A 922746-nucleotide genomic window follows, 5' to 3' on the forward strand; every position below is an offset into this window, starting at 1 on the left:
ATTTCTTCCGGGTAACGGACACGAAAATGAAAAATGACACCTTCCTCTTGCTCCTCAAATGCATCCATATAAAAATGAAGGACCTCCATAACTTTGTCAGCAATTTCAGGTTTTGTTCTGATTAATACTTGTTCGTTACGGTCATCAGGAGGTCTATAACTGTTTAGATCAAAATCCGGTGGCAAAAGGAATTGATCCTCCAGCACGGAAAGTTCAGTCATGCGTGACAAACGAAAATGACGAATGTCTTGTCGCATATCACAACGTGCAATTAACATCCAATTCTCCTGAACCAGTGAGAGTCCGTAGGGTGAAACCTCACGCATATTATACCGATTGCCATCCGTTCCTGGCATTTTTTTCAGGTACATAAAGCTGATCTTACGTTGATCCAGAATGGCATTACGTATCTGGTTAAGGTATGTTTTCACCCGCGCTCGGGTTAAAGATTCAACCGTATGAAGCAGTCGCATCGTTTCCCGAACACGTATTGATTCATTACGAACGGATTCTGGTAAGATTGCTTCAATTTTTCGTTGAGCCGACTTAGCCTCCATCGCGTATTCTGTATCCATTCTCTGTTCGATAAAATCAGCTCCCATGAGCAGGGATACGGCTTCTTCTGCGGTGAAGCTTACCGGGGGCAGAAAATATCCTTCCATGAGGGAATACCCATGACCCGGAGCACCCATAATCGGAACACCAGCCTCACTTAATGCCTGAATATCTCGATATATCGTACGTACACTTGTCTCAAATTGAGCAGCTAAATCTTCTGCTCTTAACATCTTTCTTCGCTGCAATTCAAGCGTAATCGCAAGCTGCCGCTCCGTTTTGTTCATTTTCTAGCCCCCACCGTTTCATCATCCAAACCTAACTCATTCTATCACAGTAACTTGCCCTTTCGTCTCGTGAATTACAGCAATGGACCTTCTTACATGCCACCCCCGAAGAGATGAGCAACTCTTAATCTCAAAAAAACTGATACCCCAAAAGGATATCAGTTTTTTATCTACATTATATCTGCTGTAAATACGGTTAATTCTCTTTGTTACTTCTTACACGTACATGGCCAGCAACAAGTTATAGATCATCGTCGCAGCTTCCGCTCGAGTCGTTTCACTTCCTGCACGAACCGTATGGTCCGTATACCCACTCACAATCTTGGCCTGCACCGCTGTATCCAGTGCTTCTTGTGCCCAAGATGGCGTCTGCGATGCATCGGTGAAGTTTGGTTTAACGGATGTATTACCAGACATTCCGGCTTGTGCATCTGAACTTACTTTCAGCGCATTCGCCATCATAACAGCCATCTCGGCACGGGTAATGGTCCGATCAGGCTTAAATGTGTTATCACCATAGCCTTTCACGATTCCGGCTTGCACGGCTGCGGCAATATCACCTTTTGCCCAGTCTGGCAGACTGCCTTGATCTGCAAATGTCAGATCCGACTCCACGGACTTCAATGCCAGCGCCTTACTGAGCAACGTAACAAACTCTGCCCGTGTGATCTTCTTCGATGGTTGGAACGTACCATCTGTGTAACCTTGAATCACGTTCATGCCCAACAAACGATCTGCGTAGCCGGAAGCCCAGTGTCCATTCAGATCAGACAGATTCACCGGTGTGTAACTGGACACAACGAATGTACCCAGATGATTAACATTGGCCGTTATGCTTCCTGCTGCATTCATCTTGCCACCGATAAATACCCAGCTCTGACGAGCTTCATTATAGTAATAGATTGCAGGTTGGGTACCGTTAGGCAGATCTGCCGAATCCACATTCAGGCTCAATGCCGCCTGATCATTCAATGTTCTTCCGCCACTGCGGCTGATCTGTACAGCTTGTCCAAGTACATTCAGGGAAGCTGTATTCTGCAACTTGTCCTTGGCAACCACAGACACTTGCAGTGTATCCTTGGAACCAATGGCTCCCGATGGAACATTGAATTGCACGATGTCTTTCAAACTCGTTTGGACCGGCTGATTCGCTTCCACCTCTACCTTCACTTCAGTGGATGAATCTGACCCCGTTTCCGGATTGGTTGGTGTGGTTGGAACGGTAGGCGTTGTTGGCACACTTGGTGTGTTTCCTCCAGAATTGCCACCAGAGTTGCCTCCAGTACCTCCACCTGAACCCCCGCCACCATTGCCTGAGCGTGCTTGTACAGTCACGGTACGGATAACTTCCTGTGCCGCATTACCAGCGATATCCTTCACGTTATACCGAAGGGTATAGATCCCTGCTGCTTGTGTGTTCACCGTGCCATCCACCTGCACGGAACCACGGATGCCGACATTATCAGAAGCCTGTGCTCCAGGCTCGTTGTACGTATCTCCTACGTTCAGCGTCATCTGGCTGCTACCTTGCAGGGTGATGACGGGAATCTCACGGTCTATTTTAATGACCAGAGGTAAAGTATACGTTTGTTCCAGATCGTCTGTTGCTCGGAATAAAAGGTTGTGCTCTCCCGGCTCCGTTACCTCCAAAGGTGTATTCTCTGTATAAAGTTCATACGTCTGCCCTCCATCACGGGACAACTCGATGATCGCGGAAGTAGCAGGCGCGTATAATGCGCTAGTTACACTAACCGTTACAGACTGGTTCGTCCATGTATCCGTGTGATACGGCTGGCCGTCAGCGGTAGTCATGTTGCTTTTTAACACCAGCGCCTGATTATTCTTGCCTTCCACAATGACAGTGAATGTTTTGGGTTGTGACTCTGTGCCACGTTGCACGGTTGCCGTCAGTTCCAGTCGCTCATTATTGTCCGGTTGCGTTAGCAGCTTGCCCTCGTTATTCATTAGTTCCGGCTTGGAGCTGGACCAACTAATGGTTGCCCCGTGTTTCCCTTCAACAGGAAGGATAAGATCGGAATGGACCGCGCTCAGATCGCCCAGATCGATTGCTTGAAGCGTATCGGTTACCGCCTGTGCATCACTGTAAGGTGTGGCACTCATAAAGATTGGGTTGGAGTAGAACCACAGATCGCGATAGTTGCTATCGTTAATTTGATTAAAACGGGTCGTTGCATCAGCTGTCGTATTTTTCGGATCAAGCTGTGGTTCACCATTTACAGTCTCACCTGTCACGTTCATGCCCAGATTCGTACCGCGCAGGCGGAAATACTTGTCCTGGTCTGTGGCTTTGATCTTGGTTGTGATGACATTATAGCCTTCGGCATCTGTCGTCCAATCGTTGGATGTGAAGGTAGCCAGTACTTTGGTAGAGTCGTTGGTGTCTTTGGTATATGCGGCTGTACCCTTCTGGGCCTTGGCTGTCACATCCCCAGCGATGAGATCAACGTGATCCACCACGGGTACTTGTCCAGCAGACGTGCCGCTGTTGATTGGATTTTCATAGTTATTGCTCGCCGTTGGACTCTTGAAGCGAATCTTCAGCTCTACTTCATCGCCTTGAGTCACATGAAGGTCTCCGCCCATCTCAACCTGAGCACCCGCTCCGGAAGCTGTAAAGTCCAGTGCGTTGATCAGGTCGCCGAATACGGAAAATGATTTCCCCGAACGCAGTCCATCCAGTACTGCCTGCATGCCTGTGCCCTCAACCCAGGAATACGTCTTGGCATATTCGCCCGGAAAATAACCACTGGAATTCGTGCCAATTGTCTTGAAGTGGTAATCCGAATTGCCATAGTTCCAGAAGTGACGTCCTTCTCCAAGCAATGCATCCCATAGTCCGCCAACCTTGGCGACCATATAGTCTACACCGCCGTATGTACGGTATTTGTATCCATCATCTGCGGTCGGATTAGCTACATTGTAGCTTGTGTTGTACCCTCCACGATCCGGTTCCATCTGGTTACCCAACATGCCTTCGATACCAAATACCACTTGTGGAGCCAGATCGTTGAACTCACGGAAGTCCGCGATAGTATATTTGTTTTTGCCGCGTGAAGGGTGGTTGATCATCGCATAACTTGTCATTGGATAGTTCGTTGCGAGCCAGTTGATAGCGGTTAGCGCATCCTGATGAGTCGTGTACGCACGCGCTCCGTTCTGATCCCATTTTGTTACGTCAGCCGCATTAAACAGGTTCGCTGCACGATTCGTGAAACGGTATTCGAATTCCTTGGCAGCGTTCAGCGCTTCGGTTGAGTTTGGCTCATCCGTAAGAATCCCCACCCCAACGTGTTCATGTGTCGGCATGTCCCATTCGAAACCGGAGAAGATCGTTTTACCTCCGTATTTGCCTGCATCCTGAAGTGCCTTGATCTGTGGTACCTGATATTCATTCATTCCTTGGGACATGGGTATTGGTCCACCCGAAATGTCGTTCCCGTTGTGATCTCGCTTGGATAACCGCAAATGATCCGTAAGCGCAATCCAGTCCAGCCCATATTTGGTTAAACCCGCGTCGAGCACGTTCTCCAGTGAAACCTGTGCATCATCAGACTCAAACGTATGTACATGCAAATCTCCCGTTTGCCAAGAACCTGTTGCCGAGCTGTTGATCGATGTGTTGTCCCCCGCATCTGCATACGTTATCGCAGCAGGGAAAGCTCCCATCACCATCCCTGTAGCCAAGGGTATAAGTGTAAGCATAGCGAGCACTTTCTTGCCTTTATTATTGAACAAAATCATCCCACCACCCGTTCTGAGTTGTTGTGTCGGGAGTAAATATAAGAGACTTTTGGGGGCAGGGTCAACGGCCTGGAAGTATGTATTTAAAATTTTACATATACCTGCATTCTTTCATATTCCGTTAAAGGTTTTTCTAACTTATCCTAACGAAGTTATACTCTATACTGCTCCATATTGGGGGAGTGAATCTAGGGATAACGCTGCAAATAGGAGGTGATACAAAATTCAGAGATTGTTCACGATTCAGGAAAGTTCCACCACTGCTGTGGATCATTAGGAGGAGAACTAGCGTAGGAGAAATGATGATAAGGAGAAAATAGTGGGTTTTGTAAAAAGATCAGGGTTACGTATACGCTGAGTATAGAAAAAAAGTACCCACGAATCATAGGCATAATATGCCCTGAAGCCGCAGGTACTTTGGGTTGAGCGGGATTTTGTTTCAGCCTTCACATCTTTACTTTTGTGAAATGGGGGCGAGTTGTTTGTGAAATCCGACCTATCTCCACTTTATATTTAAACTGGAAAAATACGATACATAAACCGATAATGTTGGAGATGGCTAACAACGTAAAGATCAAATTCATAGAAGGAGTTACACACTTTTGAAAAGATTCTATCTAGGTTTTGGATTAACGATCACTATTATCATTGGACTATTATCAAGCTCTACTCCAACAGAAGCAGCATCGAAGAAAGTAACCTTAAAATTGTCAGATGGAGCGACGTACTATGGTGAAATTTTAAACGGGAAACCTCATGGTAAAGGAACCGCAAGATGGGGAGAAACCGAAGTTTACTCTGGAGATTGGGTGAGTGGTAAGCGGCAAGGAAAAGGCAAGTATACATATACATTAGTTGAAGGTGGAGGTGTCCCCTTTGAGGATTACAATGAATCTAATATGGGCCATGGAACAGGTGAATTCACTACAAAAACCTACACAGGATCGTGGATTAATGATACATATCATGGTAAAGGAAAAGAAATTACGCAATGGTTAGAAGTACAGTATCTTACTTCTGATGGCAAGGTTTACCCTGTACATGACCGTTACAACAACACCATTAACGATGGAACATTCAATCAGGGCAAGATGTCTCAGGGATATTACGCAATCCACTCTTCAGATACTGTCTCACTAGGATATACTGATCATACAACTACGATTACTCTCAAAAATGATTATTTCAACGAAAAGTTAACCGGAGATAAGGACTTTTTTGACACGATTATCAATTATAAAAAGAAACACGGTTCTTCTGAAAAATATATTGGGATTAAACCATCCGAATTCTCCAAAGGTACATTAACTAGTGGCAAATTCACGGGGGTTAGGCATCTAATCGATTATAGTGATTCAGTTAGTTATTCTAAACAAGTCATAATGAACGATAACGTATTAAAAGAGAATCACATAACATCTGCCGTCTTTAATAAGGATCGCAAGAAAATCATTAATGAACTCCTGCAAGCTATTAAGCCCTATTCAGTCAAAATCAATACCATCTCTGACGAGATTATGTCATTAAAAGACATTAACTATGAGGGAATGATCCCTAGGTAGTGGAGATCACAAAATGAGAAAAAAGCGATGGATTGTGAGCATAGTCATTTTGATTATTATACTTTTCATGAGCGAATTGATGATGTTGTCCTCAGGAAAGGTTGGAGTTCTCAACATAACGCAGAGAGTTATTTCAGGTGCACCTCATGTTATCGTTCAAGGGCAGACACTGTCTTACCAAGGTAAGGTTCATTGGGAGGATATGCAAAATAGTATCGAAGAATATTCCGTAAGCGATGAAGGGAATGTCTTGTATAAAGCACTAGGCACCCCTGTCCCACCACCTTGGATATATGTGAGAAAAGGAAACCATCAGGGTTTCCGATATAAAATCCCGCAGCTTCTCTGGAAACTATAAAATGATCTGGGAACTTCACGAGCGGACATCACCGGATGTCCGCTTTTGCTATGAATTTGTAGTCTACCTCGCTCAATGGTGACATGTCCTATGGTTCGGGTATCAAATACAATCCACACTATAGAACCTCTCACTTTTCTTCCAATCCGTTAAACTGCCTGAGCATGGCGGTGAAACGCTCCAGTTCCTTATCATCCCATCTGGATATACGGTCATAAAAAGCGGACTCCTTCTCCTTGAGCGCACCAACCGTCGATTGTTGACCAAGTTCCGTAAGAGATAGTAACACCCCGCGCCGATCCTTGGGGTCTTGCTCTTTGCTAACATATCCCGACTTTTCGAGTTGTTTGATTAATCGGCTGACCGAGCTGCGGTCCATTGCATTCGCTTCTGCCAAAGCCGCGGCACTTGTTGGGCCATAGGAGTAGAGCCACCGTACCAGTTGAAAAGCGGCAGGTTGCAGGTTCGCATCAAAACGTTCGGCAGATCGAACGTTAAGCGCATGCGAAGCACTGATCAGTGCATGAATCTGCTCACCCAGCGCTAGCTCGAGGGTTGCTCTATCTTTGGTTTTGACTGGATTTTCACTCATTATTGTTAACTCCCTCTCCTCGATACATGAAAGTAGACTTCTAGAAATATAGTTGACAAATATCAATTAATATTTATAGTTGATTTATGTCCATTATATAATTCCGAATCTATTTGTGTCAAAAGGAGATCTTCTTATGAGAACTAAACATCCCATTATTGTAATTACCGGAGCAACAAGCGGTTTAGGGCAGCTTGCTGCCATGGAACTCACCAAACGCGGGGCACATCTTATACTCACAGCCCGAAGCAAGGAACGTGCCGAGGCTACCAAGTACAAAATCAAGGAAATCATGCCTTCTGCCAAAATCGAATTTTTCTATGGAGACTTGTCCTTACTAAGTGATGTAAAACGTGTTGGGCTTGAGATTGCAGCCGCTTATCCTTGTATAGACGTACTTTTGAATAATGCCGGACTTCATGCTTTTGAACAGAGAGTCACGTCCGAAGGATATGCTGAGATGATAGCCGTCAACTATTTGGCGCCTTGGCTATTAACGCACACCTTGCAATCTTCCCTGATTCAATCCGGCCATGCCCGAGTCGTCAATGTTGCATCTGAAGCTTCGCGGAATCACGGCACTCTGGTGTTGCCAGATGACTTAACGGATATCACTCCTTTTACTGCACGTGGTTCCTCTCCAATCTATGGCAAAACCAAACTGCTCAATATTATGTTTACTGGTGAACTAGCGAGACAATGGCGTGAAACCGGAATTCGCGTAAATGCCTTGAATCCTGGCTTTAATGTTACGGGTCTAGGACGAGAGCTATGGTTTGCAAGTGTGCTTGAACGCATGTTAACCTTTTTGCACATTGGCGACCCGCGCCGGGGTGCGGATATCATTACTCGGTTGGCTGTGGAACCGAAGTATGGCGAGGTTTCAGGAGGATATTTTAATGTGGGAACTGGAGCATCTATTGTTCCTATACATCCTGGTGGAGATGAGGCCATGCAAAACAGACTATGGATCGTTACGAAACAACTGATGAAAGATCACGGCGTGCTAGATTAATTGAACAAGAACAGGGGTGTTCCATAAGCCAGAAACATAGCTAGGAACACCCCCTCCTTTTTTCAGTAACTTAGATTGCCGCAAATACCTTGTCAAAACCTGCTTTCGACTTAGCCAATATTTCACTCAAACTTAGGGTCGGCGCTGGAGTTAGTACTTCCTGAGCCACCACACCATTGTAGCCAATCGCCTGCAGGTTTCTCAGAAATCCACTCAGATCAATAACCCCTTCGCCGGGGTATAAACGCTCATAATCCAGTAATTCCTCGATCGGCAAATCATAAGCATCGTTGATATGGACATGAACAATCTGCTCTTTCTTCAGCTTCAGCAGATCTTCCATCGGTAAACCATTCGTATGCCAGTGATAGGAATCTACCAGTAAACCTACGTTAGGCGCATGGATCGTCTCGATCCAGTCCAGCGTATCTTCCACACGCCAGATAAACGGATTCTTCCATTGCGTCCGCAAATGGTGGCAGCCAACAAACTCCAGCCCTAATCGAATGCCGTAAGTGTCCAAGATATCTGCGCAAAGTCTCAAGCGTTTCGTAGCCGCGGCCATATATTGCGCTGCCGGTTGATCCGTTGAGGGTAAAATATACGTGCAACAGCTGTAACAATCCAGCGAAGCAGAGGCTTCTGCCATAGAGACCAACGATTGCAATCCCTCACGAAACTGCTCATCTGTCGTCCGCCACTCTACCGCCAGGCCCGATGAACCGATGATCACCTGATTGCTTTCCAGCAGATGTTGCGCCTGTTCCTTGCCATACGTTTCAATCAATGAGAGCGGATTCAAATCTACAGATCCGAATCCGTGCTTGGCCGCATCTATGATATATTGTTCATCAGACTCGATATTGCCCAGTCCCGCATTCGTTAACCCTCTAATCATCCCAATCTCCTCCTGTGACTCGTCTGGAATTGCAGCTTGTGTATCATTTTCTTTATCATTTTATAATAGCAGTACTCTCCGAAAAAGAAACCATCAAAAAAGAGCCGCAACAACGTTATATTAACGTCATTACCGCTCTAACATCTCTATCTCACACTCTCCAGCGTATACCGATTACGTGGAATCTCAAGACCCAGATTCTCCCGAAGCGTCTCATGTTCATACTCCGTACGAAACAGCCCTCGTTCTTGCAGAACCGGAACAACTAGCTCCACGAAATCTTCCAATCCATTGGGCACCACGGTACGAACATTGAATCCGTCTGCCGCTTCGCCTTCAAACCATTCCTGAATCTGATCTGCGATCTGATCCGGTGTACCAATGAACGATGTACGTGGAGTGGATGCCAGCAATGCCACTTGACGCAAGGTCAGCCCTTGTTCTCGTGCCTGCTGCTTAATCTTATCTGTTGTACTGCGGAAGCTGTTGCTGCCAATCTCCCCAATCTCGGGGAAAGGTTCGTCCAGTGCGTATTGGGAGAAGTCATAATGATCGAAGTACCGCCCCAGATAATTCAACGCCTGATGAATATTCACCAGTTCGGCAATTTCCTGATATTTCTGCTCCGCCTCTTCCGCTGTTCTACCCACAATCGGGCCGATGCCCGGGAAGATCAGGATATCCTCTGCCTTGCGTCCATAAGCCACCGCTCTTGCTTTCACATCGCGGTAGAACTCCCTTGCTTCCTCCAGCGTCTCATGTCCTGTGTAGACGGCATCCGCCGATCGGGCGGCCAGATCTTTACCAGATTCAGATGAGCCCGCTTGGAAAATGACCGGATGCCCCTGCTTCGAACGCCCCACATTAAGCGGACCCTGTACCGAGAAGTGCGCTCCCTTGTGATTCAGTGTATGTAACTTGGCAGGATCGAAGAATACGCCCTGCTCTTTGTCTCCGATAAAGGCATCGTCCTCCCAGGAATCCCAAAGGCCTTTGACCACATTCAGATGTTCTTCCGCAATCTCGTAGCGCAGCGCATGGTTGGGATGTTCGCCTTTGCCAAAGTTAAGGGCCGATCCTTCCAGAGGTGAAGTAACCACATTCCATCCGGCTCTCCCACCGCTTAATTGATCCAACGAGGCAAATTGCCGCGCAACCGTGAAGGGTTCACTATAGGAAGTAGATAATGTAGCAACCAGCCCGATGTGGGAAGTTGCCCCGGTGAGTGCGGACAGAAGCGTCAAAGGTTCGAAGCGATTGAGAAAATGAGGATTGGACTTCTCGTTGATGAAGAGGCCATCTGCAATAAAGAGCAGATCAAACTTCCCTTTTTCCGCGATACGCACCTGCTTCTTGTAGAATTCCAGGCTAACGCTCGCGTTAATGGGAATATCCGGGTGACGCCAAAAGGAAATGCTGTTACCCACTCCGTTCAGATTAGCTCCCAACTTCAATTGTCGTTGCGACATATATATTCCTCCCTATGTTGTGGTGATGACACTGCCCACGCCGCTCCAAGCAATACAATTCCTGTGAAGAGAAAAATAAACGGAATGCCGATCCATCCACCGAGAAAACCACCGATTAACGGTCCAAGCACAATACCGAACTGACTCGCCGTCTGACTCAGACTGACAGCCCTCCCACGAAAGTCGTGATCAGCATATTTGATGATCAGCGCATTAAGCGCCGGATAAACTGCGGCAAAGAACAAACCATAAACAAATCGCAGGCTGCCAAAATAAATCAGATTCGTTGCTGTCATTTGAAGCAGACTGCCAATTCCACCGCCAATCAGACCAATAAACAGGGTTTTCTCGTATCCGATCCTTCCACCAATCTTGCCCCAGCGCGGCCCCATAATGACGGTTGCCACACCAATCGCCGAGAAGACAATCCCTGCACTGAGTGTTGCACTGCCAACATCTCCGCCAATCTGAACCACATAGAGCGTCAGCACCGGTTCGATGATGAGCACGGAGGTCGAGACTAGGAGAATCAAACCGTAGATTCGCATCAAACCCGGCGTGGAAGCCGCTCTTTTCAAATCCCCTATGATCCTTGTTGGAACGATCGTACGAGCTTGTCGTGACTCCTTAACACCGAGAACCATCAGAGCCGCGAGTAACGTAATCACGGCCGATGCAATGAAACATCCCCGCAGTCCGATCCAGTGACTCAACACACCACCGGCCAGAGGACCAAGAATCCCACCCGCAGCGCTGGCCGTGGAGATCACGCCAAGTGCATAACCCACCTGTTTCTCCGGAGTATTGGTGCCAATCAGTGTAATCGAGGCGGGATGAAAACCAGCCATGAGTCCCTGAAAGACCCTCACCGCGATAAACGTATACGGATCGTAAACAAAGAAGTTAGCCAAATGTGCAACGCCTAGCCCTACACCAGAACGGACCAGCATCAGTTTGCTGCCATATTTATCAGCCAGTGATCCCCAGAAGGGTGCGCATAATCCGCTGATCAGAAAGCTGATGGAGATCGAAATACCGGACCAAGCTTCCAGACCGCTCTGTATACCAAGATCATTTTGCAGAAATATAGGAAAGAACGGAACGGACAGCGAGTACGCCATATGATTAAAAAACAGGCCGAACCACAGAATATACAGATTTCGCTTCCATTGTGGCATCTTGGCATTCTCCATACTATATAATTCCTATATAAAAAGTAGGTTATCATCCATATTAGGGTACGACCAATGGAAAGTATAATAGAAAAGTTCAATAGACCCATTCAAGAATTAAATGAATGGGTCTACTACATATCGCAATCATACTATCCCGACAATTGGACCGACATAAACACATCAACCTCGTCTTCACTATCCAACACAAATCCAAATCGTTCATACAATCGACGAGCAGGGCTTCCCTGCAAAACATTTAAAATAACACGTTTCCCCTGAACTTCATCCTGTTCCAGCAGCATGTTCAGTACCTGAGTTCCTATTCTCTGGCCTTGATAATCGGGATGTATGTAGAAATGTTCCAATAGATATGCCTCAGCCTTGGGCTTTAACGCTACACAACCTACCATTGAACCCTCCACTTCAATAATCTGTGTCTGGGCAGGATTGAATGTATTCCGGAAACGTTCACGCACCTTCACATCATCGTACCTTCCCAGTCTGGTTAGATCATCGTATAATACCAAGGCTCGCAAATCAGCGAGTTGCTCTTGGTCCGCCTGTGCAGCTTGACGCATTGTTATTGGGTTCATTTGTTGAATTCCTTTCCATTAGAGACACGTTAATTTTTGAATGTCTTATCGCACTATAGAACACTAAAAATCATACCTTTGGCAGCTCACTTGAGCAACATCGGATTTTAGAACGCACTATATTTTTCAAACATACTGAACTCCTCAAAAAAATAAAAAAGCCCAAAAAGGACGGTGCAGTCTTGCTTATACCAATAAGCGAACCCGCAGCCATCCCTTCTGGGATGTAGATTATTATAGAAAACTATGAAACATGTGAAGCTTGTGCCGCATGTTGTAATGCTTCCAGACCCAATGCTAACGCACCACATAGGCCTGCATGCTGGCCCAATCCGGGCTGCACAATATATTGGTCGATATGTTGCGTGATTGGGGCTGCATTCACATAACCATTGAGATTCCGCACTACCTGCTCCCGGATCATAGGAAACAGATGATCTTGCTGCATCACACCACCACCCAAGATGATCTTTTGCGGCGAATGAAGCAAGATGGCCGTAGTAATCGACTCCGCAATGTAAAAGGATTCGATCTCCCACGCCGGATGATCTGCCGGCAGTTCATTGCCAGGGATCTGCCAACGAGCTTCAATGGCTGGACCTGCTGCCATTCCCTCCAAGCAATCGCCATGATATGGGCATAATCCGGCAAAGTGATCGTCTGGATGGCGTCTTGTCCGAATATGTCCACCCTCGGGATGTAACAATCCGTGTACTCGTTTGCCCCCTGCCACAAGTCCGACACCAACGCCTGTACCAATCGTGTAATATACACAGTTGTCCAGTCCTTGCGCCGCTCCCCACGTCACTTCACCGAGCGCGGCAGCATTCACATCCGTATCCCATCCAAAAGGAACCGGAAATTCATGCTTCAAGGTTCCAACCACATTACAGTTTTCCCACCCAGGCTTAGGTGTGGTCGTAATGTAACCATAGGTGGGACTATCCGGTTGCAGATCAATCGGACCAAAGGAGCCGATCCCCAGGGCTTCCACATCTTTATCCCTGAAATAGTCGATCACCTTGGCAAGGGTAGTCTCCGGATGTTCTGTTGGAAAGCTGATCCGATCTTCAATCTGTCCATGCTCATTACCTACACCACATACAAACTTTGTTCCGCCCGCTTCTATAGCTCCAATACGCATCATTCTGGGCTCCTTTCCTTCATTACAATTAACCTTTAGCCTTGGTTGATGATATCTCATAGATATGAAGTGAAGAGAAAACCAGATCTGTATTTTCGGCATGAGCAGAGATGCCTTGGCAATCCGCATCCGGATAGATCAGATCCGTGATAACCGCCTGACCATCATTTGCAAATACCTCCACAGATGAATGATCTACAAAGATACGCAAACTTTGATTTCCGTTCACTTCTTTTAACTCAGCTGTATGACGGCTCAGGAAAAGTTCATGAAAATTGCCGATGCCCGATCGACTACGATCAACGTACACTTCACTTCGGATCGAGTCTACACCAACGACCGTCTCGTGATCTGCGCCGCTTCTTAGTGCAAAATGGAACGTCTGATCCTGAACCCATTCTGCATGGATCTCATAGTTCACTAGTTGCAAAGTGTTCAACTGCTCACTCACTTGCTGAATCGAAACATCCTGTAGGGACAGTACTGGCGTACGGGCTTGGTCAAGTTCTCGTGCAGGACGTTGAATCAATATAACTTCTCCCGCTCTTGTCTCCAGTGTCAACTCCCGGGCAATGGTCATTGCTCCACGGTAATTATTGGTTGGCGTCTGGTTGGCATACATCCAGTTGCTCATCCAGCCGATAATGAGGCGTCTTCCATCTTCCTCAGGAACGTCAGACCAACTAACTCCTGCGTAGTTATCCCGACCATAATCAATCCAGCGAACCGTATGGGAGGCCTCGTCTGGGACAAATGTAGTTCCATCAAAATCTCCGGTAAAATATTGTGTTCTGGAGCCTTCAATAAAAGCAGGATCTGCACCGATGCTAACAAGCATCACCCATTTCTCCTGCCCTGAATCTCCATCCACTGCAAGCGGGAACAGGTCGGGGCATTCCCACACGCCATCGTGAGAACCAATCCCGGCGCCAAATTCACTTCCTAACGTCCAATCCTTCAGATTGGGAGAACGATACAGACATACCGTTTGACCACAAGCGATAATCATAACCCACTCCTTGGTCTGCTCATGCCAGAACACTTTGGGATCACGGAAATCAACAAAGGATTCATGCTTCAATACCGGATTACCCTCGTACTTAGTCCAGGTTCTGCCGCTGTCTTTGCTATACGCCAGACTCTGGGTTTGTATGGCATCTTGGTTTTTAACTTCAAGATGATGGGTGAAAATAGCAACCAATCCTGGCTCACCATCAAAGAATCCGGTCGTATTATTCCAATCCACTACGGCGCTTCCCGAGAATATAGTGCCATTCTCATCGGGGAGTAAAGCTATCGGAAGTTCCTCCCAGGAAATCAGGTCCCTGCTCACTGCATGGCCCCAATGCATGGGCCCCCATGTGGTTCCATGTGGGTGATGCTGATAGAACAAGTGATACTCCCCATTGAAAAACACCATGCCGTTTGGGTCGTTCATCCACTTTTCTTTCGGTGAAAAATGGTATTCATTTCTGTAATCTTGTTTAAGAATTGTCGACATTATGGTTTCTCCTCCGTACTTTTCTTTATTTGTTATTACGGTCATATCCCGCTTGTTTAATCTGTAGCCATTCTTGCAATCCAAGGCGATCCAACTCTTTCAAGTAAGCATCCCATTCCTGATCTATTTTCCCGTTCTGATACCACTCTGTACGCAGACGTAACACGTAGGCGAAGAGATCGGTCTCAATCGTGGACAAGCGATCCAGTTCATCAATGGAGAAGAACACACTTGGATATACGTTCTCCGCTTTCATATGCGGAACCATAACCTTGTCGAGAAGTTCCATCCGCCAAGCCGCATCTTCCGGTTTGGTTGTGTATTTGTCATAATAACTGTCGAGAATGGCCAATGGTCCGGCGATACTGGTTTTTTGTCTGAGTTCCACAGGTGCAGATCCTTCCAGCGGCAGATGCTTCAGCATCCCTTTGGCTTCATCGAATTCAAAAATATTTTGCTGACTCTCGTCTCCATAAGTACCCCAGTTGTTCTGCACAGATTGGAGCGGATCGTACAGTTGATCTACCCACTTCGCTGTGGATTCCAGGTTTTTATTGCTGCTGGTAATGACCATGCGACCACGATCAAGCCCAATCCCGTTTGTTCTTGTGACATTAACCTCTCCGTTAGGCCCGGCAACTGGAGGCAGAACATCATACGTATCATTCATGCCTGTAATGTTAGCCTTATCCCATGTGAAGTACATGCCGTACTTATTATCCTTGCCTTTCGCAAGATACGTGTTCCAATCCTGCTGGTACGATTCGACATCGATCAGCCCTTCCTTAACCAGCTCATGAATGTATTTAACCGCTTCCTTGTAGCCTTCATCAGCTGCCGTGAAGACCACTTTCCCATCATTGGTTACCACGGTATGATCCCAGTTCTCTCCGAGTCCAAATGCCGCAAAGAGAAATGTCAGATCTTCTCCGCCCGGTTTGTTAATGAAAGATAACGGAATTTCGTCGGCCTTACCGTTGCCGTTTGGATCTTGAGTTTTGAACGCGATCAATACTTCTTTCAGTTCTTCGGTTGTCGTTGGCATCTTCAGTCCAAGCTTGTTCAACCATTCCACATTAATCCAGGGCAAGTTATCCACTGCCTGAATCCGTTGTTTGCCACTTCCGAGTTCTTCAATCCATGGGAATGAGTAAATATGTCCGTCTGGAGCCGTGATCATGCTCTTGTATTCGGGAGCTTCCTCCAGCACCTTTTTCAGATTGGGCATGTGTTGTTCAATCATGTCCTCAAGTGGAATGATCGCCCCGTCCTTCGCCAGTTTCAGGAGATCATAATCCCCGTAACCTGCATCAAAAATGGCATCCGGCAAATCACCGCTGGCGACCGCCAGGTTTCTTTTTTCTGCAAACACATCACTCGTATAGTTCTTCCAGTTGATATGCACATTGGTTTTCTCTTCGAGTCGCTTGTTAATCAGCTTGTCGTTTGGATCAGCGGGAGCCAGCGGAGAGCTCTGTGTTATAAAATTCAATGTCACCTTGCCATCAGGGGATTGCGCCTCACTTGCCGCGCCGCCTCCACCTCCGCCACAGGCGGTTAGAAAGAGCATTGCAGATAACATGGAAATGGACGCCGTTGTAACGGCTTTTCTGGACTTGTTTACTTTTTTCATAATAATGACCTCCATGAGTTGGATTGGATCAACTTACTGTATCGCAGGCTGTTCACTATTTGAGGGAACCGACCATGACACCTTTTTCGAAATACTTCTGGAAAAACGGGTACATGATGATGAGTGGCAGACTCGAAATGACAATCGCTGAGTATTTAATCATCTCGGAGAGCCGTTTCAGTTCTGCCATCGCGAGCTGATCACTGATCATGCCCGGTGCAGCCTGATTCTGAATCAGAATGGAACGCAGAACGAGCTGTAACGGATGCAGGTTCGGATTATCGAGATAGATCATTGCATCAAAATAGGAATTCCATTGCCCAACGAACGCATAAAGTGCGAGTACAAAAATGATCGGTTTCGACAACGGAATGACGATCTGGAAGAAAATCTTCATCTCAGAGGCGCCATCCACGTTAGCAGCTTCTTTCAGTTCTCGAGGGACTCCTTTGAAAAAAGTTCTGGAGAGAATGATGTTCCAGACGTTAACGGCTCCAGGGATGATGATCGCCCACACCGTATCCAGCATGCCGAGATTACGTATGAGTAGATAAGTAGGGATTAATCCCCCGCCGAAGAACATGGTAATGATAAAGATAATCATGAAAAACCCACGTCCCGCGAGCCTATCATCCGACAATGCATAACCTGCAAATATGGATACAGTCACGGTGATCAGTGCAAAGGAAACCGAGTACAATACCGCATTTGCAAACCCCCGGATCATGGCTGGATTGGACAAAATCATCTGATATCCGTCCAGGCTCCAGTCCGATACATTAAAGGACAGTCCACGATTCAGTAACACCGTGGGGTCCATGAATGAGGCGATAACAATATAAATCAGGGGAACAACCACAACCAGTACAGCACAGGTGAGAAAGATGGCATTGAGTGTGAGGATCAACCGATCCATTCCCGTGTGTTTAACAACCATGGATAATACTCCTTTCCTAATAGAGGCCTTCGCCTTCATTCAATTTCTTCACAATCAGGTTCACCGTCACCAGCAAAATCACATTGATAACCGAGTTGAACAATCCAACTGCCGCAGAATAAGCGTAATCTCCAGACTGTAGTCCCACCTTGTAGACATACGTGGCAATAATCTCGGAGGAAGGCAGGTTCATGGACGTCTGCATCAGATAGGCCTTCTCAAATCCAATGGACATAATCCCGCCAGCTGCAAGGATAAAGACGATGGCCATAATCGGACGAATCGTTGGAAGGTCAATGTGGCGAATACGCTGAAGGAGATTCGCTCCATCCAGATTAGCCGCATTGTGAAGCTCCGGATCAACATTGGCCAAAGCCGCGACGTATATGATGGAAGCCCAGCCCGCTCCGGTCCAGATATCGGACAAAATGTAGATCCAGCGGAAATATTCCGGTTCAGACATGAACATGATCGGCTGACCTGTAATCCATGTGGCTAATTGATTAATTGGCCCTGTCGGTGAGAGGAAGATGAACAGCATACCCACAACCACAACAACCGAGATGAAATTGGGTGCGTACAGAAACAATTGAATATTTTTCTTGATCCCAGCTTTGCGTACCTGATTCAGCATGAGTGCCAGTAAAATAGGCACCGGGAAACTGAATATCAATCCCAAAAAGCTGAGTTTAAGCGTATTCATTAAAATGATATCGAAATTGGGTGAAGCTATAAATTTCTCGAAATGCTTCAGTCCTACCCAATCACTACCCATGATGCCTTTGATCGGACTGAAATCCTTAAACGCAATGATGGCTCCGTACATCGGAATGTACTTGAAGATAAGAGTCAAAATTAAGGCTGGTGCAAGCAACATATATAAAAAGTAATTTTTTTTGAGCTGCTGTAACCTATGACCGCTTGTCGTCCTCACTTTCAGTACCCTTCCTTCGCCCTTTTTGCTGTCGGCTATGTTATCCAACACGATACCCCCGTTCATTCTAGAAGTTGACAATTGTTTTCAGTAAGGGCTTTCAATATTTACAATTGCCTATTTGATAATTTACAATTTATCAGGTTTCAACGGATTTAGTCAATACGTTTTGTAAAAAAATATTTGTGCATTTGATCATTTCATCTTTGCATCAATGTAACTAAAGAGGATTAAATTTGCATATATACAGCACTGAATCGTTAATACCCGCATAGATATTTCTATATCATGACTGTAATAGATTATCATTGTTACACTAATTAACAAAACTTCTGGAACAATTATGAAAATAGAATTCAACTATCTAAATGTAAATGTAATTGTGCATTTGTAAAACAGAGATTGCTATTTGTCCCGTTCTATTATACATTTGACTTAGAGAAGAATATGGATGACTATTGATGATTAGAGGTGAAGCATTAGATGGCAAAGGAAAAAGTCACGATACAAGACATCGCTGATGCTTTGGGGATCTCCAGGAATACGGCTTCCAAAGCATTAAATGATAGCGGAAACATCCCGGATGAAACCCGAAATCGTGTAATTAAAAAAGCAATTGAACTTAAATATAAACAGTTTGCCTATATGGACAATGAGCATGTTCTAACCAAGGCTCCGGGCAATATCGCCCTGTTAACTGAAAACCTGCCTAATACATCTCACTTTGGTTCGTTATTAATCAGCGGTCTGGAGAAAAGAATCAGTGCGGAGGGATACAATCTCTCGATTCATATCGTGCGTGAAGACGATCAAGATACACTTACACTTCCCAACAATTTTGATATAGCCAAAGTGGACGGCATCATTTGCATTGAATTATTTGATCTGGAATATACACAGCTGATTACCGATCTGGGCATTCCCACCATCTTTATCGATTGCGCTTCCAACATATGTTATCCCGAATTCAAAGCAGATCTGCTACTCATGGAGAATGAACATAGCATCTATCAGTTAACCACAAAATTAATTGAGAGCGGCTACACAAGTATTGGATTCGTCGGAGATTACAATCACTGCAAGAGCTTTAATGAACGATGGGTTGGATATCAGCGTGCTATGCTGGAGGCGGGGTTGCAGGTCGACCTGTCCCATTGCATTGTAGATAATGATCGCCTGTGTTTCTCCAAGCCAGGATGGTTGAACCAGCGAGTGGAAGAGCTGGCCTCCCTACCTTCCGCTTACGTATGCGCTAATGACTTCATTGCAGTTGACCTGATCAGGGCGTTAAAAGACAGAAATGTCGCTGTCCCACAGGATATTGCGATATGCGGATTCGATAATGCACCCCAATCTCGAATTATTGAGCCAGCATTAACGACGGTTCATATTTATAGCAATGAGATGGGCATTAAGACTGCGGAGATGCTGTTATCCCGGATTAATAGTCCAACACAGCCGTATCAGGTCTCCCACATTGTGACCAAACCCATCATCAGGGAGTCCACACCAGCAATCATGGCCGATCATTCTCAGATGGTTCATAGTTCTGCAAAATAAAAAAAACGTATGTCTCACGAGTAACAACTCGTGAAGCATACGTTTTTTTGTGGTTTCGATTTGGTTGGATGAAAACTCTATCCTATCCATCGTGGCCTAGATAAAAAATCATCTCGCGATTAAATCTCTTTCAAGATGCCTTTTACAAGTCCGATAAAGGTTGTTTTCACTTGCGCAGCCACTTCAATAACTTCATCATGACTTAACGGCTGATCCAGAATACCACAGGCCATGTTGGTCAGACAGGAAATGCCTAGTACCTTCATACCGCCATGAATGGCAACAATGGCTTCAGGTACCGTGGACATACCCACTGCATCCGCACCCATCGTACGAATCATGCGAATCTCCGCTGGTGTCTCATATGCCGGGCCACTCCACCATGCATAGACACCTTGCTGCAGGCCAACATTCTGCTCTTCTGCAACCTTAAGGGCAATACTGCGCAGTTCACGATTGTATACCTGTGATACGTCTGGAAAACGAACACCCAGTTCAGCATTATTCGGTCCCATCAACGGGTTATTGCCTACCAGGTTAATATGATCTGTAATGAGCATCAGTTGACCCGGCTCAAAGCTTGTGTTGATGGCTCCGCAGGCATTGGTGATAAGCAATTGCTCGACACCCAGCGCCTTCATGATCCGAACGGGGAAAGTCACTTCATCCAATGTAAAACCTTCATAATAATGAAGGCGGCCTTTCATCGCTACAACCGTTTTGCCCATCAGTTCACCAATAACCAATTCATTGGCATGACCGATAGCCTCCGATTGAGCGAAATACGGAATATCTGTATACGGAATAACGGTCGCATTTTCAATCTCGTCCGCGAGCGCTCCCAGTCCAGATCCCAGAATCATGCCTACGGCAGGTTTGGTATGGATTCGGTTTAATATGTAATCTCTTGCTTCCTGAATATGTGCGGATTGATGCATAATGATATCCTCCTGATGATCTGAATTGAGTTAACGAAAACTGAGTTAATGAGGTGCTACTCATCAAGTGTAATGAACAATGGTCATGATGTAAATGGAAGCTGTTCTATATACAATAAAAAAACGACCCTATGCTCCAGAATCGTTTAAAAACATGGACATACCCTAATCCAATGTATATTTGTTTCTACTTTTCATGTAATCAATTGTCATGATCAGTAACAGCATCAATGTAGCAAACATCAGCGGTTTGGCAAAAGTACCTTCTTCAAAAATATAATAACTAAATATGAAATTTCCGGCAAAAGTAATTAAATAGTTTCGGATGCAATCCATCTTCTCATCTCATTTCAGGAAAGAATTTGGTTCACCATTTCTTCAACCCTATCACATAATCCCATTTAATACCATATTTTTATCATCCATACAAATCAACGCCTCTAATCATGCACGAGATAACCGCACCGTATAATCTATATTGACTACAGCAAAAAATCGGCCACATCGTGACCGATTCTCTCCACTTCCCTGATGTTCAGGACATAGGGTTAATGATACGCCAAAATGATTCCTTGGGCTGCAACTGCTGATCAAAAACAAAGGGCCAGTTTTTGCGTCCGCGTACCGGGAAATGGTCGAGCCAGGTATAATTGTCGGCCACTCCCCAGAATGTCACAGAGGTAATAGATGATTTGTATTCACGGAACAAATTAAAGATTTCTTCATATCGACGCTCCTGTAGCTCAGCCATCTCCGAAGTTGGCGCGGTGAGGTCCGTTCGACGATCCTCATGACGAAACACGGACATATCCAGCTCCGTAACATGCAACTGCACATCCAGTGAAGCATAACGCTCAATAGCCATTCGGATCTCCTCAATCGAAGGACCATGAATATTCCAATGCCCCTGCAACCCAATCCCGTGTACAGGCGCTCCCTTGTCCAGCAAAGACCGAACCAGATTGTAGATCTTCTCCCGTTTGACCGGATCCGTCTCATTGTAGTCATTATAGAAAAGAAGAGCATTTGGATCAGCTTCATGAGCCATACTGAACGCTTGCAGCAAATAATCTTCCCCCACCAGCTCTAACCACTTCGTGTCCCGCATGAACAGGTCGGTCTTATCTTCAACAGCTTCATTAACGACATCCCACGCATATATTTGCCCCTTATACCGACCTACTACCGTATCAATATGTTGCTTCAAGCGAGATAATAACAGCTCTCTGGAAGCGGGAGCACCTGAGGTATCCTCAAAGACCCATTTCGATGTTTGATTATGCCAGACCAAAGTATGTCCGCGGACCCCAATCCCTTGGGCAACAGCAAAATCAACAATTTTATCCGCCGCCTCAAATGTATAACGATCCTCTTCCGGGTGAATTTCTTCAAATTTCATCTGATTTTCAGCCGTGATACTATTGAAGTGTTTGGCAATGAAATCTCCTTCGGACTGCAACATTCTGGTATGTACAGCAGCACCTATTTTGAACGTATTAGCGTACGTAGCATGTAGTGATGGAATTTCGGTTGGCATTTACAATTCCTCCCTGCCAGTTTTTATCCATCATATCGTTTGTTGAATACGCTTACAATGAACAAATTATACTTCTTCCCCCTCATATTTAACTATTTATGATCATCGGCCCTGTTTGCACAACAAAAACACCTCCACGTATGTCCGACTGCTCATCTGAACAGAACATTTCTCGGAAGGTGTTTTGTGATCGGGCTGTTCAATTAAATTCAACTCATATACAAAGAGGATATGAAGCCTTACAGCTTGTCCACCTGTAACAAGGTCACCTGTTTCACTGTGCATGCCGGGTTAATTTGTTCCTCGGACAGAATGTTCAGCTTAATCAGGCTTTTCAGCTTATGGCTGTCTACCTTGGATAACAATCGCCAGATGTCCGGGTCTGGAAGAGAAGCATACAGCTTCTGATCATCGTATTCCTTCCGGTTCTGAAGCACTGTTTTCACGGTGTAACCACCAACCTGCGTCTCATAGACCCCTTGTTCTGCACAATACGCTACAATCTCATCTCGTAGTACAGACAACTGCTGCTCAATATGTTTTTGCTGCTGTTTCAGTTCAAAGTAAGTTTGCACTTTCTGCTCCATATCAATCACGCTCCTCTACTATCATAGGTATGCGAGGATCGCTAGTTTAGGACTGACTGTTTATTTTATTTAAAAAAAGTGGTCTTTCTATTACTTAATCGTATACTGTCGTCATTGTATATCCCCGTATTACGATTACAGCAGAGGTTCATTCAAATACGGATTATGGACAGCCATGCTGTGAACCTTTTCCATTACATCTGGCCCCATGGGGACATCCCCAACGCGCTTTAACAGAATCCAGCGAAGACAAGCTACAGCTTCAAAAACCTGCTCCTCTTCCAGCGTGTACGTATAACTTGCAGAACGTGCAAATTGAGCGCGATACATCTCGCCATAACTTTCCCCATTATAGACGGTGATCAGAAACACAGACCATGCCATATCGTACCTTGGATCACCATATTGCCCATTAGTCCAATCGATGATGGTGTAATGGTCGTCCATCTCAAGAATGTTTCCCAGATTATAATCGCCATGAATCAAGCGGTCCTGTCTGATCTGGACCTGCTGGATCAAGTTTGCCAGAAGATCATTTATATCGTCATGTAACTCAATTTGAGGAAAAAAGTATTGAACAAAATCGTACCTGAATATGTATTCTTCATCTTCTCCAGTACCCACTTCATTCACCGGATAACGATGGACCTCCATTAATCGCTCAGCCAAATGTGTCAGTTTGGTCTGTGTTAATTGGGTAATCCGCTCTCCATCATAGCTCGTTAACAGCACTTGATTCTCTTGCTCGTCTAATCCCCAACCGTAGGGTTTGGAAACACGAATTCCACTTTGATAAAGCTTGGACAATAGTCGATATTGTTTGGCGATATCCGGTTTAGAATCCTTGTCCCAGACTTTCAAGACGTACCGCTGATCTCCCATTTCGATTTTCATCACAGTTGCTTCTAGTCCAGGTGACAAGGGAATGATCTGATACTCCTGTTTAATCACCTGCTGAATACGTTCATCCAGTTCTACCCAATTCACCTGGCTAAGTTGAATCGTCATCGTTCTCCTCCTTCCATGATACACAAGATTAGATTATAATCGTTTATCAAATACCTTCTGCCATTTCTTCTCTTCATAACCGATAGCTATATAAAACCGATGTGCAGATTCCCTTTTTCCGTTACAACGTACCCGAATCTTATCAAAGCCGTTAACCCGAGCCCATTCCTCGCATTCGCTCATGATTATCTTACCAATCCCCATCCCTTGATGAATCCCATCCACAACTAGTCCACCAATCTCGGCAAAAGATGGACTCTCAATGGAATGTCTTCCCTGTACATGGCCCCAGCCTACGACCCTCGAATCAATCTCAGCTACACATACATAATGGTCTGGTAAGGAAGAGAGAAGAGTTAGTCTCTCCTTGATTTCTTCAGTTGTGCTGACATAACCCAGTTGATGGGATAATTGGCTCATCACTTCGCCATCCTGAATCGTAGCTCTCCTGCAATGAATCATAACCTCTCCTCCGTTCATTCATGTCATGCCGCTCTCTCCCTGTTAGTCAGGTATAATCAGGCCTTTGCCAATGACATTGGCGGATACTGGCTGTTTGCCCAATTCTCTGGCCCATACCGACAGCTGTCCCATATGGTGAATCTCATGGGCGATCACATGTCGCATAACTTCTCCCCATGAATCTGTACTGGCCTTGCCAGCTGAGCGATGATCAATATAAGCTCTTTTTTCCATACTCGAATCCCAGGCTCTAACAAATGCCTCCACATCAGGACGTAACTTGCGATCGAGTCGCCTTACCGCCTCAAGATTCTGGTAGTTTGCAAAATCTTCTGCATCATCCGGTTTGCCCTGTAGCAACTGAAGCCAGCTCCACTCTACATCAATGATATGAAATAATGTTTGTAATATGTTGCCTACTCCGCCCATGCGAGGCCGAAGCAATTCTTCAAGCGGCACATCTTCACACCACACATACCATTGCTCACGTACCATCCAGTTATAACGAAAGAATGTTTCCATTGGTATATTCCCCTTTATCGGCTATATTTTTCAGAGAGATTTGATCAATTCTGTATTGGCAACGGTATCCTCCGAATGTTCAAGATCACCATAAATTCTACTAATCTGATTGAATCCGGATTTGATCCAGAAGCGTAATGCAGTCCAATTTTTGAGCGCTACGTTGATTCGAATTTCCTTGTAACCAAGTTCGGAAAAGTGACGCGTCAACGCCTGAATTAATTCTTGTCCATATCCCTGCTTCTGGATCTCGCTCTGGATATATAAAAATTCGAGATAGATTGAATCCTCGGAGGGATACCCATGGTACACACTTAACAAACCAATATAGCGGTCATCCTCATTTGTGCGAATGGATTGAATTCGATAATTCTCCAGCCTGCCTTCCGGCGGAAGGTGGCCTTCTTCAAAACATTCTTTCACATAATTCCGATCATGCTCTTGTCCATCCCATTGATGCAAGTACCGACTGGTTTCATATAAGGACTCAAGTTCAGGAATATCGGATTCTTCCACATTCGAGATAATAAGTCGGTCTGACTTCCATTCTACTGGAAGTTGTTTCATCGTTATCACTCCATCTTTATATCTATATAAATTAAACTATTGAATATTTACACTTACCACTCCGATGACAGAACAACCTTCCGATCGCTGTTATCCCCAAATTTTTTTGATTCATTTTATAATGGGAAACTCCGGAGATGAGCCTATGCTTCCGATGCAGCTTTCTTTCAGAAAGCTTTTAGGCGAACACTTCGCTTCTTCAGGTTTTTTCTGTCCTCTCCGTTTCGTGTAAATATTCAGTTCAATTTATTTAGTTAATTTCTTTTTTATATACAAGATTACATGAATTCCTGCATAAATAAACAGGACATTGAACAAATATAGAAGTACATTTAAATAGATGCCAGATATAAACCAGATAGTTCCCTCAGAATTAGCATAATGATAATCCGTAAAAAATCGGAGCGGGAAACCATACTCTGTTCGGAGCGGTCCATCTTCAGTATGTAAAGTTCCAGGAATACATAGGATGGCTAATACAGCAAGCCAGGCTGATAGATTCATTATTCTTTTGTTAATCGTCAATACATCTCCCCCTTATTCAACACTAACGGTATCTTCACCAAAATACGTCCCTTCCAACTTTTGATCCAAAAAGTCTCTTAAGTCCTTTTGATCAAGTATATATTTCGAATCTCTATTAAATCTGCTTTTTGTGGATACAATAATCTGTTTCCGATTGTATTGAATCGTAACTTTAGCGTTATGCTTTAATTTCAAAGCAATTCCCGCACTAATACTTCCTGTGACATCATCTACTGGTATTTTGGCTGTTTCCGGGGCTGCATTCAGCCAGCCGACTATACGGCTAATGTCTTCTTTACTTAACGTAACATTGTCAATGCTAACGTGTGCTCCAGCGTCGCCTGTCCTGGTGTACACGACTATGCTCATCTCTGTGCTTATCACTTGATTTCTCGAAATCGGCTTATTTGGATCAGGGTTACTCGTGATTAGAAGATACAGAAACATGATTGCCACACCTATGAAAAACCAGAATCGCCTACGTTTTCCTAGCATTACAGCGCATTCTCCGTATCCAGCACGTTGGCAAACAGTCTCAGTACCGTATTGTGATGCTCAATAATCTGCTCCGCTTGAAGTGTCTTTGAATTCCATGTGCTGTGCGCATCTTGAACCAGATTGACCGTGTAACCCAGACTGAACGCTCTGCGGCAAGTCGTGTCCACACATACCTCAGTCTGCATACCCGCGAGAATCAACTCCGTCACGCCATCTTCTTGCAATTTCAGATGCAGATCGGTTTTGTGAAACGAATCCGGTGTCTCTTTTTCGATAACGAAGTCACCAGCTATAGGTGCAATGGACGGATGGATGTCCCACCCCGTTGTTCTTCGTTCCAGTGGACTGCCTGCCCCTTCGCAGTGTTGGATATATATGATGGAATGCCCTGCTTCACGGGCCCTGGCAATTAACACCTGGATCTTCTGAAGCAATCGTTTCCCTTGATATACGGGATCTGCTTCATCAAACATCGCTACCTGTACGTCAATGATTAGAAGTGCACAATGCGTTGTCATTTTGCTTTCCTCCTGACAAATCAATTTAATTCAACTCTTTTTTCTTCGTACCTTTAACAAAACTTCCAATCCCATATCAATCAGTACAAATAGGATAGCGGCAAGAACGCCAAATAAGGTCAGAACTAACGTCTCTTTGAAATCCAAGATTGCTTCTCCTGCGCCCATGACCAGATAATAGATGTACATGCCCAAAACTCCAGCACATGCATAGCCTAATATCCTCGTACTTAGATACAACACATGATTAGGGAATTGTATTCGGCTGAGCAGATAGTCTAACAATATCGATAAAGGTAGCCCGATCAACAGGATCAATGGAGTCGCGTATATCGGATAAATAAGAATGTAAAAATCAAAACTGTAGGTTTCATTCATCGATATGAGACTTGCAGCCAAAGTAAAACAAATGATGGTTAGAACGGTTGTCATCAGCTTTCTTCCCATGTTCATCTCATCACTCCAATACAGTTATCTCTATTCATTGGATGTGCTCATGCGTCAGATTTTGCCGGCTGCCATCCGATTTCTTGAGACCAACGATGTGCTCTCTGTAATATGCTCCACACCATTGGTCCTTTTCCTTCAACATATTTGGGACGCTGATCTTTATACAATGACATGAGTCTGTGCTTTTCTTCTGCATATTTCAAACAATCTTCTGGATGCTCCCTTAAATAGTCTCTGAACAGCAAGGTCATCTGCTCGGAGAAACTGCCTACTTGTCTAACGTGTATATGTATCCTTCTGTTTCCGGGTTCTTCACGAAAGTAACGTTTAGTCTTATCTGGATTTTCTGCTCTGAATACAAATCCGACTGTTTCAATCTCATGTTTGTAGTCCAACAGATTCTCATAATTAGAAACAGATATTTGTATATCTATGATGGGTTTGGCATCTATTCCAACAATTGAAGTGGACCCAACATGGTCAATCCGCACGGCCTTTTTTCCTAACGCTTCTCTTAATTTCGAACCCGTTTCGAGAAACAAATCACGCCATGCCGGATCATACTTTGCAATTCTCCATTGATCCTCCATACAACTCCTCCTTGGTTATTCAATCAAGCTATATAATTAAATAACACGTTCTTTTAACCTTTTGTTACATGTAGATTATTTAGTGATGCCATATAGAGATCATGCAAAATCATCATTGTTTATCCCTAGTTCTATTTGTTTTTGGGATTCAACCATATATTCGTACACATCATCAATTTCTGTTATACCTTTAATATTCTCTTTTAACAGTTCAATAATTAATTGATTATCACTCTCTCGCATCTTTATATCTTCCATATAGTTATCGTTATAGTCGTTCATAAAATCTAATTTGTTCTTATAAAATCGAAATCTCTCCAAAACATATACTTCCTTAAGAATAATAAATAATGCTACAAAATCCTTAAAGTTTCTGGCCACTAACGTTACTTGATTCCCAAATGCCGTAGGTTGAATAAAGATAATAGGCGCTTCTTCCAAATCACTAATGGATCTGTTGAACGTGAAAAAAGCAAAATGGTCACCATCTGCCCCTGTTCTTCCAAATATGATGGCATCATCTGGCGTACAGTAGTATCTATCATCATCATTGTTAAAACTAATATAAAAACCCATATAATCGTCGATGGTTCCAACATGTTGTTCACGTAATTTCTTATCTATTCGAACGATGTCTACTAAGGATTCTGGCATTTTATAATGTACTTGCAAGTTTAAATCCCTCTCTTCTATTGGCATTTATTAATATATCTATATTTTGACACAAATTAAAAAAAAGAGAAGGACCCTTAGGCCCTTCCCTTAACTTCTTAATGATAATCACACTTGAAATTTGTAAACTCAGCTGAAGCATCTTGCCCGCTCGTGTATAACCCAATAAGTACGCCTGTAAAACCTCCTGCCACCTCCGAGGATAGGTATCTCGTCTGTGCCGTGCCCAGCAGAATCTCTTCACCATCTACTTGAAACAGGAAGCTGTAGCGTTCCTGGCTTGAACGGATTACCAGCGTTGCATGCTGTTTATTTCCCAGATCCACTTCATGTTCTCTCGATTTGATATCACCGATGTTTAGACGCTCGATCACCTTATAGCCGTCCTGCTCCCCACGAATAGCCACTTCATAATGATGATTCTCATCCATGTAGATCGTGATCCCAGCTTCTCCAGTCGTCAGACTGACATCGACTGAAATTGTGGCATTAAAGTCTTTTTGACGTAACCCAATGAACGTCGGGGATGCCGGAACGTCCAGCGTTACATCGGTTCCTGTTAGCGTAAGCTTGTCTGATTCAAGCTGATAGTGCTCTGTATTTGGATGACGAAGGTAACACCAGTCGAGGTTCCAGTCTGTATTTTCAAACGTATAATGCTTCTTGTCCTGCTGGATCACCGTGTCCGGGATACGATTAGTCTCAAAACTCGTCAGCGTTGTACCTTCATGCCCGGCTGTAAACCATCCGTCTTCATCAAACGTAATCGGAGTCAGAAATACTTCTCGGCCCAAATGATGGTACGTAGCCCATCTGCCGATCTGTCGGAATCCCAAGTGAAAGAGCCACCAGTTCCCCAGATCATCCTGAACCAGATCACCATGCCCCACGCCCTGGAGCTCATACCCGCCCAGATTGCGATTCGTTAGAACCGGATTGTGCACGTAGGCTTCGAACGGTCCCGAAGAAGAAGTCCCCCGAGCATAGGTAACCATATGACCATATTCGGTGCCGCCTTCAGCTGCAAGCAGGTAATAATAACCGTTCATTTTATAGAGATGCGGACTTTCCAGATATCGTCCACCTGTTCCGTTCCATATCGAACGACTTGGGCTAAGTTTGCGACCAGTTTCAATCTCAAGCTCACACTGGACAATTCCGCCAACGCCTTCATCATCCACGCCATTACTCATAAATAAGGTTTTTCCATCTTCAAAATACAAATCGGGATCAATCCCACCTTGATCCACATAAATAGGCTCAGACCATTCTCCGTAAATATCGTCCGTCCAGACATAGAAGTTCTGATGCGTCGTATCATTCGTTGTGACCATATAAAAACGCCCGTCATTATGCCTGATGGTTGGGGCAAATACACCCCCGGAGCTGTTCACCGTCTCGAGCTGAATCTGGCTTTTACGAGTCAGGCAGTGACCAATCTGCTTCCAATTCAGCAGATCCTTGCTTTCAAAGAGCGGTACGCCCGGAAAATATTGAAAAGAACTGCACACCATATAGTATGTATCGTGCACCTTAATCACACTAGGGTCTGGATAAAAACCTTTTACAACAGGGTTATTGTATTTCATTACTCCACTCCATCTCTTATCATAAAATTCACAAATATAAGAATTCAACTTTGTAACAACTACAAAAATTAAACACCATTGGGTGTGAACTTGCAATGAATCTGGATTGCATCTTGGAGCTAATTTTATTAAATTAATATATGTGTGATTTTAGAAGAGTGAAGATAGGGAGTTGTACAGATGATCAAAGCAAATGGAGAGCCCCAGTTCCTTCCTTTATATGAGGCGCTGGCAAGTGAGGTCAGATGGAGAATCATGGATATGATTGCAGATCGCGAAATGAATGTGAAGGATATTGCCGCAGTATTAGAGCTTAGCCCCTCCATTGTCACGATGCATATTCGCAAACTGGAGGATGCGGGTCTAATTGGGAGCAGGCGAGTTCGGATCAACGGAGGGACGCACAAATTATGTTACCTCAAGCAAAATCAGATTGAGATCGAGTTGCCATCCGCAAGCCAAACTTCACGAACCAGAGAACAGACGATAGCCGTGGGACACTACACTGCTTTTGATATTCATCCTACTTGTGGGCTAGGGACACTTGAGAAAGAAATCGGCGTATGGGATGATCCCCGTTACTTCCTTGATCCCGAGCGGGTACACGCCGCTATCTTGTGGTTTGGGAAGGGCTATGTTGAATATAAAACACCGAACTTTGTCCCTCCTGACCAGACAACCGATGCTATTGAAATTTCGATGGAACTGGCGTCTGAAGCTCCGGGATTGCGAGATCATTGGCCTTCCGATATTCGTTTCACCTTCAATGGCATTTCTCTTGGAACGTGGACAAGCCCTGCCGACTTTGGCAGAGCAGCACGCGGAAAATATACACCAGAATGGTGGCATCGTAATGTGAATCAATACGGTTTATTGAAGACCATTCGCATTGATGGTTCCGGTACGTATATGGACGGTGAGTGGATGTCAGACGTTACTCTCGTGGATATTAAGCTTAGCGAACCGTTCTGGACGCTTCGCTTCACAGTTGACGAGGAAAGCCCCAATGTAGGGGGATTAACGATCTATGGTGCCGGTTTTGGTAACCATGATCAGGACATTGTTATACGTGTATTGGGTTAAAGTGGCTAGCTGCACAAGAATTCTCCCTTTCCTGACCTACAGGAGAGGGACGCATCGAAAATGCTGCTCCTCAGTTACTTTTGAAGCACAAGCCTAATCAATCTTTACCCTCGTTCTTTTAACAGTTCCTTAATTTCCCTTAACTCTGATAATATTTCTTTGGTGTGCTGGCTATTCTTGGAGTTATCTATTCCAACTTTCACAACATAAATACCGAGGAACAGATACACCACCAACATAATGATCATTCCCATGTATATCTCTCCTTTCCAAAGTAGCAGCACATTGCTACGAACGTTCACTATCCTCTCTCTCCAACTGATTCCCATGGAATGCCTTCAAAATAAATGGCAACCTTCATTGTGATTCCTCCTCAGGAATATACATCGTCTGAATCTCCTGCACACCCGGAATAAATCCCAGATTCAGATACACGGACTCCGCATCATTTCCTTGCATCACATACAATCGCAGCACGGGATATTGACCCTTAAGCGCATTCAAAGCTCTCTGTAACATCAGTGTAGCAAGCCCTCTTCCTCTATATGCCGGCCGAACCCCTATGCTATATACAGCAGCCTGATTATCTTGCAAGCACAAGCGACAATTTGCAATAAGCTGTCCCGTTTCCTTGTCGTATACAAGCGTGGACGCTTGGGTCAAAATCTCATTGGTATAATTAGGGTCATCGCTTGGTGTAAAATCTGCAAGCGTGGTATGTTTTCTTCGTGTAGCTTCAAGACTTCCTGCAAAACTCTCTAGGTCACATTGAGCAATCTCATCTTCATTCACATATTTTTTGGTGCCGGTTTCACTTTCAATAATCTCTGGACTCTTCACGGTTACCCTGTTGTCCCATTCGACTTCAAAATGATCTGTAGGCCGCTGCATCCAGCGACATCTGAACTCCACTGGCCAGAATCCAGCTCGTGCGTATAGATCGACTTGGTCTGGAAGAATCTCAAAGGTCAGAATGCGTTTGGTGCGATCCGACCACTGTAATAATTTATGCTTCAGAAGCTTCAATACATCAAAGCACTGCTGGAATGGCGGGACAAAAAACAAATGATACATCCGGTTAGGCTCCATTCTCACGCCACCTATTTTGCTTTCCCCTTTGTAAATCCAGTACGCACTGATCTTGGAAGAACTGAACTCTTCTTCCCTGAAAAATCCGACATAACGCATATCATAATAAACCGTGCAATATAATCCCCATTCGGCAAAATCTGCTTTGCGAATCGAATATTCATCCGACAGATCATATTGAAGAATATCTGTAGACCACTCAGTTAAAACCATACGTAATTCCTCCTCAGTTTTAATTAAATGCCAAGCAATCAAATCATTTTTCTATACGCCACCCCGTGAACATCAAAATACCAGTTTCCCGTTAATTCTTCTTCTCCATGGATCACATCCGTATTGGTCAGCATATCGTACGCACCTGCCAGGATCTCCATGCGATCAGGCTGATCCGTTTCCATTATCAGTTGGTCGATCAATTGCCGCGCGATTCTTTGGTACATATCCATCACAGCCAATAATTCTTCCGTGATTTCTTGGGTTATCGCCTTCACACCTTCATATCCTTATCCGGGTATCCAATTTCTGCAATTTCACCTTCGATATCACTTAATTTCAGTTCATCATTTAATTGCTGTAGTAAGACCTCATCGATCGGCTTCATATCAAATACCTGTTCAACCAGATTGATATCCAACGCTATCTCGTAGTAATCCTGTGCCCAAGCATGATAATATTTCGCGCCGCCTACCAAAATCTCTAACAGTTCGTATTCATGATCCCCAAGCTCCGTGCCCGCAGACCACCCTTCCTGATCCGCCACACTCCAGATACAGAACGTCGTCTGATCCATTACAAATGCCGGCTCTACCACAAAAGTATTAAATGCTTCTGGAACGCTTTTTACCACCTCACTCCTATCAACCTTATGCTGAAGTGTATACTCTTTATCAAAGCCTTTAATAATTAGCCCATTCGGACTGAATATTGCAAAATAATGATCTCCTTGCCCATTTCTCATGGATGCCATTTGCTCATTCGTGTCCCACTGGGAATTATACGAGTAATACCTGTACTCCCATTCCGGCATCAAAATGGCATCCAGCATAGCTGCTGCCTTTAGAATCTGTTTGCATTCACTAATGTGAGGAAGTTTATCAATAAAATTAAGATTACCCATCGTGTGATATTGCCTCCTTCACCCTTTCAAATGGAATAATTAGTTGCCCGACCTTGCGGTTAGCAAGGATATAATAACGTATCCAAAAAGTTGAACCGCAAATACAATGACAACAAACTCAACCATTATGCTGTTCGCTGCATTAAAATCATTCACAAGATCCACGAAGATCTTCCCAGGTCGGGATAATATATCCCACGAATTCCACCGATTAAATCTACCAATGTAAACCCCTATACTGCTCAATAGCAAAATAACACCGACAACCATCATGCTAATGTACTTATTTATTAATTTGTTTAACATGCCATGGATTTGAATGATTGAACAAGTTGAGAGCAGCAATCCGATGATCGCTACGGCAAACGTCAGGGTGAGTCCATACCAAAAATCAATATTAACCCAAAATCTAACCTCCCCTTGAGCATCAAAATATCTGAATGAATGCAGAATCTCCGTAAAAAGGTAGGCCGCATTGGGCAGAAAAAAGAGCCATACTCCACACATCAGCCCCATACATATCATGCTCGTTGTGGTTAATTTCTTATTGAATATGTATCTAATGCAGGATGAGATGATAAATGGTACCCATGCCAGGAACATATCCCAACTTAAAAATTGATACATATTCCTATCTGTTTGGGCACGTAAATACATCACAACACCTAGACAACATAAAGTAGCCACGAGCAAAGTAACGATGAGTCGGACATCTTGAACCGGATGTTTGTTATCTTTCATTTCTTTGCTTCTACTTCCTTTTCCTTGATGAATGTTATAAGTTATAAATACTTTTTAAATGCCTTGCTGGATCTTCCGTTGTACCCCAATTTCGTATAAAAGTGATGTGCTTCGTTTCTGGATGATCCGCTCGTAAGAAACACCTTCACACAATTTTTCTGCACACATACATGCTCTATATGTTTCATCAATTCAGATCCATATCCCTTGCTCTGCACATGTTCCGTAATGATAACCCGCTCAACTACGCCGAATGGTCTATTTTCCACCAAAGCATCCAGACAAATATGTAAATGAGCCGTGCCGATCACCTGATCATCCAGTTCATACACAAACAAGAAACTGTTTGGGTTATTCCGAACTTCTTCAATCCGTTCTGCCAGTACCTTCGTGTTTAAGTTGTTTGGCAATAATTCTGTATACAGTCTTTCGATAACCGCTGCATCTCTAGCTTCTGCCTCTCTTATCATCAAGCTTCTCCTCCCTGTTACCTCACTTGATAACTTAAAATGATATCACCGTTGTCCTCGAATTCACCCGTGTCCTGAAATCCGCAACGTTTATACAGCGCATTTGCCGCAATGTTATGTGGAACATGGGATACCCTGATCTGCTGGCAGTCACTTCTCTCTTGCAACATACAAACCACTTCTTGAATAGCAAGTTTGCCGTAACCCTTCCCCTGGTACTTCTCATCCATCATGAAGCGCAGAATCCAGTAATACCCGTCATTGTAGATCTCGTTATCAAATAAAATAAAACCGACCATCTGATCCTCTGCCAAAATACCGTATGGTTTGGACGTAATCTCCTTCGTTGCATGAATCAATGAATCCGCATTGCTAGCTACCAAATCTAGCTGATCTTCCCGTGGTTTAAGGTGGATGCACTCAAGTTCATTTTCTTTGGTTATAGGTCGTAACGTCACTTGCTCCATACCCACAATCCTCTCTCCTTGCAGCTTATTTACTAGATTTTCTTGATCAACATAATCTCCATAGGTTGTGTATCCAGCAATAGAGCCCCTGCATCAACATACCCCAGCTTTCGATAGAAATGTTGCGCATATTCGTCTGATTGCGTTGAAGTCATCACCGTATCAAAGCCTTGTTGCTTCATTAAATTTTCCCAGTGATGTACCACTTTTTTGCCATATCCGCCGTTTCGATAGGGTTCATCAATCCAGATCATATTCATGAAGGGAAGGTTATCCCAAAAGTAACCGTACCTCATCCATCCAACTCTTGATCCCTCGTCCTCGTCCCATAGGATGAATATTTCTTTCTCACTAATCTTCGTTTTCACAAGTGGCTGATGGATATGCCGATCTCTTTCAATGATGTAGTCGTAGTCAGCTTCCGTTGCATACTCAATCTTCATTTGTAATACTCCCTTCATTAACTACGTCCATCATAACCCAAAATGTGGTATATGCGAACAGTTCTTTCCTCTTTTTCTCCCATGCCAAAAAACCACGGTTTCCCGTGGCTGCACCCGCTCTATTTTCCTCAATCCGCTGTTGATCCGCTGACCAATTGCCCCTTGTACCATACGGCCTGCCGCGCAGATCGCCGCGCAACAGCTTCCGCCGAACAACTCGCATGCACCAATACAAAACTCGCGGTGTCGCCTACCTTCGGCCAGACTTGTTCCCCTTGTGAATCCAGCGGTGTAATACCGCCTGTTACCCATGCCAAAGATTGAGACAAGGACAGTTCGTCGCTATATCCGTACAGTTCTGCGAATCGTCCCGCTTTCTCAAGCATATCCCCATTGCCAAAAGGAGACCAGTGATCCGTCAGGCTGTCTGTGGCCAGCTTCACGTTCACACCCATACGGTGGAGCATGGGAAGAGGCATCATCGTTCTGCCAATGGGCACCGTGGAAGCAATGCTCATCCCAAGCGAGGCCATTCGCTGCGCCATATCTTCTGCTTCCTGCTGCTCTGCGCGGGCGAACCAGAACGCATGACTGACCGTAACTTTACCCTGAAGCCCTGCTGCTTCGGTCAGATTTGCGAGTTCCAACAACGTTTGTTTGCCAGCCTGCCCGCCATCATGCAGATGTATATCAATGCCCGCCTGGTGCTGAACAGCCAGTTCAACCATGGCGTTCAGTGATTTCTCGATCTGTTCGTCCACCGTATGAGGATCAAGTCCGCCCACATGCGTTGCACCTTCCTTCATCGCTTGGCCCATAAGCTCCACTGAATGGGAGCGAAGCAGTCCATGCTGCGGGAAAGCCACAATCTCCGAAGCGATTTTGCCCGAAAATGATTCCAGAGCCTGCCGCGTCGCTTCCAGTCTTTTCAAGCCACTGACGGGTTCAATATTGCAATGACTACGAACATGAGTGGAGCCGTACCCCTGGATCAAGGTCAGAATACTCTCCGCTTGACGCGTTGCATCTGGTAGCAACTTGGGCAACAGAACCTTTTCTTCTTCAATACGTTCGAAAATACTGGAGATACGCTTAACGGCTGTCCACGGCCCATCGTAGTAGGTTTTATCCAGATGAATATGTGCCTCCTCGAACGAAGGCAACAGCAGAAGTCCCTTGCCATCTACTTGTGGTAGATCGCTAGACAACGGGTTGTTTCCTTCCACAATCTCTGCGATCACTCCATCTTTAATCCGCAGATGAGCGGGGCTTGTCCGTGTCCCCGTCACCTGTTCTCCCTCCAGAGCATAACCCCGCTCCACAGTCACGTTTGTTAACCAATAAGCCTGCTTCATCATGTCATCCCTCTTTTCTTACCCGGCATTACGTCCCCCGGATACCGATTGATCTATGATCCATGGTACCATACGGTTTCACAGGGCAAAAATACGTAAAACGTTGGTGTTCCATATGCGGAACGTTTGTATTACTCTACCTTAATACATGTAAAAAAACAGGCACAATACGTGCCTGCCCCGTCCACTCACCTTAATCTTCTTGATTACGTGAGTCTATTAAAAATGAAACCGCGCATGCCCTCCATCGGTCACGCCTTCAATCTGTTCGATATCCAGCAGTCTGCGCTTCATCTCCAGGCCTCCACGGAACCCGGTCAGCTTGCGATTAGCCCCAATAATGCGGTGGCATGGTAGCAGAACCGGAATTGGATTGGCCCCATTGGCAGCCCCAACTGCTCGCACAGCTGAAGGTCTTCCAATCGCAGCAGCTATATCACCATAGGTCCGAATTTCACCATAAGGCACACGCCCTAGCTCTCTCCATACCTCCTGTTGGAAGTTCGTTCCGATCAAGTCCAGTGGGATTGCATCTGTATAAGCCATCAATTCTCCTGCAAAATAGGACTGCAACCAATCCATCATACCTGTTTGTTTTAGAGCATGTTCGTTCTCTTCCAGTTCCACACCAGGTGCAACTTTCTGTATCCAGCCGTTCCAATCTTCCAATGTTTCGTTTGGCATGACCACTCGGCACAATCCCTGTTCCGTAGCGAGCAGCACCCATGGACGACCGTCCAACTGTATCGTGGTGTACATCAACTTTTTTCTCATTCGTTTATCGCCCTCTCCCCGGTGGAATGCTTAATGCTAGAACTAGGAGGTAATCTGCTTCTTCACCTTACGTTTCATACTGCGGATCATTTGCTTGCTCTCTGGATCAACGCGATAAGATTCCGTGATTTTCTGAAGTGCCTTATTATACGTAAAATCGTCCAGGGTATTATGGTTCAGATAACGCATAGTCACCTCAGGTTGTTTCACATAAGCCATTGAGATGGCCCAAGCCACTGCCATTTTCACATAATACGCCTCGTGCCTAATCTGATCCAATGCGGATAGAACCTGATCGATATATCGCTCATTCAGATAAAAATTCAACAGCATTACCACACCAAACCGGATTTCATATTCCTGATCAGATCTCAGATACGGTTGCAAGAACGCCCACATGGGCTCCGAATGGACCTTCGTATATTTCAGTCCCGCACAGAAGCTGTCACACACCGACCAGTTGTCAATCTTCGGTACAAATGTTTCAATAGCCTTTAACAGCTCGTCCAGATCAGCCTGTACATGTCCAATGACCATCGCTTGCAACATCACTTCTTCAAAATATTCATCCTCTGCCGTTTCCAGATACGTGCGCCAGTCCCCGGAGGCAAGTTGCTTGGCAATTTTTCGTAAGGCTGGCAACCTTACACCAAGTACATTCGTGATGTTGGGAATAAGTGCGGCCGAGAATTTTTGATACTCCGGCTCAACCATGCTGAGCAATTGTGTTCTGATATCTACTTCCACTAGCGCATGTCCTCCTCGTCTGTTGCTGTACAACAAGTATATCCTTGAAACGGCTGTTTGTAAGCCCATATCGAATAGGTGAGCAAGATTACAATATTATTTTTGGCGCTCCCTTTTTCCCTTCGTTGTTTGACTTTCAACCCATTCCGTTTAAAAATATGAAGTTGACCGAATAGAAAGGAGTGTCGATATGAACGGACCTCATACCAAGAAAGATTTCTCCGTGGAGGAGATCACCGAACAACTCGTGCAACATGTACAATCCCGGAACCTTCCCGATTTCTATAAATTGGTGAAAGAACTGCATCCCTACGACCTCTCACTTGTATATAAAAAGTTCCCTGAAGAAGAAACCAATCGGTTTTTGCTCCTGTTCAAACCCGATGCTCTGGCGGATCTCGCCGAGACCTTGAAGCTGCACGAACAGATTCAACTGTTTGAACGACTTGGGCCGGAACGAACGCTTGAAGTCATGCAGCAGATGGACAAAAGTGATCTGATCCGATTCATGCACGATTTGCCTGCCAAACGCAGAGAAAAATTGCTTTCCAACATGAACCTGGATCACTCTGCCATTATCCGATCCGTGCTTAATTATCCGCCGGAAACGGCAGGACGCATCATGACAGATCAATATCGGACCCTGCTCGCTCATGAGACAGCCAAGGAAGCCTTACGACAATCGCAAGGTACCATGCATATCTCAGCCTCCAGTTATCTCTATGTAACCGATAATGAAGGCAAACTGGTCGGTGTCGTGAGTTATCGATCCCTTGCCCTGGCTGACGATAAGACCCAGGTTGAAGAACTGATGACCCGGCGGGTGATCCATGCAACGGTAGATATGGACCAGGAAGAAGCAGCACAGCTTCTACAGCGTTATGAGTTTATTGCACTTCCGGTCGTGGATGAAAATCACAGGTTATGCGGTATCATTCAGATGGATGATGTCATCGATATTATTATGGATGAAGCCAGTGAAGATTTGGCCAAGATGGGGGGCGGTAGCAAGGATATCGACTTTGATACCAAACCACTCGTGGCCGTCAGACGCAGGCTTCCCTGGCTCATCTTGCTTCTATTGATTGGTCTAATCTCGGGAAGTATTGTGGATTTCTTCGAGGATACACTCAATCAGGTTGTGGCACTGGCATTTTTCATGCCGATGATTGCAGGTATGACCGGTAACACAGGAACGCAGTCTCTGGCTGTTGTGGTACGCGGACTGATCGGACGCAAGCTCGACAAAGCCACCGTACTCGCACTGATTGGTCGGGAGATCAAGGTAGGCATAATGATCGGCTTGGTATGTGGATTACTGATCACTGTCATCGCTTATTTCTGGCAAGGAGACTGGTTGCTGGGCGCCATTATTGGGGTATCTCTGTTCCTCACTCTGGTCATTGGTACACTGACCGGTACATGCATCCCGCTTCTACTTAGTCGTTTCAAAGTCGACCCGGCTGTTGCCTCAGGCCCGTTAATCACCACATTGAATGATATCTTGTCCCTGTTTATCTATTTTGGCATCGCCACACGTTTCCTCGATGCCTTGATGTAAATAAGTTGTGCATACAGCAAAACAGACCTGATCCTGAGATCAAGGTCTGTTTTTTCATTTTACCAAGTGTTACGCCGATCTTTTATTTTTATTATAGATATCAAACGCTACAGCGAGCAGCAGTACCAATCCCTTAATCCCCTGTTGCCAGTCAATACCGAGACCAATCAGGGACATCCCGTTATTCAGCACACCCATAACCAAACCACCGATGATGGCACCAAATACCGTACCTATGCCCCCTGAAGCGGAAGCACCACCGATGAAACAGGCCGCAATGGCATCCAGCTCGAAGTTGGTACCCGCTCTTGGCGTAGCCGCATTCAGACGTGCGGCGAAGATCAACCCGGATACCGCGGCAAGTGTACCCATGTTCACGAAAACCCAGAAGGTTACCTTTTTTGTTTTGACCCCAGACAGACCTGCGGCCTTCTCATTACCTCCAAGCGCATACACATGCCGTCCCATGACAGTACGATTCATAACGAAGGAGTACACAACGATCAGGACAAACAGCAGGACCAGGATATTTGGAATACCTGCATAACTTGCGAGTACAAACGTAAACAGATTTGTCACAACAGCCACCACAATCAACTTGAGCAAAAATAGTCCCTTTGACACGACCTCGAATCCATATTTTCGCTGGGAACGGCGTTCCCGCAGTTCATTGACAATGTACCAAACGGTGAGCACAAGACCCACAATGATAGATACCAGACCAAAACCTGAGAATTGAATGTCCGCCAGAAAGCCCGAACTTATTTTCTGGAATCCACCCGGGAAAGGAGAGATCGATTGCCCCTCCAGCACGATCATCGTTAAGCCGCGGAAAAGCAGCATCCCTGCAAGCGTCACGATAAATGCCGGAATTCGCACATAGGCGATCCAGAAGCCTTGCCATGCACCGATCAAAGCCCCAACCAGCAAGGAAGCGATGACTGCAAGCCAAGCCGGAAGCTGCCAATCAACCATCATAATCGCGGCAACGGCACCAACAAAGGCTGCAATGGAACCAACAGACAGGTCAATATGCCCGGTAATGATGACCAGCACCATTCCGATCGCCAGCACCAAAATGTAACTGTTCTGCAAAATCAAATTGGTAATATTAATCGGCTTGAGCAACAGCCCGCCTGTCAGTACCTCGAACAAGAGCATAATCACTACCAAGGCAATAATCATGCCGTATTGACGGATATTATTTTTGAACAGCTTTGTTATCATTTCCATGCTTGCCGCCTCCAGACTTGGTCATATATCTCATCAACGTTTCCTGCGATGCTTGCTCCCGGCTGACTTCACCGGTGATTCGTCCGGCATTCATCACATAAATCCGGTCACACAGGCCAAGAACCTCCGGAAGCTCGGATGAGATTACCAGTACGCCCTTGCCTTCAGCAGCAAGCCGATGAATGATCGTATAGATTTCGAATTTTGCTCCCACATCAATACCGCGGGTAGGTTCATCCAGGATAAGAATATCTGGTCCGGCAAAAATCCATTTGCTGAGCACCACTTTTTGCTGGTTGCCTCCACTCAGATTACCAGTCTTCTGCAAAATGCTCGGTGCTTTGATGTTCATGCTTTTCTTCATCTTTTCCGCCACCAGTACTTCTTCACGCTCATTCACTACTGCGTTTCGCGTCAGCTTGCTCAGACCCGTTAAAGAAATATTGCGCTTGATGTCATCCATTAGAATGAGTCCGTATTCCTTGCGGTCTTCTGTCACATAAGCAAAGCCGTTCTGAATGGCCTCCGTGACGGTATTGTTGTGGATCGGTTTACCATTCTTAATGAGTTGCCCCGAAATATTCCGGCCATAGGATTTGCCAAAGATACTCATGGCAAGCTCGGTACGCCCAGCGCCCATCAGCCCGGCAATACCTACAATCTCACCACGTCTGATATTCATATCGATCTGATCCAGTACTTTTCGCTCGGCATGATGTTCGTGATATACCGTCCAGTCCTTTACCTCAAGGATAACTTCACCAATGGTGGCATGACGCTCCGGATAACGGCTGGTGAGATCACGTCCTACCATTCCGCTAATAATCCGGTCCTCCGTCACTTTTTCCTTCTTCATATCCAACGTCTCAATTGTCTTGCCATCCCGTAAAATAGTTACGGAATCGGATACCTTGGATACCTCATTCAGCTTGTGTGAGATCAGGATACAGGCGATGCCCTGTTTCTTGAATTCCAGCATCAATTGCAGCAGATTTTCACTGTCGTCCTCGTTCAGCGCAGCGGTTGGCTCATCCAGAATAAGCAGCCGCACCTTTTTGGAGAGCGCTTTCGCAATTTCGACCAGTTGCTGCTTGCCTACACCGATGCTGGATACCAGCGTGTTTGGATTTTCGCTCAGTCCCACCTTCGAGAGCAGTTCTCGTGTACCTACATAAGTTTCCTTCCAGTTGACAATTCCTCTGCTGGCACGCTCATTGCCCAAATATATATTTTCCGCGATTGAAAGGTAGGGAATCAGGGCCAACTCCTGATGGATAATGACAATTCCCAGATCCTCGCTCTGCTTAATATCCTTGAACTCACAATTTTTGCCCTGAAATAAAATGTCGCCTTCATACGTGCCATGTGGATATACACCACTCAGTACCTTCATCAACGTAGATTTACCTGCGCCATTTTCACCACATATGGAATGAATCTCGCCTTCACGGACTTTCAGATTGACATTTTCCAGTGCTTTGACGCCAGGAAAGGTTTTGGTGATGTTTTTCATTTCCAGAATGATTCCGGCCATGGGATGTGCTCCTTTCATTTATTATTTCAGTCCGATTTCTTCCTTCGTGTAATACTGTGTACCAACGATATCCTGCTCCACATTTGTACGGTCCACTGAGATTGGATCCAAGAGATACGCCGGAACAACCTCAATTCCGTTGTTATATGATGTTTCGTCATTAACTTCTGCCTGTTTTCCTTGCAAAATACTATTGGCCATCTCTACCGTCTTCTCCGCTAGCTTCCGTGTATCCTTGAACACCGTCTGCGTCTGTTCCCCGGCCACAATTGACTTAATTGAGGCAAGTTCGGCATCCTGTCCTGTAATAACGGGTAGCGGCTTGTTCGAAGTACCGTAACCAATCCCTTTCAAGGATGAAATGATACCAATACTGATTCCATCATAAGGAGATAATACTGCATCCAGATTATCACCCGAGTAATACGCACTCAGCAGGTTATCCATCCGTGACTGGGCCAGTGCACCGTCCCAGCGCAAGGTTGCAATCTGGGCCATCGTCATCTGCTTGCTGCGCACGACCAGCTTGCCGGAATCGATGTACGGCTTCAGGACAGACATCGCACCGTCGAAGAAGAAATAGGCGTTATTATCATCAGGAGAGCCACCAAACAGCTCAATGTTATACGGTCCTTTTCCATCCTTGAGCCCAAGCTTTTGTTCGATGTAGGAGGCTTGAAGCACACCCACCTTAAAATTGTCGAACGTGGCATAATAGGTTAAATATGGCGTATTACGAATGAGCCGATCATACGAGATCACTTGTATCCCTTCGTCATGTGCCTTCTTGATCACATCCGTTAATGTGTTGCCATCCACGGACGCGATGACCATCACATCCACACCTTTGGTGATCATGTTTTCAATCTGTGAAATCTGATTTTCAACCACGTCCTCAGCATACTGAAGATCGGTTTTGTACCCCTGCTCCTGAAACAGACGGACCATGTTCTCCCCGTCTCCCACCCATCGTTCTGATGATTTGGTTGGCATCGATATACCGACATATCCCTTTTCTTTGCTGCCTGGCCCACTCTCTGCCAGATTGCAGGCCGAGAGCATCAAGGTCATCACCAGAAGCCAGATGAGCATTGCTCCTTTTTTCATATGAAGTTCCCCTTTCCTCACATCATACGGTTCTGATTGAGTTATAAGATAACGCTTACAATGCATGTGGTACATTCTGTTGCTTGGTGTTCCTATCTGAGACCAATAGTAGCATTGGAGATACTGCAAGGTCTTTGCACGTTTTGAACCTTTTTTATAAAAATTTAACTTTTGATGGAAACGCTTAAAGTACAAGTGTGATCCATGAGATACCATTCCAGAGTCAAAAAAAAAAGGACATGCTCCACTTCGCTTCACACGAAGTAGAACACATCCATCTCATTTATCACACATCTGAATGAACCACTGTAATACGATATTTAATTCGCAGAAGGATGATAAGCCGTTCCCCCGTTCTTTCGATACTGCACTGGCGAAATGCCCATTGTTTTCTTAAATGCAGTGCTGAAATAATGCTGGGTATCATAACCTACACGCTCAGCTATGGTGTGAATCGGCAGTGTTGTTGAATCTAATAACTGTATAGCCTTGCGAATACGAGCATGCGTGACAAGTGTGACAAAGGAATCATTCAGCTCTTTCTTCAGCACACGACTAAGATACACGGCAGATACTTGTAGACGGGAAGCGAGCGATTCCAGAGTCAGTTCCCGCTCGGCATACTCCTCGTGAATAAGTTGTCTTGCCCGGCGAACCAGAGGCGACAACTGCACTTCCCCGTATACCCGTTCCCGGCAATGACGGTACGTATCCGGCGTTTCTTCCAGTGTCCCTGCATGTGTCTCCACATGAGCATGAATGGCAATATTCAGGCAAGAACTGATCTGCTGTTCCAGAAGGGACTCTATTTCTTCAGGGGCTTCCTGCCACAGACATATGCCGATCAACCCGCTTACGTCCCGAAACAGGACATGTGGCACGTCCCCCAGCAGTTCACTAATTATATTTTCCACTGCATACAGAAACAACTGACGATCATTCTCTCTCAGTATCGTCTGACGAGCTTCAGCGGCAGGCCAGCGTACGACCCCAATCTGCACAGGTGGGACGGCGGGTAACCGCAAAAACACAAGCTGCTCCGTCAGATCCCTCCCTTCAGCCTGCCCCTCCAGCCACTCCAGCATAAATCGCTGGCGAAGCAACGGGATATTACGTTCAATCTGATGAGCTGCCTGTTGTACATATGCCGTCCTCTGGTGCTCTTCAGTAAGTCGCTGATGTAATCGCTCAAGTGCAGCATATAATTGTTCTGCTTGCACAGGTTTTAAGATGTAATCCTCTACGCCAAGACGAACCGCCTCCTGCGCATATGCAAATTCATCATGTCCCGAGATGATCAGGTAACGACAGCCCGAGCACTTCTGCTGAAGGGCACGGATTAGTTCGATACCGTTCAGGAATGGCATATTCATATCAACGAGAACAATATCCACACCCAAGTCAGCCGCCCGTTCCAGCGCTTCCTCGCCATCTTCCGCTTCACCAACAACCTCCATCCCAAGAGTTGTCCAGTCAATGGCATCCCGAATCCCCTCACGAATGATCGGTTCATCATCAGCGATGAGCACGCGGTATTTCTTCGCCACATGGCTATCCGGCGTAATCTCCATTACTGTGGTCGATGCGGATGTCTCATCTGTTTCAGTGGAATTTGTCACGGTCGATTTTATGAATTTTCCCATTCATTCTCCTGCCTCTCTTCATTATTGATTTGCTAGATTGGTGGGAGCTCTCGCATCAACGGATGAATGATGGTCACACTCGTTCCTTCACCTTCCTGGCTCTCCAGTTCAATACCGTACTCATCGCCAAAGGACAGCCGGAGACGGGCCTGCACATTCAACATTCCATAACTTTTGCCTGTCATCCCAGGCGAAGACGCTTCCAAACTTGCTAGAGGAGCTTCGAGCAGCTGCTGCATCTCGGCCAGTCGTTCGTTGGACATGCCTGCTCCATTATCCTGAACGGTCAGCAGCAGTCTGTTATGTTCCAATCTGGCCTCCACCCGAATGTGTCCCGGCCCACGCCTGCCCTTGATTCCATGATAGATTGCATTCTCTATCAGGGGCTGAAGCAGCAGCTTTAACACAAAAAGGTCCCGCAGTTCCTCTGGAATATTCAATGTATACTGAAGACGATCGCGGTATCGTGTCTGCTGAATTTGCAGATAGCTGGTCATATGCTCAAGCTCGGAGTGCAGTGGAATGTAATCCTGTCCTTTACTGAGCCCTATGCGAAATAATCGAGATAACGCGCCAACCATGCCGGACACATCTTCTGCACCTTCTTTGCGTGCCATCCAATGAATCGTATCCAAGGTATTGTATAAAAAGTGTGGTTTGATATGCTCCTGCAAACTTCGCATTTCAGCGTCGCGCTTCTGCCGCTCCCTCAATTCATTTAGTGATATCAGTTGTCTAATCTGTGCCAGCATTCGGTTATAACTGTTGCCAAGCATGCCAATCTCGTCAGCGCGATCGCTCCAGCGACCTGGTCTGAGATTGCCAGTCTCCGCCCTGCGCATATAGGACATGAGCCGGAAAATAGGCTGAGCAATGGAACGGGAGAACCATAAAGAGGCACTCAGGCCAAACAAACACACCACAAATACAAAGCTAACCACGTAAAACTGGATTTGGCGTACTTCGGATATCGAGTCTCTTGTGGGAAATACCCCTACCGTTCTCCAACCCGTAAAGGTAGACGACTGATACATGAATAATAACGTTCCACCTTCTGTATCGGCGGTAAATGTTCCACTCTCACCGGAGGGGAACCAGTCTGTGGGAATGTGTTCTATTAGCGGGTGCTCCGGCTTGTATACACTTTGACCTTCTGCATCCGTCACCATCACATAACCGGATTTCCCCAAGGTTACATTACGGGCAGCCTGAGAGACGGACCTTAGTTTAAGATCAATCATAATAACACCCCGCACACGTCCTGACGCTTCATCTGTTATGGAACGTGCAACCGATACAATCTCATCATCCTTGTAGCGTACATGTGTCGTGAGATTACGCTCTTTCGGCTGACCCAACACCATGAAGATGCCCGGATTGGCCGAAGCTTTTTGGTACCAATTTTCCTGGATCAGGCTCTGTTCCGCTCGGGGATACATCTCGTTGCTAATATAGTCACCATTTGCATTGACGAGAACAATCCCGGCGATTTCAGGATACAATGTTGTGAACCCCTGCAAGGTTTGTTTGATGCCATATAACCGATTTTGCTCCGTTTCGGCATTGGTGTCCATGTTCATCGGTTCGATACCTGCTTCATCATTCAGTGGCATTTTGTCGTTCATAAAAGCATCAATATCCGGGTCAAATGCAATCAGATAGGTCATGTTTTGCAAATTCTCCATTTTGCTGTTCAGAGCTTCATTCACTTTGCCAATCAGTTGCATGGTATGCCCTTCAACCTGTCGTTCAACAACCCGCTCCACCGTCCAGTTCACAAGCAACCCAAGCCCTACGGAAGGCACAATGGCGAATAACAGAAAAAGCAGCATCAGCTGGTACCGAAGGGGCATATTACGCAAGCGTAAACGCCGAATCCCGTTCCTGAAAGTGGAGAGAATCGCTCTCCTGCTCCAAGGCCTTGGACTCTTGAAATCTCCTTTGTTATTTGGCATAGTAATCATCCACATCCAAGCGTGTCACCACAGATATCCCTGTGTCCACCATCACGGGAAGCGGTGCATTTTCACCGGATGAGGATGGGGCAGGGACCGTTAACTGGTGATGCAGATGGAACAGATATTGGAGTGACCAATATCCCATATTCCAGGTTCCCTGTGCAATTGTAGCTGAGATCGTACCATTCTTGATCATATCCAATGTAGCCTTATTTGTATCAAACGAAATAATCTGCAATGGATGTCTGTCCCCCGCAGTTTGAACGGCTTCACCCGCTCCTGCTCCTCCGGTAGCTTCAGTCACAAAAATACCCGCTAGCTCCGGATGTTCCTTCATCATTCTCAGTGTTTCGTCTCTGGATACCATCGCATCACCGTGTCCGTCTGCAACTTCAACAATCTGCATGGAAGGGTATCTCTCCTTGATCGTATCGCGGAAGCCCTTCGTCCGCTCTTCATGATTTTGTTGTCCGGGCAAGGTTAATACCGCGACCTCTCCCTCACGACCCAGCAGTTCAGCCATTTTATCGGCAGCCATTACACCCGACTTGTAATTATCTGTCCCAAGAAAAGAATAGGCCTGGCTACCAGGTGCATCCGCGTCAAATAATACAACAGGGATATCTGCGTCGATTGCCTTGTTAATCGCTGGAACTAACGATTGAGGATCGATTGCAGATATGGCAATGCCCGCAGGTTTACGAGCGATAGCCTGCTCGATCACCATGGTCTGCTCCTTCGCATCATACCGGGTAGCCCCACGATATTCTACGGTCACGCCAAGTGCATCCGCGGCATCCTCGAAACCTTTGAGCGGGCTCTTCCAATACTCCAGCCCGGACTGGAATGTAATCATGATATACGTCTCTCCGATATCGCCGCGCAGCCCCCGGTCCTCCCAAGAACTGTTTACCTGACTGGTGTATTCGAATCTCAATACATACAACGCAAATGCTGAGATTAGCAAAATGTAAACAAGTAGCATTTTTTTCATTCCGTTCACTTCCTCAAGTCGTCTGATCACCTTGTACATCGTCTAAATTGTAAACGCAATCATTCAAAAAGAAAACCACCCCTTATCTTTTAAAAGCAAGCTCCTGTTGCTAACCGTGTACCTGCTGCAATAATGTACTATATGGTTTCTCCCTTTGGACGTATGATCATGAAACTAAACTACAACCAGAGGAGAGCATCATCCTTATGAATCTTGCATCTTTTTTAATCTACTGCATCGTCGTAACATTTACCCCCGGCCCCAGCAATATCGTAATTCTTTCTTCTACACAGATCGTTGGCGCACGAAAAACAATGCGTTATGTCTGGGGAGCTACGTTGGCATTTGGTCTGCTGCTTACCGCTTCAGCTTTTCTTAATCAGCTTCTTGCGGGAGTGTTACCCGGAATTCTGAAGGTGATGCAGATTGTCGGCGGCCTGTACATGGTGTATCTGGCGTACCAGATCTACAAGATGGGTACCACCGAGGATGCACCGAAACAAGTTACCGGATTCTGGAACGGTTTCATCATGCAATTTGTGAACCCAAAGGTGGTCTTGTTTACTTTCACTGTCATTCCAAGTTATGTATTGCCCTTTTATCAAAGTTCATTCTCATCGTTTCTGTTCGTGGTGCTCATTACATTCATTGGATTTCTGGCCTATTCCAGTTGGGTTGTTTTTGGCACGGTTTTCAGAACGTTGCTGAATCGCCACCAAAAATTACTGAGTATTCTCATGGCACTTTTTTTGTTATACTCAGCCATTATAGTATCCGGATTGATCTAAAGCTTGGGAGGTGTGCTGCATGGAACGGTTTAACTATAAAAAGTCGCAAGACGTGCTGGCACTATCCGCCAGCTTTACTGATTTTGCATACAAAAAACATTGCCATGAAGAGTATGCGGTTGGCGTAACCCTGCGTGGCATTCAACAATATAACCTGGACGGACAATATCAGGCGTCTCACCAAAATGGTGTCATGTTGTTTAACCGTGAACAGTCCCATGATGGAAGCTCCTATGATAAGGCTGGCATTGACTATGTGATGCTGTATTTGAAGCCGGAATTGGTAGAGGAGATTATCGGCAAAAAGGAATTGCGTTTTGGAAGTCCCATCGTCTATGATCCCGAGCTTGCACGTAAGATCCTGATGCTGAACGATGCCGTTCAACTCAGACAGAACGAAGCCGAGTGCAGCGAACGGGTCTTCGATCTGGTTCACCTGCTGGCTCAGAAGGAAATGGACACCAAGCTCTGGTTGCCTCAGGACAACCTGGTCCGCAAAGCCAAGGAAATCATGTTTTGCAGCACTGAAGATGTGCTCAAGCTGGACAACCTGAGCTCCGAATTTGGCATGTCCAAGTTTCAATTTATCCGTGAATTCAAAGCACAAGCAGGCATATCCCCCTACCAGTTTTTCTTAAACTGCAAAGTAGAGCGTGCCCGTCAATCCATCGAAATGCAGAAGGACGTCTATGCTGCTGTTGCCGATTGCGGATTCGTCGATCTGACCCATCTGAATCGACATTTCAAACGGGTATTTGGTGTCACAGCTTATGAATACATGTTGCAGCTGAACTAGTTCCATCGGATCGATAATCTCGACCCCAAATGGATATAATTTTGACGCCACTCCTGAAAATCCCCGTATAGAACGTCAATGTTTCTTAACGTTCTGTACGGGGATTAGCTTTTTTTTCCGTTGGGCAATCAGATTCTTTTCTTTCGTTTCCATATCCACACGATTGCCAACGCTGCCAATAAAATGACTCCACCATATAATATGAGTTGGATATATTCACTTCTCCCATCGGTGGTTTCTCCAAAATCTTCTTTACTTACAAGCTTGCCCGCACCCAGCAATTTCAGATCGTCTCCGGCTTGTTCAATTGGAACATTGCGACTGCACAGATTCGTATGAAGCTTATGATCCACTTCATATTGATAAGCATAGATCAGGTAGGATTGATTCTTTTCAAATTGAATGCCACAGGAGTCAGACCCTCCGTCACTCGCGAGGATTTTCATCTTTTTGGCATTAACCCCCTTCCATGCAGTACCTACATCAAAGGTATACTCTCTTAATAAACCATCATGCTTCGACTGTTGAGAATTGCCTTTATTCACCACTTCTCCCGTAAATACTGCTGCGTAGGTCTTCAATCTCTCTTGAACATCATTCTCGACACAACTGCAAGCATACACTCTCTCTCCGGGAAATAGAGCTAACCCAGACGTAACCAACAGTAAGATCAACATGCACATCACCAAACGTCGTTTCATTCCGACCGCTCCCCTCCTACATTCTCTGCTTGAATAAGCGTTGTTAAGGTTACATATTTTTATTGCTGCTATATTTATTGTAAAATTATAGCACAATATAAATATCGTTATGTCCAACATACGCAAGGACACAACATACGAAATCAACCATCACGGAGGAACTCAACATTTGATACACAACTGGAAAAAGAATATCTCATTCTCGCTGCTCGTTGCAGCGTTATGCATGATCGCTTTTATAAGCATCGCCCTGTCCATCAGTGACAACCAGATTCATCGATTTGATGACACGCTGATCGGCTGGATTCAGGGGTTGGAATCCCCTGGTATGACACAATTCATGCACCTTTTTACCTGGATCGGCAGCGAAATGCCAGTGGTCTTCATTACCATCATCGCCATGATTGTGTTATACATTTTCCTGCGACACAAACGCGAACTGCTCTTCCTGGCTTGTGTGCTCGCAGGTTCAACCCTGTTAAATGCATTGCTCAAGCTGGTATTCCAGCGTGCCAGACCTACCATTAACCGGATCATTGAAGTGAGTGGTTACAGCTTCCCCAGTGGGCATTCTATGGCAGCATTTAGCCTGTACGGTGGACTGGCCTTTCTAATCTGGAAACATGTACCCACCGTTACCGGACGTGTGCTGATGATTGTTGCCAGCGCCGTATTTATACTGACCATTGGTATAAGTCGTATCTACTTGGGAGTGCATTATCCAAGTGATATCGTAGGCGGATACTTCTTAAGTGGTTGCTGGCTCTCCACATGTATATGGTTTTATCGGCGGCATTTGGAGCGCATGTCCCAACTGCAAAGCAGAAGGCTGGCCTAGGCGGCCCGCTATTGAACTACACAAAAAAATACCCGGCTTTCCTTAACTGAAGGATAACCGGGTTTCTTTTATATTCATATGTAGTAGTCCTGAACTCGTTCAGGACCACATGGACCGCTTGTCCCATTTAAGGGAACAGACCGATCTAATTTTTTTTACACCAAATTATAACTCTTCACCATTGGATTCAATGACTTTTTTGTACCAGTGGAAACTCTTCTTCGGTGTTCTGCTCAAGTCTCCGTTACCGTCGTTGTCCTTGTTGACATGAATGAAGCCATAACGCTTCTTCATCTCTCCAGTGGATGCACTAACCAGGTCGATACATCCCCACATGGTGTAGGCAATCAGATCTACGCCGTCAGCTACCGCTTCTTTCATCTGTTCAATGTGACCTTTCAAATAATCAATGCGATAGTCATCTTGAATGGAGCCGTCTTCCTCTACCACATCGACAGCACCCAGACCGTTTTCAACCACCATCAGTGGAATCTGATAACGATCATACAGATGATTCAGCGTGTAACGCAGTCCTTTTGGATCGATCTGCCAACCCCAGTCGGAAGCTTCGAGATATGGATTTTTGATACCGCCCAGCAGATTACCTTCTGCTCTCTCAAGGGACTCATCCGCACTTTCAACCAAAGACATATAATAACTGAAGGAGTAGAAGTCTACGCAGCCTTCACGCAAAGTCTGCTCGTCTCCCGGTTGCATCTCGATCTGGATACCTTCTTCGGCGAAGAAACGTTTGGCGAATCCAGGATACGCTCCACGAACTTGTACATCACCGCAGATCATATTGGAGATTTGGTCTTTCTTCTGTGCGAGCAACATGTCGTCCGGGTTACATGTGTTTGGATAGGTGGTCATGAACGCAACCATACAGCCGATCTGGAAATCAGGGTTAATCTCATGTCCCAGCTTCACCGCTTTGGCACTCGCAACGAATTGGTGATGTAATGCCTGGAAACGAGTCTGAGGATCATCCACTCCGTCGACCAGTGTTTCTTTACCTTCAAACAGAATACCTGCAGCCATATAAGCACCCATCGGCATCGTCAGACAGTTGATTTCGTTAAACGTAAGCCAGTATTTGACCTGATCCTTGTAACGGTTGAACAGGGTTGTACAATAACGGATATAACAATCGATAACTTCACGGGAAGCCCAGCCGTTATACTTCTGTGTCAGACCAAATGGCGTTTCATAATGGGAGATTGTTACGAGCGGCTCAATATTGTATTTTTTCAACTCGGCAAAAACATTATCGTAGAACTGCAATCCCTCTTCGTTTGGCTCCAGATCATAACCGTTCGGATAGATCCGGGACCAGTTGATGGACATGCGGAACATTTTGAAGCCCATCTCTGCCATCATGGCAATATCTTCTTTGTAATGTCCGTAAAAATCAACCGCTTCATGGCTCGGATAATACGTGCCCTCTTCCAGTACAGGCGTAATCCGGCGTGGAATCGTGTGGGTTCCCCCTGTCATCATGTCAGACGTGCTTGGCCCCTTACCACCCTGGTTCCATCCACCCTCGAATTGATTGGCAGCCGTAGCGCCACCCCAGTAAAATCCTTCTTTCATTGTCATGACCAGTTCCTCCTTAATAATTAACTCATTTCGGTATAAAGTGCTTGATATTATGCGAGTAGCCGTTCCGGTCACGAATCGTTCTTCTGATCGCTGTTATCCTCGGATTTCTTTTATTCCTATTTCTAAATGGAAAAATCCCATGATAAATGCGAACACTTCGTTTCTTCAGAATCGATATCGTCCCCTTCACTACTCCCCAATAAATGAAGAACAAATTATAAATCTGAGTCAAAATGTCTTGGTAAGACTTTTACACCAGTGTACCACCCATACCCTGACACCTATTGTCATGGTATAATTATGGCATGGAAAATAACCGACTATTTCGAATGTTGCTTTTGTTATTGGAGAAAAAGAAAACCACTGCACCAGAGCTCGCCCGTATGTTCGAGATTTCTGTACGTACAGTGTATCGCGATATCGACCGTCTGAGCGCTGCGGGTATTCCCGTCTATACAACGACCGGCAAGCACGGCGGTATCCATCTGATGGACAACTATGTCATGGACAAGTCCCTGTTGTCTGAAGAAGACCAGAATGAAATTTTGATGGGACTATACAGCATCAGTGCGATCCCCCATCTTAACAGTGCCCATATGCTACAACGGCTAACCGCCCTTTTTGATCACAAACTGGATTGGATCGAATTCAATTTCTCACCATGGGGCAGCATCCCTCTGCAGGAGAGAGAACTGTTCAATCAGGTGAAGCAGGCTATATTAACGAATCAACTGATTACGTTTCATTATGTTAATTCAGATGGTGAGAAGAGCATTCCAACCGTGGAGCCACAGAAACTTATATTCAAAAACAGTACGTGGTACTTCAAAGGATATATCCATGATGACCCTGATCGGGAAGAATTCGAGACATTTAAGATGAAACGGATCACCCAGTTGACTTTTCTGGCGAGAAAACACGATCACTCTGTTACTGCCGGATCAAACGACCCTGAATCAGAAGCAGCTCCTGTCCTGACTCCTCTTACACTCTCGTTCTCCAGCAACATTGCATACCGAGTGTATGATTTTTTCGAACCCACCCTCATTAAAAAAGAGCCTGATGGCAGGCTCCGTGTTTCTCTCGAACTGAATGTAGGGGAATGGCTCTACTCCTTCCTGCTGTCGTTTGGTTCCGAGCTGACCGTAATCGAGCCTGTTCATGTTGGACAGGAATTGCTCAGACGTCATATCAAAGCCGTTGAACATTTGCAGAACGTCATGAACAAACTTCCCAATAATGAATGATATAATATAGGCCTATACAACTTTTGATCACAGCTGACTCTCCGTCATCCATCTGCCCGAAGGAGGTTTATCCATGCAAGACATTAGACGCAACAATGTGGAACGTTTCAAAGGTTTTGGTACGTTATACGATCAGAACCGACCAGCTGCTCCCACTGAAGTGGTGGATATTCTAACGACATATCTTGGCAGCACACCGCGTATGGTCGCAGATATTGGCTGTGGCACCGGCTTATCCTCGTGGATCTGGCTTAATGAAGCTGAACGTATCATCGGCTTTGAACCCAGCGATGACATGAGGTCTGTAGCTGAATCCAAGTGGGAATCTGCCGGGAAGCCGGATAACCTGCGGTTTGTGTCCGGCTTGTCTCACGACCTCGGACTACCAGATGGCAGTGTGGATGTGCTGACCTGCTCCCAATCGTTTCACTGGATGGAGCCGCAACCCACACTACGCGAGTTTGCACGTGTACTTCGTACAGGGGGCATATTTGCAGCCTACGATTGCGACTGGCCGCCAATGTTAGACTGGCAGTTAGAACAAGCTTATCTGCAGCTGAATAAGGAAGCAGATCAACGAGCAGCCAGTCTGGCTCCCCAGGATAGTCAGGCACACAAATGGAGCAAGGATGGGCATTTGCAGCAGATTCAGCAGTCTGGGCTGTTCCGATATGTCCGGGAAATCGTATTTCATCACCACGAGACATTCACAGCCGATCGATATGTCAATCTCGCCCTGAGCCAAGGCGGCCTGCAAACGGCGTTGAAGCTCGGAGCGGATGATCTATTAACAGCTGCTGACGAGTTCAGAGCGCTGGCTAATCGTGTATTTGACGGAGAATCCAGAAAAGTACTCTTTTCTTATCGCATGCGCCTTGGTATTGTTTGAAAACCTTCCGTTGCTTGCATCTCTCGTACATACCAAAATGAAAAAGAAGGTCCTACACGTCATAAACATGATCTGTGGGACCTCCTTTTGTCTACATCCTCAGGAAGAGAATAAGTCACTTAATTGTCGCTCCTGTACATTCAATGCCAACACCAATTTTGTTGGGTCTTGTCTTGAATAAATGACGTTAATGATATGACCTTGCTGCACCTGGGGCAGCGCAGATGACAAAATTTCTTTTTGCGTTGTCACATTGAAGGTTTCACCGTTCGTCTTTGTTATACTGAGTTTGAGCTGAAGCTTGATCTTGTTACTGCCTCCACTCCCAAGTGGAGTGACATCAAGGATCTTGGCCATCGCTTTTTCCCCTGTTCTTGCAATATCCATCATTTCAGGTGATACCCCTTGCTGTACCATCTTTTCATCCAACAATTGCTGCATATCCTCCTGTGATAATTGCCCCTTCAGATCAATCCCTACCTTGCGCTCATCCTTCACGGAGACCACTAACGGAATGAAACTGCCCGGCTGAAACTGTGCCATGGAGGTCAGCGGAATGACGGCTTTCATCTCGGTATCGTATTTCTCGCGCCCCTTACGCGACACCGTCAGACCCAATCGAACCTCAGGCTGTTCATTAATATACGTCCCCGTCTGTTGTATAGTCTTAATGACCCCAACTGCTGGTAAACCTGTCTTCACTCGACCTACGCCAAAAATATTGCTCAAAATCACAGGAACAAAGATCAGTGCAAACCCGGCAAAAATCGCAGGAGTGTACCACCATGCCTGCATAATCATAAATGGATCATTCCACATCTTCTGTGCCAGAAATGGGGAGAACCCCACTCCGAACACAGTTAATACGCCAATGAATCTCAGGAAACCTACCATATGATCTACCCTCTCTTAATCCTTCTCTTACTATCTCTATCCATACCTTTAGTTTCATGTATCTATTAATCGTTGTTATACGTATTATACACATGGGATATCACTGTCTTATAAGCAAAGACCTTCTAAATGGACACTAGTCCCATATAGATCAGTTCGGACGGATTCGCTGGATTCTGACCCAATCCCACCCGATCTCCAACTCGTGGAATCTGCATTTTGGACACCAGTGTCTCCAAGGTTCGCTGATACTGGTTACCGTTGGTCTCTGTCACATCCAATACAAGCACAACAATCGGATCAAAATTGATCAGTTTGCCTGTATCGGTGATCGTCACCACCGTTGCTGTTGCCGTTAATGGAAGCGAACCACTCGCGGCCAATTGTGCCTGCTTTGCCGAATCCAGACTTTGGTTGATGGCCTCCCGATGTTCCTTTGATACAAAACCTTTCATCATCATGCCAGTGAGTCCTTTATTCATCATTTTATCCGCTTTAGCAATCGCATCTTCCTGTTTGTTCTTTTTACCGAACCATCCCATATCAAACACCTCATTTGTTTTATTTGTTTTTAGAAGTTGTTCAAAAAGTCCACTTTTGATTACGAATCATGCCTAGCGGCATCATCAGCATCGAATATGAAATTCAGCCGAATAAGCATATGCTTACGAAGTATGTTTCCTTCGGAAACATTGTAGTTGCTCACGTAGGTCTCCTACGCTCCGCTACTCCATTTCTAGCTTCATTCCATCTTCTCGGTACTGAAAACCAGACTTTTTGAACACGTATTTATAATTAAATTATAAACACCGCGGCTTGTCCTTGAATACCCTTCTGGCGGCATACAAAAAAAACGAAAAATCCGGCAAATGAATTACGGGATAATCGTTTCTTTGGTAAAGAATTATGCTAATTCCGCAAAAAAAGATCTGCTAATCCGATCTTCATTTCACAATTGGCGGCCATATTTTGTGCCAAGTGCTTTGGCAATGCACAAAATCATGTCATAATCAGGCTCTTCCAAGCCGATTTCCGCTCTATTTTTTGCGTAACAGATAGACCAGTTTCCGATAATACATCGCGGCTTCTTTGTATTTACGCTGATCCTCAGATACTACGGCCATCCCTTCATATAACGGTTCAAGCCGCATGACATGCTGCGCGGATTCAAAATAAGGCAGACACGCAAGTGCCCGCTCCATGAAAACTTCGCGATCTCCATGCGCAAGAGCCAGATGGCTCTGGTAGAAGGTTGCGCTCATCTGCTGGTCCTGTGTTGTTGCACATTTCAAAAGTTGATCTACACTCTGCGCGAGCACGCCCCAGTTCTTCCGTGCCAGAGCCACTTCGCATCGATACACACTGACGAGCGGCTGCATGGCCTGCTGTGTTTCTTCCGTTTCCTGCTGCAATAGCGATTCAAATCGTTCAATCTCCGTCTGTGCCTGATCCAGTTCACCTGTCATTGTTAACATGACAATGCGATTGTTGGCAATCGCCGTTACCAGATCTCCCTGGTTGCCCGCATACACGAGGTTTGCCTCCGCCATGGTTAATGCCGAGAGTGCCTCCTGAACCAGCCCCATTGCGAAGCAATACCCACTATATGCTACATATAATCCAGACAACCGATGAAACATCCGCTGATCATAGACATGACGCATCGTAAGCTCGAATACCTGTTTTGCCTCTTCATACTGTTTGACCTGGATGTAGGCTTCCATCTTGATATTTTGCACAGACAACCAGAATTCACTGCCAGGAAGCGCCAGCTCACTGAGCCTAGTTGCATGAGTTAGTACATCCACAAAAGCCATTTTGGAGCGATAATATTGTATTTTATAGAACAAGAGCGCCTTAACTAACGGACGCGGCAGATCAATATCGTCTGGACGACCGTATTTCTCCAGGTAAAAATTGAGGTAGGACGTATGTATATACTCATGAGCCGTTGCATCATTTAATTGCTGATAATAGACCGCCTTCATCAAGGCCGTTGTCAGCTCAACGGTCAGCGTGTCATCCCGATCTGCCAGTGCATGCACCGTATCTTCGGATATCGCCGACGCTGGAACAGACATTTGTTCGAAAATAACCTCTGCCCGTTCGAGTGTTTCCTCGTCCTGAGCCGCAGCCTGTAGAATATAGGAAGGGGATACCCCAAGACGCCCGGCGATGGCTTCTGCCAAGTCCTCAGGTAGCGGATAACGATCCGCCAGGATATTGGCAAAGTGGGCCTGCGTGACCAGACCTTCCACAAGGTCTTTACGGGAGATTTGTTTTCTTTTGCTTAGCAGTTCAATGCGTTCCTTCAGCATGGTATCCCTGTCCTTTCTATCCTAACAAGCGAGTACATTCTATTCACATCATCGCAAAATTAGTGATATAACGCCACCCTTCAAGTGAAATCAAACGAAACGGTTTCCGTTTCCGAGGTAATTGTTTTACAATAAGAAAGTATGTGTAAGAGCATTTTATCGAAATGCTGAAACATGAGCTGAATATGAAAGGATGCAAATAAATGATTATTAAACCAAGAACACGTGGTTTTATTTGTACCACTTCCCATCCTGTAGGTTGCGCTGCGCAAGTGCAGGAACAGATTGATTATGTAAAATCCCAGCCTAAGCTGAAAGGACCGCGTAATGTACTCGTGATCGGTGCTTCCACCGGATACGGTCTGGCGTCACGTGTAGTTTCTGCTTTTGGAGCTGGAGCGAATACAGTCGGCATTTATCGTCCAAGCAGTTCCACAGAGAAACGTACAGCTTCTGCAGGATGGTACAACTCCGCTGCATTCGAAAAAGCCGCGGAGGAAGCAGGCCTGAAATCGTACAGCGTTACAGGTGATGCATTTGCAAACGAAACACGAGACAAAGCCGTTGAACTGATTCGCAGTGAACTCGGTCAAGTCGATCTGGTCGTATACAGCGTAGCATCGGCACGCCGTACCGATCCGAACACGGGTGAAGTATTTAACTCTGTGCTGAAGCCAATCGGACAATCCTACACGAACAAAACGGTGAACTTCCACACAGGCGAAATTAGCTCCGTTACCCTTGAACCGGCAAACGAAGAGGAAATTCGTCAGACGGTAACTGTTATGGGCGGAGATGATTGGGAACTATGGATGGATGCCCTGCAACAAGGCGGCGTGCTTGCCGACGATGCAACAACGATCGCTTTCTCCTACATCGGTCCTGAACTTACCCATGCCATTTATCGTGATGGTTCCATCGGTCAGGCCAAGAATCATCTGGAAGCAACTGCACACAAGCTGAATGATCGTTTGAGTGCCAAAGGTGGACGTGCGTACTTAACTGTAGCCAAGGCGCTGGTGACTCAATCCAGTTCTGCGATTCCAGTCGTGCCGCTGTACATCTCAGCATTGTACAAAGTCATGAAAGAAAAAGGCTTGCATGAAGGATGTATCGAGCAATTGCAACGTCTGTTCGCTGATCGCTTGTATGCGGGAGGAGAAGTTCCAACCGATGCCGAAGGTCGCATTCGTATTGACGATTGGGAGATGAGAGCTGACGTTCAGGAAGAAGTGGCGAAGCTCTGGAATGAGTTGACCACAGAGAACATCTACGATCTGTCCGATCTGGAAGGTTACCGTCGCGAATTCTTCCAGCTGTTTGGTTTTGAAACCGATGGTGTGGATTATGAAGCAGATGTTGATCCCAACGTTGAAATGCCTCATCTGGTGAACTAAATAAGTTTTGGCGTGGACGTGAACCTAGGTTTTTGTTTTCGTTAGCACTTCTGATGTAATGCTAGAGATATGATATTAAAATCAAATGAAGAAGGAGGGGCCCTCTGGCTCAATGTCATTAAGTTAAGGCGCAGGACCAAAAATCAATAAAATGAGCAGGTTATCGAAAAGATAGCCTGCTTTTTTTATGTGTGAAAATAAGAAAAAAGACTTGACAAGCAGGTGAAAAGGTGTGGCGAAGCCCTTGGAAAACGAGGGGGTTACGCCAATGAATGAATATGCGAATTCGCTAAAAGAAAAACTCACTTCTCTCATACGAGAAATGTCAGTTGCACCAGCACCTTATGTCAAAAATCCTGAAAAAGATTTTACCCGTAAGAAGAAGTTACCGTTTGAAACGGTTATGCAACTACTGATCTCTATGGGCGGAAACAGTTTATACAAGGAACTCTTGGAATCACAGGGCTATGATGTAAATACGGCCACTTCTTCTGCTTTTGTCCAACAGAGAAATAAAATCTTGCCGTCTGCCATGGCATATTTGTTTCAAGAATTTACGCAATCGGTTACGGATCTCAAGAACTACCGAGGGTATCGGTTACTCGCCATTGACGGTTCGGATTTGCATTTCGCCACTGACCCTGCGGATACCGACACCTATTTTCAAAGTCAACCGGAAGCAAGAGGCTATAATCTGCTGCATTTAAACGCCACCTACGACCTTTGCAACAGACTTTACGTGGATGCGATTATTCAACCGCGAAGATTAAGTAATGAGAGAAAAGCGTTAGGGGATATGGTTGACCGTTCCTGCATCGAGGGAAAAACCATTGTCATTGCCGATCGAGGTTATGAAAGTTACAACAATTTCGCACATATTGAACGCAAAGGGTGGAGCTATGTCATTCGAGTAAAAGATCTGGCCTCCAGTGGTATTCTCTCGGGCTTGCGTTTACCCGATAGCGGTTCGTTTGATCAGGAGGTTCATCTAGTGCTTACTAAAAAACAAACCAAAGAGGTCAAAGCTCATCCCGAAATTTACAAGTTCATCCCTTCTAAGTCTACCTTTGATTTCTTAGATTTGAAGGAGCATCTGTACTACCCCATATCTTTTCGAGTCGTTCGGTTTGTCCTGTCGGATGGCGCTTATGAGACCGTTATTACGAATTTATCTGACGCAGATTTTCCACCCGATGAACTCAGGTCCATCTATAACATGCGGTGGGGAATTGAAACCTCGTTCAGGGCATTAAAATACACCGTCGGTCTGACCCATTTTCACGCAAAGAGACGAGAGTCCGTCATCCAAGAGATTTTTGCAAGAATGATCATGTACAATTTTGCAGAAATGATGACCTCGCACGTCGTCATTTCCCAAAAAGCTAAACAGTACCACTACCAAGTCAACTTCACGGTTGCCGTTCATGTTTGTAGACATTTCCTGCGCTCAAGAGACGATGACCCCCCGCCCGATGTTGAAGCACTGATTCGAAAAAACGTTTTGCCAATTCGACCCATTCGACCAGGGCAGCAGAATACGCGCAAAATACGTTATAAATCATCGGTTAGCTTCGTCTACAGAGTAGCATAAATTCGGTTCGTCTGAACACTTTTTTAAGCGGATCATCCATCCGTTTGTTTGCTGTACGCTTTTTTCCTTGCATACACAAAAAAACAAACGACACGGGACTTTTTCCCATGCCGTTTCAGATTTCATTTTATTCTCAGTTTTGTCTTTGAGCTAAACTTAATGACATTGCCCTCTGGCTCCTCCTTTTTTTGTCCTTTTTAGATCCTCCCCCCTTTAACAATTCCAATTTCCGTATCCGTACACTCCTTTGTATATCCCCTAATCAAATTGATTTAAGCAGCTTTTTCAACTCTTTTGGTACCGTCTTCTCGATAGTAATGGAACGTGCTCCATGCATGGACGCAAAGAATTGAAGCCCCTCCCGAAAATCCGTAATCCATTCTTCCACAGGTGGAGCAGTCTCCTCCATCGATAACAAACGAACGGTAAGTACTCCAGTTTTGCGATCAAGGCGTGGGTCCATACGTCCAATCAACCGATCACCGTGAAGAATAGGCATGGCATAATAACCGTAGGTTCTTTTCATCTCTGGCGTATAAATCTCCCATTTATAATGAAAATCAAATAAATCAACAATACGTTCTCTTCTCCATAACAGGTTGTCCAGCGGCGGCAGGAAACGTACCGGGCCAGACGGATCATAGTGTGGCTCTTCCCTTTCCATATGCAGCAGCAATTCCTCATCTTCAGCACGAATATAATAAGGCGTGGCCACGTCCTCCACCTTAAGCGGGATCATTCGCCCATCTGACACACGGGCAGCAATATCGGCGCGTCTTTCAGCCGCTGTAGATTTCAGCCAACCCAGACGGGGATCACGGGCATCTACGACACGATACGCATGAATGTATTTATCCAGCAGAGCCTGTCTCTGGGCCAACACATCGATGTCTTCTTTCATCGTAAGTCCCTGTTGCTGCAATCCGGATTCGGTAATATGAAAATAGCGTTCATTCCCCTGCCTCGCCACCACACGAATCACAGCGGAGTCCAACAGCAGATTCAGAGCAAGTGTGGTATCCTTTGTCTTTGGCACATCTGCACTGTCCCAATAACCACTTACCCGTTCAACAGCACGGAAGGCTCTGGAAGGTAAAGGACCCTCTTCCTTCAAACGCTGTAACACATGCTGCACTGTTTTCTCTAGACCTTGTAAGGACGGAGCCAGACGCTCCCTTAATCGGGCACGCACAGGTTCAAAGAGAGCATAATCCTCGATTGGAATGACACAGGCAGCATTTGCAAAATATTCAAACACCTTGTGATCACTCAGCAACGTATTTAAGCTGTCAGCATTATAACCAGGGTCACGAGCCCCCAGCACCAAATGCTGGTTTCCGGTTACAGCAGCCACAGGATCGATCTGTACGCAACCAAGGGAACGAATCAAACTCAAAACTTGGTCAGGTCCCGAAGGTAAGGAAACTGCGGGCCAACGTCCCAGTAAGGCTTGCGTTTGCAGCAAAAAACGCCGAACGATTTTTTTATTCAAGTGCAGCGCTGTTGTCATATGTATAGGTTCTTCCCTTCATTAAATATACAAGGATTTATAGTCCAATTTATCAAGATACCTTGATTTTAACAGTCCACATGATTACTTTCCAACCAAAGAAAGAATTCAATGTCTTACTTATCCAGCAATCCGTTCCTTATGGACAAAATAAAAAGAAGCACCACCATCTTGGATGATCTGCTTCTTGTGTTTGACCTTTTGCAATTTTTCCTGCTTCGTAGGCATGAGCCGTACATGCTGGGATAACGCACCATAATCTCCGTTAACTCTTCGGCTCTGTTCCGAGCACCATTGACCTGACCGCTCTGCTTTGCGTAATGCTTTTTGTGTTTGTGTACGTGCCATAATGGATCACACACTCCTTTGGTTGATATACACTCAATATATCATGTGCAGCTACGCAAGTGAAGGTGCTTCCTACTGGAATGAGATGTACATCATTAAAAAGGCTTCCACCCAAGTACTTAGCGGGATTGCCGCTTTCGCCGAGACTGCCACGTCTCGATTGGTTCATGATCATCTTCTTCGATCAGTTCCAATGCTTCTTCCACTCTTCTGGCTTTGAATAACAGAATTAATTCCATCAGGTCTTCCCTGTCCAGCAGCTTCACTCCATTAACCGCTGCAAGCGTCCGACAGGCTTCGGTGTAACGGGCGGACGTTAATACAATCGACCGGTCGGCTTCATAATAACGCATCGATGTATATATCTCCTGCACAGCACTCAACCCTACGGGATGGTTCGCACCATATCGCTTCGCTTGTATCACACTTCGTCTGCCGAGTCTATCAACAAACACCAGATCTGCCCCAAAATCCCGGCTACTCGTTGTCTTATGCACCTCATCGTACCCGAGCTCTTCGAATAAATGATAGAGATATAATTCAAATTCCGAACCATCCTCCATCTTGTCGATGTCCTTTATTGTGATCTTACGAGGATTGGCTTCACTTCGGATCCGCTGCCCGCGCCCGATAACACGCCGAATAATCCAGGCCAGCAGCAACAATATGATGATACATCCAATGACCCATAGGGTCACATTTTCGCTCCAGTTCATAGCTATTCTCCTTGTTTCATTTCCTATGTTCTATCCAACGTCTTACGCAGATACGGCTGTCACCGCACTAAATATATCAGACTTCCACCTTCATCGAAAGAAGATGAATTCCCTGTAACCGTTACACTTCTCCAAACATAGTCATTTCGACAAACCAATGATAAAAGGTTACAGTGCGTTCGGTTGAATTCAGCTTGACTTTAATGGTAAAATTCAACAATCGGTTCTATTTTGAACCGAAGAAGAAAGGTGGTTTATCACTTGCATACATTGACCAAACACAAGTCCAAAACATGGGCTGCCCTCATTCTCAGCGGCATGCTCCTCTTCACCATGAATACAACAGGTTACGCCGCTGCTTCAACCGAATCCATGCCCAAACCGGCGTGGACGTCATCGTCCCTGATGTTATCTGAGGCTAATACAGAGAAAGATGTCCTGATCAAGGGAATTCATGCCGTGCCATCCAAAAATCTTGTATATGTACATGCCTCCCAACCCGTGACCAAAACAAGTAGCAAAACAACACTCGACTGGCAACTGGACTCTCTCCAAGCATTCGATGTTACAACTGGACAATTGAAGTGGAATACGATATTCCATGAGAAAAGTGGTCCTTATACCACCTACTCCGATTCGGTATATGCCAGCAACGGTACAGCTTATGTGTATATGGAATATTCAGACAAAACCAAAAAATTGTACTCATTCAATACATCCGGTAAAACCAACTGGGTCAAAACGGTGAATTCACCTGCAAGCATATCCCTATTGGATAACGATACGCTGATGGTTGCTTCAAGTCAGGGCGTGCAATCGAATGGTTCGGTTCGCTCCGCCATCTCGTTATATGACAAAAAGGGCAAGCTGATTACTGAAAAGACCATCAACGGTAACGTGCTTAAAGCTGATCATGGTCGAATTGTAGTGGATGCCAGTAAACAAACGAAGGTAGGAAACTTCTGGCAGCAAGCAGCTAATCCCAAAGTAGAGATCTATGATCGTACGTTGAATCGTCTGTCCTTCTACCAATTCCCTGCCAATGCAAATACATTAGGAGATGGCGGCGGTGAATCGCTGGCCATTCTCGACGATGGTTCCATCATTATGCGCGCCAATTTTGAGAACACCGGTAACAGACTGATGGGCTTTGGCATCGATGGCAAGCTTGCTTGGGGACGTGCCATTGCTGGTGATGCCTACATTCAGACGGCTGGCAACGGTTATACAGTCTTTACAGGGCAGAAGCTGGAACTGTACACGATGAAAGGCAAAGTGACTGAGCGTACATTCAAGGACGCACAGCCTGCACTTATGCGTGTTGACCAGACACAGGATGGTCAGTATCAGCTTGATTTTGCCAAAACAGGATACATTCTTGATCCACAGACGCTGGAAGACGTGCATATCTACACGACCAGTGCCTCGGTTCCTTCATTAGAAGGTGTTTCAACTTATGTGGATGATGTCATCTATTCCATGAACGATGAGACATTGTCCAAATATGTATTAAAGGCTACTGCAAAATAATGAACGGAGCGCTTCTGTATGACCGTCTAAACGGTTGACAGGGCGCTCTTTTATTTCACATTCGCCTGGCTCCCCTTACTTGTCATTTCTTCTCATCCTGTTATACTGGTAACGTTCTCTTGCTTCACCCTAATCTTGATAGGCAAAAGGAGCTTAACCTTCCTATGATTATTCAGTTCATTCGATACAGATAACTTGGGGCATAGCCATAAACCTCTTTTTTGAATTTCGTGCAGAGGTTTATTTGTTATACCCTTTTCTTCAGTTATCCAAATCTGAATGAATGGGGTGTTATTCCATGTCAGTCCATCGCAGAGAACGCAGCGCTGCGCTTATTAATCCATACATCCATATGTTGAACTGTCCCATCTGTCATAGCCCTATGGCAACCATTAACTCAGGGAGCATTCAATGTGTGTCCAGGCATAGCTTTGATTTTGCAAAACAAGGCTATATCAATTTCATGACACGTTTTTTCAAGGGCAACTATGACAAACGTTTATTTACAGCCAAAAGGAATATCTTATCGGGAACCGGTATTTATGCTCCTTTGACCGAAGTACTACGCAGGTGGATCGCACGTTATTCCGTTGACATCAACTATCCCGTGCATATTCTGGATGCAGGCACAGGAGAGGGAACATTTCTGCAGCAGATTACGCAGAATACTCCAGCCGTTGGCTGGGGCATCGATATTGCCAAAGAAGGCATTGCCATGGCTTCCTCTGCCTACAACCAGCAAATCTGGTTTGTCGGCGATCTGGCATGCAGTCCGTTTGCAGAAGGTCAGCTGGACATCATCCTGAATATATTTTCTCCTTCCAACTATGAAGAGTTTGGACGAATTCTGAAGGATGGGGGATGGATCATCAAAGTCATCCCCCGTGAACGATATTTAATTGAACTGAGAGAAATGCTGTTCCTGAATCGACCTGATCGAGCAGACGGCCGGGAACTTACGCTGGACCGATTCCGCAAACATCATCATCTCATCGCCAGCATTCCGCTGACCTACACGCTGCCCGTCACCGAAAACATGCTGGATTCACTCGTTCATATGACACCACTTTCCTGGCATCAGTCGGGATCATCCCTGGTGAGCATTCAAGCTTCCTTGTCGAAGATTACCATTGACGTAGAAATACTGGTAGGAACAATCAGATAACCATTATGGCTGATTTCAGCCGCCATACAGCCAAAAAGCCGGGCGAGTTCCAACTGGAACTTTCCCGGCTTTTCATGTGATCTGATGCATTATTTCCAATTCTCGTCTATAAATTCGTCCCGTCCGGATAACGCACGGTCTTCCTTATAATGTTTTTCGTTTTTCTTGTGGTAATCCTGATGATAGTCTTCAGCCGGATAGAATATAGCTGCATCCCGAATTTCCGTAACAATGGGTTGAGTGAATCGTCCGCTGGCTGCCAGTTCCTGTTTGGACTGTTCAGCAAGCTCACGTTGACGTTCATTATGCACGAAGATCGCCGTACGATACTGTGCCCCCCGATCCTGGAACTGACCTCCGTCATCCGTCGGATCAATCTGCGGCCAGTATAGCTCCAGCAGTCGTTCATAAGGGAATACATTTGGATCAAATGTAATTTCAACCACTTCGACATGACCGGTCTCCCCGGTTTTGACCTGCTCATATGTTGGATTCTCGACGTGACCGCCGGCATAACCCGATATAATGCCATGAATGCCCGGTTGTTCTTCAAACGGTGTAACCATACACCAGAAACATCCGCCGGCGAATGTAGCTTTTTCCATTCCGTTCATCCCCTCTTATCTAAACTAGCTATAGAATACTGATGCTAAGTTACGCATACATTCTTATATTTTAAAACAACAAGAGGTTGATTGAAAGCCATGGTTATGGCTCTCAATCAACCTCTTCATTGGTAAAACATTTGGCTGACAACTAATTCAAGAAATTATCTTGATTAAGTTACCCGCGACTACGTCCCATCGAACGGAAGATCAAGCTTACGATGGCTACAAGAACGATCGCACCGATCAATGCAGGCACAATGTAGAATCCGCCCATCTCAGGACCCATATCGCCCAAGATTACTCCACCTAACCATCCACCGATAAAACCAGCAATGATGTTACCAATAACACCACCTGGAATGTCACGACCAACGATCAAACCTGCCAACCATCCAATGATACCACCGATAATTAATGACCATAACCAACCCATATCATTCACCTCTAATTAAAGTTTTTGTTGTTGTCTGTCTACTATTAACCGCTACAGAAGCATTTAAACAATTGGCATAAAAATTTTTGCATATTACCTTTTGTCCCCATGCATCTTCCTCTGCAAAACAAGCCTTAGTCAGGTATGGAACAGATCGCGTTACTTTCCGGCATCTCACCAGCTCAGGGCTGCGTTATGTACCTCCCGAAAGTCATTGTATGTTAGAGCAGACAAGGTTAGTATCACCAATTGAGGTAGGATTATTTATAAAATTGCGTCATATTATAGGATGGATGGGTCAGGTCTGATCAATAAAAGCCTGCACGGCCCTTACCTGGCTGCGCCAGCCAAGTATGTTTATGGCTCTTGTCCAGCTCGCCACGCATCGACTGAATGACTTTCACAATGTCTGTCTGTCCATTCTGATGCCATTCCAGAGCAGCGCTCACATATAACTCACCTAGCTGTGCAAGAGAAAACGTGTCGGTCAGACGAGCTGCTTCTACTGTGCCTTCTTCACCCGCAAATACAGTGAAGCCTCGTTGGCGCAAGTATTGCAAGCGCAGCGCTTCATCTGGCAGCGGAATTTCGTAAGCTCGGTCAAACCGCCCAGCACGGTTCATGAGGCCAGGATCTATTTTCTCCGGATAATTCGTTGTCCCGATCAGGAAAATGCCTTCTTTTGACGTAGCTCCATCCAGTGTATTCAGGAAAAAGGAACGGACTTCATCCGGCATCGAATCGATGTCCTCAATGATCAGTACCATCGGTGCCAACCGCTTGGCAGCCTCGAACACTTCACGCACAGATTCACTGTTGGTATACTCCGTAATCTGCCAATACGCAGCCGGACCCGGGATACTTCCCGCAATGGATTTTACCAACGTGGTCTTACCATTCCCCGGATGCCCATACAATAAAATGCCCCGTTTGTACGGGATATCATAATCTCTGTAAAAAGAACGATCCGCTTCAAAAAACTGATCCAGCGAGCGGAAAATATCCTGCTTGATCTGTGCCGAAAGAACAACATCCTCTCTTCCCACGGAGCGAGTGATGGATTCCACATGACGATCGCTGCCATTGCGGGCATCGATGTAGACCGTTACTTTTTTCATATTTTGCTGACGTTCCCGTTCCCGGACACTTCCCAGAAATTGCTTCATCTCCTCATCACCGATGGCAAAGACAAAGTCTTCACTGTAGATCCCGTTCTCTCGGAAAAATGGAACCCGCACAAGTGCTACGCCCCATTTCGGATAAGCAAATACGTTATTACGAATGGAGTAATGCACACCATAAGTGGGTACATCTCCATCATCGTCGTAATGCAACGTCTGAAGTTCCAGATCCTCGAATATGCGGGCTACCAGTTCCACTTCGTCACTTCCATTTTGCAGATCTTCCCGGAGTAACTCCCAGTATTCATTGTTCGGGTCAGAACTGGCATAAAGCTTGTACTCAACTCCATAGCGCTGAAGGAGCGCCTCACTGATTCCACGAATCAGCCTTGAATAGATGGCGTACCCTTCCACTCGAATTCGGGTATCATGTTGTTCGTCATAGGTATAGATCGCCTGGTTTGGATCTGTTTGTTTTTCGTTTATTGTCATTATTTCGCTCCCTTTACCGCTACAAGCGGTTTGCATTTGGCTACAACTTGAGCCAGGCCTGCGCCGGTAACACTGTCTATAATTTCATCTACATTTTTATAAGCCTGAGGTGATTCATCAATAATGGATTCAAGTGAGCGTTGGTTTACCACGATCTCATCTTCTGTACCCACACCCAGTGCCGTAGCAAAATCCTCCACGCTAATCAATCGTTTTGTTGCCGTCCGTGAGCGGATTCGACCCGCACCGTGACATATTGAATAATAATTATCAGCACCCTGCGGCTGACCTACCATGATATATGAAGCAGTTCCCATGGAACCCGGAATAAGTGCCGGATGTCCAGTTGCCAGATAAGGCTTTGGATTGTCCGGGTGACCTGCTGGCAACGCACGTGTCGCCCCTTTGCGATGCACAAAAATGGAACCTTGGTCTGCGTGAGATTCCTCCCAGGCATAGTTGTGCATCAGATCGTATAACGTACGAAATTCACATTTGGAGCCAAACACATCCCGGAATGCTTCGCGAATAGCATACGCAATCAGATGACGATTGACAACAGCGTAATTCAATGCAGAATACATCATGTTCACATAATGACGACCTTCCGCATGCTCAAGTGGAGCAAATACCAGTCTGGGATCGGATGTACCCAGGTTAAGCCGCTGCATAACTTTGGCAATCGCTGACGAACTCGTCTGGCTTACATACCCACCCCATGCACGAGAGCCGGAATGAATCATGACCACGACCTGTCCATCATACAATCCCCAAGCTTCGGCGATTTCACGATTCTCTTCAGCGATCTCAATCGCCTGGATCTCGGCAAAATGATTCCCCCCACCCAGTGTTCCGAGCTGACGATGCGAACGATGCCATGTCATATCAGGAACGTGGTTTAACACGTCCTCATCGTAACTGAACTTGCTGCTTTCCACATGTGTCATCGCAGTTGATTTTTTCGGTGTATAGCTGTCCGGAATATACTTTTTGGGTAAACCATGCAGTCCTTTACGAACAATATGCTCCAGTCTGATATCCGAGTAATGACCTCGCTGGTTCGCCTCCATCGGCAATACTTTCTCAATGGCCTTGACGAGTTTGCGGCGAAGCTTGATGTCTTTCAATTCGTCCTTGTGCAAGTTTGTCATATGCACTCGCATACCACAGCCGATGTCACTGCCCACGATGGAGGGAGAAACGTATCCGCTCTGCGCATCCCACACGGCTGTCGTTCCGATGCACGTACCTACACCGACGTGTACGTCTGGCGTGTAACTCATATAAGAAATTCCCGGAATCTGCAGATTATTGTTTGCCATCTCAAACACCTTGTAATCGAGCGAGGAGAAGAGTTGTTGCGCCGCATATACGGTTAAATTACCTGCAGGCAATTTTACTTCATGCCGGTAGGCACCTGTTAATTCGTTTGGATTGGTAAATAAATTAAATTCTGTATTCATAAAAGTGTATTATTCCTTCCTGTACGTTCAGCAAATTCGGTTTGCTGATTCATCTGTAAAATAAAACTAAAAAAAGCCATAGGCTAGTCGCCCATGACTTCTACTGAATGACAATAACGGAGAACAGAACAGCATAAACATGCTGTGTGTCTGTCATCCATCGCTATAATATAAGCGAAGAACGCATATCGATTATAAAACCTGCTAAACGATATGCCTATCCCCTATGTCGACCGTATGAGGCCAATGAAACGATGAGCCGGATATGCTATTGTGTCTACGTTGCGCCCTGTTTGAATCAAATCATAACCAAGCATCATGTCTCTCGGCCTCCCTTCGTTAATGTTAGTCTTATATTAAGGGGACTAGAATTCATGTGTCAACCCTTTTCTTGGAAATTGGTCCATGGTGTAGATTGCATATGTAAACAAAAACAGGAGATTGTCCTAGGACAATCTCCTGTTTCCCAAATAATAATGATGTTGTTAGCGTAACATGATTATTACAGTCCTGCTTGTTTTTCCAACTCTTCAACCGGATTTTCGTCTTCTTTTTCAGGAACTTTGGAAGACAGGAACCAACCACATACCGCAATGGTGATCAGTACAATATAGAATCCGAATTTCCAAATTTTATTTTCCGGGAAATGCTCATCCAGAACACCCAATGAAGGGTGAGCGAGTGTAATAACCGCCAGCTTAACCCCTACCCAACCTACGATGACAAAGGCTGCAACTTCAAGTCCTGGACGGGAATGAAGCAATTTCACAAAGTATGAGGCTGCAAAACGCATGATCACAAGCCCGATGAATCCACCGAGGAAGATAACGATAAACTGTCCACCGTCGAGTCCGCCAATTGGAGGCAATCCACTTGGTGGCAACGCCACGGCCAAAGCAACAGCAGCCAGAATGGAATCAACTGCAAATGCGATATCCGCTACTTCGACCTTGAAAACGGTCATCCAGAAACCGGATTGTTTTTTCGGTTTCTTAGGGGTTGAATCAGCTGCTTCATCTGTTTTATTGCGACTACCCAGTATCTTTTTAACGATGTGGTTAATCGAAATATACAGGAGATACAGGGCACCGATCGCTTGTACTTGCCATACATCGACGAGGAAAGAGATCAGGAACAATGAACCTAAACGGAAAACAAATGCACCCATCAGACCATAGAACAACGCTTTTTTGCGCTTATCTTCAGGCAAGTGTTTAACCATGATTGCGAGTACCAATGCATTATCTGCTGCGAGTAATCCTTCAAGGACCACTAAGACAGCAAGCACCCACCCATATTCTAATAATAATGAAACATCCAAAATTGACTCCTCCTTAATATTCTTATGATGTACAAAAAAAAAGGACCTTTACCATCACTGGTAAGGTCCTTTTATATCCACAAAAAGAGACCTTTACCGAGCATGAAAACTTGGTAAAGGTCTCGCTAACAACAAAATTGCTGCCAATAAAGCCGGGGATATAATCCCGAACTGACGACTTTACTGTAAAAGCTACTCCCCTTTAACAGGAATATGTAGTTTTAGTTGGAACGGGTTGTTTAACCTGTACTCATCATATTTCATAACGTTAAATAAAGTCAAGCTTTATTTAGCTGACGATACAACTTACGGAATACGACAACATCGTAGATCATATTCCCCAGTGGAATGAAAGAAACAAAGAACAGAGCAATTGGACGGCGCAGACGCCATTTCTGTGAGGTGTACATAGTCACCATAAATAACAAATACATTAAAAACAAAAAACCGTACAGATTCCCAAACCATGTGACAGCCTGCGGCATAACCCCGGCATCTCTCAACGGAAAAGCAACAAACAGTAACAACACGTACGAAATGCCCTGCAACCACAACATTAGCCGGAAGCGCCCCAGCGTAGAATGTAACATTATTTTCCTCCTGCTTTTATACATGTAACGAATTCAATTGTTCCCGTACAGTATATCACAAAAGCTGAATATCTCGCTTAATGCCATGTAGCAGATTATTCCTGCACGCTTATATGGTTGGCTCACCTACCATTTCGCAGGAGCCAAATGCTTCAACTTCTCATAAGATATATGACGAAGATTGTTAAAGATGTCGGACAAGGAGGAGCCAGATCATGAAAATAGCTATGGTTGCACCCGAGAAATTGCCTTTGCCCGGTAATGGTTCCGTGGAAATCTGTATCCTGGGCATCGCTCGTGAACTAGCCCAACGCCATCAGGTGACCATTATAAGTCGTCAAATGCAAGGTCTCGCCGCCACAGAACAGATCGATGGGATCACCATTCAACGCGTCCCTGCGTCGAGTCCTGTCATGTACACCAAAGCAGTCATACGTTTGTTATCCCAACAACCCTACGATGTAATTCAAGTGGATAACAGGCCACGAAGTATGGCTACCATCAAACGAGCTTTTCCACGCACTCCCGTTGTACTCTATCTTCACTCATTAACGTTTGCTCAGCCCGGGCCTTCCAAACTCACATTAATGAGAAAAGCTGATTGGATTGCCGTCAACAGTCATTCCCTGCGACAAAGGTTAGGCCGCAGATTTCCGTTGGTAAAACACCGGATGAGTGTTGTTCCATTGGGTGCAGATCTAAGCCGCTTCAGGCCTGTTGAATCCAGCGAAGAACGGATTCATCTGCGTACACAATTTGGAGTAACTAAACCATTCTCTATTCTGTATGTCGGCAGGCTGATCCCTGGAAAAGGTGTAGACGTATTAATTCGTGCGACTGCCCTCCTTCAGCAACAGATGCCTGTTCAACTGATTATTGCAGGCAAAGGACCTCCGTATTACATGCGTAAACTTCGCGAGCTTGCCCATAAACAAAAGGTCCATGTTTCCTTCCGTGGTCAGATAAACCATGAGCATATCGATCAGTTGTATCGGGCAGTGGATTGTCTGGTCTGTCCGTCTCAAGAACATGAAGCTTTTGGCCTGGTTAATGTTGAGGCGATGGCTTCAGGATTACCCGTTATTGCTTCGGATAACGGAGGTATCCGTGAGATTATTCAATCAGGAATCAATGGATACCTTGTCACCGCTTATAAGCGTCCTCAACGTTTCACCTCTTACCTGTACAAACTTGCAAGCAATCCCACTTTTACCGAGAAGTTAGGAAAGGCTGGCCGAGACAGCGCAAGGGCATATTTCAGTTGGGCAAGAACAGCCATGCATCTGGAAGCGACCTATACCAGGCTCATCCGTAAATGAGCCTTCTTTTGTTACGATGATCAAGCTTTTTCACGAAATTGCCATCCCTTAATCAAAGAATCCATCTGCGGAACAGGAATGTGACTCATCTCAATTAACTCCATAATCACCATATCTCTCATCATGAATCGTACTTTGGCACACGTGAGTTGATGAAATACATCGTAGAATGCCGTCCCGGCCCAACATCCATGAGGTACGATTAGGGGATCATTAACGATATAACCTACGGCTCCAATCGGGGGAATAACAACCTTAATTGCTTGATGATCCAAACGATTATCTGGATCTTTGACGAGATACACGGTATCCCCCACATGTAAAGCCTGTACTCCATGGTAGTGGTCCATCCCATACATAGCTGCGAATAATTTGGTGCTCATATTACCTGCTCCTTTTTCCTGTATTTCTCCATGATTAAAATTTTTACAAAGAAACATCGGTTTCATAATGTTCCAACCACTCGACAAGTTGCCTGCGTATCTCTCTACGAAACTCACGAGGTTCAAGTACCTCTGCCTCGGGCCCAAATTGATACAACCATTTCAAAAATTCTCTGCTGCTATTCAGTGTCACTTCAAATAACAATCCCCCATCCGACATATTCGTCATTCGCGGGCGAACAAACATCTCTTCTTCTTTTATGTAGGGGGCCACTTTCTCAGAGAATCTTACCTTGAAATGGATATTTTCGTCGCCACGGTCAATAGACCATGTGTTCTTCATGTACTGTGTTATGTTGAAATCACCCTTGTCGAAACCGGCATTTGTTCGTGTCACATCCAAAAAACGGCTGATCCGAAACAATCGAACTTTTTGCAGCAAATGGCAGTATCCAATCAAATAAAAACGTTGATCACGTGGAATGAGATAATAGGGATCGATATCCCGGACTGTGATCTCATTTCTTGTCAGCGTATGATATTGAGTACGAATGGTTTGCTGGCTTAGAATAGCTTCGATAATGGGAATCAGCAAATTAGGGTCTTTTCCTTCCTCACGATAAGCTGGCGTGCCCATCCGAATAATTCCCGCAATATTCTCTACAATGTCACTGTTTCTTGATTTTAATTTGGTATGAGCCGACATAACCTTGTCAAACGCTGAATCAAACTCAGCAGGTAACTTGGAGGTATCAACTACGGACGGGAGCAAGGAGAAAACCATTGCTTCCTGTTCAGTAAAATCTAATGGATACATCGCAAACTCACCAATAAATCGGTAACCTTTGCCGTATCCTTCATTCATAATCGGGGCGACCCTATCCAAAATCCGGAGATCACGATAAATCGTGCGTACAGTCGTACCGCATTTCAGCGCCAATTCCTTGGCCGAAATTCCAGGATTTGCTTGTATAGCCTGAAGTATACGCAGCAGACGAATTAATTTCTCTGTCATGTAGTTTCTCCCCTTCGATATTTTATCGGCAAGGAAAACTAGTTCCTTTAGTACAGAACTAAATCTTTAGTCCCAATATTGTTTTCGCAATTTCACCATTTTTGTATAGTCCAATTGCACTCTTACCCCCTTTTAATATACATTCTCTTACTCGCTTGCGTAAAACATTAACCCAAAAGACCTTAAACCTAAGCCTGAAAGCCTATACAATTTTCTAAAAATAATACAAAAAAAGCCCTGATCTCCACAAAGAGACAAGGCTTTTCTCGGAATTACTGGTTATGCAACTGTAATAATTGATTCATCACATTTGCCATATGCTCACAGAGTTCAGCAATGTCCCCCATCTGGTCTTCATTCACACTGCGGTCAAAATAAACATGAGCCGTGACGTTATACATGTTTGGCTGTTCATCAAAGATATACTGGATGTTCTGGCACATCCTCTGCTCAGGCAAGCTCTTCTGTAATATCAGACGAATGGCTGGGCACTGCTTCTCAGGCTCCTTCACAACCATACTAAACCGTAGTTCCAAGCGGCAACCCGGATTCGCACCAGGCGTCTCCAGGATCTCCGCTGCAAGCTCCTCGAGGGAACTGCTTAATACAACTTCCCCTGTTACTTCCGGGCGATCCCTGAGACAGAATTGTAATGTGAACTCTCTGGACATCACTGCCATCTCCAGCCGATCTTTACGCCCCGTAATCTGAATACGTTCGTCCAGGTTATCCATATCATAGAGATAATTCTCAAACCCGACTTTCAGATTGTCATACACCGTTGGATCAAACATTGAATTAAACCTACTTTCTTACCCTTTAACATGTATTGTAGTACATTCTCATTTTTCATGCGAACGATGTGCCTATTGAACTCTCTTGCTCGGAAAATCAGGACCACCCGTCCAACGGGTGGTTTGCTCTTGGGGTATAACCCCCTGTTGCCAAACTGCGCCTAAAGACGCTAGCCTGACAGCAGGGCTGTTCAGGCTCAGTGTTATTTGTCACTTTCACTCACCAGTTAAACTGGTTTTACTTCTTTTTGCTCCGATTACTGCTGAATGGATCTTCGTATTCTTTTACACTCAGCTTATCTAACGCTTGATCATGTGCTTCTTGTTCACGAATATACTTTCTTACCGTTGCTTCATTTAGACCCACTGTACTCACATAGTACCCTTCTGCCCAAAACTTTCGATTTCCATATTTATACTTGAGCTGGGCATGCTTCTCGAATATCATTAGTGAACTTTTCCCCTTTAGATATCCCATGAACGTGGAGACTGCCATTTTCGGTGGAATCGCTACCAACATGTGAACATGATCGGGCATCATGTGACCTTCTATAATTTCTACTCCCTTGTACTTACACAGACGTTTGAAAATTTCGATTAAATCTTTTCTCACTTGATTATAGATTTCTTTCCGTCTATACTTCGGGGTGAATACAATGTGGTATTTGCACATCCACTTTGTGTGAGCTAGGCTATAGCTCTTGTTTGCCATCGAAGACCATTCCTTTCTTTTGAGCCTGAACATCTCAATTTTATCGGAATGGTCTTGGTGGTCAAACCCTCGATCCCTCCACCCGCATAGCGGGTGGTTTTTTGTTTCGCGCGTTTCACGCACTCAACTGGCTAAAGCCATAATAAAAAAAGCCCAGTCACTAGGACTGGGCTTTGGTTAAGCATGAGATCTGGCAAGATCCCGTAGCTTGGCTTATTCTTCTGTAGCTTATTCTTCTGTAGCTTTTTCTTCAGCTGCCGGCTCAGCTTCCTCAGCAGAGGCCGTTGGCTCTTCCTCAGCGGCTTGTGGCGGCATGACGGAAGCGATGATGGATTCAGGTGATGTTACGAGTGTCAAACCTTTATCCAGCTTGATATCCGCAGCAGTCAAACGATCACCAATGTCCAATCCGCTCACATCCACTTCAATGGACGTTGGCAGATCCGCAGGCAATCCTTCTACTTCCAGCTGTGTCTCCTGTGTCTGGAATACACCGCCAGCTTTCGAGCCGGCCGCTGTACCTTGGAAGTCGATCGATACACTTACGCTGATTGGCTTGTTCTTGGAAATTTGCAAAAAGTCTACGTGCAGCAAACGTCCGTTACGCTCTTGCTGATCCTTGATCAGCACCGGAAGCGTTTTACCGCCCTCCACATTCAGGTTGAACATTTCGGAGCGGCCTGTGCGTGCCACTTTCAGCATTTCTTTTTCATCTACATGTATTGAAGCACCTTCAAGTCCCGGGCCGTAAACGACTGCGGGAACTCGTCCGCCTTGTCTTAACAGGCGCAGTGCTGCACCTTTCTTTTCCGTTCTTGGCGTTGCTGTAAGTTGAGCCATTTTTCCGTTGGATTTCATGATTGAACATCCTCCTTCAAGGGATCACTACATTATATTTGTTGGAAAGCGCTGAGGCTTATCTCATAGACCATGATGGTCTTTTTTCCTTTGGCCGAATCGTGGGCCATACCTATATTTACCCCAATGATAGAGGATCTCAAACACGAAACAGGACAAATAATTTTTTTTGGCAAGTTATGCGGCTTATAATCAGACCAAAAAAAGCAGTCGGAATCTCTTCCAACTGCTGATTTATCAAGGTTTTGACGAACTACATTCAAAGTTATAAATAAAGAAACTATGCGCTGTTACGATCCTCTGTTTTTTCACTTTCACGAATGATCTGCATCTCGTCTGATCCGCTACGAACAATAATGTGTACATCCCCGTCTTCAGGTACAATGTCCACGTAACGGTCTCCGCACGTATCTTTCTCTTCCCATTCGTTCAATCGAATGATTAATCCCAGGTGATGCAGACCCGGAGCAACCCGGAAGCGGGCTTCGGCGGCATTACCGACTTGTTCCAGCCGTACTGCTCCGTCCTCCATACCTGTGCCCCATACCCAGACATCCCAACCTTCATAATGCTGGTCTTCCCGTTCGTATCGAAGCGTGACAGTTCGCGAAATCTGTTTATGAATCGTTACGCCAAGCGTTGCCCGAATTCCTCCAGCCTCAGCAATAATATGGGTTACTCCAGGTGTCATCGCACGTACGATCCCTGCTGCACTCACCGCTGCAAGTTCTGGATGAGAAGAGCTCCAGCGTATATTCGAATCCTGAAGCGGCTGACCAAATTGATCCAGAACCAAGGCACGGAAGCGACTGATTCGAGTCATGTACATGACAGGTTCGCCCACAATTTCGATTCGTTCAGCATGACGATAATCCACTTGTAACATACAGCTTGCCGTTATGTCCCCACAGTGGACTGTAATCGAAGCTTCCCCTCGTTCCAGTGCATGGATTGTTCCATCAGGCTGGATCTGAATAATATTCGGATCAGAAGAAGTCCAGGTAACTGGAGCTTTTTCCACCACATTGCCAATACTGTCCCGTACGATCGCTCGTAGTTGAGTGGTCTCCTTCGGACTATATACCTGGCGAGGAAAACTAATCTCCACTGTTGATGGTTCAGCGCCTCCAGCATGCTCTGTGTCATACAGTACCATTAAAGACCATCGTTCTACCTGAACAGTACCACGAACAGTCTCGATCACGTCTGTGCCTGCCTGATGATCATTGACCACAACATGCCAGTCCCCTTCCCCCAGGTCGACATGCTGCTCATGTTCCGTTCCGTTATAGATGACCATAATCTGATTCCAGGTGTCCTGATTCGCACCATTCTGAAGTATAAAGGCAACTACATTGCCATCCGCACGAATCACACGTAGGTGATTTCGTACCTGTTCAGCATCAATCATCCGAAAAGCGGGATGGGTTCGCCGCAAATGAATAAGACCACGATAGTAGTCGAACACTGGTCTAAACCGTGATTTGTTGGCCCATGTGATGGCGTTCACCGCATCCCCGCTCCGATAACTGTTATGATCACCGGCTTTGGATCTGAGCATCTCATCCCCTGAATGCAGAAACGGAATTCCCTGAGAAGTAAGCAGAATGCCGGAGGACAGTAACGAGCGACGAACCATCTCATGATTCAAAACATCATCTGCATCCACATACCGATAAGGATCTGCTGCTTTTACCGCGGACTCAGCACTCCCTCCACCCACGGGCTGTCCGTCCTTCCATACGGGAAATCCTAATTCATGTCTAAGGTTCATTGTTGTCGCAATTTTATCCCACAGATTGAGATTGTCATGAGCAGTTACATAATTGACAACTTCAACAGGTGAAGATGTGAAATCATCCAATGCTCCCGCTAATCCCCTAATAAGCTCATATTCCTGTCCTCCGGCACCCGTGACAAACCCTCTGCCACTGCCATCACTATCACCCTTGATTGCACTGCGAAAATGATCATTAAATACAGCAAACCCCTGACCTCGCTGGGTTCCTTTTAATGTTTTGCGGTCCAAAGGTGAATCTCCACCCATCCAGGGTTCCCCATAGATCAGAAACGCCGGATCGATCTGTTCCTTCAATTCGCGTGTCAATTCATTCATCGTTTCCGTATCAATCAGGGCCATGAGGTCAAATCGAAATCCGTCCACATGATATTCTTCTGCCCAATATCGGAGAGAATCCAGAATATATTTTCGCACCATTGGACGTTCTGTCGCCAATTCATTACCTACACCAGAACCATTACTGAGGGTGCCATCCTCCCGATAACGGTAATAATAGCCTGGTACAATCCGTTCAAAAGGACCCTCTTCCACGCTATACGTGTGATTATAGACAACATCAAGTACAACGCGAATGCCTTGTCTGTGCAGCGATTGAACGAGTGATTTGAGCTCCCGAATTCGAACTGCAGGATCACGAGGGTCGGTAGCATACGAACCTTCGGGAACGTTATAATGCTGGGGATCATACCCCCAGTTGTATGGTGCTCTGACATTTGAACCCACTTCTGCAGTAGCAAGTTCATTCACCGTCTGATAATCCGCCACAGGCAGAAGATGTACATGAGTAACTCCCAGTTCGGCAAGATGGTCTACGCCAATACTATTGCCTGCTCTATCCGTCAGACCGGAAGCCGTGAATGCCAGATATTTTCCCTTATACGGAATATCTGCATGTGGGTCTGAGGAGAAATCACGGACATGCAACTCATATAACACGGCATCAACAGGACGCAGAAAAGCAGGTTTGACATCCAGGTCCCAATCGACCGGATTGGTGGTCTCCGGATCTATAATAGCCGTTCGTTGCCCATTAGCCGTTACCGCTCTGGCATAAGGATCAACAGCCACTTCAATCTGCTGATTATCATGAATAATTCGGTACATATAATAATATCCTGCCCAATCGCCGCTGAGCTTCAGACTCCATATTCCGTCCGCATCACGTGTCATGAAATGTTCCTGTCCACCTTCATGATCATGTACTTTGCCACTATCGTTGTAATGACCTTCATCGTCAAAAATCAATATATAAACCTGTTGTGCCGTAGGTGCCCACAATTTAAAAGTACTTGCAGCACGAGTATATGTTAAGCCAAGATCGTTGCCTTCGTAACAAAAAGAAGTCCATTCCGGCATCGTTCCCACCGCCTTTATATCCATTGATTTCGTGTTGTCCCGATGTTACGGAGCGGGACGTGTTTTGTCAACCCGGGGTTGTCTGTACTCATCATATCGGTTCAATTTGCGTATTCAATTAGCAATCGCTTTCAAAATATAGGATATGAAAACAAGCGCCATAGATTGACAGCATTTGTACCTGTCCTGACAAAAAAAGTTTGGAATATACAAGAATAAATTGCAGGATGTCATTTGGTTGAGATTAAAATGCACCAACAGGTGCACAGCATAAAAAGGCTCCGGACATGACGATGTATAGCCCTGCGACCAAGGCATTGGTTTCTGACGCATCAACAAATCCCCCTTTCTTACGGGAAAGGGGGATTTGTTTTATCTCAATTTATTTGATTAGATTTGATTGGATATCTAGAACGTGGCCTTGTTAGCGATTTTACTAATGGTTTGTTGGTACCCTTCAATTCTTGGCAAGCATTGCGTTCATTAGGAATTCGAATACATCACCGTTAGGGATATCGCATTCACATTTACCTTTCCGTCCTGTATGGTGCGTATCGTATCAACGCCTGCTTGTCCTTTTTCTACAATCACATTCCATGTCTCTGTGGGGACAGAGATGTCACGGTTTTCTTTTGCCGCGTTATAGATGACAACAATACGTTCCCAAGAATCGCTGGCTGCTGTACCGTTCAGTTCATAGGCTAACAGCCCATTGCCTTTTTCTATTAGACGAACATGCTTCTCGATCTCTTCCCGTGTACGAAGCCGAAAGGCTGGATGTTCTCGCCGAAGAAGGATCAGCCCACGATAATAGTCAAACACCAGCTTGAACAGCTGCTTTTGCTCCCAATGTATGGCATTGACCACGTCTCCACTCTGATGGCTGTTGGCATCCCCATATTTGCTGCGAAGCAGCTCATCTCCAGCCGCGATCAGGGGAACACCCTGGGAGGTTAGAACAATACCAATGGCAAGCAGACAACGCCTAACGGTCTCATTCTCCAGAATGTGTTCCGGATCGATCTGCAGGTACGGCTTAGCCTTCTCTACGGCCTCTTCCACACTCTGGCATCCACGAATACTTCCATCCTCGTCATAGGTGAGGAAATTCAAGGTATCGTGGAGTCCTTGTGTACGTGCGACTTTGTCCCACAGGTTGAGATTATCATGTACTGTTACATAGTTAATCGTCTCGGATGGACCATCCGTAAAATCCTGAATGGCTCCCCGGACGCCAGTCCACAATTCGTCTTCTTTTCCGTCCGCGCCCGTCGCAAATCCCGTACCCATGCCATCGCTGTCTCCCTTGATTACTCCGCGGAAATTATCGTTAAACACAGCAAAACCAGCTCCGCGCTGCGTTCCTTTTAGGGTCATATCATCTCCAAGCGGCGAATCCAGTGCGCCCCATGGTTCACCATATAACAATATGGATGGTGACACTTCGGTGTGCAGCTCCGCTGCAAGCTGTTTCATCGTAGTTGTGTCGATCAGACCCATCAGATCAAATCGAAAACCATCCACATGGTACTCCTCTGCCCAGTAACGGACCGAGTCGATGATAAACTTACGAACCATGGTGCGTTCAGTAGCTACCTCATTGCCCGTACCTGAGCCATTGCTATAGGTTCCATCGGCGTTTTGACGATAGTAGTACCCTGGTACAAGTTTTTCAAAAGAGCTGCCTGCTGTATTAAAGGTATGATTATATACCACATCCATAATGACACCTATTCCCTTGTTATGAAGGGCAAGCACCATTGATTTGAACTCATGAATTCGTGTCTCCGGATCATCTGCAAGTGATGCATAAGAACCTTCCGGGACATTGTAATGGAGCGGATCATATCCCCAGTTATAGTTGGAGGCATCAGACGTATCACCATTCACCCTGGATTCATCCACCGTCGCAAAATCAAATACTGGGAGAAGATGCACATGGGTAATCCCGAGTTCAACCAAATGATCGATCCCCAGTGTGTTGCCCTCCGAATCACGCAGACCCGTCTCGGTAAAAGCCATGTATTTGCCTTTATTCGTTATACCAGATGATGAGTGAATGGAAAAATCACGTACATGCAGTTCGTACAGGACTGCATCTACAGGGCTGGTCGACTCCGGGCGAATATCCTCACTCCATCCATTCGGATGTGTCTGCTCCAGTCTCACAATTACACCCATTTCTCCATTCATGGTCACTGCTCGGGCGTAGGGATCTACAGCAGTAGTTGAATGTCCATCTTCGAAAGTAGGCTTGTACATGTAACGGTAGCCACTTAAATTACCTTCCAGTTCCATAACCCAGATGCCTTGTTCTTTCTTTTGCATAGGTAGCGCCTGCTGCTTCCGTTGATTGGGCTCTTCCTCCGGGCTCCCCCCTGTCAAAGGTGGGTACAGAAGTAGTTCCATCTGAACAGCTAACGGTGACCAGACTTTGAAGTGACAGGTTTGTGCTTCTAATGTGACACCTAAATCTCTTCCTTTGTATGTATCTTCTGAAATCAATAGTTCCTGCTTATCCTCTTCAATCATATGTGTTGTTCCCCTCTCGTTGAAAAAATTAATGAATTGATGGTACGAGTGCTCCTTACCCTTTATACCCGTTCTGCTGCCCAACCATAATCCGAATTACACAAAAGAAGACAAACTTCATGTAGATTCACATGACGCCTGCCTTCTTTATGGGTAAAACGATATCTCCCTAATGCGGTACCTGGGATTGGAAATCATTCCGGCTGGACTGATCGGCGTGGTACACAACCACGTCCCCATCTTGCATCGGCCAGCTTTTTCCCTGACCATCTACCGGGCTGTTATCAAAACCTTCCATTTGCCATTGATTCATCAACGGTGCATGAATATATTGCAGATGCGGTGCACTCGTATTGCCACTGCGCAATGTTTCGATATTGAAGTTAACCACAATGTAACCGTCCCTCAGAAATACCGTTGCCTTCTCATCCAACTGGTTTTGTCTGGCAAGTGACTCGAGATCGGTTCCTTTGGGCACTGCATATACATCTGCTGGCAAGCTATATTCCCCATACCAGCGCTGAATCGCTGCATTCGCCCGATCCACATTAACACCAGATGGAATATCTGTTTTGGGACCAATGAGCGTGCGGATCTGTGAAGGAAGAATCATCCAGTCATAACGACCTACCCACGTTTTATGATGAGAGGTCTGATCCACGAAACGAACCATATGTTCCGCCATTGTACCCTGATTGCGTTCCTCCGCCGACAGTTCATAGGTATACTGATAACGCGCTGTATCACCTAACTCCGTACCGGGGACATTCCGCAACCGTGAGTTCAGGACAACAAAACGTTTTTCTAAATCTTGTGCAGATCCGATACGAATGAGTCGTTCCTGTCCTCGATGGTAGTATAAATCCACTTCTTGCCGGGTGGTGCCATCTTTACTCACAAAAGAGAACGTCGGCGTAATTCGGATACCATCCTGTTTCCCAAACATATTACCCTTGGTTTTCAGATCAAACTTGAAATGGTAACCCGTCTTCACTGCAGCATTTCGGAACCCCTGTACCGGATGACTGCCAGGACGAATAGGCAGGACATAGTGAGCCAAATTACCTCGGGGATCTCCGTCTATACTGTTTCCTCCGGTCCAGTAGCTTACACCCGTTGGTTCGGGGCTGCCTATCCGCTTACGGAACACATTCTCCCAGTTGTAGTCTGAAATATCGGTGATGTGAAAATCATATAATCGTCCGATAACGTCTACAGCAACGGTATCTGCTGCGACATGATGAGTCAGATTGGTGTTGGCATCCTGTTGTTCTGTGAAGTTTGCAGGTGCATTTTCGGCGATATTTCGAAACTCGACCTGGTAATTCCCTTCATCTACCCATACAGGGAGATAAAAAGGAGTGTCCAACTGATTTACCGGAATATCCACCCAAGTCATGGCCGGAATAAACTGATTTCTGGCACCGTTATAGACATCAAATGGGAAACGAACCTGTTTGATCCGGAAATATTTCGCATAATCATGGTTTCCATAACCAGGGTAACTTGCTACATCCAGATGCTGCCCTGAGGTCGGTATCCGCACAATGAATGGACGCTCTAAAATAAGTGCAGCTCTGGTCGGATCTGGCGTAGTCTTCTGATTATGAGGCTGATCATCTGACACCCAGGCATAGTTCACAACTGGAGTATGTACTGTCACCGAGTTAATGCCCAGAATGGGGAACTTCTGATCCTGCCCTCCGTTAACATTAAGAGGGAGCAATCCATACGCAATCTCACCCGTGGTTGGCTGGTTAGCTTTGTTCATCAACGTGTTTTTGATCGTAAGCCGGTTCTGGTACAGAACAATATCCCCAATCATGCCAGGCTGGGGGATCGTCCCAGGTCTTGGAGCTGTTTTTTCCACCGGGGCAGAATCCATAATTGTCGCTCCATTAAAGGTTACCTTGTCGTTATTAACGGTGTTCTCTCTAACCTCCGCTTCAGCTTTGGATTGAAACAATGATGTCTCATCTGGCGTAGGCGGTTCATCCGAACCACCAGGAACCCCTTTGATGCCAAGATCAATTTCTCGACATGGCGCAGGTTTCACATGATTGGTAACCGCAGTATCCATAGCCGATTGCAAAGTTGGTGGTGTATATGCATTGGGCATAAGGGTCACGGTGTCACCATAACCGCCTAGCGCATAGTTAGATACCTTTGCCTCATTTAACTTGTCTACCTCCAGGTTATCGATCTGCCAATAGCTATATGTCCGTGTTACTTGCATGTTTTTATCCCCAGGCACATCACGCTCTCTGGGCTGAGGAGGTGTCCCTGGATCCCCCTCACCACTAGACGCTCTTCCCGGGATCGTCCAGGTTTTATGATAAACCCTTTTCACTTTAACGGTGTAAGTGACCGTTCCTGTCATGTTAACCCAACGGTGCTGAAACAGATATTCCTTGGCCAAGACATTGGCATAGAGATCTTCCGAAGTTGGAATACCACGGGTAACATCGAACTTCTCAGATCCCCGCTCGTCTGCCTTCAACACACCCCGAACAGACGGGTCCATAACCGATGCTTCAATAACCGTGCCTCTACTCGGTGGGCTGATGGTCACAGGGCAAGCGTTCGCAGGGTCGCCCCCCGGATCGCCATCATTACCACCTTCTCCATTATCCGTGCAGTCCTTCACCTCAAGCACCTGAGTCCCTTGTTCATCCAGTTGCTGAGTAGAATCAAGAAAATGAGCTTTGATGGTAGTGCTACCCACGATCCCTTTTGTCGTGATTTTGCCATCAGCACCGATCGTTGCCACAGCCGGATTCGAGCTCTGCCACGTCAGTTTAGGATGAGCTGTCAGTTTATGAACAGAGCGATCCGGTTTGGTTAGAACTGCTTCCGCCTGTAGTGGTGTTGTATTGGCTTTACAAGCGTTCGGCAAATTCACCACGAGTCCTGGCTCAGACGTAACGGTTATGGTGGCTGTATCCGAGATCAGATATGTACCATTGTTCCAGATTGCACGCACAGTGACCGTGCCCGGACTTTCGGCCGTTAACATCCCCGTTTTCAACTCTATACTCGCAATTGTCTCGTCAGAAGAAAACCATTTGATCTCCGTTTCCCTGCGGGATACGTCTATGCCCCCATTAAAATCTGTTTCGCCATAATGTCTTGTGCTAACTTCGGCTTTCATCTGCTTTGTTTGTCCAATAGTCAAAACCGAATCCGGTGTTACATCGATTTCTTTTTCTTCAACCAGATCGCCTTCCCAGATGATATCCATGGGCGTATGGTATGCAACGATTTGCTTCACACAGTTTCGAATTGTTTTACCACCATTTTCATAGTCCCTTCGATTAGTAACTGTGTGTGAGCCTCCTGTTTTGGTAATAATTTTTACGATTGTATTTCCTTCTCTTATAATCGTATTACCCACACCAGTATAAGACGACTGTAGTGTAGTTGATTGGTAATCTACGTTTTTAATACGGATTTTATCTAGCATTCTCTGTGTAACAGTCTGTGATTGAAAATCTGGCCAAGATATTGCAGGCCATTCAGAAAAATCGACCTCATTAGGAATTTCCTTCTCATCTGGATATGGAATAGAACATGAATTAGGATTGAGGTTATTCGAAAAAGTTGGTCCAGTAGTGTGATCTGCTTTAAAATTACCATCGTCAAGTTGATACCAGTAAACACCTGGATTTGCTATCCTTTTTTCAGACTGTACCGTATTAGATATTTTTTGCTTCTTAGGTCCATATGGATCTGAACTTGCAGCTTCTATTGAGGATGTTAAATTCAAACATAGTATAGTAATAAGAAAAATTGAGATAAAAATTAAGGATTTCTTCTCAACATGAGCACACAAAGATATTCCACCACCATTAAGTTTGACTTACATATTCTGAATTTTTAGTATATTTCCACTTTTTTGATTAAAGGAATATGCTCCATTTTTACCTTCTAAAACAGATGTCACCCAAAATCTCTTCTTTATATCTTTCTTAATCAAATCACTCGATCTCTCAGGGATAGTCACTAGGCCATTCTTGAATGCTTGCTTAAGATCCAAACGATTAAATTGTAAAAAACCACTATATAGCCCTCCATTAAAAGTGATTGGATCGGATCTCTCAATTTTTGATGTGAAAGATATATCTGCAAAAGCCATATAGTTGCCTTTGAAAAGATGTGTCTCTGGACCAATGAATAATGTTGCATAGAGACCTTTTGCTTTACCTTGAGTAACATCTACAACAATATATCTATGCAGTGTAACTACACCGGAATTATTGGATAATTTAATTTCTTCTCTTGCTAAATCACTTACTTTAGCGGAGTTATTACTATACCTATAATTACTAATGGTCGTTAAATTCGTACCCGTCGTGCCGACCTCTCTCATCTCATTCAGATCACTGTACTTCCCCGCATCCGTGCCCTCCACATCCATATAACGCAGTAAAATGGCCGATACTTCTGCACGAGTGGTGGAATCTGCAGGTTTCAATGTGCCATCCTGGAATCCACCTACAATGCCTGTCCCACGGACAAGGGCAAGATACGGAATCTGCTCAGCACGAATGGTGCCACGGTTCACTTCCGGTGTGGGAAGCAGCGTGTTTTTTGTATCGTTAAAAGCATCCTGGAAGCTGGCTCCGGACTTGATCAGTCCATTGGCAATCCATTTCATCATCTCGTAACGCGTTAGCTCCGCATTCGGATTGAACCCTTTGGCATAATCGCCAGCGTTAATGAATCCTTGTCCAACAAGTTGGCTAACCGCCGCTTCAGACCAATGTCCCTTGAGATCAGCAAAGGGATTCTGCCCCTCTACCTTCTCCAGTCCAGTCGCACGGGCAAGTATGGTCGCATATTCCCCACGCGTGATTTTGCCATTGGGACGAAACGTACCGTCCTGGTAACCTGAGATCAGATTTTTTTCATAAGCTTTGGCAATTGTCGCTTGAGCCCAGTGGCCCTTGATATCCTTGAACTTGCTAAGGGCAGTGTCACTTGTTCCCGATGCAGCATTCGCTGTTGACGTCAAATGTACGGGGCCCATCGGTAATAGTGTTGCTGCCAATACTGCTGTTGTTACCAACCCGACGATCCAAACATGCCGTTTTTTCTTCTTCTCGTGACCTTCAATTCGTTTCTTCAATCTACTCACGCTCCTATGTACCTTAGTATGGGGATGCTTTACTTAGTCAACCTAGTCACTTCTCTTCACAAACAAAACCTAAATTTGTCATAATAATCAATATTCTACCATGTCGACCTAGGCTATTGGTATTATTTTTCGTCCATCCCCATCACGTCAAGGCGTGCGCCCCTCCTTCCATAGACCCACTTCATTCGCCTAAAACACAAAAAAAGGCCATGAATCCGCAGATTCATAGCCTTATGCTTTAAGGGTGTGGTCTTTCTTATGATATTGGAAAAATGAACTCACTCATAGAATAAACCATATCATTCCATTTGATCAACCTTTTTTTATTTCACCCAGCTTTATTTTCCGTTCAATTCCTTGTAGGATGCTTCCAATTCCGTGATCAATTGATCACCACCGGCTTTTCTCCAGCTTGCGATTTCCTGCTCCCAACCTGCATCATCAATTTTACCCATAATGTACTTGGTCTGCGCATCCCAGATCATCTGATCCAACTCCTGACCACGCTCGGTATAGATCGCCGAAGACAAGGTGAGTGCCGGATTGGCAATGGCATACTGCTCATTCTCACGCGCCATCTTTGTACCTTTCATACCAATTGGAACATCAACCAGTTCAGGTACATTATAACCTTCAATACTTAACAGATTATCCCGGTATGGCTTCACTTCACGCTGATAAGCGTCAAAATCCTTAAGTTCGGTTTTCCCATCCGCAGTCTTGGTGTAGTGCACATCGAGCAATCCACGGAGCTGCAACGCACTTAATTCCTCATCCATCAACTGATCCAGGAACGTGAGAACCTGCTTCAATTGCTCCTCATCCGTAACGGATGCCTTCGGGATGACCAGCATTCCGTAGTTCCCTGGTTCTCCGGCGATGCGAATACCATCGGTTCCCTGGAACGGAGCCACATCAATTTCTCCATCCGGAGCGTTAGGTGTAAGCCGCTGCTGAGAGGACTTTCCGTTCTGAGCCACACCATTCAGCTTCATGCCAACCAGGCCTGAATCCATTTTTTTGTCCGCATCAGAAGGGTCCAAGGCAGGGAAATCACTATTAATCAGTCCCTCGCTGAACAGTCGCTTGAAGAGTTTCATCGTATCCACATATTCCGGGGTCAAGAACTCCGGGGTCAGTTTCCCAGCATCATCCACACCCCATTTGTTGACACCGCCAATACTTACAGCGATCCGGGTCAGTGGGGAAGAGACACCCTCATTATACTTTTTGAAAAGCAGTGCACCGTACGTATCTTCCTTACCATTCCCATCAGGGTCATCCTTACGAATAGAGCGCATCACTTCATACCAGTCATCTAGCGTTTTGGGTATATCCAGCTTCAACGTATCAAACCAGTCCTTGCGATATACGATCGCAGTCCGTCCAATATCCCGGAAGTTCGGAATACCGTAGACCTTGCCTTCAATTTTGATATTGTTAAAATAAGCTTCGGATTGGGCAGACAGGTTCTTATAATCCTTCAAGTAAGGCCCCAGTTCCCAGAACAGTCCTGTTTTGGCGGCATTAAATGTGGTCGGTACATAATTCACACGCATAATGGTCGGCATCTCGCCTGAAGCAACCATAACATTCACCTTATCATCAAAAGCAGACTGCGGAATCCACTGTACATTGACATCCGTATTTGTATATTCCTCAATCTTCTTTTCAATCCCGTTCTCCTTGGCCGGTATATCTCCTACCTGCATTAAAGAGATGGAAATGGGAAGTTTACCTTCCCCTGCAGCAGGTGCTTTTTCTCCCCCGCAACCTGCAAGCAATCCAGCGGACATTGCACCAATTACAACGATTCCGCCTAAACGGGACATTGGACCTTTTGGACTCATGAACCATCTCTCCTTTTGGATAAGGTTATGTACATAGACCACTCCGATGACAGAACAACCTTCAGATCGCTGTTATCCCCAGATTTTTTGATTCCCTTTTAAAAAGGGGAAAATCCGGGGATAAGCCTATGCTTCCGATGCAGCTTTCTTTCAGAAAGCTTTTAGGCGAACGCTTCGCTTCCTCAGATTATTTCTGCCCTCTCCGTTCTCATGTACATGTTAGTTGGACTTGTAAAGTTCAATCTCCACTCCCGCCAAAATGAACGGAGCGACCGACTTCGGATCATTAATCCGAATGGACTCGGTCACATAATACTCATAGGACCCGTCACGATACGGGCTTCCTCCAAGACCGGCTCCGCCGTTACACTGCGTCAAGGACAGCACACCTTCACGGTCCGTTTGCAGCAGATGCTGTAGCAGACCCTGATACCCTTTTTCCGCAACCGCTTTGAACTTGCCACTCAGATATCCTTTACGCACACCTTTGGCCAATGCATAGACAAACATTGAGGTCCCGGAAGCCTCCAGATAGTTCCGCTCACGTCCCGGTTGATCCAACAAATGTGGCCATAGCCCGGTCTGCTGATCCTGCACATGCACTAGTGCGTTTGCTACCCGTTCGAAGATACCCACAATCTGCCCGCGTTGCGGATGATCTACCGGCAGATAATCCAAGGTATCCACAACCGCCATCACATACCAGCCCATCGCCCGACTCCAGACATGTGGTGAACATCCCGTTTCACCCGAACTCCAGCGCTGCTCTTTGCTCTCGTCCCAGGCATGGTACAAGAGACCACTACGCGGATCACGTGTACGTTGCTCCACCAGCAAGAGCTGCAGAGCCGCTTTGTCAAACCACTTCTCTTCACCCGTCACTGCCCCATACTGGGTCAGATACGGAGTAGCCATGTACAATCCATCCAGCCACATCTGGAAAGGGTAAATCTTTTTGTGCCAGAACCCGCCTTCACTCGTATGTGGCTGTCCCTTAAGCTGAGTCATCAGCAACTCCGCAGCTTTGCGATACTTCTCTTCTCCCGTTTTCTCGTGCAACAGAAATAGTGATTTCCCCTGATTGATCTGATCCAGATTATATTCCTCGATCGTATAGGAGCGAATGGAGCCATCTTCCTGAACAAAATGATCCATCAGCTCACGGATATAGTCAAAATATTTTTGCTCCCCCGTGTGCGTATACAGCTCCTCCAGCGCTTTCAGTAAGCAGCCGTTCTCATAATGCCAAGTGGCGTACAACTCATGGTTGCGATAACTTTCCATGAATTGCTGTGCCATGCGCACCGATGTGAGTTGAAGTGTTTCCTTCATGATCAAGCCTCCGCTTCCGTCTCTTTATTGAGCCTGTTTTTTGTAATCTTCGGCATATTCCTCACGAATCTTGTTTCCACCCGCATTGCCCCAATTCTCGATTTCCTTTTCCCAGCCACTTTGATCGATCTTGCCCATAATGTATTTGGTTTGTGCATCGGCAATCACCTGATCCAGATCCGCCCCACGGTCACCATACGTTGGAGAATATAACGTCAGCGCAGGGTTTGGCACAGCGTGCTCCGCCAGTTCCTTGGCAAGTGCCGTACCTTTTTCACCCAGTTCGGTATCCTTCAATTTTGGTACGTTATACCCTTCGACATAAGGAAGATTATCACGGTAAGGTTTCACTTCACGCTGGAATGCATCGAAGTCACTCATCTCCACCTGATCTTCGCCCACTTTGGTGTAATGTTTGTCTTCCATACCACGCATCAACAGGGTCGCCATCTCAGGGTCCATCAGTTTATCCAGGAAGGAGAGCAGGTTTTTGAGTTCTTCTTCCGATTTCACCGTTGACTTAGGGAATGCCAGAATGCCGGAGTTACCCGTCTGTCCTGCAACACGATCTCCGTTCGCTCCAAGCAACCCAGCGATATCTACCACACCATCCGGATTGTTTTTGGACAGACGTTCTTGCTGACTTTTTCCGTTCTGAGCAACACCAACACGGATCCCCACAACACCGGAATCATACTTTTTCTCCGCTTCCGTAGAGTCGAATACAGCAAAATCCTGGTTCAGCAGTTTCTCATCGTACAAACGTTTCAGCAGATCCAGCACCTGCATATATTCCGGTGTCATGAATTCCGGCGTGAAGCTGCCATCATCTTCGACCTTCCACTTGTTAGGTGCACCAAAACTTACGCCAAGGCGCGTCGTGAAGGAATATTGATCCTCATTATATTTTTTAAATAGCATTAGTCCAAACGTATTATCCTGACCATCTCCATCCGGATCGGAGGTTGCCAGTGTCTTGATCGTTTCATACCATTCATCCGGTGTGGCTGGCACCTTGAGATTCAGCTTCTCGAACCAATCCTTGCGATAGATTACCGTAGCCCGCGCAATATCAGAGAATACAGGAACCCCGTAGATTTTGCCCTCTACCTTGATGTTGTCAAAAAAACGCTCGTTCTGTGCCGACAGATTTTTGTAATCTTTCAGCAACGGGCCAACTTCCCAGAACACGTCATTACGCATCGCGCTGGTCACCGTTGGATTATATTGCACTTTCACAATTTTTGGCATATCGCTTGAAGCGATCATCACGTTAATTTTGTCATTGTAGGCCGAAGCCGGAATCCACTGGATATCCAGTTTGGTATTGGTATACGCTTCAATCTTTTGCTGAACTTCATTGCCTTTGCTTGGCACATCACCAACCTGTGCAATGGCTATGGACACATTTTGTACGCCGCCCTCGGCAGCCTGACCCTCGTCTGATCCGCATCCTGCCAGCAAACCTGTCACCAGTGCCAGTGTGCTCAAGACAGCTACGGCTTTCTTTTTTGTTGCTTTCATAACATGAAAACCTCCCTTTTTTTATGCAGTCATACTGAACTGACTTCGAACCATGTGCCGACTCAACCTTTCACCGAACCCAGCATCACGCCTTTTGCAAAGTGCTTTTGCAGGAATGGGTATACCAGCATAATCGGGATCGTGGAGAACACGATAACGGCCATGCGAATGGTAAGCGGCTGGATCTCGGTCTCTTCGATACTTGTGTCTCCGATTCGGCTCTGTGCCAGAATGACAATCTCACGCAGCCAGACTTGGACAGGCCACTTCTCACTATCATTGATATAGATAACAGCGCTGAAGAAACTGTTCCAGTGGGCCACCGCGTAAAAGAGTGAAAATGTCGCCATGGCTGGCATGGACAACGGCAGTACAATCCGGAACAATACGCTGACATCGTTACATCCATCAATTTTGGCTGCATCCTCCAGCTCGTCGGGAATGGCCTGGAAGAAGTTTTTGAGTACGATCAAGTTAAATGCACTAATAGCAGTAGGCAGCATCAGTGACCATAACGTATCCGTCAGGTGCAAGGATTTCACGACAAAGTATGTTGGAATCATTCCGCCACTGAAGAGCATCGTGAACAATACACCGAGCAATATGGGCTGGCGTCCACGCAGATATCTTCTGGAGAGCGGATATGCCATAAGTGACGTAAACAGCAGGTTAATAAAGGTACCGATCACGGTAATATAGACCGATACGCCCAGACTGCGAATCAAGGTATCTGTAGAGAAAATGTAACGGTACGCAGCCAGAGAGAACTCTTTTGGAAAAAGAATGAATCCTCCCTTAGCCACTTCATGCGGACTGGTAAATGAGACAGCCAAAATATAAATGAACGGGATGACCGTCACGATTCCAATCAACAGCAGCAAGCCGTGATTGAGAAAATCAAAGATCCGGTTGCCCCACGTTTTATCCTGTTGCATTTTAATGTTCACTCCTGTCTGGTGAAGAACGTCTACTCCCGAGGGTTAGTAGACGCCTTCCTCCCCGAATTTTTTGGCCAGCGTATTGGCACCAAGAACAAGCGCCAGCCCGACAACCGATTTGAACAACCCGACAGCAGCACTATAACTGTACTGTGCCTGGGTAAGACCCTTCGTGTACACGTAGGTATCAAATACCTCGCCCACATCCCGGTTTGTCGGAGTTAGCATCAGGAAGATCTGTTCAAAACCTGTATCCAGGAAATTGCCCAGACGCAGAATGAGCAAAATGACGATGGTACTGCGAATGGCCGGCAACGTAATGTGCCAGGTTTGGCGCCACCGATTGGCACCATCAATCCGTGCAGCTTCATAGAGCTGTGTATCAACACCGGAGAGCGCCGCCAGGAAGATAATTGTGCCCCAACCAACTTCTTTCCAGATGGATTGTCCGACAATCATCGTTCGGAACCATCCGGGTTCAAGCAGGAACGCCACTTTTTGGCCCGTCAGGTTATAGAGCAATTCATTAATCGCACCACCCTCAGTTGTGAACAGCATGTAGAACACACCGACAACAACAACCCAGGAAACAAAGTGTGGAACATAAACAAGAGTTTGTACAAATCGTTTGAAGCGTTCACGGCGAACTTCATTCATCATGAGTGCCAGTACAATCGGCAGTGGGAAAAAGAACACAATGTTATAAATGGCAAGTAAAAACGTATTTCGAAATAATGTCCAGAACTGCGGTTCTCCGAAGAAACGCTGGAAATGTTTGAACCCTACCCAGTCACTTCCCAAGATGCCCTTGTAAGGCGTGTAATCCTGAAAAGCCATCGTGATGCCATACATGGGTATGTATTTGAAAATAACAAAGTAAAGCACACCCGGTATTAACATGATATACAGCCACCGGTTTTTGATAATGTCCCTCCACAGCAGGTTTTTGTCACTGCGGGTAGCGGGCCGTGTTCGAGCCGCCGTTTCGGCTTTCATATTGTCTTCCTCCCCACATTGGAAACGATTACAAAATATCACTTCCTGAATTCATGTCTTCATTGTGGAGGATAAACGAATGACTGGCTATCGTCTCGTTTTAGCCTTTTGTTTTTCCTTATGTAGCAACGGTTTAGCTCATTTCCCTCACAGAGTTCAAAGGCGCAATGAACTGCTTTCAACCTCTATATTCCTGTCTTAACTTCATGGAGAAAAGTGGTCTTCTTCCTTCATCCAAATATAAAAAAGCCTGCCTGCCATGGCGGGCAGAGCAGGTTTGTTTTATCGCTGCTGCTCCCGGTACTTGCCGGGGGTGGTTCCTGTGATTTTGCGAAATGTACGGATAAATGCGGTTGGGTTGGTATAGTTTAATTTCTCGGCAATCTCCGATATTTTAAGATTTGTTGTTTGCAGCCATGTCTTTGCTTTTTCCATACGATACTCTGCGAGATATTCCGTAAAATTGACTCCTGCTTCCTTCTTGAATACCCGACTTAGGTAAACAGGGTGAAAATTAAGCTCAGCGGCACAGGCTTCCAGCGATAATTCACGATCATAACGTTCCTCAATCAAACGAATCATACGTCTCGCAATATTCATGTATTGGGACTCTTCCTGCTCTCGCCAGAAACGGATGACGGGCAAGAACAGCCGCTTGCGGAACCAATTGGTCATTTCGTCCAATGTGGACAACTTCAGCAAATGTGACATCGATGCTTTTTCACCCAGTACTTCAGCTACATCCCCGCCCTGCTCCTGCACAAGCTGATATACACGAGACAATAACTGAACCATAATGACGGGGTATTCACTGAAATGAAGCTTTTTGTCTGCAAGCAGCCTCAAATATTGCTTAAAGTAGGCGTCCGTCTTCTCCTCATCTCCTTGCTTGAGCGCAGACGCAAGCTGATCCTCGATCATACGTAACTGGGTATACAACGCGGCCTCCATCTGACCACGTGGCTGAATATCCTCGTAATGCAAAATAATACGGCTGCCCAGACTGACCCGGCCTTGCAGAGCCTCTCGGCTCTCTTGAACCGCTCTTGGCGTATCGCCGATACAAGCGTAGGAACGACTGATGCCGATACTTACGGGCAGATTCAGATAGGTCACGACACGTTCACGAATCCAGTCTGCCTGGGTATGCATCCATTCCTTCAGCTGCACCTCATCCGTCAGTTCGGAGGCAAGTACGGTGACCTGAGCATCATCCAGCATGACAGGGGTGAACCGAACTGCCGAAGGAAGGAGCTCACCTACCATATTGTTGACAGCAAACAGCAGCAGATCGCGATCCTGTTCCTCATATCGTGTCCCTTCCAAGGTATCAATCTGGAGCATGAGTACACCAAGACTCGCCCAGCCTGTCGGGAAATCGTACAATTCTCCCTGATATCTGAAATCTTCTTCCGAGATTTTACCTGTCAACAGTTTGGTCATAAAAAACTCCTGGAGGTGCACATGCTGCCCCTTCATCTGCTCACGCATCGTTTTCTCCGAACTGAACAAGGTTGACAATTGCTCCTCAATATAGATAAATTCATCTTGACGGCGTCCTGACGGGGCAACTGGGGAATCCAAACCCTTCGTAAATTGCAGCAGTCTGGAGATTGGTGAGTACATCCGCCGACTGCCGTATATGGCGAACAATCCCGTTACACATAACATGACCAGTGTAGCGATACCGGTAACCAATGCAATTTTCTGTGACTGGGCCGTGATCTGTCCAAGAGATACAACGGACACGTATAACCAGCCATTGAGCGGAGATTGCCTATAACTAACTGCCACTTGATTACCTTCCACCTCCGCACTGAAGAAACCCTCTGGCTGGCCCGTCGTTTGCACCATTTCCTGAATTTCCTTATTCAGCGCGTCATATTTCCCGCCTTGCTGCATATCGTTCAGAAAATACTTCTGCTCCCGATCCAGAACGTACATATCTCCAGAATTCGTATTCCGGCTCAAGTAGGTACTCAGTTCCGTATCGGCGATATCAATCACAAGAAATCCCTTTGGTTTCACATTGGTTGGTATCATCGGGATTTTGAATACCATACTGACCACATTATCCGATGATATAAGAGCAGGTGCCTGTTCGGGTGTTAGTTCACCCATACCTGCTGACACAGGTACACTTTCTTTGGCTGAACTGGCATTCTGAGTGACCCAGAACAAGCTGTTGGTATAACTTAGGTAGGAGCCAATTCGGTCTCGAATGCTGAAATCATCCAATTTGCCAAAAGAACGCATCGAAACGACCCAATCTTCATCCAGATTGACCAGATAGGCTTGGTCAATGTTCGTAACCGCTTGCAAGTTGTTAAAACCGGAGGTCAGATCACGAATCTCCTGAAACTCGCTGCTGTCTAGTGGTTTCTTCATCGCTTGTAGTACCAAGGGCGAATTAACATACTGGATGGATGATAATTGCAGGCTGCGCAGAACTTGTTCCACCCTCATTTGGGTCTGATGCAATATCTGAAGATTGCTCTCACGCACTTTCTGTTCAATGTCACGTGATGCAATCGTATACGAGACCGAACCAATAACAATGACCGGAAGGGCTCCGAGGATCAGGGTAAAACAGAGCAAACGCAGTAAATACTTCGGCAAGAAGAGCATCCTCCTTTATATGTATGTTTATTAAAATAAATCGCTTTCATTGGATTATTTTACTATTGTTATTTTAAAACCCATTCTTATTCAAGTCCACTCATTTATTCTAAAGGTTGACTTCAAACCAATTTCCAGTTTATATTGGTTGCATATTCCTCAATCAAAGGAGAGATTTTTAATGTCGGTGAATGTTCTTAACTAACCAAGTTTCATATTCAGGAGTTTGGCCTTTCATTGCGCTTGTGCCCATATGGCATACGTGTATTTCATGATGCGCCAGATCCCTGTACTTAGTTAAGAACAGCGGATATCATAAATCGCCTCCGGGATTGTAATTGTCCGGGTCTATTTCCGCGCTGAGTTCAGCGCGGATTTTTTAATATAGACCTGTAGTGGACTTTGCTTTCCCATACGTTTAGGGCGGAGAATGACGTTTGTTCATTCTCCGCCCTTTTTGCGTTTTCCAGGACTATGTTTCAGCGCGTCAACTGAAATCCCAATTCCAATTCAAGGAGAAATTACGCATGAATGAAAACACATTAAACAGTTTGGGCTATCCACAAATTCAAAAAAATGTTGCAGACTGCGCCCTGTCTTATCTGGGCAAACGTTATGCGAGAGAACTAAAACCGATGGTAGATGCTCACCTGATCGAGATTCGCCTGGAAGAAACAGCAGAAGCTGCTGCATTGATTCGCTTCGGGGCCAGTATCCCCCTCCCTTCACTCGACGGAATGGAAACCATTATGGATCTGCTTGGCACCGGTTATCTATTCAGTGAACGCGACTTCAGTCATCTCGCTCAGTTCTTGCGGAGCTGTGCACAACTTATGAAATACATGGAGGGCAAATCCGGGGCCGCTCCCACCGTCAGTCGTTATGCAGCATCCATGATTCTAATCGAACCTTTGCTGAGTGAGATCGAGCGTTGCATCCATAGTGGACGCATTCAGGATCAGGCGAGCAAGGAACTGATTCGTATTCGTAAAAAAATAACGGTGAATGCGGAACGCATGAAACGAAAACTTGATTCTCTGGTGAGTAAACATCGCTCCATTATGCAGGAACATGTCATCAGCCAACGGGGAGAAAGAACGGTGCTGCCCATTAAGAAAGAGTTTCGCAAACAGGTGAAAGGCAGTGTGCTGGATGAATCGGGGAGCGGGCAAACCGTGTATATTGAACCCGTTGAATTAGTAAGTCTACAGATGGAATTGGCCGCTCTACAAGCCGAGGAGTCCCGAGAGGAGATGAGAATTCTCGGTGATTTAACCTCTCTGGCCGAATCGTATAACCGTGAAATCGCCCTCAACACCGAAACGGTAGGTGTATTGGACTTCCTGTTTGCCAAAGCCAAATATGCGGCCACCATGGATGGGCGTACCGTTCGAGTCAATACTCAGGGCCACATCAGCCTTCAACGTGCACGTCATCCGTTCATGGGTTCTTCCATGGTTCCCCTTGATTTTGCAATCGGCAGAACATACTCGTCGCTCATTATTACGGGCCCGAATACCGGGGGTAAAACGGTCGCACTCAAAACACTTGGTTTGTTAACCCTGATGATGCAATCCGGTTTGCTTATTCCGGTGGAGGAAGGTGGTGAGATGGCTGTTTATAACGAGGTAGCGGTTGATATTGGTGATGGGCAGAGTTTGGAACAAGCACTCAGTACATTCTCTGCACATATTCGCAATATGATTGGCATACTGGAACAGGCGAATACATCAACTCTGGTGCTCATTGATGAGATGGCCTCCGGCACAGATCCCGGTGAAGGTGTTGGACTTTCTATCGCCATGCTGGAGGAACTTCACAGCCGCGGAGCAACCGTTGTAGCGACAACACATTTTGGTGAAATCAAACATTTTGCAGCTGCCACACCAGGATTCGAAAATGCCCGTATGGAATTTGATACCGTATCTCTCCAGCCACTTTATCGATTGCGTATCGGAGAAGCTGGTGAGAGCTATGCTTATTCCATCGCATTAAAGCTGGGCATGCCACAGCGAATTATCGAGCGATCCAAATCCCTGTCCGATCAAAGTATTTCGAGAGATCGTACATTCGTGTTCACGTCACCTCCTTTGGAAAAACCGATCCTGACGCCTGATCGTTCCGTTGCAGAAGCAGACGGCCCAGCAGAGTTATCCAAGCTGAATCAGCCGAAGCAGTCAAAGGATTCAATCGGTCTCCACAAAAAGACAACAACCAGAGAGTCGGATTCTCCTGCCAAAACTTTTCGCAAAGGGGATCGGGTGTATGCGGCCTATCTCAATCAGTCGGGCATCGTCTGTGATGTCGAGGATAGCCGTGGAAATATCGGGGTCATGCTGCGAGGACGCAAAGTCAAAATCCATAAGAAACGCCTGACCCTGCATATATCTGCCAATGAGCTTTATCCAGGTGAAGATTATGATTTGGACATTGTGCTAGAAACAAAGGAAAATCGTAAGAAACGTAAATTGATGGGACGCAAACATGTGGAAGGCCTACAGATCGAATTACCGCCTGAAGAATAGCCGATAGGAGAAACAGATGTGGTGAACTGGAAGTCATATATACAGAGTGAAATCCATAATCACCGGCGTATTTCTGTTATACTGGGACCAGTATGTTTAACTTCAGCTCGTAGCTATTCACAGGGAGGGAAGAACCCAATGTCTGCAGAACAAGACAACCAAGAGCGCAGCAATATCGATGTTCTTGTCTGCCCATTATGCGGGGAAGCTAATCGATGTTCCTATGCCGCAGGACATCCTCATTCGGAATGCTGGTGTAACCGGGCTACTTTCCCCGAAGGTGTATTTGACCGCATTCCCGCAGAGCAGCGCCGAAAATCGTGCATATGTCAACGCTGTTTGGACGACTATGCCAATAAAAGCCAACCAAAAGAAGAGCCACACAGTTAACAACTGTATGGCTCTTCTTCTATTATGCATTATCTAGACTGTTAGCCTCGCTACCACTGCTCTTACATTTGGTTATACTGGGCAACAGCCTGTTCAAGCACCGGATGATGCTCATCCATGGACGTATAATGGTGGAGTGCAGCTGTAATCCCCTTCTGGCGGATCATGTCCTGCAGTTCAACTGCTTCCGGATCATCGGAGACATCGAACTTGCAGGCTGCTGCCATGCCCATAGCCAGATAAGTTGTTTCGCTTCCATCCGCATAGGCCTGAAGGGCCGGACGAACCAGACGATCATTTGGAGACAACTTGCGCAGCGGGGAACGACCAACACGAGTAACCTCATCAGTAAGATACGGGTTTACGAATCGTCCCAATATTTTGACAATATACTGCTCATGTTCTTCCGGGTTGAATGCAAAACGCTTCACTAGAACTTTTCCAGTTTCCTGCAAAGCACCGTATACAATCGATTTCACCTTCTCGTCGGCAATAGCCTTCTGAATCGTGTCATACCCGTGCACATTACCGATATATGCTGCAACGCAGTGTCCTGTATTAACCGTGAACAGCTTCCGTTCGATATACGGCTCCAGATCATCGACATATACAATGCCTTCAACCGGTTTGAATGCAGGAGCCATCTGGGAACGATCCACCACCCACTCGTAAAAAGGCTCCACCTGTACATGCAACGGATCTTCATGATGCTGAATAGGCACAATTCGGTCTACGGCCGAGTCTGGAAAATAGACATACTGATCTGCAAGAGAACGTACCTCTTCATTAAGCAGAGCATATACATGCTCTTTCAATTGCCTACTGGCTCCAATGGCGTTCTCGCAAGCGATAATGTGAAGCGGGTTTTGTGCCGGACCCGAATTCAACCTTTTCTCAAGTCCCTTTGCAATACCTGGTGCAATATGTTTCAGCACGCCTACGCCCACCGCCGTTGTAATCAGATCAGCTTCCACCACGGTTTGGGCAACCGTCTCCAGCTGGGTTCCATTGATTGCATTTACACCTGTGACGGTCTCCTGATCCTTGCTCTCGTTGGCCAGTTCCACCGTATACTGCCCCCGTTGCTGGAGAGCTGTTACCAAGGTCTGATTCACGTCAGAGAAAATCACCTCATACCCTGCACGGGAGAGAATCAATCCGATAAACCCACGTCCTATGTTACCTGCGCCAAAGTGTAAGGCCTTCATAGCTCCATTTCACTTTCCAGAATAGCAATAACTTCTTCGGCTGTTTTCGCCAGACGCAGGGCCTCCATATTCTCATCCTCAGCACAGATCACCGCGATGCTAGTCAAGATCTCCATATGTTCCCCGCCTTGAGCCGCGATACCAATGACCATATAGGCTTTTTCTTCGCCAAAATCAACACCCTGTGGATACTGAATGACAGAGATACCTGTCGATAAAATGAAAGCTTTGGATTCCTTTGTACCGTGCGGAATAGCCAGACCGTTCCCTACATAGGTCGAGACAATCTCTTCACGTTCAATCATCTTCTCAATGTAATCAGCGGTAATATGTCCCGCATCCTTTAGAATCTGTCCTGCCATACGAATCGCTTCGTATTTGTCCTGAGCCGTCGCATTCATGATGACTTTATCTGTTGTTAACATACTCATAATGGTTGACCTCCAATTTCGGTTTTACTGCGATAAAATCCAACAAGTTCCTGGGACAGGTAATGAATGAGTTCATCCCTGATACCCTTTTCCAGCAATGTAATCATTTCCTCCTGTAATAACAGGGCGCTGATCTCACTGAGAACCTCCAGGCTTTCCTTGGATAATTCTCTGGGACCGAGCATCAAGAGGACATGGGTAACTCCTGCCGGATCATCCGGCGTACGAAGGAGTGGCTCAGTGAGCTGAAACAAGCTAATGGACGGCCTGTAGATCCCCTCACTGCGTGTATGAAACAGCGCAAGTCTTGTGCCGGGAATCTTCTGACTCCCCACTGCCTCACGTGCCTCCAACCGTTTTGCGATCTCCCCCGGTTCCTTCAACACACCAGATCCATGGAGTACGTTGCACATCGCATATACGGTTTTATAGAAACCGATATCTTGGTTATCCAACGGATACACCTGAAACTTGCCAATAATTCGGACGATTTCAACTAAAATAGCTTCCATTCCATCCGGGTCCGAGTAACGACTTGTCGTCTGAACCTCGGCTTCACGGGGTTTATTATGCTGTCGTTGTAATGTTGTTGTTCGGATAAAATGACGCAGACGTTCGCTCTCTTCTGCCGTAAGCAGTGGACTCACTTTGTAATACTGATGCTCATCCATCGGCAGATCAACAGTGGATAACACCAGATCATATTGATCTGTAGGCATCCGGGCAGCTTCATACCAGGACACGCTATCCATGATCCGAATCTCGGGAATCTCCTTGGACAGTCGGCTGGAGAGCATACGTGATGAGCCGATTCCGCTTGTACACACGATGATCGCCCTGATCTCCCGTTTCAATGCACGTAACCTCTCGATGGAAGCCCCAAAATGCATGACCAGGAAACCAATTTCTTCATCCGGAACGTCTGTACCTGGCCAAGCTTGATGCACGGATTGTTTGACCTCTTCGAAGAGGGAATCATAATCCTTGCGAATCTGCTGCAGTAGCGGGTTACGAATCATCTGTTGTCCTTCAATTCGCTCCATGACAGGTTGCATATGACCAAGCAGACCTTCACGAAGCAAACGATCCTCATGAAAGGCGTAATGCGTTCTCGCCTGCATCTGATCAATCAGTGAATGTACCCTGTCCAGTAAAATCAAATCGTCTATTGGCAACAGCCGCGAAGAATGAATCCGCTGCTCTGTCTCAACTAATAGTCTGTGAAAATAAGCTTGCTCATCTTGGGAGAATGTCAGCCCCAGCTGGGTCGATAACACACCACACAAGCGGGAAGCCATATAAGGTGGAACCTTCATCTCATCCTGCTCTGCGACTTCATCTCCATTGTTCTCCAGGGGAGGTATACGGCCAATGCCAGAGCCTTTACGAATACGTACAACCGCTACGGATAATTGAATCAGCAACTTCATGTATTGGCGTTCCGGGATGTTCTCCAGCCATTCGATGTCTGGTTGCCATAATGCATTTTCGACCGTAAGCACATCACCGTGTCCAATCATATCCAACAATTTTTGGTTTACGATGGAGCCTCCCTGTTCTGGCTGTCTTCCGAACAGGTCGGACTCATCCAGAAATTCCAGAGCAAGTGCAGCTATGGCTGTGCGATGAATCGTCTCACTTCCGTTAATCTTGACGCCATATCCTCGTCTGCGAACCAGCTTTAGTCCCGCCTGACGAATTCGTGACTCCAGATCGTCCAGATCAGTGGTTACGGTGGATACGGTCACTTTCAGATCCGAAGCCAAGGCGAGTAACTTTACAGGCTCCGGTTCATCCAGCAGGATGCAAAGCATGAAGAGCTTACGCTCTTCTGGCGTAAACTCTACATATTCTTTACCCTCTAGTTGCTGGCGCAATACAGCCAGATCATCGGAACCGGCATCGATTCGGATACCGGTTCCTGATTTTTTTTCCAGCTTCATACCCAAAGGTTCAAGCCATTGTTCAATCATTTGCAGCTCCCGGTGAACCGTTCGGGTACTGACCTTTACTTCAACGGCGATTTCGCCGGCTGTTACTTCATGTGGATGCTCTAGCAAGAACTCCACGATTTCACGTTGTCTTTTGGTAATACTCATATCTCAGCCTCCGGCTCAGGGAAAACAAATGCGTGCAATTACTTTAGACGTTCAACGAGCGCATCGTATTCCGGGCTTTTTAGGAAGTTGTCGATGGATATATGTTCTGCATTCGGTGCAACGGAGCGGGCACGATCGGTCAATACTTGTTGTGTGATCACCACGTCTGCATCCGGTGGGATATCACTGATAGCCGTATTGGTCACCGTAACGTCAATCCCCTCTGCCTTCATCTTCTTGCGTAGAATGGAAGCACCCATGGCACTTGACCCCATGCCTGCATCACAGGAGAAGACAATTTTCTTCACGTCTGTTTTGACTGTAGAAGAAGCCATATCTGCGGCTCTGTCTGCTTCACGTTGATTAGCCGTAATACCAGCGTTTGGCACGGTTCCTTGACTCTTCATGTCTTTCATCCGACTGGATGCGGACTCCAGATCTTCGTCCTTTTGTTTACCCGTTTTCAGCAACACTGCTGCAACCAGGAAAGAAACGACGGCTGCTACAAGCACCCCTGCGAACATCGGCAGGTATCCACCTTTTGGTGTTAAGAAGAAATACGCGATAATACTACCCGGTGATGGTGCTGAAACAAGTCCTGCTCCGGTGAGCATGAATGTTAATGTACCTGCGACGCCACCCGCAATTGCGGCAAGAATCAGAATCGGTCTCATCAGAATGTAAGGGAAGTAGATCTCATGAATGCCCCCGAAGAAATGAATGATTACGGCACCCGGTGCAGAAGATTTGGCCATTCCGCGTCCGAAGAAACAGTAAGCAAGTAAGATACCAAGTCCCGGACCCGGGTTTGATTCAAGCATGTATAATACGGATTTCCCTAATTCTCTCGCTTGATCTGTTGCAATTGGTGTAAGAATCCCGTGGTTGATTGCATTGTTCAGGAACAATACTTTACCTGGTTCAATGATTAGGTTGACCAGCGGCAGCAAACCAAGATTCATTAAGCCCTGTACACCGGCAGATAATACTTTGCTAATCGCTTCTACAGCAGGCCCGATGCCCAGTAGCGCAAAAATCCCCAAGATCCCGCCAATAATACCAGCTGAGAAGTTGTTAACCAGCATTTCAAATCCGGCTCTAATTTTACCTTCAATGGATTTATCGAACTTTTTGATAATCCATGCTGCCAGTGGTCCGGCAATCATGGCACCGAGGAACATCGGGATATCACTACCCACGATGACCCCGATGGTCATAATGGCACCCACGACACCACCACGCTGACCATGCACCATCGTACCCCCGGTGTAACCAATTAACAGTGGCAGCAAATATTTGATCATCGGATCGACTAGCTGCGCAAGCGTCTCGTTAGGGAACCAGCCTGTTGGAATGAACAGAGCCGTAATTAATCCCCAGGCGATGAACGCTCCCATATTCGGCATGACCATACCACTCAGGAATCGGCCAAAACGCTGAACACCTACCCGTAGCCCACCTTTGGAATTGGACGATTGGTCCAAATTACTCATTGTATTATCCTCCTTGGATCAAGTGATTATGATTTATGAAAGGGGTATCATTTCTCCCCTGCTGTAATCCTAAGCGAGAATGCTCTCCTGTTCAATGAAATGAAAGCGTACTTTCGTCATGAACAATGATGACAACATTAGGTTATGTAATCGTTTTACTTGATGCATAATGGCTGAACCCATTGGTACACAAGGATTTTCTTGCCTATGACTTTTGTCATTTCCAGAATCATTTTCTAAACTATAGCTTGGTCCAATCAGGTGATTTACATCCACAATCTGCTTCATTCCACATTCAAAACCATTCTTGGAAAGCACAAAAAACCTGTGCAAGCATCCGGCTCACACAGGTCGAAACAATATGAAGCTCATATCATTTAATTATAAAATATATGTTAATAAGTACAAGTTCGTTGATACTATTCTTCCGTATGTTTCCGATACGCGTCTGCATTCATCAATGTAGACAATGCTGCTGTCAGATCTCCCTCAACACGGATCTCAATCATCCAGCCTTCCTCGTAAGGAGAGCTGTTCACAAGTTCAGGGGAGTCCTGCAACGAATCATTCACCGCAATGATTGAACCAGTGACGGGAGAGAACAAGTCCGACACCGTTTTGACCGATTCGATCGTTCCAATGCTGTCCTCTGCTTTTACATTGGTTTCAAGGTCAGGCAATTCCACAAACACAATGTCACCCAGCTGATGCTGCGCGAACTCGGTAATGCCAATACGTACAGTATCCTCCCCTACGGTTTGCACCCATTCGTGCTCTTCACTGTACAGGAAATCACTTTTCAATTCGCTCATCGATATCCGCCTCGCTTTTCATTAATGAGTACATGCGTTCTTTGACCTTAACCTTTTTCCCAGAACATAGCGTATGACATTTTTGAATCAAATGTCAAGATACCTCACAATTTATTTGCTGAACACCTCTAAATCCTGTAACCGGATTACACTCTTTCTTCATATACTGGTGAATATTAGAATAGTAAGCGTAGTCTTTTTAAATACACGAACAATAAAATAAAAAATAAATTAAATATTCGGTTTTAAATCATTATCTATGATATCGTTCTTGACATCAGTAGTGGATTCACGTTTTAATGAGAGGAGTAAATGTGTTTATTGGACTATGTTATACCCGCGGATGAATGTAAAGGGAGAGATTACCCGTGACACCCGATTCGGGATGTACATGAGGTAACGCCGAAGGAGTAAACCACCGATAAGCGGGGGTGAATCTCTCAGGCAAAAGGACTTTTACGGGACGCAACTCTGGAGAGCATCTATTCGCCCTGTGCGGGCGTTATGATCACCCAAGGGGAAACCTGCTGCGCAACGCAGCGGGGTAACTCTCAGGTACAAGGGACAGAGCCTTAGAATACAGCGTGCTACTTGGCATGCCGATTCTTTGGCCTGTCCTTTTCCTTTTTCCCAAAAAACGAAAAACAGGATGTAGAACGGCGCTGCCATAGCTGCCCTTACCATACTTATGTGATGAAAATATCTAGCTGAAAATTTAAAAACACCCTGGTTCATTGATCCACGATTGTATATCCGGCCGGCTGACGGCCCATGACGAGGTGATTTGATGTCCGATTTGCTTAGAACACCACTCTTCCCACTGTATCAGCAATACGAAGGCGTACGGTGCATTGATTTTGGAGGCTGGGAGCTTCCGGTACAATTTAGCGGAATCCAGAAAGAACATGAAGCAGTACGCGAGCGCGCGGGACTGTTCGATGTATCCCATATGGGCGAATTCACAGTACAGGGTGAGCAGGCTGAAGTTTTTTTGCAACAAATGATGACCAATGATGTGACCACGCTGGTTCCCGGTCAAGCCCAGTACACCCTGATGTGTTATCCAAATGGCGGTGTGGTGGATGATCTGCTCGTGTATAAGCTGGAAGATCAGCATTATATGCTTGTGGTTAACGCCTCCAACATCGACAAGGATTGGGCGTGGCTGCAAGAGCACTTGATCCCTGGCGTGAGCATGACCAATGATTCGGAGCAGACAGCGCTGCTCGCCTTGCAAGGTCCACTGGCTGTAGACATTATCGGGAAAGTTACAGATACGGATCTATCCTCGATTGAACCGTTTCGTTTTGTGCAGGATGCTGAAGTATGTGGAGTAAAATTACTGTTGTCCCGTACCGGTTATACCGGTGAAGATGGCTTTGAACTATATGTTCCTGCGGACCAGGCTGCTGTGGTCTGGAATGGATTAATGCAAGCCGGTGAAGGTCACGGACTCGTACCAACCGGACTTGGTGCCCGGGATACACTGCGCTTTGAAGCAAAGCTCCCTCTGTATGGACAGGAATTGTCGGCAACTATCTCTCCACTCGAAGCTGGCGTAGGTATGTTTGTGAAGCTGAATGCCGGACCTTTTATCGGACACGAAGCCTTGTTACAGCAAAAAACTGACGGGCCCGCCCGCAAACTGGTCGGCATCGAAGTGTTGGAGCGCGGTATTCCCCGCCCCCACTATCCGATTTACGCCGAAGGCGTACGGATTGGTGAAGTGACAACAGGTACGCAATCACCTACATTGAAACGTAATCTGGGGCTTGCCCTCATCGACAGCAAATACGCTGCGCTGGGAACCCCGCTTGAGATTGAGATCCGCGGCAAGAAATTAAGAGCCGAGGTCGTGAAGACCCCTTTTCATAAACGGACACGTACGTCGAAGACACCTACTCAAGGAGCTGATCAAGCATGAGCAAGCACCGTTACATTCCCATGACTGAGCAAGATCAGAGCGCCATGCTCGCAACCATCGGTGTAGATACGCTGGAGGATCTGTTTCAGGACATTCCAAAAGAGATACGTTATCAGGGCGAGCTGCCCTTATCCTCCAAACTTGATGAATATGCGCTGACACGTCACATGTCCAAACAAGCCGGCGCCAACGCCAATTTCGAAACACACGCCAGCTTCCTCGGCGCTGGCATATATGATCATCATGTTCCTTCCGTCATCAATCATGTCATTTCCCGTTCCGAGTTTTACACTGCCTACACACCTTATCAGCCTGAGATCAGCCAAGGTGAACTACAGGCCATTTTCGAATTTCAATCCTACATCTGTGAATTAACCGGTATGGCTGTAGCCAATGCCAGCATGTATGACGGCGCAACAGCTTTTGCGGAAGCCGGTAATCTCGCCGCAGCAGCAACACGTCGCAAACAGCTTATCGTATCCCGTACCGTTCATCCGGAAGCCCGTCAGGTATTGCAGGCATATGCGCACGGACTCCGTCTGGAGATTGTCGAGATTGGTTATAAGGATGGCGTCACTGATTGGGATGCCCTGCAAGCAGCCATATCCGACGATACCGCTGCTGTCATGATCCAGAGTCCGAACTTCTTTGGTGCCGTGGAAAATGTGAAGCAGGCTGCCGACCTCGTGCATGCGCACAAGGGCCTGCTCGTTGTAAGTGCCAACCCGCTATCGCTGGGTCTGCTGGAAGCCCCAGGCAAGCTGGGTGCCGACATCGTTGTAGGTGATGCGCAGCCCCTCGGCATCGCCGCTTCACTCGGCGGTCCAACATGCGGATATTTCGCTGTATCCCAGCCTCATATGCGCCGAATTCCTGGCCGAATCGTAGGCCAGACCACGGATCGCAACGGCAAGCGTGGTTTTGTACTCACACTGCAAGCACGTGAACAGCATATCCGCCGCGAAAAGGCGACATCCAACATCTGTTCCAACCAAGCTTTGCTTGCACTCAGCGCATCTGTGTATATGTCTATCATGGGTAAACAGGGCATGATCGATGTCGCGGATCTGAATTTGCAAAAGAGTCATTACACCCTCAATACATTAACTGCGATTCCTAGAGTTAGCCTTACTTTTAATGCACCAACATTTAATGAGTTTGTTATTCAGCTTCCTGAGGGAACAGATGTGGATGCTCTTCAATTGAAACTGCTGGATGCAGGCTTTATTGGTGGCTACGAACTCGGACGTGATTATCCAGAGCTTGCCGGACATATGCTGCTTGCTGTTACCGAACGGCGCACTAAGGAAGAGATTGACGAATTCGCACGAGCATTGGAGGGATCGCTGTGACTCAGGAAACGACGACGACAACGACAACATCGGTACAAGGACAATCGGAAACAGGTACCTCTGTCTCCACTTCGGTTCAACCTGAGAAGGATACAACATTTAGTGCACAGACCTTATCTCCTGCTCCTGAACAATCATTGATTTTTGAACTCAGCAGCCCTGGACGTGTCGCTTATTCCTTGCCAGAATGTGACGTTCCTCGTCAGGCTGCCGATACGTTGATTCCCCGGGAAATGCTCCGTTCGGAAGCAGCGGCACTGCCGGAAGTGTTTGAGGTAGATGTTATTCGACACTATACTGCGTTGTCCCGCCGCAACTTCGGCGTAGATAACGGATTCTATCCACTTGGCTCTTGTACGATGAAATACAATCCGAAGATCAATGAGGATGTTGCCCGTTATAATGGATTCGCCAAAATCCATCCGTACCAGCATGAATCCAGCATTCAAGGTGCACTAGAACTGTTATATACGTTGCAAAACGACCTCGCAGGTCTGACAGGTATGGATGCTGTGACCTTGCAACCAGCCGCTGGTGCCCATGGAGAATGGACTGGACTTATGATGATTCGTGCCTACCACGAAGGTCGTGGCGAACAACGTACCAAAGTCATCGTGCCCGATTCTTCGCATGGTACCAACCCGGCAAGTGCAACCGTTGCAGGATTTGAAACGGTGACGATTCCATCCCGCGCAGACGGACTGGTCGATCTGGACGCACTCCGTGCAGCAGTCGGTTCGGATACGGCAGCATTGATGCTGACAAACCCGAATACACTTGGTCTGTTTGAGAAAGACATTCAGGAGATTGCATCCATCGTACATCAGGCTGGTGGCTTGTTGTACTACGATGGAGCCAACTCCAATGCCATTATGGGCATTACCCGTCCGGGTGATATGGGCTTTGACGTGGTGCATCTGAACTTGCACAAAACGATGAGTACACCTCATGGCGGTGGTGGACCAGGTTCCGGACCAGTTGGTGTGAAGAATCGCCTGGTTCCGTTCCTGCCTAAACCAATGGTGATCAAGAATGATGATGGTATGTATGCATTCGATCGTGAAGGCGATCAATCCATTGGCCGGGTGAAAGCCTACTACGGTAACTTCGGTATATTGGTACGTGCCTATGCCTACATTCGTACCTATGGACCGGAAGGATTGCGCCGTGTATCTGAATGTGCGGTACTCAATGCTAACTATATGATGGCCCGTCTCGCACCTTACTACGAGATTCCGTATCCGGGTGTATGCAAACATGAATTTGTCATGTCTGGTCGGGGGTTGAAGCAATATGGTGTGCGCACACTTGACGTTGCCAAGCGATTGCTTGATTTTGGATATCATCCGCCGACAGTGTACTTCCCGCTCAACGTGGAGGAATGCATCATGATCGAGCCGACAGAAACCGAAAGTAAAGAAACGTTGGATGGGTTCATTGATACGATGATACGGATTGCCAAAGAAGCGGAAGAGACACCTGAATTGGTACTCAACGCACCTTATGGCACACCGGTTACTCGACTCGATGAGACCACCGCTGCCCGCAAACCTGTACTGAACTGCGCCTGCAGTTAAGCACTACGTGTATTACTAATCATGCTCTTGCTGATGTTAACTACACCAGTAAGAGCATTTTTTTGGCTAGACATTACAGGACCTTTCTCCTCGTACTCCCCTTCTAATTCCTATACGTTCGAGCAACAAAAAAAGCCAGTACCCGCTGTAACAGCGGATACCGGCAAAATCGCTGCATCAATACAGCTCATTATCGGAAAAAGAAAAACCTCAAATCCGGAGGAAACCCCGGCAAAATTACGCTTGAATGCTTTGAACCAATTCAACAACTTGTTCAGCCGTTTGCATATCCAGAGCTTTAGCAGCCAGTTCCTGCATATCCGCACGGGACAGCTTGGTAATCTGACTACGAGCTGGCAGAATGGAGGTTGCGCTCATGCTGAACTCATCCAATCCAAGACCAAGCAGCAATGGAATTGCTGTTTCGTCTCCTGCCATCTCACCACACATGCCAACCCATTTGCCTTCACGATGCGCTGCATCGATAACCATTTTAACCAAACGCAAAATGGCTGGGTTGTAAGGCTGGTACAGATAAGCCACTCGTTCGTTCATGCGGTCAGCAGCCATCGTGTATTGAATCAGATCGTTCGTTCCGATACTGAAGAAATCCACTTCTTTGGCAAATTGATCCGCCAGAACTGCAGTCGAAGGAATTTCGACCATGATTCCGAGTTGAATGCTGTCAGAAACAGCAATACCTTCAGCAACCAGCTTTTCTTTCTCTTCGAGCAAGACAGCTTTTGCTTCACGGAATTCACCGAGTGTTGCGATCATTGGGAACATGACACGCAGGTTTCCATGTACGCTTGCACGCAGCAATGCACGTAATTGTGTACGGAAGATATCCAGACGGTCCAAACACAGACGAACTGCGCGGAAGCCGAGGAATGGATTCATTTCTTTTGGCAGATCCAGGTATGGAAGCTCTTTGTCTCCACCGATGTCGAGTGTACGAACAACGACAGGTTTGCCTTCCATTTTTTCCAGTACCGCTTTGTAAGCATTATACTGAATGTCTTCGGAAGGAAGCTTGTCTCTGCCCATGTACAAGAACTCGGTACGGTACAGGCCTACAGCCTCGCCGCCGTTTTCCAGAACACCCGTTACGTCATTTGGTGTACCAATGTTAGCTGCAAGTTCAACATGAACGTTGTCCACCGTTACCGTTGGCTCATCACGAAGTTTTCTCCACTCTGCACGTTGTGCATCATACTGTTCCTGTTTGGCACGGTATTCAGCAATAACTTCATCAGTAGGGTTAACCAGTACGTGACCATCCAGACCGTCAACAATAATCATATCGCCTTGTTTCGCTTGAGCCAAGATGTCCTTGGTTCCAACAACAGCCGGAATCTCAAGAGAGCGAGCCATAATTGCCGAGTGAGAAGTACGTCCACCAATGTTGGTTGCAAAACCTTTAACAAATTGGCGGTTCAATTGAGCCGTGTCGGAAGGTGTTAGATCCTCCGCAAGCACAATCACTTCTTCATTGATCTCAGCGGGACTCATGAAGTCGATACCAAGCAAGTGATTTAGCACACGTTTGGTAACGTCACGCATATCTGCAGCACGTTCCTGCAGGTAAGCACTCTTCATGTTCTCAAACATGGAGATAAATTGCGATGCCGTTTCGTTCAAAGCAAATTCTGCATTGATCATGTCATCCGCAATTCTAGCTTTAACCGGATCAATTAGTTCCGGGTCATTCAGAATGAGCAAATGCGAAGCAAAAATCTCTGCTTTTTTCTCGCCAAGCTCTTGTAAAGTACGCTCTTTGATCGCCTCAAGCTCAGCCTGGGATTTACCCAGAGCTGAGTCGAGTTTCGCGATCTCTGCGTCAACGTCGTTAATTTGGCGTTTTTCTACAGAGTAGTCAGGATGCTCCAAGATAAACGCCTTGGCGATAGCAATACCCGCCGAAGCCGCGATCCCGGAGACATTAAGCATTAATTTCGCCCAACCCTTCGTTAACCATAACGTCAGTCAAAGCTTGAAGAGCTTCAGCTTCGCCTTCGCCTTCAACGATGATGCTGATAGTGTCGCCTTGTTCCAATCCGAGGGAAAGAACACCCAGGATGGATTTCAAAGTTACTTTTTTACCGTTAGCTTCTGCAAAGGATTCTGCACCTTTGAATTTGTTTGCTGTATTAACCAGGGCTGTCGCCGGACGTGCGTGGATACCATCTTCGTCTGTAATTCTGAATGTTTGTTGCATTACAATCATCTCACTTTCAGTAGTTTGGTTTAGGCATTGCATATATTTACACTTGCTTGCCATCATCGTAACACTTCTTATTTTATCTCAATGATTGGCTGTTCGCCAACTTTCAGCACTCCACTCTTCTTCAGAGTTACCGTGGAGCCCTCTGGCAGGTTGGTGAAAATAACTGGAGAAATGATCGAAGGAGCGTTTGCTTTGACATACTCCAGATCCACTTCCATAATCGGCTGACCTGCCGATACCAGATCACCTTCCTGTACCAGTACGTTAAAGCCTTGACCTTTCAGCTTCACCGTATTAACGCCTATATGAACAAGCACTTCCTTGCCACCATCGGACATGATGCCCACGGCATGTTTGCTTGGAAATACATTAAACACTTTACCATACACAGGAGAAGTTATCGTACCATCATGTGGCAAAATTGCGAACCCATCACCTGTCATTTTCTCAGCAAAGACCGGATCAGGTACGTTTGTAATGTCCAGCAATTCACCATTGACTGGCATGACGATATCCTCAGCAACAATGCGCTCGCCTTGCTCACCTTGTGCCTTTTCCTCTTCAGGAGTTGGTTTGGCAGCTGCTGGCGTTGGTGCTGGTGTTCGTCCTGCGATAATATCCTGCATTTGAGATTTGATCGTGTCGGAACGTGTTCCGAAGATGGCTTGAACATTATTACCCACTTCAAGGACACCAGATGCACCCAATTGTTTCAAACGATCTTTTTTCACATTGGATTTCTCATTAACTTCGATCCGCAAACGAGTAATACAAGCGTCCAGATGTTTGATATTTTCCTTGCCACCGAAAGCTTCGAGAATGTTATGTGGCAGGTCATCCGTTGAACCAGAGCCTCCGCCAGATTCGGTTTCAGGCGTTGCATCTTCACGTCCTGGTGTTTTGAGATTGAATTTGCGAATGATAAACCGGAAACCGAAGTAATAGATCACCGCAAGAACCAATCCGACAATAATAACGTCCCACCAAGGTGTACGGTTCGGAATAATCCCGAAGATCAGGAAGTCAATGAACCCACCGGAGAAGGTCATACCGATCTTTACACCCAGAATTTGCATGGTCATGAAAGACAAACCTGCAAAGATACAGTGTACTGCAAACAGGATTGGTGCTACAAACAGGAACGAGAACTCAAGTGGCTCTGTAATCCCTGTCAGGAACGAGGTCAGCGCAGCTGAACCCATGATCCCTGCAACATACTTTTTGTGCTCCGGTCTTGCTTCATGGTACATCGCAAGTGCCGCTGCTGGCAAACCGAACATCATGAACGGGAATTTACCAACTTGGAATGTTCCTGCTGTGAGAGCAACGCCATCACGTAACTGGCTGAAGAAAATCTTCTGATCCCCACGAATAACATCTCCGGCTTTATTCACATACTCACCAAACTCAAACCAGAATGGGGAGTAGAAAATGTGATGCAAACCGAACGGAATCAATGACCGTTCCACAACTCCAAAGATGAACGCCGACAAGGTCGGACTTGTATCTACCATGAAGTGAGATACAGCATTCAGTCCATTTTGAATCGGAGGCCAGATAATCACCAGAAGCAACCCGATTACAAGGGATACTACCGATGTGATAATCGGAACGAAACGTTTACCTGCAAAGAAACCGAGGTAAGACGGCAGTTCGATTTTGAAAAACCGATTGTAACATAGCGCGGCGGCAATACCTATGATAATACCTCCGAACACGCCTGTACTTAATGTTGGGATACCCAAGATGCTGGCATAACCCGGTACTTCACCGATCATTGCTGGAGTAACACCTACCGCAGATCCTAATGTAACATTCATGACCAGGTAACCGATGATCGCTGCAAGACCTGCAACCCCTTCGCCACCAGCCAATCCGACAGCTACGCCGACGGCGAACAACAATGCCAGATTATCAAATACGATCTGACCTGCGTTCATCATAATTGTTGCGATCGAGTTCACCCAAGGGGTGTCGAGCGCCGTTACATACTGCAAGAAATCTGGATTAACCAGCATGTTACCGATTCCAAGCAGCAAACCTGCCGCAGGTAGAATGGCTACAGGCAACATGAGAGCTTTACCTACTCTTTGCAATACACCAAAAAGCTTTTTGAACATCGCGTCGTTTCTCCCTTTCGTCTAATTTATATGTTGTGATGCAAGCAAGGGAACACAAAAAAAGGCATGAATTAATAAAGTAAACTGTGCCAACCTTGGGGTATAGCATACCCTGTACAAGGAAAGAACAATCACACTTTAATTAACTCATGCCTGATCGAGTCAGTAACACGTCGCTTATGTTTATTCAGTTGCTTGATTACGGAAACCATTGTAGCACCAGTTCTAATCTATTGCAAGCCTTTACACCAAAAAAACAAATTCCGCATTCCATCACTGGAATGATCTCACTTATTCTCTTCTTCCTTCCGCTGATTCAGCCTTTGCAGATGAATGGTCAGATAACCTACTTCCGCAGGATAAACCGGCAGTTTCAGTCTTTTCTCCATTACTTTGGTCAGTTTCCATGCAAGCGAGTACATTTCGGGATACTCTAACTTAAGTAGGGAATCCAACTTATGAAGCTCTTCCACTTTGTCTCCACGGCGAACACGCTCAAGGGCGAACCGAAGATGAGTCAGCAAACGAGAGTAATCCAGCGATTCCGTTTCAAACGAATAATCGAGTTGATCAGACACCAGGTTCACCAAATCAGTGATCAATTGTGAATGCTCACGTACCTGGGATATATTTTGATTGGTCATTGCGCTATAGATATGGAGGGCAACAAAACCAATCTCGTCCATCCCCAGATCTACACCCATTTTCTCTTTGATCAGACGAACAGCGTATTCTCCCATTCGATATTCTTCAGGGTAAATCTCGCGGGTTTCATATAAAAATGGATTTTGTATGATAATGCCCTGCTCCTTGCGTTTTAACGCGAAAGAAATGTGATCGGTTAATGCAATATGGATATGTTCATTCAGAGGAACGTCCGTACGCTCTGCAATATACGTAATAACTTCGTTAATAATCTCGATCAGTGCTTCATCCACCTGTGGAAGAAGCTGTTTGTACTGCTCTTGCTCCTGCTGGTTTTTCAAAATGAACATTTTCTCCACAGCCATCAATGGAATGTGATCACTCGGTTTTCGGTTAAAGCCAATGCCTTTACCAATAACAACGACTTCCCCGTGTTCTGGATGCTGTGCAATGATTACATTATTATTTAGCGCTTTATCTACATGCAAGCTGCTCATTGTTTGCACCTCTTTTTCACACCATCTTAGGTGTGATTAAGTCACACCCTGTTACGAACGAAAAGACACCCGGAGCGGGCAAACCGCGCCGGACGTCTCGCTTAAAAAGTAACAAAAATTCGCCTTAAGGTCAATAGAGCAACCATGCAAGATTCGAAGTGCTTCTTACTCTTCAACTCCAGCTCTTTCCACAATCTTGTCGATTATCGAAGGAGTTGTAACAGCCTCGCTCTGTTGAATGGCATCTGGCGCAGGTGTTTTAGACTTCGTAAGGCCTTTAATCAGCTGCTCTACATCGATGCCGGATACACTTTTGAGCATCTCTGGAGCGGTCGCCATAAGTTCAGTAACATAGTTACTCACTCGTGCTGCACCTTCACCTTTACCTGTATCTACCACCGTCAGTTTATCAATGGATGCAATTGGCTCTGCAATTTTACCAGCCAGTTCAGGCAGCATTTTGACAATGATATCGAGTACAGCTGCTTCGCCAAACTTCTGGAACGCTTCGGCCAGTTTTTCTTTTGCTTCTGCTTCTGCAAGACCACGCAAACGAATAACTTCTGCATCTGCTGTACCTTTGGCAAGTTCCGCATCCGCCATGGCCTGACCTTCAAGTCGCTTCTGCTCAGCTGTTGCTTTGGCATGTGTTTCGATGGAATACTGTACTGCATCGGCTTCACGCATTCTTTTGGCTTTATCCGCTTCGGCAGCCTGCTCTACCGCATAACGATCCGCTTCTGCTTTTTTCTTCACTTCGGCATCGTATTGCTTCTCACGTACGACGATTTCTTTTTCCTGGAGATCAATCTCACGTTCTTTACGAACGAGTTCAACCTTCATTTCTTCTTCCACCACGGTCTGTCTCGCACGAGCTTCATGGATATGGTAAGCCTGGTCGGCTTCCGCTTTGGCTGTATCCTGATCCCGCTTAAACGTGGCTACTTTCAGTTCTTTCTCTTTGGCTGCCTCAGCGATATTGGTATCACGCAGCAACTCTGCTTTTTGACCCTGCTCTTCCGCATTGGCCTTCTGAATACGTGCATCACGCATCGCTTCCGCTTCAGCTATCTCGGCATCACGCTTCACAGCAGCAATTCTCGGTTTACCGAGAGCATCCAAGTAGCCCTGTTTATCACGAACATCCTTGATGGTAAATGAAACAATTTGAAGGCCCATTTTCTTCAAATCTCTAGCTGCTACACCTTGAACCTCTTGCGCAAACCGATCCCGGTTCCGATATACTTCTTCCACCGTCATTGTACCGAGGATGGCCCGCAAATGCCCCTCCAGTACCTCCTGTGCTTCGCTTCTCAGCGCTTCTACAGGTTTACCGATGAATTGCTCAGCTGCCGTAGCAACGTCTTCTACAGCGCCTCCAACCTTGATAATAGCTACACCGTCAGCAATAACCGGAACCCCTTGCTCCGTGTACACTTCAGGTGTGGAGACATCCAGCTTGTGGGACAATAAGGAGATAAATTCGGATTGCTGGAATATCGGCAGGATAAATGCACCGCCACCACGAACAATCTTAATTTTTCGGCCAGAATCATCATCGGAGATATTTTTGCTGCCCAGGAATGATCCCGTAACGATCATCGCCTCGTCTGGTCCAACCGTTTTGTATCTCGCCCAGAAAGCCAAACCTAAAATTAGAATGACACCGACTACAACTATAGGAATCAGCAATACATCCCAATTCAAATTCAAATTATCCATTCCACATCTCTCCCCTTATTCATTCATGATGAGTGCTTAAACTACTTAGGTGATAAGAATACTTTATAAATCTTTAAGTACATTTTCATCCCATTCCGACACACGCAGTACACCATCTACAACATCCACCACAACTACACGTGCTCCCGCCGCAATGGGGAGGTGTTCAAAGCTGGATGCCGTTTGAATCGTACTGCCGGAAGCAAAACGAATCATCACTTCGCCAAAACCTTTTTCCGGCACCGGAATGGTAATTTCCCCAATTTTCCCAGATAACTCTTTCATTGAAAATGCAATCGAGACATCGCTGTTACGCATCGGTTTGATATATGCGAAGAATACCAGCATGGCTGCAGCAATACCTATAAGCAGGGATAATATTAGACCCGACATGGCACTTAATGAACTATAACGTGTTAGCATAATGCCTGCCCCACCGAAGGTTGTAATGGAACCAGCTAGCACTACGGGTTTGAAAAAATCAAGACCTGGCATTTCGAAGGCTCCGTCCAGCAAGCCGTCAATCAAGTCACCCAGCACAAGGCTGACAACCGCAAATATTGCTCCTCCGATCAGACACCCCCAATAAATTGTCTCCATCCCCTGTTCCTCCTCTCTCTGCCGCAAATTCATCCTAACTGAGCATTCCACATGTAAATAAATACGTAACTAACATCAAAATGTTTCAAAATCTTTCCTCAAATGTATTCTGAACCCGATAATGGGTATTATCACGACATTCTGTTCTCCTTGCTTCATGTTTCTCCATTATTCACGTGTACAGCCCGAATACATGAAAAAACCGCAAGCCCCCATGAAGGAGACTTGCGGTTATTGGACAACTTGATGTGTCCTTTCACTTTGCAGTGATTATAGAATTACAGAGAAGCCTTGTAGATGGATACAACATCTTCCCGTTGCAGTTTCTTGAAATTACCGAATGGTCCAAACAGCATCGCTTTGTCTGCCATTACGTCGATCTGGCTATCATCGATATCGTAATCAGCCAAACGGTTAGGGGCACCAATGGATGTCCAGAATTTGCTGAGCGCATCGATACCTTCTTCGGCAATCTGTCTGTCCGACTTGCCTTCAGGGTTCACTTCGAATACATTAATTGCCAGACGTTTGAATCGATCCACATTCACGTCCAGGTTATGTTTCATCCAGTGTGGGAACAAGATTGCAAGTCCACCGCCGTGTGGGATATCATACACTGCGGATACCGCATGTTCAATATTATGTGTTGCCCAATCTCCTGCGAGACCCATATTCAGCACGCCATTCAGTGCCATTGTTCCGCAATACAGAATTGTTTCGCGCAGTTCATAGTTCTCCAGGTCTTCAACCAGACGAGGCGCTGCTTCCATGACAGTACGCAGAATCGTCTCACAGAAACCGAGTTGAACCGGTGTATTGGCATCCAGATGGAAGTAATGCTCCAATACGTGGGACATCATATCCACCATGCCGTATACCGTTTGGTCCAGTGGAACAGTGTATGTATTCACTGGATCCAGGATAGAGAATGCAGGGAATGAGTATGCGCTACCCCAGCCCAATTTTTCTTGTGTATCCTGATTCGTAATAACCGAACCGGAGTTCATTTCCGAACCAGTTGCCGCCATGGTCAATACGGTACCGAGTGGAAGAGCGTCCTGTGCCACGGCTTTGCGCTGAGCAAAATCCCACATATCGCCATCATATTTGGCACCTACAGCGATAGCTTTGGAGCAGTCCAGTACACTGCCGCCACCTACAGCGAGGATCAGGTCGATGTTATTTGTTTTACAGAGGTCTACCCCTTTATGCACCGTAGAAAGACGTGGGTTAGGTTCCACACCTGCCAGTTCAGTCACTTCTGCTCCAGCTTCCTTAAGCAAACCGATCACTTGATCGTACAGACCACTGCGTTTGATACTGCCGCCACCATATACAAGCAGAACCCGTTTACCGTATTTCGGCACTTCTGTCTTTAATGCTTCCAGTTGTCCTTTGCCGAAAATCAGCCGGGTTGGATTATAGAATTGGAAAGATCTCATATCTATTGTCGCCTCCAATGGAGTTTAGTATTTTTGTGCAACTCCAATTATAGTACCCTGTTTATAGAAAAACAAATCGATAGTCACTCACTTTATAACAACCCGTTAATCTCCAAATGAGCTCGAAACATCTCGCTAGATGAAGGCAAATTCTCAGCATCCACCCATGTTTCTGTGGCCCATAATCCAGCCTGTTTGAATGCCCGCGGACAATGGATAAAACACTCTTCCACATCTACAATGACAGCCGCACCTATGGTTTTACCACTCCAGCCCATACTGGCGATGAATTCCTCATCCTTAGTAATGGATGCTGTGCCATTAATACGCAGCACTTCATTCATACCCGGAATCAAAAAGAGCATACCAATACCAGGGTTCGACAACATGTTTAACAACGAGTCTATCCGCCGATTGCCTGGGCGTTCGGGATAAACGAGCCGATATGTATCATAGACTTTCACAAATCCTGCTCCATCACCCCGAGGTGACACATCACTTTTTCCATCACGATCGGAGGTGGAGAGGAAAAATAACGGTGACATGGATAGAAAGTTCTGAACATGTGAATCCACAAATGAAATTGCCTTGTTACGCACATGTTCATGCGGTTCACCCACCATGCCTTGCAGTTCCTCAGCATCTGTAATCAACGGAATATTCAATGCCTTCTTTTCCAATTATTCGTCCCCGTTTCTTCATTGAGTTATGTATTCAATGGCTTTCCACCATTATACATGCGGGAACTGACATCTTCCATTTCTGAGAACGAATATGAGTGCCGTCATTCAAATACCGCGCCCCCATGTCCCCTCGGGTCACCTATTGGAGATTCAGTATTGTTAATATCATCTAACAGTTGTACTGTAACCAAAAGAACTTCAAAATTCTTAATATAAATATAAGGAGGTTATTGGATTGAAAAAAGCAAGCATCTTCGTCTTTGCTCTGCTAATGTTCCTCGTACCCTGGGGACAGATGGCTATGTATGCTGAGCCGAATAAAGAAAAAGACTTCATAACGAGCGCTAATGCTCATGGAATCACAATAAACGACTATGTGGGCACTTCGAAAGATGTCATTATTCCCGAAACCATTGGCGGTCAACCAGTTACTTCTATTGGTGAAAAAGCATTTTACAGCGATCATTTGACTTCTGTAGTTATTCCGCATACCGTCTTCACTATTGGAGAAAGGGCATTTGAAATCAATCAACTGACTTCTATCGTCATTCCAGAGACTGTCACGACTATTGGAGACTTGGCATTTGCATACAACCGGCTAACCTCTGTCGTCATTCCGGACAGTGTATCCACAATTGGGAACTCCACATTCACTAACAACCAACTGGCCTCTGTCGTTATTCCCGAGACTGTTATGTCGATCGGAAATAGTGCATTTACAAACAATAAACTGACTACTGTCGTTATCCCAGAGAATGTCTCAACTATTGGATACTGGGCGTTTGCATCTAACCAGCTGACTTCCATTGTTATTCCAAATCGTGTCTCTTCCATTGGACATGCTACATTTATGGACAATCAACTGACTTCTGTCGTCATTCCGGATAGTGTCTCCTCTATCGGGGCGATGGCATTTGCGGACAATCGGTTGGCGACTATCTTCATTCCAGCTAGTGTCTTGTCAATTGGTTTCTTAGCGTTTGATGGTAACTCATCCCTTATTATTACGGGTTTTGATCCTTCAGAGGCTCAAAACTTCGCTAACTTTTATAGCATTCCCTTTCAAAAATTGAATATGGTCGTCTCCTTCGACTCCAATGGAGGGACCCCGGTTGCGGTCACTCAAGCCACTTATGGGCAAACCATTGTACCTCCCACTCAGCCTACCAAGGACGAGTTTTTGTTTGAAGGCTGGTACATGGATTCGATATACTCCCTTCCCTGGGATTTTGCCAGAGATACCGTGACTGGGGACATCACGCTGTACGCCAAGTGGACGAGTTCAGTGACAACTGCGTCCAAATATACGAATAAGGAAAATCCCATTTCCGCTTTGACCGTCTCTTTTGATTCTCAAGGCGGAAGCCCCGTTTCCTCTACTATTACTAGGAATAATCAAGCAATAGCGCCTCCCACTCAGCCCAGCAAGAGCGGGTTTTCATTTGATGGATGGTACATAGATTCGGCATTATCTCTTCCCTGGAATTTTGACCGAGATACTGTAAGTCGGGACATAACACTATATGCCAAATGGGTAAAGACTGATAGCTCTGAAAACCATGGTGGCAGTCCTTCTTTCTGGACCAGTAGCTCTATTACTGACGCATCATCCCAGGAACCTGATACAGGAACGGAACTTAAAACCGAACCTAAACTTAAAGTTGAACCTGAACCTAAAGTGCCAACAATATCATTGACCCCAGTTGTGTTCAGTGATATTTCAACCCATTGGGCACGCTTGATGATTGAAAGTATCGCTGCACGTGGTCTAATAACGGGCTATCCCGATGCCACATTCAGGCCTAATCAGCCAATCTTGCGTAAACACATGGCTGGTATAGTCAACGGAGCGTTTGAGCTACCGATAATCCGAAAGGCTACTCCCTTTGAAGATGTAGAGCCGACACATCCCTACTTTGAAGCTATATCCCAACTACAAGAGGTTGGCCTTATTGATGGATTCCATATTTCAAACGGCTTAAATGATTTCTTCCATCCGGATGCGGTGCTTACACGGGCCGAGGCAGCAAAAATTCTGGTGCTCGCGCTGGACCTGCCGCTGATCCAAACGAGTTCTTTTGAGGATGTGCCCTCCTCCCACTGGGCTCACGACTACATAGCCACACTGGCCGAGACTCGAATGGTTGTGGGATATCACGGACAGTTCAGGCCGGATGACTCCCTGACCCGAGCCGAGCTGGCTGCCCTGATCTATCGTTCAATTCCAACAGAACAAACCACTGGCTCACAACTCCGTTACTAATCATATTCAAAAAAACACCAGCCCTTGTATTATGGGCTGGTGTTCATCGTTATACATGTCTATTCAGTGTATCCCATGCTGTTTACAAAACGACGGAAAGCCTGGCGTCCTGCTTCATCATATTTGTAGACACCTGCATGTTCCAGAATCTCGGCAAATTTCAAGCCAACTTCCTGTTGTACAATGGCAACGGCTTGTTCTTTGTCCAGTTTAGGACCAAACCGTTCAATCAATTCTTCCGCCCAGCCCAGATGTTTGTTCAATACATGATCAGAGGCTTTGGCGGCTTCAGCAAGTTTAGCATCTCCAGCGAGAATATCCGCGATACTGTCGAGTTCTTCTTTCAAACGACCTGGCAGGATGGCAAGCCCCATCACTTCGATCAGACCAATGTTTTCTTTCTTCAGATGGTGCATTTCACGGTGCGGATGGAAAATCCCTTCAGGATGCACATCATTCGTGCGGTTGTTGCGCAATACGAGATCCATCTCATAACCACCGTCTGCACTACGACGAACGATTGGTGTTACCGTATTGTGTGGTACCTGTTCCCCGTCCACTTCACTAAACGCTTCGATATCCACAGTTGAATCACTGTAGACCTTCCACGCTTCATATACGGCGTTACCCGCTTCAAGCAGCTCTGCAGGATCTTGTGAAGCCAGACGCATTACGGACATTGGCCATTTCACAAGACTCAATGTAAGTCCAGGTGCATCCGCATGGCGGAAGACCGCCTCTGGCTGTGCATTTTGAATCGCGAATGTATGACGTCCACCCTGGAAATGGTCATGTGTCAGAATCGACCCACCTACGATCGGCAAATCTGCATTAGATCCGATAAAGTAATGCGGGTACTCCCCAACAAAGGCAAGCAGTCTGCGCAGTGTATCCTTCGTCAGCTTCATCGGCACATGATCATGATGGAAAATGATGCAGTGCTCGTTGTAGTACACATACGGCGAGTATTGGAACAACCAAGGTTCGCTGTTAAGTTCCAGCGGAATGACTCTCAGATTCTGGCGGGCCGGGTGATTCACCCGACCAGCGTAACCTACATTTTCACGACACAGCTGGCATTTAGGATATACCGGCGGCGGAAGCAATTTCGCCATGGCAATTTCCTTTGGACTTTTCTCCGGTTTTGACAGGTTGATAGTAATCTCCATGTCTCCATAGGCCGTGTCCTGTGTCCAGTAGACGTTCTTCGAGATCCGATCCATCCGAATGTAGTTGGAGTTAATCGACAAGTCATAGAATTGAGATGTGGCCGCCTCAATGCCTTCCGTCTGCTCCGTGTGGCGGAATGCGCGTACCACCTCGGATGGGCGTGCCATCAAATGACCCATGATTTTGGCATCCAGCAAATCACGGAACGTATCACTATTTTCAGGAATGAGTCCAATGGAAAATCCATAATCGATCAACGTATCCAGCATAGCCTGTGGGCCATCGGGCACAGTCGTGTCCAACTCACCGGCATAAGGCTCTGAGAATCCGAATTGTTCCAGCAAGAGGTTGCGGCTGTAATCCCAATCCGCCTCCTCGATTAATTGTTTCTGCAAGGCAAATGCAACCAGACGTTCAATGGCATGCAGTGCTTCCTGCTGCTCCGGTGTCCGCTCTGTGGCACCTGCTGCAATATGAGTCTGTGACATAAGGTGTTCGCCTCCTAGTTTTTTCCGTAGCCGTCAGGACGTGATTGGTGCCAGCTCCAAGCGCTTTGAATAACATCTTCCAGATTGGTCCATTTTGGATTCCAGCCCAGGACAGATCTCGCTTTTGCAGATGAAGCTACCAGCACAGCCGGGTCACCTGCACGACGTGGTTCCTGTACAACCGGAATATCCAGGCCAGTCACTTTTTTGGCTGTTTCGATCACTTGTTTTACCGAGAATCCTGTGCCGTTACCCAGGTTGAACACATTACTGTTCTCACCTTTGCGAAGATAATCTACTGCACGCAGATGTGCATCAGCCAAGTCGCTCACGTGGATATAGTCACGGATACATGTCCCATCTTCTGTTGCATAGTCGTCACCAAACACGGCGATGTGCGGGCGTTGTTTCAATGCTGTTTGCAATACAAGTGGAATCAAGTGACTCTCTGGTTGGTGATCTTCACCAATTTTGCCGCTGTCATGAGCACCGGCTGCATTGAAGTAACGTAGGGAAACGTATTTGATATCCTGAACTTTATCGAACCATGACATCATGCGCTCCATCATCAGCTTTGTTTCGCCGTATACGTTGGTTGGTTCTGTACGATCGCTCTCTTCGATTGGCACTTTCTCAGGCTCACCGTAGGTAGCTGCTGTAGAGGAGAAGACGATGCGGCGTACGTTCGCTGCATTCATCGCTTCCAACAGACAGAGTGTACCAAACACGTTGTTGTCATAATATTTAACCGGGTCTTTCATACTCTCGCCTACGAGTGAGTTGGCTGCAAAGTGAATGACTGCATCGATTGAATTCTCAGCGAACAGCTTCGCCAGAATTTCTTTGTCACGCAGATCCCCTTCATACAACTTACCGCCGAGCAACGCTTCACGATGCCCTGTCTGCAAGTTATCCAGTACAACAACCTCTTCTCCACGTTCCAACAATGCTGCTACCGTATGAGATCCAATATACCCTGCTCCACCTGTCACCAAAATTGCCATTTTACTTCGCCTCCTTCAATTCTTTAACACCGTCACCTACACCGCATACATAGAAATCACCTTTGAGACGGGTACGCGCTTCATATGCAGCGCCCACTTCACTTACAAAACGCTCGACATCATCTTCATGCACAAGTGATACGGTACAACCGCCAAATCCTGCGCCAGTCATCCGGGCACCAAGCGTGCCTGGAATCCGCTGAGCTTCTTCAACCATAACATCCAGCTCATCACAGCTTACTTCGTACAAGTCACGAAGTGATTCATGAGAAGCGTTCATCAGCTTGCCGAAGGTTTCCAGATCGTTACCCTGCAATGCTTCGACTGATGCGAGCACACGCGCGTTCTCTTCCACAACATGTTGTGCGCGCTGTCTTACTTTCTCATCCTTGATATGATCTTGTAGTGTTACGAACTGCTCTGGCGTCAATTGAGCCAGGTAATTCAGTGCAGGCAGCTGTTCCTTCAAGATGGCAAGTGCCTGCTCGCATTGGGAGCGACGTTCATTGTAAGCCGAATCCACCAGACCGCGGCGTTTGTTTGTGTTACCGATGACCAATTTGTAGGAGCCTGTACGGAAAGGAACCTTTTCGTATTCCAGTGTGTCACACATCAGCAGGATCGCATGATCCTGAGCACCGTTTGCGACAGCGAACTGATCCATGATTCCACAGTTGACGCCTACGAACTCATTTTCCGCTTTCTGGGACAAAAGTGCCAGTTGAACCGTATCAATATCCGATACACCCTCCAGAGACTGAATCGCAAATCCGGTGAGTACCTCCAGAGATGCAGATGATGAAAGTCCTGCCCCGTTCGGAATCTCCCCGTGGTACAGGAAGTCATACCCTTTTGTTACATTCACGCCCTTGCCTTGCAGTTCAACCATGACACCAACAGGATAGTCGGTCCATTCTCCGGATTTTTCCTTACCGATGGAGGAAGTGTCTAGTCCCCCTTCATAAGACATGTTCGTGGAAGCCAGTTGCAACTTGTTGTCCTCGCGCTCACGAATGATCAATGTTGTTCCGAATTCAAGTGCTGCCGGAAGCACGTATCCACCGTTATAGTCAATGTGCTCACCGATCAGATTCACACGCCCAGGGGCATGAAATACACGGATGTCCGCTCCACTCTCTCCGTACTTCTCAATAAACTTTTGTTTCAATTCAGTTACGTTCACTGCTGGTGCACCTCGCCTCGTTGTTGTGGTTTTCTTAATGTTATTATATAAGAAAGCGGTGCCTCTTGTAATGCAACCATGTGTGTTTCATATGGATAAATGTGACCTTAAGGCGTATAATGATCGGAGCATCCCGGAAAGAAGGAAACGACCATGTCAGATCAATCCAACCCCAAGAAAGAATCCCTTGCATCTTCTAACGAAAAAATACAGGAATCACCTTCCGGTAAAAGCGGAGCACTCAGTTATTCGGTTGCCTCCAATCCGGTCTATTATGAACAAGGCGCACTGCATGTCCTGTTTGCCGGGGCAAGCCAGACCCTTCCGGGTCACGCCCTCGGTCCTAAATTGTTTGATTATTATCTGCTGCATTATGTAGAAAAAGGAGCGGGTACGTTCCGTACCGAATTGCACACCTACGAGTTATCCGCAGGTGATTGTTTCCTCATTCATCCCGGGCAGCTGGTAAGCTACCAGTCACATGCCCGCAACCCATGGCAATATCGCTGGATTGCCTTCACAGGCAGCCAGGCTGGCCAACATGCCGAGGAGGCGGGATTCCGCCCCGAGAAGTCCGTTTTTCATGCCGGACCCTCTTGTGGAATATCCAATTGGCTATCCGTGATGCAGGATGCTTTTGCCGAGCGCAAAGAAAGCTCTCATTTCACATCACTGGGTACGTTATATATGATTCTAGCCGAAGCACAGAATCACCTTTCGCAGGGCCAAACCTTAATTCCAGGTGAATCCTCCATCCGACGTACGGTGAAACAGATGATTCAATATATGTCTACCCAGTATGCCTATCCTGTCTCCATTGAACAAATGTCTGCGAGTCTCGGGTACAACCGCGCGTATTTATCCCGTATTTTCAAACAGGAAACTGGACTTTCCCCAGTCACGTATCTGCTAAAACTGCGGATCGACAAGTCGCGCCAACTCCTGAGAGAACGCCCGGATCTGTCCATCGAACAGGTATCTGCATCAGTGGGACTGCCAGACGCGCTGTATTTCTCCAAACAGTTCAAACGATTTCACGGTGAAGCGCCTAGCTTGTATCGAGAGAAAATACTGTCCCGTCCACTACATCAGGGGTTACAGAAGAATGCTCAACAAAACAAACGATGAGCAACATAACGGACGGAGGAACCACATACGACAAAAAAAGGTGCATTCCGCCATTATGGCTAAGATGCACCTTTTGCACTTTATTTATTTGTCATCAGGCTCCGGAGACAGGATGGATTCAATCCGTTCCAATTCCTCTGTAGAGAAATCTAGCTGACTGAGCGCAGCCACATTCTCTTCAATCTGGGAAGGACGACTTGCGCCAATCAGCGCGGAAGTTACCCTGCCATTACGCAGCACCCATGAGAGTGAAAATTGGGCCAAACTCTGACCACGGGCTGCTGCAATCTGGTTTAGCGCACGCACTTTGCGGAGCGTCTCTGGAGAGATGTTGTTCTCATTCAGGAATACCGACGGTCCTTTGGCACGTGAGTCTTCCGGGATACCATTCAAGTATTTGTTCGTGAGCACGCCTTGTGCCAATGGACAGAATGCAATACTGCCTGTTCCATACTCATCCAGCACGTCCTGCAAACCATCTTCAATCCAGCGGTCCAGCAGCGAGTATTTCGGTTGATGAATTAACAGTGGCGTACCCAGACTTTTCAGAATTTCGGCAGCCTGTCTAGTCTGCTCTGCGGGATAGTTGGAGATCCCTACATACAGGGCTTTGCCCGAGCGAACAATATGATCCAGTGCCATCATCGTTTCTTCCAAAGGCGTTTCGGGATCATAACGATGTGAGTAGAAAATATCCACATAATCCAGGCCCATACGCTTCAAGCTCTGATTCAGACTGGATACCAGATTTTTGCGTGAACCCCACTCGCCATAAGGCCCCGGCCACATATAATAACCCGCTTTGGTGGAGATCACCAGTTCATCCCGATAAGGTTTCAGATCCTGGGCCAGTACCTGTCCAAATAACTGCTCTGCCGAACCTGCCGGTGGGCCATAATTGTTGGCAAGATCAAAATGTGTAATACCCAGATCAAATGATCGGGTAATCATATTACGGCCATTCTCAGCATTATTGATACCGCCAAAATTATGCCACAGCCCCAGTGAAATCGCTGGCAGTTTCAAACCTGAACGTCCAACGCGGTTATATTTCATCGTTTCATAGCGAGTATCGCTTGCTACGTAGACCATTATGAATCCCTTCTTTCCCCAGGTTCCGCCTCTTGTATCCGGTCTATGCCGGAGAATGCGGTTATTCAGTACGTACGTTTAACCAAGAAGCTGGTCCACAATATTCATTACCTCACCAATCGGCTCTGTAATCAGCAAATCAGCCCTGCTGTCGTAAGCGGTAGGTGTAGCGTTGAGCAGAACGGTATGTTTTCCCTGAAAATACGTAATTAACTGGGCCGCCGGATATACCGTCAGTGACGTGCCTCCCACGAGTAACAGATCTGCAGAAGACAGTGCATCAATGGAACGATACAATGTCGTCTGATCCAGCTCCTCTTCGTACAGCACCACATCCGGTTTGATCACACCACCACATGTGGTACAGCGAGGCACGGTATCTTTGGACTGTATAATATCATTTAGCGTATAAAACTGCTTGCAATCCATGCAGGCATTACGATGAATTGAACCGTGAAGTTCAAAAACATTGCTGCTACCTGCCTTCTGATGTAGTCCGTCGATATTTTGCGTGATCACTGCCTGAAGTTTTTCCGCCTGCTCCAGACGGGCCAATAGTCGATGACACCCATTCGGTTCAGCATCTGGATGAAGCATTTTGCCACGATAAAAATCATAAAAAATATCGGCATGTTGATCAAAAAAATGTCGGCTTAACAACTCTTCCGGTGGATAAGGCGAATGCTGCTCCGTCTGATACAGACCCGCAGCCGAGCGGAAGTCGGGAATCCCGCTTTCCGTTGAAGTCCCGGCCCCTCCGAAAAAAACAATCCGGGAGCTTTCCTGAATCCAGGCAGCCAGTTGTTCTGTTGCGTTCATCCTCTCTCCTCCTTTTATATCGTTCAATCAGGTCAGGGTGACTTATAAAATAATGCTTATCTCATTATAATGACGAATAATTGCATGGGCATCAACCAGGTGAGATCCTTGATCTAACTGCGGACAGTAACCGAGGGTATAGGATACCTCTGCGTGCCGCCCCATCTGCATATCCCCATTGCTGTCTCCAATTACAACGGCCTCCACAGGATCGATATGTAATTCACGGCAAGCCAAGAGTGCTGCTTCTCTATCCGGTTTGCCCTGGGTCACCTGATCACAGCCCACAATGGATGTGAAAAAGGAACGAATCCCCATCCAATCCAGATGTGTTTCTGCTGCCGCTGTACTATCTGAAGTGACGACCGCCAGTGGTATGTCTGCTGCCCTGCATTTCTGCAAGAAATCCAGCAATCCTGACATTGGTTCAGCGGATTTGCGCTCTCTTACCGATCTCATGGCTACACTTGAAAATTGGCGTATCGTTGTGATCGCTTCATTCCATGGTATGCCTGCTGCATATAGCTGCCCGGCAAGCAATCCCGTGCACTCATCCACAGTCGCAATGGCAAGTGGGCCTTGCGGATCATATCCAACAATATGACCTTGCGGATTATGGGTAGTGCCCAGAACATGCTCCCGTTCAACTGTAAATGAAGCTCCGAGTTCATTCATACGTGATTGCAACTGATCCAGTAATGCCTCTGCCCACGGCCCCCATAGCTGGAGGAATTCCAGCAGTGTTCCATCTTTATCGAACAGGATACCTTTACATGGGATCTGCACTCCATTCACTTGAAGCATGGTCATCCATATCACCTCCATTAAGTTATGCTATAAATGCATTCAACCCTTAATGCAGAATAATTAAATCAAAACCTACTTGATGGTACTTAACCAAGCCAGCACCGTCTTGACCGTCTGATTCAGCTGTTCTTCTCCACTCACTTCCGGATCGCCATCTCCTTTTTGATGACCATAATCACCAAACTGGGCGTGGTTACCACCTTCAATGGTGTAATATACCGTGTCTTCTGGAAGATACATCCGTCCACTCTGATACTTCGTAGCATTCACGACTTCATCTTTAGTACCTAGAATAGATAAAGCAGGTATTCCAAGTGACTTTACGCTCCCTTTTTCATCCGGGTAAGATGCCAAGAAGAAAATCCCGTGAAGTGCATCTGGATGTGCGGCTACATAACGTGCAGCCATGGACCCGCCGAGAGAGTGTCCACCCATAACAAATTGTTCGTCTGGATATGCGGCCAGAATCTCATCTGCCAAGTTTGGCTTAAGCACTGCCAGGTTAACTGGCATCTTGGCAATAATCGTGTGATGACCCGCAGCAGCCAGCTCATGCGCAAGTGGTGCATAACTTTCCGGTTTTACCAGTCCACCAGGATAGAAAAGTACACTTTTCCCAGACGGTTTGTCTGGCACAAAATCAATCCAGTTCTCTTGTTCACTCACTGTCACCGGATTGGCTGTTTCCATGGCCGCTTGGGCTGTTTCCTGTGGACCGTATGGTGTGAATAATTTCCACGCAACAAATCCACATCCAATGACAATGAGCGCCAGAAGTACGAGCAGGAATTTCCCGATGCCCCTCTTCTTGCGCCCTATATTATACCGATTTCTCAACGTTAATCACCTTTCTTCACTTCCGCAGGTGCCGCGGCTCACAGAATTGGGAGCCTTTGTTTATCAGGCTCCCCTTCTACGAATTGAAAAAATATTATTCAGCCTTGGCCTTGCGGTAAGCATCCATATATTGTTCCGCTTTGCGACGGACATGACTCAGGTCACCCGTCTTCACAGCTTCCGATGTCAAGTCGGAGCCGATCCCTACAGCGACTGCTCCACCCTTGATCCAATCCCCCAGATTAGACAAGGATACCCCGCCAGTTGGCATAAAATTCGCCTGCGGCATAGGGCCCTTCATCGTTTTGATAATCGAAGGATCATACAGGTTACCCGGGAACAACTTCACAATGTCCACGCCGAGTTCCAATGCGCGTTGAACGTCAGCAATCGTCATCACACCAGGCAGAATCGGAATTCGATACAGGTTGCAGATCTGAACGGTATCCGGGTTCAGGGAAGGTCCGACTACAAACTCGGCACCCGACATGATGGCCGCTCTTGCCGTTTGCGGTTCAAGCACCGTTCCCGCACCAATAATCGCGAATTTCTCTGGATCTTGTGTGTTCCAATGGTATACACGGCTTAATTTTTCAATGGCTTTGAGTGCACTGGGTACTGTCATCGTAATCTCGATAACTTTAATGCCACCCGCAATCGCTTGCTCGGCCATGGCAATGACTTGATCAGCAGAATCTGCACGCAGAACTGCCACAACCCCATTGTCCGTAATCTTTTGCAACAGCTGAAGCTTCTTCATTTCATTCTCTCCCTTGTCAATGTGGTGGTTGTGTATACAAGCCTTACATTTAAGAACGAAGATGAGCCATATATGATTTAGAGCGACTAACGCTCAACATGGGCAACGTTGTTCAGCTTGGCCTCGACCTGCCCCCACGTCGGGAGCGCCTCCCAATCGCCAACAGCCTGTATAACCATGGAACCGGTCAAATTGCCGAGACGGGTTGCTTCCTGCGGGGAGTATCCTTTTAATATACCCGATAAAAATCCCGCGCAGAATCCATCTCCTGCTCCTACCGTATCCAGAACATTATCCGCCTTAAAGTACGGAACTTCAGTTAGGGTACCATTCACCAATACGTAGGTCAAATCAGGGCCACCCTTCACGATGCACACAGCATTCATGGCAGATAAACGCTCAAGTACTTTTTGATCATTTTCTTCGTTATATAGAAGTTTCATCTCGTCCAGACCCGGTAAAAAGTAGTCCGCCAGTTCAGCTAAACGCAGTATAACCGGACGGGCCTCATCCGCAGACCATAGTTTGAGACGCAGATTTGGATCAAAGCTTACTTTCACACCTGCCTGTTTGGCAATATGTATGGCAGCCTCTACCGTAGCAAGTCCGGACGGGCTTATTGCTGCCGTTATACCCGTAACGTGCAATATCTTCGCCCCGGCAATATAATCAGGATCCAGATCATCAGGTGTGATCGCACTTGCAGCAGATAGCTTCCTATAATAATGCACCGAGGTTTTCCCGGAAGCGTTCTCACGAATCATTAAACCAGTGGGCTCGTCATCACTTAAACGTACTCGGGATACATCTACGCCTTCACCGCGAATGGCTTTCAGAATCATACTGCCCATCGGATCATTGCCCAAGCGTCCAAACCAACCACTGGTATGCCCCAGGCGGGATACGCCAATAGCCAGATTGCTCTCAGCACCCCCGAAAGACTTGTCCAGTGTGGCTGCATATTCCAGCCCTCTTGTATCCTTGGCAGTCAGCAAACCCATACTCTCCCCAAATGTAATAATTTCCGGGCTTGGATAGGGACTCGTTGACATGATTTCTTCCCTCCTTATAGTTACATTCCCTCATCTTCTTTTTCTATTGTCATCCTCTATGCAACCGTTGTCAATCCCGGAGCGTTCATTTTGTTGTCACAGCTTTGATAAAAGATAACGCTTACTAATGTGAATTAAATCACAATAGATAATGCACATCCATATTACCCTTATTACAGATGCAAATGACCTGGCAACCAGGGTCTACAAGGGGGCTACACCATGAAAAATCAGACACTGATCCGGGATGATCAGGAATCTTTCTTTTACAATCTGCGCTTTATGCTTATCGTCTGTGTCCTTGCTGGTAATGCACTTGAACCACTCATCACACGTTTTGCAGGAGCGGAAGCTCTGTTCCTGTGGATATATACGTTTCACATGCCACTCTTTGTATGGGTAACCGGGTATTTTGCGACACACTCACTCCAGGGTGAATCTGGGCGAAATGTCCTGAAGCAGATTGCACTACAGTATGTACTGTTTCAGTCCTTATACGCATTGATGGACTTTACCGTATTCCACACACCCCATATGCGGCTATCCTTCTTTGCACCTTACTTGCTGTTATGGTTTCTCGCGAGTCATTTCTGTTGGCGACTGTTGCTTCGTCTGACGATTTCCTGGAAACCGATATATCGGCTGATTGGATCGATTGCGCTTGGTGTAATTGCCGGGTATTTGCCCATCGACGGGTTCTGGCTCAGCTTCAGCCGTACGTTTGTATTTCTGCCGTTTTTTGTCATCGGTTATGACTATGGAGCAACCATCCGTTCACATTTATTATCCGGTTGGGGGCGAAAAACCGCAGCCATCCTCTCTGCTGCACTGTTGGTATGGATCGGGTATGGGGGTTTGAATATTTCATCCGGATGGTTACTCGGAAGCATGACGTACGCCGAATTGGGTCACCACGAATGGTATGCCGGCATCTTCCGGGTGGGTGTCTACTTGCTGGAAATCGCATCTGCAGCACTGTTCTTGGCTTGGGTACCTTCCTTGACTTCCAGACTGACGGACCTTGGACGACGCACACTCTATGTGTTCCTGCTGCATGGGTTTCTCGTTCGTCTCGCAATCTGGTCCGGAGTCTACAGTTATATGGGAAGCTCGGCGTATATTCCAGTCATACTTGTCATTGCCATACTCTTCGCAGTCACACTGGCTCTGCCGGCTGTACGTCACACGTTCAAACCCGTAATTGAACCGAATATATCCCGATTTTCTTTCAATCGACATGAAGTGTTTAAACGGTCGGCCTAATGCTCTGACGGATCTCTTCACCATCGATTCTATCCTAGTGAATTGTTTCAGGCTGGAAATAAGGTGGTAAATTAGGGATACGCGCTACAAAAAACAACTTATCGTTGTAAGGAGTGATTTGTAATGGCACGTCAACCGACGTCAGAACACAAGATGAGCCGTGAGGAAGCTGGCAGATTAGGTGGCAAAGCGACTTCCAAGAACCATGATCGAAGCTTCTACCAGATGATTGGAAAAAAAGGTGGAGAAGCGACTTCAGATGCCCATGATACTGACTTTTACAAGCAGATTGGTCGCAAGGGCGGAGAAGCAACCTCCGAAACTCATAATAAGGAATTCTATCGTGAGATTGGACGCAAAGGCGGAAGCAACTAATGAATTCCGCTCGCCACATCGAAACATGATCATAGCTTTCCCGCAAATCAAGAAGTCTAATTCCATGAAAATGGTTTGAGGCTTCTTTCTATTGTTTGTAGAAATATGACGACGGTTGTGATAGACTCAATAGAAAAACCGGGTGTTCACGGGTTTAAAGCAGCAAAGAATTTCACAAACTACGGGGAGCTCGACACCGGCATGCCGGTCCTTTTTTTTAGAGTACGGATGAAATTAAACGACAGATGCACTGCCATTTACTTTTCCATTCATGTTGCTCAATATTATATATTTGGGGGGAATACACCATGTCAGCCAAGAAGATGCGTTCCGATATGATCAAAAAAGGTTTTGACCGTGCACCACACCGGAGTTTGCTCCGCGCAGCGGGCGTTAAAGAAGAGGATTTCGGCAAGCCGTTTATTGCCGTATGTAACTCATACATCGATATCGTGCCCGGCCACGTCCACCTTCAGGAATTCGGTAAAATTGTAAAGGATGCTATTCGTGAAGCCGGTGGCGTTCCATTCGAATTCAACACCATCGGAGTAGATGATGGTATTGCCATGGGACACATTGGTATGCGTTACTCGCTGCCAAGCCGTGACATTATCGCGGATTCCGTGGAAACCGTTGTATCTGCACACTGGTTCGACGGCATGGTATGTATCCCGAACTGTGACAAAATTACACCAGGCATGATGATGGGTGCGCTTCGCGTAAACATCCCTACCCTGTTCGTAAGTGGTGGACCAATGAAAGCTGGTCGTGACAGCAATGGTAAGGCTCTTTCCCTGACTTCCGTATTTGAAGGTGTAGGGGCTTACCAAGCAGGTAAAATCGATGATAAGAGCTTGCTTGAACTTGAACAGTTCGGCTGTCCAACATGTGGATCATGTTCCGGTATGTTTACGGCAAACTCCATGAACTGTCTGGCTGAAGCGATGGGACTGGCTATGCCAGGTAACGGAACCATCCTTGCCGTTGCTCCTGAGCGTCGTGAGTTTGTTAAACAATCCGCTACCCAATTGATGGAACTCATCAAAATGGACTTGAAACCACGTGATATCGTAACTGTAGAAGCGATCGATAATGCGTTTGCACTGGATATGGCGATGGGTGGATCTACGAATACAGTACTGCACACGCTGGCACTGGCTCATGAAGCAGGTATCGAGTATCCAATCGAACGTATTAATGAAGTAGCGAACCGCGTTCCGCATCTAGCGAAACTTGCACCTGCTTCCGATCTTCACATCGAAGACGTTCACAATGCAGGCGGCGTAAGCGCAGTGCTGAACGAATTGCTCAAGAAACCAGGCGCAATTCATGGAGACTGCATTACGGTAACAGGTAAAACTATCCGTGAGAACGTTGAAGGAAAAGAAATTCAGGATACAAATGTCATTCACCACCTGGATAACCCGCATTCCGAAAAAGGCGGCCTGGCTGTATTGTTTGGTAACCTTGCACCACAAGGCGCTATCATCAAAGTTGGTGCAGTTGATGCTTCGGTTGGCGGATATCACAAAGGTCCTGCCATCTGCTTTGACTCCCAGGAGCAAGCGCTCGAAGGTATTGCTAACGGCAAAGTAAAAGAAGGACATGTTGTTGTTATCCGTTATGAAGGACCAAAAGGCGGACCAGGTATGCCTGAGATGCTGGCTCCTACTTCCCAGATCGTAGGTATGGGATTGGGTGCCAAAGTTGGTCTGATCACCGATGGACGCTTCTCTGGCGCATCCCGCGGAATCAGTATCGGACATATCTCTCCGGAAGCAGCTGAGGGTGGTCCAATCGCCTTTGTTGAAGAAGGAGACATCATCGAGCTGGATCTGAACAACCGTATCATCGAATTGCACATCAGTGACGAAGAGTTTGAACGTCGTCGCGCAGGTTGGAAAGGCTTTGAACCAAAAGTAAAAACCGGTTATCTGGCTCGTTATTCCAAACTGGTTACCAATGCAAGCAACGGTGGCGTACTGAGTATCTAATTCACTAATAAATAAAGGGTTGCTCTTCTGCCAAATCTGGCGAAGGGCAACCCTTTTCTTTTGCTGGTTGGTGTGATCAGTCCGTTTAGTTCCGCTCTGGCAGTATATCTTGTTCAATTAACAACGATTCATCTCTGGATTCTTCTACCGTTGCTGCTACCTGCATCGTATGTTGACCGTAACGTTCCAATAATAGATCCAGCGGCATGGCAATCATCTTGGGTACCAGTTGTTCAGTACGCTGTTTCAAACGTTTGGTTCCTGCCGGGTGGATTACACTTAACAGCAGCTTCAAGTATACTTTGGATGCAGCACTGAACGGTCCAGGAGGCAATTCTTGTATGGTAAATCCGAATTTTTCTGGGCCTCTGTTAATCATACTCACACCGTATATGGCCTTGGCAGAGCGTAACTCAGGTTCGAGTGCCACCATGCGTGCCAAATCCGGCAATTGCTGTTCCATCGTCCGAATCATGCGAATAGCCAAATGCATACTGGAACGTGATGTCACTCCAAGTTCAAACAATTTCTGATTGTCAAAATGTAGTTCTATTACCGGATCTCCATTTTGAATGACATGGCCATCATTCATCTCCACTCGTGCTCCGTGATATACACGTGATCTGAAGTGCAGCATGGGGTCCTCTGGCGAAGCCGTCCGTAGATGATATACCCAGTGGAACAAGTTCTCCCAGCCCAGCCATAGGGCAACAACGATTCGTTTCCATAGCTTCAATGGTGTCTGTAATTGCGTTTTGTTCTGAGATTCGCTCACTATGATACCTCCCATCAACGTATCAACGCGTACGCTTTGCAGGCCTAGCCGTTCAGCTTCCTGTAATACGACTTCCAGCGCCTGAAGCATCTGCTCCGGCGCGTGTGCATCAGCACCAAGGGTCGTTCCTCGATCATGCAGCAACATGACCTCTCCGCCTCTCAGTTCCTTCAGCATCCGTTCAGTCAATCTCTGGGCACCTACTCGGCTTCTCCAGTCTTCAAACATGGAGGACCACAGTACAATTTTTCGTTCTTTCTTGCTGAAAAAATCAAACAAATTCATAATCCCCCACGGTGGACGATAATAACAAGTCTTCACGCCGGTTACTTCATGAATAATCTGACCTGTTCGCTGAATCTGATCTCGAACGGTACGTGGCCGCATGAGCCAGTTCGTCTTGTGAATATAATTATGAATGCCAATAAGATGACCTTCCTCATGTATGCGCTGTATGAGTTCAGGATGACTCGCTGCATGTTCTCCAACGACAAAAAATGTGGCTTTTGCTTGATGCTGACGAAGCAGATCGAGCAGTCTTGGCGTATAATGTGGATCTGGTCCATCGTCAAACGTTAATGCAAATTGTGTATCACTTCTTCCCCGTCGAAATACACGAAAACCAAAAATCCTGCTGATCAAACTTGGAATAAAGGCGTAAAAAGATGAAAGATACAATAACCACAGTAAAATACTATGAAGTATCGTTGTCATGTTGCGAGCTCCCCACTTCTCCTGCTGAATTACGGTGCACTATGGCACTATCTAAAATAAACCGCCTTTAATTTTATCATAGTTCAGACTTTTCTTGAATCCTGTTTTCCCAAAAAGATAGCTATCGTGTACAATAAATACAATCTAATTATTGCCATCAAAGGAGCCATGTCCATGCTACCGCTTTACAAAAAATACGGGCGAACTGTCTTTGACATCGCATTGCTCGTATTAACCGTGTATGTGATCATGTACGGTTTCAGTCAATTATACCATGTGGCTGCACCGGTCTTTCTATCATTCATTGTGTATTGGATGATTGAACCGCTGGCCAAATTTTTACATCGCAAAGGATTGCCCAAGACACTTGGAGCCGCCATCTCCGTCTTGTTGTTTCTTGCATTAATTGTCGCTGCCTTTTTTGGGGTAGGCTTGATTATCATTTCACAAATTTCCAATCTTCAAGATAATTTCCCCGTATACATTGAAATGATACAACGTGAATTCACCAATCTTGTTTTATTCATTCAGGACAAGTCAGACGCTCTCCCTGATGGAGTTATGGAAAAAGCGAATGATTATTTTGCAACACTGACCGGGTTCCTGTCCAAATGGGTAACTAGCGGAGCGCAATTCGTAGTAGGTTTCCTCAGTTCATTCTCTTCGTTTATTACGAACTTCGGAATTGCGATTATTCTGGCATTTTTCCTCAGTATCGAGATTGAATCCTGGCGCAAGTTCGCCCGTGCGAAAACGCCCAAAACATTAAAGTTAGCTATTGAATTCATGCGTAATCACGTGTTCAAAACAATCCGCTCGTATCTGAAGGCACAGATGATCATGATGCTCATTACGTTTGTATTGATTTATGCAGGTTTGTTGATTTTGGGAACCTCTAACGCCTTTACCATTGCAGCAGTCTGTGCGGTTTTTGATCTGGTACCCTTGCTTGGCGTTCCTGTTGTATTTATTCCATGGATCGTCTACTTATTCATTATTGGCAATAGTAGCCTGGCGATTGGCCTGATTGTGATTCTGGCAGTAACGATGCTGACACGGCAGTTGCTGGAACCGAAAATATCGGGTAACTCGATTGGTGTATCTTCGGCGTACTTGATGCTTTCGTTTATGCTGATCTCCCTTTCGATCTTTGGCCTGGCTGGCGTAGTGTTATCTCCAGTGCTCCTGATCCTTCTGAAAGAACTGTTACAACAAGGATACCTGCAAAAGTGGATTCACCTGCCAAAAGATGAATTTGAGTCCTCTCCATTAGTCATGGACCCACCCGTTAGTAAGGCCTCAGCGAATTCTGCCGAGTCTACTGTACACCGTCCCATTCCTGCGAAGGATCATGAGGACTCCGCCAAATAGTCCATCACCTTCCTGAAGAGAGCCGTCGCCTGATGTTGGCTGTCAGGAGAGACATTTTGAACAAGAACAGCTACAGCATATTGGGGTTGTTCTACCGGTCCATAACCAATGAACCATTGATTGTTGCGCTTCTCTCCATGTTTCTGTACCTGAGCTGTACCTGACTTCCCTGCAACATGCCACCGCGCACGCTGCAGGGATTTTCCTGTTCCCTCACGGACTACCTTATTCATCCAGGATAACAGTTTATGCGCTGTTACGGGAGCAATCTGTCCTGATGCTGAAGGTGAATCATGCAAGGGCATCTCCAGCATGGTGCCACCATCCGCATATCGGATGCGCTTAACGAGACGTGGGGCACTAACCTTTCCATCATGTAACAGTGTAACGATCAGATTGGCAGCTTGCAGCGGTGTGACCAAGACATCGCGCTGACCAATTGCTGTCTGTATTTTCGCACCTTCATCAGCAGAAGAAACAGCCTCTGTTCTCACACGCCCGTGATCCTCATGATCAAAGTGTCGTAACACAGGCATTCCTGCCATCTGCTTCCCTTCCCAGCCAATCGGACGCGCGAGTCCCAGACGATCAGCCGTGTTCTCCAGTTGTTCCATACTCAGCCTGCGCGCCGTTTCTGCGAATACGATGTTGCAAGACTCAGCGAATCCTTGCTCCAGATTCAGGTCTCCATGACCATGCTCCTTCCAGCAAGACAACCCATATCTTCCGTACTCACCACCACAATGGAATTCTTCTCCGTTAGAAACCGCATGATACTCCAAAGCAGCAACCGCAGTGACAATTTTGAAAATGGAACCCGGTACGGCTCCCTGTACTGCACGATTCCCCCAGGCCGATTCTTTAGGGTCCACATGTTGTGGCTGATAGAAAGGACGGGAGATCATGGCGCGAACATCTGCGTTAGCGGCATCTAACACAACAATGGCCCCTTCTTGTAATCCAGATTCTTGCGTCAACCCCTCCAACCCACGCTGTAACTCAGCATCCACTGTGGTTTCTACACGTAAAGGATAATGGCTATTGGCCGGTGCAATGACGTGCGGCTGAATATCAGGGATAATCTCCCCACCACCCGAAACCATGCGTGATACAAGCGTAGGACCAATTCCCCTTAACAGGGGTTCAAGTGTCCTCTCCAGTCCAGCTGCTCCTGCTTTCATGGCAAATGGCTGTTTCACTTCATCCTGATGCCCAGTCAGAATTTTGGAGGACTCAGGCTGTTCAGCCAGATAACCCATCCACTGCATTCCTGTATGCCCCTGAAGGTACCTTGTCATCATCGGATAGATGCCCGCTCCTTGCAGGTGCAAACTACGTAGGCGCTCCACCTGAGCAGCGGTCAAATGAACAGGCTGATGTGTACCTGCTGTCCAGAAATGAGGTATACTTTCCTGATTCCATTCCTTCTTCAATTGATCCGGATCGGTATGTAATATAGCTGCCAACTGTACCATCTCGGAGCCTTCTAATGCCCCTTGCTTGCGTAATTTCTCTAACGGACTTGCCTGTGGAAAAAGAACCAGTCCCCATTGCAGCTTACCGGTCAACGCCTCACCCTTGTAATCCGTAAATTGTCCCCGCCCCGGGTCAAGCATCACCCCGCGTTCACGCTGCAATACAGACATTTCACGTACCGTTCGGTGAAATCCAGGCATCGTCTGATTCACCTGAACGATCTGAACCCATCCCAATCGTAATATAAGCAATCCAAAGACAAGAGTTAGAAGAATACAAGTTATATAGATTCGCCGTTTCGCAAGGAGATGCATCCCAATCTCACCTTTTGTCGTTTTGACATATTATTGCTGATATGGCTTGGAATTATCCGGTAAACAAAAAGAAAACCTGTCCCATGTGCGGGACAGGTTCTCCTCATTTCAACCTTGGCTTGTTAAACCGTAAAGCGTGACAAGGTTTCTTTCAGTTCAGTAGACACATTCTCCAGTTTGCCAGACAGATTGACCAGCTGGTTACTGATATTTTGCTGTTCACTGCTCAAGGAAGCTACTTCTTGGGACGTTGCAGAAGATTCTTCAGCTACAGCGCTGACATTGCTCATGGCTTCAGACAACGTACCTTGAGATTTGTTCAAATCTCCAATAGAACCTGTCACCATACCCAGACGTTCCACAAAGGCACCCATCTGTTCCTGCACGGAAGCAAAGATGACGTTGGTGTCTTTAACCGCATCCATCTGTTCTTTGAATAAAGGATAAGCTGCCGACAAAGCATCCACGGTCTCATTCATTTCGGTCATGATTTTGTCTGTAATCTCTCCAACCATCTCAATGGATTGTCTGGATTGAGCCGCGAGCTGACGAACCTCATCAGCCACCACCATGAATCCGCGTCCGGCTGCACCGGCACGTGCTGCTTCAATGGTTGCATTCAGGGAAAGGATATTTGTCTGTTTCGTTATGTTTTGCAGCACTTCAAGCACTTTCAGAACAGAAGACGTACTCTCTTTCAGTGAATCAACCTTATTCACCAGTGCACCAATCATTTCTTCTGTCTTCTGCGTTTTGGTCATCAACTGATTCAGATGTTGTGTTCCTGTCTGACTGGACTTCTCTACATGACGAGCAGAATCACCCATCTGTTCATTAGCAGCGATTACACTCTGCATCTGACGAGAGATATTGTCAGTTAATTCATTGCCACGTTCCGCTTCGGTTGCCAAACTGCCCGCACCGCCTGCGATCTCTTCTGTAGCTACGGCAATCTCCGAAGCAGACACAGCCGTTTTCTTGGATGCACTGCTCAGCTCAGAGGCCGTATCCAATACTTCCTGCGCAGAACGATTGGTTTGTTCAACCAGCTTAGTGATCTGCTCCATCATCAGATTGAAGGCGGTCGAGAGCTGACCAATTTCATCCTGGGAGCTATATGGTGTACGAACTTTAAGATTACCTTTTGCACCTTCCTGCATCAGGTCTTTCAATTTGCCAAGTGGACGAGCGATCATACGCACCATCCAGATCCCGATCAATACTGCAATCCCCGCATCAATCAGCGCCATCCACAGGGTCAGAGTCAGAATGCCTTTTGCGTCCTGAACCAAAACAGAGGTAGGTATCATACCAACCAGTTTCCAATTGGATGTATCCATCGTACTGTATACAGCCAGCATTTCCGTAGATTTGCCATCTACCGTATACTCCGTATTCGTACTACCTGCTGGTTCGGTCAACTCTTTGACAAATGCAAGCTCTGTTTCTTGTCCTGTACGATCCGAGATGGAGGATGCAACCACTTTATTATCCGGAGCAATTAGTTGAAGAATAGCTCCTGGCCCAAGATCAAGCGATTTCAATTGTTCCTCCAAAACTTCCAGTTTCAGTTCAATAACCAGAACATACGACTGAGTAGTCCCCTGCAAGTTTTTCATGGAACGTGCAATTTTAAACGTTGGCGTTGAGCCATCTTCTTTGACCTCTGTTGGAAGCCAGCGATAACCGCCCGCCTCAATTAACTCACTGTACCATGCTTCCTGGCGAATGCTGCCCATGGATGAACTGTTGCTGCCGGTACCCATAATGGACTTTGTATCGTCCGTAGGTACCAAATAAATCGCTTCCATAGATTTATTTGTAAATGCAACATTGGACAGTTGCTTGTTGATTGAACTTGAGTTCACGAATGTATCATACGCAGTCAAATTCGTATCTGACATTTTTTGTAGCAAGGACTGCATTTCCGGATCAAAGAAAATCTGTGTGGATGTATCGACAAATCTCTCCAGAATAATGTCCATTTTTTGTTTGGTCTGATCAATGGTCTCCTGATTGGCACGCGAGGCATTTTTCTCTATCGTACCTTTGGCCTTCGAATAGGATAATAGACCTAAACTTACTACAAAAATCATAATACCGGCAAAAAAGATCAAGAACAGTTTAACCCCTACGGATTTAACCGGATTTGCCTTCTTAATCTGTTGGAAAGAAGACCCTCCAAGGTTTTTCCAATCCCGGTTTTTAAATTGTTTCTTCACCCAATCAGTCTTGATCCAGCCCAGCTTGAGCTTGCTGCGGTCAATCTTAAACAATCTTTTGCCATTACCTGTCGTTTTGCTTTTAACTACTTTTTCTTTCTTCACTTTCTGAACCTTCTCAGGATTAACCTGCTCGGCTTTTGTCACTTGCTCCCCACTGTCTTCCTGCTTCTTTTGAACCAATCCCATTCACCTGCCAGTAATTTACTTGTTAGATTTTTCTTTCTCTCCCCTATAAATATGTAGTATTCGACAGCTTTCTTCGTTCCCCTTTCACTTCCCAGAAATATTTTACAACTTTATTCCTATTTTTCTATAAAAAAAAGACCCCCATCTGCCGATAAACGGAGGTCCCCATGTAAATTTCATAACACTATTTTGTTAAATCATAATACAATATTGACACATTGTAGGTATTTGAGCCTACTTCTTTTTTCTCATCATATCGAAGTACGAAACCGGTTGATCTACCTTCATTTTAATCAGTTGCAACGGGTGACGAGCAGCATCTAGAACATTTCCTTCTTCATCCTGTATTTCACCGACGACCTGTTTGAAAAAGTGACCTCCCGGGCCGAAAAATTCAATTTCCTGTCCTGGTTTGAAATGATTGCGCTGTTGAATGGTTGCCATTCCTGTTTCAGCATCATACCCCATGACCAATCCAGCGAAATCAAAAGGTACAGCCTTTTCTTCCGGTTCATAGATATGATCTTCATGGTCTGGTGTATCATAGAAAAATCCGGTATTCAGCGGGCGATTCGCCGCTTTGTTCATTTCTTCAACCCATTCAGGTTTCAGAACATAATTTTCCGGGTCTGCCATATAGGCGTCAATGGCTTGACGGTATACGTTAACCACGGTTGCCACGTAGTGGATCGATTTCATACGTCCTTCGATCTTGAAACTGTCCACACCCACATCAATCAACTCGGGAATATGGCCAATCATGCACAGATCCTTAGATCCCATGGAGAATGAATTATCCTGTTCCTCGAACAGGGGAAGCTGGTTCTCACCTAGTTTGAATGGCGCAGGGGCCTTCATCTGCATGTCCTCTTCGCTGACCCACACCGTATCTTCTCTCGCATCCTCGAACAAATCATACTTCCAGCGGCAAGACTGGCAACAGCCGCCCCGGTTGGAGTCCCGATCCGTAAAGTGATTGGAGAGCACACAACGTCCGGAATACGAGGAACACATCGCCCCGTGAATAAAGGCTTCAATTTCGATATCCACATTGGCCTTGATCTCTTCAATCTCTTCAAAGCTGGTCTCACGTCCGAGAACAACACGTGGAAGTCCTTCATCTTTCCAGAACTTCACCGCTTGCCAGTTGAGTGTGGATTGTTGAGTACTTAGATGTACCTCAAGGCCTGGCACAGCACGAAGCGCTACTTCAATAATAGCTGGATCAGCTACTATGATTGCAGAGATTCCCGCATTATAGAGATTTTGCAGGTACGTTTCGATACCTTCAACATCCTCATTATGTGCATAGATGTTTGTCGCTACGAACACTTTGGCTCCATACTTTTTGGCAAACTCCACACCTTCACGCATCTCTTCAAAGCTGAAGTTATCCGCGTTGGAACGCAGTCCATAGGCTTGTCCACCGATATATACGGCATCTGCACCGTAATGGATCGCAAATTTTAGTTTTTCCAGATTACCCGCCGGAGCTAGCAGCTCCGGTTTGTCCAGACGGTTACGTTTCCCCGAGAACTTCCGCTGTACCGCCACTGTTTCCATTCTGTTCACCTCGTCTATTAATACACTTGTTCTTTATAGAAAAATCCAAAAGACAATTCACGTTCAGGGTCCTGTAACTTGCGCACCTCAGCGAGCCACTCTTCAGAGAACGCATATGCATCAGCATCGGCTATATAACTGTCAATCGCTGTCCGATATGCACGTACAACAGCTTCATTGTAGGTGAGTGATTTTAACATACCTTCAATTTTGAAACTGTGCACACCCGCCTCCATCAACAGATGAAGATCTTCGAGGATACATATATCCTCTGAGCTCATAATGTGTGTACCGTTAATGTCCTCGTAGATCGGGAATTTCTCATCCCGACGTTCAGCCTCGATCAGGAACAATCCCCGTTCTTTGCCCAGATGTCCCTCAACCGGCCGCCCTTGATGAGCCATGTAACTTTGTACCAGACTGCGCTTGGAATGATAAATATTCGTCATACCATGCACCTGAACCTGAGCTTCCACTTTCAGAAAAGGGACCATTTCCGTCAACTCGTCCATATTCAACTCACGGGCAAGCACAACACGACTAGCTCCCTTGGTTCCCCAATAGTTGGCCGTCGCATAGTTCGTTGAAGTCATCTCCGCATTCCAGTGCAACTTCACATGTGGCGCGTATTCCTTCATGGTAGCCAGCACGGATGGATCATTAAACTCCACACCATCAATACCGATTCTGCCAAGTGCTTGAACATATTCAGGCAATTCTTTCAACAGTTCGTTGGACATCAGATTAGTCATGGATACATACACACGCGCCTGATGTTTGGCTGCAATGGCAACCACCTCTGCTGTCTCTTCCACGCTAAAGCTGCCTGGAAGACGCATGCCGAATCGATCATCTCCAATGACCAGAGCATCTGCTCCAGCCTGGAGAAGCACTTCTGCCTCTTTCACATTCGCTGCTGTAACGAGCAGTTCATGTTTCTTACTCATATAATCCCCTCCGCTTATTGCGCAGCCTTACTTTTGGCTATATTTTGCTGGTGTTCCTTATACGTTTTGGCAAATAGATGTCCAGACGAGCCATCCTTTTTTGTCACATAGAACAGATACTCCGAAGCTTCCGGATTTAGCGCTGCCTCAATGGACGGAAGACTTGGACTGGCAATTGGACCTGGTGGCAAGCCTTTGTTCAGATACGTATTATAGGGACTTTTCACCTTTAGATCCTTGAAAAACAATCGTTCCTTCGGTCTGTCGAGCAGATATTGCACGGTAGCATCAATCTCCAGCTTCATATCCTGATTGATCCGATTGTAGATTACACCTGCAACCAGAGCACGTTCCTCGTCCACTACAACTTCTTTCTCCACGAGTGACGCGATCGTCAGCAGTTCATGCAGGGAAAGGTTCTTTTCCTGGAGCTTGGCTTCCAAATCAGGAATGGAATTAATCTTGGTCTGGAATTCTTCCAGCATCCGTTGCATCACATCATGCGTGGAACTTCCCTTTTTCATCTCATACGTCTCCGGGAATAGATACCCTTCCAATACGTAGCGAAGTTCTTCATCCACTGGAATATCTTTGATGATATCTACATCAAAGGCCGATGGATCATTGGCCAGCTTGATGAATTCATCCCGATCTACAACATGCTCATAAGAAAGCTTACCCGCCATTTGCAGAACGTTATAACCCTCCGGAATCGTAAATTTCACCATTTCTTCCGGTACAACTTCGCCACTACTCAGCTTGCTAACAATCTCATCATATGTCACGCCAGGATTCATTGAATATGTACCCGCCATGAAATTAGAACCTAGTTTCTTCCACTTTAAATACCCTTTAAAGGTTAGCCCACTTCGAATGAGGCCTTCTTCTTGAAGCTGATCCGCGATTTTCGAAGTTCCCGATCCGCTCTTAATCTCGAATACGACCGGTTCTGTAGAAGCTTCCACAGGACGCATCATACTCCACACGTAACCGCCTGCGCCTCCGACAAGAACTACAATGATAAGCAGTATGACTACAATTGCTTTCCCTTTCAAAAAAGAAACAACTCCTTTACACAACCAAAAAGAGCGGACTTCTCCGCCCTCCCGGTTTCTTCAATTTGAAGCTGATTTAATCTTCGTCAATGGGGAGTGTACACTCATCATACAGTTCCGAGATGTTCTCCCACTCATCGTCATCGTCGATCGTAACTAACTCTGGCATGATCTGGTCTTCACTTCCAGGTGATACCCGCAGAAGCTCAACCTCGTCATAAGGTCGCAACGAACTGCGGAGCACCGCGTACTGCTGACCGTTCACTTCGAACTCAGCCAACAAGTCATACGGTTGTGATTTACCGTTCTCTTCTTCGAGCTCAACATGAGCACCGAATGCCAGACGCAGTGAATCTGTCCATTTCAGGTCTTTGCGGCTATATTCCGTCATTTAGTTCGCTTCCTCTTCATCTTCAGCAAGAAATGTATTAAACGTCTCCTCGACGATATCCCATTCGGCATCATCTTGGATGACGAAAAGTTTAATATCGTCGCCCTCTTCTTCATAACGGAATGCATATACATCCGTTTCGCCATCTTCAGGTTCAACCGGAGCAACCATCATGTACTTGGCCTCCGAACCATCTACTTCAAACTTCATGATGACTTCAAATTCCTCTTCATTACCCTCGTCATCCGCAATGTAAATAATTTCCGCTTCTTCTTCCATACCCAGTTGATCTTCAGCCATTGTTGATCCCCCTCACCTTCTACTATTGGCATCCAAATAATTTTGCAAAATCAAGCTTGCGGCCATTTTGTCCACAACCTGCTTGCGTTTTTTCCGACTGACATCCGCTTCGATCAGCGTACGTTCTGCTGCCATGGTTGTCAGCCGTTCATCCCAAAGGTGAACAGGTAAATTCAGTTCATCCCGCAGGCGATCGGCAAAAGCAATGCATATCTCACCGCGCGGTCCTACGGTGCCGTTCATGTTTTTGGGAAGTCCGACTACGATCTCACTAATCTCATGCTCACGCACAAGTTCGGCAATCCGAGCGAACTCGCCTTCATCACGGCGGCGTTCTAGCACTTCCAATCCCTGGGCAGTCCAACCGAAGGCGTCACTCGCGGCAACTCCGATTCTTCGGTCCCCATAGTCCAAACCTAATATTTTCATCCATGCTCTCCCATCCTGGGGCCTGCTCAGGTCGATTACAAATAATCGCCTTCTCAAGCTTCAGGCTGTCTTCTGTCGGTTCATTTCCCGCTGCCTGCAAGGCTGCAACACAGCGGAAGCGGCGTACATTACCGGTGATTGGCCAGATAGGAACGTACAAGCTCTTCAATCAGCTCATCGCGCTCCTTTTTACGGACCAGACTACGTGCGTTGTTGTGACGAGGAATGTATGCCGGGTCTCCGGAAATCAGATACCCAACAATCTGGTTGATCGGATTATACTCCTTATCGACCAATGCATCATATACCGTGAGAAGAATCTCTTTGGATGATGCTTCCTGTTCGTCACCTTTCACATTAAATTTAACCGTCTTATCCATGGAGTCCATTGATGACACCTCGCTCCTGCATGAACATGGGGACCATGTCCTGCCGAATTGATTTCTGTTTATATAATAACATATTCTGACTGCCACAAGTAAACAAAGGATAAGGCAATTGTGTTTTTTGCTTGTCCTTTACTGGCTTCAGCATATTGCATCATTCGATTCCACACGCTCTCGGGTACAAAAAATAAACGAACAGAACCATTTCGATTTATTTTTTGACGATTGAAAGCCACTCAATGGATTTATGCATTATGCCCGCTAACCAGCGAAACTGCCAGTTTCAGCGCTTCATCCAGCTTGGTCGCATCCTTACCTCCGGCTTGCGCCATATCTGGACGTCCGCCGCCACCGCCGCCGCATATTGCTGCGACTTCTTTGACGATTTTGCCTGCGTGTAATCCTTGTTTTACTTGTTCAGCAGGTACTGCTACAACAAAATTCACTTTGCCGTCCGCTGGAGCACCCAATACGAGTACCGCGTTAGGCAATTTTAATTTCAACTCATCTGCCACTGTACGCAGCGCATCCATGTTCGGAGCATCTACGCGTGCTGCCAGCAATTGTGTATTTCCTGCTTGTACCACTTGATCGGTCAATTGACCCGCTTCCATGGCACTCAGCTTGCTTTGCAGGGATTCAGTCTCTCTGGCTGCTTCTTTCAATTGTTGGTTCAGACCTTCAATCCGTTTAGGTACATCAGCCACATTTGCTTTGAGCAGTGCTGCTGATTGTTTAAGCAGTTCCAACTGGCTTTCCACATACAGATATGCACCGCGGCCAGTTACAGCTTCGATCCGGCGTACGCCGGAGCCAATTCCGCTCTCGCTCACCAGTTTGAAGATTCCAATCTCTGAAGTATTATTTACGTGACAGCCGCCACAAAGTTCCAAACTGTAGTCTCCGACTTGAACAACACGTACAATATCTCCATATTTTTCACCAAACAGGGCCATCGCACCCATTTCTTTGGCTTCATCAATAGCTTTCAGCTCGATGTTCACGTTCAGACGATTCCAGATCTGTTCGTTCACTTGACGCTCAATTTCTGTCAACTCTTCCGGCGTAATGCTGCCGAAGTGAGAGAAGTCAAACCGCAGACGTTGTGGCTCTACGAGCGATCCTGCCTGGTTTACGTGTGTGCCGAGCACATCTTTGAGTGCCTTGTGCAGCAAGTGGGTAGCCGTATGGTTTTTGATAATGTCGCCACGTTTCGCTGAGTCTACTTCGGCGTTGATCACATCACCTACACGCAGTTCACCAGACTCCACAGTCACCAGATGTACATGTTGTCCGAGTGGAGCTTTGAACAAACCTTGTACTTTTGCTGTTACACCAGCACCTCGCAGCAAGCCCTGATCACTCACTTGACCGCCACTTTCCGCGTAGAACGGAGTCTTGTCCAGAACAACCTGACACGTCTGTCCTTCGCCTACAGATTCAACAAGGGCGTCACCAGCTACGATGGCTACCACTTTTGCTTCCGTCAACAGGTCAGTATAACCAACAAACTCGCTTTTAACCTCCAGATCAGCAAGTGGTCCGCCTTGGACTTTCATGCTCTCGTTCTCTTGACGCCCAGCACGTCCAAGCTCACGTTGTTTCTGCATGGAAGCATCAAAACCTTCACGGTCCACAGTCAGACCATGCTCTGCAGCATAATCTTCTGTCAGGTCAAACGGGAAACCGTACGTATCATACAGTTTGAAAGCTTCAGGTCCGCTAATAACGGTGCGTCCTTCGGATTTGGCTGTGCCGCTGATATCAGCCAGAATAGCCAGACCATCTGTGAGTGTTTCGTGGAAACGCTCTTCCTCGGTTTTGATTACTTTGGCGATGAACTCCTGTTTGTCTACTACCTCAGGGTAGTACATGCCCATCACTTCACCAACGGTTGTTGTCAATTCATACAGGAATGGACGGTCAAGCCCAAGCACTTTTCCATAACGAACTGCACGGCGAAGCAAGCGACGGATGACATATCCACGTCCTTCATTACTTGGCAGAACGCCATCACCTACTGCAAAAGCAACCGTACGGATATGATCGGCAATGACTTTCAATGCAACATCAATCTCTACGCTGTCGTTATATTTCACACCTGCAAGAGCAGCTGTTCTTTGAATCATCGGTTGGAACAGGTCTGTGTCAAAGTTGGAATCCACATTTTGCAGAATGGAAGCAAAACGCTCCAAACCTGCACCTGTATCAATGTTTTTGTTAGGAAGCGGTGTGTAGCTACCATCTTTGTTATGGTTGAACTGGGAGAATACCAGATTCCATACTTCCAGATAACGTTCGTTTTCCCCACCTGGATACATTTCAGGATCACTCATGTCGTTTCCATAATCTTCGCCGCGGTCATAGAAGATCTCGGTACAAGGACCACATGGGCCTTCGCCGATATCCCAGAAGTTTTCATCCAATTTAATGATACGCTCAGCAGGCAGTCCTACTTTTTCGTTCCATAGTTTGAAAGCTTCTTCATCTTCCGGATATACCGTTACGGAAAGACGTTCCGGATCGAATCCGATCCACTCTTTGCTGGTCAAGAATTCCCAAGCCCATGTTACGGTCTCTTCCTTGAAGTAATCTCCAATAGAGAAGTTGCCGAGCATTTCGAAGAACGTATGGTGACGACGCGTTTTACCAACATTCTCGATATCATTGGTACGGATACATTTTTGGGAGTTCGCAAGACGCGGGTTCTCCGGCTTCTCACGTCCGTCAAAATATGGTTTGAGCGGTGCCATACCTGCATTGATCCACAAAAGAGAAGGATCGTTGTGAGGCACGAGCGATGCGCTCGGCTCGATTTTGTGACCTTTACTTGCAAAAAACTCTATCCATTTGGACCGGATTTCACTGGCTTTCATACTGGATGCCCCCATTAAATTATAATAGTCCGTTGCGTATTCGCTCCGGTTGGTCAACATTGTTTTTGTAAAAATAAACACAAAAAACGCCCCTGAATAATCAGGGACGATGTTATCGCGGTACCACCCTGGTTATTGCTGTTCATCCCTTGCTGCCCGGACAAACAAACAATCTCCTCGTTCATGCGAAATAACGGTCGCTCCCGGCAGGGTTGTCCTGCACTCCGAAATTAGCTTTCCGCCGCTTCATCTTTCAAGACTCTTCCAGCCATCAGTTCAGGCTCACCCTGATCCGATGAAGTCTATTCTCTGAGGAAAGGAACCCTCGGCGTACTTTATTTCATCATCGATTTCATGTTCTCAACATACACACTCATTATATCGGTAGCACAAGCGGGTGTCAACGCGGCCTCGTTGATGTTTTAACCCTGCTATTTAGTCGGTCCTTCGTTTGATGTAATAGGCGAAAAAGTGTTGCACAATCACCTTCAGCACGGCAAAAACGGGTACTGCCAAAATTAAACCTACAATGCCTGCCAGTTCACCTCCGACGAGCAGTGCAAATATAATCGACAGAGGATGCAGATGCAACGTACGTCCCACCACCTGAGGAGAAATAACATTACTCTCCAACACTTGGCACAGTGTGTTCACAATGACAACAAGTAGTACCATTTTAAACGATACGGTTGATGCCATGACCACAGCAGGAGCAGCTCCAAGGAAAGGCCCCAAGTAGGGCACAATGTTAAACACAGCTACAATGCTTGCAAGTAGCAGGGCATACGGCATATCAATGACGATATAACCAATGTAGGCAAAGATACCAACAATGACACAGACAATAAACTGTCCCCGAATGTAGTTCCCCAGTGCAGTATCGATCTCTTTCATCACCGAGACAATCGCTTTCCGACGTGAACGCGGAAGATACGCCACAATAGTGCGCTCAAACACCTCAAAGTCTTTTAACATATAAAAGATCAGAAATGGCACGATAAACACATTGAATAACACATTAATGGTCGCCCCGATATTGTCCATAAGCACAGTAATTCCCTGAGTTAGTCGATCCTCCATCTGAAAAAACCAACTGTTCATGCCTGTTCGCACACTTGGCGGCATTAATTTGTGATCCATATTGTTCATCAGGCTCTGGGCACGCATGGACAGTTCCGGCATATGCTCGTTGAGTTCTCCCAGCTGTTCAATCAATACCGGAATGACATTCATCAGAATGACACCGAGGCAGGTCAGGAAAAAGGCATATATGAGTAGAACCGCAATTGTACGCGGCACCTTGCGCCCTCCCAGCATGCTGACAATCGGATTAAGTACATAGGATATGATAAGGGCTACGATAAAGGGTGCCAGCACTGTTTTCAGGAACGCATATATGTGAAGCAGTAAAGGCCGCAGCAGCCAAATAAAATATAAAATGATCAATCCGAGCAGCAGCCAGATCGCGTAACGGAACAGCTTGTTTTTGGTTAATTGCTCCACTTGCATCTCTCCTTTTGGACTGGCTCTGAGAGTCAGTATATGTAGGAAAGGTAATATTTATTAACACAGCGCAAAAGTGGAAAGGAGTAATCCGAACATTTTTTCTTAAACTCAAAAAAACGCCTCCTTCATTAGAGAAGGAAGCGCATTTTGCAGTACGGGTTAGCATATAATCAACCATGCACCAGCCCAACCATTATGTAACCGCATCTATATACATCTGCCAACAATTAACGACAGCCTCCCATGACAGACATTGTCATGAAACCGCATATAGAGGAAGTTATTCTGCTTATTAAGAAGAAGCGTGAAGATGAGGGAAGTCTTGTGGCAGCTCGTCCCCGAAAAACAGATCATCCAGGGAACTCAGCGTACCGTCTTCTTCCACCTGATATACAGACATTTTCTCACCGTTCACCGTTAATTCGATAAAGCATCCCCAGCAATAAAACTGGTGGGAACCAATTTTCCCGATATCTTTGGAACTACAGTTTGGACATTTCATATTCATTCACCTATCCATTAACAGAATGAATGGCATTTTCCAAGCGTTGTTCACTCAGAGACGGCACCATAATGGCACTTTCCCCGATGGACATATCGCTTGTACATGGCAGCCATTTGCGGCCCTCGATCAGATCGGACACAAAACCGTCCGTAATTTCAATCCCTATTATTGTATTTCCCAACTCTTGGTCAAAATAAACATCGGAGACACGCCCGAGCAGCAAACCTTCTTCGGTGAGCACGGACATCTCCTTCAATTTAGACCGACCGAGGAGGTACGTGTATTTTATGTCGTCGGCTCCCGTCTTGCGGACAGCCTGTTGATTACGGATCATGACGGCATCTTCGCCGTAGGCAACGATATCTTGCCACTGCACGATTTTGACATGATTGGTAAACAGACCTTTGTTCTCAAGCTCAATGCCTTCGATCTCCCAATCATCATTCACAATGAAATCCTGGATTTTACCGACCTGCTTCCCGTCCTCAACATCAAAAACGGCAAGTCCGATCATTTCCTGAAGCTTCATCGCTGGGTCCCCCTCATCTTCTTATCATTAAATAGGCGCGGCGCTATTGCTAGGTATGCCCAAAGTTGATGAGTGGCAATCAGACGCCGATCATCAAAACCGCTTCTATCCAACCGATGAAATGGAACTTCTTCCCTCCTTCTGTTCCATGTGTAAAGTTCCCCTTAGGGTCTATTACGCAGTCGTCCAAGAATGGTTCCAATTTTTTCGGCGGTTATCATGATTTCTTCCGTAGTATTACCCAATCCCCAGCTAAATCGAATCGCAGAGTGTAAAAATGTTTCAGGCAATTTCATCGCTTTGAGCACATGAGAGACTTCGAGTGAACCGGAAGTGCAGGCAGAACCGCTTGCAACAGCAATCCCTTCCATATCCAGATTCATTAACATCGTCTCTGTGGACACTTCCGGAAAGCTGATATTCAGGATGTTTGGCAGCGTATGCTCCAGGTGTCCATTCACGTGAAAGTGCTCCGTACCCACATGAATTTCAAGCTGTTCCAACAAAAGTTTGCGCAATTCCAAATCATGCTGACGATGCACCTCCGTCTGTGCTGATGCAATCTTGAGAGCCTCTGCAAATCCGGTAATACCTGCGATATTTTCCGTACCAGCCCGACGCTGACGCTCTTGCAACCCACCGTGAGCTCTTGCTTCCAGCACAATTCCTCGCCGTACATAGAGTGCACCCACGCCCTGAGGTCCGTTGATTTTATGCGCAGAGAAGCTGATCAGATCCACAGGAAGTTCCTTACAGGAAATATTCTGGCTGCCCAGAGCCTGAACCGCATCGGTATGGAAAAGGATATTATGCTGACGGGCAAGCTCACCTACCTCGCGAATCGGCTGAATGGTGCCCACTTCATTGTTGGCATACATCATGGTAATCAGCACCGTATCCGGCCGAATGGCCTCTTGCAACTCTTCCAGATTTATTCGTCCATGACGATCCACAGATAGATAGGTTACTTCATAACCTTGCCGCTCCAATTCCTGACACGTATGCAAGACAGCGTGGTGCTCAATTGCGGTTGTAATGACGTGTTTCCCCTTATCCTGCCTGGATGAGACTGCTCCAAAGATTGCCAGATTGTCGCTCTCCGTTCCACCTCCGGTGAATACCAATTCGTCCGGGAAACAGCCCAAAGACGCCGCAATGACATCCCTTGCTCCGCTGACAGTCCGTTTGGCCTCACGCCCAAAGGCATGGATACTTGATGCATTGCCAAATTGTCCTGTCATGACGTTCATCATCGCTTCTGCGACTTGTGGATGCATAGGTGTCGATGCGGCGTGATCCAAATAAATTCGTTTCATTTATCTTCACCCCGTTATATGTTAAATTATCTTATTTTTCTGATATGGAATATGTTTCGTAGCCTTATATGCTCACCAACCGCAAGCCATTGTAAAACATATGTTATGGCATGGATAAAGCCCCCAAATGGGGGCTCAAGTATGTTACCATGTCATGCTCATCGCAGTCATTGTTAAATGTAGAACATATAGCTATCTTTTTTGTCCTGATCCTGGAAGGTAATCAGGTCTTTCAGTGTTGTGGAATCCAACACTTCCGCAATGCCATCACGAATACGCAACCACAGATCACGTTTCGCCGGATCATCTTCCTCTGTGAAGTCTACTGGAGAGATTGGCCCTTCCAGTACACGGATTACATCGCCTGCAGTTACGGTTGCAGGATCACCCGCAAGGATATAACCGCCGTAAGCACCTCTAATGCTTTTCACCAGTCCTGCATTACGCAGTGGAGCAATCAGTTGCTCCAAGTAATGCTCCGAGAGCTGGTTGCGCTCAGCAATGCTTTTCAGTGATGTAGGGCCTTCGCCTATTCTGGCAGCAAGCTCCATCATGATTGTGAGGCCGTAACGGCCTTTTGTCGATATTTTCAAAGGAGTCACCTCTTTCAATTTTCAGAAACGATTGGAAACTTTATATTTAATCCTATGGTCCATGACCGTCTGTTTCACGATCTGTCCACAGCGGAGATGCATTGAGATTAGTATAAACCTTCTAATCCTCCGTATTCCGATCATAACCCTCAGCTAATGTTAACATATCTGCATGCTTTATGGAAAAGAAAGATTGACGATATTCCAAAATGTGCGTCTGTGGTGGACACTATCCAAAATTGGCCGGGTGTATCGTATCTTGAGTCCGGTTATGCTAGAATAAGAAACGAAACACATTTATATATAGAAATGGTGATAACGATGTCCAAAACAATTGAAAATACACGGGTCGTCGTTGGCATGTCCGGAGGTGTCGATTCTTCCGTTACCGCACTGCTGCTGAAAGAGCAAGGGTACGATGTCATCGGCATTTTCATGAAAAACTGGGATGACACCGACGAGTTCGGCCACTGTACCGCTGAAGAAGATTCAGAGGATGTACGCCGCGTATGTGAACAGATCGGCATTCCTTACTACACTGTCAACTTCGAGAAAGAATATTTTGATAAAGTATTTACCTATTTCCTTGATGAATATAAGTCGGGCCGCACGCCAAATCCGGATGTCATGTGTAATCGTGAGATCAAATTTGGTGAATTCCTGAACAAAGCTCTGGATCTCGGCGCAGATTATGTAGCTACAGGACACTATGCTCGCCTGATTGAAGAAGATGGCACACTCAAGTTGCTTCGTGGTGTGGACAACAATAAGGATCAAACGTATTTCCTTAACGCACTCAATCAGAACCAGCTGTCCAAAGCCATGTTCCCGATTGGTCATCTGCCCAAACCGGAAGTACGCAAAATCGCAGAAGCCGCTGGTTTGTATACTGCCAAGAAAAAAGACAGCACAGGTGTCTGCTTCATCGGTGAGCGTAATTTCAAAGAGTTCCTGAGTAACTATCTGCCTGCCAAAGGTGGAGACATGGTTGATATCGCAACCGGTGAAGTCAAAGGTCGCCACGACGGTCTGATGTACTACACACTTGGACAGCGCCAAGGTCTTGGCATTGGTGGTTCCGGCAATGGTGAACCCTGGTTTGTTGCAGACAAGAACCTGGAGAAGAATCAACTGCTTGTTGTTCAGGGCGATGCCCATGCAAGCCTGTACTCCACTGGTCTTACCGCAACGGGTGTGAACTGGATTGCTGGTGCAGAGCACATGCCTAATGTGCCATACCGTTGTACTGCCAAATTCCGCTATCGTCAGCCGGATCAAGGTGTAACATTGACCTGGCAGGAAGATGGAAGTGTGGATGTACAATTTGACCAGCAGCAAAAAGCCATCACGCCAGGACAAGCCGTTGTTTTCTACGACGGAGAGGTCTGCCTGGGTGGGGGTACGATCGATCAGGTGCAAAAAGTACCTGTACCCGCAATGCAATAATAGAGCTTGTCCATTAAAATGCGGATTATACACAATACCGTGTATCCCTATAAAAAAAGCCGTCTTTCATGTATACAATGAAGGATGGCTTTTTTCCTGCTTATTTTTGCAAAAAAATAAAAAATAGTTCGTTATGCAGTCAACGAGACTCCTGCCCAGGCGGCCAACACCCCAACTACAACCGAACTGATGACGTAGAGCGCCGCGCTTGCATATCGTTGTCGACCCATAAGTCCTAAGGTTTCATAACCAAAGGTAGAGAACGTCGTGTATGCACCGCAAAATCCGGTTCCCCACATCACCCAGATTCCATCTGAGATCATTGCAGATTCATGCCACCCATATAACAACCCAAGCAACAATGAACCACTGATGTTGATGATCCATGTTCCCCATGGAAAAGCCGTTCCCAGCAAGCCTGAGACCCATTTTCCCAGACTGTAACGCAGTACCGCACCCAGCACACCTGCAAAACCAATCCACAGGATCATGAGGCATCACCCTCTTGTTTTTGTGCTCCCAACATACGATGTCCAAGGCTCATTCCCAGCGCATAGAGCAACAATCCTGCCAACAGACTCACGATCATATAAATAGCGGCACTGATCCATTCGCCCCCTTCGGATAAACGAACAATATCCAGTGTAAACGTGGAGAATGTCGTAAATGCGCCAGTAAAACCTGTACCAATCGCCAGTCGAAGTTGTGGTGTTATTTTGCCTGGAACAGCTATGGTAAAGAACCAACCCAAAAAAAGGCTGCCCATCGCATTGATTAACAGCACTGCCCATGGGAACCCCCCATGGACAGTTGGTATCGCTAACTGTATAGCATATCGGGTTAATGTGCCGAGAAATCCACCCGTCCCTATATACAAAAGCTCTTTCATGTTGTGTGCATCTCCCGAGTAATCTGACTGATCTTATAGATCTCTGCGCCGCTGTTGGTTCAGCCTGATCTTCGATTCGTTACCCTGCTCCGTTGCCTCATAGAATACTCTCCGTGAGAGCTGCTTTGGCAAATATTCTTGTTTCACGTAATGCCCCGGATAGTTGTGTGGATATTGATAACCCTCATGTCCAAGCTTCACGGCACCCGAGTAATGCGTATCTCGCAAGTGAAGCGGAACTTCTGCCGATTTTACCTCATCAATCGCGTTCATGGCTTTGGAAATGGCGGTGTACACCGCATTGGATTTTGGACTTTCGACCGCGAACAAAATCGCTTGTGCAATGTTCAGCTTGGCTTCGGGCCAGCCGTTATTCCGGTACGCATCAAGTGCTCCAATCGCCTGAGTCATGGCTTGCGGGTTCGCAAGTCCAATATCTTCACTGCTTGCTGCAATCAGGCGCCGAATGAAGGTCATCGGGTCCATGCCGAGCTTCTCCACCGCGTATAGAAACCAGAACAGCGCCGCATCACTGGAACCCCGAATACTCTTGTGAAATGCAGACAGCACATCATACTGGGTGGATTCATCCGCCTTCACAATGGGGCGTCGAATAGACTCTTCAGCCACACCAAGCGTAATATGAATGGACCCATCCTTCTCCGGTGGCGTGGTCAACGCAGCCAGTTCAAGCGCATTAAGCGCACGCCGAATATCCCCGTTGGCCATCGTAGCAATATGTTCAAGCGCCTCATCGTCCGCCTGCAGCTCCATGAACCCCAGACCTTTGTCCGCATCACTCAATGCTCTGCGCATTGCAATTAGGGAATGATCCTTATTTAGCGATTCTAGCTGGAACAGGGTGGAACGGCTCATCAAGGCTCCATTGACATAATGAAAGGGATTCTCTGTTGTTGCGCCGATAAAAATAATCGTGCCCTTCTCTACCGCTGGCAATAGCGCATCCTGACGTGAACTGTTAAATCGATGTACCTCGTCGAGGAACAAAATGGTTTTGGTTCCATACAGCTGTTTGTTCGTTTGGGCCTGTTCGATGACTTCACGCACATCCTTGACGGAAGCTTCCACTGCATTCAGACGTACGAACTGTCCTTGCGTTTGCTGGGAAATAATATGTGCCAAGGTTGTCTTGCCACATCCCGGAGGGCCGTATAACAAGATGGACGAAATCTGATCAGCCTCGATGGCGCGCCGGAGTAATTTCCCCGGTCCAATAATATGTTCCTGTCCAATATATTCATCCAGATGCTCTGGCCGCAAGCGGTCCGCGAGCAGTCTAGCTTGTGGTTTTGAGTCCTGTTGAAACGAAAATAAATCCATTGCTCATCACTTCCTTAACGGATTGCCTTGCCTTGCATACAATTATACTTCTGATGGTTCTCCACTCTCTATCATATCATACTCTCGCGGTAACATAGCCATAAATGCATGAAGCGCACTGCTGACAAAGGCATCCTTGCGAGTAATAAAATGAGTCATCATGCGATTCATACCTACGGGGAGTGTATGCGTGCGCAATAATCCATTTTTGATCTGATGCCTAATCACAATCTCTGGTAATAAGGAAATTCCCATACCGGACGTAACTCCACTAATAATCGCTTCAAGGGTTCCGAATTCCATAATTACTGGACGGGTAACACCACCCACCTCTAACCATTCCTCCAAAACCTGACGATAGGAACACCCCATGCTGTAGACAAGAATAGGTTTACTCTTTAGATCTTCATCCGTAGGACCCATACCAGAATAGACAACAAATAGTTCCTCATCAAATACGGGAATAGAAACGATATCAGGATGATCACAGGGACAGCCTATAAATGCTCCCTCCAATTCATACCCAATAACCTGATCCATAAGCATCTGCGAATTGCCAGTAACCAGTGACAAGGAGACATCTGGATACTGTTTATAATATCTGACGAAAAGTTCAGGTAGTCGCACGGCCGCTGCAGTTTGTGTAGACCCTATTCGCATTGGACCCGATGGTGTGCTCGTCGCCCGAAGTGCCTTGGAAGCATCATTCAGCAAACCAATAATTTTATCTGCGTAGGTCAGCAACATTTCTCCGGCTGGAGATAACGTCATACCTCGGTTATGACGAATGAACAACGTTGTACCTACTTCTGCTTCCAGATGCCGGATTCGTGCCGTTACGTTGGATTGAACATACCCCAGTTTAGAAGCAGCTTTGGTCAGATTCCCTTCCTGTGCAACACACTGAAATATTCTAAGATCCCCGCTCTCCATGGTCCCCCCACTCTGACATCATTCAAAATGATATCCGCTTCATTACCAATCATTATACTTCATGTGTAAACCGGACTACAATTCATGTAGATCCCAAACCAGTCATCTGACTGGATGATGATAAGGAGTGTTCAGCATGACATACTGGAAAAATAGAGTTGCTCTGATCACAGGTGGTGGAACAGGTATAGGACGTGCTGTAAGTGAGTTGCTCGCTGAACGCGGAGCCTTGGTCGCTGTCAACTATTCCCGCTCACAAGATGCAGCAAACGAGACTGTTCAACACATTTTGGATACGGGAGGCCATGCATTCGCCGTTCAAGCTAATGTTGCCAATGATCTTGATGTCCGGCGAATGGTCACTACAATAACTGAAACCTATGGCCCGATCACTTCACTTGTAAATAACGCTGGAATTACGCACCATATCCCCATGCACGATCTGGAGTCTGTTACAGATGACATCTGGAATGAGCTGCTTGATGTGAATGTGAAAGGCATGTTTCATTGCGCTCGTGCAGTGACGGAAGGCATGAGACAGGCTGGCGGTGGTTCTATCGTAAATCTGGGCAGCATCGCAGGCAGTACGGGCTCGGGCTCCTGCCTCCCTTACGCCGTCTCCAAAGCGGCAGTTCATGGGCTGACCTTATCACTTGCGCACGCACTCTCACCACACATTCGGGTGAATGCTATCGTCCCTGGCGCAGTTGCTACAAGGTGGTGGGCTGGAAACGAGGAGCGAATGTATCGTCTCGGCGGAGAAGTGTTATTACAGCATATTGCCTCACCTGAAGATATCGCACACATGATCTGTGCTGCGCTGGAACAGCAATCCATGACCGGGCAACTAATTACTGTAGATAGCGGACAGACGTTATGAGCTCCAGTCATGATAAAGATACCCGGATCATCAAACCATTGAAATATACACTATTGATCATTTTGACAACGTTAATCATGGGCACTTCTTTTCCAGTTGGCAAGATCGGCATGTTATATGCCCCACCTTTCCTGCTCATGGGCATACGTTATATACTGGCAGGTGGCTTGATGGCCTTGTTCCTTCGTAAACGTCCTTTGCCTACTGGATGGCATTCTTGGTTGAAAATAATCCTTATTGGCCTGTTCCAATCCGCAGGAGTGATGGGCTGCGCCTACTACAGCATGAACTGGATTACATCCGGTGAATCCGCTATTATTACGTTTACCAATCCGCTACTGGTCATTATCCTCAGTGCTCTTTTATATAGAGTGACCTACCGTTTCAGTCAGTGGATCGGTGTTATACTCGGTTTCATCGGGATTATGTTAACTTTTGGATGGCAGATGAGCTTTAGCCCCGGAACCTGGATTGGATTTGGTGGTGCGATCTCCTTTGCCGTGTCCACATTGCTCATCAAACGCTGGGGTGATGGCTACGATACTTTTGTCTTAACAGCCTATCAGATGCTTGCTGGAGGTGCTGCGTTGCTTCTGCTGAGCGTATGGACTGAACAGCCTCACTTTACGATCAATACCACCTCGGTTATGGCGCTGCTCTGGTTAACGCTTGTTTGCTCCATCATTCAGTTCTCACTCTGGTTTTATCTGCTTCAGAATAGTGACCCAGCCCAAACCAGTTCGTATCTGTTTCTGGCGCCGTTCTTTGGTGTACTATCGAGTTGGATTTTACTAGGAGAGCACGTTCAGTGGTTTGCATTAGCAGGCGGTTTATTTATTGGTGTTGGCATATTCCTGGTGAACCGTCGCTCATCCAGAATGAGAAATAGCGTAACATAAACTTGAACTCCCCCATCGTTCTTCCTTGGAAGATTAATCATTTCTCGCACAAAAGCAAAAAAGGCATGCGCTTATGGGACTCTCCATAAACGTCATGCCTTTTTCTGTATAAATAAACTTTATCTAGCCAAGCTCTGGCCAACCCTGAATGGTTACGGGTTCGCCATCGGGATTATGTGTTGCAGCCGCATAGATCGGCAGTACACCGTCATGGAACAACCACAACTCGTGCAAGGCCCGTGTACAACCAACGTACAACAGCTTTGCATCACCCGCATTTGGCAAATAATGCTTCTGGTCTACGTCTGCCACAATAACGGCATCAAACTCCAACCCTTTGGACAGATAGACCGGCAAAACGGAGTGTCCACCCGTGTACTGCTTTTTGCCACCATCGATCAGGTTCAGATCCCATCCTGCGGCCTGTAGGTCACGGTGAAGTACCTCTGCTTCATGCAGTGTACGGGTCAGGATGGAGACGGTTCGGTAGTCTTTGACTGTTAACAACTTCAAAGCCTGCTCCAGACTCGCCGTCCGCCCTTCGCCTCCATAAGCCAACGTCCGAACCGGATCACCACTACGGAAAACAGGAATCGCCGTAATTCCGCTCTTGACGCCACGTTCCAGAATCGTATTGGCATAATCGATAATTTCCATCGTCGAACGATAACTTCGGGTCAATGCAAAGTATGCATTCTGTTCCTCAGGAAATAGAGAACTCATCTCTTCCCACGCATGAACACCACGGTACTCATGAATCCCTTGGGACAAGTCACCCAGTATGGTGAAGGAATGCCCTTTGACGAAACGATCCAATAACGCCACATGGAAAGGTGAAAAGTCCTGGGCTTCATCGATCACAATATGGTCGAATCGCTCCGAACCCTCAATATCATGGACCAATGTATGAATGTAAACCAATGCAGGCAGATCCTCTTCACGGACGATATCCTGTTTCAGATCTGCTGCCGTTTGTTTCATTACGCCTTTGGGGATAAGCCCGCTGAGCGAAGCTGGCACAGAACCACCCTTTGTAGCTTTGAACAACTGTTTATATAACGTAAGCGGCTCGTATTGAGGCCATTTTTTGGCATAAGCTTTCTCACGAGTAGACGCTTTTTTCTTGCGTTCTTTGCGCACAGCTTCTGGCATCGGTTTCTTAAGTTCCATCTCAATCCAGCGGTGAACTCTCGCCATGACCCGTTCTTTGCGTTTGGCCAGCGGATAATGTTTATATTCCTCACCGAACCAGTTCTCGATCTCCGTCTTGCTGAGCACCCTACCGTCCCATGGACTGAAGTCCATATCCGGTACGGAATCCGCTTCCATGCCCGAGAGCCACTCTCGAATAAGCTCCATGAAACGGATGGATCCTTTGTAACGTCCAGGTACATCATCATTCAATTCAGGTCGTGCATCTGGAGTTTCGAACCAGGTGTTCAATGTATCCGACGTATTCGCTAAAGGCATATCCAACCCCAGCAGGTTCATCGCCCAATCCGGGAATGTCCGTTGCTGGATATCACCTACTCCGAGTTCCGGGAGCACATCCGAGATGTAATCCAGGAACATGTGGTTGGGTGCAAAAATAACCATTTTCTCTGCAGATACCTGCTCCTTATACTGATATAGCAAAAAGGCAAGCCGATGCAGGGCAACCGTTGTTTTCCCTGATCCCGCCACACCTTGAATGATTAATGCGGTATTTCGCGCCGCACGAATGATTAGATCCTGCTCCGCCTGAATCGTAGATACGATATCACGCAGTTTGTTATCCTTGTTCTCTCCCAGACGATAAACGAGGAATTCATCAGATACCGCTGGCTGGTCGCTGTCACGGTTATATGTATCCGCCACACGTTCCAATATCCGCTGCCGAATGACAACGTTTCGTTTCAGATATACGAGACCTTCAATAAGCCCTTCCGGGGCTTCATACGTAGCGGAGGCTTCCCCTCCCGTAAATGAGTAAAACAGGCTTGCGACAGGAGCACGCCAGTCGATGACGAGCGGATGCTCTCCCACCTCTTCGCGGTCTACGCCAATTTTGCCAATATACAGCGGTTTCCGTGCACCACTGCCCTGTTCTTCGAAATCCAAGCGTCCGAAATAGGGTTGCTGCGCGCTCTTGGACAAGGCGGTGCGGCGCTCTTCGCGTCCAGCTTCCAGCACTTGTTCTGTGAAGTCGTGGCCGGTGTATACCGGAATGTTCTGCAGTCGTTCCAGCTGACTATCCACTTCCTCCATCGTTCGCTCTAACCTGTACTCTTCTTCTTGATAGGCACTTTGAAAGCTGTCTGACATGTTTCAGTTACCTCCTAAGAATATGTTTTGCTCTGCATCGCCAATCACTGACGACGCAAAAGGATACCCACTATATCATATTGATGTGTAAAAAGCTACAGCAGCCTGGTGATCTCATAAAAGAAAACCGTTGCTCACGCTCGTACTGAACGAATGAACAACGGTCTTAAGTTGAACTATATTTGAATCTTATCTTTTGAAATAGTAGTCAATTTGTTTCTGATTTCAACCTTGTCCTTCCTGTGCCACAAACTGTTTTTGAGCTAACTCACGGTATACCGGATGATTGCTAATTAATTCCGTATGCGTTCCTGTTCCGGTAACATGCCCATGCTCCAATACAACAATCTGATCGGAATCCACCACTGTGGACAATCGGTGCGCGATCACGATCGTAGTTCTTCCTTCCATCAGATTAGACAATGCTTGCTGTACTTCATACTCCGAGGTGCTGTCCAGACTGGATGTCGCTTCATCCAACATAAGAATATCCGGACTGCGCAGTAAGGCACGAGCAATAGCAATCCGCTGACGTTGGCCCCCGGATAACTTGATTCCCCTCTCGCCCACTTCCGTATCATAGCCCTGTGGAAGCTTGTTGATAAAGTCGGCAGAATAGGCCATCTCAGCAGCTCGTCGGATCTCATCCATCGTGGCCTCACGACCTAATCCGTACGTGATGTTGTCTTTGATCGTACCCGCCATAAGTGGACTTTCCTGAGATACATACCCAATCTTGCTGCGCCAGGAGGCTAAAGAATAATCCGTTATGGCTTGTCCTCCATATGAAATATGGCCTGAATCGGGCATATAAAACTGCTCCATCAAAGAGAACAGTGTTGATTTGCCGCTACCGCTTGGACCGACAATGGCTGTCACTTTTTGTGTAGGTACCGTCAAATTGATTCCGTGCAACACTTCCTCACCTGTAACATAGGAAAAATGTACATCATGGAATGCAATCGTCTCATTTCCTTTTGGCGCTACCTTAGTGCTGTCATGTGGCTCTTCCTCATCGGCAAGGATCGCTTGTATGCGCTCCGTTGCACCTACGACTTTTTGCAAACGAGAGTATAACGTCGTGAATTGTCCCATTGGCATAATGACCTGGAACAACAGTAAAATGAACGCAACCAGTTCACCAGGCGACAACAGTCCAGACGCTACGCGCATTCCCCCCACACCCAGAATAACGACTAGAACGGCTGTCATGACAAATGTAAACAAAGGACCGATCAGAGCAAGAATGCGCGCTTCCTGCAAGCCAAAAGCAAACATTTTACGGATCCGGGAATCTCCTGCTTCCACTTCCTGTTTCTCCGTTCCGTAAGCTTTCACCAAGCGGATCTCGCCAATAACCTGACTGAGCACGGACGTAAGACCTGCCATCTCATCCTGCTGCTTCTTGGAGATCTTGTACATTTTCTTCCCGACCGGCAACAGAATCAACAGCGTAAGCGGCACCAGACTCAGAATAATGAGCGACATCACCCAATCCAAGTAAAATAGTAATGCCACGCCACCCACAACAGCGACGATGTTGGATACAAAGGAAACCAGATAATCCGCGATCAACGTCATGATCTGGCTAGTATCATTCGTAATCCGGCTCATCGTATCGCCTGTACGATTGCGGTCGAAATACGGCATTCGTAGCGACAATACCTTGTTCCACAGCTTGGTGCGAAGTGTTGCGACGACGCGTTGTCCGGCGTAATTTAACATATAAATGCTAATACCCGAGGCAATCGCCTGAATTACAAATGCCCCAAGCAATAACAAAATAACAGATTTGTTCAATGCCGAAGTGGTTAATCCATCAATCAGACCTTTGGTCATCAATGGCACGATCAGTCCGGCTGTAGTTTGAATCAGGGTTAAGATGAGGGCCAGAATCAAGATCAGTTTTGGCGGGTTCGTGGAGGCGATAAGCTTGACGAAATCCTTAAATCCCTTTTTTCCTACCTTCGGTTCATTCTGCCCTGCTTGTTGCTGCTCTTCCATTCCCGTTCCTCCCGTTCTCCATCTGCTCACCAGAGATCATACGTATGAACTTACATGACGTTGCCTTTTGTTATTACAAAACTCCATGCAACACAAAGTTGGCTAAAAAGAGGATGGAAATGCCATACATGACCACAGGCACCTGTTTACCTTGACCTGCTGCCAGCTTCGCTAATGGATAGGCAATAAATCCAAACGCCATACCGTCCACGATGCTATATGTAAATGGAATCATGACCATGATCAGAAATGCCGGGAATGCCTCTGTGAAGTCACCAAAATCCATATCTTTCACACCTTGTACCATCAGGCCACCAATAATGATCAAAATGGGCGCAATTGCACTGTCCGGAATGTAACCGAGGAGCGGGATGAAGAAAAAAGTAGCTCCGAATAACACGGCTGTAACGAGCGGAGTCAAACCTGTGCGACCGCCTGCTGCAATTCCGGCTGTAGTCTCGGCTGCAGCAACTGGGGGGCTACTTCCGAATACGCCTGCCAATACGGTACTAATGGATAGTGCGCGTAGACTTCCTTTGAACCGCTCTGGACGACCAATCATCTGTGTCTGAGCCGTAATTAATCCGATATTTTCGAACACCACAATTAGCAGTAGCAAAAATACCGCGATCCAGAATGCGACATCAGCCAGTTTCATCAAGGATAATTCGCCAAACAAGCCGCCGTATTGACGCAGCGCATCCATAGCTGATACGGACTCACCCGGGTTCACTGCACCAAGTACATAGGCAAGGCCTGTCCCGACCAGAATACTGATCAGAAGTCCACCCTGTACGTTACGTATAAATAAAATCAAGGCAAGCACCAGCGTAACGCAGGCTGTAATGACATTGGGATCATTGAAATGCCCAATCGCAACAAACGTGGTCTGATGTGCGATAACGATTCCACTTTTTTGCAAACCGATAAATGTCAGAAACAAACCAATCCCGACCGTAATGCCATGCTGCAGATTTTTCGGGATTGCTTCGCTGATCATTTTGTATAGTGACGTAAACGCAACAATGGCAAACAGTACACCTGTAACGGTTACAACGGCCAGCGCTTCTTGCCAGCTTAATTTCATGGAATGTACAAGTGTATACGTAAAAAATGCATTAATCCCCATTCCGGGTACTACGATAATCGGTGATTTTCCGCCAAATGCCATGAGCAAACATCCTGCAATGGACGTCAGCAGTGTTCCAACCATAGCTGCCTGCAAAGGCATCCCGGCATCGGAAAGAATTGTAGCATTGACCATAACGATATAGACCACGGCAAAATAGGAAATGGCTCCCGCCACAACTTCCTTCTTCCACTGGTCTCCTGGCTCCATGCCAAGACGTCTGGTCATCCATCCGTGTTTCATTTCGTTCTATTCCCCTCTCTGTAGCCGCAAATTCATTATGTATGTATCATCATTTCGCGCAGCAGTGAATATCATACACGGTTTTGACTTTGAAGTACATGACGTAACTCTGACATTAATCAGGAATACAGTTCGGCTATCATAGACGATTGACGTCCCATCCACTCCGGTCTTGCGAAGTATGATCACAAAAAAAGCGCAGATGCCTTATCAGCATCCACGCTTCTTCAGTTGGCAGCAAGTTACTGCTGCTTGTTCTCTGCAATTTCTAACAAATCCTTGATCGCAACACTGACCATAATCAGTCCGGCTACCGGAGGCACAAATGAGTTACTCGCAGGTGGCTGTTTAGCCTTACGAATTTCCGGAGCATTCTCGGGAACGATTTTCTGTGTTACGTCCTCGCGCGGTTTCATCGGCTTTTCAGTCGAGAAGACCACTTTCACGCCTTTTTTAATGCCGTCTTTACGAAGTGTCGTACGCACAACACGGGCAATCGGGTCCATGGTCGTTTTCGAAATATCCGCAACCTGGAATTTCGTAGGGTCCATTTTATTCGCCGCACCCATGCTGGAAATCATCGGAATTTTACGTTTGAGGCACTCTTTAATGAGATGGATTTTATAGATAATCGTGTCGGATGCATCCAGCACATAATCCAGTTCATATTTGAACAATTCCTCATACGTTTCTTCCGTGTAAAACATATTCAGGGCAATCGCATCACATTCCGGATTGATCAGTTTCACACGTTCCACCATCAGGTCCGCTTTTTTCTGCCCTACTGTCGTGGTCAGCGCATGAATCTGGCGGTTAATGTTGGTGATGTCCACGACGTCTTTATCAATCAGGATGATACGCCCAACGCCGCTACGGGCAAGAGCTTCTACAGCAATACCACCTACGCCGCCAATACCAAGCACAGCGACTGTACTATTCTTCAACGTATCCAGACCTTCAGGTCCGATCGCAAGTTCTGTTCTTGAAAATTGATGGAGCATTGAGAATCGATGCCTCCTTTATTTCTTTTCCGCTACCGGTTTACGGGCTACGCGGATATGCAGTTGTTCCAATTGTGAGTCATCCACTTCGGATGGTGCATTCATGAGCAGATCCGTTGCACTTGCCGTTTTCGGGAAGGCAATCGTTTCACGCAGATTCGTGCGGCCCGCCAGCAACATCACGAGGCGGTCCAGACCAAAGGCAATACCACCATGCGGTGGAGTTCCATATTCGAAAGCTTCCAACAGATAGCCGAATTTCTCATTCGCTACTTCTGTAGAGAGTCCAAGGGCAGCAAACATTTTCTCCTGAACATCACGTTTGTAGATACGCATCGAACCGCCACCTACTTCATAACCATTGAGAACAAGGTCATAGGCTTGAGCGCGGATTGCACCTGGATCTGTGTCAAACAGATGTACATCTTCGTCTTTTGGACGTGTGAACGGATGGTGTTCTGCCACATAACGTTTCGCATCTTCATCATATCCGAGGAGTGGGAAGTCCACAACCCAAGCAAATTTGAATTTGCTGTCATCGATCAGTCCAAGTTGACGGCCGATTTTCAGACGCAGTGCGCCCAGAACGTCAGCAACCACTTTTTTCGTGTCTGCGGAGAAGAGCAACAAGTCGCCATCTTCAGCACCAGTGCGCTCTTTGACAGCTTCGATTTCTTCAGGCGTGAAGAACTTCACGATTGGCCCTTTGAACTCGCCGTCTTTCACTTGAATCCAAGCCAGTCCCTTCGCACCGTAACGTGCAGCAAATGGTCCGAGATCATCGATCTCTTTACGACTCCATGTGCCACAGCCTTTAGCGTTCAGCACTTTCACTTCTCCACCTTTTTCGATGACAGAAGCAAATACTTTTACACCACTGTTCGCTACGATATCGTTCATTTCAACCAGTTCCATACCGAAGCGCAGATCTGGTTTGTCTGAACCGTATTTGCCCATTGCATCTGCATACGTAATCCGTTGGAAAGGTAGTTCCAGCTCAATTCCTTTGGTTTCACGCAGCAATTTGGCCATCAGTTCTTCCATCATTGGCAGCAGGTCATCCTGTTGCAAGAAAGAAGTCTCGATGTCGACTTGAGTGAATTCTGGTTGACGGTCTGCACGCAGATCCTCATCCCGGAAACAACGAGCGATCTGATAATAACGCTCAACGCCACCCACCATTAGCAACTGTTTGTAGATTTGTGGGGATTGTGGCAAGGCGAAGAATTCACCTTCATGCACACGGCTCGGTACGAGATAATCACGCGCACCTTCCGGGGAGCTCTTAGTCAGGATTGGTGTTTCCACTTCAACGAACTCTTCTCCATCCAGGTAGTCACGGAACACTTTGGATGCTTTGGAACGCAGTTTCAATGTTTCGAACATTTCCGGACGACGCAGGTCCAGGTAACGATATTTCAAACGAAGGGATTCATCAACTTCAACACCATCTTCAATGAAGAATGGAGGTGTTTTAGCTGCGTTCAGCACTTCGATTTCTGTAATTTGAACTTCAATTTCGCCAGTAGGCAGGTTTTTATTAACTGTTTCAGCATCACGTTTAACAACTTTACCCGTTACAGCGATAACATACTCGCTACGTACGCGATCTGCGATTTGCAGAGCTTCACCGGAGTAAGCCGGGTTAAAGACAACTTGTACAATCCCGCTGCGATCACGCAGGTCGATGAAGAGTACGCCCCCCAAGTCACGACGGGTCTGAACCCAACCGTTCAATGTTACTGTTTCACCGATGTGTGCGGGTGTTAATGCGCCGCAATGATGACTTCTTTTCATAACCAAACTCCTCATTATGTGAATTTCCGTTCTGTATGGGCAGTTAGTGCCTGCTCTTCAACAGTCCGTTTACGTGTAGACCATGTATTCGAAAAGGCATGTTACCTCTGGCTCGCCAACTTCCGCTTAATTTGGAAACGTCGGTGAACCTCAGTACTTTTGCCGGATCAATTGTTTTACTTGAATGTTTAAGACTTAATGCAACACCTCATGCTTATTTACCTTCGCGAATTGCCGATACCAGATCATCAAGCTTCACGTTTTGTTGCTCACCCGTATCCATCGATTTGAGGGAGATCTCACCACGCTCCAGCTCGTCATCACCAAGGATGGCGGTATAGCGGGATTTGAAACGGTCAGCTGATTTCATCTGTGCTTTCATCTTGCGGCCCAGATAATCACGTTCCCCAGACAGTCCAGACTGACGAAGTTTGAACAACAGACGGTTCACTTCACGATCAGCAGCCTCTCCCAGAGCAACAAAGTACACATCCAGTGGAGCCAGCGTACTAACCTCAATATTTTGGTGCTCCAGAATCAGTTGAATACGCTCCAGACCAATACCGAAGCCGATGCCCGGCTGATCAGGTCCGCCGATATCTCCAACCAGACCATTGTACCGACCACCGCCGCCAACCGTATCTATTGCTCCAATACCTTGGGCTTTTAATTCAAAAGCAGTTAGCGTGTAATAATCCAAGCCCCGTACCAGACGATTGTTCACAGCATAATCCACTCCGAAATCATCCAGGTATGCCTGCAGCTTGGCAAAGTGATTCAAAGACTCTTCATCCAGACTATCCAGTATCGACGGTGCCCCAACGAATTTGTCTTGATCGACTTTGCAGTCGAGCACACGCAGCGGATTACGCTCCATGCGGGACTGGCAGTCCTTGCACAGGCTGTCTTTCATCGGTCTGAGGAACCCAAGTAACGTCTCGCGGTATTCTGCACGGCTGGTTGAGTTACCAACGGAGTTGATCTCCACTTTTACATCCTTCAAGCCGAGCTCGACGCACAACTGGTAACCTAGTGCGATTACTTCGGCATCAATTGCCGGGTCCAGCGCACCGATGGCTTCTACACCAAACTGGTGGAACTGACGCTGACGGCCTGCCTGCGGACGCTCATACCGGAACATCGGACCGATGTAATAGAGCTTGCTCACATCCGGTTCACCATAGATTTTATTCTCTACATACGCACGGACAACACCTGCTGTTCCCTCTGGACGAAGAGTCATGCTGCGATTGCCTTTGTCATCAAAGGTATACATTTCTTTCTCAACGATATCGGTAGTCTCTCCTACACCGCGTACAAATAAAGAAGTCTGTTCGAAGATCGGTGTGCGAATCTCACGGTAATTAAACCGTCGACACAGATCTCGTGCTTTTTCTTCTACGTACTGCCATTTCTCGACAACTCCAGGCAGTAAGTCCTGCGTTCCAGTCGGTTTTTGAAAAGCCATCTTGATCCCTCCAGCATTGATTTTTTTCTCTAAAAGTTAAAAAATTCTACACGTGATCACTGCGCGGGCAGAACAACCTTACAATCGCTGTTATCCCCAGATTTTTCGAATTAATTTTATAATGTGGAAATCCGGGGATAGCATATGCTTCCGATGCAGCTTTCTTTCAGAAAGCTTTTAGGCGAACGCTTCGCTTCTACAGCTTGGTTCTACAATCTCCGTTTTCGTGTATTTCTTTTAAATCAACTTATATAACAAAAAAATCCCTCGCCCTGTCGCTGTGTATACAGCAAACAAAGGGACGAGAGATTGTGTAATATACATTCACCCGTGGTACCACCCACATTCCGGAAACCTGACACTTTAGCCGTTCAGGTGATCTCTGATGATTCAACATTGCATAAGGCACTGTGATCAGCAGATATTCCGCTCTACGTGTAACGCACGTCCTGCGCAGGCCGGCTACTGGTCAACAGATCATCTCTGCTGTGTTCGCCGTCTGTTCTCGGGGAAGTCATTCGTCCGCTCATCAAGAGAATCCTTACAGCCTTGGGATTCCTCTCTGGTCATGTGGGCACGGAGTACTTGGTCCCGTCATCAAATCAGTAATATAGTTCAAAAATCGACTTGTATTGACTGTAGTCAACGTATTATTTTCTGATTGTAATGAACCGCAGTGCTAAAGTCAAGGGTTAACACGAAAAGATAGCTCTAAAAAATTTTACTCACACGCTGCACCGGATGGGGGAGTGACAGAAATCACGGATAATAGAAGCTGGATTCATCATATGAATTCCAACTTCTATTCGCTTCTTATTCCTCTATTGTTGCAGCATCCACTTCAACAGATCCGGCGCGCTCGCCCATAAACGGGAATGCATAATGACATATTCAATCGCTTCGTCGGAGTCGCCCATGCCGACAAAATCAGGGAGGTTATGCGGCAACCGCTTTAAACCCAACAGGTAATCAGGCACATGTTTGTTCACACCCCGCGCCACTCGGTACAGCATTTTGAGCTGGGAGGTGATTCCGTTTTTCTTATACTCCAGAATGATCTTGTCATAGGCAAAGGCCGTTGCGGCGTCACCTCTTCCATACTCCTCCAGCAATTGCTCTGCCTGATCCAATTGGTTACTGTACAAATACACAGCAGCGAGCAGGTAACGTGCTCCGGTATTGTCTTCCGTATTAAGCTCTAGCATATGCTCCAGAATCTGTGCTGCTTCTTTGGTATCTCCGCCAAACCAGCAGGATTCCGCATAACTTTTGCATATCCGGATATAGGGACGAGTCTCGTGAAGCCCGCAGAAGTCACCTTTGTTCTCCTCAAAGATCAGTTCGCCCAGTTCACGTTTGCCAGCAGCGATTCCTTCCTTGAGGTAAGATCGTGCATCATTCTCATTGTCCGATTCCTCAGCTAGAATAAGATATGCATCAGAGCTGTCAGGATACATCTCCAGCGCTGTTTCCGCCAGATGTACTCTCCGTTTGGAAGAGCTCGCTTCCCTCGCCTTAGACAGCAGAGCCTGTGCTTTGTCTTTCGATGTGCCTGGACCGTTCAGCATCAATAGCTCGTCCGTTTCACCGCCCATGCCGTATTCTTCGATGTAACTATTCATCTCCTTAACCTTCCGGGAGATCGTGCCTGTCGTTACCTCATATTTATCAGCCAGCTCAGCCTTTGAGACATGGAAGCCGTATTCCTCGGACAGCAAATACTCAATTGCAGCAGAGAACGAGCCTGTCTTCTTCACAGTAGGGCGGTTCTGACGGGAGTAGCCGTTCCATAACACCAGAGCTTCCAAAATTACCTCTGGCTCGTATTGGTTCCTCATGTTCTCAATAGTCTGCAGGGCCAGCTGTTCGTGAGCCGGATGCTCCCATTTCAAATCGCTTGCCACCATCTTTTTCAGCTTGGTCAAGGTCAGTTTGCTCTCAGGCTGAATGGAGGCTTCCCGAACCGGTTGCTCCTTTGATATTATCCCCAGTATGGATTCTACTGCAGAGGACTCCTTGTTCAGACAACATTTCTTATATTTTTTCCCACTACCGCATGGGCATACATCATTTCTTCCAACCTTACTCAAAACTAATTCCCCCTTAAATCTGTCTCTAGCCATTCGCATGAGAACTCTGTTGCTTTAGCATTGTAGGTGTCATTTCTCAAACGAGGCATTCTATATAACTTTCAAATTCCATCGATCAAGCAGAAACGGATGCCCCTTACTTATATAAAAAAGGCGGGGCCGTTTCAGCGAGTATATGTTCATCTGGAATATGACGGATCACTCTGGCGATGAGTTCCTCATACTCTCTGTCATAGAATTGGATTCGCCTGAACCCAATCACTGGAGCTAGATTTACCGTCCAATGTAGCCCAACTATGAAAACAATTCGCTGTAGAATATATAAACCCATCTCTCTATTCTAGCAAAAATTGAATAAAGGGGTAAGCTCTACCCAAAACATACACATTCTCAGCTCAAAAAAAATAGCCTGCACACGGTGTGCAGGCTCAAAGGATATATAAAAAAAGGGGGTCATGTGTGTTATTATAAGCCCAATATGTTAAAGGCTTATGTATCTAATATTACAGTAATATTACAAAAATGATAGCGCTCTATAAATTAGTTTTTTAATATCCTCCTGATTAAAAAGCCCTTGCACATCACTCGACTGTGGTCGAGCAGTGCAAGGGCCAAGAAGTATCTACACGTTAATTCAAATCTTCCACATAGGCATGGTTGGAACGAAGCTTATGAACAATCTCATCATAATCCTCATCCCTTACTTTGGCAGACAGAACATAATGCAGATCATCATAATCGGTCGAAGACACATCTGCAGCATTCAGCAGGTCTCCATCCTCATTCACTCTGTCACGAGTATCCCGTTCTGCATCACGGTCCACATTGGCTACCACAGGGATCACATTTTCGCTGGCTGGAACACCAGGGGCTGCACCTACACCCATTGCTCCGTTGGTGCCTACGCCACCTGCTGTATTATAAGGCACCAGTGGCACCATAACACGCGTGTCTCTACCTATCGCACTATCCAGTTGACCTACTTCCAAATGCTCTGTACGGAACGTCTGAAGTGAAGTTCTTGCTCCCTCTGCCTCGTCCTCGGTTCGAAAATACGCCTGAATATGTTTTGTCATGTCAAACCCTCCTTTTTCGGAATAAAATGCAACGTGAAGTTTGTAAACGTCACGATGTAACGTACTTAAGATACATCAATGTATGTCAGTTGTACTGGCTGAAGTTATATAACTTTTAGCAGTTCACGTACAAACGCTGGCTCATCTTCAGGTGTTCGGGATGTAATATAGTTTCCATCCACAACGGCCTCATGATCCTTGAACTCTGCTCCTGCGTTTACCATATCATCCTTAAGTGGTGGATAGGATGTAATTGTACGGCCTTTCAACAGACCGGCACTAGCCAAAATTTGCGGACCATGACAGATCGCAGCAATTGGTTTCTTCGCACTGTTGATCTCAGTGACAAACTTCAAAATGTGCGCATCACTTCGCAAATTCTCAGGGGATGATCCACCAGGAATCACGACTGCATCATAATCTGAAGCGGATGCATCACCAATCGCCTTATCTGTGGTATAGGAGGCCTTTCCTCCTTTACCTTTAAGAGTCTCACCGGCTTTTAATCCGATAATCTCCACTTCATGTCCAGCTTTTTTTACTTCGTCATACGGGACCTGCATCTCCGAATCTTCAAAGTCATTCGCCAATAAAAAAGCAACTTTACTCATAACGTATGTTCTCCTTTCCGTGTTCGAACTTTCTTTATAAAATCGGGTCTTGCAGTACATTGGCACTTCGTTGTGCCTCGTTTTGTTATTACCCTCACCAGAGCAATTTATAACAATTCAATGTAATTTCATTTTGTAACCAAGTCGTCAAACGAATACTTAAAAAGTTCTACTCACGACAAAAAGTCCTGATTCGGGAAGGAATCAGGACTTTTTCAAAATCTGTATAATCCAAATATCGGATGTTTATATCCCTGTGTAAACATTCAAGATCGCGGAAGATGACTCTGCTTCCCTTTGTCCGAATCCTGAAGTGCCCAGATCGTTGCAACATACTCAGCAGCCGAACGGGCAAGGTGCAATGATTCATACAGGTTGCCAGGGAGTAACAAAGGTTCTGTACGGGCACGTGTTTCTTTCGCAGATTGGCGCATAATTGGATGGATACTCCTTTGATCATGAAATAGTCATCAACGAATTTATCCCTTATTATGGCCTGAACCCCATGGAATTATGCACTTGGTTCCTGACGAACCGGACTTTCAAGCATCAAAGTCACGGGTCCCCAGTTGGTAAATGTTACATCCATCATCGCTCCGAAACGCCCGGTTTCAACCTGAATACCTTTATCCCGTAGCAGTTGATTAAACGTTTCATATAACAGTTCTGCCGCTTCAGGTCGGGCCGCAGCCGCAAAGCTCGGACGCTTTCCTTTGCGACAATCTCCGTACAGGGTGAACTGGGAAACAGACAATACAGCACCGCCTACATCAAGCAGACTGAGATTCATCTTCTCCTGATCATCCTCAAATATCCGCAACCCACTAACTTTGTCAGCCAGATACTGGGCATCCTTCTCGGTGTCCTCATGGGTAATGCCTACGAGCAGCATTAATCCGGACTCGATCTTACCTGTCAGCTCGTCTCCCACGGTCACCTGAGCCTCTTTACAGCGTTGTACAAGCACCCTCATCTTACAGGCTCCTTACTGCATAATCCGATGCACCGAATAGACATCTTTCACACGTTTGATCCGTTCTACAACGGATTGCAGATGATCCGTATTACGAATCAGAATTGTGACGTGCACCAATGCTAATTTATTTTTATCTGTCCGTCCTGTAACGGCAGATATGTTGGTTTTACTTTCAGATACAGCCTGAAGTACCTCGTTGAGCAAGCCATTCCGATCATGGCCTGTAATCTCAATATCCACACTGTAACTTGCTTCGATATTCTCTTCCCACTCGACCTCAATAACACGTGCTGCTTCTTCTCCGTCTGCACTTGTCGGAATATTCGGACAGTCACTACGGTGTACGGAAACGCCGCGTCCGCGTGTAACATATCCGATAATGTCATCCCCAGGTACAGGATTACAGCATCGTGCGAATCGAACAAGCAGATTATCGATGCCTTTAACACGAATACCGTTGGTTGGACGATTTCTGCGCTCAGGCGCAGGTTTCAGCTCGCGCATCTCGGAATTTAATTCCAGCAAACTGGACTCTTCCTGCTCTTTACGCAGTTTTTCGGTTGCTTTTGTTACAATCTGTGCAGCAGTAATCCCACCGAATCCAACAGCCGCAAGCATGTCATCAATATCGTTAAACGCATATTTTTTGGCAGCTTCCATCAACTTGTCATCCGTCATCCACGCAGAAGGATCAAGCCCCATACGTTTCAGTTCACGCTCACAGCTCTCCCGACCTTTTTCAACGTTTTCTTCACGGCGTTCCTTCTTGAACCATTGCTTGATCTTCGCTCGTGCATGAGAAGATTTCGCAATTTTCATCCAGTCCTGGCTCGGTCCATAAGAATGTTTGGACGTCAAAATTTCGATAATATCACCTGTCTTCAGATGATAATCGAGCGGAACAATCCGACCGTTTACTTTGGCACCAATGGTCCGATTACCAACCTCCGTATGGATTCGATAAGCAAAATCCAAAGGAACAGAGCCGATTGGCAATTCGATGACTTCTCCTTTTGGCGTAAATACAAATACCAGATCCGAGAAGAAATCCATTTTGAGTGACTCTACGAATTCTGATGCATCCTGTGCTTCGTTTTGAAGTTCAAGAATTTCACGGAAGAACGTAATCTTGTCTTCAAAATGATTTCCGTTCGCAGCGCCTTCTTTGTAGGCCCAGTGGGCAGCAATACCAAATTCAGCAGTCCGGTGCATATCCCATGTCCGGATCTGTACTTCCGTTGGTTCGCCATTGGGACCAACTACCGTTGTATGCAGCGATTGATACATGTTCGCCTTTGGCATCGCAATGTAGTCTTTAAAGCGTCCAGGCATCGGTTTCCATAGCGTGTGTATAATTCCCAAGGTAGCATAACAATCCTTGATATTATCCACAATAATACGAATGGCAAGCAGATCATAAATTTCGTTAAACTGCTTGTTCTTGGTGGTCATTTTCTTGAACACGCTGTAGATATGTTTCGGGCGGCCTGAAAGGTCTGCCTGAATTCCCATCTCATCGAGCTTGTTCGTAATTCCATCCATAACCGTATCAATATATTGCTCCCGTTCTGCACGTTTTTTGTGCATCAGGTTTGCAATTCGGTAATACTGCTGCGGATTCAAATAACGGAGGGCGATGTCCTCCATTTCCCATTTGATTGCAGAGATACCCAAACGGTTTGCAATCGGACAGAAAATTTCCAGCGTCTCATATGAAATCCGGCGCTGGCTTTCTTCCGACTGAAACTTGAGTGTCCGCATATTATGCAGACGGTCAGCCAATTTAATCACGATGACACGGATGTCCTGCGCCATGGCGATGAACATTTTGCGGTAGTTCTCGTTCTGCTGTTCTTCCTTGGAGCGAAACTGAATACGTTCCAGCTTCGTCAAGCCGTCAACAAGCATGGCACACGTATTGCCGAAATGATTGCGGATCTCTTCAAGTGAGACCGTAGTATCCTCTACTACATCATGAAGAAGCGCTGCTATTATGGAGATGGTGTCCATCTGCATGTTCACAACAATGTCGGCAACCGCAAGCGGATGCAGAATATACGGTTCTCCCGATTTTCGCGTCTGTCCATGGTGGGCCTGATCAGCAAATTCGTAAGCTTCTCGTATGCGCACCAGATCGGGTTCTTTGATATATGCCCCGGCCTTCTCGAGTAATTGCTCTATGCCCATTCTGATCTGTTCCGTGTCCTTTCTATACCAAATGGAACCCGTGACAGTGCTGCAACACAGGTTCCCCGTAAAAGTAATTTCCTATAATTATGACGCTTCGCCCGTTTCCCGTCAACTGCTGACGAATAAGAGCGCTTATCCAATTTTTATATTGGTGATCTGAATTACTTCTATCCCGTTTCCCTATGACTCACAGGGGATTGGATGTATTTCTTATTTCTTATGTATTATTGCCGTTATTTACTGAAATAGAAGGAAAATTCATGAAAATATAAATTCCATCGCTTTGCTACGTCAAAAATGTTATTGATTAATTAAGAGAAACTCTGTAATCTATTGAAAGTTTGTGTTTCGGAAAAGGAGATGAAATTCATTGCAACGCGAAATTCAGGTTAATCAAAAGATGCCACTTGGCTCAGGTTCACTGCTTAGCCTTCAGCATTTGTTCGCCATGTTTGGCAGTACAGTACTTGTACCCAACCTGTTCGGTGTTGATCCAAGTATGATCCTGCTGATGAACGGGATTGGAACACTGTTGTACATACTGATGTGTAAAGGAAAGATTCCAGCATATCTCGGATCAAGCTTTGCCTTTATTGCACCTGTCACAATGGTATTAAAACAACATCCTGAGAATGGCTACTCCATGGCACTTGGAGCTTTTATCATAACAGGACTTGTTTTCTGTTTCGTGGCCCTCATTATTAAATTTGCGGGTACCGGATGGATCAATGTTGTCTTCCCACCAGCGGTTATGGGTGCCATCGTTGCTCTGATCGGACTGGAGCTTGTACCCGTGGCTGCCGGAATGGCAGGTCTGATTAATCCCGATATCCTTAAATATCCCAACTGGGCACCTCAAGCCAAACCAATCATTTTATCCATGGCCACGCTTGGTATCACTGTCATTGGTGCCGTAACGTTCCGTGGATTCCCCAAAATCATTCATATTCTAATCGGTATTGTAGTCGGTTATATCCTTGGCTATTCTATGGGTCTGGTTGATAAACAGGCTATTGGAAACGCTGATTTCATCTCACTACCAACCGTAACAACGCCTACATTTGACTGGTCCGTTATTTTCACCATTTTACCTGTAGCGCTTGTGGTTATCGTTGAACATATTGGACATTTGCTTGTAACGAGCAGCATTGTAGGCAAAGATCTTTCGAAAGACCCTGGGCTTCATCGTTCCCTGCTTGGTAATGGGGTCTCCACCATTCTGTCCGGGTTTGTAGGATCTACTCCCAATACAACCTATGGTGAGAACATCGGTGTAATGGCCCTGACTCGCGTATACTCCACATATGTCATTGGTGGCGCAGCAGTCATTGCAATCGTACTCTCCTTCTCAGGAACATTCTCGGCGCTTGTAGCCAATATTCCTGTGCCAGTTATGGGTGGCGTATCCTTGCTTCTGTTCGGGGTTATTGCAGCATCTGGTCTGCGTATTTTGGTTGAACAGAAAGTCGATTTTGCCAAACCGACCAATCTGCTGCTTACTACACTTGTATTGGTCATTGGACTGAGTGGTACAGAAGTTACCTTCTATGGCGTTCATCTGAAAGGGATGGCATTGGCAACCATTGTCGGAATCCTGATGAGCTTGTTGTTCAAACTGTTTGAAGTGCTGGGTTGGTTGAATGACGATTCACGTAAACAGCCTATCACTGAAAAAACGCCCGATTAACTTCCATCGTATACACATCAAAAAGCCTGTTCTCCCTAACCTTACGGTTGGAAGAACAGGCTTTTTGATAATCATTAATGCTGTATATTATTTCCCGGGAAACGGAAAAAACAATTCATGTTTCGTCACAGCGGTACATGTGGAGATTGCAGCTTAATAATTCATCAATGTGAATACATCGATTTCTGGCAATTTAGCACGACCATTCAGATCAGACAGCTCAATCAGGAAGGCAGCTCCGACAACTTTCCCACCCAATTGTTCAATCAAGTTGATGGAAGTTGCAATCGTTCCACCCGTTGCGAGCAGATCATCTGCGATCAGGACATTTTGACCTTTTTCAATCGCATCTGTGTGCATCGCGAGTGTATCCTTGCCATACTCGAGATCATAACCAACTTCAATCGTCTCTCCAGGCAGTTTTCCACTTTTGCGAATCGGAGCAAAACCGACACCAAGAGCGTATGCCAGAGGGGCGCCCACAACGAAACCACGTGCTTCAGGTCCAGCAATAACGTCAATTTTGAGATCAGAAACCATCACTTTCAGTTCATTGATCGCATTGCGGTACATTTCTCCATCCTTCAACAATGTTGTAATGTCCTTAAAGCTGATTCCCGGTTGTGGAAAGTCAGGAATGACACGAATATAATCTTTAAAATCCAAAATAATCTCCTCCTAAAATAAATACACAAACTTCCATCTAAGATACGCCCTTCATCCGGGATATCATCCATTGTGTCAGTTGCGGTGTGGCTGCATCCAGCATCACCTGTTCTATCTCGGCCATATTTTCGAGCGCCTGATAGTGACGTGAAGCGGTTAGTTCACGCTTAGGCGGGTTATCCACAAACGCAATTTTGCCGTTATCACGGGTAATGAAGGATAACTCTTCGAATACATCCAACATCATCGTAATCATGCGCGGCGAACAACCACACTGACGACTGAGCACAGGAGTAATCTCTTGTTCCTCCACGGGTTCAGCTTTCCATTTCAACACCTGCATATAAATACGCTTAAAGAGTTCTCTGGAAGGCATCTGAAGGCGATCTCGGCGGTTGCCTGATCCGTGCAGAAGGATGATATTCTCAGCTCCACTGAACAAAGCCAGCATGGCATTAAGTTGTTCCGGGGTTTCCGGCGTATCAAACACAAATAACGTCCGGACTTGTTCCTGTCCATAATGCTGTGCAGCAGCATTACACGGAAATAACCCGACCTTTCTATCATATACCCAAAGGCAAGGTTCATACAATGAATTTCCCTCGGAAACATCTGTTTCTTTCCGAACAATAGCACCAACAGAACCAGATTTATATCGCAGATGCACCTCAAGTGAGCTCAAGAAATGTTTCATCGCATTTAATGGCTCGGCATTACCGCGCAAATCAAACACTTGGACCTGAGGAACATGAATGTCCTGAAGCATCAATTGAGGTTTTCTCATCCCATTCCATTCATTGATGGACAGTTCTCCCATCACATCAATAACGGAACCTGGGAGAAGAAACTCTGCTAACGCTCCCTTGCCAAAAGCGACAGTTTCCAGTTGCTGACCATCCTGTTCCAGAACCAGTTTCAGATGGCGTTTCTCTCGTCCCATCGTTCTGGTTTCCTTCACAGTCACACTTCTCAATACAAACCGTGGCGAAGGATTGCTCATTCCAAAAGGCTGCAATCTGTCGATCTCCTGGATCACTTTCAGCGGAACATCACTGATTCTGCATTCATCATCCGCAAGACGTTGAGGTACAAAGTCCTCTTCAGTTAATACAGATGCAGCAAACTCATTCAAACCAGCCTCAAGTTCTTCCAACTGTTCCCGATGCAAGGTCATACCTGCTGCAGCAGGGTGTCCCCCGTAATGGTCCATAGTGTGTTTATTGACTGTGAGTGCCTGATAGATATCCAAGCCCTCAATGGAGCGCGCAGAGCCCTTGCAGACACCGCTCTCTGGATCGATCCCAAGGATAAGTGTAGGTCGGTAATATCGCTCCAGCAATTTGGAAGCCACAATACCAACCACTCCAACGTTCCAGCCCTCACCAGCCAATACGATTACATCTGGAACGGATCCTGAACGAAGCTGTATCTTTTGTTCCAACTGTGCAGTTGCTTCTTGTAATATGCCCTCTACGACTTGCTGCCGCTCCCGATTCAATAGATCAAGCTGGCCCGCAAGCGTATGAGCTTCATCCAGATTCTCGGTGGTGAGAAGCGATACCGCTCTCCCGGCATGATCCAAACGTCCACTGGCATTAATACGAGGTGCCATGGCAAAGGCAATATTAATTGAAGTCACCTGACTCTGATCCACCCCACTGATTTCCAGCAATGCACTTACACCGGGAAGACGTGAACCACGCATCGATTCTATTCCATAACTAACGATAACCCGGTTCTCCCCTTCCAAAGGCATCAGATCGGCAACGGTGCCGATGGCGGCAATCTCCATCCATTCACCGGGCACTTCCCCGATTAATGCCTGAGCGAGCTTCAAGGCTACTCCCGCTCCTGCCAAACCTTTAAAAGGATACGGGCATCCTGGAAGTTTCGGATTAATAAGTGTAAAGGCTTCGGGCAAAATTTCAGGCGGCTCGTGGTGATCTGTCACAATGACTTCGATGCCCAGCGTGGCCGCATAGGCAATCTGTTCAACAGCACTGATTCCGGTGTCCACGGTAATAATCAATGAAACGCCTTGTTGATGGGCCCAATCCAATGCATGGTTGTGCAATCCATACCCTTCATTCGAGCGATGAGGGATATATATATCGTACGAAGCCCCAAGATGACGCATCAAATGGATCATGAGCGATGTGCTGGATACGCCATCAGCGTCATAATCCCCGTAGATCAAAATATGTTCTTCCCGCTCCAATGCCAGCTTGATACGTGGCACAGCTTCATTCATGCCGAGGAGCAGATAGGGATCATGCATCTGATTCAGGTCAGGATGCAAAAAACGTTCGGCCTCCTTCTCATTGTGCACTCCTCGACTCACAAGCAAACGTCCAACAAGGGGTGAAACGGAAAGCGCCTGCGAGAGTCCCGCAGCCGCCTCCAAATCGATATTCGGTGTATTCCACCGGTATTGCGAATAAAGCAATGATAACGCTCCTTTCCTGATCTACTGGACCCGCGCTTCACTACTGAATTAATGTCGCTTCGTGATCGGGCAGTTCATGATTGGATTTATAGGGATAACCTGGATCATAAGGTATCGCTTGAATCTGTACTTCTTTCACATGACTGAAACGGGTGAGCAGTAATGTCTTGGCACGATTTGCAATCTCCTGTGCTTCCAGTATCGAGATCCTCGGATTCACACTAATGACCAGCTCAATCGTAACGTCATGTTCCTGTTCACGTGCAACCAAATGCTCAATGGTAATGATGCCATATACCCGCTGTACGGTCTCTTTAAAATCTGAGGCTTCTTCCTGCTCCAGCTCCTGAACGAGTGAACCATAGACTGTGTCCACAATCATTCGGTAACCCTTGTGAAGCACAAAACAGGAAGCAATCAACGCAGTCGTGGGGTCTAGGTAGAGCAGCATGCTCAATCCCGTCTCTTCACCAGCCATCGATCCTATAATGCCGATTAACACGGTGAGCGAACAATAGAGTGCACGGCGATGTTGCTGTGCATAGGCCAGCGCCTGAGACTGGTTCCGTTTACGGAAATATCTGTACTGAAATTGAAAAATCGCTTCTTTCACAGCCAAAGCTGCAACAGCCACCAAAAGTACCGACTTGCCGGGTGCTTCCGGTTCACTTCCGGAGAGACTACCCAATGCGGAGATGGCAAGCTGTAATCCACCCATGAGAATCAGCACAGATAACAATACTGAGATTCCGGGTCTAGCAACACTTGAATGTTCTTTAAACCGTCCCCTGCGAGCCTTCCTCTTATCGCGTACAGACTTGGAGGGAAAGAGACCAGCCAGGGCAGAACCAGCTTCAGAAGCAGAATACAAGCCGTCAGCGAGCAATGATTTGCTGTTTGCCATATAACCGACTCCCGCTTTGATCACCGCAAGTCCCATATTACCGGCAATACCGCTCCATGTGGCAGCCTGAGCAGATGGGATATGTTCTCTGGTCATGAATATTCCCCCTTAATTCTGTACATAAAGTTGCAAAACCGCGCCTGGCAGACGCGGCTTCACAATAAGATGTTTAGTTAGATTCTTTAGCTACTGTTTTTGGCTTATCCACTTGTTTACCTTTGAGCATCAGCCATAGTGGGGCAGCGATATAGATTGAAGAATATGCGCCGAACAGTGTTCCGATAACCATCGCAAGCGAGAACATGCGAATGGATTCTCCACCAAATATGAACAAACAGATTGAAGCTGCAAACACGGTGAATGTTGTATTCAGGGAACGTGTCATCGTTTGAGCCAAACTGCGATTGACTACCTCGCGTAGGTCGGCTTTGGTTGTCTTTTTGGCAAAACGCAGATTCTCACGAATCCGGTCAAAGATAACGATCGTATCGTTGATCGAGAACCCGACAATGGTCAATACTGCGGTAATAAAGGTCAGATCGACTTCCAAACGGAAGATAGAGAACACACTTATTACAACAAATGCATCATGGAAGAGTGCGATAACCGCAGCCAAACCAAAGCGCCACTCAAACCGGATCGCAACATAGATCATGATCCCGATACTTGCAATGAGTACTGCGTAGATCGCGTTGCGCTCCAATTCTTTGGCCATCTCCGGATCAACGGTATTTACTTCATACGAAGCTGATGCATCCAGTTTGGCAAATTCTTCTTTGAACTTACTTTCTTGATTTTCATCCAATACGTTCGAGAAACGAACATTTACACGGTCAGCCCCCGATGTAATGGTAACATCACCCTCATCAACACCGATGTCCTTAACGATAGGTTTAATCTGCTCCGCTGTGATTGCTTTGGATACCGAGATATCCACATTCGATCCAGCACGGAAATCAACTGCATAATTCAAACCCAAAGCCAGAATGCTGATGATCCCCGTAATCGTCAGAATAATCGAGAAGATATAGGCAATCTTACTACCTTTAACATAATCAAAATTCCAATTAAAGCGCACGAATTTCACTCTCCTTCACTCCGAAGTACTTAGGCTTCTTCAACACGTTACCCCGTACAAGCAGGGTCAACAGGAAGCGGGAGAAGAAAATATTCGTGATAATACTGGTGACAATATCAAAAATCAGCACGAGTGCAAAACCTTTTACCGCACCTGTTCCCAAGAAGAACATAACAGCCGCAGCAATAATGGTTGTGATGTTGGAGTCAATGATTGTTCGGAAGGAATGCTTACCACCCGCTTTAACCGAAGACAAGATCGACTTACCACTGCGCATCTCTTCTTTAATCCGTTCGTACGTGATGATATTGGCATCCACCGCCATCCCTATACCCAGGATAAACGCCGCAATACCTGGAAGGGTAAGCACGAATTCTCCTAAATAGAAGATTGCAAGTACCAGCCACGTATGTGTGATCAAGGCAAAACTCGCGATTATACCAGGAATGCGATAAAGCCCAATCATGAACACTAGAATAATAACGGAACCAATCAATCCTGCTTTAATGGTCTGATCCAGAGAAAGCTTACCAAGTGTTGCACCAACACTTTGTGAATACTTCTCTGTAAGTTTCAGTGGCAATGCACCCAAGTTAATGGTGTCACGAAGCTGGTTTGCTTCGTCACGTGTGTAAGCACCCGAAATCTGAGCGGAACCATCTGTCAACTGTTGTCTAACGGTTGGAGCAGATAGAAGCTCATCGTCCAAATAAATCGCGAGAGGTTGTCCGATCAAACGTTTGGTAATCTCGGAAAATTTGGCTTTATCTTTCACTTGAATGTCAATCATCGGCTCATTCAATTGAGTGAACACAACTTTGGCTGCATTCTCAACAAATTCATTTCCGCGAAGCTCAATTTTGGTGTATTCGCCTTCCTTGTCGTTCTCAGCTTTACTACGGAAGGTCAAAACAGCCGGCTCTTTCATTTTGGCTCTAACTTCAGCCTCATCCGTAACCCCTGCCAACTTCAATCGAATCCGGTTGCTTCCTTCAGTGGTTACCTCCGGTTCGCTTGTTCCGAGCGCATTGGCGCGGCTTTCAAGACTTTTGGCCGTTTGCACCAAAGATGCTTTGGTGACTTGTTGACCTGCTTCGAGCGGCTCTGCTTCATATAAGATCTCGTAGCCTCCCTTTAAATCAAGGCCCAAGCGTATATTTTTGAGCAGTTCCGGGCTTGTTCCCACCATTACCCCTGTGGTGACAAGCACGACCAGAATGAAACTGATAATTCTTTTCATGCCGTTCCTAGATCCCCTTTCGTTCTCAATATTCCTATTATAGCGATGCCGTAAAAAGCAGTCAATTTTCAACAAAAAAGATCCCTTTCGTCTAGAAAGAGGACCCCCGGTATGCAGACACGGTCATAAAGTTCATAAAGCTTGTTGCTTTCAGTGACAAAATGTCGTTCACCAGCTGGTGAAGCGGTGGAATGCCCTGTTTTTCATATTTATGACTGACGCAATTCCAGACATCTTTGCTGGTGACATATTCGTAACCGACAAGCCTTAATTCCTCCGCTTTGCTACGGCAGAGCATCTCTATTGACTGTTCCAACTCCACATCATTCATTTCTTCCAACGGGGAGCCTCCCTTCGTACATCCAAGCCTTTATCCTTTATGCGGCATCAATATTACATGATTCGACTTCGCCTGATCATATTCCTTCTTGCTGAATATGGTTCTTTTTGTTAATCGTGTCCAAGTTGTCATGAGAAGATAAAGGACTGGCATAGGATGAAGAACAACGGCTTTGTCCCGTTTATGTTGATAGCCTGTACTTTCAACCGGGAAAGAGGGGTAGTCTTGAAGAAACAGACATTTATTCAGGGGGCCATGATCCTGCTCGCGGCAGGCATAATTAATCGAATACTTGGTTTCATCCCGCGCATTGCGCTGCCACGAGTCATTGGTGCAGAAGGTGTTGGCATCTACCAATTGAGCTATCCCTTTTTTATCGTACTGGTGACATTAATTACGGGTGGTATTCCGCTCGCCGTAGCCAAGCTCGTAGCCGAAGCTGATACCGGTGCCAATCGTTATTCCCCCCAGCGAATCCTGCAAGTAAGCTTAAGCTTTACATTGACCCTGGGTGTTGTATTCATGTTTTTGTGCATCCTGTTTGCACCCTGGGTTACCAAGTACGTGCTCACAGATGAGCGGGTATACCATACGTTTGTTAGTATGAGCCCCATGATTGCCATTATCGCCGTATCTGCTGTCTACAGAGGGTATTTCCAAGGTAAGCAAAACATGATGCCTACTGCCATTTCATCCATTGTTGAAACCATCATTCGTATCGTCTGTGTCATTTGGTTTGCCTGGCTTCTCCTCCCCCACGGTATTGCCCAAGCTGCTGCTGGTGCCATGCTGGGAGCGCTCGTTGGAGAATTCGGCGGTATGCTTGTACTCTTGTGGAAGTATAACAGGCAGAAGAAAGAGTTACCGCTCGCTAACCAACAGAACATGTCCAATCTCACAGCCAAACCTTTAAACCCAATACCTTCAGTTCTGAAAGAAACGGGTACTCCACAGCCCGGATTAATCCGGCGTTTGCTTGCAATCTCTATTCCTGTTACAGCAGGCCGATTGGTTGGCTCCTTATCCTATCTGGCCGAAACCATCGTTACTGCCCAGAGTCTGGCTCTGGCAGGCATATCCAAAGGACTCGCTACAGCGCAATATGGTGCATTACAAGGTATGATTATTCCTCTGCTGCTGCTGCCGGGGGCACTAACCTCATCGCTCGCGACATCACTTGTGCCTTCACTGTCTGAAGCTTCTGCTCAGGGAGATCGCGCACTGATTCACAAAAGAATGCATCAGGCATTACGCTTGGCACTTGTGACAGGTGCTCCGTTTTCCGTGTTTATGTATGTGCTTGCCGAACCGATGTGTCTTGTTCTGTATAATGATGCATCGATCGGAAGCATGCTGAAACTAATGGCTCCCTTTGCTTTGTTCATTTATATTCAAGCTCCTCTTCAAGCTGCATTACAAGCTCTTGACCGTCCGGGTAAAGCATTGCTAAATACGTTTATCGGTGCTGTTATCAAAATCACGTTGATTTTAACGCTTGCTTCCCGGCCTGAATATGGCATCTTCGGTGCAGTCATCGCCATCTGTGTGAATTCTACTGTAGTTACCCTGTTGCATGCCCAAAGTGTACGTAGCCTGCTACAGTTCCGCTTTAAAATGATGGATTGGGTCAAGACGGGTGCAGGAATGTTTATCATGGGAGCAGCGACCCTACTCGTATACGAAGAGACTGCCATGATACTGCCATTTTGGGTGAGGATGCTTCTCGCTCCATTTGTCGGGCTTATCGTGTATTTCATCGTTATGGGCTGGACCAAAATGATTGATTTTCATGATCTATCTCGTGCTCCTTTGATAGGTTCATGGTTCAAACGTCGGTCAGGCAAATGATTTTCATTTTTTATCATCTTTTGGACTGACATATATCTTCCCATTGTGGTCAATGGAGCATATAAATACATCTTTGAAATCCATAATTCCGTTCTGTTGAATTTGATTTTTCAGCCAAAATCTCGTTTTCTGGATGATCTCCAGATTCTGATCCTGGACCTTTCCGTCCATAATTAAGGGGAGTGGGAGACCTTCATATTTGATATTTGGAAATCCGTCAATCTGGTTTTTTCCCGTTTTGGACTTACTGGAAGAAGAATCTTCTGAGTCAGAACCGGAAGAATTGCTTTCGTTAGAAGTATTCTCATCCTTGGGAAAAACGGTCAGCTTGCCTGTGGTCTCCAAAATAGCGAAATCAACCTCACCGATACTGTCTACATTCTGTTCACGGAGTTGTTGTAATAGATCATCCAGATTATATCGTTGCTTCCGCATCTCATCCCGGTGAAGAACGCCTTTGGAGATCAAAACAGTAGGTTTCCCATCAATCATCAGGCGAAGACGCCGACTTTTAAGGCCTATAAAGGCCATTCCGATCTGTACAATGATCAAGGTAAGCATGGGGGCAATCCCGTGAGAGAGCGGTTTATCAATATCTTCAATGACAAAAGCAGCCATTTCAGCAAGCATAATGGAGACAACAAGATCAAACATGGATAGCTTACCAATCTCACGTTTACCCATAACCCTCATTGCACAGTACACCAGAAAGTACATGAGAATGGTTCGAAAGATATGTGATCCGACATCTGGGAAGTTCACAACAGGGGTCCTCCTTCGAAACTGAGTTTTTAACAGTTAGCTGGGTAGTGCAATCCCTATTTTGACCTGAACCTTACATGCTCATGCAGAAATAATCCGTTCATTTAATGGAAAACAGTTCATAAGTCCGAAGGCTTGACCATACACTGTATTAACTTATAACTTGTACAAGGGGGTTGCTTCATGCAATTGATCCGCCGCTTGGTTTCGTTTCGAGTGTCCAATCCGATTCTGTCAGGCCTCTGTCAGGCTTTTGTATGGATGTTTATCGGGGCATTTATTCTCTCCTTGTTTCTCTGGATGAGCGGAATGCGGGAACAGGACCTCTCATTGTATACCTATGTTGTTCATGGCTTGTCATTATTGGTTGGTGGTTTTGTCGCAGGCAAACGTTCTGGTGAAAAAGGATGGTACTACGGAGGGATTACCGGAATCGTATATGGACTGCTTGTGCTGTTGATCGGATTTCTCGCGCTGGATGCTTCGTTTAATTGGAAGGATAGTTTACAACTGCTTAGCGCGTTCTTCATTTCAGCTCTCGGTGGCATGTTCGGTGTTAATACGCATCGCTCCTAACTGACTGGTAAAGAACATCGACCTTCCCTCATAAATCAAAAAAGAGAACCGGGTCTCCAAGGAGATCCGGTTCTCTACTAGGGAATACGCCACAAACGCACCCTCGTTATTCTATGTTACAGTAACTATTCAACAGCCGTATCACGAGCTACAGCCGTGCTGATTGCATTACGGTCAAATGTAAGCTTAGTTACATCGTTTACACGCAATACAACCACATCGTCCGTAATCTCAGCGATCGTACCGTGAAGGCCACCAATCGTTACAATTTTATCGCCTTTTTTCAATTGGCTTAGCATGGAATTCCGTTGCTTTTGCTTTTTGTTCTGTGGACGAATCATTAAGAAGTAGAAAATCGCAACCATGAGTACTAAAGGTACAATCAAAGATACGATCCCACCGCCTTGCGCTCCTGCTAGAGGCATTCCTTGAAACATTCAAACTCCCCCTTATCGACTATACATACAGATATTGCTTGTTACGCCGGTTTCCTCAAAAACTCAATCAGAAACCTTTGTCATTGTCATGAAGACCATATTGATCGAAAAATTCATCCCGGAAATCAAGCAAACGATCTTCCATAATGGCTTTACGTACATTACGCATCAGATTCTGCAAGAAATGAAGATTATGGATCGTTGTCAAACGCAGGCCAAATGTTTCATCTGCTTTGATCAAATGACGCAGATAAGCTCTGGAATAGTTGCGACAAGTGTAGCAATCACATTCAGGGTCAAGTGGCCCAAAATCAGTTGCAAACTTGGCATTGCGAACTACCAGACGTCCTTGGCTGGTCATCGTTGTTCCGTTACGGGCAATCCGAGTTGGCAGAACACAGTCGAACATGTCCACTCCACGAATTGATCCCTCAATCAACGCATCGGGCGAACCTACCCCCATCAAATAACGTGGTTTATTGGATGGCAACAAAGGTAACGTATAATCCAATACACCATACATCAAATGTTTCGGTTCTCCAACACTCAGTCCACCAATAGCATACCCCGGGAAATCCATGGAAGTCAAATCTGCGGCGCTTTGACGGCGAAGATCTTCATGCATGCCTCCCTGTACGATGGCAAACAGACCTTGGTCATGCGGACGAGCGTGACTTTCGAGACAACGTTCTGCCCAGCGGCTCGTTCTTTCGAGTGATTTTTTTACATATTCATATTCAGCCGGATACGGTGGGCATTCGTCAAACGCCATCATAATATCGGAGCCAAGTGCATTCTGGATTTCCATCGCCACTTCAGGAGAAAGGAACTTCTTGTCTCCATTCAGATGAGAACGGAAGTTAACGCCTTCTTCCGTGATTTTGCGCATCTCGCTGAGAGAAAACACTTGGAATCCTCCGCTGTCCGTCAGGATTGGACGATCCCAGTTCATGAATTTGTGCAATCCGCCAGCTTCACGGATAATTTCATGTCCTGGTCTCAGAAACAGGTGATAGGTATTACTCAAAATAATCTGAGCATCCATTTCTTTCAACTCTTCAGGGCTCATTGTTTTGACAGTCGCCTGTGTACCTACAGGCATAAAGGTTGGTGTCTCAATAATACCGTGAGGTGTATGTACACGTCCCAGACGTGCACCGGATTGTTTGCAAGTTTTGATATGTTCATACGTAATTGCTGCCATTGGTTTTAATCATCCTCTAAAAGTTAATCGTTATACTAATATATCAACATGGCATCGCCGAAGCTGAAGAACCGGTATTTCTCTTGGATGGCTTTCTCATATGCCTGCATAATATGTTCCCTGCCTGCTAGTGCACTAACCAACATAACCAACGTGGATTTCGGGAGATGAAAATTTGTAAGCATCCCATCGATCACTTTGAAGGAATAGCCCGGATAGATGAAAATGCTGGTCCATCCGCTGCTCGCTTGCAGTATTCCATTTTCAAATTTGCTGCCTACCGTTTCCAAAGTCCGACAGCTCGTTGTCCCAACCGCAAAAACACGGTGTCCATTCGCTTTAGTCTGGTTAATCAGATCTGCCGTTTCTTGTGACAAGGAGTAATACTCCTCATGCATAACATGATCTTCAACAACGTCAACCGACATTGGTCTGAATGTTCCCAGTCCCACATGAAGCGTGATGAAGGCCACATTAACACCTTTGGCACGAATCTGATCCAACAATTCATCCGTAAAGTGCAGTCCCGCTGTAGGTGCAGCCGCCGATCCTTCATGCTTGGCGTACACGGTCTGATACCGTTCGCGGTCATCCAATGTCTCCTTGATATAAGGTGGCAACGGCATCTCACCCAGACGGTCCAAAATCTCTTGGAAGATTCCATCATACGTAAACGTAAGTGTACGTGCCCCCATCTCGCCCTCTTCTTCAATGATTGCCTTCAATTCATCACTAAATACGATGACTGAACCGGCTTTCAGCTTTTTACCCGGCTTAACCAGTGCTTCCCACTTATCGCCTTCCACATTTTTGAGCAATAACACTTCCGCTTTTGCTCCGGTATCTTCTTTTGTACCGAACAGACGGGCTGGTAGAACACGTGTATCATTCAGAATCAATGTATCACCGGGATTCAGAAAATCGATAATATCAGGAAACGTTTGATGATTAATCTCACCACTATCTTTGTTCAAGGTAAGCAAACGGGATGCCGTGCGATCAAGCAACGGCGTCTGTGCTATCAATTGCTCCGGTAATTCAAAATCATATAAGTTCACATTCATTTAGTTTCATTCCTTAACAATAGTCGCATTTTGATAATAGTGTTTCAATATTGCCTGGTAATCATACCCTTCATCTGCCATGCCTTTGGCTCCCCATTGGGACAAGCCCAATCCGTGGCCATTGCCCTGACCGATGAACATGAAGGTCTGACCCTGCGTCACCGCTCTCGCTTGAGCATCACCACTCATAACCACAAGTGCATTACCGGATGATGTTCCTGCGCCAGAAGAAGACAATACAGAGGCACCATTTGAGCCGGTTTTACTGGCTGTTTTGCCGTCAGCGCCTAATACAGTATAACTTCCGGTCCCTGCAATATCAAATAAAGTGCTCGGTAATCCACCGAGCGCAGAGCGGTATGTATCGGCATATTTCACCGTCATAGCCTGTCCGTTGGCAGTGACTTCAAGTGCTCTTCCGGAAGGTCCACGCTTGGTCACTTCCAAGGTTGAGATTGAAGCAGGAATAGACGCTGTTGTTTTACCCTGAAGGGATTTAACCAACTGGGCAGACGTGAAAGGTCCTCTCACCCAAGCATAATCGTTGGATTGAGCTACTTTTGCCAGTACAACAGCTTCGTTGCCTGGATTCATTTTGGCTACAGGTTCAACGGTGGATTGAACTAACGGAACGGCACGCACATTTGTATTCTGAGCCGTTACCGTCACTTTTGCCAGTCCCGCATTGGTCTTGGTCGTTAATTCTTTGATGTTATCCTCACGAATGTACCCGCTAACGCCTGTACCCAGCAGCACATGGTACCACGTATGTAATCCTGCCTGGGCTGATGTATCTCCTGAACTAACCACATTGGTGAACACACCTGCTCCGCCGTTCCATACCTCAGAAGGATGAGCCGTCTGGCCACCAGCATTGGAGGAGAATACAGCTTCGATGATTTCCCCACCGCTCTTGACCACTTCTCCAGCAGTTGCATCCACTGCACTGGTTACTTTATCGTTCTCCGAACCAATCCCGTTGTAGGCTTGGCTGAGCGTTGTATCCACAACATTCGCAATTTTGAAACGTTCACCCTGTTGAAGCGCGTAGGATCGAGCAGCTACGGCTTGAACTTTCAGAGCTTCAGCAGGCCAGGAGGAATACACCTCTGCCCCTACGACAGAGTACAGGTATTGCTCCAGTGGAACAACGTTGACCAACGCCAGATCACCACTGACGATGCTAATTTCCATATCTCCACGATACGTTCGCTGAGAACGTTCCACTACCTTGATACCATTGCCATTCCCTTGTACCAATGCTTTGGATTCAGTACCTGCAATGGTGTAATGCGGAGCTGTTTTGAGTGCATCCGTACTTAATCCTGCGTCCTGGCGGATGATGAGTCCTGCACTATTGTTGACAGGTGAAAGGCTTACCCCCAGAGCTTTGGTTTCCACACTGTTCTTCAATGCGGTTAATTCCGCATCCGTTGAAGCTTCACCCACCCATACCGCGTATGCTTGGCTTCCCCCGCTCAGTTGAAGGACTGGATAGACACTACTAACTCCTGCTGATAAAAGATTGGCTTGTGCTGCCTCTGCTTCCTGAATCGAACCATAGGTTCCAGCAGACAGGCGTTTACTTCCCGTTACAGCTGGCTTTTGACCAGCCAATTGAGCTGCTGCTACCTTTTGTACTCGTGTAACAGCTTGTCCTGCCAGTGCCTCCGTTGCATAGTTGCCTGTGTAGAGCTGGTAAATGGCATTTCCATTCACAGACGTTGTGAACAGCAACGGTTTATCTGCGGTTGCCTGCAACAATTTTGCTGCTGCAGATGCTGCCTTGAAATCCGCTGTTTCCAACACCTTTACTCGGAATCCATCTGCACTGAAACGGACCTGCCCTGCCGGAAGGTTTACATTTGCGCCACTCTCCGATTGGATGCTCCATTGTCCGGCCGACTCAAGCGTAATGAGTGGTGTAGTTGATTTATACGTACTGCCCAGATTTGCAAACATGGCAACCCGGATCGTCTGTCCATCATTTCCTGCTGCGTATGCAGGCACTTGCAGACAACCCACTGTCAAAAGAGCTGCCGCCAGTACCTTCAATCGACGACTCCACTTTTTCGTTCGTATTGCTTTTCCCACAATCAGACTCCTCTCCATGCATTTCTTTCACTTTATATCGGGTTAACACGTGATTATTTCAATGTTTATGGTGAACCTTCAAATGAGCTTGTTCAACAGATTTGATTATTTCCCGTCTCTTGGTGGAACAGGTAGACCCAAATGATGATAGGCGAGATCTGTTACGATCCTGCCCCTTGGTGTACGCTGAATCATACCAATCTGAAGCAGATACGGTTCATAAACATCCTCGATCGTCTGACTTTCTTCACCGATTGTAGCAGCAATGGTATCCAATCCTACGGGACCTCCCCGGAAGCTGTTGATCATAGATTTGAGCATCTTATGGTCAATGTCATCCAGGCCACGCGGATCAATCTGGAGACGTTGCAGCGCTTCTTCCGCCAGTGTCTGCGTTATAATCCCATCACCACGCACCTGTGCAAAGTCGCGTACTCGTTTTAACAAACGGTTCGCGATCCTCGGTGTCCCACGTGAGCGCAATGCAATCTCTTGCGCAGCATCTCCCACAATCTCCACACCTAAAATTTCGGTAGAGCGTGAGACGATATAAGCCAGCTCATCAACCGTATAGAATTCCAATCGACTGATAACACCAAATCGATCTCGAAGTGGAGCAGACAGCAAGCCAGCACGCGTTGTAGCCCCAATCAGAGTGAATGGTGGCAGATCCAGCCGAACGGAACGTGCACTTGGACCTTTACCAATCATAATATCCAATGCCGAATCTTCCATAGCGGGGTACATAACTTCTTCAACCGTACGATGCAAACGATGAATCTCATCAATAAACAAGACATCGCCTTCCTGCAGATTGGTTAACAATGCTGCAAGATCACCCGGGCGTTCAATGGCCGGGCCTGACGTAGTTCGTAAATTAACGCCCAATTCGTTGGCAATAATGTTGGCAAGTGTTGTTTTACCAAGCCCAGGTGGGCCATATAACAAAACGTGATCCAATGCCTCATTACGAAATTTGGCAGCTTCAATATATATCTTTAAATTTTCCTTCACCTGATTCTGCCCGATATACTCATTCAGATACCGGGGACGAAGACTCAACTCAACATTTTGGTCCTCCATCATCAGGTTCGCGGAAATAATCCGGTCATCCATGTTCATCCCTACCTTTTTTTGCAGGCTACAGCTATATTATAATATGCAATTTGTATTATCCCGTAAACAGCATTTGCAGCGCCTTTTTCATCAACACATCAACGGAATCTGCTGTAGTAACATCCTTTTTCAATTTGAGCCATACTTTATCAAGCTCACTGTCAGTATACCCAAGTGCCTTGAGACCTTCACGTGCCTCATCCCAGGCTGAACCACTTCCCGACTCTTCCGATGGAGGAGCGAACAACCCTGTTGCATACGCTGCCGCGCCAAAACTATCCAGCTTATCCTTGAGATCCAGAATCATGCGTTGTGCAGTCTTCTTACCGATGCCTGGCAATTTGGTCAAGAACGTAAGATTCTCCTGGTAAATCGCCGTAACCACATGTTCTGGTGTACCTCCAGCGAGTATGCCCAGAGCTACTTTTGGACCAATACCGGATACTTCAATCAGTTTACGGAACAAACGCTGCTCATCCCGTGTAACAAATCCAAACAGCAACATCGCATCCTCACGCACATGATGGTGAGTGTACACGGTAATTTCGCCTTCTTGCTTCGCAAACGCAAATGGATTCGGACAGAAAACGCGATACCCCACGCCATGAACATCCAGCACAATATAATCATTCTCTACATGAATGAACTGTCCTCTTAGAAAATCAATCATTTTCGCAATACCTCATTCAACTTGGAATTTAATGTATAAGAGTGTGCATGGCACACGGCTACAGCCAATGCATCCGCTACGTCATCCGGCTTAGGAACGACCTGAAGACGCAAGAACATTTTGACCATCTCCTGTACTTGCTTCTTCTCCGCTTTACCGTACCCCACAACAGCCTGCTTGATCTGCATTGGCGTATACTCTGCAATAGGCAAACCCTTCTGTGCGGCAGCGAGTACCATAACGCCTCTCGCCTGACTGACAGACATCGCTGTTGTAACGTTCCGATTGAAAAAAAGTTTCTCCAGCGCTACTGCGTCCGGTTTGTATTTATCAATCAATTGCACCATACCTTCATATACGTGAAGCAACCGTTCCTCTTCAGGGGTATGAGCTTCCGTCTGAATACATCCATATTGTACGGGTACCACCTTACTGCCGATTTTATCCACAAAACCAAAACCAACAATCGCAATCCCCGGGTCAATTCCCAAAAAACGCAAAACCATCTCTCCCTCACAAAAGCGAACATATGTATCGTTCATTTCATTATAACAAAAGATAGACCCTGCGGCAGGAAAAACTTTGTCTAACTGATTACTCGTCTTTATTCGTGAATTTTTTACATGTTTATATTTATTTTCATGTATTTCAGTTCAAACGACAAAAAGGACATCTCTTCGATGTCCTTCACCACATTCCACGTTTTTAGATTCTATCGCTTGGTTACGTAAACCACCAATGTTATTGCTATTGCCACCATCGTTTCAGTACTTCACAATTTTAATACTGTAGGTGAGGACGTTTGGATTACCCGTCATTACGGATTAAATGATGGTCTTCATCCACGGCATAGTCACTGAACGTAGAGATTACGCTATCATATTCATCCTTGTCCTGAATCCGAATACCCTGCTGCAATTGCTCCAGTACCCCTTCTGGCAAAGAACTCTCCAATGTCCCAACATCCAATTGAAAGAACGTACGAATAACCTTCTCTTCTCCAGGCTTACCTTCGTACAAATTAAGGTTCCCTACAGCATCTATGCTGATATAAGCCTGTTGTTTACAAAGCGGTGAAAGGTCATCTACACGTTGCTTCAAATGCAACTCATCTGATGTTCCAACGGTAGCATCCCATTCCGGATGTTGAGCCAGCAGCATCTTCAACTGTGGTCTAGCCATCTTGCCTAACTGCTCTGTTTCCACTCCGCAGATGTACTTTGTCTCCAAAACCACACTTGTTAAATGATCCGGATCAGAATCAAGTTGCTCTACTAACGCCTGAATCTCCTGTTCTGATCTTGTTTCCTGCGTAACAGGGCCCATCACACTGGTTGCCTCACTAAAATTAGTTGTCAGCAAACGCTCTATCGCCGATGAGATAGACAACCCGCTGTAAGCCAATATCGTAACTGCAAGCAGAGCCGCCGTCATCCATACTGTTCGTTTCCACCGTCTCCAGCGTCTCTTGAATTGTTTTCTGAAGTTAAACGTGTTCACATGAACCCCTTCTATCACTTTTTAAACCTATTGTGACCTAAAGATTGAGGCTTTATGCACAATTAACTTGTTGTCTGAAGAAGGAACACACATGTGTTAGGTTAGAGAATTTGTCATAGTGAATACCGGAACCTGCATTTATAGAATCTTATATAGATAAATATAAAAAAACACTATCTATAATTAGATAGTGTTTTTAGAGATCGGGATGACACGATTTGAACATGCGACCCCCTGGTCCCAAACCAGGTGCTCTACCAAGCTGAGCTACATCCCGTTATATATACCGGCGAGAGGACTCGAACCTCCACGGTTTCCCACTCGATTTTGAGTCGAGCGCGTCTGCCATTCCGCCACGCCGGCAAATTTGAAGTTATAATGGCGCGCCCTGAGAGATTCGAACTCCCGGCCTTTTGATTCGTAGTCAAACGCTCTATCCAGCTGAGCTAAGGGCGCAAATATTGGAGCGGAAGACGGGAATCGAACCCGCGACCCTCGCCTTGGCAAGGCGATGCTCTACCGCTGAGCCACTTCCGCACACGGTATTATTAATATAAAAATGGCGGAACCGACGGGATTCGAACCCGCGATCTCCTGCGTGACAGGCAGGCATGTTAGGCCAACTACACCACGGTTCCAGATCACTTTCTCAAAGGAAAGTATAATTGCGGGGGCAGGATTTGAACCTGCGGCCTTCGGGTTATGAGCCCGACGAGCTACCGGGCTGCTCCACCCCGCGTCGTTATAAAGTTATATGGTGGAGGCTGAGGGGATCGAACCCCCGACCCTCTGCTTGTAAGGCAGATGCTCTCCCAGCTGAGCTAAGCCTCCATCTATATGACCCGTAGGGGATTCGAACCCCTGTTACCTCCGTGAAAGGGAGGTGTCTTAACCCCTTGACCAACGGGCCTTAATGGCTCCCCGAACAGGGCTCGAACCTGTGACAACTCGATTAACAGTCGAGTGCTCTACCAACTGAGCTATCAGGGAATATATGCATTTGCAGTGCAAATGCAATTCATCGTACAACATCAACATGCAGAGCCCGTTTTCTATGTATGATGAAAGAGTTCGCTTGGCGACGTCCTACTCTCCCAGGACCCTGCGGTCCAAGTACCATCGGCGCTAGAGGGCTTAACGGTCGTGTTCGGAATGGGTACGTGTGGAACCCCTCCGCCATCGCCACCAAACGCGATTTATCGAAGCATAGCTTCTTAAAATCAGATATGGAACTGAAAATCATACACACGTTATGTGATGTACCAATTTTCATTTCAGAGATCATTCTCTGAAAACTAGATTCGAAACGAAACATGCGATTTAGAACTTGCTATTGGATAAGCCCTCGACCGATTAGTACTGGTCAGCTCCATGCATTGCTGCACTTCCACCCCCAGCCTATCTACCTCGTCGTCTTCAAGGGGTCTTACATACTGGGAAATCTCATCTTGAGGGGGGCTTCACGCTTAGATGCTTTCAGCGTTTATCCCGTCCGTACATAGCTACCCAGCGGTGCTCCTGGCGGAACAACTGGTACACCAGCGGTACGTCCATCCCGGTCCTCTCGTACTAAGGACAGCTCCTCTCAAATTTCCTACGCCCACGACAGATAGGGACCGAACTGTCTCACGACGTTCTGAACCCAGCTCGCGTACCGCTTTAATGGGCGAACAGCCCAACCCTTGGGACCTACTTCAGCCCCAGGATGCGATGAGCCGACATCGAGGTGCCAAACCTCCCCGTCGATGTGGACTCTTGGGGGAGATAAGCCTGTTATCCCCAGGGTAGCTTTTATCCGTTGAGCGATGGCCCTTCCATGCGGTACCACCGGATCACTAAGCCCGACTTTCGTCCCTGCTCGACTTGTAGGTCTCGCAGTCAAGCTCCCTTATGCCTTTGCACTCTTCGAATGATTTCCAACCATTCTGAGGGAACCTTTGGGCGCCTCCGTTACTCTTTAGGAGGCGACCGCCCCAGTCAAACTGCCCACCTGACACTGTCCCCGCACCGGATTACGGTACCAGGTTAGAACCTAGATACGATCAGGGTGGTATCCCAACGTTGCCTCCACGCAAGCTGGCGCTCACGTTTCAAAGGCTCCCACCTATCCTGTACAGATCGTACCCAAATTCAATATCAAGCTGCAGTAAAGCTCCATGGGGTCTTTCCGTCTTGTCGCGGGTAACCTGCATCTTCACAGGTATTAAAATTTCACCGGATCTCTCGTTGAGACAGCGCCCAAGTCGTTACGCCATTCGTGCGGGTCAGAATTTACCTGACAAGGAATTTCGCTACCTTAGGACCGTTATAGTTACGGCCGCCGTTTACTGGGGCTTCGGTTCACAGCTTCGGATTGCTCCTAACCACTCCCCTTAACCTTCCAGCACCGGGCAGGCGTCAGCCCGTATACTTCGCCTTACGGCTTCGCACAGACCTGTGTTTTTGCTAAACAGTCGCTTGGGCCTTTTCACTGCGGCCCCCTCGTGCTATTCACACTACCGGGGCACCCCTTCTCCCGAAGTTACGGGGTCATTTTGCCGAGTTCCTTAACGAGAGTTCTTCCGCGCGCCTTAGAATACTCTTCTCGCCTACCTGTGTCGGTTTGCGGTACGGGCACCATCACCTGGCTAGAGGCTTTTCTTGGCAGTGTGAGATCATGACCTTCGCTACTATAATTTTCGCTCCCCATCACAGCTCAGCCTTACAATGTGCGGATTTGCCTACACATCAGCCTTACTGCTTAGACGGACATCCATCAGTCCGCGTCACTACCCTACTGCGTCCCCCCATTGCTCATAACGGCTTACGGTGGTACAGGAATTTCGACCTGTTGTCCTTCGACTACGCCTTTCGGCCTCGCCTTAGGTCCCGACTTACCCTGAGCGGACGAGCCTTCCTCAGGAACCCTTAGGCTTTCGGCGGATCAGATTCTCACTGATCTTTTCGTTACTCATACCGGCATTCTCACTTGTATAATGTCCAGCGCTCCTTACGGTACACCTTCAACCCTTATACAACGCTCCCCTACCCCTGATGCAAAGCATCAAGCCATAGCTTCGGTGGTGTGTTTAGCCCCGTTACATTTTCGGCGCAGAGTCACTCGACCAGTGAGCTATTACGCACTCTTTCAATGATGGCTGCTTCTAAGCCAACATCCTGGTTGTCTGTGCAACTCCACATCCTTTCCCACTTAACACACACTTGGGGACCTTAGCTGATGGTCTGGGCTGTTTCCCTTTTGACAATGGATCTTAGCACTCACTGTCTGACTCCCGGAAGTAAGTCTATGGCATTCGGAGTTTGACTGAGCTTGGTAACCCTTGCGGGCCCCGCACCCAATCAGTGCTCTACCTCCACGACTCTGTTTTCCGAGGCTAGCCCTAAAGCTATTTCGGGGAGAACCAGCTATCTCCGAGTTCGATTGGAATTTCTCCGCTACCCCCACCTCATCCCCGCATTTTTCAACATGCGTGGGTTCGGGCCTCCAGTGCGTGTTACCGCACCTTCACCCTGGACAGGGGTAGATCACCCGGTTTCGGGTCTACGTCCACGTACTAAGTCGCCCTATTCAGACTCGCTTTCGCTGCGGCTCCGGCTCTTCACCTTAACCTTGCACGGGAACGTAACTCGCCGGTTCATTCTACAAAAGGCACGCCATCACCCCTAAAACGGGCTCTGACTTTTTGTAAGCACACGGTTTCAGGTTCTATTTCACTCCCCTTCCGGGGTGCTTTTCACCTTTCCCTCACGGTACTGCTTCACTATCGGTCGCTAGGAAGTATTTAGCCTTGGCAGATGGTCCTGCCGGATTCATACGGGGTTTCACGTGCCCCGCACTACTCGGGATCCGTCTCGGAGGGAACAGACTTTCAACTACAGGGCTTTTACCTTCTTTGGCGGGCCTTTCCAGACCTCTTCGCTTAACCGGTTCCTTTGTAACTCCATGTGAGACGTCCCACAACCCCAAAGAGCAAGCTCTCTGGTTTGGGCTTCTCCGCGTTCGCTCGCCGCTACTGACGGAATCACTATTGTTTTCTCTTCCTCAGGGTACTTAGATGTTTCAGTTCCCCTGGTATGCCTCACACTAACCTATGTATTCAGTTAGGTGTAACTGGAAATTACCCCAGCTGGGTTTCCCCATTCGGACACCCCCGGATCAAAGCTTGCTTACAGCTCCCCGAGGCAGTTTCGTTGTTCGCCACGTCCTTCATCGGCTCCTAGCGCCTAGGCATCCTCCGTGTGCTCTTAGTAGCTTAACCATTTTGTTCCGGTTTCGGTCGCTCGCTTCCCTTGTTTTGCTTGCGCAAAGCCAAAAGTCGCTCTCACCCGATACCCTCACAAAAGCAATTTAACTACCTTTATACACTTGACTTGTTTACACAAGATCAGCTTAAAGGAATGTTCTAATTCGCGTTTGTTTCGTTTCGATATCTAGTTTTCAAAGAACAAGCTCCATGCAAAAGCAAGCTGTTTTGAGAGTTTGAGCTCTCAAAACCGAACAACGAGTGAGTGTTTTGCAGCTAAGCTGCGTATTTGAATGTTTCCGTTGCAGGAAACGATTCTCCATAGAAAGGAGGTGATCCAGCCGCACCTTCCGATACGGCTACCTTGTTACGACTTCACCCCAATCATCTATCCCACCTTCGGCGGCTGGCTCCTTGCGGTTACCCCACCGACTTCGGGTGTTATAAACTCTCGTGGTGTGACGGGCGGTGTGTACAAGACCCGGGAACGTATTCACCGCGGCATGCTGATCCGCGATTACTAGCAATTCCGACTTCATGCAGGCGAGTTGCAGCCTGCAATCCGAACTGAGACCGGCTTTGTTGGGATTGGCTCCATCTCGCGATTTCGCAGCCCGTTGTACCGGCCATTGTAGTACGTGTGTAGCCCAGGTCATAAGGGGCATGATGATTTGACGTCATCCCCACCTTCCTCCGGTTTGTCACCGGCAGTCTATCTAGAGTGCCCATCCGAAATGCTGGCAACTAAATATAAGGGTTGCGCTCGTTGCGGGACTTAACCCAACATCTCACGACACGAGCTGACGACAACCATGCACCACCTGTCTTGAATGTTCCGAAGAAAAGGTACATCTCTGCACCGGTCATTCAGATGTCAAGACCTGGTAAGGTTCTTCGCGTTGCTTCGAATTAAACCACATACTCCACTGCTTGTGCGGGTCCCCGTCAATTCCTTTGAGTTTCAGTCTTGCGACCGTACTCCCCAGGCGGAGTGCTTAATGTGTTAACTTCGGCACCAAGGGTATCGAAACCCCTAACACCTAGCACTCATCGTTTACGGCGTGGACTACCAGGGTATCTAATCCTGTTTGCTCCCCACGCTTTCGCGCCTCAGCGTCAGTTACAGCCCAGAGAGTCGCCTTCGCCACTGGTGTTCCTCCACATATCTACGCATTTCACCGCTACACGTGGAATTCCACTCTCCTCTTCTGCACTCAAGTCACCCAGTTTCCAGTGCGATCCGGGGTTGAGCCCCGGGATTAAACACCAGACTTAAATGACCGCCTGCGCGCGCTTTACGCCCAATAATTCCGGACAACGCTTGCCCCCTACGTATTACCGCGGCTGCTGGCACGTAGTTAGCCGGGGCTTTCTTCTCAGGTACCGTCACCTTGAGAGCAGTTACTCTCCCAAGCGTTCTTCCCTGGCAACAGAGCTTTACGATCCGAAAACCTTCATCACTCACGCGGCATTGCTCCGTCAGGCTTTCGCCCATTGCGGAAGATTCCCTACTGCTGCCTCCCGTAGGAGTCTGGGCCGTGTCTCAGTCCCAGTGTGGCCGATCACCCTCTCAGGTCGGCTACGCATCGTCGCCTTGGTGAGCCGTTACCTCACCAACTAGCTAATGCGCCGCAGGCCCATCCCCAAGTGACAGATTGCTCCGTCTTTCCAGTTTCCTTCAGGCGAAGAAAACAATTATTCGGTATTAGCTACCGTTTCCGGTAGTTGTCCCAAACTTGAGGGCAGGTTGCCTACGTGTTACTCACCCGTCCGCCGCTAACCATCCGAGAAGCAAGCTTCTCTTCAAGTCCGCTCGACTTGCATGTATTAGGCATGCCGCCAGCGTTCGTCCTGAGCCAGGATCAAACTCTCCAATAAAGTATTGAAAAGAGCGATAAGCTCATTTTGAATCTGACGAGATTAAAAATCTCATTTGTGCTCCAGTCGATCCAAGCCAAGGCTTGTCTCCAACTTTCGCGTTCATTCTGCAAGCAGAATGTTTACTCACTCGTTGTTCAGTTTTCAAAGATCAAACTTGTTTTGTTATCTCTTGTGTTTCCCATGTCAGCACTGCGTTTCAGCGGCGACTTAAATAATATATCATACGGCTGAATGTAATGCAACAGTTTTTTCATTTCTTTTCTTTAGTAGTTTTACAACAGCTAAAGCTATCAATATCCGTACCCTATCTTGTCCTATCATATTAGGTCATGCTCATAGGGTACAAATATTTTAACATATTCATGAAAGGGTTTACAATAACTTCTTAATAAAATACTTTCTATTATTTCCTGAGCAACTATATCTCCGTTATGCGCAACTCAATGTTCACTCAGGTAAGCGGGAAGCCAGCTCTCTATTACAGAGCTGGCTTCCCGCTTATATAACAGGTACCTCACTTATTCATCAATCGCAATCCCCAGGTTAGTTTTGTATCCATGGATTACGACGCTTTTTATCGGATTTCCGTTGGTTGGAAGTAGCTGCACCCTCTCTGGATGTTTTCCCGGACACGGATACCTTGGATTTATTCTTCAGAGGAGCCTTGCTTGTTCTGCGTTTTGCAGCGGCCGGCTTATTCCCTGCTTGCTTAGACTTCCCTTCCGAATCTGATCCAACCTCTTCAATTGCTACCTGACTTAAGTTAGCGTCTTCACGCCCCCCTTTTTTGCCACCCTTCCCTTGCCCCTGAGGAGGATACATTTCACCAAATGCTCCAAGCGGGGACGGGGGAACCATGTTCTGAGTAGGGTACGGATTCTGATAAGCATACTCAATAGGCTGGTTTGGCATCGTTGATGTGGACATTTCAGGCGGCATACCGTACGAAGGACCATACATATTCCATGCCGGATCCTGATAACCATGAGAAGGATAAGTATACTGAGGCATAGGTGTATGTGAGCCACATCCGCATGGAGGGTACGGAAGCATTGAGTATGGAGATATGAAAGGCGGCTGATGATTCATATGACTAGGTGCTGCATACGTTGGGAATGGACTATTCACTTCGCCAGCTGGCGCAATCGGAAATGAGTTGTTTTGCATTTCTGCGGACAGATTCGGCATAACGTTATTGTGGTTATAACCCTGCTCCGCGCCAGTCCACAGACTGTTAGGCAGATCACTGCCACCATAGGGACTAACTTCCGGAATCCCTGGAAACGACGCATTGTTACTCGCTCCTGCCGTGTACATGTCTTGCTGAGCACCGTACACCTCTTGTACAGGAACGGGGATTTGAACATAAGGGTGCTCGGCTGGCGCATGATGCAACTTATTACCACAACCACAAGGCTTTTTCGTTGCTGGTGCAACCTCAGTTGGAGACTTTGTGTTAGGCATTACAGGCAAAGGCATAATTTCAGGCGAAAGATTAGGCATTGTATATTTCTTGGATTCTGCTACCGGTTTTACATAAACTTCGGGTTTAACCTCTTCTTTTTTATGCGTTTCCTTTTCAGGCTTCACTTCAGGAAGCTCCGGTAACTGGGGCAATACCTCCAGTTCAGGCTTCACATTCGGCTTCTCCATATTGGCTGGTGGTGGAGCAGGCACCGGAACAGGAACCTCTGCTACCGGAGCAGGGGGAGTTGGCGCTACTGGAGCCGGTGGTTCCGGTTCTTTGACTCCCGTGTATTCCTTACCTTCAGGTGACAACTTTTCATGAGCAGCAATATTGCTGGCACCCGAATTAGATGTGCTGTTTCCTTGTGCGTGCATAGATGGAATATAAACTGTCTCCCCCACCAGCAGAGCGTTCGGATTTTTCAACTGTGGATTGGCATTGACCATATCTTTTAAAGGAACTCCCCAGGCTTGTGCCAACTTCCATAACGAATCTCCTTGCTGCACCTTGTGACTGTGGAGCACACCCTCCGGTTTCGGTGTTACTGGCTCTGCAGGGATTTTAACCTTCATGCCAATATCCAACTTGTCGGGATTTGTGATTTGCGGATTAGCCGCGATCAATTTGTCCAGCGCTACATTGTATTTTTGGGACAGCAGATATAATGTGTCGCCTTTTTTCACCATGTGTATTTTCACAGGGAACTAACCTCCTAGACGTCATACTTGGGCAGTACATTCGCCCATACCGTTACTACATCCTATGCAGAAACCGGGCTAATGACATCAACTAAACAAAAAAAATCCTCCTGTCTCTAAAATCCCCATACACCAGGTATGCAGAATTTTATCGGACAAGGAGGATTCCTGTTCCCTATGTTATGCAATTCTAACTTAAGATTCCCACACTTTATATCCATCTTTGTCAACAATCTGACGGAATGCTTCCAGCAGTCTCAGCGTTACCGGACCTGCTACTCCCGTGCCAATTGTTCTTCCATCGACTTCATATGCAGCGATAACTTCTGCAGCTGTCCCGGTGAAAAAGACTTCGTCTGCGATATACACATCATGCAGGGTGAATGGCACTTCTTTTAATTCAAGCTCCAGTTCGCCACATAGATCGATAATCGCTTGACGTGTAATCCCTTCAAGTGCTCCGAGATAACAAGGCGGCGTGTACACTACACCATTTTTGATGATGAAGATGTTATCACTTGAACCCTCAGTAACGTAACCTTGGGAGTTCAGCATAATCGCTTCACCAGCACCTGAATAGTTAGACTGGATTTTAACCAGGATGTTATTCAGATAGTTCAATGATTTAATTTTTGGATTCAATGCGTCCGGAATGTTCCGGCGTTGAGATACAGACACTGCTTTCAATCCAGTAAGATAAGCTTCCTCCGGATAGATCGCCAATTGCTCCACGATGATGATTACGGATGCCTTAGGGCAACGTAACGGGTCCAATCCCAGATTACCAGGGCCACGCGATACAATAAGACGAATATAACCATTACGCATATCATTGCGGCGCACCGTTTCAGCCATGACTTCCAGCATCTCATCAATGGACAGCGGAATGTTCAAACTAATGGATTTTGCCGAATCATACAAACGATCCAAGTGGGCCTTACATCTGAAAATATTTCCGTTATAGATCCGAATACCTTCGAAAATCCCGTCTCCATACAAAAATCCATGATCATACACTGAAACGGTTGCGTTCTCCTTGGTCACATACTGACCATCCAAATAGATCCATTGTTCTGCCACTGATGACTGCACCTCCATAAAATATCCATTCCCTGTACTCCGAAACGTTATTAACCCGTCCATTGTACACCAAATGACAAGCCATTACTCGCTCATTCTACCCCGACTTATGACAACCTTCTAACATTCCCAAACACCATCAGGTCAATTATCTCGAAGGATATGTATAACAAGGATAGCTACCCAGAACGCGCACCTGACAATTCAATGCTTCAATCTCTGCCATGGCTGCGGTAAGCAATACCGAATCGACCGTTTCCACAACATCAATGTAAAAATAGTAACTGCCCAATCGTTTCTTCGTTGGACGAGATTCGAGACGGGTCAAGTTCAGCTTCCGCCATGCAAAAGCTGACAATACCTGATGCAACGCACCCGGTGCATCTTCTGGCAACGTCACCAGCAAGCTGGTTTTTACATGATCCGGTTCACGTGGAATGTTCACAGGTTCATGGCCAATGAGCACAAAACGGGTGTAGTTGTTGTCATGATCTGTAACCCGTTCAGCCATAATGTCCAAGCCATGCTTCTGAGCAGCAAGCTTTGTACCGATCGCCACCCAGCCCTTACCTGGATTTTTTTTCACAATTTCTACAGCTTCGGCTGTACTGTTCACACCTTCAAGCTCCGCCCCAGGCGAATGCAGCCGAATAAAATTCTGACACTGCGGAATAGCCACAGGATGAGACATGATCTTGGTAATTTTACTAAAATCATACTCGCCGCTCTCCGTCTTAAATTCCGAGCCATGTCCAATGACATTCTGGATGGATGGGTATACCCACTCCGCTTGCATCGGAATGTCCACTTCATTCACAAGCCAGTCCATATGAAGACTAACGGAACCCTCAATGGTATTCTCGATCGGAATAACACTGTATTGTGCATTTCCGCTATCCGTTGCTCTAAACACATCCGAAATCAGCTTGGAATGAAGCAAATCTAATGGTTCTCCGTTGAAAAGGAAATCAATTGCCTCATGAGAGACTGAGCCTTCAGGTAATACTGCAATTCGTTTCATGCATTAACTTCCCCTTTGATTCGGTCCAGAAAAGGACGTTCGTCTTGATCAGGCAGCACGGTTACACCATCCAAATCCGGATCGAGCCACAGTGCAGAAGCAGATATGCCCTCCCGCTCCATAGTGTCCAGCAAATATTGTTCCAATCCCGCTTTCCGGGTGTCATGACGATCTACCAAAGTCAATACGGTCGGTCCAGCTCCGCTCAGGGCAGCTCCCAACGCTCCATGATCAACAGCATGTTCCAATATCTCAGCCATGCCTGGCACCAATGATGCCCGATATGGTTGGTGAATTCGATCTGACATCGCCTTCTGAATCATATCCAGTCGTCCACTCGCCAAAGCGGCAACGAGCAGTGAGGATCTGCTAATGTTATGCACCACATCAGACATGCCAAATTGCTCTGGAATTACATTCCTTGCTTTTGAAGTAGACAGCTGGAATTCAGGTACAATAACCAAAGCCTGCAGATCCTGGTGTGGTTCAATACGTATATGATCTACCTGTTGACCATTCCATGCAGCCGTAATAATACCGCCATACAGAGATGCTCCAACATTATCAGGATGCTTCTCGAGGGATGTGGCCATATCCAGAAGCTTCGCATCGGATAAAGGAGCACCAATTAATGCATTCGCTGCTGCCAATGCACCAACGATGGCTGATGCACTGCTCCCGAGTCCCCGCGTAAGCGGAATATCGGAATACATGGAAATCTCCAATTCAGGGATGGATACCCCAGCTTCATTGAATACCATCTGTGCCACTTCGTAAATCAAATTCGATTTATCTGTTGGCAGGCCTGTCAAATGATTGCCGTGAAGATGAAATGACGTCTGCTCGGCAGGTTTCATTTCCAACCAGGCATACAAAGACAATGCCATGCCCAGGGTATCAAACCCCGGACCGAGATTGGCTGTGCTTGCAGGTATTTTTACGGTTAGCTTTTCACGCAAACTCATACAGATTGCTGCTCCAGTTGTGCAATGGCCGCCATTACTGCTTCTTCCGTATCTTCAACAACAAGTGGCTCAGTCGCTACTGTTTTGATCGCAATATTAGGATCTTTCAGGCCATTACCTGTCAGTACACAAACTACAGTCTCTCCGCCTTTAAAGTACCCTTCACTCTTCAGTTTGTATACACCGGCAAGGGAAGCCGCAGAAGCAGGTTCAGCAAAAATTCCTTCCCGAGAAGCAAGTGTACGATACGCTGTCAGGATTTGTTCATCCGTTACATAGTTGATCTGTCCACCAGATTCCTCAGCTGCAGCTACTGCCGTTTTCCAGCTCGCCGGATTACCGATTCGAATTGCTGTTGCTACCGTTTCAGGTTCAAGAATCGGCTCACCTTTGACAATGGCCATCGCACCTTCTGCTTCGAAACCAACCATACGTGGAAGCGTGTTGGATTTACCTGCCTCTTTATATTCTTTGAAGCCTTTCCAATAAGCCGAGATATTACCCGCATTACCGACTGGGATAGCCAGAACGTCAGGCGCTTCGCCAAGTTGTTCAATAACTTCAAACGCCGCTGTCTTCTGTCCTTCAATCCGGAATGGATTCACAGAGTTTACAAGCGTGATTGGATGTTTGGCTGTGATCTCACGCACAATCTCCAGTGCACGGTCAAAGTTACCATTAATCGCGATCACTTTAGCTCCATAGATCATGGCTTGGGCCAGTTTACCCAATGCAATGTTGTTATTCGGGATTAGTACGATACAATTGAGGCCACCACGTGCGGCGTAGGCCGCTGCAGCTGCTGACGTATTACCTGTGGATGCACACATGATCGTACGGCTGCCCTCTTCCATAGCTTTGGCAACAGCCATAACCATACCGCGGTCTTTGAAAGATCCCGTAGGGTTCAAACCTTCGTATTTGAAATAGACATTCAAACCGAGTTCCTCAGACAGATTCTCTGCATGAATCAACGGTGTATTTCCTTCCTGAAGTGTAAGCAGGGGTGTATTTTCATTAACTGGAAGGTGCTCTCTGTATGTTTGCAAAAGTCCTTGATATCTCATTGTGGGTAAACTCCTTTATGTTTTAATAATCTGAAATGATGACCTGTTGAAACGGATATGATTAACTTGTACGTTATAACTGAAATAATTTTGAGGTGCCGTATGGAATAAGGACAATTATCCTTCGACCCGGTAAACACTCTTAATGCGGCGAATGACGCTGAGTGATTCAAAATGTTTTAACACTTTATCCATGCTTGCCTTACTTGCATTATGTGTAACGATAATGATCTCGGCATCCGGGTTGTGCTCATTCGGCTGTTGAACAACCGACGCCAGACTGACATCATATTCTGCGAAAATTTGTGTGATTTGTGCCAATACACCGGCTTTGTCGTCTACGTGTAGTAAAATAAAGTTTTTCGACACGATTTGCTCGTCGCTTTGTAGTCGCTTAATCTTATAAGGCACAATTGCTTTGAGACCGTTCACGCCAAGTTTAAGGTTTTTGGTAACCGCCACAATGTCAGCTACAACCGAAGTTGCCGTTGGGAGTTCTCCCGCACCCGCACCGTAGAACATCGTCTCACCTACAGCTTCACCGTGTACATATACTGCGTTGAACACACCGTTGACTGAAGCAATCGGGTGATTCTGTCTAACCATTGTCGGCTGAACGCTGATCGTGATCTCATCGCCAATACGGTCCGCAATACCAAGTAACTTCATCTCATAGCCCAGTCTTTTGGCATACATAATGTCTTCACGAGTTACGGAGGATATTCCTTTAACGGTTACATCCTTCAACTCCACATTGGTACGGAAACCGAGTGTACTCAAGATCGCCATTTTGCGAGCTGCGTCAAGTCCCTCCACATCGGATGTTGGATCCGATTCGGCATATCCCAGAGCCTGTGCTTCAGCCAGTACTTCTTCATAGGATGCACCTTCCTGACTCATTTTGGTCAGAATAAAGTTCGTTGTTCCGTTCACAATCCCCATAATGCGGGTAATCCGATCAGAAGAGAAACCTTCAATCAGCGTACGAATGATCGGAATCCCTCCAGCAACACTCGCCTCATAGAACACGTCACATTGTTTTTCCTGTGCCTTCGCCAAAATCTCTGTACCATGCAGTGCCATGAGATCTTTGTTTGCTGTTACGATATGTTTCCCACGTTCCAACGCTTCAAGAATATACTCCTTCGTCTGATCAATGCCGCCCATGACTTCAACGATGACATCAATATCCGGATGACGAATGACTTCCCAAGGATCTTCCGTAAGCTTGGCACGGTCTACAGCAATAACACGTTCTTTCTCTGTATTTTTCACTGCGATCTTCTCGATGATAATCGGCGACCCAACCTGACTGCTCAGATCCTCCTGATTCCCTTCCACAATGCGAACGACTCCCGTTCCGACAGTTCCCAGACCCAACAATCCGACTTTTACCGGTTTCACTAACGATCTACCCCCTAATGTCTATTCTTGTCCGTCAGTCCTGTATGTTAAAGCCTAATTACCCTTGGCCTACAATACGTGTACGTCTTACGCCAGGCATATCTTGCATTCGATCCAGCATTTCACCAATTTCGCCATGAAGATGTGTCGTTTCCACCGAAATGACAACATTGGCTCTTCCTTGAAGCGGGATACTCTGATTAATCGTGAGTACGTTAGCTCCATAACCAGCTACATGTCCAAGCACACGAGACAAGATCCCCGACTGATGCTCCAGATCAATGGAGATCGTTACAATTCTCTCGCGCTCAAGCTGGTTGATCAGATGAATTCCATCTTTGTACTTGTAAAAGGCACTCCGGCTTAATCCGACCTGTTCAACCGCCTCATGCACTGTTTTAACATCCCCAGAAGCCAGTAGTTCTTTTACCTGCATGGTCTTCACCACTGCCTCTGGTAAAATATCTTCCCGTACTAAGTAATAGCGTTCGTTCACAGAACGTCCTCTCCTCAAAGACTCATGTATTCATATAGTGGACATTATATAGGATCTATGACAAAAGGGCAATACATGACACGCCTATTTTTTGAAATACGTTCCTCACAGTATACAAGTTTATTCCTCTCCCATGTCAGGAAAAAACAAAAAAACGCAGAGTTGCGGGTCAACTTCCCACTTCTCTGCGTTCCTATATCAATCTGTCTCTCCACGGAAGACGGCTACTTAGTAGTAACTGCTACCTTCCACGAATTCGAATTCAAAGTCTCCAATACGAACGATGGTACCTTCTACAGCTCCGCGCTTACGCAACTCAGCGTCCACACCCATATAACGCAATGTACGTGCGAGCTTCAGTATAGCTTCATGCGAGTTCAGTTGCATCCGTTTCATCATGCGGTCAATCTTGGCACTTTCGACAACGAACATTTCGTTCTCACGCACAATTTTGAAACCATCGTCTTCTTTTTTGTCCAGACTATATACTTTACGTTCAGATACATCTGCTACCTCTTCAACCACTCGCTCGTCTGGAGCCTGATCCAGCAGATCAGCTGCACGATACAGAAGTTCTTGAATCCCTTTACGAGTCAAGGATGAAATTGGCATCACTTCAATATCAGGTTGAACTTCACGAACTTGCTGTAAAAATTGCTCCAGGTTCGCTTCAGAGTCTGGCATATCCATCTTGTTAGCTGCTACAACTTGCGTTCTCTCGGCGAGAAGCGGATTGTACAACTTCAATTCGTCATTGATTTTCTGCCAGTCTTCAAAAGGATCGCGTCCTTCCGAACCCGACATATCTACGACATGAACAATAATCCGAGTACGCTCGACATGACGTAGGAACTCATGTCCCAGTCCGACACCTTCATGCGCACCTTCAATCAGTCCAGGCAAATCGGCCATAACGAAGCTTCGGCCTTCTCCTACACCGACTACACCCAGATTCGGTGTAATGGTTGTGAAATGGTATGCACCGATCTTTGGCTTGGCTGACGAAACGACAGAAAGCAATGTAGATTTCCCGACACTCGGGAAACCAACCAGACCAACATCTGCCATCACTTTCAGTTCGAGTACGATGTAACGCTCTTGTCCTTCTTCACCATTCTCGGCAAGTTCAGGTGCAGGATTGTTCGGTGTAGCAAATCGGATGTTCCCTCGTCCGCCCCGACCACCACGAGCAATAACAACCTGTTGACCGTGACGTGTCATATCCGCCAGTACTTCTCCACTGTCTTCATCCAAGATGATAGTTCCTGGTGGAATGCGTACAATCATGTTCTCCGCGTTTGCACCATGCTGACTTTTGTTACGTCCCTTCTCACCACGTGGGGCCTTGAAGTGACGCTGGTAACGAAAATCCATCAACGTCCGCAAACCTTCATCCACCCGGAAAATGATGTCAGCTCCTCTGCCTCCATCGCCCCCGGCAGGTCCGCCGTTTGGTACATACTTCTCACGACGGAACGAAATAATTCCGTCCCCTCCGTCTCCGGCTTTTACATAAATCTTCGCTTTATCTACAAACATTGGTTAACCCCTTCTTCCTATATTCCACACGGCATTCTGAATTGTATAAACGTATCCTCAGACGGAAACTGCTCCGTTCTGACTTTTTTTCCTTTGAGTACGGCAGTAAGCTGCCGCAGTGTTTCCGGATCGGGTGTTTGATCCCCGTCCAGTCGGACAACCACATCTCCATGATCCTGTCCGAAGTTTAAGGTCAGTTTGCGAACCTCTCCCCAAGAAGACCGGCCGCCGCCATATTGATAGGCCCTGATTGCATCCGCAATCGCCCCGGTAAGTGACTCGCCATCCTCGGGAGAGACCAGAGCACTAAGCTGCAACTCATCTTCTATTTCCACATGCAATTCCAGCGCAATTCCACTGGCGCGAAAAGACTGAAGATAAAATACGAGGGAAGGAATACCTAATCTGGAGATTCGGCTTTCTTCTGTAACCCGCTCTTTTATTCTTTCCACACATTGCAAGGATTTATCAAGTTTGCCCAGCCGAAGATATCCATATAACACCTGAAGGTCGTTCATCCAGTCGTGTCGATGATGATTTAATGAAGCAATTGCTGTTTTTTCCATGGATTGTATGATGGCTCTGCGTTCCGCCTCCGCCTGTTTCTTCATCGCATTCACAGAAATGAGCAATACTGCGACGGACCACAATGCGCACACGACGCTTGAGATCATCGCCGGATACAACATAACGAAAACCAAAGGAATCAGAAGTGAACATGCCGCAATCCACGGCACTCTTTTCCAAGATTTCATGGCTTCTCCCCGTTCTACAAAACTCGGTTGGTCTACACCCACCGTAACCAAGTATAACATGTCTTTTCTGCCAGTTCATTATCGAATAACCGTTGAATACAAAAAACCTTCGGCAAAAATGCCGAAGGCTCCTTAGGCGGAATGCCGATATTACGCTTCTACTGCTGCTGCTACAGGAGCAACATTAACAGGATAGATGCTTACTTTTTTGCGATCGCGTCCCCAACGTTCGAATTTTACAACGCCGTCGATTTTCGCGAACAAAGTGTCATCTTTACCGATGCCAACGTTAGTTCCTGGGTGAATTTTCGTTCCGCGTTGGCGAACGAGAATGCTACCACCAGTTACAGTTTGACCATCAGCACGTTTAACACCCAGACGTTGAGCATTACTGTCACGTCCGTTCTTCGTGGAACCTACACCTTTTTTCGATGCGAATAACTGAAGATTTAATTTCAACATGATTGGTTGTCCTCCTTCTTTGCTTATTTGAATTGCTGTATTTTAATATACTTCCCGTATGACTCTGCAATATTAGAGAGCATAACCACCATGGATTCGAGTAACAATTGTACCTGGGACCAAGTTTCCCCTCTCTCTAACAAAGGTAAAGAACCGCTTAAAAAGCCATTCTTCATCTTGGCATCCATTTCGACACCGGTCAATGTTTCAATCGAGTTCACCGTACCCACTGTAACAGCGGATACCCCGGCACATACGATGTCTTCTCCCCGCTTGGCAAAATTAGCATGCCCTTCAATGGAAAAACGTTCGATGTTCCCGTCCTCATCACGAAAGATTTGAACGATAATCACTTATCGCACCTTCTTTACGCTTTGATTGTTTCGATAGTTACTTTAGTGTACGGTTGACGGTGACCTTGCTTCACATGGTAGTTCTTTTTAGGTTTGTATTTGTATACGATAACCTTTTGTCCTTTGCCATGTTTCTCCACTTTAGCCGTTACAGTAGCTCCGGAAATCAATGGTGTACCTGCTGTCAAACCTTGATCGTTAGATACAGCCAGGACACGGTCGAACGTTACGCTTTCGCCATCGTTCGCAGTCAATTTCTCGATGAACAGAACATCGCCCTCTTGGACTTTGTACTGTTTGCCGCCTGTTTCAATAATTGCGTACATTTGCCTTGCACCTCCTCATGTCTCAGACTCGCCCGTTCTCAGGTGACAGTGTCCTTGCGGAACTGTTCTTATACCCGGCCAGTGCGGTTACAGCATGTGCAAGACCATTAGGCTAAACACATACTTGAAGATTATATCACGCAATATATCAAAAATCAATGCAAAGGTGAAATATATCTTTTTCCCGTTCCATGGCAGGAAGAACACGGCTCCACATAGGGTAACGTACTTTCTTCCCGCACTTTCTTACGGGTAAGTTCGAGCAAACCCAGCTTGGTCCAACCCATTACAAACGCTTTGGTCCGATCCTTCTTGAGCTCACCCTCCAAGGTTGCTGCGACTTCATGCCGATTCGAAGTTTCCTCCATATCAATGAAGTCGACAATAATCATGCCACCGATATCTCGCAGGCGCATCAGACGAGCAATCTCCACTGCTGCTTGTATGTTGGTCTCTGTCACGGTCTCTTCCAGACTGTCACCGCCAGCTCCCGTATATTTACCCGTGTTCACATCCACTACAGTCAGAGCTTCGGTATGATCAATAACAATGTATCCGCCTCCGGGCAACCACACTTTCCGAGCAAAATCCTTATTCAACTGTTCCTGCACACCATAGGCAGCAAAGATGGATTCTGTTCCTCGATACACCTGTACTTTGGGTTGATGACCAGGACTAATCTCTTCGAGCAATGCTTTTACCTCACGGGCTTGTCCTTCACTATCAGTGATGACTTCGTCACTCCCTGGCGTATACACATCTCTGATGATTCGCTGTACCATGCTATGATCCCGATGCAAGAGGCTTGGTGAAGGCAAACTGTCCGCTTTTTCACGAATCAGATACCACTGCGCGCGTAATGTTTCCAAGTCCGACTTAATGGCTTCATGCTGCTCTTCTCCAGATACGGTCCGAATAATAAGTCCTTCTTCATCCCGCCTCAGTTGCTCCCCAAGTGCCTTAAGACGGGAACGATCCCCTTCACGGGCAATTTTCTTGGATACCGCTACATAGTCAGCAACAGGCATGTAGACAAGCCAACGGCCCGGGAGTGAATAATGAGTCGTCACCCGGGCTCCCTTGCCTCCTACCGGTTCTTTCAGAACCTGAACAATGACTTCCTGACCCGGACGAAGCAACTCCGAGATGGAAGGCTTCACCTTGGGCTGTTTCTCCAGATGGGGATGCAACACATCGTCCACATAGAGAAACGCATTCTTTTTCTGACCAATATCCACAAAAGCAGCTTGCATACCTGGTAACACATTCACGACCCGTCCCTTGAAAAAGGAACCCAGCAGTCCACGATCACGTGTACGCTCTGCCGTAAATTCCACAGCTTTGCCTTCTTCCAGAAGCGCCATTTGCATGAGGTTATGTTCATTATGTACTATCATTTGTTTCATGGCTTCACCTCTAGAAGACAATTCAAATCATCCACATCCATTTCAGTATCTTTTCAATTCTCATTGTACATATATTAACCCATTTCAGAACAGGTCCACCAGAACACTACAATTTATTACCATTTTGTTGAAAATAGGAACCGATAATCCGTTGCTCAGGCAATACGGCCATAATTCGACCCTGTCTGTTCATCACGTATACCATATGGTATCTTTCTCTCTTTAATAGACGCAAAATAGTGTCCAAAGGTTTCGCCGGGAATGAGATTATTGGCTGCGCCAAACTGCCAGTAGCCGCGTGACGAGCAAACGCACCCTCTCGATTCATCAGAAAACGAATAAAGCGATAGGGCACATTTCGGTAATCCGTTACGTTGGAATAGAACAAAAAAAGGCCGATTAACAGAATGTTGAGCGGTAGGCCGTAGTCTCCAGTAAACCATCGGCTGATAGCATATAAAATAACCCCTACGCTACACAGAATGCTAATTCTGTAAGTCCACATTAATGTTGTATAGTAAGGTGCCCACAGACTGACAAGTGCCTGAACAACTTTACCTCCGTCCAGAGGAAGTACAGGCAGCAGATTAAATAGGGCAATGAGCAGGTTCCCCTGAATGATATAGTTGAGAAATACCGGATCGCCCAGATTGCCATACTGCAACAGCATAACCACGCCAACCATCAGGATGTTTTGTAATGGACCAGCCAGAGCAATCATGATTTCCCGGTAGGCCGTGATCGTACCTCCATCTTCGATAACCGCAACTCCTCCAAAAGGAAGCATCTGGATCGACAAGACACGATAGCCCAGAAGTGCTGCCGCCGCAGCATGTCCACATTCATGAATGAATACGATGGCAAACAACGTAATAAGCTCAATAAAATGTCCAGTCAGAAGGGAGGCCATCATGATAATTACAAAAAACGGATGAAACGTAATATGGACTCCCCACACCCTAATCAAGGGCAACAACTTCCGCCGGGTCTACGTACTCCTCCCCCTCTTTGACTGCAAAATAGAGCGTGGCCGGTTGTTCACCACCCGTAGCCTTGAGACTCCCCACTGGATTCCCCGCTTCCACCCAATCATTCACGCTCACTTCACTTTCGTTCAGCCGACCGTATATTGCCGTGACATTGCCTGTATGTTGGATGACAACTGTGAATCCACTTGCTGCATCTCCGATAACCTCCATGACACGCCCAGCATCAGAACTTGCGACCTGTATAAGTTCTGCACCTGCGGCATCCGGAACGATCTCAATTCCCTTCATGCTCAGCGCGAATGGCTGAACCACTGTGCCTGAGATCGGTTTGCCCAGTAACTGCCTTACTTTCAATCCGTTCACGGCATCCGTCGTATGTCCGAGGACCGGAAGAAACGAAGGCGTTCCTCCAAAATGCCGTTCATACCAAGCCGCTGCTGAGGCAAAATCCATATCCCGATGGAGTGCATCCGCAATTACTGTTTTGGGTGATGTCGTCCACGATGTATCCAACTGAAATAGACCCCATACTCCGCCAAATATCAAAGCGCTAATAACCGTCCGTTTGAGAAGTGACTTGAACAGGTTGAATCTCGAATGCCCTCCTGGAACGAAATGACCATTCTCTTTTTTCCACAACCATTCCGGATCTCTTTCCTGTGTCCCCTCACTAGGCGGCGTAAATGGTTTTGGGTGTATGATCTCATTCTTGTCCAACAGTGAACCTAATTTCTGCTCCTGTAAGACCTCCACAGTGGCACCATCCATCAGTCGCCGGATACGTTCTTCTCGTCTCTGCTTGATTCTGAGTTTCGTGTTCATGGAATGTCCTCCCGCCGAGGCTTGTTTACTACATCCTATGAAGAGGTGGTTGATAATATGAACAAGCCTGCCCGCAGGTAACAAAAAAAGCCGGGCTATAAGCCACGGCTGTCATGTAATCAGATAATGAATAAGTCCATTTAAATGAGTTAACCCATTCCCAAGAACTTTTTGAAACGAGTAAAAGCACCCTTTTTCTGCTCCAGCTGCATCAATGGGACCGTATCTCCCAGAATGCGTCGTGCGATATTCCGATACGCAATTGCCGCAAGTGAATCCGGATTCATGACCGTAGGTTCTCCTGAATTGGCCGCTTTGATGACCAGTTCATCATCAGGCACGATGCCAATCAGGTCAATATTAAGTACTTGTAAAATACCATCGATATCTAACATGTCACCCGATTTAACCATATTATTGCGAATTCGATTCACCACCAGTTTTGGTGATTGAATGTGCGAACTCTCCAGCAGGCCGATGACACGATCCGCATCACGTACTGCAGCATTTTCCGGTGTAGTGACCACGATGGCCTGATCTGCTCCTGCTACCGCATTTTTGAAACCCTGCTCTATGCCGGCTGGGCAATCAATAATGACGTATTCAAAATCTTTTTTCAATTCAAGGATAATATCCTTGACCTGTTCTGGCGATACTGAGTTTTTGTCTCTCGTCTGCGCCGCAGGCAACATATATAATTCTTCGAAACGCTTGTCTTTGACCAAAGCCTGATTCAGACGGCAGCGGCCGTCCGCAACGTCGCACAGATCGTAAATAATACGGTTTTCGAGTCCCATCACGACATCCAAATTACGAAGGCCGATATCGGTATCTACCAGACAAACCTTTTTGCCGAGCAGCGCCAGCGCTGTCCCGATGTTTGCCGAGGTGGTTGTTTTACCCACGCCGCCTTTACCCGAAGTGATCACGATCGCCTCTCCCATGAGCTACACTCCTTTAAACACATTAAAATCTCGGCGTAACCGAACGATATTGCTCATTTTGTCTATCTGCATCTGATTGTCCTGTAAGTAAGCAAATTCCATTCCGGTCTCTCGGCTCTCCCATTCATCGGGAGGACGACTGATGATATCCGCAATCCGCAGCTGCGTCGGTGCAAATACCGAAGCGGCAATGATCGCTTCCTCGTCCCCGCCAATTCCGGCATGAGCCATACCTCTGAGTGAACCCAACACATATATATCTCCGGTACACGTCACTGTGCCCCCCGGATTGATATCCCCAAGAAACAGGAGATTTCCTTCATGATGAAGCACCTGACCTGAACGCACCATACCACACATGGTTACAATCGGCGGTGGTCCTTTAACCTCCGGTTGGAGTGCAGGTGAGTCGATGGATCGAATAAGCAGATTCCCTTTTTGCTTCAATATATCGAGGATTGCTTCTTTCTGGTCCTCTGTCACTTCGCGGGCACCCAACTTGATATCCACATGAACAATCGGTCCGGTCAAAATATTTTGATGGCTGTGTTCCAGCTTATAGCGGAGCTCATAGAGCAATTCCTCGAATTCACATTGATCGTCCAACAGGAAAACCAGGCCGTCTCGGATGCCTTTAATCGTTACGTGATTCGATTTTACCGTCATAAGCCTGTCCCTCCCATCTCATTACATTTCGTGCCCGGGGCCCCAAGTTCCTGCTTTGCGCTCCATAAATGTATTTAGGAAGCTTCTTCTGTCTTGCTCCGTCTCTTGCCGATCCGCTCCAGTTGTTTCCGAAGCGGGACATAAATGATCAAGGCAAACACAAAATGAATGAACAAATTAGGAATCATGTATTCAATCAACGCCCAGTCAAAGGTCACGTGGTTAAGTTGGAAGAGCTTGTACAGGAAAAATAGCATGGTGTCATTAAGCAGACTTCCCAAAATGACAACCGATACCATAACCGGCAGTGGTGCACGTGGTGCTTGAAAAATGAGTCCCATCATATATGCCGATAATCCCATCGAGAATCCATAAGGTCCAATCATCTCGCCGTAGAATACAACGTCATGCAATAGTCCAAAAAATATACCGAGTACTAGTGCCGTGTGACGATGATGATATACAGCGATAAACAAAATTACGATATAGACCAGATTGGCAGAAATACGCATCTGCCAGCCAGAAGGGATGAGCAGTGGCAAAATTGTGCCTTCCGCAATGAACAAAAGGAATAGTAACAGGAACAAAACTTGCTTACGTGTTACCATTATTCTTTTACCTCAGGCGGGATAATGACAATCAGCTCTTTCCAATCAAGGAAGCTTGCGTATGGTTTGATAATCGCAGTTCGCGTTAAACCGTACTCCCCAACTTCAACCTTTTCCACTTCACCAATCCGCATGTACTTCGGAAAATTGTTAATAATTCCGGAGGAGATAATCTCATCATCCTCTTTGATATTAGAATCCTCCGAGATTTTGGTCATCTTGAGCATGCCCGTCTTCGGATCGTAGCTCTCAATCATACCAAACACTTTCTCTTTACCTACCGCCGTTGCTGCAATGGCATTGGATGTCGGATCATTGGCGTCCATGGACGTTAACAGATTAACCGTTGATGTATATGAGCTGACATGACTGATCACGCCGACCAGCCCTTCCTGGGAGGTAACGGCCATCCCCGGCTTGATTCCCGCATTTTCACCGATATCAATGTTAATGGTTCTGCTATTTGGATCCGAATTGGCACTGATAACCTGAGCAATTCGTGAACCGTAATTATAGCGATTCTTCTGTTCTTCTGTGAAATTGAGCGCTTTCTGAAGCTGCTCATTCACTTGCTCCATATCATTGTACTTCAGTCGATCCCGGGTATAGTGACCCATCGCGATGCGGAGCTCTTCATTCTCTTCATATACCGTACGCATGTTCGCTACATCTTTGAAAAAGCCCGCTACATAGGAAGCGGGCTTGTAAAATACGTATTGTACAAATCCAACTGAATCCTTCAGGAATTTCTCCGGCCAGGATAGAGTGGTTCGCGGACTGAGCGTAAAGCCCATTAACGCGATAAATGTAACAAGGCCCACCAGCAAAACAAAAAGTCTTTTGTTGCCTAGCAGTTTAAACAGTTCGAACACCCTCTAACATCCATATTCTCTTCCGAGCCATGCCCGGCGGGGAGACTGTCAGACCTGTAGTCCCTGCGAGAATATCAGCCGATCCTCCCCTGTTAAGCGGGTAATAGCTCATCCCCGGGGTTAACCGGGTCCTCTATAAAGATATCTTGCCACTTGGTCGCTATGCCAAGTTAGGCAAATACCAATTAACGTTTGGAACGAACTGCCGAACTGCTTCTGCTTTTGAACAAATGAATATTCTCTAGCGCTTTACCTGTTCCGATTGCTACACAATCCAGCGGGTTCTCAGCCACAATGACAGGCATTCCTGTCTCACCAGCGAGAAGCTTGTCCAGGTTGCGAAGCAACGCCCCACCACCTGTAAGAACGATACCCCGATCCATGATATCGGCTGCAAGTTCAGGCGGGCATTTTTCCAGTGTTACTTTTACCGCTTCAACAATTGCATTCACGGTATCAGCCAGCGCTTCACTGATCTCGTCCGAAGTAATCGTAATTGTCTTCGGCAGACCTGTTACAAGGTCACGTCCACGAATTTCCATCGTTTCTACTTGTTCCAATGGCATAGCTGATCCGATGTCCATCTTCAATTGCTCCGATGTACGCTCACCGATCATCAGATTGTATTGGCGTTTGATGTACTGGATAACGGATTCATCCATCTCGTCACCTGCTACACGAACCGAACGGCTCGTTACAATACCACCAAGAGAGATAACTGCCACTTCCGTTGTACCGCCACCAATATCGACAACCATACTACCCGTTGGTTCCCATACAGGCAGATCTGCACCGATTGCAGCAGCAAAAGGCTCTTCAATTGTATAGGCTTCACGTGCTCCAGCCTGTTTGGTTGCATCTTCAACCGCACGTTGTTCTACTGCCGTGATCCCGGATGGTACACATACCATCACGTTTGGATGACGCTGGAACATGGAGCGTTGTTTTTGCGCCTCACGGATGAAATATTTGATCATCGTTGCCGTTGTATCGAAATCGGCAATAACGCCATCTTTCATTGGACGGATGGCACGAATGTTACCTGGTGTACGTCCAATCATTTTTTTGGCGGCTTCACCTACTGCCTCGATGCTATTTGTATCTGTCCGTATAGCGACAACCGAAGGTTCTCGCACCACAATTCCTTTTCCTCGTACATAAACCAACGTATTTGCTGTCCCCAAGTCAATACCCAAATCTTTCGTAAAACCACCAAACATAACATAATCTCCTTTTCTGCCTCATATAGCCGCTCCATTCTGATCCAGAGCGTAATAATTATATTCCCACGCAATACGTGGAGCTAATATTCGCATTTGTTTTTTTGCATTTGTAAAGTGAACCTATCTTTTACGGACAACGCCGTTAACATTCATAGGAAAACATCAACGCCAACCATTATATTATACTAAGCCCTTCTCCTTCAAACTTACGTACGTTCCATCTCCGATAATAATATGATCAAGCACGTCAATGCCAACAATAGCGCCTGCTTCAATTAGTCTCTTGGTTATTTGGATATCCTCCGGACTGGGCGTAGGATCACCACTCGGATGGTTGTGTGCGCACACAATCGATGCGCTGCTACATTTGATGGCAGCCCGGAACACTTCACGTGGATGTACAATCGAAGCGTTAAGGCTGCCCATGGAGAGTGTTTCCTGGGCAATAATATGATTTTTGCTATTCAGAAAGAGACACACAAAATGTTCTTTTTGCAAGTAACGCAATTGTTCGGTCAGGATATCAGCTGCATCACGCGGTGTACGAATTGAAGTCGACTGTGTGAGTCTGCTCTTGGCAATCCGATGACCCAGCTCAATGCCAGCTTTCAATTGCACAGCCTTGGCATTGCCGATCCCTTTCATCGCGGTCAGTTCTTCCAGACTCAAATCCATCAACGAGCGAATGCCACCCGCTTCGGCCAGAATCCGCTGTGCCATATGCACCGCGGATTCCTGTCTTGTGCCTGTTCGAAGTAAAATTGCCAGCAATTCAGCATGGCTTAAGGCGCCCGCCCCGTATTCCATCATGCGTTCTCTCGGGCGTTCTTCCTGGGGGATGTCGCGCATCATGTAGTGAGGCGACTCCATATGTTCCCTCTTTTCATTTCACAACATTTGGCTTCATTCATGTTCGTGGCAACACATGTACGCCGAACTCGTCCAACATATCACTTAGCAAAGATAGCGGCAAGCCAACCACATTAAAATAACATCCTTCAATGCGGTCGATCAGTGAAGCACCAATGCCCTGAATGGCATATGATCCTGCCTTATCTGAAGGCTCACCTGTCTGCACATAAGCACGGATGGTCGCATCCGACAGCTCTTTCATCGTTACATCGGTCTGGCGGTAATGAACTAACGACTGTCCATTGCCCGCATCAATACAAGCGACACCCGTGAACACCCGATGTACGCGCCCCTGCAGTCGGGATAACATACGTTCAGCATCCGCTTCGTCTAAGGGTTTGCCTAGAATCTCACCATCCAGAACAACAACGGTGTCACTACCAACAATAATGGCTTCCTGCTCGCGGCCTTCAAGCCCGCAATACACGGCAAGCGCCTTGCGCAAAGCAAGTTCCTGTACCGTCTGTTCAGGTGTCCACTCTGGTGGTGTATCTTCATTGGCATGACTTGGTATTACATCAAACGCTAGGTGGAGTGATGCGATCAGTTCTTTGCGCCGAGGCGATGTGGAGGCCAGAATAATAGGGCGCTGTTGTGTGTTATCCAAAATGAACGGCTCCTTATGCCACGGCAACATCCTGTCCGGATCACGATAATAGATGTCACTGGTTTAATTTTTTTCGTCATAACTCGTCATTCTCCTACAGTCTGCGATACAGCCACACAGCGGCAATCATACCGATCAGACTCAGAAGGCTCATTTGAAATTGAAGTGAAATATTATAACTGATAATATCCAGATCAGCCTGTGGCGACCAACGTATGGTCGTGGCTTTCGTAAGAAAGGCTACTGCCTTTACAGGCTGCAGTGCCTTGGCGATCCACGCTCCGGCCATCCAGCCGAGCAGCAGAAACAGCAATAACATGCCGAAGTTTTTTTTCATCGGTAATCTTCCCTCGCCATTTTTTGACACCCACATTATTATACGGGGTTTTGTACGTCAATACAAACACAAATCCGGCAAGGGGAACTATTTCCAGTTCCTTGCCGGATGGGTATTTCCAAGCGTTGTTATGGGAAAGAGCATGTTACTGCTTTATCGCTTCGAGCCATTTTTTCTGCTGCAGTACATAATCCATCAGATCGGACTGCACGGACCACATGTGTACATCATCCGGGTTTTTGTTGTACTCCGCGATAGCCGTAATTGCACTGTTCATTGATTTCTCCATTCCACCAATAATAGGTTGTACATCTGCGGTCAGGCCAGGTGTAAGACTATTCAATCCCGTCAGCCATGACTCGTGCTTATTTTGAATCGCGGTCATCGTTTCTGTAGAAACTGCTGCCGGAGCAGACTGTCCCAGCTGCTGAATGGACAAGGTAGATAATTGTTCCACCAGTGCAGAACTGTTTGTGAAGAACAGCTGCACATCCTCTTGTTTGCCACCGAATATAGCCGGGTTGATCTCAGGGTTCACAATCTCCTTGACATACAGTTCAACTCCCTGGGCTTTTAACCTGGAGCTAAGTAGCTTGGCCTCTTCACGATCAGCCGAAATGCCTGCATATACTCGATTGCCATCTTCAGGATCAGAACCTGCGGCTATACCTGCCTGAGCCAGTTCAAGCTTAGCCTGCTCAGCTCGTTCAGGAGAACTGAACACGCCGTATTGAAGTGCATAATACGTACTGCCAGTCGCCGCTGTCTGAAGTTGCTGCTCTGTACCTGCAGTCCCCTCCTGACCCGTCACAGTGGAAACTGCCTGATTGACGGGCAGAAGATCGCCTGGCTTCGCGGCTCCTTCTTTATTAAAAAATGAAAGAATAACCATACCAAAAAGTGCTCCGGTAACAAGTGCACCAGTGACAGAACCAATCATTTTCCAGCCTCTTGGAGGGCGATTGCGTTTATAGGAATAGTTCTCCGAATCTGCAAGCCAGTCGTGGCCCTGATCATCATGGGCATTGGACAGATCACGACGCTCTTCCTCCGGATTATCGGTGTGATTAACATAACCGTAACCGGAACGGTTCCCAAAATAATGGGCCTCATCCAAGTTCAAGTTCGAATCATGACTCACCCGTTCGTCAGGTTCAGGTACAGTAGAGCTTGTCAGCACCGTCTCTCCCCAGTCTCCGGGGATATCCTCAGGCGTCCATGATGGGGTTGTATCCATCTTAGGCGTTAGCGGTTGATTATGCGGTAATTCTTCACTTAACGTCACCAATGGACTGGACGCAGATATCCTCTTGTTTTCAGGCTTGTCCGACTCATGATCCCCGAAGCGAAACGTCATTCTAGCATTGCTCACCCGTACCCTCTCCTTTGTCCCATTTATATAAGCTATATGCAGAGACTGGAGAATACATTCCATATAACGCAAAAAACGCCTGCTTCGTATCGAAGACAGGCGATTTCTCAATTGATCTATTTCAAACCTTTGGCAAGTGTATCGCCGACTTTCCAAATATCACCTGCGCCCATCGTAATCACAAGATCTCCTGGCTGCAGACGATGTTGCAGATCAGCTACCACTTCTTCTTTTGTAGGAAGGTAACGTGCAGAAGCATTACTGTTTTGAACGATCAGTTCAACCAGTCGGGCTGAGGTTACCCCTTCGATCTGTTTTTCGCCCGCAGGAGAATAGATGTCCGTAATAAGCACCTCATCCGCTTCCGCGAAAGCACGACTGAACGCATCCAGCAGGAAGAATGTCCGCGTATAACGCTGTGGCTGGAATACCGCAATAATGCGTTTGCCCGTTGCTTTGGCCGCACTAATGGTAGCTTCAATCTCAGTCGGGTGATGAGCATAATCATCGATGATCAGCATATCGCGCGCCTCGCCCAATACCTGGAATCTGCGTTTGGCTCCGTGGAACTGGATGATAGCTGCCACAATCTTCTCAAATGGAATGCCTGCTTCCAAACAGGTAATCACAGTAGCCATTGCATTATAAACGTTATGCTTACCCGGCACTGATAATTCCACCGTGCCCATAGCAGCACCCTGATGATTCATCGTAAAGGAGATACGGCGATCGCCCAGTACAATATCCGTTGCCGTATAATCCGCAGCACGATCAATACCATAGGTTGTAATCCGTGACTTGAGTTCTGGCAAAATCGCTTGAACATTCTCGTCGTCAGAACACACAATCGCTGTTCCTTCCGGACGAATCTGGCTCAGGAACTGCACATAAGCCCTTTTGAGCTCCTCAAAATCACTGTTGTAATTCTCCAGATGATCTGCCTCAATATTGGTTACAATACCGAGCCATGGATGGTACTGCAAAAACGAACCATCGCTCTCGTCCGCTTCAGCGACTACCCAGTCTCCTTGACCGGCCTTCGCGTTGGTACCCACATTCATGATTTCTCCGCCAATAATGTATGTCGGATCTGTATCACATTTATCCATAACAAGTGCAATCATGGATGAAGTGGTTGTTTTACCATGAGCCCCAGCTACAGCCACACCTTTACGTTCGTTCAACAAACGTGCAAGCATCTGGGAACGATGCAGAATCGGAATGTTCAGCTCTGCAGCTGCTACCCGTTCCACATTATCAGCAGGCGCTGCCGTAGAGTAGACAACAAGATCTGCTCCAGTGACGTGCTCTGCCGTATGTCCGATATATATTTTCGCTCCCTTGGCTGCCAACTTCTCGGTCAACTCCTGTGAAGCGACATCCGATCCGGTAACGGTGTATCCCATTTCCAACATAACTCTTGCGATGGCACTCATGCCATATCCGCCAATCCCTATAAAATGAACGTGTTCCGATGTATTTAACAAAACTTTCACCAACCTTTTTCAGAATCGGTTTGATGCAAAAGGGCTGCCCGCACATCCGCAATCAGGTACAGTGTGCCGGAGACCACCCCCAGATCTTCCGCTTCCGTCCGTGACTTCAATAGATCAAGTGCCTTTGCCCATTCGGGCTCGACGATGATTTCCAGTTCCTGCTTCGCAATGGCGGGACGTACCCGTTCGACAATCTGCAGCAATTCGGCTGCATCCATTTTGCGTCGGAAATCTGGCTCGGTCAGGATCAGCGTATCCACTAGTGGCAGTATATGCTGCAAATACGCTTCGTGATGCTTATTTGCCAACATACCCATCATCAAAATTAACTTGTTGTGCGGATAGACATCCATAATGCTCTTGGCCAGTGACTCTGCCCCTTCCGGATTATGTGCTCCATCAAGCACAATTCGGGGTTCATCGACGACTTTTTCGAATCTTCCTGCCCAGAAAGCATTCTCCAGTCCAAGTGCAATATCGTTGTCATCCAGCATAAATGCCATGTATTGTCTAAGCAATTCAAGCACCATAAGTGCGGCCGCTGCATTGTCACATTGATGTGAGCCCTGCATGCGTATGCGAACGTCCAGATCACGGAACGGGCCTGTAAAATGAAAAGATTGTCCGTTCTCATTGCTGTCCAGTCTATGATAAGAGAATTGATCTCCAGCCAAATACACGCTTGATTGAAGCTGCTGTGCTTTCTCCTGAATCACCTTCACAGCTTCGGGTTGAGTCGCGCAAGTCACAACGGGTACTCCCGGCTTGATAATACCTGCCTTTTCTCCAGCAATCTGCTCAATCGTATCTCCAAGCACATCCGTATGATCCATACCAATGTTGGTGATGACGGACACAACAGGTGCGACAATATTCGTTACGTCCATCCTTCCCCCTAGCCCCGTCTCCCATACCACAACGTCAGGGTAACACTCCTCTGCATAGTATAGAAGCGCCAGAGCCGTGGACACCTCAAACATCGTGGGTGATCCAAGCGGAGTGGAGGCCATTTCCATGACCAGTGGATGTAATCGGTTCGAGAGCTTAAGCAGGATTTCTTCAGGAATATCCTCACCGTTGTATTGAAAACGGTTTGTAAACTTGGTGATATAAGGCGACGTAAAGGTACCCACATCATATCCAGCCTGAAGAAGCACTGACGTCAAAAAAGCGCAAGTCGAACCTTTGCCGTTCGTTCCCGCGACATGAATAAATTTGAGACGTTGGTGTGGATTGCCTAACATGGACATCAGACTCTCGATTCGTTCCAATCCAGGTCGGATGCCAAAAGGAATAAGGCCATTGATCCAGTCCACGGCCTCGTTGTACGTAAGTAAAGGAGCTGCTGCATCTGTCCCGTCTAATTCCGTCATCTGATTCACCTTCGGTCCCGAGTTTGAGTGAAAAAAGCGGCCGGATGGCATAATGGCTCTCCATCCGACCCACATATATTAACCTTTAAGTTCCTTGATTCGTGCAATCACTTTATCCCGTTTATCGGAATAATCTGCTTGTTTGGCGCGCTCTTCCTCAATAACTTTGGCAGGAGCTTTGGCTACAAAGCCTTCGTTCGCCAGCTTTTTCTCTACACGGAGAACTTCGCCCTCAAGGTTCTCCAACTCTTTCTCCAAACGAGCCACTTCCTGCTCGATATCAATAAGACCTGCGAGCGGCAAGTATAGTTCTGCCCCCGTAATGATCGCAGTCATTGCCTTATCCGGTGAGTTTAAATCCAGCCCACTATCGAACTCGGACGTATTACAGAAACGTTTGATGTAGTGACTGTTACGCGCAATGATGCTGGACGTCTCCGCACTATTTGCTTTGACCATCAGCTCGATCTTTTTGCTCATCGGCACGTTCACTTCTGCACGAATGTTTCGCACTGCACGAATGGTATCCATAAGCAGGTTCATCTCGGCAACAGCCTCTGGGTTCTCAAGAGCAGGATCATATACCGGCCATGATGCCAGCGTAATGGTCTCACCTTCATGCGGCAGATGCTGCCAGATTTCTTCGGAGATGTATGGCATAAACGGATGAATCAGGCGCATGGTTTGATCCAGCACATAAGCAAGCACGGATTGTGTTTTCTTCTTGGCAACCGGATCTTCCCCATAGAAGGACAGCTTAGCAAACTCGATGTACCAGTCACACAGGTCATCCCAGATAAAGTTATACAACACACGACCCGTTTCCCCAAATTCATACGCTTCGATTAGACGCGTAATATCGCGGGAAGTTTCGTTCAGACGGTGCAAAATCCAATAATCGGCTGTACCAAGCTCTCCGCTAATGTCACGTTCCTCATAGGTGAATCCTTCCAGATTCATCAATGCAAAGCGCGAAGCATTCCAGATCTTGTTGGCAAAGTTACGAGCCTGCTCCACTCGTTCCCAACGGAAACGCAGATCCTGACCTGGCGTGCTGCTGGTTGAGATCATGTAACGCATTGCATCTGCGCCGTATTTCTCAATCACATCCAGCGGATCTACACCGTTGCCCAGTGATTTGGACATTTTGCGTCCATCTGCATCACGAACAAGACCATGCATCAGCACATCCTTGAACGGAATCTCATCGGTGAATTCCAGTGCAGTGAAAATCATACGTGCAACCCAGAAATATATGATGTCATACCCTGTCACAAGTACACTTGTCGGATAATAACGTTTCAGGTCTTCCGTATCTTCCGGCCAGCCTAGTGTGGAGAATGGCCATAAGCCGGAGCTAAACCAAGTATCGAGTACGTCTTCGTCCTGTCTGAGCTTGCGTCCAGCATTCTCTGGCAGCGTTGTTGGATCTTCAGCAGATACGATGATTTCACCTGTTTCTTCATCATACCAAGCAGGTATACGATGTCCCCACCACAGTTGACGGGAAATACACCAGTCACGAACGTTCTCGATCCAGTTCAGATAGGTTTTCTCAAAACGATCTGGAACAAAATTAACCCCTTCGCCGCTCTGTTGTTTCTTAATCGCTCTCTCTGCAAGTGGCTTCATCTCAACGAACCACTGTGTAGACAGATATGGCTCAACAACAGCTCCGGTACGTTCACTGTGTCCAACCTGATGCGTGTGATCCTCAATGTTGATCAATACGCCCTGCTCTTTCAAGTCAGCAACAATCTGCTTGCGGCAGTCACTGCGATCCAGTCCCTGATACTTGCCTGCCTCAGCATTCATTGTGCCGCTCTCATCCATTACCGTAATCTGAGGCAGATCATGACGAAGACCTACTTCAAAGTCATTTGGATCATGCGCAGGTGTGATTTTAACTGCACCACTTCCAAACTCTTTATCCACATAATCATCAGCGATAATTGGAATTTCGCGTCCAATGATAGGCAGTACAAGTACTTTACCAATCATATCTGCATAACGCTCATCCTTCGGATGAACAGCAACCGCTGTATCACCCAGCATCGTTTCAGGACGCGTTGTTGCCACTGTAACGTAGCCACTTCCGTCTTTGAGCGGGTACCGCAGATGGTACAGGTGACCCTGAACCTCTTTATATTCAACCTCAATGTCGGACAGAGCTGTCCGGTTCACCGGGTCCCAGTTAATGATGCGTTTGCCTCGGTAAATAAGGCCTTTTTCATACAGTTGAACAAATACTTTACGAACCGCTTGGGACAGACCTTCATCCAGCGTAAAACGTTCACGTGAGTAATCAAGCGACAATCCCATTTTGCCCCATTGCTGACGAATGGTAGTGGCATATTGATCTTTCCAGTCCCATACCTTCTCCAGAAACTTCTCACGTCCCAGATCATAACGAGTCAGACCTTCTTCACGCAGCTTCTGCTCCACTTTGGTTTGGGTAGCAATACCTGCATGGTCGGAACCCGGAAGCCACAGTGCGTCATAACCTTGCATCCGTTTGGTGCGGATCAGAATATCCTGCAGTGTAAAATCAAGCGCATGCCCAATGTGCAGCATCCCGGTCACATTTGGGGGTGGAATTACAATCGTATACGGCTCGGCATCTTTACGTTGACCGGCTTTGAAATATCCACGTTCCATCCAGGTGGAGTACCATTTATCCTCTGCCGCCTTAGGATCGTAAGTGGTCGGCATTTCTGTTGTAGCTGATTTTTTTTCCTCAGACATGTGTCATTCCTCCGTTACTTCATCATCTTCGCCAAAAAAAACAAAAAAACCTTTCATCCATCAAAGGACGAAAGGTTAGCTTTCGCGGTACCACCTTTGTTTCACGCCTACAGCAAGATAGACTTCACCCTCTGTACATGACGTGACACTTCAAGCAGATAACGGCTGCTACCGGCCCATCCTACCTCAGAAATAAATGACGATAGATCTCATTCATCCCTTGTATTCAAACAGGCAACTCCCGGGCGACTTCGATCAGTTGGTTCCTGCGGAATCTCACAGCGTTGCAATTCCACTCTCTGAAAGGTCATACTGTCTACTACTCCCGTTCCACGTTGTTCTTCAAAAAACCTACACACATCATACCTTGCTCGTGCGCGATAGTCAACCTGACAACAGCGGATAAAGAGCGCTGGAATGCAGGTTTAGGACGAATCATGCAAAAACCCGCAATCCTCAAGGGGATCACGGGTCGTAACGAAGGCTTTAACTGAGGCTTAAGGGATGTACAATATCTGACCTTCTTCCACAACCTGCTCAGATAATCGGTTATACAACTGAAGTTCCCTCGTGCTCAATTGATATCGATCTGCAATAGCATCCAGTGTATCTTCTCGCTGAACAATGCAAAGTTTCACCTTGCGGAACGGGGTCTGGTCCACGATCGTTCCCAGGAACAGGTTCTTCCATTCCACATCATCAGCTGGATACGTTTCTTCCTGTACCACACCCGCAGGAACCTCATCGCCTCGCTCCACTTCAGCATCGCGTGCCGCTCTACCGGAGGATAACAAGGAAGAGATACCTACGCCCTCTTCTTGCCGTGGTGCGGATTCTTTTTTGCTGCCAAAAGCAACCTTCAGCTCCGGCTTGTCTTCCGTCTCAGCCACAGGTTCAGGAACAAATGCTTCGTTCTGTACGAACTCGTCTACCCCAGTCGCTTCAAAAGACGGTCGGTCTTCCTCAGGGTTGCCTGGTTCGGACGAAGCAAATACACCTTGCCAGTTCTCCGCCTGTGATTCGCCCGGGACATCGGCAACTGCCTGATTCTCCTGCTGAGGTACAGATCTCGCGGATTCGAAGTGCCATACCTCTGGTGCGTCCGGTACATCCGGTGATGCCAACTCATTAGATGATTGAGCAGTAGGCTCTGAGACTGCTTGATCTGCACTTCTCGAGTTCGCAGGCAATGCATCCACGGAAGGCTCGGACCAACCCGAAGACTCATCTTCCAGAGGCAACAATGGTTCCGACTCAGGGTAAGAAGCTAATCGATCTGCGGTCTCAGCCATAAATGACGAGATCGGAGAAGGTTCGCTGTATTGCTCATGAGATGCCAATTCATCTCCATTCGCTGTCAGAGATGCGGGATCTTCATTTGCATCAGGTTGTCTGTTTTCGTTAACGTACTCCGCACTTAGCTCCTCAGATTGAAGTGGCTCTGCGGATGACGCATTCGCATAATCCTGCTGCCATTCTTCGCTATTCCTTAATGTCTCTTCCCGTGTGGACAGGTCAGCGAATTCCGGAGCACCATATGCAAGTTCTGCTGCATTCGTAAGTCTCTCTTCCTCACTCCGCTGGAGCAGGTACTCTTGTGCAAATGTGTTGGGATCGCTACCTGCCTGTGCTGCTTCATCGGAACGGTTGGATTGCTGAGCATCAGGTGAATGAACAACTGTAAACTCATCTGCTGACCACACTTGTGGCTCTTCAACAGGAAAACCTTCGATACCTCGTAGCGACAACACGCCTGTAATGTTCAGACTGCGATTGGATAACAGATCCACGTCAAAATTTTCGATCTCGATGGAAATATCTTCAATCGATCTGACCCGGTTCAGCGGCACTGTGATCTCCACGGGAATGAAATGTTTGAGCTCCTCTGAAGCCTCATTTTCTCCTCTGTACGCACCTGTAAGTAAAAGATGCCCTCTTAATGTGGCATGATCATCCTGCCCTATGACTTGAATGCGTGGGTATAGTTCAATCTCCTCCAATTCCTCAATCGCAGGAACTCCCTCAGACAAATGAACGCGCTCATAAATATCGAACCGCAAACCATAAGGTTGATTCAACAAAGGTGGCGTCCTCCTTTCGGCATATGTTCACCATGATCCTTCTCATGGGACTGATCCATGGTCCAAATCCTTCGTTACCCCATCTATATGCCTTGAATGAGAGGAGCATGCCACCTTTTGAAAAACCTTGCTATATATGTTCAACTTATGGTTATTTACACTGTCACTCCAATGACAGAACAACCTTCTGATCGCTTTTATCCCCAGATTTTTTTCATTCCTTTTTATAAAGGGAAAACCCGGGGATAGCTTATGCTTCCGAAGCAGCTTTCTTTCAGAAAGCTTTTAGGCGAACGCTTTGCTTCTTCTGGTTGTTTCTGTCCTCTCTGTTTTCGTGTAAATAGTTAGTCGAACTTATATAGTGTATTAATAATTTTGACGCTCTCGCTCTGCCAATTGTGTGAAGTCGGATGGCCAAGGGTCGTTCACTTCAATCATCGCTCCGGTTAACGGATGACTAAACTTAAGCATCTCTCCGTGAAGTGCTTGTCGTCCAATGGCATCCGCTCTACCTCCATACAACGCATCACCAATAAGCGGATGTCCCGCGTAACTCAGGTGTACACGAATTTGGTGTGTGCGTCCTGTATCCAGCTTTAATCGTACAAGGGTTGCTCGTTCCCACACTTCGACGATCTCCACATGAGTAACAGCTTCCTGTCCACCTTCCGAGACACGCCTGCGCTGTTTGTGATGTCTATCCTTGCCAATCGGAGCATCAATTTTGTGGAGTTCAAGGGGGATTTGTCCACCTGCAATGGCTACATAATGGCGACCAATCTCTTTGCGACGCATCGCTTCATTCAGTTTGGCGAGGGCAAAAGCATTTTTGGCATACAGGACAGGTCCGGTTGTATCCTCGTCCAGTCGATGAACATGGCGTACGCTCGCCTGGATTCCGTTCATTTCATAATAAGAGGCAACCACATGATCCAGCGTGATGGCCTGATCGGCACGGCTTCCATCTGGATGCAGTTTCATACCTGCCGGTTTGTGCATAACCAGACAGAAATCGTCCTCATACAATACATCCACATCAGCCCAGCGTGGCTCGACATCGATTGGCTGGGACGCAAAAAGGGCCAGCCGAAGCCGGTCCCCTGCAAGTTGTATTCCTCGGTTTGCTTTCAACTGACGTAGCAATTTCTCCGGAAACTGAAGTTCAGACAATAGCCATTGCTCTGCAGCCATCGGTTTGTCCGAACTGCCTGTTACGGCTTTCCCTGGCATCAGCTCAAGCCATTCCCCGCGGCGTTTCCAACTTTTGATGGTCATAGCGATTGAAGAGCTTTACGATTCGCCTCAATCGTATCGTCAATATCCTGCTCTGTGTGCACACCAGAGACAAACATGCCTTCATATTGCGAAGGTGCAACACTTACACCTTGATCAATCATGGCCGCAAAATAACGACGGAATTGATCCAGATTGCTTTCTTTGGCAATATCATAATTGGTTACTGGAACGGCACTGAAGAATGGACAAACCATGGAACCCACACGGTTAATGGTTATCGCAATACCCGTCTCAGCTGCATTTTTCTCGAATCCGGCTTGCAAACGTGCAGACAATGTCTCCAGACGGTCATAGACCTCTGGTGTTAACAATTTGAGCGTGGTATATCCTGCTGCCATAGCCAACGGGTTCCCACTAAGTGTACCTGCCTGATAGATCGGTCCTGTTGGAGCAATCTGTTCCATCAGATCCCGACGACCACCATAAGCACCAACCGGGAGTCCGCCACCGATAACTTTACCCAGACAAGTCAGGTCAGGTGTAACCCCATATCGTCCCTGAGCACAGTTCAACCCTACGCGGAAACCGGTCATGACTTCGTCAAAAATAAGCAGGCTGCCATATTGGGTCGTCAAACTCCGCAGGCCTTCAAGGAAACCGGAAGCCGGAGGAACAACCCCCATGTTACCTGCCACAGGCTCCACAATAACAGCGGCCAGTTCTCCACCATAACGTTCAAAAGCAAGTCTCACGGACTCCAGATCGTTATAAGGCACCGTAATGGTATTCACAGCTACGCCTTCAGGCACGCCTGGACTATCTGGCAGACCCAGCGTTGCAACACCTGAGCCAGCCTTGATCAGCAAGCTGTCTGCATGTCCATGATATGATCCTTCAAACTTCAAAATTTTACTGCGTCCGGTTACCCCGCGTGCCAGTCGAATGGCACTCATCGTTGCTTCCGTGCCAGAATTAACCATCCGCACGATATCGATAGAAGGTACACGCTCACAGACCAGTTTTGCCATCTCGGTCTCCAGCAAGGTAGGCGCACCAAAGCTTGTTCCTTTGAGGGCTGTCTCACGCAAAGCTTCTACAACGTCAGGGTGTGCATGTCCCATAATGAGTGGGCCCCACGATCCCACATAGTCAATAAAAACATTGCCATCAATATCGTAGATTTTGGACCCTTCACCACGTTCTGCATAGATCGGAGTAAGTCCCACCGATTTGAATGCGCGTACAGGGCTGTTCACACCCCCGGGTATGTACTGCTTCGCTTCCTCAAACGCGCTGCGTGAGCGCTCATCATTGCGACGATTACCTTGTTGTGCAGTCATGAATATCCTCCTCAATGTAATTTATTTTATTTCTCAGCCAACCAGCGTGAAGCGTCTTTTCCGTAGTAGGTAATAATCATATCTGCACCTGCGCGTTTCATGCTGAGCAGGATTTCCATGGCAACTTTTTTCTCATCGATCCAGCCTTGAATCGCCGCTGCCTTCACCATGGCATACTCGCCACTTACATTATAGGCAACAAGCGGAAGATCAAATTGATCCTTAATCGTACGCATGACATCAAGATAGGACAGCGAAGGTTTAACCATTAGCATATCCGCTCCTTCGAGCACATCCGTCTCTGCTTCACGCAAGGCTTCACGCGCGTTCGCCGGGTCCATCTGATATGACTTGCGGTCTCCGAATTGTGGTGTGGAATCCGCAGCTTCACGGAATGGACCATAGAATGCGGATGCATATTTAACAGAGTAAGACATGATCGGAATGTGACTGAATCCATTCTCATCCAGTCCCGCGCGGATCGCTTGTACAAATCCATCCATCATGTTGGATGGTGCAATAATGTCCGCTCCTGCTTTGGCTTGAGACACTGCCGTTTGCACGAGCAGATCAAGTGATTCGTCATTTAACACATCTCCGCAGATGTGACCGTCAATCTCCACGGTGTGTACCATACCGCAGTGACCGTGATCCGTGAATTCACACAGACAAGTATCCGCAACAACCAGCAGTTCCGGGTACCAGGATTTGATCAATCTCGTCGCTTCCTGCACAATGCCATCTTCAGCGAAGCCAGATGAACCCACACTGTCCTTCGTCTCGGGAATACCAAACAATAACACGGCTGGAATTCCCAGCTCGGCAATTTCCGTTACTTCCTCCTGAAGACGATCCAGCGAGAAACGGAATACGCCAGGCATGGATTTAATTTCAGATTTCACATTTTCTCCATACGTCACATAGATCGGTTGAATAAAGTCGTCCACGGTTAGATGGGTCTCTCTAACCATATTGCGAATACCTGTGGATTGACGTAAACGGCGATGCCGTACAATTGGAAAACTCATACGAGTAAAACCTCCCTGAAAGTTAAATAGAGCAAAAAGGGAAGCGCGCTGGTATCCTATCGAATTCAGCACGCTTCATATGTTGACATGATTACATGTGTATTAATTTCGAAGAGCGCCTTCTTTGGTGCCTGTCCGTTTCCAGTCGCATAGCACTGTGATCAAGCTATCCATCGTTGCTTCCTCTGCCATCAGTGTAACCTTCAGTCCAGCGGCTTCTGCCGTTTTCGCTGTAACAGGTCCGATACACGCAACCTCCACATCTTTCAATAAAGGCAGTGGATCTTGTAATCCCATACGTTTCAACATACTCATGAAATTGGTAACCGTCGATGAACTTGTAAAGGTCACCGCATGAATACCACCTTCTTCAAGTAGCTTGAGTAGTTCGTCATCATCCTCACCAGCGAGGATCGTATCGTAGGTGATGGCTTCGGTGACCTGAAGTCCTCGTTCTCTCAACTGATCACGTAACCACGTACGTGCCAGATCACCGTGCGGAAGCAATACTCTCTGACCTTCCTTCAATTCGCTTTCAAAAGCCTCAAGCATGCCTTCGGCCTGGAAAGGACCTTTGACAACCTCTGCAACGATGCCATGTTTGCGCAAAGCGTCCGCTGTGGAAGGTCCTACGGCAGTAATTCTCGCTTGATGAATCGAGCGAATATCCTTGCCTTCCTGTTCCAGATGGCGGAAGAAAAACTCCACGCCGTTCACACTTGTGAAAAACACCCAGTCATAGGTATTTAAAGCACTGAAGGCGTCTTTGACACTTTGCTTGGCAGATTCACTGGATGGCATGACCGTCTCAATAACCGGAAACTCATACGGTTCGCCGCCGAGTTCCTCAATGCGATTCACCAGTTCACTCGCCTGACTGCGAGCACGGGTTACCAGAATTCGTTTGCCAAACAGCGGCAGCGCTTCTGCCCATTTCAACTGTTCCCGCTGATTGACGACATCTCCCACCACAATAACAGCTGGTGGTTGGAAATTGGCTTCGATCACTTTCGCTTCTATATCCTCAAGGGTACCTGTAAGGGTATCCTGTTCCGCTCGTGTTCCCCAACGAATTAGAGCTACCGGTGTTTGCGCTGGACGACCATGACGAATCAATTGTTCGCTGATATATCCAATTTTGGCAACCCCCATCATAAATACAAGTGTGCCCGTTGCATTCGTCACTTTATCCCAATGGATACTGCGATCAAGCTTGTCCGGACTCTCGTGCCCCGTAATAATAGAGATGGAAGATGCATAGTCACGGTGAGTCACAGGAATTCCGGCATACGCAGGTACACTTATTGCAGCGGTAACCCCAGGTACAATCTCAAACGGAATTCCGTTTTTGTGCAGCAAACCCGCCTCTTCGCCCACGCGTCCAAAGATAGTTGGATCGCCGCCCTTAAGCCGAACCACAACCTTGCCTTCAAGAGCCAAATCAACCAACAGTTGATTGATCTCTTCCTGTTTCATCGTATGCCGATCCGGGCGCTTGCCCACGTAAATCTTGACTGCGCCGGGTTTCATTTGTTTCAACAATCTCGGACTTGCCAAACGATCATAGACTACCGCATCGGCTTTCCCGATGGATTCCCACCCTTTTACCGTAATCAGCTTTGCATCCCCAGGACCTGCCCCTACCAAAAAGACCTTTCCCACCATGTCTTCATCCCCTAACTTCTGCCAGTATCTGCTCTGCTCCCCGTTCGATCAATCTCCAAGCCACTTCTTCTCCCAGACGAACCGGGTCCTTGCCGATCATAGCTTCCTTAAGAATCAGTCCACCATCCGGCGTGCCGACCATACCTGTTAATTGTAACGTGTTTTCACCATTCAGGGAATCTGCATCTTGCTGAGGCACCCACACCGCATGAGCACCGATCGGAACCTGGCAGCCCCCATTCAATACACTAAGAAAACGGCGTTCCGCCTGTACAGGAAATGCTGTCTCGGGGTCGTTATACAGCTGCAGCAAGTGCAACAGTTCCTCATCGTCTTCACGACATTCGATACCAAGCGCGCCTTGACCCACTGCCGGAAGGCAAGCTGTTTCCGTCAAGTACTCTGTGATCCGGTCTTCCCAGCCCATACGGTACAATCCTGCAGCTGCCAGAATAATCGCATCGAATCCTTCGGTCTCCAGCTTCCGCAAACGGGAATCAATATTGCCGCGAATCGATTCCAATTGCAAATCTGGACGATAGGCCTTTAATTGACTCGACCGGCGCAGACTGCTTGTTCCGACTCTAGCTCCTTCTGGCAGTTGATCCAGAGTAAGTCCACCATTGGAGATCAGCGCATCCCGTGGATCTGCACGACGAGGAATAGCACCATTGATTAATCCTTCGGGTAACTCGGAAGGCATATCTTTCATGCTATGCACAGCCATATCAATCGTACGATCAAGCATCGCCTGTTCAATCTCTTTGACAAACAGACCTTTGCCGCCCACTTTTGACAACGTTACATCCAGAATGAGATCTCCCTTGGTAACAATCTTATGTACTTCAAAGTCAAAAGCTAATCCTTCCCGCTCACAAATATCGCGTAAATCCTGAATGACATGGCCTGTCTGGGTTAGCGCAAGCGCGCTCTGTCTACTTCCAACTTTAATTGTACGCATATCTACACTTCCTCCTCATTACGGGATATCCAGTCCCCGATTTCTTCTTCGGTCCACCACCGAAAATGGCCTGTAAGAATATCTTCTAATATGTGCATTTCAGTTAATTGCCGAAGCAACGTACTTCTGAGACTTGAAGAAGATACGCGTGACTTCACCTCAGTCCTCATCTGGTGCAAAAACTCAAGGTACGTCTCATACTCATCACCGAACTGTCGTTCGAGTGTGGCACGTATCTCCGCAGCTGCTGCCGGTCCCGCTCCTGCTGTGGATATCGCTATGCTTAATCTTCCACGCCTTACCACGCTTGGCGTAATAAAGCTGCTGTGCTCCGAAGACATTGCGTTATTCACCAATATGCCCGCAGCCTCCGCATCCCGAACCACAGTTGAATTGACCTCTGAATGGTCAGTCGCTGCATATACGAGAAAGGCCCCCCGCAAATCTCCATTGCGGTAGGACCGGTCTATCCATTGAATTCGGGATTCATGATGCAGTTGTTTTAATATGGGAGTAAGCTCCGGACTAATGACCGTAATCTGTGCCTCAGCATGCAGCAACCCCTTAATTTTACGTTCGGCAACACGTCCACCACCAACCACGCAGCATTTCTTGCCTGAAGTATTCACAAATATCGGCGTGTAACGGTCCATCCCCTTCACTCTCCCGTCCAACGATGAAACGCTGAATACGCATTGGATAAAAAACTTATAATGACAAATCCGTACCCAATCAGTGTCCATCTTGCCATGATAATTGTAGAGAACTGTTTCCTTCTCTTGGATACGAAGTACCCCACATAGATGGCTATAGCAAGACCTGTCGCAATAACTTTGAGATCCAAGAGTAGAATCCAGCGTCTTTCAGCCACAATGGATAATACGGCAAGCATCACAGAAACGCCAAGGAGCGGTGTACCTATGAAATTAGCACCATCCATGTATTTGCCGATCACTTCCAGGCTTGGCATCCGTCGCATCGTATCATTCCACTTTTTTTTCTTCAACTTACGGTGCAGGAACAGATATAACATGGCAAATACCGTAGCAACGGTTAACGCCGCAAAACCAAGATTCGCCAAGGTAATATGCATAATGAGTAATCCATGTACCGTTTGCCAGTTATGCAGTGATATCTCTCCGGCCGTAAACCACAGTCGGTTTAATACCGTAACGGAAAAACCTACAACATTCAGCAACAAAATCACAAATTCGGAACGCTGGATGCGAGTCATGACGAGAGACATCAGCACAATACTGAATGAAAATATAAACAAAAAATCAAAGGTGGTATAGATGGGGAAATGGCCTTCAGTCCACATGCGCAATATGACATGCGTTACCTGCAGTCCCCAAACAACGACAAGAAACCCTGTGCCTGTCCGCTTCGCCCCCGCATTGCGTCGAATGCAGTCCGAGAAATAGAACAGTAGGCTCAGGGCATACATATAGATTAGAGCTTCATAAACTTGTTCAGCAAGGGTCAAGCTGCCCACCCGCCTTATACGCCTGCCGGAGCATAAGCCGGCACGGGGTCTTGCCGGTTTTCGTTAAGGTGAGCGGCTGGTTTCGCCAGAGCTGTAGCATCACTCTGACTCACTTTTTCAGCGGCCATCTCTACTGCATCTTCCAGAGCGAAAATCTGAGTAAACATGCGCAGAGCTTCATCACCTTGCTTCGTGCCTGCCATTTCCTTAATCCGATTAATCGGATCTGTCGTCATTTGGTTCACAATACTCTTGGTCAAACGACGAATGACTTTACGTTGATGTTCATCGAGCTCAGGCAGTTTATTAAACAGGCTATCCATCGTTTCTTCATGAATGGAGACACCTTTTTCCTGCAAAGCGCGAATAACGGGACGAACACCCAACGTTTTGAGCCAATGGTAATAATCCTCCATCTCAAGCTCAATCATTCTCTCAATCTTGGCAGCTTCAACCTTACGCATCTCCAGGTTGCTCTCCACGATTCCTTCCAGATCATCAATGTCATAGAGAAATACGTTGGATAATTCACCAATCGCCGGATCAATATCGCGTGGAACCGCAATATCAATCAGGAACAATGGACGAGATTGACGACGCTTCATGCTCTCTCGTACCACTGCTGCATCCATGACATAACGTTCAGCTCCAGTGGAACTAATCACAATATCAACTTCATTCAGTCGATCTAGTGCCTGTTCCATGGTACAAGGTGTCCCCCGGAACTTGGCTGCCAATTCTTCAGCTCTTGCGAGCGTACGATTCGCCACGATGACCTCTGATGCCCCGTTGGCATAGAGATGTTTCACGGTTAGTTCACTCATCTTGCCGGCACCCAAAATGAGCACCTTCTTGTCTGTGAACATGCCAAAAATCCTCTTACCGAGTTCAACAGCAGCATAACTGACAGATACGGCACTCTCCCCGATGGAAGTCTCCGAATGTGCCCGTTTGCCCAGCGTAACTGCCTGTTTGAACAGCATATTAAACCAGGTACCTGTTGATTTCTCTTCCTGCGCTTTAAGAAAAGCCTGTTTCACCTGTCCAAGAATCTGAGTCTCACCAATGACCATGGAATCTAGTCCGCAGATGACGCGGAACAAATGGCGCATGGCTTGATCATCTTCATATATATATAAGTGTTGCGTAAATTCTTCCCGTGGTACGTTAAACCATTGTTCCATGAATGTTCGAATAAAATAACCACACATGTGAAGACGGTCCACCACAACATACAACTCGGTACGGTTACATGTGGCTACGATTACACCTTCCAATACACTCTTGGTCAGCTTGAGCTGCTGCAGCGCTTCAGACAAATCCTTTTCTGCAAATGTGAATCGTTCCCTAACCTCTACAGGCGCCGTGCGATAATTCAAACCAACGACAACGATGTGCATTGCAAGTTCACCTGCCTAATAAATTTCCAATCAAAGTGCTTACTGCATATGTCTATCCATTTATGATTGACAAGGTTAATTATATCACACATCATAGCCATGACCGGGTCATTTTTATGAAATGTTTATGAAATCACCATGTTCATCATCATATGCACTGTCATTTATTGTAGTGTCTCACCAAAGTTCACCGTTATGCGTTAAAAAGTGTCGATTATGAATATTCATAACGATACGCATATTAAAACAAATAGCCATGGAATTATTCCATGACTATTAGAGTTTGGGAGGTTATGTGTCCATCCCGATATGTGAACATTTGTGTGTATGCAATATACTTTTTATTTAAACCCGTTCAATCTGGTTGTTCATGTCTGGTGTTTCAACTTGCAATTCGCCCAAACCACGTACCAACTTCTTTGCATACGTTTTTTCAGGCTTTAATACGGATACCAGATAGTCAATAGCAAGCTGTGGGTCTACAGTCTCCCCACAAGTGTAACAATCAATCGCTGCAAAACCTCTCTCAGGATACGTATGAATGGAGAGATGGCTCTCAGACAATAGTACAAGTACGGTCGCTCCCTGTGGATCAAACTGCTTGGACTGTACGGACATCACTGTCGCACCACATGCCTCCGCTGCTTCAACCATTTGGGCTTCCAGATACTCTGCATTGTTCAGTAGATTAAAGTCGACACCCCAAGTATCAACAGCAACGTGTCTTCCGAAAGTTGAATATTCCATCCTTCGGTTCCCCCTTCCTAGGAATAAAATGTTTGAAAAATTTCATCCGCTAGGACCTACGTCATTCACTTCCCGAGGGAAAAATCTCTCGCAACATATAATGTCCTGAGTGAATCCTGGTTCCTATATTGTTTTCAACGAGATTAAAAATAACATTGAATCAGAGTGAAATCAACCCTTTTCCAGAAGATTGTAAAATAAATATTTCCAATTCGGAATATTCGATCTCACATCAAAAAATTCCCCTGAAACCTCCACATTGGCGAGTGCCACTGCCCGGAAGATACAAGGGAATTCATTACGTTTATAAACATACAATTTTAAGTTAATAAGCTTCAAGCTCAAACAACCGTTTTTGATGACGAGCAAGGGTCTCATCAATCTGATGGAGTTGATCAGCAGTCGCATCTTTTCTAGTATCCAGCAGTGAATCAATCTCGGCATACACACGGTTGATTTCGCGTTCTACATCTCTGGCCTGGAACAGATGTTGCAATTCAAGCAACGTGTTTTTGTATTCATAGATCACTCGGGTGTTCTCCCCGGTCTTCTCCACAATTTTGCGGACAGTGCCTTGAGCATAAACATACGTCATGGTGAACCCTTTATAGATCCGATGAACGACCCCGTCACCCTTAAAAGTCACAAAGAGCTTCCGGACAACGTTGGTCAGATGCAGATTCACCAGGCGGCAAGATAATTCACAGATATAAAACCCTTCTATGCGGTCAAAGGGGAAATGCACTTCTTCTCCACTTACATCCCCCAGCACAACCTCCTGACAACCATTGTCCAACACCTTAACCCGGTGATGAAGCCTGCCGTCTTCTGTCATGCGCAAAAACTGATGCATCTGGGGTTCTGACAATTTCATAGTGGCCTTAACGTACTCTGTGGCTAACCGCTGAGCCATACAAATCCCTCAATTCTTTCCCGATTGTTTTGTCTTCCTGCACATGTAGCAGTCATCTCAAAATTCTTCAGGCCGGCATGGCCGGTAATTTTGGTACTGTTGGCAATATGCACCTATGCTCATTATACACTACCATAACGTTATTTTTCTCCAGACCCAGATGATGAATTCTCACGAAATCCCTTAAAAAACCGAATTAATCTGGATCTCATCAAAGATTCATTTAGCATGCTCACTTTCCTGCACTAAAACGGTATACTATCTCGGTTATCCGTTATTTACCGTTGGTTTCTTCCTCATCAGAAGCACCCTCTGCATCCAGCACTGGTGCATACTTATCTATGCGGGCATGGCGGGTAATGATGTCCCATAACTCTTCTTTCCCCAATCCCTCTTCGGATGAAAACGGCACAAACAAATCTCCTGAACGAAGACCCAGTGATTCCTTAATGACTTTGATATATTTGGCTCTGCGTGTTTTTGGAATCTTGTCCATCTTGGTTGCTACAACAACCAAAGGCAGTCCATTATGACGAAGCCATTCGTTCATCATCTTGTCCTCCTTGGACGGTTCATGTCTCATATCCACCATCTGCATAACCAGTTTCAATTCTTCGCGTCCCAACAAGTATTTCTCCATCATTTTGCCCCAGGCAAAGCGTTGCTCTTTGGAAACTTTAGCGTACCCATATCCCGGGAAATCGACGAAGTAGAGATCCTGATTAATTTTATAATAGTTGAGTTGCTGTGTCTTACCCGGTGTTGAGCTCGTCCGAGCCAAATTTTTACGATTGATCAATCGGTTGATCAGGGAAGATTTCCCCACATTGGAGCGTCCCGCCAAAGCAATCTCTGGCAGACCGTCCTCGGGGTATTGTTCAGGCCGAACGGCACTGATAATAAATTCAGATTGATTTACTTTCATATTGTATCTTTCCTCTCTTGAAAACCTGTGCTATGCATCACCTGTTGAAGGTATTATGCCATGGATTGTTCTATCATACCAAAAAAACCGTTCCAGCGGACGCCGAAGCCTCCGCAGAACGGTCTAATCTTCATACGAACCTTTCGGATACGTGGATTACAGGTGAATTCCTGTCTGCTCAACAAGTGCATGCTGCAATACCTGATCCATATGGGCTACAGGGACAAACTCCACATCTTCCTTGATGCTGTCTGGAATGTCACGCAGGTCCCGTTCGTTATCCTTAGGCAATAATATTTTTTTATAGCCGGCACGATGGGCTGCCAGTGATTTCTCTTTCAGACCACCAATCGGCAACACACGTCCACGCAGTGTTATTTCACCAGTCATCGCGATATCCTTGGACACATGTTTGTTCGTCAAGGCTGAGATTAACGCTGTTGCCATCGTAATCCCGGCAGATGGACCATCCTTCGGAATCGCGCCTTCCGGAACGTGGATATGGATATCGTTCTTCTCATGGAAGTCAGGCGAAATTCCAAGCTGTGTAGCTTTGGAACGGGTGTAACTGAATGCGGCTTGTGCCGATTCCTTCATGACATCCCCCAGTTTACCTGTGAGAGTCAATTTACCTGTTCCAGGCACAACAGTCACTTCAATGATAAGGGTATCTCCACCCACTTCAGTCCACGCCAGACCCGTTACGGTACCAATCTGATCTTCCAGTTCGGCCATACCATAACGGAACTTGCCAGGTCCAAGGTAGTCTTTGATCTCATCGGATGAGATGTTAATCTGACCTTCCACACCCGATACGATGTTCTTGGCAGCTTTCCGGCACAACGAAGCCATCTGCTGTTCCAGATTACGCACACCTGACTCCCGTGTATATTCGCGAATTACACGCAACAACGCGTCATCCGGGATTTCCAATTGCTCTTCTTCCAAACCATGGTCCTGCTTCTGTTTGGGCAACAAATAGTTTTTCGCAATTTGTTGCTTCTCCAGTTCCGTATAACCAGGGATGTTGAGCATTTCCATCCGATCCAGCAATGGACGCGGAATATTGTGTACCGTGTTGGCAGTTGTTATAAACATAACGTTGGATAAGTCAAACGGCAATTCTACAAAATGATCACTAAACGTATTATTTTGTTCCGGATCAAGTACCTCAAGTAACGCTGCGGAAGGATCTCCGCGGAAGTCTGAAGCCATCTTATCAATCTCGTCCAGCAGGAATACCGGATTAAGTGACCCTGCCGTTTTCATCCCCTGGATGATACGTCCAGGCATGGCGCCGACATAGGTACGTCGGTGACCACGAATCTCAGCTTCATCCCGCACGCCGCCAAGAGATATTCTTACAAACTCCCGACCCAGCGATCTGGCGATCGAACGCGCAAGTGATGTTTTACCGACCCCTGGAGGTCCAACCAGACAGAGAATTGGCCCTTTGAGCTTCTTGACGAGCTTCTGGACAGCCAAATACTCCAGCACACGTTCTTTGGGCTTTTCCAGTCCGTAATGATCTGCATTGAGCACATCTTCGGCTTTTTGGATATCCAAATCATCCGCTGTCATCTGACTCCAAGGAAGGCCAAGCAGCCAATCCACGTAGTTGCGAATGACTCCGCCCTCGGCTGAACTTGCAGGCATTTTCTCCAGTCGATCAATTTCTTTCTCGACCTTTTCTTTCACCTTGTCCGGCAAGCCGAGTTCTTCCATCTGAGTGCGAAGTTCCTCGACCTCACCCGCACGGCCTTCTTTTTCACCCAGTTCTTTCTGGATCGCTTTCATCTGCTCGCGCAAATAATATTCCTTCTGCGTTTTCTCCATCTGTTTCTTCACACGTTGGCTGATCTTGCGTTCAAGCTCCAGCACTTCGCGCTCATTGTTCAGGATATCCAGCAATTTCTCCAGACGTTCCCGAACGTCGATGGTCTCCAGAATTTCCTGTTTATCCTTGATCTTCAAGGACAGGTGACTCGTGATGACATCGGCCAGACGCCCTGGTTCTTCGATGTCAGACACCGCTGCGAGTGTCTCTGGTGTCACTTTTTTGGACAGATTAATATAATTCTCGAACTGGTTCAGAACGGTACGCATCAAGGCATCCGTCTCCGGATGGGTATTCTCCTCTTCAGGCAGCTCTTTAGCCAGTACTTCATAATATTCCTCGTTGTCCGTATATTCAATAATTTCAGCCCGTTCCAAGCCTTCAACGAGTACACGAATCGTACCGTTCGGAAGCTTCAGCATCTGTCTGACCTTGGCCACGGTTCCGATTCTGAAAATGTCCTCTTGTGTTGGTTCTTCAATATTTACTTCGGCTTGGGAACATAGGAGAATCAGATGTTCTTCTACCATCGCTTTTTCTAAAGCCTTGACCGATTTCTCCCGGCCCACATCGAGATGCAGTACCATACTCGGGTAGACGAGAAGTCCTCTTAAAGGCAGTAAAGGAAAACGACGACCTTTCGCTTTGCTCGGTCCCATCGCTTTCGCACCTCCAATGGCTCTCAGGTTGTAGTCATTCATTATTCTATCAAATGTTCACATAAAAAACCAATGAAGGGAAGCGCTTAGCAGCTTCCCGAATCTGTAACCTGTCCTGGACGAGGCACGTCCGCACGCAAATAGGAAGCGGATGCCGGTGGAAAAATCTCCGGTGCAGGCGCAACTGTCTCCTCTGCAAGCTTCGTTTGTTCCATTTGTTGTGATTCCGGAACCCAGGCGAACACTTCACGGAATACGTCCTGTACCGTATCTACCGGGATAACGCGCAAGCCATCCAGATTCTCAAAAATGGACTGCCAGTTCTCCGCAGGAATAATAACGGTCTTCGCTCCTGCCTGAAAGGCAGCCTCCACCTTGGCTAACACGCCACCGATAGGCTTAACCCGACCATGAATACTGATCTCGCCAGTCATCGCTGTCTCATGATCCACAGGACGCCTCTGAATGGCTGATGTAATGGCAGTCGCCATGGCGATCCCGGCGGATGGACCGTCAATAGGCGTCCCACCTGGGAAATTCACGTGTAAATCGTAATCATTCGGACGAATACCCATGGCTTTTAATACGGTTAACACATTTTCAACCGAGCCTTTGGCCATACTTTTTCGCCGGAGTGTACGCGAACCGCCTCCAATCTCTTCTTCATCCACAACGCCTGTAATGTTGATTCGGCCTTGATCTTTAAGAGCCGGAACAGCAGACACTTCGATCTCCAAAATGGTTCCCATATTCGGTCCATATACCGCCAAGCCGTTAACAAAACCCACCTGTGGCTCTGAAGGGACCTTCCGGTCAGGCCGTGGCTGGATCTGGCTGCTACCCGCCACCCACTCCACATCGGATGCCTGAAGCGTCTCACGCTTCTCTGTCAGCGCAAGTCCAGCAGCCAGCTGGATGATATTGACCGCTTCACGTCCATTGGTTGCATATCGCTTGACCACATCAACGGCATCCGGACATGGACTGAACCCTATTTTCTGAACAGCATCCTCTGCAATTCGCCCAATCTCCTCAGGCAACAAAGGTCGGAAATAAACTTCCATGCAGCGGGAACGCAAAGCTGGTGGCAGTTCATGAGGCGAACGTGTCGTTGCTCCAACCAGGCGGAAATCGGCCGGCAGGCCATTTTGAAAAATATCGTGGATATAAGCAGGAGTATGCGTGTCTTCCGAGTTATAGTACGCACTCTCCAAAAACACCTTGCGATCCTCCAATACTTTCAACAGCTTATTCATCTGAATCGAATGCAATTCACCAATTTCATCAATAAAAAGCATTCCCCCATGCGCTTTTGTCACAGCGCCCGGTTTTGGTTGGGGAATACCTGCAACGCCCATGGCTCCTGCTCCCTGATATATCGGATCATGAACCGAACCAATTAAGGGGTCCGCAATACCACGTTCATCAAAACGGGCTGTTGTTGCATCCAGCTCGGTGAATTTGGCGTCTGGCTTGAAAGGAGAAGATGGATTCTTCTTGGCCTCTTCCAACACAACCCTTGCGGCAGCTGTTTTCCCGACTCCGGGAGGGCCATAAATGATAACATGTTGCGGATTAGCACTGCACAAAGCAGCTTTAAGGGCACGCAGCCCGTCTTTTTGCCCAACAATATCGTTAATGGTAGCTGGACGCGTCTTCTCCGACAACGGCTTGGTGAGTGAGATTGAACGCAACTTACGCAGCTTCTCCATTTCCTTGCGAGATTCTCGCTCAACGGCACTGCGGTTCGTTTTCTGACCACGCAGTAGGTTCCAGAAATACAAACCAATCACCACTCCAAAAAATAACTGAATCAACATGATGACCATACCAAATTCCATGTCTTCACATCCTCCTATTTTGTCGCTATTCTCATATGAGATCATGCTAATACTTGGTAGTATAGCCTTTTCAACGCGACGTAAACGGGCGATACGGAATTTGTATGCGAGAAAATAAAAAGCCCGCCATCGCTGGCGAGCTTTTGTTGTAACAAGATATGAATCAATCAGTGCGAACGACCAGGAATAACACCTGTCTCTTCGTAGGCTTCGACGATTTTGTCGATCTCTTTTTTTAATTCCTCAACCATGATTTCTTCAGGCACTTTACGAATCATCTTACCATGACGGAACAAAAGACCTTCTCCACGAGCACCGGCTATGCCGATATCCGCTTCTTTGGCCTCACCTGGACCATTAACCGCACAACCCAACACCGATACTTTAATCGGCACCTTCAGTTTGGAGATATACTCTTCCACTTCGTTGGCAATGGAGAACAGGTCGATATCCAAACGTCCACACGTTGGGCAGGAGATCAATGTAGCTGCATTTGTAATCAGTCCAAATGTTTTGAGCAGATCACGAGCGACCTTGATTTCTTCTACCGGGTCCGCACTCAGTGAGATCCGCATCGTAGAACCAATACCCATGGACAATAAGGCTCCCATACCTGCGGAGCTTTTGATCGTACCGGAGAACAATGTACCCGCTTCGGTAATCCCGAGATGCAACGGATACGGAATGATTTGAGCTGCTTTGGTATACGCCTCAATTGCCATCGGCACATCCGATGCTTTGAGAGACACGATGATATCATGGAAATCAAGCTCTTCCAAAATACCAATGTGATACAATGCACTTTCTACCATAGCATCTGCCGTAGGATACCCATACTTCTCAAGGAGATGGTTTTCCAAAGACCCCGCATTTACTCCAATCCGAATCGGAATACCGCGGTCTTTACAAGCCTTAACCACTTCTTCCACTTTAGCACGTTTACCGATGTTACCTGGATTAATCCGAACTTTATCAATGCCGTTCTCAATCGCAAGTAAAGCCAGCTTATAGTTGAAATGAATGTCCGCTACGAGCGGTATATTAATGCGTTTTTTGATTTCCTTGATGGCTGCGGCAGCTTCCTCATTATTCACCGTTACACGTACCACTTGACAACCCGCTTCTTCCAGCCGCAGAATCTCTGCAACCGTTGCTTCAACGTCTGCTGTTTTGGTTGTACACATACTTTGGATAATGACTTCGTTACTGCCACCGATCGTTACGTTTCCCACTTTCACGGGACGTGTATCCTGTCTTAAATACATGAGTGATTTCTCTCCCCACAACGTCAAAGCTCCACCCTGACAGAGACATGAATTCGCCTTCTGCCAAAGTGGAGAACTGACAAGTCTATATTTCAGAGTTCAACGGGATTGAGGCCTATATCAGGCGCTCTCTTCCTGCTTATCGTCCTTCGATTGGCTTAGTTCAGGCACGACTCTTTTCTCAACAACTTCCTCGGTAATGACACAGTTCGTAACATCTTCACGTGAAGGCACTTCATACATGATTTCCAGCATGATACCTTCAATGATGGCACGCAATCCACGTGCACCTGTGTTACGTTTAATTGCTTCTTTTGCAATCGCAAGCAATGCAGCTGGTTCAAAGACCAGATTCACATTATCCAGTTCAAGCAGTTTTTGGTACTGTTTGGTAAGCGCGTTTTTTGGTTCGGAAAGAATCCGTACCAGCGTATCTTCATCCAACGGCTCCAAAGTGGAGATGACTGGCAGACGGCCTACAAATTCCGGAATCAGACCAAATTTCAGCAAATCTTCCGGCAATACCATACCCAGGTATTCACCTGGTTTCAGATCTTTTTGCTCAGAAACGGTATTAAAGCCAATGACTTTTTTACCGATCCGGCGTTTGATCATTTGCTCCAGACCATCAAAGGCACCGCCGCAAATGAACAGGATGTTTGTTGTATCGATCTGAATGAATTCTTGATGAGGGTGTTTACGGCCACCTTGTGGTGGTACAGAAGCCACAGTTCCTTCAAGAATTTTCAAGAGAGCCTGTTGCACACCTTCGCCCGATACATCACGAGTAATGGATGGGTTTTCGGATTTACGCGCTACTTTATCAATCTCATCGATATAAATAATGCCACGCTCTGCTTTTTCCACATCATAATCAGCAGCTTGAATCAGTTTGAGCAGGATGTTCTCTACATCCTCACCTACATAACCCGCTTCTGTTAATGACGTAGCATCCGCAATAGCAAAAGGAACATTCAAAATTTTTGCCATCGTTTGCGCAAGCAACGTTTTACCAGAACCTGTTGGTCCTAACAGCAAAATGTTACTCTTTGACAATTCAACGTCTTCGATCTTGCTTTGCGTGTTGATCCGTTTGTAGTGATTATACACCGCAACAGACAATGATTTTTTCGCTTGTTCCTGTCCAATAACATATTGATCCAGAATATTACGAATTTCTTTTGGTTTCGGAATATCTTTCAGGTCTACTTCTTCATCATGACCAAGTTCTTCCTCAACGATTTCGGTGCAAAGTTCGATACATTCATCACAGATGTACACGCCTGGTCCAGCGACCAACTTGCGTACCTGCTCCTGAGATTTACCGCAAAAAGAGCATTTCAACTGCCCTTTCTCATCGTTAAATTTAAACATGAAACCACCCCTTTAGGAATTGATCGGTCTACTGAGCACCTGGTCAATAATGCCGTACGTCTTAGCTTCTTCAGCGCTCATGAAGAAGTCACGGTCGGTATCCCGCTCAATTTTCTCAAGAGGCTGACCCGTACGATCGACGTATATTTGATTCAGTTTCTGACGTGTTTTAATAATCCATTCTGCGTGTATCTTAATATCCGCAGCCTGTCCTTGAATGCCGCCAAGCGGCTGATGAATCATTACTTCGCTATTTGTCAGCGCATATCTCTTGCCAGGTGCACCGGCTGTCAGCAATAACGAGCCCATGCTTGCTGCCATCCCTACGCAAATGGTAGATACATCCGGCTTGATAAATTGCATCGTATCGTATATACCCATCCCTGCGGTGACAGAACCACCAGGTGAGTTAATGTACAAGCTGATATCCTTCTCAGGATCGTCGGCTGCCAAAAACAAAAGCTGTGCTATGACAAGATTGGCTACATCGTCATCAATCGCACTGGTTAGAAAGATAATGCGATCTTTCAGCAAACGTGAATATATATCGTAAGACCGCTCGCCTCGATTGGTTTGTTCTATAACCATTGGCACCAGACTCATGAGACCAACCTCTTTTCTACATGTAATTAGACATAGGCCACCTGTAAAGCAAACCCAAATTCATTCTAACACTTTCCTGTGACAATGTCATTTTTCACAAGAGGGGTGAGACATCAATTTGTTTACTTTTTTAGCCTGATCATATTTAACCATGTTTTCTATGTATGTGCAAATTGAAGCCATCCTATGCCGTCTTGCCGTTTTTTATTTGCATGAAGTACATAGGTATGTAAAAAGTGTACGCGGATCAATAAAATTAGTGTCCATCCATATAATTACTTCATTTTCTATAAAATGGATGTCATAATTTAAAAATAAGGCACGCAATAATTCACGTGCCTTATCGTTTATTCAACTGACAAGTTGATAACAGCTTGTCTTATTTTTCGTCAGCTTCTGCAACAACTTCTTCAGCTGGAGCTTCAACCGGTTCAACAACTGTGCTGTTCTCAAGGAGAACGTCAATCGTTTTACGCAGTTTAACTTCATCGCGAAGGCTGTCCAAGGAACCATTACCTTCGAGGATGCCACGGATCTCATCAGCAGGACGCTTGTAAGATTCAGCCATTTTCTCGAGTTCTTGATTCACTTCTTCGTCAGATACTTCAATGTTTTCCGCTTTACCTACAGCTTCAAGCACCAGGTTGTTGCGAACACGTTTGGAAGCATCTTCTTGCATTTGCCCTCTCAGGTCAGCTTGAGTCTGGCCAGAGAAGCTCAGGAACATTTCAAGGTTCATACCTTGGTTACGCAGACGGTTGTCGAAATCACGCATCATGTTTTGTACTTCGCTCTCAACCATTGCAGCAGGAATGTCCACTTCAGCGTTTTCAGCCACTTTTTCTACAACTGCATTTTCTTGTGCAGCTTTGGCTTCGTCAGCTTTGCGGGATTCCAATTGTGTTTTCAGGTCAGCTTTGTACTCTTCAAGTGTGTCGAATTCGCTAACATCTTTAGCAAACTCATCATCCAATGCAGGAAGTTGTTTGCGTTTGATTTCGTGAATTTTCACTTTGAATACCGCTTGTTTGCCAGCAAGTTCTGCTGCATGGTAGCTCTCTGGGAAAGTCACTTCTACGTCTTTGAAGTCACCTGTGGACAGACCCACAACTTGCTCTTCAAATCCAGGAATGAATGTGTTGGAACCCAGTTCCAGGGAATAACGCTCAGCTTGTCCACCTTCGAAAGGTACACCATCAACGGAACCGTCGAAGTCGATTACTGCAACGTCGCCGTTAGCAGCGGAACCTTCGTCGATTACAACGAGTTCAGCGTGACGTTGTTGAAGACGCTCAAGTTCTTCAGTCACTTCTGCTTCAGTTACTTCACCTTTTGCTACAGCAACTTCGATTCCTTTGTACTCACCAAGAGTAACTTCAGGTTTCACAGTTACTTTTGCTTTGAACTTGAATGTTTGTCCTTTAGCAAATTGTTCAACATCTACGTCAGGACGATCAACCGGGAAGATATCCGTTTGGTCGATTGCTTCTGTATAAGCTTCAGGAAGCAAAATGTCGATTGCTTCTTGATAAAGGCTCTCTACACCAAAACGTGCTTCGAAAATGGAACGTGGTACTTTACCTTTACGGAATCCAGGTACGTTTGCTTGTTTAACCACTTTATTAAAAGCTTTGTCGAGTGCTGCAGTTACACGATCTGCATCCACTTCAACCTCAAGAACCCCAAGGTTCTTCTCTATCTTTTCCCAAGTTGCTTTCATTGTATACTTTCCCCTCCAAAATTCACATGTTCACGTAGGCAATCACGTACAAAATAACCATTTTAGTATAAACAAGATTAGATTCTTTTTCAAGGGGAATCCCTTGATACAGTTTAAGGAAAACGTTTCCGGCCTCGATTAACCATCCAAACCGGCAGATACAAACTGTTTCATGGAACGATAAGCCTGCTCCAGTCGAAAGCGCATCGCGCCTGTCACAGCATACATTGAGCGGGTATTTTCCTCATCATGCGAACCACCCAGACTGTCTGCAACGGTCATATGTAGAGCTGCTGCCCATATATCTGTCATGGAATCATTTTCTTCCAGCATCGATACATAATCACGGGTTCCATACACCGCCATGACATATTGTATCCACAGTTCCTGGGCAAAATAAAAGAGCGTAGGTTCATGAACCTCCGTCTGATCTGCCACTCGTTCCAGAATCTGAACGATTTGGAGCGGGAATTCCTCTGGTCTAAGAGGCACGGTGTCGATCTCGACTTCAACCTGCTCTTCGCCTCTCGTAAACAGGATCATACCTTGAACACCTCGTCGACGCAAGGTTTGCAACACCCGAAATTGAAGCAGAGGGTGAAGCGACTTATCTTTTAACCAACTGGTAAGTGCCTCGTCAATCTTCGGTAGATCAAGATAGGCCAGCTGCTCCAAAGCCAGCATCGTCTGTTCAGACAGCGGCTCCTCCATTACTGTGCGAAGCATCTTATCTGCATAACCATCATCCTGTTCAAGCTTCATTCGGGCATGCTGCCGTGCCATGTCTTCCTCACTAATCTCTTCTTCCTCTTCTCGTTCTTCAAGAATGGCAGGCGAGGTTTCTTCATATTGAGGAAACGCAGCCTGAAGCCATTCGAGCAGAGCCCGCCATTCATCATAATGGCGCTCTTCCTGGCCCTGACATTGCAGCAAAAAGTGAAGCAATTTCATCGCTTCACCATACCGTTCATTTTCAAGCATAACTGTCAATTGAATCTGGTAATAGTCCAGCGTCTTAGGAAACAGCACAATATTGTTGTTATGCTCGGTTTCCGGGGTCGTGGATTCCTTAATGGGAGCACCTCCTCTATATCCTGAATCTCCAGTCGGAATCAACATAAATAGATGTATATATTAAAACGATTGTTGATCTATTTTCTGAGTTCTCCTGATATTCTAACATAACCTTAAATATAATGAAAAAAACGTTACTGCCGCTAAATATCATATACGAAAAATAATTCAAAATAAAACGCTTGATATTCCTGTATGCATATGATAAAATCAATTTTGCTTGAAAAAATTCATGTCTCAGTAGCTCAGCTGGATAGAGCAACGCCCTTCTAAGGCGTCGGTCGGGGGTTCGAATCCCTCCTGGGACGTATTAAAAAGAAGCTTCCTTCGGAAGCTTTTTTTGCGTTCTGGGGATAAGAACCCCAACAGTTCGTCGGAGCATCCGCTTCGTTAGCACCACTTCGCAGTCTCGACTGCAAGGAGAGTATCCCTCCTGGGACGTATTAAAAGAAGCTTCCTTCGGGAAGTTTTTTTTGCGTTCTGGGGATGAGAACCCCAACAGTTCGTCGGAGCATTCGCTTCGTTAGCACCACTTCGCAGTCTCGACTGCAAGGAGTATCCCTCCTGGGACGTATTAAAAGAAGCTTCCTTCGGGAAGTTTTTTTGCGTCTGGGGATGAGAACCCCAATGGTTCGTCGGAGCATTCGCTTCGTTACATGCTCTATGTCGCTGCATTGGAGCGTCCGCATTTGCTCATTCTATAAGCAACACGTTGAAGTATCGATGTTCTAACGAACACAGGACACTTTATTTGCTCCCAATTCAGCATTGTGGAACTCTAACGAATCTTAGAGAGCTTATTTCACCATTCTGGGGTATTAACCCAGTTATTCGCACTTCATAGCCTGCTTAACGTCGCTGAGGTTCGTTAGAATTTGAAAATAGCGATTTTCCCATTATAAGACCACGTGGATTCGTTAGAGTTCACAGGGTAGTCAAGGCACCCATTGTCGATTGGGTGTTTTTTCATTTCATTGCTCAATATTGACATAGAATGTTATGCTTACCGAGTGGATAATGTAACAATCCATACATATTAACTTCTTAGGAAACAGGAGATTTTATCAATGTCATCTTCAATACAGCAACACTCATCTATCCATACTGAGGAAGAACATTCTTCGACATCCAAAAGATTCGGCCTGTTATTAGCAGGCATTATCGTCATAGCAGCTACCATGAGGTCACCAATTACCGCAACCGGACCTGTAGTGGAGATGATTCGCTCAGATACAGGTATCGGCCATACAATGGTCGGGCTTCTGACCTCACTTCCTTTGCTCGCCTTTGCAGCAGTCTCTCCTTTTGCACCACGTCTTGCCAAGCGGTTAGGACTCGAATCTGCTCTGCTATTGGCTGTTATGATTGTAACCATTGGGGTGGCATTACGCTTGTTGCCTTCCGTTCTCTCTTTATATGCAGGAACCGCAATTTTGGGGTGCGGCATTGCATTAAGCAACGTGCTTTTGCCAAGTTTGATCAAACGTGATTTCCCATTGCGGGTAGGTATCGTCACCGGATTATACTCTGTATCCATGAATATATTTGGCGCCATCGCCTCAGGTGTGAGTGTGCCCGTAGCAGGAGCCACATCTATGGGTTGGCGTGCTTCGTTAGGCATGTGGGCCTTGTTGTCCATATTGGCGCTTCTCTTGTGGCTCCCCCAGATCGCCGCAGGACGTCAGCGAATGTTATTCATAGCCACACAGAGTGAAGGGACACCTGTACGTCTACGGACCTCTTCCCTGGCCTGGTTCATTACTTTATTTATGGGTCTTCAATCTCTAATATTCTATACAACGATTACCTGGCTTCCCGAGATTCTCGCTGAGCAAGGATTCAGCCCCACCTCAGCAGGGTGGATGCTCTCCCTGATGCAGATGGTTAGTGTACCGGCTACCTTTATCGTTCCAATCCTCGCCGGCCGAACGCGAGATCAGCGTGTTCTAACCGCGATAACGTGCTCTTCTTTAATTGTCGGGTATGCTTTATTGTTAAGTGGCATTGCTTCGCTCGTTACCATTGGTGTCACGTTGGCAGGAATAGGTGCTGGAGCTTCATTTGGCATGGTAACGATGTTCTTCGTCCTTCGCACAAAAGATGCCAGACAAGCTGCCAGCCTGTCCGGTATGGCCCAATCCTTCGGATATATGCTGGCCGCAGTTGGACCTCTACTGTTCGGTATGCTTCATGACTGGACAAAAGGATGGACCCTGCCGTTGCTAATACAGGTCATTCTGGCCATCGCTTTGTTAATCGCAGGGATTCAAGCCAGCAAAAATAGGATGATCGGTTAGTCATATAATTCATTAATAAAAAAAACAAAACGGCCTCCATCCTGCAAATCAGGATGGAGGCCGTTTATGCATAAAACAATTCCTTCATTAATTTAATCAATTATAATCAATTTCAATGAGGAATGAACTCACTTCACTTTTACCTTAATTGTGTCTGTGCTGGTAACTCCGGCTGCGTTAATCAACTCTGCCCGGTACGTATATGTGCCCGATGCTTTCCCGGACAGTGTAGTCACAGCACTTTGCGCATAAGGTGTAGCCGAACGGAGTTCTTGCGTATCGATCAACTTATCATTTTCATAGAGACGATACTCTGTAGCGTTGGTTCCCCACCACAGGTTCATAGACACCTTATAATTGCCATCGCCATCCCAGTTATCGTGAGAAAGAACCGCTTTGCCTGGCGTTGCGTTGGTAACCCGAACAGTCAACGTCTGACTACGCGTTGTTCCCTTGTCGTTAGTCAGCTCAGCCACGTACGTATACGTGCCGTTGGCTTTGCCCGTGATCTTCGTCTGAGCAAACTGCGCCCAAGGTGCGTTGTAAGTCAGCTTCTGCGTATCAACCAAAACCCCGTCCTCATATAACTTGTAGCTAGTTGCGTTCTCGCCCCACCACAGGTTCATTGTAACGATATACGCGCCCTCTGGTAAGCCGTTGCCTACCCAGTTATTGTGAGACAATACAGGCGTACCTGGGGCCTTGGTTGCCGGAGTTTCAGGTTCGGTCTCCACGGCTTCCAATTTCAGTGCCGTATTGGCTGTGCCCGAAAGCCCCTGTTGGTCTTTTACGGTAAGTTCAACAGCATACTCGCCTGCTTCAATTCCCTCCAAAGGAAGGTTGAAGGTACCATCAGCTTGTACTTCAAAGACTCCTTCTTTATAAACCGATCCATCCTCTTTTTTCACAACATACGTTGCTTCCAGAGAAGCGGCCGGATCAAACGTGATGTCCCATCCGCTGGCAAGCGCAGGAGCTACACGGAAGTACAAGTCTTCCACGCTACCGTTAAGGACAGCAGACTCATCCTCTTTGAACTCCAACGCTTCTGGTGCAGTTACAGCCGGAGCTGTCTTTTTCACCAAAAATGGCGAAGTGTCTTCCTTATAGGTTTTGCCGTCCGTACCAATAGTAGTGATGTCTACGGTATATAAACCATCCGGAATCTCAGTCACTTCATCGGTTGTGTAATCTGCATATGAGCCGTCCCAAGCAAGGTTGTATCTTGCATTGGCATTGAAGTTAAAATAGTTACCAAAGATGGAGCCGATATAACCATCTTGATAATATCCACCTTCCGGATTAAGACCATCATAGATCTCAATCAGGGCAAATGTCATCGGATTATAGAATTCCATCGCAACATTCAGCGTATCCAACGTACCATCAGCCTTCAATGGATAGTGGAATGGATTTTTCTCAGTCCCTTTTACGGTTTCAATATACTTAACTCCACTCAACGTAACGTTGAAATGAGCAACATATGGCACAGTAAAAGTATTGGTTCCATTCGAGAACTCAATGTATCCTTGTGCTTCTGTAGTCGTAGTAACCCCACGCGGAACGGAGATTGTTACTGCAAGTTCTTCCTCACCATTCAGTGTGAAGGAACTCTTGTCTACGGCAACGGATACACCAGCTACATTACGAGTTGGATTCACATTTACGGTGTAATCCCCGCCACTACCATTCAGCGCTTCAACTTTAACCGTTTTGGTAATCGTCTTTTCATCTGTACTCAGGAAATTACCGTAGTTGATACTTCCGGTGATATTCTCCTTTTCAACAACAGATCCACTTTCTGTGTATTGAGTTACATCAAGCACTTTGACAAAAGCCGCAGGATCAATGGTATTAACAGCCTGAATACGGCCAGCACCTTGATCAAATACATCAAACTTGGTTGTATCCAGCACCTTACTATTGTTCATCAGTGCAACTTTGATATCAAATGGTGTCCATTCCGGATGCTTCTCGATCAGAAGCGCAATCAAACCTGCTACATGAGGTGTAGCCATACTTGTACCTGATTTACGATCATAAGCTTGTGCGTAATCTGCGTCTGGCTCATCCTTGCCGTAGGCAGGAATCGTAGACAAAATGCTTGTACCTGGTGCAACAATATCCGGTTTGATGTCCAGTGTTACCTTTGCAGGTCCACGTGAACTGGATGAACTCATTTCATCGCCCGGAGTTTGGGAACGTTCAAAATCACTAAAGCTCACTTCAACGGCTTGCCCTGCGTCCAGCTCAGCCTTGATCACATCTCCATCTTCCTTGGACATGCTCAGTGTTGGAATAAGTTCAAAGTTATCGCCCAGACTTACACCGATTGGACCGGGAATGTTGTTATATACAATAACAGCCAAGGCTCCGGCTGCTTTAGCATTGGCGATTTTCTCTACAAATGCGATTTCACCACGCTGTATTAATGCCACTTTACCTGTAAAATCCTTACCTTCAAAATCAGTTGGCTTACCCAGTGCTGCATATTCAAGCTCATATTTCCCTGTCAAAACAGTTTCAGGGTCTGCCGACAGGCTCCATCCCATCAGATCCAGACGGTAAACCGACTCTGTAATAGCCAGTGGAGCTTCAGTCGGAGCAATTACAGACTCTTTTTCCACAGGAGCAGCTTCAGGAGAAGCTTCAACGGGTGCAGAAGGTGATGCAGATGGAGTATTTTCTTCTGTTGTAGCTTCTTCTACATTCAGATCTTCAGCTTCGTTAAAAACTGTGTCCTCCACAGCCGCTGCACTTTCCTCATCAGCAGTTGCAGGTACACCTTGCTCTGAAACTTCTGGTGCTTCTGTTCCAGGTGCCGTACCCAGTTCAGGAGATTGTTCAACCTCTGGCACCGGTTGTTGTTCAGGTTGTGCCTCTTCGCCTTCCTCACCAATCCAGAAGTGAGTATCGGCTGTAATCAGCTGGCTAGGTCCTGTAGAGTTACCTACCGTAATGGCCATTGCAGACGCACCCGGAGAACCGAGTGTATAACGGTTAGGTCCACTGTTACCACTTGCTACAACCGCTGTCACACCAGACAACATCGCATTGTTCAGGGCAACCGAAGTGATATAACTCGGGTCGTTGGCGGCGTTACCTAACGAGAGATTGATTACGTCCATGCCATCTTGAACAGAACGATCAATTCCGCCGAGTACCCATGAGGTTTGACCACTACCATACGGTCCAAGTACACGGTAAGCATAGATATCTGCTTCAGGAGCCACACCAACAATACCGTAGTCCCCTGCTTCGCGAGCAGCAACGGTACCCGCTACGTGCGTACCGTGAGATGTGTAATAGGGGCTTCCAAGCTCGTTAAGCTCAGGCTCGCCAGATCCTTTCCATTCTTGATATGTTGTTTCATACGGATCATTGTCGTTTCCAACAAAGTCCCATCCGCCTTTGTAAGCTTCCTGCAAATTAGGATGTTCATAGTCAATCCCTGTATCGATGACACCCACTTTGATGCCATTTCCTTTGTAACCCAGATCCCATACTTCAGGTGCACCAATAAAAGGCGCTGTGTCTTTCATGTACGGGTTCACTTCATCTGTCTCTGGCGCTATTGTAACTTCAAGGTCAGGATATACGCTGACCACGCCAGGTATTTGAAGCAATTGTCCCACCTGGTTTCCTTTAAGCTCAATCGCTACACCATTCAGGGCATATGCATATTCTTCCAATACTTCATGTTTGATTTTCTTCTGAGTGAGGCTATGTACAAATGACTGTTGTTGTTGCTCAACTTGAGTCACAGCCTTTGTTTCCATAGAGGAGGTAAAAGATTTTCCGGAGAGGGTTGATTCACCTTGCGCTACTGCAACAGGTTTATTGGAAAGCTCAACGATCACTCGGGTGTTCTCTCCACCCAGACCTTCCAAGCTTTTATCCAAAAATGGATCTGCGGCAAGTTTTGCTTCCCGTCCTGCAAGAATCTCTCTCCATTGTTTGGCTTCGGCTGTACTGGGTAAGTTGTCAAGCTGAATAACTGAATCTGCGGGAGCGGCTCCAGCCGCGGGGAGAATAATGGAAAAGACCATCAGAACACTTAATAACGTGGATATCAATCGTTTACTCAAGGCTTTGCCCCTCCTTTTAAATGTGAATACGTCACCAAATGATGGGTTCCTGCTGTTTGTGCGTACTGCAATACACACTCTAATTTCACCGCCTATCTGCAAGAAGATTGACCCTTGGTAAATTATTCTATCAAAATACCACATTTTCCTTCTAAATACTTACAAATATGATATAGAAATTACTTATATGGGTCTTGAGTATGATAAAAATATCCATTTGTAATTATTTGTCGTTTGAATATTTCATTTTTAAAATAATGCATCAAAAAAAGACCAAGAGCCTCTTTATCCGAAAGAGATTCCTGGTATATAGGGGAAGCGTGGTTAGTATACAAAGTATCGCTATAGTTCGTTTAACATCGATAAAATTGCTACATATCGCGAAATTTTACTTTATTCTGGCTTCACGGCTTCAATACGCAGGCGCTTGTAATCGGCATACATCGCATCATCTTTCCAAAGGTGAGGCATCACGATTTGACTGGTTTCATGGCATATTTGTTGTATCTCTTCATGACTGAGACCTGCAAAATAGTCGCCTCCAAAATGAGCCAACCAGCCTACTATACCCTGCTCACCATCTGCCAGTCTGGTAGGACGGTCATAGTGATAGGCATGACGCACCATAAATCCACTTTGCTCTAAAATATGGCTATATTCTCCGATCGAAGGAAAATACCAAGGATTGCGTTCCGATGCACGTATGCCCGTGTTTCGCTCCATAACCTGCTCTAATGCATTCACAATGGTCTGCACGTTCCCTTTACCACCAAATTCTGCTACAAAACGCCCTCCGGGCTTCAAAGATTTCCATATACTATCCACTACTAATCGCGGGCTTCGCATCCAGTGCAGGGCTGCATTGGAGAAGACGGCATCATATAGTCTATTCGTCTCAAACTGATGACCGTCTCCTTCCACGAACTCAAGTTCAGGGAATTTCTTCCTCGCACGGCGAATCATGTCCGTCGATGCATCCATACCAATAGCTTCAGCTTCGGCCAGAGAAATTTCATGCGTCAAATCCCCCGTCCCGCAACCCAGATCAAGAATGTATTCCCCTTTTTGGGGTTGAAGCCAAGAGATCAGATTTTTGCCGTATCCGGACACAAAAGCCAGTTTGTTGTCATACTCATCTGCTTGCCATTGATTTAATGATTTCATGGATACCACCGTCGCTTTCGTTATTGATATCCTCATTGTGACACAGAATTGTTTATTCTTTAAATATATAAATTCTATATTATTTATAGGTATAACCAATAAAAGACTTCCTCTGAACGCAAAACACTTCCCGAAGGAAGTTTCTTTTTAATACGTCCCAGGAGGGATACTCTCCTTCCAGTCGAGACTGCGATGTAGCGCTAACGAAGCGGATGCTCCGACGAACCATTGGGGTTCTCTTCCCCTGAACGAAAAACAAGAAGCTTCCCGAAGGAAGCTTCTTGTTTTTTACGTCCCAGGAGGGATTCGAACCCCCGACCGACGCCTTAGAAGGGCGTTGCTCTATCCAGCTGAGCTACTGAGACAAATATGTATAATAAATTTTCGGCGCGGTTCTTATTATACTCTGATTTCTATATTTTTCAATAGTTTTATAAAAAAATTAATAATTATACTTAAATACAGGTTCAAAAAGTCCGGTTTTCAGTACCGAGAAGATGGAATGAAGCTAGAAATGGAGTAGCGGAGCGTAGGCAAACTACGTGAGCAACTACATTGTTTCCAAAGGAAACAACCTTCGTAAGCATCCGCTTATTTCGGCTGAATTCCATATTCGATGTTGATGATGCCACTAGGCATCATTCGTAATCAAAGGCGATAAATGTACTTTTCGGTGTTATTCTCATACTTCAGCCCCTTTGAGAATATGATAGCTTGAACCAGGTTATATTGAGGAGATTAGGACATTTAGAGTAAGATGAACATCAGACATTTTCAATGTCAGAATTGCTGGGTAATCTTTTGCATACATACATTTCAATGATCCATTGAAGGAGAGAATCGTCATGAGACAGCTTTTATCAGCCCTATCCTATTTCAGTATTTTCTTTGCCCCGTTCCTGTTTCCGATCATTATATGGATTGTTGCCAAGGATGATTACATTGAGGGACATGCAAAACGCGCCTTATTCTCACATGTATTCCCCTTTCTCGCTGCCATTCCGTTATTTTATTTCTTCGTGACTGCGCATAGTCTGGGTTCCGCCGTTGGGTTTGTCATTCTATTCTTTGTGATTTACGGATTAAGCTTTGTGTACAATGTGGTTAAAGGGATTCAAGTGCTGCGCGAGTATGCTTGATCACATCTCCACCTGATCTGACCATCGCATAATAAAACCCGCCGTTCAACAACGGCGGGTTTTTCCAGTTACAGATACAGTCAGAGCAACCAGCAACAGCAACAGGTCACATCTACATATAGCTCAACATCGAACTCTATCCCACTATCGCCACATGTGTTGCTGGAGCGTTACCTGTTAAGCCTGCCCGATCAGATAACGCTGAAGTGTTGGACCAAGCAAACCAAAGGCAAACAATTCACTTTGAAACCGAGCCTTATCTTCTTCGACTGTCATACCTTCGCTGTTCTCAAATGCGGTATTTGTCGCCTCTTCAAACGCTGTATGCATATTATTGTTATACCAGTCGATCGCCGAATCGGAGTGATTGCGTACAATCCGAACAACTTCCAGCGAATTTCCGGGCTGTGTTGAGGCCACGTATACAAGTAACGACGGATCTCCGGCATTTCCAGGCTGCACTTCAACCTCTGCACAAGACAATCCATCCACCTCGGTTAATCTGCGTATTTTGGCATCTTGAATGGCATACATTCGTCATCGCGCTCCTTTTCCTTTGTGCTTATCATGTACTTTGTTCAATCTGGTATCGTGTCTCTGGTGTGCCCAATCGGTAAATCTCTCGATACACCTGTTGTAATACCGTTTCATAAGCTCGGTTTACGGACTCCTCCGGTGTATCTGGCCATGGGAATACCATGCCAGGAAAGGCCTCTTCCTCCTTTTCCTGCATGAGGCTCAGCAGTCCCAGTAATTGCTCCGCTTCCTGCGGCGTTGCCTGAATGATCCATTCATATGATGTTACCGACGGATCCGGAATAACGGAGCGGCCCATGACAGACACATAATACTTCATACTGTCCATTGCATGTTCTCTCCTTCACAGGCATGTTGAGGCCGTTGTCCCTAGAACTAGTTTCCGAAGAGGACAGACATTTTATGCCTGCTTTCGGCATATATTTGTTACGACCTCTGACGAAAAGACAACATTTGCTGGTTGCCAGTAACTAAGCAGCCATACGGATGAATGACTCGACCAAGAAAGGATGAACAAACCATGTGCGGTATTACCGGCTTCATACAGTGGAATCGGGATTTGACCCAGGAATCAGAGCTGCTGGTCCGTATGACGGATAGCTTGTCGAACCGGGGGCCCGACGCTTCAGGTACATGGATCTCCAATCCTTGTGCCTTTGGACATCGGCGTCTTAGTGTAATGGACCCCGAGAACGGCGCACAGCCCATGCATGCGTTACAGGGAGATACCTCCTATACCGTCGTGTATAACGGAGAACTATACAATGCACCCGAGTTGAAAAAGGAATTGCTCCAGCGGGGGCATCAGTTCCGCACGCAATGTGATACGGAAGTGTTGCTCGCCTCTTATATTGAGTGGGGACCGGCATGTGTTGACCGGTTTAACGGTATTTTTGCTTTTGCCATATGGGATGGGGGACGCGAACAGGTTTTTATCGCACGAGATCGCCTTGGCGTGAAACCTCTGTTCTACAGTAATAACAAAGACACTCTCGTATTTGGTTCAGAGCCCAAAGCTCTGCTTATTCACCCTGATGTGGAAGCCGCTGTTGGCCCGGAAGGATTGGCCGAAGTGTTTATCGTAGGGCCTGCACGGACACCAGGACACGGCGTATACTCTTCACTAAGCGAACTCAAGCCTGCGCACGCGCTGATCTATAACCGAAACGGTATCCGAACCTATGCCTACTGGAAACTGGAAAGCCAGAACCACGAACATAACCTGGAAGAGACGGCAGCAGAGGTACGCTCTCTCTTGCAAGATACACTGGAGCGCCAGTTGGCTTCGGATGTTCCAGTATGCTCTCTTTTATCAGGAGGACTGGACTCCAGCGCCTTGTCTGCATTAGCCGTTGATTATTACAAGCGAACCGGGCAAGGCCAAATCAGTACGTATTCTGTCGATTATGTGGATAACGCCAAGCATTTCCAGGCGCATTCCTTTCAGCCGGGTGCAGATGGACCCTGGATTAAGCGAATGGTGGATGAACTCAAGACCGACCATCACTGGATTGAAATTGAGAACGGAGAACTGATTCATGCACTGACACAGGCCATGTTAGTCAGGGATCTGCCAGGTATGGCAGATGTAGACTCCTCGCTCTATTTGTTCTGTAAAGAAATCAAAAAAGGGGCCACCGTTGCCATTTCAGGCGAAGCAGCGGATGAAGTGTTTGGCGGTTACCCCTGGTTCCATCGAGAAGATATGCTGAACTCCGGTACGTTTCCGTGGTCTGTAGCACCTGATATGCGAGCAGCGTTGTTATCCCCGGATATTCGGGAATGGATTCGGCCACTCGATTATTTGGCAGACCGCTATTCGGATGCAGTGGCTGAAGTGCCTCTGTTGGATGGGGAAACAGGTAAAGCTGCACAAATGCGGGTGATGTCCTACCTGAATATTACACGTTTCATGCCTACACTTCTGGATCGCAAAGACCGGATGAGCATGGGGGCAGGACTGGAAGTGCGGGTACCTTACTGTGACCATCGTCTGATCCAATATGTGTTTAACATCCCTTGGGAAATGAAAATAACGGGCGGACGGGAAAAAGGTATTCTGCGTAAAGCACTCGAAGGTGTCCTGCCTGACGATGTGTTATATCGCAAAAAGAGTCCGTATCCGAAAACACATAATCCGCAATATCTGGCCGCGGTCAAACAGCAGGTACTTGATATCCTGGATGATCCCACTTCGCCGATTTTGCCTTTGATCGACAAAACTCAGATCCGCAATCTTGCGTCTTCACCAGATGCAGCTTCCAATCTTCCCTGGTTCGGACAGTTAATGTCTGGGCCACAGTTATTTGCATATCTGACTCAGATCAATACCTGGTTGCGGACATATAAAGTCGCTATTCGTTAAGATCATGTTATGCATTGATTCAACATGATGAATTATTTAAGGGTGCCCAAACAGTAACTACTGTGTTTGGACACCCTTTTATTACTTTTTTATAAAAATCTCTGTACGGATGCACTCGTTCTTCATCCACATTCCACTCAGTTCAATTTATTGCACTTTGAAACGACTGACGGTCTGTTGCAACTGTTCTGCCATCAAGGAGAGATCATTGGCTGCGGAAGCAATCTCCTGCATCGCAGACAACTGCTCCTCAGAAGATGCACTCACTTCTTCTGTTCCGGCGGCCCCCGTTTCGGTCACTTCCATGATTGTTTTCATAGACCTATTAATCTGTTCTACCCCTGTTGACATTTGCTCAATTGAAGCAGAGACTTCCTGTGTTTGCCCCGCTACGCCCCCAACCGCCTCACGAATTTCATCAAATGTGGCTCCCGCCTGGTGAACAAGTGTAATCCCCTCTTGAACCTCTGCGGATACAACCACCATAGATTCAGCAGCATTTCGCATTCCCTTCTCAATCGATGCCACCAATGGAACAATTTGATTAGCAGAAAGCGCAGACTGCTCAGACAGCTTCCGAACCTCTGTAGCAACAACCTGAAACCCTCTTCCCTGTTCGCCAGCTCGTGCAGCCTCAATAGCAGCATTAAGGGATAGGAGATTCGTCTGTGCTGATATTTCCGAGATGCTGTCCACCATTTTCACAATATCCTGAGAGTGTCTACTCAGTTCCTGGATCACGACCGACAGATTCGACACCGTCCCTTGTATAGAATTCATTTGACCTATCGCAGACTGAACTGACTCGCTACCCGATATTGTTTTTACGGAGACTTTGGTAGCTTCTTCAGACATATGGAGTGTGTTCTCCGTAACTTGTTGAAAGCCTGTCGTTAACTCATTCATCGTCTGGAATCCATCACTCGCCATTCGAACCTGTGTATCCATACCTGTTGCAATCTCACCCATTGTGATGGCCACTTGCTCTGTGGCGGTTGCTGTCTGTTCGGTGCTTGCCGTCAACTCCTCTGAAGAGGCAGCTACCCGTTCTGCACTGTCTCCTACCTGATGAATGAGTGTACGCAAATTTGCAGACATGATGTTAAAGGCTTGGGCGAGATCACCAATCTCATCCTTGTTACGGACCACAATAGGCTCACCAGTCAGATCTCCGTCTGCAATCCGGCTCGCGGATTGGGCAATAGCAGCAACAGGCAAGGATATCATTCTGCCAATGACATACGCCACAAGTGCCCCGATTAGAAGAGAAGCCACTCCAATAATTGCAATCCACCTAAGGACCTGCACAATCTGAAGATTAGCGTCCACAACGCCTGAGTTCATGGCATCTTGTTGATGCGTTTCCATACCTTCCACAATGCCTTCAAATTCAGAGATCAGACTTGGGGCTGTGTCCTTCAGTAATCTTGAGATTTCACTGTTATTCCCCTGTCTTGTCAATGTCATAATCTGCTGCGCAAGTTCATAATATTGGCTCATCGCTTCATCCGATCGTGAAAGGTAATCTTTCATCTTTGAACTTGAAACTGATGATTTTAATTCTTCATTTAATGCTATGTAATCTTCATAAGCTTTATTAAATGCCTGTTCGTTATTCGCACTGTCTTCCAGAATATAATTTCTCAAAGCAATCTGCTGTGATTTAAGATCAATCGACATATTTTTAATGAGTAATAGTTTGCTTGTTCTATCATTAATTAATTCTGTATACGTTTTCTCAACGGCTATAAACTGCGTATATGTTATAACCGTTATAGCCACCAATAATAACAGCACAGATGAGAAACCCATAAGTAATTTACGGCTAATTGAGATTTTTTTCATGTGTACTCCCCCGAAAGTTCAGATAACGTGCATGATACTTCCTACATCCACCCTCCTTTTAATTAAATTGAGACTTTAGACCCAATAAAAAAATATAATTCGAGATTATATGTACAAATACTATTCATAACAGGGTCTTTTTTCCTATTCATACTAACCCATAAAATATAAAATTTGAATCATAAACATAAAAATAATTTTTTTTAAAATTGTCAAGGCCCTTTTAATAAAGAACACAAACACTAACTCTAGTCCGGTAAAACAAAAAAACACCTTCCAGAAGGCAAGTCCAAACCAAAGGTCTGATCCTGCCTATACTAAAAGATGCGTTTGAAGTATAGCTAAATATGAAATGCCGGTCAACGAATCAATACCGGATTACGTTCAAGCAGCCCGCTGCCAAACGTTTCTCTGAACGGGGAATCCTCCATATGGATATAACCGATGTAACAGCCACATTTTTTCATGCGACAGGGCCGATCCTCAGACAAAGCCTGCAAACCATCGCGATATAGATGTCCAATGATTCGACGATCCTTGTAACACCTCTTCACATGCCCGGACCCCTGTACATAAAATACTTCCGAACCGGCAGCACATCGTTTGCCCAAGCTCTCATAATCCTGCAGATTACCTTCAAAAAGCGGATCAAGCCCACGTAAAAACTGAATTTCCTCTGGAGTGTAATACTTGGGCCGATCTTTGAAGGCATTAACCCACATATACACATCATCCGGCAAAGCCTGTCTCATGGACTCAATTGAGGGGAAAGCACTACGGAGTCCGACAGTACCGACACTAAAAGCAAGTCCCATCTGACGCAAGGTCAGACATTGTTTAACAAAAGAAGCCTCTTTTGTCTCACGAGGATGATACGTCGCCCAAAAGGCCGCTTTATTCGCATCCAACTCCCTCGCCCAATCCAGCTTGACGGACAGGTTGGTTTGAATTGCAACTTTATCCACATGTGGCATATGTGACAGCTCAACCATCGCTTCCCGGTACCAACGACGCACCAAAGCTTCACCGTAGGGATTGAAGAAAATCGAAAATTGATGCCCGGCACTCTCTTGCTCCCTGACCCAATTCACAAATTGACGCAATTGTTGTTCATCCACTTCCAACGTCTCTTTGGAATCCACGGTTTTGCTAAAAGGACAGTAGGGACAGTCGTAATTACAGGAAGACAACTTCCCCCGATAATACAAAGTCGCTCTCATGAGAAAACAAACCCTTCCATCTGTTCACGAATTTCGGCAGATATAAGCCAATCTCCAATCGCATCGGAGTAACCTAGTCCTTCTTCTGTCAGACGCAACACCCGCTTGCCCTCATCACTTTCCAACTCCGCCATGCCCTCTGTCAACAGTTCAGCCAACCAGGCATAGTCGGACATCACATCGGTACCAAAGCGCTGTTGGTAGTCAGACAACGTCAATCCCTCGCGATGCAGCAAGGCTTTCAGAATAAAGCGACGTCTCTGTTCCTCACGGCTTAACACGATGCCATAATCCGCCACATCGTAGCGCTCAGTTGCCACATAATCGGCAATGATGCTCTGTGTAGCCTTGTAACTCACGCCATACTTGGAAGCATAATGTACTTCACTCGTATAAGATCGTGCGCCACATCCCAGTCCAACCATGCCCTCCTCCTGACAACTATAAGGCAGAAGTGCTTTCGAGGACGACTGTTCTTTGGCAAATCTGCGCATGGAATATTGCACATAACCTTTACTTTTTAAAGTCTCACGTGCAGCTTTATACAGTTCCATCCGAATATCAGGTCCCTGACGGCGAATGTCATCAGGCTTCACGATTGTATTTTCCCGTGTATACAAGGGATAGATAAAGATTTCGCCCGGTTCGTAAGCCAGAACTCTTTCCAATGAATAGATCCACGATTCCACCGTTTGACCCGGCAAACCATAGATCAGATCCAGATTTAACAATGGGAAATCATACCGAGTAAGCTTCTCAAGCGCTCGTTCAACTTCCTGCGGTTTTTGTGGACGATAGATGGCAGATGCTTCAGCTTCAATAAAACTCTGGATACCCATACTGACACGATCCACACTTCGTTCCTTCATGATGGCCAGCTTGGCTTCCGTAACGGTATCCGGCGACGTTTCCACTGAAATCGATGCTTGCGCAGGGTCCAGCCCCATCACATGTTCAGCAATATCAAACAGACGATTCAACTGAACCTCATTTAATAATGTAGGCGTTCCTCCACCAATCGCGAACCGCGAATACGGTCTTCGAGATGTAATAGGTGCCCACTGCTTCGCCTGACGTTCCAGCGCATCTACATAGCGTTCATGCGTATCATCCCGTCGATCCGGCAGTGTGAACAGATTACAAAATCCGCAACGAGCAGCACAAAAGGGAATATGCATATATAAAAAATACGTATCGGTATTTTCTCGTTCCCACAGTGGCCCTAACGGCAGTGGTGGGTCAAGCTCCCGATAGGCGGTCTTGTGTGGGTACGAGTACAAGTAAGAACGATAAGGGAATGCCAGTACTTCACTGAGACTTGTAGCTATATTGGATCCGGACTGTGTGGAATGGCCTGTTGTTGTATGTTGTATATGTTTCTCCATCGGTTTCCTCCTGTCTCCGGTTGTTGTCCTCATAAGATCAATACATTCTATACTAAAAATTCACGGTAAGGCACCGTCCAGACGACATCATGTGCAAGCCGGTGTCCTTGATACCCGTCTTCACCGTAAGCTGTACCATGATCGGAAAAAGCCAGGCAATACGCAGGCCGGGCGCGTTTTCGCATCGCCTCGAACAATGGTCCAAGAGCCTCATCTACATATCGAAGTGCGGCTCTCTGAGTCTCCACCGAATCCTCCTTCGCTCCTTCCACGAAGTAACGATTGGGTCCATGAATGGCAGACACGTTCAAAAACATAAATATCTTTTCATCCGGCGCTGTCTGTTCAAGCAACTTTAATGCATGCTGTACCTGATGCTCTGTTGATTTGGGGTTGGTTACCCCAAAGTTCATTCGCCAGTAGCTGTGTTGGAAATAGCCAGGCAATACTTTTGCAAGCGGATTTTTTTTCGTAAAAAAGATGACGCCGCCAATACAGATGGTACGGTAACCTTCAGCTGCGAACCCGGATACGATATCCGGTGTATCAAACAGCCAGGTGTGCGGATGTGTTTTGAGTCCGGTATTCCGGGAATGAAATAGCCTTACATGAGATGCCTTATCTGTATTGGCAGGAGTCGGCATAAAACCACCAAAAAAAGCATGGTGTGCCGCATATGTAAAACTGCCTGGGGTATGACGCTTCTCCCACGGACCCGAACCACACAGATTAGGACAATTCTCCTCTTCCAGCTTGGCTACGTCATAGCGTAACGTATCCAGCGTAATCATTAACAGATCATGGGAGCCCACAATGGTGTTCATATCAGGCATGTTGAATAGGCTCCTCCTTTCGTAAAAGTTCCATTTCCCACTCATAGGTTCCGAGGCCATGATGCTCGACCCTGTATAACAGATCTCCAAATGGATTCACATCCAGCACATAGGCACGCGGATTCGAACCACTAGTAAGCATCACATCAATCCCAGCTGACCACGAGTTGGGAAATGCAGACATGGCTGCTTGCGCTGCCAACCGTACCAGCGACATCCGCTGTTCATCCAGGCCTGCTTCAGCAGGCAGCATACGCTCATTGCGCAGATGCAGATTGGTAATCGGGGTACGGCTCAGCCGCATAATCGCGTGACCTGCCTGTCCACCTGCAACCAATTGGCGAATATCATAGGCCCGCTGATCAAGCGTGGCTTTTGGCATCCACCGTTCAATCTGTGCACCTTCTGCACATAACCAGTTCATCAGCGTAGCAATCTCTTCACTGCGGGTATACTTGCGTAGACGTCCTTCATTGAAGAAAATCGTCTTGCCCTGTCTCTGTTCCATCCCCATTGTTGTTACAGCGATTTCATCACCCGTTCGGGGATTGACTTGATAGGCAACAACTCCTGAAGCCCCGGAGCCGCACGCAAGCTTCACAAACACACGATGCATCTCAGCAGACTTCATTGAGCTACGCAGGTCCATATAATTACGGATTGGCCGCGAAAATTGCAGCGCCGGAGGTACATCAACTCCATGTGAAGATAGATGTTGCTGACAAGTTCTCTTGTCAAACATCAATTGGATATCGGCGGGATCATTCATGAATCGAACTTCAGACCATATCTCCCGAGACTCACGGCCGATTCGATCCAAGCATGCTTTCCAGCCACGAAACCACTGGGCGGGAGCGTAGATTCTTCCCCACTCCTGTTCCAGCGCAAGTGCCTGTTCTGCGGAAAATGCTTCTGTACCCATCCCAGCCGTTAATGTTGACGAATCGTCCATATCCCCAAGGAACAGTAGTTCACGTTCCACTTCCCAATCCTCTCCAGGAGCATCTATTCGAATCAGGGGTACGGGCAGATTAGAATCTACTGTATCAGCGATGGTTCGTCCGTGTCTCCAATTCTGGAGCAATTGAGCATATGGCAGTACAACCGCAGGTTTCAAACCCAATCTATGCCTAGCCTCTTGCAGCCCTTGTGTTCGTCGGTTATCAGGGTTTCCGATCAATAAAAAGGGCTGATCTTGCGTTAGATCAGGTACATCTATCGGTTGATGCAGGCTTTCATTCATTTCCTTTACACCTGACATCGACTATTCCGTTAACGATGGATAGCGCCAGTCATCCTCATCACTCTGTTGCTGGTCGCTAACATCTACAGATATACCCGATTGGTTCCAGCGACTGATCATTTCATTGGTCATGTAATGGTAACTTAGATCAAGATGTTTCAGTTTCTTGATCTTGTCACTGGCAAGCAACGCTTCAGCCCCTTCATCGGACAACGTTCCTTGCGATAGATCCAGTACTTCAAGTTGATCCAGAATAGATGCTTCAGCTGCTGCTTTGGCAATCTCATCCTGAATTTCACTGTCTTTCAGACCCAAGTAAACCAGCTTTGGAAATAATCCTTTTTCTAGCAAAGGGAGTACATCTTCAAGTGATCCATTGAAACCATAATTATCCACACCCAGATACAGTTCCAGTTTACGCAATTCAGGCAACTCGGCATGGGTGATTGAAGATAACACTTCTTTCGGGAGACCACCACATATAATAATCAATTCTTCAAGCTTGGCATGCTGGAGTGGTTCCAGACTGAGGCCGCTACTGCCCATTACAGAGAATGATTTTAATTCTGGAAAGGCACCTAACAGTGGTGTGAGATTTGTCTGGATAATCCACGATACTTCACATTCTTCGAATCCCATATCTCCAATAAACAGTTTCTTCAATGACGGAAAACTTGGAGCCGACTCGACAAGCGTTCCTATGAACTCATCAGGCGAATTTTCATAAGCCTGTCCCCAATCTCCGATGACCAGACTTTCCAATGAGCTAGCCTCCGGTTTAGCTGCCAGTTCCTTAATTAATTTTTCCATACGAATGCCGTCCTCATAATCATCGTAAGATACAACAAGCTTCACTTCTTGCATGAGTAGATCCCTCCGTTTAAGGTTCATATGTGATTCGTTAGTTTGAATGTTAACCCATACCACACAAGGCTTGCAACTTCTTCCAACTCCAGTCCCAATGAGATTCCCAATCGTGCAATGTAAACCATTTCTCATGTAGGTACAAGAACATACGTTCTTGTATGTGGTCGCAGAAATAACCCTCACCATTAGGTATATGGATGGACCTCACCTAACCCGATCAAATACTTCATTTCATACAAAAAGCGTTAATGGCGGATGAACCATCCCTTCGGAATGCTTCTGTCCTTCCATTAACGCTTTGATGTTCACATATCATGAAGTTAAATCAAAATGTTTCGTTTAGTCTCAGCCTTCAAGTCTGGATACAAGCGCTCTCAGCGCGTGACCACGGTGGCTAATCGCCTGCTTTTGCTCAAGCGTCAGCTCTGCCATCGTCATCTCGTATTCAGGTACATAGAAGAGTGGGTCATATCCAAAACCGCCAGCACCTGCAGCTTGAGCCGTAATCCAGCCTTCCGCAGTGCCTTCTGATTCATACTTATCACCTGTTGTCGGATCGTACAGGACCAGCGCACAGACGAAACGAGCCGGACTTAGTAGCGGCTGCTCGGTGTCCTCACCGGATTTCAACGATTCCAGCGTCTCCAGCAACTTCGCATTATTCTGTGCATCCGTTGCTCCTTCGCCTGCATATCTCGCTGAATATACCCCTGGCTCACCATCCAACAGGTCTACACATAAACCTGAATCGTCTGCCAGAACGGGCAAACCAAGCGCATCACCAACCGCCTTGGCTTTCTTCCAGGCATTCTCCGCAAACGTTACGCCATCTTCTACCACATCCGGCAGCTCCGGATAGTCAAACATGCTCTTAACCTCTTTGCCAAGCGGTGCGAAAGCATGAGCGAATTCACGGACTTTACCCGCATTGCGGGTAGCAACAATGAGGATTGGGCTGTCCAAACTCATCTTAGGCTTCCCCTAATCCACGCGCGCCGATCTTGAGCGCAATCGGTCCAAGCACTTCTTTTTGACGCTCGATCATTTCCAGAATTCCCTGTTCGCCCAGTTCCAACATGGCGTTCAGCTCACGGCGATCAAATGGTGCTTCCTCACCTGTTCCCTGAAGCTCGACGTATTTACCGCCACCTGTCATCACCAGGTTCATGTCTACCTTGGCTTTGGAATCTTCATCATAGTTCAGATCCAGTACAGGCTGTTCACCCACAACACCCACACTTACTGCGGCAATGAAATCCGTAATCGGGAACACTTGCAGTTTGTGCTGTTGGGAGATCTTGTTCACGGCAAGCGCCAGCGCTACAAACGCACCGGTTATGGACGTTGTGCGTGTGCCTCCGTCAGCTTGAATAACATCACAGTCCAAGGTAATGGTACGCTCACCAAGAGCCTGCAGATTAACTACTGAGCGCAGTGCCCGACCAATCAGACGCTGGATTTCCATGGTGCGTCCAGTTAATTTGCCACGATTGGCTTCACGTTGGTTCCGGGTATGTGTTGCACGTGGCAACATGGAATATTCAGCTGTTACCCAGCCTTTACCCTGCCCTTTCATAAAGGGAGGTACACGTTCCTCTACTGTAGCTGTACAGATCACCTTTGTATCTCCAACTTCAATCAGTACAGAGCCCTCGGCGTATTTATTCGTGTTCACTGTTAAATTCAGCGGGCGCAGCTGTTCGCTGGTTCGTCCGTTTGATCTCATATTTTCTGCCTCCTACGACTTAAGCATCCTGTAATGTTGAACTTATTCACACTTTTAGAGATTGTTCAAAAAGCTCGCTTTTGATTACAAAAAATGCCTTAAGGCATCATCAGCATCGAATATGGAATTCAGCCGAAATGTCCGTTGCTCACGTAGTTTGCCTACGCTCCGCTACTCCATTTCTAGCTTCATCCCATCTTCTCGGTACTGAAAACCGATCTTTTTGAACACGTATTTTACGAATCCCTTATATTTTACCAAAGAGTTCGGTTAAAAGCATCCTTAAGCATTCCTTGCTCATTAAATCGGAATTTCGTTGATATATTCAGGCTTGGAAACCGGCGCACTGTAATCCCTGTTGTCGTCACCCATGACCGTTTTTTGGCCGTTCCACTCGATCTGTACTTTGGCATCCTTGCTGGCTGTGTTCTCCGCAGTGGTTAATACGACAGATTGTAACAGCTCGCTTGGCACGATATCCCCTTCGGCAAACATATCATCTTTCAAGGCAACCGTGACCGTGCCATCTTCTGCCGTTTTGACCGATTGTAGCTCCGTTCCGCCTGTCATGACCTCTTCCAGTTCTCCACCTTTGTCAGGTCCTTTGATCAGTTCGTTCAATGCTGCCTGCACCCGATCTTCACCAGGTGTAACCAGACGTGTCACTGGAACATAATATTGGATGCCCGCTGGCGAAGCAGCGGAGAAATAGACCGTTACCGGGCTGCTGTTGGTCACAAACGTATCACCCAGATCCAGATTGATTCCCACAGCCCGATTCAGCGGTTCAGGCAGCGGCGTGCTATTTACCGGCATTTGCGTTAACTTTTTGCCATCCACCCAGATCTGCACATTCTCCACATCAGGTGTTCCCGTCAATGTCCACGTGACAGCTTCTAGCATTTTCCGTTCTTCCTTCGCATCATACTTGGCAAAATTACCCGAGAACTCAACAACCGCCAGCTTGTCATCCGCGTGAATCGTTACATTCTGCACAACCGTTCCCTGTGGGAGAACGCCTTGGAATCCTTCAGGCAGCATACCCGCATAGGCCCCACCTGTGACAAGTGTATCCAGTGCTGTCTTTGGACTGCTTGCGTCTGTCCCAGAAGGAAGTGTCAGGGATACCGGAGCGAGCAGCCCCTGCTGGTCTTGCAGATATACCGTCGTTAACGGGAGCATTGCGAGTGCTCCATTCCCTTCGGCCGCTTGAATCATAGCTGCTTCCTGGATGGGCGGTGGTGGATCAACAGCTTCGGAAGACTGTGCTCCAAACATGCCGCAGCCTGACAATACCATAGGAATACTCAGCAGCGCTGCTGCCGATACCGTACGCAAAGAATGGATCTTTCTCATGATCACGTTCCCCCTCATCATTTTTACAGTTTGTACTACCATGTATACGAGCCTTTGTCCAAAAAATAACTAAAAGATAATAAGAAAAATGTCTATCAACGCACTTTCACGGAAGGCAGACCGTTTTTAGCTGAAATTTTTCATGTGTTAATCGAATTGTTCCACTTCACTGAAACTTATAATTTTATTATCTTAAAGAAACGTAAACCAGGTTAATAACGTATTAGGAAGCAAGAGTAGGGACATTGCTAACTTCAGAGGAGGAATCGCCCATGGAACATCCTGAGCAAGAAAAAATCCCTTACAGCCTGAATAGCCGCAAGGTGGCGGAGGCAACAAGGGAATGGCTGCATAAGCGGGGCGTCACGATCCCTGAGATCGCAGAGCTGGTCATGTTATTGCAACAAAAATATTATCCAGGTCTTACGATGGAAGAATGTATCGAAAATGTGGAGATGGTTCTCCGTAAACGTGAGGTACAGAACGCTGTTTTGACCGGAATTCAGCTTGATATTCTGGCAGAACAGGGGCAGCTCATATCTCCTTTGCAGGAGATGATTGAGAACGATGAAGGATTGTATGGCGTGGATGAGATTTTGGCATTCTCCATCGTCAATGTATATGGCAGCATTGGATTTACGAATTATGGTTATGTGGACAAGCTGAAACCAGGGGTGCTTGAACGACTGAATGACAAGAGCCTGGGCCCTGTCCACACGTTCTTCGATGATATTGTCGGTGCGATTGCATCAGCAGCGAGCAGTCGGATCGCCCATCGCAAACAATCCGAGCTTGAAGAAGCACTGGGAGAAAAACCTGTTAGTGATGACGCCGTATAATGCGTAAATCGTTTCATAAATGAAGCCATGTGGAACATTGGACATGTGTATGGATGCTTCGTGAAATGACTGTTCAATAAAATAACTGTTCATGGAAAAAGCGGCCTGATGGCCGCTTTTTTGCATGTGTAACGATACATATTGGATAATCCACATTTTATTATTTCAGATGTTTAGGTCGTACCGTTCCCACCAAACCAAAACCTTCAACCCAATTCTGCTCGGAAGGTGAACCAGATGTTGCACGTTTCGGTCCAATCGTGATTTCCGGGCCTTTACGCTCTCGCAACATGCCACGTAGCACGGTGATACCGAGAATGCTGAGTCCGGTAAATACATATATCATCCGCATGATGATGTTGCCAGAATCCGTTCCGGTAACCATGCCGTGAACCAGCAGACCAATGAACACCGGATAGGACAACATGTGGAACATGAACCACCATTTACGGCCCAGCTTGTTCCGCAGATCACTGGATAACAGGACAATCACTAATCCGTAGAAGGCTAACGTTCCCAGACCACTGCCGATCGGATGTACGGAGGCGGTAAAAGGAATCAGAAGTTCTCCCCAGGTAAATGGGCTGTAATGATCAATATATAACGTTAATGCGTGCACGAGTCCAAGTCCGAAGGCGAGCCAGGTCGTTCGGGTATGCCATTTGAACATGGCTGCTTTTGGTTTGCCTTTGGCCATAGGCATCCCTTGCGCAATACCCAGAAACACACCGGCAAAGAGCAACACATAAGCAGCAATTCCACTAATTCGAATGATATTCCACGTTGGCAGGTAATCTACAATCCATTGTGCCATAACCGGCTCCCCCATATCTGTTAGACTTGTCCTCGTTTATAATAGACTGAAGCGATGATCCGGATCAAAACCGGGCCAGTGCTCAGCAAGCGTATCCGTATTCCCTCTAAAATAATTACTCCCATCCCGTGTCATCCACAGGACGTCATGCCGATCGTAATGTCGGTTTAACCAGCCCACCGCCTCGGCACTCCCCAGAATGCATACCGTCTTGGCAATGATCTCGCATTGCGAAGCATGCTGTCCCAGAACGGTACACTGCAATACGTCCGTATCTGCCGGCTCCATCGTCCGGGGGTCAATGAGGTGGTGTGCAAAGCTTCCATCCGTATTCTGCCATTGTCTGCGGGAAATACCCGAAGTGGCAACAGCTCCTCGCTGTAAACGGATCGCTCCCGACATAGCACCCTGATTCTGCAAAGGATCTGCTACTTGCAAGGTCCATTGGGAATGGTCTGGTGAACCCCATACTTGAATATCTCCACCCGCGTTAATCAAACCCGCTGGAATATGCAATGTTCGCTGCAACCAGTCTGCGATACGCTCTACTGCCCAGCCCTTAACAATGCCTCCTAAGTCCAACTCAGCTCCGGGGTCCAGATGAACCATCCGGCTACCTTCCCGCTGAATCCAGCTCGGACGGCTGTGGTCATATCGATCTTCCATCCAGCCTGATGATTCAGGTGTTCTCGTTCGCAATACACGTTCAATTAATGGACGTTTCAATTGTCGTTGCTGCACCTTCTCGAAGCTTAGATCATATCCCGAAGCCTGAAGAGCCTGCGAGATACCCGGTTGAAAAATCCCTTCGGTCAGGCCAATATATCCATAGGCCAAACTCAAAACTTCATCCATCGCAGCGGAGATGGGCATCCATCCGGTTGAAGCATTCAAACGATTCAGTTCACTGTCTGCAACAAATCGGCTGAAGCGCTGCTCCTGCGTCTCAAACCAATTCTTCACCACGGTTGCTGCATGTTCAGCTTCTTCCCGCCCAGCTGACAGTTGCACTTCAACATCCGTGTTCATCGCACGGAATTGAAATCGGAGCGGACGAGCAACTTGCTCCGTGCGGCTCATGATGCACCTGTACGTGACTGATAGTTGCCACTGCTGTATCCGGAGTCTGTACCCTGGTTATTTTGCCCGATACGCTGAGAATCTGAATAATTCCCCTCGTTACTCGAGCTCTGATCTGGCCGAGCTGCTTGTGTGCTATCGGATGTTCCATTATATTGACTATCATTATTGTCATTGTCCTGCGTGTTCCAGTTGTTGCTGTCCGTTGTACTGTTGATCCATTCATCCATCACATCATCATGCGTATCCACTTGGCTTGAAGCAGTAACGCTTGTATCTGTGCCATTTGCTGCTGCATAGGCCACATCAAAGGCATCCGAAGTTCTTACATATTGAAAAAGTGCAGCCACAGTCAACGTTGCTGCCGCTGAAGCTTGCCATTTTCTCCATTGATTCCGTTTTCTTCTGGTCATCGCTCTTCCCTGCTTTCTTTAGCGAAGTTCATAGATGTATCATAGGCGCGCTGGCTTAAAAATAGATGAATGAACCGTTAAGAGAGGCTAAAAAGGCCCAGAACAGGTGAATTTCCTGTCCCGAGCCTCTATATAAGATCGTATTATCATTCCATATCGATATCATCATTCCGTTTAGATTTGAAAATAGAACGTCCCATCCGGTTGCTGCTCTTGCTTCACTAGTTCGCGTCGAATTAACTCCTGCAAATGGGCTAACGTCTCACTCATGGCAAACCGCAGTTGATGGGTACCCAGCCGATTGCCAAACATGTGCACACAGATGTCATAAGCATTCGCCGGTGACTCCTGAATTCGTTCCGTCATCTTCTGAAGACGTTCCTCGTGATGAGCCAGCAATTGAACTGTCCGTTCGTTGAACTGGGCAAAAGGATTCCGATGCCCTGGATACGCCTGTTTGACATTTAGCCCCCCGAGACGTTGCAATCCTTCCATATAAGACAATAATGGCTGAGGGTCACTGCCGGGTTGCAGACTAATATTCGGTGAAATCTGTGGCATAACTGCATCTCCGCACAGAATCTCCATGGACTCCGGCGCATAAAAGGATAAATGGCCTGGGGCATGTCCCCCCGTCTCCACAGCAACCCAACGTTTCCCGCCCATATTAAGCCACTCGCCATCTTCAATGGGTGTCACCTTCGGAAGTGGTGTGATCTGCGAAGTAAATGCCTTCATATGTTCATGTATCTGCTCAGTATTGTCTTCCGGCATACCATGACGACCATAATAATCAGGTAATATTGTATTGATGCGTGAATCAGATCCCCACATATAATCGGCCTCTTGGCGGGAGCGTGTGGACATTCGAACGGGTGCCCCCGTCATCTGTTGCATCCAACCCGACAACCCAAGATGATCGGGGTGATGGTGGGTGAGTACAATTTGACGAATATCGCTAAAGGTCAGGCCGAGATCTGCCAGCGCTTCACTCCACTCCTGTTCTGTTTCCGAATTACGCGGTCCCGGATCTATAATAGTTATCTTCCCATCCGATTCTGATAAGACATAACTGTTCACCCATCGTAAGGGAAACGTCATGCTGATTTTGACCCGGTGTATGCCCTCTGTCATGGACATCTCTTCTGTGCGCTTCATGTTATCCCCCTTCCAAACTGTCTCTGTTCACTCCACAGGACGACGACCAACAAAAATCATGCGCGGAGAAGCCTGCTCGTCATATTTCTCTTCGTCATAGCCGCCATGTACCTGATCTACCCGGAGTCCGGCGGCACTTAACATCTGACTCAGTTGTTCCCGTGTGTACAACTTCACACGTTCCTGATATACCCGCGGTTCATGTCCGGATGTGGTATCCGTAATGCGAATTTCCTTTTGCACAAACCCTTCCTCAATCTTGCGATACTCCTCAATACGCTGTCCTTCATCCTCTCGAACGGAGTGTTGCACCAGATGACGAGTTACATAAGCCGTATTCATAAAATCAATAATATAGCTGCCACCCGGGCGAAGCATGCGATGAATGGCACGTAATACTTTCAGTTGTTCTCCGTCCTCCAGGAAGTAACCAAACGATGTGAACAGATTAACTACAGCGTCAAAGCCACCTTTCAGCGGGAGTTCACGCATGTCCGCATGACACCAAGATACTCGGTGTTCAGTGTCCATTAGGCGCGCTTCACGTAGAAGCACATCGGACAGATCAACTCCGGTCACTCGCAATCCTGCGTCAGCAAGTGCCATGGAGTGCCGTCCCATACCGCAGCATAGATCCAATACTTCAGAATTGGGCTCAAGCTTCAACCAATTAATCATTTTATGTACTTCCTGATGGGCACCCTGCACATCCCGGTGCTTGTATACGAGAAGATAATCTTCTCCAAAACTCTTTTTATACCATTCCGTCATCCATTCTCGCCCTCCACTTGGTCACTGGCTCTCTATCTGTAGTACGCTATGTACAGGCCTGATCATTTCCACTAGCTTTAATGTATTGTAACGTCTTTATTCTGCAAACTCAAAAAATTCCAGTAATTTTCCAACATTGAAGAGCCAAAATGCACACGATATAATATTAGACATATGCCTGCAAATCGGTTAATTATAAGAGGTTGTTCAAAAAGCAACAGGAGGTGTTCTTATGATTCACATCGGACTTACCGGATGGGGGGATCAGGAAGATCTCTATCCAAACCGTACCAAAGCCAAAGACAAGCTCAGTCTATACGGACAATACTTCTCCACCGTGGAGGTGGATAGTTCCTTCTACGCCGTTCAGCCGCGGGATCGAATGGCACGATGGGCTGCCGAGACACCCGAATCCTTTGCTTTTATCATCAAAGCCTATCAGGGAATGACCGGACATCTACGGGGCAAGCCCTACTTCACCAGCACGTCGGAGATGTATAAGGCTTTTCGGGAATCACTGGAACCGGTCATTGAAGCCGGCAAGATGCAGGCAGCCTTGTTTCAATATCCGCCTTGGTTTGAGTGCAATAAAGACAACGTGAAAGAGCTTCGTGAAGTGAAACTTCGAATGGAAGGTATTCCGTGTGCCCTCGAATTCCGTCATCGTAGCTGGTATGAAGGTGACATGCGCGAGCGGACGCTTTCGTTCCTGAAAGAGCAAGGCTGGATTCACAGTGTCTGTGACGAACCTCAGGCAGGTCTAGGTTCTATCCCCATCGTGCCACAGGCGACGGATTCCGAGATGACGCTGGTGCGCATGCACGGACGCAATGTGTCCGGGTGGCATCAGAATGGTGCGCCCAATTGGCGCGAGACCCGTTATTTATACCGTTACAACAAGGAAGAGCTGTTGGAGTGGAAAGGATATCTGGAGCAATTGCAGGAGCAGAGCAAGGATGTCTATGTTATTTTCAACAACAACTCAGGTGGCGATGCAGCGGCGAATGCCCAGATGATGATGGACCTGCTGGATCAGCCGGTGAAGCCTTTCCCTGACCGTACTGAACCGGAGAAGGAAGAAGGACCGGAGCAGCTGGAGCTATTTTAATACGTGCTATAAACGGAGTTATTCATATTATTGGGTGAAGGTAAGTGTATTTATCATTGCTATTATGCAGAGCGGATTCGATATTGGAAACAAACTAAAAGCGGCAAGCCCGGGGGCTTTGCCGCTTTCTTTAGCTGGTAATCTACCTATAGAAGGCTATCCACAAATATCCGTTCAGTTGCGTCAAACATCAGCGCTGCGTGGCTGTAACCGAAGAATCGATATGCGCCTCACGGAGCTGCTGGTTCATTTTATACACTTCATTGCCTGCCAAGAGCACAATGCCGATCCCATGGGTATCATTCAGATTCCAGCCTAGATCATCGCGATAATACAAGGCGGTAAACGAGTACCCGGAACCCCGGCATACCCCGTATATATTGCCTTTATAGTCAATCGACAAACGTGTCATGCCGTGCCATCCTTTGCGTACGGCCTCCAGATAAGGCTCTGGCTGTTCCAGCCAGCCTTCCCGAATACCACGGGCATAAGCGTAGATGAACATGGATGTGCAGGAGGTTTCTTCATACGAATCCGGGCGGTTCAGCACCTGATGCCATAGTCCATTTTCCCCTTGCAGCGCCAAATAACCTTCACTTAAATCACGATAGAACTGTAATAGTTCCGACCGTTTCACATGATCATGTGGCAGGATGGATAACAATTCGGTTAAGGAAAATAGCACCCAGCCGTTACCCCGTCCCCACGGAATACCTGTCGCCCGACCACGTACAAAATCATACACATGGGACATGATCTGTTGTTCGGGAAGGTAGAGGTATTTACGGAACATCAGGAACTGATTGACCGCATCATCCCAATATGTCGCATCTCCTGTCAACTGACCGTAACGCATCAGAAATGGTGTACTCATGTACAAGTCATCACACCACATCGTCTCCTGACGCATCTCCCCACTGCCGCGAACCCGGTAAAAGGCACCGTCCTCCAGACGTTCCTGCTCATGCGTAATGTAGCCTGCAATCCGATCCGCGGTATCTCTTCCCCCACGAATATCGCCCAATTCCATCGCAGCAAGCAGCGTGGAACCAAACGAACCGCAATCATCCAGACTGTCGATGGCAGACAGTTGATTATTGATTCCTGCCGCACCGTACCCTTCCCGATCCCACAGACCGTAGCGGTCAAATGAAGTGCTCAGTTCAATATGTTGCCGTACATACTGAATGTAATCATCCCGTCCCAATTCCTGTCCCGTCTGGAGAAGTCCAAGCAGGGTAACGCCGAGCGGATAATTCCACTTCCCGTAATGTGTATTTTCCAGGTAAGGACGAACATGCGTATCGGGAATATCTACCCGCCAATACACACCTTGTGCATCATCATCAAACACGATATCTGTTCGCACGATGTCGGCGTGGGATGGTTCAGCACCGGGAGTAAACACACCTGTGTACAGCCATGGGTCAGAGCATCCTGCAACCGGATGCGGAGGTTTCAGTCTCCAGCCTGTGGAACCCGAACGCTCGGCATCTTCCAACGTGAATCCCCATGAACCGCCAACTGCCTGGATTTCACCCTTCGCGACCAGATCTGAAAAACCGTAACGGCGCGGGAGTTCAACGTGAAAGTTAGCACTGCCTCCAGCAGAGTATACTTCCGTGCCATCCACATACAGAGTCAAAGCTCCATCATGACGGCCTTTTAAAATAACTGGCGTTGATCCTGGCAAGGTTACATCCAATTTGGACCAGGCGTAAGCAACAGCTAGTTGCTCCGCTCCAAAGATGCGGGCAAAAGAACCCATACTCTGCTCCTCATCTGTCCACGCCTTGCGCGGATACCAGGTAAGACCTGTTTCTTCTTCCGTCATGCCGTCACGAGGAAGAGATAGTACAGGTTCATCGACGGGTTCCGAATATAACCAGCCCTCCTGTCCCTGACGATCTGCCCCAGGAGTGAGGAAGTGGAGCGGGAAATTTTTGAATGAAGCTGTTCCGTAGATACCGCCGAATCCTACTTCTGTTTTGACAAAACACAGCAACACATCATTCCAGCCATAGTTCACGGAAATTGGAATCTGGGTTCTTCGCTCGGGAAATAATTCCTGCAACAACTCAGACTTAAACACCTCTTCACCGTTCACATAGATTGTCACCGGACTATAACAGTTCAGGCCCGTATTTAACGTTGCATTCTGCTCGCTCCATAACTTGCCCCATACATACACGTACTGCCCTGCACGCACCTCTGCGCATTTCTCATGCAGATTCAGGTCGTAGCGATAGTCCCCTAACCTGCGGAAACCTCCCTGATGACAGGCTCTGAACAAAAATGAATGTTTCGGATGATCACCAATATAACGCTGAGCCACCGTAGTCAATATATCCGGAATTGAATCGTACACCTTACCTGCAATCGCCTCGTTCTCATGAAAATAACGAATGATCGTCAGCTCCCTTCCTTATACCTTGATTCGTTCGCTTAGCCGCAATGTCTCTCCGCCCTGCACTTCAACAACCTGCTGATCTGCCGTGAACCATACCGGGATGGCAGACGGATTATGGATGATGGATCGATCGGCCGAACACTCCAATCGTTGTACGGCTTTCCAATAGGCGATCACTTCGATGTTCGTGGCGTACCAGATGTCGTTCCTGCCGCCAATCTGCTCACCGAACTGTTCGATGATCTCCCAGTTGTCGTTGTCATTGAACTCATAGCTGTGACCCCAGACGTAGAGCAATAGTGGCGTACCTGTTTTGGAATGTTGGATAAAACGTTCGGCATGCGCCGCCAAATCATGGTTATGATGGCAGGTCGGATGCCATTCAAGGGGTCGGTCTGGCAATGTGTATCTGCCATGTGATTCAACGGTACGGGCATAATCGATGCCAAGCCACTCCAGCTTTGTACTTAACGCACGGTCGTACCCTCCGTTGGGATAAGCCATGCCTCGTACCGGATAACCGACGAGCTGCTCCAATGCTTTTCGGTCTTGGATAATCTCTTCGGTCAATAGTTCATTCGGAACATAAGGTAGCGTAGGGTGAGTAACCGTGTGAACGGCTACTTCATGCCCCGTATACAGTTCAGCGACTTCCCCAGCCTCAATGCGGCCTGGACTGCCTAGCGTACCGGAGTTCAGATTAAAGGTTCCCCGCAGACCATACCGATTACAGATTTCCACCAGTCTGCGATCATGTACCACTCCATCGTCATAACTGAGCGTTAACGCTTTCATCACACCACCTGGATAGCGGTCAAACTGAATACGATGTCCCATCCCTTACTTCCACTCCTTTATCCCAATTCTTCAACAGGTATATGACCTGCATCCTGTAATCGATGATGTTCCGAATCAAAATACGTACCTTCCAGCAGGCCAATCAATGTGTTGGTAATCTGCACTTCAATGTCGTTATCCCCAGGTCGAAGCCATGATGTATCTCCCTTCCAGCGATACGGAGACCAGCATCTTACACCCAGGCTATGTCCGTTTACCCGCACTTCCACCACATCCTGTACCCGCCAATCGCTGAATTCCAGTTCAAACGTGGTCATATCTTCCCCTGGCTCATCTAACCAGAACGTGCGTTTATAACTCATTTCCCCGGCAAAATGGGAATACAGTGGCTGCGGTTCAGGTCCGATACGAAGGGCCGTATCCGACTCCCGTACAAGCGAAGCCATGCCTTCATGATGAAACTCTACGCCGAATCTACCTTGTAGATACAAGGGATCAACGATGCCATCCTCATCTTTCGTCACCTGCACAATCACCGTCATTTCATTGAGACCGCTGTGCAGCAGCTCCGTAATGTCACAAGCGATGTTATTGTGGTCGGTTATTTCGATTGGATCGAACTGTTCTTTTCCAAGTGGTTGCCCATTAATCTCCATGGACCAAGTGCCCGAGATCGCCGCTCTGTCCATGAATAACAGGCATGCAGGCAATGCCGTTCTCAGCTCAAATGTGGTCGTATAACGGCACTCGATCGGGTAAGCAACGGATGCCTTTTTCGGTGTGCCAAACACCTGTTTAAACTGGACTGGCAGATGCTGCTCCGATAATTCTGCCGCTTGATCAATAAACGGTTTTACAGCTACATGCTGGCTTTCCAGAATCAAACCATTAGCATTGGAAGCCTGAAGATGGAATTGTCCCATTCGCAAAATGTTAGGCTGCACCGTTTCCAGTCGCCATGGCCCTTCCGAAGGGACCATGATCTTACGGGCTTGATTAGCTCCTGCCGATACATCCGCTCCGAACGTCGAGCCCGTTTTGTCTGTTACATCCACCTTCGTTGTTAATTCCTCTTCCTTCGCAGGTTGTAAAGTAAGACGAACAGCATGTGCTTCATAAGGCGCCAGCGTTAGTGAAATGCACCATTCCCCGCCACTGCTCGTATACGGTAATGTCTGAAGCTGTCCTGTCTCCAGATCAAGTCGTTCTGCCACAAGACAAGCACCCTCTGTCAACTCCGTTCCATCCCACAGCTGTCTGGCGACCAGCTTCAATTGACCTTTCAGGTCCTGACCCTCCTGATTAGTCAAGAAAACCATGTGCTCTCCAGCCGACAATTGACGGGTGTGCATCAGCAGAGATGCACTTTCCTCCTCCATGATCCAACAGATGGGTTCGGGCAATACCTGATCGAGCAGGAGAGAGATCAGCTCCAGCGAAAAGTCATCTCCTTGGCCCGTTCCTGCGGGTAGAAAATAGGCATTCTCCTCACCCTGATGCCACATGGTTTCACGTTTATCGTGATCTGTTGTCACGTTACGGCCCCAGTACACCTCTTGCGGCTGCTCGCCCGCACCAAAGAACTGGGCAGCTTCCTCTCCCTCCGGACTTCCCGGCTGAATCGCAATATACGGAGGCATCCCAACAGAGATGACAGTTCCTCCCTGCCGAACAAATCGCTTCACCTGTTCCCAGGCCGCGGCCTCCAGATTCAGCATCGGTGGCAGAATCAGTACGTCATAACGGGCAACGCCGATCTGAATGATGCCATCCGTTAAGTCAGCTTCAGCCAACAATTCGGGGTCAAGGTGATCATAGTCCCGTCTGTTTTCGAGCAGATGTGTCGTGATCCGCATCCAGTCCTTCGTTAGACGATCCAGTTGTACTCGCTCGGTTTCGTCCTCGCCGCTATACTCAAATCCATGGAGCGGATTACCCATCAGACTCCAGAATGTCGTCGTTGGGTCAAGCACGGCAATACGAATGTCTGCTGTTCCGGTGCTCATGAGATAGCTCAAACGTCCGGTGTAATCCCCCAACTGCCGGAAATGCTTCCAGTAGGGATTCTGTAAAAATTGAGATGGCGGTGCATCATGCTTTGCCAGCCCACCAATCGTATAGAAAAAGGCGTGAAAGTTATAAAAATTGGTGCCCATGGCGGCCATTCGATCAATCATCCACTTGGCATCCTGTAGCGTCATGGACCAGCCTACACTGTGAAAACATTCAATCAGATTGCGGCTTCGGCCCAATTGCCGGGCAAGCGAACTGACCATCTTGGGATTGTCACGCATCTTTTGGCCATATCGTTCCAGAATCCACGATAAGGATCGTCCGATTTTCTCATGTGCCGAATCACCACCTGGCATATGGCTGAACAACTGGGTGGTCATCCGTACGCCAGGCACTTCAGCCGCATACTGGATTCCTGCTTCCTCACACCAATCATGCACCTGTTTGTGATAGGACTCCCGGAGAAGCAGGTGCAGCGACTGGTAATAGTCATACCGAATTCGATGCGCGTCCGGAACATCACCATATATCAGGGCCGGTAGCGAATCGATCAGACTATAACCACAACGCTCACTGAAATAACGGGGAAGTTGTGGCGACCAGGGGATACGACCCAGTGGTGCGATCTCATCCGAGAACATGCCTTTGATTACGCTTTCAAATTGATCTCCAACCGCTGACTTATAACGCTCATGTGTCAGTTCAATAAAACGACTCATCGCTTCCTTGTGGCAAGGATCAACAAAGTTGCCGTAATATTTGAAATCATCGATCTCTTTTTCCTGAAATATAATCAACTCCCAATCACCTGCCGGAACTTCCCACAACATGCGGAATGCTGTTCGGTAGGTGAAGAACCGCTTACGGTTATACGATGTGAGTCCGGTCTCCTGATAGACCTGATCGGTCTGGATATTGCCGATTTTGCTGCGCAGATCGATGGCCCCATGCCACAGACGCTTGCCCTGTTCATTCTTGGGAATCGCCTTGGCAACCAAGACTCGTCCCCACGGTAACTCCAGCTCCACAGCTTCTCCGCCCTGAACCACCAGTTGGTGATGCACGAGCTGTCGCTGCTTCGCTTCAGGGAAATCAAGGGTCACTTCCCCACCAGCCATCCCGCTTGGATATGGATATTCGTCATATAACCATACCTGCATGCCATGGTCGGCAGCTGCCCGCACTGCAACCCGCACCTTATCGAACCACGCTTCAGAGAGATAGGGAATCTGTAGTCCCTGACGCGGACAGATGAAGAATCCGCCTACACCTTGCGTGGCCATCTCAGCCACCTGCCGCTTAACCTGCTCTTCTTCCATATCCCCGTTCCAGAACCAAAAGGGATGGACCCTGTACTGCGCCTCGGGATTTTCAAAAGCATCCCCGTTCCACATGTTGCCTTCCTCCCTGCATGTTCAAGAGTAGTCGTTAAACTTTACCAATAACGTTCATTTAAGTTCATATAGGTTTGTTTCGCTTTGATTATACATCAAAAACCATATTCAGGAAGTCGTGTTTTCCAGAAATTTGGATGAAATTTTGTTCATGGATCAAGCCATCACAGCGATAAGAAAAGCCCGGCTGTTTCCGTTACGCTGAAAGTACGGCTACCGGGCTTTGGCTTATACGACTACTTCAGTGCAGCGTATAGTTCATTAACTTCTTTTACATAATCGTCTCCGCCGTTATTCTTCCACAGGGCAACAGCATCTTCGAATCCTTTCTCATCAATCTGACCTACGATATATTTGATCCGCGCATCGTTGATGATATTGTCCAGCTGTGGTCCTTTCTGAGCGTAAACATCAGAGATCAGCGGTTCGCCAGGATTGGCGATGACAATCTCTTCGTTGGCTTTCTGCACCTGTGCAACCTTTTCACGGACAGGTGTCTGTTGTACACGAAGCGTTCTGTCTTCCGGCACAAACATCAAAATCTGATTTAAACCCTGCAGGTCGCGGAGCGCAAGCTTGTCAGTGCTCGGTATGATGTAGTCTTCTTTTTTCTCATACTGCTTGCCTTCCAGTCCGTTGTACAACAATGCCTGCAACTCCGGTTCATTCAGCTGATCCAGAAAGCTCAGTACCTTCTTCAGGTCTTCTTCCGTTTTGACACTGCTTTTGGAGATCGCAATCAGGCCGGAGTAACCGGACGTTGGCATATCACGTAATCCCTTTGGACCTTCCATCGCTTGCAGCACATCCACACGTCCTGTCGCATTAGGGTCTTTATCGAGTATTTTCTGATCCATCCGCTGCGCATTATCTGCTACATCCACCATGACACCGGCTTGCCCATTCACAAATGGATCAGGAAGTTTCGTTGCATCCATCACGGCAAAGTCCTTGTTCACCAGACCTTCGCTATAGATTTGCCGGAAAAATTTCAGGGCTTCCATGTATTCTGCTGTCTCATGCGCCGGGATCAGGCCTCCGCTGCCATCATCTCCCCATTTGTTGGGCGCACCGAACCATACCTGCATGTTATCCCACGGGCCCGTGAATTTGCTGGCAACCAGACCGTACGTATCATCCTTGCCGTTACCGTCCGGATCATCCTTCGTGAAAGCTTTTAATACATTGTAAAATTCATCAATCGTCTTCGGCTCTTCGAGCCCCAGATTCTCCAGCCAATCTTTGCGGATTGTAACCCCGTTACGTCCCAGGGCCCGTGCCCGGTAGATCCCATAGGTTTTGCCATCGATTGATGCATTGTTGGTGATGACTTCATTCAGTTGACTCAGATTCGGATAATCTTTCAGATAAGGACCAAGCTCCCAGAATGCTCCGGTTCGTGCCGCATTAATAAAACTTGGAGACTTCCCTAACACCACCATAATCTGAGGCAGCTTTCCCGAGGCCAGTGTAATGTTGAATTTGTCTTCATACGAGCTGCTTGGCACCCACTGCAGGTTCACATCCACCTTGGTCAGTTCTTCAAGCTTCTGGATGACAGGGCTGTTCTCCGGCGGATTCTCCGCTTCGAAGTTCGGAAGCATAATGGTAATTTCGTCGGTTCCACCCGCAGCGGTTCCTGAACTTTCTTTGTCCGTGGAGCATGCTCCTAAAATCGTACTCAATACCAGTGACGCAGAGAGTAGCAGTGCACCTTTTTTGAATCCCGTTTTTTGTCCCATACGTTCTCCCCCTTGGCTTTAGCCTTTGATTGAACCTAACATGACACCTTTGGCAAAATGCTTCTGCAAAAACGGATACACCAGCAAAATCGGAATGGTACCTACAACGATCACCGCCATTTTGATTGACTGCTCTGGTGGCTGCACAAAATTGGGGTCCATGTTAGCCATATCTCCCACACTGGCTTGCGAAAGTAACACGATCTGTCTCAGCATGACTTGTAACGGCCATTTGTCACTGTCGGAAATGTACAGCAGTGCCGAGAAAAAATTGTTCCAGTGGCCTACGGCGTAGAACAAGGCAAACGTGGCAATGACTGGCTTTGATAAAGGCAGAACAATTCGCCACAGCACCCCGAGATCCGAACAGCCGTCGATGCGGGCCGCTTCCTCCAGCCCGGGCGGCATTTGCTGAAAAAAGTTTTTGACAACGATTAAGTTAAAAGCGCTGATCGCGCCAGGAAGCATAAGGGCCCAGTAAGAATCGAGCAGTCCCAGTCCACGAATGACGAGATACGTTGGAATCATGCCACCACCGAATAACATCGAGAAAATCACCATGTTCATCATGACGTTACGGCCCCAGAAATCACTTCTGGATAGTGGATAGGCCATCGTTAGTGTGAAGAACAGATTGACCAGTGTACCTGCCACCGTGATGAAAATGGAAACACCAATGCTACGAAAGATCGTGGACGAGGAGAAAATATACTCATACGCGCTGAAGGAAAACACCTTCGGAATGAGGAAAAAACTGCGTTCGGTGATCTCGGCTTCCGTTGCGAAAGAATTCCCTATAATATACAGGAACGGAAGGACGGTTAATATGCCCAGAATCCCCAGCATGACGTAATTGAAGATATCAAATACCTTGCCGGCAGGGCTGTTGTATAGACGGCTGTTCATGGGCGCTCCTCCTTAATAAATTCCGGGATGGCCGAATTTTTTCGCAAGTTTATTACTGCCGAGCACCAGGATGATCCCCACCACAGACTTGAATAGTCCCACAGCGGTACTGTAACTGAATGCACCTTGCGTAATCCCCACCGTGTACACATACGTATCAAATACATCTGCCACATCCCGGTTGAGGGAGTTGGTCATTAGATAGATCTGTTCAAATCCGGTATCGAGGAAGTTCCCCAGTCTGAGAATGAGCAAAATGACTATGGTCGTACGAATGGCTGGAAGCGTGATATGCCACATCCGCCGTAATCGTCCGGCGCCATCCACAATGGAGGCTTCATATTGTTCCGTATCGACACCTGCGAGGGCTGCCAAGAAAATGATTGTGCCCCAACCCATCTCCTTCCACATCATCTGAACAATAATGAGCGGACGGAACGAACCGGGACTGGAGAGTACATCAATAGGCTTGCCTGTAATCCAGGCGATCAGGTCGTATAACACTCCGCCCTGCGGGGTCAGGAACACGTACGTGATACTGGCGATAATAACCATCGATACAAAATGGGGTACATAGACCAGCGTTTGAATCGTTCTTTTGAAGAAAGCGACCCGAATTTCATTTAATAACAAAGCGATAATGATTGGTGCCGGGAAAAAGAAGATGAGATCATACAGGGCAAGGACCAGCGTATTGCGTAATAGTCGGAAGAAGTCCGGATTGGAGAAAAAGTTCGTAAAGTTCTCTAGCCCTACCCAGTTACTCTCCCGGATGCCCAGGAAAGGCTGGTAGTCCTGAAAGGCAATGATGATCCCCCACATGGGCAAGTATTTAAAGATGACAAAGTACAAAAAGCCGGGAAGCACAAGCACATATAACCACTTGTTTCGTTTGATCTGCCTTTTCCAATTAGACTCTCGTCTCATGGGCCTTGTGGCCCTATCCGCTTGGGTGGTTGCAGTGCCGTTGGTATTCCAGTCCGTCTTCCCGTTCATCATGTCTCCCCTCCCTCAACGATGTAAGCGTTATCAATTAACCTGTTATTCAGACTATACAGACGCCTGGTTTCCGGCAACCTTCATTTTTTGCATTGCTACGACATGATGGCCGAAAAGCCCGCTATAACGCCATTTTCACAAGAAATTGCACATAACGTAGCGGGTAGAATTGCACATTTTTGCGGGTTTATCCTTCTTTGTATCACGGTAAAAAAAAGAAAAACCCGGCATCCGCTAAAGCCAAATGCCGGTCTGAAATGACAAAGATATAAACGGTTATTGCCCAAACCATTGATCGCGATACTGACTCGGGGTAACTCCCTCCTGTTTCTTGAAGATCCGATTAAAATAACTGTGCTGATATCCCACAGCCGCTGCAACATCATTGATTTTCATCGTTGTCTCCCGCAACAATTGCTTCGCCGCATCCATTCTCACACGTGTCAAATAATCAATAAAGTTGATGCCCGATACCTGTTTGAAAGCCTTACTCAGTGCATAAGGTGTCATCTGCTCCTCGTCAGCACAATTCTCCAGCGAAATGTCGCTGCGGTAATGTGTATCGATATACAACATCGTTCGTTCCACCACCAGTTTCAGCGGTTCCTGCGATCGTACCTCAACCTCTTGTATATAAGGTATGAGTACCTCATTCATCATCCATTGCTTCATCTGTACAGGTTCACGAATACCGGATAGTTGCTCATACATGTTGTAACCACCAAACAGCTTATAAGGTGTGACACCCGTTTGCAGCATCATGTGCTGAATGCTGCCAAGCAATTGAAGCATCATCTGTTGCACCTGAAATTCGGTACTGCCCGTCCGCGTAATCTCACTCATGAATTGTTCCAGCACACGTTCCGCTTCGGCTTGTTTGCCCAGCCTGACCGCCTGTAACAATTCCCGTTCCAGCCCAAGCGGATAGGAAGCTGCTTCATTTCTGCGGAAACACGCCTCATCCTCCAGATCGAGAATCTGACTTCCTTCCTCCACACTGCGATAAGCCACGGCCTGTTCCATCTCGACGAATCGTCCGGGCAGTTCCTGAAGTGAAGCTGCCGGGCGACTGACCATCAAGGTCACCTTCATTTTGAGCGTACGTCCAATGACCTCCACCAGTTCCCGTCCCCATAACAGCGCTTGTGACTTCACAGGTTCGTCCTGGGGAGCGATCACAAGCATGGCGGAAGACAGGTCATGAAAGTTCATGACACTGATCTGCCTGAAATAATTTTTCGCAACTTCCTGTGTAATATTCACTGCTGCAAAGGTGACTAATCCCGTGTCCTGACTTCCAAATCTGCCTTGCAGCTGCTCGTACCCCGTAAAATACATCTGCACCAACAAAAACTGCTGGCCCTCCAACTCAAATCCCAGATGACGCATCCGCTGCTGAAGATCCTGCTCGTTATAGGCATATAGATGCCCCTGCACAAGTTGTAAGACAAAACTGTCGCGCAGATGGGGAAGTTGCTCCTGCAATTGGCGATGTGCCGTGACACTGCGAGAGGTCAGCTCGTTCCACTGTTGCTCCAGCAGCTCAAACTCGTCCAGTTTGGCATCCGTTGGTGTTGTTTCGTTTCTGCCAGGCGTAAGCAGATGCAGCATCCGTGCTATAGGCGAATAGATGCGGTGGGAAGCAAACCAGGATAACAATAATCCCAGGATGAGACTACCTGCACTGGCAATGACGATGATTTTGGATACCAGTTTGACTGGCGAAGTGACTGAGGTCAAAGGTGCTGCGGAGACGTAAGTCCAGTCTGAATCGATCCGGCTCAATGAACCGTATGAGACAGAATAGGTCTGATCCTCATATCGGAACAGGAATGAGCGGCTGCCCGCATGTAGGGCTACTTCTTCTTTTAGCTGCTGCTCAAAAGCAGAAGTCTCTCCCGCCGTTCCCGGATTCCCGGTAACCAGTGTGTTTCCTTCCTGATCCATAAGGAACGTTAAACCTTCGTCATACGGAGTAAGCGTTTTCAATAAACTGGCGACTTTCTCGTTATCCAGCGTGATGATCAGTGCACCAAACGGATTAATGCTCTCCCCTGGTATCTTATGTACTAGAACAAGTGCATTGCCTGCATCCGTATGCAGTGGACTATCGTTGGTCGAAAGTTCGGTATCTCTGTTGGTGCTGGAAACCCAGTCTGTCCAGTACACGTGGTTCCCCATGGAAAGGTATCGATCATAGGCTTGTACTTTCGCTTCATCGTTCAATTCGGTATAATCCCGATTAAACAAGATTGGCTTCGGTTCCTGCAAATACAGCTGTGCTGACTTGATCAGTGGATGGGAACCTTGTAATACGTATAAGGTAGTCACAATCTCCTGCGTCTCATTAAAATAATACACAAAATCCAGCGTTCGCAGTGCATTGCCAAACCTCGGTTCAAAAGCCCAATGGGATAAGTTCATCTCCAGATAAGCCAGCTGGTCATCCACATTACGTGCCCGGTTCTCAATCTGGTTCTGGTGCATCTGATTGAACTCAGTTTCCATCCGGCCAACAACCTGTTGATACATGACGATACCTGTGATTAGTCCGGGAATGCTAGCAATGAGTAAAATAAGCATGAGGCTGTTTCGATAAAATCGTCCTTTATGCCTTCCAGCCTTCAAATCGGATAACCGCTTGAATCTGCCAAATATTCGATCGCTCCTAGTCGGTTCCATCGCTGCTCACCTGCCTGCTTGCATCGGGTCTGACTGTCATGGAAACTTCCTCAACTCCCCTGAGAATATATGGATGAAATCCTTTTCTTGTATTATACGCACAATCCTCAGGTGAATGAAACGATCTGTAACCGATCATTTTTTTAACCAATGTTTTATTAACATGACAAAATGGATTACAATGAGATATAGCAAACATGAAGGAGGCCTTTTTAATGAAAGAACAGACTTATTTTGAACAAAATAGAGAAAAACACCTGGCAGAACTGAATGAATGGTTGTCCATTCCAAGTATCTCTGCCATTTCAGAGCATAAAGAGGATATTAATCGTGCAGCACAATGGGCAGCAGATGCGCTCACACGTGCAGGTATGGAAAACGTAGAGGTCATTCAAACGGCTGGACATCCGATTGTCTATGCAGATCACCTGCATGCACCCGGCAAACCGACGGCTCTGATCTATGGACACTATGATGTACAACCTGTTGATCCGCTTAACCTGTGGGAGACACCTCCTTTTGAACCTACCGTTCGTGATGGCAAGCTGTATGCCCGTGGTGCAACGGATGACAAAGGACAGATTTTCCTACATATCAAGGCAGTTGAAGCCATTCTCGCCGAAAACAAAGAACTGCCAGTTAACATTAAGTTCTGCATTGAAGGCGAAGAGGAAATCTCCAGCCCGAACTTGCCCATCTATCTGAATGAACATACAGACAAGCTGCGTGCAGACATGATACTAATCTCGGATACGTCCTTGCTTGAAAAAGGTAAACCGGCGATCTCTACAGGCCTGCGCGGCCTTTGCTCGCTTCACGTAGATCTGAACACAGCCAATACCGACTTGCACTCCGGTTCATTTGGTGGTGGTGTACCTAACGCACTGCACGCACTCGTATCCCTGCTCGCTTCGTTGCATGATGAGCAAGGCCGTGTAAGTGTAGATGGTTTCTACGACGGCGTACTGCCACTGTCTCCTGAGATGAGAGAAGAATTTGTGAAACAAGGCTTCAATGAAGAACAGCTTCGTCAAGACCTTGGGCTGGAGCAATTGTACGGCGAAGAAGGTTACTCGTTCGTGGAACGTGTAGGCGCTCGTCCAACATTGGAACTCAACGGCGTATGGGGTGGTTTCCAGGGCGAAGGCAGCAAAACGGTTATTCCGAAGGAAGCTCATGCCAAAATTACGTGCCGTCTCGTGGCGGATCAAGATCCACAACATGTATTGGATCGTATCGAAGCACATCTGCGTGCTCACGTTCAACCAGGTGCAACGCTGCATGTGAAACAGATCGAGAAAGCTTTTGCTTTCAATACCGATCCTTCGAATCCAATTCTGCAAAAAGCAGCAGATGCGTATGAGCACGTGTATGGCGTTCGTGCCCTCTTTACCAAAGATGGCGGCTCCATTCCGATTGTTGAGAAACTCTCACGTGTACTCGAAATCCCTGCTGTTATGATGGGCTTTGGTTTGCCGGATGAGAACCTGCATGCACCAAACGAGCACTTCAACCTGGAGAACTTTGATAAAGGGTTGTTGACGATTGTTCAGTTTTTGAAGAGTTTGTAAACATCGTGTTTAAAACCAGATCATGAGAGCGTGCTGAGTGGACGTTCCGGGGCCGAATCGTTCTTTAGATCGCTGTTATCCCCGGATTTCCTTGATTCCCTTTCTAAAGGGTGAAATCCGGGGATAAAGGCGAACGCTCCGCTTCTTCAGAATCGATTTCGTCCCCTTCACTACGTTGCAGCTTCTCGCATGACTGATTTTAGGATTGAGCTAACTATTGAATGGTTAGTGTAATTAAGAGAACAAAAGGACGGCCTTCGGGTCGTCTTTTTTGTTATTTATTTTGTTTCTTTGTTCTTTTTTTTGATTCTTTTTTTTGGTTCTTTGTTCTTTGTTCTTTGGTTCTTTGGTTCTTGTTTCTTGTTTCTTGTTTCTTGTTTCTTGTTTCTTGTTTCTTTGGTGAAATTGTAGTTTTTTTGATGGCTGCTTTTTATGATGGAGACGATGAAGACTTACTTTTAAATGGGTTAGTGTTTTAGTAATAACAACATGGCAGCCCTATAGGCTTTCTTTGGATTTTGTCGCGATCGTTACGTTGGAGCCTTATCGCGGCTGCTTCGAAGGATTGGGTCTCACTTTGATGGGTTAGTGTGATAGATTACCTTAACGATGGGCTACTGAACACTTTTTCGATTTTTTTCTCGATAACTTCGTTATCATTGTTCCTATGACTGATTTTATAGACGAGGTCTCGGTTTTAATGGTTTAGTGTATGGGAGATAACACACGCGACCTTATAGTCTTTTTTGATTCGGTCTCCTTCACTAGGTTTCAGCTTTTACAGCGGTTGCTTTATTGTGACTGGTTTTAGACGACGGCTAACTTTTAAGGGTTTTGATAGAGATAACTCAAGCGTTGGCCTTTGGAGTTTTGTTTGAATCGATTGATATTCAGTACTTAGAATGAACCTTATGGAGTATGATGTGGATCGGGTAACGAAGATGTTGATAGTTAAAGGGGTTTTGTGGATGGGAGGGTCTTTCGGGATTCCTGCGTTTTGACTTGCTTATGTTCAGCGACTTCGCTGCGGGGCTTTTGCCATGAGGTGTTTACCTACCTTTACACCCCAGCAAGCTAATCCAAAATGATGAGGTGAATGTTGTGTCTACTTCTCACCTGACCAAAAATGCGCTGGCTCACTCGCTTAAATCACTGATGGAGCATACTCCATTGAACAAGATTACGGTCAAACATCTGGTGGAGAATTGCGGCGTGAACAGGCAAACCTTTTATTATCATTTTCAGGATATTTACGCGCTGCTTGGGTGGATCTATCAGACTGAAGCGGTGGAGAGTCTTACGGAGTACCGAAGCTACAGCACATGGACGGACGGATTCTATAAAATCTTTTGTTACATCGAGAACAACAAAACGTTCTGCTGCAACACACTCGACTCGCTCGGACGTACCCATCTGGATGTATACCTCTATGAAGTAACCCATGATCTGATCATGGGTGTTATTGATGAACTCGCCTGCGGGATTAAGGTCCGCGGAGAAGACAAAGAGTTCGTTGCCAACTTCTATACTCTGGCCTTCACTGGGCTGATCATTCAATGGATGAGAGGCGATATGCAAGAACCGCCAAAACAGATTATTGAGAAGCTTAGTGAGCTAATCGAAGGCAATGTCCTGAGGGCACTGCACAGGTATGAGAACAAGCTGCCATCCACTTAAGGATGCGCGGCTTTTTTTCACATGTGATCTAAGCCTAGGTTTTAGACACTTTTCCAAAAGTGACCAAAAATTGGACACTCCCTTTCTTTTGATCATACCTTACGGAACCTGCAAGGTTTACATTAGGGATGTGATTACAGTAACTTTTGGAGGCGAATGATCGTGAAGAAAGAACATGGTAATAAACAGGTCTATTTTGTAGGCGGCGGCATTGCATCTTTGGCGGGTGCAGCTTATCTGGTTAGAGATTGTGACTTTCCCGGAGAACATATTCACATTATCGAAGAAATGTCGATTCTCGGCGGCAGCAATGACGGTGCTGGTAATCCCGATCAAGGATATATCATCCGCGGCGGACGGATGCTCAATGACGAGGCCTATGAGAATCTGTGGGAGTTGCTGGCTTCCATCCCTTCCATCGACCGTCCGGGCATATCTGTCCGACAGGAAATCACCGAATTTGACGATGCCAATCCCACACATTCCAATGCGCGGCTCATCAACCGTGACGGCAAGGTCGAAGATGTGCTCTCCATGGGTTTTGATATGGCGGACCGGTTGGCGATGGGCAAACTGATTATTACTCCTGAAGACACGCTGGGTAAATTGCGAATCAACGACTGGTTTGGCCCTCACTTTTTCAAAACAAACTTCTGGTATATGTGGGCGACCACCTTCGCTTTCCAGCCTTGGCATAGCGCCGTGGAATTCAAAAGATACATGCTTCGCTTTTTTCACGAATTCCCAAGAATTCAAACGCTGGAAGGTGTCACCCGCACACCGTTCAACCAATATGACTCGATTATCCTGCCATTGCATAACTACCTGGAGCCGTTTGGCGTAGATTTCACCCTGAAATGTACGGTTACCGATCTGGATTTCAAAGACGGAGACGGCATTACGGTAAGTCGGATGCATGTGCTCAGGGAAGGTGAAGAGGAAGTCATTGACATCCTCGAAGGTGATCTCGTCATTGTCACAAACGGTTCGATGACCGAAGGGGCCGATATCGGCTCCATGACTTCCGCACCGAAACTGAACGGCAAGGGCAGCTCATGGAAGCTGTGGGAGAACATTGCCGCCAAGAAACCGTTGCTGGGCAATCCTTCTTCATTTAATGATCATGTGGATGAGTCCAAATGGGAATCGTTCACGGTCACCTTCCAGGATTCGGTCTTCTTTGATCTGATGGAGAAATTCACACGCAACCGGGCAGGTACCGGTGCTCTGGTTACTTTCAAGGATTCCAGCTGGTTCATGTCTGTCGTTCTCGCCTTCCAGCCGCACTTCCGTGGTCAGCCGGAGCATGTCAACGTATTCTGGGGATACGGATTATCCCCGGATAACGTGGGCGATTACGTGAAGAAAAGAATGTGCGACTGTACAGGGGAAGAGATTATGCAGGAGTTGATCGGCCATCTTCATTTTCAGGAACATCAAGAGGACATCATGGCTACCGCCAACTGCATTCCTTGCATGATGCCATACATTACAGCGCAATTCATGCCTAGACTAAACAGCGACAGACCGAAGGTTGTACCTGAAGGCTCCACCAACCTGGCCTTTATCAGCCAATTCTGCGAGATTCCCGATGACGTGGTATTCACGGAAGAATATTCGGTCCGGGCAGCACGGATCGCCGTCTACACTCTTCTCGGAGAGAACCGGCCAATTGAGCCGATCAATAAGTATCAGTATGATGTTCGGACGCTGTTCAGTAGTTTTGTGACTTCGTTTAGATAACTAGTTATATAGAGGATTCAGACATTAGATGAATGAAGGAATGTTGGATGGATCTGTCGATGGGGATAGATCTTTGGAGATATCTATAGAATTCGGTGAGTAACTTTGTGATCTTTAGAAGCTTTGTTATTTTAATTCTATGGATTGTGCCAAGTTAGTAAGATATGAGTTACTACATGAGTTAGCTTCAGAAGCTTACATCCCCGTTGAACGAGTTAATGAGTGAATATGGTTGTTGCTGAACTGAAGAGTCGTTGTATAAGGAAAATAGAGAGAGTTCCGTCAGCTATGACAGGACTCTCTCTTTCGTTTACTCGTGTACTATCTAAGTCCAACCCATAGCTTTCATCGAGATTGCCAACTGTCGTCTAAAGAACCTCACAAACCTTATTACTTGAAATTTCGCAGGTTTGAAAATCTAACGAATCGTAGACATCTTATTTGCGCTTTAGACATGTTTAAGTAACGAAATATCGTTAAATTGCATTAAATAGCGTGTCTGAGATTCGTTACATTTTCTATGACTGCCAAATCATTGAAATAAGGCTTCACAGATTCGTTAGCGCTACGCGGCCTACGGAGAAAACTACTTATGAGAATGGAATCGTAGTGAAATGTTGTTTTCGAGATCCTAGTCCATTCTTTCTTGAAGCCTAACTTATTACTCTTCCATGTTACTCACGTATACTCTTGTAGTTTTCTTATTATTCTTGGTGTTTATTTTAATTTTTTCGTTGATACTCATCGCTTATGAGACACATATTATACTCTACTCTTCTTACTCACGCCGCTTATTACAGCCTACATATCACACTTCGCTTATGTGCGGAATGTTGTGAACTTCAGCATGTGCACTAGCTTGGATAAATGTGCGATCTCCTGCTGGACTCCAGAGGTGTGCGTACCTGTCATTGCCTGATTTGCTCGCAGCGTTCTACGTGTATTCAGCATACCCTCGATCAGTTTCATGACTGTGTTACGTCCACGATGATCCACAATCATATACTTTTTGCGTGCATCCAGCTCTACCCATACGATGTTGCTGAATGATGTGAACAGATGCCTGCGGTACAGCTCCATATCGGTCTCATTGTAATGCTCGCCATAAAAGGCATAATATCCGTGTATGTGCAACTTCTCCGCCAACACTGTGATGAACGGATCATGTTCGAGCATAGCGTTACGTTCCATGTTTCACGCCTCCGTTATGCGTGATCCGCAGATCCCGTCTTTTTGAGATCTATTTTAACATATTGTGCAAGGTGTTGCCTCTACACAGATAAAAGCCAAGTTTTAACTCCGAAGACTAAAGCATCACAAATGAGAGTTATTAGCACGATACTAATTTTCTAAATCTAATATGACTCACCGATCCGTCTGCCCTTCACCCACACACCCTCAATATCCAGCTCCGCATTCAGCAAAACGATATCTGCCTGCTTGCCTTGAGCCAGGGAACCTGTCCGATGATCAATGCCCAGCAGGCGTGCCGGGGTCAGACTTGCTGCACGTGATGCAGCGTTCAGACTCAAGCCCACTTCCTCTACCAGGTAACGGAAACCGCGAATCATCGTCAGCGTGCTTCCCGCCAGTGCGCCGTCGTCCTTCAATCTGGCCTCCCCATGCTTCACGATTACGGGCAGGTCGCCGATTTTGTACTCCCCATCATCCAATCCCGCAGCAGACATGGCATCTGTAATCAAAACGAGTTGATCATCATGTTGCTTCAGCTGAGCCAAGACCGATATCGCCGCAGGGTGAACATGAATGCCGTCAGCAATTACCTCAGCACTGATGCGCGGATCACTCAGCACGGCTCCGGCAGCCCCGGGTAGCCGATGATGCAACGGTGTCATGGCATTGAATGTATGAACCGCATGATGCAGTCCGGCTTCCACTGCCCGCTCCACCTCTTCATAGGTCGCATCCGTGTGACCGAGTGCCGCTGTAATCCGTTGTTCTCGCAGCCATGAAATGACTTCCAGCGCGCCTTCACGTTCCGGTGCCAACGTAACTTGACGGATCAGGCCAGGATATTGCTTCTCCCATGCTTCGAGCCAGGATACATCAGGCAGTATGATATGTTCCGGATTTTGCGCACCAGGCCATTTCGGACTGAAAAATGGACCTTCCAGGTGCACGCCCTCAAGCTGTGCATATGGCATTCCACTCGAACGGTAGCGGTCCACTTCAGCAAGTACGTTATCCAGTCGCTCTTTTGGAGCCGTCATGGAAGTCGCAAGCATCGCTGTTGTCCCCTGCGTACTATGGAAAGAAGTGATCTTGTCCAACACCTCCGGGCTTGCGTCCATAAAGTCTTCTCCATTCCCACCATGCACATGGATATCAATGAATCCAGGCACAATGAGACCACATTCCGGTACTGACAGCGGCAAAGCCTCTCTTCGAATCTGTTCGGGCAGACCTTCAGGTAACCCAGCATAGAGGATTTTCTCATCCCTCCAAGCTAATACACCGTCTTCCAATATCTCATTTGAAAGGAGCAGCTTGCCCCGAAGAAGAGAAATATTTTCATCACGCTGGCTCCCAGGTTCATGGCTATTCGCTCCGGTCATCTCACCAGCCTCCCTGCTGCACGGTCCAGCAGTACCACCACATTTGGATGACATTGCAAAAGCGATGCAGGACAGGCCGTTGTGATTGGACCCATAAAAGCTTCGCGAATAATCTCGGATTTTTCCTCGCCACGGGCAATGAGCAGAATCTGTTTGGCTTTCAAAATGGTACCGACACCCATTGTAATCGCCTGAGCCGGAACTTCATCAATGATGTCAAAAAAGCGTGCGTTTGCCTTTCTCGTCTCGTCTTTCAGATCCACGACATGCGTTCGTCCTGTAAGTTCAGTTCCCGGTTCATTGAAGCCAATATGACCATTATGTCCAATACCCAACAGTTGAAGATCTACAGGTCCACGATCGTCCAGCCGTTGTTCATAGGAATTACATTCCTGTTCCAGATCTGCAGCCTGACCATCAGGCACTTGCGTTCTAGCAATATCTACATCGATATGATTGAATAATTGTTCATTCATAAAACTGCGGTAACTTTCACGATGTTCTGTTGGAAGTCCGACATACTCATCGAGATTAAAAGAAGAAGCCTGTGAGAAGCTGACAAGCCCTTTCTGATATAACGTGATAAGCTGTTTATATATGCCTACAGGAGAACTTCCTGTCGCAAGCCCCAATACAGCCCGTGGTTTGGTTTGCAACAAGCTGGCAATGAGGCCAGCACCTGTGGCGTTCAAATCTTCTTCATTTTCAAAAATTCGTATATTCATCTTCATCTGTCAGGCACCTCCGTTGTGTTGGACTCGATAAGATTGCACATTGTGATAGGATTGTTCCAGTCTGGGGATAAAACGGTCGAAGTCGGCACTTACCATGCCTGTGAACAAAATATCGACCACATGCAGCAGTGCAATACGTGAAGCCATATCTCCACGCCTCATGCCTTCTTCCAGAGAAGAGGTGAATAGTGGGATATCCGATACCGTTGCAAGCGTGTTGCTGCCATAGGAAGTCAGTGAAATCGTAGAAGCTCCGGCTTTTTTGGCACAATGCAGGGCATCGATGGTCTCTGGTGTTTCGCCTGAATAGGATACGGCCATCGCCACATCTCCCTCTGCGAGCGAAGATGCCGATGTAATTTGCATGTGTGAGTCGGAGAAAGCCGTACAGCTTTTACCAATCCGCACCAGTTTCTGATAGAAATCCTGTGTAACAATCGACGAGGTAGCCACACCGTACAGGTCGATGCGGCGAGCCTGGCACAATAATTGAACGGCTTGCTCCAATCTGCCCAAATCCAGCAAACGGGTGGTATCTGCAATAGACGCGAGGTGGTTGGCTTCAATAGCTTCAACAATTTTGGATAGGGAATTGCCCGCTACAATATCCTGATACGCTGTTTCATCAGATGCGTGGGACAATTCTGCGGCGAGTTTCATTTTGAAATCGGGAAAACCTTTGAAATGAAACGACTTGCAAAAGCGGGTTACCGTCGCCGCACTTGTGCCACTCTGCTCTGCCAGATGACTAATCGTCCAGCCTGGAATGTCCGATGGAGATTGCATAATGACTTCGGCAATACGTCGCTCCTGAGACGGAAGGTTATTCAGTTCTTGCTGCAACGCACGTAATATGGCTGCCATGAGGACCTCACTTTATGAAAATTATTTTTATTTATTTTTAATGAATTAAGAAAATCATTTTTATAACTTCATTTTAATCAAGACGATCCTGCAAATCAAGAGGAATTTAACATGACTTTTGCAATGATCTGAGCGTGTATAGACCCTCACCTGCTTGATACGCATAGTTGATGTCCTTTATATTGAGAATCGAGAGGGGTGCAATTCTAATGAATCGAAGACAACGGGAAAAGCTCATTCCTTCCATCTGGATTATGGCTTCCAAACAAACAGAAGGACACGCCTATTATGCCCTCTATGCTATCGACTGGAAACGCGGAGGTCGGTTGAGTTGGGAAGGTTGGAATCACCTTGAAGATCTGCTGCAATTTCATATTCCGATCAAACGAAAAGCCGGAGGAAGGAAATCCGCTTCCCAGCCTGCCGCAAAAATTGCGAAAAGAGCACTCCATCTTCATCTGAACGAAGCACAATTTGAGGAATTGGAGCAGCTCTTTTATCAGCCATTTTCGAAGAAAAAATGGAGGACGTTCCTTCAAATGAATAGGAATCAATAAGTGTATGGATTCGGTTGTTTCATTTTTTCACGCTAAAACAAAAAAGCCTCTTCCTTCTTTAGTTTAGTTAAAGAATAGGAAAGACTTTCGCGGTACTAAGATTCAATTCGTTTTAATGCAATTTCCATTCAACTAAACGCTCAACTCAAGGTAACTCGGTCTAATTCATGTCATCATATCGTTTTAAGAATTTGCTGGCTAAGCCGGGTACAGTCATTTGATGGACCGATTGATTCTCAATCTCCTCCGCCAAATCGTCATCTGTGAGAGAAACGAAGAACGTAATGTCTGCTTTGGTTTGACCATATCGGGCAAAAACTTCATCTGCTGTCTCATTCACAACTTTGGCAATGATTCGAATGATCTCATCTTTATACTTCTGGACATCCTCTGTTGCATACAACAATCGACTGATATGGTTAAAGTGCGTCTCCTCGCCATATTGATATTCGGAGCAGCCCCATCTGTAATAGATCTCGTCCTGCTCGCTATCACACAGCCCTTGCTCATTCATACTCGAAATATGCCCAGCCAGGGATTCCTCTGTATTTACCGCCAAAAACAGGGTAACCCAATCACTGTCTGTTCCAAAGGCACAAGCATATACTTTCTCATCCTGCACTTTAGACAGCGTTTGTTCCAGATCGGGTAGAAACCCCGCTCGAAATTGGTTTTCAAATTCATTTAAAAAACGGTCCACTCAGCTCATCCTTTCATGCTAATACAGTTTAAGATTCAATTGTCTGTTCAAACCATAAATTAATTGGGCCCAAAAACTTTAACGAGATATTCATATCCCCGCCCTGTTGCTATATAGGTCTCTCAATAACTACAAGGTACCACATAATTACAAATAACGTGCTTACTTCCTACACCCTTAAACAACTATGCTATAATAAAAATACGACTATCCAAGCGAGGTGACGCCGATTAAATGGGGAGAGATTACTGAATTACACCCAGATCGTTTTGTGCTTGTGGAAGCAATCAAGGCAAGTTCCAGCAACCGTGTCCGTCAACTAGAGGATATAGCGGTTATTCAAAACTATGATAATCCTCAAGAAGCCTGGAGCGGTTATAAAGAACTGCACAAGCTCCATCCGACACGCGAGTTATATGTATTTCATACGAGCAGAAGCGATGTTGAGGTTGTAGAGGAATTTTTCTCAGGAGCCTCATGCAAAAATGACTTTGAATTAATGAATGTCCAATTTTCAACATAAGCCATGTAATGATAACCTTTGATGGTTGTCGTTGTGTGGCTTATTTTTGTACACCATGGTTGGGTGACTCAATCCCGGAACAGCGGATCATCTGATGTAATAAACTATAAATCAGCAGCAAAAAAGCCTTGCCCCATTCTTCATGACAAAGAATAGAGAAAGGCTTTCATGCTGCTACTTAATCCTAACTGTAATTCGCAACTAAATCTTCAGTTCTCCAAGCTTAATCAGCTCGACAACTGCCTGCGAACGACCCTTAACATTGAGTTTCTGCATCACATTCGAAATATGGTTACGCACCGTTTTCTCGCTGATGAATAACTGCCCTGCGATGTCACGCGTTGTTTTGTCTTGAACCAGTAATTCGAATACTTCGCGTTCACGGTGGGTCAACAAAAATTTGCTTTTATGATCGATACCCTTCAATGTTCACCCCTCCTTGCTCGGGTTGTGTTGGTGTAACAAGGTTAAGGGGATACAGTCAACTCATCTTATGTCAGGTCAAGGGCGTTGGTTCAGTTTTATAAGAAAAATGGGCAGTAAACATGTGATTCATTGTCCAAAGAGAACGTGAGCAGTTGTCTATATATTTGAGATTATGTAAGACAAACATGCCCCTGCAGCAGATGTTACCATCTGCGCAAAGGCACACTTGTTCATGTCAAAAAACTACCGATTCATTCGATTCATGACACCACCGTTGTGATTACGGTTCATCAGGCCATCGTCAAGGATGCCATCACGGTTATTCGTATCTGTTCCGTTTGTTGGGAAAATGCGCTCCACCATCGATTGGAACGTATCGATCATGCCACTAACGGGCTTACCGTTACGAATATCTGTGGCATAGTTCTCGACATGCTCCACAAAATCCGGATTGGCTGATACATATACATTCTCGATGTTCGGTGCAAACTGTTTGATTTTGGCTGAAATCTTACCCTTAATCTCAGCTGATGTGTTATCGTCCGTGCTATCTACACGTTGTCCTTCACTTTTCATACCATAATGCCCATCGTCCGTCCCACGTGCTTTGCCGCTGTTTGTCAGACCACGCATCATACCAACGGCGCCTGTGCCCATGGTTCCATAGATGCTGCGGTCATTCCCCATATGGCTGCGATCCGTTGCCGAATTTGTGTTCAGTCCTGGAGCAATTCCACTAGTGCTGTACGGAGACATTGTGCCCGTACCACCATTCACACGCATACCACCCATATCGTGATTCATGTTGCCTCCACGCATGGTATCACTGGCATGATTACGCATCGTTCCATTCAGCATGCTCGTACGACCATTGGACTTGCTTTCCAACTTGCCTGCATGACCATCTGCCAAACGAACAGCCACATAAGCATTACGATCCGTTAACATGACACGGGCGGATTTTACTTCCTTCATCTCCGTGATGCGTTTTGCCAGCTCTTCACTGGATTTCAGGTCAGTGACATTATGCATGCGATAACTTTTCGCACGGATGCCATCCATTCCATTTGTTTCCACACCATAACGGTTAATGCCGTTGGCTTGCTGACGAACACTTTGCGTATGCATATTGTTGGTATCCCGATTCGTGCCACAACCTGTCAAACCGGCCATTACAAAGATTGCAGTAGATAATGATAACGTAATAGCTGTTGCCTTTTTGACTGCTGGCATGTACTCATCCTCCAATGTTTGTTGGTTTTGGTCACAAAGATAGGATGCGCTTCTGTACGTGCCGATATGCTGAAAGGATATGGTACCTTACCCTGTAGATTCAGGTATTCTGGTTTTGGTCTTTATTTATTGATCTTTGGGTTTTGATCTCTGGACAGTGAGGGCTTCAAGGGCTTCACCAATAAAAAAAAAAACAGTGCTGCTTGTTCGCAGCACTGCCTCGAAATAATATCTGCATTTCAACACAACAATATCACTTATCCTCCGCCCCGCTCATTTCCCGTCTGTTGATGAGGAAGTCGTTTCGTCCTTTGGAGAATTCGATGACTCTTCTGAAGAAGTTGTGGATGCTTTAATTGTATCCGGGAATTTCTCGGCTTCCGTTAGACTTGTCGCATCCATGCCATATGCCCATTGACCATCCGGTGTAATGACCCAGATCTGATCAGGTTCGGATGGCACCGTAATTCCCCGATATACATCTCGAACTTGTTGCCCATTGACCGTCTGTTCAACAGACAGGGTGAATCGGGGAACCGAATTCTTCAGCTCGGACGCTTTGCGCACATCATCTGCTGTCGACAAGTTTTTGATTTTGCCGATAAGAGATATGGCATCTGTGGCTTCAATCGTTTTTCCATTCAGTGTCCAGGTCTGTTCTGCCGCATCGTTCTCCGATGTCGATGTTAACATCCAGGTAGCTGCTTCACCTTCCCACTCCAGAGACTCAACATTAGTCTCATCCATGTTAAAAGGTGTAGTGTCTAATAAGTCACGACGAGACAAAGCTATGCTGGTAATCGCCTCTGTCTGCACGGCAACCACAGGGCCCGAATCAACACGCACATAACGTGCATCATCTGCTGGAAGCTGGCCGCCAATAGCCAGTTTGATCTCCCGATTACCTTTGAGTTTGATATCCATACGTGTAGCATCTGTTCCTAATCCGTACTTATCCAGATCCGTCGGCGCTTCTTCCACCACCAGTTCCTGATTTGCACCACTCAGAGCATCCAGCCAGCTGCTTACACTGTAACCGTTCAGAGGATAGGCTTTTGGCTCAACCATCTGCCATACGCCATTATCAAGCGTCAGGGTCGAAGTTGCTGCTGTACCGGATGTCTCCTCCGTTGTGTCATGTATCGTGATGGATTGGATATCCCCGGATTGAATACCAAGCAACTTGGCTTGCATCGCTTCTTCTTCCCGAAAATAATTTTGACTGGCCGCGTACACCCAGCCCACAATTAGTACGATGACCACCAGAATTGTTGGAACCCATTTTCTCATACTCGTCTGCGCCTCCACCATAAGAGTACACCAATGATAACAAAGATGAGTGGGAATGCTACAATAGCCACGAAGAAAATCGTTCTGGCTTGTTCGCCATTCAGGTATGCCATCTCATACCCAGCTTGTACCCTTGGACGAATCGTCAATCCATTTTCTTTCTCACTCAAATAGTTTACCGTATTCAAAATAAAGTCCCGATTGCCACCATTCGCAATTTCCGAATCCTGCATGAAAATGGACGAACCCAGAATAACTGCCTTCGGTTTACCCTCCGTCGTATCGGCTGCATATCCTAATTCAACGGGTCCCTGAATATCCTCTTCGGCATCATTGGTTGTTTCATTCTGCAATAAACCGCCGATATTTGTCTCCCCATAACTGTCATTCGAAGAATGAATTAACGGTGAAAGGGTATATTTATCCTGTTCTTTGCTGGTCAGCGCAATCGACAACGACAACATCGGATACAATTGGCTTGCAGCAAGTTTGTCCGTAATTGCATGTGTACCATACTCCGGCACCACCCAGAGTGGCCCCATCGTACTGGCTTGCTGATTATCCACCATGACCGCATGCTCATCAACGACGCCATAGTCAGCCATCAGAGCATCGATGTTTTTCCAACTGGATTTCATATCTTCTACAAATCCGAGGGATAATAACAGCTTGCCTCCATTACTCAGATACGTGCGAATGGCTTTCATTTCGGTATCACTGAGATCACGTTGTGGGCCAATAATGGCGAGCACATCTGCATCTTCCGGAACCTTTCCGGCTTGATTCAGCTGCAACTCTTCCGTCTGCACATTATTTTGTTCCAAGGAGGATTGCAGCGTAGTCATCTGAGCGAGACTCAGCTCTTCATGCCCAGTCAAAAAGACCATTTTGTGCATCTCCGTGGATGACATATTCATGAGCGCCTGCGTAAGTTTTTCCTCACCTGTGAACTGATATGATCCGTCACTTCCGTCACCTGTCGCGGTGAACAGACTGGCGATATCAATCACTTTGTGTTGATCTCCCTGCTCCAGCACAATGGAGCTGCCTGTTATGCCGTATTTGGATGCAAGCGCAGGTTCCTGCGTCAGATTATATTGTTTTATTTTCAACTTGCTGTTACGTTTCGTGTATTCCTCGACCATATCCGTGACCTCACGGTTCAGGACGGTGTTGTTGGCATTTTCGACCGTTAACACCAGAATGTTGACGTCATCCTTCACATTTTTGATCGCAGTAAGAGACTGGTCAGACAATGTGTATTGTTTGTTCGAGGTCAGATCCAGCTGGAAGCCGCCAAGTGAATTCAGGAACAGTGTTAGCAAAATAAAGATGCCAATCACCGCTACGGACAGCACGGTACTGTTGGTATGACTTAACCATTTTTTCATCTTCTCACCTCCACCGCTTCCGTTCCACAATTTGAATGCTTAACAGCAGAAACACACCCGAAAGGGTGACATAATACAAGATATCCGGCCCACTAAGCACACCTTTCATGAAGCTGTCGAACCGGTTGGTCAGAGCAAACGGGTCCAGCCACTGTTGCAAAGCAGAACCTGTATTTCCTGCGAATGAATCAAGCATCCACAAAACGAGCAAAATAATAAAACCCGCCACCGCAGACACCATCTGATGCTGGGATAATGTAGAAGCGAACAGTCCAATCGCCATCATGCTTCCGCCCAGGAAAAATAACCCCAGCGCAGACATCCATACCGTCGTCATATCCAATGTCCCGTAGAACGACATAATGAATGGGTACACCAGACTGCACAGGATGAGCACGACCAGAATGGCCAGAGAAGCAAGATATTTGCCAAAAATAATTTCTGTTACACGTGCCGGAGAAGTCAGCAACAATTCATCCGTTCCCTGTCTAAATTCCTCTGCAACCAGTCGCATCGTTAACAATGGCACGACAAACAGCAGCATGGACAACGTATCGCCCAACACGAGACGATAATCGACAATACTCGGCTGGTAATATACAAAGCTTGAATAAAACAGCAAACTAGTCATCAGTACATACACGGCAAAAGCAAAATAGGACGTTGGTGACAGAAAATAAGCTTGCAGCTCTTTATTGCATACCGCCATCATTCGTCTCATTTGGAGTCCTCCCCTTTGTGAGCTTGGGGCGAAGTATCGGCTGATGTACTAACTGATGTTCCCGATATACTCGACGAGTCGATGTCCGAAGTTACGTCCTGATCCATCTCTGCCCCAGCAACCTTATCCACATCTGCCGAATTTGCGTCTGTGTCTGTTGCCTCGGTTGTGGTCAGCTTCAGGAAGATTTGCTCCAGACTCAGGTTCTCCTTCTTCATCTCCAGTATCGGTAATCCTGCACCTGACAAAAGGTAGAATAGCTCCTCCCGGAAATCTTCCGAGTTTTCTCCAGTAAGCAACATTTTAACCGTATTCGCCGAATCTGAATTAAGTGAAGTATCTTTGGCGGTATTCGCATCCGATGCTTGAATGACTTCACTCCGCACCTTCTCCCATGGTGTCAGCACATTATGTAATTGCTCCGCAGTGGCCTTCACTTCAATCGATACCTTGAACTGATCCCCCATTGCTGATCCGAAATGCTGAGGTGAACCATCCAACACGAGCTGTCCCTGATTGATGATCAACATTCGATTACAGAGCGTGCTCACTTCAGGCAAAATATGCGTACTGAGCAGCACCGTATGGTTCTCGCCCAATTCTCGAATCAGATCTCTGATCTCAATAATCTGATTTGGATCAAGGCCCGATGTTGGCTCATCCAGAACCAGCAGATCCGGCTTGTGAATAATGGCTCCTGCTAGCCCGAGGCGTTGTTTGTATCCTTTGGATAACCCACGTACCATTTGCCTTTCCCGACCCTGAAGTCCAAGTCTGCTAACCATCTCACTGACCCGTAGCTTAAGCTCACGTGCCGGGACATCTCGCAAATTGGCTACGAATTTAAGATAGGACTGCACGGTCATATCCGGATAGAGTGGCGGCGTTTCAGGCAGATACCCAATCTTGGAACGAACACGCTGACCCTGCTCATGCACCGATACCCCATCCACCATAATGGAACCCGCGGTTGGATGCACATAACCCGTAATCATACGCATCGTTGTTGTTTTTCCGGCACCATTGGGCCCGAGAAAGCCAACAATCTCACCACGTTCCATGGTGAAATCCAGTTGATGTACGCCGCGTTGCCCTTCGTAGACTTTGCTGACCTGTTTCACTTCGAGCACATCATTCATCCTTTCCCGTTAAAATACCCGTGCAGCATCGTTCGTTATATAAATTCAACTGAAAATATTTACACTTGCACTCCGATGGCAGAATAACCTTCCGATCACTGTTATCCCCAGATTTTTTTGATTCCTTCATTCAGAAGGAAAAATCCGCTGATAAAGGTGACCGCTTCGCTTCTTCAAGTTATTTCTGCCCTCTCCGTTATCGTGTAAATGTTACGTTGAACTTATGTAATAGATGATGGGCACGGGAAGTTCCTTGTATATTACGGGAGCTATCCTAGCCTCAGCTTAATGACACTTAAAAGACAGCTTAAAAATATATGTCCAAAATGTGAACATTCTGACCAACACCCACACCCTGCGCTTAAAGCCAACGTAACATAGAGTACAGGAGAATGTGCTCCTGACCAAAAGTCAGAGGGTGAATCGTGTGAAAGTATTATTCACGTTTTATGTTCCGAGCGGTGGCGTGGATACGTTAAATCGACTGCGCACCGCTGTTCTGAAACGCCATGGCATTGAAGCGCACCTATTGTATCTCAGCACAGGCTCGGGATTGCAGAACAACAGTGATACACCTATTTTCACCGCGTCCAGTGACGAGGATATCCATCATATCATCCATACTCATCATTATGATGCCATCATTGCCACTTCAGACATCGCTATGCCCGGCCGCTTGAGAGGACTTGGTTATACCGGACGAATTATTTTTGAAGCGCAGGGACTCGGAGCACGCGATCAAGCTCTGGAAACGATACAGATGGGTGTCCCATACCTCCAAGCTCATTGTGATGCTGCCGTTATACCTCCCACAGACCACCTGCTGGATATGTTCATTCATATCTGTCCCTGGCTTCATCGGTTTGTTATTCCCAATATGCTGGATACAGACACCTTCGCACCAATCTTGGTGGATACCCCACCCTATCCGGTGCTGGCTTGGGTAGGACGACTTGAACACAACAAAAACTGGCGTGAATATCTAATCATATCGAGTGAAATCGTCAAAAAAAATCCGGAAGCCAGACTATGGTTGTTCCACGATCCAACTTTGGCTAATCCAGAAGATGAAGTCATGTTCCGGCACATGCTGGCAGAATACGGGCTTGAGGATCGGATTGGGATCTTCATCAATGTTCCTCACTCTCAGATGCCTGCATATTATTCCATGATTGCCGCTTCAGGGGGCATCATGTTATCCACTTCCCTGCTGGAAGGATTCGGTTATGCCGTCGCTGAAGCCATCAGTTGTGGCTGCCCGGTGCTCAGCACGGATTCGGATGGTGTGCGTTCATTTATCACACATAATAAGACTGGTAAGTTTTATCCAATTGGAAATGTAGAGGCCGCTGTAGCCGAAGCAAGGGACCTCATGAATAACAAGAAATTGCGTGAGTATATTCGCATTCAGGGCAGACAGCATATGAGCTTGTCTTTTTCACCAGATCGATATGCCATCTCCTTCCGTGAAATGATGACAGCACTGCGAATTTTCCATTGAGCATAGCAAAAAAGGCAGTTCAGCAAAATTTCTCTGAACTGCCTTAGTATGGTTTTTATGATTTTTATGGTTTTTATAAAATCTTAGTGTCCCATCATCATCGCGGGATCAGGCTTGTCGCCATTTTGAAGTTCTTCTTCCGGCATCGGTTTTGGTTTCCGCAGAATCAGACTGAGCAAACATCCGAACAATGCAATACAAGCGGCTAGGAAGAACGTATCATTGAAACCAGTCACCAAACCATGCACGATAGCGGTCGGCTCTGTACTCGTTGTATTGTCTGCGATTCTTGAAGTCAGGAAGCCTGTAAGCCCTGCAACCGCAAAGGACACGACTACTTGCTGTGCAGCAGCCGTGAGCGGTGTAACCCGTCCAACCAACTTGCGCGGTGCAGCATTTAATACATGCGTATTGAGTGGCATCATGGACAAGCCCATACCCAGACCCATCATGACCAGAGCCGTTATAATCAGGCCAAGACCTGTCTCTGCCGTAATGGAGGACAGAATAAACAATGCTCCTGAGATAATACCCAGACCCACAAAGGCCAGAGGTCTAGCACCGATTTTATCAAACAACCGACCACCAAGCGGCATACCCACTCCGGAAGCCAACGCCTGTGGCAGTAGAATCAATCCTGTTTCCAGTGCAGTGTACCCTTTGATCTGCTGCAAATAAAGCGGGATCAGGATCATCGCACCGAACAGCGCCACTTGTGACACCCATGCGAGAATAATTCCCCGTGAGAAATCAGATGATTTGAATACCCGGAGTTCGAGCAATGGATTTTGATGACGAAGCTCCACAATAATGAACAAAATGAGTGCTACACCACCCACAATGACACCCGTCAAAGTTGTTGTAGACGTCCAGCTCGTTCCACCCTCACTCACACCGTAAGCCAGCATCGAGAACGCAATTGGCGCCAGAATCATGCCGAGCAGATCCAGTGCAGGTGTGCGTCCACGATCTGTATCCGGCAAAAACTTGATACATAGAATGAAAGCTGCAATACCAATGGGCAAGTTAATCAGGAAGATCCAGTGCCAGCTCAGTGATTCAATAAACCACCCGGACAACACCGGACCTAACGCAGGGGCAAGCAGCATGGGAATTCCCAGCATCCCCATGATGGAACCTCTTCGCTCAGGCGGAGCCAGACGAAAGACCATCGCCATACCAATAGGAGCAACCATGCCTCCACCGAGACCCTGAATGATACGGTAAATGATTAATTGCTCAGGTGATTGAGCGATCGAGCATAACACTGAACCCAAGGTAAACATAGCAATGGTGAACAGGAATACTCTTTTGGCACCAAAACGGTCCGTTAACCAGCCTGCCAGTGGAATAACTGCAGACAAAGCCAAGGTGTAACCCGTAACCGTCCATTGGATCGTTTTAAGATCCGTCTCAAAATATTGAACCAGATTTGGAATGGCCACGTTCACCACCGTGCTATCCAGAATAACCATAATCATTCCGACGATAATTGCCAGGAGTGGCAGTATAATGGCTTTAAGCGAAAACTCTGCCGGCTCCTGGGGTACTGCTGTTTGTTCTTTCACGTTCTCCACACTCTTTTCCAGCCAGTAGATCGCAGCCTTATCCATGCGTCTCACTCAGCCTATATTGACGACCAATTTCAAACTATCGTTTTAAATCGTCGTTTTAAACTTTCGTTTAATACTGATCTAATTCTAATGAAAATACCTTTGCTGTCAAGCTATTTTTTCAGACAATTCTACTATGGATACACCACAAAAAAATGGAACAGGCACCTTCCCTGCTCCACACGTTGATTAATCATGACTATTTAATTATAACCATATCAATCTGCAAGCTTCATCATCTGATATTCTGACAGTATGCCCAATGTCTGACCGTGAATACTCCGGAAATACATTCGAATAACCAGATGATTCGGAGAAGAGCTGTTGCTGATGATCCTCAGCTCATAAGGCTCGGATGACACATCCAGATTATGAATGACCTGATTACCGCCCGCTCCCCCCGAATTTGACGTTAGGTGAAAAAGGTGTCGGTACAGTTCTCCGTGCATACTGGCTCCACCAACAAATACATCCGTCCCTTCCTCGCCGCCCACATAGGCCAACTCCACATCCATGTACTTGATGGGAACAAATGTCTGTAACAGATTCTCATGAATCTCAAGTAAATATACCGCCACTGTAGATCCCTCCTTCGGAGCACATGAACCTTCCTGTACATAGGATATGCTTCCTCTCGTCCATTGCCATTTGCATTCACCCATTTTCGACCAATTACACGGAAATGCCCGACCTTCCGGTCCTCTTTTTTCATAGAATAAAAGGATAGAAGCTCGGCCGGTGCAGGCCGTGACAAGGAGGTAGCTATGAAAGTTCTGCTCGTTACGTATTGGGAGCTTACACATATGGGAGGCATATGGACATATGTTAAACAACTGGCCGACAGGTTAATCGCACTTGGTGTAGAGGTTGATATCATGGGCACAAATGGTGCCAATAACGAAGTATATGTTCGTAATCTGAACCGCGCTTTCTCCAAGGATAAGGTGTGGCCCATGCTGCAAGCCAAACTCAATCCGACTGATCTGCCACAATTCACTGCCGATCCTCTTCTCGCTTATTATGAACTGAATAGATATGCCTTCGAGATGGCGGCCGCTTATCTGGGGGTGGACCACTATGATGTTATTCATGCGCAAGATCCGGTAGCTGCCGTAGCCATAAAACGCATCTTAAACCGCAATATCCCACTGGTTACAAGCTATCATGGCGCTCTTGCACGCGAAGCCTTTTACGATGCTCAAAATTCCAACCCACAGCTTACTCTCCCTTCATATTTGCAATCCAAGCGTGGACGTTATTTTCTCTCATTGGAAGAGCGAAGTGCAGCACAGTCCGAGCTCATTCTCGTGTCAAGCCACTGGATCAAGAGTACGCTTACAGAGCTTGCCGTTCCTGAATCAAAGTTCAGACAGATTCCCTATGCTGTAGATCTCCCAGCCTACCGTGCCTCAGCAGCTGTGAAGTTCCGCCAGCGACCACCTGCGGGCAAGAAAGTCATTGCCTTTACCGGACGACTTGAATACATCAAGGGCGTTCATGTGTTAATCAAGGCCTTAGCCAGTCTGAAAAATAAACGTTCCGATTGGGTCTGCTGGATCGCAGGAGAAGGCAATCTAACCGATGAATTGCGGTCACAGGCCGCGTCAACGGGTATTGGAGCCGATGTTGTGTTCTGGGGCAAGCTGGACAATATTCCTTCCTTCCTGCGCCATGCAGACATCTATGTTCAGCCCAGCCTGCAGGACACCCAGCCGTTCTCCGTTACCGAAGCACAACTGGCGGGTGTACCTGTTATCGTCAGTGGTACAGCCGGCATGCCTGAGATGGTTGACCCTGGACGCACAGGATGGGTTGTTCCTCCGCAGGATGTCGACTCGCTCCGTGAACTGTTGGATGCACTACTTGAGGATGATGTTACCCGGAGAACAGTGGGTGCGGCGGCGAAAGCCTGGGCTGAACAACATCGTTCACTGGAAGTGATGGGATTGCGTACATTTCAAGTCTACCAAGAAGCCATCTACAGAGGAGGACATACAATATGACGTTACTTGTACCAAGTGATCTATACAATCGCTGGTTTTCGACTCCAGTTTCCACACCTCACATCAACGTGGATTACGCTGTAATGAATGAATTGATGAAGAAGCTGCCTAAAGGATATGTATTTCCCGATCCTGCATCCATGGTGATCATGAATTCAAAAGATTGAGTTGTCCAATGATATGCCGTCTTTATATAACATGCCGAAATATCAAACAAGGGGTGTCCCATCTGTCATATGAATGACTGAGGACACCCCCTTCTCGTTTCAAATGTTTTCTAACGGACCGAGAACACGCTATTCCAGATCTCTCTAATCTGTCGCCAACTTGGAATACATATTCAGATCACTGAACGTTTCGCCTGCCCTCTCGTATGCTCTGAGGGTGCCTTCGTATGTGAAATTGAGCTTTTGTAATAGCTTGATAGAATTCACATTATCGGGGTCAACCTTTGCTTCCATTCGATTCAGCCTCATGGTCGAGAATGCATGAACTAACAAAGAAGAGATCGCTTCCGTAGCATATCCTTTCCCCCAGTGTGATCTGGCAATGTCATACCCAATTTCTGCTTTGAGATTGTCAAAATCCAGTGCATTATAACCACATGAACCTATGATTTCGTTGGACTCTTGCACAAGGATAGAGAACCGAATGGCCTTGTTTTCCTGAGCAAGATCATTCAGAAGATTAATCATGGCTATAGCTTGATTTTCATCCGTAAAATGAGTGATATTCATAAATCTAGTTACATCCGGATCAGACCAAATTTTAAACAAGCTGGCCGCATCCGATACGTTCATTTTTCGCAAATATAACCGTTCTGTGTATAACTCTGTAATCAATACTCTTACCTCCATTAGTTTATTAATAGTTAGGTTTAAGATATTGATATCTGTGCATAGTCCAGTCCCTTCCGTGTATGAATCATTTCATTATACAGAGACTTCAGCAATCGATCACCCTTTGTGTCCACGTATCTGTCCATAAAGCAAAAAAAGAGCTTCCACTTATAACACTTAAAAAGTGCTTCATAAGGGTGCTCTCCTGTCCATTTAACACCTATTCCATTTCAGCCATCGTTGCCAAATCCATCTACTTCCAGTACCCGCCAACCTGAAGCAAGTTAAACAGAATAGGCCGATGCTTCGCCTGAACCTGTTCCATCTCGGCAACCAGTGCCTTGAAATGGCGTTTGGTCCCCATCGATTCATGCAATCGGTAACACATCAGAGGTTCATTGTAGTAGAACAGCTCATACATTGGAAACAGCCTCATCCACATCTCATAGTCATGGGTGTAGCGAAAATCAGTGTCGAACAGTCCGAAGCGCTCAAATGCTTCCATCTCTAACATGACAGTACAGCCGTTGATCGGACAACCTTCCAGCAGTACCTGCAACATTTCCAGACGACTTCCCACTTCCGGATGCACCGTATCCAACCATTCACTCTTCTCATTCACATAATGGTAGGCACCATGACAGAATGAAGCCTTGACTTCTCGCATAAACTTCAGTTGTTTCTCCACCCGGTCCAGTAGCATCACATCATCTGAGCTGAGCCAAACAAAGTAATCCCCTGTTGCATGTTTGATGCCCTCATTTAATGCTGTCGCGGTTCCACCGTTTTCTTTGCGAATATAGCGGATGGAATCCATGAATGGCTGTAGCCGCTCCACGTGCTCGGTTGACCCATCATCCACTACGATGACCTCGATATGCGGATACGTCTGGTGAATGGCACTGTGAACAGCCTGCTCGATATAAGCACAATTGTAAAAAGGAATGACGATCGATACTTTTGGCTCCATTCGGGCCTTCCCCTCCTCTTACTGTCTTAGGTAAAATGCTGCGCAAAGAGGGCGTTAATCAGCCATCTTTTGGCTTTCTTAACTGCCCTCCCTACGCTACCCGCCAAGCGTCGCTATTAGCTGCAACAGCGGTTCCCGATATCTGGACCATACCATGGATGCCTCTCTGCCGATGACATCCGCATGACGTACCGATCCCATTCCACCATGCCACCGATAGGCAGTAAGCGGTTCATTCAGGTATGGGAACCGATGACCGTTCAGTACAATACGCATCCAGAGATCCAGATCATGGGTGTAGGGAAGAAGTTCATCGAACAGCCCCACTCCGCTAAAGAGATCCTTGCGAATCATGACCGTGCAGCCATTCACTGGATTGCCGTTAACAAACCGTCGTAGTAAATCCATATCCGACATCGGTTCAGGCCCACCATGCATTCTGGTAACTGCCGAATGCTCGTTGATATAATGAAAGTTCGTATGGGAGACGAGCACATTCTCACGCTGCATAAACTCCAGCTGATAACGAATTTTATCCGGGTACAGATAATCATCCGAACTGAGCCAGGCTACATAATCACCTGAGGCATGGCGGATGCCATGATTAAGTGCCGAAGCCGTCCCGCCATTGCTTTTGCCAAGCACATTAATATAAGGAAGATAGGGTTGAAGCAACTCTGCATGCCGGTTTGAACCGTCATTCACAACAACGATCTCCACATCGGGATACGTTTGGTTCAGCGCACTCTGAATCGCCTGAGGCACATAAGGGCAGTTATAGAATGGAATGACAATGGATACTCTCGGATTCAACTTGTCGTCCTCCCTTGCTGGACACGAACATCACTCAGGATATCCTGAAGTGATGTGGCAAATGGAATCATCGGCTGCCAGCCAAGCTTGCGCAGCAGTGATAATTCCTCCTGTTTCCCCGAACCATCCGGACCAGAAGATGCCCCATCCCAGCGAACAGGAACTTCCGCTTCTGTCATGGACAACAGCAGATCTGCAATTTCTCCAAGACTGCGCTCAACTCCAGACACCACCGGATATACTGTACCGCTGGACCCGTGTACCAGGAGGGTCGCATACGCTCTGACGGCATCCCGCACATCCAGAAAGTCACGGGTATTGTCCCGTCCGGACAGACGGAATGCCTCGGTTTTGCCCGCCTGCTCACAGGCAACAACATGGCGTGCAAGCAGTGAACAGATGCCTGTGGAAGGACCCGCACCTATCAGATTGCCTGGCTCCGCCAGCATGATCTGTTGTCCGAAGAGCGACATCCACGACAAGGACACCATCTCTTCCAGCGCTTTACTGAGACTGTATGGATGCGGAGGCTGGGGAATCCGGCCAGGTTCCGGCGTATATTTTAACCTCGATCCTACAATAACGGTTCGTGCTGTCGGACAACTGCGAAGCGCATCCAGCAGATACAGCACGGCCATCACATTGGTCTCCAGGACCAGTAGCGGATCAGACCACGAATCAGGCACTGAATTTTTGCCAGCGAGATGCAGCACATAGTCGGGCTGCACCTCGCCGATCAGATGACGTACTTGCTGTTTATCGTTTAGATCACAGACATGGACTTGTGCACCTTTTCCGAATGAATACACATCCGGCCTCCGGACTACCGCCGCAACCACTGCACCAACTTCCCGAAAATAAGATACGGCATGTCGCCCGGTAAAACCGGAGGCGCCTGTAATCAGCACTTTCTTGCCTCTCAGCTCTGCTCCATCCATAATGCCAACTCCTTCAGCATTGTAGAATAATCCGGCAGGTCTGTCTTCACATCCTCGCGAGTGGACACCAGTGTACGATCCTGCACTACACTGTCATCACGCACAATCGTCACATCCTGCTTATCCCAGGTCTGCTTGAACAATACAAGCAGGTCATGCTTGCTGACAGGTACCGGATGAGCTAAGTGGATCAGACCACTAACCGATGAGGACAGGTAATGGTTTACCCATTTGGCCAGCTCAAGTGTGGTCACACCGTTCCAGAATACGCGGGTATACCCCCCGACTTCACCTGTGCTGGACATAAACCATTGCATCAGACCAATGCCGCCCTGCCGAATCTCGGGTCCAATAATGGACGTACGGATCGTCAGATGACCTTCATCCTGAACTTCACCAAGTGCTTTGGTGATGGCGTAAGCTGAAGTCCCATCCGTAACATCATCTTCCCGGTATGCTCCCCGTTCCCCGCTGAACACACAGTCCGTGCTGATATGAATCAGGCGTGCACCAATCGTATCTGCAACCCGCCGCAGACGATGTGGCAGGAAACCGTTAATATGATATGCAGTAATTTTGTCCTCATCTGCAAAGTTGTTCAACACACCTACAGCATTAATAATCACATCCGGGTGCACAGCTTCTACCAATCGATCAACCATGAAGCTGTCGTTCACATCCAGGAGCAGACCATTGGGGTCCGTTACATCCCGAGATGTGTAGAAGACGCTGTGTACACCTTGACGGCGGAAATAGTCGACCAGAATATGGCCGGCCATTCCGTTTCCACCAAGTATCAGCAGTTTCATGACAAGAATCCTCCGCGTTTCAGAATTTCACGAATCTCCTCTTTGGTCATGAGTTGATGCTCAGAACTGAAACTGTTAAAGGAGACCGGGGGGCAATTGGTATAATGTTCACGCAGGCCCGGTATACCCAGGGTAGGAAGAATAACCAGGTACTGCTCATCGTAGACAACGGTGGTCATGCTCTCGAATTCACTCATCAATATTTCATGGATTTTCTCCCCTGGACGAATGCCACGTTCCACAATACTCACATTCTCCACACCGGAATCCTCAATCAGCACTTCCGCAAGATCAACGATTTTGCAGGTAGGCATCGTCATGACAAAGATCTCTCCGCCTACACTTTCCACCGAAGCTTTGAACAGCAAGGTAATTGCGTCCTTCAGCGTAAGAAAGAATCGAGTCATACTCATATCCGTGATGGAGACCTGCCCTTTCTGGCGGATCTGATTCTTGAACAGATGTACCACACTTCCGTTTGTTCCCAGTACATTCCCGCCCCGTACCGTAACAAACTTGGTATCGCTGTGTAACAAGTTTGCATATACAATTAATTTCTCGCCGATCGCTTTTGTCATGCCATAGAAGTTGGACGGATTGGCCGCTTTGTCAGTCGAGATATAGATTACTTTTTCCACCTTGTTCTCAATAGCAGCCTCAATTACGTTCTGTGTACCAATCACGTTGGTTTTGAGTGCTTCGTACGGTTGGTCTTCACACACCGGAACATGCTTGAGCGCAGCCAGATGAAATACATAGTCCACATGCTGGCAAGCCGCCGTCAAGGCGTCCTTGTCACGAATATCTCCAATCCGGAAATGAAGACGCGGGTCTTCAAATTCACGACTCATAGCTACTTGGCTAGACTCGTTCCGGGAATATACAATAATTTCTTTGGGCTGCTGGGGCAGTAGTTGAGCCACAAGTTCATAACCCCATGATCCCGTACCGCCAGTCACGAGTATACGCTTATTTTCAAACATGCATTTTCCCTCCAAGCAGAAATTTAACCACTTTACTGGATACATCTGTGGCTTTGTAACCTTGCGGGCAATCCCAGTCGCTAGACATCTTTGTCATGACTTTCACGCAATCAGCGATGCGCGCGGCATCCAGACCGGAGACGACATTGCTGCCGCAATCGACCGTTTCCGGCCGCTCGGTAGTTCGACGCATCGTTACGGTCGGCACGCCCATAATGCAACACTCCTCCTGCACGGTACCGCTATCCGTAAGTGCACAGCGTGCATGACGTTCAAGCATTACAAAGTCGAAGAATCCAAACGGCTCATGAAACTCCACCAGCGGGTTCATTTCCAGATGCAGATGCTCCGCAATCCGGATCGCTGTACGCGGATGAATACTGCAGATCACACGCAACCCGTGTTCCTCTGCGACCTGGTTCAGTCCTTTCATAATCTCCAGCAAATGAGGGGCATGATCCACATTCTCAGCTCGATGGGTAGTAACCAGGAAGTATTGCCCAGACTTCAGCTTGAGCTTCTTCAGTATTTTGCTGGAACTTACTTGCGCGTCGTAGTGCTGCATGACTTCATAGATGGGATTGCCCGTTAGCACGATGCGCCTGCTTGGTACCCCTTCGCTGACCAAATGTTTCTTGCTCTGTTCCGTGTAAGGCATATTAACGGTGGAGATGGCATCAATAACCTTACGATTTTTCTCCTCAGGCACATCCAGGTCGAAGCAACGATTGCCTGCTTCCATATGAATAACAGGAACACCCATGCGCTCAGCCAATATTGCACATAATGCGCTATTGGTATCGCCGAGCAGCAGCAATTTATCGGGTTTCTCCTGCAAAATCAGATCTTCCATCTGCGTAAACATCGAGGATAGCTGTCGTCCCAGAGTGGCCGCTTCATCCTGAAGAACGTAATCCGGTGCGCGCAGGCCCATTTCCTTGAAAAAGAGACCGCTGAGACTTTCCGTGAAGTTCTGTCCCGTATGCACCAGAATATGTTTGGACGCGTACTGGTCCAGCTTGGAGATGATCAGGCTGAGCCGTATGATCTCAGGTCTCGTACCCAGCACCGTCATGATCTTCATCGTAATCCCTGCCTTCATCTTGTATTGGAACCCTTGCGCCCTGCTCGGCTACGTCCCGCTTTGGCAGATTTGCGTCTGCGACTAGCCGATTTCCCCATATGCGGACGCGGTCCCTTCGTTGTACGGGTTCTCCCCTTACGTCTGCCAGTTCCGGAAGTACGTTTCAGCCCCTCACGGTCTCGGCGTGAATGAGGTGCAAGTGGCTTGCGGCGACGTTTCCGCGTTTTGCCCCTCTGTTGAATCGGCTTTACAGCCGGGACAGTACCTGAAGCAACAGGAGCATCGTGACCCAATGCGATTGGAGGTAATGAGGAATGTGGCAACACCTGTATAACGGTCAGTGGGAATAATAGTGCCCGAACCGTAGTCGGCTCCAGAACCAGTACAGTGCGTAGTCCTCCCTCCCCATGGGTATACACAGGTCCATTCGGAGGTTGGATATAAGCAAACCATCCGGGAAAACGCAATAACCACTGTGTCACCATCGTATGCAGTTTCGTTCGGTAGGTTTCAACGCCGTAGAGCCTTTCCGCTTCTGTCCGATTACGCCACCCCGTATTCGAGGCCAGCTCTGCATCATTCAGCAAGGTTGTTGCCAAGGTGACAAGCGCTTCGGTATCACCCGGAGGGGCCAGAAATGCATCACTGCCTACAGATTCCATTAACTCCTTCAGTCCACCCTGAGCAAAAGCGATGACCGGTTTGGCAAAATAGAGACCCTCCAGTGCGGTCATGCCAAACCCTTCTTTGACCATGCTTGGGATGACCAGGATATCCATCGCGGTATACGCCAGAGATACGTTCTCTTCAAATGTGGTGAAGGTAAACCGGCGTGAATACCCGGATTTTTTCACCCGTGATACACACTCGTCGTAATACTTTTTATCCGATGCTGCCCCGATGATCCAGAAGCGACAGCGCGAATGTGTTTCACAGATCCTCAAGGCCATATCCACAAAAGGTTTCAACCCTTTGGCATCATATATAAATGAAGAAATATAACCGATACAGGTCTGCGATGATTTGAAACCGAGCTCCTTACGCTTGCGTTCGCGCAGATGAACCCAGCGGTCCGGTGCTGGTAGCGCGGGTTCCCAAGTTGGGGAGATAATGGTCACTTTGTCACCTATGCCGGCTTCGTGGAATGGGGCTACCGCTGTCTCGGATATACCGATAATCCAATCCGCGTAACGCCCAATCATCTGGATTGCCTCGTTTGTATGTTCATTCGTATGAATGATCTCGGTAATCTTCCAGATGACCGGAATCTGAAGGGACTTTGCTGCTATAGCCGGCATCACATTAACGCAGGTGTTCGTTAACACCATATCGGGAGCAGTCTCCCGTATTAGGGAGACTGCTTCCTGATACGCTGGTGTATGACGAAGCTGCTCCGCATCATCTGCAATGCCCAGGTAAGGTGTGTACACACCGTGAAGCATCGGCAGAGTGCATATTTTGACCTGAATGCCGAATCTCCGCGCAAGCCCCGCAAGCTTCCCCTCCTGAGGGGCTACGAGCACACATTCAAATATCGTGCCGATCTCTCTCATAAAATGAAGCAGTAGCTTCTCGGCACCTGTAATGCTGCGAGTATTGCACACATGTGAAAATAACATCATCTTTGGTTTCGTTGCCATGGCCGCACGGACCCTGTACACGATTATCCGATACAGGGTACTGTGCACACCTCCTCCCGGCCAGAATTAAGGGAATATGATGGTTAACATTTCATTAATTCTTTTGCCATACGTGTGGTCTTTCAGTGTACGTTCAAGTCCACGAAGTGCAATCTCACGGCGTTCCTTTTCATGAGTAAGATAATATTCCACTTTGTCGAGTAACTCCTGCGGCGAGGAATATGTCTCAATCTCCACACCCGGTTTGTAGAAACGCGCAATGTCATCCCGGGCGTCGGTCAGCTGTAGCGTCGTGGACGCGGCAATTTCAAACGTTCTCGGGTTAGGTGAAGCTGGCGCGATTTTGAGGTGATTATTATTGACGGAATCATCTTCGTGGGATCGATGCAGGTTGATGACAATTTTGGTGCCATTGTACACATCATTGGTCTCCGGCGGACTCATCCAGCGCCCGAGCTCAATCTTCTCGCCATAGGCAGTATAGTCAGGCAGACGGTCCCACCAGATTCCGTTAAATACCGTATTGTGTGACATCAACTGAGGCATGATCGGATTGAAGAAGTATACCCGGTTCCAGTAGGCCGAGCCGATAAAGCTGACATCCCGTTTTAACGGGGAAGGAGTTGTAATCGGAAAGTAATGATTAGTAAATGCGGCAAAAGGGAGGTAGTGAACGGACGCGCAGCCGATTTGTCGATATAGATCGATACAGTTCAGTTCCAACGTGAAGACATGGTCAAAATGTGTCACAATATCCAGCGTCATATCTGTATAGTACGGGTCATCCGTGAGCCAGATCGCCGTCTGAATGCCCGCTTGGCGAATCGCATCGATATGCTCGATGGGGATATCCATTCCATCCAGCACAAGCACAAGATCAGGACGCGTCTGCAGCGCAATTTCAGAAATCGGTTGACGCGGATCAGAGAGGGTTACTTGAGCTACCATACCCTGTAGCGTGGCCATAATGGCCTCATCCAACGGGGAGTAAGGGAAGCCTTTACCCGAGGATACATACAGCACGTGAAGCTGTCGGAAAGGCAACGGTTCCTGTGCACAATTCACAATATAGTTGGCGCGACCGCGCAGATATCCTTCTTCCTTACCTGCGTCATATCCGGCATGTTGCCCATTTTTGCGTGCTTGATCAGCCAGGCTTAGTACGGGTGCATGAATCTTTTTAGTTTTACGGTGTTTGAGAGACATACCGCCACTCCTTTATTTTTTGGGATAGTGTTCATGTTGGTGCTGCACTTCAGACGGGGATTACAAATGTTCCAGCAACTGACCGATCCGGCGAGTGAATGTATGCTGGTTCATCGTGGTGAGAAGTCCACGCCACGCCATCGCCTGTCGTTCTTCTTCATGCTTCAGATAATAGTGGATTTTGCGCTGAAGTTCTGCTGCGTTGGTGAACGTCTCGATGTCATATCCCGGCTTATAATAACGGGGTAAATCTGCACGTGCATCCGTAATCTGCATTGTGCCGCAGGCGCTGATCTCATACGTTCGTGGATTAATCGAGTGACCTTTAAGATGATGTGTATTGCGATTGTCTTCCCCATTCTCGCAAGTCCGGTGAATGTTAATGACAATCTTGGCGCCATTGTAATAATCTACTGTCTCTCCAGGAGCAATCCATCCTTCGTGGATGAAACGACCTAGTACATCATAGCGTGTCAACCGATTCCACTGGCTACCCGCAATGAATACCTTTTTGTCCGCTAGAAAAGGGGCCAGCTCATCAAACAAGGCAATCCGGTTCCAGAATCCGGTACCGATAAAACAAATGTCGTGCTGATGCTGCGGTGCGGCGCGCCGCGGTTGAAACATGCCTGGATTCACCGCGAGTGGCATATAGATGACCTGGTTCGCTCCATGTCCCAGATAGAAGGGTACGGCGGCCTCTTCATGCGTGAACACGACATCATAATGCTGGCAAAGGGACGTTGTATCTTCGGTGAAATACGGATCATCCACAAACCACACGGCAGTTCGGATACCGAGTGCACGTATGCCATTCACCTGCTCTACATGATCTGCGGGGAATACATGCAGACCATTCATAACGAGCACAACATCGGGCCGATGGTGACTGGCTTCCTGCAACATCGCTGCTGGCGATCCAACAACGCATTCACGTACAGATTGCTGCAGAGCCAAGGTGACACCTTCATCGATGGCATCGAATCCTTGCGGGATATATAACACCTTCATGTCCCGCAGGGTCGGTTCAAACATCTGCACCCGCTCCATCATGGCTTGACAGCCGCCAAATCTGCGGCCTTCTGCATATCCGCCGCGGTAAGCCGTTTCCGCTTCGGTCAGCGGACGGTGCCTTCGTTTTGCCACATTATTCACCCTGTCTTCCTTCAGGAGATCTCACTTCCAGACTCTCCCCGAGATTGGTCTTCCCTCTAAAGGATATGCCTCGGGGTCAGATGCATCATGGACGGGTGTCCTGCAAGGCGCAAAATTGGCGTATGCCCTCCACATCCGCCTGTACGGGCATGTCCGCTTTTGCGGCGATGCAAATAGCCCGGAGGATCTGTCCCCCCGGGCTAACTGTATACAGGTATGATTCCATGCAGGAATAATCCGGTCTAATCGGTTACTGTGCTTTGTAAGCCAGCTGATGTCCGTCCTCGAATCCCTTGGCGAAACCCGCGTTGAATCCCTCGTTGTACGCCTCGTTGTATCCCTGGCTGTACGCACCGTCCGGGTTCGGATCGGTAGGGGTAGCCGGGACGACTGGTTGTACGGGCTTTGGACTCCGGTGCCGCCGTACCGCACGTTTCTTTTTTTTGAGCCACGCACTGCGTCCTTTAAGTGGACGTTTGTGAAGAACACGTTTGGCTCTGAGCGCACGCAGTTTGCGAATTTTGCGCAGACGGGCTCCACGGATTAACAAAGCTCTTTTGGTTCTCAGTCGTATTTTCTTTTTCTTTAACATGTCAACATTCCTCCTGTATGTCCCGAACGATACGAATTGCACACCCGGGGTCTTTGAGCCACGGCAAGCCAGGCTCCCCATGCTGGATTCGGGCCAGCCTGATTCCCGTAACCATACGAGACATTTCTGCCTGATAGCGACTCAGCAAACGAATGTTTTCGGCCAGACTGCGGGCGGATACTTCCGAATGAGCGGTTACACTGGCTACACTGTCCAGAATGCGTGCCAGCGCCTGCTGACTGTGTGCAATGGATTCAATGAGCGCCAGTTTGGCTTCCTGCTCACGCCGCATCAGACTCATTTTCCCATGTCTCCCAGATCCATGCCGCCAAACATGCCGCCGTCCATACCGCCGCCATCTTCGCTATCGTTCTGCACCATCACCGCTTTGAGATTGTTGCATAGTCCGGTCTCCATCCGGGTTAATCCTTCCAGCAATTCCACCAGCTGATCATGCATTTTGAGCGGCTCTCCTACCTGATCCCCATGCGTCAGAAAGGTATCCCCATTCAAATGATTCAGCGTCCAGTTCCGTACCTTCTCGGCCTCAATCGCTTTTGCCTCCAGGATCAGGGCAATATTCCACTGCATTTTGGCTGCTGCGTCCAGCATCAGAATGAGGCTCTGTTCTCTACTCATGTTCCTTCACCCGCCTTCCGGGCTTATTCTTCCTCTTGAACCGCGATCTCCCGCATGACTTGGGTCAGCGTTTCGGCTACAGCCTCTTCCAGATCTGCAAGGCCCCCCAAGTAAGAGATAATGCTTTTGTTGATTTGCCCAGAGCTATCCAGCAGACCGTCAACGCCATCCAACTCCGGTTCGATATCTGGCAAATGATTGATGATTTCAGACATGCGTACAGCGACTTGGCGTTTAGCATCCAGCACACGTGCGATCTGCTGGTGAGAGTGTGCAATATGTGTGATGATTTCATCGATTTTGCTCTGCATGGTCCTCCTCCTTACCGTCACGGCCTGCTTCACCCATAGAAAAACCCGGCCTATCAGCATTTGCCTGTTACAGCATATGCCGGGCCGGGATCGTCAGTTACTACAGCTTGCGCCTATATCGTCAGATGACATAACTCCAGTCGGAAGAATATCGACTGAGGAATTGGCGAGTACGTTCCTGCTTGGGACGTACAAACACCTCCTCCGGGGTTCCTTCCTCCACAACGGAACCTCCATCCATGAAAACAACCCGATTTGCCACCTCACGGGCAAACCCCATTTCATGGGTGACTACAATCATGGTAATCCCTTCTTGAGCAATGGAGCGGATGACAGACAACACTTCTCCCACAAGCTCGGGGTCCAGCGCCGAGGTCGGTTCATCAAACAAAATCACTTCGGGATTCAGTGCCAATGCTCTGGCGATGCCCACCCGTTGCTGTTGTCCACCTGACAACATACTTGGATACTCATTGATTTTGGCAGACAGTCCGACTTGTTCAAGCACGCGCAAGGCACGTGTACGGGCATCGGCTTTGGACATTTTCTGGGCAATAATTAAACCTTCCGTTACGTTATCCAGCACCGTCTTGTGTTTGAACAGATTATAATGCTGGAACACCATCGCCGTTTTTCGTCTCAACTGCACAATGTCATGTTTGCGTGCATGCTTGCAATCGACGGTTAATCCACTGATCTGAACCTCGCCCTCATCGGCACGTTCCAGAAAATTGACGCAGCGCAGCAGCGTTGTTTTACCTGATCCGCTCGGTCCAAGGATCGCTACGACATCGCCCTGTTCCACGGTCAGATCAATTCCCTTCAATACTTCCTGCTTGCCAAAAGTTTTGTGTATGTTGGTTAGTGTAATCATGACACGCCTCCTTTGCTGTACACGGCAACCCGACGCTCAAGCAGAGCAGTGATCCGCTCGGCAATGATGGTCAGCCCCCAATAGATGAACGCTGCGGCGATAAAGGCCTCCAGAAACTTCAGACTGACGGATGCCACCACATCCGCTTTACCAAGTATATCCATCTGAGACACGGTAAAAGCGAGTGTTGATCCATGCAGGAACCCAACAAACATACTGCACAGGTTAGGCAATACAGCCCCAATCGCTTGAGGGATGATGATACGTCTTAAAGCCTGGAATGTGCTCATGCCTACAGCGTGAGCCGCCTCCATCTGGCCGATATCCACAGCAAGAATGCCTGAACGGATAATCTCGGACATATAGGCGCCCGCTGTGAGCGAGAAAGCAATCAGTACAAATACGAGAATTGGAATCGACGAGGATTGGAAAGCCCAACCGTAACGTTCCGCCAGCTTATCGATAATCATCGGAATGCCGTAATAGATGAGGAATAGATGCATCAGCATCGGTGTTCCACGCAGGAACGAAACGTAGAAGTCAGCAATGCGGTGAATCCACCGCACGCGATAAATACGGATCAGAGCCGTAGCCAGACCGATTCCGAAGCCTGCAATCAACGGAACAATCGTAATGACAAGTGTCAGTGGCAATGCCTTCAGGATTTGAAAAAAAGATGTATAGATAAACTGGAGATCAATCGACATATGCTCACCCCGCTATTCGTTTCAGGCGTTTGGCTCGAATTGCCGGTTTGTGTACAACTCTCTTGCGTTCATGACGCTGGAGTCTGCGTTCTGCAAAGGCAAATCCTTTTTCAAGCACAATAACAATGACATAATAGACCACAGACAGACTGATATACACTTCAAGTGCATGCGATGTAGCCGAAATTAACGTCTGCCCTCTGCCCACCATATCCATAACTCCAATGGAGAAGGCCAAAGACGTATCCTTTAATGAACCGATTAACGTGTTAGCCATGTTCGGAAAAGCAACAATCAGTGCCTGCGGAACAACAATCCGCCGAAAAGACTGGAATGTGGTCATACCCGCAGCATAGGCTGCTTCCGTCTGACCTTTATCCACACTGCGCACCGCTCCGCGAAAGATCTCGGCAAAGGATGCCGCGTCACTAAGCGCATAGGTCACTATGACAAATAACAACGGGTCGGTTCTCGACAGGTCGATGCCAATGGGTTTGAGCAACTCTGGAAGTCCGTAATACACCAGGAACAATTTGATCAGGATCGGTGTGCCCCGCATGAATGAGACGTACAGGGTAGCCAACTGGCTTAGTACCGGAATCCGATATAGCCGGGGAACGGCCAGAAGCACGCCGCCCACCAGTCCGAGCACGATGGAACCACCCAGTACAATCAGTGTTATATGCAAATATCGTAGCAGTTCCGGGATGAAATCCAGAACCAATGACAGATCAAATGATTTTCCCATTACCGCTGCACACCTTTCTCAGACTACTCTTCAACCGTATAGTCAGCTCCAAGCCACTCAGTGCTCAGTTTGCCTAACGTTCCATCTTCTTTGATCGCTTTGAGCGCTTCGTCCACTTTGGTTTTGAGCTCCTGCTCATCTTTGTTCAGAATAAAGTACACTTTGGAGTTGGAGAGGGCATCTCCTACCGTTTTCAACTGAGCATCAACCGCCTTATTCTGATAATCAATGGCAAACTGCGTGCTGATGGTGGCATCCACCCGGCCTGTTTTAATCTGAGTAATGGTATCCTCACCCGCTCCGGAATAAACGATATCAATCCCGTTGCCGTTCGCTGCATTCCATTTCTCAGCGAGTACAGCCGCATTACTTGTGGCACCAACAATCAGTTTTTTCCCTTTGAGATCCTCAATCGATTTTACTTCCTCATTTTTCTGACTTACGACAATTTTATTTGGAAAAATATTATAGGCTTCATCATTAAACAGGAACTTGGCCTGTCTCTCATCATTCACTTCCATCTGGTGAGCGATCAGGTCAATTTTTTTTGTTTCCAGACTCAGCAGCAGGTTTTTGAAATCCATCGTGCTGAATTCGAATTCATACTCAGGCAAACGTTTGTCGATCTCCCGGATCAGTTCCACATCATAACCTGTTAACTTGCCATTCTCATCAATGAAGCAGACATTTGGGAACTGTGTACCTGTTCCTACAATGATCTTTTTCACTTTGGTGTCGCCTGCTGCCAAAGCAGATTCTGAATCATTACTTGCAGTTCCTGTGCTGCATCCAGCCAGTACCGCCAGCATTGTAATGAACAGCAGTGCTGTCCGGAATTTTTGAATCCCCCGTTTTTTAACCATTCCCAATCTCCTCCACAGGCTGTTATCACAGCAAATATGATGTGTACTCCCATTCCTCTTCCTATTAACAAACCATTCTTACTTGTATAGTCGGAATTAGGTTGAACAAAGAATATCATTACAAGTCATCTTAGGGCAATAACTAAACTAATAGGACATCCTGATATGGTTATAGGATTTCTCTATAGTATAAGAAAAAGCCATCCCCCATATCGATTGGCGGATGGCTTCTTCTTGTATGACTCTCATTGATTATACCATTTTGGCGGTGCATCACTTGGTGTGTACACTACTCATCTATCTGCGACTCGCCCATTTAATTTTACGTGCAACTTCCACTCGCTGTAATTGTAAGAGACCGATCCGTTCCTCGAACTTCTTGCGTTCGTCCATGGAATGAGCGGCATGAATCTGGTGGCACAGACCTGTCAGTTTGCTGTTGATGTAATCAAACCGTGTCCATAGTTCCTCTTCAGGTGTGCGTTGCTGCTCCGTCGCCGTCTGAAATATTTTGAGTTGGCGGATAAGGGATTGTTGCCATTCCTGATCCTGAATTTGGATGGCAAAATGCAAAAGATCCAGATAGTCATCAATTTGCAACGAAACGCCGCAATCAGATTTAGTGTTCATCGTCGTCTCTCCTTATTTCAGTACTTGGCTGGAATCCATTACTTCTATCTTACAGGAACAAGCCCACTGAAAGCGAGTACTGAACGATTAAATTTCGGGAAAATTTTTATTTTTTTATGTTAAAACAGCTTTACATTTCCATTAAGACCAATTTGGCAGGATATTGATATTGGTACATATGAAATTGGTAATAAAAATCCGCGTTAAGGAAAAAAGTTCTTTCCTCAAAACGGATTTTTCATCATTTTATATATAATATTAACACATATCAAATTAGTCATTTTTTCCATCTCGCTGCTGTCTGGTCATCAGTAACATGAGAAACGAGATGATAATAATGGAAACAGTCCATGCCCAGGCCATGGTCTGATTGCCCGAATCCACAGCGACATAGATTGCCGTGGGTACCGTTTGTGTTTTGCCCGGAATATTGCCTGCAATCATCAGTGTCGCACCGAATTCGCCGAGTGCCCGGGCAAAGCCCAGGATGAAGGCGGTCATCAATGCTCTGCCTGCGAGCGGCAAGGAAATGTAACGAAAGACCTGCCACTCATTCGCCCCAATCGAACGACCCGCATCCTCCAGATCACGATCCACACCACTGAATCCCGATTTCATCGTCTGATACACCAGTGGAAAAGCAACCACCACCGAAGCAATCACCGCAGCCCACCAGGTGAAAATAACCGGTGCGGAGAATATGGCTTCAATCCATTGTCCAAACAGACTTTTACGCCCCAATATGACAAGTAACAGAAATCCAACCACCGTCGGAGGAAGGACTAGCGGCAGCATAAATGCCGTTTCCAGCAGAATTTTTCCCCGAAATGAAGAACGTGACATCTTCCAGGCTATCGCAATTCCGAGCACAGTGGCCACTACGCTGGATAATAACGCTACCTGAAGCGATAGGCGCACCGGTGACCAGAATACGGACCAGTCTATGGCGTTCACATTCATTCCGGAATTGTGAATCCGTATTTCGCGAAGATATCGAGCACTTCAGGGGTTTGTAAATACGCATAAAATTGTTCGGCCTCTGTACGGTGTTTGGTTCCTTCAATAATGCCTATTGGATAGTTGGCTGGTGTGTAGCTGTTCTTGTCCACCTCAAACGCAATTTTCACCTGATCCGAAGTAAGAGCATCCGTTTTATATACAAATCCTGCATCTGCATTACCCGTCTCTACATATTGAAGAACCTGTCTAACGTCTTTCCCCTGCACAAGTTTACTTTCCAGTTCATCCCACAGCTTGGCATTGGTCAGAGCTTCCTTGGCATAGGTTCCCGCAGGAACACTTTCCGGAATCCCAATGGCTACCGTCTTGATGGAGTCGCTGGTGAGATCCGTTTCACTGGTTACTGTGTGGGTCCCATCTGCTGGCACTATGGCCACCAGTGAATTCTGTAGCAGATTCTTCTGATCGCCCGATGCAATCAGGTTTTCATCCACTAGCGCATTCATATTTTTTGTTGCCGCCGATACAAAGATATCAGCCGGGGCACCCTGTTCAATCTGCTGTTGCAAGGCACCCGAGGCGCCAAAGTTAAAATTAAGTTCTATATAAGGATTAGCTAGCTCATAATTGGTTTCAATCTCTTTCATTGCATCGGTCAGACTGGCCGCCGCAGAGATTGTCAGATCTACCGTTTCCTGCGGATCGGTATTTCCTGCTGATGAACTTTCACCTGATGCCGCTGGCGTTGAGGTCGTTTGTTCTGCACCCGTGGATGTATCCGTAGTGCCCGTGTTTGCGCCGCAACCAGCCAATACAAGAGCCAGTCCCAGTGACATACTTCCCAACACATATCCGATTCTCTTTCTCATTCATTTCTCCCCCAACGTTATCTTTAGATATAACTAGTTATAATTGATTATATCTAATTATACACAAGACAAAAAAAATGGGAAGGTGATTAAGATCACATTTGATTTTTGTTATCTGTCCTATGCGTTTATTGCGTGTTCTCAGGTTTATGGCATCCCTCAATTAATGATATAGTACAAGAAACATTCATAATAAAACCATAATTGCTCTATACCTTTGAAGGAGGATCTTCACTTATGACGGAGGAGCAATCCTACACAACCGAAGAAATATCCAAGCTGCTCAAAATATCGAAACTGACGGTCTATGACCTAATCAAAAAAGGAGACCTCGTCGCATACCGTGTGGGTAAACAAATGCGAATTGATGCAACCGATCTGGAGGCATATAAACGTCGCTCCAAGCAACTTCAGTCCTCAGGTCAGCGTATCCCGACTCCTCATCAGACCTCGGAATCAGGGACTCAGCCAAGTCCGGGTGATTTTCAGGGAACTTCCTTACAATCGACTACACCCGTTGGGTCTGCGCATGCGATTACTCCAGCGAGTTCTGCTCATGCAATGACTGCTGTACCACGGCATCTGGTCATAACAGGTCAGGATGTCAGTCTGGATATTCTAATGCGCCATATGGAAAAACAAACTCGGGACATTCGTCCGCTACGTTCGTTCATGGGTAGTCTGGATGGGCTTATCTCGATGTATCGCGGTGAGTCCGATCTGGTCAGCACCCATCTGCTCGACGGAGATACCGGTGAGTATAATCTGCCGTATATTCGCAAAATTCTGACAGGACGATCTTATGTGGTGGTGAACCTGCTGTCACGTCCTGCCGGACTATATGTACAGCGTGGCAATCCACAGAACTTGCAGAATTGGACCGATCTGAGCAAGCCTGAACTGAGACTAGCTAATCGGGAGATAGGTTCTGGCGCGAGAGTATTGCTGGATGAGCAACTTCGACTGCATGGAATTCCTGCAGCAGGTCTGATCGGATATGAAACCGAAGAAACCAGCCACATGGGTGTGGCGGCCAAAGTCAGTTCAGGAGAAGCTGATGTCGGAGTTGGCATTGAGAAGGCTGCGCGACTTGTGGGACAGGTTGATTTTATCCCGCTCATTCAGGAACGTTATGATCTGGTCATGCTGAGGAAGCAAGGTAATGAAGCTTGGACAGAATCTGTACTGCGAATTCTCCAATCGCCGGAGTTCAGGCAGGAACTGCAATCATTCGAGGGATATGATGTATCCCGGACAGGTGAGATTTTGTACGAAGCATAGGTATACCAAATGTAGACAATAACAGCCCATGCTCAACGTGTATTACACATTACATCATGCATATACAAAACGCCTTGCAATGGCTGCAAGGCGCTTTTGGTGTTTCTTTCTATATATAACGCATGATATGGATGAATGGATTGCTTAATGTGGCAAATCGATCTCAAAAATGAACACACCATACGCGGGCATGTTGATCTCATTCTGAAGTGTTGTACCTGACAGTAACTCTTTTACTTGCTTCTTAAGCTTAATGGGTACTTGTTGATCCGAGTAGTTGAGTAAAAATACATAAGCTTTATCCTTACCGGAACGGATACCAAGCTCAACTTCGGACGGTACCTCTACCAGGTCACCCACAGGTGAAGATAGCTCTATTTCATCCAGGAGAGCATCTACGACCGGTTCATTGTAAGCCGCTCCATAATACCATACTTGCCCCTGACCTACCGTACGTTTGGTCAATGCAGGACTACCTGCATAATATTCAGATGTATACTCAGCCATGACCTGCACGTCAGCATGCTCCACATGAAGAACTTCGTTAAACCCGGCCGTTGGCGTTCCCTCCTGAAGTCGCTCACTCGCCCCATTCCATTGCAGTTTGGCTGCTGGAATGGTTCCTTTGATTAAGGTAAAGTCCTCTACGGTTACACCACACAACTCAGCGACAGCCCCAGGGAACGGTCTCATATAACAATGCCCCCTGAGATCCTTATATCCAGTGCGCGCACCGAAAAACAGAGTGCCTCCTTGACTGACATAGGCTTGCAGAAGTTCTGCTGTCTCGTCTGTCATGATGGCCGGATGAGCATAGATGATCACCTTATAATCGGATAACTCTTCCAGTGTTGTCGTTGGTTGCAGTGTAACCATGTCCGTCGGAATATGACGATACTGGAGCTGTTTATACCAGGAGCGTACACTCTGTTGCTGAAGCGGGCCGTGCCACTCATCCAACTCTCCATCCCAGATGTTATCGTAATCCTGTAGGATCGCAAAATCGGCTTGATATGTAGTGCCCGCAATAACACGCCCGATCTTGGCAAACTCTTCCCCTACTTGTGCAACCTCGCGTACTCTTCTGTTGGGTTGATTATGGTAATCATTGATGCCATGCCAGTACATCTCCGTGCCAAATGTTGCCGTCCGCCAGCGGAAGTAGACGAGTAGATCTGTTCCGTGAAGAACAGATTGATACGACCATAATCGGATCTGTCCCGGTCTTGGCGTACCCATGCCTATACTGTCGACCCAGCCTCCTGGCCCAGACTGTTGTTCCATGACGCAGAAGTTCGGTGACATGTTACGTACGTTCGACAGTTTCATGCTCCAGGCCCGATCTTGTAATGAGTTATCGTCTGTCCCTGGGAAGATCGTGGCAAACTGCGGATACGAATCATAGGAGAAGAAATCCAACAGGTCTTCTGTCATTTCATGATTATCCAAATGTCCAAACGTACCATTTGTTGTGATCCAATGTTTCGGATCCAGTTCCCGAATGATGTCCACCTGAAGCTTGGCAAATGAAATGGTATTGGCGGAGATGAATCTCTTTTCATCTAGTGCCAGGTGAGGATTGGGCGATGAACTGACCATATTTCGGGTAAGGTGAACTTGCTCCCAGTCAGTATAGGTCTGACTCCAGAAAACGGTTCCCCATGCTTGGTTCAGATTCTCTAACGATTCATAACGATCCTTTAACCATTCACGGAAGGCGACATGGTCCGCCTCAGCATAGAAAACATCCATATGACAATTGAATTCATTATCGATCTGCCATCCAATAAGAGCCGGATGATCTTTATAGGCAATCACCATATTGCGCACGATTTTTTCACATTGCTGTCTGAAGATTGGGCTGCTGTAGTTGGTATGACGCCGCATGCCGTGTTGATACAACACCCCGTCCTTATTTGCGTTTAATACTTCAGGATATTTGGATGTTAACCACGCTGGTGGAGTTGCAGTAGGTGTTCCCAAAATAACACTTAATCCGTATTGATGCGCCAGATCCAGTGCCTTCTGGAAAAAACTAAAATCGAACTGGTCTTCTTCCGGTTCAAAGATGGACCATGCAAATTCAGCCATCCGAATAACTGTGATATTCATCTCTTTCATTCTACGGAAATCGTCCTCCCACAACGCTTCCGACCAGTGCTCAGGGTAATAACAGACCCCCATTTTTAATTCATCCATTTGGATTGATTTTGCCACCTTTAATTGCCCCCTTAACCTGCCATATTGCCTCCATTCTATTGGAACCTTCACATATAATAAATGACAAGATTATGCGACTTATAATAAAATATTGTCATTGTCCAAGATTCAAATGACAGTAGGCTGAATCTATTTCAGTTCACTACATAAAAATATTGCGTTTAAATGGAGGATGCACGTGAAAGAACACATCTTTCTCCCCAAGCCGGTTTTCCCCAGACATGTATGCTTTCCCGATTTTATTGGAGGGTACAGTGACTTTCCGAAACATTATGTGAATCGGGAATATCGAACGAAAGATATCAACTTGGATCATTGCTATAATTTGCACCTTGTACTTGAAGGTAAAGGATTCCTGGACACGGGAACCACTCGTTATGAGCTAACACGAGGGCAGGGATTCCTCTACGGTCCCGGTCTCAGACAAACCTACTATTCAGATTTGGATGACCCTTGGAGTATTCGTTGGATTCACTTCTACGGTATTCGTCTCGAAGAACTGTTAAATGGAAAAGGCGTTGACGAGCCCTGGCTGTTTCAATGTTCCAACTTTCCGGTGGTTACCGCGCTCATGGATCGATTGCTGGAGCTCGGAAGAGGCTATCAGGTGGAGGATGAGCACAGTGTGGCAGCTACTCTATATGAACTTCTGACCCGATTGCAATCCGCAGCGAGTCAAATCAATGTTTCTTTAAATCACACTTCCGAGCGAATTCGTGAAGCAGGGAATTATATTCGTTCCCATAGTAACGAGCACATTACACTAGACCACGCTGCCGGGATTGCCGGATACAGTACAACATACTTTAGCCGCAAGTTCAGTCAGACGTTTGGAATCTCCTTCCCTGAATTCCTGATGGAATCCAGGCTACTACATGCGAAACAGCTGCTCGCAACAACCAATCTTTCCATTAAACAAATTACGCTGGAAACAGGGTTCTCTCAATCAAGCTACTTCATCCGATGTTTTAAAACCCAAGAAAACGTAACGCCTATGCAATTTCGAATGATGCACAATCATTCGTTATAGGGCACGGGACGTATTCCTTGAACAAGCTGATGCAAAAAAAGACTCTGCATATAACATGCAGAGTCTTTTTCGTTCATTTTTTATATAAGTTCATTTGTATCTTCGTCCTCATCAGCCTTATATTCCAATATATCTCCAGGCTGACAATCCAGTGCTTTACAGATCGCATCCAGAGTGGATAAACGGATCGCTTTTGCTTTTCCTGTTTTTAATATGGAAATATTGGCGATTGTGATCTCAACTCTCTCTGCAAGCTCGGTAACCGTCATTTTCCTCTTTGCCAACATCACATCAATATTAATTATAATGGCCATATATTCACCTCAGACCACTAGGTCATTTTCTGATTTGATATCAATCGCTTCCTGTAACAATCTTTGGAGCACAGCGGAGAACACTGCAATGACCAATGAAGCAAAAACAGGAACCATTCCCATAAGAATGAGGCCTGGGGCATCATCTTTCTCTGCTACAACATAAACAAATGGCAACATCACAAAATAGAAACTACTGATTACAATAGCACAATATTTTATTGTTTTAAGGATTTCACTGACATTAGAGAGAACGCTTCATTTTTGTCGATGTAGCTCAGCAGACGGAATGCCTGGTACAGTGCAACAATAAACGGAATAACGGACACATACATAATAATCACTATGGGGTATAGCGCACCTGCATAATTCGGATTCACCGGGTTGTTCGCTAACCAAGGTATGCCGAATATACATAAGGCAAGAATGGGAACACCAATAAGCAACACAGCCAATTTTAAAAAGATGGTTGTACCTCGCTTCACAAAAAGCACCTCACTTGTTTTAAGTGATATGAATTTATCATAGTATTTATCGTTTTACAATAAATTTTTATTGCAAAACAGATTTTATTTATTCTTTTGCACATTAAGGAAGAGAGACCAAAAGATCGCCCCCCTCTTTGCTTCAATGATTTTTGGACACAAAAAAAGCCCAAAGATAGCTACTGAATGTAGTTATCTTTGAACTCGCTCACATACGCCAGAACAGTCCAGCCTCATCCCTTTCCACCTGTTCAAGCACATTCTCAAAATCGGAACAAGGTGTAATAACATCTACCGGATTCCAGCTGCTCTGTTCATCTCTGGCATACACTTTCCACTGATTTTCTTCCCAGTAAAATCGGGCAATATGCATCTTATCCCATTGATACCGTTCAGTGGCGCAGGTACCTTCTCGTGAATATATCCGTTCATTACGGACTGAATTCTTCGTAACGTAAACAAGTCCAACATGAAGATGCACATCCTTTCAGCAAAATACCACCTCTGTTCTACGCACCACATGCAGCTCCAAGCACACAACAACCTGCCTCCATGCAAAGGTGGTCAGCCACATCCCTTGATCATTTTACCAGCTGGATTTTGTTACACCAGGAATCTGTCCTTGATGAGCCAGTTCTCTGAACTTAATTCGAGACACCTTGAACTTGCGTAGATAACCCCGCGGGCGACCTGTCACTTCGCAACGGTTCTTTAGTCTGGTCGGAGATGCATTTCGCGGCAATTTTTGCAATGCCTCGTAATCCCCTTTCTCCTTCAATTCCCGGCGCAGGTCCGCATATTTTGCCACGATCGCCTGACGTTGCTTCTCACGTACCACTTTTGATTTTTTAGCCATGAAATACAGCTCCTTTATCCATTAAATTTATGTTTAGAACATCAACTTCCGAGTTATACGGCTTCCACAGGCCATGGCAGTGGATTGTCAAAATGGCCCCAGTCTCCCAGCATTTCTTCATCACTGAGCAGGCACTGGTCCAGCTCATCTTCAATGCTCGCACGCTCCATTTCGATCCCAATCATGACAAGCTCCGTCTGACGATCTCCCCACTGGGCATCCCATTTCTCCAGAACATCCGGCTCGTTACGTAAAATTTCCTCTTTGTCCGCTTCCGGCAACGCCGCGACCCAATGTCCCGCAGGACCGAACTGAATGGATGGCCCTGCCTGACTGAGGCTTGCAGCAACATCCCCTTCAGCCGCAAGCCATACCAAACCTTTGGCACGTACCACTTCTTCCGGCCAGTAACTCATGAATTCAGCCAGACGGGAAGGATGGAACGGCTTTCTGCGGCGATATACAAAGGAACCAATACCATATTCCTCGGTTTCCGGTGTATGCGACTCCTTCTCCAGCTCCTGAATCCACCCAGCGGACATGCTCACTTTCTCAAAATCAAAGCGGCCTGTATTTAGAATCTCGGACGGATTCACCTGTCCATTCTCGGTCCGAATGATCTTGGCGTTAGGCTGTAGCTTCCGGATGATACCTTCGAGCTTGTTCAGCTCGGTGTCATCGACCAGATCACATTTGTTCAGCAGCAGCACATCACAGGTTTCGATCTGATCAATCAACAAGTCTACAACGTCACGGGTGTCTTCATCTCCGGTCGCCTGATTACGATCCAGAAGACTCTGTCCTGATCCAAAATCATGCCAGAATCGATTGGCATCTACTACCGTTACCAAACAATCCAATCGGGCCAGACTAGTCAGGTCAATACCCGACTCTTCATCGGCATATGTAAAGGTCTGTGCAACTGGAACAGGTTCACTGATGCCGGTGGATTCGATCAAAATATAGTCATACTTGCCTTCGTTCACCAGGTTCTCAATCTCTTGCATCAGATCATCCCGCAAGGTGCAGCAGATACAGCCGTTGGACAGCTCCACCAACTTCTCTTCGGTTCGAGACAAGGTTGCCTCCCCCTTAACCAGCGCTGCATCAATATTGACCTCACTCATGTCGTTAACGATTACGGCAACCTTAAGCCCTTGTCTGTTGTTCAACACGTGATTCAAAACCGTCGTTTTCCCTGAACCGAGGTAACCACTCAGTACGGTTACCGGAACTTGCTTTTGTGTCATAGAAATCTACTCCTTATATGTGCAGTCTGTGTAATTCAGACTTTAATAGTAATTATTACGATTAACAACAATGACTATAATCCTGTTGCACGGTCGTTGTCAAACTATTTTTGATTTCAACCTGCAAAAAAACAAAAAAAGGCTGATGGCCGACCCTTGCACTTTCGCATCCTGAGGATACGTTTTGGCAAGAAGTGAGTCATAAACCTCCTCTGTAAATGTTCTTTAGTTCAATTTATATAGCCACCCCAGATCTGGCCTTATTGCCCGCTTCCATCCGTTGCCTGAACACCAACACCAGTACCATCGCTGCAATAGACAGCAACGTGCAGATCATAAACATGGTCGAATACGAACTCATTTGCACAATGAGCCCCATTGCCAGTCCACCCAGAGAGAATCCGAGGTCATACGAGGACATGAAAATCCCCATGAGTACATATCTGGAATCCGCAGGCAGCACAAAGGACAGATATGTGGTTAACGTCGGGTACAACAGTGCCAGGGCAAAACCGCTAAACACCGCGGATAAATACACTAGCGGCCCGATGGTCTCCATTAGACTGAGCAACTGGGTTCCCAGTGCAGCACATAGCATTAACCCTGCCATCAGCCAGGTATTCCAGCTACCATCGGACGGAATTTTTTTACGCAAAATAAACCTGCACAGGATTACAACTAATCCCTGAATCATCAGAAATACGCCTGCACTCGCCATTCCGGTGGATACCATATACAGTGGAAGAAAGGTCGCTGTTGCCCCAAAAACGCAGGACGCAAACAACATCACCACACTGCTAATCAGCAGTGGCGTACTGCGCCAGATGCCGCCGAATGAACGAAACATGTCACCCAAGGTGTACGATTTGTTCTGTACGGTACTCCGCGGCAGATCCACATTATACCCAATCAGAAGTGGCAAAGCCGCCAGTCCGATCATAAGCAACGTAAACGCCAGATCACTGGCATTTTCCCAGATTTGTATAGCAAGGATCGGAATGACCAGAGAAGGAACCATCGTAAAAAGGGTGTACATGGACAGCCCTTGTGCCCGGTCTTTGTCCTCCAACTTTTCCACAATACCCGCCTGCATCGTCATGGAGAAAAAGGCCGTAGCCACCCCTTGCAGGGCTCGCAACCACAGATACGTCTCCACACCAAAAACAACAAACAGCAACAGCGTACCCGCATGCAAAAGCAATAACCATTGCATCACACGAAGTGGCCCATGCTTACCCAGCAGTTGTGCTGCAAAAGGTCTCAAGAGCATACAGGTGAACATATATGCCCCCATCATCAGACCAATCTCAGCCTGATTCAATCCGGCGGCTTCGCTTCTCAAAGGCAGAATAATCGTCAAAGCTGAATTCGCCGCAAAAAATAAAAAAGCCAGCATATAAAACCGGATAAACGAAAAGGATACCGGATTTAATTTCCCATTGGATGTTGCATTCATCGAAGACTTCAAACGTTCGTCACCACTTTCTCTTCTGGCAGTCAACTCACAGATGTACCTGTCATGGGTCTACGCCGTTCATAGGCAAAAACGATCATTACCGCTCCTAGGATAGCACAGATCATGTACATAAATGAATAGGAAGAGAAGTCAGCAACGGGTCCCATAATCACACCACCCAGAGAAATCCCCAGATCCGCCATCGCGATAAATAACCCGATCAGGACGTTCCGGTTCAGCTTAGGCAAGACAAAAGATAAATAGGTCGTGAGTGTCGGATACAGGATCGCCTGACCGATTCCCATGAATACAGCGCCCACATAGAAAAAGACCACCCCGCCTGTCACGGCAAAACTGACACATTGCGCAGCAACGGCGAGCAGACACATCGTACCCATGATGAAAGGAGAATGCCAACTGCCATCGGACGGAATCCTTTTTCGAAGCATAATTCGAGCCAACACCACTGTTCCTGCCTGAAGCATGAGATACACACCCGCATTCCCGTCTGGTACTTGACTCGCATACAGCGGAATAAAGGTGGTACTCGCGCCAAATACAACCGAAGCGGCGAGCATTAACACACTGCAACGAAATAAATGTGGATTCTTCACCAACTGACCAAAGGATTCCCACATGCTCACGTTCTGCTCCGAAAGATTCTCAGCAGGTTGCTCCTTGTTTGGTTCCATTTTGGCGGTATATCCGAAGACGCCCGTACAGACGGCAATGCCGATCAGAACCACTGTAAAATAATCCATACCACCCGTCTGCCAGATTCCTAACGCGATAACAGGCCCCACGATCCCCGGTATATAACTGAATAGCGAATAATACGAAATTCCCTGTGACCGATCTTTCTCCGGAAGTGCATCAATAATGCCAATCTGCAAGGCCATGGAGAAGAACGCTGTCGATACACCTTGTAAAATACGAGCAACCAAATAACCTCCGAGTCCCGTAAAGGTATATAAAATCAGCGCAAATCCATTGATGATCAGAATCAAACGCAATATTTTGATCGGACCGTGCTTTTGAATAATCCGACCTGCCCATGGTCTGAAAAACATGGTTGTGAACATATAAGCGCCCATGATCAGTCCAATCGTTGTACCGCTCGCACCCAAAGACTCCCCTTGTAATGGGATGATCACGTTAAGAATGGCATTGGCACTGAAATATAGAAGAACCAGTATGTACAAGCGCAGAAAAGGCCAAGACATCGCTCCACTCACAATGGGTGTTCCCCCTAAAATGGTATTAAATGCTTCAATAATCGCTTCGCATAGTCGGACTGTACGTCCTTGAGTTGCTTGGTCGGAACGATCTCTACAACCTGTCCCTCTCTGAAAATGATTACCCTGTCACAGATATAGGCTGCCGCCTGTATATCATGTGTGATAAAGACATAGCTCAGCTTATAGATTTCTTTCAACTCTTTCAGTAATTGCAACACCTGGATCTGAACAGACACGTCCAGTGAACTGATCGCTTCATCGAACACAATAAGTTTTGGGGCTGTCGAGATGGCCCTGGCAATGCACACTCTCTGAGCCTCCCCGCCGGATAGTTCATGCGGATATTTGGATCTATAAGAAGGGTCCAGACCAACTTGGTTCAGCAACAGATCTACCTTCTCTGAGTTTCCCTGATACTTTCGCAGCTTTTGCTGCGCTTGCATCGGTTCCATAATGGCAGTTTCCACGGTAAGAAATGGATTGATGGAGGATGTATAGTTTTGAAAAACAGCGCTGAGATTTCCCATCCGTACACGCCGATCCTGTACGTCTTTACCATCGAGCGAGATCATTCCACGATCCGGGCGTTCAATGCCCAGAATCAGACGGCCCAACGTCGATTTGCCACTTCCGCTTTCACCGATGATACCGAGACACTCGCCATGCCGGCATTCAAAGGTAACCTGTTTCAAAACTTGTTGTTTGTGCTTGGAGAACAGTCCGCCTTGATTATATGATTTTTCGATACCTTCCACCTTTAGCATCTATGACTCCCCCTGCATCAACGCCTTGAAATGATTGCTTAGCTCCAGCCGGGTAGAGACCAGATACTGCGTATAGGCATGCTTCGGCTCTGTCAAAACAGAATGCATGCTGCCACGCTCAACGATCTTGCCGTCTTTCATAACCATCACTTCATCTGCAATCTTCTGGACGACGCCGAGATCATGGGAGATGAACATCATGGAACAGCCCATGCGTTCACGTAATTGAATCAATTGCTCCACCACTTCATATTGAGAGATCGTATCCAGTGCCGTTGTCGGCTCATCCGCAATAATCAGATCGGGCTCCAGCACCAACGCCAGTGCAATCATGATTCGTTGCAGCATCCCACCAGACAGTTGATGTGGATATTGATTCAGAATCTCGCGTGGGTTTCTGAGCATGACGCTTTCCATGGCATGGATGATTTTCTGTTCAATCACGCGGGTGTTCCAGCCAAAATGCTGCTGAAGCGTCTCCCGGATATGCACACCAATGACACAGGAGGGATCAAATGCACTCATGCCATTCTGCAAAATCATACATAGATGCTTGCCCCGCTTACGCCGCATCTCCGGTTCCGAAAGCTGGTTCAGGTCTTCGCCCTGAAATAACATCCTGCCCGATTGACGAATCCATGGCTTGTTCAGTCGCATGATGGCTCTGCACGTGACGGACTTGCCGCTACCGCTTTCCCCCACAATGGCCATACAGCTTCCCTGCTTAACTTCAAATGAACTGTTATGAATGATCACTTTGTCTGTGTTGGTGTCCCATACTTTCAAATGTTTAACCTCGACTATATTCATAAGCCGTCTTTCTCACCTCACTTTCGTAAGACTTGTCAGACTTACCTTGAGAGGTCATCAATTTGGGGTCCAGAGCCACTTGAAGGGCATCCGATAGAAAATTAAAAGCAGACACCACCACCACAATAGCCAGGCCTGGTGCCAACATCAATTCAGGTCTGGAGAACATAACTTCCCTCGCCTCATTGAGCATCATGCCCCACTCCGCATGCGGAGCCTGAATGCCAAGCCCCAGAAAGGAAAGGCCAGAGATCTGCAACATCATTGAACACATGGAGCCACTGGCAATGACGGCAATATCGGCAAAGGTAACCGGAACAATATGTTTGGTTATAATTCTCAGATTGGGTGTGCCGGAGGCTTTAGCGAATTTTACATAATCCATATCAGAGAATTGCATCACAGATGTGCGAATAACGCGGGCAAACCAGGCCCATTTCATCCACACAAAGGCAATCAAAATGTTCTCCAGTCCTGCACCCAAAATGCCAACCACCGCTAGTGTCATCACGTATCCGGGAAAAGACAGCATAATATCACAGACCCTCATGATCCATGCATCCACTTTCCCCTTGAAGTAACCTGCGATGAATCCAACAATGGCCCCAATCACAACAGATAGACTGAGCGCAACCAGAACCCATAACACACTTGGACGGATGCCATAGATAAGCCGGGATAATACACATCTGCCCAGATGATCATTGCCTAATAGATACTCCCAGGACGAGGAGGCATATCGAAGCTTCATGTTCACTTGTCCAGGATCATGCGGCGCAATAAGCGGAGCCAATATGCCCGCCATAAGCGTGAACATAATCACTACCAAAGAGGTCAACGCAAGCTTGTCTTTGCTCAGATTTTTCAGTATACGCATCAGAATTCCTTTCTCAAACGGGGATTCATCGCCGCATTAATGATGTCGGATAACGTATTAAACAACACAAAGGTGACAGCCAACATCAGAACATACGCCTGAATAATCGGAAAATCCCTGCTTAAAATGGATTTCACGCTGAGCCTACCGAGCCCCGGCCAGGCAAATACATTTTCAATGACTACCGTACTGCCCAACACGATCGGGATCGCCATACAAAAGATGGACACGGCCACCTGTAATGAATTTCTTAGAATATGCAGGGTGACTTTCTTCTCGCTCAGGCCACTTGCCCGTGCATATAACACATAGTCCTCATTCATATTGCTCAGCATGGAACTTCGAACCGTTCGGAAGTAAATGCCCGTATAACTCACCGTGATTACAATCACCGGTAGAATGTAGCTTCGATACGAGTCCATGCCACTGGTAGGTAACAGGTCCAGCTTGACGGAAAAATACCAGATCATCATGGCTGCAAGCCAGTAGGATGGCATGGCGGTAAGGAAAAAGGATACGCCTCTGACCGATCGATCCAGTAGCTTGCCTTCTCTCATGGCACAGATCACACCCAGTAGGATGGACAGCGCAATAATGAATACCGATGAGACAAGTGTTAACTTCAATGTGTTCATAAAAGCAGGCCCCATCAAAGACCACACGGGTTCACCCGATACATAAGAGTTACCGAAATCCAACTGCACAACAGCCATGATCCAGTTCGCATACTGGATCATGAACGGCTGATCGAATCCCAATGCCTTGTTGGTCTGGGCAATTAATTCCTCTGTGATCTGCGGAACTTCCTGTGCCTGTAAGACAACAACCGCCGGGTCCAAGGGAGATAGATTAATCAGGACAAACGTTATAAATGAAATGATAATCAGTAAAGGGATGGTTAACAGAATCCTTTTGATGATATAACTTCCCATATCCATCTCCGCTCTATTTAAAATTCATTTTTTCAAAAGGTAGTTCATATTGGGTCTGCTTGAATGAGATTCCATCGAGATTCTCAGGAGCGACTATGGTAACACGCCCGTTGGTAATCGGGATGAAGACCGCTTCATCATGAACGATCTTCATAATGTCGGCATACAGAGATTGGCGTGAAGCCTCATCTGTGGAAACCATGACCTCATCGATTTTTTTGTACAGTTCATCTGCTTCGGCAATTCCGCTTGTCGTATGCTTGTATGCCGAATCAGACGTAAATGCAGCAATGGTACTCTGTGGATCATAAGCCAGTCCCCAGGTTTGATTAAAGAGCAGATCATATTCCCCGGTGGCTCTCCGATTCGCAATGGAAGTGGATTCTTCGCCCACGATTTCAAGCTGAACACCCAATTCTTTCATGGAATACTGGATCAATTCGGCCTGTATTTTCTGTGAAGACGAGTTGCTGTCATAGTAGAGATTCGTGGCTAAAGGCTGACCGTTCTTCGTTCTCACCACTTTACCGTCTGCCAATGTCCAGCCTGCTTGGTCCAGAAGATTTTTAGCTAATTCCGGATCATACTCCCGTTTCTTAAGATCCACCTTGGCGTAATTGACATTGGCTGAAAATAGCGTGTCCGCTACAGTCTGCGTTCCGTTGAAAATATCTTTACTGATCGTTTCCCGATCAATGCCAACCCATAACGCTTCCCGCACTGCCGTTTCCTGAACTGGACTATTCTCGCGACTGCTATTGGCTACGATCATATTGGTATTCATCGCTTCACTTCGAACCACTTGATAACCACCGGATTCAGCCAATTGGTCCATGGCTTCGACATCGATACTATCTGCTCCCCGGTCATCGGTGAACACAAAGTTGATCTCTCCTTTTTGCAATGCCAGGAATGTCGTTTCACCTGCGGGAAGAACCTTGGATGTGATTTTCTTGATTGCAGGTGCACCACCCCAATAGTCTTCATTGGCTTCAAACGTGGCATTCTCTTCGACTTTATGAGCTGTAAGCTTGTAAGGTCCTGTGCCGTGGAAACCACTTACTCCGTCTTTGGTTCCCCCATCCTTGAAATCCTTGGGTGATATGAAGACGTAAGGTCTTGTCATGGACAATTCCACCAGTGCCGGATAATAGGCTTCCGACAGCACCAACTCCACCGTATACTCATCGATAACTTTTACACTTATGATTTTGGTAGACAGCTTGATCCAGGCATGTTTTTCGGCATTCGCCTGTACTGCATCGATATTTTGTTTAACCGCCTCTGCGTTGAATGGCTCTCCATCATGGAATTTCACATCTTGTCGCAGATGAAAGGTATAGGTCTTGCCACCCTCCGAAATATCCCATGATTCAGCTAGCAATGGCTTGATTCCGTCAGGTGTGTTTTCCACCAGAGACTCATATATCATCCCTTGCGCAGGCATGGAGCCTGTATACAGATGGGGGTTCATATCATTAATATCTTTGGCAGAAGCATAGATAAGTTCCGTTTGTACTTGGCTATTGGCAGGCTCCGTTTGGGCGCTCTCTTTCTCTTTTGTGTTCTGAGCGCATCCGGCGAACAGCGCAATGGCAGACACCAGCAATAGTATGGATGTAAAAGTAAGACCCTTTTTCACAACATTTCCTCCTGATAAGCAAATCAAATTCAGACTTTACACAAGACCACTACGTGGTCAGAACAACCTTCTGATCCCTGTTATCCCCAGATTTTTTTTGATTCTCTTTTCTAAAGAGAAAATCCGGGGATAAAGGGGAACGCTTCGCTTCTTCAGGTTCTTTCTGCCCCCTCCGTTACTGTGTAAAACAAAATTTAATTTGCATTATTTAAATGTAACTAGACCCTATTACTCAAAGTCCGGTGCAGATCATGCGGATATCCTCGTCAAAGGATTGGATCACAAAGGCGTCGGACAAGTGCTGATCCGGGTTTGCGTCAGCCACTTCCTGAAGCTTCGCTTCATATCTGGTGATAAATTGATTAATGGTTGGACAGTTCACATCGAGATGTCTGGCAATGCCCTGAATGATTTTGATGCGGTAGTAATCTTCCTTGGGCATACGGGGGATGTCCAGTTCCCCTTCGCGGTTCATGAACGTTTTGCGGAATGGGACTGCTGAAAAGTCGAAATATTTCCCTTCCGAATCGGGTTCCGAGAATGGATCAATCAATAATGAAGTGTACCGTATGTATAATAAATACTCCTGATGAATGACCTGCAGCTGATTGAAATTCTCGATATCCTGGCGTGATATACTCTCTAATCGAACCGGATAGTTGTCATCCGTCATGAATTGAAGCAGGTTCACTCCCTGGATATGGAGTCGGTCCGTAATATTCATAATCTCCTGCCACTGTGCCCGCATTTCCCGTATTAAAACTTGTGTAATCGGACCTTCAGGATACATCTTGTATATGTATTTCTGAATATTCGATGCTCCGAAGATAGCTTCTAATGAGAAGTCATTCATGAACAAGGGTGGATGTACGTACAACGAGATATTTCTCGTTTCCGCCTCCAGTGGGGATCGCATCACTTCCAGCGCAACACCCAAACGCTCATAACCTTGGCGTAGCTTACTAACCTGTTCAGACGGGTAACGAGTGGAACCGACATAGACCTTTTTCTTGACCCCTGTAGTAATCACATGATTCGACGGATGCTCGTGCATCCAACGAGTATCTCCGAGGTAGGTAGAGAAACTGATCACTTCCGGCGCCGCATTCCGCTCTCTCATATAATGGGTTACCAGTCGATTGGACCCGAACGTTGGAGAAATCAAAATGGTACATTTCAGTTGTTTGATGAATTCATCATTCATTTGTTCCAGTACATCGATATACGCATCGGTGGTAACCGCCAAAATGAGTGTATCCCATTTACCATCAATGGTGTCATATCCCTTGAACACATGATCAACGTAACACTCACCTGCGAGCGATTGATGTTTCTCATTTTGAATGCTGACCTGAATACGCCCATTGCTCTGTTCGAGGGCTGAGAATACGGACGCTGAACGAACCGATTGTCTCCCCGTAATGCCTATACAGCAGTTGAGATGATCTTTGAGCGTTACCGCAAGCTGAATGGATGCAGGTCCGGTTCCGAGTATCAGAATTCGCTGAAGATTGCTCATATAGGCCTCCTTAATTCAATGTTCAATCTGTAATCCATTTGGACACACTTGGATGCACTTGCATACCTATGCTTTTTGATACAACGCAATATCAAACACATCATCCGGGCGCAGGATCGTATCCACCAGCTTCCATTTGCTGCTGTCCGTCTCTATCATGGGATAATTGAACAAGGACTTCAACTGATCACCGTATCTCATGGCTACAACCACCTGTGCATTCGTCAGGGCATGCAGTTGATCAAGCAGCTCATATTTAGGAGCCACCGTAGAGCTGAAAATGATATGGGTTGCTTCCCTGGTATAATCCAGATCCTCAAGCAATGTTGACTCCAAACGAATCTTCAAGTCCGTTCCCAGTGTCTCCACTACTTTTCGCCCGAGTGTAATGGACTCTTCGTCAATATCGATCCCGACAACCTGTGCACCTGTTCGCTTGGCGATGAGTAATGGTGTCATGGGGAAGGAACCGGAGCCTACCAACAATACGTTGGAATCGGAGGTGACATGGAAGCTGCCGAATTCTTTATCGATACACTCTTCTATGTTTTTGAAATAATCGGCAATCTGCACATCCCCGTTTTCTAACTTTAATGCACGATATTTCTCCATGATCGCCACACACTGGGCGGATTTATTTCTTAACGCCCACACAAGCGAATCAAGCTCTTCCAGCTCGGAATGCTCCAACTGTTCCCATGCTGCCTTATTCTCCTGATCGGTCACAAAGAGGGAGTAGTCATTGATCACAGCTTCCAGCTCCGAACTATGCTGAATTGTATGATCATACTTGCTCACGAGCTTATCGAATTTCTCTGCAAATTCACTCAAACATGTCTGAAAATGAACCAATGTGATCATCTCTTTTCCCCCTATACGTTGTCTCGTTCATGTCATGTACCTCATGCGTTTATAACGCTCCATTCTGCTGGAGCATCTATGAAGGCTTTGCCTTGAGCCACGATGCCAACCGATCCCTCAATCGTAATGCCCCCAAGTTCTGCGCCATTCCACTGGGCAGTTACTTTGATCGCACCACCAGGCTGCTTGATGTACTGCGTAATCTGCCTCTGCTGGCTCCATGCGAGATACGCTCCCACGGAGGCCGTACCCGAACCGCACCCTCTCTCCCAGATCAGACTATCCAGCTCCGGAACATAGATGAGTGGGGCCATTTCTTCCAAGTGTGATTGATATAACAAGATACCGATCAGCTTATCTCCCAGGGTTAATCCCAGTAATCTTGCAAGGGTCTGTGCCCTCTTCTTCATCGTATCGTCGAAGTCATCGACTTCAATCACGATATGGATGAACTCAGCGTACCGGATGATCACCATATCGAGTTCGATGCCTTCGTACCGGATTGTTCGCTGCTCAATCTGCTTTGGTATCGGCATGGTTACCTGACAGTCATATTCGTTCTGCTGCTTCTTCACATGGCACATGATCAATTGATCGGTTCCGGAAACCTCCAGCATGATGTCCATAGACTCCTGATGTGCCAGTCCTGCTTCAGATGCGTGGTGTGCTGCAAGTGCCATACAGGCATTGCCACAGAACTCTCCTCCGGCCATTTCCAGACGGACAGCAGCTTCCGGTCTCCTCGTTGGTTCAATGAATCCCACTTGTTCAGCGTAAACGTTATCATACGACATTAGACGAGTTGCAATATGATTGTATTTCTCGGCTGCATGATCCGTTTTAACCAGAATCGTCATGTTTTGGGTGGGACTGAACTTGATAAAATCGATCTCCTGTTTCATCGCAGCGACTACTCCTGTTCTTCTTTTTTATCTAATAGTAATTATTACGATTAAATGTCGAGAAAAATATAGCACATCTTTTTGGGGAGCGTCAACAAATATTTCCATTTAAAAAAATAAAATTTCATAATACCTTTAGCTGCACCTCCTGTAAGAAAACCCAAACAGAGCTGACGCTTCTGCGCCAACCCTAGCCATAACTACACCATCTGATAAGATTCAACGAATCGTCGTTCCTACCTCGCTCTCACTTAAAAAGGGAATACGAAAAACGGTTACCGCAGAACGGAACCGTTTCGATCTGGATATGATCCCGTGATTCACTGTACTCATCACTCTTGATGTGCTTGCACATTGTACAGTGCTTTCTCAGCCAGTGCAGCCAGAAGATGTGCTCCCAGCGACAGAGCCCGTTCATCCACATCAAAGCCAGGGTGATGCCACTCATGCGGACCAGAGGTGCCCAGGAAGAGGAACAGGCCGGGAACTTCTTTTTGATAAAAAGAGAAGTCCTCACCTGCCGGAGAAGGCAGCGGTCTGATGCTATTCAGCCCAATCTGACTTGCAACTTGCTCCGCCGCAGATGCCAGAGCTTCATCGTTGACCACGGCAGGTGGTCCCTGAATCCAGCGAACCGTAGCCCGTGTGCCATAGGCTGCGGCCACACCGGCGACTACCTGATTGAAACGCTCGCGAATCCGTGCACGCACTTTCTCATCAAAGGTACGCACTGTGCCATCAAGGATCGCTTCATCCGGAATAACGTTCCAGGCTGTGCCGCTGTGGAGCTTGGTGACACTGATTACAGCGCTCTCCTGTGCCCCCACATTGCGGCTCACAATGGCCTGTAGTGCCGTAACAATATGTGCGGCAACCACAATTGGATCAATGCCGGCTTCAGGCACAGCTGCATGGGTGCCTACACCTTCCACTTTGACAACAAAACCGTCTGCTGCTGCCATCAATGCGCCTTTCCGAATGCCCACCGTACCTACCTGGAGATCAGGCTTGTTATGCAATCCGAATACCGCCCGAACATCGGATAATGCGCCGCTCTGGATCACTTGCCGTGCACCCGTTGCTTTCTCCTCCGATGGCTGGAATATCAACCTTACTTTCCCTGGTAGACTGGACTCGCGCTGTTTCAGTAATCGTGCAGCACCAATCAGAATTGCCGTGTGTGCGTCATGTCCGCATGCGTGCATCTTTCCATCTGCCTGGGAGGCAAATTCCAGCTTTGTCTCTTCCTGAATGGGCAGCGCATCAATATCTGCTCTTAGGGCGACAACAGGTCCGTCCCCTTGACCCACTTCAGCGACAAGCCCTGTCCGCAGCACATATTCGTCTGCAATACGGACGCCTTCCTCTTCCAGCCAACTGCGAATGGCAGCTGTCGTCTCCTTTTCCTCGCCGGACAATTCCGGGTTACGATGCAGATGTCGCCGAATGGTGATTAAACGTTCCGCAAATTCTTCCGCCCGTTCACCATGAAGTTCATGCTCGGGGCCCTGTACTTGTTGCTCAGAATGCTGCTTGGGCTGTTCCAGATCACTTTTCATCACATGGCCTCCCATTCGTATATATTCACTGCTATATTAACTGCCTAATTCTATCCGATTGCAGCTTCCTGTTCCTTGGATTCCAGTGCAAACTCACTGAGTCCCTGCTCTGCCAGAATCTCACGCAACAATTCGAATGAACGAATTCGCTTGGTAAAGTCCCGTGTAGCTGTAGTCACAATGAACTCTTCCACAGCAAACTCCTGCTGGAACTTCAGCAGTGCCTGACCTACGCTTTCCTTCGTCCCCCGGGTCACACTTGGCTCCAAAATTTCGATCCGATAGGTTTCGTTTGATTGACGCCCGAATTCTTCCGCCTGTTCCACAGAACCAACCGTCAGCACCTTACCACTCTCCAGATGAATCTTCACCAGCATATGCTCGCTCGCAAGTCCTTCCGCTTCCTCCTCACTCTCGGCCACAATTAACGATATGGCTAGTGCAGCGTAGGGCTCTCGTCCCTGGGAACGATCAAATTGTTCACGATATACACGGATCGCTTCAAGCGCTACCTCTATATTACTGTTAATGAACAGTGAAAAGACATATGGGAGTCCCAGTTCCGCAGCCATACCTGCACTATCGACACTTGCTCCAAGTACGTACAGCTCCGCTGGAATATCCGACACAGGCGAAGCGCTGAGACCTGCAAGTGGATGTGATGGATCTTCAAGCGACTCATTGTGGATGTATCGTTTCACCTGAACAATTTTCTCTTGAAGAGATGCGGCTTCCTGAATACCTTCCTGCAACGCCTGTGTCGAACGTGGTAACCCGCCTGGTGCACGACCGATTCCCAGGTCAACTCTTCCTGGTCCGAGCGCGGCGAGGATATTGAAATTCTCGGCGACTTTGTATGGACTATAATGCTGGAGCATTACTCCGCCAGACCCCAGCCGAATCCGCTTTGTATGCGCAAGCAAGTGGGAAATGAGTACTTCCGGGGAGGAACCTGCAACATGCCCTGAATCATGGTGCTCCGACACCCAGAATCGATGGAATCCAAGTTGCTCTGCACGCTGTGCCAGCTCAATCGTATGGCGAAAAGCATCCACCGCCGTTTCCCCTTCATAGATGGGAGTCTGATCCAAAATGCCAACACGAATACTCATATCCTTCTCCTCCTTGATTGTGCTGAACCGCTGTTCTTGAATCATTATTAAGTTGAACTGGAGATGCTTCTTCAGATTGGTTCTGCACTCTCCGTTTTGGTGTAAAAGTCAGATTCAACGTTAGACGCTTTATAGTTGCCGCAGCAGTTCCCCGAAGGGCTCTGCCAATGGCGAATATTCTTCCTTTAAAGTAACGACGCTGATCTGCAACGATACACCTGCTACCTCATGTACCTGAATGGGGAACAGCTCCTGATTTTGCACTTCCTTCTTCACCGTAAGTCCTGGGAGAAAGGCAATGCCTGCCCCTTGCATAACCAGTTTCTTCGCCGTCTCCGAATTATCAACATGGTATGTAATATTCGGCGGATGTTCCAGCGAGTCGAAAGCCCGGTGAATGCGAAGCCAGTCCAGTGAACCACATTCAAAAAAGACCAGTTGCTCATTCCGGATGGCTTCCATGCTGACATGCCCGCTCTCAATGAATGGATGTCCTTTGTACACATAGAGCTGGATCGGATCTTCATAAAAAGCAACCGTACGGATCGCAGGATGCATGACCTTGCGCACAAAAGCAAGATCGATCTCCTGACCAAGCAGTTTGGCAATCAGCTGATCCGTCGTTGCTGTCGTCAATTTGATATTAATTTCGGGGTAAGCTTCCTTGATCTTGGGTAAAAAATCGGGAATGACATAGTTGGATACCGATACTGTACTACCAAGTCGAAGAGCATCCGGTGTTGATCGCCGTTGCTGAATCTTCTGCTTGCCCTTCTGAATCACTTGCAGCACTTGCTGCGCATATGGCAGGAATTTACGGCCTTCCTCTGTCAGCACAATTTGTTTGCCAAGCCGATCAAACAACTTGCAGCCCAGCTCCCTTTCCAGTGACTGAATGCGAGCTGTGACCGAAGGTTGGGACAAGAAGAGTACTTCGGCAGCCTTATTGAAGCTTCCATAATGATTGATATATACAAATGCTTCAATATTCTCGATATTCATGAGCGCCTCCGTATCCACGTCCGCAGACGTTTGATCTTATATTGATTTATCCAATACACTTACTTGGTTTTATGATATCGTAATCCCATCCTTTTCCAGTGTCAATAACAATTCATCCAGCGAGCGATCCAAACGTGTAGTAACATCCGCCGAGAGTACAAATTTCCCATCATCCAGTCGTTCAATTCCCTGATCCACTGCATACACGCCACCCAAGATATGTCTTCCACCAAGGGCTGCCAGAACAGGTTTCAATGCATAATCAATGGCGAGCAGATGAGCTATAGAGCCACCAATAACGAGCGGAAGTGTCAACTTGCCCCGTAACCCTTCTTGCGGAATCAGATCCAGGAACAGCTTGAGTACTCCCGAGTACGATGCCTTGTATACCGGTGTAGCCACAATAACTGCATCCGCCGCTTCCACGACAGCAAGTGCATCACGAATGAATGAGCTGTCAAACCGGGCTTGCACCAGATCCTCAGCAGGCAGATCCACAACATGAATGACTTCAACGGTGATGCCTGCCTCCGTTAATTTCTGGCTGCTGTAATCCGTCAGACCTGTCAAACGCGAACGTTTGGAAGGTGATCCTGCAATAATGACAACATGTGACATGAATTTCTCCTCCTCAAGCGTAAACGGCTGTCGCCGTCCTCTGGTGGCACAGCTACCGTTTCGCAGTGAAATATAAAAATGGAAAGGGTGAAACTTATAAATTCTTATATTTTGGAATAGCGGTCAAGCCGCTCCTTTTACTTTAGGGTCCAGCCGATCGCGAATATCGTCTCCAATCAGATTAACCGCCAGTACAAACAACGTGATCGCCAGACCCGGGAACGTACATATCCACCAGGCAACCGTCAGATAACCTCTACCTTGCGAGAGCAATGCGCCCCAATCCGGAATTTCCTTCAACACCCCAAGTCCCAGAAAACTGAGTCCGGAGCCCGTCAGGATTGCTGTCCCTACGCCCAGCGTAGCCATGACCAGCAAGGGGGACAACGAATGTGGCAGTACATGTTTCCAAAAAATACGGGTATTGGAACCGCCCAGTGAACGTGTTGCTGTAATGAAAGGGAGACCTTTGACTGATATGACCTGCCCACGCATCACCCGTGCGTAGCCCGGAATGGAGGAAACCGCAACAGCCAGTGCAATGTTCATCAGTCCTGGCCCAAGAGCAGCTGCAACAGACAATGCAAGGAGCACGCCGGGTACAGCCATCAGAATATCGACAGCCCGCATCGTGACGGTATCAACAATTCCTCCGGCATAACCGGAGATAATACCAAGAGCACTACCAACAATACCGCCCACAAGAACGGAAGCAAATCCAATGAGCAACGAATCCCTGCTTCCATGCACAACCACACTGAAGATATCCCTGCCAAAATAGTCCGTCCCGAACAGATGCGCAGCAGAAGGAGCCTGCAGAATGGCATCCGTCATCATCTGAGTTGGATCATAGGGCGCAATCCAGCCCGGTACAATCGCACATGCCACGGTAAACACCACCACCAGCAATGCTGCATAAAAGAATAATCGGGATACCGCGAATGAGACGCGATAACGCCAAGGGCGGCGATTCCACAGATGGATACGTCCTACACTGCCGGCCCATGCTTTTTTGTCACCAACCAAAGGTTTCATGCTCATGATCAACAACTCCTCCTTTCATACTCCGTGTCAGGACACTTCTGACTGTTCTATCCGATATCATGTTCGGACTGCACGCCGAACCCGGGGATCAATGTACGAATACGAGATATCCACCAGCAGGTTCAAGACCACATAGATAATGGATGTAAAGAAAACAACCCCTTGCACCACTGGCAGATCCTTGGCCATTAGCGCATCCGCAATAATTCGGCCGATCCCCTGTCTGGAGAAGACGGTCTCCACCACAACGGTTCCCGCAAGCAGATCACCGATCAGCATGCCGATTACCGTTACTGCAGGAATAAGCGCATTACGCAGTGCATGACCATACATGATGGCACGTTCCGAAAGTCCTTTGGCCCGTAACGCCACGATAAACGGTTCATTGATCACTTCCAGCATGCTGTTCCGCACCATCCGTACGATAAACCCTGCACCCACGAGACCCAGCGTAGATGCCGGAAGAACCAGTGAGCTGAACCCGTCGGAACCCATCGCCGGGAACCAGCCAAGCTGTACCGAGAATAACAGGATGAGTAGTATCCCCGTCCAGAAGGTTGGCATGGAGATGCCAAACAGTCCAACGAGCCTTGCAACGAAATCAATCACGCCATTGCGATGAATCGCAGACAGTACACCAAGTGTAATTCCAATCGTGATGGCAATGATTGAACTGAGTGCGGTCAAAGCCAGTGTGGCTGGGAAATGTTCCAATATTTTGGGCAAAACCGGATCGGAATTGATCATTGATTTACCGAAATCCCCACGCAGCATATCACCAAAATAGTTCGCAAACTGGATATAAAACGGTTGATCCAGTCCAAGCTGGACCCGCAGATTCTCGATCATCTCCGGGGTAGCCGAGGATGGGTCCAGCATGAGCAGAACCGGATCACCCGGCAGAAGATACATGATGCAGTACACCAGCACCGAAGCTCCGAAAATAACCAGAAGCGATGTTGCGAGTCGTGACAGTATCGTTTGAACCATACCGGGATATCTCCTTCCTCAATCTGGATTGGCCGTTCCTATAGTGCGTGTTCAAAAAGACCAGTTTTCAGTACCGAGAAGATGGAATGAAGCTAGAAATGGAGTAGCGGAGCGTAGGAAACTACGTGAGCAACTACAATGTTTCCAAAGGAAACATACTTCGTAAGCCTCCCGCTTATTTCGGCTGAATTTCATATTCGATGCTGATCATGCCATTAGGCATGACTCGTAATCAAAAGTGGACTTTTTGAACAACCTCTGTTAGGGCTGAATGCGGACGTCGTTAAAGAGTGGATACCCCAGTGAATCAAACTTGATGCCTTCGACCTTTTTGGATGCAGCGACGGTATACGGGAATACATAGATCGGCAGAATTACCGCTTGCTCAATCAGGTATTGCTGGATTTGATTGTAGATCTGAACACGTTTATCAGGATCCGTCTCGACCGCTCCCTGCTCTAACAGTTCATCGATCTTTGGATCAGACAAACCGGACAATGTGGGACGCTCGCCCTCTGCACTCGTATGGTAGAAAGCGTACAAGGCATTGGGATCAGAATTGACCTGACTGTTGCCATAGAGATCATAATCCCAGTTCTGATAGATGACTGTTGCGATATCTTTTGTAATCTCGACTTCAACGGCAATGCCAACCTGTTTCAACTGTTGCTGGATAATGGCAGCAATGTCATTGCGTTTCTCCCGATTGGGCGAACCATCGACATAACGCAGGGTCAGTTTCTGGCCGTCTTTGGCACGAATACCGTCAGCGCCTTTCACCCAGCCTTGTTCATCGAGCAGCTGATTGGCTTTGTTGATGTCCGGGTTGATGCTTCCTTCCAGCGATGCATTATAACCCAGGATTCCAGGAGACAGTGCGGACCACGCTCGTTCGTAGTTGCCCAGATACAATGTTTTGACAATCGATTCTACATCTACGGCGGATTGTACTGCCTGCCTTACTTTCACATCATCCCAAGGCGCTTTGCGCAGATTGAAAAAGAGTGTGTACGGCAGTCCAACCGTATTGGCCTGTAACAATTGCTGGTTCGGATCGTTTTTTAATGCAGCGATATTTTGCGGTGGAACCGTCTCGGCAGCGAGTACCTGACTACTCTGTACACTTCCGATACGCGTTGCTTCTTCCGGTACAATCTTGAATGTGATCGTATCCACATGTGGTGCGGCTTTATTTTCAACCGTCTCAGGTCCCCAATTGTAATCCTTGTTTTTGGCAACGACGATATCCGCATTTTCATCCCATTTCACAAAGGTATACGGACCTGTGCCCACCGGATTTTTACCTAGCTGGTCACCATATTTTTGGGCAGCTGTAGGGGATACGATCCCCAGAAGTGCCTGGCTCAAGTTACCGAGAAAGGCTTGCGATGGTGATTCCAGATTTACCTTGATGGTATATTCATCAATGACTTCGGAGGAGCTATACGGTCTAATCAGGGCCAGAGAATTGGCAGCTTTGGTGGCCGGATCAATCACCCGGTCCAGATTGTATTTCACGGCTTCCGCATTAAACGGTGTGCCATCGTGGAATTTCACGCCTTCACGCAGCTTGAACGTATAACTCTTGCCATCCTCGGATACGCTCCATTCCGTGGCGAGCCAAGGTTTGATAGAACCATCAGGCAGCTGCACGACCAGATTGTCGTAGATCGTTCGGATGGCGCGTACCGTTACAGCAAGCCCACTGCGATGAGGGTCCAGTGTATCCGGTGAAGTGGCGAGTGCAAAAGTCAGGTTGCCTCCTTCGGCTTGCCCGGCCTGCCCCCCGCCTGATGCCTGTGCCATACTGTTCGTGCTGCCTCCCGCCGCTCCGCAACCGGATAATACCATCACCAATACTGCTGCCAATGCCATATATTTCATCCATGAGATAGACCTGTTCATATCGCTTCCCCCTCTGTGTATACAGGTGTCATTAAATTGATGTTTATACCAATACTCTATATATCCTATGAGTTAAGTCGGTTTTAAAGTAGTACGAAACGTAGTAATTGATTTCATTACCGGTTGGAGAAAACAGCCAGACAACATCAGATGCTCGTTCGCTCCCTATCCGTTATGCCAAATCAGATACAACTTGCTTCTTCGCAGCCGTATAACGGTTAACCGGAATCTGTACCCCAAGGTTACCTCGCAATGTATCGTGTTCATAGTCCGTACGATACAGACCGCGTTCTTGCAGAATCGGAACAACCAGTTCCACAAAATCAGACAATCCACTCGGCAGTTCCGAAGCAATAATGAAGCCATCCGCTGCTTCCGTCTCGAACCATTCCTGAATCTTGTCAGCAACCTGCTCCGGTGTGCCCAGGAATTTGCTACGCGGTGTTGCTGCCCGCAGAGCCACTTCACGCAAGGTCAATCCCTGCTCTTTGGCATCCTTCTTGATCTTGTCGGTTCCACTGCGGAAACTGTTGCTTCCAATGCCATTCAGCTCCGGGAACGGTTCATCCAGCGGATATTGGGAGAAATCATGGTGTTCGAAGAAACGTCCAAGGTAATCCAGCGCTTTATCAATGGTAACCAGACTTGCGATCTCCTGATATTTCTGTTCAGCTTCCTCTTCCGTCCGTCCAACAATAGGATTGATGCCTGGCAGAATAACAATATCCTGTGAAGAACGTCCATAGGAAGCCGCCCGTGTTTTCACATCCTTATAAAATGCCTGTGCATCTTCAATCGTATCGTGTCCGGTAAAGACAGCATCCGCTTCTTGCGCCGCCAGCGTTTTGCCATCTTCCGATGAACCTGCCTGGAAAATCACCGGCTGTCCTTGCCGTGAACGGGCAATATTGAGCGGACCTTGTACGGAGAAAAACTCTCCTTCATGATTAAGCGTGTGCAGCTTGGATGGATCGAAGAAGACACCGCTCTCTTTGTCTCTCACAAAGGCATCATCTTCCCAAGAGTCCCACAACCCTTTGGTTACCTGTAAATATTCCGCGGCAATGCGATAACGTTCTGGATGCGAAGGGTGACTGCTCTTGCTATAGTTCTTCGCTGTACCTTCCAGCGGAGAAGTCACGACGTTCCAGCCTGCACGGCCATCACTGATCTGATCGAGGGAACCGAACTGTCTGGCTACGGTGAACGGATCACTATAGGATGTCGAGAGGGTGCCTACCAGTCCAATATGTGAAGTAACGGCAGCCAAAGCGGAGAGGATACTGATTGGTTCGAAGCGATTGAGGAAATGCGGAATGGATTTCTCGGTAATATACAGACCGTCTGCGATAAAGACCAGATCGAACTTGCCTTCCTCCGCTTTCAGTGCCTGACGTTTGTAGAATCCAAAGTTAACGCTGGCATCCGACAGAACCTCCGGGTGTCTCCATGTGGTGTTGCTTCCTCCAACCCCATGAATAATGGCTCCAAATTTCAAACTGCGTTTCGCTGTCATATGCACTCCGCCTTCCTTGGATTAGAATCTTCAAAAGAATGATCAAGGGCCAACTGAACTGATTACGTATGCGAAATAACTTAAAAGTTAACTATTCCTATGAGTTTGGTTTGTTTTAATTTCACAAATCTTATCACTGCCCCGTAAAAGGGTCAACAGCGTGACTAATAGATTTTTTCTATATGAACATTGAAGATGTAAATAAGACCATTTACATCCCAAGAGAGCTATAACTTATTGAACGTTCCGGCTGCTGTACAAATGCGATCTTGCATCATGCAGCAACCGGAACGGCTTGCTCCAAAGGTATATATCCACTCCCGTTAGACTGCTGCCGCTTCGTCCGCTCGTGCCAGAAGTTCCGCCAGCTTCTCCAGATCAGGTTCCAGCAAGGCTTCAAACTTGCCGTCCCCTCCCACTTCAATAACGGGTACATGCCGAATGCCATATTTTGCTTCAAGCACATCACGCAGCACGTCATTGCCCTGCACTTCAATGTTCTCAAAAGGCTGGTTTCGCTCTGTCAGAAATGCTTTCACTTCCCCGCAGAAATGACAGCCTGTTTTGCTCCACAGCACGACTTTTTTGGTTGATGATGACATCGACATACCTCCTGATTAGTTTTAAGATCAAGATCTGGGCGATTGAATATGAACGCCCTAGACCTTCAATTCCCATCTGTTAAATAAGAATTATGGCTCTAAATGTACTCCTGTGCCCTTCCTGCGTCAATGGATCTGCTAATAGAATAAACCTATAACCAAATAGAAAGATTAAATTATAAATTTGAAAGATGGCTTATTTTACAGGAATGAATCGTTATTGACCCCTCCTAACCTGGTTAAAAGCTTGTTTTGCTAAATCAGTGTAGAACTCGATCTGATCCGGACTCCGATCTATAGCCCACCTCAGGGTATCAAAAGCTTTCAATAACAACACATGGCTCGCTTGATTCAGTTCGCGCTCTTGCTCTTGTTTACTTGTCCCATATCCTTCTAAAAACGCTTTCAATTCTTCCTTGTCAGGACCCTCTCCCCGTAGCTGGCATTGCATGAGTTGAATGATATCCCCATACGGCGTGACGGTGACCTCCGCATTTCCCCAGTCCAGAAGGGTAATTTCTCCTGTCAAACTTACGATTGTATTCTTCAAAGAGAGATCGCCATGGCATAAACCAAAGCGGAACTTTTGCAATTTCAATTGTTCGAACCATTGCCTTACAAGCTGTGATTCCTCCATCGTAATGACACCAAGCTCAATCAATGGATCTTGCTCCGTGAGACTATTGATATTGTATTGCACATATCCTTGCCAGCTGCCATCTGATCCTGCATGAGGGGGAGAGTAGAAGCGATCCTGTACAGAATTGTGCAGATCCCTTCCGAAACCTGTAACGGGGATGGATTGCAAACATTGAGTATACTCACCAAGTTTCCTCCAGATCATGGACGGGGGCACTGTCGTATCCAATCCGTTATCCCCTTCCACAACCGTTTGAATCATATAGGCATGTTCAGCATTGACCCCAACGGATAATGTCTGTGGCCCAGGAATACCGGCACTTGTTGCTCGTTCGATGCACCATTTTTCTTTCAAAAAGGTGGGATATGTATCTGGATTATTCATCCGTACAATCACTTTATGACTTGCCGTTTCCACCAGGCAGACCTGATTAACAAAACCTTTACCCACGATATGATGTGAGCATGTTACCTTTTCCAGCAAAAAATCACTGGCAATCTGTTCGGCTTGGTTAACTATAGAATTCTTCACCGTGCATCCTCCCTCAATCGCTATACTTTAAGTGGTCTATATAAGTTGAACTAATCATTTATACGATAACGGAGAGGACAGAAAAAACCTGAAAAAGCGAAGCGTTCGCCTTTATCCCCGGATTTTCCCTTAAGAAAAGGGAATCGAAAAAATCTGGGGATAACAGCGATTGGAAGGTTATTCTGTCATCGTAGTGTCAGTATAAATAATCTTTAGTTCAACTTATATAGCTACCAACTCATATGTAATATTCGGATGCGGAATGAATCAGAGCGATTACACAGGGTACCGCTACATTTTCCATTCCGCATCATGCTGCTGATTCGCATAAACAGATCGCCTGACATTACAGATCGGGGTTCAAGAGCTGAGGTGGGGCGATAATGGGCCAGCCTTCTTCCATCGCATTCAGTTGGTCCGCAGACACGCTGATAATATGCCCAGAATGTACACCCCAACGTTCTGCCGCATAGACCGATACAAATCGTCTCCGCTTGTCTCCGCTGATCTGATATCGAATCTCGGGTGCATCCACTGCGGCAATAATACTTCCTTCTGCCCATCCATGGGGAGAACCATGAACCGCTGTCGTATGCACCTGTTGTGATTCCCTCGGCCATCTTTGCACGTCCCCCGCTGATATCAGTGCTTCTCCGGCAGGAATGGCGAGCAGGTCCGGTTTGGCAACCTGAACAGGAGATATTCCACGCGGTACAGGGATGTTCAACTTACGCCGCCGACCGCCAGTTAAAGTATAGACCTCTCCTTTGGCATCGGACAGGAACGAACCTTCCGGGTAGAAGTCATAACTGTGTCTGAACTGTAATGCTGGATCTTGGCTGCCCTGCGTTGAGATTCGCTGACGCGGATCCATTGGGTTTGTGTCACCCTCCTCTTGTTGACCGGATGGGGTACCAGAGGTTTGTTGTCTAGCCAAGCGGGAGGTTTCGGCAACCAGCGCATGGGGATCTCCCCACTTTTGGCTATAAAACTGCTCGTTATCCTTATTCACTACAGCAAAGTCTTGCTCACCCAAGGCTTTCATACTGACACTTCCGAAGTGGTGGATAAAAGCATCCCCGGCTACCGCAAGCTGGTATCCTGCCAGCTTCACCCGAATGATCCAGTCATCATCTTCGAAATTGCCCACCGCGTACCCTTCGTCCAGATAACCTACCCGTTCCAGCAGCTCCCGTGAGAACAGCCAGCAGAATCCGACCAGGCGATCGGTTATTCGATGTTTGTCTGCATCCGGACGATTATGTGTGGCGGCAAAAGGCCACATCTCTTCTACCTCACGGTACGGAACCTGAATCTGCTGATCCCCGCCAATATAGTTGGTCACCGGACCCACTACACCAATCTTCGGATCACTGGCAAGACAAGTCATCATGTTATCCAGCCAGCCTGGAGTAACGAGCGTATCGTTGTTCAACACGATGATATGTCGTCCTCTCGCCATCATCAGCCCATGATTGACACCTCCGGCAAACCCCCGGTTCTTATCCAGGGATGCCACCCTCACCATGCCGCCTTTGCGGAGCATGGCCTCGGCAGTTCCATCCTTGGAGGCATTATCCACAACAATGATTTCGAAAGGGGCAGGGGTATGTTTCTCGATACTGGACACACATTGCAGCACATACTCCCGCTGATTGTACGTGGGGATAATGATGCTAACTCCTTCAAAAACAAGACCAAACGAGCTCTGTCCCTGGCGGACACCTTCGTTGTATCCTCTGGTATACCCCTGTTTGTAGAGCCTGGCGCCTTTGGGTGTGCGCCTGCTTTTGCCTTTACGTCTGGATTTCCGTATTGAGCGACGACCTGCTGCATGCAGGACTGCCATGTCAGATCGCGAGACATCGTGTTGTGTGGCACGGCAGGCCGCTTTTTTTTCGCTGCTTATGCTGCCATTCCTGTTGTTTTCACTGCGGCTGTTGTCACTGTGAGTGCTGATATTTGGAGTGATGTTGTGATGACTGTGACCTTTTCGACGGACAACATTTCGAGCATTAACCTTGTTGTTACGACCATGACGTCCTTCCCCGCGCTGTTGATCGGGTGTGTTCATGTTGCTCCCTCCATTTCCACTTGTCCGTGAGGCCAACACGCACATAACCAGCCCCCGGACGGTCCACTAGAGTTGAAGCTCTCCTGTTACCAGTTTGTCAGCCAAATGTCCAAAATCCAGAGCGACCTTGCCGAGTTCACCTGCAATTCGCCGACACAGAATGACCGCCGGAATTCCCGCCGCCACCAAAGCGATATCAAAAGCATGTTCTGCGGTTTGCTGCATCACCCTCGGAATATCCATGACTCCCGCCACAGAACCAATGATGCCTGTGACATGAATCCCCCGGTTATGCAGCAGTGCCGCAAGCTCTGGTGCCTGGCTGCCTATGAGCAGAACCCGCCGTCCTTGCAGCAAGGGTAACACCAGGCCGGACTGATGCAGACTGTAATTGATCGTGGAACTGGTCAATTTCAGCCGGGACCAGTCAATCCCGAAGTGGCGCAACACCGGGAATAACAGCCCCTGGAAAGTCGGTGCCCGCGAGATCGGCACGCCAACCCAGTCGGCGGCCTGTATGGCTTCCGCAAGCATCGCGCGGATGTCGGGGGTTGAGCAGGGCACCCCTGCATAGGGCAGAAACGGTGCCAGCTCCTGCACTTCCTGGCCTGGCAGCACCGTATCGGCTGCCAGCGTGAGCAGTTCGCCATCTCCGAGGCGAACGACAGACAAGGGGCGCTGCGCATCCAGCGCCGCCGTGATGTGTCCAGCCATCTCATGCGGGCTGGACAGCCGGGCCAGGCTGGGCGCATATTGGCGGAATCCCGCCGCGATCAGATCTGCCGCCGCCACGGCAGGCAGAATGTGATCCGGCGGGATGTGCTGCGCCACCAGCGCCTCCCCGCCGGCGAATACGCCGTCGCGGTAGCCTTCGGCGTAGCCGCCGGGCACGGCCTCCGCCTGCACTGCGTGCTCCGCGGGCGGAGGCGGCAAGCCCTTCGCGCTGCCCGCCTTCGCGCCGGCAGCGCCTCCCCGCCCCGCGGGGGCGACACCCTTCGGGTGTGTCGCCTGGCGCGGGGCGGGGCCAGCACCACTGGCAGGCATCGCCTGTGGCGTGCTGGCTTGCGGTGCTGGCAAGGGCGCACGGCGCATCGCCGTGCGCTGCTTGGCGCGGGCAGCGGCACGCCGGCCCCGCGCGGATGCCGGCCTGCGCCCAGCAGTGGCCTGGCGCAGGCCGGCTTTGCCTTTGCCGGTGCGGCTGGCTCTTGCCGCTCTGCTCGCACTCGCAGAGCCAGCTTTGCCTGCTCTGCCAACAACACTGCCTGTGCTGCTCGCTTTCCTTGCAGCAGCCTTATGCGCTGCGCCTGCAGATGTACCCGCTTTGGTCAGGGTACTACGTTTCCCTGACTTCACACCTCTGACTCCAGCAGACCCTGTACCTGCTGCTGTCGGAGTGCCACTGCCCATAAATACGGCCGGGTGGATGCCCCGGGGCTTACCCGACACGGAGGCCCTAGCGGGCCCGGTGCGTGTCACTACTCTCACGCCATTCCCTCCTTTGGCATGCACGAGGATTGTCGCTGCGCAAAGCGCCGGAGCATCCTTCCAGCTCCGGCGCAGAGTGTTCTGCTCCCATGGGGCACCGCACAGCGGCAGCATCAGTCGCATATATTTTAGGGCAATTGTCCTTTCATACGGACAGCTGCTTCCTGGAGCGATTCAAATGTACCTGCATCACTCCAGTATTTCTGCAAAATGTCGTATTCCAGTCCGCCAGCAGACGCGTAGTGATTATTCACATCCGTAATTTCAAGTTCTCCGCGCGCAGACGGCGCAATGTTGCGAATCAGGTTAAATACATGATCGTCATACATGTATATGCCCGTCACACAATAAGAGGTTTTCGGCTGGCTTGGCTTCTCCTCAATGTACGAGATTCGCTCTGGATGCTTTGGATCAAAAACAGGCACCCCGTAACGTCTTGCATCATCCACCTCTTTGAGCAGAACTCGCGCTGTACCAGCAGCTTGCTGCATGTAACGGTCCACATAAGGCTTCAGATCATCGCTGAAGAGATTATCACCGAGAAGCACTACAAATTTTTCGCCAGGAAGAATAAAGGAAGTCGCCAGATCCAATGCTTCCGCAATCCCGCCTGCCTTTTCCTGAATGCGATAAGTCAACTTCACACCATGATCTGCTCCGCCACCAAGATACTCTGTATATAACCCGGCGGAATGTTTGTTGATCACAATCAATAGTTCATCAATGCCTGCCTGGCGGAGCCTGTCGATGCCATACATAATCATCGGATGTTTACCGACTGGAAGCAGATGTTTGTTAATGAGCCGGGTCAGCGGATACAGTCTAGTTCCTGTTCCGCCGGCAAGAATTACACCTTTCATTCCACGTTCCCTCCTTCATCGGATATGTCCATATATTCAAGCGGATCGACATGCCATTTGTTCATAAAAATCGAACGATTACGCTCAAGCAGCTGTTTCCACGCTACCGGATCTGTCTTCTGGAAGCTGGCACTTCCCTGATGATGCACGAGAACATCTCCACATACCAGCAGGCGATATCCCTGCAATCTTGCTCTATAACAATAATCGTCATCCTCATAGTGTCCCGGAGAATATGCCTCGTCAAGCAGTCCAACCGATTCCACCACATCTCGTTTCATCAGCATGCACAGACCGACGATCCGGCGTACTTCCTTCCACCTTGAAGAATCCACAACATTATTGGAATTGGCCAACTCCTGAAAATGTTCCATATCCCGAAACGCCAGTTCAATCTGCTGGATGCCGCTTGCATAATTCGTAACAGGACCCGTGATCCCAATACTTGCGTCACTGTACAGAGCCGTTCGCAGGTTCTCCAGCCAACGGGGCGTGACCGTAACATCATTGTTCAACAGCAACAGCTCATCCCCGCAAGCTGCACGAAGTCCAGCGTTACACGCTGCCGGAAACCCCCGATTGTCCGGGAACCTTACAAATCGAATTCGCTCCAGCGCACAATATTCAGCCGTTCCATCCGTCGAACCGTTATCTACCACGATAATTTCATATGACGCAGGATCGCCCGAGTATTGACGTATGGCATCGATGCACGGCCTGATCAGATCCAGCCCATTGTAAGTTGGGATAATCATACTCGTCAGTGTCATTAGACGTTCCTCCTGTAAGCCACTTCTACACGGGAGAGTGTATGTGCCTGGGCTGGATTCCAACCTGTACCCAGCAATGTAGCCAGTGCCTCCAGATGATCTCCGATGATCAATCTGGCGACATCATTCCCACTTCCCGTGTTACCAGGACGCAACCGATTGGAACGAATAACATCCACCTGACTTGGTGCCGAGACGTTCATTCCATGCTGAATAGCTAGACTTTGTGCCTTAGGTGGAACGGCCAGTGATGCTGGCTTCACCGTCTGAATCATACGACGAGATAATGCATGAGGCACGGCTGTCATGGAATTGGAACCAAGATCTGCCCTGCCTAATGTTCGGTTCAGATATGCTTTGATCCGGCTTACCTCATCCTGCCCTGCAAACGCAGGAAGCAAAGACGTCAGATTATTCAACGCCACATCCTGTCCCCGATCAACCGCGAACAGAAAGGGTGCAAGCTGTTCAGCCGAGACGACCATATCTCCATCCACAAAAAGTACCGTCTCCGCATCCGTCATCTTGGCTCCAAGTGCCCGGCCCACATCATGTCCTGCCCGATCCGGTTCATAGATTACTGTAAGTCCCGGCTGCCTTAGTACCTGCTTCAAACTGTCATCTGTCGTTCCATTCAGTACCACAATAATATCCGTCAGAGGCAACCGCTTTAGTTGCAATAACACCTGCCCCAGTGTGTGTTCTTCATTACAGGCACAGACAATGGCAGCAGCCGAATGACGAAGAGGTAGTGGTACGATCTGGAATGAATGTCCCGAGGCCTGAGCATAACCCTGCATAAATGCCTTACCTGCTTTCAGGGCTAGCTCGAAATTGCTTAGCTCCGCAACGTTCGCCGCGTGTGCATTCCATACGAGACGTGCATGTTCTTCTGATACTGTGTTGTTCGCCTTTGCCTCGCTTCCTGCAACTTGCCCCGCTTTCCACATCAAGTGCAGATTTACTTGGCCAGACTTTGATCGGCTTTTTCTTTTTTTTTGAATATCTACATGTTTCTTGTTCCTATGACGCTTATTCATTACTGTTCTTCCTGCTGTCGTTTGTCTACTTGTTGTCCGCCTGCGGCGGACAACCCCTGAACGTCCCTTCATTTCCTCACCTCCAGCATGCTGCATCATCCGATGCGACATGCTTACCTCACCAGGATGCGAACACGTTGCAGATCGGTATAACCTCCGCGGGGACCGAGCGTATCCGTAATCCACTTGATCGCTGCCATATGATCATTCAGTACCACTTGACTTAGCGGATCAGGTCCGCTTCGCTTCTTGATTCGTACTGCATTCATTCTACCCACAGGTACGTGATGAACAGCGCGTACCCGAAGTCCGCCGATCACTGCCTTGGCTTGTGCGAGTGGCGGAACTTCAAGTGAGGATATTCCCATGACCTCAAGTCCTTTTCGGCTTATTGCATGTGGAATAGCTGTCATGGATGCCCCCCGGAGATCGGATCTTGCGAGTATGCTGTTCAACATGTGTTTGGCCTCCACTACCGGATGAACGGGATGATGAGTGACCGGCCCATGGTAGTCGTTAAGCGCCACATCCGTTCCCTTCAGCACAGCCTTCACGTAAGGTGCAAGGTGCTCTGCGGGAATTGCGATATCTGCATCAGTAAATAGCAACACCTGACCGCGCGCCTCCGCTGCGCCTACTTTTCGTCCTCCATCATGCCCCAGCGCTTCGGCATACGTGAGCACTCGTGCTCCAGCCCGTTTGGCTGCGTTAGCCGTACCGTCTGTTGAACCATTCACAACGACAAGCACTTCAGCATCACGGCATATCCGCAGCGCTTCACGTACAACTGCACCAATCCTTTTCTCCTCATTCATAGCAGGGATAATGACCGAGAGCATCGGTCGCTGAGAAACATCCCTGTGTGAAGGAGCATCACTCATGCCATTTTCCGCTCCATTCTCTACTCCATCCTTAGCCTGTGACATCAGCTGTTTAGATGAAATAACGAACGTATAGGCCTTTGTACCCTTTTTGTGTCCAGACTTCCATCTTCGTTTCTTCAGCACTGTTTTTCTTCGTGTCACATTGGATCGGGTTGCATAACGTGCTGTGGTACGGGTTTTGCGCAACAGTTTCACCTCCCGCATTCGATCATCGGCATGCCAAGGGAGTACACGTTATTCTATGTATTCGTGGAGCAGTGGAAACGGCGTTTGTCCTTGCACGAAGCAGGTTCTCCCTGTGAACACGAGGGTACGGGCCTTGCTTTTAGACAAAATACGTCAAATTATGTGAAAAACGCTACCTCTCCCCTACTTCAGACACAATTTTAACAAAATTCTAAATTTGTATCTTTTCCAAAGTTTTACATTGTGATAATATACGTTCCAAGCAGTTTTGTTTACAAAAATAACCTTGTTGTGAACACAGGTTCCCCTATATTTTTTTAATCAATTTATTGACCTTAGGTTGATTAGATTATGACCTCATTCACAGAACCTGTTAAGCAGATACATTTTACTCTTGAGAGGAGTGATGCCGTTCAGAACACACTGCTTTTGTCATTTACGCAAACCCGGATTGAACACCCCAGTTTTCCGTGAACGTATCTTCTACCTGCGCAATTGGACAACCCCCGGCTTTCTGAAAGAGGAACACAATAGACGATTAAACCTTCGGGTTGAACTGAATAAACGGTTATCCTTTTTGTTTGGTGTCGTGCTTAACACTTCCCGAGCTAAAGGCCAAGCCGATTTTGTTCCAATCGTTTCTTGTCTCATTCCACGCTTCAGGTTCAGCCCCACGCTCCGCGCTGCCCAAGTTGCAGACGGAATTCCAACCGAGATTGGCATGATAATTTCCAACAAAAAAATAATTTAAGAATGGGAGAGTTTACTATGAAATTCGCCAAAGTTATGCCAACAATTCTTGGAGGAGCTCTTTTGCTCGCTTCCGTATCCTCTGCTACTGCAGCTCCAGTGTCTGATCAATCCATTCCACTTCAGGCCCCTTATGCCTCTGAGGAGGGTATTCCATTGAACAGTGGAACAGATGACACCATCTTTAATTATCTTGGACAGCAGGAACAATTCCTGAATTCCGATGTGAAATCCCAGCTCAAAATTGTCAAAAGAAACACAGATACATCTGGCGTAAGACACTTCCGCCTGAAACAGTATATTAAAGGTATCCCGGTTTATGGTGCAGAACAGACGGTCCACCTGGACAAAACCGGAGCCGTGAGCTCCGCACTTGGCGATCTTCCACCGATTGAAGAGCAGGCCATTCCGAATGATGGTGTAGCCGAGATCAGCGGAGAAGACGCGATCCGGATTGCAACCGAAGAAGCAACCTCCCGGATTGGAGAGCTTGGTGCCGCGGAAATCACACCTCAAGCTGAATTGAACATCTATCATCATGAAGAAGATGGTCAGACGTATCTGGTTTACATTACGGAAGTAAACGTACTGGAACCTGCCCCTCTACGGACCAAATATTTCATTAACGCAGTGGATGGCAGTATCGTATCCCAGTTTGACCTCATTAACTTTGCCACCGGAACAGGTACAGGTGTACTTGGAGATACCAAAACCCTGACAACCACCCAATCCGGCAGCACCTTCCAACTGAAAGACACCACTCGCGGCAATGGCATCCAAACGTACACGGCGAACAATGGCTCCTCACTGCCTGGTAGCTTGCTCACGGATTCGGATAATGTATGGACCGATCGTGCAGGTGTAGATGCTCACGCTCATGCGGCTGCTACGTATGATTTCTACAAAAACAAATTCAACCGTAACGGTATTAATGGTAACGGATTGTTGATCAGATCAACCGTGCACTACGGCTCCAATTACAATAACGCCTTCTGGAACGGGGCACAGATTGTCTTTGGTGACGGAGATGGAACGACTTTCCGATCCCTTTCTGGTGATCTGGATGTTGTGGGTCATGAATTGACGCATGGTGTTATTGAATATACAGCCAATCTGGAATATCGCAATGAACCAGGTGCACTCAATGAAGCCTTTGCCGATATTTTCGGTAATACGATCCAAAGCAAAAACTGGCTGCTTGGTGATGATATCTACACACCTAACGTTCCAGGAGATGCGCTGCGCTCCCTCTCCAACCCTACATTGTATGGTCAACCTGACAAATACAGCGATCGCTACACAGGCTCACAGGACAACGGCGGTGTCCATATCAACAGTGGTATCATCAATAAAGCCTATTTCCTTGCTGCTCAAGGCGGAACACATAATGGTGTGACTGTTACCGGAATCGGTCGGGATAAAGCGATCCAGATTTTCTACAGCACACTGGTGAACTACCTGACACCAACGTCCAAATTTGCCGCTGCCAAAACAGCTACCATTCAAGCAGCCAAAGATCTGTACGGAGCAACTTCCGCTGAAGCTACTGCTATTACCAAAGCGTATCAAGCTGTAGGCCTGTAAAATCTTATTTTATTGTAGTTGAACTTATAATGTACTTATCATAATGGTAACAAAACGTTCAGACACCCCTCACCGTCCGAACGGATCAAGCTGATATCAATCAAAAGCGGTGTCCCGGACAACTCTGGACACCGCTTTTGTCATTTGTGTATTACGGATACAATCCTGCACTATCCTTGCGAAGGTCCCGCAGCAATCCATGACAACAACCCGTACGTATGCTTGCAATCTGCCGTACGTGACACTTCAAGTACCGCTTCATCCTCACTCTGCGAGAGCAGGGAAATCTGGAATCCCCGATCATTACTCATGCCCACAATCACATAATGTTCTGAAGCAAATGATTCTTCAAAAACAACAGTTACCTCTGTGCATACTTCACTCTCTGGCAGTACAAAAGCTTCCATCCCGAATTGTTGTACAACCGGTTGTTTGCTTACGCTGCGAACGGGTTGGAAGGCCAGATGTTTGGCTTGAACTGCCCCCAATTGCAACTGGCTGCTGCCCACGGCATCATCACACAGGTGCTCCTGTTTAATGGATTGTTCACTTAACATAAACTCCGTAGTTCCAGCGATCTCCTGTGACTGTTCAAGCTGTGGTTGCTGAGCCTGATCTTCCTGATCTGCCTGCACTGCCTGCTCAGTTGTGAACAAAGCTTCCGGTAGTTCGCCAAGCTGATCTGTTTGGGATACCAGCTCTTGTTGTTGCTCCAGACCAGCACTCGGTATTGCCTCGACGATTACCTGCTGTGATTGCTGTACACCTTCATTTTCTGGTTGAAGCAATCCCTCTTGTCTTTTGATAGCTGCCAGTTGCTCCAGCGTTTCTCCACTGAACTGACGGATCGCATTCCATATCTCTTCGCTCAGATGCGCTGGACCTACAATCCCCGCATTCAAATGATTAGAGGTAATACTCTGCTCACTCAGTTTGCTGCCGTTCACGCTGCCATCGGCCAATTTGGCACTTGTGACGGAACCATTTTGCAGATGAACCCCGCTTACTGCTTCCTCTTCCAGATGAGTTGTGCGAATACTGCGTTCTTGAATATGATCAGCAAGAATGGTTCCATCCTGGATATGACGAGTTTGCACACTTTTGTCTGCTATGTGGATAGCCGATACCGCACCTTCAAGCAATTTATTACCGTTTACACTGCCGTCAGCCATTTTGGCACTTGTTATGGAACCATTGTGCAGGTGAATCGCACTTACCGATTCCGCTTTGAGGTGGGAGATCCCAATGCTTCGCTCTTGAATATGGTCAGCATGTATGGCTTTCTCTTGGATATGACGGGATTGTACACTTCCATTGGCAATATGGACATCCGACACCGCATCTTCAAGCAGTTTGTCGCTGCTCACACTGCCATCCGCCAGTTTGGCACTCGTTACAGATTCATTTTGCAGATGAACTGCACTTATTGCTTCCTCCTCCAGATGAGACGCACCAATGCTATGCTCCTGAATATGATCAGCAAGGATCGCTCCCGCCTGGATATGGCGAGTTTGCACACTTTCCGATGCGATATGGCTCCCCAATACAGTATCTTCGAGCAATTTGCTGCCGCTAATGCTACTGTCAGCCAATTTGGCACTTGTGACGGACCCATTTTGCAGATGAACCGCACTTACGGCTTCCTCTTCCAGATGGGCTGTGCCTATGCTTCGCTCCTGTATATGACCAGCATGAATAGCTCCTGCCTGAATATGCCCGGTTTGCACACTTTCCGATGCGATATGAATTCCGGATACCGTACCTTCGAGTAACTTGCTGCCAGTTATACTGCCATCCGCCAGTTTGGCACTCGTTACAGATCCATTTTGCAAATGAATGGCACTTACAGACTCCTCTTCCAAATGTGCTGTGCCGATGCTCCGCTCTTGAATATGATCAGCATGAATGGCTCCTGCCTGAATCTTACTGGATTGCACACTATCGTCTGCAATGTGGATATCCGATACGGCTCCTTCAAGCAACTTGCTGCCGGTTACACTGCCGTCGGCCAACTTGGTACTTGTTACAGATCCATTTTGCAGATGAATGGCACTTACTGCTTCCTGTTCCAAGTGAAGCATGCCGATGCTGTGCTCCTGAATATGGTCACCAAGGATTACTCCTGCCTGGATATGGCGGGATTGCACACTTTCAGACGCGATATGGATTCCTGACACCGCATCTTCAATCAACTTGCTGCCGGTTACACTGCCGTCGGCCAGTTTGGTACTGATGACAGACCCATTTTGCAGGTGAATCGCACTTACTGCTTCCTCCTCCAGATGGGTTGTGCCGATGCTCCGCTCCTGAATATGGTCAGCATGAATAGCCCCAGCCTGGATATGCCCGGGTTGCACACTTTCGGACGCAATATGAACCCCCGATACGGTTCCTTCAAGCAATTTGCTGCCGTTGATACTGCCATCCGCCAGTTTGGCACTAGTTACAGATCCATTTTGCAAATGAACCGCACTTACAGACTCCTCATCCAGATGAACTGAGCCAATACTGCACTCTTGAATATGATCAGCAAGAATTGCTCCTTCTTGGATATGACGGGTTTGCACACTTTCATTGGCAATGTGAGTAGCCGATACGCTTCCTGCAGCTAATTTGCTGCCATCCACACTACCAGTCGCTAGTTTGGAGCGTGTCACAGATTCATCCTGCAAAATAATCGTACTTACCGCTTCTTCTTCCAGATGAGACGTTCCGATGCTGCGTTCATGAATATGATGAGGAAGAATTTCACCATCTTGAATATGACGGGAATGCACAGCTCCTTGCTGCAGGTGAACAGCACTTGTCGACTCTGCCTGAAGATGCAAACCACTGATCAAACCTGGCTGAAGGTGAGCCGCTGTAATGGATAAAGGAGCCAGATGGTCTGTTTCGACAGATCCGGGTGCCAAGTGATGCGATGTGACCACCTGTTCAGCAATATGCTCCTCATGAATGATGTCTGGCTTCAGATGCTGTGAGCTCACTACTTGAGTCCCCAAATGGTCAGATTTCACGCTGCCGTCTGCCAGATGGACGGATTGTACAACGGATGGTTGCAAGTGCTCGCTACCTACAGCAGCCTGTTGCAGTTCTGTTCCGGATACCGAGTCTGCTGTCAAATGGTCCGCACTTATGGAGCCATGCTGAAGTTTGTTACCGGTAATACTGCCATCAGCAAATAATTCCGGCGAGCGTATTTCTTCCGACAAATGTTCCAGTGAAACGGCATGCTGCTTCAGGTGATATCCGCGAATGGTTCCTGCTGGAATATGTTTGGCGTTAATACTCTCTGCCATAATCTTGGACGAAGTCACGCTGCCGTCTGCCAGTTTAGCTGATGTGACAGCAAAATCCGCCAGTTTATCTGTTGCAACACTCTCTGGTGAAAGCTTGGGGGAGGTAACCGCATGATCTGTTAGATGAGGCGGAAAAATGGACCCGCCAGCCAGCTGGGCTGAAGTTACACTATCAATAGCCAATTTGTCTGTTGTGACCGCGGCCCGTGCAATCGCATCCGTTTCAACACTACCCGGCTGAAGATGAGGTACACCTACGGCATGTTCTGTCAGATGTTCCGATTTCACTGCATAAGGTCTCAGGGCCTCGGAACCCACGCTGCCTGGAGCCAGATGTGTCCCTGTGACTCCACCACTCGCAAGATGCGAGGATATAACACTTCCCGGGGCAAGCGCTCTGCTACTCACCGATGCCGTTCCAAGCTTTTCTGTTGTCACACTTCCATCTGCAAGTTTAACGTCTGTAACGGCACCATCCTGCAATTCATACGTACCCACGGCCGACTCTGCAAGATGCCGCTCACACACCACGTCGTCTGCAAGAGCGTCTCCGGACACACTTCCGGCAGATAGGTGAGCTGCCTCGATGCTTCCACTTGCAATGTGAATAGAGTGAATTGCGGAATTGTCCACATGTACCGGCGTAATTCCCCGATTTGCAATGTGTTCCGCACGAATGGACCCTTTGGCAAGATGTTTACCCTGTACGGCTTCATCCGCAATTTTGGAAGAAATGACGCTCTGATCAGAGATCTTGGATGCCGTAATGGACTGTTCCAGCAATTTTGCTGTTCCAACAGACTGGTCTGCCAGTTTGCTACTGGTTACTGCACCTTCTGTCAAATGCTCACTGCCCACTTCTCCATTACCAATCTGCTCCTTGCCAACGGAATGAGCTCGAATCTGACTTGATCCGATTGAACCGTCCAGCAGATGTCTTCCAGTTAGTGAACCCTCAGCTAAATGTCTTGTTTGTATGGATCCATCCTCTATCTGGTCACTTCCAATACTGCCATTTAATAGTTGTGAACGACCGACAGACCCTTCTGCCAGATGTGTCTGTTTAACAGCACCTGCCTGAATATGGTGAGACTCGATGGAGTGTTCTTCGATTTTGCTGCCTGTGACAGCAGCTTCCCGAATTTTGGATGTAGTCACTGCATCGTCAGCCAGTTTGGAGGTATTCACAGCTCCCCCCGTGAGATGTCTTGTATCCACCCCGCTAATCGCGATCTTGTCTCCAGTTACGGCATGATTCTTGATTAATTCTTCCGTTACCAGCATGCGGCTGAGATGTCTTGTGCTGATGGAGCCGTCGGCAATTTTGGCCGAATCGATGGCCTGGTTGCCAAGCTTCTGAGAAGTAATACTGCCATCTCTGATTTTCTCACCGGCAATAGAAGCATTTCGTATTTTGTGACCAGACACAGAACCGTCAATCAGGTGCTCCTCAGATACAGACGCTTCCGCAAGTTTCGCTGAAACAATGGCCCCGTCGGCAATGTGTATGCTGGTCACCGCATAATCCTGCAATGCTTCACTGCCGACCGCATCCGGTTTCAGCTTGGAGGCATCTACAGAGAAAGGAGCCAATTTGCTCTCCGTAACAGCAAATTCACTCAAGTCGTCCGTGTAGATGTAATGTCCGGTATGACCCGGCATCTGGTTCTGGTTCAGGATCTGCAGCCGGTCCTTGTTTGTTGTTTCTTGCTTGATGATACCCACCTCTTCTTCCAGAACAAGCGGAGCCACACTGCTAACCTGAATCTGCTTATCCGAGCTATCTTCTGTCTCGATTTCCTTGCTATCAGACTCTACGGGTTCCAGCTTGATTTCGGCTTCGATCTCCAACTCTTCCAGCTCATTTGTTGAAGAAGGTAGCTCCATTGAGTCGAATAGGAATTCTTCCGACTCCTGAACAGCCCTTGAATCCCTTTTATTCGTATTCAAACGTTCTTCCCTATTCACAGTGAAACCTGAGTTCATCTTGTCTGCCCGGCGATCAGTCAGTTCCAATTCTTTGTATTTCGGGCTCACATGCCGCAGTTTCGGCGTCGGAACCTTCTTTTTGCCATTTTTACTCATGCAGCTTGCTCCTTCCTCTAACGTTCGTCTCCGGCATCATATGCTTCCATCTGGGCATCTGCCACTTCATTTATGACTTTTGCGGATTCCAGAGCACGAATGTACGGGCGTCAAGACAGGAAGTTTCGATGATCTTCGTGGAAATAGGCGTGTCAGGGCAGCAGAGGAAAGGCGGCTGTCCACGCCCCCGTCCCAGTCATGTCATAGGATATTATATCTAGGTCGTGTCTGAAAATTCGCTGAAGTGCATCTTTCAACGTCTTTTCGCCCCCTGCTACGTCACTTTCCCTTGACGTGCCCCGGCACGCCTGCGGAAAACTTCCTTGCTTGGAACGAAAATTCGGCAAAACCTGCTTCCTTGAGAGTTTTAGACACGCCCTGAGCAAGCACTAGTGCTTGGCGATGCATCTTACACACCGGTCTGCGTTATCGCGATGTCTGAGCCATGCGGTGACAGGCCGGCATTCCATGAATGGACGATCCATGGTCGCGATAACATCGAAGGAGGAACGGTCATGCTCCAAGAAACGATCGGCATTATGTTCGATTCACGCATGTACCGGGGGATACCGGCCGGAAGGACCGGTCAGGAATCACTCGCGAATTATGAACAGGCAGCGGCCAGTTATGGATTAACTCCCTGCTTTTTGCGGCTGGAAGATATCGATTCGGATCAAAAAACATGTCTTGCCTATGTTAAAAAAGAAGGCAGATATGTTCGCGAGCGCATGCCACTGCCCTCCGTCATTCATAACCGCTCACTACAGCTTCGCCGGACGGAACAGCATCAGATTACCAAGCTGATGTTGCAGGGTATTCAGGTATTCAACGTTCGCAACCGGTACCGTAAAGATCACATTCATGACATGCTTCAGCAGGACCCCGCCTTGCGAGAACACTTGCCCCATGCAGTTAAAGCTACGCCAGAGTCTCTGGCCTATATGATGGAACAATATGATGACCTCATCATCAAACCATGCAGCGGTAGCATCGGTCATGGGATTATGCGAGTCTTCGAGCGAGATGGACAGTGGAAACTAACCTGTGAGACGAAGGCGGCACGCAAAGGGTGGGCCACCTTCCGATTGAGCAAAGGACAGCTTCCTTCCGCCACCCTAAGGCGGATCTTTCGCCATGCCTACCTCATTGAAGAGCGTATCCCACTGGTACGTTATGAGGGCAGGCCAGTAGATTTGCGGGTATCTGTACAACGTGGCGGCGATGGTCTCTGGGGAATAACAGGCATGTTTGCCAAAGCGGCTCCTGCCCATACGTTTGTCAGCAATATCGCCCAGGGCGGTAAAGTCATGAAGCTCGCAGAGGCCCTTGGATTAGGGGAATCTGGCTTCGACTTGGCTCGACTGGAATACAGAATCGGACTCGTTGCACTTCGGATTGCTCAGAACCTGGCGGCCAGTCTGCCACATCTGGCTGATCTGGGTCTTGATCTCGGGATAACGCGCAGCGGCCAGATCTATTTTATTGAATGCAATGGACGGGATCAGCGTTACGGTTTTCGCAAGGCGGGAATGTCGGAACACTGGAAGGCAACGTACAGCAAACCGATGGCTTATGGGCGTCTGCTGCTGGAACAGAATTCAAGAATTCCGAGACAACCGCAGACATACGATAGGAGACTATATTGATTTCGTGTGCATTCTGTGTCAATATTATGCAGAACGGCCGGTCTTGCCGGCCTTGAAGTTCGCATTAACCCTAAGGGGGATATTCATGGCAAAAACGCTGTTGCGATTAATGACCGAGCTTTCTTCGCGCAAATGGATCTCCCGGACCGTGGGAGCCTTCTCCAAAAGCCGGGGAAGTAAGGCATTTATCCCTTATTTTGTCCGGACCTACGACATCCCTGTTCAGGAGGCCGAGAAAGACTGGAAGGAATACCGTTCACTGAACGATTTCTTTACCCGCAAATTAAAGCCGGGCATGCGCCCGTTGGAACTTTCAGAGCATGCACTGATCAGCCCGGTAGATGCCAAGATTACGGCAGCCGGTCCAATATCTGCAGGGACACTCCTGAATGTTAAGGGACAAAATTATACACTTGCTGAATTATTAAACCATTCTCCCCATCTGGAGAAGTACAAGCACGGGTACGGGTTCGTCCTCTATCTCAGCCCTCGCGACTATCACCGCATTCATGCACCTGTCAGCGGCCGCAAGATAGAGAGCGAACACATCAAAGGCAAAGTTTATCCCGTGAATGACTTTGGCCTGACCCATATGAGATCCGTGCTTAGTCGAAACGAACGACTCATTACGTATATCGCACATGATTACGGTGAAGTGGCGGTTGTCAAAGTAGGTGCGATGAACGTGAGTAGCATACAATATGCTGATACGGACACAAGTACCTGGGCACAAGGCGATGATCTGGCCTATTTTGAATTCGGTTCCACCGTTGTTCTGCTGACGCAGAGTGGCACATTCGAACCAAACCCGGGCTTACAGCCAGGCGATTCTGTCAAAATGGGCGCATTGCTTGGTCGTTTGAAACCGAAGAACTAATGAGTCCATACGCAAATAAAGAGGATGGCGCAGCACCTGTAACCAGGTATTGCGCCATCCTCTTTATGAATTCATATTCATCCATATATACATGCAATACGAAGCTTCGCTCCGTCGTTATTGGTCTGCTGAGTTCTCCTCAAAACCACACATCTTGCAAGTCCTCTGCCGGTTTGAAGCGACGCAGACGGTTCCGGAAAATATTGCATCCCTTCGTAGAGCATCCCCGGTTGCGGACCCGACGTTTTCCGTTCATCACAAGTTCCCCCTTTTGGTCATCTGGAATGCTAGATAATTACCCTTGCATTCCAGACTTGAAACGGTTTCCTGTTTTTCTCATCAGATTTTTAACGAATCTCGGACGGGCTTTTGCCGGTATACTGCTTGAACTGACGACTGAAGAAGAAAATATCCCGGTAGCCCAGAGCATCCGCCACTTCGGTCACATTCATGCCGGTATGCACCAGCAGATGTTCCGCCCGTTCAATACGCATGCGGATAATATAAGATTGCACCGATGATCCCACCAGTTCCTTGAACTTGATCGAGAAGTATCGGGGCGATAAGCCAGCCCGCGCAGCCAGATCTTCCACCCGATGCGTAATCCCGGGATGCTGACGCACATAATTGGCGACCTCCTGGATCACATCGGACAACTGGTTGCTCACCTTTTTCTCCACAGGTTCTTCCGTATCGGCGCGCAGCAGATGAATCATCAATTGTTTCAGAATCAATCGGCTCTCTTCATCACGTCCGTACACATCCGATAAGAACAGTCTTACATAACGTGCCAGCAAGTGCTCAAACTCCACCGTTTCCTGTACCTCGCGATAGGACTGGGGAACGTCAGCAACAGGCACGTCCACATCAAAGTGAATATACGTAAGTACCAACGGTTTTTGCTTATTATGTGTTGCAGTAGGATGATCTCCTGGCCTGAACAAAAAACAACTACCCTTGCCAACTTCATACGACTGGTCATTCAGTACAAGCGTTCCTTCACCACTCCATACATAAAATAAATCATAGTTTTGCATCGGTTTTTCCCGTTTCTGCCACTTCCAGCCCGGTTCACAGACAATTTTGGCGACAGCGGGCAAAATAACAAATGATGACGGCGATGCCTGCAGCATGTCGCCACTCCCCCTTGATAGTTAATCTCTCTGCATATGGCATCATTCTGATCTGAATCTCACTTCTTCAATCCAGGCCATATGTATTTCAGTATCTATAGAAATTGAACTAAAGAACATTTACACTTGCCACTTCGATGACAGAACAACCTTCCGATCGCTGTTATCCCCAGATTTTTTGATTCACTTTTACAAAGGTGAAAATCTGACGATAGCGTATGCTTCCGATGTAGCTTTCCTTCAGAAAGCTTTTAGGCGAACGCTCCGCTTCTTCAGGTTATTTCTGCCCTCTACGTTTTCGTGTAAATAATTTGTTCAACTTGTATAGCATGATTAAATACAACTTGCTCATATATGATCTCTGCTCCTACAGGAGCGAAATGTCTTATCCCATTATACAGCGGAATTCACTGAAACGAAAATGTGCACTTCTCCCAAGCTAGCCGCATTCGCCGGATTCCCTCTGTCATCTCTTCTTTCTCCAGATGTGCAAAAGCAAAGCAGGCCGCCGGATGATCTGAAGTCAGCCGATATCGCTCTGCATCACGGAACAATATGCCATCCTCCTGAGCAAGCTTTTTAAATCGCTGATAACTGTCCACATCGCCATTCCAGGTAGCGTAGATATGCAGTCCTGCATCACCAAGCTGCATCTTGAATGCTTCCGGCAACTGTAGTTCCATCTCTCGGACAAAAAAATCATGCCGTTCCCCATATAACCGGGTTAACCGCCGTAAGTGTCTCAGGTAACCTCCTCTGGTCATAAACTTTGCCAGTGCGCGTTGCTCCAGCAGTGCCGGAGGTACCGGTTCATACAACGCCTTGGCGGCAAGCAGAGGTTCTACCAGACCAGGTGGCAGGACGGCGTAGCCAAGTCGAAACGAAGCCACCATCGTTTGTGAGAATGAACCAACGTAGATGACGCGCTGTTCACGATCAAGCACTTTGAGGGGTTCAATTGGTCTTCCACCCCATCGGAATTCACTGTCATAATCATCTTCAATGATGACCGCATTCCGCTTTGAGGCCCAAGCAAGCAAGGCACGTCTTCTGTCCAATCCCAGCACGGCCCCTGTTGGAAACTGCCGGGTAGGGGTGACAAATAACGTCTGTGCCTCCCAAGGCTGAGGTATAATGCCTGCGGTATCCACCTCTGCCGAGATGATATGCCCACCACAGGACTTGACGGCATGGGCGATGCCTGGATAACCCGGATTCTCCAATACAACTGCTGTATTCTCCGTAATCAGCAGTTGAGATAGCAGGGTGATGCCTTGCATTGAACCACTGAACAATACAATCTGAGATGGTTCAGCCTGAATACCACGTGTCCATCTGAGATGGGAGGCGATGGCCTCACGCAGCTCCGGATCACCGGCTACACCGCTTGATTCTCGCCAACCACTGCGATGAACCGCAGCGAGTGCACTCTTCCACTCCCCTAACGGGAAATGTTCTGCAGGCATGCGCTGCATTTGAAAATTAATGACGGACGCCTTCGGTGAAGACATCTGAGTCCGCAGGATTTCATGTTGCGTATTCAACCTCTGTACTCGTTCGCCCCAGGGAGACAACTTGAGAACGGCTTCCTGTTTTTCATTTTCCTGAGTGGATAATGTTTCGGTGACAAATGTACCTCTTCCCCGATGTGCATGGACATAACCATCCGCAAGCAACATGTCGTATACCTGAGCTACCGAACCACGTGACATCTCATATTGCCTTGCCAACTCACGGGTGGAAGGAAGCCGCGTGCCTCCCACCAATGTGCCTGCATGAATGGCATCACGTAACGCATGGTACAATGCCTCATACTTGTATCGATGCTGGAGTTCATAGGTATCCATGGGCAGCCACAATTCCATCTTGCACCTCTCTTCATTTGTCTTCATCTGTGATTCCCGACTAATTGGCCTACTAAAGTGAATGTAAATTGGATCTATTTCATTGTCAATGTATGAACTATGGTTATCCATAAGATATGGCGTTCTATTATACATTCAATGATGGGGGAATACACATGAGACGGAAAGAATTCACAGTAGATGAAGAACAGGAAATTACCGCATTTCTGGATCAGTGCTCCTTCGGGTTTCTGGGAACGGTCAGTCCGGACGGACAACCACGGGTTACACCGCTGAACTTCGTATATATGGACGGTTGCTTTTATTTTCACGGCAGTCTGGCTGGCGAGAAGATGAAACAGATCAAACAGGATTCGTCGGTCAGTTTCACAGTAGCTGAAGAGTTCTCCCTGATTCCATCTTATTTCAGTGATCCTGAGCTTGCTTGTCCAGCGACTTCTTTCTTCAAAAGTGTTATGGCCTTTGGTCAGGCTGAACCGGTTAAAGATCTGGACATCAAAGGTAAGGTACTGCAACGATTCATGGAGAAACTCCAGCCGCAAGGCGGATATGTACCCATTGACGCTACTGACTCGCGTTACACAGGAAACCTCAAAGCTGTAGCCGTAGTCCGAATTAGTCCTGAACGGATCAGCGCCAAGTTTAAATTTGGACAAAACCTCTCGAGTGAACGATTCGATCATATCAGTGGTGAACTGGAACAGCGCAATGAAGGAAGAGATGCCGAAACTGCTGAAATGATGCGGAAATACTGTCCATTTCATCAGCAATAAGTTTCATTTCTTGAGGATTACTCCAAGGTCGAATACAACGATAACCCACCCGAAAACCCTCTGCAACAACGCGGTAAAGTGATATAACTGTCATATTGCGTAATTTCCGTGACGGGGGCATGTCAAGGTGATATAATGTTAGGCAGTTGAATCACAAAGACTTGGAAGGATGAAAAGAATGAATCCACTGGCTGAACAGTTGAACGAAAGTATTCAGACAGGCAGCAGTCACGTCTACTCCATGCTGTCACAGCTTGGCAAAGAAATTTATTTTCCTAAAGAGGGGATTTTGAGTCAATCTGCTGAAGCAGCAAGCTTGGCCAAGACCCATAATGCCACGATTGGTATCGCCCTGGAGGGTGGTGTGCCGATGCATCTTCAGGTTATTCAGGAGAAGCTGTCTGCATTCCAGCCAAAGGACCTGTATCCTTACGCTCCACCTGCAGGCAAACCTGAATTGCGGACCGTTTGGAGAGACAAGATGCTGAAGGAAACACCTTCTCTGGAAGGCAAAACGTTTGGCAATCCAATTGTAACCAATGCATTAACCCATGGACTAAGTATCGTAGCCGACCTGTTCGCCGATGAAGGGGACGCTGTCATATATCCGGATAAAAACTGGGAAAATTACGAGCTGACCTTCGGAATTCGTCGTCATGGCCAGTTGGTTCATTATCCCCTGTTCGATGATCAGTTGAACTTCAACAGTGAGGGTCTGCTTCAGGCTTTGCTTGATCAAAAGGACAAAGGTAAAGCGATCGTTCTGCTCAACTTCCCGAATAACCCAACAGGTTATACGCCTGGAGCCGAAGAAGCAGATGCCATTGTGAACACGATTCTTCAGGCAGCTGAAGCCGGTGTTAACGTGGTTGCTGTAACAGATGATGCCTACTTCGGACTGTTCTTCGAAGATTCCATTCATGAATCCCTGTTTGGCAAACTTGCCAACATTCATCCACGTGTGTTGACCGTAAAAGTGGATGGTGCAACCAAGGAAGAATTCGTATGGGGCTTCCGCGTTGGATTCATTACGTATGCCCATGAAGATGCAGCTGTTCTGCATGCATTGGAGCAAAAAACACTCGGTATTATCCGGGCAACGATCTCCAGTGGCCCGCATCCTTCCCAGACTTTTGTACTGGATGCGCTCAAAGCACCGGAGTTTGAAGCACAGAAACAGGAGAAGTTCGAGATTATGAAAGGCCGTGCCAATAAGGTAAAAGCCATTCTCGATAGCGGCAAGTATGGAGATGCATGGGACTATTATCCGTTCAACTCCGGTTACTTCATGTGCCTGAAGCTGAAAGAAGTTGGCGCTGAAGAACTTCGAAGCCATTTGCTGCACAAATATGGTGTGGGTACAATCGCGCTGGGTGAATCGGATCTTCGAATCGCCTTCTCCTGTATTGAAGAATCCGGGTTGGAAGATCTGTATGAAACCATCTATCGTGGAGTTCAGGATCTGCGGACGACTTAATTAACAGACCTGTACCCTAAATAATATAAGAACCCTTTGTATAACGGCGACGCTTCATGTCACTGAATATACGAAGGGTTCTTTTGTGTTTTATCAGCCCAAAAGCTTTAATTTCTGGCTTTACCGGGCATCGGCCCAATCAGCCTACCCCCATGGCACATAATATACGATGTACGCAAGGGCGTGCCAAACAACCACTTGAAAGGGGAATGACCATGTCTGGAGTTGAAGATACAAGAGGCGGTTATGGATGCGGCGGTTACGGCGGAGGATTTACAAACACAGGTGCTATTCTCGTTCTGTTCATCTTGCTCGTAATCATCACTAAATCGTTCCTCTGTTAGTACCAATACACACTTGCGCAGAACCAAGTGATCTGATTGCATGATTCCATTACAGCACAAAGAAGGGTATACCGGGATACAGCCCGGCATACCCTTCTTTTGTTATCTTTTGTACCTCTCACTGATGAACCCAATGTAATAATCCGAGTTGGTCAGGTGTCCGATCGTTTACTCGTCCTCTTCTTCCTTCAACCACTTGTTACCTTGCGAACGCCGCATGATCACAATCACCAGTATACCCAAAATAAGCGCTACTCCGGTGACAGTCAGTCCGCTTGCTCCGGCAGCCAGCATAGGCAACCACATGAGCAATGCAGCCAGTGCATGTAGATGGAATATGAATCCCAACACCTGAGAACGACGACTCTCACCCGAGATTGGATAGATCATAATCCAGAACGATTCACTATGACTGCGACGCAGCGCACCTAACTGAACACCTGCAAGCAACAGGAAGAACAGATACACCCCGACACCAAAGTAGCTGCCTGCTGTCCACCAGGATAGTAACATGCCCAGTACAACTAGGCGTAACACGATTGAGAACACTTCGGTTCGAACAAACGTTTTGGTTATCAAGTAACGGTAAGCTTTCCCTGCATTCCAGGGAAGACCACTCCCCAATTTGCTAAGCCAGCGACGCGAACTTACTTTCTGTCCGGATGAAGGTACATCCACAAACCAGCCAAGCGTCCGCATAACCCTGCCAGCCTGACCCTGCTCTACCTGAATCAGTCGTTCCCACGCTACACGATGTTTCACCGGTATACGCAAGGCGACGATGTAGACAACAGCCAGCAACAGCAGGAACCAGACGCTGCGCTGCGGTGGCTGCCACAGCCAAGCGCCAACCGCCAGCACTGCCAGAGCCCATCGCAAGAGACGATATCCTCTTGCCGCACCGACCTGAACCATTCTTAGCTCTTGCCATGCTCCATAACTGGACAACCCTTTCCACAGCAGCAGGAACACAATGAACCAGCCAAATGGCCGTGCATCCAGATCTGCTCTGACATAGAGCGGCCACAGTGTAACAAATACAAGCAGCAAGCCCAGAGTTTTATAGATGATGCCCCGGGCAAAGCTGTTCTTCAAATACTCCTGCATCCGGTATTCCTGTGGTCGCAGGAACACAATATCTGCCGGAAGCAGATATGTACGATAACTGCTAAACAGCACTAGTGGTGCCAGCAGCAGCAATGCAACCCAGCGAATCGGAAATTCCGCCGGAATGTTCTGGACAAACGATGTATACCAGGCGGAGAACGCAATGACAAGAAATAAAAAGACCATAGCTACACCGCTCTGGATCACATAACCCAGATAAGGAAGAATTCCGTTCCAGAATCCTGTGCGTCTTTGCTTCCATAGCAGCTTGAGATCCATGCTCAATCCCTGCCTTGTACGAGGGAATAGAACATGTGCTCCAGCGTGGCATCCGATTCCCCGAATTGGGAGCGCAGTTCATTCAGCGTCCCTTGAGCAATAACCTGCCCACGGTGCAGAACGATAAAACGATCACAGTAATTTTCAATCGTGGACAGAATGTGTGAACTGAGCAGGATGGATGATCCCGAAGCTTTCATCTCCAGCATAAAATCAAGCAAAGAGCGAATACCCAGCGGGTCCAGGCCCAGGAAAGGCTCATCAATAATGTACAGTGGTGGTCCTGCCACAAAAGCACACATGATCATGACCTTTTGCCGCATCCCCTTGGACAGGTGAGTCGATAAACTTGTACTTTTCTCATTCATACGGAACAGTTCCAGCAGTTTCTCCGTACGTTGTTTGAAATCAGCCTCTGACACATTGTACGCTCTTGCCGTAAACTCCAGGTGCTCCATCACTGTCATCTCATCATACAGTTCGGGTGATTCCGGTACAAATGCCATAGCCGATTGGTAGATCTGCGCATCCTCGTCCCGCTTCTTGCCCATCACTCGCACTTCGCCCTGTTGAGGGGTCATCAAGCCGAGGATATGTTTCATGGTTGTGCTTTTGCCAGCACCGTTTAAGCCGATTAGTCCGACCATCTCTCCACGTCCAACTTCCAGATCGATTCCGTGAAGGACTGGCCGTTTGGCACTATAACCTCCGCTTAACCCGCTGATTTGCAGAACAGGCGATTGAACGTTTTCCATCTATCCCTGCACCCCTTTCGTCAGATTCTATTCTTCGGAGCGTGGCGTTTTATCTTTACTCCACTTGGGTGCTCCTTTGTTTTTACGATCCTGGTCGCGCTCCGTGCGGCCTGTATTACCCGTTGGTTTGCTACCTGCCGGACGCGAATTGGAGATTGTAGCTTTGGTTCCCCCATTACGATTGCCCTGACCTGGTTTGCGATCTCTGGATTGTCCTGGTTTTCTGGAGAACGAATGTCCCTCAGGCCGCGTGTCCGGACGCGGGTCAGCCTCCAGTACTTTACCGCCAAAGAGTACACGTTCTGACAGTTCGATTCCGAGTTCGCGTGCGAATTTACGCATAATAAAGATCTGTGTTTCATCCACAATGGACAAAACGATACCCGAGCGTCCCATACGGCCTGTACGACCTGCACGGTGAACATAGTGCTCCGAGTCAAAGGCAGGGTCATAGTTAATGACCATTGGCAAGCCTTCAATATCCAGTCCTCTGGCAGCCACTTCGCTGGCAATCAGCAACTGAAGTTTGCCATTACGGAAGGCAGACAATACGTTACTGCGGGTCACTTTATCAGCATCCCCATACAGCGCAGCAGCGGACAAGCCCAGATGATTCATTTTTGCTTCAACTTCACCAATATCTTCGGTTGCATTCACAAATACGATCGCCCGATCCGGATTGTACTGTCTAACCAGACGACGCAGCATGTCAATTTTGTTACGGTTTTCTTCTACAAAATAATAATGCTCAAGGCCCGCAGCCGTAGCTCGATCCGGTTCAATTCCGATCTGAACAGGCTCTTTCATCTCACGCTTTGCGAGTCCAGCCGTATGCTCATCAATGGTTGCTGACAGGAAGATCAGCTGACGGTCCCGCAATGCGCTCTTGAGTACAAAGTTCACGTCACTTACGCCGCCAAGTTGGAACACTTGGTCCGCTTCATCGATAACAATGGTGGAAACGTTGTGCATTTTCAGTTTTTTGAGTGTAATCAATTCCTTCAGTCGTCCCGGTGTACCCACAACCAATTGTGGATGCTCACGTAGCTTCTCGATCTGACGTTTAGCCGCTGCACCTCCAATTAGACCCAATACGCCAATCTTACGTTCTTCCGCATAACGCTGCGCTTCACGTACAATTTGCATCGCCAGCTCTTGCGTAGGTGCAATAATGAGTTTCTGCGTACCTTTGATATCCATTTTGATGGATTGTAACAGTGGCAACAGATATGCCAGCGTTTTTCCTGTTCCCGTCTGGGATTTGGATACGACATCTCGGCCTTCCAAAATAACCGGGATCGTCTGAGCCTGTACAGGTGAAGGTTCGTTAATGCCATGTTTGGCCAAAACGGCCTCCAGATCCTGTTCCACGCCAATTGAAGCAAATGTTTGATTCGTCATGTATGTCCATCCTTTTAATTTATTCATTTTGATGTTAGCCTTGCTTGTACGGATATAAAACCGAAGCCTGTCATCACATTACCTTTCATTATATGCGAAAAAAGCCTGTGTACCAAATCTTATTCCAGAATTGTATGTATACACGCAAAAAAAAGAAAAGCCCCTCGGCGGAGCCTTTCTTTCATTCCGTATATGATGCCTCGTATCACATTTACTTCTGATTCATTACACCGTGCGACAATCGATCTGCAAGACGAGGAAATAGCTGGTACAGCCATATGCCAGCAGAAGCAAGTCTTGGCAGATTCACTTCTTCCTTGCGCTTTTTCATCGCCCGAATCATATGACCCGCAACGTCTTCCGGTTTCAACATCATCCAGCGTACATTATTCACATAATTGCCAGAAGGGTCAGCCCGATGGAAAAATGGTGTATCAATCGGACCCGGATTAATCGTTGTCACCATGACGCCAGTCTTGCGAAGCTCTTGACGCAGCGCATTACTAAATCCGAGGACAGCATGTTTCGTAGCCGTATAGGAAGCGGATTTGGCTGTACCGATTTTGCCAGCCATGGAGGCCACGTTCACAATCTGACCTTTGCCACGTTCTAGCATTTGTGGAAGCACTGCTTTGGTGCAACGTACAATGCCCATGTAATTAACGTCCATCATCTCATCGAATTCCTGTACAGACATCTCTGTCATCGCTGCGAATTTCCCGTAACCTGCATTGTTCAGCAAAATGTCGATTCGTCCGTATTTATGCAATATCGCATCCACAGCTGCCTGAACCTGCTCACTATCCGTAACATCAAGTGTGAGTAATTCATGCGGCCCTTTCAGCGAGGCACCAATCTCTTCCAGCTTGTCCCGTGAACGGGCAGCCAGAATTGGGATGGCTCCTTCTTCTATCAGCATCTGCGCACACAGCGCACCGATACCACTCGATGCACCTGTGATAAACACTACCTGATCTTTCAGCATCCGTGATGTCCTCCCGTATTGAACACATATTGCCTTTTGAGGCGTATGGTTCTATTCTACGAGATCATGACCTGAATATCCATCTCACCAATGCCGTCCATCAGCAAAGGAATACTCAGTGCTTTCGTTGCACTAAATGTAGTCAGATGTTCGGACTTCATCACTTGTGGAGGTGTAATATCGACCACAACACCCTGGTTTGACAGGATCGTGCTGGCGTTACCACTGATCATATTCCCCAGTTCAGAAATCGCACTTTTGCTCATTTCATCCATTTCTGTAATGACAAAACCACCCATCATCGCAGATACAATTTTCAATGCAACTTGTTCATTAATTCCAAATACAATGTTTCCGCTAAGTTGTCCGGTCATTCCGATCACGATCCAGACATGGTCTGCAATATACTCTACATTTTTCACGCCAAGACTCCCGGTGGAAGGCGAAACCTGGATGAGCTGTTCGAATACGTTCCGTGCCGATTCCAGGAAAGGATTAATCACTTCCGCTTTCACTGTCTATGTCCCCCTCGCACTGGGTTATTGGTCACACACCAAAAGTCCCATATTCATTAAATTTATTATACTTTATCACGTACAAGAATTCATTAAGAATTCGTTAAACCATGTGTACTATAATTTATCGTCATCCGTGGGGCAAATGTTTATAGCTGATTCTAGCGAATAAACAGCGCTTTTCACTTCTTTTGAAGAAAGCTTTTCGCTCGTTGTGCGTGGCATAAGGCATTTAGGACTTTATTACTGCTTTCTCACAACTGTAAAAAAAATCAAATTCTTGTATTCGCGTTTTTTTCACAGTCTCTTGAACTACTTTTGATCCTGATCATTACCTTCATTGCTCTGCTGTCCTGAATCACCTATAATTTAAGATAACGGAACAATAACCAGTTACGGGATTACATCACACCAAACACTACATAATCAAGAAATTTTGCCTGCAAGGAGGTCACCTATGAACATAAGCCAACTGGAGACACTAATTACCATTTCCAAAACGATGAGCTTCCGCAAAGCGGGAGAACTTCTGAACCTGACCCAGCCTGCCGTCTCGGCCCAGATCAAAAGTCTGGAGGACGAATTCAGCACCGTTCTTGTGGATCGAAACCAACCCGTTACCCTGACAGACCGTGGACAGGTATTTCTGGAGCACGCTGAACGGATGCTAGACATCGTTGATGAGTTAAAACAAAAATTGTCCGATCTTGATGAAACGCCTCAGGGACGTATCGTATTAGGCACAACAACTTCCATTGCTATTCAGATCTTGCCAAGGGTGTTATCCTATTTCCAAGATCAATTCCCGCTGATCAAAACTAGTATCCAGTCCCTTCCTTCATCACAGATCTATACCCAGGTCGAAAATGGTCTGGTTGATATTGGTATCGGTTATCTCACGGAGCGTAATCCCAACCTGAATACATCTGTGCTCTACTATGACACATTTGAACTCGTGGTATCTCCTTCCCATCCGCTGGCAAAGAAAAAACATGCTGCAGTGGATGTGCTCCGGAGTACACCATTGATTCTGCTGTCCCCTGATACCGTAGGACGAAGGTTTACGGAAACTATCTTCAAGAAACATAATATTGAACCTAATATTGTAATGGAGTTGTCGAGCAGCGAAGAAGTGAAACGGATGGTCGAGATTGATCTCGGGGCAGCTGTCATCTCCAAACAATCTGTTGCGCATGAGTTGCGTCAAGGTACATTGCGAATGATACCCTTAAGTGAGCTGGAGGTCAGTCACCCTGTTGGTGTCATCTATAAGTCCAGTCGATACCTTAACTCAGCAATGCAGCAATTCATAAGTGACCTCAAAGGTATGCCGGAAACCCAATTCATCAGTTCAGAATGACAATGAGCCATGAGAAAGGAAGGATTCCATATGAAATTTGATCTTCATACACATCATTTTCGTTGTGGTCACGCAGACGGCAACATCCGCGATTATATAGAGGCAGGTATTAAGGCAGGACTTCAGGCCATCGGTATCTCGGATCATACGCCATACTTTGGCAGTGAGCTTGAGCAGGCATTTCCCCGGATCGCAATGGGCAAGTCGGAATTGCAGCATTATGTGGAAGAAGTCCTTGCTTTGAAAGAAGAGTACGCTGGTAAAATCGATGTGCTGCTCGGCATTGAATCCGACTACTTCCCTGTTCATGCAGAATTGTACCGTACCACACTGGGACAGTATCCTTTTGACTATATTATTGGTTCAGTTCATCATACCGAGGATGTGAGTATCTTCAACAAAACCCGGTGGAATGGCCTAAGCAATGCTCGCAAAGTTGAAGTGAAAGAAAGCTATTATTCATTAATTCGGGAATCGGCTCGCAGCGGTATGTTCCAGATTCTTGGACATATTGATGCGATGAAAGGAAACTATCCACCTTTCTCCGATATTATCGCTGATCAGGCCATTGATGAAACGTTGCAGGTCATTGCAGAATCCAACGTAGCGATCGAAATTAACACATCTGGCAAAACCAAACTCAGCGGTGGCTGGTATCCCTCGGATGCCATTCTGGAACGCGCCCATCATTATGGAGTGAAGGTGACATTTGGATCGGACGCTCATAAACCACAGCGGGTTGCAGACGAGCTGGATGACGTTCGTACACGTCTCAAGGAGATCGGATTCACCGACTGGGTATACTTCAAGCAGAAACAGATGCAGGTTGTTCCACTGTAAAAAATAGCAAACACAAAGGCCCCCACAGCGCGCTTGTTCACGCCGTGGGGGCCTTTTATTGCCCTATATAAGGAAATATAATTATATTTTACACGATAACGGAGAGGACAGAAATAACGTGAAGAAGCGAAGCGGTCGCCTAAAAGCTTTCTGAAAGAAAGCTGCATCGGAAGCATACGCTATCCCCGGATTTCCCCTTCAAAAATATGGAAATCAAAATAATCCGGGTATAACAGCGATCGGAAAGTTATTCTGTCATCGGAGTGGCCAGTGTAAATATTCCACAGTTAACTTATATGGACAAAAAAAATGAACCCGCTCGCGCGGGTCCCAACAGCATTATCTATTATCAAAAAGGGGGTCATGAGATAAGTTTACCCCCTGTCTGTTAGAGTTCAATTGCAGCTATATTTCAATTGTGTAACAAATGATTGAAGTTCGATTCATTCACGTTTGGCTACTCTTACTCTATGTCATTGCGGCTTGTCAGATACCAGGGTTTGCAGGTCTTTTTCCTGAAGCGGTCTGACGTATTGTTCCCGATACATGCTATACACTTTAACATCCATCAGGGATTCTGATCCCTCGTCATCCTCATCATTCAGTCCGAACGAGGGAAGACTCCGCTCATAGGACATCCCTATTTTGCTTAGCACCCGTTGTGAAGATACATTGGCCTCATAACAACGTGCTTCCACCCTCCCCAGATGAAGATCGTCAAATCCAAACTGCAACAGCCGCTGTACCGCCTCGGTAGCCACACCCCTGCCCCAACAGGACCTGTTCAGGATATAACCAATCTGTGCGGTACCATTCTGATCATTCCAGTGCTGGAATGAGGTGATCCCAATAACTTGTTCCTTGCCTCTCCAGCAGATCCCATAATGTAACGAATCCAGCTTGGCGCTGCTGCTCCGTATCTGGTTCAATAACCGTCTCGCTCGGATTGGCGTGGGCTGGCTTCCCCTATTCACATATCTTATGACTTGAGGATCGGAAAAGAGTTCCGATAATGTGCTGTAATCACTTTGACGTAATGATCGCAGGACAAGACGCTCTGTCCACAAAGCCGGCAGACCTTGAACCAGCATTTTTCGGGTAAGCATGACAATCGCTCCTTTTGCCTAAACGGGCTCTAGTCCGGTAAGACAAGCATGCTCTGATGATGATCCGGCGTAATACCATTTGAACTGATCCACGAACTTTAGTATTCGCATTTTAGTATTAATATATTGCATCATTCAATTCCTCACGCTAAAAGGTCCAGATGCTGACTACTCCTGCAGCCCGCGATAGATACCCGTACGAATCTCACGAATATAGAAATCCAATGCAGGAACATTCGCCGACTGTGCAATCTGTACTTCTCGCTCAATATCATAAGGCACCCGCACGAATTGAACATTGAACGGGGTATTGTTATCGTTGCTGTCTTCACCCTCCAGAATACAGTAGGAAGCTTGGGGAAGATCGAGTGGATTACCAACACTGCCTGCATTAAACAGTAACTTGCCGTTCATATACTGCAAGTATGCGTTATGCACATCCCCATAACCTACAACATCTGCAACACCTTGCTCAGGCTCATCAGCCGGAGGATCAAACATTGCCAACCTCTTTTCCATCGCGTCCCACGGCTGTACACGATGGTATACACTTTGAGGTGAAGCATGGACCAGACGGATGGTGCGACCGCTCAGTTGAAATTGATGACTGAAGGGTAGGCCCGCCAAGTACGCCAATCGTTCCTCACCCAGCCGCTCTGCTTGCCACGTAAAGTTCTCGTTGTCTTGGTTAACCGCGACCAGTTCATCCCAATTGCCACGGATAACAAGTTCGCACGTCGCTCTCACCTGATCCACAACCTGTACCGGTTCTGGCCCCTTGCCCACGAGGTCACCAAGACAAAAGATTCGCTCCACGCCACGACTTCGGATATCTTTTAACACTGCTTCCCAGGCAGTCATGTTGCCATGAATGTCGGATACAATCGCAATTCTTTCCATCTGGATAACCTCCATTCATGTTCAATCCTTTATGTTTTAAATTCATCTTATATTCTTTTATGTGGTTGATCCTTTAAGCTCAAACACCGTTAATTCTGGTCTGCACAGAAAACGAATGGGCAGTTGAGTCATGCCAAAACCACGATTCACATACACCGGCATCTGTGTCTGGGTGGTGTAATATACCCCCTGGACATCCGTGTAATACAACCCTTGAACATACTTGTGTGAACCTCGCGGAGTTGTCAGTGCCCCGATCCAAGGAAAACGTACCTGTCCACCATGGCTATGACCGGAAAGTTGTAATCCGAAACCATAGGGAGTGGCAATATCGGCATAATCCGGTTCATGCATAAGTAACAATTTCCACACATCATGATCCAATCCCTTGATAGCTTGGGCAGGATCAGGCCTGCCTGTAAGTGCGTCATCCAGTCCAGCTATGGCCAGACGTTCGCCCCCTTGTTCAATCACCACATGTTCGTTCCGTAACAAAGTGAATCCAGCTTCACGGAACATGGTTGTCACTTCATTCTGCTGTCCGCCCCGATAATCATGATTCCCCAAAACTGCAAATTTGCCATACTTCGCTTGCATGGAGGCGAGTACCGGAATACATTCACGCATCGGCTCTGCTTCCCTCTCAACTATGTCTCCGGTAAAACAAATCAAGTCCGGTTGCTGCTCCTCAATCGTTGCTGCCAGCTTTTTCAGCTCTTTCACCCCGGTATGAAAACCAAGATGGGCATCGCTGAACTGAACGACACGCAAACCGTCAAATGCCTTTGGAAACTTCGGAAGTTTCAGCGCCACTTGCTTGATCTCCAGACGACGCGGTTCCCATAACCAGGCATAACCTCCTGTAAGCAAACTGGCACCCGCTGTCATCAAAACCATACGCAATAAGAAACTTCGGCGAGAGGGATCATGATCCTTTTCTTCTCCAGGAAACACAGACTCTTCTGCACCTGATGCTTTGTGCGAGCGCTGGGACGGCGAGTTGTTGCTGCCCTGACGCGGTGTCTCTGCCATATCTCCCCCTCCTTCTACGCTCTTAATCCATCCCCTTAGTATATCATATTCTGCATGGGTAGCCCGGTTCCTCTGCTTCATTACAAAAAGAAGCCGGGATCTCCGGCATGTTGCTGCACGGGATCACGACTTCTTCTAAGTTGCAGATTACACTTCTGCACATGTTATGACGAGATTATACACCCAACCAGCGTTTGAACATATGCTTGGTCGTTTGTTTGTTCATTTCGGCAATGGAGGTTGTCAGTGGAATGCCTTTTGGACAGGATTGCACACAGTTCTGTGAGTTACCACAGCCCTCGATGCCTCCGTCTTCCATCAACGCTTCCAGACGATCGTCGGCGTTCATCTCCCCTGTTGGGTGAGCGTTGAACAAACGCACTTGAGACAGTGCTGCTGGACCGATAAAGTCTGTTTTCTCATTGACGTTCGGGCATGCCTCCAGACATACACCACATGTCATACATTTGGACAGCTCATATGCCCACTGACGCTTCTTCTCAGGCATCCGTGGACCTGGACCGAGGTCATAGGTACCATCGATCGGAATCCATGCTTTTACGCGTTTCAGGGCGCTAAACATCCGGCTACGGTCGATGACCAAGTCACGAACCACTGGGAATGTCTTCATCGGTTCGATACGAACAGGCTGTTCGAGCTTGTCGATCAGGGCTGCACATGCTTGACGTGGCTTGCCGTTGATGACCATGGAGCAGGCACCGCAGACTTCTTCGAGACAGTTGGAATCCCAGCACACGGGAGCAATGGATTTGCCATCTGTATTGACCGGGTTCCGCTGAATCTCCATCAGGGCGCTGATCACATTCATGTTGGGACGGTACGGAAGCTCAAATTCTTCGTTGTACGAAGATGACTCCGGGCTATCCTGACGGGTGATGATAAACTTGACGGTTTTGTTGGCTGTAGCTTGTTCCGCCATATCGTAGTCCCCTCCTCTGGTGACGATGATTGGTGTTGCTGATACGCAAAGTTACTGGTTTGGTGCACGGGAGACGCTTCGTCAGCGGAATGCCCCTCTGATCGCTGTTATCCCCGGATTTTTTTGATCAACCCTTCCCAGGGTTAAAATCCGGTGATAAAGGCGAGCGCTTCGCTTCTTCTGGGCATTTCCGCTTCCTCCGCTACGTCGTGCACACAGGGTCACTTTGCTGGAAACTGCTCTCCAATTCATGCTGGATGGGCAGTATTGAAGTTCTGAAGCATCGCTAAGGCGCTTTGCTTCTTCTGGGTATTTCCGCTTCTTCCGCTATGTTGTGCACTGGGTAACTTTGCTGGAAAACTGCACTCCATTCATGCTGGAGGCAGTATTGAAGTTCTGAAGCATCGCTAGGGCTTTGCTTCTTCTGGGTCTTTCCATCACTTTGATGGCAGTAACTTTGAAGAAGCTTTGCTTCTCCAAAGTTCTCCTGCCTCTCCGTTCAGGTGTTTAACTATTCATTGCATGAATAGTGTGATACTTCTTAATCCTTGGAGTAGTCCCGGATACGTGGTGGGATCAGGGATACGTCTACTGGCTCGTACGAGATTTTCGGGCCTTCTTTCGACCAGCTTGCGATAGTCGTTTTCAGGAACTCTTCATCATTACGTTCCGTGAAATCCGGTTTGTAATGCGCGCCGCGGCTTTCGTTACGCAGCAGTGCGCCCAGTGTCATTGCTTCTGCCAATTCAATCATGTTCCACAGTTGGCGAGTGAATGCTGCGCTCGGGTTATTCCAACCAGAGCTATCATACATGTTGATTTTGCCATAACGCTCTTTCAATTCCTTGATCTTGCCAATCGTGGCTTCAAGCTTGTCGTTGTAGCGCACAACCGTCATATTGGCTGTCATCCACTCGCCAAGCTCTTTATGAATGACATAGGCATTTTCCGTGCCCTGCATTTTCAAGATGCCTTCGTACTTGTCGCTTTGTTGTTTGGTGTGTTTCTCAAATACGGAAGATGGGATATCAGCGGACGACTTTTTGAGTCCTTTGATATATTCAGCCGCTTTTGGTCCAGCCACCATACCACCATAGATCGCAGATACCAATGAGTTTGCACCCAGACGGTTCGCACCATGGTATTGATATTCACATTCACCAGCTGCGAACAGCCCCGGAATGTTAGTCATTTGGTTGTAATCTACCCACATGCCGCCCATGGAATAATGGACTGCCGGGAAGATTTTCATTGGGATTTTACGCGGGTCATCACCCATGAACTTCTCATAGATCTCAATGATTCCGCCCAGTTTAACGTCCAGTTCCTTCGGATCTTTGTGCGACAGATCGAGATAAACCATGTTCTCGCCGTTCACACCCAGACCCATATCAACGCAGACGCTGAAGATTTCACGAGTCGCGATATCACGTGGAACCAGGTTACCGTAGGATGGATATTTTTCTTCAAGGAAGTACCAAGGTTTTCCGTCTTTGTACGTCCAGATCCGTCCACCTTCACCACGCGCGGATTCAGACATGAGACGCAGCTTGTCATCCCCTGGAATGGCTGTTGGGTGAATCTGAATGAACTCCCCGTTTGCGTAATTTACACCTTGCTGATACACCGCACTTGCTGCTGTACCTGTGTTAATTACAGAGTTGGTCGTTTTACCGAAGATGATCCCCGGACCACCACTCGCCAGAATAACCGCTTCTGCCGGGAAGGTCTGTACCTTCATCGTTTTCAGATCTTGGGCTACGATTCCGCGACAAACGCCTTCATCATCCAAAACCGCCTGCAGGAACTCCCAGTTCTCATATTTCGTTACAAGACCCGCTGCTTCCCAGCGACGTACCTGCTCGTCTAATGCATAGAGCAATTGTTGTCCTGTTGTCGCTCCTGCAAATGCCGTACGGTGATGCTTCGTTCCCCCGAAACGACGGAAATCAAGCAAACCTTCCGGTGTCCGGTTGAACATTACGCCCATACGGTCCATCAAGTGAATGATGCCAGGTGCTGCTTCGCACATCGCTTTAACAGGAGGTTGGTTCGCAAGGAAGTCACCGCCGTATACCGTATCATCAAAGTGTACCCATGGGGAGTCACCCTCACCCTTGGTATTTACCGCTCCGTTAATGCCGCCTTGTGCGCATACAGAGTGGGATCGTTTAACAGGAACCAGTGAAAATAAATGAACATGGACTCCGGCTTCAGCCGATTTGATCGCCGCCATCAATCCCGCGAGACCGCCGCCCACAATAATTACATTCGTTGATGCCATTGCTGTTCACTCCCTTATAAGTCAGCATTTATACGCTAAATGCTTAAATTAGAACTGTTTTTACTGCGTCAATCATCGAAGTAGCTGTCTGGAAATCAATGCTCCGGAAAGCAAATAGTGAAGCAATAAACATGATGGAAACAATAGCGAACAAGCTCATACATACGTAAGAGGATACACGCTGCGCACGCGGACCAACTGTAATTCCCCAGCTAACGAGGAACGACCACAGACCATTGGCAAAGTGATATGACGCCGCAACCACACTGATCATATATATCGCAAAGGTTATCGGATTCGTCACCGCATCATGTATGACGCCGCCAATCTCTTCATGGGATACATTACCCAGCGCAATCTGTACTCGCGTCTCCCATACGTGCCAGATGACGAATACAAACGTAATAATACCGCTTACCCTCTGTAACGTGTATCGCCAGTTGCGCTCATTACCGTAGCGCCCAACGTTAGGCTTGGCCTGATAGGCAATGTAAAGACCATAAACACCGTGATAGAACAACGGCAACCAGATAAGTAATGCCTCAATTACAATAACAAGAGGCAAACCGTTCAGAAATGCAACGGCACCGTAAAAAGCTTCTTTGCCGCCTTCAACTGCCGTGAAGTTCGTCACCAAATGCTCAACAAAAAACAAACTGAGCGGAATGACGCCAAGCAAGGAGTGCAGCTTTCTGGAGTAAAACCCTTTCATAAAATGTCGATCCCCTTTCGCTAAATACAACGTTTTCATAAATGATTTCACTTATCATGACACGAATCCTTTTCCATGAAAAGGTTCGACAAATTGTTCCGTTTTCCCCAGGTGTGAACAACTTGTGTCACGGTTCATGTTACTCCTTTTTTTCTTATAAGGGAATTGCAATATAATTATTAAATGTTATAACCTATAGGTATAAGCAGTGAAACATTGGGTTTACAGGCTATACAACATGGAAAACGATTGAGCAAGGGCAAGAATCACATTCATGGAAAAGAGGTTATTGTTCATGTTTGAGGAGTTAAATGCATTTGCAGCGGTCGTGGAGCAGTCCAGCCTGAACCGTGCATCCAAGTTACTGAACTTGTCCCAACCCGCACTCTCACGCAAAATCGCCAAATTGGAGGATGAACTCGGAGTTGCCCTGTTCCACCGCCGTGGCAAACGGCTGGAGTTAACCAGTGTGGGCCAGTTCACCTATACCTATGCTGTAGAACAGAAGCAGCAACAACAGAAGTTCCTCACTATGCTGGCCCAGTATAAAGACGAAGAACAGAGCACCATTACACTCGGAGCCAGTCTGACGACGCTTCAAACTACGTTACCACCTCTCGTCAATGCCTTTATGGAGAAACATCCAAATGCCGAACTGAAACTGTTGACGGGTAAAACACATGAGATTGTCTCGTTTGTGCGTGACAAAAAAGCCGATGTAGGCATTGTCGCCTCCTCCATCAGTGAAGTGGGACTTAACTGTGTGCCGCTCTTTGACGATCACCTGGAACTGGTTGTGCCGCTTACACACCCCTTGTCCGGTAAGGAAGCCGGGATGGAGCATTTGCAGGATCTGCCGATGATCACGTTCTCCAAAGGCACCTGGTATCGCAAATTAACGGATGATCTCTTCCAGCGCTGTGCCGTGATGCCGGATATTCGCATGGAGATTGATTCCTTCGAAGCGATCATCCGACTTCTGCCTTCCGCCAAAGCTGCTGCTCTATTGCCCAAGTCATATCTTCGTCCACAATTGCTCGCGGACAATGATCTTGTTTCTGTTCATTTGCCTCAATTACAGCAGACCCGCAGAACAACTTGTATGATCTATGGGGAAAAAGAGGACCTCAGCGAGACCTCCAGACAATGGGTCAAGGAGACAGCTGCACTCTTTACAGCAAAGGCGCTATTGCCCTCACGGAGGGCTACGACGCCTTTGCCTTGATCTGAATCAGCCAGGTTCTAACGTCTGGCTTCCATATTTAACTCATGATAATTATCAGCTCTCTTGGCTGATAACCTCTTCTTCAAATCGGTCGATATCTGCATTATTACCAATAATGACCATGATATCCCCCATTTGAAGCGAATCCAGTGCCGTCGGAGCGATAATGACCCCAGCTTCTTTCTGTAACGCCACAATGCTGCAACCAAAACGTACACGTGCATTCAGGGTCGAAAGGGTTTTGTTGTGCAGACAGGCGGGAACCTTCATCTCGACAATACTGTAATCATTGGATAATTCAATGTAATCCAGCAAGTTCGGGGTAACCAGCTGGTGGGCAACCCGAATGCCCATATCCCGCTCAGGATAAACGACACGATCAATCCCCAGTTTATCCAATGCGCGTCCGTGAAGGACGGATATGGCCTTGGCCACGACCGTCTTGACGCCCAGCTCTTTTAACAGAATCGCGGTGAGAATGCTCGTCTGAATATCATCCCCGATAGCAACGACACAGCAGTCAAAATTTCGAATACCCAGGGAGCGTAGCACTTCCTCGTCTGTGGCATCGGCTACAACGGCATGGGTGACCAATTCACTAATGTCTTCGACGACTTCTTCATTTTTATCGATCCCGAGCACCTCGTAGCCGAGTTCCATTAATTCCTGTGCCAGACTGGAGCCAAACCGCCCAAGCCCAATCACCGCAAACTGCTGTGTTTTCATTGTTCTTCACGAACCCCTTATCCAAATCAATTTCAAAACTCACTAAAAATAGATTTATCCAATAATCATTTTGCCTTCCGGATACCTGTATAACTCTTTACCCTTTTTCTGCCCAAGTGCATACGCTAATGTAATCGGTCCAAGCCTTCCTGCAAACATCGTAAAACAGATCAGGAGTTTGCCCAATGTAGTCAGTTTCAGCGTCAGTCCGAGCGATAATCCAACGGTACCAAAGGCCGATGTCGTTTCAAATAAGATCATCATAAAACTGGCGTCTTCTGTGGTACTTAATGCCATCGTTACAGCTATGATGAACAAAAGCGCCAGCAATGTAATGGTAAGCGCCTTGAAGATCCGTTCCTGTACGAGCCGGTAGCGGAAAAACACGATATCTTCACGTCCACGCATCATGGCGATGACCGCTCCAGCCATAATCATAAATGTCGTTGTTTTGATCCCGCCTCCGGTAGAACCCGGCGAAGCACCAATAAACATCAGGATGATCATAAAGAACTGTGTTGCCTGCCTGAGTCCGGCAATATCTACCGTATTGGCTCCTGCTGTTCGCGGCGTAACGGACTGGAAGAATGAACCGAGAATTTTGCCACCCCAGTTCAGGCCACCCAGTGTCCGTGGATTGCTAAATTCAAATACGAAAATGACAAGTGCACCAAACACAATCAACAATCCAGTCATTAACAGTACAACTTTGGAGTGCAGAGACAACTTCCGCGTTTTGCGGTAATCCACCAGGTCTGACAACACCACAAAACCGATACCGCCAGAGACAATCAGGAACATTGCTGTAAAATTAACCAACGGGTCATACACATAACCGGTCAGACTGCGGAAATCCCCAAACATATCAAAGCCCGCATTGTTAAACATCGAGATCGCATGCCAATAGCCATAATAGATCGCCTGCCCAACCGGCATGTCGAACGACCAGCGGATGGCAAACAGTGTGCCACATATGCCTTCGATAATGAGTGAGTAGATCACAACTTTACGAATGAGCCGGACGATGCCCTCCATCGTGCTCTGGTTCATCGCTTCCTGTAGAATCAACCTCTCCCTGAGCGAGATCCGCCGTTTGAACGCAATAGCAACCAATGTGGACATTGTCATGAAGCCCAGTCCGCCAATCTGAATCAGAATCGCGATCACAACCTGACCCAGCACCGAGAAATGAGTCCCTGTATCGACCACAACCAAACCAGTGACACAAACAGCCGAAGTTGCTGTAAAGAGCGCATCAATAAATGCAAGACTGTCACCGTTACGGTTGGATGCCGGAAGCATTAACAGCAGTGTGCCTACCAATATGATGCCAGCAAACCCTAACACAAGAATACGGGGTGGCGATAATCGCATCCATTGCACATTCAGTTTCACTTGAGTATCTTCCACCTCTTCTGAAATGAAAATAACTCCACACCCGTGGAGCCTTCTTCATTTGAAATGCTGTTCCCAAACGTTAAACAAGTATGATTCAGATTAAAACGACATATATAATGAAGTTGGAATATATCCTATTCGTTCCCTTGTTGGGCGAAAGACATGCGAATCATTGCACATTTGTTTCAAAATTATAAGCGCTGCGACGTTTGTAGACAAAACGTTTTTTGTGTAAATCGGATCGAATTCAGCCAAAAAGGGAAGAACTCAGATATGGCGACGGATGGATCAGATTCTTTCGGTCCTTTTCATTCATTTTCAAGGATTTACACCTGTTTTCGTTACATCATTGGCATTCGGTGCTTGGCCTGTGCTATGTTAACTTTAATATCCATATTAGTGCGTGTTCAAAAAGGGCGGTTTTCAGTACCAAGAAGATGGGATGAAGATAGAAATGGAGTAGCGGAGCGTAGATCGAGCTACGTGAGCAACGGACATTTCGGCTGAATTCCATATTCGATGCTGATGATGCCGTTAGGCAAACTTCGTAATCAAAAGCGGACTTTTTGAACTACCTCTATCAATAAAGGAGGAACACCATTACATGAATCCCTTAGGGCAGCCTTTGCAACTCAAGGCTAACTTCAAGCGGCTGGGGTTGCTTGCGGCGATTGGCCTGATTCTATTTTTTGTATTTCAGATCTTTCCTGCTACCTCATCACAAACGACAGAAATTTCGTCTACGTCCTTCATAACCAAGGAGCAGGCGAAGCAATCCGCACGATCATTCGCAGCTTCTGTGAATGACTATACACTGCCAAATGATGATGCAAAAAACCTGGTAACCTACCAGACACATTCAGATATCTACGGGTATATGGCCAAAACCAAACAACTTGATACCTATAACCAGAAATGGGAAACAAGCTATCCTTACGATGTATTCCGCGTTCGTTTGCCTGATCAAGACAAGGGCGGTTATCTTAATGTTGACGTACATATGAAAACAGGAAAAGTCGTCGGCTTCAAACGGGAACTTCCTTCTTCACTCTATACCGCCATTGAGGCAGAACAAAGCACTGGGAAAGTGACCACATCGCAAGTGCTTGCCGAAGGCAATATGTCTCTGGACGAGAAACAACAGCTCGCGGCTGGCGTTCTGACCGAATTCGGTTATGAAGTGCCGACTCTTCAACTGGATACTCGCGATGGTGAAGCGGGACTGAAGTATACAGATTCTGCAAAAGCCATTGGAGACTCCAAGCTGGAACTGAACTTTACGTTTGAAGAGGGTTCAGTACGATCGTTCGATCCTGGCTTCTCGGTCCCTGAATCCCATACCGATTATGTGAAAGCTCAGACGCGTCAAGCCAACTGGATGACCTATGGCGGCTATGCGTTCCTGACCCTTGTTCTGGGCGTGCTGGCAATCATCTATAGCATTCTGACCCGAACACATACGTCTTTCAAACGCGGGATCATTCTCTCGGTGGTGTATTTCGCAGCTTCGGTGATTGGCACGCTGAACATGATTCCTCTGCTCCAGGCACAGGGATTCTCCAACTTCATGTTAGCGTTCCTGATGTTATTTCAGATAGGCATTACACTGGTCATGAGTGCAACCATCTATCTATCCCTCGTTGCCGGTGACGGCATGTGGCGTAAAATCGGTCTGAACCCTTGGCCTCGTGCCAAAGAACCGGGATACGGAAAATATGTACTTCACAGTATGTATGCTGGTTACCTGTGGGCATTCATTCTACTGGGTGTGCAATCCATCCTGTTCTTCATACTAGAGCGAAGCATTGGCACATGGTCAACGACGTCAGCAGATCAATCTACATTTAATATGAGCTACGCATGGATCTTCCCGATTATGGCCTGGATGGCCGGTATTGGTGAAGAAACTGTTTATCGACTGTTCGGCATTCGTATGATGCAGAAGATTGTGCGTAATACGTTTATCGCATGTCTGATCCCAACCATCATTTGGGCACTTGGACACACATTGTATCCGATCTATCCAGTAATCACCCGTCCCATTGAGCTGATGGTGATTGGATTGCTGTTCAGTCTGATCATGCTGCGTCACGGCTTCATTGCCGTTGTATTCGCTCATGTGATCTTCGACAGCTTACTGATGGGACTCAGCCTGATCTTTATGGGCGATGCCCTCAATATGGCTGCTGGACTCTTCTGGATTGTACTCCCGGCCATTGTTGGATATGTGGTCTACAAATTCAATCCAAAACAAAAAGAGAAGCCGTATGTTACGACTCCTCATCCCGAAGTGCTGCAATAATCTGATTTGCCAATTTGTCACCAATAGATAGAGGCCGGAAGTCTTCGACGCTGGCCTCTTTTATTTTGCGTAAAGAGCCAAAATGCTTCAACAGCAGCTTACGCCGCTTCTCTCCGATCCCCGGAATGGCATCCAAACGGGACGTCACCATCGATTTACCCCGCTGCTCGCGGTGGAACGAGATCGCAAAACGGTGGACCTCTTCTTGTATCCGCTGCAACAGGTAGAATTCCTGACTATCCCGTGGCAGGGAGATGACTTCCGGTGGATTACCGATCATCAACTGCGAAGTCTTATGCTTGGCATCCTTCACCAGACCGCATACCGGAATAAACAGCCCCAGCTCATTTTCCAAAATATCGACCGCAGCCGATATCTGTCCTTTACCACCATCAACCACAATCAGGTCAGGCTGGGTCAGGTTTTCTTTTAATACCCGCTCGTAACGGCGACGGATGACCTCTCTCATCGTTTCATAATCATCCGGCCCTTCAACCGAACGGACCTTGTACTTCCGATATTCCTTCTTATCCGGTTTACCATCGGTAAATACGATCATGGCAGATACCGGGTTCGTACCCTGAATGTTCGAGTTATCAAACGCTTCAATACGGTGAAGCTGGTCCAATCCAATAAAGCGTCCCAGTCCTTCGGCAGCTTTGGATGTCCGTTCTTCATTTCGCTCAATCAAACGGAACTTCTCTTCCAATGCCACACGTGCGTTGTCCACGGCCATGGTGATCATCTGGCGTTTCAATCCACGTTGCGGAATGAGCACTTTAATCTCCAACCACTCCTGTAAAGCAGCAGCAACCTGAGTTGGGTCTTCCAGTCCTGATAGAAGCTTTTCAGTTGAATCAGTTGTATCCGTTATTGGAGCATCCTCTTGCATACTGTCAGGTTGTTCACCTTCTGCCTCAGTGGAACCTCCGTAAGCTGCACGAGTCTCAGCAACCAGTGGTTGGGAAGCGTTACTGTGCTCCACTTGTCCCGTCTGCTCGAATTCTACCGTAACTGCGGCAGATGCTGTTCCGTCTGCATCAGATACCGTATCTGTACTTTCGTCTCCGGTTGACATATCCTTGGGCATTTCCGGCAGCAAAATCTCTTGTGGCAATGCCGGATTATCGCTGTAATACTGTGTTACATAGGACATGAAATCACTGTACGCCTCACCGTAAAACGGGAAGGTTGATACGTGACGTTCAATCATTTTACCCTGACGCATATATAGAATCTGGACACACATCCAGCCTTTATCAATGGCAAAACCAAATACATCACGGTCTCTGGCATCGGCCATCGTAATTTTCTGTTTTTCCATCATCGCATCAATGGCGATTACCTGGTCGCGCAGTTCCTTGGCACGTTCAAAATAAAGATCCTCCGCAGCCTCTTGCATCTTACGCTGCAAATCCTTCTTAATCTCTTCGTGACCACCGCTCAGAAATGAACCAATCTCTTGGGAAATCTGGTCGTACTGCTCCTTCTCCACTTCCTTCACACAAGGGGCAAGACACTGTCCCATGTGATAATAGAGGCACACTTCTTTGGGCATTACACCACATTTGCGCAGTGGATACATGCGGTCGAGCAGTTTTTTCGTTTGGTGTGCCGCATACGAGTTCGGATAAGGTCCGAAGTATTTGGCTTTATCTTTCAGCACACGCCGGGTTACTTCCAGCCGGGGGTGCTTTTCATTTGTAATTTTAAGATATGGGAATGTCTTGTCATCCTTAAGCAACACGTTGTACCGCGGCATATGTTTCTTGATCAGGTTACACTCCAGAATGAGTGCTTCCATGTTACTGCCCGTCACGATATATTCGAAATCACGGATTTCGGACACCAGACGCTGAGTCTTTCCGTTATGACTGCCGATAAAATAAGAGCGTACGCGGTTCTTCAGCACTTTAGCCTTACCTACATAGATAATGGTGCCTTCACTGTTCTTCATCAGGTAACATCCCGACATGTCTGGCAGCAAAGCGAGCTTGTGGCGAATCTGCTCCAATGCTTTCTCCTGATCCTGCAAATCATTGATGAATTGATCCATAATTCGGTGAATCCTCCTTCCCGAAAAAGCTGAAATTCTCACCTTACATGAGTTACTCCGATGACAGAATGACCTTTCGATCGCTGTTATCCCCAAATTTTTTCGATTCCCTTTTTTAAAAGGGAAAATCCGGTGATAAAGGCGAACGCTTCGCTTCTACAGCTCATTTCTGTCCTCTCCGTTAACATGTAAATTTCCAGTTTCATTTTATATAAATAGTATACTTTATATTGTCCTATATAAAGGTATTCGACGCAAAACGCCCCCGGCATGTAAACCGGAGGCGTATGTGTAAGCCTGTAAATTATTGGTGTTTTGCGATAATTCCTTTGAGCGCATCTTTCGAGTTCAGACCAACCACTTTATCTACCGGTTGACCGTCTTTGAAGAAGATCAAAGTTGGAATGCTCATTACGCCAAAGCGGGAAGCTGATTCCGGATTTTCATCCACGTTAACTTTAGCAATTTTCACTGCATCGCCAACTTCTGTGGACAGCTCTTCCAGGATTGGAGCGAGCATTTTACAAGGACCACACCAAGGCGCCCAGAAATCAACAAGAACCGTTCCTTCGCCTTCTACTTCAGCGTTGAAGGATTGATCGGATACGTTAACAATAGCCATGAAATTGTCCTCCTTATATATACTTACGGTTTTATTTTAACCTGTAACGTCGTGAACGACACTTCCAGTATAACACAGGTACGTCAAACTTGTGAATTGAACGCTGCAATGTTCATCTTCCCAACATCAAATCTTCACAATTACAGGATGTAGCATACTAACTGCAAAATCTTTACAAACGCTTTCTTTTCCAAGTATACTAAAATTACTCCGGGTTTCAGCCCCTCCCATACGGGCAAGCTGTTTCCCCATAAGGAGGCAATAACATGGATGCAAATGTGCGGATCAGCGACCCGCGTGAACATGTGAACGAGGAACCCCGCAACGATCTATTTGATCTGATCGCGGGTGTTGCCGGCATGGCTGGCCTGATGACAGTGATCTTTTTCGGTATGGTTATCTTCAAATTCCTCACCGAATAGGACACTCACAGGTCTCACGCAGGACCAGAAAAGCCCGGTTTTCGCGACAATGCGAAAGCCAGGCTTTTTTTGGGACTACTTTAGCTTTTGATTACAATCAGCTCAGCTTCTAAATCGTAAGCTCCACCGATAATTTGAAGATTAACCTTGTCCAGAACCTTTTGGTTCAATTAGATCGGTTTAACGTTTACCGCGCTGATTCTCACCCCGAACGGAGATAACATCCACAAATGGACGAATCCGGTCCATGAGACGCTGGCCTTTATTCATTTCCTCGCCGTCCCGATTGGTGAAACTAAGATGTTTCTCTAGCCCATCCAGATTGTAATTGGACGTATAGAACGTTGGTTTGCGATTCATCCGATAGTTCAAAATGGACCCCATCACATGATCCCGAACCCAAGGGTTCAGATTCTCTGCCCCGATATCATCAAAGATGAGCAGATCACAACTTTTCAAAATATCCGTCATTTCCTTCAGCTTCTGCCCTTCACTGATCATGGATTTCAGATCCTCCACAAAGTCAGGCATATAAATAATGACACCCGTGTGGCCTGCAACCGCCAGTTCATGCAACAGGTAACACATCAGAAACGTCTTGCCCGTCCCGAATGTTCCTTCCAGAAACAGTCCTTGCGGAGATAATCCGTTCTCCTTGGTCTCGCTAATATACCGAAGCACCTGATTCACTGCCGGAGCACGCATCCGATCCTTACCCATAATCTCCACATCGTTGTATCCGGCACTGAGCGCACGCTCGTCCACATAGAAACTGCGAATGCGTTGCTTAATAATATGTTCATTTTGCCGGGCGATATGTTTGGAACAAGGTGCTTTTATATCTATGATTTCGGGTTTACCGTTAAAATGTTCTACTTCCAGTTTGCAAAAGTGGCCCTGAAAATCGTTAGGGCAGTTGTCGAGTCCTGGGCAATTCGCACAGTTCTTAGAGTCTTTGGCGTACTGAAACAGCTTGCTCAGATCGGTCATGAGCTGTGCATCTTGCAGTTCAGGATGACCTGCGCGGAATTCACGTACATACGGATTTTCCATCAATTCCGCCGCAATCCGCCGCGATTGCTCACGAAAGGCAGGGTTCAGCTGCTGAAGCAGTCCTCCCAAGGATTCCATGGCTTCAAGCCCCCTTAATGTTTCAATATAGAATGAACAATGAAGTGTACCCCTGACCATCTTGATGGCATAGGAACTTTCGATCATTTGCAATTCTACTGTTCATTCTATAGAAAAACAACCAATAACTCAACTCATAGATCTGGTAAATAGCGTAACCCTTCTGCCACCGTACGTAATGCCTAGTTTATAGTACACTTGCAGTCCTGTACCTTTTAGTGTGTGTTCAAAAGTCTGTTTTTCGACTCTTTAAACAACTTTGATCAGCGGCGCAAGCCGACAGTAACGATCTCGCATGAATCTGTCTGTATGTTCCATTCCTTGGTGGCAAATGATAATGTTGATGCCTCTTCTATGCTGTTGAGATGAAGTATTTCGCCCTCTTCCTCCAGGATGTTGCTTTTGTATGCCGTTTCGAATGGCTGCGGATTCGCTTGTGATGTTGCAAGCTTCAACGTGGCAGAGTCGGTGGTCATATTGAACCAGCGTAACATGACATCGCCGGAATCTTCATTGACCTTGAGTGAAGAAAAAGCCAAGCCGTCTCCTTGCCATGCAAACGGTGTGTTGTTAGGTGTCAGATAACCCGTGTGTACTTCGGTTTGTGCCAGCGTCCAAGGAACCTGGAACTGATAGGCCTCGATATATGCACCTGACGCTGCACCATTGCCATCGTGGGGAATGATCTCGATCTGAAATGTATGTTCACCAAGGCATTGTGCTTCCGGTGTCGGGAACAAACCCCAGTCTCCGAGTTCGCCCACAGCACGAAGCAGCGTTACGGCGATGGTGTTACGTCCATCTTGAAGGACTTCATATTCATTCAGACCCAGATTGGCTACGACCAATCCCGCCTCTTTTTCACTCACATCCACAAAATTCTGTTGATGCTGTGTATTGCTTGGATTTTGCCACTCCGGTGCAGGCTTGTTATCACGCGTTGCAATTTCGAACATGGAATCCACATGATGAACAGCAGATACAAGATCCGTTGGGAAAAGAGCACGCACCCGATGATCCTTCGCCTGATTGTTGAAGGTTGTTTCCATTTGTACTCCTTTTCCATTACGACTCAGTGATATCACTGTACGAATTTGGAGCGGAATCATTTTAGTTGAACGCTGGGCTTTACGGTATGGATAATAAATCAGCTCCCGTTGTTCCTGATCCAGCATCTCATCCGCAGACTCCGGTATTTCCCAATGATGAATCACTTCAAACGAGGCCAAGTATGATATATCCTCAAGGACCCGAATCTCGGCCTGAAGCTCGTGTGTTGTTCGCGCCACTTCATTCTCTGGTTGCTTGAACATGTATTCATTACCGATATCACCCACATTTTCGTACACCCCAAGGTCCTTATAAGTCCGACCTGTTCGTTTATCCGTGATTGTGAATGAACCGTTGTCTGCAATCGTGACGATCAAATATTGATTCTCCATGCCACGTTCACCACGCAACAGCGTAGTTGTTCTCGACGGAGCACCACTCTTAGCATCATCCGCAAAGTTGACCAAAGCATAAGTCTTCAAGCCCAACGCAGCTACATGCTCTACTTCAAAACGAATACGAACGCGCCGACAGCTATACGGCTGGCGGAAGCGATCATCCGGCAGATCATAGCCAAATTGCAGACCCAGATCCTCCACCGTACATGGAATGTGGTTACCATTTTCATCTACAAGTACGCGGTCTGACAGGTCAACGGCTTTCATCTGCGTCGCCATCTCTTCCAACGTATGTCCATCCCGGAAATACAACCGAGCCGCGTCCAGTTCCATCTGAACTACACCGCTGCGTTCCCAACCCGTTGTATTAAATACCACAACAGGTCGAGCCTGCTCGCCGTAACGCTCAAATATGGAGGTATCGACAGCTGTAGTAATCTGGCTGGTGCTCTCTTCAATTAAAGCCTCTGCTACATGACGGCTCTTATCAAACCGTGTCACCATCTCGCGATGCACCTCATCCACACTGCATCCACAGATGCTGTCATGCGGATGATTTTGCATCAGCGTTTTCCAGGCATACGTCAGTTGATCATGTGGATAGGCATGTCCAAGCAGATAGGCGTAGGATGCCAGGGGTTCAGCCACTTTTTCCAGCATAGTCTGGCCCAGCTGGTTCATCTGTTTCAGATACACACGAGCCGAGGCGGTGTTCACCAGAGTTCCCCAGCCATCGGTACGCTGGCTGCGCAGTTCTCCTTTGACCGTGGACAGTTCATGTTCAGACGATGCTCTCAAAGCTTCCAGATAATCCGGAAAGTTGGAGTGAATGAACTCGATATCGGGATGTAATTGTTCAGCCATGCGAATCGCTTCTGGCAGATCTCGCTGAATCGGCTGGTGATCACATCCGTTCATGTACAACAACTCATTGGTCGATGCATATTTCTCGGCATCTGCAAGCTTGGTTTCCCAGAACTTGCGGGCCGATTCCTCGTCTACTGGAACTTCATTTCCGTTGGAGTACCAGTTGGCAAACAATACGCCGAGCACTTTTGATCCGTCTGGTCCTTCCCACATCAGCTCCGAGAAGCTTGATTCATATCCGGCATCCGATACCGTATTGTTAAATCCCGTCGGCTTCACACCACGTCCAAAAAACACATTATCAATGCCTGATTGCTGCATCAGCTGTGGAGTCTGCCCGACCAATCCAAATGTATCGGGAAAGTAACCAATTTTCGAAGGGGTGCCGTAACGTTTGGCGTCCTTATGTCCAACCTGCATGTTGCGCACATTGGCTTCTCCGCTCGTCAGAAACGCATCCTGCAAAATGTACCATGGTCCAATCACAATCCGCCCATTGCGGATATGCTTCTCCAGTCTTTCCTTCTGCTCCGGTCGAACCTGAAGATAGTCATCGATAATAATCGTTTGTCCATCCAAATAAAAGCTTTTATAGTCCGATCCCTCATCAAGCTGATCCAACAGTGAATCGACGAGCTGAATAAGACGCATATGATGCTTCTCATACGGCAAGTACCATTCCCGATCCCAGTGGGTATGCGAAATAATATGTGCTCTCTTTTTCTTGGTCATCGTGTTATCCCACCTCTTTCATCTTGTTGTACAATCTCAACCTCATCAGGGCGATACACCGTAGTCAGCTTTCCGGAAGCATCCGTGGCAAACAGCACCGAACGATTTTTTTCCAGTTGGAACGCATACGATACACCTGTACGTTGATCTCTCACGTGAACTTCATGGTTCAAGGCAAACTCCGATACAAATACATACAGATTTCCTTTTGGAAAACTCAACTTCCGGCCGTAGATCCCAGCGATATCCCCGCCAGATATCCATTCCAACTCCTGTTCGATGCCCGAAATCTCGGTTGCATAACGATACAATTCAGCAAGTGGCTCGTCCCGTCCATTTAACTCGAGCGGCAGTGGAGTCCAGATTAATTTCCCTTTGCCCAAAGGCAGAACGTGTACTTCATCTGCTGTACCTTTATCCCCGTGAAGCAACGTCTCCTTTACCACCTCGGCGATACGACGCCGTCCATAGGTCACCCGGTGATTCACGCCATTAATATTCAGCAGTTCTTCCCGCTGTACGTTACCCAGACTGCGTTTACCTACGATATGATCGGCCCGGTCAGTTGCCTTCCAGTATGCGTCCAGTCCCAGCGGCCCTGTAATGAGCAGGCTCGTGCCTTCCTTCTCCGCAAACGTGAGCAATTGTTGAAGTGCATCGCTCTCCATATTGTGCGGACTCGGTACGATAATCAGTTTCGGTGGCTGCTGCTCCAACGCTTCCAGATGATATTCGGATAACGCACGGAATGGCAATTTCAGATCATAAGACATCACGCGAGTAAGCTTTGTTGTGGCATCATAGGCGAGGGCACGGTTGGAGAAGTCATTGGAATACGGGAACACCACTGCAATATCCTCCAGATCGCGGTCTTCAAAGAGATCACGAATGCCATCCATGAATCGGCCAAAATCATAAGACACATCCGCCTCGGGTTTCTCCGTACCATCTGCACGAAGGGCCCCAATATGGGACTCATTGGCATTATCCATATAAAAGTTGGTGTTCCAGATCCATTGCACGGCGCCAGCGCCGCCTGTCGAGAAAGCATAGGCGTACTTTCGTTCGAGAATACCACGAAGCTCCTCTTCCGTACGCTTAGCTCGCCCATCGGGGGTTTCCACATACATGATGCCCGTCTCCTGAATGAGATTTGGCTTATGTGGCGTTTTAGCGAAAATGCCATCCCAGATCAGATCATCGTTTAACCACCAGGAGTGCACGGTTGTATAATCCACTTCACGTTCATAGAAGAAAGGCGAAGGACGCTGTGCACCAAGGGCTTCGTCCTGTCCCACAGTGACCAGATGATTCGGTACCAGATCCTTGATCGTACCTACAAGCTCTCTTGCCCAAACATTGTGCATCTCCATAGAGAAGAGACAGTAATCGAGCCAGCGTGTTCCCTTTTTGGCCTTGTGCATGTCCTGTACATCAAAATTAATCTCTTCCGCCTCGGGGATAGCCGCGGCTGCAAAGTTCGGAAGCTGCTTCGGTGACATGTTCCATGCCTCCTGCAACGCTTCAATTGTCTGATGCCGCTGCTCAAGCCAAGTGATATAAGCCTGCTGTTCATATGAATCCCTTGCCGAGCGTGGGCCAGCCGAGAAGATGCGCACCGGATCAAACATCGATGGCTCATTAATCAGATCCCAGTCCACATGGGTTGTATGCGTGTGACGACTGACGATGCTGCGGATAAAACGTTTCTGAGCCTCGACACTCTGCGGGTCCAAATACGGATTCGTGCCTTCCCATGTCTCCGGTGTAAAGGAGAAGAAGGTGAATGTGACCTGTAAGCCGTGGCGTTTTGCCGTTAAAATAAATGCATCAATGGCACGAAGCACATCCTCTGCCATATGTCCGTCCACCTGCATCATGTTGCGATAGGCGGTCCAGATTCCCGTCCGAATCCAGTTGATGCCGGCTTTTGCCATCTGAGCCATGTCTCGATCCCAAACATCCGCATTCGGCAGAAACAGAAATTTCCGTGCCACATCGGAGGTCATGTAGGTCATGCCCACAACTGGGAGAGGACGTCCGTCTTTTACAAAATAGTCCCTGCTGCGGGTAATCACTTCCCCTTCTGCCAGCAGTGCAGCATCCTGTCCCCAGAAGCCTTGACGCAAGGTCCGAACTTCACCGTCAGGAGCCTGCGCCTGGCATACGATCCGATACAGCCCACTTTCAATGGATACCGGGAGAAGTATACGTTCGAAACGCTGCTCACCGGAAAGTTCCATCTCCAGTCGATGGCTCCATACCTTCTCCGTCGTGCCACTTGTGCGATCTTCATGCTCGACTGTTATGTCGAATGCCCACAGCTCGGACTCGGTAAGTCTGTTCCCTGCTCGCTGTAAAATCTGGCCTTGAAGTGTGAGTATAGCCCGCTCATCTGGCTCATACGAAGCATAATTCGTTTTGAGGGATAACTCAGTTACACCTTGCGCACAGAATTGCGCCCATTTCACAATCTCGGCAGCGCCATCCTGCGTCCAGAATGAGGTGGTCAGCGGCAGATGTACAAACATCCAGCGTGAACCTACGAAAGTCCCGCGCGAGTTTTCCCACAGAACGACCGGAGCGGCGACACTGCGCCCGTCTTTACTCATGCCACGAAGCAATGGATAAATCTGCGTACTCATCGGTCCTGATGACCCCATCTGGTGGGGCAGATCACTTGTTTTGGTTGTATGTGGAACCAAATTCCATGTATCTGCCTTCTCGAACAGCCCCTCTTTCCCAGTGAGAAGCGGGATCTGTTCGGATGAAGTGTACGATTGCACATTGGCAGAAGATACGTTCAGTGCCTCATGAATATAGAGTTCCTGATGATACGCGGTCTGCTCGGACTCTACAACCCATGCCCCATTTTCATATCGAACCGGACGTTTGAAGGGTGCGCCCCCCACACTGATCAGGCTTCCGCCCTGATGCAAGTAAGCGGCAATCTCCGTCCAGGCGAACTTGGGAAAATAGGGTGCATGCATATTGACCAGACATCCTTCACCTGCTGTGGTCTTCAAAGCCTCTGCGAGTTCTTCGGCGTTTACAACGGTGATCTCTTCAACTGCTTTCCATGTATTCAGAGCCTCATGAGTTGGAGAAGCACCTTCCATCGGAAACGCAGGATCAGCGAAGATAATCAGCTTTTTATCATTAGGTTGGATACTCATAACAGGCCATCCTTCATCGATCTGTAGACCAACTGGGAGAACAGGCTGTTGGACCATGCAAACCATTTTCGTGTAAAAATCGTTGGATCATCGGCGTGGAAGCCTTCATGCATATAACCTGTATCTGCATCTGTCGCTTCGAGCATGCGAATAATCTCCAGTTTCTCCTCGGCAGACTGCGCAGTCAGTCCTTGCATGGACAATCCCATATGCCAGATGTAATCTGGTGGGGTGTGCGGACTTCCGATCCCTTTGGCAACCTTACCCTCATAATAGAACGGGTTCTCTTTGCTCAGGGCAAAACGGCGCGTATTCTGGTAGATCAGATCATCCGCTGTGACGTAACCCAGATATGGAATGGACATAAGTCCCGGTGTACCCGCATCGTCCATGAGACAGTGGTTGCCATAACCGTCCGTCTCGTACGCATAGATCGGTCCAAATTCCGGATGACGATAAATACCATACAACTGAATGCCGTGATCCACGTCCTGCTCCAGATCCTTCAATTCCTGCAAAAGTTCCATATCCCGGAACACCCACTCGGCAAACTCCTGCATTTGGCGCAGAGCGACAACCGCGAACATGTTGCCAGGGATATTGTAGTGGAAGTCACACGCATCATCACTGGAACGGAAACCGGACCAGATCATACCCGTGTAGTTGACTGGCATACCCTTTCCGTGATTGCGCAGGGAATCTGTTGGGATACCGTTATTGCGAGTGAAGCGATATGGAGATTGTTCCATGTGATGCTGTTCGACTTTGAACAGGTCCACGATTTTACGCATCGCTGCTTTGAAGCTTGAATCAAAAATGTCGGTCAGCTCGGTTTCCTTCCAATATAAATAGGCCAAACGTACAACAAAACATAATGAGTCAATCTCGAATTTGCGTTCCCACACCCAAGGTGACATCTCGGTCTCGTCCGTCGTGTTCCAATGCCAGTCGTTAGCAGTCTCATTGAAGGCATTGGCATATGGATCGATGTGAACATATTGGATATGACGTTTGATCAGCCCGCCAATAATGCGTTGCAGGTCCTCGTCTTCTTTTGCAAACGGAATGTAATGTACCACCTGCTCCACGGAATCACGCAGCCAGGAAGCCGGAATATCTCCTGTGATAACAAAAGTCGTACCGTCCTCCATCAACTTAGTTGTTGTTTCTATAGTGTTGGGGAAGCAGTTTTTGAATAATTGAAGCAGTTTTGGTCGGTGTGCCAGTTTCTGTTCTGCTTCTTTGAGCACAGCCTGAATAGATTGTGGCAAGCCAACAGGCGGCATTGGTATTTTGGGTAATCTGAACTGTTCCATGGATGAGTGCAACTCCTTAAACAAATTGAATGGTATAGCTATACAGGATGAAACAAAAAATTTACACGGGATCACTGCGCGGTCAGAAAGATCCTCCGATCGCTGTTATCCCCAGATTTTTTTGATTCCCTTTTCTAAAGGGTAAAATCTGGGGATAAAGGCGAACGCTTCGCTTCTTCGAATTCTTTCTGTCCTCTCCGTTATCGTGTAAATTTTTAGTTGAACATGTATAGCTCAAAAATATTTCAAAAAGGTTTACCGCAGTAGCACGGTTTGTATTTGGTAAGGTTTAAAAGATAATGTAATCTGGCCATTGGTATGGGCCAGTGGTTTGATCGGTTCTTCCAGTGCGTTGGAGTGATACGCCTGTTCAAAGGCATGTGGCCATTGCAATGTGATGTTTTCGCGTTTTCCTGATGATTCATAGAAACGAAGGACTGTTCCGTGCCCATCCTCTGCCATTTTGACCGTATCGAGAATGACGTGATTACTATTAAAGTTAATCCATGAGCCTGTTGCTGGACGAGAATGTGCGGCAGTTGCCGTTGGAGATACTTGAGCACCTGCGCTTTGTTGTACTTGATCCCTCTGCTGCACTTGTTGTACCTGCTCCGTCTGTTGCCCTTGGTTCACCTGCTGTACCGTCACTTCATGATTCAACTCGGCGGCCTGACGTACGGTGTGTGCTGTTCTCCAGTCTCCGTCGTGTGGATACAGGGAATAGGTGAATTCATGTTCTCCCAGATCAGCCGTGCGATCCGGCCATTTGGGTGCACGCAGCAAAGACAAGCGAATCGTGCTTCCCTGCACGTCGTACCCGTACTTGCAGTCATTGAGCAGGCTCACGCCGTATCCATATTCGGATACATCTGCAAAGCGATGTCCACAGACTTCATACTGCGCTTGTTCCCAGCTTGTGTTGCGATGTGTTGGGCGTTCCAGTGAGCCAAATGGAATTTCAAATGTTGCCTTGGAGGTCACCACATCAATCGGGAAACCAACTTTCAGAAGTTTGTGATTTTCGTTCCAGTTCACCTGTGTCTGGAAGTCGATACGTCGTGAATCATGATAAAAGACGATATCTTGTGTGATTTCCGATTGATGTAGCTTCCAATGGAAACGCAGGATATCCTTCGTTGTACCCGCCAGCACCAGCTTTTTCTCCAACAGTTCCACTTCGCCAGCAATCTGTTCTTCATAACGACTGTCGATATCCCATGCATCCCAAAGCGTTGGACGATCGTGGAAGAAGTGAAGTTGATTGCCTCGTTCACCCGGCTTCAACATCTCACGCTCTGCGGTTTTATCCCACAGGCGGGTGATCTCCCCACGTTCATTGAACTGCACATGATAAAAGGCGGTATCCCATGTATCATTAAAGGTTGGTTGTGCGGCAAGGGCGGTCATTTCCCGTACATTCGTTTCCCTTGTATTTTCCGGTACAAGCCAAATCGTTTTATATCCAAACGCCGGAATGTCTGTCACGAGAATAGACATGCTGCCATCCTCCCAATCCATCCGCAAGCGCTGGCCTTTTTCATCGATGCCGTAGCGATCCAAGCCATCCTGCACAGGAAGTTGAACGACTGCACTCCGTTTCCAGCCCAGGCTGTTGAATACAACATAGGCTACTGAACCTTCCGGTCCCTCTGTGTTGATACCCGTTGTCAATGCAGCAATGCCTTGATCCAGTCCGGTTCTGCCCAATTCAAATACCTGAACATATTCCTCATTCGAAGTGACGTAGGACTCCGTAATTGCCGAGCCCGGTATAATATCGTGGAATTGATTCAGCAAAATTAATTTCCAGCCTTCATGCAGTGCTGAACGCACTTCAGCTTCTGCATCTGCCTCCATATCTGGCAGAGCGAGTGTATTCCACAGCTCAGCTTCTCGATACAGAACCTCCGCTTTCCGGTTGTTACGCTTATTGCGCGCATGGGTCGTATAGGTTCCCCGATGTAACTCCAGATACAGATCGCCATGCCACTTCGGAAGTACAGGTTGCTCCTTTTCAATTCCGGCAAAGAAAGCTCCAGCTGTGCTATATCGGCTCGCAGGCTGACCTACCATCAGGTCTGCGCGATCCACATACTCCAGCATCTCGCGTGTTACACCACCGCCGCCATCACCGTGTCCGTATAGAAGCATATGCTCCGGATGAGTTGCTTTCTCACGGTAGGACTGCCAGTGATCATGAATGTCCTTCGGCAGGGTGTGTTCGTTAACCCCATGATTGAGGTAGGACAGGATCGGTGTGCCGTCAATACCCACCCAGTGGAAGAGATCGTATGGAAACACATTTGTGTCGTTCCATCCGAGCTTTGTTGTCATGAAATATTCCACATTGCCATGCTTCAAAATCTGTGGCAGGGAGGCACAATACCCAAACGTATCCGGCAACCATTCAATCTGTGATGTCTTGCCAAACTCCTCCATATAGAAACGCTGACCATATAACATCTGGCGAATCAGGGACTCCCCGCTCGGGATGTTCAGATCTGGCTCAACCCACATGCCGCCAACCAGTTCCCAGCGGCCTTCTACAATCCGCTGCTTCACCCGCGCGTAAAGCTCGGGATCATGCTCCTTCAGAAACGCATATAGTAAGGGTTGGCTCTGGGAATAAACATAGTCCGGATATTCATTCATGAGTGCATCCACGGTGGAGAAAGTACGGCTCGTTTTGCGTACCGTCTCACGTACAGGCCACAGCCAGGCAATATCAATATGGGACTGTCCCACCATATGCTCCAGACCTTCCGCGTTTCCGCCAATCTCACGCACATGATGCTTCAGATTATTCTCAATCTGACGAATACCCTCTCCCTGCTCAATCTCTTCTGCTGACATGCCTACAAATTGATCCATCGCACGATACACCAGTTCTAACAGGCGAACCCGCCGAAAGTCACTTTCCGGTAGCAACACAGCCGAATCACGGACAATAATGACGGTATACATCAGACTACGAACCGCTTCATTGGGTCTCACCAGCAAGCTCGTAATTGATGTGATTGGCGGCTGAATAACCGCCTGTTGATTCAACGGGTCTACAGGTTCAGGTACCGGATCAAACATCTCGATCTCCAGTTCTGGAGCGTTTCCGACTTTGGATGGATCAAGCGTGACGTAGGTATGATTGCGATCAAGGCCCTGATAAGAGTTCCCATTTACCCGAAGCAAGCCTTCTCCGCCTGTCTCAAATACAAGCCCATAAGGTGTTTGCTGCCATGTAGCAGGAATCTCCAAACGTGTTCTGAAAAAATAAGTCGTTCCCTGTTTGCTCGGAAAACGCTCAAAATCTTGCCCTTCGGGGTACTCACCCTGATCCTCATACTGTCCTGGCACATTATAATAAGCGCGGGTAATGTCCCAGTTGCGCAGCTGTAATTGCTCCAGCCACTGATGTTCGGACAACTCGCGAATAAATCGTCTGATACGTTCCAACGTCTTACGCCTCCCTTACGGTCAGTTCGGCTATTTGCGTATCGTTTACGCTGCTGCCGATATGAATATGGAATTGTCCCGGTTCAACGACAGGCTTCAAATCACGACCAATATACTGCAGCTGCTCGGCCCCGATGTGGAATTCCACGGTCTGTGTCTCTCCCGGCTCCAGGTTCACTTTTGCAAACCCCTTCAGTTCCTTGGCCGGACGAGTTAGTGAGCTGACCACGTCAGAGATGTACATCTGTACAACTTCTGCACCTGCATAACGGCCGGTGTTGGTCACGTTCACCGATACCGTAACTGAATCATCAGTTGTCATAGATGCAGCACTCAGCTGCGGTTCACTGTACTCATATGTGGTATAGCTAAGTCCGTATCCAAATGCATAACGTGGCTCCAGATCCTCTTCGAGGTAACGTTTGCCTCGGGAACGTTTGCCGTTATAATAGATCGGTAATTGGCCGACATGCTTCGGAATGGAGATCGTCAATTTGCCTGACGGATTCACATCACCGAATAAAATATCTGCAATGGCACGACCGCCCTCTTGACCCGGATACCACGCCTCCAGAATCGCATCGGCATGTTCATCCACCCAAGGTTCAGTGATGGGACGACCATTAATGTAAACAACGACAAGTTTCTTGCCGAGCTTGTGAATCTCCTGAATCAGTTCCAACTGTACTCCGGCAAGACCCAATGTCATCCGGTCGATCCCTTCGCCACACTCCATATCATTCCAGGAGTTATCCGAGACATTGGAAGCGCCCGTCTTCAGATCAATTGTTCCTTCTCCAAAGTCACGCGCACTGGAGCCACCAACCACCATAATGACTGTATCTGCCTGGCTGGCAACTTCAAGGGCACGCTCGAATCCTTCTTTTGAATCACCTTTGATCCGGCAGCCTGGTGCATAAAGAAGCTGATCTGTACTGCTGTCACCAGTCAAAGGGCCAACAGGACTCTTCTCCGTTTGCCCATCCACATGATTAGCCAGCTTACTGCGAATCCCATCCAGTACCGTCGCCACTTTCGACTTCGGTTGCGGAGATGTGTAATCGCCCAGTTGATTGTAGGCCTGATCCGCATTTGGACCAATCACGGCAATCCGGCCCACATCTGCTAACGAGAGGGGTAACGTGTCAGCCTCATTTTTGAGAAGTACAACCCCTTCCGCAGCCAACTGGCGTGCCAGTTGAATATGCGCTTCACTTCCAATTACTTCTGCTGCCCGATCGGCATCCACATAAGGCTGTTCGAATAAGCCCAGTCTGAACTTCAACGCCAGCACGCGAGAGGTAGCCTGATCCAGAACCTGCATATCAAGCTTGCCTTCTGCCACCGCCTGCACCAGATATTGCCCAAACATCTCACCGGACATTTCCATATCGATGCCTGCCTCAATCGCCTGTACGGAAGCTTCCATTCCATCTGCCGCGACATCATGCCCACTTGCCAGCATGTTGATCGCACCACAATCCGTAATGACCAGACCGTCAAAGCCCCAATCCTTACGCAAAACATCTTCCAGCAATTCCGTATTCACGGTGCAAGGCGTGCCATCAATTTCGTTATATGCTGGCATGATTGACGCAGCGCCCGCTTCCACCGCTTTACGGAATGGATAGAGATCCACTTCCAGCAGCTCGCGCCAGCCCATATGTACAGGCCCTGCATTACGTCCGCCTTCTGAGCTGCCATAACCAACAAAATGTTTCAGCGTTGCCGCTACTGTATCTCCACGGTCAAGACTTTCACCCTGAAGCCCTTCTACGGAAGCAACTGCCAGCTCTCCAATGAGAAACGGATCTTCACCGAAACATTCCTCCGTACGTCCCCAGCGCGGATCACGCACAACATCCAGTACCGGAGAATAGGTGACCGCACCACCTTGAGCACGTGTCTCCCGTGCTACTGCCCGGCACATCTCCCGATACAGATCCACATTCCAGGTGCTCCCCAGTAAAAGAGGGACAGGATAGACCGTTCCGTCAATAGCCATATGACCATGCGAGCACTCTTCCCCGATCAGAATGGGAATCCCCAGTCTGGAATGTTCTATTGCATAACGTTGAATCAAATTGACCGCCTCAGCGCCTTCTCTGGCGGATAGTCCATTTTCCAGCGTAACGCCCGTCCACGGATCTGCGCGAAGTGCACCATAGAGGGAGCCGACGCCCCCATTTTCCACTTGCTGTTTAAAGGATTGGTTTAACGTGATGTTCCCTTGATCATTCGTATAGGTCTGCCAGCCAAATGGCTGCGTAAGTTGACCTACCTTTTCTTCCGTAGTCATCAGGCTAAGCAGGTGTTGTACCCGTTCCTCTACGGATTTGCTTTGGTCCTTATAAGTCATCAATCTGCATCTCTCCAATCCTATAACGTGATCCGGCTATTCTTTGACCGCGCCCACCGTCAGACCCTGTACAAAATAACGCTGGAAGAACGGATAAGCGAATATAATCGGCAACGTAGCAAGCACAACCATCGCCATTCGGGACGTATCCTGCGGAATGGACTGCATGGCTGCCAGACTCATCGAACTGTTAGCAGAGTTCTGCTGGATAAATTGAATACTCGACTCAATCCGCATTAACATGGATTGCAGTGGTACCAGATTCGGATTATCGATGTATAACAGCGCATTGAACCAATCATTCCAGTAACCGAGTGTACTGAACAACCCGATGGTTGCCAGTCCCGGCAAGGAGAGTGGAACCACGATTTTCATAAAGGTATAGAACTCACCGGCGCCATCAATCTTCGCCGATTCAATGACTGCATCCGGTACACTGGTGGAGTAGAATGTACGCAGGATCATAATATAGAAGGCATTCATCGCCAGCGGCAGAATCAGTGCCCATAACGTATCTTTCAACCCAAGCAGCTGGGATACGACCATATAGGTTGGAATCATCCCGCCGTTGAACAGCATGGTAAGAATTGCAAAGATGGAGAAAAATCTCCGATATCTGAAGCTCTTGCGGGAAACCGCATACGCATACAGCGACATGAGAATCAGACTGATGATGGTACCAAGTACCGTCACCAGGATGGTAACTCCATACGCCCGAAGCAGCGTGTCTCCACTCTGCCAGACAAACTGATATGCCGCGAGACTCCATTCTGCCGGAATCAGACGATACCCATCACGGGCCAGTGCTTTCTCGTCCGTAAACGAAATGATGACTACAAATATAAAAGGAAATACACAGATCAGAGCGAATAGACCTGCGATGATGTTCATGATCACGTTCCAGCCGTTGGATACGTGGTGGAAGTCGCGTTTTTTAACAAGCCCTGCTTGAGCCATAGTGGTTCACTCCTTTCCCTGTCCTAGAATAGGCTGCTGTCTTTATCTACTTTGCGAACAACATAGTTGGAGATAATAACAAGCACAAAGCCCACCACGGATTGATACAATCCCGCTGCTGTACTCATGCCGATCTCACCACTAGTTTTCAAACCTCGATATACATACGTATCAATAACATTTGTCACGGAATAAAGCGTACCCGAATCCCTTGGCACCTGATAGAAGAGTCCAAAGTCGGCATAGAAAATGCGGCCTACGGCCAGCAAGGTCATAATCGTGATGATGGGCGACAGCAACGGAATCGTAATATTGCGAATCTGCTGCCATTTGCTTGCTCCATCAATCATGGCTGCTTCATACAGTGATTTATCAATCCCCAGTATGGAAGCCAGATAGACAACGCTGCTATAACCTATGGTTTTCCATAGCGCTACGAATACCAGAATATACGGCCAATATTTCGCCTCGGAGTACCATTGAATTGGTTCCATCCCAAACCAGCCGATAATCTGATTCAACATCCCGCGATCCATGCTCAAGAAGCTGAATGCGAAGTAACCAACGATAACCCAGGATAGAAAATACGGCAGAAACATGCCGGTTTGATACAGTTTGGCGAGTCGTTTATTGACTAGTTCCGAGAGCAGGATTGCCAATGCCACAGCAAACACCAGTCCCAGGAAGATAATGGCGATGTTATAAAAGAGGGTGTTGCGTGTAATGAGCCATGCGTCACTTGTGCTGAACAGGAATTTGAAATTGTCCCAGCCAACCCATTCACTCTTCATCAGACTTGCCCAGAACCCTTCACGGCTGAATCGATATTCTTTGAAAGCAGCCACTGTACCCACGAGTGGCAAGTAGGAGAAAAAGAAGAACCAGATGGCGCCTGGTAGCACCATGAGCAACATGACTCGGTTTCTAATCAGGTTTTTCAAAAATGTAGTCATTGTGGAGATCCTCCTTCAGGCTTGAATGAAAAAGGACCGGACGCGATAAGCAGCCGCCCGATCCTTACGATGTACTGTTACTTGTTTTCCGCTCTCCAGGCATCCAGCTGGCTTTGGGCTTCAGCCATTACTTTCTCCAGTCCGGCTTGATTGAACTTCTCAATCACTTGATCCAGATTGGCTGCCGGGTCCAGTGTACCTGTCATCAGTGCTGCCCAATATTGCTCTTTCACGTTCTGTACCGCCGTCAGTTCGGACGATACATTGCTTGCATCAAAGTTAAAGCTGAGGATCGGGGAATTGACACCTTCAGCGTTAAACTTCTTGAACTCATCCCATTTGTTATCCGGGTCATTGCTGTTCAGATAGAGCAGCATGTTGTTCCCAAGGGAGTATGAAGGCATATCGTAGTTTTTCGATTCAGGCAGATTTTCCATATGTGTGTCATCCACTTTTTTGTAGTGTGTGCCCTCAATACCGGAGTCCACCATATTACGCAGCACAGGATCTGTATTGAGCAGGTTCAGGAATTCCATCGCTTTCTCCGGATATTCCGAGTTCGCCGAGATGGCCATAATGGAGCCTTGTACAGATGTATTTGTTATAATTGCTTCACTTGCAGGTGTTGAAACGACTTGATAACCGTAACTTGCAGACCATTGATTGTCCGCGAGCGGCTGCGTCTGTGCACGATCCAGGAACCAGTTACCCGATGTTGTCAGGTCGTTCGTGGAACCTGTTGTTGCCGCTTCTGCCGATACATAACCAGCCTTGTAGTATTTGTGCATCGTAGTAAGTGCTTCTTTCATTTCAGGTGTTTCCAGTATGTTTACAAGCTTATAGTCTGTTGTATCCAGCTTGATTGCCATTGGCAGATTCTGAATGACATAGTCATAAGGCACGTAAGGAACATAGTTTTTATCCATGGCAAATGGTGTTACACTCGCCTCGTTTTCCTTAATTGTTTTGAGCAGAGGCTCCAGACTGTCTAACGTACGAACGCCAGAGATGTCCAGCTTATATTTATCAACCAGCATTTGGTTAAAGCGCCATACCTCTTGTTGTGGCAGCTCTTTGTTAGCTGGAATTCCGTAATTGTGTCCGTCTACCTTGGAACCGCTTAGGAATGCAGGATCAATGGTCTTGGTAAGATCCTGACCGTATTCAGCAAGCAGGTCATCCAGTTCAAGGAATGCACCTTTTCTGGCATTTTGTACATAATCGAATCCACCAGAAGAAGTGAATAGAATGTCCATTGGCTCACCGGATGCTACGTTAACCTGCATTTTCTGCGGGTAGTCACCCCAGTCAACCATCTTCATCGTTACCGTGGCATTAATTTTCTCTTTGGTATACTTGCTCACTTCTTCCATCACTTTGTTGACGTCTTTCTGAGGGGTACCGATGGTATACCAGATCAACTCTACCGCGTCATCTCCAGCTCCCCCGGATTCTGAAGCATCTTTGCTTCCTCCACAGGCACTAAGAACAAGTGTAACGGCCATTAACAATGCAAGAACGAGTGAGAAGCGTTTTCTTTGTTTACTCATTTCTTTGATCCTCCCTTTTCGTGTTCCCTTAGGCTCTACTTACTAACTGCTTTAACCTTATCGAATGAAAGCATTTACAAAAAGAAGATAAACTTAAGTTTTCGAGGTACAAATTAAAGAGAAATCGTCCTTGGGCATCTATTTTGTACCTATTTAAATAAATCGCTTACATGAAAGAGACATGCCGGGTAACGTATGCCATGATTTTCATCCATGCCATTCCTGTTCCCGATATGTCTCTTGGCTCTCTGTCCGCATGGTTGGATCTACCCGTCACCGAATTAACCAAACACCTTGAAATCAGTCGGTGAAATTCCTACATATTTGCGGAACTGTTTATAGAAATACCCCGTCTCCCAATACCCTACATTTCGGGCGATCTCATGTACCTTCAGATTGGAATTGCGTAGTTGCTCCTTCGCACGTTCAATCCGGTATTTGTTGATATATTCGGCAAACGTCTCCCCGGTCTCCTTATGGAACAATTGTCCCAAATACACCGGATGCAGATGATAGTGGGCACCCAGCAGCTTCAGGGAAAGTTCTTCTGCGTAGTGTTTGTCGATATGCTGAAGCACCTGGTTTACAATTGGATTTTTCAGATCCTGCAATAGGGATTGGATCGTCTGCGACCCAACCTGCTGAAGCGCCCGCACGAGTTCATCAAAAGTACCACTGTCCAGTACAAGTTGAAGCCCTTGTTGGTATATGGCAGACTCATCCGAGTGTTTGATGCTCTCCAGTTCCATTTTGAAGCGAATCACAACTTCCAGTGCGGTATTCTGTAACTCCCCAGGTGTAAGCCCATCGCGATGCTGTTCAAAATCCATGCGAATCCGGTCGGCAAGTTGTTCTGTATTGCGGGATAGAATGAGTTTGGCATACTCCCTCCATTCAATGAAAAAGGTCGCCGTTGAACTTCCGCACCTTTCCAGCATGGCATGGTCGATGACTTTAAGGTCGGGATAAATCATCACATACTGGAGTGCTTTTTTGGCCTCGGCATAACTGGTCGGCGCATGGTATAACCCTTTCATCAATCTGCCTGCTCCAATGCGTGCCGCCGGATGGGTTACGGTTATCTCATCAGATAATGCCTGCAAGCCATCCATCAACTTCTGTTCCTCGTCACTCGTACCCTGAATATTGGCAATAATGACGATGTCTCCATCGATATCATGAAATACGTTCAGATGGCGTCTGTCTCTCAGCATCTCTTCTACACGTTCAAACATGCCAGGTACTTGCCCTTTGTCACGCAGAATGGCCACAGCAACGTCCGGTGCATCCAGCGAAAGGTTCATGAACTGGGCACGTTCTTCAAATTCGGTAGCTGCAATCTGTCCCGTAAGCCATCGATGAAGAATGTTATCTTTCAGAATCTGGATGCCATACGCATCATCGGCTTGAGGTGATACCGTATGATCCAGCTTGGAGGCGGTGTTGCTCAGCGTGGATTCCAGTTCCTCTACATTAATCGGTTTGAGCAGATAGTTTTCAATCCCCAGCTGCATGCCTTCCTTCAGATATTCGAACTCATTGAAACCACTGAGGATAATGACCTTAATCTCAGGTTTCACTCGCCTTGCTTCCCGAATCAGGTCAAGACCATTCATGAGTGGCATGGATATATCCGTGATCAGAATGTCCACAGGCTGAGAAGAGAGCGCTTGTAACGCCGCTTGTCCATTGCCCGCATGACTAACAATTTCCATTCCAAACGAAGACCAGTCCACAATATCGTATAAACCTTCAATGATGAATGGCTCATCGTCCACAATAAACACCTTGTACATATTACACACCTGTCCCTTCTGTATGTGGATAACGCACCCTGATTCGTGTTCCTTCTCCGAGGGTGCTCTCTATGGTGATACCGAACTCTGGCCCATACAGGAAGCGCAATCGACTATGGACACTGCGTAGCCCGAACATCTGACCAGACTCTTCAGGACGTTCCAGTTCTTCAAGGATTTCCGTCAGGCGTGCCGGATCAATGCCTTTGCCATTATCTTTGACTTCCACTTGCACCACATTATCCGTCTCTTCCACAACAATGGATAATCGGTTATCCGAACGTTCTGTTTGAATGCCGTGTACGACATAATTCTCAATAATGGGTTGCAGCGAAAGTTTGACCACAGGGTGTTGATAATATGCAGCATCGATCTGGATCGTATATATGAAAATATCCTTGTAGCGGATTCGGAATAACTCCAGATACAAGCGGCAAGCTTCCATCTCATCCTTCAGCGTATAATTTTTCTTTTGCTGTACCAGGCTCTTGAACAATACGGATAAACTATAGATCATCTCGCCAACATCTCTCGCCCCTTGGGATATCGCCCTCATCCGAATCACTTCAAGCGTATTGTAGAGAAAATGAGGGTTGATACGCGCCTGTAACGCGACCAGTTCGGTCTCCTTCTGTTTGATTTCGGCTTTGTAGACCCGTTCAATGTACAGATTCAGCTCGTCCAGCATATCGTTGAAGCTATGTGAGATCTGCCCCAGTTCATCATCTCGCGGATCGTCGATTCGAGCCGTCAAATTGCCATATTTCACTTTTTGGGTGAAGCGGATAATTCGACGGGTTCGTTTGGCAAAGTTAATAATGAAAAATGCCGGAACCAGCACGGCAAACAAAATACATACGATACTGATCGAGATGATGGTATTGCGAATACCCGCATAGGTTTCAGCCATCTCTTCTACCGGAACGGTGCCAATGACCACATACCCCTGATCAGCGGAGACAAACTTGTTCACATACATGTTCTGCTCCTTTTTCATTGAATCCATATCCGTCTGATCAAACAGGGAATCGGCTACATTCACGTAGGGATACTTCTTCCCGTAATAATGATTGTTGGAGTCAAATAACACTGTCCCTTTCGCCGATAACACCACGATGTCTCCCTTGAGATTACTCTCGTAGTTATCCAGCGCATTACCGATTCCCTCCGAGTCAAAGAAGACAAGAAATTGGCCCAGATTCCGAAGAGTCTGTGTATTGTTAATTGGTACGCGGATGGAGTAGATCGCAGGGTCCCATTGATTAACCTCTTTGCGAATCCAGTAGTTGGGTGCACTGATATTGGGCGTTTCCATCGCCATTACGTCCGGAATATAGGAATGAGCTACATTGGCGTCCAGCTTGCGGAACTGCTTGTGTTGATTAAAGGTAGACAGATCCTGCTGCTCAGCGCTATACAACATGAGTTGGTTAATCTGCGAATTGCGATCCATAATATTTTGAAAATGTTTCAACACATCGGCCGAATAGTCATCCTGATTGGCGTAATATCCATTGGTCATGTGCTGAACATATTCAGCGTACGAATGATTCATCAGATAAGTAATGTTGGCGGAAAGCGCCTCATTCTGATGCATATCCCTCACCATGTTTTGCACCGATTCATACTGCTGATGAATGTACCGATCCACATGTTCCATCGCCGCTTTCTGGATCGCCAGTTCCCGGCGAATCGTGGAGTCGGACACCGACAGGAAGATGATATAAGACAATGTAATGATCGTGACAATCGATATCATCGAGAAAATCAGGAGCATTTTCATAAACATATTATTTTTGAAGAAATTATTGTAAACGCTAACAATTTTCAATTCGCATGTTCCCTCCGATGCTGTTTTCCTGACTTGAATTATACCATCAGGCTTCTGACATTAACTTGTCACCTGCAACTTTTCTTTAGTTTATATCTGTGTTTCTTTAATTTCACCCTATTTAAAAACGCTTTCATCCACTATCGTTAACCATAAGTTTAGCTTTGTGTAAAAGAATACCTTACATTCATTCCACTTGAAGGAGGAACAGCATGACACGCAAACTCAAAGCAAAAGGCATCATTCCCAAGGTCACTGCCATGGTCCTGACTACGGCTCTGCTTGGACAAGTTGTTGCATCATCCGTTTATGCCGGAGACACGCTCCCTTACACCGGTGAAAGCGCCAAAGGGATGAATCAGCCCTATCAACACGGGTACACCTCGGCCCAGATTCTGAACTGGACACCAGAAAGTGATATCCATGGTGATCTCCTTCGTGCCCATGTTCCCTTGCAGCCCCGTAATGAAGCGTTCGCTGCCACACAGGCTTATCCTGAGCTTAGCCCGGACACCCAACTGTTCACAATGAGTGGTGATTATGGCAATGCATTCTTCGATAGCACACCTTATACCAATGAATTCAGCCAGTACCTCTTCAATTATTGGCAATATACAGACTACTACAGCTATTGGCACGGCATGGCCTCTGCGGGAGTACCTGAGGAGCTATACGATCCGAGTAAAGAGTGGACGGAGAAATACTTCGAGTTTGGCATTTTGAACATTCCGAATCCGGCCTACACCAATGCAGCCCACAAAAATGGCGTTAAGTCCATTGCTAACATCTTTTTCTCGGACAATGACCGCGGGCCACAAACCTATAAACAAATGCTGATCCAAGATGAAAACGGTAATTTCCCTGTGGCCGAGAAACTGGCCGAGATGGCAGAATACTACAACTACGATGGATATTTCTTTAATCAGGAAGAAGTTGCCCGGGGTGTAGCCCCTGAAGATATCGCTTCCTACAAGAAATTCATGAAATATCTAAGAGATAAAGGCCTGTACGTTCAGTGGTATGATTCCACCATCAATACAACAGGCAAAATTCAATACCAGAACCAATTCAATGGGCTCAACAGCCCCTTTGTACAAGATTCCGTTCTCGGCAGAGTCTCGGATTCCATCTTCCTGAACTATGTGTGGAACCACAAGATGCTCCGCGATTCCCGTGATCATGCCCTTAGCCTGGGACTGGATCCACTGGAAACCGTATTTGCTGGTGTCGAAGGTGGACATGACAAATTCGGCCGCTGGAAGCAATCCTATGACCTGCGCCATAACCTGGATGAGAACGGTCAACCGATGAACAGCATCGCGACATTAGGTGCCGACTTCACCCACAACGCTCTGGATGAAGAGATGGGCGATGGCAGCACCAATCATCGTGCGGAAGATGAGTACCAGTGGATGACCTTTGTACGTGATCGTGCCTGGTGGTCTGGTCCAAATCAAGACCCGACAGATGCACGTCGTAATGCGTCTGCCGATCTGTCGGATGTGTATGCTTCCGGTGCAAATTGGGATGGGATTGCCGCTTATCTGACCGAGCGTTCCGTCATCAACGGCTCCAATTTTGCAACCAACTTCAATACGGGCCACGGCCTGAAATATTATGAAGACGGTGCTGTCTCGAACGATAAAGAATGGTCGAATATCAACATTCAGGATATCCCTGTCACTTGGCAATGGTGGATGGATAGTAACGGTGACAAGCTCAGTGTTGATTTTGACTATGGTCCCTCTTATGAGAAAGGCGCAAGGTACAACTATGACTCCATTGGCGCGTTTAATGGCGGCAGCTCTCTCGTGGTGAACGGTACACTGAACGCGGAGAACTTCCTTCGCCTCTACAAAACCGACCTGTCCGTCAACGGACAATCGAAACTGGAACTGACGTATAACAAACCGTCGACTAGTGACGCTTCCTCCCTGCATGTTGGGTTGATCTTCGAAGATGATCCATCCAACGTGGTCAACGTAAATGTGCCTAATGCAGGCCAGCATACAGAAGGCTGGAAGACCGCTTCACTGGACTTGAGCGCCTATCAAGGCAAAACCATTGCCGCTATGGGATTATCTTTTGACCCGAATGGCAAAGCGATTGAGAATTACCAGATGAATATTGGCGAGATCCGCATTTCCGACGGTTCAGCGGCTGTACCGGATGCACCGACCGGATTCCATATTGCCAAAGCACTGACCAATACCGACGAACTGGTTGTCGCATGGGACATGAAAGACTATTCTGAGGTCAAACAATACAATTTATATGAAAATGGCGCCTATGTAGGCGGCGTGTATGATTCCACTTTTTATATCAAATCACTAAAACAGCCATCTGGTGAACTGTCTATCCGTGCGGTTGGTGCAGATGGTACCGAAAGTGAAGCAACCGTCCTGCCTTACGATCTGAATGCATCTGTTCAGAATATAGATGTGAAATTCAAAAAGAATGGCGATGCTATTGTAAGCTGGAAAAACCCGAAAAAGGCAAAAGAATCAGGCAAAGACAAAGATAAGAATACGGATAAGGACAAGGATAAAAATAAAGACAACGGTAAAGGCAAAGAGTCAATTCAGCTCACACTAGAAACAGAATACACGAAAGAACCTTTCACCAAGTCACTTCAGGTCAAAAAAGGAAAACAGTCTGCCGTCTTGACCGGACTTCCGACCAATGGTGAACATTACGTGCTGAATATCGCCATTGGCGGGCAGAACCCGGTTACCCATACCGGACAGCTCGCAGATCTTCAGATTACACCATACGCCAAGGAAAAGGTCACGGTAAAAGATGGAAAGTACACATTAGCCCTCCCGGATCTGGAGGACTGGTATAAGATCTATGTATATGAAAATGGGGTACCACGCGAGTTCGGAGTCACTTACGTTTCGCAGAAATTCCCGTATATCATTCGGGGAAGAACAAAGCTGAGCGAACTGACTTTCACGCCAGCGTCCAGCAACAGCTCTTTGAAGCTGGTCATTGAGGATTATGCAGGCAATCAGGCCGCTACGATTTTGAGATAATACTGCAAAGTATTTTTTTGTTCTCGTCTGCATAACAGTTGAGATAAAAACGTACAGCCCTTCACTTCCAAAAGGAAGTTGAAGGGCTGTTTTTGTTGATCTAACAATAAATATTCAACCCAACAGCTATTAAACAGCATTCCCGTTAGCATAGTCCTTCGGATGAAATTGAGGATAGATGCTTGCGCAACTGCTTTTTATCTATTTTATCCACGGCTGTTCTCGGCAAAGTATCCACAATGAACAGTTGAGTCGGCCATTTGTACGGAGCAAGGTGTGGCTCACAAAACGCCCGCACCTGCGTCAGATCCATACTTTCACCATCCTGTAACACGATGAAAGCGACAAGTTCCTCGCCTTCGTCAGGAAGAGGATGTCCGATTATGGCCGCCTCGCTTACCGACTCATGGCTCACAATAACATGCTCCACTTCGGCACAGAACACATTGGAACCGTCCACAATAATCATATCCTTCAAGCGATCAAACACATAAAGGTAACCTTCGGCATCCAGACAACCGACATCCCCAGTTCGAATCCAACCATCGGACATGGTCTCGGCAGTAGCCTCCAACTGGCGCCAATACCCCAGCATGGTCTGTTGACCTCGAACAACGATTTCTCCAGCCTCGCCCGTAACTGTCTCACTTCCGTCCGTATCTAATATCCGAACTTCGAAGGCCTGCTCACCTTGGGCAGCCAAGTCAGCAGGACGACCTACGGATCGAAGGCGATGGGGATCGCCCATATGCTGAGCAGGAAAAAGGCGGCTTATGGACATTCCACATTCCGCTTGTGAGTAGTTGTTCACAATGATAACTTCAGGAAATTGCGATACAACCTCCTGTAGTGTATCCGGGGAAATAATGGACCCTCCGCAGCCAATAAGCGATAGACTCTTCAAGTTTCTACCTCCTACGGATGCCTCGCGGGTAAGATCACGAAGCAGTTGGCCTACTGTGCTGAGTTGTGTAATCTGATCACGTTCAATAGCTTCCATAATGCGGTGTACATCCGCCGGGTATTCGTCTAGAAATACAAGACAGCCTCCGGCAGCCATGGTCGCCCACAGCTGGAACTGACCTACCAGATGGGATAAGTTGAGCACTAACACACGACGCTTGAGATCATGACCGAAGCCTGCAGAAGGCGTAAGTTGATTCCAAGCAGCCATACCACGATGCGAATGCATGACCCCTTTTGGCCGACCAGTTGTCCCACCCGTATAAATCAGGACTGCCGTATCGTCTAAACTTCGTTTGGAATGGTCTTTTGGAGAGAACGCAGGTTCCTGCTGTAAAAGAGCAGCGAGCGAACTGCTATTCGTCCCTTCTTCGTCTATCGTGAACAGTTTTGGACAATACCCAAGAAGCTTTACCGTGGCAATAGCTACTTTAGCATGTTGGTCATCATGAATAACCATATGTGGTTCTGCATCCTGAAATATGGCAGCGAGATCAGGTACTGTTAGCATAGGAGAAGGAACGAGTGGTATAGCGCCGATCCCAACTGCTGCATAAAACGCAACAACGAGCTGGGGATCTGGATCACCTAAAAGGGCAATACGATCACCGGCCCGGAGTCCTTCAACATACAGGGTATGACTGAATCTTTCAACCAGACCGTAAAGCTCCCCATAACTCATCGTTTGCCCATGTCTCATTAACGCAGGTTCCTCAGGGTACAGACTTGCTGCAATTGGCAATCGTTCGGATAGAAGCAAGCAATTACCCCCAACATTTAAATTTCCATTTCTCCGTTAAGAAAACTATGGAATAAAAAGAGAGTAGCATATATCTGGAATAATAAGTAATCATTATCCTCTATTAAAACCATAAATTCTCCTGATATTACAGTTCTGCTCACAGACGATCCTTGCCGTTAACCTACTTGCTAGCTTAATTAGGCAGATCAAATTTGGCTTCTTTCTAAACTGAAATACAACATTTCTGTTTATCATTACGTTTATTTAGGAAACGAGTACCCAGGAGGGGATTGTCATAAAAGTACAGACAATGCATTTTATTTTCAGTGTTGTAGCGTTATTTTTACTATCAGCTTGCGCAGGTGGTGTTACTGGCTCTAGCCAGCAGAATGAACCAGGTGAACCTTATCGTATGGCGTTGGAGGAGTTAATTTCAACAGATACGGCTCTTAATGAAAACATGGAGTATATCTCATTGGATTTTGATAAAGGAATTTCATTAAAGGATTCTGATAAGAAAAGCATTGACGATTACCTTCACAGCAAATATAACGTAAAAATTTATAACCTAACCTATGAAGAATTGATTGAAGAAGGACTGTCTGAACGGTCTGATAATACGCTAAAAGGGATTTTACTGAAAATTGAAAAGCAGGAGAAGCAATCAGATAATAACATTGCCATAGAGGTCAGTAAGTATCGTGCCAATGAGGGGTCGCTCTCTGCAAAAATAACTTTAACCTATGAGGAAGGTAAATGGAAAGTTGCTACTCATACTCCTACAAGGGAAAGTTAAGGATATAATTTTTTTCCAGTGAGAGTACTAGGAAAAGTTTACTATGACAATTATCGAAGTAGCCCTTTTGGGCTTTTTTTTGTCCGTATTTTCTGGAGTACATCCCCCCTAAAGGTATACCAATAAGGATTGTTAGCATTTTTGCACGATCCCTATTGTCATCCGTTAGTTCTAAACCGCAGTTGATTACGTCGATTCTTTGAGCATTAAGCTAACGTTTCTCGTTAGTATAATGAATTTCAATTATGCGTTTGAATAATTAATCGAGACCACTCCTGGTTAACTACGGAACGAAGGAGTACCCCAAGTACCCGAAGAAGAACTTCGGCTCGTGCTCCTAGTTTGTATCCTCCCATAGTTGAACGGAAAAGAAGTATCTTTATATACTAAAAGTGAGACCTTTACATCTAAAGTAATCTTCATCTCGTTTAACAAAAAGTTCATAACGTCTCTTTAACCATTTAAATAACCTACTCATGATGTTGATGTTTGTAATTATACATGTATGAGCGATCCGTTAGGACGTCCAAATTTTAAAAAAATAATCCCAACCTTTATTTCGCCTGGCACACTATATAATTGTCAGGAATTACAGATGCAACTATGGAGGCAAAAGATGGATTCAATTGGTAAAAACGGAAAAGAAGCAGCGGAAGCAATTCGGAGCTATGTCAAACCGATTTTCGGTTTTGCATTAAACCGGGTCAAGCAGCGGGCCGAGGCGGAGGATCTGGCTCAGGAGATTATGCTGCAGTTGTTGAAATCCTTCTCTGGGGTGCGGGACATTAGAAGCCTTGACGCTTACGTCTGGACGGTTGCTCGATACACTTGGGTGAATTGGTTGAAAAAGCGTGCACACGCTCCCCAAGCGATCGAAATCAACGGCATGTCCGAACTGTCGGCCGCCCCTTCTCGGGAACCGCTTGACCGGTTGCTGGTAACCGAAGCTTACCGCGAGCTCCGCCGAGAAGTCGCGTTTCTGTCCGACATCCATCGCCGGATCGTGGTCATGCATTACTACGACGAGCTTAAAATCGGCGATATCGCGATTGCTCTGAACATTCCTGTCAACACGGTGAAGTGGCATTTGAGCGAGGCCAAAAAGAAGTTACGGAAAGGGATGAAACGTATGCGTGCAACAGGAACTTTAAGTGTCAATCCGGTCAGCATGGGGGAAATGGGCCATTCCGGTTCGGCCGGCAGCCTGGGCGAAACCAACGATTTTCTTGGACGCGCCTTGGCGCAAAATATCGTTTACGCGGCTTATCATAAGGCGCGTACCGTACATCAAATCGCGGAGGAGCTCGGAATGCCGCCGTCTTTGCTGGAAGGCGAAGTCCGGCACCTGGCCGATTACAATTTTCTCATCCAAACCTCTCCCGGCAAATATCAAAGCAATACCATCGTCTGGGACCTCTTCGAGTTAGCCGTAGCTGGTCATCAATTCTGGCAAGATTGCGCCGCCGAAGTGGCCGATGTTCATTTCGACGCAATAATGGAAGTTCGCCGGCAAGTCGAGGATAGCGGAGTTTACGTTCCGGACGGCGACTATAATTTCCTGCTCTGGACCTTGCTGCCCAAGAACATCGAGGAGCAATCTTGGCGGAGCATGCCGGCTGGCGAAAACTTCGATGCGGTCGCACCAATGCGAAAGGACGGAGGTCAATATATTGCCTATGCGGCGTTAAATCGGAGCCACTATGCCGATCCGGGTTTTGATATGAGTAGTTACGTCACCTTCGGTCCGTCGCTCCGCTACGTCGAAGACTCTCCTTTATACTTGTGGCAATTCAATACGTACTGGAGCGACCGCCAGATGGATTGGCGTTTGCTGGAATATCGGAATGTCGAGATTTGTCATGCGTTCCAACAAGGGGAACTGCCCGACAACGAAGAGAACGCTGAGCAATATTCGTTCCTGCTGGAGAAGGGGTACATCCGCAAGACGAAGGAGGGGTACAAGTTCAATGCGGTCTGGATGGACTCTCCGCAAACGTTGGATCGGTTGAACAAAGCAATGCCGGATTTGTCCGCTCTGTATGCGCCTGCTGTCGGCAAGCTCTACGACAAAATGCTCAACCTGTTCCTGCAAAATCAGCCGAAGCATTTGGAGCCGCAGCTTGCTTACATGGTGAGAGGCAACACCGGCGGAGGCCGGCTTGTCGCTTATATTTTGAAGCATTTGATCGATAACGGGAAGTTAAAACCGCCGTTGCCGCACCAGCAGAAGACGATTTCAACCTGGATGGGGCCGGTCAAGTAAGTCAGTTCGGAAATGTATACGAAGAATAGCCGTTCCCGGATGGTGGCCGTTTTTACACAAAACTCTGTCTGTCCAACGAAGTGATTAGGACATCGCTATTTCACACGGCCCCCTCCTGAACGTATGGAAATGATTAAACGTAAAATACGTTTCTTCAGTTCAACTTATATAGCAAAAAGGCGAGTCTCCATTAATCGGAGGACTCGTCTTTTTGGCTTTATTAAAAATATTTAAGAAGTGCCTTTTTGCTTACTCGCCTGCATCTGCTGGGCAAATCGCATCATCTCTTCGAACTCTTCCTCGGATACGGCGTCTCCATCGGTGCTTATGTCTTGTACAATCGGAATTTCGGGCTTGGCTTTGGTTCCTTTGCCGTATGTACGGGTACGGGTTCCAGCTGCACCAGCAGCCTGTTTGCCTTTGACCTTGGCCTGATCACGAATATATTGAACAGCTTTCTCGTAAGAGTTCACCTGCTTGAGCAACATGTTGGAGGCGATCGCCTCAACGAAGTTACGGTTAATCCGCTGCTCGCCGCCGGATACAAGCAATGCCATCAAATAATGAATCAATACATTAATGACTTCACCCGGCAACTTGTAACTCAGATCAATTTTCTCAAATATATCGATGAGATTGTCCGGTACTGCACCTGGGAAGAACGTCTGCAGCAGACGTGTGTATGGCTCATTACGCAACATCATATTATATTGATGAATATCACACTTGGTCATAAATTGCGGAGGTACTTCGACGTAGTATTCCATCTGTACCCCATGCTCAACAGGTGGTTCACCGGAGTCCTCTTTCCGTTCAGGCTCCTCCATATGCTGTCTCAGTGCCACGACCTTGGCTGCCTGTACAGTCTGTTGTTCATGACGCTTCTTCGTCTGTCTGAACTGCATGCTCGCCTTATGCTGAAGATCATCCAGAATCAGCTGGCCCTGTGGACTGAAGATATCATCTTCGTCCAGGAGTCGGCATACATCCTGCACACTGAGGTTGAACTTATTCACTACATAATTTACAATGCCCAGTTGTTCGTGATCGAACCGCAATTGTTCTACATGGCGGCGATTGACGGACTCCCGCGGGAAACGCAAAATAATGTCGGCATAGTTCAAACTGTTTTCTTCCGCTGCATCGTTCGTGCCTGTCCGCTGAGCCGTAGTCGATACTTCCGACAATGCTTGCTCCAACTCGTAATCAATCACATGGGTATTCAATTCAAATATATCGTAAAAGGGAACGGAAATATTCTCTTTATTGGCTGCCGGATAAGGTGCGTCCCCATTTTCCACCGCCGAGAAACCGGAACGCAGGGAAAGGACAGCGAATTTGCCAATCTTGTCACGAAGCAACAGTGTCAAATGCTGTGTCCGGAAAAATTCTACCGGAGAGAGCGGCGGTTGCAGCTCATATTCGTAGATGTAATCATCATTTTCCGGTATATATAGCCGTGAAGTCTGAAGTAGCCCCACTGCCTCAAGCTTGGATGTCTGCTCTAACAAATATTTGCGCCCTTTCTCACTTGGCTCCAAGCCAAGCGTCATGAACAGCCTCCGTTGCTGTTCAAGCGGCGAATAACCGACCTGTTCACCGGGAAGATGCTGAAACAACAGCCGATACAAGCCAACCGCAAAAGCACCTACCATGGGCTGATATGCTCCTGTAAGCATACGGTCATCCAGGGCGCTAAGTCCAAACTCCCTGTATACGCAGTAGCGATGATGTTCAGTATAATGGTGCAGATTCTTCATGCGCATAGCCTGATCTCCTTCTCCCCAAAAGTATGTTTATCTATTCTATCATAAATGTCTGATCCTCAAATGCTCAAAAACAGGTAAAAAGATGGCCTGTTCTCGCTCCGTTTCGTCCTAGGTCGACATCATTCACGTTTTCGCCGAATTCAGTAAATTTCTAAATAAAAATGTCGAGAGCCGCTAGAATACTATAAAAGCTGTAGCCGCAGAATACAAGGGAATATCTAAAGAGAATGTTCTCCAGATGTATATGAAGTACAAGTGTACAATAATCCTTCTAATATAAATGAATAGCAAAAAAGCCTTCCCTTTGTAATCGTAAGCGTTTACGACAAAGACAAGACTTTCACGCGTTTACAGTGGCATGTGTTACCTCTTTCCAACAATCTAAAACATTCTGTACCCACCCAAACGCAACTTCTGGATCGTCCAGCCACTGATTATCGCACCAGCCAGTCCAGCGATGCCCGTCATATAGTCTACAAGCTGGAAAGAACCCAGATGTGACATCAGAGATGACGACTGATCCCATAGAGAGTACACAACAATAGGCAGAATTACAATAATGAACAGATAGGAAGGAAACCAGGTTGTCTTCATCAGCATGTTCAGAATGAAACCGATACCAAACATCATAACGAAGAATAATACCATCAATACCAACACAGGTATAAATTGCATCGGGCGACATTCACCTCTTCTTTCACACATTCAGGTTTCACTTCTGGATAGTAGTTAGTGTACCGCAAAAAATGTGGCGAAGCAACGAACTTTCTGGACAAATTTCCCTATATTTATACTCTGTTCATTTGCCCTTCTGCTTCATGTTGGGATACAATGTAAACGATAAAGCACTCACCCGTCCCTTATAGGGGATTTGGAAATATACCTTGCAGGAGGAACACAACCAATGAACGAAGCCGCATCAACACTGGAGGGCTGGTATGCCCTGCATGATTTTCGCTCGATTAACTGGGCCGCCTGGAAAGCAGCAGATGATGAGGAACGTGCTGTAGCACTGGACGAGCTGGAAGAATTCTGGAAGGAATGGAAAGAAGTCGAGAATTCATCCCAAGGAAGCACGGTCGTTTATACCGTAGTGGGACAGAAGGCTGACCTTTGCATGATGCATCTGCGTGAAACGCTGGAAGATCTGAAGGCTGTTGAGAACGCGTTTAACAAAACGATGTTTGCTCAGTACACGACCAAATCTTATTCTTACGTCAGTGTAGTGGAACTTAGTAACTACCTTGGCAAAGAAGGCGAAGACCCGATGCAGAATCCGGAGATTATTGCCCGTCTGAAACCAGTTCTGCCACAACGGCAATACATCTGCTTCTATCCGATGAACAAAAAACGTGAGCTGAATGACAACTGGTACATGCTGTCTATGGACGAGCGTCGCACCATGATGCGTAGTCACGGCATGATTGGCCGCAGCTATGCGGGTAAAGTAAAACAGATTATTACCGGCTCCGTCGGTTTCGACGATTGGGAATGGGGCGTTACGCTATTTGCGGATGACGCACTTCAGTTCAAAAAACTCGTCTATGAGATGCGTTTCGATGAAGTTAGTGCCCGTTATGGCGAATTCGGTTCGTTCTATGTGGGAAGTCTGTTGAACGAAGGAACACTGGAAGACATGCTTAAGCTGTAGAAACAGCACAAAGCACAATAAAGCACCGCGACATCTCCTGTAAAGGATATTGTCAGCGGTGCTTTATTATCTATCTATATTCTACTACCTCAAGCTTGATTTAGATCTATATTGTTTGAACTATTTATTTACACAAAAACGGAAAGGACAGAAAAAACCTGAAAAAGCGAAGCTACAAGCTTTCTGAAAGAAAGCTTCATCGGAAGCATACGCTATCACCGGATTTTCCCTTTAACAAAAGGGAATCAAAAAAATCTGGGGATAACAGCGATTGGAAGGTTATTCTGTCATTGAAGTGTATGTGTAAACATCTTTAGTTCAACTTATATCGTCTCTAATCCTCGTCCTCATCATCTACCGCTTTCAGCGATTCGAGGAATTCGGCTGTGGCCCGGTCACGGTCACGCCCCTTCTCTTTAAGCCGCTCAATCGCAGGCATAATGAGAATATCCACTTCTTTCTGTACGATGTAGGCCAGATCATATTGATCCTGTTCCTCGAGATAACCACCGACCTGCATCAGGGCGTTGTATCGATCCAGCTCTTCACGTGTTAATAGTCCCCGGACCTGAACACTGCAATGTCTCATCCAAAAAACCGCCCTTTCTTCAGGACTAACGGAATACCACCAATGATGAACAGATAACGCAGATCAACCAGCTTCTTCAACTGAGCCGCTTTCCAGCCCTTGTATTTCTTGCCGCCTACAACAGCAATAGCTTCACCTTTACCCAGTGATGCAACCGTGCCTTTGCTCGTAAATACAAAAGTTTGTGGCTGTTTCTTGCGAATGGATGCCACAACGTTCTTGGCGCAGTTCACACCCTGCTGCATCGCAATCTGGGCTGTTGGCGGATAAGGCCGTCCTTCAGCGTTGAAGACAAGTGAATTATCACCAATGACATAGACATGCTCATGCCCTGGAGCACGCAAGTAGTCATCTACTTTCACACGTCCTCGCATCACTTCAAGACCTGCCTGTTCCAGCAGTGAGTTACCGCGAATGCCGCCGGTCCATACGACTGTAGCCGCATCGAGCTTTTCACCTTCACCCACAATAACCCCGTCCGGGAGACATTGCTTGATTGGAACACCAATTTTGAAAGTAACGCCCTTCTTCTTGAGCACATTCATCGCATGTTCTACCAGTTCCGGGTCAAATCCAGGCAAGGCCGAAGGCGCTGCCTCTACATTATAGATATGCACATGTTTCGGATTCACGTCGAACTCCTTGCACAGCTGTGGAATACGATCTGCAAGTTCAGCTACGAATTCAACACCACTGAAACCCGCTCCACCTACGACAAACCGAATACGATTTCGTTTGTTATCGTTTTTGTACATCGCAAATTGATATTCGATGTGTTCTCGAATCAGTCTGACCGAGTTAATGCTGCGGATTGTCATGGCGTGATCGAGCATCCCTGGAATACCGAAAGTCTCAGGCTCACCGCCTAGTCCAATAATCAGATAATCATAGGATAACGTGCCGTCCTCCAGAATAATCTTCCGATCCTGCAGACGAATCTCCTTCACGGAAGACTTGACCAGATCAATCTTGAACTCATCAATCAGCTTCGAAATGGGTACTCTTGCATGCTCAATGGTATCCGTGCCGGCTGCCGGCATATGTAGATGTGTAGTAATATAATGATAATCATGCCGATTCACCAGTGTGACGTCGGCCTCGTTATAGTTCAATTCCTTCTGCAGCCGCTGGGCTGTCAGAATCCCGCCATAGCCCGCGCCGAGGATGACGATTTTGGGAATACTGCTCATGTCTATACCCCTTCCGGTTTCACTTGCATCAGCCCGATCTTGGGTGAAATGCAAAATGCACATACTTACAAATATTGATGAGGTCTTGCCCATTATGACGACAAATGTTAACTTCGCGAATTTATTTAAACGTTTGCATCAATTTCATAACTCACTAAAAATGGATTTTATGAAACTAGATATCGACGTATCGAACCGTTTTGATCTATATCTAGACTTGATTGAAGCAACTAAAGGGTTTATGAAATTGATACGTTTGCACGCAAGTTATCGTTTCAAGTTGTGAAATTAACCACAAGATTCTACAAAACACGGGATCTGTCTTCATATTACATATTGACTCTAAATTAGACAAAAAAACACATAGTACAGGTCAAGGATATCTGTATTTCTAGTAAAGATCAAGGTTTTTTTTGTTATTTTTCATAACCTTTCATTTCCAATTTCATCCTATTCTCATCTGATCTTCATCAATTGTTCCCAGTTTCGTGACGCCGCTAACTTTGCAACCCTGAATACACCGTTTATAATAGGAAAGACAGTTCAGCACCCATGCCGGTTACGATACGTAGCCTGCACATTCTTTCTGTTAACTACCTATTATAATATGAAAGGTGTTGTTGATTCTTGACTGCACAAAATTCCAGTCATGATATGACTGATTTACTTATTATCGGTGGAGGCCCTGCGGGTCTGTTCGCCGCGTTTTATGGTGGGATGCGTCAGGCATCCGTTACACTGGTTGAAAGTATGCCACAGCTTGGTGGACAACTTGCCGCTCTTTACCCGGAGAAATACATCTATGATGTAGCCGGATTCCCGAAAGTAACAGCTCAGGAACTGGTGAATAACCTCGTTGAGCAAATGAATCATTTTAACCCGAACATCCGGCTTGAAGAAAAGGTTGTATCGGTGGAGAAAAAGGATGAGCAACATTTCGTCGTGAAGACGGATGAGAATGAATATCATGCCAAAGCCGTCATTATTACAGCTGGTGTAGGTGCATTCGAACCACGTCGCCTGGAGCTTGAAGATGCTGCCAAGTTCGAGAAGAGCAACCTGCACTACTTCATCAGTGATCTGAATGCCTTCGCTGGCAAAAAAGTACTGATCAGTGGCGGCGGTGACTCCGCGGTAGACTGGGCACTCATGCTGGAGCCTATCGCTGAGCAAGTAACGCTGATCCATCGCCGGGACAAGTTCCGTGCACATGAGCACAGTGTCGAAAACCTGATGAATTCCAAGGTGAATGTTGTTACACCGACCGAAATCACGGAACTTCATGGGGATGACACGATTACCAAAGTAACCCTTTCTCATGTGAAAACCAAAGAAATTCAGGAAATCGAAGTAGATGACGTGATCGTTAACTTCGGATTTGTCTCTTCTCTCGGACCGATTGCCGAGTGGGGTATCGAAATTGACAGTAACTCCATCGTTGTTGATTCCCGCATGGAAACATCTATTCCAGGAATCTTCGCTGCCGGAGATATCACAACATATCCGGGTAAACTGAAGCTGATCGCTGTCGGATTCGGCGAAGCTCCAACAGCCGTCAACAATGCGAAGGTGTACTTCGATCCGGATGCCAAGTTGTCCCCAGGACACAGCAGTAACATGAAACGCTAGTTTTGCTGAAATAACATATATTGATACAAAAAAGGGTATCTTACTCCTGAGTGAATCCATATCAGGAGGGATACCCTTGTCTTATATATGCCCGCTGTGTAACGGTCTGGTTGTACCGGAGCAGGCTTGCCCCCACTGCCTTCAGGGACTGTTAGAATGCGGCAAATTGGATGATTACACCGGACCATACAGCCCCTACGTATTCCAACCTTCCTCTGACACGGCAGACGAAGTCGAGAACGTTTGCAATCATGTGATGTACTGTCACCATTGTCAGACGAGCACGCCATGGCCAGTCTCACTATGGGACTTGTCCGGAAACCTGTAACATTGCCTGCAATGAGGATCTCTAGTGAAGAATGGCAGATACGTCGGTACCCAGTTTGCGCTTATGGATTTCTGCCAACAGCAGTGCGATGAAATCTCGTTCGAGATTCAACTCAATCGCTTTATGGTAGGAATCCAACAACATCTCATCGGATAACATAGCCATTTCCCGCCACAACCTTTCCTTTTTTTTCCTCAAAACTATCATATCAGAGATTCATATAGAGAACAAGCGTTCTTGTTATCCACAACGATATGTGGAAATCCTGTGCATAGTTTGTTGATAAATGGAAAAAATATAGAGTAGTCAACGTGTATAGTGTGGACAATATTTATGCACAGGGAGTTTGTACTACTGTCAGAACGTTTATCAGCGTATTTTTTTCGGAATAAATTCATAGTTTCAAGACTTGTTGCGAGTAAATTACCCGGTAATGTAAAATTTCAAACGGTTTTCATACCGTTTTCTTTTATATATTATCGGTTTTTCTTGAATTTTCTTGAGTTTTCCCATTCATTTTCTATTGGGGTCTGGTATTCACTTCCAGAATCCAGATCTTGCCTGAATAATCCAGTCCATAATCAAATCCCAGCTGACCTACACCAGGGAACTGACTTTCCATAATGTACGTACATGTCAGTGTAAGGGAACGCATCTCCCGGCGTTTGTGCCGACCGGATATATGTGGCAGGGATAAACCAAGAGCTCGCCTTCCTGATAACATGGTGCCACCCTTGCTCAGATTCGTCACACAGAGTCCGGGACGAGCGAGTCGTCCTACTAATGAACGGAATACCCAGCCTCGTTGGGTTTTTACAACTTTGACTCTGTAATCAACAGGTCTCCCTTGAATTGTTGCCAGATGAATGCCTTGCTGGATCAAGTACTTGCGTCTAGCCTTTACACGCACCAGAGAGCGATACATCTGGCTGAAACTGGCGAAAGAACGGGTCGTTTTCATATGGGTGTATCGATAAGCCCCACCGCTGGCCGATACCCGGATGACACCGTAACCTCCGCCTCCTACAATAGGTTTGACATACACCATTCCATAACGACTGAGCATTTGCAGCAGATTACCCGAGTTGAATGCCTTGGTCTGTGGGATATGGACAGCAGCTACCGGATATTTCATCAGAGCCGCTGTCTTCCGCCATTTGCTTGCAAGTTGTCTCGACATGGGTTGATCTCCTTCCTTGAAACAATAGTCCTTCCTTATACATACTCAACAGAAGCCTTGCTTTCTTGGATGTCTGTCCACGGCAAAGGCCCCTTTTCCATGTAACCTGTCCCAGGGTGATGGCGGAAACGGGAACACGCGCCCGGTTTGCTTTTCAAACAAGTCAATCTGTCGTATGCTACTAAGGAATGGCTTGGAAGGGCTTAAATATGAGGATCTAAGGAGCGTTAAGAACAAATGGAAGCATTTTTCAAATCACTTTATGGCGTAGCCTATTTTGCAATGTCGATCGTTCTGGTAGCTGTTACGGTACTTCTCTTTGTCACAGGTATTCGACTGTTTATGCAAAAGCGTAATCGCGGCTTTGCCGTGAGTTGTCTTATATTTGCCTGTTTCATCGTCTTTATCATTGTTGTTATGTTAACTACGCCCTTCTCTGCCACACCGCCGGGTTCACCGGAAGCCATGGCTGCCCTTCTTCACTTCGGGTAGTTGAACCTCTGTAGAAGGAGATGCTTATGACACGTACTAATGAAACCTTAGGAATTATTGATATCGGCTCGAACTCCATTCGTCTGGTTATCTATGAACTGGACCAAGACGAAGCCTATCGCATCATTCATGAAGACAAATACGCCGCTCGTCTGAGCAGCGTTGTTGAGTCCGATGGAACCATTCTGCGCCATTCTCTGGATAAAGCCATCACCATCTTGAGTCAATTCAAAGCGACCTGTGAAGCGTACCAGACCAAACTGATTCGCGCAGCAGCTACCGCAGCTATTCGTAATGCAAGCAATGTCCTGGAGATTATTGAATGGCTGGAGACAGAGACGGGGCTTACCATTGAATGTGTATCGGGAGATCGGGAGGCCTATTATGGGTTCCTTGGTGTCACTCAATCCATTGATCTGGCAGACGGTTACGTCGTGGATATTGGAGGCGGCAGCACAGAGATCACGGTCTTTCGGGATCGGAAAAGGTTACATAGCATCTCCCTCCCTATTGGTGCAGTGAATTCACATGCCCGTTACGGGGGCGAAGATCAGTGGACTGAGGAGAATGCAAATGCATTATGCAACGAAGTCACTGCGGCTCTCCGTGGACAGGATTGGATTCGTGAGCATCCTGGTCTGCCACTCATCGGACTTGGCGGCACAATGCGTACACTCGCCAAAGTGGAACAGAAGCGTACCCAGTATTCTTTGCCTGTCAGCCATCATTATGAGATCAGTGAGGAAGCGATGGAGAACATCGCTCGCTCCTTACCACATCTCACCTCGGCACAGCGCAAAAAGGTACCAGGGCTCGCCAAAGATCGCGCTGACATCATTGTGCCCGGCGTACTGATCCTACGAACTGTCTTCCAGATAATACAGGGAGATCGTTATGTGGTTAGTGGCGCGGGTCTACGAGACGGGTTGTTGCGTGATTACATGGCTGGAGGTCAGCCGGTCGTTCCGGACGCGCTGAAAGACAGTATCCGCAACTTCATCCATTTTGGTCCGCCTATTCCAGAGAAACGTCTGCAACGGATTCATCAGGATACGGTTACCCTGTATACGGCATTACAAGGTACCCCTCCTGATCAAGCAGATGCCCGAATCCTGTATGCAGCCTCCATGCTGCACATGGCAGGTAAACAGATTAACTATTTCCGTTATACACAGCACTCGGCCTATTGGATTATGAATTCGAGCATTTATGGACTTTCTCATCGGGAGACCATTCTAAGTGCCAGTGCAGCTGATTATCATCCCAAAAAAAGAACGCCCCAGCTGCTGAATAAGCACCGGGACATTCTGAAAAACTCGGATGAGCGGCATGCTCATCGTTTAGGCTCTCTGCTGCGCGTAGCCGAAGCCATCAATCGATCCGAAAGCATCGCTGCGATTGAAGCAACAAAAGAAAACGACTCGCTGCAGGTGCAATTCACCTGTACAGCTGAGCCGTTACTGGAACTTGATGGCCTGGAAGAGGCCGTCAAGGATCTGAAGGAAGCCTGGGGAGTTACGTTAATGCACTCCATTCAGCAGGCTTCCAAGGGATAATACCCATGGCCTCCGTCTGACTTCTCAGCGGGGGCTTTTCATTTTCTACAAATACATAATTGCCACCAGGCATAAGTTGTCTCGCTTTGACATTATCCATAAGGGACAGATTAAGGATATCCACCAGCATCTTTTTCAGCTCTGGATCAAATACGGGACACATCAGTTCAATTCTTCGATTCAGGTTACGTGTCATCCAGTCTGCACTGGAGATGAATACATCCGGGTTGCCGCTATTTTCAAAATAAAACAACCGTGAATGCTCCAGAAAACGATCCACAATGCTAATGACCCGAATATTCTCACTGAGCCCCTCTACCCCCGGACGCAGACAACATACACCACGCACAATCAGATCGATCTGCACGCCGGCTTGAGAAGCCTCGTACAATTCATCAATCATTTCCTGATGGGATAAGGAGTTGATCTTGGCAATGATTCTGGAAGGTTTGCCTTTCAGCGCGTGCTCTGTTTCTCTACGAATCAGTGCAAACAACTCATCCTTCATACCATCCGGAGCTACACGGAACGCCTGCAATGCCTTCGGACCGGAGTATCCGGTAATCTCATTGAACAATTCGGATGCATCTTCCCCAATAATTGGATTAGAGGTGAACAGTCCCACGTCCGTATAAACTTTGGCTGTACTCTCATTATAGTTACCGGTTCCTACATGAACATAACGTCTCAGACCCTGTTGTTCCCTGCGTACAACAAGAATGATTTTGGCATGGGTCTTCAGTCCAACCAGTCCATATACCACGTGACAACCGGCTTTCTCCAGCTTACGCGCCCAAGCAATGTTGCGCTCTTCATCAAACCGGGCTTTCAGTTCCACCACCACCGTGACCTGCTTACCACTCTCAGCTGCAAGTGCAAGTGCCGGAATAAGGCGTGAATCGCCATTGACCCGATATAAGGTCATCTTGATGGCCAGAACTCTTGGATCTTCCGAAGCCTCCAATATAAAATCAGTGACTGGTTCAAACGATTCGTACGGATGATGCACCAGTACATCGCGTTTGCGCAGTAGCTCAAAATGACTTTCTCTTGGCAGAAACTCAAGTGGGTAGACTGGCTTCACCGGACTGTATTTCAGATGTGAGAAACTTTCCAGACTGTCTACGAATCCCGCCAGAAAACTCAGATCAAGTGGTCCATCAATTTCATATACCGGGTCCTGAATATCAAATTCATCCTGCAATTCCAATAAGGCATCCGGACGAAAATCCTTGCAGACTTCCAGTCGTACAGGAGCCCCGCGGCGTCTGCGTCGCAATTCTTTTTCAATAGCCTCAAGCAGATCTTCCGCTTCTTCTTCATTAATAAACAGATCCGCATTGCGGGTCACTCGAAATTCCTGTGCAGCAAGTGAGATATATCCGCTGAAGAGCGTATGGATATGATGTTTGATAAGATCTTCAATCAGTATGAATGTTTTCTTTTTGCTATTCGCCCGAATGGGAGCCTGAACTACCCGCGGCAGATTGGAAGGCACCTGAACAATAGCCATAAACGGCTCGCCCTCTTGCTCCCCTTCCTTCTGTAACATCACGGACAGATAGACAGACTTGTTGTGTACCAGTGGGAACGGACGACTCTGGTCAATCGCCATCGGTGTGAGTACCGGAAAAATAATTTCATGAAAGTACTGGTCCATTGCGCGCTGCTGTGTCACATTAAGATCTGTATATTCCTGAATGTTCACGCCTTTCTTGGCGAGTAGACGAATGAGTTCACGATACGTTTTATACTGTTCGGCGACCATGGTCCCGGTTCGTTTGATCAATCTGCGGTACAATCCCGAAGGCGTGTATCCTGTAAAATCTTTTTGCGTGAATCCGGCCTTGATCTTCTCTTTTGTCTCCGCCACCCTTACACTGACGAACTCGTCCAAATTACTAGCGACAATGCCGAGAAATCTCATGCGTTCCAGCAGAGGCGTTGTTGGATCCTGGGCCTCCTGAAGTACGCGCCGATTAAATTCAACCCAACTCAAATCACGATTAACGTAGTTGCCTGTTTTGACGTCTCTATGCATGTATGGCCTCCGAATGTGTTGCATATCTATTCTTGGTTAGAAGTTCTCATATAATTGTACTATTCGTAATCAACATCAAGCGTCAGCGCAGTGTAAACGCTACGTAAAATTTATGTAAATGATACCTCATGGCCGCAACTTTTTCCATCCCTTTACAAAGGTCAATAGACAGAGTAAAGTGAAGTACAGTGTGATTTGGTCCGGTTGCTTGTTCTCATTCCAAATATAGTTGATCAAAGGAGTATATAATGAAATCCAACAAACCTAGAACATTACAAAAAAATATAGAGTTTTTCACGGCTGCACTATCCCAATGTATGGTAAGCGCATGGCAGGAAGACCCGGCTGGCGTCTATTGCGAGGTCGGTTGTGGCATTGTGGAGCGGATCAGTGAAGACAGCGTGCGCATCCGAAACAATGACGGAACAAAGAGCCATTATGCACGAGATATCACGATGTTCCAGACTGAAAAATAATTTTGCTTAAATACGTAAAAAAGACTAGCTTTCCCAAACAAGGTGTTGTATACTCTTGCCACAAGGAAAGGAGGTGCGTCAACATTTCTAATGTCATGTTGAACGTGTCCCTTACCCGATCCACTAGCTCAAAATAAAAGAGTCTGGTGGAGGCGCGGGATACGGATCAATGTTTCAAAAAGCGCCACGGGTAGAAAAGCCGTCTTCGGACGGCTTTTTGTTTTCTCTTTTTCTGTAGAGAGGTTGAGAAAACACCCAAAATATTGGAAATGGACCCTTTAGTAGAGCAAACCAGGATGGCTATAATTAGGATGCAACTCAACCTAAATCCGAGGAGGCATCTTGTAATGTTCAAAAATGTAAGGGGTTTCAAGACATCCATCATGTTGGCTTTTGTTTTGTTATTCACCTCTATCATGTTGCCCGCAGGTCAGCATGCCAGCGCAGCACCAAGTTTCGCCAAAGGAGCCGACATCAGTTGGGTTCCCGGAATGGAAGCCCAAGGCTACAAATGGAAAGATAAAAACGGCGTACAGCGCGACATCATTGATATTTTGAAAAAAGACTATCAAATCAACTCCGTTCGCATTCGGGTATTCGTTAATCCTTCGAATGATTATGGGAACGGTTACATGAATAAGGATCGTGCGGCTGCACTCGCACAACGTGCCAAGAATGCTGGCATGAGTGTAATGCTTACCCTGCACTATAGCGATTCATGGGCAGACCCTGGTCAACAAACCAAACCAGCTGCCTGGAAAAACTACACGTTTCAACAGCTCATGGATGCGGTGTGGAACCACACACGTGATGTCATGACGGCGATGCAAAGCAAAGGCGTTACCCCTGACTGGGTACAGATCGGTAATGAAACAAGCAATGGTATGTTATGGGAAGATGGCAAAGCATCCACCAACATGAAAAACTATGCGTGGCTGGTGAACACAGGCCATAATGCAGTGAAATCCCTGAGTAGCGGCACCAAAACCATTGTACATCTGGCAGGTGGAGATGATAATGCCCTCTATGTATGGAATATTGGTGGTTTGATCAATAACGGAGCTAACTTTGACATGATCGCCATGTCCCTCTATCCTTCAGCTTCCGGCTGGAATACCGCTGTTACAAATACAGTAAACAACGCCAAGGATATGATCAACCGTTATGGCAAAGAGATCATCATCTCCGAAATTGGCATGGACAATAACCAGGCTGCAGCTGGCAAAAGTTTTGTTGCCGCGATGAAAAACCAAATTCGCAATCTGCCAAATGGCAAAGGTAAAGGTGTATTCTACTGGGAGCCTCAGGCTACACCAGGTTATAACAGTGGATATGGTAAGGGCGCTTGGCAGTCGAATATGATGCCAACTGTTGTCATGGAAGGATTTATTGACTAGGTACGGTGGGTAGAAGTGCGGGCTTTGGGGGGCAGCGTGGTGGGCGTTCCGGGGGCGGATCGTTCTTATGATCGCTGTTATCCCCAGATTTTATGAATTCCCCTTATTGGGGAAAATCCGGGGATAAAGGCGACCGCTCCGCTTCTTCAGAATCGATTCCGCCCCCTCCACTACATTGCTGCTCCTTGAGACACTTCTAAAACCGTGGGTAGTCAAATATTAGGTAGTAAGGTAAACAAGGGCTTGAGGCGCTGTTCCCGGTGGGATTAGCGCCTTTTGGCGATGAAGTGCATTGAGGGGGCAACGTGGTGGGCGTTCCGGTGGCGGATCGTTCTTATGATCGCTGTTATCCCCAGATTTTATGAATTCCCCTGTTAAGGGGAAAATCCGGGGATAAAGGCGACCGCTCCGCTTCTTCAGAATCGATTCCGCCCCCTCCACTACGTTGCTGCTCCTTGAGACACTTCTAAAACCGTGGGTAGTCAAATAGACTAGGTAGCAAGGTAAAACAAGGGCTTGAGGCGCTGTTCCCGGGGGGATTAGCGCCTTTTGGCGATGAAGTGTGTTGAGGGCGCAGCGTGGTGGGTGTTCCGGTGGCGGATCGTTCTTATGATCGCTGTTATCCCCAGATTTTTATGAATTCCCCTTATTGGGGGAAAATCCGGGGATAAAGGCGAACGCTTCGCTTCTTCAGAATCGATTCCGCCCCCTCCACTACGTTGCTGCTCCTTGAGACACTTCTAAAACCGTGGGTAGTCAAATGGATGAAGTAGTAAGGTAAACAAGAGCTTGAGGCGCTGTTCCCGGTGGGATTAGCGCCTTTTGGCGATGAAGTGTGTTGAGGGGGCTGCCAGTTTCTGTTCCAGGGCGGATGGTTCTTATGAGCAGGCTAAATGCAGAATGGTTTTTTCGCTTACATATGAATATAATAAATAAATCATGCAGAACATCGGTTAGCTATTTTAAGAGCGGGGGAAAATGGATGAGTTTTTTAAAAGGGCTCGGTCAGTTAGCTGGGGAAGTTACCGGGAAAGTGTTGGGCGGCAGCGTGAGGGTTGTTGGTGAAATTGCGGGAAGCCCCTTTATCAAAGAAATTGGGAACGGCGTAGAGAAAGCCACAATTAATACAGGCAAAACCGTTGGACAACTGGCTAGCGGGACATATGATCTTGCCAGTGGTGCAATTCGAAAAGATGATACCGCCATAGACGCGGGGCTTGCCGATATTGGAGGTGCTGTAACCAATACTGCAAAAGGTGTAGCGATATCAGCCAAGTACGTATATAACAGCGGTAAAGATGTTGTTGTGGGCATGCAAGAGGAAGATAAGGACAGAGTCAAGCTTGGTGCCAAGAATCTTTTAGCTGCTGCTGCGGTAACAACACTCGCTGTCGGTGTCATTGATGCAGTTGATGGGGCTGAAGGTGTAGATACGTAGGATTTGGATTAGATCACCAATAACACAACAACTGAAGAAATACAGCCTAGCAGGGCAACAAAAATATGGAGAAAACTAAATGAGATTTTTTCAAGAAAAATCCGTTGTTTCTTCTGAATAAAACACGAGTAGATGAACACCGTAACCACAACGGGCAGATATAAATGAAGATCCGGACCATCCGTGCTCGGTAATAGTTTATTAATATATCCACCTATCGTCTCGTTGACCATCATGAACCCATATATAATACCGATTATCGCTGAAACTGCAAACTGAAATAGTATCTGAACTACAGCCTTCTTTATAAAGAATGGATCACGTTTGCGGTAAGGGTTATTAACCATCATATATCTGTCGCCTCCTCGTTTTTCTATTACTCTTTTTGGTTACTATTTTTGATTACTACTCCTGTATTTTACCATAACGTTGATCAGCCTTCCTTTTTAGTTTTTATCGACCTATCGCTCCCCCACAAACAAAGAATTGCCCTCTCCACCTCATTGGCAGAAAGGGCAATTATGTCGATACCAGATACCTCTGTTCAGCTTACCTTAGCGAGTCTCGTAGCACGTATCGATGCGGCTGCGTATACGATAAGCGCTGTCCAGATGAGTGCGAAACCAACAAGCAGAACTGGCGAGACCGTTTCCTTGAACACAAACACACTCAGGATCAGCATGATTGTCGGCCCAATATACTGTACAAAGCCGAGTGTGGACAACGACATTCGAGCAGCCGCCCGTGCAAAGAACAGCAGCGGCAACGCCGTCACCACACCGGAAAGCAGCAGTTCGAAGAACATCGGTGCAGGCAACGTCCATGCCGTTGCTTTTCCTACTATGGCTAAGTAGATCCAGTAGCCCAGTGCGACGGGCAGAACTACAGCTGTCTCCGAAAATAAACCCACAGAAGCGTCTTGCTTAATCTTCTTCTTCGCCAGACCGTACAAGCCAAATGACACGGCCAATGAGATCGCAACCCATGGGAAACGTCCGTAGTCGATAGCGATGATAAGCACCGCGACACCAGCGATGGCAATCGCGAGCCACTGTCCACGATTTGGCTTTTCATGAAGGAAGACAACTGCCAGTAACACGTTCAGCAACGGGTTCAAATAATAGCCCAGACTTGTCTCAACGACATGACCGTTATTAACCGCCCAGATGAAGATAAGCCAGTTAATAGCAATTAGCAGCCCACTCGCGGTAAGGGACAGCAGGGTCGAACGACTGGTCAGAATGCGCTTCATGTCACTCCAACGACGTTGGACGGCAACGAAAATCCCCATAAAGACAAATGACCAGACAACCCGATGCGATAAAATCTCACCTGCCGGTAGATTTTCAAACAACTTCCAATACAGCGGGAGAACTCCCCACATGATATACGCAATGATCGCGTTGATTAATCCACTATTCATAACTGTATCCCCTCTTATTGCTCTGATATCTCAACGGATTATACGCCTCGATCCTCGTTTAAGTAAAGGGGGTAATAGGTCATACAGGAAACCATTCCTAGTTCAAATGACTCTTTCTTTGAGCAAAATTCCCCGTTTAGCGCTACCAAATTATACTTTGTGCTTTTTCTTTCTTACTCTCATGATGAAGGTAAAGATCGCCGCAAATACGACCACACCTACGATAAACAAATCAATATCTTGCTCAAACATAAACCACATTTTGTGTTCTAAGTTTACTTGTTGTTTTGGTGGAAAGCCTTCCCCGAATAGTTCAGTTGCTTGATTAATATTGTTCATTTCGATGGTTGAACTGCATGGACTACTACTTAATTCACCATCCACTTCGCTAAAGTATATTAAGTATTTGTTACCTTCCTTGAAATCAAATCCCCATGTGAAGTTGGTTGCGATAATTAGTTGAGAGTCAACTTCAGTATTCCAACTCCTCTCAACTTCCACTAAAATATATCTAATTTTCTCTTTGGTTCCCGTAAACCCCTCTTGCTTCAAGTCGACCTTTACTTGCTTTACTTCACCATAAACAGCTCCATCATATATTTCTAACTGTTCTTGAGGGCCTCCCGATTCAACACATGACAAAGCGTTAACATCTTGTGCATTTGAGATAAAGAACACGCTAGATATAAAAAAAATTAACGTGATTATACGAAGCTTCAGTTTTTCCACCTTCTTCTCATAATGTTAATTGGTACATCTTTATTGACCTGTTTAACAGGAAAAATGTTGCATTTTCCCTAGCCGTTAGGTGAATGAACAAAGAAGCAACCAATCGGACACAATTGTTTGCTCCTGTCTTTATTAAGTTATTATTCAAGACTAATCTAAAAGAAATAAAACTAAGATATTTTTCTTACAGCAAACCATAACTCAACAAAATTCAGTCCATCTTTAACTCCAGTAATTTCAAATTCCATTCCGTCGACCTGTTCATATCCTGTAGTAGGAAGCCATTCAGAAAAAAATCGTCTATACAGGGTTTCAATGGTTTCATCGAATTTATCCCATGTAAAGGGATCAGAGGAAAAGATCGCCCACGTGTGTGCTGGTATCGTTATACTTGTGTAACCATCGGGTTTACTTGCTTCACCTTTAAATGCACACAATATGTATGGGAAAGTATCCTCCCCAGTTTTTTTGTAGCTACACACAGCATGCACTTTATGATAATTCGAATTCAAAGAGTTTGGTAGATCACCAGCATTTGCAGCAAGTCTTTCAACCTCGCCATTTTCGTGGCTTTGCTTCCATAATTCTGCTGGTGTCTCTACCCCGTTTAATTGAAACACTTTCTCAATTCCAAATATTTCGAAAGATTCTTTTGTTTCGATACGATAGTTCATAGGCTCTTCCCCTTTAATTGAAATAAGGAAGGAAAGCCGAGGATAGGCTTTGAGGGCAGTCCCTTCTTCACGAGCCATCGCTGGATTAACACCATGCAATGATTGAAAAGCTCTTGCGAATGATACCGGTGATTCATACCCATACTTTATGGCAATATCAACAACTCTCCTATCACTATTCTGCAATTCAATTGCAGCGAGAGTCAGCCGTCTTCTTCGTATATATTCCGCAAGTGAAACATTGGTAATGAACGAGAACATTCTCTGAAACTGATATGAAGAACAATAAGCACATTGAGCAATTTCCTTCAACTCGATCTCGCCGACCAAGTTCATTTCAATATAATCCAATGCCCGATTCATCCTCATAAGCCAATCCATCTCATCCCTCCTCTCAACAAAAGTATAGTTTCGTTAGGTTTTCGTATCGCAACTATTTGTGCGCAATTAAGTTTCGTACCCGTCTAAAGATATATATTGTAAATATCCGTTCGTTCGCTTTGACTTTTTAAGTACCGTATTTCCTTTTCCATTCTTCACTCCATTTTTGAAAACTTTTTCCCGTTACTTCTTCCAATGTTTTTCCATCCAACGAATATGGTGCCCCATCCATTGCTGTATTCGGGAAGGATGTTCCCCCTATAACTTTGCCTTCACAAAGTAATATTGAAACTTTGGATTTACTATCGTCAAACGTTCCCAGAGGATGGTTTGTTACTGTAAAGCTATATACCGATATTTCCATTCCGAAATACTGTTCGGGTTCTACTTTTTGAACCCCCCAGGTCTGTCTATATGGTATCGTTTCCGTTATCCCGTAGAGTAGTTTATCTTTGTTTAGAGTGTATTTCTGAACTTGACCATCGTACGAAGAAATTTTATAACCTTTTGCCTTAACATATTCTGTGGCAGTCTTTTGATCACCTGTAATCGTGAGTTCATCTGTACCCATCATCGTGACCTCGTTATTGCACCCAGCAATGATAAAAAAAACTAGCCCCATTACAATACGGATAGGTTTAAAATACATCAAGTTCCCTCCAATGTGCAGAAGTATATTCATCATTTTGACGATTCGTTCATTAACTAGTTGCGTTATTCTGCCATTACATAAACAAGGAAACAGCCAATTCCTTTGATCAGGAGTTTCCTTGTTTTATTGTCCTGTTATTTGAATCACTTCTCTTTTTCAGTTCCCAATTGGATGTCTTCAAATGGTACGTATTTATTCAGTTCAACTTCTTTATATACGTGTACATAATTGACAGCAAAGGTTGGAAAAGGAGCCAATTCCTTAATTGTTAAGAGCTTCATTTCTTCTATCTCAGTCTCGTTCATACCCCAATAGGTTTGCCCCAAGGTTAAATGAGGATGATATTTATCCATTTCAAAGTAACGGTCTAAAAGTTCTTGTGATGGAGAAATCGCTTTTACCAAATTTCGATGTAACTCAATGATATTGCTCGTTTCAACACTAAGAAATGTAACAGCACTTCCAAACGATCCCGGTTCTGATAATGATAATTGAAAACTTGGCATTAAAGAGCATGTCTGTCTCACACTTTCTAACCAATGAAGATCAACGGTAAGACCACCCTACGCTTTTACAGTGATATGAGGCTCGACTACATCATTAAGACGATTACTTGCCCAACGATCACGAAATGCCACAATCTTTTCTTTATAATCATCTGGAGGGGTAATTCCAATGAAGTATTTCATATTACCGCGTCATATCCTTTAGCAAACTAAATAAATCTTAAAATCAAAAAGCAGCCGACCCTTTTGATCAACTGCCGAATGGTGTTCATTTCAGTAACGTTTCACTTTCCTCCAACATGAAGCACACCAATTACGGTTTCACCATCCTTGTCATACAGTGGAATATCACGACCATCTGGTGATCTGCTGTTCTGTATCGCAATAGCTTCTTCAGGTGTTTTGGGTTGCTCGCCATCCATGTCTTTTTTCAGCAGATATCCGTCTGTACCATCCACACCAGTAGCCAAGATTAAATCAGGTTCCGTTTCTGGAGAAGTCGCATATGCGGCAGAACCATATGTCTGTCCATTCTTATTTTTCGGATAAAGAGAAGTGATGTGAAATTGATTCATCTTATTTTTAACGTTTGTATATTGAGATAACCCTGAACCACTCGATACACTAATCATAAAAACCGCAAAGATCAATAGTATAACTCCTTTGGAATACATCTTCACAACTGTTCACTCCCTTATACTTTTGAACTCGCAGCAATTCCAATGAAAAGATGATGGTTCTCACATAATCACATTTCCTTCCCATCTTTAGAATAATATAACATAGATTCAAAGGAGTAGTTGGAAGTTGAACGATAATCATCTAACCTGTCTAACGTTATTGCAGAACATCCCTCTTTGATAACATAAAAAAACGGACACCGATTCTGTGGAGATCAGCGTCCGTTTGTATGTTCCATATTATCATTTAAAAGTGTTACTTCACTTCACCAACAACGGTAAAGCGCTCGTTTTTGTGTTGTGGATTTTCGATCTCATCAACCAAAGCAATCGCATAGTCTGCATAGCTGATGTAGCTGTTGCCTTCGCTATTCACGAGAATAACGTCGTTGCCTGCTTGATATTTGCCGGTGCGTACACCTTCTGGATTAAAGAATCCAGCCGGGCTCAAGAATGTCCATTGAATACCCGAAGATGCTTGCAGATCCTGCAAGTTTTGGCCTTGGTTCGTTGCAGTTGCTTTGTAAGCATCCGGGAATCCTGGGGATTCAAAGACACGCAATGTTTTGGACTCATCTGTGAACAGGCTTCCTGCTCCACCCACCACGATCAGACGAGTGTTTGGTGCATCTTTCAGGATGTTGATCAACGCTTGTCCTACTTCCACATGCAGGTTTTCTTTACCAGCTGGAGCACCAAATGCATTTACAACCACATCGAATGCTTTAAGATCTTCAGCTGTAAGATCAAATACATCTTTCTCCAGCGTATTCAGGCTTTTATCTTCCAATTTGGATGCATTACGAACGATTGCCGTTACTTTATGCCCTCTGTCTGCTGCTTCTTTCAAAATTACACTTCCTGCTTTGCCTGTTGCACCAATGATTGCAATGTTCATCATGATCTCTCCTTTAAATTATCGATATTGTTTATGTTTGAACTTTATATTGTAACTATAGTTGTTACAACTAAGCTTGTCAACCATGCACAATCAGTACACGCAAAAAAGCCCCTGATATCATGCCCGTGCAAAACGGATACAATTCAGAGGCTATCTATTAAAGGAACTACATACTGCTTATTTAAAACAAGATTAGGAAACCGCTGTACAACTCAGTTTCTTAACAATCCTTATCAGGCACACCCGCATCTTCCTTCGTACGGAAAGAAGATCCACATCCACAAGTGGCTACCGCGTTAGGATTATGGATGGTGAACCCACCCGTCATACCGGACTCTTCAAAATCAATTTCGAGACCATCCAGATACTTCAGGTTTTCCTTCTCGACTACAACCTTCATACTCTGAATATCCATATACAGGTCCTCATCGGACTCTTTATCGTCAAAGCCCATGGCGTACGAAAATCCGGTGCAACCGCCCGGTGCTACGCCAAGACGCAGGAACATACCAGGTGTCTCTTGCTGTGCAAGCATCTCTTTCAATCTGTCAGCAGCCGTTTCGCTGATGTTAATCATGCCAGGTCACTCTCCTTTTCATTAACTCTTCTTTAAATTATACTCCACCCCGTCAAGGGTCTCAAGTCATGTTTGCCTCTTTCCGCGTTCCCCCTCTACTCCTTTTTCTTCCCAGTGTATTGAACCCCCGCGACACGAGGTTTATAATGAATAGGTGGTCGCACTGAAATGTCGATATTTTGCCATGACTTATTCAGGTGACGATCATATATAGAGTTGTAATTTTTTTCACATTTCGAGACTGTCCGCAGTCCCCAATGCATATAGAGTCACAAGACTCACTTTAATGAAAAAATTAGCTTTACGTACGCAGCACAGGCTGCACCGGGTAAATAAGAGTTAGTTCATATAAGAAGGCGGCAGTTGACCGCATCTTTGCTATGTAGTTCTGTATACAGATCCTACACACAACTCAAATCCGGTTAAGAACAGGAGGAAACAGTATGTCTACATTGGTAACACCGTTCACAGACAAAAGAATGGCTGAAATCGTTGAGAAAGTGCAGAACGGCGTAAGGCTGAACGTAGAAGACGGCGTATATCTGTATGAAACAGATGATCTGCTGACTTTGGGCCAGCTGGCCAATGAGGCCAACTTGCGGAAAAATGGTAAGAAAGTATATTTCATCGAAAACATGAGTCTTTATTTTACAAACGTATGTGAAGCTCACTGCGCTTTTTGTAATTTCCGTAAAGACCAGGGTGAAGAAGGCTCCTATACATTATCCGGTCAGGAAATGATCGATTATGTAGAACAGCATATTCATCCGGGCGTACGTGAGTTCCATATCGTAGGCGGACATAACAACCATGTTCCTTTTCAATATTATGTCGATTCCCTGCGAGCTTTAAACGAGAAATATCCGGATGTTACACTGAAAGCTTACACGGCAGCCGAGATTGATTTCTTCACTCGGATTAGCGGACTGAGTATCAGAGAAGTTCTGCAGGAGCTGCAAAAAGCAGGTCTGAAAACATTGACTGGTGGCGGCGCTGAGATTCTGTCGGATGAATATCGCAAAAAAATGCGTGTAGACAAAGCGAACGTAGATCGTTATCTTGAGGTGCACCGTACTGCTCATAACCTGGGCATGCGTACCCATACAACGATGCTGTATGGATCGATTGAATCCTATGAGGACCGCGTCAACCATATGGTGCAGATCCGTGAATTGCAAGACGAGACCAACGGATTCATGGTCTTTATCCCACTTTCCATGCAGCCAAAAAGTAAAAACGCGAGCATTATGCGTCGTAACTCGGCTTATGAGGATCTCAAAACAATTGCGATCAGCCGTCTGATGCTGGATAACATCGATCATATCAAAGCATACTTCATTAACATCGGTCCACAGCTGGCTCAAGTTGCCCTTGGATTCGGTGCTTCGGATGCACACGGCACAATCGTTCGCGAACGGATTAGTCATGCGGCAGGTGCACTCACACCTGAAGGCCTTACACGTAAAGAGCTCATATGGCTCATTAAAGGTGCAGGACGTATTCCGGTAGAACGTGATACGTTCTACAATGAAATTCAAGTGTACGAATAGGATATACCTTCATCCACAACCAATATTGCACCAGCACCACTCCAGAACGCAGCTTTCATTATAGGGAGACGTTTGAATTCGAGTGGTGCAAACTGCTGAATAATATCTTCAATTTTCAATGTCTACTTTTCAATTATTCAAATCATAACAAAAGGAGCAGCTATGTTATTGCATAGCTGCTCCACAGTTTACAGCCCCATTTCAGTGGGACTGATGCAGAAAGGAAGCCGAGTCATGAAAAATTTCGTCATTCTTGGAGGCGGTTATGGCGGCCTCACCATCATCAAGGAACTTCTGGAGGGTAAAATTCCATCCGATACACAAATTATTTTGGTGGACCGCAGCCCCTTTCAGGGATTAAAGACAGAATATTACGCACTCGCAGCAGGAACCGTATCTGATTATGACCTGCGTATCCAATTTCCAGTGAGCGATAAAGTCACTTACCGTTATGGAGAAGTTACTTCGATTGACCTGGAACAGCGTCAGATTGAATTTGAAGGCCAAGACCCGCTCGTGTACGACAAACTTGTCATTGGACTTGGTTGTACAGACCGTTTCCACAACACGCCAGGCGCCGAAGATTATAGCTGTACCATTCAGAGCTTTAGCAAAACACGCGAGACCTACCTGCGCCTCAATGAAGTCAAAGCCTATGGCAATGTGCATATCGTAGGCGGCGGATTAAGTGGTGTCGAGATGGCAGCCGAACTTCGTGAGAGCAGACCCGATCTAAACATCAGCATTCTGGATCGTGGTGAACGTGTATTATCCGCTTTCCCGCAACGTCTATCCGTGTATGTGCATGAATGGTTTAACGAACATCAGGTAGAGACACGCGGGCATATCGCCATTTCACGTGTTGAACCTAATGCTATCTATAACCGGGATGAACAGATTCTAACAGATGCTGTCGTATGGACTGCAGGCATTCAGCCAGTAAAAGTGGTACAGGATCTGGACGTAACCAAAGACCCTCAAGGACGTGTCGTCTTGAATGAATACTACCAAATCCCGGAATATACCGATGTGTATGTCGTTGGTGACTGTGCCAGTGTACCTTATGCACCTAGCGGTCAAGCTGCGGAAGTACAGGGTGAGCAGATCGCCCATATTCAGCATGCCCTCTGGAAAGGCGAAAAGCCCAATCCACATCCACTCAAGCTTCGTGGCACACTGGGTGCACTCGGCAAGAAGTCTGGGTTTGGGCTGATGGGCAAAACGTCCATGATGGGACGTGTACCTCGTATTTTGAAAAGTGGTGTGCTCTGGATGTCCAAGCGCCATCTCGGTTAGTCGAGATCGAGCTCGTCCCAGGCATCGGCTTCGCCAATTTTGGCCAGAATGGCGTTATATAGATCTTCCACTTTGTCCGTGATGACAACTTCACCATTCACCAGTGCAAAAGGAGTCATAGAACATTGGCCGCAGTTGGTGAGGCAGCCGTATTCAATCACGTCATAGTCTGGATTTTCTTCCAGTTGATCCATGACTTCATCTGTGCCAAAATGCATATTATTGGCACAAAATTCAATAATCGGTCTCATATAGGTTCACCTGCTTTGTTTGACCATTTTAATTTGTGGCCATTTGTAATATAATATAGGGGAAAGGAGTTGAAAAAAATGAGCGAAAACGCACAAAGCACCATGTATGATGAAGTAATTGATGTGCTTGACAAACTTCGTCCGTTTCTGCAACGCGATGGCGGTGACGTGGAACTGGTCGACGTGGAAGACGGCATTATTAAGCTGAAACTGGTCGGTGCCTGCGGCAGTTGCCCAAGCTCCACCATTACCTTAAAAGCCGGGATTGAACGTGCCCTTCTCGAAGAAGTTGAGGGTGTACAAGAAGTCGTACAAGTATTCTAATCAATCCTTCACGAAATAAACCTCAAGAGCCTTTCGCTTCGCATGAAGCGGAGGGCTCTTTTTTTGTGTGCATATGCAGAGAGTCCATTTCATCTGTCCCTTTTACCAGATTCCACGTACAATCCTTCAATTCACCTTTTAAGTATCCTCACGCTGTATGGTCGGACGAATCGGATCAAGTCCTCCAGATACATCCATAATGTTGCCTGTTATAAAATCGGAATGATCAAGGCACAGATACGTAATCACTCGTGCAATATCTTCACCGCTGCCTGGACGCCCTCTTGGTGTTTCCTCGTCGATGATGCCTGCCATTTCATCAATCGTTTTCTCTTTGTTCGCACCACGAATGTCACCTGGACATACCATGTTAACCGTAATTCCATACGGGGCTTCTTCAACCGCGAGTGTCTTTGTGAACGAAACCAGACCCACCTTGGCAGCCGCATATACGGCGCGATGAGGCCAAGATCTCGCTTCTCCAGCATGACTGAAGCCAAAATGGATAATGCGTCCCCATTGCTTGCGTCTCATCTCTGGCAATACACGCTGATCCAGTAACATCGGTCCCAACAGATTTCCCTGCACAAGCATCTGGACCTCAGCTTCAGAATAATCCGCAAATAATCGTCGTTCACGGACAAATGGACCTGCGTTATTCACCAAAATATCAATACTGCCCAGGTTGCCTTCCACCTGCTCGACCAATGAAGAGATATCTTCCACCTTGGATATATCAGCCTGGATGGCAATGCACCGCACACCCTTGGCTATAATCTGAGCCTTTAAAGCCTCAGCTTCTGTTCTGCTGTGTACATAGTTGAGGGCAATATGGCACCCTTGATCTGCCAGACTGAGGGCCGTCATTTTACCAAGACCTTTGGCACTTCCCGTTATGAGGGCAATCTTTCCCTTCACGTTCATCCCCCTCTTCAAAGAGCAGTCACTATCCAGTATAAAAGATTTATCGTCCTCCTACAACTCGCTTATCCACAAGGGATTATCCACCTTTAATTCCAAATATATTTTGACTGAGCAAGCACCTGATGAGTACGATTGGATTATTGGACCAGCATCTGTCTCTCTGGATGGTAAGGCCACCCTGGAAGTCCCTGAAAGCCATTCCTATCTGGATAAGCCCAATACCCAACGCTCGATACTTAACAGTGATGGAAAGCCTAATGGGAACGAAATCGGAAGCCTAACCAGCAATAGCGAATTCGGCTCGTGGTATGTAGTTTTCGAGTACGTGAAGACAGGTCATATTCATGATGACGATCAAAATTTGAATGCCGAAGAGCTGTTAAGCAGTTATATCCGAGGCACAGAAGAAGATAACAGAGAACTTGATCCTGAATATAGAACGTACATAACGGGGTGGGAAATCGAACCGGCATATGACATTACCAAACATCAGTTGGTTTACTCCCTTGGTTTTAAGAATGCTGATCAGCAAGCCATGGTCAATTACAATGTAAAACTCCTGACACGCGAAGGATACATCACAGCCATTCTGGTTACAGATACGGCCAACTTTCAACAGAGCCGTCAGGCATTCGAGGAAACCGTACTTCATAAGCTTAGCATCAATGCAGGATACACCTATGAGGAGTACAATGCTTCGACTGACAAAACATCCACTATAGGGCTCAACAGTCTTCTGATGGGCGGATCGGGTACACAGCTTCCCAGAAATTCAGTGCTCTTCTTTTGCTCAAAAAAGGATGGGCTTTGATCCTCGTTGTCGTCCTTGGGTTAATCGGTTGGATCAGATACAAGATCAAAAGCTCACACGGAGAAGAAGAAACACTCTCTCCCTCCGAGAGAACGTACCTGCAAGAAGCAGATGAGCAGCAGTATGCTGATCAGAATGAATTATCCTACTACCGCCAATCTGGGCATCCATCCAACGCGGATAAACCGGAAAAACTCTGACTTATGTTGATCCCCACGTCAGCACAGACTTAGGAAACATAAAATAAGCCGTATATCTCTTCAGAAGAGATATACGGCTTATTCTTAATAGCTTCACATCATAACATACATATCGTGAATTATTCAGTTGCAGGTTCAACTGCACCTTTATAACGTTCTTTGATGAATGTTTTCACTTCTTCGGAGTGCAAAGCAGCAGCCAGTTTTTGGATTGCATCTGCATCCTTGTTGTCCTCACGGGAAACGAGGATGTTTGCGTATGGGTTACCTTGCAGATCTTCGATCAGCAAAGCATCATTCGCCGGATTCAGGTTCGCTTCGAGCGCATAGTTAGCGTTGATAAATACCAGATCCGCTTCATCCAATTGACGAGGCATCATGGCTGCATCCAGCTCAATGATATCCAGGTTCTTCGGATTGGCTGTGATATCTTGAATCGTAGATGTAATATTTGTGTTGTCTTTCAGCGTAATAATACCTTCCTTCGCGAGCAACAACAGTGCACGTCCACCATTGGATGGGTCATTTGGAATTGCTACTTTTGCGCCGTCAGCCAATTCATCCAAAGACTTAATCTTCTTGGAGTATCCGCCAAAAGGTTCAACATGAACAGGTGTTACAGAAACGAGGTTGAATCCACGTTCTTTATTCTCTGTGTCCAGATATGGTTGGTGTTGGAAGAAGTTTGCATCCAATTTTTTGTCAGCAAGTTGCTGATTGGGTTGAACATAGTCGTTGAATGTAACGACTTGCAGACGGATACCTTGTGCTTCCAGTTCAGGCTTGATGCTTTCCAGAATCTCTGCGTGTGGTGTAGGTGAAGCTCCAACTTTCAATTCAACTGTACGAGGTGCACCTGCTGAATTGTCTGCGCCGCTATCGGCGTCCTTGTTGTTTCCGCAAGCTGCGAGAACCGCAATCAACATAAGACTAAGTAGAGCAAAAGACCATTTTTTCATGTGTAAAACCCCTTCTCTAATCATTTTTGTCATGTGGCATCCGCATTATTGCATATCCATCATGTTATCTATGTGTTATTTCCTGGTGAAAAATGTAACCAAGCGATCTCCAGCCATCTGGAGAATTTGCACTAGAATGACCATAAATACAACGGAAATTATCATAACTTCATACTGATAACGGAAGTATCCATAATTGATTGCCAGCGTTCCCAGTCCTCCCCCACCAACCATGCCGGCCATCGCCGTATAAGAGACAAGCGTAACGATGGTGATTGTTATACCAGCAAGGAGACCAGGCAGTGCCTCAGGCAGTAATACCCGTCTTACAATCTGTCCGGTTGATGCACCCATCGCCTGTGCCGCTTCAATTACACCACGATCAACTTCTCGCAAAGTAGTTTCCACTAAACGAGCGAAGTATGGAGCTGCTCCAATAACGAGAGGCGGTATCACACCCAGTACCCCTGTGGCCGTACCAACGAGTGCACGTGTGAACGGAATAATGGCTATAATCAGTATGATAAAAGGAACTGACCGCAGAATATTCACAATAAACGATATTATCGTATACACCACACGTGACTGTATTGAGGCGGATCTCGCCGTCATGAATAGCAATACGCCAAGCGGCAAACCAATGATAATGGTGAACAAGCCAGAAGCGCCCAGGATTTGTAGTGTCTCTATTGAAGCTTTACCAATCTCTTCCCAACGTACGGTTGAAAAATCCATCTAACGAAGCACCTCCACATCAAGTCCCTCAGCGGTTAATTCTGATATCGTCCGATCAATCGCATTTGAATCACCCTCGAACCGAACGGTCAGCTGCCCATAAGGAACCTGTTTGATCGTAGAGATTGTACCTTGCAGGATGGCAAAATCCACGCCTGTCTTACGTACCGTTCTAGACAAAATCGCTTCATACGTTTTGTTACCCAGAAAGGATATCTTCACAAGTTTGGAAGCAGCACCTGCCTGCAATTCAACGCCTGCATTTGCCAGAGCGGTCTCTTCCAGAGCAAGTCCAGCTTCATGGTCACGCATCATGAAGTCCCGCGTAATCGCATGCTGCGGCTTCAGGAACACGTCTGTTACAGGTCCTTGTTCCACAATGCCGCCCTGATGAATGACAGCCACCTTGTCACAGATGTTCTGAATGACATGCATCTCATGTGTGATCAGCACAATCGTAAGGTTGTACTTTTCATTAATGTCGAGCAATAACTTCAGGATTGAATTTGTCGTCTGCGGATCAAGTGCCGAAGTAGCCTCATCACAGAGAAGAACATTTGGGTCACTTGCAAGTGCTCTCGCAATCCCTACACGTTGTTTCTGGCCACCCGATAATTGAGCCGGATATTTGCTGCTGTGGTGCTCCAGACCAACCAGTGCAAGCATTTCCTTCACTTTGCGATCAATGGCTTCCTTGGGTGTATTCACAAGCTTTAGTGGAAAAGCTACATTGTCATATACCGTTGCCGAAGATAACAGATTAAAGTGTTGAAAAATCATCCCGATCTTGCGTCTCTGTTGCTGCAATTCGGTTTTGCTTAGTTCAGTAAGGTTGATTCCGTCGACCCATACCTCACCCTCCGTAGGCCGTTCCAGCAAATTAATGCAGCGAATCAATGTGCTTTTTCCAGCTCCGGAATGGCCAATCACACCGTAGATTTCACCCTTTTGGATGCTCAAATTCAGCTCGGATAACGCTGTTGTAGATTTTGCCCCTTTGCCGTACGTTTTCGTTAAACCTTTTAATTCAATCAATCGCACTTGCCCCTTTCCAACCACCTACATGTATCTTTACCCGATCTAAAGGAAAACTCCCCTTAAAGTACAAAAAAAGAGCCCTTTGCAGATACAAAGAGGGCTCTTCACGTGAAAGAATATACCTTCTCATCTGCCAAAATCGTGTCTTGCACCATTTTGTAGGAATTAGCACCTAACATCTATAACGAATGATACATGTATCATGTCGTTACAAATCGGTTGCCGGGCTTCATCGGGCCTGTCCCTCCGCCGCTCTCGATAAGAAATATGTTGTTGTAGGATTTTATAAGTTCATGTAGTTTATGCTTTATAATGTGAACGTAACTTCCAAAATATCAGTTATATCCGTGTAACATTCGATTGAAACTCAGTATATTCCAAGTATTCCGATTTGTCAAAGGGAATTATTTCTTTTCCATATTTTGTTGATATAACTATAAGAGGCTGTTAACGTTTCACAGACCATATCGACGCCCTGACGCATTTCCTGCACATGCTGATTCAGATCCTCCAATTTCACTTTACCTTGCAAGGTCTGGTGTAACTGCCACAGGTCATCGTGCATTTCTGAGTTCATGTAGTGAATTTCCATATTACGTCGTTTGCGCAGCTTGCTCATCGGTTCACGATAAGAGTCCTTGATCTGTATTAATTGCAACGCAAGATCATGATGCTCCCTTGCATAGTCGAACTGCCTTAACACCGTAAAATAAGAAAAATGCGCTTTGGTATTTGAAGTATTCAACTGGAATATTTCATTTAATACCGTGCCCACTTTATCCAGAATGGCAAAGCAGCGGATAAAGCCATCTTTGTAGAAATACACATACCGGGCATACTCGGCTTTTTCAGTCGGCGTCATATCATCCGTTGAACCTGCAACGACCTTTTTGCGAAAATGAGCAGCAGCGAAACAGCTTTGCTCCAGTTCATCCAGTGAGGAGATGAGTCCCTGAGTCCACACATACAGTTTCCGATAGTCATGCGTGGGATCATGGTCCACATGCATTTGTCGTTGAAATAGCTCAAGCGTATGCGCCATTGCGTCCATCGCTGCCTTCAATTTACCTTCGTTTATACGTGGCTTTTCCCCCAACAACGTTCGCAGCATATCTAACCTCCTCTTTTCCAAATCAACAAGAATTCATCACCGTGAACGAAACATCATTCATTCCGTGTAATTGCTGCTTGCCATAGGTTGCCCTGATCCCTCTGACATCAAACAAAGTCCACCTGTCCAATGATGTACATCACTGGATGGTGGACTTTCATATTTAAAAACGATTAGCCGGGCGATGTAGCTTGTACACCAGGAAACTCATATACGTTAAGACTCCGAACAATATGGCGATATCCAGCATATGAGCAAGAGCTACGAACATGTATACTTCCGGACGGTTCATTGTCACCATCATGAAAATACCAATGACTACTTGCATCAGAATAAGAACAACGGATACCACACCCAGAGTACGCATTTCCTTGTTGTCCGGATGATTACGGTAAGCGAAATGACCCAGGATTGCGATAACAATCACGAGCGACGCAGCTGCTGCACGGTGAGCAAAAGCAACCGCTACCCCACCCGAAAGCTCAGGAATAATCTGCCCGTTACAGAGCGGAAATCCAGAACATCCGCCGGCAGAATCCGTGTGACTCACAAATGCACCTGTGTATACCACGAGATATGTGTAAATGGTGGAGAACCAGACCAGATTCCTGAATTTTTTGCTAACCCGAGGGTATTTATTCAGGCGCTCCAATCCGCCATCTTTGGCCTCCTGCCTTATGCCCAGCGCCATCATTAGAGAACTGGCAAAAGCAATCAGTGCAAAACCAAAATGCAGTGCCATGACTGCTGAAGATTGGGAGAAGACAACGGCAAAAGCCCCCATGATTCCCTGGACGATAACAAATACCAGAGTTAAGAAAGAAAACAATTGCAGGTCACGGCGTGACTTGCCAAACCGCAGAAAAGCAACAAACGAGGCAATGGACAACAGTCCAGCCAGTGCACTTACAGCGCGATGGGAATATTCAATGAGTGAAGCCACAGTATGTGCGGGAACGAGTTTTCCGTTACATAAAGGCCATTCTGTTCCGCAGCCAAGGCCCGATTCCGTTTTGGTTACGATGCCTCCACCAAAAGTGGCCAGAAACATGACAAGACAGGTTAATACGGTTAACCATTTAAACAAAGTTAAGTGTTTCAATTTTTTCTCACCCGCTGTTGGTTTAAGATGGCGAAGAATTATTCTCCGCTTGTTTCGGTACTTTGACACTTATTTCACAACTAAATTCATTATACCGGATAAAATGTTCATTGACGTCGCGCTTTGTGACAAAATGTTAACGTCTGGTGAAATAATGACCCACAGGTCATTGAGGATATGTACAGAAACGTTTCTTACATAGAACGTGTCGAACACACAAACGCCATTTCCCTATTTCAAGAGAAATGGCGTTCTTTTTATTATACCCTTTTACAACATGAACCTGTCATACTTTTATATAAGTTCAATGAAACATTTACACAATAACGGAGAGGACAGAAATAGCCTGAAGAAGCGGAGCTAAAAGCTTTCTGAAAGAAAGCTGCATCGGAAGCATATGCTTCGCCTTTATCCCCGGATTTCTCCCCTTTATAAAAGGGATCAAAGAAATCTGGGGATAACAGCGATCGGAAGGTTATTCTGTCATCGGAGTGCCTGTGTAAAAGTTGAGCTTGTATAACATTATTTATGAATCGTGTTGTACACCTCAACTGCTCGATCTAAGAACTGCTCAATCTCTTCTCTCGACTTGCGTAGCTTGTTCACATACCGTACGAGTTCGCGGCCATCTGTATACGCCACAAAGCTCGGAATGCCAAGAATATTCTGTTCTTCACTAACCGTCCCAACCTGATCCACGTCGACCTCAATCAAGGTCAGTTCACGTGCATATTTCTCTTCAACCTCAGGCATAAACGGATCGATGTATTTGCAGTCACCACACCAGTCTGCCTTGAATACGGCAATCGTCAAACGTGGGGATTGGATGGCTACATCAAAAGCCGGTTTGGAAGTAATCTGTTCCATTCGGTTCATCTCCCTTTCTGTACCTTGTCTTACCCTAAGTGAAGCAAATTGGCGAGTGGAAGTCAAATAATCAGCGCATACTTAGAATAAACCACATGGTCTGTGAAATTAAACCCAGAACATCATGAAAGGATGTCACATCATGACTTCCACCAGAACCGATTCTTCCAGCGAACAACATCACGGGTCCCTCCTGCAGATGGTCCTTTCCATTCCGGGTGCTGCCCGGGAAATCTGGCGTGGCAAACAGGCTGCATGGCAAGCTTCTGCACAGCTTCGTCACCCTTTGCGTGACATCGAGTGGGATACAGATACGGCAGCTGCCTTACAGTCTGAGGTGGAGCGTTTGTTACCTGCCAGCAACAAATCTTTTGCACGCACGGACCAGGTTCAAAGCGCACTCGTCTGCGAAGAAGATTGCATCATTCTGGAAGAGATTAAGACACTGACTCAGGAGCACAATCGGAGTAATATCACTCGCACGGCAGCCTATCTGGAATGTTATGAGCAATATCCCGAACTGCATTGGGCACTACTGGCCCATATGGTCTCTCGCAACGGCGGATATCACATGACAGATCTTCAGAGTGACTTAATGCATAATCTACAGAATCAAAGCGATCGCGAGCATATGTATCGGCTGCTGGAGCGGTGCAATGCACTCATTTTCCAGGATGCATATCCACAGCTTCTACTGTATATGAACAGTCGCCGGATCGGACGTAGCTGTTTCCATCTCTTGTCGCACTTTCACGTATCGGCGTTTATGACGCCGTTTTGGGAACGCTTTTGGCTGGAACGATGCAGTTCACTGCTAAGTGTGGCATTAATTATTAATGAGCAGAACTATATCGAGAGCCGGGTGGTGCAGCATCCTTATTTTCAAAAAGAAGTACTTTCCAAACCCGCATTCCATCTGCATAATCTGGCCGGTCTGAATCATATCGTCTTTCCTCTTGGACAGGGAGCAGGACTCGCAGGACGCGTCATTGAACATTTTGGCAAACTGGATGAGCGAATCATGTTTGGCAAAGGGCTATATGCCCTGTTGTTTGGCGTGGAGCAAGTACACACACAAGTGTTGGAGTTCGCACGCTTGGTTCCCCATCGTGGCTCGCGCGCTGAATATTGGCCTGGGCTGTTTACCAATCGTGAAGACGAGGCAGGGGAACATACACTTTATGCTCAGGAGCTAATGGATGAAGAATGGCTTCCAGAAGGGCAACGATTATATAGTCCGGAACTGCTCTCCGTATGGGTGGACACGCCTTATGAACCGATCACCAGACAGGACTGGCTTCAGACTCGGGATTGTCTCGGTTATCTGACGGCACCGCGTCGACCATGGCTGTTTGAGATGAGTCACGAACACCGGTATGGCATGCTGAAAACAGCACTGGCTCATGATGCTAAAGCCATCACACACTAATGCTAAAGGACACATAGAGTCGGCAAAGACGGATGATGTGATACCCGATGTACCGCTAATCCTCACTTGCGGGGCTAATGTCGAGTTCAGTCGCTTAGCATTCCCTAACTATACAAAAAGCCCTGTCCGCTTAACAGCAGACAGAGCTTGTATCCTATTTTCACAAAATATTGGAGCATGAATGATGCTCCTTGCATGTTTAACCTCTTTGCCCAGCTCCACGTTGAAGACGCATAAGTGGACGAAGAATTTTTTGCAGAATACGGGGGTAACTGCCCAGCTCGTCCTTGCGCAGTACACGCAGCACAACCATGAGAACCAGATACACCACCACAACAAGCAAACCAACCACAAGGCAGGTAAGCAAGAAGGATACACGCGCTGGCAGGAACAGTCCAAAGATCGTATTGCCAATCCAGTTCGTTGCAAATCCTACACCTGCTGCAAGCAACACTGTAATGATAAATCCTTTCCAACGATCTCCCATGATGGAGAAATCAACGATTTTGCGAAGGACCCGCAGATTCAGGTACGTGATGACCAAGAAGCAGAGGGCCGTTGCAATAATGATGCCGTAAATGCCGAAGATCGGCGCCAGAATCAGACTTGCGATCAGTTTGATCACAACACCTGCTGCGACACTGATCATCGTAATCCGCGGTTTCCCTACCCCTAGTAAAATAGAGTTGGTGGTCATCATCGTAATCTGGAAAATGGTACCGAATGTTAACAAGGCAATGATCGGCGTTCCATCCAGATTGGTAAACAGCAATCCGTTGACCGAATACGCTGCCGCACAAAGTGCAATGACAATCGGCATACCTGTCAGAATCGAAATGCGCAACGCAAGTGTAACCTGACTCTTTAGATGCGCTTCATCCTTGCGGGCAAATGCTGCCGATATGACAGGCACCAACGATTGACTCAAAGCGATAGCCAGAATCGGAGGAATACCCGCAATACTTTGGGCTTTCGCACCCAGGATCGCAAGTACACCTGTCGCTTCTTCGAGTCCGATCTGGCCACTTAGCAGTGGTACCACAAGGGATGAATCGATGAAGTTAATGGCTGGAACCGCAAGTGAAGACAGCACAATTGGAATAGACAGCTTAAAGATATCACTGTAGATACCTCGCATCGGCAACTGCTCTGCACGCTCGTAATTCAATTGGGCCGCACGGTCGCTACGACGCAGCTTCAAGGTGAAGTACAGCATGACACCGAAGGCACCCACACTTCCTAATACCCCACCAAATGAAGCACCTGCAGCAATCGTCTGGTCATCATAATTCCATTGCAGCATGACATAAGCCACGATAATGGCTGTACCTACACGGGCGAACTGTTCAACAATCTGTGAAATACCACCCGCTGTCATGTTGCCGCGTCCTTGGAAATATCCACGCATCATCGCAATAGCCGGGAAAAGTAGTAACGCTGGAGCCAAGGCGCGAATGGCGCTGACCGACTCCGGTACTTTGGACACATACGTAGCATAATAAGGTGCCGCGAACCACAACAAAGCAGACATGACTACCCCGGCCACAGCGGCAAAGATCAGGGCTGCACGGTAGATCTGTTGGGCTTCACTCGCTCGTCCGAGCGCATAACGTTCCGATACCATTTTACTAAGTGTACTCGGTATGCCCGCCGTTGCTACAGTTAACAGCATTAAATATACCGTATTGGAGATGGTAAACGATGCGTTACCGATATCGCCGAGGATATGCTCCAGCGGCACCCGTTGAACCAATCCGAGTACTCTTGCGATCAGTGCAGCGGCCGCCAGAATGAGCGTACCCCTAATGAATGTTTCTTTCTTAGACAAACGAATTCCCCTTCTTTCCTCCACACCGGACGTGCATCCCGTTGAAGCTAATCCTGAACGTTTAGGCGAATCTTACCACCCAGATAATAAAGAGAACAATCATGACGATTTGCAAAATAATTTTCATCACAGTACTCGTAAATAGCCCCACGACGGAACCAAATCCAACTTTCGACGCTTTGGAAGGTGAAGACCCTCCGATCAGTTCCCCGATAAAAGCACCGATAAATGGTCCCAGCACCAATCCGAATGCCGGAATGACAAATGGGCCAATGATAACACCAATGGTACTCAGCGTTGTTGATAACTTGGAGCCACCGAACTTCTTCACGCCCCATGCACTGACGACATAATCAGCCACAAACAACACAACAACAATCAGAATCTGAATGATCCAGAACCACACACCAAACGGATCAAAGCTGAAGAACCAGCCGTAGACCAGAAACGCGAAGAAAATCGCTACAGCACCAGGCAGTATGGGATATACCGTTCCAGCCATCCCCACTGCAAACAGCAGCACAATTAAAATCCAGGCAACGGTTGCGAGCAAAGGTTACTCCCCCTTCAAAATATGTTCACGGATCACTTCGACGATGCCGTCTTCATTGTTACTCGCTACGATCAGATCAGCCGCTTCCTTCACCTGCTCCTGCGCATTACCCATCGCTACACCAAGACCCACGGCCTCAATGACAGCCAGATCATTCAAACTGTCTCCGACAGCAACAACTTCGGACATCTCGATGCCCAGCAGCTTGCAGACTTCAGCTACACCACTGGCTTTGGATACGCCGGCAGGGTTGATCTCAATATTAACGGGTGAGGAGTTGGTCATTTGCAGACCGCCCATTTGTTGCAGTTCCATCATGATCTGGTGACGCACTTCATCCACTTCCGTATTGAAGCCGAATTTCAACCATTCCAGACCTTCAATGTTGTCCGTCCAGCGGTCCCGATTGAACAGTTCTTCCACGGAGTATGCCCAGTACCAGCTATTATATTTTTCACCGATTTCCTGCATTCTGCGAATCAATGCCGGGTCCATCAGATGACGCATATGCAGGTCATGCGGGGCTTTCCAGACCTCACTACCATTAACAGTAACCATCGGTGTCTCCAGCCCAAGCTGGACCGCATAAGGCATGGCGTGGAATACCGCTCTTCCCGTAGAAAGGCACACATGTACACCCCGACGAATGGCAATTTGAATCCACTTGGCGGTCTCCTGTGTAATTTCATGATTATCGTTAAGTAATGTTCCATCCATATCCAATGCAAGCAATTTGTATTTCAGTTCACTCATACAGTATTTCCTCCTAGGTTGTCTCTCTCCAAGTTGAACTCATGGATATCCATTCAGGCACTACGCGGGCAGAAAACCTTTCGAGTCATAGTATCTTTGTTTTAGAATTACCTTTTTCTTTAGTGTGTTGAGATTATACGAGGTAACCGTTACGTGTACGGATCGTCTTCCGATCGCTGTTGTCTCCAAATTTTCTAGATTCTCTCTTCTTAAAGGTTAGAAATTCGGAGACAGCGTATGCTTTCGAAGCAGCTTTCTTGCAGAAAGCTTTTAGGCGAACGCTATCGCTTCTTCAGATCGATTCCGCCCCCTTCACTACATCACCTGTGTATTTAGACCTCATAACACCTATCTTCAAGAAAGAAAATTCATAAACAAATTTCCCTTCTCTAGATCCTTTCTGCCCTCTCCGTTCCACAATGGTTCTCCAGTTCAACTTAAAGGTTCTCTTTATCTATTTTAAACATTCTTTCACAACAAGATCGCCCGGCACCCGTAACAACGGACGCTCCGGACGTCACAGCTAACGACATTTTACCACAGATCATCTGTATGCAACAAAATAACCCGTAATCGGCAAGATGACGCTACATTATCAATTTATATTGTATATCTTATATCCGGTTGCCCTTGTAAAAGTAATACGACCAGACACGCAAAAACCGCCTGCGATGCAGACGGCTTCTTAAAATTTTGTTTATTCACCTGTTATCTACTTAAACTTCCATTACCTTGCCGCGAATTTGCGACGAGCGTAACGGAATACGATGCCATGTTTCGGTGACAGCAGCAGTGCAAGAACAAACAAAATTCCAGCAACAGCTACCATGCAGCCCGCGATGGAAGCATCCAGAGCGTAAGCCATGATGTAACCTCCAACCGAAGATGCTGCTCCGATCAGAACGGCATACAGAATCATTTTGCCCAGACGATCTGTGAGCAGGTAAGCCGTTGCTGCAGGTACAATCAGCATGCCCACAACGAGAATCGAACCAACACTTTCAAATGAAGCTACGGACGTCATCGAAACGAGTCCCATGAGCAGATAGTGGAACAGCACTACTGGAATGCCGCAGGCCGCAGCCAGCGCCGGATCGAAGGCACATAACTTGAACTGTTTGTAGAACAGCCCAATAACGACGAGGATGACTAGCAAAGTGATACCCAGCATCCAGACCGCCCTCGGCCCGACATCCGTACCTCCAAGGGTTAGCGTATCCCACTGAACATAAGCGATCTCACCGAACAAAACACAATCCAGATCCAGATCAATATGCTGGGCGTTCAGACTAATCAGAATGACACCTACTGCGAAGAGTGCTGTGAACACAATTCCGATCGAGGCATCAGACGACAGTCCACCCGCCTGCAAACTCTGTATGAAGAACACCGTCAGTAGTCCAAACACCGTTGCACCAAGTAGCATCCACAATGAATCTCTGGAACCACTCCACAGGAAAGCAATCGCAATACCGGGGAGAACTGCATGGCTGATCGCATCACCGACCAGAGCCATTCGCCGCAGAATCAGAAAACAACCGAGGATGGCGCAGGCGGAAGAAACCAATACGGCCGTTAAGATAATCCAAAACGTTGCCATTACATCTCCCCCCGTTCCTGCTGATTTCGCTGTGTGGCGAGAGTCTGGAGTGTAGCCCGCTCTTCACGCATATACGCCGATTTTGCCTGAATACTACGCAAACGTCGAGCTAATAATCCACGACGCGGAGCCAGCAAGGCTGACCCGGCAAACAACACCGTAGCCGCAAGAACGGTTACAGGTCCTGTCGGCAGATTAGGTACAAGCGTACTGAAGATCGTGCCTGTTGCACCACTCAATGCACCAAATATGCCTGCCAATACCACCATCAGTGCAAGTGAGTCGGTCCAGCACCGTGCCGCTGCTGCTGGAGTTACCAGCAAGGCTGCAACAAGCACCACACCAACGGCCTGAATTCCTGCAACCACCGCGATCACTGTCAAGAGCAGAATGAGCTGCTCTAACATGGCAACTGGCAGACCCATACCACGTGCAAATCCCGGGTCAAAACTCACCAGTTTGAATTCCTTGAACCAGGCAAGACAGGCAATCAGTAATACTAAACATACGCCACCCATGACATACACATCCGTCATGACCATGGATGCCGCCTGCCCAAACAAATATTTATCGAGTCCGCTTTGACTTCCGCTCGCCCCATGCTGGATGCGCGTCAGCATCACTACACCAACCCCGAAAAAGACGGTCAGCACAATTCCCATCGCCGCATCCTGCTTGATCCGGGAGTAGCGTGTAATCCACGAGATTCCGAAGGTAGCGACAATGCCAGCCACCAGAGCACCGAACAGAAACAAGCCTACGGACTTCGTTTCCGTCAACATAAATGCAATACAGATCCCAGGCAGAGCAGCATGAGCAAGGGTGTCCCCCATCAGGCTCTGTTTACGAAGAAAGGTGAAGGAGCCAATAATCCCGCTACTGAATCCTAACAACAGACAGCCAAGCAATATCCAACGTGTATTGGGGTCAGATAAGATGGCAACGATCCAGTTCCACATGCACTACACCTGGCCTTTCTCCGTCCGGCTTCCGATCATCGCAATCCGGCCTCCGTACGTCTCTTGCAGTGTATCCGGTACAAATACTTCACTTGTCGGTCCACCTGCCACCAGTCGTCCATTGAGTAGCAGCACATGGTCGAAGTATTCCTCGACTGTCGCCAGATCATGGTGAACGACCAGTACCGTCTTGCCTTGTTTCTTCAACTGTTCCAAAAGCGAAATGATCGCTTTCTCTGTGGTGGCATCCACACCTGCAAACGGCTCATCCATGAAATACAGATCTGCGTCTTGCACGAGTGCCCGCGCCAGAAAGACACGTTGCTGCTGTCCACCGGACAGCTGACTGATCTGGCGGTACATGTAATCACCCATGCCGACTTGCTCCAGGCAGTGTGCCGCCAGGTCTCGCTCCTTTTTCCCCGGACGACGGAACCAGCCTAGATGACCATACCGTCCCATCATCACTACATCGAGTGCATGCGTTGGAAAATCCCAGTCCACCGATTCCCGTTGGGGCACATAACCGATGCGGCGACGTTGTTCCCTGTACGATTGTCCGAAGATCCGTACCTCTCCATGCATCTTCGGTACTAGTCCCAGAACGGCTTTGATCAGGGTCGATTTCCCTGCACCATTCGGTCCGAGTATTCCGATGAGTTGTCCTTCAGGGATGTCGAAGGATACGCTGCTAAGCACCGGCTTTTTGTGATACGCAACAGCCAGATCCCTCACACTAAGAGGAGCCGATGTTGGCTGCGTTCCCTGCAAGTGACTGTTGTTCAGTTTCGTAGGAGTTTGTTCCAATAAAGTTGTATCTTCCATAATCCTGTAACTCCTCTCTTCATGTGATTCATTATTTCAGGGCTTCTACAATCGTCTCAACATTATGGCGAATCATACCGATGTATGTGCCTTCTTCCGTTCCCTCAGCCCCCATGGCATCCGAGAACAGTTCTCCACCAATGCTGACTGTATGTCCTTTTTGAGCTGCTCCGGCAATGATGGCTTCCATCGCTTTTGCGGGTACACTCGATTCAACAAATACTGCTTTGATATGGTTATCTACGAGATAATCCCGCAGTTCGCTAACATCTTTTGCTCCGTATTCGGCTGCAGTACTGATGCCCTGAAGCCCCATCACTTTCATGCCATAAGCCTGACCGAAATATCCAAATGCATCATGCGCCGTAACCAATACCCGGCTTGCTTCCGGAATCTCCAGAATCTTCTCACGCACCTCTGCATCCAGTGCTTCGAGCTTCGCCAGATACGCCTCTGCCTGAGCCTTGTACTCTTCTGCATGGTCCGGGTCCGCCTCCACGAGCGTATCGCGTACGGCTTCTGCCGCATGCATCCAGTGGCTGACGTTAAACCAGACGTGTGGATCATATTCGGTGCCGCCTGTATCTTTGCCTGAGTGTAACTCCTCGACTGGAATAGTCTCTGTAACAGCAGTAACCAGCTTGCTTGAGGACATTTTCTCCAAAATGTCTGTCATTTTTCCTTCAAGATGCAGTCCATTATAGAAAATGACTTTTGCTTGTTCCAGCTTGCGAATATCACCTTGGGATGCCTTGTACAAGTGGGGATCAACGCCCGGGCCCATTAGCCCGGTAACATCAACATATGCCCCGCCTACCTCACGTGCTACGTCAGCGATCATTCCTGTTGTAGCGGTTACTTGTAGCTTGCCATCACTGCTTGTCTCTGCATCACTGGAGCATGCCGTAAGTACAACAATCAGAACCAGAGCGGCTAGCGTAATGAACCCCCTCTGAATACTCCTCATTTTCACCATTAACAATTCAACCGTCCCCTTTCCCTCTCCTAAAATACTTGTCTACATCTAATTTTGTTGTACAAGGTATTAAGTTTTAATCAAGACTAATAATGTTTCCCTTGTGCAAATTTTATCCGAAGCCAAAAAAAAAGGCAAGGGATTATTTCCCCTGCCTGTCCAAATTCATATATTGTTCACTTCATTAACCTGTTAGATATGATGGTAAAAGGGCTACATCTGCCGCGTTTCTTTTGCATTACTCTTTGTCTTTCCCTTCGTCTTTCTTACCTTTCGGCGTTCCATCGAGACCATACACTTCATCATATGCATCGAAAATTTTTCGTGCTATTGGTGAAGCACTGACTGACCCGAATCCACCTTCTGGTACAACAACAGCTACAGCAAGCTTCGGATTATCTCGTGGTGCAAAGGCAATAAACACACCATTCTCTTTTTTGTTCGGTCCGGTCCCCTGCTCTGATGTTCCTGTTTTCCGTGCATAATCGTATGGGAAACCGTCAAATGAACTTACTTTGGTAACCATTCCTTTGTGCACTTCATTCCAGTGCGCCTCGGCAAAATCAACTTCATTAAGCACCTTAGGTTTGATCTCTTTCACCACATTGCCGTCCGCGTCACGGATTTCCTTCACCAGATGTGGTTCCATCCGTTTGCCCTTATTAGCAAGCATGGTCGTGTATTGGGCGAGTTGCATGGTGGTGTACTTGGCTTGTTGTCCAAAGGAGGCAAATGCCAAACGTGTTAGAGCTGATTCGTCTTCATTAGTATATTCTAGCCTACCTAGAAATTCATTAGGCAGATCTACACCAGTGGACACACCCAAGCCAAATTCCTGCATGTGTTTATGCCAGACATCGATACCTTTCTCTGAGCCATATTTACTTAACAAACGTTTCCCCACCATATCAATCATGAAGGCATTGGAGGATTTCTCAATCGCTCTTCTCGCCGTAATAGAACCATTATACGCAGAATGCGAGTTCTTCACTTGTCGGCCATCTTTCCCCAAAACCGCATATCCCTGATCATGATAGGTCTGTCCTGCTGTAAATAATCCCTCTTTCAATCCAATTAGGACACTTAACGGCTTGATTACTGATCCAAGAAGTATAACGGATTCCGCCCGACTAGGCTTGGCATCATTCGGTGGGAACGACTCGGTGGTTCCGTTCCGGAATACATATTTGATTTTGTCATAATCCCAATCGTTCGGATCATAATCCGGCATACTCGCCATAGCCACCACATTCCCCGTATCCACTTCCATGGCTACTGCGTATCCTGTAATTGCCTTGGGAAGTCTGCGCAATTCGTCCGTTATCGCCTCTTGTGCAGCCATCTGAATTTCCTTGTTAATGGTGGAAACCAGACTGTAGCCTTTCTCCGGTGGTGTTTGTAACATCGTCCCATCTGGGAGATTACGTGCGTCAATATCAATGGACTGATATCCACTTCGTCCACGGAGTTCTTCCTGGTATTGAAGCTCCAGCCCATCGAAGCCAACCTTCTCTTCTTCATGGTAAACAAGACCAGGATCACGCTGGGTACTTGCCCCCTCACGGATGGCCTTATATTTGGCAATGGAATCTGGTGCTCGCTTGAACTCTCTTGTGTAACCCACAACCTGAACGGCTACACCATCCGGGTCATATTTTCTTATGTTTTCTTCCAGCACCATAACGCCCGGATATTCCGCTTTTTTCTCCATGAAAAAGGCAATTTCTTTGGTCGATAGATCCGACTTCACAAGCCTCGGCACATACCCAAACGTTTTCTGGTAATCCAGATCCAATCGTTTGATGATCTCTTCCCCGTTCGGCTGCTCTTTATCCCCTGGATTAAACTGCTTAAACACAGCCGCCAGATCATGAGCCAGTTCCTCCGCTTCCTGCCTGCGTTCATCGTTCCGATAATCCTCATATAACAGCACATAGAGGGACTGTACAGGTTCAGAATAAGCCAGGGCGACTTCCCCTGTCGCATCATAGATGGGACCACGAACAGGTGCGAGTGGAATGTCTTTGGTATTACGACTCGTTTCCATATACGTCAGTTCAGGACCCTCCACAAATTGCACAAAGGCTAATCTGAAAATAAGGATACTGAATATGACAAATGCCGCGAAAAAAAACAGATTCAGCCTTGCGGTGGAAGGCTTGTTGACGGGTGTATCTTCCTCAGTCATGGGTTTCTTCCTCAATCGGTTAAACATGTTTTAAGCCTCTCCCGTTCCTCTATAAAAATAAAATATTTAATCCGTCTTGTGAACGCGTTCAATCCGATATTTAATCCTTTCTCAACCAAGTCTACCAAAGGTTAGCTGTCACGTCTTTCAATATTTAGTTACATTTTCGTAAACAGAACTTTTACACTACCCCATCTACCAATTTCAATGTAAACACTGACATATCAACGTTGTCCCGCTCTCCAGATAGCGTTTACCCTTCCCTTATATAAACGTGGTACAGCTCATATGGTTACATATTAATGCAACTAATTAGTTCACTCTTACGATCCATTCTCCACGTAAAAACAAAAAAGAGGACCCACGAAGGGTCCCCTCTGTAACCAATGCCTCACATTACTGTGTGCCTGATTCCGAATCTGAATCTTTATTTTTGTCCTTTTTCGGTACACCGTCGAGACCGAATTCCTCGTCATAGGCATCGAAGATCGCACGTGCAACCGGAGCCGCACTGCTCGATCCAAAGCCCCCTTCGGGGATAACCACAGCGACAGCAAGCTTTGGATTATTACGTGGTGCATAGGCGATAAATACACCGTTATCCACCAGTTTACCGCCTACTACCTGTGTCGATGTTCCTGTTTTTCTAGCAAAGTCATAAGGGAATCCGCTAAATGCAGATACCTCGGTTGCCATGCCTCGTTGTACTTCATTCCAGTAGGCATCGTTAAACTCCACCGTGCTGAGTACCTTCGGTTTTACTTTCTCGACCACGTTGCCTTCAGAATCCCGGAACTCTCTAACCAGTTGTGGCTCCATCCGCTTTCCTTTGTTCGCCAGCATTGTCGTGTACTGTGCTAACTGCATGGTTGTGTATTTTCCCTGCTGTCCAAAGGAACCATACACGAGACGAGTCAGCGAGCTTTCCGTGTCGTTCATGTAATCCCGTATGCCCAGGAATTCATTCGGCAGATCAACCCCTGTAGATACCCCAAGGCCGAACTGCTTCATGTATTCATCCCATTTGTCAATTCCGGTCGCACCGTATTTTGAGTACATCTTCTTCCCAATCTCATCAATCATGAATACGTTCGAGGAATGACGAATCGCATCACGAGGATACATTGCACCATACACATGCCCTGATGAGTTCTGCACTCTGCGATTGTCCCCACCAAAGGTCGTTGAACCTCTATCCGAATAAACCGTATTGGTAGTGAAGAAACCTTCTTTCAAACCGATTAAGACACTAAGTGGTTTGATGGTGGAACCGAGTAGCACGATCGATTCAGCTCGCTTTTTAGAGTCATCCGGAGGGAATGAACGAATCGTACCATTTTGATACACATATTTGATATCATCATACTGATCATTTGTGATACTGCCTGTTCTCCAGATGTTGGTATCATAATCTGGCATACTGGCAGCAGATACGATTTTCCCCGTATCCACTTCCATCGCAACTGCAAATCCGGTCTTGGCATTCGGATGTAATCGACCGGAAACCTGATTCCGATGAAGCCAACTCAACTGATCCAGAATGGCCTGTTCTGTTTTCACCTGAACGTTTTTGTTAATGCTGGAAATCAGGTCGTACCCTTTCTGCGGCGGGGTAGAACCTGCTACACCTTCAGGCAAGTTACGCAAATCAACATCAACGGATGTATATCCGCTTTTGCCGCGGAGAGCATCCTGATATTGCAGTTCCAGTCCATCAAAGCCTACAAATTCATTCTCCGTATACACCAGGCCCGGATCCGTTTGCGTTTTATTGGCCTCGTCCACCTCTTTGTATTTGTTCAAGGACTTCGAACTTCTGAACTTCTTCAGATAACCGATGGTCTGAACCGCTACCGTATCCGGATCGTAGAATCGCACACTCTCTTCGACGATCTGAATACCTTTGAACTCGTCCTTATGTTGCAGGAAATAAGCTACCTCTTCCTCGGACAGATCACTCTTGATCAGACGCGGCATAAAACCGTTCGCTTTGCGGGAGTTCAAGTCCATCTCTTCTATAATTTTCTCCACTGTAAGTGACTCTGAATCCTTCAGCTTGTACTGTTCAAACACATCATGCAACCGGGTTGCAATATCTTGCACTTCCCCTATATTAGGACTCGGTTTCCCATCAACATCCCCATAGTTTTTATACAGCGTCAAGTATAGCGACTGAATGGGCTTGGAATAAGCCAGCTTCACTTCACCTGTAGAATCATAGATCGTGCCTCTCACAGGAGGAAGTGGTACATCCTTGGTAATGTTACTTGCTTCTTCCTGACTAAGCTCAGGCCCTTCGACAAATTGTAAAAAGGCCAAGCGTACAATAATAACGCTAAAAATAACAAAGGAAGCGAAGAAAAATACGTTCATTCGGTAACTGAAGCGCCGTTTGTCCGTAAGTTCATCCTTCTCATTGGAATGTTTTTTCATCCATCCTACCTCTTTCATGACTTGATGCATACCGCTCAAACTGATTCTCCGCGGCATGATAACCTGGCAACGTCGTCATATTCCGGACCCATGTCCGTTGTATTGCTAAGCTGATTGATCCTTTAGATGGGTGTCGGCAAAATTCGGAGGATTAAACCAGTCTCCACTGATCGCCCATGTCGGGTCAAGCGGAACCCAGCTCTCGGAACCACTCAAATACACCTCATTCCACGCATGCGGACCGTACCCTCCCTGGCCGTTATAACCAAGTCCTGTAACAACTTTGACTTCAAGTCCTTGTGAACGGGCCATCACGGCATAAAGACGGGCATAATCAATACATACGCCTTTGCGTGTATCAAATGTATTCTGTGGATTTTGTTCATGCCATATGCCCTTTTGCTCATAGTCATCCACTTTACCATAGTCATACTGAATACGTGAACCTACCCAGTCGTAAAGCGCTCTTGCTTTGGCTTCATCTGTCGATTGGCCTTTGACAATCTCACTCGCTGCAGATTCAATATCCGTCGGAATATTGTGGTCGATGACTTCATATTTGCGTTGCAGGATGCCGCCCAGTTCCTTCTGCACAGCCTGCGTAAATACGGGTAGCTTGTCCTTGATAAACGTGCCGGACAACGGTTCGATAACCGATTTGGCCCCTTGCATATAGATCGGAGATGCTTCCACATATCGGCTGAACATGCTCCCAGGGTAAAGACTGACAATCATGAACAAAACTGCGATGACAATCATTCCGCGGACGGAGCCTATGATCGTGCCAATGAATGCACCCGTCAACCGACTAAACATACCTTTTGGCGCACTTTCCTCGGCTGACCTCTGCCTGCTGCTAAAAATAAATGAAGAGAGAAACCCGAGAATCAGTCGGATGAGTCCATAGCTAAGTACAAATAATACAGCGAACCGCATCAGCGGAAAATCTGCAATCGCCGTAACCAACGTATAATACATCTGTTCCCACCGGTTCAACTCACGGTTAGGCATGGCTGAAGCATACTCAGACAGCCACTGCTGTACATATGGCGCAAGCCACAACGTTAAACCGATAGACAACAGAATACCAATGACCGCCATAATGCCATCCATCAGGAACCCAAAGAGTCTGCCTGCTGAACGCGAAGCCCCTCTGGACCAACCCTGCAATAATGAAGCAGCCACAATCAGCAACAGCATAATCGTGATGCCATTCAATTCCTTCAGGCTGTCCAGCCAATTCTGCAGCACGTACCGATTCCCCCTTTACTACGATGCTGGTGCTGTTTTGTTCTCCTGTGCCTGTTCGACAAACGTACGTATAGTTTCATTGTCGAGTTTCCATTCGCCAAGTGAAATTCCGCGGAAGGTCACATCAACTTTATCCGATTGAGTTCTGCCCTTAATCTCCACATTGGGACTTGTGATGGTGAACGCTCCATCCTGTCCTTTGACGTATTTCGCTTTGGAAGCCTCCTTCAGCATCATACTGGTTGCTTCCTTCTTCAATGTGTCCATCGTGCTGGATTGTACGTCTGTCACTGTCTGTTTGATCTGATCAATGGAGATGCCGCTGTATATCAGTAGAGCCGCAATAATGATGATGGCAATCGCCCATTTTAATACGGTTTTGACCACATTCAGAACAAAGAACAATATGATCAATGCAACCACGATCACCAGCCAGTTCTGCATCACAAACTCTTTGATTACTTCTATGTTCATGACTACACCTTCCGTATTAGAATTCATTCGTAACACTCCCGAATATTATACATGATTTCCGAAGCTGCTGTCAGCTAAGCCCACTCCCTTAAAAATAAACGGTCTAAGTTCGTCCCGCCGGGCGTACAAGTAGTACCATGAGGTTCTGCCGGGCGAACGGGGAACACGTTCAAGACCTGTAGTTTGAACATGCATCGCTTAACAAGGAGGGGCTTATGTGAAAACGGCCATCTGGCTATACCTGTTTTTGTTCCTTGCCGTATTTGATTTGCACGCCCAGTATCCCATTCTAACTCCTTTTGCCATCTCGCTGGGAGCCGCCCCTACTTTCATTGGCTGGATGATGGGCATCTATTCCTTAACACATCTTCCTGGCAATCTGATTGCTGGAACACAAATCGATAAACATGGCAGTCGCCGCTACATTGTATTCAGTCTGCTCGGTGCAGGATTCATCCTGCTCTTACAAGCCTATGTCCAAACACCATGGCAACTGCTGGCGCTGCGTTCCATCAGCGGGTTTGTGCTGGCCTTCCTGTCTCCTGCATGTCTCGCTCTTCTTGCACAGTTATCCAGCGATCCGGTGAAACAGGGGAAGTATATGTCGGGTCACGGGGTAGTGCATACCCTTGCATCTGTCGTATCACCAGCAGCCGGTGCGATCATTGTGGGTTCCATGGGATTCTCTGCTACATTCTCAGGTTTGGGCTATCTGCTTATTCTCACAGGTGTCATTGCTTTCATGACCATGCCCCGTGGTATCGTCAAACAGCAGGAGAGAGTAACGGTACCTGCTAAACCTGACGCTTCACCAGCAGATGCCACAAGTGCATTCCTGCCGGTGTCCTGGCGATACTTCGCCTTGCCTCTGGTGATTGCCTGTGCCCAAGGGATTCTCTTCTTCGAATTACCCCTGCGGGGCGGAGGACAATCGTCCATCATGTCTACCGGACTGCTGTTCTCTATAATCAGTATTGGGGCACTCTTCACACTCAGCATGTTATTCCTCAACCGGTATTCCCCCAAGCTGCGTCTGGTTGCGGGCGTGCTGTTAATGTCCTTGTGTTTTTTTGTGATGGCAGCCATTCCGCAAGTTCCGTTGTCTACTGTATTATTTGTACTTGGGATGTCCAAAGGCATCATCTTTCCAGCTATGGCAACCCTATTTATCCGTCTGAGCGGAGGAAGCAAGTTGGGCCGCATTTTCTCGCTGCAATCCATAGCCACCTCCATCGGCTCTTTCATCGGCCCCATCACAGCCGGGCAACTTCGTGTCGGGTTATCACCCTATTTCATCGCGTTTCTTTTGTTAATGATTGGTATGCTACTGCTTCCATACTATACATCCAGACGCGAAGCTTCCCTGTCCGATCCGAAAAGTATATTGAATTAAATTCCGATCAGACTCTGTGTCCTTACCGTAATGGCATCAATTAGGCCAGTATTTTCATTAGCTTTGCATCATTCCCCCATTTACAGCTAAACTATATAAAATGGACTAACGTTTTACACTCGAACAGAACGACCTAGGGATCATCAGCACCGTCTTTAAGATTTCATCTTTTTCTTGAATACCATCATTGGGTATGGATGATCATTGGAAGTAGTGAAGGGGACGGAATCGATTTTGAAGAAGCGATAGCGTTCGCCTTTGTCTCCATATTTCAACCTTTAAAAAATAAAATCAATCAGAAATTTGGAGACAACAGCGATCGAAGGAACGATCCGTAACCGTAACGGCCACTACTGATCAGAATTAATTCCTGATGTATGTGAAAAAGAATTTAGAAATCAGAGGTGCTCCTGTCCGCGTGGTGAACAGCGTAAAGAAAGGAGTCCATTTTATATAATCAGTCGATTTTCGCTGCAACATTTCCCGGGGAATGTCGACATAAGCTCTTGAACAAGAGGTGAATATCATGCCTATTCATGTCATTGTGGAAGGTAAGAATGACCGAAGCAAACTGAAACGTCTGGTTGGACCCGAAATCAACATTCTATGTACGTTTGGAACACTTAATTCCCTCAAGTTGGAGACCCTGCGCAAGCAAGTCGGTTACGACGAAGTCTTTTTATTTATGGATAATGACAGTTCCGGCAAAAAAATTAGAGGTGTACTTCGGGATGCTTTCCCGGATGCAGTACAGATGTATACACGACGAGGATATGCGGGTGTAGAAGGAACACCTGATGAGTATATCATTGCCCAGCTGGAAAAGGCCGGGTTAGAGACATACATCCAATACCCTGAACATCCTTCCTATTAAAATGAAATACCAAAAGGCTGCCTTTAGATTGATATCCAACTTGAAGGCAGCCTTTACAGTATGATGATCAGATGATTATTCCTTAATCAGATTGCGAATATCCTCGGCAATGACAGCAGGCACAACGTCCTCTGTATTAAATGCATTATATACCTTGCGCAGCTGGTTGTTCTCATCCACCAGACCAATCATATTCATATGGGCAAAATCGTCCTTACTCTCCCCATCGATCAGGATCTGGAATGATTCCCTGGCAAACTGTTTGGTTTTGTCCATATCGCCTCGCAAGAAGTACCATCCGGAATAATCCGCGTGGAAGCGGTCCGCAAACGTCTTAATCTTCTCTCTTGTATCGACTTTCGGGTCGAATGAAATAGATACAAATGAGACATCTTTACCAAAGGTGTCGTCCTCTTTCAACAGATCCTGCACCTGGGATAACGTAAAGGTCGTAATAGGGCAGACATCCGGACAACTGGTGAAATAAAAGTAGAACAAGCGGACTTTCCCTTGAGTATCCTCCAGCGATACTGTACTGCCATCTACATTTTCCATAGAAAAGGATTGGATTTCACGAATCTCGGGTAATTTTTCCTTACTGGCAAATACGGTGCCCCACATCAGATACACAGCCATAATCAGTGCGAGCCCGAGTAGCATCCATGTCCATTTGTACTTTTTCAGCATCTTCCTCGTCCCTTCTGCATCTTTTCTTATGAATACGCATACATATGTGAATCCAAAATCACGTTCGTTTCGCTTTATCCATCTACTGTGACATATGTATTCAAAGAAACCTACTTTTTATGAGATTCTATATTATTGTAACGGTTTAAAGGAACAATGCCCATAAATTATTTTAGCATTGTATATCATTCGAATAGTATCGTACGTTCTCTGGCGATTTTCTCACTGTATCCGATATAAAGTTTATCATAGGAAATGCCAAAATAGTTTGACAAACTACGTACATTTATTGGGTATGGCACAGGAAATTGTCATAACTTTGAAATTAGGGATGTTTTGCATCCTGACAAACGGATATTATACACTATATATGGGTATCACCTAGATAGAGAAGTAATATGCCTTAGAACGATATACCACACAAAGGAGACGTTTATGGATACCTCTACACATTTTGTCATGGGGATTGGTCTAGCCGGTCTGGCTTATGTCGATCCTGTCGTCGCGGCGAGTCCCATGCTTGCAGCTGCGGTAATGGTTGGCACGATCGCCGGTTCCCAGGCCCCTGACATTGATACTGCGTTACGTCTCAAAAGCAATTCGCTTTACATTCGGAATCATCGGGGCTTGTCACACTCTCTGCCATTTCTCCTGTTATGGGTTTTGCTCATCACCGGCGTCATTGCACTGATATTCCCTGGTGTCCCTATTGGACACGTTGCCACCTGGACCGCTGTGGCCGTAGGCTTTCACGTATTCACCGATCTGTTCAACACCTATGGAACCCAAGCCGCCCGGCCTTTTACGGAACGCTGGATCGCCTGGAACATCATTCATATTTTTGATCCGTTTCTATTCACTACACATGTCATAGCTATCCTGTTATGGGCCTTTGATCTGATCGCCCCTGCACCACTCTTCGTTACGTTGTATAGTTTGACCGGTTTATATTATATATGGCGAACGATTGCTCGTGCACAAGCAGTCAGAAAAGTTAGACGTCTCGACAACAGCCCAGAGCAGGCAAGATACATCGTCATTCCAACGATATCCTGGAACCGCTGGCATGTGGTCAAACGAGTTGAGGACGGCAGTTATGTGATCGGTAAAATGGATGGTTCTAATCTGGTATGGAGTCTGCACGCCTCGTCTTCTACTCACGCGGCCGTTGCTGCTTCACGCAAATCGCCGGAAGTCAGTGCCTTCCTCTATTTCACCTCCTATGCGGTGGCAGAGGTTGAAGAACTGCCTGCCGGTTACAAGGTCCGCTGGGCAGATGTACGTTATCGACACCGGAAACAATATCCATTTGTCGCTGTGATTGTGATGGATCGGAATTTTGAGACGATTGATACGTATGTAGGCTGGTTAAGCGATGAGAAAATGGATAAAAAACTTTTATCTGCACGCCCTTGACGAAGTGAGCATGGCAAGGCACAATCAGACATAGGAACTGATACGCGAGAAAGCCCGGAGCGTTTCCGCTCCGGGCTTTCCGTTTATCCTGTTTTGTTGCTGTTGGTTAAAATAAATTATTTGCCAGACCCAGCCAGAGACTGCTCAGCGATTTGTACCAGACGTTTGGTGATATATCCACCCAAAGATCCTGTTTCACGGGAAGTGTAGTTACCATAGTAACCGTCTTGTGGGATAGTTACACCCAGTTCCTGTGCAGCCTCGATTTTCAATTGTTGCAGTGCTGAATTTGCCTGAGGTACCACCAAGTTGTTAGAACGAGATCCTTGAGCCATATTTATAATCTCCCTTCAATCTGTGTCTGTAATGTAATTGCAAGCTTGCAAGATTATTATGGCTCGTAGGCTACAGGTTATACGGAGTTTTACTAAATTTGTAGATGGAGGTTTTTCCCAATGAGTAAAGGCTTGTCTTTATGGTTCGCATTCTCTTCGATTATCTTGTTAACGGTTTCAGCAATTATGATCTCCTACTCCGGTTGGTTTGCTGCACTACTGTTTGTCCTGTCCATTGCCAACATTGGCTGGGGATTTGTGATTCGCGCCAAAAAAGAACGTCAGGAAGTTCGCTCGGCTGCTTCAGAGCCCACTTCTTGAGCAGGTCATTTGATAGTTCAATAATGAACGCATGAATAAAGAGGAGTCCTTCAATAGGGCTCCTCTTTATTTATGTTAACTATTCATTGCATGAAATGAAGATCTTTGTTCACGACTACTGTTTACGTCTCGGAACAAATCCCATACGCTCTTTCACTGCATCCAACGTTTGAGCAGCAACTTCTTCTGCACGACGGGCTGACGTATCCAGAACATCCGCCAATTCGCCAGACTCACGAATCTCATTATATCGTTGTTGCAGCGGTTCAATCACAGATACAACCACTTCAGCCAGTTCCTTTTTGAATGGACCGTACATCTTGCCTTCATAACGCTCAGCTACTTCCTTAAGCGTCATACCTGCACATTCAGCATAGATACTCATCAGATTGCTGACTTCCGGTTTGTTTGCCGGATCATATACGACTTCACGTCCCGAATCTGTAGTGGCACGGCTGATTTTTTTGCGAATCACATCCGGCGGATCCAGCAGGGCAATATAGCTGCCAGCGTTAGGGTTACTTTTGCTCATTTTCGAAGAGGCATCATCAAGTGACATTACCCGTGCACCCACCTGCGGAATATACGGATCTGGAATGGTGAAGTACTCCCCATAACGGTGGTTAAAACGTCCTGCCAGATCACGTGTCAGTTCCAGATGCTGCTTCTGGTCCTCACCTACTGGTACAAGGTCAGCATTGTATAACAAAATATCAGCCGCCATTAATGATGGATACACAAACAGTCCGGCACCAACCGAATCTTTACCGGATGATTTATCCTTAAACTGAGTCATGCGTTCAAGCTCACCCATGGAGGTCAGCGTTGTCATCAACCATCCCAATTCCGCGTGCTGCGGTACATGGGATTGCAGAAATACGTTAGATTTCGAAGGATCAATACCTGCTGCAATAAACAGTGCAGCTACCGCTTCCGACTGTTCACGCAATGCTGCTGGCTCCTGAGCCACGGTGATGGCATGAAGATCAACCACCATGAAATGACATTGATAGTCATGCTGGAGTTTTACAAAATTTTTGATTGCACCAATATAGTTGCCCAATGTGAGCTTACCGCTTGGCTGAATACCTGAAAGTACTGTTTTCATTACACATAACGCCTCCCTGATTGTATATAAAAAAAACTCCTGCCATTCTCTGCGAACGCAAAAAGGCCCCACATCCGCAAGGGACGTGAGACCGTGGTGCCACCCTTATTCGCTTTTCTTCGATTGCTCCTGACCCTGAATCAAGTCAAGCCGAAGAAATGCCTTCATTGTTCCGTAACGTGGATTATACGGCAGACTCTAGTGGGGGCAAGCCCATCTCTGGCTTAACCTGTTCAAACCTACACTCAAGGGTCCATTCGGTAAAGAGCTCACACCGGTTCACATCAACCACCGGCTTTCTGGAGAGGATTCTCTTGGCCTACTTATCCCTGTCATCGATTTCATGTCATTTAATTCTAATAAATGCTTTTAGAGTTCCATCTTAATGCGCACAGGCGTGAATGTCAAAATGAGTTGAACTTTTTTACCCGAGACATCAAAATCTGTTATGATGGAATTGCTTATCCTGTTGCCTGCTTCACACGAAATAGCGCAGGAAATCGCTGGCATGTACACAACGACACGCCTGCAGCAGTAGCTTCATCACAACTGCTTGCAGACAGATTTCAAGTGGGAAAAGGAGCATCGATATGAAACAAGTGACCAAAGGCCAATGGAATGGTTACGACACGTATATCCTACATAGCCGTGAATTGGAAATCACCCTGCTGCCGCGTCTTGGAAATAATATTATTTCTATTCGCGATTTAGTGCAGGACAGAGATGTCGTCCGCCGTCCGGATGAAGACGATCTTGCCTTTTATCTGCAGAAGCCGTACCATTTTGGCGTTCCTCTCCTGATTCCACCAGGGCGCATTCATCGTGGACAATTCGAATATGAAGGCGTTCGTTACCAGTTCGATCAGAACACGGCGAATGACAACCATATTCACGGTCTCCACCGTACCCAATCCTGGTGTGTCAGTGACATTGAGGAAGATGAAGAAGGCTGTGCAATTACGACTGAATTACTAACCGAAAATGAAGAGCATTGGATGGCCCAATTCCCGATTCCCCTAAAACTTGAGATGACGTTCAGTCTGCAAAACGCTGTATTTAGCCAGCGTCTGAGAGTCACCAATCTGAGCTCAACACCTGCTCCTTTTGGGATGGGATATCATACATGGTTTTTGTTAGACGGCAAACCTGCCGACTGGACACTGCAACTGCCTGTTTCCGGAATATACGGACAGAATGAAGAACAACTACCGACAGGTGAACTGGAATCCCTGGGTGAATGGTCTGCTCTGAACGAAGGTATCAATTTGCAGGGACGTAACTGGGATACCCTGTTGAAAGCTACCGAAGGTGAACCGGCTACGGCTTACTTACGCAGGCAAGATGGGTATACATTGAAATATTCAGCAGATGAAACATTTTTCAAACATTGGGTTCTCTTTACCAAAGGTGAATCCGATCAGTTCTTGTGCATTGAACCGTACACTTGGCTCCCGGATGCACCTAATTTGGCTTTATCAGATGAACAAACCGGGTTGATTCGCTTGGAACCGGAACAGCCTGTTGAGTTATTTACACGTATTGAGGTTATACCTCCTACAGACTAAGCGAGCTGATCATGCTCTATTTTGCTTTTACGCATATCACCCTATATTTTGATATCCAAATACAACTTGCCGACCCGCATTGGGTCGGCTTTTTTATGTGTCCTGTGCACTGATAGTTATCCATATTTTCCCTTACGCCATATCATGTATATTTCCGTATTCTCTAACCATACTAACATCACCAACCCATAAGGAGGTGACACATATGTACGGAAGTCAAAACCAAGGTAGCGGTAGCCGCTCCAACAACCTGGTCGTTCCCCAAGCAACAGCAGCATTGCAACAATTGAAAATTGAAGCTGCTCAAGAGCTGGGTGTAACTATTCCACAAGATGGTTACTACGGTAACTATACTTCCCGTGAGACAGGTTCTCTGGGTGGATACATCACTAAACGTCTGGTGCAAATCGCTGAGCAGCAATTATCGGGTCGTTCGTAAGCTCGTAATTATTGCTTGAGCCTAAGCAGAATCCAAAAGTAAAAGCGGCCTTCTTCGGAAGTGCCGCTTTCTCTTGTGCAACGAATTATGAGCTCGACTCCATATCTGAATCCTTGTATGTATTGGTTCTAGGGTAACGAATCATCAGGCTCGCCATATTGTAATTAGACTCCATTGTTGCATCTACCAAAATCATACCTTGTCTTACTGTGAAGTCGTACGATATTTCGCCATGTGTCCAATTACGTTTGAATTTCAACGTCTCCAGTGCCATTGCCCGGAAAGAAGTTCTCTGGGTTTCGTTTAGCCCCCCTTCCTCCATATCCATCTGCCCATCTCGTCCAGCTATCGGATTATGTCGAATACCGAATTTCCCAATTACGTTGTTTCGTATTTGCACAAAAACTACCCCTGAATCTAACCCTGACAACTCATGATCAAGTTCTTTGAATACCAGATCCAACTGTCTCGCTAATGAAAGCTCATCAATTTTCATATTAACACTCTCCTTATATGCTTATAGTCCTATACAGCAAGGACTTACGACTCATTATATGACATCATATGTGCTCATTCAACAAAGAACGGCAAAGTTGGGTATTTCTAACTATGATTTGCACAATTAATTGCCATTCCGCTCCCTTAAACTGAGCTTTTTCAATTAATTACGACAAAATCTTCGATAATCAAAAATGAGGATTCTGTACAAAAAAAAGGCTGCAATCCTGTGTCTGTTAACACGGATTTGCAGCCTTTTCATATATATTCAACCTATTATATTCAACCTATTTTTCGGTTGCTGTCATCTGCAGAAACTGCTCAATATCGGCAATAACCAAGTCCGCAGCATTTTGCCAGAATTCCGGTTGTGTCAGGTCCGTACCCAGATGTTTCTGAGCAAGTTCTTCGACCGTCATACGCCCTGTATCCCGCAACAAATCATCATATTTATCTGCAAATGCTGTACCTTCCTGCTGCGCTCTTGCATAGATTCCCGCACTGAACATATAACCGAACGTGTATGGGAAATTATAGAATGGCACACCCGTCAGATAGAAATGCAGTTTGGATGCCCAGAAATGAGGATGATCTGATGCAAGCACACCGCAGAACGCTTCCTGCTGCGCCTCCACCATTAATTTGGATAATTCATCCGCGTTGACCAAGCCTTTTTTGCGTTGTTCGTAGAAACGATTCTCAAACAGGAACCGGGCATGGATGTTCATAAAGAAAGCCACACTTCGCTGTATCTTGTCTTCCAGCAAAGCCAGCTTCTCTTGCTCATCTGTTGCCGCCTGCACCAGGGCATCTGCTACAATCAGTTCAGCAAATGTGGACGCTGTCTCAGCCACATTCATCGCATAACGTTGATTCAATGCAGGCAACTCTTCCATAATGTGTTGATGATATCCATGCCCAAGTTCATGCGCAAGAGTCGACACATTAGATGGTGTCCCGGAGAAGGTCATGAAAATCCGGGTTGCTTTGCTAAGTGGCAAAGACGTACAGAATCCGCCTGGACGTTTGCCAGGACGGTCTTCTGCTTCGATCCAGCGTTTCTCAAAAGCCATCTCTGCAAACGTGGAAAGTTTAGGACTGAACTTGGCAAACTGTTCAACAATATTGATGGCTGCCTCATCGTAAGTGATTTTGCCACTTGATTTACCTACAGGTGCATCTACGTCGCTCCAGCTGAGCTTGTCTACCCCCAGCAGTTCTGCCTTGCGCTCCAGATATTGAACAAGCGCAGGTTTGGCACCGTTAATCACATCCCACATCGTATCCAGTGTCTGACGTGACATCCGGTTGATGGCCAGAGGTTCTTTGAGGATATCATCCCAGCCACGTTTCTCATATAACTTTAGACGGAATCCCGCGAGGTGATTCAGCGTGTCAGCACAGAAATCTTCCACATCGGTCCAAGCCTGCTCCCAGTTTGCGAATACCGTCTCGCGTACATTCCGATCACTATCGCTCAGCTTGTTGGCAGCCTGTCCTGCGGAGAGCATCACCGTTTCCCCATCTTGCTCAAATGGAATGTTCACCTTGCTGACAATCGTGTTGTAGAATTTGCCCCAACCATGGTAACCATCCACACCCAGATCCAGAGCAAGACCTTCCAGTTCAGGCGACAGCTTCTCACGAGCCAGCGTACGACTCTCGTTCAATACAAATGCCAGCGGCTGGATATCTTCCCGAGCAATCCAAGCGTCCCACACCAAATCCGATGTCTGACTGAGTGTATTATCAAACTTCGATTTGCTGCCGTTCAGCATCGCTGCAATAGAACTGATGGCGCCTTGAAGCTGCGTTGCCTTTTTGTCCTTCTGGTTTTGCGATGAGAGGCAGGATACAAACGCAGATCCTTCCGATATGCGGATATAACAGCTTTGCAGCAGTTCCAAAATCGGATCAAATTCAGCCGTCTCTTCTAATGAAGTCGGTGCATCTGTTTCGTTCAGCAGATGTTGCAGTTTACGTACATCCTCTTCCAGTTCAATCAGATACGCAGCAAATGTCTCGGAGGAAGAACCTCCACTAAAAATGGACTCCAGGTCCCATATGGGGTGTAATGGCGTTTTCATTTAATAAGGCACCTCTCTCTATAAATTGGATGGTTAGGATTGAATTAAAAACTGGTTTTCTGTCAGCCATATCTCTATACTAGAGAAATACTTATAGCAACCTTCAGGAGGTAAACGTATGAAACCTTTACAAGTATCGGCTGATACAGCCGTCAAATTAGCAGAATCCCTGGGCGTACCTTTGGAGCACCTGATGCACATGCCCCAACATATCCTGATGCAGAAGATTGCGGAACTCGCCAAACAAGAAACCTCCAAACCTTCCGCACCAGAAGGCGAACAAGAATGATTCCGTTTGAGAACAGCTGGCCTTACGATATTGTGATGGGAGACATCTATGTACAGCAATGTCCCTACTGTCACGCAAGCAACGTGCTGCTCCCCCTCAAACCCAAAGAGCTTGTGCTCATTCGCGAAGGCAAAAAGAAATTACTGGTCTTTCCCTGCTGTAATACAAGCATGACCGTGATCGACAACGACAGTGACTATTTGTTATCCAGCCGTCCTGTCCGTAACTAATGTAAGATCAACTTAGAGGGGGCTGCGCTTTGCAGCCTCTTTGTCTGTTTCCAGCATCTCTTCAGGGAGTTCCAACTTACTTGAAATCATCTGCTCACGCAGCACGGCCCACTGTTCCCTTGAAGCACGAATCATGGCCGCATCTGTGATCCGCTTGTCATGAATGACCTTGCTGAACCATTGCACTGCTTCATTAAACCGTCCTACCCTGCGGTTCAATTCCCCGAGCAAATACAACAGTTTGGCTTCATTGCCACCCGTTCCTTCACGTTCGAACACCTTCACATAGGCTTCCAGGCTAAATTCAAGAAAACGATGTTCCTGTGCATGGTCCTCCATATAACGATACAACCAAGCTATATGATGCAACAGACCAGCGACGACACGATCTTTCTCCCGGATAACCTGTGCGCACAGCAAGGCAAGCTTGTACGTTGCCAGCGCCTGTTCCAGTGTTCGTGCTCCGCTATAATCACGTTTAACCCAGCGGTTACCGATCTGTTCCTTAAAAGCCTTGCGCTGAGCATCATTTAGATGCTCCGTTGCGTTCTCCGTCGTGGCAAACCCGCACTGCGGACAGATGCGAACCACATAAAAATCTGGATTTTCCAGCTTGTAGTAAGCACAAAAATCCGAATCCGTCCGGTAGGGCCTTTTCAAACTCGGTCTTACCCGTGAGGTTTCATACTCGGTTTCGCAATAATGGCAGGTCACTTTCACCTTATACAGCGGCTCTAATTCCAATCTATTCCATCCCTCTCCCGTACGCTTGTAATCATATTCGGATCTACGGTGTATTCACAAAATGATGTGCAGGCCCGGATAAACGCTGCAGGATAAACGAATGCAAGGGCTCCTCCACACCAATCTGTGTTAAGGCTTGATCCATACATGCAAGCCAAGCCTCAGCCCGTTCAACCGTCACTTCAAAATGCATATGACGGGCACGCATCATCGGATGTCCAAACGCCTCGGAAAACAGCCCTGGTCCTCCAAAAAACTGAGACAAAAACATATACTGCTTGTCGATGACCGGCTGAATATCTTCCGGGAAAAGCGGAGCCAGCTGCTCATTCTGCTGAACGATCGGATAGAAAGCCTCGACCAATGCGCGAACACCTTTCTCACCGCCAAGATTGTCATAAATACTCAAACTGGGATTCATTCGTCTGATTCCCCTTTCTGATGTCGAATTTTGCCATATATTACACGTTCCGTGAACATTGTGAAAACAGTAACAATATCCAGGCCACAAAAGCCTTTATCTCCATTCTATCAAAAAAAACCAAAAAGTCCTATATAACATGAAATCATCAGGACATGTAACCTGCCATCTGTGTATAGGACCTTATTCAAAATGTAACACAAAAAAAGCGCCAACCGCTTGGGTTGGCGCACTAGATATTTCATTAATAACTCCGCCAGTCCTCTTCCTCAGAGCGTACCAGCGAGGCACGTATCACATATACAAAAGCACAGACCAGGATTCCGGTGACAAGACTCATGATCATCACTCCATCCGAATTGAATTCCACCTTGGAGACAATTAGGTGACGTTCAGGCGTTTTTCTCATTTTAGCACACATCACTCAAAAACACAGCCACTTTTGCAAGCGCTTTCTACGTATAATTTTGTACTGTTTGTCCACTTTTTTTCATATATTGATGGCAATAACATCACAGACTTCCGCACACCGACCATTCCAAATATAAAGGAGAAGAATTCATGGCTGCTTCACAACGACTCACCCATGTCCTGGTCACAATCGCTCTCCTGATCCTTTGTGTGTTAATGGTCTTGTATCCAGCGGAAACCTGGCATGCAGGTGTACGTGGACTGTCCATCTGGTGGGACGTATTGTTTCCCTCCCTTTTTCCTTTTTTGGTGCTGTCCGAGCTGCTGCTCGGCTTTGGCATTGTTCATTTTCTAGGCACCTTGCTGAATCCACTGATGCGTCCATTGTTTCGTGTTCCCGGAAGCGGTGGTTTTGTATTTGCCGTGAGTTGTGCATCCGGTTATCCTACAGGGGCGAAACTGACCGCTCAGTTATGGGAACAAAAGCTGGTTACCCGGGAAGAAGGAGAACGGCTCGTTGCCTTCACTACATCATCCGATCCGATCTTCATGATTGGAGCGGTATCGGTTGGGTTCTTCCATAATGTCGCCATTGCTCCAGTATTGGTTGCGAGCCATTACGCTGCAGCTTTTCTGGTGGGTATGCTCATGCGTTTTCACGGGGGTACAGCAAAAGGCTCACACCCAGACAGTTCTTCTGGATCTCCAACGGAGGGGATACCTAGAAACAGACTGGTCCGGGCCATCTATGCGATGCATGAAGCAAGAAAAGCTGACGGGCGGGCATTTGGTGAACTGCTGCGCCAGGCAGTCTCCTCATCCCTTCGCCTTATTATTATCGTAGGAGGGCTGGTTGTATTCTTCTCGGTCATGATGGAGCTACTTGTCCAGACCGGTTGGCTTGGCGGATTATACGGGATAACCGAGCAATTGTTACGACATAGCGGACTGCCTCCATCCTTATCTCCTAGCTTGGTCGGTGGGCTGTTTGAAGTAACGCTGGGGAACAAAGAGGCTGGGAGTGCCGGGGCATCCATCCCACTCGTCTATAAAGTAGCAGCAGCAGCCTTTGTTCTCTCCTGGGGTGGATTATCCGTCCATGCACAGATTATGAGTGTTCTTAGCAACACACCCATGAGATACGGTCCATTTCTATTTGCCAGAGCAATCCATGCGCTAATCGCACCTATGCTGGTCCTGCTGTTGTGGACACCCATGATGGGACGTTCCTCTTCACCCGTTCTCATGGAGCCCGGTTTCATCCCATCGTTATCAACGTATACACCGGACTGGGGACTGATTTTTTTATCCGGAATGATTGTTTTTGTAAGCCTCATCGTGTTGTTGTTATTCCTTGCGATATTAAGTTCCATTCTCAAACCTAGACGACATGCCAAAAAATAAGTGAACGATTCATCTATATTTAACTGAATATGCGCCCAAACGTTGTGTTCTTCAGCGGAATTGATTATCATCGGTAGTATAATGACCACAAAGGAGCTTTCATCTTGAGATACTATGTTCAAGACCGCGGAGACCAGTTATCGATTGATCTCAGTCAGCAGTTTCATGCGCTGGCGAAGGAAGAAGGGTTCAAGCTGGATGCAGAATCGCCGGAGATTGTTATCTCCATCGGGGGCGATGGTACGATGCTACAGGCATTTCACAATTTCATCGACCGTATTCCGGATATTGCTTTTGTTGGGGTTCATACAGGCCATCTCGGCTTTTACGCCGATTGGAAGAAGGAAGAATTACCGGAGTTAGTCAGGCTGATGAGTGGCAAGGGAGATCCCGAGCGTCTCAAACCACGCATTGTACAATACCCACTCTTGGAGCTTGAGATTCGTAAAAAGTCAGGGAATTCCTCTTACATCGCCCTTAATGAATTTACGTTAAAAGGTGTAGACGGTACCGTCGTAGCCCAGGTCGATATTAACGATGTGACATTTGAGATGTTCCGTGGGGATGGCATCTGTGTATCCACGCCATCAGGCAGCACGGCATACAACAAGGCCCTTGGCGGTGCCATGGTTCATCCAACCATCGAGGCGATTCAGATTGCGGAGATTGCATCGATTAATAACCGGGTCTATCGTACACTTGGTTCACCGGTTATTTTGCCCAAGCATCATCATTGTGATATTTTCTCCCGCAAGGATCAGCGGTTATTGATGACGATTGATCATGTGAATGTGATGGTGGAGGATCTGATCTCCGTCCGTTGTCAGGTATCCAGTCACAAGGTCAGTTTTGCACGTTTCCGCCCTTATCCATTCTGGAACCGGGTTCGCACGGCATTTCTTGACTAAAATAAACACACCAAAAAAGCGGTCCTTCTCAGGAACCGCTTTTTGCTTTGGCTTGAGGTTGATCCTTGCTCTTCTGAAGTACAAAGTACGCACAGCCAAAGTTACAATATTCATTGATATAATCCACCATACTGGCAATCGTGGAATCCTTCGTTGCTTTTGGATGGTTATCACGGTAAAAACCTTTTAACCTCAACTGGCTATAACCCCAGTCTCCGATAATATAATCATAACGCTCCAGCACTTCACTGTAACGATCACGGAAGACCTCTGGATTCCAGCCCTCTTTGTGGTTCTGGACGATTTCATAATTTTTGCCGCCGATCTGTACAATGACCGGTTCTTTGGGCTTTTCCTCAACTGATTCAACAACTGATTCCTGAACCGGCTCCTGGATCTGCTCCTGAAGTTGGTCCTGAATCTGTTCTGTGATTTTTTCTTCTTCCAATCCGGTATCCTCCATCACGCGTGTGTTGCCGCCTGTTCAGCATGTTTGGTAGCCGATTTCACCTGTTCATGCGCATGGTAGGAGCTGCGTACCATCGGGCCGGATTCGACGTGGCTGAACCCACGTTTTAATCCTTCCTGTTTCAATGCAGCAAACTCCTCTGGCGGATAATACTTTTCAACATACAGATGTTTCTCCGATGGCTGCAAATATTGACCAATCGTCATAATATCACAGTTCACCGCACGAAGATCATCCATTGTTGATAAAATTTCATTATATTCCTCACCTACACCAAGCATAATGCTTGATTTCGTAGGGATGTTAGGTTGCATCTCTTTGGCACGAGCAAGCAATTCCAGTGAACGTTTATATTTCGCCTTGGCACGCACTTTGTCTGACAACCGCTCAACCGTCTCAATATTGTGATTCAGAATGTCCGGTTTGGCATCCATTACAATCTGCAAAGATTCCCGATCGCCCAGAAAGTCTGGAATGAGTACTTCAACGCTGCACAATGGCAACCGTCGTCTTACGGCCTTCACGGTCTCTGCAAAAATCGTAGCTCCACCATCTTTCAGGTCATCACGGGCTACACTTGTAATTACGCAGTGTTGCAGATTCATCTGCTCTGCTGCTTCCGCCACACGTTCTGGTTCCTGCAAATCAAGCTCCGTTGGCAAGCCTGTATTCACCGCGCAAAAACGGCATGCCCTTGTGCAAATGTCGCCCAAAATCATAAAAGTGGCCGTTCGATTGGCCCAGCATTCATAAATATTCGGACACCGTGCTTCCTCACATACCGTATGCAGCGTTTTGGAACGCATCATCGATTTCATTTCCTGATAGTTATCGCCGGTTGTCAATTTGATCCGAATCCAATCCGGCTTCGGTTCTTTAACACGTTTAGCCAATGCATAAACCTTCTTTCTACTGAAGTTAGGCTGTTGCTCGGAACATATTATACCATGAAAGCGCTGGAAAAACCCCCATTTGTCACATCTTGTGCATTCATGCTCGATATGGACAATTTGTATAATTGGATTCCCCCCCAAGAGCTTACATGGATAAAATGAGAACTTTTGAAGAACGCTAACCTTTAGCTTGGTTCATCGGGTACCTTGTATCATTCTAATGGAAAGGGGCTGCATCCCAGTGCAACAACGCTTGACCTTCAGGCACACGTGCCGCTTTTGGATCAAAACATTACTTGCAGGTACTCTGCTTCTCCCATTCTTGCCTGTTGAAGTTTACGGTGAACCCGCCCAGGCCGCTCCCAAACCACAGGTTGCCGAGTTAAAACCCGCAGAAATTTTCGCTGCACGTCGCCATTTATATGAAACCATCGGTCAGATGACTCAGATTCCCTGGTACAGGCTTGCCGCCATTGATCAGTATGAACGAACGATTACTCGTGCACACCCAAAGGATCGCAAGCATCCGGAGCGGCTTACGGGTATCTTCATGACCCCTCCGGCCTGGAGAGGATGGCTAAATCCCGATGAGACGGATCAACATCCGGAATCCATTCTTTTTTTCAAAGGATATGGACGTGATGGTTCAGGAGACGGTATAGCGGATGCCAACAATGATCAGGATGTGCTGTACAGCATGGCTTCTGTTATTCAAGGTTACGGGAACAAACAAGAGGACTTCAACATTGCCTTGTGGGAATATTATCACAACTCCCGTGCTGTGCAACGGATACAGCAATTCGCGAAGTTATATGAGCATTTTAACAATCTGGATCTATTCGGACATGCCTTTCCGGTCCCGCTCGGAACCAACTACTCCTATCGCAGTACCTGGGGGACAAAAAGAAGCTGGGGCGGTTATCGCATTCATGAGGGAACAGATATTTTCGCTCCGCATGGCCTGCCTGTGCGCAGTACCTGTTACGGGGTCGTGGAAATCAAAGGCTGGAATCCGTTTGGTGGCTGGCGCATCGGAATCCGTGATTTGAACAATCATTATCACTATTACGCCCACCTTTCGGGTTTTGACAAAAGTGCACGCATCGGTGAAGTTGTGATCCCCGGTCAGGTCGTAGGTTGGGTTGGCAGTTCGGGTTACGGGAAACCTGGGACACAGGGCAAATTCCCTCCACATCTGCACTATGGGATCTATCGCGACAGCGGACTGCACGAATGGTCGTTCGATCCTTATCCACAGCTGAAACATTGGGAACAGGATGAACGCAAACAAAAGAACAAGAAAAGTAAGTGAGACGAGGATATGCACGATAAGCATTCGAAAAAGGGACCTCTTTAATAGAGGCCCCTTTCTTTGCTTTGCAATTCAAATTTGTGTGTATCATGGGTGCGCGTCCTTATTGAGCTGCAATCCCCCATTCACATCAGGCAGATCATCCGGCTCAATTTCAAGTTCATTCCCTTGCAAATGGTCTGACGGCGTCTGTTGCTGGTTCTCGCTTGGGGGATTCGTAGTTACTCCATTACCGCTTGATACACCCGTATGACCTGATGGCAGCGCAATAGCAGGGGCATTACTACCGTTACTGCCCACTGGCTTGCCCTGATTATCGTAATAATACATTGGCACATCCCCGACAACCAAAAGGTAGGAAATCGGGATTTCCGTATCGACCGTTTCGGGTTCCATGTCGAAGGGCACCACGACCGCGACCTCAGCAATGATGTGAATGTACACTTCCACCAAAATCATGTTAATACCCGCATTCTGTTGACGGGTGTTCAGATCCACTTTGACAGCGCCTTGGGGCTCAATACGAACCGGTATACTCGGGCCAAATGAAGCCAACACCGGACTGCCCAGCGCCTGCCCCAGCGGGATTTTTTCTTTTAACATGTGTACATTCTGCAGCGTGGATTGCACAATATTCATCGTACTTGCGGTGATTCGCATATGCTCATTGTAGTTCAGCATGAAACCGGACACTTTCCCGGCGGTATCCGTCTTCCAGTCAATCAGTCCTTCGTTGGTTTTGCCATCTGCAACCTGTGCTGTAATCGCCTTGTTGATCGCTTCAGTCGCAATCTGTTTCACTCTGATCTTGGCCAAGTGCATGATGGGGGGCTTCATCTTTTTATCCACATAAGCAAAGCCCTGCATCAAACAAAATGCGGTGACCAATAAAATGATCAACCACATTTTGCGTTTGCCGCTTGGCGGCTTACGGCGTCTCCGGCTTCGCCATTTTCTTCTCATCATCGAAGTGTCCCTCCCCTACGGGATGAGCTATAGGCTATATGTTAACCTTATGCACCGTTGTCCCGAAAAAGAAGGACAGTACGTGGACACTGGACAGAAAGTAACAACAACATGAAAGGGACAAGTACTCCTCATTGGTTAAACTAACCTCGAATCGGAAACTACATAAACAGAGATAAAAAAACCTTTCACCCGCAAATTACTCTGCAAGGCAAAAGGTTTTATGTTCAGACCACCCAAAGATTCAGGCCAGGTCTATCCTTTTATTTCGGAACAGATTCCCAGTCTTTCAGGAAACGTTCAATCCCGCTGTCTGTCAGTGGGTGTTTCCAAAGTGTCGGCAGAAGCGAACCCGGAATGGTGGCAATATGCGCACCGGAAAGGGCTGCATCCTCTACATGTTTGATATTGCGAATGCTTGCTGCGATAATCTCGGAAGGCAGATCATACATGTCCAGAATAAGACGCAGATCACGAATCAATTTCATACCATCCACCGCAATATCATCCAAGCGACCAACGAATGGACTGATGTAGGTTGCACCGGCTTTCGCCGCCATCAGGCCCTGTGCTGCGGAGAAAATCAGCGTTACATTGGTTTTAATCCCTTTTTGCGTCAACTCATGACAAGCGTACAGCCCATCTTCGGTCATCGGCAATTTAATGACTACATTCGGTGCCCATTCTGCAATTTCATAAGCTTCCTTCAACATATCCTCGGCTTTGAGACCGATGACTTCAGCACTGACCGGGCCTTTAACAACGCCACAGATCTCCTGAATGACTTCTTTAAATACGCGACCTTCTTTGGCAATCAAAGACGGGTTAGTCGTGACTCCATCCACCAGACCCAGACGTTCGATCCGTTTGATTTCTTCCACATTCCCTGTATCCAAGAAAAATTTCATGATATGTTACCTCCACTTGATGAATTCGTAAACACGATATAAGTCATTACCCGATTCTCATCATATGTTAACAATTATATATAAAATTAATTTTTCTCTACAGCGTGACCGCCAAATTCATTACGCAATGCTGCTACCACTTTACCTGTGAATGTGTCTGTCTCCAGGGAACGGTAACGCATCAGCAAGGACAACGCGATAACCGGTGTAGCGGTTTGAAGGTCAAATGCCGTTTCTACCGTCCAACGTCCTTCACCGGAAGAGTGCATTACGCCTTTAATTTCGTCGAGGTTTGCATCTTTGGAGAAGGCACGTTCTGTCAGCTCCATCAACCAAGAGCGGATAACGGAACCGTTGTTCCATACGCGAGCCACTTGTTCGAAGTCGAAATCAAATCCACTTTTCTCCAATACGTCAAAACCTTCACCAATGGATGCCATCATACCGTACTCGATACCATTGTGAACCATTTTAAGGAAGTGACCGCTGCCCGCTTTACCTGCATACAGGTAGCCGTTCTCTACGGAAGTATCTTTAAATGCCGGTTCAACGATTGCCCAAGCTTCCGGGTCTCCACCGATCATATAACATGCTCCATTACGTGCGCCTTCCATACCGCCAGATGTACCTGCATCCATGTAGTGAATGCCTTTAGGTTTCATCTCTTCGTAGCGACGGATGGATTCTTTGTAGTGGGAGTTACCCGCTTCAATAATGATGTCACCTTTGGACAACAATGGGCTAACTTCTGCCAATACAGCGTCTACAACATTGTGGGGAACCATGATCCACAATACACGTGGGGATTCGAGTGAAGCCACCATCTCTGCATAAGAAGATACGCCTTCAGCGCCGTATTCTTTCATTTCATTTACTGCTTCAGCGTTCAGGTCAAAAGCAACCACTTCGTGTTTGTGATCAATCAGGTTTCTACCCAGGTTCAATCCCATTTTTCCTAATCCGACAAGTCCAAGTTTCATTTCAAAATCCTCCTGTTATGAACAATGTTTAATTTTTATTTGCGTTCAAAATTAAAAATAAGTGCTTAACGTTTGGCGAAGTAACCGTTCCAGTCACGAATCGTTCTATTGATCGCTGTTATCCCCAGATTTTTTGAATCTCCTATATAGGAGAAAATCCGGGGATAAAGGCGAAGTGTATGCTTACGAAGTAGCTTTCTTCCAGAAAGCTTTTAGCTTTGCTTCTACAGAATCGATTTCGTCCCCTACACTACATTCTCAGCGTTCAAGCCAACCCATTTTAAAACTGAACCGCTAATCTATATTCAAAAATTTTCACGGCCTTCCGGCAAACATAACCGGAAGGACTTATGCAAAATTGGAACGGTATAATTCGTAAAAGATACTGTGTTATTTCAGTAATTTGCACCTTCGATCCAACTTGCTCCTGAGTACAAGCTCTAGGGGAATAAAACATTTCGTTCTATATCCTGTTGACTTGAAAAGGTTTGTTTGGATTTGTGCAAATGATTATTTGTGAGCAGAACGGATTGTAAAGTTGTAAGTTGTTTTTACTATTGTGTTCTCTTATGCTCACTCTTTCGTTTCACTTACCACCAACGGTAGCCGTCTGCTGCTGTCAGGCGATCTGCTGACTCTGGTCCATGCGAACCTGCACTGTACGTATCCAGTGGCACGCTGCCAGCTTCGAATGCTTCCTGAATCGGTTGCACCCATTGCCATGCCAGCTCCACTTCGTTCCAGTGTGCAAAGAAGGTGGAATCTCCACGCATCGCATCAAAGATCAGATTCTCGTAAGCTTCAGGGATGTTACGTTTACCTGAGTTGAAGGTCATATGCATTGGTTCCACTTCACCATGGTTCAATGGATTCTTCGCATTTAATTGAAGCGAGATGCTTTCTCCCGGACCAATTTCAATCGTCAGCAGGTTAGGTTCCGTTGTATTTTCGGATTCATGACCGGTCTTCAGTGGTGCCTTGAACTCAACAACGATTCGGGTGGATTTCTCAGCCAGGCGTTTACCTGTACGGATATAAAATGGAACCTCACTCCAGAACGGATCATCGATCCACAGTCTTGCGGCAACATACGTCTCGTTCTGAGATCCGGCTGGAATGCCAGGCTCGTCCAAATATCCAACAACCGAGGAACCTTGCAGCTCACCTGCTGCATATTGCGCACGAACAACTTCAGAAGCGATATTTTCTTTTGTCAACGGACGAAGTGCTTCAGCAATTTTTTGCTTTTTGAATTGAATTTCTTCCGGTGTGCAGCGTTTTGGCAAATGCAAACCAATCATCATCAGCAACTGAAGCATATGGTTTTGGAACATGTCACGAAGGGCACCACTCTGGTCGTAATACGCGGCACGTTCTTCAACACCCACCGTCTCACTTGCCGTAATCTGTACATTGGCAATATAACGGTTAGACCACAACGCCTGAATCACCGGATTTGCATAGGTGAGCGTCTCAATATTTTGAACCATCGGTTTACCGAGGAAATGGTCAATGCGATAGATTTCTTCTTCCGCAAAGGTATTGCTCAGTTTTTCGTTCAAATCACGAGCTGATTGCAGGTCGTGTCCAAATGGTTTTTCGATAATCAGTTTCTTCCAGCCTTTGGTGTTACCCAGGCCACTTTCTTGAATGTTCAGTGCGATTGGCTCAAAGAATTCCGGTGCCACCGACATGTAGAACATGCGGTTTTCAGGAATGTTAAGCTCTTGTTCACGCTGTTGAACCAGTTCCAACAGTTTGGTGTAATCTTCAAGCTTCGTATTATTTAAAGAACAATAACGGAAAGCTCCAATGAAATCACGAACTTGTGATTCTTCTTCCGGCGTCTGACGTGAGAATTCATGCAGTGACTTTTCAACATTCGCCTGGAAGTCCGTATCCGACAATTCACGTCGTCCCAACCCGATAACGGAGAAGGATTTCGGCATTTTCTGATCCATGTACAAGTTATATAATGCAGGGTAAATCTTGCGTTTGGCTAAATCGCCTGTTGCCCCGAACAGGACAAATGTCATTGCATCCATTGGAGTGCCTCCTGTGATCTGTGCAGTATAGTATATGATGTTGCAAAATGTTCAAATCCAAGCATGACAAAAGACGGAATAAGTGGGTGCGTTCCCCGCCTTGCCTCCGTTTATATAACGCACTTGAATTCAACCATGGAACATTCCTTCTCTCCACAACCTGTGTTTAGGTTATAAATTGTAACCATTTGAATTAACGTTACCCATATTACACCTGTCGTCACAATTCGTCAATAATCGTGTCGAACCTGTGAACTCCAGTGTTTATAGGGTTTTTATTTGATGATAACGCTTTATGTGGTAACATTAAGAACAATTGGTATGTGACATTTTACACATATGGCTTGTGGACAAGTAGGTTACAATAAGTATACTAATGATATTACAAGCAATATTAAATCAAAGGAGTACAATCATGAGCGATGATGAGAATGCCAAGCAAATATGCACAAAAGTGGAACAATCTTATCAGATCATTGGCCGAAAATGGGTAGCCCTCATTATCCATGCGTTGATGGAGGAACCCAAACGCTTCAGTGAGATTCACGCTTATATCCCTGACTTGAGCAAACGTGTGTTAAATGAGCGAATGAAGGAATTGGAGGAAGAAGGACTTGTGGTGCGCCATGTGGTCACGGAACGTCCAGTTCGGACTGAATATATGTTGTCACGAAAAGGAACGGAACTGGGGAGAGCGCTAAGCGCCGTGGAACGTTGGGCTGATAAGTGGCTGTAACAGCTTGAGGAATCCTTAATGTTTATTTAGCTTGAAGATTACCGATGTGTAATCCCGGAGGTGAGTATCGCATTTAGCAACTGGCTAGTGCAATCCGCATCCGGGATTTATTTAATTCAAACGGTAAATACTAATTGTTGTATATATAGAGACGTAATAACGCTATTATTTTGCAAACTAAAATAATGCTTGCTGCACCGTTCAAACTGTTGCCGATAATACAACGGGCTCGTTCCGGCAGATTTGCGAAATAACTGGATGAAATACATCCGTTCGGAAATCTGGCACGTCTGCCAATCTCCTCCACCGAAATGTTATTATATATCAAGGCGTAAGTAGTCCTGCTTTAACCTTTGAGCTGTGACGTAATCCGTAATGTTGCTACCTGTCTCTTGATGAAAAATGCGGGAAGCATACGATTTGGACAGGTGAACATCTGCCGCCATCTTGCCCAATCTGATCTCATAATCCAAATGCTTTTCAATCCACCACATCATCTTCTCCAAGTGTCTAAAATGACGTGAATCCGCTACTGTGAGAGCGCTACATTTGCACCCTCTTTCTGTTGAACCAACACGCTCAAAAGCTGAAGCTAAACAGCACTGATTCTGCCTATTCTCCCTCACACGACTACGAGACTGATTGTAGCTCTCATTGATCCAATCCCTGACTATCGAGATTATGATCTTGAAGCGAATACGAGTTACATGGATGGAAAAACCAAGTGTATTGATTTTTTATGGTGATGTAGGTGTAATCGACCTAGTACAAAAAAAGATGCCCATCCTCACTTATGTGAGGGGCATCCTTTTCACGGAAAACACTACGAATCCAACTTGCTCCCGAGTGTAATACTCGAATCCTCGAAGTTGTCCACCGTCGTCTTTTTTTCATAAAAGTGTACGGCATGTTGCATAATTCCTTCTCTTGTGTAAAACTCATCTTCCGCCCCTAGTGGAAAAACAACCTTCTCTCCCGTACTTGCCGACTTATAGATACCCACAATCAGTTCAAGCGTATTCCGACCACTTTGGCCATCCACCAGAAGGGGAGATCCTGTCTCAATAGCATTTAACACATTCTCAACTTGCCCAGCGTGACCGACATGAGTAACATCCGGTAATTCGTCAGCGAGCTTCTGAATCTGGTGTTCCAACTCTCGATTCGGTTCCGGAAATCCGTTATTCTGGGCGGTAGAAGCAACCACTTTCCAAGGTGCAGATACCCGGGCTTCTTTGCCCTGAAAAATTAACTGTTGATCCTCTCCGTGATGTACGACGGAACTGGTAATTATGCCAAGCGCCCCTTCCTGGAAGCGAAGCATCGCCATGGATATATCCTCAACTTCGGCATTATCATGTGCCGTATTTGCCATCATGGCCTGTAATTCCACTGGAGGTCCCATCATCCAAAGCAAGGCATCAATATGATGCACCGCATGATTAAGGGTACAGCCTCCGCCTTCTTTTTCCCATGTCCCGCGCCACCACAGATCATAATAATTGTGACCCCGCCACCAGAACGAATCAACCTGCACATGGACGATGGGACCCATCCTTTTACTGTCCAGCACACCTTTCAGCTTCATCATCGGTGTCGTAAACCGATTCTGTGCTACTACGGATAGTAGCTTGCCACTTTCTTGCGCTGCTCTCAACATCAGATCCGCTTCCTCCAGGGATGAGGCCATCGGTTTTTCAACCAACACATGCGCACCTGCTTGCATGAAATCACACGCAATTGAAGCATGTGTATACGGCGGCGTACAGACTGATACCAGATCAATATTTTGAGCAAGTAACTCTGTATAATCCGTAACGGCTTGTGCACCTTCCAGTCCATATTCGTTAATTCGCTTCTCTGCCTTATCCACGTACATATCGACCACAGCAACAATCTGACATCGCTCAGGGAACGCCAAATATGCTGAGATATGTGCTCCACTAATTGCACCTGCTCCGATAATCGCTACTTTTAACATCGTTGCATACCTCCCTTATTCCCTTCACAATACACAATAATAAAGCGCTTTTATGCGTTCATCTTGTGCTAAAATAAAACTATCTTGCGCATGATAAGGGAGGCATTCATGAAGTCCATCTTTCTGGGAGAACAATTTAATCTGGTCTGTCGTCGTACATCCAACACTACGTCTCGCGAAGTGTTCCATGCTCATTCGCAGCTGGAGATAACCTATATTCACGAAGGATATGGGCAGTTGATAACCGAAGGTCAGGTTTTCTCCCTTGAACCCGGTATGCTCATGATTTTTCGACCTTTTCAATTGCACCACATCCAGATTCAAGTATCCAGAGAGCAGCCTTTCATTCGAAATGTACTCATGGTTGAACTTGATCTACTGAAGGCACATTGGCCCCAATTTATCGTTACTCACGACTTCATACAGGATCTGCTGGAAGAGCAATCCCCCATTCAGCCCATCCGGCTTGCTGCCACATCCCCACTCGTTCAACGAATGGAACAATATGCAGATACGTCTCCAGGTCTGCTTCCTCATGAAATAGAGGAGGATACACGCCTTTTTTTATTGGATCTGCTCGCACAACTTCGCTATCTGTGGCAGGACGGGCAGCAACACCGCTCCCAAGATGTACTCTCGTCCAGTGCAAACGTTCTTCCCCCTCATGCCGAAGCCATCATGCAATGGATTGAGCAGCATTACCAGGAGCCTTTTCGTTTGGAGCATATCGCAGATACACTTCATTTATCTCCCTATCATCTATCTCATGTATTTAAAAAAGCGACTGGCACCACCATCGTTGCTTATGCTCAAGCTACCCGTATTCGTCATGCCTGTGTGCTGCTCAGTCGGTCCTCCCTTTCCGTTCCCGAAATCGGTCACCGTGTTGGTATGACCAGCCCCTCCTACTTTTGCAAAGTATTCCGTACTGCCACAGGCTCTACACCACATCAATATCGGCTGAAGGTGCAGGGGAGGAAGTAATGGATCACAACAACAAGAAAGAAGCGAAAGAATTCACTTCTCCGCTTCTTCTCGTACAAACCGATTTCACTTGCTTCACCGCACATCAAGCCCCAACTTCTCCAAATACGGAATAAGTCGCTCTCTTAATTGCCTCAAATCATCCTTCTGTTCCACTGACAAGCGCTCATCATGAATGCTTCCATCCTTGTCTACCACCATCACTTCATACGCCTTCATTTGTTCATACACAGATTTGAACTCGGTAAACTCCTCTTTAGTTAACATCTCCTCCGCCCGCGCCAACTGCTCCGTCCAGAATTGTTGCTCATTCATAGGATCCTTTTGTGAAGCAGTACTCACAGCTTCCAGCTTCTCGAAAAACGGTTCCAGCTCGGCTACAAGAAGGTTATATCGTTCCTGCTCCACTGTACTCCACTGCTCTGGATGCATATTGCCCTGAGAATCGGCATACTTCACGGCCATTTGCCCTAATTGCTTCAGCAAGTCCATATATTGAACAAATTCTTCTTCGCTGAAATGGGCCTTGGCCGTCTGCAGCTTTGCTTCCAACCTCATATAATCTTCAGCTGTTCCCCCCATAGCTTTGATATTCTCCTGTGAACCATATATTCCGTCTGCGAGATAGGTGTATCCTGCGTAGGCTCCGGTGGGTATAATGAGCACAACAGCTAATAGTCCAGTGACCAGCCATTTTTTTCGATTTCTTCTGAAGTGTGAATCATTTCGAATACCATCCATCATTTTATTTTTAATCCTCGTAGGAACGGACCAGTCTTTGGTCTCTTCCTGGTAGGCTGTTCGCAACTGTTCATCGAGTTTCATGCAGATCCTCCACCTTTCCCCGCAACCTTGGATTCATCTTTTCTTTCTGTCTTAATTTCGCCAGCGCCGCATGTATACGCGATTTTACGGTTCCAATCGGAATCTCCAATATGCCAGCAATCTCCTCTTGCGTGTATTCATTCAAATAATGAAGTGTAACCACCTGCTGCAGCTTGTACGGCAAACGACGCACCTGTTCCAGGAGAGGACGATTTGCCAGTTTGTTGACCAGATCAGTGGAAAAATCATATTCTAGTCCAACGTCAGATTTCTCGATCCGCTTACCAAACCGAAACTGCATCAATCTTTTGCGTCGATAACTCTGAACCTGTCGCATCGTCACCCCCATCAACCAGGGACGAAAAGCACGCTCCGCATCATATCGCGCCAATGATCGATACGCCTGAATGTAAATCTCCTGTACTACATCCTCCGCATCAGACTTGTCCTTGATGAGAAATCGCACAGTTTGATATATCCTCGTCACTGTTTTCTCATATAATTCTCCATATGCTTCTTCATGCCCCGCCCGTATTAACGTTACAAGTTCTATGTACTCATCTTGTTCACTCATTATCCATTCCCCTCCTCCTTACACTATATATTGGCATGCCAGCATCATATCGTTCGATTTATTTATTGAATGAGTAGGTATGGCTGAATCTGATACAAAAAGGTACTTTGGTGTTTATCATGATATAATATACCTAATTTTGTTATAATTGGAGTTTCTGCATCTGAGTTATAAGATTCCCTTTGGTCTTTTGCTATTATCTTATTTCGATCATCGGATTGGTAATCGCCAGAAGCTACTTCGAGGCCTACGCCACGGTATACAGACTTATTGGGATATTGGTTATCTTATCGTCTCTTTTTCTTTCGAAAGCGGATATAAGGGAGTAACTTAGCAGGGGTGGTCACTACTGTAATGAAACTTTTCAGCAAATTGTACTCAGAATATCTCCTGATTCCACGACCTTTACGTTTGTTGTTTCTATGGGGATGGATTGTTTTGTTTTTTGTTGCTGGTAAAAAATTTAACTGGTTCTACTTCCTACAATAAGCTGATTCAAAGAAGTCTGATCCCCTGGGACATCAAAACAGAGCTGAGTCGTCATTATGACGTCTCGGCTCTTCTTTGATCATCCTCTTCCTTGCAGATAAAGATATAGGTAATCAACTCGAGCTCGCCTATACGTTACTTTTTGAGGCAAACTTTATTTGATATTCAGAAATTCATATCACTTGATCACCGCTTCTGAATAGTTCTACCTGTTCAAGTCTTGCTAGTAAGTTGGCAAGGCTTTTTCTCTTGAACGCAGTTTGGTTTTGCTTATGTATTCTTTAGATTTTCTTTAGATTTATGCTCATTAATTCCTTAGTTTTTTTAATTAAGATTGCTATATCAACAAGAGAGGAGGCAAAACAATGATCAGTAATACGATCTTAGAGCTACTTCATCAGTATGGTTATCTGATTTTTTATTTTGCCTTCTCATTAGGGCCTTTCGGTATTCCAATCCCAAATGAAATCACGATTATCAGCGGTGCCATTTTGAGTCATACAGGAGTTATCAATTCATGGATCACATACTTCTGTATTTTATCAGGACTATTAACGGCCATTACCTTTGCTTATTTTGCAGGGAAGTTATTTGGAACCAAGATAAAACACAGATTTCAACATCATAGACACTTCGTTAAGGCTGAACTGATTCTGAATAAAAGTGGCAATTGGGCGATGTGCGTCGGTTTGTTCATTCCAATCGTGCGGTATGTTCTCCCTTTGGTGATGGGACTCAGTGGCGTGCAGTATAGAAAATTTGCTCTTATCTCCTATTCCAGTGCTTTGTTATGGACCATAACGTATTTTACAGCGGGAATTCACTTCGGTGGCCCCATTCTATCTACGCTTCATTTATTACATTTCTAACTGGTTTGGATAACATACCATCACATTATGGAGGAACCCTATGAATTCCAATGAACCTGTTTTATTTTTGAAAAGCTTTCTGCAAAGCCCTAAACATGTCGGCAGTATCATACCCAGTTCCCGGTTTCTCGCCAGCAAAATGGTGAAGCAAGCCTCTTGGCTAGAGGCAAAAGCTGTCGCCGAGCTTGGATCGGGTACAGGTCCGATCACTCGTTATATTCATCAACAAGTACACGATTCCACCAAAGTCCTATTGTTTGAGATGAACGAAACGATGAGGAATACTCTTCAGACGGCATACCCGGAGTTCTCCTGTTATCCAGACGCTGCTCGATTGGTAGAATCCATGAATCAAGAGGGCGTTCAGCAACTGGATTACATTTTTAGCGGACTGCCCTTCTTCAACTTTGAGCCTGAATTAAGAAATACGTTGGTAGACCAGATCTATAAGGCACTCAAACCTGGAGGGTTATTCATCGCCTTTCAATATTCACTTCAAATGAAAAAAACATTATCCGAACACTTTATCATCGAAAAAATAGAATTAGTGCCTTTGAATATCCCACCTGCGTTCGTTTATGTCTGTCGCAAAAAGGAAACAATTTAAACATTCCAGACGATCGTTTACACTGATGTTATCCTAATTTTTAAGGAGTGTTGAATTATGAATACCGTTCTCGTTGTTGATGATGAACCCGATATCCGGGATGTCATTCATGTCTATTTACGTAACGAAGGATATCATGTCATTGAAGCAGCCAATGGTGAGGAAGCGCTAAATATTATCAAAACAACATCGGTTCAACTCGTTATTCTGGATGTTATGATGCCCATTATGGATGGAATTAAAGCCTGCTTCAAAATAAGAGAAGTATCAGCCACTCCGATTATAATGCTATCCGCCAAGGAAGAAGACATTGATAAAATCACGGGCCTGACTACCGGGGCTGATGATTATATGGTCAAACCGTTTAATCCATTAGAGTTACTGGCTCGCGTTAAAGCTCAGTTACGACGTCAAACCCTGATTGGCAAAGCCGAATTCAATTCACTTATCCTGATCAAGGACCTTGTCATTGATACAAGTAAACATTCTGTGAAGCTCAAAGATAATGACATTTCGCTTACACCATTAGAGTTTTCCATTCTGGTGCTGCTTGCCAGCCATCCTGGACAAGTATTTAGCTCCGAGAAAATTTACGAAACTGTATGGAAAGAACCTTACGGGTATTCGGATAATACGGTGATGGTCCACATTCGTAATCTGCGAGAGAAATTGGAAGTAAATCCGCGGGAACCTCAGTACATTAAAACGGTATGGGGAGTGGGATATAAAATTGATTAAACGATTACCACAGTTTAAAAAAAAGATACAGATTAACATCCTATATCAAATGTTGATCAGTTTATTGATTTCGTTTGTTGGCTCTGTGGGTGTAAATAATATGTTAATCATAGCTGCCGCAAAAATTAGTGAAAGATTTAATTGGCCTTCGCTTCTCTACATCTTTCCTTACGTTCTAACACCAATCTTCATCGTAATTTTCACATTAATTTTTTTGTTTTCCACACGAAAAATTGTGAGAGATCTCATTACATTAGAACAAGGGCTTCAAATCATATCTGAAGGAAATTTGAATTACAGGGTGCCCGTTAATCGACAAGATGAACTTGGGCGCGTCGCTTCCAACATTAATCACATGACAGAACAGTTAAAGCAACAGATTGCTAAAGAACGTGAATTGGAGCAATCCAAGATGGACCTAATCACTGGCATCTCACATGACCTGCGTACACCGCTTACCAGCATAATTGGCTATATTGAGCTTCTCAAATCAGAATCATTTCAAGACAAAGCGGAGTATGACCGTTTCATACAAAACACCTATAACAAAGCAACGCATTTGAAGAAGTTACTCGATGATTTATTTGAATATACGCGTCTTAACGAAGTGAACACCCGATTGGATTTGAAAAATGTTGACCTCTGTCAGCTATTGGACCAATTGTTGTTTGAATTCGAACCTTTAGCTCAGGAGCATGGGATTCGTATTGAAAAAAAACTCGGTAATGCTCCAATCATGGTTTCCCTGGATAGTGATAAGATCGCTCGAGCTATCGACAATCTCCTCATGAATGCACTAAAGTATTCCTTTAAACCGGGCACGATTCATGTTCGAATGAGTGTGCAGCATAATCACGTTACCATTGAAGTAGAGAATAAAGGCATACCACTAACGATAGAACAAAAAAACAGACTGTTTGATCGCTTTTATAAGGTGGATTATTCGAGGAATAGCGAAGGTATTCAATCAGGATCTGGTCTGGGACTTTCTATTGCGAGAAACATTGCGGATTTACATCAGGGGACTTTAACACTAAAACATACGCGTAACGTATTTATATTCCAACTAAGCTTGCCTTCTAACATTCAGTGAAACATCAATAGCATTGATAATGGAGGATACCGCGATGAAAACATCCGAACCACTTCTTTTCCTGCAAGGATTTCTGAGGAACCCCAAACGAGTAGGCAGTCTCCTGCCCAGCTCCAAATTTTTGGCTAAGAAAATTGTCCAGTCTGTACGATGGGATGAGGTAAGAACCATTGCTGAGCTGGGGCCAGGAACAGGGGCCGTCACACGTCTCATGAGAGCACATTTACCGAAATCTGCAACCGTGTTTTTATTTGAAAGAGACCCCAAAATGAGAAGTAATCTGAAGAAAACATATTCTGAATTCATGTTCCATTCCAATGCATCCTATCTATTAAAAAGGATCAATCAAGAATATATCCATCAGTTGGATAGCATCGTTTGCGGACTGCCCTTTTTTAATTTTTCCAGAGAAATGAGACAAAATATCCTGTCACAGATCCATACAGCGCTCCGACCTGGAGGCACGTTAGTTTTATACCAGTACTCCCTTCATATGAGGAAACAATTAGCTGAGTTATTTGAGATGGAGAAAATTCAATTTGTGCCCTTCAGCTTCCCTCCTGTTTTTGTATATGTTTGTCGTAAAAGACAAGATGAAGGACAACGTGTAACGATCGACTTGAGGAAGACTTGATTTATCCTCTTTATATGTTTAATGTCCTGTCTTGTCCTGTGAGAATCTAATTATGCGAGTCATCATCTTACGCGGCAACAACCGCGGCATAAACGCGATGAATCGGTTCCGAGCACCAGGCATAATTAATGTCTTGCCACGCAAGAAGCCTTGATACCCTTCTTGCGCCACCTGTCCAGCTTCCATGATTGGGCCTTGCAACATCTTCGAGACACCCATACCCGAACGATCCACAAATCCGGTAGATGTCAGGCCTGGGCACAGTGCTGTCACCGTAACCCCAGTTCCGCTTACTTCATTCTCCAAAGCCTCAGTGAACGATAGCACGTATGCCTTGGTCGCATAATACACTGACATCATCGGTCCAGGGAAAAAGCCTACCAACGAAGCCACATTCATCACGCCGCCGTGCCCACGTTCGATCATCCCCGGCAAGAACAGTTTTGTCATGACGGTTAAAGCCGTTATATTCACATCGATCATATTGACTTCTTGTTCCATATCCGTTTCCATAAACGTCCCGAACAGACCGAAGCCTGCATTATTGACAAGATAGTCAACAACAATGCCCTTTTCTTTCAGCTCACTATAAATCTCCTGTGGTACCCCAGGCGCCGCTACATCTTTGGCAATAACCGTCGCCTGAATGCCATACTTTTTCCGATACTCCTGAGCTAGACCCTGTATTTTACCCTCACTTCGTGCTACCAGCACAATATGATGTCCACCTTTGGCAAACCGATCAGCTAACTCTTTACCGATCCCACCCGATACCCCTGTGATTAGAACTGTCTTTCTCATATCGTGACCTGCCTCTCTTTTCTATAAAATATGTTTCATCTGGAACATCAATTAGAATGAACATTCTATAATAGTAACAAATAGACTACCTTCGTATGAGATCTATGGATAGTATCGCTATACGAAGCAGTTTTTCCTTGGTCATCGAAGTCTTGGCCATCCCCCTTAAACCAATGCTTATGTTATGCAGATATTCCGCCAATACCTCGGCGTTGTACTCCGTTGTGAATTCACCTTCTTGCTGTCCCCACACCATAATGTCCTTGATTAGTTTCTCCGTATTTGCAAACATCTCCGTCGATCGGTGGTTCATGTCTTTATCACGTGCCGCCAATTCTACCGTCGAATTAACAATGAAGCAGCCTGATGCTGGAGATTCCTCTCCATGAATTAAAGAAAGAAATATAAACTGAAGTGCTTCCGTTGCCGTTTTAGAACGCTTTACGCCTGCTGCAAGAGCGGAGCTGATTTTGTGATCATACAGATCTACTGACTTTAGAAACAAGGTATGTTTATCACCAAATGTGTCATACAAGCTTTTACGATGAATTCCCATATGATTAACCAGATCCGTCATAGACGTCTTCTCATAGCCCTGTTTCCAAAAAAGTCTCATCGCTTTATCCAGTACAACAGACTCTTCGAACTCTTTGCTTCTCGCCATTGGCTTCCCTCCTGTTCAGAAAACAAACATTGAATAGCATAAGGATGATCTTAACGAGCCCTTAAAAGGTAACAATGACTTTGCCCTGGGAGTGACCCGTGGACACTTTAATCAATGCCTTTTCAATGTCATCAAACGTATACGTAGAATCGATCGAAGGTTTAATGTCTTCTTTTTCTACAAGAGAAGTGATTTCTTGCAATTGGATCCCACTGGAATGCACAAATAAAAAACGATATTCATTTTGATTCTTACGCGCTAAAGAATCCAGGCGTGCACCTACGAGACCAAACAATGCTCTTTTCCACAACGGGAATTGACTGTCCACTGCAAAGCGATAATTGGGTCCTGCCTTCAAAGAGACTAATTTCCCCTGTGGTTTCAAAATGCTCAGTTCAGCTTTGATCTCGTCCGCACCCAAGGTGTCGATCACATAATCAATATTGGACAGAATATCAGCATAGTGCTCGGTCTTATAATCAATGAATTGATCTGCTCCAATAGATAAACTACGTGCTCTGCCCCTTTCACTGCCACTTGTAATCACCGTTAATCCCATAGACTTGGCAATCGGGATAGCCATCGCACCGAATCCCCCGGTTCCGCCAGGAATAAACAACTTTTTATTCGATTCCGCTCGGAGCACATCATGCAATGCTTGATACGCGGTCAAGGCAGTAAGGGGTACTGCAGCAGCTTCGATAAAAGACAGATTTTCAGGCATCATGGATAAAGCATCCTCATGTACAGCCGCATATTCAGCAAAAGCACCAATTTTATTCAGAGGTAACCTTGTATAAACCTTATCACCCACTTTAAAATTCAAAACATCATCACCGACAGCTTCAATGACACCCGATAATTCATTCCCTAAAGTTAAAGGTAACGTATAGTCGGCAATCATCCGAACACTGCCATTCATATTCAAGATATCCAGTGGATTTACACCCGCTGCTTTTACTCTGACAAGAACCTCATGGCTCTGGATCTGAGGTGTCGCAATATCATTAATTTCCACCTGGATTTTTTTAGAGTATTTCTGTATTTGAGCTGCTCTCATCATTTATCCTCTTCCTTTGCTTATAGACTACATAAGTTGAACTAAAGATTATTTACACTGATACTACGATGACAGAACAACCTTCCATTCGCTGTTATCGTGTAAAATGATTAGTTCAACTTATGTAGTAACATGGTGCGCAGTATTCAGTTGTACGCCATGCTCCATGCTTTGTGCTAGTGTAGCCCCTCTTGCGACTTTAATTCTTCCAACGTAGGGTAATCCGTGTAGCCCTTACTTCCCAATCCAAAGAATGTTGTCGTATCTGCTTCATTCAGTGGCGCACCTTGTCGAAGTCGTTCCACCAAATCTGGATTAGCTAAGGACCATACACCAACCGGTACCACATCAGCGAGACCACGATCTAAATCGACACTGAGATCCTCCAACGTTCTTCCAGCCCGATTGACCAACAATGGATTTTGCCAGATCGAACGAATGTCTTGGAGCAGTTGTTCATCTCCAAGATGCATAACATGAAGGTAAGCCAAATCCAATTGAGCCAATTCTTCTACAAGATAGCGATACAGTTCAGGACCTTGTTCGCCATCTTGAATTCCACCCAGTGGTGTGCCTGGTGAGATACGGAAGCCTGTCCGTTCTGCACCTATTTCCTTCACAATGGCTTTGGTTACTTCAATCGCAAAGCGAGCACGATTTTCAATAGATCCGCCATACTCATCTGTGCGTGTATTCGAATTTTCTCCTAAAAATTGATTGATCAAGTATCCGTTGGCCCCATGAATTTCAACGCCATCCGCCCCTGCTTCGATCGCTGCGGCTGCTGCTTTTCGGAAATCGGCAATGGTCGTTTGAATATCCTCCTGACTCAATTCCCGGGGAACGGGGATATCCTGCATCCCTGTAGCCGTAAACATTTCTACACCCGGTGCGATTGCTGATGGAGCAACCGGTTGACGATGATGCGGGGTATTGTCCGGATGTGACATGCGACCCGCATGCATTAATTGGATGTATACATATCCGCCAGCTTCATGCACCGCATCCGTTACCTTTTTCCATCCATCAATATGCTTATCGGTGTAGATGCCAGGTGACCACAAGTATCCCTGTCCATCATCGGAAGGTTGCGTTCCTTCCGTAATCAGAAGTCCCATCGTTGCGCGCTGAGCATAATAAAGTGCCGCCAACTCTCCAGGTGTACCATCTTCTTGTGCTCTACTGCGTGTCATAGGTGCCATTGCTAGTCGATGAGACAATTCCATGTTACCAATCTTTGTTTTACTCCATATCTTTTCCATTTGGATGTACTCCTCTTCTTATTTGAGATTTTGTAGATGTATCCTCTGGATTCTGCTGTATTAATTCAATTCTGAAATCACCGGGTAGATTGCACCTGTCAGCTGAAAATCATAGTTCTGATCTACAATCCCTACAACCACTTCATTGTGATCATACAGATCGATCATGAAGCCTGCCATTTCTTTAGCTGTGTGATATTTGGGCATATTCGCTTTGTAATCAAATCCTTCAGCATCTATTGATTTTTGCACAAATTCTGTTTCCGTGATCGCTGGTGCCAGGATCTTCGCTTTTAGTTTTGCACCTTTCAGTTCCAGTTCTTTGGCAAGACCTTCTGTGAAGGCACTAACGTAGTATTTCGATGCAGAATAAGCAACACTGCCTACAGCAATGGCATATCCGAGTGCGGATGAGACGTTGATCAATTGAGTGCCTTCCACATTCGCATAATCTCGCACATACAGTGTAGATAGAATGGTCAAAGATTCGATGTTAACACGCAGCATCGTCTCCACTTTATCCAAATTCTGTTCAGCAATGAACGAGCCTTCTCCGAGCCCTGCATTATTGATCCAAGTCTCAATCTGATATTCCTTCAAATCGTTATATAGCGTGTACGCCTCTGCGGTAACAGACAGGTCGCTTGTGTGTACGACAACATTCACTTTAGGATCGATACCCTGAATAGTCGATTTAAGTTCTTCAAGCTTATCCAATCTTCTAGCTACCAAAATCAAGTTTTTACCCCGTGCTGCAAATGCCAATGCTGTTTCATATCCAATTCCTGAACTTGCTCCTGTGATTACGGTGTATTTCATCTTATTCTCTCCCTTATATTCTTCAGATTAGTGTAATTTCAGTTTTTAGAACGATCGTTCTTTATTGTGCAAAAAAAAGTAGTTAGATCTAACTTGCTGTTAGCATATCATTTCTAGAACGAACAGTAAACAATTATTTTATATATAGAAAATATGCTTGGAACACACTTAAATGAGACTAAAATCACGCTATATATACCATTTTTTATATCATAAATTAAGAATTCCTATATCGTTTCATAAGTTCTTTAATTTAATAATCTAATGTCAGGCCGCTGGCCACAAGTATAACCATCAACCTTTCCTAGCTACGCTAATCTGAATTCGACATCATCCATGCCAGAAATTCTCCAAACGAATCGGATACCTTTTCAACCTCTTCAAATTCCGGCTCACATCCACGTACAATAGCCCCATTGTCGGTTGTTAAGTCAATGGCATAGAAGGAATATCCATCCTCCACAGACATTACGATCGGTAAGTGATGATCCCACCAGGCCGTTATCTCTGACTGCCAAATAGAATCACCCTCTGCTGCCTCCAAACTAAGCATTTCAAATTCATTCCATTGGAATGCGGTCTCCGTGCTATTGTTGAACTCAGCCTCACAAATAAACCAGGTTTGCTCATCCGGTGCAACGCATTTTTCAACTACATTTAGAAATTCTAAATATTCATCTGGAAGTCCTTTATATCTTGAAGTAATGCTGCTGTTTAAATGTGACTGCGAACCGGATTTACTCATTATGTCCCAGCCTTTTTCCCCGGCCCAAGTCATAAATTCCCTAAAGTGAGTGTTTCCTTTTCCATTATTCACTTCCAATTCATACACCTGCCCATCAGCTTAAGAAATAGAAACTATATCACCTATTCGGGATTTGAATGGAAAATCCCTGCTGTGGTGCTTCAAAAAGAAAGACAAAAAGACTGGGAACATGGCCCGAGAAAAGCGGCAACCAGGTTCCAGCCTTTGGTGAGTTGCGGAAAGTTAATTTTAGTTAGGGACAGTTAATTGGGAAATGGACAGGAATTATTAGTTAGTTAAATATCCGCTGTCTCATCGCCTCAAACAACAAAATCGTTGCCGCCATTGCCGCATTAAGTGACTCAGCCTGTCCTTGCATCGGAATCGTAATCGCATCATCCACCAAACGTGCCGTAGAATCCGAGATACCCTTGCCTTCGTTACCAATGACAAGCCATACCGACTGCGTAAAATCATAACTATAACATGAATGCTCTGCCTGCAAAGAAGTACTTACCAGCTTCACGCCCGCAGCCTTCGCTTCGGGAAGCAAGGATTCCAACTGGCCCTCCACAATGGGCAAATGAAACAATGACCCCATCGTCGAACGAATCGTCTTTGGGTTATACACATCAGCACAGCCCGCGCCAAGTACGACCCCAGCGGCTCCAGCTGCGTCCGCACTACGGATGATCGTCCCCACATTACCCGGGTCTTGAACTCCGTCCAGCACAACGACAAGCCCACGTGCTCCTGCGATCAGGCTTTCCAGTGGCTCACTGCCTTTACGCACAATCGCGAATACAGGCTGTGGCGTCATCGTATCCGTACATTTGGCGATAACCGCAGGAGATACACTAACCCACTCCACACGCTGAAGCGGGTTTTCAAGCCCGGCAAGCTCATTCGGTACGCCTTGCTCTCCATCGTACACAATACACTCCAGATCTGCTCCGGCGCGCAATGCTTCCTGTACCAGATGAATGCCCTCAATGATATATTTATGTTGACGGGTACGATGCTTTTTCTCCAGCAACTGCGCCCATTCTTTTACACGTGTATTTTGCGGTGATACAATATCCATCTTTCCATCCTTCCCATCTGCATCCATCACTTCGGATACGCAAGCTCCATTTTCGTCAAATGATCCTTGTGACCCACAATGATCAGCATATCTCCAGCTTCGATCCGATCCTCAGCGTACGGCGAGATGTTCATCGAGTTCCCACTGCGGATCGCCATCACGTTACAACCAAAACGTGCACGGATGTTTAATTCCATCAGGTTTTTACCGATCATTTGCTCGGAGGCTCTCATCTCCAAAATGCTGTAATCCTCAGATAACTCGATGTAATCCAGTATATTAGGCGAGGTCAGATGATGGGCTACGCGCAGTCCCATATCCCGCTCAGGATAGATGACTTTATCCGCCCCAATCTTCTGCAATACCTTACCATGAAGCTCATTTTGGGCTTTTACGATCAGAACGGGTACACCCATATCTTTCAATATCAGGGTTGTCAGAATACTCGCCTGTATATCTTCACCAATCGCCACAACGACAACGTCGAAATTCCGTATGCCCAGCGCACGCAGCGCTTCTTCATCTGTTGAATCTGCCGATACCGCATGGGTCACCACATTGGACATTTCCTGAGTCCGCTGCTCGTCCGCATCAATTGCCAGCACGTCGAATCCCATGCCACTCAGTGCATTGGCAACACTTGATCCGAATCGTCCCATACCAATTACGGCATACTGTTTCTTGGCCATTAGGGTCTTAACCTCCCGCTGCTCTTCAGCATGACGCATCATTACGGATACCCATGCTAACGTAAATAATCCTTCGTAGTATACCACAAAGCCCGATAAACTTGAATGCGCTCGCGCTTCCCAGGGAACAGTATTAGAGCAGCCGAATATACGAGGAGGGAATTGCGATGCCCATTACATTAAGCCTGCGTGAAGCGATTGTTCATAAAGTTCATGACAAGAGTGATGATCAGCTCCGGGAGATGATTGAAGGTTCAGTAGATGGACCGGAAGCTGCATTACCTGGACTTGGCGCCATTTTCGAGATGATCTGGAAGAACACAGAACCTGCCAAGCAGGAAGAACTCATTCAAATCGCGCAGGAGCATCTGCACACCATTCCCGTTCAACCGCTTCGCTAAGTGAAGCATTGGAGGGTAAGGTAACCATCATTACGTTTGTTCTGTCTGCAAAAGAAAGCTTTCCCTTATTCGGCTGGATCATACCCGCCTCCAGGTAAGGTGTATAGCAATAGATCCCTCCGCCAATTGGCGGAGGGATCTTATTTTTAACAAGCTATCTCATCACATGAGCTTGTCACGTTTAACTAATTTTTTAACAATTCCCACGAAATACTTTTGTCTTCACTTAAGGCGCAGTCTCCAGGAATTGAGCTGTAGGATTTTTATCCATAGCCGTTCTCATTGCGTACTCATTTTCGAAGAGCACTACATAATTTCCTTTTTTATCTTTTACAAGCGCAGAGTTAATCCGGAATTTGCTTGGGTCCAGATTCTCGTCCACGATCCAGCGAGCGAACTGATAAGGCATGCGTTGTAATAGTACGTCTACCCCATACTCGCCTTTCATCCGGTATTCAAATACCTCGAACTGAAGTTGACCAATTACGCCGAGGATAGTCTCGTCGAAACTTGCCGTCTGGAACACCTGAATGGTTCCTTCCTCCGTCAACTGATCAATTCCCTTTTGGTACTGTTTATGTTTCAATGCATTTTTCACAGTAACTTTGGCGAAAATCTCTGGGGAGAACGTTGGCAATTCCTCAAAAATAACTTCGCTGCCTTGGCTCAGTGAATCGCCAATCCGGAAAATACCCGGATCGAACAAACCGATAATATCGCCAGCATATGCCTCTTCGACAATATCCCGGTCTTGTGCCAGGAATTGCTGTGGCTGTGACAGCTTGATTTCTTTGCCCACACGAGTATGCTTCACACTCATTCCACGTTGGAACTTGCCTGACACAATACGAAGGAACGCAATACGATCCCGGTGTGCCGGGTTCATGTTTGCCTGAATCTTGAACACATAACCGCTGAATTTTTCATTCGTTGGCTGAATCTCTCCTGCCGTACTGCGACGTGGTTCAGGCTTCGGTGCCAGTTCCAGGAAGTTCTCCAGGAAAGTCTGTACGCCGAAATTGTTAATCGCACTACCGAAGAAAATAGGTGTCAATTCGCCGTGTTGAACTTTCTCCATGTCGAATTGGTCGCCCGCGATATCCAGCAACTCCAGATCCTGACACAATTGATCATGCAGGTATTCTCCTGCCATCTCACGGATAATCGGATCTTTGTAGCCATCTACCTTTTGTACTTTGATCGTTGAGTGATCGTCCCCTTGGAACAACTCCACCTGATTTTTCATCCGGTCATAGACACCACACAGCTCGCGACCTGTACCAATAGGCCAGTTCATCGGAACCGAACGAATACCCAGTACATTTTCAAGTTCTTCCATCAGGTCAAATGGGCTTTTACCCTCACGGTCGAGTTTGTTGATAAACGTAAAGATTGGAATGCCGCGCTTCGCACATACCTGGAACAACTTGATCGTTTGTGCCTCGACACCTTTTGCCACGTCAATCAACATCACCGCGCTATCGGCAGCCGTCAGTGTACGATACGTATCTTCACTGAAATCCTGGTGACCCGGTGTATCCAAAATGTTGACGCGATGATCCAGATAATCAAATTGCATTACGGAAGAGGTAACCGAGATCCCCCGTTGTTTCTCAATTTCCATCCAGTCACTTGTTGCGTGTTTGCTGGCTTTCCGAGCTTTTACCGTTCCCGCAAGGCGAATCGCGCCCCCGAACAGCAACAGTTTCTCGGTCAATGTAGTTTTACCCGCATCCGGGTGAGAGATAATGGCAAACGTCCGGCGTTTGTCCACTTCCTGTTGAAGAATATCATTTGCAGCTTTGCTCATAGGTTTAATCCCTTTCGTCCGTTCATTCACGTTAATCCGGCATGGCCGGTCCATCATTCAATCTTTATGCAATCCGGCGAGGCCGGTTGATTGTACACGAGTTTTTACGTACTAGGTTTTTACACACTAGATTAATTTTACACATTTACAATGGAGTTCATCCTCCTCAAATCTGTGCTTTCATGTATACCGTGAACTGCTTCTTAACCCAACTCTCCTATTGTACCATAATCTGTACCGAAAATAACCGATTACTACCGCAGATTCTTCTCTTTTCACTTGCAAAAAAAGCACCCTTCAGCCATTTCCATGGCATCCAGGCACTCCTCATTCATTTTTATTTATCGGTTTTAGAAAATCAATGCATCCAGCGCGTATTGTCCGCCACCTGTCAATGCCAGCGCTACACCAATCACCAGAATCGCGAGATTATATTCGAATCCGTTCTGTGTGGACCAGTATCCGTTCGCTCCATGGACTTTCACAATGGCAATGACCATCGTCAATGCAATCAGAATGCCACCTACTGGTGTAAGCAGACCCAGAGCCAACAGCAATCCGCCACCGAATTCCGCGAGTCCAGCCAGCAACGCCACCAATGCACCGGGCTTCATGCCCATCGACTCAAACCAGCCACCTGTACCCTTGATCCCGTAACCTCCGAACCAACCAAACAGCTTTTGAGCCCCGTGCGCCATGAACGACAATCCAATCACCAAACGAATCAACAACAATCCTACATCCAACATCATTTTCTTTTTCCTCCATTCGATATATACAAAATAGTATTCTTAGATTAAAGATATTATGCACATTTTTTCTTCATGATTCTCTGTGACGTAAACCCCTTCAACTGGTTTACATTTTATCTCATGAATGATAACTTATCCGAAACGTTTGCCCGAATGAAGTTTGTCATTTGCGTAACTCTTTAACTCATGTGTTGAGTATAAGTTACATACTTACTTTTTGTCAACAACTTAATTTAAATTACTTATTTCCTTATGATGGATACCTACCTTTTCCCCCACTAAAAAGCCTGGGTACACCGCAAAATTTGCGATTTCCCCAGGCTCAGTCATGTTGTGTATGTTGTTAATACTGTTGTTAATGCCCTTACCCTACCCTAACCATTCACTTGCCAGATCACGCTGTCCTCATCCTGACCATTCACCGGCCACCAGTGGAATCCGTCCTGCTCCAGCAGCTTATCTGTCGCTTCTGGCCCCCATGTTCCAGCAGGGTACGTATGAAGCTCTCCTTGATTCTGCCCCCAGGCTGCTGCAATCCGATCCACAAAAGACCAGGCTGTTGCCACTTCATCCCAACGGGTGAAGTACGTAGAATCCCCTTCTGCCGCATCGTGCAGCAGACGTTCATATGCTTCAGGCGAGTTAATTCCAATCATGCAGCTCTGACAGAAATCCATCGCGAGTGGCTGAATCTCGGAATCCGAGCCTGGTTTCTTGGCATTGATTTTGATATATATGCCTTCCATCGGATTCACCCGAATGACCAGCAGGTTAGGTTCGAGCTTATACTTTTTCCCAAGGTACACGTTGTTTGGCATCGACTTGAACTCAACTACGATCTCGGTCGTTTTCACCGGAAGTCGCTTGCCTGTCCGAATGTAGAATGGCACACCCGCCCAGCGGAAATTATCCACGAATACACGTGCTGCAAAATACGTCTCCGTATTCGACTGCGGATCAACCTTGTCTTCCTGGCGATACCCCGGAAGCTGCTTGCCACGGTACTCCCCTTCGGCATACTGCCCCCGCACAACGTTGTTGCTCACTTCCTCATCCGAGGTGAACGCCCGTAGAGAGCGTAATACCTTCACCTTTTCATCCCGAATGTCTTCCGGGAATAGGCGACTCGGCGGTTCCATCGCAATCATCGTCAGCATCTGGAGCATATGATTCTGCCCCATATCACGCAGTGCACCGGAGTGATCATAATAACCACCACGTTCTTCCACGCCTACCGTTTCACCAAGCGTAATCTGAACGTTGGCAATATGTTTGTTATTCCAGAGCGGTTCAAAAAAAGCATTTCCAAACCGAATCACTTCAATATTTTGCACCATTTCCTTGCCCAGATAATGATCAATACGATAGATTTCCTCTTCACGGAATACCTCACGAATCTGCTCATTCAGATGTTCGGCGGATTGCAGATCATAACCAAATGGTTTTTCGATCACCAAACGGTTCCAACCCTTACTTTCTAACATACCACCGTCCCGCAAACTGTACGAGACACTGCCAAACAGCTCAGGTGCCAGTGCCAGATAGAACAGCCGGTTCCCCGGCGTGTTAAACTTTGATTCCAGATGCTCCGTCTGCGCACGCAGCTCTTTGAATCCTTCCACATTATTGATATCCAGTGCTTTGTATTCAAAATGATCGACAAAAGCGTTCCACTCATCAGGTTCCCCCGCTGGATAACGGCAGAACTCTTTAATGGATTCATAGATGTCTTCCCGGAATTCTTCTGGGGACCTCGGACGACGTGCTACGCCAATAACCGCAAAGTCTTCGGCAAGCTTGCCTTCACGGTAAAGACTGTAGATAGCCGGAAACAGCTTCCGGCGGGCCAAATCACCCGTTGCTCCAAAAATGAAAAATACTGCGCCTGGTGTCTGTACTTCATCTTGCAATTGTTTTTCAACCATGGGCTCCTCTTTCTTCCGGGAAGATAACCTTCATGCTCTCCCCGAGCTATGTAATGGTGTTATATATGCACGACATACAACTGTCAATTACCAGCAAGTTCCTTCTTGGATGTGATGCCATTTTAGCATATCAACTGAATGGATGCACTATTTCAAACTCATTTTTCTGATAAAGATTCTCAATATTGGGTCCTAATTCATGAAAAAACCATTCCTTAATATTCAATCGTAATCACCGGAAACCCCACTGTAATTCGATTGTCGGCCTCGTCTCCAACCTGGTGAACTGCGAGTTGCATATTCAACATGTGCGAGCCACTCTTGATCGATAGGGGCAGCTCAGCCGCCTTATAAGAGACACTTGCAGTACCTGCATCTGTATAACGTTCGACGGAGGCGATATCCACCTTTGTGGACAGCTGTTCTTCGATCAGTTCCAGTTGCTGACTCGCATCATGTTCAGTAGCAGTAACTGCTGTACCTTGCACAGACATATTCCAGCTTGCCTTCATCCCTGAGTCTATAAGCAGTTGATCGACCTCTTCATGTAATGTCATTAATGCCTTCCGATCCGTGTGTGCATCCCCTGAGAGTTGTACGATGGCATAGTAACCATTGTCTCCTGTATCGACGACATTGACCAACATGCCTACACCTCCAGTAGCCGTATCGACTATCTCTTCACTACGGTAAACATCATGACCCGTCTGGCGTACCCGCACAGGTGGTTCAAGTCCCAAGTGACTTGCCAGTAACACGGCCTGCGCTTGTGCATCTCCCTTGCCTTCTCCTTGCCATTTAATAACTAGACGATCCACATTATCAATCACACTGTCAGCAGTATAGATTAACTGTTCCAGTTGGGCAGCTTTGGATTCGTTCTTCTCTGCGTATACCTGTGTCACACCAATAAGAATTATGATAGCTATTGCCAAGATTCCTGCTGTCATCCATCGATTTAACATTTGAATCCCCCGCTTCATTCTTGCATTCTATGAATCTATCAACAGCATACCCCTTTACCGCATTAGCTATACTTCTTCTGCACACAGCAAAAAAGCCCCACCCGCCACATCCATGGCAGATCGGAGCTTTCATTTATAATTTTCTATATAAATTGAACTACACAATATTTACACTCGCCACTCCGCTGACAGAACAACCTTCCGATCGCTGTTATCCCCAGATTTTTTTGATTCTTTTTATAAAGGGTAAATCCGGGGATAAAGGCGAAGTGCATGCTTCCGAAGTAGCTTTCTTTCAGAAAGCTTTTAGCTTCGCTTCTTCAGGTTCTTTCTGTCCTCTTATCTATAACTTCCGCACATGAAAGCACGGTTCTTTGGCTTAATTATGTTATTGCATATGATCCTGCTTACTCTGCAAGTCCGTTTTTATAAGCATAGATCGCGGCCTGTGTACGGTCGTCTACGCCCAATTTTGCCAGTAAGTTTGTAACATGGAACTTGACTGTCTTAATGCCGATGATCAGATCATCAGCGATGTCCTGATTCGATTTGCCTTTAGCCAGCAATCGGAGCACATCCATTTCCCGGTCCGTCAATTCATCATGCAAAGGAGCTGCTGCCTGTGGCTGCCGGAATCGATTCATCATTTTCGAAGCCACCTGTGACTCCAGAACGGATTGCCCGCGAGCTGCTGCGCGAATCGCATCTGCCACTTCATTGGCTCTTGATGTTTTCAACAGATAACTGAATGCGCCTGCTTCAATGACAGGATACATTTTTTCATCATCCAAGTAACTGGTCAATACAATGACTTTGCACTCTGGATACATTTTAAGTACCTGACGAGTAGCCTCAATACCATCCATTCCTTCCATAACCAGGTCCATCAGAACAACATCAGGCTTATATTCCTGTGCGAGCCGAATGCCTTCCTCTCCACTACCTGCTTCACCAACAACTTCAATTCCATCTTCGGTATCCAGTACCGCTGCAAGACCAATACGTACCATCTCATGATCATCCACGAGCAATACTTTGATCGACGTTTCCGTCTCCGTTTCGACTTCCGGTTCCATTGACATGTTCTTCCTCGCTTTCATCGTTCATCAAAGGTATCGTAATCTCAATCCGCGTTCCCTTACCAGGCGCTGTTACAAAATGTATGGCCCCGCCAATCTCCGTAACACGTTCACGCATGTTAGCCAGACCGTAAGAAGCTTGTTTATTCTCATCCAGATCAAAGCCTTGCCCATCATCACGAATCAATACCCGGATCGCATCAGTACGGCGCTGGATCCGTATCTCCATTTTTTCCGCTTTTGCATGCCGTAACGTATTGGACATAGCCTCCTGAACGATCCGGAACAGATGATTCTCGATGCCTTTGATCAGATCAATGTCTTCGTCCATTTCGAGCACAATGTCCATGGGTACTTTTGTTTTCAGTTCCATCACCAGATCACGCAGACCTTGTTCGAGATGTTTACCCTCCAGATAGACTGGACGCAGATGTAACAGTAACGCACGCATCTCGGACTGGGCTACCGAAGCCATCTCCTCAATCAGAGCCACCTGCCTCTGAGCACGTTCAAAATCCTTCTCCATCTTCCGTCCAACGGCCGTTGCTGTCATGGATATCGCAAACAATTGCTGCGATACCGCATCATGCAGTTCCCGTGCCAAACGTTGCCGCTCTTCCACAATAGCCGTAATTCTGGCTTGTTCAGCAAGCTGTGCATTATGAGTAGACAATCGCTGGAGCGTAGATATCTGATCTTCCCACTTTTTGCCGATTCGTCCGAGTTGCTCACTTAAACGGCCCACATCATCATCGCCCAGATCAGGTACAGTGCGTGATAGAGAGCCCTTCTCCCACAGTAGAAGTGTTTCCCGCAGCAGTTCGAGCCGGCGTTTAACCCGGTAACTCTGATAGAACCCAAAGACCGCACCGATTCCAATCAGAAGCAGCAATAAGGCCAGACCCGATTGAATCAGATGACGCCAACCTGTAAACGGAGCAAGATAACCATATGTATACAATACATACAAAATAACAGCGAGCACAATGAAAACCAGGAGGATCCCTTCACCCATACTTCGGGTTACCATGTCGGTATGTCGTTTTGTCTTCATCGGGGTCTCCTCCTTCTCTTCATCTATTTTACTACGGATTACTGATGTTTAGGTCGCCAACAATATAAGAAATTACAAATTTTGCTTTATGTTCACTGGATTCATATCCAGGCGTTCTCCATACTAATTTGTTCATCATGCCGCTATCTTGTTCTCCAAGAAGATTAATCCGGCCGAAAAGAACCGATGCTTCAATCTCCACACCATAATCTTCTGGTAGTGTAAGGCGAACATTACCCATAACTCCTTGCAGCAGCACAATTGTTTGTTTCTCCTCCGGAATCGAAAGAGATAGATCCGCGTTAACCTCACCTATGGCATGCCACAGACTCATACTACGTAACGTCCAGGATGATTGATCCCAGTAGTACCGAGCCATGAAATTCTGTTTCTTCATAACTCCTTCGTCCAGATGAATCTTTTTGTTTTTTGAATAAAAGTAAGCTAAAGAAGCCAGTACAATCAAAAATACAATCATTAAATTATCCAGCAATAACAGTGCCGCACCAATGCCGAGATACCGATGACCTTTGCGGGTATCCCCATTGCGGACTTGAAGCATTCCAACCGTTAACAGAATCAGTGCGGCAGCGGTCAGGAAGTTAATATTGTCATTCAATAACATCATTGTGCCAATAATCATAATGACAACTGCAAGCCATTTACTCTTTTGATTCATCCCAGCCGCACCTCCTCTGTAAGTTAATCTCTCTTTATTCAACGGAAAAGCCATACCAGGCAATGAAGTCCTGTATGGCTTAACTTTTGTTCTACCAACCGTACATTATACACGATTTATAGAATATCATATTGTCCACTAAGCGAACAGTTATTCTTTTGAAGTTCCGTTCGCTTCATTCTTGGAACCATTGCCCATTTTATTTTTGAGGGCTTGTAATTGCTGATCCACTTTGAACTGTTTTTCCACATCTACAGGATTCGTGTACGTGGATGATGTGTTGCGATAAGGTGCACGAGCTACGTCAGCTTCAGCTTCCAGCTGCATGATTTTCTCTTCCATGCGGTGGAATCCAAGTGATGCGCCGCCACTTTCGATCGAATGCAAGCTGTTGATGGAAGACATTTGTTTTTTAGCTTTTGCCATTTGTGCACGGGATACAAGTTCATTACGTTTGTTACGCATTTTGTAGAACTCATCTTTCATATCATGCAACTGTTGCAACAGATCTTTCGCTTGTGCTTCGGACTGTGCATGCAGTTCGCTGTACTCCGTAATTTTTTGATCAAAGTAGATTTTCTCTTCCAACAATTTGCGTGCCACTTCTTCCTGACCGTTAGACAGAGCAGCTTCTGCTTGGGACTCACGTTGTACCGAAGTACGCTCCGCTTCATCCAAACGTTGTTTCATGCGGCGCTCATTTGCCATTTGTTTAGCAACAGTTACCTCTGCCTCATGAATCTCAGCCTCCATATCACGCAAGTACTGGTTCAACATTACAATCGGGTCCTCTACTTTATCCAACATATCATTTACCGATGCTTTCGTCATATCCTTAATCCGTTTAAATACTCCCATTTTACTTTTCTCCCTTCTCGTAACGAGATAATTTTTGGCGAAGCTCTTCAACTTCTTTTTTCAGTGCTTTTTTCTCGATATCTTTCATCATGGAATCAAGTTCACTTTCTTGCGGTGCTCCTGCTCCGTAGGCGTTGTTGTCATAAGAACGGGGACCAGATTGAGGTCTGCCGTTGAATCCAGGGCCGGGACCGAAGTTACCAGGACCTTGTTGGTTGTGATTATTTTGAAAAGGACCTCTTGGTGGCTGATGATCATAGTTGTCGTATCCTCTGCCAGGACCAGGGCCTTGGCCCGGACCGTAGCCATATGGATCATAAGGCGGATACGGTTCTTTTGGTACCACCAGTGCTGCAATAAAGTATATTAACAACGACGTGCCGCCAGTTACGAAGATACTGATAACAAAGATGATACGCAGCAGGGTGGAATCCATTCCGATGGTTTCGGAAATTCCGCCGCACAAGCCGGTTAACATCCGGTCACGCGTTGAGCGGTATAATTTGCTCATGTGCTTGCTCCTTTCGTTTACTTGTATCCTCTTACGTTGGAATCATAAGCATATGGATCAACGTGATTGGATTCCTTTGGTACCACCAATGCAGCGATGAAGTAGATCAACAATGATGTACCTCCCGTAGCGAAAATACTGATGAAGAAAATGATACGTAGCAACGTGGTACTCAATCCGAGATTTTCAGAAATGCCACCGATCAAACCTGTTAGCCTTCGATTACGCGCCGAGCGGTATAATTTATTCATTGTGACTACTCCTTTCTGTCATTGTTCAATTTCTGTCTTAAGCGTTCCAGTTCCTTATCCAGCGTAGAGGATGACATGCTGCCAGTCACTCCTGAACCATCTTGATTCATCCGCCGGATATCGCGGAGACTTTGTGCTTCATATTCGAGATCAGAGACTTGGTCATCCAGTCGGTTAAACATACGGGGTACATTCTGACCGTTGTGATTGCCTCTCTGGTTCATACGTTGCTGTAACTGAATCGTCTGCATACGAGCGTAGTAATATTGGCGTTTGCTGTATACATTCTGATATTCAACCTTCAGCTGGTCGATCTGTTCATCCAACTCCTGTAATGCCGCATAACTTTGTGCATACAATTCATTGTACTGTTCCATTTTTTCCTCGTGGAGGATTTTCTCCTGCAAGGCCAGCTTAGCGAGATGTTCTTCCCCTGCTTTCAGAGCCATGGAAGCCTGTTCTTCCCGTTTGTTCACCATACCTGCTGCCTGATCGGCTTGTTGTTTCATTTGTCTGGTATGGCTTGCATATTGATGACGAAGTTTCTCGGCTTCACCGATGTCTTGGCGGGTCGAGACCAGGAACTGATCAATCAGTTTGACTGGGTCCTGACTTTGCTCCAAATGTTCGTTCAGATTAGCTACGGTAATATCCCGCATTCGACGAAATACACTCATTATGTTCTGTCCCTCCTTTTCATAATCGTGAAAGCTTAGTACCGACCACGACGACTGCGGTTATTGCTTAGCATTGAGATACCAAAGATGATTAACCCGATCGCGATGATCGGTCCGATCAACCATGCCAGTTTACCCATCAGTGAGATGATACCGATGATGAGAACAATCCAGCCAAGCATCACATTCCCTCGTTTAACTCCGTAGTATCCCAGTGCAATCATCAGGACCGGAATCAGATAACCCATTAAGTGTCCAAGAAGTGGAGTTAACTTTCCGAAGAGGAGTAGTGCACCCAGCGCAATCAATACAATCGCCCAGCCATTTCCCTTATTCAATCTCATAATTGTTGTTCACCGCCCTTTCCATTCGTTCCTTTTAATGTGTTGAGTCATTTGTTCGTTTGTTTCTTGTTTTTTGTTTCCGTGTTTCTTGTTTAACCTTATGTCCTTATTCTAGGGGATTCCGCGACTTTTCAAAACAGACCGTGGACGGTTTTTCATCCTAGACTCAGGTCGGGGATCTAGTTGGACCTTTGTCTGTCCCTATATAAGACCAACGTTCCACCTAAGCTGAATAGCACTCCAGATACCTTCTATTACCCGTATTCAGGCTACCCTTTAGCAGATATCGACCTGTAGAGAGAATGTTGTCCATGTCTCTATTTACGTTCACACTGCAATTTCGTTTCTCATGATTCCGTATTGGATAGTCAGTCCAAGCCATTTCTCTAGCCTTTTCTGCAAAATCATCTATCAGCAATCCCTTATCTCTACTTCTATACACTTTTGTAAAATTACTTATTTATCCAAATAAACAAAATTTAGATTGTTCTATATGTAAGCGTTTACTAAAATAGAAAGTGTTACTATTTCTAATGTCAGGGGTGGAACTGAAACTGTGCGACCAATCAGCTATCTCCATAAAATGATCATCTTCGGAATCCTGTTAAGCACCCTGCCCATTTTGTTAACGGGAATTGCCGCATTTATCTATTCATCAAACCAAACAGAGCTGCATCGTACGCAGGCTAACAGACAGTTGCTGGAACAAATGCAATCCAACGTAGAACACAAACTCGCTACAGTTAGTTATATGCTTGATCAGGCCGTTCGCTCTCCAGTAACCCTTCGCTCCCTGTCTGCTTCTTCTTCACTAGAGGGGAAAGGGCCTTTGCTTGCCGACAAGCTACAGAGCGAATTTCAGAATATGAGGTCATGGGAACCTTTGCTGGATATTACTCTGGTGAATCAATCTCAGAATTGGCTTATTGATCATGCCGGATTATATCGTAATACGGATTTTCCACTGGCTCTTCCCATGAAAGAATTGATATCGGATACGTTAACTTCTGGATGGCAGCTCTCCCCTTCATCGGTGTTCAGTAATGATGAGCGTTCACCCGGTACAGGCTGTATTTATCATATTGCCCTTGCGAGATCTATTCCGAATCTGAATACGTCTTCCGATGCTGCCCTGATTGCCGGAATCCCTGCCTGTTCTTTGCAAAACACACTAGGAGAAGCCTCCATAGGCAATGCTGCCTCAGGACTGATCATTTTGAATCGGGAACAACGTATCTTGGTCCATCCCGATCCTGTATACATTGGACAACCGTTGTCTGCCATTGGATTACAGGATCGGGATACGGAAGCCAACATAACCAAACTATCACCCATCACATTTTCAACAGGCTTTGAAAAACGGGAAGTTAAGATCGCCGATACACATTATTCTCTAACGTATAGCCCTTCTACCTTAAAAGGATGGACTTATGTTCTAATCTCACCTACGAATATTCTGACACAAGAATATATCGATATCGGATTACACACCTTGTATATCAGTATCTTCTTACTTTTACTTTCATTATTACTCGCCTGGCTCGGCTCCAAGCGAATGCATGTCCCGATTCGTAAACTTTTAACCCAACTTGGTGACAACCACCTGTCCAAAGAAGGAAACACGGTAGCTCAGCAATCACCACCATTTTCTGATGAGTTCGAACAGATCAGAGCAGGGGTCTCACAATTATCTGCTTCTCGCTCCCAATTAGAGAACACACTTAATGTGCATCTATTGCAGATTCGCAATCATTTTATGATCAGTCTGTTCCAGGGTAAGATCCCTGTTCATACTCTTCATGACGCCCTGAATGAATATGGCTACACGCATCAGGTTCGGGAATGGCAACAAATTGCTGTTATTACACTACAGGCCGATCTTGTTAATCATACAAAATATAGAGCTAGTGATCGTGATCTCTTATTATTCGCTATTCAAAATATATTGGAGGAAACGGTTGTGCATAACCAACAATTGCTTCCCATTGTGCTGGAACATACGGTAGTCACGGTGATTGGGACCGTTGAACAGGATCAGTTTATTTTTTCACAGCAGCTATATGTATTAACAGACCAGTTACAACAACAGATGGATAAGATTCTAGCTCTTCAAGTCAGTATAGGATTCAGCCAGTCGCACAGCTCTCTACATCACATCCCTCAAGCTTACACAGAAGCCTTGGAAGCACTGAGGCATCGGATGAAGCTGGGAACAGGCATTATTTTTCAATATGAGAACATAGATCATTACACTCCCACTTGGTCCATGACCTACCCGGAATCATTGGAATATTCGTTGATCCAAGCTATTCAAAGTGCGGATGAAGTCCAGGCCTCTGCTCTTCTGAAACAACTGCTTGAAGTAATCTTTGGTATGGAGGTTACACCCGAGGAGTATGAGGTGGCTCTTACGAGGTTGCTCACGCATATTTTGCAAATGACTCAGGAATCCGGCATACGACTCGGACAGATCTCCCAAGGTCGTGGTTCGATGTTTCATGAACTTCATGGTTTGCAGTACGCTGCTGAAGTTGAGGATTGGTTTAACCATCAAGTCATCTTGCCCGTCATCCAGGTTTTTAAAGCAAGACAGTATGCCCAGTATCAGCATATATCTGAGAAAATGATTGCCATGATTCATCAAGATTATGATAAGGATCTGACGCTTGAGGAATGTGCTGTTAAGCTTCACTACAATGCCAACTACTTAAGTAGTGTTTTCCGCAAAGAGACAGGCTGTGCATTTAGTGAATATCTGACCAAGTACCGATTTAATATCGCTAAAAAATGGCTGGACGAAAGTGATCTAACCGTTAAAGATATCGCAGCACGACTTCGGTACAACAATCCGCAAAACTTTATCCGATCATTCCGTAAATGGGAAGGAATCACCCCCGGCCAGTATCGGGAGCGTAAGCAGAAAGCAGAAGTGTCGAACAGAAATTAGACAAGGAGCACGACTGTAGGTCGCACTCCTTCGGCCAGCTCGGATACCTCTCCATATGGCCCCCCGAACAGGGCGAGGGCTCGGACCTGTGACAACTCGATTAACCGTGGAGTGCTCTACCAACTGAAATATCAGGGAATATGCTTCAGAGATCATTCTCTGAAAACTAGGTCTGTGTTTTGTTTCGTTGTCTCGAACATCTCTAAATAAACGAGGGTCTGGTTCAAAGCGGTCGATGAATTAGTGGCTTCAAAAAAGAGGGAGCACATAACCTGCTCCCTTCACTTACAACTTTACTTCTGCAATCTTAACTTCATATGTTTCACACGTGTATCTTCTTGTTTTGCAGTATGATGCTTCCTAGTGTCATCTTAGACGTTAGACTATATTGTCTCTGTCTCAATTCCTGATTATCATTACACGTGCCACGCTTATGCGATTTATCGCTTATCCTTAGTGCGAACTGTTTTCATATTGGGCTGTTCAAGTTGAATTAGAATTTTACCAAATCTTCCTCCACGTGAGAAGGTCACAGTACTATCCTTGTACGTATCGCTAATGTAATCCTCAGCCAATCTGAGGGAATCTTCATCCGATGGTAACTCATACGTATTAAGCCATTCTGGCAGCTTCTCGATAATCTCTTCCACCGGTACTTCAAATGAGTTAACTTCTCTCGTAATGATCATCGTATAAGAATAACCCTGCAAATACAGCAACTGTTGGATATACCCCATATCACCGGCCTTGTGTGAAGAAGTTACACCCAGTACATCCTTAAGTTCATTCATTAGTGTGTGTTCCTTCTGTCCCGCCATAGTACTTATATACACATACTTCCGGGCACAATTGATCGCCTGCTCAATCGTTTCCCAATCCGACATCGCCGGACACATGGATGCAAATGCAAAGTCATATTTCTTCTCCCAGCCTTTATCCTTAATGGAGATTTCTTCATATCGTTCGTTTACGATTTCGATTTTGGATTCCAGAGCTGGAGGTATCGTCTCTTTCATAAGGGAGACAAGCAACTCAGAAGGCTCAACTGCGGTCACACTTGCCCCCTTTTCTGCAAAAGGAATGGTAAATATGCCTGAAGCGGCACCAATGTCCAAAATGGATAACCCTGCGAATTCCACACCCTGGTTTTCAATCCAGCCCATAATGCGTTCAGAACGCTGCTTTCCTTCTTCAGTGAACGACTGTGCATGATAATCCCTGGCCCATCGCTCAAAAGCTTCTTCTATATTAGAGGGGACGCTTTTCTTCTTATATTTTGAACTTCTCGGACGATTCTTCCATGCCTCTTCCCATACAGAAAGATCAAATAACAGATCGGTATCCGATACATTTTTTCCATTAGTCACTCTACTTCACTCCTCCATATTAAAGACTTTACTTATCTACAATATACTCAATATAATCATACGTCAATCTTTATTAACGTCCATCTTCTCTTACTCTAGATTTTCTTACTGCACATAAATCGTTTCATATAAAATAAAAATAGCCCTACACATTGCATAAGCAACATGTAGGGCTATTCAATATACCGGCGAGAGGACTCGAACCTCCACGGTTTCCCACTCGATTTTGAGTCGAGCGCGTCTGCCATTCCGCCACGCCGGCATATGCTGGAGGCGCCACCCAGATTCGAACTGGGGATAAAGCTTTTGCAGAGCTGTGCCTTACCACTTGGCTATGGCGCCATATTTTGGAGCGGACGACGGGAATCGAACCCGCGACCCTCGCCTTGGCAAGGCGATGCTCTACCGCTGAGCCACGTCCGCATAATGGCTGGGGATATAGGATTTGAACCTATGCATGACGGAGTCAAAGTCCGTTGCCTTACCGCTTGGCTAATCCCCAATAAAAAATGAAAAAACAAAGGGGCGATCGAGGGGAATTGAACCCCCGAATGCCGGATCCACAAACCGGTGCGTTAACCACTTCGCCACGACCGCCATAAAAGGTTATTTTCTAAAAATTTAATTGGCAGGGGCAGCAGGAATTGAACCCACACCAACGGTTTTGGAGACCGTTGTTCTACCTTTAAACTATGCCCCTAAAAACTGGTGGAGGATGATGGATTCGAACCACCGAACCCGTACGGGAGCAGATTTACAGTCTGATGCGTTTGGCCACTTCGCTAATCCTCCAGGATTACATGGTGCCGGCGAGAGGACTTGAACCCCCAACCTACTGATTACAAGTCAGTTGCTCTACCAGTTGAGCTACACCGGCATATTAAATTATTTTAAAAATGGTGGCTCGGGACGGAATCGAACCGCCGACACGAGGATTTTCAGTCCTCTGCTCTACCGACTGAGCTACCGAGCCATAATAAAGTCTAATCTTAATTCCTTACACTTTATATAGGGCATCAGTGCCATACAGCAGATGTAGTGAACAGTTTGCCTCATGTAAAGATTAAATGGCGGAACCGACGGGATTCGAACCCGCGATCTCCTGCGTGACAGGCAGGCATGTTAGGCCAACTACACCACGGTTCCAGATCACTTTCTCAAAGGAAAGTATAATTGCGGGGGCAGGATTTGAACCTGCGGCCTTCGGGTTATGAGCCCGACGAGCTACCGGGCTGCTCCACCCCGCGTCGTTATAAAGTTTATATGGTGGAGGCTGAGGGGATCGAACCCCCGACCCTCTGCTTGTAAGGCAGATGCTCTCCCAGCTGAGCTAAGCCTCCGAACAACACATTTATGATCATACCATAATCTTGTTGTAAAAATCAACTTCTTTTTTTAAATTTATTATGACCCGTAGGGGATTCGAACCCCTGTTACCTCCGTGAAAGGGAGGTGTCTTAACCCCTTGACCAACGGGCCTTAATATTATGGCGGAGAGAGAGGGATTCGAACCCTCGAGACGCTTGTGACGCCTACACGATTTCCAATCGTGCTCCTTCGGCCAGCTCGGACACCTCTCCATATGGCTCCCCGAACAGGGCTCGAACCTGTGACAACTCGATTAACAGTCGAGTGCTCTACCAACTGAGCTATCAGGGAATAGGCTTCAGAGATCGTTCTCTGAAAACTAGATTCGAAACGAAACATGCGATTTAGAACTTGCTATTGGATAAGCCCTCGACCGATTAGTACTGGTCAGCTCCATGCATTGCTGCACTTCCACCCCCAGCCTATCTACCTCGTCGTCTTCAAGGGGTCTTACATACTGGGAAATCTCATCTTGAGGGGGGCTTCACGCTTAGATGCTTTCAGCGTTTATCCCGTCCGTACATAGCTACCCAGCGGTGCTCCTGGCGGAACAACTGGTACACCAGCGGTACGTCCATCCCGGTCCTCTCGTACTAAGGACAGCTCCTCTCAAATTTCCTACGCCCACGACAGATAGGGACCGAACTGTCTCACGACGTTCTGAACCCAGCTCGCGTACCGCTTTAATGGGCGAACAGCCCAACCCTTGGGACCTACTTCAGCCCCAGGATGCGATGAGCCGACATCGAGGTGCCAAACCTCCCCGTCGATGTGGACTCTTGGGGGAGATAAGCCTGTTATCCCCAGGGTAGCTTTTATCCGTTGAGCGATGGCCCTTCCATGCGGTACCACCGGATCACTAAGCCCGACTTTCGTCCCTGCTCGACTTGTAGGTCTCGCAGTCAAGCTCCCTTATGCCTTTGCACTCTTCGAATGATTTCCAACCATTCTGAGGGAACCTTTGGGCGCCTCCGTTACTCTTTAGGAGGCGACCGCCCCAGTCAAACTGCCCACCTGACACTGTCCCCGCACCGGATTACGGTACCAGGTTAGAACCTAGATACGATCAGGGTGGTATCCCAACGTTGCCTCCACGCAAGCTGGCGCTCACGTTTCAAAGGCTCCCACCTATCCTGTACAGATCGTACCCAAATTCAATATCAAGCTGCAGTAAAGCTCCATGGGGTCTTTCCGTCTTGTCGCGGGTAACCTGCATCTTCACAGGTATTAAAATTTCACCGGATCTCTCGTTGAGACAGCGCCCAAGTCGTTACGCCATTCGTGCGGGTCAGAATTTACCTGACAAGGAATTTCGCTACCTTAGGACCGTTATAGTTACGGCCGCCGTTTACTGGGGCTTCGGTTCACAGCTTCGGATTGCTCCTAACCACTCCCCTTAACCTTCCAGCACCGGGCAGGCGTCAGCCCGTATACTTCGCCTTACGGCTTCGCACAGACCTGTGTTTTTGCTAAACAGTCGCTTGGGCCTTTTCACTGCGGCCCCCTCGTGCTATTCACACTACCGGGGCACCCCTTCTCCCGAAGTTACGGGGTCATTTTGCCGAGTTCCTTAACGAGAGTTCTTCCGCGCGCCTTAGAATACTCTTCTCGCCTACCTGTGTCGGTTTGCGGTACGGGCACCATCACCTGGCTAGAGGCTTTTCTTGGCAGTGTGAGATCATGACCTTCGCTACTATAATTTTCGCTCCCCATCACAGCTCAGCCTTACAATGTGCGGATTTGCCTACACATCAGCCTTACTGCTTAGACGGACATCCATCAGTCCGCGTCACTACCCTACTGCGTCCCCCCATTGCTCATAACGGCTTACGGTGGTACAGGAATTTCGACCTGTTGTCCTTCGACTACGCCTTTCGGCCTCGCCTTAGGTCCCGACTTACCCTGAGCGGACGAGCCTTCCTCAGGAACCCTTAGGCTTTCGGCGGATCAGATTCTCACTGATCTTTTCGTTACTCATACCGGCATTCTCACTTGTATAATGTCCAGCGCTCCTTACGGTACACCTTCAACCCTTATACAACGCTCCCCTACCCCTGATGCAAAGCATCAAGCCATAGCTTCGGTGGTGTGTTTAGCCCCGTTACATTTTCGGCGCAGAGTCACTCGACCAGTGAGCTATTACGCACTCTTTCAATGATGGCTGCTTCTAAGCCAACATCCTGGTTGTCTGTGCAACTCCACATCCTTTCCCACTTAACACACACTTGGGGACCTTAGCTGATGGTCTGGGCTGTTTCCCTTTTGACAATGGATCTTAGCACTCACTGTCTGACTCCCGGAAGTAAGTCTATGGCATTCGGAGTTTGACTGAGCTTGGTAACCCTTGCGGGCCCCGCACCCAATCAGTGCTCTACCTCCACGACTCTGTTTTCCGAGGCTAGCCCTAAAGCTATTTCGGGGAGAACCAGCTATCTCCGAGTTCGATTGGAATTTCTCCGCTACCCCCACCTCATCCCCGCATTTTTCAACATGCGTGGGTTCGGGCCTCCAGTGCGTGTTACCGCACCTTCACCCTGGACAGGGGTAGATCACCCGGTTTCGGGTCTACGTCCACGTACTACATCGCCCTATTCAGACTCGCTTTCGCTGCGGCTCCGGCTCTTCACCTTAACCTTGCACGGGAACGTAACTCGCCGGTTCATTCTACAAAAGGCACGCCATCACCCCTAAAACGGGCTCTGACTTTTTGTAAGCACACGGTTTCAGGTTCTATTTCACTCCCCTTCCGGGGTGCTTTTCACCTTTCCCTCACGGTACTGCTTCACTATCGGTCGCTAGGAAGTATTTAGCCTTGGCAGATGGTCCTGCCGGATTCATACGGGGTTTCACGTGCCCCGCACTACTCGGGATCCGTCTCGGAGGGAACAGACTTTCAACTACAGGGCTTTTACCTTCTTTGGCGGGCCTTTCCAGACCTCTTCGCTTAACCGGTTCCTTTGTAACTCCATGTGAGACGTCCCACAACCCCAAAGAGCAAGCTCTCTGGTTTGGGCTTCTCCGCGTTCGCTCGCCGCTACTGACGGAATCACTATTGTTTTCTCTTCCTCAGGGTACTTAGATGTTTCAGTTCCCCTGGTATGCCTCTACACAACCTATGTATTCAGTTATGAGTAACTGGAAATTACCCCAGCTGGGTTTCCCCATTCGGACACCCCCGGATCAAAGCTTGCTTACAGCTCCCCGAGGCAGTTTCGTTGTTCGCCACGTCCTTCATCGGCTCCTAGCGCCTAGGCATCCTCCGTGTGCTCTTAGTAGCTTAACCATTTTGTTCCGGTTTCGGTCGCTCGCTTCCCTTGTTTTGCTTGCGCAAAGCCAAAAGTCGCTCTCACCCGATACCCTCACAAAAGCAATTTAACTACCTTTATACACTTGACTTGTTTGCACAAGTTCAGCTTAAAGGAATGTTCTAATTCGCGTTTGTTTCGTTTCGATATCTAGTTTTCAAAGAACAAGCTCCATGCAAAAGCAAGCTGTTTTGAGAGTTTGAGCTCTCAAAACTGAGCAACGAGTGAGTAACTAGCCGACCTGGCTAGATTTTGTATTTGAATGTTTCCGTTGCAGGAAACGATTCTCCATAGAAAGGAGGTGATCCAGCCGCACCTTCCGATACGGCTACCTTGTTACGACTTCACCCCAATCATCTATCCCACCTTCGGCGGCTGGCTCCTTGCGGTTACCCCACCGACTTCGGGTGTTATAAACTCTCGTGGTGTGACGGGCGGTGTGTACAAGACCCGGGAACGTATTCACCGCGGCATGCTGATCCGCGATTACTAGCAATTCCGACTTCATGCAGGCGAGTTGCAGCCTGCAATCCGAACTGAGACCGGCTTTGTTGGGATTGGCTCCATCTCGCGATTTCGCAGCCCGTTGTACCGGCCATTGTAGTACGTGTGTAGCCCAGGTCATAAGGGGCATGATGATTTGACGTCATCCCCACCTTCCTCCGGTTTGTCACCGGCAGTCTATCTAGAGTGCCCACCCGAAGTGCTGGCAACTAAATATAAGGGTTGCGCTCGTTGCGGGACTTAACCCAACATCTCACGACACGAGCTGACGACAACCATGCACCACCTGTCTCCTCTGTCCCGAAGGAAAGATACATCTCTGCATCGATCAGAGGGATGTCAAGACCTGGTAAGGTTCTTCGCGTTGCTTCGAATTAAACCACATACTCCACTGCTTGTGCGGGTCCCCGTCAATTCCTTTGAGTTTCAGTCTTGCGACCGTACTCCCCAGGCGGAGTGCTTAATGTGTTAACTTCGGCACCAAGGGTATCGAAACCCCTAACACCTAGCACTCATCGTTTACGGCGTGGACTACCAGGGTATCTAATCCTGTTTGCTCCCCACGCTTTCGCGCCTCAGCGTCAGTTACAGCCCAGAGAGTCGCCTTCGCCACTGGTGTTCCTCCACATATCTACGCATTTCACCGCTACACGTGGAATTCCACTCTCCTCTTCTGCACTCAAGTCACCCAGTTTCCAGTGCGATCCGGGGTTGAGCCCCGGGATTAAACACCAGACTTAAATGACCGCCTGCGCGCGCTTTACGCCCAATAATTCCGGACAACGCTTGCCCCCTACGTATTACCGCGGCTGCTGGCACGTAGTTAGCCGGGGCTTTCTTCTCAGGTACCGTCACCTTGAGAGCAGTTACTCTCCCAAGCGTTCTTCCCTGGCAACAGAGCTTTACGATCCGAAAACCTTCATCACTCACGCGGCATTGCTCCGTCAGGCTTTCGCCCATTGCGGAAGATTCCCTACTGCTGCCTCCCGTAGGAGTCTGGGCCGTGTCTCAGTCCCAGTGTGGCCGATCACCCTCTCAGGTCGGCTACGCATCGTCGCCTTGGTGAGCCGTTACCTCACCAACTAGCTAATGCGCCGCAGGCCCATCCCCAAGTGACAGATTGCTCCGTCTTTCCAGTTCTCTTCAGGCGAAGAAAACAATTATTCGGTATTAGCTACCGTTTCCGGTAGTTGTCCCAAACTTGAGGGCAGGTTGCCTACGTGTTACTCACCCGTCCGCCGCTAACCATCAGAGAAGCAAGCTTCTCTTCAAGTCCGCTCGACTTGCATGTATTAGGCATGCCGCCAGCGTTCGTCCTGAGCCAGGATCAAACTCTCCAATAAAGTATTGAAAAGAGCGATAAGCTCATTTTGAATCTGACGAGATTAAAAATCTCATTTGTGCTCCAGTCGATTCAAGCCAAGGCTTGTCTCAAACTTTCGCGTTCATTCTGCAAGCAGAATGTTTACTCACTCGTTGTTCAGTTTTCAAAGATCAAACACGATTTGTTTCACTTCTTTTTTCGTCTCAACCAAGTTTCGGCGGCGACTTAAATAATGTAACACATTTCGTTTGTTTTCGTCAAGAACTTTTTTTAATTTCTTTTTTGAAGCTTTAGTTCTTCACTTTTCCTCTGAAGAATTTATCGTTTGTTGGCGATAATCTCGTTTGAGGAACGAAATATAATGTATCATATATCGTGAATGAGAGTCAACATCTTTTTATAAATTATTAAACAAACAAAAAAGGAAGGTTTCCCCTCCCTTATGTTATCAATATAATGTCAGGCCTCTGGAGAAGGTTATGCCTCAATCCAATACCGAATCTCCCGGCCCTCTCCTCCGATTGATGGCCATCCTGCCGATTCTTTTACAATAGAACGAAAGACCAGCTTACGTATTACCAAAGGCAGATCTTCTCGAACAAATCTTAACTGTGGATGATGAACAAGTTCATTCATGCTCCACGGCTCCTTGCGACTTCTTAACACACGCAGCAGCAGTTCTGAGCATTCACTCATTTTGGACATTACGGAAAACTCACAGGCAAGCAGGACAAGCTCTACTCGCTGCTCCAGCGTCTCCGAGCTTACGGTAAGCTCTTGATATAGTTTCCATAAAGCGCGATCCAGATTCTGCACATGTGTCCAGACGGCATGATCCGGGTATATCCCCTGTTCAATCAATACAATTCTTGCCCAGTTCCCCAGAGCCTCTAATACATTGTAGTAGGCATCTACAACATGACCTTCCTGAATATGACGTTTGGCCTCCACATACATTCTCAAGAAACTGGTGAATTCATGAAGCAGCTTCTGCTCACGCAATTCTGCCCCAAAGGTAGACAGTTCTTCTCGCAAATCACTTAAGGCGCTGTCCGCTTCCCAAATAATCTCACCTTCAATCAGACACTGGGTGAGATTATTATGATTCCCGGTTACTACACTACTCTTTAATTCATGACGGCTCGCATAGATCATCTGATAACGAAGATCACCATATCTGTAATGTCCCACCGTCGACTTCAATTGATCATCATTATGAACAACAAGTACTAATAATTCGAAATCTTGAATTAGGGAGCCGTGGAATCGCTCTCCCGGGTGGGAATAAGCGATAGCCCCAACTGCCCCTGTCTCTTCCGACTGTTCGGACAAAAAAGCAAGGTTCTTTAATTCCACGATTCCCTCCATACATTTCATGGCAGATAAGCGCCAAGTCAGTTATAATGTAATTCTACATCCAGACTGAAGTTTCCTTCTTTTCCAGGTCCAATACTACTCATACGATAGGAGCATTTTTCATGATTTTTAAATCAGCAAAAATTAATGCTTTTCGCACTTGGGGATTACTACTGACCATGCTAGGTATGGGCCTAATGATACTGGGAACAGCCGGGATTGTTTTCTGGGGACATGCAGGCAAGGTATTCGCAGCTGTAGGACTCGTCATCGGACTGATTGCCATGATGGCCAGTCTAGCCATTTATTTCTGGGCGGGTATGCTCTCCACCAGCGCAGTACAAGTCGACTGTCCGGAATGCGGGAAGTTAACCAAAATGCTCGGCAAAACGGATCGGTGTATGTTCTGTCATACCATCCTCACCCTGGACCCTAATAAGGCCAACATGACCAGTCAACAACTGAAAGCGCCTTCTACAACAGTTCCCCCCACCGATGGTTAGCACGATATGATCTCCAACCGCTAAATGTCTTTTACCTTAATTTCATTGAAGAACAAAAAAAAGGCCCGGTATGTTTACCGGACCTTTTTGCACTTGGCTTATAAGTGAGCTCTTGTTGCTGTTATCAATAGCTAAGATATAAAGTTAAGTTATAAGTTCTACGACCAATAAAACGGTAGACTGCACGTATGATGGTACCTAAGGAGAAAATTTGAACTTAGTGAAAATAAATTGGAGCACGCAGACACTCTGAGTTCGAGTAAATTATTTCTGGTAACCAGCCTGCTTTAATACCTCCCATGCAGAAGCATTAGCAAAACTCCGATTCCACGCAGCTACTCCGCCCAGCTTCAGCGAAGCAATCAAATCCACACGCGCCTGAAGGGACACGGCATCTTCGATCCATATTTTCTTGGTAGCTCCGTCTTCCTTATATTCTACATAGTTCTGTCCACTTGCCTGATCCAGTTCAGGTTTGAGTTTCTTCTCTTGGATCAGCTCCACAATGGCATTCATGCCCACCGCTTTGGAAGACACTTTAACCTCACCCTGATCATTCGTCTCTTCCGTCCATATCCGGGTATAGAGCGGAACCGCCATGATCAACTTGTTAGAAGGGACTTCATCCTCCTCAAGTATGCGTCTCATGGAAGCCTCGGTCCAAGGCAGAGATGCTACCGAACCTGCCTTGGGACTGGCCGCCCAATGTTCATCATAAGCCATCACAATAACATAGTCTGCAAAAGAACCTAATGCACGGCGATCCAGAAAGGCAGACCACATCTCACTGTTTGATTTTGGTGTTACATCAATTGATAACATCAATCCATGTATACGAGCCATCGCCTTGATCTCGCGCACAAACTGCGTAATATTCGGCCCGTCATCGGTATACACGTTCTCAAAATCGATGTTGATACCATCCAGTTGATACGTCTGTGCATACTCTAACATCTGCTCAATAATATGAGTGCGTGTCTCGTAAGAAGCTACAGCTTCTTTTGTAACGTCCGGATCAAAGCTGTTATCCATGAGTCCCCATACTTCCATACCCGAACGGTGAGCCCAGTTCACATAAGCTTGGTTTCCCTTGCTTTTCACAGTGCCCTGTCCATCCGTAATATGAAACCATGTGGGGCTGACCACATTCACACCTGGCATTTTACCGATAGAGCCCACATCAGGCTGACGATTGTACACGGCTTCCCAAACCAAATTTACCGGTTTATTCTGCCACTTCTTCTCTGCTGCAGTCAGCGTATACTTGGGCAAGTCCACCTTCTTTTTCTCGGTGAGGACAATATAATCATTATCTACATATCCGGCATATCCATTATCGAGTTGAACAAAACTCTGTTTATCACCCGTCTGCCATACACGTACCCGTGCATCCTTTTCCATGTCGGCAATGATTGGTGAGGATTCTCCACCACGTTTATATAACGGCACCGTTTTGTCGGCTTTGGATGATAACGTATCAATCTCTGCATACTGTATCATGTCTCCACCACGCATCAGCAGCACAGCACCTGTTACTGAATCTTCCTGTACGGTTATGCCATATACTTCTTTCAAAGGTTTGAGCGGAATATAGGCTTCTCCGTCCTTAACCTCAGGCTTAACTGTCATAGGATAATCTTTGTGATTAAGTTCTGCTTGTGTGCTTCCATCTTTCATATGAAGGACTCGCTGAGGAGAGGCAATAATGATATCTCCCGATTCTGATTCATAACGTATGCCTGCATCAATCGCTTCTTGCAGCACATCTACAGGCAACTTGAGTTGATCTCCTGTACCCAGAGCGTCTCCATCCATCAGTTGCCCATCTACAAAAATAGGCTGGCTTCTTCCTACCCAGTCGGGGTCTTCATGGATCTGGTTCAACCATACATTTGTTATAAGCCAGTAAGCCCCCCCGGCGATCAGACAAGCCCCGAGAAAACCGGGCCAAAATGAACGTCGCTTCTGACGTGTATATCTGCTTTTTCTACCCAAACGTCTACCTCCGTTAATTATGCTGATCATAAGGATGTGCGCATAAGTTGTTATAAAGATGAGCATTTTGCATAAATGCTAAAAAAAAACGTGAAGAATCCATACTGAATTCTGCACGTTAATATTGTAATTCAACTCTCTTAATCCCTGCAACTTTTGCAAACGCCATATACTTCCAATCGGTGACCGTGTACTTCGAATCCTGTACTAGACTCCGCCTGAAGCTCTACACTTTTGAGTGAAGGATAGCTGAAGTCTTCAATCTTGCCGCATTGATCACAGATAACATGATAATGATCCGTCACATTGGCATCGAAGCGACTTGAATTATCTCCGTATGTCAATTCCCGGACCATGCCAGCTTCCAGAAACATCTTCAAATTATTATATACCGTTGCCACGCTCATACTGGGAAATTGGGGTTCAAGGGCTCGGTAAATTTCATCGGCTGTCGGATGCCCCATGGATTCCATCAGATAGTTCAATATGGCATGACGCTGGGGTGTAATACGGACACCGGTCGTTTTCAGATGCTCCAACGCATGTTGGACACGTGTTGCCATAAAACCCACCGCCTTACCTTTCATTCTCTGGTGAAGAGTAAGTTACTGTCTCCTCGCTCAGAGTTGATTCCCGGCCATTAAGAACGACAATCCATCTTTCATGCCGTGTAATCTTGCCAGTGTACATTTATTGTACGGCGATTACAAGTTTATTGTCAACGCGGCAGTCAAGGAACCTCTGTAGAATCCTCCTGGGAATTTGGTCCGTCCTCGGTAGTCTGTTCCAGATTCTCAGCCGTATCTTCAGAATCAGGTGTAACTGTTTCAGGCGTAGATACAGCCGGGTTACTCTGAATGGTGAGATCACTGTTGCCTTCAATTTTCACCCTGTACTCGCCCTCACCGAGCTGGCCTTCTATGGTTTTATTCTGTACTTTGAACGGCAGATCCGTACTTAGATCTCCATAACTGCTGGAACCCGCAAGACTGTAGTCTCCACGATCAGGAAGTAATACGTTAATGGCTCCCACCGCACTGTACACATCCCAGTCCCCTCCGACTTTGGTAGATACGATGTTAATACTGCCATTAAGTGATTGGGCTTTGATTCCCAGATTGGCTCCATCCAGCGTAATATTGCCGTTGCGTGTCTCTGCGATGAATTCACCAACGGAGTCCGCAATACTGATACTTCCCACTTGTGTAGCAAGATCTACATCGCCGGAAATACCGCGAGCCTTCATATCTCCACGGTTACTGTCCAGATCGACATTACCTATGGCGTTGGCTACAATGACATCTCCGTTCAACGTTTTCCCGGAGATATCTCCAACAGCATTGGTAATCCGGATACGTCCGTTACCTGTTTCGGCCAGTATGGTACTAATGGCTTCCGGACGATTTAATAATATGGCTCCATTGGAAGTTCGAATATCCAGATTAAAACGACGATCATCCGGGATCGTTATGGTAAGATTCATACGCGGCTGCGTTTTTTCATTGTCTCCATACGTCTTGCCTGTAGCTTTGATATAAATTACTTTTGTACCATCGGCCTCTACAAAAGAGGCTGCTGCAACGGCCTTTGCCTGTACTTCCGTCGTCTGATCTACCCAGATCACCGTCCGTACTTCAATCTCATCCGTATCTCCGCGTTGTACCGAGATATCTCCGTTGACACCTTCGACCACCAGATCTGACGTATCCATGCGAACAGGTACACGAATCGTGCCCTTATCCTCCATATACCCTGCCGCTTGACTGTAGTCCATGGATGCCGCTCCGAGATTTAGACTCACTCTATTCCATAAGTGCATGTAGTGATCCTGCTCGGTGACGATAAATACGGAAGCTGCCAAAATCAGTGAGGTTAGAATGCCTTTGGCATCGGGTCTGAAACGTACTTTGATTTGCTCATCAGGATTGCTCGGGTTATCCGATTGCACCTTGTTTCTTCTGCGTGTCCACAGGAACAGCACAATATATTCAACACCCAAAACAACGAGCAAAAATGGCCACCAGTCCACCATCTCATATACGTAGTCAGTTCCCCACCGTTTATCCAAAATCAACAGCACACCGACCGCTATGATTAAGGCGGCAGCCGTATAGCGGCCAACCCGGACTTTACGGTTCATCACGTTCCCTCCTTGTATCGTTTCCACTACATTTTTTTCTTGTTCAACATCACCCAGAACTCACGACCAAACAGAAGCAAACCGCCTACGATCATGAGAACCGCAAATGAATATCCGCCGTACATGGCGAGAAGCTCTTGAAACCAACGTGGTTTGCGGAAAAAAAGTACCATTAAAGATCCTCCCACAATCAGAAGTAATCCAAACGATATGCCTCTCTCCCAGACCATCATTGCATCTCGTGTAGAACGTTCATTGGTTATCGGCTTGTCCGAAGTTGCCTGGGTTACTGCTCTACGTCTGCGCATCATGACCCAATCCGCAGATTGCAACACATCATATACATTGTAAAAGTAAATAACCGGAATACACAAAGCCAGTAAGATGAGCAATGGCACATTAATCTGTATACCAATAGATGAGAAGTACAACACCGCTGACAGATCAAGCAAAACAAGCAGCATAAAGGTCAAACCCCTCATGTACAATCTCAGATAAATATGACCCAGGCCAGGAATAATGGCACTCAGTAATCCCGCAATAAACTTGTGAGTCCGATTTCTGACCGGTTTGGTCTGAACTGTACGAGTCTTTTGGTTCAATTGACGTCTCCGTTTCATAACATACTCCTCTCTTCTGATCTGACCTTCCGCTCTTCATGCATTTGGTTAGATAGTACCCTAAAGAGCAAGGAGAGTAACTGGAAGAAATATGGATATGACCAAAAACCCTCCGGCACTACTGGCCTGGGGAGGGTTGTAATTCATTATTCGATCGACACCTTGGTAACGTGTTCCCATTGTCTTAACTTGGATACCAAGCCTACCGTTTGGAAATCATGCGGTACCTGAACATGTAACACAATCTCAATTTTACGTTCAACCGACACCATCTCTGCGTAGGCCAAGTCTTGTTCATTCACGGTAATTTTACGAATTTTGATCTTCTCCTGCTCCATACATGAAGACAGTTGTTCGAGAAAACCGGGTTCTGACAAGGTATGAAGTGTAACAACATGCAGTTTGTTCCCTCGTAGATACCTTAGCTCTAATTTGTTAAATACCCAGAGATTAAGCAATACCAGAACGGTGGATACGATAGAGGCAAAAAAGAATCCCGCACCTGCTGCGAGCCCAATGGCTGCAACAACCCAGATTGAAGCAGCTGTAGTCAGTCCGGTAATGGATTTTCCCGTGAAGAGAATTGTCCCTGCTCCCAGGAATCCGACACCAGTAATTACAGCAGTAGCCAAACGCGCTGGATCGATCCTTACATTTAATTCATTAGCAAAATCTTTAAAGCCATAAACAGATAACATCATGATCAGTGCAGAGCCAAGACATACCAGGATATGGGTACGCAAACCAGCAGCATGATTGGACCGTTCCCGCTCCAGGCCTACGAGCCCTCCAAGCAGCATAGCCAGCAATAATCGTAATAAAATGTGCCACTCATCAATGAACCAGGGATCGCCCAAAGTCGGTATTCCTCCTCAAGTTGTTAATATTATTAAAGTTTATTCTTGTGAAAAGTCGTTAATTCCACTCCAGGTGCAATCTGTGTGACCTCCACGGGATTAAAACCAAATTTGGTGTACAGATTCACTGCGGGTTGATTCAACGTTCCTGTGGAGACGATATAACGCGGAAGATCCGCATGCTGTTCCAACACATACGTCATCAAAGATGCCGCAATTCCCTTGCGAAAGTGATCCGGGTGCACCATCATTCGTGTAATGGTCAGTGTATTCTCCTCTTCCTCCGCTACAGCGACAGCCCCGATAAGCTCTCCGTCATTATGGATACAACCATAAAAACTCTCTCCACAATCCCGAAGTGTCTCCATCGTATCCATCAAAGGAGGAATCTCCTGAAATCCGATGATTTCGGCTTCCAATCGATAAGCTACATGTTGTAGTCTCCATAACTGTCCCAACGTCTCCAGATCACTCAGTGACAATGGTTGAATGTTCATATCCGTTCCCCCGTCCGAAATACATTTGTATCTATCAATACCAAAAAGAGGCTGTCACAGGGACGAGCCTCTTTCTGTCCGGCCTCACCGGAAGGATTAGCGGTTCAGTACATCTGCAAGCAGTTGGTTGGCTAGAGCGGGATTCGCCTTGCCTTTACTTTCTTTCATAACCTGACCAACAAGGAAGCCAATGGCTTTTTGTTTACCAGCTTTATAGTCTTCCACGGATTGAGGATTATTCGCTACAACCTGCTCAACGATGGCAAGAATGGCGCCTTCATCACTAATCTGCACAAGACCCTTCTCTTCAACGATCTGCTGTGGAAGCTTGCCGCTCTCCAGCATTTCCTTGAATACCGTTTTGGCGATTTTGCTGTTAATAGTGCCCTTCTCCAGCAGTCCGATCATTTCACCCAAACCTTGACCTGTCAGTGGAACTTGAGTCACTTCAAGGTTGCTCGTATTCAAGTAACCCAGCAAGTCGCCCATGATCCAGTTGGATACGGACTTCGCATCCTGAGTGTATTTCAGACTATCTTCAAAAAGATCTGCCACAGCTTTGGAGGAAGTAATAACCTCTGCATCATAACTAGGCAATCCATAATCAGCCGTGTAACGCGCCTTACGCTCGTCTGGAAGCTCAGGTATGGTAGCTCTGATCCGCTCTTTCCAGGCTTCGTCAATATGCAAATTCACCAGATCCGGGTCCGGGAAATAACGATAGTCATGCGCCTGTTCCTTACCACGCATCGACAGTGTTTTCCCTTGAGCTTCGTCCCAGCGACGCGTCTCCTGAACCACTTCGCCGCCATCATCCAGAATCTCAGCCTGACGATATTGTTCATACTCCAGACCACGTTGAACACCACGGAAGGAGTTCATGTTCTTCAGTTCAGCTCTTGTTCCCAGCTTCTCCTGTCCATGTGGACGCAAACTGATGTTAGCGTCACAACGCAGTGAACCTTCCTCCATCTTCACGTCCGATACATCACAGTACTGCATGATTGCACGCATTTTTTCAAGATACGCACGTGCCTCTTCCGGAGAAGAAATCTCAGGTTCGGATACAATCTCCACCAGTGGAGTACCGACACGGTTAAAGTCCACTAAAGACGCGTAGCCGCCATCGATATGCGTAAGCTTCCCTGCATCTTCTTCCAAGTGAAGACGCGTGATGCCGATTCGTTTCGTTTCACCATTCACTTCGATATCAATCCAGCCATTCTCACCGATCGGTTGATCGAATTGAGAGATCTGATAGGCTTTGGGTGAATCAGGGTAAAAGTAGTTTTTACGGTCAAACTTGCTGACATCAGCAATCGTACAATTCAGGGCCATCGCTGCCTTCATGGCGTAGTCTACCGCCTGACGATTCAATACAGGCAGTACACCCGGATGTCCGAGACAGACCGGGCAGGTATGCGTATTCGGCGGAGCTCCAAAAGCTGTGGAGCAGCCACAGAAAATTTTGGAGTTGGTATGCAACTCCACGTGGACTTCAAGTCCAACGACCGTTTCATATTTAGATGCGGACATTTCTATATTCCTCCGTTCCGGGCAGTCTACAGCTGCGGACGCTGCTTGTGGAATTCTGTATTTTGTTCAAACGCATGCGCTACACGCAATACGGTTGTTTCATCAAAGGCTTTACCGATAATCTGCAGACCAACAGGCAATCCATCCGAGAATCCACATGGAATGCTAACAGCAGGTACACCAGCAAGGTTAACCGGAATAGTCAAAATATCGTTCAGATACATCGTAAGTGGATCATCCACCTGTGAACCCAGTTTGAACGCCGTAGTTGGCGCAGTTGGTCCGATAATCACATCATATTTGGCAAATACATTGTCGAAATCCTGTTTGATCAATGTACGTACCTTCTGTGCTTTCAGATAATAGGCATCATAGTAACCCGAGCTGAGTGCATACGTTCCGAGCATGATACGTCGTTTCACTTCCGGACCAAAGCCTTGACTGCGGGACTGATGGTACAGATCCAGCAAGTTATCCGGATTGTCAGCACGCACGCCATAACGTACACCATCAAATCGAGCCAAGTTGGAAGAAGCCTCTGAAGATGCCAGCAGGTAATACGTAGCCACCGCATATTCGGTATGCGGAAGGGATACTTCTTCCCATGTTGCCCCGAGCCCTTCAAGAACTTTCAATGCAGACAAAACTGTCTCTTTCACTTGTGGATCTACGCCTTCACCGATGTATTCTTTCGGAACGGCAATGCGAAGCCCTTTAACATCACCTGTCAGTCCACTCAAATAATCCGGGATCTCTACTTTTGCAGATGTCGAATCTTTGGCGTCATAACCAGCAATGGCCTGCAATACATAAGCAGAATCTTCAACATTTTTCGTCAAAGGACCAATCTGATCCAGGGATGATGCAAATGCAACCAATCCAAAGCGGGAAACAAGTCCGTACGTCGGCTTCAATCCAACAACACCGCAATACGAAGCAGGCTGTCTGATGGAGCCACCTGTATCTGATCCAAGCGTGAAGTATGCTTCTCCCGCAGCTACAGCTGCTGCCGAACCACCGCTGGAACCTCCTGGAACACGATCAAGTGCCCATGGATTACGTACAGGGGAGAAACTTGAATTCTCATTGGAGCCGCCCATGGCGAATTCGTCCATGTTGAGTTTACCAATAGTTACGGTGTCCGCAGCTTTCAATTTCTCGACAACTGTCGCGTCATACACCGGGTCGAAATTACGAAGGAATTGGCTACCACACGTCGTGCGCAGTCCGTTCGTAACGATGTTATCCTTAATACCTACAGGCAGACCAAAAAGCAAACCTTTCTCCTCGCCGCTAACCAGACGGTCATCCAGTTGACGTGCACGAGCGCGTGCTTTTTCTTCATCCAGTGCCAAATATGCCTTAACTTTATCATCATGCGCGCCAATGTTCTGATACGCCTGATCCACCAAATCGCTGACCGACAGCTCTTTGGCATGCAGCTTGTTATGTAAATCAGGCAACGATTGTTCAAATAAACTCACAGTTTTTGTCCTCCTTCCGGTTATCCGTTATTCCATTACTGCAGGCACTTTAAACTGCCCGTCTTCTTCTTCCGGTGCATTGCGCATCACCTGTTCAATCGACAGGCTTTCTTTGGTCTCATCTTCACGCATAACATTGCTTACGTGCAGAACGTGAGTGGTGGGCTCGATGTCTTCTGTATCCAGCTCATTCAGCTTTTCTGCATATTTTAAAATCGCGTTCAGCTGACCTGTCAGGGTCTGTTCTTCTTCAGCAGTCAAGTTGAGCCGGGCCAGCTTGGCCACATGCTGAACGTCATTATTCGAAATACTCATTAGCGGATGCCTCCTTCATTCGTTCTGATTCCCGAAACGACCTGAAACGAATCGCTCGTTTAACGGGCTAAAGTCTCAAGATAACTTTTTTCATTATAGGTGAGATAGTTCGACAATTCAATGCAAATGACCTGACAGGCTTCCCGGAAGCTAAAATCAAACTTATAAAATAAAAAAGAGCCGGCATCAGCCGACTCTTAAAATTCTAAATCCATGCACGCAGATTAACCTGCTTTATAAAATCCGCCTGTGACATAACATCGTTCGCGGTTTCCTCTTCCTCTTCCACAGCTTGAAAATCTCCGTTCATCAGATGATGAAACAGCTTCTCATTGTGTGTCGCAAGGGCGTAATCTATCAACGCTTCTCGCTCGACCCGCTCAGCTTCCTGCTTCAGCAGAACCTCTTCCAGATCGACGTCGCCGGATGGAACAAAAAAGTTCCGGTTCACCTGCGGCACTCGAAGCACGTAATCGAACGCATTGTCCGGATTCCGGTCATAAGCGATGATGAAACCATATTCCCCCACAGGAAGATTCTGCTCAAACGCATCCGCGACGATGACAACCTTCTCTCCTAATCGCAGCATCGTCTAACCTCCTGGTAGTCTATCATTAATATTTATTTGTATAGTCTACTAGAAAAGAATAACGATGTCTAGGAATACTAGAATTAAACAACATATTTGTGCAAAATCTTTTTTCCATTTTTAAAATGATGTTATTTCTGATTCCGTACACCTGGCTTGCGCTGTGATCGAATCACGACAAACCAATATATGATGAGCGGCGTGGGAAATCCTGTGATGCCCCATAATCCCCATAACCAAGGGAAACGTCCACGTCTGCGTGCGTCCTGAAAAATCCATGTGCCCTGAACCAGAAGAAAAATGCCAAGCAATGTAAGCCACAGTGGAGAAATCTCATCCAATGAATAATGCATTTTATTCATGATGAACCTCCTTCCGGCGCCGTCCGGCCCAGATTACAACCAAAATCACCGCAACAGCTGTACCAAGAGCCTGAATTCCCAGATATAGAGCTGGAGCAGATACGAAAAATAATGCACTAAAGGTAATCGCAAGCAATCCAACCAACCAAAAACATATCATCTCGCTCCAATTGGCTCGACGTCTAATCTGTCTCCGTTCCCTGACTTGGGCTTCAAGTGCACCCAAAGAAGGAATACTTGTCGGCTCAAATGCATCATCCAGCACTTTCATGTGTTGCTGCAATCGTTCTACAACTTCTTGTTCTTGTGCATCATCTGATCTGCTCATCCTTATTCCAGCTCCTTTCTTAACTGACGGAGACCATAAGCTGTACGTGACTTCACCGTTCCCGCAGGAATACTCAGCATTTCCCCGATCTCGTCATACCCGTATCCATAATAATGCTTCAGTAACACTGCAACACGATGTTCGGGTGTCAGTCTTGTCATTGCATCCATGACATCTGTCCATTCTTCATTCCGAGTCTCAAGCTGCCAGCGGAATCGACGTACAGCCTGATCCCGGATGAGAGTAAGCCAGTTCTGTTCTCTCTTCTTACGTCTTGTCTTATCGATATAGATGCGAGTCGCAATGGTGATCATCCATGATGAAAAGGCAGACGTGCCATCATATCGATGGATATTTTCCATACAACGAATCATCGTATCCTGCACCGTCTCTTCTGCGAGGTTAGCGTCCATCGCCACTTTGACAAGATACTTATACACAAACGTGTAGTGACGTTGCAACAACGCTGCGAGTGCGCTATCGTCTCCCGATACTGCTCTGCGTACCTCTTCCAGCTCAGCTGCCTTTATCATGAAATCACCTGCTTCCCGTTCAATCTGGAGTTAATACGACAGGCTCTGCAAAAACGTTCAATGGAATCAAAAAAAAATTAAACCCGACAATTTCCCGGGCAATCAGACTTGATTCCGGTAATCTTGCAGCTTGTCGAACCACGGTTGGTTGCGGGCTCCGTTTCTTAAAACACGGCTTGCCCATATATTCTGCTGAGACTTCACCACTTCATTGGTCACGCTAGGGTTATGTATTAAAGCTCGCTCAGTACCTGTTTCTCTTTTCCCACTTTCCAATATGCGACGGTTTTCTTCAATGATCGGATAATCGACACGCTGATTCAACGGAATAACTCTTGTTTTCTCCACTTTGATATCCCCCACTCTCATGATCTATATAAGTTGAACTAAAGATTATTTACACTGACACTACGATGACAGAATAACCTTCCAATCGCTGTTATCCCCAGATTTTTTGATTCCCTTTTCTTAAAGTGAAAATCCGGTGATAGCGTATGCTTCCGATGCAGCTTTCTTTCAGAAAGCTTTTAGGCGAAGTGTATGCTTTCGGAGTAGCTTTCTTTCAGAAAGCTTGTAGCTTCGCTTTTTCAGGTTTTTTCTGTCCTCTCCGTTATCCTGTAAATGATTAGTTCAACTTATATACTATTTTTCTTAAACTCATCATTTCTAAATCAACCTGTACTTGCTGCTAACTTGCTATTGGTCTAAAACTGGCTTGTGATGAAGCGCATCTTGCATCTCTATGTAGCGTAATAAAGGCTGATTTTGCGATAAAAAGGGGCTGAAAACAAAAAAAAGAACGCAAACCGGGTATAGACCACAGTCTGCGTGCTTCGCGAGGTTGGGTGTTTCTTGGTAATGCTTCAGTTAGATGATGCCTTAACGCTTGTAACAACTAATTGCTATTCTAATGAAAAAGTTGTCACTTGTCCAGACTTTCTTCACATATCATGTCGGATTATCTTGCGGACACGTAAGGATTGTTCTGTTTCTCATAACCAATGGTCGTTTTGGGACCATGACCTGGATATACTTTAACCTCATCAGCAAAGGTGTAAAGCTTGTTCTGGATTGAATCAATCAGATCCCGTTCACGGCCTCCTGTCAGGTCCGTTCTGCCCACACCCATGCGGAACAGCACATCACCTGCAAACAGGTCATTATCACAAAGCAAACTTACACTGCCTGGAGAATGTCCAGGTGTATGGAACACTTTAAACGTATGACCAATCAGATTCAGCTTCTGCCCTTCGTCCATGGCATATTCAGCAGGATCTGTCGAAAGCGGTGGTGTCGCCTGCGGCCAATTCAAAGATCCATTTAATTTCGGGGTGGTGAGCCAGTCACTCTCCAAGTCATGAAGATAAACGGGACATCCCTTCAATTTACGGATCTCATCTACCCCGCCCATATGATCAAAGTGAGCATGAGTGAGGAGAATCGCTTCAATCTCCAAGTCTTGGATCGCCTTAAGCAGCGGCCCTGGATTCATGCCTGGATCGATAATGACGGCTTTACCCGGATCATCTCCTTGTAAGAGATACGCATTGGTCTGAAGCGGGCCTAGTGTAAACGTACGAATGTTAAGCATATCGGCTTAGTAACCCGAAATCAGTTCACGCAGCTCACGGATAATGGCTGCATGTGACTCCGTTCCTTCCCCATAACGTTTACCAATCTCTTGACGCGCTACAGCCAAATTTTCTTGATAATCTGCTGCTTCACGATCCGGATTAAGGCGTTTGAATTCAATCATGACTTCCTGTACATGCTGCGGACGAGGTCCCCACTGACCTAACACATGACCACCTGTATCTGCAAAAATAACGACTGGCACGGAGCGGCCACCCATGGTCAGGAATTCATCCATCACTTCCGGATGGTTCTCCATAATCAGAACTTCTGTTGGAATTCCTGAGATTTCAAGCGCCTGGAACACAACCGGAATATTACGGACAACATCCCCGCACCAGTCAGCAGCCAGAATTAACACACGCAGATCATCGCGATGGTTCAGGCTCTCAAAGAACTCACGATCCTCTTCGTTCGACCAAGTAAAGCTATCATAGTTGGCCTGGAATTCACTTTGGTTCTTGGTCATACTCTCGATAAACTCTTTTGGTGGAAGACCTTTACCGAATTTGTGAGACAAGTTGGGTTTACCCATGACTAGACACTTCCTTTCTTTTTACGAACATTCATCCATTTAATAAGTACATAAACGATCATAAGGGCGAGAGCGACAAGCAAAATAGGCATAACATATGGTGCCGCTTTCTCATCAATATGCTTCCATTGATCTCCAAGAATCATCCCTAAATATATAAACAATGCAGTCCAAGGTATAACAGCGAGTGTAGTAAGCAAGATGAATTTGCCTGTGTGCATTTTCGTGATGCCAGCCGGGATGGAGATTGCATGTCTTACCACCGGAACAAAACGAGCCGTGAAAATGACACCTGTACCATACTTGCGGAACCACTCCTCGGAATGGTCGATGTGTTTTTTCTGGATGAGTATGTATTTACCGTAGCGTTCAAGTACAGGTCTGCCGCCATAACGGCCAATCCAGTAAATAAATAACTGGGCAATCACACCGCCCACCGTACCAAAAATCATAGCACCGAAGAAGTTGATATTACCTTGTGAAACGAGAAAACCTCCATACGCCAGCACAATTTCGCTTGGGATAACTTCCAACATTAATCCAAGCATGATTCCAAAGTACCCAAGACTTTGAATCCAATCGAACAATTGGCCAACAAGGTTATGAATAAAGTCCATCTCAACCCTCTTTCTCCATCCTGATTGGCGGTGCCCCTCCGCACCATGGATGTTCGTCCCTATTTTATCACAGGGCTGTGGACGTTGCTACTTCACGAGGTTGGGATAGTGTCCCGTTCGCAGCAGTCCGCATATGATATGGGGAGAGGAGCGTGAGAAGATGTCACACAAGTCAATACCCGGTTCTCCGCCGGTCAAACATACGCAATCCGGTCAAAACCTTCCTTCCGCCAGAGGAATTCGCAGAGCATGCAGCAAGGAATTGTACCGGACAGCCAAAAGGCTAAAAGTATATGTCTCTCCCGAACGGATGAAACAGGCGGAAGAATATTATTACGGTAAGGTGATCACAAATCTGCTCTGGATTGGGGAGAATCGCGACAACCGCAAGAAATTATGTGAGTGGTGGAACAAGGATGTCAGTGCAGAGATCGCCGCGATGTGGGAAGTAGACGTTGAACCATTAAAAGATGCGTTTCAGCACGCATTTGGCGGTTATCGTCTGTAGATTATGGAGGAATGAGGCAGATAGCTGTGTCTTCAAACCTACTGAAAGACGCAGCAAAGCTGAAGCGAATCTGAACATGTTAGGAACAGGCACGGGCACTGTGTCCTTAAACGTGTGATGTTAGTGCCTCCCTTCACGTACGAGCAAGCGATAGAGACAACATAAATGCGAATTGCTCACTTATGATGTAAAGCTTCGCTCTGGGCGGAGTTCAGGGTCGTCCTCTGGCTTGCGGATCGAGCAGAGCATGGAGCCGACCACCACGGGGAGCATGAACATAAGCTGGAGTATATTTGCATGCTCATTCTCATGCTCAAGCCCAAGTCCATGAGCGGTAACGAATCTGAGGCGTCTTATTCAAGGATTTGAAGCACTCTTAGAAATCTAAGGAATCCGAGACACGTTATATCGGAATTTTTGGACTTTTATAGGGTTTTTGTTAGTGAATTTCCGGAAATAACGTGTCTGATGTTCCTTACAATTTAAAATGAGGAGCTAAATGTCAAATAAGACGTCCTGTGTTCCTTAGAAAATCGCATACCTATCAGCCAGGAGCAGCCAGCTTGGACTCCCAGAATTTTTAGACGCTGACATCCATCATCATTTCGCTTGGGTTAGCGTCAAGATCCAGCAGCGATTCAAGGACTCCGCTTGGTCAACTCTGAAGTAAATGGAGGAGAAAAAGCTGAAGCAAGCCTGCGCAGGTTCTCTCCATAGCCTGGAGCATGTTCTTCCAGTACAAAACGACGATCATTGCGAACGTTTCCTGCCTCCACTTCCTCAGCCAACAGTTGATACCGTTCATACATCTGGACACCAGCGGCGGCAGTCTGTTGGGCACGATCCGTGAACCCTGCCTTCCATTCCCTCCGCGCTGCCTGCTCCATCCAATACAAAGCCGTGGACTGGCCAATGCCATCATACCGATTCAATGCGATTGCTTGTTCAAAATATTCTCCAGCCTGCTGTCCTTCGCCGAATTGGGCTGCCAATCGTCCGAGTTCGATGTAAATCTGAGGGTGCATCGGGGAATGGGACAGGCTGTTCAAAAGGAGTGATTCTGCTTCTCGTCCCGGAAGAGATCGTGCAAGGGATATCACGATATCCGGTCGATTCGGGTTAGACTGAAGGGCAGCCATAAGATGCACCTTCTGTGCTGGAGTGCCATCCGGTTCAGACATCGCCTGACGGTACTGCACTTCTGCTACGGCATATCGGGAGGTCAGCCAGACTATTCCACCAATCCAGAAAAGGATGATCATCACTGTGGATCCCCTTATTAGCCGAGCAGTTACTCGCTGAAGAATATGAAAGAAGGAACGCAACGGCACAGCTGATGAGTGGGATTGGGTTGGTAAATATCGCAAGAAAAGGGATCTGGATTTAGATCTCGATTTAGATCCCGATTTGGATCTGACAGGAGTATATTTCACAGTTACGCCGGATCGCTGGACCCCCTCTGTTTCCGTCTTCAATGCAGTTGCCCAAGCACCGAGCCAGATGAAGAGCATCCAAAATAGTGTAAAGCTCCAGTCAAAGTCCATCGCCCCATGCAGGCCAAAAACAAGCACGGATGGCATGAGCTGCGGTGCAAAATGAAAGATGCTTCGCAGGGTGAGGAGAAACCACCCTGTGACAAGCAGGATGCCGATCATGCCCATATCCAGGGCGAGATCGAGCAGGCCGTTGTGGACCTCGCCTCCGACATAAGGCGAGGATTGAATGGCGCGGAACATGTTGCGCCATGTATCCCCCCCGTGGCCGAGCCATGCGGCCTCGGTCCACAGCTGGAGGGCGTCCCGCCACATCTGTAGGCGGGACACCCCAGTGCCGACACCCGCCGCGAGGCGATCGGCGGTGGAGGCCACGGCCATCAGGGCAGCGGCGGCTCCTGCCAGCACAATGGCCGTCAGGGCAGCGGCGCGCGGAGCCTTGGCGGCGCCGCTGTGCCATAGACGGCACAGCAGCAGCGTGCCGAGCAGCGCAGCTGCCCATGACCCGGCCAGTGCCAGCAGGCCGGGCACGGGTGCAGGCGCCAGCTGGGCAGCAGCCAGCTGGCGGTACAGCCAGGCCGCGCACGCCAGTGGCGCGGCCATGGCCAGTAGCAGCGGCAGGCGGGCACCGCGCCGCTGCAAAGCAAAGGCGGCGACCGCGGCACAGCCGGTCGCCAGCCAAGCGCCGCGCGACTCGCTCAGCAGGAGCGCGGCTTGCGCGGGCATGAGCGGCAGCACTGCCGCGATGAGTCGCCCGGCCGGCACAGGCCGGGCTATGACTCGCGCGGCGGCTATCAGCCGCTCCAATGCGTACATGCCAACAACGGCACCGTACGCATTCGGGTACTGCAATAGTCCGCCGAGCCTTGCTCCGGCGGAACTGATCTCGGGGTCAGCAGTCCGCATCACCCCGAAGGGCAGCGGCAATATCCCGCACACGGCAAAGATGCCGCTTAGCACAAGCAAGCCGCCTGCCATCTGCCAACCGCAAGCTAACCAACGTGCACCATTCGTGCGCGCAGCCAGTATTGCAGTGAGCAGAGTAAACATCGCAAGCAGGCTCCATCGCAGCATCTCATCCATGCTGCCCTGTTTACTCACCGAACCTGCCCACGCATGTACCCCAAAACATGTCATCATCCCCAGCGGCCACAACACCCGCAATATTCCCGGGATTCGAATCATTCTCCAAACCATTCGTTCATTGTTCCCTAGCCAATGTACCGGTGACAGAGGTACTTGTTTTCTTCCTTGCTCCTGCTCTTGCTCTTTCTCTAGTCGAATACCGACGAAAAAAAGAAAAAACAGGATCAATATGCTTCCTCCTGCGATCAAAAGGACAGGATATAGATCGGCCGAATAATACAATCCCCGACTCAGACACCCTGCGAGTAGCAAGACAATAGAGAGTATGCCCAACCCAACAGTCCACCCAGATCCTGAATAACGTTTACACCTCAAACTTTGAGAGAAACTCCCTGACGCATCGGTCTGAATAGCTCCATTTGGATCATTTTTATCATCTTTTTTATACGTATCATGTTTGTTGTATGTATGTTCCCTATTATATGTACTGTCTTTACTGCCCTTATTGTCCCCATTACATAAGTCCTTGTTATCTACAGATTCTGTACCATTTGCATGGTGAGACCCTTCAAACACCTGTTCCATCATTTCCTCATTCGCCGCATACCCTCGTCTATACCTTACAACTCCCTTATGCATTGTCCTATTCTTCATCCTTATACACCCTCCTTCCTTCAACCGCTCCATATGCATAACAAAAAGACAGAAGATCCCGATAACGGGTCCTTCTGCCTGATATACATCTGACAGTTATGATGTTACTTGCTACGAAGTATGTGCATTGAATATCATTTTACATTCAGGTACCCTAGCTGCAGTATGCCCCTGAATTGTCATTGGCACACTCAGCAAAGGTCGCAATTTGCGGAATCTTGATCGGTTTCTTTGCTCGATTTTAATTTCCCATTGGCCTGCTTGCCATCGCCAGGAAGCAAATCAGCACAAGCTCGCTCCAAATATGGATCGGCATGAATGAAATCACGGAAAGCCGTATATTCATTCCACATCTCCGTCACTTCGCCGGCCTGACCACGAACAGCACGAATCAATATGTTTTTAGGCGTATTCTCCATATCGATGAATTCAAGCAATTGTGTCTTGTATCCCATCAGATCAAGCAACTTGGCACGAATCCCATCCGTAGCCAGTGCGGAAAAACGTTCCTTGAGAATACCATGGGACAACAATGGATTCATCACGGAAGCCTCTACTTGGTCAAACAGTTCATGCTGACAGCAAGGAACTGACAGAATAACAGAAGCTCCCCAACGAACTGCCTTCTCCAAAGCAGCATCGGTAGCTGTATCACAGGCATGAAGCGTGACAACCATATCCACTTCATTCAATTCATCGTAGTCCGCGATGTCTCCAACCAGAAACTTCAGATCGCCATAATGCAATCGATTAGCCAGGTCATTACAATGTTCAATTACATCTGCCTTCAAGTCCAACCCAATAATCTTGAGTGAACGACGTTGTTGTACAGACAGATAATGATATAACGCAAATGTCAGATAAGACTTGCCGCAACCAAAATCAACGATGGTCAGTGGACGTCCTTCCGGCAGATGTGGAATGACATCCTGCACCATTTCGAGGAAACGGTTGATCTGTCTGAACTTGTCATACTTGCGGGCAAGCACACGACCTTCTTCGTTCATAATACCAAGTTCAACGAGGAACGATACGGGTACTCCCTCTTCCAATACATATTGCTTCTTGCGATTATGCGACAGATCCACCGCAGTTTTGGAAGCAGATTTGGTCAGAATAGATACTTTATATTTTTTGCTGATCAAAATTTGATAGTCTGCCTCGGTCGTACAGAGCAGCCCTTGACGAAACGTCTCTTCGCATAGCAAAGTCATGCGCTCAGCCGCTTCAGCCGGAGTCAAATTCTCGTGCAGCACTTTGTTGTTATAATGGAATGCAAATTGATAATGCAGCTGATTCTTCAGTGTCACCGGCTTAACTTGCACTTTGGTATACGAGACATTGTCCCGTCTGCGCAGCTGGCTCCAGGTCGCTGTAATCAGCGAATTCTGTTCAAAGATGTCTTGTATAAGCTTTCGCAATGAATCCACGGGGTACATCTCACTTTCGGTTTGGTTTGGTCAACCGTTACCATACCACAATTCCGTTCCCTCTCCAAGTAAAGGCATGTAACAGGCCTTGATCCAATCCATATTTAGGAGTTCATCTCTTGACGACTTAGTTCTGCTAACCCCTCTTCAACTTCGGTACGTGGCAAACCGCCATGCTCCAGCTGTTCATCCGTGAGTTGGCTCAACCTTTCATAGAACTCCTGTACATCATCTCGGTAGCTCACGGGGAACTCATCACCAAGCTGGAGCAATCTGTACCAACTGTTCTCTGCTTGGTCGTAACGTCCTTGTTGTTCACGATAGAGGGCAAGCTGTCTTTCAGTTCGAGCAGGAAGTTCATATTCTTTCGTAAGCCCCAACACACCCTCCACCCGTTCCGGTGCGTCCAACAACTTGGGATTAGCGCCATGATTCAATGCATACAGGTAAAAATGAAGTGATCTCATCAATCGAATGACAGCCTCATCCTCTGCGTCCATTCTCTCCTGATCATCAATGCCTTCCACTTTGGCCTTCTCATGATAAATGTAAGCCTCTTCTTCAATCAGCCTCGCGGCTTGCTGCAGATTGTCTACCTCAATCATTCCGCGAAAACGGAACATTTCAATAACATCCTCTGCTGGCAATGAGTTCAGTAGAGATAAGTTCAACCCAAACTGCCTGCGCATCAACTCATCCAGTTCAGACAATGCCTCGGTGTGCTTACGCTGCTGTTTGAGCGTGAACACTTTGCCTATTGCTTCAGTCATTTCCTCCATCATGCGGAGCAGATAATCTTTTCTGAACATGCTGTATGCCCCCTCATCATTCGACCCTATACATTCAATCGTTCTCATATCGTTCCTTTATATTTATTTTAATTCATGCCATGACAAAAAGCCAAAAACAAGACACACGTGTCTTTGCTCTGGTCATGAACACACTAAACCCCTGCCTATCCCAAAGGGACGTGGCAGGGGTTCAGTTGGAATGGAACTGGGTACTGCTCCTCCACAAGAGGTTGAATCATCCAGAAACCAAACTATATTTTATATGATATCAACATAAATCACTTCATCAATTACTTCGATAATCCAGCCATAAATTGTTTAATGACCTGAATTAACTCTTCAGGGGCTTCATACATGCTCATATGACCTGCACCCGCAATCACGGCTTGCACGATATGTGGCTTGTCACTTGTAAATGTACGTTCTGGCGGGATAACAGCATCCTTCTCTCCCGCAACCAGCAATACAGGTAAAGGTGTAGCCGATAACACATCGCGGCGATCCGGGCGTTCTCGCATAGCAAGTGCAGCACCAACAGCACCTTGAGGAGCGGTCTGGTAACCAATTTCCTTCACACGTGTTACATGCTTAGATAACGATTCCACATGTTCCGGTGCAAACAGTCCGGGAACCAGTCCATCTACAAAATTCACGATACCTTCGGTCTGAATGGTGGATACAGCACGAAGGCGTTTTTCCTTGGCTTCTTCACTGTCCGGATAGGCTGTCGAATGAATCAGACCAAATGCATTCAAACGCTCCGGGTGACGTTGTGCAATCGAGAGCGCAATGTATCCCCCCATCGAGTGTCCCAGAAGGACCGCTTTTTCCACATTCAACTCATCCATCAACTGTAATACATCGTTGCCCATCTGTTCGATGGTATAACTTCCTACAGGTGCATCTGTTTTTCCGTGTCCACGCAGATCAGGTACGATACAGCGATAGCTGCGTGCCAGTTCAGGTACGACCTCATCCCAATACGATGAACTGCCACAGTATCCGTGGAGCAAAATGAGTGCTTCTCCCTTACCTTGTTCGGCATAACAAATCGTCGTTCCATCACACATCACTTTTTCCATATGAATCCCTCTCTCTGCGCGAATTAAATAATTCAGGTTGTATATTATTAAGCCTACATATCATGAATGAAACGTTTGTCTCCATTTCCATGCTTCAATTGCGGCATCTGCAATCGTTCGGGACATCCCCATAACCAAGTGAAGCGAGGTCATCTGCAAAATGGAATAGGGTCTTGGTCCATTCGCATTAACCACAGCTGCTACACTGTATTGTCCAACAGGGGGTAGCTTGCCTCCGACCGATTGGGCCGGAATGAGCGGGTTATTCGAGAGATAGTATGTACCTACCGCCTGCTTTGGACCCAGACATGCATCAATCGCTATGATGGCATGGTGTGCAGGAATAAGTGCCAATTTCTTTTCCAGCGTATCTGCATCACAAGGGGAAGACAGCGTGCCAATCACGTTCTCCATTCCGCTCTCTTGCAGTAAACTTCCTGTCAGTGGACCCAGAGCATCCCCGGTGGAACGATCAGTACCGATGCAGACAAACGTGATTTCAGCTGGAGAATGAAGTTGAACGATGTTTTTGAAAAATAAGACCAGATTCTCTGCAGGCACGCCTTTGCGGACTTCCCTTCCTTGATGGCGAACCATTTCTCGCTTATACGCTGCCAAGCTGTATTCCCTCCAGTACACTCAGGTTCCGTTAAATCCTGTTGTTGTATCCATCATTGTAACCGATGCTTGGTTTCCTCGCAAAAGCATTAGCCTGAGCGCTTCCAATCATGATACAATAACAAGAGTTTCCGATACGGAAGGGATGAACTTAACGATGGATTTAACACAAGCAACAGCAGCCAATATGGAATATATGATTGAAGCGATCAAAACCAAACTTCGTATGGCAAGCGGTGCCGCCATGCAAGCTTCTTCATTCCCACTTGAGAAATATGAAGATCTGTTTGACCTGTATGAAATGATTTTGAGCAAGGAACATCTCAGTATCTCTGAAGTGGAAGCTGTCGCTTCGGAACTGGGTAATCTTCGTAAATCTTAGCAAAAAGAAGGACCTGTTTTCCACATCACCGTGGGAACAGGTCCTTTTTCGCATGTTTATATCCTTAAGGCAGGTCAACCAAAACAAATTCGGCAGGTTCACTGTCTGTGCTCGTGATTTGCAGATCACAACTTTTGCGAATTCGTGCGGCATCACCCGGCTTGAGGTTGAAGTTGCCATCCGAACAATGAATCTCTACATGTCCACTGATCAGGAAAAGATGTGTCCGTCGGTCTTCATGTTGCGGGTACATCAACTTCTTCCCCGACTCCAAATGGGAGAGGTAACAGGTTACATCTTGGGAAATAGGCAATGCGCCTTCGCTTCCCTCTCCCCCTTGCCCGGATACAATCGGACATAGACGATTCAAATGCTCCTGCGGCTCTATTCTCCGATTCGTATAGGAAGGTTTCAGCATACGCTCCGATGGCAAAAACCACATCTGGAGGAAACGTACCGGTTCATCCGCTGACGGATTGGTCTCGGAGTGTTCCACTCCCGTACCCGCACTCATCACCTGGACCGTACCCGGTTCAAGCAATTGTTCTGTTCCCATACTATCCGTATGTTTGAGTGTACCCGATATGACATAACTGACAAGTTCAAGATCATGATGTGGATGTTTCTTAAAGCCTTCTTGCGGCATCAGCGTGTTTTCATTATGAGCCAACAGACAGCCAAAATGGGCGTTGCTTGGATCATCATAATCCGCAAAGGAAAAGCTGAATTCACTGTGTATCCAACCTCGATCCGACGTGTGCCTTTCTTCAGATGTCACCACTTTAATCATGTTCATCCACCTCCAAGGGTTTAGAGCTGCCACATTACCGCGGCAGTCCATGCGTGTATATGAATTGTATAGATGAATACCAGTTGGTATGTCATCTTTACCCGGGGTCCGGCAACTCTAATCACGCCCCTTCTTAAGGTTATACGCTATCTTGAAGTGAGTGAAGAATGAACTCACTATCTGCATGACCTACAAGGGTACCCGCATCATTTCGGATGTCCGAAGGGAACACTTCAGCCAATCGTGCAATGGTTCTCTCATTCGAATAACCAATCTGTCTCAGGATGGATTGGGTAATGAAGGCCCACTCTTCCTCGGAACCATCAAGCACCTTGAAGGTGATTCCCAGTCTTTCTTTTTTCAGGCCAAAACCGAATACCCCCTTGAATCCACCCTTCGCTACAATGTTATTGTCTTCCAGCAGCACTGAATCTACACGCTCCGTGCCACCTACCATCAACGGATGTTCATTCATAGCTGATGTTATGGTCTCTACAGCTGTTCTTGTGGAAGGATCAGCGATAAGATCCGGACAAGCGAGCTTCAGATAAGCGTTCGACAATGCCGACAACGGCAAAGAAAATACCGGAAAGCCGCAGCCATCCGTCCCAAGCTTAATCTCTTTTTCCTCAATACCTGCCAGGTCGGCAAAGGTTTCAAGAATTTCTCGTTGTACCGGATGTTCCGGTTCAGCGTAACTGCCCAGATCAACCTGCTTCATCTGACTGTACCCCAGAATTCCCAGATGTTTTCCGGAGCAGTTGTGCAAGATGCGCCGTTTCTCTCCTTGTGCACGTAACCATTGATTACGGCTTTCTTCATTAAGCGGATAGCTTGGTGCACAGATCAGGCATTCTTCTCCCAATCCAATTTTACCGGATAAATGCTCCAGCACCCGAATGTGTTCCGGTTCCGAACGATGCGAAGAGGACATGATGGCAATCTCCTGTGCTGATAGGCCATAGTGACTGGCAATTCCTGCCCGAATACCTGGAATGGCTTGAAAAGGTTTGGCAGATGAGCGAGTGAACGCTCTAAAATGAGGGTCACCAGCCGAGTATACGATTCGGCCATACTCATCCGTAATACTTATGTGTCCGTAATGGGCGCATTCCATAACGCCTGCACGGTATTCTTTAATTAACAAGGCACTCTCCATGCGAGTTCTCTCCTTTGTGCTCCCGATTTCATCTCTGCTTTGCGTCACGACGCCGCATGGGATATCTTAAATAGTATAGTACAAAATCGACGTTTTTACAGTTTTTTCGACAGGCGTTTCGGGTATAGCTTTATCATCTATGTTCATCTACTACAATAACTGAAGGAGAAACTCATTATGCCGCGCAAAACGTATTCACCAGCCTCATTCAGTTCAAATTCCGGTACGTTATTACGTCCACTCTTCAACTGGGGGTTGGCTGGTCTGGCCCTCAGCGCATCGGTCGTATTTATCCTGGCAGGTCTGGGTGCCTGGTTGGGTGCTGATGTTATTATTCGTCTGGATGATCAAATTCAGCAATTATTTTATCTGAATTCAGATTCACGTCTTCATCTATTCCCTTACACTGCATTCATAACCGCACTGGGCTCATTCAAAATCTCTGCTGTGGCTGCAGGAGGTTTTGCTCTTCTTTTCTTCATTCAACGCAGTCCAAGGTTTGTTGTATATGGATATGCGCTCACGGGAAGTTTTGCCATGATGTGGATTCTGAACACCTTATTGAAGGAATTTTTCAGACGAAGCAGACCTGAACTGGATCATCTGCTGGTCGTTCACGGGTACAGCTTTCCAAGCGGACATGCCATGATCTCCATGGGCTTTTACGGCATGCTCTTTGTAATCTGGGCCATTGAACGACAGCGACATAACTCTTCCGGTGTGTGGCTTCCTGTTCTATGTGGTATTAGTTTTATTTTCTTGATTGGCCTCAGCCGGATCATGTTGGGCGTTCATTATCCTACAGATGTATTTACTGGATTTACTGCTGGATTGGCATGGATCTTCTGCATGGTTAAAGGCATTAAACAAAGCCACTAAAGAATCAATTCCTCTGATTTCCAGTTCATTCATCCTCATCTTTATTGTTTCACAGGGTTGCACGGGGTTTATATACGAAGTAAGCAAACGCGAACAGACAACATCCTACATCAAGTTTAAAGGAGGCGGTTGTTATGTGGGGCATCATTATCAGCATTGTGATGGCTGTCATCATCGGTTTGATCGGAGATGCACTTGCCGGTCACAACATGCCTGGAGGCATAATCGGTGCACTGATTGCCGGATTTGCCGGAGCCTGGCTGGGAGCACTTTTGCTTGGTAACTGGGGACCAGTTATCGGTAACTTTGCCATTATCCCTGCCATCATTGGTACAGCGCTCTTTGTTTTCTTGCTGGGGCTTGTGTCCAGACTGCTAAGACAGGCTGCCTGATTCGGGCAACAAGGTGTTCGTTGTTTCGTATTTGTTTCTTAAATTGAAGAAGGAGTGATTAGACATGAATAAAGCAGAAGAGCAATATCCTGTACAGACGGGTTCGACTTTCGCAAAAGGTATTTTCATCGGGGGTTTGCTGGGAGCTGCTGCAGCACTACTCTTTGCGCCTAAACCGGGACGTGAATTGCGTGGTGACCTTTCCGAGAAAGTGGGCATCGTTACTGACCGCACCAAAGAAGTGGCAACTGTTGTAAGTGACAAAGCCACTGAACTGGCTAAAACGGTCTCTTCCAAAACTTCCGACATTGCAAAAACGGTAAATCAAGGCCGCAATGATGTAATGGACTCTGTGAGAAAAGCGTCCGCTGATGTGGCTAACGAAGCATCCCGTGCATCTGATGAAGTGGCTGCCGCTTCCGTTGAAGCGAAGGAAGATGCACGTAAAGAACTTAACTCGACTAGCCTGTAAGGCGATACAGATCGAGTGACTAATAGCCAGCTGCACTCCAGCTGGCTATTTTTTATCCAATGAGAGTTGAGGAGGACAAATAATATGAGTAAAGTTACAATCAACGGTAATACTCCAATTACGGGAGGAACACCGGCACAGCAGTATGATACAAGCGAGCATCCTTTTGAATTGCGTCATGAGGTAAAGCGATTGAACACCCGTCTGGACCAGATTGCGGACAGTCTGGAGAGAGCACAGATCAAGGATATTATTGAGAATTACAGCAGTCCCAAAAAGCGGATTATTACCAATTTTACAGCGGGCATGGCACGAGGTCTCGGTCTGACTGTGGGTACCTTTGTTGTTCTCGGTTTGCTGGCATTCATTCTCAGCCAATTCGTGAATATGCCGATTGTGGGCCAATATATCGCTGACTTGCTTGGTTATATTGAAGATTACAAAAACTAAGAGGACTAACCAACAGTAGGCTATCCCTTACGTTTTTCCGTTGCTCCTTTTTTCTCTGTCTCTTCAGCTGAAGGCTGTGAGGATTTCACTTTGAGCAGATCTCCTGTCCAGCCTTTCATCATCAGCCATACATACATGCTGATCATGCTTAAGATAATGACAACAAGGACCAGTACAACTCCCCATGATTTGTCGATAAAGGGCAGGTTCTCAAAGTTCATCCCCCATATCGCGCCAGCTGCCGTGGCAGGTATGAACACAGCAGTAACAATGGTCAGCGTCTTCATGATCTCATTGCCACGTACACCGGAGATCGCATTATCAATGGAGATTAACGTATCGATCTCTTTCTCGTAGTGACTAAACAAACGTTCCATTCGCTCTACTCGATGTTGGAGCTGCTGGAAATATCGATTTTCGTTGATTTCACTGAGATAAGCCTCATGGGCAGCAGCCATCAGTTCCGAGTAGGGGATAAACAGATTGCTCCAGTATAACAGTTCAAATCGGGCGGCCAAAATCTGGTCCATTAAAGTTCGGGCATTGCGGGATTCCATCTTCCGTTCCAGTTCACGCAGGTTCATCTCAAAATGATCCATCCCTACATGGTAGTAATGCAGTATAGCTCGAAAAAGTACAAACATCCCGTCCCTGGCTTCACTACATTGCTGTAACATATGGGCACGTTCATCCGTCTTCATAATGCCTCGTGTATTGTCATCCATATTCAAGGTAACCAGGTTATTGCGATCGACATAGAAAAACATCTGATTATCTTGACGTTTGTCATCTCTCTCATTTTTGACCGCATACAACAATGAACCAAATATGACTGGTTCAGTACCATTCACGAAACGGACGGACAAATAATTCGATTCCACTTCCGGAATCTTATGAAGCCAATACCGCATATCCGGAAACGCCTCTGTCAGCTCCCCCAACGCATCGTTCATGCTATCGGTGTCAGGTGCAACCCAATCCCACCATTGCCAATGGTCCGAGCAAGATAACTTGTCACGGCGAGCTTCCAACTTGATTTGGTTCACAATCACTTTATCCACTCCTGCACTCATGTTCTTCATTGCATACCCATCTTTTTGATCCCAAAAAGGACACGTATGCATTTCAGCGCATTGACGTGTCCTTCTTTATGCCGTACTCAACAACATTAGGGTTCCATTTGTCATAACATTGAAGCATTAGACATGATCTGTTTCAATTTCTCTGTAGCTCGCTTCTGAATCCGAGATACACTCATCTGTGAAACACCAAGCTTCTGGGCAATTGCCCGCTGAGATTGGCCATCCTGGAATGCTAGAATAAGTACCTGCTGTTCTTGTTCCTTCAATTGTCCCAATGCCTGTTGCAAGTCCATCCGTTTTTCGACCGAATCATAGTCATTCACATCTGCACTGATCAGTTCTCCCAATGTTGCTGCACTGTCATCCTGAGATAAAGGAGAATCCAGTGATACATAGTGGTAACATTCCCGACCAGCCAGAACTTCAATTGTCTCTTCTGCAGTCAGATCAAGGTATTCAGCAATTTCGTTCACACCGGGTGAGCGCTCCAGCTTAACGGTTAACTCATCAATGGCATGTTGCACGAGGGCTCCCTTTTCCTTAATCCTCCGGGGCACCTGAATATACCAGGATTTATCACGCAAGTAGTTCTTCATATGACCGATCATGCTCTTCATGGCATAAGGTTCAAACGGAATACCCAGGTTGATATCGTATTGCTTAAGCAAACGAATCAAAGCCATCTGCCCGGTCTGATACAAGTCTTCGTATAGATCGGGGCGATTCCGAGCGATTTTACCTGCTGCCATCTTGACCATTGGTTCATATTTACGGATGAGAACTGTTGCAATTTCATTATCTAGGGTCTGCTGGTATTCCCAGATCAAACCTATAGCTTCAGACATGGACTCTGGGGGAGTCACTTTTTCATTCATACTTTCTCCTCACTTCTTGCAAGACGTTTTACGAGTACTACTTTCGTACCTTTGCCCGTCTCACTTTCCACACTGACATCATCCATCAAGGCTTGCATCAGGTAGAACCCAAGTCCGCCAATCTGTGCTTCCGTCAGTTCTTTGTCGTGTAGACCGGCACGTGACACAGCAGGGTTCATGTTCTCGAAGCTGGCACCTTCGTCCTTGACAATAATTGACAATGTTTCGCCATCCACTTCGAATACAACTTCAACCATGCCGCCTTCGTGTGAGTAGGCATACAATACAGAGTTGTTACAGGCCTCGGATACAGCAACTTTCATATCCTCAATGTCTTCGTAGGAAAATCCCATTTTGGATGCTACTCCATAGAGATTGAGTCTTACAATATCAACGTAATCAGCTGTCGCAGGTAAATTAAGGGTGACTCTTTGAACTTCTGCATTCATTCCTTTTTCGATCCTTTCCTATTGGGAATTCTTCTGTGTGACAAAGAATTTGGCGATGCCCGTCATGTCAAAAAGTTTCTGAATCTGCGCAGGAACTTCCTGTACTTCAAAGCGAGCTTCCATTCCATGTCTGGCCTTCAGAACAGATAACAGGATACCAATCCCTGTACTATCGATATACTTCAATTCTTTCATGTTAATCACAAGATCCTGTTCCTTGTTATCCACGAGCGGCTCCATCACCAAGCGGAAGTCAGGAGCAACCGACAAATCCAGTTCGCCAGTCAGATACACCGTGCACACGCCGTCCTGAGTTTCAGTTCTTGCATTGAATTTTTCATTTTTATTTGTATTCATTAGACATCTCTCTCCTGATCAATGGTTTCCTTACCTAATAACCCAACTTCAGCACGAGTGAATCAGAAAGAAGTTTGGAAAATGTTTCAATTGGCATGATTCATGGCTGAAGGGCCTGGGTCTAACATTTGTTGTTGTTTCTGAAACTGGGCTATTTTCTGTTTTACATTGCCCATTTTCACCGGTTTACTAATATAATCATCCATGCCGGCAGCAATACAGCGTTGCTGAATACCTTCCATCACGTTAGCAGTCATGGCTATAATGATTGGCTGATTAGACTGGGTCAGACTCTCTCGAATCCGCCGTGTACATTCCAAACCGTCCATCACAGGCATCTGCAGATCCATAAACACATAGTCATAGGGATAACGGCTGCCGTTTACCATATCGAGTGCGCTCTGTCCATCTTCAGCAATGTCTGAGAGCAACCCCAGCTTACCAAGCATAATCGCCATCAACTTCTGGTTGATCGGATGATCATCCACAATTAATACCGTAGGATATTTATTCTCATTTTTCACATCCGTTGGTTTCTCTTCCCCGTTCCTCTGGACCAGTTCAGTTTCTACATAACGTTTCGCCTGAATTGTAAATACAAACGTCGCTCCCCGTTGCTCTGTTGTATCCAGATAGATCTGTCCACCCATCATTTCCACCAGAGTCTTGCATATTGCCAGTCCTAAGCCAGTTCCACCGTATTTACGTGTCATGGATGTATCCAACTGGGAAAAAGGCTGGAACAGGCGATCCACTTTGTCTGAAGCAATACCTATCCCGGTGTCTTTAACAGCAAACTCCAATGCCATTTGTCCGTCTTTTTCTTCATTCACTGACACAATCAAATATACGCCACCCTGGTCTGTAAATTTGATTGCATTGGCAATAAGATTCAAGAGAACCTGACGTAGCCTTGCCATATCCCCATAGATTAATTCAGGGACAGAATCTTCCAGGAAATAATCCAGTTCCAGATTCTTTTTGCCTGCTTCTGCAGCAAACAATCCCAGCACTTCCCGAATACAGGAGACAAGTTCAAAAGGATGCTCTTCAAGTTCCATTTTGCCGGATTCCATCTTGGTAAAATCAAGAATGTCGTTGATAACCGTGACGAGTGCATCTGCACTGCGACGAACGATGTCTGCATATTCCTTCTGATCTTCCCTCAGTTCCGTCTCCATCAGCAGATCAACCATACCGATAACTCCGTTCATCGGTGTACGAATCTCATGACTCATCATTGCCAGGAACTCGGTCTTTGCATTGGCTGCAATTTCTGCTTCTTCCTTGGCCTGAATGAGTTGTTGATTCATCTTCTCCAGTTCCTGTGTCTTCTGGTGAAGAAGCATGGTCTGTGTCTTCAAACGTTTATTGGTGATAAACATCTCCACAAAGCCCTCGATTTTGGATTTCAAAATCTGAGGAATAAATGGCTTAACCATGTAATCAATGGCCCCGGCTGAATACCCGGCAAACAAGTGCTCCGCTTCTCTGCTATTGGCAGAGATAAATATAATCGGCACATCCTTGGACTTGTCCCGTGCCTTAATTAACTTCGCTGTCTCAATTCCGTCCATTCCAGGCATCTGCACATCGAGAACGATAACCGCAAATTCGTCTTTTAGCAGACAGCGGAGTGCCTCTTCTCCGGAAGTTGCCTTAACGAGTTTATATTGTTCCGATTCCAGAACTGCTTCAAGAGCAAGCAAGTTCTCAGGGCGGTCATCTACCAATAATATGTGGATTGGTTCATTGAGCCCCATGGCTAACCCTAACCCCCTATTTGATCTTCCGGTATATTTTTTCGGTCCGGTCTAACGGCTCATAGGTATCACTGAACTCTGTAAAATGTATCGATTCTTTCGACCCCAGAACCAGAATACCAAAGTGGCTCAAGCTCTCATGAAACAGCCCATGCACATGGTTCCGCAGTTCATCATTAAAATAAATCATGACATTACGGCAAAAGATAACATTAAACTCGTTAAATGACCGGTCTGTTGCCAGGTTGTGCTCGGCGAAAATGATGTTCTTCCTCAGAAAAGGATGAAATATCACCGAATTGTATTTCGCTGTATAGTACTCGGAGAAGGCTCTGGTACCCCCTGCCTCCAAATAATTTGTAGTAAATAGTTTCATTTTCTCAATACCATATACGCCTTCTTTGGCCTGTTGCAAAGAGCGATCATTCATATCCGTTGCGTAGATTCTTGCCTTGTCATACAGTCCTTCCTCATGCAACATGATGGCCATGGAATAAACTTCCTCTCCCGTAGAGCATCCCGCATGCCATATTCGGATATACGGGTAGGTTCTCAGGATAGGAATAATCTGTTCCCGAAACATTCGGAAAAGCGAAGGATCTCGAAACATTTCCGTTACAGGGATGGATAAGTTCTGTACAAAACGTTCAAACGCGGAACGGTCATGAAGAACACGCTCCTGCAAGCCGGATATGCTCTTAACACCCTCAGCATGTGCATGATGCCAGATTCTTCGTTTCAGGGATGGCAGTGCATAGTTTCTAAAATCATATCCATATAAACGGTGCATGCCTTCCAACAGCAACTCAATCTCGATCAGCTCGCGTTCTTCATCTTGCGGCATACGGACCAAATCTGCCCCCGTCTCGGTAGGTTCCCACGGTGTCATAAGTTCTCTCCACTTCTTCATTTGTTACTTGCGTATTCGTCGTATTGTCTTTCATTACCCAAACAATGAACATACGAATAATGAACTTACGAATACAGCCATACACGCATTAAGGATAACAATTGATCTGTCTGGATCGGTTTTTTCACGTAATCAGATGCTCCGGCCTCAATACATTTGCCGCGATCCTCTTTCATGGCTTTGGCCGTAAGCGCAATAATCGGTAACTTTTCAAACTGCGGGATCTGTCTGATTCGTGTCATCGCTTCATAACCGTCCATCTCTGGCATCATCATATCCATCAGTACCAGATCAAATTCCGGATTTTTGTCCAAAATCTCCAAAGCCTCTCGGCCGTTCTCAGCAAACGTCACATCCATCCGATAGCCTTCAAGAACACTTGAAAGGGCAAATACGTTACGAATATCGTCATCTACAAGCAATATTTTCTTGCCTTCAAACAACGTTTCTTTGTTGTGTAGTTTCTGTAAGATTCGACGCTTGTCTTCCGGCAAATTGGCTTCTACCCGATGCAGGAACAAAGTCGTCTCATCCAGCAGACGTTCCGGTGACTTCACATCTTTGATAATGATGGATTCCGCATATTTGCGCAGCTTCATTTCTTCCTTGGAATCCAGTTCTTTGCCTGTATAAATTATAATCGGCAGATCGTTCAGATATTCATCATCGCGAATCTGGTCGAGCAACTCAAACCCGGTCATATCCGTTAACATCAGATCCAGTACCATACAGTCATAACGCTGGCTGTGTAATTCATTCAATGCCTCACTACCTGTGGATACAGCGGTGATTGCCACATCATCATGACCAATCAATTCAATAATGGCTTTACGCTGAATTTCATCATCTTCGACGATCAACAGTCGTTTCAATTGATTCTCAGTATATGATTTGATATGCGAGAATGCTTTATCCAGTGAATCCTTGCTCGAAGGTTTTTTCAGATACGCAATGGCGCCCATCATCAGACCTTGTTTCATATCATCAATGACTGAAATCACATGAACCGGAATGTGGCGTGTTGCCGAACTGCTCTTCAGCTCGCCCAGAATGGTCCAACCATCCATCACCGGCAATTGAATATCCAGGATAATGGCATCCGGCAGATATTGACGTGCCATTTCTAGTCCTTTATCACCTTGAAGGGCAACAAGTGCTTTGAATCCTCTTCCTCTCGCCATATCCGTCAAAATATGTGCAAAGTTCACGTCATCCTCAATGATGAGCAGGATTTTGTCACCTTCCATCAGATTCTCCCGATCATCTTCGATCTGCGTGACATCTGGAGTATGGGTAGGAGACAGATCTGTACCCACGCTCCGCTCCGGATCAGGAGAGAGAATCGACTGATGACTTGAAAGCATGGTCCGTGCTTCGATGGACTTTTCATAAAGATCCTCTGAGGATACAGCCGCTTCTCTTGAAGCACCTTCCTCTGCCAAGGCTTCCTCTTCATGATTATCAGGCAGGTATAAGGTAAAGCAGCTACCTTCTCCCTCGGATGATTCCACCTGTATTGCACCACCAAGCAAACGTGCCAGTTCCCTGCTAATGGACAATCCCAGACCAGTTCCACCGTATTTCCGACTTGTGGTCCCGTCTACTTGCTGGAACGCTTCAAAGATCAGATCCGTTTTATCCGATGGAATACCGATGCCGGTGTCTTTTACACTGAATCCGAGATATTCCTGATTGGTGTTCATATAACCCGGTAACTCTTCCGGTTTCATCCGTCGTCCAATCAGACTAACCGAACCTCGATTGGTGAACTTAAATGCGTTCGACAACAAATTCCGTAAAATCTGTTTGACGCGATGACTGTCGGTGTACACCCATTCCGGTAGATCGCTGTCGAAATCGATATTCAAGTTCAGTTCCTTTTTATTCGCCATCGGTCCAAAGTTCTGCTGAACAAAGCTGGTCAGCTCTTCCATTCGAACTGTCTCATAATTGATATCCATCTTACCTGCGTCCACCTTGGACAGATCCAGAATCTCATCAATCATTTTCAGCAGATCCGCACCCGACATGTAGATGGTTTGCGCATATTCCTGCTGTTTGTCAGTCAGATTCCCACCCTTGTTCTCCGACAATAACTGGGACAAAATGAGCAGACTGTTCAATGGTGTACGGAGTTCATGTGACATATTCGCTAAAAATTCGGACTTGTACTTGCTTGTCATCGACAGCTGTGTAGCTTGCTGTTCCAACTGTGTCTTCGTTTTCTCAATTTCGTCATTTTTCTCTTCAACTTCACGCACCTGCTCTTCAAGCGCCCGCGTCTTGGCAATGAGTTCCGTATTGAAATGCTCCAGTTCTTCCTGCTGACGCTGCAGCAATTCCTCGGAACGTTTAAGCGCTTCTGTCTGCTCCTCCAGATTCTCATTGGAACGACGAAGTTCTTCTTGCTGTGTCTGCAATTCTTCCGATTGAACCTGCAGTTCCTCTGTCAGTGCCTGGGATTCACGCAGCAGCTCCTCCACACGCAAACGACGTCGAACGTTATTCAAAATTACGCCCAGGTTCATAATCAGTTGTGTGAATAACTGCTTGTGCAGTTCATTGAAACCTTCAAAGGAAGCCACTTCAACCACACCAATCAGTTCATCTTCAAACACGACAGGATAGATCATGATACCCGCAGCACGTGTTGAGCCTGAAGCTGAACCAATATGCACGTAATCTTCGGGCGTATTTTCCAGAATAATCGGTGTCATATCCAGCGCGGCTTGACCAATCAGGCCTTCCCCGATGCGATACATTTCCTTACCAACATCTTCGTTCTCTTCAAATGCGTATGCACCGTAACGTCTCAGTTCGTCGGGATGTTTCTCCTCATCGATCAGATAGACGACACCCAACTGAGCACCAAGCACAGGTGTGAACTCACTGATAAACATCTGTGAAATTTGGCGAATGGAGCCAATCCCCCGAAGCAGCTCCGGGACTCTTGCGATGTTCGAACTCATCCAGTTTTGATCCTGCTGAGCCTGCACATAAGCCCTCTCGATCTCCAGTTTTTCTTCCAGATCACTGGATACATCTTTGAACACACTGGCAATCTGACCAATCTCATCGGTTGATTTGACCTGTATGCGCCGAATGGTTCGGTAACGCCCTTTACCAAAGCTGGTAATCATCATAGATACAGTGTTCAGACCCCGTGTAATACTCGGCAGCACCCACAGAATGACACCCAATGCAAGCAACAACCCGGCAATCATGATACTTATCGTGATCTGTACTGCTCTCGTATACGCTTCGTTAGCGTTCTTGATCTCAGCATCAATCTCTTGGTCCTGATAACGTGAAAGAGCATTCAAACTATCCACAGTTTCTTTTTGCACCGCGAGTCCTGTTGAATTGCGGTAGTTATTCGCATCTTCTACCCGGTTTTGGGACATCAGGTTGATCTGTCTCGTTGCATAAGATGTATAAGCGGTCCACGCCGTATTCACACGATCCACCAGTTGATGTTCAGGTGCACTGTCTGCCCGGTTTCTCACTTCTGCGAGGTAACCATCCCCCCGATCCTTCATCTCCTTCAGGTCACCCTCAGCAGCATTAATCGAATTGTTCGGATTCAATAACAAGTTAGCCAGCACTTTGGCTATATCATTGACCTCTCCACGTGCAGCAGAAGTGAACCTTACTTTGAGATAACGTTCCTGATACATCTGATCAATCTGTTGATTACTGCTGTTTAACCGTTCATAACTCACAAACGTGAGCACGATCAAAATGGCCATCAGAGCGGTAAAACCAATCAGCAGTTTATTCCTGATCTTCATTCATCCCCCGCCCCTTTATTCAAAGTAATCCAGACCAGACATTTATCATCATCCCGCTCTTGGGGAATTTCGTCGTCAAAAAACATGGCCTGCATAGCAGCTTCATTCCACTGATGTGAGCCGGTCAGTTTTTCGATCAGGAATTCATGTTGTTCTTCCTGCCCGCCCTGAACAGCTTCCAATAATCCATCCGTATAGAGTGCAATATGCCCGTCACCCTCATAATGGATCGTTTGTGGTTCAATATCCATCTTGTCAAATAAACCAACAGGACAGCAGACGCTGTCAAATGTGGTGACACTGCCGTCGTTTCGGAAAAATAAAGCAGGTGGATGCCCTGCATTAACATAATCAATACGTTTCATCCGTGTATCAACGACCAGATAAATTGCCGTGAAATAATACTGCACCAATTGTTTTTCCAGATGGAGCTGGTTAAAACGACGGTTCAACTCCTGAATGACCTTCTCTGGATCCACATAAGTGGTAACCGTATCTTTCAACACAGAAGCGATAAACATGGTAAACAGGGATGAAGATATCCCGTGTCCCATCATGTCGAGCAGCAGTACTCCGTAACGGCCTTCCCCAAGGGGGTACCAAGAATACAGATCACCCGCAAGCTCAAAGGATGGTTTATAGATGGCATGCACTTGGAACAACGGGTCCCTAATTGCCGGACTTAATACAGCATTTTGGACCATCGCTGCCAACTTGAGCTCATCCTGAATACGTTGATCACGCTCTTTATGCCAATCCTTCTCCTGTTTCAAACGAAGTGCGAGTCGAATTCTGGCCATCAGTTCGACTTTATTAATCGGCTTGGTCACATAATCAGATGCACCAGCATCCAATGCTTCGGCAAGTTTCTTGGAGTCTCCGATGGCAGTCACCATAATAATCGGTATATCCTTCAGATTCTCAAATTTCTGCACAATACTGCAGGCTTCGATACCGTCCATCTCAGGCATCATCATATCTAGCAAAATCAGGTCAATATCCGACGGTCTTGGACGAAGTTCGTTGCTTTCCTCCCCAATTCCTAACACTTCAAACATTTCCATGGCGGAACTCGCCGTTACAATGTCACGATAGTTTTCTTTTTTCAGAATTTCTCGAATGATGATGACATTCGTCGGATTGTCGTCAACAATAAGTATTCTCATTGATATCTCCTTATCTGTGGCGTCCGGGTTTGTCGATTCTTATTAGGTTAAAACAAACGTTGATTATACAAATTTTGCATACAAAACGGCAGTAGACATAATAATTCCTAGTATAACTATAATCGTAAAAACAAAAAACTTCTATCAGTAAATGGCACCATCGTAGGGGAATATCCCCGCGACTCACCCTGTTTTTGCAGCGTCCTGATCCCGCTTCCAAACTTGCAAAAACATAGATAAGGAATGGGGAAAGCCCCATTCCTTATCTATGTTTTTGATTAAGCATTTTACATAAATGATTCAGAAGCTTGTCCATGTTCAGCAAACTTCAACTTATCGAGTTAATCTTTCTTTTTAGCAATAACGAGTACTTTACCCTTGTCGAGTTCACTCTCGTAGAAGTCCGCTTCGGCTTCGGTAAAGCCCATCGAAACAATTTTGGCCCGGAGTTCATCACCACGTGAGCGGAACAGATTCGCCAAGGAATCAAATACGCCTTCTTCCTTTATGCCAATTTCTTTGGCATCTGCTGTATCGGCAATTCGATCTGTACGATCCTTCTCATGGGCGAGAACAAAGATTTGATCAGCAAGGTATCCGGTAATCTGCAATTCTTTCACCGCTTCTACCGCCTGGACTCCGTTTTCTACCACTTTTGCATAAGCTTGCTCATTGGTTGAATTCATCGTTTCCACTCTCCTCTGATTTAATCTTCTGTATCGAGCTACTTAGTATATAACCATACTATATGGGTTTGAAACGATTTATTAATAACCAATCCTAGGAAACTGTGTCATCAAAAAGATCAATGCCTTCAATCTGATGAGATCCTGACTTCATATATACCTTCAGAGCCTGGTCTCCACGGAGAAACACTTCTCCATCCTCTGCCACATAATAAGGTTTCCCTAGAGCATGATGGATCGCTTCAATATTCATCTCAATTCTCTTTCCGTTTAACATGATGTGATTCTCAGATGCATCGATATGCACATATTGAATGACATCCGTATCTTCACACAAGCCAACCTTCACATCATGAAAGTGATATTCAGGACATCCCAGATAAGGATCTTCCTGCTTATGCCCCGGCTGGCCCTTATTGGCCAACAAATCATCCATGGTGTCATCCAGAGAAATGCCATTCAGAGTCCGAAAATGCTGGAAAGTCTCGGATCGATCAACAGCCAGAGTTACCTCTGACGCCTTCTCTTCCATTGCCGTCCATTGCATATCGTGAGCAGCGGGTACCGCTGCCGGTTGAACGGAAAAGGGAGAAATTACGCTAAACATCACAAGCAGTAGTTTCATCATGATTCTCACCCTTTCATCAGGTTCATCACCGCTCTGAAGGCTTCTTCATGGGTTACAAAGCGGTCATGTTACTTGCGCATCCGTTGCCATACGTTCGCTGCAACATCAACATACTTCATCCAGTTTTTCCCGCCCTTAGCTTCACCATTATATGTAGCTTCATAGGATTGCAGGGTACGATCCGTTGATGTAGCAGGCGGTGCAGTTACATGAACCGCTTCAGCATGCTTGGTCTGTTCAGCGTTGTTACGTTTGGTCTGAAATTTCGCCATCAGCGTTGTGGAAACTTGTTTGGCTGCTGCCGTCACTTCATTTAACACTTCTCCCAGATTCTCAACAGATTCCATAACAGGATCAATTTTTTTCATTTTGTGTTGTACATCCACCGTAATATCATTGGCATGTCTTACCGTCTGCTTCACTTCATAACTAAGTTCGTCAATGGTTTTCTGTACCTCCTGCAATGTCTGTGAGACATTGTCCAAAGAACCCTGAGCGGATTTCAAGGTACGAATTAAAAAGAATACCAGTACTGCAAATGCCACTGCAATCAGGGCCACGCTAATTTGATAGATCATAGAAGAACCTCTCTTTCCATATGTGCATCAGTTTGTTATTGCTATAGTTACCCGGCGATTTCCCGGACGAAACAATATTATATATCCCTTCATATATGCCTTCGCTTGGAAAAAAAACCAATGTTTCAAGCGGTTAGCACTCGGTTAAAGTTAGACTACACAAGGCGGTGAGGTGAACACAACTCACTCCACAATCAATTATACGAAAGGATGAATACTTATGTTGAAATGGTCTGTATTATTTCTAATTATTGCACTGGTAGCAGGTATTTTTGGATTCTTCGGTATTGTTGAAGCAGCTGCTTCAATCGCGAAAGTACTCTTCTTCATCTTTGTTGTACTGTTCGTAATCTCCCTGATTACGGGACGTAGCCGAATGCGATAACCTCAGGCTCTGATATGACTGAGTGTTTACTAAACGATTACATACAAAAGCCGATCGTGCTCCCAAGCCGATTGGCTTTTGTGCGTTCAGGCATAGGTCAACTTTTCTATATTATGTATTGCACTCCCTTCTGCTTTATTCCAATCCGCTCTCGTATGAATCCCAAAAAAAACAGGACCTTTTTGAGATAGCCAACCCGGTTTTATCCCACTGAAGTATGATATTTACAGGCTTGCTATATACCCACATATGAGCCAGTTGACACTGGAGAATGCAAGAAAATATTGTTATAATTTGTGATTCATAAGGGTGCTTGCTTGGTTACTTGTAATCAGGACAACATTTTACATACCTACCGAGGAGGAAAAACAAAATGAAAAAAATCGTAAGTTTTGCCGCTGCTTTAACGTTGATGGGTTCGATGGCTGCCGCTGCGGGTGCTGAGGAAGCGGTTACTGGAACGGTAAATCCGGAAACAGGAACTGAGGCTACAACAACGACAACGACCACAACAACTCCAGCTGTTGAAGTGAACAAACCTGCTGTAGAAACAGTAGAAGGTACTGCTGAGACTGTAACAGGTACAACAGTAGACACTACAGGTGCAGAAGGTACTTCAACTACAACTGAAACGCCAGCTACGACTACAGATGAGAAAATGTTTGAAGAGCCACTCGTAAAACCAGGTGATGAAGTACTGGCACCAACGATGTTGCTGAACCTTCTGGAGCGCACTTGGTTCTATGATGCACCTAACGGTAAACCAATCGGTGCATTAGGTTCCCAAGTCATCGATACAACAGGTGAAGTGGTTGATGGATTCGATGGCGGCGAGTGGGTACAAGTATACACTTGGAAAGGCAAAGCGTGGATCCACGTTGCCATTCAATAACATCGTATAATCGTTCTAATGATAAGTAAAGAGGACAGCACGCACAATTGCGGCTGTCCTCTTTTCATTTTCCAAGATGTTCACTCCCTGTTCAAGGGTTCCTTGTGACTTCTTCCGTCTTTGGTTCCACATGTACATGTACATGCATGATGTTATGCGATCGCTTCAACCGCTCTTCAACACGGTCACAGATCTGATGGCCTTCAATCAAGCTTAGGCCTCCGTCCACTTCAATGACTACATCCACAAGTACATGACTGCCGTGCACACGTGCCTTCACGTCCTTGATCATCTCAACACCGGGAACGCGTGCTACGGAGGATCTGAGATCCGTCAGTTCCTTCTGGTCAAATCCGTCGGTAAGACGATGTGTAGAATCCCGAAAAATCTCCCAAGCCGTTTTGCAGATCAACAGACCTACAGCAATGGCAGCTACTTTATCCAGCCATGGAAGTCCAAACTGCGCACCTATAATTCCAATTGCAGCGCCTATGCTGACCCAGGCATCGGAACGATTATCTTTCGCCGCGGCCATCAGAGCCTGACTATTAATTTGTTTTGCCAGACGGTGATTGTAACGGTACACGCCTAACATCACCACAGCACAGACTACAGCCACCGCTGCCGCCCACAGGTTTGGAGCAACAAAGGCTCCTTCATACCAGGAGCGAACGGCTTCAACCAATACTTGCAGCCCAACCATAGCCATAATAAATGAAGCTACCAAAGCAGCAACCGTCTCCGCTCTAAAATGACCATAGGCATGATCCGAATCAGGTGGTTTCTGGGAGATCCGAAGCCCAATCAGTACAGCAATGGATGCTACAATATCTGTAAGGTTATTAAAACCATCGGCCAGCAAGGCGCTGGAAGCAAATAAATATCCACAGATCAGCTTAAAAGCGGACAAGACGAGATAGGCTACGATACTAACCCAAGCCCCTCGCTCCCCTTTTCGAATTTCTTCATAAGCGTTCAAACCGGGCGACACCCCTTTAACGTTTCGTATTACGGTTTTTCCATGTTACCAAATGCGGAGCGTGTGGGTCTACAGAAACAGTGTTGCCAGGTTGCATTGCTGTAGGCAAGCCGAAACAAAGTTGCCAGACGGCAGGGCTGTAGTTATTGAGAAAAAATGTTGGCCTGGGTAAAACCAAAGGTTTTGAGCATTTTATCAGGTTGCCCTTGTGGGGCTTTTATAAAACGTATAAAATAGGTACATCCCGTCCAATCTGGACGGCTCACTGTAAGACCGGGAGGGAAATAACGATGAGCGAAAATAACGAACCGAAAAAGGTCAGTTTGCAGGATGCTATACGCCAAAAACTGGCGCAAAAGAAAGAACAAGCAAATTCTGGTAACCAATCCAGCGCCTACTTTGAAGGCGGACCTAAAGCGATGAAGAGTCAAAACAACAAAAAGCCTAACAACCAACGTCGCCGTACTGGTGGATCTTAGGTCTTAAAGCCGCCGAGAAACCATTGAATTACAAAAAGAACCGCAAGCCCTCTTCACAGAGGCTTGCGGTTCTTTGGTGTTCCTATAATCATGTGCCGCAGATGATGCTTAGATTAAGCTTCTACCGGATACATTTTATTGCGCAGTTCTTTGATTTCATCACTTTCCAGATATTCGTCATAGCTCATTTGGCGATCGATGATGCCTGTTGGCGTAATTTCGATAATCCGGTTAGCAATCGTTTGGATGAACTGATGGTCATGGGATGTAAACAGCATTGTGCCGTCAAAGTCAATCATACCGTTATTCAGTGCTGTGATGGATTCAAGATCCAAGTGGTTCGTTGGCTCATCCAGAATCAGTGCGTTTGCACCTGTCTGCATCATTTTTGCCAGCATACAACGAACCTTCTCCCCCCCGGAGAGTACGCTAGCCTTCTTCTGGGACTCCTCACCGGAGAACAGCATACGGCCCAAGAATCCACGCAGATACGTTTCATCCTGATCTTTCGAATACTGACGGAGCCAATCCACGAGAGTCATGTCTACACCGTCAAAATACTGAGAGTTATCTTTCGGGAAATAAGCCTGAGTCGTCGTTATACCCCAAGTATATTCGCCGCTATCTGCTTCGGTTTCACCCATGAGAATATCAAATAACAGTGATTTGGCATTTCCGTTCGGGCCAACAAATGCAATTTTGTCACCTTTGTTCACCACAAAGCTCACATCATTCAACATTTTCACACCATCGATGGATTTGTCAATACGATCTACCGTCAGCAATTGTTTACCTGCTTCACGTTCAGGCTTGAAGTTGATGAACGGGTATTTACGGTTGGATGGACGAAGGTCATCCAATGTGATTTTGTCGAGTGTTTTCTTCCGGGAAGTCGCCTGTTTGGACTTCGAAGCGTTCGCAGAGAAACGTTGAATAAAGGCTTGTAGCTCTTTAATCTTCTCTTCTTTTTTCTTGTTGGCATCCCGCTGCAGAGCAAGTGCCAATTGGCTGGACTCATACCAGAAGTCATAGTTACCTACGTACATCTGGATTTTACCGAAGTCAATATCTGCGATATGCGTACATACCTTGTTCAGGAAGTGACGGTCATGGGATACCACAATAACGGTACCTTCATAATCCATCAGGAAGTTCTCCAGCCATTGAATGGATTCGAGATCCAAGTGGTTGGTAGGCTCATCGAGCAACAGGTTGTTTGGACGGCCAAACAACGCTTGTGCCAGCAATACACGGACTTTTTCGTTTCCGCTCAGCTCTATCATTTTTTTGTCATGCATGTCACGAACAATGCCAAGACCGATCAGGAGCGCCGCTGCATCTGGTTCAGCATCCCAGCCGTTTTGCTCAGCGAATTCCCCTTCAAGCTCACCTGCACGCAAACCGTCTTCTTCTGTGAAGTCTGCCTTCGCATACAAAGCATCCTTCTCTTTCATGATGGAATACAGACGACTATGACCCATAATTACCGTTTCGAGAACCGGATACTCATCATATTCAAAGTGGTTTTGCTTCAAAACGGCCATACGTTCGCCCGGGGTGATGTGCACCTCTCCCGAGTTGGCTTCAATCTCACCAGACAAAATTTTCAAGAATGTTGATTTGCCGGCTCCGTTGGCGCCGATCAGGCCGTAACAGTTCCCTGGCGTGAATTTGATATTTACATCTTCAAAAAGTGCACGTTTTCCGTAGCGGAGCGTGATGCCGCTTGTACTGATCATTAAGCATACCATCCTTTATTGGTTAATCTGCATACTGCATGAATAGCAAGTTGCGTAAATCATGGATTCAATATCCCGATGCCTATTCTGGCACCATATTATAACACAAAAAAGCGGCAAATTCGAAAATTGGCCGCTTTTTACTTATTAAAGATTTGGTAAATGTACTGTTCATGCAGGCATACCCCTACATTAACATATTTGGCTCACTTTTGTTAGCCCTGTTTACCTTCCTCGTGGTGAATGCGGAGTGTTTCGCCATGACCAAGCACCCGAATCCGCTCTTTACCAATGCCTAAACGTTCACGTTCAACTTCCAGCCGATCCAGCGCTTCCTTGGGCGTATCATCCGCCAGCTTGAATGTGCCGTAATGCATTGGAACCATGAGCTGTGAACCGGATTCAACGAACCCCTGCAGCGCTTCTTCGGGTGTCACATGCTGAGAAGTCATGAACCATTCCGGATCGTAGGCACCGATGGGCATCAGGGTAACCCCAATGTCAAAGCGTTCTCCAATCGTTTTGAAACCCTGGAAGTAACCTGTGTCACCCACAAAATACAACACAGGCGGACCGCCGGATGTTTTGGATGTTTCGTCCTTCCCTGATTCCGTGGATGATTCATCCTGATTGTTCGTTGTTGCAGCACTTTCCGCTGCTGAATTCGTTGCCGAATGATTCGATTCCAATACATAACCGCCCCAATGAGACGTATTGGTATCAAACAACGTTCGGCGCGTCCAGTGCTGTGCAGGAACAAAAGTTATTTTGACTCCGCCAAGTGTCATATGATCCCACCATTTCATCTCCTGGCATCGATGAAATCCTTTGCGAATCATCTTGCGCTTCAGACCATCGGGTACGATGAGCAACGTCTTGGCTGTAATCAGCTTACGCAAGGAAGCCAGATGCAGATGATCATAGTGGGAATGGGATATCAGAATCACATCCAACGGTGGAATATCCTGAATCGGAATGCCGGGGGCACCGAGCCTTCGTTGAAATCCCATTTTTTCGGCCCAAACCGGGTCAGTCACGATGTTCAATCCATAATATTGAATGAAAAACGTGGAGTGTCCAATCCAGGTAATACTTGTGTCATCCCTGTTGGCATGCAGATAATCCAGTTCAGGCGGGTGTTTGGGCACGGTGTAGGAGTAGTCCTTCACTTTGCTCCGCCGTTGCTCCCTCCATTGTTTGAATTCCTTCAGCGTTTTGTCCGTACTTACATTATCGATATTGTTATAACGGATTTTCGGCATGAAAGGGCCCTCCTCCCTTCCTCATTTCTTAACAACAGATTACCCCAAACGGGAATGGACGTACCAACCAATCAATCCTTTGGGTTCTTATATACGGCCAGATATATAAACAGAAAAACAATAGCAGCCGCAATGATCAGTGGAGGAGCGTACATAATGGTGAATGTCTCAAAAAAGCTCAATCCGGTTATACCGGGTATCCCCGTGACTCCCTCAGTAGTGACCATGAACAGACTCATCCTTTCTTTTTACCAGAATTACCCCGCACATAATTGGCATCAAACAGGAACAGCTTCATAATCAGCACAAGCGAAGGAATGAGCACGAGTAACCCCAGACTAAACGCTGTAATGAGCGCAATCCCCATCGTGCGATTCGTAAAGCCGTCGTAAATATTGATGTACGGATACAATATGTACGGAAGGTGAGATCGCCCGTAACCATACCAGGCAAAGGCAAACTGAAGCATGACAGCAACAAAACACCAACCCAGATATTTACTTTTCCACACCAGCGACACAGCAATGACAAAACAAATAAACGAAGCGATGAACATCCACGAAATATTTACCATCTGCTCAAAGTGTGCGGGATTCTGTTTGTTAATCTGCAGAAAAGCCAGAAAGCTTGCAAAAATGGTAGGCAAACTCCAGAGCAGCGCGTACTCTCGAAGCACCTCATATGCCGGCTCATCCCCCGCCCGTTTTGCATAATAGGAAAGAAACATCGCCGAGATGTACAGCACACTAACCAGTGCAAGCAAAACAACCGACCAGGTATAGGGATTCGTCAAAAATTCACGCCAGCGAAAAAACACCTGATCGCCCACCTCTTCAATGATCCCGCCTTCGGATATCGCCAAAATGGTAGAGAACACGGCTGGAATCAGCAATCCCGTCGCTCCATACAATGCCATGTAGATCCGGCTGTTCTGCCCATGGTTGCCATAGGTATTGTAGGCGTAATACACGCCCCGGATCGCAAGCAGTACAATGGCCAGGGAACCCGGAACCAGCAAAGCAGTCCCGTAATAAAAGGCGCTATCCGGATAAAACCCGACCAGTCCGACCACAAAAAAGATCAAAAACACATTCGTCACTTCCCACACGGGAGACAGGTAGCGCTGAATGATGTTATGAATTTTGTTCTCATGCCCGGTCAAAATGCTATAAAAGCTGAAGAACCCGGCGCCAAAATCAATCGAAGCAACGATCAGGTAACCGAACAAAAACGTCCACAATATTGCGATGCCTGCAATTTCGAAACTCAATGCACGATCCCTCCTTCAAGCCCCAGAGACTCTAGTTCCTTCTCTGCTTCCTTGTTGCGGAACAGCTTGCTGAGTACCCGAATGCACGAGAAACACAGGATCAGATACAGCAAGATGAACAACACTAACATCCATCCTACCGAAGTTGACGTCGTGGCTGCTTCCGCCACCTTCATATATCCGCGTAAGATCCAAGGCTGCCTGCCAACTTCAGCGAACATCCACCCCAGCTCGATTGCAATCATGGCCAGTGGCCCCAGCAAAACAATGCCAAGCAGCAGCCACTTGGGATAGGGCTTGCGCCCTGGCAACCAGCGCCGCAGTACATATAACACAGGAATCATCAGGATGATCACTCCGGTGGTGACCTTCAGGTCGAACATATAGTGTATGGATAGTGGTGGTCTCAGATCCGCCGGAAATTCTTCGAGACCCTTCACTTCCGTATCTGGACGATTACCCGCCAAAATGCTAAGCGCATAGGGAATCTCAATGGCGTATTTCACCTCATTGTTCTCATCCAAAATACCCCCATAAACGAGCGGTGCCTCCTTCATCGTCTTGAAATGCCATTCTGCGGCAGCCAGCTTCTCCGGCTGATATTTCGCCAGGAATTTACCGGAGGAATCGCCGATCATGACGGTACTAATGGCAAATACGAGCGCAGATACCGTCGTGAGTTTCAGTGCTTTTTTGTAATACACATGATCCCGTCCCCGAAGTAAACTGAAAGCGGCTATCCCCGCCAGAATACCTGCACTCAAGGTGTAGGATGAAGCGAGTACATGGGACACTTTGGTTGGCGTTGCCGGATTCAACATGGCAGCAATCGGATGAATGTCCTTCATGATGCCATTAATCAGGGTGAATCCCTGAGGCTGGTTCATGAAGGAGTTGACCGTTGTAATGAAAATCGCAGATGCAGATGAGCCGAGAGCTACCGGAATCAAAAGCAGCATATGCGTATATTTCTTTTTGAAACGATCCCACGTATAGAGGTAAATTCCAAGAAAGATCGCCTCTATAAAAAAGGCAAACGTCTCCATGAACAGCGGCAGGGCGATTGCCTGACCCGCTACTCGCATAAACATCGGCCACAGCAGACTGAGTTGTAATCCGATCGAGGTGCCTGTAACAACGCCAACGGCAACGGTGATAACAAAACCTCGCGCCCACCGGCGTGCCAGCAAGGTGTAATGCATATCATTGGTTCGTAGTCCTCGCCACTCGGCCAAGGCAATCATAAGCGGCACGCCTACACCGATAGAGGCAAAAATAATGTGTACAAACAGGGTAAGGCCGGTTAGTATCCGGCTGAGCAAAACAGGGTCCAGGGATGACATGGTTACACTCCTCTTTCACATAATCGTTATGTACGACAGCAGTTACTCTGCTTGAACATGTATCTCAATAACTCATGATTCGGATGATGCTCTTCACAACGGCATACAGCACAACCACAGCTGCAACCAGACAGACGATGATGAGTGTTTTCTCTTGTTTACGGAACATATACCTGCCGTCCTCCTTTTGCATGGGATGCAAATTATGGCTCTATAGACAGTTTGCAAAAGAAGTTGTTTTTTTATCCGGGGAAATTGAAAAACAAAAAAAGCCTTTCCCCTTATCACGCTCACGCGCTGAAGGGCAAAGGCTCTATTCGTAGGTCTCGTACATAAACTTGGTTCATAAAAAAAGTGAAATACATTTCTTCATCCAATCTTAAATTCACACCAATACGTCCTGCTTGGGCAGTCGGACCTTGAACGTACTTCCTTTGTCCGGTGCAGATATAAAAGTCAGCGTACCCTTGTGATCTTCTACAATTTTACGGGAAATGTACAACCCAATTCCTGTTCCACCAATCTGCCGATGATCCGAATTATCGACCCGATAGAATTTATTAAACAGCATGTCCTTCTCTTGCTCCGCAATACCTATTCCGTAATCACGCACATCAAGACATAACCATTCCTCTTCTTCCCATAACGTAATATCAATACGATCGGCTCCCGGAGAATACTTAACTGCATTGCCCACCAGATTATGCAGAACCTGAACCATCCTGTTCTGGTCAGCATAAGCAAAAAAGTCTCCATTAAACGTATGCACGTAGATACGTTGGGCAGACTTCATATTCCACTGTTCGGCAACCCCTTCTACCAACTCAACCAGCGGTACATACGTCATGTGGTAAGTCATACCTTCGTTGTCGAGGCGCTGAATATCCAGTACATCATCAAGCAAACTGCTCAGCCGCTTGCCCTCCGAAGAGATGGTCTGCATGAATTCCCGCTGCTGAGCTGCCGGAAGGTCATACATCATCATGAGTTCCACATACCCCATAATGGTGGCTACAGGCGTTCGAAGCTCATGAGATACCACACTGATGAGCTCATTTTTCATCCGATCCAGCCGTTCTTCTCCTGTCCGGTCACGAAACACCAGCAGAAACCCATGGTTTTTACCCGGGACATCCATCTGCTTCATGTACAAGGAAAAAACACTTTTATCCACATTATTGAATATAAATTCGGTCTCGATAAAAGCCGTTTCTCCATTCAGGAATGCTCTCGTCTGTTCCATCAGATTGAAGTTGTCCGTTAATACCATCGTATCAATCGCCTGCGCCAAATCCTCAATGGATCTTCCCATAAAATCACCCAAACCAAACATCTCTTCTATCCTTCGGTTGACGATGGTTATGGTCCCTGATCGATCAGACATCACGAGCCCTTCTCGTACGGATTCAATAAATTGCTCACTGATATCTCGCTGTTCCTGGATCGCAATCTTCTCATTGAACAACTCCGAGTTCAGCTTCTCCAGCGCAAGGGCATGACGTACACGATCTTCTTCTGCTCTGGTCCGCTCCGTAATATCCTTAATAAACAGGTTATATAATGTCTCATTTTTGCCCAACTGGATCTCAACAATTTTGTACTCAATCGGAAATACGGAACCATCCCGGCGGATACCTGAAATTTCTTCAACGATGGTGTATCTTTTACCTTCAATATATTCAAATCGCTCCAGCAAATTCTTGATCTCACTGCAGCTGGCCCCTTGAAAAAGAGATGGTGCTTCCTTGTGCAGGATCACTTCTTCCCGAAGCAATCCAAACATTCTTTCGGCCTCCGGATTAAACTCAACGATGGTTCCATTCGAGTCTACAGCGATAATCGCATCTATTGACGATTCAATAATTGCACGTTTGACTTCTTCACTATTCTTGAGTTCCTTGGTCCGCTCTATGACCCTGTCCTCCAGCGTTAACTTATCGTGACGAATCTGTTCGAATTGTTCCAGCAGTACATCAGCCATTTTACGCAAATTACCAATAAGAATCTGCACTTCAGTTACATGGCTCGTTGGCCACTCCATCTTCCCATTTCGAAACAGCAACCTCGGAAGAGAACCTGTCATTCTGGTTAGTCTTAAGAGTGGACTAACGACCTTACTGCTCAGAGGAGCCGCTACAATCATGGAAGCCACGATGATCAGGAACAGGTATTGCAATGTGGTAAGATAGATCGATTCTATTCGAGGATAATACTTGGTTGAGCTGGTCTCAATGAATACCCGATAAGGTGTTACAGCTGTCATCTCCGCTTCATAGATGAAAGATGCCTGTTTCCAGTGATTCAATACAGCACTGTAATGAATATTCTCAGAGCTTAATAGCATAAGGTTATCTTTCGACTTAAGGAGACTGTATCTATCCATGTCCAGATACTCACCAGCCTGTAGTGTATTCAAACCAGAAGTAACGACTGTATCATTCCGATTCAGCAGAATCACATTCACACCCAATAAATGATGATACCGTGCCATGTTCTGATCCATATTCTCCGAGGTAACATACTGTTCGTCCAGATCCTGAACAACAGCACTTGCTGCATGTTTCATATCAAGTATAATGGCATCATTCATTTGACTTAATTGTCTGCGGCTATCTGCGGATAACAATAGGAGAGAAACAAACACCACAAAGGCGACTACGTATTTAAATGCGATTCTGGTGATAGGAATAGTTCCTGTACGTTTTGATTTGTGCTCACCCGTAGTAATCCAGAAGTCCACCACAATACCCGCGATCAACGCATTCACCATACCAATCACGGCAATATACATATACTCATACTTCAAATCTTCTATATTCAGTCCCAATAAATAATGTCCGCAATAGATGACGGGAAGCAGCATCACTACCCAGAAGACAGCATTAGCCTTGATTAGGCTGCCATTCTTCCAACGCAATTGCCAACCGATCATCCAGATCAGCTCAATGAAATGCGCAATCATTACCGTTAAGTTCCGCGGCTCGAAGCCGACAACGGTGGTATTTAACAGATAGATGACTGTAAGGGTGGCAAAACCATAGATGGCCCCATGCAAACGAAGAGCTATGAGTGCTGCTGCGCTGCCAACCATAAACTGCACGCCATAGAATAAGGTAAGTGGAAAAATAGTACTTAGTGAGCCAAGAATGATCAGTATGCTGGTTCCAAACCAGGGTATCCTTAGCTTCAGCACGACCCACTCCAGCAGCTGTTTTGCCTTTATAAGATCCATAAGCAATTGCCCTCATGGATCATTTTTTCTTCTGTTTTCAACAACAACGTTGGTTCCCCCTATAAACTTAAGCGGATACAATCTTACTTTTTTCCCCTCAAATCGTTCTGATCCATTATACTGTAATTAGTACTTGGTGTAGCTTTGGGAAATTTTGATTGATCGGCAACCAAACTGCATTCATGCTAGAATATTGAAGTTCACTCAAAAAGCTTATTTCTTCTCTACATATACATCCTATATTTTGGGATAGAAACATTAAAAAATTTGCGGCATTTATTCGCAATTCACCTTGTTTTTTTAGCATTTTCTTAACATATTATTTTCACCAGGAGTGTGACCCTATGACTATCAAAGTACTTCTTATAGAAGATGAGAAAAATCTGGCCGACATGATTGCTTTCTTTCTTGAGGAGGAAGGATACATCACTGAACGGGTTCATCATGCCCGCGAGGCACTTCAACTGTTTCCACAATTCCAGCCGGATATTGTTGTAACGGATCTCATGCTTCCTGAAATGGATGGAAATGATCTCGTAGAAGCCTTTCGCCAGCACTCCACTGTGCCCATTCTGATGATCTCGGCAAGCACCATGCTGAATGATCGACTTCGCGCATTGCATAATGGTGCGGATGACTTTCTGTGCAAACCATTTAGTTTGAAAGAGTTGGATGCCCGGATTAAAGCACTGCTGCGAAGATCAATTATTTCCTATAAGGATAAACCGGTAAAAGAAGACAAGCAGGCAGAGGTTACTGGACATGTGAATGTGAATGAATACAGGAGAACTCTGTTTGTGGATGGCGTTGAAATCGAGGTCACTCATATTGAGTTTGAGATTATGAAGGAATTGTACCGCAATCCAGGCAAAGTGTTCACGCGCAATGAACTGATGGATCGGATCAAAGGCTCCGAACGTGCCTATCTGGATCGTACCATTGATGTTCATATCTCAAGTCTGCGTAAAAAAATTGAGCCTGACCCCAAGAACCCACGTTATATTAAGACGGTTTGGGGAACAGGCTATAAATATGTGATCTAATATGATCGTAACGCTTGAAGGTTAAACACCTTTGGCCATATCTCTCTTTTATCTCATGGATAAGATGGGTGGTATGGCTATTTTTGAGTTATGGATAGACGACGAATGAAACCAATTTTCCATATCCTTGATTAGTTGATTCGGGTCTTGCTCGTTCCAGAGAATCATCTTCATCTCACCCGTACCTGTAATTTCTTGAAGGTGACGCTTACGAATAAGGGATTTGAAATCCGTAATGACTAGTAACGGAAGTTGTGGCATAAAAGCCCGAATGGCATTTGCTGCTGACACTGCTTCTTCGGCAACCTGATAATCAACAATACAATAACGGGCTTTCCCCCAACTTCCCCGATGTGTTTCTATCGCAGAACCAGATGTTGAGTCCTCAATCCAGTTCCTGAACAATTGAATAATATTCTCATATGCAATACGACGTTTTCCATCCGAGAGCACGGTAATGGGTTCCATAGGTATACCTCCAGTTGATTCTTATCTTTATTGTGCCAATTTTCGTTTAAAAATGTTTGTGCGTGAACATGAAAGAAGTGTTAACAAATTTCGTACTTCTTCACATTAAGTGTTAGACACGTCCACTTCACTTCTGGATGATTTCGCAGATTCCACACATTGATGTAAAATAGAGAAATACCCGTGTGATTTAATTTACGGGAAGTTAAAGATGAATCTGGTACTATAGGAGGTTACATTGATGAATATTGTTTCCATTGAACCAACACCGAGTCCAAATACGATGATGTTACATCTCGATGAACGTCTGGAGGACGGAATTCGCAAAACATATACACTGGACAACGAACGATCTGCTCCGGCGTTCATTCGCCAGATGCTTCATATTCCCGGTGTAAAGAGTGTGTTCCACACAACAGACTTTGTGGCACTTGATCGTAAAGGGAATGCCGACTGGTCCGTTATCTTGGGCGAAGTCCAAAATCGCCTTGGACAGCACGGCATCGATCTGGACTGGATTGAATCCGAAGATGGTTCAGGCGAGCACTTCGGAGAAGCACAGGTATTTGTACAATTCTTCCGAGGTGTACCGATGCAAATTAGGGTCAAGGCCGGGGTCAAGGAAGAACGAATTTCGTTGTCAGACCGCTTTGTCAAAGCCGTAACAGAAGTCGCCAGTGCAACGATGATCAAAGAACGTAAACTGAGTGATTACGGTGTTCGATATGGTGAATTGCCTGATATTGCACGTGAAGTCGAGCAGGAATTGGAAGCCGCTTACCCGCCGGAACGGCTGGAGCAAGTCATTAAACAGGCCATTGAACATGGTACCAAATCCGAAGAGTTCGTCGAGCGCCGCCGTGAATTGGATGGAGCCGAACTTGAAGAGGCTCTGCGAAACGAGGACTGGAATGTTCGCTATGCGGCATTTGACAGCATGGAGCCTACGGCAGAAAGACTGTCTCTCGTAGCCCATGCCTTGCATGACAACAAAATGCAGATACGTCGCTTGGCTGTCGTATACCTGGGTGACATTCGCACACCGGAAGCGATGGAATTGCTGTATGAAGCACTTCAGGACAGTTCTCCTGCGGTACGCCGGACTGCCGGGGATACCTTGTCGGATATCGGTGATCCTGCCGCCACTCCAGCCATGACAGCTACGTTATCCGATAAAAGTAAACTTGTACGCTGGCGTGCAGCTCGTTTTCTATATGAGGTCGGAACAGAAGAAGCAGAACAAGCCTTGCGCGTTGCAGCTGATGATCCCGAATTCGAAGTCAGTCTGCAGGCCAAGATGGCTCTGGAGCGGATCGAATCGGGCGAACAGGCTGCTGGAACGGTATGGCAGCAGATGGCTGGCCGTAACAAAAAAGAGGAATAGTCGTCTCTAGACCTCACATCCAACAATTGTTATTGCACTGGAAAACCATGCGCGTTATACTGATTGTCTGTTTACTAAACAGAACACACGGTGTTAAGTTGTGTTGTTCATAATTTCATAGACAATAGATACACCTCATCCATTGATGGTGAGGTAGAGGTCGCGGGTGCGATCAGTACGCTGATGGAGGCGCTAAGGAGCCGCTTATGAGATCAGCCGAAAGGTGTACCCGCCGAAGCTCGCTGGACGTTCCTTATACGGTCCAGTGAGCTGGGGCTGCTGTCGAAAGGCGCAGAACTGTCACGGAAGTACATTTCCTTTATATAAAGGTATGAATTCTTCTGTGTTGAGCTATCTTAATCATCTGGGACATGGTGCGGACATTGAAATATTAAAGACCGCAGGCTGATGCCTGTGGTCTTTTTGTTTTTATGAATTCAGGTATCGCAAACATCAGTATATCGAATGAAGGAGTGTTTCCATGCAAGACCGCAGTAACCCAACAACAACTGGACCTTCCCTGAAAAAAGGATTACGCGCACGCCATATGACGATGATCGCCCTCGGTGGCTCAATTGGTACCGGGCTGTTTCTCGCAAGTGGTACCGCCATCTCAACCGCAGGCCCTGGTGGAGCATTAATTGCCTATGTGGCCGTTGGCATCATGGTTTATTTCCTAATGACCAGCCTTGGTGAGCTTGCTACCTTTATGCCGGACTCCGGTTCATTTAATACGTATGCCGCACGTTTTGTCGATCCTGCTCTCGGGTTCGCTATGGGCTGGAACTTCTGGTACAACTGGGCGGTAACTATTGCAGCAGAGCTTGCTGCCGCTACTGTACTCATTAAATACTGGTTCCCCGACAGTTCATCCATGTTATGGAGCTTATTGTTCCTCGTGCTGATCTTTTCCTTGAACGTGTTGTCTGTTAAAGGCTATGGAGAGTCCGAGTACTGGTTCGCCATTATCAAAGTCGCTACTGTTATCATCTTCCTGGCCGTTGGTGTGCTCATGATCTTTGGTATTATGGGCGGAGAAGCGGTTGGTTTCAGTAACTTCACCATCGGTGATGCGCCCATCCATGGCGGATTCTTCGCTGTGCTTGGTGTGTTCATGGCTGCGGGATTCTCATTCCAAGGTACCGAGCTTATCGGGGTAGCCGCCGGTGAAAGTGAAAACCCGCGCGAGAATGTCCCTCGTGCAATTCGTCAGGTATTTTGGCGCATTCTGATTTTTTACATCTTGGCGATTACCGTGATCAGTCTGATCATCCCGTATACGCATCCGAATCTGCTCAAAGGTGACCTGGAGAATATCGGTGTCAGCCCGTTTACACTGGTGTTTGAGAAAGCTGGCCTCGCCATTGCGGCTTCCGTGATGAATGCCGTTATTTTAACCTCTGTACTCTCTGCCGGTAACTCAGGCATGTACGCTTCGAGCCGTGTTCTCTATGCCCTTGCCCGTGACGGTAAAGCCCCTCGTTTCCTCGGCAAGTTGAACAAAAAGGGTATTCCAATGAATGCACTTTTGCTTACAACAGCCGTTGGTATGTTGGCATTCCTTGCCTCGCTGTTCGGTGATGGGATTGTGTACACGTGGTTGCTGAATGCATCCGGTATGTGTGGTTTTATCACTTGGCTGGGTATCGCTATCAGTCATTATCGCTTCCGTCGTGCATACGTTGCACAAGGCAGGGATCTGAGCGATCTGCCTTATCGGGCACGCTGGTTCCCGTTTGGGCCGATCTTTGCCTTTGTCCTGTGTATTATCGTGATCATCGGACAGAACTATCAGGCATTCACGGGTGATCAGATCGACTGGAGTGGAGCCATCGTTGCCTACTTGAGCGTACCCCTGTTCCTGGTATTGTGGCTCGGTTACAAATGGATCAAAAAGACCAAAGTGGTACCGTTACAGGAATGTGATTTCACACCTACGGATTCACCAGCTGATAAGCACTAACGAAGAATCAGGTTGTTTCTGTCCTCTACGTTCTCATGTAAATGGATAGTTTAACTTATACAGTTACTACGATTTAACTTCATATTAAAAAAACCTCCCCGTAGCGTTGCAGTCTTCCTACTGTAGCGAAACGGGGAGGTTTTGTTTTGGTTCGACTCTCCCCCTTCGAACATTTCTGTACGTCCTTTCGTCCCTGTCCATATTTTGTATAGGTCGGTAAGTAGAATAGAGAAAGGTATACTATTTTTCTTGGACAACGGGAGTTGATGTATAATGAAAAAATTCTCTATTCTGCTCGTTCTATTGGGCATCCTGATCATCAGCTTTCCTTTCCTGCGGGAAACGTATTATGACTGGCAGCAAACCCGTGTCATGAACGATCTGGAGCAATTGCAAAACGGCTTGTCTAAGCTTAATCACTCCTTCGAACAAGGCATGCAGGACGCAGCTTCCGCCGAGCCGACTACTGACAATACAGCTACAGTGCAAGAGCTCTCTTCGGATACGTTAGGGATACTATCAATTGACAAGATTGATGTCCGCTTACCGATTCTGGAGGGTGCAACGGAAGCCAACATGAAGGTAGCTGCAACCCATCTTGTTGAAACCACCCGTATCGGGAACAAAGGTAATGCTGCCATAGCGGCTCATCGCGCCCACAAAAAAGGACGGCTGTTCAATCGTCTGGGAGAACTCCAGATTGGTGATTCAATGGAAGTCACCCTGGCAGATCGAACGATTATCCAATACAAGGTAGATCAGATATCCGTTGTGGAGCCAACTGACTTATCTGTGCTGGAGGATCCCGGGCTTGGACAGGTCCTTACCTTGATTACCTGTGATCCACTCGTCAATCCAACACATCGCCTAATTGTAAGAGCTATTGCAGTGAAACCAAATGTTACGGGGACCTGATTCTCCCTAAATATCACCAAAAAATACCCTCTAGCATATTCACACGTCGACGCTAAGTCTTCGTAGTGATTGCTAGAGGGTATTTCTATCTCACACGATGAATTTTAGATACTGCGTGTTTCGATCTAGCGATGAAGCTGTTGTCTGCGGCGGAAGTACATGAATCCCGCGCTACCTAGCGCCATCAGCATCATGCCCACAGCAGTGTAAGCCATTGTGCTCTCTTCACCTGTTTGTGGCAGCATTCCCTGAGATCCAGAATTTCCGTTTGGCTGTGATGCGGAATTTCCATTGCCCTGTGATCCATCTGTATCCGTTCCAGCAGGAGGTGCAAGTGCACCATCCCCATCAGGTGCATCTGTATCCCCAACTGGAGGTGCAGTGTCGTCACCGTTCGAATCGCCTGGTGTCGGTGTCACTCCCCCGGAATCTTCATCTGTCGGACTTTCGGTTCCTCCCCCAGACTCTGTAGGTTCAGTTACAACCGTGCCTGGAACCGACGGAATTGGTTTTCCTGGTTCCGGAGTTACTGGTTTCTCTGGATCTGGTGTTACACCCGTAGTAGGTGTTCCCGGATTATAAGGTCCACTAGACCCACCACCCGATACCGGGATAGCCTGATTTGTTTTTTCCACAACTACAGCTTCGGTTTGTATGTTCGTAATTTCAAATGGTACTGGTGTTGTTTCCAACATGTATCCGTTAGGCGCTTTTATTTCAACCAACTGATATTTATTGATATCCAAGCCTTCAAGTACAATTTCACCTTGTTGATTGGTTGTCAATGTAGCTTCATCTAGACCTGTTACCTTGTGGAACTCCCAATTCCCATTTGCATCCATCAATGCAGTTTGAGCCCGTAATTCAAATACAGCTCCTTGAAGGTGCTGAGTTCGGCCCGCATTGGTTTTAATCAATTTAACAGAACGATCATTTTTTTTATTTTCAATGGTTATTTGAGTTTCCGGTTTGATAATAGATACAAGGGTCTCCGGCTGTTCAATAACAAAGCCTTCTGCCTTGGTCTCTACCAATGTATATGAACCATAGTCCAAACCATCGAATTCAATGACCCCATTTAGGTCGGTTACTTTTGTATCGATGACAATGTTGGAACGATCACGCAATTCGAATTCAATTCCGCTTAGTACGGACTTATCCTTAGCATTTACTTTGGTAACGACAAGTTTACCACCTGCACCCATTGCATTAGACTTCGTCAATGTAATACTCTCCGTCTGATTCTCTACAATCGTAAACGGAATTGGTGTAGCATCCAATTGATAAAACTCAGGTGCCACGACTTCTACCAGCTCATAATCCCCTGGCAACAGTCCACCTTTGGCGATCTTTCCATCTTCCCCTGTCGTTAACTCATCGATTTTCTCTCGCGTTGCGCCGTCCTTGGAGTACAATTCGAAAGTTGCACCCTTAAGTGTCTTCGAGGAGTCCACCGCATCTACCTTGGTTAATTCAAAGCCTTGACGAATCTTTTTATTTTCAATTTCAAAAGCGATATCCGCATCCTTGAATTCAATCGTTTTACCTGATGCAGAGCCATATTCAGGATCAACCAAGTATCCTGCCGGTGCAGATAATTCTTTTAACTTATAAGGTACACCGTTGGTTAGATTGTTTAATCGATAGTTTCTGGAGCTTTCAACCACACCATTCTCGTCCGTTAATTTCAATGTTTCCAGAAGCGTAGTTCCAGACGCATTATAGATTGCAAATATTGCCCCCTCCAGCGGAACTCCTGTATCACTGACTTTGTGAATTCTGATTTTGCCCAGACCTGTAGAGGCTCCTCCACCAGCTCCAGCCAAGGAAACTTTGATTCCCGACTGATTACCTTCTCCGATTACCGAGGAAGATTGGCCTGCAAATTCAACCTTATTCTCAATTCGGGCGCCATGATCGGCATTAATATAAGACTGATATTCCAAAATGAATGCAGTATGGATATCTTTCTTGAAGGTGAAGGTAAATGTATTGCCCTCCACGTCCAATTCATAATCAGCCGGATCAACAAGTCCAGCTTTGGTGGATACATTGCCTGAATTGTTGGCAGGTAAATTGGTTGCATATAATTTCAATGAATCAGCCAATAAAATCTGGTTCTCTGACAAGGTATCTGTTAATTGGTTACCCGCAGGAATGAAAGATTGACTTGGATTGATATTTACCGTCCATGATGCTTTATCCGTTGTACCTTCTTGCTTCCCTGTTTTGCGGACGTATACACCACCGTTGGCAGGTGTAACACTGGCTGATCTATTAAATCGTATTGCACCACCCTCACCATCCGTCAGAACAGCCTGGTTGGCATATGCGCCTGCGACAGAATATGGTCCATCCAGACTTGTTTGGTACTGAATGCGATAAGCCATTTTGCCCATGTTACCCAGATCCAACGCAAAACCTTTACCGTCCGGGTTCAACTGGAATTGACCAGGTGTGAGCAGAACCTCGCTACCCACAGCAGTAACATTATTGGCTCCCTGCAACTCTAACTCATGAACTTTCAATGAGCCGTCTACAAAAGATTGGTCTCCAGTGTAAGCATCCTTAAGAATTGCATCCTGAATATCAAACAAATTGTAGTTTACATCGATTGTCCAGGTGATCTTTTTATCTTTGGCGCTATATTCACCCTTTTTGTTACCATTTTGAATCGTGTAGTCTTGCGGTTTGACCGCAGCAGATTTGGTAATCGCAGTCTGTTTTACATCAGACTCTTCCCAATCGATCTTGGCTGAGTTGCGATATTCATCATTCGTTGGCATACCCGCTGTGGGATCGAAGCTTGTCTTATAAGTAATAACATGCTCCGTACTGAGCGTTACGCCGTCTTTCAAGCGAAGTGAGAATCCTTTTTCATACGTTGGATCAGCCGGGTCTGGAGTCAGTTCAAAGTCCTCTTTGTTAACACCACTTACTTGAAGACTACCCGGAATCAGTTTCATATGTCTGCCTTCGTAATTGTCGGTGATGACGATATCCGTCATGTCCTGCAAATCACGGTTCAAAACAATCTGCCATTCGATTTCTTTTGTGTTGAAGTTTTCACTTTTTACACTCTTTGCAAAAATGACTTCCTGAACGTCTCTTCGGCCTGTTTTGGAAGTACCATCATACATGTTCACTGTGTTCGTAATGGTGTCGTTTGTATAAACACGATGAATCGATTGTGTATCATATTCGATCTCATAGGCCTTTGTAATATCGTTCTTAAAATGTAATCTGAAGCCATTATCGAACCCTGTACCCATCGCTTCGAGTGTGTATTCATTCGGATTGATCAGTGTTCTGTTGGAAGCCGCTCCACTTGCATTAATGTCCACTTGATACACTTTGACGGAATTGTTGATCAGTTGCTGTTTTGCCGTATCAAAGCGGTCTTCAATCCATGCATTCGTTTGCATAATTTCTTGCTGATTGTAGTTATATTGTACTTTCCATGTGATCGTCTGTGTCACCGGATCATACGCACTATCTTGCCCTGATTTGTTCAAAGGCTCATTAAAACTCACACGAACTCGGCCAATATCTGTTTCGTTGTGCTCGCTCTGATCTGTTGTAAGCGCAACCTGGTTTTGATACTCCACGTTGGTGAACGGAGCAGTGGTTGGTGCTTTAACACTTGTCGTATAGGTTACACGATAGGCCTTATCTGTATCTCCCAATTGAATTGGAAAATGTGGTTCCGTTTGAACTACTGGGCCTTCTTTTACAGATCCATTCAATTGCACTTCCAATTCGCGAATTTCGATATCGCCCTTGAGCTCCAGCTCTGCTGGGAACGTGTCTGCAAGAACAGCATTTTTCATAGCCTTCTCGCCTTGGTTAAAATCTACAGTCCATTTAATTTCATCCGAGTTGAAGTTCTCTTTGTTTGCGCTTCCCGATTTCTTCAACTTATCTACGGCTGTGTTGGCAAAATGTACATCAATGATGCCCTGCCCCACGGAACTAAAGTCTATCTGTTGTTTCAAGCCATCTTCCATCTTGCTCTCATCGAACTTAATCCACACGTAGAAGTTACCTTCCAGCTTCGCATGCTCGATCAGTTCATTAAAGGTAAAGATGATTGTGCCATCTGGATTCACCACATACTCCCCAACACCGCCATCCAGATTACCCTTAAGCTGCGATCCGATGATGAATTTATCGGGCAAGTTAAAGGTGAACGTAGAGCCATCACTGTAATTGTGGTTGTCATCTGCAAGTCCCCATGTAAAGACTACAGCCACCTCATCCTGGATTCGTGGTCGAATATCCTCGATTTTATCTCCTTTGACTTCAATCGTGCCATTCCCGTTGTCTTCTGGTGCCTGATTGTACATCTGCACACTGGTAATCAATTGATCTGTAATTACCGGGCCTGCAGCTGCGATTGCTAAACTGCTCTGGTTGAGGTTTCCCTCCCCCTCTTCTTCCGGAGTGGCAGCAACGTCAACGTTGTTGACCTCTTCCGAACCTGCCAAACCTTCTTCTGATGCTGTATCGCTGATTGCACTGGCTGGCAAATTAGTTAATTCATCCTGAGCATGCATTGTTGGTGTAAATATCCAACCCTGCATCATTTGCGTGACCAGTAACAGAGCAATGATCACTATGCTCACTTTTTTCCTCATTGTTTGCATATCCTCCTCGTACGTAGTGTTGGCATACGCCGAAGATTAGAATAGCAAAGCGACATATACAAAAAATAGACAACACTAAAATCCTCGTTTTTGAACACAAAATTGAACACAAAAAAGGATACTCCTCAAGCGGAGCATCCTGTTCAAACGGTTGTTATAGTGTCCAGTTAATTTTGACGCGCAGATCCGTAGTACCTTCCATTTTGGATACATAATAAGATATCGATTTCATGCCAAGTTGGTACAAATCCTGCAAATCTTCAATCAGTCCAGCCTCCGTACCCTTGTACCTGAATGTCAGCGAGGTTCCGCCTTCCTTCAGCTTACTCTGAACTTTGGTCTTCAGCGCAGCATGGCCTTTAACCGCATCCTGTTCATCATACAGGGAATAGTCCAGAGCATGGTACAGCTTCTGATAAGCGGCTTTTTTGCTATCTCCGGCCTTCACCAGCTTTAATAAAGCTTCTCGATATGGGGCGGGCGCAGCGGGGTACTTGCTTTTGCCTGTCCAGATATGGTCACGTGCCATCTCATCATCACTCAGCAAATAGTAGCTGTGGCTAACCTTACCTTTGCGGTCAGGGGTAGGATCATCCCAGGTGGTGTCCATGTGATACCACTTGCCGTCCAGGTTCACGATATTCCAGGCATGAAGCTGCCCGCCCGCTGTACCTTCCACAATCCGGTTATCGATACCTACTCGCTCCAGCATCCGATATGCCAACAGTGAATATCCCTGACAGACGGTACTGCCTGTAACAAGCCCGTCGTAGGCCGTATATTTCTTCAACGAAGTATCGTAGGAAAGGTTAAGCACAATCCAGTCGTGGATGACCTTGACCTTCTCATGATCCGTCATGCCTGGTTTGATGATTTCTTTCAACACGTTTGTGACTTTACGATTCACATAATCGGTCTGCTCCTTGGTCTCCCGATAGGAGAGAGTCACATGCACCTCGGCCGACACATTGGAGCCTTTATAATTAAATGCATAACTTTTAACGGTATATTGGATATAGGGGTCACTCTTCATTGCCTCATCGATGGAGGTTTGTAATTGTTTTTTGAGGCCCTTCACATTGCCTTTGTATGTAAAAACAAGTTCCTCCGTTCGCTGTGACATTGCGGTAAGCAAGGTCTGGCGCAAATCTGTTGCCGTGGATATATCTGATGTTCCTGATGCAGCATACAGTTGATCCAGATCAACCGTACGTGGTAACGCTACAGCAATCAGACAGCCTGCCAGCAGTATGGTGATAATTCGTTTCCCGTTCTTACCCATGAAAGGAACCCACCCTTCTTTGCAAAGTTCTCACGCCCTATTGTATCACAAAAGGCTCTGTCGTCATTCTTCTAGTTTTGTAAAAATTAAATCAAAAGAGACCTTCTATGGAAGGTCCCTTTGATCTTTAGTTCATTGAATCACGATTACCCGTTATCTTCATCCTATGTTTCGTTTGGTCACGATATGAGTGATTCCTCGTCTAATACAGGCGATTACCACTCATAAACGTATCTGTTTTACCTTGAAGCTTCGCCAGCCGTTCCAATACCTGTGACGCTTCAGCTACCGTCACTTTACGTGCAGGCATGAATCGTCCTTCAATCGAAGGAAGCAATCCCAGCTTCAGACTCAGGGAGACCGCTCCCTTACTCGTAATGGCACTAGCATCCGCAATGTTGGGAAGATCCGATGGCAACGTATAGAATCCGGCCAGCTTCTCATAGCGTAAAATACGTACAAGCAGCACTGCCAATTCTTCACGTGTCATCTCTTCCTGCGGATTCAAATTCTGTTCAGGGTCCGCTCCGGCAAGCCAGCGCTGATCGATTAATGCCCGAACTGCCTTATAATACGGGCTGTCAGGTGTCACATCAGCGTATAACTTGTCATCTCCGTCCCCACTGTAGTACAGATCCATATTTGGATTAATCGCTCTTGCCAGATAGTTAAACCAATCTCCTCGGGTGATCACACGATCCGGGAATACGCGTCCCTGTTCATCAGCAAGCAATACGCCATGCTGTGTCATATTGCGTAGAGCTGCTTCGGCCACATGACCCAAGATATCCGTAGGTTCAGCCTTGGTTGCAGAGCTTGTGTCCCCGTATAAAAGCTTCCACTCCCCTGTGTTCGCATCCAGCGCTTCATAGTTGCCATAGATCGAATTCTCATCACGTGTAGGCATATAAGCAAGGTTCACCCCCGCTGGGATGACTTGACCACCGTTCATACCATATCCGCCATAACGGGAATATGCGAGGATCAGCTTGAATTCCTTCAGATAGAGTGCCTTGGCCTCTTCATAACTGATGGCTGGCTTAACATCTGCTGGCAGTTGTTCAGGCGTTGCCGCAATACGTGTATAGAACTCGTTAATCGTCCCGTTGTTTAACACCTGTACTTGTGCCGTATCTTCCTTAACCGGAATTCCGTTCAGATAACGCTGGAACAAAAATGTGCGAGCATCATCCACCTCAATCACGTTAGCCAGTCGGAACTGCTCCGTTGCGTCTGGAACTAGCGCAATCACCGTGTCCATCGCCAGTTTCTCAGCCTGCTTCCGGGTTACCAATTTGCCTGCCTTCTCCTCAGCCGGCTTCTCCTGTTCCATCTCCGGTCCCATTCGTTGCATCATCGTATAACTGTAGATCTGCCCGGTAACTGCATCTACCTGTGCTGAGATATCCCGCATGAACATATAGGACATATTGGCACTTCGATCGCTCCAGCTCAGACTCCACACCTGATTGTTCGGACTTGAGTAATATCCCTTGCCCAACTGGTTATGCTCCAGCTTATATCCCTTGGGAATATCAAAGTTTGTTGCGACCCGATTGGCGGCCTGCTGAACATTTAACCTCGTACCATTGGCCGGGACAAAAGGCGTTACATCACCTTTTAACTTCGTATCCTGCTGCAAAGAATCTTCATCTACAGCTTTACCTGTTAATGTATTAATCCGTTCCAACGTATTGGCTTCAATCGGAATGATACTGATATTTTTGGGTGTATATGCAAGGTAATACTGCTGACCCTGTTTGGAAGATAGACGGTCTTTGGCGATATAAGCCAGCTCCACATCGAACTGTTCTTCAAACTGCTGTCTGGCCTTCTCTTCTGAAGCTGCCGGTTTCGATGAGGGATACTTGGCTTCAATAGTACCCCGTGAGTAACCTGTCACCAAACCACTTTCATCCACATTAATGTAGACTGTCTCTGCGTCAGATAACAATCCATCATGTTTTAACTGGTACCCGTATCGATACTCTGTTCTGCCAAACAATGACTCTTGTTCGATGGAAGAATACAGATCTCCAAGCGGAGCATATTCATTGTCCTTAAGACCTGGAATCGCTTGGTACAACAGTGCCACGGCCTTTTCTTCAGCTTGAGCTTTGGTTAACTTCACATCTGATTCCGAGACATGTTTATCCAGGATATCCGACGGCAAATGTACACTTAACACTTCCCCTGTGCCTGCATGTACAGTTCCACTGAATCCCGACGTATGATTGCCTTGTGTAATCTGGAACCCGATCTCCCACGCCTTGTATTCTGGCGGTGGATAGGAATTAGGTGAATCGAATCGTGCAGATGAGATCGTTGCTTTTTTTAATAATGGAAATAATTTCAGTATATTTTCACTGGCTTGCCTGGATGAGATTTTCGCTCCCTCAGGCACGTCATTGCTCGTTGCGTCTAGTTGTTCATTTTCCCCCGTTGTCGCTGCGGTCAACTGCTCTGCTTGCGCGGCTGATGCACTGCCTGCAAAACCTGGTGTTTGCGAAGCAAGCAGCAGTGTTGCCATCGCTGCGGTTGTTGCTTTGGTTGCGAACATTTTCAATCGTAAATTAAACTTCCAATTCAAACTCAAATCTGGACCTCTCCCTTCAATTTCATACAAAGAAGCATAACAAATAACCTCGCATGAATATTGCCAGTCTATTCTATGATACCATAAGCTTCCTTTTTAATCGTCGTTTTCCGGGCAATTTTACAAATGTGAATTTCTGCATATTGCTAGTAACAGCAAAAAAAACGCCAATTACGTTGGCGTTTTCTCTGTTAGCCTGCACTCTTATGTAGGCTGAATCTACCTTGTCAACTACTCGCTTTAGACGAATCGTTCAACTTCGCCTGACCTTGGACATGGGTTTTCAAAAATGGAATAACGGTGTCCCAGAAGGTGGGATCTTCCTCAGAACAACTGTGTCCTCCGCTGTTGACCCATAGATGTTCAACAGGTGGATCGGCTTTGGACATAAAATATTCAAGCTCACTCGGGGGAATGAAATTATCTCCCTTGGAGTGCACCATAAGCATCGGCAGTTGCATCCCTCTGCGCCGTTCATTCAGCATGATCACCGGATCACGCTGACGATAAGATTTCAGAGATTCACCCAGTCGCCAGAACCAGATTCTCGGAATTAACTGGGCCAGTGGAAACAAGGGCAGACGCCGGCGTCTCAGCTCTGAACTGACGATTACCTCAAATTGCGATGGCATCGAGTCCGTAATCACTGCTGATACAGGAATTCCCTCCGTCACTGCAAGAATCGTACCCAATCCCCCCAAAGAATGACCAAGCACTCCGATGGCATCCGCATCAATCTCTGGTCGTGCAGTCGTATACTGCAACGCTGCGAGCAGATCATCCCGGAACAGGTAGGCAGATGCAGCACGAACCGGATCACTGGCCCCATGACTACGCACATCATACATAAATAAGGCATATCCTGCTTCCCAGATCGGACGTGCGTATCGAAGAACACGGGAGCGATTGGAGCCCCAGCCATGTGCAATAATAACGAGCGGCCATGGTTTCGGAATGTCGGCTCTGGCCGGGATGAACCAGCCATGCACCCGACCTCCCCCACTGTCAAAGGTCACATCCTCAAATGGCATTGGGGGTGTGAGTGTGATTGGAATCTTCTTGGGGGTCTGGCTCTTTACCGCTGCCTTCCATAATCCACCTGCCGTTACTGCGGCCACGGCGAGCATGCCGCCTATCATTGTTTTAGCTTTCACAGGGCATCTCTCCTCTCCGAATTCTGGCATACATCCATCATAAAACAATAGAATGAACGGCACGTTAAGCGACATGGGTTTTTATGATAAAGATTTATCTAACAATTAATCTAAAGGCACCTTCATATATATACCCAAGTATACATATCCCTCATCTGATGCTGGAATCCTAGGCTTCAGCTGCTTCCACAAATCTCCGTGCACATGCTGCAATCTGCTCATGATCTCCTGCCACAAGAGCTTCTCGTGGTAAAAGTGCACTTCCTAGACCCACTGCAGCAGCGCCTGCTGCGTAATAATCAGCAATATTCTCCAGTGTGGCACCACCTGTTGCCAGCAGTGGAATATGATTCAGTGGCGCTTTGATCTCCCGCAGATACGGTATACCCAGACTCGCCATCGGAAACAACTTCACAACTCGTGCTCCCGCTTCATGGGCAGCGACAATCTCCGTAGGTGTCATGGCTCCAGGCCAGATCTCGACACCATGTTCTACAGCATATTCAATGACAGACAGATCGACATTGGGAGATACCAGAAATTGTGCTCCTGCAGCGACGGCTTCCTTCGCCATCTGCACATTCAGTACCGTACCCGCTCCAACATAAGCCTTTCCTTCATGCCGCTCACGCCAGTCTGCAATAATATCATGTGCTCCAGGTGTGTTCAGTGTGACTTCCATTAGTCGGATGCCGCCACCTGTCATACCTTGTCCAGCTGTTACTGCCGCTTCGCGGCTTATACCGCGCACAATCGCAACTAGCCTTGACTCCAATAGTACTTCCGTCAAATTCATATCCAGTTCCCCTTGCTTCATCAATTCGGCAGCCGAAGACAGGCAATCATGGTCACCGCTTTTCCGTTATTCATTATTGTAAGGCATATCCTCTCCTGGATGAAATCATTTGATCCAATATTCACTTCTTCCTTTTAAAAAGACATTGAATTCAACTTGGTTTTGTAGTCAACCTGAAGGAAACAAGGGCAATCGCCAAAGCCAACAGCAGGACCATACCACCAATCCACCCCAAATTTTGAACGGAATTGTATTTCACAACTACACCTCCCAATCCGGCACCGAAAGTCATACCTATGTTCATTACTGCCGTATTGTAACTCAGGACTGTTTCAGAAGACTGTGGTCTCAATGTTATCAAATAGAACTGATTCGCGGGCGTTGTTATCCAGGCAGCTGTGCCCCAAATCATGATGGTCAGAAGAATACCTATTGTGGAACCTGCTGTGATGGGCAAAATAAAGAGGGCACCAGCATGAATAATCAAACTGATTGGAATCGTGCGAACAGGTCCCCATCGATCTACCGCATAGCCACCAAGACGGGAACCTATGAATGCAAATACACCCAATACAAGTAACGCCGTACTAATCATTTCTATTGAAAAATCGGCTACTGAACTTAAAAGTGGAGCGATATAAGCAAATACCATGGTGTAACCCAGAATCCAGAAAACAGTCGTTAATAATCCGGTGATAACCTTTTTATCTTTGATAATCAATAATTGTTGCTTCAGGGAGAGAGACGGGTTACCCTCCATTCGAGGAATAAATCTGTACAACAGCATGAAATTAATAAATGCGATAATTGCAATCATGATATAAACGTAGTGCCAATCCATGTAGGCAGCAATGAAGGTACCAATCGGCACTCCTAATACCAATGAAACGGTGAATCCTGTGATGACAGTTGCAATGGCACTACCCTGTTTGCCAGAAGGAGCTAGTCTTGCAGCATAGTTCGTGGCTAGGACAAAATATAGACCACCACTCATGGCCAATACGATGCGTGAGAACATAAGCATGCCAAAGTTCAAACTGAAGAATGCAATGATATTTCCCAAGATAAAAATAAGCATGGAATACAGAAGTACTTTTTTACGTTGTAACTTGGAAGTCAGCATGACCAGAGCCCAGGCTCCCAATGCATGAGATAGTGCATATACGGTGACCAATTGTCCCGCTAATGAGATCGAAACCTGTAAATCGCGGGCAATGATATCTAAAACACCAGATACGACAAATTCGGCTGTTCCCACAACAAAGGCTCCTAAAGCCAATAAATAGATAATAAATGAATTCATTTCAGTCTCCTTTATTCAAAAGAATAGTGTGTGAAATCTTCTGGATATATTCGTTTGTTGAGTTTTTTTTAATAGATATAAAAGACAAATTATATCTATTAAAAAAACAAAAAAATACTTAATGCATCATTGATATTTTACCGGCAATCGAAGATAATTTTCGATTTTTAAACACTTCTTCCATCTGTCCTTCGGCAGTGATCATGGTTTCTTGAATTAAGCATCCCTGTTTATGATGACAACAATCAAACAGAGAGGTTGTACCCTCAATGGCCTGGATGATGTCCAAAAACGTAAGATCCTCCCACTTCTCCTGAAGTGTATACCCGCCATGGGCACCAGATGAAGAATGAATCATCCCCTCTTTCGTCAATTTGGTTAAAATCTTGGACAGATATGTGGGTGAAACATTCTGCCACTTTGAAAGTTGCTGCACACCCACAGGTTTATCTGAATTGGATGCCGCAAGAAAAAGCATCGTGTGCAGGGCGTAATTGGTAGCTTTGGAATACTTCATCATCTCATTCCTCCCTAATAAAAGACTTAATATATCTACAATAACTCCTTTAATACAATTACGTCAATAACCCCCTCTCATAAAAGTGGCACATTGCGTCCACTCTTTTATCAGAGGAGGCTCTTGTTACAAACAACTGTTCCAGCAATATCTATACCTACAGTTCCAATCTATATGCATGCTTTAGGCATTTTCCAATACGTTATCCTTCTCCAAATCTTTAAAGTATCGATCGTTATATAACATGCTTGGATGTGTTGGATGATAGGCGAGTGCGATATCATTATGTTCCCGGGCCTTGGCACGGTTACCCATCCGGTCATAACACACACATAGTTGCAGATGCGGCATCCAGGTCCAAGCTGCTTCATTCAGCACTACCATAGGGTCATCAGGACGTACAGCACGAGTCGCCTGTTCGTACCAGAACAGGGCCTTGCGATAATCTTCACGGTCGGCAAAATAACCACCCAATCGACAGCAAATCTCGGCTCTTGGCAAATCATAGGCAAATGATCGGAACAACGCCGTGACTTCCTGTTCCGGATGTTCAAGTGCAGCTTCACAATCCGCAATTTTCTGGCAAGCAGCGATCTGATCTTCCACCCAGCCCAATCCGGTATCCAGAAACTTCTCATAGTACTTCACCGCATCCTCATGCTGTCCATGGTCCTTCAGCTCATTACCGAAATAGTACAAGTCACGCGGCCCGAATTCCTCTCCGGCCTGTTCCCTTTTGCGATAGATCCGCAGATTACGATCGGTATACACCTTATCTTTCTTGTGGGTAACCGCTATATCACTATGCAGCAGATTGCCCGCTACAGCCAGATATTCATGGACCGCGCCAATCCAGCGAAATTGCCGATCCCGACGCACCAGACGATTCCGGCGCAGGCTGTAGGCTACCTTGCCATCTGCTGTGAATGACAGATTATAATCCATTGTAACACTATCAACATCCGGGTCCAGCGAACGTTTCAAGGCGATCAGTTTCGCCCGATCTTCCGGTTCGAACACATCGTCTGCATCCAGCCACAGAATATATTCACTCTTTGCCTGATCGAAGGCATAGTTGCGTGCTGCTGCAAAGTCATCCACCCATTCAAAATCAACGATACGATCCGTATATCTGGAAGCAATCTGACGGGTACGATCCGTTGATCCGGTATCCACGATTACAATCTCATCGGCGATACCGTTGACCGAGTCCAGACATCTCGCAAGGGAAGCTTCTTCATTTTTCACAATCATACACAGGGTAATACTGATCGTCTCCTCCCCTCGTCTCGCCCTGCGGTTAAAGGCGGAAACCCCCGGAAGTTCGGACAATCGATAGATGTGGTATGCGGGGAGATGAGTATCAACGAACAAACGAAAACCCAGTGCTTGAGCACGGATGCAGAAATGACGATCTTCGCCCCAGAAGGATACATTGGGAATCTGGTCATATGAAGCTCCTGCTGCCAGAACATTTTTGCGAATAAGAGTACATGCCCCTAGCCCTCCAACTTCATAACAACCCGGGATCCGTAGCTGATTTAGAAAAGCAGTCGTTTGCGTGCCCTCGTCCTCCGTCTCGGTTCCGTCTACTGTTTTGCCACCGCGGCGAAACAAAGCATACTCATCTTGCAGCCATACCTGCGGCATTTCCCTGGCATCCGGCTGCCAGCGGGTCCAAAAAATATTGGATACAATGTCTTTGCCACTCGATACAAGTTGCTCCAGCGTCCGTGGATGCAGCACCAAGTCAGAATCAATCAGGAACACCGCATCGTAGTGATTGTCGCGTGCATATTGCAATATGCGATTTTTCAAACGGGCTACACGCCAAATCTGCTCATCCTGCCAATAGTGTCCTCCCTCATCCTTGCTGTACACCCCTTTGTTGTCAGGACTACCGCTACCATGTTCATCTGCTTGAATAACCGTCCCTTCATGCTGAAGCACAAATTCATGCAATATATTCGATGCGGCTTCTTCCACGTTATCGTCAACAAACAGATAATCCGTCTTCACTGTTGTTCGTTCCAGTGCATGCAGAGAATCCAGAAATTCACGGAGCACCGGAGTTGTCTGGCGAACCGGGCTGGCGATCAGTATTCTTTCCTGGCCAGGCGCTTCAAGCGTTTCCGATTGGCGGGTTTCCAGCGAATTATCAGAACGTCTGGACGGTCGATGTTTACTCTGGCTCTCATGTTGCTCCTCTTTTTGATGTTCTTTCTCATTCTCTTTTTCTTGTGAATTCAGCTCTATTTGAGGTTGGGATTCTTCTTGCGATTTGCGTAACGGTTCTTTCTTCAACGTGCTCACTCCCCCTCTCCTTATTCGAACCATGCCAACAGTCGTGGCTCCTGATCCAATATCGATTCGTACTGTTCCTTCCAACCGTATCTTGCTTCAGGGTCCAGTGCTTGATAGCGTTCATATTTGCGGATACGGTCTTCTTCCCGCGCCCAACCATAGTGCTTCACCCGGGGAGCATGACATCCATAGGACCAATGTTGGATCGTTAACGGAAAACGACCACAATGCTGAGGTGTCTCCTTCCATTCATAGTTCATCCCCAGGTGATAACGAATCAGAAATGGCCGATAATAGGCATGCGCCTGCCAGAACTCATCTTCCCGGTAATGCGTCTCACTCCACATATCAAACAATCTGAAATAGATCGCATCTTCATTGCCACTGAGCAACAGATCCCGTACCAACCCAAAGTCACTGGTTAGAATCTCATCCGCATCCAGATTCAAAATCCACTCCGGATTGGTCGCCACCGTCTCTTCCCATTGTTGTTTTCTCAGGCTTACCTCGTCTGCAAAACGTGAAGCAGCGTTCTCCACTAATACGAGTGGAATACCGTCCAGAAGTTCCCTGCACAGCCCGACCGTTCCATCCGTGCTTCCGTCATCAATGATTACTGCGCGATCAATCCAGGGACGATGTCTCTCCAGTGCCTGCCTGAGATAACGATTCTCTTCATTACGAACGATCATCGACAAGGTAATATGTGGTCTTCCATGTTCCTCATGTCCATCCAAAGCTTCACCCCCTTGCTCAAACTTCTACCTATTAAAATTTCGGGCACACGATGCCTGGACGAATCACAATCCTCTATTTCCAATCTATGCAGAGCCTGAATGCGGATATGCAGGCCGAGTAAACCTTTCATGGGGTTAATCTTGATGAACGACAAAAAAGCACCCGCCTTCGCGGATGCTTTTAAATGTAATCATAAGATTAATGTAGTGAAATAAATGAATTAACGGTATTCAGCCAAACGATCATTGAGACTACGCGTCTGTCCATAGACTTCCTGATACAGTGCGAACAGTCCATCATAGACGGCAACCGTTTCCGGGTTCGGCTCATAGGACTTCGCTGGACGAATAAACGCTGTTGCACATTCTTGCAAAGACGGGAACCAGCCACAGCCATAGGCAGCCAGCATCGCTGCACCCATCGCTGGACCCTGTTCGCTCTCCAGCTTCACAATCGTGGCGTTAAAGACATCAGCCTGCATTTGCAACCAAGCTTCGTTCTTGGCGCCGCCACCAATGGAGATGACTTCATTGACGGTTTTGCCTGCACCACGCAGAATATCAATGGACTCGCGTAGCGAGAAGGTAATGCCCTCCATCACCGCACGTCCAAAGTGCTCCAGCTTGTGCCCTGCATCCATACCGATGAAGCTGCCACGGATATTCGCATCCGGATGAGGTGTACGCTCCCCAACGATATATGGTGTGAACAACAATCCGTTGCTGCCCGCCGGAATCTGATCAATGCCCTGCAAGAGCACATCAAACGATTTATCCGCTGCAAACGTATCCTTGAACCAGGACAGGCTATATCCTGCGGCAAGCGTTACACCCATAATATAGAAGGCATCTTTCTCTCCGTGGTTAAAAAAGTGTACTTTGCCTTCGAAGTCGAGATCTTTACGCTCTTCGTAGGAAAGCACAACCCCGGACGTTCCGATGCTGCACATCGTCTGTCCTTCACTCAGAATGCCTGCGCCAATGGCACCACACGCATTATCCGCACCACCTGCAAATACTTTTGTCGCAGCCGCCAGACCCGTTTGATCCGCAATCTCAGGCAGCAACGTGCCCACTTCCTCAAACGATTCCACAAGACGTGGACAAAGAGAGATTGGCAGTTCGAAAGCTTCTGCAATCTCGTCGCTCCACTGTTTGCCTGCAACGTCCAGCAGCAAAGTTCCCGCTGCATCAGAATAATCCATAGCGTAATCCCCGGTCAGGCGATAACGCACATAGTCTTTAGGCAACAGGAACAAGGATGCTTGCTGTAACAATTCCGGCTCGTTCTCCTGAACCCACAGAATTTTTGGCAAGGTAAAGCCTTCCAGTGCACGGTTCCGGGCAATACTTAACAGCTTGCCATCCAGCACTTTTTCGATGCGACGGCACTGAGCCGTTGTGCGTGTATCGTTCCACAGGATTGCGTTACGCAGCGGTTTACCTTCTGCATCCACCAAGACCAGTCCATGCATCTGGCCCGAGAAGCTCAATCCTTCGATTTCCGAAGGTTGCACGCCAGACACTTCAAGCAATTTACGCAAGGAAACAATCGTCTGCTCTACCCAATCTTCGGGATTTTGTTCACTGTATCCAGCCTTGGGCTGGTACAACGGGTATGCCTCGGATGCTTCAAATGCCACTTTTCCTTCACGATTGACCAACACGGTTTTGACCGCACTGGTTCCCAGATCGACGCCAATTACGTAACTCATAGGTTAACTCCTCTCGTTTATCACAGGATTGTATAAATGAAACCCTAATGCTCATGTGGTCACTTCGTAATCAGAAAACCCTTGGATCGCCGTTACCCCCGGATTTCCTTTAATCCCTTTGACAAGGGAGAAATCCGGGGATAAATGCGCACGCTCCGCTTCCTCGGGTCCTTTCTGCTCACTCCGTTTTGCATGCACCATCTTAGACAACCATTTATATCAAAACAGTAAAAACATACTCGTTTTTGTAGCAGAAAGATTGATCCAATAACCTTGATTCGTCATTGGTTATAAATGAAACCTTGATGCTCATGTGGTCACTCCGTGATCAGAAAACCCTCGGATCGCCGTTACCTCGGGTCCTTTCTGCTCACTTCGTTCTGCATGCACCATCTTAAAGAAACATTTATACCAAAAATCTAAAAAATAGCGTTATTTGTTTAATCAAAAAACCGCCCCCGTCTTCCCAAGGGAAAGTCGGGGACGGTCCGAATGTCATGCTTGTTCAGGCGTTCCATGGTACAAGCTAATCTTGTGCATAGGCAAGCTTGGATACTAATGTCCAACACATATGAGTTGAGTAGCCATTGGTGGTCGACGTGCGCCAACCCTGCCTAATCCGCTATTAGTCAGCCAAGATGTACTGGTTGAGTTGTGCTCTCAGCAATTCCTGACGTCCGGATTGGTTTTTGCGTGGGCTTTCGTTGTTGAGTGCATACTCAGCAAGGGAAGCCAGTGTTGCTTTACCTGCAACCACATCTGCACCGATACCTTCGCTGAAGCTGCTGTAACGTTTTTCGATGAAGTCATCGAATACGCGATCTTCAATCAACTTCGCTGCTACTTTCAGACCTTTTGCATACGTGTCCATACCTGCGATGTGTGCCAGGAACAGATCATCAGCTTCGAAGGAACCACGACGTACTTTCGCGTCAAAGTTCACACCACCACGGCCGATACCGCCGTTTTTCAATACTTCATACATTGTCAATGTAGCATCGTACATATCAACCGGGAACTCGTCCGTATCCCAACCGATCAACATGTCGCCTTGGTTCGCATCGAGGGAACCGAGCATACCGTTTGTACGAGCAACGCGGATTTCGTGATCAAATGTATGACCAGCCAGTGTAGCATGGTTCGCTTCCAGGTTGAGTTTGAAGTGTTTGTCCAAATCGTATTTTTGCAAGAAAGCAATCGAAGTTGCTGCATCATAATCATATTGGTGTTTCGTTGGCTCTTTTGGTTTAGGCTCGATCAGGAATTGTGCATCAAAGCCAATTTCCTTCGCGTAGTCTACAGCCATGTGGAACATGCGAGCAATGTTGTCTTGCTCCAGTTGCATGTCTGTGTTCAACAACGTGTCGTAACCTTCACGACCGCCCCAGAATACATAGTTTTCAGCGCCCAGACGTTTACCAACTTCCAGACCTTTCTTGATCTGCGCTGCAGCGTGAGCGTACACGTCTGCGTTGCAAGTAGAAGCCGCACCAAACATGAAGCGTGGGTTCGAGAACATGTTCGCCGTGTTCCAGAGCAGTTTTTTGCCGCTGGATTTCATATGATCTTCAATCAGATCAACAATCGTATCAATGTTGCTGTAGAACTCACGCAGGTTGTTGCCTTCTGGTGCAATGTCCACATCGTGGAAACAGAAGAACGGGAGATTCATTTTTTCCAAAAATTCAAATGCCGCTTCCACGCGTACTTTCGCGAGGTCCAGACCCGAGTATTTATCCCACGAACGAACAGCTGTCTCCGCACCGAACGGGTCACTGCCGCCTGCAGTTAATGTATGCCAGTAAGCCATGCCAAAACGGAAATGTTCTTCCATCGATTTGCCGGCTACCACTTCTTCCGGATTATAATGTTTAAAAGCAAAAGGATTCTTGGAATCTTTACCTTCAAATGCAATTTTATTAACGGATTCAAAATAGGCCATGTGTAAAATGCCTCCTCAATAGTTTTAAGAAATCGTTTACACCGTTATCCTATCACATCGAATTTACTTTGTCTATTGGTTAAACAAAGTAAAATAAAATTGTTTTTTACATGGTTGTTTACGCTATAATAGTCGAATAACTTGTTTCGGATGTGGGTCAGAACCCTTTTATCAGAAGAATAGGAGTGCCTTAACCATATGAAAATTACCGGAGACCAGATGCTGGTCAAAAAAATAAACAAGTCGATCGTTCTGGATACGATCCGGCGCCATGCCCCTCTTTCTCGCGCACGAGTGTCCGAGGTTACGGGGCTGAACAAAGCAACGGTATCCAACCTGGTTGCTGATCTGATCAGTGATGACCTGGTGCAGGAGATTGGCCCTGGGGAATCCAGCGGCGGACGTAAACCACTCATGCTGCTGTTTCGAGGGACATCAGGCTATGCAGTCGGTCTGGAACTCAGTGTGACCCATTTGAAAGGCGTGCTTACAGATCTGGAAGGACACATCATTACAGAGTACGCAGTGACCTTGGAACATCATGACGTGTCCTCTGTACTGGAGCAATTGAAATTGGCAGCAAAACAGCTCATTGAAGCAGCTCCTGCTTCCCCTCATGGAGTCATTGGGATTGGCATCGGGGTGCCCGGCATGGTGGATGAGGCAGGAACGGTCCTGTTTGCACCCAACTTGGGGTGGGAGAAGGTAGCTCTGCGCTCGATGCTTGAAGAAGAATTTCAACTGCCTGTAACGATCGATAATGAAGCCAATGCTGGTGCCCATGGAGAGTTGAATTTTGGGGCAGGTATCGGTGTACGTCACATGATCTACATCAGTGCAGGCATGGGGATTGGTTCAGGCATCATGGTAGATGGTGAATTATACAAAGGCGCGTGGGGCTACGCAGGAGAAACAGGCCATATGTCCATTGAAGCGGAAGGTCTGCCCTGCTCCTGTGGTAATCGTGGTTGCTGGGAGTTGTACGCCTCGGAAAAAGCCTACGAGCACCCGGATCACCAGCTAAAATTACCTGCTCATACCACACGAGAGCTTATTCATCATGCGGAGCAAGGCCACGATGCTGTTCAAGAATTATACAACACGATTGGACGCAAACTGGGGATTGGCATTACCAATATCGTTAACAGTTTCAACCCGGAACGTATTATCATTGGCGGTCCGCTCTCTGAAGCAGGTCCCTGGATTGAAACAGCGTTAAAACAAGTTGTGGAGGAACGTACATTACCTTATCACCGCCGCAGTTTGCAGATTGAATGGGCAGCTCTGGGCAGCCGTTCCACCCGCGTTGGTGCCGCTTACTCTGCGATATCCCAGTTTTTAGGTAAAATTAGGGTGTCTGTCTAATAACAGATGAAAATTGACATCATTTCGCCCCATTTCCTCCCTTTTTGTTAAAGAAATCCAGATGTATAATGGGGTTATGTGATTTTTGTCATGGCTGTGTGAATCAAGCTGTGTTAATTCCGATAACGAAACGGAGTGAAAAAAAGCGTGACCTACGTGGATACTTCAGATATCTCGGCGCAAATGTTTGTCACCGTCCTCCTGTTCCTGATTGTGCTTGCGCCCCTGTTCAGCCTTGGCATACTCCGATTGTTCCAGAGCAAAAAGAAGGCTGGTTTCATGTACATGCTGTCAGGATTGCTGGTGTATGTTGTATTTCAGACTTTCATGAGTATTTTTTTCTAGATCATATTCTGCGTTTGCACAAAAAACCGTACCCTTCCGGGTACGGTTCTTTCTATATCCTAACGGCTCGCGAAAACCGGAATTGCATATGAATCGAAAATTTCTTTCAACACATGATGATTCAGATAATCAGCCTGATTTAAGCGTCCAATGCTTTGGCAAATTGGGTTTTGTTCATACCCAGAATGCGGTGTTCACCAATGACAGTCAATGGCACGGCACGTACACCCATGTCCCATACTTGTTGTGCAAATTCATCGCTAGTTTCGATGTTGCGCTCTTCATAAGAGATACCTTTGTCAGCCAGGAACGTTTTTACGGATTTGCAGTTCGGGCAGTTCGTTGATGTATATACAATTACGTTTTCCATGTTTAATTCACCTCATATGGTTTTATATTAATCTATAGTTTGGTTGGAATCAGCTCATTCTATTACAGAACAACTGCGCTGTGCTCCAAGCTTTCAATGTATTTCTCTGTGTCCATAGCAGCCATACATCCGCTACCTGCAGCTGTGATCGCTTGTTTGTAACGAGTATCTTGAACGTCACCACATGCAAATACGCCTGGGATGTTTGTCTCGGATGTGCCTGGTGTAGTCAGGATATAACCATGTTCGTCCGTAGTGATTTGTCCGCCAAGGAAACCAGTGTTTGGTGTGTGACCGATCGCTACGAATACGCCGCTTGCTGGAATCACTTCTTCTTCACCTGTTTCGTTGTTCAACACTTTCAATCCGGTTACGCCGTTGTCGCCAGCAAGTACTTCGAGTGGTGTACGGTTCAAAGCCATTTCTACTTTTTCGTTGCTACGTGCACGATCCTGCATGATTTTGGAGCCACGCAGTTCTTCACGACGGTGTACCAGCGTTACTTTGGAACCGAAACGGGACAGGAAGCTTGCTTCCTCAAGAGCAGAGTCACCACCGCCGATGACGATGATTTCTTTGTTACGGAAGAAGAATCCATCACATGTTGCACATGTGCTGACACCGCGGCCTATATTCGTTTCTTCGCCAGGGATACCCAGGTATTTAGCAGTTGCGCCTGTGGACAGGATCAATGTTTCCGATACGAGTTCACCCATACCTTCAACTTGAATCTTGAATGGACGCTCGCTCATGTCGATGTTGTTCACCCAGCCTGTGCGGAATTCAGCACCGAAGCGCTCCGCTTGTTTACGCATGTTGTCCATCAGTTCAGGACCCATAATACCATCAGGGAAACCTGGGAAGTTCTCCACTTCAGTCGTTGTTGTCAGTTGGCCACCAGGTTGTGGTCCTTCAATAACGAGTGGGTTCATGTTGGCACGTGCCAGATAGATTGCTGCTGTCAGCCCTGCAGGGCCTGTTCCAATAATAATTGATTTATACATGTATAGTTCCTCCCCCGGGTTCTGCAAAAAGGTTAGACCCTCCGGCATCAAAAGCTTAGGCTTTTGCATACACTAGAACGAAAAGCCTACATCATGTCCACAAGTCCTGCCTGTGATATGACAATGGCCCTATGCAGAAACGGAATTCTAATTTATAATCATTCTAATCTGTTGTTCATTATGATCTCTTTTATGTACGGTGTCAATGCTCGGCAGCGATTATGAAGAAGTCTTCATCAGGAGGGAAAATGGAAGCATGAACGATGCACTCATTGGCAGTTTTATATCAGCCATGTCTACCGGCCTAGGGGCCGTACCGATTCTATTTATGCGTAAAATATCGCACCGTCTGCGTGATATCTTGCTGGCATACGCCGCAGGTATTATGACCTCAGCCTCGGTGTATAATCTCATTCCGGAAGCGCTTGGCCAATCGAATCTCTTTGTACTTGCATTTGGTATTATGCTTGGTAGCCTGGTTCTACTTGTGCTGGAGATGAAGATTCCACACGTCGATCTGGAGAATCCCGAGAAAATGCCTTTTAAAATTGAAACCAAAGCCTTCATGATTATTGCAGCCATCACCATGCATAACCTGCCAGAAGGGTTATCCGTTGGCGTTAGCTATGCAAGCTCGGATGAGAACCTGGGCAATCTCATTGCCTTTTCCATCGGATTGCAGAATGCACCGGAAGGATTCCTGGTAGCCCTCTTTCTTGTGAACCAGAACATTGGCCGCTTCAAAGCACTGGGTATTGCCACCCTGACCGGAGCGGTAGAGATTATTACAGCTATGATTGGTTACACCTTAAGCAGTCTCGTAGCTGGTCTTGTGCCTTATGGTCTGGCCTTTGCAGCCGGTGCGATGATGTTCATTGTTTATAAGGAACTTATTCCCGAAAGTCACGGCGATGGCAATGCACGTGTGGCCACGATGTCCTTTTTACTCGGGCTCATCACGATGATTGGTCTGACCGAACTGTTTTAATTGAAGACTAAAGAACCCGGCGAACAGTCCAAGACTGTCGACCGGGTTCTTTGTTTAGCCACAAATGAAGATTCCATGAAATTACTGGGACCGTCTGTCAGAGGTATTGCGCCCTCTCCTGATCAGGATTGGATGAAACGAATCAGTTCCGAATTGAATTTTTCCAATTCATCATAGAATGCACCATGACCACTCTCTTCAAAAGCAATCAGTTGAGAGGAAGCGATGCCCTTGTGCATCTGCTCCGCGAATTCGAACGGACAGATCTCATCCTTTTTCCCGTGCAAAATGGCTGTTGGCACCTGAATCGAACTCAGTTCACCTCGCAAGTCCTCATCCCGCAATGCAATTGCACTGCGAATGGTACCATAAGATGAAGCTTCCATGCCGAGGGCGTGGAACCAATCCATGAATGGCTGGCTGTGTTTCTTCGCGAAGAACATGCCGCCAAACGTCTCCAACAACTTCGGACGATCTGCAAAGATCGGCTCAATGATCTGCTCGTTCAGCTGCTCTGGAGTCAATCCATACGGATAACCTTCACGCTGTGTGAACACAGGTGCTGCCGCAGATAACAAGGCCAGCTTGGAGACACCATGTCCCTTATGGCGAGCCATGTAATGTACTGCGATCGCTCCACCCATGGAGAATCCTGCGAGTACGGCGTCTTTCAGCTCCAGATCATCAATAACGGCACGAACATCATCTGCCATGCGATCATAATCATATCCTGTGGAAGGCTTATCCGATAAGCCATATCCTCTAAAATCTATCGCAATGGCACGAATGCCATGGTTCGGCAGTACGTTCAATTGGTATTCAAACATTTTATAATTAACAGGCCAGCCGTGCAAAAAGACAACCGGGGTTCCTTCGCCAATATCTTCAACATATACTTTTACATTTGGTTCCACTTGTACATAACGTCCCATATTTCACAGCTCCCTTATTATCGAATCGTCTCTTCGAATCATTACCCGCTGACCCAAGGTTCAAACGTAAGCTGTTCAATCAGCCGCATACTACTAGCGAAACCAATTAGCCATTTTCATCTCCAAATCTGATTACCGTAGTAGCCTAAGCCCATTCAGAATAACCAGAATTGTACTTCCTTCATGACCTACCACACCCAGAGGCAATGCTACGTCTTGGAGGAAGTTACCAGCAATCAAAGCCAGAATAACGGTAATGGCAAAAAACATATTCTGTTTCACCGTGCGCTGTGCTCGACGAGCCTGCCCAATCACCCAAGCGATCTCTTCAATGTTATCGTTCATCAGTACCGCATCAGCGACCTCCAGTGCAGTCCCGCTGCCGGACAATCCCATCCCCATACCCACAGTAGCTGCTGCAAGTGCCGGTGCATCATTGACACCATCCCCTACCATCAGCACAGGACCATACTGTTTGCGGAGTGCTTGTACCTGCTTCACCTTATCTCCAGGCAGCAAGTCTGCATAGACCATGTTTACTCCAGTTTCACACGCAATTACAGAAGCTGATCTGGCTCGATCACCTGTTAACATCGCAACTTTTACACCCATCGCTTCAAGCTTTTTCACTGCAGCTGCTGCCTGTGGCCGTGCCGTGTCCCGCATCGCGATCAGTCCGACTAATTCACCATCAGCCATAACAACGGATACAGTTTTCCCCTCCCCCTCAAGACGGGAGCATACATCACCCCACTCAGAAGATACTTTCACAGGGTTAACATCATGTTCATCTGAATCATCAACGTTAGCGTCCTTTATCTTCTCTGACTGCAACGATTCCATTACATTTGTTTTGCCAATGCTCCAGACCACATCGGTTACCGTTCCTTCGATGCCCCAGCCTGTTAGAGCCTGTACGTGCTCTGCTTCCTGAAGTGTAATGTTTTCCTTGTTCGCCTGATCTACGATGGCACGAGCTAAAGGATGCATGGACAGGTTCTCAATCGCCGCTACTGCAGCTAACAGCTGGGCACGATCTACATGTTCAGCCGTAATAATATCGGTCACTTGCGGGGTGCCCATGGTCAATGTACCTGTTTTGTCAAAAGCCACGACCCGCGTGCGAGCCATATTCTCCATATGGGCACCACCCTTGAAGAGAATACCACGGCGCGCACTGCTGGACATCGCGGACAGCATAACAGGCATGATGGAAGACACCAATGCACAAGGTGAAGCAACAACCAGAAACACCATCGCTTTATAAAATGCCTCATTCCATGTCCAGCCAAGCAGTAGTGGAGTTCCTGCAATCACAAGTAAAGTTACCCCTACAACAATACGTGCGTAAATTCCTTCAAACCGCTCCATAAAACGCTGGGAATCCGGCACTTCTGCCTGCGCTTCTTCCACCATTTTAATGATTTTGCCAAACAGTGACCCTTCAGCCGATTTTGTAACCTCTACGTATAATGCACCCTCCCCATTTACCGTACCTGCATAGACTTCATCCCCCGCAACTTTGTCCACAGGCTGGGATTCTCCAGTGATGGACGACTGATTGATAAAAGAACTCCCACGGTACACCACGCCATCCGCAGGAATCAGTTCTCCCGGTTTGACCAACAGGAGATCACCAGGTTCCAGATCATCAATAGCCACGAGGTTCATCTGTCCATCCTCAATACGCAGTGCCGTCTCTGGCTTGAGCGCCAGTAAAGATGAGATATCCTTATGACTGCGCTCTGTCGCATAACTTTCCAACGCACCACTGAGTGCAAAAATAAAGATCAGCATCGCACCTTCATTCCAGTAACCAATGGCTGCTGCCCCGAGGGATGCTGCAATCATCAGCAGGTTTACATCCAGATCACGTTCCTTGACCAGTGTCTCGATGCCTTCCTTCGCTTTGGTCCAACCGCCTACGGTATACGCCACAATGTAGAGCATGATGGATAAGGTACCAAAATAAGGTGCAGTTCCCCAGGCAATCAGCATCAACAGCCCGCTGCCCAATGCAGATTGCATCTCTTTATTCTGCACCATGGCTCGAAAATCAGGCTTACGTCCCCGGTTTGGGCCTGGTGTTTGGGATAAGCGCTGTTCCGCTTGCTTCTGTCTGTGTAGTGGTTGATGTATCGCTTGCATATGAATCACGTTCCTTTCGAATGGTAGGTTTGCGGATGACGAGTCTGCTAAATTCCGCTCCCAAAAATGAAGTTGTATTGAGAATGAGAGCCATTGTTAATGCCCTAAAAATGACACATGCTGCTGCGGGAATCCCGCAGCAGCATGGTTTTGTGAATGATTTTGAAATAATCTCGAATGAGAATGATAATCATTTTTGCACTTATGCAATTGTGTTTACTCAATACAACTTTTAATCAGTATATGCCTGTGATCCACATTTGTAAATGGGCTTTTTTCGATTGTTAATCATAAATGCGTGTTCAAAAAGACAAAAAGCCGCTGTCCCGGAGGACAACGGCTTTAACCATCTATTGATATTTATATGACCTGTTTATGGCATATCACTTAAGTGATTGTTTACACATCCACCCAAATGCCATTTACGCGCCTACGCTTGCTCCCTGACTTGCTTTGATGGCTTGCTCCAGATCATAGATAATGTCCTGAATGTTCTCCGTACCCACAGACAGACGAATCAACTCCGGATTAACCCCTGCTGCAGTTTGTTCATCTTCGGTCAACTGCGCGTGAGTTGTACTTGCCGGGTGAATAATCAGTGACTTGGAATCGCCCACGTTTGCAAGGTGAGAGAACAGTTTGACACTTTCAATCAACTTGCGACCCGCGTCCGCACCACCTTTGATTCCAAAGGTTAGAATCGCACCCTGCCCTCTTGGCAGATACTTCTGTGCAAGCTCATAAGAACCGTGGCTCGGCAGACCTGCATAACTTACCCAAGACACATCCTCATGTTTCTCAAGGAATTCTGCAACCGCAAGGGCGTTGCTACTATGACGCTCTACGCGCAGATGTAATGTCTCGAGTCCTTGCAGCAACAACCAGGAGTTGAATGGAGAGATCGTTGCACCCAAGTCACGCAGAAGTTGTACACGAGCTTTGATAATATAAGCAATCGGTCCAACCGCTTCCGTATATACCACACCGTTATAACTGGAGTCCGGCTCCGTCAATCCAGGGAACTTGCCACTTGCTTTCCAGTCAAATTTCCCGCTGTCCACTATAACGCCACCAATGGATGTACCATGACCGCCAATAAATTTCGTTGCAGAGTGAACGACAATATCTGCGCCATGTTCGATTGGACGAAGCAGGTACGGACTTGGGAATGTGTTATCCACGATCAAAGGAATTCCATGTTCATGAGCGATGGCTGCCACCGCTTCAATATCCAGTACATTCCCCTTTGGATTACCGATCGTTTCGGCATACAATGCTTTCGTTTTCTCCGTAATCGCTGCCCGGAAATTCTCAGGATCACTGGAATCCACAAATTTTACGTCCAGACCCAGTTTCGGCAAAGTCGTCGAGAACAGATTGTATGTACCTCCATACAAACTCGCCGAAGACACAATCTCATCACCTGCACCAGCAATATTCAGAAGTGAAAACGTAATGGCTGCCTGACCAGAAGCTGTAGCCAGCGCTCCAGCTCCGCCTTCCAACGCCGCAATCCGTTGCTCAAACACGTCGGTTGTTGGATTCATCAGACGGGTATAAATGTTGCCAAACTCTTTCAAACCAAACAAGTTAGCTGCATGCTCGGTGTCCTTGAATCCATAGGATGTTGTCTGATACAAGGGCACAGCTCGTGCGTTGGTGGTTGGATCAATCTCCTGGCCTGCATGAATTGCCAATGTTTCAAATGAAAGCTCACGTTCGTTTGACATAAATATGAATCCTCCCTCAATATATAGGTTCTTTAAGTTACTGATGTCTTCGCATGGTGGCGTATGTTTTCCATATTCTCTCACAAGATGTCGCATTTGAAAAGAATTATTTCCGATTGTTCCGATAAGAAAAATTAAATATGTACATTATCGATTTCTGTACCAAAAAAACCTTTGCACTCGCAAAGGTTTTTCAGCTACTTTGGCTTCGGTATGCAATACCTCATCCTGGGTTTGGTTAGACCCGAACTGCACTCCATACTTCACGCAAATGTTTAGCCGCAGGTACAGCTTCCTCCGCAGTTACGCCTTCAAGTGAAATATCGATATGTGGCTTATACGTTTTTAACAATTCAAAAAATAACGGGTAATCCAGTATCCCTGCCCCAGGTACCGGATTGTACTTCTCTCCCTGTGCATCAAAGGCTACATCTTTGGCATGGATCACAATCATGCGCTGATACAGCGATTCCATTACCTCGCGCAAGAAAGCCCCTTGATCTGCTGCATGTGGTTGTTTGATCAGATTACACGGATCGAACAGCATCCCCAGATTCGATGAAGGAATCTCTTCAAACAAACGCGTCATATGTTCATGGGTATGAAGAGTATGTGTGGACACAGGCTCAATCGCCGCATGCACCCCCCATTTCTCCGCTTCCTCAGCCAACTCCTCAACCGTTTCTTTCAGCACACTCCACGCCTTCTCTTCATATCCATCCGGATGTGTATCCTGATAGGTGTCCAAGCCCCCGGTCTCCGTTGCTACCATGCTGCAACCAAAATCCCGGGCATAACGCAGATGCTCCTTGAATCGATCAATGTCCGCACGTCGTCTTACCGGATCAGGGTCAATCGGATTAATATAACAGCCGAGTACTGCAATCTTCACCCCGCGCTGTGCAAATTGATCTCCGATCTCATTCGCTAGCCCTGGGCTCAGCTTGCCATTCGATGAGTCCACATCGGATAATGCTTTGGCCAGCGCCAGCTGTACGGAATTAAATCCGTTATCCGCAATCGTCTGCGCAAGCTGTGCTGTAGGCTGTTTGCCAAATGTATGTGCCAGAATACCAAGTTTCATCTCACTGCCTCCCTATGCTAATCCGATTATCAAACGATTAACGTGCCATCCAGCCGCCATCGACATTCAGCACATGACCATTCAGATAATCCGAAGCGGCAGATGCCAGAAAGACAACCGGGCCTTTCAGATCTTCAGGTGTTCCCCAACGCCCAGCAGGAATACGAGCTGTAATATCCCGGTACCGATTCTCGTCCGCACGGATCTGGGTAGTATTATCGGTTTCCATATAACCAGGTGCGATACCGTTAATCTGGATTCCTTTACCTGCCCATTCATTGGCGAGTGCTTTGGTTAATCCGGCAACGCCATGTTTACTGGCTGTATATCCTGGCACATTGATCCCACCTTGATAGGACAACATGGATGCAATATTAATGATTTTGCCACTTCCGCGTTCAATCATATGTCTGCCTGCCAATTGGCTTAGGAAAAATACAGTGTTCAGGTTCAGACCAATTACATCATGCCAGTCCTGCACTGCATGATCAGCCGCAGGTGTGCGACGAATGATTCCGGCATTGTTGACGAGAATGTCAATTCTGCCCTGGAACGCAAGCGCCTGTTCGAACACAGCCGACAACTCATCTTCACGACTTAAATCCGCTTCAATCACATAAGCTTTGCGTCCGAGTGCTTCAATGGCACTTGCCGTTGCCGCAGGCTTGGAATACGAGACCAGCACCACATCAGCACCTGCTTCTGCCAAACCAATGGCCATCCCTTGTCCAAGTCCTCCCGAGGTACCTGTCACCAGTGCAACTTGTCCGCTTAAATCAAATGGGTTCATGAATGATTCCTCCGCATGGTTTTGATATGCAATCCTAAGATCCGTCCGTTCTTTAATGCCATGAATAATGAATGAGGTTAACTTTGATAATCCACTGTGACACCGCTCTGCTCGTATAAGGCAGCCGTCTCTTCATCCAAACGACTATCGCTGATAATATAGTCCAGTTCCGAACACTGGGCGAAAGTTCGCAGTGCAAATTGTCCGAATTTATAATGATCCACAACGCCGTATACTTGCTGCGAGGCAGATATCATTGCTTTTTTTAGAGAAACCAGATCTCCCGTGTATATGGATAATCCAAATTCCGGATGAAGGGCTGTCGTGGATATAAAGGCTTTATGAATGTTAAGACTGGATATAAACGCAGCCGTATCATCCCCAACCAACATATTCCGTACACGAGCCCCGCCCGGCACAACCAGTCGCACTTGCTCCTTTTTGGTCAACTCCGCAATGATGAATAGATCATTAGTCACCACCGTCAGCGGTTGATTATCGAGACGTTTGGCCATCTCTAGCGTAGTGCTGCCACCATCGAGGGCAACGATATCTCCAGGTCGAATGTAAGCAAGGGCACGTTCAGCAATCTCCGTCTTCTCCGTATGATGCTTCTCGGTAACTCCGCGGCTATTCAAGATGCCGTACTGGTCATTCTGAGCCAGCATAGCACCACCATGGACACGTACGAGCAGTCCCATACTCTCCAACTTGTCGAGATCCTCTCGCACAGTCTTCCCAGTCACCTGCAACAACTCACTCAGATCACTGACGGTTACTTCCTGGCGTTCCAGCAGAGCCTCCATAATTTTTTCATGTCTTTTCAATGGATTCATCATAATCAACTTCCTATACTACCTGAGTCAAATGAATGAGTTTTTAGCGTCTACCCTGTCAATTTAACTCAGGCATCTGTAATTTATTATTTCAGGTCTTTCATCGCTACGCCGTCCATATCTTCGAACGTCTGGTTCTCACCAGCCATCGCCCAACAGAAGGTGTAATTGCTTGTACCCACACCACTGTGAATGGACCAGCTTGGGGAAATGATCGCCTGACGGTCGCGTACAACCAGATGACGTGTTTCGTTTGGCTCACCCATCATATGGAATACAACACCGTCTTCAGGCAAGTTCCAGTACAAGTATACTTCGGAACGGCGGTTATGGGTATGTGCAGGCATCGTGTTCCACATGTTACCCTTGTCGAGTTCGGTAATGCCCATCACCAACTGACAACTCTGAATTCCACCTTCTCCTTGGTGAATGTAACGATAGATCGTACGCTCATTGGATGTTTCGATGCTGCCCAGATGATTTGGCTGAGCTTGTTCTTGCGTTGCTTTAACTGTTGGATAGGTGTGATGAGCCGGTGTGGATACAAAATAGAATTGGGCAGGTTGAGCCTTGTCACTGCTTGTGAACACAACTTCCTTCACACCTCTACCGATGTAGAGACATTCCTTCGCTCCAATCTCATAACCTTGTCCGTCCGCTGTCACTGTTCCGTGACCACCGACATTAATGATACCGATTTCACGACGCTCCAGGAAAAAGTTCGTTCCGATATCTTTCAGGTTCACTTCAAGGGTAATGTCCTTGCTCTCAGGTACAGCCGTTCCCACAATATAACGATCCACATGAGAATAAACCGTTACCAATTCATCGGTTGCAAACAGTTGCTCCATCAAAAATTCCTCACGCAGGCGAGATGTATCATACGTTTTCACTTCATTGGGATGTGCAGCATAACGATTTTCCATTATTAATCCATTCCTTTCGTCATTTAAATTAGTTGGGATTGAGTTTGATAATGTTCATATAAGTTCATTTTAGTTCATTATGTATCTTTTGTGTACCTTTATTTTTGAAAAAGTAATTTATGTGATAATGAGATTAAGACTTTTTTCCAAGTCTTATGTACTACTGTATTAAGAGAACCTTCCCCTCGATACCCGATTCAGCCGTTGCAATAGCCTGTTGTACATTCGTTAGTTCATACGTCGCCCCAATGTTTGTCATGACAAGCCTCCCTGCTCTGACCAACTCCATTACCTCATGAAATACCTGTTCCCAGCGTTCTTGCGTACAGCGTTCCACCCAATGTTTTAACCAGAAAAGTTTCACATGAACTTGTGTTCCCCGGGTAACTTCATGCCATAACGGTGTGATCCCCGAAAGCAGTCCTACACTGATGACCGTGCCATTTGGCTTAAGGCAACTCACCAACTGTTCCCCATCTGTCCCTCCAATACAATCCACGGCTGCATCTGCACCGTAGCCCTCTGTTAATTCCGTGATTCTAGCCTGTAGCAACTCTTTCGTTGTACTGATAACAGAAGCTGCTCCAAGACGATACAGTTCAGCAGTATGACGATCATCTCTCGTAAGCGCAATCAATTTAAATCCATAGATTTTTGAGATCTGTGCAAAGATTCGCCCGATTGCAGATCCCCCTGCATTCACAATCAGGGTATCACCATACGTAAGCTTAAGCACCTCTGTACAGATCAACCAAGCCGTAACCGGATTAATATAGAGCTGACTTGCTGAGTGATCATCGATATCATTCGGCACAATGATTGTATGTCGCTCCAAAGTCTTCACGACGTCCTGCCAAGTATTCTCGCCTTTTAGTGGCAAGACACGGCGACCCAACATTTGATTGGAAACTCCCGGCCCTACTGCTTCTACCACCCCCACACCCTCAAACCCGGGAACAGCTGGTAATCGGGTACGATGCGGGTAAGCTCCTCGAACAGGAATAATATCGGAGGGATTAATAGGTCGAGCATACATCCTCACTGCTAATTCACCGGGGCCAGGGGGTATCACATCTTTTTCTTCCATACATAATACTTCACTTGGTTCGCCAAAACGATAATAACGGATTACCCTTGCTTTCATTAGTACATCTCCTAAAATAATTTTGCTAAAATTGCTCTAACTAAAATATTGAATATATTTCCAGAGTGTATAACAATAGTATCACTGGTAAATTATTTCATCAACGACTTATTATGATATAATACAACTTTTTTTTCATTAAAATATGCGATAACTTCTGCTTAGAAAAAAAAGAGCCCCACAACCTTGAATTCCAAGGTCGTGAAGCTCTTTCATCATATCAATTAATGTGCAACAGCATTGTTAAGCATAATCCAGATCGAACCAATTACGATGGTCATCATAATCAGCAAACCGAAGATAAGAGCCATCACATTCCAGCGTGGTTTCTCTGTTTCACGGATATGCATGAAGAAGAAGAGTTGAACCACAAACTGAAGTGCTGCCGTGCCAAGAACAACAATGAGTGTTCCTGTTCTTTCCATCATATCATTGAGAACCACCACAAGTGGAATGATTGTCAGAACGACGGACAGAATGAAGCCGATGACATAAGACTTCAGTGAACCATGTTGCTCATGACCGTGGGAATCATGTGAGTTGTGCTCTGACATCTACATCACCCCCATGAGATAGACGATCGACAGGAGGAAAATCCATACGACGTCCAAGAAGTGCCAGTACAAGCTGATGACGTTAATTTTACCGCGAGTAACATCGGTAATACCACGTTTTTTCAGTTGTAACATAAGTCCAATCATCCAGATCAGACCAAGCGATACGTGAAGTCCGTGAGTTCCCACAAGGGTGAAGAATGCGCCAGAAGCAGCACTCGTTGTAAAGCTGAACCCTTCGTGAATCAACTCAATAAACTCATATACTTCCAGTGCGATAAAGCTTGCACCCAGAACGGCTGTAACTGCCAGCCAACTGATTAATTGTTTTACTTTGCCTTGATTCATCGCCAGTACGGCTAGTCCGCTCGTAAATGAACTTGTGAGCAAGATAAACGTTTCGGCAATAACACCAGGCATTTTGATCAATTCAGACAAAATCGGTCCGCCCGCCGTATTGTCACGCAACACAATGAAGGTTGCGAACAATACGGAGAACAGGATAACGTCGGAAATCAGGAAGAACCAGAAACCGAGAATTTTCATTTCCTGTGGATCATGATGTCCATGGTCGTGACCATGTGCATGATTCTCACCGTGCTTAGCGGCTGCTTGAGCCATCTATACCGACCCCCTTAACGACGCTTCGGTACGTTTAATTTCGTCAACCGGAATGTAATAATCCGTATCATATGAGAATGAACGGGCGATCATACAGATCCCTACGCCAGCGAGTCCGAGAATTGCCATCCACAACCATCCGAAGACAAAGCCGAAACCGGCGATGAACCAGAAGACAGACATGATGAACGGAATTCCAGAGTTCTTCGGCATATGAATCGGCTCAAGCGGTTGCTCTGGCGGATAGATGCCTTTGGCACGACGTTCTTTCTCTTCCCACCACTCATCAATATCATCTCCGCGCGGTGTAACGGCGAAGTTGTATTCAGGAGCTGGTGAAGGAATTGACCACTCCAGCGTACGGCCATCCCATGGATCGGCGGAAGCTTTGAGTGATTTGTATTTGCGAATACCGTCTGCGATTTGTGCAACTTGGAACAGGAATCCGACACCCATCAGGAATGCCCCGATTGTGGATACGAAGTTCAGTTCCCACCAGCCAGTATCCCAGCCGTATGTGCTCAGACGACGTGTCATACCCATTAGACCGACAGCGTACTGCGGCATGAAGCAGACATAGAAACCAATATTCCAAGTCCAGAATGCCCATTTGCCCAGTTTCTCTTCGAGTTGGAAACCGAACATTTTAGGCCACCAGTAGTACAGACCTGCGAAGTATCCGAAGACAACTCCACCGATCAATACTTGGTGGAAGTGGGCAATCAGGAAGTAACTGTTGTGGAACTGGAAGTCAGCAGGAGCAACGGATAACAGAACGCCTGTCATACCCCCGACAATAAAGCACGGGATAAAGGCAAGTGTCCACATCATCGGAGTCGCCATGCGAATCCTTCCTCGATACATGGTAAACAGCCAGTTGAATATCTTAACCCCTGTTGGAATAGCAATCAACATCGTAGTTACGGCGAAGAATGCATTCACGTCTGCTCCGGAACCCATCGTGAAGAAGTGATGCGCCCATGTGAAGAAGGACAGGAAGCTGATGATCAACATCGCGAATACCATCGATTTGTAGCCAAACAGTTTTTTCCGTGAGAAGGTACTCACAATCTCGGAGAAAACACCGAATGCCGGCAAGACGACAATGTATACCTCAGGGTGACCCCACATCCAGATCAAGTTTATATACATCATTGGGTTACCGCCCAGATCAAGTGTGAAGAAATGCGCCCCGGCAAACCTGTCGAGGAATAACAATGCAAGTGTCACGGTCAAGATCGGGAAAGCAAACAAGATAATGATACAAGTGGAGAATACCGACCATGTGAACATCGGCATTTTCATCCATCTCATGCCTGGCGCACGCATTTTAATGATGGTAACCAGGAAGTTGATACCGGTAGCCAAGGAACCGATACCCGATATCTGTATACCCCATATATAGAAGTTCTGTCCTACCCCCGGACTGTGTGACAGCTCCGATAGAGGCGGATAACTCAGCCATCCTGCATCCGGTGAACCACCGATAACGAATGACAGGTTAAACAGCATTGCTCCCAGGAAGAATAACCAGAAGCTCAGTGCATTCAGGAACGGGAACGCAACGTCCCTTGCTCCGATCTGTAATGGCACGATAACGTTAAATAGACCAAACATAAATGGCATCGCCATGAACAAGATCATGATCGTACCGTGAGTTGTGAAGACCTGATTATAATGCTCAGGATTCAGAAATTCATTGTTAGGCATAGCTAGCTGAAGGCGCATCATTAGCGCATCCACACCACCACGGAACAACATGATAATGGAAGCAATGATATACATGATACCGATCTTTTTGTGATCGACAGTCGTTAACCAGTTACGCCAGAGCCAGCCCCATTTTTTGAAATAAGTTAGCACCGCTACAATAGTAATCATGGTAATTCCGATAGCTACCATCGCACCATAAATGAGCGGATCACCGGTTACGAAAAACTCCGATGCAAACTCTTTAAGTCCCTCTAACATTGGGGGCCTCCTTTCGAATCTTTAGTTAGCACTCTTGTCCTCGTCTTGATTGGACGTATCAGTTGCATTTTGAATGGCTCCAGAAGCTTCTTTTGAAGTTCCATGCTTACTGTGAGCACTTTGACCATCTACTACATACTTGGTCACAATATTTTGGAACAATCCTTCTGGGAAGGCAGAATAATAAGCAACGTTGCTTGTGCCTGGCTCAGCCAGTGCTTTGTAACCTTCTGTAGTCAACGCCTGAGAACTCTGTTTCACTTCAGCTACCCAATTGTCAAAATCTTCGTCCGATGTAGCATTCACATCAAAACGCATTTCTCCAAAATGCTCACCTGTGAAGTTAGCGCCTGAACCCCAGTACTTGCCTTCATGATCTGCCTGCAGATACAAGGTCATCGCCATACCCGACATCGTATAAATCTGTCCTCCAAGTTGCGGAATCCAGAATGAGTTCATCGGTGAATCCGCAGTGAGTTCAAATTTCACGGGCCGGTCTGCCGGAATATTCAACGTATTAACCGTTGCAATTCCTTGTTCTGGATACATAAACAGCCATTTCCAGTCCAGTGAAGACACTTGGATGGTAATTGGTGCTTTCTCGTGAGCCAACGGCTTCGAAGGTTCCAAAACATACGTGTAACGAATCGTTACAATTGCAAGTATTCCAATAATAATAATTGGAATGGTCCACCATACAACCTCCGCTTTGGTGCTATGAGCCCAGTTAGGTTCATATGCTGCTTTGTTGTCCGGTTTCTCACGGTAACGCCATACGATTACGGCAGCCAAAATGAGTACTGGCACAATAATGACAGCACACAAAATTGTCGAGATGACAATCAAATCTCTCTGCGAAGCGCCAATTGGCCCCTTCGGATCCAGAACAACGTACTGTCCGCCTGCCAGCATTGGCCAGACAATCAATGCAATTGTAACCAACGTCAGGACAACCGGAATGATAATCCGGATTAGCGACCTAGGTTTCTTGTTCATTTTGATCCCCTCTCCTTAAATTCGCTCATACTGAAAAATCAGTATACTACTCTCTTCCTACTAAAGATATCAGAAATGAACAACTTTTTTGTTCTTGTTAACAAATTTGTCGATTTTACACCTTAAATGTGTGAATTTTTTCTCACAAATCGCTTGCATGCTTGATATTTGTACTTCGTAATCTTTACACATCAAGTCACAAAATAAAACCCTTTGCAGTCCCGTTGAACAGTGTCAACGAATCCGCAAAGGGCTTTATTGACTGGATTCCGGGAACTTATCCAGTCTTATTATGAACGAATTAACGCAGGATTATAATCAATCGGCGCCTTCGTCTTCCCGGCGTGTATGAACAAGGCCAATCGCTTTGGCAATAACGTAAATAAACACACTACCTACAAGGAATCCAATACCAACCATCAAGCCAAGATTACGATCATTAAATTCGTTCAGATTGATCAGACACATGATCACTCCCGTAATGAGTGCGACCCATGCCAGAACTGTCATCGTCAAGACGGCGCGCCGCATATTTTTGTCTTTGCGCTCCAATTGGCTGACCATTGCTGTCTTCGATGCCATAGTAAACACTTCCTTTTCCCTTTTTGTAAGTGCTTTCCTTATACCAATATACCACATCAGTATGATTTTTAGTCAACAAATGTTCAAATTTTATTCGCAATTTGGACACTTTATTTTCATTTCGACCATTGACAAAACATTATTAAATTCTTTCATACTTCTTATAACCCAAAAAACGTCTCTTCATAACAGGAACTGCACTTGACCTTATGAAACCTTTATGAACTACTCATTTCCAACGGTAAAAACAAAAAAAAAAGACGGCACATTGGAATACTCCAATGTTACCGTCGTTCTCAGCTTTAATAAGGGAACCATATATAATGTGGACCTGCTCTACCCTTAAAACCTGCCACCCAAACTATTGGGGATTATGTTCGTTCCGTGTCTCCAACCAATTATTCTTGATGACGCTCTGATACCAGTAATAACTCTCCTTCGGTGTTCTCACGAGTGAACGATAGTCCATATGAACAAGACCAAAACGCATTCGGTAGCCTTCTGCCCACTCGAAATTATCCATCAGTGACCATGCCATGTACCCTTTCAGGTTAATCCCGTCATTAATGATGCGGTGAATTTGGGCCAAATGCTGCTCATAATATGAAATCCGGCGATCATCGTTAATCTTCCCGTTCTCCAGGTCATCATTGATGCAGGCACCATTCTCTGTGATATATACATCCACATTGCCGTACTTTTGCAAGTAATGCATAAATTCATACAAACCACGTGATTCCACAGGCCAGCCAATATCAGTTTTGGTGAGGCCCATATCAACTTCTTCCGATTGCAGAGCACCTGCCTCCGGATTGAAGCGATTGATGCCCATCGTGTAATAGTTAATGCCGAGCAGATCGATTGGTTGCGAGATAATCTCCATATCGCCTTCCTGAATTGGCACAGTAGCCCCCGCTTCTGCGAACCAATCCACCATAAACTGCGGATATGAACCTTTGTAGATTGGATCAAGGAACCAATCGGTATTAAGCGCAATTGATCGGTCACACGCAGCTTGGTCCTCGGGGGATTTGCTGTACGGCTCAGCCCAGCACACGTTCGGAGCAATACCAATCTGACCGGTTGTTCCCAAGCGACGGAAAGATTGAACAGCTTTACCATGAGCAACCAGCAATCCATGAGCAACATTGATTGAAGTTTGCAGGTCTTTGTTTCCTGGCGCATGAATCCCGAGAAGGTTCGACAGGAACGCGATACACCATGGTTCGTTGAATGTCAGCCAGAAGTTGATTTTGCCAGAGAATTCTTTGAAGATCACTTCGGCATATTTCACAAAAGCATCCACAGTTCTGCGGTTACCCCAGCCCCCGTCATCCTCCAGCGTTTGCGGAAGATCCCAGTGATACAGTGTGAGGAACGGTTCAATTCCAGCCTCGATCAATGCATCCACGAAGCGGTGGTAGAAGTCCAGTCCTTCCCGATTGATCTCTCCATCTCCGTCAGGAATAATGCGCGGCCACGCAATGGAGAACCGGTACGTATTAATCCCGAGTTTCTTCATCAGTTCGATGTCTTCCTCGTAACGGTGGTAACTGTCACATGCGACATCCCCATTGTCTCCGTTATATACCTTGCCAGGTGTGCGCGCAAACGTATCCCAGATGGATACCCCGCGTCCACCTTCCTGTGCCGCTCCTTCTATTTGATAGGAAGCTGTTGCTGTACCCCAGCGAAAATCTTGCGGAAATTTAAAAATCGTCATGGTTTACTCCTCCGTCTCATGATGACACGCGGATCGTCTGTCCTGCGGTCATGGTTAAAATAATTACATAATCGCCCTGAGGCGTAAGCTCTGCCTTGGCTTGTTCATGTCCTTCCACTCGCAGCGGATAAGCACTGCGAAGGGTCAACGACTCATTTCGATCTGCCTTAATAACCGCTGACACAAGCTTGTTGTCCGTCCACGTTATTGCTACCGTATAACCACCTCTTGCACGAAGCCCTTCAACACGACCTTGAGTCCAGAGGTCAGGCAATGCCGGAAGTAAATGTAACTCGTTCAAGTGGCTCTGCAACAACATCTCGGCCATGCCAGCCGTGCCTCCAAAGTTACCATCGATCTGGAACGGCGGATGGTCATCAAACAGATTCGGATGTGTGGACCGGGCCAGCAACGTGCGCACAAACTGATGTGCCTGGCTGCTATCCAGTAGTCGTGCATACAGATTGATCAACCATGCACAGCTCCATCCTGTATGCCCGCCACCTTGTGAGATACGACGTTCAAGTGATACCCGTGCTGCTTCTACCAATTCCGGTGTGTGTACTCGATTGATCTGCTCTCCCGGATACAGTCCATACAGATGGGAGACGTGACGATGCCCTGGCTCGGATTCGGCAAAATCCTTAAACCACTCCAGCAATTGTCCTTCGATTCCAATTCGGAATGGATAGAGTTTCTCCAGAGCCTCACTCCACTCGCTTGCCAACGACTCATCTATATTTAGTTGCTTCGAGGCCTCAATACAGCGGCTGAACAGTTCACGAATTAACGTCATATCCATCGTTGAAGCCATGGATATACTGCGTGCCTCCCCAGCATCTGTGAGAAACTTGTTCTCTGGTGAAGTGGATGGAATCGTAACCAGATAACCATCGGGCCCTTCCACCAGCCAATCGAGACAGAACAGCGCCGCCTCTTTCATGATGGGATACGCACGTTCCTCAAGAAAACGCTGATCCCCGGTAAATTGGTAATGCTCCCATAGATGCGAGGTCAGCCACACACCACCCATCGGCCAAAAAGCCCAGCTTGCATCTCCGCCTGTCGGTGTAGAGGTTCTCCAGATATCCACGTTATGATGGGCAGTCCATCCACGGGCTCCATACAGAATCCGCGCCGTTCTTCGTCCTGTATCACTGAGATCGGTCAGCATATCAAACAGCGGCTCATGACACTCACTAAGATTGCAGACTTCTGCCGGCCAGTAATTCATCTCCGTGTTGATATTGATTGTGTAATCACTATGCCATGGCGGCTCTACCTGATGGTTCCAGATTCCCTGCAGGTTGGCAGGCTGGCTGCCCGGACGCGAACTAGCCATTAACAGATATCTTCCATATTGAAAATAAAGTGCCTCCAGTCCAGGGTCTTGTTGCCCTGTCTGATAAGCCTGCAGCCGCTCATCTGTAGATAATTCGGCGTTAGCCGATACCCCTAAATCAATAGAGACTCTGTTAAACAACGCGCTATGATCCTGAATATGTCGGTCACCAAGCGCTTCCGCGCCATGTGTGGTCGCTTTGGAGATCATCTCCTTGCATTCCTCTTCCAATACAAGATGGTCCTTCACAGGCAAAACATCATAACTTTCAAAGGACGTAGCTGCTGCCAGATAAAACACAACCTGATCAGCACCCTGAATATGTAACTTGCCTTCCAGATTGGAGACCTTCACCTGATCACCAGATGCCGTAAACGCTACACGGACAGCATAAGCCGTCCCCCGATCCTCTTCATAGAGGACGGATTCCGGGTGATCCCTGAAGTAATTGGACTCCACATGACTTGGGCACCGACTAAACATGGTTAGAGCATCTCCCGAAGTCTCAACGCGATAAGGATGGAGACTGTCTAGCGTAATACTTACACTCACAGCGTCCTTCTGATCAGCAGTTAATGTGCAGACCATTAGATCATCCGAAGCACTGGAATACACTTCACGTACGTATTGAGTTCCTTCCAATGAGTAGGTTGTGGTTGCAATACCCGATTCCAGATCAAGCTCCCGTTCAAATGCATCATATGAAGGATCATCCAGACCCTCATGGTGCAATAAAAAATGACCCATCGGCTGGTAGGCCTCTACATCACGACCAAGCATTTCACGGTTCAACAAATCCTCAGCTTCACCATACTGCCCAGACATGATCAACTCTCGCGTCTGCTTCAAATACCGCTGACTGCTGTATTGAATCGTATCCCGTGGAAACCCTGACCATAATGTATCTTCATTGAGCTGAATTCGTTCATCTGCTGCGCCACCGTACACCATGCCTCCAAGACGGCCGTTTCCGATGGGCAATGCTTCTTCCCAGCGTTTTGCCGGTTGTTGATACCAAAGACGATTGATTTTAGTTTGTTTATTGTGTTGGGACATGATTAGCTCCTGTTCCTGAATCAGCTGTATATTCCTCATGACGTAAAACGTTTTCGGTAAGTGCTTACAATAATAAAATTATATGTGATTTCAAAATTTGCGTCAATGCAAATCATCACATCATTCCACAAAAAAAGGCCCCATATAGGGCCCCTTCCTTGTGTAACCATGGATCACAGACAATCCATATTATTTTACGTCTTTTCCTGTCCACAGAGAGACACGTTCCTTAACCCAAACCGTAAATTGTTTCTCCATTTCAACTGCACCCGCTTTGTCCAAATCAGCCAGTAAAGCATCATAGGTTGCATCAAAGTTGGCTGGTGTAGTCAGAACAGCTTCCGGAATCCGTTTACGGATGATATCCTGCGTTTTCTGGAACGTTACCTCATAGTCTGTACCGGAAGGTACGGACATGTTATACGCTGCGCCCCAATCCTTAACTGGCAGATCTTCTTCAGCCGGATAGAACTCTTTCCAAGTCGTGATACCATAAGCTTTCAGCGTTTCTTTCTCTGCAGCCGTGTAACCAGCTACAATCTGCTCAGGGAAGTTTGTTGTGTAGTAGTTATCCGTAGAATCTTTTACACCATCACCGTATCTTGCGCTAAATATGTTATACATCCCAATTCCTGTTTCCTTACTGAAATTGGAGTTGTCATTCGTTTTGCGGTCTTGAACGTCTTCTGGAATCACTCGTTTACCATCTTCTACGTTGTAATGTTCACCTTCGATACCCCAGTTTCTCAGAACTTGTCCTTCATCGGAAGCAAGCCAATCCATGAATTTGATGATACGCACTGGATCTTTGGCCGAAGTTGTAATCCCGATGCCATAACCGTCAAATCCGGCTGGTTGGAACGTATGATCCACAATCTCATCGTTAAGTGATACAGAGAAGTGAGCGTATGTGGCATCATCCTTACCTGATGATTTAAGCGCGTTCTCCGCTTCTTGATAGTTCCACTCTTGGTCAATCAGACCGAGGACACGGCCACTGGCAATTTTGGACTTGTATTGGTCATCCTTTTGAACAAAGGCATCTTTGTCCAGTAGGCCTTCATTGTACATTTTATTCAACCAGCGGAAATATTCTCTTTCCTCTGGACGTTTGTAGTGCAATTTGGCTTCATACGTTTCAGGGTCAATGTAATATTCACCATCATCCGGTGCACCTGTTGCCTGGAAAGCCGGGTTCGTTACCGTGATCATGATTTTCCAATCATCTGCATTCAATGTTAATGGAATGGTTGGTTGACCATCAATGGTTGGATGTTTTTCATAATAGGCTCTAAGTACATTCTCGTAATCCTCAAGTGTCTTCACTTCAGGGTATCCAAGCTCTTTCAATACTCTTTGCTGAATTTCAAATCCACCTGTAGCGTCAAACGTAACATTATCAACACCCATATTGGTTGGAATGGTATAGATCGCTTGATCTTCCAAACTGTATTTCAAACGGTTCATCTGTTCTCCATAGATTTTTTTCAGATTGGGAGCATGCTCCTCAATCAGATCCGTGAGATCCAGCATCGCGCCTGCATCCACAAGCTTAGATAAGTTACCTTTAGGGTAGATCATATCAGGAAAGTCACCACTGGCAGCCATTAGTGCAATCTTCTGGTTACCACCATCGTTTACATCATACTCTGCTTCAATGGTAACGCCTGTTTGCTCCGTAATCTTTTTACCAACAGCATCTTGCATCTTGTTCCAGGTCGGACTAGCATCCGCCCCGAAGAATGTAACTGTGATCGGTTCGGTTCCGCTGGACTCCGAAGTCTCTTTGGTTCCCGAATTCCCACAACCAGCTGTAACCAACATTGCACTTGCGAGCATCAACATTGCAAACGTCTTGGGTGTATTGCCTTTCATTTTGCCTCTCATTGTCTAGTTCCCCCTATTATTTATGAAGGTTTTATCTGTATAACAGGCTTTATGCCTGAGGATACCACTTTTTTGAATGCGCTTTCGGTATCGTTCATTCCGACGTATTTACTGAAGCTGACGTTTCGATTCTGCCAAAAGAAAGATTCTTCTTCTAACGGACGTAAAACGTTTTCGTAAATGGAATAAACCGCTTACTGAAAGTGCTTACATGATAGATTATAGGCTATCCATCTCCTCACGTCAACAATAAAAAAAGCCCTTTCTCAAGGGCTTTTTTTGCTATGAAAATCCTTAACTTTAATGCTTGGTTTTCAAGCTTATTTCACATCTTTTCCAGTCCAAAGAGCTACACGTTCTTTGATCCAAACCGTGTATTGTTTCTCCATCTCCACTGCACCCGCTTTATCGAGTTCAGCCAGAAGACTATCATATACGCTGTCGAAGTTCTCAGGTTTGGCAAGGATCGCTTCTGGAATACGTTTACGTACAATATCCTGTGTTTTCTGGAACGTTACGTTGTAATCCGTGTCAGATGGTACAGGCATGTTGTATGCTGCACCCCAATCTTTCAGCTTCAGATCATCGTCGGAAGGATAGAAATCTTTCCATGTTGTAATACCATAGGCTTTCAACGTTTCCTTCTCAGCGGCAGTGTAACCAGCTTGAATCTGTTCAGGGAAGTTCGTTGTATAGTAGTTATCCGTGGCATCTTTCACACCATCACCGTATCTGGCGCTAAATATGTTATACATGCCTACGCCTGATTCTTTGGTAAAAGCAGAGTTATCATTGGTTTTGCGATCCTGTACGTCAGCCGGAATGATGCGTTTCCCATTCTCGACTTGGTAATGTTGGCCTTCAACGCCCCAGTTTCTCAGGACCTGACCTTCATCGGAAGCAAGCCAATCCATGAATTTGATAATACGTACCGGATCTTTGGCCGAAGTTGTGATTCCGATACCATAACCGTCAAATCCTGTCGGTTGGAACGTATGATCCACAATATCCTTGTTCAGGGATACGGAGAAGTGGGCATATGTTTTGTCTCCACCGTTAGATGATTTCAAAGCATTCTCCGCCTCACCATAGTTCCACTCTTGGTCAATTAGACCAAGTACACGGCCACTGGCAATTTTGGATTTGTATTGGTCATCCTTTTGAACAAATGTATCTTTGTCAAGCAGACCCTCATTGTACATTTTGTTCAACCAACGGAAATATTCCTTTTCTTCAGGGCGTTTGTAGTGTAGAACGGCTTCATAGGTCTCAGGATTAATATAATACTCACCATCATCCGGTCCACCCGTAGCTTGGAATGCAGGGTTCGTTACCGTAATCATAATTTTCCAGTCATCTGCATTCAATGTTAACGGAATCGTCGGTTGACCATCAATCGTTGGATGTTTTTCATAATACGTTCTCAGTACGTTCTCGTAGTCCTCAAGCGTTTTTACTTCAGGGTAGCCAAGCTCTTTCAATACTCTTTGTTGAATTTCGAATCCGCCCCTAGCGTCAAACTCAACGTTATCTACACCCATATTCGTCGGGATCGTGTAAATGGCTTGATCTTCCAAACTGTATTTCAGACGGTTCATCTGATCACCATAGATTTTTTTCAAGTTGGGAGCATGCTCCTCAATTAGATCGGTCAGGTCCAGCATCGCGCCTGCATCCACAAGCTTAGACAAGTTGCCTTTAGGATAGATAATATCAGGGTAATCACCACTGGCAGCCATCAAAGGAATCTTTTGGTCACCGCCATTATTCACATCATACTCAGCTTCAATTGTAACTCCCGTTGCCTTAGTAATTTCTTGACCGACAGCATCCTTCATGTTATTCCAGTTCGGACTCGCGTCTGCACCAAAGAATGTAAAGGTCACTGGACTGGTTGTATCTCCGGAATCAACCGGTTTCTCTGAAGCGTTAGTTCCTCCTCCACTGCCGCTGCATCCTGCTGTAATTGCAAGAGCACTGGCTAACAGAAGCATTGCGAATGTTTTTGGTGTTTTGCCCTTCATGTGTAATCCCCCTTATGGATATTAATGAAGCTGTATATTTGTATAACAGGTTGACCTGCAAATACCGTAACCAGATGAAACAAATGTAATTTTCTTGTTTTTATAACATTAGAAGCGTTTTCTTAAAAATAAAAAAATGTTCTTCTTGCCTTATTTCCTCTTCATTCTGCAAATGTTTACTTTGAGATTCAGGTGTATGCCACGTGTTGTACAAGCAAATGTAAGTGCTTTCATAATTGAATAATAATCGCTCCTATATCCCTTGTCAATAGTGAATTTATAAAATTGAAAACGTTTTTTAGAAAACGTTTTAGATAAAAAAAGAACCCAAATATTCTGGGTTCTTTTTCGTTTTAGATCTGAATTGCTAATCGTTTATTTAGCCTCTTCACCGCTCCACAATTGAACACGGTTTTGAACGAGTTCTGTATATTGTTTCTCCATATCCTCTGCTCCTGCTTGGTTCACTTCTGCAATCATGCCGTCATAGATCGCATCGAACTGTTCAGGAGTACTCAGAATGGCTTCCGGGATACGTTTCCGAATGATATCCTGTGTTTTCTTGAAGATGACGTTGTAGTTGGAATCACCTGGTGTTGGCAGATTGTATGCTGCTCCCCATGGTTTGATTGGGAACTCATCTTCACTCGGGAACAGATCTTTCCACGTCGTAGCACCGTAAGCTTTGAGTGTTTCTTTCTCTGCATCGGAATATGCTGCCACGATCTGTTCAGGGAAATTCGTAGTGTAGTAGTTATCCGTTGAATCCTTCACACCGTCTCCATAGTGACCAGACATATTGGTGTACAGACCGATACCCGTTTCTTTCTGGAATACAGCTGCATTATTGGTTTTCTGATCCAGAATGTCGGCAGGAATGACACGTTTGCCGTCCTTCACTTCATACTGTTTGCCCTCAATTCCCCAGTTCATCAGCACTTGCCCTTCTTCAGAAGCCAGGTAATCGAAAAATTTGATCGTACGAACCGGGTCAGGATTCGATGTTGTAATCCCTACACCCCAACCGGATACAAAACCAGGGTCTTGGTAGGCATGATCCTTGATATCCTCGGACAGGGTTACCGGGAAGTGTGAATACGTTGCTTCAGTCTTACCAGCGGATTTCAATGCATTTTCTGCATCGGAATAACCCCAATCCTGGTCAATGACACCCAGAACACGTCCACTTGCAATTTTGGATTTGTATTGGTCTGTTTTCTGGATAAAGCTGTCCTGATCCAGCAATCCAGTGTTGTACATATGGTTCAACCAGCGGAAGTACTCTTTTTCCTCTGGACGTTTGTAATGCAGACTTGCTTCATACGTCTCTGGATCGATATAGTATTCACCATCATCCGGAGCTCCTGTTGCCTGGAAGGCAGGGTTCGTTACAGTAATCATGATTCTCCAATCATCCGCGTCCAGTGTTAACGGGATCGTTGGCTGACCATCAATCGTTGGGTGTTTCTCTTTGTACGCCTTCAATACATTCTCGTAATCCTGAAGTGTACGTACTTCCGGGTATCCGAGTTCTTTCAGTACACGGTGCTGAATGCCAAATCCACCACCTGCATCAAAGTACTTTTGGTCTACCGCATAATACGTTGGCAGCACATAAATAGCCTGATCTTCATTACTGTATTTCAACCGGTCCATGTAATTACCATACAGCTTCTTCAGATTGGGAGCATATTGGTCGATCAGATCTGTCAGATCGAGCATTGCTCCGGCATCCACCAGTTTGCTGAGTTCTCCTTTGGGGGAGACAATATCCGGATAGTCTCCGCTCGCCGCCATTAAGGATATTTTATCTTGACCACCACTAACGGCAAATTCACCGTTAAGGGTTATCCCTGTTTTTTCCGTAAGGACTTTACCTACTTCATCCTTCATGCCATTCCAGTTCGGACTGGGGTCAACGCTGAAGAAATCAAAAGTAAGTGGAGTTGTCTCTGCGCTTGTATCCTTGAACGACGTATCACTGCCGCTTCCTCCACCGCAACCTGCGAGTAAAGACATTGCAAGCACTGGTGCCAGTGCAATCTTCATTTTGGAACTTGCCATAATGGTAATCCTCCCTGTTTCATATGTCTGTCTTATCCGGGACTTTTTTGTCCCTGTCTATAGCTTCATGAATACCACACCGCAGCCCTATACGGTGAAGCGCAGACCACATGGCTGCGCTTCGGGTATCCTGATGCTTCATTTGTAGATGTACGGCCGCTCTATGTGGCAGCCTGTACCCAATTGTTTAACCTTTTACTGCGCCCAGTGTCATACCACCAACAAAGTACTTCTGAAGGAATGGATATACAATGAGGATTGGAACCGTTACAACGATCGTAATCGCCATTTTGATCGATTCCGGTGAAATCTGTGTCATTTGCTGCGCCATATCATTGGCATTTCGTCCAGCACCTGAGCCCTGCTGTGTACTTTGCAATACTTTCATCAGCTCATATTGGAGCGTGGTCAAATGTGCCTTTGAACCATTATACAGGTACGTATCGAACCACGCATTCCATTGACCTACAGCCAGGAACAATGCGATGGTAGCAAGCACTGGTTTACACAGTGGCAAGATGATTCTGTAATAGATTGTAAAGTCATTCGCTCCGTCCAGCTTCGCGGATTCCTGCAATGAGTATGGCAGGCCATCAATGAATGAACGGATAATGAACACGTTAAATGCACTGATCATGCCAGGCAATACATATACCCAGAATGTACCGATCAGGTTCAAGTCACGCATCAGAATGTACACCGGAATCAGACCACCGGAGAAATACATCGTGAGCGCGAGCGTTGTGGAAACAAATTTTCTAAGTCCAAAATCAGGTCTGCTCAGTGTAAAGGCGATCATGGATGAACTGATCAATCCGAGCACGGTACCTACAAGTGTACGCAGAATGGAGATCTGCAAACCTTGTAACAATCCATCATATTGGAAAATCGTTTTGTAGTTCTGTAATGTGAATTCGCGAGGCCACAAGTAAATTCCGCCACGTACTGTATCTGTCGAGTTATTGAGTGAGATGGCTAGTACGTTAAGGAATGGATAAAGTGTTACAACCAGCACCATGGTCATCGCGAGGATGTTGAATATATCGAACAGTTTATCGCCCCGAGTAGCATTGAATGCTTTGTTCGCCATAATGTCGTCCCCTCCCTACATGATGCTTTCTTTTGTGAATTTTTTGAACAAGCCGTTCGCAGTAAACAGAAGGATGATACTGACAACGGAGTTGAATATACCTATGGCTGTACCATACGAGAATCGTCCCATATTCAAACCATAATTGAGCGCGTATAGATCAAGTACTTCCGAGTAGTCTGTGACCAGACTGTTGCCAAGCAAGAACTGCTTCTCGAAACCGATACTGATAAGATGTCCAATCGACATGATGAAAAGTACAGAAATCGTGGTCCGTATGCCAGGCAGCGTAATATGCCACATCTGTCTCCAGCGGTTGGCTCCATCTACACGGGAAGCTTCATACAACTCATTGTCGATACCTGTAATCGCCGCCAGATAGATGATGGCATTCCAACCGGTTTCCTTCCACATATCTGAAGCGGTTACAATGTACCAGAACAAGTTCCCCTTGGCCATGAATTGGATTGGCTGATCGATAATGTTCAGTCCTACCAATAGATCATTGATAATCCCTCCATCGGTGGAGAGCATCTTCGTAATGATCCCGGCTACAACAACCCAGGATACAAAGTGAGGCAGATATGATACCGTTTGCACGGCACGTTTGAAGAACATGCCTCTCATTTCATTCAGGAGAATAGCGAAGAATATCGGTACGATAAAACCGACAACTAGTCCCATCAAGCTCATTGCAAGCGTATTACGAAGTACCAGATAGAAACGATCATCACTGAACAGCTCTACAAAGTGTTTAAAACCAACCCACTCTTGATCACCAAATGATCTGGCAGGTTTATAATTTTGGAAAGCCATCGTCCATCCCCATAGTGGCAGATAGTTAAATACGAAAACCCAAGCTACGAATGGCAATGACATGAGATAGAGATATTTCTGCTGTTTCATTCTGTCCCAAATTCCGTTCCGCCGATTCTTTAAAGGCGGTTTGGGGTCACTGCTTCTGTTCGCGGAAGCGGATTTTTTTGTTAGCGTTTCCATCTCCGTTCCCCCTCCTCTGTTTTATAAAATAATCATACTCGATAGAGCGTTTTCAAAATACCATCTGGATTTTAGAGAAAATCATATAAAAATTAGATATAGACATATATAATCAGACATTAATTCGTTAAAATCAGTGATAAATTATACTTTTAAATGATATAAAAGTAATATTAAGGTAAAATACTATTGGAAGTGGTAAATATCGAAAACGTTTTATAGTAATCGTTTACTTCAACTACATGTCATGCAAAAAGGACCCTTTCGGGTCCCTATGATTACAATGTAAATTGAATGGTTTGCAGTTTAACGATGCCGAGTAGTTGCGCTACGGATATGGAGGTTGCTGGACGGAATTGATCTCCATTCAGATAGGCAAGTATCTCCTTAAATAAGTAGGCGGCTTCCGGACGCTTCATTACAGCCAGATTGGCAAACGGAAGTGAGGATACCAAAATCTTGCCCTTCCCTACTTTTGCCTCAAAGGCATAAGCGAGTCGTTTGGCCCGATGGAAATGGTCCAGCACTTCGATCAGCGGCTCAACCCCGGGCAACGTATCCAAACATATCGCTGGTGTACCGTTCACCAAGTGATACCAATGCCAGTCCGAAGCCCCATCATGCGGGAAGGTGCCTAGTAGTGCTAGCCGATCTCTCAGATACATGCCCATCGTTGCACCAGGCTGCGTAGCAAACATCAGGTAATTCCAGAATACAGGCAGATACTTGGTCTCCACTGAATCATATAACCCTTCTGCGGTTGGCTGTAGCCAAACACTTCCCCCGTTGACCACATAATCAACGACATTGGGTGTTAACGACTGAACGATAACCAAGTCAATCTCCCGATTTTTCAACAACTGGAATCCATCGATGCGATCTACGCAATCATCATGCGCTTCACCTAGGAATGGCTTCAACTCTGCCACGGTATTCCAGAACCGATTCGAACTCGGATGAGACTGATAAAAAGGAAACGACCAGCCATGCCATACATTCGCTACAGTTCTTTCCAAATCGCCTGATATCAGCTCCGCCTCGATCCGAAAAGCTGCTGCCCCTTCATGAGGAGCGGTAGCGACGATACTTCCCAGTGATATGACAGACCCACATTGGATATTTCCGGTCTTCCATTCCCCTTCATTAAGTATCACATCATTGCTTATTAACCTCCACTGAATGACCGCGTCCTCAAGCGGCTCCTTACCGTAGTGAGAGATGCGTACATCGACATGAATGGATTCTCCGGCGTAAAATGTACGCTCTTTGCAGCTTAACAACAGCACCACATCTGCGTTGAAACACATGAATTCTTCTGGTGTTGTAATGCCTTTGTCATCCCAAAACACATCCAGAATGCCCGTCGTAGCATGTCCCTGTCCTGGAAAATCGCGAATGTCCAGAAGTTGTACGCCCGCAGCGTCCGGTGTTCGCCGAATCCGCTCCATGGCTTCTTTTAAGGAACGTACCAGATGGGTACCACTGACCTGTTGAAAATGCTCCAGATCCTCGATCATGCCTTTGTTTGTTAACGATTCTTCGATCGGTCGTAACCAGCTAGGACGCAATACGCCAGTATACTTCGCTCGCTCTTGGGGCCGCACATACATGGTGTACTGTGCATGTTCGTGCCCAATGACGGGATGCTCCGCGAGCCGAGTGACTGCATGATAGTCCAGCGTGGTATCCGGCACAGCAGAATATGCGGATTCCAACGGGGGATGCCAGTTCAACGACTGAATATAATAATCACCTTCCCGCCCTTGCGCCGGAAGCTGTCCAAAACCTGTATTGTCCGTATATAACCGGGTCGGGTCCATATCCCTTGCCCTTGAGACCAATGCATTGAGTTCTGGGTGGCCATTCGGACCAATAAGTTCATTCCCCATGGAGAACATGACGAATGAAGGATGTCTATGCAGCGACTGAAGCAACCCGTCCAGTTCTTGTGTCAGATAGGACAATACTTCAACTGGCGCAGACTGATCCGATTGCTCAAAGAAACGAGACCAATGGGGAAGTTCAGCCTGCACCAGCATGCCCGCTTCATCAGCAGCATCCCAGAAAGGCTCCGGCGCGCTCCACCCATGCAGTCGGACATGATTGAAGCCATACGATCTGGCGATTCGAAATTGCTGAAGATAATGCTCCTTGTCCCAGACGGGATAACCCGTCAGTGGAAAGATACAGCAATCGACGTATCCACGCAAATATACTGGTATCCCATTCAGTTCAAGCTGCTTCCCGTTTGTTGCAAAGGAACGTACACCAAACGATTGCTCCAGCCGATCCAGTTCCCGTTCACCGTCATAGAGACGGATCATAGCCTTGTATAATTCAGGAGATTCATCCGACCATCTTGCGATAGACTTTTCTGTTCCAAGTTCCAATCGCCACTGAGTTATTACAGCGTTACTTTCAGTTAAACCTGGTGAGCTTATATCCACATGTGATGGATCACTCAGATTCACATTACAACTATATCGATCAAGCCAGGTGCCGTCCGGTTGCTGGATATCCACATGTAATTGCATCGATCTAGCGGAATCATCTGCGGGAGCGCTTACAGTACAATCAATCAGAAGAGTTCCAGTTTCAGCATCTGGTTGAATACGTAACGTCTGTAATCGGCATGGGGGCAGACTGTCCAGATAAACACCACCCGTGATGCCACCCCAGGCTGTGGCCGTATGCAATGAATGAATATGGCTACCCGCCAGCGGAAGTTTCATCGTATTGTCCACGCGGATCTCCACACGATTCACTTCTCCCTGCTTCACCAGAGAGGTAACATCCCACTTCTGTTGATTCACCAGACTATCCTGCTGCCCGGCATACTGTCCATTGATCCAGAGATACGTTGTCCATCGGACACCTTCCAATCTGAATACATAGTGGCATCCAGGATCGTCTGATGGAACATGAACATCCTGAGCATACCAGGCTGAGCCTTCAAATTCGCGTACCTTGGTCCAAGTATCGAGCCTTTCGTATTCAGGCTCATCTCCGTATCCTTGCTCTTCCCATGAACCGGGAATCTGAATGGTCTCCCATGATGTATTTTTACACTGTGAAGGCGGTAATATCTCTTGTTCAACGAGTATATCGGACTCCAGATCCAAACAAAACTGCCATGTTCCATTTAAGTTCAATGTATGACGTACAGCGCCTATATCAGACAAATTCATATCGTATAGCCATCCCTTCATCTGGATTCTTGTAAATCCAGTCTAAAATGTGAAACATTCGGTGACCATTGCTTATCATGGGAAGTGCATGGACAATATGATGAATCTGGAAATTTCTCAGGAGTATCGAAAACGTTTTACACAATAGGCAGGGGCAAAGCCCAGCACTCCGTACTTATTCCTCGTTTATATCTGTAGCCGTTCCTTTAATTGATGATTGGGTTCTGGCCTGTTTGTAAGCGGAAGGGCTCTCCCCTACATACTTCTTGAATTTGCCGTGGAAGTAGTCCACATTAGCATATCCCACTCTCGCCGCGACCTGATGAACCTTCAGTCCTTCGTCCAGCAATTCCTTGGCCTTTTCCATACGAACCTTGTCCAGAAATGCATTGAAATACTCTCCAGTATGATTCTTGAACAACTTACCCAAGTAACTGCTGTTATAGTTAAACACTTCTGCTAGTACTTCAAGCTTGAGATTCTCGCCAGGGTTACGCTGGATAAATTCAATCATCTGTTTCAATACAGTATCCTTGCTTCCCCCACCCATACGTTGAATAAGTCGATTCAAATGTTCCGATGCCATGACTTTGAGATCAGACATCGTAAATTGATGATAGACTTCATTAATCAGAACCGAATGTTCCTGCATAATGGAGTGCATATGTTGATTCGTCGCCGCAAGCTTGTTGAACGCCAGGGAAAATACCTGTGAGAACGCCGTCTTGATCGCTTGCTCTGTTCGGTGATATGGAACAAGGCGCTCTTCCATCTCACCCAGCACCCGCATAACGGACTCACTACTGCGGATGTCTAACGCATAATACAGTTTGTCCGCGAGTTCGTCCTCAACTGGCTCATGTGCTCCGTCCACAGCTTCAACTTCTGGTCTAACAACGCCTTCGCTACCTTCAGTCCACAGAATGATGCGTTGCTCCGTGAACAAGAAGCGTTCCCCGAGTAAACGATTCGCCTGCGTGTATGACCGCGCAATTTCAGAAGTGGAATGTACAGGTTCTCCCGCAGCACCGTACATGTGAACCTCCCATTCTCCTAGCAGTCCTTCCAGCTCATCATACAGATTTCTTGCTGATGACTCGGATGTGATTATTTCCTTACTTAACAGCCCCAGACCAGAATGGAACGAGAATACAATGCCTCGGTCTTTATGGTCAAATGCTTCAATCAGTTTGCGTTTCATAACACTTCCCCGTTGCAGATCAGGGGTTACATGCATCTCAAGCAGCACAATCTGATAGTGAGGCCAGTGCAGCCCCAGGCTATCTTCTTCCATGCTACCCGCACCCTCCAGACTGTCAAAGAGCAAAGCCTCGATCTGATGCTCCCTAAAGACGGTATCTTCACCAGCATGACGTGCCATTGTCTCCCGTTCACGGGTCAGGATTGTAGCAATACGCTCCAGTTCACCAATAATCTCTTCTTCATCCACCGGTTTGAGCAGATAACCATCCACACCAAAACTGATGGCTTTTTTGGCATAATCAAAATCTGCATAACCACTTAATATCAAAAAGTGCGAATCCGGATGATTCCGGCGCACTTCTTCAATCACATCCAGCCCGGTCATACCGGGCATGCGAATATCAATAATCGTCAGATCAGGCTCCAATTCCTCAAACCGGGAGATGGCCTCACGCCCGCTGGCAGCTGTAGCGATGACCTGGAATCCGTATTTTTCCCACTCAATAATGGTTGTCAGTCCCTCACGTATGCTCGGTTCGTCATCCACCAAAAACACTTTATACATGTTGGTCCCCTCCTGCTGGCAAAGTGAAAGAAACCTCTGTTCCTTCCCCATATACACTCTTAATCTGTATTCCATATGGCTCGCCGTACGTCAATGTTAAGCGTTGATGTACATTACGCATGCCGATCCGACTCTTCTCCTGTTCCTCCGGTCCACAGATAAACTGCATCACCTCAGCCAGTCGTTCTGGCGTTATACCTGCACCATTGTCATCCACACGGATCTGCACGATGTTCTCTACTAAACGAATACTTATATGAACACGGACTGTGCCCTCTTTGTTCTCCAGACCATGGACAATCGCATTCTCAACCAAAGGTTGAATAATCAAAGGCGGAATGTACATCTTCTCCACCTCGGGATCGATATGGATCTGGAATGCAAGGCGGTCGCCGTAACGAAATTTCTGAATTTCCAAATAAGAACGTACCATTTCAAGTTCAGCCCGGAAGGTTGTTTTTCCACTGCCAATCTCCAGACTCTTGCGCATCAGCTTGCCCAACAGCCTGACGATGTTAGCAATCTCTGCTTCTCCCTTAATATGCGCTTTCATCCGAATGGACTCCAGTGCATTAAACAAGAAATGTGGATTGATCTGGCTCGCCATCATTTTCAGTTTAATCTCTTTTTGGGCGATTTCCAATTGATTGTTCTGTTCGGTCGCTTCTACCACCTGCGTCATGAGTTCATTGATACTTTTCACCATATAGTTGAACTGTCGTGATAGTTGCCCAATCTCATCGTTTCCATCAATTCGTGAAGTCACGTTCAGGTCTCCTAATGCAAGCTTGTTGAGGTGTTTACTCAGCCGGAGCAATCGATTGGAAGTGAGGAACGAGATGATATATACGAATAGTAGGGCGATCACCAGCACCAGTATAATAAAAATCATGCCGATCAAGCTGACCGTGTTGGCGTCTTTGACGATATTTTTGGTGGCAAAAACCGAAATCACCTTCAGGTTGTTCATACTCGATCCAGGGCCCAGCTCATCAATAACAATATTAGATGGTTCCCCCCGGAAATCACCCTCTATGGTGCCTTTCGCCTGATTCTGCAGATCAACGCCAAAATCAAGCTCGTCCAGCGTTTTTCCTACCAGTTCGGTATTCTTGGCTGCAACCACATACCCCTGCTCGTCCGTAATCATCGTCTCAAACTGTTCCTGACGCAATAATCCATTCAGCTCATCCTGATTGATCACAATCATCAACACGCCCTCGGTCCGATACTCGGCAAAAGGTACTTTGCGCACCAGGCTGAGCTTGTGTACAGGATTATCTTCCTTGTCTGGGATGTAGAACCACCCGATGCTGGTTGTTTTCAGTGCCTGTTGGTACCAGTAGCTCTCTTCCGTCTGCTTGTCTACCGGGATGAATTCGAGGTTGTTGATCAATGTTGGGTTAGTCGAGTAAAAACGAATGCCTGCTATCTCACGGTACAAACGCCTGTACTCCTGAAAGTCTTTGTATGCAAGATACGCTGAGGTTAACTCCACAACGCTCTTGTACCGTTTATTTACGATCTCCTTAAGATCCGCATTAAACATTAAAAGATTGGATATATCGGTTGGTACACGAAGCATGGTTGCCGTCTGGCTCTTGATCTTGTCCACATTGATGATCGTCTGTCCTATCGCATTGTCCAGGGCTTGCTGGCGAAAATAACTGGTCACAGCAAGACCAACAATCAGGACCGGAATCATGACAACCAGTACATAGGAAATGAGCAATTTATGCTTTAATTTGAGATTATTAGTGGTTCGTATCAACCTTTTCAACATGTCTGCACCTTCCGTCATCTGTATAAGCGCTTACATATAAACAGCAGGATCAGGATGTTCTGTCCTCAGAATTAATCATACCACAGAACCGTCAGAATTCGGATTGTCATTGCAATGGGTACTATATTGCCAGGCTGCAAGCCAACCTACCTCTAGTAGAAGAAGCCGCCATTAACATGGCGACCGGGCTTACCGAATTATTTTCTACTGACAGAAGTTTAGTGACTCCTAGATGGGCGAAATCCCTGTTGAAGTGTTGGAAAAGCAAAAAAAGGCACTCCCACGATTGGAAGTGCCTCTCAGTATCAGATTTACTCATATGTTATTAAGGACGAGGTGTACTTACCCCATTGAGGATCAGTTTAGGATGAATATCGGCGCTCAGCGAAGCGGAAACTGCACAATATTTTTCCTCAGCCATCTGGATGGCTTTCCAGATGCGATAATCCGGGATATCGCCATCGACTTTGAAGATCAGATCAATGGATGTGAAGCCTTTGGGCATCTCTTCACTGCGTGTGCCTTGCGCTTCAATCTCAATCGACTCAATTTTGTCCAGGAAAGCGTCCAGAATCATCGTAATATCGATTCCCATACAGCCCCCGAGACCCGCCAGCAACAATTCCATCGGGGTCGCACCCTTGCTGTCACCACCATAAGCAGCAGTGGCATCCATGCCAACGGCGTAGCCAGAGGGTCCTTCGGAAGTAAACGCGCGTTTGCCTTTCCATACGGTTGTTACATTCATGATGTTATCCTTCTTTCTTACAATAGTTTACGATTTGCAGAAATCCGTTCCGGGTACGGCTCGTTCTTCCGATCGCTGTTGTCTCCAAATATTTTTGATTTTTATTCACAAAGGACAATATTCGGAGACAAAGGCGAGCGCTACGCTTCTTCAGAATCGATTCCGTCCCCTTCACTCAGCAGCTTATCGCTATAATCGATCGTATCAATCAGTAAATTGTAGTAATGTAATTAGAATTCAGTAATCTGTTGCAAGAAACGACGGGTGCGTTCTTGCGTTGGATGTTCAAAAAAGGCTTGTGGACTTGCCTCTTCCACAATTGACCCGTCCGCCATAAAGACGATTTTGTTCGCCACATTACGGGCAAACTTCAATTCATGTGTCACAACCAGCATCGTCATGCCTTCCTCTGCCAGTTCCTTCATAACGGAAAGCACTTCTCCGACCAATTCAGGATCAAGAGCTGAAGTTGGCTCATCAAACAGCATCACTTCCGGCTCCATCGCGAGTGCACGCGCAATGGCGACCCGCTGCTGTTGTCCACCGGACAATCGGGATGGATACGCATCCTGCTTGTCCGACAAGCCGACCCGATCCAGAAGAATCCGGCCGCGTTCAGCCGCCTCGTCCCTTTTGATTTTTTTCACCGTAACAAGGCCTTCTATCACATTACCCAGCACTGTCTTGTGCGGATACAGATTAAATTGCTGGAATACCATGCCGGTCTGGCGACGAATCTCCAGTACCCGGGCACGTTGGACTCGCAGCGGATCTGCGCTGTTGACCACAATGCCGTTCACTTCGATCTGTCCTCCGGACAGCTCTTCCAGCCCATTCAGACAGCGCAGCAAGGTACTTTTGCCTGAACCACTTGGGCCAAGCAATACAACAATATCTTTGGCATCGACATGCAGATCGATGTTCGTAAGTACTTCATTTTTCTGAAAACGTTTGGTAAGTCCAGTTGTTGTAATCATCGGTTCTCTCCTCCCATCAGTAAGCCCGGGCCAACCGGCGCTCCACTTGTTCCAGAATGGCCGAGAAGCCGATACTCATAATCCAGTAGATCACACCGATGGCCAGATAAAAAGGCATATTCAATGCATATTGGGATACCAGCAGTTGTGCTGAACGCAACAACTCGGTAACACCAATCGCCGCCACAAGTGATGTTTCCTTCAACATGCCAATAAACGTGTTCCCCATCGGCGGAATCGCAATGCGCACAGCCTGCGGGAAGATAATCCGTCTCATCGCTTGAGCCGGGGTCATTCCCGTTGCATATGCAGCTTCAGTCTGTCCTTTAGGCACAGCCTGAATGGCTCCACGGAACGTCTCCGATAGAAACGCACCTGCATTCAGACTCAGTCCCAGACATGCTGCGGTGAGTGATCCCAAGGTCACTCCATAATCGACCAATCCGTAATAAATAACGAATAATTGCACCAGCAGCGGGGTTCCCCGCATGATGGATACATAAAACCTTGCGATCAACCTAAGCCACATCGGTCCCTTCAGACGAGCAATCGCAACAAGCACCCCGATGATGAACGCAAAAAACATGGAGATCACAGTTACATACAGCGTATAATAAGCCCCCTTCAGAAAGAAGGGGATATTCTCAAATACCAGTTCCATGGGTCAAATCTTCCCTTCGCCTTGCAGGTTCATTATTGCGCAGGCTCTTCACCAAACCATTTTTTGAAAATGGTATTGTACGTGCCATCATCTTTCATGCCTTTGAGAGCATCATTTAATGCTGCTACAAGTTCCGGATTGTCTTTGCGAACAGCAATACCTGCCTGGTCACTCTTAATAGCTTCACCTACAGCTTTGATTTTCAATCCGTTGGCATCCACAATCGGTTTCAGAGCGTACATATTGTTGATTGTTGCATCAATCCGCCCAGCATTCAGATCTTTGAGTGAAGAGATGACATCGTCATAGGTTTTAATCGTGAAGTCTCCCACTTTTGGCAACACTTCATTACGCAGATATGATTCATCATTTGTACCCAGACCTACGCCAATCGTCTTACCTTTGAAGTCTTCCAGCTTGGTAATATCGTTATTGTCTTCTTTTACAATAATTTTAACTTGGTTCGTAATATACGGATCACTGAAATCCAGTACTTTCTTACGATCATCGGTAATCGTCATCTGGCTGATAATGGCATCAAGCTTCTTCGCTTGCAGACTTGGTGTCAGACCGGAGAACTCTTGGGATACAAATTCAACCTCTACACCCAGACGCTTCGCAACTTCACGTGCGATATCGGCATCATAGCCGTCCATTTCTTTCTTATCGTTCAGGAAGTTGTACGGTGCGTATGTGCCCATCATGCCCACTTTGATAACGCCAGCAGACTTGATTTGCTCCAGTTCATTGCTTGCCTGTGCACCATTTGTACTTCCATTGTCTGCTGCTTTACTTCCACAAGCACTAAGTACCAGCACGGTCATCAGCAGAATTGCTGTCAAAGACCAGCCTTTACGAGTTTTCGATCCATATGTGTTGTTCATTACGTTAACTTCCTCTCAGTCGTGTATTAATCTGGATGTACATTGGGTTACTTTATTGTGACTAAACCGCAGTTGTACCCATTATTCCCTGCTATTTGTTTAATCATGTGAATCTTATGTGCCTAGCAGTCCGTAAAACTCAAAGCTTGCTGCTTCAGTTGCCAGCGATGAAGCTGTCATGGCTGAAAATTTGCTGTGTAACTCATCGGAACCGAACAACCAGCGTGATATCATGCCTTCAATCATGCTTACCAATAGGGCTGCTCGAAGTGGAACATCCATGCCCTTAGGCAACATGCCGAGTTCGATGGCACGTTCCATATTGTGACGAAACGCAGTTTCCACGGCATTACGTGTCTCCTCGACCAGGCGTTGTACGGACTCTTCCGTCACGATGCCTTTGAGCAACAGTTCCATAAAATAACGATTCTGCGCGGCAAACAAAAACAAGTCAGTGAACAGCCTTTCTGATGCTTTCACCATATCCTCTACTGATCCGGCATCCTTGCGGTACCCTTGTCCAATCGACTCAAGTAACTTCTCCTTGCCCGTTAAGACAATCTCCGAAGCAATGGCTTCTTTACTCTTGAAGTGCCAGTAGAATGTCCCTTGCGCCACACCAGCCTCGCGGACGATATCGGAAATTTTCGTCTGATGGTAACCTTGGGTTGCAAAACGTTCCATCGCTATGCGTATTATTTGGTCCCGGCGTTCTTCACCGGGTTCCAAACCGTTAATTTTGGTCATTCATGTAACCCTCCCGATTGATCAGTCAGTCAGTTAAGTTATATCCTATGGGATAACTAGGTTTTTGTCAATATAGTTTTAAACAAATGGTTACAAGCATAAGTTGAAGTTGAGTGCATTTGTGATCATAATAGGTGATAGCCTTGTTCAAATGAACAGGCATGGTCAAGCAGGACAGCCTGTGCTGTCACCTGCATTTCAAGGAGGAAGAGAATTGGACATTATATCATCCATTATTATGGGCATCATCGAAGGTTTGACTGAGTTTTTGCCCGTGTCCTCTACTGGACACATGATTCTGACTGCCCATTTGCTGGGTTTATCGGAGGACAACGAGTCAGTCAAAACGTTTGAGGTGGTTGTTCAACTCGGAGCTGTACTTGCTGTTGTTGTACTGTATTGGAACAAATTCATTGATATGTTCCGCTTCACCGGAGGGAGCAGGCCTTACTCCCGCCGCCTCAATCTGGGACATATTTTCCTGGCGATGGTTCCTGCCGTAGTCATCGGACTTGTATTCCGCGACTGGATCAAAGCACATTTGTTTGGTCCGGAAACAGTGCTGTACAGCCTCGTTATAGGTGGTATATTGATGATCGTAGCCGAACGCTGGAGCCGGAAGAGTGGGCGGATTACTACCCATGATGTCGATGATATTTCCTACAAACAGGCATTCGCGGTGGGTATATTTCAGATCTTGGCGTTGTGGCCAGGCTTCTCCCGTTCCGGGTCAACGATCTCAGGCGGTCTCTTTGCAGGGGTAAGCCGTGTAGCCGCTGCGGAGTTCACATTCCTCGTGTCTGTGCCAATTATGATTGGTGCTACGGGATATGACCTGTACAAAAGTATCGATCACCTGAACGGCAGTGATTTCCCAATCTTCGCGATTGGATTCATCGCTGCTTTCATCGTCGCCATGCTTGCGATCAAGACGTTCCTGTCCATTTTGAAAAAATTGAGCCTGACCGTCTTTGCTGTGTATCGCTTTGTCTTGGCAGCCGTGTTCTTTATTATTTTGATGTAAGCATTACAATTCAAGTAATTAGACAGGCAAAATCAATGGCGGCCTCACGTTCCCTTGGGAAGCGAGGCCGCCATATTTTATATTGCTATACTTCCTTTACTTCATGTTTCTGTTGCTTCACGATTCTGTTACTGCTCCAGAGACAGGAACATCCGTAATTAGAAGAAGTCTGATTCTTCATTACTTCCTTCTTTAGTGGGTTGGATCATTGGTGATGCCGACTAGGTTTACTATGTATCATGGACAACCATATTTATGTTCACTTCTGAAAAGCAGTCTGGCTAGTACCACTCTTTTACTTGAAAGTTCCGGTGTTTCTTTCGACTCTTCAATCTCTCACGCAGATTATATCTATTCTCCTTTTGTTCCTGCAGCAATTGCTTCACCCCGATCATCAACAATCGGTATCTTCGGTCATCATTGTGACTTAATTGGTGCATTTCTTCAAAAATTTCATTCTTCATACGGATCTTGTTCACTCCAAATATTCAGTTTGTTCTCACAGTATACATGGGAGCACTGAACAAATTCTAAACAAGCGCTGTTTCTCAACTTCAGTTATTCAAATGCACATTTGAATGCACATCATGCGGGCTGGAATGAAACAGAAAAACCCCTTCCTGTCGCAGGACAAGAAGAGGTCTCCTTAGCTAAATTAATTAGACAAGCTGCTGAGTCTCGTACACTTAAACTTTGGATTCAAGCGTCTCCAGATACTCGGAGATTTGAGCAGGTGTTTTAGCCCATTTGCTATGCAGATGTGCGATTTTCTTGCCGTTCTGGAAGACGAGCAGGCTTGGAATGCCGCGTACACCATTCTCTTCGGCAAACGGCTGGAACTTTTCTGCATCCAGGGCATAGAAGGTTTTGTCCGTATGTTGGTCGATAACATCCCCGATAAAACGATCCAGGTTTTTGCAATCCGGACACCAGGTTGTATCAAATTTAATGACGGTAAAACCATCAGAGTTAATTGTATCCAAATATTGCTGTTCACTTTGAATTCTTTCCATATGTCTTCTCTCCCTTATATGTTCCTTTTTTGGCTGATCTTCATTGTACCTCGTATAGTTACAATTGAAAATAGGCTTAATGGAGTTAACGATGCTGCTTGTACAGATTAGCGGGACTGAGTTCTCGTATTTCCTGAATTTCCGCAGGGGTGAGTTCAGGCGAATTCGAAGCAGCAATATTATGCAACAACTGTTCTCTTGAACTGGCACCAGGGACAACAGCTGCTACGGCAGGATGGGATAACGCGTAGCGAATAGCCGTCTGAGCCATACTGCGTTGGTCTGTAACAAGACGACTTAGCCCTTGCCGAATGGTATATAGTTGCTCTGGCGTATAGTCCAGATAACCTTTGTCTGCCTTGGCAGATCCGGAATCGGCAAGCACACCGCTAGCTACTGGTCCACGGGCAATTACGCTGATCCCCTTTTGTTCCAATAAAGGCAGCACTTCTTCTTCCGCTCTGCGGTCAGCAATGCTGTACTGGTTCATCACACTGACGATGGCTGCCCTCTTTACATACTCCCGAATCACATTGGGACGAATGGAGGAAATTCCGTAATATCGGATAAGTCCTTCCTTCTTCAGTTCCTCAAACGCTTCGATCGTCTCTTCGATGGGGTCGTCCAAGGTCCCGCCATGTAGCTGATACAGATCGATGTAATCGGTCTGCAGACGCTTCAGACTTTCATGTACAGCCTGCTTAATGTAGGCTTTGGACGGGTCCCATGACCAGCCCTCTTTGCCAGGCAGACGACGATTACCTACTTTGGTCGCCACAATGACTTGGTCCCGACGCCCTTTAATAGCTTGTCCTACAATCTCTTCATTACGCCCTTCGTCATACAGATCGGCTGTATCCAACAGATTGACCCCATGATCCAGAGCCTCATGAACCAGGCCCACAGCGTGCTCCATTTCAGTTCCAAGTGACATACATCCCAGCCCAATCTCAGACACCATCAGTTCGGATGTACCCAGACGATTTTTCTTCATATGTGCATCTCCCTCCATACGTTCTGCAAGTATCCATTGTATCATTCTTGCTGGCAAAAATCGCATGCCTCACCGAAACAAAGGGTAGTTTTCAACTGCACAAAAAAACCTGGAACGACTTCATCTCCAGGTTTCTCGTGATCATCATTTAAATTCAATCGATAAACGAACTATCGCAATCTATTTCACTTCCACACGTGGTCTGGTTTTACTTGTTCCATTGGACGAATTGGGGTTTTTCATCATACCCGAGACAGTGCTAAACAGCTTATCTCTTGCTTGTTTGTTCCTCATCAGATAAGTCACACCTGCGCCGATAGCCGTCATGAGTATTCCTCTTCTTTTAGACATGTGCTTCTCCTCCTTCAGGATAAATGTACATCGTGTCTTGTTTGACAATTACCCTGTGGGAGCAAAACGAAACGAAGTACAGGCTTGATCGCAGAAAAAAAGATGACCTCCGAATTCAATTCAGCGGTCATCTTTCAATCGTCCTGTTGAAACATCAACCGAACGAGATAAATCATACAAGCTTTCGTACAATCAAGACATACGTCCATGTCCAATTAATCAGATGGCGTTGCCACATGGGTCATTTCTTCATGTTTGTAGGTCGAACCATCGGCGGTCAGATAAAAGTGTCCGATGGGATGCAGATCTTCATCCAATTCGTAGACAAGCGGAATGCCCGTTGGGATATTGAGCGCCATCACGTCTGCTTCGGACAATTGGTCCAGATGCATGACGAGTGAACGGAGCGTGTTCCCATGCGCAGAGATCAGCACTCTTTTGCCAGCAGACACCATCGGTTTAATCTCCGCATTCCAGTACTCCAGTACACGCTTCGAGGTATCCATCAGGTTCTCCGTAAACGGGACGGTGCATCCGAGTCGCTTGTACTTGTCCAGATCCTGCACATATCGGTCATCGGTTTCGTCCAGTGCCGGGGGAGATACGTTCACGGATCGTCTCCATTCCTTTACTTGTTCTTCCCCATACTTCAGAGCAGTCTGCTGTTTATTCAGTCCTTGCAGCGCACCATAATGGCGTTCATTCAGCTTCCAAGTCTTCGTAATGGGAATCCACATGAGGTCCATTTCATCCAGCGCAATATCGAGTGTTCGGATAGAACGTTTCAGCACGGATGCATAGGCGCAATCAAAATCAAATCCCTGTTCCTTCATGATCTTCCCTGCTTTACGTGCTTCTGCGTAACCATCCGTTGTCAGATCCACATCAGTCCATCCGGTAAAACGATTCTCTACATTCCACATGCTCTGTCCATGGCGAATCAAAACAACTCTGTACATAAACGTGAACCCTCCTTCCATGGAAACATTACCAGCAAGTCAAACTAATTAGCACAGTGAAACGTTCATCACATTAATAATATGGTGCCATCATCAAGTATACTACGACACCTGTAGAACTGACGTACAGCCAGATTGGCATCGTCCAACGTGCAATTTTGCGGTGTTTCTTCAATTGATTCGTCCAACCCCACACAAGTGTGAACAACGCCAATGGAACAATCAGGGCTGCCAGTATACTATGGGTAATCAGAATGAAGAAATAAATGGAACGAATGATGCCCTCGCCGCCGTATTTGGACGTCTCTGGTGAGAGGTAATGAAACGTCAGATAGGTCACGAGGAATAACAGTGTTGTTGAGAATGCAGCAAGAATAAATCGTTTGTGCAGCTTCACATTTCGCTTGATAATCGCAATAAGCGCTGCGAGCAGGAAGATAAAGGTAAAGCTGTTAAACACGGCATTAAACCGCGGCAACACCGTGATATCAAAGGTTACATCACCTTTGTAACCAATCGACGGTGCGAAGAACAATAATAAAATAATGACATTAGCGAGAATGGAAATCGTGATAATGATGCCTGCGAAATTTTTATTACTCGTCGGGGACTGAATGTTCGGCTCCCCTTTGTTATTTTTGCCCAATGCAAAATCCTCCTCATATCCTAACTTCTATGTTCTATATCATTATATCTCGCCAATTCCGGGCTGTTAAGTGACAACACTCTGAACAAAAACCGCTTCACTCCCCTATAAAATGCCCCTTTGCGGCTATTTTCACTCAAATCCAATCCGGCTCCCATTTACCGAATCCTTCATTTGTGGTATAATTAACGCAATTAATCACATACGCGTTGAAACTGGAGGAGCCTGTCACCAAGGGCCCCTCTTTGTCTTTTTCAGGCACAGAACGGCACTCTGCTAATGCCGTTCTGTGCCTTTTTGTCTGTTTGAAGCGGAGGATGGATCGCCCTTGGGTTGGTTAACCTATAGACGCTACTACTGGAGGGAAGAACACCTATGGAATTTATTTTGGTTCTTGCACTTATTTTAATCTTTACCAAACTCGCTGGTGATCTATCCGTAAGATTGGGTCAGCCATCCGTTTTGGGGAAACTGATTGTGGGTGTCATCCTTGGGCCTGCAATTCTCGGTTGGGTTCAGCAAAGTGATTTCGTACATTATATGGCTGAGATCGGGGTATTGCTGTTAATGTTCATTGCGGGACTGGAAACCGATCTGGAACAGTTAAAGAAAAACTGGAAGGCGGCCTTTGCGGTAGCGGTCGGCGGTATTATTTTGCCTTTTATCGGAGGATACGGTTCAGCCATAGCATTTGGTATGTCACAGACACACGCGCTGTTCTTTGGACTTTTATTCTGTGCTACTTCCGTCAGTATATCGGTTCAGACGTTGAAGGATATGGATCAACTCAGCTCTCGTGAGGGTACAACCATCCTTGGAGCAGCTGTCGTTGATGATGTCCTGGTCGTTGTCATTCTTGCCGTTATGATGAGCTTGCTGGGTACTGGTGGAGGAGACACTTCGATTTCTCTGCTTATCGGCAAGAAGCTGTTATTCTTTGTGATCATCATCGCTGCCAGCTGGTTCCTTGTTCCACGCATCATGAAGTGGATGGCACCACTGAAAGTTACCGAGACCGTCATTACTGCGGGATTGATTATTTGTTTTGGCTTCTCGTACTTTGCAGAGTGGATGGGTGTTGCTGGAATCATTGGTGCATTTGCCGCTGGTATCGCGATCTCCCAAACCAAATTCAAACATGAGGTTGAAACTAAAATCGAGCCGATTGCTTACGGAATATTTGTCCCGGTTTTCTTTGTCAGTATCGGCTTAAATGTCACTTTTGATGGTGTGGGTTCACAGATTTGGTTTATTGTTGTTATAAGCCTTATCGCTATTGTTACCAAACTTATCGGTGGTGGAGCTGGTGCCCGGCTGACCGGGTTCGACCGTTCCTCTTCTATTGCTATTGGTGCAGGCATGATCTCCAGAGGGGAAGTTGCTCTAATTATTGCTTCGACCGGACTTGCTTCGGGCTTGCTTGATTCGGAGTACTTTACCAGCGTTGTGATCATGGTTATTGTGACTACACTGGTTACTCCGCCACTCCTCAAAATCACCTTTGCACGTAAAAAAGGGGAGCAGCGGGTTGAAAAAGGAATTGAAGACTCTCATTTGAACGGGTGAGGTATGTCTCAGTTCAAAACTTAACAATAAAGATTCCATTGTGGCACTCTGAACTCTAGACTTCAGTTGTGTCCCTAGAATTACTATGAGTGTCTTGCGACTCAGGTAAGCTGTGTCTTGATGATATGCTGCACTTTTAGCTTTTCGCATTTGGCACACCCAAGGCATCCAGTCGTCACACATACTAACACGGTCTTGAAGCATCAACGGGCGTAAAATTCCTGAAATGTAGGCCGGCTGCGCCTTAAGAATAACCCTTCATTTTTTCTAAGGAACCCATCTTATTTGGTCCTCTGGCTCTCTTTTTCAATTGTAAGAAACATCAGACACCTTATTTCCCAAATTTTCATAACAAAACGCTGAAAATGGCTGTACATTCCGAAATAACGTTTCTCAGGTTCCTTACATTTCTGCGAGTGCTTCAACGCCCTGAATAAGACGTCTCAGATTCCTTAGCTCTTATTGCCCGCTCTACGCTTCTTTCCAAGCATGAGCAAGAGAAGACGCATACCCCGCGGTACGAAGAACTTAATTTAAATGTAAACAGCCTTGAAGGCGAGAATAATCTACTTTTACAGCGTCTATATCGCTTACTCGCACATTAAGGGACCCGTTCTCACACATTTAAAGTGTAGCACCTACTAGCTCGGAATACGTCCAGTCTCGTTCTGGCATTCAGACCTTGGCTTGAGATATCCTCTATTGGAAAAGGTATTGAAATCATTCCATATTTAAAGCTATACTTGATCTAGAAATGTAACATATTGGTCGTGAAGCACACGCCGCTTTGATCCATTCTCCCCTTCAACGCGAAGGTTGGAAATGGTCAGAGCGGCTTTTTGTATTTTGACATGACGAACTGAAGCCTGTTCACGTTCGTTTATTTTATTTTTAGAGGAGATGAAGACGATGAGCATTGATTTTGAGGAGGCTTACGAAGTTTGGATGCACTCCCTTCTGGAGAAGGAAACGAACCCCAGAGTGCTGTCCAGACTAGAAAATGGACTTGAACATGGCACATTTGAATTTTTGCGTTCAGTCTGGTTTCCGGTGATGAAAAACTTTAATCATTTGCAACCGGAATGGGAGGTACGGGACTTTCATAACGGCTATCGGTATCTGGATCTTGCATATATGCCAGGTAACGGCGTTAAAGGAGGTATTGAAATCCAAGGATACGGGCCACATGCCCGTGATCTGGATGTACGGCGTTTTAAAGATTTATGCTGGCGGCATTGTCTGCTAACGCTTGATGATTGGATTTTTCTGCCGATCGCGTATCTCTCCATTAAAGACGAACCAAAACGGTGCCAACAGCTTGTGCTCTCTTTTATGGGAAAATTCATTGCTACGGACGTTCCCACATCCTTAAATTGGCTAGAAGCCGAGACTGTTCGTTATGCCAGACGCATCATCCGTCCATTTGCCCCCTCGGAACTAGCAACACACCTGCGAATCACGGATCAACATGCTCGAAGAGTTCTTCACAGCTTGATCGATCAACAAGTATTACATGTCGCTAGTGGCGCTCAACGATATCGAACGTATATCTTACGAACATGAGACACTCTATTTCGCCGATATCGTACATATCCATTTTTTAACGAACTCAGGACACCTTATTGTGATGATATGGAGTAAATCAGGGCACTTTTTCGGGCTTTTTCGAGAAATAAGATTGCTGGGATTCGTTAGAATTCCAACATGCCTCTTATCTCGATAATAAGCTCACCTGAGTTCGTTAGAATTTTAGAAATGACTCCGAAACTTTTGGAGTTACTACTATTAAACCTAATTGCGAACCACTTTAGCTACTGGAGTGTCAGATACTTGCGTCACTAACGAGTTACATGGAGAGTTACATCGAGAGTTACATGGAGATTTAAACGGAGGAATAGCTCTGAGCTTGAGTTTACTTTAAATAGCTTGCGGGCTAGCCTACAACTCCAAGAATAAATTACTTGTAGTCGATTAAATCACTTAAAATGAGGTCCCCGACCATATATAGAAAAACAAAAAAAGACCACCTTACACTCAAGAGGTCTTCGATCTTTTCCTGTTGTTACAACAGGCTGTCCCATTTTAAGTTAACACGCCAACATAAAAACCAATCGAGATAAAGACAACACACCAGACGAATGCACCAATGCCCGATACAACTACGTACCTGCCAATTGCCATCTTGCTAATTCCGGAGAAACAACACATCAGATGACGAATGCCTGGAATGAAGTAACCCAGGATGATGGACCAATACCCATATTTGAGGAACCACGACTCCACCCTGCTGAATCGTTTGGCATTAACGCCAACCCACTTGCCGTATTTTTCAACCAGCGGCCTGCCCGCTTTTTTGCCAATCATGTAGCTAAGCAGCCCTCCGGTAAATGCGCCACCGAAACTGACGGCGATGGATACGGAGTAATTCAATACCGAGATGGAGGCGAGATAACCGACAAAAGTCATCATCACCTCATCCGGAATCGGCATGCCAATAACGCCGAGAGCCAGTAGTCCGTATATTGCGAAATAACCATATTGACCAATAAATTCTTTTGCAAATTCCATACTGACTCGCTCCTTATTTCGGTTCCACAATATCCTTCTCATGTGAGGCTAACACTTGTTTTAGAGACGGGAATCGGATTTGGCTCACCATGAGACCGGATAATACAATAATGACAAGATAGGCTACACCATGTGTGAAATAAGGACTCCAGAGTGCGAAAAAGGACATCAGACCTCCCGCAAATGTAATCGGCATTCCGACAAAACCACTGCTTGCTGTCTTCTGACAGTTATAACGGGCCAGACGCAAAGCACCGCAAATCGGAAACAATGCAGTCAGTGCCATCCCCAGCACACTCACTTCAATCATGGAATTCAGGTACAGAATCAGCACGGGTGCTGTTCCGAATGAAACTACATCCGCAAGCGAGTCCAAGGACTTGCCGAACTCACCCTCACAATGCAATTTACGAGCCGCATACCCGTCAAACAGATCAAAGAACATCGCTACCCATATCATCATCACAGCCAGGGCAAATTCACCATGAATAGCCATAATGACTGCCAGCATGCCTGAACTCAGATTCCCCAAGGTTAAAATCGATGGTAAAGACTTCATAATATTTGACTCCCTTTCGTACTAGGCTTTAGGAAAAATAATATAAAAACGGACTCCATCCGGTGTATTCTCCACTCCATAACTGCACCCATGCAGATCAAGAATCTGCTTCGCAATGGCCAGACCAAGCCCGGTCCCCCCCATTTTACGATTACGTGAGCGCTCTACCCGATAGAACCTCTCCCATATATACTGCCGCTCAGTTTCAGCTATCTGCTCGCCCTTGTTCTCAATGGAAATATGGACAAAACCTTCACGCCTGCTGATCTCAATAGTTATATCGGTATGTGGTATCGCATGACGTATAGCATTCATCATGATATTGAAAATAACTTGCTCCAGCTTGCTTCGGTCACCCTCAACCGTCTGTTCTGTTGTGGATACAAGCACCACATCCAATCCTTTGTCCTTCAGTTGCGGGCCCAGACGGCCGGCGATATCTTCAATCATGTCTGCCAGAGCAACAGCATCCGTATTCAATTGAACCGCTGAGGATTCCAGTCGCACCAGATCCAGCATCTCTTCAACCATCGTTTCCATTTTGATCGCCTCATCGGCAATGATCTCAATGTAACGCTCCCGTTTGCTCTCACTCACGCCATCTTTCAGCCCTTCAGAATATCCCTTAATAATGCTGATTGGAGTCTTAAGTTCATGTGATGCATCGGCAAAAAACTTGCGCTGACGCTGTTCAATCTCCTGCTTCATTTCCATATCTGTACGCATCTGCGAGTTGGCCTGCCTCAGCTCTTCCAGTGTCTGACCCAAGGTTCCCGATAAGGCATTGAGGCTGTTAGACAGACTCCCGATCTCATCATTACGCCGGATGGGTGATTTCACCGTGAAATCCAGCGTAGACATTTTCTTGGCGACATGGTTCAAGGCCAAAAGCGGCTTCGTTATAATTCGGGACAGGAGCAACGCCAGCAACAGAATCAATATAAATGCCCCTATGCCAAAATACGCATAGAACAAACGTGTTGCCTCATTCGCTTCCCTCATCTCCTGTAGAGAGGTGAGCGAAAAGATCAGTTGTTGCTCGGGTCCGGAACGATGCACTGGAGCAATGGTGATGACATTGCGAACACCGCTCCAGCTATCCATCCATTCTTCATTGAGCATTTTGCCATTCGCCAACGCAAGTTGGTCTTCGGTGGACAACGGGAACCGGCTATCCAGTGCTTGCACCAGCAGTCCCTGCCTTTGACTCCACGTTGCCAGATTGGGAAGAACGACCTCGGTTAATACGCCTGACCATTCCTTTACCGGTTCAATCGATTCCTGAAAACTTTCTGTTCCCCATGCGGCAGAAGTGGCATCCTGGATTTTGAATGGATAGACCATGGATTCGCTGGCCGGACCTTTCACCGTCAATTCTTGCCCATATTTCAGATGGGATGTGATCCAGCCAGCATTCTCACTATTGATAAACAAGGACAAGGACACTTTCACGTGACTTCCATCCTCTTGAAGCAACGTAATGTGGAACGGGTCATTAACCAATCTTCCGGTATTCGTCAAAATGACCAGATGTGATTGATTCTGACGCATGAACTTCCCGGTCTCCTTGGCTAGCTGTAAATCACTCCAATGCCCATTGGAGTATTGCTGTTCGAACTTGGACAGCTTTTTCTTCATACTGCTGACCTTTTGATGCTGATAGAAGTCGGGGAACCAGACCAACTGAGCAAAAACCGTCGTCCCATATAGAAGTACCAGACATCCTGCCATGACCAGGAAAAGCTTCATCGTTACGCCATTTCTTCTCATGCTTCTGCCTCGAAACGATATCCAGTACCAATCACCGTCCGGATACACTTGGCTTCATCACCCAATTTGCTGCGCAACTTCTTGATGTGGGTATCTACAACACGTGAGTCCCCTTCAAAATCAAATCCCCAGATCCGATTCAAAATGGCATCCCGGGACAACACAATGCCTGCATTACGTACCAAATAAAGCAACAGATCATATTCCTTTGGTGCAAGTTCCACTTCAATTCCGTCCTTCTCCAGACGTCTGGCCCATGGATCAAGGGTTACCTGTCCGAAGCGAATCACACCCTGCTCTCGTCCAAATGCACCTTCAACACGCTTCATTAATGTCTCTGCACGTGCAACCAGCACACGTGGACTAAACGGCTTGGTAACGTAATCGTCTACGCCCAGCTGAAATCCATGAATTTTATCGTCATCCTCGGACCGTGCAGTCAGCATGATAATAGGTACGGTGGATTGGGATCGAATATGCCCACATAACGTCCATCCATCCATTTCAGGCATCAAAACATCCAGAATAACCAGATCTACCTCATGCAGAGCCAACAGTTCCAGTGCCTGTACTCCATGTTCAGCTTCTATGACGTTCCATTGTTCTTTTATGAAATAATCGGCCACAATCTCACGAATGCGGCTTTCATCTTCCACCAGAAGCACTGTTCTGATCATGGCCGACTCTCCTTTTAGATTTCTGATGATAACATACCTATTCCATGTGTCGTTCATGTGTCCACACATGTTTTGGAATGCTCCCATGATATATACGATTAATATAAGCCAAAAGTTACTAATTTTTATAAAAATTCGCATAAAAAAGAAGCCATCAACGAGCAAGCTCCTGCTCATTGACAGCCACTTGAATGAAATCGAAGTGTGTTATCCAGAATTGATGCGCTACTGTGCGCTCCCTGGCAACACTTAACGTTGTTGCTCCAGACGGTGTGCCACATGCAGTGTCGGACCAACAAAACGGTTCAGCGGGAATCCGCCGGCAATCGCTTTGGTCACGAAGGCTTTACCTTCACGAACAGCCTCTTTCACTGAAAGACCACGAGCCAATCCTGCGGTAATCGCCGCAGACGTTGTGCAGCCCGCACCATGAGTATACCCGGAGCCGACAACATCGGCTTCAAACCATTCGTAGTTGGTTCCATCATAGAGTAGATCCATTGCTTTACCCGGGCTAATGACACCTCTGTCCTTGATCAGAACATGTTTCGAGCCATGGGCATGAATTGCTGCTGCCGCTGCTTCCATTTGTTCCTTGGAGCGAATAGGTCCGCTCTTCGCCAGTTGGGATGCTTCGAACAGATTAGGTGTAACCAGATCAGCACCTGGCAACAGGAATTCGATCATCGCTTCCGTATTTTCCGGTTGCAGTACTTCGTCTGTACCTTTGCAGACCATTACCGGATCGATAACGATCTGTGGCAGACCGCTGCGGCGAATATGTTTTGCTACCAGTTCAATAATATCTACAGAACCGAGCATACCTGTCTTCATTGCATCGAAACCGATGCCGTCCAGAACCGTGCGAAGCTGCGCTTCAACCACATTTAATTCAACAGGAAAGACTTGGTGATCCCATGTTTCGGGCTCCATTGCCACAACCGTAGTCAGTACGGTCATGCCATACACACCCAGCTCCTGAAAAGTTTTCAAATCAGCTTGAATACCTGCACCGCCGCTCGTGTCCGAACCAGCTATTGTTAATGTTTTTGGAATCGTCATGGTAGTTGCATTCTCCTTCGTGTCTCAGTTGACATTATCCTATCCCTTGTACGAGCGGATGTCAATGGCATCTGAAGCCATACAGAGCATGGTTTTCCGAATGATTCAGTTCACATCTTTTGTCTCCAGACGAACCATGGACATCGAAGCAATCCATATCCCTATTGCTCCAAGGGTCAGAGGGATAATAATAAGCGAATGAATGGAAACTTCCGACCCGTTGAATCCGGAGCAGACAATCGAAACCAGCAAAATGGACGAGACCATTGTAGTTGTAACAGAATGCTTACGCATACCGAAGAATAGGGGAATGAGTGCCATACACGCAGCCGATAAAGAACTTATACTGTACTTCACCAGAAGTCCCAATATATCCCGATTCGTCAGTGATTCAGGAATGAAGGAGTATAATTGATTAACAATCAACAATAGTGAGCCCATGAACAGATCGTTAACCATAATCATCACAAATGTAAAACCAAACACGATAATCAATTTGGCAGCGATGATTTTATGACGCTGGATGGGATAGGTGAACATGACGTTCATCGTTTTATTTCTATACTCACTGATCACCAGCTTGGATAATAAAGCTCCTGCAAATATGATAAAGGTCGCTCTCACAAACGTATCAATAATCATAAAGGCGGTCTGGTAATCGGCATAGGCATAATCTTCTGCTCCCACATCCACGAATCCAATCATGATCAGGAAAAGAAGAATGGCTATGCTGGCAATACCTGCACCTGCAAAATTACGTGCAAAACGGTGCTTCCGCATCTCAAGTCTGATTAGTTTAAGCAACGTCTTCATCCCCTTTCACAAGCTTCATGAAGTGTTCTTCCAGGGAATGAGCCCGTTTGGATATCGATTCGATCTCAATGCCGTGTTGGATCAGCTTGGTGTTCAGTTCTGATGGAATAATTCCCGGATCATAGATGCGTAACGTTTGGTCATCAACCAGTTTATAATTACTCAAACCAAGCTGGTGTTCAATGACATAGGTCGCTTTGCGGATATCCACCGCCTGTAACTCGATGTACTCATTTTGACTTCCACGAATGCTCTCCATCGATACTTCCTCCACCAAACGACCGCCGCGAATGACACCAACTGTGTCCGCAATCTGCTCTATCTCGCCAAGAATGTGACTGGAGACCAACAGGGTAATGCGATACTCATTACTAAGGCGCTTGAACAAATCTCGCATCTCCCGGATCCCTACAGGGTCCAATCCGTTGATCGGTTCATCCAGAATGAGCAGTTCAGGTGTGGTTATAAGTGCACGAGCCAGTCCCAGCCTCTGCTTCATGCCCAAGGAGAAGTCTTTGACCGGTTTCTTGCCCGTATCCTTCAGCCCTACCATTTCCATCGTGTTGTCGATGATCTTTTTGTTGTAAAATCCCATGTATTCACAGTGAAGTTCCAGATTCTCGCGAGCAGACAGCCTATCGTAAAAAAAAGGGTATTCAATAATACTGCCCATTCGCTTCAGCACTTCATAGGAGGTCGGCGTAAGCTTCTCCCCAAACAGTTCAATCTCCCCTGTGGTTGGTTTGACGAGATTGGTGAGCATCTTCATGATGGTTGTTTTACCAGCACCATTCGGACCGAGGAATCCATAGATCTCACCTTGCTTAATATTCATATTGACGTTGGATACAACCTCCACCCCTTCATATACTTTGGTCACATCTATTGTTCGTGCGATATAATTCATCGTCCTTGTTCTCCTTTACGTCCCCTGTCCGGGTTCCTATATCTATATTGTAAAGAGAAAAGTCTTCTTTTTTATTAATCAAATCTTACAAAAACCTTAAGTCTGACCGGACACGCCAACGCAGGGTCTACCAAGCCTTTAAGGTAACCGAGAATACAGTCCGTTGATGTGGCACACTATGCAAGTGAATACTTCCACCCATCCGCTCAACTAGCCGTTTCGTAATGGTCAGACCCAGGCCGCTGCCTTGATAGAGTCGATTGCGGGAATCCTCCAGTGTATACATGCGTTCAAACACACGACTATGCTCGCTCTCAGGAATCCCTTTTCCTTGGTCCCAGATCTGTAACGTCACAGGTGCACCTATCGCATGATCAAGTGAAAGCCCCAGTACCTTACCATCTGCCCCGTATTTCATTCCATTGGTAATGAGATTATCCAGCACACGGTCCAATGCTTCTTCATTCGCTTGCACGAAGATATCACCCGCAGGTATCTCCAGCTCCACGTACAATCCCAGATTCGTCAACATCTCATAAAAGGAAAGCATCTTCAACCGGCATAGTTCACTTAAATTCACCCGACTAAGCACTAGCTCCGTGTCTCCAGATTCCAGCTTTGCCAGATCAAAAAAGGAATGGATCAAACGCAGCACTTCCTGCGCCTTATCTTGTATTTTCTCCGTCATAATCTTACGTTCCTGATCGGTCAGTGATGAACTGTGCAGCAAGGTCTCACTATAACCCATCACAACCGTGAGTGGCGTTTTCAGATCATGAGAAATGTTGGAGAGCATATTACGCATCTCCTTCTCCTGGTTCGTATAACCAGCCTTCGCGCGGTGCGCATAGTCCAGCAGCTGGTTCATATCTTTCAGAAGCTGGCTAACTTGATCATCACTGTTGAATACGAGTAAGCGCTCAAAGGTGCCTTGATCCAGGATATCGGATATTTTGTGATGAATATAGGACAGGTGTTGACTGCGTTTCCGCAATCTCATCCACAACCCAATGACTACAATGGCCAGAATAGCTGTTGTACTGGCAAAAATCAGTGTCATCCCTGCTCCGCCTCCAGCTTATATCCGATGCCCCAGAGTGTCTTGATATACTGGGGAGCCGAAGGGTCTGCCTCCAGTTTCTCACGCAGACGACGCATATGTACGTTAATGATATTTTCGTCTCCATAATAATGATCGTTCCAGACGGAAGCGTAGATCTGGGCCTTGGTGAACACTTTGCCAGGATGGGTAACCAACAGCTTCAGAATTCCAAATTCCTTGGATGTCAGTTTGACGGGTGTCCCTTCACGCTCCACCTCGTACGTCTCCATGTCAACTACAAGTCCTCCAATGTGAATACGCTGATCCTTAGCCACTTCAGCCACAGGCGGAGTGGTATAATTGGCGCGGCGAATCGCAGCTTTGATGCGGGCAGTCAGTTCTATTAACGAGAAAGGTTTGCTCAAGTAATCATCTGCACCGAACCCCAGACCTAATGCTTTGTCCACCTCCCCATCCTTCGCAGACAGAATGAGCACAGGTACCAGACTGACTGCCCGAATGGTTTGCAGCACATCCATCCCACTTTTGCGGGGCAGCATCAGATCCAGAATAACCAGATCATACCCGGGTTGTGACTGGCTGAACTGACGTTCTGCCTCTAAGCCATCATATGCATAAGTGACGTCGTAGCCCTCTTTTTCCAAGTACGGCCCGACCATCTCACTAATTGAACGATCATCTTCAACAAGCAACAAGCGGTGACTTAACACATGTTTCCCTCCAACATGAACAGTTTTCTTTATTACCTCACAGTTTGTTTGAATTGGCAATGACATACGAAAAAACCTGACAGGAGCACCACTTTGGTATAAGTGTGTTTCCTGCCAGGTCTATGAGTGTCTGTAGATCAATGCTGGTGCTTCTAGTCTCTATATCCGTTCTCGCTGTGTATCCAGCACAGCCCAATGGTTCCTGCACCTGCATGAATACTCACCACAGGAATAAACGGCATGATTTCGGTCTTTAATTTAGGGAGCAGATTGGCAATCTGCTTCTTGATCGTGACGGCTTCTTCCTGATTGTTCGCATGCATAATGCACACATGTTTTACTTTCTCCACATCCAGCTTGAGCATATCCAGCATGCGCTCTTTTGTCCGCTTGAACGTGCGAATTTTCTCATTCACAACCACTTTGCCCTCTTCAAATCGAAGCAGCAGATGGATCTTGAGCAGTTGACTGATGATCAGCTGTGTGCCCGACACCCGGCCACTGCGGTGAAGATGTTGAAGACTGGCCGGTATGAGGTAAAAGGACATGTTATCAATCATTTGTTCAATGTTTACTTTGATCTCGGCAGCTGAACATCCCTGCTTCTGCCATTCCAGTCCTTGCATAATCATCTCACGGTGAGGATAGGCACCTGCCTTCGAATCAATTGCGGTCACCGTCACTCCTGCAATCTCTGCAGCCTGCATGGACGTATGCAGCGTTCCGCTAAGCTCTGTAGAGCAATGAATCGTAATAATCTCATCGTACTTGTCTTTGAGCGACTCATACAGTTCAATGAATTCGCCAATGGGTGGCTGCGAACTGCTCGCACGTGAAGCCTCCGCAAGTTTCTCATAGAACATTTCAGATGTAATGTCATCGGTTTCCCGGTAACATTCCTCTCCAAATACGATGCGCAGCGGTACGATGTAGATATGATTTTGCTCCGCAAAAACGGGATCCAGTGTACTGGTACTATCAGTGACCCATGCAATTTTCTTCATGACATCCTTCTCTCTTGCCGGATTGTTCGTTCTGTATCTTCAATCGTCAAGCACAAGCCCGGCGGTTTATTTAAAATTTGAATATTTCACATTGTAAACGTTTGCGATACTACCTCTCAATTATAAATGAACGGACAGACCGTTGTCTTGTGGCGCAATCATGAACACCCCTGTTAATACCATTATTAGCTAAAAAAATGTCTTGCCTGTGAAGGAATAAATTGGTATGCTGTTGTCCTTCTCTCTTTTTCGCCTTGACTGAAGTGAACGGAAACGCCGTTCAATCCACTTATCGGAGGTGTCACATGCTTTATTTCACTCTGGCTTCCAAAGCCTACTCCCGGAATCTGCAATACCGCGGGGCACACATGGTACATAACTTGGCAAGCGCCATGTTTGGTTACATGTATGCCTGCCTCTGGATCGGCATCGGGGCCGACCATACTCTCGGAGAATACGGGACACAGGGGATGATCAGTTACATTGCGTTCACGCAATCCTCTCTCTGGATCTCGGGTTTTCTCACGAACGGATTGGGTATTCCCTTATCCGTCAGGACAGGGCAGATCGCACTGGATCTGATGAGGCCTGTTCATCTGTTCACCCACCTGATGGCACGCGAATGGGGGCAGATTGCCTACCAGTTCGTGTACAAAAGTATTCCGATCTACCTGCTCTTCTCCATTGTCTTTTCCCTACATTGGCCCTCAGACGTTTCAACACTATTCTATGCCGCACTTGGTCTTGCTGGCGCCGCATACTTGTCCATCTGCATGAACTACATCATTGGTGCCACGTCGATGTGGACCACGGAGTCCTCTTGGCTTCACTGGGGCAATCACGCGATGATGAATCTGCTGGCTGGTTTTTTCATTCCGCTGGAATGGCTACCGAACTGGCTTGAACAACTTGCCTGGATATCACCCTACCCTTTCCTGCTCTATGTACCTACCCGAATCTATCTTGGTTTCGAAGATGGCTCCTTGTTATGGGGAACCTTGCTTTGGTGTGTCTTTATGACGTTGATCTGTCTTGCCATCACCCAAGTGTTACGTCGTAAAGTGGAGGTACAAGGAGGATGAAACGGACTTCCTGGTTCAATTTATATAAAATGCTCATTCGAACAAGCATCCGCAGTCGGATGCAATACAAGTTCAATTTCATCATGGCGTCCGTACTGGCCGCTTTAATTCAGATCTCCGAGTTTCTGATGGTTGCTCTCGTGCTGCACAAATTCGGAGCAATTAAAGGCTGGTCCCTCCATGAGATCGGTTATCTCTTCGCCATCATGACGTTATCCAAAACACTGTATCGCACATTTGGCAATGAGGTTCACCATCTGGAAAAATACCTGGTTAATGGTGAGCTTGATCAACTGTTAACTCGTCCCATGCCCGTATTGCTGGCACTGCTGCCGCAAAACTTCCGCATCATGGCTGGGGAAGTCCTGCAAGGCGGGTTCATTCTCTGCTGGTCATTGGCAGGCATGATGCATAGCGGACAGATTGGCTGGATAGCCATTCCCTTCTCCCTGTTCATTATCCTGACCGGTGCAGTCATTCTCTTTTCCATCGGACTTGCTACCGCCACATTGGGATTCTGGACCACACGTATCGAGGAATTACAGACGATCACTGAAGATGCCGCTCGAACGGCTGCCCAATATCCGCTAACGTTATATCCCAAATGGATGTCTGGCATTCTGTTAACGGTGATTCCGGTGGGATTCGTCAACTACATTCCGTCACTGTACCTGCTACGGGGTGAAGGAGGAGCGTGGATTCTTGTTGCTGTTGCGGCGGTTGCCGTACTGAGTTTGGCTGCAAGTCTGCGTTTCTGGCAATTCGGCATGACCAAATATCAAAGTACAGGTAGCTAAGGAGGCGTAACGAATCATGAACATGATCACAGCAAGGCATCTGCAAAAGGAATTCAAAACTCCTGTTATTCGCGAAGGACGTTTCTCCGGTCTACGTACGTTATTTTCACGTGAATATGTGTCCAAGGAAGCGGTACGCGATATCAGTTTTGATATCGGCCCAGGGGAATTTGTGGGTTACATCGGTCCGAACGGGGCTGGCAAGTCTACCACGATCAAAATGCTGACAGGTATCCTGCACCCAACCTCGGGTGAGGTAAGGCTTGACGGTATGAACCCGCATCAGGACAGGCGCAGGACCGTTGGTCGACTAGGCGTTGTGTTTGGACAGCGCAGTCAGCTCTGGTGGGATCTGCCCGTGAAAGATTCATATGATATTCTGGCCGAGATGTACGGCGTTCGTGCCGAGGATAAAAAGAAACGACTGTCCCAGTTCGCCGAGCTGCTGGACCTTGAATCGTTCTGGGCCACGCCTGTCCGCAAGCTCTCGCTTGGACAACGCATGCGTGCCGATCTCGCAGCTTCCATGCTGCATGATCCCGAACTGCTTTTTCTCGATGAACCAACGATCGGACTGGATGTGAATGCAAAGCGGAACATTCGTCAATTTCTACGTACATTAAATGAAACGTTTGGCAAAACGATTTTGCTGACCACACATGACATGGACGACATTGAGCAGTTATGCAGCCGGGTCATGGTGATTAACAATGGTCAACTGACCTATGACGGTACGATTTCGTCACTTCGCGAAACCATCGGACTACCTACGCTGATTCGGGTAACGTTCCGAGGAGCGTTTCATATCCCGGATGTTGTGTCGTCCGCGATACATATTACTGGAGTGGAAGGACAGATTGTCACCGTCGAAGTGAACCGGAAGGAATGGAGCACAATGGACATTCTGAAACAGTTGGAGCACTGGGGTGAGATTGAAGATGTAGAGATGAAAGAACCCGATTTTGAAGATATCATTCATCGGGTGTATTAGTCGGCCCATTTTGTGAGGAAATAGGATGAAGACCTGTTCTTACGCCGTTACATGAAAGAGGGACATGGCGTACTGTAATAACGGAGGTGAAGCGTCATGCTTGTGACCAAACATGTCCTTCTAGCATCCACCGTACACGCTACTCCCTACTTCATTGTACGTGGCATGATGCCGGGACCCGTGATGTTCATTACATCCGGGGTTCACGGGAATGAAACGGCGAGTATGGCCGCTGCGCAAAAACTCGCAGATGATATTGCGACAGGTCGTCACGCCATTCAGCGAGGGCTGTTAATTATCGTGCCACGCGTGAACCAGCAAGCCTACGCTAAGAAAATCAGAGGCAAGCCAGATTTGAATCGTACGTTTCCACGTCGTATGTCAGGCAAGGCCAAGCATCCGCTCGCTGCGGCAGTTTTTCAGCTGGCGCGTGAACATCGGGCCGACTGGTGGCTCGATCTGCATGAAGCCAATGGCCTGTCACAGCTTAGTTCACGGGTGCTTGGACAGACGTTGATCACCAATCCCGGCAGTCGGACGATTCCAGCTTGCAGAAGAGTTATCGAACAGATGAATCGGTCGATTGCCATTCGTGATCGTCATTTTAACCTCAAGCAGCATGAATTGCCGGGATCTGCACGTACAGCGGCTTCAAGAGTATTACAAGCCCGTTCCGTCACGGTGGAGACCTGTTGGAGTCTGAAACGCTCGACCCGTATCAAGTATCAGACGAAGATTGTGCACCATTTTCTGCGTGAAGCGGGTATGTCATGATCAAGACTATTAAGATAGAACGAAAAAAACCTCCAACAGAGAGCGCCGAAGTACATCCTCAGGCGATCTCTATTGGAGGTGTTAAATTTTGTTCCTCATTTCCCATTACTCTAATGGCACTTCTGCGTTTATCTCTGCATCATGGCTTCCAGTATTTTATTACCCACAGGGTCTAGCGGCATGAGTGGATAAAGGTCTTTTTTAGTTATAAACTTGAATATCGCATCCAGATACTCATCCACAATAGAGGCTGATCCAAAACAATAATTGGACAATAATACGATGCCTATACCCTGTTCCTTATTTATAGCCAAATAACTGGAGAAACCAAATGTGCCACCGTTATGCCAGAGTATATTCTGATCCGAGATGTTATCACTAAACCAGGCGTAATGATGAGTTGAATCTCCAATCATCACAGGCATATGACTTTGTTGTATTGCAGAGGCTGGCGGATGATCTTCATTCAGATTGGCCTGTACAAATAAACTCATATCGTGAAGAGATGACTTGATCGCCCCTGCGCCTTCATGTACACCCGTATCCCAGTGAGGCATCTTTTTCCCCGTTGACGTATGTCCATCTACAAATCTGCCATTCTGTTCTGGATTCAGCATAGCTGCTGTCTCCGTCATCTTTAATGGACCTGTGATATATTTTTTCAGCAAATCATCATATGTACTGCCTGATACTTTACATAGGATATAGCCCAGTAAGCCCACGCCGGTATTGGAATACTCGAATGAACCCATCTGATCCGCAAAGTCAGCATCCGATAAAAAAGCAAGTAAATCATCCTCCGTATAATTTGAATACGGATTGTATCGATTTTTCTTCGAGGACAGGTTTGTGGCAACTCCGGGTAATCCAGACGTATGCGTCGCAAGACTTTTTAAGGTAACCTTATTCAAATAATCGTTTTTACCGTTGGATATGTACTTGCCAACCGTGTCATCCGTGGAAAGCTGCTGTTGACGCTCCAATTCTAATAGGAGGATCGATGTAAAAAGTTTGGTTACAGAGCCGATTTCGAACAACCTGTGTTCAGGAGCAGCCACACTCTTCTTTTTGGGATTGCCCAATGAATGATATTCGATATCTCCCTTTGTAATGATGCCAATCTCAAGATGCAGATGTTTCTTTCCTTTGATGTAATCGGATACAAAACCTTGTAAATCCCTCATAGAAAATGTTACTCCTTTTGTGGTGTGAATTTCATTATTGAAATTATTGAAATCACGTTAACCACCATTATGTATTGGCAAACTAAACTATGTATTCTTTCTAAATCTCCGATTCCCTGCTCAATAGTCCACGCCTGTTTTCTGCTAAACAGGAAAAGAGCCGCGATTACGGCTCTTTCTTCTGCACCCTGAACGATTGAATATAATTGTCGATATCGTCCTCCGGTGTATGCAACAGTCGTGCCAGATTAATCTGCAGCTGTTCCAGATGGTCAATATGCTTCTGAATGTCAGTAATGCGTTCGCGTACAAGGGTTTTTAACGTTTCCTTTTCCATGTCTTCCTGACTGAGTAACTGTAACGTATCCTGTATTTCCTTTAGAGAGTAACCCAGCGACTGGGCATCCTTAATAAATTTAATCTTCACCAAATAATCCTCAGTATACACCCGGTATCCGTTGGAGGAACGACCGGGAGCGGGCAGAATCCCGCTGTCCTCATAATAACGGAGGGTTGCCATACTTACACCGGTACGCTTAGCCAGCTCTCCTCTTGTCATGGTTTCCATAGATACTCTCCATCCTTCTGCTGGGTTATTCCGCTTTTTGGTGACGTAGCTTGGTATACTTGGTATCATAAGTGGCCTCAGGGAATTTAGATGAAGGGCCTTGCAACAACGGCTGCTCCTCCCCCTTCAAATAACGGTCAAAGAATGCCAGCGCATAGGATCTGGTTATATCCACATTATGTTCTGGCGTCATGCCTCTGGCAAACATTTTCGGTGAAATTAACGAAATATCCGTAAAGCTTTGATGAAATAAATTCTCCACTGTCAGATAATAGGTATCATTAAGACTGTTTGACATCACCCGATCCAAATCAGGCTCAAACTCGGGATAAAATACTTTATCCTTGGCAGTGGCGTCCGGGTCCAGACTTTTGGCTGTCCCACCCGACATGATATACATAAACGGCTGTTTCAAGTCTGTTGTGGATACTTTACCCCAGAAACCGCCTTCCAAACTAAGTCCTGCTTTGAAACGGTCATCCTGAGCCAGCGCTTCCGCCGTGGTTGCACCGCCGTAGGAGTGACCCAAGATACCGACAGAATCCAGATCAAGCCTGCCTTCGAGCAATTGATTCGGATCATGTGAATTCCACTGTGTGAGAGTGTCCAGTACAAAGCTAGCATCCTCTGCACGAATACCTATACCTTTTATATTATATTGATATAGTTCCCCTGACGTTGCAAATTCAGGGTCAGCCTGATAGGAGACTGCACGTCCATCGGGGAATGTCACTTGTGCTGACGTATAAGGGTGATCTATCCCCACCACAATGTAACCGTGGCTAACCAGCTCCTCAATCATCGTCATGCTCTGAAAACGGGCTGAGCGGATACCCGGCGAGAATAGCAAAACCGGATACTTGCTTTGGACGGCGGACATCTCAGCTCCTTGCACCACATGTGTTGGAATGGTATCCAGATAACTGAACACCTGAGACGGAATGCCAAACACCAGACTGATCGCTTCTCCCAGTTCACTAGGGTAATGCTCCAGCGGCAGCCCTTGGGCGGTTTTTTGATCCACCGGATACCACACATTAATCATAAGTTCGCGCTTATCTCCTGTCTCGGGTGTTTTGGTCTCTTCGCGAGATTCATCCACCAGGTGTTGAGAGAACGTGCCAATGGTATATGTGCCGGTTGGTTCAGGCATCGTAAAAGCAGGTAAGAGCCAGGTCAGTATGATTGAACCTGCACTGAAGGCCAGAACCAGGATCGATACCAGCGTCATTTTTATTCTTGAAAGACGGTTGGGTCTCCGCACGCTCTGAACATAACGATCACCGCGGTATGATTTCATGACTTGAATGATTAATGTAATGAATAATACAAGTGTGACGATATAGGTTGGTATCATCTGCACGCGAAATGAATTGATTAAGCCATGCAGAAGCACTGTCAGAACCAGAGCTGTGAGCGTCCCCATTGTCATTGCCCGGCGCTTCGGAAACACCAGTATGAGTACCGTAGCAGCTATGGTTACCAATACCAAAATCCATTCTAAAATTCTCATTATTCAGCCTCCAATATTTCTTGATAAAAAAAGAATAAACCTTGAAGTATACTTCAAGGTCAAGGCTGAATTTTAGATAGAATTTTATCGTGGAATTCGTAAATCCCATTTGCGAAGTTCGGTCAACGTACACGTTCCAGATGAGAAAGCCTTGATACCTGTTGAGTTCGGTCCAGGATAGATCCGCCCTGTCATCACTTGCTCCCCCTGCTGAATGAACACCTCAATGGAGCTGACATCCATAAAGATATGAAGTTCCAGTTTCCCGTCAAGCAGTTCCACTGTTGCAGCTCGTTCTCCGCCCGGCCCTTGTCCGGCCTGCTCGCGATTCAAGCATAAACGACGCTGCTCTACATCATAGGAAATCACGGTTTCTTCATCCTCACCCGTGCGCAGCTTTAACCCAAAGTGTTGTGCCTGTTCCGCTTCGAATACAGCATACAGTTCGTAACGGTCTCCACTGATTCCAAGATCAAAATCATGTTCATCACCATTTAAATGTATACCATACTGCTCGGTGCCTTCCGACCTGTACTGTATAAGTTCGGAAAGAGGCTGGAATATCAATCGTTCTCCCCTACGAATCAATTGTCTTGGCAACGTCATCGCTCCAGCCCAGGCATGGGACTGTTGTGTCGGGATTTCCGTTTCCCACGTATCCATCCAAGCCACCATGATTCGTCGTCCCTGTGCATCCTCCATCGTCTGAGGTGCGTAAAAGTCGAAGCCACAGTCCAACGGAACGTACTGCTCGTACTTCAACACACCCTGGTCTTCATCCAGCGTTCCCATCATATAAACGGTCGAATGCAAGTTGCGATAGTTATCTCCCTGAGCAGGCATGCGTTGCGGAGACATGATCAGAATATCTCGGCCATCCAATGTGAACAGATCGGGACATTCCCAATTGTCGCCAAGCGTCCCGTCACTCTGGGCCATAATGTTGACATAACTCCAATCCAGCAAGTCCGTTGAGCGGTATAACAGAATGACACCTTTGCCCGCAGCATCATTCGATCCAAGGACGCAATAGTACACACTGTTTCGTTCAAACACTTTCGGATCACGGAAGTCCTTCGTACTCGTATGCTCCGGAATCTGATCCAGCCGAATGACCGGATTCATCGTGCTTTTGACAAAATCAATCCCATTGTCCGAGACAGCGATATTCTGTGTCTGCAAGTAATCGTTATCCTTGTCAGGTCCAGTCACGACATGTCCCGTGTACATCAGCACCAACTTGCCATCCTGCACGATTGCACTTCCGGAGAAACAGCCTCCACTGTCGTAGCTCTGATCGGGCGCCAGTGCAACAGGCAGGTAAGACCACGTAACCAAATCACGGCTCACCGCATGGCCCCAGTGCATCGGCCCCCATACCGGTTCATAGGGATAATGCTGATAGAACAAATGATACATCCCACCGAAGTATATGAAGCCGTTGGGATCATTCATCCAGCCCACCTCTGGCATCAAATGATAGGCCATTCGATAGGTTGGATCAACCTGATGTCGATGCTCCTTGATATATGCGTTGGCCCGGGCGAGTGTATACCTCTCCTTTGTTTGAGCCGAAGAACTCGTCAGTCCAAGGTCTGTCTCTTGCCTTGTGTCTATTTCCTGCTTCTCGTGTCGTTCCTGGTTCATATGTCCTTCACTCCTGTCTCTCTCTATATCACCCGACTGAACTTATTTGATTGCCCCTTGCATGACCCCCTGAATAATGTACTTCTGCGCAAACAGATAAACGATCAGGACAGGTAGCAGGGTCAACACCAGACCAGCCATCAATGGACCGTAATCCACTGTATATGTCCCATAAAAATAAAACGTGGACAACGGCAGCGTACGCTGCTCGGATGAAGTCAGTACTAGAGAAGGCAGCAAAAAATCATTCCATATCCACAATACATTCAGCACGCTAATCGTTACGGTTGTTGGCAGTAACACTGGCAGTACGATACGGAAAAAGGTCTGCACTCTGCCGCAGCCATCCATTAGAGCCGCTTCTTCAAGCTCCAGGGGAATACTTTTGATAAAGCCATGGTAGATAAATACGGCGAGCGGACTGCCAAAGCCAATATACATGTAGATCAGCGACCACTTGTTATCCAGCAGGCTGAGCGAGCCGTATATTTTAACCAATGGAATCATAATGGCCTGGAACGGAATAATCATCGCAGCTACCATCAGGAAAAAGAGATACTGATTCAGCTTGCTTTTGTGACGAACAAAGTAATGGGCTGTCATCGCTGCAAAAAGAGCAATCAGTAATACACCTGCAATGGTAATAAGCAATGAATTGCTGAAGGCGGATACATATCCCATTTTGTCAAACGCATTGACGTAATTATCGAATTGAAAGGAGCTCGGCAAGCCCAGCGGATCAGAGGTAATGGCCTGGTTAGCCTTGAACGAATTGACGATTAGAAGCACAAACGGAAATACAAACAAAATCATCACAATGATTAATGCAATAAACTTCATCCAGTTGAGAATGCGCGATTGTCCAGCCATCATGCCTCGACCTCCAGTTTTTTGCTGAAATAGACCTGGAGCAATGTAATGGCGGCTACAAGGATAAACAGAACAAAGGCTTCTGCCTGACCCAATCCGTAGTCACGAGCAAGAAAGGCCTGCTCATAAACATGCATGGATACCATCTCTGTGCTCTTGAAGGGCCCGCCACTGGTCAAAGAGACGTTCAGATCATACACCATGAATCCCCGTTGCAGTGACAAAAAGATGCATACAATAAACGAAGGAACCATCAGTGGCAATACAATGCGCGCCAGCATTTTGCGATTACTTGCCCCATCAATACTGGCTGCCTCCATAACATCCTTCGGCACATTCATCAGTCCTGCAATGTAGATAACCATCATATAACCGGCATACTGCCAAACGGTCACCACAACGAGAGCCCAGAACGCTTTATCCGGATCAGCCAACCAAGAGGTGGAGAACAGCGTGAGATTCATTTTTTGTCCTGCAAAGACGAGTACCTGATTAAAAATAAACTGCCAGATGAAACCAAGCACGATTCCGCCCACCAGATTTGGCAGGAAAAATCCAGCCCGAAACCAGCCCTGTGCCTTCATTCCCCGAGTTACAACGTAAGCGAGCAGGAAGGCAACCGCATTGGTCAGCACAACGGTAATAAATACGTACTCCAGCGTCATCCCAAATGATTTCCAGAACACGGTGTCCTTGAACACACCGATGTAATTATCCCAGCCAACAAAGTTTTGATCGATGGCAATGCCATCCCAGTTCGTAAACGTCAAATAAATACCATACAAAAATGGAATAATCATCACCGTAGCAAACGCAAATAATGTCGGGCCAGTAAAGATCAGGCGGGTGCGCAGACGTGTCCATAATCCTTTTTCGGTCAGCATTGTCAACCTCCACTCTATCCAAATGATTAGCCTGGCGGTTATACCGGAAACAAGTCGAACAGACCTCGTGTGGAAGCTGTATGTTCACCATCTCCGGCGTACCGCAAGTCTCTCTCTATGTGCTGCACAGGGCTATGATTAATTCCTTTATTTCACGTTGCTCCAGTATGCCTGAATTTCACTGGCAAGTCCGGCACGGTCAATGACGTCAGCCAAATATTTCTGCATGGATGCACCCAGTTTGGACCAGTGATCCGCAGGAAGTGTGCTCATTGATTCCTCGATTTTGCCTGCCTTGATGTATTCACTAATGGATTTACCAAGTGGATCGGTTGGCTCCAATGTAATGTTGCTGAATGCCGGAATAATACTGGCTTGATTCACCAGGAAATCCTGACCTTTTTCGTTATAAACGATCCAGTCCAAAAATTTCTTCGCTGCTTCCTGCTGCGCTGGTGTGCTCTTTTCCTTATCCAGCAATATTCGTTTGGATACGGCAGCAGAGATTTGCGTATTACCGAAATCATCTGGATTATTGCTCACAGGTACCGGGAGGAAGCCATATTTTCCATCTGCTGTATCAAAGCTTGAAATTTGTGGCCATGCCCAGTTGCCCTGGAACCAGATACCTACCTCACCCTTGCCAAGCACTTCAGGTCCACGCTCATAGGTTCCGGACAGTGGAGAAGCCTTGTCAATATTGTAGGTTTTCATCAGATCAAATGTATCTAACAAGCCATTAAACACGGCATTGGAAGCAAGGTCCACTTGACCTGCCTTCAGATCAGTAATGAATTGATCCACCTTCGCACGGTCTGAAGACTGCCCACCATATGCAAGCCCCAGATAATGCGCACCAAGCGACCAATCCATCGGAGATACAATCAAAGGTGATTTTCCAGTAGCAGCGATCTTTTGGAACAACTCATCAAGCTGTGCAGTGGTCTGTACAGACTTTGGATCGAATGTCCCACCTACCGCCTGATCCAAGACATTCTGGTTATAGATGAATCCATATCCTTCAATAGAGAACGGGAAGGCATAATTTTTGCCATCAAACGTTGTAGCCGCTGTGCTATTCTCCACAGCATCCTTCATCCAAGACTCGGATGTGAGGTCCAGAACACGATCTTTGAATTTCTCGACATCCCCTGTATCCAGCATCATCATCGTTGTAGGGCTGCCAGAGGCATACAAAGCAGACGCTTTTTCAAACGGAGACTGTCCACTGCCTACAGGTACAATTTCAAGTGTTATATTTGGATTTTCGGCATGGAAGTCTTTAGCTGCTTGTTCCAACTGACTGTTAATTTCCGACTTGGAATTAAGCAAGGTGATTTTAACACTCTCACTGCTGCTACCCTCTGAGGAGGAGTTGGACTCCGTCGCTGCTTTACTTCCACATGCCGACAATACAAGCATCATAATCAATGACAATACCGATAATTTCATCCATCTCTGTTCTCTTTTCATCTTGTTATGGCCCCCGATCAATAGTTTAAAAGGAAACGCTTACAAATCGAATTATAATGTCAAAGGTTTGACATGTCAATCGTTTGACATACCATTCAAAAAAAATTTTCTCGACTTCATTTCTTCATGGCAAAAGGACGAATAGGAAAAAACGACCTGTATCAGGTCGTCTCTCTCTCAACGATGTTAACTGGCAAAATATGCTCCATTCCGATCTTCTCTTCCGCGAGCTGGCGCCGAATCAGATCAATCGCCAGCTTAGCCATGGCCTCCACCGGCTGCCTGATCGTTGTAATGCCAGGCACCGTATACGCTGCCGCACGACTGTCATCATAACCTATAATAGCAATATCGTCGGGTACCTTGCGCCCACCTAACCCGATCTGCTTCAGCGCATGCACCGCCATCAGATCACTCGTTACAAAGAGCCCATCCACCTCGGGGTGTTGTGCAAGCAGCTTATCCACCAATTTCGTATACTGATGCTGATCAAACACATTCAGATCGGTTTCATGAATCATGACCGGTTTGACTCCATGAGCCTGCAATGTATCAACGAAACCTGTCGTCCGGCGATTGGACAGCATTTGCAATTCCAAATTACCGCAGATATGTGCCAAATGTCGTCTGTTCTTCGAGAGCAACAATTCAGCAGCCATAACCCCTCCCTGATAGTTATCAGATGAGATAAACGGGATGTCTTCACCGATCTTACGATCAAAGGTCACGATTGGGGAATGCAGATTCATATACTCATCAACTTCCAGTGTATGACTTCCCATAATAATGCCATCCACGCGATTACCCTTGAGCATTTCCACATATTCACGCTCTTTGGAAGGGTCCATGTGGGAATTGCATAACATAATTTTAAATCCATTCTGGTAAGCATGATACTCAACATAGCTAGCCAGTTCTCCAAAAAACGGATGGGATACATCGGGGATAATCAAGCCTATCACATTGGATTGCTTACGCAAAAGAGAACGGGCAATTTCGTTGGGTCGATAGTTCAGTTCGTCCATGGTTTGATACACTTTGTCACGAGTCTTCTGACTGATATATCCCCGGTTGTTTAATACACGCGAGACGGTAGTTACAGAAACTCCTGCCCTGAGTGCAACATCATGAATAGTTGCCATAACAGCCTCTTTTCCTACAACATTCTTCATACCTTTAACATTATAAACCTATTGTTAAACCTGAACCAAAGCCTTGGTACCCGCCTGCTGCTTCATTCCGCTACAATTCTCGCTCTCGGCATGCTATGCATAGCTCCGTGCGTAACATGGACCTGTACCACATACGTACCTGGTTCTTCAAAGGTATGCTGGATTTCATAATGCCCTTCCTCTGCCTCCTTGGCAGTTATAGCCCCCTGATTCTCCAGTTCGTCCGCTGTCATCATACCTTGTTCCGGAGATACAGAAGGCGGATCATCAAGCTCATTCCAGATCTGGAATTGCACATGGTCAGCATGACTTAACGGTGCATCTCCCTGTGTAAGCTTCACCTGCAACCGTGTTGGTTCATGAAGAGAAGCTTTCTCTGGAACGTCAAGTTTCACTTTGATCATCTCCGGCATCTCGCCCGATTGTGACTGTTCTTCATAAGAGCATCCCACCGTCAGGAGGAGCAGAATAACGAAGGGCATGAACCAACGAGCTTGTCCGCTCATCACCATCTATCCTTTCTTATTAAGAAGATTTTGGTGTTTTGCCGATACCCCACAACATCACGATGATGATAATAAAGGCGATCAGTGCCAGTAATGGAATCGTGATGAAACCAAACCAGTTCAAATAGTCGGTATAACATGGAACCTTACCGCACGCGACGGCATTACCTGTAGCCGAAAAAATACGCTGGATCGTTACATGATATAACGAAATGCCGCCACCGACGAAACTAAGCGGGAGTACGTATTTGGTGATGCCCACGTCATCCTTAAAGTAGGCAATGCCCAGCAAAATCGTTAGTGGATACATGAATATGCGCTGGTACCAGCACAGATCACATGGAAGAAAGCCCTTGATCTCACTGAAATAGAGACTCCCCCCTGTTGCGATAACGGAAACGGCCCAAGCGACAAATAACCGGGTATCCACATTTCTCGCTGGACGCTCCGATTTTGATGATGTACTCATTCCTCTGTCCCCCTCTTCATTTTGCTTATACCAAATTATCATACAGCATTCTAGACTCCATCGGCTATTCAAGCTGTTATGTAGGTCATTACTCGATGATTATACCAAATATTTGGAACTTTTGGGTGAATACAAAAAAGCTGCCGTATGGGGCAGCTCTTTTGTTTGATTCATATGAAAACTTTATATTACATCGATTTAGTCAGCGTAATGGAACCATCTTTTTGTGCCCATTTCACGTCCCAGTTCAGAAGTTCAGCAATGAAGCGCAGAGGAACTTGCGTACGTCCATCTTTGTTTACAAATACAGTCGCACCCACATTTTTCTTCACGCCGTTTACTTCCATAACGTTGTTGTTCACCCAGAATTCAAGGGTATCATCGCCAGCCATCACCGTTACTTGTTGTGCTTTTTTGTCCCATTTCACCGTTGCACCGATACCTTCACTCAGGAAACGCAATGGAATGTATGTTGTGTTTTTCCAAAGCACTGGTGTGGTATCCATGTTGGTTGTTTTATCGTTAATTTTCAGCATTTTGCTGTTCAGTTGCATCCACACCGTTGTCATATCTGGCGCTGGTGCTGGTGTTGCTGGCTCTTGGAATTTGTCGTTGAATTGAGTCACGATGGCGTTACCCAGGGCTTGACCTACACCAAACATCACTTTGAAGCCTTCACGATTTGTTGTGTAAGAAGCATCATAGTTACCTGCTGCATATTGATTCAATACGTTTTGTACTTGATTTTCATGTGTTGTCAGCGCTTGTTGTCCTGCTACTTTTGGCAGATTGCCAGCTGTTGCTGAATCCAGGAATGTAGCAAATTCTGTTGTAAATCCATCAATACGTTTCTCTACTGCTGCACGAGCCGCAGCATCGTTGTTTTTAACAGCTTTTACATAGTCGCTTTGTGCGTTAACGTGGTTCGTTACCCAAATTTTCTCGAAAGCATTGGCACCATCGTTACCGTAAATGGAAGCAATCGCTGCTTTGAAGTCAGCTGTGTTTCCAGCTTCAGCTGTAACCAGTGCGTTGGAAGCTGCTGTGCGTCCATCAAACTCCTCTTGCATTTGCAGAGCCGAAAGTGCAAAGTGTTCGGAAGCCAAGTGGTTGAGTGCAGATCTCAGATCAGCTGCTTTTGTATCCGCTTTGGTATTTTCGAATTTCTCAGGCATTTGTGTCGTAATTGCTGTGGAGAGTGCTTTACTTACGTCGAACATTTCTTTGAAACCTTCACGGTAAGCCTTGTATGCATCAGCGTAATCTCCAGCTACATACTCATCAAATACTTTTTGCACGAGATCTTCATGTACTTTCAGCGCCTGTTTGGCTGCTGCTTTTGGCAACTTGCCTTCGGTAGCTGTGCTCAGGAATGTGGAGAACTCATCCACGAAACCGTTGATGTTTGCTTGTGCTTGTTTGATTCCAGCCTGGTTGCCCATTTTGGTTGCTTTCACCAGATCATCTGTGTATTTGTTATGAGCGCGGAAGATGCGTTCGAATTCTTTGGCACCTGCGTCACCGTATAGGGAAGCGATTGCTGGTTGCATATCCAGTGCATTCTGGTCGAGTGCTTTGTAGGCTGCATCTGCATCTTTTGCTCCGTCATAGGCTTTCGCCATTGCCGTTACGGCGAGTGCAAAGTGCTCGGACAACAGGTGGTCCAGGTTTGCTCTCAGGTCAGCCGCAGGTGTGTTCACGGATGCTTTCATCATGGTCATTGGTGTCTGTGGTGCGGCAGCTGCTCCAGCGATCCCCGGCATCAACAGTGTCAAGCTAAGTACAGGTGCGATAAACTTCTTCATCTTCATTTTCATTACGTGTTCACTCCTCGATTATGTTGTGTGTATAATTTCTTTCCTCGTCGTCGTCTTCATAGGGTGTAACGCAGGGTTCTCTATTCTGGATCACTCTGTGGGTAAAAAAAAATCGCAACCTTCAGTGAAGAAAGCTGCGAACGCCTGTTGTATCAAGGTTTTTCAATATTAAAAAATAATAAAATTATAGTGATCTTTCCGATCCAAGACTACATACATACTGTAAGACAGATACTTCATTTCCCTTATTTTCTCAAATGAATCTTACATCAAAGGTTAACTTGAAGTACAATAAAGACATATCATATTATTCGCAAAGGAGGTCCATTCATGACCTGGTTGCCTTATGTTTTAATTGTGGGTATCGCCTTATTTGGAGGTATTGCTACCATGATCATCGGAAATTCCAAAGCCAATCAGACCAGCAACCCCGAATATGACCGCCGCACAAAGCAAAACCTAAGCAAACTTTCCTATGTATACGTTGGTGCGATTGTCCTTGGTTTTGGCGGACTAATCCTCTATCTTTTTAACTAAAATGTTTCGATTCGGCAAAGAATACGTTCAAACACACCAAGCAGCTTCAGTTTTTGTTCTACATTCTCCGTATATATGCACATGTTTACAAGTTGGAGATAATTCAGAATTATTCTGGATATGTTCGGGGTTTAATATAAAGCCATAAGGGACAGCGAGCCCATTAAACAAAACTAACCCCCAACTTGAAGGAGAGATATATGATGAAAAAAAACATGAAGAAATCCGTAGCAACGATGATGGTACTGGGCATGACATTAACAGGAGCAACGGGTGTATTTGCCGGAACGCAACTGGAGAAAATCTCTGCATACCTTAACCATGGAATCAGCTTTAATGTTGATGGCGCGGCTTACTCGCCAACGGATGGCAATGGCAACAAACTTGCGCCAATTACTTATAACAACTCTACTTATCTGCCCGTACGAGCGCTTGCCGATGCACTGCATGTGCCTGTATCCTATGACGGCAAAAAAGGACAGGTCATTATCGGCCAAGCAACAAGCAATCCATCAGCTTTGACAAATGTAACGTATAGCGCAGCACAAAAAGAGGCGATTCAAAAAGCTTTTGCACAATTCGATGGGTTCGAGACCGCTTATGCCCCTCAGCAGATGATCGCAGGTGACACGTTCAAAAGTGTAGGTGCGGGTGGCGACGGCGTCAGTTTTGTTTTCAACCATATGAAAGTGGATGTGTCTCCAAGAGATTATTCGGACGGTTATACGAGCAAAGACGTGAAACTGTCCAATGGTGTTATTGCCAAATGGTACACACCAGATCAAACGGGCATGCTCACATTCCAACTGGATGATCGCTACGTTACCCTTAGCTCCCCGGATCATAAGCTGAGCCAAGCTCAGTTGCAACAAGTCGCTGTCTCTGTTCAAAAAGCCAACAGCAACAATGATCAAGGGATCACTGCATTTGCAGATGTGAACTATAGCAAACAACAATTGGATAACATTCGCAAAGCATTTGCGAAGTTTGACGGGTTCACAACAGCCTATGCCCCACAACATATGGTTGCTGGAGATACGTTCAAAAGCGTAGGTGCGGGTGGTGATGGTGTAAACTTTGTTTTTAATCGTATGAATGTAACGGTATCCCCTAAAGATTACTCGTTCAGCTATGATGGCAAAACGGTAAAACTGCCTAATGCCGTATCAGCCAAATGGTATACACCAGACCAAACGGATATGCTCACATTCAAGCTGGATGATCGTTATGTAACCATCAGCTCGCCGAATAACCAATTGACTCACACTCAACTGGAGCAAATGGCGGTATCCGTACAAAAAGTGAAATAAACAAAAAAAGAAACACACATCATTTCGGTCCCGCTCTATGAGCTGGGGCTGATTTGATGTGTGTTTTGTATGCTCAAGCTCTGCTACAAAGATCTCTTCCTGTTCTTCTGTCCCTAATCTGCAATTAACTCTCTGCCTTATTAATGACCTGGCGAAGCCAGTAATACCGATGCAAGTCCATGATAAAATGAAATACCACAAAAGCCAGCATAATGTATACACACATTAGCACAACAGCCACAGTCTGCTGTGTAACAAAGGCCAGTGAAATATTGGCCAGAAGATATGCTCCGCCCGTAATCATCGTAATTGTGGCAACAGGCACACCCGTGCTTTTATCCCCTTTTTTACGCTGAGGGGGCTGCTTAAGCTTACGCAAATGAAACTTCACGTACTGGAACAAGGCAAAACCATATACCACAAATGATCCAATGGCGTACCAAGGTGTCGACAGACCAAGTATCCCGTAGGCAAACTTCTGTATAATCACCATAAATCCCACAGAACAAACAATGCCAAATACGCCTCGGAACAATACATAATTCAGTTGGAGTCTGCGTGGGGCAGCAATCAGGGCAAACGCCCATATATTCATAAAGGCTAGCGGTGGCAAGAGAATATACGCATACAGCGATTGGAACGGGACACTGAACACGGGAATAAGCAGAAATACGTTAAGAAAAAACAGGACAAGTATGCCTGCACTCAGCCGAATACCATCTACTGCATAGATGACATAAGGTGAATCCTCATACGGATTTGAACGTTTATTGTTCGCCATTATAACTCTTCCTTGATAGATACGTTTCGTCATGACTACAATGCCAGTTCAGCCAAACGAACAACCCTGCGATAGACCATCGCATCCATCAAATCCTCCCAGTCAAGTTCACTGGCATTAACGTCTCGATAATAGACCGCAGCAGCAGGCAAGAAACCAACTAGCGGCCCTGTACCACCACATATCAGGCTCCCACCGTCTCCACCTTTGGGCATCACATCCCCAGCCGAATCCAGTGTAAGCTCATACTTGTAGGGATCACCGGCAAATTGCATTCCGAAGAAATTTGGCATTTCCAGATCATAAGGACGATCATCCTTTTCTTCAACCCGTGAAGAGGCCGTCTCTGCTGATCCATCCACAATTTCATCCACGCCTTCAAGACTTCCAAAGTGCTTCAATCTCATCGTATAGTCGAAGCTGTCACCCCAGGGAAATAACGTGCGACAACCGCCGCCATAGATATACTCCCATTCGTCTTCGGTTAGTAAACCAAAACCCGCCGCAGCTTCCTCCCTCACAACGTCTTCCAACTCTATTCCTTCGTTGAACCACAGAACTCGGACTTCATCCTCACTTTGGCGAATCAATCGAAATTGTTGATGCAATTCATATTCACGTATTTCCGACTGCTTAAACTGCTCCAGCGCTGACGGGAAATCAGGATTTTCCTGTGCAAATGCTTCCTCCTTGGACACTTCAATCCAGCCAAGTGAGATCAGTTCACATTCAACAAGCATCGGCGCAATGTTGACCGTTCTTACAGGTGACATTTGACTCGCCAGAAAAGAATCCACGTCCTCCACACCATACTCACTGACCGTTTCATGCAGGTCGGCTGATGTCTCTTCGTTCATACCATGCTGCCAACGATCCCAGCCGAGTGTTACTTGATCCCCAGGCACAAACACAAATCTCAGCCCATCCTCCGTAAATACACCTATCTCTATTCGCTGACCAAACCGTTCAAATGTCTCGAGACCCTCATATACCATACCATCTGGTAACTGACGAACAAGCTTACGCATCCATGCCTCTTTGTCCTGAGCATTCAACCTCTGCCAGATGTCTCGTCTCAATGCTTCCACAACTTCCCCCACCTTTCCTTATGCACTTTCACTTCTCTAAAATATTTTACTAGCTGGCACAGCACAATCTTACTTGTGTTGTTTACATTTCACTTCCCTGCGGCCTGCAACAGTTCCAGCAATAATTCCTTCCGTCTTCCTTCCGCTTTGCGAGCGAGTGTCGTTAGCTTCTCCACCTTGCCAAAGATCGGATAGACTACACGTTCCACTTCATAATGCTCAAGTTTTTGAATCTGTCTAACCAGCAGTTCGAGTATTTCCTCATTCTCCAGCTCGGGCTGAATCTTCAGCTTCAGACTATCGGTCGAACGACGCAAGCTGGCGACTAACGCAGGTATGGATTGAGCCGTTACACCCTGTTTTTCCACAAATGCCGCAATGAACTTATCCTGAATCAACTGATGCTCATCATCCACTTCACCCATGTAATATTCAACCAACGGGAAATACTGCTCATCCACAAGCCCCAGTCCAAAGGTTGCATAACTGCCCGGCATACAGCTTTTCTCTCCCTCGGTATCCTCGTAGAACTCAAACTCTTGGATAGCCTCACGCGCATACTCTTCCAGGAGTGGATGCAGCTCCGGGTACTCCAGTGCATTGGCAAAGAATCGGTGGGTATCCGACTTCGCGAGCCCTTTGATCGGCAAATACTGCTTTACGCTGGACTTGAGCTTGATCTTATAACTTTTCGGAAAGCCCTGTTTCAATAAATGAGTGATAAAGGTAAGTGCCTGTTGATAGGCACCAGCCCCTTCCTTACGAATGTGAATGGTCATCAGAGCAAATACATCATTTGCTTTGCATTCCACTTCTTCCGTTCTCACATGAATATCGTCCTTCGCATACGTTCCGCTACCTTCTGTCATCATACGTGCCGCACGTTTGCTACCGAGTTGCTTCGCGATTTCCAGAAAAGTCACACCTTTGGATTTGCTATAACTGGGCTCAAAACGTAGAATCATGACCGCTGCGTATAACAGCAGATCGATTGGTTGAGCCTCGGATGTTTGCTGCTTCCCGTGTTCGTCCAAATGTTGGCCAGTCTGTGTTTCAGTGTTCAATTGAAGCGTTGCTCCGGGCTTAAGCGAATATTCATTGGTACGATAAGCCGAAGATTGTACATCATAATACTGTGGCAAAAACTGATTCTCCGCCCATGCCGTCACTGCACGAGTAATCTCACCACGATGTTCCGCAAGAGCATCCGGACGCCCCTGATTCAACTCTTGAATCCGGTCATACAGCCTGATGGTCCATGCTACATCCAACTCCGGGAACAGCTTTGGATCGAGCAGATGACTCGTCAAAAAGAAGGATTCCAATGGCTTCGTTGGATATGTACTGTTCTCCAGATTCTTGTCTACATAGGTATGAATACGATCAAGGAGCAGCTTTCTTTTCTCTTCGTTGATCCATTCCAATAAAGTCAGTTGCAGCTTACCTTCGGTTGTTGGGAATTTCCCTCGCAAGGTGAAGCGGTAGTCAATCAACGGAGTATCTGCCAGCTTGTCCAATCTTCCCTGAACAACCTCAACAAGCTTAGGCCCGATCTCGTTCCGTACCTGTTCCTCGGTAAAGACTCTTCCCTGCTTTGATATCACATCATCATCATCCAAATCCAGATCCAGGCTGTCTACCGTGGTCCGTCCAGGTCTGTAATCCAGCACAATATCAATAAAAATACCCATTTGCAGCGTGGTTCGCTTCACAACACTTTCCAAGTCATCCCGCTTTTCCTGTTCATCAAACCATTCATGGATCGTCGTCATCATCTCTTCCATCGCCTGATCATAAAGTGTACTCATCTAATCTCCTGCCTTCCCATGCATCTAAAGTTCACCAACTACACTTGAACCTCTATTCATCCCGGATTAGTCCGAGGTATCTATGTTATAAATACGTATTGATGTTCGTATATTACCTATTATTTTACTCTCTCAAGTACAATCGGAACAATAAGGCTTACGCACGGTTGTTCGCTAGTCAAAGAGATCTACGGATTCCTTTTTTTTCATAACTTTGTACGCTCTCGGTATGCCCTCGCTATCGTCATCCCCACGTTGTATAATCATTGTATTCCTTTTCAGGAGGTCTGACTAAATGAGCTACAGCAAATACTTCCCCTTGGAAAACTATTTGAATCAAGTTTCAATCACCCTTACATATGCAGAGCTTGAGGAGATTCTCGGATTTACGTTACCCCCTACAGCGTATAATCGCGAACAATGGTGGGTGAATAATTCCAATAATCATACACAGGCACTATCCTGGTTAAATGCCGGATGGAAGGTGGAGAATGTGATTCTAGGAAAACAAGTAACTTTTGTCCGCTGCGAGTCATAATCGATCTGTACGATATAGATTAATAGTTATAACTCCAAAGGTTCTATTTTCCATAAATGTTATTCGAGACAAAAAAAGCAGGGTAGACTGATGAATTCATCAGTTCTCCCCTGCTTTGTAAATTAATTGACTGTCTTATACCACTCGTTTACTTCGGCGGTAATATCATCCCCGCCCATGGACTTCCACTTCGTCACAAACGCATCAAATTCCTCAATGCCTACCTGACCATAGATGATCTTGCTGAACGTATCTTTCTCCAACTTGTCGATTGCGTCCTTCTTCATTTTCATCGTCTCGGTTGGTGCCCCGGTGAACTTGTTCTTGATCGCGTTATCTTTATTTGCAACGACCACCTCAGCGGCTACAAATACTTCCGTTTTGTTGGCAATCTTCGTATTTTTCTCAAAAGGAGTCTCCGGTTCCTTGCCCTTCGCAAGTTCCGCCAGCGTATCCATCATGAGATTCGGAATCCGTGCACCATCATACGTAATTGTATATTTGAGTGGTGATACGCCGTCCTTCACTTCAGCTTCACCAACGACTTTGCCATCCACGATGTCATAATCATATCCTTGTGCGAAGCCATGTTCGAACTCGCTTCCCACTTCCGGATTAGCAAAGTTGTCGAACAGATAATTTTGGTACGTGAAGAAAATCTCCGGGTTCGCCATGTCTTTGTTAATCAGTACAACGCCGTTACTTGCACCAGAACCATGCTGGTGGCTCTCACCTGTTGGTCCTGTAGGTAAAGCAATGGCCTTGTACGTGGCACCGTCCACATTTTTCTTCACATCATCAATCGGCCAGTTTGGCATCCAATGTGGTCCCACAATAATGCCTGCTTTACCTGCGGTGAACAATTCTGCTGCCTTGATCTCGTCATAGACACCCGCTTCTTTGGGCAGGTAACCTTTGGACAACCAATCTTTCATCGTTGCAAGGCCTTCCTTCACACCTGGCTGAATGGAGCCATATTGCAGTGTTCCGTCTCCGGCATCATTCCACTGTCCAGGCATCGTGTTGTACATGCCGAAGATCCAGCCGGATTCCGTCATCCAGGTATTGAGCGCATTTTTCATGCCCACGGTCAGACCATACGTATCTTTCTTACCGTTCCCATCCGGGTCCTGATTTGTAAAAGCATCCATGACCGTAACCAGTTCATCCATGGTTTTTGGTTCTTCCAGTCCCAGCTTCTTCAGCCAGTCTTCCCGAATGAACATGACCGAATCGCCGTTGTACGCATAATCGAAGATCGGAATACCGTAACGCTCGCCCTCATACATGTATGGATACCATTCCTCGGGTGCCGATTCAGATGCCTGTTTCCATGTGTCCGAAGCATACTTGTCAAACAACTCGCCTGCATTGGCAAATTTGCCGGACTCAATTAATTCCCGGACCAGATTGTAGTCTCCCCGAATGGAGACAATATCCGGCAGTTCTTCGTTAGCGGACAGGGACAAGCGCAATTTCGTGTAAAATGCATCATTTGTCACCGATACAGCCCATGGCGTAGTCAGATCGATGCCAAGCCGTTCCTTGGCCCATTTGGTATGCACATTGTTCTGGGCTGTTTCCCCGTTCTTGAATTTCGTATCATCATTCCAGGCCCGCAAATAACTCATCTGTACCGCCGGTTCATACTTCCCATCTTGCAGAGCAAGTGGTGCAGCGGCTTCCTTCGCCGGTTCTTCCTTGGCCCCCGAACTACATGCCGTTACAGCAACCATCGTGATTGCGAGCAATGCCGTCATCATTTTTCTATACATGAACTAACCCCTCCTCAGGTAACTTGGATACCCTTATGTGCCAAATGCACCTTACATGAAAAGGATAGTGCAGCCGGGGAGGCAAACATATATCACAATTTCAATGTTCATATTGATTTGTTAACCGTTCCGAAAATCCTGCGGGGTCAGTCCATAATGTTTGCGGAACACCTGAATGAAATAAGGCGTGTTATTGTACCCCACTTCCTGACCGACTTCATAGATCTTCATCGCCGTATGCTTCAGCAAATGAACCGCACGTTCCATTCTGGAACGGATAATATAATCACTAATGCCTTCACCTGTGGATTGTTTGTACATTTTCGACAGATATACGGGGTGCAAATGCACCTCTCCGGCAATGACTTGCAACGATAAATCCTCACCCAGATGATGGTCAATCCATTGCTGCACCTGCCGAATCAGCGTTGATCCGGCATCCTGTCCCGCATCGCTTGTGCTCTCTTCCCACTGCTGCATCACACTTCTGGTCCACGTTTCCAGACTACGCAGCGAGATACCATAACCATCCTTGAGCAACTGCTGGTACTGCTCGCCGAGTACTTCAGCTAACTGTCTTCCTTCCCGATGAGCCATATATGAGAATGCCGCCGCCAGATAATGAAAGGCCACATACACATGTTCCGGGAACACACTGTTCGACAGTTCGGCAAAGATCTGATTAATCTTACGGTGTGCATCCTCCATGCGCCCGGCTTCCAGTAACGTCGTCAGACCCGGTGGTTCATACAGCGCTGCAAGAGACTTCAACGTGGCCCCATTGGTTCCCGCCGCCGCATTCAGATGTAATCCTTTGCCCGCCTCGGCTTGCTTGCGAAGCGCACTGACGGCTTGATGATATAACTGTGGCACCTGATCTGGAAAACGTCCCATACGACTAACGGACAAGGAAATGGTCGCGTTCAGATACTGCCTCACACTGTGGATTAACCGTTCTCCAAGCCTTCCCATTAACATTTCAGGTTCGGCCTGAGTTTGTTTGGGACTGGCCATGAAGACCAGATCATCATAGGCGTCATCCGTATGACAGAGGTGATAGGTACTGCCGTAGATCTCTTCCACCACATTTGAGATGGCGTACTTCATCAATCGAAACGCTTTATGTGTAGGTTGATGGTCATCATACCGGATGAGCAGCAGTTGCATTTTATCCTGTGGACGGAACCCGATCTCCAATTGCTCCAGCTTGCCTTCGAGTTCAGCATCCGCAAATTTATGCCCTAACAGTACATCCTTCATCAGTTCCGCCCGCTTCTCAGGCAGATGTTCCCTTACCGAATACATGGCCCGTTGATGCAGCAATTGTTTCTCACCCTCTAGGCGAATCTGCACTGCGGCCTGCTGCACGGATTCGATCAGTTCCTCATCTCGGACCGGCTTGAGCAGATAACTGACTGTCCCATGTTTGAGCGCCTGCTTCGCATAATCGAAGGAAGCATGCCCCGATAAAATAATACATTTGGTCTGTTCCCACTTTTGGCGGATGTGACTGACCAGATCCAGACCGGACATACCCGGCATACGGATATCCGTGATAATAATATGGACCTGATGTGATGCCATATGTTCCAAGGCTTCTTTGACTGAATAGGCTTTGAATACCTGACCAATCCCGTGTTCTCTCCACGGTATCGAGACAGCGATCGACTCTACTGCCGAATGTTCATCATCCACGACCATCAGATTCATCATGCGGTTGTTCCTCCTCAAACCATCGAATTTCTACACTAAGTCCACCATAAGGAATCGCTCCAAAATGAAGCCCGGACGACAGCCCATATCGCGTAACGAGACGCTGGTGCACATTCCATGTGCCTGTTCCAATCTCCTCACCCATCGGTTCATTGATCTCCCGTTCCAATTCGGCAATCTCTTCCGCTGTCAGCGTGACACCATCATTGTCAACAAACAGGCTATATCTTGTATATTTCCGACCCTCAATATGTTCGGGTACCGCCATCCCCGTTACGACGACATGCCCACTGCCCTCCATCGGCTCAATGCCATGGATCACCGCATTCTCTACGATGGGTTGAATGAGCAGTCGCGGAATGTGAAGCAACATCAGTTGCTGCGGTACGGCAATCTCGTAGGTCAGCCGGTTGGTCCGCATCTGTTGAATGGACAAATAATGGTCCAGCAGCCGGATTTCTTCCTCTACTGTCGTCATATCATTCTCGCCCCGCGTAATGTAGCGATAGTAGTCTCCCAGACTTAGCGACATGGCAATAACGGCTTCACGGTTGCCGAGCTGGGTCATATTTTTGATATAAAACAGGCAATTGTACAGGAAATGCGGATTGATCTGTGATTGCAGATGTTTCAATGTGGCTTCCCGTGAACGGATACGTTCCTCGTATACCTTCTCGATCAGTTCCTGAATCTGCTCTGCCATATGGTTGAAGCTCTGGGTGAGATACGCGAATTCATCACGGGAGTGATCGACTGGAATCCGAGTGGACAACTGGCCTTTGCGAATCTGTTGCAGCCCTCTCATCAAACGATGGATGGGCACCTGAACTTTTCGATACAAAAGCAGTGCAGCCCCGATACTCAGCACGAGCAGTAACAATATGGAGGTAATAAACATATTTCGGCTCTTGTCCATCGGGGTTAACAAATCATCCAATACCACCGGGTTCACGTATACCGCTTGCAGTTGTTTGGAGTGCACGTAACTGACCAGATATTGTTTGCCGCCCACCTCCAATTGATGATTGCCTTCTCTCTCCGGCCCGTTAAAAGGCATATCACGCATAATCGCTTCGACCAGTTCGGGGTCCGCCGTACGATTCAGCAACGGATCATTACCTGGTACCAGCAAGAAAGGATCTCCTCCCTGCGTTTCTTTAAAATCATCCAACATGGCAACCACGTTCATCGGGTCAAAATTAATCTCCATCACCGTTCGCACGCCTGTATTCACCGGTTTTTCATTCCACTCGTAGTTATCCGTGAAAAAGTAGGTGAAACTCCCCTTCTCCAGCTGCCATTGGCCAGGTTGCGGGAACGTCAACATCTTCTCATCGTAGACCGTCCGGCTGGACATGGTGGATAACACAAGTTCCGCTTGTGGCAGGACAATGGTAATATCGTTCTTCCAGCGGCTGGTGGACTGGTACAACGATAATTTGTCGAGAATATCCAGATAGATACTGTTCTTCTCATATTGGCTGGTGGAGTCCGTCATGTAACGGTAATGCAGGATACTCGGATCTCGCAGCAATGTCAGGCCATACAGCGAGAGCTGCTCGATATTTTTATCCACCTGGGAACTGAAATAATTGAACTGGTTCAGACTCGACTGCTGTTTCTCTTCAACGACCATATCCACATTTGCCTGATTCGCGTATGTATAGAGTAGCAGAATGGGTACGAGCAGGCAGATTAAGAGAATGACCGTCTTCGCAAATACTGTGAATTTCATCGTTTCACCCTATCTCTGAATTTGAAGTCGTTCTACACCGAAGTCCTATTTTATATTGAAAACCCTTACATTTCTATATGATTTTATGTTCTCCCGTTTTCCTGTGACTTGAAAACCTCTGTTTCCATCAACAAGTTAATATTTCAACACCCGCATTGAAATGTTGTTCTATAGTCCTCCCTTTTCCGTTGCTATAATTCAGATGCTCCACTCTGTGCAGAGGCTTACTCGCCTCATTATGCTAGGGCTGGACGAGATAAAGGAGGGACCCTGATGGCTATAGAACAACCGTTAACAACCAATACGCCGGTGCGAAAAATGACACCCCATCCACGCAAACGTACCCGCTGGAATTTCAAACGCACATGGCCGCTGCATCTAATGCTGTTGCCTGCTGTACTGCTCACTTTACTGTTCGCCTATGTGCCTATGGGCGGCATTATTATTGCTTTTCAAGACTTCAAACCGTGGCTGGGGTTCACTGGCTCCAAATGGGTGGGCTGGGACAACTTCCGGTTCATGTTCGAATATCCCGACAGCGTTCAGGTCATCTGGAACACGGTGCTGATTGCTTCGATGAAAATTGTGGCCGGACTTGTGGCCCCGGTGGTGTTCGCCATTTTGCTGAATGAGGTCCGGAACTCTACGTTCAAACGTTTCTCACAGACCTTGGTGTATCTGCCCCATTTCCTGTCCTGGGTTGTCCTTGGTGGAATTCTGCTCGACATGTTATCACCGGAAGGTGGGCTGGTAAACCAGGTGTTAGCGGCGGCTGGCGTTGAACCGATCTTTTTTTTGGGGGATGGCGACTGGTTCCGTGTAACGGTAGTTGTCAGTGATGTGTGGAAGGAGTTTGGATTCGGAACGATTGTATTTCTGGCAGCACTTGCGGGTATTAACCCGCCATTGTATGAGGCTTCGGAGGTGGATGGGGCAACACGACTTAGACAGACATTACATATTACCCTACCTGCACTCGTGCCGATGATTATCGTGGTAGGTACGTTATCGCTGGGCAATATCCTGAATGCAGGCTTTGACCAGATCTTTAACCTGTACAATCCGCTGGTATATGAGAAGGGCGATATTATCGATACCTTTGTCTACCGGATGGGGATTTTGAATGGCAAAATGAGCTTTGCGACCGCCGTTGGACTATTCAAATCATTTGTCGCGATGTTTCTGGTCATCTCTGCGTACCGGATGGCGTACAAAATCGCCAATTACCGTATTTTCTGAGGAGGAATCAAGGTGTATCACAAAACAACCGGGTACCGTATATTCAATGGTTTCAACCTGATATTCATCGCGGCCGTCTCAATTCTGTGCATCCTGCCGCTGGTCCATATTCTGGCGGTTTCCTTCAGTGGTAAAGCGGCAGCATCCGCCAATCTGGTGACACTTTGGCCCATTGATTTTACGGTGGACGCCTACACCAAAACATTTGGTAACAGTAACTTTCTCAGTGCACTCTGGATTTCAGTCCAGCGTACTGTTCTGGGAACACTGCTCAGTATGACACTTGTCTTCCTGACGGCTTATCCGTTATCTAAGGAAAGTCTGCATTTCAAGGGACGTTCATTATATGCGTGGTTTTTCATCTTCACGATGCTTTTTAGCGGGGGATTGATTCCATCCTATATTTTGATCCAGAAGCTTGGGCTGATGAATACGATGTGGGCTCTCATTTTGCCGGGAGCGGTGGCTGTCTGGAACCTGATTCTCATGATGAACTTTTTCCGCAACGTGCCAAAAGAGCTGGAAGAAGCCGCATTTATCGATGGAGCCAACCATATCACAACTCTGTTCAAAATCTATCTGCCTGTTTCCATGCCCGCCATTGCGACGATTTCTTTATTCACGATGGTAGGTCAGTGGAATTCCTGGTTCGACGGGCTGATCTATATGAATGATGCTTCCAAATATCCACTCGCCACGTTAATGCAGACCATAATCGTACAGCAAGATTTCTCCAACATGAACGTGGATGCAACTCAGCTCCAGAACATGTCTCAACGTACGGTGAACGCGGCTCAGATCTTTATTGGCGCTCTGCCGATTCTGCTCGTATATCCGTTCTTGCAGCGTTTCTTCGTCAAGGGGATTGTGCTCGGGGCGGTAAAAGAGTAAGGCAAACACACGGAATCCCCTCTTGGAATTCTTTGTTCAGAAAGATCATGATTTCAGTTAATTCGAGATCTTTCTCCCGCGAGTTGCGTTGTTATATTCATTAATTAACTCATCCAGCACCATGGATTGGCGAATAACCTCCGGATGCCATAGTTCCGGGTATTGAGCTGCAATCTGGTAGAGCCTTTGCCGTGCATGTTCGATACATTCCTGAATGGTTTCCGGATTATGTACCATACTCCCGCCCCCTGTTGTCCTTGAATATCATCATCCAAAAAAGACCATCTAATATAATATTCGGAACAAGAGGGGATTTGGATTACCCCAAAATTAAAATTTTGGTTATTTTTTCTTGTGAAAGTTATGATTAGCGTGGATCACATGAGTTAATGTGCATATATGTTCAATACAAATAAACCGGATCGGCTGTAGCCTGTCCGGTTTTATTCCTGCTGAGTTTTTCAATATTCTCTATCATGCTCCATTTATCTTAATCCAACATCCTTAAAACGATTACCTATCGTCTCTGGAAAGGCACGTTTAATGGCATCAATAGCACGTTGTTCCGTAGCCCCTGCCTTCCGGATAAGCTCAATCACGCTTTGCACACATTCCGGTTCTCCCGAATCCCAGGAGATGGAGTTGTCTATTTCCTCAATGATCATTGTGTACAGGTTTGCGAGTAGCTCATACTCGTCTATGACCTGGTCCATTTGAATGGACAGATGCTTAAGTCCTGCAACATAAGAGGCAATATCCAATCTTGATTTGGCATAATAGCGAAGTACAGTTGCCGCTTGTTCTGCGTCATATGTTCCTGACTGCAAAGCAGCAGCAATAGCGGCATACGCAGCCGCCCCACAGGCATAATCTTGGGGCGGCAGCATATAGTCATGAGTTTCCCATTTGTACACGGCCTGGATTAACGATTCCTTGCAGACTTCCCATAAATCGATAGATGCACAGGCTTCCAGAATCTGATAATACCAGTAGGGTGTACTGTTCCTCCCAAACGAATCATAGGGCAGACGAATGATTTCATCACCTTGACTTTCACAGATGAATAAGACCCGTTCCACATCATCATATCCAGTAACAATGACAAATTGATCGTGCCAGAGAATCGCACCTACGCCCCGGTCAATGGAAGCTTTGATATCCAGCAGAGCCTGCTTCTGATAGAGCGGAAAAGTCGGTTCAAATGAAAATCCACCATGTTGTCCCGTTGTCACACCAATGAAGTCTGCTGCGACAAAGTTCTCTGCCATCCAATTGTATGCGGAGATTGACTCTGACGTCAGACGCCGATCCACCACTAATCGGAATGCACTTGCTGTCATACCTGCAATCATGTGGTGTGGGAAAACCGTCCACTGTTTATGTAATAAAATGCGAAACAACGCATCTGTATATGCGCTCACACCGCTCCATGATCTATATTCATCAGCAAAACTCGCAGCTTGCGGGGATTGAATCCAGTCCTGCAATACTACTTTTGTCGCCATCATCCTTCACTCCCTTCCCCTCTCATCCTATCGTGCGGAATGCGCTCCCCACCGTGGTATAGTGGACCTTTTACGGTCAGGATACTTCCTGGATATCACTCGAAAATAATCAATGGCCTGCTCTTCCAGTGCTTTCGCCTTCACGAGTACCTGTGCTAGATCTTCTGTGGTGTCTGGTCGCAAGACACGTCTATTCTCCTGCTGAACCATATATCCTTTCATTTGGTCAATTAACGTCCCAAGCTGTTCATAACATGCACAAGCCTGATCCAGTTCGTTCCATATCCCTCGAACACCCTGCAAATACATCCTTATTTCGGTTCGCGAATGGCAGAAGGATTCCAAAATATAACCTGCACCGGTTTCATCGAAATCCCCACTCCGCAGGGCCTCCACCCACACATCATATGCCTTTCTACCTGAAGCAATATTCTGATCAGGTAACAGACGATAGGGAATATCCCAATCCTCAATTGCCAGTCGCAGGGATTCCAGCAGCATCTGCTGTTCAGGGATGCGGACCTGATCACCAAACACCTGACAATACCAAAATCCGGAAAAGTTCAAGCCGAAATTATCATATAGCAAAATCTGCGGTTCCTTGCTCCATCCGTCTTGCACATAAAAGATGCGGTCACTGTCATCATATCCATGAATAACACCGAACTCAGGAATCCAGTAAATCACACCAGTGCCTTCATCAATACTCCGTCTCACCCAATTCACTGCATCCTGCTGATAATAACCGAACGTGGAATGACGTGTACGTCCCCCATCCCAGATCGTGAATATCCCCAGGTTATCAACTCCGGGACGATGTGCTTCCCCCCATTGTCCATACGCTGTAACCGACATGGGAAGTAGTCTGCGATGTACCGACAGCTTGAAAGCCATGCCCGTATATCCGGCAAGTACAACCTTGGAACCTTGAAACTGGCCTGTATGGGTTAGTATCGCATGCAGACTATCCACGTACGATTTGGACTCCCGCTTCATGATGAGGTTATCTAAAATGTTCTCAGCCAAGGATGGATCTTCTCCTCTCTACACTGGTTTATTCCACGTTTTTCTTACCTTGTATCGCGAGCCTGGCAATTAATCCTTCTGCGCTTTGCTGAAGCTTGCGTCTAAGCCACCCAGGAGACAAAAGTTCCTCCCATTCACTAACAAACAAATGCTGTAAGAAAGCGTCCATGTCATAAAATTCAATTGAATAAATCTGATCTTGCCTAGCCCGAATACGATACCCTTCCCATAGGTCCATTTGCTGCAATTCCTTCAAGCGAATCTCAGCTACAAACGGTTTACGCACAGGCAGTGTTTCTTCCCATCCACCTAGGAGAGCATCTGACTTGTACTCAAATCTCTCATTCAAGATCGATACATGAACAATGCCCTCCAAGCGAATGGCCACTTGCTGTACAGGGTCTGCTTCATAACCCACCACGTAATCGGCGTTAAACTGGGATATCATCTTTAATGGACACAAGGAAAACTGCCGTTCTCCATCGTGATCCCTGTAATGAATATGTACTCTGCGCAAGTCAGTTATGGCATGGGACAACAATTCAAAGAATTGCAGTTGCTTCGGTTGCGCCGAAAACACTGGGAGCTCACTACTTCCCATCTGTTGTTCCTCCAACGTAAAACGCTCCAGCAAATGCGCTACACGTTTCACCGCGTCCGATTGATCATAATCGTAATGCCGGTAACGATGCGCCAGATATTTCAGCACACGCTGCTCTTCTTCGGTCATATACAAATGGGGCAATCGAAAAGTCTGATCCTCATAACAATAGCCCCGATATTTCGCCATATACACCAAAGGGGCTCTCAAGGAACTTGCCATATATTCAATATCACGCTGAGCCTGACGACGGGAGATTTCAAATTCACGGGCAAGCCAGCTGCTATTCGGAAAACGTCCACCCCGAATCTGTTCGTCAAACCAGTGAATCCGATGCATGTTACTCATCTTCCCGCCCCCATCTCATCCATTCTTAATATATTCGATTATATCAAAAGACATGGCCCGTTCCGAAGAACAGGCCAGTTATGTTATACATGTGCCTTATCCACTCTGGATTGCACGGCTTTGAAGCATTTCTTGCATACTTTCAGACTTGTACCGTCTGTTTTTGTTTGCGTATACAACAATTTAATTCGGGTACTGCTGCACACCGGGCATGTTCCCCGGCCCCTGGAAGGAAGACTCCACAAAACGCGTCCTCTTTTGGTTTTTGCCAATGGTTGTGAACCTCTTTTCGATATGGTTTGTGTGTTCACCGTTATTATATAGGGCATGGTACGACACAGAATGTCGCATCAGTATTAGAAGTATTTCAAAAAATAAAAATGTCCCCTCTTCGACCTGAAGAAAGGACAACATTTAGGAAGGATCTGTGCTCGACTGAGCTGCGGCCTGCAATAACGGTTGCAGGAGTCCTGGAAAGCGCGTTTCCAAATCATCGGATCGCAGGGTGAGAAAATGCTGTGTACCCTGCACTCTGACCCGAATGACTCCAGCTTCTCGCAGGGTACGAATGTGATGCGACATCGTTGACTTCACAACAGGTGCATGAAAATGACTGCACGGCTGTTCTCCGCTTCTCGCTGCTTCCGCAACAATCCCAAGACGGGTCGGGTCGCTTAACGCATACAATACGGAGGAAAGTTCAATATCTGACACCTGTGGATGATGTAAAATCTTCATACTGTAGTCCCCTTTTCTCAGACTATCCATTGTATTTTAACACAGATCCATGATATATTTCTAATGTTCGACACCAATCGAACTTTAATGATTTCGTTATGTAACCCCTGCTGTCAGGCACGGGATTGACATCATACTACATTTTGCAAATGTTACACACCGTTTCTGAAATGTTGCGAAATACACATCACTCCAGGAGGTTTTTTATGAACAACACCGCAACCGCATCATCAGGGGAACGGACCGGAATACAGGAAGGATTAATTGTAAGCTTGCTTGGCTTCACCGTTGTACTCGTTGTTATGAATACAATGATGTTTAATCTAGCCCTGCCCAAAATTGCAGCCGAATTTATGCTTACATCCGTCGCTTCCTCATGGATTGTTACAGGGTATTCCATTGTATTTGCCATTTCCTCGATTACGTTCTCACGTCTATCGGATTTCATACCTATTCGTACATTATTCACAACCGGGCTTACGTTACTTGGCGCGGCATCCGTTCTCGGGTTCTTCAGTAATCATTTCATCATTTTGCTCATTGCACGTCTGATCCAGGCTGCGGGTGCTGCATCGGTTCCGGGGCTTGCCATTGTACTGATTACCCGGTACATTCCACATGATCGCCGGGGTAAATCGATGGCTGTCATCATGTCCGCCAGTTCACTGGGTCTTGGACTCGGTCCCGTCATCGGCGGAAGTATTACACAATTTTTGGGATGGCATGATCTGTTTATCGTTACAGGATTAACGTTATTCTTGATTCCTGTATTTTTCAAACTGCTTCCGCGGGAAACACCGCAAAAAGGTTCATTTGACCTGCTGGGTGCCGTGCTTCTCGCCATCGGTACTACGGGTGTGCTGTTATTCCTGACTTCCCGTCAGTGGTTCACGCTTGTCATCGGTGCTGCGGCACTGCTTCTGTTCTGGCTCCGAATTCGGCGCGCGGCAGATCCGTTTGTTCAACCTGCTTTGTTTAAAGACAAAAAATATATGATGCTCAGCTCGCTGGGGATTGTATCGTACATTAATAACTTCTCAACGTTGTTCCTGTTACCTCAAATTTTGGCGCATCTATATGGACTGACCCCTGCTCAATCGGGACTCGTCATCTTCCCTGGTGCAGTCGTGTCCATGCTGCTGTCCAACCGGATCGGCCGTATGATTGACCGACATGGCAATACGTTGCTGCTGAAGTTTGCACCATGGCTACTACTGGCAGCTGCCGGGTTATTCGCCTTATTTGCAGACAATAACATCTACGCCATTATGGCCGTGTATGTCTTGCTCAGCGTAGGCTTCTCTTCCCTAACCACCAGCGTGTCCAATGAATTGTCTGGCAATCTGACTATGGATCAGGTGGGCGCAGGTATGGGGCTGTTCCAACTTAGTCAGTTCTTCAGCGGTGCTTTCAGTGTTGCTGTTACCGGCGTAGCATTAACGGCGATGCAAAACATGCCACTGTCCTCAGCGTATACCAATATTTTCTGGGGCATGACTGTGGTCGCACTGGCATCCGTTATTTTCTCTCAGGTGTATCTGAGAATGCAGTCACGGAAACAAGCTGCTGCTTAATATGAAGCAAGTCATAAAAAAGGCCCATAAAGCGATGTTCGCTTTATGGGCCTTTTTGCAAATTCCGTAAGGTTTCCTAGACTCCTAACTCGCAACCAAAATCTTTACCATGTTATGCGCTTCTTGTTCTATACCTATAATTTCTCCAATTTTACTCAACACTCGGTTCAACATGTGATAACGACTATCCATATCCAGGTACTGACTTTTCAATGTCATATTAGCGGCGAGATTCCATCGTTGCGCAGCATATTCGTATGCTTCCACCAGTTGATGAATATCCGGATTATATGGCATTCCCTCTCTTAGGAAGTGGCCATACAAATATCTGTTATTACTTATGCCAGCCAAGTCGCCATACATATTGTCCAGATATTCTTCGGTCAACACTGATGAATCTTGCATATGCTGACGTGTAGAGTCTATATATCGTTCAATTGCAGGCAGGCCTACATGCGGATTAACTAATTCATACCACTCAACCTGATTAACCAGTTGCCCGGATTTTCCATCCATTATTTCATGATTTTGATGAAGCATATCGTAGAATTCTCTCTCTTTTACCTGTTGGACGGCACTCCCAACATCTAATATAGCATAACGATAACGCGTGCCCTCACGAATCAACGATGTCTGACCTAGATCAAGAGCTTCAAATAACGTCTGTTCATCCATATTGCCTTTCAAATGATAAAAATCATCAATAAACTCAAACTGTCCATCTGTATAGTCGGACAATACAATACAATGCGACGAATGAAGTAATTGATAGAGTGAATTATACTGCATATAAAATACATCAACCCATACAATAACTGCTTCTTTTTGCTGAAGCAACGTCATGATTTCCTTTATAACCTCGGCCCGATCATTTTTTCTGACGATATTCAAATCAATATGATGAATATGTTGAAACTCATTTTCAACCGACATATACGTGGGAACAAGCTTCGGGGTGCCCCTCTCCGGGTCTTCATGGTACATCATCCCGCATTGTTTCCACACTGCAAGAAAATTCGTAATTTGTTTATAGTTGAGAATGCTGCTTACACATAAGGTAAAGCAATCTTCACCTTCTTCATGTGCTTCTCTGGGCTGAATATTCATATACTCCACTCCTTCCCCAAGGTTAGTGCAAAGATATGCATGCATGGATTGTCCGGCAATAGGATCTTGTCAAATGAAATGGGTTCTTCGAGTGTAATCTTCTGAAACCAGATAATAGGCTGTTTGGATGTCAGTAAGGCCCCCTTTTGGGTACACACCCCACTACATTGAAACATCATTTCCTCATTATAATGTGGAACCGTCTCGGTCCAGTTGGTCAGGTCCAATGATGCTCTCCCCATCCGCTCTCCATTTCGTTCAAAATAAATGAATTCATGGTATGAACCATTATCTGCTGCACCCAGAATGTATAGTGTCGAATATAGATCGATAGGTACCGGAATGTGCTGGCTATCCAGTTCTATATTATTAAACGCCTGTCTGTGTAGAGGAAAATGAAACGGAACATCCTGCCATTGTACCTTCTCCTGATCAGGCAGTTCGTCTCCAGGGTACGAGGAACCAAAGGTCGTGAAATTACCAATTTGGTTTGCAGCAAGATAACTGAATCCATTGTTGTTATAGTGTTCTTCCAAATGTAGTGGACAATAGATGGTCATGTCATAAACCTCCTAGGATCGTTCTACTTATTTCAGGTGACCACTGACCCGATACCTTGACGCTGATCCTTGAATAACGTGTCATACACCTCATGTCGTCCAGCCAGCTCCAGATGAGTGCCCGTAGCAACGATCTCTCCCTGATCGAGCACAATAACTTGCTCGGCATCCTGAATAGCTGAATAACGGTGTGCGATTACAAGCACGGTCATATCTTCTGCGATCCCGCGGATCACCTCATTTATTTTCCGTTCCGAGTCATTATCCAGTGCAGATGTTGCTTCATCCAGAATCAGCATTCGGGGTCTTGTTAACAGCACCCTGGCAAGAGCCAAGCGTTGCTTCTGCCCTCCCGATAGCTTAATACTTGACTCACCCAGGATGGTATTATACTGGTCGGGCAACCCTTCAATGAAATCATCCAGTAAAGCCATACGACATACCTCTCGTACCTCTTCTTCTGTTGCCAGAGGCTGTACGAGTCTGAGATTATCCATGATGGACATACTGAACAAGGCATTCTCCTGCATAACGACCCCAATATGTTGATAAAGATATTCTGATCCCAAGTCACCAATGGGCTGTCCGTCAACAAGAATGGCCCCTTGCTGTGTTTCGTTCTGCCCCAGAATAAGTTTGATTAACGTGCTCTTCCCCGAACCACTTCTGCCTACGATAGCCGTATAATCACCGGGCTGGATGTTCAGATTAATCTCATGCAAGACATTACTTTGATTCTCCTGATAATGAAAGGAGACATCCCTGAATTCGAGATGCCCTTGGAACTCTGGCTGTAATGCGAGCTTTCTCTGTGGTGTAACCGGAAGTTCCAGCAATTCAACGATCCGTTCAATGGAAGGTGTCACATCATGGAGTTGAACATTGGAGGCATTAATTTCATTAATGTTGTTAATCATCTGTTGATAGTAGGTCAGAAAGACAAGCAATCCCCCGATCGTTAATTCCCCCTGAAAAATTAGCAAACCACCGATAAAATAAAGATTCATCTTATTAATAAAGTCATCCTGGAAGGTATAATACAGCTCATTGGCGTAGGTGTACGCCAGATGCCGGAACTTGATTTTTCCAAATCTCTTCCAATATCCCACAAACTTAATGGATTCTTTGCGCTGCATATTCAGTGCCTTGATTTCCTTCCAGTGTCTGAAGCTGTTCGATATCCATGTCTCATATTCTCCGGTAGTCTGACGGAATTCGGAGACCAGCGCCTTGGCCTTTTTGCCCAATCGGGAACTGATGACGAAGGAAATAGGTAGCATGATAAAACCCAGCAAAGCCATCTTCCAATTCAGCGACAACAGAATAACCGCATATGCCCCTACGCTGATCCATTTGAACGTATAATCAATCAAATGCAAAAAGATAAAGTCTTTGACCAGTGTGACGTCTCCATCCAGCCTGTTCTTCAGATCTCCCGCACTATAGCGCTCATATAAAGTCGGCTTCATGCGCACTAATCTTTTCCACATATTCAGTTGTAAATCCAACTTGGTCCGACCTAATAACCGGTTACTGAACAGGGTTTGCAGCCCCAGAGCGGTTGTCTCCAACGCAAATAAGCCCAAGTATCCGGAAAGGATATAGGGCAACATTCCAAGCTCCCGTCCAACCATGACATGATCAATGAGCAGCTTGTACAGATAAGGAATCATGAGGGCAATAGCGGTCAGGGCCAATTTCAGTGCACCCAGAATAAAGATTTGACGGTTCGCATTTTTGATAAACGGCTTAATCTGTTTAAACAGTGCATACCGGGAAGTTGACGGTGCCTTGGTCACGACATCAGTCCCTCCTTCCGGATGAAATCTTCTGCAAATAACTCACGGTAGTGCTCACTATTCTCCAGCAGATATCCATGTGTGCCTGTAGCTACAATGCGTCCCTCATGCACAACAGCAACCCGATCAGCATTCAGGATAGAGGATAAGCGATGGGCGATGACAATCGAAGCCCGATCCTTGCTCAATTGCTGCCAGGAACGCTGGACCGCTTGTTCAGCTTCATAGTCCAAAGCGGAAGTGGCTTCGTCGAATATAATCAATTTGGGTTGCTTTAGAAAAATTCGTGCAATAGACAGACGTTGCTTTTGTCCTCCAGAGAACTCCATTCCCCCTGCGCCAATAACGGTGTCCAGACCCTGAGGAAGCGAACGGATAAAGTCTCCAATAAAGGCCTGATCACATGCCTCCAACAAGTGGTCGTCATCCGCATGAGCGCTGCCAAGCATCAGGTTGTAACGAATGGTTTCGTTGAACAGTATGGCTTCCTGCTGCACGATCCCTACTCTCTTACGCAGTCGAGACAGAGCATAGTCATCTATATGCCTGCCGCCAATGCGAATCTGCCCTTCTTCCGGGGCATAGAAACCGAGCAGCATGTTCACAATCGTTGTTTTGCCCGAGCCACTTTTTCCTACAAGCGCAACGGATTCATGGGCACCGATCTCCAAGGTGAGACCGTTCAGCACATAGGGACCCTGTTCCTCATACCGAAACCTTACTTGCTCGAATGACGTCTCCCCATCTTCCATATCCACTTCCGAGTGACCACCGCTTCTTTCCGTCTCTTCATCCAGAAGTTCAAAGACTTTGCGTGACTGTACCGTCAGCTTGGGCAGATTCACAACCGCCTCGTAGATCATCATCATGGATTGATTATTCTTGGTCAGATACGACATAATGGCAACAAAGGCTCCTGCCGTAAGCTGTCCCTGAACAATAAGCACACCAGCAATGGCGTAGATAGACAGATCCGATAGCAAAAAAATAAATGCATTAGAGCGGGTCGACATCCATTTCATGACTTCTGTCTGATTGTCGAGACGAATCACATCTGCACTCTGTCCCGTAAACAGTGTAGTGACCCGTTTACCACTCCCCAACAAACGAATATCTCTCATGCCTTGAAGCATCTCCAGCATCCAGCTGACAAAATGCCCGTATTTCTCACGCAAAATCGTCTGCTGCTTGGTCATCTTACGATTAAAATACTGTGATACCCAGACCGAAACCGGAACTAACACCATCATGGCTAAGGCGATATACGGATTTAGATAAAACAAAAAAACAAACGATACCAGCAATTTCGTGAACGGAGCAGCCATCTGAAAAATGATTAACTCTATTAACTGCATGACAGAATCCGTGTCTCTTGTTAGACGTGTGACCAGATCACCGGTCTGGACTTTTTGAAAATAAGACGCTTTAAAATGAAGAATGCGATCAAATAAACTTTTTCGAATATCAAACAGAAATTTAACATTCAAATAAATCCAGATGGATTTAATGATCCAACTCAGAGCCCTTACACCTACATACAAAGCAATATAAGTCAAAATAACATAGCCGAAGAAATGAAGATTACGGTGATAGAACACTTCGTCGATCAAAATGGCAAAAATAAGCGGTCCAATCAGATCCACCACCACCATGATCAGCTCGCAAAACAGCATGGTAATCAAGCTGATCCGGTAAGGTTTGGCGAATGTACGGATTCGTTTGCTCAGTGTAATATTCTCCATGCCATCCTCCTCTAGGATATCCAGCTCTCAAGTACAGTCTGGCTCTGGGACTGTACCTCCGTAACAATCGAGATCTCGGTTGTATGGGAGGACTTCATCCGCTCCCCCAGCTCTTCATTCCATACACCTTCGGCTGTAATACGAGTGGTAGCTGATGTGGGGTCTTGATTAACCTCAAGAATCTGCGCAGCATAACGTTTACCCTGTTCTTCTGTGTACCAGATCAAGGAGTCGCCTTTCTTAAATCCCGAATCAGGCTTTTCTGTAAATTCAGCTATAATGTGTACTTTGGTGTTCTCCCCTTGCAGAGATTCAGCCACTGCACTTGCACTGGCGGTCTCACTGCGCAGATAGGAGGTCGTATGGAATTGCATGGCTAGTGTCACTAATGCGGTTACGGTTAATCCAATAATAACAAGTGCCGCCACGGGTAATTGAATAGAAAGCCTGAACCAGATCTGTCCTATTCGTCTAGTCCGGCTCATGTTCCGAATCTCCTTCAATGAGACTGACCAGATAATCCCTGAAATCGGCAATCGTATCGGTTTGCACAAAGGTCAATCGGTCGTCGTCTATTTCAATGTCGAATTCTTTCTCCATCTCAACCACAATTTTAATGTAATCGAGCGAATTCGTCCCCAGTTCGCCCCAGGCTTGATCCATCTGAGTATCCGTTCCACACGCCATAACCTTGTCGATGACCTGTATTATTCGGGTCTCCAATGTCATGATTTCACTCATTCAGATCCTCCCCATCATGTGAGATTTAGCCAACTCATCGTAATACTCCCGTTCAAGCAAGCTTATATTCCTGTATATCTCCGGGAGTTTATGAAACGATGTTGGTTTATATGAAGAAGTAAGCACGTACTTGGCCAGAACTGCGCGAATATCACTCCACTCCATGACAATACGCTCACGAATATGTGTCAATCTGGAATCCGCACCCGTTAGATTGGCACAACGATACACCTCTGCCTTTTTGGCACTAATCAATTTATGAAGCGAAATGACCCAATCCTCAGCCATTGAAGACACCAGTTGTTGATCATGAACAACGGCCTCGAACTGCGGCACACTCTCCACCAGCCTTGCCAAACTGCTCTCCACCCGCTCCTGTTGCTCTTCCATGTGACTCACATAGATCTGCCAGTATGCCTCCAACTGCTCCTGACTGGAATCTCTTCGATGTATCACCGGATTATGCTTGTTGTAGAACGTATAGAAGGTGTTTACTTCCATATTAAAATGATCGATATAACCATGATAACTGTCCATCAGATCCTGGTAACTGACGGTTCGTTCTTCATATGACAAGTTATCATGATGCTTATGCTCCATCACGGTAAACGTCTGGTTGATCGGATCAACACCGTATACAAGCCAGGTATGTGGAATATGCTTTTTGAGATAGGTATCATTGCGTATGGATGTGTAATAGACGTCAACCCAGACAATAACCGGTCTGGCATTCAGTACAGCTCGACTGACATCCTGTATAATGTCCTCGCTGATTTTCACCATTTCATAGCCAATGCCCAGATCGTCCAGAATGTCCGTATCTTTGCGGCAGGAGAAGAAACCATTCACAAGAAATTGCTCATTGTCAGACCATAGATACTCGTCCACATGATGGATGAAGAACGGATGTATGCTTTTTTTCTGCTGCAATACAATCGGGAATAAAGAGTTATAGAAACATAATTTGAAGAAGACATCGTTAAAAGGATGGTATCCATCGGAATGGGCTCCCCATGAATGCTCCATGCCTATAGATGATGATAACGTCTTGTTAACCTGTACAACGTCAGATGCCTGCCCGTTATTTTCACTTTCATCTGAATCTGCAAGCCCGGGATTATCTTTCAGAACCGTTGCAAGCATCCTTATGGTCGGATTGTCATACAAAATGGAAGGCAGTACCCGAATACCGAGATTCTCCAGTTCGACCTCCATTCGAATCACAAGCAGGGAGTGCCCTCCAAGCTGAAAGAAGTCGTCGTCGATACCGATCCGTTCCATTTCCAGTAATGTACACCAGACATGTACCAGTTGGTGCTCCAGCTCACTCTCAGGCGGTGCATAGTTCATTCCAAAATGTAAAGACTGCTTCTGGTTCAATAACTCTCGTGTATCTATCTTCCCGTGGATCGTCCGCGGCATATGTGATATTTGAATGTATTTTGAAGGCAGCATATATTCGGGCAACAATGACATCAGATATTGGCGAACATCCATGACATACAGCTCCGTATCTGCCACGATATAAGCGGTTAGCACCTTTTCACCTTCGACTCCGATCGTCAGTACAACACATTCGCCAATCGGACCGTAACGGTTCAGATGTCGCTCAACTTCTGCCAATTCAATCCGATGACCTCTGATTTTAACCTGCTTGTCCATCCTTCCCAGAAACAACACGCGGCCTTCCGCTGTCCACATCCCCGTATCGCCTGTGCGGAACATCCGCTCTCCTTCAACAAACGGTGACTCGGCAAACTTCTGATCCGTCAATTCCGGCAATCCTACATATCCTCGGGATACCCCTTTGCCTGAAATACATATTTCTCCGGGTACGCCCACGGGTAACATTCGTCCATGCCAATCTCCAATATGTACGAAATAACCCTGAATGGGGCGACCTACCGGAATCGGATCAACAGTCTCTGATGACAGCTTCTCATAGAGCGCACATACCGTCGTCTCCGTGGGACCATACGTATTGTATACATTGGTATAGGTGAGCAGATGTCCAATGTCCGCCATCTTCAACACATCCCCACCGCTGATAAAGGTGCGAACACTCGCAAGATTGGGCATCCGGTTAAGCTCCCTCAGAATATGAGGTGTAGTACTGACAAGGGTGACCTTGTGTCGGTCCAGTAACTGCACCAGTCCGTGAATATCTAACAGTTGTTCCCGCTGAACCACAACAAGTGTTGCCCCCGCAGTTAATGCAGGAAACACTTCCTCCATATAAGTATCAAAGGTACTGGCGGCTTGTTGAAGCACCTTGTCTGTTGAATTTAGTTGAAACTCGGCTTGAAAAGCGTTCACGTATGCACTCAGATTTCGTTGCTCTACTCCGACCCCTTTGGGCTGACCCGTTGATCCGGAGGTGTATAGAATGTATGCTAGACCACTCATATCAGGTAAGGTACTTAAACCACTTCCATCTTCTGCTCTCCATGGGGCATCATCCAGCTTAATCATTTCTATGCCTGAGCCTGAGGGCATAGCCAATGTCATCTCCTCTAGAGCCTGTTGTACCTCCGTTTCCAACTTTCCCGTCAGGAAAATACGTGCATCCGATTCCATTAAAATATGACGTATACGCTCCAGGGGATATTCAGGATGAAGAGGAATATAGGTTCCGCCTGCCTTGAACACTGCCAGGATCGTAATGATTAATTCCACGGAACCTGCCATCATGACAAGCACTGGACTTTCGGCAGTCACTCCAGAGGCAAGCAAAAGACGGGCCAGTTGATTGGATTGCTCCTCCAGGGACTGATACGAAATTTGGCGATCTCCCTCTATAACCGCAGTCTGGTTGGGTATTCTGTTCACTTGTTCAAGAAATAAAGTACAGACAGAACGTTCCTCTGGCAGGGAAGAACGTGGACTTTTGTTCCAGCTTTCCATGATTTCATTCTCCTCTTCCGAAGAAAGGAGCCAACTTATGGATAAGGGTTGGTCTGGTAAGGCTGTTGTCTGTTCCAGCAATCGTATGTAGTGGGAACATAAACGCTCGGGTTGACTGGGTTCAAGAGGTATTGCACCATAACGGAGGGTCATGTGAAGTCGTTGGTCTACGCGATCAAACTCCAGTGAACAATGGGTTCCTTCATCCAGAACAGGCTCCTCATGAATTCCTTTCATATACAAAACCGTCTTCAACTCGCACTCCTCGGGAAGTCGTCCCAGCTTCTCTGCCATCTTATCGTAAGGAAAATGCCAGTACGTTCGGGCCGACATGACTTCAGCCTTGGTATCCAATACCAGTTGTCTGAACGATGCTGCCTCGTCTACTTTTCCACGAATCGCAAGCAAGTGAGAACTGCGAAAATCCTCGACTTGTTCTGGAGTTAGAGGCATACCCAACAACACATTCTGGTGTCCGTAATAACGATACAACAGATGTTGAAATCCCGATAAAAGCAATATATACAACGCCAGATTCGATCCCCCGCTCATGCGGATCAATCTTGCGGACAGTTCATCTGGAAAGGAAAAGGAAAGAACCTGTACGTTTGGTTCCCCAGTCTGGATCGAAGGTTGTAGAATTCCGTCAAACAAAGTTCCTATATGAATATCGCCATCTAGTTGTTCCTGCCAGTACGTTCGTTCTTCCTTAAATTTATCACTCGACATCATAACATTGAGTAGATGGATATCCATGATCTCACCCCGAATACATAGTAAACCGGCACAACAAGTGTTGATCTCACCTGTCATGCCGGTTGATTGGTGTACACGTACTTGTTATGCCGTAGGAACTTTATCGTCACTCCACAAATAATACTGTCCCGTCTCGTCCAGGATCTGGTGGAACCAGTCATCCCGCTCTTCCTGCTCTACTTGTTTGGTTTCGAATATGGTACCCAGCCATTCCAGAGACAATTTCATCTGCTCCGTAGTCGGTGCCCGATCCGCTGCCTCAAGTTCTTCTTGAAGCTGCTGGATTCGTTTATAAGGCTCAACGACTCCTTTTTGATATTGCTCCTGATCCCAATTCCGGTTCGGTGTGGCTACCGCCGCGGCCATACATTTGGTCACTACCGTTGGTCTCGGTCTGGATACAACAGCCTGATCCAGCAACTCCTTCAATGCTTTGCGGTCCTCTTTCTGTCCATAGGCAAAAGACTTCATGCCCAGCTTGTCCAGCTCCACCAGTCCGCTCAGGACATTCTTTGGTCCAAGTTCAATCGTCAGCGTGACACCATGCTTTTTGAGATATTGCATCGTCTGTGTCCACTTCACCGGCTGGGATAATTGCCTTTGGAGCAGTCCCTTAATTCGCTCAGCTTCGGTATACGGAGTAGCGGTCACATTAGATACGACGGGCCACTTGAATGGGTGGAAACGATAATTGGCAAGTTCTACCGCAAGCTGTTGACCGGCCGGCTCCATCAAACGGCTATGAAACGGCGCACTCATCATCAACGGGGTCGTCTGGGCATCTTGATCCAGCAAGAGGGATTCAACTTGTTCAATCGAATCCTGATGACCGGATATGGCATACTGACCTGAAGCATTGTAACAGGAGATCGCAGACCAGGCCGTATCGGTTGACACTTGCTCACAGGCTCTGCGGATCATACCCTCATCTGCACCATCAATGATGGTCATTCCCCCATCTGCTTCATCTGCGATGAGTTCGGTCAATTCGCCACGCCGCTTGGTGATCCGCACAGCATCACCAAATGTCATGGCACCGGAGCATGTTAGTGCTGCATATTCACCCAGGCTGTGACCCGCGCAGAACTGCGGGTTGATCCCGATCTCCTCCATGTAGACACGATAGGCAACAACACTTGCTGTCAGCAATGCCGGCTGCATATTGGAAGGTTTGTTCAGATCAAACAGGCTGCCTTCAAAACTCATTTTGGCCAGATCAAAGCCCAGAATATGATTAGCTTCTTCATACGTTTGTCTTGCAATCTCGTACTGATCATAGAAGTTTTTCATCATACCTATATATTGGGAACCTTGCCCTGGAAACAGAAATGCTATTTTTTCCATTGATTGAACACCTCGCCTCTTAGATTGGGTTTACGCGATAACTTCCATGGACACATACGCAGGCTGATCCTGAATCATGCTTAGATCACTCTCAAACAAATAAAAATCTCCGTTCTGCTCAATCTCACGGAATCCAGCAAATTTGTAAGTGATCATCATCGTACGATTGCGATCTGTTGATACAAACTCGGCCTGCAAACGGACGTTCGCTTCCTTAGCCATACGCATCACATGATGCAGCAGCAACGTACCTGCTCCTCTAGACATAACGCGACAGGAGACCAGTAGTAGTTTAAGCGTCCAAACTTCGTCATTTAATTCGAGCAGAGCCAGTCCGATTTTTCCATATGTGCCGTACTTGTCCTCCAATCCTGCAATCAGCAGTTTGTGACGTGGAGAGTACCGGAATTGATCGAGTTCCTCGTAAGAGTAGGTATAACCTGTGGCATTCAGTTGATGTGTTCTCACCGTCAGTTCTTCTGCACGCTGTAGATCCCCTTCCTTCACCTCGGAGATCGTGAAGATCATGCCAAGAGAGGCCAGGAATTCATCTTGAGTACCTTCAAATTCCTCCTCCTTCTCATTGCGGGCAATATCATTCATGTACATCTTTCTGCGTAAGGCAGAATCCTCGGTAATGAAACGTGGGTTCATCTCATCCATATCCGTTAATTCAAGGTAGGCCAGCGCATCGATACAGAGCACGTCGGGGTGAGTGAATAATACTTCCTCCCGTTCGAAAGGCTGATCATCGATAAAGGCAATCGTGTCCATTCCGATATTGATGGACTCCACAATCGTTTTTACCGATCGGGATTTGGCATTCCAATTGATTTGTGGATAGATGAAATATTCACGCAATCCGAATTCTTCCAATTTGGCCATTGCCAGTTCATGATCGTTACGGCTGGCAACCGATTGTAGAATGCCCCGTTCATCCAGTGTACGGATGACTTCTACAATATTTTCTTTCAGCGTGACCTCTTCATCCTCCAGCAAAATTCCGTTCCAAATGGTATGGTCCAAATCCCAGATCACACATTTAATTTTTTTCATGACAAAACAGCCTCCTCTTGTACGGATTCATGGGTACTCGCAGCGTATGAAGCAATAACCATCTCATGCATTTGTGTGGTGCCCTCAATAATCTCATTCACGCGGGCATCCCGATAGAAGCGCTCCACTGGATACTCCGCACTACAGCCCTTGGCTCCATGAATCTGTACCGCGCGGTGCGCTACCTTGTTGACCATATCAGCTGCATAATATTTAGCCGTCCAGGTCTCCATAATGGAATCCGGGTCCATTACTTCTTTCAGATAACCGGATTGATAACATAAGAGCCGCGCTGCTCTCACATCCACAATGATTTCTGTCAGCATTTTCTGAATTAACTGATTTTCCTGCAAAAGAGTTCCGAACTGACGGCGGCTGCCTGCATAACTCAGTGAAGCATCCAGACAGGCTTGTCCCAGTCCAATACAGCCCCAAGCTACGGTGTAGCGACCATAATCCAAACAATGCAAGGCTACCATGGAAACACCGATACCTGGGCTCCCTACCATACGATCCGGGCCAACATAACAATGCTCCAGATGCAGTTCCGCGAGCATCGAGCCTTTAACCCCCAGCATTCCGTTGATCGGCTGCGTCTTCAATCCCGAATTATTCCGTTCCACCAAGAATGCGGTTGGTTTATCATTCACTTGGGCAAAGATGAGAAACAGGTCAGCAAGCTGACCCATCGTGATCCACTTTTTCTTCCCGTTCAGCTGATACCCATCTCCATCCAATTCGGCAATAGTCTCGATGCTTTTGGCATCACTGCCCACTCCCGGTTCGCTCAGTCCAAAGGCTCCAATGACTTCACCCGAGGCCAGTCGTGGCAACCAATAGGACCGCATATCTTCGGAACCAAACTTCTGAATGGCTATGGCTACCATACCGTGAACAGTAAGCAGACTCCGGACGGATGAACATCCTCTTCCGATCTCCTCATTCAGCACCCCAACCGATATCGGATCAAGCCCCATGCCTCCATACTCCCTAGGAATCATGGAACCCAGATAACCGGAGGATTTCAGCGAATCGATAACCTCTGGATGAAGCCGTTCCTCTCTATCGTGCAAGCCTGCGTATGGGACGATATATTGATTGGTAAATGATGCAGCATCCTGCTTGCATTGGAGCTGCTGTTCGCTCAATTCCATTTTCAACACGTTAACCTCCTTAGAATGGGACTGGATGAATGCAAACGGTACACTGGACTGTGGACCGAATCGGCTTCCTAAGAACTGACCATCTTGCTCTCAATAAGCTCAACGATGGCGTTAATGGACTTGAAGTTCTGCAAATCCAGATCTTTATTGTCGACACGAATGGAGAATTCCTTCTCCAGAAACATAACTAGTTGCATCGCAAACAACGAATTCACAAAACCAAGGGCAAAGATATCCTCGTCGTCCTGAAGCTCGTGCTTTTTGAAAAAACGACCCAGAAACTTGCGAACTCTACCTTTAACTTCTTCCATGTGTATTACTCCCTTTCCCTCATTAAAATGGTGTTTTGAATACGCAATAAAGCTTTTCATGCCATGAACGATTCATGCAGTTGATTAGTAACTATAGAAACCTTCCCCCGACTTTCTTCCAGTCTGTCCGGCGTGCACCATCTTTCTCAGTAAAGGACAGCAACGGAATTTCGGGTCCTGATAGCTCTCATACAGCACATCGAGCGAATCCACAACAGTATCCAAGCCGATTAAATCTGCTGTCTCCAGCGGTCCCATCGTGTGTCCATAACATTTCACAAAAATATCATCCACCTCACGTGCTGTAGCCACCTGATCCTGTAGAACAAAAGCAGCTTCATTCATAAACAGATGGGAAATCCGGTTCGAGACAAATCCGGGAAAGTCGTTAACCAGAATCGTCTCTTTACCGATGGATGACAATAGTTCAGTTACTTCTTCAATGGTACGATCCGAGGTGTGCATACCCTTGATCACTTCAACTGCTGATTTCAGGGGAACCGGATTCATAAAATGAGTACCAATGACCCGATCAGGCCGCTTGGTTAGTGCTGCAATTTTGGTAATGGAGATACACGAAGTGTTCACCAGAAATATGCATGCCTCATGACAGATCGGATCGATCAGGCTGTACACTTCCTTTTTGATGTCCCACTGTTCATTCACATTTTCAACGATAATATCAGCTTCACGAAGCATCTCCAGTTCCGTCGTCATATGGATGCGCTCCATGATGATCTCCGGGTCTTCCAGTCCCTCTACTTTCTTGAATAACCTCAGCATCCGGATATTGTTATAGATCTCTTCTCCAGCGCTCTCCAGCACTTCATCCTTGATATCCACCAAGACAACCTCATGACCTGTCTGTGCAAAACTCTGGGCTACACCGCGGCCCATCACACCTGCTCCAATTACCCCGATCTTCTTCATTGTCCCTGTTCCTCCTGTTTGTGGGGGAGAGGCTATGCTCTCCCTGATCAGAAATTAAAATCAAGATCTTCTGAGGCCGTATCGTAAGAAACCAGCATATGCTTGCTGCTTTCCAGTTCAATCTCGCCAAGTTTTTGTTCCGGATGAAGCAATAACTGTTGCAGCAGCTCTACATAATCGTGAAGCATTTTCTCCGCCGTTTCCCGCTTGAAGAGCTTGGTACGATACTCCAGATTAAATCGCAGCTTGTCATGCTTCTCGATGATTTCGAGATACACGTCATAACGGCTTTCCGCAGCTCCAAACTCATATGGAGTCGTAGTGAATTTGCCCACAGTAACGTCCACTGTACCTACATTCTGAAGGGCAAACATCGCATCGAATAAAGGATTACGGTGTCTGTCTCTGTTCAAGTTAAGCTTCCGCACCAGGTCTTCAAACTGAAATTGTTGATTCTCATAAGACCTCAAGGCGCCTTCCCTAACTTCAGCCAGCAGCTCCAGGAACGTTTTCCCGGATTGTGGCTTGGTACGAATCGTGATGATGTTAATAAAAACACCAACGACATCCTCCAGATCGGCGTGAGATCTGCCCGCAATGGGAGAGCCCACAACGATATCCTCCTGATCTGCATATTTGGCCAGTAAAACGTTATATGCTGCAAGCAGCAGCATAAACAAGGTTGTTCCTGTCTTCGCAGCCATACGTTCCAGATCCATAGTCAAGGTTTCATTGCCGATAAACACGACCTGATCTCCTTCGAATTCATTAGCCAAAGGACGAGGATAATCGGTAGGCAATTTGAGCTGTGGAATGGAATCCTGATACAGGTTCAACCAATACTCTTCCTGTTTGAGCAGAGCACCAGAGGAGAGCAAGGCATTATGCCACACGGCATAATCTTTGTACTGAATGGTGAGTGGTTGCAGTTCACGCCCTTCGTACAGATCAATGATTTCCTGCATAATGATGTCCATGGACATGCCATCTGTGATGATATGATGCATATCAAAAAATACGGCGTGTACACGATCTGCAAGCTTAACCACTTCAAAACGGAATAATGGTGCCTGATCCAACTCAAAAGGTTTCACAAAACCAAGGAGCTTCTCGGTCAGTTGTTCCCGGGTACACTCTGAATAACCCACGTTGAAATCGACCTGATCCCATACCTTCTGATAAGGAATACCGTCCAGAATCTCAAACGAAGTCCGGAAGGATTCATGACGTTGAATCAGCTTGCGAATGATCTGTTCAAATGCCCCATGCTCAAAGTCCCCCTCCATGATGGAGGCTCTTGGTATGTTTGCATTGGTGTTTTGACCCTCCAGCCGGTCCAGAACGACGAATCTCTTCTGTGCAGAAGAGACTGGGTAATACGGTTGGGTCTCCACGCGAGTCAGAGCAGGCAGCGCTCCCACGGAATCTTCACCTATGGAAAGACCGTAAGACTCCTCCAGATAGGCAGCCGATTCCGCAATGGTTGGATACATCAGGATCTCTGCTGTGTTCACAAGAATCGACAACTCTTTTGTGAGACCATTGGCGATCTTGAGACCCAGAATGGAGTCTCCACCCAATTCATAGAAATCATCATAAATACTGAGTTCATTGACCCCAAGCGATTTACTCCATAGTCGGCCTAAGGCGTTCTCAATGACGGAATAAACTTCATCCATCCTGCCCAGCAACTTCATCTCGCCTGATGATTCATGTGAACGACTTGAATCTCCCTTACGTCCTGTCTCAATGGCCTCGCTAATATCGGAAGAAAACAGCATGAGCGGCATATCATCAGAAACATGCTGATAAATCCCTTCCCGGTTGAGTTCCCCGATCAGAACCTGGGTTATATCCTTGCGCATGGCTTCTTGCAGCCCTTGGATGCCCCGGGCTGTTGTGATCGCCTTGAATCCTCCATCTGAATTGGCATGAAAATCCCGGGCCATGCCGGTCTCTTTCCATGCTGTCCAGTTCACGGCAAGAGTGGACAAACCTGATTGCCTGCGATGAGCCGCGAACGAATCCATATAGGCATTAGCAGCGGTATAATCCCCCTGTCCAGGTTCACTAAAGAACGTGGTAGCCGTGGAGAACATGACAAAGAAGTCTGGCTGATCCGCACGTGTCAGCTGATCCAGACTCCATGTCCCCAGCACCTTAGGCCGCATAACGCGTTCAAAGGCTTCACGGTCTTTATTCATCAGGAAACCTTCGCCAGCCACACCAGCGCCGTGGATAATACCAGACACCAGACCATGTTGCTGTCTGATTTTGCTGAGCACCGAAGCAAGCTGAATGGGGTCAGCAATATCTACGCTGTATAGATGTACTTCTGTGCCCTGAGCTTCCATCTCTTTGATCCGTTGAATCTGAGCGGTTAACTTCGTTTCCTCACCTGAGGACAGCACCTCTTCCCATGTTGCCCGTTCTGGAAACGGTGAGCGGTTCATCAATACAAGTTTGATTTTCTCCGGCGCTAAAGATAGTGCACTCGCCGTCTCCATTCCAATTCCGCCTGTCCCTCCAGTAATGAGATACACACCGCCTTCACGCATGTGTATCGGTCGTTCCGGCAGCAAGGACATCGGGATTTCGCCCAACTCCTGAACATATCGCCGCCCCTTCCGGTACGCAGCAAGATATAACGTGTCCGGGTCGCGAATTTCCTGTAGCCATTGCTCCATCGGTGTCTCGGCATCAATATCAATGCTTCGGCAACGGAATTGATTCATCTCATGACAGATGGTCTTGCCAAGCCCAACCATGGGTGCGTGTTCTGGACGAATGTACAGCTCACTGCCCGTAACGCTTTGTGTACAAGATGTCACCAGTACCAAGTCGACCGGGCGTTTGAAATGAACCCTGGACATCGCTTTGGACAAATAAAACAGACTGTACACGCCACGATCAAGCGATTCTTCCAATTCCCCTACAGTACCTTCATCCGCATCCTGATCCAGTGCAAAGAAATGAAGAAGCTGCGAGATTTTATAAGGCTCTACCGCTCGGATTAACCGTTCATAATCTTCTTCACATGATCGAATGGTAAATTCGGCATTGGCTTGATTGGTGTAGGACTCTCCGCGGTAAACCTTGATCACAAGCCGGCCTTCCGCTTCCAGTTTCCCAGCTACGGATGTGGCTGTGCCATTTCTATCCATTAACATTACAACCGGTTCTGTACTGCCACCCTGTTGACCAATCGATATTCGATTCATTTCTTTCCACATAGCGGCATAGTGCAGAGGAGCCGGGACCTCTTCTATCGAGACCTCACGCAGCTGTGGACGTTCGGGAATGTTAATCCAGCAGCGCTTCCGTTCCAGCGGATACGCGGGCAAGCTGACTTTACGAGGGTGTTCACCTGCGTACAGTTCTTCCCAGTCCGCATCTGCTCCCTGTACATACAGATGGGCGATCTGCTTTAACAAATACTCCGACTCGCGTCCATCCTGTACAAAGCTCTGGATCGCTGAACGCATTAATTGGCTCAGACCCATTTTTTCCGATTCGGTCATTTCACCAGCAGCCTTATCCTTCTTGCTCTTGGGAACAGTCCGATGTTCACCGAACTCTACACCTAGTTGTGCAATGGATTGAAACGGTTTGTTCTCCAACTGTCTAAGCGTGTTCAGCAGCCCTTCCGTATCCCGCCCCATAAGTGACAACCGGAACGGGTAATGCCCTCGTCCCGTGCTGGCTGTACTGCAAATATCTGCGAGTGCATATTGCTCGTTCCGTTCAAGCAGGCGAACATAGTCGGCAACCAGCCGCTGAAGTGCCTCTTCGGATCGGGCAGACAATACCAGCAAATGAGGACGTGCTGTTACTGGTGCAGATACGGGTATTGTCACCGGGGGTTCTTCCAGAATGACATGGCAATTCGTACCACTAATACCGAACGCACTGACACCACAGCGACGCGGTCCGTCCTTCACTTTCCACGGTCGTAATCGTGTATTCACATATACAGGCGATGCATGAAAATCAATATTCCGGTTCGGACGATTGAAATGAAGATTCGGCGGAATCACACCATGTCTGACAGCCAGTGCAGCTTTGATCAGACTGATCATGCCTGCTGCCTCAGAGGTATGACCCAGATTGGTTTTAATGGAACCGACCGCGCAGAATTGGCGTCTGTCCGTGAATTGTCGGAACGCATTTTGGATGCCTTTGATTTCAATCGGGTCACCCAGTGCGGTTCCCGTGCCATGCGTTTCCATGTAAGTAATGGTCTCGGGATGAATACCCGCCTGTTTCCAGGCCTTGGTGATGACTTCCTGTTGAGCCGCTGGATTGGGAGCCGTAATACCGGCTGAACTGCCATCCTGATTCATCGCAGTGCCTTTGAGAACGGCGTATACCTGATCCCCATCCCTCAAGGCATGATCCAGCCTTTTTAGCATCACTACCCCGATGCCCTCACCAAGTCCAGCACCATCGGAATCATCATCGAATGCCCGGGTCTTTCCATCACCGGACTCCAGTCCCTGGAGCATGTTTTCATTCTTTTTGGTGATCGGCATGGTTGAGATTTTGATTCCACCGACTGCGGCCATGCTACACTCTCCACTTAACAGGGCACGCGAAGCAATGTGCACCGCTGTGAGAGACGAAGAACAGGCCGTATCTACCAACATGCTTGGCCCTTTCAAATTCAACAAATACGATATGCGGGCCGGAATGATCGATGGTGTGTTACCCACCACAGCATCCGGCAGAGCACCCAAATCCGTCTCATATATGAATCGTGAATACATATCGACTGTGTTGGTTGAATAACCCAAATAGACACCGGTATCTGACCCGGCCAATTTCCCGCCGCCATAACCCGAATCTTCAATGGCCCTCCACACCGTCTCCAGGAAGAGACGTTGATTCGGATCTGTCAGACTGGCTTCCTTAGGTGATAATTTGAAAAATGAATAATCGAATAAGTCAATGTCTTCAATAAAAGCTCCCGCTTTGGAATCCAGTTCCGGGAGATCCAGCCTTGTATTTTGCAAATACCAGTCCAGATCCTGTTGTCTTCGTTCCGGGAGAGGACGGATATGATCTACCTTGCCTTGAATATGCTCCCAGAATTCGGATACATCAGTTGTGGAAGCTACATTCAGAGCCATCCCTACGATGGCTAAATCTCCTGACAAAGGTCCAGGCACAGTTTGTCCTGGACGCTGCTGATCTTGGGAACCTGCCTCTGCTTGCTCCGCAACATGCGTGGATTCCTGTTTTTCGCTGGTCGCATATGCATCATCTATATCACTCAATACAGGATTAGCGTCTTCTTCCGATTCACCATGTTCTTTGAAAATATATTCAGCCAGCTTATGGATCGTAGAAAATTCAAACAAATCCGTCACGGCAAGAACACCAGAGTACCTCTTGGAGAGCCCCGCGTGAATTTTCAGCAGCAGAATGGAATCCGCACCCAACTCAAAGAAATTCTCATAGATATCGATTTCATCAAATCCAAGAACTTCTTTGCATACGCTGGCGACATGGCGTTCGGTAGCCGTATATCCGCCCCCGCTCTTGCCTGATAATTTCACTTCACCATTTGAAGTGCTGCCAGCCTTCTTGGTCGACCTCGTTTTGGAAGCAGCGCTTTGCAGATATTCGGCCACTTTGCCGCTGAGTTCTGTTGACAACCGAACCTGCATTTTATCCAGCAAGCGAACGCCGCCTCCACTGAAGTTCAGTTGCCCGATCAGCACCCTGCGGATCGAAGAGTTCATCGCCTGTGCCAAACCCTGTATTGCCTCTGCCGTAAGGACCGTTTTGAAGATGGTGTCTGCGGTAAAACCGGCATCCACCGACATGCCCGTCTCTTTCCATGTGGTCCAATTCACGGTGAGCGTGCGTTTTCCTCTTAAGGTACGCTCATCAGCAAAGGCATCCAGGTAGGCATTGGCTGCCACATAGTCTGCTTGCGTTACACCACTGAACATCGTGGCTACAGAAGAGTACATCACAAAGAAATCCAGATCATCACTGCGGGTCAGTTCATCCAGATTCCAGGTACCATATATTTTGGATGCCAGCACTTCGCTGAATCGTTCTTCACTCCGATCCAACAGAAGTTGATCTCCTCCGACACCCGCCCCATGAATAATTCCATGAATGGCCCCATAACGTGTACGCATATCCCGAATCACCATATCCATGGCTTCCCAGTCAGCTACATCCGCACTGTACCAAGACACTTCTGAACCTTTAGCCTCCAGCTCCGTAACGGCTGTAATGAATCGCCGAAGCTTGGCTTGACCGGGCTGGTTCATCAAGTTCTCCCAATGTATACGATCCGGTATCGGGGTCCGATTGATCAGAGCCAGGCGCACAGGTGCTTTGGAAGCCAGAAAACGCGCAGTTTCCAGACCAATACCACCGCCACCCCCAGTAATCAGATATACGCCCTGATGGCGTACAGATAATGGGGTATCCTCAGCAACCTGCACACGCGTAAATTCTTCAACGTAACGTTGTCCACCACGGTACGCGACCAGATAATCCCCCTGACCTTCTGTATCCAGCGCTTCCTCCATCCAGTCATCTGTGGCGGTGTCTGCATCTACGTCTATGGAGCGGAAAGAGATGGATGGATGCTCACGGCTCAATACCTTGCTTAGACTCAGGAATGGCGCATGTTCCGGCCGCTGAGCGGATTCGTCTCCCGTAATATTGTGGGCGTTCAATGCAATCAGTGTAATACCAGCAATCTCGGCAAAATCACTTCTCATCAGAGCACGCACTAAATAATACACACTGTACACACCTTGGCGCTGGCTGTTCTGCAATTCATTCAGACTGTGAATACCCGATTGCGGGGTATCCAAAGAACAGCCAACATGAATGATGTGATACACCGACTTGTCCCGAAGGCTTGCGAAGAGACGGTCGTAATCCGCTTCCTCGTCACCAAGCGTATACCGATTGTCGCTCACATGTGCATAAGCAGAGCCCACTACAGCCCGGATTATATTCACGCCCGTGCGCTCAAGCACACGAGCTACAGAATCATCTGCACCAGGCTTGCCTTCAATCAGTAATACCGTTCCCGGTAAAACGGAGATCCCGCTGCCTGAACGTTTCCGTTCAGCAACTCTCCATTGCATCGTATAATGAAAATCTTCTGTCTGTTGAACAGGCACTGCTGCACCTCTATCGATACGACTCGAAACCAGATCCTCGGGCAGATCAATCCAGCAGCGATGGGATTCAAAAGGGTATACGGGCAGGCTGACCCGATGCACACCGGTACCTTTGTACAGTTCCACCCAGTTCACGTCTGCACCTTGTACGTATAACGAACCAAGTTCGGACACGCCAGCCTCATCAGTCCACTCGGAGAGGGTAACCTCTTGCGTAAGCTCCTGTACCCGTCGATCAAGCTTCTTCCGTGACGCTTCCGTCATATCACCTGGCTCAAGCTGTGATTTACTGGCAGGAACGATTTTATGCTCCCCGAAGCTAAACCAGGACTCAGGCTCATTCCACGTTTCCGCCAAAGATAGGACTTGCAGCTTCAGTCCCAGATCCGCGATACTTTCTGCTACTACAGCCAATCGGAAGTTGTAGTGTCCTCTGCCAACACTCGCGGTATAACACAGATCCTGCAGATGACATGCAGGCGGTTTTTCCTGCATTAATCGGCTATATGTGGCGACCAGTTCCCGCAGAGCTGGCTCAGACTTGGCGGACAACACGACCAGCCCTTCCTTCGCATAAGAAGAGTCAACATCTGTAGCAACCGGGGCTTCTTCCAGCACCAGATGACAGTTCGTTCCGCTAAAACCGAAACTGCTTACTGCACAGCGCATCGGAGATCCTTTTGCTTCCCATTTGCGAAGTCTTGTGTTTACATACACGGGTGATGTCTTGAAGTCGATCTGTGCATTGGGTCTGTCAAAATGAAGAGATGGCGGGATTTCACGGTTTTTGATAACCAGTGCCGCCTTGATCAGACTGACCAGACCTGCCGCTTCATAGGGGTGACCAATATTCGATTTCACGGTACCGATCGGACAAAATTGCTTTTTATCCGTATACTTCTGGAAAGCAAGCTCTAAGCCTTCAAGTTCCAACGGATCTCCCAGCTTCGTACCCGTTCCGTGTGTCTCAATGTAAGACAGGGTCTCCGGGTGAATTCCGGCCTGATCCCACGCTCTTGATATCACATCGGCCTGGGCCTCCGGGTTGGGAGCGGTGATCCCAATAGAAGCTCCGTCCTGATTGATGGCGCTGCCTTTAATAACCGCATAGATCTGGTCCTTGTCCCTGAGCGCTTTGCTCAACGGTTTCAGTAATACCGTAGCAACCCCTTCGCTGATTCCAGCCCCATCCGATGAATGGTCAAAGGCTCTTGTTCGTCCATCCGATGCTTCAAGCCCCCCACGGTAATATTCCGTATCCAGTGGCATCAGGTTCACACGTAATCCACCGGCAAGTGCCATATCACAATCGCCATTCCGAATGGATTGGCAGGCGAGATGCACGGCAACCAATGAGGATGAACAGGCCGTGTCCACCACCATTGAAGGCCCCTTCAGATCCAGAAGGTACGAAATTCGTGCAGGCATCATGGCGGCAATATTGCCGACGGCTGCATCGGAAGTTAATTGAATATCGATGTCCTGAATCATTCGCAGATAGCTGTCCTTAATGTTGCTGGCGAATCCCAGATATACGCCTGTACGGCTGCCAGCCAGACTTTTCCCACCATATCCTGCATCTTCGAGGGCACTCCAGGCTGTTCGTAGAAACAGTCTTTGAAAAGGGTCCATCAGCGCCGCATCCCGCGGCGGAATCCGAAATAATTTGTAATCAAATTGGTCAATGTCTTTCAGATAAGAACCATCACTGTATTTGATGTCCTCTCCATATCCTGCATATTGGAGATATGCATCAATATTTTGACGACGAGAGTCCGGAAAATTAGCAATGGAATCACAGCGATCACGGATGTTGTCCCAAAACTCGCCAATATTGTCCGCGGACGGAAGCATGGCCGATATGCCAACAATGGCGATTCCCTCAGAGTCGTTCCGCCTACCCTCCGATTTCAATCCTTTGAGCAGCTGGCCAGCAACCTGCTTGTCAATTTTGCCCGCGGCTGCATTCTCAATAATCATTCTCAGCATTTGGCTTGTTTGGTTCATCGGGTTCTCCTTCCTCAACGATCCTCGACGCTCTTGACTGCATCGTCAATGCTCAGACTACCGGCTTCAATATCTTTAAACAGCTGTTCAAAATCATCCACCGGTTGGACTGGCTCAGCAGCCGGTTTTATTTCCAGCTTGGTCATTACAAATTGGGATAGCGCATGTACACTGGTGTACGAAAATAGATGGATCAGTTTCATCTTGCCTGGATAGGCATCTTCGAGCAAAGAAAATAAACGGTTTAACAGGATGGAATCTCCGCCCAGATCAAAAAAGCTGTCGTGGATATCCAGTTCTTCAAAACCAAGTACTTCGTTATACATGCCTGCAATCTGCCGTTCGATGCTGTTGTAATCCTCGCCGTCTTTCCCTTTGAGCTCAACATGTGCATTCGTCGATTTGTTTCGTTTGGCTGCAACAGGAGCCACCTGCCGCGACTCTTCCAACTTCTCGGCTTCCTTCAGCCTGTTCGTCATCTCTTCCGAGAATCGGAATGGAAACTTGGTCAATAGCGCTTTGGCAAACCGTGGATGGTATGTAAATTCCCCGATTAACACACGCGGCACCTCTTTGTTCAATGCTGCCAAGAATCCGGCCGTTGCCTGTTCGGTCGGAAGGGCTTTCGTAATGGCGTCCACATTAAAACCGTAATCAACAGACATACCCGCTTCTTTCCAAGAAGACCAGTTGATAGACAAGGTCTTCAGACCACTTTTGCTGCGTGAGTAAGACAAAGCATCCAGATAGGCATTTGCCGCTGAATAATCCCCTTGTCCAACTTCACTTGACAGAGACAGACCGGAAGAGAAAAAGACCATAAAATCAAGCTCATCCTGCCGAGTCAGTTGGTCCAGTATCCAGGCCCCTTGCACTTTTGGATGAAGGACTTCGTCAAACGTTTCCTGGGTTTTGCGGATCAAATATCCAACCGCCGGTACCCCTGCACCGTGAATCACACCCGTGATGGACCCGTGCTTCTCCCTGACATCGGCCAGTACATCCTGCATCGCTGCATAATCCGACACATCGGCTGCATAACAGGATACTTCCGAGCCCTGTTGTTCAATCGCCAGGAAATTATGGAGACGAGCCGCCATCTTGGGTTCAAGTTCGGGGTCCTTAAGAAGAGTCTCCCATTCCGATCTTACTGGAACTGGGGTGCGACCAATCAGTACAAGCTTAACGTCTGCTTGGGCAGCAAAGAATTTTGCCATTTCCTGACCAATCCCGCCTGTACCTCCAGTAATGACGTACACGCCATCTCTTTGGATATGGACAGGAGAATCCTTTAACTCATTGGCTGGGACTTCACCCAATTCCTCGATATATCGAACCCCATTGCGGTATGCAGAGGTATAACTCTGATTTTGGGAACCCATTTCCTGAAGCAGTTCAGCTACTCCTGTACTCTCGTCCAAATCAATGCTTCGACACGTAATATGCGGATATTCCAGGGCGAGTACTTTGCCCAGACCGTATAACGAGGCCGCTTCGGGAGAAAGCCGACTCTCTCCGGTTGTGACTTCGTAGACCTGTTCGGAGACCAGCATCATATTCAGCGCGCTGTCACTTCCGTGCTCAATCAAGGCACGAATCAGATAAAACAGGCTATATACCCCTTTTTGCTGACTTTGTTCCAAAGCCTGAAGTGTACGAATTTCCGTGGAAGCCGGGACTGCAAAGAGATGCACAATGTCACTGATGGACGTTTCTCCCAACGCTACAAACAACTCCCCAAAGTTGCCTTCCGAACCATTTACCGTAAATGATCCATCCGGTTCCTGATTGAAAGATTCTCCATAACAGACCTCAATCACTTGGCGCCCTGACTGCTTAAGGCGTTCAATCAATTCACTTCCCCGGTTACCCTCATCCTTCAAAACCAGCACTGCACCTGTTCCTTGAATCGGCTCCGGCTCTGTTAGATCTGCTCTCCTCCAGTTCATCCGATAGAATCGGGCTGGCGTCGGTTCTTCCGAGTCCGCATTGCTGTAATTCGCGATAGCGGCGGTACGAGCTGCCTCAGGAACTCCAAACCAGCAGCGAGTCCGGGTAAATGGATAGGTCGGCAGACTTGTTTTGCGTAGCCCGTCCCCTGTATATAGAAGCTCCCAGTTCAGTTCTGCACCCTTCACATAATGCAGGCCAATCCGGTCCAGAATATCCTGTTCGACCTGCTGACCTTTGCCTATCTTCGCCAGTTCCGGATTCAGACTCATAGACCGATGGCCCGTATGCCCTTCTTCTCCACCTATGGCTGGTGAATCTGGACGGTTTTGATCGTTGCTGACCTTGTGATAACCGTAATAAATCCCTGGACTTCGATGTACATTGGGTCCTACACTTTTGCTTAAATTCTCATCCGCCGATCCGATCATTCGTCCAGCCTCAATTAAGCGAAGCTGAAGCTCCTCCGCATCCTGCCCGGTGACCAGTAAACGGTATGAATAGTGGCCCCTTCCCGTGTTGGCGGTATAACATACAGAAGGTACATGCTGAGATTCAACTTGAGAGAGCACGTTAGCATATTCCGTAATCAGGGTCTGGAGAGCTGCCTCCGTTTTGGCCGATACGGTTAGAAGATGTCCTCCCTGCACTTCCTGCACTTTAACCGTAGTGGTCGGTGCCTCTTCCAGAACGATGTGGCAATTGGTTCCACTGATACCAAATGCACTAACACCGCTACGTCGTGGTGTTGCATCGGTATCCCATTCCCGCAACCGGGCATTCACATAGACCGGGGAAGCCGCAAAGTCGATGGCCCGATTCGGTCTGTGAAAATGTTTGGAGGCAGGAATCTGTTTGTGTTGCAGTGACAGAGCAGATTTGATCAAACCCACGACCCCAGCCGCCTCCGACAGGTGGCCGATATTGGTTTTGACCGAGCCGATCCCGCAAAATTGACTTTTACCGGTGTGACGCCGGAATGCCTGCTCAATCCCTTGTACCTCTAGGGGATCACCCAGCATGGTGCCACTGCCATGCGTCTCAATATAAGAGACCGTCTCGGGATCGATACCCGCATCTGCCCAGGCTTGAAGAATCGCTTCGGTCTGCGCCTCTGGGTTCGGGGCGGCGATACTAATGGATTTACCATCCTGGTTTACGCCATAACCTTTAATGACAGCGTAGATCTGGTCACGATCTTCCAACGCTTTATCCAGCGGTTTGAGCATCACTACTCCTGCGCCTTCACCAATGCCCGATCCGTCCGAATCGTCATCAAAAGCTTTGGTTCTCCAATCTGTCGACTCAATCCCGATTTTGATATGATCACTCTTTAAAGGAACCAGATTAATCTTGATTCCCCCAACGAGTGCCTGATCACATTGCCCCTCCTTGATCGCCTGACAGGCCAGTGTAATGGCCACCAGAGAGGATGAACAAGAGGTATCCACCACCATGCTCGGCCCTTTCAAATCCAGTAAGAAGGATAACCGACCAGCCGCTACAGAAGCCAGATTACCCACAAGCGAGTACGCAAAGGATTCCGGTTCCGCATCGTAGATAAAACGTGAGTACAAATCCCGAATATTGTTGGACAGGCCCAGATATACACCGGTACGACTGCCCGTCAGTTTTCCGCCTCCATACCCTGCATCCTCGATCGCCTTCCATGCCGTTTCCAGAAACAGTCTGTGGTTGGGGTCTGTAAGACTAGCTTCTTTGGGTGACATTTTAAAATAGGCGTAATCAAATTTATCAATCTCATCCAGATAGGCATTTTCATTAAATTGAATTTCGTCTGGCGACATGCCCAAATATTGCAGATACGACTGGATGTCCGGCACTCTGGATTCGGGAAAGGAACGAATGCTGTCCGTGCCACTGACGATGTTATCCCAGAATTCGACAGGAGATTCAGCCTGCGGCAGCTTCAAAGCCATGCCCACAATGGCAATATCTTTGGCAGCATTGGTTGACCCGGACGCCGTATAAGCGTCCTCTTCCGCTTTGAGCTTTTTGAGTAGCTGCACGGCCACGGTTTTATCCAAGCTTCCGTCTTGCAGATGTTCCATGACAAACTTGTATACACTCTCCACCACAGTTCCTCCTTTACAGGTTAATCAGGTTATTCAATGCCTGCTGCAGCGTAACGTCGCCGCTTTCCATCTGGTCGATTACACGCTTCAAATCCTGCTCCATGTCTTGTGGCTTCGAAGTAGACTTCTCATCCATAAAACGAGCCAACCTAGTAATATTGGAGTTCGCAAACAAATCCGTGACTTTGGTCAGACCAGGAAACTGCTGATCGATCCGGGACTGTACCTGTATAAGGACGATGGAATCGGCACCCATTTCGAAGAAACTATCCCCTACATTAATTTCATGAAAACCAAGCATCGTTTTACAGATGGTGGCGAGTGCCTTTTCAGTCGGTGTATAGGATGCATCTGATTTACCTGTCAAAACGACTTCTCCGTCACGATTCTCTGACGAGGATGCTGGAAGACGCTTGCTTGCCAGCTGCTTCATCCGTTGGTCCAGTTGAACGCGAATAGAGGAAGAGAGATCAAACGGACTTTTGGCCAGTGCGGATATCAATTGACCCTCATAATGAATCTGGCCAATAAGTACTCGGCGAACCGAGGATTTCCGCATCACCAGAGACAATTGATTCATCGCCTGCTCTGTCGGCATGGCTTTGAACAACGTATCTACAGCAAACCCGTGCTCGGCTGACATGCCGGTCTCCTTCCAGGTAGACCATTGCACAGTCAGTGTGCGCTTGCCCATCATCGATCTGTAGTCAGCATACGCATCCAAGTAGGCATTCGCCGCAATGTAATCCGCCTGTCCCGGGGCGCTGAAGACCGAAGCAATCGATGAATAGAGCACCATGAAATCGAGATGATCCTGTTCAGTAAGTCGATCCAATACCCAGGTGCCATGCACTTTGGGAGAGAAGACCTCGGTGAATCCTGCCTGAGAACGGCTTGTGATCATTTCAGAGCTTCCGACCCCTGCACCATGGACAATCCCTTTGATTTTCCCGAACGTAACCCGAAGCTGATCCAGAAGTACACGCATGGCATCTAGATCCGACACATCTGCAGCATGGCAACTAACCTGATGTCCCCGGCTCTCCAGTTCACGAATAACTGTGATTTGATGAATCACTTTGAGTTTGGATTGTTCTGCAACAATGGCATCCCAATGCTCACGTGCAGGCATCGGTGTACGGCTGATTAATGCAAGATTTACTGGAGCATCGGAAGCCAAATACCGCGCGGTTTCCAGTCCAATTCCACCTGTACCGCCTGTAATGATGTATACACCATCGTTGTCAAAAACAAGTTCGTCTTCAGGAGGTGCTGATTCATTCAACGCTCTGAACTCCTGAACATACCGAGTTCCATTTCGATAGGCTACCTCATAATAGGAAGATGAAGTGCCGATCTCTTTCAGCAACAGATCCAGAGACGAACCTTCATCGATATCAATACAACGGCAATGAATCTGTATGTTTTCCTTGCCTACCACTCTGCCCATTCCAAAGGCAGAAGCCAGATGAGGTTTCATCCGCTCCGTACCCGTAATGGAATTGACCTCACGGGAAATCAGAACTAACTCGATGGGTTGACTCAGAGAACTGGACAACAACGCTCGAATAAACCGGAAGAACCCATACACACGTTCATTTAGAACAGACTCTAATGATTCCATGTCACTGGATTTACTTGCTGAATGTTCCTCACTACCAACACCGTTCAGATACACAATTCTTGAAAGTTGGTCTAGGCCCACCTGTTGCAGCACACGCTCATAGGCTTCCACTTGTTCCACATTTCGACTGTCCGGGTCAGATCGCAGAACATCCGTCTGAAGTACGGAATATACCTGCATCCCCGACTGCTCCATACGTGCCGCTATCTCAGCTGCATAATCGGACCCATCCAGAAGTACCAGTGTTGTGCCGTCGCTCACTTCGATCTGCTGATCGGAATCCCCTTTCGCTATCCCCTTCTGTTGCCATACCAGCTCGTAGGCTTCCGGTACCGCTCTGGTGCTCACTTGCGTGTATACCGAAGACTGCTCGGGAAGATCCACCCAGCAGCGTGTATTATCGTATGGATACAATGGAAGACTGATTTTACGAATTTCTTCTTCCCTGTACATCAGGCTCCAATCCACGTCACTGCCTGTGGTGTACAATTTGCATAATTCATGTAGTACTCCCGGATCTGAAGATTCCATGTATCGGGATAGGCACTCTCTACCCTCCTGCTTCAAAATGGACTTCTCCTGGCCCGTCAATTCGTAGTTCTTCCCTTCGTTCTTCTCTGTTACGACCTTATGCATTCCGTAATAGAGCTGATGCTCACCTACGGATTCGAGATCTGATGTAGCGAGTCGTCTCAGCTTCACGAGCAGATCGGACGTGTCCGTCACGCCAAAGGCGACACGATAAACATGATGCCAGCGCCCCGTATTCGCGGTATAACAGATGTTTTTGAGCGGAAGTTCCTGGTGACGTTCCGAGATAAAACGAATATAGTTATCAACCAGCGCAAGTAACGACTTGCAGCTCTTGGCACTTAGCGTGAATACTTCCACTTCTCTCGAAATCTTCCGCTCCTGAATAATAGGCGGCTCTTCCAGTACCAGATGGCAGTTGGTTCCGCTAAACCCAAAGGCACTGACTCCGCAGCGAAGCGGCTCGCCGTTTCCATCCCATGGTCTCGATTTCGTATTGACATACAACGGTGAATCCTGAAACGAAATGGATGAGTTGGGCTTATCAAAATGAAGCGTGGGTGGCAATATCCGATGTTTCAAGGCCATAGCCGCTTTAACCAGACTGCCCACACCAGCTGCTTCAAACAAATGGCCTATATTGGACTTGACCGAACCTATAGCAACAAACTGATTCTTGTCTGTATATCGGCGCAGGGCCGTAGTAAGTCCATCCATTTCAATTGGATCACCAAGTTTCGTCGCTGTACCATGCGTTTCCACGTAACCAATGGTAGATGGATCAATACCGGCATCCTGCCATGCCTTCACAATAACATCCGTTTGCGCTTCAGGATTCGGAGCCGTAATGCCAATCGAAGCTCCATCCTGATTAATGGCACTTCCTTTGATGACTGCATAAATATTGTCTTTATCTGCAATCGCTTTGCTTAGTGACTTCAATACCACGGCGGCTCCGCCTTCACCAAGCCCCGAACCATCTGCTTCCTGATCAAATGGCTTGGTTAATCCATCCGAAGACTCAATGCCGACTTTCAAATAATCATGATCCAACGGACTGAGGCTGATCCGTGCACCAGCAACAATCGCCATCTCGCAATCACCATTACGAATGGCCCGGCAGGCCAGATGGGTAGCGACAAGTGATGCAGAACATGCCGTGTCGATGACCATCGTAGGCCCCTTGAGATCCAGTGGATAGGCAATACGGGTCGGCATCATGGCTGTGATATTCCCTACAATGGACATCGGATATTGATAAGGATCAAGATCACAGATCATTTTGAGATAAGAATCGTTCAGGCTACTGGCAAAACCCATATAGACACCCGTATTTGTTCCTTCGATGCGTCCCCCGTAACCTGCATCCTCTACCGCATGCCATGACGTCTTCATGAATAACCGCTGAATCGGGTCCGTTAATCCGGCCTCCTTCGGAGACAAGCGGAAATATTTATAATCGAATTGATCAATATCATCCAGAAATGCACCCTGAAGGTACTGTACTTCTTTGTCCGAACCCAGTCTTGCATTCATCCATTGATGATAGGCATCCATGTCTTTTTTGCGTCCCTCTGGAAAATCCGTTGTACAGTCCACACCGTTCAGGATGTTGTCCCAATACTGCTCTGCCGTATCTGCCATTGGCATTTCAGCAGCAATCCCAATAATGGCGATGGCCTCATCCTCTTCAACAGTTGGTTTCTTTTGCTCCAGAGGAGCAGCAGCTTTTGCTTTTACAGCGGCGCCGTTACCCTGATTCACATGTAGTGCCAGCTTATGAATGGATGTATGTGCAAATAAATGAGCTATCTTCACTTTCCCGGGAAACTCCTCGTTAAGCCTCTCATGCATACGGATCAGCATGATGGAGTTGCCCCCGAGATCGAAGAAATTATCGTAGATATTGATCTCCTGATAGCCCAGTATCTCACTGTATATGCGCGCAACCTGCTGCTCGGTTTCCGAATAGCGACCTTCCTCATTCCCGGAAAGATCTACGGGCCCCGTATGTTTCTCCTGTGGTATGGTTCGGTTCGGACGATGTTGCGCTCCTTGGTCAGCGATTTCCTTGCTGCGCTTCACTCCGGCTTCCAGCTTATCAGACAACCGGAACGGGAACTGCCCAAGTGCAGCAAGATGTTTGCTTCCATAATTCATTGCACCGATAAACACTCGGGAGAGCCGTCTGCTCATGGCCGCTTCCATCGCTGCAATCCCATCCGTTGTCGGAATGGTCTTGAACATGCCATCCACATTGATCCCAAATTCCACGGACATTCCAGTTTCCTTCCACGATACCCAATCAATGGAAAGTGTTCTACGTCCCTGTCCCGTCCTCCATGCCGCGAAGGAGTCCAAATAACAATTGGCAGCCGTATAATCGCCTTGTCCAATTTCACCGATGACAGATATACCGGAGGAGAACAATACCATAAAGTCCATGTCTTGATCTCGCGTCAGTTTCTCCAGAATCCAGGTTCCCTTCACCTTGGGTCCAAGAATGGTCTGGAACTCATCATCGCTTTTGCGATATAAAAATCCGTCTCCGGGAATACCTGCTCCATGAATAACACCATTTATATTTCCATAGCGGTGAGTGATATCCTGAATCACTTCCATCATGCCCACAACATCGGCCAGATCCGCACTGTAATAATGAACGGTTGCACCCAATGCTTCCAGTTCAAGGATGCCTTGCATTTTGGTACAGCGGGAGTCTTGGCCTGTTTGCAGTATGCCTTCCCATTCTTCCTTTGCTGGAAGAAGTGTCCGACCAACAAGCGCCAGCTTCACTGGCTTCGAAGAAGCCAGAAACCGTGCTGCTTCCAGACCAATACCGCTTGTACCACCCGTCACAAGATATACACCATCTGGACGCACCTCGAAAGGCACGCTCTCACTTTCATTAAGGTCTATCTCTGTGAACGTCTCCGTATAACGCTGTCCTTCACGATACGAAACAGCATAAGCTTCACCGTTTATATGTCTTTCCCTGAGGATGTCCTCCGCACATATGGACTGATCCACATCTACAAATTTGCTCCGAATATGTCCATACTCCTGCTGGATCACCTTACCCAGTCCCATCAAGAGTGCATTATGAGGGGTGATCCTCTCTTCTCTGCCTGTGACGTGTCCGGCGTATTCAGCAATCAGGTTCAGATGAATCTCTTCGGCGAAGCCTTTGCTCATCAGTGCCTGAACCAGATAGACAGGTGAGTAGAAAGCCTCCTTTTGCCTGGCTTCAATAGATGCCAAATCTTCGGGATAGAATGAACTCCCCATCATGGACATATAGATGATTTCAGTAATTTCACCGTCTGTGTACATGTTTAATAGCTGCGAATAAGCTCCCGGCATATCTCCGCCAACTTCGTATTGGTCCTCCGATATTTGCTGGAACTGGTCACCCGGTCTCACATGGACTACCCGGCTGCCTTCGCCTTTCAGCCCAGCCGACAATTCCTGTTCCAGTTCGGTTCCGTTACCGATAATCATTACTGTGCCTGAAGAGGAAGGTGCCGAGGTATCCGAAGTCGCATCCCCACGATCCTCTACCCAGCGAACGGTATGAAAGTAGTCTTTTAACGAAACAGCTGACGGGTCCTGAATATCAATCCAGCATCTGCTGGGCTCAAACGGATACGTAGGTAAACTCAGCTTCTGGACCTGTCGCCCTTGATATAGCTGTCCCCAATCCATCGTTGCACCCTCAGCATAGAGTACAGCCAAATCCCCGAGTGCTGTTTCATCCCACGAAAGTAGACTGGCAGCCAGTTCTTTGATCCTCTCTTGTGCCTGAGATGATTGACGTCTGGTGCGCTCACGTTCTTCCGAATCCATTCGCTCGGCTCCCGTAGGCTTAGGAGCAGGAGCACCGGCATAGACTCCTTCTTGTGTCTTCAATTGTGCCCAAGGTTGTTCCAACAAGTGGATCAGTTGAGTTGTATCCTCCACAAGCAGGGACAAGCGATGTTCATAATGTCCACGTCCTGTAGCTGCCGTATAACACACACTCGCAACAGGAGCTTCACGATTCTCCTTCAAGAAACGTTCATACCGCTGGAGCAATCGAACCAGTGCTTCTTCCGTCTGAGCCGAACACACAAACAGATGCTTGCCTGAACCCAGATCATCTCCCGGGTCTTGTACAGTAACAGCCGGAGCTTCCTCAAGCACGACATGGCAATTGGTTCCGCTGAATCCAAAAGCACTGACACCACATCTGCGCGGAATTCCTTCTTCCGCCTCCCAGGGTCTGAGTTGTGTATTCACATACACTGGCGTTTGTTCAAATCGGATGTTGCGGTTGGGTTTGGCAAAATGAAGGGACGGCGGCAGCTTCTGATGTTTCAAGGCCATCACTGCTTTGAGCAGCCCTGTTACGCCTGCACATTCATATAAGTGACCGATATTGGATTTCACAGAGCCAATCGCGCAAAATTGTTTTTTGGATGTAAACTGTTCGAAAGCGTTGGTAATCCCTTTAATCTCAATCGGATCTCCCAATTCTGTTGCTGTACCATGGGCCTCAATATAACGGATCGTCTCGGGGTCAATCCCCGCTTCTTCCCAAGCCTTCACAATCGCTTCAGATTGGGCCCGTGGATTCGGTGCGGTCAGCCCAATGGAGGTTCCGTCCTGATTGGCAGCAGTACCCTTAATGATGGCATAGATATGATCCCCATCTTCAATGGCCCGACTTAACGGTTTTAGAAGAATGGCGGCCACACCTTCACCAACACCTGCCCCATCTGAGGCATCATCAAATGTCCGCGTCTCCCCGTCCGAGGACTCAATGCCAAATTGCTCATATTTATTAAAAACAGGGAGCGTATTCACCTTCACCCCACCCGCTATCGCTGCATCACATTCACCACTTCGGATCGACTGACAGGCCATATGGACGGCAACAAGGGATGAGGAGCATGCGGTATCCACCACCATGCTGGGGCCTTTCAAATTCAGCAAATAGGATATTCTTCCTGCCAGTACCGCCGTCACATTGCCCGTTACCGAGATGGAGATGGATTCCGGTTCTACATCGGCGATAATATTGGCATAATTATCTCGGGTGCTGCTGTAATATCCTACATACAATCCGGTATTGCTGCCGGATAACCTCGCACCTCCATAACCTGCATCTTCCACAGCTTCCCATGCTGTCTGGAGAAAAATTCTCTGGTCAGGACTCATCAGGGCTGCTTCTTTGGGTGTCAGCTTAAAATAGCGATAATCAAACTTGTCCACTTCATCCAGATAAGAGCCTTTAATAAAGCTCAACCCGTCTTCATCCTGCTGTTTGAAACGTACATATTTCAGAACATCCTCTTGTCTCGCTTCAGGGAACTCCACAATGGAATTCACTTTGTTCTCGATATTGCTCCAGAACTCCTCCACATGATCAGCCATGGGCATATGCGCAGAGATACCGATGATGGCAATATCTTCACGAGTGTTCTTTTTCTGCTGTTTCAACAGTGTGATCATATCAATCGCCGTTTTTTTGTCGATTTTGCCACCAGACGTATTCTCAATAATATATTTAAGCAACTGTTCCAATGTATCGTCCCCTTACATATCAGATATGTTTTAATCCTTTGAGCATATCCTCCATGCTGATCTTGCCATCTTCCAACTGATCAAAAAGAGAATGGACTTCCTCATCCAGTGCAATTGCACCACTTGAGGACACCTCTACCTGCTTGCTCTCCCGTTTATTGCCTGTTTTATCAGCCAGATATCCACCCAGTCTGTGCACAGACGGATGTTCGAACAGATCTGCAACGACGAGTACACCCGGGTACTGTCGGTCAAGTTGTGCATACATTTGTTTCACCAGAATGGAGTCAGCTCCAAGTTCGAAGAAACTGTCATGAATATGAATTTCATTAAAGCCCAGTACGGCTTGGCACACATCCGCAACCTGCTTCTCCCATGGAGTGTATTCTCCGTCATCCGCACCATTCAGTACGGCATCCTGTCGGGCTACACTTTGCGGGGTAACTGGAGCCTTCGGTGATGATGCCCGCTGTAAACGTGAATCAATCCAGCTCTCCAGTTCAGGAGAAAGTCTGAATGGATAGTTTCGGATCATCTTCAACATGCCACGGTCTGTTGACATCTGTCCTATCAATACACGTTCAATCTGACGCCCTTCCACCTGATCCAGCCACGCCAGAGCCTCTTTATTGGTCATGGCTTTGAATAAGGTGTCCACTCCGTACCCGGTTGCAGCAGCTGCGCCTGTTTCTTTCCAGGTAGACCAGTTGACGGTCATCGTTCCGTCCAACTCCCGGTTGCGGTAGGCTGCGTAGGCATCCTGATACGCATTGGCAGCGACATAATCCGCCTGTCCCGGCCCGCTGAATAACGTTGCAATGGATGAGAACATCACAAAAAAGTCTGGATTGTCCTCTCTGGTGAGTTGATCCACAACCTGGGTTCCTTGCACTTTAGGGCGTAATACGCATTCAGCTTCTTCTATCGTTCTGTCCTTAAGCGGATGATCTCCACCTACAGCGACCCCAGCCCCATGAATGACACCTGCAATGCGGCCGTATTGCTGACGCAGTTCACTCAGAATGACTCGCATGGATGCTTCATCTGAAATATCTGCTTGGTAAGAGAGAACCGTGGCCCCAGCAGCCTCCATTTGTTGCACAGATCGGATTTTCTGAACTAACGCATCGTTGGAATCTGCTGCTACAATGCTGTCCCACTCCCCTCGAGTAGGAAGCGCAGTTCTATTCACCAGCGCAAGTGTGATTCCCGGGTATCGCTCCGCAAGTTGTAATCCAATCTCCAGCCCAATACCGCCCAGTCCGCCAGTAATGAGATACAATCCGTCATTGCGAATCTTGTAGTCCCGCTTAGGATATTGACTAGGGTCCATCGCTTCAAACTGCTGAATGTAACGAGTGCCCGCACGATAAGCTACACCATAATCATCACTTTCATGATCCAGTTCGGCCAGAATATCCTGGAGCGAAGTTTCCGCATCCACTTGGATGGAACGGCATTGCAGACGTGAGTCTTCTTTGCGCCCAGCCAAACCCAGACCAAACATCAGGGCAGCCTGAGGAAATACATTTTCTTCGGTTCCGGTAATGGAATGGATTGGATTCGTCAACAACACCACATCAACAGGCTCCGACGATTTCGTACGGATCATTTCCTGAAGAAGATAGAAAAATGGATGAAAGGACTGTTGCTGTTGAATATAGATGATCTGGGTGATCATCAATTCTCCCAAGTGAGCCCATAATTGCTCCATGCTCTCACGCTGGTGTGAAATGACGTACTCCCCGGAAGATACTTGAAGGAATGAAGGTCCATCAAACACTTCAATGAGCTGACGACCCTGCTTCTGTAGTGCCTTACGCAGAGAGCGGTCCTCTCTTTTTTCATCCATAAAAATAACGACATGACCTTCCGATAACTTCCGATCTGAATTGCGTTCCGGTTCACAGACCCAGCCCAACTCATAATGGTGTATGTTCTCCATAGTGATGGCACTTGTCTTGGTTTGGGTATAAGGAGCAGATAGCTCAATCCAGCACCGATGAGCTTCAAATGGATACGTTGGAATGCTGATTCGGCGAACATCCTCACCCGAATACAGACTTGGCCAACTTACCTCCCCACCACCAAGATAGGTTTCACAATGATCCGTTAAATGCAGTTGATTCGACTCCGGGACTGGCTGCTCTCGAATGGAGTGCAACCCGTCTTCTTCAAGTGCAACCAGTTGGGCGAGCAACTCCTCTTTGCTTGAAGCAATCCGTACCAGACGGTGTTCATAATGGGTTCGGGATGTGCCTGCCGTGTAACATATATCTGCTAACGTGTGATCGGTTGTTTTCAGATACTTCGTATATTTGGATATATATTGTTGCAGTGATTGAAGCGTCTTCGCTGAAAGGGGGAACAGATACTCCCGCATCTCAGTTTCGCTGGTGGTTTCCACTGCACCCGCCTGCTCCAGTATGAGATGACAATTGGTTCCGCTGAAACCAAATGCACTGACACCCATACGCGCAGGTGCACCCTCAGCAGGCCAGATCCGGTTACGTGTATTCACATACACAGGCGTTCCACTAAAATCAATATTGCGATTGGGGCGATCAAAATGCTGAACCGCTGGTAAAATCCCTTTTTTTAAGGACAATACAGATTTAACAAGCCCTGTAATGCCAGCGCTTTCATACAAATGTCCGATATTGGACTTTACTGAACCGATAGCACAAAATTGCCTCTTATCGGTGTATTGCTCAAACGCCCCCTTAATGCCGTCGATTTCAATCGGATCCCCCAAGACAGTCCCTGTTCCATGGGTTTCAATATACGAAATACTTTCAGGGTCGACCCCCGCAGCTTTCCACGCCTTCACAATGACCTCACTCTGGGCTCTGGCATTCGGCGCTGTAATCCCCATGGAGTTCCCGTCCTGATTAATGGCACTGCCCTTAATGACCGCATATACCTGATCCTTGTCCTTGATGGCATCCTGAAGTGGTTTTAGCATAATAACCGCCGCACCTTCACCTATTCCGGAACCATCTGAGCTATCATCAAAGGGACGTGTCATGCCATTGGACGATTCGATGCCCATTCGGTAGTAATCCTTGTCCAGAGGAAGCACATTCAGTTTTACGCCTCCTGCCAGCGCCATGTCACACTCACCCAAACGAATGGCATTACAGGCATGATGGACTGCAACCAGAGATGAAGAACAGGCCGTGTCCACCACCATACTCGGTCCTCTCAAATCAAGAAGGTATGATAGACGGCTGGGTAAAATGCAAGACAAATTGCCTGTGACCGAGATCGGCAAAGACTGTGGTTCCACATCATGAATCATTTCTTTATACCGATAACCTTCCAGATCCGAGACCAATCCCACATATACTCCTGTGTTGCTGCCCGCCAGCTTCTCACTGGTATATCCTCCATCTTCAAAAGCGGCCCAAGCCGTCTCCATAAAGATACGTTGGGCCGGATTCATCAAACTGGCTTCTTTCGGTGTAAATCGAAAAAAAGGATAATCAAAGGTATCGATATGTTCCAGATAAGAACCGTCCAAGTATTGGGCATCTTCACCAGTGTTCATTTTACGAGAGATATAATTATCGGCATCCTGGCGTCGCTGCTCCGGCAGATCCCTCGTACAATCCAGACCATGTAACAAGTTATCCCAGAATTGTTCCGCATCATCTGCCAAGGGCATACGAACACTGAGTCCAACGATGGCGATATCACCCGGACGGATGGCAGTTGTAGTTGGGGCTGGAGGCGTCTGACCAGACGACTCCGTCTGATTGGTGTCACGAATACCCAGTTCACTGAAATCCATCAGTTTGTTTTTCATTATTTATCCCCTTTCAGCCGCTGGGCGGAGACTTTCAAACACTTTGGCAAGCATTTGATCATAGGTTCTGAAAAAAAGATTCCATTGAATGGTGTTCATTCGGGGTTTGCAATACATCGTTACCAGCATATTTCGTTTTTCATTTTGAATTTCACAGATGACATCAAACAGCTCCTCCAGCGCCACCCTGCCTCCACTGACATAATCAGCCTCATAGAATAGCGGACGAATGGCGACATGTTGTGATTTCATACCTGTTCTAACCAGATCCTGGATATGGTGACCAGGCTGTTCGTCTGCTGTATGTAAAGCTTGTTTCGCTATAACAAACAACTCATTAAAATCCTGTACCTCTTGCACATCCAGCGAAATGGAACTGATATGGTTCATTCGATAAATCAGTGTATAGACCGTAAGTTGTGGCTGATTGCCAATCTCCGTCAACAGATATGCGAACAAAGACCACAACCATTCCACAGGCGTGCAACCTGCAATTCTGGATAAGTCTCTGATTTCATTAAAGCGATCCTTCTCGATCCTGAATTCATATCGATGGTCTTGAAGGACCTGTCCTGTATTCTGCATGTAATCCAACGGAACAGGATAGGCTTCCAGTTCCATGCCTTCCTGATCTGCGATGAATTTCGCAAGTCTGGAGATCGTAGGATAGGCAAACATATTGGTTAACGTAATTTGAGCTGGATATAATTTTTCAAGTTGATTATAGATCTGAGCAAGAAGCAGCGAATCACTCCCCAAGTCAAAAAAGTTAATCGTGGTGGTGACTCCCGCATCGGCTCCCAGCACCACATGAAATACGTCCAGAATGGTTGCCTCCAGCTGTTCTATTGGTGTAATTTGCCGTTGATTCATTGGACACCTCACCTCCGTATAGGATCTACTCCATATAACTTGTTAATGTCTGATTGATCATGCTGGTAACCCGATGCATACTGCCTTCGAATAAATAAAAATGCCCCCCTTTGTATATCCGGGCGGCACTTCCTTGTTCCGTATAACCTCTCCAATGTTCTGCACAATCCAGAATGTAGCCCTCATCCTCTGCTCCGTTCAGTATCGTGATATCACATTGCAGTTTATAAGGCTTCTCTTCGTAAGTATACGTCTCATTCATCTCCAAATCCTTACGTAATATGGGGATGAACATATCCATAAGTTGCTGGTTCTCAAAGAACTCATCCGGGGTACCGCCCATTTCCTTAATGCGGTCTATGAACTGTCCTTCGGGCAAATGGTAATAGACCTGGTCTTTTTTATAATCCGGTGTCTCTCGCCCCGAGAAAAACATGTGTATGGGTTTCCTGAACTGCTCTTCATGCATTTTGTTATACAGTTCATAGATAATCAGACTTCCGAGACTATGTCCAAATAGAGCATATGGCTCCTCATCTGGCAAATCGCGATATATATAATCAAATACATCATCTACACTTTGCTGAATACTCTCATAGAGCGGCTTAGAGAATTTCAATCCACGTCCTGCAAGTTCAACAGGGTTCAGCACAATGGACTCGGATAACCCCTTTTTCCATTTGTTATATATTGATGCTGACCCTCCTGCATAAGGGACACAATATAATCGCATCTTGGCCATATAATCTCCTCTCCACTTACACGACTTCTCCCCATCTGATTGCTGTAGCGCAATAATACGTTCCAGCCCCAGCCCCAACCAACACGACACGGTCACCCGTTTTCAGTGCCCCTTGATTCACAGCCTCGGTCACCGCAATTGGCAAGCAAGCATTAGAGGTATACCCGTATTTTTCCATCGTCATATAGGCCTTTTCTTGTGGGATACCCAAGGCAACGGCCAGTTCTCTAATCAGATTACTGTTTGTTTGTGGGAAAATAAACAAATCTACTTCCCCCATATTCCATTTTACTTTGCGCAAAAGACGGTTCACGAGCCGCGGAATACCTCTGACCAATTGTTCATATAAATATCGACCATTGGACGTATAGACGGAAGCAGATCCATCAGAAATGTGTCCATAATGAACAGGCAGTGTTCCATAACTGATATCTTCCATATTCTCGTGATGCATAATTCCGTTCAGAAAAACGCTGTGATAGGAATCATTCTCATCTAATTCCTGTAAGACAAATGCCCCTGCTCCGTCTCCTACACTGGAACACGCTGCTCGATCCTGCCAATCAGTTACTTTCGAGTAGGTATCTGCGCCGATGACTAGAATATTGCTTATATCTTCTTCAGCCTGGAACGTATAATACGCATTCAATAATCCATAGCTGAACCCGGCACAACCCGCGCGGAGATCCAGACAAATGGCTTGGTCCGCTCCGAGCTTTTCCTTCACGAGAGCCGACGGATGAGGTATTAAACGATCCGGTGTGAACGTCGCCATAATGATCATATCAATATCCTCGACATCAATCGAAGCCTGTTCTATAGCTTGTCTCGCAGCTTCCAATGCCAAATCGCTGGTGTACTCATGCTCATGCGAAATTCTTCGTTCACGGATTCCGAGATTATGGTAAATCCAGTCCGCATTTGCGTTAATGTTCATAGCCTCCAGCCCCTGATTCGTTAACACGGATTCCGGCACATACATGCCAATACCCCGAATGGTCATTTTTCTCATGCATCACGTCTTCCTTTCCTGAATCTAAGGTGAGTAGCCCTCTCTGAAAACTATAAAAAATTTTTGAAGACAACAAAAAAACAGTTCAGCAGCTTACTCGCGCTGTACTGTCTCAGGAATACCTTTTTCAACAAAATGTAGTCAGGACCACTCCTAACTACACAGCTTCGCCCTGTTGATACACGTTGTGTATTTCAGAGTTTATGCATATGACTCCTTTGGTTGCATAATGTGCCTAAGCTTCATTCTGCTCCTCCGGTTTTGGTTGTCGTATGTGACCATAGCATATCTGAGTACATTATCATTTTTCTTGTTTTGCATATAAAATTTCAACACCCAAATCAACTAATCTGGGTTTATCATTACCTGTTAGGTGAAGCCATATCTTTGCTCTGCGCGTATGTCTGTCAATCTTCTTAATGATGCCTTCGTGTCCCATCAACGGGCCATCTAACACCACAACTTTGGTATTTTCCATATATACGGTTGAATAATCGATAATATCTTCCGGATTGATGAGGTTTAGCAATGTGGTCATTTCATGATCCGGGATTGGCGTGCAGCTTGCGTTAGTTCCCAGCATTTTAATGATATGAGGAATAGAACAGATTAAGTGGTAAGTTTCGGCGGTCATGTTGACTTGAATTAATACATAGCCAGGAAAGACCTTTTTGGTGCAGGCTTCAAAAATACCTGATTTCTTCTCCGGAACTTTTCTCTTGGGGACTAAAACTCGAATGGAGGTTCCTAGATACATATGTAGGTATTTCCTAATGACTTCTTCGCTTCCTGTGTGTACAAACAATGCGTACCAGTTCATGGCATCATCCTCTGATTAACAAATTAGCCAAGCGGAAATATACATATACATAAGAAAGAACAAAGACCCCAATTTTCAATTTGTGTAATAAAATGTATTTTATTTGTTGTAAGTATCTTAACTCATGACTTTTGGAACGTCAATGCTATTAATTCAATTTTATGTAAAATAACCTTACAATTCACATAAAACACTCACATTTTGTCTGATATCCAACTCCGGGACGTTACTCGTCTCCATTGTAACCAAAAAATCACTTACAGCATCAAGCATCTGTAAGTGATTATTATTCCATCCTTATACTATTCAAACAGGTCCAAACGAAGACGTTTCAAACTTGTATGTTTGATGTACCACTGGCCGTCGATTTTGACAAAAGTTTCGTGGTAATGCCCAAATCCGTGGAATGATTTGTTCTCATTGCCCTCCGGGAACGTGACCCAATCTTCCATTGGGGAGATGACCTTTGCTTCGTTCTCAGATACAAATTCAACTTCGGCGCTATGAACATGGTGCACGGTTACGGCAACATCCACCAGATCACGGAATACTTGTACGATCGTATCACGGCCTGTTAATACCGGAATTGGATTGCCTTCTGTGCTGAAATCGGCCACTGCATCCGGAGCAAACACATCACTCAAGGTATCCCACTGTTTCGTATCAATATAGCGGCAATAACGTGCCTTGGTATTCCGAATGTTTTCAAGCGCGAGCAATTGTTCCAGTCCTGTGATCGTTGATTGGCCCATGTGTTGTCCCTCCAGAGATGTAAAATGTGATGTAAGATTAGGATCATGTATGTATGCATACTATACCTTCCTTATTGTACCATTCGCCTTCTATTAGGTACAACGATACAAAAAAATCTTTCCTTACCTCTCACGAGGTTGAGGAAAGATCTGGATATACCTATGTGGCAGACGAGTTAACCACGTCGATTGAAGCTTCACTTCTATCTGCAAGTTACAGGGAATGTGCACCCTTCATCTGGGAAGCCAGTTCTGACATTTTTTTATTGTTCAAAAAACTTTCCATCTCTTCTTCCGCCTGCACCATCACCTGCTGGATCAAACAGCCTGCGTTATGATTCTGGGAACATTCGAACAGGGACGCCTGACCTTCAATCGCATGAATGATCTCCAGGAAAGAAGGATCCGGATTTTTACGACTAAGCCGGTAGCCACCATTGGCGCCAGAAGTTGATTCGATCATGCCCGCCTTAACCAATTTGGTCAATATTTTGGACAGATAGGTTGGGGATACCTTCTGCAATTCTGCAAGTTGGTGTACACTAACCAGCTGTTCGGGGGCAGTACTTACAAGATGAAGCATCGTATGCAAAGCATAATTTGTCGCTTTTGAATATTTCATGAGGGCACCTCATTATACACGGATTTAATTTATCCATAATAGACTTGATTGAGCTCTGTGTCAAACCACTATACCTCAAGCACTGGCAACATCGAAAAGATACGGGTTAATTGTGATACAATCCGCGATAATCCGTAGGTGTCATCCCCTCATGGACCATGAACTGGCGGTTAAAATAACTGGCATTGGGATACCCGGCTTCCTCCGCGATTTGTCCAATGTTGGCCGTAGGCCGTTCGAGTAACCATTGCTTCGCCATCTGTAGTCGTGAACGAGTGATAAATTCCATGGGCGTCATCTCCACAGCACTCTTGAACATTTTGCAAAAGTAATACGAACTCACACCTGCGAGATCCGCCCAATCCTGTAACAGGAAAGGTTGACAGGCCTCCTGCTGCATCTGTGGAAGAAGTGCAAGAACCCGACTCTCCGCCTTACTTGTGGTACGTGTGCTCTTTAAAGGTACTGCATGCTGCACGAACTCGGCAAGTACGGCATAGGTCAGTGTGGATAGCTGGGCCGGACGCAGCATGGTGTTCTGTTCCGCTTCAGTGAGCAAGGCCAGATGAGCTTCTTCCCAAGAGCTGCGTTGCCGCAGTGTCCACAATAGATTGCGATGTAACCCCCGCTCGATCATATAATCATGCAGACGTTCACCATAAAAATGAACCCATCGTACATCCCATGGATCATCTTCACTACTATAATAATGCTGCCGTTGCTGCGGGAAATAGAGAAACGCCTGACCTGCGCGAAGCTCATGTACCACCCCGTCCACTTCCACATATCCCTTGCCCGAAGCGACGTAGTGAATATTAAAGTTGTTCAGTGCGCCGGCCTCACGCAACACGGCATGCTGGACGTGGTCCATATAATGTCCAACGGACTCGGGATAACAAAAATATGGAATATCCTGCAGGGTAAGCAATACGGTTTGTCTCATCATAGCCGGTTCTCCTTGATCAACAATATTGTGTTAACTAACTTCAATATATTATCATTTTAATTCATTGGTCTATTCTTTATAATCACAATATACATTTATGCACAGGAGGATACAACACATGAATTCAGTTCAAAAATTGCGTTGGGGCATTCTTGGTAGCGCTAGCATTGCTGTGGAATCCGTCATTCCAGGCCTGCAGCAATCCGAGTTAAATGAAGTAACCGCGATTGCCAGTCGAGACGAAGATAAAGCCAAACAGACGGCCGAACAACTTGGCATCGACAAGGCTTATGGCAGTTATGAAGCTTTGCTCGCTGATGATTCCATTGATGCCGTATATATCCCACTGCCGAATCATCTTCATCGGGAATGGACGATTCGGGCTGCTGAAGCAGGCAAACATATTTTGTGCGAAAAACCACTGGCTCTGACAGAACAGGAAGCTCAGGAGATGGTTCAAGCTTGTGCAGATGCAGGTGTGCATCTGGCTGAAGCATTCATGTACCGCCATCATCCAAGATATGAGCAGATCCGAGATATCATTGCCAGCGGTGAGATTGGTGAGATTCGTGGTATGCACAGCGCATTTTCATTTAATAACTCCAATGCATCCGGCAATGTCCGCTTTCGGCGGGATTGGGGCGGAGGTGCACTGTATGATATCGGATGTTATTCCATCAGTGTAGCACGTCTGCTGCTTGGTCAAGAACCAAGTGCAGCCACTGTTATTGGCATGTTCTCCCCACAGCATGATCAAGTCGATATGATGGCTTCCGGACTGCTGGAATTCGATAATCACATCGGCGTGACGTTTGACAGCAGCATGTGGGCAGCCTTCCGCAACACATTGGAGGTATTGGGATCCGACGGTATTATTGAAGTCCCTTCGGCATTTATCAGCGGACAGGACCGCAGTTCCAACTTCTATGTAACGGCTGGTGGTGAACGCAGAGAGATTGAAGTCCCGCAAGTGAACCACTACTCTCTACAGGGAGATGATATGGCACGTGCTGTACTTCAGGGCAAGGATCTGCGCTTCGCCCCTTCCGATGCGGTAGCTAATATGAAAGTACTGGAAGCTTGCCTTCGTTCAGCGGAAGAACGTACACGAATTACACTATAATTGAGAGGATGAACTGACTTATGGAATATATCGAAATTGCTGGTACAGGTAAACGTGTCTCCCGATTGATTAAAGGAACCGATTATTTCGTGCATAATGCCTACGATAAAGCAGCTACGAACATGGATGCTTTTCTGTCGATTGGCGGTAACACTGTAGATACAGCACATATTTATTGTGGTGGACAGAGTGAAGAAGTCCTTGGTCGTTATATGAAAGAACGTGGTAACCGTGACCAGATCGTCATTCTCACCAAAGGCGCACATCATGACCAGAATGGGCCACGTGTGAACGCTGATGCCATCCGCAGTGACTTGATGGAAAGTCTGGAGCGTCTTCAGACAGATCACGTAGAGATGTATGCCTTGCACCGCGATGATCCCAATACCCCTGTCAGTGTTATTCTTGAAGCACTGAACGAACATATAGAATCCGGTAAAATCGGCGCAATTGGCGCCTCCAACTGGACTTGGCAGCGGCTCGAGGAAGCCAATGCGTACGCTGCGGCAAATGGCCTGAAGGGCTTCACCTTCAGTAGTCCAAATCTCAGTCTCGCCAAAGCAAACGAACCGTTCTGGGAAGGCTGTGTGTCAGCAGATGCAGAAACGCTGGCATGGCATGAGCAAACCAAACTACCATTGCTATCCTGGTCCTCTCAAGCGCGTGGTTTCTTCACTGGAAGATTCACACCTGAAGTTCGGGATAACGAAGATCTGGTGCGTGTATTCTACAGTGATGACAACTGGGAACGGTTGCATCGGGCTGAACAATTGGCTAATTCGAAGAAAACATCACCCATTCAGATTGCACTCGCTTATGTATTGAATCAAACGTTCCCAACCTGCGCCCTGATCGGTGCCCAGAATCAGGCAGAACTGCTCTCCTGTGACGAAGGGTCACGCATCACGCTAACCCGCGAAGAACTAGATTGGCTGGATCTGGGTAGTGAAGTGAAGCCATTCGTTTAGACTTCATGTCTAGCACTGGAAGGCTGGCCCGACTATTACTGAAATAAATTTACACCGATATCAGGTAAAGGACTGGCTCTCCCGCATTTTAGCGGAGTGGTCAGTCCTTTTCTAGATGACACTTAACCATTTAACTACTCTATCCAGCTATGACATCATAGAACCTATAATCAAAGACCTTATACATACACATTTAATGGAATTATTTTACATCAAAATAAAAAATATGGTATAGTTGGTATAAAATTGAACAAAGAAAAGAGGCCATTATGAAAAAAACCATTATACTAGCCGTTGCGTTCTTCATGTTCCTGCTCTCCGTTGCCCCTTCAACGTTTGCTGCTGGAGATCGTTTAACGACGCGCGAAACCTTTAACATTGCTGTAAGTCCGCTGGTATCCAGCAATCTTGCGTATGCCTTGTATTTTACTCCAAGTGGAGACATTCAACTGCGGAACGTTCGCTCACACAAAATTTTATGGAACACCAACACCAAAAATCTGAACATATTCCAGTTCAGAATTGATCAATACAGTGGCAAGCTCACTCTAACGGATGTTAATAAGACTCCCTATTGGACGTCAGATAATAAAGCATGGGCAACGGCATGGTATGGACAAGGTAATGAACCCGCAAACCTGAAGGGTGACCTTCTAATCGTTCAAGAGGATGGAAACCTGGTCCTTTATAACACCGTGAATCTGGATAGAGGTTGGTATCCTGTCTGGGCTTCAAATACAACTGGACAATAGATTGCGATCTTTAGAGCCGCATTAAGATGCGGTTCTTTTGGTTTGATAAGATAATACCAAAAAAAAAATTAAAACAAGGGGCTGATTCCTGAGATACGAACAGGAATCAGCCCTTTGTTGAGCATTATCGATATCATAGATATAGAACGCTATCTCATCATCACGATTACAGTTTAACGATCTGACCTGTTTTCTCGGATTCGAATGCTGCCAAGATCACTTGCAGAGAACGCAAGCCCTCTTCCCCGGAAATCGCTGGAGGTGTTTGAGTGGCAATCGACTCTACAAATGCGTCAATCACACCACTCGGCACTTGTTTCTCGTTGGTAGCCATGGCACCAACTTTGTACGTCTCAACTGTACCATTGGTCAGCTCAACGATAACTTCATCGCCTTCCACTGTTCCGATCTTCATAACACCATTCTCGCACCACAGCACTGTACTGTTGTCTCCAGCTCTGTATTGTGTCCAGCTCGCTACGAGCGTTCCGATCGCTCCGCTCTTCATACGCAGCAAACAAGTTGCGTTATCGTCAACTTTAGTGCCTTCCTTGTGCAGTGTGCTGATGAAACCAGCTACTTCAGATACTTCATCATTGAGCAAGTAACGGATGAAGTCTGATTTGTGCACGCCCAGGTCGCCCATAGCGCCCATAATCGCTTCTTCTTTACGGAAGAACCAGCTTTCAGCTCCGTCCACACTCCATCCTTCCGGACCCGGGTGACCAAATGATGTACGGAAATTCAGGACTTTACCGAGTTTGCCGGATTCGAGAATTTCTTTTGCTTTTACGTGAGGAGGCATCAAACGCTGGTTGTGTCCAACCATCAAATACACGCCATTTTTCTTGGCAGCTTCGATCATTTGCTCGCCTTCTTCAGTGGATACTGCCATTGGTTTCTCAACTAATACATGCTTGCCTGCATTTGCAGCAGCAATCGCCATTGGCGCATGCAGATAGTTTGGTGTACACACACTAACGGCATCCACCGTCTCGTTTGCAAGCAATTCTTCGTAACTGGAATACGCTTTACCGCCGTAAGTCTCGGCCATCTTCTCCGCACGCTCCACAATCGGATCGGCAAAAGCGACAAGTTCTACGTTCTCATTGGCAGCGTACTCTGGAATATGTCTGCGCTCGGCAATGGCTCCACAGCCGAATACAGCAACTTTAATTTTACTCATGTACATAAGTCTCCTTTGACAAATAGATTAGCATTTTTCATGGTCCGATGGTCCATTAGAATTGATTCAGGTAGTTTTCTTTCAACCAGTTGTAGCTGTTGGATACGCTCTCAAGCGGAGGGTTCTGACATACGTCTTGCTCCACGATCAGCCATTCCACGCCTGCATTCGTAGCGCCTTCAATAACAGCTGGCAGGTCAACCGAACCTTGTCCCAATTCCAGTGTTTTCATCTGGCCCTGTTCGTCTTTGCTGAAGTCCTTCAGATGAAGCAGCGGCAAGCGGCCCGCATATTGTTTAATATACTCGATCGGATTTTGTCCCGCAAATTGTACCCAACATACGTCCATTTCCACTTTTACCGCTTCCGGTGATGTTTGAGCGAACATGGCATCAAAGGCATTGGCATCGCCAACCTGGCCATGGAATTCAAAGTCATGGTTATGGTATCCGAAGATCAAACCTTGTTTCGCTGCTTCAGCTCCATATTGTTGTAACTCAGCGAATAGCTTGGTCCAACCTTCTGCATTCTCAGGACGATCTTCTGGCATCAGGTAAGGACAAATGATATATTGTGCACCAATTGTTTTCAGGTAATCGATTTGTTTTTGCAAGTCTTCGCGCATCGCATGTAATGAAACGTGGCTGCTGAATCCTTTCAGTCCAAGTTCATCTAGTAGCGCTTTCATTTCCTCAGCTGGAATATCGCCATATCCGGCAAACTCCACACCTTCATATCCAAGGGCCGCTACCTTACGCAACGTACCACGAAAATCTGCTGCAGTTTCATCACGGAGTGTAAACAATTGCAAACCAATATTAAGTTTTTTCATGTAGGATACACCTCTGTTCTCAAATTTGCTTTCATTGCTCTATCTGGTATCATCCTAACGCAAAACAGGCTAGAATGAACATATACAATATAGTCAGAACATGAACTATCTGATCAAATTTTATTTCCATCATTTTGCATCAATTGAATGTAGCCCATTTGAATGCATGCAGGATGTACATATTGGGGGATTTTATCTTTGGATACGTTAGAGACATCTGTACTGATCTGTGACTACTCATACCACTATAAAGCGTTCACTCATAATATGAAGGGCGAGCTGCAAACCTATCTGTTCCGTCTGCAGACCGAAGGCTCGTGCAAAGTGTATGTACAGGATGAAGAATTCAGGATGACTAGCGGGGATTTGCTGCTCTTAAAGCCTGGTGACGACTATCATCTCGTTGTCGATGAACCACATAAGGAAGGACGTTTGTCCAGCGGAGATTATTATCTGTTCTGCGAGGGCAGCTGGATCGAGAACTGGTGGAAACGGCAGCATCGATCTACCGTGAGCCGAATTGGACTGGATGACAAGCTCATCAGCCTGTGGAGAAATATGTTACTTGAGAAACGTCGCGGACCTCTTGAGGAAAATGCGGAGCTAAAGGATGCGTTACTACGCGGATTATGTCTTTATATCGACCGGGCAATTAAAGAAAATATTCAGACCGATCGGGCAGTTTCCTCTGCGCTGAAGTTAAAACGTTTTATTGAGGAGCATGCCACGGTTACGTTCAAGCTTGATGAAGCGGCTCGTTATGCGGGTCTCAGCCTGTCACGTGCAGTCCGTTTATTTAAGGAGCACTACAATCAGACCATGATTCAATATGCGATTGAGATCCGTTTGAATGCGGCATTGGAACGAATGAAATACAGTGAAATGACACTGGAGCATATTGCCGAATCCTGCGGTTTTGCAAGTTACTCCTATTTCCACCGGGTATTCCGGGCACACTTTGGTGTGTCTCCGGCGGAATATCTCAAATCCAAGCAGCATGAGCCTATCGATGATCTGGAGCATGTATGATGTTCAGTATCAGAAACCCATGACCTTAAAGAGGTTCATGGGTTATTTTGATACATTGAACTGTAATCAACTTTCAGTACGACTGGAAGTCAGAATGTTTTTTTATAAGAATGAAGTTCACTTCAATATTTTTTCATGTGACTCCCACAGAACAAGACTGTACAATTATAGAGACAGTTTTTTTACAAATTCATACATATCCATTAAATCCATATCTATCATACTGGAGCGATACATATGCTAACCCACCCGCGCAAAGTCCTCATCATTGAGGATGAATCAGATATTTCGCGCATTCTGCGAGATTATTTAACCAAAAATCAATATGAAGCCGCCGTGGCAGCCACTGGACAAGATGGACTTCAGATTATGGAGCTTATTCAACCAGACTATATCATTCTGGACATTATGCTTCCGGACATGGACGGGATCGAGATCTGTCGAGAGATCAGAAGGCGCAACAATATCCCCATCCTCATTCTAAGTGCCAGAGGCAGTGATACCGATAAGGTACTTGGTCTTGGCTTTGGAGCAGACGACTATATGACCAAGCCCTTCTCGCTGAGCGAATTGTTAGCACGAATTAATGCCCACTTCAGGCGTTATGACAGTATGACATCCGTTGGAGACAGAACAGATCTGTTGCATCTTGGAAACCTGGTGATTGATAAAAAAGCCTATAAAGTTACATTAAACGGATCGGAAGTTTCTCTGTCTGCCAAGGAATTCGAATTACTTCATTACTTGGCAAGCCATAAGAATCAGGTATTCTCCAAAGCCCAGTTGCTCGACGCCATCTGGGGATATGCAACCTACGGTGATGAAAATACCGTAACCGTATACATTCGCAGACTACGTGAAAAGATTGAGGCAGATGCCTCGCATCCGACCGTTCTGAAGACGGTATGGGGTGTCGGTTACAAATTCAATTACGAATAAGTGAGATTGGAGGCACCCACATGTCATTGAACAGCTGGTCCAAACGCTGGTTGTTAACAACACTTGGGCTTCTCATTATTATCGTTTTAAGTATCCTTGCACTGTCGATGATGCTGTTACAAGATCGAAATTCAGGCGAATCCAATCTGTCCCTGAATCAGGTTCGACTCAAGGTCAATCCAATCTTACTCGCTTTGGAGCAAAATTATCAGCATCTTAATGAACAAAATATTCGTGAAGACATACGTTCCACCGCAAGAGAGACCGGGGTTCTGCTTACCTATCTAAACTTGGATGGAAAAGCCATTCTGTCCTCCGACCCCACCTCTGAAGGGACGCAAGTTAATCTGCGTACAGCTCTTCATTATGATCTGCATCATGCCACTCAGGCCGCGGATGGTAACGATTGGCTTGATATGGCGTTTCCTGTGATGGACGGACCCACGGGAAGTCAGATCGGCAATGCCATCTTTTCCATCCCCCAAGCCATGGTTACGGTTCAGCAATCGATGACTTTTCCGGTTATATTGATTAGCGCACTCCTGCTCCTGTCACTGATTCTGAGCTTATTTCTATTCTGGATGAAACGAAAACTGGACAAACACCTGCTCTCTCCCATCCATCAATTGAAGCAACATGCGGAATCCATGCTTAAAGGCAATTATGAAGAAAAAATCCAGTACAACCGGAACGATGAATTGCTCGAAGTATATGCCATGTTTGATCTCATGCGCACGGAGATTAAACATATGAGCGAGCAGCGTATTCAGCAGGAACAAGCACAAAAAGAACTCATCACCAATATATCTCATGACATTAAAACACCAATTACCACGATAAAAGCATACATAGAAGCTATTGAGGAAGGACTATGCAACGATCAGGAGACGCTGATGGAATATATGGGAGTGATGCGAACCCATACGGATAAAACAGCCCGCCTTGTGGAGGATCTGCTAGTTCATGCACTTCAGGAATTGGGGCAAATTTCGGTGGAAACCCGTGAGTTGTACAGTGGGCCTATACTGGAGACGATGTTGAAACCTATTGAACATGTTGTCCTAACAAAGGGGCTTATCTATAAAGGACCCAACTACATCCCCAATGTGTTAATCGCTATCGACCCCACTCGAATTGAACAGGTGATCTCCAATCTTGCCGCCAATGCCCTCAAGCATACAGCTCCAGGAGACACGATACGTATAGATATGGAACTGGAATCTGAGCATTTGAATGTGACGATTGCCGATTCGGGTCAGGGAATACGTGTACAGGACATGCCGTTTGTTTTTCAGCGTTACTTCAGAGGCCAGGCGAGTCATGCAGAACAACGTGTTCAGGAAGGTACAGGGCTGGGCCTTTCTATCTGCCAAAGCATTATTGAAGCACATGGAGGCCATATTTCCTTTACTAGTAAAGAAGGACAAGGTACAACCTTCCGGTTCTATCTGCCGATCTGCTGAGCCCACACTCAACAGCTGTAATACTTTATTCATAATTTGATAAGGCTTCCTCAACATCCCTCCTCTAGAATAAATCCTATATTGCACTCGGGAGTGATTCGAATTGTCCAAAAAGGTGATTATCCGTGCACAGAATCTGTGCAAAACGTACAACAGCGGAAGTGAACAACATCATGCCATCCGTAATGTTGATCTTGATATCTATGAAGGGGAATTCACGGTCATCATGGGTAACTCTGGCTCTGGCAAATCAACCCTCTTATATCTGCTAAGCGGACTGGATCAGATTACAGCAGGTGAGGTCTATTTTCGCGACCAGCGGATTGACGCTTACAGTGAACGTCAAATGTCCGATTTCCGCACCCGCCGGATCGGTTATATCTATCAAAGTATCAATCTGGTCCCAGACCTTTCCATCAAAGAGAACATTGCTTTACCGGGATATATTGCAGGAAACAAAAAGAAGGACATCCTATCCCGCGCTGCTGAGCTGATGAATGCCATGGATATTGATGGACAGCGTAACCGCCTCCCATCCCAAACTTCCGGAGGACAGCAGCAACGAGCTGCGATTGCACGGGCTTTGATCAATTCGCCGGATATCATTTTTGCGGATGAACCGACCGGAAGCTTAAATATGGAACATGGCACAGCCGTTCTCGATATCCTTACAGATATTCATCGAAAAGGACAGTCTGTTGTTATGGTGACGCATGATATCAAGGCCGCCTGTCGGGCAGATCGCCTGATCTATATTCAAGACGGCAAGATTGGCGGAATCCTTGAGTTTGACACCTATGACGAACATCAAATTCAGGATCGTGAAGCGATTATCTTCGCTTTGGTTACGGGGAAGGAATAACGATGGCAGTCATGTTTAAACTTAGCTTGTCGTATCTGAGTAGGAACAAAATACAAAATGCGCTGATTGCGCTGCTCCTGCTACTCTCGACAGTTCTTGTATCTACAGCTATTGTCATTCTGGCGAACACAGGCAATCAGTTTTATGAAATGCATACCCGAACCCATGGATCTCATCAGATCCTGACGTTTGAAAAAGGACTGAATGACCCTGACGCTGTGCACAACTGGTGGGCTTCTCAGGATGGAGTTCAGGTGTCTCCTTTGCTAACGTATCGTACATTGTCAGGCATCATTTTGAATGAAACTCACATCCCTAACATCTACCTGTATATGTTTAATACGCCTCCGCCGCCATGGGGTGTGGATGAACTAATTTTCTCAAGCGGGACGCCCGACACAGTTCCCGAACAAGGCTCAGTCTGGATTCCAACGTCCATGGCGAATGCTTATCATATTTCGGTAGGTGATACCATTGGCTTCAAAACCGGCTCAAGCACACTCGAATTGAATGTATCGGGCATTGTCATCGATGTACCATATGGGGCACCCTTCTCCAATACAGCACGGGTCTGGATGAATCCTACCGATTATCAACATGATCTCGCTACACTTGCTGGCAACGAGAATCGTATGATGGGCATCCATTTTAACGATTACAGCATGAATTCGGTGTATTGGGAACGGTACAATCGTGAGACAGGTATTCCGTTTCTGGAATCCAAAATGGAGTTCGAGGCCATTGCCTCTTTTTATCTGATCATCAATCAGGTTATTGGATTCATCATGATATTCATGGGTGTTGTCATGCTCTCTATCGCCCTGATGACCATCGGATTTACGATTGCGGATGCCATCCTGGCCAATTACAGAACGATAGGAATCCTCAAATCACTAGGTCTGACTTCCCGAAAAACGATAGGCACCTATGTTATTCAATATGCATTGATATCCATCGTAGCCATTATCCCAGGACTTGCACTCAGTATATGGATATCCAAATGGATCATTAATATTTCTGTATCCTCTCTTCGAGTGGGGAATCAGAACATTCCAGTCCAAGGATTGGATGCGGCCATACTGGCCGGCGTACTACTATTTACTCTAGTGATTCTGTTCACTGTGTTATATGCCAAAAAGGCACGCAGCATACAGCCCGTGCAGGCTATTCGGTATGGTATGTCGGAGACAGATCACAGCCGGATGGCTGGCAAAATGAATTCGCCATTGGCGCACTGGATCGGGTTCACACGACTGCCTGTGACCGCCGTGCTTGGATTCCGACATGTGTTCAAAAACACCAAAAGCTCTGTTCTAACAATCCTGCTGACTACCATGGCTTCCTCCGTACTAGTTTTGGGGTATGTTCTGCTGACCAGTATAAACGGAATTGAACAGACCGCAGCTAAATGGGGGTATGACAATGCCAATATCGCAACAGTCGTAGTGAACAAAAGTAACTTCCCCAAGGCTGAACTAAAGCACGTGTTAGCGCAGGATTCGAGGATCAGCAATGTAGGCTGGCAAGGGAACACAACGGGTGTAATTAGCCCGGAGTCTTTGGCAGCAGTAGAGGGCCAATCCATCAGTCTCAACTTGAGTGTACTGGACGGGAGTTATCAGGAACTTGGATTCGAAACGTTAAAAGGGGTTAACCCACAACATGCGAATGAAATTGCCATTGGTGTAAGTGTAGCCAAAACATCAAATAAAGATCTCGGTGATCTTATCGATATCTATATTGAAGGAGAAAAGCGTACATTCCTCATCACAGGCATCTATCAGGCGTTCGCCAACATGTCTGTTTCAGGCAGAATCACCATTGATGCCATGAGAAGTGTGAACCCGGATTATAGTGAATTTGATGTTATCTTCATCAATGTGAACGATATGGCACAAGCGGGTAAGGTTGCCTCGGAATTAAATGAGCAATTTAAAGATTTTGCTTCGGTAGTCACTCAAAAGACTTTGCTTGATTCGGTTTACGCGGAAGCCGCTAACATCCTGATCTATCCGATGAGCCTGATCGGATTGCTGTTTATCATTGTGACGTTCATCATTATTTTCAGTACCTGTAGAATCAATATCCGTAAAGAAAGCAGAACGTACGGGATATACAAATCGCTGGGAATGACATCTCGCCAAATCCGGTTGTCGCTCACCATGGGAATGTTCATACTGTCCTCCGTGGGAGCCATACTGGGTATTTTCGTCGGCGTATACCTGCTGCCTCTTCTACTCGAAATGGTCCTTTCCGGTTATGGTATCGTACAGCTTCCACTGATCCTGCATTGGGGTGGAATGGTACTGTTCACCTGTCTAAGCATCATTGCAGCCAGTCTTGGCTCGTGGTTCTCTTCGAGAATCATTCGGGAAGCATCGCCACGTATACTGGTTATCGAATAATGTAATCAGAATGCCTTAACACAATAAAACAAGCCCTTCCATACCTCTATAGGATGTGGAAGGGCTTGTTATCATGATATGAACTAATTCCGCCATTTCTTCGCAAGTGCACCAATCTGATGTGGCGTAGTACGGCAGCAGCCGCCAATAATTTGCGCGCCCGCAACAACCCACTGTTTCGAAGCATCACTCATGCTGCCACAGGTACCCTGTCCGCTCCACGTCTTCGTCACTGCATCATACGTCTCACCTGAGTTCGGATACACAATAACAGGTTTGTCGCTAGCACTGCTGAGAATACCCACTGCTTCCGTCACCACTTCCATCGGAGCACAGTTCAGGCCAATCGCCGCAATCTGCGGCTCGGAGCCAAACGTCTGTGCACATACCTCAAGCGGTGTGCCCTCGCTGATGCTTGTCCCGTCTTTTAAAGAAAATGATAACCAGGCATACGCATGAGGGAACTCCTTCAGTACATCAACCAGCACCTGTGCTTCCTGCAGGGAAGGAATCGTCTCAAACGCCAGAATATCAGCACCCGCTTCAAGCAGCGCCGCCATACGTGGACGGTGAAATGCGGCCAGCGTCTCATCCGACACGCCGTAATGTCCCACATACTCTGAACCATCCGCCAGATAGGCGCCGTACGGACCAACGGACCCGGCAATAATTGGACGTGGACGAAAACTGTCTCCTTCGCGATCTACTGTACGATCTGTTATATGCTCCTCATTCTCTACGTTCTCGGAACGTACCGAAGGAGCTTCTACAAGCTGACCTGTCGAGCTTTCTCTCCCTACTAAACTACTCTGCACTTCTGCCCACACGTCATCTCTCGCCTGTACAGCCAGTTCCACCGTCTTCCGGATCAGCTCCAGTGCTGACTGTTCATCGATCCCTCTCTTACGGAAACCATCCACCGTCGCCTGATAACTGGATGTAATCGCACAGTCGGCTCCTGCTCGAAAATAATCTGCATGGACCTGAACAATAACATCCGGATTCTCAAGCAACACACGAGCAGACCATAGTGGATCATCGAGATCACATCCATGCTGTTCGAGTTCCGTAGCCAACGCTCCATCCAGAATCATGACCGGATGTTCACGAAGGATCTGTTCTATGGGGTTAGTCTGTTGTGCTTGCGTCATGTACTTGTCCTCTTTTCTTATTCACACGTTCTGTCAGATAATAAGCAGCGTAACATACTGCGATAAACGGAACCCCACAATACAGCGCAATTCGCTGTGTCGGGTCAAAGGCAATACCTATGCATGAAGCCAGGCATAATATAAATGAAACAATTGGTACCACCGGATACAGTGGTGTGCGGTAGACCAGATCTTTGACCGCATGTCCTTCCCGGATATATTGTCTGCGGAACATGTATTGGGAGGCACTGATACTCATCCATACTGCAACGACAGCCAGACCTGAAATGGAAACCAGTGTAATATACACGGTACCTGGCGCAATGATGCTGGACAGCAAAGCCAGCGCACCACCCACCATACTAATCAGAAGTGCATTCAGCGGTACTCCGCTTTTGGTCAATTTGGCAAACCACGGAGAGATCGTTCTTTTGTCAGCCAGAGACCAGAGCATACGTGAAGATGCATACAGGCCTGAATTGGCAGCAGAGAGAATCGCCGTCAGAATAACAAAGTTCATAATGTCTGCTGCATAGGGTACACCCACCCGCTCCATTACCGCTACAAACGGACTTTCCAGTACACTGGCATCCGACATGGGCAGCAAGGCCGACAAGATAATAATCGTTCCGATGAAGAAAATAACCAAACGCCACAGCGTTGTATGAATAGCCTTTGGTATCGTCTTTTCCGGGTTCTCCGTCTCACCGGCGGCAATGCCGATTAACTCGGTGCCTGAGAAGGCAAAGTTTACAGCAAGCATGGTCATCAATATCGCTGTAGCCCCATGAGGGAACCACCCGGATGCGGTAATATTCGATAGAAATGGAGCCGGTTCAGAATCCGCCATGGGAATGAACCCAAACATGGCTGCGCCACCGATAATAATGAAGATTACGATAGTCACTACTTTTACAGATGAGAACCAGAACTCGGATTCCGCAAAAAATTTCACCGTTAGAGCGTTAAACAGAAAGATCATCAGTGCAAAAACCGCGCTCCATATCCATACGTTTACCGATGGGAACCAGCGCTGCATAAGCAATCCGGCGGCTGTGAATTCGGAGCCAAGCGCAACAGTCCAGGTTAACCAGTATAACCAAGCCACCGTGTAACCTGTTGCCGGTCCGATATATTTGGCTGCATAACTATGAAATGCTCCCGTCTCTGGCATATGAACAGACAGTTCACCAAGACAGAGCATCACCAGATATACAACGATGGCTCCAATCAGATAGGACAGAATGGTTCCCAGTGGTCCCGCCTGCTGAATCGTGTAACCTGAGCTGAGGAATAATCCCGTTCCAATGACTCCTCCGAGAGAGAGCATGACCACATGCCGTGCCTGCATTTTCCGCTGAAAATGCCCTTTGTCGTTGTTGTTCTCCATACCTGCTGCTCCCCTACTTCTTCATCCAGAAAAAACAAAAAAGACCCACTCTGCCTAAAGAGTGCGCCGTTACTGACAAATAAAAACAAACGCTCCTATCTATCAGGCTTTCACCCGCTGGAATTAGCACAGTATCCTTCAGATCTGTTGCTGAGGTTTCTAAGGGCCAGTCCCTCCACCTCTCTGGATAAGAAAATGATTTTTTACTAATATAGCGATCTATCATGAATGTGTCAACAATTAAATAATATATGGCACACCTCGCTATTCGGTGGAAGACCCCGGATTCGTGATGGTGGTCTTTACCTCATAGGTGATCGGCACGGTGCTAAAAATTTTATCCCAATCGTCTTTGACTTTTTTCCATGTTTTAGGTTCTTTAATACGCAAGCTATCCCGAAAATCCGCAACATCTACTTTATAGGTATGCTGAAGTTTGTATAACAACTGTCGAATCTGTTGTTTGGCAAGTTCAGCAAATTCTTTTTCCAATTCACTGAGATACGCACCTTTTTCCTCTTCCTCGGGAGCACGCCAATCCTCCATCAACCAGCCTTCGGATTCAGTTTTCACATGGAATGAAATATCATCGCCAACCACTTTTGGAATTATTGTTGTTTTTTTCTTCTTCATTTCATATACAACAGTGAACCCCTCTTTATTGTATGTCTTCAAGATACCTCCTTTTTCTTTAGGTCTGAGCCAAGATAGCCCTTCTAGATCCGTTTGGCTGAGTTCCCCGATGAATTTGGTTGTTTTCCCATCAAAGATACTGGCACCGGAGAACTTGTCCTCTCCATTGAAGTTCAGTACATTCTGGAGCAAAAAGCTGGAACCGGATTGCATTTGTGCATCTAATTTGGAGAGTAGAACGGGGTCCAGGATTTTATTGGACAAGTATGAATTACCGGTAATACCTGTAAGATAAAATGCTGGAATCCGGGAAGGATCATCTGAAGTCAGTACATCAACAGCGCGATGATGGCTAATCAACACCAGACAGTTAGGACGAATATCGTTATCCCGAAGTACAAAATCCAGCAGCTGGTCCAGACCATACTTTTTGGCGATATCCTTGGACACAACGATAACCTTCAGATGATGTCCGATGAGCGGATGATCTCGTCTCAGTGCAAACTGACGAAAGATTTGCAGCAATGAATCTCCGGTAAGCTGTTCATTGGAATAGGACGTTTTACCAGAAGCAGGCGAACCGGATTGTTGGCTCTTTTGACTGCTGGAATTACCGGGAGCAATCTGTACCGTGGCCGTCAAATTGTTCTGCTTGGAGTACCCTCCTCCCTGATTGGCGATGTTCTCCTCAAATTCCGTCTCTTTGCCGATATCGATCCCGAGACCAACGTAGACACTTAGATCCTCTATCTCTCGACTGCTCCAACATCCGGATATCGTTAAGAGAATGCATAATACAGTGGCTAAGCGTAACAACATGCGGAATGTAATCATGCATGCTTGCCTCCTTTTTTGCGAATCAGACTTAACAACAGTAGTACCAGAGGTAAAATGCCAAACAAAAATACGGACACATTGCCTAGCATATCTCCTAGTACGAAGGTATCATCCACTGTTTTGGGTATCATTGCTGTCAGATAAATGAACGGCAGCAGGCCGTACATGATGCCTTTGATTTTTTTGGAACGAAACAAATCACGAATACCCACCGAAGCGCAGTAATGTGTAATTGCTGTAGTCGAAAAGATTTGCATAATCCAGATGACCAGCAATAAGGATTCAAAACGCTCGAATATCAGACCCTGGATTTCGAAGCTTCTTACCAAATCCAGTGTTGGCCAGGTTCGAGTTTTGATGCCATCGAGCGATAAACTGCCTATAACCATCACCACCGTGATCAAGTAGATAATAGTGGATATGAGTATCCCCCAGGTCATCGCTTTATTGCTCTTCTTCGGATTTTTCATATAGGCAGTCATGATTAACATCACCTCATAGCCCGTATAAGATAATAGTGAAGGCTTCAACCCTTGGAAAACGGGCATAATCCCATCACCGAGGACGGGTCTCAGATTGCCAATCTCGAATAGCTGATTACTAAGCAAAATTTCAATCACAAATATAATAATCGTAATCGGAAGGATGATCTCAAACACGCGTACGATAACGCCAAGCCCGCCTGAAATCATATATACACCGATCCACATGAAGACCATCACAATCACCCAGGTGGGGGTGCGTTCGAGCAGATACATCCCTGTTACTTCAGCCATAACTCTGATTTCGAATGCGGCAATAACTATGAAATACATAATCATAGACAATCCCAGTATGTAAGCAATCCAGCTGCCCGTAATCTCACGGGTGAACTGGAAGACGGTTTTCTCCGGGAATCTGCGACACAGCGTAACCAGAATAATTCCGACGCCTAAGATAATGAATCCAGATAGGATAATGGAAATCCAGACATCCGGTGTTCCGACAGCTTTGCTGGTCGTTCGAGGTAGTGTCAATATCCCGGCACCAAGCATGTAATTGACAATAATTACAACGGCCTGTGTCGTGGTTAGCTTTCCTTGGGAGCCATTCACTTTAGTTCACCTCCAGACCTTCAGTAGATGGAATTCCGTTTATTTTTTCCGATCATCATCGATCGGATTAGTCATCTTGGGACGCATTCTCATCATGTTTAGCGGAGCACGGATAACAAAATCCTTCCATTCATTCATGTGATAAGGAACGGCTGGTGCAACATAAGGTACGCCAAAGCTTGAGAGTCGTGCCAGATGTGTACACACAAGCAGAAAGAACATAACCACGCCAAACAATCCAAGTACGGCTGCGCTGAACATAGCGGCAAATCGTAGAATCCTTAGCGTTAATCCCGCACTATAGACAGGAATCGTAAAGGAAGATATGGCTGTTACCGCAACGACAATGACCAGAAATTGGCTTATTATTCCCGCTTGCACCGCTGCTTGGCCAATAATCAGACCTCCTACGATACCCATCGCTGGCGCAATCGGTTTGGGCAAGCGTATCCCGGCCTCCCTCAAGATTTCAATTGAAAGCTCCATGATGAGTACCTCAATAATTGAGGGGAATGGCACTCCGGTACGCGTTTCAATAATCGTCAATACCAGCTTGGTTGGAATAAGACCCGGATGGAACGAGATAAACGAGATATAGAGCGCAGGAGCAAGCAATGCCAGCATCGCGGCCATAAAACGCAGCACTCGCAAAAATGTTCCAGGAATCCAGCGTTCATAATAGTCCTCTGGAGACTGAAGCAACATGCTAAAGGTCACCGGTACAATTAATACAAATGGCGTTCCATCCAACAAAATTGCCACTCGGCCTTCCAGAAGGGCACCCATCACTCGGTCAGGTCTTTCCGTATTCAGTACCTGCTGAAAAGGACTCAGCGTATTATCTTCGATGAGTTGTTCCACATAACCTGATTCGAGCATTGAATCCATATCCATCTCTTCGATTCGCTTGCATACTTCTGCAACGAGATTTGGATCGGCAATATCCTGAATATAGGCTATCGCCAAATCTTTTTTGATCCGTGAACCCACTTCATACTTCTTAATAAACAGGCTCTGATCACTTCCATAACGACGTAAAATGCCTGTATTATCGCTTAATTGCTCTGTAAAACCAATACGAGGCCCACGAAGCAGTCCCTCTGACAAGGGTTCATTCATACCTCTTGTTTTGATCTTATGAGCTCCAATTAATAAAGCACCTGGCAAACCATCAACCAGCAGTGCATTTTTCCCAAACAACACACCAACTGCGAGTTCTTGGAGGGACTTCGTCTCCTCAACCAGACTGACAGGAAGTAATTGATCTTGCAGATATGCCGACAGTAAGTGTGCGTTGTCTGGATGGAGAAAACCCTCCTGCTTAAGTAGAGGAACACCTTCGAACATCAACGGTGTAATCAAGTGATCATCAACTAAGTCCTGATCTACCAGGCCTTCGGTATAGATGACCGCAGCCCGTGTATTCGTTCCCTTAATAATAAATTCTCGAATATGCACGTCTGCATTGAGTCCAAAGCTTTCTTTCACACTCGTCAGATTTATGCTGTACTTTTCGGTTATTTTAATATTGGCATAGTGGCCTGTTTCGGTCCCTTCACCCTGCCCTTTGGCTGCTGGCGAGATATCCTTCGAGGATATGGACGATGGCTTGGAACGAGAGAAGCTTCCGCGCTTAATGGCAGCATTGATCCAGCGCATGCTCAATGTAATACCAATTGGAATGATGAAGACCAAGAATGCCTGAATCCATATGGACCAATCCGGCACGTAGGATACAATTGTTGACCACATGTTCCCACCCCAACATTTCTCTGCATGACATAGCTGCAGGTATTCCCAAGTATTGTGTCCCCGTTTGATCACAATAATTCCCGTTTTTTTGAGTACTGAACGACAAAAAAACGGTTCCTGTGCAAGGAACCGCTATTACTATATATTGTTATACGATTCTGGTCACATGCTCCGCTTTGGCATCCAACAAGTGAGCTGAAGCAGCAATTGCTGTAAAATCATTCAATGCGATCTCAATCTGCTTCTGGCTCTGCTCCACATATTCTTCTACTTTTTTGGTACCACCCGTGATATTACCAATCTCCTTGGTTATTCCAGTCACGCTATCACGAATCTCATTAATCGAACTCTCCACCATTGCGGATAGTTTCTTAACTTCCTTGGCCACGATATCAAATCCTCGTCCGTATTCTCCTGCATGTGCAGCCTCAATGGCAGCATTCAACGCGAGCAGTTGCGTCTGAGACGAAATCTCGCGTATCGTTCGTACCACGCCCTGAATCGATCCGGCCTGTTCCTGCAGATGGGTCAACGTTGCACGGTTAGAAGTTGACACCTCTGAGATATAGGAGATACTGGACATTAATTCCTGGCTCCGTTCAATGCCTACATCTGCCTGCCCATTCAGTTCATGGGACATCGTTTTCAGCTCATTCACTACGACCGAAATGTTGTTCTGACGGTTGGTAATGTTGGTGGCGATTTTGGATACACCCAGTATCTTCTGATTTGTCTCATCGTACACCGGCATATATGTCGCCTCAAGCCATACGGAATTCCCCTTTGCATCCTTGCGTTCAACCTTGTCCTGGAAGCTGACACCATTAAATATGCTATTCCAAAAAGCATCATATTCCGGAGTATTTGCAAATTGACCGAAGCACAGTTGCTGATGCTTCATGCCGTACATCTCATCTACCGTATATCCCATCGTCTGGGCAAAGACTTCATTCACGTAGGTTACCCGGCGATCCAGATCAAATCGAATGATAGCAAGACTTTTCTCCATCGCCTTGATGACCATTGCATCGGTGACAACATCTTTCTTTTCCATATCTAATATAGACACTTGATAACCCCCACAGTTCATTCCATAATAGACAGCCTTTAACTAGCAAAAAACAATCATAACAACATATGTATCCATCAGGTTCTAGATGGCTCTACTATGGATACCCGATTTGCAGCATTTTGGATCACCTGTTGTTATTTATTTTTATTGCAACCCTGTGAAGTCAAAATATATAGTTGTTCCTTCGTTTCAATGCTTCTCCAATATCCTGGATAAAAGGGTTCCATCAACATACTTTCGGAGCATATTCATCGTCCAGAAAAGAGACGTTATAACTTATCTTATCCGTAAAATATCTCTGTATCTACTAGTACGTATCGTAACATAAGGCAAAGAGGTATACACTTCTGTATTTGTAACGTATTTGTAACATAATTTCTGATTTTTAGTAACCGTTTAACCCCTATATACAAGAAAAACAGAACGATTTGTCATGCGTCGTTCTGTTTCTTATCCAGTCTCATCTTTATTATTTTTTTCGTGGTGTCCAGCGCTTTGTTTCACTGTGATTCGGATACTGAATGCCCGCAGGATAGGAGATCAGCTCGATCAGCATCCCCCAAGGTGCTCTTCCATACACAAACTGATTGCCTTCTCCACCTTCAATATGACCGGTCAATGCCCCAGGCTCTGTTAGCAACACCCCGCCCGCTTCCTTGAAGTGTCGTGCAGCTTCTTGCATATCGTCCACATACAACGCCATATGCTGCAATCCGTAATCTGATGCCCTAACTGGCTCCGATTGCGCTGTATTCGTGTACTGAAATAACTCTATACTAGCGCTCTCCCCGAGCGATAACATCCGAATATGAATAACCTTTGCTCCTGAACGCAGTCCTAATTTAAGCTCTGCCTCGGGTCCTTCCTGTGGGGGATCATCCGGCGTTATATGGTCATAGGCAAGTTGAGCTCCAAACGCCTGTTGTAGAAATAGTGTCGCCTGCTCCATATCCGTACAGTTATTCCAATATGGTCGATTCCTCTCGTAATCATGTTATCCCTTCTTTCCTTTATCCATTGAACTTGCTTGTACACAGCGACATCCGTACCTATATGATTTACACGAAAAGGGGTCCGCTATAACCATCGGTTGCTCGAACAACCTTGTATTGAAACCGAAGAAAGAAGAGCGCATGATATCCATGGCTCTTCTTTTTTTGATGTTTTTAAGTTAGTTACAGGTTTACATACCGAGTGCTTAACCGGGGGCCTGAACTCATTTTAAAAATCGTGTACAGTTACACATAGCTGAATCGCAATGCCAAATGGGTCCCGTACAATCCCATAACCTGGGCTGAATTCATTTTGTTCATAAGGTACTAGTACCTTCACACCCTCATGTTGCATCAGAGAATGATACAGTTGATCGATTGTATCTTTATCTTTGGACTGAATACATAGTGACGTGCTGTTCCCCAGCTGCCATGCTCTCTCCGTGTCCATTGCTTCTTCCGCAATCATGACTTTGTTAACCCCAATCTCCAGCACCGAATGTGTAATATACTCATCTTGACCGGCAGGGTACTCGAAACCCGGGTTCATTTCCTTCATCTCTTTATAACTTTTCTTGAATATCACCTTGGCGCCCAGAAACTCTTCATAAAAAGCAATGGCTGCCGCCGCATCCCCGTTCATCGACAAAAATGGTATCACTTCAAAATTCATTATATTGCCTCCTTGTTCCTATTGGATTACACTTATCACTATAACAACGAAAGGTGCCAATCTATGGCACCATTAAGAGGGTTTGATATGAAAAAATCAGAACGTATGAACCAGATGCTGCGCTTTATTAACCAAAAACAACAGTTCACCCTGCAAGATCTCATGCAGGAGTTCCAGATCTCCAAACGAACCGCGTTAAGAGATATCACTTCATTGGAAGAGTTAGGTGCGCCCATCTATGTCGAATATGGACGCTACGGCGGATATCGACTGTTGCAACAGATGCAGCTGCCTCCCATTTCGTTTAATACGGGGGAGCTTCATGCCCTATATTTTGCGATGCAGGCTCTTCGCAGCTTCTCCAGCCTACCCTTTCAAATCTCTTTCCGTACCATTCATGAGAAATTTATGAACGCGTTATCCGACAAGCAACGACAGGATATTGAGAACATCCAACACCGGGTTTACTTCCAACATACCGAGCAGATCCGCGATAGTGCACATTTGGAATTTCTGTTGATGGCTGCTGTGCAGAATATAGTGATTCAGATTACGTACGCTAATCAGCGTAGATCCTCTGATCAAAGGCCATCTTCTACAAACACCAATATCCGCACCATTCAACCCATCGCGCTCTATACCAGGAAAGGTTATTGGTATTGCCAGGCCTATGATCTGCATAAACAAGCGTATCGTGTATTTCGCTGCGACCGCATCATTTCAGCCGAAACAACGGAGATTGAACCTTTAACTCATGTAAAGGAACTCTATTCACAGGATGCCCAATCTCTATGGAAACCATCGGAACAAGCAATTCCATTCAAATGCCTGATTGATGAAGCCGGGATGGAGCTATTCCAGCAAGAACATTTCCCATCTATGCAGATCAGCGAGAAGAGGGGACACATGTATCTTGTCGGTTCGTATGAACCTCACGAGCTTGATTTCATAGTGAGATATCTTGCGGGCTATGGTAAATCGATTAAGATTATGGAGCCCGTCATCTTACAGAAAGCATTAAGGCAGTACTACCTGGACTTATTGGATCATGTATAAAGATCATCATATTTCTATATCCATTTTACTTTACATGCCTTTTAGCTCTGCTCCTGGCTAACTTTTAAACTTTTTTTATTACCAATAGCCAATTGAACGATAATCTGCAACACGATGATGATAGCCAAACCATAAAATGCTTGCACGAAGCTGCCTGTTAGATCGCGGAGCCAGCCAATCGCCAGCGGTCCAAGTGCTCCAAGAATGTAGCCACCAGATTGAGTCATAGCCGACCAGCTACTTGCTTCCTGAGCATTGTTTGTCTCATCAATCGGCAACATAAGTGCAATCGGGAACAGTCCACCTGCACCAATCCCGAGCGGAATCGCAACGAGCCACGGACTGACAGAGAGATTCAGCATCAGGACACCTATTAACTCCAACATCGCACATCCAACAAGCCAGAAGACACGTTTTTGGTACCGATGTACAAGCATGGGAATGAATAACGTTGAGGGCAGTGATATCAATGTAAATAACGTTTGGATGTTGCCAGCAGTCTCTTGGCTATATCCATGGCTCTGAATGGCTGGCGCAAGCCAGGCGGTTAATGAATAGAAGATCGCGGCCATCAATCCGAAGAACAGTGTCAGCACCCATGCACGCCTGTTCTTCACCGGAAGTGGTGCATGGACTACAGCCGAAGTTTGTCCGGATTGCCGCTCTGTACGCGCAGACCAAGCTAATTTTAACCAGATTGGCAATGCAATGGCAGCGAGTAATGCCCATGTAGCCAAAGAACCTCTCCAAGATCCACCCAACGTATGCTGAAGCGGAACCGATAATCCCACACTAATGCTGGCCCCCATCACCATTGCTGTTGAATAGATGCCGACCATGGCTGCCACTCGGTTAGGAAAATACTGCTTAATGAAGCTTGACAACAGTGGCCCTGCCAATGCAATCCCTACACCTGATAGAAAAGAAGTGAACATCATCAACGGAGTTGCGCCTACGAACAATCGTAATCCCGTACCTATCCCGATAAGGATTAAAGCCAGCACAATGGCACCTTCGTTCCCCCACCTCCTACTTAGTCTTACAGAGAATGGAGCGAATATGCCCATACATAATACCGGTAGTGTAGTTAACAGACTGGCGGTCATGCCGCTCAAACCCAGATCATTCTGTATGGTACTCATCAGAGGAGAAATGGAAGTAATCGGTGGTCTTAAGTTCAGTGAAGCCAGAATAAGCGCCAATACAATATAAAAAAGTTTCATTATGAATCACCTCATGGGAGTAGTCTCGTTGCCTTCACCAAAGATCCTATTCTTTAATGACAAGATCTTCGGGTGGTGCACGAATTAAGTATAGGATCATTATAATGATTGAACAATACTATTGTTTCTATTAAAATGATTACTAAAACCAATGATTAGAGGTGAATTTATGGAGATTCGTCAAATGGAAAACTTTATTACGGTGTGTGAGGAGCTTCATTTTACACGGGCAGCGGAGAAACTTGGCATATCTCAACCTACGTTGAGTCAACAAATACGTGGGTTGGAAGATGAACTTGGTGTTCCTTTGTTTGACCGCGTCGGCAAAAAGATTGTGATGACCCAGGCAGGCACTCTGTTTCTGGAGCACTGTGTACAGATGATCCGGCATTTACAGAATACCCAGGATGCTCTAGCTGAATTTCGGAATGATCAGCGGGGACGATTGGTTATTGGTGTTCTTCCGTCGGATTTGGATTACCGTATCACTCCATTGCTCGTTGATTTTCATGCCCGATTCCCCAAGGTACAATTGAAGGTTATCTCTTCGATCTATGTCGTAAATCAAGTGTTGGAAAATGAAGTCGACATTGGCATCGAGATCACGTCTGCCCCGGATAGGCGGCTTGTACGCATTCCTTTGTGCAGTGAAGAATATGTACTCGTCGTTTCCGAGAATCATGATTGGGCTGAACGAAGCACAATTGAAATTCAGGAGTTACGTGATATCCAAACGGTGATGTTTCCCGAAGGATTTACAGGCAGAGAATTGGTCGACGGCTATTGCCGTAAATATGGATTTAGCCTAAATACCATTATGGAGACCAGTTCAGCAACCTCCATCATTAGCCTGGTCAAAGCCAACGTCGGAGGAACACTGCTGCCTTACCCTCTGATCAAAGCCATGAATGAGCCCACGCTACGTTGCATCCGAATTACAGACGATCCGCCATACCGGCACTTTGAGATCATCCATCGGTCCGACCGTTACCTGACGCAATCGGCCAAGGCATTTATTGAGAAAACAATTGAGTATTTCAATCAAAGGTGAGATTAAAGGAGGATAATGAAATGATAATAAGAGAAGTTGGTTTGTTGACACATCAGGTCGAGGCCATAAAAGAGTTTTACGGTACACTACTGGAACTGGATCTTGTGGAGGATAATGCAACATGCGTTTCATTCCGTGCGGGGAACTCGGTCCTCTCTTTCAAGAAGGCGCCAGAACAAGAAAAGCCCTACTATCATGTAGCATTTACGATTCCAACGAATAAACTTGCTGATGCAAAAAGATGGGCTCAAGACCGTAACATTTCATTGCTATCCAAAGATGGACAAGATGAATTCTATTTCCCCTACTGGGATGCAACAGCCTTCTATTTTTATGATCCAAGCGGCAACTTGATGGAATTTATCGCTCACCATTCACTAGATAATGGAGTTGATGAAGCTTTCGAAGCGAAGCATCTGTTATGTATTAGTGAAATCGGTCTGCCTGTCGATGATGTTCCTGAGACGATGAACACATTGAATGAGCATTATCAACTTGAACCATTTGCCGGAGACGGAAAACAATTCTCCCCCACGGGTGATGCAGAAGGCATGTTTATTGTCATTGACAAACAGATGCCCTGGTTCCCAGACGGACGTATGCCTGGTGTATTTGTTACAGAGGTGAAGGTAGAAACTGGGCAGCCCGGTAATCTGCGTATACAGGACGGCCTATACTCCATTGTATCTAATTAAAGGAGAACAACTAAAAAAGCCGAATGAACTCAGGAATATGATCCTGACTTCACTCGGCTTCTATGACTTGACTTTAAACTCGTCTGCAACGATTGGCAATTACTTCTAGGAATTAGAAAATAATATCAATAGCCTCTAGCTCATCTTGCTCCTGTTCGGATTGCCCGTTCAGGGAAATATCCTTGAGCAGCACCGAAGGCTGTTCGCCAATTTGGGTGATAATCACGAGCAGGTCCTGAGCGAAATTGTCGATCAGATTGCGCGTAAACAACTTCGTCGCATATTCAAACTGCCCGTTCATTCCCTCATCCAGCAACGAAATGACCAAGGTAAGGTCAAATTGGGAAACCGCATGCGTTTCCGGATAAGATTCGATCTGGATATCCCCGAAGTTTTGAACGTTATCTTCCTTCGTTTCCAGCGTAAACATGACATCAAATACAGGATTGCGGCTTTGATCTCGCGGCACCTGCAGCTTTTTCACAAGCTCTTCAAACGGATAATCCTGATGGTCGTAGGCCCCCAGCATCGTTTCTTTGACTTCGTTCAAGTAAGCAAGGAACGTCTTCTCCCCGGATGGATAATGACGAATCGCCAACGTGTTGACAAACATTCCGATGAGCGGCTCCAGGTCGGCATGTGTGCGGCCTGAAACCGGTGTGCCTACAATGAAGTCTTCTTGTCCCGAGTACTTGCTGAGCAGGATTGAATAGGCCGCCGATAACACCATATATAGGGTAGCACCGTTCTCATCGGCAATGCGCTGCAAGTTGTCAGTCATCTGCTTGTCGATACTGAAAGGCAGCACATCTCCCTCAAAGCTGCGAGCGGCAGATCTGACAAAGTCCGTAGGCAGCTCAAGCGTTGGCAGTTCACCTTCCAGCATGTCCAGCCAGTAGGCTTCCTGGGATTTCAGCCGTTCTTTTACAGGTTCGGACTGCTGCCAAGCGGCGAATTCCTTGTATTGAATCCGAAGCGGTTCCAGCGTCTCACCGTTATACAGGCGCAGCAGCTCTTCGATGAAGATACCCATCGACATGCCATCCGTGACGATATGATGAATGTCCAGCATAAGCAGATGACGTTCCGCTTCCCATTCAACTAAGCCCACACGCAGCAGCGGCGGCCGCTCCAAATCAAAGACACGTACAAAGGCATCTGCAATGCTTTTCGTTTCACTTTCCGTCGCCTTTGTATACTCGACGGCAAACTCCAAGTCCGAATAAATCCGTTGTACCGGTTCGCCGTCGACCATTTCGAAGCCGGTTCGCAAAACTTCGTGACGAGCGATTAATCCTTTGAGCGCCGCCTCGAATTGATTCCGCTCCAAGTGCCCGACGAGAACCGTCATGCCGGACATGTTGTAGCTAAGCTCGGCCCCTTCCATCTGCTGCTGGATGTACAGCCGCTTTTGCACAGAGGAAAGCGGATAATACTCCCTTTTATCCAGAACCGGAATGGAAAGGAACTCCTGCTGCTCCAATCGGCTAATCACTTCAGCCATCGCTTCAATAGTCGAGTACCGGAATACATCGCGCAGTGGCAGGTCCACGTGCAGCTCCTTGTGCACCTTGCTGACCAGCGTCGTCGCCCGCAGCGAGTGACCGCCGAGGTCGAAGAAGTTGTCCGTCACACCAATCGTAACTGACCCAAGCACGTCCTGCCAGATGGAGACCAGTTTCGTCTCCAGATCGGTGCGCGGCGCCACGTATTCGCGCCCTGCACTTGCTCCCTCTTCCGGCGCCGGCAGCGCTTTCCGGTCGATTTTCCCGTTTGGTGTCAGAGGTAAATGCTCCAGCTCCACAAAGTACGACGGGATCATATAACCTGGCAGCTCGCTGGAGATCGCTCGTTTCAGGTCGGCCGCCGTCAGTTCGATATCCGTTGTGTAGTATGCGCACAGTGCCTTTTGCCCGTTCGCATCACTTCGAACCAGCACCACCGCTTCGCGTATACCTACCACCCGCAGCAGCTGCGACTCAATCTCACCCGTTTCGATCCGGTAGCCCCGGATTTTCGCTTGATTGTCGATCCGGCCGATGAAATCCACGTTTCCGTCCTCCATCCACCTCGCCAAATCTCCCGTGCGATATAACCGCTCACCCGCGGTGAAAGGGCTGTCTACAAACTTCTCTTCCGTCAGCTCTGGACGGTTCAAGTACCCACGTGCTACGCCAACGCCGCCGATGACCAGCTCGCCCAGCACACCGACGGGTACGGGATTCAGATGTGCATCCACGATGTAAAACTTCGCATTCAACCACGCTTTGCCAATCGGCACATGGCCTGTCTGCGGCAGTTTCGCCAATTCTTCGTCATAGAAACTGGAGTCGATTGCCGCTTCCGTCACACCATAGGCGTTAATGATGCGGAACGACGAGCCAAACCGCTCCTGCAAGGTACGGTAATCCGCTACACTGCAGCTGTCCGAGCTTGTGATCAACAGCTCCATACCGCTTAACTTTAGCCCCTGCTCATGCACGTATTCCATAAACGGCACGATCAGTGCTGGTGTTGATTCAAAGATCGTCACTTGCTCCTGCTCTATCCAGTGGTGCAGACGAGACGGATCAATCCGGTCGTCCTTCGGTACAATGACCATGGTGCCTCCGTTATACAACGTGCGTGCGATATCGCCCACGAAAACATCAAACGAGAAGCTTGCGAGCTGCAGCAGTCGCACCGGGAACTGATCCAACCGGTATTCCCGTCGGTAGCCCGCTGCCGTGTTCACCAGGCTGCGATGCTCGATCATTACACCCTTGGGCTTACCTGTTGTTCCCGACGTGTAGATAACGTACGCCAGATCCTCCGGACGGGCTTCATGGAAGCTGTCCATACCGACAACATCAACATCATTCGGATGACTCTCGCCACCACCGTTCACAGCCCCCGTTAGCTTGCCGTTGACTCGATCGGGAGCACTGTTGGAGCCTTGGCCAAAGTCCATTGGCACATTGCTTCGTTCCTCGCTGTATGACGTTTCGTCGTCGAGATACAGCACCGTCCCCAGTGCCAGTTCTTCTTCACCGAGCCAGGCTTCGGCACGCTCTCGCAGCGGCGTTTGCGTCAGCAGCACCTTCGCTCCGCTGTCTTCGAGCATGAACCGCACACGGTCTGCCGGATAATCCGGGTCAAGCGGCACATACGCCCCTCCCGCTTTCCAGACGGCCAGCACGGCCACCAGCAGGTCCACCGAACGCTCGGCGAGAATGCCAACGATTGTCTCCCGACCGATGCCGCTTGCACGCAACGTTGCCGACAGGCGGTTCGCCCGCTCGTTCAGCTCCGCGTACGTCAGCTGATCGTTCTCGTATACGATGGCCTCCGCTTCCGGCGTGCGTTCCGCCTGTTCCTCGAACAGTCGATGGAATGCTGCCACAGGAGCCACTTCCAGCTGCGCCGGGTTAAACGCGCCGACAATCTGCTCTTTTTCCTCTGCCGTTAACAAGTTCAGCTCGGCAATAGTCGCCGACGGGTTGCAGAGAATGGATTCAAGTAGCTGCATGTAGTGAACAGCCAATTTCTCCACCGTTTCGGTTTTATATAGAGCCGTGGCGTATTCAAACAAATATTCCAAGCCGTCCTCAATCTCGGTGACGTCCAAGCTGAGATCGAATTTGGAAACAATTTCTTCGCTGGCATACGTCGACAGATGCAGTCCCGGAAGCTGAATTTCCACATTTTCTGTATTCTGCAAAGCAAACATCGTATCAAACAGTGGATGACGGCGTAGATCACGAGCCACGTTTACCTTATCCACCAGTTCCTCAAACGGATAATTCTGATGTTCAAAAGCACCAAGCGTTGTCTCCTTGATTTCCTTCAAGTAGTCAAGGAACGTTTTACCGGCAGCCGGGTAACTTCGGATGGCCAAAGTATTAACGAACATCCCAATCAGCGGTTGAACGTCGCTATGATTTCTGCCCGCAATCGGCGTACCTACCACCACGTCTTCCTGACCTGAATATTTATGCAGAAGCACGTTATATGCCGCAAGCAGAACCATGTAAAGCGTTGCGCCGTTTTCAGCTGCAAGCCGTTTCAGACCTTCGCTTTTCTCAATATTCATAAACAATTGCAGCGTGCAGCCCTCATAGCTCTGCATAGCCGGGCGCGGATAGTCCGTTGGCATTTCCAGAACTGGCAGTTCTCCGCGGAACATGTCAATCCAGTAGGCTTCCTGCTTGGCAAGTTGCGTTTTCTGCTCGTCCGATTGCTGCCATACTGCATAATCTTTGTACTGAATGCGGAGTGGCTTGAGCGGCTCCCCGCTGTACAAGTGCACAAACTCTTCGATCAGTACGTCCATTGAAACGCCGTCCGATACGATATGATGTGTATCGAACATCAGGATGTGCCGGTCCGGCCCGAGTTCGGCAATGCCCACCCGCAGAAGTGGCGGCTTCGCTAGATCAAACGCACGAACAAATTGGCGCACCGTTTCTTCCGCCTGCTCCCCGCTGATCTGCACATATTCCACCTGGAAGGTGACTTCTTCGTAAATCCGCTGAACCGCTTCGCCTTCAACCATCTCAAAGCTGGTACGCAGCGTTTCATGACGAGCTACAAGCTCGCGGAACGCTTCTTCAAACCGCTGCCGGTTGAGCTGCCCTTCGAGCAGCATAGCTCCCGGTATATTGTAGCTCAGCTCGCCTCCTTCCAGCTGGTTCAAGATATAGAGACGTTTCTGCGCAGAAGAGAGCGGATAATACTCGCTAGGTTCCGCAGCCGGAATAGCCATAAACGAGCCGATCTCCAAATGCTCCATAGCCACAGCCATTTCCTCAACTGTCGAGTAGCGGAATACGTCGCGAAGCGGGAATTGGGCGCCCAGCTCCTTATGCATTTTGCTGACAAGTGTTGTCGCCCGCAGGGAGTGTCCTCCGAGGTCGAAGAAGTTGTCCGTTACGCCTACCGCCTTATCCCGAACAAGTACCTCCTGCCAAATGGCGGCCAGCTTTGCCTCCAGTTCGGTGCGCGGTGCCACGTATTCGCGGCCTCCTCCTGCTCCCCCTTCCGGCGCTGGCAGCGCCTTCCGGTCAATTTTCCCATTTGGCGTTAGAGGCAATTGCTCCAGTTCAACGAAATACGATGGAATCATGTATCCCGGTAGCTCGCTGGAGATCGCCCGTTTCAAATCTGCCGCCGTCAAGCCTTCTTCCACTGTATAATAAGCGCACAACGCTTTCTGCCCTTCTTGATCTTCCCTGACAACAACGACCGCTTCCTTCACGCCACCTACACTCAGCAGCTTTGCTTCGACTTCGCCCGTCTCGATCCGGTAACCCCGGATTTTCGCCTGGTTATCGATCCGGCCGATGAAGTCCACGTTGCCATCCTCCATCCACCTCGCCAAGTCTCCCGTGCGATACAGTCGCTCACCCGCGGTGAAAGGACTGTCTACAAACTTCTCTTCCGTCAGCTCTGGACGGTTCAAGTACCCGCGCGCCACACTGACTCCGCCGATAACCAATTCGCCCAGCACGCCGACTGGCACCGGGTTCAGATGTGCATCCACGATGTAAAACTTCGCATTCAACCACGCTTTGCCAATCGGCACATGGCCTGTCTGCGGCAGTTTCGCCAACTGCTCGTCATAGAAACTGGAGTCAATTGCCGCTTCCGTCACACCGTAGGCGTTGATGATGCGGAACAACGAGCCAAACCGTTCCTGTAAGGTTCGGTATTCCGCCACACTGCAACTGTCTGAGCTTGTAATCAACAGCTCCATACTGCTTAACTCTAGCCCCTGCTCATGCACGTATTCCATGAACGGCACGATCAGTGCTGGTGTTGATTCAAAGATCGTCACTTGCTCCCGCTCTAACCAGTAGTGCAGACGAGACGGATCAATCCGATCGTCCTTCGGTACAATGACCATCGTGCCGCCGTTGTACAACGTCCGCGCGATATCGCCCACGAATACGTCGAACGAGAAGCTGGCGAGCTGCAACAGCCTTACCGGAAACTGATCCATCCGGTATTCCCGTCGGTAACCCGCTGCCGTGTTCACTAGACTGCGGTGCTCGATCATCACGCCTTTTGGCTTGCCCGTCGTTCCCGACGTGTAGATGACATACGCCAAGTCCTCAGGACGGGCTTCATGGAAGCTGCCCATACCGACAACATCAACATCATTTGGATGGCTCTCATTACGGTCGTTCACAGCACCCGTCAGCTCGCTGGAGATCAGACCTGAAACCATGCTGGAGCCTTGGCCGAAGTCCATTGGTGCATTCGCTCGGTCTTCGCTGTATGACGTTTCGTCATCGAGATACATCACCTTCTCCAGTGCTAGTTCCTCTTCGCCGAGCCAGGATTCGGCACGCTCTCGCAGCAGCGTTTGTGTCAGCAGTACCTTCGCTCCGCTGTCTTCCAGCATGAACCGCACGCGGTCCGCCGGATAATCCGGGTCAAGCGGTACATACGCCCCGCCCGCTTTCCAGACGGCCATCACGGCCACCAGCAAATCGACCGAACGCTCGGCGAGAATGCCAACGATGGTCTCCCGGCCTATTCCGCTTGCACGTAGCGTGGTCGACAGGCGGTTCGCCCGCTCGTTCAGCTCCGCATACGTCAGCCGATCCTTCTCGTATACGATGGCCTCCGCTTCCGGCGTGCGTTCCGCCTGTTCCTCGAACAGTCGATGGAACGCTGCCACAGGAGCCACTTCCGGCTGCACCGGATTAAACACGCCGATAATTTCTTCTTTTTCCGCCGCCGTCAAAAGCTCTAACTCATGTACACGAACATTCGGATTAGCCGCAACCTGCTCCAATGCACGGGCAAAATGACCGTGGATCTGCCTGATGTCTTGCTCTCTGAATGTCAGTGCATTGTACGTAAACCGCAGCAAAATATGCTCTTCCGGAATGACGGTAATGTCCAGATCGTAGTTCGTTTGTTCCGGCGATTGGATATTAGCGATTTTCAGCGCTTCTTGTCCTCCGCCGACAACCTGCTCAATCTGTTCTTCCATCGGATAATTTTCAAAGACCATAATATGGTTGATCAAGTCGCGCTTTTGCTCGCTCAGCGACTGAATTTCGAAGAGCGGGAACGTTTCGTAAGCTCCCGATGTCAGCGCTTGATCCTGGGTTTTTCTCAAAATATCGGCTACCGTCTCCTCGGCTTTGCCTTGAATACGGACGGGGATCGTATTAATAAACAGACCGATCATGCTTTCGATACCCGGAATCTCCGCTGGACGCCCGGATACGACGGAGCCAAATACAACATCATCGCTGTTGTTGTATACCTGCAGAACCAGTCCCCATACGGTCTGCATGAATGTATTAAGCGTCACCTGATGCTGGCGCGCCACCCGCTCGATTTGCCCAGTCAGTTCCTTGCTGAGTTCCACATCGATTTCAGCCATTTCAAAAGTATGCTGTTTCAGCTGCGTTCTCTCCTGCGGCAGCTTGGTCTGCTGATCGTAACCCGCCAAATACTCCGACCAGTAACCCGAAGCTTTCGCTACATCTTGAGCTTCCAGCCATTCGATATATCGGGAGTACGAGGTAACCGGAGGAAGCTCCAGCGTCCGCTGCTCCTGGAACGCGAAGTAGGTGTCGAACACTTCCTTGATCATTAAGGACATGCACCAGCCGTCCAACAAAATGTGATGGTGACTCCAGATCACTTGGTAGGACTCGTCGCCCGTACGCAAAACTGTAACGCGCATCAGAGAGCCTTGAGCCAAATCGAACTTGTTCGCTTTATCCGCGCTGACAAAATCGGCTATCGTCTTCTCCGGGTCTTCATCGCTTACTAAGCGAATATCTTCGAAGTATACTTCACATTTCCGCTCGCGGAATACCACTTGAATCGGCTCGTCTCTCCAGCCGGTAATAAAGTTCGTCCGCAGCGCCTCATTTCGCTGTACCAGCGTATCCAATCCGCGGGTGAAGGCTTCCACATTCAGGCTTCCATACAGATCGAAGGTCACCTGTTCGAAGTAGGCTTCCGAATCGGCATCCAGCAAGCTGTGGAACAACATCCCTTTTTGCAGCGGGGTCAGGGTGTATACATTCTCCAGTTCGCCGAGTGCCGCCGTATGTTCGGACAGTCGCTCCAGTTCCTCCACCGTCACATCTGGAAGCAGTACGTCACTAGGCGTAAGTTCCGGCCGCTCTTTCGATACGCAATGGCTGATGACTTCACGCAAACTCGATTGAAGCAGGGTGCCCAAGTGTTCAACCGTCTCCCGTTGATACTGGGTTTCCCCATAACGGATCGTGAGTTCCAACATGCCTTCCGACACCATACCGTTGATATCGAGGACATAATTCATCACAGCATTCGGGCTTGAATCGGAGCCCGAACTGAACGGAGACGGCTGCGAGCCGCTGCTTTCGTAATCCTGGTCAAACTGACCCAGATAGTTAAAACTGATCTCCGGCTCCAAAACGAAGCGCTCTCCGTCACGCGGCGCCGACAAATAACGCTGAATGCCGTAGCCGATTCCTTTGTTCGGAATGCGGCGCAAGTTTTCTTTCACCTGTTTCACCTGATGACCGAGTGCCTGAGCGTGACCCGGCTCCAGAACAACAGGGAATTGGCTTGTGAACCAGCCTACCGTGCGTGTAATGTCCACATCTGGCAAAAGTTCTTCCCGGCCGTGGCCTTCAAGATTCACCAGCACGCGTTCTTGACCGCTCCAAGCTTGTACTGAGAGGCCCAGCGCAGCAAGCAGCAAATCGTTCATTTCTGTATGGTAAGCACGGTGTGCCTGCTTCAGCAGCTGTTCGGTTTCCTCCGCCGTCCAGCGGACAGTCACTATCCCGCTGTCCTTCAGCTTGGATCTGCCTTGTTCAAAATCTTTCGGAAGCGGCTCATAGGTCAATTGCTCGATATGCTGCCAATACGCTCTCTCACTTTCCATCGCCGGACCGTTCGCATAATCAGCGAGCTGTTTCGCCCACGTTTGGAATGAATCCGTTTTGAGCGGCAGACGGATCAGCTGCCCTTGTAGCGCCTGCTCATAGCCGGCAGCAAAATCCTCAAGCAGAATCCGCCAGGATACGCCGTCTACGACCAAGTGGTGGATCGCGATCAGCAGATGATCTCCATCCGCACAGCGGAACAAGCCGAGCTTCAGCAAAGGCCCTACCTGCAGGTCAATGCTGCGCTGAAGCTCGTTCGCCTTGGCTTCGATCGCCTGCGCGCAGTCCGTCATTCCGCGGAAATCGATCACTTCTAGGCTGTAGAGCTCGCCGTCACTTTCCTCGATGGCCCGGTTCCATGCCGCATACCCGCTCTCGGTCCGGCTGAAGACGAGGCGCAGCGCATCGTGATGCTCGGCCAGCTTCCGCACGGCCTGACGAAGCGCCGCTTCGTCATAGCCTTCCTCCCGGTACAGCATCACCGCCTGGTTAAAGTGGTGCAGCTCGGCGAACGACTGCTCGAAGAACCAGCGCTGAATCGGCGTCAGCCCCGTCTCTCCCGTAGCTGCCCCCTGATCGGCGCGTCTTAAGACCGACTGGAGATACGGGCTTAATTCCGCTACGGTCGGATATTTGAACAAATGCTTAATTTCCAGCTTGTACCCGGCCTGATGTAGCCTGGACGACACCTGGATCGATTTAATTGAATCCCCGCCGAGTTCGAAGAAATTGTCCATCACGCCGATCGGACGACCCGTTCCCAGCACCTTTTGCCACACCGCAACCAACGTCTGCTCCGCCGCCGTCCGGGGCGCCACGTATTCCGTTCCAACGAGCATACTGCTTTCCGGTGCGGGCAGCGCCTTGCGGTCAAGCTTCCCGCTGTGTGTGAGGGGCATCCGCTCCAGCTGCACGAAGTAGGACGGAATCATGTACGCAGGCAGATCCTCCGCCAGCGCGCTTCGCAGCTCGCTCGCCGCAAGCGGCTTGTCCGCCACGAAGTACGCGCAGAGCTGCTTCTGACCGGCTTCGTCCTCTCTGGCGATGACAACCCCCTCTTGTACGGACGCCGCTTTCAGGACCTGCGCCTCCACCTCGCCGAGTTCGATCCGGTACCCGCGGATTTTCACCTGATGGTCGATCCGGCCCATATACTCGATGTTGCCGTCCGGCAGCCATCTGGCCAGATCGCCCGTCCGGTACATCCGCCCGCCCGGCGCGAACGGACACTCTACGAATTTCTCCGCGGTCAGCTCGGGACGGTTCAAGTAGCCTCTAGCCAGACCTTCGCCCGCGATGCACAACTCGCCCGGCACGCCGATCGGCTGCAGCGCTGTCGTCCCTTCCTTGACAATATGCAGCCGGATGTTCGAGATCGGCTTGCCGATCGGCACCGATACATACGCCTCTTCCGGTCCGCAATCGTAGTACGAGACATCAACCGTCGCTTCCGTAGGCCCATAAAGGTTGATCAGCTGCGCTTGATTCACGGATGACGAAATCCACTGCCAGAACCGACTCACATGCGATGTCGCCAGCGCTTCCCCGCTTGCAAACACCCGTTTCAGCGAAGACAGCTTGTTACCCAGATCTTCGCTCGGCTGACGCTCGACATATTCGAGGAAGGCGTGCAGCATCGACGGCACAAAGTGCATCGTCGTGACGGCTTGCCGTTCGATCGTGTCCAGAATCGTCTCGGGATTCTTCTCTCCGCCCGGCGGCAGCAAGCAAACTTTGGCCCCCGTCCAAGCCCACCAAAACAGCTCCCACACGGAAACGTCGAAGGTAATCGCCGTCTTTTGCAGAATCGTATCCCTGGAGTCAATCGGATAAGCATTCTGCATCCACAGCAGCCGGTTGATCACCGGACGGTGCTCCACCATGACACCTTTGGGCTTGCCTGTCGAGCCCGATGTGTAAATGACGTAGGCCAAGTGCTCCGGTCCGCTCGCCGGCTCCAAGTTCGAGCCGTCTTCATCATACGCGGATGGATCGTTCAGATCGACGAGCGATAGACCGCCAAGTGGCTCTGTCCCGGCAAATGACGCGCTTTCCCGCAAATGGCTCTGAATCAGCAGCAGCCTAGCGCCCGAATCTTCGAGCATGTAGCGGATGCGCTCCTGCGGGAATTGCGGGTCAATCGGCACGTAGGCGCCCCCGGCCTTCAAGATTGCATAGATGCCGACAATCATCTCTAGCGAGCGCTCGGCAATGATCGCGATCGGCTGATCGGCCTGCGCGCCAGAGGCACGCAAGGATCGCGCCAGCCGGTTCGCCCGCTCGTTCAACTCCCGGTAAGTCAGGCTGCTGTCCTCATAGACAACGGCCACTTGCTCCGGCGTTCGCTCTGCTTGCTCCTCGAACAGCTCGTGGATCGTTCTCTCTCTCCACGACTCATCCGCTTCCAAGCCTGGACCCTCTGAGGCGGATTGTTTCGCCAGAGCCGAAGACGACACGGCAAACCCAACCAGCAAATCATGCTTTTCGCTGTCCTTCAAAATATTCAAATCCGAGATCCTCGCACCCGGCTGAGTCAGGATCGATGCCAAAAGCTGCTCGTAATGACCCGCCAGCCGTACCATCGTTTCCTGTCTAAACAACGAGGTAGCGTACTCGATCTTGCAAACCAGCTCGTTACCCTCTTCCACGATATCCAGGCTAAGATCAAACTTTGCTCTCTTTTCCTCGATGTCAAACAGCGACCATTGCAAGCCTTCCAGGGCTAAATCCAGGCTTTCGTGCTTTTGCAAAGAAAACATGGTGTCAAACAGCGGATTCCGGCTTAAATTCCGGCTCACCTGAAGAGCTTCTACCAGCTCCTCGAACGGATAGTCCTGGTGCTCGTAGGCTCCAAGCGTCGTTTCCTTCACATCCTGCAAGTAATCCAGGAACGTCTGCTCTGCCGTCGGACCCAAGCGAAGGGCCAGCGTATTTACAAACATGCCGATAATCGGTTGCAGGTCGGCGTGAGAACGAGCGGCAATCGGAGTGCCGACTACGATATCTTCCTGTCCCGCGTATTTATGAAGCAATACGGAGTAAGCAGCCAGCAGAAGCATGTACAGCGTCGCCCCCGAATCTCCGGCAAGCCGTTTTAGAGCTTCGCTTTTCTCCGCATCCAGCGCAAACGTGAGCGTTTGACCGTCAAACTGCCGGACGGCTGGACGGGAGTAGTCAAGAGGCAGCTCAAGAACCGGAAGCTCGGAGCTGAATACCCCGTGCCAGTATTCCTCCTGCCGTTTGATACGCTGACATTGCTCGTCGGACTGCTGCCAAACGGCGTAATCCTTGTATTGAATCCGTAGCTCCGGCAATTCTTCCCCATTGTAAAGCCCCACAAATTCGCGTAGCAGCACGTCCATGGAAAGACCGTCGGAACCAATATGATGCATATCCAGCGCAAGCAGGAATTTCTCTTTCTCAAGTATGATCAGCAGGGCGCGCAGCAAAGGCGGCTGGGTCAAGTCAAAAGGCTGAATGAAACCTTCCAGAATGGCCGCGACCTGATCTTTGCTTGCTTGAAGCTTCTCGACCTTGAAACCTACGACCGGATGAATACGCTGAACTGGCTCTCCATTCACGATTTCAAAACCGGTGCGCAGCATATCGTGCCGGGCCACCAAAGTAGTCAGCGCCTTTTCCACTTTGGCCTCGTTCAAAGTCCCTTTCAATTGCAAGGCGCTCGGAATGTTGTAATTCAGCTCCGAGCTATCTAGCTGGTGCAGGACATACAGCCTTTTTTGCGCAGAGGAAACTGGATAATATGCTTTCTCTTCCGCTTTTGGAATGGAGCTGTGCTCTGATTCTTCCAAGCTGGCAATAGCCCCGGCCATCGATTCTACCGTCATATAGCGGAACACATCGCGCAGCGGAAGTTCAACGTTCATTTCCTTCCGAATCTTGCTGACAAGGTTTGTCGCCCGCAAGGAATGCCCTCCGAGCTCAAAGAAATTGTCCAGGACTCCAATGCCGGAGTAACCCAGCACTTCCTCCCAGATCTTCACAAGCTGGGACTCCGTAAGGTTACGCGAGGCTACGTATTCGACGCCCGTTTGCAAGCCTCCTTGCGGCTCCGGCAGCGCTTTGCGGTCCACTTTGCCGTTAGACGTCAGCGGCATGCGCTCCAGCTGCACGAAATATGACGGGATCATGTATCCCGGCATTCCCTGTGCCAGCGAGGTTCTCATTTCGCTGACTGTCAGCGTCCGGTCTGCAACAAAGTAGGCAACAAGTGCCTTCTCTCCCTCGTTGTCCTGACGGGCGAGCACCACCGCTTCTTCCACGCCCTCCACGTTCAGAAGTTGCGTCTCGATTTCGTCCAGCTCGATCCGGTACCCGCGGATTTTGACCTGATGGTCGATCCGGCCGAGGTATTCAATATTGCCGTCCGGTAGCCATGCCGCCAAGTCGCCTGAGCGATACAGTTTTTCCCCCTCCGCAAACGGGGAATCAACGAACTTTTCCGCCGTCAAATCCGGTCGATTCAGGTATCCTCTTGCCAGGCCTTCACCGGCCACGTACATTTCGCCTGCTACGCCGATCGAAACAGGACGACGGTTTTCATCCAGAACATACACGCTCAGTGTCGGGATCGGCTTGCCGATATTACTCTTTGCCGCCTCCATCTCGATCCATGTAATTTCCTTATACGTCACGTGAACCGTCGTCTCGGTAATACCGTACATATTGATCAGCTTTGTCTCCGGGTACTTCGTCTTGAAACCCTTGAGCAACAGCGGGCTGAGTGCTTCGCCGCCGAAGATGACGTTGCGAATCCGCAGATTGTGCGGATGTTCTGCTAAAACCTCACGCAGCAGTTGGTAGAAATATGTTGGCGTCTGGTTCAAAATCGTGACCCGTTCGCGGCTCAGCAGTGCCAAGAACTCGGCTGGATTTTTCGCCGTAAGTGGTGGTACGATAACCAGCTTTCCTCCATTCAGAAGTGCTCCGTACATCTCCCAGACGGAGAAATCGAAGCAGAACGAGTGGAATAACGTCCACGTGTCGGACGGCCCAAAGTCGAACAGGTTCTTGTCGTTGAACAAAAGGCGCACGACGTTTTTATGCTCAATCAACGTGCCTTTGGGTTTGCCGGTCGTTCCCGATGTGTAGATGACATAAGCCAGGTTACCCGGCCCGGAAATCGGTTCTAGATTCGAAGCGTCCAGCGCACCAGCGGAGTCCGCCCCTTTGTCGCCCCAAACGAAATCGTCCAATTCAAGGCGCGTTCCTGCGAAGTCGGTCTTCTCATGCAAATGCCTTTGAATCAGCAATAACGGTGCGCCCGAATCCTCAATCATGAAGCGTATGCGTTCCTCCGGGTAGTCGGGATCGACAGGCACGTAGGCTCCACCCGCTTTGAGAATCGCCAGAATGCCGACGACCATATCAAGCGAACGTTCGGCCAGAATCGCTACCAACTGATCCGCTTCGACTCCTGTCTCCCGCAGCTTACGCGCAAGGCGGTTGGATCGCTCGTTCAGTTCGTGGTAGCTCAGCTGCCGCTCATTCATGACGGCGGCCACGTTATCCGGGTAAAGCTTCGCCTGCTCTTCGAACAAGCCATGAATCGTCTGCTGACGCGGGTAGTCTGCCTCCGAATCATTAAAACCGCGCACCAGTTCACGGATTTCCTGCTCGGTTAGCATTTCCAGCGAAGCAATATCCCCTTCCGGCGCTGTTGCGATAGTTTCGAGTAGCTTGTCATAATGTCTGGCGAACCGCTCCGCGGTCTCCTGTTTATACAAAGCCGTAGCGTACTCCAACCGGCATTCGAGCTGGCCATCCAGTTCCGAAATATCCAGAAGCAGCTCGAACTTGGACGTTCGGTTTTCCAACGGATAAAACGATTGCTCCAGCCCCTCGATGACAATTTGCTCATTCTCCGTATTTTGCAGGGAGAAGAACGTATCAAAGAGCGGATTCCGGCCGGTCGCGCGTGGTATATGAAGACTTTCCACCAAATCTTCGAACAAATAATTTTGGTGTTCAAAAGCCCCGAGTGTGATTTCCTTCATTTCTTCCAGGTACTTAAGGTACGGCTTGGAACGCTCCGGATGGCTGCGAATGGCAAGCGTGTTGATAAACATACCTACGATTGGCTGCACTTCTTCCTGCGTTCTTCCGGCAATCGGCGTTCCCACGATCAGATCTTCCTGACCCGAATATTTATGCATAAGGATCGAGTAAGCAGACAACAGCACCATGTACAGGGTCGTGCCCGTCCGTGCGGCCAGTTCTTTCAGCTTTTCCGTCCGTTCTTTCCCAATATCAAACTTCACGGTCCGGCCGTCAAAACTTTGCACCGCAGGCCGCGGGAAGTCCGTCGGAAGTTCCAATACAGGCAGCTCGCCCGACAGCTGTTCCAGCCAGTACTCCTTCTGCGGCTGGATCAACTGCCCGTAGGCTTCGGAATGCTGCCAAACGGCATAATCTTTGTATTGAATACGCAACGGAGCCAGCTCCTCACCACGATACAGGCGGCTGAACTCGTCGAAAAGCAATGCTGTCGAGATGCCATCCGAGACGATGTGATGCATATCGAACAACAGGATGTGGCGATCCTCGGCGACTTCGATCAGGCCGATGCGAAGAAGTGGCGGCTTAGTCAGGTCAAACGGGTGATAGTATGCTTCCACCACATGGTCCACTTCTAGCTCGCTCGCCTGGAAATAATCTACAGCAAACTCCACCTCGTCATAGATGCGCTGCACAAGCTCGCCTTGAACCTGCTCGATCCCAGTACGCAGCGTCTCATGGCGCTGAATCAACGCCCGGAATGCGTACTCTACGCGCGTGCGGTCCAGCTTGCCTTCGAGAAGAAGCGCCGCCGACATATTGTAGCTACGCTCGGCCGCGTCAAGCTGGCGCAGGACGTACAGACGCTTTTGCTCGGATGAAACCGGATAGTACTCGATCTCTGCCGCCTTTGTAATCTCATAGGTTTCCTGCTGCTTTAAACCGCTAATTGTTTGGGCAAGCTGTTCGATCGTGGTGTAGCGGAAAACGTCCCGCAGCGGAACCTCGACTTGTAGCTCTTTTCGAATCTTGGAAACAAGCGCGGAGGCCCGCAAGGAATGACCACCCAGGTCAAAGAAATCGTCTTGGACTCCAACTCGCGCAATACCCAGCACCTGCTGCCAAATAAGAGCAAGTCTTGTTTCCAGCGTTGTGCGAGGAGCCACATACTCACGGCCGGCTTCTATCTCTCCGGTCGGCTCAGGTAGCGCTTTACGGTCAATCTTGCCGTTCGGTGTGAGCGGAAGCTGATCAAGAGACACCAACCGGGCCGGAACCATATGCGCAGGCAGCTCTTGTTTCAATTGGGACAGCAGATCGCTCAGTTGCAAGGAAACATCCCCCGCCACGTAACCGCACAAATACTTTTGCCCCTGCTCATCCGTACGGTCAGTCACCACAGCCTGCTTGACCCCCGGGAAACTGAGCAGGGCCGTTTCAATTTCGCCGAGTTCGATCCGGAACCCGCGAATTTTCACCTGATAGTCGATCCGGCCGATGAAGTCAACGTTGCCGTCTTCCAGCCAGCGGGCCAAATCTCCTGTCCGATACAGACGTTCTCCAGGCACAAACGGGCTGTCTGCAAACTTCTCGGTGGTCAGGTCCGGACGGTTCCAATACCCGCGCGCCACCCCGGCGCCGCCGATGACAAGCTCCCCCGGAATCCCTACAGGAACCGGCTTTAACCCGGCATCTACAATGTAAAACCGGGCGTTCAGCCAGGCTTTGCCGATCGGCACATGACCCAATGATGGCAGCTTGTCCAGCGGCTCATCGTAAAAGCTGCTGTCAATGGCCGCTTCGGTAACGCCGTAGCTGTTGATGATGCGGAATTGTCCGCCGAATCTTTCCTGCAGCAATCGGTAATCGGTGACACTGCAAGCATCCGAGCTGGTAATCAGCAAATGCATGGAGCTGACGTCCAGCCCTTCTTCATAAATATGCTGCATGAACGGCAGGATAAGCGCAGGCGTCGATTCAAATACCGTAATGTTTTGCTCCCGAATCCAGCCGTATAAGCGGTTCGGATCAATCCGGTCATCCTTTGGCACAATTACCATCGTTCCTCCGTTATACAGCGTCCGCGCGATGTCTCCAACGAACACGTCAAACGAGAAGCTCGCCAGTTGCAGCAACCGCACCGGGAACTGATCCAACCGGTACTCACGGCGGTACGCATCCGCCGTATTCACGAGACTACCATGCTCGATCATGACGCCTTTTGGGCGTCCCGTCGTACCGGAGGTGTAAATCACATAAGCCAAGTCATGTGGGGCACTGTCAGCGGATTCAAATTCCACGGCTGAGGTATCCCCGTTATACATCTGTTCATCGTCCATCGCATAGACAGCTTGAAGCTTCAGCCGGTCATCAGCCAGCCAACCTCCGGCCCCCTCCAACAGATGACGCTGCGTAAGCAGCACCGATGCTTCGCTATCACTGAGCATGTACTCAATCCGCTCCGCCGGATAATCGGGGTCCAGCGGTACATAAGCTCCGCCGGCTTTCCATACGGCGAGCACACCGACCAGAAGTTCCACCGAACGCTCTGCCCAGATCCCCGTAATCGTCTCCCTGCCCACTCCCTGTTCACGAAGGAGCGCAGCCAGCCGCTCAGCGCGTTTGTTCAATTCGCCGTAAGTCAGCTTTTTGTCCATGTAAACAACTGCCGGGTGATCCGGAATGTCTCGGGCAAACTTTTCGACATACCGATGAAACGCTATTCCCTCGCTCAGTGCTGCCACCGGCGGGTTAAACACGTCCAGAATACGGTGTCTCTCCTCATCGCTCAACAGAGAAATCTCGCGCACCCGCAGTTCGGGAGTCTCAAGAAACTGGTCCAAAACGGTTACATACTGTTCCATAATGCGATCAATCTCGGTCGTCTCGAACAGGCCGGTACGATAGGAAGCATGGAGAATGACATGGCCTTCATTCAGCATATGGTCGAAGCGCAGCAGTAGATCGTCCATCTCGTGTCTAGCAAAGTGAGCCTCCAGACGTACCTTGATTTCTTCGTACTCCACGATTTTCAAAGGTAGATATTCCAGAGACGTGCGGAACAACTCCGAAAGATCGTTGCGGCCGTGTTGTTCGCGTAAATCCTGAATCAATTGGTTATAAGGATATTTCTGATGCCGCAGATCCGCCGTATTTTCCTTTGAAACGGTTTGGATCAAGGAAAGCACGGACCCAACTGGATTAAGACTAATCCGCGTAGCCACGGTGCTGACGAACATACCGATCGTTTCTTTTTCCTTCTTGCTCGTGCGATTGGCAAAAACCGTGCCGACTGGAACATCGGTGCTGTCGGTCAGCTTATACAATAAGACGTACATGGCGGACAAAAATAACGTATATAAACTAACCTGATATTGTTCGCTAAAAGCCAGAATGCGGTCATAGCGGGAACCATCCAAAGTGATGGAACGTTTATTCGATTCGCTACCAATCGAGAATGGCGGAACTGATTTAATGCCGCTCGTTTCAGGCAAAGTCTTGTACTTGGTTAGCCAATATTCCTTGCCTTTTTGATAACGCTGCGATTGCTCATATTCATGCTCAGTTGAAATATAATCCAGATAGGATGGGGCCTGGTAACTGCTGAAGATGCCATTGCGCAGTTCCAGGTATTTTTCCATCACCGCATGCAGCAAAGCAGTGACGGACAAGCCATCGGCGATGATATGATTTATAGTCAAATTAAGCCATACTTGGCCGTTCGCAAAATGGATCATCGTAAATTGATAGAGGTGTTCGTCGAACACACTCGCCGGTTTTTCGGTTACTTCTTTCACCCAAGCATAGAATTGTTCGGTTGTGCCTATTTCGAGGTGGCTTATCCTGGTTTGGACATTCTCCAGCTCTTCGAACCACTGCGTTGGATTTTGCATATCCCCGCTAATGCGGATTCGGAAAGCGTCATAGGTTTTTACAATCTCTGCCGCCGCTTGCTCAAGCAGCTTGGTGTCGATCTCGCCCGTAATCTGGTAGGTCGCGGAAAGCATCGTGATGGATGTGCCCGGATTCATAATTTCCATGAACCATATCCGGCGCTGGGCTTGCGTTAATCCATATTGCTTGTTCGTATTCTCTCTCACATCGACACACTCCCGTATTAGAGATTGTTTGTAGATAGGCTTTATACCTGAATATCAGCAGGAAGCCGCCCGCCGAAAAGCGAGTCTAGCCGTACAGCCGCGCGTAGTAACCTCCGAGCGCCAGCAGTTCCTGATGGCGGCCCCGTTCCACGACCGTTCCTTGATTCATGACCGTAATCAAATCCGCATGTTCCACAGTGCTGAGACGGTGGGCAATCAGAATGGTGGTGCGCCCCTTCATCAATACGTTCAGAGCTTGCTGTACCCAATGCTGGGATTCGTTATCCAATGCAGAAGTCGCTTCGTCCAGCAGTAGAATCGGGGCGTTTTTGAGAATCGCCCGGGCGATCGCAATTCGCTGCCTTTGTCCACCTGACAATGACGCTCCCCTCTCTCCCACCGGCGTTTTATACTGTTCAGGAAGTTCCTGAATAAAATGGTGAGCGTACGCCGCTTTGGCCGCTTCCACCACTTCTTCATCCGTTGCATCCGGGTTGCCATAGCGGATATTTTCCTCAATCGTGCCGGTAAACAAAAACGGTTCCTGCGGAACGTATGCAATCTGCCTGCGGATTTCTTCCAGCGTGTAATGGCCGAAAGGTTTACCCTGAAGCAGGATATCTCCGCTGTCCACAGGATAAAAGCCGAGCAGCAGCTTGATCAGCGTACTTTTACCGCTGCCGCTGGCTCCTACAATCGCAGCGACCTGACCAGGAAACACTTGCATGGACATGTCGACAAGTACCTTTTTATCCGACTGATAGGAAAATTCCACATCGCGAAACTCCACCGCAGCCTCCGATACAAGCTCGCTATGAGAAGATCCCAGACGCTCCGGTTCCTCTTCCTCGCTTAGTACCTCTTGAATCCGGTGAGCACCCGCGAGCGAATTTTGGGTCATCGACAGAACCATCCCCAAGTTCAACAAGGCGTGCGTCAGATTCACTTGCAAAACTGCCAGAGCGGCGACGCTTCCCATTCCCATCAATCCGTAGGCATATAGAAGACTGCCGATGACGATGATGCCGCAAAACGTGACGTAGCTGATAAAATGGTTCACCGCAGCCTGCATACCATTCTTTTTCGCCGTTTGCCGAAGCGTTTGCGTCATTTGTTCGTTCAACGCCTCGTACTGGCCGTAAATCGTGCGGATGCGGAACAACTTCACAATTTGAATGCCGCCCATAAAATCTTTGAATTTTTCGGTCATTTTACCGAGCGTACGCAAGCCTTGTTCGGACAAAGCGCGGATATCCCGTGCAAATTTCAGGCTGACCAGAGAGGACAGCAGCAGAATGACGAAGGATACGCCAGCAAACCGCCAATCGATCACCGCCATAGAGACAATGGAGCCGATGCAGAAGACAACTTGAAGCAGCAAAACGAAGTAAACCTGCGAGAATGTAAACTCAACGGTCGTTACGTCGTTGTTCACTCGCGACAGCAAGTCCCCATGGTGGTTCTGCTCCAGGAATCTCGGCCGCACCCGGCACAGCTTGTCATAAAGACGTTTGCGGATATTCAGCACAGTCAGCTCGACACTGCGCTGGTATAAGTAAATGAACCAGGGAGAAATTATATTTTCCAGAAACAGGGCCACGCCCAAAATAACAAAAGCTTCCACCATCAGGGACGTATCTCGGGACACGGCGAAATCAACCAAGTTATGTACGACCAAGCTGAAGGCAATCAGAAACAATGTCTGGGTGAGCGCCGTTACAGCAAGGCCAATCGCGTACTGGGTTTTGCGCTTGCGGTTCATAAACGTGAGCAAGTAGCCGAGTTCTTTCACTTGTGATAGCCTTCCGCCCTTTTTCATGTGTACGACACCTCCCTGCGTTCGGCAGACTCGGTAAACTCCTGGTAATACGACTGGGCGTACAGTCCCTTCCTCTCGAGCAATTGTTCATGAGTGCCCTTTTCGACAATACTTCCTTGTTCCATAACCCAAATTTCATCGGCGTTTTGTACCGTAGAAAGCCGGTGGGCAATAACCATGGTCGTTCTCTGCTTCATCAATACGCCCAACGCTTCCTGAACCGCGCTTTCCGACTCCGGATCAAGTGCCGATGTGGGCTCGTCCAACAGCAGAACGGGAGCATCCTTCAGAAACGCCCGAGCCATTGCAATGCGCTGCCGTTGCCCACCGGACAAAAAACCGCCGCGCTCTCCGACATACGTCTGGTAACCGTCCTCAAGCTGCATAATGAAAGAATGAGCCTGAGCGGCTTTGGCGGCTTCGATAATCTCGTCCATCGACGCTTCTTGCCGCCCATAGCCGATATTTTCGGCGATCGTACCGCTAAACAAATATGAATCTTGGGTTACCACGGAAAAATGCGACCGAAGCTGCTCCGGATCTGCACCGTGGATCAGGCTTCCGAACACGCGAATCTCGCCCTGATCCTCCCGAAGTGGATAAAAGCCGCATACCAGCTTAAACACCGTACTCTTCCCTCCGCCGCTCGCTCCGACAAGCGCAATCGTCTTGCCTTCCGGCACCGAGAAGCTAACATTCCGCAGAATCGGGGAGCTCTCTTCATACCCGAAGGTTACGTTCTGAAACTGGATGGGGGCGGCGCTCGCTTTTGGAAGCAAACGGCCATTTTCCGCTTCGGTCGGCTGCTCGACGATTTCGGAGACCCTTCTCAGGGCACCGGTCATTTCGAACGTGCGCGTGATGAGCTCGGGAATATGCTCCAGCGGCTCCAGACACAGATTAAGCAAGTACAGGAAGGCGATCAGTTCTCCCGCGCCTAGCTGCCCGTTGTAGATCAAATAGCTTCCGTAACTGACGGCGAAAATGATCGGGCTAATCATCAGCGTAGAAAGCAGCGGGTTGACCCAGGCTTCCCGCTTTTTCACGGCCAGCTTTTTTTGAGCCGTCAATTGTAGCAGCACTTGGTAGGAGCGAGATAACATACCGGATAGCAGGTAGCTTTTTACAATAGGCATCCCCCCAAGCGTATCCTGGAGGTTGACGTTCATTCGGCCCATGTTCGCCTGGGCTTCCTCCGTCAACTGTTCCAACTGCTTGCCGATCCATTGGGAAACCAGCAGTGCTACGGGAAATAACAGCAGGCTGTATAGCATCAGCTCCCATTGGAGATACATCAAATAAGCGAAACAGCCGATAAATAATAGCGGATGATAAAACCACTGGGCGAGGTCCCGAATCATAAATTGCTGGATGAGCTGCAGATCGTTGTTGATCCGCGACAACACGTCGCCGGAGTGCTGCTTTTCCAAATAGGGGACCGGGAGTTTGCCGATATGACGCATGACATGGTTGCGGATATCCTGCACCGCAGAGGCACTGCTTCGCTCCACACCAAAGCTCATGAAAAACTTCGCCGGCACACCGATCAAGATGACCACAAAGACCGTGTACACGATCTGCAGAACGATTGGCCCCGCCCCATTCTCGGCCTGGGTGGTCAACTGCTCGACCAAACGTCCCGTCCATATCTCAATAACCGCGGCGGCAATTGCGGACAGGATACCGACGATCATCCAGCCTTTGTGACGGCTTACATAGGACATCAGCCAGCGGAACGCTTTCCAGGTGGCATAAGCGGTTCGGCGCTTGGAAGGCGCCGCTGTGCCTTGTCCTTGAACAGACGTCTGCCGGTCAGCTCCCATGCAGGACCCCTGCCTCCGCTTCGATCTGCTGCTTGATTTGCACTAAGATGTCACGGATGACAACGGCCGTTTCGTCCACGCGCGCGAGTTCCAGTAACTCCTCGTGTGCGCCCTCCAGCCGGTAATCGGCGTAAGCTTGCGTCGTTGCCCTCTGCCAAGACGGCAACTGGTGCTCCAGGCGGAACTCTTCACTGTCCTTCGCAATCAGTTCGTAAATCCGGGCAGTTATCGTTCCTGAATTAATAAGCTGCGCTTCGTACGTCAATGTGGCTTTGATCTTCCGATGAACACGCTCCCGCACGAGCGGATTACTCATTAATTCCTTCTCTTCTTCGTCGAAATCCGCAAGCATCTCTTCAAGCTCTTTCTCAGACGTTTCATAAGGTGTGAGTGTGTCCTTAATCCACGAGTCCACCATGAGCATGTCCGTTACGGAGTACCCTCTTCTTTCCATCGATTTGGCTACCTCGAACGTCAGGTTGCCTCCGAAGCAGTAACCGAGCAACACGTAAGGTCCTTCAGGCTGGATACGAACAATCTCATCCACATAACGGTTCAGCATGGCCTCGTAATCGATGACATCGTCGATAAAATCAATGCCGTAAAGCACGAATCGGCCGTCTAGTCTGCTTGCAAGCTCTCGGTAACCGATACCGAAGCCGCTGCCTGGAGGGAAGCAGAACACGTTCAGATCCCCTGTTTTATTTAGCTTAATGAAGGAGTCTCCCCCTTTATCCAGACCCAGATCCTCCTCTCCAAAAGCCATGGCTTCAACGGTTACATGATGGAATTGGCGATTCAGCGGTATCTCGATGCCCGTTTCATCGTAAACAGCTTGAACGAGCCTAATCAGACTTAAGGAATTGCCTCCCAGCTCAAAAAAGTTATCCTTTACGCCAACCTGTGGAATGCCAAGTGTATCCTGCCAGACACGGACGATCTTCATCTCGAGCAGCGTTCTCGGCGCGACATATTCCGTTCTTCCAGTGGCGGCTTCCTCTGGCGCGGGTAGCGCTTTGCGGTCGATTTTCCCGTTCGGGGTCAGCGGCATCCGCGAAAGCTGCACGAGGTACGAAGGAATCATATATCCCGGAAGCTGCTTGGCGAGCTGCTCCTTGAGTTCATGCGCCGCCAGCCTCGTTTCCGCAACGTAGTAAGCGACAAGCTGCTTATGGCCGTTCGCGTCGTCGCGGGCGAGCACCACCGTTTCTTGCATGGCGGCGATCTTCAGCAGCTGCTCTTCAATCTCGCCGATTTCGATCCGGTAGCCGCGGATTTTCACCTGATGATCGATCCGCCCCCGGTATTCGATGTTGCCGTCCGGCAGCCAGCGGGCGAGATCTCCCGTCCGGTAAAGGCGTTCTCCCGGCACAAACGGATGTTCCACAAACTTCTCTGCCGTTAGCTCCAGATGGTTCAGGTAACCTCTCGCAAGCCCTACGCCTGCCACGCATAACTCGCCGTCCACTCCCGGAGGCACAAGCTGCAGGTGGGCATCCAAAATGAAAATCCGGTGATTGGACAGCGGGCGCCCGATCGGAATAACTCTGCGCTCCGGCTGCTGCTCATCCGCATCCCAAAGCGTCGTAACAATCGAAGCTTCGGTAGGCCCGTAAGCATTGAAATAGTGGACCTTCTCCTTCCACTGCTGCACAAATTCGGCCGATACCGCCGAACCTCCCGTTACAAGCTTCGTTAAGCTGGGAAGGCGGTCCGGGTTCAAATATGCGCTGTACGTCGGAGGCAAAATCGCCGCGGTAATCGCATGCTCGTTCATATAATTCTCGAACAGGCGGTTGTCGAGAATCGTCTCGGCTGTCGGGATGTACAAAGTCGCGCCAAAATAGAGTGCTTTGAACACTTCCCAGCAGGACGCGTCGAATGACAGGCTGGCGAATTGAACGATCCGGTCATGCTCCGTGATGCCCAGCCTGTCCGCGAACATCAGCTTCAAGCTGACCAAACCACGATGCTCCAGCATGACCCCTTTGGGTTTGCCAGTCGTACCTGATGTATAGATGACATAAGCCAGATCATTCGGACCACTGGCCGGCTCCAGATTCGAAGCATCCAGCACACCAGTGGATTCCGCCCCGCTATCGCCCCAAACAAAATCGTCTAATTCAAGGCGTGTTCCTTCAAAGTCGGTCTTCTCGTGCAGATGTTTTTGAATCAGCAATAACGGTGCGCCTGAATCCTCGATCATGAAGCGGATGCGCTCCTCCGGGTAGTCGGGATCGACAGGCACGAAGGCTCCGCCCGCTTTAAGAATTGCCAGAATGCCGACGACCATATCAAGCGAGCGTTCGACCAGAATCGCTACCAGCTGGTCTGCTTCTACTCCTTTTTCCCGCAGCTTCCGCGCAAGGCGGTTGGATCGCTCGTTCAGCTCGCGGTAGGTCAATTGCCGCTCGTTCATGACGACGGCCACGTTATCCGGGTGATGCTCCACCTGTTCTTCGAACAAGCCATGGATCGTTTTCCCCCGCTCGAACTCGGTTTCGGTGTCATTAAATCCCTTGAGCAGCATCTCCCTCTCGACTGGGAACAGCATATCGACTTGTCCAAGCTCCAGATCTGGCTGAAATAAAAGCATGGACAGCAAACGAACAAGATGGTCGGCCGCCTGCTCCATAAATGCCCGCTCGTACCGCTGTCCGTCAAAGCTTATTTCCAGCTCGATGGAGTGGTTTTGGCGGTCGAAGCGAAAAACGGTGTCAGCCGCCACACGGTTACCCAGCGGTCCCGGATGAATCGGGGCGAAGGATGCGATGGTGTTGACGACCGGGAGGCCATGCCCCGTATAGTCCAGATGGAGCGGCTCCACCATTTTTCGAAAAGGCAGGTGCTGATGCTCCAACGCCTCGCCGATGGAGCCTTTGATGCCTCCAAGCAGCGTTTTCAGCGTAGTCTGGCTGCTTACCGATGTCTTGATCACCAAGATGTCATGCGGCGGCGTCTCGCCCTGGTCTGCGCTATACGAAGGCATGCCGACAAGCACTTGGTCCCGCCCGGTATATTTGAACAGCAGGCTTTTGACTCCTGCCAAAACAATCATGTACAGAGCCAAATCCGAACCGCTGGCGAGGCCAATGATTCTCTCCGAGAGTTCGCTCGGCAGAGTACGGTGAAGCAAGTCCGGCTCTGCCGCAGATTCCCCGCCCTCGAATAATTTGGAGGATTGACTGTATGGAAGGAAGCTCAGGCTATCATCTGCGTCAAACTTGCCGCTCCAGTACCGTTCTTCCTTTTCAAATAAAGATTTCATTCGTACCTCCCCTAAAAATGAAGTGACCGCATACCCCGACGCAGGTCTGGAAAGGCTTGCTTTCGACCTGCGCGTTTACGGGCTTGCATGTTGTTCGCGTCTTCCTTGGGATACACGCGCTGCGCTTGATGACGGAAGCGCGCTTGTAACATTAGAATGCGAATTCGATCGTATCAACAGCACTCTTTGCGCCTGCCGCCGGTTTATGACATTCAATTCGGCTTAGCTCGAGTTGTGGATTTTCCGCAATTTGAGACAGTACCCGCAGGTAATCCTCAGTCAAGGTGCGGATCATCGTTTCTTTGAACAGCTTGGTGGCGTAGAAGAAGCCCCCGCTCAACGCCCCTTCGTTTTCATACATAAACAGCGTCAGATCAAACTTCGCTTCTTCCAATGGGTCAAGCTCGTAATTCTTCAGGCTGACCCCTTCCAGTTCGGCGTCTCGTTCTTCAATATTTTGCAAGTCGAAAACGGCATCGAACAACGGGAAGCGGCCCGGCTCCCGCTTCACATTCAAACGCTCCACGAGATCCTCGAATGGATAATCCTGGTTCTCAAAAGCACCCAAAGCCGTTTCCTTCACTTCTTCCAGGTAGGACAAGAACGTTTTGTCGCCAGACGGACGATTGCGAAGCGCCAGCGTATTAACAAACATGCCGATGACCCGCTCCAAATCGGCGTTAGTTCTTCCAGCCACCGGGGTGCCCACGATCAAGTCCTCCTGACCGCTGTACTTGGACAGCAACACAGTATAGGCCGCAAGCAGCACCATGAACAGTGTGCTTTCACACTCGGCCGCCAATTCACGCAGCCGCGCAGAGAGAGAAGCTTCGACATCGAACTCCACATGCGCGCCTTCGTAGCTACGAACGGCAGACCGTTCGTAGTCCATCGGCAGGTCCGCCGTGGGCAGTTCGCCTTCGAAGGTTTGCAGCCAGTACGCTTCCTGCCGCCCGATTCGCTCTCGGTGGGCCTTCGACTGCTGCCAAACGGCATAATCCTTGTAATGAATGCGCAGGGGTGGCAGCTGTTCTCCGGCGTAGAAACTCGAGAACTCCTCCATCACAATCGCCATCGATACACCGTCAGACACGATATGGTGCATATCGAAAAGGAGAATACGCAGGTGCGGCTCCAGCTCGATGACCCCGGCGCGCAGCAGCGGCGGTTGGCCGAGATCAAACGGACGAACGAAGTTGCGGACGATCTGCTCGATTTGATCTGAATCCTCTGTATCCGCTTGATGATGCTCGATAGCAAAATCGACCTGTGGGTATATCCGCTGAACCACTTCGCCCTTCATCATTTCAAAACCGGTGCGCAGCGATTCATGCCGTGTTATCAATTTTCGCAAGGCGGCTTCCAACCGGTCTAAATCAAACTCACCTTCCACCTGCACCAGTTCCGGCATGTTGTAAAGCTGATCTGCTCCATCCAGCGTGTGCTGAATGAACAGCCGTTTCTGCGCGGAGGACAGAGGGTAGTACTCTCTCTCTTCCGCTTGAGGAATGGCCTCATGCTCCCGCCGTTCCATCCCGGTGATCGCCTCGGCCATCGCCGCAATCGTTGAGTGACGGAATACGTCGCGCAGCGGCAGGTTGACGTTTAATTCCTTAAATATTTTGCCTGCCAGCGTCGTCGCCCGCAGGGAGTGACCGCCGATGTCGAAGAAGTTGTCGTGAACGCCAATCTGCTTCGCAAGCCCCAGCACCTCCTGCCAAATCACCGCTAGCTCCGTTTCCAGCTCATTGCGCGGTGCAACATACTCCGTTCCGCTTCCCGCTTCCCCTTCCGGTGCTGGCAGCGACTTTCGGTCCATCTTCCCGTTTGGTGTCAAAGGCAGGCGCTCCAGCTCCACAAAGTACGACGGGATCATATACCCCGGCAACTCCTGTGCCAGCGCGCTGCGCAGATCGTTCACTGCCAGCTTCGCTCCGGTATCCGGCGTGTAATACGCACATAACGCCTTCTGCCCGTTCGCGTCATTTCGAACCAGCACCACCGCTTCGCGCACACCTTCCACCCGCAACAGCTGCGACTCGATCTCACCCGTCTCGATCCGGTAGCCCCGGATTTTTGCCTGGTTATCGATCCGCCCGATGAAGTCCACGTTGCCGTCTTCCATCCACCGCGCCAAATCTCCCGTGCGGTACAACCGCTCGCCCACAGCGAACGGACTGTCTACGAACTTCTCTTCCGTCAGCTCCGGTTGGTTCAAGTACCCACGCGCCACGCCGACGCCGCCGATGACCAGTTCGCCCAGCACGCCGACTGGTACGGGATTCAGATGTGCGTCCACGATGTGAAATTTCGCATTCAGCCACGCTTTGCCGATCGGCACATGGCCTGTCTGCGGCAGCTTCGTCAGCGGTTCGTCATAGAAACTGGAGTCGATCGCCGCTTCCGTCACACCGTAAGCGTTAATGATGCGGAACAACGAGCCAAAGCGTTCCTGCAAGGTTCGGTAATCCGCCACACTGCAACTGTCCGAGCTTGTGATCAACAGCTCCATACTGCTTAACTCTAGTCCCTGCTCATGCACGTATTCCATGAACGGCACGATCAGTGCCGGCGTTGATTCAAAGATCGTCACTTGCTCCCGCTCTATCCAGTAGTGCAGACGAGACGGATCGATCCGATCGTCCTTCGGTACAATGACCATGCTGCCGCCGTTGTACAACGTCCGCGCGATATCTCCCACAAACACGTCGAACGAGAAGCTCGCGAGCTGCAACAGCCTTACCGGAAACTGATCCAACCGGTATTCCCGCCGATAACCCGCTGCCGTGTTCACCAGGCTGCGGTGCTCGATCATCACACCTTTCGGCTTGCCCGTCGTTCCGGACGTGTAGATCACGTACGCCAGATCCTCTGGGCGGGCTTCATGGAAGCTGTCCATGCCAACATCATCAACATCATCCACAACATCCAGATGGTTCCGATCCGCACCGTTCACAGCCCCCGTTAGTTTGCCAGAGACCCGGCTGGAAGCCATGTTGGAGCCTTGATCAAAGCACATCGGAGCATTTGCCCGATCTTCGCTGTACGACACTTCGTCGTCAAGGTACAGCACCGACATCAGCGCCAGCTCCTCTTCGCGGAGCCAGGCCTCGGCACGTTCTCGCAGCGGCGTTTGTGTCAGTAGTACCTTCGCTCCGCTGTCTTCGAGCATAAACCGCACGCGGTCCGCCGGATAATCCGGGTCGAGGGGTACATACGCCCCGCCGGCTTTCCAGACGGCCATCACGGCCACCAGCAAGTCCACCGACCGCTCGGCGAGAATGCCAACGATTGACTCCCGGCCGATGCCACTTGCACGCAGCGTGACCGCTAAGCGGTTCGCTCGCTCGTTCAGCTCCACATACGTTAGGCGGTTATTTTCATACACAACGGCCTCCGCTTCCGGCGTACACTCTGCCTGTTTCTCAAACAGACGGTGGAACGTAGCCGCAGGAGCCGCTTCTAGCTGCGCTGGATTAAACGCATTGAGAACTTGTTCTTTTTCCTCTGCTGTCAGCAAGTTCAGCTCGGCAATCTTCGCATCTGGACGGTTTACAATTGTCAGGAGCAACTGCTCGTAATGTTTTGCCAGCTGTTCAATCGTCTCCCTTTTGTAAAGAGCTGTCGCATATTCAAAGCTGTAATCCAAGCCGCCGTTCTCCTCGCCCACATCCAAGCTGATATCAAACTTCGCAGTATCAAGTACGCTCGGATAAGGAATCAGGCGAAGCCCTTCCAGCTCAAATTGCTCGTTCTCCGTATTCTGCATCGTAAACATCGTGTCGAAGAGCGGATTGCGGCTTAAATCACGGGTGACTTGCACCTTGTCCACCAATTGTTCAAACGGATAGTTCTGATGCTCAAAGGCACGCAGAGTTGTTTCTTTGACTTCGTTCAGATATGACAGGAATGTTTTCTCCGAAGACGGATAACTGCGAATCGCCAGCGTGTTTAGAAAAATCCCGATCAACGGCTGCACATCTCCATGATTCCTTCCGGCAATCGGCGTACCAACGATTACGTCTTCCTGACCTGAATATTTATGCAAAAGCACGTTATACGCCGCAAGCAGCACCATAAACAGCGTCGTGCCCGTTTCCGAAGCCAGCTGTTTCAGGCCGCCGGTTTTTGAAGCGTCGAAGGAAAACTCCAGCGTTTGACCTTCGTAGCTCTGTACAGCCGGACGTGGATAGTCGGTCGGCATTTCCAGCACCGGAAGCTCGCCCTTGAACATGTCCAGCCAATACGCCCCCTGATGCTGAAGCCGTTCCTGCTGCTCCTGCGAATGCTGCCAAACGGTGTAGTCTTTGTACTGAATGCGCAGCGGCTCCAATTGCTCTCCACCATACAAACGCACGAATTCTTCAACAAAGATTTCCATTGAAACGCCGTCAGAAATAATATGATGCATGTCGTACATCAGAATATGGCGTTCCGGAGCCAGCTCAACAAGGCCTACCCTCAACAACGGTGGCTTAGCCAAGTCAAACGGACGGACGAAACCGTGAACCACCGCTTCGACCTCTTGCTCATCCGCTTGATAGAACTCCACCGCAAAATTCACGTCCTGGTAAACCCGCTGTGATGCTTCTCCATCCACCATTTCAAACCCGGTGCGCAACATTTCATGCCGCGCCACGAGCTTACGGAATGTTTCTTCGAACCTTGCCCGGTCCAAAGCACCCTCCAGCAGCATCGCTTCCGGCATGTTGTAGCTAAGCTCCGCAACTTCCAGCTGATTCAGGATAAAGAGACGTTTTTGAGCAAAAGATTGCGGGTACACCTCTCGGTCATCCGCCACCGGAATGGCAACGAATGTCTGCTCATCCAGCCGAGAAATGGCGGTAGCCATGCTCTCGATCGTGGAATGGCGGAACACGTCGCGCAGTGGCAGATCCACGTTCAACTCTTTATGAATCTTGCTGACCAACGTTGTCGCGCGCAGGGAGTGGCCACCGATGTCGAAGAAGTTGTCGTGAACACCAATCTCCTTTGCAAGCCCCAGCACCTCCTGCCAAATCACCGCCAGCTTCGTTTCCAGCTCATTGCGCGGTGCGACGTACTCCGTTCCGCTTCCCGCTTCCCCTTCCGGCGCTGGCAGCACCTTCCGGTCTATCTTTCCGTTCAGTGTCAGAGGTAGACGCTCCAGCTCCACAAAGTACGACGGAATCATGTACCCAGGCAACTGCTGTGCCAGCGCCCTGCGCAGATCGTTCACTACCAGCTCAACTCCGGTATCCGGCGTGTAATACGCGCATAGCGCCTTCTGTCCGTTCGCGTCACTTCGAACCAGCACCACCGCTTCGCGCACACCTTCCACCCGCAACAGCTGCGACTCGATCTCCCCCGTCTCGATCCGGTAGCCCCGGATTTTTGCCTGGTTGTCGATCCGGCCGATGAAGTCCACGTTGCCGTCTTCCATCCACCGTGCCAAGTCTCCCGTGCGATACAACCACTCACCAGCGGTGAAAGGACTGTCTACAAACTTCTCTTCCGTCAGCTCTGGACGGTTCAAGTACCCACGTGCTACCCCAACTCCGCCGATAACCAATTCGCCTAGCACGCCGACTGGAACAGGGTTCAGATGTGCATCCACGATGTAAAACTTCGCATTCAACCACGCTTTGCCAATCGGCACATGGCCTGTCTGCGGCAGCTTCTTCAATTCTTCGTCATAGAAACTGGAGTCAATTGCCGCTTCCGTCACGCCGTAGGCGTTAATAATGCGGAACGATGAGCCAAACCGCTCCTGCAAGGTCCGGTAATCCGCCACACTGCAGCTGTCCGAGCTTGTGATCAACAGCTCCATCCCGCTCAACTCCAGCCCTTGCTCGTGCACGTATTCCATAAACGGTACGATCAGTGCTGGTGTTGATTCAAAGATCGTCACTTGCTCCCTCTCTATCCAGTGGTGCAGACGAGACGGATCGAGACGGTCGTCTTTCGGTACAATCACCATCGTGCCTCCGTTGTACAACGTGCGTGCGATATCACCCACGAACACGTCAAACGAGAAGCTGGCGAGTTGCAGTAGCCGGACTGGGAACTGATCCAACCGGTATTCCCGCCGGTAGCCTGCTGCCGTGTTCACCAAGCTGCGGTGCTCAATCATTACGCCTTTCGGCTTGCCCGTCGTTCCGGACGTGTAGATGACATACGCCAAGTCCTCAGGACGAGCTTCATGGAAGCTGTCCAAGCCAGCAACCTTCAGATGACTCGGATCATCGCTGTTCACAGCACCCGTCAGCTCGCCGGAGACTTTACCGGAAACCATGCTGGAGCCAAGCGGTGCATTCTCCCGGTCTTCGCTGTATGACGTTTCGTCGTCGAGGTACAACACCTTTGCAAGTGCCAGTTCCTCTTCGCTGAGCCAAGCCTCAGCCCGCTCTCTCAGCAGCGTTTGTGTCAGCAGCACCTTCGCTCCGCTGTCTTCAAGCATAAACCGCACGCGGTCCGCCGGATAATCCGGGTCAAGCGGTACATATGCCCCGCCTGCTTTCCAGACGGCCAGCACGGCCACCAGCAGGTCCACCGAGCGCTCGGCGAGAATGCCAACAATCTCCTCCCGGCCGATTCCACTTGCGCGCAGCGTGGCCGCTAAGCCGTTCGCCCGTACGTTCAGCTCCGCATACGTCAGCCGATCGTTCTCGTATACAACGGCTTCCGCTTCCGGAGTGCTCTCCGCCTGTTCCTCAAACAGTCGGTGGAACGCGGCCACAGGAGCCACTTCCGATTGCATCGGGTGAAACGCGCCGAGAATCTTCTCTTTTTCATCTGCCGTCAACAAGTTCAGCTCAGCGATCTTTGCATTCGGATGGCTTACAATCGCCGCAAGCAAATGTCCAAAATGAATCGATAGCCGCCGGATCGTGCTTTCTTTATAAAGAGCCGTTGCGAATTCAAAACTGCACTCCAGTCCGCCATTTTCTTCCGTTACATCCACACTCAGGTCGAACTTGGCCATACCATATTCGCTAGGGTACGGGGACAATTTCAGCCCTTCCAGCTCAAACTCTGACTCCTCCAGGTTTTGCAGGGAGAACATCGTGTCAAACAGCGGGTTGCGGCTCAAATCCCGGCTAACCTGCACTTTATCAACGAGTTCTTCGAACGGATAATTCTGATGCTCGTAAGCGCCTAAAGTCGTTTCTTTCACTTCTTCCAAATACGACAGGAAGGTCTTCTCCGAAGCCGGATAATTGCGTATCGCCAGCGTGTTGACAAACATTCCGATCAAAGGCTGCGTGTCGCCGTGCGTTCTGCCCGCAATCGACGTTCCGACGATCAAATCGTCCTGACCTGTGTATTTATGCAAAAGCACGGTATATGCGGCAAGCAACACCATATATAGCGTCGTTCCTCTTTGAGCGGCCAGCTGTTTCAAGCCTTCGTTCGTTGCCTCGTCCACGAAGGACGTTAGCGTATGTCCCTCATAGCTCTGTACAGCAGGACGCGGATAGTCCGTTGGCATTTCCAGAACCGGCAGCTCGCCCCGGTAACGGTCCAGCCAGTAAGCTTCCTCGCGTTTCAATTGAATTTTTTGCTCGTCCGATTGCTGCCATACCGCATAGTCCTTGTACTGAATGTGCAAAGGCTCTAATGACTCACCGCCATACAGACGAACGAGTTCCTCAACGAACACGTCCATCGAAACCCCGTCGGAGATAATATGGTGCATGTCAAACATCAGTAAATAACGATCGGCGGCCAGCTCTACGAGCTCGGCACGCAGCAGCGGTGGCTTCGCCAAGTCGAAAGGTCGGATAAAAGCCTGCACGACTGCAGACGCTTCTTCCTCGTTCGCATGTCGACACACGACGGAAAAATCAACGCTCTCGTAAATACGCTGTACCGCTTCGCCTTGCACGACCTCAAATCCGGTTCTCAACGTTTCATGACGTTGGATCAGTCCGCGGAAAGCTTTCTCCAGCAGGCTATGATCAATCGATCCTTCGAGCAGCAGCACACCCGGCATGTTGTAGCTCTGATCGGCTCCTTCCAGCTGATTCAGGATAAACAGCCGCTTCTGAGCTGAGGAAAGTGGATAATACGCTCTTGCGCCTACCAGCGGAATCGACGAGAACGAATGTTCTTCGATCCGGGAGAGGGCGAGAGCCATCTGTTCGATCGTTGAGTAGCGGAATACGTCGCGCAGAGGCAACTCGACGTTCAACTCCTGATGCACCTTGCTCACCAGTGTCGTTGCCCGCAGGGAATGGCCGCCCAAGTCAAAGAAGTTGTCATGAACCCCGATGTGCTCCAATCCAAGCACGCTTTTCCATATTTCAGCCAAGTTGGCTTCGAGCGGAGTCCGAGGCGGAGTATGTCCTTCGCCTGGCTGCAAGCTCTCCTCAGGTGCCGGGAGGGAGCGGCGGTCAACCTTGCCATTCGTCGTCAGCGGGAGACGCTCCAACTGGATCAGGTACGCCGGGATCATATAGGTCGGCAGTTCCTGAGACAGCATGCTCTTCAGCTCGGCCGCCGGAAGCTCACAGTCCGCTTCATAATAGGCGCAAAGCTGCTTTTCGCCGGACACGTTTTCCCGCGCGAATACTGTCGTTTTCCGAATTCCCTCCACTTTCTGAAGCTGAGCTTCGATCTCGCCCAGCTCTATGCGGAAGCCACGGATTTTCACTTGGTCGTCCGTTCGTCCCACATATTCAATCGTGCCGTCCGGTAGCCATTTCGCCAAATCCCCCGTCCGGTACATGCGCTCTCCTGACGTAAAAGGATTGTGCACAAATTTCTCCGCCGTCAGTTCCGGCCGGTTATTGTAGCCCCGTACCAAACCTTCTCCACCGACACATAGCTCCCCGACCACGCCGATCGGCAGCAGCTTATTCCGGCTGTCGACGATATACACCGTCGTATTGCTGATTGGTCGTCCGATAGGAACGGTAAGCGCCGACTCATCAACGAAGTCGACCGGAAGGTACGTGGTAAATATCGTGCTTTCCGTCGGTCCGTACACATGGTTGAGCCTACCCGCTCCAAGATGGGCGAGTGCTTTACGTACATGACCAACCGAGACACGCTCTCCTCCAAACAAAATCGCCCGGACATCCCGAAAACAATGGACGTTCACATCTACAAGCACGTTGAAGAAAGCCGTCGTAATAAACATGACCGATATGCGCTGGCGCTGGATGAGATCCGCCAGTAGACCAATTTCCAGCAACGTCTCGCGGGGAACCAGCACCAGCCGCGCCCCGTTGGTCAAAGCACCAAAAATATCGAAAATCGCTCCGTCGAACGAATAGCTCGAAAGCTGGAGGACATGATCGCGATTGGTGATGTCGATATAATTTGTATTTTGCACAACGCGCACGATGTTGCGGTGCGAAACAAGGTTGCCTTTTGGCTTGCCCGTCGTGCCTGACGTATAGATCACGCAGGCCAGATCTGTCGCTTCAATCCCTTGATTTAGGTTTGTTCCGTCCTCGTGATAGAAGGACTCGTCATCCAGTAAAATCAACGAGTCCACACCCGCCAGGCGCTCGCGCAAGCGGCTTTCTGTCAGCATAACCTGCGCTCCTGAATCCTCTATCAAGAAACGGATACGCTCCTCTGGATATTCCGGGTCAATCGGTACGTAAGCGGCTCCGGCTTTGTGTGCTGCCAGTATACCTACAACCATTTCGATGGAACGCTCAGCCATAATGGCGACCAGACGTCCTTGAGATATCCCGTGGCTGCGCAAGGTACGGGCAAGGCGGTTGACGCGTTCATTCAGCTCGCGGTAAGTCATCTCTTGCTCATTAAAGGAAATGGCAGCTGCATCCGGGATGTACTCCGCCTGCTCTTCGAACAATTGAATGAGTGTCTTCCCGCGCGGAAATTCCGTTGTGGTGTCGTTAAAATGTCCGAGAAGGTCGGCCTTTTCTGCCTCGGTCACAAGTTCCAGCTCGCCCACGGTAATTTCCGGGTTATCCGTTACCTGTTCCAGCAGATGCACGAGATGCCCCTTGAGCCGCTCGATGCTGTCTTTATCGAACACTTCGGCGTTAAAGTCGAATCGAATTTCGATCTCGGCTCCCGGCACCACAGTCACGTTGAAGTTATAGTTCGTCTGCTCCTCCATCTGAACGTCAGCAATTGTCAGGCCGCCGTGCTGCTGCTCCCCCGCCTGCTCCATCTGCTCGTCCACCGGATAGTTCTCGAAAGCGATGATATGGTTGATCAGATTCTGCTTTTGCACGCTGCGAGCTTGAATTTCATACAGCGGATAGTAATCATAACGCCCGGAATCCAGCGCCCGCTCTTGGAGCTTCGCCATAAGGTCGGCGAACACGGTGTCCACTTCGCTATTGACGCGGACCGGCACCGTATTGATGAACAGCCCGATCATAGACTCAATGCCCGGGATTTCCGCCGGTCTTCCGGCCACGACACTACCGAATACGGCATCGTTTGTTCCGTTATATTTTTGCAGCATCACGCCCCAAACGGCTTGCAGCAGCGTATTGACTGTAACCAGGTGCTGTTTCGCCACCCGGTCCATCCGTTTGCTCAAGTCCTTGCCTAGTTCGGCGGTGACGTGATCAGCCGTAAATCTGCCGCTCGGCGCTGGTTCCTTTTGCCCCGGAAGTACGGTTTGCCCTTCGTAGCCTGCCAGGAACGCCGTCCAATAGCCGGATGCCGCCTGATCGTCCTGTTTCTCCAACCATTCGATATAATCGCCATAATCCGATCCTTTACCTCCCGCTGGCTGCTTCCCAGAGGTCAGGGCCGAGTATATCTCAAACAACTCCTGCGTCAGCTGAGCCAGGCACCAGCCGTCCATCAAAATATGCTGGAAACTCCACAGAACGTGATAACTTTGCTCTTCGGTGCGCAGAATCGTAAACCGAACGAGCGCATCATGTTCCATGTCGAAGCCACGAAGCTTGTCCTCCTCGGCCTTTTCATCCAAGTAAGCTTGTTTCTCGTGTACCTGCAAATGAAGCAGCTCTTCATATTCAAAGCCGACTGGCTTATCGCGGTATATGATTTGCAGCGGCTCGCCTGCTGGTCCATTCACAAAATTCGCCCGCAGCACCAGATGACGTTTTGCAAGCTCCATCCAGCTCCTCTCAAAAAGCTGGACGTCGAGCGCTCCCCGCATCGTAAACCGCGTCTGCTCAAAGTAAGCTGCCGTTTGCCGGTCAAGCGCGCTGTGGAACCACATACCCTTTTGCATCGGCGTCAGCGAGTAAATATTTTCGATTTCCCCGAGATGACTCGAGCGCTGGGCGATTTGCTCCAATTCTGTGATGGTCAAGCCTTTAAATTGCACGTCGCTTGGCGTCAATTCGGTGTTCTCTTTGCCTGCGCAGTGGGTAATGAGCTCTCGGAGACTTTGCTCAAGCCGCTGAGCGAAGGCTTCCATCGTTTCCTTGTGATACTGCTTCCGGCTGTAGCTGAGATCGAGCGATAAAGCACCGTCCAGCACCATACCGTTGATATCCAGCACAAAGCTGCGGGCCTGCCGGTCGCTAGCCGGGCTGCCACTGGAATAAGAAGATATGCCGATCTCGCCCTGGTTGACATCATCGTCGAACTGGCCGAGGTAGTTAAAATTAATTTCCGGTTCTGCGCCCCAAACCAAGCCATCCTCCGATTTCGAAAGATAGCGGCATATGCCGTACCCAAGCCCCTTGTTCGGAATGCGGCGCAAGTTTTCCTTGACCTGTTTAACCTGATAGGTCAAATCCCGGTCGGTTTCCGGCTCCAGGACGACCGGAAACTTGGTCGTAAACCAGCCGACTGTGCGCGTGATGTCGATATCCGTTCCGATCGATTCACGTCCGTGTCCTTCGAGATTGATCCGCACCCGTTCGTGCCCCGTCCATTTGCGTAAGGCTATGCCGAGCGCCGTTACCAAAATATCATTCATTTCGGTGTTGAAGGCACGGTGAACCCGCTTCAGTAGCAGCTCCGTTTCTTCGCGAGCCAAACGGACAAACAGCGATTCGCTGTCCTGCTGCGTCGTAACATCCGCCTCCATATCCTTCGGCACGGCCGGAACCTCCATTTGATCCACGGCCTGCCAATAGGCCCGTTCCTTCGCCATCTCCGGGCTTTGCGCGTAAGCAGCCAACTGCTCGGACCAAGTGCGGTACGCATCTGTTTTCGAAGGGAAACGAATTTCTTCGCTTTTGCCAGTCTGCTCGTAACCTAGAGCGAAATCCTCCATCAAAATTCGCCAAGACACGCCGTCTACCACGGCATGATGAACCGCGAGCAGCAAATGATCTCCATCCTCGCACTGGAACAGTCCCGCCTTCATGAGAGGCCCGTTCTCCAGATCGATGCCTGCTTGAATGTCCGTTGCCTTCGCTTCCACAGCCTGCGTGGGATTCTCCGCATCCTTGAAGTCGAACACGTCCAGCGTGAACATCACGTCTTCCTGAATCGCGCGGTTCCGTGCGCTAAACCCTTGTTCCGTTTTGCGGAACACCATCCGTAAGGCGTCATGATGCTCGGCCAGCTTTTGCAGCACCTGACGTACCATCTCTTCGTCGAAGCGTTCCTTCCGGTACAGCATCACCGACTGGTTGAAATGATGCGGGTCCGCAAAGGAGCTCTCGAAAAACCAATGCTGAATCGGCGTCAGCGCCGTTTCACCCGTAATTTCGCCTTGATCGATGGTACGTCCGATCGGTATCACATGCAGGCTAAGCTGTGAGATTGTCGGATATTTGAACAAATCCCGAATTTCCAGCTTGTACCCGGCTTGATGAAGCCGCGAAGATACTTGAATGGACTTGATCGAATCTCCGCCCAGCTCGAAGAAATGATCCGTTACCCCAACGCGATCGGCGTTCAATACCGCCTGCCACACATCGGCAAGTGTCCGCTCGGCTTCATTGCGTGGAGCTACGTACTCGCCGCCGGTCAGTGCGTTTCCTTCCGGGGCAGGCAAAGCCTTGCGGTCGATTTTGTCGTTCGGGGTGAGCGGCATCTGCGGAAGCTGAACAAAATGTGCCGGAATCATGTAATTCGGCAATTTTTGCGCCAGCGCGCTTCTCAGCTCGCCGAGCGTAAGAGGGAGACTAGCGACCAGGTAAGCGCACAGTTCTTGCCCACTTTTGCCTTCCCGCGCAATCACAATCGTCTCCTGTACCGAGTCGATCTTCAGAAGCTGCTCTTCAATCTCACCGACCTCGATTCGGAATCCACGGATTTTCACCTGATGGTCGATCCGGCCCAAATACTCCATATTACCGTCCGGCAGCCAGCGGGCGAGATCTCCTGTCCGGTAAAGGCGTTCTCCCGGCGCAAACGGATGTTCCACAAATTTCTCTGCCGTCAGCTCCGGCTGGTTCAGGTAACCTCTCGCAAGCCCCACGCCTGCAACGCACAGCTCGCCGTCCACTCCTGGAGGCACAAGTTGCAGGTGGGCATCCAAAATAAAAATCTGATGATTAGACAGCGGGCGCCCAATCGGAATGACTCTACGCTCCGGCTGCTGCTCATCCGCATCCCAAAGCGTCGTAACAATCGAAGCTTCGGTAGGGCCGTAAGCATTGAAATAGTGAACCTTCGCTTTCCACTGCTGCACGAATTCGGCCGATACCGCCGAACCTCCCGTTACAAGCTTTGTTAAGCTGGGAAGACGGTCCGGGTTCAAATGAGCGCTGTACGTCGGGGGCAGAATCGCCGCCGTAATCGCATGCTCGTTCATATAACTCTCGAACAGACGAGTGTCGAGAATTGTCTCGGCCGTCGGGATGTACAAAGCCGCGCCAAAATAGAGTGCTTTGAAAACTTCCCAGCAGGATGCGTCGAAGGACAAGCTCGCAAATTGAACGATCCGGTCATGCTCCGTAATGCCCAGCCTGTCTGCGAACATCAACTTCAAGCTGACCAAACCACGATGCTCCAGCATGACCCCTTTGGGTTTGCCCGTTGTACCTGACGTATAAATGACATAAGCAAGATCATGTGGACCATTGGCCGCCTCCAGGTTCGAGCCATCGTCGCTATAGGCCTGCTTGTCATCTAGCGCCAATACGGTCCCTTCGAACGGGACTTGCTGTAAAAGCTCTCTTTGAGTCAGCAGCAGCTGCGCGTTCGAGTTCTCCAGAATGTAGCGAATACGTTCTTCCGGGTACTCCGGGTCGATCGGCACGTAGGCACCGCCAGCTTTCAGAACCGCCAAAATGCCAATGACCGTCTCCAGCGATCTCCTAACCATCAAGCCTACCAACTGATTGGGCAGCACACCGACCGATCGTAGCGTACGCGCCAGCTGGTTCGCCCGTTCGTTCAACTCTGCGTATGAAAGCCGCTGCCCCTCAAAAACAACCGCCGTCGCCTCGGGCACACGCTTCGCTTGCTCCTCCACAAGCTGATGAATCGTCCGATCACGAGGATAGTCCTTCTCGGTATCGTTGAAGCTTTGTATTAATTGAAATTTTTCGTCCTCCGACAGCATGTCCGCTCGCACGATGTCCAGCTCCAACTCATGAAGCCCCACGGACAGTAGGCGATTCAGATGGCCGACGACCCGATTCATGAACTCGGAGTCATATAAGTGCTCGTTATAACACAGTCCTAGCTGTATCGTCCCGCCGGCTAAACTGAATTCAAAGGAACAGTCTGTGACCACGTTTTGCCCAATTTCGTCCAGATGCAGCTCCTTAAGGGATACTAGCGTATGGACGAAGGGTATCCCTTCTGCATATTGCAGATCCAGCTTCTCCGTCATTTTCAAGAACGGAATATGTTGATGCTGAATGGCTTCCGGCAAGGAAGTCCTCATTTCGCTCAGAAGCGTCTTAAAAGTTGCCCCCACCGAAAGCGAGTTTTTCAAAATGACCGTATGATTAACGGATCGACGCGTCTCCCCCTTTTTCGGCACAACCGGCATACCGACCAGAATGTCTGAAGCACCTGTATATTTATGCAAGAGTGCCTGAACACCTGCGAGCAAAATCATAAAAGCAGCCAGCGGAGCACCCTTGCTCATTTGAAGGACCCGCTGCGCCGCTTCCTCCGAAAGCGAACCGCCAACGGTTTTCACATTGGGCACCAGGGAGTTTGGAGCTTTGCTGTAAGGCAACCGCGTCAAGGTATAATCGTCACTACCGAATTTTTCGTTCCAAAACAACGTTTCTTTTTCAAAAGCCATCTGGATCGTTCCCCTCTCTTCATCGGTAAAAGCAATCCGGCGGAGCATATGCCGAAGCAACGCTCCAGCCTCGCTCCTCTCTTTTTCAAACATCTGACAACAATATCAATGGCTTGCGCAACGTCACGCTTCGATTGCCCGGTTGATCGCATGCGGTAATCCTCTGCCTAGCAGCTGTACCGCTCGGCTCCCATGCGTAAAGGACAACAAACATCGTTCTACGCAAGAGATGCGGCTGCTTCGGACTCCTCTGCTTCAATATGATTGCCGCGGACGAGCCACCCGAAGACGGGATTTGGTTTAACATGGGTTTCGGAATTGGATTTGGGGATAGACGACAAGGAATGTTCCTCCTGTCGATGTAAGGCTTGCCGCAGGGTTCCGGCCGACCAGCAGGAAGTCGACCGTACCTCCTGATTTGGCACCCGAACTGCCTTTGACGAAGCCTATGTTTAAGGGGTATTGATACACTCTATGTACGATTTGATTATTCCCCCACAGCCCTGGTGTGGATAAGTAAAGATTCGGCTGCGGGGTAGTGAGCTTTTCCTGACGATTAAATTTAACGAGGGTACTGCATGAGGCTCAAAGAATGCTCCGTATGGCACGAACGGGACTGCGCTTGGATTGCCGGAGAATTCCATGCTGATTGACGTTACCGCAGGTAGCATGAGGTGAAAGCGCTACCTTAACATCAAGTCCGCACGCCCTCCGGAAGGCACTTTCGTGCCTCTTGCCGGGGCGACCATCGGCTTGGCCAAGCTTAGGTCGTTACTAGTAAATCCTTGGTCTCCTGAGAGATCACCTGCTGCATACTGGACTTGATAATGTCGCAGCCGGCGGCCAGATGCTCCATCGAGACGGTCAGCGGAGGCATGATCTTCAGCACACAATCTCCTCTGCCGGCTCTTTCAATGATGAGCCCGTTCTCGAAGCTGATATCCGCCACCCGCTTCGCCCCGGCTTCATCCATGAACCCCGAGACGTCAATGCCCCAGATCAGGCCGAGTCCGCGGATGGCGATGGACGGATGCAGAGGCTTAATTTCTTGATCAAGGAACGAGCGCACATATTCTTCCTTCTGCTTCACCTGAGCTTCCAGTTCGGTTCTGTCCCGGAACTCAAGAGCAGCCTTCGCGGCCACAAAAGCCAGCTGGTTGCCGCGGAAGGTGCCGTTGTGCTCGCCCGGCGTCCAGATATCCAGTTCGGGCTTCAGCAGCAGGAGGGACATTGGCAGGCCGTACCCGCTGATCGACTTCGACAGGGTAATGAGATCCGGCTCGATCCCCGCACGTTCGAAGGAGAAGAATTCGCCTGTCCGGCCGCATCCTACTTGAATCTCGTCTGTAATGAGCAGAATATCGTGCCTGCGGCAAATCTGCTGCAGCTCACGTAGCCACTGCGCGTCGACAACGTGAATTCCGCCTTCGGCTTGTACCGTTTCAAGCAGAATCGCGGCCGGCTTGTCGATTCCGGAGTGCGAATCAGTCAGGATATTCTCGATATAACCGAGCGTATCCATTTCTGCGAAAGCCCCGCTCGGGTGCGGCATGAACGTAACTCCGTCCAGAGGAAGCCCCGCCCCTTCTCTCATGGACTTGGAGCTTGTCGCCGACAGACTGCCGAGCGACATGCCGTGGAAGCCACCCATGAATGCGAATATTCCACTTCTCTTCTTCGCCTTGCGTGCGAGCTTCAGGGCCGCTTCCACCGCATTCGTCCCTGTTGGACCGCAGAATTGAAGCTTGTAATTCAGCTTCTTCGGCTCCAGGATCCGCTCGGAGAAGCTCTGGATGAATTCACGCTTGGCCATTGTATACATATCCAGACCGTGCATAATCCGGTCGGAGGTCAAGTAATCGAGAACCCGGTCTTTAATATAATCGTTGTTATGGCCGTAATTGAGTGCCCCGGCACCTGCAAAGAAATCAATATATGCTCTTCCGTCCTCAGAATATAAAAGGTCTCCCTTGGCCCGGTCGAATACCACCGGAAAGCTTCTGCAGTAAGATCTTACGTTGGATTCCAGCTTTTCAAAAATGCTCACTCGCTTCATCCTCCATCGGAATTGGGATAAGGTTGGCTCCATCTTTCTGAACCTTCCTTTCTAAACCTTCTGACGTCATGGAGCAACATATTCTAGGCTGTCATTTTCCACAATTGTTGGTCCCCACATGCCGGCTTGTTGGTAAGCCAGTATACTGGTCTCTCGCACACAGCTTGGATGGGTATAAAAAACCCTACAATTCCATTTATTAGAATAATAGGGAATAAGACCTAGGTTGAATTATATCAAAATTTACAAGAATGTATAGTGAAATTTTTGTTAAATATAGTCATTATATTGTTAAATTTGGTTCATAAAACATTATGTGTTAACATTTTTCGTTAAAAATAGTGAATGGAGAAGAAACGTTGGGCATGATTTGACATCAATCAAGGAATTCGACGAGTGTTGACATTCAGTCATTTAACAGGTAAATTTGGTATATATTCCCTTTAAATATTCTTTGCCGGTGTTCCGATTCCTTGCACTTTGTAATTTTCAACATGATTACCTGACCAATTTCTGAAAGCCTGGCTGGAAACTGGTCACAGCGTCCGCACGGATGGTAGCCGACATCGTTTTGTATCACGCCTTCTTCTCTACGCCTCTGTTAGAGTAAAGGGTAAATATATTCTGCTTCTCCTCGTCAAACCGTAGGTGAGGTTTTCCCTTATACGCTTTCCGATGTCCTTCACTCATTTACATGCAGATTACAATCGCGTTCTGAGTCTGAATTGAACGGTCAATAATTTTACTTCGCGTAATAAGCTTCTTCATCGAGCGCATTGTTGCTTCTTGGTATACCATTTTGTGAGTTGCTGAAAGATGTACCCGTCACGTTCAGTCATCTTCCTTTACCATTCAAATGATCTTTTATGCCCGATCCGCATCCTTCTTGGGGATATATTTGCACTTACGAGTTGCGAAGGTTAATGATTCTCTTTAAGAAATTGATTACATTCGTGCACGAAGAATATTTCAAATGTGAGAATTACAAAAGGTACTCTTCCTAAGGTGCTCTATAATTTGATGGATTTTCATCCAATGAATGACCGCAATTTACAATGAAAAAACACAAATAAGGTGGTTCTAATATTTAGAACCACCCTCCTGAAACATCAAAAAAGTCCTGATGACTTAGAGTCATCAGGACCATTATTTTGTTTATACTTGTTCGGTGACATTATAGTTGGTAAATGAAAAATCGCGTAATATCGCACTTTTTCAGCACTTTGACTTCAATTACAATGACATTATAGTTGGTAAATGAAATTATTCCATATTGAAAAGTTACATTATAGTTGGTAAACCCATAATAATACAATTTTTCAATTAAATAATTACCCTATATTAGGTGCTTCATTGAGAATCGACATACTCATCACTCATTTAACGAAAACAACATTTTAATCCGATTCTGCAGTAACTGATACTTATATACATCATTATTCGTTACCGATGTGAAATATTTTACAGAGCTTTTAATCAACAGATAAGGTTACTGATATTACTTACTCGTTGTATCCTTACTCATTCTCTCAAGTTCATGCCTATACTCACCCAATAGCAATTCGTTCAACTCTGAAAAAGACTCTAGTTTCCTAATCCTGGATTCTATAATTTTTCGCTTCCTTTCATTTTCTTTTTGCCCTTCTCCCCAAATATCCTCAGCATCACTATACAATTCTTCAAAGATTACAGAGAAGCTGTCTTCTTCCTGAAGTGCTGCTGAGTTTTCTAACCATTCAATTGTAGAATCATCAGTTGCAGCTACGGCAGATTGTTCAAAAACATATTTTAGCCACACGCGCGTTGCTTCATCAATTCCATCGGCAATATCCAGCCACTTCTGAACTTCTTCCGGTATGTTGTCTGTTGTATCCCTTCTATTTTCAAAGAAGAAATGACGATCATTTTCAGGATCAAGTCGTGCTAGTGTTCGAAGTATAGGCTCAAAACTTTCAAACGGCCTTGAGCCCCTAGGGAAAGCTGATCTATGGTTCCACAATTTTAAAATCGTTTCAAAGCAACGTTCTTCTGCCTCTTGCTTCTGAATACCTGAACTGTGTTCGGTGATTTCAATTTGTTCCGCGATATAGTGCGCCATCCAACGAGCAGTGGTGTCTACACCAGGGTCCAAATCAAGCTCTTTGACTAGAGCTTTGCCTAAGTTCATAGTACGTTTCTGTATCTCTGAGTCTTCCATCGGCTGAGAAGATAAATAATTTGCTAAACGGTGGCTTATACTCATTCGACTCACTCCCTCTCATGTATGATTTCTGTCTAAATCTTCTTCTAATTTGAACTTCAATAATCAATTCACTTTGGAATTCAGTACAAAGCCTTTTTAGAAATGAGAGCGATGCAGATAGTCGATTACCACGGGGTATTTCCTCTTCTTCATGACTATCATAAATAGGCACCCAAATTTCACAAATGATTGATGCTTTACTCTCATCAGCCAAAGTCCATTCCCTCTTCTCATAATCAGAGGAAATCTTCATTTTCTCAGTGATTGAGTTCCCTATTATATATGGTGGGTAATCTACTTTAGCAGAATGTGGATCAAATTCATCTAAATACTTATATGCTTCTTCTTGATATACCCAACCTTTAAGTTTAAATGTATCCAAGTCTATTTCCATTTCATCTTCTTCGTAAAAAGGTAACTTAAAATCATGAGGATTTGAACATGTGCTCAGTGCATGCAACAGAGATTGAGCAGTGGCCGATGATACTAATGAACTTGTAATATAGAAACTTTCTGCTCTTTCACTATCTCCATCCTCCCATGATCCGAACACGTTCAGCCATAGTTCTCCGTTTCTTTCTACCATTAAGCCATCAAGAAAATCATCATTCGATATTTCTTCACGCCATTCAGGCTTTCTCGATTCATTAATCCATTCCCTTCTAGACAAAGGAATAGGATCTCTACGGTCATATAGCCAATAACCATCACTTCGAGTTAATAAGTGTCTGTGTAACCACTCATACCACTCATCTTCATACCAATCCGAGATGTGAACAACGGGCATCTTCACCAGCAGCTTTGAAGCTACAACAAGCATGGCATGATATGATAGATAAAAGTCATAATTGTCTATTCTCGGGTAACTTCCATGACTATGATAAGTTTGTTGTTGTTCGCTCGACGATCTCCATAATGAGTTGCGCGGATCATTTTTTATACCCGCCACATGTTCTATTTTCCATTCATTAATAACAACATCGGTAACAAGATCCTCCACTTGCTCACTAGAAATACCGAATACTCTCCCTAATGGTTCAAACCAGTAGCTATCAAAATCATAACCATGATGAAGATTCAAACTATTATCAATCGTCTTGTTAGCATGCCAATAACTATCTCTTGTGTCCCGACTGTCCTCTAATTCAACTCGAGCAAATTGACTTTCCCCTACTCTCTTAAGTGATTCAATTATTCTTCTCGTGTAAGTCCCTGAATGAGCCTTCTCGATATTGAGAGCAATATCAGCTGAATATTTTTGAATAAGCATATGAGGTGAATATTCTAAGGCAAATTTATAGAAAACATCACTATGACGTAGTAAAATTTGCGGGTTATCAATGGATACTCTAGCAAGTGAAATGAACAAATATAGTCTAGCATGTAAGTTATAGAAAGGAAATTTAGTCGCCCCAAATAAATCAACATTATCCCTTTCTAACCACTCTATTAATGCATCGATTTCTTCAGTACATTGAGCTTCTGCAAGTCTCCGAACACAATGAACAGCACACCAGCGAGTTGAAGATTTTGGAGAACCTAGAGCCGACCAAACAAAACCTGCAAATGCACTATCCATTTGAACTGACGGTAAAAGTGATTGTGGCCACGGTCCATCAGCGTAATCAGGATCAATATGTAGTTCAAATCTTGATAATGCGAAGTCCAGTAAATCAGTTGATTCCTGTGTTGAGATATGTTTCGAAGCAATAGTTACAAAGCCAAAAAATGTAGATGCATGAACCAACTCTCCATGGGTTGCTAATCCTTCGATTATTCCTTTTTGAATAAAAGGTATATTTTCCGCCCCTAAATGAAGTCGCCTAGTGAAAAAAGAGATTGATCCCCTTTCCAGCAGAGACGTAGCAAATCGTTTCCCTACGAATTGCATGATTTGGGGCCACTCAATTTTAATGCTCATTTTGCGATGCCACTCTTCCGGCACTAACAAAAGCGCATTTTTTATATCATAAAAATCGGCTTCATCTACGTTAATAAGCTCATACAAAAATTTCCTCGCTTCACTATCGGAAATTCGATTGTATACTTCACGCCATAAGGACTCGCTGTTTCGCACAGTCTGAGGAAATCTATCATAGCGTTGGATAGCTTGTCTTAATCCATTAGATGAAACCAAGTCCAAACCATGCAGCAGGTCGTTCCAATCAATCGCACTCTCTTCCGACTGTACATGAAGCGAGAAAGTACTTTCTTGGTTAAGAATATTCGCTTCTTCATCAATAATATGGTGATTATAAGCAATAACCTCATCTAATAGATTACTTTGTAAAGAGTACTTCTTAGCCGTTTCAACAATTTTTTCCCAAACTCCCCCTCCAACTCCGTTTATCCTAAGTTCTCTAATGGCTGATTCAAAAATACACTTCCGATTATCATGCGATGTTTCCTTCTCTATACATAGTCTTGAGAAATCCCCTATTTCAAACTCCGTCATAAACGCAGAAAGAGCCCATGCTACCGTTGGCGCAACGTAGCCTCTTTTTACAACTTCCTCAGAAAATGCAATTAGTTGAAGATTAAATCGACCAATTTCCCGGTCCCGCCATCTGCTTAGTGCAGCGATTCCAGCTACCGGAGACAATCGAGTGCAAGTCCTAACAGCCTCATCCCTGTCCCAATACTTTTCGCGAGCTACATTTTCTCCAATCAGCTCAGCACAACGTATAAATCTGTAAGCTAAGTCGGAAGGTGCAAATTCATCTACTTCTCTTTGATTAGCTAGGGAAACAACTGCTTCCCATCTCTCGACAATTTCATCGCCAAATTTTGAAACAGCATCGATGGCAAAATTGAAGTAAACCGCGGCATCATCACGATTGACATTAATCAATGATCGTGCAAGATCAATGTAACAGTTTGCCCTTTCTTCTGAGCCAATGTCAGTAGCAGAACAGATCAAGTCATAAGCATATTGTTCAAAATCTCGCTTATGTTCTGCTAAGTGGCTTAATCGGAAAGCAGAACGAACTAATTTCAGATGATCAGAAAGAAACATTCCGTTACTCTTTATATAATTTTCATAAAAAGTCTTAATTGACATTTGTCCGAAAAATTCATGAAACATTAAGATGTCACAACATATTCTAGCTATTTCCGTTGGTAAACTATCATACTCTCTATATCGAAGTAATGTTGCTGATACTGACTTCTTTTTCACTTCTGCTACTTCATTATCAAAATCAAGAATGTCCCCTGCTAAACAGCGTATCCGCAGTACATACCAAGGTACTAATCCTCCAATCACCTCTTCTATTTCCCGTATCTCTTGTTCATCCTTATATTTTCTATTCTGTTGTAGATCCTTTGGATGCAATTCATTAATATCAAATTCGAGATCTGAAAGTAATACTTTTTTTAATGCCAAGGCACGCATAAAAGTTGCACGATCTTTATTATTGTAATCGCTTGTAATAGACCTTGAGGCACCTTGAGGGAAATAATGATTCAGAACCCTGATGATTTTCCCCTTAGGTAATTTGTTTGCTGCGCAAGATTCAAGAAATGAAATAAGAGATTGAAGTCTCGTGTCTTGAAAGGTATTTTGTATTTTTGAAATTCTAGCCCGTTTTGTAGTGAGTAAATCAAGGCAAGAGCAGAGTACATCAGAATTGGGAATATGTCCGATATCTAAGGACTCATGTACAAAAGCAATTATTAAATACTGATTACGTGAACCAAGTTTTGCAAACTGTATTGCAGCAGACAGTTCCCCTAGGTCCATAAGCCGTTTAAATAGTTGCCTAGAAACATGATAGATAATCTTCTTCGGTCGCCAACTCATAAGAAATTTGAAGGCCCTCTCTACCCCATGTAAATTAAAATGTGCGTATACGAGTTCCATAATTTCTTCATTTTTTAGTTGTTCATGATGAAATGGAATATCTTCTTTTTTCTTATCTCTATCCTGGAAGTATAGACTTAACCAGTTCTCAGCAGCCCTAAGAAAGCTTCTGGCTTCCCCTCTAAAATTCTTGACTGTTGATAACAACGCTGCTGAGTAAACATTCTCTGATCCTTTCCAAGAACCACTAAACAAACGACGAAAAGCAAATTCCTGTACACGTTGTTCATCTTGTAAAGGCGCAATCAGATCAATATTGCTTACAAGAAGTTCGAACTGTCGTTTATCACCGGCTGCTTCTTCACCTGCTCGTAAAGCTAATTTTATTGCCTCAACAAAACTTTCTTGTTTCAACGAAGCCTTAAACGCAAATTGAAGACGAAATACTCGAATATTTCGCTTATCAATGGGATTATCGGGAAGATAATTATCGGATAAAGCTAATTTAACAAGATCGGTGTTCTTCCCTGCTTGTAATAACAAAGAAGGCATAGCAGAAGCGACATATGAATACTCGTTAGCAAATGGTTTAATTTGTTCAATTAAAAACTCTATTTGTTCCTTCGATGCTGCATAAGTTTCCCTAAACCACGTTTCCGAAGGCTCATCTCTAAACTGAACTGAGGAATCAGAAAGCCATAAGGGACGTCCTATATCTGCAACAAAACTTCTTATAGTAGATTCCTCAACATCAGCTGCACTAGATAGCACCTTCAGAGGAATAAAGGGAGGTAATGTCGCAAGACCAATACATATGGAATCGATTTGTTTTCTGTAGTTATCATGAAGTTTATCTCTTATTGAATCGATTGCTGACATTAATTGTCCTTCAATTTGTTCATCGACAGTTGATCCCATTTTTCCAAGACTGGTGAATACTTCAGTAAGCGTACTGCCATTTAAACTTAAGGCATTTGACTGTACACGTGGATTGCCACTAGTAAGCCTATGAAATTCCAATCCATCCTCTATAGATGCTTGGGGGTGATAGGATCTTAAATAATTAAAAGACTCTTTCTCCGAAAATGGCTTCAACTCAAGCCTTATGATGTTACTAGGCGGCTGGAGTAAATGTATGCGCTCAGTTCTACAAAGGGCAACTACTTTAACTCCTTCTATTATACGTTCACGGAGAAGCTCATGAGCAAAGCAGTTATCATTAAATTCTGCCGCAGCCATTTCAGCATTATCGGCTGCATCTAATAGGAACACCAGTACTGCCTTGCTATCTGATTTCTTCATAGCAATAACTGCAGTTTCAATTCTATCGAGGAACTTCCTCAATATATCTGTTTCAGATGCACCGGAATTCACTATAAGTGGGTCGCAAAGACCTTGTACAGCCAATTCATTAACAATTTGAACAAATGCTTGGCGATGATGATGCCTAAATTCGCTTCGGTTACGATACCGTCCACCACCAAAGCAATCATATACTATACCCAAAGATCCAACAGGTAATGATTTAGCTAGCTGACGAGAAAATGTCGTTTTTCCTACTCCTCCAGGAGCGTGTATGATTATGGGGCCAGATGATTTTAAGATGGTTTTCAACAACTCTTCATGTTGTTCTCTATGTACGAAGGTTTCAAGTTCCTCAAACTCAGCTGGAGCAGGAAAAAGATCACGTTCGGAGGTTATGTTAAATTTCTCTAGTATTTCTTCACGGATAATGTCACCGTTGGTACCAGGTAATGCCTTATCTCGAACTAGCCCTGTTATACTCTCTATTTCTGGGTTATCAATTATTCCTGCAACTAACTGAGAGATTTCTACATGAAGTTTATACTTCTGTGTATTGTAGTCCCCTTCACCGTCAACGAATTTTATACAAGAACAGAATCTTTTGAGATCTTCACCGGTTAACTGAGTATATTTTGCTAATGTCTTTATATAATTCAAACTGGATTTTTCACCAGCAGATATTTTCTCAATATTATTTTTAAGATTGCTATTAATCGGTCTGTTTGTAACAATAGCAAAAATGACACCATCAATTTTTGCTGTGGAACCACTCATATCTTGGAATCTCTGTGCGAATCCTTCAAATGTTCCCTTAAGTCCACTAAGATCAAATGGATTATTTTTATGAACCGTAGTGTGTTTTAACTGATAGTATGCTACATCTTGAAATCCATCTTTCGTTAAAGAGCCAGAGTACTCAGCAACATCAATAACATACTCTCCTGCAAGTTTATTCTCCTTAGAACCCTCAATCACAATTCTATTGATTCGAGATTGGGGTGAGATTAATTGCAGACAACGGCGGGCAGCCCATCGATAGTGAAAAACATCACCAGCCCTTGAATATCTAACAAGTTCGTTCTCCATAAACTATCCACCCAACTCTTCAGTATTTTTAATTATCTATGCGTCCGAAACTTATGCGGGATCCCCTTCTGCCGTTTCACCTTCCAAAGAAAGTCACCGATTGCAAAAATTTTCGCATTTTTGATATTTACAGAATATTTTTTCTCTCGTGCATTCACTAATAGAAGCTCAAATACGTATTCCTCAGCACATATTCCGTGTTCATCAATATTCAGTCTAAATAGATCTGATGATTCAAAGCCAACCATTAAGTGTCCAACTTTTTCGGTTTTTGGTGGTAACACTAATTTGAAGTCTGCACCTATGAATTTATCCAATCCATATACATGATGCCTTGAGAGTTCTATTCCTTGATTATTGCGGACATATAAGGTGCCACCAATTATCGTAATAGGCAATTCTGTTGTATTTGTTAATACTACTTCTATAGAAGCACAACCTTCTGTATCGTGTACGGCATGTAGTGTCTGTTCAAGAAATCTTATTTCAAATTGTCCTTTGTTTAAATACATATAGTCGAAGTCATTTCGTTTAGCTATTGTATTCATACTTCCTTTACGAATTAAGCAAAGTCCCTCTTTCAATCCACTGAAATTCTTTCTCATCATATATGGTTTATTGTCAGTTTCGTAAATCTTAAGAATACCTAACACTAAACCCTTATATTCATATTTGAAATAATCAAATTGTATTTCGGGTTCGATATTATTTAAGACCAACTGCCCATAATTAGATGAGTCTATAAATTCTTTTGGATCAATTCCTTTTATCTCCTTGCCTTCTGGTCGATCCTTGATTCCAATAATAATGAATTTATCCCCATTATGGCGAGAGTTGGCCATTGCCATTATATCCATGAGCAAATCCATACTTTTGTCTTTATGGTATTGTCTCTCTTTAAAGTCCAGGAATTCGCACTCATACCCTGATTCAATTAACTCAACAATCTTATCCATAGGCACCTCACTATACCTCTATGTACAACAAACTATATATTTACATCTTTACTGTAAAAATTCGACATCATGCAAGAAAATCCTACTTTATTCACAAAAGTTCTCATGTAGTAAGAACTATAAAGTATTTTGAAAAATTGAGAATTGATTTGCTAGTGTACTTATTCCTCTTCTCATTCACTAAGTAGTAGTTAATAATTAATTTTCATTATTGTTCCCCCTGAAGAAAGAAATGTTCTAAAGCTTTCTGGAATGTTCATTTCGATACTTAAATCTCTCTATGAATCATCACTTTATAACTCAATAAGACGTACAATGTTTTTCAAAATTTAAAAAAGGGAGCCCAACTTAATGTCTCGGACTCCCTGTTTGAATATGTTGAAATTTTTAATATAAATCTGGCTGTGCAACTTTTATCTTTAATCACCATTTACCGTCGAATTTATTGAATTAACTATACAAGTGATGAACATAGAAAACAAATGGATGGAACCACTAATTATTATCCTCAAGAAAGTAGGAATTTGAATATGAATTAGAATCCATATGTATGTCTCACCGGTTCAACTTCTTATCGTGGCATCAAAGACATATGAACTAACATGCTTGTTAAATTTAAAAGACAAACTCTCAGCCTGCTGATTAAAAAACTGTTTGGCGTCGTTTATTTGCATATCTGGAGTCGTCTTGAGTCGGATATCAGTAGGATCCTTCCATCCCTCACATAAAAACCACCCTATCAAGTATATGCCGTAGTCACAATGTTGGTTCTCCATGTAACGGCTGACCAATTGTTTCTCCATTGCAGTCATCAGTGTCCGGTTCCAGCAACCTTTTACTTCTATCAGTAGCGAAATCGTTTCTTTCTGGGTCGTACACAAATCCACTTTAATATCGATCCGCTCTCCCTTTCTCCCTCCTTCGTAATCAGATCGACTTTGTTCCACTTCCCGACTGACGATGATTCCGTATTCAAGCAGTTTATCTGCTAGACGCGCTTTGATTAAATCAGAAAACTCGTTTTCCGTCTTCGGAACTTGCTTGTCACCGTTTTTATTCCACATCGTGAAGATAATTGGATTGTCTGAATGGAGTTCTTTCTCGTAGTCTTCTAAGATCTCTTTGATGACTTCAATAAGCTGTCTTGCATTAAATATCGGCATTTTCTTTTGGCTATCGATCATCTTCACAATTGCTTCAGGTAACGGAGCATTCCACGTCGTTTGCAAATAGTCGTTACGGATTGAAAACCACAACCATTGCACACGTTCCGAATCCGGAAACTGCTCGCTTAGAAACTTGATCTGCCGATAAGATTCCTCCGTTTTACGATCCCGTAACTCCTCAAGAAGCATGGCCTCTAACTCATCGCTAGCAAAAGAGTGAATGTTTCCTTTGGCTTTCAACCACTCGAACAACTCAGCAATCGCTTGAGGCGGCCATATTTTCAGAAAAGAATAGTTTCGGAAAGTTGCCATATAACGTTTGATAATGCTTTGGCCGAATGCCGTATCCTCAATCAAAATCGGTTGCAGTATCGCCCAACCTGCATCTTCCGAGAAATCCAGCAGAATAGCCACCACTTCCGATGAACGTTCCCTTACGTTGGCATTCGAAGGATTTCGTCCCTTCTCCACAAGAGAGGAAATGATTTGTTTGATTGTCGGATGGCGCTGCTCTAGCAAAATACTGATGATAAGCCCGAAGGCATCAAGTTTGAGCGTTTCGTCCTTCATCAGCGTCAATAATCGGGATGCCGTATGTTCATCCCAGCAGTTGACTAGTTGATTGGTTACCGTATAACGTGCCCCCCACCCCCAAGATAGATGACGCACATAACGAAAAATACCATCTAACGTTACCTCTCGATAGAGCCGGTGAAACAGTTTGACGATTTCTACTCCGTCCACGTAATTGCTGATTTGTGGATCAGTGACGGCGTCTGAACATCGATTTGCAACCTCTGGAGATAACGTATCCAAAAAAGCCTTATCCTTCATAAAAACAAGTTGAATCGCATCAAGCATATTCAGCATGTATCCAAAACGGTCCATGTTTTCTATTACAGGAGGAGGTGTTACAATGAACTGCTTTGCCGCCTGTATAATTCGTACCCTCGTATCATCGTTAACTTTTTTCCAACCTAAGTATTGCAAAAAATCACTCGGTTTATTATGGAACCAATTACCCCAATCACGCGGATTTAATAGTTTTGTTAAAGAGCCCCATACATTCGTCTGTTCGTTTTTCATTTGATCCAATAGCTCCAAAACTACCTCGTGCTGAAAAACTGGACGAGAAGGTAACCACTTTTTAGCGGAGGACTTTTCCTTCGTGACAGGCGCCACCTCAAGTTTGCTGTTGGACGTCAGAAAATTTTGTTTCATGCACTCCTCAAGCCTCACGAATCGATGTAACAGCTCCGCTTCACTTTCATTCATTCGATTGGCGAGATCCGCATACACCTCCCGATAGACAAAGGAAGAGTTCCGCCGCTTGGCATACTTAGGGGTATCTAACAATGTATCGCTAAGCATTCCGAGATCCCCCAAGGACAACGCTTGGACAATTGAGCGAATATAGCTGGAAGCAGAATCTTTATCAACTAATAGATCCAGCATGTATTCCAACAATTCCATCAATGTCAGATAATCCGGGTACAATCTTTGTAATAGAAGGAAGCACAAATGATCACTGTTACTGGTATGGTGGTCGAGAAAATACTTCATTGCTTGCAACTGCTCATCTGGACATAACTTGTACAGAACGTGAAATGCGTCGTCTAGCAAATCTCCTTCCCATCTTTGTAAACAATCCAATATCGTACTTACTGACTCAACCATGTCGCAGTAGTATGCGATGTTCAGCGCACGTCTTTTGGCTAAATCCGACGTTGACGAATCACTCAAACAACGATTGACTATATCGAGGGTTTCTGGATTCTTGAGATCTTTTATAAACTCTAAATCCCAGTATTGTTCGGAGTAAGTCTGGTCCGATTTGTATAAAATAGATGAAACAAACTTTTTCTTAGTGTCGACAGTCACCTGAAACCGATCGCAAAGAAACAAAAGATTTGGTTGCCTTCTGACGAGCTCGTCTAGAAATGGCGTGGAATACTCGCCTAACCAGGCGGCCGTTTGATGAAGCTGAGGAATAAAGCGGCCTTCAGAATCACCGGGGTGTATAAAAAGGTTCAGCAGTTGCTTAGTCTTCAATCTGCGTTTATTCAGATAATACCCGGCCAAAAACTCTTCATAAGATTTGTGAGCCCACGTCAACTGCTCGGGTCCATTATCGACGAATAGCCCTGTAGTCAGTACTTCATTCCAATCGGCTTCAGTAATCACTCTCGTGTCATATTCGCTCTGCATGTCCCGTAATTGGATGGTGCCGATCTGGTGCGCTCCTCCTTCCAAGCCAGTGTGAATGATATGTCGGTTCGTCAACATACAAACCGCTGCCAGCTTCGCCGCGTATTCCAGTTTTTGCGCCACGGATAGACGCCCAGCAATAAACCTCTTTGCTCTTCGATCCGGGTTCACTTCCTCGCAAAGCTTATAACAACCTCGATCGTATAGCTCCTTCTTGACTATCGGCTGATCGTTCCAGGTATTCAGAAGCATATGCAGCGTAACTGGTCGGCTAGCTAACGCTTCAATTCGATGCTTTTTCACTTGAGAAACAAATGTTTGAGACGCATGCTCGTGATTAATGCTAGCTTCTTTCACGTCTTTCTCCCTGAGCGGCGCAAGTCTATAAAAATGGACGTTGCCTTTTGAGAACTTACACTCCAGATTATATTCCAAGCCACTCGGAAACGCCCCAGTTCTGCAAGCGATTCGGAGGTATAGTCTGGAAACGTCCAGTTGATCCAAAATGTCTTCCAACAAATTGCATAGAACTTGTAGTTGCATGAATCCTTCATCAAAGCTGTCAAACACCAAATATAATTTACTGTTCTGCTCTTGCTTCCAATCCGCATACTTTTCGTTGTTCATGATGCTGTTGTTTAAGAATTGGTCGGTGGTAATCTTTTTTAGATCTACGAAAATTACATATGAATTTGTATTTTCTAACTGATCTTTCATTTCAGCGAAAACGGTGCTTTTACCGCTGCCTGGCTCACCCAGCAAAATTAGACATTGCTGGTCCTGCAGTTCTGATAACGTCACCAGTTCAGGATGTTGCTGTGCCGTAAAGCTCTCATCTGGGTCAACTAGAAAACCGTCATGCAAAAAAGAGTTGGGATCTTTTCCTCTTGGATAACAATAACGGGTCCAATTATATTGAGTCGTGCTCATAGTAACTCCTTTTTCATATCCATATTCTCAATCATCATGCTGAGTTTGTATTTCGACAAAAAAATGCTATCTACCTTCAAAAGACAACAAAAAGAAAACCTTGTTCCGCAAGGTTTCTTTTCGTTTAGTATGGTGAATCAAAAAGGAGCAAATGTGGGTGTATCTATAGGACTAATCCAAGTATTGAATTGAAATTGAAATCAATGAAAGACATCGCTTATAAATATAATCATGGTGTCGAATTCTAAAAGTTATTCTTGGTTTGAGTAATTTCGAGATATTCATTATCAAATAGATCCTTATAATGAGCTTTTTGACCACTCATATCTCTAATGATCTTACTTACCGGATGACTTGTCGTCATTAGGACCATTATTTTGTTTTGACATTATTTATTTACTGATTCTTTTGATCTAACAGTTACCAATGTCACATATAAGTTATATTATAATCAAACCACTTTATTGCGCATCCATGTATGCTACACAACCATCACAAAGTCCGTCCTTTTCTTGGTTTAGAGTTTTATCGCATCTCATACAAAAACCTAGTGTATTTACTCTTCCACAATTCAGGCATTCCCCGGTCTTATATCTTAACGTACTCTCTGCGTCTGAATCTTCCTCACTAAAATAAACCGAACGGGATTCACAATAACGACAAGGTACACTAGCGATCTGATCTTCTGTGATTTCTGGAAAATCTGAAGATACCAAAGATGAGATGAACTTTTCCATTTTAGATAATCCAGATGTGACCTCCCAGTGATCATAAACTAAAGGCATATAATTGGTTTGCTCGTCGTTATACTCTGCTTCTCCATTTGTATAATATATATCAAACATTTCCTCTTTATCATTTGTTATCACTTGTAAAGTTATTGTACTTAGTTCCCCTGCAGATGAATTGATATCCGGCAGAACACTCACTTTTATATCATCTCTTGTTATATTATGCTCAATGATGAAGATAATAGCTTCCTCTTTAAGAGTAGTCTCAAAATATGAGATCTCCAAATCGGATCGATAATAAAACATGTCTCTCAGGTGATCAAAAATGGTGCTTAAATGCTCATCGAATTCATAAATAATCTCACTCTCATCAAGAATACGAATACCAGTTGCTTCTTCTATAGTATCTCTCCAATCATCAGCTTGTTGCCTTTCCATAACTTCTGCTTCAAATCTTATTTCTTCCACGTAACTTGCTGCCTCAGTCTCCGTATATGCATCAAACTTCTCCTCGGCATCTGCGATCAATTTTTGGAGCTCATTCATGCTTTTATTGAACTTATCCCTTAATCTTAAATCTATAAGTTTATTATGAGCTACATGATTACGATCTGTCTTAAACTCGCTCCAAAGACCATCAAATTTTCTGAAATCACATGAAAACCATGGAAGAAAATAATCTTCCCAAAAATTTTTATCTACTTCCATTTGTTCTTTTAATTCCCTTATTAAGGTAGGGTGTAATTTCTCAATTGATTTAGTGTTAAAAAAGATACTGTTCATTAAGTTCTGGAAAATAAAAAGCCTTTCTTTTTCGTCTCGAGAAAAAACATTTATCGGTTCAGCAAAATCTTCAAATGGATTCAAACCATCAGGATCGCGAAAAAAACTATTTCTCTTGATCTTATATGTCTTAAAATTCAAAATTCGAGTTAAATCACCTGTATCAATAGACATCAGGTTTGTATGTATATTGTCAAAACTAGGAGTTCGACGTCTGTATTTGTCACTTCTTTCGTTATATTTATTGATCAAGTCAGCTGGCATATACTTCTCCCACCAGTCCCCCCCGAGCTCAAAGAACATTATACTGTTGATAAGTCTTCTCAGAGAATTCTCTACATTATGTACTTTCTTATATAATTCTTCGGCAAAAAGTTCAGATTGAGTATCCTCCAACCAAACACATTGCTCCCAGTCATCAATCATCAAATCTTTAATTTTTATCTTTAAATCATGTAATTCAAGATTCGATGGATCTTTAGATGGAAGAATAACATCTACTTTAAGTTGGATGGTTTCATAAGTAGCAAGGACAGTAAAGTTAACAAAAAAATCCGTTTGCTTGTATTCAAAGGTCGCTTTACGTATTGCCTCTTTATTTGAATAGAACTCTAAACTATTTGAATTCAAATCTAATTTCACTTTTTCCATAATTTGTTCTGTATAGGAGTAAAAATCAAAGTTACTGCTGTCTTTCTTATTAATCATTACAAACTTTATCATCAGCCAATTCTCCTTTTGAAAATATCCAAAATGATTATTTTAATCATCATCACAAAACTTTAATTTTCTCTTACAAACATCGCATTCTACTTGAATCACAAGACCAATGGCTGTGGGAATAAAAATGTACGAGAACTTCGCCCCTGAAACATCAATAGGTTTACATGAATCCCAATTTTTAATTTGTTCTATCATATCATCAGTTATTTCGAATATCACCTAATTCACTCCTAATATTGTTATTATCATCTGAGTTTCATTAAAAAACAGATCTAGACAATACATACATTGCTCATTTAGATTGTTGTAGACTCATATTATCCCATCAAACGCTTACGCTCATGATACTGTTCCGTTGTTTCAATTACCTGCTCAAGCTTCGCACGGCTAAGAGGTAATTTTTCTCGTTTAGTGTGAATCATCGTCGTACAATGAAGCTTTTGTACGATTATTGAACGCGATATGCGACGATTGTATTTTGATTTCAATGTAGTAGCTGCTTTTTCAATATTCTGCGCTAAAATTTCATCTCTTTTTTTCCAATCTACACGTTGGTATGGCACTCTCTTGTCACCATAATTTTTCCTTTGACGCTTAGGTTTGTGACGAATACTTCGATTAATACTTGAACAATCCTTAGCTGACTCTGAATAATTCAAGTATTTTTTGACGGTTCCGGGATCAACCCCCAACCTTCTGGCCTTTTCTCGTAAGCTCAAAGCAGGATTCAGAGATAATTCATTTAATTTCTCCATCCATTCGGCACCTAGCTGCTTAATTCTGCCAACTCGAAAAATATCCGTTTCAGATTGATCCGGCCCTCTACGTGAATATATAAAGCCACAGCTACACTGGAACGTGCCAACAGGTTTTGAGGTATCCGAACACCTTGTCACACGGACAGATTCAATTACTTTGCTCCCAAAGTGGGATGCTGCTTTGTTTAAGCAGGGCCATGGACCATTACCAAAAGCATTAGCCTTACTGTACTGTTTCTTCTCCACTAGGTCCCTAGTATTCATATCTAAAAAATACTGCATTAGAATATGCCTTAAAGGATGTGTTGCATGCCGAGGTTTCCTCAACATTTTGTGTAGCCATGTACACTGGCTACCTATATCTAGAGGGCTGCCTAGATTTCTAAGATAAGCTGAACCATAGAAGGAATTCAACTGGGGAATAAGATCCATAAATCTGATGTTTCCTCCAGCAGTTAGAAATCCCATCTCTTGAAGCTTGTATAAGTAGTGTTTTCTGACTGCTTCAAGCCCCAGTGGCTCATAAGTCATTGTTAAAAGATCAATAGATCTTTGAGCAATATCAACTTCCTTATTACTTCCTTCGAGAGCGAGCGGAATATTTTCTGGAAGTATAGATTCTAGTGGTATAAACTCATGTTTCTTTCCTTTTTGTGCATAGTGAATCGAAGAATCTAAAAGGTAACACTGATGTTCAACACATACCGAAACACCAGTTAGTTGATGAGAACGATGCCAGTAAGCAACACCAACCTTTAAACGATCCGCTGAAACACACTGACCACAGTACCTAAGAAAAAGAGGCCTTTCTACTCCGCTTGGAGGTAGTCCTAACCACATATAAATAGGTTGACAATTGGAGTGTACCAACGTGTAAAATATTCGATTAAATCGAGCTTCTTGAATAAAGGGACGATAATATGGAATTAGCGTGTGATGCTCCAATAAATACACAATAGGTATTGCCCTCCCTGGTATGTGAGTGTTTAACGTATGAAGATAACCAGAGTAAGCAGTTGTAGCAGAAACATTTGAATTAGAAAATAGATCTAATAATGTTTTTCTATTATTTTCATTTCCAGAATTAACATGGTACCTAGCAAAAATGCTGTATAATAATTCATCCGGTAAAGGAGTAGGAAAGTTGATCATGGTCTCTTTTTTCCTTCCTATGTTTGTTTGCATTGCTTAAAGGATAAAAACTCATCTCATATGAGAATTCCTTACTTTATACATTTCATCTGTTTCGATATTTGATTCAAGAAGGGCTCTACTACGCGGCAGTAAGGACAAGTTTCGATTGTACTGGATTCTTCTGATTCTTGGGAGGAGTTCAAGAATGGAATCTCTATCGATCCATCTAACCGGATTAGCATTATAAATTGTAACAATTGCTCGCTCTAGTTCAACATAAATTTCACTGTCTAAGATTTCAGTGTTAATCTCTTTAGCAGATGCTTCTTTTGAAGGAAGATGCATCTCCATCCAATCACTTTCATACTTCATTAGCCAGGAAAATTGAGTTTGTGTATATACAGAAATTTGAGATCGAGTTGTGCCAGGACCAAGTGCCCCTATGGTTTCCATGACAACCTCTTTGTATTTTTCTGCTTTATCTGCTTTTTCAAGATTTGCTTCAGCATAAGCTACTTCTAATCTGACATCCTTTTCATTATCTAAAAGTGCATTTCTTTTTAAATCAACAAAAGGCCTCATGTATTTGTATAATATACTCTTTTTAATTCCTAGCTCTTCACTAATTTCTGTGTAATTTAATCCTTTATCCCAGTATTCAATTACTTTCTGTACAAATAAAGATCCCCATGTTTCAATAACATATTCAGATGTCTCCATTTCATTAAATTTCATCTTTTTAATATAGATACAACCGCAATATGAACATTTAAATTTCCCAGTGACTAATTCATGTACTTGGCGTTTTATACTGGTAATTACAGGTTTATTATAATAAGTACATACTGGATTGAAACATTGCCAAGGACCCGTGCCAAAAGGGATTTTATTTGAATAAATTTCGGTTTGACTTAGAAATGATTGTACTGATCCGGAAAAGAATCGCATCAATAGAATGTATATAACAATAAAATTCCCCATGTGACTTTTGTTAAATAAACGTTTTTCCCTAAACTCCCGAATTAATTTTTCTTCTGATAGACCAAATTTAGATAAACAATTTTCACCGTAGAACTCAGTTAAATTGGATATTATGTCTTTGTCTGAATTAAACTCTCCTCTAAAATCGATATAATTTCGAGCCCCGAGACACATCATAAATTTAAAGTATAACAAGTTTATTCCTGTCTCTTTTTCATTCATTAATGTTTCAATATCGTCTCGTATTCCTTGATCTATATTTTCAACTCTTACATCCCTATCTATCGGGATATAATGATTACAATAGTTACAATTAAGACTTATTAACATTTCTTTTCCATCTTTTTGAACCAAACGTTCTCCGCAATGAGTACATACAGAAATGAGTTCTCCACCATGTTTTAAACAGTGGCTTAGAAAAACAAATTGATGCATTCTATGAAGATAAACTATCTGATACTGAGTAAAATCTCCCAACATGCATTCAGGACAATATCTTTCCACTTTACTGATTTGAGAATTGAATTTTTTGTTCAGTAGTTTTTTTCTTAATGAATATATTTTCATTCCTTGTAATAAATTTTCTTGTTGTATCTTTGTGAGAAAAATCTTAACTACGGGGAAGAAAGTGTGATTTTCAATGATCTTATCTGTAAAATCTTCTGATACCCCTAATTCTAGTGATATTTGTGTGAGATTTATGGGATACACCACCTTTTGTGGTGAATTTCCGCCTAAAAGTTCCATTTTACACTTAGTGAATGTTTTTGCAGATCTCAAATAATACCTATGAAGAATACTACGGAAGTCCTCATCTGGATATGTTGGTGGGAAATAAATAATCTTCCCCATCTATTGTTCCTCCTCAATAGCAAATTCAACAAACTCGTCAAATGCTGCGACAAGTCCAGCTAGCTTGAGAGCTTCATCAATGGTTCTCTCTTGTCTATTAGCCCCATAGGAAATGAAACGTATATCATCTGCATCTAAGGTTCCTTTAGTTTTCATTTTGGCTTTTCGAGGTTTACTTTCTGTGATCGGATCTACTTTATTTTCTGTTTCTGAGTCTTTATATGCAAGAACCTTCTGCGCGATCAGGGAATACAGAAGTTCTACATCGACTTTTTCATTTCTATTCTCTAATTCAATCTGCTCTGAAAAAGCCATCGCTTTCTCAGACGTAGTTCCCATCTTCATTGCAAAGGCACATAATTGGTCAATTAATACTTTGCGGTTATTTTGGATTAAAATTAACTTGTGTTCTTCAGATAGTTGACCGTCAATCGTTATTCGATGCTGAGCATCCATGATATATTTTTTGAAAACAATCCAATCGGGCTTCAAATCTTCATATTCATCAGGATCAACTTCCTCCTCTCCCCGTATACGTTCAAATATAGGTTGAACCAGTCGGAAAGTCTTACTTGCTACCGACTCTAGCATCTCTATAGTGATTGATTCTGTTTCCTCATACAATATTGCATGACACTGAATATGCATAAACAGTTTCACTGCAAAATCGGGAATTCCTAAGGTATGATAATACAACGCTGCCTTTAATTCAGGTGTAAGAGGAGTGAATTTTTTGGTATACTGCAGATCCCAAAGACCTTGTACAAACAAATCCCATTCAACGCCATCCTTCATTCGATCTGTTATATTTTCTGCATAACCATCTGGTATCCCCCTCCTTGTGTTTGCCAAAGATGTCTTAAACAGATACAACGCTTTAAATGTCCCAATCATAATAATCGGTATCCCAATAGAATTGGTAAGTTCGGTGATGAAATCAATCATTTTTGCTTCTCCACCAGAATGTCCTTTATGAATTCGTTGGATTTCGTCAATAACAAGCACACCTAAATTAATTTGACCAGCTACTTTTGACATTCTTTTCGCCAGCACCTCAGCTCGACCATCCTTCTCCGCAAGATCATCATAATAAGAAGTGCCTAAGAGTTTATCAACGGCAAAATAGAAATTACGACAAAGTGCACCCACAGATTTATTACTTGGGCACTCGATATGAAGCCATAGTACCTGCTTGCAAGCTAAATAGTCTGATTTGTATCTGGTATGGTGAATAACTTGAGGTATTAGACTCAGAACTCTCTCGTAGGATTTAGATTTCCCCATTCCACTCAACCCTATATCAGCCATCTGTTGAGCTGTTTGAACATTGCCCATTAAATTTTCTCCATATTCATTGGTTCCAGCGGACAATATTTTATCTAAGCCAATGGAAAGTTGTCTTTGGTACATGGGACTAATGGGATTTCTAGATTGATATCCAATTTTAATCATTGTGTATAGATTTCTGTATTTTTCGAAATGGGATACTAGGGGTTGCCAATACATCGGTTTAATTTGTTGGACAAGTTCTAGTCGTTCTTCATCATCAAGTTGAGATAGATCACCTGTAAATCGGGGTACCGAATATAAAAGTTGATAAAGTTGCTCTTGAGTTAATCTAGGAGGAATAGCTTCTATGAGTGGATTATTTTGATATGCATCTATGATTTGTGGATAATACATTGCCTCTATTTGTCTTCCTTTAAGATATACATATCGATCCGAATTATTGTTCATTCGGTAACCGCCTCTCTTTACTTTTACTTAAGAGAAAAAGTTGCATTTTACTCAAAGGGGGATTGGAAGTATAAGCTTCCTGTAACGTTGATTTAGATTCAGTACATGTGAAAACCTTCTCATCCGTTTGACGTCGGGCAGTCCAAGAAGTCTCACTTCCAGTAATACGAGACTCTAGTTTTCTTTTAGCCCGCTTATTTTTATATCTATTAGACTTTGGCATTCCCTTTTGTTTCTCATTCATTTTTTCTCTTTCCAACTTAGTCAAATATTTAGCAGCAGCATCTAATTCGGACTCAATTTGGTAACGCTCGTTTTTTGCCAATTGTAATTTTTTCTTTTTGAAATTTAGTATAGATTTCACATCATCAATATGCATACCTTCATATTCCTTAAATTTTGCCGTTAGACTGCATTGCACAATAGAGCCATTTTTGAGTCGAATGAAAATACTACTGGAATTTCTAGGATCGTAGCTAACTTCAATTTGATGTTTACCCTCTATTTGTTCATCTTCGAACCAACCTTCCTTAACCCCAAGCTCACATGCATAATTTAGTTGATTTACATTAATCCCTCGTCTTGTTACAACTCCCTCTTCTTTAGGTAAGAGAACATATCGAATCAGCTCTCGAGGTTCTTCATGGAGTAAGCTTCGCTTAGCTCCCCAATTCCACATGGATATAGGTGTTAAATCCACATTATCTCTAGCCATTTCACTGGTTACTAGAAAATCATCACTAAGCGCTTTGCGATTATACTCCAGTACAAATAAAATAACGATCTTGGTAAATACCTCGAAGGTATAGACACTCTTTTTGGAAGGATCAAGTTCCCCTCTTTCACGATGTTCCTTATGGACCGCTCCGGGTATCAGTTCTTTTACACGTCCACAAAAGTTTCTAAATTGCTGTTCGATATATGGTTTCAGATCTGCTCGGTACGAAGGAGGATTAGCTAAGCGAACATTTAAATTCACTAAATTATTCGAATTCTTGCTCTTCATCTCTCCACGATCCCCAACGATCTTTTGAGGAAGATGTTTAGATGGCCAATCCTCTTCATTAATGCTCACTCCATATTTAGCACAAAACTCCACCTTATCCGTAGAAGCATTTTCTAACGCCATCATACTTTCTACCCAGGAATTCGTTTTAGATATATGAATGCCCGCAATTAAACGACTCATTACATCTTTGACAAAATAAACATGAGGTCTCCCAATGACTGTAAGATAATCAGAAGAAAGTAAAAGTACATCAGCAGGTGTAGAATCCGTTTCATACAGTGCTCCCGGATTATGAATCTCCTCAATAGGTGAACCCAGTAAAGCTCTCGCTTTTATCTCTGCTTTTCGGTTGCCTGCTTTAGCGGCCAAACGACTTTTTTTGTTATACTCTTTTTGATACCAATATCTGAATTGCTTTATAGATGGACAGTTAGTCATATTTATAATAGGGACCTTAACCTCATGCTTTCTATAGAATCCTTCATTATAATGCTCTTCACACATATGTTTGTGCGTAGCAGTTAAATTCATTTTCAATGCCGAATGATATTTTTGTATAGCAGACTTAAATATTTCTTTATCTTTAGCTGTCACAATAAAGTTGTGGTCTTCTGTTTTTGGCCCTGTTTTTATGTTTATTTTTCTCTTGTCCCCCGTGACCCCTACATCGTTATAGTCATGTAATAAACCATTAATTGATTTCCCATAGAACCAATACCTTTTCAGTAGTCGATATATCGTTTTCTGTGGTTTTCCTGTTCGATCTGATTCACTTCTAATTAGCTTCCCCCTTGATTCGCTCCAGAAAATTTCTGGTTCTTTATTCGCAATAGATTTTATTAATTCAAATTTCTGGTCTCTCTCAGCTCCATATTTGTTTAAATACTCATCAGTAGGATTTAAAAACAATAGATCCGGTTCATAAGAGGAAATACTCACTTCCTCCATCTCAAGTAAACGAAGCAGTTCTCCATAATCTCGAAAATAGGGTAATTGTAATTTATGCTTATCGTCTATGTTTACTAATACCACGTATGATTGATCAGGAGAAATCCAGAGAACCCGTTCAAGCGAGATCTCCTCATGGTCATCCGAAATACACTTTTGAAAAGCAACAACAGAGTTAATATAAATCACGATTTACACCACCTATTTACTTTTTGAACGTTCAATTTGAAGAGGAGCACTCTCTCGTATAGGTTTCATGATTGAAGTTGTCCATTGCTTATTAGCTAACATGTGTTTTATCATAAACATCGATGTTCCAGGTTCTACACCCAGTTGATTATCACAGTTAAGACACTTTTTGCTTATCGACATTGTCCGACTGAGAGATTGAAGTTTGTACAGTAGAGGTTCTGCTAACATGTTAACCATTTCAAGATCCATACCTGGCCTACCTTCCAATCGTTTCGCGTCATATAACCAATCAATGTTTCGTATGAATGAAATAGGCCTCCCAACATCAAAAACAACTTTCCACTCTAAATTCAATTCTTTATAGTACTGACGCTCAATCTCGAATAGTTCTAGGGTTCGTTTATTCAATTTATGAATAGGTTTGATGGTACGTGGGTGCTCCTGAAGCTCACCATGTACACTCATCGTAGTAAGCATAAAGTCAGTGGACATAACTACATCCTCTCCTTTATGTTGAGGATGTTTGATATTCAGCCTAGCTGCAATTTTCTGAGTAGCTTCAATAGGTGTTAGAGGGTATTGCTCCCTGATGTCTACAACTTGATCAGACCAATCCTGAACAAGTAAATACTGATATTCATAATTTGAGAGTGTGTGATGTATCCGATTAGAGTGCCACCCTAAAGTACGGGTAAGCCATCCCTCTGAAGCTACTTTATTGTCATTCGCTTTGATGAAAGGAACATACTGTTCACCTCTACCTTGCCCTCGTCCATCCTTCAATCGATTAACGTGAGTCTTATTAACTGACATGTCTCACACTCTCCTTAAAAAAAGACACATAACTTTGATGTTATGTGTCCCTCTAATGGTGTATATTTTCCTCATCATATCACAGATAAATAGAATTTTTAACTCTTTTTGTAAAAACTTGTCTAATGAGCAAGTTAGATATATTCTCCTCACATCTACAGCTTGTTACGATCCTTTCTCTGCCTTTTTCTTCGTGGCATCCTCTTGAGTTGTTGCATTTGTGTAAAGTATGCATCCCTATTCTTTGTATTGATTTCTACATCGTGGATACGACTACAAATAATATCTGGTTTGTTTTGATTAGGTCTTAGAATCAGTTTGTCTTCATGTACATTGTATTTAGAAATAGTTATCATCCAGCCCCTAATCATCGCTTTCTCGTACCAGCGTTCCCTCAAGGCTTCTCTACAAGAGTAGTATTGATCTCGGAAACAAATCCCTTGTATTGTGACTAATGCGAACTGTTCCTGGTCCACAACTCTATCATCCATCCTTCATCCTCCCCTATCCTTTATTACTATCTTTATATCCGTATTCGGATAATATATACAAAATTATCGCCACATCGATTAAATTGTTTTTATTTCGCTTTCATCCCAACAGTAATTTTTATATTATCTTCCTCCGATAAGGTATATAAAGGAGAGTTGATAGAGATGTATAGACACTCAGTTCAAGATCAAAAATTAAAAAATGAATTGTACAAGATTTGCTTCGAAGATGTTACATTGCAAAATAAGCTACTCAATAAGCGTGGAGTGCACCCCTTAGAATAGACATTGGAAAAACCCCTGGGTTTAGCCGATGAAATTCTAGGGGGTGCATTTTTTATGGCGATTAAAGGACAAAAGTATAAAACGTATTCGGAGAAGATAAAAAAAGAGGCTATTCGTCTGCATACGGTTGAGGGCTGGACTTACCGAAAGATCAATGAACATTTGGGAATTCATGACCCGGGACGAATGAAGCGATGGATGCGAAAACACCGGGAACAAGGCGAGTTTGGACTGATGGATCAGCGAGGTCGACGGAAAGAATACTTGGATCAAGAACGCTATGTGCAAAAACTGAAACGGGAGAATGCGTTGCTAAAAAAGTGCTTGGTAATCTGGAAGGAGGAAGCAAACAAGAGAGATTTCAGATCATGGAAAAAGTAGCGGCATACGGTGATATCCAGAAACTCTGCCATGTGTTTGGCGTGTCCCGGAGTGGGTTTTATGCCTATGTAAAACGTAAACGATTCGATCGCGATGCCAAGGCGAAGAAACAGGTGCTTCAAACGTATCATCGCTATGAAGGCAAATACGGCTATCGACAACTCCAGTTATTCCTTTGGCAAGATCAAGGGATTTGGATGAATCACAAAAAGGTACTCCGCCTGATGCAAATGCTCGGTATTCAATCTCGAATCCGTCGTAAACGGCGCTCCAACAGCTCGTATTCACCTGCGCAGCGTGTAGCAGAGAACCGCTTGAAGCGAGATTTCAGTGCAGAAAAACCGAATCAGAAATGGGTAACGGACATTACCCAGTATCGTGTGGGAGAGCGCTGGATATATCTTTCGGCCATAAAGGATCTGTTTAATAACGAAATTGTGGCCTACGAAATAGGCGAACGCAACGACAATGAACTGGTGCTCCGCACATTCAGCAAGGCGTTTGCGAAGCAAAAAGACGTGACCGGACTAGTCGTTCACAGCGACCAGGGATTCCAGTACACGTCTCATGCTTACCACGACATGCTGCCAAAGGTTGGCGCCCAAATCAGCATGTCTCGCCGAGGAAATTGTTATGACAATGCCTCGATGGAGAGTTTCTTCTCGCATCTCAAAACGGAAGGACTCTATCCTTATCATATCCGAACGCTTACCGAAGCACAAAGCAAAATCGAAAAGTATATCCGTTTTTACAACCGAAAACGACCACAACGGAAACTAAAAAAACTGACGCCGGTAGAGTACCGACGCCAGTTTGCAGCCTAGGGTCTTTTTATAATGTCTATTAAATGGGGTCTTGACCAAGCGTGCAAAATGGTTTGAAGGTATTTTTCTACTCTCACTAACAGCTAGTATTATTTTACTCATCGTTTCTGGGGTTTTAATAGCTTTTTGGAACACAGATCTAAGCCCTATGTACGGAATAACTATGGTTGCTTTATTGGTCATTTCTCTTTGTTGTATGTTAGCTACAATTTCGTCTTCTCGTATACATATCAAATCGCAGTACAAGGATTTAGCTTTTATGATTGGTAAGAGTAAATTTAAGCTGGATCGAGAGGTACTCTTCTCTATTCGATGTGATCAAGTTTACTATTATCTGAAGAACAATGATTACGATTATAATGCACTAGATGATCTCATTGCTTATTATTCCATTGAAGGGGAAACAATTAAAAAAAATGGATGGGTTCCTTTTGCTATTTTTACAGCTTTCATCTTTCCTTTCTGGAATGAAACAGTTAGCAAATACCTAAATTGGACAGAAATTGATCAAATTGTTCCTTTAGTTTTGTTTGCTATTCTCCTTCCTATAGGGATTTGGGTGTGGAGACAAAATGTTGAATTGTTCATCTTCTCTAAACCCAACAACTATCTCGAAATTGCTAGAATTTTACGCACAGTAAAATCCTTCCCTAAGTTTTAAAGTCAGTTATACAATTGAACTTTTAGAACTTAACATGAAAATCAACTTACCATTGTACGGATATCAAAAGACGCTGTCATTCACAATGACAACGTCTTTTGATAAGGTATTAACTTATCTACGCTCCAAACATATTCTTGAGCACATTACGCATTTCAGGCTTGATTGAAATTTCCGGACGTCTCTCCATGGCTAGTTTCTCAGCTTCTTCAACTGTAGTAGCTTCACCCAAGTTCATCAAAAGAGCTGTAGCTACTGTACCCGTACGGTTCCGGCCACCAGCACAGTGAAAGAATACTTTTTTACCTTCCTGAACAGCTTCAGTCACGGCTTGAATGGCGGACTTGATGGATTCTTCCTGATCATTCCGATTTTCAACAATTGGATAATGATGTCGGTGTGCTGAATCAGGAAATCCTTCTTGTGCCTTACCATCATCTCGGAGATCAAATACCTCAGTTACACCTTGCTCCTTGATCGCACTTAGAGCGGCATCTGCTCCCCCAATATATACTTTACCTTTAACCAGTTCATGATAATTAGACATCGTTATTTTCCCCTTCTCTAGTTGTTCCTAACAGTAGCTTTGGCCTCCGCTAACGACGAGTTCAAGTCCAGCAGCATATGGAAAAGCCGGGAAAGAACTCTCCCGGCAGGTTTATATTATTTGCCGGTTTCAGCGAACGTTTTAATGCGCTCCCCAATCTGGTCACGAACCCTTTGGAATACAGCCCATTTCTCTTCATCTGTACCTTGCGCTTTGGCAGGATCATCAAATCCCCAGTGTTCCCGCTTGACATGTGGTGGTGTCATTGGACATTTATCCGCGGCGTCTCCACACAATGTGACTACAAAATCAGCATTGTTCAACAACTCTGAATCAATGATATCGGAAGTTTGAGTAGAAATATCCAGGTCAACTTCTTTCATGGCTTCCACTGCTTTTGGATTCAGACCGTGTGCCTCAATTCCCGCACTATAAATGTTCCAGTCCTCACTTAGATATTTCTTAGCCCAGCCTTCGGCCATTTGGCTCCGGCAAGAGTTGCCTGTGCACAGAAAGTACAGTGTTTTTTTACTCATGTTCATCGTCTCCTCGTTGTTTGAATTATAGAATGCTTAACCACAGATACAGACCCACTAGCGTAATAAGCAGAGTTGGAACCGTGATAATGATACCTGTCTTGAAGTAAGTGCCCCATGAGATCTTGACGCCTTTCGTGCTAAGCACATGAAGCCAGAGCAGCGTCGCCAGTGAACCGATCGGGGTGATCTTGGGACCAAGGTCTGATCCAATAATATTGGCGTAAATGAGCGCCTCCCGAACCGTTCCTGTAGCCGTTGTTGCATCAATGGCAAGCGCATCAATTAGCACGGTAGGCATATTGTTCATCAAGGATGAAATGATTGCCGCGATAAAGCCCATACCTATCGTTGCAGCAAACAATCCTTGATCAGCCACAGCCTGAATGACCACGGCTAGGAGATCCGTTAAACCCACGTTACGTAGACCATAGACCACGACATACATGCCGATGGAGAAAAATACGATGGCCCACGGCGCTTCTTTGACAACCAATGTAGTCGGTACAGCAGAACTGCGGGAAGCCATGATCAGGAAGAATATCGCGACAACACCTGCTACAAGAGATACGGGAATACCGACGAATTCACTGGTGAAGTATCCAATGAGAAGAACCCCCAACACCACCCATGACAGCCGAAACATTTTCATATCCTTAATGGCAGTTGCTGGTGGTTTCAGTTCGCTCGCATCAAAGCGTTTTGGAATACTTTTTCGGAAGAAGAGATACAGCACGCCGATACTTGCAACCAGTGAGAACAGATTCGGAACAAACATCCTTCCTGCGTACTCCATGAAGGTAATGCCAAAGAAGTCAGCAGATACGATGTTTACCAGGTTACTTACAACCAGTGGCAAAGAGGTCGTATCCGCAATAAATCCGCTGGCCATAATAAATGGAAACACTTTTTTCTCATCGAAATTCAGTGCGCGTACCATGGCTAGAACAATCGGTGTCAGAATCAGTGCGCCTCCGTCATTGGCAAAGAAGGCAGAAACCACAGCACCCAAGATCGAGACGTAAACAAACATCCGGACACCATTGCCGTGAGCAGCCTTGGCCATATGTAAGGCAGCCCACTCGAAAAATCCGATACGATCCAGAATTAACGAAATCAGAATGATCGCGACAAACGCAAGCGTGGCATTCCAAACGATTTGCGTCACATCCCAGACGTCTTGGAGATTGACTACACCCACAAGTAAAGCAAGAATTGCTCCGCCGCAAGCAGACCAACCAATAGACAGGTTTTTAGGCTGCCAGATGACGAGGACTAACGTAATTAAAAAGATCATGCAGGCTAACAGCGTGGAAAACAAAACCCTCCCCCTCTTTCGGTTCCTCTAAATTTATATTTGTATATAACAATATACTTATATAATGAATAAAAATTAATTACAAACGGATGTAAAGTTCTCTTTATTTAAGGACTTAAGAATCGTTGCCGTGTCCGGCATTAGTTCCAAGACAGATTTAATATAGGGTGTATTCTCTACATTTAAAGAGTAGTATACCCATTGACCACGTTTATTCTCTCTAACCAAGCCTTGATCCTTCAGCTTGCGCAAATGCTGACTAATTCCAGGTTGTGACATGTCTAAAATCTCTACAAATTCACACACGCACCATTCACGTTCTTTGAGGAGTGTAAGTATAGTAAGACGTGTTTTATCGCCCAGCAATTTAATCTTATCGGCTGCTTCTTGAATAGAATCCATATCACTTCCTCCTTCTGTTAATATAAGTGCATGCTTATATTATAATATAAAAAACATGAAGTCAATCTTAAATTACGTCAACTCTTACTGATCTTGGCTCCCTATCGGCAAACTATAAGAAGCTCACTTTCTGTAAGCTCGAAAAAAAAGGAGTAGTTTGCCTTGCTTTTCACACTAACTTTCCCAGTTCTTTTAATGACTACACATCTCCCTCTTAAAATGTTTGTGAGTCTAAAGTTTTGGATTTTGAAGTATTTTTCGATACTCTTTAGGACTAATTCCCATGATTTCTTTGAATTTTGTTGAGAAATGCCCACTATTACTGTAACCCAAGTTGAGCCCAATCTCTGTAATGGATAATGCCTTATCTTCCATTAGAGACTTAGCTTTTGCGATGCGCAGTTGATGAACGTATTGCAGAGGTGTAAATCCGGTCACAATCTTAAATGTTCGTTGAATATAAAAGGGATCTTTGTTGACATGAAGGCTTATAGACTGCAAAGTAACATTTTCATGATAGACCTGAGCAATAAAATGTCTTATTTCATCGACGAGCTCTTCCTTGTATCCCTTCCAAGCATTTTCGTCCGGCTTACATCGTTGACATGGTCGAAACCCTTTAAGCAAGGCTGAACCCACATTGCTAAAGATGACTACATTCTTAGGATTTGGTGTGCGTGAGGTGCAAGAAGGCTTGCATACCGTTTTGGTTGTGCGAAGTGCATAAAAAAACATGCCATCAAAGTGTGGATCATTATCTTGAATAGCTTTCCACTGTTTTTCGTTCATATGAAGCCTCGTTTCGAATTGAAAGTCAATAATATAGATGAAATGAATTCATCGATAGGGTACGCTTGACCCTAAGAGTTTCGTGCACGTTCTCTTTGTTTTTCAATAGATTATAAATTAAAGGAGACGTCGTTCAACATGGTATCTCGTGAAAAATTGGAGCATAACCAAATTTGGATATACGTAGTTGCCCTTGTCATTGCAGCTATTGCAGGTTTAATAATGCCCGAGACAATGTCGCTGTTCGATAATCATGTTCTGATTTCACTCATTATTGCCGGCTTGATGTTCGGGATGTTCACGCAAATTCCGTTCCTTTCGATTAAGGAATCTATGGGAAACCCACGTTTTATTTACGCCCTTTTAGTCGCAAATTATATCGCCGTACCTCTGGTTGTATGGCTACTCTCACAATTCTTACCTCAAGAACAGTCACCTATATTACTTGGCGTGTATCTAGTGCTTCTTACGCCTTGTATTGATTATGTGATTGTATTTACCTTCCTGGGCAAAGGGAATGAACGAGCCATGCTTTTATCTACGCCTATTCTTTTTGTGACACAAATGATTTTTTTACCAGCCTACCTATGGCTCTTTATGGGAGAACAAACAGCTGAGTTGGTTAAGCCAGGCCCTTTTATTGAAGCTTTTGTGATCATAATTCTGTTACCGTTGTTTTTGGCCATACTTACTCAAATATTCACTAAAAAAGGGTTTAATTCTGTATTAGAGGCTTCTGCTTGGCTTCCTGTACCACTCATGGCACTCACATTATTTGTCATCGTAGCATCACAAATGAGCAAGCTGTCATCTTATGCAGATACAATCGTGAAAGTCATTCCTGTATATATTGCATTTATGATCATTATGCCACTCATTACTCGCTTGATTGTAAAATGTTTCTCGTTGGACATACGCTCAGGACGAGCTGTTGTGTTTAGTGCAGGAACCCGAAATTCTTTAGTCGTTCTTCCTCTTGCTCTCTCCTTACCTGATCAATGGAGTTCGCTCGTTGCGGCTATTATCGTCACGCAAACTATTGTCGAACTAATCGGAGAGCTGATCTATATCCGTCTAGTTCCCAGATTTATTTTACCTGATAAATCCATGGAACAAAACACCGGCTGAATGATAATTATATTCAGGAGTGTAGTAGCTAAACAATAAAGAATCAGGGTCTTGTCTCTACTAAGAACAAGACCCTGATTCTTTATTTTTACTTTTCTTAGGTGTAGTTACAGTGGCAAATGAAGCAAGTTGCTTGCCACTGTTTAAGGTTATGTTGATATAAAGATTAGCAAACTGTGTCTATTTTAGAAAAAGGAATATCCAAAATTAACTTTTAAATTGGTGTGTTAACCTGCGCGTTAGCTTTAGAAAAATGACAGCCGACTAATTAATCAGCTGTCATTTTGAATTACCATTAAGTCTTCTAATGTAGACTTACGACAAATTTATGCTTTATTTTAATTAGAACAAGAAGAACTACAACCACTTGTTTTCTCGACTATTTGCACTTGAGGACGATGCACACTGCATACACCAGTCTCTGGTAGATCCAGCTCTACTTTTAAAGCTGCCTCTAGGTCACCCGCCAGAAAAGCAACCACCGAACGAACCTGTTCATATCCAGTAGCCATCAGGAAAGTAGGTGCACGTCCATAACTCTTCATACCTACAATATACAACCCTTGTTCCATATGACGAAGTTCTTTCTCACCATGTGGACGAACGGTGCCGCAGCTATGAACATTCGGATCAATTAATGGTGCCAGGGTTTCGACACTTTCGGTAATCTGGTCAATGCTAAGCCTCAACTCTCTTAAGAAGGTAAAGTCGGGTCTGCTACCTGTATTCACAATGATCTCATCCACTTGAGCTACTTCCTGAATTACACCACGTTGCTCTCCAATGATAGTGACTTGATCGCCTTTCTGCTGAAGTTCCTGAATATGAAATGGCGTTATCACGTTGACCTTTCCAGTATCAACGAGTTGATGAATTCGACTTCCTAGTTCACCTCTGGCTTCCAGTTGATCATTCGCTTCTCCACCATAAGCTTCCTCTACTTGATCTCTTCTCATCAACCAGGTCAGTTTTGTACTTGAATCCATTTCTTGCAGACTGGATAGATCAAGTAACGTATTCAAGGCCGAATGTCCACCTCCTACAACGGCAACATGTTTATTGGTGTAACGCTCCCGCGCTTCCCCTAGTACATTCGGAATGCCATAGAATATACGGTCATGAAAAGCTTTCTCTTCAGGAGTGAGTACACCACTAGAAAGCACAGGGTTAGCGTGTTCCCACGTTCCTGAAGCATCGATCACAGCTCTAGCTTCATACCGCCTATTCTTCCCCTCCTCTTCAACATAGATCATAAAGGGTTGTTTCTCGCGGCCTACGGTTTTCATTTTATCTGTATTTTTGCGACTAATCCCCACAACACGTGTATTTAAATGAAGATCATTTTGAATTTTCGGAAGTTTTGCGAGCGGAAGTAAATACAGATCACGTAGCTCATGCCCCGTCGGTAATTCGTCTGGAGATGGGGCAGTCCACCCATTCTTAGTCAACAACCTCTCTGCTGCTTTATCTACGTTATACTGCCATGGAGAAAATAGACGAACATGGCCCCACTTTGAGATATTCTCACCTACTTTACAACCCGCCTCAAAAATGATAAATGATTGGCCAGCTTCAATCAGATGTGCTGCTGCTGCCAGACCAATAGGCCCAGCACCAATGATGGCTACAGGTAAATGAGATAGCTCTCCTTGGTGTATAGGATCTTGAAGAGAGATCTGCTTTTCCATGAGCGTAGGTTCACAACAGGACTCGACTTGTTTAAATTCAATGTTTTTCATTTCAAATGACCTCCAGTCGTTAGTTGAATATATTTGCAAATTACAAGTATTAGACAAATGTAACGGGGTAATACCGCTCATTACCCCACTGGCGTACAGCACATTTTCGATTTTAACATACTCTCATTAAGCAGATTAATAGATTGCATAACGATTGCTTTTTCTGTATCGGTCATGAAAGAAAAAACCTCTTCCAGATGTGTATTCATCCGATGATCTATAGCTGTCGCTACAAACTTCCCCTCTACCGTCAATCTCAGAATGTATACTCTACGATCTTCAGGATGGGGTGTTTTTAAGACCAGGTTTTTCTTAATCAACGTCTGTATTTGACGACTAAAGGTTGTAATATCCATGGCTAGCGTTTCGGCAATTTGTTGCATGGATGGCTCATGTTGATGGTCAATTTCATATAGGATATGACTTTGGATTAAAGATATTTCCTGCTCTCCAACCGTGCAACAATTTTTATCCAGCAAGCCGAAGCGACGTACCATGATCTGTAATAACTCTCTTGGGTTTTGGTTATCCGGCAAGATGATCACCTCTTGGTGTCTATTATAATCATATTATTTGTATATTGCAACTAATGTAAATTATTCTGCTTTTCTAAATTGTTTTGGATATGCTTAACGACATACTCAGCATCTGGCCCCACGCCCCGAAGAGTTGCTGATGCAAAGGAGCGCTGTCCAGACAAGCCTACAAAATAAAGGCCGGGGATTATCTTGCTAATCCCGTTCTTCTGCTCGGGTTCGCCTTGGCCATCCAGTCCACCTAATGCATCAATATAAGAAACGTTAGAGCGATACCCTGTCGCGAAAATGACGGTTTGAACCTCTTCTTGTGTTCCATCAGACCAGATCACACCTCTGTCATAAAATGCGGTGAACATTTTCTTTTGTTTCGGGTTCCCCGCTTTAAGCTTCTGTTTATATCCATCCAAATCCAGAACGGATGATCCGTTTGCAAATGACTTCCCAAATTTCCAAAACGAATCGATCCCCGTTAGCTTAAACCAGAAGTGAATATCCTGTCCCAAGAGACGCTGCGGGATTAACGCTACTGGTTCTCTCACAGCAAGTGTTGTTTCAGCTACTTCGGATAGTTCCATCGCAATCTGAACCGCGGAATTTCCTCTCCCTACAACAATGACCGATTGATTATGAAAAGGGGTCGGTGTGCTATAGGTCGCGGAGTGAATAATGGAACCTTTAAATTCATCTTGTTTATCAATTAAAGGCGTAAAGGGTCTGCTGTAAGAGCCAGTTGCTGAGATCAGATTTCGAGCAAAATAGGTCTTTCCGGTGGAAGTCTCCACTCTGAAATAATCAGATTCTTTAGACACTTTCTCAACACGACTACGATAAACTAAAGGCAACTCAAAGTGAACGGCGTACTTCTTCAAGTAATGAATGACTTCATCTCGATTAGGGTAGTGTTTACCCTGAGATGTAATGGGTAACCCTGGCAGAGATGAATACGCTGCTGGGGAAAACAATTTGAGACTTTCATAATACTGGGGCCAGGCCCCGGCTGCATCTTCACCTGCCTCCAAAATCAGGAAGGACAGCCCTCTCTTTTTCAGATGATAACCAGAAGCCAACCCCGCTTGGCCTCCACCAATGACAATAACATTCCAGATCTGTTCCATATCCTATCTCCTGAGAATTATTTGTATTTTGCAAGTATTTGATCAAAAAAATGAGTATCTTTCGAATCATTAAGGATCTAGACAAATTCTAATGGATTGTCGAGTCCATAATTTTTTCTACAATTACACAGTTCATCCATTGACCATCTAATTGGCCATGTTTTTCATACATACCTACCTCCCGAAAAAAACACCGTTTACAGAGAGTTCTACTTGCTACATTAAAGTCAAAAATTCGGGAGACCAGCTTCCAATACCCTATATTCTTGCATTCAAGTATCAACTCTTCAAGCAATCTACGGCCCGCGCCCTGCCCACGTGACTGACGATCAATATACACGGAGAACTCACCAAATCCACGTACTAGATCATTCAATTCTGCGACCAGAATCGGATATCGTTCCCCTTGATTCAGTATCCATTGCTCTCGATCCTGAATTTTGCGAGGTTCTGTCTCAAACGTTGCATTGCGTTCTTCTATAGCCTGGTTGTATATAGAAGCTAATGTATAAGCGTCCTTTACCGTTGCTGGTCGTATCAGCATATGCTTCTCCTCCCGCTATTCAAACATCGGTATATAATCATTCATTATACCTATTTAATTGCAAAATACAACTAATATTTCAGAACACACCTATATCTTAGATTCTCGACTTAGTTTTGAATATAAAAATTGTTTCTGATGCATATGAGCGACTAACCTCCGCTCCCTGGTAAGTTCCATTAAGCTATATGCGGTTCTTACATCTGATATTTTCTGAAGCTGTTGAATCTCAGGTAGAGAAAAAAATCCTCTTGCCGCGTACTCTTTTACTTTCGACATATCCACACGACCGCGACTTATAAGTGGTTCATTTCCCAGATATTTTTGCACGTGTAAAGAGCTTATCTCCGGATCGGTCTGAATCAAAGAGATACTTCCGACTGGCAAGATCTCTTTACGTTTTTCTTGTTCCAATAGTCCCTGAAGAGCTCGTTTACGAATAATCACCCACGAGTCGAATAAACGGTTATACAGCCATTTATTTGATTTCCATTCGATTATCTGCAAGTGAATCGATTGGTTCGCTAGTTTTGATTGGTAACCATCGAAATCGTAAGTAGACTCATTCTTGGTTCTTTTTGGGGTGAATCGTATATAAGGCTCTTTTGGTTTACATAGGCCTGAAATAAGCGACTGCTCATGCGATAGTAGTTCCCTCCATTTTATGTTCATGACTTGCCCTATTACACCATGATTATCGAAGCACTCCATTAATTCCTTATTGTGCTTTTCATATACATTCATCGAACTAAATGAACCGACAATCCCTAATTCAGTCCACTCCATTCGCTTTAAGCCTCGTTTGATTTGATCTTCTCCTATAGATACTCGAAGTAGATCCATACATTTTTTTAGCTTCACCATCTTACTGTACTGTAGGTTCTCCACAAATTCCTCCAAAACTTTGAAAGGCACTCCCATTTCCCCTTTTCGTCAAGTTAGGATCATGTATTAACTAATTTCATTTTTTTAAACACATTGAAAAGAGCAATCTCAATGTGATCGCTCTAAATGGGAGTGTATCAAATTACTAATTATCTATTTTCATAATTAATTGAATTGAATGCTACGTCCAAAATACTACCCAACTGATTTAGTGGCACTTTGTAAAAACAATGAGCTTACTTTCATATAAGAACTTATAAACTGAGTATCTGCCTCGTGTTGTAATTCATTTAGCTTAGATAACTTAGTTTCAGATAATCTCATCGGTTGTTTCAATTGAAAATCAACACGATGTATATTCTCATTTAATAAATGGCCGGCAGTGTATGCTGCACTAGTCGTTTGCAGTTGCATGGTAAGATCTACAATTCGATCTCGATACCTAATGAGCGAACTCTTCTCAGCTATCTTGTTATTCACGTTATAGACATGAGATCCTGTCCCCAATGATAGCATCCTTATCGTACTCACATCATAACCAAGAACAAAAGCTTCTGCTATACCCACTAAAGCCGGATTATTAGCCCAGAGTCCTCCATCAATTTTACAATCATTGCCGTCGATCGAAACTGCGGGAAAATATGTTGGAGCAGCTGAAGTTGCTAAAGCAACATCTGACATCAGATATTGAGCGTCATTAAACAAGTGCTGACAGTGTGGAGTTTTGAATACTTTGGGCGAAGCCCTACTATGCTCAACGGAAGGAATACATAGCATGGTTTGAGCATCAATCATCTTGTTATCTTTAAATACCTCTGCCAGTTTTTCACGTAGCCCAGTATTCTTATATTGGTTAGTCAATATACCTCTCAAACTAAACATTCTTTTCTTGAAGATGTTTTGCGCATTAGATACATAAAATGTGACTAGCTCATCTGCGGGTATCCCAATAGAGAGCCCTAATGCCAATATTCCCCCGGTCGATGTTCCTACGATCATATCAAAGTATTGATTGACGGGCATGCCTGTCTCTTTCTCAAATTTCGCTAGATATCTTGCAGGGAATATTCCTCTAATGCCACCCCCATCAAGAGATAATATGCGTAAGTTTTTCCCGTCACGCGGTATCCATCCATTACTCTTAATTTGCTCCCAGTTCACATCACAGCCCCCTACCGATTTTTCTTAAAAGCTTTTCTCCTTTGGATGAATGAATGCTATGGGGAGCCTCAGGTCCCCACCAAACTCCTGTCTCTAACCAGATTTCATAGTAATATAGCCACTCACAGGTCCAAGGAATGATCGTCTTTGCAATTAGTTTATCCTTTTTATAACTCTTATCTGGTGGATAATACAGACACAAAGAATTATCATCGTATGTATGCGGGCTATTTTTTATAATTTGCGGATGTGTAATAAACACTTGAGGGTATTCAGATTTATAAACAATTTTGACTGAATAGGTTTGCTGCATATGCGTGGATATTAATCTGCCACTCCACTGTTTGGCGTCATCTTGATATTCGAACTGAGGAAAGAACTTTTTTATCCAGAAGTTTTGCAAAGCTAAGTTTAATGAGTGTACGCGTCTAGGTGGAATTCTCTTTTTTCGTTTCTTTATCATTTTAAGTTCACCCCAAAGAAACGGTGCTTCGGTGAGTTAATCCCCTCTTTTGTGTTTAATAGACCACTTGTATTTACTAGAACAGCTCCCGTATTAATTCTAGTTGCCATTGCAGATGCTTCATTGAGCTCTGTCGGGAATTTATCAAAGATAGCTTGCCACTTTTTAATACTCTCTGCTTTGTTACTCTCATCATAAGCATCCTGAACGTCATCTTTTAAAGTAGAAAGCTTTTTCTTGAATTTATCAAGTTTTTCTTTATCCCAATCCCTTGCCAAATTTTCTTCAGTTAACGAAGGATTTTCAATAAAAACAGTATCATCAAGTTGAATATACGAATCAATATCAACAAGTATTTGCTTTATGGTCTCTAACAAGCTTTCGGCTACAGAATTCTTCCCAACCATACTATTTCCGATCAAAGTCGTTAATAATATCGATTTCGGAGCTGTTTGTTTACCTACCTTATGATCTCTCCAATACCTGAGTAATTTTGTAATTTTCCTAAATTGTTCATTATGATCATAGTGAACATCTCTACACCATTCTTGAAATCCTTCGGGATTAGTCTTCTTCCACTCGCCCTCTTTTTTACTAGGTATTAAAATATGGTCGTTATCTGATGTCTTAGCTAAGACGATGTCCATATGAAAATCACCAGCATAATTTATACGAACACAACGATCTCTTGCCTTGATTTTATCTTTGTAACTCTCATTTGTTTTCATACGTTTAACAAGCCAATCTAATGCGTCTTTAGGAGTTATATCATCGGCTAAATCAAGTTTTAGGACAACATCAACATCAAATTCTTCTCCCTGCTTCTGAGGTCTAATTGAAGTTTTAGTAGCATAAGAACCTTGGAGAAAAAAATCAAGATACTTCTCCTTAATCTCATCATCATTCTCTAGAATATTATTCCAAGTTTCATATGCACTATCGATTCTGTCTACCCTAGCAGGATTTAATGAGATATCCCCAAGTAGTTGCTTGAAATGATCAGATAGTTTCATGATTTTCCTCCTATAATTCGTTTTACACACTAATTATAGTGTCGATAATACATTATAACACAATATATTGTGTATGTACTGTTGATAAGAAGAATTTCACCTTTTCAATAAGTCTCTTATTGATGCCTGACAATAAACAAGGATAGTGTCTGATTATTTCTCTCAGCACTACCCTCTTACTATATAATTTAGTTGAAATGTAACGCCTTAATAAATCTTCACTTTAAATGATATCGATGTATTTTCAGCCTAATAAAGTCTCCAATTTCATCTTGGTCACTTGGTTTTAAATTCCTATATTCTGAAATAAGTCTGACTTCACTATCTCTAAGGCCTTTACTGATAGATACATCACTGACTTGGTCAAGTCCATAAACTAACCAATAGAGATCTGTTTTAAATTGATCGTGAAGTGCTATAACAATGTCTAACGAAGGTTTATATTTATCTAGTTCCAACTCACTCAGTGTCCCCTGAGAAACCCCAATAATTACTGCGAACTCCGTTTGATTATACTTATGTAGCTTCCGGATGCTTCTAATTCGTTCTCCAATGGTGGACAAATTAACAACCCCCTACAAATTAAAGAACAGTCCTGATGACATTTAATCATCAGGACTGTTTAATATTACTCTACAAGTTATTGATTTTATTAATCTTGATCGTCATTTCACTTACCAACTATAATGTCCATTTACCAACTATAATGGCAATTGTCAAACTATAATGTCAATTTACCAACTATAATGTAACTGAACAATACTGTATTAGTTTACTGAATTCCTTACCTTACTCAACCGTTACACTTTTCGCCAGGTTACGTGGTTTATCTACATCATGACCCAGTGCCAGGGAAGCATAGTATGCCAGCAATTGCAGCGCAACTACAGACAAAGCAGGGCTAAGTAGTGGCAGCGTCTTAGGAATCGCAAACGCTTGGTCTACGGATTTCAGCAATGGTGCTACGTGCTCTTCATACGTAATTGCCAATACATCTGCGCCACGTGCTTTTACTTCCTTAATGTTGCTCACTGTTTTCTCAAGTACGTTCTCCTGCGTTGCCAGGGCAATAACAGGAATACCGTCTTCGATCAATGCAAGCGTACCATGTTTCAACTCACCCGCAGCATACGCCTCGGAGTGAATATAAGAGATCTCTTTCAGCTTCAAAGATCCTTCTTGAGCTACTGCATAGTCAAGACCACGGCCAATGAAGAAGAGATGTTCATGTTTGGAGATTTGCTCTGCATATCCTTTAATTGCTTCCGCTTGCTCCAACATGGATTCCACTTGCTCAGGCAATGCTTGCATTGCTGCCAGCGTGTGTTCAATCTCTTCTGCAGATTGAGTACCACGAACTTGTGCAAGGTACAGACCAAGCAAGTTAAACGCGATCAATTGCGAAGTATACGCTTTGGTAGAAGCTACTGCAATTTCAGGACCTGCCAATGTTGCGATAACATCATCTGCATCACGTGCAATGGAGCTACCCACTACGTTTGTGATTGCCAGTACATGTGCCCCATTGGATTGTGCTTCACGCAATGCAGCAAGCGTATCGGCAGTTTCACCGGATTGGCTCACTACGATTACAAGTGTATCTTTGTGCACGATTGGGGAACGGTAACGGTACTCGGAAGCCACATCTGTTTCAACCGGAATACGTACCAATTGCTCAATAACTGTACGTCCAACCAGACCTGCATGGTACGCTGTACCACATGCAATAATTTGAACGTTACGGATATTTTTGATTTGTTCTTCAGTCATTTTCAACTCAGGAAGTTGAACTTTTTTGCCTTCATTATCGATGCGACCCAGCATAGTATCACGATATGCTTTTGGTTGCTCATGAATTTCTTTCAGCATGAAGTGCTCGAATCCGCCTTTTTCTGCGGTTACAGCATCCCAATCGACACGAATCATTTCCCGAGAAATAAAGTTACCTTCAATCGTCATCAATTCGACAGCATCATGTGTCAATACAGCCATCTCACCATCATTCAGAATGTACACGTTACGTGTATGTTCCAGAATTGCCGGGATGTCGGAACCAATGAAGTTCTCGCCTTCACCAATACCAATAATCAATGGGCTTGCTTGACGCACAGCTACGAGTTTCTCAGGCTCATGCTCTGTCAATACACCCAGTGCAAATGCGCCACGCAACAACGTGATCACTTTTTGTACTGTTTTGACGATATCACCATTGTATTCACGTGCGATCAGGTGAGAGATAACCTCAGTATCTGTCTCGGAAGTGAACGTGTGACCTTGAGCCATCAATTCATCCTTCAGATCCAGATAGTTCTCAATAATACCGTTATGCACAACAGAGAACTTCTGGCTTCCATCCGTGTGTGGATGAGAGTTCTCATCCGATGGTTTACCATGAGTTGCCCAACGTGTGTGTCCGATTCCGGCATTACCTACCAGTGGTGCACCATCCAGCTTGGCTTCAAGGTTCGCAAGACGACCAAGAGCTTTCGTGATTTGCAGACCTTCCGGTGTGAATACCGCGATACCTGCAGAATCATAACCACGATACTCGAGTTTCTTCAATCCTTCGACCAATACCGACTGAGTGTTCTTATTACCAATATATCCAACAATACCGCACATAATTTATTTCCTCCGTTTGTATATGAATACTGTGTCACGAAGAGAAACAGGCAGAGGCGGCACATCGGAAAAATGAGTGATTGCCTAGCGTTTCATGAATACTTGGTACTTATTCAATTATCAATGATCAGAGCGACCTCGTGTCGCCCCGCTGTCATCATAAGCTGTTATGAATGCAATCATGAATGTACATCATTTTCCCGTCCGCGTACTGTTTACGCTCTTCACGCACATTCATTTGAATTTTAGTTTAACTCTTGCACCTGCACCGGCGCGTTGTGTGGACAGTCACCTATCCATTTTCCGCAATCCGGTTTACGGCTCTGGTGCTTCACCGGGAGGTCCCCGCCGAACAATCCGAACACCTCCACCTCGTCAGCTTGATTGCCGTTGATCTTAATCAGCCGTTCTTCAACCTAGAAGAAATCCTGATCAACATCATCCCGCGCAACTCCAAGCTCTGGCGCTTGTGTAACTGTAACCTTACGTTCCTCACTTTCTGTGTCTGAATGACGACTCCACTCATTATATGCACGTCAGGTCCATTTTGCAATGGAGCAAAGTACCTGTGACAATTTTAGCATATTTACCTACAATCCCGACCGGATAAACGGACCTATGGTCTCATCAGGCCGGGACGCAGGAATATCCATGCATAAGTCCTAAATCATGTTATATTAAGCCTCTTACATCTTCCAGTCCTATACCAGTTCTTTTTGCACTACATCTGCGATTTGAGACACAAATTGTTCAAGTTCGTCTTTATCTGGTCCTTCCGCCATAACACGGATCAGAGATTCAGTACCTGAAGCACGAACGAGTACACGTCCATTATCCCCGAGTTGTTGTTCTACTGTAGCAATAGCTTGCTCGATTGCAGCATTACCCTCGTATTTGCTCTTATCTTCAACACGCACATTCACCAATACTTGTGGGTACTGGGTCATTAGCGCTTTTAGTTCACTCAGTTTTTTACCGGAAGCCTTGAGCGTATCCACGAGTTGAATCGCAGTCAGCATACCGTCTCCAGTTGTATTGTAATCCAGGAAAATAACATGGCCAGATTGTTCTCCACCCAAGTTGTAACCGCCGCGACGCATTTCCTCCATCACATAACGATCACCTACTGCCGTTTTAGCTGTTTTCAGTGCAAGTTTCTCTGTTGCTTTGTAGAATCCGATGTTACTCATAACGGTCGATACAACAGTACTGTCCTTCAACTTGCCTGCACGATTCATCGCATCACCACAGATACACAGAATGAAGTCTCCATCCACCTCAGCGCCTGTCTCATCAATAGCAATCAGACGATCCGCATCCCCGTCAAAAGCAAGACCCAGATCTGCTTTATGTTTGAGCACTTCTTGTTTCAGGTTCTCTGGATGAGTTGATCCACATTGCTCATTAATATTCAGGCCGTTAGGCTCAGCGCCAATGGCAATGACTTCTGCACCTAGTTCACTGAACAATTTTGGTGCCAGTTCATAAGCTGCTCCGTTTGCACAGTCCAAAACAATTTTAAGTCCAGAGAACGATTCATTTACAGTCGTTTTCAGGAAATCAAGGTAACGATAACGGGATTCTTCATCTGTCGTTACAGTACCCAGCCCGCCACCAACTGGCCGTGGCAATTGATCTGTCTCCGCATCCATCAGTTCTTCAATCCGGTTCTCTGTTTCATCAGACAGCTTGAAGCCATCTCCACCAAAGAACTTGATTCCGTTATCCTCAACCGGATTGTGGGAAGCCGAGATCATCACGCCCGCGTCAGCTTTCAACAAACGTGCAATATACGCCACTCCCGGAGTGGATACAACGCCCAGACGGATCACATCAGCGCCAATGGACAACAGGCCTGCAACCAGTGCGGATTCCAACATCAATCCCGAGATACGAGTATCCATGCCGATAACCACTTTTGGTCTTTCCACACCACCTGCAAGCACGTAACCACCACAACGTCCAATGCTGTAAGCCAGCTCTGCCGTTAACTCTTTATTGGCAACCCCTCTTACACCGTCTGTACCAAAATATTTCCCCATGATTTAACTCCTTCTATTCGCATCATATACGAGCACTATTATTATTTTTTGAGAATTTTAAAATTAGAACGTTTACGGATTCGCGCCACTTTTACTGCCAGTACCGCTGTTATTATTATTTAAATTACCTCGACTGCTTGTGCTCCCCTGTTGACCCTGATCCTGAGTATCCGTATTCGATTCCGTTTCTTCTTCATCAGGAACAGGCTCCGTTTCCCCATTTTCGACCTCGGCTGGTGAAGGGTCAGGTGCTACCGTTCCCTCGTCAGTCGGATCCTCGCTAGGAGTAGTTGTGGTGTCTTCAGCCTTTTCGCTAATTTTGACCGTTGCACTCAGAGCATTGGATAATTCATCCAGTTTGGCATAACGGGGCAGGTCGGCTTCAAGCTTGATCTCATGCGTTCCGACCGCAAGTCCAGTGAGATCCCCGGTCAACGTGAGATCATCACTACTTAGACCCTCAAGCATACTAGCTGAGCCTGTGAGTGTAAGGTTCAGACCGCCGCTTTTAGGCGTAACCAGCGTCCCTTCCAGTCCATTCCCCGCACCGGTAAGTGTGATGGGGACGTTCGGAAAGACTTTGGTTGTCTCCTCTGCCTCGTCAAATGGTGATATGGTTACCTTGATCTGAATCGAACTAGGCTCGATTTTCTCAAAACCGGAAGGCGGCGTCAAGTCCACGTTAACTGTCGATGTACCCGACTGATCAAACTGTGTAAGATCAAGGGTTACTTGGTCGTAGGACTGTATACCTGCAAGCGCATCCTCTGATCCATAAACCGAGACTTCTTTCACGTTTGGCTCTACCGTGGAGAGTACCAGGCCTTCCGGAAGCTGTCCCGAATATTTGATTCTTAAGGGTACAGATGTATAGGGCTGATTGACCGGAACTCGGACTTCAACCGTTTGAGGCGTTATAATCGCATTTTCAAGGACCTTGCCCTCAGCATCGTATGCTTGAAGTTTCACTTTTTTCTGTATGACATCTTCCTTGGCATCTTTCACGCTCACACTGCCCTGGACCTTCGCTACAGCCTCGAGTTGCCCTTCGGGCAGAGTTACCTTAACTGGCGTCGAAGGTTCAGTTACGGGCGTTCCAGCGCTGTATCCGGCGGATGGTTCCCCTTCGGGTACAATATTCACATTGAAGGATTTGGTGCCCAATTTTTCTACGTTCACCGTAACCATGGAAGGTTCCATGCTGACCACTTCTACCCCGGAAGGCAAATCAGGTACAAGTGGCAGTGTATTGGACCCATCTTTCACCTGACTCAGATCGACCAGTACCTTGTAATCGTCATTCGTAAAAATCGATGTTAGCATCGAGCGCTGTCCTTTGATCTCCAGCCGGACCTCATCCGTACTTAATGAAGTGAGCACATAGCTAGTGCTGTCTAATCCATAAGGTTGAACAGGCACCGTACGTTCCACAACCTTGTTGGTTGTCCCTGTTGTAATCGTAGGGGTGGTTGGTACTTCATCCAGATGAATCATGAACCAGAGCAGCAGGCTCACCGCAAGCGCAAGTATTTTGGCAAAGTTATTATTGTTAAACCACTTATCCATTGTTACGTCCTCCCTTCCGTTTCCAGAAGGTTGTCCAGCCATTCTTTTTCAGATTGGATGTAGGGCGCAACTCCTCATACAGTTTGGCAATCAGCGATTCTTCCTTAATATCACGAACGACCTGTCCATTCATTGCCAGTGACACTTGTCCTGTCTCCTCGGAGACAACCAAACAGATCGCATCTGCAACTTCGGTAATCCCGATCGCTGCACGGTGGCGTGTTCCCAATTCCTTACTGATAAAAGGATTCTCTGATAATGGCAAATAACAAGCTGCCGCCGAAATCTGTTTTCCCTGTACAATAACGGCTCCATCATGGAGCGGTGTATTTGGAATAAAGATGTTAATCATTAGTTCCGAGCTGACCAGAGATTGCATCTTAATGCCCGATTCCGTGTAATCGTTCAGACCCGTTTCACGTTCAAATACGACCAAAGCGCCAATTTTACGCCGTGACAAATAATTAACTGACTTGATAATTTCCCCAATTAGCACCGTTAATTCTTCATCACTCGCAGCCGCTGAACGTCCAAACAGCTTACCGCGTCCCAATTGCTCCAGACCACGACGCAGTTCCGGCTGAAAGATAATGAAGACCGCAACGACACCAAACGTAAACATCTGGTTCATTAACCATTTGAGCGTATACAGGTTTAGCCACGTACTTAATGCCCAGATCAACACAAGGAACAGAATCCCTTTCAGGAGCTGAACCGCACGTGTCCCCCGCACAAGCAAAATCAGTTTGTACATAATATAGGTAACGATCAATATATCGATAACGTCCTTAATGGACTCTGTCCACGTTAAGTCAGCAAAATAATTCATAAGCCAGCCCCCGCTATCCCCATTGATGAGTAAACCCTGATCTCATATTAACCCATTAGGATTTTATATAATCCTTTGTCTCCGCATTTTTGCATCATTCGATTTGTGCAAAATGCTTATCTATATGTAGTAGTATGTTCTCTTTAGTATCTAGGTTATAACGTTAACGTTCAGGTTGCAAGTTACGACAGTCTCAAACTGCACATAAACATCACATTTACCATGAATTACAAAGTTTGCGTATAAAAAAAGAGTACCCCATGCAATCTGGAGGTACCCTGCTTGGTATATACCATTGAAGAATTTTACCCTGTTCTAGCGATAAGCCACTTCATTTACCATATTGGTTATTTTGTACCAGAACCAGTCCAGCGCCTGATCAATACTTTTCACCTGACCTGAAATATGCGCCGTTGAAGCCTGAAACAGTTGTCCGTCGATAACCGTCAGATTGCCGTTCACATCACCATATACTTGTGCGGTTCCATTTTCTATCGTAAGATCGCCAGCAATTGACTTACCTTCAGGAACAATAACCGTGTTACCCTGAATCACGATCTGGTCCAGATTATTTCCCTTAACAACCATTTCGTTATTCTGATTCCAGAAATTCAAGGCGCTAAAGAGCATCACGACCAAAAAGAAGGCTGCCGCCGTCAGCGCGGGATGTCCTTTGACCCATTTGAGCCATGCTTGCTGTCTCTTGGGCTGGGGCAGAGCATTCATAATTCGATTGGTCAGCTCATCAGAGGCAGACGGTGAATAGTGTTTCATGGCAAAGAGTAACATTTCCGTCTGTTCCAACTCTTTAAAGCGCATGCGACAATCCGGACAGATCACAAGGTGACTTTTCAGTTCAACCTTCTGGGCCGGGGACAACGACTCATCCAAACATTCATGCATTAAAGAGACGGCCGAGTTGCAATCCATATGAGAGCCAATCCTTTCTTAAATCACTTAGTCCATGTGCCATTAAAAAGCACGCATAAGACTTGCATACATTACATACGCATCCGTTTCGGATATGTTTCAAATAATTTCGCCCATATTTAAAGGCGCTTAACATTTATAACTTATACTCCAATTTTTTACGTAGAAAATCACGGCCCCGATGAACGCGTGTCTTGATCGTTGTTACGGGCATACCTGTCACATCACTGATTTCCTGTAGCGACAAGTCCTGTAAATATCTCAGAATCATAACGGACTTATACTTGGCTGGCAAACTGTCAATGGCCTCACGAATGAGTGTCTGCGTTTCTGACAGGAGCGCTTCACTCTCAGGTGTACGATCATCACTCGGGAGCATCGCATAACCATCAGATCCTTCCTGATCATTCAGTTCAGCATCCAATGAGTATGAAGGTTTCTTTCTGCGCAGTCGGTCAATACACAGATTCGTTGCGATCCGGTAGATCCAGGTTGAGAACTTCTGGTTCGGATCGTACTTCTCCATATTACGAAACACACGCAAAAACGTCTCCTGCACAACGTCTTCAGCTTCATGACGATTGTTCAGCATCCGGTATGCCAAATGAAATAGCTTGTCCTTATATAGTTCAACGATTTCTGCAAAGGCTCTCTGGTCGCCCTTGAGCACCAGTTTAATAAGCCTGTTCTCCAAATTGTCCACCCTTATTCCCCCAGACATGCTGATGGGTCTTCCGTCTTCTGATACCCGTCCACACTTGTAATTCACCAATCAAATCGTAAATCAACTTTGGTCAAAAATCAAGACTGTATGACAAATATCCGCCAAAAACAGTAAAAACGGGAACTCCCGCAGGAGTCCCGTTTCATCTCTTACTCCGTAGAGCAGAGAATGGAGCTTTTTAGTTAACAAAGTAATGGGTACTTTGTTACATATAATCATCATTCACAACAAATTGATAATCAACCTGTGTTACGCAGTCCTGCAGCGATGCCGTTGATTGTCAGCAATACTTCTCTAAGCAGTTCCGTATCATCCTCACCACGTTCACGCATATCTCTGAGCTCGCTCAGAAGTTGAACTTGCATGTAGGACAACGGATCTACATAAGGGTTACGAAGACGAATGGATTCTTGAATAACCGGTACATCATCCAGAATTTCAGCTTCTCCGGTAATTTTCAAAATCAGCTCTTTTGTGAGCTTGAATTCGGCTTCGATCTGACCGTAGATGCGATCACGGGCTTCCTTGTTCGAAGTCATTGCTGAATATTCTTTGGCAATCACCAGATCTGCCTTGGCTACGGCCATCTGTACCGTATCAATTAATGTGCGGAAGAATGGGAAGCTTGCATACATTTCTTTCAGGACAACCAGATTTTCCTCTTTATCCTGATAGTAACTTTGCAATCCTGTTCCTGCCGCATACCATGCCGGAAGCAAATATCGACTTTGAGTCCAGGCGAATACCCAAGGGATCGCTCTCAGATCTTCAAACTTATCACTATTTTTACGCTTGGATGGACGGGAACCAATATTCAGCTCACCAACCTCCGGAAGCGGCGTTGATTCTTTGAAGAAGGTGAAGAAGTCTGGATCACGGAAAATCAGATCCTGATATTTCGTCAGAGATACTTCCGAAATCTCTTTGATGATGCTGTCCCAATGACGTTCGGATGCTGACTCTTGCGGCTCAAGCCCATTAAGTGCTGCTGTGATTAGAGCCGAAGTTGCCTGCTCCAGACTGCGGTATGCAATCCCCTGAAGGGAATAACGGGAAGAAATAACCTCTCCCTGCTCCGTAATCTTGATGCCCCCACCAATCGTATGTGGTGGTTGAGCAAGAATACTGCGGTTGAGTGGCATGCCGCCACGTCCAAGAGCCCCGCCACGTCCATGGAAGAACTTCAGCTTAACACCGTGTTCATTCCCTACAGCCGTGATGGCATTCATTGCTACGCGCAATTCCCAGTTGGCTGTAACCACGCCGCCATCCTTGTTACTATCTGAATAACCAAGCATGATTTCATGCAGTTCATTCCGTCCTTTTACGCTTGCGCGGTATACAGGGAGGTTGAACAGCTTCTGCATAATGTCCGAAGCCGCATGTAGATCATCAATCGTTTCAAACAGCGGTACCGCTTGAAGTGTAGATACAACGTCACCGTTGTGTCCTTTGGTGAATAAGCCCACTTCCTTGGCAAATACCATAACCTCCAGCAAATCACTTGCGCCCTGCGTCATACTGATCAGGTAACTTGTGATACAGCCGTTCCCAAATTCGTTCTGGGCACGTTTGATGGTACGGAAGACATCCAGACACTCTTTGGTTCCCTCCGTGTATTGGTGATAAGGAGAAGTAAGCGGACGTGGATCATCCAGCAAACGAGCAAGCAGATCGATTTTACCGTCTTCAGTCAGACGTGCATAATCCTCTACAATGTTCATTTTCGCCAAAATCTCCGACATCGCATTTTCATGTTCCTTACTGTGCTGACGCACATCCAATGCTGCGGTATGGAAACCAAACAACTCGACTTGACGAATCATTTTGCGAATGGTCGTATCTGCTACGTAATCGGCAAAATGATGGCGCAGACTTCGATCAATAATCATCAGTTCATCAATCAAATCCTGTGCGCTATGATAACGGTCAGGCTGACCTAATTTGTTTTCATCCAGTACATTGTTCAGCTTGGCAATCATATAAGCCAATTTGATGCGGTATGGCTCTTTTTCATTCCGCCAGATATCCACTTTTTTCAATGTAACAGAATTACGATCCTGCTCAATCGACTGCACCAGCTCATCCGATACATGAATGATGTTTGTGCTGAAGCTGAGATGGCCCATAAGTTCAATCATAATCCGTTGGTATTCACGCAAAGCGAGCTTGCGTTGCATCAACAGTGTCTGCCATGTTACATCTGAAGTTACCGAAGGATTTCCATCCCGGTCTCCACCGATCCAGGAACCGAACCGCAAATACGTCGGCACATGCCAGTCATGGTCAGGATAAAATTTGTTCAGGCAGCGTTCCAGCTCCTGATATACATCCGGAAGTACGTGGAACAACGTTTCATGAAAGTAATACATCCCGTTCCGCACTTCATCGAGTACAGTCGGTTTGCGGTCGCGAAGTTCATCTGTCTGCCAGAGTGTAATAACCTCATTCAGCAGCTTCTCACGCAACTGTTCACGTTCACGCAACGTCAGCGTAGGATTATCAAGTGACATGACATCTTCGGATATCCGTTTATGGATGTCCAGAATAACCCGGCGCATAGCTTCGGTTGGGTGAGCTGTCATAACGAGTTCCAACGACAAATCGTCGAGAATCTCTTCCACCTCTGTATGAGACAGTCCACGTTCCTTAAGATCCTGTACTGCTTTCTCAATTGATCCTGGCTGCACAGCGTCCCCAGCAGAACGTTCATAATCCCGTTTACGCCGGATCCGATGGTTTTGTTCAGCAATATTAACTAATTGAAAATAAATAGCGAAAGCCCGAATAACCTGGTGACGATTGTCCGAGTCTAATTCCTGGATCATCGTTTTGAACTCTGCATAGAGTTCTGGCAGAAATTCTGCACGCAACGATTTGCTCGTTTCCCGAATCTTCTCAACGATATCTAGAAGCTCCGTGCCGCCTTGATGGACAAGAACTTCTCCGAGTATATTGCCCAGGAACCGCACGTCTCGCCGAAGCAGGTTGTTGGATTGGCTTTTGCTGGCGGTTACCATAGTTTCAGTCATGCTTATCCTCCCATCTGATCGTTCCATTCGTACACGTAAATTTGACACCTTCATAACATCATACAATAAAATGGTACGAAAATCTTTATTTTTCTACTAGAAAAAATGGGGATTATCCCCGATTTACAGCACAAAAACACGCTTTTTTATTCATTTTCTTGTTCTGCTTCAATTAATGGTCATATACTGTCGCATGATACCTTTTTCACGTACTTTAGATAAATCAAAAGTCTCATACCTATTCTTAAAAACTCATAAATATACAGTTCTTTTAGATATGATCCCATGTACCTGATATTAAGGTTAAACCGCATAATTTCATTGTTTGAGAACAGATGATATACAAAGAAACATGACCGGCAAAGCAAGCTTTTGTATACTTTACCACAGTGACGCAATAAATTAAAGATGTAATTATAATTTTCTTCCCACTACAGTCTGCTTACTAGGCAAGTTTCTTATGTATGTTGTTATTCAATTGGACTCAAAGGTATATCTTAACAGACTATTTCTACATATTGTACTTGTCTTCTTGGGCAGATTAATCTGTAGCTCTTACTAAAAAGGAGGAATCCACATGATGAAGAAAGGTACAACAATTATTGCTTCCGTGCTTCTGGTGGCCGCGATGGCAGGCCCTGCTGCTGCTGCTGGTCAAATGTCCAAAGGAATGGATACAACCGGCTCACGTGTCCGGTCTTATCAGGACACCAACTACATGGACCGCACAAACACTAATTCCAACATGAATATGAACATGGATGGAAACTACCGCAACAATGGTGACTATCGTACCAACAGTGTTCGTGCAAACGCCACAACAACCGACCGTGACAACGGCATGGATTGGGGCTGGCTTGGTTTGTTGGGACTGCTTGGATTAGCTGGCATGCGTAAAAGAGTGACGGACCACAACGAACGTTAAATTGTACTCACGTCACGTTACAATAGCTGCTACGTCTTAGAAGCAGCTCATCCACAGAGATAAACAGAAGAGCCAAGACCTCCCTATTTGGATTGCAAAGGAGTCTTGGCTCTTTTTTAATTAAACCTGTACTGTACCTTACATAAAATAACTGCTAATTTTTACGTTAATACGTTAATAAAAAAAAAGCCTCTGCATCTGCAAAGGCTCTTTCATTATGTCCTGTAAGCGGGTGATGGGAATCGAACCCACGCTATTAGCTTGGAAGGCTAAAGTTCTACCATTGAACTACACCCGCATAAACAAAAATCGGGATGACACGATTTGAACATGCGACCCCCTGGTCCCAAACCAGGTGCTCTACCAAGCTGAGCTACATCCCGATACTAAAAAAATAATGGCGCGCCCTGAGAGATTCGAACTCCCGGCCTTTTGATTCGTAGTCAAACGCTCTATCCAGCTGAGCTAAGGGCGCAAAAATATTGGAGCGGAAGACGGGAATCGAACCCGCGACCCTCGCCTTGGCAAGGCGATGCTCTACCGCTGAGCCACTTCCGCAAATAAAGGATGCGCGTGGAGGGACTTGAACCCCCACGTCAAAGACGCTAGATCCTAAGTCTAGTGCGTCTGCCAATTCCGCCACACGCGCATATGATGGTGAGTCATGAAGGGCTCGAACCTTCGACACCCTGATTAAAAGTCAGGTGCTCTACCAACTGAGCTAATGACTCATACTAAAATGGCTGGGGATATAGGATTTGAACCTATGCATGACGGAGTCAAAGTCCGTTGCCTTACCGCTTGGCTAATCCCCAATAAAAATATGGTGGAGGCTGAGGGGATCGAACCCCCGACCCTCTGCTTGTAAGGCAGATGCTCTCCCAGCTGAGCTAAGCCTCCAACTATATGACCCGTAGGGGATTCGAACCCCTGTTACCTCCGTGAAAGGGAGGTGTCTTAACCCCTTGACCAACGGGCCCCATTTCCAAAGCTCTCAACCGGGATCGAACCGGTGACCTCATCCTTACCATGGATGCACTCTACCTACTGAGCTATGAGAGCAAATGGCTCCCCGAACAGGGCTCGAACCTGTGACAACTCGATTAACAGTCGAGTGCTCTACCAACTGAGCTATCAGGGAATAATATGCATTTGCAGGGCAAATGCAATTCATCGTACAACGTCCACATGCAGAGCCTGTTTTCTATGTATGATGAAAGAGTTCGCTTGGCGGCGTCCTACTCTCCCAGGACCCTGCGGTCCAAGTACCATCGGCGCTAGAGGGCTTAACGGTCGTGTTCGGGATGGGTACGTGTGGAACCCCTCCGCCATCGCCACCAAACGCAACGCTTAGCTTACATTCAGAGATCGTTCTCTGAAAACTAGATTCGAAACGAAACATGCGATTTATCACTTGCTATTGGATAAGCCCTCGACCGATTAGTACTGGTCAGCTCCATGCATTGCTGCACTTCCACCCCCAGCCTATCTACCTCGTCGTCTTCAAGGGGTCTTACATACTGGGAAATCTCATCTTGAGGGGGGCTTCACGCTTAGATGCTTTCAGCGTTTATCCCGTCCGTACATAGCTACCCAGCGGTGCTCCTGGCGGAACAACTGGTACACCAGCGGTACGTCCATCCCGGTCCTCTCGTACTAAGGACAGCTCCTCTCAAATTTCCTACGCCCACGACAGATAGGGACCGAACTGTCTCACGACGTTCTGAACCCAGCTCGCGTACCGCTTTAATGGGCGAACAGCCCAACCCTTGGGACCTACTTCAGCCCCAGGATGCGATGAGCCGACATCGAGGTGCCAAACCTCCCCGTCGATGTGGACTCTTGGGGGAGATAAGCCTGTTATCCCCAGGGTAGCTTTTATCCGTTGAGCGATGGCCCTTCCATGCGGTACCACCGGATCACTAAGCCCGACTTTCGTCCCTGCTCGACTTGTAGGTCTCGCAGTCAAGCTCCCTTATGCCTTTGCACTCTTCGAATGATTTCCAACCATTCTGAGGGAACCTTTGGGCGCCTCCGTTACTCTTTAGGAGGCGACCGCCCCAGTCAAACTGCCCACCTGACACTGTCCCCGCACCGGATTACGGTACCAGGTTAGAACCTAGATACGATCAGGGTGGTATCCCAACGTTGCCTCCACGCAAGCTGGCGCTCACGTTTCAAAGGCTCCCACCTATCCTGTACAGATCGTACCCAAATTCAATATCAAGCTGCAGTAAAGCTCCATGGGGTCTTTCCGTCTTGTCGCGGGTAACCTGCATCTTCACAGGTATTAAAATTTCACCGGATCTCTCGTTGAGACAGCGCCCAAGTCGTTACGCCATTCGTGCGGGTCAGAATTTACCTGACAAGGAATTTCGCTACCTTAGGACCGTTATAGTTACGGCCGCCGTTTACTGGGGCTTCGGTTCACAGCTTCGGATTGCTCCTAACCACTCCCCTTAACCTTCCAGCACCGGGCAGGCGTCAGCCCGTATACTTCGCCTTACGGCTTCGCACAGACCTGTGTTTTTGCTAAACAGTCGCTTGGGCCTTTTCACTGCGGCCCCCTCGTGCTATTCACACTACCGGGGCACCCCTTCTCCCGAAGTTACGGGGTCATTTTGCCGAGTTCCTTAACGAGAGTTCTTCCGCGCGCCTTAGAATACTCTTCTCGCCTACCTGTGTCGGTTTGCGGTACGGGCACCATCACCTGGCTAGAGGCTTTTCTTGGCAGTGTGAGATCATGACCTTCGCTACTATAATTTTCGCTCCCCATCACAGCTCAGCCTTACAATGTGCGGATTTGCCTACACATCAGCCTTACTGCTTAGACGGACATCCATCAGTCCGCGTCACTACCCTACTGCGTCCCCCCATTGCTCATAACGGCTTACGGTGGTACAGGAATTTCGACCTGTTGTCCTTCGACTACGCCTTTCGGCCTCGCCTTAGGTCCCGACTTACCCTGAGCGGACGAGCCTTCCTCAGGAACCCTTAGGCTTTCGGCGGATCAGATTCTCACTGATCTTTTCGTTACTCATACCGGCATTCTCACTTGTATAATGTCCAGCGCTCCTTACGGTACACCTTCAACCCTTATACAACGCTCCCCTACCCCTGATGCAAAGCATCAAGCCATAGCTTCGGTGGTGTGTTTAGCCCCGTTACATTTTCGGCGCAGAGTCACTCGACCAGTGAGCTATTACGCACTCTTTCAATGATGGCTGCTTCTAAGCCAACATCCTGGTTGTCTGTGCAACTCCACATCCTTTCCCACTTAACACACACTTGGGGACCTTAGCTGATGGTCTGGGCTGTTTCCCTTTTGACAATGGATCTTAGCACTCACTGTCTGACTCCCGGAAGTAAGTCTATGGCATTCGGAGTTTGACTGAGCTTGGTAACCCTTGCGGGCCCCGCACCCAATCAGTGCTCTACCTCCACGACTCTGTTTTCCGAGGCTAGCCCTAAAGCTATTTCGGGGAGAACCAGCTATCTCCGAGTTCGATTGGAATTTCTCCGCTACCCCCACCTCATCCCCGCATTTTTCAACATGCGTGGGTTCGGGCCTCCAGTGCGTGTTACCGCACCTTCACCCTGGACAGGGGTAGATCACCCGGTTTCGGGTCTACGTCCACGTACTAAGTCGCCCTATTCAGACTCGCTTTCGCTGCGGCTCCGGCTCTTCACCTTAACCTTGCACGGGAACGTAACTCGCCGGTTCATTCTACAAAAGGCACGCCATCACCCCTAAAACGGGCTCTGACTTTTTGTAAGCACACGGTTTCAGGTTCTATTTCACTCCCCTTCCGGGGTGCTTTTCACCTTTCCCTCACGGTACTGCTTCACTATCGGTCGCTAGGAAGTATTTAGCCTTGGCAGATGGTCCTGCCGGATTCATACGGGGTTTCACGTGCCCCGCACTACTCGGGATCCGTCTCGGAGGGAACAGACTTTCAACTACAGGGCTTTTACCTTCTTTGGCGGGCCTTTCCAGACCTCTTCGCTTAACCGGTTCCTTTGTAACTCCATGTGAGACGTCCCACAACCCCAAAGAGCAAGCTCTTTGGTTTGGGCTTCTCCGCGTTCGCTCGCCGCTACTGACGGAATCACTATTGTTTTCTCTTCCTCAGGGTACTTAGATGTTTCAGTTCCCCTGGTATGCCTCACACTAACCTATGTATTCAGTTAGGTGTAACTGGAAATTACCCCAGCTGGGTTTCCCCATTCGGACACCCCCGGATCAAAGCTTGCTTACAGCTCCCCGAGGCAGTTTCGTTGTTCGCCACGTCCTTCATCGGCTCCTAGCGCCTAGGCATCCTCCGTGTGCTCTTAGTAGCTTAACCATTTTGTTCCGGTTTCGGTCGCTCGCTTCCCTTGTTTTGCTTGCGCAAAGCCAAAAGTCGCTCTCACCCGATACCCTCACAAAAGCAATTTAACTACCTTTATACACTTGACTTGTTTGCACAAGTTCAGCTTAAAGGAATGTTCTAATTCGCGTTTGTTTCGTTTCGATATCTAGTTTTCAAAGAACAAACTTGTAAAACTTTTTTTGGTGGAGCCAAGCGGGATCGAACCGCTGACCTCCTGCTTGCAAGGCAGGCGCTCTCCCAGCTGAGCTATGGCCCCATATAAAGTTTAAAGGTATAGATGGTGGGCCCTGGTGGACTCGAACCACCGGCCTCACCCTTATCAGAGGTGCGCTCTAACCAACTGAGCTAAGGGCCCACATTATATATACTATTTGAACCCAAAATGGGTTACGCTTGGCGGCGTTCTACTCTCCCAGGACCCTGCGGTCCAAGTACCATTGACGCTGAAGGGCTTAACGGTCGTGTTCGGGATGGGAACGTGTGGAACCCCTTCGCTATCGCCACCAAACGTTTGAGAGTTTGAGCTCTCAAAACTGAGCAACGAGTGAGTTGCTTGTGCTCTTCATTTCATCCACACCGAAGTGACGGACCGAAATGAATCGCTGTTGCAGGTTCTAAGAACCTGCGTATTTGAATGTTTCCGTTGCAGGAAACGATTCTCCATAGAAAGGAGGTGATCCAGCCGCACCTTCCGATACGGCTACCTTGTTACGACTTCACCCCAATCATCTATCCCACCTTCGGCGGCTGGCTCCTTGCGGTTACCCCACCGACTTCGGGTGTTATAAACTCTCGTGGTGTGACGGGCGGTGTGTACAAGACCCGGGAACGTATTCACCGCGGCATGCTGATCCGCGATTACTAGCAATTCCGACTTCATGCAGGCGAGTTGCAGCCTGCAATCCGAACTGAGACCGGCTTTGTTGGGATTGGCTCCATCTCGCGATTTCGCAGCCCGTTGTACCGGCCATTGTAGTACGTGTGTAGCCCAGGTCATAAGGGGCATGATGATTTGACGTCATCCCCACCTTCCTCCGGTTTGTCACCGGCAGTCTATCTAGAGTGCCCACCCGAAGTGCTGGCAACTAAATATAAGGGTTGCGCTCGTTGCGGGACTTAACCCAACATCTCACGACACGAGCTGACGACAACCATGCACCACCTGTCTCCTCTGTCCCGAAGGAAAGATACATCTCTGCATCGATCAGAGGGATGTCAAGACCTGGTAAGGTTCTTCGCGTTGCTTCGAATTAAACCACATACTCCACTGCTTGTGCGGGTCCCCGTCAATTCCTTTGAGTTTCAGTCTTGCGACCGTACTCCCCAGGCGGAGTGCTTAATGTGTTAACTTCGGCACCAAGGGTATCGAAACCCCTAACACCTAGCACTCATCGTTTACGGCGTGGACTACCAGGGTATCTAATCCTGTTTGCTCCCCACGCTTTCGCGCCTCAGCGTCAGTTACAGCCCAGAGAGTCGCCTTCGCCACTGGTGTTCCTCCACATATCTACGCATTTCACCGCTACACGTGGAATTCCACTCTCCTCTTCTGCACTCAAGTCACCCAGTTTCCAGTGCGATCCGGGGTTGAGCCCCGGGATTAAACACCAGACTTAAATGACCGCCTGCGCGCGCTTTACGCCCAATAATTCCGGACAACGCTTGCCCCCTACGTATTACCGCGGCTGCTGGCACGTAGTTAGCCGGGGCTTTCTTCTCAGGTACCGTCACCTTGAGAGCAGTTACTCTCCCAAGCGTTCTTCCCTGGCAACAGAGCTTTACGATCCGAAAACCTTCATCACTCACGCGGCATTGCTCCGTCAGGCTTTCGCCCATTGCGGAAGATTCCCTACTGCTGCCTCCCGTAGGAGTCTGGGCCGTGTCTCAGTCCCAGTGTGGCCGATCACCCTCTCAGGTCGGCTACGCATCGTCGCCTTGGTGAGCCGTTACCTCACCAACTAGCTAATGCGCCGCAGGCCCATCCCCAAGTGACAGATTGCTCCGTCTTTCCAGTTCTCTTCAGGCGAAGAAAACAATTATTCGGTATTAGCTACCGTTTCCGGTAGTTGTCCCAAACTTGAGGGCAGGTTGCCTACGTGTTACTCACCCGTCCGCCGCTAAGTATCAAGAAAGCAAGCTTCCTATCAACTCCGCTCGACTTGCATGTATTAGGCATGCCGCCAGCGTTCGTCCTGAGCCAGGATCAAACTCTCCAATAAAGTATTGAAAAGAGCGATAAGCTCATTTTGAATCTGACGAGATTAAAAATCTCATTTGTGCTCCAGCCGATTCAAGCCAAGGCTTGTCTCAAACTTTCGCGTTCATTCTGCAAGCAGAATGTTTACTCACTCGTTGTTCAGTTTTCAAAGATCAAACATTCAATTTAGTGCTGTTTTTCATGTTGTCGTCGTTTCAGCGGCGACTTTTATAATATATCATGTTGAAGTTCTCTTTGCAAGCATTATTTTTTCGATTATTTTCAATCGTTTTATTTTCATGCTTGTTTCCGTGAACCGCTCCTAAAAAAGGAACGAAAATTAATTTACCATATGAAATTAGAAAGGTCAACCCCTTTTCGACAAAAAGTATGAACCCTTCAGCAATTTCAGCATTATCATGGTTCAGAGGTACAGCACCCGCTATGAAGAGCCGCACCTCACTTCCACTACTATACACCGAATATATGACTAGCTTCAGCATTACGGCTTCGACTTTTTCAGCTTCCCACCTCTTGCATACTTGGACAACTCTTTTGGCGGGGCAAAGCGTGCATACATGCGGAACACAGTCTTATATCGGCTCGCGATAGCATATTTGATCTCTTGGTCAAGACGATTATCACTCAGATCGAAAAGCATCTCATCTAATTCTTTACGCAGCACATAGTCTAGTTCCTTGCATTCCTTCTCGTTAAACAACATACCCAGCATTAGAGTTCTCCTTTTTGTGCATAGCCTCTTTATCACACTTACACAAGTTTCATGCAACACCCCGTGCATTCGCTTTTGTGGGTGCTGCTGGAACCCGTTTTATTGTTATGGTCAACTTTCTGAAAATTTATGAATGCCAACCATCACAAAATTTTATCCTCTCACCAGAGTATACGTAAGTGTGCTTTCGATGATTGCTGCAACAAGAAGCAAGATGACAACCCAAAAGGATGCCGTTAACGTCCTATTCATGAATGCTCTCCATCGGGTACCCATCGTATTTCGCTTGTCACTGCCAAGTTGTGCAAGGCTTTTAATAACCAGACCACCAAACTTCAGCCCGAAGGCGCAAGCAATTATAATGACGGGAATCTCAATAATACCATGGGGAAGTAAACCTTTAACCACAATGTCATAGAAGCTTGCTCCATAATTCATCGTGGTGTGCACCACAAATCCAAGGACCATCCCATTGATCAGCAGGAAGATGACAGGCAGAATTCCGAAGAATATACCGGCATAGATGACAAGTACACTTTTGATGGCATTATTGAAAAAGATGAACAGGAAGAAGTTCCATTGCACATTGCCCCCCTGCTCCAGCCGTTCACTGACTTCACGTAATCCTCCGATTTGGTTCAACAACAGTTCTTCCAGCGGCCCTGTACTCACCCACCCTGCCCCTATACCAACAGCAAACAAAACTACGGACCAGATTAATGCACTGCGGATGGCACCAAGATCTCTAAGAAATGTACTGAATTTTAACATAATAACCTCCTGTAGAATCTAAAATGATGGACAAACAAGGATCAGTGACGAATAACTGGGCAGTACGAGCATACATTGGAGAGTAAACAAGCATTTCTTATGGGAGAGGGGCGCTTATTGAAATGAACTCGTTCTATGTATTTAGCGGCAAAAAGATTAAACGGTACTTGATTGTCCTCGTTGCTGCCATCTTTGCGATCGGTATTATCTATCTGGAGAGAGGCAATGTCTCCGTATTCTCGGAGGAAGCACCATCAGCCGTCTACAGCGTTCCAACCGAGAAGAAGGTAATCGCACTTACCTTTGACATTAGCTGGGGGGATAAACGGACGGAGCCAATTCTGAAAGTTCTTCAGGAGAATAAAGTGCAGAAGGCAACCTTTTTCCTTTCCTCCCCCTGGAGCAAGACACACCCCGAAATTGTTACTGCCATCAAAGAGGCAGGATATGAAATTGGCAGCCATGGTCACAGACATGAGAACTACAGCAGCCTGACTGAAGAAGAAATTCGCAAAGAAATTTCGACAGCTCATAGCATTTTAACCGATTTAACGGGAAAAGAACCGAAATTACTACGTCTGCCCAACGGGGACTTTGACAAGCGAGTGCTTCAGGTAGCCAATAGTCTGAATTATCAGGTTGTGCAGTGGGATACCGACTCCTTGGATTGGAAAAACCCTGGTGTACAGACCATTGTTGATCGCGTAGTAAGCAAGGCACATCCAGGGGACATCGTACTGCTGCATGCAAGCGATTCCTCCAAACAAACGCATGAAGCACTCCCTGTCATTATCGACAAGTTGAAAAATCAGGGCTATGAATTTGTTACCGTGTCTGAGTTGCTCAACCATTCCAGTGTGGAAGGTAAGGAAGTTCGTGACCAAGCCAGCGGTCAATGATTACTCAATTATGAGCTATAGCTCAAATAGGTGTGTAAAAGTTGAAAAGAGCTAACCAGGTTAGCTCTTTTTGGTATGTTTTTTATGCAAAATGAATTCTATGCTCGGCTTTCTTTCAACTGTTCTGCCTTTCCACTTACACTCCGGTTCGTCGATACATCCACCAGCCTGTGCAATATCAGCATTTGGTATGCATTACATAGGAGCAAGGGAACCACAATAAATATGGTTGCAGCATTCACATCAATACGTAATACGCCGATCGTCTCCACTATGGTGACGGCAACCATGAAAAAGAGTGTAGGTACGAGCGCGGAGATATGAGTCAACTTTACTTTAACGTAAGCGGTAACAATTGCAGCTGCCAAAATAATGATACCTAACACAATATCCGATATGCGCTCCCGGTCTCCCCCAACAAACAGGCGTAAAAACATCACGTCAAGCAGGGCTAACACCGTTAGTACAATCTGCACGATCTGCCAACCGCGCTTTGGAAATACACCTTTACCCATATAATTCAATATCAGATATGCAAAGAAACCCATTTGTGAATACACGCTGATCATAACCCCTGATCCAAATAAGATCAAAAGATACAGAAGAAAATCATTCAATCCATTTGTTTTCTCCCCGTTCACCAGCATCATAATCAATCCTGTACCCAATGCTCCCGCGGCCCCAATAAGCAAGGCTGTCCAAAACAGGAAAAACCATTTACGTAAATTCAAAAGTTTTCCACCCCCGAGTGTTTATTTTACCAACCTTCTCAGCAAAAAACCATCATTGCTCAACATATTTCCCCCTTTCCCATCACATACTACATCCAGTATCTAATCAAGGAGGGATTGTACACATGAAACGGCCTTTGTGGCAGCTATGCTGTGTCGTACTGGGGCTATCCGTCATGCTTGCCGGCTGCGGTTCAGATCAGAGTTCTTCGCCTCCTCAGGGCAGTTATAAAGAGATGAAAACAATGGTTGTAGATATTTTGAAAAGTGACGAAGGCAAGAAAGCGGTGGAGGAAGCTCTTACAGGTCAAAGCTCATCCAGCGGAAGCAGCGGTTCTGAAGAAGGCGGCGGTTCGGGTGGTGCTTCAGGATCCATTGGTATGAAAATGTTAATGCCTGTGCAATCTTCGGAACAAATACGTATTGCAGTAAAAGATACCATCACAGCTCCCGAATATAAGAAGGAATTCGAAAAGATCATGACCGATCCGCAGTTTGCGGGTGAATTTGCCAAAGTGATCAACGCACAAAGTAAACAACTTCATATGCAATTGATTAAAGATCCCACATATCAAAAGTCTGTTGAAGAAATCATGAAGTCACCTGAGGTATCCAAGATGTTCATGGATATGACGAAGACTTCCGATTATCGTAAACAGACGATGACTGTCATGCAGGAAGTGATGCAAAACCCGTTGTTCCGTATGGAAGTACTCACTTTGCTTAAAAAGGTTGTGCAGGAGGAATTACAACCCAAAGTAGAAAGTGGCGGACAACAGGGGCAAGAGCAAGGCGGACAGCAAGAGGGTCAGGGCGAAGGTGGTGGTGATGGCGGAGATGGTGGAAGCAGTGGAGATTCGGGCGGCGGATCATAAACAGTAGGTGTTACTACGCACCACAGATACTGAAAAGCCTGCATCCAAATGGACGCAGGCTTTATTTGTATTTATAACACTCATACCATTAGAATTTGGAGTCAATGGACCGGGCAACTTCATCGTAGATAGCCCCTATACGGGAATCTGCTTTGTAAACCGAAGGTGAGAAATCAGGCTCGGAAGGATGATTATCCGGCGTGCCTAATGGAATCTGGGCAAGTAGGCTTGTATGCAGACTTTCCGCAAGTCTTCCCCCGCCTCCACGACCAAAGACATAATCCTTCTCTCCGCAACTGCCACACTCATAATAAGCCATATTCTCAACCACACCAAGTAACTCATGATCGGTCTGAATGGCCATCGCACCCGCACGTGCTGCGACAAAAGCTGCCGTTGCATGCGGCGTGGTAACGATGATTTCCTTACTCTGTGGCAACATCTGATGCACATCCAAAGCAACATCTCCCGTACCTGGTGGCAAATCCAGTAATACATAATCCAATTCGCCCCACTGGACATCCGTAAAGAATTGACGAAGCATCCGACCTAGCATGGGTCCACGCCAGATTACCGGGTTGTTCTCCCGAATAAAGAAGCCCATCGACATGACTTTGACGCCAAAACGTTCAATCGGTTGAATAACGCCATCTTCAACGACCGGATATTCTTCAATCCCCATCATGTCGGGTACACTGAAGCCATAGATATCCGCATCAATTAAGCCCACTTTCTTGCCTTGACGTGCCAAGGCTGCAGCCAGATTAACGGTTACCGTTGATTTACCAACGCCACCTTTACCACTGGCTACAGCAATAAAACGAACACCTGATTCAGGACTTAACAGCTCATGTCCATCCAGACCCGCTGCGTGACCTTTTACGAGCACTTCGTCCCGATCTGGCTCATTATCGGGTTGTCCCATATTCAGGCTCTCACGATCATGCTCAGAAGCTGCACGCACACGAATATGGGCATCCTTCATTCCGTGCTGGGACAACAGATTACGCGTTGCATCAGTCAAGGCTGTTGTATCCTCAGGTCGATTTTCCAGTGTCACTATGGTCAGAGCCACATGATTTTCTTTCACCATAATATCTCGAACCCATTCCAGTTCGGTCAGACTTACTCCCAATTGTGGTTCTTGTAATGGCTGTAATAGTTCAAGTATCTGTTCTTTTGATAACATCAGACAGCACCTCAGCTTTATCTATTGGCATGTAATTAGGTATGCTGATCCAATTATATCATTACCTTTCTTGTTCTGACTAACTTTTAGGCCGTTCTCCTGAGGAATATCTGAGAATTCCATTATAGATCGAAGCAGCTACCTTACGTTGATAAGCTTCGTCAGCAAGCATACGTGCCTCTTCCGGATGAGAAAGGAAACCCACTTCTACCAGCGCTGAAGGGATCTTCAGAGCCTGTAACAGATAAACCGTATTCACCGTTTTGGCGATCCGATCTGTATTCTCCAGGTTACGAACCATCTCTTGTTGAAGCAGATTAGCCAAACCTTCGTTATCCGGATGGTTCGTTGTATAAAAAACCTGCGCTCCACTCCATCGGTTGGATGGGACACTGTTCATGTGAATGCTAATAAAGAGATCTGCTTGCTTATCCTCTATCCGCCGTACTCTTTGTTTCAGATCTTCCGTCTTTCGTTTGGAGTACCCCTTGGTGTCCGATTCCGCCAAATCAGTGTCTATTTCTCGTGTCATAACCACTAAGGCCCCTGCCTGTTGCAAATAATCTCTCACATACAGGGCGATAGACAGGTTGATATCTTTTTCAATAACCCCCTGTTTACTTACCGCTCCTCCATCTGGACCTCCGTGTCCTGCATCAATGGCAATGACTTTACCCGCCATCGGCAAACTCCAATAACCTGACGTCTTAGCGGAAGGCAGTTCATAGGACATTACCGCCACTAACATGGCCAGTAGACAGAGACTCAGCATGACCCTTTTGATTGTTTTTAGCCTAATCCAGACTACAAAGTGTTTCCCCATATTTTTACGCATAAAAAAACCACCTCGTCCCTATAAATGACTCTAATCATCTATATGGGACAAGATGGACAAATATACCGCTAGGACCGGACTTGCTCCGCCATTCCTTCAATCAGCACCTCAGCTACCTCAGGACGTGTAAATTCAGGTGGAGGGCACTGGCCGTCACGGAGCAACCCGCGTACTTTGGTGCCGGAAAGCGCCATATGATGTTCTTTATCATGTGGGCAAGTTTTGCTGGATGCCATGTTTCCACATTTGGTACAGAAGAAACTATGTTCGAAGAACAACGGAGTAATCCCCAGTTCCTCTGCTGTAAAGTTAGTAAAGATCTCCTGTGCTTCATATGTTCCATAATAATCACCAACACCCGCATGGTCACGACCAACAATAAAGTGGGTACACCCGTAATTTTTGCGAACCATCGCATGGAAAATAGCTTCACGTGGACCGGCATACCGCATGGCTGCGGGGAACACACCAAGAAACGCACGATCAGCCGGGTAATAGTTCTCCAGTAATACCAGATAACTCTTCATCCGAACATCTGCAGGTACATCGTCCGACTTCGTCTCTCCAACAAGCGGATTCAGGAAGAGTGCATCTACAATCTCCATAGCGCTCTTCTGAATGTATTCATGAGCCCGATGGACCGGATTACGTGTCTGAAAACCAACTACGGTCTTCCAACCTTTCTCCTGAAAAATCTTCCGGGTATCTGTAGGATCATAATAGAATTCCTCAAATTTCGAAGGTTTTGGACGGTTCAACACTTGGATTGGACCTCCTACGTATGTTGCAGGACGCTCCAAAAGTTTTTTAACGCCCGGGTGCTCGGGATCATCTGTTTTGAATACACGCCGGGCTTCTTCACCCTGATCCACCTGGTATATACTTTGGACTTCGAGCAATCCATAAGTGACTCCATCTTGGTCACCAACAAGTTTCACACGTTCACCAATCTGGAGGGATGCGGCTTGTTTATCGTCAACAGCAAGTGTAATCGGTATACTCCAGACTGTTCCATCGGCGAGACGCATGCGAGACACCACCGAAAGGTAATCTTCCTCATTCAAGAAACCTTGAAGTGGTGAGAACGCACCTACACCAATTAGATCCAAATCTGATATTGTCCAGGTATTAATACGCAAAGAAGATAAATTTTTACTGTCTTGTAACAATTGCTCCCGTTCTTCTCCTTGTACGATACGTTGAACCAGCGTACCTCCATGAGGCAGAATCGATGTCATCTTGTCAGCTCCTTGTATATCTATTATTTATGAAGGCCACATTCCGTTTTATCATTACCAGACCAGCGTCCGGCACGTGGGTCCTCTCCAGGCATCACTTGACGTGTGCAATGCTCACAACCAATACTTGGGTAGTTCTGATCATGAAGAGGGTTATATACAACGTTATTGTCACGAATATATTGCCATACATCCTCAGTCGTCCAGTGTGCAATCGGATTAAACTTCATCAGGCCAAATTTGGAATCATATTCAACCTTCTTTGAGTTTGCACGAGTTGGTGCTTGATCTCTACGTATACCTGTGATCCATGCATCATACTGAGAAAGAATACGTATTAACGGTTCGACTTTGCGAATGTTACAGCACCCATTGGGATCAGACTTCCACAACTCTTCACCGTGCTCAGCTGCCTGCTCTTCCGGAGTAATCTTAGGAGACACACGTACAAATTCAAGATTGTAGTTCTCCTGCATCTTATCACGTGTTTCGTATGTTTCTTTAAAGTGAAAATCTGTATCCAGATAAAAAATATCTGTGGATGGGCTGATTTTCTGCACCATATCTACAAGTACAACATCTTCTGCACCAAAGCTACATGCAAAAGTGATATTTGGGAATGTTTCAATAGCATACCGAATAATATCCTCTGGACTAGCATGTTCCAGTTCCTCTGCCTTCGTCCGTGCCAAATCTTCTTTCTCCAACAAGTTCATCTGTGAATTTCCCCCATTCTGCAATTCAACACATCTTAAAGCCGACTAATCTAATATGAATTATGTTTAGTATAAATCTTTCATTGGGGATGTCAATGCCTGCCATATGGTAAAATAAATCAGTTTTTGCCCATTACTTATCGTCGCTCTCAAACATTATTTTGGTTCAATTTATCCATTTCTCTGTTAATGAGATAAAAACAATGATATTGGCCCAGGTCATTAGACAGGTAAAAATACATCGCTTAGCCTGGGAAACCTTTGCTGTTACTGGGTTTGGACAGTTCTTGTCATCGAGAACTGCATCAAAAAAACACTGGGTGATTGAAAATGAAGGAAGAAAAGCTAAAGTTTTAAGGGGAGCAACGTTGCGAATTTTAGCTGTTGATATGTAAGGGACTTTTATCGTTTCCATAAGAAATACTGATAAGGTTTGCAATAAAGAATTAAGTGCAAAAACAGTAAGCCGAGTGCATTCAAGAAATCACGCATGAGTTCTAATCGATGATTATAAAAGAGCTGTTATAAAATGTGTGGTGAGCGATGGGTGAGAGCGTAAGAGCAAATTCAATGATATAAACGATTAGAGAGGTTCAGTAAGATGTAGATGTATCAACGTACATATTATAGGACTGTATTGAGGGACATTAAGAGCACATTGAAAAGGCAATGAAGGAAAAATGCAGAAGCTTGGGGAGAGACATCAGAGATATAAGAGCTATCGCACAAACTAATATAATATATGGCGTAATATTCATGAATATAAAAAAAAGCCTTTGACCGAGGCCAAAGGCTTTTAATATTAACGTTTGGAGAACTGAGGTGCGCGACGAGCCGCTTTAAGACCGTATTTTTTACGCTCTTTCATACGTGGGTCACGAGTCAGGAATCCTGCTTTTTTCAGGGATGCACGGTATTCCGGATCTGCTTTGAGCAGAGCGCGGGAGATACCATGACGGATTGCGCCGGCTTGACCGGAGATTCCGCCACCATGAGCAATAACAAGAACGTCATAGTTGTTGAGCGTTTCTGTCAAGTTCAGTGGTTGTTTTACGATCAGTTTGAGTGTTTCCAAACCGAAGTATTCATTAATATCACGTTTATTGATGACAATGCGTCCTTCACCCGGTACAAGGCGAACACGTGCTACCGAATGTTTACGACGACCTGTCCCATAGTATTGTACTTGTGCCATGAAACTGTCCTCCTTTTAATTAACCGCGAAGTTCGTAAACTTCTGGTTTTTGTGCTGCATGTGGATGCTCAGTGCCTCTGTACGCTTTAAGTCTCAACTTCATTTTCTCGCCCATGCGAGTTTTAGGAAGCATACCGCGAACAGCCAATTCCAACATACGCTCAGGTTTGTTTTTAACCATCTCTTCAGCTGTAGTTACTTTCAAACCACCTGGGTGCATTGAGTGACGGTAGTATTTTTTACCTTGCATTTTCTTACCAGTCAATACGATTTTCTCAGCATTGATGATAACAACGAAATCGCCAGTGTCCACATGTGGAGTGAATTGTGGCTTGTGTTTGCCGCGAATCAAAGCTGCTGCTTCGCTCGCCAAACGTCCGAGGGTTTTGCCTTCAGCATCAATGATGTGCCATTGGCGCTCAACTTCGTTAGGCTTCGCCATGTACGTAGTACGCATGAAAAGTTCCTCCTTAAAATGTTCAAAATCATCATTTTCATTTATCTTCGTTCGTTAAGTTATAACTTTAGGTGTTGATGGATTGTAAATTTGATGTGAACCTCTTAATTGGGGCTGTGGGAAAGCCATTAAGAAAACACAACTTTTATATTACATGATAGGAGATTAAATCGCAAGTGTTAATTAAGCTTTTCACTCACCAAATTTAATCTTTTTTGTATTCAAGATCCCAGAGCATTAAACCGCAGCTAACTGCAGTAGGTCCTGCAGCAGATCGATTACATGCAACAATCATATTTGGTACATCAGAGGCTTTCCGTTTGCCCTCTCCGATCTCCAGCAGTGTACCTACAATGATACGAACCATATGCTGCAAAAAGCCGTTACCACTCACATAAATGTGAATGACACCCTGATCGCGCGGATGGTCTCTGCACATTGATCGGTCCACTTCCATCCATGCTTCGTACACCGAACGGACATGATTCTCTTTCTGAGACTTGCGTGAAGCAAAAGAGGTAAAATCATACGTCCCTATGAAATGTCGTAAGCCCTCCTGCATTGCCATAATATCAAGCTTCGCATGATGATGATATTGCAGTCTTCTGTTGAATACATCCGGAAATTGATTCGCATTGACTGTATAACGATACGTTTTCTTTTTCGCTGCATAGCGAGAATGAAAATCAGCCGAAACTTCAATCGCATCAATAACGACAATATCGGAGGGTAATCTGGAGTTGAGTGCAATACACCAACGTTCAATCGGGATCTGGGACTCCGTAGGAAAATTGAAGATTTGTCTGCGGGCGTGAACACCTGCATCTGTTCGGCCTGAACCTGTAATTTTAACCTTCTCACCGGTTAAAGCACGAATCGCATCTTCAAGATGATCCTGAATGGTATTCCCACCCGGCTGTACTTGGAAGCCGAAATAGGCAGTGCCATCATAAGTTAACGTCATACATAAGTTCCGCATTATTACCACACCTTTGTTCCATACTATACATATCCCTATCCCGAACAGCAAAAGAAGCCCCTTACGGAGCTTCTATTACAGCACGAATTCCGAAATGAAGAGAAAAAAAGGGTTAATCCAGAATCGTTGATTCTGTCCCCTTTCCTCATCTCATCTGTTTTACGCGCGGTCTACCAGTTCCAAGTAAACCATTGGCGCTGCGTCACCACGACGAGGTCCCAGTTTCAAGATACGAGTGTATCCACCTGGACGCTCAGCGTAACGACCGGACAATTCGCTAAACAGTTTTTGGATTGCATCTTGCTCACCATCGATAGTTTCGCGGCGAACATAAGCTGCCACTTGGCGACGGGCATGAAGATCTCCCTTTTTCGCTTTAGTGATCAGTTTTTCAGCAATAGAGCGAACCTCTTTTGCTTTCGCTTCAGTTGTCTGAATGCGTTCGTATAAGAACAGGTCGGTTACCAGGTCACGGAACAAAGCTTTACGTGCGCTGGAATTACGGCCCAACTTTTGGTATGCCATTGTTTTCCCTCCTTCACTTCAAGCACTCGGCTGTCTATTCTTCTGTACGGAGTCCCAAACCAAGTTCCTCAAGCTTCTCTTGAACTTCTTCCAAAGACTTGCGTCCGAGGTTACGGACTTTCATCATGTCTTCTTCCGTTTTCGTAGTCAGCTCTTGCACGGTATTAATACCGGCACGTTTGAGGCAGTTGTAGGAACGAACAGAGAGATCCAGCTCTTCGATCGTCATTTCGAGTACTTTTTCTTTTTTGTCTTCTTCTTTTTCGACCATGATTTCTGCATCTTTCGCTTCGTCTGTAAGACCCACGAAGAGCATCAAATGCTCAGTCAAAATTTTAGCGCCGAGGCTTACAGCCTCTTCAGGACGAATACTTCCATCAGTCCAAACTTCCAACGTGAGCTTGTCATAGTTGGTCACTTGACCGACACGCGTATTTTCCACAGCGTAGTTAACGCGACTGATCGGGGTGAAGATGGAATCGACTGGGATGACGCCGATCGGCTGGTCATCGCGTTTATTCCGATCTGCCTGGACGTAGCCGCGACCGCGATTGGCAAAAATACGCATGTGAAGTCTCGAACCTGGTCCGAGCGTAGCAATGTGCAAATCCGGATTAAGGATTTCCACATCGGAGTCAGCACGGATATCTCCAGCCGTAATTGCTCCTTCGCCTTCAGCATCAATCTCGAGCACTTTCTCCTCGTCTGAATGAATCTTAAGCGACAAAGCTTTCAGGTTAAGAATAACCTCCGTTACATCTTCCATTACGCCAGGAACTGTAGCAAATTCATGCAGAACGCCATCGATTTGAACCGAAGACACTGCCGCACCCGGCAGTGACGAGAGCAAGATTCGGCGAAGCGAGTTTCCAAGCGTCGTACCGTATCCGCGCTCAAGCGGTTCTACTACGAATTTCCCATAGGTGCCATCATCGTTGACGTCTACCGTCTCAATTTTCGGCTTTTCGATTTCAATCACTGCAATACCCCTCCTTCAAAACGTCGGTCCTCTATGAAACATTTACCTTCTCTTGCGAAAACATGTAGTAGTATGCCTAAACAACCATTATTAGCAGATTGTGCCGGAAATATACCACACGCAGGGGCAAATCTCATTAGACACGACGACGTTTTGGAGGACGGCATCCGTTATGCGGGACTGGAGTTACGTCTTTGATCAGGTTAACTTCAAGACCAGCAGCTTGCAAAGAGCGGATCGCTGCTTCACGGCCTGCGCCTGGTCCTTTAACCATAACCTCAACGGCTTTCATCCCATGTTCCATTGCAGCTTTGGCAGCAGTCTCAGCAGCCATTTGTGCAGCAAACGGAGTCGATTTACGGGAACCTCTGAATCCCAGGCCGCCGGAGCTTGCCCACGAAATTGCGTTTCCGTGAGGATCCGTAATAGTAACGATAGTGTTATTGAAAGTGGAACGGATATGCGCCACGCCAGATTCAATATTCTTACGGTCACGACGTTTAGTACGTACGACTTTTTTCGGTTTAGCCATTTTCTCTTATCCCCCCTTATTATTTCTTCTTGTTCGCTACTGTACGACGAGGACCTTTACGAGTACGAGCATTCGTTTTCGTACGTTGTCCACGAACAGGCAGACCACGACGATGACGAACTCCACGGTAACAACCGATCTCCGTCAAACGTTTAATATTCAAAGAGATTTCTCGACGCAGGTCACCTTCTACTTTGACCTCTTTATCGATACTTTCACGCAATTTGCTGACTTCATCTTCCGTCAAATCACGAACACGAGTGTCCGGATTGATGCCTGTTGTGCTCAGAATTTTCTGGGAAGTCGTTTTACCGATTCCGAAAATATAAGTCAAGGCGATCTCAACGCGCTTATCACGTGGCAAATCCACACCAGATATACGTGCCATTTTACGCTACACCCCCTTCTTTAACCTTGTTTTTGTTTGTGTTTCGGATTTTCACAGATAACCATAACATTCCCTTTGCGGCGAATGACTTTGCACTTTTCGCAAATCGGCTTGACCGAAGGTCTTACCTTCATGTGAATTACCTCCTCAAAGTTTTGCTAAGCAAAACCCTCTTCGTAAGCATTGACCTTGTTCTACTATTGTAAAACCGGCTTCGAAGCTTTCGCAAGTTTTGCCGGGCAAAACCCGCTACATAAGCTTCACAGTTCATTGCAACTGTCTACTACTATTTACGGTAAGTTATGCGACCTTTTGTTAAATCATAAGGCGACAACTGAACAACTACTTTGTCTCCAGTCAGGATACGGATAAAGTGCATCCGCAGTTTTCCGGAAACGTGAGCGAGAATTTGATGACCGTTCTCAAGCTCAACCTTGAATGTTGCATTCGGTAGCGGTTCGAGAACCGTACCTTCCACTTCAATGACATCTTCCTTAGCCATTAGTCAGTCTCCTTTCTCTTCAGCTTGAATGTTGGTGGATTCCAGAAATGAATGAACCGCGTAACGGAGCTTTCCATTTGTCACCCGACCACTCTCGTTTAAACTGTTCACAACCTCGCTGCTAATCATGGGCTGGAGCTCAAGATGAAGAAGATTCTTCTTCTTTGGTTGATCAAACTTACGTTTGTCTCCATCCGCAATATATACGAACTTACCGTCCGCTATAGCAACAATTACTGCGGCTTGGTCCGCATTGCGGCCTTTACGGATCTTCACAAGTTGACCGAGCTGCGGATTAGACTGACTGTTCATGCCTCATCACCTACGCATTCAGTTTCGTGAAAATTTCCATACCATCTGGTGTAACTGCTACGGTGTGTTCAAAGTGTGCACATAACTTACCATCAACCGTGACGACAGTCCAGTTATCTTCCAACGTTTTCACATACCGTCTACCTACGTTAACCATCGGCTCTATGGCCAGCACCATGCCCGCTTTAAGCCGTGGTCCCCGATCGGGAAGACCATAGTTCGGAATCTGTGGTTCTTCGTGCAGATCTGCGCCTATGCCGTGACCGACATATTCACGAACTACGGAGAACCCTTCATCTTCAATATATTTCTGAATCGCATGAGATATTGTAAACAAGCGAACGTCCGGTTTTACCAGCGCCAGACCTGCGTATAACGAAGCCTCGGTAACGTCCAGAAGACGACGGGCTTCTTCGGAAATACGGCCGACCGGATAAGTCCAGGCGGAATCTCCATGATACCCCTGGTACTGCGCGCCAATGTCAAACGTAACGATATCGCCCTCGTTCAACTTGCGTTTGCCGGGAAATCCATGTACCAACTCTTCATTGACTGAAGCGCACACACTGGCAGGGAAACCGTTATAACCTTTGAAAGACGGCACAGCTCCTTGACTGCGGATATATTGATCAGCCATATGGTCAAGTTCTCCAGTCGTAATACCGGGAGCGATATGCTCTGCCAAGAGACGATGCGTTTCCGCAACAATTCTCCCTGCTTCCCTCATCAAGCCCAGTTCCGTTTCGGACTTACCAATGATCATCAATTAACCTCTCAGTAAGGACACGATTTCTTGAGAAACTTGATCGATATCCTGTTCTCCGTTCATTTGACGAAGAAGACCTTTAGTCTCATAGAACGTGAGGAGTGGTGCTGTTTTGTTGATATACTCGTCCAGTCGTGTACCTACACTCTCTTCATTATCATCAGAGCGTTGATACAACTCACCAGCGCATTTATCACAAATACCTTCCTGCTTAGGCGGATTGAATACCACATGATAAGTGGAACCACAGTTTTTACAAATTCGACGACCCGTCAAACGAGCGAGCAATTTGTTGCGATCCACTTTCAGGTTGATTACATGATCGAGACCTGAGTTCAATCGATCCAGAATGCCATCGAGCGCTTCTGCTTGCGAAAGGGTTCTTGGAAATCCGTCCAAGAGGAAACCTTCTCTGCAGTCAGGCTGCTGCAAACGTTCTTCAACGATGCCAATGGTTACATCATCTGGTACAAGCAATCCTTGATCCATATATTCCTTGGCTTTCATGCCAATGGGAGTTCCCTGTTTGATCGCGAGACGAAATGCATCGCCTGTTGAAATATGGGGAATACCGAACTCTTTCACGATGACGTCTGCTTGCGTTCCTTTTCCTGCCCCCGGAGGGCCCATGAATAGGATGTTCACGTTATGTCACTCCCTCCAAGACTACCCTACATCAACAAACAGCACAATAGGTGCCGGCAAGTAAATCTTCACTCGACCGGTACCTATTGCCTATTTATTGATAAAACCTTTGTAGTGGCGTTTGATCAATTGGCTTTCGATTTGCTTCATCGTATCCAGCGCAACACCGATAACGATCAGGAGGGATGTTCCTCCAATTTGCGCAGATTGAGGCAAACCAGACAGTGCCCCCAAGATTACAGGCAGAACGGAAATGACTGCCAAGAACATGGCACCGGCCATTGTCAAACGAGTCATGACACGGGTCAAATATTTCTCGGTTGCTTTACCCGGGCGAATGCCTGGGATGTAACCGCCGTTCTTTTTCATATTATCAGCCATCTGCTGTGGATTCATCTGTACGAAAGTATAGAAGAATGTGAAACCGAAGATCATCACGACATACAACAACATACCCAGAGGTTTGTGTGTAGTCAGGTTCTGTCCGATCCACTGTGCCCAAAGGCGATCTGCCCAGAAGTTGGCGATGATCGTCGGGAACATCAACAAAGATGATGCGAAGATGACAGGGATAACACCTGCTGCATTAATTTTCAGCGGGATATGTGTATTCTGTCCACCGTACATTTTGTTACCTACGACACGTTTAGCGTACTGTACCGGAATTTTCCGAATCGCCTGCTGAATGTAAATGACCCCTATGATGATCAACACAATAACAATTGCGATGATAACACCTTTAAGAATATTCATAAACAGTTGGTCAGGTTGAATGAAGTCGGATTCGATCGTTTGTTTGATAATGTTAGGCACCGTAGATAGGATACCCGCAAAGATCAAGATCGAAATCCCGTTTCCTATGCCCTTCTCGGTGATCTGCTCACCAAGCCACATCAGGAATGAAGTACCGGCCGTAAGTACAATCGCGATCAAGATATAATCTGCAAATGTAGCGTTAGGAATCATGTCTGTATTGTACAAGCGGTTGAATCCGATCGACGTACCAAACGCTTGAATCAATGCCAGGCCAATCGTTAAATAACGGGTCAATTGTGCAGATTTCTTCTTACCTTGTTCACCTTGCTTTGCCCACTCCGCTAATTTAGGAATAACGTCCATGGAAAGCAACTGTACTATGATAGACGCAGTGATGTAAGGCACGATCCCGAGCGCAAATATCGAGAACTGGAAGAGCGCTCCACCCGAGAACGTATTGAGAAGTCCAAAAACTTCTTTACCCGCAGAATTTGTCGCTTCGAACACGTCTTTGTTAACTCCCGGTACGGGAACAAAGGAGCCGATGCGGTAAATGATCAGTACAAAAAGGGTAAATAATACCCTTTTGCGCAGATCTTCAACCCGCCAGATATTCTTTAGGGTCTTGAACATTAAATCACCTCGGTTGTACCGCCGGCAGCTTCAATTTTCTCAATAGCAGATTGAGAAAACTTGTTAGCTTTAACAGTCAGCTTCACAGTGACATCACCGTTACCCAGGATTTTGATTCCGGATTTAGCGTTTTTAACTACGCCGTTCGTCATCAAGAATTCTGGAGTTACTTCAGTACCCGCAGCAAAACTGTTCAGGTCTTCAGTATTCACAACTGCATATTCTTTGCGAGTTGGGTTTACAAAACCACGTTTTGGCAAGCGACGATACAATGGATTTTGTCCACCTTCGAAGCCTGGACGTACTCCACCGCCAGAACGAGAATTTTGTCCTTTGTGACCGCGACCTGATGTTTTACCTGTACCACTACTTGGACCGCGACCAACACGTTTGCGTTCTTTGCGGGATCCAGGAGATGGTGAAAGCTCATGTAACTTCATCGTTCGTTGCACCTCCTTAAAGATTTGTGGGATTAACCCGATATTAAGCTTCTACTTCTTTAACAGCAACCAAGTGGCTTACTTTATTAATCATACCACGGATGGCAGGATTATCGTTTTGTACCACTTTGCTATTGATTTTGCGCAAACCCAATGTTTTCACAGTTGTTCTTTGCGTCTCCGGACGTCCGATCAAGCTGCGGACGAGGGTAATTTCTAATTTAGCCATGAGAATTCCCTCCTTAACCCAGAAGCTCTTCGACGGATTTTCCGCGCAGTTTAGCCACGTCTTCAGCACGCTTCAAACGGGACAAACCTTCCAAAGTCGCATTGACCATGTTCATGGAATTCGAAGAACCCAGAGATTTTGTCAAAATGTCACCTACACCAGCAAGTTCGAGAACCGCACGTACAGGACCACCAGCGATAACACCAGTACCTTCAGATGCTGGTTTCAACAGCACGCGTCCTGCGCCGAACTTACCTGTTACCAAGTGAGGAATCGATGTTCCTACGAGTGGAACGTGTACAAGGTTTTTCTTAGCGTCTTCAATACCTTTGCGAATTGCATCAGGTACTTCGCCCGCTTTACCGATACCAGCTCCAACCCAGCCGTTGCCGTCGCCGACTACAACCAGTGCGCTAAAGCTGAAACGGCGTCCGCCTTTTACTACTTTAGCTACGCGATTAATATTTACAACTCTTTCAGTCAGTTCCAAAGTATTCGGATCTACACGCAAGTCGTTAACCTCCTTTTGAAAAATATCTTAAAACTCAAGTCCTGCTTCACGAGCCGCTTCAGCCAATGCTGCGATACGACCATGGTACAGATAACCGCTACGGTCAAATACGATGTTGGAAACACCTTTGTCTTTCGCACGTTTAGCAACGAGTTCGCCAACTTTACGAGCTGATTCAACAGATGCACCATTTTTGATGTCAGTGCTCAATTCTTTGTCTACGGTAGACGCGGAAGCGATTGTTACACCAGCAACATCATCGATGATTTGAGCATACATATGTTTACCAGAACGGAATACGTTCAAACGAGGACGTGCTGCCGTTCCTTGGATTTTCTTACGAACACGAAGGTGTCTTTTCAGACGAGCCTTATTTTTATCTGGTTTCGTAATCATCTCAAAGATTCACTCCTTTCAGGTTACCTCGCTGGCTTCAAAGCAGAAGCCACGGGGTATATTAGAAACACACGAAGCAAGCAAGCCGAAAGCCGCGCAAAGGCGGTAAGAGAAATCTTATTTCTTCTTACCGGCTTTACCTTCCTTACGGATGATACGCTCGCCTTCATACTTAATACCTTTACCTTTGTACGGCTCAGGTTCACGTACGGAACGGATTTTAGCAGCGTAAGCACCTACACGCTCTTTGTCAATTCCGCGAACGATGATTTTTGTATTCGAAGGTACTTCGAATTCGATTCCCGCTTCCGGTGTAATTTCAACCGGGTGAGAGTAACCAACGTTCAGAACGATTTTATCTCCGGATTTGCTTGCACGATATCCGACCCCAACCAATTCCAGAGATTTCGCGAATCCTTCAGTAACGCCGCTCACCATATTGTTTACAACGCTACGCGTTGTGCCGTGCAAAGAACGGTGAGTTTTGTTATCGGAAGGACGCACAACTGTGATTTCGTTATTTTCAACTGTAACCTTCATGTCTTTATGAAGCTCACGAGTCAAAGTTCCTTTAGGTCCTTTTACCGTAATAACGGTGTTGTCCAGGGTGATGTCTACACCACTTGGTACTGTGATTGGTTTGCGACCAATACGAGACATATGTTGCACCTCCTATCTTGTGACGTTATATTACCAAACGTAGCAAACGACTTCTCCGCCGGATTTCGATTGACGAGCTTCTTTGTCCGTCATGATACCTTTAGATGTCGAGATGATCGCGATTCCCAGGCCACCAAGTACACGAGGTACTTCGTTGCTTTTCGTGTAAACACGAAGACCAGGTTTACTGATTCTTTTCAGACCAGTGATAACGCGCTCGTTATTTTGACCGTATTTCAGGAAAACACGGATAATCCCTTGTTTGTTATCATCGATAACTTCAGCGTCACGGATGAAACCTTCACGCTTCAGGATATCGGCGATTTGTTTTTTCATTGTTGAAGCAGGCATTTCTACCGTTTCGTGACGAACAGTGTTCGCGTTACGAATACGAGTAAGCATATCTGCAATTGGATCAGACATAGTCATTGTGAGTTAACCTCCTTCCCGTTCAGGACTTTTTACCAGCTTGCTTTTTTCACGCCAGGGATCTGGCCTTTATAAGCTAATTCACGGAAACAAATTCTGCAAATTTTGAACTTTTGCAGGACCGAATGTGGACGTCCGCAACGCTCACAGCGTGTATATGCACGTACTTTAAACTTAGGTGTACGTTGTTGTTTAACTTTCATCGAAGTTTTTGCCACTTAGCCTGACACCTCCTAAATAATTTCGGAGAAAAGGGAGTCTTTCCAGACACCCGGAAACGTTATGCCAACATTACTTAACGAAAGGCATTCCCATTTGCGTAAGCAATTCACGGGACTCTTCGTCTGTTTTCGCCGTTGTTACAATGACAATATCCATACCGCGGACTTTATCAACTTTATCGTATTCGATCTCCGGGAAGATCAATTGCTCTTTCAGACCCAGTGTATAGTTACCACGTCCATCGAAAGCATTACTCGATACACCGCGGAAGTCGCGGACACGAGGAAGCGTTACGTTGAGCAGCTTATCTAGGAAGAAGTACATACGCTCACCGCGTAATGTAACTTTCGCACCGATAGGCATATTCTCACGCAGTTTGAAACCTGCGATAGATTTTTTAGCACGAGTGATTACAGGTTTTTGACCCGCGATCAGTTGCAAATCGTTTACTGCAGAATCCAACACTTTAGAGTTTTGGACAGCGTCGCCCACACCCATGTTGATAACGATTTTCTCGATTTTCGGCACTTGCATTACCGTTGTATAGTTAAACTTCTGCATCAAAGCAGGAGCGATTTCTTGCAGGTAACGTTCTTTCATTCTTGATGCCATGAATCATAGCCCTCCTTTCTCATTCGGTTCAATTAGTCGATAATTTCTCCGGAACGTTTAGCAACGCGCACTTTCTTACCGTTATCCAAAACTTTGTAACCTACACGGGTTACTTTTCCGCTCTTCGGATCGATGTGCATTACGTTGGAAACGTGAATCGGAGCTTCCTTCTCGATAATGCCGCCTTGCGGATTTTGCTGGTTAGGCTTCTGGTGTTTTTTCACCATGTTAACACCTTCCACAAGGACGCGGTTCTCACGAGGATAAGCAGCGATGACACGGCCTTTTTTACCTTTGTCTTTACCGCTGATCACCATAACCGTATCTTCCTTTTTAACGTGAAGTTTGTTGTTATGGGATTCCAGAACTTTTTTCACTCTTGGCATTTCGTACACCTCCTGTTTCTAACATCACGAGATTAAGCTTTAGATAACTTCTGGAGCCAAGGAAACGATTTTCATGAAGTCTTTATCGCGAAGTTCGCGAGCAACTGGTCCGAAAATACGTGTTCCACGTGGGCTTCTGTCGTCTTTTACAACAACCGCTGCATTTTCATCAAAACCGATGTAGGAACCGTCTTTACGACGTACAGAACGTTTCGTACGAACGACAACCGCTCTAACTACATCACCTTTTTTGACAACGCCGCCTGGTGTTGCTTGTTTAACAGAACAAACGATCAGATCACCGATTTGAGCTGTACGACGTCCCGTACCGCCGAGTACGCGGATACACATCAGTTCCTTCGCACCGGAGTTGTCGGCCACAGTCAAACGTGTAAATGGTTGAATCATTTAGTATTCCTCCTTTCAGCAATGCTGCTGATGCATTAGATGATAACCGCTTTTTCTACGATTTCAGTAAGTCTCCAGCGTTTATCTTTCGAAAGCGGACGAGTCTCCATGATTTTCACCGTGTCACCGATTTTCGCAGTGTTTTCTTCGTCATGCGCTTTGAATTTTTTAGTAACCTTAATGCGTTTATGGTACAAGTTGTGTTTTTTGTAAGTTTCTACAGCAACAACAATCGTTTTGTCCATTTTATCGCTGACCACTTTACCAGTTTGCACTTTACGTGCGTTACGTTCTTCGCTCATTGTTGGCCTCCTTCCTGATTACGGACGGATTGTCCATCCTATCCCTAATTAACCGATTCCCAATTCTCTCTCACGGATAATGGTTTTAGCACGAGCTATTTCTTTCCGCACATCACGGATGCGAGTCGGGTTATCCAGCTGACCGGTAGCTAATTGAAAGCGGAGGTTAAAGAGTTCTTCTTTAAATCCGGCAATCTTTTGCTCGATTTCAGCAGAGGTTAGGTTGCGAAATTCACTAGCTTTCATTTGCTTCACCACCCAATTCTTCACGTTTCACGAACTTCGTTTTGATTGGCAGTTTGTGAGCGGCAAGACGCATTGCTTCGCGTGCAATTTCCTCCGGTACACCAGCAAGTTCAAACATGATCTTACCTGGTTTCACTACTGCAACCCATTTTTCTACGTTACCTTTACCGCTACCCATCCGAACCTCGAGAGGCTTTTGAGTGATTGGTTTGTCTGGGAAAATTTTGATCCAAACTTTACCACCACGTTTGATGTAACGAGTCATCGCAATACGAGCCGCTTCGATTTGACGGTTCGTAATCCAAGCCGGTTCCGTAGCTTGCAGACCGTATTCGCCAAAGTTCAGAGTCGTTCCGCCTTTAGCTTGGCCTTTCATATGTCCACGTTGTTGCTTACGGTGTTTTACGCGTTTTGGTACCAACATGATTAGTTGCCTCCTTCCTTAGCAGCTTGTTTCTTAGCCGTAGGAAGAACCTCTCCACGATAGATCCACACTTTTACGCCGATAAGTCCGTAAGTAGTATGAGCCTCTGCTGTACCGTAGTCAATGTCAGCACGCAGTGTGTGCAGTGGAACAGTTCCTTCGCTGTAGCCTTCAGAACGTGCGATCTCAGCACCGCCAAGACGTCCGCCTACTTGAGTTTTGATACCTTTAGCACCGGAGCGCATAGTTCTTTGAATTGCTTGTTTCAGAGCACGACGGAAAGAAACACGACGTTCCAATTGTTGTGCAATGCTTTCAGCTACAAGAACAGCGTCCAAGTCTTGGTTCTTAATTTCAGAAATGTTGATGTGTACTTTTTTACCGCCAGCAATTTTCGTAATTTGGTTACGAAGATTTTCAACTTCCGAACCACCCTTACCAATAACCATACCTGGTTTAGCAGTGTGAATCGTTACGTTTACGCGGTTAGCCGCTCTCTCAATTTCTACACGAGATAAAGCGGAGTCTTTCAATTTATTTTTCAGGAATTCACGAATTCTCACGTCTTCCATCAAAAGATCACCGAAGTCTTTGCCTGCATACCACTTAGATTCCCAGTCACGGATAATTCCGACACGGAGTCCGACTGGATTTACCTTTTGGCCCACACATTTCCCCTCCTTCTACTTCTCAGATACCACCAAAGTAATGTGGCTAGTACGTTTGTTAATACGACTTGCACGTCCCATTGCACGAGGGCGGAAACGCTTCATTGTCGGTCCTTGGTTCACGTAAGCTTGCGAGATAACCAATTTGTTAACATCCAAAGAATAGTTATGTTCCGCATTCGCAATAGCGGAGTTAAGCAACTTCTCAACTATTGGAGAAGCAGATTTCGGAGTGTGACGGAGAATGGCAACCGCCTCACCTACTTGCTTGCCACGAATCAAGTCAACAACGAGTTGAGCTTTACGAGGAGCAATCCGGATAAACTTAGCATGTGCTTTTGCTTCCATTGTGTAACCTCCTTTCAAACATTAAAGATATTCATTTATCTTCTTGTTTTCTTATCATCAGCAGTATGGCCTTTGTACGTACGGGTTGGAGCGAACTCACCCAGTTTGTGTCCGACCATGTCCTCAGTTACATACACTGGCACGTGTTTACGACCATCGTAAACGCCAAATGTGTGTCCGATGAATTGCGGGAAAATTGTAGAACGACGGGACCAGGTTTTGATCACATTCTTCTTACCTGAAGCTTCCATCTCTTCTACCTTTTTAAGCATGTAGCCATCAATGAATGGCCCTTTTTTCAAACTGCGACCCATGTGGAGATCCTCCCTTCAAACATAGCTATTATGCATCCGCAGATGCCTCACGAAGTTATGCACAGTGTGTATTACTTCGTGCGGCGGCGAATGATGTATTTATCAGAAGCTTTATTTTTCTTACGCGTTTTGTAACCAAGTGTAGGTTTACCCCATGGTGACATTGGCGATTTACGTCCGATTGGAGCACGACCTTCACCACCACCGTGTGGGTGATCGTTAGGGTTCATTACTACACCACGAACCTCAGGACGTTTACCCAACCAACGGCTACGACCGGCTTTACCGATTTTGATGAGCTCGTGGTCTTGGTTACCTACAGATCCGATTGTCGCGCGGCAAACTTTCAAAATACGACGAACTTCTCCGGAAGAGAGACGAACGGAAACGTATTTTTCTTCTTTACCAAGCAATTGAGCTTCTGTACCAGCAGCACGAACCAATTGTCCGCCTTTACCTGGTTTCAACTCAATGTTGTGGATAACGGTACCTACTGGAATGTTTTCGAGTGGCAGTGCGTTACCGATTTTGATGTCTGATTCAGGTCCGGAGAACACTTGATCTCCAACTTTCAAACCTTTAGGAGCGATGATATAACGCTTTTCACCATCAGCATAGTGAATCAGAGCGATGTTGGATGTACGGTTCGGGTCATACTCAATCGTAGCAACGCGGCCCGGTATTCCATCTTTAGTACGTTTGAAGTCAATGATACGGTATTTACGTTTGTGTCCACCACCATGGTGACGAACTGTAATTTTACCTTGGTTGTTGCGGCCTGCTTGTTTGCTCAACGGGGCCAACAACGATTTCTCCGGCTGATTTGTGGTGATTTCCTCAAATGTAGAAACGGACATGTTCCGTCTTGCCGGGGATGTTGGTTTATACTTTTTGATTGGCACTGGGTTTCCCTCCTTACTTCAAAAATTCAATTATACAGTTTCAAAGAACTCAAGCGTTTTGCTGTCTTTTGTCAACGTTACAAACGCTTTTTTCCATTCGCTAGTATATCCGGAATAACGTCCGTACCGTTTCGGCTTAGCTGGAACACGAAGCGTGTTCACGTTTTTCACTTTTACATTGAAAATAGCTTCTACTGCCTTTTTGATCTCGGTTTTGTTTGCACGGATATCGACTTCAAATACATATTTCAAGTCGTTCATCATGTCAGCAGTACGTTCCGTAATAATCGGACGTTTTACAATATCACGAGGATCCTTCATTACGCGAGCACCTCCTCTACCTTCTGAACTGCTTCTTTCGTAATGATCAATTTGTCGTGCGAGAGCACGTCAAGAACATTAATACCGTCAGCAGCTACGAATTTCACGCCTGGAATATTCCGTGCGGAAAGAGCTACATTATCATCATAGCTAGGAGCTACGATCAAAGCTTTACGTCCCACTTTGAGGTTACTCAAGATGGCTGCAAATTCTTTAGTTTTAGGCGTACTCAACGTGAGAGCGTCCAAAACGATAATGTCATTGTCAAGCACTTTGGATGAAAGGGCTGATTTGATCGCCAAGCGGCGAACTTTCTTAGGCAGTTTATACGCATAGCTCCGTGGTGTTGGACCAAATACGATACCGCCGCCTTTCCATTGTGGTGAACGAATTGAACCT

At 46.6% G+C, this 922746-nt stretch carries 767 protein-coding genes, 40 tRNA genes, 9 rRNA genes, 3 pseudogenes, 5 riboswitches and 3 other annotated features (2 of these 827 running past the window's edge); of the genes and pseudogenes, 148 read left to right on the forward strand and 671 right to left on the reverse strand.

Annotated features, from left to right (window positions below; translation table 11 throughout):
- Nucleotides 1-842 carry the 5' portion of a YafY family protein gene (locus tag V6668_RS22730; protein WP_338706826.1) on the reverse strand. Its footprint begins 106 nt before the window's first position, so 842 of the gene's 948 nt are visible here — the first part of the coding sequence; the start codon lies at nucleotides 840-842; its stop codon lies off the left edge, out of view.
- A 216-nt stretch (nucleotides 843-1058) separates the two neighbouring features.
- The gene (locus V6668_RS22735; RefSeq protein WP_338706827.1) at nucleotides 1059-4598 is read right to left on the reverse strand and encodes an S-layer homology domain-containing protein; all 3540 of its coding nucleotides are present in this window, start codon (nucleotides 4596-4598) and stop codon (nucleotides 1059-1061) included.
- A 608-nt stretch (nucleotides 4599-5206) separates the two neighbouring features.
- On the opposite strand from V6668_RS22735, the gene V6668_RS22740 reads away from it, so the two are divergent.
- Together V6668_RS22740 and V6668_RS22745 are read left to right on the forward strand one after the other, a co-directional pair.
- A complete protein-coding gene (locus V6668_RS22740) occupies nucleotides 5207-6166 on the forward strand; it encodes a hypothetical protein (RefSeq protein WP_338706828.1) in 960 nt (319 codons plus the stop codon).
- A gap of 13 nt (nucleotides 6167-6179) precedes the next feature.
- Entirely contained in the window at nucleotides 6180-6524 is a 345-nt protein-coding gene (locus tag V6668_RS22745) for a hypothetical protein (RefSeq protein WP_338706829.1), read from the forward strand.
- Nucleotides 6525-6654: 130 nt separating this feature from the next.
- Here V6668_RS22745 and V6668_RS22750 read toward each other — a convergent pair whose 3' ends face one another.
- The gene (locus V6668_RS22750; protein WP_076252854.1) at nucleotides 6655-7116 is read right to left on the reverse strand and encodes a MarR family winged helix-turn-helix transcriptional regulator; all 462 of its coding nucleotides are present in this window, start codon (nucleotides 7114-7116) and stop codon (nucleotides 6655-6657) included.
- Nucleotides 7117-7252: 136 nt separating this feature from the next.
- Between V6668_RS22750 and V6668_RS22755 the strand changes: the two genes are divergently transcribed.
- Nucleotides 7253-8131: an SDR family NAD(P)-dependent oxidoreductase gene (locus tag V6668_RS22755; RefSeq protein ID WP_338706830.1), complete on the forward strand. Its 879-nt coding sequence runs from the start codon at nucleotides 7253-7255 to the stop codon at nucleotides 8129-8131.
- A 70-nt stretch (nucleotides 8132-8201) separates the two neighbouring features.
- Here V6668_RS22755 and V6668_RS22760 read toward each other — a convergent pair whose 3' ends face one another.
- The 9 genes from V6668_RS22760 to V6668_RS22800 form a co-directional block, all read right to left on the reverse strand.
- The gene (locus tag V6668_RS22760; RefSeq protein ID WP_338706831.1) at nucleotides 8202-9029 is read right to left on the reverse strand and encodes a sugar phosphate isomerase/epimerase family protein; all 828 of its coding nucleotides are present in this window, start codon (nucleotides 9027-9029) and stop codon (nucleotides 8202-8204) included.
- A gap of 146 nt (nucleotides 9030-9175) precedes the next feature.
- Nucleotides 9176-10498, reverse strand: coding sequence for an LLM class flavin-dependent oxidoreductase (locus V6668_RS22765; RefSeq protein ID WP_338706832.1), 1323 nt, complete (start codon nucleotides 10496-10498; stop codon nucleotides 9176-9178).
- The gene (locus V6668_RS22770; protein WP_338706833.1) at nucleotides 10480-11676 is read right to left on the reverse strand and encodes an MFS transporter; all 1197 of its coding nucleotides are present in this window, start codon (nucleotides 11674-11676) and stop codon (nucleotides 10480-10482) included. Before V6668_RS22770 ends, V6668_RS22765 begins: the two co-directional genes overlap by 19 nt.
- A gap of 146 nt (nucleotides 11677-11822) precedes the next feature.
- The gene (locus V6668_RS22775; RefSeq protein WP_338706834.1) at nucleotides 11823-12266 is read right to left on the reverse strand and encodes a GNAT family N-acetyltransferase; all 444 of its coding nucleotides are present in this window, start codon (nucleotides 12264-12266) and stop codon (nucleotides 11823-11825) included.
- Nucleotides 12267-12510: 244 nt separating this feature from the next.
- Nucleotides 12511-13410: an ROK family protein gene (locus V6668_RS22780; protein ID WP_338708991.1), complete on the reverse strand. Its 900-nt coding sequence runs from the start codon at nucleotides 13408-13410 to the stop codon at nucleotides 12511-12513.
- Nucleotides 13411-13438: 28 nt separating this feature from the next.
- Nucleotides 13439-14911, reverse strand: coding sequence for a glycoside hydrolase family 32 protein (locus V6668_RS22785; protein WP_338706835.1), 1473 nt, complete (start codon nucleotides 14909-14911; stop codon nucleotides 13439-13441).
- Between the two features lie 25 nt (nucleotides 14912-14936).
- On the reverse strand, nucleotides 14937-16544 hold the full coding sequence (locus V6668_RS22790; RefSeq protein WP_101314522.1) for an ABC transporter substrate-binding protein: 1608 nt from the start codon (nucleotides 16542-16544) through the stop codon (nucleotides 14937-14939).
- 55 nt (nucleotides 16545-16599) lie between these two features.
- Nucleotides 16600-17481 carry a carbohydrate ABC transporter permease gene (locus V6668_RS22795; protein ID WP_036617174.1) on the reverse strand — a complete coding sequence of 294 codons (882 nt, stop codon included), beginning with the start codon at nucleotides 17479-17481 and terminating at the stop codon, nucleotides 16600-16602.
- Between the two features lie 16 nt (nucleotides 17482-17497).
- A complete protein-coding gene (locus V6668_RS22800; RefSeq protein ID WP_223200008.1) occupies nucleotides 17498-18358 on the reverse strand; it encodes an ABC transporter permease in 861 nt (286 codons plus the stop codon).
- A 540-nt stretch (nucleotides 18359-18898) separates the two neighbouring features.
- Between V6668_RS22800 and V6668_RS22805 the strand changes: the two genes are divergently transcribed.
- Nucleotides 18899-19975, forward strand: coding sequence for a LacI family DNA-binding transcriptional regulator (locus tag V6668_RS22805; protein WP_282320495.1), 1077 nt, complete (start codon nucleotides 18899-18901; stop codon nucleotides 19973-19975).
- Nucleotides 19976-20094: 119 nt separating this feature from the next.
- On the opposite strand, the gene V6668_RS22810 is transcribed toward V6668_RS22805, so the two are convergent.
- The 14 genes from V6668_RS22810 to V6668_RS22875 form a co-directional block, all read right to left on the reverse strand.
- Complete coding sequence (locus V6668_RS22810) at nucleotides 20095-20913, reverse strand: purine-nucleoside phosphorylase (RefSeq protein ID WP_036617166.1); 819 nt, start codon at nucleotides 20911-20913, stop codon at nucleotides 20095-20097.
- A 165-nt stretch (nucleotides 20914-21078) separates the two neighbouring features.
- Nucleotides 21079-21249 (reverse strand): hypothetical protein, encoded by a 171-nt coding sequence (locus V6668_RS22815; protein ID WP_164783344.1) that lies wholly within the window; start codon nucleotides 21247-21249, stop codon nucleotides 21079-21081.
- 199 nt (nucleotides 21250-21448) lie between these two features.
- Nucleotides 21449-22450, reverse strand: a complete 1002-nt coding sequence (locus V6668_RS22820; RefSeq protein ID WP_338706836.1) for an endo-1,4-beta-xylanase — start codon at nucleotides 22448-22450, stop codon at nucleotides 21449-21451.
- 239 nt (nucleotides 22451-22689) lie between these two features.
- On the reverse strand, nucleotides 22690-23037 hold the full coding sequence (locus V6668_RS22825) for a hypothetical protein (RefSeq protein ID WP_338706837.1): 348 nt from the start codon (nucleotides 23035-23037) through the stop codon (nucleotides 22690-22692).
- Between the two features lie 135 nt (nucleotides 23038-23172).
- Nucleotides 23173-24045 carry an aminoglycoside phosphotransferase family protein gene (locus tag V6668_RS22830; RefSeq protein WP_338706838.1) on the reverse strand — a complete coding sequence of 291 codons (873 nt, stop codon included), beginning with the start codon at nucleotides 24043-24045 and terminating at the stop codon, nucleotides 23173-23175.
- Nucleotides 24046-24078: 33 nt separating this feature from the next.
- Nucleotides 24079-24507, reverse strand: a complete 429-nt coding sequence (locus V6668_RS22835; RefSeq protein WP_164783343.1) for a GNAT family N-acetyltransferase — start codon at nucleotides 24505-24507, stop codon at nucleotides 24079-24081.
- A gap of 42 nt (nucleotides 24508-24549) precedes the next feature.
- Entirely contained in the window at nucleotides 24550-25029 is a 480-nt protein-coding gene (locus V6668_RS22840) for a DinB family protein (protein ID WP_338706839.1), read from the reverse strand.
- A 30-nt stretch (nucleotides 25030-25059) separates the two neighbouring features.
- Nucleotides 25060-25596, reverse strand: coding sequence for a GNAT family N-acetyltransferase (locus V6668_RS22845; protein ID WP_338706840.1), 537 nt, complete (start codon nucleotides 25594-25596; stop codon nucleotides 25060-25062).
- 537 nt (nucleotides 25597-26133) lie between these two features.
- Nucleotides 26134-26490, reverse strand: a complete 357-nt coding sequence (locus V6668_RS22850) for a hypothetical protein (protein WP_338706841.1) — start codon at nucleotides 26488-26490, stop codon at nucleotides 26134-26136.
- Between the two features lie 125 nt (nucleotides 26491-26615).
- Nucleotides 26616-27137, reverse strand: coding sequence for a cysteine hydrolase family protein (locus tag V6668_RS22855; RefSeq protein WP_338706842.1), 522 nt, complete (start codon nucleotides 27135-27137; stop codon nucleotides 26616-26618).
- A 30-nt stretch (nucleotides 27138-27167) separates the two neighbouring features.
- Complete coding sequence (locus V6668_RS22860) at nucleotides 27168-27590, reverse strand: hypothetical protein (protein ID WP_036674434.1); 423 nt, start codon at nucleotides 27588-27590, stop codon at nucleotides 27168-27170.
- Between the two features lie 41 nt (nucleotides 27591-27631).
- Nucleotides 27632-28177: a GrpB family protein gene (locus tag V6668_RS22865; protein ID WP_036674436.1), complete on the reverse strand. Its 546-nt coding sequence runs from the start codon at nucleotides 28175-28177 to the stop codon at nucleotides 27632-27634.
- A 99-nt stretch (nucleotides 28178-28276) separates the two neighbouring features.
- Nucleotides 28277-28849: a hypothetical protein gene (locus V6668_RS22870; RefSeq protein ID WP_051450005.1), complete on the reverse strand. Its 573-nt coding sequence runs from the start codon at nucleotides 28847-28849 to the stop codon at nucleotides 28277-28279.
- Nucleotides 28850-28947: 98 nt separating this feature from the next.
- Complete coding sequence (locus V6668_RS22875) at nucleotides 28948-30438, reverse strand: glycoside hydrolase family 43 protein (protein WP_036674437.1); 1491 nt, start codon at nucleotides 30436-30438, stop codon at nucleotides 28948-28950.
- Nucleotides 30439-30618: 180 nt separating this feature from the next.
- Between V6668_RS22875 and V6668_RS22880 the strand changes: the two genes are divergently transcribed.
- Nucleotides 30619-31521 (forward strand): ArsR/SmtB family transcription factor, encoded by a 903-nt coding sequence (locus V6668_RS22880; RefSeq protein WP_338706843.1) that lies wholly within the window; start codon nucleotides 30619-30621, stop codon nucleotides 31519-31521.
- Nucleotides 31522-31625: 104 nt separating this feature from the next.
- On the opposite strand, the gene V6668_RS22885 is transcribed toward V6668_RS22880, so the two are convergent.
- From V6668_RS22885 to V6668_RS22935, 11 genes are all read right to left on the reverse strand, one after another.
- Complete coding sequence (locus V6668_RS22885) at nucleotides 31626-31775, reverse strand: hypothetical protein (RefSeq protein WP_164783341.1); 150 nt, start codon at nucleotides 31773-31775, stop codon at nucleotides 31626-31628.
- Between the two features lie 103 nt (nucleotides 31776-31878).
- Nucleotides 31879-32823, reverse strand: coding sequence for a GNAT family N-acetyltransferase (locus V6668_RS22890; RefSeq protein WP_036674444.1), 945 nt, complete (start codon nucleotides 32821-32823; stop codon nucleotides 31879-31881).
- Nucleotides 32824-32861: 38 nt separating this feature from the next.
- Entirely contained in the window at nucleotides 32862-33101 is a 240-nt protein-coding gene (locus tag V6668_RS22895) for a hypothetical protein (protein WP_051450006.1), read from the reverse strand.
- A complete protein-coding gene (locus V6668_RS22900; protein WP_338706844.1) occupies nucleotides 33098-33727 on the reverse strand; it encodes a hypothetical protein in 630 nt (209 codons plus the stop codon). Before V6668_RS22900 ends, V6668_RS22895 begins: the two co-directional genes overlap by 4 nt.
- 39 nt (nucleotides 33728-33766) lie before the next feature.
- Nucleotides 33767-34354: a DUF1361 domain-containing protein gene (locus V6668_RS22905; protein ID WP_338706845.1), complete on the reverse strand. Its 588-nt coding sequence runs from the start codon at nucleotides 34352-34354 to the stop codon at nucleotides 33767-33769.
- Between the two features lie 155 nt (nucleotides 34355-34509).
- On the reverse strand, nucleotides 34510-34938 hold the full coding sequence (locus V6668_RS22910; protein WP_338706846.1) for a GNAT family N-acetyltransferase: 429 nt from the start codon (nucleotides 34936-34938) through the stop codon (nucleotides 34510-34512).
- 17 nt (nucleotides 34939-34955) lie between these two features.
- Complete coding sequence (locus tag V6668_RS22915) at nucleotides 34956-35405, reverse strand: GNAT family protein (RefSeq protein WP_338708992.1); 450 nt, start codon at nucleotides 35403-35405, stop codon at nucleotides 34956-34958.
- Between the two features lie 32 nt (nucleotides 35406-35437).
- A complete protein-coding gene (locus tag V6668_RS22920; RefSeq protein ID WP_338706847.1) occupies nucleotides 35438-35848 on the reverse strand; it encodes a GNAT family N-acetyltransferase in 411 nt (136 codons plus the stop codon).
- A gap of 128 nt (nucleotides 35849-35976) precedes the next feature.
- A complete protein-coding gene (locus V6668_RS22925; protein ID WP_338708993.1) occupies nucleotides 35977-37203 on the reverse strand; it encodes an amidohydrolase in 1227 nt (408 codons plus the stop codon).
- Between the two features lie 219 nt (nucleotides 37204-37422).
- Entirely contained in the window at nucleotides 37423-37977 is a 555-nt protein-coding gene (locus V6668_RS22930; RefSeq protein ID WP_338706848.1) for a methylated-DNA--[protein]-cysteine S-methyltransferase, read from the reverse strand.
- Nucleotides 37978-38019: 42 nt separating this feature from the next.
- Nucleotides 38020-38724, reverse strand: coding sequence for a DNA alkylation repair protein (locus V6668_RS22935; RefSeq protein ID WP_338706849.1), 705 nt, complete (start codon nucleotides 38722-38724; stop codon nucleotides 38020-38022).
- Between the two features lie 190 nt (nucleotides 38725-38914).
- Between V6668_RS22935 and mgtE the strand changes: the two genes are divergently transcribed.
- The gene (gene mgtE, locus V6668_RS22940) at nucleotides 38915-40285 is read left to right on the forward strand and encodes a magnesium transporter (protein ID WP_338706850.1); all 1371 of its coding nucleotides are present in this window, start codon (nucleotides 38915-38917) and stop codon (nucleotides 40283-40285) included.
- A gap of 69 nt (nucleotides 40286-40354) precedes the next feature.
- On the opposite strand, the gene mmsB is transcribed toward mgtE, so the two are convergent.
- From mmsB to V6668_RS22970, 6 genes are all read right to left on the reverse strand, one after another.
- Entirely contained in the window at nucleotides 40355-41518 is a 1164-nt protein-coding gene (gene mmsB / locus V6668_RS22945) for a multiple monosaccharide ABC transporter permease (RefSeq protein WP_036617110.1), read from the reverse strand.
- The gene (mmsA, locus tag V6668_RS22950; protein ID WP_338706851.1) at nucleotides 41487-43052 is read right to left on the reverse strand and encodes a multiple monosaccharide ABC transporter ATP-binding protein; all 1566 of its coding nucleotides are present in this window, start codon (nucleotides 43050-43052) and stop codon (nucleotides 41487-41489) included. Before mmsA ends, mmsB begins: the two co-directional genes overlap by 32 nt.
- Before the next feature lie 21 nt (nucleotides 43053-43073).
- Nucleotides 43074-44159 (reverse strand): multiple monosaccharide ABC transporter substrate-binding protein, encoded by a 1086-nt coding sequence (gene chvE, locus V6668_RS22955; RefSeq protein WP_036617106.1) that lies wholly within the window; start codon nucleotides 44157-44159, stop codon nucleotides 43074-43076.
- Nucleotides 44160-44479: 320 nt separating this feature from the next.
- On the reverse strand, nucleotides 44480-45778 hold the full coding sequence (locus V6668_RS22960) for a response regulator transcription factor (protein WP_422395290.1): 1299 nt from the start codon (nucleotides 45776-45778) through the stop codon (nucleotides 44480-44482).
- Between the two features lie 56 nt (nucleotides 45779-45834).
- Nucleotides 45835-47634 (reverse strand): cache domain-containing sensor histidine kinase, encoded by a 1800-nt coding sequence (locus V6668_RS22965; protein WP_422395226.1) that lies wholly within the window; start codon nucleotides 47632-47634, stop codon nucleotides 45835-45837.
- A 112-nt stretch (nucleotides 47635-47746) separates the two neighbouring features.
- Nucleotides 47747-48754: a substrate-binding domain-containing protein gene (locus tag V6668_RS22970; protein WP_036617104.1), complete on the reverse strand. Its 1008-nt coding sequence runs from the start codon at nucleotides 48752-48754 to the stop codon at nucleotides 47747-47749.
- Between the two features lie 206 nt (nucleotides 48755-48960).
- Here V6668_RS22970 and V6668_RS22975 point away from each other — a divergent pair, with 206 nt between their 5' ends.
- Both V6668_RS22975 and V6668_RS22980 read left to right on the forward strand, forming a co-directional pair.
- Nucleotides 48961-49542, forward strand: coding sequence for a LysE family translocator (locus V6668_RS22975; RefSeq protein WP_036617102.1), 582 nt, complete (start codon nucleotides 48961-48963; stop codon nucleotides 49540-49542).
- A gap of 19 nt (nucleotides 49543-49561) precedes the next feature.
- The gene (locus tag V6668_RS22980; RefSeq protein WP_036617099.1) at nucleotides 49562-50338 is read left to right on the forward strand and encodes an AraC family transcriptional regulator; all 777 of its coding nucleotides are present in this window, start codon (nucleotides 49562-49564) and stop codon (nucleotides 50336-50338) included.
- 128 nt (nucleotides 50339-50466) lie between these two features.
- Here V6668_RS22980 and V6668_RS22985 read toward each other — a convergent pair whose 3' ends face one another.
- On the reverse strand, nucleotides 50467-51039 hold the full coding sequence (locus V6668_RS22985) for a hypothetical protein (RefSeq protein ID WP_076252894.1): 573 nt from the start codon (nucleotides 51037-51039) through the stop codon (nucleotides 50467-50469).
- Nucleotides 51040-51208: 169 nt separating this feature from the next.
- Here V6668_RS22985 and V6668_RS22990 point away from each other — a divergent pair, with 169 nt between their 5' ends.
- Nucleotides 51209-51877 (forward strand): phosphatase PAP2 family protein, encoded by a 669-nt coding sequence (locus V6668_RS22990; RefSeq protein ID WP_338706852.1) that lies wholly within the window; start codon nucleotides 51209-51211, stop codon nucleotides 51875-51877.
- Nucleotides 51878-52042: 165 nt separating this feature from the next.
- Here the strand turns inward: V6668_RS22990 and V6668_RS22995 are convergent, their stop codons facing one another.
- A complete protein-coding gene (locus V6668_RS22995; RefSeq protein ID WP_036617092.1) occupies nucleotides 52043-53476 on the reverse strand; it encodes a glycoside hydrolase family 1 protein in 1434 nt (477 codons plus the stop codon).
- A 308-nt stretch (nucleotides 53477-53784) separates the two neighbouring features.
- Here V6668_RS22995 and V6668_RS23000 point away from each other — a divergent pair, with 308 nt between their 5' ends.
- Nucleotides 53785-54726 (forward strand): YafY family protein, encoded by a 942-nt coding sequence (locus tag V6668_RS23000; protein ID WP_338706853.1) that lies wholly within the window; start codon nucleotides 53785-53787, stop codon nucleotides 54724-54726.
- A 73-nt stretch (nucleotides 54727-54799) separates the two neighbouring features.
- Complete coding sequence (locus V6668_RS23005; RefSeq protein ID WP_036674482.1) at nucleotides 54800-55615, forward strand: class I SAM-dependent methyltransferase; 816 nt, start codon at nucleotides 54800-54802, stop codon at nucleotides 55613-55615.
- A gap of 99 nt (nucleotides 55616-55714) precedes the next feature.
- Here V6668_RS23005 and V6668_RS23010 read toward each other — a convergent pair whose 3' ends face one another.
- The 3 genes from V6668_RS23010 to V6668_RS23020 all read right to left on the reverse strand — a co-directional run bounded on the left by V6668_RS23010 (nucleotide 55715) and on the right by V6668_RS23020 (nucleotide 58827).
- On the reverse strand, nucleotides 55715-56509 hold the full coding sequence (locus V6668_RS23010; protein ID WP_338706854.1) for a hypothetical protein: 795 nt from the start codon (nucleotides 56507-56509) through the stop codon (nucleotides 55715-55717).
- A 125-nt stretch (nucleotides 56510-56634) separates the two neighbouring features.
- The gene (locus tag V6668_RS23015) at nucleotides 56635-57051 is read right to left on the reverse strand and encodes a hypothetical protein (protein WP_074096159.1); all 417 of its coding nucleotides are present in this window, start codon (nucleotides 57049-57051) and stop codon (nucleotides 56635-56637) included.
- Nucleotides 57052-57546: 495 nt separating this feature from the next.
- Nucleotides 57547-58827, reverse strand: coding sequence for an XRE family transcriptional regulator (locus V6668_RS23020; protein ID WP_338706855.1), 1281 nt, complete (start codon nucleotides 58825-58827; stop codon nucleotides 57547-57549).
- Between the two features lie 203 nt (nucleotides 58828-59030).
- On the opposite strand from V6668_RS23020, the gene fabV reads away from it, so the two are divergent.
- Both fabV and V6668_RS23030 read left to right on the forward strand, forming a co-directional pair.
- Entirely contained in the window at nucleotides 59031-60224 is a 1194-nt protein-coding gene (gene fabV, locus V6668_RS23025) for an enoyl-ACP reductase FabV (RefSeq protein ID WP_338706856.1), read from the forward strand.
- Between the two features lie 268 nt (nucleotides 60225-60492).
- On the forward strand, nucleotides 60493-61815 hold the full coding sequence (locus V6668_RS23030; RefSeq protein ID WP_338706857.1) for an IS4 family transposase: 1323 nt from the start codon (nucleotides 60493-60495) through the stop codon (nucleotides 61813-61815).
- 262 nt (nucleotides 61816-62077) lie between these two features.
- Here V6668_RS23030 and V6668_RS23035 read toward each other — a convergent pair whose 3' ends face one another.
- The 3 genes from V6668_RS23035 to V6668_RS23045 all read right to left on the reverse strand — a co-directional run bounded on the left by V6668_RS23035 (nucleotide 62078) and on the right by V6668_RS23045 (nucleotide 64389).
- Entirely contained in the window at nucleotides 62078-63325 is a 1248-nt protein-coding gene (locus V6668_RS23035; RefSeq protein ID WP_338706858.1) for a DNA glycosylase AlkZ-like family protein, read from the reverse strand.
- Between the two features lie 120 nt (nucleotides 63326-63445).
- Nucleotides 63446-63673, reverse strand: a complete 228-nt coding sequence (locus V6668_RS23040) for a hypothetical protein (RefSeq protein WP_036617079.1) — start codon at nucleotides 63671-63673, stop codon at nucleotides 63446-63448.
- A 119-nt stretch (nucleotides 63674-63792) separates the two neighbouring features.
- Nucleotides 63793-64389 (reverse strand): restriction endonuclease, encoded by a 597-nt coding sequence (locus V6668_RS23045; protein WP_036617077.1) that lies wholly within the window; start codon nucleotides 64387-64389, stop codon nucleotides 63793-63795.
- A gap of 261 nt (nucleotides 64390-64650) precedes the next feature.
- Here V6668_RS23045 and V6668_RS23050 point away from each other — a divergent pair, with 261 nt between their 5' ends.
- Nucleotides 64651-65919, forward strand: a complete 1269-nt coding sequence (locus V6668_RS23050; RefSeq protein WP_338706859.1) for a hypothetical protein — start codon at nucleotides 64651-64653, stop codon at nucleotides 65917-65919.
- A gap of 352 nt (nucleotides 65920-66271) precedes the next feature.
- Entirely contained in the window at nucleotides 66272-67084 is an 813-nt protein-coding gene (locus V6668_RS23055; protein WP_338708995.1) for a putative RNA methyltransferase, read from the forward strand.
- Between the two features lie 89 nt (nucleotides 67085-67173).
- Here V6668_RS23055 and msrA read toward each other — a convergent pair whose 3' ends face one another.
- The 6 genes from msrA to V6668_RS23085 form a co-directional block, all read right to left on the reverse strand.
- A complete protein-coding gene (gene msrA / locus V6668_RS23060; protein WP_338706860.1) occupies nucleotides 67174-67689 on the reverse strand; it encodes a peptide-methionine (S)-S-oxide reductase MsrA in 516 nt (171 codons plus the stop codon).
- A 178-nt stretch (nucleotides 67690-67867) separates the two neighbouring features.
- Nucleotides 67868-68125: a GlsB/YeaQ/YmgE family stress response membrane protein gene (locus tag V6668_RS23065; RefSeq protein WP_017686880.1), complete on the reverse strand. Its 258-nt coding sequence runs from the start codon at nucleotides 68123-68125 to the stop codon at nucleotides 67868-67870.
- 308 nt (nucleotides 68126-68433) lie between these two features.
- Entirely contained in the window at nucleotides 68434-69738 is a 1305-nt protein-coding gene (locus V6668_RS23070; protein ID WP_338706861.1) for an AAA family ATPase, read from the reverse strand.
- The gene (locus tag V6668_RS23075) at nucleotides 69738-71201 is read right to left on the reverse strand and encodes an RtcB family protein (protein ID WP_338706863.1); all 1464 of its coding nucleotides are present in this window, start codon (nucleotides 71199-71201) and stop codon (nucleotides 69738-69740) included. Before V6668_RS23075 ends, V6668_RS23070 begins: the two co-directional genes overlap by 1 nt.
- A gap of 502 nt (nucleotides 71202-71703) precedes the next feature.
- Nucleotides 71704-72522 (reverse strand): TerC family protein, encoded by an 819-nt coding sequence (locus V6668_RS23080; protein ID WP_036617064.1) that lies wholly within the window; start codon nucleotides 72520-72522, stop codon nucleotides 71704-71706.
- Nucleotides 72523-72800: 278 nt separating this feature from the next.
- The gene (locus V6668_RS23085; RefSeq protein ID WP_036617062.1) at nucleotides 72801-73112 is read right to left on the reverse strand and encodes a DUF3817 domain-containing protein; all 312 of its coding nucleotides are present in this window, start codon (nucleotides 73110-73112) and stop codon (nucleotides 72801-72803) included.
- Between the two features lie 215 nt (nucleotides 73113-73327).
- Between V6668_RS23085 and V6668_RS23090 the strand changes: the two genes are divergently transcribed.
- Nucleotides 73328-74431, forward strand: coding sequence for a glycosyltransferase family 4 protein (locus V6668_RS23090; protein WP_338706864.1), 1104 nt, complete (start codon nucleotides 73328-73330; stop codon nucleotides 74429-74431).
- 20 nt (nucleotides 74432-74451) lie between these two features.
- On the opposite strand, the gene V6668_RS23095 is transcribed toward V6668_RS23090, so the two are convergent.
- The 15 genes from V6668_RS23095 to V6668_RS23165 form a co-directional block, all read right to left on the reverse strand.
- Nucleotides 74452-74814 (reverse strand): HIRAN domain-containing protein, encoded by a 363-nt coding sequence (locus tag V6668_RS23095; RefSeq protein WP_047844030.1) that lies wholly within the window; start codon nucleotides 74812-74814, stop codon nucleotides 74452-74454.
- A gap of 43 nt (nucleotides 74815-74857) precedes the next feature.
- On the reverse strand, nucleotides 74858-75829 hold the full coding sequence (locus V6668_RS23100) for a helix-turn-helix transcriptional regulator (protein ID WP_036617058.1): 972 nt from the start codon (nucleotides 75827-75829) through the stop codon (nucleotides 74858-74860).
- A 272-nt stretch (nucleotides 75830-76101) separates the two neighbouring features.
- Nucleotides 76102-76623, reverse strand: coding sequence for a hypothetical protein (locus tag V6668_RS23105; RefSeq protein ID WP_338706865.1), 522 nt, complete (start codon nucleotides 76621-76623; stop codon nucleotides 76102-76104).
- A 238-nt stretch (nucleotides 76624-76861) separates the two neighbouring features.
- Nucleotides 76862-77335, reverse strand: a complete 474-nt coding sequence (gene tnpA, locus V6668_RS23110) for an IS200/IS605 family transposase (RefSeq protein WP_100529447.1) — start codon at nucleotides 77333-77335, stop codon at nucleotides 76862-76864.
- Nucleotides 77336-77563: 228 nt separating this feature from the next.
- A complete protein-coding gene (locus V6668_RS23115; RefSeq protein WP_036674494.1) occupies nucleotides 77564-78193 on the reverse strand; it encodes a 50S ribosomal protein L25 in 630 nt (209 codons plus the stop codon).
- Nucleotides 78194-78473: 280 nt separating this feature from the next.
- Nucleotides 78474-81350 (reverse strand): type I pullulanase, encoded by a 2877-nt coding sequence (gene pulA, locus V6668_RS23120; RefSeq protein WP_338706866.1) that lies wholly within the window; start codon nucleotides 81348-81350, stop codon nucleotides 78474-78476.
- A gap of 483 nt (nucleotides 81351-81833) precedes the next feature.
- Nucleotides 81834-83882 (reverse strand): type I pullulanase, encoded by a 2049-nt coding sequence (gene pulA, locus V6668_RS23125; protein ID WP_338706867.1) that lies wholly within the window; start codon nucleotides 83880-83882, stop codon nucleotides 81834-81836.
- Nucleotides 83883-84051: 169 nt separating this feature from the next.
- Entirely contained in the window at nucleotides 84052-87123 is a 3072-nt protein-coding gene (locus V6668_RS23130; RefSeq protein WP_338706868.1) for a DUF5704 domain-containing protein, read from the reverse strand.
- Nucleotides 87124-87741: 618 nt separating this feature from the next.
- Nucleotides 87742-89019, reverse strand: coding sequence for an S-layer homology domain-containing protein (locus V6668_RS23135; protein ID WP_422395227.1), 1278 nt, complete (start codon nucleotides 89017-89019; stop codon nucleotides 87742-87744).
- A gap of 338 nt (nucleotides 89020-89357) precedes the next feature.
- On the reverse strand, nucleotides 89358-90869 hold the full coding sequence (locus V6668_RS23140; protein WP_017686865.1) for an extracellular solute-binding protein: 1512 nt from the start codon (nucleotides 90867-90869) through the stop codon (nucleotides 89358-89360).
- A gap of 219 nt (nucleotides 90870-91088) precedes the next feature.
- A complete protein-coding gene (locus V6668_RS23145) occupies nucleotides 91089-92201 on the reverse strand; it encodes a glycoside hydrolase family 88/105 protein (RefSeq protein WP_076319882.1) in 1113 nt (370 codons plus the stop codon).
- 24 nt (nucleotides 92202-92225) lie between these two features.
- Nucleotides 92226-93725 carry an extracellular solute-binding protein gene (locus V6668_RS23150; RefSeq protein ID WP_036674498.1) on the reverse strand — a complete coding sequence of 500 codons (1500 nt, stop codon included), beginning with the start codon at nucleotides 93723-93725 and terminating at the stop codon, nucleotides 92226-92228.
- A 62-nt stretch (nucleotides 93726-93787) separates the two neighbouring features.
- On the reverse strand, nucleotides 93788-94660 hold the full coding sequence (locus tag V6668_RS23155) for a carbohydrate ABC transporter permease (protein ID WP_036617041.1): 873 nt from the start codon (nucleotides 94658-94660) through the stop codon (nucleotides 93788-93790).
- Nucleotides 94661-94705: 45 nt separating this feature from the next.
- Nucleotides 94706-95659 (reverse strand): ABC transporter permease, encoded by a 954-nt coding sequence (locus tag V6668_RS23160; protein ID WP_017686861.1) that lies wholly within the window; start codon nucleotides 95657-95659, stop codon nucleotides 94706-94708.
- A 282-nt stretch (nucleotides 95660-95941) separates the two neighbouring features.
- A complete protein-coding gene (locus V6668_RS23165) occupies nucleotides 95942-98278 on the reverse strand; it encodes an AraC family transcriptional regulator (RefSeq protein ID WP_338706870.1) in 2337 nt (778 codons plus the stop codon).
- A gap of 527 nt (nucleotides 98279-98805) precedes the next feature.
- On the opposite strand from V6668_RS23165, the gene V6668_RS23170 reads away from it, so the two are divergent.
- Nucleotides 98806-100803, forward strand: coding sequence for an endonuclease MutS2 (locus V6668_RS23170; protein WP_338706871.1), 1998 nt, complete (start codon nucleotides 98806-98808; stop codon nucleotides 100801-100803).
- Nucleotides 100804-100941: 138 nt separating this feature from the next.
- Entirely contained in the window at nucleotides 100942-101193 is a 252-nt protein-coding gene (locus tag V6668_RS23175) for a cysteine-rich CWC family protein (RefSeq protein ID WP_338706872.1), read from the forward strand.
- Nucleotides 101194-101255: 62 nt separating this feature from the next.
- On the opposite strand, the gene V6668_RS23180 is transcribed toward V6668_RS23175, so the two are convergent.
- The 5 genes from V6668_RS23180 to gcvH all read right to left on the reverse strand — a co-directional run bounded on the left by V6668_RS23180 (nucleotide 101256) and on the right by gcvH (nucleotide 107236).
- Nucleotides 101256-102401 carry a mannitol-1-phosphate 5-dehydrogenase gene (locus V6668_RS23180; protein ID WP_338706873.1) on the reverse strand — a complete coding sequence of 382 codons (1146 nt, stop codon included), beginning with the start codon at nucleotides 102399-102401 and terminating at the stop codon, nucleotides 101256-101258.
- Nucleotides 102398-102832, reverse strand: a complete 435-nt coding sequence (locus V6668_RS23185; RefSeq protein WP_017686856.1) for a PTS sugar transporter subunit IIA — start codon at nucleotides 102830-102832, stop codon at nucleotides 102398-102400. The genes V6668_RS23180 and V6668_RS23185 overlap by 4 nt, the downstream gene beginning before the upstream one ends.
- Nucleotides 102829-104931: a BglG family transcription antiterminator gene (locus V6668_RS23190; protein ID WP_036617027.1), complete on the reverse strand. Its 2103-nt coding sequence runs from the start codon at nucleotides 104929-104931 to the stop codon at nucleotides 102829-102831. Before V6668_RS23190 ends, V6668_RS23185 begins: the two co-directional genes overlap by 4 nt.
- Nucleotides 104932-104969: 38 nt before the next feature.
- Nucleotides 104970-106424, reverse strand: a complete 1455-nt coding sequence (locus V6668_RS23195) for a PTS mannitol transporter subunit IICB (protein ID WP_100529086.1) — start codon at nucleotides 106422-106424, stop codon at nucleotides 104970-104972.
- A 419-nt stretch (nucleotides 106425-106843) separates the two neighbouring features.
- Complete coding sequence (gene gcvH, locus V6668_RS23200) at nucleotides 106844-107236, reverse strand: glycine cleavage system protein GcvH (RefSeq protein WP_047844042.1); 393 nt, start codon at nucleotides 107234-107236, stop codon at nucleotides 106844-106846.
- A 343-nt stretch (nucleotides 107237-107579) separates the two neighbouring features.
- Nucleotides 107580-107702, forward strand: a riboswitch (glycine riboswitch).
- Between the two features lie 3 nt (nucleotides 107703-107705).
- Nucleotides 107706-107806: riboswitch (glycine riboswitch) on the forward strand.
- A gap of 217 nt (nucleotides 107807-108023) precedes the next feature.
- Between gcvH and gcvT the strand changes: the two genes are divergently transcribed.
- The 3 genes from gcvT (at nucleotide 108024) to gcvPB (ending at nucleotide 112089) form a co-directional block, all read left to right on the forward strand.
- Complete coding sequence (gcvT, locus tag V6668_RS23205) at nucleotides 108024-109160, forward strand: glycine cleavage system aminomethyltransferase GcvT (RefSeq protein ID WP_076329157.1); 1137 nt, start codon at nucleotides 108024-108026, stop codon at nucleotides 109158-109160.
- Nucleotides 109157-110512 (forward strand): aminomethyl-transferring glycine dehydrogenase subunit GcvPA, encoded by a 1356-nt coding sequence (gcvPA, locus tag V6668_RS23210; protein WP_338706874.1) that lies wholly within the window; start codon nucleotides 109157-109159, stop codon nucleotides 110510-110512. The genes gcvT and gcvPA overlap by 4 nt, the downstream gene beginning before the upstream one ends.
- Before the next feature lie 137 nt (nucleotides 110513-110649).
- Complete coding sequence (gene gcvPB / locus V6668_RS23215) at nucleotides 110650-112089, forward strand: aminomethyl-transferring glycine dehydrogenase subunit GcvPB (protein WP_036617511.1); 1440 nt, start codon at nucleotides 110650-110652, stop codon at nucleotides 112087-112089.
- Nucleotides 112090-112326: 237 nt separating this feature from the next.
- Here gcvPB and ptsP read toward each other — a convergent pair whose 3' ends face one another.
- From ptsP to V6668_RS23255, 8 genes are all read right to left on the reverse strand, one after another.
- Nucleotides 112327-114039, reverse strand: a complete 1713-nt coding sequence (gene ptsP / locus V6668_RS23220) for a phosphoenolpyruvate--protein phosphotransferase (RefSeq protein WP_047844045.1) — start codon at nucleotides 114037-114039, stop codon at nucleotides 112327-112329.
- A complete protein-coding gene (locus tag V6668_RS23225; RefSeq protein ID WP_036617010.1) occupies nucleotides 114032-114307 on the reverse strand; it encodes an HPr family phosphocarrier protein in 276 nt (91 codons plus the stop codon). The genes ptsP and V6668_RS23225 overlap by 8 nt, the downstream gene beginning before the upstream one ends.
- 77 nt (nucleotides 114308-114384) lie before the next feature.
- Nucleotides 114385-116436 (reverse strand): glucose-specific PTS transporter subunit IIBC, encoded by a 2052-nt coding sequence (gene ptsG / locus V6668_RS23230; protein ID WP_036617007.1) that lies wholly within the window; start codon nucleotides 116434-116436, stop codon nucleotides 114385-114387.
- Nucleotides 116437-116723: 287 nt separating this feature from the next.
- Entirely contained in the window at nucleotides 116724-117578 is an 855-nt protein-coding gene (glcT, locus tag V6668_RS23235; protein ID WP_047844046.1) for a glucose PTS transporter transcription antiterminator GlcT, read from the reverse strand.
- 165 nt (nucleotides 117579-117743) lie between these two features.
- Nucleotides 117744-119300 carry a flotillin family protein gene (locus tag V6668_RS23240; protein ID WP_338706875.1) on the reverse strand — a complete coding sequence of 519 codons (1557 nt, stop codon included), beginning with the start codon at nucleotides 119298-119300 and terminating at the stop codon, nucleotides 117744-117746.
- A 63-nt stretch (nucleotides 119301-119363) separates the two neighbouring features.
- The gene (locus V6668_RS23245; RefSeq protein WP_017686844.1) at nucleotides 119364-119900 is read right to left on the reverse strand and encodes a hypothetical protein; all 537 of its coding nucleotides are present in this window, start codon (nucleotides 119898-119900) and stop codon (nucleotides 119364-119366) included.
- A 278-nt stretch (nucleotides 119901-120178) separates the two neighbouring features.
- The gene (locus tag V6668_RS23250; RefSeq protein WP_047844049.1) at nucleotides 120179-121342 is read right to left on the reverse strand and encodes an iron-containing alcohol dehydrogenase; all 1164 of its coding nucleotides are present in this window, start codon (nucleotides 121340-121342) and stop codon (nucleotides 120179-120181) included.
- A 92-nt stretch (nucleotides 121343-121434) separates the two neighbouring features.
- Complete coding sequence (locus V6668_RS23255; protein ID WP_255319957.1) at nucleotides 121435-122022, reverse strand: MSMEG_1061 family FMN-dependent PPOX-type flavoprotein; 588 nt, start codon at nucleotides 122020-122022, stop codon at nucleotides 121435-121437.
- Nucleotides 122023-122260: 238 nt separating this feature from the next.
- Between V6668_RS23255 and V6668_RS23260 the strand changes: the two genes are divergently transcribed.
- Nucleotides 122261-124288: a leucine-rich repeat protein gene (locus V6668_RS23260; protein ID WP_338706876.1), complete on the forward strand. Its 2028-nt coding sequence runs from the start codon at nucleotides 122261-122263 to the stop codon at nucleotides 124286-124288.
- A 59-nt stretch (nucleotides 124289-124347) separates the two neighbouring features.
- Here the strand turns inward: V6668_RS23260 and V6668_RS23265 are convergent, their stop codons facing one another.
- From V6668_RS23265 to V6668_RS23275, 3 genes are read right to left on the reverse strand one after another with little or no spacing between them, the layout of a single operon-like run.
- Nucleotides 124348-125946 carry a UDP-glucose--hexose-1-phosphate uridylyltransferase gene (locus tag V6668_RS23265; RefSeq protein WP_338706877.1) on the reverse strand — a complete coding sequence of 533 codons (1599 nt, stop codon included), beginning with the start codon at nucleotides 125944-125946 and terminating at the stop codon, nucleotides 124348-124350.
- A 14-nt stretch (nucleotides 125947-125960) separates the two neighbouring features.
- On the reverse strand, nucleotides 125961-126950 hold the full coding sequence (gene galE / locus V6668_RS23270; protein WP_017686840.1) for a UDP-glucose 4-epimerase GalE: 990 nt from the start codon (nucleotides 126948-126950) through the stop codon (nucleotides 125961-125963).
- A gap of 1 nt (nucleotide 126951) precedes the next feature.
- Nucleotides 126952-128133: a galactokinase gene (locus tag V6668_RS23275; protein WP_338706878.1), complete on the reverse strand. Its 1182-nt coding sequence runs from the start codon at nucleotides 128131-128133 to the stop codon at nucleotides 126952-126954.
- 153 nt (nucleotides 128134-128286) lie between these two features.
- Here V6668_RS23275 and V6668_RS23280 point away from each other — a divergent pair, with 153 nt between their 5' ends.
- Complete coding sequence (locus V6668_RS23280) at nucleotides 128287-129261, forward strand: AraC family transcriptional regulator (protein ID WP_235193973.1); 975 nt, start codon at nucleotides 128287-128289, stop codon at nucleotides 129259-129261.
- 84 nt (nucleotides 129262-129345) lie between these two features.
- On the opposite strand, the gene mgrA is transcribed toward V6668_RS23280, so the two are convergent.
- The 6 genes from mgrA to V6668_RS23310 all read right to left on the reverse strand — a co-directional run bounded on the left by mgrA (nucleotide 129346) and on the right by V6668_RS23310 (nucleotide 134628).
- Nucleotides 129346-130353, reverse strand: coding sequence for an L-glyceraldehyde 3-phosphate reductase (gene mgrA, locus V6668_RS23285; RefSeq protein ID WP_036674510.1), 1008 nt, complete (start codon nucleotides 130351-130353; stop codon nucleotides 129346-129348).
- Nucleotides 130354-130431: 78 nt separating this feature from the next.
- The gene (locus V6668_RS23290; protein WP_338706879.1) at nucleotides 130432-131172 is read right to left on the reverse strand and encodes an NAD-dependent protein deacylase; all 741 of its coding nucleotides are present in this window, start codon (nucleotides 131170-131172) and stop codon (nucleotides 130432-130434) included.
- 42 nt (nucleotides 131173-131214) lie between these two features.
- Nucleotides 131215-131982 carry an HAD family hydrolase gene (locus V6668_RS23295; protein ID WP_338706880.1) on the reverse strand — a complete coding sequence of 256 codons (768 nt, stop codon included), beginning with the start codon at nucleotides 131980-131982 and terminating at the stop codon, nucleotides 131215-131217.
- A gap of 69 nt (nucleotides 131983-132051) precedes the next feature.
- Nucleotides 132052-132816 carry an alpha/beta fold hydrolase gene (locus V6668_RS23300; RefSeq protein WP_338706881.1) on the reverse strand — a complete coding sequence of 255 codons (765 nt, stop codon included), beginning with the start codon at nucleotides 132814-132816 and terminating at the stop codon, nucleotides 132052-132054.
- A gap of 94 nt (nucleotides 132817-132910) precedes the next feature.
- On the reverse strand, nucleotides 132911-133576 hold the full coding sequence (locus tag V6668_RS23305; RefSeq protein ID WP_017686833.1) for a bifunctional 2-keto-4-hydroxyglutarate aldolase/2-keto-3-deoxy-6-phosphogluconate aldolase: 666 nt from the start codon (nucleotides 133574-133576) through the stop codon (nucleotides 132911-132913).
- Nucleotides 133577-133662: 86 nt separating this feature from the next.
- Nucleotides 133663-134628 carry a sugar kinase gene (locus V6668_RS23310; protein ID WP_338706882.1) on the reverse strand — a complete coding sequence of 322 codons (966 nt, stop codon included), beginning with the start codon at nucleotides 134626-134628 and terminating at the stop codon, nucleotides 133663-133665.
- 222 nt (nucleotides 134629-134850) lie between these two features.
- On the opposite strand from V6668_RS23310, the gene V6668_RS23315 reads away from it, so the two are divergent.
- The 3 genes and pseudogenes from V6668_RS23315 to ilvD all read left to right on the forward strand — a co-directional run bounded on the left by V6668_RS23315 (nucleotide 134851) and on the right by ilvD (nucleotide 138260).
- Complete coding sequence (locus V6668_RS23315; protein ID WP_036616979.1) at nucleotides 134851-135891, forward strand: acyltransferase family protein; 1041 nt, start codon at nucleotides 134851-134853, stop codon at nucleotides 135889-135891.
- Between the two features lie 123 nt (nucleotides 135892-136014).
- Nucleotides 136015-136257: pseudogene (locus tag V6668_RS23320) on the forward strand (KGG domain-containing protein); the annotation flags it as partial.
- Nucleotides 136258-136574: 317 nt separating this feature from the next.
- Nucleotides 136575-138260: a dihydroxy-acid dehydratase gene (gene ilvD, locus V6668_RS23325; RefSeq protein WP_036616973.1), complete on the forward strand. Its 1686-nt coding sequence runs from the start codon at nucleotides 136575-136577 to the stop codon at nucleotides 138258-138260.
- A gap of 85 nt (nucleotides 138261-138345) precedes the next feature.
- Here ilvD and V6668_RS23330 read toward each other — a convergent pair whose 3' ends face one another.
- Entirely contained in the window at nucleotides 138346-139749 is a 1404-nt protein-coding gene (locus V6668_RS23330) for a polysaccharide deacetylase family protein (protein WP_338706883.1), read from the reverse strand.
- A gap of 174 nt (nucleotides 139750-139923) precedes the next feature.
- On the opposite strand from V6668_RS23330, the gene V6668_RS23335 reads away from it, so the two are divergent.
- The gene (locus V6668_RS23335; RefSeq protein ID WP_047844061.1) at nucleotides 139924-141120 is read left to right on the forward strand and encodes an AI-2E family transporter; all 1197 of its coding nucleotides are present in this window, start codon (nucleotides 139924-139926) and stop codon (nucleotides 141118-141120) included.
- Here V6668_RS23335 and V6668_RS23340 read toward each other — a convergent pair.
- The 15 genes from V6668_RS23340 to cymR form a co-directional block, all read right to left on the reverse strand.
- Entirely contained in the window at nucleotides 141099-142910 is a 1812-nt protein-coding gene (locus V6668_RS23340; protein WP_338706884.1) for a penicillin-binding protein 2, read from the reverse strand. The two genes, V6668_RS23335 and V6668_RS23340, sit on opposite strands and share 22 nt — an antisense overlap.
- Before the next feature lie 122 nt (nucleotides 142911-143032).
- Complete coding sequence (locus tag V6668_RS23345; protein ID WP_422395228.1) at nucleotides 143033-145321, reverse strand: methyl-accepting chemotaxis protein; 2289 nt, start codon at nucleotides 145319-145321, stop codon at nucleotides 143033-143035.
- Between the two features lie 234 nt (nucleotides 145322-145555).
- The gene (locus V6668_RS23350) at nucleotides 145556-146884 is read right to left on the reverse strand and encodes a peptidase U32 family protein (RefSeq protein ID WP_100529071.1); all 1329 of its coding nucleotides are present in this window, start codon (nucleotides 146882-146884) and stop codon (nucleotides 145556-145558) included.
- A 17-nt stretch (nucleotides 146885-146901) separates the two neighbouring features.
- The gene (locus tag V6668_RS23355) at nucleotides 146902-147831 is read right to left on the reverse strand and encodes a peptidase U32 family protein (protein ID WP_222215759.1); all 930 of its coding nucleotides are present in this window, start codon (nucleotides 147829-147831) and stop codon (nucleotides 146902-146904) included.
- A 14-nt stretch (nucleotides 147832-147845) separates the two neighbouring features.
- Entirely contained in the window at nucleotides 147846-148886 is a 1041-nt protein-coding gene (mltG, locus tag V6668_RS23360; RefSeq protein ID WP_338706886.1) for an endolytic transglycosylase MltG, read from the reverse strand.
- Nucleotides 148887-148962: 76 nt separating this feature from the next.
- A complete protein-coding gene (locus V6668_RS23365) occupies nucleotides 148963-149277 on the reverse strand; it encodes a DUF1292 domain-containing protein (protein WP_047844066.1) in 315 nt (104 codons plus the stop codon).
- Nucleotides 149278-149577, reverse strand: a complete 300-nt coding sequence (locus V6668_RS23370; RefSeq protein ID WP_017686820.1) for a DUF1292 domain-containing protein — start codon at nucleotides 149575-149577, stop codon at nucleotides 149278-149280.
- 12 nt (nucleotides 149578-149589) lie between these two features.
- Nucleotides 149590-150006, reverse strand: a complete 417-nt coding sequence (gene ruvX, locus V6668_RS23375; protein WP_036616953.1) for a Holliday junction resolvase RuvX — start codon at nucleotides 150004-150006, stop codon at nucleotides 149590-149592.
- Nucleotides 150007-150134: 128 nt separating this feature from the next.
- Nucleotides 150135-150395, reverse strand: coding sequence for an IreB family regulatory phosphoprotein (locus V6668_RS23380; protein WP_036616950.1), 261 nt, complete (start codon nucleotides 150393-150395; stop codon nucleotides 150135-150137).
- A 242-nt stretch (nucleotides 150396-150637) separates the two neighbouring features.
- Entirely contained in the window at nucleotides 150638-153268 is a 2631-nt protein-coding gene (alaS, locus tag V6668_RS23385; protein WP_338706887.1) for an alanine--tRNA ligase, read from the reverse strand.
- A gap of 435 nt (nucleotides 153269-153703) precedes the next feature.
- The gene (locus V6668_RS23390; RefSeq protein WP_076212453.1) at nucleotides 153704-154771 is read right to left on the reverse strand and encodes an AI-2E family transporter; all 1068 of its coding nucleotides are present in this window, start codon (nucleotides 154769-154771) and stop codon (nucleotides 153704-153706) included.
- A gap of 295 nt (nucleotides 154772-155066) precedes the next feature.
- Nucleotides 155067-155276 carry a hypothetical protein gene (locus V6668_RS23395; RefSeq protein ID WP_017686815.1) on the reverse strand — a complete coding sequence of 70 codons (210 nt, stop codon included), beginning with the start codon at nucleotides 155274-155276 and terminating at the stop codon, nucleotides 155067-155069.
- A 10-nt stretch (nucleotides 155277-155286) separates the two neighbouring features.
- Complete coding sequence (locus V6668_RS23400) at nucleotides 155287-155808, reverse strand: PRC-barrel domain-containing protein (RefSeq protein ID WP_017686814.1); 522 nt, start codon at nucleotides 155806-155808, stop codon at nucleotides 155287-155289.
- A gap of 164 nt (nucleotides 155809-155972) precedes the next feature.
- Nucleotides 155973-157124, reverse strand: a complete 1152-nt coding sequence (locus V6668_RS23405) for a cysteine desulfurase family protein (protein WP_338706888.1) — start codon at nucleotides 157122-157124, stop codon at nucleotides 155973-155975.
- Nucleotides 157125-157297: 173 nt separating this feature from the next.
- Nucleotides 157298-157717, reverse strand: a complete 420-nt coding sequence (gene cymR, locus V6668_RS23410; RefSeq protein ID WP_017686811.1) for a cysteine metabolism transcriptional regulator CymR — start codon at nucleotides 157715-157717, stop codon at nucleotides 157298-157300.
- 321 nt (nucleotides 157718-158038) lie between these two features.
- Between cymR and mnmA the strand changes: the two genes are divergently transcribed.
- Nucleotides 158039-159163 (forward strand): tRNA 2-thiouridine(34) synthase MnmA, encoded by a 1125-nt coding sequence (mnmA, locus tag V6668_RS23415; RefSeq protein WP_036616942.1) that lies wholly within the window; start codon nucleotides 158039-158041, stop codon nucleotides 159161-159163.
- Between the two features lie 131 nt (nucleotides 159164-159294).
- On the opposite strand, the gene crcB is transcribed toward mnmA, so the two are convergent.
- From crcB to V6668_RS23435, 4 genes are read right to left on the reverse strand one after another with little or no spacing between them, the layout of a single operon-like run.
- The gene (crcB, locus tag V6668_RS23420; RefSeq protein WP_338706889.1) at nucleotides 159295-159654 is read right to left on the reverse strand and encodes a fluoride efflux transporter CrcB; all 360 of its coding nucleotides are present in this window, start codon (nucleotides 159652-159654) and stop codon (nucleotides 159295-159297) included.
- Nucleotides 159651-160052, reverse strand: coding sequence for a CrcB family protein (locus tag V6668_RS23425; protein ID WP_338706890.1), 402 nt, complete (start codon nucleotides 160050-160052; stop codon nucleotides 159651-159653). Before V6668_RS23425 ends, crcB begins: the two co-directional genes overlap by 4 nt.
- A gap of 33 nt (nucleotides 160053-160085) precedes the next feature.
- Complete coding sequence (locus V6668_RS23430; protein ID WP_036616934.1) at nucleotides 160086-161393, reverse strand: replication-associated recombination protein A; 1308 nt, start codon at nucleotides 161391-161393, stop codon at nucleotides 160086-160088.
- A 42-nt stretch (nucleotides 161394-161435) separates the two neighbouring features.
- Nucleotides 161436-162326: a LysR family transcriptional regulator gene (locus tag V6668_RS23435; RefSeq protein ID WP_047844075.1), complete on the reverse strand. Its 891-nt coding sequence runs from the start codon at nucleotides 162324-162326 to the stop codon at nucleotides 161436-161438.
- A 136-nt stretch (nucleotides 162327-162462) separates the two neighbouring features.
- Here V6668_RS23435 and V6668_RS23440 point away from each other — a divergent pair, with 136 nt between their 5' ends.
- Both V6668_RS23440 and V6668_RS23445 read left to right on the forward strand, forming a co-directional pair.
- Nucleotides 162463-163206 (forward strand): SDR family NAD(P)-dependent oxidoreductase, encoded by a 744-nt coding sequence (locus V6668_RS23440; protein WP_315370458.1) that lies wholly within the window; start codon nucleotides 162463-162465, stop codon nucleotides 163204-163206.
- On the forward strand, nucleotides 163203-164105 hold the full coding sequence (locus V6668_RS23445; protein ID WP_338706891.1) for a DMT family transporter: 903 nt from the start codon (nucleotides 163203-163205) through the stop codon (nucleotides 164103-164105). The genes V6668_RS23440 and V6668_RS23445 overlap by 4 nt, the downstream gene beginning before the upstream one ends.
- A gap of 123 nt (nucleotides 164106-164228) precedes the next feature.
- Here the strand turns inward: V6668_RS23445 and V6668_RS23450 are convergent, their stop codons facing one another.
- The 12 genes from V6668_RS23450 to V6668_RS23505 form a co-directional block, all read right to left on the reverse strand.
- On the reverse strand, nucleotides 164229-166409 hold the full coding sequence (locus V6668_RS23450) for a HelD family protein (protein WP_253502838.1): 2181 nt from the start codon (nucleotides 166407-166409) through the stop codon (nucleotides 164229-164231).
- Between the two features lie 225 nt (nucleotides 166410-166634).
- Nucleotides 166635-168413, reverse strand: a complete 1779-nt coding sequence (locus V6668_RS23455; RefSeq protein WP_338706892.1) for an ABC transporter ATP-binding protein — start codon at nucleotides 168411-168413, stop codon at nucleotides 166635-166637.
- A 73-nt stretch (nucleotides 168414-168486) separates the two neighbouring features.
- On the reverse strand, nucleotides 168487-169785 hold the full coding sequence (locus tag V6668_RS23460) for an NCS2 family permease (RefSeq protein WP_127551056.1): 1299 nt from the start codon (nucleotides 169783-169785) through the stop codon (nucleotides 168487-168489).
- Between the two features lie 242 nt (nucleotides 169786-170027).
- Nucleotides 170028-170786, reverse strand: coding sequence for a tRNA threonylcarbamoyladenosine dehydratase (locus V6668_RS23465; RefSeq protein WP_076320351.1), 759 nt, complete (start codon nucleotides 170784-170786; stop codon nucleotides 170028-170030).
- Between the two features lie 18 nt (nucleotides 170787-170804).
- Nucleotides 170805-172583, reverse strand: coding sequence for an aspartate--tRNA ligase (gene aspS / locus V6668_RS23470; protein WP_036616911.1), 1779 nt, complete (start codon nucleotides 172581-172583; stop codon nucleotides 170805-170807).
- Nucleotides 172584-172797: 214 nt separating this feature from the next.
- Entirely contained in the window at nucleotides 172798-174051 is a 1254-nt protein-coding gene (gene hisS, locus V6668_RS23475; RefSeq protein ID WP_338706893.1) for a histidine--tRNA ligase, read from the reverse strand.
- Between the two features lie 821 nt (nucleotides 174052-174872).
- Entirely contained in the window at nucleotides 174873-176141 is a 1269-nt protein-coding gene (locus tag V6668_RS23480) for an SEC-C metal-binding domain-containing protein (protein ID WP_338706894.1), read from the reverse strand.
- A 629-nt stretch (nucleotides 176142-176770) separates the two neighbouring features.
- Complete coding sequence (locus tag V6668_RS23485) at nucleotides 176771-177217, reverse strand: hypothetical protein (protein WP_100529058.1); 447 nt, start codon at nucleotides 177215-177217, stop codon at nucleotides 176771-176773.
- 104 nt (nucleotides 177218-177321) lie between these two features.
- Complete coding sequence (locus V6668_RS23490) at nucleotides 177322-177828, reverse strand: type 1 glutamine amidotransferase domain-containing protein (protein ID WP_036616900.1); 507 nt, start codon at nucleotides 177826-177828, stop codon at nucleotides 177322-177324.
- Nucleotides 177829-178094: 266 nt separating this feature from the next.
- The gene (locus V6668_RS23495) at nucleotides 178095-178262 is read right to left on the reverse strand and encodes a hypothetical protein (RefSeq protein WP_338706895.1); all 168 of its coding nucleotides are present in this window, start codon (nucleotides 178260-178262) and stop codon (nucleotides 178095-178097) included.
- Between the two features lie 77 nt (nucleotides 178263-178339).
- Entirely contained in the window at nucleotides 178340-178801 is a 462-nt protein-coding gene (gene dtd / locus V6668_RS23500) for a D-aminoacyl-tRNA deacylase (protein WP_100529057.1), read from the reverse strand.
- A 12-nt stretch (nucleotides 178802-178813) separates the two neighbouring features.
- A complete protein-coding gene (locus tag V6668_RS23505; RefSeq protein ID WP_036616894.1) occupies nucleotides 178814-180991 on the reverse strand; it encodes a RelA/SpoT family protein in 2178 nt (725 codons plus the stop codon).
- 373 nt (nucleotides 180992-181364) lie between these two features.
- Here V6668_RS23505 and uraA point away from each other — a divergent pair, with 373 nt between their 5' ends.
- Nucleotides 181365-182681 (forward strand): uracil permease, encoded by a 1317-nt coding sequence (uraA, locus tag V6668_RS23510; protein WP_036674549.1) that lies wholly within the window; start codon nucleotides 181365-181367, stop codon nucleotides 182679-182681.
- Between the two features lie 153 nt (nucleotides 182682-182834).
- On the opposite strand, the gene V6668_RS23515 is transcribed toward uraA, so the two are convergent.
- The 6 genes from V6668_RS23515 to V6668_RS23540 all read right to left on the reverse strand — a co-directional run bounded on the left by V6668_RS23515 (nucleotide 182835) and on the right by V6668_RS23540 (nucleotide 189346).
- Nucleotides 182835-183347, reverse strand: a complete 513-nt coding sequence (locus V6668_RS23515) for an adenine phosphoribosyltransferase (RefSeq protein WP_017686780.1) — start codon at nucleotides 183345-183347, stop codon at nucleotides 182835-182837.
- Nucleotides 183348-183384: 37 nt separating this feature from the next.
- A complete protein-coding gene (gene recJ / locus V6668_RS23520; protein WP_036616889.1) occupies nucleotides 183385-185793 on the reverse strand; it encodes a single-stranded-DNA-specific exonuclease RecJ in 2409 nt (802 codons plus the stop codon).
- 40 nt (nucleotides 185794-185833) lie between these two features.
- Nucleotides 185834-186793, reverse strand: coding sequence for a cation diffusion facilitator family transporter (locus V6668_RS23525; protein ID WP_338706896.1), 960 nt, complete (start codon nucleotides 186791-186793; stop codon nucleotides 185834-185836).
- A gap of 73 nt (nucleotides 186794-186866) precedes the next feature.
- Nucleotides 186867-187775, reverse strand: coding sequence for a protein translocase subunit SecF (gene secF, locus V6668_RS23530; RefSeq protein ID WP_051447454.1), 909 nt, complete (start codon nucleotides 187773-187775; stop codon nucleotides 186867-186869).
- Entirely contained in the window at nucleotides 187765-189015 is a 1251-nt protein-coding gene (secD, locus tag V6668_RS23535) for a protein translocase subunit SecD (protein ID WP_051447453.1), read from the reverse strand. The genes secF and secD overlap by 11 nt, the downstream gene beginning before the upstream one ends.
- A 91-nt stretch (nucleotides 189016-189106) precedes the next feature.
- Complete coding sequence (locus V6668_RS23540) at nucleotides 189107-189346, reverse strand: post-transcriptional regulator (RefSeq protein ID WP_036617497.1); 240 nt, start codon at nucleotides 189344-189346, stop codon at nucleotides 189107-189109.
- Between the two features lie 234 nt (nucleotides 189347-189580).
- Between V6668_RS23540 and spoVB the strand changes: the two genes are divergently transcribed.
- Entirely contained in the window at nucleotides 189581-191203 is a 1623-nt protein-coding gene (gene spoVB / locus V6668_RS23545; protein ID WP_127551042.1) for a stage V sporulation protein B, read from the forward strand.
- Nucleotides 191204-191206: 3 nt separating this feature from the next.
- Here the strand turns inward: spoVB and V6668_RS23550 are convergent, their stop codons facing one another.
- Nucleotides 191207-191920 carry a YetF domain-containing protein gene (locus V6668_RS23550; protein WP_422395291.1) on the reverse strand — a complete coding sequence of 238 codons (714 nt, stop codon included), beginning with the start codon at nucleotides 191918-191920 and terminating at the stop codon, nucleotides 191207-191209.
- Nucleotides 191921-192148: 228 nt separating this feature from the next.
- Between V6668_RS23550 and V6668_RS23555 the strand changes: the two genes are divergently transcribed.
- Entirely contained in the window at nucleotides 192149-192541 is a 393-nt protein-coding gene (locus V6668_RS23555; RefSeq protein WP_036616878.1) for a TIGR04086 family membrane protein, read from the forward strand.
- A 125-nt stretch (nucleotides 192542-192666) separates the two neighbouring features.
- Here V6668_RS23555 and yajC read toward each other — a convergent pair whose 3' ends face one another.
- The 66 genes from yajC to V6668_RS23885 all read right to left on the reverse strand — a co-directional run bounded on the left by yajC (nucleotide 192667) and on the right by V6668_RS23885 (nucleotide 258957).
- Nucleotides 192667-192978, reverse strand: a complete 312-nt coding sequence (gene yajC, locus V6668_RS23560; RefSeq protein ID WP_036616875.1) for a preprotein translocase subunit YajC — start codon at nucleotides 192976-192978, stop codon at nucleotides 192667-192669.
- Between the two features lie 67 nt (nucleotides 192979-193045).
- Complete coding sequence (gene tgt / locus V6668_RS23565; RefSeq protein WP_036616872.1) at nucleotides 193046-194182, reverse strand: tRNA guanosine(34) transglycosylase Tgt; 1137 nt, start codon at nucleotides 194180-194182, stop codon at nucleotides 193046-193048.
- Nucleotides 194183-194217: 35 nt separating this feature from the next.
- The gene (gene queA / locus V6668_RS23570; RefSeq protein WP_338706898.1) at nucleotides 194218-195246 is read right to left on the reverse strand and encodes a tRNA preQ1(34) S-adenosylmethionine ribosyltransferase-isomerase QueA; all 1029 of its coding nucleotides are present in this window, start codon (nucleotides 195244-195246) and stop codon (nucleotides 194218-194220) included.
- Between the two features lie 6 nt (nucleotides 195247-195252).
- On the reverse strand, nucleotides 195253-197340 hold the full coding sequence (locus V6668_RS23575; protein WP_338706899.1) for a SpoIID/LytB domain-containing protein: 2088 nt from the start codon (nucleotides 197338-197340) through the stop codon (nucleotides 195253-195255).
- Between the two features lie 105 nt (nucleotides 197341-197445).
- Complete coding sequence (gene ruvB / locus V6668_RS23580; RefSeq protein WP_036616868.1) at nucleotides 197446-198456, reverse strand: Holliday junction branch migration DNA helicase RuvB; 1011 nt, start codon at nucleotides 198454-198456, stop codon at nucleotides 197446-197448.
- Nucleotides 198457-198511: 55 nt separating this feature from the next.
- Nucleotides 198512-199126: a Holliday junction branch migration protein RuvA gene (gene ruvA / locus V6668_RS23585; protein WP_036616866.1), complete on the reverse strand. Its 615-nt coding sequence runs from the start codon at nucleotides 199124-199126 to the stop codon at nucleotides 198512-198514.
- Nucleotides 199123-199626: a crossover junction endodeoxyribonuclease RuvC gene (gene ruvC / locus V6668_RS23590; RefSeq protein ID WP_017686765.1), complete on the reverse strand. Its 504-nt coding sequence runs from the start codon at nucleotides 199624-199626 to the stop codon at nucleotides 199123-199125. Before ruvC ends, ruvA begins: the two co-directional genes overlap by 4 nt.
- Nucleotides 199627-199933: 307 nt before the next feature.
- Nucleotides 199934-200626: a BofC C-terminal domain-containing protein gene (locus V6668_RS23595; RefSeq protein WP_036616863.1), complete on the reverse strand. Its 693-nt coding sequence runs from the start codon at nucleotides 200624-200626 to the stop codon at nucleotides 199934-199936.
- 203 nt (nucleotides 200627-200829) lie between these two features.
- Nucleotides 200830-200903, reverse strand: a tRNA-Pro gene (locus tag V6668_RS23600).
- A 7-nt stretch (nucleotides 200904-200910) separates the two neighbouring features.
- Nucleotides 200911-200989, reverse strand: a tRNA-Leu gene (locus tag V6668_RS23605).
- A gap of 16 nt (nucleotides 200990-201005) precedes the next feature.
- A tRNA-Arg gene (locus V6668_RS23610) sits at nucleotides 201006-201082 on the reverse strand.
- A 6-nt stretch (nucleotides 201083-201088) separates the two neighbouring features.
- Nucleotides 201089-201163 (reverse strand) — tRNA-Gly (locus V6668_RS23615).
- 23 nt (nucleotides 201164-201186) lie between these two features.
- A tRNA-Asp gene (locus V6668_RS23620) sits at nucleotides 201187-201264 on the reverse strand.
- A gap of 27 nt (nucleotides 201265-201291) precedes the next feature.
- Nucleotides 201292-201365: transfer RNA gene (locus tag V6668_RS23625), tRNA-Met, on the reverse strand.
- A gap of 16 nt (nucleotides 201366-201381) precedes the next feature.
- Nucleotides 201382-201457, reverse strand: a tRNA-Val gene (locus V6668_RS23630).
- Between the two features lie 7 nt (nucleotides 201458-201464).
- Nucleotides 201465-201536, reverse strand: a tRNA-Glu gene (locus V6668_RS23635).
- Between the two features lie 4 nt (nucleotides 201537-201540).
- Nucleotides 201541-201616 (reverse strand) — tRNA-Asn (locus V6668_RS23640).
- 83 nt (nucleotides 201617-201699) lie between these two features.
- A 5S ribosomal RNA gene (rrf, locus tag V6668_RS23645) occupies nucleotides 201700-201816 on the reverse strand.
- Nucleotides 201817-201959: 143 nt separating this feature from the next.
- A 23S ribosomal RNA gene (locus V6668_RS23650) occupies nucleotides 201960-204885 on the reverse strand.
- Nucleotides 204886-205195: 310 nt separating this feature from the next.
- A 16S ribosomal RNA gene (locus V6668_RS23655) occupies nucleotides 205196-206748 on the reverse strand.
- Together the 16S, 23S and 5S rRNA genes with 9 tRNA genes alongside form the textbook arrangement of a ribosomal RNA operon.
- 546 nt (nucleotides 206749-207294) lie before the next feature.
- Nucleotides 207295-208917, reverse strand: coding sequence for a LysM peptidoglycan-binding domain-containing protein (locus V6668_RS23660; RefSeq protein WP_076253329.1), 1623 nt, complete (start codon nucleotides 208915-208917; stop codon nucleotides 207295-207297).
- 195 nt (nucleotides 208918-209112) lie between these two features.
- Nucleotides 209113-209997 (reverse strand): branched-chain-amino-acid transaminase, encoded by an 885-nt coding sequence (gene ilvE, locus V6668_RS23665; protein WP_017692630.1) that lies wholly within the window; start codon nucleotides 209995-209997, stop codon nucleotides 209113-209115.
- A gap of 148 nt (nucleotides 209998-210145) precedes the next feature.
- Nucleotides 210146-211018 carry a prephenate dehydratase gene (gene pheA, locus V6668_RS23670; RefSeq protein ID WP_036605917.1) on the reverse strand — a complete coding sequence of 291 codons (873 nt, stop codon included), beginning with the start codon at nucleotides 211016-211018 and terminating at the stop codon, nucleotides 210146-210148.
- Complete coding sequence (gene thrB, locus V6668_RS23675; RefSeq protein ID WP_036605916.1) at nucleotides 211015-211983, reverse strand: homoserine kinase; 969 nt, start codon at nucleotides 211981-211983, stop codon at nucleotides 211015-211017. Before thrB ends, pheA begins: the two co-directional genes overlap by 4 nt.
- A complete protein-coding gene (gene thrC / locus V6668_RS23680) occupies nucleotides 211980-213050 on the reverse strand; it encodes a threonine synthase (protein ID WP_036605915.1) in 1071 nt (356 codons plus the stop codon). Before thrC ends, thrB begins: the two co-directional genes overlap by 4 nt.
- 117 nt (nucleotides 213051-213167) lie before the next feature.
- A complete protein-coding gene (locus tag V6668_RS23685; RefSeq protein WP_036605914.1) occupies nucleotides 213168-214454 on the reverse strand; it encodes a homoserine dehydrogenase in 1287 nt (428 codons plus the stop codon).
- A 58-nt stretch (nucleotides 214455-214512) separates the two neighbouring features.
- Nucleotides 214513-214950, reverse strand: coding sequence for an ACT domain-containing protein (locus V6668_RS23690; RefSeq protein ID WP_017692625.1), 438 nt, complete (start codon nucleotides 214948-214950; stop codon nucleotides 214513-214515).
- 228 nt (nucleotides 214951-215178) lie between these two features.
- Nucleotides 215179-216489, reverse strand: coding sequence for a GTPase ObgE (gene obgE, locus V6668_RS23695; RefSeq protein ID WP_036673545.1), 1311 nt, complete (start codon nucleotides 216487-216489; stop codon nucleotides 215179-215181).
- Between the two features lie 17 nt (nucleotides 216490-216506).
- Nucleotides 216507-217304 carry a Spo0B domain-containing protein gene (locus tag V6668_RS23700; RefSeq protein ID WP_017692623.1) on the reverse strand — a complete coding sequence of 266 codons (798 nt, stop codon included), beginning with the start codon at nucleotides 217302-217304 and terminating at the stop codon, nucleotides 216507-216509.
- Between the two features lie 90 nt (nucleotides 217305-217394).
- On the reverse strand, nucleotides 217395-217706 hold the full coding sequence (rpmA, locus tag V6668_RS23705; RefSeq protein WP_017692622.1) for a 50S ribosomal protein L27: 312 nt from the start codon (nucleotides 217704-217706) through the stop codon (nucleotides 217395-217397).
- Between the two features lie 23 nt (nucleotides 217707-217729).
- A complete protein-coding gene (locus V6668_RS23710; RefSeq protein WP_036605912.1) occupies nucleotides 217730-218059 on the reverse strand; it encodes a ribosomal-processing cysteine protease Prp in 330 nt (109 codons plus the stop codon).
- Between the two features lie 14 nt (nucleotides 218060-218073).
- Nucleotides 218074-218385, reverse strand: a complete 312-nt coding sequence (gene rplU / locus V6668_RS23715) for a 50S ribosomal protein L21 (protein WP_017692620.1) — start codon at nucleotides 218383-218385, stop codon at nucleotides 218074-218076.
- Between the two features lie 14 nt (nucleotides 218386-218399).
- Nucleotides 218400-218484: a sequence feature (ribosomal protein L21 leader region), on the reverse strand.
- A 56-nt stretch (nucleotides 218485-218540) separates the two neighbouring features.
- Complete coding sequence (locus V6668_RS23720; protein WP_338706900.1) at nucleotides 218541-219791, reverse strand: Rne/Rng family ribonuclease; 1251 nt, start codon at nucleotides 219789-219791, stop codon at nucleotides 218541-218543.
- 106 nt (nucleotides 219792-219897) lie between these two features.
- A complete protein-coding gene (locus tag V6668_RS23725; protein ID WP_036605910.1) occupies nucleotides 219898-220758 on the reverse strand; it encodes a M50 family metallopeptidase in 861 nt (286 codons plus the stop codon).
- A complete protein-coding gene (locus V6668_RS23730) occupies nucleotides 220751-221602 on the reverse strand; it encodes a M23 family metallopeptidase (protein ID WP_076320302.1) in 852 nt (283 codons plus the stop codon). Before V6668_RS23730 ends, V6668_RS23725 begins: the two co-directional genes overlap by 8 nt.
- A 149-nt stretch (nucleotides 221603-221751) precedes the next feature.
- Nucleotides 221752-222546, reverse strand: coding sequence for a septum site-determining protein MinD (gene minD / locus V6668_RS23735; RefSeq protein ID WP_017692616.1), 795 nt, complete (start codon nucleotides 222544-222546; stop codon nucleotides 221752-221754).
- Between the two features lie 3 nt (nucleotides 222547-222549).
- Nucleotides 222550-223212 carry a septum site-determining protein MinC gene (minC, locus tag V6668_RS23740; RefSeq protein ID WP_017692615.1) on the reverse strand — a complete coding sequence of 221 codons (663 nt, stop codon included), beginning with the start codon at nucleotides 223210-223212 and terminating at the stop codon, nucleotides 222550-222552.
- Nucleotides 223213-223286: 74 nt separating this feature from the next.
- Nucleotides 223287-223820 (reverse strand): rod shape-determining protein MreD, encoded by a 534-nt coding sequence (mreD, locus tag V6668_RS23745; RefSeq protein ID WP_036673543.1) that lies wholly within the window; start codon nucleotides 223818-223820, stop codon nucleotides 223287-223289.
- Nucleotides 223820-224692, reverse strand: a complete 873-nt coding sequence (gene mreC, locus V6668_RS23750) for a rod shape-determining protein MreC (RefSeq protein WP_076253325.1) — start codon at nucleotides 224690-224692, stop codon at nucleotides 223820-223822. Before mreC ends, mreD begins: the two co-directional genes overlap by 1 nt.
- A 185-nt stretch (nucleotides 224693-224877) precedes the next feature.
- Nucleotides 224878-225912, reverse strand: coding sequence for a rod shape-determining protein (locus V6668_RS23755; protein ID WP_017692612.1), 1035 nt, complete (start codon nucleotides 225910-225912; stop codon nucleotides 224878-224880).
- Nucleotides 225913-226095: 183 nt separating this feature from the next.
- On the reverse strand, nucleotides 226096-226785 hold the full coding sequence (radC, locus tag V6668_RS23760) for a RadC family protein (RefSeq protein WP_338706901.1): 690 nt from the start codon (nucleotides 226783-226785) through the stop codon (nucleotides 226096-226098).
- Nucleotides 226786-226822: 37 nt separating this feature from the next.
- Nucleotides 226823-227434 carry a Maf family protein gene (locus V6668_RS23765; protein WP_338706902.1) on the reverse strand — a complete coding sequence of 204 codons (612 nt, stop codon included), beginning with the start codon at nucleotides 227432-227434 and terminating at the stop codon, nucleotides 226823-226825.
- A 94-nt stretch (nucleotides 227435-227528) separates the two neighbouring features.
- Nucleotides 227529-227771, reverse strand: a complete 243-nt coding sequence (locus V6668_RS23770) for a DUF4321 domain-containing protein (RefSeq protein WP_036605903.1) — start codon at nucleotides 227769-227771, stop codon at nucleotides 227529-227531.
- A gap of 145 nt (nucleotides 227772-227916) precedes the next feature.
- Nucleotides 227917-229143 carry an SPOR domain-containing protein gene (locus tag V6668_RS23775; RefSeq protein ID WP_338706903.1) on the reverse strand — a complete coding sequence of 409 codons (1227 nt, stop codon included), beginning with the start codon at nucleotides 229141-229143 and terminating at the stop codon, nucleotides 227917-227919.
- A gap of 116 nt (nucleotides 229144-229259) precedes the next feature.
- Complete coding sequence (gene murC / locus V6668_RS23780) at nucleotides 229260-230579, reverse strand: UDP-N-acetylmuramate--L-alanine ligase (protein ID WP_047841184.1); 1320 nt, start codon at nucleotides 230577-230579, stop codon at nucleotides 229260-229262.
- Between the two features lie 56 nt (nucleotides 230580-230635).
- The gene (locus V6668_RS23785) at nucleotides 230636-232012 is read right to left on the reverse strand and encodes a bifunctional folylpolyglutamate synthase/dihydrofolate synthase (protein WP_036673600.1); all 1377 of its coding nucleotides are present in this window, start codon (nucleotides 232010-232012) and stop codon (nucleotides 230636-230638) included.
- Between the two features lie 78 nt (nucleotides 232013-232090).
- A complete protein-coding gene (locus V6668_RS23790) occupies nucleotides 232091-234757 on the reverse strand; it encodes a valine--tRNA ligase (RefSeq protein WP_338706904.1) in 2667 nt (888 codons plus the stop codon).
- A gap of 60 nt (nucleotides 234758-234817) precedes the next feature.
- Nucleotides 234818-235099, reverse strand: a binding site (T-box leader).
- A gap of 155 nt (nucleotides 235100-235254) precedes the next feature.
- Nucleotides 235255-236838 carry a LysM peptidoglycan-binding domain-containing protein gene (locus V6668_RS23795; RefSeq protein WP_338706905.1) on the reverse strand — a complete coding sequence of 528 codons (1584 nt, stop codon included), beginning with the start codon at nucleotides 236836-236838 and terminating at the stop codon, nucleotides 235255-235257.
- A 366-nt stretch (nucleotides 236839-237204) separates the two neighbouring features.
- A complete protein-coding gene (locus V6668_RS23800) occupies nucleotides 237205-238113 on the reverse strand; it encodes an RluA family pseudouridine synthase (protein ID WP_338706906.1) in 909 nt (302 codons plus the stop codon).
- Nucleotides 238110-239414 (reverse strand): glutamate-1-semialdehyde 2,1-aminomutase, encoded by a 1305-nt coding sequence (hemL, locus tag V6668_RS23805; protein WP_338706907.1) that lies wholly within the window; start codon nucleotides 239412-239414, stop codon nucleotides 238110-238112. The genes V6668_RS23800 and hemL overlap by 4 nt, the downstream gene beginning before the upstream one ends.
- 26 nt (nucleotides 239415-239440) lie before the next feature.
- Nucleotides 239441-240442 (reverse strand): porphobilinogen synthase, encoded by a 1002-nt coding sequence (hemB, locus tag V6668_RS23810; protein ID WP_017692601.1) that lies wholly within the window; start codon nucleotides 240440-240442, stop codon nucleotides 239441-239443.
- Nucleotides 240443-240544: 102 nt separating this feature from the next.
- Nucleotides 240545-242107, reverse strand: a complete 1563-nt coding sequence (cobA, locus tag V6668_RS23815; protein ID WP_036605897.1) for a uroporphyrinogen-III C-methyltransferase — start codon at nucleotides 242105-242107, stop codon at nucleotides 240545-240547.
- Between the two features lie 4 nt (nucleotides 242108-242111).
- Nucleotides 242112-243068, reverse strand: a complete 957-nt coding sequence (hemC, locus tag V6668_RS23820) for a hydroxymethylbilane synthase (RefSeq protein ID WP_036605896.1) — start codon at nucleotides 243066-243068, stop codon at nucleotides 242112-242114.
- A gap of 2 nt (nucleotides 243069-243070) precedes the next feature.
- Nucleotides 243071-243721, reverse strand: a complete 651-nt coding sequence (locus V6668_RS23825; protein WP_338706908.1) for a bifunctional precorrin-2 dehydrogenase/sirohydrochlorin ferrochelatase — start codon at nucleotides 243719-243721, stop codon at nucleotides 243071-243073.
- A 5-nt stretch (nucleotides 243722-243726) separates the two neighbouring features.
- Complete coding sequence (gene ccsA / locus V6668_RS23830; RefSeq protein ID WP_036605894.1) at nucleotides 243727-244554, reverse strand: cytochrome c biogenesis protein CcsA; 828 nt, start codon at nucleotides 244552-244554, stop codon at nucleotides 243727-243729.
- A 14-nt stretch (nucleotides 244555-244568) separates the two neighbouring features.
- Entirely contained in the window at nucleotides 244569-245954 is a 1386-nt protein-coding gene (gene hemA / locus V6668_RS23835; protein ID WP_036605893.1) for a glutamyl-tRNA reductase, read from the reverse strand.
- Between the two features lie 345 nt (nucleotides 245955-246299).
- A complete protein-coding gene (gene speD, locus V6668_RS23840; protein WP_047841191.1) occupies nucleotides 246300-246701 on the reverse strand; it encodes an adenosylmethionine decarboxylase in 402 nt (133 codons plus the stop codon).
- 325 nt (nucleotides 246702-247026) lie between these two features.
- The gene (locus V6668_RS23845) at nucleotides 247027-247614 is read right to left on the reverse strand and encodes a hypothetical protein (protein WP_036605891.1); all 588 of its coding nucleotides are present in this window, start codon (nucleotides 247612-247614) and stop codon (nucleotides 247027-247029) included.
- Between the two features lie 274 nt (nucleotides 247615-247888).
- Nucleotides 247889-248539, reverse strand: a complete 651-nt coding sequence (gene yihA, locus V6668_RS23850; protein WP_338706909.1) for a ribosome biogenesis GTP-binding protein YihA/YsxC — start codon at nucleotides 248537-248539, stop codon at nucleotides 247889-247891.
- Nucleotides 248540-248695: 156 nt separating this feature from the next.
- Nucleotides 248696-251035: an endopeptidase La gene (gene lon, locus V6668_RS23855; protein WP_036605889.1), complete on the reverse strand. Its 2340-nt coding sequence runs from the start codon at nucleotides 251033-251035 to the stop codon at nucleotides 248696-248698.
- 86 nt (nucleotides 251036-251121) lie between these two features.
- Nucleotides 251122-252876, reverse strand: coding sequence for an ATP-dependent protease LonB (gene lonB / locus V6668_RS23860; protein ID WP_338706910.1), 1755 nt, complete (start codon nucleotides 252874-252876; stop codon nucleotides 251122-251124).
- Nucleotides 252877-253043: 167 nt separating this feature from the next.
- Nucleotides 253044-254141 carry a flavodoxin-dependent (E)-4-hydroxy-3-methylbut-2-enyl-diphosphate synthase gene (gene ispG, locus V6668_RS23865; RefSeq protein ID WP_017692591.1) on the reverse strand — a complete coding sequence of 366 codons (1098 nt, stop codon included), beginning with the start codon at nucleotides 254139-254141 and terminating at the stop codon, nucleotides 253044-253046.
- A gap of 120 nt (nucleotides 254142-254261) precedes the next feature.
- Nucleotides 254262-255515 carry an ATP-dependent protease ATP-binding subunit ClpX gene (clpX, locus tag V6668_RS23870; RefSeq protein WP_036605887.1) on the reverse strand — a complete coding sequence of 418 codons (1254 nt, stop codon included), beginning with the start codon at nucleotides 255513-255515 and terminating at the stop codon, nucleotides 254262-254264.
- Between the two features lie 12 nt (nucleotides 255516-255527).
- On the reverse strand, nucleotides 255528-256118 hold the full coding sequence (gene clpP / locus V6668_RS23875; protein ID WP_036605886.1) for an ATP-dependent Clp endopeptidase proteolytic subunit ClpP: 591 nt from the start codon (nucleotides 256116-256118) through the stop codon (nucleotides 255528-255530).
- 379 nt (nucleotides 256119-256497) lie between these two features.
- A complete protein-coding gene (gene tig / locus V6668_RS23880; RefSeq protein WP_338706911.1) occupies nucleotides 256498-257838 on the reverse strand; it encodes a trigger factor in 1341 nt (446 codons plus the stop codon).
- 138 nt (nucleotides 257839-257976) lie between these two features.
- A complete protein-coding gene (locus V6668_RS23885; RefSeq protein WP_405142036.1) occupies nucleotides 257977-258957 on the reverse strand; it encodes a hypothetical protein in 981 nt (326 codons plus the stop codon).
- Nucleotides 258958-259146: 189 nt separating this feature from the next.
- Here V6668_RS23885 and V6668_RS23890 point away from each other — a divergent pair.
- Nucleotides 259147-259220 (forward strand) — tRNA-Arg (locus tag V6668_RS23890).
- Nucleotides 259221-259979: 759 nt separating this feature from the next.
- The gene (locus V6668_RS23895) at nucleotides 259980-261209 is read left to right on the forward strand and encodes a CynX/NimT family MFS transporter (protein ID WP_036605884.1); all 1230 of its coding nucleotides are present in this window, start codon (nucleotides 259980-259982) and stop codon (nucleotides 261207-261209) included.
- Between the two features lie 128 nt (nucleotides 261210-261337).
- On the opposite strand, the gene V6668_RS23900 is transcribed toward V6668_RS23895, so the two are convergent.
- The 3 genes from V6668_RS23900 to V6668_RS23910 all read right to left on the reverse strand — a co-directional run bounded on the left by V6668_RS23900 (nucleotide 261338) and on the right by V6668_RS23910 (nucleotide 266826).
- Nucleotides 261338-265297, reverse strand: coding sequence for a S8 family serine peptidase (locus V6668_RS23900; RefSeq protein WP_338706912.1), 3960 nt, complete (start codon nucleotides 265295-265297; stop codon nucleotides 261338-261340).
- Nucleotides 265298-265690: 393 nt separating this feature from the next.
- Nucleotides 265691-266461: a class I SAM-dependent methyltransferase gene (locus V6668_RS23905; RefSeq protein ID WP_338706913.1), complete on the reverse strand. Its 771-nt coding sequence runs from the start codon at nucleotides 266459-266461 to the stop codon at nucleotides 265691-265693.
- Between the two features lie 291 nt (nucleotides 266462-266752).
- Nucleotides 266753-266826: transfer RNA gene (locus V6668_RS23910), tRNA-Arg, on the reverse strand.
- A gap of 480 nt (nucleotides 266827-267306) precedes the next feature.
- Between V6668_RS23910 and V6668_RS23915 the strand changes: the two genes are divergently transcribed.
- Complete coding sequence (locus tag V6668_RS23915) at nucleotides 267307-267600, forward strand: DUF4870 domain-containing protein (RefSeq protein WP_017692583.1); 294 nt, start codon at nucleotides 267307-267309, stop codon at nucleotides 267598-267600.
- Between the two features lie 177 nt (nucleotides 267601-267777).
- On the opposite strand, the gene V6668_RS23920 is transcribed toward V6668_RS23915, so the two are convergent.
- Both V6668_RS23920 and V6668_RS23925 read right to left on the reverse strand, forming a co-directional pair.
- Entirely contained in the window at nucleotides 267778-268134 is a 357-nt protein-coding gene (locus tag V6668_RS23920) for a hypothetical protein (RefSeq protein WP_124117699.1), read from the reverse strand.
- A 31-nt stretch (nucleotides 268135-268165) separates the two neighbouring features.
- Nucleotides 268166-268465 carry a hypothetical protein gene (locus V6668_RS23925; RefSeq protein ID WP_017692581.1) on the reverse strand — a complete coding sequence of 100 codons (300 nt, stop codon included), beginning with the start codon at nucleotides 268463-268465 and terminating at the stop codon, nucleotides 268166-268168.
- Between the two features lie 192 nt (nucleotides 268466-268657).
- On the opposite strand from V6668_RS23925, the gene asnB reads away from it, so the two are divergent.
- On the forward strand, nucleotides 268658-270502 hold the full coding sequence (gene asnB, locus V6668_RS23930; protein ID WP_036673522.1) for an asparagine synthase (glutamine-hydrolyzing): 1845 nt from the start codon (nucleotides 268658-268660) through the stop codon (nucleotides 270500-270502).
- Between the two features lie 147 nt (nucleotides 270503-270649).
- On the opposite strand, the gene V6668_RS23935 is transcribed toward asnB, so the two are convergent.
- The 9 genes from V6668_RS23935 to V6668_RS23975 all read right to left on the reverse strand — a co-directional run bounded on the left by V6668_RS23935 (nucleotide 270650) and on the right by V6668_RS23975 (nucleotide 280977).
- A complete protein-coding gene (locus V6668_RS23935) occupies nucleotides 270650-272347 on the reverse strand; it encodes a methyl-accepting chemotaxis protein (protein ID WP_338706914.1) in 1698 nt (565 codons plus the stop codon).
- Between the two features lie 359 nt (nucleotides 272348-272706).
- On the reverse strand, nucleotides 272707-273567 hold the full coding sequence (locus V6668_RS23940; RefSeq protein ID WP_338706915.1) for an STM4011 family radical SAM protein: 861 nt from the start codon (nucleotides 273565-273567) through the stop codon (nucleotides 272707-272709).
- Entirely contained in the window at nucleotides 273564-274952 is a 1389-nt protein-coding gene (locus tag V6668_RS23945) for an STM4012 family radical SAM protein (protein WP_338706916.1), read from the reverse strand. The genes V6668_RS23940 and V6668_RS23945 overlap by 4 nt, the downstream gene beginning before the upstream one ends.
- Nucleotides 274953-274999: 47 nt before the next feature.
- The gene (locus V6668_RS23950; RefSeq protein ID WP_036605877.1) at nucleotides 275000-275785 is read right to left on the reverse strand and encodes an STM4013/SEN3800 family hydrolase; all 786 of its coding nucleotides are present in this window, start codon (nucleotides 275783-275785) and stop codon (nucleotides 275000-275002) included.
- Nucleotides 275778-277028: an STM4014 family protein gene (locus V6668_RS23955; protein ID WP_338706917.1), complete on the reverse strand. Its 1251-nt coding sequence runs from the start codon at nucleotides 277026-277028 to the stop codon at nucleotides 275778-275780. The genes V6668_RS23950 and V6668_RS23955 overlap by 8 nt, the downstream gene beginning before the upstream one ends.
- Nucleotides 277029-277049: 21 nt before the next feature.
- Entirely contained in the window at nucleotides 277050-277892 is an 843-nt protein-coding gene (locus V6668_RS23960) for an STM4015 family protein (protein WP_338706918.1), read from the reverse strand.
- A gap of 348 nt (nucleotides 277893-278240) precedes the next feature.
- A complete protein-coding gene (locus V6668_RS23965; RefSeq protein WP_017692573.1) occupies nucleotides 278241-278864 on the reverse strand; it encodes an XTP/dITP diphosphatase in 624 nt (207 codons plus the stop codon).
- Nucleotide 278865: 1 nt separating this feature from the next.
- The gene (gene rph / locus V6668_RS23970) at nucleotides 278866-279621 is read right to left on the reverse strand and encodes a ribonuclease PH (RefSeq protein ID WP_017692572.1); all 756 of its coding nucleotides are present in this window, start codon (nucleotides 279619-279621) and stop codon (nucleotides 278866-278868) included.
- A gap of 300 nt (nucleotides 279622-279921) precedes the next feature.
- Nucleotides 279922-280977 (reverse strand): GerMN domain-containing protein, encoded by a 1056-nt coding sequence (locus V6668_RS23975; RefSeq protein WP_047841205.1) that lies wholly within the window; start codon nucleotides 280975-280977, stop codon nucleotides 279922-279924.
- A gap of 272 nt (nucleotides 280978-281249) precedes the next feature.
- On the opposite strand from V6668_RS23975, the gene V6668_RS23980 reads away from it, so the two are divergent.
- Nucleotides 281250-281816 (forward strand): phosphatidylglycerophosphatase A family protein, encoded by a 567-nt coding sequence (locus tag V6668_RS23980; RefSeq protein ID WP_017692570.1) that lies wholly within the window; start codon nucleotides 281250-281252, stop codon nucleotides 281814-281816.
- A 160-nt stretch (nucleotides 281817-281976) separates the two neighbouring features.
- Here V6668_RS23980 and V6668_RS23985 read toward each other — a convergent pair whose 3' ends face one another.
- The 5 genes from V6668_RS23985 to V6668_RS24005 all read right to left on the reverse strand — a co-directional run bounded on the left by V6668_RS23985 (nucleotide 281977) and on the right by V6668_RS24005 (nucleotide 286052).
- Nucleotides 281977-282630 (reverse strand): ferric reductase-like transmembrane domain-containing protein, encoded by a 654-nt coding sequence (locus V6668_RS23985; RefSeq protein WP_053061408.1) that lies wholly within the window; start codon nucleotides 282628-282630, stop codon nucleotides 281977-281979.
- A 36-nt stretch (nucleotides 282631-282666) separates the two neighbouring features.
- Nucleotides 282667-283710, reverse strand: coding sequence for an FAD:protein FMN transferase (locus tag V6668_RS23990; RefSeq protein ID WP_051446925.1), 1044 nt, complete (start codon nucleotides 283708-283710; stop codon nucleotides 282667-282669).
- A complete protein-coding gene (locus V6668_RS23995) occupies nucleotides 283707-284123 on the reverse strand; it encodes a hypothetical protein (RefSeq protein WP_036605873.1) in 417 nt (138 codons plus the stop codon). Before V6668_RS23995 ends, V6668_RS23990 begins: the two co-directional genes overlap by 4 nt.
- 174 nt (nucleotides 284124-284297) lie before the next feature.
- The gene (locus V6668_RS24000; protein WP_338706919.1) at nucleotides 284298-285281 is read right to left on the reverse strand and encodes an MBL fold metallo-hydrolase; all 984 of its coding nucleotides are present in this window, start codon (nucleotides 285279-285281) and stop codon (nucleotides 284298-284300) included.
- Nucleotides 285282-285308: 27 nt separating this feature from the next.
- The gene (locus V6668_RS24005; protein WP_338706920.1) at nucleotides 285309-286052 is read right to left on the reverse strand and encodes a class I SAM-dependent methyltransferase; all 744 of its coding nucleotides are present in this window, start codon (nucleotides 286050-286052) and stop codon (nucleotides 285309-285311) included.
- Nucleotides 286053-286284: 232 nt separating this feature from the next.
- Between V6668_RS24005 and V6668_RS24010 the strand changes: the two genes are divergently transcribed.
- Nucleotides 286285-287160 carry a DUF72 domain-containing protein gene (locus tag V6668_RS24010; RefSeq protein ID WP_076253303.1) on the forward strand — a complete coding sequence of 292 codons (876 nt, stop codon included), beginning with the start codon at nucleotides 286285-286287 and terminating at the stop codon, nucleotides 287158-287160.
- A gap of 190 nt (nucleotides 287161-287350) precedes the next feature.
- On the opposite strand, the gene V6668_RS24015 is transcribed toward V6668_RS24010, so the two are convergent.
- The 7 genes from V6668_RS24015 to V6668_RS24045 form a co-directional block, all read right to left on the reverse strand.
- Nucleotides 287351-289528, reverse strand: a complete 2178-nt coding sequence (locus V6668_RS24015; protein WP_338706921.1) for a glycoside hydrolase family 88/105 protein — start codon at nucleotides 289526-289528, stop codon at nucleotides 287351-287353.
- Between the two features lie 57 nt (nucleotides 289529-289585).
- A complete protein-coding gene (locus V6668_RS24020) occupies nucleotides 289586-290407 on the reverse strand; it encodes a polysaccharide deacetylase family protein (protein ID WP_338706922.1) in 822 nt (273 codons plus the stop codon).
- Between the two features lie 17 nt (nucleotides 290408-290424).
- The gene (locus V6668_RS24025) at nucleotides 290425-293775 is read right to left on the reverse strand and encodes a glycosyl hydrolase (RefSeq protein WP_338706923.1); all 3351 of its coding nucleotides are present in this window, start codon (nucleotides 293773-293775) and stop codon (nucleotides 290425-290427) included.
- Between the two features lie 236 nt (nucleotides 293776-294011).
- The gene (locus tag V6668_RS24030; RefSeq protein WP_338706924.1) at nucleotides 294012-295517 is read right to left on the reverse strand and encodes an extracellular solute-binding protein; all 1506 of its coding nucleotides are present in this window, start codon (nucleotides 295515-295517) and stop codon (nucleotides 294012-294014) included.
- Between the two features lie 18 nt (nucleotides 295518-295535).
- Complete coding sequence (locus tag V6668_RS24035; protein ID WP_017692544.1) at nucleotides 295536-296423, reverse strand: carbohydrate ABC transporter permease; 888 nt, start codon at nucleotides 296421-296423, stop codon at nucleotides 295536-295538.
- A 12-nt stretch (nucleotides 296424-296435) separates the two neighbouring features.
- Nucleotides 296436-297350 carry an ABC transporter permease gene (locus tag V6668_RS24040; RefSeq protein ID WP_074097016.1) on the reverse strand — a complete coding sequence of 305 codons (915 nt, stop codon included), beginning with the start codon at nucleotides 297348-297350 and terminating at the stop codon, nucleotides 296436-296438.
- Between the two features lie 348 nt (nucleotides 297351-297698).
- Nucleotides 297699-300104, reverse strand: a complete 2406-nt coding sequence (locus V6668_RS24045) for an AraC family transcriptional regulator (protein WP_338706925.1) — start codon at nucleotides 300102-300104, stop codon at nucleotides 297699-297701.
- A gap of 215 nt (nucleotides 300105-300319) precedes the next feature.
- On the opposite strand from V6668_RS24045, the gene V6668_RS24050 reads away from it, so the two are divergent.
- The 3 genes from V6668_RS24050 (at nucleotide 300320) to V6668_RS24060 (ending at nucleotide 305095) form a co-directional block, all read left to right on the forward strand.
- Nucleotides 300320-301675 (forward strand): dipeptidase, encoded by a 1356-nt coding sequence (locus V6668_RS24050; protein WP_076253298.1) that lies wholly within the window; start codon nucleotides 300320-300322, stop codon nucleotides 301673-301675.
- 1101 nt (nucleotides 301676-302776) lie between these two features.
- Nucleotides 302777-303352 carry a TetR-like C-terminal domain-containing protein gene (locus tag V6668_RS24055; protein ID WP_338706926.1) on the forward strand — a complete coding sequence of 192 codons (576 nt, stop codon included), beginning with the start codon at nucleotides 302777-302779 and terminating at the stop codon, nucleotides 303350-303352.
- A gap of 156 nt (nucleotides 303353-303508) precedes the next feature.
- Nucleotides 303509-305095, forward strand: coding sequence for an oleate hydratase (locus V6668_RS24060; protein WP_338706927.1), 1587 nt, complete (start codon nucleotides 303509-303511; stop codon nucleotides 305093-305095).
- 819 nt (nucleotides 305096-305914) lie between these two features.
- Here the strand turns inward: V6668_RS24060 and V6668_RS24065 are convergent.
- The 4 genes from V6668_RS24065 to V6668_RS24080 all read right to left on the reverse strand — a co-directional run bounded on the left by V6668_RS24065 (nucleotide 305915) and on the right by V6668_RS24080 (nucleotide 309269).
- Complete coding sequence (locus V6668_RS24065; protein WP_338706928.1) at nucleotides 305915-306286, reverse strand: hypothetical protein; 372 nt, start codon at nucleotides 306284-306286, stop codon at nucleotides 305915-305917.
- Between the two features lie 164 nt (nucleotides 306287-306450).
- On the reverse strand, nucleotides 306451-307671 hold the full coding sequence (gene nagA, locus V6668_RS24070; RefSeq protein WP_338706929.1) for an N-acetylglucosamine-6-phosphate deacetylase: 1221 nt from the start codon (nucleotides 307669-307671) through the stop codon (nucleotides 306451-306453).
- A complete protein-coding gene (gene nagB, locus V6668_RS24075) occupies nucleotides 307668-308396 on the reverse strand; it encodes a glucosamine-6-phosphate deaminase (protein ID WP_338708996.1) in 729 nt (242 codons plus the stop codon). Before nagB ends, nagA begins: the two co-directional genes overlap by 4 nt.
- A gap of 9 nt (nucleotides 308397-308405) precedes the next feature.
- Nucleotides 308406-309269, reverse strand: a complete 864-nt coding sequence (locus tag V6668_RS24080; RefSeq protein WP_338706930.1) for a MurR/RpiR family transcriptional regulator — start codon at nucleotides 309267-309269, stop codon at nucleotides 308406-308408.
- A 209-nt stretch (nucleotides 309270-309478) separates the two neighbouring features.
- On the opposite strand from V6668_RS24080, the gene V6668_RS24085 reads away from it, so the two are divergent.
- A complete protein-coding gene (locus V6668_RS24085) occupies nucleotides 309479-309826 on the forward strand; it encodes a hypothetical protein (protein WP_338706931.1) in 348 nt (115 codons plus the stop codon).
- Nucleotides 309827-309986: 160 nt separating this feature from the next.
- Here V6668_RS24085 and V6668_RS24090 read toward each other — a convergent pair whose 3' ends face one another.
- Nucleotides 309987-310526 (reverse strand): DUF4303 domain-containing protein, encoded by a 540-nt coding sequence (locus V6668_RS24090; RefSeq protein ID WP_036673481.1) that lies wholly within the window; start codon nucleotides 310524-310526, stop codon nucleotides 309987-309989.
- Between the two features lie 220 nt (nucleotides 310527-310746).
- Between V6668_RS24090 and V6668_RS24095 the strand changes: the two genes are divergently transcribed.
- Entirely contained in the window at nucleotides 310747-311049 is a 303-nt protein-coding gene (locus tag V6668_RS24095; RefSeq protein ID WP_235193924.1) for a hypothetical protein, read from the forward strand.
- Nucleotides 311050-311250: 201 nt separating this feature from the next.
- Here V6668_RS24095 and V6668_RS24100 read toward each other — a convergent pair whose 3' ends face one another.
- The 6 genes from V6668_RS24100 to V6668_RS24125 form a co-directional block, all read right to left on the reverse strand.
- Nucleotides 311251-311475, reverse strand: a complete 225-nt coding sequence (locus V6668_RS24100) for a helix-turn-helix domain-containing protein (RefSeq protein ID WP_017692532.1) — start codon at nucleotides 311473-311475, stop codon at nucleotides 311251-311253.
- A gap of 243 nt (nucleotides 311476-311718) precedes the next feature.
- Nucleotides 311719-312708, reverse strand: a complete 990-nt coding sequence (locus V6668_RS24105; protein ID WP_051449926.1) for a YhcN/YlaJ family sporulation lipoprotein — start codon at nucleotides 312706-312708, stop codon at nucleotides 311719-311721.
- A 273-nt stretch (nucleotides 312709-312981) separates the two neighbouring features.
- On the reverse strand, nucleotides 312982-313998 hold the full coding sequence (locus V6668_RS24110; RefSeq protein WP_076319751.1) for a DUF4340 domain-containing protein: 1017 nt from the start codon (nucleotides 313996-313998) through the stop codon (nucleotides 312982-312984).
- Nucleotides 313995-315389: a GldG family protein gene (locus V6668_RS24115; RefSeq protein WP_076329043.1), complete on the reverse strand. Its 1395-nt coding sequence runs from the start codon at nucleotides 315387-315389 to the stop codon at nucleotides 313995-313997. The genes V6668_RS24110 and V6668_RS24115 overlap by 4 nt, the downstream gene beginning before the upstream one ends.
- Nucleotides 315390-315393: 4 nt before the next feature.
- The gene (locus V6668_RS24120) at nucleotides 315394-316110 is read right to left on the reverse strand and encodes an ABC transporter permease subunit (protein WP_017692528.1); all 717 of its coding nucleotides are present in this window, start codon (nucleotides 316108-316110) and stop codon (nucleotides 315394-315396) included.
- Nucleotides 316107-317240: an ABC transporter ATP-binding protein gene (locus V6668_RS24125; protein ID WP_076319753.1), complete on the reverse strand. Its 1134-nt coding sequence runs from the start codon at nucleotides 317238-317240 to the stop codon at nucleotides 316107-316109. The genes V6668_RS24120 and V6668_RS24125 overlap by 4 nt, the downstream gene beginning before the upstream one ends.
- 436 nt (nucleotides 317241-317676) lie before the next feature.
- Here V6668_RS24125 and V6668_RS24130 point away from each other — a divergent pair, with 436 nt between their 5' ends.
- On the forward strand, nucleotides 317677-318750 hold the full coding sequence (locus V6668_RS24130; RefSeq protein WP_235193923.1) for a glycosyltransferase family 4 protein: 1074 nt from the start codon (nucleotides 317677-317679) through the stop codon (nucleotides 318748-318750).
- Nucleotides 318751-318833: 83 nt separating this feature from the next.
- Here the strand turns inward: V6668_RS24130 and V6668_RS24135 are convergent, their stop codons facing one another.
- Nucleotides 318834-320363: a DHA2 family efflux MFS transporter permease subunit gene (locus V6668_RS24135; RefSeq protein WP_338708997.1), complete on the reverse strand. Its 1530-nt coding sequence runs from the start codon at nucleotides 320361-320363 to the stop codon at nucleotides 318834-318836.
- A 218-nt stretch (nucleotides 320364-320581) separates the two neighbouring features.
- Nucleotides 320582-320941 (reverse strand): hypothetical protein, encoded by a 360-nt coding sequence (locus V6668_RS24140; RefSeq protein ID WP_076319754.1) that lies wholly within the window; start codon nucleotides 320939-320941, stop codon nucleotides 320582-320584.
- Between the two features lie 186 nt (nucleotides 320942-321127).
- Between V6668_RS24140 and V6668_RS24145 the strand changes: the two genes are divergently transcribed.
- Nucleotides 321128-322366, forward strand: a complete 1239-nt coding sequence (locus tag V6668_RS24145) for a glycosyltransferase family 4 protein (protein ID WP_076319755.1) — start codon at nucleotides 321128-321130, stop codon at nucleotides 322364-322366.
- Nucleotides 322363-322533 (forward strand): hypothetical protein, encoded by a 171-nt coding sequence (locus tag V6668_RS24150; protein ID WP_179086550.1) that lies wholly within the window; start codon nucleotides 322363-322365, stop codon nucleotides 322531-322533. The genes V6668_RS24145 and V6668_RS24150 overlap by 4 nt, the downstream gene beginning before the upstream one ends.
- A gap of 144 nt (nucleotides 322534-322677) precedes the next feature.
- On the opposite strand, the gene V6668_RS24155 is transcribed toward V6668_RS24150, so the two are convergent.
- From V6668_RS24155 to modA, 21 genes are all read right to left on the reverse strand, one after another.
- On the reverse strand, nucleotides 322678-323208 hold the full coding sequence (locus V6668_RS24155) for a GNAT family N-acetyltransferase (protein WP_076319756.1): 531 nt from the start codon (nucleotides 323206-323208) through the stop codon (nucleotides 322678-322680).
- 250 nt (nucleotides 323209-323458) lie between these two features.
- On the reverse strand, nucleotides 323459-324175 hold the full coding sequence (locus V6668_RS24160; RefSeq protein ID WP_127547111.1) for a glycosyltransferase: 717 nt from the start codon (nucleotides 324173-324175) through the stop codon (nucleotides 323459-323461).
- A 96-nt stretch (nucleotides 324176-324271) separates the two neighbouring features.
- On the reverse strand, nucleotides 324272-324988 hold the full coding sequence (locus V6668_RS24165; protein ID WP_338706934.1) for a glycosyltransferase: 717 nt from the start codon (nucleotides 324986-324988) through the stop codon (nucleotides 324272-324274).
- Entirely contained in the window at nucleotides 324985-325926 is a 942-nt protein-coding gene (locus tag V6668_RS24170) for an NAD-dependent epimerase/dehydratase family protein (protein WP_076319757.1), read from the reverse strand. Before V6668_RS24170 ends, V6668_RS24165 begins: the two co-directional genes overlap by 4 nt.
- The gene (locus tag V6668_RS24175) at nucleotides 325908-326735 is read right to left on the reverse strand and encodes an SDR family oxidoreductase (RefSeq protein WP_338706935.1); all 828 of its coding nucleotides are present in this window, start codon (nucleotides 326733-326735) and stop codon (nucleotides 325908-325910) included. Before V6668_RS24175 ends, V6668_RS24170 begins: the two co-directional genes overlap by 19 nt.
- Nucleotides 326732-327718, reverse strand: a complete 987-nt coding sequence (locus tag V6668_RS24180; protein WP_017692517.1) for a polysaccharide biosynthesis protein — start codon at nucleotides 327716-327718, stop codon at nucleotides 326732-326734. Before V6668_RS24180 ends, V6668_RS24175 begins: the two co-directional genes overlap by 4 nt.
- A complete protein-coding gene (gene wecB, locus V6668_RS24185) occupies nucleotides 327711-328802 on the reverse strand; it encodes a non-hydrolyzing UDP-N-acetylglucosamine 2-epimerase (RefSeq protein ID WP_338708998.1) in 1092 nt (363 codons plus the stop codon). Before wecB ends, V6668_RS24180 begins: the two co-directional genes overlap by 8 nt.
- A 14-nt stretch (nucleotides 328803-328816) precedes the next feature.
- A complete protein-coding gene (locus tag V6668_RS24190; RefSeq protein ID WP_338706937.1) occupies nucleotides 328817-330442 on the reverse strand; it encodes a glycosyltransferase family 4 protein in 1626 nt (541 codons plus the stop codon).
- Nucleotides 330443-330508: 66 nt separating this feature from the next.
- Nucleotides 330509-331648 (reverse strand): CgeB family protein, encoded by a 1140-nt coding sequence (locus V6668_RS24195; protein WP_076319759.1) that lies wholly within the window; start codon nucleotides 331646-331648, stop codon nucleotides 330509-330511.
- A 60-nt stretch (nucleotides 331649-331708) separates the two neighbouring features.
- A complete protein-coding gene (locus V6668_RS24200) occupies nucleotides 331709-332803 on the reverse strand; it encodes a CgeB family protein (protein ID WP_083669917.1) in 1095 nt (364 codons plus the stop codon).
- Between the two features lie 250 nt (nucleotides 332804-333053).
- Nucleotides 333054-333395: a hypothetical protein gene (locus tag V6668_RS24205; protein WP_051446920.1), complete on the reverse strand. Its 342-nt coding sequence runs from the start codon at nucleotides 333393-333395 to the stop codon at nucleotides 333054-333056.
- Between the two features lies 1 nt (nucleotide 333396).
- Nucleotides 333397-333696: a hypothetical protein gene (locus tag V6668_RS24210; RefSeq protein ID WP_017692511.1), complete on the reverse strand. Its 300-nt coding sequence runs from the start codon at nucleotides 333694-333696 to the stop codon at nucleotides 333397-333399.
- On the reverse strand, nucleotides 333693-334034 hold the full coding sequence (locus tag V6668_RS24215; RefSeq protein ID WP_017692510.1) for a hypothetical protein: 342 nt from the start codon (nucleotides 334032-334034) through the stop codon (nucleotides 333693-333695). The genes V6668_RS24210 and V6668_RS24215 overlap by 4 nt, the downstream gene beginning before the upstream one ends.
- Nucleotides 334035-334057: 23 nt before the next feature.
- Entirely contained in the window at nucleotides 334058-334345 is a 288-nt protein-coding gene (locus V6668_RS24220) for a hypothetical protein (RefSeq protein ID WP_017692509.1), read from the reverse strand.
- Nucleotides 334346-334466: 121 nt separating this feature from the next.
- Nucleotides 334467-335219 carry an amino acid ABC transporter ATP-binding protein gene (locus V6668_RS24225; protein WP_017692508.1) on the reverse strand — a complete coding sequence of 251 codons (753 nt, stop codon included), beginning with the start codon at nucleotides 335217-335219 and terminating at the stop codon, nucleotides 334467-334469.
- Nucleotides 335216-335926: an amino acid ABC transporter permease gene (locus tag V6668_RS24230; RefSeq protein ID WP_036673453.1), complete on the reverse strand. Its 711-nt coding sequence runs from the start codon at nucleotides 335924-335926 to the stop codon at nucleotides 335216-335218. The genes V6668_RS24225 and V6668_RS24230 overlap by 4 nt, the downstream gene beginning before the upstream one ends.
- 4 nt (nucleotides 335927-335930) lie before the next feature.
- Complete coding sequence (locus V6668_RS24235) at nucleotides 335931-336674, reverse strand: amino acid ABC transporter permease (protein WP_036673451.1); 744 nt, start codon at nucleotides 336672-336674, stop codon at nucleotides 335931-335933.
- A gap of 23 nt (nucleotides 336675-336697) precedes the next feature.
- Nucleotides 336698-337519, reverse strand: a complete 822-nt coding sequence (locus V6668_RS24240; protein ID WP_036605942.1) for a transporter substrate-binding domain-containing protein — start codon at nucleotides 337517-337519, stop codon at nucleotides 336698-336700.
- Nucleotides 337520-337834: 315 nt separating this feature from the next.
- Nucleotides 337835-338167, reverse strand: a complete 333-nt coding sequence (locus tag V6668_RS24245; RefSeq protein ID WP_017692504.1) for a hypothetical protein — start codon at nucleotides 338165-338167, stop codon at nucleotides 337835-337837.
- Nucleotides 338168-338440: 273 nt separating this feature from the next.
- The gene (gene modB, locus V6668_RS24250; protein ID WP_083669918.1) at nucleotides 338441-339127 is read right to left on the reverse strand and encodes a molybdate ABC transporter permease subunit; all 687 of its coding nucleotides are present in this window, start codon (nucleotides 339125-339127) and stop codon (nucleotides 338441-338443) included.
- On the reverse strand, nucleotides 339124-339996 hold the full coding sequence (gene modA / locus V6668_RS24255) for a molybdate ABC transporter substrate-binding protein (protein ID WP_338706938.1): 873 nt from the start codon (nucleotides 339994-339996) through the stop codon (nucleotides 339124-339126). The genes modB and modA overlap by 4 nt, the downstream gene beginning before the upstream one ends.
- 237 nt (nucleotides 339997-340233) lie before the next feature.
- Between modA and V6668_RS24260 the strand changes: the two genes are divergently transcribed.
- The gene (locus V6668_RS24260) at nucleotides 340234-341277 is read left to right on the forward strand and encodes a substrate-binding domain-containing protein (RefSeq protein WP_076253278.1); all 1044 of its coding nucleotides are present in this window, start codon (nucleotides 340234-340236) and stop codon (nucleotides 341275-341277) included.
- Nucleotides 341278-341421: 144 nt separating this feature from the next.
- Here the strand turns inward: V6668_RS24260 and V6668_RS24265 are convergent, their stop codons facing one another.
- On the reverse strand, nucleotides 341422-343494 hold the full coding sequence (locus tag V6668_RS24265) for a beta-galactosidase (protein ID WP_338706939.1): 2073 nt from the start codon (nucleotides 343492-343494) through the stop codon (nucleotides 341422-341424).
- 175 nt (nucleotides 343495-343669) lie between these two features.
- Between V6668_RS24265 and V6668_RS24270 the strand changes: the two genes are divergently transcribed.
- On the forward strand, nucleotides 343670-344527 hold the full coding sequence (locus V6668_RS24270; RefSeq protein ID WP_036673445.1) for a helix-turn-helix domain-containing protein: 858 nt from the start codon (nucleotides 343670-343672) through the stop codon (nucleotides 344525-344527).
- Nucleotides 344528-344607: 80 nt separating this feature from the next.
- On the opposite strand, the gene V6668_RS24275 is transcribed toward V6668_RS24270, so the two are convergent.
- The 31 genes and pseudogenes from V6668_RS24275 to V6668_RS24425 all read right to left on the reverse strand — a co-directional run bounded on the left by V6668_RS24275 (nucleotide 344608) and on the right by V6668_RS24425 (nucleotide 377251).
- Complete coding sequence (locus tag V6668_RS24275) at nucleotides 344608-344841, reverse strand: helix-turn-helix domain-containing protein (protein WP_036605834.1); 234 nt, start codon at nucleotides 344839-344841, stop codon at nucleotides 344608-344610.
- Nucleotides 344842-344850: 9 nt separating this feature from the next.
- Nucleotides 344851-345326: pseudogene (locus V6668_RS24280) on the reverse strand (DUF2975 domain-containing protein).
- 208 nt (nucleotides 345327-345534) lie between these two features.
- Complete coding sequence (locus tag V6668_RS24285) at nucleotides 345535-345807, reverse strand: DUF3024 domain-containing protein (RefSeq protein WP_036673442.1); 273 nt, start codon at nucleotides 345805-345807, stop codon at nucleotides 345535-345537.
- 105 nt (nucleotides 345808-345912) lie between these two features.
- Nucleotides 345913-346182, reverse strand: coding sequence for a 30S ribosomal protein S14 (rpsN, locus tag V6668_RS24290; RefSeq protein WP_036605831.1), 270 nt, complete (start codon nucleotides 346180-346182; stop codon nucleotides 345913-345915).
- Nucleotides 346183-346235: 53 nt separating this feature from the next.
- Nucleotides 346236-347432, reverse strand: a complete 1197-nt coding sequence (locus V6668_RS24295; protein WP_338706940.1) for a GTP-binding protein — start codon at nucleotides 347430-347432, stop codon at nucleotides 346236-346238.
- A gap of 235 nt (nucleotides 347433-347667) precedes the next feature.
- Nucleotides 347668-348933, reverse strand: a complete 1266-nt coding sequence (gene cntE / locus V6668_RS24300) for a staphylopine family metallophore export MFS transporter CntE (RefSeq protein WP_422395229.1) — start codon at nucleotides 348931-348933, stop codon at nucleotides 347668-347670.
- Nucleotides 348930-350123 (reverse strand): staphylopine family metallophore export MFS transporter CntE, encoded by a 1194-nt coding sequence (gene cntE, locus V6668_RS24305; protein ID WP_338706941.1) that lies wholly within the window; start codon nucleotides 350121-350123, stop codon nucleotides 348930-348932. Before cntE (V6668_RS24305) ends, cntE (V6668_RS24300) begins: the two co-directional genes overlap by 4 nt.
- Nucleotides 350124-350137: 14 nt before the next feature.
- Nucleotides 350138-350890 carry an ABC transporter ATP-binding protein gene (locus V6668_RS24310; protein WP_338706942.1) on the reverse strand — a complete coding sequence of 251 codons (753 nt, stop codon included), beginning with the start codon at nucleotides 350888-350890 and terminating at the stop codon, nucleotides 350138-350140.
- The gene (gene cntD, locus V6668_RS24315) at nucleotides 350891-351700 is read right to left on the reverse strand and encodes a staphylopine uptake ABC transporter ATP-binding protein CntD (protein ID WP_338706943.1); all 810 of its coding nucleotides are present in this window, start codon (nucleotides 351698-351700) and stop codon (nucleotides 350891-350893) included.
- Nucleotides 351681-352577 carry a staphylopine uptake ABC transporter permease subunit CntC gene (cntC, locus tag V6668_RS24320; RefSeq protein ID WP_338706944.1) on the reverse strand — a complete coding sequence of 299 codons (897 nt, stop codon included), beginning with the start codon at nucleotides 352575-352577 and terminating at the stop codon, nucleotides 351681-351683. Before cntC ends, cntD begins: the two co-directional genes overlap by 20 nt.
- Complete coding sequence (opp1B, locus tag V6668_RS24325; protein ID WP_338706946.1) at nucleotides 352577-353509, reverse strand: nickel/cobalt ABC transporter permease; 933 nt, start codon at nucleotides 353507-353509, stop codon at nucleotides 352577-352579. Before opp1B ends, cntC begins: the two co-directional genes overlap by 1 nt.
- A 13-nt stretch (nucleotides 353510-353522) precedes the next feature.
- Entirely contained in the window at nucleotides 353523-355151 is a 1629-nt protein-coding gene (gene cntA, locus V6668_RS24330) for a staphylopine-dependent metal ABC transporter substrate-binding lipoprotein (protein WP_338706947.1), read from the reverse strand.
- Nucleotides 355152-355383: 232 nt separating this feature from the next.
- Entirely contained in the window at nucleotides 355384-356670 is a 1287-nt protein-coding gene (locus V6668_RS24335; protein WP_338706948.1) for an opine metallophore biosynthesis dehydrogenase, read from the reverse strand.
- A 66-nt stretch (nucleotides 356671-356736) separates the two neighbouring features.
- Nucleotides 356737-357531: an SAM-dependent methyltransferase gene (locus V6668_RS24340; RefSeq protein WP_338706949.1), complete on the reverse strand. Its 795-nt coding sequence runs from the start codon at nucleotides 357529-357531 to the stop codon at nucleotides 356737-356739.
- A gap of 41 nt (nucleotides 357532-357572) precedes the next feature.
- Complete coding sequence (locus V6668_RS24345) at nucleotides 357573-358433, reverse strand: diaminopimelate epimerase (protein WP_338706950.1); 861 nt, start codon at nucleotides 358431-358433, stop codon at nucleotides 357573-357575.
- Nucleotides 358434-358765: 332 nt separating this feature from the next.
- Entirely contained in the window at nucleotides 358766-359992 is a 1227-nt protein-coding gene (locus tag V6668_RS24350) for an amidohydrolase (protein WP_338706951.1), read from the reverse strand.
- A gap of 50 nt (nucleotides 359993-360042) precedes the next feature.
- Nucleotides 360043-361104, reverse strand: coding sequence for an LLM class flavin-dependent oxidoreductase (locus V6668_RS24355; protein ID WP_036605819.1), 1062 nt, complete (start codon nucleotides 361102-361104; stop codon nucleotides 360043-360045).
- A gap of 129 nt (nucleotides 361105-361233) precedes the next feature.
- The gene (locus V6668_RS24360; RefSeq protein ID WP_017692495.1) at nucleotides 361234-362106 is read right to left on the reverse strand and encodes a LysR family transcriptional regulator; all 873 of its coding nucleotides are present in this window, start codon (nucleotides 362104-362106) and stop codon (nucleotides 361234-361236) included.
- Nucleotides 362107-362175: 69 nt separating this feature from the next.
- A complete protein-coding gene (gene ssuE / locus V6668_RS24365; protein WP_076253263.1) occupies nucleotides 362176-362724 on the reverse strand; it encodes an NADPH-dependent FMN reductase in 549 nt (182 codons plus the stop codon).
- A gap of 123 nt (nucleotides 362725-362847) precedes the next feature.
- Nucleotides 362848-363765 carry an ABC transporter permease gene (locus V6668_RS24370; protein ID WP_338706953.1) on the reverse strand — a complete coding sequence of 306 codons (918 nt, stop codon included), beginning with the start codon at nucleotides 363763-363765 and terminating at the stop codon, nucleotides 362848-362850.
- Between the two features lie 60 nt (nucleotides 363766-363825).
- Nucleotides 363826-364758 carry an ABC transporter permease gene (locus tag V6668_RS24375; protein WP_338706954.1) on the reverse strand — a complete coding sequence of 311 codons (933 nt, stop codon included), beginning with the start codon at nucleotides 364756-364758 and terminating at the stop codon, nucleotides 363826-363828.
- A gap of 261 nt (nucleotides 364759-365019) precedes the next feature.
- Entirely contained in the window at nucleotides 365020-366663 is a 1644-nt protein-coding gene (locus V6668_RS24380) for an ABC transporter substrate-binding protein (RefSeq protein WP_338706955.1), read from the reverse strand.
- Between the two features lie 172 nt (nucleotides 366664-366835).
- Nucleotides 366836-368179: an LLM class flavin-dependent oxidoreductase gene (locus tag V6668_RS24385; RefSeq protein ID WP_047841256.1), complete on the reverse strand. Its 1344-nt coding sequence runs from the start codon at nucleotides 368177-368179 to the stop codon at nucleotides 366836-366838.
- A 323-nt stretch (nucleotides 368180-368502) separates the two neighbouring features.
- Nucleotides 368503-368781, reverse strand: a complete 279-nt coding sequence (locus tag V6668_RS24390; RefSeq protein WP_036605813.1) for a glutaredoxin family protein — start codon at nucleotides 368779-368781, stop codon at nucleotides 368503-368505.
- 217 nt (nucleotides 368782-368998) lie between these two features.
- Entirely contained in the window at nucleotides 368999-369952 is a 954-nt protein-coding gene (locus V6668_RS24395) for an aminoglycoside phosphotransferase family protein (protein ID WP_076319777.1), read from the reverse strand.
- 346 nt (nucleotides 369953-370298) lie between these two features.
- A complete protein-coding gene (locus V6668_RS24400) occupies nucleotides 370299-372026 on the reverse strand; it encodes a glycosyltransferase family 2 protein (RefSeq protein ID WP_179088699.1) in 1728 nt (575 codons plus the stop codon).
- A gap of 66 nt (nucleotides 372027-372092) precedes the next feature.
- Nucleotides 372093-372932, reverse strand: a complete 840-nt coding sequence (locus V6668_RS24405; RefSeq protein WP_036673573.1) for a GT-D fold domain-containing glycosyltransferase — start codon at nucleotides 372930-372932, stop codon at nucleotides 372093-372095.
- 707 nt (nucleotides 372933-373639) lie between these two features.
- Nucleotides 373640-374371 (reverse strand): sugar phosphate nucleotidyltransferase, encoded by a 732-nt coding sequence (locus V6668_RS24410; protein WP_076319778.1) that lies wholly within the window; start codon nucleotides 374369-374371, stop codon nucleotides 373640-373642.
- Nucleotides 374368-375141 (reverse strand): glycosyltransferase family 2 protein, encoded by a 774-nt coding sequence (locus tag V6668_RS24415; protein WP_076319779.1) that lies wholly within the window; start codon nucleotides 375139-375141, stop codon nucleotides 374368-374370. The genes V6668_RS24410 and V6668_RS24415 overlap by 4 nt, the downstream gene beginning before the upstream one ends.
- A complete protein-coding gene (locus V6668_RS24420) occupies nucleotides 375141-376253 on the reverse strand; it encodes a glycosyltransferase family A protein (RefSeq protein WP_179088700.1) in 1113 nt (370 codons plus the stop codon). The genes V6668_RS24415 and V6668_RS24420 overlap by 1 nt, the downstream gene beginning before the upstream one ends.
- Nucleotides 376254-376294: 41 nt before the next feature.
- Nucleotides 376295-377251: a glycosyltransferase family 2 protein gene (locus V6668_RS24425; protein WP_083669922.1), complete on the reverse strand. Its 957-nt coding sequence runs from the start codon at nucleotides 377249-377251 to the stop codon at nucleotides 376295-376297.
- A gap of 768 nt (nucleotides 377252-378019) precedes the next feature.
- Between V6668_RS24425 and V6668_RS24430 the strand changes: the two genes are divergently transcribed.
- Nucleotides 378020-379585 (forward strand): M4 family metallopeptidase, encoded by a 1566-nt coding sequence (locus V6668_RS24430; protein ID WP_076319780.1) that lies wholly within the window; start codon nucleotides 378020-378022, stop codon nucleotides 379583-379585.
- 170 nt (nucleotides 379586-379755) lie between these two features.
- Here the strand turns inward: V6668_RS24430 and V6668_RS24435 are convergent, their stop codons facing one another.
- Nucleotides 379756-384969, reverse strand: a complete 5214-nt coding sequence (locus tag V6668_RS24435) for a WIAG-tail domain (RefSeq protein WP_338706960.1) — start codon at nucleotides 384967-384969, stop codon at nucleotides 379756-379758.
- A gap of 515 nt (nucleotides 384970-385484) precedes the next feature.
- Between V6668_RS24435 and V6668_RS24440 the strand changes: the two genes are divergently transcribed.
- Entirely contained in the window at nucleotides 385485-386615 is a 1131-nt protein-coding gene (locus V6668_RS24440) for a YheC/YheD family protein (RefSeq protein ID WP_338706961.1), read from the forward strand.
- Between the two features lie 85 nt (nucleotides 386616-386700).
- Entirely contained in the window at nucleotides 386701-387492 is a 792-nt protein-coding gene (gene asd, locus V6668_RS24445) for an archaetidylserine decarboxylase (protein WP_047841263.1), read from the forward strand.
- Nucleotides 387493-387839: 347 nt separating this feature from the next.
- Here the strand turns inward: asd and V6668_RS24450 are convergent, their stop codons facing one another.
- Both V6668_RS24450 and V6668_RS24455 read right to left on the reverse strand, forming a co-directional pair.
- Nucleotides 387840-388625, reverse strand: a complete 786-nt coding sequence (locus tag V6668_RS24450; protein WP_036605807.1) for an AraC family transcriptional regulator — start codon at nucleotides 388623-388625, stop codon at nucleotides 387840-387842.
- A 407-nt stretch (nucleotides 388626-389032) separates the two neighbouring features.
- Nucleotides 389033-390490 (reverse strand): PLP-dependent aminotransferase family protein, encoded by a 1458-nt coding sequence (locus V6668_RS24455; protein ID WP_338706962.1) that lies wholly within the window; start codon nucleotides 390488-390490, stop codon nucleotides 389033-389035.
- A 155-nt stretch (nucleotides 390491-390645) separates the two neighbouring features.
- On the opposite strand from V6668_RS24455, the gene V6668_RS24460 reads away from it, so the two are divergent.
- The 3 genes from V6668_RS24460 to V6668_RS24470 all read left to right on the forward strand — a co-directional run bounded on the left by V6668_RS24460 (nucleotide 390646) and on the right by V6668_RS24470 (nucleotide 393084).
- Nucleotides 390646-391263 (forward strand): pyridoxamine 5'-phosphate oxidase family protein, encoded by a 618-nt coding sequence (locus V6668_RS24460; RefSeq protein WP_221820993.1) that lies wholly within the window; start codon nucleotides 390646-390648, stop codon nucleotides 391261-391263.
- A gap of 178 nt (nucleotides 391264-391441) precedes the next feature.
- The gene (locus V6668_RS24465) at nucleotides 391442-392740 is read left to right on the forward strand and encodes an aminotransferase class I/II-fold pyridoxal phosphate-dependent enzyme (RefSeq protein WP_036673403.1); all 1299 of its coding nucleotides are present in this window, start codon (nucleotides 391442-391444) and stop codon (nucleotides 392738-392740) included.
- 215 nt (nucleotides 392741-392955) lie between these two features.
- A complete protein-coding gene (locus tag V6668_RS24470) occupies nucleotides 392956-393084 on the forward strand; it encodes a hypothetical protein (RefSeq protein WP_017692471.1) in 129 nt (42 codons plus the stop codon).
- Nucleotides 393085-393252: 168 nt separating this feature from the next.
- On the opposite strand, the gene V6668_RS24475 is transcribed toward V6668_RS24470, so the two are convergent.
- The 5 genes from V6668_RS24475 to V6668_RS24495 all read right to left on the reverse strand — a co-directional run bounded on the left by V6668_RS24475 (nucleotide 393253) and on the right by V6668_RS24495 (nucleotide 398126).
- Entirely contained in the window at nucleotides 393253-394470 is a 1218-nt protein-coding gene (locus V6668_RS24475; RefSeq protein WP_047841267.1) for an ABC transporter permease, read from the reverse strand.
- 2 nt (nucleotides 394471-394472) lie between these two features.
- Nucleotides 394473-395225: an ABC transporter ATP-binding protein gene (locus V6668_RS24480; protein ID WP_036605802.1), complete on the reverse strand. Its 753-nt coding sequence runs from the start codon at nucleotides 395223-395225 to the stop codon at nucleotides 394473-394475.
- Between the two features lie 27 nt (nucleotides 395226-395252).
- Nucleotides 395253-396626, reverse strand: a complete 1374-nt coding sequence (locus tag V6668_RS24485; protein WP_076329012.1) for a DEAD/DEAH box helicase — start codon at nucleotides 396624-396626, stop codon at nucleotides 395253-395255.
- Nucleotides 396627-396837: 211 nt separating this feature from the next.
- Nucleotides 396838-397611 (reverse strand): SDR family NAD(P)-dependent oxidoreductase, encoded by a 774-nt coding sequence (locus V6668_RS24490; protein WP_047841269.1) that lies wholly within the window; start codon nucleotides 397609-397611, stop codon nucleotides 396838-396840.
- Between the two features lie 56 nt (nucleotides 397612-397667).
- Nucleotides 397668-398126 (reverse strand): chemotaxis protein CheX, encoded by a 459-nt coding sequence (locus tag V6668_RS24495; RefSeq protein ID WP_036605799.1) that lies wholly within the window; start codon nucleotides 398124-398126, stop codon nucleotides 397668-397670.
- A gap of 457 nt (nucleotides 398127-398583) precedes the next feature.
- Here V6668_RS24495 and V6668_RS24500 point away from each other — a divergent pair, with 457 nt between their 5' ends.
- Both V6668_RS24500 and V6668_RS24505 read left to right on the forward strand, forming a co-directional pair.
- Complete coding sequence (locus tag V6668_RS24500) at nucleotides 398584-399486, forward strand: LysR family transcriptional regulator (protein WP_036605798.1); 903 nt, start codon at nucleotides 398584-398586, stop codon at nucleotides 399484-399486.
- Between the two features lie 30 nt (nucleotides 399487-399516).
- Nucleotides 399517-400326 (forward strand): histidinol-phosphatase, encoded by an 810-nt coding sequence (locus tag V6668_RS24505; RefSeq protein WP_338706964.1) that lies wholly within the window; start codon nucleotides 399517-399519, stop codon nucleotides 400324-400326.
- Nucleotides 400327-400799: 473 nt separating this feature from the next.
- Here V6668_RS24505 and V6668_RS24510 read toward each other — a convergent pair whose 3' ends face one another.
- The 6 genes from V6668_RS24510 to V6668_RS24535 all read right to left on the reverse strand — a co-directional run bounded on the left by V6668_RS24510 (nucleotide 400800) and on the right by V6668_RS24535 (nucleotide 407300).
- The gene (locus tag V6668_RS24510) at nucleotides 400800-401432 is read right to left on the reverse strand and encodes a GNAT family N-acetyltransferase (RefSeq protein ID WP_053061418.1); all 633 of its coding nucleotides are present in this window, start codon (nucleotides 401430-401432) and stop codon (nucleotides 400800-400802) included.
- 168 nt (nucleotides 401433-401600) lie between these two features.
- Nucleotides 401601-402332 (reverse strand): metallophosphoesterase family protein, encoded by a 732-nt coding sequence (locus V6668_RS24515; RefSeq protein WP_338706965.1) that lies wholly within the window; start codon nucleotides 402330-402332, stop codon nucleotides 401601-401603.
- A gap of 57 nt (nucleotides 402333-402389) precedes the next feature.
- Nucleotides 402390-403364, reverse strand: a complete 975-nt coding sequence (locus tag V6668_RS24520) for a metallophosphoesterase (protein WP_076329008.1) — start codon at nucleotides 403362-403364, stop codon at nucleotides 402390-402392.
- 175 nt (nucleotides 403365-403539) lie between these two features.
- Nucleotides 403540-404304, reverse strand: coding sequence for a succinate dehydrogenase iron-sulfur subunit (gene sdhB, locus V6668_RS24525; RefSeq protein WP_036605794.1), 765 nt, complete (start codon nucleotides 404302-404304; stop codon nucleotides 403540-403542).
- A gap of 541 nt (nucleotides 404305-404845) precedes the next feature.
- Nucleotides 404846-406588, reverse strand: coding sequence for a succinate dehydrogenase flavoprotein subunit (gene sdhA / locus V6668_RS24530; RefSeq protein WP_036605793.1), 1743 nt, complete (start codon nucleotides 406586-406588; stop codon nucleotides 404846-404848).
- A gap of 43 nt (nucleotides 406589-406631) precedes the next feature.
- Nucleotides 406632-407300, reverse strand: a complete 669-nt coding sequence (locus V6668_RS24535; RefSeq protein WP_036605792.1) for a succinate dehydrogenase cytochrome b558 subunit — start codon at nucleotides 407298-407300, stop codon at nucleotides 406632-406634.
- A 295-nt stretch (nucleotides 407301-407595) separates the two neighbouring features.
- Here V6668_RS24535 and V6668_RS24540 point away from each other — a divergent pair, with 295 nt between their 5' ends.
- Complete coding sequence (locus V6668_RS24540; RefSeq protein ID WP_338706966.1) at nucleotides 407596-408525, forward strand: LysR family transcriptional regulator; 930 nt, start codon at nucleotides 407596-407598, stop codon at nucleotides 408523-408525.
- A 54-nt stretch (nucleotides 408526-408579) separates the two neighbouring features.
- On the opposite strand, the gene V6668_RS24545 is transcribed toward V6668_RS24540, so the two are convergent.
- Nucleotides 408580-409251: a TrkA family potassium uptake protein gene (locus V6668_RS24545; RefSeq protein ID WP_338706967.1), complete on the reverse strand. Its 672-nt coding sequence runs from the start codon at nucleotides 409249-409251 to the stop codon at nucleotides 408580-408582.
- 54 nt (nucleotides 409252-409305) lie between these two features.
- Nucleotides 409306-410625, reverse strand: a complete 1320-nt coding sequence (locus tag V6668_RS24550; protein WP_076329071.1) for a TrkH family potassium uptake protein — start codon at nucleotides 410623-410625, stop codon at nucleotides 409306-409308.
- A gap of 628 nt (nucleotides 410626-411253) precedes the next feature.
- Here V6668_RS24550 and V6668_RS24555 point away from each other — a divergent pair.
- Entirely contained in the window at nucleotides 411254-412951 is a 1698-nt protein-coding gene (locus V6668_RS24555; protein ID WP_338706968.1) for a type II CAAX endopeptidase family protein, read from the forward strand.
- Here the strand turns inward: V6668_RS24555 and uvrC are convergent.
- Nucleotides 412920-415007, reverse strand: coding sequence for an excinuclease ABC subunit UvrC (gene uvrC, locus V6668_RS24560; RefSeq protein ID WP_338706969.1), 2088 nt, complete (start codon nucleotides 415005-415007; stop codon nucleotides 412920-412922). The two genes, V6668_RS24555 and uvrC, sit on opposite strands and share 32 nt — an antisense overlap.
- A gap of 304 nt (nucleotides 415008-415311) precedes the next feature.
- Nucleotides 415312-415629 carry a thioredoxin gene (gene trxA, locus V6668_RS24565; protein WP_017692451.1) on the reverse strand — a complete coding sequence of 106 codons (318 nt, stop codon included), beginning with the start codon at nucleotides 415627-415629 and terminating at the stop codon, nucleotides 415312-415314.
- 266 nt (nucleotides 415630-415895) lie between these two features.
- Here trxA and V6668_RS24570 point away from each other — a divergent pair, with 266 nt between their 5' ends.
- Nucleotides 415896-416051 carry a hypothetical protein gene (locus tag V6668_RS24570; protein WP_017692450.1) on the forward strand — a complete coding sequence of 52 codons (156 nt, stop codon included), beginning with the start codon at nucleotides 415896-415898 and terminating at the stop codon, nucleotides 416049-416051.
- 180 nt (nucleotides 416052-416231) lie between these two features.
- On the opposite strand, the gene dnaI is transcribed toward V6668_RS24570, so the two are convergent.
- From dnaI to V6668_RS24625, 11 genes are all read right to left on the reverse strand, one after another.
- Entirely contained in the window at nucleotides 416232-417182 is a 951-nt protein-coding gene (gene dnaI, locus V6668_RS24575; RefSeq protein WP_036605787.1) for a primosomal protein DnaI, read from the reverse strand.
- A gap of 263 nt (nucleotides 417183-417445) precedes the next feature.
- Complete coding sequence (locus V6668_RS24580) at nucleotides 417446-420229, reverse strand: alpha-mannosidase (protein WP_338706970.1); 2784 nt, start codon at nucleotides 420227-420229, stop codon at nucleotides 417446-417448.
- The gene (locus V6668_RS24585) at nucleotides 420226-423405 is read right to left on the reverse strand and encodes a beta-galactosidase (RefSeq protein ID WP_338706971.1); all 3180 of its coding nucleotides are present in this window, start codon (nucleotides 423403-423405) and stop codon (nucleotides 420226-420228) included. Before V6668_RS24585 ends, V6668_RS24580 begins: the two co-directional genes overlap by 4 nt.
- A complete protein-coding gene (locus V6668_RS24590) occupies nucleotides 423402-424721 on the reverse strand; it encodes a glycoside hydrolase family 125 protein (RefSeq protein WP_338706972.1) in 1320 nt (439 codons plus the stop codon). The genes V6668_RS24585 and V6668_RS24590 overlap by 4 nt, the downstream gene beginning before the upstream one ends.
- A 255-nt stretch (nucleotides 424722-424976) precedes the next feature.
- Nucleotides 424977-428171, reverse strand: coding sequence for an alpha-mannosidase (locus tag V6668_RS24595; RefSeq protein ID WP_338706973.1), 3195 nt, complete (start codon nucleotides 428169-428171; stop codon nucleotides 424977-424979).
- Between the two features lie 4 nt (nucleotides 428172-428175).
- Nucleotides 428176-430530 (reverse strand): glycoside hydrolase family 3 N-terminal domain-containing protein, encoded by a 2355-nt coding sequence (locus tag V6668_RS24600; RefSeq protein ID WP_338709000.1) that lies wholly within the window; start codon nucleotides 430528-430530, stop codon nucleotides 428176-428178.
- Nucleotides 430531-430566: 36 nt separating this feature from the next.
- Nucleotides 430567-431487 (reverse strand): carbohydrate ABC transporter permease, encoded by a 921-nt coding sequence (locus V6668_RS24605; protein WP_036605781.1) that lies wholly within the window; start codon nucleotides 431485-431487, stop codon nucleotides 430567-430569.
- Nucleotides 431488-431510: 23 nt separating this feature from the next.
- Nucleotides 431511-432440: an ABC transporter permease gene (locus V6668_RS24610; RefSeq protein ID WP_036605780.1), complete on the reverse strand. Its 930-nt coding sequence runs from the start codon at nucleotides 432438-432440 to the stop codon at nucleotides 431511-431513.
- Between the two features lie 77 nt (nucleotides 432441-432517).
- The gene (locus V6668_RS24615; protein WP_036605779.1) at nucleotides 432518-433990 is read right to left on the reverse strand and encodes an ABC transporter substrate-binding protein; all 1473 of its coding nucleotides are present in this window, start codon (nucleotides 433988-433990) and stop codon (nucleotides 432518-432520) included.
- A gap of 281 nt (nucleotides 433991-434271) precedes the next feature.
- Complete coding sequence (locus V6668_RS24620; RefSeq protein ID WP_338706974.1) at nucleotides 434272-435786, reverse strand: response regulator transcription factor; 1515 nt, start codon at nucleotides 435784-435786, stop codon at nucleotides 434272-434274.
- A 1-nt stretch (nucleotide 435787) separates the two neighbouring features.
- Entirely contained in the window at nucleotides 435788-437617 is a 1830-nt protein-coding gene (locus V6668_RS24625) for a sensor histidine kinase (RefSeq protein ID WP_422395230.1), read from the reverse strand.
- Between the two features lie 212 nt (nucleotides 437618-437829).
- Between V6668_RS24625 and V6668_RS24630 the strand changes: the two genes are divergently transcribed.
- Nucleotides 437830-440652 (forward strand): endo-beta-N-acetylglucosaminidase, encoded by a 2823-nt coding sequence (locus V6668_RS24630; RefSeq protein WP_338706976.1) that lies wholly within the window; start codon nucleotides 437830-437832, stop codon nucleotides 440650-440652.
- 145 nt (nucleotides 440653-440797) lie between these two features.
- Here V6668_RS24630 and V6668_RS24635 read toward each other — a convergent pair whose 3' ends face one another.
- Entirely contained in the window at nucleotides 440798-442375 is a 1578-nt protein-coding gene (locus V6668_RS24635; RefSeq protein WP_338706978.1) for a class I adenylate-forming enzyme family protein, read from the reverse strand.
- Nucleotides 442376-442667: 292 nt separating this feature from the next.
- Here V6668_RS24635 and V6668_RS24640 point away from each other — a divergent pair, with 292 nt between their 5' ends.
- Nucleotides 442668-443153: a hypothetical protein gene (locus V6668_RS24640; protein WP_076319803.1), complete on the forward strand. Its 486-nt coding sequence runs from the start codon at nucleotides 442668-442670 to the stop codon at nucleotides 443151-443153.
- Nucleotides 443154-443769: 616 nt separating this feature from the next.
- Nucleotides 443770-445416 carry an RNA polymerase sigma factor gene (locus V6668_RS24645; RefSeq protein WP_076319804.1) on the forward strand — a complete coding sequence of 549 codons (1647 nt, stop codon included), beginning with the start codon at nucleotides 443770-443772 and terminating at the stop codon, nucleotides 445414-445416.
- Nucleotides 445417-445646: 230 nt separating this feature from the next.
- Here V6668_RS24645 and V6668_RS24650 read toward each other — a convergent pair whose 3' ends face one another.
- On the reverse strand, nucleotides 445647-447182 hold the full coding sequence (locus V6668_RS24650) for a helicase DnaB (protein ID WP_211082976.1): 1536 nt from the start codon (nucleotides 447180-447182) through the stop codon (nucleotides 445647-445649).
- 384 nt (nucleotides 447183-447566) lie between these two features.
- Nucleotides 447567-447860, reverse strand: a complete 294-nt coding sequence (locus tag V6668_RS24655; protein ID WP_036673352.1) for a YuiB family protein — start codon at nucleotides 447858-447860, stop codon at nucleotides 447567-447569.
- Between the two features lie 229 nt (nucleotides 447861-448089).
- Between V6668_RS24655 and hemQ the strand changes: the two genes are divergently transcribed.
- On the forward strand, nucleotides 448090-448836 hold the full coding sequence (gene hemQ / locus V6668_RS24660) for a hydrogen peroxide-dependent heme synthase (protein WP_211082975.1): 747 nt from the start codon (nucleotides 448090-448092) through the stop codon (nucleotides 448834-448836).
- 334 nt (nucleotides 448837-449170) lie between these two features.
- Here hemQ and V6668_RS24665 read toward each other — a convergent pair whose 3' ends face one another.
- Both V6668_RS24665 and V6668_RS24670 read right to left on the reverse strand, forming a co-directional pair.
- The gene (locus tag V6668_RS24665; protein WP_036605767.1) at nucleotides 449171-449425 is read right to left on the reverse strand and encodes a hypothetical protein; all 255 of its coding nucleotides are present in this window, start codon (nucleotides 449423-449425) and stop codon (nucleotides 449171-449173) included.
- Nucleotides 449422-450615, reverse strand: coding sequence for an NAD(P)/FAD-dependent oxidoreductase (locus V6668_RS24670; protein WP_338706980.1), 1194 nt, complete (start codon nucleotides 450613-450615; stop codon nucleotides 449422-449424). The genes V6668_RS24665 and V6668_RS24670 overlap by 4 nt, the downstream gene beginning before the upstream one ends.
- Nucleotides 450616-451269: 654 nt before the next feature.
- Between V6668_RS24670 and V6668_RS24675 the strand changes: the two genes are divergently transcribed.
- Nucleotides 451270-452244: an NAD(P)/FAD-dependent oxidoreductase gene (locus tag V6668_RS24675; RefSeq protein ID WP_422395292.1), complete on the forward strand. Its 975-nt coding sequence runs from the start codon at nucleotides 451270-451272 to the stop codon at nucleotides 452242-452244.
- Between the two features lie 76 nt (nucleotides 452245-452320).
- Nucleotides 452321-452572, forward strand: a complete 252-nt coding sequence (locus tag V6668_RS24680) for a hypothetical protein (protein WP_074096361.1) — start codon at nucleotides 452321-452323, stop codon at nucleotides 452570-452572.
- Nucleotides 452573-452593: 21 nt separating this feature from the next.
- Here the strand turns inward: V6668_RS24680 and V6668_RS24685 are convergent, their stop codons facing one another.
- Together V6668_RS24685 and V6668_RS24690 are read right to left on the reverse strand one after the other, a co-directional pair.
- Nucleotides 452594-452737: a sporulation histidine kinase inhibitor Sda gene (locus V6668_RS24685; protein ID WP_017692430.1), complete on the reverse strand. Its 144-nt coding sequence runs from the start codon at nucleotides 452735-452737 to the stop codon at nucleotides 452594-452596.
- Nucleotides 452738-453092: 355 nt separating this feature from the next.
- Nucleotides 453093-453752 (reverse strand): YheC/YheD family protein, encoded by a 660-nt coding sequence (locus V6668_RS24690; RefSeq protein WP_076253234.1) that lies wholly within the window; start codon nucleotides 453750-453752, stop codon nucleotides 453093-453095.
- A 237-nt stretch (nucleotides 453753-453989) separates the two neighbouring features.
- On the opposite strand from V6668_RS24690, the gene V6668_RS24695 reads away from it, so the two are divergent.
- Together V6668_RS24695 and V6668_RS24700 are read left to right on the forward strand one after the other, a co-directional pair.
- The gene (locus tag V6668_RS24695) at nucleotides 453990-454244 is read left to right on the forward strand and encodes a hypothetical protein (RefSeq protein ID WP_017692428.1); all 255 of its coding nucleotides are present in this window, start codon (nucleotides 453990-453992) and stop codon (nucleotides 454242-454244) included.
- 26 nt (nucleotides 454245-454270) lie between these two features.
- Entirely contained in the window at nucleotides 454271-455800 is a 1530-nt protein-coding gene (locus tag V6668_RS24700; RefSeq protein WP_338706982.1) for a Ppx/GppA phosphatase family protein, read from the forward strand.
- Here the strand turns inward: V6668_RS24700 and ppk1 are convergent.
- Entirely contained in the window at nucleotides 455760-457841 is a 2082-nt protein-coding gene (gene ppk1 / locus V6668_RS24705; RefSeq protein ID WP_036605760.1) for a polyphosphate kinase 1, read from the reverse strand. The genes V6668_RS24700 and ppk1 overlap by 41 nt on opposite strands.
- A gap of 248 nt (nucleotides 457842-458089) precedes the next feature.
- Here ppk1 and V6668_RS24710 point away from each other — a divergent pair, with 248 nt between their 5' ends.
- From V6668_RS24710 to V6668_RS24720, 3 genes are all read left to right on the forward strand, one after another.
- Complete coding sequence (locus V6668_RS24710) at nucleotides 458090-458317, forward strand: hypothetical protein (protein ID WP_017692425.1); 228 nt, start codon at nucleotides 458090-458092, stop codon at nucleotides 458315-458317.
- Between the two features lie 347 nt (nucleotides 458318-458664).
- Nucleotides 458665-459714, forward strand: a complete 1050-nt coding sequence (locus tag V6668_RS24715) for a glycoside hydrolase family 53 protein (RefSeq protein ID WP_100529768.1) — start codon at nucleotides 458665-458667, stop codon at nucleotides 459712-459714.
- 982 nt (nucleotides 459715-460696) lie between these two features.
- Complete coding sequence (locus tag V6668_RS24720) at nucleotides 460697-461152, forward strand: hypothetical protein (protein WP_310339808.1); 456 nt, start codon at nucleotides 460697-460699, stop codon at nucleotides 461150-461152.
- Nucleotides 461153-461160: 8 nt separating this feature from the next.
- Here the strand turns inward: V6668_RS24720 and V6668_RS24725 are convergent, their stop codons facing one another.
- The 9 genes from V6668_RS24725 to V6668_RS24765 all read right to left on the reverse strand — a co-directional run bounded on the left by V6668_RS24725 (nucleotide 461161) and on the right by V6668_RS24765 (nucleotide 467675).
- Nucleotides 461161-461502: a hypothetical protein gene (locus V6668_RS24725; protein ID WP_338706983.1), complete on the reverse strand. Its 342-nt coding sequence runs from the start codon at nucleotides 461500-461502 to the stop codon at nucleotides 461161-461163.
- 194 nt (nucleotides 461503-461696) lie between these two features.
- Entirely contained in the window at nucleotides 461697-462575 is an 879-nt protein-coding gene (rarD, locus tag V6668_RS24730; protein ID WP_338706984.1) for an EamA family transporter RarD, read from the reverse strand.
- A gap of 150 nt (nucleotides 462576-462725) precedes the next feature.
- Nucleotides 462726-463304 (reverse strand): hypothetical protein, encoded by a 579-nt coding sequence (locus V6668_RS24735; RefSeq protein ID WP_127548292.1) that lies wholly within the window; start codon nucleotides 463302-463304, stop codon nucleotides 462726-462728.
- Nucleotides 463305-463474: 170 nt separating this feature from the next.
- The gene (locus V6668_RS24740; protein ID WP_338706985.1) at nucleotides 463475-464359 is read right to left on the reverse strand and encodes an AraC family transcriptional regulator; all 885 of its coding nucleotides are present in this window, start codon (nucleotides 464357-464359) and stop codon (nucleotides 463475-463477) included.
- A 127-nt stretch (nucleotides 464360-464486) separates the two neighbouring features.
- Nucleotides 464487-465008, reverse strand: a complete 522-nt coding sequence (locus tag V6668_RS24745; RefSeq protein WP_338706986.1) for a hypothetical protein — start codon at nucleotides 465006-465008, stop codon at nucleotides 464487-464489.
- Between the two features lie 146 nt (nucleotides 465009-465154).
- The gene (locus tag V6668_RS24750; protein ID WP_422395231.1) at nucleotides 465155-465538 is read right to left on the reverse strand and encodes a 2'-5' RNA ligase family protein; all 384 of its coding nucleotides are present in this window, start codon (nucleotides 465536-465538) and stop codon (nucleotides 465155-465157) included.
- A gap of 263 nt (nucleotides 465539-465801) precedes the next feature.
- Nucleotides 465802-466092, reverse strand: a complete 291-nt coding sequence (locus V6668_RS24755; RefSeq protein ID WP_338706987.1) for a hypothetical protein — start codon at nucleotides 466090-466092, stop codon at nucleotides 465802-465804.
- Nucleotides 466093-466453: 361 nt separating this feature from the next.
- A complete protein-coding gene (locus tag V6668_RS24760) occupies nucleotides 466454-467095 on the reverse strand; it encodes an NAD(P)-dependent oxidoreductase (RefSeq protein ID WP_036605754.1) in 642 nt (213 codons plus the stop codon).
- Nucleotides 467096-467318: 223 nt separating this feature from the next.
- Nucleotides 467319-467675, reverse strand: coding sequence for a HesB/IscA family protein (locus V6668_RS24765; RefSeq protein ID WP_036605753.1), 357 nt, complete (start codon nucleotides 467673-467675; stop codon nucleotides 467319-467321).
- Nucleotides 467676-468118: 443 nt separating this feature from the next.
- Here V6668_RS24765 and mqnE point away from each other — a divergent pair, with 443 nt between their 5' ends.
- Nucleotides 468119-469225, forward strand: a complete 1107-nt coding sequence (gene mqnE, locus V6668_RS24770) for an aminofutalosine synthase MqnE (RefSeq protein WP_036605752.1) — start codon at nucleotides 468119-468121, stop codon at nucleotides 469223-469225.
- On the opposite strand, the gene V6668_RS24775 is transcribed toward mqnE, so the two are convergent.
- On the reverse strand, nucleotides 469210-469344 hold the full coding sequence (locus V6668_RS24775) for a hypothetical protein (RefSeq protein WP_257467904.1): 135 nt from the start codon (nucleotides 469342-469344) through the stop codon (nucleotides 469210-469212). The two genes, mqnE and V6668_RS24775, sit on opposite strands and share 16 nt — an antisense overlap.
- Before the next feature lie 115 nt (nucleotides 469345-469459).
- On the opposite strand from V6668_RS24775, the gene V6668_RS24780 reads away from it, so the two are divergent.
- Nucleotides 469460-470521: an NAD(P)/FAD-dependent oxidoreductase gene (locus V6668_RS24780; RefSeq protein ID WP_036673332.1), complete on the forward strand. Its 1062-nt coding sequence runs from the start codon at nucleotides 469460-469462 to the stop codon at nucleotides 470519-470521.
- On the opposite strand, the gene V6668_RS24785 is transcribed toward V6668_RS24780, so the two are convergent.
- Complete coding sequence (locus V6668_RS24785; RefSeq protein ID WP_076328984.1) at nucleotides 470518-470772, reverse strand: YuzB family protein; 255 nt, start codon at nucleotides 470770-470772, stop codon at nucleotides 470518-470520. The two genes, V6668_RS24780 and V6668_RS24785, sit on opposite strands and share 4 nt — an antisense overlap.
- A gap of 78 nt (nucleotides 470773-470850) precedes the next feature.
- Here V6668_RS24785 and V6668_RS24790 point away from each other — a divergent pair, with 78 nt between their 5' ends.
- On the forward strand, nucleotides 470851-471096 hold the full coding sequence (locus tag V6668_RS24790; protein WP_017692412.1) for a NifU family protein: 246 nt from the start codon (nucleotides 470851-470853) through the stop codon (nucleotides 471094-471096).
- 138 nt (nucleotides 471097-471234) lie between these two features.
- Here the strand turns inward: V6668_RS24790 and V6668_RS24795 are convergent, their stop codons facing one another.
- Complete coding sequence (locus V6668_RS24795) at nucleotides 471235-472014, reverse strand: SDR family oxidoreductase (RefSeq protein WP_076328983.1); 780 nt, start codon at nucleotides 472012-472014, stop codon at nucleotides 471235-471237.
- Nucleotides 472015-472123: 109 nt separating this feature from the next.
- Here V6668_RS24795 and V6668_RS24800 point away from each other — a divergent pair, with 109 nt between their 5' ends.
- Both V6668_RS24800 and V6668_RS24805 read left to right on the forward strand, forming a co-directional pair.
- Nucleotides 472124-472831 carry a DUF2167 domain-containing protein gene (locus V6668_RS24800; protein WP_338706989.1) on the forward strand — a complete coding sequence of 236 codons (708 nt, stop codon included), beginning with the start codon at nucleotides 472124-472126 and terminating at the stop codon, nucleotides 472829-472831.
- Nucleotides 472807-473031 carry a hypothetical protein gene (locus tag V6668_RS24805; RefSeq protein ID WP_338706990.1) on the forward strand — a complete coding sequence of 75 codons (225 nt, stop codon included), beginning with the start codon at nucleotides 472807-472809 and terminating at the stop codon, nucleotides 473029-473031. Before V6668_RS24800 ends, V6668_RS24805 begins: the two co-directional genes overlap by 25 nt.
- A 119-nt stretch (nucleotides 473032-473150) precedes the next feature.
- Here V6668_RS24805 and V6668_RS24810 read toward each other — a convergent pair whose 3' ends face one another.
- From V6668_RS24810 to V6668_RS24835, 6 genes are all read right to left on the reverse strand, one after another.
- A complete protein-coding gene (locus V6668_RS24810; protein WP_036605748.1) occupies nucleotides 473151-473990 on the reverse strand; it encodes a MetQ/NlpA family ABC transporter substrate-binding protein in 840 nt (279 codons plus the stop codon).
- Nucleotides 473991-474065: 75 nt separating this feature from the next.
- Nucleotides 474066-474725 carry a methionine ABC transporter permease gene (locus V6668_RS24815; protein WP_253440684.1) on the reverse strand — a complete coding sequence of 220 codons (660 nt, stop codon included), beginning with the start codon at nucleotides 474723-474725 and terminating at the stop codon, nucleotides 474066-474068.
- Complete coding sequence (locus V6668_RS24820; RefSeq protein WP_036673323.1) at nucleotides 474726-475760, reverse strand: methionine ABC transporter ATP-binding protein; 1035 nt, start codon at nucleotides 475758-475760, stop codon at nucleotides 474726-474728.
- A gap of 126 nt (nucleotides 475761-475886) precedes the next feature.
- Nucleotides 475887-476028, reverse strand: a riboswitch (SAM riboswitch).
- Nucleotides 476029-476157: 129 nt separating this feature from the next.
- Nucleotides 476158-476874 carry a Cthe_2314 family HEPN domain-containing protein gene (locus V6668_RS24825; RefSeq protein ID WP_017692405.1) on the reverse strand — a complete coding sequence of 239 codons (717 nt, stop codon included), beginning with the start codon at nucleotides 476872-476874 and terminating at the stop codon, nucleotides 476158-476160.
- Between the two features lie 163 nt (nucleotides 476875-477037).
- Nucleotides 477038-477976, reverse strand: a complete 939-nt coding sequence (locus V6668_RS24830) for a COX15/CtaA family protein (protein WP_036605745.1) — start codon at nucleotides 477974-477976, stop codon at nucleotides 477038-477040.
- A 522-nt stretch (nucleotides 477977-478498) separates the two neighbouring features.
- Nucleotides 478499-478843, reverse strand: a complete 345-nt coding sequence (locus tag V6668_RS24835) for a thioredoxin family protein (protein WP_017692403.1) — start codon at nucleotides 478841-478843, stop codon at nucleotides 478499-478501.
- Nucleotides 478844-478985: 142 nt separating this feature from the next.
- Between V6668_RS24835 and V6668_RS24840 the strand changes: the two genes are divergently transcribed.
- The gene (locus tag V6668_RS24840) at nucleotides 478986-480272 is read left to right on the forward strand and encodes a DUF2515 family protein (protein ID WP_338706992.1); all 1287 of its coding nucleotides are present in this window, start codon (nucleotides 478986-478988) and stop codon (nucleotides 480270-480272) included.
- A gap of 199 nt (nucleotides 480273-480471) precedes the next feature.
- Here the strand turns inward: V6668_RS24840 and V6668_RS24845 are convergent, their stop codons facing one another.
- The 11 genes from V6668_RS24845 to V6668_RS24895 form a co-directional block, all read right to left on the reverse strand.
- Entirely contained in the window at nucleotides 480472-482100 is a 1629-nt protein-coding gene (locus tag V6668_RS24845) for a putative polysaccharide biosynthesis protein (RefSeq protein ID WP_076328978.1), read from the reverse strand.
- A gap of 61 nt (nucleotides 482101-482161) precedes the next feature.
- Nucleotides 482162-482602, reverse strand: coding sequence for a DUF456 domain-containing protein (locus V6668_RS24850; protein WP_047841365.1), 441 nt, complete (start codon nucleotides 482600-482602; stop codon nucleotides 482162-482164).
- Nucleotides 482603-482656: 54 nt separating this feature from the next.
- On the reverse strand, nucleotides 482657-483406 hold the full coding sequence (locus V6668_RS24855) for a Cof-type HAD-IIB family hydrolase (protein WP_036605740.1): 750 nt from the start codon (nucleotides 483404-483406) through the stop codon (nucleotides 482657-482659).
- A gap of 727 nt (nucleotides 483407-484133) precedes the next feature.
- Nucleotides 484134-485006, reverse strand: a complete 873-nt coding sequence (locus V6668_RS24860; protein WP_047841304.1) for a metal ABC transporter permease — start codon at nucleotides 485004-485006, stop codon at nucleotides 484134-484136.
- A complete protein-coding gene (locus V6668_RS24865) occupies nucleotides 485006-485965 on the reverse strand; it encodes a metal ABC transporter permease (protein WP_017692397.1) in 960 nt (319 codons plus the stop codon). Before V6668_RS24865 ends, V6668_RS24860 begins: the two co-directional genes overlap by 1 nt.
- 3 nt (nucleotides 485966-485968) lie before the next feature.
- On the reverse strand, nucleotides 485969-486790 hold the full coding sequence (locus V6668_RS24870; RefSeq protein ID WP_244898219.1) for a metal ABC transporter ATP-binding protein: 822 nt from the start codon (nucleotides 486788-486790) through the stop codon (nucleotides 485969-485971).
- A gap of 31 nt (nucleotides 486791-486821) precedes the next feature.
- The gene (locus V6668_RS24875) at nucleotides 486822-487766 is read right to left on the reverse strand and encodes a metal ABC transporter solute-binding protein, Zn/Mn family (protein WP_051446911.1); all 945 of its coding nucleotides are present in this window, start codon (nucleotides 487764-487766) and stop codon (nucleotides 486822-486824) included.
- 238 nt (nucleotides 487767-488004) lie between these two features.
- Entirely contained in the window at nucleotides 488005-489954 is a 1950-nt protein-coding gene (locus V6668_RS24880) for a penicillin-binding protein 2 (RefSeq protein WP_338706993.1), read from the reverse strand.
- A 396-nt stretch (nucleotides 489955-490350) separates the two neighbouring features.
- A complete protein-coding gene (locus V6668_RS24885; protein ID WP_076328974.1) occupies nucleotides 490351-492387 on the reverse strand; it encodes a peptidoglycan D,D-transpeptidase FtsI family protein in 2037 nt (678 codons plus the stop codon).
- Nucleotides 492388-492492: 105 nt separating this feature from the next.
- Entirely contained in the window at nucleotides 492493-493638 is a 1146-nt protein-coding gene (locus tag V6668_RS24890) for a transglutaminase domain-containing protein (RefSeq protein WP_036605735.1), read from the reverse strand.
- An 18-nt stretch (nucleotides 493639-493656) separates the two neighbouring features.
- Entirely contained in the window at nucleotides 493657-494139 is a 483-nt protein-coding gene (locus V6668_RS24895; RefSeq protein WP_174806458.1) for an ATPase, read from the reverse strand.
- Between the two features lie 190 nt (nucleotides 494140-494329).
- Between V6668_RS24895 and V6668_RS24900 the strand changes: the two genes are divergently transcribed.
- Nucleotides 494330-495505: an MFS transporter gene (locus V6668_RS24900; RefSeq protein WP_338706994.1), complete on the forward strand. Its 1176-nt coding sequence runs from the start codon at nucleotides 494330-494332 to the stop codon at nucleotides 495503-495505.
- Between the two features lie 526 nt (nucleotides 495506-496031).
- Nucleotides 496032-496379, forward strand: a complete 348-nt coding sequence (locus tag V6668_RS24905; protein WP_036605733.1) for a toprim domain-containing protein — start codon at nucleotides 496032-496034, stop codon at nucleotides 496377-496379.
- 75 nt (nucleotides 496380-496454) lie between these two features.
- On the opposite strand, the gene V6668_RS24910 is transcribed toward V6668_RS24905, so the two are convergent.
- Complete coding sequence (locus tag V6668_RS24910) at nucleotides 496455-497066, reverse strand: SCO family protein (protein WP_036605732.1); 612 nt, start codon at nucleotides 497064-497066, stop codon at nucleotides 496455-496457.
- A gap of 435 nt (nucleotides 497067-497501) precedes the next feature.
- Here V6668_RS24910 and V6668_RS24915 point away from each other — a divergent pair, with 435 nt between their 5' ends.
- Nucleotides 497502-498482, forward strand: a complete 981-nt coding sequence (locus tag V6668_RS24915; RefSeq protein WP_036605731.1) for a metal-dependent hydrolase — start codon at nucleotides 497502-497504, stop codon at nucleotides 498480-498482.
- A gap of 116 nt (nucleotides 498483-498598) precedes the next feature.
- Here the strand turns inward: V6668_RS24915 and V6668_RS24920 are convergent, their stop codons facing one another.
- On the reverse strand, nucleotides 498599-498817 hold the full coding sequence (locus V6668_RS24920; RefSeq protein ID WP_017692386.1) for an alpha/beta-type small acid-soluble spore protein: 219 nt from the start codon (nucleotides 498815-498817) through the stop codon (nucleotides 498599-498601).
- Between the two features lie 120 nt (nucleotides 498818-498937).
- Between V6668_RS24920 and V6668_RS24925 the strand changes: the two genes are divergently transcribed.
- Nucleotides 498938-499138: a hypothetical protein gene (locus V6668_RS24925; protein WP_017692385.1), complete on the forward strand. Its 201-nt coding sequence runs from the start codon at nucleotides 498938-498940 to the stop codon at nucleotides 499136-499138.
- Nucleotides 499139-499253: 115 nt separating this feature from the next.
- Here the strand turns inward: V6668_RS24925 and trpS are convergent, their stop codons facing one another.
- The gene (trpS, locus tag V6668_RS24930; protein WP_036605729.1) at nucleotides 499254-500246 is read right to left on the reverse strand and encodes a tryptophan--tRNA ligase; all 993 of its coding nucleotides are present in this window, start codon (nucleotides 500244-500246) and stop codon (nucleotides 499254-499256) included.
- A gap of 76 nt (nucleotides 500247-500322) precedes the next feature.
- Nucleotides 500323-500591, reverse strand: a binding site (T-box leader).
- Nucleotides 500592-500836: 245 nt separating this feature from the next.
- On the opposite strand from trpS, the gene V6668_RS24935 reads away from it, so the two are divergent.
- Complete coding sequence (locus tag V6668_RS24935) at nucleotides 500837-501811, forward strand: aldose 1-epimerase (RefSeq protein WP_036605728.1); 975 nt, start codon at nucleotides 500837-500839, stop codon at nucleotides 501809-501811.
- A 205-nt stretch (nucleotides 501812-502016) separates the two neighbouring features.
- The gene (locus tag V6668_RS24940; protein ID WP_047841310.1) at nucleotides 502017-502250 is read left to right on the forward strand and encodes an alpha/beta-type small acid-soluble spore protein; all 234 of its coding nucleotides are present in this window, start codon (nucleotides 502017-502019) and stop codon (nucleotides 502248-502250) included.
- 85 nt (nucleotides 502251-502335) lie between these two features.
- Here V6668_RS24940 and V6668_RS24945 read toward each other — a convergent pair whose 3' ends face one another.
- Both V6668_RS24945 and V6668_RS24950 read right to left on the reverse strand, forming a co-directional pair.
- Nucleotides 502336-502746 carry an O-methyltransferase gene (locus V6668_RS24945; RefSeq protein WP_076319832.1) on the reverse strand — a complete coding sequence of 137 codons (411 nt, stop codon included), beginning with the start codon at nucleotides 502744-502746 and terminating at the stop codon, nucleotides 502336-502338.
- 289 nt (nucleotides 502747-503035) lie between these two features.
- Nucleotides 503036-504835 carry a M3 family oligoendopeptidase gene (locus V6668_RS24950; RefSeq protein ID WP_338706995.1) on the reverse strand — a complete coding sequence of 600 codons (1800 nt, stop codon included), beginning with the start codon at nucleotides 504833-504835 and terminating at the stop codon, nucleotides 503036-503038.
- A 118-nt stretch (nucleotides 504836-504953) separates the two neighbouring features.
- Between V6668_RS24950 and V6668_RS24955 the strand changes: the two genes are divergently transcribed.
- Together V6668_RS24955 and V6668_RS24960 are read left to right on the forward strand one after the other, a co-directional pair.
- Nucleotides 504954-505124, forward strand: coding sequence for a YycC family protein (locus V6668_RS24955; protein ID WP_074096390.1), 171 nt, complete (start codon nucleotides 504954-504956; stop codon nucleotides 505122-505124).
- Entirely contained in the window at nucleotides 505121-505354 is a 234-nt protein-coding gene (locus tag V6668_RS24960) for a hypothetical protein (RefSeq protein WP_017692378.1), read from the forward strand. Before V6668_RS24955 ends, V6668_RS24960 begins: the two co-directional genes overlap by 4 nt.
- A gap of 12 nt (nucleotides 505355-505366) precedes the next feature.
- Here the strand turns inward: V6668_RS24960 and V6668_RS24965 are convergent, their stop codons facing one another.
- The 3 genes from V6668_RS24965 to V6668_RS24975 form a co-directional block, all read right to left on the reverse strand.
- A complete protein-coding gene (locus tag V6668_RS24965; protein WP_036605724.1) occupies nucleotides 505367-506098 on the reverse strand; it encodes a DUF2225 domain-containing protein in 732 nt (243 codons plus the stop codon).
- Between the two features lie 43 nt (nucleotides 506099-506141).
- Complete coding sequence (locus V6668_RS24970; protein ID WP_036605723.1) at nucleotides 506142-506519, reverse strand: globin; 378 nt, start codon at nucleotides 506517-506519, stop codon at nucleotides 506142-506144.
- Nucleotides 506520-506763: 244 nt separating this feature from the next.
- Nucleotides 506764-506928: a hypothetical protein gene (locus V6668_RS24975; RefSeq protein WP_155984997.1), complete on the reverse strand. Its 165-nt coding sequence runs from the start codon at nucleotides 506926-506928 to the stop codon at nucleotides 506764-506766.
- A 152-nt stretch (nucleotides 506929-507080) separates the two neighbouring features.
- On the opposite strand from V6668_RS24975, the gene ylbJ reads away from it, so the two are divergent.
- Complete coding sequence (ylbJ, locus tag V6668_RS24980; RefSeq protein WP_338706996.1) at nucleotides 507081-508334, forward strand: sporulation integral membrane protein YlbJ; 1254 nt, start codon at nucleotides 507081-507083, stop codon at nucleotides 508332-508334.
- A gap of 104 nt (nucleotides 508335-508438) precedes the next feature.
- Nucleotides 508439-509242 carry an NAD kinase gene (locus V6668_RS24985; protein WP_036605721.1) on the forward strand — a complete coding sequence of 268 codons (804 nt, stop codon included), beginning with the start codon at nucleotides 508439-508441 and terminating at the stop codon, nucleotides 509240-509242.
- Nucleotides 509243-509270: 28 nt separating this feature from the next.
- Here V6668_RS24985 and V6668_RS24990 read toward each other — a convergent pair whose 3' ends face one another.
- Both V6668_RS24990 and lipA read right to left on the reverse strand, forming a co-directional pair.
- Nucleotides 509271-509690, reverse strand: coding sequence for a YutD family protein (locus V6668_RS24990; protein WP_235200693.1), 420 nt, complete (start codon nucleotides 509688-509690; stop codon nucleotides 509271-509273).
- A gap of 14 nt (nucleotides 509691-509704) precedes the next feature.
- Nucleotides 509705-510604, reverse strand: a complete 900-nt coding sequence (lipA, locus tag V6668_RS24995; protein WP_036605720.1) for a lipoyl synthase — start codon at nucleotides 510602-510604, stop codon at nucleotides 509705-509707.
- Nucleotides 510605-510845: 241 nt separating this feature from the next.
- On the opposite strand from lipA, the gene V6668_RS25000 reads away from it, so the two are divergent.
- The gene (locus V6668_RS25000; protein ID WP_338706997.1) at nucleotides 510846-511916 is read left to right on the forward strand and encodes a M23 family metallopeptidase; all 1071 of its coding nucleotides are present in this window, start codon (nucleotides 510846-510848) and stop codon (nucleotides 511914-511916) included.
- 87 nt (nucleotides 511917-512003) lie between these two features.
- Here V6668_RS25000 and yunB read toward each other — a convergent pair whose 3' ends face one another.
- The 4 genes from yunB to zwf (V6668_RS25020) all read right to left on the reverse strand — a co-directional run bounded on the left by yunB (nucleotide 512004) and on the right by zwf (V6668_RS25020) (nucleotide 516815).
- On the reverse strand, nucleotides 512004-512882 hold the full coding sequence (gene yunB / locus V6668_RS25005; RefSeq protein WP_076328967.1) for a sporulation protein YunB: 879 nt from the start codon (nucleotides 512880-512882) through the stop codon (nucleotides 512004-512006).
- 263 nt (nucleotides 512883-513145) lie between these two features.
- Nucleotides 513146-513790, reverse strand: a complete 645-nt coding sequence (gene fsa / locus V6668_RS25010) for a fructose-6-phosphate aldolase (protein ID WP_036605718.1) — start codon at nucleotides 513788-513790, stop codon at nucleotides 513146-513148.
- Between the two features lie 86 nt (nucleotides 513791-513876).
- Complete coding sequence (gnd, locus tag V6668_RS25015; RefSeq protein ID WP_017692367.1) at nucleotides 513877-514770, reverse strand: phosphogluconate dehydrogenase (NAD(+)-dependent, decarboxylating); 894 nt, start codon at nucleotides 514768-514770, stop codon at nucleotides 513877-513879.
- A gap of 590 nt (nucleotides 514771-515360) precedes the next feature.
- Complete coding sequence (gene zwf, locus V6668_RS25020) at nucleotides 515361-516815, reverse strand: glucose-6-phosphate dehydrogenase (protein ID WP_338706998.1); 1455 nt, start codon at nucleotides 516813-516815, stop codon at nucleotides 515361-515363.
- Nucleotides 516816-517230: 415 nt separating this feature from the next.
- Between zwf (V6668_RS25020) and V6668_RS25025 the strand changes: the two genes are divergently transcribed.
- The gene (locus tag V6668_RS25025) at nucleotides 517231-517551 is read left to right on the forward strand and encodes a winged helix-turn-helix transcriptional regulator (protein WP_036605715.1); all 321 of its coding nucleotides are present in this window, start codon (nucleotides 517231-517233) and stop codon (nucleotides 517549-517551) included.
- A gap of 317 nt (nucleotides 517552-517868) precedes the next feature.
- Here V6668_RS25025 and V6668_RS25030 read toward each other — a convergent pair whose 3' ends face one another.
- Together V6668_RS25030 and V6668_RS25035 are read right to left on the reverse strand one after the other, a co-directional pair.
- A complete protein-coding gene (locus tag V6668_RS25030; RefSeq protein ID WP_338706999.1) occupies nucleotides 517869-518057 on the reverse strand; it encodes an AraC family transcriptional regulator in 189 nt (62 codons plus the stop codon).
- A 317-nt stretch (nucleotides 518058-518374) separates the two neighbouring features.
- Complete coding sequence (locus V6668_RS25035; RefSeq protein WP_338707000.1) at nucleotides 518375-519532, reverse strand: Gfo/Idh/MocA family oxidoreductase; 1158 nt, start codon at nucleotides 519530-519532, stop codon at nucleotides 518375-518377.
- 108 nt (nucleotides 519533-519640) lie between these two features.
- On the opposite strand from V6668_RS25035, the gene V6668_RS25040 reads away from it, so the two are divergent.
- Nucleotides 519641-520516 (forward strand): AraC family transcriptional regulator, encoded by an 876-nt coding sequence (locus tag V6668_RS25040; protein WP_338707002.1) that lies wholly within the window; start codon nucleotides 519641-519643, stop codon nucleotides 520514-520516.
- A gap of 75 nt (nucleotides 520517-520591) precedes the next feature.
- On the opposite strand, the gene V6668_RS25045 is transcribed toward V6668_RS25040, so the two are convergent.
- Both V6668_RS25045 and V6668_RS25050 read right to left on the reverse strand, forming a co-directional pair.
- Nucleotides 520592-521341 (reverse strand): DUF3600 domain-containing protein, encoded by a 750-nt coding sequence (locus tag V6668_RS25045; RefSeq protein WP_338707003.1) that lies wholly within the window; start codon nucleotides 521339-521341, stop codon nucleotides 520592-520594.
- Complete coding sequence (locus V6668_RS25050) at nucleotides 521328-521915, reverse strand: sigma-70 family RNA polymerase sigma factor (RefSeq protein WP_076210938.1); 588 nt, start codon at nucleotides 521913-521915, stop codon at nucleotides 521328-521330. The genes V6668_RS25045 and V6668_RS25050 overlap by 14 nt, the downstream gene beginning before the upstream one ends.
- A gap of 854 nt (nucleotides 521916-522769) precedes the next feature.
- Between V6668_RS25050 and V6668_RS25055 the strand changes: the two genes are divergently transcribed.
- Genes V6668_RS25055 through V6668_RS25075 form a run of 5 tightly spaced genes read left to right on the forward strand, consistent with a single transcriptional unit; the run spans nucleotide 522770 to nucleotide 526345 of the window.
- On the forward strand, nucleotides 522770-523273 hold the full coding sequence (locus V6668_RS25055) for a DedA family protein (RefSeq protein WP_036673279.1): 504 nt from the start codon (nucleotides 522770-522772) through the stop codon (nucleotides 523271-523273).
- 40 nt (nucleotides 523274-523313) lie between these two features.
- Nucleotides 523314-523880, forward strand: a complete 567-nt coding sequence (locus V6668_RS25060; protein ID WP_036673276.1) for a class I SAM-dependent methyltransferase — start codon at nucleotides 523314-523316, stop codon at nucleotides 523878-523880.
- A gap of 57 nt (nucleotides 523881-523937) precedes the next feature.
- Nucleotides 523938-524618, forward strand: coding sequence for a response regulator transcription factor (locus V6668_RS25065; RefSeq protein ID WP_036673274.1), 681 nt, complete (start codon nucleotides 523938-523940; stop codon nucleotides 524616-524618).
- 49 nt (nucleotides 524619-524667) lie between these two features.
- The gene (locus V6668_RS25070; protein WP_084650481.1) at nucleotides 524668-525711 is read left to right on the forward strand and encodes a sensor histidine kinase; all 1044 of its coding nucleotides are present in this window, start codon (nucleotides 524668-524670) and stop codon (nucleotides 525709-525711) included.
- Between the two features lie 34 nt (nucleotides 525712-525745).
- Nucleotides 525746-526345: a class I SAM-dependent methyltransferase gene (locus tag V6668_RS25075; RefSeq protein ID WP_036673271.1), complete on the forward strand. Its 600-nt coding sequence runs from the start codon at nucleotides 525746-525748 to the stop codon at nucleotides 526343-526345.
- An 18-nt stretch (nucleotides 526346-526363) separates the two neighbouring features.
- On the opposite strand, the gene V6668_RS25080 is transcribed toward V6668_RS25075, so the two are convergent.
- From V6668_RS25080 to V6668_RS25115, 8 genes are all read right to left on the reverse strand, one after another.
- Nucleotides 526364-527146 (reverse strand): SDR family NAD(P)-dependent oxidoreductase, encoded by a 783-nt coding sequence (locus V6668_RS25080; protein WP_036673268.1) that lies wholly within the window; start codon nucleotides 527144-527146, stop codon nucleotides 526364-526366.
- Nucleotides 527147-527231: 85 nt separating this feature from the next.
- A complete protein-coding gene (locus tag V6668_RS25085; protein ID WP_338707004.1) occupies nucleotides 527232-527810 on the reverse strand; it encodes a TetR/AcrR family transcriptional regulator in 579 nt (192 codons plus the stop codon).
- Nucleotides 527811-527871: 61 nt separating this feature from the next.
- Nucleotides 527872-528870: an NADP-dependent oxidoreductase gene (locus V6668_RS25090; RefSeq protein WP_036673265.1), complete on the reverse strand. Its 999-nt coding sequence runs from the start codon at nucleotides 528868-528870 to the stop codon at nucleotides 527872-527874.
- 176 nt (nucleotides 528871-529046) lie between these two features.
- The gene (locus V6668_RS25095; protein WP_076320411.1) at nucleotides 529047-530132 is read right to left on the reverse strand and encodes an alkene reductase; all 1086 of its coding nucleotides are present in this window, start codon (nucleotides 530130-530132) and stop codon (nucleotides 529047-529049) included.
- Nucleotides 530133-530192: 60 nt separating this feature from the next.
- Nucleotides 530193-530951, reverse strand: a complete 759-nt coding sequence (locus tag V6668_RS25100; RefSeq protein WP_076320410.1) for an SDR family NAD(P)-dependent oxidoreductase — start codon at nucleotides 530949-530951, stop codon at nucleotides 530193-530195.
- A 313-nt stretch (nucleotides 530952-531264) separates the two neighbouring features.
- Complete coding sequence (locus V6668_RS25105) at nucleotides 531265-531768, reverse strand: SMI1/KNR4 family protein (RefSeq protein ID WP_179088731.1); 504 nt, start codon at nucleotides 531766-531768, stop codon at nucleotides 531265-531267.
- A gap of 220 nt (nucleotides 531769-531988) precedes the next feature.
- Complete coding sequence (locus tag V6668_RS25110; RefSeq protein WP_338707006.1) at nucleotides 531989-532780, reverse strand: RNA methyltransferase; 792 nt, start codon at nucleotides 532778-532780, stop codon at nucleotides 531989-531991.
- Nucleotides 532781-532806: 26 nt separating this feature from the next.
- Nucleotides 532807-533508, reverse strand: a complete 702-nt coding sequence (locus V6668_RS25115) for a TrkA family potassium uptake protein (RefSeq protein WP_338709002.1) — start codon at nucleotides 533506-533508, stop codon at nucleotides 532807-532809.
- 128 nt (nucleotides 533509-533636) lie between these two features.
- Between V6668_RS25115 and sspI the strand changes: the two genes are divergently transcribed.
- The gene (gene sspI, locus V6668_RS25120; RefSeq protein WP_036673259.1) at nucleotides 533637-533870 is read left to right on the forward strand and encodes a small acid-soluble spore protein SspI; all 234 of its coding nucleotides are present in this window, start codon (nucleotides 533637-533639) and stop codon (nucleotides 533868-533870) included.
- Nucleotides 533871-534096: 226 nt separating this feature from the next.
- Here sspI and V6668_RS25125 read toward each other — a convergent pair whose 3' ends face one another.
- The 4 genes from V6668_RS25125 to V6668_RS25140 form a co-directional block, all read right to left on the reverse strand.
- Nucleotides 534097-535680, reverse strand: a complete 1584-nt coding sequence (locus V6668_RS25125) for a peptide chain release factor 3 (protein ID WP_338709003.1) — start codon at nucleotides 535678-535680, stop codon at nucleotides 534097-534099.
- Between the two features lie 350 nt (nucleotides 535681-536030).
- Nucleotides 536031-536429, reverse strand: a complete 399-nt coding sequence (locus V6668_RS25130) for a DoxX family protein (protein ID WP_024634146.1) — start codon at nucleotides 536427-536429, stop codon at nucleotides 536031-536033.
- 377 nt (nucleotides 536430-536806) lie between these two features.
- Nucleotides 536807-538357, reverse strand: a complete 1551-nt coding sequence (zwf, locus tag V6668_RS25135; RefSeq protein WP_076328936.1) for a glucose-6-phosphate dehydrogenase — start codon at nucleotides 538355-538357, stop codon at nucleotides 536807-536809.
- A 215-nt stretch (nucleotides 538358-538572) separates the two neighbouring features.
- Complete coding sequence (locus V6668_RS25140) at nucleotides 538573-539322, reverse strand: YwmB family TATA-box binding protein (protein ID WP_076320408.1); 750 nt, start codon at nucleotides 539320-539322, stop codon at nucleotides 538573-538575.
- A 29-nt stretch (nucleotides 539323-539351) separates the two neighbouring features.
- Here V6668_RS25140 and V6668_RS25145 point away from each other — a divergent pair, with 29 nt between their 5' ends.
- The gene (locus V6668_RS25145) at nucleotides 539352-539684 is read left to right on the forward strand and encodes a hypothetical protein (protein WP_338707007.1); all 333 of its coding nucleotides are present in this window, start codon (nucleotides 539352-539354) and stop codon (nucleotides 539682-539684) included.
- A gap of 45 nt (nucleotides 539685-539729) precedes the next feature.
- Here V6668_RS25145 and V6668_RS25150 read toward each other — a convergent pair whose 3' ends face one another.
- The 8 genes from V6668_RS25150 to V6668_RS25185 all read right to left on the reverse strand — a co-directional run bounded on the left by V6668_RS25150 (nucleotide 539730) and on the right by V6668_RS25185 (nucleotide 544775).
- Complete coding sequence (locus tag V6668_RS25150) at nucleotides 539730-540398, reverse strand: response regulator transcription factor (RefSeq protein ID WP_091020933.1); 669 nt, start codon at nucleotides 540396-540398, stop codon at nucleotides 539730-539732.
- Nucleotides 540340-541455 carry a sensor histidine kinase gene (locus V6668_RS25155; RefSeq protein WP_036605687.1) on the reverse strand — a complete coding sequence of 372 codons (1116 nt, stop codon included), beginning with the start codon at nucleotides 541453-541455 and terminating at the stop codon, nucleotides 540340-540342. Before V6668_RS25155 ends, V6668_RS25150 begins: the two co-directional genes overlap by 59 nt.
- 31 nt (nucleotides 541456-541486) lie before the next feature.
- Entirely contained in the window at nucleotides 541487-542134 is a 648-nt protein-coding gene (liaF, locus tag V6668_RS25160) for a cell wall-active antibiotics response protein LiaF (protein WP_036605686.1), read from the reverse strand.
- A gap of 150 nt (nucleotides 542135-542284) precedes the next feature.
- Entirely contained in the window at nucleotides 542285-542992 is a 708-nt protein-coding gene (locus tag V6668_RS25165) for a PspA/IM30 family protein (RefSeq protein ID WP_017692315.1), read from the reverse strand.
- A gap of 1 nt (nucleotide 542993) precedes the next feature.
- Complete coding sequence (locus V6668_RS25170; protein WP_017692314.1) at nucleotides 542994-543503, reverse strand: PspC domain-containing protein; 510 nt, start codon at nucleotides 543501-543503, stop codon at nucleotides 542994-542996.
- Between the two features lie 17 nt (nucleotides 543504-543520).
- Nucleotides 543521-543754, reverse strand: a complete 234-nt coding sequence (locus tag V6668_RS25175; protein WP_036673255.1) for a PspC domain-containing protein — start codon at nucleotides 543752-543754, stop codon at nucleotides 543521-543523.
- Between the two features lie 5 nt (nucleotides 543755-543759).
- Nucleotides 543760-544431 carry a PspA/IM30 family protein gene (locus V6668_RS25180; RefSeq protein WP_017692312.1) on the reverse strand — a complete coding sequence of 224 codons (672 nt, stop codon included), beginning with the start codon at nucleotides 544429-544431 and terminating at the stop codon, nucleotides 543760-543762.
- A gap of 35 nt (nucleotides 544432-544466) precedes the next feature.
- The gene (locus V6668_RS25185) at nucleotides 544467-544775 is read right to left on the reverse strand and encodes a LiaF transmembrane domain-containing protein (RefSeq protein WP_017692311.1); all 309 of its coding nucleotides are present in this window, start codon (nucleotides 544773-544775) and stop codon (nucleotides 544467-544469) included.
- A gap of 556 nt (nucleotides 544776-545331) precedes the next feature.
- On the opposite strand from V6668_RS25185, the gene V6668_RS25190 reads away from it, so the two are divergent.
- Nucleotides 545332-547722, forward strand: coding sequence for a helix-turn-helix domain-containing protein (locus V6668_RS25190; protein ID WP_076320407.1), 2391 nt, complete (start codon nucleotides 545332-545334; stop codon nucleotides 547720-547722).
- A gap of 56 nt (nucleotides 547723-547778) precedes the next feature.
- On the opposite strand, the gene V6668_RS25195 is transcribed toward V6668_RS25190, so the two are convergent.
- The 20 genes from V6668_RS25195 to V6668_RS25290 all read right to left on the reverse strand — a co-directional run bounded on the left by V6668_RS25195 (nucleotide 547779) and on the right by V6668_RS25290 (nucleotide 556946).
- A tRNA-Asn gene (locus V6668_RS25195) sits at nucleotides 547779-547860 on the reverse strand.
- A gap of 302 nt (nucleotides 547861-548162) precedes the next feature.
- Nucleotides 548163-549089, reverse strand: a complete 927-nt coding sequence (locus V6668_RS25200; protein ID WP_083669989.1) for a class I SAM-dependent methyltransferase — start codon at nucleotides 549087-549089, stop codon at nucleotides 548163-548165.
- 183 nt (nucleotides 549090-549272) lie between these two features.
- A tRNA-Leu gene (locus V6668_RS25205) sits at nucleotides 549273-549351 on the reverse strand.
- 6 nt (nucleotides 549352-549357) lie between these two features.
- Nucleotides 549358-549431: transfer RNA gene (locus V6668_RS25210), tRNA-Cys, on the reverse strand.
- Between the two features lie 6 nt (nucleotides 549432-549437).
- A tRNA-Gly gene (locus tag V6668_RS25215) sits at nucleotides 549438-549512 on the reverse strand.
- 4 nt (nucleotides 549513-549516) lie between these two features.
- Nucleotides 549517-549591 (reverse strand) — tRNA-Gln (locus V6668_RS25220).
- 22 nt (nucleotides 549592-549613) lie between these two features.
- A tRNA-His gene (locus tag V6668_RS25225) sits at nucleotides 549614-549686 on the reverse strand.
- A 29-nt stretch (nucleotides 549687-549715) separates the two neighbouring features.
- Nucleotides 549716-549789, reverse strand: a tRNA-Trp gene (locus V6668_RS25230).
- 6 nt (nucleotides 549790-549795) lie between these two features.
- Nucleotides 549796-549881: transfer RNA gene (locus tag V6668_RS25235), tRNA-Tyr, on the reverse strand.
- 9 nt (nucleotides 549882-549890) lie between these two features.
- A tRNA-Thr gene (locus V6668_RS25240) sits at nucleotides 549891-549966 on the reverse strand.
- A gap of 20 nt (nucleotides 549967-549986) precedes the next feature.
- A tRNA-Phe gene (locus V6668_RS25245) sits at nucleotides 549987-550062 on the reverse strand.
- A gap of 95 nt (nucleotides 550063-550157) precedes the next feature.
- Nucleotides 550158-550235, reverse strand: a tRNA-Asp gene (locus V6668_RS25250).
- Nucleotides 550236-550262: 27 nt separating this feature from the next.
- Nucleotides 550263-550336 (reverse strand) — tRNA-Met (locus V6668_RS25255).
- 17 nt (nucleotides 550337-550353) lie between these two features.
- Nucleotides 550354-550429 (reverse strand) — tRNA-Val (locus tag V6668_RS25260).
- Nucleotides 550430-550496: 67 nt separating this feature from the next.
- Nucleotides 550497-550568: transfer RNA gene (locus tag V6668_RS25265), tRNA-Glu, on the reverse strand.
- 9 nt (nucleotides 550569-550577) lie between these two features.
- Nucleotides 550578-550669 (reverse strand) — tRNA-Ser (locus V6668_RS25270).
- Nucleotides 550670-550672: 3 nt separating this feature from the next.
- Nucleotides 550673-550748 (reverse strand) — tRNA-Asn (locus tag V6668_RS25275).
- Nucleotides 550749-550814: 66 nt separating this feature from the next.
- A 23S ribosomal RNA gene (locus tag V6668_RS25280) occupies nucleotides 550815-553740 on the reverse strand.
- Nucleotides 553741-554056: 316 nt separating this feature from the next.
- A 16S ribosomal RNA gene (locus V6668_RS25285) occupies nucleotides 554057-555609 on the reverse strand.
- A gap of 458 nt (nucleotides 555610-556067) precedes the next feature.
- Entirely contained in the window at nucleotides 556068-556946 is an 879-nt protein-coding gene (locus tag V6668_RS25290) for a nucleotidyltransferase-like protein (protein ID WP_036667991.1), read from the reverse strand.
- Between the two features lie 122 nt (nucleotides 556947-557068).
- Between V6668_RS25290 and V6668_RS25295 the strand changes: the two genes are divergently transcribed.
- Nucleotides 557069-557449 (forward strand): DUF2614 family zinc ribbon-containing protein, encoded by a 381-nt coding sequence (locus V6668_RS25295; protein WP_076319627.1) that lies wholly within the window; start codon nucleotides 557069-557071, stop codon nucleotides 557447-557449.
- A 264-nt stretch (nucleotides 557450-557713) separates the two neighbouring features.
- On the opposite strand, the gene V6668_RS25300 is transcribed toward V6668_RS25295, so the two are convergent.
- The 17 genes from V6668_RS25300 to V6668_RS25380 form a co-directional block, all read right to left on the reverse strand.
- Nucleotides 557714-559444 carry a glycosyl hydrolase family 18 protein gene (locus tag V6668_RS25300; protein WP_036607047.1) on the reverse strand — a complete coding sequence of 577 codons (1731 nt, stop codon included), beginning with the start codon at nucleotides 559442-559444 and terminating at the stop codon, nucleotides 557714-557716.
- 140 nt (nucleotides 559445-559584) lie between these two features.
- The gene (gene perR / locus V6668_RS25305; protein WP_026081471.1) at nucleotides 559585-560007 is read right to left on the reverse strand and encodes a peroxide-responsive transcriptional repressor PerR; all 423 of its coding nucleotides are present in this window, start codon (nucleotides 560005-560007) and stop codon (nucleotides 559585-559587) included.
- Nucleotides 560008-560174: 167 nt separating this feature from the next.
- A complete protein-coding gene (locus V6668_RS25310) occupies nucleotides 560175-561584 on the reverse strand; it encodes a DUF4097 family beta strand repeat-containing protein (protein ID WP_036667994.1) in 1410 nt (469 codons plus the stop codon).
- A 26-nt stretch (nucleotides 561585-561610) separates the two neighbouring features.
- Nucleotides 561611-562204, reverse strand: coding sequence for a hypothetical protein (locus tag V6668_RS25315; RefSeq protein WP_036667995.1), 594 nt, complete (start codon nucleotides 562202-562204; stop codon nucleotides 561611-561613).
- A 146-nt stretch (nucleotides 562205-562350) separates the two neighbouring features.
- Nucleotides 562351-563061, reverse strand: a complete 711-nt coding sequence (locus V6668_RS25320; protein ID WP_017692302.1) for an MgtC/SapB family protein — start codon at nucleotides 563059-563061, stop codon at nucleotides 562351-562353.
- Nucleotides 563062-563093: 32 nt separating this feature from the next.
- Complete coding sequence (locus V6668_RS25325) at nucleotides 563094-563558, reverse strand: GNAT family N-acetyltransferase (protein WP_076319628.1); 465 nt, start codon at nucleotides 563556-563558, stop codon at nucleotides 563094-563096.
- Nucleotides 563559-563654: 96 nt separating this feature from the next.
- A complete protein-coding gene (gene gatB, locus V6668_RS25330) occupies nucleotides 563655-565094 on the reverse strand; it encodes an Asp-tRNA(Asn)/Glu-tRNA(Gln) amidotransferase subunit GatB (protein WP_036667996.1) in 1440 nt (479 codons plus the stop codon).
- A 26-nt stretch (nucleotides 565095-565120) separates the two neighbouring features.
- On the reverse strand, nucleotides 565121-566578 hold the full coding sequence (gene gatA / locus V6668_RS25335) for an Asp-tRNA(Asn)/Glu-tRNA(Gln) amidotransferase subunit GatA (RefSeq protein ID WP_076319629.1): 1458 nt from the start codon (nucleotides 566576-566578) through the stop codon (nucleotides 565121-565123).
- Nucleotides 566579-566605: 27 nt separating this feature from the next.
- Nucleotides 566606-566893 carry an Asp-tRNA(Asn)/Glu-tRNA(Gln) amidotransferase subunit GatC gene (gatC, locus tag V6668_RS25340; RefSeq protein WP_036607033.1) on the reverse strand — a complete coding sequence of 96 codons (288 nt, stop codon included), beginning with the start codon at nucleotides 566891-566893 and terminating at the stop codon, nucleotides 566606-566608.
- Between the two features lie 205 nt (nucleotides 566894-567098).
- Complete coding sequence (locus V6668_RS25345) at nucleotides 567099-567482, reverse strand: hypothetical protein (RefSeq protein WP_024631336.1); 384 nt, start codon at nucleotides 567480-567482, stop codon at nucleotides 567099-567101.
- Nucleotides 567483-567613: 131 nt separating this feature from the next.
- Nucleotides 567614-567844: a hypothetical protein gene (locus tag V6668_RS25350; RefSeq protein WP_179088694.1), complete on the reverse strand. Its 231-nt coding sequence runs from the start codon at nucleotides 567842-567844 to the stop codon at nucleotides 567614-567616.
- Nucleotides 567837-568172, reverse strand: coding sequence for a YxlC family protein (locus V6668_RS25355; protein ID WP_338707009.1), 336 nt, complete (start codon nucleotides 568170-568172; stop codon nucleotides 567837-567839). The genes V6668_RS25350 and V6668_RS25355 overlap by 8 nt, the downstream gene beginning before the upstream one ends.
- A gap of 2 nt (nucleotides 568173-568174) precedes the next feature.
- Complete coding sequence (gene sigY, locus V6668_RS25360; protein ID WP_076319631.1) at nucleotides 568175-568705, reverse strand: RNA polymerase sigma factor SigY; 531 nt, start codon at nucleotides 568703-568705, stop codon at nucleotides 568175-568177.
- A 102-nt stretch (nucleotides 568706-568807) separates the two neighbouring features.
- A complete protein-coding gene (locus V6668_RS25365) occupies nucleotides 568808-569053 on the reverse strand; it encodes a hypothetical protein (protein WP_076319632.1) in 246 nt (81 codons plus the stop codon).
- A gap of 610 nt (nucleotides 569054-569663) precedes the next feature.
- Complete coding sequence (locus tag V6668_RS25370; RefSeq protein ID WP_036607016.1) at nucleotides 569664-570296, reverse strand: MBL fold metallo-hydrolase; 633 nt, start codon at nucleotides 570294-570296, stop codon at nucleotides 569664-569666.
- 6 nt (nucleotides 570297-570302) lie between these two features.
- Nucleotides 570303-570872 (reverse strand): thioredoxin family protein, encoded by a 570-nt coding sequence (locus V6668_RS25375; protein WP_036607014.1) that lies wholly within the window; start codon nucleotides 570870-570872, stop codon nucleotides 570303-570305.
- Nucleotides 570873-570874: 2 nt separating this feature from the next.
- A complete protein-coding gene (locus V6668_RS25380) occupies nucleotides 570875-571489 on the reverse strand; it encodes a DedA family protein (RefSeq protein ID WP_036607012.1) in 615 nt (204 codons plus the stop codon).
- Nucleotides 571490-571649: 160 nt separating this feature from the next.
- Here V6668_RS25380 and V6668_RS25385 point away from each other — a divergent pair, with 160 nt between their 5' ends.
- Entirely contained in the window at nucleotides 571650-571997 is a 348-nt protein-coding gene (locus V6668_RS25385; RefSeq protein ID WP_036607010.1) for a hypothetical protein, read from the forward strand.
- A gap of 638 nt (nucleotides 571998-572635) precedes the next feature.
- Here V6668_RS25385 and V6668_RS25390 read toward each other — a convergent pair.
- The 5 genes from V6668_RS25390 to yyaC all read right to left on the reverse strand — a co-directional run bounded on the left by V6668_RS25390 (nucleotide 572636) and on the right by yyaC (nucleotide 579151).
- Entirely contained in the window at nucleotides 572636-575230 is a 2595-nt protein-coding gene (locus tag V6668_RS25390) for an O-antigen ligase family protein (protein WP_338707010.1), read from the reverse strand.
- Between the two features lie 191 nt (nucleotides 575231-575421).
- Nucleotides 575422-576669: an SAM-dependent methyltransferase gene (locus tag V6668_RS25395; protein WP_338707011.1), complete on the reverse strand. Its 1248-nt coding sequence runs from the start codon at nucleotides 576667-576669 to the stop codon at nucleotides 575422-575424.
- Nucleotides 576670-576764: 95 nt separating this feature from the next.
- Nucleotides 576765-577469, reverse strand: a complete 705-nt coding sequence (locus tag V6668_RS25400) for a DUF6483 family protein (protein WP_338707012.1) — start codon at nucleotides 577467-577469, stop codon at nucleotides 576765-576767.
- Between the two features lie 272 nt (nucleotides 577470-577741).
- Nucleotides 577742-578533, reverse strand: a complete 792-nt coding sequence (locus V6668_RS25405) for an alpha/beta fold hydrolase (protein WP_036607004.1) — start codon at nucleotides 578531-578533, stop codon at nucleotides 577742-577744.
- A gap of 60 nt (nucleotides 578534-578593) precedes the next feature.
- The gene (gene yyaC / locus V6668_RS25410) at nucleotides 578594-579151 is read right to left on the reverse strand and encodes a spore protease YyaC (RefSeq protein WP_082218945.1); all 558 of its coding nucleotides are present in this window, start codon (nucleotides 579149-579151) and stop codon (nucleotides 578594-578596) included.
- Between the two features lie 157 nt (nucleotides 579152-579308).
- Between yyaC and V6668_RS25415 the strand changes: the two genes are divergently transcribed.
- Nucleotides 579309-579533: a DUF1128 domain-containing protein gene (locus V6668_RS25415; RefSeq protein WP_017692283.1), complete on the forward strand. Its 225-nt coding sequence runs from the start codon at nucleotides 579309-579311 to the stop codon at nucleotides 579531-579533.
- A 64-nt stretch (nucleotides 579534-579597) separates the two neighbouring features.
- Here the strand turns inward: V6668_RS25415 and V6668_RS25420 are convergent, their stop codons facing one another.
- Nucleotides 579598-580323: a pirin family protein gene (locus V6668_RS25420; RefSeq protein ID WP_036607001.1), complete on the reverse strand. Its 726-nt coding sequence runs from the start codon at nucleotides 580321-580323 to the stop codon at nucleotides 579598-579600.
- A 139-nt stretch (nucleotides 580324-580462) separates the two neighbouring features.
- The gene (locus V6668_RS25425) at nucleotides 580463-581482 is read right to left on the reverse strand and encodes an asparaginase (protein WP_338707013.1); all 1020 of its coding nucleotides are present in this window, start codon (nucleotides 581480-581482) and stop codon (nucleotides 580463-580465) included.
- 177 nt (nucleotides 581483-581659) lie between these two features.
- Here V6668_RS25425 and V6668_RS25430 point away from each other — a divergent pair, with 177 nt between their 5' ends.
- The 4 genes from V6668_RS25430 to V6668_RS25445 all read left to right on the forward strand — a co-directional run bounded on the left by V6668_RS25430 (nucleotide 581660) and on the right by V6668_RS25445 (nucleotide 583675).
- On the forward strand, nucleotides 581660-582361 hold the full coding sequence (locus tag V6668_RS25430) for a phosphatase PAP2 family protein (RefSeq protein ID WP_051449537.1): 702 nt from the start codon (nucleotides 581660-581662) through the stop codon (nucleotides 582359-582361).
- Between the two features lie 134 nt (nucleotides 582362-582495).
- Nucleotides 582496-582753, forward strand: a complete 258-nt coding sequence (locus tag V6668_RS25435) for a GlsB/YeaQ/YmgE family stress response membrane protein (protein WP_338707015.1) — start codon at nucleotides 582496-582498, stop codon at nucleotides 582751-582753.
- A 64-nt stretch (nucleotides 582754-582817) separates the two neighbouring features.
- Entirely contained in the window at nucleotides 582818-583225 is a 408-nt protein-coding gene (locus V6668_RS25440; protein ID WP_076212649.1) for a YtxH domain-containing protein, read from the forward strand.
- 84 nt (nucleotides 583226-583309) lie between these two features.
- Complete coding sequence (locus tag V6668_RS25445) at nucleotides 583310-583675, forward strand: DUF5665 domain-containing protein (RefSeq protein ID WP_017692276.1); 366 nt, start codon at nucleotides 583310-583312, stop codon at nucleotides 583673-583675.
- Between the two features lie 20 nt (nucleotides 583676-583695).
- Here the strand turns inward: V6668_RS25445 and V6668_RS25450 are convergent, their stop codons facing one another.
- The 11 genes from V6668_RS25450 to V6668_RS25500 all read right to left on the reverse strand — a co-directional run bounded on the left by V6668_RS25450 (nucleotide 583696) and on the right by V6668_RS25500 (nucleotide 595960).
- Nucleotides 583696-584757 (reverse strand): magnesium transporter CorA family protein, encoded by a 1062-nt coding sequence (locus V6668_RS25450; protein ID WP_243391501.1) that lies wholly within the window; start codon nucleotides 584755-584757, stop codon nucleotides 583696-583698.
- Between the two features lie 101 nt (nucleotides 584758-584858).
- Entirely contained in the window at nucleotides 584859-585632 is a 774-nt protein-coding gene (locus tag V6668_RS25455; RefSeq protein WP_036606995.1) for a sigma-70 family RNA polymerase sigma factor, read from the reverse strand.
- A complete protein-coding gene (rsbW, locus tag V6668_RS25460) occupies nucleotides 585629-586081 on the reverse strand; it encodes an anti-sigma B factor RsbW (protein ID WP_036606993.1) in 453 nt (150 codons plus the stop codon). Before rsbW ends, V6668_RS25455 begins: the two co-directional genes overlap by 4 nt.
- A gap of 18 nt (nucleotides 586082-586099) precedes the next feature.
- Nucleotides 586100-586438: an STAS domain-containing protein gene (locus tag V6668_RS25465; RefSeq protein ID WP_036606989.1), complete on the reverse strand. Its 339-nt coding sequence runs from the start codon at nucleotides 586436-586438 to the stop codon at nucleotides 586100-586102.
- Nucleotides 586439-586524: 86 nt separating this feature from the next.
- Entirely contained in the window at nucleotides 586525-588201 is a 1677-nt protein-coding gene (locus V6668_RS25470; RefSeq protein ID WP_338707016.1) for a response regulator, read from the reverse strand.
- 16 nt (nucleotides 588202-588217) lie between these two features.
- A complete protein-coding gene (locus tag V6668_RS25475) occupies nucleotides 588218-589090 on the reverse strand; it encodes a CheR family methyltransferase (protein ID WP_036606984.1) in 873 nt (290 codons plus the stop codon).
- Between the two features lie 86 nt (nucleotides 589091-589176).
- Nucleotides 589177-592902 carry a response regulator gene (locus tag V6668_RS25480; RefSeq protein WP_338707017.1) on the reverse strand — a complete coding sequence of 1242 codons (3726 nt, stop codon included), beginning with the start codon at nucleotides 592900-592902 and terminating at the stop codon, nucleotides 589177-589179.
- On the reverse strand, nucleotides 592899-594068 hold the full coding sequence (locus V6668_RS25485) for a PP2C family protein-serine/threonine phosphatase (RefSeq protein ID WP_036606980.1): 1170 nt from the start codon (nucleotides 594066-594068) through the stop codon (nucleotides 592899-592901). Before V6668_RS25485 ends, V6668_RS25480 begins: the two co-directional genes overlap by 4 nt.
- A gap of 341 nt (nucleotides 594069-594409) precedes the next feature.
- Nucleotides 594410-594754: a general stress protein gene (locus tag V6668_RS25490; RefSeq protein ID WP_017692267.1), complete on the reverse strand. Its 345-nt coding sequence runs from the start codon at nucleotides 594752-594754 to the stop codon at nucleotides 594410-594412.
- Nucleotides 594755-594848: 94 nt separating this feature from the next.
- Entirely contained in the window at nucleotides 594849-595382 is a 534-nt protein-coding gene (locus V6668_RS25495) for a hypothetical protein (protein ID WP_036606978.1), read from the reverse strand.
- 68 nt (nucleotides 595383-595450) lie between these two features.
- Nucleotides 595451-595960 (reverse strand): DUF948 domain-containing protein, encoded by a 510-nt coding sequence (locus V6668_RS25500; RefSeq protein ID WP_036606976.1) that lies wholly within the window; start codon nucleotides 595958-595960, stop codon nucleotides 595451-595453.
- A 220-nt stretch (nucleotides 595961-596180) separates the two neighbouring features.
- Here V6668_RS25500 and V6668_RS25505 point away from each other — a divergent pair, with 220 nt between their 5' ends.
- Complete coding sequence (locus tag V6668_RS25505) at nucleotides 596181-596345, forward strand: DUF1328 domain-containing protein (RefSeq protein ID WP_017692264.1); 165 nt, start codon at nucleotides 596181-596183, stop codon at nucleotides 596343-596345.
- Nucleotides 596346-596718: 373 nt separating this feature from the next.
- Nucleotides 596719-597237: a hypothetical protein gene (locus V6668_RS25510; protein ID WP_143781127.1), complete on the forward strand. Its 519-nt coding sequence runs from the start codon at nucleotides 596719-596721 to the stop codon at nucleotides 597235-597237.
- Nucleotides 597238-597328: 91 nt separating this feature from the next.
- Here V6668_RS25510 and V6668_RS25515 read toward each other — a convergent pair whose 3' ends face one another.
- Nucleotides 597329-598216, reverse strand: coding sequence for a cation diffusion facilitator family transporter (locus V6668_RS25515; protein WP_036606974.1), 888 nt, complete (start codon nucleotides 598214-598216; stop codon nucleotides 597329-597331).
- Between the two features lie 290 nt (nucleotides 598217-598506).
- On the opposite strand from V6668_RS25515, the gene V6668_RS25520 reads away from it, so the two are divergent.
- Nucleotides 598507-598695, forward strand: a complete 189-nt coding sequence (locus V6668_RS25520) for a hypothetical protein (protein WP_017692261.1) — start codon at nucleotides 598507-598509, stop codon at nucleotides 598693-598695.
- A gap of 113 nt (nucleotides 598696-598808) precedes the next feature.
- Here V6668_RS25520 and V6668_RS25525 read toward each other — a convergent pair whose 3' ends face one another.
- The 6 genes from V6668_RS25525 to V6668_RS25550 form a co-directional block, all read right to left on the reverse strand.
- Nucleotides 598809-600434 (reverse strand): ABC-F family ATP-binding cassette domain-containing protein, encoded by a 1626-nt coding sequence (locus V6668_RS25525; RefSeq protein ID WP_036606972.1) that lies wholly within the window; start codon nucleotides 600432-600434, stop codon nucleotides 598809-598811.
- Between the two features lie 215 nt (nucleotides 600435-600649).
- Complete coding sequence (locus V6668_RS25530) at nucleotides 600650-601696, reverse strand: MBL fold metallo-hydrolase (RefSeq protein WP_338707018.1); 1047 nt, start codon at nucleotides 601694-601696, stop codon at nucleotides 600650-600652.
- 71 nt (nucleotides 601697-601767) lie between these two features.
- Complete coding sequence (gene cydS / locus V6668_RS25535; protein WP_165790098.1) at nucleotides 601768-601923, reverse strand: cytochrome bd oxidase small subunit CydS; 156 nt, start codon at nucleotides 601921-601923, stop codon at nucleotides 601768-601770.
- 8 nt (nucleotides 601924-601931) lie between these two features.
- Nucleotides 601932-602966: a cytochrome d ubiquinol oxidase subunit II gene (locus tag V6668_RS25540; protein ID WP_076328904.1), complete on the reverse strand. Its 1035-nt coding sequence runs from the start codon at nucleotides 602964-602966 to the stop codon at nucleotides 601932-601934.
- Entirely contained in the window at nucleotides 602963-604309 is a 1347-nt protein-coding gene (locus V6668_RS25545) for a cytochrome ubiquinol oxidase subunit I (protein ID WP_036606964.1), read from the reverse strand. Before V6668_RS25545 ends, V6668_RS25540 begins: the two co-directional genes overlap by 4 nt.
- 385 nt (nucleotides 604310-604694) lie before the next feature.
- Nucleotides 604695-607541 (reverse strand): PAS domain-containing sensor histidine kinase, encoded by a 2847-nt coding sequence (locus V6668_RS25550; RefSeq protein WP_338707019.1) that lies wholly within the window; start codon nucleotides 607539-607541, stop codon nucleotides 604695-604697.
- 344 nt (nucleotides 607542-607885) lie between these two features.
- Here V6668_RS25550 and V6668_RS25555 point away from each other — a divergent pair, with 344 nt between their 5' ends.
- Complete coding sequence (locus tag V6668_RS25555; protein ID WP_036668013.1) at nucleotides 607886-608584, forward strand: response regulator transcription factor; 699 nt, start codon at nucleotides 607886-607888, stop codon at nucleotides 608582-608584.
- 48 nt (nucleotides 608585-608632) lie between these two features.
- Here V6668_RS25555 and V6668_RS25560 read toward each other — a convergent pair whose 3' ends face one another.
- Nucleotides 608633-609052: a hypothetical protein gene (locus V6668_RS25560; protein WP_100529824.1), complete on the reverse strand. Its 420-nt coding sequence runs from the start codon at nucleotides 609050-609052 to the stop codon at nucleotides 608633-608635.
- Between the two features lie 241 nt (nucleotides 609053-609293).
- On the opposite strand from V6668_RS25560, the gene V6668_RS25565 reads away from it, so the two are divergent.
- The 3 genes from V6668_RS25565 (at nucleotide 609294) to V6668_RS25575 (ending at nucleotide 613314) form a co-directional block, all read left to right on the forward strand.
- The gene (locus tag V6668_RS25565; protein ID WP_036668016.1) at nucleotides 609294-610436 is read left to right on the forward strand and encodes a virulence factor; all 1143 of its coding nucleotides are present in this window, start codon (nucleotides 609294-609296) and stop codon (nucleotides 610434-610436) included.
- 146 nt (nucleotides 610437-610582) lie between these two features.
- Nucleotides 610583-610798, forward strand: a riboswitch (Lysine riboswitch).
- A gap of 119 nt (nucleotides 610799-610917) precedes the next feature.
- Nucleotides 610918-612399 carry an amino acid permease gene (locus V6668_RS25570; protein WP_338707021.1) on the forward strand — a complete coding sequence of 494 codons (1482 nt, stop codon included), beginning with the start codon at nucleotides 610918-610920 and terminating at the stop codon, nucleotides 612397-612399.
- A gap of 273 nt (nucleotides 612400-612672) precedes the next feature.
- A complete protein-coding gene (locus V6668_RS25575) occupies nucleotides 612673-613314 on the forward strand; it encodes a class D sortase (protein ID WP_338707022.1) in 642 nt (213 codons plus the stop codon).
- Nucleotides 613315-613439: 125 nt separating this feature from the next.
- Here V6668_RS25575 and V6668_RS25580 read toward each other — a convergent pair whose 3' ends face one another.
- From V6668_RS25580 to xylA, 13 genes and pseudogenes are all read right to left on the reverse strand, one after another.
- Complete coding sequence (locus V6668_RS25580; RefSeq protein WP_338707023.1) at nucleotides 613440-617951, reverse strand: collagen binding domain-containing protein; 4512 nt, start codon at nucleotides 617949-617951, stop codon at nucleotides 613440-613442.
- A 163-nt stretch (nucleotides 617952-618114) separates the two neighbouring features.
- Nucleotides 618115-619242, reverse strand: a complete 1128-nt coding sequence (locus V6668_RS25585; RefSeq protein ID WP_036606951.1) for a transglutaminase domain-containing protein — start codon at nucleotides 619240-619242, stop codon at nucleotides 618115-618117.
- Nucleotides 619243-619444: 202 nt separating this feature from the next.
- Nucleotides 619445-621838 (reverse strand): S-layer homology domain-containing protein, encoded by a 2394-nt coding sequence (locus V6668_RS25590; RefSeq protein WP_338707024.1) that lies wholly within the window; start codon nucleotides 621836-621838, stop codon nucleotides 619445-619447.
- Between the two features lie 227 nt (nucleotides 621839-622065).
- Nucleotides 622066-622992, reverse strand: coding sequence for an alpha/beta hydrolase (locus tag V6668_RS25595; protein ID WP_253503299.1), 927 nt, complete (start codon nucleotides 622990-622992; stop codon nucleotides 622066-622068).
- Nucleotides 622993-623161: 169 nt separating this feature from the next.
- Nucleotides 623162-623788 carry a bifunctional 4-hydroxy-2-oxoglutarate aldolase/2-dehydro-3-deoxy-phosphogluconate aldolase gene (locus tag V6668_RS25600; protein ID WP_047841586.1) on the reverse strand — a complete coding sequence of 209 codons (627 nt, stop codon included), beginning with the start codon at nucleotides 623786-623788 and terminating at the stop codon, nucleotides 623162-623164.
- 151 nt (nucleotides 623789-623939) lie between these two features.
- Nucleotides 623940-625091: an MFS transporter gene (locus tag V6668_RS25605; RefSeq protein WP_036606945.1), complete on the reverse strand. Its 1152-nt coding sequence runs from the start codon at nucleotides 625089-625091 to the stop codon at nucleotides 623940-623942.
- 118 nt (nucleotides 625092-625209) lie between these two features.
- Nucleotides 625210-625608 carry an RrF2 family transcriptional regulator gene (locus V6668_RS25610; RefSeq protein WP_127546709.1) on the reverse strand — a complete coding sequence of 133 codons (399 nt, stop codon included), beginning with the start codon at nucleotides 625606-625608 and terminating at the stop codon, nucleotides 625210-625212.
- Between the two features lie 183 nt (nucleotides 625609-625791).
- Nucleotides 625792-626862, reverse strand: coding sequence for a glycosyltransferase (locus V6668_RS32240; RefSeq protein WP_036607090.1), 1071 nt, complete (start codon nucleotides 626860-626862; stop codon nucleotides 625792-625794).
- Between the two features lie 420 nt (nucleotides 626863-627282).
- A pseudogene (locus V6668_RS32245) lies at nucleotides 627283-627945 on the reverse strand (glycosyltransferase); the annotation flags it as partial.
- On the reverse strand, nucleotides 627933-628649 hold the full coding sequence (locus V6668_RS25620) for a glycosyltransferase family 2 protein (RefSeq protein WP_338707027.1): 717 nt from the start codon (nucleotides 628647-628649) through the stop codon (nucleotides 627933-627935). The gene V6668_RS25620 and the pseudogene V6668_RS32245, both read right to left, overlap by 13 nt.
- A 221-nt stretch (nucleotides 628650-628870) precedes the next feature.
- Entirely contained in the window at nucleotides 628871-630364 is a 1494-nt protein-coding gene (xylB, locus tag V6668_RS25625) for a xylulokinase (protein WP_338707028.1), read from the reverse strand.
- Between the two features lie 51 nt (nucleotides 630365-630415).
- Entirely contained in the window at nucleotides 630416-630565 is a 150-nt protein-coding gene (locus V6668_RS25630; RefSeq protein WP_338707030.1) for a hypothetical protein, read from the reverse strand.
- Between the two features lie 424 nt (nucleotides 630566-630989).
- Nucleotides 630990-632306 carry a xylose isomerase gene (gene xylA / locus V6668_RS25635; RefSeq protein ID WP_338707031.1) on the reverse strand — a complete coding sequence of 439 codons (1317 nt, stop codon included), beginning with the start codon at nucleotides 632304-632306 and terminating at the stop codon, nucleotides 630990-630992.
- Nucleotides 632307-632504: 198 nt separating this feature from the next.
- Here xylA and V6668_RS25640 point away from each other — a divergent pair, with 198 nt between their 5' ends.
- A complete protein-coding gene (locus V6668_RS25640) occupies nucleotides 632505-633671 on the forward strand; it encodes an ROK family protein (RefSeq protein WP_338707032.1) in 1167 nt (388 codons plus the stop codon).
- Nucleotides 633672-633818: 147 nt separating this feature from the next.
- The gene (locus V6668_RS25645) at nucleotides 633819-634016 is read left to right on the forward strand and encodes a hypothetical protein (RefSeq protein ID WP_017692236.1); all 198 of its coding nucleotides are present in this window, start codon (nucleotides 633819-633821) and stop codon (nucleotides 634014-634016) included.
- 139 nt (nucleotides 634017-634155) lie between these two features.
- Here V6668_RS25645 and V6668_RS25650 read toward each other — a convergent pair whose 3' ends face one another.
- Entirely contained in the window at nucleotides 634156-634386 is a 231-nt protein-coding gene (locus V6668_RS25650; protein ID WP_036668031.1) for a glutaredoxin family protein, read from the reverse strand.
- Nucleotides 634387-634448: 62 nt separating this feature from the next.
- Nucleotides 634449-635390, reverse strand: a complete 942-nt coding sequence (trxB, locus tag V6668_RS25655; protein ID WP_036606934.1) for a thioredoxin-disulfide reductase — start codon at nucleotides 635388-635390, stop codon at nucleotides 634449-634451.
- A gap of 256 nt (nucleotides 635391-635646) precedes the next feature.
- Here trxB and V6668_RS25660 point away from each other — a divergent pair, with 256 nt between their 5' ends.
- Nucleotides 635647-636378 (forward strand): ZIP family metal transporter, encoded by a 732-nt coding sequence (locus V6668_RS25660; RefSeq protein WP_036606933.1) that lies wholly within the window; start codon nucleotides 635647-635649, stop codon nucleotides 636376-636378.
- A gap of 122 nt (nucleotides 636379-636500) precedes the next feature.
- On the opposite strand, the gene V6668_RS25665 is transcribed toward V6668_RS25660, so the two are convergent.
- Both V6668_RS25665 and V6668_RS25670 read right to left on the reverse strand, forming a co-directional pair.
- Nucleotides 636501-637310 carry an alpha/beta fold hydrolase gene (locus V6668_RS25665; protein ID WP_338707034.1) on the reverse strand — a complete coding sequence of 270 codons (810 nt, stop codon included), beginning with the start codon at nucleotides 637308-637310 and terminating at the stop codon, nucleotides 636501-636503.
- Between the two features lie 132 nt (nucleotides 637311-637442).
- Nucleotides 637443-639458, reverse strand: a complete 2016-nt coding sequence (locus V6668_RS25670; protein ID WP_338707035.1) for a heavy metal translocating P-type ATPase — start codon at nucleotides 639456-639458, stop codon at nucleotides 637443-637445.
- 20 nt (nucleotides 639459-639478) lie between these two features.
- Between V6668_RS25670 and V6668_RS25675 the strand changes: the two genes are divergently transcribed.
- On the forward strand, nucleotides 639479-639694 hold the full coding sequence (locus tag V6668_RS25675) for a hypothetical protein (RefSeq protein ID WP_338707036.1): 216 nt from the start codon (nucleotides 639479-639481) through the stop codon (nucleotides 639692-639694).
- Between the two features lie 186 nt (nucleotides 639695-639880).
- Here the strand turns inward: V6668_RS25675 and V6668_RS25680 are convergent, their stop codons facing one another.
- From V6668_RS25680 to V6668_RS25805, 26 genes are all read right to left on the reverse strand, one after another.
- On the reverse strand, nucleotides 639881-641188 hold the full coding sequence (locus V6668_RS25680; RefSeq protein WP_036606925.1) for a homocysteine synthase: 1308 nt from the start codon (nucleotides 641186-641188) through the stop codon (nucleotides 639881-639883).
- A gap of 238 nt (nucleotides 641189-641426) precedes the next feature.
- Nucleotides 641427-642272: a sugar phosphate isomerase/epimerase family protein gene (locus V6668_RS25685; protein WP_036606923.1), complete on the reverse strand. Its 846-nt coding sequence runs from the start codon at nucleotides 642270-642272 to the stop codon at nucleotides 641427-641429.
- A gap of 37 nt (nucleotides 642273-642309) precedes the next feature.
- A complete protein-coding gene (gene kduD, locus V6668_RS25690) occupies nucleotides 642310-643062 on the reverse strand; it encodes a 2-dehydro-3-deoxy-D-gluconate 5-dehydrogenase KduD (RefSeq protein ID WP_036606921.1) in 753 nt (250 codons plus the stop codon).
- Nucleotides 643063-643139: 77 nt separating this feature from the next.
- A complete protein-coding gene (locus tag V6668_RS25695) occupies nucleotides 643140-643898 on the reverse strand; it encodes a DeoR/GlpR family DNA-binding transcription regulator (RefSeq protein ID WP_036607086.1) in 759 nt (252 codons plus the stop codon).
- An 86-nt stretch (nucleotides 643899-643984) separates the two neighbouring features.
- Entirely contained in the window at nucleotides 643985-644824 is an 840-nt protein-coding gene (kduI, locus tag V6668_RS25700) for a 5-dehydro-4-deoxy-D-glucuronate isomerase (RefSeq protein ID WP_036606918.1), read from the reverse strand.
- Nucleotides 644825-644984: 160 nt separating this feature from the next.
- The gene (locus V6668_RS25705; protein ID WP_036606916.1) at nucleotides 644985-645968 is read right to left on the reverse strand and encodes a zinc-dependent alcohol dehydrogenase family protein; all 984 of its coding nucleotides are present in this window, start codon (nucleotides 645966-645968) and stop codon (nucleotides 644985-644987) included.
- Nucleotides 645969-646192: 224 nt separating this feature from the next.
- Entirely contained in the window at nucleotides 646193-646522 is a 330-nt protein-coding gene (cyoD, locus tag V6668_RS25710) for a cytochrome o ubiquinol oxidase subunit IV (RefSeq protein ID WP_036606914.1), read from the reverse strand.
- Complete coding sequence (gene cyoC, locus V6668_RS25715) at nucleotides 646523-647143, reverse strand: cytochrome o ubiquinol oxidase subunit III (RefSeq protein ID WP_036606911.1); 621 nt, start codon at nucleotides 647141-647143, stop codon at nucleotides 646523-646525. It abuts the gene before it with no gap.
- Nucleotides 647144-649114, reverse strand: coding sequence for a cbb3-type cytochrome c oxidase subunit I (locus tag V6668_RS25720; RefSeq protein ID WP_036606909.1), 1971 nt, complete (start codon nucleotides 649112-649114; stop codon nucleotides 647144-647146).
- Between the two features lie 21 nt (nucleotides 649115-649135).
- Entirely contained in the window at nucleotides 649136-650110 is a 975-nt protein-coding gene (gene cyoA / locus V6668_RS25725) for a ubiquinol oxidase subunit II (protein ID WP_036606906.1), read from the reverse strand.
- A 318-nt stretch (nucleotides 650111-650428) separates the two neighbouring features.
- Nucleotides 650429-650692, reverse strand: coding sequence for a hypothetical protein (locus tag V6668_RS25730; protein WP_036606904.1), 264 nt, complete (start codon nucleotides 650690-650692; stop codon nucleotides 650429-650431).
- A gap of 361 nt (nucleotides 650693-651053) precedes the next feature.
- The gene (locus V6668_RS25735) at nucleotides 651054-652415 is read right to left on the reverse strand and encodes a GH1 family beta-glucosidase (RefSeq protein WP_036606902.1); all 1362 of its coding nucleotides are present in this window, start codon (nucleotides 652413-652415) and stop codon (nucleotides 651054-651056) included.
- A gap of 16 nt (nucleotides 652416-652431) precedes the next feature.
- Nucleotides 652432-654813 (reverse strand): glycoside hydrolase family 95 protein, encoded by a 2382-nt coding sequence (locus V6668_RS25740; protein ID WP_036606900.1) that lies wholly within the window; start codon nucleotides 654811-654813, stop codon nucleotides 652432-652434.
- Nucleotides 654814-655002: 189 nt separating this feature from the next.
- Nucleotides 655003-656700 carry an ABC transporter substrate-binding protein gene (locus V6668_RS25745; protein WP_370511447.1) on the reverse strand — a complete coding sequence of 566 codons (1698 nt, stop codon included), beginning with the start codon at nucleotides 656698-656700 and terminating at the stop codon, nucleotides 655003-655005.
- Between the two features lie 320 nt (nucleotides 656701-657020).
- Nucleotides 657021-658724 (reverse strand): ABC transporter substrate-binding protein, encoded by a 1704-nt coding sequence (locus V6668_RS25750; protein WP_036606898.1) that lies wholly within the window; start codon nucleotides 658722-658724, stop codon nucleotides 657021-657023.
- 375 nt (nucleotides 658725-659099) lie between these two features.
- Complete coding sequence (locus V6668_RS25755) at nucleotides 659100-660788, reverse strand: ABC transporter substrate-binding protein (RefSeq protein ID WP_036606896.1); 1689 nt, start codon at nucleotides 660786-660788, stop codon at nucleotides 659100-659102.
- 187 nt (nucleotides 660789-660975) lie between these two features.
- On the reverse strand, nucleotides 660976-661878 hold the full coding sequence (locus tag V6668_RS25760) for a carbohydrate ABC transporter permease (RefSeq protein WP_036606894.1): 903 nt from the start codon (nucleotides 661876-661878) through the stop codon (nucleotides 660976-660978).
- A gap of 15 nt (nucleotides 661879-661893) precedes the next feature.
- Nucleotides 661894-662877, reverse strand: coding sequence for an ABC transporter permease (locus V6668_RS25765; protein WP_036606891.1), 984 nt, complete (start codon nucleotides 662875-662877; stop codon nucleotides 661894-661896).
- A gap of 278 nt (nucleotides 662878-663155) precedes the next feature.
- A complete protein-coding gene (locus V6668_RS25770) occupies nucleotides 663156-666065 on the reverse strand; it encodes a glycoside hydrolase family 2 protein (protein ID WP_036606889.1) in 2910 nt (969 codons plus the stop codon).
- A 175-nt stretch (nucleotides 666066-666240) separates the two neighbouring features.
- Nucleotides 666241-667833 carry a response regulator transcription factor gene (locus V6668_RS25775; protein ID WP_338707037.1) on the reverse strand — a complete coding sequence of 531 codons (1593 nt, stop codon included), beginning with the start codon at nucleotides 667831-667833 and terminating at the stop codon, nucleotides 666241-666243.
- Nucleotides 667826-669616 carry a sensor histidine kinase gene (locus V6668_RS25780; RefSeq protein ID WP_036606884.1) on the reverse strand — a complete coding sequence of 597 codons (1791 nt, stop codon included), beginning with the start codon at nucleotides 669614-669616 and terminating at the stop codon, nucleotides 667826-667828. Before V6668_RS25780 ends, V6668_RS25775 begins: the two co-directional genes overlap by 8 nt.
- 325 nt (nucleotides 669617-669941) lie before the next feature.
- Nucleotides 669942-670364, reverse strand: a complete 423-nt coding sequence (locus V6668_RS25785) for an OsmC family protein (protein WP_036606882.1) — start codon at nucleotides 670362-670364, stop codon at nucleotides 669942-669944.
- Nucleotides 670365-670594: 230 nt separating this feature from the next.
- Nucleotides 670595-671341, reverse strand: coding sequence for an amino acid ABC transporter ATP-binding protein (locus tag V6668_RS25790; protein ID WP_036606880.1), 747 nt, complete (start codon nucleotides 671339-671341; stop codon nucleotides 670595-670597).
- A gap of 16 nt (nucleotides 671342-671357) precedes the next feature.
- Complete coding sequence (locus V6668_RS25795; RefSeq protein ID WP_017692207.1) at nucleotides 671358-672002, reverse strand: amino acid ABC transporter permease; 645 nt, start codon at nucleotides 672000-672002, stop codon at nucleotides 671358-671360.
- A 32-nt stretch (nucleotides 672003-672034) separates the two neighbouring features.
- Entirely contained in the window at nucleotides 672035-672886 is an 852-nt protein-coding gene (locus tag V6668_RS25800; protein WP_036606877.1) for a substrate-binding periplasmic protein, read from the reverse strand.
- Between the two features lie 114 nt (nucleotides 672887-673000).
- Nucleotides 673001-673633 (reverse strand): TetR/AcrR family transcriptional regulator, encoded by a 633-nt coding sequence (locus V6668_RS25805; protein ID WP_036606875.1) that lies wholly within the window; start codon nucleotides 673631-673633, stop codon nucleotides 673001-673003.
- A 214-nt stretch (nucleotides 673634-673847) separates the two neighbouring features.
- Between V6668_RS25805 and bacA the strand changes: the two genes are divergently transcribed.
- Complete coding sequence (gene bacA / locus V6668_RS25810; protein ID WP_017692204.1) at nucleotides 673848-674657, forward strand: undecaprenyl-diphosphate phosphatase; 810 nt, start codon at nucleotides 673848-673850, stop codon at nucleotides 674655-674657.
- 281 nt (nucleotides 674658-674938) lie between these two features.
- Here the strand turns inward: bacA and V6668_RS25815 are convergent, their stop codons facing one another.
- From V6668_RS25815 to V6668_RS25840, 6 genes are all read right to left on the reverse strand, one after another.
- A complete protein-coding gene (locus V6668_RS25815) occupies nucleotides 674939-675121 on the reverse strand; it encodes a hypothetical protein (RefSeq protein WP_036606873.1) in 183 nt (60 codons plus the stop codon).
- A gap of 222 nt (nucleotides 675122-675343) precedes the next feature.
- A complete protein-coding gene (locus V6668_RS25820; RefSeq protein WP_017692202.1) occupies nucleotides 675344-675670 on the reverse strand; it encodes a thioredoxin family protein in 327 nt (108 codons plus the stop codon).
- Nucleotides 675671-675755: 85 nt separating this feature from the next.
- The gene (locus tag V6668_RS25825) at nucleotides 675756-676664 is read right to left on the reverse strand and encodes an aldo/keto reductase (RefSeq protein WP_036668075.1); all 909 of its coding nucleotides are present in this window, start codon (nucleotides 676662-676664) and stop codon (nucleotides 675756-675758) included.
- 180 nt (nucleotides 676665-676844) lie between these two features.
- On the reverse strand, nucleotides 676845-677015 hold the full coding sequence (locus V6668_RS25830) for a hypothetical protein (RefSeq protein WP_338707038.1): 171 nt from the start codon (nucleotides 677013-677015) through the stop codon (nucleotides 676845-676847).
- Between the two features lie 215 nt (nucleotides 677016-677230).
- Nucleotides 677231-677974: a 2,3-diphosphoglycerate-dependent phosphoglycerate mutase gene (gene gpmA / locus V6668_RS25835; RefSeq protein ID WP_036668077.1), complete on the reverse strand. Its 744-nt coding sequence runs from the start codon at nucleotides 677972-677974 to the stop codon at nucleotides 677231-677233.
- A gap of 73 nt (nucleotides 677975-678047) precedes the next feature.
- Complete coding sequence (locus V6668_RS25840; protein WP_074096493.1) at nucleotides 678048-678620, reverse strand: DUF420 domain-containing protein; 573 nt, start codon at nucleotides 678618-678620, stop codon at nucleotides 678048-678050.
- Nucleotides 678621-678995: 375 nt separating this feature from the next.
- Between V6668_RS25840 and V6668_RS25845 the strand changes: the two genes are divergently transcribed.
- Nucleotides 678996-680186, forward strand: coding sequence for a cation:proton antiporter (locus tag V6668_RS25845; protein WP_338707039.1), 1191 nt, complete (start codon nucleotides 678996-678998; stop codon nucleotides 680184-680186).
- 909 nt (nucleotides 680187-681095) lie between these two features.
- Nucleotides 681096-681749 (forward strand): transcriptional regulator, encoded by a 654-nt coding sequence (locus V6668_RS25850; protein WP_076319680.1) that lies wholly within the window; start codon nucleotides 681096-681098, stop codon nucleotides 681747-681749.
- A gap of 519 nt (nucleotides 681750-682268) precedes the next feature.
- On the opposite strand, the gene V6668_RS25855 is transcribed toward V6668_RS25850, so the two are convergent.
- The 10 genes from V6668_RS25855 to V6668_RS25900 all read right to left on the reverse strand — a co-directional run bounded on the left by V6668_RS25855 (nucleotide 682269) and on the right by V6668_RS25900 (nucleotide 691319).
- A complete protein-coding gene (locus V6668_RS25855) occupies nucleotides 682269-682754 on the reverse strand; it encodes a DedA family protein (protein ID WP_036606861.1) in 486 nt (161 codons plus the stop codon).
- Nucleotides 682755-682767: 13 nt separating this feature from the next.
- Nucleotides 682768-683313 (reverse strand): CDP-diacylglycerol--serine O-phosphatidyltransferase, encoded by a 546-nt coding sequence (gene pssA / locus V6668_RS25860; protein ID WP_036606859.1) that lies wholly within the window; start codon nucleotides 683311-683313, stop codon nucleotides 682768-682770.
- A 21-nt stretch (nucleotides 683314-683334) separates the two neighbouring features.
- A complete protein-coding gene (locus tag V6668_RS25865) occupies nucleotides 683335-685083 on the reverse strand; it encodes a HAMP domain-containing sensor histidine kinase (RefSeq protein WP_338707040.1) in 1749 nt (582 codons plus the stop codon).
- Nucleotides 685080-685760, reverse strand: a complete 681-nt coding sequence (locus V6668_RS25870) for a response regulator transcription factor (protein WP_036606855.1) — start codon at nucleotides 685758-685760, stop codon at nucleotides 685080-685082. The genes V6668_RS25865 and V6668_RS25870 overlap by 4 nt, the downstream gene beginning before the upstream one ends.
- A 249-nt stretch (nucleotides 685761-686009) precedes the next feature.
- Nucleotides 686010-686822, reverse strand: a complete 813-nt coding sequence (gene thiD / locus V6668_RS25875) for a bifunctional hydroxymethylpyrimidine kinase/phosphomethylpyrimidine kinase (protein ID WP_017692191.1) — start codon at nucleotides 686820-686822, stop codon at nucleotides 686010-686012.
- Nucleotides 686823-686927: 105 nt separating this feature from the next.
- Nucleotides 686928-687626, reverse strand: a complete 699-nt coding sequence (locus V6668_RS25880) for an ABC transporter permease (protein WP_338707042.1) — start codon at nucleotides 687624-687626, stop codon at nucleotides 686928-686930.
- A complete protein-coding gene (locus V6668_RS25885; RefSeq protein ID WP_036606847.1) occupies nucleotides 687619-688542 on the reverse strand; it encodes an ABC transporter ATP-binding protein in 924 nt (307 codons plus the stop codon). The genes V6668_RS25880 and V6668_RS25885 overlap by 8 nt, the downstream gene beginning before the upstream one ends.
- 127 nt (nucleotides 688543-688669) lie before the next feature.
- Complete coding sequence (locus V6668_RS25890) at nucleotides 688670-689602, reverse strand: sensor histidine kinase (protein ID WP_338707043.1); 933 nt, start codon at nucleotides 689600-689602, stop codon at nucleotides 688670-688672.
- The gene (locus V6668_RS25895) at nucleotides 689599-690315 is read right to left on the reverse strand and encodes a response regulator transcription factor (RefSeq protein WP_282320191.1); all 717 of its coding nucleotides are present in this window, start codon (nucleotides 690313-690315) and stop codon (nucleotides 689599-689601) included. The genes V6668_RS25890 and V6668_RS25895 overlap by 4 nt, the downstream gene beginning before the upstream one ends.
- Before the next feature lie 152 nt (nucleotides 690316-690467).
- On the reverse strand, nucleotides 690468-691319 hold the full coding sequence (locus tag V6668_RS25900) for a DegV family protein (RefSeq protein ID WP_036606840.1): 852 nt from the start codon (nucleotides 691317-691319) through the stop codon (nucleotides 690468-690470).
- Nucleotides 691320-691624: 305 nt separating this feature from the next.
- On the opposite strand from V6668_RS25900, the gene V6668_RS25905 reads away from it, so the two are divergent.
- The 4 genes from V6668_RS25905 to V6668_RS25920 all read left to right on the forward strand — a co-directional run bounded on the left by V6668_RS25905 (nucleotide 691625) and on the right by V6668_RS25920 (nucleotide 694963).
- Nucleotides 691625-692401: an ABC transporter permease gene (locus tag V6668_RS25905; RefSeq protein WP_036606839.1), complete on the forward strand. Its 777-nt coding sequence runs from the start codon at nucleotides 691625-691627 to the stop codon at nucleotides 692399-692401.
- Entirely contained in the window at nucleotides 692398-693198 is an 801-nt protein-coding gene (locus V6668_RS25910; RefSeq protein ID WP_124118164.1) for an ABC transporter permease, read from the forward strand. The genes V6668_RS25905 and V6668_RS25910 overlap by 4 nt, the downstream gene beginning before the upstream one ends.
- Before the next feature lie 22 nt (nucleotides 693199-693220).
- Nucleotides 693221-694189, forward strand: coding sequence for an ABC transporter ATP-binding protein (locus V6668_RS25915; RefSeq protein ID WP_338709005.1), 969 nt, complete (start codon nucleotides 693221-693223; stop codon nucleotides 694187-694189).
- A 96-nt stretch (nucleotides 694190-694285) separates the two neighbouring features.
- Complete coding sequence (locus V6668_RS25920) at nucleotides 694286-694963, forward strand: succinylglutamate desuccinylase/aspartoacylase family protein (RefSeq protein WP_338707044.1); 678 nt, start codon at nucleotides 694286-694288, stop codon at nucleotides 694961-694963.
- A gap of 128 nt (nucleotides 694964-695091) precedes the next feature.
- On the opposite strand, the gene V6668_RS25925 is transcribed toward V6668_RS25920, so the two are convergent.
- From V6668_RS25925 to V6668_RS25975, 11 genes are all read right to left on the reverse strand, one after another.
- Nucleotides 695092-696147 (reverse strand): serine hydrolase domain-containing protein, encoded by a 1056-nt coding sequence (locus V6668_RS25925; RefSeq protein WP_338707045.1) that lies wholly within the window; start codon nucleotides 696145-696147, stop codon nucleotides 695092-695094.
- 166 nt (nucleotides 696148-696313) lie between these two features.
- A complete protein-coding gene (locus V6668_RS25930; RefSeq protein WP_036606833.1) occupies nucleotides 696314-696715 on the reverse strand; it encodes a MerR family transcriptional regulator in 402 nt (133 codons plus the stop codon).
- A 25-nt stretch (nucleotides 696716-696740) separates the two neighbouring features.
- Nucleotides 696741-698228, reverse strand: coding sequence for an alpha/beta hydrolase family protein (locus V6668_RS25935; RefSeq protein WP_338707046.1), 1488 nt, complete (start codon nucleotides 698226-698228; stop codon nucleotides 696741-696743).
- An 84-nt stretch (nucleotides 698229-698312) separates the two neighbouring features.
- On the reverse strand, nucleotides 698313-699875 hold the full coding sequence (locus V6668_RS25940) for a glycoside hydrolase family 32 protein (RefSeq protein WP_084650016.1): 1563 nt from the start codon (nucleotides 699873-699875) through the stop codon (nucleotides 698313-698315).
- A 42-nt stretch (nucleotides 699876-699917) separates the two neighbouring features.
- Nucleotides 699918-700745 carry a carbohydrate ABC transporter permease gene (locus V6668_RS25945; RefSeq protein WP_026081462.1) on the reverse strand — a complete coding sequence of 276 codons (828 nt, stop codon included), beginning with the start codon at nucleotides 700743-700745 and terminating at the stop codon, nucleotides 699918-699920.
- Nucleotides 700745-701629 (reverse strand): carbohydrate ABC transporter permease, encoded by an 885-nt coding sequence (locus tag V6668_RS25950; RefSeq protein ID WP_036606829.1) that lies wholly within the window; start codon nucleotides 701627-701629, stop codon nucleotides 700745-700747. The genes V6668_RS25945 and V6668_RS25950 overlap by 1 nt, the downstream gene beginning before the upstream one ends.
- Nucleotides 701630-701776: 147 nt before the next feature.
- Entirely contained in the window at nucleotides 701777-703102 is a 1326-nt protein-coding gene (locus V6668_RS25955) for an ABC transporter substrate-binding protein (protein WP_315372333.1), read from the reverse strand.
- Between the two features lie 161 nt (nucleotides 703103-703263).
- The gene (locus V6668_RS25960; RefSeq protein ID WP_338707047.1) at nucleotides 703264-704244 is read right to left on the reverse strand and encodes a LacI family DNA-binding transcriptional regulator; all 981 of its coding nucleotides are present in this window, start codon (nucleotides 704242-704244) and stop codon (nucleotides 703264-703266) included.
- 92 nt (nucleotides 704245-704336) lie between these two features.
- Complete coding sequence (locus tag V6668_RS25965) at nucleotides 704337-704780, reverse strand: FixH family protein (protein ID WP_036668090.1); 444 nt, start codon at nucleotides 704778-704780, stop codon at nucleotides 704337-704339.
- Between the two features lie 19 nt (nucleotides 704781-704799).
- The gene (locus V6668_RS25970; protein WP_047841622.1) at nucleotides 704800-705249 is read right to left on the reverse strand and encodes a disulfide oxidoreductase; all 450 of its coding nucleotides are present in this window, start codon (nucleotides 705247-705249) and stop codon (nucleotides 704800-704802) included.
- Nucleotides 705250-705437: 188 nt separating this feature from the next.
- Nucleotides 705438-707060 (reverse strand): copper amine oxidase N-terminal domain-containing protein, encoded by a 1623-nt coding sequence (locus tag V6668_RS25975; protein WP_422395293.1) that lies wholly within the window; start codon nucleotides 707058-707060, stop codon nucleotides 705438-705440.
- A gap of 336 nt (nucleotides 707061-707396) precedes the next feature.
- Between V6668_RS25975 and V6668_RS25980 the strand changes: the two genes are divergently transcribed.
- The gene (locus V6668_RS25980) at nucleotides 707397-707603 is read left to right on the forward strand and encodes a hypothetical protein (protein WP_017692174.1); all 207 of its coding nucleotides are present in this window, start codon (nucleotides 707397-707399) and stop codon (nucleotides 707601-707603) included.
- Between the two features lie 200 nt (nucleotides 707604-707803).
- On the forward strand, nucleotides 707804-708913 hold the full coding sequence (locus tag V6668_RS25985; RefSeq protein ID WP_338707049.1) for a stalk domain-containing protein: 1110 nt from the start codon (nucleotides 707804-707806) through the stop codon (nucleotides 708911-708913).
- Nucleotides 708914-709037: 124 nt separating this feature from the next.
- Here V6668_RS25985 and V6668_RS25990 read toward each other — a convergent pair whose 3' ends face one another.
- The 3 genes from V6668_RS25990 to V6668_RS26000 all read right to left on the reverse strand — a co-directional run bounded on the left by V6668_RS25990 (nucleotide 709038) and on the right by V6668_RS26000 (nucleotide 712590).
- Nucleotides 709038-709694, reverse strand: a complete 657-nt coding sequence (locus tag V6668_RS25990) for a hypothetical protein (protein WP_127546645.1) — start codon at nucleotides 709692-709694, stop codon at nucleotides 709038-709040.
- Between the two features lie 35 nt (nucleotides 709695-709729).
- On the reverse strand, nucleotides 709730-710782 hold the full coding sequence (locus tag V6668_RS25995) for a hypothetical protein (protein WP_338707051.1): 1053 nt from the start codon (nucleotides 710780-710782) through the stop codon (nucleotides 709730-709732).
- Between the two features lie 89 nt (nucleotides 710783-710871).
- On the reverse strand, nucleotides 710872-712590 hold the full coding sequence (locus tag V6668_RS26000; RefSeq protein WP_338707052.1) for a DUF6138 family protein: 1719 nt from the start codon (nucleotides 712588-712590) through the stop codon (nucleotides 710872-710874).
- A 295-nt stretch (nucleotides 712591-712885) separates the two neighbouring features.
- On the opposite strand from V6668_RS26000, the gene V6668_RS26005 reads away from it, so the two are divergent.
- Nucleotides 712886-713128 carry a DUF7662 domain-containing protein gene (locus V6668_RS26005; protein WP_036606815.1) on the forward strand — a complete coding sequence of 81 codons (243 nt, stop codon included), beginning with the start codon at nucleotides 712886-712888 and terminating at the stop codon, nucleotides 713126-713128.
- Between the two features lie 122 nt (nucleotides 713129-713250).
- Here the strand turns inward: V6668_RS26005 and V6668_RS26010 are convergent, their stop codons facing one another.
- From V6668_RS26010 to V6668_RS26020, 3 genes are all read right to left on the reverse strand, one after another.
- Nucleotides 713251-714903: an extracellular solute-binding protein gene (locus V6668_RS26010; RefSeq protein ID WP_338707054.1), complete on the reverse strand. Its 1653-nt coding sequence runs from the start codon at nucleotides 714901-714903 to the stop codon at nucleotides 713251-713253.
- Between the two features lie 120 nt (nucleotides 714904-715023).
- The gene (locus V6668_RS26015) at nucleotides 715024-716616 is read right to left on the reverse strand and encodes a response regulator transcription factor (RefSeq protein ID WP_338707055.1); all 1593 of its coding nucleotides are present in this window, start codon (nucleotides 716614-716616) and stop codon (nucleotides 715024-715026) included.
- Nucleotides 716591-718351 (reverse strand): sensor histidine kinase, encoded by a 1761-nt coding sequence (locus V6668_RS26020; protein WP_338707056.1) that lies wholly within the window; start codon nucleotides 718349-718351, stop codon nucleotides 716591-716593. Before V6668_RS26020 ends, V6668_RS26015 begins: the two co-directional genes overlap by 26 nt.
- Before the next feature lie 318 nt (nucleotides 718352-718669).
- On the opposite strand from V6668_RS26020, the gene V6668_RS26025 reads away from it, so the two are divergent.
- Entirely contained in the window at nucleotides 718670-719590 is a 921-nt protein-coding gene (locus tag V6668_RS26025) for an ABC transporter permease (protein WP_338709006.1), read from the forward strand.
- A gap of 12 nt (nucleotides 719591-719602) precedes the next feature.
- Entirely contained in the window at nucleotides 719603-720481 is an 879-nt protein-coding gene (locus tag V6668_RS26030; protein ID WP_047841631.1) for a carbohydrate ABC transporter permease, read from the forward strand.
- Between the two features lie 57 nt (nucleotides 720482-720538).
- On the opposite strand, the gene V6668_RS26035 is transcribed toward V6668_RS26030, so the two are convergent.
- The 6 genes from V6668_RS26035 to V6668_RS26060 form a co-directional block, all read right to left on the reverse strand.
- Nucleotides 720539-720718, reverse strand: a complete 180-nt coding sequence (locus V6668_RS26035) for an aspartyl-phosphate phosphatase Spo0E family protein (protein ID WP_338707057.1) — start codon at nucleotides 720716-720718, stop codon at nucleotides 720539-720541.
- A gap of 248 nt (nucleotides 720719-720966) precedes the next feature.
- Nucleotides 720967-721989 (reverse strand): hypothetical protein, encoded by a 1023-nt coding sequence (locus tag V6668_RS26040; protein ID WP_162158953.1) that lies wholly within the window; start codon nucleotides 721987-721989, stop codon nucleotides 720967-720969.
- A gap of 24 nt (nucleotides 721990-722013) precedes the next feature.
- On the reverse strand, nucleotides 722014-723012 hold the full coding sequence (locus V6668_RS26045) for a hypothetical protein (RefSeq protein ID WP_036606800.1): 999 nt from the start codon (nucleotides 723010-723012) through the stop codon (nucleotides 722014-722016).
- A gap of 28 nt (nucleotides 723013-723040) precedes the next feature.
- Nucleotides 723041-723961, reverse strand: coding sequence for a helix-turn-helix transcriptional regulator (locus V6668_RS26050; protein WP_036606797.1), 921 nt, complete (start codon nucleotides 723959-723961; stop codon nucleotides 723041-723043).
- A gap of 83 nt (nucleotides 723962-724044) precedes the next feature.
- A complete protein-coding gene (locus V6668_RS26055) occupies nucleotides 724045-724233 on the reverse strand; it encodes a hypothetical protein (RefSeq protein ID WP_074096524.1) in 189 nt (62 codons plus the stop codon).
- 142 nt (nucleotides 724234-724375) lie between these two features.
- Nucleotides 724376-724699: an ArsR/SmtB family transcription factor gene (locus tag V6668_RS26060; protein ID WP_036606795.1), complete on the reverse strand. Its 324-nt coding sequence runs from the start codon at nucleotides 724697-724699 to the stop codon at nucleotides 724376-724378.
- A gap of 206 nt (nucleotides 724700-724905) precedes the next feature.
- Here V6668_RS26060 and V6668_RS26065 point away from each other — a divergent pair, with 206 nt between their 5' ends.
- Entirely contained in the window at nucleotides 724906-726273 is a 1368-nt protein-coding gene (locus tag V6668_RS26065) for an MFS transporter (RefSeq protein ID WP_076319698.1), read from the forward strand.
- An 84-nt stretch (nucleotides 726274-726357) separates the two neighbouring features.
- Here the strand turns inward: V6668_RS26065 and V6668_RS26070 are convergent, their stop codons facing one another.
- From V6668_RS26070 to V6668_RS26180, 23 genes are all read right to left on the reverse strand, one after another.
- Nucleotides 726358-727380 carry a BtrH N-terminal domain-containing protein gene (locus V6668_RS26070; protein ID WP_036668109.1) on the reverse strand — a complete coding sequence of 341 codons (1023 nt, stop codon included), beginning with the start codon at nucleotides 727378-727380 and terminating at the stop codon, nucleotides 726358-726360.
- On the reverse strand, nucleotides 727377-727940 hold the full coding sequence (locus tag V6668_RS26075) for a hypothetical protein (protein ID WP_036668110.1): 564 nt from the start codon (nucleotides 727938-727940) through the stop codon (nucleotides 727377-727379). The genes V6668_RS26070 and V6668_RS26075 overlap by 4 nt, the downstream gene beginning before the upstream one ends.
- 32 nt (nucleotides 727941-727972) lie before the next feature.
- Nucleotides 727973-729739: an ABC transporter ATP-binding protein gene (locus V6668_RS26080; protein WP_338707058.1), complete on the reverse strand. Its 1767-nt coding sequence runs from the start codon at nucleotides 729737-729739 to the stop codon at nucleotides 727973-727975.
- Nucleotides 729736-731481 (reverse strand): ABC transporter ATP-binding protein, encoded by a 1746-nt coding sequence (locus tag V6668_RS26085; protein WP_338707059.1) that lies wholly within the window; start codon nucleotides 731479-731481, stop codon nucleotides 729736-729738. The genes V6668_RS26080 and V6668_RS26085 overlap by 4 nt, the downstream gene beginning before the upstream one ends.
- Nucleotides 731482-731492: 11 nt before the next feature.
- Complete coding sequence (locus V6668_RS26090; protein WP_036668112.1) at nucleotides 731493-731966, reverse strand: hypothetical protein; 474 nt, start codon at nucleotides 731964-731966, stop codon at nucleotides 731493-731495.
- Nucleotides 731953-732222, reverse strand: a complete 270-nt coding sequence (locus tag V6668_RS26095; RefSeq protein ID WP_051449549.1) for a phosphopantetheine-binding protein — start codon at nucleotides 732220-732222, stop codon at nucleotides 731953-731955. The genes V6668_RS26090 and V6668_RS26095 overlap by 14 nt, the downstream gene beginning before the upstream one ends.
- Complete coding sequence (locus V6668_RS26100; protein WP_338707061.1) at nucleotides 732223-735858, reverse strand: amino acid adenylation domain-containing protein; 3636 nt, start codon at nucleotides 735856-735858, stop codon at nucleotides 732223-732225. It abuts the gene before it with no gap.
- Nucleotides 735859-735966: 108 nt separating this feature from the next.
- Nucleotides 735967-737226, reverse strand: coding sequence for an ACP S-malonyltransferase (gene fabD / locus V6668_RS26105; RefSeq protein ID WP_338707062.1), 1260 nt, complete (start codon nucleotides 737224-737226; stop codon nucleotides 735967-735969).
- A gap of 30 nt (nucleotides 737227-737256) precedes the next feature.
- Nucleotides 737257-738282 (reverse strand): HAD-IIIC family phosphatase, encoded by a 1026-nt coding sequence (locus V6668_RS26110; protein ID WP_076328853.1) that lies wholly within the window; start codon nucleotides 738280-738282, stop codon nucleotides 737257-737259.
- A complete protein-coding gene (locus tag V6668_RS26115; RefSeq protein ID WP_235193722.1) occupies nucleotides 738279-739436 on the reverse strand; it encodes an acyl-CoA dehydrogenase family protein in 1158 nt (385 codons plus the stop codon). The genes V6668_RS26110 and V6668_RS26115 overlap by 4 nt, the downstream gene beginning before the upstream one ends.
- Before the next feature lie 77 nt (nucleotides 739437-739513).
- Nucleotides 739514-739756 (reverse strand): acyl carrier protein, encoded by a 243-nt coding sequence (locus tag V6668_RS26120; protein WP_036668118.1) that lies wholly within the window; start codon nucleotides 739754-739756, stop codon nucleotides 739514-739516.
- An 84-nt stretch (nucleotides 739757-739840) separates the two neighbouring features.
- Nucleotides 739841-740686 carry a 3-hydroxyacyl-CoA dehydrogenase family protein gene (locus V6668_RS26125; RefSeq protein WP_036668119.1) on the reverse strand — a complete coding sequence of 282 codons (846 nt, stop codon included), beginning with the start codon at nucleotides 740684-740686 and terminating at the stop codon, nucleotides 739841-739843.
- Between the two features lie 47 nt (nucleotides 740687-740733).
- Nucleotides 740734-749850 (reverse strand): SDR family NAD(P)-dependent oxidoreductase, encoded by a 9117-nt coding sequence (locus V6668_RS26130; protein WP_338707063.1) that lies wholly within the window; start codon nucleotides 749848-749850, stop codon nucleotides 740734-740736.
- Nucleotides 749851-749864: 14 nt separating this feature from the next.
- On the reverse strand, nucleotides 749865-753896 hold the full coding sequence (locus V6668_RS26135) for an SDR family NAD(P)-dependent oxidoreductase (RefSeq protein ID WP_338707064.1): 4032 nt from the start codon (nucleotides 753894-753896) through the stop codon (nucleotides 749865-749867).
- Nucleotides 753897-753909: 13 nt separating this feature from the next.
- Nucleotides 753910-761616 (reverse strand): SDR family NAD(P)-dependent oxidoreductase, encoded by a 7707-nt coding sequence (locus V6668_RS26140; protein ID WP_076319709.1) that lies wholly within the window; start codon nucleotides 761614-761616, stop codon nucleotides 753910-753912.
- Nucleotides 761617-761635: 19 nt separating this feature from the next.
- Entirely contained in the window at nucleotides 761636-765424 is a 3789-nt protein-coding gene (locus tag V6668_RS26145; RefSeq protein ID WP_076319710.1) for a type I polyketide synthase, read from the reverse strand.
- A gap of 3 nt (nucleotides 765425-765427) precedes the next feature.
- Entirely contained in the window at nucleotides 765428-766297 is an 870-nt protein-coding gene (locus V6668_RS26150; RefSeq protein WP_036668121.1) for an acyl carrier protein, read from the reverse strand.
- A gap of 25 nt (nucleotides 766298-766322) precedes the next feature.
- The gene (locus V6668_RS26155) at nucleotides 766323-767039 is read right to left on the reverse strand and encodes a thioesterase II family protein (RefSeq protein WP_083669910.1); all 717 of its coding nucleotides are present in this window, start codon (nucleotides 767037-767039) and stop codon (nucleotides 766323-766325) included.
- A 16-nt stretch (nucleotides 767040-767055) separates the two neighbouring features.
- Complete coding sequence (locus V6668_RS26160; protein ID WP_036668122.1) at nucleotides 767056-768051, reverse strand: 3-oxoacyl-ACP synthase III family protein; 996 nt, start codon at nucleotides 768049-768051, stop codon at nucleotides 767056-767058.
- A 301-nt stretch (nucleotides 768052-768352) separates the two neighbouring features.
- On the reverse strand, nucleotides 768353-768871 hold the full coding sequence (loaP, locus tag V6668_RS26165) for an antiterminator LoaP (RefSeq protein ID WP_036668123.1): 519 nt from the start codon (nucleotides 768869-768871) through the stop codon (nucleotides 768353-768355).
- Between the two features lie 302 nt (nucleotides 768872-769173).
- The gene (locus tag V6668_RS26170) at nucleotides 769174-769623 is read right to left on the reverse strand and encodes a nuclear transport factor 2 family protein (RefSeq protein ID WP_338707066.1); all 450 of its coding nucleotides are present in this window, start codon (nucleotides 769621-769623) and stop codon (nucleotides 769174-769176) included.
- A 214-nt stretch (nucleotides 769624-769837) separates the two neighbouring features.
- On the reverse strand, nucleotides 769838-770245 hold the full coding sequence (locus V6668_RS26175) for an RrF2 family transcriptional regulator (protein ID WP_017692155.1): 408 nt from the start codon (nucleotides 770243-770245) through the stop codon (nucleotides 769838-769840).
- A 106-nt stretch (nucleotides 770246-770351) separates the two neighbouring features.
- Nucleotides 770352-771191: a helix-turn-helix transcriptional regulator gene (locus tag V6668_RS26180; protein ID WP_338707067.1), complete on the reverse strand. Its 840-nt coding sequence runs from the start codon at nucleotides 771189-771191 to the stop codon at nucleotides 770352-770354.
- Nucleotides 771192-771309: 118 nt separating this feature from the next.
- On the opposite strand from V6668_RS26180, the gene V6668_RS26185 reads away from it, so the two are divergent.
- The 3 genes from V6668_RS26185 (at nucleotide 771310) to V6668_RS26195 (ending at nucleotide 774034) form a co-directional block, all read left to right on the forward strand.
- Nucleotides 771310-772314, forward strand: a complete 1005-nt coding sequence (locus tag V6668_RS26185) for a Gfo/Idh/MocA family oxidoreductase (RefSeq protein ID WP_338707068.1) — start codon at nucleotides 771310-771312, stop codon at nucleotides 772312-772314.
- Nucleotides 772315-772334: 20 nt separating this feature from the next.
- On the forward strand, nucleotides 772335-773282 hold the full coding sequence (locus V6668_RS26190; RefSeq protein ID WP_338707069.1) for an aldo/keto reductase: 948 nt from the start codon (nucleotides 772335-772337) through the stop codon (nucleotides 773280-773282).
- Nucleotides 773283-773551: 269 nt separating this feature from the next.
- Nucleotides 773552-774034, forward strand: coding sequence for a hypothetical protein (locus V6668_RS26195; RefSeq protein ID WP_338707070.1), 483 nt, complete (start codon nucleotides 773552-773554; stop codon nucleotides 774032-774034).
- Nucleotides 774035-774200: 166 nt separating this feature from the next.
- On the opposite strand, the gene V6668_RS26200 is transcribed toward V6668_RS26195, so the two are convergent.
- Together V6668_RS26200 and V6668_RS26205 are read right to left on the reverse strand one after the other, a co-directional pair.
- A complete protein-coding gene (locus V6668_RS26200) occupies nucleotides 774201-775220 on the reverse strand; it encodes a Gfo/Idh/MocA family oxidoreductase (RefSeq protein ID WP_338707071.1) in 1020 nt (339 codons plus the stop codon).
- Between the two features lie 55 nt (nucleotides 775221-775275).
- Entirely contained in the window at nucleotides 775276-776052 is a 777-nt protein-coding gene (locus tag V6668_RS26205) for a sugar phosphate isomerase/epimerase family protein (RefSeq protein WP_047841639.1), read from the reverse strand.
- A 198-nt stretch (nucleotides 776053-776250) separates the two neighbouring features.
- On the opposite strand from V6668_RS26205, the gene V6668_RS26210 reads away from it, so the two are divergent.
- The 5 genes from V6668_RS26210 (at nucleotide 776251) to V6668_RS26230 (ending at nucleotide 782750) form a co-directional block, all read left to right on the forward strand.
- Entirely contained in the window at nucleotides 776251-777081 is an 831-nt protein-coding gene (locus tag V6668_RS26210) for a helix-turn-helix domain-containing protein (RefSeq protein ID WP_036668130.1), read from the forward strand.
- Nucleotides 777082-777318: 237 nt separating this feature from the next.
- Nucleotides 777319-778020 carry a response regulator transcription factor gene (locus V6668_RS26215; RefSeq protein ID WP_338707072.1) on the forward strand — a complete coding sequence of 234 codons (702 nt, stop codon included), beginning with the start codon at nucleotides 777319-777321 and terminating at the stop codon, nucleotides 778018-778020.
- A gap of 20 nt (nucleotides 778021-778040) precedes the next feature.
- On the forward strand, nucleotides 778041-779483 hold the full coding sequence (locus V6668_RS26220; RefSeq protein WP_338707073.1) for a HAMP domain-containing sensor histidine kinase: 1443 nt from the start codon (nucleotides 778041-778043) through the stop codon (nucleotides 779481-779483).
- Between the two features lie 103 nt (nucleotides 779484-779586).
- On the forward strand, nucleotides 779587-780345 hold the full coding sequence (locus V6668_RS26225; protein ID WP_101314572.1) for an ABC transporter ATP-binding protein: 759 nt from the start codon (nucleotides 779587-779589) through the stop codon (nucleotides 780343-780345).
- A 2-nt stretch (nucleotides 780346-780347) separates the two neighbouring features.
- Nucleotides 780348-782750 carry an ABC transporter permease gene (locus tag V6668_RS26230; protein ID WP_338707074.1) on the forward strand — a complete coding sequence of 801 codons (2403 nt, stop codon included), beginning with the start codon at nucleotides 780348-780350 and terminating at the stop codon, nucleotides 782748-782750.
- An 83-nt stretch (nucleotides 782751-782833) separates the two neighbouring features.
- Here V6668_RS26230 and mmuM read toward each other — a convergent pair whose 3' ends face one another.
- The 8 genes from mmuM to V6668_RS26270 form a co-directional block, all read right to left on the reverse strand.
- The gene (gene mmuM, locus V6668_RS26235) at nucleotides 782834-783901 is read right to left on the reverse strand and encodes a homocysteine S-methyltransferase (protein WP_338707075.1); all 1068 of its coding nucleotides are present in this window, start codon (nucleotides 783899-783901) and stop codon (nucleotides 782834-782836) included.
- A complete protein-coding gene (gene mmuP / locus V6668_RS26240; RefSeq protein ID WP_338707076.1) occupies nucleotides 783879-785291 on the reverse strand; it encodes an S-methylmethionine permease in 1413 nt (470 codons plus the stop codon). Before mmuP ends, mmuM begins: the two co-directional genes overlap by 23 nt.
- 92 nt (nucleotides 785292-785383) lie before the next feature.
- Nucleotides 785384-785485, reverse strand: a riboswitch (SAM riboswitch).
- 70 nt (nucleotides 785486-785555) lie between these two features.
- A complete protein-coding gene (locus V6668_RS26245; protein WP_051447013.1) occupies nucleotides 785556-786758 on the reverse strand; it encodes a Ger(x)C family spore germination protein in 1203 nt (400 codons plus the stop codon).
- Nucleotides 786755-787855 carry a spore germination protein gene (locus tag V6668_RS26250; protein WP_036606759.1) on the reverse strand — a complete coding sequence of 367 codons (1101 nt, stop codon included), beginning with the start codon at nucleotides 787853-787855 and terminating at the stop codon, nucleotides 786755-786757. The genes V6668_RS26245 and V6668_RS26250 overlap by 4 nt, the downstream gene beginning before the upstream one ends.
- Before the next feature lie 39 nt (nucleotides 787856-787894).
- The gene (locus V6668_RS26255) at nucleotides 787895-789607 is read right to left on the reverse strand and encodes a spore germination protein (RefSeq protein ID WP_036606757.1); all 1713 of its coding nucleotides are present in this window, start codon (nucleotides 789605-789607) and stop codon (nucleotides 787895-787897) included.
- A 148-nt stretch (nucleotides 789608-789755) separates the two neighbouring features.
- Nucleotides 789756-790661 (reverse strand): methyl-accepting chemotaxis protein, encoded by a 906-nt coding sequence (locus tag V6668_RS26260; protein WP_036607056.1) that lies wholly within the window; start codon nucleotides 790659-790661, stop codon nucleotides 789756-789758.
- 487 nt (nucleotides 790662-791148) lie between these two features.
- Nucleotides 791149-791628 (reverse strand): VOC family protein, encoded by a 480-nt coding sequence (locus V6668_RS26265; RefSeq protein ID WP_235200714.1) that lies wholly within the window; start codon nucleotides 791626-791628, stop codon nucleotides 791149-791151.
- A 272-nt stretch (nucleotides 791629-791900) separates the two neighbouring features.
- Complete coding sequence (locus tag V6668_RS26270) at nucleotides 791901-792344, reverse strand: VOC family protein (RefSeq protein WP_076253518.1); 444 nt, start codon at nucleotides 792342-792344, stop codon at nucleotides 791901-791903.
- A gap of 87 nt (nucleotides 792345-792431) precedes the next feature.
- Between V6668_RS26270 and V6668_RS26275 the strand changes: the two genes are divergently transcribed.
- Nucleotides 792432-793400 carry a helix-turn-helix transcriptional regulator gene (locus V6668_RS26275; protein ID WP_076319715.1) on the forward strand — a complete coding sequence of 323 codons (969 nt, stop codon included), beginning with the start codon at nucleotides 792432-792434 and terminating at the stop codon, nucleotides 793398-793400.
- Between the two features lie 41 nt (nucleotides 793401-793441).
- On the opposite strand, the gene V6668_RS26280 is transcribed toward V6668_RS26275, so the two are convergent.
- Nucleotides 793442-794623, reverse strand: a complete 1182-nt coding sequence (locus tag V6668_RS26280; protein WP_076319716.1) for a CynX/NimT family MFS transporter — start codon at nucleotides 794621-794623, stop codon at nucleotides 793442-793444.
- 169 nt (nucleotides 794624-794792) lie between these two features.
- Here V6668_RS26280 and V6668_RS26285 point away from each other — a divergent pair, with 169 nt between their 5' ends.
- Together V6668_RS26285 and V6668_RS26290 are read left to right on the forward strand one after the other, a co-directional pair.
- Nucleotides 794793-795674 (forward strand): LysR substrate-binding domain-containing protein, encoded by an 882-nt coding sequence (locus tag V6668_RS26285; protein ID WP_083669911.1) that lies wholly within the window; start codon nucleotides 794793-794795, stop codon nucleotides 795672-795674.
- 20 nt (nucleotides 795675-795694) lie between these two features.
- On the forward strand, nucleotides 795695-796369 hold the full coding sequence (locus V6668_RS26290) for a VOC family protein (protein WP_076319717.1): 675 nt from the start codon (nucleotides 795695-795697) through the stop codon (nucleotides 796367-796369).
- Nucleotides 796370-796481: 112 nt separating this feature from the next.
- Here the strand turns inward: V6668_RS26290 and V6668_RS26295 are convergent, their stop codons facing one another.
- From V6668_RS26295 to V6668_RS26385, 19 genes are all read right to left on the reverse strand, one after another.
- A complete protein-coding gene (locus V6668_RS26295) occupies nucleotides 796482-815375 on the reverse strand; it encodes a non-ribosomal peptide synthase/polyketide synthase (protein ID WP_338707077.1) in 18894 nt (6297 codons plus the stop codon).
- An 85-nt stretch (nucleotides 815376-815460) separates the two neighbouring features.
- Nucleotides 815461-817194, reverse strand: coding sequence for an ABC transporter ATP-binding protein (locus V6668_RS26300; RefSeq protein ID WP_338707078.1), 1734 nt, complete (start codon nucleotides 817192-817194; stop codon nucleotides 815461-815463).
- Entirely contained in the window at nucleotides 817191-819017 is a 1827-nt protein-coding gene (locus V6668_RS26305; protein WP_338707079.1) for an ABC transporter ATP-binding protein, read from the reverse strand. Before V6668_RS26305 ends, V6668_RS26300 begins: the two co-directional genes overlap by 4 nt.
- Complete coding sequence (locus V6668_RS26310; RefSeq protein ID WP_338707080.1) at nucleotides 819007-822285, reverse strand: non-ribosomal peptide synthetase; 3279 nt, start codon at nucleotides 822283-822285, stop codon at nucleotides 819007-819009. Before V6668_RS26310 ends, V6668_RS26305 begins: the two co-directional genes overlap by 11 nt.
- Nucleotides 822286-822296: 11 nt before the next feature.
- Entirely contained in the window at nucleotides 822297-822437 is a 141-nt protein-coding gene (locus V6668_RS26315; RefSeq protein ID WP_338707081.1) for a hypothetical protein, read from the reverse strand.
- Entirely contained in the window at nucleotides 822437-837493 is a 15057-nt protein-coding gene (locus V6668_RS26320; RefSeq protein WP_338707082.1) for an amino acid adenylation domain-containing protein, read from the reverse strand. The genes V6668_RS26315 and V6668_RS26320 overlap by 1 nt, the downstream gene beginning before the upstream one ends.
- A 125-nt stretch (nucleotides 837494-837618) precedes the next feature.
- Nucleotides 837619-837741, reverse strand: coding sequence for a hypothetical protein (locus V6668_RS26325; protein WP_280530859.1), 123 nt, complete (start codon nucleotides 837739-837741; stop codon nucleotides 837619-837621).
- A gap of 422 nt (nucleotides 837742-838163) precedes the next feature.
- Nucleotides 838164-839447 carry a diaminobutyrate--2-oxoglutarate transaminase gene (ectB, locus tag V6668_RS26330; protein ID WP_338707083.1) on the reverse strand — a complete coding sequence of 428 codons (1284 nt, stop codon included), beginning with the start codon at nucleotides 839445-839447 and terminating at the stop codon, nucleotides 838164-838166.
- Nucleotides 839448-840954: 1507 nt separating this feature from the next.
- Nucleotides 840955-841623 carry a hypothetical protein gene (locus V6668_RS26335; protein WP_338707084.1) on the reverse strand — a complete coding sequence of 223 codons (669 nt, stop codon included), beginning with the start codon at nucleotides 841621-841623 and terminating at the stop codon, nucleotides 840955-840957.
- The gene (locus tag V6668_RS26340; protein ID WP_338707085.1) at nucleotides 841589-847891 is read right to left on the reverse strand and encodes an ATP-binding protein; all 6303 of its coding nucleotides are present in this window, start codon (nucleotides 847889-847891) and stop codon (nucleotides 841589-841591) included. The genes V6668_RS26335 and V6668_RS26340 overlap by 35 nt, the downstream gene beginning before the upstream one ends.
- 32 nt (nucleotides 847892-847923) lie before the next feature.
- A complete protein-coding gene (locus tag V6668_RS26345; protein WP_338707086.1) occupies nucleotides 847924-848847 on the reverse strand; it encodes an ATP-binding protein in 924 nt (307 codons plus the stop codon).
- Nucleotides 848848-849410: 563 nt separating this feature from the next.
- Complete coding sequence (locus V6668_RS26350; RefSeq protein ID WP_338707087.1) at nucleotides 849411-853151, reverse strand: hypothetical protein; 3741 nt, start codon at nucleotides 853149-853151, stop codon at nucleotides 849411-849413.
- A gap of 461 nt (nucleotides 853152-853612) precedes the next feature.
- On the reverse strand, nucleotides 853613-855388 hold the full coding sequence (locus V6668_RS26355) for a hypothetical protein (RefSeq protein ID WP_338707088.1): 1776 nt from the start codon (nucleotides 855386-855388) through the stop codon (nucleotides 853613-853615).
- Nucleotides 855389-855705: 317 nt separating this feature from the next.
- Entirely contained in the window at nucleotides 855706-857298 is a 1593-nt protein-coding gene (locus V6668_RS26360; protein ID WP_338707089.1) for a TnsD family Tn7-like transposition protein, read from the reverse strand.
- A gap of 51 nt (nucleotides 857299-857349) precedes the next feature.
- Nucleotides 857350-859113, reverse strand: a complete 1764-nt coding sequence (locus V6668_RS26365; protein WP_338707090.1) for a TnsD family Tn7-like transposition protein — start codon at nucleotides 859111-859113, stop codon at nucleotides 857350-857352.
- Complete coding sequence (locus V6668_RS26370) at nucleotides 859114-860850, reverse strand: ATP-binding protein (protein WP_338707091.1); 1737 nt, start codon at nucleotides 860848-860850, stop codon at nucleotides 859114-859116. It abuts the gene before it with no gap.
- Nucleotides 860840-862996 carry a Mu transposase C-terminal domain-containing protein gene (locus tag V6668_RS26375; protein WP_338707092.1) on the reverse strand — a complete coding sequence of 719 codons (2157 nt, stop codon included), beginning with the start codon at nucleotides 862994-862996 and terminating at the stop codon, nucleotides 860840-860842. The genes V6668_RS26370 and V6668_RS26375 overlap by 11 nt, the downstream gene beginning before the upstream one ends.
- A gap of 12 nt (nucleotides 862997-863008) precedes the next feature.
- Nucleotides 863009-863812, reverse strand: coding sequence for a TnsA endonuclease C-terminal domain-containing protein (locus V6668_RS26380; RefSeq protein WP_338707093.1), 804 nt, complete (start codon nucleotides 863810-863812; stop codon nucleotides 863009-863011).
- A gap of 155 nt (nucleotides 863813-863967) precedes the next feature.
- Nucleotides 863968-864303, reverse strand: coding sequence for a hypothetical protein (locus V6668_RS26385; RefSeq protein WP_338707094.1), 336 nt, complete (start codon nucleotides 864301-864303; stop codon nucleotides 863968-863970).
- A 339-nt stretch (nucleotides 864304-864642) separates the two neighbouring features.
- Between V6668_RS26385 and V6668_RS26390 the strand changes: the two genes are divergently transcribed.
- From V6668_RS26390 to V6668_RS26400, 3 genes are read left to right on the forward strand one after another with little or no spacing between them, the layout of a single operon-like run.
- Nucleotides 864643-864969 (forward strand): transposase, encoded by a 327-nt coding sequence (locus tag V6668_RS26390; protein WP_056699732.1) that lies wholly within the window; start codon nucleotides 864643-864645, stop codon nucleotides 864967-864969.
- A complete protein-coding gene (locus V6668_RS26395) occupies nucleotides 864957-865793 on the forward strand; it encodes an IS3 family transposase (protein WP_338707096.1) in 837 nt (278 codons plus the stop codon). The genes V6668_RS26390 and V6668_RS26395 overlap by 13 nt, the downstream gene beginning before the upstream one ends.
- 31 nt (nucleotides 865794-865824) lie before the next feature.
- Complete coding sequence (locus V6668_RS26400; protein ID WP_338707097.1) at nucleotides 865825-866454, forward strand: hypothetical protein; 630 nt, start codon at nucleotides 865825-865827, stop codon at nucleotides 866452-866454.
- Between the two features lie 118 nt (nucleotides 866455-866572).
- On the opposite strand, the gene V6668_RS26405 is transcribed toward V6668_RS26400, so the two are convergent.
- The 5 genes from V6668_RS26405 to V6668_RS26425 all read right to left on the reverse strand — a co-directional run bounded on the left by V6668_RS26405 (nucleotide 866573) and on the right by V6668_RS26425 (nucleotide 870046).
- Nucleotides 866573-867001: a protein-tyrosine phosphatase family protein gene (locus V6668_RS26405; RefSeq protein WP_338707098.1), complete on the reverse strand. Its 429-nt coding sequence runs from the start codon at nucleotides 866999-867001 to the stop codon at nucleotides 866573-866575.
- 116 nt (nucleotides 867002-867117) lie between these two features.
- Nucleotides 867118-867537, reverse strand: a complete 420-nt coding sequence (arsC, locus tag V6668_RS26410) for an arsenate reductase (thioredoxin) (RefSeq protein ID WP_094939782.1) — start codon at nucleotides 867535-867537, stop codon at nucleotides 867118-867120.
- A 25-nt stretch (nucleotides 867538-867562) separates the two neighbouring features.
- Entirely contained in the window at nucleotides 867563-868858 is a 1296-nt protein-coding gene (locus tag V6668_RS26415; RefSeq protein WP_338707099.1) for an arsenic transporter, read from the reverse strand.
- Between the two features lie 72 nt (nucleotides 868859-868930).
- Complete coding sequence (locus V6668_RS26420) at nucleotides 868931-869257, reverse strand: metalloregulator ArsR/SmtB family transcription factor (protein ID WP_338707101.1); 327 nt, start codon at nucleotides 869255-869257, stop codon at nucleotides 868931-868933.
- A 231-nt stretch (nucleotides 869258-869488) separates the two neighbouring features.
- A complete protein-coding gene (locus V6668_RS26425) occupies nucleotides 869489-870046 on the reverse strand; it encodes a bifunctional transcriptional activator/DNA repair enzyme AdaA (RefSeq protein ID WP_338707102.1) in 558 nt (185 codons plus the stop codon).
- Nucleotides 870047-870184: 138 nt separating this feature from the next.
- On the opposite strand from V6668_RS26425, the gene V6668_RS26430 reads away from it, so the two are divergent.
- Nucleotides 870185-871174 carry an arsenic resistance protein gene (locus V6668_RS26430; protein ID WP_338707103.1) on the forward strand — a complete coding sequence of 330 codons (990 nt, stop codon included), beginning with the start codon at nucleotides 870185-870187 and terminating at the stop codon, nucleotides 871172-871174.
- Between the two features lie 338 nt (nucleotides 871175-871512).
- Here the strand turns inward: V6668_RS26430 and V6668_RS26435 are convergent, their stop codons facing one another.
- The 16 genes from V6668_RS26435 to ppc all read right to left on the reverse strand — a co-directional run bounded on the left by V6668_RS26435 (nucleotide 871513) and on the right by ppc (nucleotide 890378).
- A complete protein-coding gene (locus tag V6668_RS26435; RefSeq protein WP_338707104.1) occupies nucleotides 871513-872913 on the reverse strand; it encodes an NAD(P)-binding domain-containing protein in 1401 nt (466 codons plus the stop codon).
- Nucleotides 872914-872993: 80 nt separating this feature from the next.
- Nucleotides 872994-873410 carry a MarR family winged helix-turn-helix transcriptional regulator gene (locus V6668_RS26440; RefSeq protein ID WP_338709007.1) on the reverse strand — a complete coding sequence of 139 codons (417 nt, stop codon included), beginning with the start codon at nucleotides 873408-873410 and terminating at the stop codon, nucleotides 872994-872996.
- Between the two features lie 89 nt (nucleotides 873411-873499).
- Nucleotides 873500-874567, reverse strand: a complete 1068-nt coding sequence (locus V6668_RS26445; protein WP_338707105.1) for an NAD(P)-binding domain-containing protein — start codon at nucleotides 874565-874567, stop codon at nucleotides 873500-873502.
- 88 nt (nucleotides 874568-874655) lie between these two features.
- Nucleotides 874656-875111, reverse strand: a complete 456-nt coding sequence (locus V6668_RS26450) for an N-acetyltransferase family protein (protein WP_338707106.1) — start codon at nucleotides 875109-875111, stop codon at nucleotides 874656-874658.
- A 90-nt stretch (nucleotides 875112-875201) separates the two neighbouring features.
- A complete protein-coding gene (locus tag V6668_RS26455) occupies nucleotides 875202-876026 on the reverse strand; it encodes a hypothetical protein (protein ID WP_338707107.1) in 825 nt (274 codons plus the stop codon).
- 165 nt (nucleotides 876027-876191) lie between these two features.
- Nucleotides 876192-877157 carry a CBASS cGAMP-activated phospholipase gene (locus V6668_RS26460; RefSeq protein ID WP_338707108.1) on the reverse strand — a complete coding sequence of 322 codons (966 nt, stop codon included), beginning with the start codon at nucleotides 877155-877157 and terminating at the stop codon, nucleotides 876192-876194.
- A gap of 1 nt (nucleotide 877158) precedes the next feature.
- Nucleotides 877159-877620 carry a hypothetical protein gene (locus V6668_RS26465; protein WP_338707109.1) on the reverse strand — a complete coding sequence of 154 codons (462 nt, stop codon included), beginning with the start codon at nucleotides 877618-877620 and terminating at the stop codon, nucleotides 877159-877161.
- Nucleotides 877617-878633, reverse strand: coding sequence for an SMODS domain-containing nucleotidyltransferase (locus V6668_RS26470; protein WP_338707110.1), 1017 nt, complete (start codon nucleotides 878631-878633; stop codon nucleotides 877617-877619). Before V6668_RS26470 ends, V6668_RS26465 begins: the two co-directional genes overlap by 4 nt.
- Before the next feature lie 218 nt (nucleotides 878634-878851).
- Entirely contained in the window at nucleotides 878852-879196 is a 345-nt protein-coding gene (locus tag V6668_RS26475) for a helix-turn-helix transcriptional regulator (RefSeq protein WP_338707111.1), read from the reverse strand.
- Nucleotides 879197-879422: 226 nt separating this feature from the next.
- A complete protein-coding gene (gene glmS, locus V6668_RS26480; protein WP_036668148.1) occupies nucleotides 879423-881255 on the reverse strand; it encodes a glutamine--fructose-6-phosphate transaminase (isomerizing) in 1833 nt (610 codons plus the stop codon).
- A 701-nt stretch (nucleotides 881256-881956) separates the two neighbouring features.
- Complete coding sequence (gene glmM / locus V6668_RS26485) at nucleotides 881957-883297, reverse strand: phosphoglucosamine mutase (protein ID WP_017692121.1); 1341 nt, start codon at nucleotides 883295-883297, stop codon at nucleotides 881957-881959.
- A gap of 72 nt (nucleotides 883298-883369) precedes the next feature.
- Entirely contained in the window at nucleotides 883370-884863 is a 1494-nt protein-coding gene (locus V6668_RS26490) for a CdaR family protein (protein WP_338707112.1), read from the reverse strand.
- Nucleotides 884856-885692, reverse strand: coding sequence for a diadenylate cyclase CdaA (gene cdaA / locus V6668_RS26495; protein ID WP_338707113.1), 837 nt, complete (start codon nucleotides 885690-885692; stop codon nucleotides 884856-884858). Before cdaA ends, V6668_RS26490 begins: the two co-directional genes overlap by 8 nt.
- Nucleotides 885693-886007: 315 nt before the next feature.
- Complete coding sequence (locus V6668_RS26500; RefSeq protein WP_036614042.1) at nucleotides 886008-886622, reverse strand: zf-HC2 domain-containing protein; 615 nt, start codon at nucleotides 886620-886622, stop codon at nucleotides 886008-886010.
- A 136-nt stretch (nucleotides 886623-886758) separates the two neighbouring features.
- On the reverse strand, nucleotides 886759-887325 hold the full coding sequence (gene sigW, locus V6668_RS26505; RefSeq protein WP_036614044.1) for an RNA polymerase sigma factor SigW: 567 nt from the start codon (nucleotides 887323-887325) through the stop codon (nucleotides 886759-886761).
- Nucleotides 887326-887585: 260 nt separating this feature from the next.
- A complete protein-coding gene (gene ppc, locus V6668_RS26510) occupies nucleotides 887586-890378 on the reverse strand; it encodes a phosphoenolpyruvate carboxylase (protein WP_100529907.1) in 2793 nt (930 codons plus the stop codon).
- Nucleotides 890379-890955: 577 nt separating this feature from the next.
- Between ppc and V6668_RS26515 the strand changes: the two genes are divergently transcribed.
- Nucleotides 890956-891303, forward strand: coding sequence for a WGxxGxxG family protein (locus tag V6668_RS26515; protein WP_338707114.1), 348 nt, complete (start codon nucleotides 890956-890958; stop codon nucleotides 891301-891303).
- 227 nt (nucleotides 891304-891530) lie between these two features.
- Here V6668_RS26515 and V6668_RS26520 read toward each other — a convergent pair.
- The 20 genes from V6668_RS26520 to V6668_RS26615 form a co-directional block, all read right to left on the reverse strand.
- Nucleotides 891531-891601: transfer RNA gene (locus V6668_RS26520), tRNA-Gly, on the reverse strand.
- Nucleotides 891602-891612: 11 nt separating this feature from the next.
- Nucleotides 891613-891686: transfer RNA gene (locus V6668_RS26525), tRNA-Pro, on the reverse strand.
- Between the two features lie 15 nt (nucleotides 891687-891701).
- A tRNA-Arg gene (locus V6668_RS26530) sits at nucleotides 891702-891778 on the reverse strand.
- 8 nt (nucleotides 891779-891786) lie between these two features.
- Nucleotides 891787-891861 (reverse strand) — tRNA-Gly (locus V6668_RS26535).
- Nucleotides 891862-891871: 10 nt separating this feature from the next.
- Nucleotides 891872-891952: transfer RNA gene (locus tag V6668_RS26540), tRNA-Leu, on the reverse strand.
- A 6-nt stretch (nucleotides 891953-891958) separates the two neighbouring features.
- Nucleotides 891959-892034, reverse strand: a tRNA-Lys gene (locus V6668_RS26545).
- 9 nt (nucleotides 892035-892043) lie between these two features.
- A tRNA-Gln gene (locus tag V6668_RS26550) sits at nucleotides 892044-892118 on the reverse strand.
- A gap of 9 nt (nucleotides 892119-892127) precedes the next feature.
- A tRNA-Val gene (locus tag V6668_RS26555) sits at nucleotides 892128-892203 on the reverse strand.
- Nucleotides 892204-892210: 7 nt separating this feature from the next.
- A tRNA-Glu gene (locus V6668_RS26560) sits at nucleotides 892211-892282 on the reverse strand.
- A 10-nt stretch (nucleotides 892283-892292) separates the two neighbouring features.
- Nucleotides 892293-892365, reverse strand: a tRNA-Thr gene (locus V6668_RS26565).
- A 3-nt stretch (nucleotides 892366-892368) separates the two neighbouring features.
- Nucleotides 892369-892444: transfer RNA gene (locus tag V6668_RS26570), tRNA-Asn, on the reverse strand.
- Between the two features lie 84 nt (nucleotides 892445-892528).
- Nucleotides 892529-892645 (reverse strand): 5S ribosomal RNA (gene rrf / locus V6668_RS26575).
- Between the two features lie 78 nt (nucleotides 892646-892723).
- A 23S ribosomal RNA gene (locus V6668_RS26580) occupies nucleotides 892724-895649 on the reverse strand.
- A gap of 207 nt (nucleotides 895650-895856) precedes the next feature.
- Nucleotides 895857-895932: transfer RNA gene (locus V6668_RS26585), tRNA-Ala, on the reverse strand.
- 22 nt (nucleotides 895933-895954) lie between these two features.
- A tRNA-Ile gene (locus tag V6668_RS26590) sits at nucleotides 895955-896031 on the reverse strand.
- A gap of 36 nt (nucleotides 896032-896067) precedes the next feature.
- Nucleotides 896068-896184 (reverse strand): 5S ribosomal RNA (gene rrf / locus V6668_RS26595).
- Between the two features lie 158 nt (nucleotides 896185-896342).
- A 16S ribosomal RNA gene (locus V6668_RS26600) occupies nucleotides 896343-897895 on the reverse strand.
- Nucleotides 897896-898088: 193 nt separating this feature from the next.
- Nucleotides 898089-898376, reverse strand: coding sequence for a hypothetical protein (locus V6668_RS26605; RefSeq protein ID WP_338707115.1), 288 nt, complete (start codon nucleotides 898374-898376; stop codon nucleotides 898089-898091).
- Complete coding sequence (locus V6668_RS26610; RefSeq protein WP_017692114.1) at nucleotides 898376-898606, reverse strand: hypothetical protein; 231 nt, start codon at nucleotides 898604-898606, stop codon at nucleotides 898376-898378. The genes V6668_RS26605 and V6668_RS26610 overlap by 1 nt, the downstream gene beginning before the upstream one ends.
- A 153-nt stretch (nucleotides 898607-898759) precedes the next feature.
- A complete protein-coding gene (locus tag V6668_RS26615) occupies nucleotides 898760-899377 on the reverse strand; it encodes a stage II sporulation protein M (protein WP_338707116.1) in 618 nt (205 codons plus the stop codon).
- Between the two features lie 122 nt (nucleotides 899378-899499).
- Between V6668_RS26615 and pdaB the strand changes: the two genes are divergently transcribed.
- A complete protein-coding gene (gene pdaB / locus V6668_RS26620; RefSeq protein WP_036607219.1) occupies nucleotides 899500-900276 on the forward strand; it encodes a polysaccharide deacetylase family sporulation protein PdaB in 777 nt (258 codons plus the stop codon).
- 98 nt (nucleotides 900277-900374) lie between these two features.
- Here pdaB and V6668_RS26625 read toward each other — a convergent pair whose 3' ends face one another.
- Nucleotides 900375-901007 carry a KinB-signaling pathway activation protein gene (locus V6668_RS26625; RefSeq protein WP_338707117.1) on the reverse strand — a complete coding sequence of 211 codons (633 nt, stop codon included), beginning with the start codon at nucleotides 901005-901007 and terminating at the stop codon, nucleotides 900375-900377.
- A 125-nt stretch (nucleotides 901008-901132) separates the two neighbouring features.
- Here V6668_RS26625 and gerD point away from each other — a divergent pair, with 125 nt between their 5' ends.
- The gene (gene gerD / locus V6668_RS26630) at nucleotides 901133-901882 is read left to right on the forward strand and encodes a spore germination lipoprotein GerD (protein ID WP_338707118.1); all 750 of its coding nucleotides are present in this window, start codon (nucleotides 901133-901135) and stop codon (nucleotides 901880-901882) included.
- Nucleotides 901883-901970: 88 nt separating this feature from the next.
- Here the strand turns inward: gerD and V6668_RS26635 are convergent, their stop codons facing one another.
- The 4 genes from V6668_RS26635 to V6668_RS26650 form a co-directional block, all read right to left on the reverse strand.
- On the reverse strand, nucleotides 901971-903071 hold the full coding sequence (locus V6668_RS26635) for an Mrp/NBP35 family ATP-binding protein (protein ID WP_338707119.1): 1101 nt from the start codon (nucleotides 903069-903071) through the stop codon (nucleotides 901971-901973).
- 79 nt (nucleotides 903072-903150) lie between these two features.
- The gene (cwlD, locus tag V6668_RS26640) at nucleotides 903151-903906 is read right to left on the reverse strand and encodes an N-acetylmuramoyl-L-alanine amidase CwlD (RefSeq protein WP_036607212.1); all 756 of its coding nucleotides are present in this window, start codon (nucleotides 903904-903906) and stop codon (nucleotides 903151-903153) included.
- A 68-nt stretch (nucleotides 903907-903974) separates the two neighbouring features.
- Entirely contained in the window at nucleotides 903975-905144 is a 1170-nt protein-coding gene (sat, locus tag V6668_RS26645) for a sulfate adenylyltransferase (RefSeq protein ID WP_338707120.1), read from the reverse strand.
- A 23-nt stretch (nucleotides 905145-905167) separates the two neighbouring features.
- On the reverse strand, nucleotides 905168-905860 hold the full coding sequence (locus tag V6668_RS26650) for a phosphoadenylyl-sulfate reductase (RefSeq protein ID WP_338707121.1): 693 nt from the start codon (nucleotides 905858-905860) through the stop codon (nucleotides 905168-905170).
- Between the two features lie 203 nt (nucleotides 905861-906063).
- On the opposite strand from V6668_RS26650, the gene V6668_RS26655 reads away from it, so the two are divergent.
- The gene (locus V6668_RS26655) at nucleotides 906064-906255 is read left to right on the forward strand and encodes a hypothetical protein (RefSeq protein WP_338707122.1); all 192 of its coding nucleotides are present in this window, start codon (nucleotides 906064-906066) and stop codon (nucleotides 906253-906255) included.
- A gap of 407 nt (nucleotides 906256-906662) precedes the next feature.
- Here the strand turns inward: V6668_RS26655 and rpsI are convergent, their stop codons facing one another.
- From rpsI to rplD, 32 genes are all read right to left on the reverse strand, one after another.
- Nucleotides 906663-907055 (reverse strand): 30S ribosomal protein S9, encoded by a 393-nt coding sequence (gene rpsI, locus V6668_RS26660; RefSeq protein WP_017692105.1) that lies wholly within the window; start codon nucleotides 907053-907055, stop codon nucleotides 906663-906665.
- Nucleotides 907056-907074: 19 nt separating this feature from the next.
- Nucleotides 907075-907512 carry a 50S ribosomal protein L13 gene (gene rplM / locus V6668_RS26665; protein WP_024633564.1) on the reverse strand — a complete coding sequence of 146 codons (438 nt, stop codon included), beginning with the start codon at nucleotides 907510-907512 and terminating at the stop codon, nucleotides 907075-907077.
- 205 nt (nucleotides 907513-907717) lie between these two features.
- Nucleotides 907718-908491 carry a tRNA pseudouridine(38-40) synthase TruA gene (gene truA, locus V6668_RS26670; protein WP_338707123.1) on the reverse strand — a complete coding sequence of 258 codons (774 nt, stop codon included), beginning with the start codon at nucleotides 908489-908491 and terminating at the stop codon, nucleotides 907718-907720.
- A 159-nt stretch (nucleotides 908492-908650) separates the two neighbouring features.
- Nucleotides 908651-909016 carry a 50S ribosomal protein L17 gene (gene rplQ, locus V6668_RS26675; RefSeq protein WP_017692102.1) on the reverse strand — a complete coding sequence of 122 codons (366 nt, stop codon included), beginning with the start codon at nucleotides 909014-909016 and terminating at the stop codon, nucleotides 908651-908653.
- Nucleotides 909017-909050: 34 nt separating this feature from the next.
- A complete protein-coding gene (locus tag V6668_RS26680; protein WP_017692101.1) occupies nucleotides 909051-909995 on the reverse strand; it encodes a DNA-directed RNA polymerase subunit alpha in 945 nt (314 codons plus the stop codon).
- A gap of 136 nt (nucleotides 909996-910131) precedes the next feature.
- Nucleotides 910132-910527 carry a 30S ribosomal protein S11 gene (rpsK, locus tag V6668_RS26685; protein ID WP_017692100.1) on the reverse strand — a complete coding sequence of 132 codons (396 nt, stop codon included), beginning with the start codon at nucleotides 910525-910527 and terminating at the stop codon, nucleotides 910132-910134.
- Between the two features lie 19 nt (nucleotides 910528-910546).
- Nucleotides 910547-910915, reverse strand: a complete 369-nt coding sequence (gene rpsM / locus V6668_RS26690; RefSeq protein ID WP_036607200.1) for a 30S ribosomal protein S13 — start codon at nucleotides 910913-910915, stop codon at nucleotides 910547-910549.
- A gap of 20 nt (nucleotides 910916-910935) precedes the next feature.
- Entirely contained in the window at nucleotides 910936-911049 is a 114-nt protein-coding gene (rpmJ, locus tag V6668_RS26695; RefSeq protein WP_003333770.1) for a 50S ribosomal protein L36, read from the reverse strand.
- A gap of 152 nt (nucleotides 911050-911201) precedes the next feature.
- Nucleotides 911202-911417, reverse strand: coding sequence for a translation initiation factor IF-1 (gene infA, locus V6668_RS26700; RefSeq protein WP_017692098.1), 216 nt, complete (start codon nucleotides 911415-911417; stop codon nucleotides 911202-911204).
- A gap of 3 nt (nucleotides 911418-911420) precedes the next feature.
- Nucleotides 911421-911729 carry a KOW domain-containing RNA-binding protein gene (locus tag V6668_RS26705; RefSeq protein ID WP_036607194.1) on the reverse strand — a complete coding sequence of 103 codons (309 nt, stop codon included), beginning with the start codon at nucleotides 911727-911729 and terminating at the stop codon, nucleotides 911421-911423.
- 10 nt (nucleotides 911730-911739) lie between these two features.
- Nucleotides 911740-912492, reverse strand: a complete 753-nt coding sequence (gene map / locus V6668_RS26710; RefSeq protein WP_036607191.1) for a type I methionyl aminopeptidase — start codon at nucleotides 912490-912492, stop codon at nucleotides 911740-911742.
- 3 nt (nucleotides 912493-912495) lie between these two features.
- A complete protein-coding gene (locus V6668_RS26715; RefSeq protein WP_036607188.1) occupies nucleotides 912496-913140 on the reverse strand; it encodes an adenylate kinase in 645 nt (214 codons plus the stop codon).
- A 90-nt stretch (nucleotides 913141-913230) separates the two neighbouring features.
- Nucleotides 913231-914529 (reverse strand): preprotein translocase subunit SecY, encoded by a 1299-nt coding sequence (gene secY, locus V6668_RS26720; RefSeq protein WP_017692094.1) that lies wholly within the window; start codon nucleotides 914527-914529, stop codon nucleotides 913231-913233.
- On the reverse strand, nucleotides 914529-914969 hold the full coding sequence (gene rplO / locus V6668_RS26725; RefSeq protein WP_091020538.1) for a 50S ribosomal protein L15: 441 nt from the start codon (nucleotides 914967-914969) through the stop codon (nucleotides 914529-914531). The genes secY and rplO overlap by 1 nt, the downstream gene beginning before the upstream one ends.
- A gap of 43 nt (nucleotides 914970-915012) precedes the next feature.
- Nucleotides 915013-915198, reverse strand: coding sequence for a 50S ribosomal protein L30 (gene rpmD, locus V6668_RS26730; protein WP_017692092.1), 186 nt, complete (start codon nucleotides 915196-915198; stop codon nucleotides 915013-915015).
- A gap of 13 nt (nucleotides 915199-915211) precedes the next feature.
- Nucleotides 915212-915709: a 30S ribosomal protein S5 gene (gene rpsE, locus V6668_RS26735; protein WP_017692091.1), complete on the reverse strand. Its 498-nt coding sequence runs from the start codon at nucleotides 915707-915709 to the stop codon at nucleotides 915212-915214.
- 27 nt (nucleotides 915710-915736) lie between these two features.
- On the reverse strand, nucleotides 915737-916105 hold the full coding sequence (gene rplR, locus V6668_RS26740) for a 50S ribosomal protein L18 (protein WP_017692090.1): 369 nt from the start codon (nucleotides 916103-916105) through the stop codon (nucleotides 915737-915739).
- 117 nt (nucleotides 916106-916222) lie between these two features.
- Complete coding sequence (gene rplF / locus V6668_RS26745) at nucleotides 916223-916765, reverse strand: 50S ribosomal protein L6 (RefSeq protein ID WP_017692089.1); 543 nt, start codon at nucleotides 916763-916765, stop codon at nucleotides 916223-916225.
- A gap of 30 nt (nucleotides 916766-916795) precedes the next feature.
- On the reverse strand, nucleotides 916796-917194 hold the full coding sequence (rpsH, locus tag V6668_RS26750) for a 30S ribosomal protein S8 (protein WP_017692088.1): 399 nt from the start codon (nucleotides 917192-917194) through the stop codon (nucleotides 916796-916798).
- Nucleotides 917195-917226: 32 nt separating this feature from the next.
- Entirely contained in the window at nucleotides 917227-917412 is a 186-nt protein-coding gene (locus tag V6668_RS26755; protein WP_013312154.1) for a type Z 30S ribosomal protein S14, read from the reverse strand.
- A 73-nt stretch (nucleotides 917413-917485) separates the two neighbouring features.
- Complete coding sequence (gene rplE / locus V6668_RS26760) at nucleotides 917486-918028, reverse strand: 50S ribosomal protein L5 (RefSeq protein WP_017692087.1); 543 nt, start codon at nucleotides 918026-918028, stop codon at nucleotides 917486-917488.
- Between the two features lie 32 nt (nucleotides 918029-918060).
- The gene (gene rplX, locus V6668_RS26765; protein WP_017692086.1) at nucleotides 918061-918414 is read right to left on the reverse strand and encodes a 50S ribosomal protein L24; all 354 of its coding nucleotides are present in this window, start codon (nucleotides 918412-918414) and stop codon (nucleotides 918061-918063) included.
- 39 nt (nucleotides 918415-918453) lie between these two features.
- Nucleotides 918454-918822 carry a 50S ribosomal protein L14 gene (gene rplN / locus V6668_RS26770; RefSeq protein ID WP_017692085.1) on the reverse strand — a complete coding sequence of 123 codons (369 nt, stop codon included), beginning with the start codon at nucleotides 918820-918822 and terminating at the stop codon, nucleotides 918454-918456.
- Between the two features lie 35 nt (nucleotides 918823-918857).
- Entirely contained in the window at nucleotides 918858-919124 is a 267-nt protein-coding gene (gene rpsQ, locus V6668_RS26775; RefSeq protein WP_017692084.1) for a 30S ribosomal protein S17, read from the reverse strand.
- A 48-nt stretch (nucleotides 919125-919172) separates the two neighbouring features.
- Nucleotides 919173-919370, reverse strand: coding sequence for a 50S ribosomal protein L29 (gene rpmC / locus V6668_RS26780; protein ID WP_017692083.1), 198 nt, complete (start codon nucleotides 919368-919370; stop codon nucleotides 919173-919175).
- Nucleotides 919360-919794, reverse strand: coding sequence for a 50S ribosomal protein L16 (gene rplP, locus V6668_RS26785; RefSeq protein ID WP_017692082.1), 435 nt, complete (start codon nucleotides 919792-919794; stop codon nucleotides 919360-919362). The genes rpmC and rplP overlap by 11 nt, the downstream gene beginning before the upstream one ends.
- A 2-nt stretch (nucleotides 919795-919796) precedes the next feature.
- A complete protein-coding gene (gene rpsC, locus V6668_RS26790) occupies nucleotides 919797-920462 on the reverse strand; it encodes a 30S ribosomal protein S3 (RefSeq protein ID WP_036607182.1) in 666 nt (221 codons plus the stop codon).
- A gap of 15 nt (nucleotides 920463-920477) precedes the next feature.
- Nucleotides 920478-920810: a 50S ribosomal protein L22 gene (rplV, locus tag V6668_RS26795; protein ID WP_036607180.1), complete on the reverse strand. Its 333-nt coding sequence runs from the start codon at nucleotides 920808-920810 to the stop codon at nucleotides 920478-920480.
- Nucleotides 920811-920845: 35 nt separating this feature from the next.
- Nucleotides 920846-921124: a 30S ribosomal protein S19 gene (gene rpsS, locus V6668_RS26800; protein ID WP_017692079.1), complete on the reverse strand. Its 279-nt coding sequence runs from the start codon at nucleotides 921122-921124 to the stop codon at nucleotides 920846-920848.
- Nucleotides 921125-921195: 71 nt separating this feature from the next.
- The gene (gene rplB / locus V6668_RS26805) at nucleotides 921196-922026 is read right to left on the reverse strand and encodes a 50S ribosomal protein L2 (RefSeq protein WP_017692078.1); all 831 of its coding nucleotides are present in this window, start codon (nucleotides 922024-922026) and stop codon (nucleotides 921196-921198) included.
- Between the two features lie 30 nt (nucleotides 922027-922056).
- The gene (rplW, locus tag V6668_RS26810; protein WP_017692077.1) at nucleotides 922057-922347 is read right to left on the reverse strand and encodes a 50S ribosomal protein L23; all 291 of its coding nucleotides are present in this window, start codon (nucleotides 922345-922347) and stop codon (nucleotides 922057-922059) included.
- Nucleotides 922347-922746 carry the 3' portion of a 50S ribosomal protein L4 gene (rplD, locus tag V6668_RS26815; protein ID WP_338707125.1) on the reverse strand. The gene runs 224 nt beyond the window's last position, so 400 of the gene's 624 nt are visible here — the last part of the coding sequence; its start codon lies off the right edge, out of view — the gene reads right to left on this strand; its stop codon occupies nucleotides 922347-922349. The genes rplW and rplD overlap by 1 nt, the downstream gene beginning before the upstream one ends.

Origin of the sequence: Paenibacillus amylolyticus (assembly GCF_036894225.1) — a bacterium.
GTDB classification, from domain to species: Bacteria; Bacillota; Bacilli; order Paenibacillales; family Paenibacillaceae; genus Paenibacillus; species Paenibacillus amylolyticus.

Bases quoted from the DNA above. Each gene is read 5' to 3' on its own strand.
- V6668_RS22745 (WP_338706829.1), top strand. From the start codon at position 6,180: ATGAGAAAAAAGCGATGGATTGTGAGCATAGTCATTTTGATTATTATA.
- V6668_RS22750 (WP_076252854.1), bottom strand. From the start codon at position 7,116: ATGAGTGAAAATCCAGTCAAAACCAAAGATAGAGCAACCCTCGAGCTA.
- V6668_RS22755 (WP_338706830.1), top strand. From the start codon at position 7,253: ATGAGAACTAAACATCCCATTATTGTAATTACCGGAGCAACAAGCGGT.
- V6668_RS22760 (WP_338706831.1), bottom strand. From the start codon at position 9,029: ATGATTAGAGGGTTAACGAATGCGGGACTGGGCAATATCGAGTCTGAT.
- V6668_RS22765 (WP_338706832.1), bottom strand. From the start codon at position 10,498: ATGTCGCAACGACAATTGAAGTTGGGAGCTAATCTGAACGGAGTGGGT.
- V6668_RS22770 (WP_338706833.1), bottom strand. From the start codon at position 11,676: ATGCCACAATGGAAGCGAAATCTGTATATTCTGTGGTTCGGCCTGTTT.
- V6668_RS22775 (WP_338706834.1), bottom strand. From the start codon at position 12,266: ATGAACCCAATAACAATGCGTCAAGCTGCACAGGCGGACCAAGAGCAA.
- V6668_RS22780 (WP_338708991.1), bottom strand. From the start codon at position 13,410: ATGCGTATTGGAGCTATAGAAGCGGGCGGAACAAAGTTTGTATGTGGT.
- V6668_RS22785 (WP_338706835.1), bottom strand. From the start codon at position 14,911: ATGTCGACAATTCTTAAACAAGATTACAGAAATGAATACCATTTTTCA.
- V6668_RS22790 (WP_101314522.1), bottom strand. From the start codon at position 16,544: ATGAAAAAAGTAAACAAGTCCAGAAAAGCCGTTACAACGGCGTCCATT.
- V6668_RS22795 (WP_036617174.1), bottom strand. From the start codon at position 17,481: ATGGTTGTTAAACACACGGGAATGGATCGGTTGATCCTCACACTCAAT.
- V6668_RS22800 (WP_223200008.1), bottom strand. From the start codon at position 18,358: ATGTTGCTTGCACCAGCCTTAATTTTGACTCTTATCTTCAAGTACATT.
- V6668_RS22805 (WP_282320495.1), top strand. From the start codon at position 18,899: ATGGCAAAGGAAAAAGTCACGATACAAGACATCGCTGATGCTTTGGGG.
- V6668_RS22810 (WP_036617166.1), bottom strand. From the start codon at position 20,913: ATGCATCAATCCGCACATATTCAGGAAGCAAGAGATTACATATTAAAC.
- V6668_RS22815 (WP_164783344.1), bottom strand. From the start codon at position 21,249: ATGGATTGCATCCGAAACTATTTAATTACTTTTGCCGGAAATTTCATA.
- V6668_RS22820 (WP_338706836.1), bottom strand. From the start codon at position 22,450: ATGCCAACCGAAATTCCATCACTACATGCTACGTACGCTAATACGTTC.
- V6668_RS22825 (WP_338706837.1), bottom strand. From the start codon at position 23,037: ATGGAGCAGAAAGTGCAAACTTACTTTGAACTGAAACAGCAGCAAAAA.
- V6668_RS22830 (WP_338706838.1), bottom strand. From the start codon at position 24,045: ATGACGATTCAACTTAGCCAGGTGAATTGGGTAGAACTGGATGAACGT.
- V6668_RS22835 (WP_164783343.1), bottom strand. From the start codon at position 24,507: ATGATTCATTGCAGGAGAGCTACGATTCAGGATGGCGAAGTGATGAGC.
- V6668_RS22840 (WP_338706839.1), bottom strand. From the start codon at position 25,029: ATGGAAACATTCTTTCGTTATAACTGGATGGTACGTGAGCAATGGTAT.
- V6668_RS22845 (WP_338706840.1), bottom strand. From the start codon at position 25,596: ATGAAACAACTTCCAGTAGAATGGAAGTCAGACCGACTTATTATCTCG.
- V6668_RS22850 (WP_338706841.1), bottom strand. From the start codon at position 26,490: ATGAGCATAGTCGTGTACACCAGGACAGGCGACGCTGGAGCACACGTT.
- V6668_RS22855 (WP_338706842.1), bottom strand. From the start codon at position 27,137: ATGACAACGCATTGTGCACTTCTAATCATTGACGTACAGGTAGCGATG.
- V6668_RS22860 (WP_036674434.1), bottom strand. From the start codon at position 27,590: ATGAACATGGGAAGAAAGCTGATGACAACCGTTCTAACCATCATTTGT.
- V6668_RS22865 (WP_036674436.1), bottom strand. From the start codon at position 28,177: ATGGAGGATCAATGGAGAATTGCAAAGTATGATCCGGCATGGCGTGAT.
- V6668_RS22875 (WP_036674437.1), bottom strand. From the start codon at position 30,438: ATGAAATACAATAACCCTGTTGTAAAAGGTTTTTATCCAGACCCTAGT.
- V6668_RS22880 (WP_338706843.1), top strand. From the start codon at position 30,619: ATGATCAAAGCAAATGGAGAGCCCCAGTTCCTTCCTTTATATGAGGCG.
- V6668_RS22885 (WP_164783341.1), bottom strand. From the start codon at position 31,775: ATGGGAATGATCATTATGTTGGTGGTGTATCTGTTCCTCGGTATTTAT.
- V6668_RS22890 (WP_036674444.1), bottom strand. From the start codon at position 32,823: ATGGTTTTAACTGAGTGGTCTACAGATATTCTTCAATATGATCTGTCG.
- V6668_RS22900 (WP_338706844.1), bottom strand. From the start codon at position 33,727: ATGGGTAATCTTAATTTTATTGATAAACTTCCTCACATTAGTGAATGC.
- V6668_RS22905 (WP_338706845.1), bottom strand. From the start codon at position 34,354: ATGTATCAATTTTTAAGTTGGGATATGTTCCTGGCATGGGTACCATTT.
- V6668_RS22910 (WP_338706846.1), bottom strand. From the start codon at position 34,938: ATGATAAGAGAGGCAGAAGCTAGAGATGCAGCGGTTATCGAAAGACTG.
- V6668_RS22915 (WP_338708992.1), bottom strand. From the start codon at position 35,405: ATGGAGCAAGTGACGTTACGACCTATAACCAAAGAAAATGAACTTGAG.
- V6668_RS22920 (WP_338706847.1), bottom strand. From the start codon at position 35,848: ATGAAGATTGAGTATGCAACGGAAGCTGACTACGACTACATCATTGAA.
- V6668_RS22925 (WP_338708993.1), bottom strand. From the start codon at position 37,203: ATGAAGCAGGCTTATTGGTTAACAAACGTGACTGTGGAGCGGGGTTAT.
- V6668_RS22930 (WP_338706848.1), bottom strand. From the start codon at position 37,977: ATGAGAAAAAAGTTGATGTACACCACGATACAGTTGGACGGTCGTCCA.
- mgtE (WP_338706850.1), top strand. From the start codon at position 38,915: ATGAACGGACCTCATACCAAGAAAGATTTCTCCGTGGAGGAGATCACC.
- mmsB (WP_036617110.1), bottom strand. From the start codon at position 41,518: ATGGAAATGATAACAAAGCTGTTCAAAAATAATATCCGTCAATACGGC.
- mmsA (WP_338706851.1), bottom strand. From the start codon at position 43,052: ATGGCCGGAATCATTCTGGAAATGAAAAACATCACCAAAACCTTTCCT.
- chvE (WP_036617106.1), bottom strand. From the start codon at position 44,159: ATGAAAAAAGGAGCAATGCTCATCTGGCTTCTGGTGATGACCTTGATG.
- V6668_RS22965 (WP_422395226.1), bottom strand. From the start codon at position 47,634: ATGCTGCTTTTTCTGTTATTCGCCATTGTGCCTTCCGTAGGGCTTGGG.
- V6668_RS22970 (WP_036617104.1), bottom strand. From the start codon at position 48,754: ATGAAAAAAATGCTACTTGTTTACATTTTGCTAATCTCAGCATTTGCG.
- V6668_RS22975 (WP_036617102.1), top strand. From the start codon at position 48,961: ATGAATCTTGCATCTTTTTTAATCTACTGCATCGTCGTAACATTTACC.
- V6668_RS22980 (WP_036617099.1), top strand. From the start codon at position 49,562: ATGGAACGGTTTAACTATAAAAAGTCGCAAGACGTGCTGGCACTATCC.
- V6668_RS22985 (WP_076252894.1), bottom strand. From the start codon at position 51,039: ATGAAACGACGTTTGGTGATGTGCATGTTGATCTTACTGTTGGTTACG.
- V6668_RS22995 (WP_036617092.1), bottom strand. From the start codon at position 53,476: ATGACAATGAAAGAAGGATTTTACTGGGGTGGCGCTACGGCTGCCAAT.
- V6668_RS23000 (WP_338706853.1), top strand. From the start codon at position 53,785: ATGGAAAATAACCGACTATTTCGAATGTTGCTTTTGTTATTGGAGAAA.
- V6668_RS23005 (WP_036674482.1), top strand. From the start codon at position 54,800: ATGCAAGACATTAGACGCAACAATGTGGAACGTTTCAAAGGTTTTGGT.
- V6668_RS23010 (WP_338706854.1), bottom strand. From the start codon at position 56,509: ATGGTAGGTTTCCTGAGATTCATTGGCGTATTAACTGTGTTCGGAGTG.
- V6668_RS23015 (WP_074096159.1), bottom strand. From the start codon at position 57,051: ATGGGATGGTTCGGTAAAAAGAACAAACAGGAAGATGCGATTGCTAAA.
- V6668_RS23020 (WP_338706855.1), bottom strand. From the start codon at position 58,827: ATGCTGAAGGAACGCATTGAACTGCTAAGCAAAAGAAAACAAATCTCC.
- fabV (WP_338706856.1), top strand. From the start codon at position 59,031: ATGATTATTAAACCAAGAACACGTGGTTTTATTTGTACCACTTCCCAT.
- V6668_RS23030 (WP_338706857.1), top strand. From the start codon at position 60,493: ATGAATGAATATGCGAATTCGCTAAAAGAAAAACTCACTTCTCTCATA.
- V6668_RS23035 (WP_338706858.1), bottom strand. From the start codon at position 63,325: ATGACAACAGCGCTGCACTTGAATAAAAAAATCGTTCGGCGTTTTTTG.
- V6668_RS23040 (WP_036617079.1), bottom strand. From the start codon at position 63,673: ATGGCACGTACACAAACACAAAAAGCATTACGCAAAGCAGAGCGGTCA.
- V6668_RS23045 (WP_036617077.1), bottom strand. From the start codon at position 64,389: ATGAACTGGAGCGAAAATGTGACCCTATGGGTCATTGGATGTATCATC.
- V6668_RS23055 (WP_338708995.1), top strand. From the start codon at position 66,272: ATGTTGAACTGTCCCATCTGTCATAGCCCTATGGCAACCATTAACTCA.
- msrA (WP_338706860.1), bottom strand. From the start codon at position 67,689: ATGGAAAAAGCTACATTCGCCGGCGGATGTTTCTGGTGTATGGTTACA.
- V6668_RS23065 (WP_017686880.1), bottom strand. From the start codon at position 68,125: ATGGGTTGGTTATGGTCATTAATTATCGGTGGTATCATTGGATGGTTG.
- V6668_RS23070 (WP_338706861.1), bottom strand. From the start codon at position 69,738: ATGACAATAAACGAAAAACAAACAGATCCAAACCAGGCGATCTATACC.
- V6668_RS23075 (WP_338706863.1), bottom strand. From the start codon at position 71,201: ATGAATACAGAATTTAATTTATTTACCAATCCAAACGAATTAACAGGT.
- V6668_RS23085 (WP_036617062.1), bottom strand. From the start codon at position 73,112: ATGTTACATTCTACGCTGGGGCGCTTCCGGCTAATGTTGTGGTTGCAG.
- V6668_RS23090 (WP_338706864.1), top strand. From the start codon at position 73,328: ATGAAAATAGCTATGGTTGCACCCGAGAAATTGCCTTTGCCCGGTAAT.
- V6668_RS23095 (WP_047844030.1), bottom strand. From the start codon at position 74,814: ATGAGCACCAAATTATTCGCAGCTATGTATGGGATGGACCACTACCAT.
- V6668_RS23100 (WP_036617058.1), bottom strand. From the start codon at position 75,829: ATGACAGAGAAATTAATTCGTCTGCTGCGTATACTTCAGGCTATACAA.
- V6668_RS23105 (WP_338706865.1), bottom strand. From the start codon at position 76,623: ATGTTTGATCCAACGGTGTATGACAATCTGAAAGTCGGGTTTGAGAAT.
- tnpA (WP_100529447.1), bottom strand. From the start codon at position 77,335: ATGGCAAACAAGAGCTATAGCCTAGCTCACACAAAGTGGATGTGCAAA.
- V6668_RS23115 (WP_036674494.1), bottom strand. From the start codon at position 78,193: ATGAAATCCAACGGAAAAATGGCTCAACTTACAGCAACGCCAAGAACG.
- pulA (WP_338706866.1), bottom strand. From the start codon at position 81,350: ATGCCGGAATGGACTTCTTTTTGTTACGAAGGCAACGATCTTGGCTTA.
- pulA (WP_338706867.1), bottom strand. From the start codon at position 83,882: ATGATTGAAGAGGATAAGCAGGAACTATTGATTTCAGAAGATACATAC.
- V6668_RS23130 (WP_338706868.1), bottom strand. From the start codon at position 87,123: ATGGATATCATCTGGGAAGGCGATCTGGTTGAAGAAAAAGAAATCGAT.
- V6668_RS23140 (WP_017686865.1), bottom strand. From the start codon at position 90,869: ATGAGTCCAAAAGGTCCAATGTCCCGTTTAGGCGGAATCGTTGTAATT.
- V6668_RS23145 (WP_076319882.1), bottom strand. From the start codon at position 92,201: ATGAAGGAAACACTTCAACTCACATCGGTGCGCATGGCACAGCAATTC.
- V6668_RS23150 (WP_036674498.1), bottom strand. From the start codon at position 93,725: ATGAAAGCAACAAAAAAGAAAGCCGTAGCTGTCTTGAGCACACTGGCA.
- V6668_RS23155 (WP_036617041.1), bottom strand. From the start codon at position 94,660: ATGCAACAGGATAAAACGTGGGGCAACCGGATCTTTGATTTTCTCAAT.
- V6668_RS23160 (WP_017686861.1), bottom strand. From the start codon at position 95,659: ATGAAAGCCGAAACGGCGGCTCGAACACGGCCCGCTACCCGCAGTGAC.
- V6668_RS23170 (WP_338706871.1), top strand. From the start codon at position 98,806: ATGAATGAAAACACATTAAACAGTTTGGGCTATCCACAAATTCAAAAA.
- V6668_RS23175 (WP_338706872.1), top strand. From the start codon at position 100,942: ATGTCTGCAGAACAAGACAACCAAGAGCGCAGCAATATCGATGTTCTT.
- V6668_RS23180 (WP_338706873.1), bottom strand. From the start codon at position 102,401: ATGAAGGCCTTACACTTTGGCGCAGGTAACATAGGACGTGGGTTTATC.
- V6668_RS23185 (WP_017686856.1), bottom strand. From the start codon at position 102,832: ATGAGTATGTTAACAACAGATAAAGTCATCATGAATGCGACGGCTCAG.
- V6668_RS23190 (WP_036617027.1), bottom strand. From the start codon at position 104,931: ATGAGTATTACCAAAAGACAACGTGAAATCGTGGAGTTCTTGCTAGAG.
- V6668_RS23195 (WP_100529086.1), bottom strand. From the start codon at position 106,424: ATGAGTAATTTGGACCAATCGTCCAATTCCAAAGGTGGGCTACGGGTA.
- gcvH (WP_047844042.1), bottom strand. From the start codon at position 107,236: ATGAGCGAATTGAAAAGTGATTTCCTGTACAGTGAAGAGCACGAATGG.
- gcvT (WP_076329157.1), top strand. From the start codon at position 108,024: ATGTCCGATTTGCTTAGAACACCACTCTTCCCACTGTATCAGCAATAC.
- gcvPA (WP_338706874.1), top strand. From the start codon at position 109,157: ATGAGCAAGCACCGTTACATTCCCATGACTGAGCAAGATCAGAGCGCC.
- ptsP (WP_047844045.1), bottom strand. From the start codon at position 114,039: ATGCTTAATGTCTCCGGGATCGCGGCTTCGGCGGGTATTGCTATCGCC.
- V6668_RS23225 (WP_036617010.1), bottom strand. From the start codon at position 114,307: ATGCAACAAACATTCAGAATTACAGACGAAGATGGTATCCACGCACGT.
- ptsG (WP_036617007.1), bottom strand. From the start codon at position 116,436: ATGTTCAAAAAGCTTTTTGGTGTATTGCAAAGAGTAGGTAAAGCTCTC.
- glcT (WP_047844046.1), bottom strand. From the start codon at position 117,578: ATGAGCAGCTTGCATGTAGATAAAGCGCTAAATAATAATGTAATCATT.
- V6668_RS23240 (WP_338706875.1), bottom strand. From the start codon at position 119,300: ATGGATAATTTGAATTTGAATTGGGATGTATTGCTGATTCCTATAGTT.
- V6668_RS23245 (WP_017686844.1), bottom strand. From the start codon at position 119,900: ATGGAGACAATTTATTGGGGGTGTCTGATCGGAGGAGCAATATTTGCG.
- V6668_RS23250 (WP_047844049.1), bottom strand. From the start codon at position 121,342: ATGAGATCTTTCCAATTCTATAATCCAACCCGGCTGATTTTCGGCAAA.
- V6668_RS23265 (WP_338706877.1), bottom strand. From the start codon at position 125,946: ATGTCACAGACTCATATTGCAGCAGGTGCCACAGAGCGGACACCGGAG.
- galE (WP_017686840.1), bottom strand. From the start codon at position 126,950: ATGGCAATTTTGGTGACAGGTGGAGCAGGGTATATTGGATCTCATACG.
- V6668_RS23280 (WP_235193973.1), top strand. From the start codon at position 128,287: ATGTCAGATCAATCCAACCCCAAGAAAGAATCCCTTGCATCTTCTAAC.
- mgrA (WP_036674510.1), bottom strand. From the start codon at position 130,353: ATGGTCTACGTAGCAAGCGATACTCGCTATGAAACGATGAAATATAAC.
- V6668_RS23290 (WP_338706879.1), bottom strand. From the start codon at position 131,172: ATGAACGCAACAGAACAACTGGCTGCCTGGATTCAGGAAAGCTCCCGG.
- V6668_RS23295 (WP_338706880.1), bottom strand. From the start codon at position 131,982: ATGACCATGCTTCAAGTGAATGGAGTGCAGATCCCATGTAAAGGTATC.
- V6668_RS23305 (WP_017686833.1), bottom strand. From the start codon at position 133,576: ATGAAGAAGCTTCAGCTGTTGCAAAAGATTACGGACAATGGGGTTGTG.
- V6668_RS23310 (WP_338706882.1), bottom strand. From the start codon at position 134,628: ATGTCAACGAGTCCCTATCCAAGCCCGGAAATTATTACATTTGGGGAG.
- V6668_RS23315 (WP_036616979.1), top strand. From the start codon at position 134,851: ATGAAAAATCAGACACTGATCCGGGATGATCAGGAATCTTTCTTTTAC.
- ilvD (WP_036616973.1), top strand. From the start codon at position 136,575: ATGTCAGCCAAGAAGATGCGTTCCGATATGATCAAAAAAGGTTTTGAC.
- V6668_RS23330 (WP_338706883.1), bottom strand. From the start codon at position 139,749: ATGACAACGATACTTCATAGTATTTTACTGTGGTTATTGTATCTTTCA.
- V6668_RS23335 (WP_047844061.1), top strand. From the start codon at position 139,924: ATGCTACCGCTTTACAAAAAATACGGGCGAACTGTCTTTGACATCGCA.
- V6668_RS23340 (WP_338706884.1), bottom strand. From the start codon at position 142,910: ATGCATCTCCTTGCGAAACGGCGAATCTATATAACTTGTATTCTTCTA.
- V6668_RS23345 (WP_422395228.1), bottom strand. From the start codon at position 145,321: ATGGGATTGGTTCAAAAGAAGCAGGAAGACAGTGGGGAGCAAGTGACA.
- V6668_RS23350 (WP_100529071.1), bottom strand. From the start codon at position 146,884: ATGGAAACAGTGGCGGTACAGCGGAAGTTCTCGGGGAAACGTAACCGT.
- V6668_RS23355 (WP_222215759.1), bottom strand. From the start codon at position 147,831: ATGAGTAAGAAACATGAACTGCTCGTTACAGCAGCGAATGTGAAAGAG.
- V6668_RS23365 (WP_047844066.1), bottom strand. From the start codon at position 149,277: ATGACGGAATATAGCCGCAAAGACCTGAAATGGACAGATTCACTGCGT.
- V6668_RS23370 (WP_017686820.1), bottom strand. From the start codon at position 149,577: ATGGCTGAAGATCAACTGGGTATGGAAGAAGAAGCGGAAATTATTTAC.
- ruvX (WP_036616953.1), bottom strand. From the start codon at position 150,006: ATGAAAATATTAGGTTTGGACTATGGGGACCGAAGAATCGGAGTTGCC.
- V6668_RS23380 (WP_036616950.1), bottom strand. From the start codon at position 150,395: ATGGACTCCATGGATAAGACGGTTAAATTTAATGTGAAAGGTGACGAA.
- alaS (WP_338706887.1), bottom strand. From the start codon at position 153,268: ATGAAAGCCAGTGAAATCCGGTCCAAATGGATAGAGTTTTTTGCAAGT.
- V6668_RS23395 (WP_017686815.1), bottom strand. From the start codon at position 155,276: ATGAAATGTCCAAACTGTAGTTCCAAAGATATCGGGAAAATTGGTTCC.
- V6668_RS23400 (WP_017686814.1), bottom strand. From the start codon at position 155,808: ATGAAGCTTCAGGAAATGATCGGACTTGCCGTTTTTGATGTTGAGGAC.
- V6668_RS23405 (WP_338706888.1), bottom strand. From the start codon at position 157,124: ATGAAACGAATTTATTTGGATCACGCCGCATCGACACCTATGCATCCA.
- mnmA (WP_036616942.1), top strand. From the start codon at position 158,039: ATGTCCAAAACAATTGAAAATACACGGGTCGTCGTTGGCATGTCCGGA.
- crcB (WP_338706889.1), bottom strand. From the start codon at position 159,654: ATGATCCTGTGGATTGGTTTTGCAGGTGTGCTGGGTGCGGTACTGCGT.
- V6668_RS23425 (WP_338706890.1), bottom strand. From the start codon at position 160,052: ATGAAAGAGCTTTTGTATATAGGGACGGGTGGATTTCTCGGCACATTA.
- V6668_RS23430 (WP_036616934.1), bottom strand. From the start codon at position 161,393: ATGGATTTATTTTCGTTTCAACAGGACTCAAAACCACAAGCTAGACTG.
- V6668_RS23435 (WP_047844075.1), bottom strand. From the start codon at position 162,326: ATGGAGAGCGGGGATCTTAGAATATTTCAGTGTGTTGCACAGGAAGGG.
- V6668_RS23440 (WP_315370458.1), top strand. From the start codon at position 162,463: ATGACATACTGGAAAAATAGAGTTGCTCTGATCACAGGTGGTGGAACA.
- V6668_RS23445 (WP_338706891.1), top strand. From the start codon at position 163,203: ATGAGCTCCAGTCATGATAAAGATACCCGGATCATCAAACCATTGAAA.
- V6668_RS23450 (WP_253502838.1), bottom strand. From the start codon at position 166,409: ATGTCAGACAGCTTTCAAAGTGCCTATCAAGAAGAAGAGTACAGGTTA.
- V6668_RS23455 (WP_338706892.1), bottom strand. From the start codon at position 168,413: ATGGAAGAGCAGCAACAAGCAGGGCAGAATGAACCGAAGGTAGGAAAA.
- V6668_RS23460 (WP_127551056.1), bottom strand. From the start codon at position 169,785: ATGAAACACGGATGGATGACCAGACGTCTTGGCATGGAGCCAGGAGAC.
- V6668_RS23465 (WP_076320351.1), bottom strand. From the start codon at position 170,786: ATGCTCCATCAATTTTCAAGAACAGAACTTGCGATCGGACCTGAAGGT.
- aspS (WP_036616911.1), bottom strand. From the start codon at position 172,583: ATGAAAAGAAGTCATCATTGCGGCGCATTAACACCCGCACACATCGGT.
- hisS (WP_338706893.1), bottom strand. From the start codon at position 174,051: ATGGCTTTTCAAAAACCGACTGGAACGCAGGACTTACTGCCTGGAGTT.
- V6668_RS23485 (WP_100529058.1), bottom strand. From the start codon at position 177,217: ATGACAAAACATATTCAGGCGTATTTTCGAACCGAGGACGAGGCAGAG.
- V6668_RS23490 (WP_036616900.1), bottom strand. From the start codon at position 177,828: ATGAGTAAAGTTGCTTTTTTATTGGCGAATGACTTTGAAGATTCGGAG.
- V6668_RS23495 (WP_338706895.1), bottom strand. From the start codon at position 178,262: ATGCGCCAATCTGCGAAAGAAACACGTGCCCGTACAGAACCTTTGTTA.
- dtd (WP_100529057.1), bottom strand. From the start codon at position 178,801: ATGAGGGTGCTTGTACAACGCTGTAAAGAGGCTCAGGTGACCGTGGGA.
- V6668_RS23505 (WP_036616894.1), bottom strand. From the start codon at position 180,991: ATGGGCATAGAGCAATTACTCGAGAAGGCCGGGGCATATATCAAAGAA.
- V6668_RS23525 (WP_338706896.1), bottom strand. From the start codon at position 186,793: ATGACCAGAGAACATATCCCATCTGCTCAGGCTGCCACATGGAGCGGT.
- secD (WP_051447453.1), bottom strand. From the start codon at position 189,015: ATGAAAAGAATTATCAGTTTCATTCTGGTCGTGCTTGTCACCACAGGG.
- V6668_RS23540 (WP_036617497.1), bottom strand. From the start codon at position 189,346: ATGAATGATGTGGAGTTGGAACAGTCAATAGAGATGCTCTGCCGTAGC.
- V6668_RS23550 (WP_422395291.1), bottom strand. From the start codon at position 191,920: ATGTACTTTCTGGTGTACTGTGCAATGAGGGTTATGGGTAAACGTGAG.
- V6668_RS23555 (WP_036616878.1), top strand. From the start codon at position 192,149: ATGCAATTGATCCGCCGCTTGGTTTCGTTTCGAGTGTCCAATCCGATT.
- yajC (WP_036616875.1), bottom strand. From the start codon at position 192,978: ATGTTTCAAGGAATGCCTCTAGCAGGAGCGCAAGGCGGTGGGATCGTA.
- tgt (WP_036616872.1), bottom strand. From the start codon at position 194,182: ATGGCAGCAATTACGTATGAACATATCAAAACTTGCAAACAATCCGGT.
- queA (WP_338706898.1), bottom strand. From the start codon at position 195,246: ATGAATGTGAACTTATATGATTTTGAATTACCGGAGCAATTGATAGCA.
- ruvB (WP_036616868.1), bottom strand. From the start codon at position 198,456: ATGGATGACCGGATTATTTCCGCGAACCTGATGATGGAGGACCAAAAT.
- ruvA (WP_036616866.1), bottom strand. From the start codon at position 199,126: ATGATTGATTTTCTAAGAGGACAGTTCATTCATGTAGAGAATGATTAT.
- pheA (WP_036605917.1), bottom strand. From the start codon at position 211,018: ATGAAACGAATTGCAGTATTACCTGAAGGCTCAGTCTCTCATGAGGCA.
- thrB (WP_036605916.1), bottom strand. From the start codon at position 211,983: ATGAGTTTGCGTGAAAAGCTAACCGTAAAAATACCTGCAAGCACAGCC.
- thrC (WP_036605915.1), bottom strand. From the start codon at position 213,050: ATGAGATATCAAGGACTTTTGCAAACATACAGAGAGCACCTTCCAGTT.
- obgE (WP_036673545.1), bottom strand. From the start codon at position 216,489: ATGTTTGTAGATAAAGCGAAGATTTATGTAAAAGCCGGAGACGGAGGG.
- V6668_RS23700 (WP_017692623.1), bottom strand. From the start codon at position 217,304: ATGTTATACTTGGTTACGGTGGGTGTAGACCAACCGAGTTTTGTAGAA.
- rpmA (WP_017692622.1), bottom strand. From the start codon at position 217,706: ATGTTGAAATTAAATCTTCAGTTATTCGCATCGAAAAAAGGTGTAGGT.
- rplU (WP_017692620.1), bottom strand. From the start codon at position 218,385: ATGTACGCAATTATTGAAACAGGCGGCAAACAGTACAAAGTCCAAGAG.
- V6668_RS23720 (WP_338706900.1), bottom strand. From the start codon at position 219,791: ATGAAACAAATGATAGTACATAATGAACATAACCTCATGCAAATGGCG.
- V6668_RS23730 (WP_076320302.1), bottom strand. From the start codon at position 221,602: ATGAACACGAAACTCAGAATCAAGCAGAGACGAGAAGAACGTATCCGG.
- minD (WP_017692616.1), bottom strand. From the start codon at position 222,546: ATGGGAGAGGCGATCGTGATCACTTCGGGTAAAGGCGGCGTGGGTAAA.
- minC (WP_017692615.1), bottom strand. From the start codon at position 223,212: ATGACGGTAAAATCGAATCACGTAACGATTAAAGGCATCCGAGACGGC.
- mreD (WP_036673543.1), bottom strand. From the start codon at position 223,820: ATGGTAACACGTAAGCAAGTTTTGTTCCTGTTACTATTCCTTTTGTTC.
- V6668_RS23755 (WP_017692612.1), bottom strand. From the start codon at position 225,912: ATGTTTGGTGGTTTTACGAAAGATTTGGGTATTGACTTGGGGACAGCA.
- radC (WP_338706901.1), bottom strand. From the start codon at position 226,785: ATGGAGTCGCCTCACTACATGATGCGCGACATCCCCCAGGAAGAACGC.
- V6668_RS23770 (WP_036605903.1), bottom strand. From the start codon at position 227,771: ATGAAAAAAAACTTCGGCATGTTATTGCTGTTTCTGCTGCTCGGCTGG.
- murC (WP_047841184.1), bottom strand. From the start codon at position 230,579: ATGAGTGCCATCGCAAGAGTTATGTTGGAAATGGGATACACCGTTACC.
- V6668_RS23785 (WP_036673600.1), bottom strand. From the start codon at position 232,012: ATGACGGAATTAGACGGGACAGATGCAGCAGCTCCTTTACTTACGTAC.
- V6668_RS23790 (WP_338706904.1), bottom strand. From the start codon at position 234,757: ATGTCTGAGGAAAAAAAATCAGCTACAACAGAAATGCCGACCACTTAC.
- V6668_RS23800 (WP_338706906.1), bottom strand. From the start codon at position 238,113: ATGACCATCAAAAGTTGGAAACGCCGCGGGGAATGGCTTGAGCTGATG.
- hemL (WP_338706907.1), bottom strand. From the start codon at position 239,414: ATGACTGCACAACAAGGTAATCGTCGCAATGATGAGCGCTCACGCAGC.
- hemB (WP_017692601.1), bottom strand. From the start codon at position 240,442: ATGAGTTTTCCAATTGTACGGCATCGCCGTTTACGTCAATCCACAGGT.
- cobA (WP_036605897.1), bottom strand. From the start codon at position 242,107: ATGGTGGGAAAGGTCTTTTTGGTAGGGGCAGGTCCTGGGGATGCAAAG.
- hemC (WP_036605896.1), bottom strand. From the start codon at position 243,068: ATGCGTACAATTAAAGTTGGAAGTAGACAGAGCGCGCTTGCGCTAACC.
- V6668_RS23825 (WP_338706908.1), bottom strand. From the start codon at position 243,721: ATGGACCGTTACACGCCGATATTTGTGAATACTTCAGGCAAGAAATGC.
- hemA (WP_036605893.1), bottom strand. From the start codon at position 245,954: ATGCACATCGTTGTCGTTGGTTTGAATTATCGCACGGCGCCTGTAGAG.
- speD (WP_047841191.1), bottom strand. From the start codon at position 246,701: ATGGAATATTCAACTTTCGGAAGACACGTTGCTGTTGATACTTGGGGT.
- V6668_RS23845 (WP_036605891.1), bottom strand. From the start codon at position 247,614: ATGGCTCAGCGGTTAGCCACAGAGTACGTTAAGGCCACTATGAAATTG.
- yihA (WP_338706909.1), bottom strand. From the start codon at position 248,539: ATGAAAGTAAATCAATCTGAATTTATTATCAGTGCCGTTCGGCCTGAA.
- lon (WP_036605889.1), bottom strand. From the start codon at position 251,035: ATGGGACCGAGCAAAGCGAAAGGTCGTCGTTTTCCTTTACTGCCTTTA.
- lonB (WP_338706910.1), bottom strand. From the start codon at position 252,876: ATGGAATTTGGTATGGTCATCATGTTGATTCAGTTATTTTTTGGAGTG.
- ispG (WP_017692591.1), bottom strand. From the start codon at position 254,141: ATGTATTTAAGACAGGATACACGTCCCGTGAAAGTGGGAAACGTAACG.
- clpX (WP_036605887.1), bottom strand. From the start codon at position 255,515: ATGTTTAAATTTAACGATGAGAAAGGGCAGTTGAAATGCTCTTTTTGC.
- clpP (WP_036605886.1), bottom strand. From the start codon at position 256,118: ATGAGTCTGGTGCCAATGGTTATAGAACAAACCAATCGAGGCGAGCGG.
- tig (WP_338706911.1), bottom strand. From the start codon at position 257,838: ATGAAAGCAACTTGGGAAAAGATAGAGAAGAACCTTGGGGTTCTTGAG.
- V6668_RS23885 (WP_405142036.1), bottom strand. From the start codon at position 258,957: ATGTTGATTCCGACTGGAGATTCAGGATATAGAGGAGGTGCTCCCATT.
- V6668_RS23895 (WP_036605884.1), top strand. From the start codon at position 259,980: ATGTCATCTTCAATACAGCAACACTCATCTATCCATACTGAGGAAGAA.
- V6668_RS23905 (WP_338706913.1), bottom strand. From the start codon at position 266,461: ATGAAATCATTAAATCAATGGCAAGCAGATGAGTATGACAACAAACTG.
- V6668_RS23915 (WP_017692583.1), top strand. From the start codon at position 267,307: ATGAGACAGCTTTTATCAGCCCTATCCTATTTCAGTATTTTCTTTGCC.
- V6668_RS23920 (WP_124117699.1), bottom strand. From the start codon at position 268,134: ATGTATGCCATTCAAGATGCCAAAATACGCAGATTAACCGAGGTGGAT.
- V6668_RS23925 (WP_017692581.1), bottom strand. From the start codon at position 268,465: ATGGACAGTATGAAGTATTATGTGTCTGTCATGGGCCGCTCCGTTATT.
- asnB (WP_036673522.1), top strand. From the start codon at position 268,658: ATGTGCGGTATTACCGGCTTCATACAGTGGAATCGGGATTTGACCCAG.
- V6668_RS23935 (WP_338706914.1), bottom strand. From the start codon at position 272,347: ATGAAAAAAATCTCAATTAGCCGTAAATTACTTATGGGTTTCTCATCT.
- V6668_RS23940 (WP_338706915.1), bottom strand. From the start codon at position 273,567: ATGAGAGCGACTTTGTATTATCGGGGGAAGTTGTCTTCCTGTAATTAC.
- V6668_RS23945 (WP_338706916.1), bottom strand. From the start codon at position 274,952: ATGGAGAAACATATACAACATACAACAACAGGCCATTCCACACAGTCC.
- V6668_RS23950 (WP_036605877.1), bottom strand. From the start codon at position 275,785: ATGCCTGATATGAACACCATTGTGGGCTCCCATGATCTGTTAATGATT.
- V6668_RS23955 (WP_338706917.1), bottom strand. From the start codon at position 277,028: ATGAATGAAAGCCTGCATCAACCGATAGATGTACCTGATCTAACGCAA.
- V6668_RS23960 (WP_338706918.1), bottom strand. From the start codon at position 277,892: ATGCAAGAAGTGAAGCTTGTTGTATCTTACGATGATTATGAGGACGGC.
- V6668_RS23965 (WP_017692573.1), bottom strand. From the start codon at position 278,864: ATGAGTTTGGACAGCCCAATCCTCATTGTTGCTACCCGCAATGCGGGT.
- rph (WP_017692572.1), bottom strand. From the start codon at position 279,621: ATGAGATCAAACGGACGAACCAGCGAACAGCTGCGCCCGCTGAATTTA.
- V6668_RS23975 (WP_047841205.1), bottom strand. From the start codon at position 280,977: ATGAGAAAGATCCATTCTTTGCGTACGGTATCGGCAGCAGCGCTGCTG.
- V6668_RS23980 (WP_017692570.1), top strand. From the start codon at position 281,250: ATGGAACATCCTGAGCAAGAAAAAATCCCTTACAGCCTGAATAGCCGC.
- V6668_RS23985 (WP_053061408.1), bottom strand. From the start codon at position 282,630: ATGGCACAATGGATTGTAGATTACCTGCCAACGTGGAATATCATTCGA.
- V6668_RS23990 (WP_051446925.1), bottom strand. From the start codon at position 283,710: ATGAGCCGCACGGAGCAAGTTGCTCGTCCGCTCCGATTTCAATTCCGT.
- V6668_RS23995 (WP_036605873.1), bottom strand. From the start codon at position 284,123: ATGACCAGAAGAAAACGGAATCAATGGAGAAAATGGCAAGCTTCAGCG.
- V6668_RS24000 (WP_338706919.1), bottom strand. From the start codon at position 285,281: ATGAAGCGCACAGAAGAGATGTCCATGACAGAGGGCATACACCGGGTC.
- V6668_RS24005 (WP_338706920.1), bottom strand. From the start codon at position 286,052: ATGACGGAATGGTATAAAAAGAGTTTTGGAGAAGATTATCTTCTCGTA.
- V6668_RS24010 (WP_076253303.1), top strand. From the start codon at position 286,285: ATGATTCACATCGGACTTACCGGATGGGGGGATCAGGAAGATCTCTAT.
- V6668_RS24020 (WP_338706922.1), bottom strand. From the start codon at position 290,407: ATGGGACATCGTATTCAGTTTGACCGCTATCCAGGTGGTGTGATGAAA.
- V6668_RS24025 (WP_338706923.1), bottom strand. From the start codon at position 293,775: ATGTGGAACGGGGATGCTTTTGAAAATCCCGAGGCGCAGTACAGGGTC.
- V6668_RS24030 (WP_338706924.1), bottom strand. From the start codon at position 295,517: ATGGGACAAAAAACGGGATTCAAAAAAGGTGCACTGCTACTCTCTGCG.
- V6668_RS24035 (WP_017692544.1), bottom strand. From the start codon at position 296,423: ATGAACAGCCGTCTATACAACAGCCCTGCCGGCAAGGTATTTGATATC.
- V6668_RS24040 (WP_074097016.1), bottom strand. From the start codon at position 297,350: ATGAGACGAGAGTCTAATTGGAAAAGGCAGATCAAACGAAACAAGTGG.
- V6668_RS24045 (WP_338706925.1), bottom strand. From the start codon at position 300,104: ATGGAACCGACTAGGAGCGATCGAATATTTGGCAGATTCAAGCGGTTA.
- V6668_RS24050 (WP_076253298.1), top strand. From the start codon at position 300,320: ATGAAAGAACAGACTTATTTTGAACAAAATAGAGAAAAACACCTGGCA.
- V6668_RS24060 (WP_338706927.1), top strand. From the start codon at position 303,509: ATGATCGTGAAGAAAGAACATGGTAATAAACAGGTCTATTTTGTAGGC.
- V6668_RS24065 (WP_338706928.1), bottom strand. From the start codon at position 306,286: ATGGAACGTAACGCTATGCTCGAACATGATCCGTTCATCACAGTGTTG.
- nagA (WP_338706929.1), bottom strand. From the start codon at position 307,671: ATGACCGGAGCGAATAGCCATGAACCTGGGAGCCAGCGTGATGAAAAT.
- nagB (WP_338708996.1), bottom strand. From the start codon at position 308,396: ATGAATATACGAATTTTTGAAAATGAAGAAGATTTGAACGCCACAGGT.
- V6668_RS24080 (WP_338706930.1), bottom strand. From the start codon at position 309,269: ATGGCAGCCATATTACGTGCGTTGCAGCAAGAACTGAATAACCTTCCG.
- V6668_RS24085 (WP_338706931.1), top strand. From the start codon at position 309,479: ATGAATCGAAGACAACGGGAAAAGCTCATTCCTTCCATCTGGATTATG.
- V6668_RS24105 (WP_051449926.1), bottom strand. From the start codon at position 312,708: ATGCCAGCAGTCAAAAAGGCAACAGCTATTACGTTATCATTATCTACT.
- V6668_RS24110 (WP_076319751.1), bottom strand. From the start codon at position 313,998: ATGAGAAAATGGGTTCCAACAATTCTGGTGGTCATCGTACTAATTGTG.
- V6668_RS24115 (WP_076329043.1), bottom strand. From the start codon at position 315,389: ATGAAAAAATGGTTAAGTCATACCAACAGTACCGTGCTGTCCGTAGCG.
- V6668_RS24120 (WP_017692528.1), bottom strand. From the start codon at position 316,110: ATGAGACGAATGATGGCGGTATGCAATAAAGAGCTGCAAGCTTATTTT.
- V6668_RS24135 (WP_338708997.1), bottom strand. From the start codon at position 320,363: ATGGATAAGGCTGCGATCTACTGGCTGGAAAAGAGTGTGGAGAACGTG.
- V6668_RS24145 (WP_076319755.1), top strand. From the start codon at position 321,128: ATGAAAGTTCTGCTCGTTACGTATTGGGAGCTTACACATATGGGAGGC.
- V6668_RS24150 (WP_179086550.1), top strand. From the start codon at position 322,363: ATGACGTTACTTGTACCAAGTGATCTATACAATCGCTGGTTTTCGACT.
- V6668_RS24160 (WP_127547111.1), bottom strand. From the start codon at position 324,175: ATGGAGCCAAAAGTATCGATCGTCATTCCTTTTTACAATTGTGCTTAT.
- V6668_RS24170 (WP_076319757.1), bottom strand. From the start codon at position 325,926: ATGGATGGAGCAGAGCTGAGAGGCAAGAAAGTGCTGATTACAGGCGCC.
- V6668_RS24175 (WP_338706935.1), bottom strand. From the start codon at position 326,735: ATGAAACTGCTGATACTTGGTGGAAACGGAATGGCCGGCCATATTCTG.
- V6668_RS24180 (WP_017692517.1), bottom strand. From the start codon at position 327,718: ATGTTTGAAAATAAGCGTATACTCGTGACTGGCGGTACGGGATCATGG.
- wecB (WP_338708998.1), bottom strand. From the start codon at position 328,802: ATGAAGATCATGACGGTGCTGGGTACGAGACCTGAGATCATACGGCTC.
- V6668_RS24190 (WP_338706937.1), bottom strand. From the start codon at position 330,442: ATGGCAACGAAACCAAAGATGATGTTATTTTCACATGTGTGCAATACT.
- V6668_RS24195 (WP_076319759.1), bottom strand. From the start codon at position 331,648: ATGTCTCTCAAACACCGTAAAACTAAAAAGATTCATGCACCCGTACTA.
- V6668_RS24205 (WP_051446920.1), bottom strand. From the start codon at position 333,395: ATGTTAAAGAAAAAGAAAATACGACTGAGAACCAAAAGAGCTTTGTTA.
- V6668_RS24210 (WP_017692511.1), bottom strand. From the start codon at position 333,696: ATGAGTCTGATGCGGCGTGAGCAGGAAGCCAAACTGGCGCTCATTGAA.
- V6668_RS24215 (WP_017692510.1), bottom strand. From the start codon at position 334,034: ATGAGTAGAGAACAGAGCCTCATTCTGATGCTGGACGCAGCAGCCAAA.
- V6668_RS24220 (WP_017692509.1), bottom strand. From the start codon at position 334,345: ATGCAGAGCAAAATCGATGAAATCATCACACATATTGCACACTCTCAC.
- V6668_RS24225 (WP_017692508.1), bottom strand. From the start codon at position 335,219: ATGATTACACTAACCAACATACACAAAACTTTTGGCAAGCAGGAAGTA.
- V6668_RS24230 (WP_036673453.1), bottom strand. From the start codon at position 335,926: ATGTCGATTGATCTCCAGTTTATCTATACATCTTTTTTTCAAATCCTG.
- V6668_RS24235 (WP_036673451.1), bottom strand. From the start codon at position 336,674: ATGGGAAAATCATTTGATCTGTCATTGGTTCTGGATTTCATCCCGGAA.
- V6668_RS24245 (WP_017692504.1), bottom strand. From the start codon at position 338,167: ATGAACACTAAATCTGATTGCGGCGTTTCGTTGCAAATTGATGACTAT.
- modB (WP_083669918.1), bottom strand. From the start codon at position 339,127: ATGAATGTGAACGCCATAGACTGGTCCGTATTCTGGTCACCGGTGCGC.
- modA (WP_338706938.1), bottom strand. From the start codon at position 339,996: ATGAGAAAGAGAATCGGATATGTGTTGGGAAGTATGTCACTGGGACTG.
- V6668_RS24260 (WP_076253278.1), top strand. From the start codon at position 340,234: ATGACGGAGGAGCAATCCTACACAACCGAAGAAATATCCAAGCTGCTC.
- V6668_RS24270 (WP_036673445.1), top strand. From the start codon at position 343,670: ATGCACGTGAAAGAACACATCTTTCTCCCCAAGCCGGTTTTCCCCAGA.
- V6668_RS24275 (WP_036605834.1), bottom strand. From the start codon at position 344,841: ATGGCCATTATAATTAATATTGATGTGATGTTGGCAAAGAGGAAAATG.
- rpsN (WP_036605831.1), bottom strand. From the start codon at position 346,182: ATGGCTAAAAAATCAAAAGTGGTACGTGAGAAGCAACGTCAGGCGATC.
- V6668_RS24295 (WP_338706940.1), bottom strand. From the start codon at position 347,432: ATGACACAAAAGCAAGTTCCGGTAACCGTACTGAGTGGTTACCTCGGT.
- V6668_RS24310 (WP_338706942.1), bottom strand. From the start codon at position 350,890: ATGCTAAAGGTGGAAGGTATCGAAAAATCATATAATCAAGGCGGACTG.
- cntD (WP_338706943.1), bottom strand. From the start codon at position 351,700: ATGAATATAGTCGAGGTTAAACATTTGAAAGTATGGGACACCAACACA.
- cntC (WP_338706944.1), bottom strand. From the start codon at position 352,577: ATGCGTATACTGAAAAATCTGAGCAAAGACAAGCTTGCGTTGACCTCT.
- opp1B (WP_338706946.1), bottom strand. From the start codon at position 353,509: ATGGGAAGTTATATCATCAAAAGGATTCTGTTAACCATCCCTTTACTG.
- V6668_RS24335 (WP_338706948.1), bottom strand. From the start codon at position 356,670: ATGAGCAATCTTCAGCGAATTCTGATACTCGGAACCGGACCTGCATCC.
- V6668_RS24340 (WP_338706949.1), bottom strand. From the start codon at position 357,531: ATGATCACATTGGTTCATTTTCAGACATGTTTGAGTGAATTTGCAGAG.
- V6668_RS24345 (WP_338706950.1), bottom strand. From the start codon at position 358,433: ATGAAACAGGAGATCGATTTTATCAAGTTCAGTCCCACCCAAAACATG.
- V6668_RS24350 (WP_338706951.1), bottom strand. From the start codon at position 359,992: ATGAAAAGTGATCTGGAACAGCCCAAGCAGCATTCTGAGCAACAAGTA.
- V6668_RS24355 (WP_036605819.1), bottom strand. From the start codon at position 361,104: ATGAGTATTCGTGTTGGCATTTTGGATCAGACTCCCATCTATGAAGGG.
- V6668_RS24360 (WP_017692495.1), bottom strand. From the start codon at position 362,106: ATGAATATCGAGAATATTGAAGCATTTGTATATATCAATCATTATGGA.
- ssuE (WP_076253263.1), bottom strand. From the start codon at position 362,724: ATGTCACATGTTGTCATTATTGCAGGATCACCTTCCAAACGTTCGCGT.
- V6668_RS24370 (WP_338706953.1), bottom strand. From the start codon at position 363,765: ATGAGCATGAAACCTTTGGTTGGTGACAAAAAAGCATGGGCCGGCAGT.
- V6668_RS24375 (WP_338706954.1), bottom strand. From the start codon at position 364,758: ATGGTTCAAACGATACTGTCACGACTCGCAACATCGCTTCTGGTTATT.
- V6668_RS24380 (WP_338706955.1), bottom strand. From the start codon at position 366,663: ATGAACAGGTCTATCTCATGGATGAAATATATGGCATTGGCAGCAGTA.
- V6668_RS24385 (WP_047841256.1), bottom strand. From the start codon at position 368,179: ATGACAGCGAAACGCAGTTTGAAATTTGGAGCCATTATTCATGGGGTT.
- V6668_RS24390 (WP_036605813.1), bottom strand. From the start codon at position 368,781: ATGTCATCATCAACCAAAAAAGTCGTGCTGTGGAGCAAAACAGGCTGT.
- V6668_RS24400 (WP_179088699.1), bottom strand. From the start codon at position 372,026: ATGAACACACCCGATCAACAGCGCGGGGAAGGACGTCATGGTCGTAAC.
- V6668_RS24410 (WP_076319778.1), bottom strand. From the start codon at position 374,371: ATGAAAGGTGTAATTCTTGCCGGCGGAACAGGAACTAGACTGTATCCG.
- V6668_RS24415 (WP_076319779.1), bottom strand. From the start codon at position 375,141: ATGACACTGACGAGTATGATTATCCCAACTTACAATGGGCTGGATCTG.
- V6668_RS24420 (WP_179088700.1), bottom strand. From the start codon at position 376,253: ATGAAGGGACGTTCAGGGGTTGTCCGCCGCAGGCGGACAACAAGTAGA.
- V6668_RS24430 (WP_076319780.1), top strand. From the start codon at position 378,020: ATGAAATTCGCCAAAGTTATGCCAACAATTCTTGGAGGAGCTCTTTTG.
- V6668_RS24435 (WP_338706960.1), bottom strand. From the start codon at position 384,969: ATGAGTAAAAATGGCAAAAAGAAGGTTCCGACGCCGAAACTGCGGCAT.
- V6668_RS24440 (WP_338706961.1), top strand. From the start codon at position 385,485: ATGCTCCAAGAAACGATCGGCATTATGTTCGATTCACGCATGTACCGG.
- asd (WP_047841263.1), top strand. From the start codon at position 386,701: ATGGCAAAAACGCTGTTGCGATTAATGACCGAGCTTTCTTCGCGCAAA.
- V6668_RS24450 (WP_036605807.1), bottom strand. From the start codon at position 388,625: ATGCTGCAGGCATCGCCGTCATCATTTGTTATTTTGCCCGCTGTCGCC.
- V6668_RS24455 (WP_338706962.1), bottom strand. From the start codon at position 390,490: ATGGAATTGTGGCTGCCCATGGATACCTATGAACTCCAGCATCGATAC.
- V6668_RS24460 (WP_221820993.1), top strand. From the start codon at position 390,646: ATGAGACGGAAAGAATTCACAGTAGATGAAGAACAGGAAATTACCGCA.
- V6668_RS24465 (WP_036673403.1), top strand. From the start codon at position 391,442: ATGAATCCACTGGCTGAACAGTTGAACGAAAGTATTCAGACAGGCAGC.
- V6668_RS24470 (WP_017692471.1), top strand. From the start codon at position 392,956: ATGTCTGGAGTTGAAGATACAAGAGGCGGTTATGGATGCGGCGGTTAC.
- V6668_RS24475 (WP_047841267.1), bottom strand. From the start codon at position 394,470: ATGGATCTCAAGCTGCTATGGAAGCAAAGACGCACAGGATTCTGGAAC.
- V6668_RS24480 (WP_036605802.1), bottom strand. From the start codon at position 395,225: ATGGAAAACGTTCAATCGCCTGTTCTGCAAATCAGCGGGTTAAGCGGA.
- V6668_RS24485 (WP_076329012.1), bottom strand. From the start codon at position 396,626: ATGACGAATCAAACATTTGCTTCAATTGGCGTGGAACAGGATCTGGAG.
- V6668_RS24490 (WP_047841269.1), bottom strand. From the start codon at position 397,611: ATGCTGAAAGATCAGGTAGTGTTTATCACAGGTGCATCGAGTGGTATC.
- V6668_RS24500 (WP_036605798.1), top strand. From the start codon at position 398,584: ATGAACATAAGCCAACTGGAGACACTAATTACCATTTCCAAAACGATG.
- V6668_RS24505 (WP_338706964.1), top strand. From the start codon at position 399,517: ATGAAATTTGATCTTCATACACATCATTTTCGTTGTGGTCACGCAGAC.
- V6668_RS24510 (WP_053061418.1), bottom strand. From the start codon at position 401,432: ATGCTTACCCGAAAAATGCTGGTTCAAGGTCTGCCGGCTTTGTGGACA.
- V6668_RS24515 (WP_338706965.1), bottom strand. From the start codon at position 402,332: ATGGAAAGAATTGCGATTGTATCCGACATTCATGGCAACATGACTGCC.
- V6668_RS24520 (WP_076329008.1), bottom strand. From the start codon at position 403,364: ATGGCAGAGACACCGCGTCAGGGCAGCAACAACTCGCCGTCCCAGCGC.
- sdhB (WP_036605794.1), bottom strand. From the start codon at position 404,304: ATGGCGGAACAAGCTACAGCCAACAAAACCGTCAAGTTTATCATCACC.
- sdhA (WP_036605793.1), bottom strand. From the start codon at position 406,588: ATGGCATCAACGAATGTAATTATTGTGGGCGGCGGTCTCGCGGGATTG.
- V6668_RS24535 (WP_036605792.1), bottom strand. From the start codon at position 407,300: ATGAAAGGGTTTTACTCCAGAAAGCTGCACTCCTTGCTTGGCGTCATT.
- V6668_RS24540 (WP_338706966.1), top strand. From the start codon at position 407,596: ATGTTTGAGGAGTTAAATGCATTTGCAGCGGTCGTGGAGCAGTCCAGC.
- V6668_RS24545 (WP_338706967.1), bottom strand. From the start codon at position 409,251: ATGAAAACACAGCAGTTTGCGGTGATTGGGCTTGGGCGGTTTGGCTCC.
- V6668_RS24550 (WP_076329071.1), bottom strand. From the start codon at position 410,625: ATGCGATTATCGCCACCCCGTATTCTTGTGTTAGGGTTTGCTGGCATC.
- V6668_RS24555 (WP_338706968.1), top strand. From the start codon at position 411,254: ATGAATCCCTTAGGGCAGCCTTTGCAACTCAAGGCTAACTTCAAGCGG.
- uvrC (WP_338706969.1), bottom strand. From the start codon at position 415,007: ATGGATCAATTCATCAATGATTTGCAGGATCAGGAGAAAGCATTGGAG.
- trxA (WP_017692451.1), bottom strand. From the start codon at position 415,629: ATGGCTATTGTTAACGTATCCGATCAATCCTTCAACGCTGAAGTAGAA.
- V6668_RS24570 (WP_017692450.1), top strand. From the start codon at position 415,896: ATGGATGCAAATGTGCGGATCAGCGACCCGCGTGAACATGTGAACGAG.
- dnaI (WP_036605787.1), bottom strand. From the start codon at position 417,182: ATGGAATCCTTGGGAGGACTGCTTCAGCAGCTGAACCCTGCCTTTCGT.
- V6668_RS24580 (WP_338706970.1), bottom strand. From the start codon at position 420,229: ATGACCAAGAAAAAGAGAGCACATATTATTTCGCATACCCACTGGGAT.
- V6668_RS24585 (WP_338706971.1), bottom strand. From the start codon at position 423,405: ATGAGTATCCAACCTAATGATAAAAAGCTGATTATCTTCGCTGATCCT.
- V6668_RS24590 (WP_338706972.1), bottom strand. From the start codon at position 424,721: ATGGAACAGTTCAGATTACCCAAAATACCAATGCCGCCTGTTGGCTTG.
- V6668_RS24600 (WP_338709000.1), bottom strand. From the start codon at position 430,530: ATGACTTATAAGGACCAAAGCAAATCCGTAGAGGAACGGGTACAACAC.
- V6668_RS24605 (WP_036605781.1), bottom strand. From the start codon at position 431,487: ATGGCTCAAGCAGGGCTTGTTAAAAAACGCGACTTCCACCACGTATCC.
- V6668_RS24610 (WP_036605780.1), bottom strand. From the start codon at position 432,440: ATGACTACATTTTTGAAAAACCTGATTAGAAACCGAGTCATGTTGCTC.
- V6668_RS24615 (WP_036605779.1), bottom strand. From the start codon at position 433,990: ATGAGTAAACAAAGAAAACGCTTCTCACTCGTTCTTGCATTGTTAATG.
- V6668_RS24620 (WP_338706974.1), bottom strand. From the start codon at position 435,786: ATGTACAAGGTGTTTATTGTGGACGATGAGCCATTCATCATTGAAGGT.
- V6668_RS24630 (WP_338706976.1), top strand. From the start codon at position 437,830: ATGACACGCAAACTCAAAGCAAAAGGCATCATTCCCAAGGTCACTGCC.
- V6668_RS24640 (WP_076319803.1), top strand. From the start codon at position 442,668: ATGCATTTTATTTTCAGTGTTGTAGCGTTATTTTTACTATCAGCTTGC.
- V6668_RS24645 (WP_076319804.1), top strand. From the start codon at position 443,770: ATGGATTCAATTGGTAAAAACGGAAAAGAAGCAGCGGAAGCAATTCGG.
- V6668_RS24650 (WP_211082976.1), bottom strand. From the start codon at position 447,182: ATGCGCATGAAGAATCTGCACCATTATACTGAACATCATCGCTACTGC.
- V6668_RS24655 (WP_036673352.1), bottom strand. From the start codon at position 447,860: ATGCAATTTATACCTGTGTTGGTATTGATGGTATTATTCTTCGTTATG.
- hemQ (WP_211082975.1), top strand. From the start codon at position 448,090: ATGAACGAAGCCGCATCAACACTGGAGGGCTGGTATGCCCTGCATGAT.
- V6668_RS24665 (WP_036605767.1), bottom strand. From the start codon at position 449,425: ATGAGACATTGCAGTGTTCAGGTCCGGGGACTATTAACACGTGAAGAG.
- V6668_RS24670 (WP_338706980.1), bottom strand. From the start codon at position 450,615: ATGAGCAGTATTCCCAAAATCGTCATCCTCGGCGCGGGCTATGGCGGG.
- V6668_RS24675 (WP_422395292.1), top strand. From the start codon at position 451,270: ATGACTGATTTACTTATTATCGGTGGAGGCCCTGCGGGTCTGTTCGCC.
- V6668_RS24685 (WP_017692430.1), bottom strand. From the start codon at position 452,737: ATGGCTATGTTATCCGATGAGATGTTGTTGGATTCCTACCATAAAGCG.
- V6668_RS24690 (WP_076253234.1), bottom strand. From the start codon at position 453,752: ATGTCGAGACAACTTGCAAGCAAATGGCGGAAGACAGCGGCTCTGATG.
- V6668_RS24695 (WP_017692428.1), top strand. From the start codon at position 453,990: ATGGAAGCATTTTTCAAATCACTTTATGGCGTAGCCTATTTTGCAATG.
- V6668_RS24700 (WP_338706982.1), top strand. From the start codon at position 454,271: ATGACACGTACTAATGAAACCTTAGGAATTATTGATATCGGCTCGAAC.
- ppk1 (WP_036605760.1), bottom strand. From the start codon at position 457,841: ATGCATAGAGACGTCAAAACAGGCAACTACGTTAATCGTGATTTGAGT.
- V6668_RS24710 (WP_017692425.1), top strand. From the start codon at position 458,090: ATGAAATCCAACAAACCTAGAACATTACAAAAAAATATAGAGTTTTTC.
- V6668_RS24715 (WP_100529768.1), top strand. From the start codon at position 458,665: ATGTTCAAAAATGTAAGGGGTTTCAAGACATCCATCATGTTGGCTTTT.
- V6668_RS24720 (WP_310339808.1), top strand. From the start codon at position 460,697: ATGAGTTTTTTAAAAGGGCTCGGTCAGTTAGCTGGGGAAGTTACCGGG.
- V6668_RS24725 (WP_338706983.1), bottom strand. From the start codon at position 461,502: ATGATGGTTAATAACCCTTACCGCAAACGTGATCCATTCTTTATAAAG.
- rarD (WP_338706984.1), bottom strand. From the start codon at position 462,575: ATGAATAGTGGATTAATCAACGCGATCATTGCGTATATCATGTGGGGA.
- V6668_RS24740 (WP_338706985.1), bottom strand. From the start codon at position 464,359: ATGGATTGGCTTATGAGGATGAATCGGGCATTGGATTATATTGAAATG.
- V6668_RS24745 (WP_338706986.1), bottom strand. From the start codon at position 465,008: ATGTATTTTAAACCTATCCGTATTGTAATGGGGCTAGTTTTTTTTATC.
- V6668_RS24755 (WP_338706987.1), bottom strand. From the start codon at position 466,092: ATGAATCAATTTCACATCACTTCTCTTTATCCGAAAAATAAGAATGGA.
- V6668_RS24760 (WP_036605754.1), bottom strand. From the start codon at position 467,095: ATGAACATTGCAATCATTGGTGCAACAGGCAAAGCAGGAAGTGTAATT.
- V6668_RS24765 (WP_036605753.1), bottom strand. From the start codon at position 467,675: ATGATTAACATCAGCGAAACGGCTGCTGACAGATTGAAAGAGATGCTT.
- mqnE (WP_036605752.1), top strand. From the start codon at position 468,119: ATGTCTACATTGGTAACACCGTTCACAGACAAAAGAATGGCTGAAATC.
- V6668_RS24780 (WP_036673332.1), top strand. From the start codon at position 469,460: ATGAAAAATTTCGTCATTCTTGGAGGCGGTTATGGCGGCCTCACCATC.
- V6668_RS24785 (WP_076328984.1), bottom strand. From the start codon at position 470,772: ATGAGACCGATTATTGAATTTTGTGCCAATAATATGCATTTTGGCACA.
- V6668_RS24790 (WP_017692412.1), top strand. From the start codon at position 470,851: ATGAGCGAAAACGCACAAAGCACCATGTATGATGAAGTAATTGATGTG.
- V6668_RS24810 (WP_036605748.1), bottom strand. From the start codon at position 473,990: ATGAAAAAATGGTCTTTTGCTCTACTTAGTCTTATGTTGATTGCGGTT.
- V6668_RS24815 (WP_253440684.1), bottom strand. From the start codon at position 474,725: ATGGATTTTTCAACCGTACGTTGGGAAGAGATTGGTAAAGCTTCAATA.
- V6668_RS24825 (WP_017692405.1), bottom strand. From the start codon at position 476,874: ATGCTGCGAACGTTGTTGGGGGAAAAGCCACGTATAAACGAAGGTAAA.
- V6668_RS24835 (WP_017692403.1), bottom strand. From the start codon at position 478,843: ATGGAACAGATTACTTCCAAACCGGCTTTTGATGTAGCCATCCAATCC.
- V6668_RS24840 (WP_338706992.1), top strand. From the start codon at position 478,986: ATGACTTCCACCAGAACCGATTCTTCCAGCGAACAACATCACGGGTCC.
- V6668_RS24850 (WP_047841365.1), bottom strand. From the start codon at position 482,602: ATGGCTGGAACGGTATATCCCATACTGCCTGGTGCTGTAGCGATTTTC.
- V6668_RS24855 (WP_036605740.1), bottom strand. From the start codon at position 483,406: ATGAGTGAACTGAAATACAAATTGCTTGCATTGGATATGGATGGAACA.
- V6668_RS24860 (WP_047841304.1), bottom strand. From the start codon at position 485,006: ATGGCAACGTTTTGGATTATCTTAACGGCCGTATTGGTTTCTTCCGCC.
- V6668_RS24865 (WP_017692397.1), bottom strand. From the start codon at position 485,965: ATGTGGAACTGGATCGTTGCCATCTTATCTGACCCCAATACACGTTGG.
- V6668_RS24870 (WP_244898219.1), bottom strand. From the start codon at position 486,790: ATGGAAGATACAACTTTATTGGAACAAACTCCTACGAAACTGAACAAC.
- V6668_RS24875 (WP_051446911.1), bottom strand. From the start codon at position 487,766: ATGGTGAAAATGAGGAGTATTCAGAGGGGGTTCATTACGCTAGCCGCT.
- V6668_RS24880 (WP_338706993.1), bottom strand. From the start codon at position 489,954: ATGACTGAGGAAGATACACCCGTCAACAAGCCTTCCACCGCAAGGCTG.
- V6668_RS24885 (WP_076328974.1), bottom strand. From the start codon at position 492,387: ATGAAAAAACATTCCAATGAGAAGGATGAACTTACGGACAAACGGCGC.
- V6668_RS24895 (WP_174806458.1), bottom strand. From the start codon at position 494,139: ATGAATTCTAATACGGAAGGTGTAGTCATGAACATAGAAGTAATCAAA.
- V6668_RS24905 (WP_036605733.1), top strand. From the start codon at position 496,032: ATGCCTATTCATGTCATTGTGGAAGGTAAGAATGACCGAAGCAAACTG.
- V6668_RS24910 (WP_036605732.1), bottom strand. From the start codon at position 497,066: ATGCTGAAAAAGTACAAATGGACATGGATGCTACTCGGGCTCGCACTG.
- V6668_RS24915 (WP_036605731.1), top strand. From the start codon at position 497,502: ATGGATACCTCTACACATTTTGTCATGGGGATTGGTCTAGCCGGTCTG.
- V6668_RS24920 (WP_017692386.1), bottom strand. From the start codon at position 498,817: ATGGCTCAAGGATCTCGTTCTAACAACTTGGTGGTACCTCAGGCAAAT.
- V6668_RS24925 (WP_017692385.1), top strand. From the start codon at position 498,938: ATGAGTAAAGGCTTGTCTTTATGGTTCGCATTCTCTTCGATTATCTTG.
- trpS (WP_036605729.1), bottom strand. From the start codon at position 500,246: ATGAAAACAGTACTTTCAGGTATTCAGCCAAGCGGTAAGCTCACATTG.
- V6668_RS24935 (WP_036605728.1), top strand. From the start codon at position 500,837: ATGAAACAAGTGACCAAAGGCCAATGGAATGGTTACGACACGTATATC.
- V6668_RS24940 (WP_047841310.1), top strand. From the start codon at position 502,017: ATGTACGGAAGTCAAAACCAAGGTAGCGGTAGCCGCTCCAACAACCTG.
- V6668_RS24945 (WP_076319832.1), bottom strand. From the start codon at position 502,746: ATGAAAATTGATGAGCTTTCATTAGCGAGACAGTTGGATCTGGTATTC.
- V6668_RS24950 (WP_338706995.1), bottom strand. From the start codon at position 504,835: ATGAAAACGCCATTACACCCCATATGGGACCTGGAGTCCATTTTTAGT.
- V6668_RS24955 (WP_074096390.1), top strand. From the start codon at position 504,954: ATGAAACCTTTACAAGTATCGGCTGATACAGCCGTCAAATTAGCAGAA.
- V6668_RS24960 (WP_017692378.1), top strand. From the start codon at position 505,121: ATGATTCCGTTTGAGAACAGCTGGCCTTACGATATTGTGATGGGAGAC.
- V6668_RS24970 (WP_036605723.1), bottom strand. From the start codon at position 506,519: ATGAATCCCAGTTTGAGTATTTATGACAATCTTGGCGGTGAGAAAGGT.
- V6668_RS24975 (WP_155984997.1), bottom strand. From the start codon at position 506,928: ATGAGAAAAACGCCTGAACGTCACCTAATTGTCTCCAAGGTGGAATTC.
- ylbJ (WP_338706996.1), top strand. From the start codon at position 507,081: ATGGCTGCTTCACAACGACTCACCCATGTCCTGGTCACAATCGCTCTC.
- yunB (WP_076328967.1), bottom strand. From the start codon at position 512,882: ATGATGAGAAGAAAATGGCGAAGCCGGAGACGCCGTAAGCCGCCAAGC.
- fsa (WP_036605718.1), bottom strand. From the start codon at position 513,790: ATGAAATTTTTCTTGGATACAGGGAATGTGGAAGAAATCAAACGGATC.
- gnd (WP_017692367.1), bottom strand. From the start codon at position 514,770: ATGAAACTTGGACTTGTCGGATTAGGAAAAATGGGATTGAACCTGGGT.
- zwf (WP_338706998.1), bottom strand. From the start codon at position 516,815: ATGGATGCAATGACATTTGTCCTGTTCGGGGCAACAGGCGATTTAGCC.
- V6668_RS25025 (WP_036605715.1), top strand. From the start codon at position 517,231: ATGAGCGATGATGAGAATGCCAAGCAAATATGCACAAAAGTGGAACAA.
- V6668_RS25035 (WP_338707000.1), bottom strand. From the start codon at position 519,532: ATGTTAAAAGTAGCGATTATCGGAGCAGGTGCAATTAGTGGAGCACAT.
- V6668_RS25040 (WP_338707002.1), top strand. From the start codon at position 519,641: ATGAAGTCCATCTTTCTGGGAGAACAATTTAATCTGGTCTGTCGTCGT.
- V6668_RS25045 (WP_338707003.1), bottom strand. From the start codon at position 521,341: ATGAAACTCGATGAACAGTTGCGAACAGCCTACCAGGAAGAGACCAAA.
- V6668_RS25050 (WP_076210938.1), bottom strand. From the start codon at position 521,915: ATGAGTGAACAAGATGAGTACATAGAACTTGTAACGTTAATACGGGCG.
- V6668_RS25055 (WP_036673279.1), top strand. From the start codon at position 522,770: ATGATCAGTAATACGATCTTAGAGCTACTTCATCAGTATGGTTATCTG.
- V6668_RS25060 (WP_036673276.1), top strand. From the start codon at position 523,314: ATGAATTCCAATGAACCTGTTTTATTTTTGAAAAGCTTTCTGCAAAGC.
- V6668_RS25065 (WP_036673274.1), top strand. From the start codon at position 523,938: ATGAATACCGTTCTCGTTGTTGATGATGAACCCGATATCCGGGATGTC.
- V6668_RS25070 (WP_084650481.1), top strand. From the start codon at position 524,668: ATGTTGATCAGTTTATTGATTTCGTTTGTTGGCTCTGTGGGTGTAAAT.
- V6668_RS25075 (WP_036673271.1), top strand. From the start codon at position 525,746: ATGAAAACATCCGAACCACTTCTTTTCCTGCAAGGATTTCTGAGGAAC.
- V6668_RS25080 (WP_036673268.1), bottom strand. From the start codon at position 527,146: ATGAGAAAGACAGTTCTAATCACAGGGGTATCGGGTGGGATCGGTAAA.
- V6668_RS25085 (WP_338707004.1), bottom strand. From the start codon at position 527,810: ATGGCGAGAAGCAAAGAGTTCGAAGAGTCTGTTGTACTGGATAAAGCG.
- V6668_RS25090 (WP_036673265.1), bottom strand. From the start codon at position 528,870: ATGAGAGCAGCTCAAATACAGAAATACTCTAAAAAAATCCAGGTGGAA.
- V6668_RS25095 (WP_076320411.1), bottom strand. From the start codon at position 530,132: ATGGAAAAGATATGGAGTAAAACAAAGATTGGTAACATGGAATTGTCT.
- V6668_RS25100 (WP_076320410.1), bottom strand. From the start codon at position 530,951: ATGAAATACACCGTAATCACAGGAGCAAGTTCAGGAATTGGATATGAA.
- V6668_RS25110 (WP_338707006.1), bottom strand. From the start codon at position 532,780: ATGGATATTGTATCACCGCAAAATACACGTGTAAAAGAATGGGCGCAG.
- V6668_RS25115 (WP_338709002.1), bottom strand. From the start codon at position 533,508: ATGCGTCATGCTGAAGAGCAGCGGGAGGTTAAGACCCTAATGGCCAAG.
- sspI (WP_036673259.1), top strand. From the start codon at position 533,637: ATGCCCATTACATTAAGCCTGCGTGAAGCGATTGTTCATAAAGTTCAT.
- V6668_RS25125 (WP_338709003.1), bottom strand. From the start codon at position 535,680: ATGAGCAAAGCTGCAAATGATATTCTTCAACAGGAAGTGGACAAACGC.
- V6668_RS25130 (WP_024634146.1), bottom strand. From the start codon at position 536,429: ATGTTGGATGTAGGATTGTTGTTGATTCGTTTGGTGATTGGATTGTCG.
- zwf (WP_076328936.1), bottom strand. From the start codon at position 538,357: ATGGTTGAAAAACAATTGCAAGATGAAGTACAGACACCAGGCGCAGTA.
- V6668_RS25140 (WP_076320408.1), bottom strand. From the start codon at position 539,322: ATGTTAAATCGATGGATGACAGCAGGAATCTTGGCAATAGCTATCATA.
- V6668_RS25145 (WP_338707007.1), top strand. From the start codon at position 539,352: ATGAATCTATCAACAGCATACCCCTTTACCGCATTAGCTATACTTCTT.
- V6668_RS25150 (WP_091020933.1), bottom strand. From the start codon at position 540,398: ATGGAACCGGAAGTCGAAACGGAGACGGAAACGTCGATCAAAGTATTG.
- V6668_RS25155 (WP_036605687.1), bottom strand. From the start codon at position 541,455: ATGAAGACAAAACGACATACCGACATGGTAACCCGAAGTATGGGTGAA.
- liaF (WP_036605686.1), bottom strand. From the start codon at position 542,134: ATGAATCAAAAGAGTAAATGGCTTGCAGTTGTCATTATGATTATTGGC.
- V6668_RS25165 (WP_017692315.1), bottom strand. From the start codon at position 542,992: ATGGGAGTATTTAAACGGATTAAGGATATGACGAAAGCATCGGTAAAT.
- V6668_RS25170 (WP_017692314.1), bottom strand. From the start codon at position 543,503: ATGAGCAAATTATACCGCTCAACGCGTGACCGGATGTTAACCGGCTTG.
- V6668_RS25175 (WP_036673255.1), bottom strand. From the start codon at position 543,754: ATGAATAAATTATACCGCTCGGCGCGTAATCGAAGGCTAACAGGTTTG.
- V6668_RS25180 (WP_017692312.1), bottom strand. From the start codon at position 544,431: ATGAGTGTATTTCGTCGAATGCGGGATATTACCGTAGCTAATCTGAAC.
- V6668_RS25185 (WP_017692311.1), bottom strand. From the start codon at position 544,775: ATGAGATTGAATAAGGGAAATGGCTGGGCGATTGTATTGATTGCGCTG.
- V6668_RS25295 (WP_076319627.1), top strand. From the start codon at position 557,069: ATGATTTTTAAATCAGCAAAAATTAATGCTTTTCGCACTTGGGGATTA.
- perR (WP_026081471.1), bottom strand. From the start codon at position 560,007: ATGGCAACACGTGTCCAACATGCGTTGGAGCATCTGAAAACGACCGGT.
- V6668_RS25310 (WP_036667994.1), bottom strand. From the start codon at position 561,584: ATGAACCGTAAAGTCCGGGTTGGCCGCTATACGGCTGCCGCCTTAATC.
- V6668_RS25315 (WP_036667995.1), bottom strand. From the start codon at position 562,204: ATGAAACGGAGACGTCAATTGAACCAAAAGACTCGTACAGTTCAGACC.
- V6668_RS25325 (WP_076319628.1), bottom strand. From the start codon at position 563,558: ATGAACATTCAACCATTGTCACTGAGTGATCTGGAGACGTTGGGACAG.
- gatB (WP_036667996.1), bottom strand. From the start codon at position 565,094: ATGTCCGCATCTAAATATGAAACGGTCGTTGGACTTGAAGTCCACGTG.
- gatC (WP_036607033.1), bottom strand. From the start codon at position 566,893: ATGAGTATTTCGAATAATGACGTTCAGCATGTGGCCAAGCTGGCCCGG.
- V6668_RS25345 (WP_024631336.1), bottom strand. From the start codon at position 567,482: ATGCTGCGATTAGGAGAGAAGGTTGTCATCGTCGCGGATGCGTTTGAG.
- V6668_RS25350 (WP_179088694.1), bottom strand. From the start codon at position 567,844: ATGAATAAAATGCATTATTCATTGGATGAGATTTCTCCACTGTGGCTT.
- V6668_RS25355 (WP_338707009.1), bottom strand. From the start codon at position 568,172: ATGAGCAGATCAGATGATGCACAAGAACAAGAAGTTGTAGAACGATTG.
- sigY (WP_076319631.1), bottom strand. From the start codon at position 568,705: ATGATAAAGGCAGCTGAGCTGGAAGAGGTACGCAGAGCAGTATCGGGA.
- V6668_RS25370 (WP_036607016.1), bottom strand. From the start codon at position 570,296: ATGCTTAACATTCGTACGTTTACACTAGGCCCGCTTCAGACCAATGCG.
- V6668_RS25375 (WP_036607014.1), bottom strand. From the start codon at position 570,872: ATGGGTAAACCCAACTTGTCTCACAAATTCGGTAAAGGTCTTCCACCA.
- V6668_RS25380 (WP_036607012.1), bottom strand. From the start codon at position 571,489: ATGGACTTTATTCATAACCTTGTTGGCCAATTGTTCGATTGGATTCAA.
- V6668_RS25385 (WP_036607010.1), top strand. From the start codon at position 571,650: ATGTCACACAAGTCAATACCCGGTTCTCCGCCGGTCAAACATACGCAA.
- V6668_RS25390 (WP_338707010.1), bottom strand. From the start codon at position 575,230: ATGAAGAATAGGACAATGCATAAGGGAGTTGTAAGGTATAGACGAGGG.
- V6668_RS25395 (WP_338707011.1), bottom strand. From the start codon at position 576,669: ATGTACCCCGTGGATTCATTGCGAAAGCTTATACAAGACATCTTTGAA.
- V6668_RS25400 (WP_338707012.1), bottom strand. From the start codon at position 577,469: ATGTTCAGAAAAGATTATCTGCTCCGCATGATGGAGGAAATGACTGAA.
- V6668_RS25405 (WP_036607004.1), bottom strand. From the start codon at position 578,533: ATGGAAAAAGTGATGTGTGATGGAACGACGATTTGTTATGCCGAACAA.
- V6668_RS25415 (WP_017692283.1), top strand. From the start codon at position 579,309: ATGGATTTAACACAAGCAACAGCAGCCAATATGGAATATATGATTGAA.
- V6668_RS25420 (WP_036607001.1), bottom strand. From the start codon at position 580,323: ATGATTAAAGTGGTGACATCTGAAGAAAGGCACACGTCGGATCGAGGT.
- V6668_RS25425 (WP_338707013.1), bottom strand. From the start codon at position 581,482: ATGGAGAGTGCCTTGTTAATTAAAGAATACCGTGCAGGCGTTATGGAA.
- V6668_RS25430 (WP_051449537.1), top strand. From the start codon at position 581,660: ATGCCGCGCAAAACGTATTCACCAGCCTCATTCAGTTCAAATTCCGGT.
- V6668_RS25435 (WP_338707015.1), top strand. From the start codon at position 582,496: ATGTGGGGCATCATTATCAGCATTGTGATGGCTGTCATCATCGGTTTG.
- V6668_RS25440 (WP_076212649.1), top strand. From the start codon at position 582,818: ATGAATAAAGCAGAAGAGCAATATCCTGTACAGACGGGTTCGACTTTC.
- V6668_RS25445 (WP_017692276.1), top strand. From the start codon at position 583,310: ATGAGTAAAGTTACAATCAACGGTAATACTCCAATTACGGGAGGAACA.
- V6668_RS25450 (WP_243391501.1), bottom strand. From the start codon at position 584,757: ATGAAGAACATGAGTGCAGGAGTGGATAAAGTGATTGTGAACCAAATC.
- V6668_RS25455 (WP_036606995.1), bottom strand. From the start codon at position 585,632: ATGAATGAAAAAGTGACTCCCCCAGAGTCCATGTCTGAAGCTATAGGT.
- rsbW (WP_036606993.1), bottom strand. From the start codon at position 586,081: ATGAATGCAGAAGTTCAAAGAGTCACCCTTAATTTACCTGCGACAGCT.
- V6668_RS25465 (WP_036606989.1), bottom strand. From the start codon at position 586,438: ATGAATACAAATAAAAATGAAAAATTCAATGCAAGAACTGAAACTCAG.
- V6668_RS25470 (WP_338707016.1), bottom strand. From the start codon at position 588,201: ATGGGGCTCAATGAACCAATCCACATATTATTGGTAGATGACCGCCCT.
- V6668_RS25475 (WP_036606984.1), bottom strand. From the start codon at position 589,090: ATGACACCGTGGGAACCTACCGAGACGGGGGCAGATTTGGTCCGTATG.
- V6668_RS25480 (WP_338707017.1), bottom strand. From the start codon at position 592,902: ATGAAGATCAGGAATAAACTGCTGATTGGTTTTACCGCTCTGATGGCC.
- V6668_RS25485 (WP_036606980.1), bottom strand. From the start codon at position 594,068: ATGAGAATACTTATTGTTGACGACAATCCGACGAATGTCATCATCATT.
- V6668_RS25490 (WP_017692267.1), bottom strand. From the start codon at position 594,754: ATGAATTCAACCAATGAGCAAGCTTATGCAAAAGTGGTAGAAAACGGA.
- V6668_RS25495 (WP_036606978.1), bottom strand. From the start codon at position 595,382: ATGATGAAACTACTGCTTGTGATGTTTAGCGTAATTTCTCCCTTTTCC.
- V6668_RS25500 (WP_036606976.1), bottom strand. From the start codon at position 595,960: ATGATCTATCAAATTAGCGTGGCCCTGATTGCAGTGGCATTTGCAGTA.
- V6668_RS25505 (WP_017692264.1), top strand. From the start codon at position 596,181: ATGTTGAAATGGTCTGTATTATTTCTAATTATTGCACTGGTAGCAGGT.
- V6668_RS25510 (WP_143781127.1), top strand. From the start codon at position 596,719: ATGAAAAAAATCGTAAGTTTTGCCGCTGCTTTAACGTTGATGGGTTCG.
- V6668_RS25520 (WP_017692261.1), top strand. From the start codon at position 598,507: ATGAGCGAAAATAACGAACCGAAAAAGGTCAGTTTGCAGGATGCTATA.
- V6668_RS25525 (WP_036606972.1), bottom strand. From the start codon at position 600,434: ATGATCAGTACAAGCGGCATCACGCTCCGCTACGGAAAACGTGCACTT.
- V6668_RS25530 (WP_338707018.1), bottom strand. From the start codon at position 601,696: ATGCCGAAAATCCGTTATAACAATATCGATAATGTAAGTACGGACAAA.
- cydS (WP_165790098.1), bottom strand. From the start codon at position 601,923: ATGGTCACTACTGAGGGAGTCACGGGGATACCCGGTATAACCGGATTG.
- V6668_RS25545 (WP_036606964.1), bottom strand. From the start codon at position 604,309: ATGTCATCCCTGGACCCTGTTTTGCTCAGCCGGATACTAACCGGCCTT.
- V6668_RS25550 (WP_338707019.1), bottom strand. From the start codon at position 607,541: ATGGATCTTATAAAGGCAAAACAGCTGCTGGAGTGGGTCGTGCTGAAG.
- V6668_RS25555 (WP_036668013.1), top strand. From the start codon at position 607,886: ATGACTATCAAAGTACTTCTTATAGAAGATGAGAAAAATCTGGCCGAC.
- V6668_RS25560 (WP_100529824.1), bottom strand. From the start codon at position 609,052: ATGGAACCCATTACCGTGCTCTCGGATGGAAAACGTCGTATTGCATAT.
- V6668_RS25565 (WP_036668016.1), top strand. From the start codon at position 609,294: ATGAATATTGTTTCCATTGAACCAACACCGAGTCCAAATACGATGATG.
- V6668_RS25570 (WP_338707021.1), top strand. From the start codon at position 610,918: ATGCAAGACCGCAGTAACCCAACAACAACTGGACCTTCCCTGAAAAAA.
- V6668_RS25575 (WP_338707022.1), top strand. From the start codon at position 612,673: ATGAAAAAATTCTCTATTCTGCTCGTTCTATTGGGCATCCTGATCATC.
- V6668_RS25580 (WP_338707023.1), bottom strand. From the start codon at position 617,951: ATGAGGAAAAAAGTGAGCATAGTGATCATTGCTCTGTTACTGGTCACG.
- V6668_RS25585 (WP_036606951.1), bottom strand. From the start codon at position 619,242: ATGGGTAAGAACGGGAAACGAATTATCACCATACTGCTGGCAGGCTGT.
- V6668_RS25600 (WP_047841586.1), bottom strand. From the start codon at position 623,788: ATGAATTTGACGGAAGTACTATTGGAGTCAAGGCTAGTTGCGATTGTG.
- V6668_RS25605 (WP_036606945.1), bottom strand. From the start codon at position 625,091: ATGAATTCATTTATTATCTATTTATTGGCTTTAGGAGCCTTTGTTGTG.
- V6668_RS25610 (WP_127546709.1), bottom strand. From the start codon at position 625,608: ATGAAGTATTCCAAAGCTACCAATTACGCCCTGCACACGATGCTTTTT.
- V6668_RS32240 (WP_036607090.1), bottom strand. From the start codon at position 626,862: ATGATTGTGAAAAATGAAGAAGCTTCCCTTGCGAGATGTCTGGACTCG.
- xylB (WP_338707028.1), bottom strand. From the start codon at position 630,364: ATGAGTTACGTAATTGGCGTCGATCTGGGAACCAGTGCGGTCAAAACC.
- V6668_RS25630 (WP_338707030.1), bottom strand. From the start codon at position 630,565: ATGGTGCATGCAAAACGGAGTGAGCAGAAAGGACCCGAGGAAGCGGAG.
- xylA (WP_338707031.1), bottom strand. From the start codon at position 632,306: ATGGCCTATTTTGAATCCGTTAATAAAATTGCATTTGAAGGTAAAGAT.
- V6668_RS25640 (WP_338707032.1), top strand. From the start codon at position 632,505: ATGAAAATTACCGGAGACCAGATGCTGGTCAAAAAAATAAACAAGTCG.
- V6668_RS25650 (WP_036668031.1), bottom strand. From the start codon at position 634,386: ATGGAAAACGTAATTGTATATACATCAACGAACTGCCCGAACTGCAAA.
- trxB (WP_036606934.1), bottom strand. From the start codon at position 635,390: ATGTATAAATCAATTATTATTGGAACAGGCCCTGCAGGGCTGACAGCA.
- V6668_RS25660 (WP_036606933.1), top strand. From the start codon at position 635,647: ATGAACGATGCACTCATTGGCAGTTTTATATCAGCCATGTCTACCGGC.
- V6668_RS25665 (WP_338707034.1), bottom strand. From the start codon at position 637,310: ATGGGACGTTATGTACAAGTGGAACCAAATGTAAAAGTATATGTTGAA.
- V6668_RS25670 (WP_338707035.1), bottom strand. From the start codon at position 639,458: ATGCAAGCGATACATCAACCACTACACAGACAGAAGCAAGCGGAACAG.
- V6668_RS25675 (WP_338707036.1), top strand. From the start codon at position 639,479: ATGGTAGGTTTGCGGATGACGAGTCTGCTAAATTCCGCTCCCAAAAAT.
- V6668_RS25680 (WP_036606925.1), bottom strand. From the start codon at position 641,188: ATGTCAAACGAACGTGAGCTTTCATTTGAAACATTGGCAATTCATGCA.
- V6668_RS25685 (WP_036606923.1), bottom strand. From the start codon at position 642,272: ATGAAACTTGGTATTCTGGCACATACATTTGGCAAACAGCCTACAGCA.
- kduD (WP_036606921.1), bottom strand. From the start codon at position 643,062: ATGAACCCATTTGATTTAAGCGGACAAGTTGCACTGGTGACAGGTACC.
- V6668_RS25695 (WP_036607086.1), bottom strand. From the start codon at position 643,898: ATGAATCCATTGAAAAGACATGAAAAAATTATGGAGGCTCTGCTGGAA.
- kduI (WP_036606918.1), bottom strand. From the start codon at position 644,824: ATGGAAAATCGTTATGCTGCACATCCCAATGAAGTGAAAACGTATGAT.
- V6668_RS25705 (WP_036606916.1), bottom strand. From the start codon at position 645,968: ATGAAAGCAAGGGTAATCCGTTATTATCGTTTTGGCGAACCAAGTGAA.
- cyoD (WP_036606914.1), bottom strand. From the start codon at position 646,522: ATGTCAGAGCACAACTCACATGATTCCCACGGTCATGAGCAACATGGT.
- cyoC (WP_036606911.1), bottom strand. From the start codon at position 647,143: ATGGCTCAAGCAGCCGCTAAGCACGGTGAGAATCATGCACATGGTCAC.
- V6668_RS25720 (WP_036606909.1), bottom strand. From the start codon at position 649,114: ATGTTAGAGGGACTTAAAGAGTTTGCATCGGAGTTTTTCGTAACCGGT.
- cyoA (WP_036606906.1), bottom strand. From the start codon at position 650,110: ATGAACAAGAAACCTAGGTCGCTAATCCGGATTATCATTCCGGTTGTC.
- V6668_RS25730 (WP_036606904.1), bottom strand. From the start codon at position 650,692: ATGGCATCGAAGACAGCAATGGTCAGCCAATTGGAGCGCAAAGACAAA.
- V6668_RS25735 (WP_036606902.1), bottom strand. From the start codon at position 652,415: ATGACGATTTTTAAATTTCCGCAAGATTTTCGCTGGGGTACAGCAACA.
- V6668_RS25740 (WP_036606900.1), bottom strand. From the start codon at position 654,813: ATGTCCCAACACAATAAACAAACTAAAATCAATCGTCTTTGGTATCAA.
- V6668_RS25745 (WP_370511447.1), bottom strand. From the start codon at position 656,700: ATGAGAGGCAAAATGAAAGGCAATACACCCAAGACGTTTGCAATGTTG.
- V6668_RS25750 (WP_036606898.1), bottom strand. From the start codon at position 658,724: ATGAAGGGCAAAACACCAAAAACATTCGCAATGCTTCTGTTAGCCAGT.
- V6668_RS25755 (WP_036606896.1), bottom strand. From the start codon at position 660,788: ATGGCAAGTTCCAAAATGAAGATTGCACTGGCACCAGTGCTTGCAATG.
- V6668_RS25760 (WP_036606894.1), bottom strand. From the start codon at position 661,878: ATGGCGAACAAAGCATTCAATGCTACTCGGGGCGATAAACTGTTCGAT.
- V6668_RS25765 (WP_036606891.1), bottom strand. From the start codon at position 662,877: ATGGAAACGCTAACAAAAAAATCCGCTTCCGCGAACAGAAGCAGTGAC.
- V6668_RS25770 (WP_036606889.1), bottom strand. From the start codon at position 666,065: ATGAATTTGTCTGATATAGGCGCTGTACGTCATACATTGAACTTAAAT.
- V6668_RS25775 (WP_338707037.1), bottom strand. From the start codon at position 667,833: ATGTATAAAGTGTTTTTGGTGGATGACGAACCGAGCATACGTGAGGGA.
- V6668_RS25780 (WP_036606884.1), bottom strand. From the start codon at position 669,616: ATGTTGAAAAGGTTGATACGAACCACTAATAATCTCAAATTAAAGCAT.
- V6668_RS25785 (WP_036606882.1), bottom strand. From the start codon at position 670,364: ATGAATGTAACAACCGTATGGAAAGGCAAACGCGCGTTTACTTCCGAA.
- V6668_RS25790 (WP_036606880.1), bottom strand. From the start codon at position 671,341: ATGATTACAACAACTGGACTTACCAAACGTTTTCAGAAAAATGAAGTA.
- V6668_RS25795 (WP_017692207.1), bottom strand. From the start codon at position 672,002: ATGGAACTGGTATTTGAGAATATCCCCTTCTTTCTGAAGGGGGCTTAT.
- V6668_RS25800 (WP_036606877.1), bottom strand. From the start codon at position 672,886: ATGAACAACACATATGGATCGAAAACTCGTAAAGGCTGGTCTTTGACA.
- V6668_RS25805 (WP_036606875.1), bottom strand. From the start codon at position 673,633: ATGACCAAAATTAACGGTTTGGAACCCGGTGAAGAACGCCGGGACCAA.
- V6668_RS25815 (WP_036606873.1), bottom strand. From the start codon at position 675,121: ATGAAGAATGAAATTTTTGAAGAAATGCACCAATTAAGTCACAATGAT.
- V6668_RS25820 (WP_017692202.1), bottom strand. From the start codon at position 675,670: ATGGAAAGAATTCAAAGTGAACAGCAATATTTGGATACAATTAACTCT.
- V6668_RS25825 (WP_036668075.1), bottom strand. From the start codon at position 676,664: ATGAAGAAAAATCGTCTGGGTACATCCGAACTGATGGTGTCTGAGATT.
- V6668_RS25830 (WP_338707038.1), bottom strand. From the start codon at position 677,015: ATGTCTAAAAGAAGAGGAATACTCATGACGGCTATCGGCGCAGGTGTG.
- gpmA (WP_036668077.1), bottom strand. From the start codon at position 677,974: ATGTACAGAGTTGTTTTGATTCGCCATGGACAGAGCATGTGGAATGTA.
- V6668_RS25845 (WP_338707039.1), top strand. From the start codon at position 678,996: ATGGAATTTATTTTGGTTCTTGCACTTATTTTAATCTTTACCAAACTC.
- V6668_RS25850 (WP_076319680.1), top strand. From the start codon at position 681,096: ATGAGCATTGATTTTGAGGAGGCTTACGAAGTTTGGATGCACTCCCTT.
- V6668_RS25855 (WP_036606861.1), bottom strand. From the start codon at position 682,754: ATGGAATTTGCAAAAGAATTTATTGGTCAATATGGTTATTTCGCAATA.
- pssA (WP_036606859.1), bottom strand. From the start codon at position 683,313: ATGAAGTCTTTACCATCGATTTTAACCTTGGGGAATCTGAGTTCAGGC.
- V6668_RS25865 (WP_338707040.1), bottom strand. From the start codon at position 685,083: ATGAGAAGAAATGGCGTAACGATGAAGCTTTTCCTGGTCATGGCAGGA.
- V6668_RS25870 (WP_036606855.1), bottom strand. From the start codon at position 685,760: ATGATCAGAACAGTGCTTCTGGTGGAAGATGAAAGCCGCATTCGTGAG.
- thiD (WP_017692191.1), bottom strand. From the start codon at position 686,822: ATGACGATTCCAAAAACATTAACAATAGCTGGTTCGGACACGAGCGGC.
- V6668_RS25885 (WP_036606847.1), bottom strand. From the start codon at position 688,542: ATGAATTATATCGCACGAACAATAGATGTGACCAAAGTATATGAAGGG.
- V6668_RS25890 (WP_338707043.1), bottom strand. From the start codon at position 689,602: ATGACACTGATTTTTGCCAGTACAACAGCTATTCTGGCCATTGTAGTC.
- V6668_RS25900 (WP_036606840.1), bottom strand. From the start codon at position 691,319: ATGAAGAAAATTGCATGGGTCACTGATAGTACCAGTACACTGGATCCC.
- V6668_RS25905 (WP_036606839.1), top strand. From the start codon at position 691,625: ATGCTTTATTTCACTCTGGCTTCCAAAGCCTACTCCCGGAATCTGCAA.
- V6668_RS25910 (WP_124118164.1), top strand. From the start codon at position 692,398: ATGAAACGGACTTCCTGGTTCAATTTATATAAAATGCTCATTCGAACA.
- V6668_RS25915 (WP_338709005.1), top strand. From the start codon at position 693,221: ATGATCACAGCAAGGCATCTGCAAAAGGAATTCAAAACTCCTGTTATT.
- V6668_RS25920 (WP_338707044.1), top strand. From the start codon at position 694,286: ATGCTTGTGACCAAACATGTCCTTCTAGCATCCACCGTACACGCTACT.
- V6668_RS25925 (WP_338707045.1), bottom strand. From the start codon at position 696,147: ATGAGGGATTTACAAGGTTTTGTATCCGATTACATCAAAGGAAAGAAA.
- V6668_RS25930 (WP_036606833.1), bottom strand. From the start codon at position 696,715: ATGGAAACCATGACAAGAGGAGAGCTGGCTAAGCGTACCGGTGTAAGT.
- V6668_RS25935 (WP_338707046.1), bottom strand. From the start codon at position 698,228: ATGAGAATTTTAGAATGGATTTTGGTATTGGTAACCATAGCTGCTACG.
- V6668_RS25940 (WP_084650016.1), bottom strand. From the start codon at position 699,875: ATGAACCAGGAACGACACGAGAAGCAGGAAATAGACACAAGGCAAGAG.
- V6668_RS25945 (WP_026081462.1), bottom strand. From the start codon at position 700,745: ATGGCTGGACAATCGCGCATTCTCAACTGGATGAAGTTTATTGCATTA.
- V6668_RS25950 (WP_036606829.1), bottom strand. From the start codon at position 701,629: ATGCTGACCGAAAAAGGATTATGGACACGTCTGCGCACCCGCCTGATC.
- V6668_RS25955 (WP_315372333.1), bottom strand. From the start codon at position 703,102: ATGAAAAGAGAACAGAGATGGATGAAATTATCGGTATTGTCATTGATT.
- V6668_RS25960 (WP_338707047.1), bottom strand. From the start codon at position 704,244: ATGGCAACTATTCATGATGTTGCACTCAGGGCAGGAGTTTCTGTAACT.
- V6668_RS25965 (WP_036668090.1), bottom strand. From the start codon at position 704,780: ATGAGCGGACAAGCTCGTTGGTTCATGCCCTTCGTTATTCTGCTCCTC.
- V6668_RS25970 (WP_047841622.1), bottom strand. From the start codon at position 705,249: ATGAGTACATCATCAAAATCGGAGCGTCCAGCGAGAAATGTGGATACC.
- V6668_RS25975 (WP_422395293.1), bottom strand. From the start codon at position 707,060: ATGAAGATGAAGAAGTTTATCGCACCTGTACTTAGCTTGACACTGTTG.
- V6668_RS25980 (WP_017692174.1), top strand. From the start codon at position 707,397: ATGACCTGGTTGCCTTATGTTTTAATTGTGGGTATCGCCTTATTTGGA.
- V6668_RS25985 (WP_338707049.1), top strand. From the start codon at position 707,804: ATGATGAAAAAAAACATGAAGAAATCCGTAGCAACGATGATGGTACTG.
- V6668_RS25990 (WP_127546645.1), bottom strand. From the start codon at position 709,694: ATGGCGAACAATAAACGTTCAAATCCGTATGAGGATTCACCTTATGTC.
- V6668_RS26000 (WP_338707052.1), bottom strand. From the start codon at position 712,590: ATGAGTACACTTTATGATCAGGCGATGGAAGAGATGATGACGACGATC.
- V6668_RS26005 (WP_036606815.1), top strand. From the start codon at position 712,886: ATGAGCTACAGCAAATACTTCCCCTTGGAAAACTATTTGAATCAAGTT.
- V6668_RS26010 (WP_338707054.1), bottom strand. From the start codon at position 714,903: ATGTATAGAAAAATGATGACGGCATTGCTCGCAATCACGATGGTTGCT.
- V6668_RS26015 (WP_338707055.1), bottom strand. From the start codon at position 716,616: ATGATGAATCTGATGGTCGTGGATGATGAACATTCGGCAGTAGAGTCG.
- V6668_RS26020 (WP_338707056.1), bottom strand. From the start codon at position 718,351: ATGAAATTCACAGTATTTGCGAAGACGGTCATTCTCTTAATCTGCCTG.
- V6668_RS26025 (WP_338709006.1), top strand. From the start codon at position 718,670: ATGACACCCCATCCACGCAAACGTACCCGCTGGAATTTCAAACGCACA.
- V6668_RS26035 (WP_338707057.1), bottom strand. From the start codon at position 720,718: ATGGTACATAATCCGGAAACCATTCAGGAATGTATCGAACATGCACGG.
- V6668_RS26040 (WP_162158953.1), bottom strand. From the start codon at position 721,989: ATGATGGCGACAAAAGTAGTATTGCAGGACTGGATTCAATCCCCGCAA.
- V6668_RS26050 (WP_036606797.1), bottom strand. From the start codon at position 723,961: ATGAGTAACATGCATCGGATTCACTGGTTTGACGAACAGATTCGGGGT.
- V6668_RS26060 (WP_036606795.1), bottom strand. From the start codon at position 724,699: ATGAAGATTTTACATCATCCACAGGTGTCAGATATTGAACTTTCCTCC.
- V6668_RS26065 (WP_076319698.1), top strand. From the start codon at position 724,906: ATGAACAACACCGCAACCGCATCATCAGGGGAACGGACCGGAATACAG.
- V6668_RS26070 (WP_036668109.1), bottom strand. From the start codon at position 727,380: ATGAATATTCAGCCCAGAGAAGCACATGAAGAAGGTGAAGATTGCTTT.
- V6668_RS26075 (WP_036668110.1), bottom strand. From the start codon at position 727,940: ATGACCATCTATTGTCCACTACATTTGGAAGAACACTATAACAACAAT.
- V6668_RS26085 (WP_338707059.1), bottom strand. From the start codon at position 731,481: ATGGAGAATATTACACTGAGCAAACGAATCCGTACATTCGCCAAACCT.
- V6668_RS26090 (WP_036668112.1), bottom strand. From the start codon at position 731,966: ATGAGCCGGACTAGACGAATAGGACAGATCTGGTTCAGGCTTTCTATT.
- V6668_RS26095 (WP_051449549.1), bottom strand. From the start codon at position 732,222: ATGAGTGAAATCATGACATTGGAGACCCGAATAATACAGGTCATCGAC.
- V6668_RS26100 (WP_338707061.1), bottom strand. From the start codon at position 735,858: ATGATGTCGAGTGATAAATTTAAGGAAGAACGAACGTACTGGCAGGAA.
- fabD (WP_338707062.1), bottom strand. From the start codon at position 737,226: ATGGAAAAAATAGCATTTCTGTTTCCAGGGCAAGGTTCCCAATATATA.
- V6668_RS26110 (WP_076328853.1), bottom strand. From the start codon at position 738,282: ATGAAAAAAATTAAATGTGTGATCTGGGATTTGGACCATACCATTTGG.
- V6668_RS26115 (WP_235193722.1), bottom strand. From the start codon at position 739,436: ATGGAATTGAGCGAACAGCAGCTCCAATGCAAGCAGGATGCTGCATCA.
- V6668_RS26120 (WP_036668118.1), bottom strand. From the start codon at position 739,756: ATGGAAGAAGTTAAAGGTAGAGTTCGCAAGTTTCTGGGTCGTTTTTTC.
- V6668_RS26125 (WP_036668119.1), bottom strand. From the start codon at position 740,686: ATGAAGAAGATCGGGGTAATTGGAGCAGGTGTGATGGGCCGCGGTGTA.
- V6668_RS26130 (WP_338707063.1), bottom strand. From the start codon at position 749,850: ATGAACCAAACAAGCCAAATGCTGAGAATGATTATTGAGAATGCAGCC.
- V6668_RS26145 (WP_076319710.1), bottom strand. From the start codon at position 765,424: ATGAAAAACAAACTGATGGATTTCAGTGAACTGGGTATTCGTGACACC.
- V6668_RS26150 (WP_036668121.1), bottom strand. From the start codon at position 766,297: ATGAATCAACGGCAAATTACACCAATAGAACAGCTGGAGGCAACCATT.
- V6668_RS26155 (WP_083669910.1), bottom strand. From the start codon at position 767,039: ATGGCCAAGATGCGATTATATTGTGTCCCTTATGCAGGAGGGTCAGCA.
- V6668_RS26160 (WP_036668122.1), bottom strand. From the start codon at position 768,051: ATGAGAAAAATGACCATTCGGGGTATTGGCATGTATGTGCCGGAATCC.
- loaP (WP_036668123.1), bottom strand. From the start codon at position 768,871: ATGAACTGGTACGCATTGTTTGTACACACAGGAAGCGAAGAAGTCATT.
- V6668_RS26170 (WP_338707066.1), bottom strand. From the start codon at position 769,623: ATGGGCCAATCAACGATCACAGGACTGGAACAATTGCTCGCGCTTGAA.
- V6668_RS26175 (WP_017692155.1), bottom strand. From the start codon at position 770,245: ATGAAATATTCAAAAGCGACAAATTATGCTTTGCATACGATGCTTCAT.
- V6668_RS26180 (WP_338707067.1), bottom strand. From the start codon at position 771,191: ATGATGAGACAAACCGTATTGCTTACCCTGCAGGATATTCCATATTTT.
- V6668_RS26185 (WP_338707068.1), top strand. From the start codon at position 771,310: ATGAATTCAGTTCAAAAATTGCGTTGGGGCATTCTTGGTAGCGCTAGC.
- V6668_RS26190 (WP_338707069.1), top strand. From the start codon at position 772,335: ATGGAATATATCGAAATTGCTGGTACAGGTAAACGTGTCTCCCGATTG.
- V6668_RS26195 (WP_338707070.1), top strand. From the start codon at position 773,552: ATGAAAAAAACCATTATACTAGCCGTTGCGTTCTTCATGTTCCTGCTC.
- V6668_RS26200 (WP_338707071.1), bottom strand. From the start codon at position 775,220: ATGAGTAAAATTAAAGTTGCTGTATTCGGCTGTGGAGCCATTGCCGAG.
- V6668_RS26205 (WP_047841639.1), bottom strand. From the start codon at position 776,052: ATGAAAAAACTTAATATTGGTTTGCAATTGTTTACACTCCGTGATGAA.
- V6668_RS26215 (WP_338707072.1), top strand. From the start codon at position 777,319: ATGCTAACCCACCCGCGCAAAGTCCTCATCATTGAGGATGAATCAGAT.
- V6668_RS26220 (WP_338707073.1), top strand. From the start codon at position 778,041: ATGTCATTGAACAGCTGGTCCAAACGCTGGTTGTTAACAACACTTGGG.
- V6668_RS26230 (WP_338707074.1), top strand. From the start codon at position 780,348: ATGGCAGTCATGTTTAAACTTAGCTTGTCGTATCTGAGTAGGAACAAA.
- mmuM (WP_338707075.1), bottom strand. From the start codon at position 783,901: ATGACGCAAGCACAACAGACTAACCCCATAGAACAGATCCTTCGTGAA.
- mmuP (WP_338707076.1), bottom strand. From the start codon at position 785,291: ATGGAGAACAACAACGACAAAGGGCATTTTCAGCGGAAAATGCAGGCA.
- V6668_RS26245 (WP_051447013.1), bottom strand. From the start codon at position 786,758: ATGATTACATTCCGCATGTTGTTACGCTTAGCCACTGTATTATGCATT.
- V6668_RS26255 (WP_036606757.1), bottom strand. From the start codon at position 789,607: ATGTGGTCAACAATTGTATCCTACGTGCCGGATTGGTCCATATGGATT.
- V6668_RS26260 (WP_036607056.1), bottom strand. From the start codon at position 790,661: ATGGAAAAGAAAGATGTTGTCACCGATGCAATGGTCATCAAGGCGATG.
- V6668_RS26265 (WP_235200714.1), bottom strand. From the start codon at position 791,628: ATGGAGCAGGCGACACTATTTCTACAACAGGCGTTTGGAGCTCAACTT.
- V6668_RS26270 (WP_076253518.1), bottom strand. From the start codon at position 792,344: ATGAATTTTGAAGTGATACCATTTTTGTCGATGAACGGGGATGCGGCG.
- V6668_RS26275 (WP_076319715.1), top strand. From the start codon at position 792,432: ATGAAAAAATCAGAACGTATGAACCAGATGCTGCGCTTTATTAACCAA.
- V6668_RS26280 (WP_076319716.1), bottom strand. From the start codon at position 794,623: ATGAAACTTTTTTATATTGTATTGGCGCTTATTCTGGCTTCACTGAAC.
- V6668_RS26285 (WP_083669911.1), top strand. From the start codon at position 794,793: ATGGAGATTCGTCAAATGGAAAACTTTATTACGGTGTGTGAGGAGCTT.
- V6668_RS26290 (WP_076319717.1), top strand. From the start codon at position 795,695: ATGATAATAAGAGAAGTTGGTTTGTTGACACATCAGGTCGAGGCCATA.
- V6668_RS26300 (WP_338707078.1), bottom strand. From the start codon at position 817,194: ATGAAAAAGGGCGGAAGGCTATCACAAGTGAAAGAACTCGGCTACTTG.
- V6668_RS26305 (WP_338707079.1), bottom strand. From the start codon at position 819,017: ATGGGAGCTGACCGGCAGACGTCTGTTCAAGGACAAGGCACAGCGGCG.
- V6668_RS26310 (WP_338707080.1), bottom strand. From the start codon at position 822,285: ATGAAATCTTTATTTGAAAAGGAAGAACGGTACTGGAGCGGCAAGTTT.
- V6668_RS26315 (WP_338707081.1), bottom strand. From the start codon at position 822,437: ATGTTACAAGCGCGCTTCCGTCATCAAGCGCAGCGCGTGTATCCCAAG.
- V6668_RS26320 (WP_338707082.1), bottom strand. From the start codon at position 837,493: ATGTTTGAAAAAGAGAGGAGCGAGGCTGGAGCGTTGCTTCGGCATATG.
- V6668_RS26335 (WP_338707084.1), bottom strand. From the start codon at position 841,623: ATGAACTTAGGCAAAGCTCTAGTCAAAGAGCTTGATTTGGACCCTGGT.
- V6668_RS26340 (WP_338707085.1), bottom strand. From the start codon at position 847,891: ATGGAGAACGAACTTGTTAGATATTCAAGGGCTGGTGATGTTTTTCAC.
- V6668_RS26345 (WP_338707086.1), bottom strand. From the start codon at position 848,847: ATGGATAAGATTGTTGAGTTAATTGAATCAGGGTATGAGTGCGAATTC.
- V6668_RS26350 (WP_338707087.1), bottom strand. From the start codon at position 853,151: ATGAGCACGACTCAATATAATTGGACCCGTTATTGTTATCCAAGAGGA.
- V6668_RS26355 (WP_338707088.1), bottom strand. From the start codon at position 855,388: ATGATAAAGTTTGTAATGATTAATAAGAAAGACAGCAGTAACTTTGAT.
- V6668_RS26360 (WP_338707089.1), bottom strand. From the start codon at position 857,298: ATGATCAACTTTCCTACTCCTTTACCGGATGAATTATTATACAGCATT.
- V6668_RS26365 (WP_338707090.1), bottom strand. From the start codon at position 859,113: ATGGGGAAGATTATTTATTTCCCACCAACATATCCAGATGAGGACTTC.
- V6668_RS26370 (WP_338707091.1), bottom strand. From the start codon at position 860,850: ATGAACAATAATTCGGATCGATATGTATATCTTAAAGGAAGACAAATA.
- V6668_RS26380 (WP_338707093.1), bottom strand. From the start codon at position 863,812: ATGTCAGTTAATAAGACTCACGTTAATCGATTGAAGGATGGACGAGGG.
- V6668_RS26385 (WP_338707094.1), bottom strand. From the start codon at position 864,303: ATGGATGATAGAGTTGTGGACCAGGAACAGTTCGCATTAGTCACAATA.
- V6668_RS26390 (WP_056699732.1), top strand. From the start codon at position 864,643: ATGGCGATTAAAGGACAAAAGTATAAAACGTATTCGGAGAAGATAAAA.
- V6668_RS26395 (WP_338707096.1), top strand. From the start codon at position 864,957: ATGGAAAAAGTAGCGGCATACGGTGATATCCAGAAACTCTGCCATGTG.
- V6668_RS26405 (WP_338707098.1), bottom strand. From the start codon at position 867,001: ATGTCTAATTATCATGAACTGGTTAAAGGTAAAGTATATATTGGGGGA.
- arsC (WP_094939782.1), bottom strand. From the start codon at position 867,537: ATGAGTAAAAAAACACTGTACTTTCTGTGCACAGGCAACTCTTGCCGG.
- V6668_RS26420 (WP_338707101.1), bottom strand. From the start codon at position 869,257: ATGGATTCTATTCAAGAAGCAGCCGATAAGATTAAATTGCTGGGCGAT.
- V6668_RS26425 (WP_338707102.1), bottom strand. From the start codon at position 870,046: ATGAACGAAAAACAGTGGAAAGCTATTCAAGATAATGATCCACACTTT.
- V6668_RS26430 (WP_338707103.1), top strand. From the start codon at position 870,185: ATGGTATCTCGTGAAAAATTGGAGCATAACCAAATTTGGATATACGTA.
- V6668_RS26435 (WP_338707104.1), bottom strand. From the start codon at position 872,913: ATGAAAAACATTGAATTTAAACAAGTCGAGTCCTGTTGTGAACCTACG.
- V6668_RS26440 (WP_338709007.1), bottom strand. From the start codon at position 873,410: ATGGTACGTCGCTTCGGCTTGCTGGATAAAAATTGTTGCACGGTTGGA.
- V6668_RS26445 (WP_338707105.1), bottom strand. From the start codon at position 874,567: ATGGAACAGATCTGGAATGTTATTGTCATTGGTGGAGGCCAAGCGGGG.
- V6668_RS26450 (WP_338707106.1), bottom strand. From the start codon at position 875,111: ATGCTGATACGACCAGCAACGGTAAAGGACGCTTATACATTAGCTTCT.
- V6668_RS26465 (WP_338707109.1), bottom strand. From the start codon at position 877,620: ATGATAAAGAAACGAAAAAAGAGAATTCCACCTAGACGCGTACACTCA.
- V6668_RS26470 (WP_338707110.1), bottom strand. From the start codon at position 878,633: ATGAAACTATCTGATCATTTCAAGCAACTACTTGGGGATATCTCATTA.
- glmS (WP_036668148.1), bottom strand. From the start codon at position 881,255: ATGTGCGGTATTGTTGGATATATTGGTAATAAGAACACTCAGTCGGTA.
- glmM (WP_017692121.1), bottom strand. From the start codon at position 883,297: ATGGGGAAATATTTTGGTACAGACGGTGTAAGAGGGGTTGCCAATAAA.
- V6668_RS26490 (WP_338707112.1), bottom strand. From the start codon at position 884,863: ATGGATAAGTGGTTTAACAATAATAACTTTGCCAAAATACTTGCGCTT.
- cdaA (WP_338707113.1), bottom strand. From the start codon at position 885,692: ATGAATTATTTTGCTGACTTAACGTGGACAGAGTCCATTAAGGACGTT.
- V6668_RS26500 (WP_036614042.1), bottom strand. From the start codon at position 886,622: ATGGATTGCAACTCGGCCGTCTCTTTAATGCATGAATGTTTGGATGAG.
- ppc (WP_100529907.1), bottom strand. From the start codon at position 890,378: ATGACTGAAACTATGGTAACCGCCAGCAAAAGCCAATCCAACAACCTG.
- V6668_RS26515 (WP_338707114.1), top strand. From the start codon at position 890,956: ATGATGAAGAAAGGTACAACAATTATTGCTTCCGTGCTTCTGGTGGCC.
- V6668_RS26605 (WP_338707115.1), bottom strand. From the start codon at position 898,376: ATGCTGAAGCTAGTCATATATTCGGTGTATAGTAGTGGAAGTGAGGTG.
- V6668_RS26610 (WP_017692114.1), bottom strand. From the start codon at position 898,606: ATGCTGGGTATGTTGTTTAACGAGAAGGAATGCAAGGAACTAGACTAT.
- V6668_RS26615 (WP_338707116.1), bottom strand. From the start codon at position 899,377: ATGTTAAAATTCAGTACATTTCTTAGAGATCTTGGTGCCATCCGCAGT.
- pdaB (WP_036607219.1), top strand. From the start codon at position 899,500: ATGAACTCGTTCTATGTATTTAGCGGCAAAAAGATTAAACGGTACTTG.
- gerD (WP_338707118.1), top strand. From the start codon at position 901,133: ATGAAACGGCCTTTGTGGCAGCTATGCTGTGTCGTACTGGGGCTATCC.
- V6668_RS26635 (WP_338707119.1), bottom strand. From the start codon at position 903,071: ATGTTATCAAAAGAACAGATACTTGAACTATTACAGCCATTACAAGAA.
- cwlD (WP_036607212.1), bottom strand. From the start codon at position 903,906: ATGCGTAAAAATATGGGGAAACACTTTGTAGTCTGGATTAGGCTAAAA.
- sat (WP_338707120.1), bottom strand. From the start codon at position 905,144: ATGACATCGATTCTGCCTCATGGAGGTACGCTGGTTCAACGTATCGTA.
- V6668_RS26650 (WP_338707121.1), bottom strand. From the start codon at position 905,860: ATGAACTTGTTGGAGAAAGAAGATTTGGCACGGACGAAGGCAGAGGAA.
- V6668_RS26655 (WP_338707122.1), top strand. From the start codon at position 906,064: ATGATATTGGCCCAGGTCATTAGACAGGTAAAAATACATCGCTTAGCC.
- rpsI (WP_017692105.1), bottom strand. From the start codon at position 907,055: ATGGCACAAGTACAATACTATGGGACAGGTCGTCGTAAACATTCGGTA.
- rplM (WP_024633564.1), bottom strand. From the start codon at position 907,512: ATGCGTACTACGTACATGGCGAAGCCTAACGAAGTTGAGCGCCAATGG.
- truA (WP_338707123.1), bottom strand. From the start codon at position 908,491: ATGCGGAACTTATGTATGACGTTAACTTATGATGGCACTGCCTATTTC.
- rplQ (WP_017692102.1), bottom strand. From the start codon at position 909,016: ATGGCATACCAAAAGTTGGGCCGTAATTCCAGCGCACGTAAAGCTTTG.
- rpsK (WP_017692100.1), bottom strand. From the start codon at position 910,527: ATGGCTAAACCGAAAAAAGTCGTACGTACTAAACGTCGTGACCGTAAG.
- rpsM (WP_036607200.1), bottom strand. From the start codon at position 910,915: ATGGCACGTATATCTGGTGTGGATTTGCCACGTGATAAGCGCGTTGAG.
- rpmJ (WP_003333770.1), bottom strand. From the start codon at position 911,049: ATGAAGGTAAGACCTTCGGTCAAGCCGATTTGCGAAAAGTGCAAAGTC.
- infA (WP_017692098.1), bottom strand. From the start codon at position 911,417: ATGGCTAAGGAAGATGTCATTGAAGTGGAAGGTACGGTTCTCGAACCG.
- V6668_RS26705 (WP_036607194.1), bottom strand. From the start codon at position 911,729: ATGAACAGTCAGTCTAATCCGCAGCTCGGTCAACTTGTGAAGATCCGT.
- map (WP_036607191.1), bottom strand. From the start codon at position 912,492: ATGATCATTGGTAAGTCCGAAACGGAACTGGGCTTGATGAGGGAAGCA.
- secY (WP_017692094.1), bottom strand. From the start codon at position 914,529: ATGTTCAAGACCCTAAAGAATATCTGGCGGGTTGAAGATCTGCGCAAA.
- rplO (WP_091020538.1), bottom strand. From the start codon at position 914,969: ATGAAGTTACATGAGCTTTCACCATCTCCTGGATCCCGCAAAGAACGC.
- rpmD (WP_017692092.1), bottom strand. From the start codon at position 915,198: ATGGCTAAATTAGAAATTACCCTCGTCCGCAGCTTGATCGGACGTCCG.
- rplR (WP_017692090.1), bottom strand. From the start codon at position 916,105: ATGATTACGAAACCAGATAAAAATAAGGCTCGTCTGAAAAGACACCTT.
- rplF (WP_017692089.1), bottom strand. From the start codon at position 916,765: ATGTCTCGTATTGGTCGCAAACCAATCACAGTACCAAGTGGTGTAGAC.
- rpsH (WP_017692088.1), bottom strand. From the start codon at position 917,194: ATGACTATGTCTGATCCAATTGCAGATATGCTTACTCGTATTCGTAAC.
- rplE (WP_017692087.1), bottom strand. From the start codon at position 918,028: ATGGCATCAAGAATGAAAGAACGTTACCTGCAAGAAATCGCTCCTGCT.
- rplX (WP_017692086.1), bottom strand. From the start codon at position 918,414: ATGCCAAGAGTGAAAAAAGTTCTGGAATCCCATAACAACAAACTTCAC.
- rplN (WP_017692085.1), bottom strand. From the start codon at position 918,822: ATGATTCAACCATTTACACGTTTGACTGTGGCCGACAACTCCGGTGCG.
- rpsQ (WP_017692084.1), bottom strand. From the start codon at position 919,124: ATGAGCGAAGAACGTAACGCACGTAAAGTGCAAACTGGTAAAGTGGTC.
- rpmC (WP_017692083.1), bottom strand. From the start codon at position 919,370: ATGAAAGCTAGTGAATTTCGCAACCTAACCTCTGCTGAAATCGAGCAA.
- rplP (WP_017692082.1), bottom strand. From the start codon at position 919,794: ATGTTGGTACCAAAACGCGTAAAACACCGTAAGCAACAACGTGGACAT.
- rplV (WP_036607180.1), bottom strand. From the start codon at position 920,810: ATGGAAGCAAAAGCACATGCTAAGTTTATCCGGATTGCTCCTCGTAAA.
- rpsS (WP_017692079.1), bottom strand. From the start codon at position 921,124: ATGGGTCGCAGTTTGAAAAAAGGGCCATTCATTGATGGCTACATGCTT.
- rplW (WP_017692077.1), bottom strand. From the start codon at position 922,347: ATGAAGGATCCTCGTGATATTGTAAAACGTCCGATTATTACGGAACGT.